The organism is Mycobacterium sp. ELW1 (assembly GCF_008329905.1).
Lineage (GTDB): Bacteria > Actinomycetota > Actinomycetes > Mycobacteriales > Mycobacteriaceae > Mycobacterium.
The window spans coordinates 4,800,036-5,717,983 of record NZ_CP032155.1; the positions used below are offsets into that span (position 1 = coordinate 4,800,036).

The window sequence follows — 917,948 nt, forward strand, 5'->3', positions numbered from 1 at the left end:
ACTGGAGGCGGAGACCGGCCTGAGCGCCGGCTACAAGCAGTGCGGCGGCGTGACAGTGGCGCGCAGCGAAGATCGGATGATCCAGCTGCGCCGCACCGCGGCCAATGCGGCCGCCTATCAGCTCGACTGCGAACTCCTCAGTCCGGACGAGGCTTTCGAACGCTACCCGGTGATGCGGGTCGACGATCTGGTGGGCGCGATCTGGCTGCCCGCCGACGGCAAGGCCAATCCGACCGACCTGACGATGGCTTTGGCCAAGGGCGCGCGTCAGCGCGGCGCCAAGGTGCTGGAGCACGTTCGCGTGCTCGACGTGCTCACCGCCGACGGCCGCGTGACCGGAGTCCGCACCGACGTCGGCGACATCGAGGCCGAGATCGTGGTCAACTGCGCCGGCCAGTGGGCCAAGGCCATCGGCGCACTGGCCGGAGTCAACGTCCCGCTGTATTCCGCCGAACACTTCTACGTGGTCACCGAAACCATTGCCGGGGTCCATCCCGATCTCCCGATCCTGCGTGATCCTGACGGCTACACCTATTTCAAGGAGGAGGTCGGCGGGCTGGTCATCGGTGGGTTCGAGCCGGAAGCCAAGCCGTGGGTGGCCCCCGACAAGATCCCATACCCGTTCGAGTTCCAGCTGCTCGACGAGGATTGGGAGCACTTCGAGATCCTGATGGACAACGCGCTGTTGCGGATTCCCGCACTCGAGCACACCGGCCTGAAGAAGCTCTACAACGGCCCGGAAAGTTTCACCCCGGACAACCAGTTCATCCTCGGCGAGGCGCCCGAGTGCGCCAATTTCTTCGTCGGCGCCGGATTCAACTCGGTGGGTATCGCCTCTGCCGGCGGTGCCGGACGCGCACTGGCTGAATGGATCGTCAACGGCTCCCCCACCACCGACCTGACCGGCGTCGACATCCGCCGCTTCGCACCGTTCAACGGCAATGTGACCTGGCTGCATGACCGAGTGGCCGAGATCCTCGGTGTGCACTACGAAATCCCCTGGCCAAACCGGGAATTGGCGACAGCGCGGCCGTTCCGCCGTTCCCCGGTGCATCATCTGCTCGCGGCGGCAGGGGCCAACTTCGGCAGCCGGATGGGCTGGGAGCGGGCGAACTTCTTCGCACCCCCGGGCAGCGAGCCTGTCATCGAATACTCCTGGGGTAAGCAGAACTGGCTGCCGTGGTCGGCTGCCGAACAGGTCAGCACCCGCACCGGCGTCACCGTCTTCGATCAGACATCGTTCTCCAAATACGTGCTCGCCGGGCCGGGAGCAGAGGCGGCCCTGCAGTGGCTGTGCACCGCCGATGTGGCTGTGCCGGTGGGTAAGTCCGTGTACACCGGGATGCTCAACGAACGCGGCACCTACGAGTCCGACGTCACCGTCACCCGTACCGGGCCGCATGAGTTTCTGATCGTGAGCAGCGCGGCGACCACCGAGCGGGACAAGGACCACATCCGCAAGAATCTGCCGGCCGGGGCGCACGCCGAACTCGTGGACGTGACGTCGTCCATGGCGGTCTTCGGTGTGATGGGCCCGAAGTCACGCGAGCTACTGAGCGAGCTCACCGACGCCGACCTGTCCGACGCCGCATTCCCGTTCGCCACCAGCCAGGTCATCTCGCTGGGCTACGCCACCGTGCGCGCCACCCGTATCACCTATGTCGGCGAATTAGGTTGGGAAATATACGTTCCCGCCGAATTCGCGGTCGGCGTCTACGAAGACCTGCTGGCGGCCGGCGAGAAGTTCGGCATCGCCCGCGGCGGCTACTACGCGATCGAGTCCATGCGCTTGGAGAAGGGCTATCGGGCGTTCGGCCGGGAACTGACGCCCAACGACAATCCGGTGGAAGCCGGGCTGCTGTTCGCCTGCAAGTTGTCCTCCGATGTCGACTTCCTCGGCCGCGCGGCCGTGGAGAAGGCCAAGGCCGAAGGTCCCCGAAGGCGGGTGGTCAGCTTCTCCGTCGACTCGCCCGAGCCGATGCTCTGGGGCGGCGAACTGATCCTGCGCGACGGCGCCGTCGCCGGCCAGGTCAGCTCGGCGGCGTGGGGTGCCACGACCGGTGCGTGCGTGGGGTTGGGTTACGTTCGCTCGACCGATGACACCGTCGTCACGCCAGACTGGGTGCGCTCAGGTTCCTACGCCGTCAACGTCGGCGGTCAGATCTATCCGATCACCGTGTCGCTCAAGGCCATCTACGACCCGGCTAACGAGCGGGCGCGCTGAAGGGTTCGGTTGGCCGCAGCAGACTCAACATGACGAGTGGAATGCGCCGACTCGTGGACTGCTGATAGGCGATGTACGGCGGATACAGGTGGCACATGTACTCCCACACCTGGTGCCGTTCGTCGCCCTCCGGTTCGCGCCAGGTGGCTTCGAACGCCTCGGTGGCGACCTGCACCTCGAGTGTTGCCCTCGACTCGATGTTCAGGTACCACTCGGGATGGCTGTCGGCGCCACCCTTGGACGCGACGACGACGATCTCACCGCCGACGTTGCCGTAGATCAACGGCTTGATGTACGACTGGCCCGACTTGCGTCCGGTGTAGCGGATCAAGCAGTGGGTGGTGAACGACCGGCCCCCGACGCCACTCAAGTCGAGGACGTGCCCCTGAGCGCCACCGGATTCCAGGTACGTCGCAAGATGTTGCGCCGTCCAGTCCGCACGATCGGCGCGTAGTGCTTCGGCGTCAGCGTCAGCCATCGGACCTCTTCCGGTCGGTAATCGCTCAGGGCATTCCGACGCTAGCATTCGTCGGAGTACCCGCGAGGATGGAGTGATAGATGCCGTTGGACATCGAGCACATCGAGGCCGACCTCGCGGTCATCGGTTTCGGCAAGGGCGGTAAGACGCTGGCCGCCACGCTGGGCCGCCAGGGCCGGCGGGTCGTGATGATCGAGCAGTCGGCGCAGATGTACGGCGGCACGTGTATCAACATCGGCTGCGTGCCGACGAAGTCGATGGTGTACCGGTCTGAACTTCTCACGCCCGGGGGTGTCTACGAAGACGCCTACCAGTCGGCGGTGGTAGCGACGACCGAACTCACCACCGACCTGCGCGCGGTGAACTTCGCCATGCTCGACAACCTCGACACCGTCACGGTTCTCACCGGGCACGCGCGCTTCACCGATCCGCACACCCTGCGGGTTGAGACCGTCGACGGAGCGACGGTCACCGTGGTCGCCCAGTCGATCGTGGTCGGTACCGGATCACGACCGGTGCTGCCCGACATCCCCGGGCTGTCCACCACGCCCCAGGTCATGACCAGCACCGAATTACTCAGTCTGCCTGAGCTTCCGGAGTTGTTGACGGTACTCGGCGGCGGCTATGTCGGTCTCGAGTTCGCCGCGATGTTCGCCCGATACGGATCCGAGGTAACCGTGCTGGAACACGGTCCGCGGATCCTCGCTCGCGAGGATGCCGACGTGGCGGCCTGCCTGCACGACATTCTTAGCAGCAGGGGCGTCGAGATCGTCACTGCCGCTGAGGTCACCTCGGTGACCGAAGCCCGCCAGGCGGCGTGGGTAACCTTTCAGGCCGACCGGATGCAGCACGCGGTCGAGGCCGACGCCGTGCTGGTGGCGCTGGGCCGGGAACCCGTCACCGACGACCTCGGTCTGGCCGAGGCCGGTGTCGAAACCACCAGTGCGGGTGCGATTGTCGTCGACGAGTATCTGCGCACCAGCCAACCGCACATCTTCGCGGTCGGCGACGTCAACGGCGGCCCCCAGTTCACCTACATCTCGCTCGACGATTACCGCGTGGTGCTCTCTCAGCTCGCCGGTGACGGATCCCGAAGCACTGCCAGCCGCACTGCCGTCCCGTACGTGCTCTTTACCTCGCCGCCGCTGGCGCGAGTAGGCCTCACCGAGGCCGCGGCGGTCGCAGCCGGGATGGACATCCTGGTCGCCACGCTGCCGGTTGCCGCCATGGCGACGGTGCCACGGGCCCGCATCGTCGACGAGACGGCAGGACTCATGAAGGTCGTCGTCGACGCGAGCACCGACAAGATCCTGGGCGCAGCGCTTCTCAGCTACGACTCCCATGAAGTCATCAACACTGTCGCGCTGGCCATGCGCCACGGCATCACCGCCACCGAGATGCGCGACACCATCTACACACACCCGTCGATGACGGAGGCCTTCAATCAGCTGCTCGGCGCGTTGGCGGCACCGAGCAGCTGATCGGCCTAGTGCGCGAAGTGCTCCTGAGTGAAGTGGCCCTCCGGCTGGATCGCGTCGAGGTGGCCCAGCACGGCGTTGAGGTCCGCCCACAGTGAGCGGGCCAGGTCGGCCGAGAACCCTTCTCGCACAACCACCCGCAGCACCGAGATGTTCTCCGCGCCGTCGGGCATCGTGTACGCCGGCACCTGCCAGCCGTAGGAACGCAGCGCCGCCGACACGTCGAACTCGGTGTAGCCCAAGTCGCCCTTGAGCCGGAACGCCACCACCGGTATCGCCGAACCGTCGGAGATCACCTCGAAGTGCTGGCAGGCCTCCAATTGGTCGGAGAACCAGCGGGCCGTGGCCGACAGGCACTGCATCACGTGGGTGTAGCCGGCCCGGCCCAACCGCAGGAAGTTGTAGTACTGACCGACCACCTGATTGCCCGGCCGGGAGAAGTTCAGGGTGAACGTCGGCATGTCCCCGCCGAGATAGTTCACCCGGAACACCAGCTCCTCGGGTAGGCAATCGGCGTTGCGCCACACCACGAATCCGATACCCGGATAGGTCAGCCCGTACTTGTGGCCGCTGACGTTGATCGATGCCACCCGCGGCAGCCGGAAGTCCCACTTGAGGTCGGTGTGCAGGAACGGCACCACGAAACCGCCGCTGGCCGCGTCGACGTGGACGGGGATGTCGAGTCCCTTCTCCGCCTGCAGTCTGTCCAGGGCCGCGCAGATCTCGGCGATCGGCTCCAGCTCACCGGTGTAGGTGGTGCCCAGGATGCCCACCACGCCGATGGTGTCCTCGTCGACGGCGTCCAGCACCTGCTCAGGGGTGATGACGTAGCGGTCCTCGGCCATCGGTAGGTAGCGCGGCTCGACTTCGAAGTAGCGGCAGAACTTTTCCCACACCACCTGCACGTTGGCGCCCATCACCAGGTTGGGCGTGCGGGTCTTCCACTTGTCCCCGACGCGGGCCTTCCAGCGCCACTTCAGTGCCAGACCGCCGAGCATCACGGCCTCCGATGACCCGATCGTGGATACCCCGACCGCGGTGGAGGCGTCGTCGTCACGCAGGTTCTCGGCGTGGAATAGATCGGCAACCATTGCCACACAACGGGATTCGATAGCCGCCGTAGCCGGGTACTCGTCCTTGTCGATCATGTTCTTGTCGAACGTCTCCGACATCAGCTTCTCGGCCTCGGGGTCCATCCAGGTGGTGACGAACGTGGCGAGGTTGAGCCGTGAGCTGCCGTCGAGCATCAGCTCGTCGTGGATGAACCGGTATGCCGCAGTGGGTTCCATCGCCTCATCGGGCAGCCGCAGTGACGGGACGGGGTCGGTTGACAGGCGTCCGGTGTAGGCCGGTGCGATCGAAGGGGAACGGTACTTGACGTGGGGCACGGGGTGTCCTTTCTACAGTTCTGCAATGGCTTGACGGATGTGGGCGAGAATGCGCGAGGCCGAAGTCGGCGCCGGGGCCGGGCCGGGATCGGCGGCCGAGGCGTTGGCGGCGCGCGCGTGCACGAACGCGGCCGCTGCGGCAGCCTCGGCCGGCGGCAGACCCGATGCCAGCAGCGCACCGATCATCCCCGACAGCACGTCACCGGATCCGGCGGTCGCCGCCCACGAACCCCCCGCCGGGTTGAGATACACAGCGCCCGCCGAAGGCTCGGCGATGACCGTGACGTTGCCCTTGAGCAGCACGGTCGCTCCGAAGGCCTCGGCCAGCCGGCGGGTGGCGGCCACCCGGTCCTCCCCTGGCGGCCCACCGGCCAGTCGGGCGAACTCACCGGCGTGCGGGGTCAGCACCGTCGGCGCCGCCCGGCCCGCCACCAGGTCCGGCTGGGTGGACAGAATCGTCAGGGCGTCCGCGTCGACCACCACCGGAAGATCTGAACTGAGCGCGAAATGTAGTGCAGCAAAGCCTTTTTCGTCAGTACCCAGGCCCGGTCCGACGACCCAGGATTGCACCCGTCCGGCGGCGTGCGGGTTGGGCGCGGCCACCACCTCCGGCCAATGCGAGACGACCTCGGCCGCGGCGGACCCCACGTAGCGCTTCATACCCGATGTCGTCGCCACCGCGGCCCCGGTGCACAAGATCGCCGCGCCGGGATACGTCGACGAGCCGGCCAGGATTCCGGTGACCCCCTGGCTGTACTTGTCGTCGCGCACTCCGGGAAGCGGCCAACGGGCTTTGACATCAGCGGCTTCCATGCCCAGCACGTCGGTGGCGGGAAGGTCCAGGCCGATGTCGATCAGCTCGACCCGGCCGCAGTCAGCCAGGGCGTGAACAGGTTTGAGGCCGCCGAAGGTGACGGTGAGCGCCGCGCGCACGGCGGGCCCGGTGATCGCGCCGGTCTGTACGTCGACGCCGCTGGGGATGTCGACGGCCACCACCGGAATGCCGGCGTCCTCGGCAGCGGCGAACACGTCGGCGGCGGCCGGACGGAGGGGGCCGCTGCCGGAGATCCCGACCACCCCGTCGACCACGAGATCGGTCGACGGCGGCACGGCCGGCACCACCCGGCCCCCGGCGGAGCGGAACGCGGCCAGCGCCTTGGCGTGGGTGCGGTCGGGGTTGAGTAGCACCGCGGTCGAGGCAGCCCCGCGGCGCCGCAGGAGGGTAGCCGCCCACAGCGCATCGCCGCCGTTGTCGCCCGAGCCGACCACCGCGCAGAGCCGGCGACCGGCCACCCCACCCGTGCGTGTCCGCAGCTCGCGGGCGATCGCGGTGGCCAAACCATAGGCGGCACGACGCATCAACACACCATCGGGCAGGCCGGCCAGCAAGGGCGCCTCAGCGGCGCGAATCGCGTCGGCGGTGTAGTAGTGCCGCATTGGCACCAAGGCTACGTGCTTAAACCCGGATAGCAGCCAAGTCCGCAAGGGTATTCACTGGCATGACCAATCGGCAGTTACTCGATGAACTCCTGGAGATCGAACGCGCGGGCTGGCAGGCGTTGTGTGAGTCCACCGGCGACCGCTTCTACGGCGACCTGATGACCGAGGATGCGGTCATGGTGTTGGCCAATGGTTCCGTGCTGGATCGCCCCGCGGTGATCTCAGCGCTGGGCCAGGCGCCACCGTGGACACGCTTCACGTTGTCCGACGAGCGGGTCATCTCCGCCGGGCCCGACACCGCGGCGCTGGTGTACGTCGGCACCGCCGAACGCGACGGAGCCGACGAGCCGTTCGCCGGAGCCATGTCGTCGGTGTATCACCGGGTCGACGGCCGGTGGCGGTTGGTGCTGTATCAGCAGACCGCCGTCGTCACTCGACCGTGACGGACTTGGCCAGGTTGCGCGGCTTGTCCACGTCGAAGCCGCGGGCCCGGGCCACCGCGGCGGCGAACACCTGCAGCGGAACAGTGGACAGCAACGGCTGGAAAAGCGTTGACACCGCCGGTATTTCGAAGATGTGGTCGGCGTAGGGCCGCACCGTGTCATCGCCCTCCTCGGCGATGACGATGGTGACCGCACCGCGGGCCTGGATCTCGCGGATGTTGCTCAGCAGCTTGGCGTGCAGCGTCGCCGCATTCTTCGGTGACGGCATCACCACGATGACGGGCAGGCCGTCTTCGATGAGCGCGATGGGGCCGTGCTTGAGCTCACCGGCGGCGAAGCCCTCGGCGTGCATGTAGGCCAGTTCCTTCAGCTTGAGCGCACCCTCGAGGGCCACCGGGTAGCCGACGTGGCGGCCCAGGAACAGCACCGTCGGCGACGACGCGAACTGCTGGCCCAGCTTCGTGATCGGCTCCATGTGATCGAGCACCCGGGTGACCTGGTCGGGCATCGACTCCAGTTCGTGGTACTCGCGCTCGACCTCGTCGGGGTATTTGGTGCCGCGAGCCTGGGCCAACGCCAGTCCGACCAGGTAGTTCGCCGCGATCTGGGCGAGGAACGTCTTGGTGGCCGCCACCCCGATCTCGGGTCCGGCGCGGGTGTAGAGCACCGCGTCGGCCTCCCGCGGGATCTGGCTGCCGTTGGTGTTGCAGATCGCCAGCACCTTGGCCTTCTGGCTCTTGGCGTGCCGGACGGCTTCCAGGGTGTCGGCAGTCTCACCGGACTGCGAGATCGCGATCACCAGGGTGCCGCGATCCAGTACCGGGTCCCGGTAGCGAAACTCGCTGGCCAGTTCAACTTCCACCGGCAGGCGGGTCCAGTGCTCGATCGCGTACTTCGCCAGCAGCCCGGAGTGAAATGCGGTGCCGCAGGCGACGATGAAGACCTTGTCGACTTCGCGGAGTTCCTGATCGCTCAACCGTTGTTCGTCGAGCACGATGCGGCCGTCCACGAAATGTCCGAGCAGGGTGTCGGCGACCGCCGCGGGCTGCTCGGCGATCTCCTTGAGCATGAAGTAGTCGTAGCCGCCCTTTTCCGCGGCGGACAGGTCCCAGTCGATATGAAAAACACGCGCACTCGCGGCATCGTCATTGCCGTCGAAGTCGGTGATCGAGTAGCCGTCGGCGGTGATCACCACCGCCTGATCCTGACCCAACTCGACGGCGTCCCTGGTGAACTCGATGAACGCCGCGACATCGGAGCCGATGAACATCTCGCCGTCGCCGATGCCGACCACCAGCGGGGTCGACCGGCGGGCAGCGATGATCGTGCCGGGGTCGTCGGCGTGGGCGAAGACCAGCGTGAAGTGCCCTTCCAGGCGGCGGAGCACGGCCAGCACCGATGCCTCGAAATCGCCCGCGGTCGGACCCTGCCGGTAGGCCTGGGCGACCAGGTGTACGGCCACCTCGCTGTCGGTGTCACTGGCGAACTCGATGCCCTCGGCCTCCAGTTCGGCGCGCAGGGTTGCGAAGTTCTCGATGATCCCGTTGTGGACGACGGCGAACTTGCCCGCCGCGTCGCGGTGCGGGTGAGCGTTGCGGTCGGTGGGGCGGCCGTGGGTGGCCCACCGGGTGTGGCCCATTCCCGCGGTACCGGCGAGCGCGTCGGCGTCGGTGTCGGCCAGCGCCTCCTCGAGATTGGCCAGCCGGCCGGCGCGGCGACGCACAGTCAGCCCGCCGTCGCCGTCGAGCAGAGCGACCCCGGACGAGTCGTAACCGCGGTACTCCATTCGCCGCAGCGCATCGACCACGACACCGCGCGCAGGACGATGCCCGACGTAGGCCACGATTCCGCACATGTTTACCCAGGGTAGTGCAGCACCCTGATTACGCCCGTCCGCTAGGTTCATGGGGTGGCCCGGACACGCAAGCTCTTCGCGGCGCTGACGCGCCGCGGTCCACATCACGTTCTACGCGGTGACCTGGCCTTTGCCGGGTTACCCGGCATCGTCTTCACCCCGGCGTCGGGCTTCAACCTGCCCGGTGTGGCCTTCGGCCACGATTGGCTCACAGATGTCGATCACTACGTGAAAACGCTGGAGCACCTCGCGTCCTGGGGCATCGTCGCGGCCGCCCCGAGCACCGAGCGCGGGCTCGCCCCGTCGGTGCTGAACCTGTCGGTCGACCTGGGGACAACCCTCGACATCATCACCGGGGTGCGGCTGGGCCCCGGCGAGATCAGCGTGCATCCGACCAAGCTGGGCCTGGCGGGACACGGCTTCGGCGGATCGGCGGCGGTGTTCGCCGCGGCGGGCCTGGCCGGTGCGGCCTCGGGCGCACCCAAAGCGGTTGCGGCGCTGTTTCCGTCGGTCACCCGTCCCCCCGCCCAGGAACCGGCGTCATCGCTGAGGGTGCCAGGTCTGGTGCTCAGCGCACCCGACGATCCGCAATCGCTGCGGACCGACGCCCTGCACCTGGCCGACGCCTGGAAGGGATCGGTACTGCACATCGTCAGCAAGGCCGAGTCGTCCGGGCTGGCCGAGAAACGCCGCTTCGCCAAGGTCCTGGGCATGCCGGGTTCCGACAAGCGCACCCAGAAGACGGTGCGCGCCCTGCTGACCGGCTTCCTGCTGTTTCACCTGACCGGCGATAAGGCGTACCACGAGTTCGCCGACCCCGAAGCGGTGCTGCCGAAGACCGAGGCGCTCGATCCCGAGGCGCCGCCGGTGACGACCGAGGGCCAGATCGCCGCGCTGCTGAAGTAGGCGCTTTCCCTCTCGACCCGCCCCTCACAAAAGACGAGTCAATTCCCTACCTCTGGTCTCTACCTCTGGCCAGGTGGAGCTCACTCTTGCGCGCCCCAAAGTTTCACGCTATGGTGAGTTTTAGTTTCACGTTGCGTTGAAATTAATAGCCGATGCAAACGCAGTGCATCTCGGAAACATGTTTGCTCAGCTATGCCGTCACTTCGATTGCCCGATACGTCTCACAGCCACCGACCGGTGGCGCCGAACCAATACCCGGAGGTCATCGTGGCTGGAAACAAGTACTTTTCACGAGGACGAGCGCTGGCGTTCGCACTCGGCCTCGTCGCAGTCGTGGCCACCGGTCACGGTGTTGCGTCGGCGGATACCGGTGCGTCGCCGTCCGGAAAGGCTGCCGGGGCGTCGTCGGCGCCGACCCATCGGGTGGCCCCGCCGGCCACGGCGACCACTGCACGTTCCACGGTGGGTTCGCATGGCCCTCGGCCGCCGGCACACCCCGCGCCGCCGACGTCCCTATTGGAGATGCTCTTCAGCGCGCTGCACCGGTACCACGTCGGGGAGGTACCGCTGGGCAAGCCGGCCTTCCCGAAGCCGCCCCGGGGAGGGACCGACTCGCCCGCCGGCCAGCCCACCACCCTGCCGCGGTGGACCTGACCGTCGCCCACAAACGACCGACCAACCGGTTGGGTATATAACTTCTTCATGCGAACCGGGATCTTTCTGGACTATTCGGGCGGCTTCCGTGAAGCCGTCGAGCACATTGTGGTGTTGGAGAAGGCCGGGGTGGATATCGCGCTCGTCGCCGAGGCCTACTCCTTCGACGCTGTCAGCCAGCTCGGCTATCTGGCGGCCAAGACCTCGACGATCGAGCTGGGCTCGGGCGTCTTTCCGATCTATACCCGGACGCCGTCGCTGCTGGCGATGACGGCGGCCGGCCTGGACTTCGTGTCCGACGGCCGCTTCCGGCTCGGCATCGGCACGTCCGGTCCGCAGGTGGTGGAGGGCTTTCACGGCGTGCCGTTCGATGCCCCGCTCGGCCGTACCCGCGAGGTCGTCGACATCTGCCGGCAGGTGTGGCGGCGCGAGCGGGTCCAGCATCAGGGCCGCAACTACCAGATCCCGTTGCCCGCCGACCAGGGCACCGGGTTGGGCAAGCCACTGCAGATCATCAATCACCCTGTCCGCGAGCGGATTCCGATCACCATCGCCGCACTCGGCCCCAAGAACGTCGAGCTGACTGCTGAGATCGCCGAAGGCTGGCAGCCGGTGTTCTTCTACCCCGAGAAGGCCGACGACGTGTGGGGTGATGCGTTGCGCGCCGGAAAAGCCAAGCGCGACAGTGCGCTCGGCGATCTCGATGTGATGGTCGGAGTGTCACTGGCCATCGGTGACGACGTCGAGGAACGGCTGAATTGGGCCAAGCCGCACCTTGCGCTGTACATCGGCGGTATGGGCGCCAAGGGACAGAATTTCTACCACAAGCTGGCGACCCGCTACGGCTACGGCGAAGTGGCCGACCACATTCAGGAGCTGTTCTTGTCTGGCCGCAAGGCCGAGGCGATCGCCGCGGTGCCCGACGAGCTCGTACGAAATGTGAACCTGATCGGCCCGCGCGGCTTCGTCAAGGAACGCATCGCCGCCTTCACCGAGGCTGGTGTGACCACATTGCTGGCCACGCCGACCACCACGGACGCAGGCGAATACATCCGTTGGGTCGAGGAATTGCAGCAGCTGCTGCCCTGATCGCAGGGCCGCATGCGGTCACTGACCGACCTGCGGTAGTTCGTCAGCGGCTATCTCGCAGGGTGTTTGGTCATCGGACTCCTCGACAGCGGGCGGTGCCGGTGGCGCCGGTGCCGGTGGCGCCGCCAGGGGTTGGGATGGCGGCGGCTCGGCTTCGACGGTTTGCGTCTCCGGAGTGGGCGGCCCCTCGGCCGGTTGACCCGCGGGCTCAGCCTCCTCGACGATCGGATCGCCCTCGGGCGCAGTATCATCCGCGCTGAGGACGTCGTCTTTCTCATCCTCGGCGGCGGGATCGTCCTGCCCCGCAAGCACGTCGTCCACCGCGCTGTCCGGTATGGCGTCGAACAGCCCTCCGAGTGCGTCGGCGAGCTGTCCGATCAGCCCGGACAAGCTGCCGCCGACATCGGGCATGGTTGGCATCGCGGCTGAGGCAGGGGTGTCCAGGGCGGCGGCGGTTCGGCAGGCAGCTGAGTCGGAAGCGGTTGAGCTGCTGGGCTATCCGCGAGCGGCGTGAACGCGGACCGGGCGGCCGGCCCGGGTTCGGCGACGGACGGCGGTGAGACCGGCAGGGCCTCCGGCGGTACGACCGGTACCACGGCGGCCGGTGCGGTGCGGGGCGATGCAGGCGGCACCGATCCAGGCGGCGGCCCACCGAATGTTCCTGGCACCTCGAAATGTGTTGTCGGAGAGGAATCCAACTGCCGCACAGCGTCCAGGTAGGCGGCCGTTGCCGAAGACGTCGCCGCACGCATGGCGGAGAGCCAATCGGTGCGGATGTCGGCGTCGACGTATGGGGTGATCTGGTGAGCGACGACATCGATCGCCTGGTCGCGTGCCGCTCCCCCACCCATCACCGTCGCCGCCGCGGCCAACCACACCGGCCGCTCACCGGCGCGGCGGTCGTCGATGGACACGGCCGCCCCGACCTTCTCGTCGACCGCCCGCCACAACCGGTCGCGCAGCGCCTCACAGCTTTGTGCCGCAGCCCGCAACGAATCCGCCACCATGGCGCCGGCCGCGCAGTGCCGCTGGATGAATTCGTCAGCCACCGAACCGGATTCACCGGCCCACGCCGCCGCTACGGCGGCCAGCCCGTCGCGCGATACACGCAGCGCCTGGTCGGCGGCGGCCGATGCGGCCCGTAGCGCCGCGCAATCGGCGTCGAGCACGGCCAGGTCCAATCCGTCGTCCCCGCCGTACCACTCGACGATCTGCGCCGCGTGCGCAGTCAGGTCCGGATGCTGATAGCCGACGGCGTAGCAGGCTGCCACGTAGGTCGCGGTGTTGACCACCGAGGGTTGCCCGGCCGCGAGCCGCGATGCTACGTCACGTGTCACAGCGCCGCCGCGCGCAATTCGGCGTCGCCGTAGCGCTCGGCGGTGACTCGCAGCGCGACGGCTGTTTCCTCTGCCGCCCGCGACCACTGCGTCACTGCGGCCGCCAGCCGGTCCAGCGCCGCCCGCACCGCATCCCCGTGGGCGACGTGCGCACGGCCGGCCACAGCGCCGTCGAAGTGCAGCCGGCTCAGCTGCCCATGCAGGGCCCCGTCGAGCATCTCGGCGGTGACGTCGAAATGTTGCGCGGCAGCACGCAACCCGGCACAGTCCACGCGCGTGTTACCCATATCCTTCTATGACGCACGACGCGCCGGACCGGTTCCCAGGGCTTTTTTCGTCAGCCTTCGGCGCTGACGGACTCCGCGACACGGATCGCCAGCAGCCGGGCGGTGTCTTCGTCGGCGGCTTCCACCATGACCCGCACCATCTGTTCAGTTCCCGACGGGCGCAACAGGATTCGTCCGGAGTCACCGAGTTCGGCCTCGGCTTCGCGCACCGCGCTCTGCACTGCAGGCGCCTCGGCGACCGTCGCCTTGTCCGCCACCGTGACATTGATGAGCACCTGCGGCAGCGTTTGCATCGGCGCGGCCAGCTCGGCAAGTGACAAACCGGTTTGCGCCATCCGCGCCATCAATCGCAAGCCAGTGGCGACACCGTCGCCGGTCGTTCCCAACGCGGGCATCACGATATGGCCAGACTGTTCCCCGCCGAGCGAGTACTCCCCGGCGCGCAGTTCCTCCAGGACGTAACGATCACCAACGCCGGTGGTGCGCACCGTGATACCGGCCTCGCGCATCGCGATGTGCAACCCGAGATTGCTCATCACGGTGGCCACCAGCGTTTCGGAGGCCAGCTCACCGGCCTCGCGCAAGGCCAGGGCCAGGATCACCATGATGGCGTCGCCGTCGACGACGCGGCCGTCGGCATCCACTGCCAGGCAGCGATCGGCGTCGCCGTCGTGCGCCAAACCCAGGTCGGCACCATGGGCCAGCACCGCGGCCTGCACCTGTTCCAGATGCGTTGAGCCGCAGCCTTCGTTGATGTTCAAGCCGTCCGGTTCGGCGTTGATCGCGATCACGCGTGCTCCCGCAGCGTGGTAAGCGCGCGGAGCGGCCTGGAACGCGGCGCCGTTGGCGCAGTCGACGACGACCGTCAGCCCGTCCAATTGCACCGGCGCCGCCCCGCGGATGTGATGCAGGTAGCGCTCCAGCGCATCGCGGGCATCGAGCACACGCCCGATGTCAGCACCCACCGGGCGCAGCCCGGGGCCTTGAGCGACGAGCTCTTCGATGCGATCCTCGGCGTCGTCGTCGAGCTTGTGTCCGCCGGGACCGAAGATCTTGATGCCGTTGTCCGGCATGGAGTTGTGTGACGCCGAGATCATCACACCGAAGTCGGCGCCGTAGGCCGCGGTCAGAAACGCCACTGCCGGCGTGGGCAACACCCCGACCCGCAGCGCGTCCACACCCTCACTGGTCACACCGGCGATGACCGCCGCCTCGAGCATCTCGCCACTGGCGCGCGGATCGCGGCCCACGACTGCGAGGCGTCGGCCCGAGGTCCTGGTGGCCGCGAGCCGGCGTGCCGCCGCCGCACCCAACGCCAGGCCCAGCTCGGCAGTCAGTTCTCGGTTGGCGACGCCGCGGACACCATCGGTCCCGAACAGTCGACCCATGTGGACAAATTTCTCACAACTAGCCCCTCGGGACACAACCAACGAGGTTAACGGCCGTGTCGCCGCCAAACCGACACGGCAACGAGACGCCGGCAACGAACACTGCCCGCACCCAGTGCGGGTGCGGGCAGTGCGCTGCTGGTATCCAGCTGACTATCGGTTACCGGCTGCCGGTCATCGGCGCCTCGGCAGGCTCCGGTGCGGCGGGCACAGCGGTCGCACCGATACCGGCGTTGGCATGTCCGTTCTGGCCGGGAGCCAGCTCGGAGTTACCCGGTCCGGCCTGGGTGAACGTGTAGCTCACGCCGGTGGTGCTGCTGGCGCACACCGGAACAGTCGAGATCTCCTTGGTGGCGAGCTGCGGCAGCTTCGACGAAAGGTCGTCGCCCGGGCACACACTGGTGGCCAGGGTCTGCGCGCTGCTGACCGACACGTTCTGGATCGTGCCGAGTTGCTCACCGTTGACGGTCAGGCCCACGTTGAGCTGATCGCCGGCCGTCTGCGGCGCCTGGGGCTGCGGCGCCGGGGCCTCGGGAGCCGCGTTCGCGAGTCCGAAACCACTCGCGACGAGCAGCGAGCCGCCAAGAACCGCACCAGCGGCCGTCTTCGTGAACGTGTTCATATTCGCTCCTTTTCTTCTGCGTGATTGGCAGGGAATCAGAGCTGCGGGAGCATTCAACTCACCTCACAGCCCCGAAGGAGAGCACCGACCCCCCGAAGGGTCCCGCCTCCTACCTCGGGTAGCCGACGTTGCCGCCGGCCTCTCACAGGCTTGCCGAACGGTCACCGGCTCAAACCAAAACTTAATAATCCATCGCGTCACATGGCCTGACCAGGCAACACGTTGTGTGACCGGGCCCACAAACGACGCACCGGGCGCCTCCAGCCGAAAGACTGGTGACGCCCGGTGGGCCGTTGCGTAGGTGTACGCGGCAGATCAGCGCTTGCTGTACTGCGGCGCCTTGCGGGCCTTCTTGAGGCCGTACTTCTTGCGCTCGATGGCGCGCGGGTCACGCGTGAGGAAGCCGGCCTTCTTCAGGGCCGGACGATCCTCGGGCTGCACCAGGATCAGTGCACGCGCGATGGCCAGGCGCAGCGCGCCGGCCTGCCCGGACGGGCCGCCACCGTCGAGGTGGGCGTAGATGTCGAAGCTGTCCACCCGGTCGACGGTCACCAGCGGGGCCTTGATCAGCTGCTGATGAACCTTGTTCGGGAAGTACGCCTCCAGGCTGCGGCCGTCGAGGTTGAACTGGCCGGTGCCCGGAACCAGCCGAACCCGCACCACAGCCTCCTTGCGGCGACCGACGGTCTGGATGGGACGGTCGATGATCACCGGTGCGCGGGGCGTGCTCTCGGCAGCGGCCTCGGGAGCCTCAGGGGTCTCGGGCGCCTCAGGCGCCTCCAGTGCCTCGGTCACTTCGGTCTCTACGACCTCGGTCACGTCTGTCGTTTCGCTCACTGGGCCACCTGCTTGATCTCGAACGGAATCGGCTGCTGGGCGGCGTGCGGATGATCCGGGCCCGCGTAGACCTTGAGCTTCTTCTGGATCTGCCGGCTCAGCTTGTTGTGGGGCAGCATCCCGACGATGGCCTTCTCGACCACGCGATCGGCGTGCTTTTCCATCTCGTCGCCGAGGGTGCGCGCCCGCAGACCACCGGGGTAACCCGAGTGACGGTAGGCCATCTTGGACTGGAGCTTGTCACCGCTGACGGCGATCTTGTCGGCGTTGATGACGATGACGAAATCGCCACCGTCCACATTCGGCGTGAATGTCGGCTTGTGCTTGCCGCGCAACAGGTTTGCTGCCGCGACGGCGAGCCGGCCGAGCACCACGTCGGTGGCGTCGATGACGTACCACGAACGTGTGGTGTCACCCGCCTTCGGCGTGTACGTAGGCACAGCGCTACCTCTCTCGTTTTGGGGTCTTCACCCCGGTGGGTGTCCCGGTGTGACCCGGGTGTCGGTCGGAACGCGACGGTGGGGTTGCTCCTCGGCGACCAACACTGACCCGAGAACCCGGCTTACCCCGCGGTGCGAAACCGCGGCGTACCGCACGCCAACGTGGCAGCTTACCTGCGACGATCCTGGCAGGTCAAAACGCTGATCCCCGCTCGTAGGCGATGTTCGCGACGGCCCGGACGTAGGGGGTGCCCGCGGCATCGGTCATGGTGGCCGAGACCGTCCCCATCCGGCGCCCGACCCGTTCGGTGCTGGTGGCCAGTGTGAGCGAGCGCCCGTCGACCGGCGGCGATCGGAAATAGTAAACGGACAGGTCAGCCAGGGTGTAGCGGTCGCCAGCCCCGGTATGCGCCTGGCCGGCCAGCGAGCAGGCCTGCCCGATGATCGAGGCGATCACCCCGCCCTGGATGGCGCCGAGCGGGTTGGCCATCCACGGCTGCGGATCGAGGATCAGGACCGGTTCGTCTTCGATCTCGACTGACATTGCCAGCAGCTCGCACAGCGGGCCTCGGGCGATCTCGCCGCGGCTGATCGCGGTCAAGATGCGCCGGCCGTCCCAGTCCGGGTCGATGGCCGACACCGCGGTGTCGATGTCGGGCGGGGCGGGCAGCGTCTCGACGGGTTCGGCGATCGCATCCTTGTCGAGGGCGCGCAATGCCTCGGTGCTGCGGCCGACCCGGACCGCGCGCGCAACTCCCGAGCAGACGACCTCGTGCGCGCCGTTGGTGATGGTCATGGTGGCGGTGCCGTGAGCGTCGTCGCGGTGAGCCATGGCCGAGGCGGCGTGCAACCGATCCCCCACCGTGGGGCGAGCGCCGGCGGTCAGCGCCAGCCACGACTGCACGGTCGCGACCGGCTCGGCGAACGTGTACCAGTAGGCGCCGCTGGTGACGGATTCGGCCATCACCGCGTAGGCGGGCATCTCGAGCAGGCCGCGGTGGTCGACCAGCGTCCGCGTCACGTGTTGATCCAACGAGATGCCGGCCTCGCTGACTCTGGTGTTGCCGACGCAGAAGACCGACTGCGGTCCGTTAGGTGTGCTCATCACCTGGCATCTTGCCGTAATTCGGTTTCGGACCCGGCACCGCCTGTGGTCGGATCGACGGCATGGCGCACATGTGGCCGCTGTTCGATCTTCAGGTGGTGACACCACGGCTTGTGCTGCGCTATGTCAGCGACGAACTGGGCGCGGAGCTGGCAACGTTGGCGGCCAAGGGTATTCACGATCCGGCGACCATGCCGTTCTCCGAGCCGTGGACCGATGTGCCCTCGCCGGACCTGGAGCGCAACAGCCTGCAGTACTACTGGCGCAACCGCGCCGAAACTTCCGTCCAACGCTGGAACCTGGACCTGGCGGTGTTGGCCGACGGGTCGGTGGTCGGCATGTGTTCGGTTCACGCCGAGGACTTTCCGGACAACCGGAGCTTGACCACCGGCTCGTGGCTCGGCCTGGCGCATCAGGGCCGCGGCTTCGGCAAGGAGCTGCGTCAGGCCGCGCTGCACTTGATCTTCGCGGGCTTTGACGCCGACGTCGCGGTCACCCGGGCCTGGCATGACAACGCCGCCTCGCTGGGCGTGACGCGCTCACTGCCCTACACCGAGACGGTCAGGACGGTCGAGGACCGACGCGGCCGCCCCGACACCATGGTGGGCTTCGCCATGACGCCGGGGCGGTGGGCGACGGTCCGACGCGACGACATCGGTCTGGTCGGCATCGACGCCGTCCGCGAGCAGCTGGGGACTCAGCGGTAGTCGATGACGACGCGGCCGTCGATCTGGCCGCGCTCCATCCGGCCGAACACCTCGTTGATGTCGTCGAGTTTGGCGGCTTCGACCGTGGGGTGGATCAACCCGCGGGCGTAGAAGTCGAGCGCCTCGGCCATGTCCTGGCGAGTGCCGACGATCGAGCCGCGAATCGTCAAGCCCTTCAACACGATGTCGAAGATCGGCGCGGGGAAATCACCCGGCGGCAGGCCGTTGAAGACGATGGTTCCACCGCGGCGGGTCAAGCCGATCGCCTGGCCGAACGCCTGCGGGTGCACCGCGGTGACGAGCACGCCGTGCACACCACCGGTGGCCTTCTGGACCTCCTCGACGACGTCGGACGTTCTGGCGTTGACGGTGACCTCAGCCCCGAGCCGTTCGGCCAGTGCGAGTTTCGCATCGTCGATGTCCACAGCGACCACGCGCAGACCCATCGCGCGGGCGTACTGCACCGCGATGTGCCCCAGGCCGCCGATACCGGAGATCGCAACCCATTGGCCGGGCCGGGTGTCGGTGACCTTCAGGCCCTTGTACACCGTGACGCCTGCGCACAGGATCGGTGCCACCTCGAGCGGGTCGATGCCATCCGGAATCCGGGCGGCGTAGGCCGCATTCACCAACATGTAGGTACCGAAGCTGCCATTGACGCTGTAGCCGCCGTTCTGCTGGCTCTCGCACAACGTTTCCCAGCCGGTGCGGCAGTATTCGCAACTACCGCAGGCCGACCACAGCCACGCGTTGCCGACCTTGTCACCGAGTTTCAGGTCGGTGACACCCTCGCCGAGCGCGACGACAGTGCCGTAGCCCTCGTGACCCGGGATGAAGGGCGGTGCCGGTTTGACCGGCCAATCGCCATGGGCGGCATGCAAATCGGTGTGGCAGACCCCGGAGGTCTCCAGTTTGACGAGCGCTTCCCCGGGGCCGGGCGTGGGCAGGTCGAGGTCGGTGACGTGCAGTGGTGCACCGAATTCGGTGACGACTGCGGCGCGCATGGTGTTGGTGTCGGTCGATGTGGCGGGTGCGCCAAGCGTCTGTGTCATGGTCATGTCCTTTGGGGTTGTGGCGTTTTCAACGGTGTCTTCGCTCTTCGCGCAAGCGCTCAGAAGAAGCCCTGGGCTTTGTTGGAGTAGGAGACGAGAAGGTTCTTGGTCTGCTGGTAGTGGTCGAGCATCATCAGGTGGTTCTCCCGGCCGATGCCGGACTGTTTGTAGCCGCCGAACGCCGCGTGGGCGGGGTACTGGTGGTAGCAGTTGGTCCACACCCGCCCGGCCTTGATGTCACGGCCTGCGCGGTAGGCGGTGTTGCCGTTGCGACTCCAGACTCCGGCGCCTAGGCCGTAGAGGGTGTCGTTGGCGATCCGGATGGCGTCGTCGTAATCGGTGAAGGATGTGACCGCGACGACGGGCCCGAAGATCTCTTCTTGGAAGATCCGCATCGCGTTGTCGCCGGTGAAGATCGTCGGCTGCACGTAGTAGCCGCCGTTGAGATCTCCGCCGAGCTGTGCGCGTTCACCGCCCGTGACGACCTGGGCGCCTTCACTTTTGCCGATCTCGATGTAGGACAGGATCTTTTCCAGCTGATCGTTGGAGGCCTGCGCGCCGATCATCGTCTCGGTATCGAGTGGATCGCCTTGGCGTACCGCCTTGGTGCGGATGGCCGCCATGGCCAGGAACTCGTCGTAGATGTCAGCCTGGATCAGGCTGCGCGACGGACACGTGCACACCTCGCCCTGATTGAGGGCGAACATCGTGAAGCCTTCCAGGGCCTTGTCCTGGTAGTCGTCGTTGGCCGCGAGGACGTCGGAGAAGAAAATGTTGGGGCTCTTGCCGCCGAGCTCGAGGGTGACCGGGATCAGGTTCTGGGAGGCGTACTGCATGATCAGCCGCCCGGTGGTGGTCTCCCCGGTGAACGCGATCTTGGCGATCCGGTTCGACGACGCCAGCGGCTTGCCGGCCTCGACACCGAATCCGTTGACGACGTTCAGGATTCCGGCCGGCAGCAGGTCGGCGATCAACGAGATCAGGTAGAGCACCGAGGCCGGGGTCTGCTCGGCCGGCTTGAGGACGATCGCGTTGCCGGCTGCCAATGCCGGTGCGAGCTTCCAGACCGCCATCAGGATCGGGAAGTTCCACGGGATGATCTGTCCGACCACACCCAGCGGCTCGTGGAAGTGGTAGGCGACGGTGTCCTCGTCGATCTGGGACAGCGAGCCTTCTTGCGCGCGGATCGCCCCGGCGTAATAGCGGAAGTGGTCCACCGCCAACGGAATATCGGCATTCAGGGTTTCCCGGATCGGCTTGCCGTTGTCCCACGACTCGGCCAACGCGATGGACTCCAGGTTCGCCTCGATGCGATCGGCGATCTTGTTGAGGACCAGGGCCCGCTCGGCTGCGGAGGTCTTCCCCCAGGCGGGTGCCGCGGCGTGGGCGACGTCCAGGGCCAGCTCGATGTCGGCATCGGTGGAACGCGCCACCTCGCAGAACACCTCACCGGTCACCGGCGTGCGGTTTTCGAAGTACAGACCCCCCACCGGCGCGACCCACTCACCACCGATGAAGTTCTCGTAGCGGGCCGCAAAGGACATCAGCGAGCCCTCCGTACCGGGCCTCGCGTATACGGTCATGGTGTTCTCCTGCCTGGTCAAGACGACGAAATGTGTCGGTCGTCACTCAAGGTAGGCAGTACGGGGTTGCAGCACGGTTGCACTGGTTGGCGCACCGTTGCACGAACGGCTCACGCCAGGTCGAAGTCCAGCCCGGCCAGCTTCCCGCGGGCCTGCGCCTGCTGCACCGAGCCCGGCAGGGTGCCGTCGTGCAGCGCGCGCCAACCGTCGCGGTCGTCGCGCCCGTCGGGGCTGTCCAGCCAACGGCGGAGCATCGCGGGGTCGCCGGTGGATAACACCGCACCCCGCAACGTCATCGCCAGCTCTGTGCGCAACCGCCCGACTGCTGGTGAAATCGACTGCGGGAGAAGCGGTCCCGGATACCGATCGAGGGCCGCCGTCACATTTCCGGCATCGAGCGCCTCGTACACCTCGCCGATGTCGGTGGTGATCGGCACCGTCAGCCGGTACGGCCGTGACTCGATGGCGTTGGCACCGACGACCTTGCGCAGCCGCGACATCTCGGCTCGCACGGTCACGACGTCCAGGTCCTTGTCGTCGAGCAGCATCGCCAGGTGGTCGGCGCTCAGCCCCTCGGGGTGGCGGCTCAAAAGCACCAGGATGTCGGCGTGCCTACCGGTCAGCGGGGTGGCCCGCAGATGCCCGAACTCGTCGGTGACCAGCCAGCGCGGACGTTCGGAACCGAGCACGGCCAGCCGCGGTCGTGGCGGCGCGGCCTCGACCGGTCCGCCGGTCAGCCGGAGCAGGGCCAGGTGCGTTTCGACGGCGACGACGGTGGCGCGCACCAGCGCCAGCGCCTGCGGCGTGGCGACCCGTGATCCGCCGGTCAGGTCCAACGCTCCGAGCAGGGCACCGGTGGCGGGGTCATGCACGGGGACCGCGGTGCAGCTCCACGGTTGCACGACGCGGGAGAAATGCTCGGAACCGTGAATCTGCAGCTCAGCGTCCACGGCCAGGGCGGTGCCCGGGGCATTGGTCCCGGCGCCGCGCTCACTCCAGTCCGCGCCGGGCACAAAGTTCATGGCCTCCGCGCGCCGGCATGCGTTGGGGTCGCCCTCCACCCACAGCAGCGTGCCGTCGGCACCGCTGACGGCGACGACCACCCCGGAGCCGGCGGCATCGTCGACGAGCAGCCGGCGGATCACGGGCATTGCGGGTGCCAGCGGATGGGCTTCGCGCAGCCGGGCCAGTTTCTCGCCGACCGGGGAGGGTTGCGCGGCGCCGTCCGGGTCGACGCCTTTGGCCAAGCTGCGTTGCCAGCTTTTGGCGACGATCGGTCGCAGCGAGCTCGATTCCAGGTAGCTGGCGTCGACCTCACCGGCGACGAACAGCTCGTGGACCGCGCGCAGCAGCGCCGACGGCCGGGCGCCACCGGCCCCGGTCCGTGTCGTTTTGGGTATGCCCATCGGCGATCACACTCCTGCGTGCGGTCACCGGAGACCGCCGCGCGTGCGGCCACGATACGCCAGATGTCGATGTGCCATGGGGCATCGGACGCGATCCTTCCGGGATGACTGTGCGGCCCCGTTGGCTCTCCTCCGCGGGGGCCGCACAGAGATCTACAGGGACGCCGTCAGCCCCACATCCCGGCGGCGCGACGGTCGGCGTCGGCCACGTCGGCCGCCCCGTCACGCACTGCGACGCCCAGTCGAACCAGGATGTCGCGCAGCGCCGACGCGGATTGGTGCCACTGTGCCTGTTCGGCGTGATACGCGGCCGCGGCGTCACGGGTCCACACGTGCTGCAGCGGAGCGATCTGCCGGCTGAGGTCGTCCAAGGCCGCGCCGAGTCGCGCCGACGTGGCCTGGATGTCGGCCAGTACCGCTGCGTCGATCTCGGCGAAATCGTAAGAGAGGACGGGGTCCACTGTGGTGCTCCTTGCCTAGAGGTGTGCGGTCACCGCGGCGATGCGTTGGGCGTGCAGCTGGGCGGCCTCACGCAGTTGGTGTTCGTTGTTCCTGATCGTGTCGGCGATCCCCGCCAGCGCCTGCGACAGCTTGGTGGACTCGGTGTTCCAGTGCGCGACGACAGTCTGGAATCGCGCGGCAGCCACGCCGCCCCACACTGTGGGCGGAACAGACTCCATGCGGGTGATGAAGCCGTGCAACAAAACCCGGATCTCATCGTTGCGGGTGTCGGCAGCCGCAGCGACGGAGCGCATCAGGTCGAAGTCGGTGCTCAGTGTCGTCACGTGTGGTCCTTCCGGTCGAGTTATGCACGCTTACAATGATTTCGACGCTCACGGGCCGTTTCCGGTTCCACCGACTTCGTGGGCGGATTCAATGGCTTTCTCGCAGGGCTCGGCGATCGAATCGAGCCGGCCTTGCGCAGACTGGCAGCCGATGCTGATGCGCGTGGACCCGTCGAGGAGCACCGCCCAGCGGATCTCGCGCCCGATGCGGACTTCCCGGTACGTGACCGCCGGTCGCCCGCCGCGCCGGTCCGCGGAGTTGAAGTCGACGAACACACCGCGCGGCTGCTCGCCGATCGCCCGGCTCAGCGTCGCGGCGGTCTGATCCAATGTCTCTTCAGGCGAATAGGATTGCGTGATGTGCAGGGCCGTGGCCGAATCGGTCGGCGAACTGACCTGAATGCGGCGCGAACCAGGGCCCGCCGTAACGCGGGTGATCAGCCAATCGGCTGGGACCGACAGTGTGACGCGGCCTTCGACGATGTAGACGCCGTCGGGAGTCGGTGCCGGCGGGCGCGTGCTGACCGCGGCCACTCCAGCCACGCACAGTGTCAATGCCATGCCGGCCGCCACGGCCGCGGGCCCTCGCCACTGTCGCCGTGAGGCGGGGACAGGTGCCGCCGTCGACTCCGTCGCGGACTGCTCCGGTGTGGCGTGCATCCGCACCACCCGCGCGTCCGTGCCGCGCTGGCGCAGCGCGGCCCGCAGACCGTCGGCGTACTCGACCGCGCCGGGTACGCCAGGCGGGGCGTCGATGAGAATGGCAGTGGGAGTGATTGTCTCGATCATCTCGGCGAGGTCCATTGGATGGTGCGGGCGGCTGCGCGCCACCGGTGATCGGCCATCGGCGATGACGGCCACCAGTTCGTCGGCGATCTCGATGACGGTGGCGACTTCACCGGCGGCGAGCACCGCGGACCTGGGCTGCGCGAGAACCTCGGAGGCGACTGCCGCCGCAGCGCCGACGAGGCGTGATACCCGCTGGTGTGACCACCACGACGGATGCACGACAGTCAGTGTCTCGCAGCGCTCCTCGACACTGTCGGCGAAGATCTTCCGCCACAGCTCGGTGACGGCGACCGGGTGTTCGCGAAACAGCACCACGGTGTCGTCGATGCCGGCCAGCGCGGCAGTCACCATCTCCTGCTCCCCCGTTGGCTGCGGGCGGGGCGCCAACCGGGTGACCGCTGCGGGGCCCACTTCCAGTATCGCGCCGTTCACGTTGGGCTCCAACCGACTTGGACAAGATCGGCGCCGGCCCGGGACACCAGCAGTCCGCGCCCGGGCGGGCGCTCGGTCGCGCGGTGGTGTCCGATCAGCAGACCCTCGTCGGAGCTGCCGCTCATCAGCAGCGCGCTGCACCCGCTGTCGCGCACGTGCGCCAGGAGGGGTTCGAACATCGCCCGCGCCGCCCCGGCGCAGCGTCGCGCGATGACCATGTGCAGTCCGATGTCGGCGGCGTGCGGCAGCAGCGCGAGTAGCGGACTGAGCGCGTCCGGTGAGGTGGCGGCGACCACGTCGTAGTCGTCGACCACGACGTAGATCTCCGGTCCGGTCCACCAGGATTTCGCCCTGAGCTGTTCGATCGTGGTGTCGGCGGTGGGCAATCTGTTCTGCAACAACGAGATCAAGCCGGGCAATCGCTGCGCGAGGCCCTGCTCGGAGAACGTGTAGTCGAGTACATGATCGGAGTCGGCGACGTCGAGCAGGTCACGCCGGTAGTCGACTATGAACAGCAGCGCGGGTTGCGTCGTCGCAGAGCGCGGTATCTCGCGGCACAGTGTCCGCAGTGCCGCGGTCTTCCCACATTCCCGGTCGCCGAGGATCAGCAGGTGCGCCTGGCGACGGAAGTCCGGACCGGCCGGGGTGAACTGGTCCTCCCCCAGACCGAGCAGGACGTGGCCGGAGTCGGCGGCCATCTCGACGACAGCGGAGTGGTCGATGTGTACGGGCAGCAATCGGACGGGCGGCGCCTGCCACGACTGGTCGCAGGAGATGTCGACGCCGTCGGGCGTGGCGATCAGGAAGTGGTCGCCGTCGCGGGTGATGCCGCGCCCCGGAACGTCGATCGGGACGAGCGCCGCCTGCTTGCGATCCATCTCGGAATCGATCGGATCCCCCAGGCGCAGTTCGATTCTGGTGCCGATCTGGTCTTTGAGCGCGGGCCGGATGTCGGCCCACCGACCGGCGGTGAGGATCAGCCCCAGGCGCAGTTCGATTCTGGTGCCGATCTGGTCTTTGAGCGCGGGCCGGATGTCGGCCCACCGACCGGCGGTGAGGATCAGGTGGACGCCGAACGACAGACCACGTGATGCAATGGCGGCGATCGCCGCCTCGAGATCGGGATGCTCGTCCCGCAGGCTCGCCCAACCGTCCACGACGAGGAATACGTCACCGTACCGGTCGACATCGGAACGGTTCTCGCGAGCGGACAGGACGGCGCCGACGTGGCTGGCCGTCCGGCGCACCAACTCGGTCTCACCCCGGCCGGCGACCGATCCCACGTGCGGCAACCGTCGCAGCGAATCCAGGGTGCCGCCGCCGAAGTCGATGCAGTAGAACTGCATTCGCCTCGCCTCGTGACACGCGGACAGCGCGGTGAGCAGCGAGCGCACCGTGGCGGACTTTCCGCTTTGTGACGTTCCGACCACGGCCACGTTACCGAGTGCGCCGGTGAGGTCGACGGTCATGGGTGCCTGTCGCTGCTCGAACGGCAGGTCGATCACCCCGATCGCGACCGCACCATCTCGCCCCGCGCTGTGCGGCAGATCAGCGAGTTTCACAGATCTGGTGAGCGGTGGGAGCCACATCTGGTGTGCCGGCGTTCCTCGGCCGCTGAACCGCTGGACTAGCGCGTCGAACGCGGTTCGATAGGGTCCGGCAGGCCCGCGAGTCGGTGGCGGCGAAGCGGATTCCCAGGTGAACAGCTCCACAGCGGCAGATGTCGATGTTCCGGCACTGTTCGGGGCCGGGCCCCCGAGGTAGGTCGCCTGAAACCGCACCAGCCGCCCGTCCCCGGTGCGCAGCAGCGCGGCGCCCGGGGTGGCCACGAGCTCGGCGGCGTCCGTGACGCCGAGTACCGCACGTGATTCCGCGGCCGTCGCGGTCTTGAGGCAGATGCGATACGACAGGTGCGATTCGAGGCCGCGCAGCCGACCTTCGTCCAGGCGCTGGCTCGCCAGCAACAGATGCATTCCCAGTGAGCGGCCGACCCGTCCGATCATCGCGAACAAGTCGGCGAAATCGGGCTGATGGGAGAGTAATTCGGCGAACTCATCGACGATGACGAATAGCGTCGGAAGCGGGGGCAGGCTGGGATCCGCACGTCGATGTCGCCGGTACGCGGCGAGGTTGACCGCGTTGCCGGCTCGCCGTAGAAGCTGCTGACGACGGTGAACCTCGCCGCCGAGCGCATCCTTCGCACGCGCCACCATGGGCGCGGAGTCGGCAAGATTGGTGATGACCGCAGCGACATGGCGCAGGCTCTCGAGGCCGAGAAACGTTGCGCCGCCTTTGAAGTCGATCAGGACGAGGTTGACATCGTCCGGCGAGTGACGCGCGATGATCCCGGCTGCGATCGTGCGCAACAGTTCGGATTTTCCCGAGCCCGTCGCACCCACACACAGCCCGTGCGGACCGTGGCCACCGTCGGCGGGCTCCTTGATGTCGAGATCGACCGGTTCTCCGTTCTCTGTTGTGCCCAGTCCAACGCGGAGCTGCTCGGACGGGGGTAGCGGTGGCCAGACAGCCTCCGACTCTGGACAACTCACGCTGAATCCGCTGTCCCGGCGGCGGTACCGCGCCACTCGGCGGGCACACGTCCGCGCCTGCATGATCGTCATGGCGTCGGCGGTGGCGAACTCATCGACGCCCTCAGCGCCGCGCACCGCGAGGTTGTCCCCGTCGACCCACAGGCATCGCAGTTCCGGGCTGTGTTCACCCTGCCCGACGGCGATCACGGTGATGCCGGGTCCGGCATGCGTTCGGTGATCCACACCGTCGACGATGACAACCCGGTACCCGGCCCGGTGGTCACGATCAGCGCTGTGCGGCAGCCACTTCAACCAGTCCCACAGCTGTCGGTGCTCTGTGGTGACGTCCGCAGTGATCACCAGGTTGGCCGGGCTGTGCAGCACGGCCAGCTGGCAGAGCATCGCACGCACCAGGGCTCGCGCACTCGACTGGTCGCCTTCGACGACGAGCACACCGACCCTGGGCAGCGCGATCGCGACCGGCACGCCATCGACCGTCGCGTGGTGGTGCGCGAAGCGCCGCAACGCATCGGCGGTCACCGGGTCCAGCTCGTCCACGGGACCGACCGGCGGCACGACGATCCGGCGCGCCAGCCGGTGTCGGCCGACGCCGACACGGACGCGGCAGAAGTCCGGATCCTGATCGCTGAGCTGCCACATTCGTGGGCCGCCGACCAGCGTCCACAACGAGGCCGGCTCCGGATGTCGCTCCTGCAGTGCTGCATGTTGGCGTTGCGCCGTGTCCCGTAGCTGCTCGCTGAGCCGGTCGAGGTGGTGCAGATAACGTCTGCGTTCGTGGTCCACCCCGCGGCCCGACCGCCGTGCACCGGCCTGCAGCGTCATGCCGACCGCCGACACCACCATCAGCGCGGGCAGCATCATTGCGGTTGGGCCGTGCGAAGCGACTCCTGACCTCCACATCACGGCGCCGACGGCCACCACCGCGCCGACCGTGACCAGTGGCACGAACCGCGACATTCCCGACGGCGGCTCAGTACGGGGCAACGCACCGACGATCACATCGTCGGTCGGGAAAGCCATCGCCGACCGGGCAGGCCGATTCATGCACGGACGGTAGGCATCGTCCGCCCCGACCGGCAATTCACCTGTGGACAGCGGAGTTCGACCCCACAGCGAGATCGCTACCGTCCGCTGTCATGGCTGCCACCGACCAGACCTGCCAGGTGTCGATCCGTACCGCCGACCGGGAGACAGACCTCACCCTGCCCGCCGGCATACCGATCGACGAGCTCATACCCGCCGTGGTCGACGTGATCGGAGCGGCGGAGTTCAGCGGCCGTGATCCGCATCTGACCCGCGTCTGCGGGCAACGGCTCGACCCGGCGGCGACGCTCGCACAATGCACCATCCACGACGGTGAACTGCTGATTCTGACCACCGCGGCGGCGCGGGCCCCCATTACCCGATTCGATTCCGTTGGCACCGTTGCCGATGCGATTGCAGCGCAGACGGAACCGACGTGGCGGCTCACCCGACGCAGTGCCGGGAACTGCGTGCTGGGATGGGCGGCCGCGATACTGCTGGTGTTACTGGGGCGCGGGATTCTGGACCCGGGGGCAAGCCGTCATCCCATAGTCGCCACGGCCGCAGCGCTTCTGGCGATGACGGGTGCGTTCGCCGCGCATCGGACCGCCAGCGGCCGGGTGACGGCGGTCGGCCTCGGCGTGCTGGCTGTTGCCTTCGCGGGTCTGACCGCCGCCCTGCTTCCGCTGGGCCCACCGGCCACTGCGGCGTTCCTCCTCTCGATGGCCGCGATCGCGTCGACCTCGCTGCTGGCCTGGCGCCTGTTGGGCTGCGCCCCTGAGGTTTTCCTCCCGCCGGCCGCTGTGGCGATGGCGGCGGTGATGACGACGATGGGTGCGGTGGTGGGCTGTTGGCCGGCCGAGGCCAGCGGGCCGATGCTGGCAGCCGGGTCGGTGGCCGTGCTGGCGACGTCGGCGCGGCTGTCGGTCCACAGTTCCGGGCTGGCGCGGGCTGGCCTCGCCGACAGTCACCTGGAAGCCCGGGCGCGATTGGCTCATCACCGGCTGACGCTGATCGTGGCGACGGCGGCCGCGACGGCGGCTCTCGGGGCGACGGTGACGGCGGTGACCACCTCGCATTCAGCTCTCGCGGCGACCTTCCTCGCGATCATCGCGGCGCTGATGATTCTCCGGGCACTTCGGGAGAGAGCGCTGTACCGTGCTGTCGCGCAGAGCATTTCGTCGGTGATCACGGTGACAGCGCTCGCCGGCTTGTGCGCTGCCGACGCACCGCAGAGCATCCCGTGGCTGTGCGGCGCCTTTGTGCTCATCGCCGCCGGGGCGGTGTGGGTCGCGTACCGCGGACCGGTCCACGCCTCCCCGACGGTTCGCCGTGCGGTCACGATGGCGGAGCTGATATTCGGCGCGGCCGTCGTACCCGGCGCCTGCGGGGCAGCAGGCTTGTTCGGCGGGCTCGCCCAGATCGGTGCGGCCTGGTGAGGCTCACCGTGCGGATCGCATCGGCCGTCGCGGTCGTGCTGCTCGTGGTGATGCACAGTGCACCAATCGCGTTCGCGGTGGTTCCCCCGCCGATCGACACTTCGCTGCTGCCGCCACCGGCTCCTCCCGCCCCACCCCGGCCGACCGAACAACGCCGGCCGTGCACGGTGCCGCTTCCCGCCGACTCCGGCGCACCGGCACCGCAATTGGCCGGTTCCGATGTGACGGCGATCTGGCGGCTCACGCGCGGAGCAGGTCAGCGCGTCGCGGTGATCGACACCGGGATCGCCGCGCATCGCCGGTTGCCCGACGTCGTCGCGGGCGGCGATTATGTGTCGACCGGCGACGGCAGGCAAGACTGCGACGGACACGGGACCGTCGTCGCAGGCATCATCGCGGCTACACCCGATCAGACGGATCGGACGGGTTTCACCGGGATCGCACCGGAGGTCACCCTGATAGGGATTCGCCAGTCCAGCAACAAATTCGGTCCGTTGGCCGATCGCGGTGAGCGCGGCTTCGGCGATGTCAGCACCCTGGCCATGGCGGTGCGGACGGCCGCGGACATGGGCTCGTCGGTGATCAACATTTCGTCGGTGGCCTGTGCCGAGGCGAATCTGGACGACCGTGCGCTCGGCGCAGCGCTGTCGTACGCAGTCGATGTCAAGGATTCCGTGGTGGTCGTCGCCGCGGGCAATGTGGGCGGCGATGGCCAGTGCCCCGGCCAGAACACCACGGCACAGCCCACTGTGATCGCGAGTCCCGCCTGGTACGACGACTACGTCCTGACAGTCGGCTCAGTGGGCTCCGACGGCGCGCCATCGGAATTCAGCCTCAACGGCCCGTGGGTCGACGTCGCGGCTCCCGGCGAGAATGTCGTATCCCTGGATACCGATGGCGACGGCGTCATCAACGCCCTGCCGACCCCGGCGGGACAGGCGTCGATGTCCGGCACGAGCTACGCCGCCCCAGTGGTCTCCGGCGTGGTGGCAATGGTGCGGTCTCGCTTCCCGAGGCTCTCCGCCCGCCAGGTGATGACGCGCATCGAGGCCACCGCGCATCACCCCGCGCAAGGGTGGAACGCCGCGGTGGGCAGCGGTGTCATCGATCCTCTGGCGGCACTCAGCGATCACACCACCGAGCCGCCGCACCAGGCGGCGCGGTCTTCGGCCCCGTTGCCCACCCAGCCCGAGGAAGACCACCGCCACGTGGCCGTGGCCAGCGCGGCGGCGCTGTGCGCAGCCGGCGTGCTCGCGGCGTCGGTGCGGCTACGGCGCCGCACCGAGAACGTCCCGGCCGACTAGGGCAGCATCCCGGTCCAATGGCGGACCGGAGGGCAGCGCGCCGACGATCGACCACGGCGCCGCGGCAGGCGCACCACTGAGCCCGAGCGCGGTGATCGCCGAATCATCCACGGGAAAGCGAACTCCCGAGCTGGTGACGAGGTATCGCCCGGTTCCCGGGCCGCCGGTGACATCTACGCTGGCGCCGGGGATCATCCGCACACTGTCGACGGCGGGCCCGTCGCCGTCGGATCCGGCCGGGGTGACCGTGCCGGGGCGATCGCCGTGGTGCGGTGCGACGGCGACGCCACCGTGGCCGGACGTCCATGTCGCACAGACGTCGTCGCCGGCACCGACGAGGGTGGGCGGCTCATCGGGATACGCGCCAACCGAGAGGGTGTCGACGAGCGGACTGCGTGCGATCAGTTCAGGCGGCACCTCGGCGATCTCAGCCTGCGCGGCAGGATCGCTGAAGCGGATGAGTTCGGCGGCCAGCCGGCCGATGCGCTGCAGGCCGCCCGGCAGCGCGACGTAGTACTCGGTTGACTCGGTCCGCACGACGCGTAGGACGGTTCCGACCACGACACCGGTCACCCCAGACGGTTCTCCCCTCCCGACGATCCGGGGTGCACCGATCGCCGGCACCTCGGGGATCGTGTTGAGCACCGTCGATGACACCGTGCGCACCGCCCCTTCAGTGATCCGCAAGGTGCGCGCGGTGGCCGGGTCACCGGGATCGAGCATGGCGCGCGTGCCGTCGTACAGCAGATAGGTCGACCCGTCACCGTGCGCCACTGTGGCGACGACGCCCGTGCGCGGGTCCAGGTCGGGCGGGATGGAGTCGTCGCCGACGGCGACGGTGGTGTTGCCATCGGCGTCGTCGCACACGGCCCATCTCGCCTCGCGGGGCGCCAGCACCCGTCCGAGTGATGCAGGCGCGCCGGGGATCCCCAGGATCGGCCCGGCGGCCGTATCGCCGAGTGCGGTCTCGTCGACCAGTCGCGGTGTGGCCGGCGATCCCAGGATCAAGCGGGCCGACGTCAGGTTCGTCACCGGGCGCAGACGGCCGTCGATCCTGACGAACAAGGCGCCGGACTGTCGCACCATCACCACCGTCGCATCGACGGGGATGGCGCCGCGGGCCGTCGATCCCAGGATCGTGTCGAGGACCACGGCAACCCCCGCCACACCGCAGCCGACGAGGAGCGCGAGCTTCCGGGCCCGAATGGGGTCGTGCCGGGCCGGCAGCTGCCGCGCCAGCACCGCATACTCCAAGCGGCGCAGAAGAAATCGCCGCGCACTCAACTGAGCGCGAAGTGGTGGGCGGCCCGCCATCTGGGTGACGCTAGAACACCTGTCTACGAGGCGATGTCACTCATCAACAGCCTCCTCTTTCGAGCGGCGTTCCCGGTAGGCGGCGACGTGTTGACGATTACCGCAGTTGCCGGTGTCGCAGAACATCCGGGAGCGGTTGCGGGACAGGTCGATCAACACCGCTTCGCAGTCCGGGGCTGCACAGATCTTGAGCCGGCGCAGTTCACCGGCGCGCACCAGGTCGGCCAGCGACATCGCCATCTCGGCACCCATCCGCTGGGCCAGCGGGTCGTGGATGGACGCCAGGTGCAGGTGCCACTCCGGCATCTCCTTGTGGCGGGTCAGCCACGGGGACGCGCGGGTGTCCGACAGCAGTGCGTTGATCTGACCGACGGCGCGTTCCTCGTCGGTGGCGGCCGCCCAGATCCGGCCCAGCCGGCCGCGCAGCGTGTGCACCGCCGACACCTCGGCGTCGTCGCGATCGCGCCGGCCGGTCCAGCCCCAGCTGTTCAAGTAGTCGTCCAGAGCCGTCTGGTCGCCCAGCAGCTCACCGTCGACGCGGTCGCTGTTGATCAGCGCACAGGCAGCACGCAACGTGAGCTCTGTGTCATGACTGAAAAGCATTTGACTCATGACTTCCTCCGGACGTAGTGTCATGACCAACATCGATTTTACTCATTACATCCCGGGGAGTGCCTCATGTCGACGCTGGTCCGCACCCAAGACCACTTCCGGCTTGGGCTGATGTTCGCCATCGGATCGGCGTTCACGTTCGGCATGTCCGGCCCCTTCGCCAAATCACTGATGGGCGCCGGCTGGTCGCCGACCGCCGCCGTTACGGCCCGGCTCGCCGGCGGTGCGCTGGTGATGGCCATCTTCGCCACCATCGTCAAGCCCGGGTGGGTCCGCGAGGCCCGCGCGCACGCCCGCGTCGTGGTGGCCTACGGGCTCGTCCCGATCGCCGGGGCCCAACTCTGCTACTACAACGCCGTCTCTCATCTGTCGGTCGGCGTGGCGCTGCTGCTCGAATACACCGCACCCATCCTCGTCGTGGGCTGGATCTGGGGAACCACCCGGCGTCGCCCCCGCGCCATGACCTTGGCCGGAGTGGCGCTCGCCGTCGCCGGAATCATGTTGGTGCTTAACGTTTTCGAAGGCGCACACATCAACACGGCCGGCGTTCTGTGGGGTTTGGGTGCGGCGATCTGCGCGGCCTGCTACTTCATGATGTCCGATGAGGTCAGCGCCGACGGCACTGGCCTGCATTCGATCACCCTGGCCGCCGGCGGCCTCGTGGTCGGCACCATCGCCGTGGCGCTGCTGGGCCTGACCGGCGTGATGCCGCTGATCTTCACCGCCAACGACGCGGTCGTCGCCGGAGCGACGGTGCCCTGGTGGGTGCCGGTGGTGATGCTGGCCGTGGTGGCAACCGCGATCGCCTACACGCTGGGTATCAGCGGTGTGGCGCGGTTGCGCCCGAGTTTCGCCTCCCTGGTCGGCCTCGGCGAGGTGCTGTTCGCCGTGCTGTCGGCGTGGGTGCTGCTGGGTGAAGCGGTCACCGCAGTGCAGGCTGTCGGCGGGGTGGTGGTGCTGCTGGGCCTGGCTCTGGCCCGCCAGGGTGACCGCAGCACAGCGGTCACGGCAGCGACGTGGCCCGATGCGGGACCCATCGAGGAAGTCACCGCACGAAGCTGATTTCGCGGCGCGCAAGCAAACGTCGGGAATGAAACTCCGCTCACATCTGTAACATCCAGATGTGACATCAACCGCTGCGCCGAAGCGTTTCCTGCTGGCCGCCTCCGCTGCCGTCCTCACCGCGATGTTCGCACTGGTCAGCCCCGCCGCCTTGCCGACCGCGGCGGCGGCGTGCAATGACGTGCAGGTGGTGTTCGCCCGCGGCACCGACGAGCCGCCGGGCATCGGGCGGGTCGGGCAGGCCTTCGTCAACTCGCTGCGCGGCAAGATCGGCAACCGATCGATGGGTGTCTACGCCGTGAACTACCCCGCCAGCTACGACTTCCTGGCCGCCGCCAACGGCGCCAACGACGCCAGTGCGTTCATCCAGGGTGTGGTCAACGACTGCCCGAACACCCGGTTGGTGCTCGGCGGCTATTCGCAGGGTGCGGCGATCATCGACATCATCACCTCGGTCCCCTTCCCGGCGGTGGGCTTCACCAACCCGCTGCCGCCGAACGTGCCGGACCACGTCGCCGCGCTGGCCGTCTTCGGCAACCCCACCACCAGAGTCGGCCTGCCCCTGACCAGCAGCGCCGTCTACGGTGGCCGGGCCATCGACCTGTGCAACGCCGGCGACCCGATCTGCAGCAGTGGTGACAACGTTGAAGCCCACCGCATCTACAACAGCGACGGGTCGGCGGTTCAGGCCGCCTCATTCGTCGCCGGGCTGCTCTAGGTCGCGGACGGTTTGGGCCTCCCAGCCCGGTGTGTGACTATTAGCCGAATGCTCGCGACCAAGGGGGTCTCATCAGCATGGCCAGGCCAACCATGACATCACTCCGCAAACTCGGTGTTGCCTCGACCGCGGCGATGGCGATCCTGTCGCCGATCACCGTCGCCCCGGCAGCCCAGGCCGAGCCGTGCCCCGATGTCGAGGTGATCTTCGCCCGCGGGACCAGCGAGCCGGCCGGCATCGGCCGCGTCGGGCAAGCCCTCGTCGACAATCTGCAGGGCCAGCTGGGTGGACGCTCGGTAGGCACCTATGCGGTGAACTACCCGGCGACATACGACTTCCTCGGTGCCGCGGACGGCGCCACGGACGCCACCAATCACATCGCCACCATGGCCGCGGCCTGCCCGTCGACCAAATTCGTTCTGGGCGGCTACTCGCAGGGCGCCGCGGTGGTGGACATGTTGGTCGGCATCCCGCCGCTGGGCAACAAGGTCGGTGACATCGGCTCGGCCCCACCACTGCCGGGCAACCTGGCCAACCGTGTCGCCGGGCTGGCGGTCTTCGGCAATCCGTCCACCAAATTCAGCATCCCGATCACGTCGGCGGGCGGGGCGTTCGCGGGTAAGGGCGTCGACTTCTGCAACGACGGCGACCCGATCTGCTCCCGGGGACGCAATCCGTTCGCGCACACCGATTACGAGCAGGGCCCGGCGCCCGCGCAGGCCGCCGGCTTCCTCGCAGGCCTGCTGTAGCCGCGCAATTTTATTTGCTGCCAGCATTTTCCCAGGCTCGTCTACCATGGCTGGAATGCGGGCGACAACGGCACTGAGCGCGGCGGCGGCGGTCATGTCCGTCGCCGCAACCCTATTGCCGACCGCCGTGGCCTCCGCCGCGGACTGCCCCGACGCTGAGGTGATCTTCGCGCGCGGCCGCTTCGAGCCCCCGGGCATCGGCCGGATCGGCCAGGCATTCGTGGATTCGCTGCGCGGCAAAACCCCGAAGAGCGTCGGGGTGTACGGGGTCAACTACATCGCCGACTGGGACATCGTGCCGGGCGCGAACGACCTGAGCCGGCACATGCAGTACATGGCGACCAACTGCCCCAACACCCGCCAGGTGCCGGGCGGCTACTCGCTGGGTGCTGCCGTGGTCGACGTCGTGGTCGGTTCGAACCAGGCGCAATTCGGCTTCAACTCCCCGCTGCCCGCCTCCGTCGCCGACCACGTGGCGGCGGTGGTGTTGTTCGGCAACGGCACCCGCAGCATCTTCGGCCCGGTGTCGGCGGCCAACAGTCCGGTCTACGGCCCCAAGACCATCGACCAGTGCAACGTGGACGACCCGATCTGCAATGGCATCGATCCGAGCACACTGGCCGACAACTGGAACTCACACCTGCAAGACGCGTACATCGGCTCTGGTCTGGTTGACCAGGCCGCCCAATTCACCGCAGACAGGCTCTGACTCATGCGTATTCGGGGGACGTTGACCCGTGCGGTCACGGTGGTCGTCGCGGCCACGGCGATGATGCTCGGCCCGACTCCACTGCCCGGCGGTGGCCTGGTGGCGGCACCGCAGGCTTCCGCTGCGGGCTGCCCCGACGTGGAGGTGATCTTCGCGCGCGGTCGCCTCGAATCCCCCGGCGCGGGTGTCATCGGCAACGCGTTCGTCAGCGCGCTGCGCTCCCGCGTCCACCGCAACGTCGGCCTCTACGCGGTGAAGTACCCCGCCGACAACCAGATCGACGTCGGCGCCAACGACATCAGCCAGCGCATCATCTACAACATCAACAATTGCCCGAATACGCGGTTGGTCCTCGGTGGGTACTCGCTGGGCGCCGCGGCCACCGATATGGTTCTGGCACTTCCGATCACGATCATGGGCTTCAAAACTCTGCTTCCCCCGGACGCCGGAAGCCACATCGCGGCCGTCGCCTTGTTCGGCAACGGCACCCAATGGTTGGGCCCCATCACGAATTTCAGCCCCGAGTATCGGGACCGAACCATCGAGCTGTGCCACGGCGACGACCCGATCTGCAATCCCGCCGACCCGGACACCTGGGAAGCCAACTGGCCCGACCACCTCGCCGCCGCCTACCAGAAGGCCGGAATGATCGATCAGGCCGCCGATTTCGTGGCGGGCAAGCTCTAAGGCTTGTCCAGTGTCCGCAGGTCGCGGGTGATCGCGATGCGTGCGGCGAGCTCGTCATCCGGCGGGTAGTCCACCCCGGCGAGGGTCAGGCCCCGAGCCGGTGCTGCGGCGAAGTCACTGGAACGCGCCTGCGCCGTCAACAGCGTTGCGCACCACGATGGTTCGCGACGGCCCTGCCCCACCGCGAGAAGCGCACCGACCAGTGAGCGAACCATCGACCAGCAGAACGCATCGGCGGTGACGTAGGCCGTCACCGCATCGCCGTCGCGTAGCCAGTCCAGCCGCTGCAGGTCGCGGATGGTCGTCGCACCGGGCCGGTGGCGACAGAAGGCGGCAAAATCGTGCAATCCCACCAGATGCCGGGACGCCGAATTCATGGCATCGACGTCCAACGGCTTCGACCAGGGTGTCACGTACCGCGCGTACTGCGGCTCGACACCGTAGGGCGCCAGCGACAGCCGGTACTCGTAGTGCCGACGCAAAGCGGAGAAGCGGGCATCGAATCCGGCTGGGGCGCGGGTGATGTCGCGCACCCTGACGTCCTGCGGCAGGAAGCGGGCCAACCGACGTACCAGCGGCAGGAACTCAGGCTCGCCGGGCCGGGCATGGCGCGGATACGCGTGGGCCACAGCGTCGGCCGGGACGTCGAGGTGGGCTACCTGGCCGGTGGCGTGTACTCCGGTGTCGGTGCGGCCGGCCCCGAAGACCCGGACCGGCTCCCGGAAGACGGTGGAGAGAGCGTCCTCGAGGACACCCGCGACCGTGCGGTGGCCTTCCTGCGCCGCCCACCCGGTGAATTCGGTGCCGTCGTAGGCGATGTCGAGCCGCAGACGAACGAGCCCGCCACCGTTGCCGGTGACGGGCTCGTTCGTGCTCACGGCGTCAGGACTTGTCAGCGTCCGAATCCTCGGCGGATTCTTCGGCCTTCTCGTCGGCCTTATCCTCGGCGACCTCATCGGCAGCCTCGGCGGTCTGCGCATCGGCGATGCCGGCATCCTCGGCTTCGACGGCTTCGATCGGCTCCTCAGCGGGGGCCTCGTCGGCAGCAGCCGCGACCGGCGCAGCCTTGGCGGCCGAGCTCTTACGAGCCCGGTTGGCCTCCGAGGTGACCGTCTTCTCCCGCACCAGTTCGATGACCGCCATCGGGGCGTTGTCGCCCTTGCGCGGCTCAACCTTGATGATGCGGGTGTAGCCACCATTGCGATCGGCGAAGAACGGCGCGATCTCGGCGAACAGAGCGTGCACGACGTCCTTGTCGCGGATCTTCTTCATCACCTCACGCCGGTTGTGCAGCGCACCCTTCTTGGCATGGGTGATGAGCTTCTCCGCGTAGGGCCGCAACGCACGCGCCTTGGGCTCGGTGGTCTTGATCCGGCCGTGCTCGAAGAGCGAGGTGGCCAGGTTGGCCAGAATCGCCTTCTGGTGCGAGGACGACCCGCCGAGGCGAGGACCCTTGGTGGGCTTGGGCATTGCGACTTCTCCTAAATGGGGCCGGTCCCCGTATCAGGTAGGACCGGGACGGTTCTCTTGCGAGGTTGGGCGGGTTAGAGCTCTTCGGTTTCGGTGTAGTCCTGCTCGGCGTCCAGGTCGTAACCCGCATCGCTGTTCCAGGTGCCGGTCGCGACGTCGTAGCCGGCGACCTCCGACGGATCGAAGCTGGCCGGGCTGTCCTTCAGCGACAGACCCAGCTGATGGAGCTTGATCTTGACCTCGTCGATCGACTTCTGGCCGAAGTTGCGGATGTCCAGCAGATCGGACTCGGTGCGGGCGACCAGCTCGCCGACGGTGTGCACACCTTCGCGCTTGAGGCAGTTGTACGAACGGACGGTCAGGTCCAGATCGTCGATCGGCAGCGCGAACGCCGCGATGTGATCGGCCTCGGCAGGCGACGGGCCGATCTCGATGCCTTCGGCCTCGACGTTGAGTTCCCGTGCCAGACCGAACAATTCGACCAGGGTCTTGCCGGCCGACGCCAGGGCGTCACGCGGGCTGATCGAGTTCTTGGTCTCGACATCGAGGATCAGCTTGTCGAAGTCGGTGCGCTGCTCGACGCGGGTGGCCTCCACCTTGTAGGTGACCTTCAGGACCGGCGAGTAGATGGAATCGACCGGGATACGGCCGATTTCGGCACCCGAGGCCTTGTTCTGCACGGCAGGCACGTAGCCGCGGCCGCGCTCGACAACCAGCTCGACCTCGAGCTTGCCCTTGTCGTTGAGGGTCGCGATGTGCATGTCCGGGTTGTGCACGGTCACGCCGGCGGGCGGGACGATGTCACCGGAAGTGACCTCACCCGGGCCCTGCTTGCGCAGGTACATGGTGACCGGCTCGTCCTCCTCGGAGGAGACGACGAGTCCCTTGAGGTTCAGGATGATGTCGGTGACGTCTTCCTTCACACCGGGCACGGTGGTGAACTCGTGAAGCACACCGTCGATGCGGATGCTCGTGACGGCCGCGCCGGGGATCGACGACAGCAGCGTACGCCGCAGCGAATTGCCAAGGGTGTAACCGAATCCCGGCTCCAGCGGTTCGATGACGAACTGCGACCGGTTCTCGGCGATGACCTCTTCGCTCAGTGTGGGGCGCTGAGAAATCAGCATGGTTTTTCTATCTCCTTCTCGGCAACCGCTATTTGATGCCGTTAAGTGATCCGCGGAACGGTCGCCCCGCGGACGTCTTCATTACTTCGAGTAGAACTCGACGATCAGCTGCTCGGCGAGCGGAACCTGGATCTGCTCACGAGTGGGCAACTGGTGGACGAGGATCCGCTGACGCTCGCCCACGACCTGCAGCCAGGACGGGATCGGGCGGTCGCCCGCGGCCTGACGAGCAGCCTCGAACGGGAACGTGTTGATCGACTTGTCCTTGATGTCGATGATGTCGTACTGCGACACCCGGTAGCTCGGGATGTTCACCTTGACACCATTGACGGTGAAGTGGCCGTGGCTGACCAGCTGGCGAGCCATCCGGCGGGTACGCGCCAGGCCGGCGCGGTACACGACGTTGTCCAGCCGGGTCTCCAGGATCTGGAGCAGGTTCTCACCGGTCTTGCCGGTGGACCGGTTGGCCTCTTCGTAGTACTTGCGGAACTGCTTCTCCATCACGCCGTAGGTGAAGCGAGCCTTCTGCTTCTCCTGCAGCTGCTGACGGTATTCGCTCTCCTTGATCCGCGCGCGGCCGTGCTGGCCGGGCGGGTAGGGGCGCTTCTCGAACGACTGATCTCCACCGACCAGGTCGACGCCGAGGCGGCGCGACTTGCGGGTAGCGGGTCCGGTATAACGAGCCATTTTTCTTTATCCTCCCTAGACCCGGCGCCGCTTGGGCGGACGGCAACCGTTGTGCGGCTGCGGAGTGACGTCGGAGATGGCGCCGACCTCAAGACCGGCGGCCTGCAGCGAGCGGATCGCTGTTTCGCGGCCCGAACCCGGGCCCTTCACGAACACGTCGACCTTCTTCACGCCGTGCTCCTGCGCCTTGCGGGCAGCGTTCTCGGCGGCGAGCTGCGCGGCGAACGGAGTCGACTTACGCGACCCCTTGAAGCCGACGTGACCCGACGAAGCCCAGGCGATGACGTTGCCCTGGGGATCGGTGATCGAGACGATCGTGTTGTTGAACGTGCTCTTGATGTGAGCGGCGCCGTGCGGGATGTTCTTCTTTTCCCTGCGACGGGTCTTCTGACCCTTCTTGGCGGCGGTGCCCTTCTTTGCCTGTGCCATCCGGGGTTACCTGGCCTTCTTCTTGCCGGCGATGGTGCGCTTGGGGCCCTTGCGGGTACGCGCATTGGTCTTGGTTCGCTGGCCACGCACCGGCAGGCCACGGCGGTGCCGCAGACCCTGGTAGCAGCCGATCTCGATCTTGCGGCGAATGTCGGCCTGAACCTCGCGGCGCAGGTCACCCTCGACCTTGAGGTTGCCTTCGATGTAGTCGCGCAGCTGGGTCACCTGATCATCGGTGAGGTCCTTGGTGCGCAGGTCCCGGTCGATGCCGGTGCCGGCCAGGATTTCCTGGCTACGGGTACGGCCGATGCCGTAGATATAGGTCAGCGCGATCTCCATGCGCTTGTCGCGCGGGAGATCAACGCCCATGAGACGTGCCATCAGGCAGTGATTCCTTCTCTATGCGGAGGTCTGATCCCAGTCCGTTCCCCGTCTGTCGGGGTCCGGCCTCCGTGCCGGACGTGGATGAGAGCGCTGATTCGTCTTTGTGGCGCTGACGCGCCGGGCTCTCAGTGGTACTGGGAGGTCTGCATTCAGTTGTGGGTAGTGCTCGCGCCGGGTGTTAGCCCTGCCGCTGCTTGTGGCGCGGATCAGAGCAGATCACCATGACCCGCCCGTGCCGGCGGATCACCCTGCACTTGTCGCAGATCGGCTTGACGCTCGGGTTCACCTTCACGGCTGTTCGATCCTTCTAGTTCTCGTCGTTGTCTTGAATGCTGGCGATCGGGTCGGTGGGGGCTTACTTGTACCGGTACACAATGCGCCCGCGGGTCAGGTCGTAGGGAGACAACTCCACCACCACCCGGTCCTCGGGAAGGATGCGGATGTAGTGCTGCCGCATCTTGCCGCTGATGTGAGCGAGTACCTTGTGTCCGTTCTCCAGCTCAATGCGAAACATCGCGTTGGGCAGGGGCTCGACCACGCGGCCCTCGACCTCGATGGCACCGTCTTTCTTGGCCATGTCCTCTTCGATCCTGCTTTCTCGGTTTGGGGCAGCCTTCGCCCCGACTGCAAAACGTGAGCCGGGAGCAGGAAATTCCAGGATTTCCTCAGACAGGGCACGCAAGAAGTCGGCGCGGAATCCGCACCGTTGGTCAACGATACCCGTTTCGGCGCGCTACTCCAAAACGCGCTGCAGCCGTGCTGACCTCAGGTTCATCTGCGGGCGAACACGATGCGGGAGGAACTGCGGGCCCGCCAAGCCCACCCTAATAAGCACTGGACAATGAGCGCATACTTGACGGTGATGACTGGACCCGCCCCCCAGCCCCGCAAACCCGTGATTCTCACCGTGGACGACGACCCCGCCGTCTCGCGTGCCGTGGCACGCGACCTCCGCCGCCACTACGGCGAGCGGTATAGGATCGTCCGCGCCGAATCCGGGCTCGACGCGCTGGAAACGATCAACGAACTGAAGCTGCGCGGCGAAACCGTCGCGGTGTTCGTCGCCGACTACCGGATGCCACAGATGAGCGGCATCCAGTTCCTCGAAGAGGCGATGGACGTCTACCCGATGGCCCGCCGCGTTCTGCTGACGGCGTACGCCGACACCCATGCCGCGATCGACGCGATCAACGTCGTCGACCTCGACCACTACCTGCTCAAGCCGTGGGATCCGCCGGAGGAAAAGCTCTACCCGGTGATCGACGCGCTGCTGGAGGCCTGGCACGCCACCGGCGACCGGGCCATCCCGCACACCAAGGTGATCGGGCACCGTTGGAGCGAACGCTCGTGGGAGGTGCGCCAGTTCCTGGCTCGCAACCTGCATTCGTTCCGGGCGTTCAACGCCGACGAGCCCAAGGGCAAGCAGCTGCTGGACGCCGGCGGCCTCGACGAGTTCCAGCTGCCGGTGGTGATCAGCGAACAGGGTCAGATCCTGGTCGACCCGACCGACGCCGAGCTGGCCGCGATGCTGGGACTGTCGACCAGCCCGTCGCTGGAGATGTACGACCTGGCGGTCATCGGCGGCGGCCCGGCCGGGCTGGCGGCGGCGGTCTACGGCGCCTCCGAAGGGCTCAAGACCGTGCTCATCGAGGAGACCACCACCGGCGGCCAGGCGGGCCGCAGCTCCCGGATCGAGAACTACCTCGGCTTCCCCACCGGCGTCTCCGGCGCCGAACTCACCACGTCGGCCCGCAGGCAGGCGGAGCGCTTCGGCGCCGAGGTGATCACCACCCGCAAGGCGATCAAGCTCTCTGCCGGTGAAGCGGGGACCGCGCGCACCATCGAGTTCGAGGACGGCAGCACCATCGCGGCCCGCGCTGTCATCCTGGCCACGGGTGTGGCCTACCGCCAGCTGCAGGTCACCGGCTGTTGGGACAACCCCGACGATCCCGCGTGCAACTACGTCGGGCGCGGCGTCTACTACGGCGCCTCGGTGTCCGACGCCTCAGAGTGCAAGGGCGAGGACGTCTACATCGTGGGCGGCGCCAACTCGGCAGGACAGGCGGCGATGTACATGTCCCGCGAGGCGCGCTCGGTCACCATGCTGGTGCGCGGACCCTCGCTCGAGGCATCGATGTCGCACTACCTGATCCAGCAGATCGAGAAGAACCCGACGATCACGGTGCGCACCTGCACCGAAGTGGTGGACACCCTCGGCGAGGACGACCACCTGACCGGCCTGATCCTGGAGAACCGGCAGACCGGCCAGCGCGAAACCGTCGAAGCAAGCCGGATGTGCTGCTTCATCGGCGCCGAGCCCCGCACCGACTGGCTCAAAGAGGTCGTCGCCGTCGACGACCACGGTTTCGTACTCGCCGGACCCGACCTGCTGAACGTGGCCGGGTGGACTTTGGACCGTCCGCCGCACCATCTGGAAACAAGTGTGCCCGGTGTGTTTGTTGCAGGAGACGTGCGCTCCGAGTCCGCAAAACGGGTGGCGGCCGCCGTCGGCGAAGGGTCGATGGCGGTGATGCTGGTGCACCGGTATTTGGCGGAGGCCTAGAAAGGGCGTAGCGACATGGGCCAGAACTGCATGCCCGACGAGCTCAGGACGCTGTTCCTGTTCGAGAAGCTGTCCACCGAACAGCTCCAGACGTTGTGCGACAACGGGCATATCGCGACCTTCGAAGCCGGCCCGGTGGTCGTCGAGGGTGAACCGGCCACCTGCTTCTATGTCCTGCTCGACGGCGAGTTGGTGATGTCGAAACGGTCCGGCGGTGTGGACGTCGAGACCACCCGCACCTCGCAGCGCGGCGTGTACTGCGGGGCGTGGTCGGCCTACATCCCCAACGAGGAGCAGGTCTACCAGGCCTCGGTTCGCGTCACGAAGCCGTCGCGGTTCTTCGTGCTCGACGCCGAAGCCTTCGCGCAGTTCATGAAGTCGGAGTTCCCGATGGCCGTGCATCTGCTCGAGGGCCATATGGTCGGCGGCCGGCGACAGAGCCAGATCCTCGGCCAGCGGCAGAAGCTGCTGGCGCTGGGCACCATCACGGCCGGATTGACCCACCAGCTGAACAACCCGGCGGCAGCCACCGCGCGCGCCGTGGCCGACCTCCGTGAAGGCGTCGGCAAGATGCGCTACAAGCTGTCGATGCTGGCCGACGGCCAATTCAGTCCGGAGGCGCTGCGGGTGCTGGTCCGAATCCAGGACGAGGTCGCCGAACAGGTCGCCAAGTCCAAGGTTCAGGAACTGTCCGCGCTCGAGACCTCCGATCGTGAAGACCAGGTCGGCGATTGGCTCGAGGAACACGGCATCGCCAGTGCGTGGGATTACGCCCCCACGTTCGTCGAAGCCGGCCTGGACGTCGACTGGCTCGAACGCATCGAAGCCTCGATCGACTCGGTGGACTGCTCGGCGACGCTGCAGAGCGCGATCGGCTGGCTGAAGTACACCATCGACACCGAGCTGCGGATGAACGAGATCGCCGATGCCAGCGAGCGCATCTCGGGTCTACTTGCCGGGGCCAAGAAGTACTCCCAGATGGACCGGGCCGAATACCAGGTCGCCAACGTCCACGAGCTGCTGCACAGCACGCTCAAGACGCTCTTCGGCGACAAGGTCGGTGCCGACAAACCCATCAAACTGGTCAAGGAATGGGACAAGTCGATTCCCGAAATCGCTTGTTACCCAGGTGGTTTGAATGAGGTATGGGACGTCATCATCAACAACGCCATCCAGGCGATGAAGGGCCGTGGCACCCTGACGATCCGGACCGCCCGCCAGGGCGACGACCGGATCCGGGTGGAGATCTGTGACGACGGCCCGGGTATCCCGGAAGAGATCATCGACCGGATCTTCACCGCGTTTTTCACCACCAAGCCGTTCGGTGAGGGCGACGGCCTCGGCCTGGATCTGGCCCGCCGGATCATCGTCGAGAAGCATCAGGGCGATATCCGGGTCGAATCCGAACCGGGCAACACCCGCTTCATCATCCTGCTGCCGCTGGTGGCATCCGCGCCCGTCGCGGTAACTCCGGGTGAACTTTCCGCCGCAGCGGAATAGCTCACACTCGGGCCCGGGTTGTAGCCGGCATGAGTGCCAAGCCCGACCTCGGTAGGTTCGCGTCCTTCGGCATGGGGATCACTCCCGACGATGCCTCGGCAATCGAAGCGCTCGGCTACGGCGCGGTGTGGGTGGCGGGTTCGCCGCCCGCGGAGCTCGACTGGGTGGACCGAACCCTGGACGAGACCCGCACGCTGAAACTGGCCACCGGCATCGTCAACATCTGGACCGCCAAGCCCGAGGCGGTCGCCGCCTCGTTCCATCGCATCGAGAACGCGCACCCGGGCCGCTTCCTGCTGGGCCTCGGTGTCGGCCATCCCGAGGCGGACGCCGAGTTCACCAAACCGATCACCGCACTCAACGCCTACCTCGACGTGTTGGACGAACACGGCGTCCCTCGGGAGCGGCGCGCTCTGGCCGCGCTCGGTCCACAGGTCCTGAAACTGTCGGCACGGCGCAGCGCCGGCGCCCACCCTGTCCTCGTCACCCCCGAGCACACCGCCCAAGCACGCGAACTGATCGGTCCCGACGCGTTCCTGGCGCCCGCGGTACCCGTCGTCCCGACCACCGACGTCGAGCATGCCCGGGCCGTCGGCCGCAAGACCCTGGAGCTTTACCTCGGGCTGAGCAATTACCTCAACAACTGGAAGCGGCTGGGGTTCACTGATGACGACATCACCCGCCCCGGCAGCGACCGGCTCGTGGACTCCCTGATCGTCTACGGCACCCCCGAGACGATCGCGTCCCGACTCGGCGAGCACCTCGAGGCCGGCGCCGACCACGTGCCGATCCAGCTGCTGACCTCGCCGGACAAGGTCGTCCCCACCCTGGCCGATCTCGCCGGCCCGCTCGGGCTGAGCTGAGCGAAAGGAAAGATCGATGACAGACAAGCCGGATCTGGGCAAGTTCGGGTCGTTCGGTCGCGGGGTCACCCCGCAACAGGCCAGGGAGATCGAAGCGCTGGGTTATGGCGCGGTCTGGGTCGGCGGTTCCCCGCCTGCCGAATTGGATTGGGTGGAGCCGATTCTGGAGAACACCACCACGCTCAAGGTGGCCACCGGCATCGTCAACATCTGGACCGCCGCCGCCGGCCCGGTCGCCGAGTCGTTCCACCGCATCGACAATGCGTACCCCGGCCGGTTCATCCTCGGCATCGGCGTCGGACATCCCGAGGCACACCAGCAGTACCAGAAGCCGATCGACGCGCTGCGGGGCTACCTCGACAAGCTCGACGAGTACGGCGTCCCGAAGAATCGGCGCGTGGTCGCCGCGCTCGGCCCTCAGGTTCTCAAGCTGTCGGCCGCGCGCGCGGCCGGCGCGCACCCATACCTGACCACGCCGGAGCACACCGCCGAAGCGCGGCAGCTGATCGGGCCCGACGCCTTCCTGGCGCCCGAGCACAAGGCGGTGCTGACCACCGACCCCGACCAGGCGCGCAAGGTCGGTCGGCAGGCCCTGGACATCTACCTCAACCTGCAGAACTACCTCAACAGCTGGAAACGGTTGGGATTCAACGACGACGACGTGGCCAAGCCCGGCAGCGACCGGCTGGTCGACGCCGTCATGGCCTACGGCACCCCCGAGGCGATCGCGGCCCGGCTCACCCAGCATCTCGAGGCCGGCGCCGACCATGTGCCCGTCCAGGTGCTCACCTCGTCTGACAAGCTGGTGGATGCACTGGCCGCGCTGGCCGGACCCCTCGGCCTCACACAACCGTAGGGACTCAACCAACCGTAACGAGGGAGACTCGTGACCAATCCGTCGCTGCTCAAACCAGATCTCGGGCGATATGGGGTGTGGACCGGTGGACCGGTCACACCCGACCAGGCAGTCGAAATCGAGCGGCTCGGCTACGGCGCGGTGTGGGTCGGTGGTTCACCGGCGGCCGACCTGTCGTTCGTCGAGCCGATCCTCTCCCAGACCGAGAACCTGTCGGTCGCCACCGGAATCGTCAACATCTGGAGCGCACCGGCCGACGAGGTCGCCGAGTCCTACCACCGCATCGAAAACGCTTATCCCGGGCGCTTTCTGCTCGGAGTAGGAGTTGGACACCCGGAGCACACCCAGGAGTACACCAAGCCCTACGCGGCGCTGGTGGACTATCTCGACAAACTCGACGACAAGCATGTGCCGACCAGCCGCCGGGTGATCGCCGCGCTCGGCCCGAAGGTGCTGCACCTCGCCGCGCAACGCAGCGCCGGTGCGCATCCCTACCTGACCACCCCAGAGCACACCGGGCAGGCACGCAACCTCGTCGGTCCGACGGTGTTCCTGGCACCCGAACACAAGGTGGTGCTGAGCACCGACCCCGAAGAAGCCCGCGAGCTCGGCCGTGACAGCGTCGGCTTCTATCTGGGGCTGAGCAACTACGTCAACAATTGGAAGCGGCTGGGATTCACCGACTCCGACGTCGCACCGCCGGCCAGCGACAAGCTGATCGACGCCGTGGTCGCCCACGGAACCGCCGACGCCATCGCCGCGCGGCTGGCCGAACACCTCGACAACGGAGCCGACCACGTGACCATCCAGGTCCTCGGCGGCTGGGACAAGCTGCTGCCGACGCTGACCGAACTGGCCGGTCCGCTGGGGCTGACCGCGAAGGGGTGAGCGCTCCGCCCGCCCGTTAGGGTGGCGTCATGCGGCTGTTGGTGACCGGCGGCGCCGGATTCATCGGCGCCAACTTCGTCCACAGCACCGTGCGGGACCGGCCCGCGGTGTCGGTGACGGTTCTGGATGCCCTCACCTATGCCGGGAGCCGCGAATCGCTGCGCTCCGTCGAGGATCACATTCGGTTGGTCGAGGGCGACCTGGTCGACGAGTCGCTGGTGAACACGTTGGTCGCCGAGTCCGATGCCGTGGTGCATTTCGCCGCCGAAACCCATGTGGACAACGCGCTGGCCGGTCCCGCGCCGTTCGTCCGGAGCAACGTCGTCGGCACGTTCTCGGTGTTGGAGGCCGTCCGCAGGCACGGGGTGCGGCTGCACCACGTCTCCACCGATGAGGTGTACGGCGACCTGCCCCTCGACGGTGACGAGCGATTCACTGCGCAGACTCCGTTCAACCCGTCGAGCCCGTATTCGGCGACCAAGGCCTCGGCCGATCTGTTGGTGCGCGCGTGGGTGCGGTCCTACGGGGTGCGCGCGACAATCTCCAACTGCTCCAACAACTATGGCCCGTATCAGCACATCGAGAAGTTCATCCCGCGCCAGATCACCAACGTCCTGACCGGCCGCCGCCCGAAGCTCTACGGGGCGGGCGCCAACGTGCGCGACTGGATCCACGTCGAGGACCACAACAGCGCGGTGTGGCGCATCCTCGAGGGCGGAGTATGCGGGTCGACCTACCTCATCGGCGCCGACGGCGAGCGGGACAACCTGTCGGTGTTACAGCTCATCCTGCAGCTGATGGGCCGCGACGCCGATGATTTCGACCACGTCCCAGACCGCGCCGGCCACGACCTTCGCTATGCGATCGACGCGAGTGCGCTGCGCGCCGAACTGGACTGGACCCCGAAACACACCGACCTGACCGAGGGACTGACGAGCACCATCGCGTGGTACCGCGACAACGAGTGGTGGTGGGGTCCGCTCAAAGAGCAGGTCGAGATCGGTTACGCCGAACGCGGTCAGTGACAAGGCTTTTCACGATCACGCCGCCACCACGATCAGGGGACGCGGGAAGCGGGCTGCGGGCCGGCTGAATCAGTGGGCGGCAGGACTTCGTCAAGACGGCCCGGTCCGGCGTAAAGAAACCGTCAACGCCGGTGCTGGCGGGTGTTTTCGGGCTCTAACGTCGCCGACATGAGTGTCCTCATCTACGTGCTGCTGACAGTGGCGATCTTCGCCCTGCTCGGCCTGGTGCAGAAGCTGGTCGAGCGACTGTGAGCTACGAGAACGTCGTCGGCTTGATCTTGTCCGTGCTGCTGGCCCTGTTCGTGGCGGCCGCCCTGTTGTTCCCGGAGAGGTTCTAGTGACCACCACCTCGGCGGGGATCGTCTTCCTCGTCCTGCTGATCCTCGCGCTGGCCGCCGTGCACGTGCCGCTGGGCGACTACATGTACCGGGTCTACTCCTCGGACCGGGACAACCGGGTCGAGCGCGGCATCTACCGGCTGATCGGCGCCGACCCGAAAGCCGAGCAGACCTGGGGTGCCTACGCCCGCAGTGTGCTGGCGTTCTCGGCGGTCAGCATCCTGTTCCTGTTCGTCTTCCAGCTGGTGCAGGGCACACTGCCGCTGCACCTCAACAACCCCGGCACCCCGATGACGCCCGCGCTGGCGTGGAACACCGCAGTCAGCTTCGTCACCAACACCAACTGGCAGGCGTACTCCGGTGAATCCACCCAGGGTCACCTCGTTCAGATGGCGGGGTTGTCGGTGCAGAACTTCGTGTCGGCTGCGGTCGGCATGGCGGTTGCCGTTGCCCTCGTGCGTGGCTTCACCCGTCGCAATGCGACCGAACTAGGCAACTTCTGGGTTGATCTGGTGCGTGGCACGCTGCGCATCCTGCTGCCGATCGCAATCATCGGAGCGATCATCCTGGTGGCCGGCGGGGTGATCCAGAATTTCCATCTGCACGATCAAGTGGTCAACACCCTGGTCGGTGGACAGCAGACCATCACCGGCGGCCCCGTTGCCAGCCAGGAGGTCATCAAGGAACTCGGCACAAATGGTGGCGGGTTCTACAACGCCAACTCGGCGCATCCGTTCGAGAACCCCACCACATGGACCAACTGGGTGGAGATCTTCCTGCTGCTGGTGATCAGCTTCTCGCTGCCGCGCACCTTCGGGCGCATGGTCGACAGCCGTAAGCAGGGCTACGCGATCGCCGCGGTGATGAGCGTGCTGGCACTGATCAGCGTGACGCTGATGTTGAAGTTCCAGCTGCAGGCACACGGCACCGTCCCGACGGCTGTCGGGTCGGCCATGGAGGGCGTCGAACAGCGCTTCGGCGTTGCGGATTCCGCGATATTCGCCGACGCCACCACCCTGACCTCGACCGGCGCGGTGGACTCGTTCCACGACTCCTACACCAGCCTCGGCGGCATGATGACGATGTTCAACATGCAACTCGGCGAGGTCGCGCCCGGTGGTACCGGATCGGGCCTGTACGGCATGCTGATCCTGGCGGTCATCACGGTGTTCGTCGCCGGCCTGATGGTCGGACGCACGCCGGAGTACCTGGGCAAGAAGATCACTCCCCGCGAAATCAAGTTGGCCGCAAGCTATTTCCTGGTGACGCCGTTGATCGTGCTGACCGGTACCGCGGTCGCCATGGCCATGCCCGGCCAGCGGGCGGGCATGCTCAACACCGGGCCGCATGGATTGTCGGAAGTGTTGTACGCCTTCACTTCTGCGGCCAACAACAACGGATCGGCGTTCGCGGGTATCAGCGTCAACACCGAGTGGTACAACACCGCGCTCGGGCTCGCGATGGTGTTCGGCCGGTTCCTGCCGATCATCCTGGTGCTCGCACTCGCCGGGGCCCTGGCCAAACAGGGCCATACCCCCGAATCGATCGGCACCCTGCCCACGCATCGGCCCCAGTTCGTCGGCATGGTGGCCGGCGTGACACTCATCCTGGTGGCCCTGACCTTCCTGCCCATGCTCGCGCTCGGGCCCCTTGCCGAAGGAATTCACTGACCATGACCGTGACCGCAGTAGAGCCCCGTCTCGATACGGGTGCCACGAAGAAACAGGTGCAGGGCGGACTGCTCGACCCCAGGATGCTCCTGACGTCGCTGCCCGACGCACTCCGCAAGCTCGACCCGCGCACGCTGTGGCGCAACCCGGTCATGCTGATCGTCGAGATCGGCGCGGTCTGGAGCACCGTCCTCGCCATTGTCGACCCGAACTGGTTCGGCTGGCTGATCGTCTTCTGGCTGTGGCTGACCGTGGTGTTCGCGAACCTGGCCGAGGCGGTGGCCGAGGGACGCGGCAAGGCACAGGCCGAGTCGCTGCGAAAGACCAAGGCCGACACCATGGCTCGCCGACTCGTCGGATGGGAGCCGGGCAAGCAATGGCGCAAGGACGTGGAAGAATCTGTCGCTGCATCCTTACTCGCCCAGGGTGACACCGTCGTCGTCGAAGCCGGACAAGTGATACCCGGCGACGGTGATGTGCTCGAAGGCATTGCCTCGGTGGACGAATCGGCCATCACCGGCGAATCGGCCCCGGTCATCCGGGAGTCCGGCGGCGACCGTTCGGCGGTCACCGGTGGAACCACCGTGTTGAGTGACCGGATCGTGGTCCGGATCACCCAGAAGCCGGGAGAAAGCTTCATCGACCGGATGATCGCTCTCGTCGAGGGCGCCAATCGGCAGAAGACACCCAACGAGATCGCGCTGAACATCCTGCTCGCCGCGCTGACGATGATCTTCATCTTCGCGGTGGCGACATTGCAGCCGTTGGCGATCTTCTCCAAGGCCAACAATCCCGGTGTGCCGGACTCGCTTTCACTGACCGCCGACGGGGTGTCCGGCATCGTCATGGTCTCACTGCTGGTGTGCCTGATCCCGACGACCATCGGCGCGCTGCTGTCGGCAATCGGCATCGCGGGCATGGACCGGCTGGTGCAACGCAACGTGCTGGCCATGTCCGGCCGCGCGGTCGAAGCCGCCGGCGACGTCAACACACTGCTGCTGGACAAGACCGGCACGATCACACTGGGCAACCGGCAGGCATCGGACTTCGTTCCGCTGGACGGCGTCTCACCGGAGCAGCTCGCCGACGCGGCGCAGTTGTCCAGTCTGGCCGACGAAACTCCCGAAGGCCGCTCCATCGTGGTGTTCGCCAAGTCGAACTTCGGCCTGCGCGCACGCACCCCCGGCGAGCTCGTCAACGCGACCTGGGTCGAGTTCTCGGCCGCCACAAGGATGTCCGGTGTCGACCTCGAGAACGGACATCTGCTGCGCAAGGGTGCGGCCAGTACCGTCGCGCAGTGGGTACGCGACCAGGGCGGTTCCGTGCCTGCGCAGCTCGGCGACATCGTCGACGGCATCTCGGCGGCCGGCGGCACCCCGCTGGTGGTCGGCCAAGTGGTCGACAAACGAGCGGAGGTCCTCGGTGTCATCCACCTCAAGGACGTCGTCAAGCAGGGTATGCGGGAACGCTTCGACGAGATGCGCAAGATGGGCATCCGCACGGTGATGATCACCGGCGATAATCCGTTGACCGCCAAGGCGATCGCCGACGAAGCCGGCGTGGACGACTTCCTGGCCGAGGCCACCCCGGAGGACAAGCTCGCGCTGATCAAGCAGGAGCAGGCGGGCGGCAAGCTTGTCGCGATGACCGGCGACGGCACCAATGACGCCCCGGCGCTGGCGCAAGCCGACGTGGGGGTGGCGATGAACAGCGGCACGTCGGCGGCCAAAGAGGCCGGCAACATGGTCGATCTGGACTCCGACCCGACGAAGCTGATCGAGATCGTCGAGATCGGCAAACAGCTGCTGATCACCCGCGGCGCGCTGACCACCTTCTCGATCGCCAACGACATCGCCAAGTACTTCGCGATCATTCCGGCGATGTTCGTGGCGTTGTTCCCCGGCCTGGACCTGCTGAACATCATGCGGCTGCACAGCCCGCAGTCGGCCATCCTGTCCGCGGTCATCTTCAACGCGCTCGTCATCATCGCGCTGATTCCGTTGTCGCTGCGGGGCGTTCAATACACCCCGAGCAGCGCCTCGAAACTGCTGAGCCGCAACCTCTACATTTACGGCCTCGGCGGGATCATCGCCCCCTTCATCGGGATCAAGCTGATCGACCTCGTCGTCCAATTCTTGCCAGGGATGTGACATGAACTTCTCCAGTCTCGTTCGTCAACACTGGGCGGCGCTGCGGGCGCTGCTGGTGCTCACCGTCGTCGTCGGAGTCGGCTATCCGTTGTTCATCTGGCTGGTGGCTCAGATCCCCGGGCTCAAGGACAAGGCCGACGGTTCGATCATCGAGGTGAACGGAAAGCTGTTGGGCTCCAGCCTGATCGGCCAATCGTTCACCGATGACAAAGGAAACCCGCTGCCCCGGTACTTCCAGAGCCGCCCGTCGGCCGCCGGCAACGGATACGACCCACTGGCCACCAGCGCGTCGAACCTCGGCCCCGAGAGCATCGTGGACACCCTCGGTGATCCCGCCGCCCCCGCGGATGCCAACGGCTACAAGGCCAGCCTGCTGTCCCTGGTCTGCTCGCGCAGCAAGGCGATCGGCGACCTCGACGGCGTCGACGGCACCCGCCCGTTCTGCACCGGCGACGGTGTCGGCGCGGTGCTGTCGGTGATCGGGCCGCGCGACGCCCACGGCAACGTCGCGGCCCCCGTCAGGGTCGTCAGCGTCAACGAGCCGTGCCAGAGCACCACAACGCCGTTCCTCGCGACGTATGAGGGTGTGCGGGTGGAATGCGCCAAGTTCGGCGAGGACTACTCGGCCGGGCAGATCGTGCCAATCAAGGGTGCGGCCGGTGCGCCCGCGGTACCCGCCGACGCGGTGACCGCCAGCGGCAGCGGCCTCGACCCGAACATCTCCCCCGCCTACGCCGATCTGCAGATCGCGCGGGTCGCCAAGGCCCGCGGTGTCAGCGCCGATCAGATTCGGAGTCTGGTCGCCGACCACACCGACGGCCGCACCCTCGGCGTCTTCGGTGAACCACGGGTCAACGTCCTCGAGCTCAACATTGCGCTGGACGAGAAGTTCGGTATGAAGAGCTGACCTCGCAGTGGATCGATCTGCGAATAATAGGGACGTGGACACCGTGCAACCGCCACGGGTGACGTCCGGCGGCGACCCGCCGCCGGACACGTCGTCCGAGAGCGACTCGCAGCCCGCCTCGCCCGGCCCCCGGCCGAAGCGAGGCGAGTTGCGCATCTACCTCGGCGCCGCGCCGGGCGTGGGCAAGACGTTCGCGATGCTCGGCGAGGCACATCGCCGACTGGAGCGCGGCACCGATCTGGTGGCCGCCGTGGTCGAGACACACGGCAGGAAGAAGACGGCCGATCTGCTGAGCGGCATCGAGGTCATCGCGCCCCGCTACATCGACTATCGCGGCACCAGCTTCCCCGAACTCGATGTGCCTGCCGTGCTGGCCCGCAAGCCTCAGGTCGTGCTCGTCGACGAACTGGCCCACACCAACACACCCGGCAGCAAGAACCCCAAACGCTGGCAGGACGTCGAGGAGCTGCTCGAGGCCGGCATCGCGGTGATCTCGACGGTCAACGTCCAACACCTGGAGAGCCTGAACGACGTCGTCGCACAGATCACCGGTATCGAGCAGCAGGAGACGGTACCCGACGAGATCGTCCGCAGCGCCGCCCAGATCGAATTGGTCGACATCACTCCAGAGGCTCTGCGGCGCAGGCTTTCTCACGGCAATGTCTATGCCCCGGAAAAGGTCGACGCGGCGCTGTCGAACTACTTCCGCCGGGGCAACCTCACCGCACTTCGGGAACTCGCGCTGCTGTGGCTGGCCGACCAGGTGGACGCCGCGCTGGCCAAGTATCGCGCCGACAACAAGATCACCGCGACGTGGGAGGCCCGGGAACGCGTCGTCGTCGCTGTGACCGGTGGGGCGGAGTCGGAGACGTTGGTGCGCCGGGCATCTCGAATCGCATCGAAGTCCAGCGCCGAACTGATGGTCGTGCACGTGGCGCGCGGTGACGGGTTGTCCGGCGTCTCGGCGCCGCAGATGGGCAAGGTGCGCGAGCTGGCCGCCAGCGTGGGCGCAACCGTGCACACCGTCGTCGGTGACGACGTGGGCAAGGCGCTGTTGGACTTCGCCCGCGAGATGAACGCCACCCAGTTGGTGATCGGCACATCACGGCGATCCCGGTGGGCCCGCGTCCTCGACGAAGGCATCGGCGCCGCGATCGTCCAGGACTCCGGCAAGATCGATGTGCACATGGTGACCCACGAGGAAGCCAAGCGGGGCTTCTCGGTGCGCGCGGCGTCGCCACGCGAACGCCGGGTGATCTCCTGGCTGGCCGCCGTCATCGTGCCGTCGGTCATCTGCGCGCTGACCGCGTTGGCCCTCGACAAGTACCTGACCATCGGCGGCGAGAGCGCGCTGTTCGTGGTCGGCGTGCTGATCGTCGCGCTGCTCGGCGGGGTGGCGCCTGCGGTGCTGTCGGCCATGCTGTCCGGTCTGCTGCTCAACTACTTCCTGACCGAACCGCGATACACGTTCACGATCGCCGAACCCGACGCCGCGATCACCGAACTCGTGCTGTTGATGCTGGCGGTCGCCGTTGCCGTCCTGGTCGACCGTGCTGCCAGCCGCCAACGTGAGGCCAGGCACGCCTCCCAGGAAGCCGAGCTGCTGACCCTGTTCGCCGGCTCGGTGCTGCGCGGAGCCGATCTGGCGACGCTGCTCGAACGGGTGCGGGAAACCTACTCGCAGCGGGCCGTGAGCATATTGCGGGTTCGCGGTGAGGACGAACAGATCGTCGCGTGCGTCGGCAAGGACCCCTGCGTGACAGTCGATTCCGCCGACACCGCCATCGAGGTCGGCGACGACGAGTTCTGGATGCTGATGTCCGGACGCAGCCTGCCCGCCCGCGACCGGCGGGTACTCACCGCTGTCGCCAAGCAGGCCGCCGGGCTGGTCCGCCAGCGCGAGCTCACCGAGGAAGCCAGCAAGGCCGAGGCGATCGAGAAGGCCGACGAACTCCGCCGCTCACTGCTCTCGGCGGTCAGCCACGACCTGCGCACCCCACTGGCCGGAGCCAAGGCCGCGGTGTCGAGCCTGCGCTCCGACGACATCGGCTTCTCCGAGGAGGACACCGCCGAACTGCTTGCCACCGTCGAGGAATCGGTGGACCAGCTGACCGCACTGGTGGACAACCTGCTCGATTCCTCCCGGCTGGCCGCCGGCGTGGTCCGCCCCGAACTCAAGCGGGTGTACCTCGAAGAGGTGGTCCAGCGCGCACTGCTGAGCATCGGCCGCGGCTCCACCGGATTCGGCGCCAAGGGGCTGGACCGGGTGAAGGTCGACGTCGGAGACGCGGTGGCACTGGCCGATGCCGGCCTGCTGGAGCGGGTGCTGGCGAACCTGGCCGACAACGCTCTGCGGTACGCCCCGGAATCGATCGTGCGGATCAACGCGGGCCGCGTCGGAGACCGAATGCTCATCAACGTCATCGACGAAGGGCCCGGCGTACCGCGCGGCACCGAGGAGCAGCTGTTCGAACCGTTTCAGCGCCTCGGCGACCGGAACAACAAATACGGTGTCGGACTTGGCCTTTCGGTGGCCCGGGGATTCGTCGAGGCGATGGGCGGAACGATATCGGCCACCGACACCCCCGGCGGCGGTCTCACCGTGATCGTCGATCTGGCCGCACCGCCGGGAGGCCGGTAAGTGAGCAAGATCAAGGTGCTGGTGATCGACGACGAGCCGCAGATCCTGCGGGCGTTGCGGATCAATCTGAGCGTGCGCGGCTACGAGGTGATCACCGCCGCCACCGGCGCGGCGGCGCTGAAGGCCGCCGCAGAACAACGGCCCGACGTCATCGTGCTGGACCTCGGGCTGCCCGATATGGACGGCATCGAGGTGCTCGGCGGGCTGCGCGGCTGGCTCACCGCACCGGTGATCGTGCTGTCGGCCCGCACCGACTCCGCGGAAAAGGTGGACGCTCTCGACGCCGGGGCCGACGACTACGTGACCAAGCCGTTCGGGATGGACGAGTTCCTGGCCCGGCTGCGCGCGGCGGTGCGTCGAGGCGCGGCGGCATCGGAGACCGACGAGCCGGTCATCGAAACCGATTCGTTCACAGTCGATCTGGCCGCCAAGAAGGTGATCAAGAACGGCGCCGAGGTCCACCTGACCCCCACCGAGTGGGGCATGCTCGAGATGCTGGTGCGCAACCGCGGCAAGCTGGTGGGCCGGGAGGAGTTGCTCAAAGAGGTGTGGGGCCAGGCGTATGCCAAGGAGACCCATTATCTGCGGGTGTACCTGGCGCAGCTGCGCCGCAAGCTGGAGGACGACCCATCGCATCCGCGGCACCTGCTGACCGAAGCGGGCATGGGCTACCGGTTCGAGCAGTGAGGGTGGCCCGGCCAGGCCAGATCTGGCGCGCGCGGACCGCCCGCAGCACGGCCGCCGGGCCAATACTGACGCGATGCACATCTCCGTCGATTACCGGCTGTGTGAAGGCCACGGGCAGTGCCTGATGGCCGCACCGGAACTGTTCGATCTTCCTGACGGGGCCGAACAGGTTGTCGTACTGGAGCCCAATCCGCCTGAGCGCGAACGTGATCGCGCGATCCGGGCTGCCGCGATTTGCCCGGCCCTGGCGATCAGCGTCAGCTGAGCCGCTCGGCGTCTGCGAGGTCGTCGAGCACGCGGTAGCGACCGGCCATGGCCGCCGCGGCGATCCGGTTCGTCACTCCCAGCTTGTGCAGCAGCGCGGCGACCATTCGCTTGGCGGTGCGCTCCGAGACCAGCATCCGCGCCGCGATATCGGTGGTCTCCATGCCGGTGGCCAGCAGAGTCCACAACCGCAGGTCCTGGTCGGAGAGACCATCCAACAACGCCGACGGCGGCCTGCGGGTGTTGTTCAGCAGCGCATCGAGCAGTGTCCGGTCCACCACACACAGACCCTCGGCGATAGTCCACAACGGCCCGGCCAATGCTTCCGGCCGTGCCGTCTTCGGAAGGAAGCCGTCGGCGCCGGCACGTAACGCCTCTTCGGCCAGGCCCATATCGTCGGTGCCCGACAAGGCCAGGATCCGAGTCGTGGGATGGCGCGCCTTGATGTGCCGGATCGCGGCCACCCCACCGAGTGGCGGCATCGTGAGGTCGATGATGGCGACGTCCGCCTGGCAACCGGCCACCAGATCAGCGGCCTCTTCGACGTGGGTGGTCTGGCCGCCGACGGTGAACAGCTCACCCCACTCTCGGGTGAGCAGCAAGGCCAGGCCCTGGGCGAACAGCTCGTGGTCATCGACGATGACCACGACGATCTTCGCTCCCCGGACGTGGGCGTTCATTGCCGCGATGCTAGACCCAACCTTAGGGTCAGCCGGGTGAGACCGCTCGATCGATTGACCAACACCGACGACGGCTACGCCCTCGCCCGCACCGTGGTCGCGGTGCGCACCGCGATCGTCGTGTCGATCGGGGTCATCCTGCTCATCGGGCCGGCTTGGGCCCGCGAGCATGCGCAGGCGACGTTCGCCGTCCTCGGCGCCGCGCTGGTGTACGCCGCGATACTCATGGCCAATGCCCAGTTGGAGGTGCGGCGCACCCGTTACTCGTGGCTGATCACCGTCCTCGACTCGGGTTTCACCCTGGCCGTCGTCGGTCTCACCGGCGGCGCGTACAGCCCGGTGGTGGCGGTGCCGGTCGCCGTGATCGTCGCGTCGGCGGCCCGGCTCTCGTTCGCCGAGGCACTGACGGCCGCCGTCCTGTTCAGCACGGCGTTCATCCCGATCGCGCTGAAAACCTCGCCCCAGAACCCGTTCTCGGTTTCGCCGGGCGTGCAGACCGGTTGGTGGGCGTTCTTCGTGGTCTGTATCGCCATCATCACCGCGGGGCTCTCCGCGCTGGCCGAACGCGAGCACCGCTCCCGGGTCCGCGCGCTCGTGGAGGCCGAGGCCGAGCACGCCGCGGCCGAGGAAGAACGGGACCTACGCGCCAGGCTTTTGCGGTCCTACCAGTCCCAGCAGGACGGGCTCCAGGTCCTGGTCCACGAGTTCCGCACCCCGATCGCCTCGCTCGAGGCCCTGATGAGTGCTCTCACCTCGGCGCCGCCGATGTCGTCAGCCGACCGCGACACCAGTCTGCAGCTCGCGGAGCGCCACGTGCATCATCTCGCCGACATGATCGAGGCGCTCTCCGACGTCGCGTTGAGCCGGCGGCCCACGTTCTCGTCCGGCCGGCTCCGGCGCGTGGACGTCGGCGATGTCGTCACCTCGGCCGGTGCCGCCGTCGGCCTCACAGGTCCTCGGCTGCGGGTGACGTCGACCGGCGACCTGGGCGCCGTCGTCATCAACGCCCAGGGACTGCGGCGGGTGCTGACCAATTTGTTGGAGAACGCATCCCGGCACAGCCGCGACGCCCCGGTGGACGTCACCTGCGCCCGTGACGGAGACGAACTGGTGATCGCGGTGCTCGACCGCGGGCCCGGCATTCCCGTCGAAAACCTCGGCGAACTGACGGCCAAATACGTCAGCACCGGCGGTCAGCGCGGCACCGCCGGATTGGGTCTGTGGATCGTGCAGCAGATCGTCGAGGCGATGGGCGGTCGCGTCGACTTCGCCACACGCGACGGCGGCGGCCTGTCGGTGACCTTCCGGGCGCCCATCGAGTCCTGACACTGGCCCCCGCAGGCCAGCGATTGGCACGCGCGCCGGTCCCGTGCCGGGCCGGCGATGGTGACCATGGGTGCGACGCCGACGTGACGCGAACCACACCAACGCACGCGGCGACGACGAGAGGACGCCGATGACCGCCCCCACCACCGCGCCCACCCACGGTGAGATCGACCTGAGTGCCCGCTCGTTCTGGGCCAAGCACCCCGACGAACGCGATCAGGCCTTCGCCGTCCTGCGCAGGGAAAACCCGGTGCCGTGGAGCCGTCCCGCCGAGTCCGACCTGCTGCCGCCGGAACTCAACACCCACGGGTTCTGGTCGTTGACCAAGCAGGAGGACATCCGGATGGCGAGCCGCCATCCGGAGATCTTCTCGTCGGCCCAGGGCATCACGATGGAGGACTTCGCCCCCGAGGCGATCGAGGTCGCGCAGTCCTTCATCGCGATGGACGCACCGCGGCACGCCCAGCTGCGCGGCATCACCATGGACGCCTTCAAACCCAAGAACATGCGGCGGCTGGAGAGCTGGGTTCGCGGGCATGCGCGCGACCTTGTCACCGAGATGTCGCACCTCGGCGAGGGCGACTTCGTCGACCTCGTGTCGGTGAAGCTGCCCGCGCGCATCTTCGGGAGCTTCTTCGGTCTGCCCGAAGGAGAGATCCGTGACAAGGCGACGAACGCCGCGCAGCGGTTGCTCGGCTGGACCGATCCGCGGGTCCGCGGTGACCAGGGCGAGCTCGAATTGTTCATGGGCGCAGTCATGGATCTGCACGCGGTGGCCGCGGAGCTGATCCCGCAGCGCCGCGCCGAGCCGGGCGAGGACCTGCTGACCTGGATGGTGCAGGCCGAGTTCGACGGCAAGAAGATGACCGACGACGAACTCAAGGCGTTCTTCGTGCTGCTGGCCGTCGCCTCCAACGACACCACCCGGCACGCCTCCGCACAGGCCATCTACGCGTTCTCGAGGTTCCCGGATCAGAAGGCGTTGCTCGTCGAGGACATCGAGGGGCGCATCGACACCGCGGTCGAAGAGGTGTTGCGCTGGTCGTCACCGCTGCTGCACATGCGCCGCACCGCAACCCGGGACGTCACCGTGCGGGGCTCGGAGATCAAGGCCGGCGACAAGGTCGTGTTGTGGTACATCTCCGGTAATCGCGATGAGGATGTCTTCACCGACCCGTTCACCTTCGACATCCTGCGAAACCCTAATCCCCACATCGCATTCGGCGGCGGCGGGCCACATTTCTGTCTCGGCGGCGCGTTGGCCAGAACGATGCTGCGGTCGCTGCTCACCGAGGTGTACACCCGCATCCCGGACATCTGCGCACCGCGGCCTGAGTTCCAGATCGCCAACTTCATCAACGGCATCAACCGCCTGCCCGCCACCTGGACACCCGAAAAGCGCTGAAAAATCAGGAGAATCGCATGAAGACCAAGGCCGCAGTGCTGTGGGGCCTGCACCCGTGAGTACTCGCTGGAGGACATCAACCAGGGCTATGCCGACATGCACGCCGGAGTCAATCTGCGCGGCCTGATCCGCTTCTGACCCGGCACTTCACGCGCGGTCCCGCACTCGCTATTGTGAGGTGGGTCACATCAAAGGAGATGGTCTGCGATGCACGTTTTGCCTGCCAAACACACGGGTGGCTGCACCTGCCGCTGTAACGCCTGCGACGGCGGTCACCACTGCCACAACATCGGCAGCGGCTGCAAGGTCAAGCTCTAACCGACCGGCCCCGCGCCTGCGGGTTGACCGCCCGTATTGACGGGTATGCAGACCCCCATGGAGACGGCCCGTTCTGGCAGGCTCCAGCGGGCTCGGGTCGGCCTGCTGGCGGTACAGGGAGCCGCGGTGTTGGTCGCCGCGGCATTCCTCGCCGTCGCGATCGCGGGCTTCATCCCTGGGCTGACCACCCGTCTGGACCAGTTGCACTGGGCACACGGGTCACGGTCCGAGCTGTTCGGCGTCTTCGGGGTGTCGGTGGTGCACAACCTGGTGCACCTGGCCTTCGGGGTGGCGGGCCTGGTGCTCGCCCGCACGTTCGCCCGAGCGCGGGCGTACCTGATCGGCGGCGGGCTGATCTTCTTGGGCCTGTGGATCTACGGTTTGCTCATCGACTTGTCCGGTCCGCGAAACATCTTGCCGCTCAACGATGCCGACAACTGGCTCCACCTGGCCATCGGGGTGGTCATGGTCGTGCTGGGGCTGACGCTCGCCGGCACCAAGACACCGACCGGTGCCGACGGCGAACCGTTGGTGTTGCCCGAAGACGAGTGAGGGCCGCTCAGGCGAGCGAGAGCGCGATGCCGTCGAGGATGTCGTGCTCGCTGACCACCAGTTCGTCGATCCCGGCCCGCTGCCCCAGCGCATGGGCGAGTTCCTCGACGACGATCGAACCGCCACCGATGACGTCGACGCGACCCTCGTGCATCGGGCCGAGCGCGGCGCGCTGCTTGCGGGTCATCCCGACGAGTTGTTCGCACACTGCCAGCAAGTCCGGAAAGCCGACCCGCGACAGGTGGATCGCCGCCGGATCGTAGGTGGTCATACGGTGGGCCAGCGCGGCGATCGTGGTGAAGGTCCCCGCCACCCCCACCCAGGTCGCGGCCTGCTCCACCGGCACCACCCGCAGTGCCTCGCCGAGACGTTCCCGCACCACCTCGCGGGCGGCGGCGATCTCGGCCGCGGTCGGCGGATCGGAGTGTAAACAGCGTTCGGTGAGCCGCACGCATCCGATGTCGGCGGAGAAGCTGGCCTGCACGCCGCCGGCGCGCACCCCGTTGCCCAGCACCACCTCGGTCGAGCCGCCGCCGAGGTCGACCACAACGAACGGCGCTGCGGCGTGAGCGAGTTCGCCCACCGCGCCGTTGAACGACAGCTCGGCTTCCTCGTGCCCGGTGATCACCTCCGCGACCGCACCGGGCACCACCGGGTCCAGCACCTCGGCGGTCATCGCGAAGAACACGTCACGATTGGCCGCATCGCGAGTCGCCGACGTCGCCACCATCCGTACCTTGCCGACGCCGAATTGCTTGAGCAGCGCGGCGTAGTCGACCAGCGCCGCCTGCGTGCGGGCCAGCGCGTCAGGGGCGAATTGCCCTGTGGCGTCCACACCTTGACCCAGCCGAACGATGCGCATCTCCCGGTGCACATCGTGCAGCCGGTCCCCGGCGAGGTCTGCGATCAGCAGCCGGATCGAGTTGGTGCCGCAGTCGATGGCCGCAACCCGGTTCGTCTCTACGTTGATGTCCACTCCTCGTTGTCCAGGATTCCCGCCATCCCCGGCTCGGCGGCCAGCACGGCCAGCGCCTCGTCGCCAAATGGGTTGACGCCCCTGCCTTTTGCCAGTGAATGCGCGATCACCACGTGCAGACACTTGACGCGGTCGGGCATACCTCCCCCGGTGAACGTGGTTCCCAGTGCCTCGATCGCGTCGCGTTCGGCCAGGTATGACTCGTGCGCCCGCCGGTAGGCGGCAGCCAGCTCCGGGTCCTGAGCCAGCCGCTCACTCATGTCGCGCATCAGCCCGTCGGACTCCAGCCGGCTCGCCGCGGCGGTCAGCACCGGATGGGTCAGGTAGTACAGCGTCGGGAACGGGGTGCCGTCCGGCAGTCGGGGCGCGGTCTTGACCACGGCCGGTTCACCGTTGGGGCAGCGATAGGCGATCTCCAGTACGCCGCGCGGCTCGCGCCCGAGCTGCCGCGCCACCGCGTCGAGATCGGCGGGATCAACCACCGGGCGCCGGGGGTGGTGCTGGGCCGGGTTCCGCCGGCGGCCCGGGATCGGCGGACGGGACCGGCGGCGGCCCGTGCGGAGTGTCGGCGATGGTGTGCCACAACGAGGTGTACCAGGGATCGGTGCTGCGCACCGGTGCGGCCGCCGGGCCGGTATCGGGTGTGACGACGGCTCCCGGCGGCAGCTGCACCTGGTAGGGAATGTCGCCGGGCATCACGAAGCCGAGCCGCTCACGGGCCTGTGCCGCGATGTACACCGGATCACCCAACTTGGCCTTCTGCGACTCCAGATCGGCGATCTGCTCACGCAGCGCGGCCTCTGACGCGGCGAGCTGCTTCATCTCGGTGCGCTGCGCGAAGTACGTGCGCACCGGACCGGCGATGGTCAGGGTGAGCACGCAGACCACCGCCGCCAGGATGGCCGCACGGCGTGCGGTGAAGCCCAGCCGCTGTTCACTCTGGCGCTCCGCCGACGCCGCGATGGCGCGGCGGACCGGTTCGGTGACCGTGTGTCCGGTCTCGGGCGCCGCAGGCGCACCAACTCCGACCACCTCCGGTTTGGCTCTGGCCTCGGTGGGACGGGGATCTTTTTTGGCCGACGGCGACGTGCGCGAGCGGACACGACCCGCGCCCCCCGGCCGGGAGGCCGGTGAGCGTCGCTTCGAGTCGGGCCGCTTGCTTTCCGCCACAGTCTCTTTCGGATCTCTGGAGGCTATTCGCCGACCACGAACCGCGGGAACGCCAGATCGCCGGCGTAGCGTGCGGCGTCGCCGAGCGCTTCCTCGATGCGCAGCAGCTGGTTGTACTTGGCGACCCGTTCGCTGCGGGCCGGGGCACCGGTCTTGATCTGACCGCTGCTGACGGCCACGGCCAGGTCGGCGATGGTGGTGTCCTCGGTCTCGCCGCTGCGGTGGCTCATCATCGTGCGGTAACCGCTGTTGTGCGCCAGCGCGACAGCGTCGAGCGTCTCGGTGAGCGTGCCGATCTGGTTGACCTTCACCAACAGTGCGTTGGCCGCGCCCCGCTCGATACCGTCCTCGAGCCGTTCCGGGTTGGTGACGAACAGGTCGTCACCGACCAGCTGCACCCGGTCGCCGATGGCGGTGGTCAGCTCGACCCAGCCGTCCCAGTCGTCCTCCGACAGCGGATCCTCGATCGACACCAGCGCGTACGAGTCGAGCAGGTCGGCGTAGAAGTGGCCCATCTGCTCGGCGGTGCGCACCTCTTTCTCGAAGGCGTAACCCTTACCGGCGGTGAAGAATTCGGTCGCCGCCACATCGAGTGCCAGCGCGACGTCGGTGCCGAGGGTGAATCCGGCCGCCTCGATCGCCGTGCCGATCAGATCGAGCGCCGCCTTGGTGCCCGCGACGTCCGGCGCGAAACCGCCCTCGTCGCCGAGCCCGGTGGACAGACCCTGCTTCTTGAGCACCGACTTCAGCGAGTGGTAGACCTCGGCGCCCCAGCGCAGCGCCTCTTTGAAGCTCGGCGCGCCGATCGGGGCGACCATGAACTCCTGGACGTCGACGCCGGTGTCGGCGTGTGCGCCGCCGTTGAGGATGTTCATCATCGGCACCGGAAGGATGTGGGCATTGGGTCCGCCCAGGTATCGGAAAAGGGGTAGGCCCGCACTGTCAGCGGCGGCCTTGGCCACCGCCAGCGAGACGCCGAGGATGGCGTTGGCACCCAGCCGCGACTTGTCGGGGGTTCCGTCCAGGTCCAGCAGGGCCTGGTCGACCAGACGCTGATCGTCGGCCGACAGGCCGATGACGGCCGGCGCGATCTCGTCGAGCACGGCCTCGACGGCCTTCTCGACACCCTTGCCGCCGTACCGGGCCGCACCGTCGCGGAGTTCGACGGCCTCGTGCTCGCCGGTCGACGCGCCTGATGGGACGGCGGCGCGGGCGAAGGTGCCGTCGATCAGGGCCACCTCGACCTCGACCGTCGGGTTGCCGCGGGAGTCGAGGATCTCGCGGGCCGCGACCTGCTCGATGATGGGCACTGGCTCTCTCCTTGCGTCGTGGTCTGCGACGAACAGCCTAGATGGTCCCCAGCGCGGCAGCGCTCCAGAATTGCCTGAGTCGCGGCAGCGCTGTCAGAGCGCGTGCCCTTCCGCATATGCCGTCGCCCAGTCCCGCACAGTGCGGGCGTACTGGTCGGAGTGGTTGTAGGCGTGCAGTGCGTTCATCCACCCGCGCGGCGAGGCCAGGTCCTTGCCCCGAAAGCACAGATACCCCGCCGCCGACAGCGCCGCGTCGTCGATGTTGTCCGGACTGATCACCCCGTCATTGTTGGCGTCGACGCCGTAGAGGCGCCAGGTCTCCGGGATGAACTGCATCGGTCCCATCGCCCGGACGTAGATCGGCTCGTCATTGCTCAGCGTCTTCTCGTCGTCGATGATCTCGAGGTTGCCGTTGGTGCCGTCGAGGTGGACGCCGCGGATCGGCGGGCTGACGTCCCCGTTCGGCGCGACGACGGCGTTCCGGTAGGTGCCGTGGTGGCTCTCGACCATGCCGATCCCGGCCAGCGTGGTCCAGGCCAGGTGGCAGTTGGGGTTCTCCACCTCGGCCACCCGTGCGGCGTACGCGTACGCCTCGAGCGTGGTGATGGGGATACCGAGCGCCGGCGCCCGCTGCGCCGCCCAGTCGTGCAGCTGATCGGCCGGCCGGCCCTTGGCGTGCGTGTCGACGGCGGGCACCGGGTCGCCGGGCGGCGGTGGCACCCCGTCCGGAATCGGCGTGCCCAGCTGCCAGGAACAACTGGCCGCCAGCAACATCGCCGCCGCCGCAATGACGGCGAAAGCACGCAGCCAACGCGTTGACAACACAGCACTCCTCGGGCCCAACCAAACATGTTCATCGTCCCACGGCTCCCGGGTCGTTAGTCCCTACCGGCGGGTCCGAACGGCCGGTAACTTCATTACCTACCGTCTGTTAAGGTGAGCCGATCCTTCATTTGGTAAGCCTTGCTTGACCAGCATTCTCGGCAGTGAGTTAGGACGCGCGATGACCCACCTGGCGGACATCCCGAGCGGCATCCACACGACAGTCAGCGCGGCCGCCCCCAATGTCGGCGCGCAGCTGTTCGGCAGCGGGCTGATCGGCGTCCGCGAGGGCCTGGAAGCCGGCATCATCGTCATGGTCCTGGTGGCATTCCTGGTGAAATCCGACCGCCGCGACGCCCTGAAGTGGGTCTGGCTGGGCGTCGGCGCGGCAGTGCTGATGACCGTCGCGGTGTTCTTGACGATCCAATACGGCGCGTACACGATCACCGGCCTGGCGGCCGAAGCCATCGCCGGGGTGGCCTCGCTGGTTGCCGTCGTGATCGTCACCTCGATGGTGCTGTGGATGCGCAAAGCCTCCGCCGGCCTGTCCGGTGAGCTGCGGGCCGGGATGTCGAAGGCACTCGAGACCGGCGCATTCGCCATCTTCGCGCTGGCATTCTTGGCCGTCGGCCGGGAAGGCGTCGAGACCGCGCTGTTCATGGTCGGCTTCGCCGAAGCCGAGACCGCCTGGCCCCTGCTCGGATTGCTGATCGGCGTGCTGGTCGCCGCCGCCATCGCCTGCGGTATGTACGCCGGCGCGGTACGGATCAACCTGGCAAAGTTCTTCTCCTACACCGGCGTGTTCCTGATCCTGGTGGCCGCGGGCGTCCTGTCCTACGGCATCGGAGCACTGCAGACCGTGGGCTGGCTGCCCGGCCTGGGCTCCAAGGCCTTCGACATCAGCTCCGAACACTGGTCGGCCTGGTACGGCGAGATCGTCCAGGGCGTCTTCAACATCACCCCGACCCCGACGGTGCTGCAGCTCGTCCTCTGGCTGGCCTACATCGTCGTCGTGCTCGCCCTCTTCCTGCGGCCCACCAAGGCGGCCCCGAAGCCCGCACCGGCCGCCGCCGAGGTCTCCACCGACACCGCCTCCGAAGACTCGGAGCGTTCTCCCCTCACCGAAAGGTCCCATAAGTGACGCTGCCCCACGGCATCAAGACTTCTACCGCCGCTGTCGCCGCGATCCTCGCCGGAGTTTCACTGGCCGGATGCACCGCCAAGGAAACGAAGTCGGCGGACTCGAGCAGCAAGGCAGCCTCCGAGATCACCGTGAACGCCACCGACACCGAATGCAAGCTGTCGGGCACCCAGGCCGCCACCGGGCCGAGCACGTTCGTGATCACCAACAACGGGACCAAGGTCACCGAGTTCTACGTCTACGGCGAGGGCGAGCGGGTGATGGGTGAGGTCGAGAACATCTCCCCCGGCCTGCAGCGCAAGCTCGTCGTGCAGCTCGCGGAGCCGGGTAAGTACCAGATCGCATGCAAGCCGGGAATGATCGGCGACGGCATTCGTAGCGACTTCACCGTGACCGGCAATTCCGTCGCGGTCGACGAGAAGGGCGAATTCAAGGAAGCCGCCGACAGCTACAAGCGCTACGTCAACAGCCAGACCGACGCCCTGATCCCGGCCACCCAGCTGTTCATCGACGCGATCAAGTCCGGTGACGTCGCGGCGGCCAAGGCGCAGTACCCGGTCGCGCGCACCTACTACGAGCGCATCGAGCCGGTGGCCGAGTCGTTCCCCAACGACCTCGACCCGCGCATCGACCTTCGTGAGGCCGACCTGGAGCCCGGCCAGAAGTGGACCGGCTTCCACGCGCTGGAGAAGCAGCTGTGGGTGACCGGTCTGCAGCCTGACGCCGGCGCTCTGGCCGACCAGCTGATGGCGGACGTCAAGGAGCTCAACGACGGCGTGAAGGCACCCGGGTGGACCATCGACTCCACCCAGATCGCCGGTGGCGCACAGGGTCTGCTCGATGAGGTCGCGGCCAGCAAGATCAGCGGTGAAGAGGACATCTTCAGCCACACCGACCTGTGGGACTTCAACGCCAACGTCCAGGGCAGCCAGACCGCGGTGGCCTCGGTTCGGCCGATCCTCGACAGCCGCAACGCCGAGTTGGGCAAGCGGGTCGACAAGGGCTTCGCCGACGTCGAGGCGCTGCTGGCCAAGTACCGCAAGGGTGACGGCTTCGTGCTCTACGACACCGTGACCGAGCCTCAGCGGCAGGAACTCTCGCGTGCGATCGACGCGCTGAGCAAAGAGGTAAGCCAGGTGCAGGGTGTCATCGCTCCCCAGTAACGACGACAAGCCGGCGGCGGCCTCGGGACTGTCACGGCGCAAGCTGTTCGGCGCGGCGGGCGTCACCGCCGCGGTGGTCGGTGCGGCGGGCGCCGGGGCGCTGGCCGGGCGGGCGTCCGCGGCCGGCGCGGTGACCGGTGGGCTGGACAAGCCGGTGCCGTTCCGCGGTGAGCACCAGGCCGGGATCGTCACGCCCGCCCAGGATCGGATGCACTTCGCCACGTTCGACGTGACGACCGAGTCCAAAGCTGATCTCGTCGCGATGCTCAAGGAGTGGACCGGCATGGCCGAGCGGATGACCGCCGGCCAGGAAGCCGTCCACGACGGCGCTGTCGGCCTCAATCCCTATGCCCCACCGTCGGATACGGGTGAGGCGCTGGGGCTGACGCCGTCGCAGCTGACGTTGACCATCGGGTTCGGTCCGTCGCTTTTCCTCAAGGACGGCAAGGACCGCTTCGGGCTGGCCGGCCAGAAGCCGCAGCTGCTGGAGAACCTGCCCAAGTTCCCGAACGAGACCATGGACCCGGCCCGCTGCGGCGGCGACATCGTCGTGCAGGCCTGCGCCAACGATCCCCAGGTCGCGGTGCACGCGATCCGCAATCTGGCCCGGGTCGGCTTCGGCACCGTCGCGGTGCGGTATTCCCAGCTGGGGTTCGGCCGCACCTCCTCGACCACCCGGGAACAGTCGACACCGCGAAATCTGTTCGGGTTCAAGGACGGAACCGCGAACATCAAGGCCGAGGACACCGACACGCTGAACCAGCAGGTGTGGGTGGCCAAGGGCGACGGACCGGACTGGATGACCGGCGGCAGCTACATGATCAGCCGTCGCATCCGAATGCGGATCGAATCATGGGACCGCACAACGCTCCTCGAGCAGGAACGGGTGATAGGCCGGCAGAAGGGCAGCGGTGCGCCCAACGGACTCAAGCAGGAGTTCGAGGAGCTGAACTTCGACATCGTCGACAACAAGAACGAGCCGTTGATCGATCGCGACGCCCACGTGCGGCTGGCATCCCAGCAGCACCTGAACGGTATTCAGATCCTGCGCCGCGGCTACAACTTCACCGACGGATCCGACGGATTCGGGCACCTGGACGCCGGGCTGTTCTTCATCGCATTCGTGCGCAACCCGGCGACCCAGTTCATCCCGATGCAGATGGAGCTGGCCCGCCGCGATCTGCTCAACGAATACATCACGCACACCGGCAGCGCGATCTTCGCGGTCCCGCCGGGCCTGCGCGACGGCGACTACTGGGGTTCGACGCTGCTGGGCTGATCGGCCTCGACGTCGCGCAGTTCACTGCCCGCGAGGTCGTCGGCCAGCTCGGGCAGGTCCAGATCGTCGTCGACACGCAGGATGTCGACGTCGTCGAGCACGTCGTCGTCGGTGACCACCTCGGGCACCAGCGGGAGGTCCAACGGCTCGGCTTCCGGTGCCGGCCAGTGCCTGCGCCACTCGTCGGCGCTGACCGCGCCCAATGCCGTGACGGCGTCCAGCTCTGTTGCGGCGTCGGTATCGCGCCGGTTCGCCGCGATCGCGCGCTCGACGGCTCGTACGGTGTCCATGAATTCCAGGACATCGGTACGCAGCTCGTTCTCGGCATCCCGCTCGGCAGCGACGGTGACCGTGACGATCGAGGCCGGGATCAACTCGGCCGGCAACCCGGCGTTCGTCACCCGGGCAATCACCTTCTGCGCCAACGCCAGTGCCGGCTGACCCGTGGGCACGTCGTCGACACAGGACACCCGTGTACTGGTCTCCAGTGACTTGCGCTGCTCCCACTGCGCCAGCTGATCCTCCAGCGAGATCGATTCCCCGGCCAGCACCGCGGGCACCCGGTTGCCGAGCTTGCGCACCAGCGCGTCGGCCACGTCGTCGATGGTGAAACCATCGAGCGCTTCGGAGGCGATCCGAGCGTGAAAGAGCACCTGCAGCAACACGTCTCCGAGTTCGTCACGCAACTCGTCGAGGTTGCCGCCGCGGACCGCATCGAAGAGCTCGTAGGTTTCCTCCAGGAGGTAGCGCCGCAGCGAGTCGTGGGTCTGTTCGCTCTCCCACGGCCCGGCCGTGCGCAGCTTGTCCATGATCGCCACCGCGTCGACCAGCCGCTCGCCGGAGTGCGGGGCGGGCGCGGCGATCAGCCGCTCACCGGCGGCCAACCGGGCCTGAACCCCGGGGTGTTGCCGATCGGAGGAGAGCAGCACCGGCGCATCAGAACCGGTGAACACCGGTCGCGCCGACGGCAGCGACCACGGCACCTTAACGGGCATCTCCTCGGTGTACTGCACGTCACCGCCCAGCAGCTCCACGGCCTCGACGGGGACGAGCGACGGACGGCGCGGATCGACCAGGATGACGGTCACCGCTCTCCTCTCGCCGCGCCTGCCGGTAGATGCGTCGTTATATCAAGCTCGCCGTGGGGTTGTCCGTCAAGTGCGCGAAGCAGATCGGCCACCATCTGCACCAGCTCCAGGTCGCGGATCCGGGGGGCGCCGACACCGCTGCCCGAGCGTGGAATCGGCACCGTCACCGTCGAGGTGGTCGCACGATAGTTCGCACCGGGATACACCCGTTTCAGCCGGAGCTGCGCGGAGTCGGGCAGCGTCAACGGCGAGACGCGAATCGTTGTGGCCGAACCACTTCCGGTTGCGGCGACCTCTGTCACCCCGTACCCGCGGCACACCAGCCGCAGCCGGGCCATCGCGACCAGCCGCTGCGCGGGTTCGGGCAGCGGTCCGTAGCGGTCGGTGAGTTCCTCGACCACCGAGACGATGCCCGCATCATCGCCGGCGCCGGCCAGCCGGCGATAGGCCTCCAGCCGTAGCCGGTCACTCTCGATGTAGTCCGGCGGCAGGTTGGCGTCGACCGGCAGATCGATACGCACATCCTTGGGTTCCTCGGAGGTGGTGACCGTCTGGCCGTCGGCCGCGGCCCGGTACGCCTCGACGGCCTCGCCCACCAGCCGGACGTACAGGTCGAATCCCACCCCGGCGACATGGCCGGACTGTTCGGCACCGAGCACATTGCCCGCGCCGCGAATCTCCAAGTCCTTCATCGCAACTGCCATGCCCGCGCCGAGTTCGTTGTTCTGCGCGATCGTGGCCAGCCGGTCATAGGCGGTCTCGGTGAGCGGCATCTCCTTCGGATACAGGAAGTAGGCGTAGCCACGCTCACGGCTGCGTCCCACCCGACCGCGCAGCTGATGCAGCTGGGACAGGCCGAAGGTGTCGGCGCGCTCGACGATCAGGGTGTTGGCGTTCGAGATGTCCAGTCCCGTCTCGACGATCGTGGTGCAGACCAGGATGTCGTACTCGCGGTTCCAGAAGCCCTCGACGGTGCGCTCCAACAGCTCCTCGGGCATCTGGCCGTGCGCGACCACCACCCGCGCCTCGGGCACCAGCTGGCGCACCCGTGCGGCCGCGGCATCGATGCTGCTGACCCGGTTGTGGATGTAGAAAACCTGCCCGTCACGCAGCAATTCGCGCCGCAGCGCCGCGGCGACCTGCTTGTCGTCGTGGGCGCCGACGTAGGTCAGCACCGGGTAGCGCTCCTCCGGCGGGGTGAGGATGGTCGACATCTCCCGGATGCCGGCCAGGCTCATCTCCAGCGTTCGCGGAATCGGGGTGGCGCTCATGGTCAGCACATCGACGTGGGTGCGCAACGCCTTGATGTGCTCTTTGTGCTCGACGCCGAAGCGTTGTTCCTCGTCGACGATCACCAGGCCGAGGTCCTTCCAGCGGATCGCGGTCTGCAGCAGCCGGTGCGTGCCGATGACGATGTCGACGCTGCCGTCGGCCATTCCCTCGATCACCGCGCGCGACTCGGCCGGGTCGGTGAATCGAGACAGGCCCTTCACCGTCACCGGGAACCCGGCCATCCGCGCGCTGAACGTCTGCAGGTGCTGGTCGGCCAGCAGCGTGGTCGGAACCAGCACCGCGACCTGCTTGCCGTCCTGCACGGCTTTGAACGCCGCGCGCACCGCGATCTCGGTCTTGCCGTAACCGACGTCGCCGCAGATGACCCGGTCCATCGGGACCGGCTTCTCCATGTCGGACTTGACCTCCTGGATGGCGGTCAACTGGTCGATCGTCTCGGTGAAACCGAACGCGTCCTCCATCTCGGCCTGCCACGGGGTGTCCGGGCCGAACGCGTGGCCGGGCGCGGCCTGCCGCTTGGCGTAGAGCGCCACCAGTTCGCTGGCGATCTCGCGAACAGCCTTGCGCGCCTTGGTCTTTGTGTTGGTCCAGTCACTCCCGCCCAGCCGGCTCAGGCTGGGCTCCTGGCCACCGACGTAGCGGGACAGCTGATCGAGGGAGTCCATCGGCACGAACAGTTTGTCGGCCGACTGCCCCCGCTTGCTGGACGCGTACTCCAGCACCAGGTACTCGCGCCGCGCGCCGCCGACCGTCCGCTCGACCATCTCGACGAACCGCCCGATGCCGTGCTGGTCGTGCACCACCAGGTCGCCCGCGGTCAACGCCAGCGGGTCAACGGTGTTGCGGCGCTTGGCCGCCAGCCGCTTACCCTCGGTGCCGGTCACCCGGTTGCCGGTCAGATCGGTTTCGGTGATCACCACCAGGTTGGCGCCGGGCACGATGATGCCGTCGTGCAGCGGGCCTTTGAGCACGCCGACCACGCCGGCCTTCGGCGCCTCGCCCGATTCCAGCATCGCGGCCGGGGTGTCGCGCTCGCCGAGTTGCTCGACGACCCGGTGTGCGGTGCCGGTACCCGGGGCGACGACGGCGGCGAACCCGCCGGTCATCACATGGGCGCGCAGCATCGCGAAGATCTCGTCGACATTGCTCTGCTGGCCGCGGGCCGACGGGGCGGCCCGCACGTCGAGTTCGATCGCGTCCTCGGCGGCCAGCTGGCTCACCGTCCACCACGGGTGACCGGTCGCGCGCGCCGCGGCCCGGACCTCGTCGAGTTCACGGAACCCGGACCCACCGAGTTCTTCGATGTCGATCGGGGCGTCACCGCCCAGAGCGGCCACCGACCAGGACGCTTCGAGGAACTCCCGGCCGGTCTTGATCAGGTCGGCCGCGCGGGTGCGCACCTTCTCCGGATCGCACACCAGAATCGGGGTGCCGTCCGGCAGGTGGTCGACGAGCAGGGTCAGGTCGTCGGGGCGCAGCACCGGCTGCAGCGCCTCCATCCCGTCGACCGGGATGCCCTCGGCCAGCTTGGCCAGCATGTCGGCGACGCTGCCGCTGACCTGGTTGCTATCGCCGCGCGGGCGGCCGGCAAGCAACTCGGCGGCATGGGTGCGAACCTCGTCGGTGAGCAACAGCTCACGGCACGGGACCGCGACCACGCTGTCCACGTCGATCTCGGGGATGGATCGCTGATCGGCCACCGAGAACATCCGCATCTCGCTGATCTCGTCGCCCCAGAACTCCACCCGCACCGGGTGCTCGGCCGTCGGCGGGAAAAGATCCAAAATGCCGCCGCGGACCGCGAATTCGCCACGCTTGCCGACCATGTCGACACGGGTGTATGCCAGCTCGACCAGTCGCGCGATCAACGCGTCGAAGTCGAACTCGGCTCCGGGAAGGAGCGTCACCGGTTCCACGGTGGCGATATCAGGAGCCATCGGTTGCAGCAGCGAGCGCACCGTGGTGACCACCACGCACAGCGGCGGGCCCAGGCGCTCGTCGTCGGGGCGGGCCAGCCGGCGCAGCAGCAGCAGGCGCGCGCCCACGGTGTCGACCCCGGGCGAGAGCCGCTCGTGCGGCAGGGTCTCCCAGGACGGGAACATCGCCGCCGAGTCGCCGAACACGCCTCGCAGCTCGGCGGTGAGATCGTCGGCATCGCGGCCCGTCGCGGTCACCACCAGCAGCGGGCCCTTGCGGGCGACCGCGCAGGCGGCGTACAGCTGTGAACTTGCCGGCCCGACCAGCGCGAGTTCTTCGGGCCGCTCGGCGGCCCGCTGTGTGAGTTCGACGAATTCCGGCGCGGTCAGCGCCAAGTCCACCAGCCCCGCGATCGGGGTGTGAACATACTCCTGCCCCGGTGCGGTCATGATGTACCCATCCTAGGCGGCAGGACCGAAGGCGTTGCGGCGGGCCGCGATTCGCTCGCGGGCTGTGATGCAGGTCGCGTCAGCGGCCGGCGACCGTGAAGCCGGGGTCGGGAATGCCTTCGGGGAAACGCTGCAGCGCGGTCACCGCGAGGTCGGCGAGAAGCGTGAGCGCCTCGACCACTGCCGGAGCCGGCTGCCCCGGGTGTGCCCAATAGACACCGATCGCCCCCATCGGGGCGGGCCCCAACAGCGGGGTCATGACCAGGCTGCGCACGAACGTCGGCCGATATGCGTCCTGCGGAATCCGCTCATCCCGGCGGACATCTCCGATCACGACGGCCGTGCGGTGGATCATCGACCACCCGCTGATGCAGTCCGACACCGGGAAGCGCTGGCCTTTCCACAGCGGACTCATCGAGTCTTCGTCGGCGTAGTAGCACATGTCGTTGTCGAGCAGCACGAACGTGGCGCCGTGGGCGCCCGCGACCTGCCGGGCCGCGACCTTGACCAGCTGCTGGATGTCCTCGATCCGTTGAGCGTCGCGCAGGCGCGCCCGGACCTGGTCGATGACCTCACGTGTGTCGATCACCCGCCGACCCCCTCCTGCCATCCCCGACAGATACATACGGCGTGTGCGTCGATTATCGCAGGCCGCGTGGTCACTCACCTTCCAATTGTGGATCGGCTTCCAGATGGGTCAGCCCGTTCCACATCAGGTTCACCAGGTGCGCGGCGACCACTTCTTTCTTCGGCTCACGCGTGTCGAGCCACCACTGCGCGGTCATCGACACCGAGCCGACCAGGGCCTGCGCGTACAGCGGGGCCAGCACGGGGTCCAGACCGCGACGGGCGAAATCGCCGGCCAGGATCGAGGACACCTGGCTGACCGCGTCGTTGAGCAGGCTGGAGTAGGTGCCGGTACTGATCGCCGCGGGTGAGTCACGGATCAGGATGCGGAAACCGTCGGTGCGCTCCTCGACGTAGGTCAGCAGGGCCAGCGCCACCCGTTCGACCCGGACCCGGGACCGGTTGTTGGTCAGTGACGACGAGATCCCGTCGAGCAGGGCCGACATCTCGCGGTCGACGACCACCGCGTAGAGGCCTTCCTTGCCGCCGAAGTGCTCGTAGACGACGGGCTTGGAGACGTTCGCGCGTTGGGCGATCTCCTCGATGGAGGTGCCCTCGTAGCCGCGCTCGGCAAACAGGCTCCGCGCGACGTCGATGAGCTGGCGCCGGCGTTCGGTGCCGGTCATCCGGGCGCGCGGTGCCCGCGGCTCCTTCTCCGGTGCTGCCACGGTGAACCTCTCCCGGGTCGCTGCGCTCCTGCCCTCCGGTTGAGCGTAGCTGTTTGCACTAGAGTCTCAGGCGGACATTTCGGCCAGTCCGTCGTGGTGTAATCGGCAGCACCTCTGATTTTGGTTCAGATAGTTCAGGTTCGAGTCCTGGCGACGGAGCATATTGATGGAGGTCCAGGTGACCACACAGACCGATGCCGCCGTCCTGGTGCTTGCAGCCGGGGCCGGAACCCGCATGCGCTCCGATACGCCCAAGGTGTTGCACACCCTCGGCGGCCGCAGCATGCTCTCGCACGCCCTGCACGCAGTCGCCAAGGTCGCTCCCCAGCACCTGGTCGCCGTGCTCGGCAAGGACCGCGAGCGGATCGGCCCGGTGGTGGCCGGGCTCGCGCAGGAGCTGGGCCGCACCATCGAGGTGGCCGTGCAGGAGCAACAACTCGGCACCGGTCACGCGGTGTTGTGCGGACTGTCCGGGCTGCCCGACGATTTCGCCGGCACCGTCGTCGTGACCTCCGGCGACGTGCCGTTGCTGGACGCCGAAACCCTGGCCGACCTGATCGCCAACCACTGCGATCAGCGTGCGGCGGCGACCGTCGTGACCACGACCCTGCCGAACTCGACCGGTTACGGCCGCATCCTGCGCACCCAGGACGGCGAGGTCATCGCGATCGTCGAGGAAACCGACGCCACCCCGCAGCAGCGAGCCATCCGCGAGGTCAATGCCGGTGTGTACGCGTTCGACATTGCCGAACTGCGCTCCGCGCTGAGCCGGCTGTCGTCCGACAACGCCCAGCACGAGCTCTATCTGACCGACGTCATCTCGATCCTGCGCGCCGACCACCGGGTGGTGCACGCCAAGCATGTCGACGACGCCGCCCTGGTCGCCGGAGTCAACGATCGGGTGCAGCTCGCCGACCTGGCCCGGGAGCTCAACCGGCGGGTAGTGGCCGCCCACCAGCGCGCCGGCGTCACCGTCATCGACCCCCTCAGCACCTGGATCGACGTCGACGTCACCGTCGGCCGCGACACCGTCATCCGGCCGGGGACCCAGCTGCTGGGCGCCACCCGGATCGGCGCGCGCTGCGAAATCGGTCCGGACACCACATTGACCGACGTCACCGTCGGCGATGAGGCCTCGGTGATCCGCACGCACGGCAGCGAATCGGCGATCGGCGACGGGGCGACGGTCGGACCGTTCACGTTCCTGCGGCCGGGCACCGAGCTGGGCGCCCGCGGCAAGCTTGGCACCTTCGTCGAGACCAAGAACGCGGTCATCGGCGCGGGCACCAAGGTTCCGCACCTGACCTACGTGGGCGACGCCGACATCGGCGAGCACAGCAATATCGGGGCGTCCAGCGTGTTCGTGAACTATGACGGCGAGAACAAGAGCCGCACCACCATCGGTTCGCATGTGCGCACCGGGTCGGACACCATGTTCGTCGCGCCCGTCACCGTCGGCGACGGCGCCTATACCGGGGCAGGCACGGTGCTGCGCGAGGACGTGCCGCCGGGCGCGCTGGCGGTGTCGGCTGGGCCACAGCGCACTATCGAGGACTGGGTGCTGCACAAGCGACCCGGTAGCGCATCGGCGCAGGCCGCAGCCAAGGCGAAGCACGCGCAATCAGGTGACGCCAAGGATTGATCGTTGTCGCCAGATGTTGCCTTTTTGGTAACCCGGGGTCGTAGCACCGTACGATTGGCCCGTATCGATCCCCGACCGGCAAGGGCAGCACACAGTGGGCACGGACTGGACCGACAACCGCAAAAATCTGATGCTCTTCTCGGGCCGCGCGCACCCGGAGCTGGCGGAGCAGGTCGCCAAAGAGCTCGACGTCCAGGTCACCGCGCAGACCGCACGAGATTTCGCCAACGGTGAGATCTTCGTCCGCTTCGACGAATCGGTCCGTGGCTGCGACGCTTTCGTCCTGCAGTCCCATCCCGCGCCGCTGAACAAGTGGCTGATGGAACAGCTGATCATGATCGACGCGCTCAAGCGCGGCAGCGCCAAGCGAATCACCGCGATCCTGCCGTTCTATCCGTACGCCCGCCAGGACAAGAAGCACCGCGGCCGCGAACCCATCTCCGCCCGTCTGGTCGCCGACCTCTACAAGACGGCAGGCGCCGACCGCATCGTCACCGTTGACCTGCACACCGATCAGATCCAGGGCTTCTTCGACGGACCGGTCGACCACATGCGGGCCCAGCCGCTACTGACCGGGTACATCCGGGACAACTACAACTGCGAGAACGTCGTCGTGGTCTCGCCGGACTCCGGCCGCGTGCGCGTGGCCGAGAAGTGGGCCGACGCCCTCGGCGGCACACCGCTGGCGTTCATCCACAAGACCCGCGACCCGAAGGTGCCCAACCAGGTGAAGTCCAACCGGGTCGTCGGTGACGTCGCCGGCAAGACCTGCGTGCTCACCGACGACATGATCGACACCGGCGGCACCATCGCCGGCGCGGTCAAGCTGCTGCACGACGACGGCGCCAAGGACGTCATCATCGCCGCCACCCACGGCGTGCTGTCCGACCCCGCGCGCGAGCGACTGGCCGACAGCGGTGCCCGCGAGGTGATCGTCACCAACACCCTGCCGATCGACGAGTCCAAGCGGTTCCCGCAACTGACCGTGCTGTCCATCGCACCACTGCTGGCCAGCACCATCCGCGCGGTCTTCGAAAATGGTTCGGTGACAGGTCTTTTCGACGGGGACGCATAATTGCCCAGCACCATCTACCACAATCCACGCTGCAGCACCTCCCGCAAAACCCTGGACCTACTGCGCGACAACGGAATTGCGCCGGAGATCGTCGAGTACCTGAAGACACCCCCGTCGCGAGCCGAGATCGCGAAGCTGATCGCCGACGCCGGCATCGATGTCCGCGCCGCGGTCCGCAAGCGTGAATCCCTGTACAGCGAGCTGAATCTCGCCGATGCCAGCGATGACGAGCTGTTGGATGCCATGGCGGCCAACCCGATCCTGATCGAGCGCCCGTTCGTCGTGACCGACAAGGGCACCCGGTTGGCCCGGCCGATCGAATCGGTGCACGAAATTCTGTGAGGGCGGGTAGCGCAGTCCTGTGCATCGCGCTGGCCACGACCGTGGCGGCGTGTGGGTCGACGCCGCCGGACTATTCCTCGATCTGGAGCACACCGGCCACCACCACCTCGGCGGCCCCCACCACCTCGGGCAAGCCGCAGCCGATCGCCGAGTACCTCTACGGCGTCGGCGTGATCGGCGAGCAGATCCCGCTGGACAAGCTCACCGACATCACCGTCACGCTGCCGCGGCCGCCGGGCTGGACCAAGTACGAGAATTCGAACTTCTCGCCCGGCACCGAAGTCATCGCGAAGAACAACACGTATCCGACGGCGATGGTGATCGTGTTCAGGCTGACCGGCAACTTCGACGTGGGCGAGGCGCTCAAGCACGCCAGCGCCGATGCCGAGATGAGTCAGAACTTCACCAAACTCAACGCCTCCGCGGCTGACTTCAAAGGATTCCCGTCCTCGATGATCGAGGGCAGCTACGACCTCAACGGCAAGCGACTGCACTCCTACAACCGCGTGGTGATCCCGGTGACTCCGGCGCCCGCGTTCCAGCGCTACCTGGTGCAGCTGACGGTGACCACGCTGGCCGATCAGGCCGCCGCGGCGTCCAACGATGTCGAGGCGATCATCTCCGGGTTCAACGTCGCCCTGAAAAAATAGCCCTGCAGAAGTAGCTGTACTGACCTGAGAGGTTAGGTACGCGGGTGGCGGGTGGTTGGCCGCCGAGTGCGGTGTGGCCGCGATGGTGATTGTAGGTATGCAGCCAGCGAGGGAACTCCGCGCACCGTTCGGCGTCGCTGGTGTAGAGCCGCGCATATGCCCATTCATCGGCAAGGGTTCGGTGGAATCGCTCCACCTTGCCGTTCGTCTGGGGTCGATAGGGTTTGGTTCGACGATGTTCGATCTGCCCGAGTGCATCTCGGAATGAGTGGGATCGGTAACAGGAGCCGTTGTCTGTCAACACTTTCCGTACGGTGAAGCCGCATGCGTTGAACCATTCGTTAGCCCTTTGCCAGAAGTCAGCAGCTGTGTCTTTGCGTTCGTCGATTAGCAGTTCGGAGTAGGCCAGCCGGGAGTGAGCGTCGATGGCGGTGTGCAAGAAGTGATAACCACGCCGCCCGGAACGGTCGCTGCCAGTTCCTATGCTTCTGTCCTTGCGGGAGTGATGATTTCCTGCGCTGCGGCCCAACATGCGCCATCCGCCGCCAGCCGGGATCTTGCCTACCTTCTTGACATCGACATGCACCAGGTCGCCGGGGCTGGCTGACTCCATCCGCCGGATAACTCGCCCGGTGGGCCGGTCCAGCCACCGCAGCTTGGCTAGGCCGTAGCGCCTCAACACGTTGTGGACAGTCGAGACATTCAGTCCCAGCAGATAAGCAATGCGAGCCGGTCCCCAACGTCGAAGTACTCGGACTTTAATGATGCGCCGCTCGGTGCGTGTGGGGGTTTGATTAGGGCTGTGATGTGGGCGTGAGCTGCGGTCGGCCATGCCGGCTTCGCCTAGTTCGCGGTAGCGGCGGGCCCAGCGCGCAGCGGTAGTGACCGCAACCTGGAACCGCTCGGCCGCCCGTCGCAGCGTCCAGCCATCCTCGACAACGCAACGTGCCAGCCGCAGACGACCGGTTTCGGACAAGGGGGCATTACGGTGGACCATGAAGACCTCCGGAGTGAGTTGGTGCGTTCCTTAAGCAGCTCGCACTTCACTCGGAGGTCTTCGTCATGTCACTACGCCACGCCGTACTTAACGTCCGTGGTCAGTACAAGTAGCCCTGCAGAAGTAGCGTCGCCCGGCCGCGCGAGGTCCCCCTAGAGTGATCTCCCATGAGCTGGACCGCCGCAGATCTGCCGTCGTTCGCCGGACGCACCGTCATCGTCACCGGAGCCAACAGCGGGTTGGGACTGATCACCGCACGCGAGCTGGCCCGCGTCGGCGCGCACACCATTCTGGCGTGCCGCAACGCAACCAAGGGCGCGGAAGCCGCCGCCACCATGACCGGCGATGTCGAGGTGCGCAGCCTCGACCTGCAGGACCTGAGCTCGATCAGCGACTTCGCCGCCGGCGTGCGCAGCGTCGACGTCCTGATCAACAACGCCGGGATCATGGCGGTCCCCTATGCCGTCACCAAGGACGGATTCGAGAGCCAGATCGGCACCAACCACCTGGGCCACTTCGCGCTGACCAACCTGCTGCTGCCCAAGGTGACCGACCGGGTGGTCACGGTCTCGTCGTTCATGCACCTGCTGGGAAAGATCAGCCTCAAGGACCTGAACTGGAAGGCCCGGCCGTACTCCGCGTGGCTGGCCTACGGCCAGTCCAAGCTGGCCAACCTGCTGTTCACCAGTGAGCTGCAGAAGCGCCTGGACGCCGCCGGATCACCGCTGAAGTCGCACGCCGCCCACCCCGGTTACTCGGCGACCAACCTGCAGGGCCACACCGGCAACCGGATGGGCACCCGGATCTGGGACGCCGGCAACGCCGTGTTCGCCACGAGCGCCGACTTCGGCGCCCGCCAGACCCTGTACGCGGCTGCCGAGGACCTGCCCGGCAACAGCTTCATCGGCCCCAAGTTCGCCATGCGCGGGCCGACCGGCCCGTCACCGCGCAGCCCGCTGGCCCGCAACCAGGCCACCGCCACCGCGCTGTGGCGGCTGTCCGAGCAGCTCACCGGCATCGAATTTCCGCTCTGAAGCCCTGATCGGCTACCCTGGGGTCCGCGTCACGGCGAGGGTGGTCCAGCCACCGTTATCGACGAGGCTTCCTTTCATTGGTGCCTGCCTTCTCCGTGCGGATGACCCACGACAGGCAACAGGAGCACCCCCTCATGGCGAAGAACGCGCCCAACAACCTCACCGCCGGCGTGCGGGGCAAGACCGGCAAGGGCGCCTCGCGCCAGGCCCGCCGCGACGGCAAGGTTCCCGTCGTTCTCTACGGCCACGGCACCGAGCCCCAGCACCTCGAGCTCAACGCCCGCGACTTCGCCGCCGTCCTGCGTAAGGCCGGCACCAACGCCGTGCTGACCCTCGACGTCGACGGCAAGGAACAGCTGGCCCTGACCAAGGCGCTCGACGTGCATCCGATCCGCCGCACGATCCAGCACGCCGACCTGATCGTGGTTCGCCGCGGCGAGAAGGTGACCGTCGAGGTCAACGTCGTCCTCGAGGGCGACGCCGCGCCGGGCGCCCTGGTCACCCAGGACGCCAACACCATCGAGATCGAGGCCGACGCCATGTCGATCCCGCAGCAGCTGACGGTGTCGATCGAGGGCGCCGAGGAAGGCACCCAGATCACCGCAGGGCAGGTCGAGCTGCCCGCGGGTGTGACGCTGATCAGCGATCCCGAACTGCTGGTCGTCAACATCGTGACCGCCCCGACCGCCGAGGAGCTCGAGGCCGAGGGTGGCGGCGAGTCGATCGAGGAGCAGGCCGCCGACGCTGCCGAGGCAGCCGACGCCGCCGAGGGCGAGTCGGCCGAGGCCGAGTAAGACTGCCCGGTGGCCGATCCCCTGCTGGTTGTCGGCCTGGGCAACCCGGGCCCGCAGTACGCCAAGACCCGGCACAACCTCGGGTTCATGGTGGCCGACGTGCTGGCCGGTCGTATCGGCGCGCAGTTCAAGGTGCACAAGCGCTCCGGCGCAGAGGTCGTGACCGGCCGCCTGGCGCATCGTCCCGTGGTGCTGGCCAAGCCGCGCACCTACATGAACGAGTCGGGGCGCCAGGTCGGTCCGTTGGCGAAGTTCTACTCGGTCATGCCGGCCGACATCATCGTCATCCACGATGAGCTCGATATCGACTTCGGCCGGATCCGTCTGAAACTGGGCGGCGGCGAGGGCGGCCACAACGGCTTGCGTTCGGTGGCCAATTCGTTGGGGACCAAGAACTTTCAGCGAGTCCGCATCGGAGTCGGCCGTCCGCCGGGACGCAAGGATCCGGCGGCGTACGTACTGGAGCCATTCACCGCGGCCGAGCGTACGGAGGTCCCGGCGATCTGCGAGCAGGCCGCCGACGCGACCGAGTTGCTGATCGAGGCCGGGCTGGAGACGGCCCAGAATCAGGTGCACGCCTGGTGAACCCGTAAGGGTTCGTCGGGCGGGCGTCAGGATTCCGTATAGACCGGCGACGCGGATACGGCGCCGGCGTAGACCTGAGTGCGTGACCACTTCTGTTTGGGGTTCCTTCGACGCCTACCCGGCGCGCTACGGCGTCGCCCGCTATCGCCTTGTGGTGTTCCCACCGGGCATCACCGAGTGGGAACGACGCATGGTGCGGGCGTGGCGCACCTGGCCGCTGTGGGGAGCCACGCTGTGGCTGGTCCTGCAGATCGGCGGCGAGGCCGTCGGCATGTCCGCAACCGCGCTGATCGCCGGGACGATGATCTATATCGCCGCTGGGGCAATCACATTCGCATTGGCGGGTGAGACGCGGATGCGGGTGCGCACCCTGTGGGCCATCAGGGTCGCGGGCGCGCGGCACGACGAGACCGAGCGACGGTATTCACAGCTGTGCGTCATGGCGCGGGCTCTGGATCATGCGGACCTGGATCTGGCGGAAGGTCGGATCTCCCTGCTGGAACACGAGGCCCGCTGGTGGCAGGTTTATGACGTTCTCGACGCAACGACACCTGCCGCTCGCGAGGAGGATCGGCGCGGTCACCACGCACCAGCCACAGCCCCAGCGCAATCAGCGCAGCCACCTCGAACCCGGCGATCCCTCGTTCCACCACGCCGAGCGGGATCAGTTTCCACCACGCTCGATCAGACGCCACGCCGACCGCGATCGCCCCGAACAGCACTGCCAGCCAACCGATTCCGACTGCAGTAAGCCATCTGGCAGCTCGAACGGTGATGTCCCGGCCACGAGCGATCAGCAACACCGCCAGTGGCAACGCGACGAACGCGAGGAGCGTCGCGGCCCGGTGTACGGTGCCCGATGCGCTCGGCCCGGTGACCCAGTTGTGTTTGGGAAACGCAACGACGCCCAGCAAGCCCACCACCCACAGGACCATCAACACCGAACCGGCCGAGCGCAGTCGTACCAGTCCGGCACGGATCAGGCCGTGCAGCAGTGCCGTCGATCCGACGGCCAGGATCAGCACGGCCGCAACGAAAGTCGCACTGCCCGAGGTGTACACATACTCGGAGATGGTGGCGGCACGCAATTGCCTGCCGCGAGTGTGCTGCCCGCCGAGCGTGGCGTCGAGAGCGAGCACCGCGACGATCGCGAAACCCGCACCGAACACACCCATCCAGCCGAGCGCCCGCTCCATCGGACCAGCCTACGCGCGTCCCCGCACCCCGGAGTCGACGACCTTGACCGGCTTGTGCGGGTAACGCCGCTCGGCATGGGCCTTCGCCGCTGAATTGGGCAGCACGTAAAGGGTTTCCACTTTCTCCTGCAGCGGCCGTAACACCAGGTCCATGAAGCCCTTGCGGTCGTCCAGATAGGGTTCGATGACATCCTCGCCGGCCGGGCAGACCGCCAGGCAGTAGGCCGCTTTGTAGTTCGCCTTGAACGACAGGCTCTGCCACATCGACGCGTTTTCCGAATCGGTTACCCGCGAACGGAAGTCGGCCGCATCCTCGCTGTCCGCGATGGTCTGCGCCCAGTCGGTGAACCCACCCATGAACTCGCGGTAGTTGTGCACCGAGCAGGCCAGGAAGTCGAACTGGCCGTCTTTCTTGATGGCACCGACGGGGCAGGCCGCGACACAGAGCTTGCATTCGAGGCAGGGCGAATAGTCCAGTGGGGCACCGTAACTGCTGACCGGTGCGTCAACGAGAATCGTGGCCAGCAGCACGAAGTTGCCGAACTTGGGGTGGATGACGTTGCGGTGGATGCCCATCACACCCAGTCCCGCGGCCACCGCGACGGGCTTGTGGGCGACCACCCAGATCCGGCCCGGGTAGCGGTCCATCTCCATCGGAAATGTCGCCGAGGGGTTCAATGCCCGGTGGCCGGCATCCTCGAGGGCGCGGGTGATCCGGTGCGCGGCCTCGTTGATGATCTCCCCGCTGCGGTGGAACTCCTGATTGGCCACACTGCGCGCGACCGAGCGCACGTTGTCCCGGTTCATCCGGACCACCAGCGAGATGTAACTTCGCGTGCCGGGCAGAGCGGCCTCGACGTGTACGCGTTCGCTGGCCAGGTCCGGATTGTCGACGGCGGCGAACGCCACGTCGTCGGCCCCGGCGGCCAGACAGACCTCGCGGAGCCAGTCGGCGTCGATCACGGGCGCCGGGGTGGGGCGCTGCCGGGCTCGCACCGCCTGCACGGTCGGATGGTCGGAGAGTCGAGGACGCATAGCTAGGTATAGTACTGCATACTCAGACTGTGCGGTGATCCGGACCACGCCGCTGCGCGGAATATTCATTACCTATGTAAAGTTGTTTCACGCCATGCTCTGTCTCCCCGCGTCCCCGCATCCCGTGTCGGCCACGCATCCCGCTCACGCAGCCGCGACCGGAGGGTTGAGCTGATGCGCCAGGGACCGCTCGCGGGGCGCTATCCGGCCGTGGCCGCCATGGTCACCCTCGCCCTGATCCCCTACCTCGCGCTGTCTGCGGCGCTGGATCCGCTGGTGCCGATCATCTCTGAGCAGTTGCACATGACGACTCAGACGATGGCGCTGAGTTCTGGCCTGGGCAACGCGGCCTACGCCGTGGGCACGGTGCTCGCCGTGCAATTCGCGCAACATCTTCCGCAACGGCGCATGCTGCTCGCCTACGCCGTGGTGCTCGTCGTCGGATCGGTCATCGCGGCCGCCGCACCGAACGCCACCGCGTTCATCGCCGGCCACGTCCTGCAGGGCCTGGCGACCAGCATGCTGCTGATCGCCGCCGCTCCGCCGCTGACGATCGGCTTTCCGCGGGACAAGCTCCGCAACACCGCGGTCATCATGAACATGTGCGTGTTCGGCGCCGTCGCACTCGGGCCGTTCCTCGGCGGCGTCCAGGCCGAGTCGCACGCCTGGCGGCCGCTGTTCTGGATCGTCGCGGCCGTCGCACTGTTGGCTCTCGTCCTGGCGGCGCTGACATTCGACGACGCACCGCCCGCCGACCCGGAGGCGCCGCGCGATCTGAAGGCGATCGCGCTGGCCACCGTCGGATGTACTGCCGCGTTCGTCGGCGCAGCGCAGTTGAGCACCCACGAGATCTCCGACTTCGCCGTCACCGCACCGATGTTCGGCGGTCTGGCCCTGATCGTGGCGCTGATCGTGTACCAGTTCCGGGCGCACCGGCCGCTGCTGACCATCCGGACGATGTTGACCAGTGCGATCCCGGTGGCGGGCGTCGGCGTAGCACTGTTCGCCGCGGCCGCCTCGATCGCGGCAACCACGTTGACCGCAGCCGTGTTCATGCAGCACTTCAGCCCCGTCCAGGTGGGCCTGCTCTATCTGCCGGAACTGGGCGGCGCGATCGTCATGGCCGTGGTGTTCGGCGTCGTCATCAGCCGCCGCGCCATGCACTTCCTGCCGCTCGTCGGCATGGGCCTACTGGCGGCCGGCATCGCGGTGTTCCGGGTGTCACTACCGGCGAATATTCCTCTGGCACTTGTCGGTTCGGCGCTGACGGGTTTGGCATTGGGCGCCACCGTCGCACCCGCGCTGTTCGTCGCCGGCTTCTCCCTGCGGTCCAACAGCCTGCAGCGCGTGTTTGCGATCATCGAATTGCTGCGCGCCGTCGCAGCATTCATGGTGGCCCCGATCTTCGCGCACCTCGCGACGCGCTACTCCGGGGATCTGTTGGAAGGCACCAACGTCGCACTGTGGGTGGGGTTCGCACTCGCGATCGGCGGCGCGGTGTTCGGGGTCGCCGTCTACGTGCTCAGCGGCGCCCGCCCACAGACACCGGATCTCGACGAGTTCCTCGACGGCGACTCCCCCGCGTGGTACTCGCCCCCGCTGCTGGCGCGTCTACGCGGCCTGCCGCCCGAACCCCCGGTCATCGCCACTCAGCCTTCGGCGTCGCCCGTCGTGGACCGTCACCCGTCGCACGCGGGCGGCCCGGTGCTGTTCGCCTATGACGGTTCCGATCTGGCTCGCTATGCGATCACCCAAGCGGCGCAACAGCTTTCGCCCTACCGCGACGCCGTGGTGGTCTGCGTCTGGCAGCCGGTCGACGTGGGCTTCACCCCGAGCGATCACCGGCCGTTCGACGCCGACTGTGCCGGCGAGGTTCGCCGGGCCGCCGAGCAGACCGCCGCGCACGGCGCCACACTGGCGCGCGCGGCCGGGTTCGAGTCGTGCAGCCTGGCAATCGAAGCAGCTCCGACGTGGAAGGGCATCGTCGAAGCCGCGCATCAGCGCGGGGCCGGTCTGATCGTGCTCGGTCCACACCGGCGCAACGGTCTGCTCGGTCACCTGCAGGGCAGCGTCGCGGCGGCGGTCGTGTCCCACACCAGCATTCCGGTCCTGCTGGTCCCCCAGCCATCCGGCGACCGGGTGCCCGACTTGCCACCGATTCGTCAGGAAGCGGGAGTAGCCTCGGCGCGGTGAACACCCTGCGCGATCCCGCGGTGGCAGCGGCCATCGATCGTATGTATGCCGAAGCAAGCGGGCAGATGGCGCAGCTTTACGAGCGCGGCGCCCAGTTGCGGGCGGCCAAGACCGCGCAGGAACGCGCCGATGCGTTCAGCGACTTCTATCTTCCGGTGACCCCCGAGTCGGGCCAATTGCTCTACACGCTGGTCCGCGCGACCCGGCCGGCACTCGTGGTGGAGTTCGGAACGTCGTTGGGGCTCTCCACAATTCATCTGGCCAGCGCGGTTCGGGACAACGGCACCGGGCGGGTGGTGACCACCGAGCTCAGCGCTGCCAAGGTCGCTGCGGCCACGTCGACCTTCGCCGAGGTCGGACTGGACGATCTGATCACCGTGCTGGCGGGCGATGCCATACAGACGCTCGCCACCATCGACGAGCCGGTGGGGTTCGTCCTGCTCGACGGCTGGAAGGACCTGTACGTCCCGGTCGTTCAGGTGCTGGAGCCTCGGCTCGGCGACGGAGCGCTGGTGGTCGCCGACAACACCGGACTCGCCGACGCGCAGCCATACGTCGACTACATCCGCGACCCCGCGAATGGTTATGTCGGCGTGAGCTTTCCGGTGCGCGACTCCGATGCGATGGAGATCAGCTGCCGGGCCTGAGCAAGGGTTAGGTGACCAGCGCGACCGAGTTGGCGCGACGCAGCTTGCCCGACGGCGTCTTCGGAATGGTGCCCGGCCCGAGGACCACGACATTGCGCGGACGCACGTCGACCTCGGCAACCACCTCGTGTGCCACCTCGTGCTCGATGCGGCGCACCGCGGCGGGATCCTGCCAGGCGTTGGATTCGACGGCCACCGCGAAGGTCTCGCGGGAGTGACCGGCATCGAGGCGCACCGCGACAGCACAGCCGGGGCGCACCCCTTCCACCCGTCCTGCAGCCCGCTCGATGTCGGTCGGGTAGATGTTGCGGCCGGCCATGATGATGACGTCCTTGACCCGGCCGCACACCACGACGTGACCGTTCTCCAGCAGGTAGCCGAGGTCGCCGGTGTCGTACCAGCCGCACTCGTCCTGGGCGGGCACGAAGCCGCCCATGGTGATGTAGCCGGGGGTCAGCGACTCGCCGCGCAGCTCGATGATGCCGACACCGCGGGCCGGCAGCACGTTGCCGTCCTCGTCGACGATCCGCGCCTCGAGGTCCTTGAGCAGCGGACCGAGCGTGGCAAGCCGGCGGGTGTTGCCCTTCGCCGCGGGGACGGCGCGGCGCAGTGCCGCCAGCAGATCGGCGTCGACCTCGTCGACAACCAGCCCGGCGCCGCACTCGGAGAACGAGACCGCCAGCGTGGTCTCGGCCATGCCGTAGGCCGGCAGGATGGCCTCGGGCTGGAGGCCGAAGGGCTTACCGGCGTCCAGCAGGTCCTCGACGTCGGCCGGGTCGACGGGCTCGGCGCCGGACAGGGCGAAGCGCAGCGTGGACAGGTCGAACTCGCCGGGCTTGGCCTGACGGCGCAGGCGCTTGGCGAACAACGCGTACGCGAAGTTCGGCGCCGCGGTCATGGTGCCCTTGTACTTGTCGATGAGCTTGGCCCACAGCAGGGTGTCGCGCAGGAAGTCCATCGGCGTGACCTTGACCAGCTCCGCACCGAAGTACATGGGGATGGTCAGGAACCCGACCATGCCCATGTCGTGGAAGCAGGGCAACCAGCTGACCATGACATCTTTTTCGATGTCGTACTTGGCCCCGATGAACATCGCCTCGGCGTTGGAGTGGATGTTGCGGTGCGTGATGATGACGGCCTTGGGCGAGCCGGTCGACCCGGAGGTCAACTGCATCAGCGCGACGTCGTCTTCGGAGGTCTCGACCGGGTCGACGGGCTCGGCGGCCAGCAGCGCCTCCACCGTGAGCACCTTCACCCCGCGCTCTTCGAGCACCGGCACCGCGACGAGGAACGGGTCGGAGACGATGACGGCCTTGGCCTCGATCATGTCGATGACCGTCGCGGTGTCCTTGGCCCACTGCTCCAGGTCGGTACGCGGAGTGGGCTGGTGCAGCATGGTCAGGCTGGCGCCGCGCATCCAGAGCGCCTGCGCGGTCGGCGCGATCTCCACCGGAGCGCCGGCCAGCACGCCGACTGCGTCGCCGAGGCCGATGCCGGCTTCCGCCAGGCCGCCCGCGATGCGACGGGCCCGCTCGTGCACCTCACGCCAGGTGTGCCGAACCGGCTCGTGCGGTTCCCCGGTGACCATGCCCTTACTGCTGGTCAAGGCACTGTGGAACATCTTGTCGGTGAAACGGCTCACGACGACCTCCTCGGCATCCGGAGCTGGCTGATCAGCGACGTTGGGGATGAAGCGAACGCCCTGTATTTCATGCTCCACCGGCCAGAACGCCCTGCATAGGAGGCACGCCAGTACGACTGGGGAGCGGTTCGATCTCGAAATGGTGATGATGCGACGACAGCGTCGGTACCGCCGGTCCATCGCCCGCCCCGGACCGGGGTGGGCGATTCATATGGATGCAGTACCAGGCCGCTAGTTGTCACCGTCAATCATCTTAAACTCCCCTTAAGTTACCGCCAAGTTTTACGGCCTAATGAGAAGCGCGTCACAGTTGACGGAGGGCTGGGGGTACCCCCGGCCGCAGGCGAGGGGGGAGCGCAGCGACCCGGGAAGACTAGGCCGGCTGGCCCGGCACGATCCGGGCGCCCTGAACCGGCCCGCTGGCCACCCGGACGGTGCGGCACACATCGGCGCCGGCCAGTTCGGTGCCCACATCCACGGCGGCCGACGCCGACTCGCACAGGAACGCACACGTCGGCCCGGATCCAGAGACGATGCCGGCCAGTGCGCCTGCTTCGGCACCGGCCCGCAGAGTCCGGCGCAGTCCGGGATTGAGGCTCAGCGCCGCCGCCTGCAGGTCGTTGCCCAGCAGGGGGGCCAGCTCGCGCGGGTTGCCGCCGGCCAGAGCGCCCAGCAGCGGCTCGGGATCGCTCAACCTCGGCGGATCGCCCGCTTCGCGGAGCCGGTCGATCTCCCGATAGACCTGCGCCGTGGACAGTCCGTCCTGGCCGAACGCCAACACCCAGTGAAACGTGTTGCGGGCCAACACCGTCGCCAGTTCTTCGCCTCGACCGGTGCCCAGCGCCGTGCCGCCGTGCAGGGCGAACGGGACGTCGCTTCCCAGTTGGGCGGCCAGGGCGTGCAGGTCGCGGCGCGGCACGCCCAGCTCCCACAGATTGTTCATCGCGACCAGAACCGCCGCGGCGTCGGCACTGCCGCCGGCCATCCCACCGGCCACCGGGATCGACTTCTCGATGGTGATCTCCACGTCGGGCGCGCGTCCGATGTGTTCGGCCATCAGCTCGGCGGCCTGCCAGGCGATATTGGTCTCGTCGACGGGCAGCTGATCAGCACCCTCCCCGACCACCCGCAGGGACAAGACATCGGCGTTGCGCACCGTCACCTCGTCGACCAGAGACACGGCATGGAAGACGGTGGCGAGTTCGTGAAAGCCGTCGGCGCGGCGGTCACCGACCTCCAGGTACAGGTTCACCTTGCCCGGCACGCGCACGGTCACCGATCCGGTCGGCACCCATTCGGCAGCGATAGAACCGTTGGACGAGGACACCGCACGAGACTATCGCGCCCTGCCCAATTCGCCCGGCCGTCGACGACCCGCGCTCTAGGGTCGAACCGTGACGCATCCCGGGCAGTCGGTCGCGGGCTACGTCGTCGAAAGCGAGCTGGGCCGCGGCGGCGAGGCCGCCGTCTATCTGGCCCGCGGGATCGGTCGTACACCGGAACTGGTCGCGCTGAAGGTGCTCGACGATGACCACCGCACCCCGGCGAGCATCGCCCGGCTGGCCCGCGAGTACCGCATCGCCGAGCGGCTGCGCCACCGCCATATCGTCACCGTCTACGACCACGGCCCGCACTGGCTGACCATGCAATACGTCGACGGCGGCGTCGTCACCCGGCTGACCTCGCTGGCGGCCCGGCTGCACGCCCTCGGCCAGATTGCTGCCGCACTCGACCACGCCCACCACGACGGCATCGTGCACAGCGATGTCAAGCCTGCGAATATTCTTGTGCACCAAGACTTTTCCCGGCACGGCGCGGTTCTCATCGACTTCGGCGTGGCGCACATCCTCGCCGAGGATGTCTGGCACCGGCCCGCCCAGGTGGTGACGTCACTGCCCTACGCCGCACCCGAACTGCTGCAGGGGCGGCTCCCCCAAGCGGCGACCGACGAGTACGCGCTGGCCTGCACCGCCCTGGAATTGCTCACCGGCGCACCGCCGTTCGCGGGCGACAATCCGATGGCGCTGATGGACGCACACGTGCACAGTCCGCCGCCAGAGGTGTCGACGCGGATCCCCTGGCTGACGAGGTCGTTCGACATCGTTATGGCCAGAGCCATCGCCAAAGATCCAGACCGGCGATACCCGTCATGCACCGAACTGGTGCAGCACCTCACCGAGGCAGTGCGAAGCGGCGCTCAGAACACCTGAGCCGGTCGCGACGGGCCTTCGGAGGAATCCGTCGAGGGCATGAAGTCACCCGAGCGCTGCAGCAGCCGGACGAAGTCGGCGACCGTCAGCGTCTCCCCGCGCCGGGCGGGATCGATGCTGGCGGCCAGCAGGCGTTCGGCGGACTCGTTACCGGAGCCGGCCCACTCCAGGAAGGCGTTGCGGGCCGTCTTGCGCCGCTGCGCGAAGGCGATGTCGATCAGATCGAACACGCTGTCGCGGAAGTCGTCGTCGGTCGGCCACGGCGAGGTCTCGTGGCGGTCGATGCGAACCAGACCGGAGTACACCCGCGGAATCGGCCAGAACACCGTCGGCGAGACCATGCCGTAGCGGCGGACCTTGCCGAAGAACCGAACCTTGACGCTGGGCACGCCGTAGTCCTTGCCGCCGGGCTCGGCGGCCAGCCGCTCGGCCACCTCGGCCTGGACCATCACCATCACGGTCCGGATCGAGGGGAATTCGGCCAGCAGGTGCAGCAGCGCCGGAACGGCGATGTTGTACGGGAGGTTGGCCACCACGGCAGTGGGCGGCTCGACCAGATCGGAGCGCTCGATGCCGAGGATGTCGCGGTTGAGCACGGTCAGCCGGTGGATCTCGCTGTGCGAGTGCTCAGCAACCGTCTTGGGCAGACGCTGGGCCAGGACCGGATCGATTTCGATCGCGCTCACCGTCGCGCCGCGGTCCAGCAACGCCAGTGTCAGGGAGCCGAGACCGGGCCCCACTTCCAGGACATGGTCGTGCTTGTTTATGCCGGAGGCGGAGACAATACGACGCACGGTATTTGCATCGTGTACGAAATTCTGTCCCAGAGATTTACGCGGCTTGAAGTCGAGTTCTTTGGCCAGATTTCTGATCTCGGTCCGACCAAGTAGACGAATTGTCACGATGCACCCCTACCACACACGGGCCACGCTCCCCAGCCTTGTCGCGATCTTGTTACTTCAGCAATCGCAATTTGTTCTTCTCTGGTTGCCAAATCGGCTCGCTCAGCATAGCGCAGTCCGCCGTTTCTTTCCCAGGTGTTTTGATCAAATTGCACGCCACCGAAGTAACCGTTACCGGTATTGATCGCCCAGTTCCCGCCCGCTTCACACCTGGCAATGGCATCCCAAATGGGTCCGTTCAGCACCTGAGGCACCTCGGTGCCGGGCTTGGTTCCGACCCGCAAAACCGAATCACGCGCCGGGACAACGACGATGTTGGCAACGGGCAGTCGTCCCGTTTCCACCCCGTTGACCTTGGCGACAGCAAAAGTTACGTCTTGTAAGCCGGGCGTCCCGGGATCCTCAACGACCTGGCGGCTCATGTTCAGCGTCGGGTCCTCGATGCGCTGCGCGACCGGCGCCAGCGGCATCTGCTGGGTGACCTTCTCCACGCGGATCCTCGTGACCTGGATCTGCATACCGGCGATCACCGGCGAGGACGGCGCGGGCACCACCGAGTCGGCTTGCTCCAGCGGCACGCCCGCGGCGGCCAGCAGGCCGGCCACGTTCGGCGCGGCCAGGTGCACGGTGTTCACCACTCCGCCGTCGTTGATCTGAACCGTCTTGGCGCTCACCACGGGAAGCGCCATGCCCTCCAGCGGCAGGCGGCTGCCGCGCGAGGCCGCCGCGGGGGCGGTGTCGGTCATCCGCAGCTGGGCCAGTGCCTCGTCAACGGTCGAAGCGGTGGTCCACACCTGCTTGGCATCCTGGCCGTCCAGCGAGATCTGCAGGGGCCGGCTGCGGCGCAGCACGATCGTCTCGGCATTGGTGACGGGCTGGTTGGCGCCGGGGAACAGATCGTCGCGCTCGCCGACGGAGTAGCCGTTCTCCTGAACGACGTCGATGACCCGCGACTTCATGGTGCTGACCTTCAGCTGGGCACCGTCGATGTTGAGAGTCACGGTCTTGTGGGAGCTCACCGCGAACGCCCCGGCACCGGCCAGCGTCAGCAGCACTGCGGCGACGACGAGACGAAGGATCGGTGACGGCGACTGATGCAGCTTGGTCAACGCATTCAAGAGTTTCGGTCCTGCCTAAGCACTTAAAAAGCAACAGGGGCGCCAATGTGGCTCCCCTTTGATCACAAGACGGTAACGAACCATCCCGGCCCGGAGCAACCCGGGGCCGCCGCTCTCAACAGACCCTTAGAGACCGTAGACCCGCCGTGCGGTGTCCGAAGACTGCTCAGCCAGCAACTCCGCCGGGCGCCCGACGACCTCGGCCAGCGCACGCACCGTGTAGGGCAGGCAGTACGGCTCGTTGGGTGCCCCGCGATAGGGGTGCGGGGTCAGGAACGGGGCGTCGGTCTCGACCAGGAGCTGCCCCGGCGGGATCAGCGTCGCCGCCTCGCGCAGGTCACGGGCGTTCTTGAAGCTGACCGTCCCGGACAGGCTGAGCACCCACCCGGCGGCGACGCAGGACCGGGCCATCTCGGGGCCCGAGGAGAAGCAGTGGAAGATGACCGTCTCGGGGGCCCCTTCGGCACGCAGCACGTCGAGCACCTCGGCGTCGGCGTCGCGGTTGTGGATCATCAGCGGCTTACCCGTGCGCTTGGCCAGGTCGATGTGCCAGGCGAACGATTCTCGCTGAGCCGAAGGTTCGGCACAGCCGTCGAGCTTGCCCGGCCAGTACAAGTCCATCCCGGTCTCCCCGACCGCCACCACCCGCTCGGTGGACGCCAGCTGTTCCAGCTCGGTGCGGGCGTCGTCGGTCAGCGCATCGGCGCGGGTCGGATGCAGCGCCACCGCGGCGTAGACGCGCGGATCCCAGGTGGCTGCCTCGGCGGCCCAGCGGGCGGCGTCGAGATCGTCGGCGATCGTCACCGCAGCCAGCACCCCGGCGGCGTTCGCGCGGTCCATGATCGCGAGGACCTCGTCGGCGTCACGGGCGCCGCACGCGTCCAGATGGGTGTGCGCGTCGATCAGCGGCGTCAGCGGTAGAGGTGGCGGAGGTGGCTCCCGCCTCTTCTCATGGTTCCCCACGCCAACACCTTAGGGTGAACATTCAAATGAGTAAGCCGCCGTATTACCTGACCACCGCCATCGCGTACCCCAACGGTGCGCCGCACATCGGCCATGCCTACGAATACATCGCGACCGACGCGATCGCCCGCTTCAAGCGGCTCGACGGCTTCGACGTGCGCTACCTGACCGGAACCGACGAGCACGGGCTGAAGATGGCGCAGACGGCCGCCGCCGAGGGCATCCCGACCGCGGAGTTGGCCCGGCGCAACTCCGATGCGTTCCAGGCGATGCAGGAAAAGCTCGGCGCCTCGTTCGACCGCTTCATCAGAACCACCGACGCCGACCACATCGACGCGTCGATCGAGATCTGGAAGCGGATGGATGCCGCCGGCGACATCTATCTCGACTCCTACTCGGGCTGGTATTCGGTGCGCGACGAACGCTTCTTCACCGAGGACGAACTCGAGACCCGCGCCGACGGCAACAAGTACTCCATCGAGACCGGCACCCCCGTGACGTGGACCGAGGAACAGACCTACTTCTTCCGGCTGTCGAACTACGCCGAACGGCTGCTGGCCCATTACGCGGCGCACCCGGAGTTCATCGGTCCCGATGTCCGCCGCAACGAGGTCGTCAGCTTCGTCTCGGGTGGCCTTCGCGACCTGTCGATCTCGCGGACCACCTTCGACTGGGGTGTGCCAGTTCCGGATCATCCGGATCACGTCATGTACGTGTGGGTCGACGCGCTGACCAACTACCTGACCGGTGCCGGCTTCCCCGACACCGACTCCGAGTCGTTCCGAAAGTACTGGCCCGCCGATCTGCACATGATCGGCAAGGACATCATCCGGTTCCACACCGTGTACTGGCCCGCGTTCCTGATGTCAGCCGGAATCGAGCTGCCCAGAAGGGTTTTCGTGCACGGCTTCCTACTCAACAGCGGCGAGAAGATGAGTAAGTCGGTGGGCAACGTCGTCGACCCGTTCGCGCTCGTCGACGCCTTCGGCTTGGACCAGGTGCGGTACTTCCTGCTACGCGAGGTGCCCTTCGGGCAGGACGGCAGCTACAGCGAGGACGCCATCATCGGCCGCATCAACGCCGACCTCGCCAATGAGTTCGGCAACCTGGCGCAGCGCTCGCTGTCGATGGTCAACAAGAACCTCGACGCGCGGGTGCCGGAGCCCGGCGAGTTCAGCGACGCCGACCGGGAGCTGCTGGCGCTCGCCGACGAGCTGCTGCCGCGGGTGCGCGCCCACTTCGACGTGCCCGCCATGCACCTTGCCCTGGAGGCGATCTGGGCGATGCTCGGCGCAGCCAACCGGTACTTCTCGGCTCAGGAGCCGTGGGTGCTGCGTAAGTCGGAGGCGGCGGCCGACCAGGAGCGGTTCCGCACGGTTTTGTACGTGACGCTGGAGGTGGTGCGGATCGCCGCGCTGCTGATGCAGCCCGTCGTCCCGACGTCGGCCTCCACCCTGCTCGATCTGCTCGGGCAGCCGGAGTCGGCGCGCGACTTCGGCGCCGTCGCGGTACGCATCGCGCCCGGCACCGAGCTGCCGGCACCGACCGGCGTCTTCCCGCGGTACCAGCCGGCCGAGTGACACCGCGAACACAACACCCCCTGTGAGCTGCATCACGTAGCGTCACATCCACCGGCCCCCTGGTGTCTCGAGGTCAGCACGCTCAAGCGACCTCAAAGGAGAGATGTGATGACCGAGCAACGCGCCCGAGTTGTGGTGATCGGTGGTGGCTATGCCGGAGTGATCGCGGCCAACCATCTGCGACTGCGTCCCGATGTGGACATCACCCTGGTCAACCCCCGCCCCGACTTCGTCGAGCGGATCCGGCTGCACCAGCTGGTCACCGGTTCCGACGACGCGAGAGTCGACTACGCCGAGATCCTCGGTCCCGGTATCGAACTGCTGGTCGACGCAGCCACCCGCATCGACATCGAGACGCGGCAGGTCGAACTGTTCAGCGGTCCGCCGGTGCCCTACGACTACCTGATCTACGCGGTGGGCAGCGGCTCCGCTCGGCCGGCTGTGCCGGGCGCAGACGAATTCGCCTACCCCATCGCCGATCTCGAAGAAGCGCAGCGGCTGACCACCGCGCTGGCCGACCTGCACCACGGCGCGCCGGTGTGCGTGGTCGGCGCCGGACCGACCGGCATCGAAACCGCCGCCGAACTGGCCGAGCAGGGCCGCACGGTCACGCTGGTCTGCGGTGCGGTCCTCGGGCCTTACCTGAGCACGCCCGGACGCCGGTCGGTGGCCAAGCGACTGCGCAAGCTCGGCGTGGAGATCGTCGACGGACCGCAGGCCGTGGTGACCGCGGTGACTGCCGATGCGGTCACCCTCGGCGACGGGCGCAGGCTGGCGAGCATGGTGACGATCTGGACCGCCGGGTTCGGGGTGCCCGATCTCGCGGCACGCTCCGGCCTGCGTACCGACGCGATGGGACGACTCCTCACTGATGAGACCCTGACCAGTGTGGACAGCGACCGGATCGTGGCGGCGGGCGACGCAGCCGCCCCGTCGGGTCAGCCGCTGCGGATGAGCTGCCAGGCCGCTATCCCGCTGGGCGCCCAGGCCGCCAACACCGTGCTGGCCCGGCTCGCCGGAGATCAGCCCGCCGTGATCAGCCAGGCGTTCACCGGTCAGTGCATCAGCCTGGGCCGGGGTGGCGCGACCATTCAGATCGCCCGCACCAACGACGTTCCGCTGCCGCTCTACGTGGGTGGCCGGGCGGCGGCGACGATCAAGGAGGCGGTGTGCAAAGGCACCATCAGCTTCCTGCGCCGCGAAGCCCGCAAGCCGGGCTCCTACTTCTGGATCAAGGGCGGCGGCAAGCGCCCCGCTCCCGAGCCGGTGGCGACCCGGTGACCGCGGCCGACGAGCACGCCGACCGGTTCACCCTGCTGCGGCCGCTGCTGTTCACCATCGCCTACGAGATCACCGGATCGGCCACCGAGGCTGACGACGTGCTGCAGGACAGCTATTTACGTTGGGCGACAGTCGATCTGGATGCGGTTCGGGACACCAAGGCGTACCTGGCCCAGCTGGTCACCCGGCAGGCGCTGAACACGCTGCGCTCGCAGTCCCGACGCCGGGAGGATTACGTCGGTCCGTGGCTGCCCGAACCGCTGCTGCTCGACGAACACGACGGGGCTGCCGACGTGGTGCTGGCCGAGTCGGTGTCGATGGCGATGCTCGTGGTGCTCGAGACGCTGACTCCCGACGAGCGTGCGGTCTTCGTGCTGCGCGAGGTGTTCGGCTTCAGCCACGACGAAATCGCCGACGCGATAGGCAAATCCACGGCCGCGGTGCGGCAGATGGCGCATCGCGCCCGCGAGCATGTGCACTCGCGGCGGCGCCGGTTCTCGCCGCTGGACCCGCAACAGTCCGAGCAGATCACCACGCAATTCCTGACGGCAGCCGCGACCGGCGACCTCGATGGATTGATGAGCATGCTGGCACCCGACGTGGTGTTCACCTCCGACAGTGACGGCAAGGTCAGCGCCGCCCGCCGTCCGGTGCTGGGGCCGGCCAAGGTCGCCAGGCTCATCATCGGGCTGTTCCGCCAGGCCACGCCGGAGTACCGGATCGAGGGCGCGAACTACAACGGCGCGCCCGCGATCGTCGTCTTCCGCGGCGATCGGGCCGAGTCGGTGATGCTGGTGGAGATCACCGAGGGCACGATCACCAACTTCTACGCGATGCGCAACCCGGACAAGCTCGCGGCCGTCACCGTGCGCAGGGAGATCAGCCGCTGACTCTTTGCGTCTGCCGACCGCAGGCGTCAGGCTATGGCGATGCGCATCGACCGGCTCGGGGACCTCGGCACCGCCGCCGACGTTCTGCGCGCCGTGGCCGGTGCCGCCCGCCGGCGCGGACTGGCGCCGCCCGCCGCGCTGGTCGGTGAATGGTTCGGCGCCGGTGCGGTGATCGCCCCCACCCTCTCGGCGCGGGCGGTCGAGTCCGACGCGGTGTTCCCGGTGTCGCCGGGCCACCGCGGTGACGCGGTCGGTGGCGGCTGGATCGGTTACCTCTCCTATCCCGACGCCGCGGCCGACGGCGCGCCGCCGCGAATTCCCGAGGCGGCCGGCGGCTGGACCGACAGCGTGCTGCGATTGGACCGCGACGGCTGCTGGTGGCACGAAAGCCTGTCCGCCGCAACGATCGCGGGATGGGTGGCCGATGCATTGTCATCCCCGCCGCCGCCGGACGCCTACGAAATCGATTGGGCAGAACCGGATTTCGCGAGTCACCAGGACGGCGTGCTGGACTGCCTGGCGGCGATCGAAGCCGGCGAGGTGTACCAGGCCTGCGTATGCACGCAGTTCACCGGCACGCTGCGCGGCTCGTCGCTGGAGTTCTTCGCCGACGCGGTCACCCGGACCACGCCGGCGCGGGCCGCCTACCTGGCCGGCAACTGGGGCGCGGTGGCCTCGCTGTCACCGGAGCTGTTCCTGCGCCGGACCGGCGACGACGTGGCGTCCAGCCCGATCAAGGGCACCCTGCCGCTGCACCGGCCACCGGACGAACTGCGGGCGTCGGTCAAGGACGTCGCCGAGAACATCATGATCGTGGATCTGGTGCGCAACGACCTCGGCCGGGTCGCTGACACCGGCACCGTCACCGTCGCCGAACTGCTGACGGTACGGGCCGCACCCGGCGTGTGGCACCTGGTGTCGACGGTGACGGCCAAGGTCCGCCCCGAGATCCCCAACACCGCGCTGCTGGCCGCGACCTTCCCACCGGCGTCGGTGACCGGAACTCCGAAAACCCGTGCCCGGCAATTGCTTTCACAGTGGGAACCCCGCCGCCGCGGGGTGTACTGCGGGACGCTGGGGATGGCCTCCCCGATTGCGGGCACCGAACTGAACGTGGCGATCCGCACCGTCGAATTCGATGCGACCGGGGCGGCCGTACTTGGCGTCGGCGGCGGGATCACGGCCGACTCCGACGCGAAAGCCGAATGGCAGGAATGCCTCGACAAGGCCGCCGCAGTGGTTCACGCTGGGTCGCGCGTCCGCAGCACCGCCTCGTAAAGCTCCCGTTTCGACGGTGCGCCCGGGTGGGTCTCGACCACCTGGCCGCAGGCGTCCTTGACCCGCATTCCATCGGCGACCAGCGCCTCGACCTCGGCGACCAGCGTCGGCAGGTCGGTGGTCGGAACCGCGGGGGCGAGCACCACGGTGATCTCGCCGAGCACCTTGTCGTCTGCCCACTCCGCCAGCTCGGCCAGCGTGCCGCGCAGGATCTCCTCGTGCACTTTCGTCAGCTCCCGGCACACCACCACCCGACGGTCCGCACCGAGTTCGTCGACCGCGTCACGCAGGCAGTCGGCCAGCCGCCGGGGAGATTCGAAGAACACGCAGGTGCGTTGCTCGGCGGCCAAGCCGGCCAGCCAGGTCCGTCGCGCGGACTGCTTGCGCGGGGCGAATCCCTCGAAACAGAACCGGTCCGACGGCAGCCCGGACACCGCCAATGCGGTGGTGACCGCCGACGGGCCGGGCAGGCAGGTGACAAGCACGCCCTCGTCGATGCACGCCGTCACCATCCGATAGCCGGGGTCGTTGATCAGCGGCATCCCGGCGTCGCTGACCACCAGCACGGTGGCGCCCGCCTTGATGTCGTCGAGCAGCGCGGGAACCCGGGCCGCCTCGTTCTGGTCGAACAGGCTGACCACCCGCCCGGCGATCCGCACATCCAGGGATTGCGCCAGGGAGCGCACCCGCCGAGTGTCCTCGGCGGCCACCACGTCGGCGGTCGCGAGGGCGTCGACCAGTCGTTTCGAGGCGTCCCCCGGCTGACCCAGCGGCGTCGCACCGAGGATCAGTCGGCCGGCGGTCACGGCGGGCAGGAGTGAAGCGACTCGGGGATCGGCACGTCGACAGAATACGATCGCAGGCGATGTCCACGACAGCCGATGACCTCGCCGTGCACGAACGGCATGTGCCCGTCATCAGCCCGGGACCGTTGGTGCCGGTCGCCGACTTCGGCCCGGTCGACCGCATCGAAGGCTGGGTTGCCACCGCGATCATCACCGCGCTGGCAGCGCTGACCCGGTTGATGAGCCTGGCTTCGCCCACCGACGCGGGCACCCCGATCTTCGACGAGAAGCACTACGCGCCGCAGGCCTGGCAGATGCTGTCCAACTACGGCGTCGAGGACAACCCCGGCTTCGGGCTGGTGGTGCACCCGCCGGTGGGCAAGCAGATGATCGCATTGGGCGAGGCGATCTTCGGCTTCAACGGAGTGGGCTGGCGGTTCACCACCGCACTGCTGGGCGTGATGCTGGTCCTGCTGGTGGTTCGGATCGTGCGGCGGATCAGTCGCTCGACGCTGGTCGGATCGATGGCCGGGCTGCTGCTGATCGCCGACGGGGTGAGTTTCGTCGCGGCGCGCACCGCCCTGCTCGACGGCATCCAGACCTTCTTCGTGGTCGCGGCGTTCGGGGCGCTGATCGTCGACCGCGACCAGGTCCGCGAGCGAATGCACAACGCCCTGCTGGAAGGGCGCATCGCCGAGACGCCGTGGGGTCCCCGTCTCGGGGTGCGGTGGTGGCGCTTCGGCGCGGGGGTGCTGCTGGGTCTGGCGTTCGCGACGAAGTGGTCGGGGCTGTACTACATCGTGTTCTTCGGCGCGATGTCGCTGGCGTTCGACATCGCCGCCCGGCGCGCCTACCGGGTGCCGCGGCCCTGGTTCGGCACGATCCGCCGCGACGTCGGGCCGACCGCCTATGTGTTCCTGGCGATTCCGTTCGCGGTGTACCTCGCGTCGTACGCGTGGTGGTTTTCCTCCGAGACCGCTGTCAATCGGTACGAGGTGGGCCAGTCGATCGGCGAGCGGCAGTGGTATCAGCCGCCGGATGCGATCCGGTCGCTGTGGCACTACACGTACAAGGCGTATCACTTCCATTCGACGCTGACGAACGCGAACGGCAACCACCACCCGTGGGAGTCCAAGCCGTGGACGTGGCCGATGTCGTTGCGGCCGGTGCTGTATGCAATCGACAACCAGAACGTCCCGGGCTGCGGCGCCGCCTCCTGCGTGAAGGCCGTGATGCTGGTCGGCACCCCCGCCATGTGGTGGCTGGCGGTGCCGGTCCTGTTCTACGCGGTGTGGCGCGCGTTCATTCGACGCGACTGGCGCTACGCCGTCGTGCTCACCGGTTACAGCGCCGGATTCCTGCCCTGGTTCGCCGACATCGACCGGCAGATGTACTTCTTCTACGCGGTGCCGATGGCGCCGTTCCTGGTCATGGCGATTGCGCTGATCCTCGGCGACATCCTGCACGCGCGCAATCAGAATGCCGAGCGGCGAACGCTCGGGCTGATCGCGGTGAGCTGCTACATCGCGCTGGTGATCACGAACTTCGCCTGGCTCTACCCGGTGCTGACCGGCGTGCCGATCTCGCAGGCGACGTGGAACATGGAGATCTGGCTGCCCAGCTGGCGCTAGAGCGGATATGCGGTTATCCGCAGCGCGAGATCGACAGCAAGGTCGTGATTCCCAGATTTCCACAGCCCTGAGGTCGATTTCGCGGTCCTGACTAGTAGGTTCTGATCCCGCGCCGCAGCATGCGGTCATGTCGTCGCCGATCATCGGAAGTGCCGCAATCGCCGGCGGGCTGCTCACGCGGGGCCAGCTGCGCTGGAACTACGTCGCACTACATCCGGACGTGTACATCCCGAAGGGATGCGAGCGCACCCTCGACGTACGCACGAGGGCTGCTGCGCTGTGGGTGCCGGACGGCATCATCGCCGGGCGGGCGGCGGCCGCACTCCACGGGGCTTCATGGGTCCCCGCGACCGTACCCATCGAGCTGATCGGCCATGCCCGACGCCGCCAGACCGGCGTCATCGTGCGCGAGGAACGCATCCGCGTGGGCGAGTGCGGGCCGATGGCAGACCTTGTCGTCACGACGCCGGAGCGCACCGCGCTCGACCTCGCTCGCCACCTGGGGCGAGGCGAGGCCGTAGTCCACCTCGACGCTCTGGCCGCGGCTACCGGAATCGACCCTGCCGCCGTGCTCTCGCTTGCCGATCGCTACCCGGGAGCACGAGGTATCCGACAAGCGCGAAACTCGGTATCGCTCATGGATTCCGGCGCCCAGTCGCCACGAGAGTCCTGGCTGAGGCTGCTGTTGATCGACGCGGGATACCCTCGCCCCGCCACTCAGATTCCGGTCTCGGACGGCTACACAACGGCGTTCATCGACCTGGGCTGGGATGAACCGAAGATCGGACTGGAGTACGAGGGTGCGCACCACCAGTCCGATCGCGGCCAACACGTTCGCGACATCAGCCGCTACGACATGCTCGAGGCCATGGGCTGGCTGATCATCCGCGTGGTGAAGGAGCACAGCCGCGCGTACATCCTTCACCGCGTAGACAACGCCTTCACCCGCCGGCGACTCTCACTGGCGAGACCTGCGTGAGGGTCGTCATTCCGGCCGACGAACAGCCATGGTGTCGATCTCACCGAGGTTTTAGAGCCCCAGCAGCGGCTTCAGCAGTTCGCCGATCGCGGCGACGCCACCGGGCTTGTACCCGCTGATCGTCGCAGCGGACAGGATGACGCCGTCGACGCCCGCGTCGAGCACCTTGGTCTTGATCTGGTCGGCGATCTGCTCCGGGTTGCCGAAGACAGCCTGCTGCTTGAAGTCGTCCGGGATCATGTCGGCGGTGATGTTTTCGTCGATGAGCGCGATCGCGAGCACACTGGTCTCCAATGTGGCGGGGTCGCGGCCGATCTTCTCGCACGCGTCGGCGACCACCTGAACCTTGCGGGGCAGCTCGTCGAAGCCGGCGATGATGTTCAGGTGATCGAAGTGCTTGGCAGCCAACGGGATTGTCTTCTTCTCGCCGCTGCCGCCGATCATCAGCGGGATGTGGTCGCGGAAGCGCGGATTGGCGAACGCCTCCTTGGTTTGGTAGTACTTTCCGTCCACCGTCACTCGCTCGCCCTTGAGCATCGGCAGGATGATGTCCAACGCTTCGTGCAGCTTGTTGAACCGGTCGGTGAAGGTGCCGAACTCGTAGCCCAGCGAGTCGTGCTCGAGTTCGAACCAGCCGGTGCCGATGCCGAGAACCGCCCGGCCCTGGCTCATCACGTCGAGGGTGGTGATCTCCTTGGCCAGCAGGGCCGGGTTGCGATAGGTGTTGCCGGTGACGAGCGTGCCGAGCTGAACCCGGTTCGTCGCCGTCGCCAGCCCGCCCAGCGCGGTGTAGGCCTCCAGCATCGGCTCCTCAGGCGCACCGAGCCCGGGTAGTTGATAGAGGTGGTCCATCACGAAGACGGAGTCGAACCCGGCGGCTTCGGCCTCCTGGGCCTGCGCGATCACGGTCGGAAACAGCTCGGCGACGCCGGTGCCGTAGGAGAAGTTGGGGATCTGAAGTCCAAGTTTGATTGCCACGTCTGTGAACCTAACCCCGACTAAGCGGAGCGCGCGCCCCGTTTCACTCTCCGCGAACCCGGGAATAGGCCGCGCCGTAAGGTCGGAGCCATGAAAAGCCGTGCCGCGATCGTCCGTGAGGTCGGCGGCTCATGGTCGGTCGAGGATTTCGAGCTCGATCCCCCGCGCTCCGGCGAGGTGCTGGTGCAGATGGCCGCCGCCGGGCTGTGCCATTCCGACGACCACATCCGCAACGGCTTCATGTCACCGCCCTCCGGACCAAGGGATGCCCCGACGTCACGTCCCCCGACCATCGGGGGCCACGAGGGTTCGGGCGTGGTCGTCGAGGTCGGCCCCGGTGTCACCGGGCTGGCTCCCGGCGACCATGTGGTGACCTCCTTCGTCGCGGTGTGCGGCCACTGCCGCTGGTGCGCATCGGGCATGGAGTACCTGTGCGACAAGGGCGCCGGCGTGCTGACACCGGGCATGCCGACCGACGGCACATTCCGCCACCACACCCTCGACGGCCACGACGTCGGCCACACCTCCAAGATCGGCGCCTTCGCCGAACACACTGTCGTCGCGGCGGATTCGCTGGTGAAGATCGACCCGGACATCCCGCTGGTGCCCGCGGCGCTGCTGGCGTGCGCGATCCCGACCGGCTACGGCTCGGCGGCCCGTCGCGGGGGCGTGCGCGGCGGTGACACCGTGGTGGTGATCGGTGCCGGCGGCATCGGCACCGCCGCCATCCAGGGCGCCCGGATCAACGGTGCTACGACGATCGTTGCGGTGGATCCCCTTGAGAACAAACGTAAGTCGGCTGTCGCCTTCGGGGCAACCCACACGGCGGTCTGGGCGGCCGATGCGAAAGACCTGGTTCGGGACCTGACGCGTGGGGTGATGGCGGACTGCGTGGTCGTCGCACCGTCGGACATCACCGGTGACGATGTGCGCGACGCGCTGGCGCTCACCCGCAAGGGCGGCACCTGTGTGCTGACCGGTATGGCGCCGTCCGGCCCGCTGCCGGTACACCTCGACATCCAAGACCTGGTCTTGATGAACAAGACCCTGTGCGGAACTGTGTTCGGCTCGTGCAACCCGCGTTCCGAAATCCCGCTGCTGGCAGGCATGTACAGCGCAGGTCAGCTGCGCCTCGACGAGATGATCACCACACGCTACCGCCTTGACGACATCAACGACGCGTTCGACGACCTGATGCAGGGCCGCCTGATTCGCGGCGTCATCGACTTCGGGATCGCGTGAGCGCTCCCGTGTCATCTCCCCTGTCGGGTATCCGGGTGCTCGAGATCGGCGACCGCATCGCCACCGCCTACTGCGGAAAGCTGCTGCGCGACGCCGGCGCCGAGGTGACGATGGTCGAACCGCCCACCGGTCACCGACTGCGCCGATACCGACCCGACGGTGTCGCACCGTCCGACGGTGACAGCCCGTTCTTCTCGTTCCTGGCCGGCGGCAAGCGCAGCATCGCCGCGCCGTCGGTCACCACCGCCCTGCTGGACTCCGCCGACATCGTCATCCTCGGCGCCACCCCGCAGCAGGCCACCGAGTTGGGCCTCGGGTCGAACGAGATCGCCTGCTGCACAACGCCGATTGTCACCGTGTCGAACTTCGGCTGGAGTGGTCCGTGGACGGAGCTGCCTGCCACCGAGTTCACCATGCAAGCCTGGTGTGGCTCGACCGGGTCACGGGGAGAGCCGGAACGGCCGCCGATCGCCGTCGGCGGCGACCTGGGCGAATTCATCGCCGGTAGCTACGCCGCGTTCTTCGCACTCGCCGCGCACCGCGGCGGTGGCAGCTTCGACATGTCAGTGCTCGAAGCGATGACCACGTCGATGCAGGTGTTCTCCTGGCTGCGTAAGGAATTGATGCTCCTCGAGGTGGTCGGGCGTTCGACCGAAGTGCCGTCCGTGGAGCGCGCCAAGGACGGCTACGTCGGAATTTCGATGGCGACCGGCCAGCAGTGGCAGGACTTCTGCGCCATGGTCGAATGCCCCGACCTGGCCGACGTTCCCGAGCTGCGATTCCAGGTCGGCCGCTGGGAACAGCGCGACCTCATCCGGGCCCGAATCGGCGACTGGTTCGCCACCCATACCGTCGCGGAGATCGTCGAACTGGCCGAGCTGTTCCGGATTCCGATGGCGGCCATCGGCAACGGTGAAACCCTGCACGGGATGGATCATTTCGTCGCACGGAAGTCGTTCGTCGATCATCCCGCCGGATTCCGGGCGCCGGGCCCGCCGTGGCGGATGAGCCGCACGCCCCCGCTACCGCCGGCGCTGCCGCCGGCTGTCGGTGACACCGCGGGCGACTGGACGCCACGGGGGAAGCCGGACCGCACGGGCCTGCCGCTCGACGGCGTCCGGATCGTGGATCTGACCGCGTTCTGGGCCGGCCCGGCCGCCACCCATCTGCTGGCGATGCTCGGTGCCGACGTGGTGAAGATCGAGTCGGTGCAGCGCCCGGACGGGATGCGCTTCGCCGGCGGGTTCCGCGCGGACGTCGAACGGTGGTGGGAGTACAGCTGGGTCTTCCACGGCGTCAACTCCGGCAAGCGCTCAGTGACCCTGGACCTGGAATCCGACTATGGCAGAGCGCTTTTCGGCCGGATGGTCGCCGAGGCCGACGTGGTGATCGAGAATTTCACGCCCCGGGTGATGGAGAACTTCGGCCTGGGCTACGAGGCGCTGCGCGGATTCAACGAGCAGATCATCGAGGTCCGCATGCCCGGGTTCGGGCTCGACGGCCCGTGGCGCGATCGAGTGGGCTTCGCGATGACGATGGAGCAGCTCGCCGGGCTGGCCTGGATCACCGGCTATCCCGACGGCCTGCCGACCGCACCGCGCGGCGCGTGCGACCCCCTGGCCGGAGTGCACGCCGCGTTCCTCACCCTCGCGGCTCTGGAGCACCGCCGGCGCACCGGGCAGGGGCAGCTGATCGAGGTGCCGATGATCGACGTGGTGCTCAACGCCAGTGCGCTGCAGGTCATCGAACGGGACGCCGCCGGCGTGCTGCTGACCCGCCGCGGCAACCGCGGGCACGAGTTCGCCGTGCAAAACGTCTACGCCTGCGCCGGGGATGACCAGTGGGCGGCGGTCAGTATCCGCCACGACTCCGACTGGACCGCGCTCACAGCGCTTCTCGGTCAACCGGACTGGGCTCACAACATCACCTACACCGCCGACGCCGGCGACCTCATCGACGGCCATCTCGCCGAGTGGCTTGCGACCCGGCCCCGAGACGAGGCCGTCGGAGCACTGCTCGCCGCCGGGATACCCGCGGCACCCGTTCTGCAGCCGCCCGACGTGATCGACAACCCCTCGCTGCAGGCACGTGGGTTCTTCCAGACGGTGTCACACCCGTTGTGCGGACCACTGCCCTACCCACGGCCGCCGGTCACCGGGCACTTCGTCGCCGAGGCGGCTCCGCTACTGGGTCAGCACAACGCGGACATCCTCGGCGGCACGCTGGGCTTGACCGATCAGGACCTGGCCCGCCTGGAGGCCGACGACGTGATCGGGTCCTGGCCGCTCGGCCTGTGACCGCCCGTCCGGTGGATCCAGTCACCGGGCTTCACTCTCCAGGTGCGGCGGGCGTATTCGATCTCGGTGTAGGGCCATTGCGTGACGATGCGACCATCGGGTGAGCGGAAATAGCTGCCGCACTGCGTCCACACCGTCTGTTCGAGTTCGGCGGAGATCTCGTCGTTGAATCGCCGTTCGGCGTCCGGGTTCACCTCCAGCGTGCCGCCCTTGCGGCGCAGGCGCGCCACCGCGTCGGCGGCCAGCCGGGCTCCGGCCTCCAGGATGTAAACGATCGAGTTGCCACCCTGATTGGTGTTGGGCCCGTACAACATCAGGAAATTCGGGAAGCCGCTCACCGCGACGCCGAGGTAGGCGCTGGGGTCCTCGCCCCAACGCTCGTGCAGCGACTGTCCCCCGACGCCGGTGACCTCGATGCCGGCGAGGTAGCGGCTGGTCTGGAATCCGGTGGCCAGCACGATGACGTCAGCCTCGGTCGTCGACGACGCGGTGCACACCGCATTCTCGGTGACCTTCTCGATGGGCTCGGTCACCAATGACACGTTGTCCCGCTGCAGTGCGGCGTAGTAGTCGCCGCCGAGCAGCACTCGCTTGCAGCGGAACGGGTAGTCCGGGGTGAGCGCGTCGCGGAGCTGTTCGTCGGTGACGTTGCGGCGCAGGAACTCTTCGGCGATGTGCTGTCTCCCCGTCACCCTGGGGTCGTCGATTCGCAGCGCGGTGTTGTCGTGCTGTTCCTTCCACAGCCGCCACCGCTCACGGCGCCCGGCCCAGGGGATGCGATGGAAGCGGTCGAGCTCACCGGCGGTGAAGGCACGATCGTCCTTGGGCACCATCCACGGCGGTGTGCGCTGGAAGACCGTCAGCTGGGCGGCGTCCCTGGCCAGCTCCGGAACGATCTGCACCGCACTGGCTCCCGTGCCGATGACCGCCACCCGGCAGCCGGTGACGTCGGCGCGCGGATCCCACCGCGCCGTGTGCATGATCGAACCGCCGAAGTCCGTCAACCCGTCGATATCGGGCAGCTTGGGCTCACCGAACAACCCCACCGCGCTGATCACCACGTCGGCGTAGAACGCGAAACCGCTTCCGGTACTGACTGATTCGAGGTCGAGATCCCACTGTTGCGCGCCTTCGCTCCAGCGCAGGCTCCGCACCGCGGTGCCGGTCAGCAGGTGCCGCTCCAGATCGAAGTCCTTGGCCACCGACTCCAGGTAGGCCAGGATCTCCGGCTGCCGGGCGTAGGTGCGGCTCCAGTTCCGGTTGGGCGCGAACGAGAACGAGTAGAGGTGGCTCTGGATGTCGCACGCCGCACCGGGGTAGGTGTTCAGCCGCCAGGTTCCGCCGACTCCGTCACAGCGTTCGATGATCGCGATGTCGTCGATACCGATGCGCCGCAACGCGACCGCCGCGGCAAGCCCGCCGAACCCGGCGCCGATGATCGCCACCCGCGGTGATCGCCGCCGCACCACTGCCCGCAGCCGGCCGGTCAGGTATCGAGCTTTCATCTCCCGGCACCGCGCGAGATCTCGAGCCCGTCGAGCGTGCCGGCCGCCCGCCACGCGGCCAGTATGTCGGCGTATTCGGTTGGGGTGCCGTAGAAAAAGCTACCCTGCCGGGTGGTGGCGTTGGCCATGCCTTCCCGGTTGTAGTACCCCGGGGTGCAGTTCCTGGCGCGGTCGGCGGTCCCCGCGGATCTGCCAACCACGATGTCCACCCAGTTGTCCTCGGCGGCCGCCGTCGATTCGACGCGGGTCACGTTGCGGGCCAAGCTCTCGGCGATGATCCATGCGACGTGGGTGGCCTGGACGTCGAGCAGGTAGGGGAAGTTCACCGTGAAGCCCGACTGCGCGATGCTCTCGACGAAGAGGTTGGGGAACCCGGCGACCATCAAGCCGTGTAGCGTCCGGACTCCGTCACACCACTTGTCGGTCAATGTGAGGCCGTCGCGGCCGAGCACCTCGAACCCGGTGCGTCGCGCGTACTCGGTGCCCACCTCGAATCCGGTCGCGAAGATCAGGCAGTCGAGTGGATGCTCGACACCGTCGACCATGACGCCGCGTTCGGTGATGCGGTCCACGCCGCGGCCGTGGGTGTCGACCAGAGTCACGTTGGGGCGGTTGAACGTTGCCAGGTAGTCGTCGTGGAAGCACGGCCGCTTGCAGAAGTAGCCGTACCACGGTTTGAGCGCCTCGGCGGTGTCCGGATCGGCCACGATCGCGTCGACGCGGGCGCGGACCTCCTCCATCTTCGCGAAGTCGGCCAGCTCGCCATCCTGCATCACCAGCAGCGTCTTGACGATGCTGGTCCAGGCGTCGGCCACCAGGTCCTCGTCGGCGTCGCCGCCGGCGGTGAGCTGCTGGAAGTTCTCGATGCGGCGCCGTTGCCAGCCAGGCGTCAGCGTCGCGGCCCATTGTGCATCGGTGGGCCGGTTGGCGCGGACGTCGACCGATGACGGGGTGCGCTGGAACACCGAGAGATGACCGGCGGCGCGCGCCAGGTGTGGGACGCACTGCACGGCCGTCGCACCGGTACCGATGATCCCGATCCGCTTGTCGGCCAACAGTTCCAGGTCTGCCCCGGTGTAGTCGTAATCCCACCGGCTGGTGTGGAAGGTATGCCCGGCGAACGACGCGATGCCGGGGATGCCCGGGAGTTTCGGCTTCTGCAGGTACCCGTTGGCCATCGAGACGAACCGGGCGCGGATCGCGTCACCGCGATCGGTGTCCACGATCCACCGCTCGCTCCGCTCGTCCCACCGGATCCGGCGGACCTCGGTGTGCAGGAGGGCATTGCGATAGAGGTCGTAGTGCTCCGCGATGCGCCGGCAGTGCGCGAAGATCTCCGGGCCCTTGGCGTACTTCTCGGTCGGCAGATAACCGACTTCCTCCAACAGCGGCATGTAGACGTAGGACTCGACGTCGCAGGCGATGCCGGGGTATCGGTTCCAGTACCAGGTGCCGCCGACGTCGGCTGCCTTGTCGATCAGCCTGATGTCGGCGATGCCGAGTTCCCGCAGCCGGGCACCGGTCAGAAGACCGCCGAACCCGGCGCCGATGATCGCGACGTCGACCTCGTCGGTGACCGGCTCGCGCGGCTCGGGCGCACCGGACCACGGGTCGGATGCGAAGCCGGCGAAGGCACCGGCCACCTCGACGTACTGACCGATACCGTCGGGGCGCAACCGGATCTCGCGCTCCCGCGCATAACGGGCGCGCAGCGCCTCGGGATCGAACGGCAGTCCGGTCACGCCGTACCCACCGCGGTGGCGATGACTTTGGTCTCGAGGTACTCGGAGAAGCCGGCCACACCCATCTCGCGGCCGTTGCCCGACTGCTTGTAGCCGCCGAACGGGGTGTCGGCCGAATACCACACTCCCCCATTGACACTGACCGTTCCGGTCCGCAACCGCGCAGCCACCGAGGCCGCCCGCTCCGGGTCGGAACTCCACACCGCCGCGGACAGCCCGTAGGGCGAGTCGTTGGCGATGGCGACGGCGTCGTCGTCACCGTCATGCGCCAGCACCACCAGCACCGGGCCGAAGATCTCCTCGCGCGCCACTCGTGCCGAATTGTCGAGGCCGCGAATCACCGTGGGCGCGATGAAATATCCGCGGTCCAGCCCGCCAGGACGACCTCCGCCGCAGGCAAAGGAGCCGCCTTCATCCAGTGCCAGGTCGAGATAGCCCTGCACGCGGTCCCGCTGACGCGCCGAGATCAGCGGGCCGCACACCGTCGCGGGATCGGTCGGGTCGCCGACCGCGATACCGCCCATCGCCGCGGCGGTGGCATCCACGGCCTCGTCGTATCGGTTGCGCGGCACCAGCAACCGGGTGGTGAACGCGCAGCCCTGGCCGGCGTGCCGGGAGACCGCGACGGCAGCCGCGCCGCATGCCCGGCCCAGATCGGCGTCGTCCAGCACGACGAACGCCGACTTGCCGCCGAGTTCGAGGAAGACCTTGGTGATGTTGCCGGCTGCGGCGGCCATCACCGCGGTACCGGTGGTTGTCGACCCGGTGAACGACACCACGTCCACTCGGGGGTCCCCGCACAGCTGCGCACCCAGTCGCGGATCGCCTGCGGTCACGATGTTGACCACACCCGGCGGGAAGTCGGTGTGTTCGGCGATGATCCGGCCGATGTGGGCGGCGCACCACGGTGTCTCGGGAGCGGGCTTGAGGACCACGGTGTTGCCTGCCGCCAGCGCCGGCCCCAGCTTGGCGAGGTTGATCTGATGCGGGAAGTTGAACGGTGTGATCGCGCCGACGACGCCGTACGGCTCACGGACCACCCAGCGCTGCGTCGCGATACCCATCGGGGATGCCACCCCGAGATCGGTTTTCCACGAATAGCTTTCGGCGGTGTCGGCGGGGAAGGCCAGATCATTGACCGGGCCTTCCAGGTGTGAACCGTGCGTGAAGGTCACCGGCGCGCCCACCTCGGCAACGGTCACCGAGCGCAGTTCCTCGATCTCCGCGATCAGAGCCGTACGCAACTGGCGAAGGCAATGCACGCGCAGCGCCACATCACGGGCCCAGTCGCCGTGGTCGAACGCGACGCGCGCGGCGGCGATCGCACGGTCCATGTCCGCGTTGTCGGCGTCGGCTGCCAGCCCGATCTGCTCCTCGGTGGCCGGATTGACGGTGCCGAACGTGCCCGCCCCGCCGGGCACCAGCTTCCCGTCGACCAGCAGATCGGTCACAGCGGGTCCCGGGCCACCGGACATGACATGCACCGCGGACCGCCGCGGCCGGTGCCGAGCTCGGAGGCGGCGATCGGCAGCACTTCGATACCCGAATCCTGCAGCCGGGCATTGGTTTCGGTGTTGCGTTCGTAGGCGACGACGACGCCGGGGGCCACCGCGAGGGTGTTGTTGCCGTCGTCCCACTGCTCGCGTTCGGCGGTCACCGGGTCCAGCCCGGTGTCGATCACCCGCAACGCGGTTCCCATCGCGTCGGCGGCCGCCTTCACGAACGGCGCCTCGTCGAGGATTTTCACCCCGTCGGGTGTGCGTTTGATGGTGAACGCCGACAGCGAGTCACTGATCGCCGGGTACATCACCACTGCGTCGACGTCGACCATCGTGCAGACGGTGTCCAGGTGCATCTGGGCCCGCTCCTGGGCGATCGGAACGGCCAGCACCGTGTGGGCCAATCCGTCATCGAACAGGCTGCGCGCCAACGCTTCCGCACCCGCCGGGGTGGTGCGCTCGCCGACGCCGACGGCCACCACGCCAGGCGAGAGCAGTAGCACGTCTCCGCCTTCCACCGGCGCCGTGTGCGATTCGTAGGCGCGACGCACACCGAGGAAGCGCGGGTGATGCGCGTAGATGAGGTCGGTGAGTGAGGTCTCACGCATCCGCGCGGGCAGCGCCAGTGAGGTGATCGCGACCCGAGGGCCGATCCAGAACGACGAGTCGCGGGTGAACAACAGGTTCGGCAGCGGCTCGATGACGAAATCGCCGCCGTGATGCATCAGCCGGACCAGCGACATGTCCGACGTTGCGCCCGAGGGCAATTCGGTGAAGGTCATGCCCGCCATCAGCACATGCGCCAGCGCCGCCGGCTCCAGGCTGCGCAGGTACGCCGAAAGTTCCTGCGCCAGAGGAAGTCCCAGGCGCCGCGCATCGACCGCCGCGGAGATGCCCTGCATCCTGGCCGCCCCACTGTTGAGCGCCTCGGTCAGCAGTTCGGACAGCAACAGCACTTCCACGCCCCGCGACCGCAGCAGATCGGCGAACGCATCGTGTTCCTGCTGGGCCCGCGCGACCCACGGCAGACCGTCGAACAGCAGTTTGTCGTTGTTGCGTGGGGTCAACCGCTGCAGTTCGGCGCCGGGACGGTGCAGGATGACGACCCGCAGCGTCCCGACCTCGGAGTTGGAGCCAAGTACGGCGGCAGTCACGAATAGCACCGTAACAACACCTCAGCCAGCTCATCTATCGTCGACGTGTGACCGAGCACGAACTGGGGCCCGGCGAGCTCGCGGCGCGAGCCGGTGTGGCGATCTCGGCACTGCATTTCTACGAGCGCGAGGGCCTGATCAGCAGCCGCCGAACGTCGGGCAACCAGCGGCGTTACTCTCGCGACACGCTGCGGCGGGTGGCCTTCATCCGGATGTCCCAGCGCCTCGGCATCCCCCTGGCCAGGGTCCGCGAAGCACTGGCCACCTTGCCGTCCGACCGGGTTCCCACCAGCCGGGACTGGGCGCGGCTGTCGGCGGGCTGGCGCGACGACCTCGATGAGCGGATCGGCCACCTGCAGCGGTTGCGCGACAACCTCGCCGACTGCATCGGCTGCGGTTGTCTGAGCCTGCGCAGCTGCGCACTTTCCAACCCGGAAGACGTCCTCGCCGGACACGGTCCCGGGGCGGCGAAGCTCTGATTTCGAACAGACGTGCGATATCCTCGAGCCTGTGTCTGTCCCGGTTCAGGGCGCACTGTTCGAGCACAGTGAGCGCCGAGAGCTCGGTGCCGGCGCGTGGATCGACATGCGCTCGGCATGGGTCGACGACGCCGATGCGTTGTTCGACGCCCTGCTCCACGACGTCGCCTGGCGCGCCGAACGGCGGCAGATGTATGACCGGGTGCTCGACGTTCCGCGCCTGGTCAGCTTCCACGATCTGCTGACCGAGCCGCCGCCGAATCCCGCGATCACGAAGCTGCGCCGTCGCCTCAACGATGTGTACGCCGGCGAATTGGGTGAGCCGTTCACCAGCGCCGGGCTGTGCCTGTACCGCAACGGCGACGACAGCGTGGCATGGCACGGCGACACCATCGGCCGCAGCAGCACCGAGGACACCATGGTGGCGATCGTCAGCCTCGGCGCCACCCGAGTGTTCGCGCTGCGGCCCCGCGGCGGCGGACAGTCGCTGCGGCTGCCGCAACACCACGGTGACCTGCTGGTGATGGGCGGTTCGTGCCAACGCACCTGGGAGCACGCCGTACCCAAAACCGCGCTGCCGAAAGGCCCGCGGATCAGCATCCAGTTCCGCCCGCGCGACGTGCGCTGAGCTCAGCCGCGGATCGCGTTGACGCCGGCGACCAGCAGATCGCGGGCCCGCCCGGTGTTCACCGGCACGACCGGCTTGTCGGGCAGGACCAGCGGGTTGGCGCTCACGATCACCTGATAGACCCCGAAATGGGCGGAGTAGTTGTACGTCTCGCCGGTGCGCGCCTGGTTGTTGACCACGGCCTGCAGCACCCGGTGGACGCCCAGCGTCGTGGCGCCCTCGACCGTGGGCGCCTCGACCGACTCCACCAACCCGCGTATCGCGCTGCCACTGAAGGTGACCTTGCGGCAGTCCGGCCCGGGTTCGGTCACCGGCACCGCCGAATCGGTTTCGACGGCGATCACGATGAAGCGGTTGCCCTGGCCCTCGGCCGACACGGCGGCCATATTGCCCTGGGTGCCCTGCGGCACGAGTTGTCCGGTGGCGTACTTCGCACAGGACGGCGGATCGAAGGTCAGGCCGTCGGGCAGTTTCTGGCCGGCCAGCACCTGCGGGTCGATTCCGGTCTTGGCGACCTCGGAGACCGTGAAGTCCGGACCGAAGCTCGACTTCACCGTCGTCACCTTGGCGATATCGGCCTTCGGTCCGGCCGGTGCGCCCGATGAACACGCGACCACAAGTCCGGCGCACACCACTGCGACGACCGCGCCGGGTTTCAACATCGTGGCCAATGTACCTGCCTCACCCGCGCAAGGCAGCGACCGAAGCGACCAGGAGTTCGCCGACGGACCGGGAATCCAGTGCCGGATGCGGTGATCCGGGATCGGTGACCAGGGTGACGTAGACGACGTGGCCGTCGGCGTAGGCCTGCGCGGTGACGGCCTGCCCGTCGACCTCGGTGCCGGACTCGACGACGGTGCGGGTGGTGACCGTCATCGCGACGGTCCGGGCACCGTCGATGCCGGGCGCTTCGGACGCGGGCGCCAGGGTCACATCACCGGTGGTGTGCGCGAACGTCATCGTCCACCGGGCGCAGTCATCGACCATCGCGTCATCCGGCGCCGGCTGGGCGGGCACCGCGACGACGACGTAAAGGGTTCCGCCCGCCCCCGACGCCGAGTAGCCGCGCGCGCCGTGATCGGCGGGCGCCGGGTCTGCCAGCCCCGCGCACTGCGGCGGGTCCGCCGTCCATCCGGATCCGAAGCCCCACAGGCCCGCAGCGCTCACCGGCCCGGCCACGTCGGCGATCTCATAGCCGACCGGAAGCGACGACCGGATGCGTTTGATGTTCGCCGGGTTGAGCACGCCGGCGCCGGGTGCCGACGTCGACGAGGACGACGACGACGACGACGGCGGCGCAGTCTGCGCGCACGCCGCCAGACCGACGCCCGTCGCCAGGCACAGTGTCGTCGTCAGGCAGACGATCAGCCGCCGCACGGGGCCTTGATACCACTGATTGTTCGGCCGGTGCGCGTGCCTCGCGGGCTAACGTGTCAGCCATGTGTACTCGAGTGCTGTGGAACACCAATGACCTAGCAGTCCTCACCGGGCGCTCGATGGACTGGCCGGAGTCCACGCAACCGTTGATCGTCGGGTTTCCCCGCGGGCGGGACCGCGACGGCAGCCGGCCGACCGGAATCGTCGCCGACCCGAATCCGCTGCAGTGGACCAGCCGCTACGCCAGCCTGGTGACGACCGTCTACGGACTGGGCACCGTGGACGGCCTCAACGAGGCGGGCCTGGCGGGCCACGGGCTGTACCTGAACGAGACGGACTTCGGCCCGCGCGACCCGGCCAAGCCCGGGGTGCAGGCCGGACTGTGGTTGCAGTATCTGCTGGACCAGGCGGACACGGTGGCCGAGGCGCTTCGGTTGATGGACGAGATTCAGCTGGTGAAGGTGTCGGCCCACGGACGCGACGCCAACCTGCACGTCGCCCTCGAGGACGCCGGTGGCGACTCGGCGGTCATCGAATTCGCCCAGGGCCAGGCGGTGGTCCACCACGGCCGCCAGTTCACGTTGATGACCAACGATCCCACCTACGACGAGCAGCTGAATCTGCTTTCCCTGCAAGACTTTTCCCATCCGAGCCGGGAGATGCCGTTGCCGGGGAACGTCAACCCGGTCGATCGGTTCCAGCGCGCCGCTTACTACAGCGCTCTGCTGCCCACACCGAGTTCGCAGCGCGAGGCCGTTGCGAGCGTGATGGCGATCATGCGCAATGTGTCGGTTCCGTTCGGCGCGCCCTATGGCGACTTCGGCGTCTACAACACCGAATACCGGACAGTGACCGACCTGACCAACCGGATGTACTTCTTCGAGTTGACCACCAGCCCCAACGTCGTGTGGGTCGACATGGACCGGTTGACGCTCGACGACACGCCAGTCGCCGTCGACCCCTACGACGAATCGCTGATCGGCGACATCACCGACCGCTTCACGCCGCGCGAGATGGCGTTCTAGCGGTTGAGGCGCCAGATGTCGGTCGACATCAGCGTCGCGAACGAACACCACAACGGGTAGGGCGCCAGCGCCGCTCCGAGCTTCGGGTCCACCGCTGCGGATCTGCGCGCCAAATCGGCACTGCTGATCGCGAGCGCACCGGCCGCCACCGCTGACGGCCCGAGCTTGTGCGACTTGAAGAACAGCCAGCTCCACCCGGCATTGAGCACCAGGTTGGCGCCCAGCGCGCCGATGTAGGCGCGGGCCTTGGCGTCTTCGCCATTGTCACGCAGTTTGTCGATCGTCGCCGCCGACGTCACGGCGATGTCGGCGTACAACGTCGTCCACGCCACCGGAAACACGGCGTTCGGCGGAACATAGCGGGGTTTACGGATCCGCGGGTACCAGGTCTCGACGCCAGCCTTGCTGGCGATGCTCCCGGTCACGGCGGCAGCGGCGGTGGCCAATGAGGTTGCGACGATGGACTTTCCCATGGCGCCAACTTACCCACGCGCAAGATCTGCAAACGCGTGCCCTCGGCGGGCGTCACACAGTGGTCAGAACCGGGCTCGGTGGCGACCGACTCCGGCGTGCGCCGGTGTGGCGGTTCCGGGCTGCGGTCGCGCGGACCGGGATTGCGGCGTGCGGGGTTTGAGGCCTGCGGCGCCGTGTGGCCGCGCGGTCACGCGGGCAGTGGCGGGGGCCGGACCGCTCGGTGGCATCGCGGTGGGAAGCATCGCGGTGGGAAGCCGTGTGCCGCCGACCCCGAAGGGTCCGGCGGGCGTCGTTCCGAGTGGACGCCCCAACCCAGCCGCGTGCAGTCCGTCGTCCAGTCCGACGGGGATCGCGGCGAGGAGATCGCGGACCATGGTCGCCGGGTCTTTCGGATTGCTCAGCGTCGCCGGCGTCGGCTCGCCCGGGCTGATGGTGCGGTCGTAGGCCCATTCGACGATCACCCGCAGCGGTGCGTCGAGGACGTCGAGGATCGGTCCCGGTACGCCGAGCTGGGCCAGCGGCATGAGCAGCGGCAGGCGCCGGGTTGGCAATAGGTAGTACGTGGTGTCGCCGGTGGTGCCCTGATTCAGCGCGCCGGCGACGGACACGGTGTAGTGCTCGTGCAGGTACACGATGCCGGCCAGCGCGTTGAGGTCGGCCAACAGGTTCAGCGGACGCCGCGGGAAGTCGGCCCATCCGTCGTACTGCTGCGCGATGTCGGCGGTCAGGAATCGACAGTTGGTGCCGCCGGCATCGCAGCTGTCAGTGGGGGTCGCACCGTCGAATGTGACTCCGAGGACGGGGATGTAGAGGCCCGCGAAGCGTTCGAGAAAGCCTCCGTTCGGCCGGTTCGGATTGCTGACGACCACGAACGAGATGGCCGGCGGCGCGCCGATGGAGGCGCGGTACTGCGCGATGAGGTCCCGCTTGACGATCGACGCGACCCTCGCGCTCTGCGAATACCCGAAGACCACGTAATCCGATGCTGGGCCGTCGGCACCGAGATGCGTTGCCTCGCATGATGTCCGGCCTTGCAGGCAGTTGCCCAGATTAGCGGCACCTGCCGCGACAGACGTGTCGAAACGGTCCGCGCCGGCCACCGGCCAGAACTGTTCGGGGGTGCCGACGGCGACCCGGTGGTAGGTGCCGGGATCCGATGAATCGGCCCGTACCGCCCCGGTGGGGGCGATGAAGAGATCGAGCGCGCCCTGCGTGAACTGCTCGATGAAACCGCGGGACTCACCCACCAGAGGGTGTCCCGTGCCGCCCATTATCAGGGCGGTGGTGGCCGCCAGCTGAACAGCGACGGTCAGCATCGCCACCGCGACGACGCCCGACACGGCCAGGCACAGCAAGCGCACCACGGTGCCCATGGCGCCCCCCACACGCCGGGCGCAACGCCCATGATGGCTTCACCCGACCCACCACCGCGACCACGCTGCGCCATTGCAATTTCGCGGCCTCAGCCCATGGTGCGCCTGTTTCTGCAGTGCCGTGGGAAAAGCGGTTTCACAAAGATTTCATGTGGTTTCGCTGTGAAGGGCACTAAGCTGCTCAATCGAATTTCGTTGGTCGCTGGAAAGAGCGCGCCACAACAAAAGGAGAACTCGTTCGATGAACAAGATGACGGCGGTAGCTACGGCGGGCCTGGCCGCCGTTTCCTTGAGTTTCGCGCTCGTCGGGTGCGGTTCTGACAGCAAGAACGACAGCAAGACGTCCACCTCCACGTCGACGTCGACGTCCACCGAGACGTCCACCTCGAAATCCACTGAGACGTCGGCAAGTCCGGCTCCGGCCGCCGGCACGAACAAGACCATCCAGGATTACCTGAAGGAAAACCAGATCACCGAAACGCCGGTCAAGCGTGGCGATCCCGGTTCCCCCAACATCGATCTGGCGATGCCGCCCGGGTGGTCGGACGCCGGCCAGCAGACCCCGGACTGGGCCTATGGGGCGATCGTCTTCGACAGCCCGCAGGACAAGCAGGACCCGCCGAGCATCATCGCGATCGTCTCGAAGTTGACCGGCAACGTCGACCCCAAGAAGGTTCTCGAGTTCGCGCCGGGTGAGCTGCAGAACCTGCCGGGGTGGACGCCCCTCGGCGACGGCGCCAACAAGAGCACGCTGAGCGGTTTCGACGCCGTTCAGCTCGGTGGCAACTACACCAAAGAGAGCAAGAAGCGGATCATCGCCCAGAAGACGGTCGTGATTCCCGGCCAGGACGGTCTGTACGTCCTGCAGATGAATGCCGACGCGCTGGACGGCCAGGAGGGTCCGCTGATGGACGCCACCAACATCATCGACGAGAAGACGACGATCACTCCCTGATCGGTGTCGTGAGGCGGCTGTCGGTGCGTGCGTCGCGCGCCGGCAGCCGCTTTGTCAGTCGGGAGGGTTTCGCATGACATCTGAAGAGCCGCAGGAACCCGAGGAACCCACGGTGTCCACGGGCCGGCGCATGGTCGCCTCGATGAGTCCGCGCGCCGTCTGGTCGATGGCCGACGGACAGCCGGTGGTGATCAAGCAGTTTGTCCAGTTCTGTCTGATCCTCGTGTATCCCGCGTGGATTGTCGGGATGCTCTTTGCGGTGGCGTTCTATTACGCGGGCTACGCGGTGCTGTGGGTATTGTTCGCGCCAATTCGATTGTGGATGAAGAAGAATCGGCCCGACGAGTATGCGGCGAGCCAGCTGAAATAACCGGCGTTATCCCCAGTTCTGCATTCATCCACAGGTCGATTCCTGTTGCCTCATGTCAAGATGCGCGCGTAGGAGTTTTGGCTGCCTTGTGTATGAGTGCGCGTTTGTTGACGCTGTCTCCCGGTTTGCTGGTGGTCAAGATGAGGAGTTGGTTGGTCAATGCGTGAATCCGGCGTTGGATTGCGGCGGGGTTGATGTTGCTTTGGGCTAGTGTCAGCGCGAGGATCCGGTCTTCGTCGACCATGGACGGGTGGTTGATCAAGCGCCGAAACGGAGTGGCTGCCTCGTCGTGCTTCTTGGTGACCTTCGCACCGTGACGGACCTTCGATACCAGTTTCTGCTGCGGGTGATAGTAGTTGGTGAGTTGGGACTGCAACTGCCATATCTCGTTGAGCAACAACATCTCTGACGCTGTTGTGTAGCGGTGATAGCCCACCACCGTGCGGACCACCGCCCAGTTCTTCTGTTCGACGTGACAGCCGTCGTTCTTATTGCCCGGCCGCGCCCGGGTGAAGGTGATCTCGTTGTCCACGCACCATTGCAGTAGGTGGGTGTTGATGAACTCGGCTCCGTTGTCGGAGTCCACCCCCAGGATCGGGAATGGCATCCGTTCAACGATGACTTTGAGTGCGCGGAAGACACATGTCGCCGCCTTGCTGGGAATGGAGCGGTTCTCGGTCCACCCGGTGCAGATATCGGTCACGGTCAACGTGAAGGCGAACTGACCCCAGGCGCAGCCTCCGTCGTGGGAGACCAAATCGATCTCGACGAAACCGGGCCGGTCGTCCTGCCAGTCGGCCCAGGTTCTGACCGGGATCTGACTCTTGAGCAGCGACCCTGGCTTCGTGGTGGCACGCCCCCTGAGCTGGTGTTTGCGCCGTTCGGGAGCCAACCGTCGATCGATGGTGGCCGCCGACATCGACACCACCAACGCTGCAGTCTGGTCATCGATGACCAACTCCTGAAAATGGCGCAACACCGCCACCAATTCGCCCAACATCGGCGCCAATCGCTTGCCGGCCGGCATCCCCAGCACCGTCCAGCACACCGTCAGCGCGGCAATGACCTCTGGCCCGTACTTCACTGGTCGCGGCCTCTGCGAGGCCGCGACTTTCGGCGTCAACGCCGCCATAAGCGCCTTACGTGCGTGATTGCGATGCCAGCCGGTCGTGGCACACAACTCATCGAGAATCACGCCCTTGGCCCGCTTGTCGGCTCGCACATAGCGAACCGCAATCGCCTCGGTTACCGCCCTGCGTTCGGCCAACGTCAACCCCATCACCCGGGCCTACCGACGACATTGCTGACCGTTCACCTAGGCACGCCGCACGCGCGCATTTTCAGTGAGGCAACGAACAACGAATTCGCCGCCCTTCGCGCGCATTTCAGATGAGTCAACGCGCGATTGCGGCCTCGGGTTTTTGTCGGTGGTTCGAACTAATGTTCGATGTATGAGTTCGATCGACGTCGTGCTGGAGGCACTCGACGATGTGGTCGAGGCGTTGGCCGCGGTCGATCTCGATGTGTTGTCACCGCCGGATCGGTTCCGGGTGCTGCAGCGGTTGGAGACCGCCCGTCGTCGGCAGGTAGCGGTCTCGCATGCGGTGGTGGGGCGGTTGGAGCAGTTCGAGGGGTGTCCCCCGGTACCGATCACCCTGGCTGATGTGTTGCGGATCAGCCCGCGAGAGGCCAAACGCCGGATCCGCGATGCCGAGCAGGTGGCGCCGCGGCGAGCGTTGACCGGGGAACCGTTGCCCCCGTTGCTACCCGACACCTCGGCGGCCTGGCACGCCGGACAGTTGGACGGCGAGCATCTGCGGGTGATCCAGAAGTTCTTCCGCGATCTGCCCGAGCATGTCGGGCCGGTCGAGATCGAGAAGGCCGAACGGACTCTGGCGGAGCACGCGGTGAATCTGCGGCCCGATCAATTGGAGAAGATCGCCCACCGGCTCGCACTGCACCTCAACCCCGACGGCACGTTCTCCGATGAGGACCGCGCCCGTAAACGCGGGTTCGTCTGGTGCGGTGGGCAACAGGTCGACGGGATGAGTGTGGGCCGGCTGATCGCCGACCCGCAGTTGCGGTCCATGCTGGATGCCTGGTTCACCAAGTTCGCCGCACCCGGAGTGTGCAACCCCGCCGACCAGACACCCACCCTCAGCCCATCCGAGGAGGTGGCCGACCGTGACCTGCGCAGCCACGGCCAACGTCAGCACGATGCGTTGACCGCGTTGGTGCGTGGTCAACTCGGTGACCCGAAGTTGGGTCAGCACAACGGGTTACCGGTGACGGTGATCGTCTCGGCCACCCTGCAGGACCTTCAGGCCACGACCGGGCACGCGGTCACCGCCACCGGCACCCTGCTGCCCGTCCCCGACGTCATCCGGATGGCGAGCCACGCTTACCACTACCTGGCTCTGTTCGACGGGGTGCGCGGGCAGGCGTTATGGCTGGGCCGCACCAAACGGGTGGCTTCGGCTGATCAGCGGATCATGTTGCACAGCAAGGACCGCGGCTGCACCCGCCCCGGCTGCGATGCACCCGGATACCTCACCGAAGTCCACCACGTCGACGAGTGGGCCCAGGGCGGGCTGACCAACATCGACACACTCACCCTGGCCTGCCCGGCCGATCACCGACTCCTCGACCACGGCTGGAAAACCCGAAAACTCGCCAACGGCGACACCGAATGGATACCCCCACCACGCCTACCCATGCTGCGCGGCGGCGTCAACGACTACCACCACCCCGAACGACTACTGGGAAGCTAGGCCCGGGAGAACGCCGACGCCTCGGCGACCTGCTGCGGGGTGGGCCGAACACCGGTGTACCGCTCGAACTGTTCGGCCGCCTGCAGCGCGATCACCTCGGCACCGGTGATGACCTGCTTACCCGCCGCCCGCGCTGCGGCGATCAGCGGCGTCTCCGACGGCACAGCGACCACGTCGAAAACGGTCCGCGCAGCGGCGATCACCGCGTCGGCGTAGGCGGGCTCGTGTTCCTCGGGGCCCTCGGCCATTCCGATGGGCGTCACGTTGACGATCACCGAGGCGCGGAGGTCGCCGACCTCGCTGCGCCAGTCGTAGCCCAGCCGTTGCGCCAAGTCCGGGCCGCTGTCGGAATTCCTGGCCACGATGGTGCCATCGCCGAATCCGCTGTCCCGGAACGCCGTTGCCACCGCGCTCGCCATCCCTCCGCTGCCGCGGATCAGCACCGCCGAGTCCGGATCGAGGCCGTGTTCGGCGATCAACCGCTGCACAGCGGTGTAATCGGTATTGGCCGCGGTCAGCACACCGTCATCGTTGACGATCGTGTTGACCGCGTTGATCGCTCGCGCCGAGTCCTCCACATGCTCGACCAGCGCCAGCACATCCTGCTTGAACGGCATCGACACCGAACATCCGCGAATCCCCAGCGCCCGCACACCGCCGATGGCGGCCGCGATATCGGTTGTGGTGAAAGCCTTGTAGATGAAATCCAGGCCGAGCTGCTCATAGAGATAGTTGTGGAACCGGGTGCCGATGTTGCTGGGCCGCGCGGCCAGCGAGATGCACAACCGGGTGTCTTTGTTCAGCGCAGGCTTGGCCATGTCATCCGACCGCCCGCAGGACCTGGCGCGCCATGCTCCGGATCTCCGCGGCGAGCTCTGGATCAATCTGTATCGCATTGTCTTTCGGGACGTCGAACTCGGTGGTCACCACTCCGGGCTCCTCGCGCTCCCAGTGCGCGCCGAAACGGTCGAGGATCGTCCGCATCGGCAGGTTGTCCCCGAGCACCCGCGCCGAGAAGCGCTTCACTCCCCCGACCCGCGCCGCGATGATCAACGCATCCATCAGGAAGTTTCCGATGCCACGCCCCTGATACGCGTCGCCGACGATGAACGCGATCTCGGCGGCCGACGGATCGGCTTCATCCCGGACGAACCGCACGTCGGCGACCACCGGGCCGTCCGCACCGTCGACGAGGACCCACACGAAATGATCGACGTAGTCGACCTGGAACAGGTAGTTCATCAGCGCCATACTCGGCGCCCGCATCGACATGAACCGGCGATAGAGCGTCTCGGAGGAGAACTCCACCGGACCGTTCGACGTCCGGGCGCTGTCACCGGGCAGCACCGGACGCAGCCACAGCTCGGTGCCGTCCTTGAGGGTCACCGGGATCGGGGTGACGAAAGCCGCCAGTCGCTGCCGGGCCGTGCGAACCAGCCGCTCGCTGATCCCCGGCAGCTCGGCCATGGTCTCGAACGCCGCATGGTCACCGATGTAGCCGGTGAGCGGCTCTGTGGTGGTGACGGTCGCGGTGCGGGGCGTGTCACGTAGGAGAGCGATCTCACCGACGATCACACCGGCAGAGACCGAATCCAGAACGATGTCACCGTCATCTCCGACGTGCCGCACCTCGGCCCGGCCGGTATCGATGAGCAGGAACGACACGGCCTGCTCGCCCTGGCGCATGAGCACCCGCCCGGGCGGAGCCTGCAATGGTCGTAGCCGTTCGGCCAGCGGGCGCAGCAGCTCAGGCCGGCACCCTGCGAACACCTCCATCTGCGCCAATCCCTCGGCGCGTACGGTGATCAACTCCGGTGCCGCCCCCAGTGCCGACGCCAGGCCGCTTTCGCTGCCTTCCGTCGTCATGCGACCTCCATAGTCATCGACTTCGAGGCTACCGATGGGCCGCAATCCGGCGGACCGATTCGGCACACCAACCGTATCGGGTTGCTCAACTATCGCCCCGACGGCGCGGGCCCGCGCTAGTGTTTGCTGACACAGGGCGCAAACGTCGGGGGTGCTGCGTATGCCTGCTCAATTCTGCCGTTTCACGGCAGCCAAGCGAGCCGTGACGACGGTGACGGCGGCGGCGCTCATCGCGGCCACACTCACCCCGGTTCCCAATGCGGCGGGGCGGTCGGTGTCGCACGGCCCTATCCATCTGCCGGTGGTGCTGATGGCCGCGATCGACGAGGCGCCGACCACGCTGGGCATCGCCGACTCCAATCTGTACACCTTGTCCGAGGCGGATCTGAACAAGACCCTCGACGAGCTGCAATCCCTCGGCGTCAAAGACGTCCGGATCGCGGTCCCGTGGATCTTTGTGCAGCCCACCAGTTCTCAGAGCTATGACTGGTCGAGGCTGGACATGGTGGTCAACGCCGTCGCCGAACGCGATATGGGCGTGCTCGGTGTCATCAGCGCAACCCCGGCCTGGGCGGGCTTCCCGCTCAACGGACACCCCAACCCCGCCACTTACGCCGCGTTCGCCTCGGCCGTCGCGACCCGCTACCAGGGCAAGATCTCGGCGTACGAAGTCTGGAACGAGCCGAACGGTGTGACGTTCTGGTCGCCGGTCAGCGCGAAGGCCTACACCGACCTGCTCAAGGCCGCCTACCCCGCGATCAAGGCCGCCGATCCGAACGCCACCGTCATCGGCGGCGTGTTGGGGGCGGTGGGCAACATTCCGGGTGTGTCGACCAGCGCGGTGAAGTTCGTCAATCAAATGTATGCCGATGGGGCACATGGCTTTTTCGACGCTTTGTCCTTTCACCCGTACCACTATGTGACCCCGTTCTCCAAGGGGACGATGCCCGCCGAACCCATCGAACAGGTCGCGGCCATCCGGGCTTTGATGGCAGCCAACGGCGACGCCGACCTCAAACTGTGGGCCACCGAATACGGTCTGCCGACCAGCGTGGTGTCGCAGGCTCAGCAAGCCGCCTACATCCACGATTTCGTGGTCGCATGGCAGCAGGTGACCGGCGCCGGCCCGATGTTCATCTACACCACCCGCGACACCGCGACCGGCGCCTTCGACGACGAGGCCAACTTCGGCATCTTCACGACCAATTGGACCCCCAAGTTGGCGGCTCAGACCGTGGCCGCGTTGATCGCCGATCTGGCGGACGGCACCGCCGAACCCTTCGACGTGACGCCCTATATGCCGGCCAATCCGTTCCTGCAGGGCGTCCAGGTTTTCATCCGTCAGCTGATCAATCAGGCGCTCGTGGTGCCGAAATTCATTGTGCAGCTGGTGAGTAGCGTGGTCAACGCAGTGGTGAAGACCATCGCCGCGGGTCTGGGCATCCCGACCGCCGGACGCACCGCCGCGACCAGGACGTCGGCCCCGGCGGCACTGACCGCCGTCGCGCCGAACCCGCGCAGGGCGGTCGCGACAAGCAAGCGCCAACCGGCCACAGCCACCGCCACTCCCAGCCCCGCGGCCGCGTCCGCACCGAGCGCACAACGCCGTGGCAAGCCCGCTCAGCAGCGCGCCGATCGGGCAGCATCCGGCGGGTCAACCGGACACAGCTCCACGGGGCATTCCGCGCGCTGAGACCTACAGGTGCTTGGACCGGTTGACGAAACGGCCGGCGCGCGGCGAAAACAGCCACCCACCACCGGCTTTCGTCCCGCCGTCGACCGGAATGTTGTGGCCGGTGACGAAACCTGACAACTCTGATGCCAGAAACAACGCCACCCGCGCCTGATCGTCCGGCCAGCCGACCCGACCGACCGGCGCCCACGACTGCCACAGGTGCTCGACATCCTCATACCCGGTGAGATAGTCCACCTGCGGCGTCTGGGTGAGATCGGTGCCGATGCCGTTGACGCGAATTCCGTGGCGGCCCAAATCGACCGCCAGGCACGTGGTGAAGTGTGCAACAGCGGCTTTCATCGCGCCATAGACCGGATCACGCGGAAAGCCCCGCATGCCTTCCACCGAGTGGACGTTGACGATGTTGCCGCTGCCCGCGTCGATCATCGACCCGACGAAAGCACGGGTGACCGCGAAGACATGGCGCAGGTTGACGTCGTACATCCGTTGCCAGGTCTGCGGTGTCGACTCCTCGAAGCCCACCAGCGGCCGGTAGTCGCCGACGTTGTTGACCACGACGTCCACCCACCCATGGCTGCCCAGCACCGCATCCGCGAGACGGGCGACATCGTCGTCGACGGTCACATCCACGACGTGGCTCCGGATCACCCCGCCGGCCGCCGTCACCTCGCGGCTGATGTGCTCGGCACGGACCGGGTCGATCTCGGCCACCTCGACGACGGCGCCGTGCGCGGCGAACAGCGCCGAAATCGCCCCGCCGATACCGTCGCCGCCACCGGTCACGACCGCAACGCGGCCCTCCAGCAGGCGATTCCAGTCCGGGATGTCCGCGATGCCACGCGGGCCGTTGCTCATAGCGGCGCAGCCTACGCCGTCAGTAGGCCAGCAGGTTCACAATCTTGCCGAACGCGCTCGGCAGCGCGGCCGCGGCCGGCACCACCGCCGAGCGGGTGGGACCGAACTCGACGGCATGCAGCAGCCCCGCCGTCAGCAGCCGGTAGCGCCGCGACATCCGCCGCCACTGCCGGTCGTAGTCGCCGGGCCGTTCCGCCAGAACACAATTCACCAACAGCTCGGCGCCGCCGAAGGCGATGCCGAGCCCTTCGCCGGTCAAGGCGTCGACGTAGCCTGCGGCATCCCCCACCAGCAGGACGCGGCCGGCTCGGCGCCCGGCCACCCGCTGCCGCAGCGGACCTGCCGCCCGCTCGGGCCCGTGCGGACATCCGTTCACCCGCTCGCGCAGCGCACCGAATTCGGCCAGCCTGCTCTCGAACGAACCCTGCCGCGCGGTCAGGATCGCGATGCCCACACAGTCGTCGGCCACCGGGGTGACATAGGCCTCGGCGCCGTCACCCCAGTACACCTCGACCCGGTCGCTCCACGGCGCGATGCGCACGTGCCGCCGCAGCCCCCACCGTCGCGACCCGCCGCTGGGGCGGGCCAGGCCCAGCGACCGCCGGATCGGTGAATGCAGGCCGTCGGCGGCGGCCAGGTAGCGAGCACGAAAAGCCCCGCACTGCACCGAGTCCGCGTCCTGGGTGATCGATCCGATGTGGGCGTCCACCACATCGACGCCTGCGGCCTGCACCGCATCCATCAACGCGGTGTGCAACGCGGTTCGGCGCACGCCCATACCCGGACCGGCGCGAAACGGGGCATCCACCCGGCGTGCGGTATCGAAGTATGTGATGCCCCGAAACGGCTTGCCGGGCAGTGTTATTCCGAGTTTGTCGAGCTGCTGCACGGTGTAGGGCATCATTCCCTCACCGCAAGCCTTGTCGATCGGCGCGGGGCGGCGCTCGACGACGGTCACGCTCAGTCCGGCGCGGGCGGCATGCAATGCGGTGACCAGACCGGCCGGGCCGCCGCCTGCCACCAGGAGATCGATCACGACAGGCTTGCCAGCGCGGCGTTTTCGGTGCGGATGCGCGTGCGCAGCAGCGCCGCGTTGAGCACGGTGAAGACCAGTGCGGTGATCCATCCGGTGTGCACCAACGGCAGGGCGATGCCCTCGGCGACGACGGCGACATAGTTGGGGTGGCTGAAGAACCGATACGGACCGCCGTCGACGCGGGGAGCACCGGGGATGACGACGACGCGGGTGTTCCACTGCCGGCCGAGCGTGGTGATGCACCACCACCGCAAGCCTTGCGCGCCAACCACTATTGCCAGCATCGGCCAGCCGAGCGCAGGCAGGAACGGCCGGTGCAGGGCGAACACCTCCAGCAGCGCACCGGCGAGGAATCCGGTGTGCAGCACCACCATCAGCGGGTAGTGGCTCGCCCCGAACTCGACACCGCCCTGAGCCCGGCTCCAGGCCAGATTGCGCTTTGCCACGACCAGTTCGGCCAGGCGCTCCAGCGCCACCGCCGCGACCAGCAGCACATACCAGGTCATCAGTGCCAGCGCAGCAGCACCAGTTCCGAGCAGAACCCGGGACCCATGGCCATCATCACACTCGGACCTGCGGACGGACGCTTGGCGATGGTGTCGCGCAGCACGTGCAACACCGACGACGACGAGATGTTGCCGATGTCGGCCAGCGAGCGCCAGGTGAGCTCGAGCGCCTCGTCGGGGAGCTTCAGGCTGTTGACGATCGCCTCGATGATCTTGGGGCCGCCGGGATGACAGACCCAGGTGCCGATGTCGTCGATTGAGAGGTCATGTGCGCCAAGGAATTCGGTGACGTCGTCGGGCAGGTAGCGCTCGATCACATCGGGCAGATCGGCGGACAGCACCAGCTCCAGACCGTCTGGTCCGACGTCCCACCCCATGGTGCGCAACGAATCCGGGTACAAATGGCTGCGCGAATCGATCACATCGGGTCCGCTGGCGTTGATCTTCTCCGCCCGGCGTTCCCCGACCGCGACGACGGCCGCCGCACCGTCGGCGAACAACGCGCTGCCGACCAGTCCGGGCAACGTCGGCTTGTTCGCCGTGTACGTCATCGAGCACAACTCGACGGACACCAATACCGCCACACCGTCGGGATCACCGCGCAGATAGTCGTGCAGGCGGGCCACGCCCGCCGCACCTGCCACGCATCCCAGGCCGAACATCGGCACGCGACGGACGTCGGGGCGCATCCCCAGCCGGCCGGCGATCCGGGCCTCGATGGATGGGGCCGCGACTCCGGTCACCGTCGTCGACACGATGAGGTCGACGTCGTCGGGCCGCAGGCCGGCTTCCTCGAGGGCACCCGCGACCGCGGCCGAGCCGAGTTCGACGGCGTTCTCGATGAACAAGTCGTTGGCTTCGCCGAAATCCTTCAGCGCGGGGTACTGGTCCAGCGGAAGCACGAAGTGACGATTGTCGACTTTGGCGCTGCGATGCAGCTTGCGAAGGATCTCTTCATACTCGCCGTATCCACCGATGGTGAGAAACGCTTCGGTGACCTCGGCTTGGGTGTACCGGTGCGGCGGCAATTCTCCGCGCACTCCGGCGATGACACTGATCGGACGCATGTCATTGACACGATGATCGCCCGGTGCGGGTTCACCAGTGTTTGCCCGCGGACCGTTGTTCGACACGTCAACCAGTATGCCTCGCCGGCCCTCCTTCGCGAATGCCCACCCGTTGGTGCATCCAGGCCAGCGGCTTCGGCGCCCACCAGTTCCACCGCCCCATGACGTGCATGAACGCCGGAACCAGCACCAGGCGAACCAGGGTGGCGTCGGCCAAGACGGCCAGTGCCAGGCCCAGCCCGAACATCCGCATGAACGACACATGAGCCGCGGTCAGCGCGGCGAACGAGATTGCCATGATCAGCGCCGCGGCGGTGATGACGCGGCCGGTGTGGGCCACCCCGAGAGCGACGCTCTCGTCGTTGTCCACACCGCCGCGCTGCGGTGATGCCAGCCAGAACTCCCGGATCCGCGACACCAGGAACACCTCGTAGTCCATCGAGAGGCCGAACGCGATGCAGAACAACAGCACAGGGATGTTTGCCACCAGGGTGCCGGTCGAGGTGGTGCCCAGCGCGCCGAGATGCCCGTCCTGGAAGATCCACACCATTGCGCCGAACGCGGCCGTCAGCGACAGCACATTGAGTACCAGAGCCTTCAGCGGAAGAACCACACTGCCGGTCAGCAGGAACAGCAGCACCAGCATGATCACCGCGATCAAACCGAGAACGGCGGGGAGCCGGGAGGTGATGGCATCCACACTGTCCCGGTTGATTTGTGCGGTGCCCGCGAACTCGACCGTCGTGTTGCCCGGCGTCGGAACCTCATGCAGGCGGGTGAGTTGATCCTCCGAACGGTCCGAGAACAACGGTGCGGTGCTCTCGACCGTGAGAAGCACGCTGCCCGACGCCGAGCCGGTCGCCGCCGTCGGTGGACCGGCGAGGTTCCCGCCGACGAACGCGCCCATCGGCGCCGACACCGACGGCACATCGGCGACCCGCGACAAGTCCGCGGCGTAGCGGGCGATCTGCGGGTCGGACAGGCCGGCGGCATCCGGGATGACCACCGGAATGGCGGTCTCGGAGTTGTTGGTGAACTGGCTGCGCAACAGGTCGCCCACCTGATGAGCCGACGCCGAGGTGGGCAGCACCCGATCGTCGGGGAATCCTGGGCGCACACCGAGGAACGGCGCACCGAGGATCACCAGCACCACAACGCCCGCCAATCCGATCGGCACTGCGCGTTTCATCACGAATCTGGTTGAGCGATACCAGAATTGCTCTTCGACCGGTCGCTGGACCGGTTCGGCCCGGCTCAGTGTGCGGCGGGCCAGACGGCGCACGTCGAGCGAGTCGAGCCGATCACCCAGCAGGCTGATCGCGGCGGGAGTGATCACGATGGCGGCCACCGCGGCGAGCGCGACAGTGGCCACGCCGGCATAAGCGAACGACTTCAGGAAGTGCATCGGGAACAGCACCATGGCGCCCATGGACAGCGCGACGGTGGTTCCGGAGAACAGCACGGTGCGCCCCGCCGACTCCATGGTCCGCATCAACGCGGTCTCCCGATCCGCTCCCTCGGCCAATTCGTCGCGGTAGCGGCTGATCATCAGCAACGTGTAGTCGATCGCGAGGGCAAGACCCATCGCGGTGGTCAGGTTGAGGGCGAAGATCGAGACGTCGGTGAACAACGTCGTCACCCGGAGCACGGCCAGCGCTCCGAGGATCGCCACCAGGCCCACAGCCACCGGCAGCGCGGCGGCGAACACGCCACCGAACACCCAGACCAGCACCAGGAAACTCAGCGGAATCGCGATGGACTCCATCAGCAGCAGATCGTGCTGCGATTGCTGCGTGACCTGCAGGTTGACCATCGCCATCCCGCCGGTGCGCACCGCGATGCCGTCGCGGTCGCGACTTATCTGGGCGGACAGATCTTTGGCGTAGATCTGCTGGTTGGCTTCACTGCCGGTGATGCCGGCGGTGATAACGCCCGACTTCTGGTCGCGGCTGACGAGCGCGGCCGCGGCCTGCGGCGGCGACGTCCACGCCGACGAGATGCCGGTGACATGGCCGGAGCGTTTCAGCTGGTCGATGACGTCGAGCGCGGCCTCCCGCGCCGCGGGGCTGTCGTAGCGATCGGTCGCGGTCACGACGACCAGGAACTGGACGTCGCCCTGGTCGAACTTGTCGGTGAGCACCTGTTGCGCCCGCGACGACTGCGAGTTCGGGTCGGCGAAGCCGCTGGGAGAGAGACTCTTGGCGACCGGTAGGCCGAAGATGCCGAGCGCCACCATGACGAGGATCGCGACGGCGACCACCTGACGCGGCGCTGCAATAGCTAGCCGGGCAATCGCTCGCAGCAATGGTCCGTCCTTAGGTTCAGCCCTGCCTTCTGCTGATACGTACCCGACCAGCAGGAGGTTCACAATGCCTCCCCGAACGGCCTCGCAACCTACCTGGCCACGGTAACCAATAGGGCACTGCCCGCGCATAGTTGTCGAATTCGGCACCGAACACACGCCGGAAGCGGGCCTCCTTGAAAAGCGGTCCCAGCAGGCAGTATGCGGTGAACACCAGAGCAAGGATCAGCTGATCAGGAGTCCAGGTCGGTACGGTCCAGACCGTCAGCGTGAACGCGACGTAGATCGGCTGCCGGGTGAGCCGGAAAAGGCCGGTCGTGGGCATTTTCGGAAAGACCGGCTTGCGCTCGCGCAGCAGGGCGACCCAGCCCAGGCTGCCGGTTTGCAGTGACAGGCCGGCGTCGAACATCGACTTCCCCAGCAGGGCCCAGGCGAACGCATAGAGCGCGACGACCACGGTCAACGCCGATCCCTGCGCCTGCCACCAGATCGTTCCGCTCGGCGTCCACAGCGCGAACAGGGCGATCAGCTGCAGCGAGCCCGCGATGACGTAGGTCGTCGGCGCCAGCGTGGCGCCGGTGCCCCGCGGCGCCAGCGTGGCGAGGACTGCCCGGCCGCGGCCGGTGAGCAGCAGCGAGTGGATGACCGGGAACTGAAGCAGAAGGGCGGCGTTGGCGACCCAGCTCCACGGGGCCGGCACCCTGCCGAGCGAGCGGCTCATGCCGAAGTACATCGCGACGACCATCGAACCGACCGCCAGGACGAACAGCGCATGACAAACGACGCCGTAGCTCACGGCCAGGACTGTCCGGCCGCCGCCTTTGCGGGCGACGGGCGACGATATTGCCCGCACACACACCTCTCGCAAGCCCGTCACTGGCACCCGCGAGCACAACGTAGCGTGAGTCCATGAATCTTCGCCAGCGTTTGCCACTGCTGCGATGGTCGGTGCTGCGGACCGGCATCGGAATCCGGAACTTCAACAGGACGGGCCAGATCGGCGACGGCCGGGAGGCGGCGGCGGCCGACTACGTCGAGGCCAACGCCCGTCGCGGCGACATCGACAGCGTGCTGGCCACCATCGACGAGTACGCCTACGCGAAGTCGTTTCTGGTCAACATCGGCGACGAGAAGGGCGCTCTGCTCGATGCCGCGGTGCGCCGTGCCGATCCCCGACTGGCGCTGGAATTGGGCACCTACTGCGGGTATGGCGCGTTGCGGATCGCGCGAGCAGCCCCGTCGGCGCGGGTGTACTCCGTCGAACTCGCAGCTGCGAACGCCGCAGTGGCCGGGCGGATCTGGGCGCACGCAGGTGTGGCAGACCGCGTCACGTGCGTGGTCGGGACGGTCGGCGATGGCGGCCGCACGCTCGACGCGCTGCATGACGAGCACGGATTCGACTCAGGCACAGTCGATTTCCTGTTCATCGACCACGACAAGAACGCTTACCTGGCGGACTTGCTCAGCATCGTCGAGCGGGGCTGGCTACGCAGCGGGGCCGTCGTCGTGGCCGACAACGTGGGATTTCCCGGTTCCCCGAAGTACCGCGCCTTCATGCACGAGCAGGAGGGCAACGGCTGGACCACGGTGGGACATCGCACGCACATGGAGTACCAGAAACTGGTGCCCGACCTGGTGCTCGAGTCGCAGTATCGCCCCTGAGCGAAACCGCCTGTCAGGCAGCCGCTTTGTGCGCGGCCCGCCGGCTGGAGCCGGTGCCCTTCTTGGCTCCCCCGTCGGCCTTGCCACTGCTGGCGCCCTGGCCGGAGGCATCGGCCTTCGACGCGGCCTTGCGGCTGGACCCGGCGTTGACCTTGCCCGGTTCCGCCTTGGCCGCCGCCGCAGCGGGCGACTTCATCTTGGCGGCAAGGGGACTGACCACCGGGCTCGCCGCGGCGGGCAGTGCGCCGCGGATCGCCTGCGCGATATCGGTGACCGAGTTCTTGACGAAGTCGACGCCCGCCTTGGCGACCAGGGCAACGCCGTCACGCACGGCGGCCACCACCTTGCGGATGTCGCCGGTCTTGGCGGCCTGGACGACGTTGTAGACCGCGGTCTGCGGCGCCACGATCAGGCTGCGCGTATTGACGAACAACTTGCCTGCGAGCGACGGATTCTGGCTGACGGCAACACCATCCCAGCTCTGCAGCGTCCAGCCGTCCTCCGGGTTGCCGGTCACCACCACGACAGCGGTGTTGCCCAGCGGATGGGTGAGCATGAGCATGACGTCGGGGTTGTCGACGTTCATCATCGTCCAGACCATGATCGTGGCACCGTGCGAGAAGATCACCGGCTTGGTGTCACCATTGGCGATCACCGAGGCGATCGCACCGTTGACTCGGGACTCGAAGCCGTTGCCGTTCTCACCGAGCGGGATGGGCAGGCTGCGCAGCCCGAGGGTCCAGGCCACCGGGATCAGGAAGTAGCCGATCCGACCGAGCCCGCTGTCGATCGGCGATCCCTCGAAGATGCCGGCGCTGATCTCCCAAAAGCCGCCCTCCTGGATCGGGGTGAGTCCGGTTTCCGTCGCGAGCGGGGCCGCCGTCTCGTGGGTGCGGATCATGTCGGAGACGTAGATGCTGTCGTAGCCACCGTCTTTGAGCTGCTGGGCGATGGCTTCGGCCTGCTGCTCGCCGAGCTCGGTGAGATGCGGGCCGGGCACCTTGGTGTCGATACCGGCTCCGGCGACGTTGCCGTAGGACTCGCCGTGCCGCACCCAGGTCAGGGTGATCGAGTCGGCGGCCCAGGCAGGCAGCGCCGACATCACGAAGAACGCGACCGCCGAGACGATCGTCGCCAGTGCTTTCAGTGCCCGATGCCGAACTCCTGCGTGGTCTCTCATCCCGAACTCCATCTGATCCCCGACAGTGATACGCGCCCAGACCCTACCGACTGTGCGCCCGGTCACAGTACACAATGGCAAATCTGTCTACAAGCAACCTGGCGGGGTCTCGGCGAACTAACGATCGCGTGGAGAGTCGGCATCGGCGGTCGCCCACCCGGCGTGCACGTGGTGTCGTGGAAGTCGATGTCTTCTTCTGCGATCCGCGCCGCAGGCGCTGCGGCGGCCGCCGCATGCGCCGCTCTTCTGATGACCGCCCTGCCGCACGCCGCCGCCGCCCCCGGATTCGACACCTACGGCTACCTCGACTCGACGGCGCGCTGTCCAGGCGCCGCGGTGCTCTTCGGCAGCACCGACAGCTCCCGGGTGGCGATCTGCAAGACGACGGCCGGTGGAAACGAATACCGCGGCGTGCGGGTCCGTGACGGCGCCAAGCTGGTGCTGTCCGCTTCCAGTTCCGGCGACGGCTCCTACAGCGCGGTGAACGACGGCATCACCTACACGGTGAGCTCGAGCGCCCTGGTGGTCAGCTCCGGCACGACGGTGGTCCGCAAGGAGTCGTGGGAGGACTTCCACGGTCCCCAGACATCGACTTCGACGTCGACATCGTCTGCGCCCTCCACGTCGTCGTCACCGACGACGTCATCGGCCCCCACCAGCACCACACCCACGTCGACGACGCCGTTGCCGCCGCCACTGCCCGCCGAGGTCGGCGGCGGCGGTCATCACTGACCTACGTCGAACACTATGCGGCCGTGGATCTTCCGTTCACACGAAGCTGAGCCGCAGCCGCTCGAGACGACGTACCAGAAGGCTCGGCAGCCATCGGCCGACCTCGGCGGCGCCGATCGTCGTGGTTCGCTCCACAAGCTGGCCGATGACGATCTGAGCTTCCAAGCGCGCCAACGCGGCCCCCACGCAGAAGTGCGCGCCCTTCCCAAAGGTGATGTGCCCCTTTCCAGCCTGTCGGTCGAGCCGGAACTCAGCGGGATCATCGAAGTGGGACGGGTCCCGGTTGGCAGCGCCCCACAACAGGAGCAACCGCGAACCCGCCTCGAGTTCGACGCCACACAACTCGGTGTCACGGACGACATGGCGGTAGTGCCCGCGGAACGGTGGCTCGTACCGAAGCACTTCCTCCAGGAACGCCCCGAGCAAGTCCGGCCGGCCGCGGATCCGGCGCTGTACGTCGGGATGGGTTGCGAGAAGGTAAGCGGCAGAACCGATCAGCGACGCGGTCGATTCGCCGCCGGCGCTGAACAGTGTGATCATCATCGCCAGCGCCGCAGTGTCACTGAGGTCGCCGGCGGCACATGCCGCGGCCAGATCACCCAGTAGGTTGCCGCGGGGTTCGGCCGCAGCCTGTCGGAATTGGTCGGCGATGTACGTGCTGAGCTCCATCACGGCGACCCCGGCGGACTCCATCTGAGCGGGGGTCACCAGGCCTTCGACCACCTGGGTGGCCGAGTATCCCCACTGGATGATTCGGTCGATGTCGGTATCGGGCACTCCGATGATCCGGCCGACGATCATCATCGGCAGCCGGTTGGCGATCGCGCTCATCCACTCGACGCCACCGTCATCGACACTCGTGTCCCACAGGGCGCCTGCGGTTTCCGCGATGAACGCTTCGGCGCCGCGGATTCGCTTCGCGGCCAGTTGGGGCAACAGGAGTTTCCGGTGGACCGAATGCACTGGTTCATCCGCAGTCGCCAAGGCTTGGATGTCGCCGCCGAGTTCACCGATCGGGAAGGCGGAGACGGTGTCCGGCGGCGCGTACATCATGGTGGCGGTCAGGTTCGAGGAGAAGTCATCGGGGCGAGCGACCGCCTCGTTGACCGCATCCCAACTGCTCACGGCGTAGAAGCCCGAGTTGCCGATGCGGTGGACGTCGCCGGTCTGATGCATGCTCGCGTACAGCGGGTGCGGATCCTGGATGTACCGGTCCTCGAAGAGCGCCAGCCCCAGGCCGGTATCCGCCGATGTCATGCCTTCACGCTGAGCGGTGGGCAGCCGCCACGTCAATCGCGAGGGCACAAGTCGATACCGAACCTACGTTGTGGGCACTAGCGCTGTCTCAAGTTGATGCTTTTACCTGGATAGATAGGGCGTTAGGGGCAGCATGTCGTCTCAAAGCTGAGAAGATGTCTGCCATGTCTCGCAACGACTGGGTCCTGGGCGGCGACCGCGCCGCGGCGGCGGCGGAGCGCATCTACACCGCCGCGACCGAGCTCGTCATCCGCGAGGGGTTGGACGCATTGGACATCGACACCCTGGCCGCGCGGGTCCACTGTTCGCGGGCCACGGTGTATCGCCATGCCGGCGGCAAGGGTCAGATCCGTGATGCGGTGCTGATGCGGCTGGCGGCGGGCATCATCGACGCGGTTCGGCAATCCGTGGCGGGACTCACCGGCGCGGAGCGGGTGATCACCGCAATCACGGTGGCGCTCCATCAGATCCGATCCGATCCGCTGCGGCGCTTGATGTTCAGTGGCGGCACTTCACCGGACCTGAGGGAGTTGCATTCCTCGCCGGTGCTCGCCCACCTCGCCGCCGAGCTCACCGGTATCACCGACGACGATCCGCAGGCTGCGCAATGGATTGTCCGCGTTGTCGTGTCGTTGGCCTACTCGCCGATCGCGAGTGTGGGCGAGGAGCGTGCGGTGTTGGAGCGCTTCGTGGCACCCGCGTTCGCGACGCGGTGATCGGTTCCGCGCAGCGAGCCGGGAGCCATCACTGTTGGGTGGTGAGAACCGAGACAACCTCGTACAGCGGGTCCGGCGACGTGGAGATGCCACCGATGAACGGATGGGAAAGCTCGAGGATGAGAAACAGATTGGTCGCCACGATGAGGCCGACGATCGCCACCATCGGGTAGTGCATCCCGGCCTTCTCCACGCCGTAGATGATCACAGTGCCCAGAACCATCGCGCTGGTGAGGAAGATGACGGCCCACAACGGCCACGGCGGACCGGTGTCTTCGCGTGCGGTGAGCAGACGGACGGTACGGGCCTGACTTACCTTGTCCAAGTTGGCGTATGAGCTCGACAGGAGAGCCTTCTGGCTGTCGGTCGTCGCGGTCACCTGATGGTAGGCCGCCGACACCTTCGCCAGAGCGGCGTCGGCGTCCGGTGACCGGGCGCTGCGGTCGCTGTTCCACTCCGCGATGGCGGCGTTCTCGTAGTCGAGCAGGCTCTGCCGGATCCGATCGGCATCGGCCTTCTCGAAAACCCCTAGATCCCTGGCCATTTCGATAGCTGCCGAACCCTCGGCCCGGGCGTTGGCGTCGGCGGTGGCGATCTGTCCCCACATCGACGAGACGATGAAACCGATGAAGAACGCATAGATGAAGCCGATGAAGCTATAGGTGAACTTGGTGACGTCATTGTGCTCGTCACGGGTCAGGGCCGGGAACAGGCGTCGCACGCCCGCGGCGAGCAGCATCCCTCCCCCGCCGATCACGACGATCAGGACGACAAGAAGCAGGCCCGGCGGGATGTGACTGACGATCCACCCACTCATCGGCGACTCCCCCCACGGGTTGTGCAAGACAGGTTCCTTCGACTCTAGGGCTTCGGTGCCACGGGTAAGCCGATCGGTGGACAGTCGCGTCATCCCCGAGACAGCCCGATCAGCGGACTGCCCGAGTCGAGCCGGCACGCGATAGTGGGTTCACCCCGGATGGCGAAGGGCCGCCCGGACGAGACAGGGAGACATCCGATGAGCACCGTGAAAGCCACCACCGAGACCGTGACCGTCGGCCGGCTCACCGTCACCACCGACCGCGGACGCGCCGCCGACAAGGCGGGCATCACAGGTCGCGACGGCATGCTCTGCTTCGCCCGCACCCGCTAGGCCCGTGACGCTCGACGCCCGGCTCCGACATGCGTTGTCCTACCCCGCGCCTTTCGTGATCGAGCGACTGGTCAAGGATCGGGTCGCCGCTACCGCCGACGAAGCCGAACTGCTTTTCACCGAAGCCAAGAAGTACCTGGTGCTCTGCGAGGCAACTCCGGAGATGTCGTTCGGCATGCCGTCGGCGATGGTCGACCAGGCGTGGCACGCCTTCATCCTGTTCACGACCGAGTACACCGACTTCGGGCACCGCTTCTTCGGTCACTACGTGCACCACTCGCCCGTCGTCGACTATGACCCGACCTATGACCCGACCGCGCAACCACCCTCGAACATCGGCTCCTTCAACGACTTTCAGAGCCGCTATCAGGAGTTGTTCGGTGAGCCGCTGCCGGCCATCTGGTACGACGACACCAGCGTCACCCCGTCGCGACGCGTCCTCAACGAGGCCTTCCTGCGCGTCGACGTCGATGACGAGACGGTCGCCTTGATCGACGACAGCGGGGAAACGGTTCTGCAGGTCAACTCCCTGGCGAGAGAAGCTCTCGACTTCATCGCGGGTACCCGGGATTTCTATGTACGCGAACTGCCGGGCGGCCTGACCGACGACGAGAAAACCGGCCTGATCGAGGCGCTCGTACGGTCTCGCGTGCTACGTGTGGCTCCCTGAATCCTCGAGCAGGGTGCCGTAACTCGACTTGCGCACGGGAGTGTCGCCGAAGACGTCGAATCGCTCGCGTCCGTCGGCACTCCACCCGGCCCGTTCGTAGAAGCGCCGCGCGCCGTCGTTCGCCGACAGTACCCACAGGAACGCGCGTTGGTGCCCGGCCGTCCGCAAGCGGTCGCAGCCGGCGGCCAGCAGCGCACGGCCGATCCCGGTGCCCCAGCGCTGCGGGTCGACATAGAGCGCCCACACCTCACCGCTGTCGGGCATGTCATCGTCGCGCGATTGCCCGATCGTGACGTGGCCGCAGATCGCGCCGTGATCGACCGCCACCAGGGTGTAGGGACCGCGGAGTTCCATGGCTTCCAGAACAAACCGCTTCGCCCGCTCCTCGGGGTCCAACGCGTCCAGGTAACTCTGCGCGACGAGGCCCCGGTAACCAGCACGCCAGGACCGGACATGTACCTGCGCGAGCGCCATCGCATCATCGGGGACGGCTTCTCGGACTTCGACCACCCGGCAGTATCACCCAGCCTGTCGTCGAGCGTGCTCATCGTACGAAAGACGTTGCGCGCCAGACCGGCTCAGACCGATCCGTCCTCGTCGGCAGGTTCGACTTCGACCAGAAGCGCCATCCCGTGATGCGGAATCATCTCGACCGCGAAGCTGTGCAGATCGTCGACGACAGCGATGTGCGCTCCGGTGAACATATCCCGCACAGTCGCACCCGGCGGCAGAGTCTTGGATCGCACAGTGCCGGCGATGTCTTCGTTGGCGAAGTTCAAGACGGTCAGCTGATACTGCTCAGGGGCGTCGAGCTGGTGCACCATCACCAACATGCCGCGATGCGACACCTCAGGAATGTCGACCTGCCGGCTGGTCGCAATGCCGTAGTGCGCCCGGACCCGCAGTATCGCCTGCAGTTGGCGCAGGAAGCTGGTGTCGTCGGCGAGCTGCTCCGGGATCGAGCCGTACAGGCTTCGGCCACGCGGCATTCCGGCGTTCGACTTCGTCGCTGCCGGGTTGACGCCCATCAGATCGTGCGCGGCGCGGTGGATCCAGCGGGTGTCGCCGCCGTGCATCAGGTCGGCGACCTCGGCCGACGGCAAGGTGAGCATGCCGCACAGGTCCCAGCCGGACAGCGCGAACACGCCCGGCTGAAGTGCGTTGAACATGGCCAGCAGCAGGTGCGCCCGGCGGATGCGGTCGATGTCATCGTCGATGTCGTCGAGGTCGCGGTAGCCCAGCGTCGCAGCGATCACTGTCGCTGTGGTGCAAGCGATTCCGTTCGTGGTGAACACGCGGTTGTAGGGTGCGGCCGCTCCGGTGAGCGCCTCGGTGAGGTCGGCGCGAACACGTTCGCCGAGTGCCTCGCCGGTGATCTCGTGGCCCTTGTAGGTGTAGACGTCGTCCTTGTGGCCGTTCGACCAGTGCACCAGTTCGTAGGTCAGCTCGTCGTGGTTCTGCAGCGCATGAACCAGCGATGCCGGGTCCACACCCAGTTCGATGGCCGTGCGCAGCGTGAGGCGCAGGAACTCGGTGTCAGCGGTCGCCAGGGCGTGGTGATAGGCGGGCCGGTTGACGAAGTCGTAGGACAGATCGGCGCCGGTGCCGCTGGTCTCCTTGATGTCGTCGATCGTCAGGTTCAGCTCCTGGAAGGTGAACCCGCCCAGCTTGCGCACCATGCTCCCGATGAACTGGTTGGCAGCCTGCGACAGCGGGTGACCTTCCGACCATCCCACGCCGTCGTCCCCGGACGTCTTCTCGGCGCCGAGGAAGCCGTTGGCGTCGAGGCGCAGCCCACCCGAACCGAGATCGGTCAGTGAGTGCAGTGCGTCGCCGATGACCAGACGCATCCCGGCGAAAGACGGGTCCAGCCAGTTGATCGAGGGCTGACCCTCCTTGAAATAGTGCAGATACACCCAGCGCCGCTCGACGCCGTCGATGCCGACGACGGGGCGGGTGACGCTCCAGTTGGTCTCCTTGATGCCTTCGGCGTAGAAGATCACGCGCTGGAGCCGGCCGATGATGTAGCCGGCCTTGTCCAGCCACTCCTCGGTGGCGGCGTCGACGTTGACCGAGTCCCGGCCGTGCGGAACGTCGGGCAGGTGCTCCCAGTCCAGCGGGTCGATGTCGATCATGTGGTAGATGCCGGGGTAGTCGGCGTACTTCATCTCCGCCAGCCGGAAGTCCGCGCCCTTGCCGGTGTGGCCGGGCACGATGTCGTCGAGGATCGTGCCGCCGTACCAGTTCGCGGTGCCGCACATCTGGCGGAACTCGTCTTCGGTGCCGAAGGCCGGGTCGATCTGGGTGCTGATCCGGTCGAAGTGGCCGTCGACGCTGGGGGTCAGCTGCCAGCCGGCGATACCCCCGGCGCGTTTGACGGGGCCGGTATGAATTCCCTCGATACCGATCTCCGCGAATGCCTTCCACATCGCCTCATCGGCCATGGCCTTGAGGAACGACTCATCGGGCCGGGTGATGAGCGACAGCGGGTACGCGGTGAACCAGACCGAAGCGGCCTCGACGGCACTGCGAGGACTGGGCGTGGCGTATGGGTTCTGCCACATCGAACCCTGGCCGGAGAATTGCTGGCTGATCTCGTTGGCGTCGGCGAGCATCGATTGTGACAACAGCCACGACACGTACGCCTGATTGTCCGCCGTCGGCGAGCCGTCCTGCGCAATCGACCTGCGTACAAACGGGTTTCGTACCCGCGGACGGAATCGCAACGTACGAGGTCGGGCGGGGTGTAGATGCTCGTCGTAGGTGATCTCGGCAGGCGCATTGCCGGTTTCACCCTCGTCGGGCGGTCCATCGTCGGGCATGGACTCCACCGTCTGCGACATGAGACTCCTGACTTTGTCTTGCTTCAACCTTGCCTGCCAAACCCGACGACGCGCCACTCGAGTATTGCCACCGGCGCCACGGGTCGAAACGCTTCGCGGGTCGTGCGCCTAGCCTCGACGGTATGGAAGAACTCTCCGATGACGCGGCCGCGTTCCTCTCCGAGGGCACTCGCACGGCCAAACTCGCCTATGTCGCGGCAGACGGCAGGCCGCTCGTTGCCCCGGTGTGGTTCATCGTCGACGGCGGCCAGCTCGTCTTCAACACCGGAAAGGCGACCGCCAAAGGCCGCGCGCTGAGCCGCGACCCACGGGTCGCGATCTGCGTCGACGATCAGGAACCGCCGTTCTCGTTCGTTCAGGTTCAGGGCACCGCGTCGCTCAGCGAGGATCCCGACGAATTGCTCGACCTCGCGACCCGGATCGCGGCCCGCTACATGGGCGCCGAGCGCGCCGAAGAATTCGGCAGGCGCAACGGCGTGCCGGGCGAATTGGTCGTGCGGGTGACCCCGACGAAGGTGATCACGGCGTTCGACGTCGCCGACTGATCAGAAGAACGGGTTGCTGTTCTTCTGGTGTTCGGCGTCCTGGGGGCGCGGGCCGAATCGGGCGATGTAATCCTCTTCGACGCGGGCGTTCTTCTGCCGCTTGATCACGTCGACCAGATTCGGATCCAGGCCGTGCACGGCGAGCCGATGCCGCCGCCAAACTTTGTTCAGCGCAAGCGAAATCGCGAGCGTCCACAGATAGAGCGGCACCGTCATCTCGGCGTGCACGTAGACAGAGTTGTTCTCCACCGGCAGCAGCCAGAACGGCGCCAGGAGGAAGAACGGCGGGATCGCCGCTTTGAGCATGAACCGCTTGACGGCGCCGGGTCCCGCGAGATCGTTCGCGACCCATTCCCGCATGGAATCGGGCAGGCGTCGGAACCCGTACGAGTACATGATGAGTTGGCCCAGATTGGGCCGATCGGCGGACGTGGCATCCTCCTCGGGTAGCGGTTTCCTACCCGTACCCTACTCGCCGTCGCGCGCGACAATTTCGGTTGAGCTGAGGCGTTGATCACCCTGCCGGCGCCGTGCTTTATGCCGGTACATGTCGACATCGGCGTCGCGGATGAGTTCGGCGGCGTCCGCTGTCCGGCTGCGTGCCCACCCCACCGACGCCGTCAGTGTCACCTCGCCGCCCTCGACGGGATACGTGCCGCTGACCGCAGTCCCCACGTCCTGCACCAATCGCTCGACGATGGACGCGCTGACGTCGTCGACGACCAGGACCACGAACTCGTCGCCGCCGATACGGTAGACCGCATTGGGCGACGCCACCGCCCCGGCAAGCTGTTGGGCGGCGGCCTCCAGAACGGCATCCCCAGCGGCGTGGCCGTGCGAATCGTTAACCTTCTTGAATCCATCGAGGTCGATGAACAACGCGGCCACGCAGTCGCCGGGGTGGGCGGAGCGATGTTCGGCGATCCGAGCTACGAGCGAGTGCCGGTTGTACAGGCCGGTGAGCGGATCAGTCACGGCGCGGTGGGCCAGTTCGACTTCGGTGTCCTTGCGGTCGGTGACGTCCTGAAGCTGGGCGATCACGACGTCGGCACCGCCGTGTGCGCGGGGCGCCAGCACCGCGGCGCGATGCACCCAGATGATGGCGCCGTCGCTCCTGACATAGCGGACCTCCGTGTCGATCTGATCCACCGAGCCGGATAGCAGCTCGCGCCAATCCTGTTCTGCCACAGCGAAATCATCAGGGTGGATGCCGTCGTAGTAGTTGAGAGCCGCCTCCTCGTGCGGCCGGATCCCCAACAGCTCGCGCAGCGCCGAGTTGATGTAGAGCGCCTGTCCGTCGGTGGTGAACACGGCCTTTCCGAACGGCGCGTTGTCCATGCTGATCTCGAACAGCCGCTGAGCGTCATCGCGGGCCCTCTCGGCCTCGACCCGCGCTGTCACATCAGCCACCTGCACGTACAACCCACGCACCTGCCCGTCGACCACGTCCGGCAGGTAGGAGGCCTGGACATGACGGACAGCGCCGGTGTGGTCGGTCAGGGTCTTCTCGAAAATCTGATCCTCGCCTGCCATTGCGGCGTAGACGTGCGGCAGGCTCGCCTCGCCGAGGTCTCCGGTCAGCAACTCGGTGATGTGCATGCCGCGGATCTCGGCGGCAGTCTTACCGAAGAACTGTCGGTGAGCCTCATTGGCGACCACATTTCGCAGATCGCCGTCCCAGTACGCCACCATGGCCGGCAATTTGTCGATGAGCTGCCGCAGTCGATCGACGTCACCGAACTCATCGGTGTCCGACATGGCATATCCCTCCGGCAATCGACGCGGACCCTCACCAGAGAATGTTTCGCCAGCATCCGCTCCAGCCCAAACAGGCTACGGCCAACGCCGGCAAGGGGGCCAGATGTGCGGACTTCGGCAGGGCCTGCCGGCGAAGGCGCGCCATTGACGATCGTCGAAAACTGTGGAGCTAAGGGGAATCGAACCCCTGACCTTCTCGATGCGAACGAGACGCGCTACCAACTGCGCTATAGCCCCTTGGTCGGTAGCAGGCTACCAGTCGCAGCCCGCCTTACCGAAACCGGCGACCTACTGGCCTGCCGCCCGCGGCAGGTCGAAGTGCCGCGCGAACGCCACCTCGTCGAGGTGCTCGAAGATCGGGTCCTCATCGTCGATGTCCAGCACCGCGGCACCGGGACGGCGCAGCCGGGACGGTACGACGTCGAATTCGCGGTCCTGGGTGTTCTCGACCCCGAGCCGCGAGCGTGCCATCCGCTGCTGGCGACGCCGGCGCACCTGCTCCTCGATCCTGGTCTGACGACGCAGGTAGCCCAGGTACAGCACTGTCACGGCACCGGCCACACCGGTGACCCACCACAGATCGGAGCTGACGGTGAAGGACAGCACTGCCGTGACGACCATGACCGCGGCCATCGCCATCAGCATCCGCTTGCGGAAGCGGTACTTGCGCGCGCTGACCGCCGCGGCCGTCGTGGACTCCGAACGACGCGGCCGGCTCGCCCGCGGCGTCACGGTCGTCGCAGGCTCGTCCTCGGCCTCCAGACCTGAAGTGTCCTCGACATATTCGTATTCGTCGTCGGTGCCGTCCTGCGGCTGATCCTCGGTGACCGCCTGGAACTGATCGGTGTCATCGCTCGCGGGCGCGGTGTCGGCCTGCTCGTCGCTGGTCTCGTCGCTGGTCTCGTCGGTCTCCTCGACCTCCGCCACGGGTTCGGCCACCACCGGCGCCGGGGCTTCGTCGAACAGGCTCGGCTGGACCTGGGCGCTGCGGGCGGTGCCTCCGACCGGCAGTGCGCCGGAGTCCTCGTCGACCACGTCGACGTCGAGGTAATCCGACTCGGCCTCTTCGGTGACCGCGGCCACCACAACGACCGTGCGGGTGCGCGACGGCGTCACCTCGTCGTCGGAGTCCAACTCGTCGAACTGGTCCTCTTCGGGCTGCCAGTCCGGGTCGTGCCGATGACCGGCCGACGGGCCGCTGCGCTTGAACCGGCGCGACTTCTCGCCGCCGTTGAGCACTCGGGTGGCGAGCGCGACGTCACTGGTCCGGCGGACGTTGTCACGCTTGCTGATGAGCATCGGGACCAACACGAACAACCACAGCACCACAAGCGAAATCCAGAGCAATGATTGGGGGATGCTTGGCATGGTGGCCTGCTCCTTTCGCGTCCAGGCTAGGTCCGTGACCTTGGCAACCCGGGACGGCGCGCCGGAGTCAATTACACACTTGTAATTTGCCCTTGACAAGCACCAACAGCCACAAATGTCACATTAGTAACAAGTCGCCTCGGCGATCACGCCCAGTGCGCCAGCCCGCGGTGCACCAGCCGACCCGTAACCGAGCCCTCGACCTCTTCCACTGTCATCCCCACCAGCAGGTGGTCGCGCCACGCGCCGTCGACATCGAGGTACCGCTCCAGCAGGCCCTCCTCGCGGAACCCGACCTTGGCCAGCACCGCGCGACTCGCCGCATTCTCCGGGCGCACCGTCGCCTCCACCCGATGCAGGCCGACCGGCCCGAAGCAGTGGTCGAGCCCCAGTGCCAGCGCACCGGTGGCCACCCCCGCGCCGGTGACGGCACTGGACACCCAGTAACCGATCCAGGCTGAGCGCAACGCCCCGTGCGTCACGTTGCCGATCGTCAGCTGACCGCTGAACTGCCCGTCGAGTTCGATCACATACGGCAGCATCCGGCCCTTGCGCGCCTCCGCCCGAAGGCCCGAACACACCGGCGGCCAAGACGAAACCGCGTGCCGCACAGTCCAATCCACCTCAGCCGTCGGCTCCCACGGCTCGAGGTAGCGGCGGTCGGCCAAGCGGATGCGGCTCCACATCGCCGCGTCGCGCATTCGCACCGGCCGCAATCGGATGACCCCGGCGCCCACCCGCAGCGGACCGACGGCAGCGGGCCAGCCCGGGTGCAGGGAACTGTTTCGCCACAAATTCACTTCTGCTCCGCGGTTCAGCCTCGTTGCGCCAGGAACGCGACGTCGACGACCTCACCGGTTCGGACCTGATCCAGCTCGGTGGGCACCACGACCAAGCAGTTGGCCTCGGCCAGCGTCGCCAGCAGATGTGACGACGCACCGGGGGCGCCGCCGAGCGCCTGCACCAGATATTCGCCGGTGTCCTGATCGCGCATCAGCTGTCCCCGCAGGTAACCCTTCCGCCCGGGCACCGACGAAATCGGCGACAACGCCCGGGCCTGCACGACACGCCGAAGCGACTGGCGCTTGCCCAGCGAGAGCCGAATCAGCGGACGAACCATGACTTCGAAAACCACCAGCGCACTGACCGGGTTCGCCGGCAACAGGAACGTCGGGACCCGTTCGCGACCCAGCTGACCGAAGCCCTGGACCGACCCCGGATGCATGGCGATCCTGGTGACTTCCATCTCGCCGAGCTTGGACAGCACCGCGCGCACACCCTCGGCCGCAGCCCCGCCGACCGCACCAGCGATCACCACCAACTCGGCACGGTTGAGCTGACCTTCGACCGCCTCGCGCAGCGCCTTCGGATCGGTGCTGACAATGCCGACCCGATTCACCTCGGCACCGGCATCGCGCGCCGCGGCCGCGATCGCATAGGAGTTGACGTCATACACCTGGCCATTGCCAGGAGTCCGGGAGATGTCGACCAACTCGCCGCCCACACTCATCACGGTCACGCGGGGACGCGGATGCACCAGCACCCGCTCGCGGCCGACCGCCGCGAGCAGTCCGACCTGCGCGGCGCCGATCGTCGCCCCGGCACGCACCGCGACGTCGCCGGGCTGCACATCGTCACCGGCCCGGCGGACGTAGGCGCCCGACCGGACCCCGCGCAGCACCCGCACCCGCGCCTGACCGCCGTCGGTCCAGCGCAACGGCAGCACTGCATCGGCCAGTGTCGGCATCGGCGCACCGGTTTGCACCCGGGCAGCCTGTTTGGGCTGCAGCCGGCTCGGGGTGCGCGCGCCCGCCTCGATCACACCCATCACCGGCAGGCTGATCTCGGCGCCCTGCTCGTCGTCGGAATCGCCGCCCAGACCCTGGACATCCACGCTGCGGACCGCGTAGCCGTCGATGGCGGCCTGATCGAAACCGGGCAGCGGATGCTCGGTGATCACTTCCTCGGCGCACATCAGGCCCTGGGACTCGGCGATCGGCACCCGTACCGGCCGTGGCGCCACCGCCGCGGCCGCCACCCTGGCCTGCTGTTCCTCTACCGAACGCACCGCGCGCCTTTCTGCCTCGAGCTCCGGTCGCGCGGGCCCGCCGCAGCTTCTATTGTTCGGTCTTGTCGGCCAGGCCCAGGCGTGCCGTCAACCATCGCCGCAAATCCGGGCCATAGTCGTCACGATCCAAGGCAAAGTCAACCGCAGCCTTCAGGTAGCCGCCGGGATTTCCCAAGTCGTGTCGAGAGCCGCGGTGCACCACGACATGCACTGGGTGCCCCTCCTTGATCAACAACTCGATGGCGTCGGTCAATTGGATCTCACCGCCGACACCCCGGTCGACGCGGCGCAGCGCGTCGAAGATGGCCCGGTCCAACAGATAGCGCCCGGCCGCGGCATACAGCGACGGCGCATCCTCGGCCTTCGGCTTCTCCACCATGCCCTTGACCCGCATCACGTTCGGGTTGGCCGCATCGGGCACCGTCTCGACGTCGAACACACCGTAGGCGCTGACCTCGTCCTCGGACACCTCGATGGCGCACAGCACCGTGCCGCCCCGCTTGGCGCGCACCTTCGCCATGGTCTCGAGCACACCGGTCGGCAACACCAGGTCGTCAGGCAGCAGCACCGAGACCGCGTCCTCGTCCGGCGACAGCACCGCTTCCACACAGCCGACCGCGTGGCCCAGACCCAGCGGCTCGTGCTGCACCACCGACTCGACCTTGATCAGCGCCGGGGCCCGGCGCACCTTCTCCAGCATCGCCTTCTTGCCGCGGGCCTCCAGCGTGCCTTCCAGCACCAGATCCTCGACGAAGTGGGCGACCACGCTGTCTTTGCCTTCAGAGGTGACGATCACCAGCCGCTCGGCGCCCGCCTCCGCGGCCTCCTCGGCGACGAGTTCGATACCGGGCGTGTCGACGACAGGCAGCAATTCCTTGGGCACGGTCTTGGTGGCGGGCAGGAATCGCGTTCCCAATCCGGCCGCGGGGACGATCGCTGTGCGCGGAATCGGGACCTCTGGCGGCCTCATCGTTCACACCCTAACGGCAACATGTTGGTCCTTCACTCTGGCGCAATGCAGTTGCGCGCTGACATGGTGGACGGCGTGCTCGCCGGTACTAAAGCCCAACACCGGGCTGCCCTGTTGGCGGCGCGCCGGGAAGTGTCCGACGAGGTGCGGGCGGCAGAGGCAGTGGCGCTGTGTGCGCACCTCGAGGAGTTCGTCGGCCGGGACGACACGGTGTGCGCCTACCTCCCGGTGGGCACCGAGCCGGGTTCGCCGCAGCTGGTGGACCGGCTGCGCGAACTGTGCGCCCGAGTGCTGTTGCCGGTGACGCGCACCGGTGCCGACGGCCAACCACTCGCCCTGTGCTGGGGTGTCTACGTGCCCGGCAAGCTGGTCGCCGCGCGATACGGGCTGCTCGAGCCCGCCGAGCCGGTGTTGCCGAGCGCGGCCCTGGGCGAGGCGGACCTCGTGCTCGTGCCGGCCCTGGCGGTGGACCGCCGAGGTGTGCGGCTGGGTCGCGGCGGCGGCTTCTACGATCGCTCGCTGCCGCTGTGCCAACCCAGCGCCAAGCTGGTCGCGGTGGTCCGCGACGTGGAGCTTGTCGACGAACTGCCCAGCGAACCTCATGACATCCGGATGACCCATGTCCTCACCCCCAAACACGGTCTTTGTGCGCTGGCCGACACTGAGTGAGGCCACTCGGCATACGATGCACCCGGACGCTCCCCCTCGAAGGGTTTTTTCCCCATTTCGTCGCGGCGTTCCCCCGGCGCGGCTTGGGGGAATGATACGTGCCACATGGCGGTTCTAGCACTTGGCACGGTAGAGTGCTAAAAGACCAAGTCTCGTTCCGGAGGTTCAAGTGCCGACCTACAGCTACGCGTGTACCGAGTGCGACAACCGCTTCGACGCGGTGCAGGCGTTCACTGACGACGCGCTGACCAGTTGCCCCGAGTGCTCCGGCAGGCTGCGCAAGCTGTTCAACTCGGTGGGCGTGGTCTTCAAGGGCAGCGGCTTCTACCGCACGGACAGCCGCGAAGCAGGCAAGAGCAGCAAGTCGGAGTCGACCTCGTCGTCCTCCACGTCGACGTCGGAGAAGTCGTCGAGCTCCAGCGATTCGTCGAGTTCATCCAGTTCGTCGAGTTCGTCGTCGTCCTCCGCGCCGGCCGCCGCGGCATCGAGCTAGCACACCGAGCTCCATTGGGGCGCAAGGTCTTCCGCGCGATCAGGACGCCATTCCAGCCGAGTTTTGGTTGTCCCCGAATTCGACCGAAAAGCCGACCAGTTCACTGCTCTCGTCCTTGACGGGGCGGATACGAACCTGCTCCACCGACCCGTCGGCCGCCTTCTCGTCGAACGCGGGGAACGGCTCGTCGAGCAGATCCGACGCCCGCAGTTCGGCCATGGTGTCCGGAGTGACCCCGATCAGGTCCCAGATGTGACGTCCGGCCACTTCTCCCCCGGTGGAGCTCAATGTCTTGTCGAAGGCGGCACTGGACGCGACGACGGTGCCCGCCGGGTCCATGAACGCGACAGCGGCGTCGGGTGCGTAGCTCTCGGAGAGCCGGTGGGCACGCAATTCCAGCGACATCGGCACCGACAGATTTTCGGCGGCCCTCGCGGAAGCCAACTCTGACAACGCATTTGGTACCTGCTGGGCCGGCATCGGGCGCCCGAACAGATAGCCCTGCGCCAGCTTGCACCCCATGGTCCGCAACAGCTCGGCCTGCCCGGGCGTCTCGACCCCCTCTGCCACGACAGCCAGGCCCAAACTGTGGCCCAGGCTCACCACCGCGTGCACGATCTTGCGGCTCTGGCGGTGGGTCTCCATCGCCGTCACGAAGCTGGCATCGATCTTCAGTTTGGAGAACGGCAACGTGCTGAGCCACGTCAAGCTCGAATAGCCGGTACCGAAATCGTCCATGGCGATCATGCAGCCGAGGTTGATCAGGCGGTCGAGCGTGCGTCGCGGCTGGGTCAAATCGTCGATGAAGCCCGACTCGGTGACTTCAATGTGCACGCGGCTCAACGGAAATGACGAATCCATTGCCGCTTTGCCGATTCTGGTCGCCAGCTCGGGGTTGCGCAGCTGGGTCGGCGAGACGTTGAAGCCGAGGAACAGATGGTGCGGCCAGTCCGCCGCGGCCGAAAATGCGGTGCGCATCTGCTGATCCAGCATGCGATCGAGCAGCCCGAACCGGTCCGCGATCGGAATGAACCGATCGGGGGCGATGTAGCCCTCCTCCGGATCGTTCCATCGGGCGAGAACCTCGAATCCCAGGACATGGCCGTCGTCCAGGGACACGATCGGTTGGAAGAACGGTTCCACCCCGCCGGCAGCAAGCGCCGCCAAGAGTCTGCGCGCGAGAAGCTGATCGGCGTTCACCACTGCGCCTCCTCTCCCCAGCACAGGCGCCGAACTACAGCTGGATACGGTACAGGCAAACCTCATTTAGGTCGTCCAGAAAGCATGAAGACGCCGCCTGCAAACAATGCTCCGCCGCCGGCGGCAGTTGTCAACAGGCCAGGTGCGACGCGAAACCACGATCGGTGCCCGCGCTCTACGGTTGCGCCATGGGCGAGTCGCTCAACCCCACGCTGCCGAGCCGGATCCGGCACCTGCTCCGGCCCGACTTCACCCGCACCATCCTGGCGCGCCGGGTCGTGGCAGGTGCGCTGGTCGTTCTCGCCGGCATCGCCGCGCTGCGGCCCGACCCCGACCACCACCGAACCGACGTGGTGGTCGCAACACATGACCTCACCCCGGGGCTGGCTTTGTCGGCCGACGATGTCGCGGTGGAGAAGCGTTCTGCCGCAACGGTTCCCGACGGCGTCCAGATGAGAGTCGATGACGTGGTCGGGGCGACCCTGGCCGGGCCGGCGCGACGTGGAGAGGTGCTCACCGATGTCAGAGTGCTCGGCTCACGCCTGACCGGGCTCAGCGCCGGACCCGACGCGCGGGTCGTGCCGCTGCACCTCGCCGATGCGGCGGTGCTCGACGTGATCCGGCCCGGCGACATCGTCGACGTCATGGGCGCCGCGGATGCGGGCGGCGACGCGAAGCCGATGCTCGCGGCCACCAACGCCGTCGTCGTGCTGGTTTCGCCGAAGCAGAAGGCGGCCGGCGCCGGCGACGACCGGGTCGTGTTGGTGGCGTTGCCCGCGGCGGGCGCCCACGCTCTGGCGGCGGCAACGCTTGTGCAGACCGTCACTCTGACGATCCACTGAGCTATCCGGCAGGCGGTGCGGGCTCCGGGGTGGGAGTGGGCAGCACTCCATTTCCCCTGCCTGGCAGTACTACCCTTCGAGATCTCGGGGCAGAGAGTGAAAGGGGCAATACCGTGTTGAAGGGATTCAAGGAGTTTCTCTCCCGCGGCAACATCGTCGACCTGTCGATCGCGGTGGTGATCGGCACCGCGTTCACCGCGCTGGTCACCAAGTTCACCGAAAGCATCATCACGCCGCTGATCAGCCGGATCGGTGCCGGCAAGGACACGAGCTACGGCCTGCTGCGCATCTCGATCGGCGGTGGGCAGGCCATCGACCTGAACATCCTGCTGTCGGCATTGATCAACTTCGTTCTTGTGGCTGCCGTCGTGTATTTCTTCGTCGTCGTGCCCTACAACCGGCTCCGGAAGAAGGGCGAGGTCGAGCAGGCCGGCGATACCGAGTTGAGCCTGTTGACCGAGATTCGCGATCTGCTGGCCGACGCAAGCGGAACAGCCAAGAAGACCACCGGCCCGGGAACCGGCCCGAGCCCCGACACCGCAGAGATGACGAGCGCCGACAAAGACTGACGACGCGCGAACAAAATGGCCCCCGGCGTGAGCCGGGGGCCATTTTGTTGACGTGCCAAGGGAGTTAGTTCATGTTCCAGGGTTCGCCGTAGGTGGTGACGCTGTCGCCGGCCTTGGAGATCAGGCGGGCGAAGGGGCGCAGCAGCACGCCGCCGGCCGCGCCGGTGACGGTGCCGTGGGCGTTGGCCACCGCGACCGAGCCGTTGGGGCCTTCGACGTCGACGGAGAACGTGGCGACTTCCTGGATACCGGGGCCGTTGCCCAGGTCCGCGGAGATCGACACACCCGGGAACAGGTTCGGGGTGATCACCGAACCGAGCGGGTTGAAGCCCGTCGGGGAGATGTTGGCGTCGTCGAGCAGGATGTTGGGGGTGGTGTAGCTGAAGTTGATGCCCACACCCAGCGACCACGGGAAGCCAACCTGGTAGCCCAGCTCCAAGGTGCCCGCGAACTCATCGGCACCCGGGCCGACCACGCTGTAGACAGCCTTGCCGGAGTGGAACCACTCCCGAGTCAGCCGGTTGCGGTCCAACGGGAACACACCATTGAGGAAGGTGTCCCACTGCTGCACCGTCATCGTCCGGCCACCGCCGTCGACCAGACTCAGCTCATTATCCAACCCTGCGTGCGAGGTACCTGTCCCGACGAACAACGCCGCGACGGCAGCGATCATCGCCACCAGTACCCGACCGATTACCTTCATGTTCTCCCTAGCTATGTCGACGGCTGACCCGAGGGCTAACCGAGTGTGTTTTCGTGCTCGGGGTCACAACATGCTGACACCGCCCACGGCGTACAGCAGTTCAATGAGAGTCCCTCACACACCGCTCTTACGCTCTGCTCATCGTTGACACGAGGAACATAACGGGATGACATCGGGGCGGCAACGCATAGCGTCTCCGTGCGCCGAACCGGTGTTTGCGCGGGGAAGTTTGCTGGAAAGAAAGCCCCGGTTAACCGGGAACTGATTCCGTTGAGCGGAAACGGGCGCGAACCGGGCGCGCCGGCCATCCGATGGGAACCGCCGGCCAACGTCGCGGTATGGCCGGACCTGCCGATCACCACCTGCTGATCATCCGCCGTGGTGCGGCGGGACGTTATCCCGCAACCACTCGTCCCGGTCGTCGCGGTCGCGATTCGAGTCCGGATCACGCTCGTCGGAGGACTCCTGAGGCAACTCGGAACCGAAAATCTTGTTAACTGCGATTCGGTTCTCGCGCGGACTGCTCATCACAGAAACCTAAGATTGTGATAAAGATCACAATCTTGATATTTGTGCAGTTCACAGGGTGTTAACACAACGCCTCCGACCCCGGTGGTGATGCCCATAATTGACGTTACGCCGCGGTAATAATTGCCCGCCGGCGCGCCGAAGGAAGCTTGCTTAGATCTCGAGGCTGGACAGCTCGCCGATGACATGCGTTGCCAGCGGGTTCAGCGTCGCCATCCCGTCGCGGACCGCGTATCGCGATCCGGCGATGTTGACGACCAATGTGCTGCCGGAAATCCCGGCCAGACCACGTGACAAGCCCGCGTCGGTGATTCCCGCGGACAGCCCGGAGGCGCGCAACGCCTCGGAGATGCCGAGCAGTTCACGGTCGAGGATCGTCCTGGTGGCTTCCGGCGTCACGTCGCGCGGGGTCACACCCGTACCGCCCACCGACACCACGAGATCGACACCACCGATCACGGCGGTGTTGAGCGCATTCCGGATCTCGACCTCGTCGGCGGACACCGCCACCACACCGTCCACCACGAAGCCCGCCTCGGCGAGCAGCTCGGTGACCAACGGTCCGCTGTGGTCCTCCTCATCGCCGTGGGCCGTGCGATCGTCAACGACGACGACGAGCGCGCGCCCCACCAGCTCCCCTGGCTGTTCCATGGATGTCACCGTATATCTGCCCTGCGACAGACCGGCAGCCGCACCGCTCACTGTCATGGGATGTTCACCCACCACCCGGATCATTGGGCGGCCTTTCCGAGCGTGACCTGCACGGTGCGATCGGCGCCCGACGGGTCCTTGTAGGTCAGCGTCACCTGATCCCCGGGGGCCCGCGACCGGACTGCGGCGACCAGGGCGTCGGCGCTGCCGATCACGCGGTCATCGACCTTGGTCACCACGACGCCGTTGGGCAGTCCGGCGGCCGCGGCTGCGCCACCCTTGGTGACATCGACGATTTTCGCTCCGTGTGTCGTGGTGTCATTGCTGACCTGGACACCCAGCGACGCGTGGGTGGCCGTGCCGGTGCTGATCAGCTCGTCGGCGATCCGTTTGGCCTGGTCGACCGGGATCGCGAAGCCCAGTCCGATCGAACCGCTCTGGGCGTCGGGCGAATCTCCGCCCATCGTCGCGATCGCTGAGTTGACTCCCACGAGCTCGCCGCTCATGTTCACCAGTGCACCACCGGAGTTGCCCGGGTTGATCGCGGCGTCGGTCTGGATGGCGTCGAGCACCGTGTTCTGGTTGTTGGCATCGCCACCGGTGGCGACCGGGCGGTTCAGTGCACTGACGATGCCGGTGGTGACGGTGCCCTCAAGCCCGAGCGGTGAGCCGACCGCCACCACGTCCTGGCCGACCCGCAGGTTGGCCGACGAGCCCAGGCTGATGGGCGTCAGGCCCGACACTCCCTGGGCCCGGACGACGGCGATGTCACTGGCCGGGTCGGTTCCCACCACGGTGAAGGATGCGGTGCGACCGTCGGCGAATGTCACCGTGGTCGTCGGCGCACCGCCCGGACTCGCGCTCGGGCCGCCGGACGGCGGAGCGCCCGGGCCACCCGGTGCGAGCGGGATGCCCGGCAGGCCGGGGATGGACGGCGCGGCGGGGGCGGGCGCCGGGCCGCCACCCTTGGCCGCGGCGACGACGTGGTTGTTGGTCAGGATGAGCCCGTCGGAGGACAGGATGATGCCCGACCCTTCCTCGGATTGGCGGCCGAACTCGGTCTCGAGCTTGACGACGCTGGGGACCACCTTGGCCGCCACCTGCTCGACCGATCCCACCGGCAGGTTGGCCGCGGGCACGTTGGCTCCCCCGATGGGCGAACCTCCGAGCCCGGAGCCGACCGTCTGATGGTCCGGATGCGCGAGCAACACCACACCGCCACCGATCCCGGCCGAGACGACCGCGATCGCCAGCGCGCCTGCCACCAATGCCCCTGCGCGCGAGCGAGGGCGCGGCGGGATCGGGGCGTAGCCGACCGCGGTCGGCGGATTCCCTTGGCGTGCAGCCTGATACGGGTCGTACGGTTGCCGGTATTGCTGCTGGTGCGGCTGGGTGGCGTAGCGCCAGTCATACGGCTGCTGATAACCGGCTGTCCTCGGCTGGGGTGAATACCCCGGCGCCGCAGGCTGATTCGCCCCGGGAGGCCCGGGCTGCTGCGGCGGCGAGTACCTCGAGTGGTCGGTCATGTCGTCAGGTCGCTCTTCCTGTTTGCAAAATGCCTAAAACTGCTGACCACAGCTTGCCCTGCACTACTGAGAATCGACTGAGATAACACTCGGTCCAACGTTGGGTTTTTTCTCATGAAATCGCCGATCGCCATTGGTCCTGGCGATTGTGGCCGTGTTTTCGCTTTCGGCTGAATCGTCGTCTCCGTAGACGTCCGCGGAGATCGGCAGTCCCGGCAGAAGGACGAAGAACGACGTGCCCGGCGGCTGCCCGCCGGGGACCGTTTCGCCGATGCGGATCATGCCACCGTGCTTGACCACGACCTGTTTGACGATCGCCAGTCCCAGCCCGGAGCCCGGCATCGCCCGCGCCGACGCCGACCGGTAGAACCGCTCGAACACCAGACCCCGTTCCTGCGGGGGGATTCCGGGTCCGTAGTCGGACACCACGAGTTCGGCGTGGGCGGCGTCCACCTGGCGGAGCCGGACGCCGACGTGCGCGCCGGACGGGCTCCACTTCGCCGCGTTGTCAAGCAGATTGACCACCGCCCGGGACAGTCCGGCCGGATCGCCGTAGACCTGCCATCCGACGACGTCGACATCGAACTGAACATCGTTGCGGCGCCGGCGCGCGCGCTCCAGGCTCCGGTCCACGATGTCGCTCAGATCGACCGCCTCGTGGACCAGTCCGCCGGCATCCTCGCGGGTGAGGTCGACGAGATCGCCTACCAGAGTGGACAACTCCTCGATCTGCCCGATCACATCGGTCCGCAGGTCGGCCATCTCGCTCTCCGGCAGCCGCGGGGCACCCGGTTTCATCGACGCCATCAGCAACTCGACGTTGGTCCGCAATGAGGTCAGCGGCGTGCGCAACTCGTGTCCGGCGTCCGCGACCAGCCGGGCCTGCCGCTCCCGCGATTCGGTCAGCGCGCGCAGCATCGTGTTGAACGTCTCGGTGAGCCTGGCGAGTTCGTCGCTGCCGAACACCGGGATGGGACGCAGGTCGTCGGTGCGCGCCACCCGCTCGGCGGCCTCGGTGAGCCGGGCCACCGGGCGCAAACCGGTCCGCGCCACCATCCCGCCGGCGATCGCCGCGACCACGACGCCGATGCCGCCCACCGCCAGCAGGACCCATTTCAGTTTCGTCATCACCGCGTTGGTGGGTGCCAGGCTCTTGGAGATCAGCAGTGATCTGTTGTCGGGCAGGTGAACCGCCAGCACCCGCTGGTTTCCGACGGTGCGGCGAGACATCAGCAACTCACCGTTGATGACGGATTTCTCCGGCTCTCCGACGGGTAGCTTCTGCCCCTGCTGATTCGCGGTGTAGGTCGACCGGCCGGGGTTGACCAGCATCGCGTTGACGTCGGAATAGGCGGTGCCCTCGATGGCCTTGCCCGGGTCGGCGGCCAGCGATCCGCTGGCGATGAGCAGGCTCGCGCGGCTCTGCAGCTGGTTGTCGATGTCGGTGTAGAGCGCGGCAGACACCACGGCGTAGACCGCGACCGCCATCAGCACGACGACCATGGCCACCATGGACATGGCGAGCAGCATCACCCGCCATCGCAATGACAGCGATGACGTCGGCTCTTCCGGCGCCCGCTCAGCCCGCGCGCGCCGCCTCAGTGGTGACATCAGGGCGGTGTCTCACGCAGCACATAACCCACACCCCGCACGGTGTGGATCAGCCGCGGTTCTCCTTCCGCTTCAGTCTTCCGGCGTAGATACCCGACATATACCTCCAGCGCATTGCCCGAGGTCGGGAAGTCGAAACCCCACACCTCCTCGAGAATGCGGCTGCGGGTGAGCACCCGTCGCGGATTGGCGATCAGCATCTCCAGCAACGCGAACTCGGTGCGGGTCAAGCTGATGGCGCGTTTGCCGCGATGCACCTCGCGGGTCACCGGATCGAGCGTCAGATCGCCGAACGTCATCACCGCGGAATCGGACTGCTCCTCGGGGCCGGTCCGGCGCAGCAGTGCGCGCATCCGGGCCAGCAACTCTTCGAGGGCGAACGGCTTGGGCAGATAGTCATCGGCACCCGCGTCCAGACCGGCCACCCGCTCGGACACCGAGTCGCGAGCGGTCAGAACCAGGATCGGAAGATCGTCGCCCGTGCTGCGAAGCTGTCGACAAACCTCGAGGCCGTCCAGCCGGGGCATCATCACATCGAGCACGAGCGCATCGGGCCGGTCATTGGCGATCGCGTCGAGAGCTTCGACACCGTCCTGCGCCAGGTCTACGGAATATCCGTTGAACGACAGCGACCGGCGGAGCGACTCGCGCACAGCGCGATCATCATCAACGACAAGTATTCGCACAGCCACAGTCTCAACCCAACGCCTGAGATTGACCTGAGAGGCACGCCGCGCTAGCAGGCAATTCGCGGCTGGCGAACGGCGTCAGCGCTTGTCGAGATCGATCAGTCCGAGGCGCGCAGCCTTGAGCAACCGGCGGGGAACCTTGTGCTGGCGACCGCCGACGGAAACGTTGACCAGACCGGTGGCCTCGGCCTTCCACTGCGCGCGCCGACTGCGGGTGTTCGCGCGCGACATTCTGCGCTTGGGCACAGCCATGACGTGCTTCTCCTTGATCAGGGGTGTCGCCGCGCAGAGACTCTGACATGCCCGCGGCCAACAATTGCATCTCAGGATAGCCGCTCACCTGCGTCGGCTCCAAAACACCCGGGACGACTGGCCTCAACCCTTGACGGGGAACCGGCGGTCCCCAGTAACCTACCGGTTGGTTGGCCACTGAAGGGAAGACAGCGCGCGTGACAGATGCGGTGCGGATCGGTAACTGCTCGGGCTTCTACGGCGACCGTATCGGCGCGATGCGCGAGATGCTCACCGGCGGCGACCTGGACTACCTGACCGGCGACTACCTGGCCGAGCTCACGATGCTCATCCTGGGCCGGGACAAGATGAAGAATCCCGACCGTGGCTACGCCAAGACCTTCCTGACCCAGCTCGAGGAATGCCTCGGACTCGCCCACGAACGTGGGGTCCGCATCGTCGCCAACGCCGGCGGGCTCAACCCGGCCGGGCTGGCCGACGCAGTTCGCGGGCTGGCCGACCGGCTGGGCATTCCGGCAAAGGTCGCCCACGTCGAAGGCGACGACCTTCTCCCCCGCGCCGCGGACCTCGGGCTGGGCTCACCACTGACCGCCAACGCGTATCTGGGTGCGTGGGGCATCGTCGACTGCCTGCAGTCGGGAGCCGACATCGTGGTCACCGGCCGGGTCACCGACGCGTCGGTGGTGGTCGGCCCGGCCGCGGCGCACTTCGGCTGGGACCGCGCCGACTACGACCGGCTGGCGGGCGCGGTGGCGGCCGGCCACGTCATCGAATGCGGAGCGCAGGCCACCGGCGGTAACTACTCCTTCTTCACCGAGATCGCCGACCTGGGTCATGCCGGCTTCCCGCTGGCCGAGGTCCACGCCGACGGTTCCTCGGTGATCACCAAGCACTCCGGGACCGGCGGCCAGGTCAGCGTCGGCACCGTCACCGCGCAGCTGCTCTATGAGATCGGCGGCGCCCGCTACGCCAACCCCGACGTCACCGCCCGGTTCGACACGATCGCACTGTCCCCCGACGGCCCCGACCGCGTCCGCATCAGCGGCGTGCGCGGTGAGCCGCCGCCCCCGTCGCTGAAGGTCTCGCTCAACAGCATCGGCGGTTTCCGCAATGCGGTGACGTTCGTGCTCACCGGGCTGGACATCGAGGCCAAGGCCGCCCTGGTGCGCAGCCAACTGGAGTCGGCCCTGCGCGTGAAGCCCGCCGAGATGGGCTGGACGCTGGCACGCACCGACCACGTCGACGCCGATACCGAAGAAGCCGCCAGCGCACTGCTGAGCTGTGTTGTGCGCGACCCGGACCCCAAGACGGTGGGCCGCCAATTCTCCTCGGCTGCAGTTGAACTCGCGCTCGCCTCCTACCCCGGCTTCACCTCGACAGCACCGCCGGGCGACGGACAGGTCTACGGCGTGTTCACCGCCGGCTACGTACCCGCGAGCGATGTCGCGCAGATTGCGGTCCGACCGGACGGCAGCCGCACCGATATCGCCCCCGCCGCGACCACCCTGGAGCTGACGGGAGTCGAGGCCCCGCCGCTGCCCGAGCCACCGGCACCGGCACCGACCCGGCGGGTGCCGCTGGGCACGATCGCCGGAGCGCGCAGCGGCGACAAGGGCGGGGCGGCCAATGTGGGTGTGTGGGTACGCACCGACGAGCAGTGGCGCTGGCTGGCGCACACGCTGACCGTCGACAGGCTCCGTGAACTGCTCCCGGAGACAAGGGATCTCCCGATCACCCGTCATCTGTTGCCGAACCTGCGTGCGGTGAACTTCGTCATCGACGGCATCCTCGGGCAGGGCGTCGCCTATCAAGCACGATTCGACCCACAGGCCAAAGGCCTCGGCGAGTGGCTGCGAAGCCGGCACATCGACATCCCGGAAGAGCTTCTGTGAACATCTGGAACACCCCCGAACGTCAGCAGCTGCGGAAAACGGTGCGCAGCTTTGCCGAACGCGAGATCCTGCCCCATATCGAGGAGTGGGAGCGCGCCGGGGAGCTCCCCCGCGACCTGCACCGCCGCGCCGCGGCCGCGGGCCTGTTGGGCGCCGACCTCCCCGAGTCGGTCGGCGGTGGCGGCGGGGACGCCGCGGACTCGCTGATCATCTGCGAGGAACTGCACGAATCCGGCACTCCTGGCGGCGTTTTCGCCTCGCTGTTCACCTGCGGCATTGCCGTGCCGCACATGGCCGCCACCGGCGACGAGCGGCTGATCGAGACGTTCGTCCGGCCGACCCTGCGCGGCGAGTTGATCGGCTCGCTGGCGATCACCGAACCCGGCGGCGGCTCCGACGTCGGCCACTTGCGGACAACGGCCACCCGGACCGGTGACGAATACGTGGTCAACGGCGCGAAGACCTACATCACCTCCGGGGTCCGCGCCCATTACGTCGTCACCGCCGTGCGCACCGGTGGACCCGAACTTCCCGGAGCGGCGGGGGTTTCGCTGCTCGTCGTCGAGAAGGGCACACCCGGTTTCGACGTGACCAGACGGCTGGACAAGATGGGCTGGCGCTCCTCGGACACCGCCGAGCTGTCTTATACCGAGGCCCGGGTTCCGGCGGACAACCTCGTCGGCGCCGAGAACACCGGCTTTGCTCAGATCGCGCAGGCCTTCGTCTCCGAACGCATCGGCCTTGCGGCTCAGGCGTATTCGTCGGCGCAGCGCTGCCTGGACCTGACTCTGCAATGGTGCCGGGACCGTGAGACGTTCGGACGGCCGCTGATCTCCCGGCAAGCCGTACAGAACACTCTGGCCGAGATGGCTCGCCGCATCGACGTGGCGCGGGTGTATTCGCGCCACGTCGTAGAACGGCAACTATCGGGCGAGACCAATCTGATCGCCGAAGTGTGCTTCGCGAAGAACACCGCGGTGGAAGCCGGCGAATGGGTGGCGCACCAGGCCGTTCAGCTCTTCGGAGGGATGGGATACATGACCGAGTGCGAGGTCGAACGCCAATACCGGGACATGCGGATCCTGGGTATCGGCGGCGGAACCACCGAAATCCTCACCGGCCTGGCGGCCAAGGCACTTGGATACCAGGCATGACCGCGCTGAAGAGCACCCTCGACCCCACGGCACCCACGTACCTGGAGGCGGCCGAGGCGATGACCGCGAAGCTCGCCGAGATCGACGGCGAGCTGGCGAAAGCACTGTCCGGCGGCGGCCCCAAGTACGTCGACCGGCATCACGCGCGCGGCAAGCTCACCGCCCGCGAGCGCATCGAGCTACTGGTCGACCCCGATTCGCCGTTCCTGGAACTGTGCCCACTGGCCGCATACGGCAGCGACTTTCAGGTCGGCGCCAGCCTGGTGACCGGTATCGGCGTGGTGGAAGGCGTCGAGTGTCTGCTGGTCGCCAACGACCCCACCGTCAAAGGCGGCACCAGTAACCCCTGGACGCTGAAGAAGATTCTGCGGGCCAACCAAGTGGCCTTCGAGAACCGGCTGCCGGTGATCTCACTGGTGGAGTCCGGCGGTGCGGATCTGCCCACCCAGAAAGAGATCTTCATCCCCGGCGGTCAGATGTTCCGGGACCTGACCCGGCTGTCCGCGGCGGGCATCCCGACGATCGCGCTGGTGTTCGGCAACTCCACCGCCGGCGGCGCCTACATCCCCGGCATGTCCGATCACGTGGTGATGATCAAGGAACGCTCGAAGGTGTTCCTGGCCGGGCCACCGCTGGTCAAGATGGCCACCGGCGAGGAGTCCGACGACGAGTCGCTCGGCGGGGCCGAAATGCACGCCAGGGTATCGGGTTTGGGCGACTACCTCGCCGTCGACGAAGTCGATGCCATCCGGATCGGCCGGCGCATCGTGGCACGGCTGAACTGGACGAAGCAGGGGCCGGCACCGCGCCCGGTCATCCCCCCGCTCGCCGATCCCGATGAGCTGCTCGGCATCGTGTCCGCTGATCTGCGAATCCCGTTCGATCCACGCGAGGTGATCGCGCGCATCGTCGACGGCTCGGATTTCGACGAGTTCAAAGCCATGTATGGACCGTCGCTCGTGACCGGGTGGGCAACCCTGCACGGCTACCCGGTGGGCATCCTGGCCAACGCCCGCGGCGTGCTGTTCAGCGAGGAGTCGCAGAAGGCCACCCAGTTCATCCAGCTGGCCAATCGATCCAACACGCCACTGCTGTTCCTGCACAACACAACCGGCTACATGGTCGGCAAGGCGTACGAGGAAGGCGGGATGATCAAGCACGGCTCGATGATGATCAACGCGGTGTCCAACTCGCGCGTCCCGCACATCTCGCTGCTGATCGGCGCGTCCTACGGGGCAGGCCACTACGGCATGTGCGGCCGCGCCTACGATCCCCGCTTCCTGTTCGCCTGGCCCAGCGCCAAATCCGCCGTGATGGGCGGTGCCCAACTGGCCGGTGTGTTGTCCATCGTCAACCGCGCGGCCACCGAAGCCCGCGGCGGCGTCGTTGACGAGCAGGCTGACGCCGCGCTTCGGGCTGCTGTCGAAAGCCAGATCGAAGCCGAGTCGCTGCCGATGTTCCTCTCCGGCCGCATCTATGACGACGGGGTGATCGATCCGCGTGACACCCGCACCGTCTTGGGAATGTGCCTGTCCGCCATAGCCAATGCACCGATCGAGGGGACGTCGAACTTCGGCGTCTTCCGGATGTGAGTTAGTGATGAGCGCTTGCGCGAAGAACAGAGGGCCGAAGTGATCACTAGAGTTCTCGTTGGCAACCGTGGCGAGATCGCCCGCCGCGTAATCGCCACCTGTCGCCGGCTCGGCATCGGCACGGTGGCGGTCTACACCGAGCCGGACGCCGAGGCACCGCACGTCGCCGAGGCCGACGCCCGGGTGCGACTCGAGGGCGCTCGATCCGATGTCGCCGGCCCAGCGGCTCCGGCAGGCTACCTCGACGCAGCGCAGCTGATCGCCGCCGCGCGGGCCGCCGGCGCTGACGCGATCCACCCCGGCTACGGATTCCTCTCGGAGAACCCTGATTTCGCGAAGTCCGTCATCGATGCCGGACTGGTCTGGATCGGGCCGCCGGTGGCTGCCGTCGCATCGATGGGTTCGAAGATCGAAGCGAAGAAGATGATGTCCGGGGCCGGGGTTCCGGTCCTCGAGGAGCTCGACCCGGAGACCGTCACCGCAGCCCAGTTGCCGGTATTGGTCAAGGCGTCGGCCGGCGGCGGCGGCCGCGGCATGCGGGTGGTGTCCGAGCTGGCCGATCTGGCCGGTCAGGTCGCCGCCGCGCAGCGCGAGGCCCAGTCGGCGTTCGGCGATCCGACGGTGTTCTGCGAGCGGTACCTGCCGACCGGCCATCACGTCGAGGTGCAGGTCCTCGCCGATCAGCACGGCACGGTCTGGGCCGTCGGCGAGCGGGAATGCTCCATCCAGCGCAGGCACCAGAAGATCATCGAAGAAGCACCCTCCCCACTGGTCGAGCGCGTTGCGGGGATGCGGGAGAGGCTGTTCGACGCCGCCCGGCTGGCGGCCGGCGCGATCGGCTACACCGGCGCGGGCACCGTGGAGTTCCTGGCCGACGAGAACGGCGAGTTCTACTTCCTGGAGATGAACACCCGCCTTCAGGTCGAACATCCGGTCACCGAACTCACCACCGGCCTGGACCTCGTCGAGCTGCAGCTGGCGGTGGCCGACGGTGAGCGGCTCGGCGAGCAGCCCCCGGCCGCCCGCGGCCATTCGATCGAGGCCCGCATCTACGCCGAGGATCCCGCCAAGAACTGGCAACCGCAGGCCGGCCGCATCCATCGGTTCGAGGTGCCCGGTGTGACAACCACTTTCGGGCTGATCGCCGATACCGGGATCCGACTGGACTCCGGAATCGACGGCCATGCGACGGTGTCGATCCACTACGACCCGATGCTGGCCAAGGTGATTTCGTACGCCCCTACCCGACGGCGTGCCGCCCAGGTGCTCGCCGCCGCGCTGGCCGGCACCCGGCTGCACGGCATCCGGACCAACCGCGACCTGCTCGTCAATGTCCTTCGCCACCAGGGCTTCCTGAACGGCGCCACCGACACCGCGTTCTTCGACACCCACGGCCTGCCCGAGCTGTCTCGGCCGCTGGCCGACGACCGTGCGACGCGGCTCTCGGTTGTCGCCGCCGCTCTGGCCGACAGTGCCCACAATCGCGCCGGCGCACGGGTACTCGGCGAGATTCCCAGCGGCTGGCGCAACGTCGTGTCGGGCAATCAGGTCAAGAGCTACTCGGTCAGCGAGCTGGAACACCACATCAGCTATCGATTCACCCGTGACGGGGTGGTCCTGCCCGACGATCCGGGGGTGACGGTGTTGTCGGCGCAGCCCGGTCAGGTCGTGCTGGCCGACGACGCGGGGGTCGCCATCGCATTCAGTGTGAGCCGTTATGGCACAGAGGTATTCGTCGACTCGCCACTGGGCCCGGTCGCGTTGAGTGCCGTCCCCAGATTCCCCGAGCCGGGTTCGACCGTCGAGAAGGGATCGTTGCTGGCACCCATGCCCGGCGCGGTGATCCGGCTCGGCGCCGCCCTGGGTGACAGCGTCACGCTGGGCCAGCCGCTGGTCTGGCTGGAGGCGATGAAGATGGAACACACGATCACCGCGCCCGCCGATGGCGTGGTGACCCAACTGGAGGTCAGCGTCGGCCAGCAGGTCGACGTGGGGACCGTCCTGGCCCGGGTGGAGAGCCCGACCGACACAGAAGGAGAGCTGTGACCGCCTTGAGTACCGACACCGGCTTCATCGAGAGCGCCGAACGCCAGGAGCTGCGTAAGGCGGTCGGCGCGATGGCGGCGAGCTACGGCTCGGACTACTACCTGGCCAAAGCCCGCGCGGGTGAGCACACTGACGAATTGTGGTCCGAGGCGGCCAAACTCGGCTTCGTCGGGGTCAACCTTCCCGAGGAGTACGGCGGCGGCGGCGCAGGCATGTATGAGCTGTCCCTGGTCATGGAGGAGATGGCCGCCCACGGCTGCGCGCTGCTGATGCTGGTGGTGTCACCGGCGATCAACGGGACCATCATCAGCAAGTTCGGCACCGACGACCAGAAGAAGCGCTGGCTGCCCGGTATCGCCGACGGGTCGATCACCATGGCGTTCGCCATCACCGAACCCGACGCCGGATCGAATTCGCACAAGATCACCACCACCGCGCGCGCCGCGACGGCAGCGACTGGGTTCTGTCCGGCCAGAAGGTCTACATCTCCGGCGTCGACCAGGCCCAGGCGGTGCTGGTCGTCGGCCGGACCGAAGAAGCGAAGACCGGCAACCTCAAACCCGCGTTGTTCATCGTGCCGACCGACACCCCAGGCTTCAGCTTCACCAAGATCGATATGGAGATCGTCAGCCCGGAAAGCCAGTTCCAGGTGTTCATCGACGATGTCCGGTTGCCCGCCGATGCGCTGGTCGGTTCGGAGGACGCCGCGATCGCGCAGCTGTTCGCCGGCCTGAACCCGGAACGAATCATGGGTGCGGCCAACGCGATCGGTGCGGGACGCCACGTGCTCGGCAAGGCGGCCGAGTACGTCAAGACCCGCCAGGTGTGGAAGACGCCGATCGGTGCGCACCAAGGTATCGCGCACCCGTTGGCGCAGAACTACATCGAGATCGAACTCGCCAAGCTGATGATGCAGAAAGCCGCCGCGCTCTACGACGCCGGCGACGACTTCGGCGCCGCTGAAGCGGCCAACATGGCCAAGTACGCCGCGGGCGAGGCGTCCACCAAGGCCGTCGACCAGGCCGTGCAGTCCCTCGGCGGCAACGGACTCACCAAGGAGTACGGCGTCGCGTCGATGCTCACCGCGTCCCGGCTGGCGCGCATCGCTCCGGTAAGCCGGGAGATGATCCTCAACTTCGTCGCGCAGACTTCGCTCGGCCTGCCGCGGTCCTACTGATGACGCGGCGGGCAGGAGCGAAGCGACATGGGGAGTGAGATGGATCGGCTCGTCACCTATGCCGTCGACGGTCACGTCGCCCGGCTGACGCTCGACTCGCCGCACAACCGCAATGCGCTGTCCACGCGGCTGGTGGAGCAGTTGCATGCCGGACTGCGGGCGGCGGCGGAGGATTCGGCGGTGCGGACCGTGGTGCTGGGTCACACCGGCGGCACGTTCTGTGCCGGTGCCGACCTGAGCGAAGCGTCGGACGGCGATCCGTTCGACATGACCGCCGCGCGGGGTCGGGAGATGGCGGCATTGCTGCGGGCGATCGTCGAATGCCCTATGCCGGTGGTGGCGGCCATCGACGGTCACGTCCGGGCCGGCGGTCTCGGGTTGGTGGGGGCGTGCGACATCGCCGTCGCCGGCCCGCGCAGCACGTTCGCACTGACCGAGGCGCGCATCGGCGTAGCCCCCGCTGTCATTTCTCTGACACTGCTGCCGAAGATGACGGCGCGCGCGGCCGCCCGGTACTACCTCACCGGTGAGACGTTCACCGCACCGACAGCCGCCGAGATCGGCGTGATCACGTTGGCCGCCGACGACGTGGAGGCGGCGATCGTAGGCATCGTGGCCGATCTGGGGCGTGGCTCGCCCCAAGGGCTGGCGGCATCGAAGGCGCTGACCACAGCCGACATTCTCGCCCGCTTCGACCGCGACGCCGAGGACTTGGCAACGGAATCGGCCCGGCTGTTCATCTCCGAGGAAGCTCACGAAGGCATGCTCGCGTTTCTCCAGAAACGCCCGCCGCGCTGGGTGCGATAACACAGGCGTGAGAGAACAGCGAACACTCTTGCGGTTGCCGATCAGAGTCGTACCCTCGTAAGCGATGAGCAACTTGACACCGCGGGACGCATCGACGCGGGCTGCCGACGCAGACCGCATCCAGGTTGCCCAATTGCTCGGCGAGGCCGCCTCACGGGGGCGTCTGGCGCTCAGTGAGTACGAGCAGCGGTTGGCGAAGGCGTACGCCGCGCAGACCTACGAGGATCTTGATCGGCTCACCGAGGACTTGCCGGAGGCCGCCGACGCCTCGAACCGGCGCGGTGCGTCGAACCCGGCACCCAAGACGCTGCTGTTGGCGATCCTCAGCGGGTTCGAGCGCCGCGGCCGCTGGAATGTTCCCGGCCGGATCACGACCTTCACCCTCTTCGGCGGGGGCGTCGTCGACCTGCGCTACGCCGACTTCACATCGGCGAACGTGGAGATCCACGCGTATTCGATCATGGGCGGCCAGACCATCCTGCTGCCGCCGGAGATCAATCTCGAGGTCCACGGGGTGGGTGTGATGGGTGGCTTCGACCACGACGTGGACGGCCCGGGTACGCCGGGTGCGCCGAAAGTCACCGTCCGCGGTTTCTCGTTGTGGGGCGGTGTCGGCATCAAACGCAAGAACCGAAAGCCCAACGCCCCCGAGGCGCACTAGGCAGTCCGCACACAATTTCGGCCCCTTCCACATAGGAAGGGGCCGAAGTTGTTGGTGCGGGGGTTACTTCGAGCTGTCGCCCGAGCTGGAGCTGCTCGACGACGACGAGCTCGAGGAGCTGGAATCGCTCGACTTGCTGGACTCCGTCTTGGTCTTCTTGCCACCGCTGAGCGCGTCCGAGATCCGCTTGCCGATCTTGGCGAGCGGGTTCTGCGGCTTGGCCGGCTTGGTGGTGGGCTTCGTCGACGACGTCGGGGCCTTCGGGGACGCAGCGCCGGTCGACTTGGCGGGCGTGGTGGCGGTGTCGTCGGTCGACGTCGTGGTGTCGGTCGACGACGTGGTGTCGGTCGACGTCGAGGTGTCGGTCGACGTCGTGCCTTCGGTCGACGTCGTGCCTTCGGTCGACGAGCCACCGGTCGAGGTGGTCTCCGATTCGGTCTTGGCCTCGGCGGCGACCTTCTTCGACGCCGCGGACGACGCGGTGGTGGTGATACCGGCGGCGGACTTCACCGCGGTCTCGAGACCCTTGATGTCGTTCTGGATGGTCGTCGCGGCCGCGCTGACCGCCCCGGCCAGTCCGGCGGCCGAGGCCGCGCCGGGCAGGTTGTCCGAGATGGACGTCGCCACGTAGGCCAGGATCGCCGACAGGCCGTTGGTGCTGTAGCTGAAGCCCGTGCCGGTGTCGGGGTCGTAGTCCGGCGTCTGTCCGTAGAAGAACAGGCTGGCCAGGATGCCGCCACCGAGCTTGACCGGGCCGAGATCGAAGGTCGGGACCAGCTGCGCGGCCGACGAGACGATCGAGTTGATGACGTTCGGAATGCCGTAGTAGAACGTCGCCTGCGCCGCCTGGAAGATCGGCGAGCTGGTGCCGAAGAGCTCACCGGCGCCCACGTAGGGAATCGAGGGAGCGCCGATCTCGAAGTAGTAGTTGTCGAGGTCGAAGCCGGGGAGGAACGTCTCGGCGGCGTTGTCGACGAGGTAGTACAGAACACCCGAGGCGCCGCTGACGTAGACGTCGCTCACGCCCGGGTAGTAGGTGTTGTCGGTCTGGATGTAGCCGCCCCAACCGAACCAGTAGGCGTCGTTGATGCCCTGGATGGTGATGTCGGTGATCGCCGTCAGCTCGTACTTGGCCGTGGACAGCGGCAGCGGGGTGGAGGTACCCAGCGCGATGTCGTGAGTCGGAAGGTACGCCGGTGAGGCGGCGACGATGGCGGCGGCACTGGCCAGTGCCGCGCCGGTCATCAGGAAAGGCCGAGTCCTTGACGCCATTGCTAATTCCCCTTGTTGGTGCGGTTCGCCAGGGTCGTGACGAACTCGGTGCTTTGCTGATACGAATCTTAGAAGATCCTGATAGATACTAAGGGGCTGTTTGCCCCTCGGCAAGCGGTACCACGGAATTCAGGGACTTAAGTACTTCGCTTTTTTCACACCAATCACGCAGTACGGACGGGCGTCCGGTAGCCAATTGACGGTGGGGAAACATACGGGTTACCGACGTGTTGCACGTGTTCGCTAACGCCCTGCGCCCGAGAACGTTGACGTCAATAACAAACTGGTTTGCCACACCCTTTGCTAACCACACCATCGACCGGGCCGCGACGCAGGCCCGGCCCGGCTTTGCTGAATACCTGAGAGCTTCTCAGCTCAACGCCGGCGCCGACGCGACCGCAGGTAGTCGCCCACGACCGCCGCGCCCAGGCCGTCCAGGTCGGGAACCACAACCCGGCCCCCGACGCGGCGCGCGACCTGATCGATGAATCTGGCCAGGCCCGGGTCGTTGCCGAGTCGGAAGATCGTCACCTGCGCACCGAGGCGGGCGACCTCGTCGAACCCGCGCACAGTGTGCGCGATGGTCCGCGGATGCGGCGGGTAGTCAAAGAACACCGACGAACCCTGACCGTCGAAATCCTCCAGGTGCGCGGTGGGCTCACCGTCGGTGACCACCAGCACCACCGGTTGGGCGTTGGGGTGGCGGCGCAGATGCCGGACCGCCAGCGCCAGTGCGTGGTGCAGGTTGGTGCCCTGCTCGTAGACACCTTCGAGCCCGGTCAGCTCGGCCGCGGTCACGGTGCGGGCGTAGCGGCCGAAGGCGATGATCTGCAGCGCATCCGAGCGGAACCTGGTGCTCACCAGGTGGTTGAGCGCCAGCGCGGTCTGCTTCATCGGCAGCCACCGGTTCTCCATCACCATCGAGAACGACGTGTCGACCAACAGCGCCACCGCCGACTGTGTGCGAGTCTCGGTCTCCGACACCTCGACATCGTCGACACTGATCCGCAGCGGCCCTTCGGTGGGCCCGCCGGCTTGCCGCAGTACCGCGTTGGTCAGGGTGCGGGTGACGTTCCAGGGCTCGGTGTCACCGAACGCCCAGGGCCGGGTGGCGCCGGTGAGTTCGCCGGCAGCGCCGGCACGACGGGTGTCGCGCTCGCCGTGGCGGCCCGAAAGCTGTTGGGCGACATCGCGAAGCGCGGTCTGCCCGAGCTGGCGCATGGCCTTGGGCGACAACCGCCACTGGCCGTCGGAGCCGCGATCCAGGAAGCCCTGGTTCATCAAGGCACGTTCCAGCTCGGCCAGCGTGCGCGCGTCGATGGCGGCCTGATCGCCGAGCTGGCGGGCCAGCGCGTCGAGGTCAACGTCGTCCATGGTGGCACCGGCGTAGCTCTGCGACAGCTGCTCGGCGAGCTGCTCGAGTTCGGCGATGTCGGCCATCGCCTGGGCGCCCTCCCCCATGCCGAGCGGGTTGTCGCCGGAGAATTCCGACGAACCGGTCCAATCCTCGCCCGGCCGGGCGGCCTGCAGGTGGGAGTCGAGCCGATTCAGCGCGTTCATCAGTTGTGGCGAACCGAAAGCCTGCTGCGCCAACGCATCCAGCTCGGCGCGCTGGTCGGGGGTGAGGCTGTTGCGGAAGCGCTGCGCGGCGGCGGCCCGCTGGGCCAGCGAATCGAGGAGTTCCTCGACGTTCTTCGGATTCTCCGGAAAGTACTGACCGTGCTTGCGCATGAAGTCGTCGAAATCCTGCGCGCTGTCCTCGCCACGAGAATGCTTGTCCAGCAGATCGTTCAGGTCGTCGAGCATCTCGTTGACCGCTTGCCGGTCCTCATCCGTCGCGTTCTCCAGCGCCTGCTTCATGCCGGCGAACCGCTGATCGAGCATCTCCCGGCCGAGCAGATCCTTGATCTGCTCGTACTTCTGGCGCGCCTCGGGGCTGCGCCAGTTGTAATCCGACAACTCCTGCACCGCCTTGGCCGGCGACGGTGAGAGCGACTCGATCTGCAGCTCCTGGAATCGGGCGTCGTCGTCCAGGGCGCGCGCCAGTTCCTTACGTTCGGAGAGCACCGCGTCGTCGAGCAACTTCTTGATCTCTTGCAGGGTGCCGTCAAGGTTGTTGCGGTTCAACAATTCTCGACGTCGACGGTTTACCTCGGCGGCGAGCCGGTCAGCACCCTTGGTGTTCTTGGTTCCGCGCCGCAATAGCTCGGACAAGGCACGCCGCGGTGACGTGCCTTCCATGACGTCCTGCCCGATCTGCTCGAGCGCGTCGCGCAGATCCACCGGCGGGGCAAGCGGATCAGGTCCCCCGGTATACGCCGAATACCGGGAGTCGTGTGCGTGTCCCCGATCCGCTTTAGCCATAGACGGTTTCGCCTTCTCCTGTCACCTTGTCGATCCGCTTGGCGAGATACAGTGCCTCCAGCGCCAATTCGAGCGCGGCGGCCCGTTCCCCCTCGGTTTCGGCATCCAGTCGCTTGGCGATCTCGTCGATCACCGGCAGGTCTGGCAACGCCGCCAGCACGTCCTTGGCCGCGACCTGCTCACCGGTGGTCACCGCCGAGCCACCCTCGACGGCCGCAACCAGCGTGCCGACGTCGATACCGCCCAGCACCCGCTGCGCGGTGTCGGCGGTGGCGCGCCGCAGCAGATGCTCGAGCACCGCCTGCTCGCGACCCTCCTCGCCGGACTCGAACTCCAGCTTCCCGCGCAGCACGTCGACGATCGTGCCCAGGTCCACGACACGGGCCACCGGCTCGTCCTCGCCCAGGATCGCACCGCGGTGCCGCGCCGAGGCGGCGACGGTCTCGGCGGCGGCGATCGCGAAGCGCGCCGACACACCGGAACGCTGGTCGACCGAGTTGGACTCGCGCAGATAGCGCGCGAACCGGGCAATGATTTGCATCAGGTAGGTCGGAACCTGCGCCGACAGGTGCGCCTCCTGGGTGATCACGCCGACCTCGGCGTCGAGCTCACGCGGGTAGTGGGTGCGGATCTCGGCGCCGAAGCGGTCCTTGAGCGGGGTGATGATGCGCCCACGGTTGGTGTAGTCCTCAGGGTTGGCGCTGGCGACCACCAGCACGTCCAGCGGCAGCCGCAGCGTGTAGCCACGCACCTGGATGTCGCGCTCCTCCATGACGTTGAGCATCGAGACCTGGATGCGCTCGGCCAGATCGGGCAGCTCGTTGACCGCGACGATGCCGCGATGCGCCCGCGGGATCAGGCCGTAGGCGATGGTCTCCGGGTCACCGAGGCTGCGCCCCTCCGCGACCTTGATCGGGTCGATGTCACCGACCAGGTCCGCCACGCTGGTGTCGGGGGTGGCCAGCTTCTCGGTGTAGCGCTCGCTGCGGTGGCGCCACTCGATGGGCAGATCGTCGCCCGATTCCCCGGCCCGCCGGATCGACTCCGGCGTGATCGGCGTGTAGGGATGCTCGCCGAGTTCGGATCCGGCGATCACCGGCGTCCACTCGTCGAGCAGATTCTGCAACGACCGCAGCAGCCGGGTCTTGCCCTGCCCGCGCTCGCCGAGCAGGACGAAGTCGTGGCCGGCGATCAGTGCCCGCTCCAGCTGCGGCAGCACGGTGTCCTCGAAGCCGAAAATGCCAGGCCAGACCTCATCTCCGTCGGCCAGCGCGGTCAGGAGGTTCTCCCGGATCTCCTGCTTGACGCTGCGCTCCCGGTGCCCGGAAGCGCGCAGTTCGCCGAGAGTGCGGGGGAGGTTGTCAGGTGAAGTCACCTCTCCACGCTACGACTGCCACGCCACCGGGGCATTACGCGGTCAGCGCAAAGTCATATTTGGCCCCGCGGAATACCCACGTTCAGTGTGTGAACACCCGCGGTCAGTGCGCGAAGTGCCGGGCCCCGGTGAGGTACAGCGCGATCCCGGCCTTCGCCGCGGCCTCGGTGACCAGCTCGTCGCGCATCGATCCGCCGGGGTGCACGACGGCCTTGACACCGGCCTCGGTCAGCGTCTCCAGGCCGTCCGGGAACGGGAAGAACGCGTCGCTGGCCGCCACCGCACCGCGGACCCGCTCTCCGCCGCGCTCGACCGCCAGCCGAGCCGCGTCGACACGGTTGACCTGGCCCATGCCCACCCCGACCGTGGCGCCGTCGGCGGCCACCACGATCGCGTTCGACTTCACCGCACGGCAGGTGCGCCAGGCGAACCGCAGGTCGGCCAGTGTCGCCGCGTTCGCGGGGGTGCCGGTCGCCAGCGTCCAGTTCGCCGGGTCGTCGCCAGGTGCGTCGATCCCGTCGCGCTCTTGGATCAGCAGACCTCCGCTGATCTGGCGCAACTCCGCTCCGCCGATCAGCGGCTGGGCGGCGACGAGCACGCGAATGTTCTTCTTACGGGCCAAGATCTCCACCGCACCGGGCTGATACGCCGGCGCGATGATGACCTCGGTGAAGATCTCCGAGACGAACTCGGCCATCTCCACGGTGACCTCGGTGTTGGCCGCGATCACCCCGCCGAATGCACTGAGCGGATCGCATTCGTGGGCCTTGCGGTGCGCATCGGCCACCGACACCGACGAGATCGCGATGCCGCACGGGTTGGCGTGCTTGATGATGGCAACGCAGATCTCCTCGTGATCGAACGCCGCCCGCCACGCCGCGTCGGCATCGGTGAAGTTGTTGTAGGACATCTCTTTTCCGTGCAGCTGCTCGGCTTGGGCCAGACCCGGCCAGCCGGCCTCGTCGCTGTAGAGCGCGGCCTGCTGATGTGGGTTCTCGCCGTAGCGCAGCTGCGACGTCCTTTTCCAGGTGCGGCCGAACCACGGCGGCAGGAGTGCCCCCGCATCGTCTTCTGCACCCTCCTCGGGGGCCAGCACCGAGCCCATCCAGCCGGCCACCGCGACGTCGTATTCGGCGGTGTGCCGAAATGCCAGTGCCGCCAACTTCTGTCGCTCGGCGAGCGTGAAACCACCGGACCGGACCGCGGCCAGAACGCCGTCGTATCCGAGCGGGTCGACGACGACCGCCACGCTGGCATGATTCTTGGCCGAGGCACGCACCATCGAGGGACCGCCGATGTCGATCTGCTCGACGCACTCCTGGACCTCGGCGCCCGAATCGACCGTCTCGGTGAACGGATAGAGGTTGACGACAACGAGATCGAACGGCTCGATCTTCAGCTCGTTGAGCGCCGCGAGGTGTTCCGGCTTGCGGGTGTCGGCAAGCAAGCCGGCGTGGATGTGCGGGTGCAGTGTCTTGACCCGGCCGTCGAGCACCTCGGGAAAGCCGGTGACGAACTCCACCGGGGTGACCGGAATGCCTTTGTCAGCAATGGTTTTGGCGGTCGAGCCGGTGGAGACGATGGCCACGCCCGCCTCGTGCAGACCCTGCGCGAGCGGGATCAGCCCGCTCTTGTCGTACACGCTGATCAGCGCGCGCCGGATCGGCCTCTTGCCTACAGTCCCCGCGGTCATCCTATGGTCGCCTTTCTGCCACTCCAGGTCACTCCGCGCTGAGCCAGCGCGGCCAGCACATCCACCAACAGCCGCCGTTCGGTGACCTTGATGCGTTCGTGCAACGTGTCTTCGTCGTCATCGTCGAGAATCTCGATGGGTTCCTGGGCCAGGATCGGGCCGGTGTCCACGCCGGCGTCCACCAGATGCACGGTGCAACCGGTGACCTTGACCCCGTAGGCCAGCGCGTCGGGCACCGCGTGAGCACCCGGAAACGCCGGAAGCAGCGCCGGGTGAGTGTTGACGACGCGGCCCAGGAATCGTGAAAGAAATTCCGGCCCAAGTATTTTCATGAACCCGGCCGACACGATCAGGTCGGGGCGGTGCGCTTCGGTGGCATCGGCGATCGCGGTGTCCCAGTCGGCGCGGCTCGGGTGGTCCTTCAGACGCACGCAGAACGTGGGGATGGACGCGGCCTGCGCTATCTCGACGGCGCGGCAGTCCCGGTCCACCCCGACCGCGGCGACCCGCGCGGGATAGTCGCCGACGGCCGCGCTCAGCAGCGACTGCAGCAGCGATCCGGTTCCCGAGGCCAGGACGACGAGTCGTGCCGGCGCACTCGGCGGGATGTGGATCGGATGCTGCACGGCGATGAGCCTAACGGCACGTGCGAAGGTTCAACGCTCGGGCGGCCCGGTCTCGATGTCGTCGTCGACGACCATCAGGTCCTCGACGTCCTCCAGATCGGGTGCCGGCCGTACCGGCTGCGGCGGCGGGGCCGGGTCCGGCTCGGGTTCCGGTTCGGCCTCGGATTCCGGGTCCGGCTCGGCTGCCATGTCCGGGATGGGCGTGGTGAGCGCCTCGTCGTCGTCCGCGAGGTCGCCGTCGAGGTCGCCGTCGAAGAGCGGTTCGTCGACCGGCGCCGCCGGAGCCGGCGGCTTCACCCGTTTCGGACGGCGCCGCACGCCGCCGGTCAGCACCACGGTGAGCGCGCCGATGGCGAAGAACCAGAAGAACACCGCCGGGCCGAAGGTGCTCTGGTCCACCCCGACGTCGCCGAAATTACCGAGCTGTCCACCGCCGGCGTAGCCAAGCACCGCCATGATCACGGCCGCCAGCAGTGATGCGACCGCGACTTTCGCCAGAGCCGTCGGCCAGGGCAGCGGTCTGCGCGCGCACTGCTGCCCGACCGCCACCCCGGATGCGGCGCCGACGATCAGCAGCGCAACCCACACCGGCCCGAGCGGTGGTGTCGGCACCGCGGCCAGGATCGGCACCGCTGGGATGTCGCCGCCGAAGACGGTGAACGAACTGAACGTGGCGAACCCGATATGGGCGCTCGATCCGACCGCCATCGCCGAGGTCCCGACGATCACGTTGGGCACGTACAGGGCGGACAGCAAGGTGAGGCTGAGCTGCCCGAACAGCGAATCGGTGACGGCGTACAGCTCGTGCATGGTGCCCCAGTGCACGACCAGCGACACCGTGGTGACCGCACCGGACAGTCCCAGCAGAGCCAGCAGGCCCGCCAGGGCGGCCCGCACGGTGTCGCCGAGCCACAGCGGTAACCGCAGGGCCGTCAGCGCCCGCCAGCCCACCTGCGAGCCGACCCCGATCAGCGCTCCGATGCCGTGCACCGCCAGCACTCCGGAGAATGCGCGCAGTGCGCTCGGGGTCTGCAGCTCGGTGATCACCGACGAGGCATCGTGGATCACTGCCAGCGCGATCGCCGCGAACAGCAGCGGGCCGCCGATGGCCGACGCGACGATCCACCGGGTCACGAACCAGGAGGCGCGCGGTGAGGTCGCATGCGCGCATGTGCGTGCGGTGCCCGCGACCATCAACAGCACCGGCAGCAGCGGCAACACCGCAAGCTGGTGCCCGGCGATCGAAATGGGCACCTGATGCACCGCCAGCCACATGCTGGCGATCGCACCCAAGGTGCCCGTCATGTCGCTGTTGGCGATGACGAGCTGCAGCAGGGTCACCGCGGCGATCACCACCAGGGCGACCACCGACGGGCCGAACGCAACCCTGACCAGGTCACGCGCTTGGCGCGCGCCGACTGGCCGCTTGTCCTCCATCCGTGTCACTCGACGCGCCGGTCAGGCGTGGTGCGCGAAGAGCGCCCGGTTAGGACGGGCTCTGACCCGACGGCGACGATGACGGCGCCTGGGGCTGCTGCTGTTCCGGCTGTCCGGCGGGCTGCTGCTGACCCGAGCCGCTCGACGGCGGCGGGCTGAAGCTCGGGAAACCGGTCGGCGGGGTGGGCGGACCGCTCTGCGCGCCGCCGAAGTTCGGCGGACCGGACGTGTAGCCGCCGCCGTACTGGGACGGGTAATTCGGCCGCGGCGGAAGTCCCTGCGGCGGGCCCTGCGGACCGGGCTGGCCGTAGTAGCCGCCGGGAGGCGGGCCGTACTGACCGAACTGCTCGTATCGGGGCCGGGGCGCCGGCGCGGTGATGATGCCGGCCTCCAGCAGCAGGGCCGCCACCGCGGCGATGGCCTGCAGCAGGGTGAAGGCGAGCAGCAGCCACAGCCCCCAACCGACGGAGAAGCCGGTCGGCTTGCTGATGACCTGAGCGATCGCCATCAGCACCGCGATCACCGATGCCGTGGCGATGACGCCGCCGTAGTCCCGGGCCTTCGGCAGCAGGGCAGCCGCCGCGAGCAGCGCGGCAACCAGGGTCGCGACCACCGGGTAGCCGCCCCCACCGCCGGTCAGCTCGGCGCCCCCGAAGGGACCGAGGTCGGCGTGGACCGTCAGGATCGGCCCGAAACTGGCCAGGTACGCCGCCAGGCCCAGCACGATGGCGGCGATGTTCAGGTACTGCGGCAGCTTGCTCGGTCCGGCCTCGGCCGGCGCGAACGACTGTGTGGGCGCCCCGTAGGGGCCGGTCGGCTGCGACGGTTGGTAGCCCGGATTGGTGGGCGGATAAGTCATGGCCTCTCCTTCAGCCTTGTCACGCCGCGCATCCCCCGCGGCGCTGCGTCGGTTGTGGCTCGCGAACGGACCCGCAGGTCGGCGTTCGCACACCACGCTATCGCACAGCGCCGCGCCCACCGCGACCATCGGCGTGTCACACAGGCAGTTGGTAACCGGCCGTCACGGCTCAGGCGGAGGCCTGAAGCGGCGCTGCGATCGAATCGCTTTCGGCAGCTTCGATTTCACGCACCAACGGCAACACCCGCGCGCCGAAGTACTCGATCTCCTCCTGGAAGTGCAGGAAGCCACCGAGGATGAGATCCACTCCGCGCTTGCGGTAGGCGGAAATCCGCTCGGCGATCTGCTCGGGGGTACCGATCAACTGGGTGCGGAAGCCGTCGTTGTATTGGACAAGGTCTTCGTAGGTCGAGTCGGCCCACATCCCGCGCTTGTCGGCGGTCGAGGCGCCGGCCTGTTGCACGGCGGCGTGAAAACCGTCGACGGCCGGCTTGTTGGCCTTGGCGATGATCTCTCGAAGGACTTCCCTCGCCTCTCTTTCTGTGTCTCTGGCGATGATGAAGCCGTTGAGTCCGAACTTGACTTCCCGGTTGGCGTCGCGGGCGTGGTCGCGAACCTCGACGAGTTGCTCGGTGACGCCGTCGAAATCCTTGCCGTTCGAGAAGTACCAGTCGGCGTAGTAGCCGCCGTTACGCCGCGCGGCGGTGGAGTTGCCGCCCTGGAAGATCTCCGGGTTGGGCCGTTGCGGTGTGTTGAGCGGCTTGGGCTTCAGCGTGAAGTCGTGGATGCGGTAGAAGTCACCGCGAAAATCCACCTCGTCTTCGGTCCAGATCTTGCGCAGCACCTGCAGGAATTCGGCGGTCCGCCGGTAGCGCTCGTCGTGCTCGAGCCAGGGCTCACCGAGGTGGGTGAATTCGTCTTTGAACCAGCCCGAGACCACGTTGACGGCGAAGCGGCCGCCGGACAGGTGGTCGGCGGTGGCACCGAGCTTGGCCAGCACCCCGGGCTGCCACAAACCGGGGTGGACGGCGGCGATGAGCTTGAGGCGCTGCGTGGCCAGCAGCAGTGCCAGCGAGAAGCTGGTGGACTCGTGCTGGAATTCGGCGCCGTAGCTGGCCTCGTAGCGGACTTGGGACAGCGCGTACTCGAAACCGTTGTTCTCGGCGGTCTGCGCGAGCTTGACGTTGTAGTCGTAGTTCCAGTCGGTGCGTTGCTCGATGGTGCTGGTCACCAGACCGCCACTGACATTCGGAACCCAGTAGGCGAACTTCACTTGGTCGGCGATGCGTTCGGTCGTCATGGTTTGCATGGTTGCGACGACCGTCGGCGGGGTCACCCCTTTTACTCGCCGAGAGTGCAGATGTCGCCCACTGAGACGCCGCCTTGCCCGGTGTTGGGCAACTCGTTCTAATGCAGCCCATGGATTACGGGCTCGTTCTGTTCACCAGTGACCGCGGCATCGCCCCGGCGGCGGCAGCCAAACTCGCCGATGACCACGGCTTCACGACGTTCTACGTGCCCGAGCACACGCACATCCCGGTCAAGCGCGAGGCCGCCCACCCCACCACCGGTGACGAGTCGCTGCCCGACGACCGCTACATGCGCACCCTGGATCCGTGGGTCAGCCTGGGCACCGCGGCCGCGGTGACCTCGAAGGTGCGGCTGTCCACCGCGGTCGCACTGCCCGTCGAGCATGACCCGATCACGTTGGCGAAATCGATTGCCACCCTTGATCATCTGTCCGGCGGCCGGGTAAGCCTCGGCGTCGGCTTCGGCTGGAACACCGACGAGCTGGCCGACCACGGCGTGCCGGCCGGGCGCCGCCGCACCTGCCTACGCGAGTATCTGGAGGCGATGCGGGCGCTCTGGACGCAGGAAGAAGCCGAGTACGACGGCGAATTCGTCAAGTTCGGCCCCAGCTGGGCGTGGCCCAAGCCGGTCCAGTCGCACATCCCGGTTCTTGTCGGCGCGGCGGGTACCGAGAAGAACTTCAAGTGGATCGCCCGCTCCGCCGACGGCTGGATCACCACGCCGCGCGACTTCGACATCGATGAGCCGGTGAAGCTTCTGCACGACACCTGGGCGGCCGCCGGCCGCGAGGGCGCCCCGCAGATCGTGGCGCTCGACTTCAAGCCGGTGCCCGAGAAGTTGGCGCACTGGAAGGAAATTGGCGTCACCGAGGTGCTGTTCGGGCTCCCCGACAAGCCGGCCGACGAGGTCGCCGCCTACGTGGAACGGCTGGCAGGCAAGCTCGCTGCCATGGACCTCTAGGCCAGCGTCGCGCGGTTCTTGCCGTCCTCGCCCGCGGTCACGTTGATCGCGGCGCCCAGCGGGTCGCCGTCGCTCATCAACGCCACCAGGGCCGGATCGGTGGTGATGGCCATGAAGCGGCTGAGGTCGGCGTCGAGGCGACCGATGATGACCCCGGTGCGCTCGGGCCAGTCGTAGCGCACCGAGTAGGTCTCGATCACGCCGCTGCCGTTGGCGTTACGGGTGACCGGCACCTTCGGCAGGGCGGCGATGTCCGCTTGCAGTTCCTTGCTGCGGTCAGGCGCCCACTCGACCGGAGTGGTGGAGTAGATCCCCACCGAGTATTTGCTCATCACACCACCGTTGGCGCCCACCAGCCCGAAAGCGCCTGGCTTGTCGCGCATCGCGGCGACGGTCTCGGCGATGCCGTGCAGTGAGTAGCTGTTGCCCGGTCCGCCGAAGTACGGCAGGCCGCCGGTGAGGGTGAGCCCACGCGGATCTTCGGCGGCCAGCCCGAAGTCGTCGCACACCGTGAAGACCGGGAACGGGAAGCAGCTGTAGAGATCGAAGGTGGCAACATCGTCGATGTCGATGCCGGCCACCCGAAGCGCCTCTGTCACAGCCTGTTTGGACGAGTAACTGACACCGACATCGGCCCGGTCCAGCAGGTCCTGCTCGCGTTGATCCGCATGACCGTGCAGGTACACCCACTTGCCTTCCGGCACACCGAGTTCGCGTGCGGCGGCCACCGACATCAGCAGTGCGGCGGCGCCCTGGTTCACCGTGTCGCGGGCCACCATCAGCCGGGGATACGGGTCGCAGATCATCCGGTTCTCGGCAGTGACCGTCGCGATCTCGTCGACCGAACGCTCGACCGGAGACGACGAAAACGGGTTCTTGGCAGCGACTTTCGAGAACGGGGAGAACAATTCGGCCATCTTGCGCCGGTAGGAGTCCACATCGAGACCCAGCCGGGCGCGGCGAGCGTTGTCCAGCAGCCCGTACTGCACCGGCGCACCGGTCAGTCCGTGGTTGGCGGTGTACTCGCTCATGTACTGCTCGAAGCCGTACCCGCGGTCCTCGAGCTGGCCGCCCACCGTCTCGCTGTGATCGGGGGCATCGGCCTTGCCCGCGAACGTCTTCAGCGTCGAGCCGTTCTCCGAGCCGAGGATCAATGCCACCCCGATCTCGCCGGCCGCAATGGCGCCGGCGAACTCGGTGACCAGCTTCTGCGGGCCGTTGCCGCCGATGGATTCGAGCACGGCGCGCTTCGGGTCGGCGCCGACACGACGGGCGACCGAGCGGATGTAGTTGTCCGAGCAACCCAGCGGCGCAGTCGCGTACGGCGTGCAGATCTCGAACTGCCGCAGGCCCGCGAACACCTCGATGGACCTGGCGACGGCAGCGACGTCCGCCCCGGTGTCGGCCAGCGCGGCGCGAACGGCCTCGGTGGCCAGCTCGACCGCCGACATGCCGCGGTAGTCCGGGTCGTCAATGCGCTCGGTGAACTGCCCGACGCCGACGATGACGGGGGTACGCGGATCGACCATAGTTCGACAGGCTAACCGAAAACTAGAACGTGTTCCAAACACAAACGAGAGTGCGGCCAGATCGCGCAGCCCAGCGGATTCGCGATCTGACCGCACACTCGATGCAGAATTACAGACCCGCCAGGATCTCCCTGGCCAGGTTGGCGGTCTCCGACGGCGTCTTGCCGACCTTGACCCCGGCGGCCTCGAGGGCCTCCTTCTTGCCCTGAGCGGTGCCTGCGCCGTCCGACACGATTGCGCCGGCGTGGCCCATGGTCTTGCCCTCGGGCGCGGTGAAGCCCGCGACGTAGCCGACGACCGGCTTGGAGACGTTGGCCTTGATGTAAGCGCCGGCCTTCTCCTCGGCGTCGCCGCCGATCTCGCCGATCATCACGATGATCTTGGTCTCGGGGTCCTTCTCGAACGCCTCGATGGCGTCGATGTGGGTGGTGCCGATGACCGGGTCGCCGCCGATGCCGATGGCGGTCGAGAAGCCGAGATCGCGCAGTTCGTACATCATCTGGTAGGTCAGCGTGCCGGACTTGGACACCAGCCCGATCGGGCCCTTGCCGGTGATGTTGTTCGGCGTGATGCCGACCAGCGCCTCACCGGGGGTGATGATGCCGGGGCAGTTCGGCCCGATGATGCGGGTCTTCTCGCCCTTCTCGACGTTGTAGGCCCACGCATAGGCGCTGTCCTGCACCGGGATTCCCTCGGTGATGACCACCAGCAGCGGAATCTCGGCGTCGATGGCCTCGATGATGGCGTCCTTGGAGAACGCCGGCGGCACGAAGGCGATCGAGACGTCCGCGCCGGTCTCCTTCATGGCCTCGGCCACCGAACCGAACACCGGCAGCTCGATGTCGTTGCCGTCTTTGTCCTTGTGGGACACAGTGGTTCCAGCCTTGCGCGCGTTGACACCGCCGACCACCTGGGTGCCTGCCTTGAGCATCAGCGCGGTGTGCTTGGTGCCTTCGCCGCCGGTGATGCCCTGGACGATGACCTTGTTGTCCTTGTTCAGGAAAATAGACATTGGTTCTGAGTCCCTTACTTGTTGGCCAGCTCGGCGGCTTTGTCTGCGCCGGAGTCCATGGTCTCGGCCTGGATCACCAGCGGGTGGTTGGCCTCGGCCAGGATGCGGCGGCCCTCTTCGACGTTGTTGCCGTCGAGGCGAACGACGAGCGGCTTGTTGGCCTCGTCGCCCAGGATCTGCAGCGCCTTGACGATGCCGTTGGCCACCGCGTCGCACGAGGTGATGCCGCCGAACACGTTGACGAACACGCTCTTGACCTGGCTGTCGCCCAGGATGACGTCGAGACCGTTGGCCATCACCTCGGCCGAGGCGCCGCCGCCGATGTCGAGGAAGTTGGCGGGCTTGACGCCGCCGTGCTTCTCACCGGCGTACGCGACGACGTCCAGGGTGGACATGACCAGACCCGCGCCGTTGCCGATGATGCCGACCTCGCCGTCGAGCTTGACGTAGTTGAGGTCGTTCTCCTTGGCCTTCAGCTCGAGCGGATCGGTGGCGTCCTTGTCCTCGAACTCGGCGTGGCCAGGCTGGCGGAAGTCGGCGTTCGCGTCCAGCGTGACCTTGCCGTCCAGTGCCAGGATCTGATCGTCGGGGGTGCGCACCAGCGGGTTGACCTCAACCAGGGTGGCGTCCTCGCCGGTGAAGACCTCCCACAGCTTCTGGATGGTCACCGCTGCGGCGTCGAGCACCTCGGCGGGCAGGTGGCCCTTCTCGGCGATCTCGCGAGCGAACGCCAGATCGACACCCTTGACGGCGTCGACGGGCACCTTGGCGAGCCGTTCGGGCTTGGTCGCGGCGACCTCTTCGATCTCCATGCCGCCCTCGACCGAGCACATGGCCAGGTAGGTGCGGTTGGAACGATCGAGCAGGAAGGAGATGTAGTACTCCTCGGCGATGTCACTGGCCTCGGCGACCAGCAGCTTCTTCACGACGTGGCCTTTGATGTCCAGGCCGAGGATGTTCTTGGCGTGGGTATAGGCGTCGTCGGGGGTCGCGGCGTACTTGACGCCACCGGCCTTTCCGCGGCCGCCTACCTTCACCTGGGCCTTGACCATGACGGGTTTGCCGATTTCCTCGGCGATGGCCTTGGCGTCCTCCGGTGAGTCGGTGACCCGGCCCGGGGTGGTGGGAACGTTGTGCTTGGCGAACAGTTCTTTCGCCTGGTATTCGAAAAGATCCATGAGCTCACTGTCTGGTCGGCGCTGACTGTTTTGTTGACGAAGTGGTGTTAGGAAGTCGCTCCGGTGGGAACTGTATCTAGACCGTCCGAGGACTCCGTCCCCGCCTACCGCTCATGTGGTACATCTCACCGCGGAGTTGAAGTGATTCAACTCACAATCCTCCGCGGAATAACTTCTTGGGTTGCGACCTGTGTTGGATCTTCGTTAACGTCGTCCGGGTCTGAGATAACGCTTTGGTCACAACTAAGGGACTTCGAGTTTTGACGCAGCATCGGCCGGCACCGACCTCCATCGGAGCTTCTTCGGCCTCGCAGCCTTTGACCAGGACTTTCGATCGCCAAGCGCCAGTCAAGCGAGCTCTCGATCCGGAGCGACTCGACGTCACCGACATCATCCCGTTCAACGAATTCGGCGATCTCTGCGATATCGATTTCCGCGAGAGCACCGCTTTCGCCAGCCTTCAGGTGGCGCGCTGCCCCGAACTCGATGATCTGCACGACGCCGACGACGCCCAGCCCCTGCGCCTGGCGGTGCCCACCCAGTTCTCCGCGCCGCGCGATGACCGCGCTGAGGTACCGCGCTTCGTCAACAACGACAACACCGACGTGCTGCCCCGCACGCCGCAGCACCGCAGGCAGCCGACCGGCGCCGTCAAGGGCCGCGTGATGATCGCGGCGATGGCCGCGGGCGCCGCCGCCGCCGCGGCCTACACCGCGGTCAAGCCCGCCACCGAAACCACCACCGAGACCGTGCTGGCCGCCGAGAAGACCCCGATGGACGGCTCGGTCACCACGCCGCGCGGCGTGCAGCTCATCGCGGTGAAGCCGATCGCCGACGCCGCCGTACACGGCGAGGAACTGGCCAATGGACAGGCCTTCGCCCAGGAACGCGCCGAGCGTGAAGCCCGGCTGCAGCGGCCGCTGTTCGTCATGCCGACCAAGGGCGTGTTCACCTCTGGCTTCGGTTACCGCTGGGGCGCACTGCACGGCGGCGTCGACCTGGCAGCGCCGATCGGTACGCCCATCGTCGCCGCCTCCGACGGTATCGTCGTCGACGCCGGACCGACGGCGGGGTACGGCGCCTGGGTGAAGATCCGCCATTCCGACGGCACGGTCACCCTCTACGGTCACGTGAACACCTGGACGGTCCAGATCGGTCAGCGGGTATTCGCCGGCGACCAGATCGCAACCGTCGGCAACCGGGGCAATTCGACCGGCCCGCATCTGCATTTCGAAGTTCTGCTGGGCGGCACCAACCGGACCGATCCGGTGCCGTGGCTGGCGAAGCGGGGCCTCTCGGTCGGCCCCTACGTCGGCTGACCTGGTGTCTGAGCCGAACGACCCGCACACCCGCATCATCCGGCGCCAGCCGTCCGGACCGATTCCGAAACCCGAAGAGCCGCGCACCGGCATCATCCGGCGCGCACCCACCGGGCCCATCCCCGCGGTGCCCGATGATCACACCGTCAACATTCCTCGGCCGCCGGCCGACGAGGCCCCGACCGGACTGATCCGCCGCGCCACCCCGGTCGCGGTGCCGGCCAGGCCGGGCGCGGTCGACGTCTCCACCGGGCGAACCGCGATCGCGGCCAGCGCGGTCAGCATCGTCAGCGGATGGGCCACCGGCGTCGTCGCCACCGACCTGATCACCGGATGGTGGGGCACCGATCGGCTGTTCTGCGTGGCCGTCGGATTCCTGACCCTGCTGTTCGCGGTCACCAGCATCGCCGGTGTGATCACGCTACTGCTGCGCCGCTCCGTCGGCCGCTACCTGATCGCGTTCGGCGCCGTCATCGCGCTGCTGACGTTCGGCAGCGTGTTCGTCGCCGGAGCGCGAATTCCGTTGGCGGTGTACCTGATTCCGGTGTTACCGCTGGCGAGTCTGATCCTGGCGCTGCACCCGTCAACCCGACGCTGGTGCCGGCTGCGCTGAGCGCCTCCGGCTTTCCCACCAAGCCCCGACGACGATCACGCCGATCGCCCACGCCGCACCGAGGAAAGCCCCGGCGACCACGTCGCTGAGGTAGTGCACACCCAGATAGACCCGGGAGAATCCCATTGTTCCGGCGGCGGTTGCTGCGCCTGCCCAGAGCACCACTCGAGCCGTCCAACCCCGGATGACCCAGCCTGCCATCCAGGCGAGCAGCACCGCGACGGCGACACCGCCGGTGGCGTGACCGGAGGGGAACGAGAAACCGTCTTCGACGATCACGGCGGTCCACGACGGCGGACGGCTGCGCCCGACCATCCACTTGGCCACCACCAGCACCACCCCCGACGAGGCGGCGGCCGCCCAGAGCCGACGCCCGTCCAACCCGGTGACACCGACCACCGCGGCACGCACCGCGCGCAGCACCGCCGCGAGACCTGCCGACGAGCGGGACCGAGACCGAGCTGACCGATCGACACCAGCCACCACCCCGACGCCGATCAACCCGGACAACCCGAGCACCGCGGGCAACCAGGATCGGATCCGCCAGCAGACCCATGCGCTGACGATGACGGTGATCACCACCAATGACAGCGGATCAGCAACGTGGGTAAGCACTTTCATCATTCCGGTCAGCCACCCATCACGATGATCGGCGACCCACCAGCTGACCGGCCGATCGACGTAGCTGTCGAGCTCTCCTTCCAGGACGCCGTCGAGCAGCTTGGTGAATCCCGCCGCCAGCAGCGCGACCAGTATCAGTCCCGACAGAAGTCCCAAGACCGCCGTCACGTCCACCGACAGCCACTGCGCCAACCTGGTCGCGGGTCCGCCGAGGCGTCGGACCGCCCACGACCGCCCAGTGACCGCCACGCGGGTCTCCCGCACGCGCGCCGTCGCCGCCAGGAAGAACTCGTGATGACGCGCCACCCAGATGCACACCAGGCACCAGACCAGAAGCGCGGCCACCACGAAGGCAGTCACGATCGCACGGCCGCGGTCAGAGTTTCTGGATGGGTGCGTGGTTGTGCATCAGCTTCACCCGGCCGGCGCTGCCGAAGTCGATCAGCGACATCGCCGACTCCCCCATCCCGGAGACCTCCTCGACGCGGCCGAGACCGTACTTGTCGTGGTTGACCCGGTCACCGGGTGCGAGGACCACCAGCGCACGCTTACCTCCGCCGGCAGGCCGCGTCGGTGACGGTCGCGGAGTGCCGAATCGGCCCGCACCGCTGACCGGCGCACTGTAGGACGGCGCCGGATCGGTGCGGCGCCAGTCGAGCAGATGCTCCGGAATCTCCCGCAGGAACCGGGATTCGGGGTTCAGCATCGGCTGCCCCCACGAGGAGCGCACCTTCGCGCGGCTGAGGTACAGCCGTTGGCGGGCACGAGTTATGCCCACATAGGCCAGCCGACGCTCTTCGGAAAGCTCAGCCGGATCCCCCAGCGCCCGCATGTGCGGGAACATGCCGTCCTCCCAGCCGGTGACGAAGACGACCGGGAACTCCAGGCCCTTGGCGGTGTGCAGGGTCATCATCGTGACCACCCCGGAGCCGTGCTCGGGCAACTCGTCGGAGTCGGCCACCAGCGACACCCGTTCCAGGAACTCGGCGAGTATGCCGGTCTGGGGCACGTCCTCATCGAGGTCGGTGCCGGCGTCCCCCTCTTCTGCCGCCAACGCGGCCGCGTTGGCCCGATCGATGCTGAATTCGTGTGCGACGCTGACCAATTCGTTGAGGTTGTCCAGCCGGGCCAGATCCTGCGGGTCGCTGGAGGATTCCAATTCGCTGCGGTAACCGGTGCGGTCCAGCACCGCCTCGACCAGATCCCCGAGCTCGTCGCCGAGCTTGCCGCGCAGATCGTCGAGCAGTTTGACGAAGCTCGCGATCGCCTTCTCCGAGCGGGTGTTCAGCATTGGTACCTTGCCGGCCGCCGCAGCGGTCAGCGCGTCGGCGAAAGTGCTGCCGGTGTTCTCGGCGTACACCGCGACGCAGGCCTCGGCGCGGTCGCCGATACCGCGGCGCGGGGTGTTCAGGATGCGCCGCAGGCTGACGGCGTCGCCGGGGTTGTCCAGCACCCGCAGGTAGGCGACGATGTCGCGAATCTCCTTGCGCTCGTAGAACCGAACGCCGCCGACGACCTTGTACGGGATGCCGGCGCGGATGAACACCTCTTCCAACGAGCGCGATGAGTTGTTGGTCCGGTAGAACACCGCGAAGTCGTTGTACGAGAACCCGCCGCGATCGGCGAGTGCATCGATCTCGCTTGCGACGAATCTGGCCTCGTCATGCTCGTTGTCGGCGACGTAGCCGACGATCAGCTCCCCGTCACCCTCGTCGGTCCACAGCCGCTTCTCGCGGCGGTTGGCGTTGCGGGAGATGACGGAGTTGGCCGCCGTCAGGATGTTCTGGGTGGACCGGTAGTTCTGCTCGAGCAGGATCGTGGTGGCGTTGGGGAAGTCGCGCTCGAAATCCTCGATGTTGCGGATCGTCGCGCCGCGGAACGCGTAGATCGACTGGTCGGCGTCGCCGACCACGCACAGCTCGCTGGGCGGCACGGTGTCGGTATCGGGGGCGGTGACGCCGACGAGCTCGCGCACCAGCACGTACTGGGCGTGGTTGGTGTCCTGGTATTCGTCGACCAGGACGTGCCGGAACCGCCTGCGGTAGTACTGGGCGATCTGCGGGAAGTTCTGCAGGACGGCGACGGTCTCACCGATCAGGTCGTCGAAGTCCAGCGCGTTCGCCGCGCGCAGCCGTCGCTGGTATTCGCCGTAGACGCTGGCCACCGTGCGGGCCAGGTCGTCGGACCCGGGCTCGAGCGCGGCGACCGCATCCTCCGGCACGATCAGTTCGTTCTTCAGGTTCGAGATCGCGTTGGACAGCAGTCGCGGCGTGTACCGCTTGGTGTCCAGGCCCATGTCCTTGGCGATCATCAGCAGCAGGCGCCGCGAATCGTCGGCGTCGTAGATCGAGAAGTTCGAGTTCAGCCCCGGCAGCAGCGAGGCCTGGTTGCGCAGGATCCGCACACAGGTCGAGTGGAACGTCGACACCCACATGTTCCGCGCCCGCGGGCCCACCAGCGTGACCACCCGCTCACGCATCTCGGCCGCGGCTTTGTTGGTGAAGGTGATCGCCAGCACCTGGCCCGGCCCGACGTCGCGGGCCGCCAGCAGGTAGGCGATCCGCCGGGTGAGGACCGCCGTCTTGCCCGAGCCGGCGCCCGCCACGATCAACAACGGGGGCCCCTCGTGCAGCACCGCCTGGCGCTGCTGGGGGTTGAGGCCCTCGAGGAGTTCGGCCGCATCGGCCGGGGGTTTGTAATCCGTCACGTGCACAGTCATGTCTGACCCAACTTACCGCTGTATGGCGACAGTTTTTTTGCGAAGCCGGGCTTCGGAGTGGCACACTCGACAACGTGCTTTCTCCGCAGCGTCGATTTTTCTACGGGTACCGGTCCGCGGTGCCCGTGGGTATCTAGCTGCTCAACCCGAGAGCCCCGCGGTCCGCATCCGGACCCGGGGCTCGTCTCTTGTGTGAGGCCCGGGATCGAATGAGACCAGACCCACACACGAGGAGAACGAAGCGATGACTCTGGAAATGGTTCCTGAAGCCGAGAACAACATCGACAGCCTGCGCGGCGAGATCGACCAGCTCGACGCCACGATCCTGGCGGCGGTCAAGCGCCGCACCGAGGTGTCCCAGGCGATCGGCCGGGCCCGGATGGCCTCCGGCGGCACCCGGCTGGTGCACAGCCGCGAGATGAAGGTCATCGAGCGCTACAGCGAGCTGGGCCAGGACGGCAAGGATCTGGCGATGCTGCTGCTGCGCATGGGCCGCGGCCGGCTCGGGCATTCCTGAGCGCAGCTAGCGCACTGCGTCCAGCAGCCACGGGGTCATCCACTTGACCGCGTTGGGCGTGGGGTGCACGCCGTCGATGCGGACCTGCACACCGTTGATCTTGTTGGTGTAGGTGCCGTTCGGCGCGAGCTTCTTGTTCAGGTCGAGCACGGTGACGTTCTTGCGATCGGCTACCACCCTGCGCAGCAAGGCATTCCACTGGTCGACCCGGCTGGGCTGATCCTCGGGGTACAGGTTGCCGTTCGTCTGCTCGCCGTGCCGGCTGTACGGCTCGGTCGCCACCACCACCAGCGCCCCGGTGGAGCCGAGGATGTCGAGCGCGTGCCGCAGTTCGCTCTCCAGGTACTTGTCGTAATCGGGCTGGCCGATGTGGGCCCAATTGCCATTCCATTTGCGGTCCACCACCTCCCAGCGCCCGATCATCATCAGCACCACATCGGGCCGGTCGTGGCCGATCCGCTGCGCCCAGCGTTCCGGCCAGGCATCGCATTCCGGCTTTTGTTCCAGGCTCTGCCCGGAGTAGCGGTACGGCCCGCCTCGGACCAGGCCGCAGCCGATCGTGGTGCGGTCCAGGAAGCTGATGCCGGGCGTGGGTGGCAGATAGCGCATCATCGTCCACCCGATGGAGTCGCCGAACACCGACACGGTGTGTGGGCGCGGGCCTGCCTGCACCGGCGCGGCCAGGCGCACGGTCTCGACCGGGGAGACCAGCGCGGCCTGGGCGATGTCGGGGCTCGACGCATCGATGCGGGTTCCCACCGGCACGACGACGACGGCGACGGCGACGGCCGTGGCCATCGTCGCGGCGGCGAGCCGGAGCTGGGGGACGTGCACGGGTCGCCAGCGCCGGACGGGTCGTTCGATGAGCCACCACGATGCGACCGCGGCGAGCAGCGTGATCGCGCAGCGGGCGGCGAACAGCGGGTATCCGGTCCAGCCCGTCCGCTCCCCGGTGAGCACCAGGAACACCGGCCAGTGCCAGAGGTACACGCCGTAGGAGACGACGCCGAGCGCCACCAGCGGTGGGGTGGCCAGCACCCACGCCACCGGGCCGTTCTGTTCGAGGGCGACGCCTGCGATCACCGCGACCGCGGCCACGGCGACGACGATCAGCAGGCCGTTGCGGAATTCGGCGGCGCTGCCGGTCGCGACGTGCGTGATCGCGGCCAGGACGGCCACGCCGGCCACCGGAATTCCCCCGGCCAGCCAGCGGCCCCACCGCGACCGGATCAGCGGCCAGCCCGCCATCATCGCCGGCCAGTCCCGTACCAGCAGTGCGGCGGCCGCGGCCCCGATCAACAGCGCCTGCGCGCGGGTGTCGGTGCCGAAGTAGACGCGGTTGAGCGAGTCGTCGTCGGCCATCAGGATCGCCTCGGTGGCCGATGCCGCCGTTCCGATGAGGGCGAGGGCCAACACAGCCCACCGGACCGCGGTGATGGTCGGGGTCTTCTTGAGACGGCGGGCGATCACGGCCAGCAGCACCGCCACCGCCGCGATGAGCACCGGCCAGATCAGGTAGTACTGCTCCTCGACGCCCAGCGACCAGGTGTGTTGCAGCGGTGACGGCGGAGCGCCCTGGCTGAAGTAGTCGGTCTGGTGCGACACGAACGCCCAGTTCGCCATCCACAGGAACGCGGCGACCGCGTCATTGCGCAGGCCGCTGACGGCGTCGGGTGGGAACAGCAGGCGTGCGGCGATGACCGCCAGCACCATCAACAGCAGGGCGGGCAGCAGCCGGCGGACACGTCGTACCCAGAACGCGCCGAGGTCGAGCCGGCCGGTGCGGCCGATCTCGTCGAGCAGCAGCGAGGTGATGAGGAAGCCGCTGAGCACGAAGAAGACGTCGACGCCGATGAATCCGCCTGCGACACCGGGGATTCCGCTGTGTCCGATCAGAACCAGGGCGACGGCGACCCCGCGGATCCCGTTCAGCGCAGGAATTCCCGAGCCGCGGGGCCGTGGCCTGCGCAGTTGGCTCGGTTGCGAGACGGGATCAACCCAAGGACTTTGCGCAAAGAAGCGCGCCGTCACACCATGCCCTCCTAGTTCTTCAGTGCTGTGAAATCTAGTTCGCAAGCACGGCTGATCAGCGCAGGCGCGCGGTCGTTCACGTCAATTCCTTGCGGCGCCCGGCATACACTTCTGCCGGGGTGACTATGACCGCCGGCATGTATCTGACACAGGGCCTGCATCGGGCGCTGCGCGCCGCGCCGCACGACACGATGACGATCTGCGCCGGGCGCGTCCGCAGTGTCGCCGATGTGGCCGACCGGGTGGCCCGGCTGGCCGGCGCCTTTCAGTCGCTGGGGGTCGCGGAGGGTGATCGCATCGGCATCCTGTCGCTGAATTCCGATCGCTATTCGGAGTACCTGCTCGCGACGCCGTGGGCCGGTGCCGTGCTCAACCCGATCAACATCCGCTGGAGCGCCGCGGAGATCGCCTACAGCCTGCGCGACTCCGACACCCGCACACTGTTGATCGACGACACCTTCCTGCCGTTGCTTCCCGAGTTACGTTCGCAGTCAAGTGGTTTGGTGAACGTCATCCATTGCGGCGACGGCGCCGCGCCGGACGGACTGCGCAGCTACGAGGAGCTGGTGGCAGCAGGAGACCCGGTGCCCGACGCGCATCGCTGCGGCCCGGATCTGGCGGGGTTGTTCTACACCGGCGGCACCAGCGGTCACCCGAAGGGCGTCATGCTGACCCACGACAACCTGATGACCTCGGCGTTGGGGTGCTTGGCGTCCGGGTTGTTCCTGACCTCGGGCGGGCCGCTGCTGCATGCCGCGCCGATGTTCCACCTCGCGGACCTGGCGATCTGGCTGGCCCAGGTCTGCCGGGGCGGCACCCACGTCTTCATACCGGCGTTCCGGCCGGACTGGGTGCTCGAGGCCGTGCAGGCTCACCCCATCACCGACCTGCTGCTGGTGCCGACGATGGTGCAGATGCTGGTCGACGACCCTGCGCTGGGCGACCATGACACCAGAAGCCTGCAGGCGGTGCTCTACGGCGGATCGCCGATCTCGGCCGCGCTGCTCGAACGTGCCGCGGTGCGACTGCCCACCGCGTCGTTCGTGCAGGCCTACGGCATGACCGAGGTCTCGCCCGTCGCCACCCTGCTGGCGCCGCAGGACCACCACGACCCGACCCTGCGCCGGTCCGGTGGGCGCGCCGCACCGCACTCGGAGATCCGCATCGTCGGCGAGGACGACACCGAGCTGCCCCCGGGGGAAGTCGGTGAGATCACGGTGCGCGGGGGCCACGTGATGGCCGGGTACTGGGGCAGGCCCGAGGAGACTGCTGCCGCCCTGAAGGGCGGGTGGATGCACACCGGCGACGCCGGCTACCTGGACGAACGCGGCTATGTGTTCGTCGTCGACCGCATCAAGGACATGATCGTGTCCGGCGGGGAGAACGTATACTCCGTCGAGGTCGAGAACGCGCTGGCGCGTCACCCCGCTGTCGCGACGTGCGCGGTCATCGGCGTTCCCGACGAACGGTGGGGTGAGCGGGTGCACGCCGTGGTGGTGCTGGCCGCCGGCCAACACGCCGACCACGTCGCACTGGCTGAGGATCTGCGGGAGTTCTGCAAGACGCTCATCGGCAGCTACAAGGTCCCCCGCAGCGTCGAGGTCGTCGACGCACTGCCGGTGTCGGCGGCAGGCAAAGTCCTCAAACGAGAACTGCGAGCCAAGTATTGGAACGCATCGCAGCGCTCGGTCAGCTGAGCCTCAACAGCGCGTCATGTCCCGATCGACGATCTTTGGGCGCTGCGGCGCCTCAGGGAGCAGCTGATCGAGGGCCAGCATCAGGCCGGCGACTGCGCCGGACAGCTGCGCGGTGACGAGCTCAGACACCCCTCGGCGCACGGGAGCCTGCGAACTCCTGATCTTCATGGCGCCTTAATTACCCCGTGCTTGCAATTGCAAGCGTGAAGCGCGCCACAGTTAGCACTACTTCGTCAGCGCGATGTACTTGGTGTCCAGGTATTCGTCGATGCCTTCGATACCGCCCTCGCGCCCGAAGCCGGATTCCTTGACGCCACCGAACGGCGCGGCCGGGTCCGAGATCACGCCCCGGTTCACCCCGACCATGCCGGACTCGATCGCCTCGGCGACCCGCAGCGCCCGGTCCAGCGACTCGGTGTAGATGTAGGCCGCCAGTCCGTATTCGGTGTTGTTGGCCGCGGCGACGCCGTCCTCCTCGGTGTCGAAGCCGATGATCGGCGCGACGGGCCCGAACACCTCCTCGGTGAGGATTCGCGCGGTCGGCGGGATGTCGGTGAGGACGGTGGCCGGGTAGAAGTTGCCGGGGCCACCCGGGGCCTCGCCGCCGAGCGCGACCTTCGCCCCCTTGTCGACGGCGTCGTTGACGAGTTCCTGAACCTTGTTCAGCTGCTTGGTGTTGATCAGCGGACCCAGCTTGCTCGACGGGTCCAGCCCGTTGCCCAGGTTGACCTCGGCCATGCGCTTGACGAACTTGTCGGTGAATTCCTCGATCACCGCGTTGGCGACGTGGATGCGGTTGGCCGCGGTGCAGGCTTCGCCGCCGTTGCGCATCTTGGCCAGCATCGCTCCGTCGACCGCGGCGTCGACGTCGGCGTCGTCGAAGACCACGAAGGGCGCGTTGCCGCCCAACTCCATCGAGGTGCGCAGCAGTTTGTCCGCCGACTGCGCGACCAACGCTTTGCCTACGCCGGTGGAGCCGGTGAAGGTCAGCTTGCGCAGCCGGCCGTCGTCGATCAGCGCCTTGGTGACTTCACCGGGCCGGCTCGTGGGCAGGATCGAGAGCACACCCTCGGGCAGACCGGCCTCGGCCATCAGCTTGGCCAGCAGCAGCATGGTCAGCGGGGTCTCCTGGGCCGGCTTGATGATCATGGTGCAGCCGGCCGCGAAGGCGGGCCCGATCTTGCGGGTTCCCATGGCCAGCGGGAAGTTCCACGGCGTGATCGCGTAACAGGGGCCCACGGGTTGCTTGGTGACGATGATCCGACCGTTCCCGGCCGGCGACGGGGTGTACCGGCCGCCGATGCGCACCGCCTCCTCGGCGAACCAGCGGAAGAATTCGGCGCCGTACTTGACCTCACCCATGCTCTCGGCGACGACCTTGCCCATCTCCAGGGTCATCAGCGCAGCGAGATCGTCGGCGCGGTCGATGATCGTCTCGAACACCGAACGCAGGATCTCCCCACGATCCCGCGCCGGGGTGGCTGCCCACTGCGTCTGCACCGCACATGCGGCATCGAGCGCGGCGACGGCGTCCTCGGCGGTCGCGTCGGCCACCGTCGCGATGACCTTGTCGTTCGACGGGTCGAAGACCTCGAAGGTGGACGACCCCGGCCGCTCTTCTCCGCCGATCCACAAACCAGTGGGAACCGACGACAACAGCCGTTCAATGTCTGGGGTGCTCATACCTCCATCATGTACACCTTTGGTCACCTCGTCACACTAGGGTCGAACGAATGACTGGAGACATTTCCGCCACGCCTGAATGGAACGCGCTGAGTCGCCACCACGACCAGATCGCCGGGAAGCACCTCCGTGAGTTTTTCCACGAAGATCCCGCCCGCGGCCGCGAGCTCACCCTGACCGTCGGCGACCTCTACATCGACTACAGCAAGCACCGCGTCACCCGGGAGACACTGTCGCTGCTGGTCGATCTCGCCCGCGCCGCCAACCTCGAAGAGCGCCGCGACGCCATGCTGTCCGGCCAGCACATCAACACCTCCGAGGACCGCGCGGTGCTGCACACCGCACTGCGGCTGCCGCGCGACGCCACGCTGGAGGTCGACGGCCAGAACGTGGTCGCCGACGTGCACCAGGTGCTCGACGCGATGGGCGACTTCACCGACCGGTTGCGCAACGGCGAGTGGACCGGCGCCACCGGCGAGCGGATCAAGACCGTCGTCAACATCGGCATCGGCGGCTCGGATCTGGGCCCGGTGATGGTGTATCAGGCGTTGCGACACTACGCCGATGCCGGTATCTCGGCGCGGTTCGTGTCCAACGTCGACCCGGCGGACCTGGTCGCCAAGCTCGACGGACTCGACCCTGCCACAACGCTTTTCATCGTCGCATCCAAGACGTTCTCGACGCTGGAGACGTTGACCAACGCCACCGCAGCGCGTCGCTGGCTCACCGACGCGCTCGGCGACGCCGCGGTGTCGAAGCACTTCGTGGCTGTCTCCACGAACAAGAAGCTGGTCGACGAGTTCGGCATCAACACCGCCAACATGTTCGGCTTCTGGGACTGGGTGGGCGGCCGCTACTCGGTGGATTCGGCGATCGGCCTGTCGGTGATGGCGGTGATCGGCCGGGAGGCGTTCGCCGACTTCCTGTCCGGTTTCCACATCGTCGACCGCCACTTCGCCACTGCGCCTTTGGAATCCAATGCGCCGGCACTGCTCGGACTGATCGGCCTGTGGTATTCGGACTTCTTCGGCGCCGAGACCCGCGCGGTGCTGCCGTACTCGAATGACCTGTCCCGGTTCGCTGCGTACCTGCAGCAGCTGACGATGGAGTCCAACGGCAAATCGGTCAAATCGGACGGGACCCCTGTAACGACTCAGACCGGCGAGATCTTCTGGGGCGAACCGGGAACCAACGGCCAGCACGCGTTCTACCAACTGCTGCACCAGGGCACCCGGCTGGTGCCCGCCGACTTCATCGGGTTCTCCCAGCCCACCGACGATCTGCCGACCGCCGACGGGTCGGGCAGCATGCACGACCTGCTGATGAGCAACTTCTTCGCCCAGACCCAGGTGCTGGCGTTCGGCAAGACCGCCGAGGAGATCGCGGCCGAGGGCACCCCGGCCAATGTCGTTCCGCACAAGGTGATGCCGGGCAACCGGCCGAGCACGTCGATCCTGGCGGACCGGTTGACCCCGTCGGTCGTGGGCCAGCTGATCGCGCTCTACGAGCATCAGGTCTTCACCGAAGGCGTGATCTGGGGTATCGACTCGTTCGACCAGTGGGGCGTCGAACTGGGCAAGACTCAGGCGAAGGCGCTGCTCGGGGTGATCACCAGCGACGGCTCACCGCCCGAGCAGACCGACAGCTCGACCGATGAGCTGGTGCGGCGTTATCGGACCGAAAGGGGCCGAACCCGCTAGGCGAACAGTTTGGTGAACCGGGTCGGCACGACCTTCATCAGCGCCACCAGCGGAATCCACGGCCACCCGGGCACGACCGCCCGCCCGGGTTCCCGCTCGATGGCCGCGACGATCTGGCGCACGCCGGTGTCGGTGTCGACCATCAACATGGTGGTCTTCGATTTCGCGGTCATCTCCGACTCGATGTAGCCGGGTTCGATGACGGTGACTCTGATTGGGCCGGAAGCATATTCGGCACGCAATGACTCACCCAGCGAACTCAGCCCGGCCTTGCTCGCCGCGTAGGCGGCCTTGACGCCGGGAACGCCGCGGTTGCCCATCACACTCGACATCAGCACCAGATGCCCCGCGCCCGCTGCCCTGAACATCGCCAGCGCGGCTTCGATCTGCACCAGCGCGGAGACCAGGTTGGTCTCGATGGTGGCCTTGTTGGCCCATAACTTGCCGGAGCCGAGCGGGGCGCCCTTGCCGATCCCGGCGTTGACGATGACCCGATCTATGCCGCCGAGTTGATCGGAGAGTTCGGCGAACACTTCGGGCACCCGGTCGTGGTCGTCGACGTCGAGCGCCGCGACGGCAACCGTGATGTTCGGGTGTCGCCCGCTCAGTTCGGCCTTCAGCTCGTCGAGGCGATCCAGACGGCGCGCGCACAACGCCAGATCGCGGCCTTTGGCCGCGAACGAGCGGGCCATTCCGGCCCCGAGTCCGGAACTCGCCCCGGTGATGAGGATCTTCTGCCGAGTCACCGGCCCACCCTATTCCCCGGGTCCTGCCCGCCGGACGCTACTTCAGCAGCTTCGACATCCGCCGATCGGCCAGCACCTTGCCTCCGGTCTGACACGTCGGGCAGTACTGAAACGACTTGTCGACGAAGGACACCTCACGCACCGTGTCTCCGCACACCGGGCAAGGCAACCCCGTGCGGGCATGGACCCGTAGTCCGGATCGCTTCTCCCCCTTCAGGGTTGCCGCCTGCTGCCCCACCGACCGCTGCACGGCGTCGGTCAGCACGGTGATCATCGCGTCGTGCAGGGCGCCGAGTTGTGCGGCGGTGAGCTTGTTGGCCGTCGCGAACGGCGACAGTTTCGCGACGTGCAGGATCTCGTCGCTGTAGGCGTTGCCGATTCCGGCGATCACCTTCTGGTCGGTGATCACCGTCTTGATCCGCCCAGTGTGCGGCTTCAGAATGTCCGCGAGCTGTTCGGGGCCGATCTCCAGCGCGTCGGGTCCCAGTGTTGCGATGCCGGGCACCGTGGCCGGGTCGTCGACGATCCACACCGCGAGTCGCTTCTGGGTGCCGGCCTCGGTCAGGTCGAAACCGGGGGCCTCGCCGGGCGTTCCGAGGTGTACCCGCAGGCCGATCGGGCCCTTACCCGGTTTCAGCGGCGCGGCCGCGAGCTTGTCGCTCCACTTCAGCCAACCCGCCCTGGACAGGTGGGTGATCAGCCACAGCCCGCCGGCGTGCATGCCGAGGTACTTGCCCCAGCGCGCCGCGCCCGTCACGGGTTGTCCGTGCAGCGCCGTCGGCGGCGGATCGAACGTCTTCAGCACCGAGAGCGCCGCGATGTCGACGCGCCCGACCGTCTGGCCGACCGCGTGCCGACGCAGATGGTCGGCGAGGGCCTCGACTTCGGGCAGTTCGGGCATACGTTCAGGTTAGCGGCGGTCGGCGTCACGCAGCGGAAGCGAGAACAGCCACCCCACGATCGACAGCGCGATCGCCGCCCAGATGGCGGTCCACCAGAACTGGTCGATCTGCAGTCCCCAGTGCGTGGTGTGGTCGGTGATCCATGCCGTGGTCCACAACATCAGCGCATTGATCACGACGTGAAAGAGGCCGAGCGTGAGGATGTACAGCGGTATCGACAAGATCTGCACGACGGGTTTGATGATCGCGTTCACCACGCCGAAGACGATCGCGACGACCAGAACGATGCCGGCCCGCTGCAGTGTGGTGTCACCGCCGACGAAGTGGATTCCGGGCACGATCAGCGTCACGACCCACAGCGCAAGCCCGGTCACCGCGGCGCGAAGGAGGAACGGTCCCATGCGGGGATTCTCGCAGACTTCGCCCGACAACTAGGCCCGCAAGAGATATGTGTCCATGATCCAGCCGTGTTGCGCGCGAGCCTCGGCACGCACTGCGGCGATGCGCTCGCCGACGTCGCCGACGGTGCCCGACATCAACAGTTCGTCCCCGGTGCCGAGGTAGGCGCCCCACCAGATCCGGGTCTGCGGCGGGCAGCCGAGGAAGGCGCAGTCGCCGTCGAGCATCACCACGGCCGAACCGGTCAGCCCGGTCTGACGCAGTTGCCGCCCGGTGGTGATCAGCACGGGTTCACCCACGTCGTTGAGCGGGATCCGGTGCCGCGCCGTCAGCGCCTGGATCGCGGTGACGCCGGGGATGACGTCGTAGTCGAAATCGACGTGCCGGGCGACCTCATCGAGGATCCGCAGGGTGCTGTCGTAGAGCGACGGGTCCCCCCACGCCAGGAAGGCGCCGACGCCGTCGGGGCCGAGCTCGGTTTCGATGGCTCCGGCCCACAGCTCGGCGCGGGCGGAATGCCAGTCGGCGACGGCCTGGGTGTAGTCGCCGTCGGCCGCGCGTTTCGGGTCGGGTAGTTCGACGAAGCGGTAGCCCGGCTCGTCGATGAACCTCGCGCAGATCTCGCGCCGCAGGGCGACGAGGTCGCTTTTCGCCTCGCCCTTGTCCATCGCGAAGAACACGTCGGTGTGGTTGAGCGCGCGGATCGCCTGCGATGTCACGTAATCGGGGTCGCCGGCTCCGATACCGATGACGTGGATGGTGCGCACCGGGGCAGCCTAACGAAAGCGACGCAACGCCGGCGGAGCCAGCAGCGCAACCGCAAAACATGCGCCCACCGCGCCGGAGATCAGTAAGGGCAGCCGGCCGTCGCCGCCCCACAGGAACCCGGCCCACAATCCCGCGGCCAGCACCGCGAAACCGGTGGCGCCCTGGAACACTCCCTGCGCACTGGCCTGCCGGTCGCCGCCGACCAGCGAGGAGATCCAGGCCTTGCCGACGCCGTCGGTACATGCGGTGAACATTCCGTACGACGCGATCAGCAGCCACGCCGCAACGGAATCGGTGGTCAGCCCGAGCCCGATGTAGCCGACGGCGAAGAAGACCAGCCCGAAGCCGAACACCGCCGAACGCGGCAACCGGTCGGCCAGTACACCCGCCGGGAAACTGCCCAGCGCATACACCAGGTTGTAGCCGACGTAGGCAAGGATTACCTGCACAACCCCGAAGCCGATTTCGTTGAGCCGCAACAGCAGTAACGCGTCGGGGAAGTTGACCACGCCGAAACCGACCAGCAGCGCGGTCACCCGCCAGTACCTGCGCGGCAGTTCGCGCAACCCTGCGAAGATCGGCGGCCGCGCGACCCGAGGCTCGGTGCGCCGGGGTTCGCGAACCAGCACGACCAACAGCACGGACAGCACCGCGGGCACGATCGCGATGTAGAGCAGCGGCGCAATGTGGTGATCGAGTAGCTCGTAGCCCGCCAGACCCAGCAGCGGCCCGACCACTGCACCCAGGGTGTCCATCGCACGGTGGAACCCAAACACCCTGCCGCGCAGCGGTTTATCGATTCCCTCCACCAGGAGTGCGTCGCGCGGCGCGCCCCGAATCCCCTTGCCGAGGCGGTCGACCACACGGCCGGCGAGCACACCGGGCCAGGCGCCGGCGACGGCGATGATCACCTTGCCCAATGCGGCCATCCCGTATCCCGTTGCGATCAAAGGCCGTTTGGCGAACCGGTCACCGAGTGGTCCCACCGCGAGCTTGGTCATCGACGCGGCACCCTCCGCGGCACCCTCGATGGCACCCACGACCGAGGGCGGCGCGCCCAGCACCGCGGTCAGATAGATCGGAAGCAGCGGGTAGAGCAGTTCACTCGCGGCGTCCTGCAGAAACGACACCGCCGAGAGCACCCGCACATTGCGGGTCAGCCACGCAGTCATTAGGGCCGATTATGTACCACCTGCGCAGTAGTATTCGGCCGTGTCGACGTTCAACGGCCTGCCTGCTCATGTCCTGTTCGTCCATTTCATCGTGGTTCTCGCGCCGCTGACCGCGGTCTTGGCCATCCTGTGTGCGGTGTGGCCCGCGGCCCGGCAACGCCTGGTGTGGCTGGTGCTCGCGTTGTCGTTGATGGTCACGGTGTTGACCCCGCTGACCACCGAAGCCGGCGAGTGGCTCGAGCACCAGGTCGGGCGGTCGCCCATCGTTCACACTCACACCGAACTGGGCGACACGATGATCTTCTTCTCGCTGGCGCTGCTGGTGGGGGCGGTGTTGTTGGCGGTCGTGCATGTCAGCGCCGCCCGGGGACGCGAGCTGTCGACGGTCTTCGCGGCCGTCATCGCGGTGTTCGTGGTGGTGGTCGGCGTCGCGACGATCGTTCAGGTCTACCGCATCGGCGACTCAGGCGCGCAGGCAACCTGGGGCCAAAGAGCCTGACCCACAGGGAGTTCGGCCGCACCTGACACCGGTCAGCCGTGCAGAGTGACGCTGGGCGATTCGCCGAATTCGGCGCGGTAGACCTGGCTGAACCGGCCGGTATGAGCGAAGCCCCAGCGGGTGGCGATAGCCGACACCGTGTCGTGGGACGGGTCCGCGGCCAGAAGATCCCGGTGCGCGCGGTCCAGGCGGATCCGGCGCAGATATGCCATCGGGGTGGTGTCCAGGTGCCGCCGGAACATGTACTGCACGGCTCTGGGGGTGACGTTGATGGCGGCGGCGATATCGGCCATCGAGATGTCCCGTGCACAGTTGGCCTGGATGACGTCGATCGCCTGACGCACCACCGGGGCGCAGACCTGCGGGTGCTCGACGTGTTTGGCGTCGGCGGTGGTGCAGGTGGTGTGCTGCGGGAGCACAGCGATACGAGCGGTGATCGTTCTTCCTGACTTCCCATGAACGCGTGAGCCCCCGAGAACCGCAGTTCGCGTGGTGCGCGTTTTAGATGATCATGAATGAGCGTGGGCTCAGCTCGTCTGGTCGAGAGTACTCCGAGCAGGCGCGAAATCAGCGGCGTTCACTTCCCGACCATCAGGATCTCCGACCACAACAGGTAGAACACGTTCTACTATCGCCGCATGCGATTCACCTACGCCGAGGCGATGATCGATCCGTCCTTCTACATCCCGCTCGCCAGGGCCGTCGAGGCCGCCGGGTACGACGGAATGACGATTCCGGACAGCATCGCCTATCCGTACGAGTCGGACTCCACCTATCCGTACACCCCGGACGGCAACCGGGAGTTCCTGGACGGCAAGCCGTTCATCGAGACGTTCCTGCTCACCGCGGCACTGGGCGCCGTCACCGAACGGCTCAAGTTCAACTTCTTCGTGCTCAAACTGCCGATCCGCCCGCCGGCCCTGGTGGCCAAGCAGGCCGGCTCGCTGGCCGCGCTGATCGGAAACCGCGTCGGACTCGGAGTCGGAACGAGTCCGTGGCCGGAGGACTACGAACTGATGGGCGTGCCGTTCGCCAAGCGGGGCAAGCGGATGGACGAATGCATCGAGATCATCCGGGGCCTCACCAGCGGGGACTACTTCGAATTCCACGGCGAGTTCTACGACATCCCCAAGACCAAGATGACGCCGGCGCCGTCCGAACCTCTGCCCATCCTGATCGGCGGGCATGCCGACGCCGCACTGCGCCGGGCCGCCCGCAACGACGGCTGGATGCACGGTGGCGGCACCGATGACCTCGATGACCTGTTGGTTAAGCTCAACCGGTATCGGGAAGAAGAAGGCACGGCTGACCGGCCTTTCGAAATCCACGTGATCTCACTCGACGCGTTCACCGTCGACGGCGTGAAACGCCTGGAGGACAAGGGAATCACCGACGTGATGGTCGGGTTCCGGCTTCCCTACATCAAGGGACCCGACACCGAGCCGCTGGACGACAAGATCCGCAATCTCGAGATGTTCGCCGAACGAGTGATCGCAAAAGTCAACCGCTAGAGCGCATCCCAGTTCGGCGCCCGCTTCTCGCGGTGCGCCATCGCGGCCTCACGCGGGTTGTTGGTGAACCCGGTCAGGATTTGCGTACGGTTCTCGATCTCCTTGGCGTGCCGCAGACTTGGCGCATCCAGGGCCGCATTCAGACCGGTTTTGGTCTGCCAGACGCCGAAGGCGTTGTTCGCGGCGATGCTGCGGGCCATCGCCAGGGCCGAGCCGGCGAGCGCATCCTCGGCGACCACCTCGTGTGCCAGCCCGATCCGGTAGGCCTCATCCGCGTCGATGATCCGTCCGGTCAGCATCATCTCCCGGGCCGCACCCGCGCCGACGATCTTCGGTAACAGGTAACTCGTGCCCATGTCCAGCGACGAGAACCCCGCCTTGATGAACACCGAACCGAAGCGGGCGGTGTTCGACGCGATCCGGATGTCGCAGTGCAGTGCGTAGGCCAGTCCCCCACCCACGGCCACCCCGTTGACCGCCGCGACCACGGGGATGGGCAGCTCGTAGAGCCGGGTCAGCTGGTCGGCGAGGCGCACCTGGGCGTCGTAGGTCGTCTTGAATTCCGCGGCGGCCGGCTCGGTCCACGGCTTGCCGGTGCCGCTGAGATCGGCGCCCGCGCAGAATCCCCGGCCCGCCCCGGTGAGGATCGCAACCCGGTACTTCCACGAACTCAGCTGGTCAAGGGCGTCGTCCACCCCGTCCATCAAGGCACCGTCGATCGCGTTGAGGAGATTCGGCCGATTCAACGTGACCTGAGCAATTCCGTCTTCGAGCTCTTCGAATTCCACCGCAGCCATGTGCTGCACGTTAGCGGTGCCGCAGGAGCGGGTACAGGCCGCACATGGCGACTGTTGACGTATCCGTGCCTTCCGACGTGACACCGCAGCAGGCCTGGAAGCTGGCCTCGGACCTGAACCGCTTCGACGAGTGGATGACGATCTTCGCGGGCTGGCGCGGGTCGGTTCCGGAGCAGATCGACGAGGGCACCGAAGTCTCGTCACTGATCAAGGTGAAGGGGTTCCGCAACACCATTCACTGGCGGGTGACCAAATACGACGAGCCGCGCACGATCGAGCTACGCGGCACCGGCTGGCCCGCCGTCAGGATCTGCATCACCATGAACGTGGCCGAAGTCGATCAGCGCACGTGCTTTCACCTGATCGCCGACATCTCCGGCGGGGTGCTCAACGGAGCGGTCGGGCGTCTGGTGGCGCGCGTGCTGGAGTCCGATGTGCGCAAATCGGTGTCGAATCTGGCCGCGCTGGCCTGATCGCGTGCCGCTCGGCGCAGATGCGAGTGCGTTCGGCGACAAACCTCTGATTGGTGACGGCTGCGTCACATGATCGCGCTACCGTGCTTACACCCAACGACGGGAGGAAGCCGGGATGGGCGGGTATCGCCAGTTGTTCGACGCCAGCGTCGCTGACGCGGGAGAGTTCTGGGCGCAGGCCGCGCACGCGGTCACGTGGACCCGTGCGCCGCAGCGCATTCTCGACGACAGCAACCCGCCGTTCTACCGGTGGTTCCCCGACGCCGAGCTGAACACGTGCGCCAACGCGCTCGACCGGCACATCGAGGAGCGCGGCGACCAGGCCGCACTGATCTACGACTCTCCGGTCACCGGCAGTCAGCGCGTCTACACCTATCGCGAATTGCTCGACGAGACAGCACGATTCGCGGGTGTACTGCGCAGCCTCGGAGTCGGCAAGGGCGACCGCGTGGTGTTGTACATGCCGATGATCCCCGAAGCGGTGATCGCGATGCTGGCGTGCGCCCGCCTCGGTGCGGTGCATTCGGTGGTATTCGGCGGGTTCGCCGCGCACGAGCTGGCCACCCGCATCGACGACGCGCAGCCCGTCGCGATCGTCTCGGCGTCGTGCGGGGTCGAGCCGACCCGCGTGGTGCAGTACAAACCCATGCTCGACCACGCGCTGGAGTTGGCGTCGCACAAGCCTGATGCCTGCGTGATCGTGCAGCGCGACAAGCACGCCTGCGAGCTGGTCGTCGGCCGCGACATCGACTGGTCTGACGCGATGGCGGCGGCTGTCCCCGCCGATCCTGTGCCGGTGGCCGCCACCGATCCGCTGTACGTGCTCTACACATCCGGCACGACGGGCAAGCCCAAGGGCATCGTCCGCGACAACGGCGGTCACGCCGTCGCTCTGCTGTGGAGCATGCGGCACATCTACGACATCGACCCGGGCGACGTGTTCTGGGCGGCCTCCGATGTCGGGTGGGTGGTGGGCCACTCCTACATCGTGTACGGCCCCCTGATGGCAGGCGCCACCACGGTGCTCTACGAGGGAAAGCCCATCGGCACACCGGATCCCGGCGCGTTCTGGCGTGTGGTGTCCGAGCACGGAGTGAAAGCGTTGTTCACCGCGCCGACCGCGATCCGCGCGATCCGCAAGGAGGATCCGCAGGCCTCGCATGCCGAGCGCTACGACCTGTCGTGTCTGAAGTATCTGTTCCAGGCCGGCGAGCGGCTGGACCCGGACACCTACGCCTGGGCATCGGCGAAACTCGGCGTGCCCGTTGTCGATCACTGGTGGCAGACCGAGACGGGCTGGGCGATCGCCGCCAATCCCATGGGGGTGGAACACCTTCCGCTCAAGCCGGGCTCACCCACCGTACCGATGCCGGGGTACGACGTGCAGATCCTGCGGGTGGACGGTAGCCGGTGCGAGCCGAACGAAGAGGGCGCGATCTGCATCAGCCTGCCGCTTCCGCCGGGAACGCTGCCGACGTTGTGGGGTGACGACGCACGGTACGAGGCGTCGTATCTGTGCGAACACCCGGGCTATTACCTGACCGGCGACGGCGGCTACCTCGACTCCGACGGCTACCTGTTCGTGATGGGCCGTATCGACGACGTGATAAACGTTGCGGGACATCGATTGTCAACCGGGTCGATCGAAGCGGTGCTGGCCGGACATCCCGCGGTGGCCGAATGCGCGGTGATCGGGGTGGCCGATGAGATCAAAGGCCAGGTGCCGCGCGGCTTCGTGGTGTTGAAGGCGGGCGCGTCGGCCGAGGGACTGGCCGAGGAGTTGGTGGCCGCCGTCCGCGAGGAGATCGGTGCGGTGGCGTGCTTCCGGTTGGTCGATGTGGTTCCGGCGCTGCCGAAGACGCGATCGGGCAAGATCTTGCGCAAGACGATGCGTGGCATCGCGCACGGTAAGGACGAGCCGGTGCCGTCGACCATCGAAGACCCGGCCGTGCTGGACACATTGCGCCCGATCCTGCAGGGGTAGGGCGGTGACCGTCACCATCGACGAGATTCACGTCGGTGACTCCGCCTCCGCGTGGCGGGATGCCGGGTTCAGTGTGGATCCCGATTCGGTTGCCCGAGTCGGTGACGTACGGGTGCGTCTGGTCGGAGGAGGATCCGGCATCGTCGGTTGGTCTCTGCGGGGCCTGCCGGTGGACGGTCACGTCGACGGGATCTCGACGACGTCGTCCCGAACCGATGCCCCCGAGCCGGCCGCGCATCCCAACGGCGTGACCGAGATAGATCACGTCGTGTTGTTGTCTCCCAACCTTTCCCGGACCGTCACGTCGCTGTCCGCCATCGGGCTGCAGCCACGCCGAGAACGCGACGCCGAGCTCGGCGGCCAGCCGATGCGGCAGATCTTCTTCCGGCTGGGACCGGTGATCCTGGAGGTCGTCGGCTCCCCCGGCGCGACCGCGGGCGGCCCGTCGTCGTTGTGGGGTATCACGTACGTCGTCACCGACATCGATGCGACAGCGGCGTTCTTCGGAGATCACGCGCTGCGGGTGAAAGATGCCGTGCAGCCGGGGCGACGGATCACCACACTCAAGCATCGCGATCTGGGCATGTCGGTTCGCACGGCGATGATCTCGCCGCCTATTCTCGGCGCATGAGCTCGGAGGTCAGCGAGACGGTTGTCATCCACACCGACGGCGGCTGCCGGCCGAACCCCGGTCCCGGCGGCTGGGGAGCGGTGCTGCGCATGCGCGAACACGTCCGCGAGATGTGCGGCGGCGAGCCTGGTGCGACGAGCAACAACCGGATGGAGCTGACCGCGCCGATCATGGCGCTGGAGGCCCTTACCCGGCCGGTATCGGTGCACCTCTACACCGACAGCACCTATGTCCGGAACGGCATCACCAAGTGGGTTCTCGGCTGGGAACGCAACGGCTGGATGACATCGGCGAAGCAGCCGGTGAAGAACGTCGACCTGTGGCAGCGGCTGCAGCTCGCCTGTGCGCAGCACCGCGTCGAATGGTTCTGGGTGAAGGGCCATTCCGGTGTCGCCGACAACGAGCTGGCTGATCAGTTGGCGACGCGCGGGTTGGAAGAGGCGGTCGCTGCGGCGGCGCTCGCGATCTAGTTATCCACACCATCCGGTTCATCCCAAGCTGAGGTTGAGCCCTCATTTCTGATGCTCCTATCTGTGTTAGGAGTCAAGCGGCGTCAATGTGGTGGGTGTTGAGCCAGTGGCGGTAGGTGGTGGCCAGGGTGTCGTGGCGTTGGAGTCCGCGTTCGAGTCGTGAGATGACGGTGGGCCAGACGCCGAGGTGTTGTGCGGCGCTGGTCAGGGTGATGTTTCGGGCTTGTCGGGTGGGTCTGAGGTCGCTGTAGTCATCGATTGGGCAGGGTGCGGTGAGGTGTTTGAACATCTCGCGGGCGATGGCGCGTTTGAGTAGGCGCAGGACGTCTTTTTTGGATCTGCCGGCGGCGAGTTGGCGGGCGGCGTAGGTGCGGGTGTGTTCGTCGTGAGACCAGCGGACCAGCGCGATGCGGTGCAGGGCGTTGTTGGCGGCTCGGTCTCCGCCGCGGGAGAGCCGGTGGCGGGTGGTTTTGCCGGAGGAGGCCGGGATAGGGGCCACCCCGGCGAGGCGGGCGAAGGCGGCCTCGGAGCGCAGTCGGTCGGTGTTGGCGCCGGCGGTGATCAGCAACTGGGCGGCGGTGTCGGGACCTACCCCGAAGGCGGCGCGTAGCGCGGGGTTCAGGGCGCGGGTCATGGTGTCGAGTTGGGTGGTCAGCTCGCCGATTTGGCGCTCGAGGAACTCGATGCGCTGGGCCAGGGCTTTGCAGGCGGTGAGGACCGCGTTAGTGGTCGGGTCGTGGTGGGCGGTGGGCCGGCAGCGCGCTAACGCCTGCACCAGCCGCAAGGTTGTCGGGTAGCGGCGGTAGCGCTCGCGCAGGTCAGCCGGTGCGGTGACGAGCAGGTCTTTGATCTGCTGGATGGCTGCGCTGCGGGCTTTGATGCCGCCACGGCGGGCGATCAGGAGGGCTTTGAGCGCACCGGTGGTGCGGTCTTTGGGAACTGCTAGACCGTGACCGGATAGCACCGCGCGGGCGGCACTGTAGGCATCCAACGGGTCGGACTTGCCGTGACGGCGCCGAGCGCCGCGGTCGGGCCGATTGACTTCGACGACGTGAATATCGTTGTCCTGCAACGCTTGGGTGAACCCGGCGCCGTAGCTGCTGGTGCCCTCCACCCCGGCAATGAACACCTCCCCGAAGCTTCGGGCCCAGGTGATCGCGACGTAGTAGCCGGTCGGGTTGGTCCTGAATTCGGCATCGCCGAGGGGTTGACCGCTATCGGTCAGTGCTGCGAGGTGAATGGTGTCGAGATGGGTATCGACGCCGATGACGACGCGGCGTGGGGATGTCACGATGGTGGGTGTCCTCTCCGTTTTGCGGCGGTGGGTGACAACCCGGCGGGACGGGCAGACAAGACATTGACGAGGGAACTGTCCAGGCTCCTGATTAAGTCATGTCCGCCCCGCCGGGCTCTCGTTTGCGGTGCCTGACCGCACGGCGCTGGTGAGACAAATCAATTGGAAGACAACCCAACAGGGCATCAGTCGGACCACGAGTCATCACCAACGGCGAACGGCCAAGACCATCTCACCCGAACCCGTTTAACAGAATCAATGTCGGTAGGCCGTCGTAGAATTCGAACATGAGTTCGATCGACGGACTGCTGGATGCACTCGACAGTGTGGTCGAGTCGCTGGCCGAGGTCGATCTCGAGACGCTGGCTCCACCCCGGCGATTCGCGGTCCTGGCGCGGCTGGAAACCGCTCAGCGCATCCAGAGATCGATCTCGCTGTCCGGGGTGGCCACCTTGGAGCAGTTCGAGGGGTGCCCGCCGGTGCCGATCGCGCTGGCTGATGTGGTGCGGATCAGTCCGCGGGAGGCCAAGCGGCGGATCCGGGATGCCGAGCAGTTGGCGCCGCGGCGAGCGTTGACGGGTGAGCCGCTGCCGCCGGTGTTGCCTGAGACGTCGAAGGCCTGGCATGCGGGTGAGTTGGATGGTGAGCATCTGCGGGTGATCCAGAAGTTCTTCCGCGATCTGCCCGACCATGTGGCGCCGATCGACCGGGAGAAGGCCGAACGCACCTTGGCGCAGAAGGCCGCGGCGTTGCGCCCGGATCAGCTGGAGAAGGTCGCCCATCGGCTGGCGTTGCACCTGAATCCCGATGGCACGTTCTCCGATGAGGACCGGGCTCGCAAGCGCGGGTTCGTGTGGTGTGGCGGGCAACAGCTCGACGGCATGAGTGTGGGGCGGCTGGTCGCTGATCCTGAGTTGCGGTCGTTGGTCGACGCCTGGATGGCGAAGTTCGCCGCCCGCGGTATGTGCAATCCGGCCGACGAGACACCCACCACGACGCCGAGCGAGGAGGTGGTCGCGCGGGATGTTCGTAGCCATGGGCAGCGTCAGCACGATGCCCTGAAAGCGTTGGTGCGCGGGGCGCTGGGTGATCCGAAGTTCGGCCAGCACAACGGGTTGCCGGTGACGGTGATTGTCAGTGCCACGCTGCAGGACATCCAGAGCCGAACCGGGCACGGGGTCACCGCCAGCGGCGTGGTCATGTCGATCCCCGAGATCATTCGGCTAGGTGCGCACGCCTACCACTACCTCGCACTGTTCGACGGCCTCGACGGACGGGCGCTGTGGCTGGGGCGGACCAAACGCATAGCCTCCGCGGATCAGCGAATCATGTTGCACGGCAAAGACCGTGGCCGCACCCGACCCGGTTGTGACGCGCCGGGGTATCACAGCGGGGTGCACCACGCAGCCAGGGACTGGAAAAACGGCGGTAACACCGACATCGACGATCTCACGCTGGCCTGCCCACCGGACAATCAACTCGTCGAAACCGGCGGCTGGACCACCCGGAAACTATCCGATGGCAGCACCGAATGGATACCGCCGCCGGACCTCCCGATGCTGCGCGGCGGCACCAACGACTACCACCATCCCGAGCGACTGCTGGGTGACGACCGGCCGCCCGACGGCGCGAACGACGCGGCCTAACTCGGCGACTCCACCTCCACGTCGCCCGGCTCCTTGTCGGGCCGCAGTCCGCGCCAGCTCGGGTGCCGCAACCGGCCGTCGGAGGTCCACTCACCGAAGCGCACCTCGCCGACCAGCTCGGGCCGCACATAGGTCACGCCCTTGGCATCCACTCTGGGAAGTGCTGTCGCGAAGGGTGATTCATCGGTGTGCAGCGGCGCCAGGATCTTCTTGAGTCGCGTCAGCTCCTTGTCGGAGAACCCGGTGCCCACCCGGCCGATGAATCGCAGCCCACCGTCGTCGGGGATGCCCAGCAGCAGCGCACCGATACCGCTCGAGCGCCCGCCATTGCCCTCGCGCCACCCGCCGATCACAGCTTCCTGCGTATTCCAGTTCTTGTCCTTGATCCACGCCGCCGACCGCCGGCCCGGCTGATACGTCGAGTCCCACTTCTTGGCGACGACACCCTCCCACTTCTTCTTGCGGGAGAACTCCAGCGCTTCCGGACCGTCACCGTCGAGCAACGGCGGCACGATGAGATCCGTTCCCTCGGCGAAGGTTTCGAGGATCTTGCGGCGGTCGCGGTACTTGGCCTTCAGCAGCGACCGCCCGTCGAGCCGCAGAATGTCGAACGCCCAGAATTCGATCCGGGTGGCGCGCACCCGGTTCTGCATCTCGCCGAAGTTCGGCACCCCGTCAGCGTCGAGTGCCACGACCTCGCCGTCCAAGATGACATCGTGATCGGCGAGATCGGCTGCCAGCGCACGCAACTGGGGGTAGTCGGCGGTCAGGTCGCGCCCGCTGCGCGATTGCGCCCGGAGCTGTCCGTCGGCGATCTCGACCAGCAACCGATACCCGTCGAACTTGCCCTCGAATGCGTACTGCGCCGCGGTCAGCTTCTCCACCGACCCCAGCGTGGCCAGCATCGGCGAGTAGTCCTGCAACCGGGGAGCCGGCTGTTCCTTCATCCGGTGCGCCAGCCATTGGTCGCCCTTGGTCTGAATCAGGGCATAGCGACCGGAGATTCGTTGGCCGTGCAGATCGACGATCACCTCGCCGCCCTTCTCCGCGCCGGAGTCCCGGAACTTCTCGGCCTCATATGTCCCGGAATCCCAGATGATCACCTTGCCGCCGCCGTACTCCCCCTTCGGGATCTCGCCCTCGAATGTCCCGTACTCGAGCGGGTGATCCTCGGTGTGTACGGCGAGGTGGTTGACCGCCGGGGTGTCGGGCAGATTCTTCGGTACCGCCCATGACACCAGCACGCCGTCGTGCTCCAGCCGGAAGTCGTAGTGCAGCCGCCGTGCATGGTGTTCCTGGATGACGAACGTGTTGTTATTACCGACGGCAGGTGAAGCATGCGGCACCGGCTCGGGTGTCTTGGCCGAATCCCGCATGCTGCGATAGGTAGTCAGCCGATCTTCCCGCGGAACGTCGGCGTCCAGCCCGGCCAGCAGGTCGCCCTGCTCGGCGACCCGTGCCAGCACCTCGTGATACTCCAGGTGCCGCAGCGCGGGATCGCCGATCTCCTCCCACGTGCGCGGGGCGGCCACCGTCGGAGTCTCGCGGCCGCGAAGCGAATACGGCGCGATCGTTGTCTTGGAGCCGTTGTTCTGACTCCAGTCCAGGAAGATCTTTCCGGCCCGCAGGCTCTTGGTCATCGTCGCGGTCACCAGCGTGGGCATGCTCTTCTCGAGCTGTTCGGCCACCCGGCGGGCCACCACCACCGCCCCACTGCTGCTGACCGGATCGGCAAGCGGGGCATACAGATGCATTCCCTTGCTACCGCTGGTGAGCGGGTAGACCGTCAGCCCGATGTCGTCCATCAGCTCGCGCACGGCGTTGGCCACCTCACCCAGCTGCGGCATGGTCACGCCTTCGCCTGGGTCGAGGTCGAACACCAAACGTGTTGCGGGACCGATCTTTCCGTCCGCGGTAAATCGCCACTGCGGTACATGGACTTCCAGCGAGGCCTGCTGCGCAATCCACGCCAACCCCGTCGGGGTTTCGATGATCGGGTAGGTGGTCTTGCCGGACCGGTGGTCCACCGTCGCGCGTTCGAGCCACCCCGGCGCCGAACTGGCCAGCTGCTTTTCGAAGAATGCGGGTTCGTCGACGCCGTTGGGCCAGCGCTTCCGGGTGACGGCCCGCCCTGCGATGTGGGGCAGCATCACGTCGGCGATCGTCGTGTAATACGAGAACACGTCGGCCTTGGTCGTGCCGGTGGCTGGGTAGAGCACCTTGTCCGCGTTGGTGAGCACGACGCGCGGTCCTCGCGTCGCCCCCGGCGGCCACACGTCATTCACCATCCCACGGTAGTACCCGCTGTTACCGTGGACCAGTGATCAGGATGCTGGCGGCGGTGATGCTCATGCTCGTTGCGGTCCTGAGTGCGCCGCCCGCGAGCGCTGATCCCGAGGACCTGGTGCCGGTGTGCTCCGGCGACCAGACGCCGATGAACAACAACTGCCAGATTGCGTCCGGACAACGAGGTCTCATGAATGGCGCCCCCGGCGCCAACCCCGACACCCCGCTCGGGCTCACGCCGCTGAACGAACCCGCCATCTAGCCTCGGTAACTCCGATCGGCCCTGCATACTGGACAGATGCGTTCCATCTGGAAAGGCTCGATCGCATTCGGTCTGGTGAACGTCCCTGTCAAGGTGTACAGCGCCACCGAAGACCACGATCTGAAGTTCCATCAGGTGCACGCCAAGGACAACGGCCGCATCCGCTACAAGCGGGTCTGCGAAGTGTGCGGTGAGGTCGTCGAATACCGCGACATCGCCAAGGCCTTCGAATCCGACGACGGCCAGACCGTGGTGATCACCGACGAGGACATCGCCACGCTGCCGGAGGAACGCAGCCACGAGATCGAAGTGGTGGAGTTCGTGCCCGCCAGTGAGATCGACCCGTTGATGTACGACCGCAGTTACTTCCTGGAGCCCGACGGGAAATCGTCGAAGTCCTATGTGCTGCTGGCCAAAACGCTGGCCGACACCGACCGGGTCGCCATCGTGCATTTCGCGCTGCGCAGCAAGACCCGGCTGGCGGCGCTGCGGGTCAAGGACTTCTCCAAGCGCGATGTGATGGTCATCCATACGCTGCTGTGGCCCGACGAGATCCGCGATCCCGACTTCCCGGTGCTCGACAAAGAGGTCGAGATCAAACCCGCTGAGCTGAAGATGGCCGGCCAGGTCGTCGAGTCGATGGCCGACGACTTCCGCCCCGACGAGTTCCGCGACACCTATCAGGAGCAGCTCCGGGAACTCGTCGCCGCCAAGCTCGAAGGTGGCGAGGCGTTCACCACCGAGGACCAGCCCGCCGAGCTCGACGAGACCGAGGACGTCTCCGACCTGCTCGCTAAGCTCGAGGCCAGCGTCAAACGCCGGCGCGGCGAGGCGGGAGACTCCGAGGACAAAGCGCCCGCGAAGAAGACACCTGCCAAGAAGGCCGCCAAGAAAGCACCGGCCAAGAAAGCCGCCAAGAAGGCGCCCGCCAAGAAGTCCTGACCCGTTCAGGATGTGAATTTTCTGCCGATTCTTCGAACTCGGCACCAAAGTAGAACGTGTTTCAGTTACGTTCCGAAAGGAGCGTCATCAACCGCAGCGGTCTTGTTACGGTGTTCGCCGACAAGGGAAGAGAGACACGTGATACTCGACAAGTTCAGACTTGACGGTCAAGTTGCAGTGGTCACCGGCGCGGGCCGCGGCTTGGGCGCGGCGATCGCCGTCGCATTCGCCGAAGTCGGCGCCGACGTCGTCATCGGCTCGCGCACCCAGTCCGAGTTGGAGTCGGTGGCCGAGCAGATCGAGGCCGTCGGCCGCCGCGCCCACATCGTCGTCGGCGACCTCGCCCACCCCGAGACCACAGCCGAGTTGGCCGGCAAGGCCGTCGAGGCGTTCGGCAAGCTCGACATCGTCGTCAACAACGTCGGCGGCACCATGCCCAACGCACTGCTGAACACGAGCGTCAAGGACATGAAGGACGCGTTCACGTTCAACGTCCTCACCGCGCACGCCCTCACCCTCGCTGCCGTGCCGCTGATGATCGAGCACTCCGGCGGCGGCAACATCATCAACATCACCTCGACGATGGGCCGGCTGGCCGGGCGCGGGTTCGCCGCCTACAGCACGGCCAAGGCCGCCCTCGCGCACTACACCCGGCTGACGTCGCTGGACCTCTCCCCGAAGATCCGGGTCAACGCGATCGCACCGGGCTCGATCCTGACGTCGGCGCTGGAGATCGTCGCCTCGAACGACGCGCTGCGCGACCCGATGGAGAAGGCGACGCCGATGAAACGACTCGGCGATCCGCTCGATATCGCCGCAGCCGCGGTCTATCTCGCCTCCCCGGCGGCCAGTTACCTGACCGGCAAGGTCATCGAGGTCGACGGCGGCCTCATCGTGCCGAACCTCGACCTTCCCATCCCAGACCTGTAAGGAGCACCATGCCCATCCGCGTCGCACAAGTCGGCACCGGCAACGTCGGTATCCACGCGCTCAAGGGATTGATCGCCAATCCGGAGTTCGAGCTCACCGGGGTCTGGGTCTCCTCGGACTCCAAGGCGGGCAAGGACGCCGCCGAACTCGCCGGGCTCTCCGACGCCACCGGCGTCACCGCCACCACCGATCTCGACGAGATATTGGCCGCCAAGCCGCAATGCGTGGTCTACAACGCGCTGGCCGACAACCGGCTGCCCGAGGCGCTCGAGGACTACCGCCGCATCCTGGCCGCCGGCGTCAACGTCGTCGGCAGCGGCCCGGTGTTCCTGCAGTGGCCCTGGGAGGTGATCCCCGAGGAGATGATCAAGCCACTGGAAGATGCTGCCCAGCAAGGTAATTCGAGCCTCTTCGTGAACGGTATCGATCCCGGCTTCGCCAACGACCTAATTCCCCTGGCACTGGCAGGCACCTGCCAGAGCATCGAGCAGATCCGGTGCATGGAGATCCTCGACTACGCCACCTACGACAGCGCCACCGTGATGTTCGACGTGATGGGCTTCGGCAAGCCACTCGACGACATCCCGATGCTGCTGCAGCCCGGCGTGCTGAGCCTGGCCTGGGGTTCGGTGATCCGCCAGATCGCCGCCGGGCTCGGACTCGAACTCGACGGCATCGAGGACATGTACGTGCGCGAGCCCGCACCGGAGGACATCGAGATCGCCGCAGGCACCATTGCGAAAGGCACCGCGGCGGGACTGCGCTTCGAGGTGATCGGCTTGGTCGGCGGTGCTCCGGTGATCGTCGTCGAACACGTCACCCGACTGCGTGAGGACCTGTACCCGGAGTGGCCACAGCCGGCCCAGCCCGGCGGCAACTACCGCATCGAGATCACCGGCGAACCGTCGTACGCGGTGGACGTGTGCCTGGGATCGCCGAACGGCGACCACAACCACGCCGGACTGGTGGCCACCGCCATGCGACTCGTCAACGCCATACCCGCAGTGGTGGCCGCACCGGCGGGCATCCGCACCACGATCGACTTGCCGCTCGTCACTGGCAAAGGGCTGTACGCTCCCTAGGTAGGGAACTGCCAGGAAGGGAATATCGATGCGGCAAAGGCTCCGCTATGTGTTTCCGATCATCATCGCGGCCGGTGCGGCCGCCGGTGCGCTCGCGCCGGTGGCAGTTGCCGACACGACGCTGATCAACCCGACGATTCCCAGCTGTGTGGACACCGGCGGCAGCACCGTCATCGGTGGCCAGACCACAGAGTGCGCTACCCCCGGCAACGTCGAGCTCAACTCGACCCCGGAAGTTCCGGAGGATTTCGCCTACCCCTGGGGTGACGAGTTCTACGGTCCTGCATTGATCTTCGGCGGCCCCGGCCCGGTCAACAACGGCGGCGGCGGAGGCCATGGCGGCGGAGGCCGCTAACAGATCGCACGGCCATACAAGGAGGCCACCATGCAGACCAAGATCGTTCTTGGCGCTCCCCTGCTGATCGCGGTCGCGAGCGTGGTGCTGGCCGTCCCGGCGGCGGCCCGTCCGGCGCAATGCACTGATACCGGCCCGAGCACGACGGTGTGCGAGACGCCCGGGCACGCCGCGATCGTCACGTCACCCAACCCGGCCCTGCAGAATCCGCTGGCCGGCTGGGGCTACGGCGGCTTCGGCATCGGACTGGGCGGCATCTTCATCGGCCTCTGAGCTTTCGGTTACCCTAACTTTTCAGTTTGAGTGACCAGATAGAAAGCTCGGCGGTTGGCACAGGTGACGCGGGCCCGCACTGCGGGCTGGTATCTGCTCGGCCCCGCGTTCGTCGCGGCGATCGCCTACGTCGATCCGGGCAATGTCGCGGCCAACATCAGCGCCGGCGCCCAGTTCGGATTTCTGCTGGTGTGGGTGATCGTCATGGCCAACGTGATGGCCGGACTGGTCCAATACCTGTCGGCCAAACTCGGTCTGGTCACCGGGCGCACCTTGCCCGAAGCGGTTCGGGACCACACCCGCACACCGACCCGCATCGGGTACTGGCTGCAAGCCGAGCTGGTGGCGATCGCCACCGACGTCGCCGAGGTGGTCGGCGGTGCCATCGCACTGCGACTGCTCTTCGGCCTGCCGTTCCTGGTCGGCGGGGTGATCACCGGCGTGGTGTCGCTGATATTGCTGGCCGTGCAGGACCGTCGCGGCCAGCGAGTGTTCGAGCGGGTGATCACCGGCCTGCTGTTGGTCATCGCAATCGGCTTCCTGTCCAGCCTCTTCGTCCGAACGCCGCCGGTCGCGGATGTGGTGGGCGGCCTGCTGCCCCGCTTCGACGGCCCGGAAAGCGTGCTGCTGGCCACCGCCATGCTCGGCGCCACCGTGATGCCGCACGCGGTCTACCTGCATTCCGGCCTCGCCCGCGACCGGCACGGCCACCCCGAGGCGGGCGCCCCGCGGGCCCGGCTGCTGCGGATCACGCGGTGGGACGTCAGCATCGCCATGCTGGTCGCGGGTGCGGTCAACATGTCGATGCTGCTGATCGCGGCGACCAACCTGCAGGGCCGTGACGACACCGACTCCATCGAAGGTGCACACGCCGCTGTCCGCGACGCGCTGGGGCCAGGAGTCGCACTGCTTTTCGCGATCGGACTGCTGGCCTCGGGCCTGGCGTCGACGTCGGTCGGTGCCTACGCCGGGGCGATGATCATGCAGGGGTTGCTGCGTAAGACGTTCCCGTTGCTGGTGCGCAGGCTCGTCACGCTGATCCCGGCGCTGGTGGTGCTGGGCGTCGGCATCGATCCCAGCCGCGCGCTGGTCATCTCCCAGGTGGTGCTGTCGTTCGGGATCCCGTTCGCGCTGGTGCCGCTGATCCGGCTGACCAGCAAGTCCACGCTGATGGGAGCCGATGTGAACAGCCGGGTGACCACGGCGTTCGGCTGGGCTGTCGCCGCGGTGATTACGCTGCTGAACGTGGTACTGATCTATCTGACCCTCACGCACTGACTCGGCTCGATGTCGCCGACCCCCCGGCTCCCCCGGCACCCGTACTTCGCCTACGGGTCCAACCTCTGCGTGCAGCAGATGGCCCGGCGCTGTCCCGAGGCCGCCGACCCCCGGCCGGCGACCCTGGCCGACCACGACTGGCTGATCAACGAGAGGGGCGTCGCGACCGTCGAACCCTTCGCGGGCAGCGAGGTCCACGGGGTGCTGTGGTGGCTGACCGACCACGACCTGGCCACCCTGGACAGCGCCGAAGGCGTCCCGGTGCGTTACCGCCGCGACCGGTTGACCGTGCAGACCGCCGACGGCCCCGCCCCGGCCTGGGTGTACATCGACCACCGCACCGAACCGGGCCCACCCCGGCCGGGCTATCTGGAACGCATCATCGACGGAGCACAACACCACGGCCTGCCACAGCGGTGGGTCGACTTTCTGCGCCGCTGGGACCCCGCACACTGGCCGCGGCCGCTGGCATCGAACAAGACTGGACCACAATCCCTTTCGGAGCTGCTCGCCGATCCGTCGGTCGTCGAGGTGAGCCGGCTGCGGTCGCGGTTCGGGTTCCTGGCCATCCACGGCGGCGGCCTGGAGCAGATGACCGACGTGATCGCCGAACGAGCCGCCGACGCGGCCGGGGCGTCGCTGTATCTGCTGCGCCACCCCAAGGACTACCCGCATCACCTGCCGTCGGCGCGCTATCTCGGGGCCGAATCAGACCGTCTTGCCGCGTTTCTCGATCACGTCGACGTGGCGGTCTCCCTGCACGGGTACGGGCGCATCGGCCGCAGCACCGAGCTGCTGGCCGGTGGCGGCAACCGAGAACTGGCCGACCACCTGGCCGCCCACATCGAGCTGCCCGGCTACCGCATCGTCACCGACCTCGACGCGATCCCCGCCGAGTTGCGCGGCCTGCATCCGAACAACCCGGTCAACCGGGTCAGCGGCGGTGGCACGCAGCTGGAATTGCCGACGCGGGTGCGCGGCATCAGCCCGCGCAGTCAACCACCGAATGCCGATGGCCTGTCCCCCGTGACGTCGGCACTGGTGCAAGGCCTGGTCACCGCAGCGCACGCCTGGGCGCTCTAACCGTCCGGAATACGAACTCCAGCAGTCGAATCGGTTAACGACGACCCCGTCTGGTACGCATCGACCCGACATTGCGCCAGGATCCACCGTGTGGCCGACGTCGACTTCTCGCTGCTGGACCTGCCCCGCGAGACCCCACCGCCGAATCCGGACGCCTATCTGCGCGCGGCGATGGCCTGGCATTTCGGCACCGACACCGGCTCCCCGTACTGGCTGCGGACGGCAGGCCGCCTGGACTTCGATCCGCTCACCGACGTCCGGACTTTCGCCGACCTGCGCCGGTTCCCGAATCTGGTCAACGAATTACGCGACGTCCCGGCGCACGACCTGATCCCGCGCGGCTACGGCACACCGGCGCCGGTTCCGCTGATCTTCGAATCCGGCGGCACGACAGGGGCGCCCAAGCGGACAGCGCAGCTGCCGGACTGGGTGGCGCAGGTGGTCGACTGGCAGACCGACGATTTCTCCTCCGCCGGGTTCGTACCCGGCGGCGGCTTCCTGTGCCTCATGCCCAGCGGCCCGCACGGTGTGGGTTACTTCTCCAGAGCGGTGTCCGCCCGGCTCGGCTCGATCTGTCACACGGTCGATCTCGATCCCCGCTGGGTCAAGAAACTCATCGCCCGTGGCGCAGCGGCCGAGATGTCGGCCTACCTGAACCACCTTCTCGAACAAGCCGAATACGTTCTGCGCAGCCAGCACATCGTCAACCTGCACACCACTCCCCCACTGCTGGACGCGATCGCGCGTAACGACACCCTCACTGCGCTGGTCGGGGACACGGTTCGCTTCATCATGCTCAGCGGTGCGCATGTGGACCCAGACACCCTCGACGTGCTGCGTGACGTGTTCCCGGCCACCGTGATCGCGATGGTGTTCGGCAGCACAATGATCCTGTCGCAGGCCCAAACCAGAACCGCCGGTGAGCGATTCGTGTTCGACCCGCGCAGCCCCTACGTCGTGTTCCGGGTGGTCGATCCGGACACCGGCGAGCCGGTCGGCTACGGCGAACGCGGCCAGGTGGTGATGAACCACATCAGCAAGGGCATGTTCATTCCCAACAACCTCGAGCGGGACACCGCAATCAGGCTGCCCGGCCCCGACGGCCACATCGGCGACTCGGTCGCCGAGGTCGCACCCGTCGACACCCTCGACGGCGAGGCCGTGATCGAGGGCGTGTACTGATCGTGATCGACCTGCCCGGCCTGGTATCGAACGGTGAATACCGTTCCCGCAGAACCGAAATCATTACCGACACCGCCGGGGTACCGGTGGCCGAGCTGAGCCTGGCGCCACCGCTCTACATCGCGCGGACCATCGCAGCGCAGCGCAAGACCACGCCACTGCCCGTCGATCAACGACGGGCCGCGCTGCACAAGGCCGGCGCGGCATTCGTCGGCTCGGTCGCCGGGCTGGACTTCGAATCGTATGTGCGCCTGGCAAGCCGGGTTTCGGGGCTACCGATCGCCGTGACGCGCGCCCAGGCCATCGACGTGAGCGCGGCCGTCGCCGCCGCGTTCGACTCGGTGCTCCCGGCCCGGCCCGTCGGTGCGGTTCCGGATTGGGCGGCGGTGCCACCCGGGCAACCCGGTGCGATCTGGTCGCGACGCGGTGAGGTGTTCGGGGTGCACGCCTCCGGCAATGCGCCCGGCGTCCACGGGCTGTGGCCGCAGGCGCTCGCCTTGGGGTACCGGGTGGCGATCCGGCCGTCGCGGCGTGAGCCGTTCACCGCGCACCGGCTCGTCACGGTGTTGCGGGACGCGGGATTCCGCGACGACGACGTGACCTACCTCCCCACCGACCACGCCGGAGCCGACGAGATCATCAACTCGGCCGACCTCGCCCTGGTGTACGGCGGCGACGACGTGGTCGCCAAGTACAGCGGCGACCCGAAGGTCTTCGTCAACGGTCCGGGCCGCACCAAGATCGTGCTGACGGCCGAGCAGGACTGGCGCAAGCACCTGGACATCATCGTCGACTCGATCGCCCGGCTCGGCGGCATGGCCTGTGTCAACACCACCGCCGTACTCGTCGAGGGTGACGCGGCGGGATTGGCCGCAGCGATCGCGCAGCGGTTGCACACCATCGAGGCACTGCCCGCCGACGACGAGCGCGCGGTCCTACCCACCCAGGCGCTGGCGAGTGCCCAGGCCATCGCGAGACGTGTCGCCGCGCGGGCGGCGGGCAGCACCGCGCTGCTCGGCGCCGACCAGATCGTGGCTGCCTTCGGTGACGGCCGGGCGGCCCTGCGTCCGGCCGTGCATCTGCTCGCCGGCCCTGATCCCGAGAAACTCGGCACCGAGCTGCCGTTCCCCTGCGTGTGGATCGCTCCGTGGGAGCGTGCGGCCGGCATCGCCGTGTTGCGCAATTCGCTGGTGGTCGGCGCGTTCACCGAGGACGACAGCCTGGTGACCGCACTGCTCGACGAGCCCACGATCGCCAACGTGTACCGCGGCCAGGTACCGACCTACTACACGGCGACCGGGCTGCCCCACGACGGCTTTCTGGCCGACTTCCTGATGCGCACGAAGGGGTTCATCAGCCGCGGATGATCTGGGCGGGGTCACACCCATCCAAGCGTTCGGGTGCTCCGAATACCGGATGTGGAACCGACAAGCACCCTCACAGGCCGCCCGACGACCGCGCTGTACCGGACCCGCATCACACAACTGCACAGGTCACCGGTGCACCACCACACCGAGCGCTGCAGCTACAGCTGGTACGTCGACATCGATGACCTGCCGCGGCTGCCCCGGTGGCTGCAGCCCTTCGCCCGCTTCGAGGGCGCCGACCACTTCCACGGGGCGCCTGACGACACCTTGCGCCAGCGGGTCGACGCGGTTCTGGCCGACCATGGCGTCCACCTGCCGGGTGGCCGGATCACCGCGCTGCTCCTGCCGCGCGTGCTGGGCCGGGCCTGCAACCCGCTGAGCCTGTTCTGGTGTCACGACGCCCAGGGCGTGCTGCGCTGTGTGCTCGCCGAGATGCAGTACGGCGGGCGTCGGCACGCCTACCTGCTGCCACCGGGTGAATACACCTCCCCTTTCGACGGGTCGGGCGGCGGCCAGTACGTGATCCAGGCGCCGTTGCCCGACGAGGAAGTGGACCTGCGGATGTCGCTGTTCCGCGACCACGAGACGGCGCTGGTCGCCACGGTTCGTGGCACTCGGCGGCCCGCCACCGCCGCGCAGATCCTGCGGCTGCAGGTGACGGCGCCGCTGGCTCCGCAGATGACCGCGCTGAGCATGCGCGTGCACGACTTCGTGTTGCGGCTGCGCGGCGTCCCGGCGATACCGCGACCCGTCGAGCAGCTGGAACGCTCGCCGCACACCGTGGCCATCCGTCCCGGCTGGACCGCGCAGAAATGTTCGTGGATGCCATCGTGACATCTGCGGCCGGAGGGGCCGTTAGGCTACGCGACGATGCCAGCAACATGTGGATGGCGGCGTTGACGACCGCGGCTGCTGAACTCGACGCACTTCTGCGCCGAGTCGCTCAGCGCGACGCCGATGCCTTTGCCTCTTTTTACGACGCCACCCGTTCGCGGGTGTACGGACTGGTCACCCGCGTACTGCGGGACCAGGGCTACAGCGAAGAGACGACCCAGGACGTCTACCTGCAGGTATGGCGGACCGCGGAAAGCTACGACCCGGCCTCGGGCAGCGCGGTTGCGTGGCTGCTGACGCTGGCGCACCGCCGCGCCGTGGACCGGGTCCGCTCCGAGCAGGCCGCCACGCAGCGCGAGTCCCGGTATGGCGCGGCCAGCGTCGAGCCGCCGCTGGACCACGTCGCCGACGCGGTGATCACCGAAGACGAACGGCGACAGGTGACCGCCTGCCTCGACGGGCTCACCGAAGTACAGCGCGAGTGCATCGAACTGGCCTATTACCAAGGAATGACCTACGTGCAGGTGTCGGAGCGCCTGGCCGCCAACCTGGCTACGGTGAAGTCCCGAATGCGCGATGCGCTTCGTGGCCTGCGTAATTGTTTGGGTGTGCGATGACTGAACCACACGAAAGCGACTTGCTGGAGCTGGCGGTGCCGTATGCGCTGCATGCGGTGTCCGACGCTGAGCGCGACGAGATCGAGGACCGCCTGGCACGGCTGGCGCGGCCCGAAGCCGACGCGTTCTACGACGAGGTGCGGGCCGTCCGCGAGACGATGGCCGTCGTCTCCGCGGTCAGCGCCAGTGAACCGCCTGAGGATCTGCGGCGCCGGCTGTTGTCCGCGGTGGCCGATGACAACGTGCGCAGTCTGCCTGTGGCTCAACCTGATTCGACCGGCAATCGCTGGCGGGGCCCGGTGTTGGCGGTGGCGGCGGCGCTGGTGATCGGCCTGGGCGCCGTTGGCGTCGGCATCGCATTGCGCCCGGAACCGGCGAAAGTGTCGACCGCGCAGCAGGTCTTCGCCGCGCCCGACGTGCACACCATCTCCGGTGCGATCCCGGGCGGCGGCACCGCGACGGTGGTGTTCTCCCGTGAGAAGAACGCCGGCGTGCTGGTGATGAACGACGTGCCGAAACCGGCACCGGGCACGGTGTATCAGATGTGGCTGGTCAGCAACAGCGGCGCCACGTCCGCCGGGACGATGGACGACAAGGCGGTGACGCCGTCGACGACGGCGGTGCTGCCGGATCTCGGCGGGTCCACGGCGCTGAAGTTCACCGTCGAACCCGGAGCAGGCTCGCCGCAGCCGACCGGCCAGGTCGTGGCCGAACTTCCGCTGGTCTAACGTTCCAGCGTCGCGTGCGCGGCGACGGCGATGACGTCGGCGATCTCGTGTCGCTGCCGCCACGCGGCGCGCTGCCGCATCGCCCCGTTGCCGTCCCGAAGCAGGCGACCCATCTCGGCGTGCACCCATTCGCTGTCGCCGAGTTCGTCCAATGCCGGCTGCAGCAGGCCCAGCCACTCGCCCAAGACCCGTGACGTCGGGGCCGTCGCCCACCCCTCGATCACGTCGATCGTCTGGCCGTCCAATCCGTCGTGCGCGGCCTTCCAGTAGGCGGCGCGCAGGATGTGATCGTCGACCTTGGGTGCCTTCTGGCCGCCGCGGTCGGCGGCCAGCGCGGTCATCACCGCGGCCCGGCTCAGTGTCGCCAGCAGGACGGTCTCGGCCGCGGTGGCCGGGACGTCGGAGACCCGGATCTCGACCGTCGGGAACTTCTTGGACGGCCGCACGTCCCAATAGACCATACCCTCGTCGAGCATGGCGCCCGAGTCGTTCATCAGCGCGACGATCGCGTCGTAATGCTCGGCCGAATCGAAGTGCGGCGGCGGGCCTGCGCTGGGCCAGCGACCCCACAGCACGCTGCGCCAACTCGCGTGGCCACTATCGGCGTTGCGGTAGATCGCCGAGTTCGCGGTCAGGGCCAACAACATCGGCAGCCACGGTCGCAGCCAGTTGCTGACGGCGATGGCCGCGTCGCGGTCGGGCACCTCCACGTGGACGTGGCATCCGCAGATGCCCTGCTCGTGGGCGATCATGCCGAACCGCTCCCCGATCTCCCGGTACCGCGGGGTGTCGGTCAGCGGAAAGCTGTGCGGCACCGTGGGCGGCAGACCGACGGCGAGCAGTTGCGCCCCAGCCTTCTCGGCGGACTCGGCGGCGACCGCCCGGAGTTCGTGGATCTGTTGGCGCAGTTGCGAACTCGTCTGGGCCACTTCGGTGGCGGTCTCGACTTGGCAGGAGGTCAGCTCCAGTTGGAGGTCCACACCGCGCTCGGCCGCGTACTTGGCGACCTCGGTATTGCGGGCGACCGGTTCACCGGTGCTGGGATCGACGAGGAGGAATTCCTCCTCCACGCCGACGCTGGGGAGATTCACGAAGCACAGGCATGCCCCCACCACGGTGTGGTCAAACCCGAGTCGCAGGTCACCCGTGCCACATACCGAGACCGGCGCTGTCGATCGCTGTGACCCCGGCCATAGCATGCCGGGATGGTCAGAGACTTTCGCTTCGGCATCGGTGTGCGGTCGGTCAAGTCGGCACATCGGCTGCGCGAAACGGTGCGCAGATTCGAAGATCTGGGCTTCGACGTTCTGCATGTCCCGGACCATCTCGGCCGGTTCGGCGTGCCCGCGCCGTTCCCCACCATGGTGGCCGCGGCCGAGGCCGCCACGACCATGCGGGTGGGGACGTTCGTGATCAATGCGGCGTTCTACAAACCGGCGCTACTGGCCCGCGACGCCGTCGCCGTCGACGTCCTCAGCGAGGGCCGCCTCGACCTCGGGTTGGGCACCGGCTACGTGCGCGAGGAGTTCGAGGCCGCCGAGATGCCGTACCCGAGCGCCGGCGAGCGGGTGGACCATCTGCGGCACACCACGCAGTACCTGAAGCAGACCGCGCCGACGATCCCGATCCTGATCGCCGGTAACGGCGACCGGGTGCTGCGCATCGCCGCCCTGCATGCCGACATCATCGGACTGACCGGGGGCGGGGTGCCGGACTACCCGGGCCATGACCCGCTGGCCGAGCGCATCGACTTCGTGCGTCGCGCGGCCGGCGACCGGTTCGCCGACCTCGAGTTGAACATCGCGATCACCGGGGTGCCGACGGATTCCTCGGGCATCCCGGATCTGGCGCTGACCCGCGGGTACGCCCCGGACGCCACCGAGGAGCAGCTGCTGGCGCTGCCGACCGTGCTGACGGGAACGCCGCGGGACATCGCCGACACCCTGCGGGCGCGGCGCGAGGACTACGGCATCACCTACTTCACCGTGCAGGACTACCACGCCGAGTACTTCGCGAAAGTCATAGCGGAACTCCGCTAATGGGTTTGCGAGGCCGTCGGATTGGCAATGGCTCCACGATTGGAGGCGTACAGCATGGCGGTTTTGCAAGGCTATTCGACGGAACACGACGGTTATGACGACGGCAGGATGCAGCGCGCTGAGGGCGTTCTCGTGGGTTTGAGGCGGTGCTCGGTGGATGCGGCATCCGGGGAGATCGACCAGGTGTCGCGGCGACACCACCTGGACGGTAGGCGGGTGGCCCAGGCTCTGGTCCGGTTGGCTCAGGACGTGGAGCCCGAGGCGGACAGCAATGCGACGGCCGTTGCCCGCTTCGAGTGGGGCGCCCTGCTGGCGGGAGGCCGACGATCATGATGCGCCGTTTCGCGGCCTGGGTTCGTCAGGGCTACCCCAAGGTCGCGCCGACGCACGGCCACAGCTACCTGGTTGCGCTGTACTCGCCGCGCGGTGCGGTGCGCTGACCCGCTGGAATGACGGGGGCGCCGCCGGCAGGCGGTAAGCTCCCAGCCGTTGCGCCCCCGTAGCTCAGGGGATAGAGCACGGCTCTCCTAAAGCCGGTGTCGCAGGTTCGAATCCTGCCGGGGGCACCAGGTCAGACCATGTTTTCGCATCGCCGTGCAATTCAGATGCTATCCGGTTCCTGGCATTTCACGCCGAATCAAGTGGCTGGCATTTTCCCGTCACCGTACTCATCTGGTCGGTAGGCTCATTCGCACATGACCGTCACAAGGTGACCGCTCACCGAGATTCATCTCGGGCGCACCCGCAAGAGCCGGGCAGCGCGGCGGGTATCGACGGGCCGGACGCGGCGCTGGCTAAGGGCGACCGCGAGCTTCTTGCTGCTGTCCGCCCGAAAGGTCAAACCCCGATGTCCCATCCCCAGGCCACCGCCCAGGCCACACAACGCACCACCCGCTCCACGGCACGCCGACACCCCTGCGCCGACGCGATGCTGTCGACCTCCGACGCCGCCGAATATCTCGGCGTCGGCGTGAGCACGTTGCGGAAGTGGCAGGGCCAGGGCCGCATCCAGCCGGTCCGTGTCGGCGACAAACTGTTGCGCTGGCGCATCGCCGACCTCGACAAGTTCGTCAGCGCCGCCTAACCCCCCGTCCAAGCGACAGCCCCGGCGCGCGCTGGGCGGGCCGGGGCAGTCATGACCCTGCGAGATCACTGTGAATTCTACCGGCGTCATCGACAAGTTCAACGGTTGGCTCGATGTCGTCCTGCGCGAGGAGAAGCTCACCGGCATGGACAAGGCCATCCTCGCCGCCGTCGCCGTGTTCTACACCCGCAACGGGGAGCCATCGTTCGCCGTCCGACAGTCGACGTTGGCCGACCGGTGCGGCACCACCGAACGCAGCGTGCGCCGTGCCTTCTGTGCCGCAACAGATCTCGGCTACCTGCTGCTGGTGGAGGAGCGCCAGCGTGGGCGCGGCCATCGGGGCGGTGATCGTTACGCGTTGTCGCTACCTGAAAGACCGGACACATGTGTCCGCTATTCCGGGGGGAAATACCGGACACATGCGCCGAAATTACCGGACACATGTGTCCGGAAAGACCGGACAAAACCGACACCAAAAACGGTGTCTCACATGCGGAAACGCAAACCCCACGGGTTTCTTACGGGTTTAAGACGGGTACGGCCCCACCCCCAAAGCGCTGCCAGGAGCACCTCCACCACCCCAACCCTCCTGGCTGCGGTCCCTGCAAACAAGCCCGCGAAAACGCCGAGCGGTGGGAAGCCGAGCGCGCCGAGTGGATGCGGGGCGAGGCTGAGCAACGACGCGCCGCCATCGCCGGATGCGATCTGTGCGACGAATACGGAGACCTCCTCGGCGCTGACGGAGTCACCACCGACCCGGTGATCCGATGCCGCCACGTCGCCACGGCCCCGAGAGCGGAGGCCTCAACGTGAGCGCCGAAACCCAGCCCACCCCAAGGACTCTCTCAGAGCCTCTCCACGCCCGCGAGGACACCCTCGGCACCGAGGACACCAGGGAAGCCCCGAACGTCGCTCAGGCGGTCACACGGCTCCAGTGGCCGCTATGCGAGATCTGCGCCCGACACCCCGAACTCAGAACCACCCACCACCAACACGATTCGGGGCACACACCATGACTGCGCCGCTGCGCCAACTCGGCGGCTGGTCACTCAACGAGGCCGTCCAACTGCTGCTGCGGCTCTCTGAGGAGCTGCAGGCCCTCGACACCGAACTCGCAGGCCTGGAGCAGACCGCCGTCGAGGCCGCTGAGGAACTCACCCTCGCCCACGCCAAGGCCCTCCTCGCCGCCGACGGGGCGCAGGACCAACGGCGAGCCCAGGCCGACGCCGCCACCAGCGACGAACGCCTCGCCGCCAAACTCGCCGAAACCCTGGTGAGGGTGCAGAAACGCAAGATCGACATCCTGGAGACACGAATCGGCGTGGGCCGCACCATAATCGCCAGCGTCAGAGCCGAGATGGAGCTAGAACGATGATCGCACCCCGCAAGCCCGGCCCGAAACCCGGCACACCAAGCCCACACCGCACCCCACCGCCGCCCAGCTACGAGCCACGACCAGCCGTACCACACCACCCCGACATCCCAGGCCGACTCCGCGACGAACCATACTGGCGGACAACCGGATTCGTTCCGCTCGTGGGCTGGGTCAACATATTCGAGCGCGACGGCGTCAAGTGGGCCGCGCCCTGCCCAGGAGTCGCCGTCCAGGAAGCCACCGAGAGCCGCGTCGTCATCCGCGCCACCACCCCCGAAGGCCGCGCATACCTCGGCCAAGCCGGGGTTGACGATTGGACTCACAAGCCACTTACCCGACTGGTCTTCACGTTCGTCACCGACGAAGCAGAAATCGTCCCGATCCCACGGGCAGGTCTCGAAGTCGACATCCCCCGCGAGAGCCTGTTCCTCGGAGACGAATACCTGGGAACCACAACACAATCCGACTTCGACGACCACGGACAATCTTGGGAACCACCCAAACACGGTTAACACCAGCACAGTTCACGAAAGGAACCCACCATGGATAACGAGCACCCAGTCGACTGGAACACCCACCCCTGCTGCGGCGGCATCGGCGCACACACCCCCGACTGCCCAGCGGCCAACGCACCCCTGAGTGACGCCGACCGGGCCGAGCGGAAACGCATCATCGACGAACGCCTCCAAGCCCTCAACCCCAAACCCGACGGCACACTGCGCGCCATCGACTACGCCCGCGTCGGCCGCGCCGTCGCCGCCATCGCCGTCGGAGACATCGAAGGCCTACACGCCGTCACCGTCGAGGCCCGCAAAGCCGGTCGCGGAGGCCAATTCCAGTCGGCAGGATGGTCCGCACTCGCCGAAGCGATGGGCCTACATGACGACCCCGACGGCGAGGCCCTGGCCGCGCTACGCACGAACATCGCCCGGCTCACCGCCACAGCAGAATCAGGAGACAACCAATGACCGTCCGCCGCAACCGAACCCGCAACGGTCGCATCGTCGAGCAGCCAAAGCCGCCGCCCATCCCGGGCTACTACGAGCAGTCCGGCGCGATCCTCGCCGCCCTCGGCGTCGTCACCGGTAATGCTGAAACACGTTCTACTGCACGGTGACTCATCGGCGATGATCATATCTACGCCATGTGCTGCCGCACAGCACTGGCGCTGATGCGCTCAAATGTGTTCTGCCGCAACGCCGACATCCAACATCGGCTCGTCATTGAGCTGACCACTCTCCAGCAATCGCACGACTACTTCAACACCACGGAGGTACACGAATGAGCCAGCCAGACAACACAACCGACCCTGCAGCGGGCGGGCCTGCGTCCCCGGCGCGAGACGATCCTGGTCGTGGCCGAGAAGCCGACCCCGATCCCGCGTCGGCGGCTCCTACGCCGATATCTGGAGACGGGTCCGGCCCGCCCACCGATGACGAGCCTAGCCCCGAGTCCGACGACACCGAGCCGGACGCCGACACCCCCGCCAACCGTGAGGCCGCGAAATTTCGGGTCCAACGCAACCAAGCACGCCTGGAGGTCGACCGCCTCCGCACCCAGGTCGAGACCTTCCAACGGCAGGCCGTCGAAGCCGCCATCGGCCAGCGCATGCTCTCCCCGGCAGATCTGTGGCACGTCGCCGAATTGGGTGACGTGCTCGACACCGACGGCCGCGTCGACCAGGCCCGACTCGGCCGCGTCCTCGCCGAGACCGCCGCCAAGCGACCACATTGGTTCCGCTCCAACGCCGCACCGGCCTCCGAGGTGCAACACGACGGCAAGAAGCCACGGGACTGGGACAAGGGATCCACCTGGCAGGGCCTGTTCCAGCGGGCATCGGGCCGCGCAGACGCCGATTGAGCTACGCTGCATGTGTCGCTGGGAACCCGGCCTGGGGCTGGCCCCGGCGGCACGCAGCCCCTGGCGGGCGACGCGGAACAGGCCCGTGGCCCCGCGTGAATCAACAGGCGGCACCCCAATTTTGGGTGCCGTCACCCCATGTAATTCACAGCATGTGATTCACGTCAGGAGCCCATCATGACCCTCGTATCCTCAAGTGCCGCAGGCATCATCCGGCCTGAAGATATTGGCCCGCTTGTCGTCGAGCCGCTGCAGGCCGAGTCGACAGCCTTCCAGGTCAGCCGCCGCGTCACCACCCTGTCGCCGTCCTTCCGGATCCCGCGCATCACCGCCGACACCACCTCGGAATGGCTCAACGAAGCCGAAAGCATCACGCCATCCGACGCGACTGTCGACGAACTCGACGTGATCCCCAAGGCGCTGAAGGTGCTGAGCAAGCTCTCCAACGAGCTGGTCGCCGACAGCACACCGGAAGCCTCCGAAGTGGTCGGCGAGAGCATGGCCCGAGACTTGGCACGCGCCATCGACAAGGCGTTCTTCGCCAACACCACCGTCAAAGGCCCGTCCGGGTTGCTATCCCTGTCGAACATCCAAACCGTTGATGCCGGTGCAGCATTCGCCGACCTGGACCCGTTCGAGGAGGCCGCGAGCAAGTTGGAGGCCGTCGGCTCGAAGGTGACGGCCTGGTGCGCCTCAGCCAGCACCTGCTTGCAGCTGGCGCAGCTCAAGGAGTTCACCGGCACCGGCAGCACCAGCAATGTGCCTCTGCTGTCGTCTGATCCGACGCAGCCGACCCGGCGGCAGATCCTCGGGGCGGGTTTGTGGCCGCTGCCCGACGGGGTCATCACCGACGGCACCGTGTGGGCACTCGACCAGTCCAAGAGCTTCGTGGTCTTGCGGAGCGACGTACAGCTCGAAGTCGACCGGTCGTTCTACTTCGGCGACGACGCGACGGCAGTGAGATCCGTTGTGCGCGTTGGGTTTGGATGGCCGCACGAGGAGGCGGTCGTGAAGATCACCGTCGAGTCGGGCTCGTAACCGACCGGTGCAGTAGGGACGGAGGAGGCGGTCCCCCGTAGCCGACTTAAGAGCTGGCCCTTTCCAGGAAGCCTCGCTTGACCTCCTCATGCGTAAGGCCCGTCAAGGAGATGTCGAGAATCGAGGTCAAAGTTTGGAAGTGTAGGGACTCCTTGACCGCATTGATCGTCCCGGCCTGAATGGTCGACCGCTTCCTGTCGCACTCGATACAAAGGACTCCGAATGCATCACCGTGCAGGTCGCGTCTGAGTTTTGTCGCCGTCATGACAACCGTGTGCATTATCAAGGCGTCAGCTTCGGCCTGGCTGAAGCCGAACGACTTCACTTGGGTGTCGATCCAGTCCTGTCTGCCAGCGGGGAAGCTCACTGTGGTCTTGTCATCGGCGGCGCGCCAGACCTGCCCAATGAAGCCCTGCGTATCGGGGTAGGAGATGCGCCCAACTGCTGCATACGTCTCATTGGGGGAGACTCGTCCGACCAGGTAGAACTCGCCTTCGCTGTGTCGATATACAGACAGACGGGTGTCGCCTTTGTAGATGCCGATGTCATTGGCCAGATCTCGTAGGAGGATATTGACCACGTTGACTAGGTTGGTAGCCCTGTCATCGATCTGTTGTTTGCACTGCGCGACTTCGCCTTTGAGACTCTTGTTCTCGCTCGTTAGCTTCAGCAATGTTGGACGGTGACGCCGGCGGTTGTAGATGATCGCCCCACCTGCACACAGCACACCGGCGATGACAAGAGCGACGATGACCTTACCGCTCCAGTCGTACGCCGGTCCGATGCTTGCAACGCTGAAGACTCCCGCGCTTACGGCGGTCAGGGCATCGGGTAAGTACTCATCGACCCGTAGACGAAACCGCTCGGGGAGCTTAGGCATTGGCGCTGATCACGCGAGAGTAAGTTCCCGCTGCCTTTCCGTCACCGCGCCGCGCTCGAAGTGTTGGCTGAGGATCGCCTTGATGGCTTCCACAGCCTGATCAGCGTCCACATCGGCCTTCTCAGCATCCCCGCTCATCATTTTCAGGCGGATTACGAAGCTGTCGTCGTCTTGACGTTCCACAAGGACCTCGGACACACCGTTGGCGGTGGCATCAAAGTTTTCCTGCAGAGCGTCGCGGACCCCACGGACCACGGCGTCAAGAATCTGTTCTTTGACCCCAAAGTGCGCGTCGGACCGAATCCCCACGATGCCTCTTCTCTGATCGCGGCGCTGTACCTGCGTAACAGGGTACGTGCCGTGTGCCCAGCGGCTACGTAATTGATGGTAATCGCCGTGTCAGACAGCTCTCCTGCCGAACGCGCGCCATGCCCTGCCACCTGCAGGGATTCCCCAGAATCAGACCCAGCGCGGCCCGCGCTACGGCACACCGCTGCTCACGGCCGAGGTGCTGGTGCAGCCCGCTGCGGGTGGTGCATAGGTCGGCGCAGGCTCCACCCGCAAGTAACCTCGACCAAGTGAAGCAACCCGTCTTCCTCCTCGACACCTCGGGCAACACACCCGACCAGGCCAAGCAACGGGCGCGCGAGGCACTCGCCGCATTCACCCAGGTCGTCGAGGCAACCCACGACGAGCAGCCCGCTGACCAGCACTAACAGAAGTGTTCAGAAACTGAACACCTGCCACCCGACCAGGAACCCCCTCCCCCCACCCCACCACAGAGCCACGGCACGGACTGCTAATTTTCCTGCGTACGGCTTCAGGTTTGGGCTACGCCTCGTCGGAATCTTCGTTGTCGTCGGCCGCGCGGCCCTCGTTGAACAGCTCCTCCTCGACCGCTTCGGGGTCGTCAGGGTTCTGCGCCTGGCAGTAGGTCAGGTATCGCTCGTAGATGCTGCTCGGCCAGCCACCATCACCTACTTTGGGGCCGAACACGCCCCGGCTGCGCAGAGCTGTGGCCACCCGCATGTCGAGGACGAGAGGCCGCAGCCCGGCCACCGCCGAGTTTCGGTAGCCGGTGAAGAACAAGAACTTGGTGAAGTACGCCGGTCCCATGTACTTGATGTGGGCGGGACCGCCAGGGAGCATCGACTCGTAGGCGGCGACGGCTCCGTCGGCGGTAAGAGTCGATGCCGCCAACCGGAGGTTGCTCTCCACGGCGTCGCCGTTCGTGGTGAAGGCGCGCACCAGCCTGCCGATTAAGTAGGCGTTCTTTGCGATTCCCCACACGTACGCTGCCACGGCAGTGTGCAGCTCCCGGTGCTCGGAATCGGTGGCGGCGATACCGAACACTTCGTCGCGCGACAGCCAGCGGTAGCCGTCCTTGTCTGGCTCCAGTTGGTCGAGGCGCGGTGGCCAGAAGTGGGCCAGACCGCCCGTGAAGTACTTGTCGGTCCACCAGCTCGACTTGAATTTCGCCCAGTCCGCGTAGGCCCGTTCTTCCCCCGTATCCGTCATGGGCGTGAGTATGCAAGGGCCGGGCCTCATCAGGTCGCGGAATCGACGGTTCACACGCGCCGAACGATGCCATCACCACGCCTCTCGCCTCTCAGTGGGCGCAGAATGCGGCCATGACGGTTGTGGATGTGCGGCCTCGGTCGTCGGGGCGTGGTGATGTGGTGGCGTCTGGGCGGCGGGTGCCGTTGTTGCCTGCGCGCCGGGATGATGGACAGCGGTTGGCGCGGTGTCGTCGGGTGGCTGCGCGGCGTGGGTGGCTGGTGGGTGAGGCTCGGGTGACTGCGCCGGGCTGTTTCAACGTGTGTTCGGGTTCGGGGTCTGTGGCGTCGGGGCTGGCGTTGCCTGAGTTGGAGGAGCTGCTCGGGCTCGCCGTCGCCGACAGGTGACTGTCCCGATATCGGGACAGTCACCCCGTGGACGGCGCGCAATCACCTAGTCAGTCTGCGGAGTTCCTGCGACGCGGCATTCCAACGCTGTCGTCATTCGGCATGATTGACTCGAAGTCCGGTAGTGCGAGCAGTTCTTCGTGATCACGCGAGCGAAGGTCGGCCTCGATAGCCACAGTCCTTTCGTCGAACTCCCGTACGACCCACGCCAGCGAGGTGTCGACCACCACGCGTAGCCGCTCAATGTTCTCAGTGGTCGCGCTGTCACCTTCAACGACCAGGCATTCGACGCTCTCCACCAGGGGGTCAGTATCTGATTTCCCGACGATAGCGATCGACCGTGACTGCATCCAGTTGTTCTCGTCGTGTGCAACATGCTTGTCTCGGAGGCGCTGGAGGTGATCGAAAGCCGCCCGGCGCGAGTCGTTCACATCCTGGCCGAAAACATCATCAGGACTGAGCTTTTCACGCTCCGCGCTTCTTTGGAAGCACTTGAACACCGATGTCAGCGCAGCGCGCCAGAGTGCCGAGCACACAACCGGGATTGCCTCCATACCCGGATCGAAATCCTGCTGGTCCAACGCGTTCAGAAAATCGCGCGCCCTTCCCAGGTCGTAACGGTGCAGCGCGAGGCGCTCATGCGGCACCGCAAGCGCCTCGGGGACGCACTTCACAATGATCGCTGCGGGACCTTGGAAGTCGAGATGAATCTCCCCGTTCGTCTCATCCTGCTTCAACTTGGCAACGCGAGCTACATTGCCCGAACGCTGTACGCTGAGGCTCCATCTTCCTTCGGTCATGTCGCCACACCCTCATTCTCGGCAAGCTCGGATAGCGCTGCGGCGATCTCGGCGTCACGGCCCGATACCAGCCCCTGATAGATCAGGCTGGCCTTCACCGTCGAGTGGCCGAGGCGGGCCATCGTCTCGGGCAGGTTCCCCACCCGCGCGGCCATCGTCCCGGCGAAGTGCCGCAGATCATGCACCCGCACACCAGAATGCCCAATATCCCTGAGCGCCTTACCGAACGACTCAGAGAACACCCGGTCGTTGAGGTGGTCACCCCGACTGTTCGGGAACAGCAGAGCCTCGCCGTCCTTGTCGACGTACACGTCGAGGTGATGCTTGACAGTCTCCCGAATATGCGGCGGCACAACAACATTCCGCACCCGGCCGCTCTTGGGGGTGTCGATGCGGGTCACCGCGTCGCGGCGGGTTACAGCCCTTGCGACAGTGACGATCTCGCAGCCATCGGAGATGTCCTTGCGACGCAGCTCGGTCACCTCACCCCAGCGCAGACCGCACCACGCCGCCAACAACACCAGGGCCGCATAGCGTTCAGGCCGGATAGCGTCGGCCAACTTGCCGACCGCGCCAACCGGCAGGATCACCGGCTCACGCTTGCGGGTGGTGTTCATCGTCGCGCCCTCGACCACGCACGGCTGCTTGGCCAGCAGGCCCTCCCGAACCGCACTCCCACACACAGCGTGCAGCAGCCCGTACAACTGGGCGTTGCGCCGGTCGTGCTCGGTGCCGAGGCCCGCCCACCAGCGACGCACATGGTCGGCCGACAGGTGCGCGACTGGCACCGGCCCGAGGGTGGGCTCAATGTGGTTGCGCCACTGCGATTCATACAGGCTGCGGGTGCGGGGCTTGAGTTTGGGGCGGTTCGCGATCCAGGTCTTGCCGTACTGGCCGAGCGGGATCAGGGTGGCCTTCTCCTCGGCGATCACCTCAGCGGGCGGTCGCCAGACCTTCACCTCGATCTTCTGCCGTTCCTGGGCCAGCCAGCCCTCCGCGTTGGTCTTCACCGCGTAGGTCTGGGGGGCCTTGTGGCGGCGCAGGTCAGGGCCGATGTAGGAGGCCTGGAAGTTGCCGGACGGCAGCCGTCGGATGTGGCCCCAGCCCCGGTGCCCCTTGTGCGGCATCAGTCGTCGCTCCCGTCGGCGATGTCCCAGAACAGTCCGTTGTCGGTCGCGATGTCGTCCAGAATTGCCCACAAGGCGTCGGCCTCGGCCTGGGAGAGGTCATCGACGCGAAGCTCGCCGTCGGGCGTAACGAGCGCCGACATCGCGGCGGCTAACTGCACCGCCGCCTCCCCATGGAGCCGGTCGAATGTGTCCTGGACGTGTCGGATCAGCGTGCCAAGGTCGCTCCTCGACGCCGTATCAGTCGCGATACTCCGCAGGCTTCTCATCGGTCGCCCTCCTCGACGGCCAGTCCCTCGTCGGTGTGCTGCTCGGGTGTGGTGCTCATGGGTGGTTCCTCTCGGTGGCGTGGCTGAACTGCCGTGCAATGCGCGTGCAATCCAAAGTAGTACAAACGCGAACGAAGGAGCCGAAAGAATAGGTTCCCGAGGGGTGTTCGTGCAGTTCAGAGGCCATCACCCCTGATCATAGCCCCACGGGCGGGCAGGTTCGAATCCTGCCGGGGGCACTTTCTTCTTGTGTGACCTCGGTTGATTGTTGACGTTTTGTCTTCGGGTGATGGGCGACAGTGTTTCGGCTGATGCTTTACACCTACTTCGGTTGATCCTTGACACTCCCTAGATGAGGGAGTTGAGCGTGGCTGAGCAGCGGTATCAGGCTGTGTTGGCGGTGATCAGCGATGGGTTGTCGATTTCGCAGGTGGCATCGAAGGTTGGGGTGTCGCGCCAGACGTTGCATGCGTGGTTGGCCCGCTATGAGGCGCAGGGCTTGGAAGGGTTGATCGACCGGTCGCATCGGCCGGTGTCGTGTCCGCATCAGATGCCGGCGCAGGTGGAGGCGGTGGTGTTGGAGCTGCGCCGCTCGCGACCGTATTGGGGACCTCGTCGGTTGGTGTTCGAACTGTCCAAGCGTGGTGTGGTTCCGCTGCCCTCGGAGTCGGCGGTCTACCGCGCTTTGGTCCGGGCGCAGATGATCGATCCGCACCTGCGGGATCGGCGCTCGCGCAGGTGGAAACGCTGGGAACGCGGCGCCCCGATGGAGCTATGGCAGATGGATGTCGTGGGCGGTTTCCCGCTGGCCGATGGCACCAGCGCTAAGGCGTTGACCGGGATCGATGATCATTCCCGGATGTGCGTGTGTGCCCACCTGATGAGTCGAGAACGCACCCGGGCTGTCTGCGACGGGTTACACGCCGCGCTGGCCACTTATGGTGCTCCCGAGCAGATCCTGACCGATAACGGCAAGGTGTTCACCGGCCGGTTCAACCATCCGCCGGTGGAGGTGCTTTTCGATGCGATCTGCCGCGAGCACGGCGTCGAGCACCTGCTGACCCAGCCGCGGTCCCCGACCACGACCGGCAAGATTGAGCGGTTCCACCGGAGTCTGCGTGTTGAATTCCTCAGCAACGCAGCACCATTCACTAATCTGAAGACGGCCCAAGAAGCACTCGATGAGTGGGTCGATGACTACAACACCACCCGGCCGCATCAGTCGTTGAAGATGGCCACCCCTGTTGAGCGCTTCACCGCCGGCACTACCACGACCCGCTCGATCACACCACGACAGCACAGCCCCGATCGCAGCAGCAGCGACTGGATCAGCCGAACGGTGACCACCAACGGGGTGGTCTGTGTGTCGTGGCAGCAGGTCAGTATCGGCCGCCACTATGCCGGAGCTCGCTGCGATGTCCACGTCGATGGCGAGCTGCTGCGGTTCTTCATCGGCGATGTTCTGGTTAAAACCGCCGCCCGCCGCAGCACCGGCGAGGTACGAAACAAGAAGGCCTGCCGCTCCAGCGGCCAGACCTAAAACACAACAAGAGTGTCAAGGATCAACCGAACTAGATCCGTCAAGAATCAACCGACTATGAACAGGGGCACTTTTCTGCACTACGCGATCGACTGGCTGGCGTCACCGTCGACATCCGGCCGACGCCGGTCGATCGGGTCGGTGTCCTGATGCCGGCACCCGTTGCCGCCGGCGCGCTTGGCTCGGTACATGGCCCAGTCGGCGTTGCCCACCAGCCGGTCGAGGAGCACCTTGTGGTCACCGTAGGTGTCGGACAGCCGGACCGCGGTGGTGCCGACGCTGGCGGTCACGCCGGCCGGCGACTCGGCGATCGCGGTGCAGATCCGTTGCGCCAGTTCACTACAGTCCGCGCCGGGCAGCGCGGTCGCCACCAGGAACTCCTCGCCTCCGCTGCGCGCAACCACCGACTCGGCACCGGCGGCCTGCTCGATCGCGCGCGCGACATGCACCAGCGCCTCGTCACCGGCAGCGTGCCCGTAGCGGTCGTTGACCGACTTGAACTTGTCCAGGTCGATCAGGGCCACAGCGAGGTGAGCGTCGGCATGACGTCCCGACTCGATCAGTCCGAACGTCTGGCTGTGAAAAAGCCGCCGGTTGAGTAGTCCGGTCAGTGGATCACGTTCGGCGCGAAGAAGATCGACGCCGAGCGCGTTCACCAGGATCTGGATGGCCAGCGGCAGCGCGATGTTGATCTGGATGATCAACCACCAGTCCACGCCGGCGATGATGACCTGCCCGTCGGCGGCCATCCGCACCGCACCCCAGGTGGCCACGGTGGCCGCGACAAAGAAGTTGTACAGCACCAGAGCGGTGGTGTGGAAGAACGCGATGTAGGCGCCGATCGTCGCGAACGAGATGCAGCCGACCAGGGCGTGCAATGGACTCGGATTGGCCACGCAGGCCAACGCCATCGATGCGTTGGTGACCAACACGAACACCAGGGACTCACGCCGGGTCGGCCACTTCGCGGTGAACAGCGCGGCCCCGGCCACCCCGCCGGCAATGGCCAGCCACGTCATCGCTCTGGGGACGGTCCCGATCGGCCCGTCCGGCGAATGCAGCATGCCCAGCAGACACGCGATCATGGAGACGGCGAGAAATGCCATCAGCGCACGTGCCGGACCGCGCATACCGCGGTCAGCGAGATAGCCGCTCAACCACTCGTAATGAGTGGATTGCTGCCACCACCGCCTGAGCGCATCCCTCACCATTGAGCGACCCCCACGAGCACCAGGAACTTCGGACCAACGATACCGCCGGTTCGGGGACGCTCGTGCCGACTACGTGCCCGTGGTCGCGATTACCCGGTTTGCGATGTCGACCAACCTGGTGTTGGAGGTCTGCGACAGTTCGCGCAGCATCTCGAACGCGCGCATGGCATCGACGTTGAACCGTTCCATGATCACGCCCTTGGCCTGGCCGATAATGTCGCGCGTGTTCAGCGCGGATTCGAGTTGCTCACCATGTCTGCTGGCCAGGATTGCCGACGCGGCGTGGGCGGCCAGCACCGAGCCGATCGCCTCGGACTGCCCGTCGAAGGCGCGCGGCTGCATGCCGAACAGATTCAGGGCGCCGGCCGTCGTCTTGCCGGTGTAGAGCTTGAACGACAAGCCGCTGCGCACCCCGAGTTCGGTGACCGCAGCGCTGTACTTCGGCCAGCGCCGCTCGGTGGTGAAGTCGTCGGTGCGCACGATCAGCTCGTCGACGGCGGCCTGGATGCATGGACCTTCCCCGCAGGCCTCCTGCAGCGCGTCGAGCTCATAGATCAGATCCGACGTGCCGAACAGTGACTCGAACCTGCCGCCTTTGCCGATCAACAGGACACCGCAGGTGTCGGTTCCCGGAATCATCTCCGTCGCCGCGGCGGTCACCCCGGCCAATACCTCGTCGACGTTGCGGGGTGGCGCCGTCGCTCTGGCCAACTCGGCCATCCGCAGCGCCAGATCGTGGTTGGGCACAGACATTCGACAAGTCTTACTCACGTTTGCCGGATTGACGAACGCGGCTCCTCGATTGTGACGTTTGCGGATTTTCAACAAGGGCATGCTGCGCTGCAAGCGGACGCGGTGGTCGACACCCACGTCCGCGAGGTCCTGTCGGTTCAGACCGCGAGCCGACGGGGCCGCCCCTAATTGTCGCGTGCTCTGCACAATCCGGCCCGGCACTCTCTTAGCTGTAGTAATTTCGGCGCTGTGGTGAGCAATGTCTGGATCCTTGGCGGCTATCAGACCGACTTCGCCCGGAACCTCACCCGGGAGAGCCGTGATTTCGCCGATCTGACCACCGAGGTCGTCGACCTGACGCTGCGCGAGTCCATGATCGACGCCGCCGACATCGACGTCGTGCACGTCGCCAATGCGTTCGGCGAGATGTTCGCCCGCCAGGGTCACCTCGGCGCGATGCCCGCCACCGTCCACGACGGACTGTGGGACACCCCGGCGACCCGGCACGAGGCGGCCTGCGCCTCGGGCAGCGTGGCCGCGCTGGCGGCGATGGCCGATCTGCGGGCCGGCCACTACCGCACCGCGCTGGTGATCGGCGTGGAGCTGGAAAAGACGGTGCCCGGCGACATCGCCGCCGCCCACCTGGGCGCCGCCGCATGGACCGGCCACGAGGCCGAGGACGCCACGTACGTGTGGCCGTCGATGTTCTCCCGGGTCGCCGACGAGTACGACCGTCGCTTCGGTCTCGACGACGCCCACTTGCACGCGATCGCGGCGCTGAATTTCGCCAACGCCAAACGCAACCCCAACGCGCAGACCCGGGACTGGGCGGTCCCCGATCTGGCCACCGGTGGCAGCGACGATGCGGTCAATCCGCCCACCGAGGGCCGGATCCGCCGCTATGACTGCAGCCAGATGACCGACGGTGGCGCGGGCGTCGTCCTGGTCAACGACGACTTCCTGCGCGATCACCCCGGCGTGCGTCCGATCGGGCTGATCGAGGGCTGGGGTCACCGCACCGTCGGTTTGGGGCTGCAGCAGAAACTCGACCGCGACGCCGCAAACCCCTATCTACTGCCCCACGTCCGGGCTGCCGTCTACGACGCGTTCGGCCGCGCCGGCGTCGGTCTCGACGATCTCGACGGCATCGAGGTGCACGACTGCTTCACCCCGAGTGAGTACCTCGCCATCGACCACATCGGTCTGACCGGACCGGGCGAGTCATGGAAGGCGATCGAGAACGGCGAGATCGAGATCGGCGGCCGGCTTCCGATCAACCCCAGCGGCGGCCTGATCGGTGGCGGCCACCCGGTGGGCGCGTCCGGCATCCGGATGATGCTCGACGCCGCCAAACAGGTCAGCGACCTCGCCGGCGGCTACCAGGTCGACGGCGCGCGCCGCTTCGGCACGCTCAATTTCGGCGGAAGTACAGCAACCACAGTCAGTTTCGTGATCAGATCGGCAGACGATGGACACTGAGATCGTCGGCAAGTTCCTGTCGACGCTACCCGAGGACGACGACCACCCCTACCGCACCGGCCCATGGCGGCCGCAGACCACGGAGTGGCGCGACGACGATCTCACCGTCGTCGACGGTGAGATCCCCACCGATCTCGACGGGGTGTACCTGCGCAACACCGAGAACCCGCTGCACCCGGCACTCAAGGCGTATCACCCCTTCGACGGTGACGGCATGCTGCACATCGTCGGCTTCCGGGATGGAAAAGCGTTCTACCGCAACCGTTTCATCCGCACCGACGGATTCGAGGCAGAGAACGCCGCAGGGGGTCCGCTGTGGCCTGGCCTGGCCGAGCCGTTGTCGCTGGCAAAGGTCGACTACGGCTGGGGCGCGCGCACCCTGATGAAGGACGCCTCCAGCACCGACGTCGTGGTGCACCGCGGCACCGCGCTGACGAGCTTCTATCAGTGCGGAGACCTCTACCGAGTCGACCCGTACTCCGCCGAGACGCTCGGCAAGGAAACGTTCAACGGCGGGTTCCCGGGCGACTGGGGTGTCTCGGCCCATCCCAAGGTCGACGACCGCACCGACGAGATGCTGTTCTTCAACTACTCCAAGAACGCGCCCTACATGCACTACGGCGTGGTGGACGCCAACAACGACCTGGTGCACTACACCGACGTGCCACTGCCGGGTCCCCGGCTACCGCACGACATGGCGTTCACCCGAAACTATGTGATCCTCAACGACTTCCCGCTGTTCTGGGATCCGGAGCTGCTGCAGCGCGACGTGCACATGGCCCGGTTCCACCGCGACATACCGTCGCGGTTCGCGGTGCTGCCCCGGCGCGGAACCAGCAGTGACATCCAATGGTTCGAGGCCGATCCGACGTTCGTACTGCACTTCGTCAACGCCTACGAGGACGGCGATGAGATCGTGCTGGACGGCTTCTTCCAGGGCGATCCCGAGCCGACCGACAACGGCACCGGCACCAAGTGGCAGCGGGCGTTCCGGTTCCTCGCACTGGACCGTATGCAGGCCCGGCTGCACCGCTGGCGGCTCAACCTCGTCACCGGCGGGCTCACCGAAGAACCGTTGTCGGACAGCATCACCGAGTTCGGCATGATCAACACCGGCCACCTCGGTGAGCCGTATCGCTACACCTGGGCGGCCAGCGGCAAGCCCGGTTGGTTCCTGTTCGACGGCCTGGTCCGCCACGACGTACGCACCGGCTCCGAAGAGCGCTACTCCTTCGGCGACGGGGTCTACGGCAGCGAGACCGCAATGGCACCCCGCGTCGGCAGCAGGGCCGAGGACGACGGTTACCTGGTCACCCTGACCACCGACATGACCGAGGACGCCTCGTACTGCCTGGTGTTCGACGCGGCTCGGCTGGCCGACGGTCCGGTGTGCAAACTCAAACTGCCCGAACGGATCTCGAGTGGCACGCACTCCACCTGGGTGGCCGGATCCGCGTTGCGCCGGTGGCATACCGCCGACTCGGCGGCCGGCGCGATCGGTTTGTAGTGAGCGAAGTGCACTCCGCCGAGACGCCCACCGTCTTGGCGCCTGACAGTCCCAATGCCATCGGGCGGATGCTCGGATTGCTGGGCGACGAGTGGAACCTGTTGATCATCCAGCAGGCGTTGCTCGGCGCCAGCCGCTACAGCCAGTTCATGTCGCGGCTGCCGATCTCGAACTCGGTGCTGACCAACCGGCTCCGCACACTGGTCGGCGACAGTCTGCTGACCCGCAAGGTGCATGCCTCCACCCGCGCGCGCACCGAGTACGTCATCACCAGCCGCGGCCGCTCACTGTGGCCGACGATGCTGGCGATCTGGGAGTGGGAACGCAACTGGGTCACCGAACATCGGGCGACATTGCCTGCGATGCGCCATATGGCGTGCGGGTCGCATTTCGCACCGTTGATGCGCTGCAACGCCTGTCGCGCCGTCGTCACCGGATCCGAAGTCGGGCTGGCCCTCGGACCGAGTGGCGACTGGGCCCGGTCGGCGCCGGCCGCCTCGACGCGGCGCCGCTCGGAATCCGACACCAGCGCACGCCAAGCCGGATTGTTCCCCGAGACCATGAGCGTGTTCGGCAATCGTTGGGCCGCAGCACTTTTGGTTGCTGCATTCCTCGGCACCACCCGCTTCACCGATTTCCAGACCCAGCTCGGGGCCCCGCCCAGTCTGCTGGCCGAACGGCTCCAGACGTTCTGCACCCTCGGCGTGTTCACCACGTCGCCCGCGGAGCGCTCCGGTCCGGAGCGGGCCGCCTACCTGCTGACCGACAAGGGACGGGCGTTCTTCCCGGTGTTGACCGCGGCACTTCAGTGGGCGCAGTGGTGGTTCCAGGCGCCAGAGGGTCCCGCCGTGGTGATGACCCATCACGATTGCGGGGCCGGCTTCACCGGCGAACTGGCCTGCGACCGGTGCACCGAACGGCTCACCGGCGCCGAGGTCAGCACCGTCGCTATTTAGCCGGGACTATCTGGAATCCCTTGAGGATCGTCGCCGAATCGGCTGCGTACGTGGGGTTGTCGGGCTTGATCGTCTGCACCGTCAAGGTGCTGACGTAGTTCACGTCACCATCGGTGAAGACCACCGCCAGCGAGGTCGCGGTGCGGGCCGGGATCTTGCCCATCGCCGGGGCGGTGTACGTCGTGGACTGGGCCGTCGACCCGCAGACCGTCGCCGAACTGGTCTTCAGGTCCGTCACCTTCAACCGCGCCACCAGCTGCTTGTTCTGGATGTCGAGGATCTGCTGGGCGTTGCCCTCCTTGGCAGCCACCTTCTGCAGGGTGACCACCGCGTTGGGCGTGAACCCGTCCTCGGCCAGCGCCGGGTTGCGGATGGCGTACCGGATGGATTCGGAGTCCAGTTTCTCGGTGCGTTCCCAGCCCTGCGGTTGCGGCAGCCGAAGCCTCGGTTCCTGGTCGGTTCGGGTGGGGACGTCGACGAGCGGCGCCGACACCTCGTCACACTTGGCCGCGACCGGCTTGTTGTCGTCGGAGCAGCTCGTGATCGTCACCGCGAGTGCGGCCGCCACTACGGCCGATACGATTCCCGTCGCCTTGCGCAAAGTCATCCCTTCGAAAGCCCGGCTCAGCCTACCGGGGGCGGGAAAAATCCGGTCGAAAAGTATTAGCACTCGCCACCATCGAGTGCTAATCTGGCCGTGCACAGTAAAGCTGCCCGCCAGGGTGGTGGGCTTGCGTTCAGGGATGCAGGAGGTGAGTACTGTGCTCCGCTTCGATCCGTTCAATGACATTGAAGCCATGACCCGGGGACTGCTGACCAGCCAAACCGGAACCGATCGCAGCCCCCGATTCATGCCGATGGACCTCTACAAGGTCGAGGACCATTACATGCTGACGGCCGATCTCCCCGGTGTGGATCCCGGTTCGATCGACGTCAACGTCGACAACGGCACGCTCACGCTGACGGCGCACCGCTCGGCCCGCTCCGAGGACTCGGTGCAGTGGCTGACCAGCGAGAGGTTCTTCGGCACCTACCGTCGCCAGTTGGCACTCGGCGAGGGTATCGACACCGCCAAGATCTCGGCCACCTATGAAAACGGCGTCCTGACGGTGACGATCCCGCTGGCCGAACGGGCCAAGCCGCGTCGCATCGAGGTCACCCGCTCCGGTGAGAGCAAGCCGATCGAGCCGACGACCGTCGAAGCGGGCTGAGGCCCAACCGATTCCGTGACGTTCCGTGCTCAGTCGCCATCCTCGGCGGCTGAGCACGGACACGTCGGGGGCGCGGACCGCCTGCCTCACACCATGGTTCAGCCGACGAGGTCGACGACATCTGACGGTCCGCCGAGGTGGAACCCCTGGCCGTATTCGATGCCGAGACCGATCAGCGTCCGGAGCTGGCTGGGTGTTTCGATGGCCTCGGCCACCGTCTTCGCCCGCAGCTCGGAGGCAAGTGATTTCAGTGCGGTCGCCATCGCACGCTTGACCGGGTCGTCGTCGATGCCGGCGATCAACTCTCCGTCGATCTTGATGATGTCGGGACGCAGCCGCAGCAGCTGGGTGAAGTTGGCGTAGCCGGCGCCGGCATCGTCGACTGCGATCGATACGCCTCGATCCCGCAACGGTTTCAGACCGAGGTCGAGATCAGTGGGAAATGGTTCGTGCTCGGTGATTTCGACGATCAACGCTCGGTCCTGAGAAGCGAGGGCATCGTGGATCGCCGGCTCCAGCGCCGCGCTCGGACTCAGGTTGACGGCCACCGGAGTGTCGCCGGGGATCGGATGCGCCGCCTCCAAGATGGTGCACAGCGCGGCATATTCCAGATCGATGCCGCGGCCGAGTCGCCGGGCAGCGCTGAACCAGTGCATCGGCGTCACGTCCGATGACTCCGGAAACCTCATCAGTCCCTCGTAGGCGGCTGTGCTGCCGTTTTCCAGTCGGACGATGGGCTGGAAGACCGCCCTGAGCGCGTCCGGCTGAGCCAGCAGCACATCCAGTCGTTCTTGCAGATTCTCGGTCTCCACCGCTTCGGGCACCATCACCGAGGCGACGAATCGTGCCGTGAGTGCGCGTTGTCCTCGCTCGTCGCCGTCGGTCATCACCTGCGTCAGCAGCGCCGAGAGTTGTAATTGCGCGCCGACCAAGGCGGAGACGAATTCACTGATCGCCAGCAGTGCGTCAAGATCTGAGTCAGAGAACGCTCCGACCGCGCTGGCCGCCAGCAGCAGTGAGCCGATCGCGTCGTCGTTGTACATCAGCGGAATCACCGCCCACGACCTGGTGCCCCACTGCTTGTTCATCGCGCGAACGCGTGGAGACAGTCGTTCGTCTGCCAGCGCATCGTGGAGCAGCTTCGGACATCTTTCCCGCGCCGCAAGGCCCTGAAAGCTGCTGTCCCTGGGCACTACGAAGCCCGTCGCAGCCGCAATCACGCCGTGCGCGGACACGGTCACATACGCGTTGTCGGAACCGCGAAGCAACGTCACTGCCGCCCCGTCCGCGGCGTGCATGAACGCACACACCTGCTCGGCGACGCGACCGACCAGCGACACCGGGTCCATCGAGGCTGTCAATGCCCGAACCAGTCGCTCCACAGCATCCCTATCTCCGCGCCACTGGAGGACCGTGGCCCCGTGAGGCGAATTGCTATCAATGCACGACAGTACTGGGTGAATCGCGGACAACCGTCAAAAATGGCCGCTGAGCCGAAATGTCAGGTTGTTGCGCACCGCAGGCCATTCGATGTCCAGGATGGAGTAGACCACAGTGTCCCGGCGGGACCCGTCGGACAGAAGTTGATGGCTGCGCAGCACGCCGTCGAGCTTGGCGCCGAGGCGTTCGATCGCCGCCCTGCTGACCTGGTTGAAAAAGTGGGTACGGAATTCCACAGCGACACAGCCCAGTTCGTCGAACGCATGGGTGAGCAGCAGCAATTTCGTCTCGGTGTTGACCCCGGTTCGCCGCGCTGCCGCCGAGTGCCAGGTATGGCCGATCTCGAGGCGGCGGTTGGCGGCATCGACGTGGAACAGACTCGACGAGCCGACCACGACGCCGTCAGTGCGCCTGCGGATTACGTAGGTCACGCCCTCGTCGGCGTCCTGCATCGTCTGCATCCGGCTGACCCACGCCGCGGCGGTCTCCGGCGTCGGCGCGCTGGTGAACCACAACTCGCCCACGTCGGCCGCCGCAGCGGTGATCTCGGGAATGTGGGAGTCTCCCAGCGGCTCCAGGGAAACCCAGTGCGCGCCGGTCAAAGTGACAGGTTCGACGAAGCGGCCGCTCATCGGCGGCGCACCAACGCGGTGATCAACGCCCATACCGAGCAGATCACTGCGCCGGCGGCGCACACCGCCCCGATGTAGAAGCCGTACGCCACCGACACCGAGCCGCCGACGTTGAGGTGGTAATACCAGTAGGTCAGCACGCCGAGCAGCACCGAGATCACCAGCGCCGCCAACGCGGCCAGGCGCGGGGACAGGTTGCGCGCCACCATCGCACCGGTGACGATCAGCGCCGAGGCCAACAGCACGATCAGCTGGCCGGCGCCGAAGCGGGGCGGCAGCACGAGGCTCCCGACGGTACCGCCGATGGCGCTCGCGCGGCCCCCGCCCGCGACCGAGGTGGTCAACCACGGCAGCCACGCGCTGACGGCCAGGACCGCCGCGCAGAGCGCGACGAACCAGCCCGCACGCAGGTGTGCCATGGTCAGACCCTAACCCGCCGCATCCAACACGCCGGGCTGCCGCATCGACAACGTCCGGTCCAGATCCAGCCGGGACAGGAACTCGTCGTCGTGGCTGACCAGGATCACCGCGCCGCGGTAGGCGCGCAGCGCGTCGACCAACTGGTCCACGCTGGCCAGGTCGAGATTGTTGGTGGGTTCGTCGAGGACAATCAGCTGCGGCGACGGATCGGCCAGCAGCAACCGCGCGAGCGCCACCCGGAAGCGTTCTCCGCCGGACAGGCCGGCCACCGGCCGGTACACCGAGTCACCGCGCAGCAGGAACCGGGCCAGCCGGGTGCGCACCAGGGCGGTGTCGGCATCGGGCGCCGCGGCCCGCACGGTGTCCAGGACACTGGCCTGCTCGTCCAGGCCGTCGAGGCGCTGCGGCAGGTAGCCGACCCGGTCGGTCAGCAAGCGACCCGCGGTTCCGGCGATCAGATCGTCCAGCAGCCGGGTCTTGCCGATGCCGTTGCGCCCGACGATCGCAATGCGTTCGGGACCCATCACCACCAATGGTCCTCGCGCACCGGGCAATTCGGCGATCCTGCGGCTGGCCGGCACATCGGGATCGGGCAGGTCGACGCGAATGTGCTCGTCGCTGCGCAGCCTCGCTTCGGCTGCCTGCAGCGCGTCCGCGGCCTCGGCCGCCGAGGCGTCGAGCCCGGTGCGCAATTTGCCCGCCGCCACCTCGGCGGCCGAGGCCCAGTTGTTCATCACGATCTTCGGCGCGCGCTTGTTGGCGTAGTCCTTCTGCGCCTTGCGATTACGACGAGCCAGCTTGGTCTCGGCCGCCGCGCGCTGACGCTTCTGCACCCGCACGGTCTGTTCGGCGGCAGAGACCGCCTGCGCCGCCGCGGCCTGTTCGCTGTCCAGGTGGGCACGGAATTCGCGATAGGGACCGCCGAAGGAGGTGAGCCGGTGGTTGTGCAGCTCGGCGGTGTGGTCCATCCGGTTCAGCAGCGCGACATCGTGACTGACCACGACCAGCGTTCCCGGCCAGTCGGCGATCAGGTCTCTCAGCCTGGCCCGGGCGTCGCGGTCGAGGTTGTTCGTCGGTTCGTCGAGCAGGGTGATGGCGGCAGCCTGGAGCCGAAGGGCGGTGACCGCCAACAACATCGCCTCCCCGCCGGAGACCTGCCCGACGGTCCGGTCGAGGTCGACGGGCTCCAAACCGATAACGCGCAGCGCCTCGGCGGCGCGGTCCGCGATGTCCCAGTCCTCGCCGATCACCTCGAAGTCACGGTCGGTCGCCGAGCCGGATTCGATCGCGCGCAGCGCGGCCAGCCTGGCACCGACGCCGAGCACGTCGGCGATCGATACGGCGACGTCGAGCGTCAGCGTCTGCGGCAGGTAGGCGACGTCACCGCTGGTGATGATTCGGCCCGCTGTGGCAGTGAGTTCACCGGCGATCAGCCGCAGCAGGGTCGACTTGCCGCTGCCGTTGGCGCCGACCAGGCCGGTCCGGCCGGCCGGCAGAGTGGCGCTCAGGCCGTCAAGAGCGACGGTTCCGTCCGGCCAGGCGAAGTCGAGGTCGATCAGCGTGATTGCGGAGTCGGTAGTAGGCATGGGTCTCCCAGTGGTTGACGGCGAGCAGGTGAGCTGCGCTGTGATCCACGACGGGGACCCTCCTCGATGAGCGAAAGACTTGGACGGGCGCCACGCTAATGACCCAACGCCGACGCGGGCAACCGATTTATCCCTACGCTGAGGCCATGACGGATCTCCCCGACTGGGTTCGCGAGCTCGACATGGGACCCCATCCCGAAGGTGGCTTCTTCCGCGAGACCTGGCGCAGCGACCTGATTGTCGGCGAATCCGCCCTGCCGCCGGACTACAACGGCCCGCGCAACGCCGGCACCGCGATCTACTTCGTGCTGCTGCCCGGCCAGCAGTCCGCCTGGCACACGGTGCGCAGCGCCGAACTGTGGCTGTATCACCGCGGCAGCCCGCTGCTGCTCGACATCGGCCCGGAAAAGGACAGCGCCACAACGGTTCTACTCGGCCCGGATATCGTCGCCGGCGAACAGCCGCAGGTGTTGGTCCCACCCGGACATTGGCAGCGTGCCCGTCCCCGCGACGACGAGCCGACGTTGGTCAGTTGCGTGGTGGTGCCGGGGTTCGACTTCGCCGACTTCGCCTTGGTCCCACCTACCGACTGACGGTCCGCAGCACGTCGAACGCGGCGGCGACGAGTTCGGCGTTGCCCGGCGCCGGTGACCCGTCCGGCAGCGCCACGGTGTCCTCGAGCCCGATGCGGGTCTGCACTCCGCGCAGCCCCGCGTGGGCCAGCAGTGGCCAGCAGCTGTCGTCCAGGCCGTGCAGCAGCATCGGCGCCGGCGACTCGGCCCGGCCGATCCGCGCCAGCAGGTCGTCGGCGGTCGCGGTGTCCCCGTCGGCCGGGAGTTCGACCATCACCCGAAGGCAGTGCGGGGCCAGGGGCGAACTCGCCCACGATTCGGCCGCGTCGGCATGAAAGATGCCCGCCTCGACGCCGATGCCCCGGCTCAGCAGCAGCTCGGCCAGATCCTGCGCACCCGGCTCATGCCAGTTGACGGAGGCGAAGTCGGGCAGCACCGTCCAGGACTCGACGGCATGCAACCGCTTTTGCGGATCGGGCAGCGCCCAGAACCCCGTCGTCACACCCAGCGGCAGGCCCGGCACCGCGTGCCGGACGGCGCTGACTGCCGCGGCCACCGTCGCCGGTTCCAAGGAGTCCACCCCGTCGGGGGTCTTGGGGTGCAGGTGAACCGCCATGGCCCCGGCAGTGTGCGCGGCGACGGCGGCGGCGGCCAGTTGTTCCGGCGACACCGGGAGTCCGACGTGCTGGTCGGGGGTGCGGGCGCCGTTGATGCAGGCTTTGACGTAGGGGGCAGAAGGCATGTGTCATTCTCACCCGCCATGACGAGACTTTCCGAAGTAGCGTTCCCTCATGCGGGGCCACACCATCGTCTGCGGTGACGACGCGCTCGGGTTGCGGATCATCGATGAACTGAACAATGCCGGGGTCAGTGTCGCGATCTCGCAGGCGCCCGAGGATCTCGAGAGCGCGGGGATCGCCACCGCCCACGCGGTGATCTGCGCCGACGACGACGATGCGCTGAATCTGGAGATCGCGCTGCTCGCGCGGCAGGCCAACCCGAGGGTGCGCATCGTGGCCCGGCTGTCCAATGCGGTGCTGCGGGAAGCCATGGCCGAGGGCAACGGGCCCGGCGCCATCCTGGACGTCGCGGATCTGGCGGCACCGTCCGTGGTCGAAGCGCTGTTGAAGCGGACCACCCACACCATCGCGGTGGCCGGGGTGGATTTCGTCGTCACCGGCGCCACCGCGCGCCGGGACGGCAGCCTGCGGGAGATCTTCGGCGACCTCGCCCCGGTCGCGGTGATCCGCGGCGACGGTTCGGACAATCCCGGTGAGGTCATCGCGTGCCCGGGCCGCGACGTGCAGGTGCGCGCGGGTGACTGGACGGCGATGATCGGCACCGCCGACGAGCTCGCCGAGCGGGGTATCGACGTCGCCAAGCCGATACCGGCATCGCCGCGGGTGCGGCCGCTGTTCGTGCGGATCTCGGACGCGGTCCGTGCGTTTGCCGACGACCTGAACCCAATGTTCTACCGCGCGCTGGCAGTGTCGGCCACGTTGCTGATCGGTTCGACGATCATGCTGCGATTCGCCTACAAGCAGCCGGGAATGGATTGGATCGACGCGCTCTACTTCTCCGCGGAGACCATCGCAACCGTCGGGTACGGCGACTTCAACTTCCTGGATCAGCCGGACTGGCTGCGGTTGTGGGGCGTCGTGATGATGTTCGCCGGAGTCGCCACCACGGCCATCGTGGTGGCATTCGTGGCTGATGTGCTTCTCTCGCATCGCATTTCGCAGGCCGCGAACAAGCAGAAGGTGCGGCATCTCCAGCGTCACGTCGTGGTGGTGGGTCTCGGGTCGTTCGGGATCGGGGTGGCGGCGGTGCTGAAGGCGGCCGGACACGACGTGGCCGTGATCGAACGCGACGAGGACAATCGCTACCTGTCGGCGGCGGCCGAACTGGGTGTTCCGGTGATATTCGGTGACGCTACCCTGCGCCAAACGCTGGAAGCTGCCCGTATCGGCGACGCCCGCGCGGTCGCGGTGCTCACCCAGGACGACGTGGTCAACATCGAGACCGGCATCGTGGTGCGCGAGATGCTGGGTCCGCGAGCACTTCCCGAGATCCAGCGCCCCGACGTTCCGATCGTGCTGCGGATCTACGACAGGGCGCTCGGATCGGCGGTCGGCACGCGGTTCAAGTTCGAGTTCGTCCGCTCGACCGTCGACCTGGCCACCCCCTGGTTCATCGGCGAGGCGATGGGTCTCGATGTGCTGGGGACCTTCTCGGTCGGGCAGCGGTCGTTCATGGTGGGCGCGGTGCAAGTGCAGCCCGGCAGCGAGCTGGACGGGATCCGGATGTTCGAGCTGTCGACCCACACCCGGGTCATCGCCATCGGCCGGGCCGGGGACCCGCTGCGGTTGCATCCCCGCCGCGACACCCAGCTGATCGCCGGCGATACCGCCTACCTCGTCGGCCCGTACCGCGAATTGATCGCCACCCTTCGCAAGGGGCAGCAGGCGCCGCACCCGGGAACGATCAGCGGGCCGATTCCGACAGGTTGATCACCTACCCTCTGCTCATGACGCAGTCGGGTGAACCGGTGACGAGGCGCGACGACATCCGCCGACGCCTCGAGGAGCGCTACCGGCGCCTCGCGGAGTCGCGCCGCCTGAGCCCGGTCACGGCGTTGGTCGCGCGGTTCAACGACATCGACGGCGGCACTCAGGGAGCCGTGGTGTCCACCCAGCTGTTCACCACGGTCATCCCGTTGATGGTCATCGGCTTCAGCTACATGCAGGGCTTCGCCGACAACGCCAGCCCCGGAACGATCTTCACCCGCCAGTTCGCCCTCGAACATCCGCTGTCCGACCGGTTGCGGGAAGCGTTCGGCAATTCCGCGGGCCTGCGGGCGGATTGGACGCTGATCGGGGTCGCGAGCTTCCTCGTCTGGGGTATCCCGATGGCGGCCTCGGTCGCGACGATCTTCGCCAAGGCCTGGCGCCGCGAGCAGTACGGCCTGGTGACCCGACTGCTGCGCGGCACAGCGTGGTTCGTGTTGTACCTCGTCACCATCGCGGTGCGGGAGCGAATCATGTTCGGCCATCACCACCACGGTCTCCCCCGCGCGATGTTGTTCGTCGTGGGTCTGCTGCCGGTGTGGCTGTTCTGGTCGCTCACCCCCGCCCTGCTGGTCCGCGACGGTGGCCGAGGCTTGAGCCCGCTGGCGCTGGCCGGTCTGGCGGGCGTGGTGATCGACGGCATCGTCATCCAGCTGGGCTCCCGCCTGGTGTTCCCCTCGCTACTGCACGACTGGGACGGGTTCGGCCCGATCGGGGTGGCGATGGCGCTGCTGATCTGGTGCGGCGCGGTGGGCACCGGCTGGGTGCTGATTGCCTGCGTGGGCGCGGTGCTGTGGGAACGCAACGCACCGTCGGAGATGGTGGTCGACTCCCAGGTCGCCTAGGTCAATCGCAGCACGCGCAGGGCGTTCTCCTTGAGGATCGTGCGCGCCACCGCGGGATCGATGCCGAGCGCCTCGAAATCCTGGCGCCAGCGGTCCAGCGCGATGTAGGGATGGTCGGTGCCGAACAGGGCCTTGCCGCCGAGCTGCCGCTTCAGAGCCGAAACGAGTTGCGGCGGAAAGTACTTGGGCGACCACCCGGACAAGTCAATGTACACGTTCGCTTTGTGCGACGCGATCGCGATCTGCGAGTCGACCCAGGGCACCGCCGGGTGGGCCATCACGACGGTGAGATCGGGGAAGTCGGCGGCGACGTCGTCGAGCAGCATCGGGTCGGAGTAGCGCAGCTTGATCCCGTGCCCGCCGGGCAACGCCGACCCAAGACCGGTCTGACCGGTGTGGAACAGCGCGGGCACTCCCGCCGCGGCGATCGCCTCGTAGATCGGATAGAACCGGCGATCGTTGGGTTCGAAGCCCTGCAGGCTGGGGTGGAACTTGAAACCCTTGACCCCGTAGTCGCCGGTCAGCTCCTGCACCCGCCGCACCGAGTCGGAATCCCACGGGTCGACGGACCCGAACGGGATCAAGACGTCGTTGTTGCGCACCGTCCCTTCGATCAGCTCCTCGACCGAGTTGGGCTGTCGCCCCGACACCGTGTGGGCGTCGATGGTGAACACCACCGCGGCGGTGTTGTGCCGGCGGTAGTAGGCGGCGAGGTCGTCGACGCGGGTGAAGTAGTCGGCACCGAGCTTGAAGTAGCGGCCGGTGGCTTCGGCCAGCTCGTCGTCGTAGGCGCAGTGGCCGCTCGCGTCGACCTCGACATGGGTGTGGAAGTCGATGGCGTCGACCGCCGTGAAGTCGATCGCGGGTTCGTACCTGACGGTCACCGACGCAGTCTAGGAGAGCTCGGCGTTCCTCCGCGGATTTCATGACCAAAGTCCCTACCGACTGGTAACCCTCACGAGATTCACTGCTGTGTGCTCAAGGTGTTCCTTGTCGACGACCACGAAGTCGTGCGCCGCGGTCTGGCGGACCTTCTCAGCGCCGATCCCGAACTGACGGTGGTCGGCGAGGCGGCGACGATGGCCGAGGCACTGGCACGTATCCCCGCCGCCGCACCCGATGTCGCCGTGCTGGATGTCCGGTTGCCCGACGGCAGCGGGATCGATCTGTGCCGGGATCTGCTGGCCGCCAACGACGACCTGCGTTGCCTCATCCTGACGGCGTTCACCGACGAGCAGTCCATGCTCGACGCGATCCTGGCCGGTGCCAGCGGCTACGTGGTCAAGGACATCCGCGGCATGGCGCTCGCCGAGGCGATCAAGACCGTCGGAAGCGGAAAGTCGTTGTTGGACAACCGCGCCGCGGCCGCCCTGATGTCACGTCTGCGCAGGGACACCGAGCAAGATGAGCGGTTACGGGACCTGTCGTCCACCGAACGCACACTGCTGCAACTGTTGGGCGAGGGCCTGACCAACCGGGAGATCGGCCAGCGGATGTTCCTGGCCGAGAAGACCGTGAAGAATTACGTCTCGCGGCTGCTGCTCAAGCTCGGCTTCGCCGGGCGCACCCAGGCCGCGCTCTTCGCCGCCGAGAACCTGCGCCGCCACGAGGCCGGCCCGGTGGTGACGCCCTAGGTCAGACGGAGATCTCGACAGCGGGTTGCAGAACGAACGTCGCGCGGCAGGACCGTTCGACGAACAGCGGCACGAACTCGCGGATCCTGGCGTCGTCGAACCGGCGGTAGGTACTGTCCACCGTCTCGGTGATGATGTGGTCCGGTACGTACGGGAACGATTCGGTCAGGCGGCTGACGACCTGATCGATCTGGCGCTGCTCTTCAGCACGTTCCACGCCGGACATCATCGGACGAAATACGCGGTTTGCGCAACTATCGGCACCACGGCGGATGACGGCCGGGTAGCGGGTTGATGAACAGCGAGCGGTGACCGTTGTGTCGTTCCACCCGGTGCGCGCGCAGTCATCCGGTCGGATACAGTTCGGCCGTGACCTCACCGAGCAATGTGGACGCAGGCGACCAGACGCCCGAGTCCGCGAATCGCCTTCAGGCCGAACATCTCCGGGAGATGCTGCTGGCCCAGTGTGAGCAACTCGACGCTGACCTGGCCACCTACGGCTCGGCGCTCGAGCGTTACCAGCGGCGCGGTGAGCAGACGCAGGCGCGGCGGATTCGCGGCATGATCCGCGCCGCCGAACGCGAGCGTCGCTCGGTGCAGGATCTGATCGCCGGGCTGGAGTGCCGGTTCCTGGTCACGGAGACCGCACGCAGCGAACAGGCCCGGCGCCTCCCCGGCCTGGCCGCCCGCCAGAGCGCGCCTCGCGTCCATCCGTACCCGACGCCGCACCGGGTCATCAGGAACTGATCCGCGTCAGGACGGACTGAAGACCTCGACGAAGCGGTTCAGCGACTCCTTGATGTCGCCCTTCAGCGCGCCGGCCACGACCATGCCGATCGGCCCGAACAGTGCCGCGCCGCCCAGGTGGACGTCCATGGTCACCACCGAGGTGTTGGCGTCGGAGTCATTCGGCCGCACCTTGCCGATCAGCTTGACCTTGACCCCACCCACACCGGCGCCGTTGAGTGTCATCGCTTCCGGCGCCTTGAAGTGGACGATCTCCCACTTCACCCGGTTGGGCATGCCCTTGACCTCGACGATGGACTCCACGACGGTGCCCTTTTCGAGGGTCTCGGGCAGCTTGGAGCGCCACACCCGGTGGATGGTCAGCCAGTCCTTGTAGCGCGAGAGGTCGGAGGCGTGCTGCCACGCCTGCTCGGGCGGTAATGGAACGTCAACGGATACAGAGAGTTTCGCCATAAGTCAGCTTGGTTCGTCGCCCTTGTCGGTGCGGTTGGACTCGACGTAGTTTTTGGCGGCATCCTGCACCTTGTCGACGGTGCTGGAGTACTTGCCCTGCGTCTTCTGGTCGATGATGTCGCCGGCCTTGTCGATGGCCTGGCCCACCTTGTCGGCATTCTCACCCAAGACTTCCTTGGTCTTGCCGAGGGCTTTGTCGAGGAATCCCATCGGTCAATCTTGCACCGTGGGCTCGGTCCGCCACAACATCCGCGGTTCGCCCAGCACCCGCCCCTGCACCCACCAGGCCACCTCGACCAGGCCGGCGGCAAGCAACCCCATCGCCAGGCCGGTCGAGGTGACCTCCAGGTTGGAGGGATCGAGCATGAACGCCGTACGCGCCGCCGGTATGGCGAAGATCACCACATAGGCCAGTCCCGAGGCGGCCACCAGCGCCACCCGCCACCACTGGTAGGGCCGGGCGACCACCGCGAGCACCCACACCGCCCCCATCAGCAGGGTGATCAACGCGGCGGTCGAGGCCTGGGTTTGCTCGGTCACAGTCGCGTCGGTCTTGTGATTGGCGATCAGGTAGGACGTGTAGGTCATCACGCCGATCACCACCCCGGACGGCAGCGCCGAGGTCATCACGCGCCGCACGAACCCGGTGCGAGCGCGCTCGCTGTTGGGCGCCAGCGACAGGATGAAGGCCGGGATGCCGATGGTGAACCACGCCGCGATCGTCACGTGGATCGGCTGGAACGGGTAGAGCAGCGAGGGCGTGCCGAACAGCTTGTGGGACAGGCCGGCCAACCCCACCAGCAGGGCCAGCAGCACCGAGTAGACAGTTTTGGTGAGGAACAGGTTCGAGACCCGCTCGATGTTGCCGATCGCGCGCCTGCCCTCGCCCACCACATAGGGCAAGGTGGCGAACTTGTTGTCCAGCAACACAATCTGCGCCACCGCGCGCGACGCCGGGGAGCCCGAGCCCATCGCGACCCCGATGTCGGCATCCTTGAGCGCCAGCACGTCGTTGACGCCGTCACCGGTCATCGCGACGGTGTGGTCGCGCGACTGCAGGGCGTGCACCATGGCCCGTTTCTGGTCGGGACGCACCCGGCCGAACGTGGTGTAGGTGGCCATCGCATCGGCCAAGGCGTCGGCGTCCGTCGGCAGCTGGCGAGCGTCCAGGGTCTCGCCGTGCAGGCCCAGCGTCCCGGCCACCGCCCCGACCGACACCGCGTTGTCACCCGAGATCACCTTGACCGAGACATTCTGCGAGGCAAAGTATTCGAGCGTGTCTCGGGCGTCGGGCCGGACCCGCTGCTCGAGCACCACCAGCGCCACCGGGGTGACGCGGCCCGGCGCATCCGGACTGTCCACGGGCAGATCACTGGCACCGAGCAGCAGCACCCGCATACCGCGGGAACCGATCTCCTCGGCCTGCGCTGCGGTCGGCGAGTCGGGGTCCAGCAGGACGTCGGGGGCACCGATCAGCCAGTTCCCCCGCTCGCCGTAGGACACCCCGCTCCATTTCGTGGCGGACTTGAACGGTGCTGCGGCCGTTGCGGTCCAGCCCGGCGCGTGCGGATAGGCCTCGGCGACCGCCTGCATGCTGGCGTTGGGCTTGGGATCGTCGGCGGCCAGTGAGGCCAGCACGTCGGCCACCCGATGGTCGTCCCCGCTCACCGAGGTGACGTCGGCCAGTCGCATGCCGTTCTCGGTGAGGGTGCCGGTCTTGTCCGCGCAGACCACATCGACGCGAGCCAGCCCTTCGATGGCGGGCAGTTCCTGCACCAGACATTGCCTGCGCCCCAACCGGATCACCCCGACCGCGAACGCGATCGATGTCATCAGCACCAGGCCCTCGGGAACCATCGGCACCAGGGCGCCGACCATCCGCAGCACCGAGTCCCGCCAGCCCACGTCCGTCGTGAACAGCTGGGTGTAGATGACCAGCAGCCCGGTGGGCCACAGAAGGTAGGTGATGAACTGCAGGATCTTGTTGATGCCGCTGCGCAGTTCGGATTTGACCAGGGTGAACTTGCTGGCCTCCTCGGCGAGCTTGGCGGCGTAGGCTTCCCGGCCCACCTTGGTGGCGCGGTAGGCGCCGGTGCCGGCGACCACGAAGCTGCCCGACATGACGGTGTCACCGGTGTGCTTGGCGATCGCGTCGGCCTCGCCGGTGAGCAGCGACTCGTCGACCTCGAGATTGGCGGCCTCGAGCAGTTCGCCGTCGACGACGATCTGGTCTCCCGGGCCGAGCTCGATGACGTCGTCGAGCACAACCTCGTTGGGCGGCAACGGTTTTGTCCCCGTCCGACGCCGCACAGTGGGCTTGGCCTGTCCGACGATGGCCAGGTTGTCCAGCGTCTTCTTGGCACGTAGTTCCTGGATGATGCCGATCCCGCTGTTGGCGATGATGAGCAGTCCGAACATCCCGTTGATCAGCGACCCGGTGGACAGCACGATCAGCAGCAGCACACCGAGGATGGCGTTGATGCGGGTGAACACGTTGGCCCGCACCACCTCCGCGACGCTGCGCGAGGCGCGGGTGGGCACGTCGTTGGTCTGGCCGGCCGCGATCCGGGCGGCGACGTCGTCGGCGGACAGGCCCGCTGATACGGCGGCGGTCATCGGTACCTCTGCTCTTCGCGCAAGCGGCTCATCGGAAGAAGGTCCCCATCTTGTCCTCGTCGTAGTACTCCAGCGTCAGCTTGTCGCCATCGAAGGTCGCCGTGGAAATGCTTCCGGGCGGGAAGTTCTCAGAGGGGAAGGTGAACGTGAACACGTCGCCGTCCCAGTGGCGGAGTTCGAAGGTGTCCGGCCGCGGCCCCAACGACAGCGTGAGCTTGCCGTCCTTTTCGGCGACCACTGCCGCACCCCAGTAGTCGTTGCGGTAGGTGCCGGTGTAAGTGGCGGCCGGTTGGGCCGGGACGGGGTTGGCCGGCGGTGTCTTGCCGGCGAGCGTGCCGAACGGCTTGTCCATATCGGCGAACGCGTGGGCGTACAGCGCGCGCCAGTCCTGACGCACCTCGCCGAACTGAACCAGGTCGGCGAATTCCGCGGTCAGCGTCTCCGGGATGCCCGTGGGGGTGGCGTTGGTCAGTGCGACGATCGCGACATCGGCCGACGGGATGATCACGAAGTTGGTTGCGGCGCCGAGCTCGAAGGCCCCGGAATGGCTCAGCTGCACCCGGGCCGCGGACGTGGTGCCGACGTTGAACCCGTAGCCGTAGAAGCCGGAGCGCATCGCCGGCTCCGTCGGCGGGTTCGACACGATCTGCGGGGACACCGCGGGCAGCAGCGCGGCGGGATCGACGATGCGCTGACCGTTGTACTGTCCGTCGGCCAGCATCATCGTCAGCCAGTGGGTGAGGTCATTCACCGAGGAACTCACCCCACCGGCGGGCGCTTCGGGATCCGCGTCGCGCGTGTAGAGCGGCTTGTAGGCCCCGTCGATGCGGATGTGCGCGACCGCCTTGTCGGTCCTGGCCTCGTAGTCGGCGAACCGGGAGCTGGTCGACGCCATGCCCAGCGGCCGGTACAGCACCTCGTCGCTGAGGTCCTCCCAGGACTTGCCTGCCGCCACCGCCACCGCCTCGGCGGCTGCGGTCAGTCCGAAGTTTGTGTATGCGTAGGAGATTCGGAACGGCGCCAGCGGAAGTTGGCGCAGCCGGTCCAGGATGTAGCGCCGGTCGTAGCCGAGGTCCTCCAGCTGATCGCCGGCGTGGTCGGGCAATCCGGAGCGGTGCGAATACAGGTCACCGACGGTGACCATCCGGGTGGCGGCCGGATCCGACAGCGCGAACCACGGCAGTGTGTCGGCCACCGGGGTGTTCCAGCCGATGGCGTTCTGGCTGACCTGATGGGCGACGACGGTGGCGCCGATCGGCTTGGACACCGACGCCAGCTGGAACACCGTGTCCGGATCGACCTTGTTGGCGGGGTCGTCGGCGGAACGGCTACCGTCCTTCACGCCAAAGCCCTTGGCGTACACGGTCTTACCGCCGTGCACCACCGCAACCGCCATCCCGGGGATGCCGGCGGACTTCATCAGGTCGGCGGCGATCCCGTCGAGTTTGGCGACGGCGTTGTCGACGGCGTTGTCCGGCAACGCCATGGCGGGCACCAGCGGGGGTGGTTGGTCGGAGCGCGACGGGCGCGCCTCGGGCTTGGATGCCGTGCCGCTACACGCGGTGAGCCCGGCGACCAGGGCGACGATCGCGGCACGTGCTGCCAGAGCGGTCATGGCTTGCACCGTAGTGGCTCACAGTTGCCACCACTTGTCTATTGCTCCCGCCGCGCCCGCCACGACCCTGCCACCCGGCCGCGGCACCGCCGCCTGCACGCCGGCCTCGTCGGCGGCCGCCAGCATCCGCTCGACCGGCTCGGCCCACGGATGGGGAGCCAGCCGGAACGTGCACCAGTGGATCGGGACCAGCAGCCCGGCATCGGTGACATCGCGGTGGGCGCGCACCGCCTCCTCCGGGTTCATGTGGATATCCGGCCAGGACTTGTTGTAGGCCCCGATGGGCATCAACGTCAGGTCGAAGGGGCCGTGCTCGGCGCCGATGTCGGCGAAGCTGCTGGTGTAGCCGGTGTCGCCGCCGAAGTAAGCGCGGTGCTGCGGGCCGATGATCGCCCACGACGCCCACAGCGTCGTATTGCGGGACAAGAACCGGCCGGAGAAGTGCCGCGCGGGCGTGCACACCAGGGTGAGGTCCCCGATGCGGGCTTCGGCGTTCCAGTCGAGTTCGATGATGCGTTCCGGCGGGACACGCCACTGCCGCAGGTGAGCGCCGACGCCGAGCGGCACGACGAACGGCGCCCGCTGGGTGCGGACCAGCCCCAGCACGGTGTCCATGTCGAGATGGTCGTAGTGGTCGTGGCTGATCACGACCGCGTCCAGCGCGGGCAGCGCCTCCAGCGGGGCGGGCACCGGGTGTAGCCGCTGCGGCCCGACGGTGCGCGACGGCGAGCAGCGCTCACTCCACACCGGATCGGTGAGCACCCGGTAGCCGTCGATCTCCAGCAGCGCCGTCGAGTGGCCCAGCCAGCTGACCGCCAGCGGCTCGGACTTGGTGGCCGCCGGCGTGACCAGCGGCACGGTGCCGGCGGGGCGGCTGGCCGAGCGGGTGGAGAACATGTCGAACAGGACGAGGCGGCTCTCCTCGGAATCCAGCCGCAGCGCGGAGGCCGGCTCCAGGTTGTGGAACACCCCCTCGCGGTAGTTGGGCGAGGCGTCGGCGACCGGCCTGATGTCGGCGGGCCCGGCCCCCAGCGAGGCGGGGGCGTCGTTGAGGGCGCGTAGCAGCCATCCGCCGCCGGCCAGCGACGCGGTCCCGGCGGCCAGGCGCACTGCGGCCCTCAACATGTCAGGCGCCCGTGAACTTGGCGGGCCGCTTCTCGATGCGCGCCACCTGGGCTTCGATGACATCCTGGCTGCCCCACGCTTTGTCGAACAGTTCCTTGTGGGTGGGCCCCTGCTCCTCGTACGCGCCGTCGTCGTTGAGCACCCGCTTGGACGCCTGCAGCGACAGCGGCGCCAGCCCGGCGATCTCCTGCGCCCAGGACTGGGCGTCGGCCAGGTCACCGAGCCGGTTGGCCATCCCGGTCATCAACGCCGTGTCGGCGTCCAGGCGTTCGGCGCCCAGCAGCATGCCGCGGGCCCGCCCGTAACCGGCCAGCGAGGACAGCCGTCGGACACTCCAGTTGTCCAGCGCCAGACCGTATTTCGCGATCGGGAACTGGAAGTAGGCGCCGGGAGCAACCACTCGAAGGTCGCAGATCATCGCGAGCTGCACACCGGCACCGATCGCGGGACCGTTGATGGCGGCGATCACCGGCATCGGCGCGGCGTCGATCGACTTGTTCAGCGCGATGGCCTTGTCCGGGAAATCGGCGGCGAACACGTCTCCGGACAGATCTGCGCCCGCGCAGAACACGGTGCCCTGCCCGGTCAGCACGATTGCGCGGACATCGTCGGCGGCGGCCTTCTCGACCGCTTCCCGCAGCGTGTCGACGAGTTCGGAGTTGAGTGCGTTGCGTCGCTCCGGACGCTGCAGCTCGATGGTGGTCACATCCCCCACGCGGTTGATACCGATCATGGTTCGAGGGTACTGGCCGGATAGTGTCGTCGCGTGAGCCGGATCGGGGCTGCCGAACTACGCGACGCCGCACTGGACCCTGGTTCCTTCCGGAGCTGGGACAGCGCGCCGCTGGATGTGGGCGCCGACGCCGCCTACGCCGGTGAGCTCGAACAGGCCCGCGCCAAGACCGGCTTCGACGAGGCGGTGCTGACCGGCGAAGGCACCGTCCACGGCCGCCGGGTCGCCGTCGTGGCCTGCGAATTCGACTTCCTCGCCGGGTCCATCGGGGTGGCTGCCGCCGAACGCGTCACCGCGGCGATCGAACGTGCGACCGCCGAGAAATTGCCGCTGCTGGCGTCGCCGAGTTCGGGTGGCACCCGCATGCAGGAGGGCACCGTCGCGTTCCTGCAGATGGTGAAGATCGCCGCGGCCGTCACCCAGCACAAACGGGCGCACCTGCCGTACCTGGTGTACCTGCGGCATCCGACGACCGGCGGGGTGTTCGCGTCCTGGGGCTCGTTGGGCCACATCACCGCCGCGCAGCCCGGTGCGCTGATCGGTTTTCTCGGGCCTCGGGTGTACGAGCAGCTGTACGGCGAACCGTTCCCGCCGGGCGTGCAGACAGCGGAGAACCTGTTGCGGCACGGCGTAATTGACGCGGTTGTTGGCATCGAGGCACTGCGCGTGACGTTGGACCGGGCGCTGCGGGTCATCACCGACGCCCCGGGCCCTCCGCCGGCGGCGCTGCCCGACGAGCCGATCCCGGACGTCCCGGCCTGGGAGTCGGTCGTCGCATCGCGGCGTCCGGACCGGCCCGGGGTGAGCTGGCTACTGCGCGAAGGCGCGACGGACCGGGTGCCGCTGTCCGGCACACACGGCGATGCGGCCACCACGGCGCTGGCTCTGGCCCGGTTCGGTGATCAGCCTGCCGTCGTCGTCGGTCAGCAGCGTGTGATCGGTGGTGTCGTCGGCCCGGCCGCCCTGCGGGAAGCCCGCCGCGGCATGGCCCTGGCCGCTGGGCTGCGGCTGCCGCTGGTGCTGGTGATCGACACCGCCGGGCCTGCGCTGTCGGCGGAGGCCGAACAGGACGGCCTGGCCGGTGAGATCGCCCGCTGCCTGTCGGATCTGGTCATGCTGGACACCCCGACGGTGTCGGTGCTGCTCGGCCAGGGCAGCGGCGGCCCCGCGCTGGCGATGGTTCCGGCCGACCGGGTGCTGGCCGCCCAGCACGGCTGGCTGGCGCCGCTGCCACCGGAAGGCGCCAGCGCCATCGTGTTCCGCGACACCGACCACGCCCCGGAACTTGCTGCGGCACAAGGTGTCCGGTCACTCGACTTGTTGCACAACGGCATCGTCGACGCGATCGTGCCCGAGCATCCCGACGCCGCCGACGAGCCGGTGGAGTTCGCACGCCGGTTGTCTGTGGCGATCGCACGCGAAATCCATGATCTGCGCGAGACCCCCGCGGAGCAGCGGTACGCCGCCCGGCTGGCGCGTTACCGGCGAATCGGCTTGCCCCACTAAGGATTCGACACGGACACTACCGCGATGACGGTCGCAGCAGGGTCACAACGGCCTCGGTGATCGCCCCGAGGTCCTTCTTGGCGGCCGGGTTGTTCGTCGAGGTGCTGTTGAGCGCACCGACCACCAGGTCTCGCACAGTTCTGAGGTTGACGTCCGTGCGCACCACACCGGCTTGCTGCCCGCGTTCGAGGACGCCCTGCCAGACTCGCGCGAACCGGCGCTCATGGACCAGGTGCGCGGAGCGCAGGTGCGGCGGGAGTGTGTCGACCATCCGCACCACGGCGGCAGCGCGGTCGTCGCTGGCATGCAGCGCATCCAGGTGTCCACGGATCGCAGCCCGGAGCCGATCGAGTTCCGATGCACCCTCCGGCACCGCAGCGATGGCCGCCTCCAAAGCGGCCCGCGCGGACTCCACACCATCGACCAAAGTCGCGGCGACGAGGTCGTCCTTTGTCCGGAAGTGGAAGTAGATACTCCCCACCTGCAGGTCGGCCGCGCCGGCGATCCGGCGCAGGCTCGCCCCGCCATACCCGTGCTGGGCGAAAACCCCGGCCGACGCGTCCAGAATGCGGCGCCGGGTCCGGGCGGCCTTGCCGTCGACTTCCTCCATCACCCCACCCTATCGAATCGGACGATCGTCCGATTCGATATATTCGGACAATCGTCCGAATCGAGGGAGAGAGACCCATGACCGCAGCCATCCGCCGTACGCAGGACGACATGTCTCATGACGTCTTCCTCCCGCAGGAAACAGTGGACTTGCGGGCGCGAGCACGCGCGTCCGTCGCACGCCACCTCGCACCGGTGGCGCGCGAGATCGGATCACGAGAGGAGTCGGCCACCAGCTTTCCCTGGCAGGCGTTCCGCGGACTGGCCTCGGACGGGTTGTTCGGCGTGCCGTTCGGGCTCGAGCACGGCGCCGGACTCCACTACCCGATGCTGGGCACCTGCACGGTCGCCGAGGAGATCGCCTACGAATCGTCCTCGATGGCCGGGGTTTACGACGGACAGTGCATCCTGGTGCCCGCCACCCTCGGCCACGCACACAGCCGGCTGCGCGACGCGCTGGTGCCCGACCTGGTGTCCGGCCGGCAGGCCTTCGCATTCGCCACGACCGAACCGGAGACGAGTTCGGATCTGACCGCCGAGCGGCTCGGCACGTTCGCAGAAGAGAGCGACGGCGAGTTCATCGTCTCCGGCCGAAAACGCTGGATCACCAACAGTGTTGTGGCCAATTGGGTTTCGATACTGGTCCGAGCCGGGCGAACCGGCAGCCGAGCACACATGTTGTTGATCGACCTGACCAGCCCGGGAGTCCGGATCGGCAGCCCCGATCTGAAGATGGGCCATCGCGGGCAGATCACCGCCGACATCGTCCTCGACGAGGTACGTGTGCCGCGCGAGAACCTGCTCGGCGAGCCGGGCCGGGGAATGGCCGTGGCGTTGTCCGCGCTCGTTCGCGGCCGGATCGGTATCGGAGCGGCCGGCGTCGGCGTGGCCCAAGCCGCCCTCGACCTCGCGGTACGCCGGCTGCGGACCCGCCACGTCTTCGGCAAGCCGCTGGGGGCCATGCAGCACTGGCAATTCCAGATGGCCCAGCGCGCCACCGAACTGGAATGCGCTCGTAGCCTGTACCAGAAGGCCGCGATGTTGCTCGACACCGGCGACGCCACCGCCGAGCCCGAGGCCGCCATGGCCAAGGCCTACGGCACCCGGCTGGCCAACGACCTTGTCCGCGAGGCCATTCAGATCCACGGTGCGCTCGGGTTCGCCCGCCAGGTCGGCGAGACCGGTGAATCAGTGCGGCTGGAAGAGATGTACCGCGACGCCAAGATCCTCGAGATCTTCGAAGGCGCAAACGAACTTCAACAGTGGATCGTGGCTCGCCGGCTGATCGGACGCGAGATCACCGGTTAGCCCACGCGCCGGAACAATTCCGCGGGCCTGCCGCCGGTGCGGGTGACCAGATGGCCGGTCGGGCGCAGCAAGGGTTTCATCAGGCGCCGAAACCCGTCGCGCTGAAGGGCTCGGCCCGCCACCGCCTCGTGCACCCGATGCAGCTCACCGAGGGTGAACTGACGACCGAGCAGGTGGTCGGGGTCCGGCCGCTCGGCGTAGCGGTCCCGGACTTCCTGTGCCGCACGGGCGATGATCTCGGCGTGCCCGTACCCCAGCCGGCCGGGGCGGGCCACCGGGACCAGCCGGGTGTCGCGCGGCCTGCGGGAGTCGAGCCTACGGATCGGCACGACTTCGACATGGGCCACCGACAGCACCCAGCCGCGGGTGTCGCGGGACGGATCGTCGTACACCCGTAGTTGCCGCGGCCGCAGCCCCCGCACGTCGGCCTTGGCCCGCAGCGACCGTTCGACCGCGTCGGCCAGCCGCTCGCCGGGATGCAGGAAGGTGCCGGGCAGCGCCCAGCCCGGTCCATCGGTGCGGCGCACCTGCAGAACCGATAACTCCGGGTCGGCCGGATCGAGCGTCAGCAGGGCGGTGTCGACGGCCACATGCGGGGACGGATAGTCACTGAGCGGGTGTTCGGTTGAGTCGCTGATTAACTCATCATTGCTTAAAGCCGCGGGCAGCGCAGTCCAACAGCGCGGTCACCTGCTCGTCGGAGGTCTGGCGAAAGTCGTCGTAGCCCTGCCCGACCGCACTGAAATACCTTGGCGCGCCCAGACACACCACGTCGTCGGCGTAGGAGCGCAGCTCGGCGATGGTGTCCGGAGCGCCGATCGGGGCGGCCAACACCACCGTCGCGGCGCCCCGCGCGCGAGCCACCAGGCACGCCGCCCGCGCGGTGGAGCCGGTGGCGAAGCCGTCGTCGACGATCAGCACCACCCGGCCGGCGAGCGGCTGGGCAGCCCGCCCGCCCCGGTAGCGCTCGACGCGGCGGGCAAGCTCGGTGCGCTGCTCGGCTTCCACCTCCGCGATCTCGGCGTCGCTGATCACCACGTGCCGCAGCACCAACTCGTTGATCACCCGCACGCCGTCCTCACCGATCGCACCGAAGGCCAGCTCGGGCTGGCCGGGCACACCGAGCTTGCGCACGACGAGCACATCGAGCGGGGCGGCCAGCGCCTTGGCGACCTCGAAAGCCACCGGCACGCCACCGCGGGGCAGACCGAGGACCAGGACGCTCAAGCCGCGGTAGCCGGCCAACGACTCGGCCAGCCGCCGGCCCGCGTCCGCCCGGTCGGCGAAGCGATGCATAACTTCGAGTATCGGCCTAAGCCAGCGATTCCAGCCAGGCTCGGTGCAATGCTGCGTAGCGGCCCTGGGCGTCGATGAGCTCACTGGGCGGCCCGTCCTCGACGATGCGCCCATGCTCCAGCACCAGTACCCGGTCGGCGATCTCCACGGTCGACAACCGGTGGGCGATGATCAGCGCTGTCCGGTCGGCCAGCACGGTCCGCAGCGCGCGCTGCACCAGCCGCTCGCTCGGAATGTCCAGCGACGACGTCGCCTCGTCTAGGATCAGCACCGCGGGGTCGGCGAGGAACGCCCGCGCGAACGCGATCAGCTGCCGCTGCCCGGCCGACAGCCGCCCTCCGCGGGTGGCGACGTCGGTGTCGTAGCCGTCGGGCAGTGCGTCGATGAACTCGTCGGCCCCGACCGCGACCGCGGCGGCGTGCACCTCGGCGTCGGACGCCGACGGGCGCCCGAACCGGATGTTGTCGGCCACGGTCCCGGAGAACAGGAAGTTCTCCTGGGTGACCATCACGACGTGGCGGCGCAGGTCGCTTTGCGCGAAGTCCCGCAGATCGACGCCGTCGAGGGTGACCGCACCCGAGGTCGGGTCGTAGAACCGGGCGATCAGCTTGGCGATCGTGGTCTTACCCGCCCCGGTGGTGCCGACCAGCGCGACGGTCTGCCCGGCCGGCACGACGAGCGACAGCCCGGGCAACACCGGCCGGGCCGGCACATAGTTGAATTGCACGTCGCGGAAGGCGATTTCGCCGTTGATACGGTCGAGGTGCACCGGTTCCGGCGGGTCGGCGATCGCCGGCTTCTCGGCCAGCACACCGGCGAGCTTCTCCAGCGCGCTGGACGCCGACTGGAAGGTGTTGAAGAACTGCGAGATCTCCTGCATCGGCTCGAAGAACATCCGCAGATAGAGTAGGAAGGCGGCCAGGGTGCCGATCGTCATCTCGCCGTGCAACACCCGGTAGCCGCCGTACAGCAGCACCACACCGGTGGTCAGGTTGCCGACGAGCTTGACCGCGGGCATGAAGATCGCCAGCAGCCGGAAGGTCCGTTCGTTGTCGAAGCGGTACCGGTCGGCGACGTCGTCGAAGATCTCCTGGTTGCGCGGCGCGCGGCGGTAGGCCTGGACCGCTTTGATGCCCGTCATCGTCTCGACGAACTGCACGATCACCAGCGCGGCGCTCTCCCGCACCCGGCGGTAGGTCTTGGCCGACTCGGCCGAGAACCACCACACCAGCGCGACGAGAATCGGGAAGGCGGCCAGGCACATCAGGCCCAGCTTCACGTCGAGGGTGACCAGCAGGATCGCGGTGCCGAACAACGTCAGCACCGCGGTGATCAGGCTGTCGAAGCCGGTCTCCAACATGTCCTGGATGGCATCGACATCGTTGGTCAGCCGGCTCACCACCCGACCGGAGGTGTAGCGGTCGTGGAATGCGACGTCGAGGCGCTGGAAGTGCCGGAACACCCGGCGGCGCACCTCCAGCAGCACGCTCTGGCCGATGCGGCCGGAGCGTTTCAGGAACGTCATCCGGCTGATCGCCTGCACACACACCACACCGCAGAGCACCGCGACGACGATGATCAGTTCGCGCGCCGAACCACCGGCCAGCAGCGGCGGGATGGCGTGGTCGATACCGCGCTGAACCAGAAGCGGAACCGACAGCCGCGCAGCGTTTTCCACCACGACGACCAGTGCGAGCATCGCCACCGTCGCCTTGAACGGTGCGAGCAGCGAGCCCAGCAGCGCCCGGGCCTCACGTTTGCGCGGCGCGGCCTCGTCGATCGGCAGGTCGTCGGGTTCTTCGTCGAGCCGGCCCCGCCATTCGGTGGCGGTCATCGCTGCCTGCCCTCCGATGCGGCGTAGTCGGACGTGCGCCGGGCCGCACTGCGCTGCTCGCACGCCTCCTCATAGGCGTGATCCAGCCGCTGGCGCTCGTCGTCGTCCTCCCAGTCGCAGCGCACCTCGGATCCGTCGTCGAGCTCGTCGTCGGCGGCCAGCAGGAAGCGGTAGCGCGGCACGGTGGCCAGCAGTTCGGCATGGGTGCCGATGTGTGTGATCGTGCCCGCGCCGTCGACGGTGTCGAGCAGCGCGACCTTGTCGGCCAGCAGGACCGTCGAGGCGCGGTGCGCGACCACGACGGCGGTGACACCGGCCAGCACCCGCCCGAGGGCCTCGGTGACCATGGCCTCGGTGTGCACGTCCAGCGCGGACAGGGTGTCGTCGAGCACCAGGACCCGTGGCGCGGCCAGGATGGCGCGGGCCAGCGAAAGCCGTTGCCGCTGACCGCCGGACAGGCTCATGCCCTGTTCGCCGATCCGGGTCTGCAGGCCGTACGGCAGGTCGTAGACGAACTGGGCGGCGGCGACCTCGACAGCGCTGCGCAGGTCCTCCTCGGTGGCGTCCGGGCGCCCCAGCCGCAGGTTCTCGGCGACCGACATGGAGAACAGCGTCGGGTCCTCGAACGCGGTGGCGACGGTCGTGCGCAGCGCATCCAGGGACAGCTCGCGGATGTCGGTGCCGTCGATGCGGATCGCACCCTCGGTGACGTCATAGAGCCGCGGCAGCAGGCCGGCCAGCACCGACTTGCCCGCACCGGTGGCGCCCACCAGCGCCAGGGTCTCCCCCGGTTCGACGGTCACACTGACGTGGCGCAGTGCGAAGGTGTCCGATTCCGGAAACTTGAACCCGACATCGTCGAGCTCCAGCCGGCCGCCGCGCGGCGGATGAGTGCGGGGCCCGTCGGTGATCTCCCGGGGCGCGTCGAAGATCTCGGCGATCCGGTTGGCCGCCGTCATCGCCTCCTGCGTCATCGACAGCAGGAAGCCCAGCGACGCGATCGGCCAGACCAGCGACAGCATCATCGTGGTGAACGCGACCAGCGTGCCCATGGTGACCTGGCCGTGCCCGGCCGCATACGCGCCGAAGCCGAGCACCACGATCAGCGTGAGGTTGGGAATCACCTCGAGCAACGTCCAGAACTTCGCCGACACCGCGACCTTCTGGATCTGGGTGTCGTACAGCGTGCTGGCCTGGGCGTCGAAGCGGTCGTACACGTAGTCCTCGCGGCCGAAGGACTTCACCGCGCGCAGCCCCAGCGCCGACTCCTCGACGTGGGTGGCGACATGGCCCGCCTGGTCCTGGGCTTGCCGGGCCAGCTGGGTGAAGGTGCGCTCGAAGTGCAGCACGATCAGGGTGATCGGCACGATCGAGACCAGCACCACGACACCGAGCGGCCAGTACATCGCCAGCAGGATGATGGTGACGACGGTGATCTGCAGGATGTTGAGGATCAGGAACACCAGCCCGAATGACAGCAGCCGTCGAATCACGCTGAGGTCGTTCATGATTCGCGACAGGAGCTGGCCCGATTGCCAGCGGCCGTGAAACGACATCGGCAGGATCTGCAGCCGGGCGTAGAGATCCTTGCGGATGTCGGCCTCGACGCCCATGGTGGCCCGCGAGACCAGCCAGCGGCGGATGAACCACAGCACCGCCTCGGTGACGCCCACCGCCATCGCCGCGGCGCCGACCACCCACAGTCCCCGCTGGTCCTGGTGACGGACCGGTCCGTCGATCACCGCCTTGGTCATCAGCGGGATCGCGACGGTGGCCGCCAGGCTGCTGATCGCGATGACGAGCATCGCGATCCACCGCGCGCGGTAGGGCATCAGATACGGCAGCAACCGGAACAGATCGGAGGCGGCCCGCCCGGACGTGCGCGGCGCGGCGATGGCCGGTTCCGACACGATTTCGGAAGTCACCTCGTCCACCCCACCATTTCCCTAGACACCGACCACCGCTGAACATATGCGGCGCGTCCGACATGACTCCCCTGCATTCGATGATCCCACGCAGCGCAATCGGTTATCGGACGAGATTTTTCAACGCTAGAACCTCAACAACGATTGAGGTCAAACCCTTCCGGCGCAGGTCACCGTGTCGCGTCGGCCTCCCACTGATACGGGCGTCGATCAGGCAAGATGGTGCCCATGGACAGTAGTTCGGCCGCACCCCGGGTTCTGGTGGTCGATGACGATCCCGACGTGCTCGCATCGCTGGACCGCGGGCTTCGGCTCTCCGGATTCGAAGTGTCCACCGCCGTCGACGGTGCCGAAGCCCTGCGGTCGGCCACCGAAACCAAACCCGACGCCATCATCCTCGACATCAACATGCCGGTGCTGGACGGCGTCAGCGTGGTGACCGCGCTGCGCGCGATGGACAACGACGTGCCGGTCTGCGTGCTCTCGGCGCGCAGTTCGGTCGACGACCGAGTCGCAGGCCTGGAAGCCGGGGCGGACGACTACCTGGTCAAACCGTTCGTCCTGGCCGAGCTGGTGGCCCGGGTCAAAGCACTGCTGCGCCGGCGGGGGGCGACGGCCACATTCTCCTCGGAGACCATCCAGGTCGGCCCGCTGGAGGTCGACATTCCCGGCCGCCGCGCCCGGGTCAACGGCGTGGACGTCGACCTCACCAAGCGCGAGTTCGACCTGCTGGCCGTCCTCGCCGAGCACAAGACGGCGGTCCTGTCCCGCGCACAGCTACTCGAGCTGGTGTGGGGCTACGACTTCGCCGCCGACACCAACGTGGTCGACGTCTTCATCGGTTACCTGCGCCGCAAGCTCGAGGCGGGCGGCGCACCCCGACTGCTGCACACCGTGCGCGGCGTCGGCTTCGTGTTGCGCACCCAGTGACCGAGACGTGACGCTGCCGCGCATCTTCCGCCGCACGCCGTCGCTTCGCACCCGGGTGGCGTTCGCGACCGCGATCGGTGCGGCGATCGTCGTCACGATCGTCGGCGCCATCGTCTGGGTCGGGATCACCAACGACCGTCTGGAGCGACTCGACCGACGACTCGATGAGGCGGCGGGCTTCGCCGTCCCGTTCGTGCCCCGCGGTCTCGACCAGATTCCGCCGTCACCCAATGACCAGAACGTGGTGATCACCGTCCGCCGCGGCGATCAGGTCCGGTCCAACTCCGACGTCGTGTTGCCGCGACTGAACTCCGACTACGGCACCGCCGAGGTCGACGGGGTTCGCTACCGGGTGCGCACGGTCGAACTCTCCTACCCGGAGGCCACCACCTTGGAGGTGGGCGCCACTTTCGACGACACCATCGCCGACACCAACAACCTGCACCGCCGGGTGCTGATCATCTGTGTGTTCGCGGTCTGCGCCGCCGCGCTGTTGGGCTGGGCGCTGGCCACCTTCGCGGTGCGGCCGCTGCGGCGACTGGCCGCCCAGACCCGGGAGATCCAGGCCGGCGACAAGGCGCCCGACGTCGAGATCGGCGGCGCCACCGAGGCAGTGGAGATCGGCGAGGCGATCAAGGGTCTGCTGGAACGGATCTGGACCGAACAGGAGCGGACACAGGCGGCGCTCGCCTCGGCGCGCGACTTCGCCGCGGTGTCGGCGCACGAGCTGCGGACACCCCTGACCGCGATGCGCACCAACCTCGAGGTGCTGTCCACCCTGGACATGACCGACGAGCAGCGCGACGAAGTACTCAGCGACGTCGTGCGTACCCAGACCCGGATCGAGGCGACCCTCGGCGCATTGGAACGCCTTGCCCAGGGCGAACTTTCGACCGAAGCCGACCAGGTCCCGGTCGACATCACCGAGCTGCTCGATCGCGCCGCACACGACGCCATGCGGGTCTACCCCGACCTCGAGGTGACGCTGGTGCCGTCACCGACGTGCATCATCATCGGCCTGCCTGCCGGCCTGCGACTGGCGGTGGACAACGCGATCGCCAACGCGGTCAAACACGGTGGCGCGACGCGGGTCCAGCTCTCGGCGGTCAGCTCACGCGACGGCGTGGACATCGCGATCGACGACGACGGATCCGGCGTCCCGGAGGCGGAGCGCACGGCGGTGTTCGAGCGCTTCGCCCGTGGGTCGACAGCGTCGCACTCCGGTTCCGGGCTCGGCTTGGCGCTGGTGGCGCAGCAAGCCGAAATCCATGGTGGCACAGCCGTGTTGGACGACAGTCCACTCGGCGGTGCGCGACTGACGCTGCGGCTGCCCGCACCCTCCTAGGACTCAGGCCTTAACGGCGATCTTGAAGATGAGGGTCCTCAGGGCGCCAAAGGCGCCGTGAGCGCTGATGTAGAGCCGCTTGGTGTCGTATCCGGCGACGTCCTTCATCGTTTCCGCTCCGAAGCGGGCTGGAGTCTGGCCATCGATGACGGTGACATCGACGCCAAGCAGTGCGTGCCTGACGGCGGCCCGCTCGGCTCCGGTCGCAGTGGCCACGAGTTCCCCGATGGTGCGCTCCCCGCCTGTGGCGGGAACCGCAGAGCAGGTGACCCCGTGCTCGCCGAGGTAGCTATTGAGCCGCTCGACAGTGACATCCGCGCCGACGACAAGGCTCAGGTTGCCGAGGTTGACGGCGATGTCGGTGTCATCACCCGCAGTGAGCAGAACATCCGGGTCCGGCGTGATGCCATGGGTGAGGGCTTCGCGGACGGCCGCACCGAACGCGTCGACTTCGGGCTCTGCAGGAGATTGATCGGGAAGCATGATCCCAGGGTTGAGCAGCCCAGCAGGATCGAATGCCTTCTTGATCGAACGTTGGGCCGCGATCTCCACCGGGGTGAAGCGCTTCGTCATGAACTGGATCTTCTCGGTGCCGACGCCGTGCTCGCCGGTGATGGTGCCACCCAAACCCAGTGCAGCTTCAATGATCTCGTTGTTGGCCGCCCCCAGAGCGGACGCCGCCAGCGGATTGTCCTTGTCATAGAACGTCGTGGGATGCAGGTCACCGTCGCCGGCATGACCGCACACCGCGATGAACAACAGGCCGTCGCAATGACGTGCGGCAGTCGCTTGAATGGCTTCCTGCATCTCGGGGATCCGATCACGTGGCACGGTGACGTCACCGATGAAGAAGCCCTTTCCACTCTGCACCACCGAATTGGGGGCGTTGAGGCGGCCGTACCAGAGGGCGGTGCGGTCACTGTCGCTCTCCGCCACACGCACTTCGGTGGCTCGCTGCCGTAACACCTTCTCCACCACCGCCTGGTCATGAGCCACCTCAGCAGCGGTGCCATCGACGTCGATGAGCACAATGGAATCGGCGTCCAGCGGGTAGCCGGTGTCGTAGAACTGTTGCAGTCCAGCGATTCCCGCCCGGTCGAGCCATTCGACCGCGGCGGGCACCACACCACTGGCGATGACCGCGGCGATGGTGTCAGCGGCTTCCCGCGCAGTGGCGAACGCACCCATCAGGCTGTGGGTCACCGCCGCGATCGGCCGCAGCGCGACCGTTGCCGCGGTGACGATTCCCAAAGTGCCTTCGGATCCGATGATGATGCCGAGTAAGTCGGGGCCTTCATCATCCGCGCTGAAGGAGACGGCAGAGCCGTCGGGCAGCACGACGTCGACGGACAGGATGTGGTTGTAGGTGACGCCGTACTTCAAGGCGTGTGGCCCGCCGGCGTTCTCGATGATGTTGCCGCCGACGGTGGCCAGATGCGCCGAGACGGGATCGGGTGAGAAGCACAGCCCGTGCGGTGCCAGCGCCGCCTGCAGATCGGAGTTGACGACACCGGATTCGACACGGGCGCAGCGGTTCTCGGCGTCGATGTCGAGGATCTGATTCAGGCCGGACAGGTCGAGCAGGACACGGCCCGCGGCAGGCATCATCCCGCCCGAGCAGTTCGACGCCCCGCCGCGCGGCACGATAGGGACCTGGTGGTCGGAAGCGAGCCGCATGATCGGTGCGATGTCGTCGCGGCTATACGGGCGCAGCAGCAGGCCCGCTACTCCCCCGACGCCCCAGTAGTCGCGACCACGTTCGGTGAGTACGGTGCTATCGGCCGTCACGTCCCCATGACTGGCAACGGCCTTCGCGAACTGATCAATGGCGGTGACGTCACCGGGGTGTTGCGGAGTCTGCGTGGGCATGTCGATCAAGTTCCTTCCGTCTGTTCGCGTAACCAGGCCGCCTCTTCCCCGGGGGCGGGTAACACGCGCCCACCCTCGATGGCGAAGTGCGCCGGGCTGTTCTGGATGACGACCAGGACCCGCTTGGCCGGGATTCCGGTCACCCGGGAGGCGGCCGCCGCGATCTCGGCGACCAGCTGGCTACTTTGCGCTTCGGGATGCCCGGTGCGGACCCAGCCGTTGATCAAAAGCGGTTGTGCGGGTTGCCCATCGGTGTAGACATCGTCGGGGGCAAGTTCGTGGAAGACGACATTGACGTACGTGCCAGGGACGTGATTGATCATCGAGTGCACCCTGGTCAGCTCACCGGCCAGCTCCGCCTTCGTGTCAGCGCTTAGCGTCGACTGCACCGTGGTGCACGTGTAGACGGGCATCTCTCAGCCCAGGAACGGCAGGTGCGGCTGGGTCGGTACCACCAGAACGGTGGGCCCGTCGGCCGCCAAGGCGGCCTTGAATTCACGTGCCAGCTCCTCGGTACTGCCCACGGTCGCCGTCCGGCACCCGAAACCTGTTGCCAATGAAGCGATATCAAGACCTGGCAAGTTCAGCCCTGGCACATTTGGCGTCTCCTCCAGAAGCGCAAACGACTTCAGGACACAGTATTCGCCGTTGCGCTGCACCACGAACACGATGGGCAGCTTGTGCTGTGCGGCTGTCCAGATCGCTTGTATCGAGTATTGGAACGAGCCGTCACCGATCGAGGCGACGATCGTCCGCTTCACGCCGCGGGCCCGGTCGCCTAGCGCGACACCCACCGCCGCAGGTACTCCCCAGCCGATTCCGCCGCTGCCCGTGGCGAAGAAGCTGCCGGTGCGCCGGGTGGGCCACCACTGGATGAGGTCGGCCAACGTGGAGGTCGACTCCATCACGACCGCAGCGTCGTCGGGCTTGACCGAGCTCAACACGGCGTAGACGTCGTTCGGCACGAGAGGTGCGTTCGCCACCGGGAGGTCGGCGCTGAAATCTCTGGTCAACCCCGGTGGAGCTTGTCGGCCGGCCGGCACCTCAACGAGCTCCAGAAGCTGCGCGAGGGCGATACCCACGTCGCCGACAAGGCTGTCGCCGACCGGCGCAACCGCGGCTAGGTGCGGATCAACGGTGATCTGCAATACCGCGGTTCCCTCTGGCACCCACTCCCCGGCAACGAAGGGGTAATAACGGAACACTTGGGCGCCGATCGCGATGACGAGGTCGAAACCCGTCAATGCCTCGTTGACGCCAGCGATTGTCAGCGGCAGCGGACCGGCGTATTGCGGGTGATCCTCGGGAAACGAGCACCTGTCCGACAGCCCGCTGCCGCGGACCGACGCGCGCAGCTTCTCTGCGAAGGCGATGCCGGCATCCCACGCGCCGGCGCGGTCCACCTCGGGACCCAGCAGTAGCAGTGGCCGCTCCGCCCGGCTGATTCGGTCTGCGAATTCGCGCAGCCGTTCAGCATCGGGCTGCACTCGCTGGCTGACCGTCCGAACCACCGCCGGACCCAGTGCCGGCTTGTTCCAGTCGTCGAGCGGGATGGACAGGAACACCGGCCCCGCGGGCGGCTGCGTCGCAACCGCGTAGGCGCGCATGAAAGCCGCGGGCACGTCCTCGGCCCGCGCCGGTTCGTACGCCCACTTGACCCACGGCTGCGGCATCACGGTGGGATCGGGATTGTTCAAATAGGGGTCGACTATGGACATCTCGCGGGTCTGCTGGCCCGCAGTGACAATCAACGGCGTGTTCGCGCGGTACGCCGCTACCAGGCTGCCCATCGCGTTGCCGGTGCCGGCCGCGGTGTGCAGGTTGACCAGCGCGGGCTTGCCGGTGGACTGGGCGAACCCGTCGGCCATCGCCAGCACGGAAGCTTCCTGCAAGCCCAGGACATAGGTGAAGTCATCCGGGAAGTTCTGCAGGAACGTCTGCTCAGTGGATCCCGGGTTGCCGAACACCGTGGTCAGTCCCAACGTTCGGAGCAGGTCGTAGGTGACCTCGTGAATTGTCTTGCCATCGGACATCGTTCAAACCCTTCGTCGATCAGGTACCGGCGCCCTGCCTGGGAGAATCACACACCCCGGTGACGCTCGCGTACCCCGTGGAAACCACGGGTTGCCGACAGACCGGGGTGCCACTGGCCCATCGCCACCAGCGCAGATTCGGGAGGTCGGCATCGCGCTGACATGCCAAGATCAATCTCATGGGCCGGGTTACCGCGGGTGGTGCGCTCATCGGACGACGAGGCGAGCAACAACGGCTGACCGAGTTGGTCAACCTCGCCCGGGGCGGCAACAGCGGGGTTCTCGTCATTCGGGGCAGCGCCGGAATCGGGAAAACGGCCTTGCTCAGTGACGTTCTTGCCAACGCCGGCGATCTGCGCACTATCGAAATCAGCGGAGCGGAATCGGAGATGGAACTCGCCTACGCCGGCGTGCAGCAGTTGTGCGCTCCGCTGCTCGGGCGTATCCACGGGCTGCCCGACCCGCAGAAGGACGCACTGCGGGTTGCGCTGGGCCTGCGCGAAGGTAGCGCGCCGGATCGCCTGCTGGTGGGTCTGGCCGTGCTCACTCTGCTCGGAGAAGCCGGCACCGAGCGCCCGACCGTCTGCATCGTCGACGATGCCCAGTGGGTCGACCGTGCATCGCTACGGGCACTGGCGTTTGCCGCACGCCGGCTTCTCGCTGACCCGGTAGTGATGATCTTCGCTACTCGCACACCGGGCGCCGCTCATGAGTTGGATGGCCTACCCGAGCTGAACCTGGGCAGGCTCACGCGCGTCCACGCCGACGCACTCCTCTCCGAGGTGCTGCCGGTCCAGCTGGACGAGACCGTCCGAGCGAACATCCTGGCCGAAGCGGACGGAAACCCGTTGGCCCTGCTCGACCTTCGCCGCGCCATGGCACCCGCGGAATTGGCAGGCGGATACGGACTCACGGAGGCGGTGTCAGTCGCGGAGCGGATCGAGCGAGAATACGAACAACGCCTCGATGAACTGCCGCCGGCAACAAGGACTCTCCTGCTGATCGCGGCCGTGGAGCCGACAGGTGATCCCGCATGGCTGTGGGCCGCAGCCGGGCAACTTCACCTCGACGCCGATGCAGTTGGCCCAGCCGAGCGCAGCGGCCTGATCACTGTCGAGTCTCGCCTACGCTTTCGACATCCACTCGTTCGGTCAACGGTCTACCGCAACGCGTCGCTCCCTGAGCGGCGGCGGGTGCACGCCGTGCTTGCCGACGTCATATCCGGTCCGTCCTCAGATGAGCACCGAACCTGGCATCGTGCTCACGCCACGAGCGCACCCGACGAGACAGTCGCAGCCGAACTCGTCGAGTCCGCCGAGCGGGCCCGCCGCCGCGGAGGAGCCGCCGCCGCGGCGGCGTTTCTGGCGTACGCCGTCGAGCTGACGCCCGACTCCGTCCGTCGCGCCGAGCGCGCACTCAACGCTGCCCTGACCAAACTGGACGCAGGTGATCCAGAATCTGCAGCCCGGCTGCTGACAGCTGTCGCGGGGGCCGATGACGAATTACTCAGTGCGCGGGCGGATCTGTTGCGGGCCAAGATCGCCTTCGCCACACAACGGGGCCGAGACGCACCCCCGCTGTTGCTGGCGGCGGCCGAGAGACTGAAGCCATTAGAGCCCACGCTCGCACGCGACACCTATCTCGAGGCACTGATGGCGGCGATGATCGTCGGCCGCCTCTACGCCGCGGAGAACGTGTCCGCGGCAGCGATAGCCGCCGCGGCTCGACACGCCCCACCCCCATCTGGCCCACCCAGGGCCGCCGATCTCTTCCTGGATGGAATCGTCCTCCGACTCACCGAAGGACACTCCACCGCCGCGCCGCTTCTGATGCGGGCCATCAGTCAGTACCTGGAGGAGGACGAAGCCGGTACCGCGGATCCGCGTTTGCACGACATCACGCTACGGGTACTGCTCGATGTTTTCGAACAGGATACCTACAGTTCTCTTAACGCTCGCCAGGTCGAATTGCTGCGCGATGCAGGAGAATTGACGATACTACCGGCCGCATTGACCACCTACGCAGGAGGCTGTGTCACTTCCGGCGACTTTGCGCAGGCGGAAGATCTGCTGGCGCAGTCCGAGGCGATCTCCACCGCGACCGGCGCGCCGCCCCACCGCTCCATCCAGACCTATCTCGCCGCCTGCCGCGGCCAGGAGCAGCGTGCCAGGCAACTCGGTCAGGCCACGATCCAAGACGCGACCGCACGTGGTGAAGGTAGCGAAATCACTGTCGTGCTCTTCGCGCTGGCCATCTTGCACAACGGCCTCGGCCAGTATCAAGAGGCGTTCAGGGCGTGCACATCGGCCCTGGAATACGACGACGTAGGAATGTATGGCCATCTGCTCAACGAAATGGTCGAGGCTGCCGCCCGATCTGGCGAAACGAGCATCGCTGAAACAGCCACTGCGCAGGTGATCGAGCGGGCCGAAGCAACGGGAAACGCAACAGCACTCGGGTACGCGGCACGTGCCAGGGCACTGACTACCGCTGGTCCCGAAGCTGAGCACGAGTACCGCACCGCGATAAGGGAATTGGAGCGCTCACCACTCAAGGTCATGGCCGCGCGCACTCATCTGCTTTTCGGTGAGTGGCTGCGTCGCGAAAACCGCCGAGGCGAGGCTCGCGCCGAGTTGCGCACCGCTCATGAGGTGTTCTTGGAAATGGGCGCCGACAGCTTCGCCGAGCGGGCGCGTCGCGAACTCCAAGCCGCGGGCGAGACCCGAACGCGGGCCCAGCGGCCGTCCGTTGAGCTGACCGCGCAGGAGCGCTACATCACCCGGCTCGCAGGCGATGGCTATACCAATTCCGAAATCGCTGGCCATCTGTTCATCAGCCCACGGACAGTGGAATGGCACCTGGGTAAGGTCTTCGCCAAACTGGGTGTGACGTCTCGCCGCGAGTTGCGCGAGTTGCCAATAGCCCACGCGCACGAGTAAATCGGGCGTCCTCGACCGCGAACAGCATCTCAGCAATCGTCCGTAGGGGAAACGCCGCATTACGACGGTGTACGCGCTGATGCCACCGAACCCGCGCTCATCGCCACCACCGGGATTAAAGCGGTCGAACAGAGCTGGTTAGATCCGACGCAACCGTGGCTTCGCCAGGTCCAACCAGGCTGGAGGGCTCAAGCTACCTAGGCCGCACTAGGACTCGGCCGGAGTTGCCCCGCAGATCGCGTTGCCGCCGTCGATGATCAGGGTGGTGCCGGTGACGTAGGACGCACCGGGGGTGGCCAGGTACGCAACGCCGGACGCCACCTCGTCGGCGGTGGCCGACCGCCCGATCGGAGTGGCGTTTCCCGCGGCGACCTCCGAGGGCAGCTGGGCCGCCGTTGCGATCCACCCGGGCAGCACGAGGTTGGCGGTGATGCCGTTCTTGGCGTAGTCGACGCTCATCGAACGCGTCATCCCCAGCATCGCGGCCTTGGCGGTGTGATACCCGACGTCGCCGGCGTACGCGGTGAGCACCCCGGCCGTCGAACCGACATTGACCACCCGTCCGTACCCGCGCTCGACCATGCCGGGCAGCGCCGCCCTGGTGACGAAGAACGCACTATCGAGGTTGCGCCGCAACGCAAGTGACCATTCCTCGTCGGTCATCACCATCAGCGTGTTGGGCTCCTCGGGGCTGTTCACCGACGCCAGACCGGCGTTGTTCACCAGGATGTCGAGCTTGCCGAACGCCACCTCGGTGGCCTCGACGAGACCGTGCGCCGCATCGCGGTCGAACAGGTCGGCGATATGGGCTTGCGCGCGGATCCCCTCGGCGGCAAGTTCCTCGGCTCGCCGGTACACCCGATCCGTGGTACCGGTCACCATCACCGCCGCACCCAGTTGACCCAATAGCCGCGCCGAGGCGAAGCCGATACCGAGCTCACTGCTCGATCCGGTGACCAGAGCCACCTGACCGCTCAGGTCGAACGCGCTTGGCGTAGCGGGCATTGTGCTTGCTCCCTCTGTAGTCCAGCTGTACGACGCCGACACTAGGGCGTCGCCGCGCACGTTTCTAGGTCGAACGTCCAAAACTTGGACGTTCGTACAAGGTAGTAACCCTCATGTCACACAGTCGAAATCAGCCGAGCTGAGACTTGCCCGATGAAACTCACGTCGGGAATCGCACCGCTGGCGCTCGTCGCGCTGCTGTTCGCCGGAACGGCATGTTCGGGAAAGACCAACAGCCCCAGTGACACTGCCGCCGCGGCGTCGACGGTGCGCACCCCGCTGATGTCCGACCCGCCGCCACTGGATCCCGACACGTTCTACCAGCCCGAGGGCCTGCTGATCATGACCTCGACCTACCAGGGCCTGCTGCAGTACGCGCCCGGGTCGACCACGATCGCACCGCTGCTGGCCACCAAGTGGGACGTCACCCCGGACGGACTCACGTACACCTTCACCCTGCGCGACGGCGTCAAGTTCGCCGACGGCACCCCGTTCGACTCCGCGGCGGCCAAGGCCAGCTTCCAGCGACGCATCGACATGAACGGCGGACCGGCCTACATGCTCGCCGACCTCAAGGACATGCAGACCCCGGATCCACGCGCCTTCGTGGTCACCCTCACCAAACCCGTTGCCCCGTTTCTGGATTACCTGGCATCACCCTACGGGCCATTGATGACCAGCCCGACCGCCGTCGCGCAGCATGCCACCGGCAACGATCACGCCTCGGCGTGGCTGGCCTCGCACACCGCGGGCACCGGCCCCTACGACCTGACCGAGGCGGTGCAGGCCAGCCACTACACGATGACCGCGAACAAGAACTACTGGGGCACGGCGCCCGAGATCACCTCGGTGCAGATGCCGGTGGTGACGTCCTCAGCGGTGCAGCGCCTCCAGCTCGGCAACGGCGAACTCGACATGGTCCTGCACGGGCTGTCCAAGGGCGACTATGAGGCCCTGGCCACCGGCGCCAACACCGAGGTGCTGCAGCAGAAGGCGCTGATCAAGGCGATGATCATGGTGAATCCGGCGTCGGCGGTCTTCTCCTCGAAGGACGCACGAGCGGCACTATCCGCCGCGCTCGATCAGAAAGCGCTGACCACACAGGTTTTCGGTGCACAGGGGTCTCCGTCGACGCAGTTCTATCCGGTCGGGATGCTGCCGGACGGCGCGGTTCCCGACGTGCACACCTATGACCCGTCGAAGCTGGCCGCACTTGGCAAGAGCGGCGGTGAGGTCTCGATCGGCTATCCGTCCGGCGACAGCAGCCTGCAAGACCTGGCCAACCAGACCCAGGTGATCCTGCAGGCCGCGGGCTTGAAGGCGACGGTCCGCGACTTCCCGTCAGCTCAGCTGTTCGCACTGCCCCAAAACCCGGACCAGCGGCCCGATCTGTTCGCGGAGTCGTGGAATCCCGATGCCGCTCACCCCGATACCTTCTCGAGGATCTACCAATACACGGACGCACCGGTCAACATCCAGGGCTGCTCGGTGCCGGAGGCCGACAAGCTCCTCGACGCCGGCAGCGCCGAGCCCGACCCGGCGAAATCGCAGGCGCTCTACGTCGAAGCCGCCAAGGCCTACCGCGACTCACTGTGTTGGATCAACCTGTCGGACCTGTACAACACGGTCGCCGCCCGCAAGGGCTACTCGGGTTGGCAGAGCCAGCCGGCGTGGATGTGGGACACCGACTTCTCCACCCTCAAGCATCAGGGATGACGGCTGGCACCACCGCTCGCGGTGCGGCACGCCGCACCGAGATCATCGACGCCGCAATCGAAGTGATGGCCCAGGTCGGCCTCGCCGGGCTCTCGATGCGCCTGGTGGCCAACCAGGCGCAGATCCCGCTCGGCGCGCTGAGCTACTACTTCGACGACAAGTCCGATCTGATCGCGCAGTCGTTCGCGCAGTTGTCGGATCGCGAGATCGACCGGGTCGTCGCCACCGCGGAGCGGCTCGAGCCGTCCATGCCGGCCGAGCAGCTCGCCGACCTGGTCGCCGACATGATCATCGACGGATTCAGCTCGCCGCCCGGGGCGATCGTCACCCGCTACGAGCTGGTCACCGAGGCCAGCCGCGACGAACGCCTGCGCCCGATGTTCGAAGCCTGGTACGCAGCAATGATTCCCGCGCTCAGCAGACTGTTCCGCGATATCGGTTCGGGGCAGCCTGAGCTCGACTCGCGCACCGTGATGGCGGTGATGGCCGGCCTGGAAATCGACAACCTCTACCGTCCGCTGGGTCCGGTGGACAAGCGTCGAATCCGGGCGACCCTGCGCCACGTATTCACCGCAGTGATCGCACTGCACAAGACCTGAGCGACGAAAGGCAGTACACATGGCAGGCGTCCTGTTCGGTCCGGACATCACTTTTCTCGGCGTCCCCCGATGCGACCTCACCGACGAATCCAGTTATGCCGACGCCGATATCGTCATCCTCGGCGCCCCACTGGACGGCGGAACAAGCTACCGCTCCGGCGCCCGGTTCGGGCCGTCGGCGCTGCGGCAGGCGTGTTACCTGCCGCAGGACGGCTCCCGCCCCAGCCTCGCGCTGCGGGTCGACGGCCTCAAAGACCTGCGGGTCTACGACGCCGGCGACGTGATGCTCTACAGCGGCGACATCGAGCAGGCCGTGAAGATGATCGAGGAGGACGTCTACAAGATCACCGCCGCCGGCGCGATCCCGATCGTCCTCGGCGGTGACCACACCATCGCCTGGCCCGACCACACCGGGGTCGCGCGCCACCACGGATTCGGAAATGTGTCGATGATCCATTTCGACGCCCACGCCGACACCGGCGACATCCTCAACGGGTCGCTGGTCGGCCACGGCACCCCGATGCGCAGGCTCATCGAATCCGGTGCTCTGCGGGGAGATCGGTTCCTGCAGCTGGGATTGCGCGGGTATTGGCCCGACGAGCCCGTTCTGCAGTGGATGGCCGCGAACGGTCTGCGGTCCTATGAGATGACCGAGATCGTCGCCCGGGGCCTGGAGCCCTGCCTGACGGAGGCGTTCGAGATCGCCACCACCGATTGCGAGGGTGTGTTCATCTCCGTCGACATCGACGTGTGCGATCCCGGCCACGCCCCCGGCACCGGAACACCCGAGCCGGGCGGTTTCTCTGCGCGCGAACTGCTCGACGCCGTGCGGCGCATCTGCTATGAGTTGCCCGTCGTCGGGGTGGACGTGGTCGAGGTGGCGCCGCCCTATGACCACGCCGACATCACCGCATTGCTCGGCAATCGTGTTGTCCTGGAGGCCATCTCCGCGATCGCCCGCCGGCGCAAGGACAGGGCGAGCGGCACGACGTGGGATCCGATGCAACCGTTGCTCGCCGGACGCGAGGCGGACGAACAGCTCCGGCTGATCGCCGAGGGCGAGCAAGCGCGCCGCCGCGGTGACGGCGGGGCCCGACCACACCACCACCACTGATGTCCGAGACACCTGTCGGCGCCACGCCGTCGACCCAGGTCCCCCGCTACGCGGGCAAGGGCACCTTCGCGCGGATCGCCGACATCCACGAGGTGGCCGACTACGACATCGCGGTGGTGGGTCTGCCGTTCGACGGCGGCACCTCATACCGGCCGGGGGCGCGGTTCGGCCCGATGGCGGTGCGCCAGGCGGCGCGTACCTTGCGTCCCGGATATCACGTCGAATTCGGTGTGGCCCCGCTGGAGCAGGTGCAGATCGTCGACGCCGGAGATGTGACGATCACACCGTTCGACATCAGCGAGGCCTGCACGCAGATCGAGAATGGTATGCGCGACATCATCGGCCAGCGGGAGCGCAGGTTCGTCGCGATCGGCGGTGACCACACCGTCGCACTGCCGAATCTTCGTGCGCTGCACGCTTTCCACGGGCCGCTGGCACTCGTGCATTTCGACGCCCACCTCGACACCTGGGACACCTACTTCAAGGCACCGGTCACCCACGGCACCCCGTTCCGCCGGGCGTTCGAGGAGGGCCTGCTCATCGAGGACCACTCGATCCACGTCGGCATCCGCGGCCCGATCTATGACCGGATGGACCTCGAGGACGACGCCCGGATGGGCTTCCAGATCATCCGGGCCGGCGACCTCGACGTGATGGGCGTCGAGGCGGCCGTCGACGTCGTCGCCCGGCGGGTCGACGACCTGCCGGTGTACCTCTCGATCGACATCGACGTCCTCGATCCCGCCTTCGCGCCCGGCACCGGCACTCCCGAATCCGGTGGGCTGACGTCCCGTGAACTCCTGCGAATGCTGCGCCGCCTCAACGGGATCAACGTCGTCGGGGCAGATGTCGTGGAAGTCGCGCCCGCCTACGACCACGCCGAGATCACGTCGATCGCCGCCGCGACGGTGGTCTTCGATCTGCTGAGCCTGATCGTCGCCAACAGCTGAGCGTCAGACCGAGTCGGGAACGTAAGTCCTTTGCGCCCATTGGAATACCTGCCAGGCGGCGACCTCGTCGAACATGTCGTGCACCCGCCGGGCGGCCTCGGCTCCGATCGGCTTGGCGTCGCGGGCCTTCACCTGGACCTCCGCGCTGCGCTCCATCATCAGGAAGTACCCGACCGCCGCGTCGACACTGCCACCGACGGTCAGCAGCCCGTGGTTGCGCAGGATCGCGGCTCTGGCTCCCCCGAGGGTGGCCGCGATGCGCTTGCCGCCGTCGGTCGAGGCGATGTTGACCTCCTCGTCGTCGAAGATCTCCTGATCGCCGAAGAAGGCGCAGGCCTCCTGTGAGATCGGCGTCAACTTGGTGACCAGTGCGGAAAACGGTGTGCCATAAGGGGTATGGCAGTGCGCGGCCGCAACGACATCGGGACGGGCTCATGCAGCGGGCCATGGATGTAATAGGCGGCGACGTTGATGTGGCCGCCCTCGACCGTCCCGTCGGGACGAACCAGCACCAGATCATCGGTGGTCATGAACCGGAACGGCACGCCGTAGCGGCCGAGCCAGAAGCAGTCCGGCTGCTCCGGGTCGCGCGCCGAGATGTGCCCGTCGCCCAGCGAGCCCCAGCCCATGGCGCCGAATACCCGGTACGCCAGCGCCAGACGCCGCTTGCGGTGCTCTCTCAGTTCGGCGGGATCGGTGATCACAGGTTCGCCGGCGTACGGGTCGAGAAAATTGCACGGGTCAGTCACGATGGTCCTATTCAACGACGTTCAAATACGATATCGAAATTGTTCGCCCGCGTCGCGGTGAGCCGAACGGAGCAGAGTTTGTCGAGTCGTCCCCGGGTTCTGGTCATCGCCGAACCCGACCCTGAGCTGCCACCCCCGCCGCTTGCGCTGATCCCGCCCGACGTCGACGTCGTCGAGGTGCGCGGAACACCCACTCCAGACCAGCTCGCCGGGGCCGACGTGCTCTACGTGTGGGACCACCGCTTCGCCGATCTGGCCCCGGTGTTGCGCGACGCCGACCGGCTGCGCTGGGTGCACGCCGCGTCGGTGGGCGTCAACCGGCTGATCTGCCCTGAGCTCGCTCAGCGCCAGGTCACGCTCACCAATTCGCGCGGCGTCTTCGACACCTCGATCGCCGAGTGGGTGCTCGCCGTCGTGCTCAGCTTCGTCAAAGGGCTACCCCGCACTCTCGCGCTGCAGCGCGAGGGCACCTGGCATTACCGCACGACCGGCCGGCTGGCCGGTAAACGAGCCGCCGTCATCGGCACCGGCTCGATTGGGCGCGCCGTCGCCGACCGCCTGAGCAGGCTCGATGTCCAGGTGACGCTGGTCGGCCGCCAGGAATCCGGCGACCTGACCGCGGTGGCAGCCGAGGTCGACATCCTGGTCGCCGCGGTGCCGCTGACCGCGGCGACCACCGGCCTGATCGACGCGGACGTCCTCGCCGCGCTGGGGCCGGCCGGCTTCGTGGTCAACGTCGGGCGGGGACCCACGGTGGTCGAGGCCGAGCTCGTCGAGGCGTTGCGGACGGGCGCCATCGCCGGGGCCGCGCTCGACGTGTTCGAGGTCGAGCCGCTGCCCGCGGACTCGCCGCTGTGGTCGATGCCCAACGTGCTGGTGTCACCGCACATGTCGGGCGATTACGTGGGGTTCGAGGTCGACATGATGGGGGTGTTCGTCGACAACCTCGGGCGCTGGCTACGCGGCGAGCAGCTGCACAACATCGTCGATCCAAACTTCGGATACGTGCGGTCCTGACGGTGTTTCGGATACGAGAACCAGCTGTTTCGATAATGTATCGAAAGCGCCGATATCGCGCTGTCGTGTTATCAATTGTTGGTCTCCGAATGAATAAAGGTGAGCGATGATCGACGACCCGATGCGACCCGTCATCGGCGCAGGCACCACCGAATACGAGTGGATGACCTGGCCCGAGATCGCGGCAGCCGCTGCCGCGGACGCGCCGATCGTCATCGCGGTGGGTTCGACCGAACAGCACGGGCCGCACCTGCCGGTGAGCGCCGACTGGGTGATCCCGCAGACGCTGCTGCGGCTGGCGGCGGTCAAACGCCCGTTCGTGGTGGGGCCGGCACTGCGGCTCGGCTACCGGTCACGCCCGGCCAGCGGCGGCGGGCAGCAGTTCCCCGGCACCCTGTCGTTGCGCGCCACCACCTTCATCGCGATGATCGAAGACCTGCTCGACGAGTTGATCCGCACCGGGTTCCGCCGAATTATGTTGTACAACTGGCACTTCGAGAACACGAACTTCGTCTACGAACCGGCCTACCTGGTGTCGGGGCGCTCCCCCGGCGTGAAGATCGTCGTCGTCGAGAACGCGATGCCCGAGTTCGGGGCGGCCGACCTGGGTGTGCTGTTCCCCGACGGCTTTCCCGGCCTCGCGCTCGAACACGCCGCGGTGATCGAGACGTCACTGTTCGAATATCTCCGACCGGCCACCGTGCGAATGGATCGCATCGTCGACGACGCGCCGGCCCGGAACGTGCCGTGGGACGTCCTGCCGATCGACCCCTCGATGTCGACCGCCACCGGCGTGCTCGCGTCGGCTACCCAGGCCACCGCCGCCAAAGGCGAGTTGCTGGCCGAGCGGATCGTCGACCACATCGTGTCCATCCTCGACGCCGAGTTCGAGCCGATCGAGCGCGACGCGATGCTGCTGACCGCCGACCAGGACAGCTGACATGGTAGGCACAGCACTGGTCACCGGCGGCGCCACCGGGATGGGCCGGGCCACGGCGTACCTGCTTGCCGAACGCGGTTACCGGGTTGCCATCGACCACCTCGGTTCCACGGCCGACGCCGAACAGGTCGCCGACGACATCGGCGGTATCGCCTACGAGGCCGACGTCGCCGACATCGGGGCCGTCGACGCACTCGTCAGCGCCGTCGAGTCCGATCTGGGCCCGATCGACGTTGCGGTGGCCTGCGCGGGTTTCGACGTGGACGTCCCGCTGGCGGAGGTGACCGAGGACCTGTGGCGCCGCAGCCTCGAGGTGATGCTCGGCGGCTGCGCCAATGTGATCGCAACGGTCGGGCCGCGCATGCGGGCCCGACGACGCGGCTCGATTGTCGGGATCTCCTCAGAGCTGGCCTTGCTCGGCGACGAGAACCATGTGCCGTACGTGACGGCGAAGTCGGCGATGATCGGGCTGGTTCGCTCGATCGCGCGCGAGTACGGTCCCGACCAGGTGCGCGTCAATATCGTGTGCCCGGGTCCCACCGACACCGCGATGCTCACCGAGCGATGGCGGGGCGAGGACTACCGGAACAGCATCGCGCTCAACCGGTTCGGCACTCCCGACGAACTGGCCCGCGCGATCGTCGACGTGGCCGAATGGACCTGGCTGACCGGCCAGGTGATCTCGCCCAACGGCGGCGTGGTGATCCAGTGAGCGGGCAGATCGCACTGGTGACCGGTGCCGCGGGCGGAATCGGCCGCGCGATCGTGGCCGCTCTGGCCGACGCGGGCTGGACCGTCGTCGCCACGGACCTGCCCGACACCGGCGAGATCCCCTGCGCCGCAACGACAATCCCCGCCGACCTGCGCGGCCGGACCGCATGCCACGCACTGGTCGATACCGTCGTCGCCGACTTCGGCCGGCTCGAGCTGCTGGTGAACAACGCCGCCACGATGACGGTCGTCGAGCCGACCCCCACCACGATGGAGCTGTGGTGGCGCGATATCGACGTGAACCTGTCGTCGCCGCTGTGGCTGACCCAGGCCGCGGCGCCGGCGCTTCGGGCGGCCGGCGGGCAGGTCGTCAACATGTGCAGCATCTCCGGGCTGCGCGGCGAGCCGGGTTTCAGCGCCTACGCGGCCAGTAAAGCCGGCCTGCTCGGGATGACCCGTTCACTGGCCCGCGAACTGGCCCCGGAGGTGCGGGTCAACGCGGTCGCTCCGGGCCCCACCGACACCGAACAGCTCCACCGCGACGCCGAGTTTCGCGGAGTCAGCCTGCAGCAGATGCACCGCGAGTACAGCGCTGACATGCCGATCGGACGGCTGATCCAGCCCGGCGAGGTGGCCGACGTGGTGCGCTTCCTGGCCGGCGCGCGGTCGCTCACCGGCGAGTGCATCCAGATCAACGGCGGGATGCTGATGTCGTGAGAAGCGAATTCGACCGCCGCGGTGACATTCTCGTCGTCGCCGCCCGACTGTTCGCCGAGCGCGGGTACCTCAACACCACGATGACCGAGATCGCCCGCACCTGCGGACTCGGACAGTCGTCGCTGTACTACTGGTTCCGGCAGAAGGAAGACATCCTGCTGGGTCTGCTCGCCCTCAACCGGGTGTCGCTGGACTTCGCCCGGCAGATGGTGGCTGCGACGGGCTCACCCGCGGTGCGCCTGTTGCGCCTGCTGCGATTGGACATCGGCGAGCTGTGTTCGGCAGCGGTCGATATCTGCGAGGTCGAGGTGCTCGCCGAAGCGCAGCCCGAGGTGTTCGCCGAGTTCTGGACCGACACCGCGGAGCTTCACCGGCAGATGGCCACCCTGATCAGCGAGGGCATCACCTGCGGCGAGTTCATCGACTGCGACCCCGAATTCGCCGCGCTGAACATCTGCGCCGCCGAAGAAGGTGTGCAGCGCCGCTACCGAAACTCCGCCTCGCACGCCCCCGAGGGAACCAGTCCGTTCCGGCACCCGAACTACTCGCGCGAGCACATCGCCGACGAACTGTCGGCCATGCTGGTTCGCGGCCTGCTACGCGACCCGTCGACGCTGCCCGCCCTTCGAGCCCGGGCCGGCGACGCGGCTAGCGAGTTGACAGCAGGTCGATGACGAAAATGAGGGTCTTGCCGGACAATTGGTGTCCGCCGCCGGCCGGGCCGTAGGCCTGCTCGGGCGGGATCGTGAGCTGACGGCGCCCGCCCACCTTCATGCCGGGGATTCCGTCCTGCCAGCCCTGGATCAGCCCGCGCAACGGGAAGGAGATGGACTCGCCGCGGTTCCACGAACTGTCGAACTCGGCGCCGGTGTCGTACTCGACCCCTACGTAGTGGACGTCGACGACGGCGCCGGGCTTGGCCTCATCGCCGTCGCCGACCACCAGATCCTTGATGACCAGTTCGGTGGGCGCCGGGCCGTCGGGGAATTCGATCTCGGGTTTGCTCGTCACGGCTCACACAGTAGTCGCTCACGCGCTGCTGACCGAGCGTTCTACCCGGCCGTCCGTACCGCGACGTTCCCGCGCGGTGACCGTCGACGTGGTGGCCGTCAACCGCACCCGGTCCGCGCGGAACAGGTCATAGGCGTACTCGAACGGCCGGTCGGCGGCGTCGCGAGTGATCCGGGTGATCGCCACCAGCGGCCTCCGGTGCGCGATGCCCAGCCAGTCGGCTTCGCGCGGGCTGGCGCTGACCACCTCGATGGTCTCGCTGGACGTCGCGGGCACCAGGCCGTACCGAACCGCGAACAACTCGTACAGCGAGCCGCCGAGTGGCTGCTCCAGCAGATCGACGGCGTGCTCGGCGACGAAGCACGAGAAGTCCACCGATAGCGGCACCCCGTCGGCGAAGCGCAGCCGCCGGATCGCGAAAACATCCTCGCCGGGCGTGATTTCCAGCGCGACGGCTTCCGCGGGAGTGGGCGGCCTACGGTCGGTGGCCAGCACCCGGGTCGCACTGGTGTGCCCGCCGCTCCGCAACCGCGCCGGCAGGCCGGCCAACTCTGCGGCGTTGCGTTCCACGACGTCGGCGCGCACGAACGTCCCCCCGTTGCGCCCGGTCCGCCGCTCCAGGACCCCGGCACGGCTCAACGGCAGCAGCGCGCTGCGCAGCGTGGAGCGGGACACCTCGAAGCGATCGGCCATCTCGCGTTCGGTGCCCAGCCGGGAGCCGGGCCGCAGAGTGCCCTGGGCGAGCATCGACAGGATGCGCCGCCGCACATCTTCGGCGATCGGGCCCCCATCCGACTCCTCCATCGGACTAGCCGTTCAGCGCATCCGGCGATTCGGGCAGAACCTGACCGCCGTCCACGGCGATCGCCTGACCGGTGATGTAACCGGCCTCCACGGTGGCCAGGAAGGCGGCCAGATGGCCGATATCCTCCGGCTTGCCCAAGGCCCCCGCCGGGATCGCCTTGGTCATTCCGGCGATGTAGTCCTCGCCCATGTCCGCCAGACCCTCGGTGAAGATGTTGCCCGGCAGGACGGCGTTGACAGTGATCCCGTGCGGCGCCAGTTCGATTGCGGCGGTGCGCATGAAACCGAGCTGCGCCGCCTTCGACGCCCCGTAGTGCGACCATCCCGGAAAACCGGTGATCGGACCGGTGATCGACGACGTCAGAATCACCCGACCGCGCCCGGAGGCGATCAGGGCATCCAGGCACGCCTGCACGGTGAACACATTGCCCTTGACGTTGACGTCGAGGACCTCGGCCAGTTGAGCCGGCGTCATGGTGGCCAACGGCGCCTCGGGAAAGATGCCTGCGTTGGCGCAGACGACGTCGATGCCGCCGAACGCGTCGATGACCGAGGCGGCCAGTTCGGCGCACGCCACCGGATCGGTGACATCGGTCTGGATTCCCAACACCTTTCCGCTGCCCAGCGCGTCCAACTCCGCGACCACCGAGTCCAATTCGGTTCTCGAACGCGCGGCGATCGCGACATCGGCGCCCGCAGTGGCGAACACCGAGGCGATGCCGCGCCCGATGCCCTTGCTGCCACCGGTGACCACCACGGACGTCGACTGCAGATCAAACACGCGTATCTCCTTGCATTGTTGGATGTTTCACACGCGGGATCCGAAGATCGCATCCTGCAACCAGGTGCGGTCCTCCAGATACCGTTGCGCCAGCCGGGCGGTGTTGGGGGCGAAGTCTTCGCCCAGCTCTGCCGCAGCATCGGCGTCGGCGTGCGAGGCGATCCAGGCGGTCAGGTTGATCCGGCGCAGCATCACGAACGACGGGACCAGCGCCACATGGTCGGCGGGGAGCGATCCGGCTTCGGAGTAACCCCTGAGCCACTCCGCGATGATGCGCTCGCCGGCCGGGGTGTCCTCGATGAACGACACCGCAGCGCCCAGATCGGCCAGATACCAGGACCACCCGCAGTCGTCGAAGTCGATCACGGTGATGCCTGCGCCCGCGTCGGTCGGGTCGACCATCAGATTGGCCAACCGCAGATCGGCGTGAACCAGCCCGAAACGGTCCGGGGCAGAACCGAACTCACTCAGCTTTGCGGTGATGTGATCGGCGGCGCGCTGGATCACGGCCCGGTCATCGTCGGTGAGGCCGGGCGCCAGACGCCAATTACCCCACCGGGCGTCCGGACCGAGGATGGTGTCGAGGTCCCAGCGGAACCGGGTGAACTCCGGCGGAAACGTCCAATTCCTGGCGTGCTCGTGCATGACAGCGGTGAGCCGGCCGAGTTGGTCGAAGCCGACGGCCTCGGGATCGTCCTCCGCGGTGCAGCCCGCGACGAACGTCACCGCGTCGACGTGCAAGACGTCGCCGTCGACCTCGGCGGCCACGACGTCGGTTCCGTCGCGGGCGGCGATCAGCTCCGGCGTCAGCACCGACGTCTCCCTGCGCAGAGCCTTCATCCACGCCAGCTCGGAGCGGATCGCCTCCAGCGAGTGATAGCCCGGCCGGTGCACCCGTAAGACGATCGGGTCGTCGTCCTCGACCAGGTAGGTGGCGTTCTCGGACAGACTGAGCAGCCGCAATGGCGTGGTGTCTGCACGACCGTAGGCGGGCAGTGCTGCACGCGCGAAAAACTCATGAGTCGGCGGCAGTCCCGGCATGGGCACCAGTGTGGACCATATCGGGGAGGCGAGCAGACCAAATCGGCATATTTAACGTCGTTGTTTCGTGGCAGGGTTTTGGGAAACACACAGGAAACATGACCTGCGTATCGCCCGTAAGTTCCTGTTGACCAGGGGATCTGGCGGGGTAACAATGTCGTCGTCGCACCACAGAGCCGTGCCGACATCGTCATTGCCTCCCGGGCTCAGTTGCAACCGGGAAATACCAGACCAAATAAAAGGCACGACCCCAGTCACAGTCGAGATGGGAATCCACACAATGAGCGACACCATCGATCCGCCGGCCCCGGCCGGCAACCAACCCAAATCCGAAACCGTCCAACGCCTCAAGCCCAACGCGGTCGGTCTGATCGGCGTCCTGTTCATGGCCGTCGCGACCGCCGCGCCGATCACCGCCATGGTGGGCAACGTGCCGATCGCGGTCGGATTCGGCAACGGCGCCTATGCCCCGGCCGGCTACTTCGTCGCCACGATCGTGCTCACGTTGTTCGCGATCGGTTATGCCGCGATGAGCAAGCACATCACCGCGACCGGCGCCTTCTACGGGTACATCTCGCACGGGTTGGGCCGGATCGTCGGGTTGGGCGCGGGTTTCCTGACCGCCATGGCCTACATGGTGTTCGAAGCGTCGCTGATCGGAATCTTCGCCTTCTTCGGCAACGACACCTTCAATTCACTGTTCGGAGTCAACATCCCGTGGATCGTGTTCGCCATCGGCATGCTGGTGGTCAATCTGGTCCTGACCTACTTCGACATCAACGTCGCCGCCCGGGTCCTCGGGGTCTTCCTGATCACCGAGATCGTCATGCTGTCGTTGATGGCGTTCTCGGTGCTGTTCACCGGGGGCGGTCCGCAGGGCTGGTCGTGGGGATCGCTGAACCCGCTCAACGCTTTTCAGAACCTCTCCGGCTCGGTGGCCGGCGCGGACGGCAGCATGCTCACGGTGGCCGGCTCGGCCGGCATCGGCCTGTTCTTCGCGTTCTGGTCCTGGGTCGGCTTCGAGTCCAGCGCGATGTACGGCGAGGAGTCCAAGAACCCCAAGAAGATCATCCCGATCGCGGTGATCGGCTCGGTCGTGGGGATCGGCGTGTTCTACGTCCTCATCTCCTGGCTGGCGATCGTGGGCACCGGACCGCAGAATGCCATTGCGCTGGCGCAGAATTCGACGACCGCCGGTGACATCTTCTTCGGCCCGGTCGGGGCACACCTGGGGACGTGGGCCGTCGACCTGTTCAAGATCCTGCTGATGACGGGCTCGTTCGCCTGCGGCATGGCATTCCACAACTGCGCCGCTCGCTACATCTACGCGATCGGCCGCGAGAACGTGGTCCCCGGCATGCGCAAGACGCTGGGCGCCACCCACCCGACGCATGGATCGCCGCACATCGCCGGACTGATCCAGACCATCTTTGCGACCGTCGTGGTGTTGTTCTTCGCGCTCACCGGTCGCGACCCCTACACCGGCCTTTACGGGTTGATGGCGCTGCTCGGCACCACCGCGATCATGATCGTCCAGGCACTGGCCGCCTTCGCCGTGATCGCCTACTTCCACGTCGGCAAGAACCATCCGGAGACAGCCAACTGGTTCCGGACCTTCCTGGCCCCCCTGCTCGGCGGCCTGGGCATGCTGTACGTGATCTACCTGCTGGCCAAGAACGCATCATTCGCGGCCGGCACCGCTTCCAGCGACTGGGTCTTCGAGATCATCCCCTACGTGGTTGGTGTCGTCGGCATCGGTGGCATCGTGCTGGCGGTGGTACTGAAATACACGTCGCCGCAGCGCTATTCGGAGCTCGGCCGGACGGTGCTCGAAGAGGCGCACGAACGCCCGTGAGTGCAGTCACGGGCCGCGACAACGAGGACGTAGCGATATGAGCTTCTCCAACATCATGGATTCCAACAGCTACTCGGCGGATCACCCGGTCGATCCCGCCACCGAATCGTTGATCGCGGCCCGTGACCGCATCCTGGGCCCGGCCTACCGGCTGTTCTACCAACGCCCGGTGCACCTGGTCCGCGGCGAGGGCACCCGCCTCTACGACGCCGACGGCGCCTGCTATCTGGACGCCTACAACAACGTCGCCAGTGTCGGTCACTGCCACCCGCATGTAGTGGAGGCGGTCACCCGCCAGCTGTCCACCCTCAACACCCACACCCGCTATCTGCACGGCGGCATCGTCGACTACAGCCAGCGCCTGCTGGACACTCTGCGGTCCGAGGGGCCCGACGAGATCGACCAGGTGATGTACGCCTGCACCGGCTCCGAGGTCAACGACCTGGCCCTGCGAGTCGCCGAAATGTACACCGGGGCAAAGGGTGTCATCGTGACCACCGACGCCTATCACGGCAACACCGCGGCGGTCACCGCGATCTCGCCGTCCATCGGCGGGGCCACCGTGCTCGGTGAGCACGTCCGCACGGTCCCGCCACCGGACAGCTACCGCATACCCGCCGACGAACTCGCCGATCGGTTCACCGCCGACGTCGTCACCGCGATCGACAAGCTGGTCGACAGCGGCGCCGGTTTCTCCGCCCTGATCGTCGACACCATCTTCTCCTCGGACGGCATCTACCCCGACCCCTCCGTGCTGGCGCCCGCGGTGGAGGCGGTGCACCGTGCCGGCGGCGTCTTCATCGCCGACGAGGTGCAACCCGGCTTCGGCCGCACCGGTGACGCGATGTGGGGTTTCCAGCGCCACGGCGTGGTGCCCGACCTCGTCACGATGGGCAAGCCGATGGGCAACGGCATGCCGATCGCGGCGATGGCGGCCCGCTCGGAGATCCTCGACGCCTTCGCCCGCGAGGTCCCGTACTTCAACACCTTCGGCGGCAATCCCGTGACGGTGGCCGCAGCGGCGGCCGTCCTGGACGTCATCGAGGACGAGAAGCTGATGCGCAACGCCGCCGAGGTCGGTGGGCAACTGCGCACCGAGCTGACGCGCCTGGGCGCCGACCATCCACGTATCGGCGACGTCCGCGGCGCAGGCCTGTACGTCGGCGTCGAGGTGATCGACGAGACCGGCGCACCGGACCGGACCGGCGCCCGGGCCCTGGTCAACGCCATGCGCGAGCGCCGGGTGCTGATCTCGGTGTGCGGCCGCGACGGAAACGTGCTGAAGATCCGTCCGCCCTTGGTCTTCTCGAGCACCGATGTGGACTGGTTCTGCACCGAGTTCGCCGGCGCCCTCACTTCGCCGTTCTGACTTCCGTTCGTCGGGCACACTGGAGCAGTGGCTGAAGACAACGAAACCCTTTCCCGCATCCACGACCTGGTCGCCCAAGAGCGCGAACTGCGTGAGCGGGTAGTTCACGGAGAGATCGACCCGTCGGAGGAGCACACCCGGCTACGGGCCATCGAAACCGAACTCGACCAGTGCTGGGACCTGCTTCGCCAGCGTCGCGCGCTGCGCGAGACCGGCGGCGACCCCAGCCAGGCCAGCGTGCGGCCCGCCGACGAAGTCGAGGGCTACCTCAGCTGATCACCCGGGCCAGGATCGTCCGCAACGCCTGAAGATCCTGGTCGTCGAGCGACGCCAAGACCTCCGGCGCCGGGTCGTCGGTCTCGTCGAGGACGGCGATGACATCGCGGCCCGCGTCGGTGAGCGACACCAGCTTGCAGCGCCGGTTGTCCGGATGAGGTTGGCGGACCACCAAGCCCCGCGCCTCCAGATCGTTCACGGCGACGGTGGCGGCCGGCGCGTCGATGGTGGCCGCCTCGGCGACCTGCTTGACCGTCATCGGCTGTGATGCAAGCCTGCGCAGGATCCGAATCCGGCTGAACGGCAATCCCGTTCGATCGACGACGGCGCGACGCCAGCCGTCCTTGTTGTCCAGTACCAGGCTCGACATCGCCCGCCACACCTGATCGGCCACCGGATTACCCGACATGAGCCGTCTCAATCCGGCGGTCCTCGATCAGCGGCGCCAGCCGCTGGGCCGACAGTTTCGCCCGGGCCGAAGTGGACACGATCGCGAGCACCACGATCACCACGCCGAGGCCCAGGTTCATCCACCACAGCGGCCTGGCGGCGGCGGTGAAGTCCGCACCCGCCACCGCCAGCGCCGAGCCGGCGATCGAACCGCACAGTGCCACACCGATACTCACGCCGACCTGTCTGCTGGTGGAGGTCACCGCCGAGGCCGCGCCGGCCCGGTCGCGCGGCATCCCGCTGACCGCGGCATTGGTGATCGGCGCGTTGACCATGCCGAAACCGACGCCGTACACCGTGAAGATCACCAGCAGCTCCCACACCGGCGTCGTGGCGGTGAGGAACGTCAGCATCACCGATGCGGCGGTCATCAGAACACCGGCCACCAGTAGCGACGGGCGGGCGCCGAAGCGGCCGACCAGCCGGCCCGACAGCGGCGAGAAGAACAATGCACCGATCGCGATCGGCAGATAGATCAGGCCGGTGTGAGCGGCCGAGTAGCCGCGCTCGCCCTGCAGGTACAGCGACATCATGAACAGGAAGGCCCCCCAGGCGGCGAAGGCGCACACGGCGATGACCGTAGCCGACGAGAACGGCACGCTGCGGAAGAACCGCAGATCGATGAACGGGTCATGGCGGCGCGACTCGTAGCGCAGGAAGGCCAGCAGCGCCACCGCCGCGCCGGCGGCGATCGCGATGATGCGCGGGTTGGTCCACCCCATTCCCGGCGCCTCGATCAGGACGAAGACGATGCCGAACAGGGCCAACACCGCCAGCAGCTGCCCCACCGGATCGATGTCGCGCATGGTGGCGGACTTGCTCTCGGGCACGAAAATCGCGGTGAGGATGATGGCGGCCGCGCAGATGGGCAGGTTGATCCAGAACACCGCGCGCCAGCTGATCGCCTGAATCAGGAAGCCACCGACGATCGGGCCCAACGCCATCGATATCCCGACCACCGCACCCCACAGACCCAGCGCGCGGGCGCGCTCCACCCGTCCGACGAATACCTGCGAAATGATGGACAGCGCAACGGGATTCATCATCGATCCGCCGAATCCCTGAATGAGCCGGGCGCCGATCAGGGTGTCGATGTCGGGAGCCAAGCTGCACAGCAGAGAGCCCACCGCAAAGGTGGCCAGCCCGATCTGGAAGATGCGACGGCGCCCGAAGCGGTCGCCGGTGGCGCCGGAGAGCATCAACAGCGACGCCAGCACCAGGGTGTAGATGTCGATGACCCATTGCATCTGCGACGGGGTCGCGTGCAGGTCGGCGCGGATCGCCGGGATCGCAACGTTGACGATCGTCGAGTCCATCGACACGATCAGCAGGCTCAGGCAGCAGGACGCCAGGATGATCGTCTTGCGCCGCGCGCTGAGCTCGCCAACAGTTGTAATCACACAATCATTGTGAAACTACAACCGTTGGCGGGTCAAGCCGGTGTGGCCCAGCAGACACCCCCGCAGGAAGAATTCAGCTGCGGGTGTCGATGGTGGCGTAGTCGCGCTCGGTGTAGCCGGTGTAGATCTGGCGCGGGCGGCCGATCTTGCTGCTGCCCTCGTCGTGCATCTCGCGCCAGTGCGCGATCCAGCCCGGCAGCCGGCCCAAGGCGAACAGCACGGTGAACATCCGGGTGGGGAAGCCCATCGCACGGTAGATCACGCCCGTGTAGTAGTCGACGTTCGGGTAGAGCTTGCGCTCGATGAAGAAGTCGTCGGTCAACGCGATCTCTTCGAGCTGCTTGGCGATGTCCAGCAGCTCGTCGTCGCCGCCGAGCTTGCCAAGGATCTTGTCGGCCTGCTCCTTGACGATCCGCGCCCGCGGATCGTAGTTCTTGTAGACCCGGTGCCCGAAGCCCATCAGCTTCACACCGTCTTCTTTGTTCTTGACCTTCTTGACGAAGGTCTGGACGTCGTCGGCGCCGGTGCGGATCTTCTCCAGCATCTCCAGCACGGCCTGGTTGGCGCCGCCGTGCAAGGGGCCCCACAGCGCGTTGATGCCGCCCGAGATCGAGGTGAACAGGTTGGCCTGCGACGAGCCGACCAGGCGCACGGTCGAGGTCGAGCAGTTCTGCTCGTGGTCGGCGTGCAGGATCAGCAGCATGTCCAGCGCGCGGACGATCTCGGGATCCACCTCGTAGGGCTCGGCCGGGAAACCGAACGTCATCCGCAGGAAGTTCTCGACCAGCGTCAGCGAATTGTCCGGGTAGAGGAACGGTTGCCCTTCGGACTTCTTGTACGCATAGGCCGCGATCGTCGGCAGCTTGGCCAGCAGCCGGATCGTGGACAGCTCCACCTGCTTCTTGTTCAGCGGGTCAAGCGAGTCGGGGTAGTACGCGCTCAACGCGTTGACCGTGCTCGACAGCACCGGCATCGGGTGCGCATCGCGCGGGAAGCCGTCGAAGAATCGCTTCAGGTCCTCGTGCAGGAGGGTGTGCCGCTGGATCTGGGTGGTGAACTTCTCCAGCTGCTCGGTGGTCGGCAGCTCACCGTAGATCAGCAGGTAGCTCACCTCGATGAAGGTGGACTTCTCGGCGAGCTGCTCGATCGGGTAGCCGCGATAGCGCAGGATGCCCGCGTCGCCGTCGATGTAGGTGATAGCGCTCTTGGTCGACGCCGTGTTCACAAATCCCTGGTCGAACGTCGTGTAGCCGGTCTTGGCCAGCAACGGGCCCAGCGCGATCCCGTCAGACCCCTCCGTCGCTTTCACGATGTCGAGATCCAACTCGCCGCCCGGGTACTTTAGGGAAGCGGTCTCGTCGGTTGCGGCCACATGAACCCCTTCTGAGCTCGTCGACGCCCAGGAGGCGTCCGTATGTAGGTGAAGGTAGTCGCTATTCTGCCGATACGCCTGCGGGGGTCTGGCCCGGGGTCACCCACGGCGCCCAGAGCCGGGCGAAAAGCCCGTACACCGACTCGATTCGGCGGCACACCACGTCCGGCTCGATCGGCGGACCGTCCGCGGTGCCCAGCCCGTTGCAGGCCACTCCCATCACCACCGACCAGGTGTCGAACAGCAGGCGGATTGCCGGGTGGTCAGCTGCCACACCCATCCGCTGCGCCGCCACGTCCATCACCCGATGATGGAAGCCGCCGGCGCGGAACATGAACGGCGCGAGCCCGAGCGCCGGGGCCGAATTCACGATCGTCAGCAACAGTCGCATCCGCTCGAACGACGCCGACGAACCATACTGCTCGGTGCCGAACGTCTCGAGGTGCGCGCGGGCCAGAGCGTCGTAATGGGTGATGTCGAGCGGCTGGCGGGCCAGGGCGGCGGCCACATCGCCGGCGACCTCGTCCAGGATGGCGGCGAGCACCGCCTCCTTGTTCGAGAAATAGCGGCTGAAGGTGCGCGGGGCAACCTCGGCCGCGGCGGCGATCTGCTCGACGGTGGTGTTGTCGTAACCCTGGTCGACACACAGCTGGACGGCCGCGTCGATCAGCGTCGCCCTGGTGCGCTGCTTTTTGAGTTCGCGCAGGCCAGGCGCGGAAATTCTGGCGACTGGGGCCATGTCGCACCTCCCCCCGCGCCGTCCCGGCGCCCCCCGAGGTCAAACCTTGGAGGGTAGCGCTGAGCCCACCTCCCCCGCGGCGATATCGGTGAATCGGGCGAAGGCGAGCTGCAGCCGGTCGACCATGATGCCCGCACAGTTGTCGTAATCGTCGGACCCGATCACCAACTGACCCCACGCGGCCGCGGTGATCGCGCTCCACACCGACACGACGAGCGCCACTCGCTGATCCCCCGGGTCGACGCACATGCGAGCCGCCACTGCCACGACCAGAGGTGTAAGCGGCATTGATGTTGCCGCCCGCCGCAGCATGTTCGACGAGGAGATAACGTTGACCACTAGGACCAGGCGGTGCGCGGTGAGGGTCGACACGTCCCCGGACTGAACCCCTTGCAATGCCCGAGCGTGCGCGTAGATCAGCGCCGTCAACGGCGGGACTTCCGGGTCGATCACAGCGAGGGCGGTGACGGCGGCGTCGACGAGGTCGTCGAGCACGGTCATCATCACCGCATCCTTGGTGGGGAAATACCGACTGAACGTTCGCGGGGAAACCTCGGCGGCGGCGGCGATCTCCTCGACGGTGGTGTTGTGGTAACCGCGCTCGATGCAGAGCGTGACGGCCGCATCCACGAGCATGGCGCGCGTACGTTGCTTCTTCCGTTCGCGCAGTCCCGGAGGTGGCTGCGCGATCACGTCGGCCACCTCTCGATCGTAGCCGTACCGTGCCGATCTACAGGTTCGCCGACGGCACCCGATAGCGAACAAAAATCGGGACGGCCGCAGCCGCGATCAGCACGCCGACCACCACCAGGGCACCGCCGCCGGCCGCGGCGATCGTGGTGCCGACCACCGCGGCCGCCGCGCCGTGCAAGGCATCGGCCAACCGGGGACCGCCCGCCACGACCACGGTGAACACGCCCTGCAAGCGGCCGCGCAGGTCGTCGGAAGCCACCTGCTGCAGGATCGTCGAGCGGAACGCCGCCGACACCATGTCCGCTGCGCCACCAATCGCCAAGAACGCCAACGCAATCCACAGCATCGTGCCGGCATGTCCGTGCGCGAGCCCGCCGGCGACGCCGAAGCCGACCATGGCCGCACCCCACACCACGATCGAGATCACCACGGCCAGACCCTGACGCTGAATGCGGGGGAACCAGCCGGAGAACACCCCGCCCGCCACCGCACCGACCGACATCGCGGCCGCCAGCAGCGCGATCGTGGTGCCACCCTCGATCGGGGCGCCGAAACTCTGATGCGCCATCTCCGGAAACAACGCCCGCGGCATGCCCAGGATCATCGCGATCAGGTCGACCACGAACGACATCAGCACGACCTTGTTGGCGGACAGGAAGCGGAAGCCCTCGACGACCGAGCGCAGGGCGTCGAAGCCCATCCCCCTCCCGCCGACCGCCGGCGGGATCGGCGCGAGCCGCAACGCCACCAGAACCGGCACCACACAGGTGATCGTGTCGATCAGGTAGAGCGTGGACAGGTCGACCCAGTGCAGCATCACCCCGGCCATCAGCGGGCCGACGATCGCGCCGAACTGGAACACGGTGAAGTTCAACGAGTTGGCCGCGGGCAACTGCGCGCCGGGCAGCATCCGCGGGATGGCGGCCGCCCGGGTCGGGCTATCGATGGCGTAGAACACCTGCTGCACCGCCAGCAGGCACAGCACCGCCCACACGTTGTTCAGGCCGAGGGCGGCCTGCAGCCACAGCAGCAGCGAGGACACCGTAAGGCCGCTGGAGGTGATGATCAGCAACACCCGACGGTCCATGGCGTCGGCCCATGCCCCGCCGAGCAGACCGAACACCACCAGCGGCACCAGCGCGAACACCCCGGACAGACCGACATACGCCGAGTTGTGGGTCAGTGCGTACAGCTGGACGGGGACGGCGAAGATCGTGAGGTTCGCCCCGATGACCGTGATGACGCCGGCCACCCACAGCCGGCGGAAGTCCGGCGTTCTCAGGGGGGTGGTGTCGGCGAAGAGCCGCGCCACCTACGGTTGCAGACGCTCGATGCGCAGGCCCGATGTCGCCGGCCCGGCGGCGCCGACCCCGCCGGTGACGCGAATTCGGTTGTGTACCCGGTTCTCCCGGCCCTGCCAGAACTCGACGACCTCGGGGGCGATCCGGTAGCCACCCCAGTGCGGCGGCACCGGGACCCGCTCGTCGGCGGCGAACCGCTCGGTGACCTCGGCGAGCTGAGCGAGCAGCTCGGCGCGGGAGCCGATCGGGCGCGACTGCGCCGACGCCCACGCCCCCAGCTGGGATCCGCGCGGCCGTTTGGACCAATACTCTTCGGTCTCCTGCGCGCTGACCTTGGTCACCGCGCCGCGGATGTGCACCTGCCGCCCGAGGGCGTACCAGGGGAACGTCACGGCGGCATACGGAGTCGCCGCGAGCTCATCGCCCTTGGCCGAGTCGTAGTTGGTATAGAAAGTGATCCCGGTCTCGTCCACGCTCTTGCACAACACCGTGCGGCTGACCGGTCTTCCCGCGTCGACAGTGGCCAGCACCATGGCGTTGGGCTCGGCGATCCCGGCCGCCTCGGCGTCGGCTATCCACCTGTGCAACAGGGCAAGCCAGCCGTCGGCGAGCCAGTCGACATCGAGGTCGCTGCTGCCGTCCTTCTCGACCGAGCCGTACTCAACGCGCATCGCCGCGAGGCGATCGTCCCTGGGCGTCTCCACGGCCCAACGGTACGCCGCAAACATTCGGCTGCCGGTTACCGACCGGCGGCGACGACCCGATCGCCGAATGCGAGAATCCACCCATGACGGTGGTACCCGACGACTTCGTGCCAGGCCTCGAAGGGGTGGTGGCCTTCACCACCGAGATCGCCGAACCTGATCGAGACGGCGGCGCACTGCGTTATCGCGGTGTGGACATCCAGGAACTGGTCGGCAATCGCGTGACGTTCGGCGACGTGTGGGCGTTGCTCGTCGACGGCAAGTTCGGCAACGGCCTGCGCCCCGCCGAGCCGTTCCCGCTACCCATCCACACCGGCGACGTCCGGGTCGACGTCCAGGCCGGCCTGGCGATGCTGGCGCCGATCTGGGGCTACGCACCGCTGCTGGACATCGATGGCGAAACGGCCCGCGACCACCTCGCGAGGGCGTCTGTGATGGCACTGTCCTACGTCGCCCAGTCCGCCCGCGGCATCTACCGCCCGGCGGTGCCGCAGCGCGTGATCGACGAATGCACCACTGTCACAGAACGTTTCATGACCCGCTGGCAGGGCGAGCCGGATCCTCGGCATGTGGAGGCGATCGACGCCTACTGGGTGTCGGCGGCCGAACACGGGATGAACGCCTCCACGTTCACCGCGCGCGTGATCGCCTCGACCGGAGCGGATGTCGCGGCCGCGATGTCGGGAGCGATCGGCGCGATGAGCGGCCCGCTGCACGGCGGCGCTCCCGCCCGGGTACTGCCGATGATCGAGGAAGTCGAACGCACCGGAGACGCCCGCGCGCGGTGGTCAAAGGCGTCCTGGACCGCAACGAGAAGCTGATGGGCTTCGGCCACCGGGTCTACCGCGCCGAGGACCCGCGAGCACGGGTGCTGCGCGCCACCGCCAAGCGGCTGCAGGCACCGAGGTACGAGGTGGCCGTCGCACTCGAGCAGGCGGCGCTGGCCGAGCTGCGCGAGCGGCGTCCGGACCGGGCGATCGAGACCAACGTGGAGTTCTGGGCCGCAGTGATCCTGGACTTCGCCCAAGTGCCCGCCAAGATGATGCCCGCGATGTTCACCTGCGGTCGCACCGCCGGGTGGTGCGCCCACATCATGGAGCAGAAGCAGCTCGGCAAGCTGGTCCGTCCCTCCGCGATCTATGTCGGTCCGGCACCCCGGCCGCCGGACGCGGTGCAGGGCTGGGACGAGATCGCGCACGCACCCGTCTAGCTGCTCACGCCCGGAACGCCGAGCCCCGCTCCCGGTCCAGATAAGTGTCGGCCTTGTTGCGCAGGAAGAACACGTACACCACCAGCGACACCGCGATGCAAACCGTGACATAGCCGATGAACAGCGGTACCTGGCCCTGCTCCTTGGCCGCCTGGTAGATCAGCGGCGCTGTCCCGCCGAAGATCGAGTTCGCCAGCGCATACCCGACGCCCACCCCGAGCGCCCGCACATGAGCCGGGAACAGCTCCGATTTCACCAGCGCGTTGATCGACGTGTAGCCCGTCAGGATCACGTAGCTCACCGCCACCAGGGCGAAAGATGTCAGGGGTGAACGCGTTTGGGGCAGGTACGTGATGAGCACATAGGTCCACACCAGCCCGCCGACGCCGAAGAACACCAGCATCGGCTTGCGCCCGATCCGGTCACTGAGGATCCCGCCCACCGGCTGCAGCAGCATCAGCAGGATCAGCCCGGTCAGGTTGATCCACGTCGCCGTCATGCCCTCGCCCTTGTACGCGGTCTTGACGATCGCCGGCGCGTTGACGCTGTAGGTGTAGAACGCCACCGTGCCGCCCAGCGTGATCAGGAAGCACAGCAGAAGCGGCCGCCAGTAATCCGTGAACAACGCACGCAGCGACCCGGCGCCGGGGTCCTCCCCCGCCTTGGTCGCCTCGATGACCTCTTCCGATAACGACTCATCCATGGTGCGCCGCAACCAGAACACCACCACCGCGGCGACGCCGCCGACGGCGAACGCAATGCGCCAGCCGAATTCGCGCAGCTGAGCCTCATCGAGACTGGTCTGCAGGATCAGCAGCGTGAGTTGTGCGAGCACGTGTCCGCCGACCAGGGTCACGTATTGGAAGGACGAGAAGAAACCGCGCCGCTCCCGCGTCGCCGCTTCCGACATGTAGGTCGCCGAGGTGCCGTACTCGCCCCCGGTCGCGAAGCCCTGCACCAGCCGGGCCACGATCAGGATGATCGGCGCCGCCATCCCGATCACCGCTTGCGACGGCACCAGCGCAATCACCAACGAGCACAGCGCCATCAGCGACACGCTCACCGTCAGCGCCGCCCGCCGGCCCCTCCGGTCGGCGAAGCGGCCGAAGAACCACGACCCGACGGGCCGCATCACGAAGGTGATCGCGAAGATCGCATACACGTACACCGTCGAGTTCTTCTCGGACTCGTCGAAGAACTGGCCTTCGAAATACGTTGCGAACACGGTGTAGACGTACACGTCGTACCACTCGACCAGGTTGCCCGACGATCCTCGGATCGTGTTCCAGATCGCCCGCCGGGTTTCGGCGGGGCTCGAGCGCGGCACTGTCGTGGTGGTCATCGTCGGCCTCCCTGTGTCAGCCCGAACCGTACTCCACCGCGGGCCTGCGATCGACCATCCGAAGGGCGACCGCACCGTGTTCTGTCGGTGCCCGGTGGTTGCATCAGGGCGGGTGATGAGTTCTGCCCGCCCGCGATGTCTATACCGGCGACGGCCGCTCGGCCGCCACACCTGACAGGAGGCCATCCATGGCGATCGAAATACAACCCGCACTGTCCCCGCACCTGGTCGTCGACGACGCGCCCGCGGCGATCGACTTCTATGTCAAGGCGTTCGGCGCCACCGAGATCGGCCGGGTGCCCCGCCCCGACGGCAAACTGATCCACGCCGCGGTGCAGATCAACGGGGCCATGGTCATGCTCAACGACGACTTCCCGGAGATGTCCGACGGCAAGTCGATGACACCGCCCGCGCTGGGCGGCACGCCGGTGACCATCCACCTGACCGTCACCGACGTCGACCAGAAATTCCAGCAGGCGCTCGACGCCGGCGCCACCGTGGTGATGCCATTGGACGACCAGTTCTGGGGCGACCGCTACGGCATGGTCCGTGATCCGTTCGGCCACCAGTGGTCGCTCGGTCAGCCGGTGCGCGAGGTGAGCTACGACGAGATCCAGCAGGCGATGAGCCAGGCATGATGTACCCGTGACCCAGGATCGGCGCAAGATTCTCTACATCGACCTCGACAACACGATGGTCGACTTCGGCCATCGGATCGAGGGCCTCGATCAGGTCGTGGTGGACAAGTACCGCGGCCGGATGGACGAGGCGCCGGGCATCTTCGCGCTGATGCGTTCGATGCCCGGCGCGATCGAGGCGTTCACCGAACTGTCGGCGCTGTTCGACACCTACTTGCTCTCGACAGCACCGTGGCGCAACCCGTCGGGTTGGCAACACAAGATCGAATGGGTGCACGAACATCTTGGGGCCGAGGAGGATTCACCCGCCTACAAGCGACTCATCCTCACTCACCACAAAGATCTCAACCGCGGTGACTTCCTCGTCGACGACCGGCCCAACAACGGCGCCGAGCGGTTCGAGGGTGAGTGGATTCACTTCGGCTCGGACCGGTTCCCGGACTGGGCCGCCGTGCTGACTTATCTGCGCGAGCAGGCCTAGCGCAACAGCCCGGCGAGGAGCCGCCTGGCCAGGGGTGGCTCCGGCGCCGCGGCGGCCACCGCGACCATCTCGGACACATCGGTGAACTTCACCCGCGCCCGTCCCTCGGCGGCGCCACGGGCCGTCTCGGCGGCGTCGATGGCTCGCCAACCACGGGCGTCGACCACATCGGGCTGACGGGATCGAATCAGCTTGTCCAGCAATGCCGGTCGCACGTCGGGGTCACCCAACAGGCCGGCATTGAAGTCATCCACCAGGTTCGAGACGGTCTGCATGGAACACGATTTGTTGGTGCCGATGAAGCCGGTCGGTCCGCGTTTGATCCAGCCCGCGACGTAGGCGCCGACGATGGGCTCGCCGGTGACGGGATCGATGACCCGTCCGTCCCGGTTGGGGACGACGGCGGCCGACTCGTCGAACGGCAGTCCGGCGATCGGGACGCCGCGGTATCCGATCGAGGTGAGCAGCAAGCCTGCCTCGATCTGCACCAGGTCTTCGGTTCCGGTGCAATGGAATTCGACGCCAGCGACCCGTTCGGTGCCGAGCACCCGGTGGGGCGTCAGCCGGTAGGCCAGCCGTATGCGTCGACGGTCGATGCGTTCGGACGCGACCGGCAGTTTGGCCAAGATCTCGAGTTTGGCGACCGTGACGGCATCGGTGGCAGTGGCCAGATCCTCCTGCACCAGGGCGTGGTCGTCGGCGTCGAGGACAACCTCGGCCGTCGACGTCAGTCCGATGAGCTCGGGCAGGGTGAACGCCGAGTCGGCGGGACGCCGCCGCGCCGCGACGACGACCTCGCGCACCGCCGAGGTTCGCAGGGTGCTCAACGCGGCGTCGGAGATGTCGGTATGGGCCAGGTCGTCGGGGTCGGCGGTCAGGATCCGCGCGACGTCGAGGGCCACGTTGCCGTTGCCGATCACCACCACCCGATCGTGGCGCAGGTCGACGGGCAGCCCGGCGAAATCCGGATGGCCGTTGATCCAGGCCACCGTCTCGGTGGCGGTGCCGGCGCCGGGCAGCTCCATGCCGGGAATGTCGAGCCTGCGGTCGTGCGGCGCTCCGACGGTGTAGAGCACCGCGTGGTGGTGCAGCAGCAGCTCCTCATGGCGGAGATGTTGTCCCACTTCGACATTGAGGTAGAACGTGAAGCGCGGCTGACTGCTGATCCGCTCGAAGAGCCGCGTCACGCCCTTGGTGTGCTGGTGATCGGGAGCGACGCCGGCGCGGACGAGACCGAACGGGGTGGGCAGTTTGTCGAAGACGTTGACCCGCACGCCCTTCTGCGTCAGCAGTTCGTCGGCGGCGTAGATCCCCGCGGGCCCGGAACCGACGACCGCCACCGTCAGATCCCCGCCGCCACGGCGCACCTGCGGCGCGGGCAGCACCGGGGCCAGCTTGGAGGTCGGCGGCAACTTAACCCCCGCGGGCCGCTCGGGATAGAACGCGGCGTTGAGTTCGACGAACGGCAGCTGTTTGTCGGTCAGTTTGCTGTCCGGCGCGATCGCACCGACCGGGCAGGCGCTGACGCATGCCCCGCAGTCGACGCATGCCACCGGATCGATATACAACATCTCGGCGGTCGCGAAGCCAGGCTCATCGGGGCTGGGATGAATGCAGTTGACCGGGCAGGCGTAGACGCAGGACCCGTCGCTACAACAGGACTGGGTGATGACGTGAGGCATGGCAGTGACCGGCGCTACGCGGCGCTCACCACGTGCTGACGGGCGGGCTCGCTGCGGTACCGGCTCGCCGGCCCGTCGATCCGGCAGATCCGCCAGATCAGCTTCGCCAGCGGGTTCATCAGGCCGGTGTCCTCGCACAGCATCCGGACGTCACCGAACATGTCGCGCAGCATCTGCCGTGACTGAGGCGACTTGAAGAAGATCTCCTTGCGCACCGAGCGCGGGATGTCGAATTCCTTCCAGAACGCCTTCGGCGGCACGATGATCGCCGAACACAGCACCCGCATGATCACCGGGACGTGCAACGACAGCCAGAACCGCTTGCGGCGCGGCAGGTGCGGCACGCGCTTGCGCAGGTATTCGTGCGCGAACGAGATGTGCCGGGCCTCCTCGGCGACGTGGATCGCCATGACCCGCTCCATGATCGGGTGCAGCGTCTTGCCTTCGCGCAGAATGGCTTTCTGGGTGTGATCGATGGGCTCTTCGCCCGCGAGGATGCCGAACCAGAACGGGATCGGCAGCGGGCCTGCCGCCAGCGGGATCGCCGGCTGCACCCATTTCAGCAACCGGGGCATACCCGGCACGTCGGCACCGATGTGGTTCACCATCTCCTGGAACATCATCGTGTGGTTGCACTCTTCGACCGCTTCGTGCAGGCAGTACCGGTACTCCGGCGATCCGTTGGGCGCCCAGAACGCGTACTCCATCAGGCCCCGGATGAGGATCGACTCAAAGTGCAGGCCGACCTTGGCGACGTTGGACTGACGCCACATGCCGATCTCGATCTGCCGCTCTTTCGGTTGCGCCTGGTACCACGGGTGCTGCCCGATCGGGTCGGTCGCAGGCAGGATCCAGCGCTCGTCATTCGGGACCACGGCGAACTCGGGCGAATCCCAATCGATGTCGGTGTACGGATTGAAGTTCCTGCGCACCGACCCTTCGGACAGCGTCATCAGCTTCTCCACGTAGGCGGTGTCGTCCAGCACGTCCATGTTGCGACGCCAGCGCTGGATGATCTTGGTTCTCGCCATGACAGTCTCCTCAATAGAGGTTTACATTTGGGCGGGTGTTGTCCAAACGGTACCGCAGGTATCGCATACTGTCCATACCCCATATCCAGGTTTGCTGAACACCTCGGTGTACCCCTCTGTTTCGTGGGCGCCCGCACCAACTTCTAGGCTTGGGGCATGGCTGATCAGCTCGTGATTCCCGATTCCCTGAAGCCCGGCGACGGCCGCTTCGGCTGTGGCCCCTCCAAGGTGCGCCCCGAGCAGCTCGACGCGCTGACGGCATCAGCCGCACTGTTCGGCACCTCGCACCGGCAGGCGCCGGTGAAGAACCTGGTCGGCCGGGTCCGCGACGGCCTGCGGGAATTCTTCTCGCTGCCCGACGGCTACGAGGTGATCCTGGGCAACGGCGGCGCGACCGCGTTCTGGGACGCCGCCGCGTTCGGCTTGATCGAGAAGCGCTCGCTGCATCTCACCTACGGCGAGTTCTCCTCCAAGTTCGCCTCGGCCGCCACGGCCAACCCGTTCATCGACGACCCGATCGTGATCAAGGCGGACGCCGGCAGCGCGCCGGAGCCGCAGTCCGATCCGTCGGTCGACGCGATCGCCTGGGCGCACAACGAGACCTCGACCGGAGTGGCCGTGCCGGTTCGCCGCCCGGAGGGTTCGGAGAACGCCCTCATCCTGATCGACGCGACGTCAGGGGCCGGTGGCCTGCCGGTCGACATCAGCGATGTCGACGCCTACTACTTCGCGCCGCAGAAGAATTTCGCCAGCGACGGCGGCCTGTGGCTGGCGGTCGTCTCCCCCGCCGCGCTGGCACGCATCGAGGCCATCGCCGGGTCGGGCCGCTGGGTGCCCGACTTCCTGTCGCTGCCGATCGCGGTGGACAACAGCCTCAAGAACCAGACGTACAACACCCCGGCGATCGGCACGCTGGTGCTGATGGCCGAGCAGGTCGACTGGATGAACAGCAACGGCGGCCTGGACTGGGCCGTCAAGCGCACCGCCGACTCCTCGCAGCGGCTGTACTCCTGGGCCGAGGCGTCGTCCTACGCCACCCCGTTCGTCAGCGATCCCGCACTGCGGTCGCAGGTCGTCGGCACCATCGATTTCGCCGACGAAGTGGACGCCGCGGCAGTGGCCAAGGTGCTGCGGGCCAACGGCATCGTCGACACCGAGCCGTACCGCAAGCTGGGCCGCAACCAGTTGCGGATCGCGATGTTCCCGGCGATCGAACCCGACGACGTCTCCGCGCTGACCCAGTGCGTCGACTGGGCCGTCGAACATCTCGGCTGACTTGTTCGTCACCCCCGCGTGTCCTAACCGTAATCAAGTCGGGGCTGAGTTAAAGTCCGGGCGAAGGAGGTCGACATGCGAGAACTCAGGGTGATCGGACTCGATGTCGACGGCAGGCACATCATTTGCGAAGGTCCCGACCCGGCCGACAAGTTCACCCTGCAGGTCGACGACCGACTGCGTGCCGCGGTTCGCGGTGACCGGTCGCTGGGCCAGACCCTGAGGGACAAAGAGGTCAAAGGCGTGTTGCGGCCAAGGGACATTCAGGCGCGCATCCGTGCGGGTGCGTCCGTAGAGCAAGTTGCCGCGTCGTCCGGCATGGACATCAGCAAGGTCGAGCGTTTCGCTCACCCGGTGCTCTTGGAGCGTTCGCGGGCGGCCGAGCTGGCCGGCGCCGCGCATCCGGTGCTGGCCGACGGGCCGGCGGTGAACACCCTGCTGGACACCGTCACCACCGCCCTGGTGGCCCGCGGGCACAGCCTCGAGTCGACGTCGTGGGACGCCTGGCGCGGTGAAGACGGCCGCTGGGTGGTGCAGATGTCGTGGCAGGCCGGACTCTCTGACAACGTCGCGCACTTCCGCTTCAGCCCCGGCGCGCACGGTGGCACGGTGTCGGCCCTGGACGACGCCGCCAGCGAGCTGATCGACCCGACGTTCGAGCGTCCGCTGCGGCCGGTGGCCGTCGTCGCACAGCTGGAATTCGAGGAGCAGCAGCCGCCACCGGCGCCGGCCCCGGTCGAGGAGAAGCAGGCACCCGCTCCGGCCCCGGCTCCCGCCCCGGCGCCGCGGGCCAAACGCGCCAAGGCCAAGCCGTCCGTCCCCGGCTGGGAGGACGTCCTGCTCGGGGTCCGTTCCAGCGGCGAGCGCTGACCGACTACTGAGCGGCGGCCATCGCCAACAGGGTGATCCACCCGCCGGCGACGCCGACACCGGCACCGAGCACGAACCAGCGTCGTACCGGAATGCGCCGCCATCCCCATAACGTCGGCGCCAGTCCGCCGACCGCGATCAGGTTCAGCACGATCGCCACCAGTGGATGCACCCGCAGCATGCCGAGGCTGAGCACCACAATCGCGGCGCCCGTCACCGCGGCGACGAAGGCTGCCACGGTCAGACCGGTGCCCCACGGCGTCGTCTCTTCGTTCACGCGAGGGAGCTTATCTACCTGACCCGCTCATCTACCTGACCCGCTCGTAGAACGCCAGCGCCGCCGCCGTCGCAACATTCAGCGAATCGGTACCCCTCGACATCGGGATCCGGACCCGGACGTCGCTGGCTCGCATCACCGTCTCGGTCAGGCCGGGCCCCTCCGCGCCGACCAGCACCGCGACCCTCTCCCCTGCCAGCCCGGCCATCGCCTCGGCCAGGGTCTGCGCAGCCGGATCTGGTGTCATGGCCAACAGCCGGAATCCGCGCTCGCGCAGTTCACCGAGGTCCGCCGGCCAGCGCTCGGCACGGGCGAACGGCACCAGCAGGGCGTGACCCATCGACACCCGCACCGCACGCCGGTACAGCGGGTCGGCGCACCCGGCGCCGAAAATGACCGCGTCCACCCCGAGGCCGGCGGCGTTGCGGAAGATCGAGCCGAGGTTTTCGTGGTCGTTGACGCCTTCGAGCACCGCGACCGTGCGCGCGCCGTCGAGTACCTCCGCCGGCGTGAGCTCCGGTGGCCGGCGGGCCGCCGCGAGCACACCGCGGTTGAGGTGGAAGCCGACCACCTCGGCCATCACCTCGGCCGTGGCGCGAAAGAACGGCGCCCGCACCCCGGACAGGTCGTCACCGAGTTCGGCCAGGCGACGGTCGGTGCCGAGGAACGCGTGCGGGGTGAACCGCGAGGCGATCATCCGCTGGGCGACCAGCACACCCTCGGCGATCACCAATCCCTTGCCGCTGGGGAGGTCCGGTCGGCGGTCGACACTGTTGAGGTCGCGGAAGTCGTCGACGCGGGGATCGCCCGGATCGGTGATATCGACGACTTCTATCGCGCCAAAAGCCTTGTCGCTCACGCGTCTTCGTCGACCAGGACGGTCATGAGGTCCGCGGCCCGCAGCAGGATGTCGCGTTCGTCGCTGTCCAGGGTCGCCAGCCGATTGCGCAGCCACTCCTGACTGGCCCGGCGCTCGCTGTCCACCAGCGCCGCACCGGCGTCGGAGACCGCCACCAGAACCTGACGGCCGTCGGAGGGATGGGAGGTGCGCACCACCAGACCGAGGTCGGCCAGCGATGCGATCACCCGCGTCATCGACGGCGGCCGGACTCGCTCGCGGACCGCCAGCATTCCCGGGGTCATCGCCCCGTCCTTGGCCAGGGTCGCCAGAGCGGACAACTGCGACAGCGTGACCGGTGACTCGGGCCTGCGGAAGCGCAGCTGACGTGCCAGACGCATGACGGCCAGCGACAAATCACTGGCCAGCCGCAGGTCACCGTCTTTCACGACGCAAACAGTACGACACGACAACACCCGATCAATGATGAACCGGCCAACTCCGGTAACTGCACGCCGGGCCGTGGAGTCCATCGGTTACCTTGGACGACAATGCCTTCCGATCATCGCGAACCGAGCCGAGAACCGGCGGCCGAACCCGAGCCGCCCGCGCTGCCCGCAGCGTTGCTGGATCCGTGGCCGGTGATCGTCGTCGGGGCCACGCTGTGGGCGCTGGTGACGATCGTGGCGTTCACCGTCGCGGCGTGCGAGTCCTGGCGCCCGATCGCGCTCGCCGGCCTGGCCACGGGCGTGGTCGGTACCTCGGTTTTCCTGTGGCAGCGCATCGCGGCTCGGCGCGGGGCGCGAGGCGCGCAGACCGGCCTCGAGCCGCGCGGACAATAACCCAGTCACGACGAAGGAGAAACGATGGCAGCGCCGCTGTTGCAAGCAGAAATCGAGATCAACGCCCCGGTCGCCAAGGTCTGGACTTTGCTGTCGGATCTGGGCAACATGCCCAAGTGGAGCCCGCAGTGCCGGCTGATGAAGCCGCTCGGCGCGGTGAAGCCGGGCACCCGGACCTTCAACCTCAATCGTCGCAACAACCTGTTCTGGCCGACGACGTCGACGATCACCGAACTGATTCCGGAGCGCAAGCTGGCGTTCCGGGTCAACGCCAACAACACGGTCTGGAGCTACGAGCTCGAGCCGACCGCCACCGGCACCCGGGTCGTGGAGACCCGGCACGCGGAGAACGGCGTCAAGGCCGTCTCGACGATGACGGTCAACGCGGTGATGGGTGGCGTGCCGAACTTCGAGAAAGAACTGGTCGACGGGATGAACCTGTCGCTGGCGCGCATCAAGGCCGCCGCCGAAGGTTAGGCCGGCTCGCCCGGTTCGGCAGCGTCGGACCCCTCGGTCGTCGCCGGACTTTCGGACGCCTCCGAGGCTTCGGGGGCCGCCGGGCTTTCGGGCACCGCTGGGGTCTCCGCGACTTCCTGGGCTTCCGAGCTTTCCGGGGCTTCCGAGATTTCCGGGGCTTCCGCCACTACCGCTTCTTCCGGGACCGCGGGGGTTTCGGCGACCGTCGTGACCACCTCGACGACCTCGAGCACACCGTCGTCGTACGGGTCATACAGTGGCGATCCCGTGCCCGCCGGCTGCGGGGTGTCCGAGTGCGCACCGCAGCCATATTCGAAGTCGACGACGTGGGAGTCGGCCGCCATCTCGTTGCAGCACACCCCGAACATTGCGCCGAGCGCGCCGGCCAGCGGCACCATGAAGCCGCAATCGCGGCAGACGCGCTTCGTCGCGCGGGCCATCGGCGAATCGGGGCCATGGTCGCCGTCGTGCCAGCGCTGCGCGGTCTCGTCGCGACCGAGCGCGCTGAGCACCTGGCGACGGCCGAAGCCGAGCTCGAAGGCGGTGTCGTCGATCAGCGGATCCCCGGTGGCGGTGTAGCCGGGTGCCAACCGAGGGTCATCCTTGCCGGGAGCCAGCAGGTCACCGGGGCTCAGATCGCCGGGCTTGATGCGTTCGTCCCACGGCACCCAGGCCGGAGCCAGCAAAGCGGTCGGGCCAGGTACCAGCACGACCTCGCTGAGGGTCGCGTGATCAGCGCCTTCGTAGGCCGCGACCACCACCGCCCACTGCCAGCCCTGATAACCGGGCATGTTCGCCAAGAAGCGGTGCGTCGCCGCGGTCTCGTCCTCGAAGCTGACACCGAGGTATTCGCCCACCGTGTCGCCGCTGTGCTCGACGATGGCCTGCCTCGCCTGCTCCACCGCACCGCTCAAAACGGCGGCAACCGCGTCCGACGGCGCGGCGGCCTGCGCCGGTGCCGTGGCTTCTTTCGCGTCAAGGGTGCTGTCCATCGTCACCAATCTTGCCTCACGGCCTGTGTGTGCAGCCACACCGGTCACGTGCGCGCCCGGCATGCCGGGATGGGGGACAATCGTGAGGTGTCTGAGAGCCGGCGTGACGAACCCCGCGCGAATCCGGCGTTCGGCCCCGATCGCCGCTACTCGGCGGGCGCATCCGGAGAACACCCGGGCATGGCCAACTACCCCAGCGACGGGGACGGCTACCGGCGCTCCGACGCCACCCGGCGGTCCAACCCCACCCCCAGCTCCAACCGCTACCTGCCCCCGCTGGGCGAGCAGCGCACCGAGAACCTCGGGCCGCCGCCCGGACCGCGCAGCGCCGACGAACGGGTGACCCGCGGTCGCGGCGCGGCGAACCGCAGCCGCGAGATGGGCACCAAGGTGTACTCGATGGTGCACCGCGCGGCCACGGCCGACGGTGCCGACAAATCCGGTCTGACCGCGCTGACCTGGCCGGTGGTCGCCAACTTCGCGGTGGACTCGGCGATGGCCGTCGCGTTGGCCAACACGCTGTTCTTCGCCGCCGCCTCCGGCGAGAGCAAGGGCAAGGTCGCGCTCTACCTGCTGATCACGATCGCGCCGTTCGCGGTGATCGCACCGCTGATCGGGCCCGCGCTGGATCGCGTCCAGCACGGCAGGCGCGCGGCGCTCGCGATGTCGTTCGTCCTTCGCGCCGCACTGGCGTTCGTGCTGATCATGGATTACGACGGTGTCACCGGCAGCTATCCGTCGTGGGTGCTCTACCCGTGCGCGCTCGGAATGATGGTGCTGTCCAAGTCTTTCAGCGTGCTGCGCAGCGCGGTCACCCCACGGGTCATGCCACCGACGATCGACCTGGTGCGGGTCAATTCGCGGCTGACGATGTTCGGTCTGATCGGGGGCACCATCGTCGGCGGCGGTATCGCGGCCGGGGCCGAATACCTGCTCACCACCGTGTTCCAGCTGCCCGGTGCGCTGTTCGTCGTCGTCTTCGTCGCCGTGGCCGGCGCCTCGTTGTCGATGCGGATCCCGCGCTGGGTGGAGGTCACCGAAGGTGAGGTGCCGGCCACCTTGACCTACCACGGCGAAAGCGGGCCGCAAGGCTGGATCGACGAGCCGGCCGCGAAGACCGGCAGACCACGACAACCGCTGGGTCGCAACATCATCACCTCGTTGTGGGGCAACTGCACGATCAAGGCGATGGTCGGGTTCCTGTTCCTGTATCCGGCGTTCGTCGCCAAGGCGCACCAGGCCAGCGGCTGGGTACAACTGGGCATGCTGGGCCTGCTCGGCGCCGCCGCCGGCATCGGCAACTTCGCGGGCAACTTCACCGCGGCCCGGATGCGGCTGGGCCGGCCCGCGATGCTGGTGGTGCGGTGCACGACCGCGGTGACCGTCATGGCGATGGTGGCCGCGGTCACCGGCAACCTGATCGTCGCGGCGGTGGCCACGCTGGTCACCTCGGGCGCGACCGCGATCGCCAAGGCGTCGCTGGACGCCTCGCTGCAGGACGACCTGCCGGAGGAGTCGCGGGCGTCGGCGTTCGGCCGCTCCGAGTCGGTGCTGCAGTTGGCGTGGGTGATGGGCGGTGCGATCGGAGTGCTGGTGTACACCGAGCTGTGGGTCGGCTTCACCGCGATCAGCGCGCTGCTGATCCTCGGCCTGGCCCAGACCATCGTCAGCTACCGCGGCGATTCACTGATCCCCGGCTTCGGCGGCAACCGTCCGGTGCTGGCCGAACCGGAGGGCGCGTCGGCGGTGACTCACCGGTGAACCGTTGGATCCGATGGCTTTTGGCGATCGTCGTCGTACTGGCATCGGCCGGTGCCGGCGTCACCGCGTGGGCACTGACCCGCGGCACCGAATCGGCCTTCCCCGAGATCAGCGCCTATTCGCACGGCCAGGCGGTGCGCGTCGGGCCGTACGTGTACTGCAACGTGGTGAACCTCAACGACTGCCAGAACCCGCAGACCCAGGGCCAGCTTTCGGTCAGCGAACGCTACCCGGTGCAGCTGTCCGTACCCACCGCGATCGGACGCGCACCGTGGCAGCTGCTGCGCGTGTACGAGGACGAGCGGAATTCCACGACCACCATGTATCGGCCCAATACCGAACTGGCAGTGACGATACCGACGGTCGATCCGCAACGCGGCCGGCTCACCGGCGTCGTCGTGCAGTTGGTCACCCTGGTGCAGGACCAGAACGGCGAGCTGCGCGACGCCCCGCATGCGGAGTGGTCGGTTCGGCTGGCCTGGCCCTAGGGGTTCCAGTCCCGAATCGCGGCGGCAAACTGCTCGGGCGCATCGGATTGGACGAAATGGCCTGCTCCGTCGGCAATCACGGTCCGGTGGTTGGGGAAGGTCCGTTCCCAGCGCCGTAGATCGCTTTCCCTGAAGGCGATGTCGGCATCGCCCCAGATGATGAGCGTGGGGATGTCCGCGATCGCGGGTAGTCCGGCTTCGACCTCGGCGAGGAACGCGCGGCTGGCCGTGAGCTCGCGGGGGAAGATGGCCGACGCGTCACGGCGCGCCGGGCTGTCGAGAGCCTTCTGATAGTGGCCCATCTCGCCACGGTTGGGCTTGGCCAGCCGATGCCCCGCGGGAATCATCAGGTTGACGAACAGATTGAACTGCCGGATCAGCAGACGACCGAACGGCCCGCCCATGACATGGGACATGATCTGCACGTGCGGGGCGTCGGTGGGCCAAGCCCAGGTGTTGCCCACCACCAGCCGGTCGAACACTCCGGGGTGTTTCTCGATCACCGACAACCCGATCGGGCCGCCCCAGTCGTGCACCACCAGCGTCACCTGGGTCAGTTCGAGAGCGTCGATGAACGCGCTGACGACCTCGGCGTGCTCGCTGGGCAGATACCGGTAACCCGGCGCCGCCGTCGACAGTCCGAATCCGGGGTAGTCGATTGCCACGCAACGAAATTCGCTTCGCAGTGCCTTGATGACATCACGGTAGACGAACGACCAGGTCGGGTTGCCGTGCAAGAACAGCACCGTGGGCCCCGAGCCTTCGTCGACGTAGTGCACGGTGTGGCCGTCGATGTCGACGAACCGGCTCTGGAATGGGAACAATTCGTCGTCGACCCACTCGGGCCGCTGCGCCACCGCCATACCGATCCCCTCTTCTGATTCACTTGATATAATCAAGCGGACATTAATTTAGCAAGTGGAGCGTGATGAGTCGAGATTACGGCCAGTACTGCGGACTGGCCCGGGCCCTGGATGTCGTCGGCGACCGGTGGAATCTGCTGATCGTCCGTCAGCTTCTGGTCGCGCCCGCCCGCTACCGCGAGCTGCGCGACGGCCTGCCGGGCATCGCGACCAACCTGCTGACCGACCGGCTCCGCGAACTGGAGAGCGCGGGCGTGGTCGAGCGACGGCTGGCCGAGGACGGCAACGCGATCACCTACGCCCTCACCGAGTGGGGCACCCAGCTGCGCGAACCCATCGAGGGACTGATCCGCTGGTCGACGCCGCTGATGATCCGGGGCGCCCAAGGCGATGAGTTCCGCATCGAGTGGCTTCTGGTGGCGCTGCCCGCACTGTTCACCGGCCGGGCGCCGACCCGATCGGCCACGGTGGCCATCGACGTCGGCGGCGACGTGCTTCAGGTGCGCGCCAACCGATCCGGCGTGGCCGTGAGCCTGCCCGACGGGCGCCCCTTCGACGCCGTCCTCAGAACCGACGCGCAGATCGTCCTCGGCCTCGCCACGGGTCTGCTGACCCTCGATGACGTTGCGGCACAGGTCGATATCGACGGCGACCGAGCCGCAGTGGAGACCGTCTTCGCGCGCTAGCCGGCGCCGTGCCCGGCCGGGACCCGCTCCCCCTCGCGTGTCGGCCCCGGTGGCGTTCCGTCACCAAACGGTCTGCCGCCCAATGCTTCTCGACCGTGTGGCGTCAGCCAGTTCGACAGGTCCGGACCCTTCGGCACGACACCGGTGGGATTGATGTCCGAATGCACGATGTAGTAGTGCTGTTTGATCTGGACGAAGTCGGTGGTATCGCCGAATCCCGGCGTCTGGAACAGATCTCGGGCATAGGCCCAGAGCACCGGCATCTCCGCCAGCTTGGACCAGTTGCACTTGAAGTGGCCGTGGTAGACCGGATCGAAGCGTGCCAGCGTGGTGAACAGCCGCACGTCGGCCTCGGTGATGGTGTCCCCCACCAGAAACCGCTGATCGGCCAGCCGCTCGGAGAGCCAGTCCAGCGCGGTGAACAACCGGTCGTAGGCCTTGTCGTAGGACTCCTGCGAGCCGGCGAACCCGCAGCGGTACACACCGTTGTTCACCTCGGTGTAGATCCTGTGGGCCACCTCGTCGATCTCGTCGCGGAGCGGCTCGGGGTACAGCTGCGGCGCACCGTCGCGGTGGTAGGCGGTCCACTCGGTGGAGAAGTCGAGCGTGATCTGGGCGAAGTCGTTGGTGACCACTTGACCGGTGGACACGTCGACGATCGCCGGCACCGTGATGCCCTTCGGATAATCCGGGAACCGCGCGAAGTAGGCGTCCTGCAGCCGCGGAATCTTCAGCACCGGGTCCACACCACCGGGATCCAGATCGAAGGTCCAGCTGCGTTGGTCGTGCGTGGGCCCGCAGAACCCGATGGACAGTACGTCCTCCAGGCCCAGCAGGCGGCGCACGATGATCGTCCGGTTCGCCCACGGGCACGCCCGCGCGACGATCAGCCGGTATCGGTCGGGTTCGACGGGATATCCGTCAGCACCGTCGGCGGTGATCCTGGTGGTGATGTAGTTGGTATCGCGATTGAATTCGCCGCCTCCGGCGACATAGGCACCCACGACTCCAGTGTGCGCCAGTTAGGCGTCGAGCTCCCGGGCGACTGCCTTCACCACTTCGGACACCCGCCGGGCCACCTTGCGGTCCGGGTAACGCCCCTTGCGCAGCTCGGGCTGCACCGCGCCTTCGAGCAGCGTGATCATGTCCTCGACCATGCCGTGCAGTTCGTCGGGAGTGTGCTTGCGCTCGACGGGCGTGGCCTCACGCCGCGTGCGGGTCAGGCTCGGCGGCGGATCGATCAGCTTGACGCTCAACGCCTGTGGGCCGCGGCGCCCGGATGCCAGCCCGAACTCGACCCGCTGGCCGGCCTTCAGACCTTCGACGCCCTCAGGCAGTGCCGACGCACGGACGTAGACGTCCTCGCCTTCCTCCTGGGACAGGAAGCCGAATCCCTTCTCGGCGTCGTACCACTTCACCTTGCCGGTCGGCACTGGTCTCACCTGCTTGTCTGACGGGGTTCATGACAACATGACGAAGCGTCCCGCCGGTGCAGGACGCGTGCCGGTGATCCTACTCGGGAAGACCTACGGCCAGCACCTGAGTTTAGTTCGGTAGGCTGGGCAAACCGCTGGAGGAGACATGCGCCTGATCCTGAACGTCGTCTGGTTGCTGTTCGGCGGGCTCTGGCTTGCCCTCGGCTACCTGCTGGCGGCACTGGTCAGCTTCGTTCTGATCATCACCATCCCATTCGGCTTCGCCGCGCTGCGGATCGCCAACTATGCGCTGTGGCCGTTCGGGCGGACCATCGTCGACAAGCCGGGTCCGCGGCCCGGCGCACTGGTCGGCAACGTCATCTGGATCGTGTTGTTCGGCGTGTGGCTCGCCATCGGCCACCTGGTGAGCGCGGCGGCGATGGCGATCACGATCATCGGGATCCCGCTGGCCCTGGCCAACCTCAAACTCATCCCGGTCTCCCTTGTCCCGCTGGGCAAGGAGATCGTGCCCGCCGACCATGCTCGGGTGGCGGCATGACCGTGATCGGCCTGGGAGTGCCTGCGATCCGCCGTGATGACGACGCGCCGCCGGCGGACATGCCGCGCAGCGGACCGCTCGTCGACACCTTCGGCCGGGTGGCCACCGATCTGAGGGTGTCGCTGACCGACCGGTGCAATCTGCGCTGTACCTATTGCATGCCCGCCGAGGGACTGGACTGGCTGCCCGGCGACGATCTGCTGACCCGCGACGAGTTGGTGCGGCTTCTGACGTTGGCGGTGACCCGGCTCGGCATCACCAGCGTGCGCTTCACCGGTGGCGAGCCACTGCTGTATCGCGGGCTCGAAGACTTGGTGTCCGCGGTGGCCGCTCTGCGCCCGCGTCCCGAGATCGCTCTGACCACCAACGGGGTGGGCCTGGCCCGCCGCGCCCGCGCACTGGCCGATGCGGGTCTGAATCGGGTCAACGTGTCGCTCGACAGCCTCGACGCCGAACAGTTCGCCGCCATCACCCGGCGCGACCGCCTCTCCGATGTGCTCGACGGTCTGTCCGCGGCGTCCGAGGCCGGTCTGGGGCCGGTCAAGGTCAACGCGGTCCTGGATGCGATCAGCGGCCTCGACGACGCCGTCGAACTGTTGGAGTACTGCCTGCGCTACGGCTACCAGTTGCGCATCATCGAGCAGATGCCGCTCGACGCCGGCCACCTGTGGCGCCGGGATGCCAACCTGGGCGCCGACGAGATCTACGCGGCGCTGGCGAAGCGCTTCACCCTCACCGCGGACCCGGCACCGCGCGGATCGGCTCCGGCCCAGCTCTGGCAGGTCAACGGGGGCCCGGCGACGGTCGGGATCATCGCCTCGGTCTCGCACGCGTTCTGCTCGGCCTGCGACCGGACCCGCCTGACCGCCGACGGACAGATCCGTAACTGCCTGTTCGCTGCCGAGGAGACGGATCTGAGGGCGCTGCTCCGAAACGGCGCCGACGACACCGTGCTGGAGTCGGTGTGGCGTGCCGCGATGTGGCGCAAGGCGGCCGGCCACGGCATCAACGATCCGGATTTCGTTCAGCCCCAACGGCCGATGAGCGCGATCGGCGGCTGAGGTGGCCGAGCAGGTAGAGGTGACTGTGCGCTTCTTCGCCGCGGCTCGCGCCGCCGCGGGCATCGAGTCGGATCTGCTCACCGTGCACCCCGGCGCGACTGTCGCCGATGTGGTGAACGAATTGGCTTGTCGCAACGCGGAATTAGCGCGGGTGTTACAGCGCTGTTCATATCTGCGCGACGGAATCGCGGTACGAAATACCGCGACGGCCCTGCAATCCGGCCAAACTCTGGACGTGTTACCCCCGTTTGCCGGCGGTTGAGCGTGATTTGCGTCACATCACGATCAGGTAACGAGATGGCCACGGTCCGGTTTAGTGCCGTAACTACCTGGGCGAACGTCGAGCTATCTAGGGGCTTTAACCTTTTTTAAGGTTTGCCAGTACCAGAAACGCCCGGATTTGCAAAAGATGACGCGTCTCCCTGATCCCACTACCGTCACTCGGAGGTCAGCCCCCTCAACCCGGGAAGACCCTCTTCGCTCTTAGCGCTGAGCTCCATCCAAGGAGCGAAGAGACCAACGAACACCATGGATGGAGGCGGGGGACCCACCGGTCCACCGATAGGACTCGGAGCCACAAACTCCTTGGGGTGAAGCCGAAATCGTTTCCACCAGAGACGACGACGGCCGGGCGACCTCTCCAGCCCGAACCCGACAGCTGACCTCGCAGGCGCATTGAAGAGAGGAACACTTCGCCATATGAGTGGACGGCATCGCAAGCCCACTTCATCGTCAGTCAGCGTCGCCAAGATCGCGGTCACCGGTGCGGTCATCGGAGGCGGCAGCCTCGCCCTTGCCGGCCAGGCCCAAGCGGCTCCCGATGCCGAATGGGACCAGGTCGCCCGCTGTGAGTCCGGCGGCAACTGGGGCATCAACACCGGCAACGGCTACCAGGGGGGCCTGCAGTTCTCCCCCAGCACGTGGTCCGCGCACGGCGGCGGTCAGTACGCCCCTGCCGCGAACATGGCCAGCAAGGATCAGCAGATCGCCATCGCCGAGCGCGTCCTGGCCAGCCAGGGCCGTGGCGCCTGGCCGGTGTGCGGACGTGGCCTGTCGGGTGCGACCCCGCGCAATGTGGTGAACGAGCCCACCCCGGCGGACGCGCAGATTCAGCCCGCCGGCTTCGAGGCCCCCGCTCCGGACGCCCCGGCACCGGATGCACCGGCAGATCTGCCGCCCGCCCCGCAGGACATGCCCCCGGCTCCCCAGGACATGCCCCCGGCACCGCAGGACATGCCCCCGGCACCGCAGGACATGCCGCCGGCACCCCAGGACATGCCGCCGGCACCTCAAGATCTCCCGCCGGCCCCGCAGGACATGCCGCCGGCACCCCAGGATCTTCCGCCGGCCCCCGCCGACCTGCCGCCCGCTCCGCAGCCGGACGTCGTCCCGGTTGCTCAGGAAGTCGCCCCGCCGGCCGCCGAGCCCGTCATCGACACCGCTCTTCAGGTACCCGCCCCCGAGGCACCTGCACATCCTGACGAGCAGACCGTCACGGTCCAGGCGGCGTCGATCCACTTCGTGCCCCAGGCTCCGGCGGACCCCGCGGTTCCGCCGACCTTGCCGCCGGCGCCCGCCCCCGCACCGGCCGACCCGGCCGCGGCGCCCGCCCCGGGCACCGATGTGGTCGCCGCCAGCCCGACCGGACAGCTGCCCGACGGCGTGCCGCACCTGACGAGCCCGGAGAACCTGCCGCCAGGCACCAGCGATCAGCCGGAGGGCCCGCAGGAGGGTCCGAACGTCACGTACCTCAAGGAACTGTGGCACGCGATCCAGACGCAGCAGGTCAGCAAGGGCGATGCACTGCTTGCCCTGACCCAGCGTCCGCTGAACACCCCGGTGACCAACGATCCGAGCATGGGCACCCCGCCCGGGGATCCGAACGCTCCGGCGCCGGCTCCGGCCGACCCGAACGCGCCGCTGGTTCCGGCCGCACCGGCCCCCGCGCCGGCACCGGCTCAGTAAGGACTCAGGCCGAGTTCACCCACTCGTCGGTTCCGTCGGCGAAGAACTGGTGCTTCCACACCGGTAAACGCTCCTTGACGGTGTCGACGAGCAACGCGCACGCCTCGAACGCCGCCCGCCGGTGGTCGGCCGCCACGGCCGCCACCAGCGCGGCGTCTCCGATGTGCAGCACACCCACGCGATGACTGGCGGCGATCGCCCGCACCCCGGTGGCTTTCCCGGCCACCTCGGCGACCGCTTCGAACAGGGTCTGCTCGGCCAGCGGGTGCGCGGAGTACTCCAGCCGCACCACGTCCCGGCCGCCGTCGTGGTTTCGCACCACCCCGGAAAAGCCCACCACGGCGCCGGCGGCCGCGTCGGCGACCAGCTCTTCGTGCTCGGTCAATGAGATCGGGCCCTCGACGAGCGCGGCCCTCAGGATGCGTGTCATCAGCGGTGGTCCCCTCCGGACAGTTGGTCCAACGCATGGTCGAGCACATCGGCGAGCACAGCCAGGCCATCGCGCACCCCGCCCGTCGATCCAGGCAGGTTGATCACGAGTGTGCGGCCTGCGACGCCGCATACGCCACGGGACAGCACCGATGTCGGCACCGTCGGCAGTCCGGACCGGCGGATGGCGTCGGCCAGGCCGGGGATCTGGTAGTCGAGAACGCCGAGGGTCGCCTCCGGAGTGGCGTCGGTCGGTGAGATCCCGGTGCCGCCGGAGGTGATGACGACGTCGGCTCCGGCGTCGATCGCCGCCCGCAGGGCGTCGCCGACGGCACTCCCGTCCACCACCACGCTCGGGTCGGGCACGTCGAAGCCGCGCTCGGTGAGCCAGGCGACCACAATCGGGCCGGTCCGGTCTTCGTAGACACCGGTGGCCGCCCGGGTGGACGCGATCACGACCCGTGCGGACCGGGGGCTCACAGGTTGGGTCGTTCCGCAGGCGTCCCTCACGCCTCGCGCACCCACAGGCCGGTCTTACCGCCCTCCTTGCGCAGCACCCGGATGTCCTCGAGGCGCGCGGCGGGGTCGACGGCCTTGATCATGTCGTAGAGCGTCAGGGCCGCGACGCTGACGGCGGTCAGCGCCTCCATCTCGACCCCGGTGCGATCGGTGGTGCGCACGGACGCTGTCACGCCGACCACGGCGTCACCGATCGCGAATTCGATGTCCACCCCGGTCAGGGCGAGGTGGTGGCACAGCGGGATCAGATCGGAGGTGCGCTTGGCGGCCAGGATGCCGGCCACCCGCGCGGTGGCCAGCGCGTCACCCTTGGGCAGGCCGCCCGCCGTGATCAGCTCGACCACCTCGGCGGTGGTGTGAACGGAGCCGGCCGCCACCGCGGTACGCGTCGTGGCGGCCTTGTCGGTGACATCGACCATGTGCGCCGCACCGTGCTCGTCGAGGTGCGAGAGGCGGCGCTGCGGTCCGTCGGTCACCGTTTACTTGTTGACGACGGTGACCGGGTGCAGGTACGGCAGGTCAGAGGCCGGCAGCGGGAACGTGATGTCGCCGAACGGGGACAGTGCGCCCGTCCGATCGGCGGCCAACTCGCTCACGGCGTGGTCGTCGGGGTCCCTGGTCGGCCAGCCATTGTCGACATACCTTGTCTTCTTCTCAGCCACGGCAACATTCTGACATCTACCGGGCCGGCTTGTGCACACAGGCGGCTGTTTTACGCTGGTCAACAATGACTGAATCGTCCCTGCCGGGTATGCCGCTGGGCGCCTGGCTGGCCGATCTGCCCGACGACCGGCTGATCCGCCTGCTGGAACTGCGGCCGGATCTTGCCCAGCCGGCCCCTGGCAGCATCGCTGCCCTGGCCGCGCGTGCGGTGGCCCGGCAGTCGGTCAAGGCTGCCACCGACGAGCTGGACTACCTGCGGCTCGCCGTCCTGGACGCCCTGATCGTGCTGCACGCCGATACCGCGGCCACACCGGTGGCCAAGCTGATCGCCCTCGTCGGCGAGCGCGCCGACGAGAAGTCGGTCCTGTCCGCGCTCGACGACCTGCGCGAGCGCGCACTGGTGTGGGGCGACAGCGAGGTGCGGGTGTCGGCCGAGGCCGCCGCGGGACTGCCCTGGTATCCCGGCCAGGCGATCGGGGAGGACTCTTCCCGGTCGGGGGCGGAGATCTCCGCGGCGATCGACGCGCTCGACGAACCCCAGCTCGAACTGCTGGACCGGCTGCTGATGGGGTCACCGGTGGGACGAACCCGTGACGCCGCGCCCGGCGCACCCGCCGACCGGCCGGTCCCGCGGCTGCTGGCGGCCGGACTGCTGCGGCAGCTCGACGCCGAGACGGTGATCCTGCCGCGGCATGTCGGTCAGGTGCTGCGCGGCGAGGAGCCCGGCCCGGTGAGCCTGACCGCACCCGACCCGGTGTCGGGCACCACCACCGTCGCCGACGTCGACGGCGCGGCGGCCGGTGCCGTCCTGGATCTGATCCGAGAGATCGAACTGGTCATCGAATCTCTCTCTGCTGCACCGGTTCCCGAGCTACGCAGCGGCGGCTTGGGGGTGCGCGAAGCCAAACGGCTGAGCAAGCTCACCGGAATCGACGAGCAACGCCTCGGGCTGGTCCTCGAGATCAGCTCGGCGGCGGGCCTGATCGCCAGCGGCACACCCGTGCCGGAACCCCAGGACGGCGCGAGCCCGTACTGGACGCCGACGGTGGCCGCGGACCGATTCATGGAGACACCGACCGCCGCACGCTGGTACCTGCTGGCCGGCAGCTGGCTGGAACTGCCGTCGCGCCCGGGCCTCATCGGCAGTCGCGGTCCCGATGGCAAACCCTATGCCGCACTGTCTGATTCGCTGTACTCGACGGCCGCCCCGCTGGATCGGCGACTGCTGCTGGAGCTGCTCGCCGAGTTGCCGCCCGGCGCCGGCGTGGACGCTCAGCACGCCTCACGGGCACTGATCTGGCGCCGGCCGCGGTGGGCGGCCCGGTTGCAACCCGAACCTGTCGCGCACCTGCTCTCCGAAGCCCACGCCGTGGGCCTGGTCGGCCGCGGGGCACTGAGCACACCGGCGCGGGTGCTGCTGGACGGCGACGAGAACGCCGCCATCGACGCGATGGGCAAGGCCCTGCCCGCACCGATCGACCACTTCCTGGTGCAGGCCGACCTGACGGTCGTGGTGCCCGGGCCGCTGCAGCGTGACCTGGCCGACGAGCTGGCGGCGGTGGCCGCGGTGGAATCGGCCGGTGCCGCCATGGTCTACCGGGTCAGCGAAGCCTCGATCCGGCACGCTCTGGACACCGGGCGCACTGCGGGCGGACTCCACACATTCTTCGAGCGGCACTCGAAAACACCTGTCCCCCAGGGCTTGACGTATCTGATCAACGACGTCGCCCGCAGGCACGGCCAGTTGCGGGTCGGGATGGCGTCGTCGTTCCTGCGTTGCGAGGACCCGACGCTGCTCGCCCACGCGGTCGCCGCGCCGGCCTTGGAGCATCTGGAGGTGCGGCTGCTGGCGCCGACGGTGGCAGTGTCGCAGGCGCCGATCGGTGACGTGCTCGCGGCGTTGCGCGCGGCGGGCTTCGCCCCGGCCGCCGAGGACTCCTCGGGGGCGATCGTCGATCTCCGGCAGCGCGGCGCACGGGTGTCGACACCGCAGCACCGCCGGCCGTTCCGCGCGCTGCCCAAGCCGAGCACGGACACCCTGGCCTCGGTGGTGGCGGTGTTGCGCCGGGTGGATTCCGCCAACCCGTTCGCCAATGTCCGCCTGGATCCGGCGGTGTCGATGGCCTTGTTGCAGCAGGCGGCCATGGAACAAAAGGACGTGGTGATCGGTTATGTGGACGCGGCGGGGTGGCCACCCAGCGAGTTGTGCGCCCGCTCACTGTCAGCGGCGGTCAGCTGATGGCCTGGGATCCCAGCCAGGGCCGCCCGCGGGAGTTCGCTGTGCATCGCGTGACGTCGGTGATGTCGGCCGACGCTGGATAATGGAGCGATGACGAGGAGTGCGGCATGACCGAGGGTCCATTGATCGTGCAGTCCGACAAGACCGTGCTGCTCGAAGTCGACCACGAGCTTGCCGGCGCGGCCCGGTCCGCGATCGCCCCGTTCGCGGAGCTCGAACGCGCCCCCGAGCACATCCACACCTATCGCATCACCCCGCTGGCGTTGTGGAATGCCCGCGCCGCCGGCCATGACGCCGAGCAGGTGGTCGACGCGCTGGTCAGCTTCTCCCGTTATGCCGTGCCGCAGCCGCTGCTGGTGGACATCGTCGACACGATGGCCCGCTACGGCCGGCTGCAGCTGGTGAAGCATCCCGCACACGGCCTGACGTTGGTCAGCCTCGACCGGGCCGTGCTCGAAGAGGTGTTGCGCAACAAGAAGATCAACCCGATGCTCGGTGCGCGCATCGACGACGACACCGTGATCGTCCATCCCAGTGAGCGCGGCCGGATCAAGCAGATGCTGCTCAAGATCGGCTGGCCCGCCGAGGACCTGGCCGGCTACGTCGACGGCGAGGCCCACGCGATCGACCTGGACCAGGACGGTTGGGAACTGCGCGATTACCAGCAGATGGCCGCCGATTCGTTCTGGGACGGCGGCTCGGGTGTGGTGGTGCTGCCGTGTGGCGCGGGCAAGACGCTGGTCGGTGCGGCCGCGATGGCCAGGGCCGGGGCGACGACGCTGATCCTGGTCACCAACACCGTCGCAGGCCGGCAGTGGAAGCGTGAGCTGATCGCGCGGACGTCGCTGACCGAGGAGGAGATCGGCGAGTACTCCGGTGAGCGCAAGGAGATCCGGCCCGTCACGATCGCGACCTATCAGGTGATCACCCGCCGCACCAAGGGCGAATACAAGCATCTGGAGCTGTTCGACAGCCGGGACTGGGGCCTGATCATCTACGACGAGGTCCACCTGCTGCCCGCGCCGGTGTTCCGGATGACGGCTGACCTGCAGTCCCGCCGCCGGCTGGGGCTGACGGCCACGCTGATCCGCGAGGACGGCCGTGAGGGCGACGTGTTCAGCCTGATCGGTCCCAAGCGGTATGACGCGCCGTGGAAGGACATCGAGGCTCAGGGCTGGATCGCCCCCGCCGAGTGCATCGAGGTGCGCGTGACGATGACCGACAACGAGCGGATGTTGTACGCGGTCGCCGAACCGGACGAGCGCTACAAGCTCTGCTCGACCGCGCACTCGAAGATCGCGGTGGTGAAATCGATTCTGGCCAAGCATGAGGGAGAGCCGACCCTGGTGATCGGCGCCTACCTGGACCAGCTCGACGAGCTGGGCACCGAGTTGGGCGCACCGGTGATCCAGGGTTCGACGAAGAACGCCGAGCGCGAAGAGCTCTTCGACGCCTTCCGCCGCGGCGAGGTCAAGACCCTCGTGGTGTCGAAGGTAGCGAACTTTTCCATTGACCTGCCGGAGGCCTCGGTGGCCGTTCAGGTTTCGGGAACCTTCGGCTCACGCCAGGAAGAGGCCCAGCGGCTGGGCCGGTTGCTTCGCCCCAAGCACGACGGCGGCGGGGCGGTGTTCTACTCCGTGGTGTCCCGCGACAGCCTGGATGCCGAGTACGCCGCGCACCGGCAGCGGTTCCTGGCTGAACAGGGCTACGGCTACATCATCAAAGACGCCGACGACTTGCTCGGCCCGGCGCTCTGAGGGCACTTCACCAAACGTTGCCGACCAATCCCGACAGCAACAGTTCGTTGCCCGTTGACCTGCGCGCTGCGATCGCGAAACGAATGTGACAGCGAACGCCGCGGCAACAGGTTAGTCTTCGCCACGACACGTGGTCGGGTGACGAAAAAGGGGTACAGCGTGCGCGCAGCGGGCTTCATCGGTCGAGTTGGCGGATTGGCGGTTGCGCTGGGAGTGGGTGCCGCGGCCTTCGGCGGCGCGACAGCCTGGGCTGACGGTACCGATTCGGGCGGGTCCTCGGCCCAGGCCGGCTCCGCGCGGTCGGCGTCCAGTCAGACGACCGCGGGCCCCGCCAAGCACAGTGCCCCGAAGGCGGCGTCGGGGCGGTCGCGTCCGTCATCGACGGTGCGGGCCCAGTCGATCACCTCGGTGCCCACCGCCACGGCGTCGTCCGCAGCCGCCGACCCGTCAGCGCCCGTGTCGCCGCCGGCCGATTCGCCACTGGAGCTGACGGCGTTGGCCTACAGCCGTCGCGACACCGGCATCTCCGCCCGCGCAGCGGCGGCAGCATCGCTGGCACCAGAGGGCCTGGTGCAGGCCGCGGCCGCCCAGAACACCGCGGTGATCATGGGACCCAGCGGGGTTCCGATCCCCAAACCGAGCTACATCCAAAACGTCTTCAATCTCTACATCGCGCCGTCGTACCCGGGTTCCATCCCCTTCCAGCTGGACACCCCCGAGGGGTTGTACCCGATCACCGGGGTGAAGAGCCTGCCGCTGAATGTGTCTGTGCAGCAGGGTATTCAAATACTCGCCGCAACCATCGCCGAGCAGGTCGCGGCCGGCAATACCGCCACCGTCTTCGGTTATTCGCAGAGCGCGATCATCTCCTCGCTGATCATGAGCCAGCTGCCCTCCGACACACCGGTGAACTTCGTGTTGGTCGGCAACGAGATGAACCCCAACGGCGGCTTCCTGTCCCGGTTCCCGGGGTTGAAACTGCCCAGCCTCGGACTGGACTTCTATGGCGCCACCCCCGAAAACGCCTTCCCGGTAACCAATTACACGCTGGAGTACGACGGGTTCGCTGATTTCCCCCGGTACCCGCTCAACGTGCTGTCGGTACTCAACGCCGGCCTGGGCATCATCTTCGTTCACACCAAGTACGCCGATCTCACCCAGCAGCAGGTCGATACCGCCATTCCGTTGCCGACCACCGATCCGAGTCAGAAGTACTACATCATCCCCACCGAGAACCTGCCGCTGCTCGAGCCGCTGCGCCTGCTCCCGGTGATCGGCACCCCCATCGCCGATCTGCTTCAACCTGCGCTGAAGGTCATCGTCAATCTCGGCTACGGCGACCCGCAGTACGGCTGGTCCACCAATGGATTCGCCAACCAGCCAACGACTTTCGGATTCCTCCCGGACGTCAACTGGGCCGAGGTGGCCAACCTCTTCCTGGCCGGCGTTGCACAGGGTGTCTCCGACTTCGTGACCGATGTCAGCCCGGGTGGAGTGATGTGGCAGGAACTCGCAGCACTGAAGCTCCCCACGCCGGGCGCGATCTCACCGCCGCCGACGCCGACGAGCGTCATCGCGGCGTTGCAGACGGTCATCACCGACGCCGCCCTGTTCATCTCGAACGCCGCGGCGTCGGTCTACGCGGCGCTGCTGCCGACAGCGGACATCATCAACGCAGTGGTCACGATGCTGCCCGCCTACGACGTCACCCTGTTCCTCGGCGGCATTGCGCAGGCGCTCTCCGGTGACGTGATCAACGGGCTGGTCAACGCGATCGGTCTGCCGCTGGCCGCGAACGTCGGGTTGGTGACCACGGCGAGCCTGATCGAGGTGCTCGTCCTGATCCAGGCCGTGCAGGGCGTGCTCGGCCAGCAGACGGACGTCTAGAGCGAAAGTATTGTCGCCGAGGCGGTTCCGGGCGCGCCGTACACCTGCGCCAGGCCCACCCGCGGGTTGCCCGGCACCTGACGCTCGCCGGCCTCGCCGCGCAGCTGGCGCACCAGCTCGTGCATCTGCCGCAGACCCGATGCCCCGATCGGCTCACCGTTGGCGATCAGTCCGCCGTCGGTGTTGATCGGCAGTGAGCCGTGGATCTCGGTGGCCCCGTCGGCCAGCAGCTTCTCCTGCTCGCCGTCGGCGCACAGACCGGTCTCGGCCATGTGGATGATCTCGGCACCGGCATCGGTGTCCTGCAGCTGAGCGATGTCGATGTCTTCGGGACCGATCCCGGCCTCCTCGTAGGCCGCCTTGGCGGCGTAGACGGTCGGCGACACGTCCTCGTCGAGCGGGGCTGAGGTGCCGTGCACCTCGTAGGCGCCGAAGGTTCGGGTGCGAATCTCGCTGGCGCGCACGTAGACCGGCTTGTCGGTGAAGCGGTGCGCGATGTCGGCGCGGCACATGATGACTGCGGCAGCGCCCTCATCGGGTGCGCAGAACATGTACTGCCGCAGCGGGTAGTTCAACACCGGCGAGGCCATGATCTCCTCAACGGAGATCTCCTTGCGACGGAAGGCATTCGGATTCAGCACACCGTTGCGGAAGTTCTTGTTGGCCACCCGCGCCAGGGTCTCCTCGGAGATGCCGTGATCGTGGATGTACCGGTTGGCCTTGATACCGAAGAACTTTGTGGTGACGAACTGCCCGTTCTCGGCATACCACTGCGGCAGCGCCAGCTTGGCCGGGTCGTCGGTGAACGCTCCGCGCGGGTGCTTGTCCAGGCCCACCGCGATGCCGATGTCGTACTTGCCGAGCCGGATCGTGTCCGCGGTCTGCTGGATCGCGCTTGCCGCGGTGGCGCAGGCGTTGAAGACGTTGGTGAACGTGATGCCGGTCAGGCCGACCAGCCGCGTCACCGCGTCGGGATTGGACACCTCATAGCTGCCGCCGAAACCGAACTGGATGTCCTTCCACTGCGCACCCGAATCCTGCAGTGCCAGCTCGATCGCCTCGGCACCCATCTGCATGGCTGTCTTGTCGAACCGGCCGAACGGATGCAGGCCGACGCCGATGATCGCAACGTCATTGCTCATGCCGCTCACGCCCCTACCGGTGCGAACGCAAACGTGACGACCTCATTGCCGTCGGCGTCGGTCGCGAACGGGATCATGGTGAGCTCGACGTCCATGCCCCACTTCAGCTTTTCCGGGTCGTTCTCGGTGAGCCGACCCTCGACGCGCACGACGTCCTCGAGTTGCACCAGGCCGACGCCGAACGGCACGAAATCCTTGCCGGTGGGGCCGATGTAGGGCGCTCCGGGCGCGAAACCCTGCGTGGTCCAGGCCACCAGCGTGCCGCGGCGCGGCAACATCACCTCGGTCATGCCGCCCGCGCTGCACCGCGGGCACCGGTCCTGGCTGGGAAAGACCACGGCCGAACAGCTGGCACATTCACTGCCGATCAGCTGCGGGTTGTCAGCGGGCCAAGTGGAGATTTCGGGCGCCAGGGCCTTCTGCATAGCGGCATCCTTCGTAGTCCAAATCGGTAGCCGGATCGTACAACACTGTTGGCCACGAATGGAAACCGCATTCTCATCTGAATGCACGCCCTTCTCGGGCAGCACGAGCTCACATGAGCGCGGGCATCACCTCGCGCTCGAACAGTTCGATGCCGGACCGGTCGTAGGCCGCCTCCGGGAAGTAGCAGATGACGTACTCGCACCCCAGATCTCGCAGCGCCGTCAGGCTCGCGATGACCTGCTCGGGTGTGCCCGCCGCCGACCCCGGCGCACTGACCGTCGTCATCATCGCGTCGGCGGCCGCATCACCGCAGACACCGGACAGCCGGTCGCGCACCCGCTTCACCCGCGCCGTGACGTCGTCGGCCGACGTGCCGAGGATCGCGTTGACGTTGGCCGAGCGGACGATGGCGCCGAAGTCCGTTCCCACCTCGCGGCAGTGCTCGGCGAGCACCTGTGACTTGTGCGCGAACCCGTCCGGCTCGGAGGTGAAGTTGGTGTACTGCGCGTACTTCGCCGCGATCTTGAGCGTGACCTTCTCGCCACCGCCGGCGATCCACAGCGGAATCCCGTTCTCCTGCAATGGCTTCGGCGCCACGATCGCCCCGTCGACCTGATACTGCTTGCCGGCGAAACTCACCTTCCCGTCGCGCCAGGCGTCCCGCATGATCTGCACGCCTTCGTCGAGTCGGGCCAACCGGACGCCGGCGGACGGGAAGCCGTACCCGTAGGCCCGCCATTCGTGCTCGTACCACCCACCGCCGATGCCCATCTGCACGCGACCCCCGGAGATGATGTCGGTGGTGGCCGCCACCTTGGCCAGGTAGACGGGGTTGCGATAGCTCATCGCCGTGCACATCTGGCCGAGTTTGATCCGGGAGGTGGTCGCCGCGTAGGCCGCCATCAGGGTCCACGCCTCGTGGGTGGCCTCGTCGGTCGGGATCGGCACGGTATGGAAATGGTCGTAGACCCAGAGCGAGTCCCATGGACCCGCATCGGCGTGATCGGCCAGATCACGCATTACCTGCCAGTGCTTTTCAGTGGGAATGCCGGCCAGATCCAGTCGCCAGCCCTGCGGGATGAACAGTCCGAAGCGCATGGCCCGACTCTACGGACGAGCGCGTCACCCGACCAGAGCGCCGTCGGCGGCAACCGAGAGGCTCGGTCCGGTCCGTGACGGTGATATGCCACCGGCGCAGCTATCCCGGTCCGGCCGGCGGAGTTAAGACCCCTGGACGGCAATCGGCCCCTCCCATACGGGAGGGGCCAATGCTCCCCCTTGCCTCCTCATTCCCCTGGCGTAATGCCCATCACACCGTAAAAACTAGCTGAGAGCAAGCTGAGACGGCGTAATTCAGCAAAAAATCTTGATCCCGCAGGCAAATGAATCGCGAGCACTCGTTCCGCTATCCACTTTGGACATACCGCCAGATCAGGTGCTGTCATCCGAAACCGCGTTCGCGGCAAATGGTGCGCCAAGTGTCGAATAGGGCAATTCGCTCAGCAACCGAGGCCACGATTCGGCATACGGGTGAACGCATGAGAGTTTGCTCGTACCGACTGCCGCCGGTATTTATCCCAGGTCACACCCATCCGAAAGTTCGGGTAGCGGATTTGCGATTTTGCAGCGCGCCGCCGGCGGCGTGAACCGTCCGCCGCGCCGGGTGTCGGCGCACTGTCGTGCGTGCTGGCAATGCCCCGGATCGGGCCCCGTCTACTCCGCGCCGCGGGAGTACATCGCGGCTATGTCACGAAGCGAAACTTTGAGCGACTGGTTACGCGGGAGCTCAGCGACGACGACCACCTCGACGGGCACGTGGTGCTTGGGCAGCGCATCGCGGACCCGGGCGACAAGGTCAGCCGGGTCGGGCGCCGGGGCGCCGGGGACCGTCTCCACCGCCGCGAACGGCACTTCGCCGAGCCGGGGATCGGGTACGCCGACGACGGCGGCGTCGCGCACCGACGGGTGGCCCACCAGGACTCGGCGAACGGTCTCCGGCAGGACCTTGAATCCGCCGCGATTGATCGCCCCGTCGGCGCGGCCGTGCAAGGTAATGAAACCGTCGGCGTCGATGGAGGCGAGGTCGTTGGTACGGATCCACTCCGGACTGATGGATGCGATCTTGGCTTCGAGCACACCCTGCTCGCCGGTCGGCACCTCGCTGTCGCCGGTCGGGTCGATGATGCGGACCTCGGTGTTGGGCATCACCCGTCCCGAGCTTGCACGCTTGGCAGCACCGAACTCCCGATAGAGATCGGGGGTCCAGGTGCACACCGAGCCGGCGAATTCGGTTGCGCCATAAGCCAACAGAACGGGAACGCCGTACCTGTCCTCGAACGCGTCACGGGTCTCGGGGTCCAGCGGCCCCGCTGCGCTGATCACGTATTCGAGCGAGCCGAGGTCGTCGCGGCGCAGGTCGGCATCCAGGAGCATGCGTACCGCGGCCGGCTGCAGACCGCAGCGCCGGATGCCGTAGGTCTTCACCACCCGCACCCAGTCGGCGACACTGAACTTCTCCAGAAGAGCGATCCGCTTGCCGAGGTAGGCGCCGGTGATCAGCTGGCAGACGCCGCCGATGCCGCCGAGTGGCCAATACATCAGCTCGGGTGGCTCGTCGGCGGAGGCGCCGGTGATCGCCACGCTGGACACGGTGTGCTCCAGCACGGAGGCCGGAATCGGGTGCCGCTTGGGCGGCCCGGTCGTACCGCTGGTGAGTACCTGCAGACCGGTCGAGCCATCCCGGCCGGAGGAGGCCAGGCGCGGCAACACCCGGTCGATTCCGGCCACGAGCTCCACGGTGGGCGGCGTCAGTGACACCGCGATACCGGCGGTGCCTGCGCGCCGGGCGGCGGCGATCACCGGCTCGGTCCAGTCCTCCCGGTCGGCGACGACCGCGGCCGGCTCCAGCTTTTCGATGTCCCGACCGATCGCCTCGGCCGACTGGAAGGAATAGATCATCGGCACCCACCGGCCGCCGCCGAGCAATCCGATCACCGCCGCCGCATGGGGTGGACGGTTGCGGGCCACCACTGCCACGGTCGCGCCGTCTGCGACGCCGGCCAGCCGAAGTGCATCGTCGATGGCACGGGCGTACGCGGCGATCTCGTGACCGGTGTACCAGCGCCCGTTGAACTCGATGCAGGGCGCGTCGCCGTAGCCGGCCAGGCTGGCGGCCAGCCGGCCGCTGATCGTTGCGGCGCTCTCGCTCACCCGCCTCACGCTAACGGTCGCCGGCCGAGCAGACGCAAACGTCCCCGAAACACCGGGGTTTCGGGGACGTTCGCGTCTGGTGGCGACGGTCGGCTACAGCAGCGACGCCGGCGGGTTGAACCGCTCGCCGTACTTGGCCGCGAGCTCCTTGGCCCGCGCGACGAAGGCTTCCTTGCCGATGCCGGCCGGACCCTCGTAGCCGACGATGAACTGCGCCGAGCCGCCGGTCCACGGCGGGAAGCCGATGCCGAGGATCGAGCCGATGTTGGCGTCAGCCGTCGTCGTCAACACGCCTTCGTCGATGCACTTCTGGGTTTCCAGCGCCTCGGCGAACAGCATGCGGTCGACCATGTCCTGGATGGGAATCTCGGAGGTGCCGGAGTTGAACGTCTCCTTGAGCCCGGGCCACAGCTGGGTGCGCTTGCCGTCGACGTACTCGTAGAAGCCCGCGCCCTTCAGCCGTGACGGCCGGCCGATCTCGATCATCTTCTCGACGACCGCCTCGGCCGGGTGCGCCTCGTAGGTGCCACCCGCATCTTCGATGCCCTTGCGCGACGCGACAGCGATCTTGTGCATGAGCTCCAGGTTGAGCTCATCGGAGAGCTGCAGTGGCGCGGCCGGGTAACCGGCCTGACCGCCCGCGTGCTCGATGCTGGCGGGGGCGACACCCTCGCCGAGCATGGCCAGCGCCTCGTTGACGAACGTGCCGATGACGCGGCTGGTGAAGAAGCCGCGGCTGTCGTTGACGACGATCGGGGTCTTGCCGATGGCCAGGGTGTAGTCGAACACCCGGGCCAGGGCTTCGTCAGACGTCTTCTCGCCCTTGATGATTTCGACCAGCGGCATCTTGTCGACGGGTGAGAAGAAGTGGATCCCGATGAAATCTTCCTGGCGCTTCACCCCGGTGGCAAGACCGGTGATCGGCAGCGTCGAGGTGTTCGAGCCCAGCAGTGCGTTGGGCTCGACGATGTCCTCGATCTCCTGGAAGACCTGGTGCTTGAGTTCCTGGCTCTCGAAGACCGCTTCGATGACGAAGTCGACACCCTTGAAGTCGGCGGGGTCGGCACTCGGGGTGATCCGGGCCAGCAGGGCGTCGCTCTTCTCCTGCGTGGTCTTGCCGCGTTCGAGGGCCTTGGCCTCGAGCTTCTCCGAGTAGTTCTTGCCCCTCTCGGCGGCTTCGATGCTGACGTCCTTGAGCACGACGTCATAACCGGCCTTGGCCGAGACGTAGGCGATTCCGGCGCCCATCATGCCGGCACCGAGGACACCGATCTTCGTGATCGGGGTCTTGCCGATGCCCTCGGGCCGCGAGCCGCCCGAGCTGATGAACTGCATGTCGAAGAAGAACGCCTGGATCATGTTCTTCGCGACCTGGCCGGTGACCAGCTCGGTGAAGTAGCGGCTCTCGATCCGGCTGGCGGTATCGAAGTCGACCTGCGCGCCCTCGATGGCCGCGGCCAGGATCGCCTTGGGCGCAGGCATATTCGCGCCCTTGAGCTGCTTGCGCAGCAGTGCCGGGAACGACGGCAGAATGGCCGCGAGCGCCGGGCTGGACGGAGTACCGCCCGGCATCTTGTAACCCTTCTTGTCCCAGGGCTGTTCGAACGCCTCGGGATTGGCCTTGATCCACGCCTTGGCGGCGGGCACCAATTCGTCGATGCTGCCGACCAATTCGTCGACCAAGCCGATCTCCTTGGCCTTGGCCGGCTTGAAGCGGGTGCCCTGGCTCAGCACGGTCATGAACGCGTTCTGGATGCCGAGCATCCGCACGGTGCGGGTGACGCCGCCGCCGCCGGGCAGCAGGCCCAGCGAAACCTCGGGCAGGCCAAGGACACTGCCCTTGACGTCGGCCGCGATCCGGTGGTGGGTGGCCAGCGCGATCTCCAGGCCGCCGCCGAGCGCGGCGCCGTTGATCGCGGCGACGACCGGCTTGCCGAACGTCTCCAGGGTGCGCAGCGCCTTCTTGACGGTTTCCACCGTGCTGAAGGCTTCGCCGGCGTTCTCCGGGCCGAGGTGGATCATCGACTTCAGGTCGCCGCCGGCGAAGAAGGTCTTCTTCGCGCTGGTGATGACGACGCCCGTGATCGAATCCTTTTCGGCGACAAGGCGTTCTACGGCCTTGTTCATCGACTCGGTGTAGTGCTCGTTCATCACGTTCGCCGACCCGGTGGGGTCATCGAGCGTCAGCGTGACGATGCCGTCGGCATCCTGGTCCCACTGAATGGTGTTCTCTGCCATGTTGTTAAACCCTCTCAATGATGGTCGCGACACCCATGCCGCCGCCGATGCACAGGGTGACGAGTGCACGCCGGGCGTTGCGGCGCTCCAGCTCGTCGACCATGGTGCCCAGGATCATGGCGCCGGTGGCGCCGAGCGGGTGGCCCATCGCGATGGCGCCGCCGTTGACGTTGAGCTTCTCGTCGGGGATGTTCAGGTCCTTCTGGAACTTGAGCACCACCGAGGCGAAGGCCTCGTTCAGTTCGAACAGGTCGATATCGTCGACCGTCAGGCCGGCCCGGTCGAGCACCTTGCGGGTGGCCGGGGTGGGGCCGGTCAGCATGATCGTCGCGTCGGCGCCGCTGGTGGCGGTCGCCACGATGCGCGCCCGCGGGGTCAGACCCTGAGACGTGCCGGCCTTCTCGGTGCCCACGAGCACCAGCGCGGCACCGTCGACGATGCCCGAGCTGTTACCGCCGGTGTGGACGTGGTTGATCTTCTCGATCCAGTGGTACTTCTGCAGCGCCACATCGTCGAAGCCGCCCATCGAGCCGATGCCGTCGAACGCGGTGCGCAGCTTGCCGAGGCTTTCCACCGTCGAACCCGGGCGCATGTGTTCGTCGTGGTCCAGGATCAGCAGGCCGTTCTGGTCGCGGACCGGAACGACGGACTTGGCGAAGTAGCCGCCCGACCAGGCCGCGGCGGCACGCTCCTGCGAGCGGACGGCGTACGCGTCGACGTCCTCGCGGGAGAAGCCCTCGATGGTGGCGATCAGGTCGGCGCCGATGCCCTGCGGGGCGATGTAGTTGTCATACGTCACGACGACGTCGCTGAACATCGCGCCGCCGTCGGAACCCATCGGCACGCGGCTCATCGACTCGACACCACCAGCCAGGACCAGGTCGTCCCAGCCGGAGCGCACCTTCTGCGCGGCGGTGTTGACGGCCTCGAGGCCGGACGCGCAGAAGCGGTTGAGCTGCACGCCGCCGGTGGTGTCGGGCAGGCCTGCGGCCAGCACGGCGGTGCGGGCGATATCGCCGCCCTGGTCGCCGACCGGGGAGACGACACCGAGAATGACATCGCTGATCAGCGTCTCGTCAAGGTCGGGATGCCGGCTGCGGAGTTCGTCGATCAGGCCGACGACGAGGTTGATCGGCTTGACCTCGTTGAGCGCGCCGCCGCGCTGCTTACCGCGCGGGGTTCGGATGGCCTCGTAGATGAAGGCTTCTTCGGACATGTGTGTTTTCTCCAGGTCCTGTTCGGAATTGGGCGTGACGATCGTTGACAGTCGTCCTCTGCCCGCGAAGCCTACCAAGACCGCCCAACCGGATGGTTGGGCAGTCGCTCAGGTCAGGCCGCCGGGGCGATGATGATCGCGTCGTTCGAGGTGTCCCAGGCCTTCATGAAGGCCGGCACGGCGATCTTCGTGTTCGCCTCGTCGGCAGCGGGATCGTTGAGGTGCACGACGTTCTTGTTCGTGTCGACCCCGGTGACCACGACGAAGTGATCCGCGGCGGTCCGCTGGTCGCTGGAGTCCTCGACGATGGCGTAGTTGACGAAGGCGATCACCTTGCGGCCGGCTCCGAGGTACTGCTCGAGCGCGTTCAGGCCGGTCGCCTCGGGTCCCGACGTATCGCTGTTCACCGCGGTGATGCCGTAATGCGTGAACAGGGCCGGCAGGTCACCGACGGAGATCCCGCCGGTGTTGGGTGTGTAGATCATGGTCCCGGGGTTCATCTCAGACGGGGTGTGTTCGGCGACCTTCAGGATCTGCTCCTCGGTCGGCCGCTGCCCGGTGAGCTGGCCGACGATATCGGCGACCGACATGGCTCCGCAGTTGTCCTCCAAGGACTGCGCCGCCCAGTACGGCGCGGCCGCGGCCGGGTCACCATAGACACCGGTGTGGGAAGCCGAGGGATCCGCGTGCGCGATACCCGGGCCGAGCACGATCGCCACCGCCGCGACGATCGCGACCGCGCCCGAGCGCACCAGTGACCTCATCGGCCGATGGTAATTGACGAAACCGCTGATACTTGGCCCGCCGACTAAGCTCCGCGGGTATGACGGGTCCCCACGTCGCCGGCCGTCCGGCTCCGGTCGAGCGGCTGCAGCCCTACGCGGTGACGATCTTCGCCGAGATGTCGGCATTGGCTGCGCGGATCGGTGCGGTGAACCTCGGCCAGGGGTTCCCCGACGAGGACGGCCCAGCCGGAATGCTGGCGGCCGCGCAGCAGGCGATCGCCGAGGGCGTCAATCAATATCCGCCCGGATTGGGCATCGCTCCGCTTCGCGAGGCGATCGCCGCCCAGCGCCAGCGGCAGTACGACGTGGAGTACGACCCGGAGACCGAGGTCCTGGTCACCGTCGGCGCCACCGAGGCGATCGCGGCCGCCATCCTCGGCCTGGTCGAGCCAGGCTCCGACGTGCTGTTGATCGAGCCGTTCTACGACTCCTACTCCCCCGTCATCGCGATGGCCGGCAGCCGGCGGGTGCCGGTGCCGCTGGTGCCCGACGGCCGCGGCTTCGCCCTCGACGTCGACGCCCTGCGCGCAGCGGTGACGCCGAGAACCCGGGCGTTGATCGTGAACTCGCCGCACAACCCCACCGGCATGGTGCTCGCGGACCGCGACTTGCGGGCCCTGGCCGCACTGGCCGTCGACGCCGACTTGCTGGTGATCACCGATGAGGTCTACGAGCATCTGGTGTTCGACGACAAACGACACCTGCCGCTGGCGGCCTACCCGGGGATGGCCGAGCGCACGCTGACGATCTCCAGTGCCGCCAAGATGTTCAACTGCACCGGCTGGAAGATCGGCTGGGTGTGCGGCAAGCCGGATCTCATTGCCGGGGTGCGGGCGGCCAAGCAATACCTGAGCTACGTGGGCGGCGCCCCGTTCCAGCCCGCGGTGGCCTATGCGCTGAATTTCGAAGAGACGTGGGTGCGCAACCTGCGAGATTCGTTGCAGGCCAAGCGCGATCGGCTGGCGGCGGCGTTGTCCGAGTTGGGCTTCGGCGTGCACGACAGCGCGGGCACCTACTTTCTGTGCGCCGACCCGCGGCCGCTGGGATATTCCGACAGCACCCAGTTCTGCGCGGAGTTACCGACCAAAGCCGGGGTGGCGGCCATCCCGATGTCGGCGTTCTGCGACCCGCACTCACCCCATATCGGTGAGTGGAACCACTTGGTGCGCTTCGCTTTCTGCAAACGCGACGACACCCTCGACGAGGCGATCCGCCGGCTCGGCGCACTACAGGGCGGCCGCGACCTCCCATAGCGGCTGCGGCGGAGTCGATTCCGATCGCAGCGGGCTGAGCACCAGATCGGTGGCGCCCGCGTCGAGATACGCCCGCAGCTGACGCACCACGGACTGGGCCGGGCCGACGGCGGCGAGTTCGGCGACGCTGTCCACACCCTCCCGAGCGATCACATTCTGGTACGACGGGATCGTCGTGTAGAAGCCGAGTTCCTCGGCGGCGATCGCCCGACCGGCGCTCTCGTCGTCGGTGACCAGAACCGGCACCGCGGCGATGACGCGCGGTGTGGGCCGAGCCGCCTCGGCGGCGGCCTTCCCGATTGTCGGGACGATGAACTCGCCGATGGTGCGGGGGCCCGCCAGATACGGCAGGGTGCCGTCGGCCAGTTCACCGGTGACCGCCAGCGCGCGGGGACCCATCGCCGCCACATACACCGGCACGGGTGCGCCGCCGGGCACCCGGACATCCCACGCCGGATCGGCGGACAACGTGGAGCCATGGAAATGCACTGCGCCGGTGTCGAATACGGACCGCAGCACGGTGAGATGCTCCCGAAGCCGGGCGATCGTGTGGGGCCACGCCTGCCCGAAGGCCACCCGTTCGGGTTCGTGGGCGCCCAGCCCGAGGCCGAGGCTGAACTTGCCGTGGCTGGCGGCCTGCGCGGTCTGCGCCAGCGAGGCGACGATCAGCGGATGGCGCGGATTGAGCGGCACCACCGACGTTCCCACACCGAGACCGGGCACGGCGGCGCCGACCACCGCGGCCAGCGTGATCGCGTCGAGGTCGAAGCGCTGGGCGAACCAGACCTGGCGCACCCCGGCGCTGTACGCGGCTCGGGCCTGGGCGATGACATCGTCCACGGCGTTGGGGGCATCGGGATTGGGCAGCAGTACTACTCCAGTCGTCATGTCAGGCCCAACACCGCGCCGACCGGCGAGCATTCCGATCTATTCGCGTTGAAGCGAACCCTTGCCGCTCAGCACGAAGCCGCGCAGTCCTTCGGTCGCGGCGATCAGCACCGCCTTCTTCGCGCGCTTGACCAGGAAGTGCGGCAGCGGCGTCGACGGCTCGAGGGTGAGGTCGAACCGGACTCGGGTCGCGTCCCCCTCCCGGCGCAGGGTGTACTCGCCGTGCTGGGCGTGCTGCTGTGCGGTCCGGTCGGCGTCCCAGACCACCCAGTCCCGTCCCCAGTGGTACTCGACGATTTCGTGGTCGATGATCCCGAGCACTTTGACGGTGACCTTGACCCGCCGCGGCCGTCCGTCGGGGTAGCGATCCACGACATGGACATGCTTGTGGACCGACGACCACGTCGGCGCCGCCTCGATATCGGCGATGGCATCGAGGATGGCCTCCGGCGGGGCGTCGATCACGATCTCGCGCGATGCCCGTACCGCCACAATCAGCAAACTTAGTTACTCAATGGGCCAGCTGTGTCGGCTTTCGCTGAGTTGGTGCGTCACCAGTCGATGTCCGCCAGCGATGTGGTGGTTTGCGGCGGCTTCCCCACGGGTCCGGCGGTACTGCGGGAGAACCGCGGCGCCGGCGCCGCCTGTTCGGTGCCATCAACGTTAATAACGGTGCGGCGCGCCAGAAGATGTTCTCCTGCGGCGGCCTCGGTCCAGCTCAGCACCGGCGTCACGCATGCGTCGGTCCCGGCGAAGATCGCGGTCCACTCGGCACGGGTCTTACCGGCGAAGGTCGTCGCGAAGAGCTCCCGCATCTCGGGGTAGCGGTCCCGCTCGAATTGGCCGGGCACCTGCTCCGCTGGCAACCCGAGCCCGGCCAGCAATTGGGCGAAGAATTGGGGCTCGATCGACCCGACCGCCATGTACCCGCCGTCGGAGGTGGAGTAGGTGCGGTAGAACGGCGCGCCCCCGTCGAGCAGGAAGGACTCGCGCTCGTCGGCCAGTGAGCCGGTCGCTTTCATCGTCCACATCATCTGCGCCAGCACGCTGACCCCGTCGACCATCGCCGCGTCGATCACCTGGCCCTGGCCGGACTTCTCCCGTTCGTAGAGGGCCGCGACGATACCGAGCAGCACCAGCATCGAGCCGCCGCCGAAGTCGGCGACGAGGTTCAGTGGTGCCACCGGCGGGCGGTCGCGGTACCCGATCGCGCTCAGCGCGCCGGTCTGCGACAGGTAGTTGATGTCGTGGCCGGCGGTCGACGCCAGCGGGCCGTCCTGACCCCAGCCGGTGATGCGGGCGAAGATCAGCCGGGGGTTGACCGCGGCGCAGTCGTCGGGCCCGATGCCGAGGCGCTCACAGGTGCCGGGCCGAAAGCAGTCCAACAGAACATCGCCTTTCGCGGCCAGGTCGAGCAAGACGCCGGGCTGCGACTTCACGTCCAGGTCGACCACCCGTTTGCCGCGGTGCATGAGGTCCACGTTCTCCGGCGGCATCTGCAATCCGCCAGGCCTACGCACCCGCACCACGTCGGCGCCGAGATCGGCCAAGATCATCCCGGCGTGCGGCCCCGGGCCGATCCCGCCGAGCTCGATCACTCTCACCCCGGCCAGGGGTCCGGTGTTCGTCACGACTGAAAGGTAGCTCAGCCGTTCTTCTTGGACCGCAGAACCTGCTTGCGCAGCCCGTCGGTCGCGGTCTCCATCAAACCCTTGGCACCCCGTTTGATCACGAAGCCGGGCAGCGGAACCAGCGGGTCGACAGTCAACTCGAACCGCACCCTGGTCGACTCTCCCTCGGGGATGAGTGTGTACCGACCCTCTTGTGCGCGTTGCTGTCTGGAGCTGGCCAGGGTCCAGCTGACCCCGTCGGGATGAACGGCGTAATCCAGTACCTGCTCGTCGTTGACCCCGACGACCTTGACCGTCTGGCGCGACCTGCTCGGGCGACCGTCGGAATCGCGCTCGAGCACCTCCACCTTCTGATGCGCCTGCGACCACTGCGGCAGCGACTCGAGGTCGAACAGCACGGCGAGGATCTCCTCGGGCGTCGCCTCGATGGTGACCTCGCGGGTTTCGGTGACAGCCATGTCCCACGGTTGCCCGCGAGCGCGTTTTCGAAACTATCCCTTGCTGACCTTCAACACCTGCTTGCGCAGGCCGTCGGTGGCGGTCTCCATCGCACCCTTGATGGTGCGCTTGACCACGAAACCGGGCAGCGGCACGGCCAGATCGATCGACAGGTCGAAGCGCAGCCTGGTCTTGTCGCCGTCGGGCGTCAGCGTGTACTTGGCGTCTTGCGAACGCAATTGGCCGGCCTTGACCAGCGTCCAGCTCACCTCGTTGTCAGCCCAGGTGTACTCGACGATCTGCTCGTCGGTCAGACCCGCCGCCTTGATCTTCATCTTCACCTTGTGCGGCCTGCCGTCGTCGTAAGCCTCCAGCACCTCTGCGCTCTGGTACTGCGGCGACCAGGTGGGTGTTGATTCGACATCGGCGATGACATCGAGGATCGCTTCAGGACTGGCCTCGATCACGACCTCACGGGAATCTTTGACTGCCATGGGCGTGACCATAATGGTTGAGTCGCGGTTTATCTGCGGATTCCTACGACGCCGGCGGCACCAGCATGGATTGCCAGGTCTTGTTGCCCGGGCCGTGCTGGCCGATGACGAGCGGCGGCGCAGCGGCGCCGGTGCCCTGGGGCGGTGGCAGCCGCGGGTCCTGGCCCGGCGCGTACTGCGGCACGCCCTGGCCGGAGAAGGTCGCGTTGGGATCGCCCTTCCAGTTGAACCCGTCGTTGAGTGGCACGTAATTCTCGTCGCTTTCGCACATCTCGACGGTCGGGGCGCGCTTGGCCGGGTTGTTCTCACACGGAATATTGCGCACACCACGGACATTCATGTTCGAGTCCTGCGGGATCCGGCAGTACAGGTCGCCGGCCGGCCGCTCCGGGTAGTCGACGTCGGACGGTGAACGCTGCTGCTGGACGGGCAGGAACCCGGTGTTGCAGGGCGGCGGCAGATTGAGGTTGAGATTGAAGTCGAGGTAGATGCCGCGGTAGGACTGCTTGACGCCGGAGTCGGCGACGGTGATCGCCTGCATGACCGATGTGCCCTGCGGGAACAGCACCAGTAGCTGTTCGATGTCGTTGCGGTAGGTGACCGCGATGTCGCCGAGGCTCACCAGGTTGGCCAGAAGTACGGGCAGGGTGGGCGCGATCCGGTCGAACAGCGCCCGGCCCTCCTCCAGCGCAGGGCCACCGGTGTTGAGCAGGTCGGCGAAGGCGCGGTCCTGCGCCGTGAACTGCGCGGTGATCGACGCCATGTGCGCCGCCCAGGCCGCAATGGAATCAGACGTCTGCACTTGGGAGTTGAGCACCGGCGGTGACTGGTCGATCAGCTGGGTCAGCGGGCCGACGGTCTTGGCGCCCTCGACGGCCAGCGCTGTCGACCCGTCGACAATGCGGGACAATTCGGGTCCGAGGCCGCCGACGGCAGTTGCCGCCTCGTCGACGACGGTACGCAGATTGTCCTGCGGAATCGCTTGCAGCGCAGTATTGGTCGCGTCGAGCAGCCGCCCGATGTCGGGCGGGGTCTGAACCTCCGCGGCGGGGATGACATCGCCGTCACGAAGCTTCTCACGCGCTCCAGGTTGCGGGGTCAGCTCCAGGAACTGTTCACCGACGGCCGAGCGGCTGTGCACGGCGGCCGTGACGGGGGCGGGAACCGGGGTGCCGGAGTCCAGCTTCAGCACCGCGCGCACACCGGTGCGGGTGACGTCGATCGAGGTGACGCGGCCGACCTCGGTGCCGCGATAGGTCACCACCGAGGTCGGGTATAGCCCACCTGACGTGGGCAGCTCGACTGTGACGTTGTAGCGCCCGATCCCAAACAGCGCAGGCACATTGACGAACCCGAACGCCATGACCCCGACGGAGATCACGGTCACCGCCCCCAGGATGGCCAGCTGGGTCCAGATCTGGCGCGACAGCCGAATCACTAGTAGCCCCCGAAGTGGTAGGGAGCGATCAACGGGTTCACCGCGGTGTAGGGGCTGGGCATCTGGCCGATGGTCCGGCCCCATTGCATTTCGAGTTCGGTCAGGTTGCCCTCCCACCGGGTGCCGGTGAACAGGCTGCTGTCGATCCGGCTCAGAGTGAGGTCGATGACCAGGCTGATGTTCGCGAAGTCACCGCGAAACCAGTTCGGGATGGTGCTTTTCACCCACGGATAGGTGGACAGGAAGTCCAGTCCCCTGGTCAGGGCGGGACCGGCATTGGCGAGCTCGCGCAGGACCGGCGCGATGTTGCGCAGGTTGTCCACCAGCGACTGTTTGGTCTGATGGACGGTATCGGCCGCGATCGCGCCGAACTTGCCCAGCGCGTCGATCGCGTTGGCCAGCTTGGTGCGCGAATCTGCCAGGACCGCAAGGGCTTGCGGGATCGTCGTGAGCGCTTTGTCGACGGTCTGATCCTTCGCGGCGACCTGCCCGGCCAGGTCGTTGAGCCGCTCGGTGGCGGTGATGATGTCGTCGGTTTGACTGTTGAGCCGGTCGATGAAGGTATCCAGCTGTGTCAGAAGGCTTTTCATGTCGCTCTCGCGCCCGGTCAGCGCGGTGGCGAAGGCGTGGTTGATCTCCTGTAGTTGGCCCAGTCCGCCGCCGTTGAGCAGTACCGACACCGACGCCAGCGTCTGCTCGGTGGTGGGATAGGTGCTGGCCCGGTCCAGCGGGATCAACGAACCGTCCTTGAGCTCGCCTTGCGGGGCTTGGTCGGTGGGCGGGGCCAGTTCGATGTGCATGGAGCCCAAGAGGCTGGTCTGCCCGACCTTCGCCGTGCTGTTGGCCGGTAGGTGGACGTCGCCGTCGAGACGCATCGTGACCAGTGCGTGCCAGCCCTGGACTTCGATCCTGGTGACGTTGCCGACGTTGACGTCGGCCACGCGAACCCTGGTGTTCTGCTGAATCGTCACCACATCGGGCAGCTGCGCCTGGACGGTGTACGAGCCGGGCCCGGTGCCGGTGGTCCCCGGCAGGCTCAACGAGTTCAGCCCGCGCCATTCACAGCCGGCGACCGCCAGGCACGTGACGGCGAGGACGCCGGCCAGCAGCCGCCTCACGGGGAGGCTCCCGGCACCATCAATCCCTCGAGCCCGGCGCCCGGGTCCGTCGGCGTGGCGGGCGCGGCGCCCGGTACTTCGGCGGCGAGCGCGCCTGCCCCGTCGACCGGCGGCAGGTGCGGGTTGAGCCGGTCTTCGCTGTAGGTGATTTCGTTGGGCCGCGCAACGGCGCCGACGAACGGGTTGATCCCGAGCGGCGGATAGTTGTACTGACGATTCTTGATGATCGGCGCCAGATACTGCGTGCACAGCTTTGCCGACTGCTCGGCGCCTTCGCGGGACGCGGATTGAATTGAGCTGCAGATGAATTGGACGGTGTCTGCGAAGTTCACCGGCGCCAGGATGCCGGTGATGGCGCTCTGCGCAGGCTGATAGATGTTGGTGAAGTTGCTGAATACCGTGGGTGCGATGTGCAACGCCTGCTTGATGTCGCCGCGGCTGTCGTTGAGCGCGGTGGTGATCGCGTTGAGGTGATCGAACGCTTGCCCGAGGCCGTCTCGGTTGTCGCCGACGAAACCGCGCAGGTCGTTGACCGCGGCGTCCAGACCATGGGTGGCGTCGGCAATCTCGTTGGGCGAGTTGGACAGGACCGCGGTGACGTCGGCCAGATTGGTGTTGAACGAGGCGAGTAGATCGCTGCTGGACGACAGGGCGGAGACCAGGAGCTGCAGGTTGCGCACAGTGCCGAAGATGTCACTGGCGTGATCGCCCAGCGCCGAGGTCGCCTGGGACAGCTTGATGACGGTGTCGCGGGCGGTGTCACCTTCGCCTCGCAGATTGTCGGCGGTGGTGTTGATGAACTCGCCGAGTGCGCTGGGGCCGCCGGGGGTGGTGGGCTGCAGTGAGCCGGTGAGCTTTTCCAGCTGCCGGCGTAGGTCGTCCCATTCGATGGGGACGGCTGTCCGCTCGATCGGGATGCTGGCGCCGTCGGCCAGGGTCGGTCCGCTGGAGTAGGCCGGAACCAGTTGGATGGCCCGGGCGGAGACCAGTGACGGGGAAAGGATCGCCGCCTTCACGTCGGCCGGGACGCGGTACTGATTGTCAACCGAGAAGGTGACTTTGGCCGAATCCTGTTGCGGCTCGATCTTGTCCACGGTGCCGACGGCGACGCCGAGGATGCGGATCTCATCGCCGGTGTACAGACCGTTGGTGTTGGAGAAGTAGGCGACGTAGGTGTTGCGGGCGACGTGGCGTCCCCACCCGGTGGCCGCGACGACGATCCCGGCGGCGAGCAGCACCACCAGGCTGATCCCGGTGACGATCTGCGTCGCTCGGCGATGGCGCTGCACCATCGTCAGTTCCCCCTGTCAGGCGGCGGTAGCGGCGGCACGGTCGGCGGTGGCAGTTCGCCGGGGGCGGGTCCCAGCGCCGGCGGTCCCGGTGGCGGGCCGCCGGGCGGCGGCGCGGGCAGCGGCTCCCGGTAGGGATAGCGGCCCGGGAACTGCGCGGGCAGGTTGGGATCCTGATTGCCGGTGATCGCGTCGGGCAGCGTCAGATTCGGCTCGCCACCCTGACCGGTCCGCGGGAACGGCACCGGCAGGGGTGGGGTGGCGGGCTGCCCGACGCCCGGGTCCACCAGCTCCGAGGGAAGTTTCACATTGGGGTCGAGCCCCAGGTCGGAGAACGCCGCGTCGATGAACGGCTGGGAGAACTGGCCCGGCGCCAGATTCACCAGCGAGGCCTTGAAGAACGGCCCCGAACCCAGCACCTCACCGAATGACATCGCATATCGCCGCAGCAGGTAGAGGGTGCGTTGCAGTTCCTTCTTCCGGTTGTCCAAGATGCCGAGCACTCCGTTGAGCTTGTCGACGGCGGGTTTGAGCTGGGTGCGGTTGTCGTTGACCAGCCCGGATATCTGGGCGGATACCGCGGCCAGGTTGCCCATCAGCGCGTCGACGGACTGGCGTTGCGAAAGCAATTCGGCCAGAAGCGCATTGGCGTCCGACACCAGTTGGGCGATCTGATCGCTGCGCTTGGCCAGCACCGCGGTGACTTTGTTGGCGTTCGACAGCAGATCGCGCAGCTTCGCGTCGCGGGTGTTGATGGTGTCGGAGAACCGGGCCACACCCTCCAGCGCGAGCTTCAGGTCGGGCGGGGTGTCTTTGAAGGTGTCGGCCAGGGTGGTGAGCGCCGAGGACAGCTGGGAGGTGTCCAGGCCGCTGATGGTGGTGGTCAGATCGCCCAGCGCATCGGTCAGGTCATACGGCGAGGTGGTGCGCTCCACAGGGATCGGGCCCTTCAGCGATCCGTCCCCGCGGGGCGTCAGCTCCAGATACTTGGTGCCCAGCACGGTTTCGGTCTTGATCGCGGCCTCGGTGCGGTCGCCGAGTTCGACACTGTCACGCACGGTGAAATCGACCAGAACCTTGTTGCCCTGCAACGTGATGCCGGAGACGCGGCCCACCCCGAGGCCGGAGACGCGTACGTCACTACCGGTCTTGATGCCCCCGGCATCGTTGAAGTATGCGGAGAAGTCCGATGTCCCCTTGATGAACGGGATCTTGTCGTAGGAGAACACAGCCACCATGACCGCGGCCAGAACCAACACTCCGACCAGACCGACAGTCAGCCGATTGCGTTCGGCCAGCGGCGTGAAGGTGGGGCGCTTCAACCTGATTCGTGTCATTTCGGTGTGCACCGTCCCGTATCCTGGCCGGCCAGTTTGACAAAGACCGGCTGGCCGCCCTTGCCGTTGACCTTGAGGATCGCGTCGCAGAGATAGAAGCCGAAGTAGTCGCCGTACAAGCCGTTGCGGGACAGCACCTGATAGGCGTCGGGCAGGGTCTTGACCAGATCGTCGACGTAGTCGTGGTCGGCCATCACCTGACCGGCGAACCGGTCGGTCTGCACCACGGTGTCCTTGATCGGCTGCCGAGCGGCGGTGAGCAGGTCGGCGACCGAGTCCGCCGCCGCGTTGATGTAGGCCACCCCGTTGCCGATATCGGTGCGGCGCTCGGCGAGTCCCTGGACGAGTTGGGAGAGCTTGTCCAGGCCTGTCGAGAACTGTTCGTCCCGGGTGGCGAACGTGCCCAGAACGGTGTTGAGGTTGGTGATGACCTGACCGATAAGCTGGTCGCGGCCCGCCAGCGTCGTGGTCAGCGCCGAGGTCTGGGCCAGCACCGACGAGATGGTGCCGCCCTGACCCTGGAACACCCGCAGCAGCTCGCCGGACAGCGCGTTCACCTGATCGGGGTCCAGGGCGCGGAACAACGGCCGGAACCCCCCGATCAGTGCGTCGACATCGAGTGCAGGCGACGTTCGAGCAGTCGGAATTGTTTGTCCCGGTTGGAGTTTGCGCACCGAACCGGGGCCTTCCTCCAGGGACAGGTAGCGGTCGCCGATGAGGTTCTCGTAGCGCACGACGGCTCGGGTGCCCTCGGTGAGCTGCAGGCCCTTGTCGATGGCGAAGTCCACGGTGACCGTGCCGTCCTTGTGCAGGGTCATGTCACCGACCTTGCCGATCTCGACGCCGGCGATCCGGACGAAGTTGCCCCCCTTGAGCCCCGACACGTTGGTGAACACCGCGTGATACGTGGCTCGTGAGTCGAAGCGGAACTGCCCGAACACCGTGACGAGGCCGAACATGAACACCAGGCACATGACGGAAAAGAGCGTCACCCGTGTGACCGACCGCGCTGTCCGCGACCTCATGGCTGACTTCCCGACGTCGGGTACAGCGGGGTGCCGTCCGGCGCGAATTCCGGTGCGCCGTAGGCAGGCGCCCCCGGGTAGGGCGGCAGCGGTCCCGGGGCGGGTCCGCCCGGATAGCGGATCTTGGGCGCTTCGGGCACGCCTTTGGTGGCCGGGAAATAGTTGGCGAAGCCGGGGAACCCGATGCCGGGGTTGGGCCGTACGTCCAGGCCGGTCCCGAATCCGGTATCGGTGACCAGATATTTGACCGGGAAGTTCTTGCTGGCGTCGGGCAGCGAGCCGCAGCTCGGCGTGCCGCCGGGTCCGCCTTTGGCGTTGACGATCGGAAGGTTGTCGGGATAGCGGTAGGGATCGTCACCGGCCAGCAGCGCCGCATCCATGATCACTGATTTTCCGTTGCCGCCCATGGCATCACGGCCGCCGTTCTCCAGGAACCACTGGGCGCCCTGGAACAGGCAGGTGTAGGTGGGTGAGTACTTCATGAACAGCGCCGTGGTGGGGTCGAGGACGTTCATCGCGCGGACCAGGTTGGGCTGGTTGGCGCCGATGGCGTTGATGCCCGACTGGGAGAAGCCGACCGCTGACAGCAGTAGGCCGTCGAGCGCCCCGGCATTGGTGGTGATGGTGTCACTCGTGGTGGTGAAGTTGTCGAGGATCGACAGGATGTTCTGCGCCGCATTCGAATAGGCCTGGGCGGTCTGGCCGAACAGCTGCCAGTCTTGTTGCACGGTAGACATTCTCGGGTTCACGGCGAGCAACACGGTGTTGGCGTCGGTGATGGCGTGGCCGATTCGCTCACCCTTGCCCCGCACCGCGTCGGCCACCGCCGACAGCACGGCGTTCAGCTTCGCCGGGTCGATCGACTGCACCACCGACTGCAGGTTTTCGAAGACCGTGTTCACCTCGACGGTCACGTTGCGGGAACGAACCACCGCTCCGGGCTTCAAGGACCCGGCACCATCCGACGGGATGATCATGTCCACGTACTTGGCGCCGAAAGCGGTGCTGGACTTGATCTCTGCTTCGACGTTTCCCGGAAGGTACTGGAACGGCCCGGGGTCCATCTTCAGGTTCAGAGTCGAGAGGGTGACGCCGCCCGGGCCGCGTTGGGTACCGACCCCGGACACCGAACCGATCTGCACGCCGCGCAGTTTGACCTTGGCGCCGTCCTCCATGACCAGGCCGACCCGATCTGAAATAAGGGTCAGCGGAACGGTTTTACGCAGGGTACCGGTGAACAGCAGGGCGGTCATGGTGATCAGTGCGGCGACCACGACGATCAACACCGGGGCCCACCAGATCGGATCAATCTTGCCCCGTCGTGAGGAATTCACCACCGCTCACCCCGACAGGTGGAAGTTGCCGGACTGTCCGTATACGGACAGCGTGACGGTCAGCAGGATGAATACACCGGCGGTGATCGACGTCCGCACCGCGCGGCCGACCGCCTCCCCGACGCCGGCTGGGCCGCCGGTCGCGGTGTAGCCGTAGTAGGTGTGCACGGCCATGACCGCGGCGGCCATCGCGAGCGCCTCCACGAACGACCACAACAGGTCGGTCGGGTGCAGGAACGTCGAGAAGTAGTGGTCGTAGACCCCGCGGGACTGCCCGTAAATGATCGTCGTGCCGAACCGGGTGGCCAGGAACGACATCAGGACCGCCACGGTATAGATCGGGATGACCGCGATGATGCCGGCCACGATGCGGGTGGACGCCAGATAGGTGACGGCGCGGATGCCCATCACCTCCAGCGCGTCGATCTCCTCGTTGATGCGCATGGCGCCCAGCTGCGCGGTGGCACCGGCGCCGATGGTTGCGGCCAGCGCCACCCCCGCGGTGGCCGGGGCGATGAACCGGACATTTAGGAAAGCGCCCAGGAAGCCGGTGAGGGCCTCGATGCCGACGTTGGACAGGGTGTTGTAGCCCTGGACGGCGATCAGGGCGCCGGTGGACAGCGTGAGGAAGCCGACGATCACCACCGTGCCGCCGATGACCGCCAGTGCGCCGGTGCCCATCCCCATGACCGCGATCAGCCGCAACACCTCGGCCGGATAGCGCCGGATCGCCTCGCCGGTGGCCGCCAGCGCGTTTCCGTAGAACGCTGTCTGCTCCCCCAGCCTTCGGGTCGAATCGACGGCCCGCTGGGCCACGTGCGTCACGGCGCCACCTTCACGCCGAAAGCGGTCGCCACGATGTTGATGGCGAACAACGCCATGAACGCGAACACGACGGTTTCGTTCACAGCGTTGCCGACGGCGGTCGGGCCGCCGCCCACCGACAGCCCCTTGTAGCAGGCGATCAGACCGGCGGACAGCCCGAACAGCAGGGCCTTCACCAGCGACACGATCACCTGGGGCAGCCCGGTCAGCAGCGTCATACCGGCGACGAACGCTCCCGGTGTGACGTGCTGGAGGTAGACGACGAAGAAGTAGCTGCCGGCCAGCCCGACGACAGCGACCACCGAATACAGCATCAGCGCAACGAAAGTCGCGGCGATCACCCGCGGCACCACGAGTGCTTGGATCGGGTTGACGCCGATGACTTTCATGGCGTCGATCTCTTCGCGGATGGTTCGCGCGCCGAGATCGGCGCACATCGCGGTGGAGCCGGCTCCGGCGACGACGATGGCGGTCACCACCGGGCCCACCTGGGTCACCGACGCGAGTGCGGCGCCGGCCCCGGAGAGGTCACCGGCGCCGACCTCCAGCAGCACGATGTTGAGTGTGAACACGATCAGCACCGTGTACGGGATGGACAGCACCAGGGTCGGAACGATCGACACCCGCGCCACGAACCAGATCTGATCGAGCAGCTCGCGCCAGGCGAACGGAGGGCGAAACGTGGCGGCGAAGGTCTCGCCAACCAGGACAACGAAGTCGCCTACCGAGACCACCGGCTTGGACCACGCGGCGCCCGTAACGCCGGATCCCACATGCAGTCCTCTCGTCGTCGCGCTTGGGCGGACGCTAGGAGAGCAGTGATTAGCTGTCAACGCAGCTGTTCGTGCAGACCCGACCGTCAATAGGAGGTACCGGCTGGTTGCGCGGGCGCACCTGATTTCGCTCAGGCGGATTAAATCGAGTCGAGCAAAAATCTTGCCGCGCACCCGTTCCGAGCGACAGTAAGCTCACAGACATGGCTGAAGCGGTAGATCCGTCGGTTCCACCGAGTGGCACCGGATGTGTCGAATGCGATGCCGCCGGCGGCTGGTGGGTGCACCTACGGCGCTGCGCCGCCTGCGGGCACATCGGTTGTTGCGATGATTCGCTGATGCGGCACGCCGCCGCGCACTGGCGGACGAGCGGGCATCCGATCATCAGATCGTTCGAGCCGGGCGAGGACTGGTTCTGGGACTACCAGTCCAACCAGTACTACGACGGTCCGGACCTGGCCCCGCCGGAGAGCCGGCCGTCCGAGGAAACCACCCCCGGTCCGCGCGGCCGGGTACCGAGCGACTGGGTGGAGATCCTGCGCAACCGCGCCGACTGAGTCAGCGCGTCGACCCCGCCGCGGGGCCGCACGCACACGGTCGCATAGAGGTCGTCGCGGGAGGTCAGTGCCTCGTCGTCGACGATGACGCGCTTCTTTCGCAGCACCGAGCGGCCACACGCGACGAACGGAACCGGCGACGCGCGGGAGTCCGCGGATACCTGCACCGAGTCGGCGAATCGGGTGCCGAGCTCGCCCGCCTCGAAGTGCACGATGTAGCGGATGGTGAAAAGCCAAGTGCCGTCAGGACGTAATTCACCGCGGACGATCAGAGAGTCGTCGCCGATCCTCGCCATGCCTTAGATAGTGCTCCGTGGGCGCGGCGGATGTGCGGACCCACGCCGAGAGTTACGCCAATCCGGCGGCGGCCATTTCCTTTTCAAATTCCACGCGCATCCGCTCGGCGAACGCGGTGACCGCCTTCAACGGACGCAGCATCACGGTGAACTCGTCGATCAGCCCGTCCTCGCGGACGTGCAGGAAGTCGCAGCCGTTGATCTCGAGGTCGCCCACCTTGGCGACGAACACCAGCGCGTGGTCGGCCTGGCCCTCGCCGCCGATCTCCTTCACATAGGTGAGGTCGGCGAACACCCTCGATACCGCCCGCAGGATCACACCGATCTGGTCGCGGCCCTGGTAGGGCTTGTGTGCGATCGGGCTGCGGAAGACCACGTCCTCGGCGCACAGGGCGGGCAGGGCATCGAAATCGCCGGCTTCGACGGCGGCGCGGAACGCATGCATGTGGTCAGCATGCCACGGGTACCCCAGCCGGGATGACGGCGACGGAGAACCTGCTCGGCGAAGACTCGGCCGATGCGACGCAGGGCGAGAGCACGAAAACGGTGGCCATCGCGTTCGGCGCCAACCTGGTCGTCGCGGTGGCCAAAACGCTGGCGGGCGTGCTGTCCGGGTCGGTGTCGATGGCGGCCGAGGCCGCGCATTCCTGGGCCGACACCGGCAACCAGGCGTTTCTGATGATCGCCAATCGGCGCGGCAGCCGCGCCGCGGACCGCAAGCACCCCCTCGGCTACGGCCGGGAGGTGTACGTCTGGTCCCTGCTGGCGGCCGTCGGGTTGTTCGTGGTCGGCGGGACGGTGTCGGTGTGGCGGGGGGTCAATGAACTGCTCGACGACCGACCGGCCGACGAGCACTACCTGGTGGCCTACATCGTGCTGGGGATCGCGCTCGTCATGGAGAGCATCTCGTGGGCGCAGGCGGTGCGTCAGCTGCGCAGCAATGCCCGCGCGATGGATCGCGAAGTGCTCGAGTACGCCATGCAGACCTCCGATCCCACGGTTCGCGCGGTGTTCGCCGAGGACACTGCCGCGTTGATCGGCATCGTGCTGGCCGGTGCCGGCATCGGTCTTCACCAGCTCACCGGGGTGGCGGCCTGGGACGCGGTCGGCTCGATTCTGGTGGGGCTGCTGCTGGGCGTGGTGGCGGTGCTGTTGATCGACCGCAATCGGCGCTTCCTGACCGGGGAGCCGGGAACACCGCAGCTGCGTGACGCTGTGATCGCGCGGATCGAAGCGCTCGACGGAGTCGCGTCGGTGCGCTTTGCGCGGCTCGAGTTCGTCGGTCCGCGACAGCTTTTCGTGGTGGCGAGTGTGGATCTGGTGGGTGATCAGATCGAGTCGCGGATCGCGCACACCCTGCGCGATCTGGAACGCAAGCTCGAGGCCAACCCGCACATCGTCGACGCCGTGCTGACGATCGCCGAGCCTGCCGACCTGGACGACACCGTTCGGCCCTGACCCGGCGAGCGCCCGAAAAACCGAATGCGGTTCGACACCGGATGTGACAGCGTCGCAGGAGTGTCCAGCCCGATGTCAGCATCACCCGACGTAACGTTGCGATTCGCAGGCGATGACGACTGGCCGGCGATGAGCCGGCTGGCGGCCACCTGCTTCGGCTCCTTCCGCGACCCTGACACCGTGGCGGTTTGGCGATCCATGACAGCGCACGACGGCGTGGTCGTCGCCTGCGACAGAGACGATCTCGTCGGCATGGCTATGCCGCTGGACCTGGAGCTGACGGTGCCCGGTGGCGAGCGGCTCCGCACTGCCGGCATCACCTGGGTGGCGGTGGCCCCGACGCACCGCCGTCGCGGAGTGCTGCGAGCGATGTTCGTCGAGTTGCACAACTGGGTTGCGCGGACCGGATATCCCATCGCCGGCCTGCTGGCCAGCGAAGCCACCATCTATGGCCGATTCGGGTACGGGCCGGCCACCGATGAGCTCAGCGTGTCGGTCGATCGACGCGGAGCCGAAATGCACAGCACGGTTCCGCGCATCGGCGGGGTGCGGGTGGTGGATCCGGTCGCCCACCGCGACCAGCTCGCCGACATCTATGAGCGATGGCGCAGGCGCACTCCTGGTGGATTGCACACGCCCGCGGCGCTATGGGACGAAGTGCTGGCAGATCGCGAATCCGCCCGCCACGGTGGTAGCCCGCTGTTCGCACTGCTACACAACGACGGCTTCGTCATGTACCGAACCCGGGTCGCGGACACCAAGACGGTGGAGGTCACCAAATTCACGGCGGTCAGCCGGGACGCGTACATCGCGCTGTGGCAGACCCTGCTCGGCCTGGACCTGATGGCGGCCATCACAGTGAATACTCATCCCGCGGATCCGCTGCGATACCTGCTGGTCGACCCACGACGGGTACAGACGGTCGGATCCGAGGACGCGCTGTGGTTACGCATTGTCGACATCCCCACCGTGTTGGAGGCACGTGCCTATCCACACGATGTCACCGCGGTGTTGGAGATATCCGACGAACAGCTCGGCGGCGGAGGACGCTATCTGCTGAGTGTCTCCGACGGGAGAGCCCGTTGTGTACCCAGCGATGCGGCAGCCGATGTGCGCCTTGACCTTTCAGTACTGGGCAGCATCTACCTGGGGGCGCACCGGCCATCAGCGTTCGCGGGGGCGCACCGGCTGCAGGTTACGGAGTCGGCGCTGCTCGACGACCTCGATCTCGCATTCGGATGGAAGGTTCCCGCCGAACTCGGCTACGGATTCTGACCGCCGCGTTCACTCGTCGATGATGCCCTGGCGCAGCGACGCCAGCGCGGTGCGGCACAGCCGGCCCAGTTCGGCCAGCGACCTGTCTTCGCCGATCATCCAGAGTTCCATCGCACCGAAGACCGCCGCGGCGATGCACCGGGCCGTCACGATCACCCGAAGGCGTTCGTCAGGTGTGTCGGCCGGGGCACTCTGCGAGAGCTGATCGGCGATCGCGTCGGCGAATTCGGCTTCCACCTGCCGGGTGTGGCGCACGATGCGGCCGGCGTCGAGTTCCTTGGCACGCAGCGCGGCGATCTGCGCGACGGCTTCGGGGTCGTACGGCGAGGCGTCGATGGCCGATTGCACCGATTCGATGATCGACTCCCCGGGCGTGCGCGCCTGCAAGGCGGCCCGGAACCACTCGAGCCCGATGTCGTAGTCGGCGAACAGGAGGTCGTGCTTCGACGTGAAGTGCCGGTAGAAGGTGCGCAGTGACACCCCGGCGTCGTCGGCGATCTGCTCGGCCGAGGTGTCTTCGACACCCTGGGCCAGAAAGCGCACGAGGGCGGCGCGCCGCAGGGCGTCCCGCGTGCGCTCGCTGCGCGCTGTCTGAGCAGGGCGAACCACGGGGGTAACGTACCTCAAAAAGAATTGTCAAAATTGACAAAACGGCTACTGGACTTCACTACAGTTACGAAGCCATGACGCTCCTCGTTCATGCAGTGCTGGCCGTCCTCGTCATCGCATGGATCATCGGATCCAACTCGGCGGTGTTCCGGCGGCCGGCCAATGGTCCTGCGGTCAGTGCGCTCGAGATCCTGTATTACCTGGTCGGCATCGCATCGGTGGTGCTGGGCTGGTACTTCAACATCCAGTTCGTGCACCAGTACGCCGACGGCTCAGGGAATGTCTTCACCGGCGCGGGCAGCTGGTGGCAGTTCATCACCCTGGGCTACGACAACCCGGCAGCGGCCTCAGCCAGCCAGGACTACACGATCGGCAACGTGATCCTGCTGCCGTTGTTCACCATCATCGACGGGTACCGGCGCGGTATTCGTCGGCCATGGCTGTTCTTCGTGTCGAGCCTGTTCACCAGTTTCGCGTTCGCGTGGGCGTTCTATCTGGCCACCGTCGAGCGTCAGCGGCTACACGAGAAGTCAGCTCAGGCGGTCGGCGCCAGCGTCGGGTAGTCGACGTAACCCGCCGGGCCCGGCGAGTAAAACGTCGCGACGTCGGGCTCGGTCAGCTCGGCACCGGTGCGCAGCCGTTCGATGAGGTCAGGGTTGGCCAGGTAGGCGCGGCCGACGGCGGCCGCACTGATGGCACCCCAGTCGGCAAGGTTCTCCAGTTCGCAAAAGCTGGTGTCGACTTCCCGGCCGGTGTTCAGGACGAACGGTCCGGACCACAGTGCCCGCACGATGCCGAACTCAGGAGAGTCCGGGTTGATCAGGACGTGCAGGTACGCCAGCCCCAGCGGCGAAATGCGTTCCAGCAGAGCCTCATAGGCTGAGACGGTGTCGACCTCGTTGACGTCACCGGCACCGTTTCCTGGCGAGATCCGCAGACCGACCCGGTCGGCCCCGATCTCGGCGGCGACGGCCTCGACGACCTCCGCGGTCAGCCGTGCGCGGTTCTCCGCGGTGCCGCCGTACCGGTCGGTGCGGGTGTTGGTGGCGTCGGCCAGGAATTGATGCAGCAGATAGCCGTTGGCGGAATGGATTTCGACACCGTCGAGCCCGGCATCGACAGCGCGACGCGCGGCAGCGCGGAATTGCGCGACCACTCCGGCGATCTCGTCGGTGGCCAATGCCCGCGGCACCGGCAGCGGCTTCTTACCGCCCGGCGTGTGTGCCGCCATCTTCGCCGCGATCGGCGACGGCGCCACCGACTCGGCGCCGCTGATGTCCGGGTGGGCCATCCGGCCGACATGCCAGATCTGCATGAACATCAACCCGTCCTGCGCATGCACGGCCGCGGCCACCTCGCCCCACTTCTCCTGATGGCGGTCGGTGTAGATGCCGGGAGTGTTGACGTAGGCGCCGTTGCCCACCTGGGAGACAGCGGTGGCTTCGGTGATGATCAACCCTGCCGACGCACGCTGCGCGTAGTACTCCACCTGCAGGTCGCTCGGCGTGCCGTCCGATTCGGCGCGCGAGCGCGTCAGCGGCGCCATGAACAGCCGATTCCGTGCGGTGTTCGCCCCGATGGTGATCGGCTGAAGCAGGGCTGAGTCATCGGTCAGCGTGAACGTCATGCTTGCCTACAAGCGCCACGGGTGCCGATTCATTCCCCGCGCCTACGGATCGTCGTCTTTCGGCAGGAAACGCTCAGGGTGGTGGTAGTCGTTGGTGCCTGCGGCGAGTGGTAGTTGCGGTGGGGGTATCCATTCGGTGTCGCCGTTGGCGAGTTTTCGGGTTTTCCAGCCGTGGTCGAGGAGTCGGTGATCGGCTGGGCAGGCCAGGGTGAGTGTGTCGATGTTGGTCAGCCCGCCCTGGGCCCATTCGTCGACGTGGTGGACTTCGGTGAGGTATCCGGGTGCATCGCAGCCGGGGCGGGTGCAGCCGCGGTCCTTGCTGTGCAACATGATCCGCTGATCAGCCGAAGCCACGCGTTTGGTGCGGCCGAGCCATAACGCCTGCCCGCGCACCCCGTCGAACAGTGCCAGGTAGTGGTAGGCGTGGCTGGCCATCCGGATGACGTCCGGGATGGGTAGCAGGGTGCCGGTGGCGGTGACCGCGTGCCCGGTCGTGGCCTGAAGGTCTTGGAGGGTGGCCGATGCGATAACCGTGACCGGTAACCCGTTGTGCTGCCCTAACTTCGGATCGCCGAGTTGACCACGCACCAAGGCGGTCAACGCATCGTGTTGGCGTTGGCCGTGGCTGCGCAGGTCACGGTCGGCTGTCTCCTCGGTCGGGGTGATGGTCGGGGATTGATCTGCTGGATTGCAGACACCGGGTGCGGCGAACTTGGTGAACCAGGCATCGAGCATGGACCGCAACTCCGGCGTGGCGATCAGCCGGCCCACACTCATCCCGTCGACGCCCTGCCCACCACACCAGACGAATCCGCGCTTGCGAGCCCGATCGTCATCGGAGAACGTGCCGTCGGGGTTCAGATGTAACGCCAGCCGCAGCGCGATCTTCTCCAACTGATCGGGTCGCATCGTCTGCGCGTGCTCGGCCAGTGTGCGTTCGGCCTTCTCGACCTGCACCGCCGGGACGTGATCGGGCAGATCGCGGAAGAACTTCTGGATCACCCGCAGATGCTCGCCATCCAACTGTCCGGCATGCCAGGCCGCGGAGGTGTCCGGCAGCAGCGGCGGCAGCGGCTCCCCGGTCAACGCTCGCCGCGGCGCCACCTGCTCGGCATCCCGCATGCGGCGCTTGGCCTCCCGCGGGCTGATCCGCAACACATCCGCGAGCGTGATCGGCACCGGGGGACACCCCTCGAACTGCTCCAACCGCCCCACCACCGCGTGCGACACCGCCACCTGCCGACGCCGTGCGGTCTCCAACCGCTGCAGCACCCTGAACCGATCCGGTGGATCCAGGACATCGAGATCGACTGCGGCCAACGCCTCGACGACATCGTCGAGTGCCTCCAGCACCGAGTCGATCGAACCCATACATCGAACACTAGTTCGAACCACCGACAAAAACCCGAGGCCACAATCGACCTGTGGATGAACGCGGAACTGTGGATAAAAGCCCGAGCCCCAACGGAACTCAGCTAGAACGCACCTCGTCGAGAAAGGCTCGCACGGTCTCCTCCGACGCCGACGGAGGCAATCCGATCATCACCCGATCGATGATTCCGTCGCAGCGCTCCCTCAATGCCGCAGCCAGACCGTCCAGCGGCGCGACGACGGCGAACGTCCCGAGAATCTCGTCCGAGATCAGCGTGGCCATGGTGTCCCACTGGCCGTCCAGCGACAGGCGGTGCAACTCGGTCTGCAACTCGCCCCAGCCGTGCAACTCCAGTACCTTCCGGTACGCAGGCGTGGAGGCATAGAAGGCGATCTGTTTCCGTGACGCCGCGGCGGATGCCGCCATCTCGGCTTCGTCCGTGCCCGTCACCACGAATACCGGTGCCATCACTTGGAACTCACTGCGTGAGCGACCCGACGTGGCCATCCCCCGCTCCAGCGCCGGAATGGTCACCTCGTCGAAATACCGCTTGGTGGTGAAGGCATGGGCAATAAGGCCGTCGGCCACCTCGCCGCACATCTGCGTCATCAACTCACCGACGGCGGCGATCATCACTTTCGGCGACCCGTACGGATGCGGCTCGGGGACGAACATCGGCGTCATGAGCCGGTGGGTGTAGAACTCGCCGTCGAAGCTCAGCTTGGTGCCGTCGCGCCAGCTCGCCCAAATCTCGTGCAGCGCAGTGACGAACTCGCCCATGCGTCGGACGGGATGGCTCCACGGCATGCTGAACCGCTTCTCGATATGCGGTTTGATCTGGGTTCCCAATCCGAGCAGGAGCCGGCCGCGGGAGTAGTCCTGCAGATCCCACCCGATGTTGGCCACGGTCATCGGATTGCGGGCGAAGGCCACCGCGATCGACGTGCCCAATTCGATCTGGGTGGTGTGCTCGGCTGCCAGAGTCAGGGGAAGGAACGGATCGTGGCTGATCTCGGCCGTCCAGCACCCGTCGTAACCGAGCCGTTCGACCTCGCGGGCCCCGTCCGCGACCCCGGCAAGCCTGCTGATGACGCCGCGGTCGACTTTGAGACTGCCGACCTCGCCCATGTCGGCAGACGCTACAGTAAGCAATTCAGTATGGTCAACGCCGCCACGGTAAGGACACGTCGATGAGCAATGCGCAGGACTGGCAGGACACGCTCCACGACCTGAGCCGACGCCGTCAACACGCGCACTCCATGGGCGGTGAGGAGCGGCTGGCCAAGCACCACGGCAAGGGAAAGCTCGACGCCCGGGCGCGAATCGATCACCTCCTCGACCCGGGCACCTTCCAAGAGTTCGGCACCCTCGTCGGCGGCGAGATCGCAGCGGACGGATTAGTGGCGGGTGCGGGTCGCATCGACGGGACGCCGGTCATGGTGGGCGCCGAGGACTTCACCACACTGGCCGGCAGCATCGGTCCCGGAGGTAATGCCAAGCGCTATCGGCTCGCCGAGCTCGCGCTGCGCAACAAGATTCCGTTGGTGATGTTGTTGGAAGGGGCGGGTTTCCGCGCCGCGGGCGGCGAACACTACGGGCGCACGCCGACCGATCTGATCGCGCAGGCTCGATGCTCCGGCAAGGTTCCGACCATCTCGGCTGTGCTCGGTCCGTCGGCCGGCCACGGCGCACTCGTGGCGCCGGTCTGCGACTTCTCGATCATGAGCCATCAGGGCGCGATCTTCACCGCAGGCCCTCCGGTCGTCAAAGAGGCCACCGGTGAGGACATTTCGAAAGAGGAGCTTGGCGGGCCCACGGTCGCGTTGCCCAGTGGTGTCATCCACAATGTCGCCGACAGCGACGAAGCGGTGCTCGACGACATCCGACGCTACCTGTCCTACTTCCCTTCCAGCGCATGGTCGTATCCCCCGACCCGGTTGTACGACGAGGAGGCCGGCCTTCGCCCCACTCCCGAACTCCTCGACATCATCTCTCGTGACAACCGCAACATCTATGACATGCGCACTGTCCTCGACGTCGTCTTCGACGAGCCGGACTGGTTCGAGATCCAGCCGAAGTTCGGCAAGGCGATCATCTGCGCACTGGCGCACCTCGGGGGCTATCCCGTTGCGGTCGTTGCCAATCAGCCGACCGAGCTGGCCGGGTCCATCGACTCCGACGCGGCCGACAAAGCCGCGCATTTCATCATGGTCGCCGACTCGTTCCACCTGCCGATCGTGTTCCTGGCCGACAACCCCGGCATGCTGCCGGGTAGCCAGTCCGAGCGCAACGGCGTACTGCGAAGCGGAGCAAGGATGTTCGCCGCCCAGACCGCGGCGACGACATTGAAGCTTCATGTCACCCTGCGCAAGGCGTTCGGGTTCGGCTCCATGGTGATGTCATTGCTGGGCTTCGACAATCAGGTGGCGACCTTCGCCTACCCCGGAGCCACGATGGGCGCGATGAGCGCGGCCGCGTTGAGCCGCGCCTCACACGCCGACGCCGATGTCACCGAGATTCTCAAGAGCATGGAACTCGAGGCCTCCTACCGTTCGGCGGGCAGCCTCGGCTTCGATGAACTGATCTCGCCTGAGGAGACCCGGAACTCGCTGATCGTGGCGCTGCAGCGCGCCGTCTTCAGCCGTCAGGAAGTCGCCCAGCCGGTCAGCCGGACGGTCATCACGCCCTAGGCGCGCTCAGAGGGCGAACGCTTGCGGCGGCCCAGCCAGCGTTGCTTTGGCCTGCAGCCCGATCGCGTCCGCAATCTCGATATCGCCTGCCTCCAACCCGTCGAGAGCCAGCTCGACGAGTGCGGCCGGTTCGATGACCACGCCCTCGGGGAACTCGATTCCGGCGCTTCGAGCGAAGTCGAATAGCGTCTGGGTGCCGATGAGTCCCGGCATGAGACCGACGACTTGAGTTCCCTGCCTCGATAATTCGAGACGCACACCGTTGGTCAATCCCCACTCGGCTGACTTTGCCGCCGCGTAGGCGGTGTTGCCATCCACCGTGAGCCACGCGGCTGCCGACAGCACGTTGACGATGGCGCCGCCGCCGTTGCGTGCGAGAACGGGCGCGAACGCCCGGATGACGTTCAACGTGCCGAAGTAGTTGGACTCCATCACCCGCCGGACCGCCTCCAGTTCGCCGGTCACCAGGTTGCCGCCCGCGGAGTCGGCGGCGTTGTTGATCAGCACGTCCACATCGCCGGCGAGTTCAGCGGCGGCGCGGGCCGAGTCCGGGTCGGTGATGTCCAGGCGCAGCACCTCGGCCCCCGGGATGTCGACGAGCTCGGGCCTGCGTGCAGTGGCATACACCTTGGCCCCGCGGCGCAGAAGTTCGGTGGCGAAATGCGTTCCGATACCGCGATTGGAGCCGGTGACCAACGCGGTGGCGCCTGCCAATTTCATCTGTCCTCCAACAGTATTCCGGAGTTCGGCGGATAACATGACCGGACGGTCACCTTGACATCAACACTGTAGGCAAAAGGTGACCGGGCGGTCAACTTGGTAGGATGCGTGGGTGACCTCCTCCCCCCGCGCCCTGCGTGCGGACGCTGCGCGCAACCGTGAGTTGCTGCTGGCCGCGGCCGAGGAGGTATTTGCCGAGCGCGGCGTGGAGGCGTCGGTCTCGGATATCGCCCGTCGCGCGGGGGTGGCCAAAGGCACGGTATTCCGGCACTTCGCCTCCAAAGAGGATCTGATCGCCTCCCTGGTTTGCGCGCACTTGGTCACCCTCACCGAGGCCCTACACCGGCTGGCGGATGCCACCGATCCCGGTGCGGCCCTGTTGGAATTCCTGACGATCGCCGCCGACCAGAGACGCCAGCACGATGTGAGCTACCTACAGACCTACAGCGCGAGCGACGCACGGGTGATTGCGATCCGGGACGAGGTGCATGCCGGCGTCGAGACACTCGTGGCCAACGCGCGCGCCGCAGGCGCCATCCGTGCCGATGTCACCGGCACCGACGTCTTCCTGCTGATGTGCGCACCGGTGCACGTGATGGACGGTCTCTCCGATCCACCGCGCGACCTGTGGCGGCGGTACCTGGCGATCATCTTCGACGGGTTGCGTCCAGAAGGTGCGAGCGCGCTACCGCTTCCTGCGCCCGAACTGTCTTGAGGCGACGAGGTCTTCGGCTACCTCACCGCTTGCCGGTAGGCCGCGACCACCGGCTCCAACTCGTCAGGTGTGGCACCGTGCATGATCACCGCGTCGGCGCCGTAATCGAACTCCTTGCGGATGCGGTCCACACACTGTTCCGCCGACCCGGTGGCAGACGGTTCCAGCCACTCATCGGGAATCAATGTCGCGATGTGCTCGATCTGCTCGGCCGTCGCCTTGTGGTCGATCCCGCCGCCCACCGACTGCACCACCGAGTCCGCGCGGAAGCGTTCCAGCACAGCGGGATCCCAGTTGTTGGTGGTGACCATCAGATCGCCGTAGCCCTGCAGGTATGTGGCCAGCCGTGCGACGGTCTTCTTCAGCCGCAGTTCCTCGGGCAGGTGATCGCCGACGGTGGCGAAGCACGACCACACCCGCACGCTGGCCGGATCACGACCGGCTTGCTCGGCGGCTTCCTTGACGGTCTTGACGCAACGCGCCAACGTCTCCGGGGTGAAGTAGGTGTGCAGGATGACGTCATCGAAAGCCCGGCCGCCGAGCTTCAGTGTCTCCGGGCCGAACGCCACCAGCGCCAGCCTGATGTCCTCGTTGAAATCCGGGTCCAGGAAGAGGACCGGGTACTTCCCCAACGGCCCGTCGTGGTTGAAGATCAGCTCGCCGTGCCAGAGCCGGCGCATCACCTGAGCGAAGTCCTCCATCTGCGCGGTGGTCACCGGCGGAATGCCGAATGCACCGTAGATCGCCGCAATGCCGCGGCCGATGCCGAGCGTGAAGCGGCCACCGGAGAGCCGGTGCATCGTGGTCGCCCACGAGCCGGTGATCAGCGGGTGGCGGGTGTTGTGATTGGTTGCCGCCGTGGCGATCTGCATCCGGCTCGTCACCGCGCACGCCGCGCCCACCAGCGAGGAGGCCTCCTTGACGTTCCAGCGTTCGGAGATGAAGGCGGTGCCGAAGCCGAGCTCCTCGCCGCGGCGGGCTTCGTCCATCAGGGTCGCCGGCCCCTCCCCGCCGGCACCCGCCAGCAGGTAGTAGCCCAGTTCGTCCAGCACCTGCTCGCTCATGCCCAAACTCCTTGTTTGTAGCCGCAATTCCACACTTCGGTGATCCGGCCGTCGACGACGCGGAAGATCTCCATACTGCCGACGGTCGTCTCCATACCGTCCTTGAGTGTCATGGGCGATTGGTAGACGATCGCGACGTGCTCGCCGTCGTCCCCGGCCACCACCAGATTGAGATCGAACCGGATCTCGTCGAACATCTCCAGGTGGTCGACGACGCGCTTGACCGCCTCGGCATGGGTGAGCACCACTGCGTCACCGACTTCGTGACGAATCACGCTGTCGCCCAGCAGCTCATCGGCAAGCGCGATGTCGCGGTCGTTCCAGACCACCAGGTTGTACAGCTCGACGACCTCGCGTGCCGTGCGGCTCATCCGAACACCTCCAGCGCGTCGATGTCGGCGATGGTCGCCACCGCCCGATCGGTCAGTGTCAGGCAGAGGTCGCGTGAGCGCTGCGGCAACGCATCCCAGCCGAGCAACGTGATGACGGGCAGTACGATCAGGAATCCGGTCGCCAATCGGTAGTGCCGCCACGCTTCGTCGAACGAGTAGCCGACGTCGCCCAGGTCGCGAAGATAGCCGCGCAGTAGCGTCTCGTCCTGACCGCGCCGGATATCTGTGGGCAGGCCCTGGCTGACCAGATACGCGATGTCCACCGCACCGGCTCCGACACAAGCGAACTGGAAGTCCACCACCTTCATCCGATCGCCCGAGAAGAACATGTTGTCGGCGCGGATGTCGCCGTGCAGCAGCATCGACCGTCCGGTCAAACCGTCGAGCGCTGTGGCGGCGTGCTCGGTGAACCGCTCTGCGAAACGGGCAACCGACTCGGGCACCGGCGCCGCCGAATGCGTTCGGTAGATCTCCCAGCCAGGCCCGAACGCCGGCACCAGAAGGTCCCGCACCGCAGCCATGTCGAAACTCGGAAACACCTGCAGAGCAGCAGTATTGGATGGCTCGACCGACCATGCGTGCAATCCGGCCAACTGCTGGATGCACAGCCGTGCCCGCTCGATCGACAACCCCGCCAGGTGGTCGGCGTTCTCCCACTCCCGCAGGTCTTCCATCACCAGCACGAAATCGGCTGAGTCGTCGGCCATCCGCGCCGCGTAGACGTGCGGCGTGCCCAGCGGTGCCCGGCCCGCGATATCGCGATAGAAGGCCAGCTCCCGCCGGTAGCCGCCAAGCAGCTCCATCGCGCCTCGGGCCTCCGATTGCGCGGCCAGCTTGGCGATCACCGTCGGCGGAACACCCTCGCCGGTGAGGTGCAGGCGGTACAGCAGCGACGAGAATCCGCTGTCCTGGGCGATCTGTTCGGCGACGACGTCCGTCACGGTCGCGTGCAGTGCCTCGGTGAGCCATGCCGGGTCGACGGCATCGATGCCTGACGGCACCCGTGCCGTCGCTGAAGTCACCCTCGCAAGATAGTTGCGAGGTGTTTAATATGCAAGGGTGCCCTCCCCCGCACGCGGTTTGACGCAGCCCGAACGAGTCGAGACTTCCCGGCGCCGCCTGATGGAAGCCGCCGCCGAGCTGATCGTCGAGAAAGGCTGGGAGGCAACCACTGCCGCCGAGATCGGACGCCGAGCCGGATACAGCCGCACGATGGTGCACGCCCGCTTCGGCGGCAAGGAGGCAATCCTCGAGGACTTCCTCCAGGAGTACGTCAGCCGACTCAACCCGGATCTCGTTGCACACGCGACCGGCATGGACCAGGTGCTTGCCCACATCGACCGGATCCGCGACTTGTACGACCATGACCGGGACGTACTGCGCGCGATGTTCGTCTCCACCTTCGAGGCGATGAAGACCACGTCGCCACTTCGCGAACGAGTTCAGGACCAGTTGGCCGCAGGCGTCGCCAATGTGGCTGAGGGCCTACGAAAAGGACAGCGGGACAGGTCGGTTCGCACCGGCATCGATCTCGACCGGGCCGTCAGCGATATCACCGCCGCGTTCTTCGGCCTCGCCTTCCAGTGGGTCGCGCTTCCGTCCGGGTTCGACCTGGACGCCGAGTTGATGCATGCGCGGGACCGGATCGTCCGGGATTACGGCGCCTGAGTCAGCGAACGCAGGAACTGCTCCGTCTGCGCCTGCACGGCGCCGGAGAACAGATGCCCGACATGGCCGCCGTCGTGCCAGTACAGCTGCCCGCCCCAGTGGTCGTGCAGGGCCAGCGCGGACTGCCGGTAGGCCATCTGGTCGTGCCACGCCCCGACGATCAGCCGCCGGTCCGGGGGCGGTAACGGGTCGAGCGCGAGCGGATCGATCACCGAGGTCAGGTCTGACACGGTGTCGGATGCCATTGCGGCTCCGACCATATCGGCCGCCGATCCCCACCGGTGCAGATGCCGGGCGATCATCCCGTTCAGTCCGAGGATCGGCGTGTAGAGCGCGACGGCGCGGACCCGGTCGTCCAGGCCCGCGACCATGGCTGCGACCGCACTCCCCAGCGACAACCCGGAGACGGCGATCGTGGTCGAGTCGGGCTCGATCCACCCGATCACCGCACGCACCTCCGAGACCGCGCGGACCATTCCCGCGACGTTTGCGACCGGGTCGGTGCCGGGATACGCCGGCCAGCGGTCGCGCCGCGGCCCATGTCCGGGCTGGACGGGCAGCGCGACATTGAAGCCCAGCTCCCGGTGGATGCGCCCGACCCTGGCGACCAGGATGTCCGACATGCCGCCCTGCCCCGCGCCGTGCACCCACACCAGCCAGGGCCGTGGTCCGTCGTCGTGGCGGAACAGCACGACCTCGGCACCGGCCGGGCCATCGTGACCTTCGGCGGCCAGCGCCGAGACCAGTTGCGGGTCGTGGTCGTAGCTCATCCGCTCGTAGGACAGCACTCCGGCGCTGACCGCCCGAATGTTAGTGACCTCCAACGGCTCCGGCGCACGATGCACGCCGGCCACCCCGAGCGCGGCCAACTCTGCCGCCACCCCGGCATAGTCCTCGACCGGGCGGTCCAGGCGCGGCGGTGACGACATCAGGGTCATCCCGGTGACCACCAGCTCGTCAAGTGCCACCTCGGCAACCTGCCGTACACCGCGCGCGGACAGCGGGCTCCAGTCCTGCGAGCGGTGCAATGCGGCCAGCGACCGCGGCAGCACGCCACCCAGCTGGGTTGCCAGTCGGTGTGCGCTGCTCAGGCCCATCCCGCTCACGCCAGCAGGAAGCCGACGTAACCCGCGCCGGCGATCTCGTCGCAGCGGCGCCGGTACTCGGGAATGCCTGCCGTGTAGCCCATGTACATCCGTTTCTTGCCGGGAACGTTGGCGCCGTTGTACCACGAATTGCAGCTCGGATGGACCAGAACCGTCGCCGCCACAAGGGATGTGGTGTGCTCGATCCACTCGTGCTGCGCCTCCGGCGTCGCCTCGATGGTCCGGTAACCGTTGTCCCTCAGGTAGGAGATGCAGTCGCCGATCCATTCGACGTGCTGTTCGAGCGCGGTGACGAAGTTCGTCGCCGCCGACGGGCTGCCCGGGCCCTGGACGGTGAATAGATTGGGGAACCCGGCGACCGCCAGCCCGAGGTAGGACACCGGACCCTGGTCGGCCCAGACGTCCCTCAGCAGCATGCCGTCCCGGCCGCGAACGTCGATGCGGGTGAGCGCGCCGGTCATCGCGTCGAATCCGGTGGCATAAACGATGACGTCCAGGGCGTAGTGCCCGGCCGCGGTGTCGATGCCATCCGGGGTGATCGTGCGGATCGGATCCCTGCGCAGGTCCACCAGCGTGACGTTGTCGCGGTTGTAGGTCTGGTAGTACCCCTGATCGATGATCGGCCGTTTACAGCCGAAGGGGTGACTGGGCACCAGCGCCGCCGCCGTCGCAGGGTCGTCGACGATGCGGGCGATCGCCTCGCCGTACAACGCAGTCGCCATCCGGTTGGCCTCGATATCGAAGAAGATGTCACCCCAGTTGAGCGCGCCCATCACGCCGCGCTCGTCGACGGCACGCAACTGCTCCTCGCGGGTGGCCGTCTTGATCGGCGGGCTGACAAGCATGTCGATCAGCACCGAGAACGCCGAGAGCCGTGCCGCACCGACCGGGTGCTCACGCTGCGCCTGCCGGATCTCGCCGTAGTTCGCTTTCATCTCGGCGAGTTCGCCGACCGCGAACTGCCGCACCTCCCACGGCAGCGTGAACGCCGGGGACCGCTGAAAGACGAAGAGCTGCTCAACCTCCCGCGCGATCACCGGAATCATCTGCACGGCGGTCGAACCGGTCCCGATCACACCGACCCGCCTACCGGACAGGCTGAAGCCGCCTTCGGGCCACCGGCTGGTGAACAGCGAGTCCCCGGCGAAGGTGTCCATGCCGGGGATGTCGGGTTCCAGCGGGACCGACAGGATGCCCGAGGCGGCGACGACGAAAGGTGCCACGAAAGTCTCGCCGGTGGCGGTCTGCAGGGTCCATGTCGCGCGGGATTCGTCGAATGTCATGGCCGTGACGTCGGTGTCGAGCCGGATGTCCCGGCGCAGGTCAAGACGGTCGGCGACGAAGTTGAGGTACGCCTCGATCTCCGGCTGGGCCGGCATGGTCTCGGTCCACACCCACTCCTGTTGGATCTCCTCGGAAAAGCTGTAGGAGTACTCGATGCTCTCGATATCACAGCGCGCACCGGGATAGCGATTGAAAAGCCAAGTGCCGCCGATTTTTTCGGCCTTCTCCAGGACCTGCGCTCGCAGGCCGAGCTGTCGTAACCGGTGCAACATGTAGAGGCCGGAGAACCCGGCTCCGATCACGAGCACATCAGCACTATCCATCAACCGACCCTTCGCCTCTCCGCACAGCGGATGCTACTGTAACTATTACAGTATTGGAACCGGCCGGACCGCCGGTTCCCCGAAACCCTCAGGTGGGCGATGCGGTACACCCTGGAGTATCCGAGCGAGCTGCCCACCGCACCCGATGATTTCCTCTCCCCCGACGTGATCCGAGCCATCGTGTCGAGAGCCGAAGCGGCGGGCTTCGCCGCTGTCGCGCTGTCCGAACATCCGGCACCGTCGCTGAAGTGGCGCCGCAACGGCGGGCACGACACCCTCGACCCCGTCGCGGCGCTGAGCTTCATGGCCGGGGTGACCAGCCGGATCAGACTGATGACCAACCTGTTCGTGCTGCCGTTCCGCAACCCGTATCTGTCCGCCAAGGCCCTCGGCAGCCTGGACATCCTGTCCGCAGGCCGGCTCATCGCCGGCGTGGGGGCAGGCTATCTGCACTCGGAGTTCGCGGCGCTCGGCATCGAGGTCGACGACCGCGCCGCGCTCCTCGACGAAGCCCTGGCTGCCCTGCGATCGATCTGGACCGATCCCGAAACACCGGTCAGCGGGCGGGGATTCACGGCAACCGGTCCGATGTGGTTGCAGCCACCTGTGCAGCGGCCACATCCGCCGATCTGGATCGGAGGCAACACGGCAGCCGCGGCACGCCGCGTCGTCGAATTCGGCAGCGGCTGGATGCCGCTCATCGCACCCGCGGGTATGGCGTCGGCGATCGGCACGGCGACACTGGAGGACGCGGCCGCGTTCGGCGCACGACTCGGTCGGTTACGTCAGGCTCTGGCCGATGCCGGCCGGGATCCGGAGGCGCTTGATGTGCAGGTCATCTGCCCGTGGATCGACCTGGACGACAACTCCTCGGTGCGGCAAGCGCAGGACACTCTGGGGGAACTTGCCGAGTACGGCGCGAACTGGGCAGTCGCTCGCGTCGACGCACCCACTCCGGCGGAAGCGCTCGACTACATCGACGCGTTCGGTGAGGCAGTCATCGCAGCCGATCTGGTCGGTACACCGTTTCGAGGAGGTTCCCCGTGAAGGTTCCATTCACCTGGAAGGTCACCGGCTGGTTCATGATCGGCTGGTCTGCGGAGTATGCCGTCGGTGACGTACGGCCACTGCGCTACTTCGGCGAAGATTTGGTGATCTATCGCGACCAATCCGGTGAGTTGCACGTGCTGGAAGGTCATTGCAAGCACCTCGGCGCGCACATCGGGCATGGCGGCACCGTCGTCGGCGACTGCGTCGAGTGCCCGTTCCACGGCTGGCGCTGGGCTCCCGACGGCGCGAACGCGTACATCCCCTACCAGCCGGATCGGCCCAACAAGGGTCTGCGCCTTCGGTCATACCCGGTCGAGGAACGACACGGCTGCATCTTCCTGTGGCACCACCCGGGCGGTGACCCACCCCGGTGGCAGTTGCCCGACATGTTCACCAAGTTCCCGCAATTCACCGCCGCCCCCGACGAGTACTACCGCCCGTACCCGGAGTTCTCCCGCTTCGCCGAGAACGAGCCGGTGCACCCGCAGATCGTGGCCGAAAACGGTCCGGACAGTTCGCATTTCCACTATGTCCACCACGCGACGGTCACGCCCGTCTGCCTGGAATGGGAGGCGGTCGACGAAGAGTGGCGGTTCGTCACCGGCTGGCCCGATGCGCGCAGCGACGACCCGAGCAGGATGGCGCTGCGCATCCACAGTCACTTCTCCGGGCTGGGATTCGCCATCAGTGCGTTCTCCGGCTCGTCGAACCACCGGCTGATCTTCGCCTGCACACCCGTCGACGACGAGGTGTCCAACATGTTCTATTCGATTTGGTGGCCGCGAAAAGCCGGCGACACCAGTGACATTCCGCCCGACGATGTTCGCGAACGGGTGGAGAAGCAGTACCTGGGCACGGTGTGGGACGACCTCGAGATCTGGCGCTATCAAAAGTACGTGGAACACCCGGCACTGGCCAAGGTGGACGCGAAACCCTATATGGCGATGCGCAAGTGGGCTCAGCAGTTCTACGACGTCTCGGCTAAGCCGGAATGAGAGCCGAGCTGGTCGCGCCGGGCCACACCGTCATCGTCACCCAGGAGCTGCAGGGCGCGGTCGTCGGGCCCGACGCGGGGCTGGCGGCGCTGGCCCGCGAAGCGGAACGCGAGGCGCTGCCCAACATCGAGCGCCTGTTACCCGTGGCGCGCGCGGCCGGGGTGACGGTGGTGCACTGTCTGGTGCAGCGCAGGCCCGACGGGCTCGGCTCCAACCACAACGCCAAGCTGTTCTCGATCGGCGCCCGCGGAGTCGACATCACGCCCGGCAGCCCCGGCGCGACGCTGCTGCCGCAATTCGGTCCGGAGCCAACCGATCTCGTGCTCAGTCGCTGGCACGGCCTGGGACCGATGGGCGGCACCGACCTGGACGCGATCCTGCGCAATCTCGGCGCGACCACCGTCGTCGCGGTCGGGGTGTCGCTGAACGTGGCGATTCCCAATCTGGTGATGGACGCCGTCAACGCCGGCTACCGCGTGGTGCTGCCGCGCGATGCGGTGGCCGGGGTACCCACCGAGTACGGCACCGCCGTCATCGACAACACGTTGGCATTGCTGGCCACCATCACCACCACCGACGACCTGATCGCGGTGTGGACGCCGGGCTGAATCTAAGCCCCGAGCGCCGGTCCGATGGTCGTATTCCACGACTCCTGCATCTCGGACTCGAACAGCCCCCAGGTGTGCGAGCCCTCCGGGCGCACCACATAGTGGATCGGCACTCCGGCCGCCGCCGCGGCGTCGGCGAACCGCCTCGTACTGTCGGCGACGACGCGCTCGATGAAACCACCGGCGATGTTGGGGCCGAACCCGGGCGGGAGCCGGTCGACATCGCCGACGCCGCCACTTTCTGACGCCGCCGCGTACACCGCAACACCTTTGAGGCGGGGTGCGTTCTTCGACGGATCGTGTTGCACCCACACCGGTCCGCCCAAGGGTCCCCACATGGCCTCCGCGCTCTGGCCACCACCGGACAGCGTCAGCGAAATGTTCTGCGCCTCATCCGGATCAGAGGTCGAGGGAAATCCGCTGTAGGAGCCCACCGCCTTGAAGAGGCCGGGGGCCCTGCACGGCGTAGTCGATGGCGGTGCCGCCGGTACTGGACAAGCCGCCGACGCCGTTCTTGCCATTCGCGTGATACTGCTTGTTGATCAACGGCGGTAGTTCGCGCGTCATGTACGTCTGATACTGCTTGCTGCCATCCGCCACCCAGTCGGTCCACCAGCTGAAGGCGCCGCCCAGCGGGGACACGACATTGACGTTCTTGTTCGCGAAGAAGCCTTGGATGTCGGTCATTCCGAACCACGCCTTGCCGCCGGGCGGGATCATGCCGCCGGGATCGAGATCGTTACCCCCGTCGATCCCCGGCAGCAGGTAGAACGTCGGCGCCCCCGAGCGCGGTGCTTTGAATACGTCGTTCACGACCACGGTGTTCATCGCCGGTGAATACACCGACACCTTGTCCCAGCGATCGTTGACGTGCTGGATGTCGGTGATGTACGCGCCCTGGCCCGGATCGGCGACGGCAACGGGAGCCGACACGGCGGGAATGAGAGTCAGGACGGCGGCCAGATGGATCCCCACCGACCGCATCCGGGTGGCGATCGGACTCCTGAAGCCGCGACGATGACGGTCGATTGTGATCATGGGACTCCTCGGTCTCGAGACGGGTCACATCTGCCTAGGCATGCGTCGACGCATATCGACACGGAACTTTGCCTAACGATGGCGGTCCATGCAGGCCAAATCCTGAAAAATGGTGTGGACGTGGGGGAAGTTCGATAACTGTTTTGTTTGCTGCGAGCCATGCTAGTGCCGCTGCGGCGTGGCGTTCCGCGCACATGAACACGAGAGACATCTTCCGTCGTGTACTCTACTGTAACTATTACAGTAGAGTCCCGAGCAGAGGGGTAGCCGTGGGAAGCCAGACCCGGGATACCGATGCTGCCGTGCCGCAACTTCCCCCGGGCTACCTACGGGATCCGTATCCGTTCTTCGCCGAGATGCGCCGCGGCCCAGGGATCTTCCGCGGCACAGTGATGGACTACTCCAAGACTCCGGAGTCGCTGCGCCCGAAACAGGAGTATGCCGCGGTGTCCTTCGACGCGGTGAACAAGGTGCTGCGCGACGGCCGGGTCTTCAACTCCGCGATCTACGACTCCACCATCGGGTTGTTCATCGGGCCGTCGTTGCTGGCGATGGAAGGCAAGGCGCACTGGGATCACCGCAATCTTGTCTCCGCGGCGTTCAAGTCGAAGTCGTTGGCGCGCTGGGAGCCTGAGATCGTCCGCCCCATCGTCAACGGCCTGATAGATGAATTCATCCGCGACGGACACACCGACCTGGTCCGGGCATTCACCTTCGAATTCCCCACCCGCGTCATCACCCGGCTGCTGGGTCTACCCGAAGAGGACCTGCCGACCTTCCGGCGGCGCGCGGTCCAGCTGATCAGTTATGCAGTCGACTACCGGAGAGCATTCGAGGCCTCGGCTGCGCTCAAAGACTACTTCCTGGAACAGATCGACACACGCCGGTCGAAGCCGACCGACGACATCATCGGCGATCTGGTCAGTGCGGACATCAACGGGGAGAAGCTGACCGACGAGGCGATCTACTCATTCCTGCGGCTGCTTCTCCCGGCCGGCCTGGAAACCACCTACCGGTCGTCGGGCAATCTGCTCTACCTGTTGCTCACCCATCCCGAACAGTTCGCGGCGGTGCAGGCCAACCGGGAACTGCTGGCGCCGGCCATCGAGGAAGGCCTGCGCTACGAGACTCCACTGACCACCGTGCAGCGGTTCGCCACCGAGGACAGCGAGCTGGAAGGTGTTGCGATACCGGCTGGTTCGGTGATCGACGTGTGCATGGGCTCGGCCAACCGCGACGCGAACCGCTGGCCGGACCCGGAGAAATTCGACATCACCCGCAAACACACCCCGCACATCACGTTCGCGGCGGGCGAGCACACCTGTATGGGTCTGCACCTGGCCCGGATGGAGACCCGCGTCGCAGTGGAGGCCTTACTGGATCGGCTGGGCGATATCACGCTCATCACCGACGACGATCCGCACATCCACGGCCAGCCGTTCCGGTCGCCGACCGCACTGCCGGTGACCTTCACCGCGGTGTGAGGGTCAACCCTGCTCAACCCTTCCAAGGCTTGGTTTTCACGTAACCGCCTGCGTCGATACGCATCTGCGTTCCGGTGATGTAGCGGGCATCGTCACTGGCGAGGAACACCACGGCGGCCGATACGTCGCGCGGCTCGATGTAGGGCACCGGCATCGCCTGCATGGCGGGGAAGGACAGTTCGGCGTCGTCTCGCGTCGGCGACGCCAGGTCGGGCCGGAACACCCGGTACATGCCCTCGTTGTGCAGCATGTCGGTGTTCACATTGGTCGGGTGCAGCGCGTTGACCCGAATCATCCTCTTGGCCAATTGGACTGACAGATCGTTGACGTAGTGGGCGACCATCTGTTTGGCCAGGCTGTAGGCCGATCCACCTGGGCCCTGGTTGGTGGCGCTGCCCAGCTGTGCGGCCAGCGAACCGGTCGCGATCACCGATGCGCCGTCGTTGAGGTGCGGCATGCTGGCCTGGATCACGTTGAACACCCCGACCAGGTCGGTGTCGATGGTGTCCGACCACGACTGCAGGGTCTGCCGCCTGCCCATCGGGCAGATACCGGCGTTGGCGACGACGATGTCGAGGTGCCCCATCTCGTCGACGGCGTCGGCGATCGTCTGCCACACCGCACCGCGCTCACGGACATCGCAGATCGCGGAGAAGCACCGCGCGCCTTCCTTTTCCACCAGCAGCGCGGTCTCGTCGAGGTCCTCGGGCCGGGACAGCGGATAGGTGTTGCCCTCGAGGTCGGCACAGATGTCCAGCACGATGACGTCCGCGCCCTCGGCGGCCAGGGCGACCGCGTGCGAACGGCCCTGTCCGCGCGCAGCTCCGGAGACTACGGCAACCTTGTTGTCCAACTTGCCCATTGGGTTCTCCTATGACTGGCGTGGAGCGCGGAACGCGAGGGTTTTGGTCTCCAGGTACTGGCCGAATCCCTCGATGCCGCACTGACGTCCGACGCCGCTGTTCTTGTAACCCCCGAACGGGGCGTCGGCGCCGTAGAACATTCCCCCGTTGACACCGATCGAGCCGGTACGGATCCGGCGCGCGACGGCGGTGCCCCGCTCCACGGACCCCGACAGCACCGCGCCGGCCAACCCGTAGGCGCTGTCGTTGGCGATGCGGATCGCCTCCTCGTCGTCGCGAAATGGCAGCACCACGAGGACGGGTCCGAAGATCTCCTGCTGGGCGATCGCCGACCGGGGGTCAGCACCGATGATCACGGTGGGCGCGACGAAATGCCCACCGGCGAGATGGTCCGGCAGACCGTTGAAACTGCCTCCGCCGACCACGATTTCGGCACCGTCACGACGGGCCTGATCGCATGCGTCGAGCACCCGCTGCTTCTGCTTCGCGCTGACGAGGGGGCCGACGAACGTGCTCGGCAGCGCCGGGTCGCCGACCGGTACCGACTGGAAGGCGGCGGTGATCGCAGCCAGTGCCTCGGGGTAGAGCGATTCATGGATCACCAACCGCGTGGTGAGCGCGCAGGCCTGCCCGGCATGCACGCAGACGCCGACCGCACCGGGAATGATGTGCGCCGGGTTGGCGTCGTCGAGCACGATCAGCGCCGACTTGCCGCCCAGTTCCAGGAATGTGCGTTTCATGGTGTCGGCGCCGTCACGCATCAACTGCTTGCCAACGGCGGTGGATCCCGTGAACGACACCATGTCCACCCGCGGATCGGTGGCCAGCAGCCCGGCGACCTCGTTATCCGGGGTGGGCACCACGCCCAGGACACCGGGCGGGATGTCGGTGTGCTCGGCGACCAGCCGGCCGATGCGGGTGGCGTTCCACGGGGTATTGGGATCGGGCTTGAGGACCACGGTATTGCCGGTGGCCAGCGCCGGGCCGAGCTTGTTGAGGATGACCTCGATCGGGTAGTTCGACGGCGTGATCGCCGCAACCACGCCGACCGGCTCCTTGACGACGGTGCGGACGTTGCGGTCACCGAACAGCCCGCCGCCGTCCAGCGTTCGCTCCCAGTCGAATTCGTCGATCAGCCGAGACGGGTAGCGCAGCGAGTCGGCCAGCGGCCATTCCAGTTGAGCGTCGCCGGTCGACATCAGCGGGCAGCCGACCTCCGCGACCAGTTCCTCACGCAGGTCTTCCTTCTCGGACACCAGCGCAGCCTGAAGCTGGGCCAGGCACCGCGTGCGCAGCGCGCGATTGGTGGACCAGTCGGTGTCGTCGAATGCCCGTCGAGCCGCGGCGATGGCGCGATCCATATCGGCGGCCCCGGCGGCGGCGGTGACCCCCAACACCCGGCCGGTAGCCGGACTGACGTTGTCGAACTCGGCGCCGTCGGCGGCCGCGACCAATTTTCCATCGATGAGCATCCGGGTTTCGGCCCGCTGTGCCGCACGCAAGCCCAGTTCGACGCTCGCACCCTGCTCGCCCACCGACGTACCACCTTCTCTTCCGGGACGGTCAACTGTAAACGTTACAGTAATAAACTGCAGCGGGGTTCGCCCGATTCCTCGACCCGTAGCGTCCGGGGTGTGAGAATGTGGTTACCACCGCCGGGCGAAAGGGATTGATCGTGATCAAGGTGATGGACGGCATCCGGGTACTGGAGGTCGCGCAGTTCACGTTCGTTCCGGCGGCCGGGGCAATCCTGGCCGATTGGGGCGCCGACGTCATCAAGGTCGAGCACCCGGTCCGCGGCGACACTCAGCGCGGCTTCATCAACATGGGCGGTTTTCAACTCGACCCGAACCGGCACCCGCTGATCGAGCATCCCAACCGCGGCAAGCGCAGCGTCGGCATCGATGTCTCCACACCCGACGGTCAGGAGGTCCTGTACGAGATCGCGAAGACGGCCGACGTCTTTTTGACCAACTACATGCCGCAAGCCCGGCAGAAGAACAAGTTCGACGTCGAGCACATCCGTGCGGTGAACCCGAACATCATCTACGCCCGCGGCAGCGCCTACGGCGACAAGGGACCCGAGCGCCTGGTCGGCGGCTTCGACGGGACCGCGTTCTGGACGCGCAGCGGCGTCGGCCATGCGCTCACCCCGGAGGAACTCGGAGGCGCCCTGCCGCAGGGCATTCCGGCGTTCGGCGATTCGATCGGCGGAATGAACATCGCCGGCGGCATCTCCGCGGCGCTGTTCCATCGGGAGCGGACAGGCGAGGCTGTGGAGATCGATGTGTCGTTGCTGAGCACCGCATGGTGGGCGGCCGGCGCCAGCGTCACCCAGGGTATGGAGACCGGGGAGACCATGCGGTCGCTGATGCCGGGCACCACGACATCGGTCAACCCGTTCATGGCCAACTACCTGACCTCCGACGGCGGCACGATCAACCTGTGCATCGTCAGCCCGACCGGCTACATCCGCGACACCTGGGAACACCTCGGCTTGCCCGAGCTCGCCGACGACCCCCGGTTCGCCGAGGTGATGCCACTGATCCAGAACGCCGAAGAGGGCGTCCGACTCATCACCGAGGCGATCGCCGCCAAGCCGTTCGACTACTGGCGTCAGCACCTCAAGACGATGAAGGGTCAGTGGGCGCCCTTCCAGAGTCTGGTGGACTTGGCCTCCGACGACCAGGCGATCGCCAACGACATGATCGTCGAGGTGGAAGCCGCTGACGGTGGAGCGCCGTTCAAGGTGGTTCGCGGGCCGGTGCAGTTCAATCACGAACCGCTGGAGACCACCCGCGCGCCGCAGGCCAGCGAGCACACCGAGATCGTGCTGATGGAGATCGGCGTCGACTGGGACCGCATCGAGGCGCTCAAGGAGTCGGGCGCGATCGCCTGACTCAGGCCGGGTTGGCTGCGATCCCTTCGGAAATGCGCTCAACGCGAACCGGGACGCCGGTCAGCCAGGCCATCCCGGACAGCGACTCGACGTCTTCGGGCTCGCTCGAGGTCAACCGGTTGACGTTGGACCCGCCGGCGCGATTGGCCAGTTTCCACGTCCCGGTGCCGGTGTGCCCCCACCCGTGCGGGACGGCGATCACGCCGGCCATCAGGTCCTTGGTCGTCATCACCTCGACGGTGATCTCGCCGTACGGCGACGACACCCGCACCACATCACCGTCAGCGATGCCCGATTCGGCTGCGTCGTCGACTCCGATGAGCGCGCGGTGACCCCGCTCCCCCCGCATCAGCAGCGGCGAATTGTGCATCCACGAGTTCTCCGAACGCGGCTCGCGCATACCGATCATCCGCAACGGATAACCCTCGGGATGACCACTGCTGCCGAGCTTCTCGACCTCGGCGGCGATACCGGGATGATTCAGCCGAACCCGGCGGGACAGATAGGCCACCGAATTGCGCAGCGCACCGGTGCGAATATGAGGTGCCACCACCACGCCGTGCGGATGTTCCTCGGTCAACCGGCGATGCGTCAGGCCGCCGCGACGCAATCCGAACAGGTCACCGCCCTGCGACATCCGGATCAGCGCGTCGATCATCATCCGCGGCTGGAGGTCAACCCCGAAGCGCCCCAATGCTTTACGTGCGGTAGCGAACACCCTGAAGGCCGGTATTGCGGGCGCCAGCCGGGCCATCAGATCGGCGACGATGTGCCATTCCGACCGGGCCTGTCCCGCCGGGGCGACCACGGCCTCGGTGGCCTGCCGGAACGGCGTGGCCTGGAAGGCCTGGAACGTGTACGGGAAATCATCGCGTTCGTACATCGTGGTCACCGGCAGGATGTAGTCACACCTGCCGGTCGTCTCGGTGACGTAGAAGTCAAGGGCTACCGACAATTCCAGCGAATCGAACGCCGCCTCGAGTTCGTCGCCGTTGGGCACCGACAACACCGGGTTGCCCGCGGAGACGAACATCGCCCTGATCTGCCGGTCGCCCGGCGTCGTGATCTCTTTGGCCATCAGCGCTGCCGGTTCCATCGCGACGGCGATGGGGATCCCGCCGATCCGCGACCGGTTGCGGTATGAGCGGCGCATCGCGAGACCCATCATCGTGGCCTGCCAGCGCCCTCCGACGGTCTCCATCGAGCTGAACACCGATCCGCCGGGTGCATCGAGGTTTCCCGCAACGAGATTCACCGCATCGATCAGGTAGGTGGTGAGTGTGCCGTACCGGCCGACGCAGGTACCGAGCCTGCCGTAGACGGCCGCCCGTGGCTCGCGCACCAGATCCCGGGCGAGCGACCGGACACTGTCGGCATCGATGCCGGTGCTCGCTGCGGTCGACTCCGGGGGTGAACGGCGCGCACAGCGATTGCAGCCAGTCGAGGCCGTCGGCCTGTGCGTTCACCTGTGCGGTGTCGACGAGGCGCTCGGCGAACATCACCTGCAGAAGCGACAGCAGCAGGAAGGAATCGGCGTCGGGCACGATGGGCAACCACTCGAAGGCCGCCGCTGTCTCGGTGCGGCGCGGGTCGACGACGACAACACGCCCGCCCCGCTTGACGATGTCGTGCATGCGGTCCTTGATCCGCGGCGCGGTCAAGAAGCTGCCATGGGAGACAACGGGATTGGCGCCCATCATGACCAGCAGGTCGGTTCGCGTCAGATCGGGGATCGGCACCGACGTCGGGGCCCCGTACAGCATCTGGCTGGCGATCAGCCTGCTGTTGGTGTCCTGCGACGACGCCGTGAAGTAGTGGCCGCCGCGGCCGAGACCCTTGATGAAGCCCAGGGCCGCGAAGGTGTGCGCATAACTGAAAGCACCGGGGTTGCCCATGTACCAGCCGACCGCGCCCGCCCCGCGGGCGTTCAGGATCCGCGTCAACCGGGCGGCGATATCGGAGAGCGCCTCGTCCCAGCTCACCGGCTGATAGCCGTCAGGAGTCTTCCGAAGTGGCGTGGTCACCCGGTCCGGATCGTTCTGCACCTCGGTGAAGGCGATGCCCTTCTGGCAGGCGAAACCGGCCGAGAGGGGATGGTCCTTGTCCGGGCGCAGGGCTGTCAGACGGCCGTCCTCGACGGTGGCCACCATGCCGCACAGCGGCTCGCAGATGCGGCAGAACGTGGTCTTGTGCTCGATCGTGGACGCCACGTAGGTCACCATACTGTGCGTCTTACAGTCGTCCGTTTGTTTCGGACCGATGCGCGGTGGGCGCACATGCGAGGCGACCTGACCGGCTGAGATCCCACGCGGTACCTCTTCGGGGATACAAACAGTCCTCCCTCGGGTCTGACCCGGAATCTCCATCCGGTGGTTGCATCGTGATCACCGCAACAGCCGAACCGAAAGCGACTGAGAACATGGGCTTTTTCACCGATCAGGCAGAACTCGACAAGTACATCGGCGGCGTGTTCCGTGATGCGGGCCAACACCCGGAATCGGGTCCCAAGCTCAGGGGCGCCAACATCGTCATGCGGGTCATCTACACCGACCCGGATTGTGAGATGACGATGGCGTTCCGAGACGACTACCAAGTCATTCCCGGCCCCACCGACGTCAAGCCGGACGTCACGCTGCTGATGCGCGGCGACACCGCCGACCAGTTCTGGCGCGGTGAATACAACCTCGCGATCGGTCTGGCGAAGGGCCAGGTCAAGGCGAAGGGACCGGTCAACAAGATTCTGAAGCTCGTTCCGCTGACCAAGCCGCTGTTCCCGATGTACCGCACCAAGATCGCCGAGAAGGATGCCGCCACCAATGCCTGACGTCATGCGGGCCGCGGTGCTGCGCGCACCGCATGTCGTCGAGGTGGCCGAGGTCCCGGTCCCGACGATCGCACACCCCACGGACGTCATCATTCGCGTGGAGCGGACCGCGATCTGCGGGACCGACCTGCACCCGTACGAGGGCCGACTGGAGGTCGAGCCCGACATCGTGCTCGGCCACGAGTTCCTGGGGACCGTCGTTGCCACCGGGGATGCGGTGGGACAGTTCTCTGAGGGTGACCGCGTGGTGAGTTCGTGTGTGGTCAGCTGCGGATCCTGTTATCAGTGCAGACGACATCAACCCGGAAACTGCGCGGGCTCAAGAATTTTCGGCCTGGGTCTGGCACTGGGCGATCTGGCGGGCGGGCAAGCAGAGTACGTCGTGGTGCCCAACGCAGACCTGACCGCGCGCCGCATTCCCGATGCGGGAACTGCCGACGATGCGCGGTTCGACGAGGACATCCTGTTCGCGGGCGACATCATGACCACCGGGTACGAAGCGGTGGCGAGGAGCATGCGGCCCGGTGACACCGTGGCTGTTGTGGGCGCCGGTCCCGTCGGTCTGTGCGCGGCGATGGCGGCAAGCGCCCTGGGAGCCGGCCAGGTGATCGTGGTGGACAGGGTCGACACTCGCCTGAAGGAGGCCGAGAACCAGGGCGCCATCGCCGTGAACGCCGATCAGGTCGAGCCGGCCGACGCCGTGCTGGACCTGACCGACTGGCGCGGCGCCGATGTCGTCATCGACGCCGTCGGCCACGAATCGGCCCTGCTGTCGGCCATCTCGCTGGTGCGCGCCGGCGGCACCCTGTCCATCCCCGGGGTGTACACCGAGGACGCGATCACCATTCCGTTCGGTGAGCTCTACCTCAAGGGAATCAAGGTCGAGATGGGGGTTGCGCACATCACCGAGTACATGGACGAGGTGATTGCGCTGACGGTTGCCGGCCGGCTGCGGCCCAGTTCGATCATCACACATCGGATGGGCCTGTCGGAGGCGGCCGAAGCCTACCGGATGTTCGAAGCACGCGAGGCCACCAAGATCATCCTTGATCCGGAAAGATGACATGACAACTGTTGAACTACAGCATCATTCAATGCGGATCGGCGGACAGGAAGTCGACTCGGACCGGCTGATGACCATCGTCGATCCCAGCACCGGCGCGCCGATCGCCACCGTCGCCCGGGGTGATGCCGGGCATATCGACGCCGCCGTCGCCGCCGCGAGAGGCACCTTCGAGTCCGGGGTGTGGCGGACCAAGACCCCGCAGGAACGCGCCGCGATCATGCGGCGGATCGTGGCTGCCGCGACGGACGTCGCCGACGAACTCGTCGAACTCGAACTCAGCGCCAACGGTGCCACCGTGCGGCAGGCCACCGGATTCCACATTGGTTACGCGCTGGCACATTTCAGCTACTTCGCCGACCTGGCCGAAACCTACGCCTGGCAACGCCCCGCCCCCATCGCCAGCTTCCCGGCCTTGAGCCAGTCGGTCGTGCATCGCGAGCCGATCGGCGTTGTCGGGGCGATCGCACCGTGGAACTTCCCTCTGCTGCTGACGCTGTGGAAGGTCGGGCCGGCACTGGCCGCGGGCAACAGTGTGGTGGTCAAGCCCGACGAGCACACACCGCTGTCCATCTTGGCGTTCGCCCGAATCGCCGAGCAGAACGGATTACCGCCCGGTGTGCTCAATGTGGTTCCCGGCGACGGCCGCGACGCCGGCGCCCGGCTCGCAAGCCACCCCGACGTCGGCAAGATCGCCTTCACCGGATCGACCGCCGTCGGTCGCGAGATCATGAGTCTGGCGTCCGGCACCGTCAAACACGTCACCCTCGAACTCGGCGGCAAGGGTCCGTCGATCGTGCTCGATGACGCCGACCTCGACATGGCCGTCGACGGCGTGCTCTACGGCTGCTTCGTCTACTCCGGTCAGGTATGCGAATCCGGCACCCGCGCACTGGTACCCGACCATCTGCATGACGAATTCGTCCGGCGGTTGGTCGACCGGGCGCAGACCATCGTCATCGGCCCCACGCGCGATTGGGATACCGATATGGGCCCGGTGATCGACGCCAGACAACAGCAGCGCATCCTCGACTACGTCCGGGGCGCAGTCGCCGAAGGCGCGACCGTGGCACTCGGCGGCGAGGCATTGGACCGGGACGGCTTCTGGTTCCAGCCGACGATCCTGACCGGAGTCCGCAACGCCATGCGGATCGCACAGGAGGAGGTCTTCGGCCCCGTCCTGGTCGTGATTCCCTACACCGACAGCGACGACGCCGTACGGATCGCCAACGACTCCGAATACGGTCTGGCAGCCAGCATCTGGAGCTCCGACAATGCCCGCGCGCTCGACATCGCCGGACGTATCCAGGCCGGCAGCGTGTGGATCAACGACGCGCACCAGATCAACTGCCAAGTGCCGTTCGGCGGCTACAAGCAGAGCGGCCTCGGCCGTGAACTCGGTCCCGACGCGTTGGACGCCTACACCGAGATCAAGACCGTCCACCTCGATCTGTCAGGAGGCCGCGACGCCAAACCCTACGACCTGCTGCTCAGCCACGCCGACCAAGGAGCCTCGCGATGACCAGTACCGAGAATGAACTCTTCTGCGCCGACCTGTCGTTCGACGACGAAGACGACGACGTCGACTTGCCGCCGACCAACGACGTCGCCGCCACCCGACGCCACGACCCGCTGAACGTGTCCTCGGATGCCTTCTGGGATCTGGATCTCCCTGAGCGCGACCCGATCTTCGCCGAACTGCGGCGCGACCGGCCGGTCAGCTGGCAACCACCGATCGAGACCGCCGTGTCCCCGGACCCCGACGATCCAGGTTATTGGGCGGTGTTGCGGCACAAGGACATCCTCGAGATCAGCCAGAACTCCGAGGTTTTCGTCTCCCGCTACGGCGTGATGTTCGACATGCTGCCGCCGGTGTTCCTGGAGATGGCCATGTCCTTCCTCGCGATGGACAACCCTCAGCACCACAAGGTGCGCCGACTCGTCTCGTCGGTGTTCACGCCCCGCCAGATCCGTCGCATCGAATCCGATATCGCCGAGCGGGCACAGCGGATCGTCGCCGCGGCGGTGGACAAGGCACGTGCCGGCGCCGAGGTGGATTTCGTCGACGATGTCGCCCGCCACCTGCCCACCGAGATGTTCGGCTACATGTTCGGTTTCCCCGAAGAACTGCGCGCGACGGTGGTCCACGCCGCCGACGAGACGCAGGCGTGGGCCGACCCGGTGCTGCTGGCCGGCCGAGACCCTGCCGAAGTACAGGTGGAGGCCGCCCTGCGGATCCACGACATCACCGAGGAACTCATCGAACTGCGCCGCAACGAACCGGCAGAGGATCTGCTGACCGCATTGGTGCACGCCGAGATCGACGGCGAGAAGCTCTCAGACTTCGAGATCGGCGCCACCATGGTGCTGTTCTCGGTGGCTGCAAACGACACCACCCGGCACACCACCAGTCTGGCGGCCAAGGCCCTCAACGATTTTCCCGATCAACGGCAATGGCTGTGGGACGATTTCGACGGGCGGATCGGGTTGGCCACCGAGGAATTCCTGCGCTGGGGATCGGTCGTGCAGAACTTCCGCCGTACGTGTGTGACCCCCTACGAGTTGGCCGGACAGCAGATCCTGCCCGGCGACAAGGTGGTCATGATGTACGCCTCCGGCAATCGTGACGAGACGGTGTTCACCGATCCGAATGCATTCCAACTGCAACGCAATCCGAATCCGCATATGGCATTCGGCGGCGGCGGCATCCACTACTGCCTCGGGAGCCAGCTGGCCAAGGTGATGCTACGTTCCCTGTTCCGGGAACTTCGGGAACAGACCCCGAATTTCGTCACCGGCGAGCCGGAGTTGGTTCGCACCAACTTCATTCGCGGCGTGCTGAGTATGCCGTTCGATCCGGGAGTCGGCCGATGAGCCGATGCCGGGTGACGATCGACATCACCCGGTGCGCCGGCATCGGGATGTGCGAAGGGTTGGCTCCTGATCTTTTCGAAGTCGATGACGACGACGGCCGTGCACACCTGCACAGTGATCTGGTGGATGCATCGCGCTTGGCCGAGCTCGATGCGGTCGTCGCGGCCTGTCCCACTCGATCGGTGACCGTCGAACTGCTGGGGTGAGCGCGTCAGGCGTGGTCCGACTGATAGAGCAACGACACCGCCTCGACCCGATTCTCGGCGCCGACCTTGCGCAGAATGTGCTTCACGTGCTGCTTGACCGTGCCCTCGGTGATGAACAACTTGGCGGCGATCGCGGCGTTGGTCCGGCCCTGGGCCATCTGTTCGAGAATCTCGGTCTCTCGCGGCGTCAGGACGGCCCGGACCGAATTCAGGGCCCGGCGAACAACTCTCGGTGCCGACGGCATTTCGGTCCGGGTCCGCACGTCGTCGTCCAGGGTGAACTCGTGCGCGCCGGCGACCGCCTCGTCACAATCGTTGGCGGCCAACCGGAGAGCAGATCCCAAAGCGTCGAGTTGTTCCACCGCCCGGGCGCGACTGAGCGCCAGCGCCAGACCGTTCGCATAATCCGCCAGCAATTCGACGTCTATGCCGTCGATGTCGCGGTCCTGCTTGTAGCAGTCACCGTGGAGCAGTCCGACAACCCGGCCCCCGGACATCACCGGTGCCGCAGCGTAGGACCGCGACCTCGACGCATCCGCGATCGGACGGTGCACTCGACGGTCGTGCTGGACGTCGGTGACGATCCGCGCCTCGCGCCGGCGTACGACTTCGGTTTCATGCAGACCGGGCACCAGCGGCTGCGGCTGCTCCTGACCGACCTTGTTGATCTCGGCGGCCCATTGCGGATCGTCAGGGATGCACACCGACTGCGACACCCAGACGTGATCCACGATGCGCGAGAAGATCGCCCGGTCGAAACCGAGGTCGACGACGAGCTGCGGAGCGACGGCGGTCAGCCCGGCGATTGTGCACGGCGCTGCCTCCAGTCGAGCCAGCACAGAGCCCAGTCGGCGCGACCTCTCCTGTTCGGCCCGCAACGATTCGTCGGTGTTGCGCAGCGTCAGCAACGCCGCCATCACCATCTCGGCGGTCGGCGCCTCCGACAGTGCCTCAGCCAGCAATGACCACGCGTCAGAGACCGCATCGCGCGCATCGCGCGTATTCGGGGCGGTCAGCGACCGCAAGCCGGCCAGCAGGGCCCGCGCTTGCTCTTCCGACAGTGACGACGCGAGTGACGCGCCGTCGTTGTGATCCACGCCATAAGAATAGAGGAAGGACATCTCGGTGTATCCAGGAGTTCACGCCCACATCGATCCCGATAAACCGGCGGCGATCATCGTCGACGAAGGTCAGCGGCTGACCTACCAGCAGCTGGAAGAACGGTCGACGCGCCTGGCCGATGCCCTGCGCAAGGCGGGTCTGGGGCGCGGTGACGTCGTGGCGCTGCTCTCCAGCAACGACGTGGAGATGTTCGTCGTGTACTGGGCGTGCCTGCGCTCGGGCCTGTACCTGACCCCCGTCAACACGCACCTGACCGCGGCCGAGGCGGGCTACGTCATCGACGACTGCGGGGCCGTCGTGCTCATCGTCTCGGCAGACCTGGCTGATCTCGCCGCCGGAGCCGTCGCACCCGCCCGGGCCTTGCGACTGCGCCTCGCCTACGGCGGCCAGGTGTCGGGCTTCGACTCGTACGAGGCGTTCACCGCCGCGGGCTCACCGATCCCACCGGCCGACCAACCGCGCGGCGCCGACATGATCTACAGCTCGGGCACCACCGGCAGACCGAAGGGGATCAAACCGGCACTGCCGAACCGGCAGGTCGGTGACCCCGGCGACCCGTACGTCGCCACGTTCGGCGGCGCCTACGCGATGTCGCCGGACACCGTGTACTTCTCCCCAGCCCCGCTGTACCACGCAGCTCCGCTGCGCTTCGGCATGATCGTGCAGTCGCTCGGGGAACCGTGCTGGCCGCACGCAGGTTCGACCCCGAGGCAGCCCTGCGCACCATCGGCGAGTACCGCGTCACCCACAGTCAATGGGTACCGACTCACTTCGTACGCATGCTGCGACTGCCCGAGGACGTGCGAGCCCGGTACGACGTGCGGTCGCAGACATGCGTCATCCATGCCGCCGCGCCGTGCCCTACCGAAGTCAAAGAGAAGATGCTGTCCTGGTTCGGCCCGGTGCTGCACGAGTACTACTCGTCCACCGAGGCCAGTGGGATCACGATGATCGGACCCGACGAGTGGCGGAACAAGCCCGGGTCGGTCGGCCGCGCGAAGCTCGGCACAATTCACATCTGCGACGACGCGGGAACTGAACTCCCCTGCGGTGAAACAGGTCTGGTGTACTTCGAACGGGAGACGATGCCATTTGCCTATCATCGCGACCCGGTGAAGACCGCCGCCGCGAGTCTGGCCGACCACCCGACATGGTCCACCTGCGGCGACATCGGCTACCTGGACGCCGATGGGTACCTGTTCTTGAGGGACCGCCAGGCATTCACCATCATCTCGGGCGGAGTCAACATCTACCCCCAGGAGATCGAAGACGCACTCACCCTGCACCCGGACGTCCACGACGTGGCGGTACTCGGGGTACCCGATGACGAATACGGCGAGCTGGTGACGGCAGTCCTTGCGCTGCGCCCCGGACTGGTACCCAGCCAAGCCCTGGTGGACCGTCTGACCAGGGATCTGCGCGACCGCATCGCCGGATACAAGGTGCCTCGTCGCTTCGAGTTCGTCGACGAACTGCCGCGCACGCCCACCGGCAAGCTCGTGAAGGGAAATCTGCGTCGCCTGCTCGCCGAATCTGGGTAGCCCGAGGGTTCGATTCGCGAACCGAGCGATGAACTGCATCGTCTACTGTAAGAATTACAGTTCGTATATGCTCGTGCCGGCCCGCAGAGAGGACCCGCGCACATGAACGATGTCGCCATCATCGGCGTCGGCCTGCACCCGTTCGGCCGATTCGAGGGCAAATCCGCAATGGCGATGGGCGTCGACGCGATCTTCGCCGCCGTCGCCGACGCCGGCATCGAATGGAAGGACGTCCAGTTCGCCACCGGCGGCAGCTGGACGGTCGCCAACCCCGACGCCATCGTCGGCATGGTGGGGCTGACCGGGATCCCGTTCACCAACGTGTTCAATGCCTGCGCGACGGCGGCCAGCGCCGCCAAGGCGTGTGCCGACGGGATTCGGCTGGGCGACTACGACATCGGTATCGCGATCGGGCTGGACAAGCATCCGCGCGGCGCCTTCACCGAGGATCCGGCCCTGGTCGGGATGCCGCGTTGGTACGCCGAGAACGGCCAGTACCTCACGACGCAGTTCTTCGGTATGAAAGCCAACCGCTACCTGCACGACCATGGCATCTCCGAGGAGACGCTGGCGCGGGTGGCGAACAAGAACTTCCGCAATGGTGTGCTGAACCCGAATGCATTCCGCCGCAAGGAGATTTCGATCGAGGAGATCATGGCCTCGCCGGTGTTGAACTACCCGCTGCGGCAGTACATGTTCTGCGCGCCCGACGAGGGCGCCGCCGCGGTCGTCATGTGCCGCGCGGACATCGCGCATCGGTACACATCCAAGCCGGTCTACCTCAAGGCGGTCGAAGTCCGCACCCGCCGCTACGGCGCCTACGAGGTCAACACCACGTTCGGCCCCGTCGACGAGGACGTCGCACCGACTGTGCACGCGGCCCGCGCCGCGTTCGACAAGGCCGGTGTGTCACCGCAAGACGTCGACGTGATCCAACTGCAGGACACCGACGCCGGCGCCGAGATCATCCACATGGCCGAATGCGGGTTCTGCGCAGACGGCGACCAGGAGCGGCTGCTGGCCGACGGAGAGACCGAGATCAACGGGTCCATGCCGATCAACACCGACGGCGGGCTGATCGCCAACGGCGAGCCGATCGGAGCGTCCGGCCTGCGACAGATCCACGAGATCGTGCGGCAGTTGCGCGGCGAGGCCGGCGACCGCCAGATTCCCGGCGAGCCGAAAGTCGGCTTCACCCAGCTCTACGGCGCCCCGGGTACCGCCGCGGCGACGATCCTGACGCGGTAGACACATGGGCGTTCTCGACGGCGCCCCGGGTACCGCCGCGGCGACGATCCTGACGCGGTAGACACATGGGCGTTCTCGACGGGGTGCGGGTCCTGGACTACGGCAGGTTCATCGCCGCACCCTGGTGCAGTGCGCTTCTCGCCGATATGGGGGCCGACGTCCTGCGCATCGAGAAGCGCGAAGGCGGCGAGGACCGTTGGGTGCAGTCGGTCACGAGCGGCGGTGAGGGCGGCACCTTCCTGCAGTGCAACCGCAACAAGCGCTCTCTGACCCTCGATTCGACGACGCCGCAAGGCGCCGACATCACCCGCAGGTTGGTGGCCCGCTCCGACATCGTGATCGCCAACATGCCGGCCGCCGGGATGCGGGCCAGCGGGCTCGACTACGAGTCGCTGCGCGCGGTGAAACCCGACATCATCCTGGCCAGCGCCACCGCCTACGGCGAGGGTGGCCCCTACAGCGACCGGATCGGATTCGACGGGGCCGGGCAGGTGATGTCCGGCGCGGTCTACCGCCAGGGTCTGCCGGAGCTCCCGATCCGCACGGTGGTCCCGCAGGCCGACTTCGGGACGGCGCTCACACTGACCATCGGGGTGATGATGGCCCTGTATCACCGCCTCCAGACCGGGCAGGGCCAGCACGTCGAAGGTGCTTTACTGCCAACGGCATTGATGCTGTCCAACGCCTTCCTCATCGAGCGCGAGCTGCTCGGGGTCGACAAGCCGAGGGCGGCCAACCGCGGCACCTCGGTCGCGCCGTGCGACCTGTACGAAGTCACCGACGGCTGGGTCCTGCTTCAGATCGCCGGCCAGCCGATGTTCAAGAGGTGGTGCCGGCTGATCGGGCGGGAGGATCTGTTCGACGATCCGCGCTTCGCCGACGACGATTCACGCTGGCAGAACGGCGATGTCCTCAACGATCTGATGCAGCAGTGGTGTGCGGGCAAGACCAAAGCCGAGGTGATCGCCGACTTGGAATCGGCGAAACTTCCTGCTGCTCCGTTGAATTCGCCACAGGACGTTCTCGACGACCCGCATGTGGAAGCCATGGGATATCTCAAGCGGGTTCCGTTTCCCGGCGCGTCACGGCCCGTGCCACTGATCGAGACACCGTTCCGCCTGTCGGCCACGCCCGGCTCCATCCGGCGACGCGCTCCCTTGCTCGGTGAGCACACCGATGAGGTGTTGGCCGAAATCGGTTATGGCGCTCGCGAAATCGCGGATCTGCGCCGCGACGGAATCGTCTAGTCAGGCCAGCACTTTCACCGGCACGGTGCTCCAACCGGCGACGTTCTGCATGTTGACCCGCTTGCAGCCGCTGAAATCCACCTCGAACCGGGGCATGAAGTCGAGCATCTTGTCCAGGGCGATGGCGCTTTCCAACCGGGCCAGGGCTGCGCCCAGGCAGCTGTGGATTCCGTAGCCGAGTCCCAGGTTCTGGGCCTGGGCACGATCGCGGTCGATGTCGAATCTGTCGGGGTCGGTCCACGCCTGTGGGTCGCGATTGGCGGATCCGCCGACCAGGAACACCGGCTTGCCGGCCGGAATGGTGACACCGTGCAGGGTGATCTCACGTAGGGAGCAGCGCACGTTGTATTGCGCGGGCGCTTCGTAGCGCAGGAGTTCCTCGACGGCGAGCGGTATCTTGCTGCGGTCTCGCCGTAGCAGCTCCCACTGGTCGGGGTTCTGCGCGAAGACCACCGCGGCGTTGCCGATCAGCTTCGTCACGGTCTCAGCGCCCGCACCACCCAACAGTGTTGCGAATTCCGTGATCTCGATATTGTCGAGTGGTTCCATCCGGCCGTCGTCGCGTTCGATCTCGGCACAGATCAGCTTGCTCAGCAGGTCGTCGCCGAGATCGTGGCGGCGCTTCTTGATCAGCCGGAAGTAGTAGACCGCCATGTCGACGGCCGCCTTCTGACCAGCCTCGGTCATCTCGACGTCGCCGTTCTCACGGTGCAGCAGCTCGTCGATCCACAGGCGGATCTGCTGGCGGTCAGCGGCCGGCACCCCCTGCATGGTCGTCATGACGTCCACCGGGAACAAGGCCGAGAAGTCCTGCACGACGTCGAATCCGGCCGGGTCGACGGCATTCAGATGTTTGTCGACCAGTTCGATGACCAGCGCGCGCTGCGCTTCGATGGCACGAGGCGTGAACACCTTGTTGAGCAGGCTGCGCATCCGCCGGTGTGCGGGCGGGTCCATCGCGATGATCGACCCGTGCTTGGTCACCTCCCCCTTCCGTACCTGACCGAGATCCACGCCGTACGCCGACGAGTAGGTCTCGAAGTCCTTGAACGCCGCGGCGACATCGTCGTGTCGGGTCAGCGCGTAGAAGTCGTAGTCCTGGCTGTAGTAGACCGGCGCCTCCTCACGCATGCGTCGGTACGTGTCGTAGGGGCTGACGAAGAAGTCTTCCGAGAACGGATCGAACACCACACTCATGTGGCGACCGGGGCTTTCGTCGCCGGTGGCGAGTAGTTCGGCTTGCCGAGCCCGAGCACGTGCTGCGCGATCATGTTGCGGAACACCTCGAGCGTGCCACCGTAGATCCCGAACAGCGGCGCGAACCGGAAGGCATATTCGGAAGCACCATTGTCGGCCGCCCCGTCGGTGTCCACCGGCAGCGCCGAGGCGGCACCGGCGAGATCCATCAGGTCCGGTGCGATGTCGCGCATCGCCTGAGCTTGCGCCACCCGCCCGAAAATGCTTGGGGTGGACAGGGATGCCTCCAGCCGCGCAGCACTGCGGCCGAGCCGGTAGGCGACCGCGCCGTCGTCGACCATCCGTCGTCCGGCGGCGTCGGCATGCCCGACCCGAGCGGCGACGGCGTCGACGGCGGCGGCCAGCACACCGGCCTGGTGCGCCATGATCGACACGTCGGAGAGCCCGTCGGCTTCCGTCGGTGCGGCCCCGTGTTCGGCGTCGAGCGGTCCGCGCAGCACCGTCCAGCCAGCGTTCGCCTCGCCGAGCAGATACTTCTCATCGACCCGAACGTCGGTGTAGTACACGATGTTCGTGCGGTCGCCGTCGACGGTACGGATTCCCTGGATCTCGATACCCGGGGTGTCCAGCGGAACCAGAAACATGCTCAGGCTCTTGTGTTTCGGCGCTCCTGCGTCGCTGTTGGTCAGCAGGAACACGTACTGGCAATTGTGCGCCCCGGTGGTGAATATCTTCGAACCGTTGATCACCCACGTTGATCCATCCCGCACGGCGCGGGTCTTGCAGGTGGCCACGTCCGAGCCGCCCTCAGGTTCGGTGTACCCCAGACACATTCGAGCCGTGCCGTCGAAGACCTTCGGCAGCACCTCATCGACCAGCTCGGGCTTGCCGAACGCAGCGACCGCCTTGGCCACCATCACGGTGGTCCCCCACGTCACCCACGGCACATGCGCCCGGCGACGCTCGAGATCCCAGATGCGGCGCCGGATACGGCTGAAACCGCCGTCCGTACCCGTCTTGAACTCCGCTTCCAGGTACCCCCGAGCGCCGAGCGCCAGGTGCACCCCTTCGTCGAAGTTGTCACCGGTCTGGCGGTCCCGCAGACGCACCTCGTCGGTCACCAGGTCGGCGAGAAACGCGCGCAGGTCGCGCTGGAAGGCCGCGTCGTCGGCGCTCAGCTCGACTTCGGTGAAATCCATGACAGCTCCTTCGCTAGGACTGCACCGCAAGTTCCGGTGGCTTGAGCGCGGCGGGGTCGGGGTTCGCCAGCGGCAGCCCCATGAACCGGCGGGCGTTGTCGCCCATGAAGTCGTAGGTTCGGCGTTCGTCCATGCCTTCGGCGTACTTCCAGAATCCACGCGGCTCGGCCAGCCCCTCCGGGTGCGGATAGTCCGACCCGAAGAGCACCTTGTCCCAGCCGACGGTGTTCACCACATCAGAGACGCTGCCCTCCCAGAACGGGCTGACCCAGATGTTGCGCCGGAACACGTCGTGCGGGTGCTCTGGGAAGTTCTGCGGCATCTTCTTGTACAGGTCGTCGAAGTCGTTGAAGAGCTGGCCTATCCATGAGCTGCCGTTCTCGACGCTGGCGATCCGCAGTCGTGGGAACCGCGTCAGAGTGCCGTGGCAGATCAGGCTGGTGATCATGTCGGCGATTTCGCGGTGGCCCAGCACCATCCACCGGAATGCGCTCATCGCCATGAAGTTCTGGGTGTGTGGCGGCTCCCACCTGTTGACGTACGAGTCGAGCGGCGGATAGCTGGCGTGCAACACGATGGGTAGGCCGGCGGCTTCGACATCGCGCCAGAACGGATCGAACTCCGGCAGAGCCGGCGAGCGCCAGCCGTGCACACCGCGGACCGGGCCCGGCTTGATCAGCGCCACCCTGGCACCGTGGGACAGGATGTAGTCGAGTTCGGCTTGCGCGCCGCCGACTTCGGACAGGTTGATGATCGGAGTGGAGAACAGCCGGTCGTCGTAGACGTAGGACCAGTGCTCGGCCATCCATTGGTTGAGGGCGTGGATGATCGCCAGCGTCAGCTCCGGATCGTCGGCCGACGAGTGTTCGACGAGGCTGGCCAGCGTCGGATAGTTCAGCGCCTCCACGACACCCTGGCGGTCGAGCTCGGCGATCCGGTCCACCGGGTTCTTGGTGGCCGCCGGCGCTTCGATTGCGGGGCCTTGCATTTCGCGCAGCGTCAGGCCTTCGGTGTTCTCGCCGGCGAAGAACTTTTCGTGCGCGCCCGGCGCAGCGACTCGTTCGAACGTGGGATTCGGGATGAAGTCGCTGACTTTATTGTTGATCACCAGCCGGGTCTGGCGGCCCATCTGCGTGTACTGCACCGCATATCGGTAGCGCTCGGGCAGGTGGCGGGTGAGCGCCTCGGGTGTCTCGTACATGTGCTGATCGGCGTCGAAGATCGGCACGTCGCGCCGCTGCGCTTCGGTCATGACAGCTTCTTCGGTTGAGGTGCGTACGCGGGCTTGCCCAGCCCCAGCACGTATTGGCCGATCATGTTGCGGAAGACCTCCAGCGTGCCGCCGTAGATTCCGGACAGCGGCGCGAAGCGGTACACGTACTCCGACGCCCCATCGTCGGCGGCGCCGGCGGTCTCCACCGGAAGCGTTGCCGCGGCACCGAGAATGTCCATCAGGTCCGGTGAGATGTCGCGCATGGTCTGTGCGATCGCAACCCTGCCGTAGAGACTCGGTGAACTCAGGGCGGCCTCCATCCGGGCCGTGCTGCGGCCCAGTCGGTAAGCCACCGCACCGTCGTCGACGGCACGCCGGCCGTTCGGATCGGATCGGCCGACGGCGGCGGCCGCCTTGTCGACCGCGGTGGCCATGAAGTTGGCCTGGTGCATCATGATCGACACGTCGGCCAGGCCGTCGGCGGCGGCGGCCACCGCACCGTGCTCGACGTTGAGCGGTTCGCGCAAGACGGTCCAGCCACCGTTGACCTCGCCGAGGCGGTACTTGTCGTCGACCCGGACGTCGCTGTAATAGACGATGTTCGTCCGGTCGCCGTCGACGGTGCGCAGACCCTGAATCTCGATGCCCGGCAAGTCCAGCGGAACGAGGAACATGGTGAGACTCTTGTGCTTCGCCGCGTCCGGATCGGTGTTGGTGATCAGGAAGACGTACTGGCAGTTGTGCGCACCGGTGGTGAACATCTTCGAGCCATTAATCACCCACGTTGATCCATCCTTCACGGCGCGGGTCTTGCAGGTGGCCACATCCGAGCCCCCTTCGGGCTCGGTGTAGCCGAGACACAACCGGACGTGCCCGCTGAAAACACCCGGCAGCACTTCGGCTTTGAGTTCCTCGGAGCCGAAGGTGTCGACCGAGCGCGCCACCATCGACGTGGTGCCCCAGGTGACCCACGGGACGTGAAACCGTCGCTTCTCCAGCTCCCAGATCCGCCGGCGAACGCGGCTGAACCCGCCCTCGGATTCCGGTTTCCACTCGGCCTCGAGGTACCCGGCCGCACCGAGCGCCAGATGCACACCCTCGTGGAAGTTGTCGCCGGTCTCCCGGTCGTGCCGGATCACCTCGTCGGTGATGTGGGTCGTCAGGAAGTGGCGGACCTCCTCGAGGAACTGCTGGTCCTCGGCAGCCAGCTCTACGCGTGAGAAATCCATGGCAGCCCTAGGCGGTTTCGCGGTCTGCGAGCAGGCGCCCGATCTGCTTGGCGCTCGCGCCGGGATCACCACCGGCCAGTGGCCAGCCTCTGGCCCGCACCAGGTACGCGGTCGCCGCGGCCTCCGACGACACCCCGAGACCACCCTGGATGTGCACGGCCATCGTCGCCGCTTTGGCGGCTTCCTCGGCCATGAAGACGAAGGCCGACGGCGCCAACTCCGGGCGCGCGTGCGGCTCGTTGTCGAGGAACCACGCAGCGCGGCGAGCCAGGTTGCGTCCTCCTTCGACCGTGATCACCATGTTGGCCAACGGATGCGAGATGGCCTGCAGGGTGGCGATCGGGACACCCAGGGTGTAGCGGGACTTGGCGAACTCGGCGGCGATGGTCATGGTTTCCTCGACCAGACCGACGAGCGCGGACGCGGTCAGCAACCGCCATTCATCCAGCGCCCGAGCATATTCAGCTAGTGCGTCCGGCCCGGTGCCCAGCACCGTGCGGGTGTCCGCGGCGGCGGGATCGACCCACGCCATCGGGAGCCGGCCGATGTTGTCTACCTTGGCCGGCCTCGTTCCGAAAGTGAGGAGAACAACATCGTCCCCGTCGCGGACGATGATGTGGTCGGCGATCGAACCCGTCGGGATCAGCCGCTTGCCGGTGACGCTGTCCAGTGCGGCGTCCAACCCGGCGATCTGATTGCCGCTCATCACCTCGTCGGTGAGTGCGCCGAGGCCGGCCAGCAGGCGGACAGCGCAGACATGGTCGATCCACGGCACCGGAGCGATGTAACGCCCGAGTTCCTCGGCCACCAGCGTCAGGTCCACCATGGTGGCACCATCGCCACCGGCCGACTCGGGGACGGCCATGGTCGTTGCGCCCATGGCGCACAACCGTTCCCACAGACTCTTGTCGAAACCGCCCGCCTCGGCGGCCCGCACGGTCTCAATCGTGCTGTGGGTCTTGAAGAACTGCCGGTAAGCGGTCTGTAGATCGGTGTGGTCCTCGGAGAGGCTGTAGTCGAGCCTGCGCAGTTCGTAGCGATCCATTCAGCGCTCCCTGAAGAAGAAATCGTTGGCGTTGTTGTACAGATAGTTGTCGAGGACTTCGGGCGGTAAATCCAGCGCCTCGGCTTCCGGTACGACGCGGTGCATTCTGAGCACCGGCCAATCGGAGCCGAACATCACCTTGTTCGGTCCGCGGGTGCGCATGTAGTGAAGCAGGCTGTCCGGCAAGCGCTTCGGTGACCACGCAGAGGTCATCAGGCGCAGGTTCTCGTACTTGATCATCAACCGGATCGCGACATCCCACCAGGGATCGGCGCCGTGGATCATGCACAGCCGCAATTCCGGGAACCGCACGCAAACCCGGTCCAGATGGATCGGATTCTGGACCTCGCCCGGGATCGGCGGACCGGGCAGTCCGGTGTTCAGACACAGCGGCAGATCCAACTCGGCACACTTGGTGTAGAGCGGGTAGTAGACGGCGTCGCTGGGCGGATACTGCGCATCACCCCAGAAGCTCGGCCCCACAGCGGCATACACAACCGGCAGGTCGGCGACGATCGCGGTCAGTTCGCGCAGGGTCGGCATCGGTTTGAGCAGGTTCAGACCGCCCATCGCCAAGGCGAACCGGTCCGGTCGCATTTCGGCGAACTTCCGCGCCGTCACAGACGGCGTGACGATGTTGTCCATCAGGACAGCCTTCTGCACACCCTGGGCATCCATCTCGTCGAGCAACTCACCGAGGTCCACCGGGGCGAACATCGACTGCGGCCCCTTGAAGTAGTCGTCGCGGACCTTGAGCATCCAGCTCGGTTGCCGCTCTGCCTCACCGAAGTGGACGTTGACCAGACCGTCTATCACCTTGCGCGTCATGGCAGCGAAACCTTGCTGTTGGCAGTCTCTTTGGCCCACCGATAATCCGCCTTGCCGTTGCCCAGGCGTCTGACCTGGTCGACGACGATGAACTCCTTCGGCGCCTTGTAGCGGGCAAGTTGCGATGCGCAGTGCTCGCGCAGTGCGTCGTGCGGCACGTCGGTACGCAGCGCCACCAGTGCGACGAGCTCCTGGCCCCACCGCTCGCTGGGCCGTCCGACCACCAGAGCGTCCGCGACATCGGGGTGCGCACGCAGCACCTCTTCGACCTCCTCGACGAAGACCTTCTCCCCGCCGGTGTTGACCACCAGTGAGTCCCTGCCGAACAGCCGCAGCGTCCCGTCCGGTGCCAGCGAGCCGCGGTCCCCGGAGATCACCACCCGCGCACCGTCGACCTGAGGGAAGGTCCTGCGGGTGGCCTCGGCGTCGTCGAAGTAGCCCAGCGGGATCCGGCCTGCGCGGGCCACCCAGCCGACCTGGTCCTCACCAGCGCGGAGGAAGCGGCTGTAGTCCTCGGCGAGAACCAATGCGCCGTCTCGCAATTCGAAGGTGTCCTTGTGGTCGCCGCGCACACTGCGCCCGAACCCGACGTTGCCCGTCTCCGACGATCCGTAGCCGTTGATCAGGATGATGTCGGGCAGCAGCTCCAGCAGGGCTTGCTGATGCTTGAGGTTGGTCGCCGCTCCGCCCGTCGCCAACGCGAACAACGAGGACAGGTCGTACCCGCCGCGTCGCAGCTCCTCGACCAGGGGGGCGGCGTACGCGTCGCCGACCATCGTCATCATGCCGACCTTGTGCCGTTGCGCGGTCGACAGGACCCGGTGCGGATCGAACTTCGCGGAGTCGTAGAGCACCACGGTCTGGCCGTTCAGCACGCCGGCGAACGCCGTCCACATCCCGGCCGCATGCATCAGCGGGGACACCGCGAACCACGGCGCACCGGGTGTGCCGAGTTTGTCGTGGATCTCGGTGACCGACTCGTGGTCGGCACCGTTCATCGAGACGGCATAGGTGTCGGATTGGCGCCACATCACCCCTTTCGGCCGGCCCGTCGTGCCGCCGGTGCAGATCATCAGCACGTCGTCCGGTGAAGGTTCGATGTTCTGATCCTGATCGCCCTCTGCCAGCGCATCTTCCAGATCGATCGCGCCCGGAAGATCCGGTCCTTCGCTGCCGTCGTCGATCGAGATCAGCACCTTGGCGCTCTCCGGTGGCAGCACGTCGGCGAACGTGGCGCCCAGCGCACGGTGATAGATCACCGCGCGTGGCTTGACGTAGGCGAGCAGCTCGTCGACTTCTCGGGACGTGTAGTGGTGGTTCACGTTGACCGGCACGACGCGTGCCTTGAGACACCCGATGACCATGTCGGGGTACAGATCGTTGTGCATGATCAGCGCGACCCGGTCCTGGCCACACTCCCAGTTCTCCAGGTCGTTCCGTTCACGGTGGGCGCCAAACCCACTGCCGGCCAGGAAGTTCGCCAACCGGCGCGTGCGGTCGGCCGACTCGGCGAAGGTGCTGGTGCGCTCGCCGCAGATCGTCATCGGCCGGTCGGGGATCACCTCGGCGATGGCGTCGAGCACCGCGCCGATCGTCCATTCGGGCACGGGTCAGACCCTTGACGGCACGGAGACACCGAGCAGGTCCAAGGCGTTGTCTCGCATCACCTTCCGGGTGTCTTCGGCGCTGAACTCGGGGAACTGCGGGATGTCGGCGGTGAAGCTCATCGGGTCGGCCAGACCCTCGCCGTGCGGCCAGTCCGAGCCGAACAGGATCTTGTCCACACCGATCGTGTCGGCGAGCAGCTTGACGTCGTCCTCGTAGTACGGGGCGATCCAGACGTTGTTCTTCAGCTGCGCGACCGGATCCTCCTTGAAGTGGTACGGCGCGTTGTTGGCGGCCTTCTTCAACCGCTTGATCAACCGGTAGACGAAGTAGGAGCCGTTCTCGATGCTCGCCACCTTGAGCTTGGGGTGTCGGGTGAAGACCTGGTGCACGATCATCGACGCCATCGAGTCGTGAATCGCGCGGTCGTCGAGCAGCACGGTGTCGAGTGGATCACGCTTGCCGAAACCCTCGAAGGTTCCGGTACCACCCCACAGTGCCGAAATCGCAAGGTAGCCACTGTCGGACAGGTGGAAGACCACCGGTACGTCCGCTTCGGCCAGCCGGGCCCACACCGGGTCGTGCAGCGGATCGCCGAGCGAGCGTGGCTTGACCCGCCCCGGCACCGGCGCCGGCCGCACGCAGACGATCTTGGCGCCGCGGCTCAGCACGAACTCCACCTCGGCCGCCGCCGCATCCGGGTCGGCCAGCGAGATGATCGGTGCCGAAAGGAACCGGTGGTCGGGACGGTCGAAACCCCAGTCCTCGTCGAGCCACAGGTTGAAGGCGTGCACCGAGGCCATCGTCGCCTCGATGTCGCGCTTGAGCGCCTCCTCGACCCCGCACGCGAAAGTCGGCAGCATGAACACGGTTTCGAGGTTCTGCTTGTCCAGGACCTTTACCCGCGCGTCCCGATTCTGATATTCGGGGTGGTCGGCCAGCCGGTCGACCTTCATCAGCGACCCCGGGTCGACGCCGTCGGGGATCTCGCCACGGAACAACAAGTCCAGGCATCCCGGCTCGATGATCGGGTCGAACGTCGGGTTTGGAATGAACTGGTTGACGACGCCGCCCATGACCGCGAAGGTGCGCTTGCCCTCGGTCAGCATCTGCACGCCACGGCGCTTGAACTCCTTGGGCAGATGCCGGGTAAATGAATCGATCGGCTCGTAGTAGTGGTTATCGACGTCAATCGCCCTGTAGTCCAAAGTCATCGGTGTCGTCCTCTCACGTCAGGGGCGGGAAGTTCGGCGGCCGCTTCTCGAAGAACGCGGTGATGCCCTCGATGAAATCGGGGCGTTGCATGGACTCGTGCATCAGCGCCTCGGCCCGCCCGCTGGCGTCCTGCGCGTCGCGCAGCGCGTCGCCATAGACCTGACGCTTGATGACGGCCAGCGAGTTCGGAGCGCAGTTGGCGGCGATGTCTTGCGCGTATTCGATTGCGCGGCTGAGTAATTCGTCCGGTGGGACGACTTCCTTGACCATGCCGAGTTCGAGGGCCTCCTCGGCGTAGAACACCCGGCCGCTCATCAGCAGGTCCAGCGCGGCCCCCCACCCGACGACCTTGGGCAGGATCCACGAGATGCCGTATTCGGCGATGAGGCCGCGGCGGACGAACGAGGTGCTGAACTTGGCCCCGGCCGCAGCGAAGCGGATGTCACACATCAGGGCCTGGGTCAGCCCGATGCCGGCGCAGGCGCCGTTGATCGCGGCGATCACAGGCTTGCTCACGGTGGTGACGAACAGCGGATGCCGCTCGCCCACCATCTTGGTCAGGTCCGCCTCGCCGGCACTGTCGACGGTGGCGGAACTGATCGATGACAGGTCGCCCATATCGGCCCCAGCACAGAAGGCACGCCCGCTGCCGGTCACCACGATCGCGCGAACAGCCGAGTCGGCCTCGGCGGCGTCCATACCCGCATAGAAACCGGCGGCCAGCCCACCGCCCCAGCCGTTCATCCGCTCGGGACGGTTGAACGTCAGGACCGCGACACCGCTGTCGAGCACCTCGTAGAGAACGGGCGTGGCCGCAGCGGGATTCGCGGTGACATCTGCGCGAGTGTCGGTCACCTAGGGGTACCTCCAGGAATGGCTCGCCAACATGCGGGAATGTCCATACTGTACACCTATCGGTATCGCCTTCCGCAATCAGCGTTCGATGAGACCGAGCCGCTGGTAAGCCTTCTCGATCTGAGCCTTTCCAGCCTCGGGCACTTCGGTCTGCGGCGGGCGCGAATGCGGATAGTCGCCGATCGGCAATCCCAGTAGTGATGCGGCGTATTTGAATGCGCCAGCCCAGTGGGTGAAGTAGTCGGGACGGCCCGGGTAGCAGGTGAACCAGTTGCCCATGTCGATCCCGAACTGATCCAGCCCCGACTTCTCGGCGTAGTCCATCGCCTCGACGAGTTTGTCGGCCCAGACCAGCGCCCAGTATTCGGAGATGATCGGCCGCTGCGGCGTCTCGTTCAGATAACCCGCGGTCCCCAGCTGGGCAGGGCCGACGATCCCGGCTCGCAACCAGCCCGCGCGGTACACCGTGAGATCGCATTCCCAGATCACCAGGCCCGGCGCCAGCTCGTGCAGCAGCCGGGTATTACCCGGCCGGAAGGCACCCTCCTTCGTCGCGCACACCGCGGCAATCTCGGCATAGATGCGTGCCCCCTCCGCGGGCGTCAGCACGTATCCCGACGATGGCGAGTTGAACATGCCGAGCGCGATATCGGTGCGATCGGCGACGTAGCGAAAGAAGCGCAGCACGCCCTCACCACCGTGGGTTTCCATCATCGGCGTCTGGATATAGGCGATGTCGGCGCCTGCTTCCTGGGCATGCACAGTCAGCTCGACACAGTCCTTGGCCGCCGTGGCCGCAGTGCAGGCCTGGATCACGACATCCGGGTTTGCCCGCCGGCCCTCCTCGATTGCGATCTCCAGCAACCGCTTTCGCTCGTCAAGGGTCAGCGACCAGAACTCGGCGATACCGCTGGTGCACCACAGCATCGGGTGCTTGAGCTCCCCGACGCAGTACCTTACCAATGCCCGATAGGCGTCCCAGTCAATGTCGTCACCGTCGGTTCCGGTGAACGGTGTGTAGAGGCTGTCGCCGATACCGTGCAGTCCCGTGCGTGCCCAGTCCCGGGCGTCGCGCGCTGTGGCCATCACTGCCCCTCAGGTGAAGTCGGATCCGCCGTCGACGTTTATGTTGGCGCCGGTCATATACGAGTTGCGTTTGGAGGCAAGGAAGGCCACGACGGGGCCGATCTCGTCGGGCAACCCGGCACGCGGCAGATGCGCCGGATGGCCGAAATGCTCGTCGATGGCAGCCATCAGCGCATAGGGATCGTTGCCGTCGACACCGACCGACTCGGCCCAGCCGGTGAGCGCTTCGGAGGCGATGCTGCCCGGTGACACGACGTTGACCAGGATCTCGTCGGGCGCGAGGTGCAACGAGAGGTTCTTGGAGACGCTGGTGACCATGGCCTTGGCCGCGGTGTAGGCCGCGAGCCGCGCGCTCTGGCGTTGCGTGGACTGGGCGGCGAAGTTGACGATGCGGGCCCACTCAGCGGCGCGTAGCAGCGGAAGTGCCGCGCGCACACAGCGCACCATCCCGAGCGCGCCCTCGTCGATCGCCCTACGCCACTGGTCATCGGTCAGATCGTCGAAAGTGCCTTGCACACTTGGCCCTACAGCGTTGATGAGAATGTTGAGCTGCCCACCCCAGCGACCCCCGATGTGATCGAAGGCGCGCTGAACCTGCGCGTCGTCGCCGGTGTCGGCCACCAATGCCAGCGCATCCGGGCTGCCCCGTCCAGCCAGCTCATCGGCTGCGGCGTCGAGCACCGCCGCGGTGCGGCCGATCAGCGCGACCCGGGCGCCGTCGTCGGCCAGGCATCGTGCGGCGGCGAACCCCATTCCGCGCCCGCCGCCGACCACGACGGCGGTGGCGTCACCGAGCCCGAGATCCATGGCCGGCCTGGCTTTACGTGCCGGTCCAATTCGGCGCGCGCTTCTCTGCGAATGCGACGGCACCTTCGCGGGCGTCGTTGGAGGAGAACACCGGAATGATGAGCTCCATCTGCTTCTTCCACATTTCCGCCTGGCTCCAGTCGGCGGATTGCAGCAGCACGTCCTTGGTCGCGGCGACCGCCAGCGGGCCGTTGGCGCTGATCTTCCCGGCCAACTCGATCGCCCCGGCCAGCGCCCCGCCGGGTTCGGTGAGGATGTTGACGAAGCCCCACGCCTCGCCCTGTTCGGCGGTGAAGGTCTCGCCGGTCAAGGCCAACTCGAACGCCTTCTGATACGGGATGCGGTGCGGCAGGCGGAGCAGTCCGCCGCCGGCCGCCACCAGGCCGCGCTTGACCTCGGGGATCCCGAACCTGGCTGTTGTCGAGGCGACCACCAGGTCGGTGCCCAGAACGACCTCGGTCCCGCCGGCGACCGCGAAGCCCTCGACCGCGGCGATCAGCGGTTTGCGCGGCGGGCGCTCGGTGAACCCGATCCCCCGACCGGGGATGGCCACGGCCTCGCCGGCCGCGAATGCCTTGAGATCCATCCCGGAGCAGAAGTTTCCGCCCGCGCCGGTGACCACCCCGACGGTCAGGTCGGGGTCGTTGTCGAGCTCGTCGACCGCGTCGGCAAGTCCTTGGCTCACAGCGAGATTCACCGCGTTGCGGGCCTCGGGGCGGTTGATCGTGATGACCAGTATCCGGCCTTGGCGCTCCCGCAGCACTGCGTCCGACACCCGCGGCTCCTCCATGTTGGTTCGCTGGTATCGGTAAAACCTACTATAGGCTTTACAGTAACGGGAAGAGACCGACGGATCCGGAGCGGGGACGAGGCTTCACACACCACTTTCGGGGTAAGGTTTCCACCCGCTGATTCTCGAACGGAAGGGTGGACCTGCAGTGGCCAAGCCAGCGACCGCCGCCAAGCGGCCCCGGCGCGAGCGTGGGTCGATCAATCCCGACGACATCATCGCGGGCGCCTTCGAACTCGCCGAGCAGGTGTCGATCGACAATCTGAGCATGCCCCTGCTGGGCAAGCACCTCGGCGTCGGAGTCACCAGTATCTACTGGTACTTCCGCAAGAAGGACGACCTGCTCAATGCGATGACCGACCGCGCACTGGGCCAGTACGTGTTCGCCACGCCGTATGTCGAGGCCGCCGACTGGCGCGAGACCCTGGCCAACCACGCGCGGACGATGCGAAAGACGTTCATGGGCAACCCGATCCTGTGCGATCTGATCCTGATCCGCTCCGCGCTGAGCCCCCGCGCGGTGCGGGCAGGCGAGCAGGCAGTCGAGAAGGCGATCACCAGCCTGGTCGAGGCCGGCCTGTCCGCGGAAGACGCGTTCGACACTTACTCCGCGGTCTCGGTGCACGTTCGCGGTTCGGTTGTGCTTCACCGGCTTTATGAGAAGAACCGGGCCGCCGACGAGGATGCCCACAAGCTCGAGGACGCGATCATCGGCAACGCCGAGAGCACCCCGCTGCTTGCCAAGGTCAGTGCCGAGGGGCACCGCATCGGCGGCGCCGACGAGCGCAACTTCGAATTCGGCCTCGAGTGCATCCTCGACCACGCTGCGGCGCTCATCGAGGAAGGCAAGAAGTCCTCCGCGCCGAAGTCTCGCCGAAAGGGCTAGGCCCCCGCGAACTAGACCTCGATGACGACCGCGCCGCCCTGACCGCCGCCCGCGCACATCGCCGCGACACCGATGCCGCCGCCGCGACGGCGGAGCTCGTAGATCAAGGTGGTGATCATCCGGGCGCCGGACGCCGCGATCGGGTGGCCGAGGCTGCAGCCGCTGCCGGAGAAGTTCACCAGCTCTTCGTCGATGCCGTACTCCTTGCAGGCCGCGATCGGCACCGAGGCGAAGGCCTCGTTGATCTCCCACAACGTGACGTCAGACGGCGTGAGGCCGGCCCGATCCAGAACCCGGCCGATCACCCGGACGCCGCCGAGACCGGTGTCGCGCGGGGCAACGCCCACCGCACCCCAGGCCTTCACGGTTGCCAGCACGTCGAGCTTCTCGGCGTCGGCGTACCCACGCTCGACCAGCCCGACCGCCGCACACGCGTCGTTGGTCCCACTGCTGTTACCCGCCGTGATCGAGAAGCCCTCGATCTCGGGGTGCAGCACCTTGAGGCCGGCGAGCTTCTCGGCGGTGGTGTCGCGGCGGGGATGCTCGTCGACGCTGAAGTCGATCACCGAACCGTCGAACTGCTCGACCTTGAGCGGGATGATCTCGTCGAGGAACTTGCCCGCATCCTGCGCTGCCACCGCGCGCTGGTGCGACCGCGCGGCCCACGCGTCCATCTCCTCGCGACTGATGCCCGCCGCCTGCGCGGTGTTCCAGCCGACGGTGATGGACATGTCCTTGGCCGGGGCATCCGGGGTCTCGACGTGGGTCGGCGGCATCCACCGCTCCTCGAACTTGAGCTCGGGACCGGGGATGCGCCAATTGGTCAGCGGCGTCATCGACAGCGATTGCACACCGCCGGCGATCAGCGCACGCTCCATACCGGAACCGATCTGCGCCGCCGCGTTGCCGATGGCGGTCAGGCTGCCCGCGCAGTGCCGGTTCACCGACTGGCCGGGGACGTGCTCGAGGCCGGTCGCGGTGGCCGCGTACCGGGCGAGGTCGCCGCCGCCGTAATGGGATTCGGCGAAGATGATGTCGTCGATGTCGGCGGGGTTGATCCCGGAGCGCCGGACGACCTCGGGCAGCACCGTGGTGATCAGTGTTTCGGGCGGGGTGTTGACCAGCGTCCCCTTGAACGAACGACCGATCGCCGTCCGGACGGCACCGACAATGACTGGTTCGGGCATGACGACCTCACTTCGACGTTGCGACGTTACCCTCAGGCAACGTTACAAAACTAGCAGAATGTGTAGCGCTGACGGTAAGTGGTACACGTCACTGCGGCTCGGGCACATGGAAATGCTCGTCACGAAGCCGGAACGCCTCTTTGGTGCCGACCTGCGCGCGGGTCTTGACGAAATTGAACTCCCCCGGTGCGAACTGCAGGTTGGTGCCGTACGCGTGGAACAGATAGCTGGCCACTTCTTCGCCCTGGTAGGCCTGGCTCTGTTCGACCAGCCGGAAGGCCTCCTTGGCGATGACCACACCGTCGGCCGGCATCTTGGCCGCCTTCTCGGCCCAGTACCGGGCCCGCGCCGTCACCGAGCCGGCGTCGCACGTGTCGGTGAAGACGCCGAGATGCTCGACGTCGGCGGCGGTGATCGTGTCACCCGTCAGCAACAGCCGCCGGGCCAGCACCGGGCCGAGTCGGTGGAAGAACATGTGCAGGCTGCCGAGCGCGGGCCCGAGAAACCGGGTGGCCGGCATCCCGATCTTGGTGTCACGGGCGATGACCGAGATGTCCGTCATCAACGCCATCTCGAAACCGCCGCCGAGCGCGTACCCGCTGATCTCGCCGACCGTGACCTTCGGAAAGCCCATCAGGTTGTGGTAGAAGCCGAATGACTTGCGGTCCACCGTGAGTCGGCGGCGCTGACTGGGGCGGCGCCCGGAGGAGGACGTCTGCTCCTCCGCCTTGTCGCCGTACCACCCGTAGGCATTGTTCATGTTCGCACCCGTCGAGAACACACCCTCGGCACCGCGCAACAGCACGACCGTGATGTCGTCGTCCTCCGCGACGGCATCCAGGCAGCGGCCGACCGTTTCGCGCATCGCCGCGTCGTAGGAGTTGCGTTGGGCCGGGTTGTTCAGCGTGATGGTCGCGATGCGACTCTCGCGATCCACCTCGAACAGCACGCGGTCGTCGTCGGTCATGGTCGGTTCCTCACCTGCGGTCCGGATTCGAAATGAGCTTGGCCTCAATGGTTCTGTCCCGGCCGAAGGCCAGGGTGTTGCGGCGCGCGGCGGCCAGATGGTCCTGGGCAAGCCGCACCGCGCGATCGGCGTTGCCGTCCCGTATCGCGGCCAGCATCTTCTGGTGGTCGCTGAGCGCGGCCCGCATGGTCGCCTGTCGCATCGGGTCCGGTTCGTCGCTCCATACCGAGGACTCGTGGGCCGACCAGATCAGCTCGAGCGACCCGATCAGCAGAATCATCGGCTCATTGCCACATCGGGAGACCAGTGCCTCGTGAAAGCGACGGGCATTGGGAACGTACTGCGAGGTGTCGTCGAATTGCTCTTCCTGACGGTCGATTTCGGCCTGCAGGTACGGCACAACCTCGCTCATACGGTCTTCCCGGGCGGCACACATCCCCGCACAGATCGGCTCCAGATGCATCAGCGCCCCACTGACGTCGGCCGGGGTGGAGGACCGCGACTGCAGCACCATGCTGATCATGTGGGCGGTGCGGTCGGCCGACGGCAGATGCACCACGGCACCGCCCACGTTGCCGCGCCGCACCGACACCAGACCGTCGACCTCGAGGATGTGGATCGCCTCGCGCAGCGCGGGCGGGCTGACGCCGAACTCGGTGAACAGACTCTCCTGGGAGGGTAGGACGTCACCTTCCCGCAGCCGGCCGGAGAGGATGTCGTCGCGCAGCCGCGACGCGACGATGTCGGCGACGCGGGGCTGACGGATACGCGGAGCGGCTGCCATCGACTCCCCCCGTCACACCATCCTTGCCATCTTGTACAAGATAGCACTACTGTTGGGCTATCTGTAAAGTCGGCGAAGGGCGGAGTTTTCGGTGGGTGACGAGGCCCGATCGGCCGACGGAGTGGTGACGACATCACGCGATGGCGCGGTGCTGCACATCCTGCTCGATCGACCTGGTCGCCGTAATTCCCTGAGCCCCAGCATGATCGACTCGCTCAACAACGCACTGGTCGCCGCGGCCAGCGACGAGGAGCTGCGGGCGGTGCATCTGAGCGGGGCCGGGCCGGACTTCTGCGCCGGAGTGGACTGGGTCGGCTCCAACAGCGGCGGGCAGCGCCCCCGCACCGGCGATCTGGTCCGCCGCATCCCGCATACCGCGCACCGCGCCATCGAACTCATCCACACGCTGCACCTGCCGGTCGTGTGCACGGTGCGCGGCTGGGCCGCAGGCATGGGCTGCAACCTGGCGCTGGCAGCGGACTTCACGGTGGCGGCCGCCGATGCCGTGTTCTGGGAACCGTTTGTGGCCCGCGGCTTCAGCCCGGACTCGGGCGCGACGTGGCTGTTGCCGCGGCTGGTGGGTGTCGCCCGCGCCAAGGAGATGCTGCTGCTCGGCGAAAAGGTCGAGGCTGCGACGGCCGAGCAGTGGGGCCTGATCCACCGCAGCGTCGAGGAGTCCGACCTCGAGGACACCGTTTCCGCCCTGCTGGACCGGCTGGCATCCGGTCCGACGGTCGCGATCGGTTTGGCCAAGCAGGCCATCAACCACAGCCAGCACGCCACCCTGAACCAGGCCATGACCCAGGAGTTGTTCAACCTCGAACTGTCCTGCCGGACATCGGACTTCAAAGAAGGTCTGGCGGCTTTTCGGGAGAAGCGCACACCCGGCTTCACCGGGCGATGAGAGATGAGGAAGCACTGATGTCGGCACAGTCGTACGCCACCATCGGCTACGAGGTCACCGGCCACACGGCAACGATCACGTTGAACCGGCCCGAGGCGCTCAATGCGCTGAGCCCACACATGATCACCGAACTGCGCAGCGCCTACGACCGCGCGGAGAACGACGACAACGTCTGGTTGTCGATCGTCACCGGCACGGGGCGCGCGTTCTGTACCGGAGCCGACGTCAAGGAGATTCCCGAAGACGGCAAGGTGATCGACGAGCGGCCCTATCTGTCCACCTACGACCAGTGGGAGGCGCCGCAGGAAGGAACCCCGCCGTTCCGGCGGATGGCCAAGCCGGTGATCGTGGCGATCAACGGAATCTGTTGTGGCGCAGGCCTGGACTGGGTGACCACCGGTGACATCGTGATCGCCTCGGACCAAGCGACATTCTTCGACCCGCACGTGTCGATCGGTCTGGTGGCGGGCCGCGAGATGGTACGGCTGGCCAGGGTGTTGCCCCGTACCGTGGCGTTACGGATGGCGATGATGGGCAAGCATGAGCGCATGGACGCTGCCCGTGCCTACGAGCTGGGACTGATCACCGAGATCGTCGAACATGACCGGCTCCTCGAGCGGGCCCACGAGATCGCCGAGATCGTGACCCGCAACGCGCCGTTGGCGGTTCGCGGCACCCGCTTGGCGATCATCAAGGGACGGGAGATCCCGATGCACGAGGCCGAGATGCTCGCCGAGGCCTTCCGGGAGCGCAATCTGCACACCGAAGACTCTCTCGAAGGCCCCAAGGCCTTCGTCGAGAAGCGCGCACCTGAATGGCAATGCCGATGACCGCCGCATTCGAGACCATCCTGCTCGACTTCGACCGGACCGATCACGTCGCCACCATCACCCTGAACCGCCCAGACCAGCTCAACGCGTTCAACCGAACCATGTGCGAAGAAGTCGCCGCCGCATGGCGAATCGTGAAGAACGACAACGCCATCAACGCGGTGGTCCTGCGCGCTGCCGGCGAACGGGCCTTCAGCGCGGGATTGGACATCAAAACTCCGTACGGCCAGCCGCAGAATGTGTGGAATCACGAAGACCCGGGCGAACTGCTCAGCCCGAAGTGGCAGAAGATGTGGAAGCCCGTCGTGTGTGCGGTGCACGGCATGTGCACCGCGGGGGCGTTCTACTTCGTCAACGAGTCCGATGTGGTGATCTGCTCGCAGGACGCGACATTCTTCGACTCCCATGTCAGCGCGGGTCTGGTGTGTGCGCTCGAGCCGATCGGCCTGATGCGCAAGATCGGGCTCGGTGAGTCACTTCGAATCGCACTGATGGGCAATGACGAACGGGTCAGCGCCGACACCGCACTGCGCATCGGTCTGGTGTCAGAGGTCGTCAAGCCCGACGATCTCTGGTCGCGGGCCCACGAGATCGCCGCCACCATCGCCGCCAAGCCACCGTCGGCCACCCAGGGGACGGTCAAGGCGATCTGGGAGTCACTGGACAAGCCGTATCGCGCGGCCATGGAGCAGAACCTGATCTACACCCGGCTGGGCAATCCATTGGGTCAGGCCGAGCTGGCCGAGCAGGAGAAGACCCGGATCGTTCCGAAGGTGCGGTAATGCACGCGCTGAGCCGCCGGATCAGCGACGTCCTGGGGCTGGACCCCGAGGCCCGCGCGATCGAATACGACGGCCACTGGTACACCTGGCGGCAGCTCGCGGACGCGAGTGGGCGAATCGCCTCGGTCGTGCGACCCGGCACCGACGTGGGAATCCTGCTGCGCAACAGCCCCGCTCATGTGGCCGCACTGCTCGGGGTGCTCGCGGCCGGCGGCTGCGTCGTCGTCATCAACCCGTCGCGCGGCGACGAGCGGATCAGGGCCGATATCGCCACGTTGACCCTGCCGGTGATCGTCGGCACCGACGACGACATCACGCTGCTGGTACAACCGGCCGATACCACCACGGTGGTGTCGATCGGCAATGGCGACGCCGCTCCGCGGATCCGGCCCGGAGCGCCCACCGATCCCGGCTCGGGACAGGTGGCGGTCCGGATGCTGACCAGCGGCACCACCGGACCGCCCAAACGCGTCGACCTCACCTACGACATGCTGGCGGTCTCGGTGATCGGCACCGACGTCACGACAGCGACCGCACCGACGGCGGTCTCCGGCGGCGTCGCGATCGTCAACGCGCCGCTGGTGCACATCGGCGGGGTGTATCGGGTTCTGCAATGTACCTGCGCGGCACGGCCGTTCGTGCTCCTGCCGCGCTTTGAGCTGGCCGCCTGGGCCGAGGCGGTTCGCCGCTACTCCCCCAAGGCGGTGTCGCTGGTACCCGCGGCGCTGCGGATGGTGCTGCACTCCGACCTGGGGCCCGACGACCTCGCCGGGGTCCGGGCTGTCACGTCCGGCACCGCACCGTTGTCGGCCGACGATGCCGATGCCTTTACCGCAAAGTTCGGTGTCCCGGTGCTGACGTCCTATGCGGCAACCGAATTCGGTGGCGGCGTCGCCGGCTGGACGCTGGCCGATCACCGGAAGTATTGGACGTCCAAGCGCGGCAGCGTAGGCCGGGCCAGCCTGGGTGCCGAGCTGCGGGTGGTGTCCGACGACGGGATGCCGCTCCGCACGGGAGAGGTCGGACTGTTGGAGGTGAAGCCGGGCCAACTCGGGCGCGACGCCCCGTGGGTGCGCACCACCGACCTGGCACGCATCGACACCGACGGGTTCCTGTGGATCCTGGGCCGAGCCGATCAGGCCATCATCCGAGGCGGCTTCAAAGTGCTGCCCGACGACGTGCGGGCGGCGCTGGAAGCTCACCCCGTCGTGCTCGGCGCATCGGTGGTGGGCAGGGCCGACGAACGCCTCGGCGAGACACCGGTCGCGATGGTCGAGCTGCGCGACGGCGAGTCGGTCACCGACGCCGAGCTGGTCGAGTACCTGCGGACCCGGCTGGCGCCCTACGAAATCCCGTCGGAAATTGCGATAGTCGAGGCGATCCCGCGTACACCGTCCGGCAAGGCGGATCTGAGTGCGGTTCGGCAACACTTCACCGGCCGTGACCACTGACACCGTAGGACGGCTCCTGCGCCATCAGGCCGCCGCACGCGGCGACCATCGCCTGCTGGTGTGCGATGCCGAACGGCTCACCTACCGCGAGGCCGAGGAACGCTCCGCCCGGCTGGCCCGCGGACTGATCGCCTTGGGCGCGCGCAAGGGTACCCACGTCGGGGTGCTGTATCCCAACGGCACGCAGTTCGTGGTCGCGGCGCTCGCCGCGGCGCGCATCGGCTGCGTCGTGGTACCGATCTCGACCTTCTCGACCGGTGCCGAGCTGGAAACCCAGCTCGTCCACAGCGACACCGAGATCCTGCTCACCGCAAGCTCTTTCCGCGGTCACGACTACGCCGCCCGGCTCCGGGACGTGACCGCACCGCGGCTGCGACATGTGGTGTTCAACAACGACATCGCCGCGATGGCTGAGCCGGCAGCCTCCGACGATGACGGCGACGGCCGCGACCCACTGGTGATCGTCTACACGTCGGGATCCACCGGAGCCGCGAAGGGTGTGGTGCTCACCCACGAGGCGCTGCTGGGACATCAGCGCAACCTCAACGAGATTCGCGGTCTGACCGCGCAGGACATCCTGTTCTGCAACTCACCGTTCTTCTGGATCGGTGGTTTCGGCTTCGGCCTGTTGGCGACCATGATCGCGGGGGCGACGCTGGTGTGTTCCAACGCCACCGACGCCGGCGAAGTTCTCGATCTGCTCGAGGAGGTGCGGCCCACGATCACCAACGGATTCGCGGCCGGCATAGCGCATCTGGCGCGTCATGAGAGCTTTGCGCGGCGAGATCTGTCGTCGATGCGGCGCGGCAACCTTTATCCGATCATGGCTCCCGATGTCCGGCCCCGCGATCCGGAGCTGCGGCACAACATGCTGGGCCTGACCGAGGCCGGCAGTGTGCTGTTGCTCAGCGGAGACGAGACCGACCAGCCCGAACATCGCCGTGGGTCGTTTGGTAAACCCGCACCCGGTTTCGAAACCACGATCGTCGACGGGGAGCTGTGGATCCGCGGCCGGTATCTGATGGAGGGCTATTACAAGCGCAGCCGCGACGAGTGCTTCGACGCCGACGGATGGTTTCACACCGGCGATCTGGTCCGCACCGATGCCGACGGCTTCTTCTACTTCCTCGGCAGGCGCGGTTCGATGATCAAAACCGCCGGCGCCAATGTGTTTCCGGCCGAGGTGGAGAAGGCGATTTCCCGCGCGACCGGTGGGCTGGTCGCCCACGTGATCGGTGTCCCCGATCCGGGACGCGGCCAGATCGTCGCCGCGGCGGTGGTCACCGCGGATGCCGGCGCGTTCGACGCCGACGCGTTGCGATTGAACCTCAAGGCCGAACTGTCGTCGTACAAGATCCCGCGACGCGTCCTGGCACTGACTCCCGACCAGCTGCCCCTGATGTCCAGCGGCAAGATCGATGTGCGCCGCCTGCGTGAGCTGCTGAGAGCACAGGCGTAACTTCTAGGTCCATGACGCTGCAGGCACATGTCGAGACGTTCCGCCGGGCCGGTGATCACGCCGTGTCGGTGGCCGAGCAGGTCGGGCCCGACCAGTGGGATTCGCCCGCGCTCGGGACGTGGTCGGTGCGCACGCTCGTCGGACACATCGGCCGATCCTTCACCACCCTGATCGACTACTCGGACCGAACGGCCGAGCGGCTGGACATCGCCGACTCCGCCGAGTACTACCTCGCGATCGCCCCGCTGCTCACCGACTCCTCGCAGATCGATGCACGCGCCGTCCAGGCCGGGCTGGCACTGGGTGAGCGTCCACTGGACACCCTGCGCGAACTTCAGGATCGCGCAGCCGCCGTACTCGCCACCGAGGATCGGGTCATTCAATCCATCGCCGGGGGTATGCGGCTTTCGGACTATCTGCCGACGCGGATCTTCGAACTCGGGTTGCACAGCATCGATCTGGCGCGCGCCATCGGAGCGCCCGAGGCCCTCCCGCCCGAGGTCGCCGACAGCATCCTTGCCCTCTCTGTCGCCGTCGCCCAGCGCCGTGGCGACAGCCTGGAACTGCTGTGCTCCCTCACCGGACGCGGTACCCTCGCGCCGGGCTATTCCATCGTCTGAAACCGCTGCGCCACACCCTGTTTGACAAGGTGCTCGATCAGCGGTCCCGCTCCCGCCGCCAGGTGGTCCGACATCGCGGCGCGGGCCCGCTCCTCGTCATGAGATGTGAGCGCGGCCAGGATGCGCTCGTGGTCGGCCACCGACTTCGCCGGCCAGCCCTCGATGGTGGGGAACACCGATTCCGGTGCGTACCGGGTGATCTGAGACATCAACTGGGCGAGCTTGGGCGACTGCGCCGCGACGTTGATGGCGCGATGGAATTCATGGTTGAGCCGGACCGCGCGGGAATCATCGGCAGCATAGGCGGCGACCAGCTCGTCGTGAATCGACGACAACACCGCAAGTTGGTCGTCGGTGATGTTCACCGCGGCCCGCGCGGCCAGTTCACCGCCGACGTAGGCCTGCAGGTTCGAGACATCGGTGATGTCCCGGTCGGTGAACGGCAGCACGACGAAGCCACGCCGCGGCAGCTGATCCAGCAGACCCTCACCACGCAGCTCGAACAGGGCCTCCCGGACCGGCGTGACGCTGATGCCGAGCTCGGCGGCCAACTGATCCAGCCGGATGTACTCACCGGCGGGGTAGGTGCCGTTGAAGATCCGGGTCCGGACGAAGCGCGCGACATCCTCCGCCAGCTGCGGGCGCGGCACGAAATCCGGTGCGCTCATGTCAGATCCGGTAGTCGGCGAGCAGCCGCTTGCTGATGATGTTCTTCTGGATTTCGCTGGTGCCCTCGCCGATGAGCAGGAACGGTGCGTCACGCATCAGCCGCTCGATCTCGTACTCCTTGGAGTATCCGTACCCGCCGTGGATGCGGAAGCTCTGCTGGGTGACCTCCGCGCAGAACTCGCTGGCGAGATACTTGGCCATTCCGGCCGCGACGTCATTGCGCTCGCCGGAGTCCTTCAGCCGCGCGGCGTTGACCATCATCAGATGCGCGGCCTCGACTTTGGTGGCCATCTCGGCCAGCTGGAACGCGATGGCCTGATGCTCGGCGATCGGCTTGCCGAACGTGCTGCGCTGCTGGGCATATCGGACGGCCAGCTCGAATGCGCGGATGCCGACACCGCAGGCCCTGGCCGACACGTTGACCCGGCCGACCTCGACACCGTCCATCATCTGGAAGAAGCCCTGCCCGGGCTTGGCGCCCAGAACGTCATCAGCGCTGGCGAGATAGCCGTCGAAGATCAGCTCGGTGGTGTCGATGCCCTTGTAGCCGAGCTTGTCGAGCTTGCCGGGGATCGTGAGCCCCGGTGCGACTTCGCCGAAACCGGAGGGCTTTTCGATCAGGAACGCGGTCAGGTTACGGTGCGGCTTGTCAGCTCCCTCGTCGGTGCGCACCAGCGCCGCCACCAGAGTCGAGCTGCCGCCGTTGGTCAGCCACATCTTCTGGCCGTCGATGGTGTACGTGCCGTCGCCGTTGTTCTTCGCCTTGGTTCGGATCGCGGCGACATCGGAACCCAGCTCGGGCTCTGACATCGAGAACGCACCGCGGATCTCGCCGGTGGCCATCCTGGGCAGGAAGCGCTGCTTCTGCTCATCGGTGCCGTGCTGGCGGATCATGTAGGCCACGATGAAGTGGGTGTTGATCACCCCGGAGACGCTCATCCAGCCGCGAGCCAGCTCCTCGACGCACAGCGCGTAGGTGAGCAGCGACTCCCCCAGCCCGCCGTACTCCTCGGGGATCATCAGTCCGAACAGACCCATCTCCCGCATCTGATCGACGATGGCCTGCGGGTAGGTGTCGGCGTGCTCGAGCTCCTGGGCGTTGGGAATGATCTCTTTGTCGACGAATTGCCGCACCGTGGAGACGATCTCGGCCTGGACCTCGGTCAGGCCGAGGGTCTGAGCAATACGGGTCATGTCAGTACACCCTTTCGAACACCGCGGCCAGGCCCTGGCCTCCGCCGATGCACATCGTTTCCAGGCCGTAGCGCGCGTCGCGCCGGTGCAGTTCGCGGGCCAGGGTGGCCAGCATCCGGCCGCCGGTGGCTCCCACCGGATGCCCGAGCGAGATCCCCGAGCCGTGGACGTTGGTGCGCCCGTGATCGGTATCGGTGAAGTTCCAGGCCCTCATGCATGCCAACGCCTGGGCGGCGAAAGCCTCGTTGAGTTCGATGAGGTCGATGTCGGCCAGCGTCAGACCGGCTTTGACCAAGGCCACCTCGGTGGCCGGCACCGGTCCGATGCCCATCACCTCCGGCCCCACCCCCGCCGACCCCCACGACACCAGCCGCACCAGCGGGGTCAGGCCCAGTTCGGCGGCCTTCTCCGGCGTGGTCACGATGCACATCGACGCGGCGTCGTTCTGCCCGCTGGAGTTGCCCGCGGTGACGGTGGCCTCCGGATCCTGCTTCAGCAGAACCGGTTTGAGCTTGCTCAACGATTCGACAGTAGTGCCGGCACGCGGATGCTCGTCGGTGTCGATCACATCGTCGCCGAGGCGGCTGGTGACCGTGACGGGAATGATCTCCTCGGCCAGGATGCCATCCTTCTGCGCGGCGACCGCCCGCTGATGGGACGCCACCGCCAGCTCGTCCTGCTCCTGGCGGGAGATGCGGTACTCGCGGCGCAGGTTCTCGGCGGTCTCGAGCATGCCGCCCGGCACCGGGTGGTGCTTGCCACCGGCCGTCGTGCGCCCGCGGGCCAGACCGTCGTGCACCCGCACCCCGGTCCGGGCGCCGCCCCAGCGCATGTCGGTCGAGTAGAAGGCGACGTTGCTCATGCTCTCCGCGCCGCCGGCGACGACGAGATCGTTGTCCCCCGAGGCGACCTGCAGGCACGCCTGGATGACGGCCTGCAGACCGGAGCCGCAGCGCCGGTCCACCTGCATACCGGGCACGGTGACCGGCAGGCCCGCGTCGAGCGCGACGACGCGGCCGATCGCCGGCGCCTCGCTGTTCGGATAACAGTGGCCGAGGATCACGTCCTCGACGGCCTCTGGTGCGATCCCGGTGCGCTGCAGCAGACCGTTGAGCGCAGCCACGCCGAGATCAACGGCAGTCAGCGCGGCGAACATGCCGCCGTAGCGGCCGATTGGCGTGCGGACCGGCTCACAGATCACGGCGGTTCTGGGCATCAGAGGTGCCGTCCGCCCGTGACCTCGAGGACCGTTCCGGTCATGTACGACGACAGGTCAGACGCCAGGAACAGCGCCACCTTGGCGACCTCGGAGGGCTCACCCGCACGGCCCATCGGCACCTCGGCCACCTTGGAATCCCAAATGCGTTGCGGCATGGCCTCGGTCATCGCCGACCGGATCAATCCGGGCTGGATGGCGTTGACCCGTACCCCGAGATGGGCCAGTTCCTTGGAGGCCGCCTTGGTCATGCCGACAATGCCGGCCTTGGCCGCCGAGTAGTTGGTCTGCCCGATCATGCCGACCTTGCCGGAGATCGACGACATGTTCACGATCGCGCCGCTCTTCTGCTCGCGCATCACCGTCGACGCCTTCTTCAGCCCGTTCCAGGTGCCCTTCAGATGCACCGAGATCACCTGATCGAACTCGTCCTCGGTCATCTTGCGCAGCGTGGCGTCGCGAGTGATGCCGGCGTTGTTCACCATGATGTCGAAGCGGCCGAACTGCTCGATGGCCGAATCGACGAGTGCGTCGACGTCGGCGTACGCGGTGACATTGCACTGCACCGCACGGGCGACGTCGGCGCCACCGAGCTTGGTGACCGCCTCCTCGGTGGCCTCGCGATTGAGGTCACCGAGTATGACGCGGGCGCCCTCGGCGATGAACTGCTCCGCGATCGCAAAGCCGAGGCCCTGCGCTCCACCGGTGATGACCGCGGTCTGGCCGGCCAGCAGCGACATGTGAACTCCTAAGTTCCTCGAACGGACCCCCGAATTCCCAACATCATATTTCATATATGATCGCGCCTGGCAGCGCCCCCGACCCAAGGAGCCTGATGACCGGCCCGACGACCGACGTCAGCGACGACGACTTCCGCGAGATCCTGGCGCAGACCCGCCAGTTCGTGCGAACCGCCGTGGTTCCGCGCGAAGCCGAGATCCTCGCCGAGGACAAGGTGCCCGACGACCTGCGCGACCAGGCAAAAGCGATGGGCCTCTTCGGCTACGCCATCCCGCAGGAATGGGGTGGCCTCGGCCTGAACATCGCCCAGGATGTGGAGCTGGCCATGGAACTGGGGTACACCAGCCTGGCCCTGCGGTCGATGTTCGGCACCAACAACGGCATCGCCGGGCAGGTCCTCGTCGGGTTCGGCACCGACGAGCAGAAGTCGCGCTGGCTGGAGCCGATCGCCTCCGGCGACGTGGTCGCGTCGTTCGCGCTGACCGAGCCGGGTGCCGGTTCCAACCCGTCCGGACTGAAGACGAAAGCCGTTCGGGACGGCGGGGATTGGGTGATCAACGGCCGCAAGCAGTACATCACCAACGCCCCGGTGGCGAACCTGTTCATCGTGTTCGCCCGGACCCGGCCTGCCGACGAGAACTGCGCCGGGATCGCAGTCTTCCTGGTGCCCGCCGAGACGCCGGGCGTTGAGATCGGGGTGAAGGACGCCAAGATGGGCCAGGAGGGTGCCTGGACCTCCGATGTGAACTTCACCGACGTGCGGGTGGGTGACGACACCCTGATCGGCGGTAGTGAGGACATCGGTTACCGCGCGGCGATGACCTCGCTGGCCCGCGGCCGCATCCACATCGCGGCGCTGGCAGTCGGTTCCGCCCAGCGCGCACTCGACGAGTCCGTCAGCTACGCGGCCACGGCGACCCAGGGCGGCACGCCGATCGGCAGTTTCCAACTGGTGCAAGCGATGCTGGCCGATCAGCAGACCGGGGTGATGGCCGGACGTGCACTGGTACGCGACGCGGCACGCAAGTGGATCGACGACGAAGACCGCAGGATTGCGCCGTCGGTAGCCAAGCTGTTCTGCACCGAGATGGCCGGCAACGTCGCCGATCTCGCGGTCCAGGTACACGGCGGCGCCGGGTACATGCGCGGTGTGCCCGTCGAGCGGATCTACCGCGAGGTCCGGCTGTTACGGCTGTACGAGGGCACCAGCGAGATTCAGCGCCTCATCGTGGGCGGCGGACTGGTCAAGGAAGCGCAGCGCAAGCAATGACGGGAAAGCTCAGCGGCAAGGTCGCATTCATCACCGGCGCCGCCCGCGGCCAGGGCCGGGCCCACGCGGTGAAGATGGCCCGCGAGGGTGCCGACATCATCGCCGTCGACATCGCAGGCAAGCTGCCGGACTGCGTTCCGTACAACCCGGCCACGCCGGAGGACCTGGCCGAGACCGTGCGTCTGGTCGAAGCAACCGGACAGCGCATCCTGTCGGCGGTGGCGGACACCCGCGACCTCGATGGGCTCAAGGACGTGGTGCGAGACGGCGTGGCCACGTTGGGCCGCCTCGACATCATCGTCGCCAACGCGGGCATCACCTCGCCGGCGGCGTGGGACGACATCACCCCGGAGGCCTTCCGGGATGTCATGGACGTCAACGTGACTGGTACCTGGAACACCGTGATGGCCGGTGCGCCGGCAATCGTCGAGGGCGGTCGCGGCGGGTCGATCATCCTGATCAGCTCGGCGGCCGGGATCAAGCTGCAGCCGTTCATGGTGCACTACACCGCCAGCAAGCACGCTGTCACCGGGATGGCCAGGGCATTCGCCGCCGAGCTCGGCAAGCACAACATCAGGGTCAACAGCGTTCATCCGGGACCGGTCAACACCGACATGGGCACCGGCGACATGGTGGCGGAACTGGGCAAGGCGATGGAGACCAACCCGGCGCTGCAGAACATGATGCTGCCGTTCCTGCCGATCTACATCGCCGAGCCCGAGGACATCGCCGACACGGTCTGCTTCCTGGCCAGCGACGAGGCAAAACTTATTACCGCTGAGGCGATTTCAGTCGATCAGGGCTCGACGAAGTACTGAGGGTACGGGTCAGGAAGGCCACCTGGTCGCCGGCGGCCTTCTCGAACCAGTCGTGACCGGGCCACACGTCGAAATGATCGCAGGGATAGTGATGTACCTGTCCGCGGCCCAGCACCGCGGTCTTGACCACCGATTCGGCAGGCACGTAGCGGTCGAAATCGGCGACCTGAACCAGCAGCGGGCACCGTAACCGCTTGGCGGCGTCCGCCGTTCGGATCGACGCGATCTGCAGGCCTACCGCGGAGTCGACCTCGTTGCGCCAGGTCGGTCCGGCCATCGCGGTATAGCTCTCGTAGGCGCCGTCCAGGGCCAGCGCTCCCGGCTCACCGGGACGGCCGACCAGGGGCATCAACGTCGGGCGGCGACCGCGCGCCACATCGACCCGGCTTTTGAGGCCCACCGCCGTCCATTTCAATGCCTGCCCGACATCGCGGTGTTCGACGGCCGCACGACTGACGGCCACGCCGCTGGTCAGGGGCGTCATCGCGATCACGCCCGCGACGTCGGTGTGGTCGGCGGCCACCCGGATCACATGGCCACCGGACATCGAGGATCCCCACAGCACAATGCGGCCCGCGTCGACACCGGGCAGCCGCTTGGCCGCGGTGATCGCGGCCTCGAAGTCGGCGATCTGTCCGGCCACCGAAACCGTCTGCCGCGGTTCGCCGTCCGATGCACCGAAGCCCCGGTAGTCGAAGGCCAGCACGTCCACGCCTGCCGCGCTGATCCGCTCGGCGAACGGCTCCAGTCCGGAGTCCTTCGTTCCCCCGAAGCCATGGCCCATGACCACCACCGGGCGCCCGGCCGGGCCGGCGAAAGAGTCACCCTGGCCGGGGAAATGCCATGCGCTGCAGCGCACCCCGGACGAATCGAATGTGACGTCGGCCCGGCTCATACGGCAACCCGTCGGCGACGCGCCAGTTCGGCACGCTTCATGCCCGCAGGTAGTTCCCTGGTGCGGATGTCGTGGTCGTAGTGGAAGTAGTCGACCTGCTGGGTGTGCCGCGGGCGGTCGGTGCAATGCCCCACGTAGAGCTTCTGATCGGCGTCGATCACGCGTTCCATCTCGGCGGCCGGTGGCAGCGCATAGCGCCCCACCGCGTAGGCGGCCAGCAGCTTCGCCTGGCACTCGATGAACGGAAACAACGTCGGCACCGCCTGGGCGAAGCCGATGAACACCAGATTGTCCATGCCTGGCTTGAACATTCGCTTGTACAGCCGGATGGCGTTGTCCGGTGCGTTGATGAACTCAGGATCGAAGAACGGGAACGTGATGTTGTAACCGGTGGCGTAGACGATCACGTCGAACACACCGCTGGTGCCGTCGTCGAAGTGGACGGTGTCCCCGTCGAGGCGGCTCACGTTGGGCTTCGGGATGACGTCACCGGACCCCAGCCGCAGCGGGAGTTCCACCGATTGCGTGGGATGCGCCTCGAACAGCTTGTGGTTGGGCGCGGGCAGGCCGTACAACTCAGGGTTGATGCCCATCGCGGGCGCCAGCAGCTGAACGGCCTTGCGCTGCCAGGACAACGGGATGTACGGCGATGTCTGCCACACGCTGTCACCAGGGCGCCCGGCGATGTACTTGGGCACGATCCAGGCACTCGAACGGGTCGACAGCGTCACCGTGTTCTGCAGGGTCCGAGACGACAGCTCGACGGTGATGTCGGCAGCGCTGTTGCCGATGCCGACCACCAAGATTCGTTTGCCGGTCAGATTCAGCGGAGTCTGCGGGTCGATGTAGTGGTGGGAATGGATTGTCTCGCCGGTGAATTCACCGGGGAAGTCCGGATAGCGGGCGTCCCAGTGGTGGCCGTTGCCGACGACCAGCAGGTCGAACTCCCGCGTCTGACCCTTCTGGTCGGTGATCTCCCAGCGGCCGTCGGAGTTCAGGCCGGCGTGCTGGACGCCGTTGTTGAACTCGATGTTCTCTTCCAGCCCGAACGTCTCGGCGTAGGAATCGAGGTAGGTCTTGATGTCGCTGTGGTGCGGGAACGATGGGAAGTGTTCCGGAATGGGGAAGTCCCGGAACGACAACCGTTGTTTGGAGGTGTCGATGTGCAGCGACCGGTAGGCGCTGCTCAACCCGTTGGGGTTGGCGAAGGCCCAGTTGCCGCCGATGCGGTCGGACAGTTCGAAGGTGGTGTAGGGCACGCCATAGTCCTTGAGCATTTTGCCCGAGGTCAGTCCGCTGACCCCCGCGCCGATGATCGCGGTGCGGGGCATGGATTCGCCCAACGTGTACTCCTAGCTTGTTACGAGCTCTAGTGTGCCCAGGTCGCGGATGGCGGCGCATCCCCGGCGCAGCATCGCGGCCATCATGTCGTCGCCGCGTTCGGTTTCCACCGCGAACGCACAACCCAGTGCGGAGATCAGCGGAACCTGGATCATCCCCAGAAGGTAGTCGTGCCAGCAGGTGGCCGCGTCGTAGTCGGCAACCCCGGTATCGAGCAGGGCCCGGTGATACTCCGCGACGAGGTCCCGCTCCGCCTTGGCGCGCAGCGCTGGTTCCAGGCTGGTTCCGGTGAAGTACGCCAGGTCGCGGCCCGCCAGCCCGACACCGAGGGTCTGCCAGTCGACCACGCTGACCCGATCGCCATCGAAGAGCAGGTTGTCCAGCCGGTAGTCACCGTGCAGCAGAGCGAACCGGTCCGGCGCGTTCAGCAGCCACGGCGTCACCAGATCCATTGCCGCCAACAACGTTTCGGCGTCCTGCGCGTTCAGCCTGGATCCGAGTTTGTCGATGGTGATGCCGGCGGCCATTTTCGAGATGTCACCGAGCCCCCGGATGGCGTCCTCCCCGACAACCGACATCGCCAGGCCGGGGAAGGTCTGCCAGCGTTCGTCACACCAGGTCGGTCCGTGCAAACCGGCCAGGGCGCGCACCGCCAGGCGGGCCTGCGGCAGATCGCAGCCGGCGATCTGGTCGCCCTGGACGGCCGGGGCCTGATCGGCCAGCAACAGGGCGTAACTGGCTCCGTCATTGGCGATCTCGACGTGGTAGCACCGCGGGATCGGGATGGTCACCAGCTCGGCGACGGACTGATAGAACGCACACTCGCTGCGGTAGCCCAGCGTCACCCGGTCCCGCACGGCGTCGTCATTGGCGGGCAGTTTCAGGATGAAGCTGCCCGGCAGGTTGTCCGGGTTCTCGGCGTAGGTGGCCGTGACGCGGAACGTCGCGCCCGTCTGCCCGGTGCCCACCGGCGTCACCTCGACGGTGGCGACGTCGGCCGCCGAACCGGAACTGCGCAGAACGCCGGCCAGCCAGTCGCTGGTGACATCGGTGGGATAGCGAGGGATCGCGGTCGCGGCGCTCATGGTGTGGGCTGCCTTCCATCGGAGCGTTGTCGGTCGACGAAGCGCACAGCCATCCGGTTGAGCAAGCCGGGTGCCAGACGCGCGAAAAGCCATGCCGCGCGGGCCTGACGAGGTGCGACCAGGAGGGCCTTGTTGCGTTCGATGGCCCGCAGCGTATCGGCGGCCAACCGGTCCGGGCTATAGAAAGTCTCATTGCGCTGGCCCATCCGGTAGAACTCGCGGCCGTTGAAGTCGCCGAGCCAGCCTTTGTCGAGAATCGGGGTGTCCACCGCGGTCGGGCAGATGGCCAGCACTCCGACCCCGTGGCCGAGGGCTTCGGTGCGCAGCGCCAGCGACAGGCCGACGACGGCGTGCTTTGTCATCACGTAGCTGGTGATCCGGCCGGCGGCGGCGAGACCCGCCATCGATGCGGTGTTGATGATGTGGCCGCCCTTCTGGCGGACCATCTGCGGGTAGGCCGCGTGCACCCCGTGCACGACACCGCGGACGTTCACGTCGATGATGCTGTTCCACTGATCCAGGGTGAGCAGTTCGGTGTCGCCGCCCCAGGTGATGCCGGCGTTGTTGAACAGCAGGTCGATTCGGCCGGCATGCTCGACGACACCATCGACCGCCTGCTGGACGGCGGCGGCGTCGGTGACGTCGAGTTGCACGGGTGTCCCCCGCTTGCTCAGCGAGGCGGCGGTGCGTTCGGCGGCGGCGCCGTCGATGTCGGTGCACAGCACGTCGGCTCCGGCATCGGCCAGCGCCCGGCACAGTGCCGCACCGATTCCCGAGCCGGCGCCGGTGACGATCGCCTGCTTGCCGACGAACCGCGTCACGCCGAGGCCATCCGGTCGACGTGGGCGAGCACGTCGGGATAGCGCTTGAGGTGGGCACCGCCGTTGAGGTCCAGAACCTCGCCGGTGAGCCAGGAGGCCTGGTCCGAGCAGAGGAACAGCACCGCCTCGGCGACATCCTCGGGAACGCCGTCGGCCATGGTCACCAGTTCGGTCAGCGGAGTGTGGACGAAGCCCGGTGAGACGGCGTTGACCCGGACGCCGCGCGGGCCCTTCTCGAGCGCGGCGACCTGGGTCAGCTTGGCCAGTCCGGCTTTGGCCGAGCAATAGGCGCTCATGCCCGACGCGGCGAGCCGGGCGTTGAGCGAGGTGATCGACACCAGCGAGCCGCCCACGACAACCGCCCGTTGCGCTGCTGCTTCCGACATCCCGCCTCCTGTGCACGATCGCGCGGGTCCGCTCATGTCGCGTCTACTGTAAGCGATACGGCAAGAGTCGCGGTAGAGCGACCTCCGGAAGCGATACTGGGAAAGAGCCCAGAAACGGACGGGCTGACGAAGCTGAGTGGCCAGGGCCGGGATCGAACCGGCGACCTTCCGCTTTTCAGGCGGACGCTCGTACCAACTGAGCTACCTGGCCGGAAGGCACTGCGTCAATCCAATGCCTCACCACATACATGGCGACCCTGACGGGACTCGAACCCGCGACCTCCGCCGTGACAGGGCGGCGCGCTAACCAACTGCGCCACAGGGCCTTACTCGTACATCTCGCTTCCGACGATACCGTCGTCACGCGTACCCCCAACGGGATTCGAACCCGTGCTACCGCCGTGAAAGGGCGGCGTCCTAGGCCACTAGACGATGGGGGCCAGAACCGAATCACTTCGGGGTACTCACAACGACTGCACGTTAGAGCGTCGTTAGCTTAGGGCACCACAGGCTCAATCCCAAAACCGAGTGGCATCACCGAAGGCAGTATTGTGTGCGTCGCGCCCCTATAGCTCAGTCGGTAGAGCTACGGACTTTTAATCCGCAGGTCCCAGGTTCGAGCCCTGGTGGGGGCACGACAGGGGGATGAACGGGTCTTTCGCGAGAATGCGGACCTTTCTGACATCGCCCGTCGCCGTCGGGGGTGACCTATCGTGAACGACATGAGTGACGCGACGCCGCAGCCCGCAGGCAGCGCTGGGCACGGTTCGCGCCCCGGCGTCGACCGCCAAACCGGCCGGCATGTGATCGCGCGTCTGGTCGGGCCCGAACACGACCAGACGGTGCAAGCGGTGGTCGATCAACTGTCCGGTGAGCAGAGCGCGGTCGACGCGATCGTCGACGACGCCGTGTCGGACCCCGAGCGCCTGGAAGCGCTGGAGCGGCTCGGCAACCACGACGACAACCGCAGCGCGACGCTGGATCGGGTGGCGGTCCTGACCGCTGAGGCGCTGGGCACCCCGATGGCAGCGGTGTCCATCGTGTACCCCGACCGGCAGGTGCTGGCCGGGAGCACCGCGAGCGACGAGTCGCTGCCGCGCGTGCGGCCGATCGAGATGTCGATCTGCAAATTCACCGTCGCCAGCCGCGAGCCGCTGGTGGTCGACGACACCCGGGCGCATCCCCTACTGGCGGACCATCCAGCGGTCAAGGAAGGGGTACTGGCCTACGCCGGAATTCCGCTGATCGACAGCAACGGTCATGTCGCTGGAACGTTGTGCACGTGGGACACTCGCCCGCGGCACTGGTCCAGCGGCCAGGTCCAGATCCTCAACGATCTCGCCGCCGTCGCGCGCCAACGACTCCTCGCCGAGCCAGGCGACAAGTGATCTTTGCCAAAAAGCGCCACACGGGGGGATATGTGACTCGACGGGTACCGACATCGGGTAGCGTCCCGCCTGTGGTTCGGTGGGTGAAGTGAGCGGTCATGGCGACACGAACCCTTCACGTCGAGAATCCGCCGGCCGCGCAGGCTCGTAACGGTACGTCGGGCCCGCGCAAGAAAACCTTTGCCGAGCGAGTCCGCACCGATCCGTTGAGCACCATCATCACGGTCGCCATCGACGTTCTATCGGTGTCGATCGCAACCGCCCTGGGCGCGTGGTGGGCGATGTCCACCAACGACTACCCCCCGGATCTGTGGTTGGCCATCCTGTTCGTCCCGGTGGTGATCGCCACACTCGGCGCACGGGGCGTCTATCGGCGTCGCTTGAACCGGGAGTTCCTCGACGAGATCGGGCCCATCGAAGCGACTGTCGCGATTTCGACGATGTTCCTGCTCGCCGGCATGCTGCTCACCCATGAGTCCGGTCGACCGGGGTCGACCGTGCTGAAGATCTGGCTCTGCGCCGCGGTCCTCATGCCGTTCGGCCGATTGATCCGGGTGATCATCCAGCGCAGCCTTCGGCGACACCACCACCTCGTGGCGCCCACCCTCATCGTCGGCAACGGCCGCGTCGCCGGCCACATCATCAACCGCCTCGAGGAGTTCCCGGAATACGGTCTCGGGCCGGTTGGCATCATCGACGCCGAACCGTGGTTCGGTCAGGCGGGCGACCCGAGGCCCGACATCCCCTACCTGGGGCCGCCGGAGGACATCGACAAAGCGATTCGGGAGACCAGAGCGCAGAACGTCGTCATCGCGTTCTCCCGGACCCAAGATCAGGTGCTGACCCACGTGGTCCGAGCCGCCCACCAGAACGGCCTGCGGGTCTGGGTCGTGCCGCGCATGTTCGACACGATCGGCGAGCGAGCCCGCATCGAGCACGTCGGCGGTACCCCCTTGCTGGCGCTGCCGCACACCAACCCGCGCGGCTGGCAGTTCACCGTCAAGCACGTCTTCGACCGGGTGATGTCTTTCCTTCTGCTGCTGTTTATCTCGCCGGTCTTCCTCACCCTGGTGCTCCTCGTGAAGTTGAGCTCGCCGGGACCGATCTTCTTCCGCCAGCCGCGGGTTGGACGCGACGGACGCGTATTCGACTGTCTGAAATTCCGCACCATGCGGGCACCCGACGCCGCCGATGCGGCGTTCCAGCTCAAGACCGGTGCCGCGCCCGGAGGCGTGGAAGGTGTCGACCGCCGTACCAAGATCGGCAAAATTCTGCGTGCCACATCGCTCGACGAGCTGCCGCAGTTCCTCAACGTGCTTAAGGGCGAGATGAGCCTGGTGGGTCCCCGGCCGGAGCGGCCGGAGTTCGTCGAGTTGTTCGAGGCACAGATCCAGCGATACGGCGAGCGTCACCGCGTTCGGGCCGGCGTCACCGGCTGGGCTCAGGTACACGGCCTACGTGGGCAGACGTCGATCGCCGATCGCGCCGAGTGGGACAACTACTACATCGAGAACTTCTCGATCGCCCTCGACCTCAAGATCTTGGCGCTGACGATTCCCGCGGTGCTGCGTCGCGCGGAGTAAAGCTTCGATAACGGCGCGTTGGCTGGTGTGTGAAAAATGCCCGGACCGGGTAACTCACAGTTAACGCATCGGCGAACGGGGCAGTCCCGTTTCACGCGCGCCTCAGGAGTTAACATGAGTCACCCACTGCTCACGTCGACCGATGTCATCCGCCACGCGATCGCCGACCAAGTACGGCGCCTGGGCGGCAATGACGAGAACATCGATGACATCGCCTTTGCCGCGTCCTATGCCGTGATGTGCTGGGGTTTGGCTGCAGCCGAAAGCAATTGACGTTCGCGTCTGTTCAGCACCCGAGCCCTGTGCGCCGCACGCTTCACCGGACCACGGGACCCGACTAGCTGACCACAGCCGACGTTCGCTTTCGGTTCCCGGTCTCGTCGACGAACGTCAGGACGCCACATCCTTCGCCGGGCATGTGTCGCCCAGGTAGTGAATTCCCTTGTGGCGCTCCCCTTTCGGCGGCAGATTGCGAGCCGGGGTGTGGAGCAGCGGGGCATCGGCGGGAATCCGGCCGGTGGCGCGATCCCACCCAGCACGCGCACGCGGGTGCATCCGACGACGCTCGGGCAAGACCTTGAACGCCAGATTGACCACGCGGCCGAACAGCCTGTGCAGGCGCTCATCTCGCTTCGACCACGTGTAGCCCATCAGGTCGCGGACCGGCTGATCGTAGAGCCCGACGGTGATCCAGACCGCGACCGGACCGAGCACCTTGAGGTACGCCGACCACAGAAAATCGGGAATCCATTGCAGCGAAGGATGTTTGGGCATCGTCGACAGGTCAAGAACCTCGCGGGTGGCCCAATTGTTCTCGAGCACGTTGCGGCACATGCGATCCCAGTAGACCTGGAATTCCTCCCAGCTTGCCGGCACCGGCCGCATGCTCATGCCGTACATCCGGTACCACGTGACGTGCTCGTCGAACAGTTGACGTTTCTCGTCCTCGGTCAGACCGTCACCGAAATGCTCGGCGGTCAGCACCGTGCCCATGAAAAACGTTGCGTGGGCCCAATAGAAGACGTCCGGGTTGAGCGCACTGTAGCGGCGCCCTTGGGAGTCCACGCCCTTGATCGGAATGTGGTAGTCACGCACTTCCGCACCGGTCTCCGGTGCCCGTTCACCGTCGAACACCACACCCCCGATGGGGTAGAGCGATCGCAACAGCCGAGGCAGCCGCTCGATGAAGAAGATCGAGTGCTGCTCGACGGCGGCACCGAGTTGAGGATGCATGTTCTGCATCGAGCCGGCCCACGGCCCTTGGAGTAGTCCGCGCCAGTCACCGAAGTATTTCCACGTCAGCGACTCGGGGCCCAGCACCGCCGGCGGGCTGTCGTATCCGCCGTCGGTCACCGGGCAGCCGGACGCCACTTGCGCGCCCTCGCTGGTGACGGGGCACGATTCGGAAGTATCTTGACTCAACTGGTGACCTTCCCGAGGAAGTCTGGCATTTTGACTACATGCGTTGTCACCAAGAGCTTAGGAGCGATGTGACGCCGGGTCAACGACGGGGCCGCTGGTCCGGCGTCCCACTGCCGGACCGGCAGGCGTTGCGCCGCGACGAACTGATCGCCGCCGGCGTCACACTGCTCGGCAGCCCCGGCGGCCCGGCGCTGACGGTGCGGGCGGTCTGCCGCCATGCCGGCCTGACCGAGCGCTACTTCTACGAAAGCTTCTCCGACCGGGACGAGTTCGTCCGAGCCGTCTACGACGACGTCTGCACTCGCGCCATGACCGCACTGACATCGGCCGCGACGCCGCGCGCGGCAGTCGAACAGTTCGTGAGCCTGATGGTGGACGATCCGGTTCGAGGCCGGGTGCTGCTGCTGGCGCCACAGGTCGAAGCCGTGCTGATCCACTCCGGTGCCGAGTGGATGCCCAGCTTCATCGAGCTGCTGCAGAGCAAGCTGACGGCGATCAGCGATCCGGTGTTGCAGAAGATGATGGCCACCGGGCTGATCGGCGCGCTGACCGCGCTGTTCACCGCTTACCTCGACGGCCGGCTGTCGGCCTCGAGGGAGCAGTTCATCGACTATTGCGTCGACCTGCTGCTCGCTCGTACGGCGAGTTATCCGCCGGCGACCTGACCCGCCTCACCCGGAACGTTGCCGGTCTGATCAAGTTCGCTCGACTCGCTCTGCTGCGCTTCGGCCTGCGCCTTGGCGAGCTGCTCCTCATAGTCGGCGCGAGCCGCGCGTCCTTCGGGGCTGCCGATCGAGTTGCCCGGCACGCCGGCCGTCGCGAAGGTGTTGTTGCAGTTCAGGTACAGCAACACACGGTTGCCGGGGTTCGTGCCGCTGGAGTCGAGGAAGTCCGCGCTGCGTGATCCGGTGACCATGCACTGGTCGGTCGGCAGGAAGCTCCCGACGCGGGTGGCGATGGTCGCCGACTGGCCGGCGTCGCTGATCGCCTGCGCCGCATCGGCGTACGTCTGGCCCGCGTATTCGTTGGTTGCTGACGCGACGCCGGAACCGAACATCGCAACCGATGCGACCGCCGCACCGGCCGCACTAACGCCGAGGACCAAACAGTTCTTCATCGCGACCTCCGGGATGTGCATTTCCTGTGCATTTGCGTACCACACGCTGGGTATGACTGGTGCGCAAATAATACGCCGGGTCGTGGAAGTCTGCAGTCCGGCGAACGAGTTCCATGGACCGTTATCAACATGCCGAGAGGAGGAACTTGAATGTCACCGAGATACACAGATATATTGAGTGCAACCACTAGGAACAGATAACTGGAGGGCTCATGTCGAAAGACCTGACCGACCTCGATCTCCTGCATGAGCTGGAACCGGTGGCGGAGAAGCTCATAAACCGCCACATGACGATGATGAAGGACTGGAACCCGCACGACTACATCCCGTGGTCGGACGGCAAGAACTACTACGCCCTCGGCGGCCAGGACTGGGATCCCGAGCAGTCGAAGCTCTCCGAGATCGCGCGCACGGCGATGGTGCAGAACCTCCTGACCGAGGACAATCTGCCCGCGTATCACCGCGAGATCGCGATGAACTTCTCGATGGACGGCCCGTGGGGCTACTGGGTCAACCGGTGGACCGCCGAGGAGAACCGGCACGGCATCTCGATCCGCGACTACCTGGTGGTCACCCGCAACTGCGATCCCGTGGAGCTCGAAGAACTGCGGATGGAGCAGATGACCCGTGGCTTCTCGCCGGGCCAGAACCAGCAGGGCGATCTGTTCGCCGAGAGCCTGTTCGACTCGGTCATGTACGTGAGCTTCCAGGAGCTGGCGACCCGGGTATCGCACCGCAACACCGGCAAGGCCTGCAACGACCCCGTCGCCGAGCAGCTGCTGGCCAGGATCTCCAACGACGAGAACCTGCACATGATCTTCTACCGCGACGTCAGTGAGGCCGGCTTCGACGTGGCCCCCAACCAGGCGATGAAGTCGCTGCACCGGGTGCTGCGCAACTTCAAGATGCCCGGATACACCGTGCCGGACTTCCGGCGCAAGGCCGTCATCATCGCCATGGGTGGCGTGTACGACCTGCGTATCCACCTCGACGACGTCGTGATGCCGGTGCTCAAGAAGTGGCGCATCTTCGAGCGCGACGACTTCACCGGCGAAGCCGCGGCAATGCGCGACGACCTCGCGAACCTGATCACGGAAATCGAAGAGGCCGCCGACAAGTTCGAAGAGTCCAAGGCCCGCAAGCTCGAGCGGGACGCGCGTCTCGCCGAGAAGCGCAGCGCCAAGGCATTGGCAGGGGCGGCAACATAGTAGACATCGCACCAGCGGCCACCGGGCTGCGGATCGGGCCTTTCGCCCTCCGCAGCCCGGTTGTCTTGGCGCCCATGGCCGGCGTCACCAACGTCGCGTTCCGCACCCTGTGCCGCGAGCTGGAGGAGGCACGGGCCGGAACGGTGTCGGGCCTTTACGTCTGCGAGATGGTCACCGCACGCGCACTTGTCGAACGCCACCCGGTGACCATGCACATGACGACGTTCGCTCCGCAGGAGTCGCCGCGCTCGTTGCAGCTCTACACCGTGGATCCGGCGACGACGTATGAGGCCGCCCGGATGATCGTCACCGAGGATCTGGCCGACCACATCGACATGAACTTCGGCTGCCCGGTGCCCAAGGTCACCCGTCGCGGCGGCGGAGCCGCTCTGCCCTACAAGCGTCGCCTGTTCGGCCAGATCGTGGCCGCCGCCGTGCGCGCCACTGAAGGCAGCTCCGTGCCGGTGACCGTGAAGTTCCGGATCGGCATCGACGACGATCACCGCACCCACCTCGATGCCGGCCGGATTGCCGCGCAGGAGGGCGCCGCGGCGGTCGCGCTGCACGCCCGCACCGCCGCCCAGCGGTACTCGGGGACCGCGGACTGGGACGAAATCGCCCGCCTCAAGGAGGCCGTGACGACGATCCCGGTGCTCGGCAACGGCGACATCTTCGAGGCCAACGACGCCCTGGCGATGATGGCGTCGACCGGGTGTGACGGAGTCGTCATCGGCCGCGGCTGCCTGGGCCGTCCCTGGCTGTTCGCGGAGCTGTCGGCGGCCTTCACCGGTTCGCCGACGCCGGCCCCGCCGACGCTCGGCGAAGTCACCGACATCATCCGCCGCCACGGCGAGCTGCTGGCCGACCACTTCGGCGAAGACAAGGGCATGCGCGATATCCGCAAGCACGTCGCTTGGTATCTGCACGGCTTCCCTGCGGGTGCCGACATCCGGCGGGCGTTGGCGCTGGTCAAGACCCTGGCCGAGCTGGACACCCTGCTCGACCGCCTCGACCGCGACATCCCGTTTCCGGACGCCGCAACTGGGCCGCGGGGCCGGCAGGGGTCGGCGGCGTCGGTCACCCTGCCGGAGGGCTGGCTCGACGACCCCGACGACTGCACGGTGCCTGCGGGGGCCGACATGATGAACTCCGGAGGCTGAACCGAGACGGTCCCGACACCGACGCGAGCTAGCGGTTCGACGGCTTGTCTCAGTACGATGGTGATCTTGTCTTGTCGTGGGCCGCTGGAGTGGCGGACAGCCATCGACTGCTGCTACAAGACATAGGACCGTTGAGACGGCCGCGCATCGATGCCGGCCGAGGTGTCGGTACTACCGGACCATCATGTGCACGCGCGTCGACGCGCACGACCTAGAGTCGGAGGCGACTGGAACATGAGTGACGGCGGCAACGCCACTCCTGGCCAGCACCGCGCCCCCGACGAGGGCGAGCGGGTGACCAGGACTCCCCGAGCCGCGGCCGGCGCCGCGCCCTGGGAGCGGGTGACAGCGCCCGCTCCCCCGAGCGGCAACCACACCCAAGGCGTCACAGTCGCCGACCTGATCGCGAAGGTGTCCGGCTCCCGGCCCGCGATCGAGCCCACCCGGCACCGCGCCGAGGACGACGATTACCACGACTACGACGACGACGTCGCGACAGATCTCCCCGACCTGACCGACCTGACCGAACCCATCCCGGTCGTCACCGCCGCCTACGCCGACGAAGTGCCCGACCTCGAGGCGATCCGACGTGCGCGCGGCCCGCTGGCCGCTGACCCCGACCCGGCGCCGTCGAGCACCACCAAGAAGAAGGCCAAGTCGCGCCGCAAGCCCGTGCTGCTGGCCGGTCGATCCGCGGCGGCGCTGTTCGCGGTGTCGGCTCTGGTGCTGACCGGCGGCGCCTGGCAGTGGCAGTCCACCAAGAACGATCTGCTGCGCAATGTCGCCGCGCTGGATACCAATTCGCGCGACATCATCGATCCGAACGCGCAGTTCGGTGACGAGAACTTCCTGATCGTCGGCGTCGACAGCCGTACCGGCGCCAACGGCGAGATCGGTGCCGGCACCACGGAGGATGCCGGCGGCGCCCGGTCGGACACCGTGATGCTCGTGAACGTCCCCGCCGACCGCAAGCGCGTCGTCGTGGTGTCGTTCCCCCGCGACCTGGCCATCACTCCCGCGTATTGCCAGGCGTGGGACCCCGACACCGGCAAGTACGGCCCGGTCGCCGACAAGGCCACCGGCGAGATGAGTGACGACTACCGCTACACCGAGACGAAGCTGAACTCCGCCTACGCCTACGGCGGACCGAAATGCCTGGTCAAGGTCATCCAGAAGATGTCGGGGCTCTCGATCAACCGGTTCATGGCCGTCGACTTCGCCGGCTTCTCCAAGATGGTCGACGCCGTCGGCGGCGTCGAGGTCTGCAGCACCACCCCGCTGAAGGACTACGAGCTGGGCACCGTGCTCGAGAACGCGGGCCGCCAGACGCTCGACGGACACACCGCGCTGAATTACGTCCGCGCCCGCCAGGTCACCACCGAGCTCAACGGCGACTACGGCCGGATCAAGCGCCAGCAGCTGTTCCTGTCCTCCCTGCTGCGCTCGATCATCTCCAAAGACACCCTGTTCAGCCTCACCAAGCTGAACAACGTGGTCAACGAGTTCATCGACGACACCTACGTGGACAACGTCCGGACCAAGGACCTGGTCGACCTCGGCCAGTCGTTGCAGGGCGTCAACGCGGGCCGGATCACGTTCGTCACCGTGCCCACCACCGGCATCACCGACGCCGACGGCAACGAACCGCCGCGCACCCAGGACATCCGCGCGTTGTTCGACGCGATCATCAACGACGATCCGCTACCCGGCGAGAACGACACCAACGCGACGACGAGCCCGATGACGGCGTCGCAGAACGCCATTCAGGCGGCCAAGCCCAGCCAGGTCGAGCAACAAGGCCAAACGACGCAGACCGAGTTGGTCAACGCCGTGACCACCGACCCGCAGGACATCACGGTGCAGGTGTCGAACTCCACCGGCCAGGACGGACTAGGCTCCACCGCCGCGACCGCGCTGAAGCAGCACGGCTTCCGCGTGTTGGCCCCGGACGACTACACCGGCACCGTCACCGCGACCACGGTGATGTTCTCAGCGGGCAACGAGCAGGCCGCCGCCACCGTCGCCGCAGCATTCCCGGACGCGCAGATGGAACGCATGGACGGCTTGGGCGAAACCGTCCAGGTGGTGCTCGGGCCCGACTTCACAAGTGTGGCCGCCCCACCGCCCAGCGGATCGGCGGTCAGCGTGCAGGTCAGCCACAACTCCAAGAGCACCCCCACCGAGCTGCCCGAGGACCTCACGGTCACCAACGCCGCGGATGTCACCTGCGAATAAGCCGACTCGACCATGACCGTTGTCTGCGTTCATTCACCGTTCGTTCACTCCACCTCGGCATACTGGGTGCACTGGCAGAAAGTAGGGTGGACGCCATGCGCACCGCATACCACGAGCAGCTTGATGCTCTGACCGACCAGCTGGCCGAGATGTGCCGGATGGCCGGACTCGCCATGGAACGAGCCACACAGTCGCTGCTTCAGGCCGACCTGGTGCTGGCCGAACAGGTCATCACCGACCACGAGCAGATCTCGGCGGCCAGTGCGCGTGCCGAGGAGGCCGCCTTTGTGCTGCTGGCGCTGCAGGCGCCGGTCGCCGGGGACCTGCGGGCGATCGTCAGCTCCATTCAGATCGTCGCCGACGTCGACCGGATGGGAGCGCTGGCGCTGCACGTCGCCAAGATCGCCCGTCGCCGGCATCCGCAGCACACGCTGCCCGAGGAAGTCAACGGTTACTTCGCCGAAATGGGCCGCGTAGCAGTCGATTTGGGCAACAGTGCGCGTGAGGTGCTGCTGTCCCGGGATCCGGAGAAGGCACGTCGTATCCGTGAGGAAGACGACGCAATGGACGATCTGCATCGGCATCTGTTCACCGTGCTGATGGATCGCGAGTGGAAGCACGGGGTGGCCGCCGCGGTCGACGTGACGCTGCTGGGCCGGTTCTACGAGCGCTTCGCCGACCATGCCGTCGAGATCTCCCGCCGCGTGATCTTCCAGGTGACCGGCCGGCTGCCCGAAGAAGAGGAAATCGCGGCGACCTGAGCCTGCGCCCGACATACAAAAAATCCGGTATCGCCTTGCGGCGATACCGGATTTTTGTTGGTACTGGCCCTAGCCGAATCGGCCGGAGATGTAGTCCTCGGTGGCCTTCTGGCGCGGATTCGAGAAGATCTTCTCGGTGTCGTCGATCTCGACCAGGCGGCCCGGCTTACCGGTGGCCTCCAGGTTGAAGAACGCGGTCTGGTCGCTGACCCGCGCGGCCTGCTGCATGTTGTGCGTGACGATCACGATCGTGAACTCCTGCTTGAGTTCGCCGATCAGGTCCTCGATGGCCAGCGTGGAGATCGGGTCCAGCGCCGAACACGGCTCGTCCATCAGCAGCACGTCGGGCTGGACGGCGATGGCACGGGCGATGCACAGTCGCTGCTGCTGACCGCCGGACAGCCCGCCGCCGGGCTTTTCTAGCCGGTCCTTGACCTCGTTCCACAGGTTGGCGCCCTTGAGCGAACGCTCTGCGGTCTCGTCGAGCACCTTCTTGTTACGGACGCCCTGCAGCTTCAGGCCAGCCACCACATTGTCGCGAATCGACATGGTGGGGAACGGGTTTGGCCGCTGGAAGACCATGCCGATGGTCTTGCGCACGCCGACCGGGTCGACCCCGGATCCGTAGATGTTCTCGCCGTCGAGCAGCACCGAGCCCTCGACCCGGGCACCCGGGATGACCTCGTGCATACGGTTGAGCGTGCGGAGCACCGTGGACTTGCCGCAACCCGACGGACCGATGAACGCGGTCACGTTGCGCGGCGGCACCGCCAGCGATACGTCGGCGACAGCGTGGAATGCGCCGTAGTAGATGTTGACGTCTTTGAGATCAAGCCGCTTGGCCATCGAAGGCTCCTAAACCTTTTTCGGGGCAAAGAATTTGGCGATGAAGCGCGCACCGACGTTGAGGATCGCGATCAGCACGATCAGCGTCAGCGCTGCGCCCCACAGTCGGTCGGTGGGAACGGGATTGGCACCTGCACCGGCCGATGTCTGGTCGTACATCATGCCGGGTAGCGAGCCCATGAACCCGTTGAACATGTCGAAGTTCATCGCCTGCGAGTAGCCGACCAGGATCAGCAGCGGCGCCGTCTCGCCCATGACGCGGGCCAGCGCCAGCATGATGCCGGTGACGATGCCCGACAGCGCAGTCGGAATGACAATGCGCGCAATGGTTTTCCATTTCGGCACGCCGAGCGCATAACTGGCCTCGCGCAGGTCCATCGGAACGATCCGCAGCATCTCCTCGGTGGAGCGCACGATCACGGGGATCATCAACAGCACCAGGGCCAGTGACACCGCGAACCCGGAACGCTGAAAACCCAACGTGGCCACCCACAATGCGTAGATGAACAGCGCGGCGACGATCGACGGCACACCGGTGAGAATGTCGACCATGAACGTGGTGATCTTGCCCAGCCGGGTGCCGCCGCCGTACTCCACCAGATAGATGCCGACGAATACGCCGACCGGAATCGAGATCACCGCGCAGAACAAGCCCTGCAGCAGGGTTCCCACCAATGCGTGGTAGACGCCACCGCCGGGCATGAACGCGGTCATACCGGACTGCGAATGCGTCCACCAGCCGCTGTCGAGGACGATCTTCAAACCCTTGCTGATCACCGAGTACAGCACCCAGATCAGCGGCACCACGGCCACGAACACCGACAGCGTCACCAGTACGGTGGCGGTGTTGTTGGTCAGCTTGCGCCGCAGGCTGACCGCCTGGAAGGTCGGCGCCTTGACCGGCTTGTCGAGTGTCGAGGTCATCGGGCACCCCTTCCGGCCACCGCGGCGCGGGCCGCCGAGTTGACCACGAACGTCAGGATGAACAGCACCAGGCCGGCGGCGATGTAAGCCCCCGCCTTGTACTGGTCATTGAATTCCGAAGCGGCCGAAGCGATCTTGCTGGCGAAGGTGTACCCGGCGTCGAACAGCGACCAACCGAACGCCTTCTGCGTGCCGCGCAGGATGATCAGCAGCGCGATCGTCTCACCGAGGGCGCGGCCCAGGCCGAGCATCGCGCCGCTGATGTAGCCGGACAGACCGAACGGCAGCACCGTGGTCCTGACCACTTCCCAGCGGGTCGCACCGAGCGCCAGCGCGGCCTCGATCTGTCCCCGTGGCGTCTGGACGAACACCTCGCGGCTGACGGCGGTGATGATCGGCAGGATCATCACCGCCAGCACGATCCCGGCGGTGAAGATGGTGCCGCCGCCGGCCACCGACGCGTTGCCGGTGTCGAACAAGAACAGCCAGCTCAGGTTGCCGTTGAGCCACATCGCGAGCGGCTTGAGGACTGGAGCCAGCACGTACAGGCCCCAGACGCCGTAGATGATCGACGGCACGGCGGCCAGGAGATCCACCATGTAGCCCAGCGGCCCGGCCACCCGGCGCGGGGCGTACTGCGTCAAGAAGATCGCGATACCGAGCGCCACCGGCATCGCCAGGACCAGGGCGAACAGCGAGACGAACACCGTCACCTGCAGCAGGTCCAGGATGCCGAACTTCATGTGGGCGGTGTCGGTGGTGACCCAGTTGCCGCCGTAGGTGAAGAAGTTGACGTCGTTTCGGCCCAGCGCCGGTACCGCACGCCAGACGAGGAACAGGCCGATCGCGGCGATCAGCGCGATGACGAGAACGCCGGAACCTTCGGACAGCCCGCGGAAGATCCGGTCACCGAGGCGCACCTTGGCTGTTCCGGACGGGTTCGTCGGAATCGAGGGCTTCCCGGGGAAGGGTGCGGCCACGACCTCGCCGGATCCAGCCTCCGCTGGATTAGGCCCGGGTACGTCTTGGGTCACATCCACCCCATCGCTCACTGATCTCTCCATCGTCACCGCAATCGACCTGCCTCGCCAGCGCTCTTACAGAATTGCTTTGACGGCGGTCAGCAACCGCTGCTTGAACGCGTCAGGCAGCGGGACGTAGCCGGCAGCGGGCAGGCCCGCCTGGCCGTCGTTGGCCGCCACGGTCAGGAAGGACTTGACTGCCGCAGAGGTGTCGGCGTCGTAGCCCTTCGAGCAGACGATCTCGTAGGTCGCCAGCATCAGCGGGTAGGCGCCCGCCGCCTTGGTGGCGTACAGCGAGTTCAGGTCCAGCTTCAGGTCATTGCCGTCGGCCGCGAACTTCGCGGAGTCGATGGCGGCCTTGGCCGAATCGTCGCTCAGCGCGACCGCGCCACCGCCGTTGTCGATCTCGGCGGCGGTCAGCTTGGCCTGATCGGCGAAGCCCTTCTCGACGTAGCCGATCGCACCCGGGGTGGACTGCACGGCCTGCACCACGCCGGCCGACTTCTGTGCACCCTCACCGGCGCCGCCCTGGAACTCCTTGCCGGCACCCTTGGTCCAGGTCTGCGGTGCAGCCGCGGCCAGGTACTTCTGGAAGTTGTCGGTGGTGCCCGAGGAATCCGAACGGTAGATCGGCGTGATCTTCTGGTCCGGCAGCGAGACACCGCTGTTCAGCGCCGCGATGGCCGGGTCGTTCCAGTTGGTGATCGCACCGGTGAAGATCTTGGCCAGCACATCGGGGTTGATGACGAGCTTGTCGACGCCGGGCAGGTTGTAGCCCAGCGCGACGGGACCGAACACCAGCGGCAGGTTCCAGGCCGGGTTACCACCGCAGCGCTTGGCGGCCGGATCGACCTGATCCTTCGACAGCGGCGAGTCGGACCCGGCGAAGTCGACCTGGCCTGCGATGAACTGGGTGACACCCGCGCCGGAGCCGGTCGGGTTGTACGAGAGGTTCTTGCCCGCGCACTTCTGGCCCCACACCTGGTTGAACACCGCGACGGCGTTCTGCTGTGCGGTCGAGCCCTCGGCGGTCACGGCATTCTTGCCACCGCAGTCGGCCGAAGCGCTGGACGAACCGGACGCCGCGTTGGTCGAGGACGACGTTCCGGCGTTGTTGTCGCTTCCGCAGGCGGTGAGCGTCAGGCCGGTGATGGCCGTTGCTGACGCAGTCACGAAGAACGCCTTGCCAAACCTGTTCAGATTCACCTATCCCACTTTCTCCAGTGTTGCCCTGTTCGCCCCGGTAGGAGCGCATGCACCACCCCGGAAGTTAGGCGTTGGTAGTGGACGGAACCCACCCGGAATATGAACGGAAGGTGAACAGGTTGATGAACGACGCATTGCGGGCAGCCGCTAACTAGCTGTGACTGCCGCCGCGGTCAATATTTGCTGATCCAGAAGCTTGGTAGGCGGTGTCGATATTCGAGACAGCAAATCCGAGCCGTTCGTAGGTCTTGACCGCGGCGGTGTTGTCGGCTTCGACGTAGAGCAGGACCTCCGGAGGGCAGGAGCGAAGCGACCCGGGAGTGTCATCCGGAGGGCAGGAGCGAAGCGACCCGGGAAGATCATCCGGAGGGCAGGAGCGAAGCGACCCGGGAGTGTCATCCGGAGAATTGTTCGCGCCCAGCACGTTCGCGAGGTGCTCGATGCCCACGAGGGTGAGCAGACGGCCCAGCCCGCGGCCTTGCGCGGCCGGGTCCACACCGACCACATAGACCTCGCCCAGCCCTGGATGGTCGTTGTGCACTTTGGTCCAGTGGAAACCGAGCAGCCGCCCGGTCTCGTCGTCGACGGCGAGGAACAGACCCGCGGGATCGAACCACGATTCACGACGCCGTTCGTCCACGTCGGATGGGCCCCAGCCGCCTTGTTCGGGATGCCAGGAGAAGGCGGCGTTGTTCACCCGCAGCAGCTCCGCGTCATCGTCAGGGCCGGCGTAGGTGCGAATCCGAATACCTTCGGGCACAACGACTTCGGGGATGTCGTGAAGTGGGCGGCGCATCTGCATCAGTTCGCGCACCACTGTCATCCCGAGCGCGTCGGCGACCGCCCGGGCCTCGGGCAGGGTGCCGTGCGCCCAGAACCGGACCGCCCCGCCTGCGGCGTCGACGGCGGCCCCGAGCAACGCTGAGCCGATACCGCGACGACGGGCCTGCGGCGCCACGACGAGCTCACCCATCGCCTCGGCGTCATCGCGTCCCGGCGTCAGATTGAGGTAGCCGACGACGTCGTCCCCCTCGGCCGCGACGAGATGCCGGGTTCGGGACTGTGGCAGTTCACGCAGGACCTGCTCACCTACCGGAGCGACCCCGTCGACTCGGGTGGCGGCCTCGATCACGGCGCGCACCTGCTCCTGCTCGGTCGGGGTCAGGGCGGGCTGCCAGTGCGGCGCGCTCACTGACTGCGCAGCGGCTGCGAGACCGGGCCCGACCGCACGCTCAACGAATCCGAGATGTCCTCGCCGTCGTCGAACGCGTCCTCGTCGTCGTCCTCGGCGAAGTCGGAGTCGACGGGCGCCGGACGGCCCCTGGCCGGACGGACCGCCTTGTAGCCGACATTGCGGACGGTCCCGATCAGAGATTCGTATTCGGGTCCGAGTTTGGCGCGCAGGCGTCGCACGTGCACGTCCACGGTGCGGGTACCGCCGAAGAAGTCGTAGCCCCACACCTCTTGGAGCAGCTGCGCGCGGGTGAACACCCGGCCGGCGTGCTGCGCCAGGTATTTCAGGAGTTCGAATTCCTTGTAGGTCAGGTCCAGCGGGCGGCCGCGCAACCGGGCCGTGTAGGTGCCTTCGTCGATGACCAGTTCCCCGAGGCTGACCTTGCCCGCGCTCTCCTGGGTGGCGACGCCGCCCCGCCGGCCGACCAGAAGGCGCAGCCGGGCGTCGATCTCCGCGGGGCCGGTGCTGGGCAGCAGGATCTCGTCCAGACCCCAGTCCATGTTGACGGCGACCAGGCCGCCCTCATTGACCACGGCCACCACCGGCACTGAGGTGCCGGTGGTTCCGAGCAGGCGACACAGGCCTCGAGCGGCCGCCAGGTCGGTGCGTGCGTCGACGATCGCGATGTCCGCCGAGCCCGCCTCCAGCAGCGACGAGACTTCGGTGGGCGCAGACCGCACGTTGTGTGCGAGCAACGCCAGCGACGGCAGCACCGATTCTGGGTGCGGGTCGACGGTGAGAAGTAGCAGGTCCAACAAACTCTCCAATGCCCCGGATACTCATCGTCGACAGCGCCGTCGCGGTGACCCACCAGACTCATGGGCGACATATGACCGTTACCCGGCCATGGGTCATCTAACTTTAACCCGCTACCTGCTATTTAGCTGATTTGAACGACTCCACCTGCCGTCGAGGGGGTGCGCGGCGGTCGCTGCGCACTGGTTGTACGCCAGAATGTGCAGGTGCGAAAGCTGCTGATCACTCTCGGTGCGACGCTGCTCGCCGTGGTCGTCGGGGCGGTCGGCGTCGATTTCGGGGCGACGATCTACGCCGAGTACCGGCTGGCCCGCACCGTGCGCAGCGCCGCCGGACTGTCGTTCGACCCGTCGGTGGCGATCCTGGGCTTTCCTTTTATCCAGCAGGCCATGCACCACCACTTCGACGAAATCGAGATCAAGGCCAACGGCGTGGCCCATGAAGTAGTGGGCAAGGCCTCGCTGGAGGCCACCCTGCACAACATCGACCTCACCGAAGCTTCCTGGCTGATCAGACCGGATGCGAATCTGCCGGTCGGCAAGCTGGAGAGCCGCATCATCATCGACTCGCTGCACCTCGGCCGGTTCGTCGGAATCACCGACCTGATGGTGGAGGCCCCGTCGAAGGAGACCAACGACGCCACCGGCGGGACCACCGAGTCGGGTATCTCCGGCAGCAAGGGCCTGGTCTTCACCGGTACGCCGAAGAAGGCCGATTTCGACAAGCCGGTCAGCGTCGCCGTCGACCTGTCGGTGGCCGGCCCGGAGCAGACCACGCTGGTGTTCACGGCGACGGATGTCCAGACCGGTCCCGGCACCGCTGACCAGCCGGTACCCGAGGACAAGAAGGCGGCGGTGCTGGCGGCGTTCAGCGGCAGCCTGCCCGGCCAGAAGCTGCCGTTCGGGGTGCGCCCGACCACCGAGGGCGCCCGCGGCTCGGACATCATCATCGAAGGCATCGCCGAGGGAGTAACCATCCGACTCGACGGGTTCACACAGTCATGAGCCCCGCATTGATCACCGCGATCGTCGCCATCGCCGCCGCGCTGGGCGTGGCGATCGTCGCAGGCGTGCTGCACAACCGGCGGTCCGGAGTCGTACGCGAAGCCGAATCGCACGACGTCGACGTCAGCGACCTGGGATTATCCCGCACCGGTCCGACCATCGTGCATTTCAGCGCAGTGTGGTGCGGACCCTGTGCCGGGGTGCGGCGCGTGGTCAATCAGGTCTGCGCCGATCTCCGTGATGTCGCCCACGTCGAAATCGACATGGATGCCGATCCGGCTGCCGCGCGCAAGCTTTCGGTGCTGTCGCTGCCGACCACGTTCATCTTCGACGCCGACGGCCGGCAGCGGTACCGGACGGCAGGGGTCCCCAAGGCCGCTGACCTGCGCGCGGCCCTCGAGCCTCTGTTGGCCTGAGACCCCGGTCATTGGGTACCATGACTCGCGTGTCGACCCGCCTCGAGCTAGCGCTCACCAAGCGTCGCGCAGTCGATCTGTGCCGCGTTGCGGGTTGTTGCTGTTGTTGCTGTAGCTGCTGAGTCGCCGCGCCTTCTTTCGCGCCGCCACTCCGAAGCGGCCGTTTGCGGCTCGTTTCCGCCCAGCCCCGATCAGCAACAGGAGAAAAATATGTCCACCAGCACCACCAACACCCCCGCCGTCGCCCAGGTGGATGTCCGCGGCCCCCGGTTCGCGGCCTGGGTCACCACGGCCGTCCTCGTCGCAGTCCTCGTCGTCTCGGGATTCAGCGCCGTTGCCGCAGCCGTCCTCCTGGCGCTGCAGGCCGTGGTGTTCGGAATCGGGGCGCTACGCGGGCCGCGTCAGCACCCCTACGGAGTGATCTTCGCCAACATCGTCGCCCCGCGACTGAGCCCCGTCTCCGAGCGGGAGCCGGTGCCGCCGTTGAAGTTCGCACAACTGGTGGGATTCGTGTTCGCCGTCGCCGGCGTCGCCGGCTTCGCCCTGGGCGCACCGCTGGTCGGCACCGTCGCCACCGCGTTCGCTCTGTTCGCCGCTTTCCTCAACGCGGCCTTCGGCATCTGCCTGGGCTGCCAGATCTACCCACTGGTGGCCAGGCTGCGTACGCCGGCCACCACCTGAGCTTTTCTAGACACGCAACCGAAAGGAACTACTTCATGGCACGCTCCGACGTCCTGGTCTCCACCGACTGGGCCGAGAGCAATCTCGACGCGCCGAACGTCGTCTTCGTCGAGGTCGACGAGGACACCTCGGCTTACGAAGACGGCCACATCGCCGGCGCCGTCAGGCTGGACTGGAAGACCGAACTGCAGGACCAGGTCAAGCGTGACTTCGTCGATCAGCAACAGTTCTCGAAGTTGTTGTCCGACAAGGGAATCAGCAACGACGACACGGTGATCCTGTACGGCGGCAACAACAACTGGTTCGCCGCGTACGCCTACTGGTACTTCAAGCTGTACGGCCACGAGAACGTCAAGCTGCTCGACGGCGGACGCAAGAAGTGGGAACTCGACGGACGCCCCCTGGTGACCGAGGTGCCCGACCGGCCCGCCACCTCGTACGCCGCGAAGGCTCCCGACAACACCATTCGCGCGTTCCGCGACGAGGTGATCGCCGCCATCAACGCCAAGAACCTGGTGGACGTGCGGTCCCCCGACGAGTTCTCCGGCAAGATCCTCGCGCCGGCCCACCTCCCGCAGGAACAGAGCCAGCGCCCCGGGCATATCCCCGGCGCCATCAACGTTCCGTGGAGCAGGGCTGCGAACGAGGACGGCACCTTCAAGTCCGACGAGGAATTGGCCAAGCTCTACGCCGCGGCCGGCCTGGACGGCGAGAAGGAGACGATCGCCTACTGCCGAATCGGCGAGCGGTCATCGCACACCTGGTTCGTGCTCCAGGAACTGTTGGGGCACAAGAACGTCAAGAACTACGACGGTAGTTGGACCGAATATGGCTCCCTGGTGGGGGCCCCGATCGAGTTGGGAAGTTGATCATGTGCTCTGCACCTAAACAAGGACAGACTCTGCCCGCCGGTGTCGACCTCGAGAAGGAGACTGTGATCACGGGCCGCGTGGTGGACGACTCGGGTCAGACGGTGGGCGGTGCATTCGTGCGTCTGCTGGACTCGAGCGACGAGTTCACCGCCGAAGTGGTCGCCTCGGCGACCGGTGACTTCCGGTTCTTCGCGGCACCGGGCACCTGGACCGTGCGTGCGCTGTCCAAGGTCGGCAACGGCGACGCCACCGTCGCGCCGACCGGCGCCGGGATCCACGAAGTCGACATCAAGGTCGCGTAGTCACGTCTGGGGTCGGGCTCGGGCGGCGACCTCGCCCGAGCCCCGGATAGACTGTCACCGTGGTTCTTTTCTACGAGATCCTGCTGGTTGCGACGGTCGTGTTGATCACCTGGTTCGCGTTGTACGCGCTCTATCGACTGATCACCGACGAGTCGTGAGCTCTGAGGACATCTCCGGTAGCGGCGATCGTGCCGTAGCAGCGGCCGTTGAGCGGGCGAAGGAAACGGCCGGCCGCAATATCCCGGTTTTCGACGACCTGCCGGTTCCCGCCGACACCGCCAATCTGCGCTTGGGCGCCAACCTCAACGATGCGCTGCTGGCCTTACTCCCGCTGGTGGGGGTCTGGCGCGGCGAGGGCGAGGGCCGCGGAGCCCACGGCGACTATCACTTCGGACAGCAGATCATCGTCTCGCACGACGGCGGTGAATATCTGAACTGGGACTCTCGGTCCTGGCGCCTTGACGAGGCCGGCGAGTACGCCGGTCCTGGGCTGCGGGAGTCCGGCTTCTGGCGGTTCGTCAACGACCCGGCGGACCCGGGTGAATCGCAGGCCATCGAGCTGATGCTGGCGCACTCCGCGGGGTACGTCGAGTTGTTCTACGGCCACCCCCGCAATCAGTCGTCCTGGGAGCTGGTGACCGACGCGTTGGCGCGCAGCAAGTCCGGTGTACTGGTCGGCGGCGCCAAACGGTTGTACGGGATCGTCGAGGGCGACCTGGCCTACGTCGAGGAGCGGGTCGACGCCGACGGCGGACTTGTTCCGCACCTGTCCGCGCGGCTGACGCGATACGTCGGCTGATGCGCCGCATTGCCCTCGGGGTCGCCACGGCGGCCACCGCGCTCCTCGCCGGGTGCGCACCGGCCCCGTCCCCGTCGCAGCCGACGGTGATCAGCCCGGCGCCGAGCACCACCAGTCCCCTGCCTGACACCACATCCCCGACCACCACGGCGCCCGGGTCGGCCGAGCACGGTTCGCTGGCCCGCTGCCTGCACGAGCACGGCGTCCCCGACTCGGCCGGTACCGCGGTCCTGGGTCCGCCGTCGGGGGTCGACCCCGGCGTCTGGGATCAGGCGATGAAAGCGTGCTCGCCCTTGGAGCCGGGTCCGGCCGGCTAGCCGCCGACGAATCCGCCGAGCTGACAACGGTTTTGCTCGACGGCCGGTCGCGCATCGCTCACAGCTGTCGCACAGCCGTGTGCTAATCAGCGCCTACGCACACTGCATACGGTCGGTCTTCCCTTCGAGATGGAGATGACGAGATGACTCTGCGACCGTTGCACGCCGCAGCCATGGGCACCATGAGCGCAGCCCTGATCGGCGCCCTGGTGACGTGTGCGCCCTCAAGCTATGCCGCACCGGGCAACCCGGCCGGGCCGAATGATCCGTTCGTGAAATGCATGACCGACAACGGTGTGCCCACGCCGCCTCAGGGCGGTCCCGGTGGCCCCGGCGGACAGGGCGGCCAGCCGAGCGGCCCACCGCCACAGGGTGGTCCGGGCGGGCAGCACGACTCCGGCGCAGCCGGCGGTCCGCCGCCGGCACCGCCGGGTGTTGACCAATCGGTGTGGGACAAGGGACTACAGGCGTGCGCGTCATTGGCGCCCGCGCCGCCTCAGCAGCGCTGAGAGATCAGAAAAAGGGGCGGCCCCCGAGCCGTTATTCCTTGGTCGGACTAACCAAGAGCTCGGGGGCCGGGTAGCTGCCTGGAATTCGCCAGCGCGCTCAGAGCGCAGGTGAAATCCCGGCACCTGGTGCTGCTAGCGGGCAGCCACCTCACATGTCCTAGAAGCTATCAATTTTCCGGACCACCTCCCTTCTCGTGTACCGACGAAAGTACCCGCGTCAGAAAGGTTGTGCCAACAGATTTTCGCGATCAGCGATCACACACGATCGCGGCATCGACCAGAGCGGCCACCTCGTCGGCCAGCCGAGTGGGCGGCAGCGCCCGCCCGTCGAGCGTATGCACCCGCGCCGCCAGCGTCATACTGGACACCAGCCAAACCCCCTGTGCGGCATACAAGTCGGATGGCCGGAGCGCGCGGAAGTCGCAGTCGTAGCCCTTCTCACGGGCAACCTCGAACAGCGCCTGCTGCGTGGTGCCACGCAGGATCGGGTACCACGGCGGTGGGGTGAGCAGGGTCGTTCCCGAGCCCTCGTCGGTGGCGATCACCACCGTCGAGCGCGGACCCTCGAGCAGGTACCCGTCGGAGCTGACGAAGATCACATCACCGGCGCCTTTGGCGGCGGCGTGCCGCAGCGCGGCCATGTTCACCGCGTACGACAGCGTCTTCGCGCCGGCCAGCAGCCAGGGCATCGCGTCGACTCCGCTGGATGGCAACCCGCGGTCGAGCAGCACCGCGGCGATCCCGTCGCGGCGGGTCGCGACAACCCGCTCCGGCACGGGATTGACCGTGAGGTAGGCGGTCGGATCCGAACCGCTCTCCCGACCGCGGCTGTACACCAGCCGCAACGCGCCCTCGGCCGCCGTCGACGACGTCCACTGCCCGACCGCGACACCGATGGCCCGCCGCCAGGCCGACAGGTCCGGTTCCGGCAGCTCCATCGTCTTGGCCGACTGGGTGAGCCGGCGCAGGTGCGCATCCACCAGGCAGGCGCGGCCGTCGCGGACCAGCAGGGTCTCGAACACGCCGTCGCCCCGTACGGCCGCGAGATCGTCGGCGAACAGCAAGGGCTGCGCCGGGTCGCGCACCTCGCCGTCGAGAGTGACGAGCACCGAGAGGCGGCCGGGCATTCCAAGCATGGAGCATGAGCGTAGTGGCAGCCCCGTAGAGTTGATGTGTGTCAGCCGTCCCCGCACCTGACAATTCCCCCGATGCCGGCGCGATCTGGCATTACGGCGATCCGCTCGGTGAGCAGCGCAGCGCCGAGCACGATGCCGTCGTTGTCGATCGCTCGCACCGTGCGGTCATCACCCTGACCGGATCCGACCGGCGCAGCTGGCTGCACTCGCTGTGTTCCCAGCACGTCAGTGAGTTGCCCGACGGCGCCTCCACCGAGAACCTGAGCCTCGACGGACAGGGCCGTGTCGAAGACCACTGGGTGCAGACCGAGTTGGGTGGCCTCACCTACCTCGACACCGAACGCGAGCGCGGTGAACCACTGCTGGCGTACCTGCGCAAGATGGTGTTCTGGGCCGATGTCGCTCCGGAGGCCGCTGACCTGGCTGTTCTCTCCCTGCTCGGCCCGCGCCTTTCCGCTGCGGCGGTCCTCGGCGCGCTGGAGGTCGACGAGCTGCCGGCGGAGTCGACGGCCGTGGCGCTCGCCGGCGGTGGTTTCCTGCGCCGCATGCCCGCCCGGCCCGGTCAGATCGAACTGGACCTGGTGGTTCCCCGCGCCGATGTGACGACCTGGTTGAGCAGGCTGGATGCGGCCGGGGTTCGCCGCGCCGGGGTGTGGGCGTACGAGGCGCTCCGGGTGGCGGCGCAGCGCCCACGTCTGGGAGTGGACACCGACGAGCGGACGATCCCGCACGAGGCCGGGTGGATCGGCGGCCCCGGGCAAGGAGCCGTGCACCTCGACAAGGGTTGCTATCGCGGCCAAGAGACGGTCGCGCGGGTCCACAACTTGGGAAAGCCGCCCCGGATGCTGGTCCTGGTGCATCTCGACGGATCCGGTGAGCGCCCGGTCACCGGTGATCCGCTGCTGGCCGGTGGGCGTGTCGTGGGCCGGCTGGGCACCGTCGTCGACCATGTCGATCTCGGGCCGATCGCCTTGGCTCTGGTGAAGCGGGGTATTCCGGCCGATACGGCTCTGACCACGGGCGGCGAGCATGAGGTGGCCGCCGAGATCGACCCGGAATCGCTGCCGCAGACCGACGGCGTGGGGGCCGGGCGGCTCGCGGTGGAGCGTCTGCGCCGCGGCGCGAACTGACGTTCTCCCACGGCCGAACGGGCCTGCCAGCACATCGCAGCGGGGCACGGTAAGGTGTGGACAGGACAATAACGAACACACAGATCGGAGCCGCCTGCATCCCGGGCCGCTCCGTTATTGCGCGAGGGGGTTCCCCCATGGGCCGCGGCCGGGCAAAGGCAAAGCAGACCAAGGTTGCTCGGGAGCTGAAATATAGCTCCCCTCAGACTGATTTCAGTCGGCTCCAACAAGAGCTGTCGGGGTCGGAGTCTGAGTCGGATGAGCCTGACACCGTAGACAACGGGTTCGGCGACGACCCGTGGGCCGACGAGGGTAGCTGGCGGCGCTGAGCCGCCGCCCTTCCTCGCACGCGCTGGGCCTGATCCGCTAAAAGCGGGGATGCAGTCCTACCAGCTTCGCTCTCGGGCCATCTTTGCCCTTGGTGACGGTGCCCAGTGTCCAGCAGTTCAAGTGGCGTGCAGTCAGGATCGCCAGCGCGCGGTCGGTGTCCTCCGGCGCGACGACGGCGATCATTCCGACGCCCATGTTGAACGTCTTCTCCATCTCCGGGCGGTCGATGCGGCCGCGCTGCGCGATCATCGCGAACACCGGCGCGGGAGTCCACGTCCCGCGATCCAGTTCGGCGACCAGACCGTGCGGGATGACGCGTTCGAGATTGGCGGCAAGCCCACCGCCGGTGACGTGGCAGAACGTGCGCACCTGGGTCTCGGCGGCCAGCGCCAGGCAGTCCTTGGCGTAGATCCGGGTGGGCTCGAGCAGTTCCTCCCCGAGCGTGCGACCGAACTCCTCGACATGGCCGGCGAGGTTCATCCGGTCGATCTCGAGCAGGACCTTACGGGCCAGCGAGTAGCCGTTGGAGTGCAGGCCGGACGATCCCATCGCGATGATCACATCACCGGGGCGCACCCGATCGGGTCCCAGCACATCGTCGGCCTCGACGACGCCCACACCGGTGGCGGAGATGTCGTAATGGTCGGGTTCCATCAGCCCGGGATGTTCTGCCGTCTCCCCGCCCAGCAACGCACAACCGGCGATCACACAACCCTCGGCGATGCCCGAGACGATCGCGGCGACGCGCTCCGGAACGGTACGTCCGACGGCGATGTAGTCCTGCAGGAACAGCGGCTCGGCGCCGCACACCACCAGGTCGTCGACCACCATCGCGACCAGGTCCAGGCCGACGGTGTCGTGCTTGTCCATCGCCTGCGCCACGGCGAGCTTGGTGCCGACCCCGTCGGTCGACGCAGCCAGCAGCGGTTCCCGGTAGTCCCCGCGCAGCGCGAACAGCCCGGCGAAGCCGCCCAGGCCGCCCCGCACCTCGGGCCTGGTGGCCCGCTTCGCAAGCGGCTTGAACAGCTCGACCGCGCGGTCACCGGCCTCGATATCCACCCCGGCCGATGCGTAGGAGATCTGGTTGTCTTCCTCGCGATCCGTCATCGGGCATAAGGCTACCGGTCGACGTCCGCCGCCGAAACGGGCCAGTCGTCAGCCGACGTGGCGGGCCAGCCAGTCACGCAGCGGCGCCCCGGCGCGCAGGGTGGTGACCACCCGGTCCTTGGCCTTCGCCGTGCCCAGCCAGGCACCGACTGGCCAGGTCTTCATCATCGCGATGCCCTTGTGACGCAGCAGGTCGATGCGGGGATGATCCTTCGGATAGCCCCTCGGCGCAGTCTTGAGGACGTCGTGGGCCATCGTGTCGTAGCCGCCCTTGCGCAGCGCGTCGACGATCCCGGCCAGCTCGGCACCGGACTTCTCGGCATCGACCGCCGCTCGGTATCGGGCCAGGGCCGCGGCATCGGGCATGTACAGACCGCTGCCCACCGACAGCCCCTCGGCCGAGAACGACACGTAGCCGGAGCCGAGCCTTGCCGCGCAGTTGGTCTTGTACGGGGATTTGTCGGCGCTGAACCGAACGTCGCGATGCGGCCGGAACAGCGTGCCCTCGCCGAACTCCGGGGCCAACTCGGCGAGCAGCTCCTCCATCGGCGCCTTCACCTGACTGTCGTAGACGGCGCGATGCCGAGTCCAATAGACCTTGGAGTTGTCGGCCTCCAGGCCCTCGTAGAACTCCACGGCCTCGATCGGCCAGCCCCGAAACGCCATTCCGACATTGTGTGACACTCTGGTGCTCGATGAAACCAGTGCGGTACTTCCCTGTTGCGTTGACCATCGCGATCACCGGTGCGGTGTTGTTCCCCGCGGCGGCTGCGGCAACGCCCAACTCGGGCATCGAGGCGGACACCCTGGTGCAGTCCACGCTCGACGGCAGGGACTTCGTCACCCGGGAGCTGACCATCGCCCCCGGCGGAACGACCGGCTGGCACTACCACCCCGGCCAGGTGTTCGGGGTGATCAAGCAGGGCACGTTGACCCATTACAACGGCGACTGCTCGGTCGACGGTGTGTACAACGCAGGCGACTCGATCAGCGAGGGCAGCGGCACCGGTTACATCCACGAGGGCCGCAATGAGGGCCCGGTCCCCGTGGTCATGTGGGTGCTCTACATCAAGCCCGCGGGCAGCCCACTGGCAGTTGATGCGCCGAATCCGGGTTGCCCGTTCGAATAAGTGGCAATCCAACCGGTCCTCGGCTCCGAATTACGGGGGCGACGAACGGAGGATCCATGTCGGCGAAGCAGATCCGATGCTTGGTGACCGGTGCCACCGGTTACGTCGGCGGCCGTCTGGTGCCGCGACTGCTGGAGGACGGCTTCGCGGTGCGCGCGCTGGCGCGAAATCCGGACAAGCTCGCGAACGTCCCGTGGCGCGACCGGATCCAGATCGCCCGCGGAGACCTCACCGACGCCGACTCACTCACCGAGGCCTTCGCCGACGTCGACGTCGTCTACTACCTGGTGCACTCCATGGGCACGTCGGCGGACTTCACCGCCGACGAGCGGCGGGCGGCCCAGAACGTCGTCACCGCGGCGCGGAGTGCCGGCGTGCGGCGCATCGTCTACCTCAGCGGACTGCATCCCGAAGGCGCGGATCTGTCGACGCATCTGGCGTCGCGCACCACGGTCGGTGAGATCCTCATCGCGTCGGGTATCGAGACGGTGGTGCTGCAGGCCGGGGTCGTGGTCGGCTCGGGATCGGCGTCCTTCGAGATGATTCGTCATCTCACCGACCGGCTGCCGGTGATGACGACGCCGAAATGGGTGCACAACAAGATTCAGCCGATCGCGATCCGCGACGTGCTGCACTACCTCGCCGCCGCGGCCACCGCCGACGTGCCGAGGTCGCGAGCCTGGGACATCGGCGGGCCGGACGTCCTGGAGTACGGCGACATGATGCAGATCTACGCCGAGGTGGCGGGCCTGAGCCGCCGATACATGGTGGTGCTCCCGGTCCTGACCCCGCGGATCGCCGCATTGTGGGTGGGCTTCGTGACGCCCATCCCGTCCGGTCTGGCCCGTCCATTGGTCGAATCCCTGCACTGCGATGCGATCATGGCCAACCACGACATCGACACGATCATCGACCGGCCTGCCGCGGGCCTCACCCCCTACCGGCGGGCGGTCTCTCTCGCCCTGGCCCGGATCGCCCGCGGCGAGGTGGAGACCAGCTGGGACACCGGCACCGCCGCGCCGCTGCCCAGCGACCCGGAGTGGGCCGGCGCGATCGTCTACACCGACGCCCGCTCGTTCCGCTCCACGGCCGACCCGGAGCGGCTGTGGGAAGCGGTCGAGCACAACGTCCCGGAGCACTGGCACGTCGAGAGCCGCGACGAGGGTGCACTGCTGCGGCTGCGGGCCGATCGCCGCAGCCCGGGCGTGCGGTGGTTGGAGATGCGAGTCGGACCCGATCGAGGCGGCAGCCGATATGAACAGCGCGCGATCTTCTACCCCGCGGGCTGCTGGGCCGGTTGTACTGGATCGCCGGACGTCCGCTGCATGCGACGGCGCTGGCTGCGCAGATGCGCAGGGTCAGCGAGGCGGTCGGCTGAGCGTCAGGGTCGGCTGAGCGCCGAGACGTTGTCGTTGTCGACCGACACCGGCTGAATCGGCAGGCCGGTGCGGGCGGCGGTGGCCAGCATGTGCTCGACGACGTTCTTGCCGAGGGCGGCCTCGCCGGGCAGTTCGATCGGATAGGTGCCGTCGAAGCAGGCACAGCACAGCCGCGTCGCGGGCTGTTCGGTCGCCGCGATCATGCCCTGCTGCGAGATATAGCCGAGAGTGTCGGCGCCGATCGCGTGGCGTACCGCTTCGAGCATCTCGCCCTGGTGGTCCACGGCGTTGGCGATCAGTTCGGCCGGGGTGGCGAAGTCGATGCCGTAGAAGCACGGCCATTTCACCGGTGGCGACGCGATGCGCACGTGCACCTCGACCGCACCCGCCTCCCGCAGCATGCGGACCAGCGCGCGCTGGGTGTTGCCGCGCACGATCGAGTCGTCGACGACGATGAGCCGCTTGCCGCGGATCACTTCTTTGAGCGGGTTGAGCTTCAGCCGGATACCGAGCTGACGGATGGTCTGCGACGGCTGGATGAACGTGCGCCCGACGTAGGCGTTCTTCATCAGCCCCTGGCCGAACGGGATGCCGGACCCCTGGGCATATCCGACCGCGGCGGGGGTCCCTGATTCAGGAACGCCGATGACCAGATCGGCGTCAACGGGCTGCTCGGCGGCGAGCCGGCGGCCGATGTCGACGCGGGTGGCGTGCACGGACCGGCCGCCGATCACACTGTCGGGGCGCGCGAGGTAGACGTACTCGAACACGCAACCCTTGGGGGTCGGGTTGGCGAACCGGGTGGAGCGCACCCCGTCGGCGTCGATGGCCAGCAGCTCACCGGGCTCGATGTCCCGCACGAAGGAGGCGCCGACGATGTCGAGGGCGGCGGTTTCGGAGGCCACCACCCAGCCTCGGTCGAGCCGGCCCAGCGACAGCGGGCGCACACCGTGCGGGTCGCGCGCGGCGTAGAGCGTGTTCTCGTCCATGAAGGTCAGGCAGAAGGCCCCGCGCACGCTGGGCAGCAATGCCAGAGCGGCCTGCTCGATGGTGGAGTCGGCCGCGCCGTGGGCGAGCAGGGCGCCCAGGATGTCGGAGTCGGTGGTCGCCGCACCCGGCATGTTCGGGTTGATCAGGCCGGCGTCGCGGGCGCGAGTGGCCAGGTCGGCGGTGTTGACCAGATTTCCGTTGTGGCCCAACGCGATTCCGGTGCCCGCCGCGGTGTTGCGAAATACCGGCTGGGCGTTTTCCCAGGTCGTGGAGCCGGTGGTCGAATACCGGCAGTGGCCGATGGCGACGTGGCCCGGCATGGCGGCCAGCGTCTGCTCGTCGAACACCTGGCTGACCAGACCCAGATCCTTGAAGACCAGAACCTGCGATCCGTCGGCGACGGCGATGCCTGCGGCTTCCTGACCCCTGTGCTGCAGGGCATAGAGACCGTAATAAGTGAGTTTGGCTACATCCTCGCCTGGAGCCCATACGCCGAAGACGCCGCACTCTTCCCGAGGGTCGTTCTCCACGTGTTCGGTCACGATATGGGCTGCTCCCTGGCGCAGGTTGGTGACGTAAGCCAGTTTACGGGCATCGGCGGGAAACACGGAACTGAACGCCGAGTGTCGGGGCCTCAGTCGGTGAGTGTCACGACGGGGAGCCAGCCCGCGACCTCGCCGGCCCGGGATCCCGACAGTCGCAGCGCGCCGAGTCGGGACGCCTCGTCGACGTCGACCAGACCCGTCGCCAGCCGCAGCCACGTCCGCGGATCGGCCTCCACCACATTGGGTGGTGTGCCGCGGGTGTGGCGGGGTCCGGAGATGCATTGCACCGCAACAAAAGGTGGCACCCGCACCTCGACACTCGCGCCGGGCGCGAGCGCGGCCAGGGTGCGGGCGGTCAATCGGACGGCCGTGGCGATGGCCGGACGGTCAGGGGTGGCCGCGGTGTCGTCGCGCAGCCAATCCGACACGGCGGCCACCGCGGCGACGGTGGCTTCGGGGTCGGCGCTGCTGCGGGCGGGCACCAGTCGAGTATGCGGTATTGACGTCAACCGAAGTTGAGGTCCTACCGTGATGCGATGGCGTTCAAACCGCATGAAATCGAGTACCTGAAGTCGGCGGATCTCGGCAGGCTGGCCACCATCGCACCGGACGGCACCCTGCAGAACAGTCCGGTCGGCTTCTCCTACAACGACGCGCTGGGCACCCTCGACATCGTCGGCTACAACATGGCCAAGAGCCGCAAGTTCCGCAACCTGGCCACCAACAACACCGTCGCGTTCGTGGTCGACGACATCGCAACGCGCAGCCCATGGCGGGTCCGGTGTCTGGAGATCCGCGGCACCGCCGAGCAGGCCGAGGCGTCCGACGGGGACGCGATCATCCGGATCACGCCCAAACGGATCATCAGCTTCGGCATCGACGACACCGAGACCGAGCCGCACGACCTGGTGCCGGACAGCCGGGACGTACCGACGACGGGCGACTAGCGCCGCTGCACCACCATCGCGGCCACCGCGGCGGATTCGTTGAACGCCGTGTGCGCGAGAACGGGCGCCAGCACGCTCCCCGACCGTCTGGCGAGCCAGCCGAACACCCAACCGGCGACACCGGTCACCACCACGGTGCCCAGCACCGGGTCGCCGACCCGTCGGGCATCGGGAATGTGCCAGAGCCCGAAGGCGAGCGCCTGGGCCAGCGGGCCGAATGTCGGCCCGAGCGCCCGCACGGCGACGGTCTGGAGCAGGCCCCGAAACAGCATCTCTTCCGTCCACGCGGTGGCGACCGGAATCTCCAGCGCCAGCCAGCGGACGGGATCCGGCGGGACCGTGCGGTCGACCATCCCCTGGCGCACCCGCGGCACTCTGGTCAACGCCGCGACACCCGTGGCCACCAGTCCGAAGGCCACCGCACCGAACCTCAGCCCGGACCACAGCCGCGGCGGCCGCAGCCCCAATGGCGCACCGACGGCCGCCGCCAACCCGGTGCTGACGATCGCGCGCACGGCCGGTGCGCCGGAATCCTTGGTGATCATTGGAATTCGGGTCCGCCTGCCGAGACGAGCTTGTCGAGGGAACGCCGGACCCGGTCTGTGTCGGCGGGTGTCCAGCCGTCGGGTGCGGCGACCGCGACCCAGCCGTCGAGCGGGCTGTCGCCATAGTTGTGGCCGTGCCCGTTCGGCGCCGCCTGCGAGCTGGTGACGTTGCCCGCCATGTCGGCACTCACCTGCCAGAACGTGACGATCGGGTACCACTGCATGGCCGGGCTGCGGTCGAAGCCCGGCGGCTCCCGCAGCCAGTCCGGCCGGGTGAACAGCAGCCGGGGTGACCACCACACCACCGGGTCCGACGGGTGCTGCAGATACAGCACCCGGGTGCCCTTCCAGGTCGGGGACGCCGCGATCCCGGCGATCTCCTCTGGTCCGGCCGCCTGCGCGAACCGCACGGTACGCCCGCCGTCGTAACGCGGTTGGTACTCCGGGCTGCCCGGATCGCGCCGCGCCGTCAGCGCTTTCCACAAGACGCTGGCGTTGGGCGGTCCTACCCACAGCACCGAGGAGAACCCCTTGTCGACGACGTCGGGCAGGTATCCGAACGCGCCCTGACCGGCCAGTGACCCCAGACTCTCGCCGTAGAGCATCAGCTTGGGCCGGCCGGCCTCCGGCCACTGCAGCCATCGGCGTTGGATTCCGTTGATCATCGCCCGGCCCGCCTCGACCGACTTGTCGCGGTCGGCCAGGAACGAGATCCAGCTCGGCAGATACGAGTACTGCATGGCCACCAGAGCGGTGTCGCCGTTGTACATCGACTCGATCGCACGGGCGGCCACCGGGTCGACCCAACCGGTGCCGGTGGTGGGGATGATGACCAGAACCTTGCGTTCAAAGGCCTTGGTGCGCTGCAGTTCCGAGAGCAGGACGGCCACCCGGCCCTCGGTGGTGTCCGCCGTTTCCAGGCCGGCGTAGATCCGGATCGGCTCCTTGGCGGACCGCCCGTTGAGTTCGGTGAGCTCGGCGGCATCCGGACCGGTGCCGACGAAGTTCCGGCCCTGAAACCCCAGGGTGTCCCACGCGGCGAATGATGCTGAGCTGCCTGATCTTTCGGGCTGAGCAGGTTGCTCGACGCCTGGGCGGGTGGTGTCATTTTGCGGTTGGAACACCGCACTGGCACCGGCGATGAAGCCACGGTAGAGCACACCGTTGACCAGAGTGATGACCAGCACCACGACGATCGCGGTGCCGATGAACATCGCGACCTCGTCGTTGATGTGCCAGCGCCGGATCATCACTCGCGCCAGAAACTTGATGGCATCCTTGATCACCCGCGCGGCACTGACGAACAGACCACCGACGATCAACGCGACGACCAGCGTGCGTAGGTAGATCAGCGTGGACGGACCCTCGATACCCATGACGGCCGCGATCTGACGTTGCCAGGCGGCGGCCGGCACGAGCATCAGCACGCTGGCACCGATCGACAGCACCACTGTCGCGGCCTTGAGGCGGAGCGCAACCCGCGCACTTGGCGGCCACCACGGCTGGTGGCCGAGGAAGAGCCGGCGAACGACCTTGCCGACGAGAACCCCGATGCCGTACCCGATGGCGGCGTTGATCCCGCCGATCACCCCGGCCAGCACCCAGTCGCGCGGCACCAACGACGGCGTCAGGGACAGGCAGAAGAACAGCGCGCCGACCGCCACCCCGACGAAGTCCAGCCGGACCAGGCTCCACAGCCACGCGATCAGCGACTCGCGGCGACGCTGGGCCCCGGGCGGGGACTGAGCCTCACCGGTGACGTCGTCGACCGCACTGGTCATCCGAACAGCCCGGGCAGCACTTTCTCGGAGGTGGCGCGCAGCTCCGCCAGCGTCACGGTGAACAAGCCTTGCACGTCAACGGAATCCGAGCCGGGGTCCGACACCCCGATCCGGGTGACCGGCAGCCCGCGGGCCTCGCACATCGACACGAAGCGGCTCTCCTCGGTTCGCGGCACGGCGACCAGGGCACGGCCGGCGGACTCGGAGAACAGTGCGACGAACGGATCGGCATGCTCGGGAAGCACAATGCGGCAACCGGTTTCACCGGCCAATGCCGCTTCGACGATCGCCTGGATGAGCCCGCCTTCGCTCAGGTCGTGGGCTGCCGAGGCCAGGCCGTCGCGGGACGCGGCCGCCAGCACCTCGGCGAGTAGCTTCTCCCGATCCAGGTCCACCTGCGGCGGCACACCGCCGAGGTGGTCGGCGGTGACCTGAGCCCAGATCGAGCCGTCGAACTCGTCGCGGGTGTCGCCCAGCAGGAGCAGAGTCTCCCCCGGCTCGTTGCCGAGCCCGGTGGGCAGCCGGCGCGTCACGTCGTCGAGGACGCCCAGCACACCCACCACCGGGGTCGGCAGGATGGGCGTCGCCCCGGTCTGGTTGTAGAAGCTGACGTTCCCGCCGGTGACCGGAATGCCAAGGGCTGCACAGCCATCCGCCAATCCACGGACGGCCTGCGAGAACTGCCACATCACCCCGGGGTCCTCGGGCGAGCCGAAGTTGAGGCAGTTGGTCACCGCGATCGGCGTCGCCCCGGTGACGGCGACATTGCGGTAAGCCTCGGCCAGCGCCAGCTGTGCGCCGGTGTACGGATCGAGCTGCGTGTACCGCCCCGACGCGTCGGTGGACAGCGCGATGCCGCGGCCGGTGGTTTCGTCGATGCGCAGCACGCCGCCGTCGGCGTGCTCGGCCAGCACGGTGTTACCGCGCACGTAGCGGTCGTACTGCTCGGTGATGAACGCGCGGCTGCACAGATGCGGACTGCCAACCAGCGCAAGCACAGTCGCCCGCAGCTCGTCACCGGTCTGCGGCCGGGGCAGCGTGGCCGACGTGTCGGCGATCAGCGCGTCCTGGCTGTCGGGCCGTTGCACCGGCCGCTCGTAGACCGGGCCCTCGTGGGCCACGGTCCGCGGCGGCACGTCGACGACCGTCTCGCCCTGCCAGGTGATCTGCAAGCGGTCACCGTCGGTGACCTCACCGATGACGGTGGCCAGCACATCCCATTTGCGGCACACCGCCAGGAACGCGTCGACGTTCTCCGGGGTGACCACCGCGCACATGCGTTCCTGCGACTCGCTGGACAGCACCTCGGCCGGGGTCATGTCCTTGGCCCGCAGCGGCACCCGGTCCAGCTCGATGCGCATGCCGCCATCACCGGCGGATGCGAGTTCGGATGTCGCACAGGACAATCCGGCGCCACCTAGGTCCTGGATCCCGACCACCAGACCGGCGGCGTACAGCTCCAGGCAACATTCGATGAGCACCTTCTCGGTGAAGGGGTCACCCACCTGAACGCTCGGCAGCTTCTTGCGGCCCGCGCCGGACTCGTCACCGGAAAAGGTGTCCGACGCCAGCACCGACACCCCGCCGATACCGTCGAGGCCGGTGCGCGCGCCGAACAGGATGATCTTGTTGCCGGTGCCGGAGGCGAACGCCAGGTGCAGATCCTCTTTGCGCAGCACGCCCACACACAGCGCGTTGACCAGAGGGTTGCCGGCGTAGGAGGCGTCGAACACCGTCTCGCCGCCGATGTTCGGCAGGCCCAGCGAGTTGCCGTAGCCGCCGACGCCGCGGACCACGCCGTCGAGCACCCGGCGGGTGTCGGGGGCGTCGGCCGCGCCGAAGCGCAGCTGGTCCATGACCGCGACCGGGCGCGCACCCATGGCCATGATGTCGCGCACGATGCCGCCGACACCGGTGGCCGCGCCCTGGTAGGGCTCGACGTAGGACGGGTGGTTGTGCGACTCGACCTTGAACGTCACCGCCCACCCGTCGCCGATGTCCACCACGCCGGCGTTCTCGCCGATCCCGGCCAGCATCGACTGCCGCATCGCCTCGGTGGTGGTCTCACCGAAGTAGCGCAGGTGCACCTTGGAGGACTTGTACGAGCAGTGCTCGCTCCACATCACCGAGTACATGGCCAGCTCGGCGTCGGTGGGCCTGCGGCCGAGGATGTCCCGGATCCGCTGATATTCGTCGTCTTTGAGGCCGAGTTCGCGATACGGCTGCGGATGCTCGGGGTGGTTGCCGCGTGGTCGACGGTGTCGACTGCTCCAGAGAGCCCAGATGTCACGCCAAACAGTCTAGTGGCGCAGGTGCGCCAGGCCGCGGCCCAAGTCGGATGCGACACCGTTCGGTGCGCCGCCTATGCCAGGCTATGTCGGCAACGCGTCGCAACTCGTGGGGGAAGCCGATATGAAAATTCGCCTTGTGGCGATCGTTGTCGTCCTCATCGGCGCATACATCGCGACGATCTCGCTGTACGCGAGCACGGGTCTCGGCGAGCCCGCCAAACTCGTCCAGGGTGCGGCAACGTCGGATGGAACGACGGTCACCGCTGATCTGGACGAGGTTCATTCCGCTCGTGGCGAACTGGTCGCCAACGTGACAGTGATCCCAGGCGCGGCGCTGGTGAACCCGGTCACCCACGGTCTTACCGAGGATCTGAGCCTGACCGTCGATTCCGGAGTGACGCCGACGATCCGGACATGGGCCAAAGGCTCGACGCCGGGAGTCGTTCCGGTGACCTTGGCGATGACCGGCGACCCCGGCTCGTATCCTTTCGATCGGTATCACGCAGGCCCGCTGATCGTCGAGGTGGCCCTCGGCGACAGCACCGCGGTGACCCGGGTGTCGCCCTCGATATTCGATCGGACACCCGGCTGGCAGTTCAAGGCCGCCCCCAGCACCGCCAACGCCGCGCTCGGGGCCTACCAGTTGGACGTCCGGCGCTCGCCGAGCACCGCCGCGGTGGTGGCGATTCTTCTGGTGGCGCGGTGACCATCGCGGTACTGGCCGTCACGGTCTCGGTCCAGACGTTGCGCGATCGGCGCAAGTTCCAGCCGCCGATGACCACCTGGTTCGCTGCGATGCTCTTCGCAGTGGTGCCGCTGCGGAACGCTCTTCCGGACGCTCCCACGATTGGAAACTGGATCGATGTCACCGTCATCCTCTGGGTGATCGTCGCCCTGGTGACCTCGATGGCCCTCTACATCGTCTGTTGGTGGCGCCACCTGAACCCCACGTTCGACAAGCTGTGACCGTGGACGCGAGCTGATTCGATCCCGGCCGACGACCACCAGCAGTATCTGCGCGCTGATCCACCCCGCGTGGCAACAAGATCCTCGGTGCGGCCGGCTCGTGATCGACGGGGGCATTGCACGCCGGATAGCGGCCGGTACAGATGTCGGTTTGGTGGTCACGAAAGGCATTCGCGACCAATGTGTTTGGCTCGATACACGGACAGATCGGCACCGCACTACGGCTGCGTGAGAACCAGGCGCGATCCAACCAGGCTATTTGACGACGACCACACCAGCTTGCCGGTCAGCCCGCTCGGCTTCACCGAGATCTCCCACCGCCCCGCCTTGGCGCAATCTGCGGGCCCGACAGTTGCCTTCGTGGTCAGCGTGACCGTCGATGAAGCCTTCGAGGCTTCCGACACCGACACCTCGCAGGCATCGCGTCCGGCCGTCGGGCTTTCGAACGTCATCGTGCCGGACACCGGACTGGATTGGCGAACCCTGAATTTCATGTCGACGCGCTGGCCGCCGGGGTACTCGAAGGTGCCTCGCCACAGGCCCGTCGCGATGCGGCCGCCATCGTCGGCGGGCTGAGTCAGCCGGTCGACCACCTGCTTCGCCTGCCACCAGGAGTACGCCCACACCGAAAGCCCGACGATCGTCCCGAAAGCTGTGATCGCGCAGAAAACCGCGATTATGACGAGCAGCGTCTTGTTGTCGGACGCCTTGTTCTCGCTCATCGCACGTACCCCCCCTTGAGCACCGGAAATGCCCTCGGGAGCCTATCAATCGTCGTCTCGCATCGGCCGCCTGAGCCGTACCGGCGCCGAGACGAACTCATTACTCTGGGGTCCCCTGCCTGCCCAGGCTAAGCAGGCACCAGAAATGCCTGCAGCGCAGCGGCATACGCGATGATGTCGGCCGCACCCATCAGTTCGCGGGCCGAGTGCATGGCCAGCTGGGCAGCCCCGACGTCCACGGTGGGGATGCCGGTGCGCGCCGACGTCATCGGCCCGATCGTCGAGCCGCACGGCAGGTCGGCACGGTGCTCGTAGCGCTGCAGCGGCACGCCCGCCTGCCGGCAGGCCAGTTCGAACGCGGCCGCGGTCCGGCCGTCGGTGGCGTAGCGCAGATTCGGTTGCACCTTGAGCACCGGGCCGCCGTCGACGGTGATCAGGTGCCCGGGTTCGTGCCGGTCGGGGTAGTTGGGATGCGTCGCGTGCGCCATGTCGCCGGAGGCGACCATCGACGCGGTGAGCCGGCGCAGGAAGTCCTCCCGCCCACCACCGGCGGCCAGCACGATGCGCTCCAGCGTGGTCAGCAGCAAATCCGACTGGGCGCCGTGATCCGATGTGGAGCCCACCTCTTCGTGATCGAACAGTGCCAGCACCGGCAGGTAGCCGCCCGGCTCGGCGGCCAGGAACGCTTCCAGCCCGGCGTAGCAGGTGCCCTGGTTGTCCAGCCTCGGTGCGCTGACGAACTCGCCGTCCACACCGGTCAGGGCCGACGGGGTCAGGTCGTGGGTCATCAGATCGGCCGACAACAGGTCGGCCGGGTTCACTCCCGCGCGCTCGGCGACGTAGGACAGGAACGACCGGGGCGTGTCCCCCAGACCCCACACCGCGTTCACGTGGCGCTGCGGGTCGAGCTTCACCGCCGCGCGGTCTTCGGCCAGGTGGATGGCCAGCTGCGGCACCCGCAGGATCGGGTCGTCGATGCGTACCAGCCGGTGCGAGACCCCGCCGTCGGCGCTGCGGTCACGGACCGAGAGCCGGCCGCTGATCCCGAGGTCGCGGTCCAGCCAGGAGTTGAGCCACGCCCCGCCGTACGGCTCGAGAGCCACCACCTGCCAGCCGGCCACCACCCGGTCCGGATGCTGTTTGACGCGCAGGTTCGGGCTGTCGGTGTGGCCGCCGATGATGCGGAACGGCCGGCCTGCATCCCCGCCCGAATTCCAAGCAACCAGAGAGCCGGCCCGCACGGTGAAGTACCGGCCGCCCGATTCGGGCCACCGATCGGTCTCGGCCAGTTCGGTATAGCCCGCGTCGCGTAGCCGCTGCGCGGCCGTCTGGCAGACGTGAAACGGTGACGGCGACGCGTCGATGAATTCGCACAATCCCCGCGCGCTGGCAGCTGTGGACATGATCACCATCATCGCCGACGTCATTTTCGTTAGGGTCAGACGGTGCCCACCCCGCTACCGCAACCGGTACTGGCTCCCCTGACACCCGCCGCCATCTTCGTGGTGGCCACGATCGACGACGGCGGCGAGGCCGCGGTGCACGACGCACTGCCCGACCTCGCCGGGCTGGTCCGGGCGATCGGCTTTCGCGACCCGTCCAAACACCTCTCGATGGTGACGTCGATCGGATCGCAGGCGTGGGACCGCCTGTTCTCCGGGCCGCGCCCGAAGGATCTGCACCCGTTCGTCGAGCTGCACGGCTCCCGTCACCACGCGCCGTCCACTCCAGGTGACTTGTTGTTCCACATCCGGGCCGAGGTGCTCGATGTCTGCTTCGAGTTGGCCGGCCGGGTGGCCAAGGCGATGGCGGGGGCGATCACGATCGTCGACGAGGTGCACGGCTTCAAGTTCTTCGACAACCGCGATTTGCTCGGATTCGTCGACGGCACCGAGAACCCGGCCGGCCCGATTGCGGTGAGCGCCAGCCAAATCGGGGACGAGGACCCGGATTTCGCCGGCGGCTGTTACGTGCACGTGCAGAAGTACCTGCATGACATGGCGTCCTGGGAGTCGCTGTCGGTGACCGAACAGGAACGCGTCATCGGCCGTTCCAAACTCGAGGACATCGAGATGGCCGACGACGTGAAGCCGGCCAATTCCCACATCGCGCTCAACGTCATCTCCGACGCCGACGGCAACGAGCTCAAGATCCTGCGGCACAACATGCCGTTCGGGGAGATCGGCAAGAACGAGTTCGGCACGTACTACATCGGCTACTCGCGCTCCCCGCCGTCACCGAGAAGATGCTGGAGAACATGTTCATCGGCGACCCGCCCGGGAACACCGACCGGATTCTGGATTTCTCCACCGCCGTCACCGGCACCCTGTTCTTCACTCCCATCACCGATTTCCTCAACGATCCGCCGCCGATGCCGGGCTTCGGCGACGTCGACGCAGCTCCCCCGGCATCCGCCCCCACTTCCGACGGCTCATTGGCGATCGGCAGCCTGAAAGGACAGTCCTGATGAACAACCTCTACCGCGAGCTCGCTCCGATCACCGAATCGGCCTGGAGCGAAATCGAATTGGAGGCCAGCCGGACGTTCAAGCGGCATATCGCCGGCCGTCGCGTCGTCGACGTCAGCGAGCCGGGCGGTCCGGTGACCGCCGGGGTGAGCACCGGTCATCTGCGCGACGTGGCGGCGCCGGCCGAGGGCGTGCTGGCGCACCTGCGGGAATCCAAGCCGCTGGTTCGGCTGCGGGTGCCGTTCACGGTGTCGCGCACCGCAATCGACGACGTGGAGCGCGGCGCGCAGGATTCGGACTGGGATCCGGTCAAGGCCGCGGCCAAGAAGCTGGCGTTCATCGAGGACCGCGCGATCTTCGAGGGGTACAAGGAGGCGTCGATCGACGGCATCCGGATGTGCAGCTCCAACCCGGCGCTGGCGCTGCCGGAGGACGCCCGCGAGTATCCCGACGTGTTCGCCCAGGCCCTGTCGGAGCTGCGGCTGGCCGGCGTGGACGGCCCCTACTCGGTGCTGCTGTCCGCCGACGCCTACACCAAGGTCAGCGAGACCACCGAGCACGGCTATCCGATCCGCGAGCACCTCAACCGGCTGGTGGACGGCGAGATCATCTGGGCGCCCGCGATCGACGGCGCGTTCCTGCTGAGCACCCGCGGCGGCGACTTCGACCTTCAGCTGGGCACCGACGTCGCGATCGGCTACCTGAGCCATGACGCGGAGACGGTGCAGCTGTACCTGGAGGAGACCCTGACGTTCCTCTGCTACACCGCTGAGGCGTCGGTCGCGCTGACCGCCTGACGATCTATCAGGCGGCGAGGACCGCGTCCAGCGCGGAGTAGAAGATGCCGAGCCCGTCGTCGGACGGGCCGGTCAGCGCTTCGGTGGCGTGTTCGGGATGCGGCATCAGCCCGACCACCCGGCCGTTGGCGGAGCTGATCCCGGCGATGTCGCGCATCGAGCCGTTGAGGTTCTCGGCGTAGCGGAACACCACCCGGCCTTCGCCTTCGAGTTCGTCGAGCACGGCCTCGCTGGCCACGTAGCGGCCCTCGCCGGACTTCAGCGGCACCAGCAGTTCAGCGCCGGATTCGTACCGCGACGTCCATGCGCTGGTGATCGAATCCACCCGCAGCCAGACGTCGCGACAGATGAAGTGCAGCCCGGCGTTGCGGGTCAGCGCGCCGGGCAGCAGTCCGGCCTCGCAGAGCACCTGGAAGCCATTGCAGATGCCGAGCACCGGCAGACCGGCCTCGGCGGCGGTGATCACCTCGCCCATCACCGGCGCGAACTTCGCGATCGCACCGCAGCGCAGGTAGTCGCCGTAGGAGAAACCGCCCGGCACCACCACGGCGTCGACGCCCTTGAGGTCGGCGTCGCCGTGCCAGAGGCTGACCGCCTCGGCACCGGCGAGCCGCACCGCGCGGGCGGCGTCGACATCGTCGAGAGTGCCGGGGAAGGTGATGACCCCGATCCGGGCGCTCACGCTTGTTCCCGGGTGACCGACCAGTCCTCGATGACCGTGTTCGCCAGAAGCGATTCGGCGATCTCCGCGAGCGCCGAATCGCTGATCGAATCGTCGACCTCGAGCTCGAATCGCTTGCCCTGCCGGACATCCGAGATGCCGGTGTGTCCCAGACGGCCCAGTGCACCGACGATCGCCTGACCTTGCGGGTCGAGGATCTCGGCTTTGGGCATCACGTTGACCACTACTCGGGCCACAGTCGCTCCTGCTGACGTCGGGGAATGTTGCGGTGTAACTCTACCGGCGGCCCATCAGCAGGACCCGATGTAGGCGGTGCACAGCGGCGCGCCGAGGGCGTCGAGCAGGTTGTCGTCGCTGGCCATCGGCCACGGCGTCTGCGGCGGTGCGGTTGACCACATCGCCAGCTCGGTCACGGTGCTGTTGCCCGGATTGGCCACCACGTACTGGCGCAGGATCACCGGACCGCTGATCACCGCGGCCATCCGGTCGGGCTCGTTGACGGTCAGCGACGGCGACGCCGTCGGGTTGGTGCGCTGGCAGGACCGCAGCGCGGCCACCGCGGCGTGGAAGACGTCCTGCGCCAGCTGCCCGCCGCGCCAGGTCTCTCCCCGCCAGTGCATGACCTGTGCCTGCAACTGCCACTGCCCATCGGGGTTGACGACGGTGGCGCGTTCGGCGACGGCGTAGGCGCGTGGATCCTGGGCCACCGGCGGAGTGCCGCACAGTTCTTCGAACCGGAATCGGGGTGCGACGGCGGTGACCGCCACCCCGGCCAGCCGCGGCCAGGCGTAGCGGGCGTTCAGCGGTATCGCCCAGGGGGCCACCCACGCCGCGTCCGGAATGCGGTCGCAGTTGGGCGGGCAGGTGTCCGGATCGGCGGCAGCGTGCGGCGGTACGGCGAGCCCGCAGGCCACCAGCATCACCGCGATGACCAACCGCATGTATTCGACGCCTTCCAGTGCGCGCACAATCGTAAGCATGGAGCTGACGCATTTCGGGCATTCATGTCTTCTCGCCGAGTTCGACGGCGCCACCTTGCTGTTCGATCCGGGTAATTTCTCGCACGGCTTCGAGGGCGTGACCGGGCTGTCGGCGATCCTGATCACCCACCAGCATCCCGACCACGCCGACCGCGAACGGCTGCCCGCGCTGGTGGAGGCCAACCCGAACGCTGTGCTCTACGCCGATCCGGCCACCGCTGCCGAGCTCGGCGAACCCTGGCGTGCGGTGCAGGTCGGCGACGAGCTGAACGTGGCCGGGCTGACCATCCGTGGGGTGGGCGGGCGCCACGCCGTCATCCATCCGGAGATTCCGGTCATCGACAACATCTCGTATCTGGTCGGCGACGCCGAGCACCCGGCCCGGCTCATGCACCCCGGTGACGCGTTGTTCGTACCCGGCGAGCCGGTGGATGTGCTGGCCACCCCCGCGGCCGCCCCGTGGATGAAGATCTCCGAGGCGGTGGACTATCTGCGGGCGGTCGCGCCGGAGCACGCCGTCCCGATCCATCAGGGGGTGGTGGCCCCGGAGGCGCGCGGCATCTACTACGGTCGGCTCACCGAGATGACCGACACGGATTTCCGGGTGCTGCCGGAGGAGAGTTCGTTCCGGTTCTGAGCGCACAAGGCGGACAGGCGAATTGATCAACTGATGTTCGACAACTGGCGGGTGCGTCGACACGGACAACACTGTCAGGCGACCGTCGTGCACGCGCAGCAGGCCGCCAAGATCGCGACCAACGACTACCGCAAGTACCAATTCGTCGTCGACGTTCGCCCTCCGGGTGCCGAACCGGTCCGCCTCGAGATCACCGAAACATTCACCGTCGGCGGATTGAAACCCTCGGTGGGCGACATCGTGGGGGTGCGATGGGACGCCACGTCGAACCGTGCCGTCTTCGACCTCGAAGGTGACCCCCGCTACGACATCAAGGCGCTTCGCGCACAGCAGGACGCGCGGCGCCGGAACCTACTCGACCAGCCGCCGGATTAGAGACACAGGGAGATATTCATGAGCACAGCTGACCTGACCAGACTGTTCGGACTGTCCGGCAAGACCGCGCTGGTCACCGGCGGCAGCAGCGGCATCGGGGTGATGATCTCCCGCGGCCTGCTGCAGGCCGGCGCCGAGGTGATCATCAGTTCCCGCAAGGCCGACAAGTGCGATCAGGTTGTCGCCGAGCTGTCGCAGTTCGGCACGATCCGCGCCATCCCGGCCGACCTGTCCCGTCAAGACGAATGCAAGCGGCTGGCCGCCGAGGTCCTGGCCGGCACCGACAAGCTCGACATCCTGGTCAACAACGCCGGGGCGACGTGGGGCGAACCGCTGGAATCGTTTCCGACCTCGGCCTGGGACAAGGTGCTCGACCTCAATGTGAAGTCGCCGTTCTGGCTGGTGCAGGAACTGGTCGGCGCGTTGCGCAATGCCGCGACCGCCGACGATCCCGCACGGGTGATCAACATCGGCAGCATCGACGGGATTCAGGTGCCGGTGATGAACACCTACTCGTACTCGGCCAGCAAGGCGGCCGTGCATCAGTTGACCCGTGTGTTGGCCAAAGAGCTTGGCCCTCAACACATCACGGTGAATGCGGTGGCGCCGGGCCCGTTCCAGTCGAAGATGATGGCCGCCACGCTGGATGCGTTCGGAGACGCGATCGCGGCCTCGTCGCCGCTGGGGCGGATCGGCCGCGACGACGACATGGCCGGTATCGCAGTGTTCCTGGCCAGCCGGGCCGGGTCCTATGTGAACGGGGCGATCATCCCGGTCGACGGCGGCATGGCGACGACGGCGAGCGGGTCCAGCTCACGCAGCTAGTCAGGCGGCGGAAGTCGCGGGGACCTGCGGGTCCCAGCGGTACACCGTCGGCGTGCAACCGTGCAACAGGGCCAGATCGATCGCGTCGAGCATGGCCTGACGGGGCCCGACCTTGCGCAATTGCTTTGCGGTGACGGCCAATCGGACCATCCCGCCACGGCGCGCGGTGCGTTCCGCGGACAGCACCAGGGTGCGGCACCACCACGGTTCGGTGACGAACCCTTCGCCGATTCCGACCACCCGGGAGCGCGTCGTCGTCCCGGTGATCAGGTCGGTGATGCCGTGTAGATCGACAAGCAGCCGGAAGCCGTTGCGCGGCAACGCCAGTGCCGTTCCGGCGGAAACCGTCCAGCCCGGGGCGGCGAACAGTCTGCTCCGCAGCCCGACGTGTTCGAGGACCCGGTCGGCGCCCATCAGCCGCAGGTTCGCCTCGTGCGCGGGTAGCGCGCCGAACTCGCCACGGCGCTTCTTGGTGGCGGCAGCGTCGAAACCGTGCAGCACCAGCGCATCACCGCCAGATCGCCGGTGGGTCAGCCAGCCGATGGTGCGGGCGTCGGATTCCAGGCGGTACCCGTCCTTGCGCCTGGGGGCGACGAGCAGCGACAGCGGAACCGCACGACTGTCGAGCGCGGCGCAGAACTCGTCGACATCGCTGAGCGTCCGGTCACTGATTCCGGACACCGACACGATGAGTTGTCCAGCCACACTCGCAGTCTGGCAATTCCAGGTGTCCAGACGGTTTCTGCCACCTTGATGTCAGGCGACCATTCGGTTCAGCCGGGCAGGACCGCCTCGATCGCGGCGATCACTTCGGGGGCATCGGGCTCGGTCTGCGGCCGGAACCGGTTGACCACGGCCCCGCCCGGCGCGATCACGAACTTCTCGAAGTTCCACGCAATGTCGCCGGCCTTGCCGTCGCTGTCGGCGACCGTGGTGAGCTCGGCGTACAGCGGGTGCCGGTCGTCGCCGTTGACGTCGGTCTTGGCCAACAGCGGGAACGTCACCCCGTAAGTGGTGGAGCAGAACGTCTGGATCTCCTCCGCGGTGCCCGGCTCCTGACCCATGAACTGGTTGCACGGCACCCCGATCACGGTCAGGCCGCGGTCGCCGTAATCGCGGGCCAGCTGCTCCAGCGCCGCGTACTGCGGGGTCAGGCCGCATTTAGAGGCCACGTTGACCAGAAGGATCGCCCGGTCGGCGTAGTCGGCCAGCGAGGTGGCGTTGCCGTCGAGGGTGGTGAGCGGGATGTCGGTCAGACTCATGCCGGTGAGGTTACGCGAAGTGTTCGGCGTCGGCGGTGGCCAGCAGCCAGGCGTACTGGAACGCCGCTTCCTTCCACCGCTCGTACCGGCCGCTGATACCGCCGTGGCCCGCGGCTATCTGTGTCTTCAGCAGCACGGGATGCTCGTCGGTCTTGGTGTGCCGAAGCGCGGCAACCCACTTCGCGGGTTCGACGTACAGAACGCGGGTGTCGTTGAGCGACGTCATCGCCAGAATCGCCGGGTATTCCTTGGCTTCGACGTTCTCGTACGGCGAATAGGACTTCATATAGAAGTAGACGTCCTTGTTCTCCAACGGGTTTCCCCACTCGTCCCATTCGGTCACCGTCAGTGGCAGTGACGGGTCGAGGATCGAGGTGAGCGGGTCCACGAACGGCACCTGCGCGAGGATGCCGGCGAACAGGTGCGGCGCCAGGTTGGCCACCGCACCCATCAGCAGACCGCCGGCGCTGCCGCCGAGCGCCACCAGATTCCGCGGCCGGGTCAGCCCGGTGTCGACCAGATGCTGTGCTACCGCGATGAAGTCGGTGAACGTGTTGCGCTTCTGCAGGAGCTTGCCGTTCTCGTACCACAGCCGTCCCATCTCACCGCCACCACGAATGTGGGCGACCGCGAAGACCATCCCACGGTCGAGCAGCGAAAGCCGCGCCACCGAGAATCGCGGATCCTCCGAGGATTCGTAGGCACCGTATCCGTACAGCACTGTGGGAGCCGGGAATTCGATGCCCTCTTTGTGGACGATCGAGATCGGGACCCTGGTGCCGTCCTCGGCGATCGCCCAGTCGCGGCGCTCGACGTAGTCCTCGCTGCGGTAACCCCCCAGTACCGGCTGCTCGCGCAGCAGGGTGCGTTCACCGGTGGCGAGATCGAGATCGTAGATGCGCAGCGGAGTGACGAACGAGGTGGTGCCCACCCGCAATTTGGCTGTCGACCAGTTGGGGTTGCCGGCCAGGCCCGCCGAGGCCAGCTCGGAGTCGAAGGCGATCTCCTCGGGTGCGCCGTAGCCGTCGGTGCCGATGGGCCACAACTGAATCCGCGGTAACGCCTCCCGCCGGTAGCTGACCACCAGATGGTCGGCGAAGGCGTCGACCCCGTCCAGGCGGACGTCGTCGCGCGCGGCGATCAGGGTGCGCTGGTCGGTGGGGTCGCTGACCGGGGCCTCCACCAGGGTGAAGTTGACCGCACCGTCGTTGTGCAGGATCAGGAAGCGGTCCTCGCCGCCGATCACGGCGTGCTCCACCGAGTACTCGATGCCGTCGCGGCGCGGCAGCACCGAGGTGAACTCCGCGTTCGGATCCGCGGCGTCACCCACCCACACCTGTGAGGTGATCGCCGAGCCGGCCGCGATGATCACGTACTTGTTGCTGCGGGTTCGGCCCATGCCGACCCAGAACCGTTCGTCCGGTTCGTGGAACACCTGCTCGTCGGGCTCGCCGGAGCCGAGCCGGTGCCGCCACACGGTGTCGGGCCGCCACGCCTCGTCGACGGTGGTGTAGTACACCGTGGCATTGTCGGCCGCCCAGGTCACCCCGGACGAGATCCCGGCGATCTCGTCGGCATACAGCTCACCGGTGCGTAAGTCCTTGAACCGCAGCGTGTATCGCTCGTCACCGACGGTGTCGACCGAGTAGGCCAGCAAGTGACCGTCGAGGCTCACACTGCTGGCGCCGAGCGAGAAGAACTCGTGCCCGTCGGCTTCGGCGTTCTCGTCGAGCAGCACCTGCTCGCCGGGCACGGCGGTGTCCTCGTCGAACACCGGCGGATCCCAGTCGTCGGGACCGGCGACCGGGCAGCGGCAGTGCGCCCCGTACTGCTTGCCTTCGAAGCTGCGGCCGTAGTACCACCAGTCACCGCGGCGCGTCGGGATCGACATGTCGGTCTCTTTGGTCCGCGCCTTGATCTCGTCGAAGATCTTCTGCCGCAACGGTTCCAGATGAGCGGTGGCCTCGTCGGCGTAGGCGTTCTCCGCTTCGAGGTGGGCGATGACCTCAGGATCGGCCTTCTCGCGCAACCATTCGTAGGGGTCGACGAAGACGTCGTCGTGGAACACCCGCCGGGTGTCGACCCGCTTCGCGATGGGTGGGTTCATGCGCCTGCTCCGATCCAGTCGTCGAACGACAGTCCCGAAATGCGTTCGTATGCCTCAATGTAACGCGCGCGGGTGGCCCGGACGATCTCGTCCGGCAGAGGCGGTGGTGGCGCCGAACCATAGCGGTCCCAACCTGATTCGGGCCCGGTGAGCCAGTTGCGGACGAACTGCTTGTCGAAACTGGGCTGCACCACACCGGCCTGATAGCTGTCGGCCGGCCAATACCGCGACGAGTCAGGGGTGAAGACCTCGTCGGCCAGTACCACCCGGTCGTCGGCGTCCACACCGAACTCGAATTTGGTGTCGGCGATGATGATGCCCTTCATCAGCGCGTGAGCGGCGGCCTGCTGGTAGATCTGCAGCGTGCGTTCGCGAAGCTGGTTGGCGCGCACCGGGCCAACCAGCTCGACGGCCCGGTCGAACGAGATGTTCTCGTCATGTTCGCCGAGTTCGGCCTTGGTCGCCGGGGTGAACAGCGGCTCGTCGAACCTGCTCGCCTCGACCAGGCCGGGCGGCAGCGCGATGCCGCACACCGTGCCGTCGCGCTGGTAATCCAGCAGGCCCGACCCGGTCAGGTAGCCGCGGGCAACGCATTCGATCGGCACCATCTCCAGCCGCCGCACCACCAGCGCACGACCCAGCACGTCGGCGGGGATCCGCGGGTCGTCGGGCGGACCCGCCAGATGGTTGGGCGCGTCAATGAAATCGAAGAAGAACACGCTCATCGCGGTGAGGATGCGACCCTTGTCGGGAATCAGGCTGTCCAGGATGTGGTCGTAGGCCGAGATCCGGTCGCTGGCGACAAACAACAGGTGTTCGTCGTCGATGGAAAAGATCTCGCGGACCTTGCCGCTGGCCAGGTGCTGATAGTCGCTCAGAGCGGGGCGGGACATCGCGTCAGCCTATCGGCCGCTGACTTGGCGCGACTGTGCTGGGATCGAGCCATGAGATCGCGGTTCCTGCCCTACGCCACCACCCCCGGCCGGCTGCTGGCGCAGTTGGTCAGCGACCTGCTGGTCGCCTCGTGGATCACCGTGTGGGTCGTGGTCGGCCTGGCGGTACACACCGCGGTCACGACGATCGCCGATGTCGGCCGTCAGGTCAAAGACGGTGCCACCGGGATCTCGGACAATCTGCATTCCGCCGGTGACAGCGCGCACAAGATCCCGTTGGTCGGCGACACCGTCGCCAAGCCGCTGCGGGCCGCCAGCGAGGCCGCCCTCGACGTCGCGGGCGCGGGCCACAACCTGGACACCACGGCAAGTTGGCTGGCGGTGGTGCTGGCGTTCGCGGTGGCGGCACCGCCGATCCTGGCCGTCGGTATGCCGTGGTTGTTCCTGCGGATCCGCTTCTTCCGCCGCAAGTGGACGGTCATCGCGCTGGCCCGCACCCCTGCCGGCGAGCAGCTGCTGGCGCTGCGTGCCCTGGCCAACCGGCCGCTGCGCAAGCTCACCGAAGTGACGTTCGACCCGGTCGGCGCCTGGCGGCGCGAGGACCCGTATGCGATCCGCGGACTGGCCACTCTCGAACTGCGCTCGGCAGGTGTGGCCGCCCCGCGCTATTGGCGGAATCCGGCGCGCTGACGAGCGCTGTGCGCACGTGATCGCGCCAAATCTTTCGATGGAACCGGCGCGGCCCCGGCGGCGTCTGTTCAGTTGTGCTCGAAGACTTGCTCCGCCGACACGACGGGGTCATCACCCTCGCGCAGGCCCAGCGCGCCGGTCTGAGCGAATTCGCCGTTCGCCGCCGCGTGCGCTCAGGTCAATGGCGCCGTTGCGCCCTGGGCGTGTACTTCGCCGACGATCGGCCTTTCACCCCTGCAGCCCGAATACGAGCCGCGGTATGGGGTCGCGGGCCTCGCGCCACTGCCAGCGGGCTTGCCGCCGCGTGGTGGCTGGGTCTCATCGCGACCGCCCCGGACACCGTCGAGATCACCGTGCCGCGCAACAGCCACGGTCGAGCTGCTCGTGGGACTCGCCTGCGCCGGTGTGATCTTGCCGAGGTCGACATCATCGAGCACCGATCGCTACGAGTGACCGCACCCGCGCTCACGGTCATCGAGGCGGCCGTATGCCCAGGCGGCGGGCCGGCCATCATGGACACCGCTCTCCAGCGTCGAGTCAGATTGATCGAACTCGAACGTGCCCATGCGCGCAATCTCGGTCGCCGCGGATCCACCGCCGTCCGGCGTCTGCTTGACACAGCCGCCGGTGGCGCGCGATCGGAAGCAGAACGGCTGATGATCCGGTTACTCCGGCAAGCCGAAATCACTGGCTGGAAGGCGAACTTCGCGGTTGGCGGTTACGTCGTCGACATCGCTTTCCCACACCAGCGCGTCGCGATCGAGATCGACGGCTGGGCATTCCACAGCGACCAGGCCGCATTCCAGAACGACCGCATCCGACAGAATCGGCTCGCCCTGCAGGGCTGGCAGGTGCTCCGCTTCACCTGGCTGGATCTGACGCAACACCCGGATCGGGTACTGAATCAGGTACGCGTGGCCATTTCGGCGCGCTGACGAGCGCTGTGCGCACGTAACCGCACCAAAACCTTGACACTGCGGCCCGACGGTCGCAGAGTAATCAATCAAACGATTGATTACTGCCCTGGAGGGGTTCATCGATGACGTCTACAGCCCTGCCCGGCGACTGGGTGGACCACGCGCCGGGACTCGACGATCTGGCGGGCAGCTTCACGTCTCAGGTCTCCACCGACCGCTACCGATCGCGGGAGTACGCCGAACGCGAGCGTGAGGCGATCTGGATGAAGACGTGGCAGATCGCCGGCCGGGTGGACGACCTTCCCAAAGTCGGCGACTGGATGGAATACACGATCTACGACCAGTCCTTCCTCATCGTGCGGGGCAAGGACGAGAAACTGCGCGGTTTCGTCAACGCCTGCCGGCATCGCGGAAATGCCATCTGCCAGGGCCGCACCGGCAACGCCAAGCGCGGCTTTCTGTGCCAATACCATCTCTGGTCTTACGACCTCGACGGGCGGCTCAAGGGACTGCTGCGGGAACAGAACGCCGGCGGCATCGACAAGAGCGACAACTCGCTGATCACAGTTCCGGTGGACACCTTCGGCGGATTCATCTTCATCAACCCCGATCCCGGCGCCCAGCCGCTTGGGGAGTGGATCGGTGCGGAGGCGATGGCGACTCTGCAGCCGTATCACCTCGAACTGATGTCGACGGTGATGAACGTCCGAGAAGCGCTGGACTGCAACTGGAAAGTCGTGATGGACGCCTTCAACGAGGGCTATCACGTCAACGGAGTCCACCCACAACTGCTGGCAGTGCTCAACATCCAGCCCGAGACCACGCGCTACAAGTTCTTCGAGAACCACACCATCGCGATGGCCCCGTTCGACGTCGTGGGGGCCACCCCCGAAAAACAGGTCGAGGGCACGCTGTCGCTGCCCGAGACCTTCCCAGGCACGGTCGCGGTGATCCCTCGATTCCAAGAACTCGTCAAGGAGTACACCGCGGACGACGGCTCCATCGACTTCCCCGACGGTGTCACGGCGCGCACGCTGCTGCAGAAGGCAACCCGCGCGCACCTCACCGAGATCGGCTTGGACGTCAGCGGCCTGACCGACGCCCAGATGAGCGACAACCACGGCTGGTTCCTCTTCCCCAACTTCATGATGACCATCAGGGCCGGCGAGTGCCACGTGATCCTGGCGAGGCCGCACCCCGATGGGGACCCCAACCGGTGCATCTGGCATGTCGCGAGCTACATGTATCTGCCACCGGAGATGGCGGCGGCGTTCACCGTTGACCTGACCGAGGTCGACGAACCAGGCAGTCACAAGTATTTCGAAGCGCTGCAACAGGATTATGAGCAGATGCAGCGTCAGCAGGCAGGGCTGCGCAACGTCAGCCTCGATCACCTGATGCTGGTGAACGAGGAGATCGTCGTCGCAAAGTTTCACGACACCATGGATCGATGGATGGCAGGAAAGGCCGCACAGTGAATCTCGAAGAACGCATCTCGCTGCATACCCGGATGGCCCGGGCCTACGGTGACGCCTACCTGCGCCAGGGTGTGCAGGACGGCGAAAAGTTCGTCGACGTCTGGAAATTCCACCCGGTCTGCATGTATGCCTCGCCGTACTTCACCGGCGACGAGGCGTTCAAGCTCAGCGAGTTCCCGGAGGAGTCCGCTCGCGCCTCGACCATGGAGGCCAAGGTCTACTCACTGCGGTTCCCGGACTGGAAGCCCGTCGATTTCAAGCACTGGCCGGCCGACAACGGCTTCGTCATGAAGACCCGCTGGCAGGGCACCAACTCCGACACCGGTGCCGTAATGGGCTTCTACTCTTACAGTTTCATCGACACCGACGACAACGGTGACGTGGTGCGCTGGGAGACCCACGTCAACAGCGAGTACAGCGACTTCCTGGATGTCGCGATCGGCGTGCACGGGCCGTTCCACGGAACCCACGAATACACCGACGCCTTGGATCGCCGGCTGGCCGAGGAGGGATTGACCGTCTGATGACGTTGTCGCAGAGGGTGCTGGACTACAGCGCCCTGATGAAGCGTCTGGTCGACGAGGCCAAACAGCCGGGCTTCGGCACCGAGAGCTGGGCGCCGCTGGCCGAGCTCGTCGACACGCAAAACTTCGTGCGGGTCGGCAATTTCAAAGAGGTGATGAACTGGGACACCTACATCGCGTTCCTGACCAACTGGGCGACATCATCGGAGTGGGAGTCGGAATTCAAGCGGGTCACCGAGGCCGGCAGCGTGGTGTTCCTCGAACTCGAGGAGCGCAGCAGAATCGGCGACTTCAGCAACTCGGTCAACTCGGTGTCGGTCTACGAGTTCGACCAGAGCGAAAAGATCACCCGTATCGACGTATACCTCCAAATGTCGCTGCCCGATCCCGATATGCTCGCGAGCTACGAAGGTGTCGAGATCTGACGGATAGGGAACCGATGAAGGCTTCGGTGGATCCCGACCGCTGCGCCGGGCACGGCGACTGCGTGTCGACGTGCCCGGACGTGTTCGCGTGGACCGCCGACGGCTACGCCGAGGTGGTGCTCGACGAGATACCGGACCAGTACCAGGATCTCGTCGCCACGGCCGTGCAGGACTGCCCCGAACACGCGATCAGCGCGCAAGGCTAGTGGCCGCATTCGACTACATCGTCATCGGCGCAGGGTCGGCGGGCTGTGCCGTGGCCGCACGCGTGGCAGAAGGACATTCACGCGTCCTGCTGCTGGAGGCCGGCGGTTCGGATCGGCGCCTGACGGTGCGGGCGCCGCTGGCCTTCGCCGCGCAGATGGGTAGCGCGACCGACTGGGACTACCGCACGGCACCCGAACCGGCGTGCGACGGCCGGACCATCCCGCAACCCCGGGGTCGCGTGCTCGGCGGAACCAGCTCGATGAACGCGATGGTGTGGATCCGCGGCACCCGACTCGACTACGACGGCTGGGACCTGCCCGGCTGGGGGTGGTCCGATGTCGAGCCGGTGTTCCGCCGTATCGAGTCGCACTATCTGGGCGGCCCGTCGCACGGCACCACCGGGCCGGTCCGAATCACCCGGCTGGCGGAGCCCGACGTGACCTCCGTCCGATGGGTGGACGCCGCCCGAGCCGCCGGTGTCAGCGCCAACGAGGACATCGGCGGGCCTGATCTCGACGGGTCGTCGATTGCTCCGGTGACGATCTGGAAGGGGCAGCGCTGGAACACTGCTCGGGCGTATCTGCCTGCGGCGCGGCGTCGTTCGAACTTCAGTGTCGTGACGGGAGCCCTGGTGCACCGGGTGGTGATCCGTGACGGGCGCGCGGTGGCCGTGGAGTACGAACGCAAAGGACGCCGGCACATCGTCTCCGCCGCCCGCGAGATCGTCCTGTCGGCCGGCGCGTACGGAACGCCACAGCTGCTGCAGCTCTCCGGCATCGGCGCGGCCGACCACCTCAGCGCGGCGGGGATCACGCCGGTCGTCGAAAGCCCCCGGGTGGGAACCAACCTCACCGATCACCCCGCGGCGGCGATGAGCTGGGACGTACACCCCGGCTTAGTCGGCCTGTCGGATGCTCAGAAGCCACAATGGTTGCTCCGCTGGTTGTTTCGCCGCACCGGAAAACTCACCAGCAATGCGATGGAGGCGATCGCGCAGGTCCGGTCCCACCCCGACCTGCCTGCCCCAGATTTCCAGCTGATCCACTCCCCCAGCTACGTCAACCTGATCGCGATGGAGCAAGAACTTCGCCGCGCCTCGTCGGTGCTGCAGTCCTACTGGACCCCGAAAAGCCGCGGCACCGTGATGGCGCAGTCCGCCGATCCTCATGTGCCGCCGGAGATTCGGCTCAACACATTGACCCACCCGGACGACGTGCAGGCGTTCATCCGTATCGTGCGACGCACCCGGGAGATCGTCGGCACCGAGCCGTTCGCCTCGGTGATCACCACCGAACTGCACCCCGGCCCGTACACCGTCACCGACGCCCAGATCGAGGCGTGGCTGCGTAGTTCGATCGCCACCACCGGGCACCCCGCCTGCTCGGCCGCGATGGGCACCGACGCCGGCAGCGTACTGGACGAGAAGCTGAACGTGCGTGGCGTCACCGGCCTGCGCGTGGCCGACGCGTCGGTGTTTCCCCGTATCCCGCGGGCCAACACCAACGCGCCGGCGATCCTGGTCGGTGAGCGGTGCGCCGACTTCATCAAGGCGGACCGGTGACCCTCGCGCGTCGCCTCTTTGATGCGCATTTTCACATCATCGATCCCCGGTTTCCGCTGGTACCCAACAACGGCTACCTGCCGGAAGCCTTCACCGTCGCCGACTACCGCATGCGCGTCGATCCGCTCGACATCACCGGTGGTGCCGTGGTCAGCGGATCCTTCCAGGCTTTCGACCAGAGTTACCTCAAAGATGCTCTGGCACAACTCGGTCCGGGATTCGTCGGCGTCACCCAGATCCGCGGCGACAGCACCGACGACGAGATCCTGACACTGGACCGCTCCGGCGTGCGGGCCGTCCGGTTCAACCTGTACCGCGGCGGATCGGCGACACTCGACGATGTCGACAGCCTCGCCCGCCGCGTGCACGAGGTCGCCGGCTGGCATTGCGAGTTCTACCTCGACGCCGCTGATCTCACCGAGCTGGAGCCCCTCCTGACCGCCCTGCCCCAGATCAGCATCGACCACCTGGCCATGTCGGACGACACCGGCGGAGTGCTGCTGCGGCTGGTCGAGTCCGGCGCCGTGGTGAAGGCCACCGGCTTCGGCCGGATCAGCGTCACCGATCCCGACGCCCTGATGCGCGACATCGTGACCGCGAATCCCGCAGCACTCGTCTTCGGCAGTGACCTGCCCTCAACCCGGGCGGCAATTCCGTTCCAGGACAGCGATATCGCGCGGATAGCCGATGCCGTCGGCGCCGACCACGTCGATGCGGTGCTGGCGGCGAACGCGCGGAACCTCTACCGGCTCTGACCGAAGAGCTGGCCCCGCAGCAACTGTTTGAGTGCGGCCACCGTCGCGTGGTACTCCTCGGGCGGCGGTGTGCTGGCGGCGTATTCGTTCAGACCCCGGAAGATCAGGTACACCGCGTTGGCCGCGCTCTCCACGTCCACCCCGCGACCCAACACCTTCTCCTGGGCCCCCTGGGAGAGGATGTCGCGGATCAGGTTGCGCAGCGCCACGAATCGGGTGTCGCTGTTCTCGGCGAGGTGCAGGTGCTGCGGGCTCTCGGCGCGGATGGCCCGGTCGAAGGCGACAGCGAGCGGGTAGTCCTGCATCACCCGAACGCTTTCGTCGAGCACTGCCATCAGTTTGTCCAGGGTGGCGGCGTTGTCTTCGGCGGCCTGCTCCAGCCGGGGTACGGCGATGGTCGCGACCTCGTCGAAGGTGGCCTTGACAAGTTCAGCCTTGTTCGGAAAGTAGTGATAGAGGCTGCCGCTGGTCATGTTCGCCTCGCGAGCGATCTCGCGGATCGTCGTCCGCGAGTAGCCGACCGCCGCGACACAGCGCATGGCCGCCTCGAGGATGCGCCGCCTCGTCTCCTCGCTGTTGGCGCCCACCGGCCGGCCGAGGAGCGAGGAATTGGCCGACGCTGCACCTTTGGGTTTCGCCATCGCTTTCAGAAGCTTCTCACAGTCGCGAGCCGATCGGTTAGAGTCCGCGTCGTGGCAGACCTCATCGACACCGTCGCAGTAGTCACCGGCGCGGCCCGCGGCCAGGGCCGCAGTCATGCCGTCGCACTGGCCGCCGAGGGTGCCGACATCATCGCGATCGACCTCTGCGCGGACATCGACTCGATCCCCTACCCGCTGGCGACCAAGGACGATCTCGACGAGACCGTCCGCCTCGTCGAGGCCCAGGGCCGCCGCATCGTTCCGGTCGTCGCCGACGTGCGCGACCTCGACGCGCTGCAGGCCGGGGTACGCAACGGTGTGGACGCGCTCGGGGAGATCGACATCGTCGTGGCCAACGCCGGGGTGGTGGCGATCGGTCTCAAGGATCCGCTCGACACCGAGGTGTACCGCGACATCGTCGAGACCAACCTCAACGGGGTGTGGCACACCATCGTTGCGACCGTGCCCTCGATCATCCGCAAGGGCCGAGGCGGCTCGATCATCCTGACGAGTTCGGCGCAGGGTCTGGTCGGCAAGGGCGGTGACGGCAGCGCGGCGATGTTCGCCTATGCCGCGGCCAAACATGGTGTCGTCGGACTGATGCGCTCCGCGGCCAATGCCTATGCCCAGCACAGCATCCGGGTGAACACGGTGCACCCGAGCGGCGTCGGCACCCCGATGATCCTCAACGACCACACCCTGCGGACGTTCCAGGAGAACCCGAACGGTGCCGCGTTGTCGGGCAATCTGTTGCCGGTCCCGTTCGTCGATGCCGAGGACGTCACCAACGTGGTGGTCTTCCTGGCCGGCCCCAAGGCCCGCTACATCACCGGCGTCGCGCTACCGGTCGATGCCGGTCACGCGGTGATGTGACCGGAGGTAGAGCAGCCCGCCCGCGGCCAGAATGACCCACGCGGCGAACGCGACCCAGAAGAACACCAGCGAGATGGTGTGCAGTCCGCGCCACCCCGTTTCGGCGGCCATCGCGAAGGTCGCCGCCGAGTACATGCCGAGCGGGAACACCATCGCCCACCACACGCCCCTGAACTTCCAGCCGGCCGGGTCGTACTTGATGCGCCGGATCGCGAAGTAGGCCAGCACCGGAATCCACAGTGTCGCAAGCACCCAGGTCAGCACGGTGATCGCGACGACGGCGTCTGACGGCCAGATGCGGTGGATCCGATCCCCGGCCAGGGTAGCGATCGCCAGGCCGCCCATGAGGATCCATCCGTCGGGTTCGAACCCGTGCGGGTTCAGCCGCTCGTGGAAGGCCCGCCAGAGGATCAGCACGGTCATCACGGCGTACGCCACCAACGCCAGGGCCCAGAACACCAGCGCGCCGAACAGCCAGCGCTGATCCGCGGAGAGGATGGCCAGCCCAGAGGTGGCGACACTGGCCAGTTCCCACGCGCCATGCGAGCGGTCCCGCAACCCGAGCCAGCGGATCCGCCACATCCGCCGGACCACCACTGGCGTCAGCGTGAGCCAGAATTGCAGTGCCAGAGCGGCCAGGATCCACAGCGCTGCGCGGTACTCGGCCAGGCGCGTGCCGAGCACCGCGCACGCCGCCACGTAGGTGAACAGCCGCAGCAGCACGTCGGGGTCACCGAAGTCCGGCGCCGAACGCCGCCAGCCGAGCGCGCACACCACGACGAGGACCGGCAACGCAACCGCGGCGATCGCGGCCAGCGCCACGCTGATCCAGCGATACCCGTGGTCGGCGGCAGCTATCGAAATGATGCCGGTTGCCATCACCGCCGCGAACACGTCGGGCGGTGGCCGCACGTCAGCCAAGCTCAACGAAGAGGTGCCGAATGCCGGTGTGCCGGTTGCTGCGGGCCCATTCCACCGGCTTGACCACCTGGATCTCCGGGAAGCGGGTCAGCAGTTCCTCGTAGAGCACCCGCAGCTCCAGCCGGGCCAGGTTGGCGCCCAGGCAATAGTGCACACCCTGCCCGAAACCCAAGTGCGGGTTACGTTTACGGCCGACGTCGAAAGTATCCGGGTCGTCGAACACCGCGCCGTCGCGGTTGGCCGAACCCTCCCAGACCAGCACCTTGTCGCCCGCCCGGATCGAGCACCCACCGAGCTCGGTGTCCCGGGTTGCGGTGCGCCGCTTGGAGGGTGACGGCGAGGTCCAGCGGACGATCTCCTCCACCGCGGTCGGCAACAGTGCGGGATCCGCCCGCAGTCGCGCGCGCTGATCGGGGTGCTCAGCCAACGCCAGCAGGCCGCCGGCGACCGCGTTACGGGTGGTTTCGGCTCCCGCACTGAACAGCAGATTGAAGAACAGGTACAGCTCGATGTCGCTCAGGGACGGCGCGTCGGGGTCGTCGACAGTGGCGTTGGCCACCACCGAGAGCATGTCGTCGCCGGGCTCGGCGCGCTTCTTCGCGATCAGCTCGGAGCCGTAGGCGTAGATCCGTGATCCCGCCTCCTCGATCGACATGGTGCCGATCTCGCCTTTGCGGGAGTCACCGAAGTCGAAGCTCGGTTCGATGGCCCGGAACAACCAATGCCGTTCGCTCTCCGGCACTCCCAGCAGGATGCAGATCATCTGCATGGGCAACTCGGCGGCCACCTCGACCAGGAAATCGAAGGGCACCCCGGGCTGAACGGCATCCAGCAGTACACGGGTGCGCCGGCGCAGGTCGTCTTCGACCCGGCCGATCATCCGCGGGGTCAGGCCAGAACTGACCAGGCGCCTGATCCGGGTGTGGCGCGGATCGTCCATCATGTTGAGCACTTGACCGGCGATCGAAAGGTCCTGCAGAAGCGTGCCGCCGAACGGGCGCTGACCGCCGGTCACCGACGAGTAGGTGTCCTGATCTCGCAGCACGGCAAGGGTTTCCGGATGAGTCGCCACCGACCAGAACCCTTCGCCGTCCGGCGTGTTGTCGGTCGGCGCGTGCCAGTACACCGGTGCTTCGCGGCGGTGAATCGCGAACATGTGGTGCGGGAAACCCTCGGCGAAGTTGTCGAGGTCGGTGAAGTCGATGTCGCGCAGCAACATTGGTTTACAGGATCGCGCCGGGCGTGTACTTGGCGGCGTCCGGGTAGTCGCTGACCACGCGGTCCACCGCGACGATCACCTGGTCGACCTGACTTCCCGCCGCCCCGGTGAACGCCGCCTTGTCGGCCAGCGCGGCGTCCAGTGCGGCCCGGTCCAGCGGCAGCCGCTCGTCGGCGGCCAACCGATCCAGCAGGTCGGGTTCGGCACCCTTCTCCCGCATCGCCAGCGCGACCGCCACCGCATGTTCCTTGATGACCTCGTGCGCGGTCTCGCGGCCCACACCGGCTCGCACCGCCGCGATCAGCACCTTGGTGGTGGCCAGGAACGGCAGGTAGCGATCCAGTTCTCGCTGGATCACCGCGGGATAGGCGCCGAACTCGTCGAGCACCGTCAGGAACGTCTCGATCTGCCCGTCGACGGCGAAGAACGCGTCCGGCAGCGCCACCCGGCGCACCACCGAGCAGAAGACGTCGCCTTCATTCCATTGCGCGCCAGCCAGTTCCGCGGTCATCGACGCGTAGCCGCGCAGCACCACCTGCAGTCCGTTGACCCGCTCACAGCTGCGGGTGTTCATCTTGTGCGGCATCGCCGACGAGCCGACCTGTCCCTGCGCGAAGCCCTCGGTGACCAACTCGTGGCCGGCCATCAGCCGCACGGTGTGCGCGAACGACGACGGGCCGGCACCCAGCTGAACCAGCGCCGAGACCACGTCGTGGTCCAGCGACCGCGGATAGACCTGGCCGACGCTGGTGAAAACGGCATTGAAGCCCAGGAATTCGGCGACCCGGCGTTCCAGCTCGGCAAGCCGGACGGCGTCGCCGTCGAACAGGTCGAGCATGTCCTGAGCGGTGCCCATCGGGCCTTTGATGCCGCGCAGCGGATAACGGTCGATCAGCTCGCGAATCCGCGCCAGCGCGATCAGGGTCTCCTCGGCGGCCGACGCGAACCGCTTGCCCAACGTGGTGGCCTGCGCGGCGACGTTGTGGCTGCGGCCGGCCATCACCACATCGCGGTAGAGCACCGCCCGCTCGGCCAGGCGTGCCACCACGGCCACACCGTGGGCCTGCACGAGTTCCAGCGAGCGGCGGATCTGCAGCTGCTCGACGTTCTCGGTGAGGTCGCGGCTGGTCATGCCCTTGTGCACATGCTCGTGTCCGGCCAGCGCATTGAATTCCTCGATGCGGGCCTTGACGTCGTGGCGGGTGACCCGTTCGCGGGCGGCGATCGACGCGAGGTCCACCTGCTCGAGCACCCGCTCGTAGTCCGCGACCACGCCGTCGGGCACGTCGACGCCTAGTTCTGACTGGGCGCGCAGGACTGCCAGCCACAGTCGGCGTTCGGCCACGATCTTGGCTTCGGGCGACCAGATCGCCACCATGTCCGCGCTGGCGTAGCGGCCGGCCAGCACATTGGGGATTGTCACAATCCCACAGCTTACGGCCCTGGTACGGCAAGGTAGACGGATGCACTTTGTCGGCCTGGATCTGGCCTGGGGCGAACGCAAGCCGACGGGCGTCGCCGCACTCGACGACGACGGACGGCTCGTCCATATCGCCACCGCACAAGACGATTCGAGCATCCTCGAGGAGGTTCGCCCGTTTGTCGACGGACCCTGCCTGGTCGCCATCGACGCTCCGCTCATCGTGACCAACGCGACCGGCCAGCGTGGCTGCGAGACGGACCTGAACCGCGACTTCGCCAAATTCGAGGCCGGCGCGCACCCGTCGAACATGGGTAAGCCCGAGTTCGCCGGAACCCCGCGCGGCGCGCGGATCGCCGAAGCACTCGGCCTGGACATGGACCCGAACTCACGGGCGTCGCGGCGGGCCATCGAGGTCTATCCGCATCCGGCCACGGTGGTGCTGTTCCGGCTGGGCCGCACGCTGAAGTACAAGCAGAAGCAGGGCCGCAGCCTGCCCCAACTGCGCACCGAGCTGCTGAGGTTGATGGACGAGATCGAGCGACTCGCCCACGCCACGGTGCCGCTACGGGTCGGCGATCACCCGGAGTGGATCGCCATGCGCGCCACCGTCGAGAACGCCCAGCGCAAAAGCGAATTGCGCCGCGCGGAGGACCCGATCGACGCGGTCGTGTGCGCCTACGTCGGGATGTACGCCACCCAGCGGCCGGGTTCGGTGACCACCTACGGAGACTTCGCCACCGGCTACATCGTCACGCCGACACTGCCGCCGGATCTGACACCCACGCCGCCGGAACCCATGCCCGGTGTGGTCGGTGACGCCGTCGCCCAGTACGCCGAGCGACGCCCCGCCTTGGTCGCCACCACCGAGCACTACCTCGCGCTGGTCACGCGTCTGCTCGATGATGCGGGCATCAACTACCTCAGCGTGACGGCCCGCACCAAGAGCGTCGCGTCGTTCGCGGCCAAGGCCGATCGCAGCAGCAACGGCCAGCGGCTCTACACGGACCCGTCCTCGCAGATCACCGACCAGGTCGGCCTGCGGGTCATCACCTACCTCCGCGAGGACGTCACCGCCGTGGGCACCCTGTTGTCCGAGGAATTCGACGTGTTGACCGACCTCGACATGGGGCAGGTGACGGCCCGCGAGGGCCGGTGGGGGTACGCCAGCAGGCACATGCTGATCGCCAATGACGCTGAGACGCAGCCGGCCTCGGTCCAGATACGTACCGTCCTGCAACATGCGTGGGCGGAGTTCGAACACGACATCCGGTACAAGGGAACGGTCCCCGAGCAGGACGCCGCGGAGCTCGACCGCCGGTTCACCCTGGCCGCGGGCCTGCTCGAGTTGGCCGACCGCGAGTTCACCGAGATCCGTGACCGATTGCGCACGTCCATGGCCGAAGTCCGCAGCCCGAACACGGCGGAGGCGGGCATCGCGACGCCGGTGCTGGCCACCTACCTGGGGCACCGCTTTCCCGAAGCCGGCTGGTCGCGAACCGAGCATTACGGCTGGATGGCGGCGCTGCTCGTCGACCTGGGCATCCTCACCCTTGACGCCCTCGAGGAGCTGTTGACCAATGTCGACACCGATGCCGTCAACAAGAAGATGGACTACCGCTTCCCGGCGGGTGCGGTGCGACGCCTGGACGATGCACTACTGGCCACGTTCGCCGACCGCTACGTCGGCCTGCCGGGCAACGCGCATCGGGTGGCGCTGCTGCAGAACCGGCTCGCGCGGTTGCAGGCCCCGGCGAACTGACGCCGAGATCGACGTAATGCTCACGCCCGCAGGCCGGTCCACTCGTCCGACGTCCCGGTCAGCCGGCTGACCTGTTCGAGCAGGCGCCGCACCTTGGCCGGATTCTCGTGGCGTTGCCAGCCGAATGTGGTCGGCCGCTGACGGCGGTCATGCCAGAAATGCCCCGGCGTGGACTCCGGCCGGGTGGCGACCAGCCACACCGCGGTGTCGGCGCCGTCGGCCACGTCCCGCAGCAGCGGCCGGGTGAGGATCCGAAACCGCGGCAGGTACTCGGCCACGCCGGGGGTGTCGACCCAGCCGGGATGCATGCTCTCCACCCGGATGTCGGTGCCGGCCAGCCGGCGTGCCCACGAGTCGGCCAACACCACCTGCATCTTCTTGGTCCGTGCGTAGGCCCGGACCCCGTTGTAGCCGCTCCGGAACTCCAGATCGTCGACCACCAGCGGTGAGCCGTACATGCCGCCCGAGGACACCCACACCACCGACGCCCCGCCTGCCGCCCGCAGCAGTGGGAGCAGCCGCTCGGTCATCAGATGGGGACCCAGCACATGCGTGGCCAGCTGCACCTCATGACCCTGCGGGCTGAGGACGCGGTCCTTGGGCATCAGGCCGGCGTTGTGGACCAGGCCGTTGAGCGCAGGGACCCGGTCGGCGAAGTCGGTTGTCCAGTCCCGCACGGCATCGAGGTCCGAGACATCGCACACCTCGCCCACCACGTGGGCGCCGGGCACCGATTCCCGGATCGCCGCGCACGATGTCTCCACTTTCTCGGGGTTGCGGCCCAGCAGGTGGACCGTCGCACCGAGCGCGGCGAATGAGCGTGCCATCTCCAGACCGATGCCGGCCGTCGCGCCCGCGATCACCACCCGTTTGCCCAGCAGAGCCTGCGGGTCGGCGTCGGCGGCCCACCAGTGCCTGCGCAGCCCCGAACCGATTTTGGTGTAGCCCAGGACCAACGCCCGGTCCATCACGCCGTCGAGCAGTTCCGTAGCCGGCCGTGCGAGCCCGGATAGATCCATGCCTTCGAACGTAATCGCTCAGACCCGGACAGTGCGCTCGTCGATCGGGACCAACACGTCGATCACGTCCATCACCGTGGCCCTGGCCACCTCTCGCGGACCGTCGCCGTCGCTGACCAGAGCCGAGACCACCGAACCGTCCACGGCGTTGACCAGAGCCGTCACCAGATCGGTCCGCATATTGCGCCCCGATCGCGCCATGGCCGACACCACGGCATCGACCCGCTGCTGGGCCAGCCGGTGCTGGATTTCGCGCAGCTCGGGGTGCCGGGCGCAGGCGATGTAGCGCTCATACCGGGAGATCAGTTCTTCGCTGCTCGCCTCCCCGTCGGGATCGCCGACCAGCAGGTCGACCAATACGTCGGCGATGGCCTCAGCACCACGCCGCCGACGCGGGAGTGCGTCCACCCGGGCCCGCAATTGCGCGGTTTCCACCGCACAGATGTACTCGACGGCCTTGAGCACCAGGTCGTCCAGCGAGGAGAAGTAGTAGGTGGTGGACGCCAGCGGCAACCCTGCGCGACGCGCCACCGAACGATGGCGCACCGCTTCGAATCCGCCTTCGCGAAGCAGCTCGGCGGCAGCGCTGATCAGCGCGTACCGTCGCCGCTCGCCTTTGGGCGTCATCGCTGCCGTCACGTTCAGCAATGCTGCCAGCAGCGTCAGCGGGACATCGCTCTTTCAGAAGAATCATTAACCTGGCATCGACCTGCCGCTAGGCTCGATCACCCGCTCCGCGGCGCGATGGCAAGATGGCCCGCATGGCGAATCTGAGCCGTCGCGCAGTTCTGCGACTCGGCGCCGGAGCCGTTGCAGGTGCCGCCGGTGCCTTCGCTGCCGGCCGCGCCCTGCAATCCGCGACTCAGCTCGCGGGGCCGGACGTCGCGATGACCGGCGTCGGCGCTCCCCTGGCACCGCCCGCCCCGCTGGAGCCGCCCGCTGCGGGCGCCGCCGCCCCCACGATGGTCACCGGTTCGTTCGTCTCGGCAGCGCGCGGCGGGGTCAGCACCAACTGGGCCATCGCCCGCCCGCCCGGGCAGACCGCACCGTTGCGGCCGGTCATCGCGTTGCACGGCAAGGGTCAGGACGCCGCGGGTGTGATGGCCGGTGGCGTCGAGCAGGGCCTGGCGCAAGCGGTTGCGGCCGGACTGCCGCCGTTCGCGGTGGTCGCCGTCGACGGTGGCGGCAGCTATTGGCACCAGCGGGCCTCGGGTGAGGACTCCGGGAAGATGGTGCTCGACGAGCTGATCCCGATGCTCGGCAGCCAAGGCCTGGACACCTCTCGGGTGGCGTTCCTGGGATGGTCGATGGGCGGCTACGGGGCACTGCTGCTGGGGGCGCGCCTCGGACCGGCCCGCACGGCCGCGATCACCGCGGTCAGCCCGGCCCTGTGGCTGTCGTCGGGTGCGGCGGCACCCGGTGCGTTCGACGGCCCCGACGACTTTGCCGCCAACACCGTGTTCGGCCTGCCTGCGCTGGCGTCGATCCCGATCCGGATCGACTGCGGCAACAGCGACCCGTTCTATTCAGCAACCAAGCAGTTCATCGCCCAGCTGCCCAACCCGCCGGCCGGCGGGTTCTCGCCCGGCGGCCACGACGGCGGTTACTGGAGTTCGCAGCTGCCCGGCGAAATCGCGTGGATGGCGCCGCTACTCACCGCCTGAGCCGCTTCACGCCGAGATCGACGTTACGGCGACCAGAACTCGCACTTTCGCGGCGATTTGTCGGTTTCGGCGGCAATGCCCGCGGTGGATTGTCTCCGGTTGTGGAATTGTCTACAGTCGCAGTTACTGTCATCCATTCGATAAGCCTCTCGGCAGCCCTGGCGAGGAGATCATGACCGTCGAAAGCCCACCGCTGTCCCCGCGGCCGTACCACCCGCTCGACATCTCGGCGCCGGACTTCTGGGCTGCCGACTTCGCCACCCGGGACCGTACGTTCGCGCAGCTGCGGGCCGCCGACGGGCTGTCGTGGCATCCGCCGGTGTCCTCGGTGTTCCCCCATTCGGAGACCGGGTACTGGGCGATCACCCGGCACGCCGACATCAAGTACGTCAGCCAGCACACCGACATCTTCAGCTCGGCGCTGGGCATGAGCGTCGACCCGCTGCCCGCCGAGATCCAACAGGCCACGAGCTTCTTCCTGGCGATGGATCCGCCGGAGCACACCCTGTATCGGCGGTTGATCAGTGCGACATTCACGCCCAAGCAGGTTCGCCGCATCGAGGCCCAGATCCAGGCCAACGCCACCGATATCGTCGACCGGCTGATCGACAGACTGCGTGACGGTGAGGAAATCGACTTCGTCACCGAATGCTCGGCCAAGCTCCCGATGCGGACGGTCTCGGACATGATCGGGATCGCCCCCGAAAACCAGGAGGCGGTAGCCTACGCGGCCGAAAGCCTGTTCAGCGCAACCGATGACGACTACGCCTCATTCGAAGAACGCGCCACCCATGCGCTCACCCAGATCGGGATCCTCACCAGCTCGGGTATCGAGCTGGCCCAGCTGCGCCGCCGCGAGCCGCACGACGATCTGATGACCAACATCGTCAACGCCGAGGTGGACGGCCACCAGCTCACCGACATCCAGATCGGGTCGTTCATGGTGCTGCTGGCCTCCGCCGGTAACGACACCACCAAGCAGACCACCTCCCATGCATTCAAGGCGCTCGCCGACAACCCCGGCCAAAAGGCTTGGCTGATGGAGGATTTCGACACTCGCATCACCCCCGCGGTCGAGGAGTTCATCCGCTGGGCCACTCCGGTGCTGAACTTCGCCCGCCATGCCACCGCCGACACCGAACTGGCCGGCACGAAGATCAAGGCCGGGGAGAAGGTCGCACTCTTCTACTGTTCGGCCAACCGCGACGACGCGGTGTTCGACCGGCCGGACGAGTTCGACATCTCCCGATCACCGAACCCGCACTTCGGTTTCGGTGGCGGCGGTCCGCACTTCTGCCTCGGCGCGAACCTCGCCAGGACCGAGCTGCGTCAGCTGTTCCACCAGCTGCTCACCCGGCTACCGGACGTTCAGGTCGGTGAGCCGGAGTACCTGCACAGCAACGTGATTCACGGCGTGAAGCGGCTACCGGTCAAGCTAGTGTGATACGTCCCTCGGCGGCCGCCAGCCCGATGTCACTGCGGAAGTGGCTGCCCGGCAATCGGACCGAGGACACGATCCGGTAGGCCTCCTCGCGTGCGGCCACCAGGTCGGCTCCGGTGCCGACGATCGAGAGCACCCGCCCGCCGGACGACACGATGGTTCCGTCGTCGCGCCGGGCGGTACCGGCGTGCAGAACGCCGTCGGCCTCCGACCCGGTGATCACATCCCCGACCCGAGGACGGCCGGGATAGTTCTCGGCGGCCACCACCACTGTTACCGCGTATCCGTCGCGCCACTCGAGCGGACCCACGTCGGCCAGCGTTCCGGTCGCGGTGGCATGCAACAACTGCCCCAGCGGGGATTCCAGCAGCGCCAACACCGCCTGGGTCTCGGGATCGCCGAAGCGGCAATTGAATTCGATGACGGCGGGCCCATTCGAAGTGATCGCGAGCCCCGCATACAACAGCCCCGAGAACGGGCAGCCGCGGCGAACCAGTTCGGCGGCAACGGGTTCGACGACACCGCTGACGATCGCCGACAGCACGTCCGACGGCAGCCACGGCAGCGGCGAATAAGCCCCCATGCCACCGGTATTGGGTCCGGCGTCGTTGTCACCGACCCGCTTGAAGTCCTGGGCGGGCAGCAGCGGCACCACTGTCGCGCCGTCGACCAGACAGAACAGCGACACCTCAGGTCCGTCGAGGAAGGACTCCAGCAGCACCGGGTGCCCGGAGTCGAGCAGCGACGCGGCGTGCGCACGGGCCACATCTCGATCGTCGGTGACGACCACGCCCTTGCCCGCGGCCAGCCCGTCGTCCTTGACCACCCAGGCGGGTTGGCCGGCGGCGGGACCGAAGCGATCCAGCGCGGCATCGAGGTGGGCGGGGTTGTCGACGGTATCGCTGCCCGCGGTACGAACGCCGGCGGCCGCCATCACGTCCTTGGCGAACGCCTTGGAACCCTCGATCCGGGCGGCGTCCTTCGACGGGCCGAAGCAGGCGATCCCCGCGGCACGCACCGCGTCGGCGACACCGAGAACCAGCGGCACCTCGGGGCCGATGATCACCAGGTCCACCTCGAGCTTGCGGGCCAGCGCGGTGACGGCTTCGGCGGAGGTGACGTCCACCTCGTGCTGTTCAGCCACGGCCGACGTGCCGGCATTGCCGGGCGCGACGGCAAGGAAGTCGATTTGCGGATCTCTGCGCAGGCCCAACAGCAGGGCGTGTTCGCGGGCACCGGATCCGATCACGAGGACGCGCACAGGTTCACACCCTATCGCCCTACTCCGCTACCAGGTGTCGACGAATCGCCTCGGTGCCGGGAGATCGCCGCGCGCCGCGGCGGCGGCCAGGGTCGCGACGATCAGGCCGCGGGTCTCCGCCGGGTCGATGACGTCGTCGACCTCGAAGATCTGGGCGGCGTTGAGCGCTTTGGCGTTCTCCTCCATCGCCGCGGTGGCCTCGGCGACCCGCTGTTCCCGCTCGGCCTCGTCCGCGATGGCGTCCAGCTCCTTGCGCATTCCCAGACGCACCGCACCCTCCAGACCCATCGGGCCCAGGTGCGCGTTCGACCACGCCACGGTCAGCAGCGGCTCGTGCAGGCTGCCGCCGGTCATCGCCTGCGCGCCCAGCCCGTAACCGCGGCGCAGCACGACCGCCACCAACGGCACCCGCAGCGCCGCGCCGGCGACCAGCATCCGGGAGGCGCGCCGCACCAGCGCCTCGGCCTCGGCGGCCGGGCCGACCATGTAGCCGGGACAGTCGATCAGCGAGACGACCGGCAAGCCGAAGGTGTCGCACAGTTGCAGGAAGCGCGCGGCCTTGTCGGCGGCGGCGGCGGTGATCGCTCCGGCCATCACCATCGTGTTGTTGGCGATGACACCGACCGGGCGGCCGTCGATGCGGGCCAGTGCGGTGACCATCTCGGCGGCGAACTTCTCCCGCAGGAACGTCACCGAGCCTTGGTCGGCGATGGTCTCGATGACCGGCTTGATCGGATAGGCGCGCCGGGCACGTTCGGGAATGACTGTGCGCAAAGCGGTTTGGTCGGCGACGGCACCGGGCGCGGCGACGCCCTGAAAGTAGCCGAGGAGCCGTTTGGCGACCGCGACCGCCTCGGCCTCGTCGGCGACCACGACGTCGACGACACCGTTGGGCGCCTGCACCGAGATGGGGCCGACGGCGTCGGGTTCGACGTCGCCGAGCCCGCCGCCGGCGATCATCGCCGGGCCGCCCATACCGATCGAGCTGTCGGCGGTGGCGACGATGAGGTCCGAGCAGCCGGCGATCACCGCATTGCCCGCGAAGCAGCGGCCTTTGACGATCGCGATGCGCGGCACCACGCCTGAGAGCGCCGCCCAGAGTTTGAAGGCCCGGGTTTCTAGCGACGAAACGGTTGGGACATCGGTGTCGCCGGGCCGGCCACCACCGCCCTCGGCGAAGAAGATCGTGGGCAGCCGCATCCGTTCGATGAGCTCGAACAGCCGGTCCTTCTTACGATGCCCGACGAAGCCCTGGGTGCCGGCCAGCACCGTGTAGTCGTAGGACAGCACCGCGCACGGCTTGCCGTTGACCTGTGCGGTCCCGGCGATCAGCCCGTCGGCGGGGGTGCGGGCGATCAGGTCGTCGAGGTCGCGGCGACGGCGCTGCGCGGCGATCGCGAAGCGCCCGTACTCCACAAACGAATCGGCATCCACCAGGTCGGCGATGTTCTCGCGGGCTGTCCGGCCGCCCGCGGCGTGGCGGCGGGACACTGCCTCGGGGCGGGCCGTGTCTTCGGTCAGCGCGCGGCGGCGCAGCAACTCCGCGAGGTCGGGGCGATCCGTCATCGATCGAACCTAACGGGCATACACTCAGCGTTGAGGTGTATGGTCGTTGCAAAGGTGCGCTACATCACAACTACAGCGAGGTAGACCATGACCACCGCGAACGTGTGCCCGTTCGGAGCGGGCTTCGACTTCACCGACCCCGACCTCATCAAAGAGGGCATGCCCGTCGCCGAGTTTGCGCAGTTGCGCCAGACCGCGCCGGTCTGGTGGAACGAGCAGCCGCTCGGCAGCACGGTGTTCGACGACGGCGGGTACTGGGTGATCACCAAGCACCGCGACATCCGGGACATCTCCCGCGACGGCGACCTGTGGTCGACCAACCAGAAGGGCGTCGTCATGCGCTTCGCCGACGACATGACCGCAGACCAGGTGGAGATCACCAAAGCCCTGCTGATCAATCACGACGCACCCGAGCACACCCGGCTGCGCAAGCTGGTCTCGCGGCTGTTCACCCCGCGCGCGGTGGCCAAGCTGGAGGAGAAGCTGGCCGACGCCGCCCGCGACATCGTGGCCGCGGCCGCCGCGAAGGACACCGGCGATTTCGTCGACGACATCGCGATGCAGTTGCCGCTGCTGGCGATCGCTGACCTGCTCGGCGTGCCGGAAGCCGACCGCCAGAAGCTCTTTCACTGGACCAACAGCATCATGAACACCGACGATCCGGAGTTCAACGACGTCGACCCGATCGAGGCGAACGCCGAGTTGATGGGTTACGCGTACTCGATGGCCGAGGATCGCCGGAAGTGCCCGGCCGACGATATCGTGACCCGCCTGGTGGAGGCGGACTTGGATGGCGAGTCACTCTCCGAGGTCGAGTTCGCGTTCTTCGTGATCCTGCTCGCGGTGGCCGGGAACGAGACCACCCGCAACGCCATGACCCACGGGATGAACGCGTTCTTCGAAAACCCGGACCAGTGGGAGCTTTTCAAGCGGGAACGCCCGGAGACGACGGCCGACGAGATCGTTCGGTGGGCCACCCCGGTGCACTGCTTCCAGCGCACCGCCACCGCCGACGTGGAACTCGGCGGCGTGACGATCCGCAAGGGCCAGCGGGCCGGCCTGTTCTACAGCTCGGCCAACTATGACGAGGAAGTCTTCGACAACCCGTTCCAGTTCAACATTTTGCGTGACCCGAACCCCCACCTCGGTTTCGGCGGCAACGGCGCGCACTTCTGCATCGGCGCCAACCTCGCGCGGATGGAGATCAAGCTGATCTTCAACGAGATCGCCAACCAGATCCCGGACATCAGCAAGCTCGGTCAGCCAGAGCGGCTGCGGTCGGGCTGGCTCAACGGCGTGAAGCATTTGCCGGTCTCCTATCGCTAGCGCGATAGCATCCCGGGTCATGGGCTATCCGGGCTATCCGCCCCACCCGGCATATCAGGCGTACCCGGCGTATCCGGCCAAGCCGCCGCGCTCGGCGGCCGACCTGACGATCTCGATCATCTTCATGGTCCTGACGGTGGTGGTCGGCGCCGGCGCGGCGTTTCTCGGCCTGTTCTCGCTGGCCTTCCTGGACTATTGCCCGCCGGCGACGTGCAGTGCCGAAGGCGCAGTGTCCGCGGTGATGACATCGGTGGCAGTTGCCGCGGGATTCGGCGTGATCGGAATCGTTGTCGCGATCGTCCAACTTGCTCGGCGCAAAACGGCCTGGCCCTTCGCCGTTGGGACGTTGGTGCTGTGCTTGATCGTCCTGCTCGTCGGCGGCGTCGCCTACTACTCCGCGGTGGGCGGCTGACATGCGGACACACGGATGGTCCGGGGCCGCACCCGCCACCGATGAGGAAGCCGTCGCCAGAATTCTGGCGGCGGCCAACAAGGCCATCGACTCGCACGGTGCCGACCTCAGCATCGCCGATGTGGCCCGCACCCTGGGTGTCACCCGACAGACCGTCTATCGCTACTTCCCCAGCACCGACGCGCTGCTGCAGGCCTCGGCGATGTCGGCCGCGACCGGGTTCCTCGACCGGCTGGCCGATCACCTGGCCGGCATCACCGACCCGGCCGACGCGGTCACCGAAGGCATTGCCGCAGCGGTGGAATGGTTGCCACACGACAAGCACATGGGGTTGCTGCTCGGACCCGAACGCTCGAGCACATTCAGCGCCGAGGTCACTTCGGATGTCGCGCTGGCGTTCGCGGGTTCGATGCTGCGCCGCTTCGATGTCGATTGGGCCGCAGCGGGTTTCAGCGACAACGATCTCGACGAGCTCGGCGAGCACCTGCTGCGGATCATCCAGTCGTTCGTGCTCGATCCGGGCCGACCGCCGCGACATGGCGACCAGCTTCGCCAGTATCTGCGTCGCTGGGTCGGCGCAGCCTTGCTCGCGCCGGCTAGGGAGCCGGCGCGCTCTCCTGCACCAGGGCGTTGATCGGCGCGGAGGTCGCCGCGTGGCCGACCAGTTCACTCGGATCGTGCGCAGGCCACACCACTGCGGCGAAGATCGCACATACCGACACCACCGGCGGGCAGAGCACCGTCACGGTCGTGTCGATGACACCGGCCCACTTGGATGCCTGACGAACGACCCTGCCGCGCTTGGTCAGCGGCTCCGTCCACAGGCTCAGCATGGTCGGGGCCGTCCACGACTGGTCGTACATCGTCATAGAAGTCACGGCCACTCCTCCCATCCCTCATCGAGGCCCGCGGCGCTCGATTTCACTTCGGTAACACTGGTGCACAAATGTCACATTTGTGACACGGCGCGATAACCGTTTGCGATCTGCGCGTTTCCTTACCGTTGTCTTACTGACCTCTTTGTTATGCGATCGCCCCGCCGCACTCGGCGATCCGACGGCGCAGAAACGCCTTGCCCGGTTCGGAACCGTTGAGATCGATCGCGTCCCGATACCAGCGCACCGCCTCCGCGTGCCTGCCCGCTCGGCGCAACAAGTCGGCACGCACCGTCGGCACGAGCGCGGAACGGGCCAATCGCGGATCGTGCGCCACCCGCTCCAGCGCCGCCAAGCCGGCATCCGGTCCGTCGCGCAGGCCGATCGCGAGAGCCCGGTTCGCCCGCACCACCGGCGAGTCCGTCTGACGCAGTAGCTGGCCGTAGGCCCGGCAGATGGTCCGCCAGTCGGTCTGCTCCCAGCTCGGCGCGGTCGCGTGCGCGGCGGCGATCACCGCCTGAGGCAGGTACGGCCCGGCTGCCCCCTCCGCACGGCGTAGCCCGTCGAGCCCGCGGGCGATCCGGCCCCGGTCCCACCGGGACCGGTCCTGCTCCTCGAGCGGAATCAATGCACCGTCGGTGTCGACACGGGTTGACCGACGCGAATCATGCAGCAGGACAAGCGCATACAAGGCGCGGGCATCGGGTTCGGCGGGCATCAACACGCAGAGTTCGCCGGCCAGCCGCACACCTTCGTCGCACAGCTCGTCGCGGATCGCAGACGGTCCTGCCGTGGACCAGTACCCCTCGGTGAACACCGAATAGATGCACGACAGCACGTGGGGTGTGCGTTCAGCCAACAGCTCGGGCGGGGGCACTCGCAGCGGGATGTTGGCGTTCCGGATCTTGCTCTTGGCGCGGGTGATGCGTTGTCCGACGGCCGTTTCGGTGAGCAGAAGCGCGCGTGCGATTTCCGGCACCGTCAGCCCCGACACCAGCCGCAGAGTCAGCGCCAGTTGAGACGACCGCTCGAGGGCTGGATGCGCGCAGGTGAAGATCATCCGAAGCTCGTCGTCGCGCACGCCGTGCACCACGCGGTCGTCGGCCTGCCCATCACCCTGCACAGCCAACAGTTCCTTTCCCGGGCGCACGGATTCGCGACGCAAGCGATCCCTGGCCCGATTGCGGCCGACGGTGACCAGCCATGCGCCGGGATTGTCCGGCGGCCCGTCGCGAGGCCAGCTCCGCAGTGCCTCCGCGCAGGCTTCCTGGACGGCGTCTTCGGCGATGTCCAGGTCACCCGACCACCGCGCGAGCGCGGCCACCGCGGGACCCCATTCCCGCCGGAAGACACCGTCCAGCGAACCCATCTACAGCCCAGACACTCCCGACAACCGGCGCAGCTCGACGACGACGCGACGCCGGGATCATCGACGCGATCCGCTCGACGCGCCCACTCGACCTCCCCATTCCCGCCGGAAGACACCGTCCAGCGAACCCATCTACAGCCCAGACACTCCCGACAACCGGCGCAGCTCGACGACCGACGCCGGGATCATCGACGCGATCTTCGTCGCCTCGTCACGGTCGGCGGCCGACAGGACATAGAACCCGTTGGCGACCTCAGCGCCCTCCGCGTAGGACCGTCGGTCAACACCACGTCACCGTCCCGCACACGCACCGTCGTCGCCGTCGTCGGCGGATGCAGCGGCGCCCCGCCGAGTATGTGGGATCCCGCCGCGACCCCGAACTCGGCGTGCTGAGCCAACCCTTGGTCCCATTCGGGCGTGCCGGGCACGTTGACCTCATCGGCGGGTTCGAGAAGCAGTGCCAGCCAATCGGAGTCGGTCGTCGGCCGGCCCACCGCGTTCCAGTGCACCGCCGGCCACACCTCGATCGCTCCGTACTGCGCCGCTGGAATCTGCCGGGCCAGCTGCAGCGCCTCGTCGAGGTTGTCGGCCTCGAACATGTAGTAACCACCGGCCACCTCGGCGCCCTCGGCGTACGGACCGTCGGTGATCACCGGCGCATCCGGTCCGCCGGTGATCCGGACCGCCTCGGCGGCCGGGCCCAACGCGTCACCCTCCCGGATCGCCGCCGACTCTCGGGCGTGGAACTCGGCGTAGGCCTGCATTTCCCGGCCTGCTTCCTCGGCACTGAGGTCGCGTTCGGGGACCTGGAGCAGTGCGAAGTAGTACATGGCGATGTCCTCCCACAGTAGGGCGTGAAACCCTGCTGGTCTCACTCTCTACCTCTACGACGAACAACGCCGTGCGAATCCGACACTCGGTCCGTCATACCCTGGTGATCGTGCAACCAGCGGGTCCAGCCTTGTACCGACCGGGGCCTCCGCTGTGCGACTACATCGACTACATCGGCTACTGGCAGCACGGCGGCGACGTGCCGCATCGCAGCACCGCCCTACCCCGGGGCGCGGTGACGATCGTGATCGAGCTCGGCGAACGGGACCTGGTGGATTTCGCCGCCGTCGGCGCGCCGCCTGGACAGGTTCCTGCAGCGTTCATCACCGGTGCGGGCACCACGTCCTACGTCACCCAGATCGAGCCCGGCCAGACCGTGATGACGGTGCACTTCCGTCCGGGAGGGGCGCGCCCGTTCCTCGGGATCCCGCTGGGTGAGTTGCAGGACCGGTGCGTCGGTATCGAGGACATCTGGGGCACAGCTGCACGGACATTGCGTGAGAGCCTGACTGGAACATCCTCGGCAGCCGATCGCATCACGCTTCTGGAAGGGTTTCTGCTGGGCTGCATCCGTGTTCACGACGATCCGTTGCGGGCCTGCTGCCGCTCCTCGATGCGGAGCCGTCGATCACCGTTTCCGAAGTCGCTGCGCTGACCGAACTTTCACCGAAGCGGCTGGCCAGTCTGTTCAGTTCACAGGTGGGCCTCGGCCCGAAACCATATCTACGGGTGCGGCGACTGCAGGCCGCGTTGCGCCACCTGGACGTTGGAACGCAGCGCGGTGCGCAGATCGCCGCCGATCTCGGCTACTGCGACCAAGCCCACTTCGTCCGCGACTTCCGCGCCCTGACCGCCATCACCCCGAGCCAGTACCCGAGTCGCCGGTCGAGCCTGCCCAGCCATCTGGACCTAGTCACCTAGGGCGCAAAAGTACAAGCCCCGCCGACATCACAGCTGACACCATCGACGGATGGAAACCAGACCAGATTCGGTCGCCGACACCGGACTGCTGGTGGCCGCGATCCGTGCCCGCGAATCGGTGCGTGATGATCGGCTATTCACCGATCCGTTCGCCGACAAGCTCGCCGGAGAGGCCGGCCACCGAATGCTCGACGCGGCCCTGGCCACCTCAGGTGAGCGCACCACTCTGCAGATCGTGGTGCGCACCCGGTTCTGGGACGATGCACTACTCGATGCCGCCTCATCGTGCCGGCACGTCGTCCTGGTCGCCGCGGGCATGGACGCTAGGCGTACCGCCTGACGTGGCCGGCGGGCACCACCGTTTTCGAACTGGACCAGCCGCCCGTCATCGCGGCGAAGAATGCCGTCCTCGCTCACGACGTCCCGCAGTGCGCTCGCGTACCGATCGGAATGGACCTCGCCGACGACTGGCCGAAGGCACTGCGCACTGCGGGTTTCGACGCCACCGCTTCGACCGCGTGGCTGGTTGAGGGGCTGCTGCAATATCTCGACACAGACGCGGTGCATCGGCTCGTCGAACGCATCGATGCCCTGTCGGTACCAGGGTCGGTGCTCTGTTACGACGTCGTCGGCAAGTCGCTGCTTTCGGCTCCGTTCATGGCCGGGCTGCTGAAATCCATGGCGGACAACGGCGCTCCATGGTTGTTCGGAACCGATGATCCTGCGGAGTTGGTGCGGCCGTACGGGTGGTCGGCGACGGTCACCGATATCGCCGAGCCAGGAAACCAGTGGGGCCGCTGGTACGCACCGGTAACGCCGAACGAAAGCGACACCGCCCGAGGATATTTCGTCGTGGCCACCAAACGGCGCGCCTGATTCACGCCGCAGATTCTCGCGACGCCGCGTCAGGCGGCGTCGTTGCCCACATCGTTGGACGGCGGGCCGCTGTCGCCCTCGAGTAACCGCTCGGGGTGGTGGTAGTCGTTGACGCCGCCGCGCAGCATCGGGAGGTCCGGCGGCGGTATCCATTCGGTGCTGCCATCGGGGAGTTGCCGGGTGGTCCAGCCGCCGGTTTCGACGAGTTGGTTATCCGGTGGGCAGGCCAGAGTGAGGTCGTCGACGTCGGTGGTGCCACCGCTCTTCCAGTCTTGGGCGGCGTGGTGCACGCCGCTGTGGTAGCCGGGGGCGTCGCAGCCTGGTCGGGTGCAGCCACGACACTTGGCATGCAACATGATTCGCTGGTCTGCCGTGGCGATGCGTTTGGTCCGGCCCAGCCACAACCCGCGTCCGTCGACGCCGTCGAACAGGGCCAGATAGTGGTAGGCATGGCTGGCCATCCGGATCAGGTCGGGGATCGGCAGCAGTGTTCCACTCGCGGTGACTGCGTGCCCGGCCTGCGCTTGAAGGTCCTGCACCGTGGCCGTTGCAATCACCGTGACGGGTAAGCCGTTGTGCTGACCGAATTTCGGATCACCGAGCTGTCCGCGCACCAGGGCCTTGAGCGCATCATGCTGACGCTGGGCATAACTGCGGGCATCCCGTTCAGCGACCTGCTCGCTGGGAGTCGTCGTAGGACTGTCCTCGGCCGGGTTGCACATCCCGGGGGCAGCGAACTTCGCCATCCAGGCATCGACGAGCGACCGTAGCTCCGGGTCGGCGACCAGCCGCCCCACACTCATGCCGTCGAGCTGTTGCCCGCCACACCACACGAATCCACGTTTGCGGGCGCGATCCTCGTCGGAGAACGTGCCGTCGGGATTCAGGTGCAACGCCAGCCGATGGGCGACCTTGTCCAACTGGTCCGGCCGCAACGCCGTGGCCTTCTGCGCCAAGGTGCGTTCGGCCTTCTCCCGGTCGATCGGCGCCACATGGTCCGGCAGATCGCGGAAGAACTTCTGGATCACCCGCAGATGCTCACCATCCAACTCACCGGCATGCCAGGCCTTCGACGTCTCAGGCAACACCGGCGGCAGCGGCTCACCCGTCAACGCTCGCCGCGGCGCCATCTGCTCGGCGTCCCGGATCCGCCGCCTCGCCTCACGCGAGCTGATGCGCAGCACATCCGCCAGCGTGATCGGCACTGGCGGGCAGCCCTCGAACCGCTCCAGCCGCGCGACGAGCGTATGGGACACCGCGACCTGACGCCGCCGTACGGTCTCCAACCTCTCCAACACTGCGAACCGTTCCGGCGCGTCGAGCATCTCGAGATCGACCGCGGCCAAGGCCTCGACAGCATCGTCGAGAACCCCCAATACCACGTCTATCGAACTCATGTTCGAAACACTACGCCCCACACTGACAAAAAATCCGAACGCGCGGCTAATCCGGGCGATGGCGCTGATAGTGCCGAGCCACCCGTGTTCTGTTTGCACAGATGTTCTGGGTGCAGAACTTGCGACGGGCATCGGAGGCGACGAAAAGCATGCTGCACGTCGGGTTTTGACATCTCCGCAGTCGGTCCTGGCCGGGCCCGGTGAGCACATCGATGAGGCTTTCGGCGACTGTGGCGAGCGACAGCCGGTAGGGCCGATCGGCAGGCGCGTGGCGTGTGGTGATGGCGGCCCATCCGGCTGAGGTCTGCACAAGCGACCGGGTTGAGGGTGCGCAGGCGGCGGCGTCATTGACACGGCCGATCGCAGCTTCGTCGGGCATCACCCCCGCCAGTCGTGCATCCAGGAGTGCCGGCCGCCCCCCGCGCCCCCCCGCCCCCCCCCCCCCCCCGCCAGTCGTGCATCCAGGATGTGCCGGATCGCCTGGCGCAGTTCGACGGTGGGCTCGAGCGGTGGGAGCGGACCGCCGCCCAGCCGGTCCTGCTGTAGGCCCCACCACAGCCGATTGGCCTTCTCGTCCGCGAGAAGGTCGACAGCCGGTTCGCGGATGGTGATGAGAGTGTCCGCCAGGTCAACAGCCAGAGGCTCTCCGGCCACGATGAACCCCGCCGCCTGCGCCCTGTGCAGCAGAGACCCTGAGTCCATCCAACTAATGCTAGCAGCGTGTTGACAGCGTTAGGGTCGACGACGTAGAAAGACTAACGTCAATATCAATACATAACCGTTAGAAATGAGGAACTGCCGATGGATCCGCTGGACGTGCTGCGTCGCGCCGATCGCCGCCTGGTTGACCTGGTCACCACCCTCGACACCACTGATCTGGGCCTGCCCACCCCCTGCACTGGCTGGGATGTTCGATCCCTGCTGAGCCATACCATCGCCTCGATCGATGCCTTCGCCGCTGCCGTGGACGGCGGCGACGGCCCCAGCGAAGAGGAGTTGTTCAGCGGCGCCGACATCCTCGGCTCCGACCCCCTGGCCGTGGCACGCCGTTCCATCGAGCGCTCACAGCGAGCCTGGGCGACGATCACCGACTGGCAGCATCCGCTTACATCGGTGCTCGGTGAGATGCCTGCTGCACAGGCGGTCGGAATCGTCACCTACTCCACGCTCATCCACAGCTGGGATCTGGCCGTCGCGATCAACCGGGTAGTCGAATTCGACGAGGCCGAGGCGGCCCTCGCCGAGCAGGTGGGGTCGACGCTCGTGCCGGCTTTGCGACCGCAGGATCTCTTCGGCCCCGAGGTACACACGAATGGCGCGGCCACGCCGACCCAGCGGGTCGTCGCCTTCGCCGGGCGTCACCCCCTCTGACGGGCATGAAGCGTACCCATGACGCATGAAGAGCGGCTCGCCGCTGTGGGATTCCACAGCGGCGAGCTGGCCGTCCAAAGCCGAGCGGGCGTCCGTGCGCGGGCGGCGCGACTCGCACCCATGGCGAGTCGCGGCCGGCTCGGCGCCGGAACCGCAACCTGCCTGGCTTCGGCACGGCTGGCCGTCCTCACCGCGCGCGACCCCGACGGGCAGCTGTGGATTTCGCCGTTGTCGGGCGAACCCGGGTTCCTCGCAGCCGTAACACCGACGCGACTTCACATCGACGTCGAGCTTCCCGATGTGGATCCACTGGCTGCTGCACCGACCGATCAGCCTGCGGGATTGCTGGTCATCGATTTTGCGGCCCGCCGCCGATATCGCATCAACGGACAACTGACGCAACGGGATTCTCTCGGCTTCGCCATCGACGTGGACCAGGCCTATGGCAACTGCCCCAAGTACATCCACCCAGCCGCCCAGCCCATGGCAGACCCACGCCAGACCGATCGCAGACGGGTCTTCACGGGCACCGCGTTACGGCCCGAGGATCGCGAACTGATCCGGCGCTCCGCGACGTTCTTCCTCGGCACAACACATCCCACGTCGGGCAACGACGCCTCGCACCGCGGTGGACCCGCCGGATTCGTCCACGCGGAGGCCGGCAGTCTGTGGTGGCCGGATTACCCGGGCAACGACATGTTCAACAGCTTCGGCAATCTGGCCGTGGACCCGAGCGCTGCGCTGTTGTTCGCCGACGCAGGCACCACTGTGCAGTTGTCCGGTAGCGCAGCGGTGGATTGGGACGTCGAGCAATCCGACGACGACCTTCGGACCGGACGTCGGGTGGTCTTCGCCGCCCAGCGCGTCATCGCCACGCGCCGCTAGTCGTCGAGCTTCGTGCCGCTGTGCATCTTCAGCGCGTCGTTGACGTTAGCCTTCTTGTCCTCGCCCTGACCGGCCTCGGCGGCCTTCTTGCGCTTGCACACGACTTTGGTGACGACTCCGTCCAGCTTCGAACCAAGCGGGAACCCCAGGTAGTGCGTCAGGAAGATCGCCATCTCCTTGAGCTCTTCGGGGGTGAGCTCCTCGTTGTGCAGGGCGGCGTTGGCCTGGATCTCGGCCAGGTCGGAAATGCCGAGGGCGGTGACGACGGTCAGCGTCATGATCCGCTTGTCGCGCATGGACAGTCCCGGCCGCGACCAGATGGTGCCGAAGAGGTGGTCGGCGGTGAGCGCGAAGTAGTCGCCCGGCGAGTCCGGCATCTCCCAGCCGTAGACCTCGTTCATCTTGTCCAGGCCCTTGCGGCGCAATTCGTCCATCGTCACTCCTTCGTGTTGGGCACACCGAGACCGGCGGCCAGGTCCCGTAGCGCGATCTCGGCCAACGGCAGTTCAACGCCGTTGGCCTCACCGAGACCCAGCGCCAACTTCAGATCCTTCTCGGCCAGCCCGCGGGTGTGGACGAACATGTTGTAGACGAAGTGGTCGGGCTGCAGCGGCTTGGTGTCGTCGCGGACCATGATCGCGCCGGGCCCGCCGCTCTGGGCGTCGCTGTGCCGTACCACCCGGCCCAACTTCTGCAAGTCGATTCCGGCCGCCTCAGCGAGCCGCGATGCCTCGCAGGCGGCGGCAAAACCGATGTAGGTCAACATGTTCCGAGCCAACTTCATCCGGGTTCCGGCTCCCGGCTCACCGGCCCGGACCACCATCGATGCCCACTTCTTGAACACCGGCTTGACCAGTTCGTACGCCTCGTCGTCGGCGCCGACCATCACGGCCAGCTCGCCCTTGTCGGCGGCACCCGCGCCGCCGCTGACCGGGGCGTCGACGACATGAATTCCCTTGGGACGCAGCTGCTCGGCCAGCTCGGCGGCGGTGTCGGGCTCGATCGTGGAATGGATCGCGATCACGGTGCCCGGCTTGGCGTGTGCGGCGAGTTCGCCGACGACGTCGCGGACCTGCTCGTCGTTGAGCACGGTCACTTCGATGACGTCGGCTGTGGCGACGTCGGCGACGCTGTCGGCCAGCGTGGCACCCAGCTCGGCCAGCGGCGTCATGGCCTCGGTCCGCACGTCAAAGACGATCAGCCCGCCGGGCCACTCGGCCAGCCGCTTGGCCATCGGCAACCCTTGATTTCCCAGCCCGATGTAGCCGACCTTCAGATCACTCATGAGCGGAAGATCTGTCCGCCGTCGACGTTGAAGATCTGACCGGTGATCCACTTGGCCTGATCGGACAGCAGGAACAGGCACATCCCCACCAGGTCGTCGACTTCACCCATGCGCGACAACGGAATTCCCCTGACGATGTCGGCGACCATTTCCTGCGGGGTGGTGGTGCGGTTGGCCTCGGTGTTGATCGGGCCCGGCGCGATCGCATTGATCCGGATGTTCTGACCGCCGAGTTCGGTGGCCAACTGCTGGGTGAGGCTGTTGACCCCGGCCTTGGCCAGTCCGTAGAAATTCGAGTACAGCCATGCCGCGGTGGACGACTGGTTGATGATCGCACCGCCGCCGCGCTTGGCCATCTTCTTGTACACCGCCCTGGTGCAGACCAGCGCGCCGTCGAGGTTCACGCTCATGAACTTCTTGTAGTAGTCCCAGTCGACGGTGATCAGGAAGTCCAGCTTCATCCCGCCGAAGATCGCGGCGTTGTTGACCAGATAGTCGATACCGCCGAACTCGGCGAGCGTCTGATCGGCCATCGCCTTGGCCGACACCGGATCGCTGACGTCCACCGGCAGCGCCAGCGCGGTGCCGCCCTCACCCTTGATTCCGTCGGCGACCTTCTGTGCGCCATCGGTGTTGATGTCGGCGACCACCACGGCGGCGCCTTCCCGGGCGAGCGCTTCGGCATAGGCCTGACCGATGCCGCCGCCTGCGCCGGTGACAATGGCCACCTTGTTGTCGAACTGTCCCATGTGCGTGTTCCTCTCTAGTCGGTGGTGCGGTCAGACCGCTGTGGCAATGACTTTGAGCTCGAGGTATTCCTCGAAGCCGGCCAGACCCATCTCCCTGCCGACGCCGGACTGCTTGTAGCCGCCGAAGGGTACGTCCGCGGAATACCACACGCCGCCGTTGACGTTGACGGTGCCGACCCGCAGCCGATCCGCGACGCCTTGCGCACGCTCGGGATCACTGCTGAACACGCTGCCCGACAAGCCGTACGGAGAATCGTTGGCGATGTTGATCGCATCGTCGTCGCCGTCGTGGGCGATCACCGTCAGCACCGGGCCGAAGATCTCTTCACGCGCCACCCGCGCGGAATTATCCAGGCCCGCAATGACGGTCGGTGAGATGAAGTAGCCGGTGTCGCGGTCGTCCGGCCGCCCGCCGCCGCACGCGAACCGGCCGCCTTCGGTGATCGCGAGGTCGAGGTAGGACTGCACCCGGTCACGCTGCCGCTCGGAAATGACCGGCCCGCAGATGGTTCCGGGATTGGTCGGGTCTCCCGCCTTGATACCGCCCATGGTGGCCGCGGCCGCCTCGACCGCCTCGTCGTAGCGGGCGCGCGGCACCACCAGACGAGTGGTGATCGCGCACCCCTGCCCGGCGTGCATCGACGCGGTGAACGCCGCCATCGAGCAGGCACCGGCCAGGTCGGCGTCATCGAGCACCAGGAACGCGGACTTGCCGCCGAGTTCCAGGAAGACCTTCTTGATGGTCGCGGCGCCGGCGGCCATCACCGCGCGCCCGGTATTCGTCGAGCCGGTGAACGAGACCATGTCGATGCGCGGATCGCTGGACAGCATCGCGCCCACCGAGTGGTCGTTGGAGGTGACGATGTTGACCACACCCGGCGGGATATCGGTGTGCTCGGCGATCAGTTCACCGAGAACCGCTGCACACCACGGGGTGTCGGGGGCGGGCTTGAGCACGATGGTGTTGCCCGCCGCCAGGGCCGGGCCGAGCTTGGCGAGGTTGATCTGGTGCGGGAAGTTCCACGGGGTGATCGCACCGACCACGCCGACCGCCTCGCGGACGATGGTCCGCTGAGTCTTGATCCCCATCGGCGCCGCGATGCCGAGATCCTGGCGCCACGAATAGTTCTCGGCGGTGTCGGCGGAAAACGACAGGTCGTCGACCGGTCCTTCCAGTTGGGCGGCCGCGGTCAGCGTCCGCGGGGCACCCACCTCCGCCATCGTCATCTCGCGCAGGTCCTCGACGTGTTCCTTCATCGCATCGCGCAGCTGGCGAATACCGCGTACCCGGAGTTCGGTGTTGGTGGACCAGTCCGTGGTGTCGAAGGCGCGGCGCGCGGCGTCGATGGCCCGGCTCATGTCCTCGGCGTTGCCGTCGGCCGCGGTGCCCAGGACCTCTTCGGTCGCCGGATTGATGGTCGGGTATCGGCCATTGCCGCCCGGCACCAGCTCCCCGTTGATGAAGAGATCGCTGTTCTTGTCGGCCGCAATCGCCATCCCGATTCCCGTCTGCTTCGTTGGACACGTGTCCGAGATTTCGTCTGTCGCACCATAGCGGCAGACGCGGGCGCCATGCAAGGGTATGTCCTGAGGCCATGCAAAGAAGGCCATGAGCAGGTAATTCATTACCGCCTCTTGCCTTGCCAGACACACTTCCGATAACTTGGACATGTGTCCAGCGATGCCGCGATAGCCGTCAATCCCAACGGTGATGACGTTCCGCGCAATCGCCGCCAGGAAGAAACCTTCCGCAAGGTGCTTCGGGCCGGCATGGAGATGCTGCGGGAGTCGTCCTACGCCGACCTCACCGTCCGTGCGGTCGCCGCCCGCGCCAAGGTCGCGCCGGCCACCGCCTACACGTACTTCTCGTCGAAGAACCATCTGATCGCCGAGGTGTACCTCGACCGAGTTCTCGAGGTGCCCTACTTCACCGACGTCAACGAACCCCGTCTGCACCGCGTTCAGCAGTCGCTGCGCAGCCTCGCGCTGGTGATCGCCGACGAGCCGGAGTTCGCCGCGGCCTGCACCACCGCGGTACTGAGCAACGACGCCGGCGTGGTCCGGGTGCGCGACCGGATCGGCGCCGAGATCCACAAGCGCATCAAGTCCGCGTTGGGACCGGACGCCGATCCGAAGATCGTGTCCGCACTGGAGATGACGTACTTCGGCGCGCTCGTGCACGCCGGAAGCGGCACCCTGAGCTACCGCGAGGTCGCCGACCGAATGGAATACGTCGTGAGTCTTATCTTGGGAGAGAACCAATGAGCGTGCAGAGTCCGGACATTCTGCTCGACCCGTACAACTACGACTTCCACGAAGATCCCTACCCGTACTACAAGCGGCTGCGCGACGAGGCCCCGCTGTACTACAACGAGGAACTGAAGTTCTGGGCGCTGTCCCGCCACTCCGACGTCCTCCAGGGATTCCGCAACAGCACGACGCTGTCCAACAAGTTCGGTGTCTCGCTGGATCCGGCATCACGCGGCCCGCATGCCTCCAAAACCATGTCGTTCCTGGCGATGGACGATCCGGCCCACCTTCGGCTGCGGACCCTGGTCTCGAAAGGCTTCACCCCCAGGCGGATTCGTGAGCTAGAGCCGCGGGTGACCGAGATCGCCACCAAACATCTCGATGTCCTGATGGAGAAGGCGGCCGCCGGGGACACGGTGGACTACGTCGACGAGTTCGCGGGCAAGCTGCCGATGGACGTCATCTCCGAACTGATGGGCGTACCGGAAGCCGACCGCGTCCAGGTACGGGCCTGGGCCGACGGCGTGATGCACCGCGACGAAGGTGTCACCGACGTTCCCCCGGAGGCGGTCGAGGCATCGCTGAACCTGATCGTCTACTACCAGGCGATGGTCGAGGAGCGGCGCACGAGTCCCACCGAGGACCTGACCTCAGCCCTGCTGGAGGCGGAGATCGACGGCGACCGCCTCACCGATGACGAGGTGCTGGGCTTCATGTTCCTGATGGTCATCGCCGGCAACGAGACCACCACCAAACTGCTTGCCAATGCCGCATTCTGGGGTCACAAGAACCCCGACCAGCTGGCCGAGGTCTACACCGACCTGTCCCGCGTACCGTTGTGGGTCGAGGAGACCCTGCGCTATGACACGTCCAGCCAGATCCTGGCCCGCACGGTCGCCGGCGACCTGACGCTGTACGACACCGTCATCCCCGACGGCGACGTCGTCCTGCTGCTGCCGGGATCGGCCCACCGTGACGAGCGCGCCTTCGACAATCCCGACGACTACCTGATCGGCCGCGACATCGGCGCCAAGCTGCAGAGTTTCGGCAGCGGCGCACACTTCTGCCTCGGTGCGCACCTGGCCCGGATGGAGGCGCGGGTTGCGTTGGAGGAGTTGTTCAAACGTATCCGCGGCTATGAGGTCGACGAAGCGAATTCGGTGCGCGTCCACTCCAGCAATGTCCGCGGTTTCGCCCATCTGCCCATCACAGTGCAGCCCCGCTAAAGGACGCCCGAAAGGTTCCCGAATGCCCCGTTTCGACCCCCTTCCCGACCGCAGGCCCTCGCTGGTCGCCGGTGCCTCGTCCGGTATCGGTGAAGCCACCGCGATCAAGCTGGCCGCCAACGGTTTTCCCGTCGCTCTGGGTGCCCGTCGGGTGGACAAGTTGCAGGAGATCGTGGACAAGATCCGTGCCGACGGTGGCGAGGCCATCGCAGTGCACTTGGACGTCACCGACCCCGATTCGGTAAAGGCCGCCGTGGAGCAGACCACCGCCGAACTCGGCGAGATCGAGGTACTGGTGGCCGGTGCGGGTGACACCTACTTCGGCAAGCTCGACTCGATCAGCATCGACGAGTTCGAGTCCCAGATCCAGATCCATCTGGTCGGCGCCTACCGGGTCGCCTCCGCAGTCCTGCCGGGCATGCTCGAACGGCAGCGGGGCGACCTGATCTTCGTGGGATCTGATGTGTCGCTGCGGCCACGGCCCCACATGGGCGCCTACGGTGCGGCCAAGGCCGCCCTGGTATCGATGGTGACCAACTACCAGATGGAACTGGAAGGCACCGGGGTGCGCGCCTCGATCGTCCATCCCGGCCCGACCAAGACCTCGATGGGCTGGAGCCTGCCGGCCGAACTCATCGGCCCTGCACTGGAGGACTGGGCCAAGTGGGGACAGGCCCGACACGACTACTTCATGCGCGCCGCCGACCTCGCCCGCGCCATCACGTTCGTCGCGGAGACCCCCCGCGGCAGCTTCATCGCCAATATGGAGCTCCAGCCCGAAGCGCCGTTGGCCGACAACAAAGACCGCCAGAAGCTCGCCCTCGGTGAAGAAGGGATGCCATCGTGACCATAACTAAAGAGGTACAACGTGTTTCGGGTGGCGAGGAAGAGCACGGCCACCTCGAGGAGTTCCGTACCGACCCGATCGGGCTGATGCAGCGCATCCGCGAGGAGTGTGGTGACCTCGGCTGGTTCCAGCTCGCCGACAAGCAGGTCATCCTGCTGACCGGCTCCGAGGCCAACGAGTTCTTCTTCCGCTCCCCCGACGCCGACCTCAACCAAGCCGAGGCCTACCCGTTCATGACGCCGATCTTCGGCGAGGGCGTGGTGTTCGACGCGGACCCGGAGCGTCGGGCCGAGATGCTGCACAACACCGCGCTGCGCGGTGAGCAGATGAAGGGCCACGCGGCGACCATCGAGAACGAAGTGCGCCGGATGATCGAAAACTGGGGCGACGAAGGCGAAATCGATCTGCTGGAGTTCTTCGCCGAGCTCACCATCTACACCTCGACCGCATGCCTGATCGGACTGAAGTTCCGCAACCAGCTCGACTCGCGATTCGCGAACTACTACCACCTGCTCGAGCGCGGCACCGACCCGCTCTGCTACGTCGACCCCTACCTTCCGATCGAGAGCTTCCGGATCCGCGACGAAGCCAGGGCCAGCCTGGTGGAGCTGGTGCAGGAGGTCATGACCGGCCGAATCGCCAACCCGCCCACCGACAAGAGCGATCGCGACCTGCTCGACGTCCTGGTGTCCATCAAGGACGACGAGGGCAATCCGCGCTTCTCGGCCAACGAGGTCACCGGCATGTTCATCTCACTGATGTTCGCCGGGCACCACACCAGCTCAGGCACCTCGTCGTGGACGCTGATCGAGCTGCTGCGCAACCCCGACTACTACGCCAAAGTGCAGCAGGAGCTCGACGACCTCTACGCCGACGGCCAGGAGGTGAGTTTCCATGCGCTGCGCCAGATCCCGAACATCGACAACGCGCTGAAGGAGACGCTGCGACTGCACCCGCCGCTGATCATCCTGATGCGGGTGGCCCAGGACGAGTTCGAGGTGCAGGGTTATCCGATCCACAAGGGACAGATGGTGGCCGCCTCACCGGCGATCTCCAACCGCATTCCCGAGGACTTCCCCAACCCGGATGCCTTCGACCCGGATCGCTACGAGAAGCCCCGGCAGGAAGACATCGTCAACCGCTGGACCTGGATCCCCTTCGGCGCCGGGCGACACCGGTGCGTCGGTGCCGCGTTCGCCCAGATGCAGATCAAGGCGATCTTCTCGGTTCTGTTGCGGGAGTACGAGTTCGAGATGGCACAGCCACCGGAGAGCTATCAGAACGACCACTCCAAGATGGTGGTGCAGTTGGCCCGGCCTGCAAAGGTCCGCTACCGCAAGCGAGTGAAGGCGTGAGGGCCTGAAATGGGCTGCTACCGCATCGAACTCGACGAGGACCTATGCCAGGGGCACGCCATGTGCGAACTGGAGGCGCCCGACGTCTTCCGGGTTCCCAAACGCGGTGCCGTCGAGATTCTCGACAACGAACCCCCCGACGAGATGCGCGACGACGTTGAGCGCGCCGTAGAGATGTGTCCCACCCGAGCTCTATCCATCATCGACAAGTAAGGAATGACAATGGCGTCACGTGAACAACTCGACGACTGGGTCCAGCGCTGGCTGCAGGCCAACAAAGACTCCGAGGCGGCCGGCGACTGGAAGAACCTCGCGGAGTTCTACACCGACGACGCCACCTACGGCTGGAACATCGGGCCCAAGGAAGACGTGATGTGCGTCGGCAAAGACGAGATCCGCGACGTCGCACTCGGCATGGAGATGGAAGGCCTGGAGAACTGGGTCTACGAGTACCAGAAGGTCCTTGTCGACGAGAAGCAGAACGAGATCGTCGGGTTCTGGAAGCAGATCGCCAACAAGTCCGACGGCACCCGCGACGAGATCTACGGCATCGGCGGCAGCTGGTTCCGGCTCAACGACGATCTGCTGATCGAGTGGCAGCGCGATTTCTTCGACTTCGGCCACGTGCAGAAGGCCTTCGTGAAGCTGATCTCGTCGGGCGATCTGACCCCCACCATGCAGAAGCGCATCGAGCGCAGCGTCGCCGGTGAGAAGCTGCCCGGTTACTACCCCCTCGGTGAGGCTCCGGTACCGATCTGGTGAATACTCGACAGGCGTCAAGTAATCGGCCCCCGGCAGTGACTTGGAAAGTGACGGAGGTCATAATGGTCAGCAGGACAGGAACACGTTCTAATTCTTGCCTAGATTGACCATCCGGCACGGCCGGCCGCCCTGGAAAACCCCGGGGTCGGGTTTTGCGAGTGGAGGTTCGCTGTGAAGACAAAAGGTGCTCTCATCTGGGAGTTCAACCAACCGTGGTCGATCGAGGAAATCGAGATCGGCGATCCGGTTAAAGATGAAGTCAAAATCCAGATGGAAGCTTCGGGCATGTGCCACAGCGACCACCATCTGGTCACCGGCGACATCCCGATGGCCGGTTTCCCGGTTCTCGGCGGTCACGAGGGCGCCGGCATCGTCACCGAGGTAGGCCCGGGCGTCGAGCACCTGGCCCCCGGCGATCACGTGGTGCTCTCGTTCATCCCGTCGTGTGGTGAGTGTCCGGCCTGCCAGGAAGGGCTGCGCAACCTGTGCGACCTGGGCGCTGGCTTGCTGGCCGGCACCGCCGTGTCCGACGGCACCCACCGCATCCACGCCGTGAAGAACGGCCAGCCCGTCATCCCGATGACGCTGCTGGGCACCTTCAGCCCGTACATGGTGGTGCACAAGAGCTCGGTGGTGAAGATCGACCCGACCATCCCGTTCGAGGTGGCCTGCCTGGTCGGCTGCGGCGTGACCACCGGCTACGGCTCGGCCGTCCGCAGCGGTGACATCCGCCCCGGTGACGACGTGGTGATCGTCGGCGTCGGCGGCGTCGGCACCGGTGCCCTGCAGGGCGCGCTGAACGCCGGTGCGCGCAACATCTTCGCTGTCGACCCGGTCGAGTTCAAGCGGGACAACGCACTGAAGTTCGGTGCCACCCACGCCTACCCCGACATCTTCAGCGCGATGGCCGGCGTTGCCGAGGTCACCCAGGGACGGATGGCGCACAAGACCATCGTCACCGTGGGCGAGCTCAAGGGCGAGGACATCGACCACTACATGAACATCACCGCCAAGGGCGGCACCGTGGTGGCCACCGCCGTTGCGAACATGGCCGACAGCAATGTCACGCTGAACCTGGCGATGCTGACCCTGATGCAGAAGCGCTTGCAGGGCACCATCTTCGGTGGCGGCAACCCGCACTACGACATCCCGCAGCTGCTGTCGATGTACAAGGCGGGCCGGCTGAACCTCGACGACATGGTGACCAGGCAGTACCGCCTCGAGCAGGTCAACGAGGGCTACGCGGACATGCTGGAGGGTCGCAACATCCGCGGCGTCATCCGCTACACCGACGAGGACCGCTGACCTGCGCGTGTCCCTGATGGACCTTCCGGGCCGTGCCCGCCTTGCCGAAAGGCGCGGGCACGGCCCGGAATTCATGGCGCAGCGCCCATGAGCACCTTCCCGAACCTGTTGTGTGAAGGCCGCATCGGCTCGATGACGGTGCGCAACAGGCTCGTGATGTCTCCGATGGAGACCATGTACGGCACGCCCGACGGTCTGCCGTCGCAGCGCACCCGCGACTACTTCGCCGCCCGCGCCAAAGGCGGCGTCGGGTTGATCACCGTGGGCGCCACCGGCATCGACCACCTGCAGCCCGAGACTCCGGGTGGTCTTCACCTCGGCACCGACGACGCGGTGAGCGCCCACCGTGCACTGGTCGAGGCCGTGCATGAGCACGGCGCGAAGATCCAGCCGCAAATCGTGCACGCCGGCCCCGACGGGCTCGGGCCCGAGATGCACGGCGTCACATCGCTGGGCCCGTCGGTGATCCCGTCCTATCTGACCGGGCGGCCCTCGGCCGAGGTGACCGAGGCCCAGCTGACCGGGATCATCGACTTGTTCAAAGCCGCCGTGCGCCGCGCGGCCGAGGCCGGCTATGACGGCATCGAACTCCACGCTGCCCACGGATACATGTTCCTGGGCTCTTTCCTTGCACCCCAACGTAACCGGCGCACCGACGACTACCGCGGCGACACGGCCGGTGGTCGCATCCGGGTGGTGTTGCAGACGTTGGCGGCCATCCGATCCGAGATCGGGGACGCCCTCCCCATCACGCTGCGGATCTCCGGCTACGAGCGGGTGGCCGGCGGCCGCCCGAGCTACGAGACGGCGCAGATGGCACCGCAACTGGTGGCGGCCGGCGTCGACGCCTTCCACGTCAGCGGTGGGGTGATCGATCGCCTGGTCACCGGGATGGTGAATGCCGCCGACGACGGCGACGCACTCAACGTGGGCGCCGCGGCCGCGGTGAAGCAGGTGGTCGACGTGCCGGTGATCGCGGTGGGACGCATCCACGATCCCGCGCGCGCCGAGCAGATCCTCGCCGACGGCCTCGCGGACTTCGTCGCCATGGGCCGGCCGATGCTGGCCGATCCGGATATGGCCGCCAAACTTCATGCCGGCCAAGCGGATCGGGTGCGCCGATGCATCTCGTGCGAGAACTGCATCGACGCCATGGAGCAGCGATTCTCGGTCGACTGTGCGGTGAACCCCCGCACCGGCAGGGAACGTGAGCTGGCGGTGCACCCGGTCGTGCAGCCCAAGCACGTCGTGGTCGTCGGTGGCGGGCCAGGCGGTCTGGAGGCTGCCCGGGTGGCGGCCGAACGCGGTCACCGTGTCACGCTGTTCGAGCGCAACGCCGAACTGGGCGGCGCTCTGGTGTGGGCGTCGATCGTGCATCCGGAGAACGAACCGTTCCTGCGGTACCTGCGCGGTGAGATCGCCGCCAGCACCGTAACGCTGGAGATGTCACACCCGGTCGGCGTCGACGAGATCGCCGCACTGGAGCCTGATGCGGTGATCGTCGCGACCGGCGCGGAGATCGTGGTACCCGACATCGACGGTGCCCGCCACCCCCGGGTGATCAGCGGTCATGGGGTGCGTGACCTGCTGGTGAACCCCGCCGCGCTCCCGGCCGGTCGCCGAGTAGTGATCGTCGGCGGCAGCCTCGCCGCGATCCAGCTCGCCGAATATCTCTGCGCCCAAGACCGATTCGTCACCGTGCTGGAATCCGGCCGCACCGTCGCCGCCGAGGTGGGGCTCAAGCGCCGCACCGAACACATGGACCGGCTCGACCGCCTGGGAGTGCCGCTGCACGTGCGCGCCGAGGTGCATGAGATCACCGGCGACAGCGTGGTGTTCACTCCGCACGGCGGCACCCGCCGACAGCTCTCGGCAGATAGCGTGATCATCACCGGAAGCCTCGAGGCGGACACCGCCCTGTTCGACGACCTCACCGACCGGTTGCCCGGCGCCAAGGTGCATGCCGTGGGCGACTGCACCGGTGTGGGACTGATCCGCAAAGCCACCGACGATGGCGCTCGCGCCGCCTGCAGTATCTGACAACATAAGGAGAAACTGATGTCCACGACCACCGAACAAACTCCCGCACTGGCCGCATCGCAGGCATCCTGGCGCTGCGTGATGTCACACGACCGCGAGGGCTGGCTGGCCCTGATGGCCGACGATGTCGTGATCGAGGATCCGATCGGGCAGGCCATCACCAACCCCGATGGCAACGGCGTGCGGGGCAAGGCGGCTGTCGCCGACTTCTACGACGCGAACATCTCGGTCAACAACCTTCGTGTCACCTGCGAGGAGACGTTCCCATCGAGCTCTGCGAACGAGGTTGCGCACATCCTGGTGTTGCGCAGCCAGTTCGAGGGCGGAATGACCAGCACGGTACGGGGTGTGTTCACCTACTCCGTCAACGACGCCGGCCTGATCACCAATATGCGCGGCTACTGGAACATGGACGGCATGCAGTTCGGCCAGGCGGTTCAGTGAGGCTGGCCGCAGTTGGCGCGCCAGCGCCGGCGGAGGTTAGGCGAAACGGGACCGCCTCATCTACTCAGGCGCCTGCCGAAGGTGAGTGACCGGCCGCTCGACGGGTTCGGCGCGGTCGTCGTCGGCGGCTCACGAGGTATCGGGGCCGCCGTCTCGGCGCTGCTGGCCGAGTGCGGGGCGGGCGTTGTGGTCAACGGCCGCGATGCGGCGGCCGCTGAGGCAGCGGTCGCCACCATCAACGACGCCGGCGGCCGCGCCGTCGCACACGCCGGCTCGGCCGCCGACGATGCGGTCGCCGAGGACTTGATCGCGCTGTGCGAGAGCGAATTCGGCGCTGTCGACGCCCTGGTGAACTGCGCCGGCGCACCCGAGCCGCCGGGTTCGTCGATACTCACGGTCACAGCTGCGGAGTTCCGCGCGCTCCTCGACATCCACGTCGGGACCACCTTCGCGACCTGCCGGGCGGCCGCCCCCAGAATGGTGGCCCGCGGCAGGGGCGCGATCGTCAACACCAGTTCCTTTGCCTTCCTTGGCGATTACGGCGGCACCGGCTATCCGGCAGGCAAAGGTGCGGTCAATGGCTTGACGATGGCGATCGCCGCCGAGCTGGCCGAGCACGGTGTGCGCGCCAACGTGGTGTGCCCCGGTGCCAAGACCCGGCTGTCCAGTGGGTCGGACTTCGAGGAACAGATCGAATCGTTGCGGCGACGCGGCATCCTCGATGACGTCAGCGCGCAGGGTGCGCTGGATGCCGCTCCGCCGGAGTACGTCGCCCCGATGTACGCCTACCTGGTCAGCGACCTTGCCAGCAAGATCACCGGCCAGATCTTCATCGCCGCAGGCGGTTTCGTCGGGCGGTTCGACAAGCCCTCCCCCGGGTTCATCAATTACCGGGATCATCACGACTCGCCGCCGTGGACGGTCGGCGAGATCGCGGCGATGCTGGCCTGACCTACGCCGTGAGGTCGTAGATCAGTACCCTGCCGACCCGCATCGGGGTGAAGTTGCGCTGAACCCATTGCTGGATCAGCGCATTGGTGTCCAGATGACCCCACTTGTCCTCGTGGACCGGGTTGGTGACGATGAAGTAGTGGATCCGCTTGGACAGCGCCATCCGCAGGAACTCATCGGGCGCCGGGGACGGATCGGTGCCGTTGAATCCACCGACCGGCATCACCGGGTGACCGCTGGCCAACTGATAACCCGCCGCGCACATCGATCCGATCGTCGCGGCCACCCAGGTGTACCGCTGCGCATCGGCGTCGAGCAGACCGACCAATTGCCGGTCCGGCACACCGGAGTCCAGCAGGCTGCAGCCGACCAGATGTGGTCCCGCGGTGGACGATCCCGGGGGCAGCAGGAATCCGGGACCGGTGGCCGACGTGATCTCGGCGCGCTGGACCGGAGCGACACCCTTGGTCATCGCGGTGACGATGCGCGGGACAGGTCCGGCGATCGGCATTGCACCGGAATTGCCTCGCTCGACGGTCGCGACGCTGTAGGCCACCGGCCCGCCGAGCGCGACCAGTGCGCCTGCCGCGACGATCAGCGGCATCGGGATGACAGCAACGATCATGCCGGCCAGCACCAGCACCGCGGCCAACGGGATGGCCCACCGCAACCACGGGTGGAAGCCGGGATTGTGGCGCAGCACGACCACCGCGGTGGTGGCCGTCAGCGCCACCGCGAGCGCCAGTGCCGCTTTGACCCACAGCCGTTGTCGCTCTTGCCAACTCACCGCAATGCCGATTCCGGTCAGCGCGGCGATCGGCGGTGCGAGAGCGACGGTGTAGTACGGGTGGAAGATCCCGGCCATATAGCTGAACACCCACGCCGTCACCAGCAGCCAGAGCACCCACACCAGAACGGCGGCGCGGCGCAGATCCCGCCGCGGGGCGCGGCCCCGCCACACCAGCAGGACGACCGCGAAGACCAGTGCGGCGGGCAGTAGCCAGCCGATGCCACCGATCTGCTCCGGCTCGAACAATCTGCCGATGCCCGGCTGACCCCAGGGGTGCGCCGATGTCCGGCCACCGGGGTGCACCGGCGAGATGAATCCGGGTGAGGCGATGCTGCCCGGCTCGTCACCGTTGAGCCTTCCGAAGCCGTTGTAAAGCAGCGTCAGTTCGAGGATCGAATTGGTTTGCGTCCCGCCGATCCACGGCCGCGCGCTAGGCGGCCACAGCTGCACCAGCAGCACCCACCACCCCGCCGCGGCCACGGTGGCGGCCAGCGCCGCCACGAGTTGCCCCAGCCGGGCGGGCAGCGATCGCGGACCGGCCACCAGATACGGGATCGCCAGAGCAGGCAGCACCAAGGCCACCTCGAGCTGCTTCGTCAGATAGCCCAGTCCCACACAGCATCCCGCCACCAGCAACCAGCGCAGTCGCCCGTCGTCGATCGCCCGCAGCAGCGCCCACACCGCGGCGATCATCAACAGGACCAGAAGTGCATCGGGGTTGTTGTAGCGGAAGATCGTCACGGCCACCGGGGTCAGCGCCAGGACCGTGCCCGCGATCAGTGCGGCTGCTTCACCGAACGGGCGGCGGACGGCATCCCAGAGCAAGGCGACGGAGACCACCCCGATGATCGCCTGGGGCGCCAGGATGCTCCACGAGTTGAGCCCGAACAGGCGGATGGCCAGCGCCGGGAGCCACAGCGACAGCGGCGGTTTGTCGACGGTGATCGAGTTGGCGGCGTCGGACGATCCGAACAGCATCGCCTTCCATGACTGCGACCCCGCCTGTTCGGCGGCGGAATAGAACGCGTTGGCCCATCCCGAGCAGTCCAGAGCCCACAGGTAGAGCACGGCGGTCGCGGTCAACAGCACGACCAGCGCGCAGCGCTGCGGGCGTATCCGGATGCGTCGGGTAATGGTTTGTGCGACGCCGACTTCCGGCGACTCGACGGTGATCGTCATGTCAGCGGGTGGAGGCGCCGAACACCCGTCGCAACGCCACGAATCGCACGAGGGTGGCGACCAGGTTGGCCGCGACCAGAACGGACAGTTCGACGCCCTTGCCGACCGTCGGCTCGTAGCGGTGCAGCAGATACAGCGAGCCGCTGGTGATGGCCAGCCCGAACGCGAAGATCAGCAAGCCGTGGACGTGGTGGCGGGCGACACCGGCGCGGCCGCGGATGCCGAAGGTGAACGCCCGGTTGGCGGCGGTATTGGCCAGTGCGGTGAGCAGCAGGGCGGTCAGGTTGGCGGCCTGCGCGCCGAGCGCGGGATGCAACGAAAGATACAGCAGCGCAAAGGCAATGGTGCTGGCGATGCCGATCAGCCCGAAGCGCACCATCTGGCCGACCATGCCGCGGGGCACGCCCGGCACCAGCGGCTCACGGCCGAGGGCGGCCTGCAGGTCGCGCAGCGGCAGCGCACCGGTGGTCAGCGCGCGGCCGACCCGCCAGCAGCCTTTGAGGTCATCGATCGCGGTGGCGAGGATGTCGACGCGGGAGTCCGGGTCGTCGATCCAGTCGACCGGCACCTCGTGGATGCGCAGGCCGGCCTTCTCGGCCAGCACCAGCAGTTCGGTGTCGAAGAACCATCCGGTGTCGGCGACCAGCGGCAGCAGCTGGCGGGCGACGTCGGCGCGCAAGGCCTTGAAGCCGCACTGGGCGTCGGAGAATCGCGCACCGAGCAGGCCGCGCAGCAGCAGGTTGTAGCCGCGGGACACCACTTCCCGCTTGATGCCACGCACCACCCGCGACGAGGCGGCCAGCCGCGATCCGATCGCGATGTCGGAGTGCCCGGATACCAGCGGCGCCACCAACGGCATCAACGCCGAAAGGTGGGTGGAGAGGTCGACATCCATATACGCGACGACGTCGGCCGGTGACGACGCCCATGCGGTGGCCAGCGCGCCGCCGCGGCCCTTGGCGTCGAGGTGGATCACCTCGACATCGGCTAGTTCCCCGGCGAGCTCTCGCGCCACCGACAGCGTGCCGTCGGTACTCGCGTTGTCGGCCACCACGATTCGCGCCCGATACGGCACCTCGTCGAGCAGGAACTGGTGGAGCCGTCGCACGCAGGCCGCGACGTCGCGCTCCTCGTTGTACACGGGGATGACGATGTCGAGAATGTAGCGACCCCCGACGCCGATCGCGGCAGTGCGCTGCTCGGCCGGCAGGGTGTCGGTCATACCGATGATGTTCGCGTCCCAAGCTGCCGTGGCACTGGGCCGGATCTGAGGGGTTGCTGTGAGCCAGCTTCATGATCGGCGCCGGGCGGCTACTCATATGCTTGGGCTCATGGCCTCCGTCTTCACCAAGATCATCAACCGCGAACTGCCGGGACGATTCGTCTACGAAGACGACGAGGTCGTCGCGTTCCTGACCATCGAGCCGATGACCCCGGGACACACACTGGTGGTTCCGCGTGCCGAGGTCGACAACTGGCAGGACGTCGAGCCGGCCGTGTTCAACAAGGTGATGGCGGTGTCCCAGCGGATCGGCAAGGCGGTGTGTGTGGCGTTCGGCGCCGAGCGGTCCGGGCTGATCATCGCCGGTCTCGAAGTGCCGCACCTGCACGTGCACGTGTTCCCCGCGCGCAACCTGTCCGACTTCGGCTTCGCCAACGTCGACCGCAATCCCTCTCCCGCATCGCTCGACGAGGCGCAGGCAAAGATCACCGCCGCGCTGGCCGAACTCGTTTAGATCCCTGGGGCCACCGGGGTCGCGACGTCGGCGATGCGCGGCAGGCTGACCCGGAAGCAGCAGCCCTGTCCTGGGGCGGTTAACACCGTGACGCGGCCACCGTGGGCGTAGACCAGCGAGTCGACGATCGACAACCCCAGTCCGGTGCCGCCACTGGCGCGGGCGCGGGAGGAGTCGGTGCGATAGAACCGCTCGAACACCCGCCGGGCGTCCTCGGGCGTCATGCCCGGGCCTTCGTCGGCGACCTCGAGCACCGCGTCGTCCGACAACGTGCCCACGCGCACACTGATTCGGGCGGTCTCCGGGGTGTGCTGTAAGGCGTTGGCCACCAGATTGCCCAGCACCTGACGCAGCCGGGCCTCATCGCCGATGACCTCGGGGGTGCCGGGACCGTCGAAGACCTCCATGGTGATGGTGCGCTTGGGGGCGATCGACTGGGCGTCGTGCACGGCGTCGGTGGCCAGCGTGAGCAGGTCGACGCGACGCTGTTCGAGCGGGCGCTGCGCGTCAAGGCGGGCCAGCAGCAGCAGATCGTCGACCAGGAGGCCCATCCGGCGCGACTCGCTTTCGATCCGGGACATCAGCATCTCGACGTCGCGGGCCGCGCCCTGCCGGTAGAGCTCGGCGAAGCCGCGGATGGTGGTCAGCGGGGTGCGCAATTCGTGGCTGGCGTCGGTGATGAAGCGCCGCATGCGTTCTTCGGAGGTACGGGCCTGCTCGGCGGAGTCCTCCGACGACGCCATCGCGGTCTGGATCTGGGCGAGCATGCCGTTGAGCGCCAACGACAGCCGGCCGACTTCGGTGCGTGGATCACGTTCGGGCACACGACGATCCAGCTGTCCGGCGGCGATCGCAGCGGCGGTCTTCTCGACTTCGACGAGCGGCCGAAGGCTGCGGTGCACCACCCAGTAACCGGCGACACCGAGGATGATCAGCACAGCCGTGCCGATCGCGAACTGTGACCACGCCAGACTGCGCACGGTGGACTGGATGTCCGACATGTCGATGGCCACCGTGGTCAGCTCGCCGCTGGGCCCGCGCACCGACACCGCACGCCACTCGACCGGCGAGTGGTCCAGCGAGCCGACGGTCACCGGCACCGGCCCGACGTCGTTGTCGTCGGGCAGCGCCGGTTCGGCCTCCCGGTCGTTGACCGCCATCCAGATGTGACCGTCGGCGTCGACGCCGCGGACGTAGAAGTTCGACGGCGGACGAGCCGGGTTGGGGCCCTCGTCGGGCGGGGGCATCCGGCGCGGCGCCTGCGCCCAGCCCCGGGAGGCGTCCAGCAGGGTCTGGTCGGCGCGGTTGATGAGGTCGTGCTGCAGCGTCGAGGTGACGGCGATCCCGGAGGCCAGCAGGCCGCATCCCACGAGCAGCAGCATGGCGGCCACCAGGCCGACTCTCAGCGGCAACGCTCGATGGTAGGGCGTGGGCATCTCTCTATTGTTCGCGCCGATCGGCGCGACGCGCTGGATTACCGCGGCTCCCGCAGCACGTATCCGACACCGCGCAGGGTGTGCAGGAGGCGCTTTTCGCCGGTGTCGATCTTGCGGCGCAGGTAGGAGACGTAGGACTCGACGACATTGACGTCGCCGCCGAAGTCGTAGCGCCAGACGTGGTCGAGGATCTTGGGCTTGCTGAGCACGGTGCCGGCGTTGATGACGAAGTAGCGCAGCAGGGTGAACTCGGTCGGCGAGAGCGAGACCGGCTCGCCGGCCTTCCACACCTCGTGGGTGTCCTCGTCGAGCTCGATGTCGGCGAAGCTCAGCCGCGAATTGCGCGGCTCCTCCACACCCTTGCCTGCCCGGCGCAGGATCACCCGCAACCGCGCCACCACCTCTTCGAGGCTGAACGGCTTGGTGACGTAGTCATCGCCACCCAGCGTGAGCCCGGCGATCTTGTCCTGGAGGCTGTCGCGCGCGGTGAGGAACAGCGCGGGCGCGTCGATGCCGTCGGCGCGCAGCCTGCGCAACACACCGAAGCCGTCCATGCCGGGCATCATGACGTCGAGGATCACGGCGTCTGGCCGGACCTCCCGAGCGCGGTCGAGGGCCGCCGGGCCGCTGGATGCGGTGTGGACCTCGAAGCCCTGGAACTTCAGACTCACCGACAGCAGTTCCACGATGTTGGTCTCGTCGTCCACGACGAGGACACGTGCCTCGGGTTTGGTTTCGGGTGTAACAGGTGCGGCCATGCTGACAATTTCCTCTCACATTGGTGAACTGACGCTGCCTAGGCGCTGTGAGATTCCTGTGAGTTGGTTTTCTCGTCGGTTAGCCGATACCTCCGGTTACAAACTTTGTCCGCTCCTACACTTGTGAAATGGACCTGGCGAAGACGCTCGTTGGCATCGCGAGCGCACCGGTACGGGTGGGACTGGCCGCAGCCGAGGTCGGGCTGGACGTGGCCAAAGTGGGCCTTGACCTCACCAAACAAGCGCTGGGCGAGGGCGGGGTGGCAGCGTCGCCGAGTTCGATGGCGCAGATGTTCGGCTTGGAGGACACCATCTCGCGGGCGAACAAACTCGCCCAATTGCTCGACGACGACGCCCCGCTGGGGCGGGCGCTGGCACCCGACGGCCCGCTGGACCGTCTCATGCGGCCTGGCGGTCTGATCGACCGGATGACCGCGCCGGACGGTGTTTTGGATCGGCTGACCGCCGAGGGGGGTGGACTTGACCGGTCGCTGGCGCCGGGCGGGCTGGTTGACCAGCTGCTCGACGAGGACGGCCTGATCGAGCGGATCCTCGGCGAGGAAGGTCTGGCCGATCGGCTGATGGCCGAGGGCGGCCTGGTGGAGAAGCTGACCGCGCGCAACGGCCCCCTGGAGCAGCTGGCCGACGTCGCCGACACCCTGAACCGGCTGGCGCCCGGGCTGGAAGCGCTGGCGCCGACGATCGAGACGCTGCGCGAGGCGGTCACCACACTGAGCCTCGTGGTCAACCCGCTCAGCAATATCGCCGACCGCATCCCGATCCCCGGCCGCCGCCGCAGCTACACACCGCCGCGCCCGGTCAGCACCGAGCGGGTGCGCAGCGAGCGGTTGGTCATCGACGACGACGAGCAGTGAGTTCGCTAGTCTGTTAGACGGTTCGGGCCGTCCCGGGTCGGCCACGCCTCCTTAGCTCAGTGGTAGAGCAACATACTTGTAATATGTAGGTCATCGGTTCAATCCCGATAGGGGGCTCTCGCGGCGGAGTCATACATGCTGGTAATGGACTGTTTTGGGCGCTTGAGCAACCGTTCCGGACAGTATCCCACGGCGCCCCCAGTGAGATTGCTAGCAAACATTTGCTAGTACGACTGGCCGTTGGCGTAGCGTTGTCGCCGGTAGTAACGCCCTCTGCCGCGCGCCACTACCGTCGGCAGCGGTATGCCAACGGCCAGGCGTACTAGCCGTCGCCCGACGCCATGACGACCCGATTCCGCCCGCTCTGCTTGGCTTGGTAGAGCGCGCCATCCGCGGCCTGTAGGAGATCTTGCGGTGAAGTGATGTTGGCGTCGGTGGCCGCGACGCCGATGCTGATCGAGATCGGGCGCTTGGGCCACGGCGCACGCTGCACGGCGCGGCGGAACCGCTCGCCGAGCACGAACGCACCCTTGCAGGTGGTTTCGGGGAGCACGACCGCGAACTCCTCGCCGCCGTAGCGGAACAGCGAATCGGAGACCCGTAGTTCGGATTGCAGCAGACGGGCAACCCCACGCAGCACCTCGTCACCGGCCGGGTGTCCGTGGATGTCGTTGAATGCCTTGAACAGGTCGACGTCAATCATGATCAGTGACAACGTGGTGCCGCGGGTTTGCGCCCGCATGCACTCCTCGTCGAGAGTCATGTCGAACGAGCGGCGGTTCTTCACTCCGGTCAACACATCGGTTACCGATTGAGACTCCAGGTGCACCCGCACCTTCTCGATGTCGCGCTGATACTCCTGCAGCAGTTCCACGTACTTCTCCTGGTCCAGCACCGCCTGCTCCAGAGTTTCGATGCTGCGGCGTAGCTCAAGCTGCACGATGATCTCGCGGGACAGAATCGCCAGCGCCTCCCGCTGTGTCTCGCTGAGAGTTCGCGGCTGACGGTCGATCACGCAAATCGTGCCCAGCGCCTCACCGGTCGGCGCCACCAGCGGCGCGCCGGCGTAGAAGCGGATGTGCGGGTCGCCGGTGACCAAGGGATTGGTCGCGAAGCGTTCGTCGGCGGTGGCATCCTCCACGGTCATCACGTCATCGGGATTCATGATCGCGTGGGCGCAGAACGCCTGCGAACGCGGAGTTTCGCTGACCCCGAGACCGAAGTCGGCTTTGAACCATTGCCGATCCTCGTCCAACAACGAGATGAGCGCGATGGGCGTGCCGCAGATGGCCGACGCCAACTTGACGAAGTCGTCGTAGGCCTGTTCCGGCAGCGAGTCCATGATGTTGTAATCCGCAAGGACATTCAGTCGCTCGCGCTCGTTGGCTGGTATCGGAAAAGCGGCCTCTGACATGTGCTCCCCCATAGCTTCTTGACGCCAGTCACTGATTTCGCACAGCTACCCCCGCCAGCAGGATCCTAACTCGATAGTGGAACGTAGTCGGTGACAACGCCACTACCCACGGTGTACAACCCATAGGTGGTGACCGACTTCGACGTCCCGCGCTTCAGCGCGTGGCTGGCCGAGGTCACGGGCCGACCAGCCGACGTAGAGGTGACGCCGATCCGCGGCGGCGGCAGTTGCGAGATGTTCCGCGTCGACCGGCTCGGCGAACCGTGGGTGGTGCGCCGCGCCCCCGTCGCCGCGGTGTCCGCCACCGCCCATCAGGTCATCCGCGAAGCACGCATCATGGAGATCCTGGAATCACAGGGCATTCCAGTGCCAAGAGTATTGGCGCACACCGAAGACCCCGCCGTACTCGGCGCACCCTTCTTCGTGATGTCCTTTGTCGACGGTGACGTCATCCGCCGCGACGGGCTGCCCGAGGCGCTACGACGAGACCCGAGGTCTCAGGACAGGATCGGTGAGCAACTCGTCGACACCCTGGCGCAGTTGCATGCCGTCGATTGGGCATCAACCGCACTGGCCGAGATGTCTCACCCGGACGGCTTCCTCGACCGGCAGGTGGATCGCTGGCTCGGCCAACTCGATACCTACCGGGTCCGCGATCTGCCCGACGTCGACGACCTCGCCACCTGGTTGCGCACCAACGTGCCGAAACACGGCGATCTGACGGTCATGCACGGTGATTACAAGGTGGACAACGTCATCTGGGCCCCTGACGCACCACCGCGCATCGCCTGCGTCGTGGACTTCGAGATGACCACCGTCGGCGATCCGCTGATCGACCTCGCCTGGGCGATGATCTTCTGGCCGGAAGAGGGCAACCCCATCGCACTGGCCGCCCCCGGCACCCCGAACGGCATCCATCCCGACCACTGCCAAACACCGGAACAGCTCGTGCAGCGTTACGCACAGTCGACCGGCCGCGATCTGTCCGATTTCACCTGGTACCAGGTGTTCAGCGCGTGGAAGCTCGCCATCGTCTTGGAGGGCTCCTACGCCAAACATGTTCGCGGCCAATCCCGCAACCCGGTCCACGAGGTCTTCGGTGCGATCGCCGACAACCTGCTCATCCGCGCTCGGAGGTTCGCCCGATGACCGATCCGCTCTTCGACGTATCCGGCCGCGTCGTGCTGATCACCGGGGGTAGCCGTGGGCTCGGCGCCGCCATGAGCGTCGGCCTCGCCGAGCGCGGCGCCAGAGTCGTCATCGCCAGCCGCAAACTGGCCTCCTGCGAAGATCTGGCCGATCGCATCACCAGCCACGGCGGCGAAGCGTTCCCGCTGCAATGCCACGTCGGCGACTGGGAAACCCTCGACGCCGTCGTCGACGCAGCCACCGCGCGCTGGGGCCGTTTGGACGGCTTGGTCAACAACGCCGGGATGAGTCCGCTGGCCCCGTCATTGCTCCAGACGTCGGAAACGTTGTTCGACAAGGTGATTGGTGTCAATCTCAAAGGCCCGACCCGCCTCACCGCCCTGGCCGCCAACGCCATGGCCGACACCGGTGGCGGCTCGATCGTCAACATCAGCTCGCTCGCGTCGGTGAAACCCACCCCCGTCGCGCCGATCTACGGCGCCGCCAAATCCGGCCTCAACGCACTCACCAAAGCGACAGCGCTCGAGTTCGCCTCCGCCGGGGTGCGGGTCAACTGCATCATCTGCGGAACATTCGACACCGACGCCGCATCGGGCTTCGTCCGCAACCCCGACACGCTGCCCGACGTCGTGAGGCCGATCGCACTGGGGCGGGTCGGCCGACCCGAAGAGATCGTCGGCGCCGTGGTCTACCTGCTGTCCGATGCGTCCAGCTACACGACCGGCTCGTTGATGACGATCGACGGTGGCGTAGCCGGATAGTCAGCTGTCGCGGCGGATACCCTCGATGAGGTAATCGATGTGCAGCGAAAACAATTCGTCGATCTCACCGGCCGTCACGCCATCGGGATGGCTGCCGGCCAACCGATGACGACCCACCGGCACGTCCAGGGGTGGATGGTCCATCGCGACGAAGCCCACCGTCGCCCAGGTCAGCAGTCGGCAGGCCCGTACCGCGTGGTCGCGCGACATCCCGTTGCGGCGCATGCACTTCAGCAGCGGCCGGGACGCTTCCAGATATGCCGGTCGCTTCACCTGGAGGAAGAGCCTGCTGTCGGCGGCTTCGGTGAGCCGCTGCCGCAATTGCGAAGTCCAGCGCCGCGCATAATCCGGCCACAACTCCTCATCGAACACCTCCGGCGCCAGGTCAGCCAGGAAGTGGTCCGCCACGGCAGCCAGCAGGGCGTTCTTGTTGCCGATACGGGCATACACCGGCGGCGGCGTCACCCCGAGCCGGCCGGCCACACTGCGCATGCTGACCGCGTCGAGCCCACCCTCGCGGAGGATGTCGACCGCGGCCGCCACGATTTGTTCTGGCCGCAAGTCGATTTCACCGGTCATGAGATCCTCAGCGCGATCTTGCCGACATGTTCACCGGCCTGTAGCACGCGGACGGCCTCGCCCACCTCGGTCCAGTCGAAGACATGGCTGATGTGGGGCGTGATCCTGGCGGTCGTGATGAGTTCACAGAGTTCGACGAAACTCAACACGCTCCCGACGGTGATGCCGATGACGCGAATGTTGTTGAGCATCACCTCGGCGACCGGTATGGGTGCGGCGTCGAACCCCGTGAGCACACCGATCACCGCGACGGTGCCACCCATCCGAGCGGCCCGCACCGAGTGGGCCAGCGTCTCCGGGCCGCCGAGGTCGACCACCAGATCCGCGCCGCGTCCTCCGGTGATGCGCTTGACCTCGTTCTCCCAGTCCGGCGTGGCGCGGTAGTTGATGAGGTGCGCCGCGCCCAGGGCAGATCCGATCTGGAGCTTCTCGTCAGACGATGAGGTCACGATGACCTCCGCACCGAGCGCGTGCGCGAACTGGACGGCGAACAACGACACGCCGCCGGTGCCCTGCGTGACGACGACGTCGCCGGGACCAATACCGGCCTCCAGCAACGCATTCCACGCGGTGACTCCCGCGCATGGCAGGGTCGCCGCTTCGATGTCACTCAAATGCGTTGGCGTCGCGACCAGCCCGTCGCTTGCCGCGATGCGGTACTGCTGCAACCAGCCGTCGCCGCTGTCGCCGGGCAGCTCGGCCTTGGCCTGCGGAGTAGGCGGACCGTCCTGCCAGCCCGGGTGGAAGACGCTCATCACGCGGTCGCCCACCGAGAAGTCGGTGACGTCAGGCCCGATCGCCACGACCTCGCCCGCTCCGTCGCTCATCGGGACACGAGGCCACTCACCCCAGATCAGACCGGCCAGATTCACCATGTCGTGATAGTTGACGCTCGACGCGCTGACCTTCACCAGTACTTCACCCGCGCCGGGATGTGGCACCGGCCGCTGCTCCGGTTCCGGCGCCGCCCCTTGCGCCGCCATCACCATCGCCGTGTAGGTGCTCATGCGATTCCCGCTTCCTGCCTCAACTGTTGCCACTTCTGTTGCGCCGCAGGGCGACGCGACGGCAGATGTTCCCTCGGCCACCCGTCGACGGGTTGGTACTTCTTCAGCACATGCCGGGCCAGCACCGACTTGTGCAGCTCGTCAGGGCCGTCGCCGATCGACCCGAACCGGGTGATCCGGTACCACTGCTCGACGGGCAGATCACCGGAGTACCCCAGCGCTCCGCACACCTGAATCGTGCGGTCGAGCACCGCGAGTACGACCTTCGACACGTGCGCCTTGACCATGCCCAGGTCGGCGCGCACCGCACTGGCCCCCAGCCGATCCATCTTCCAGGCGGTATGGAACGTCAACAACCGCGCGGCCTGAATTTCGGTGTGCGACAACGCGATGTAGTCCTGAACCATCTGGTGCTCACCGAGGAGGCGCCCGTGCGACTGCCGCGATACGGCACGCTCCCCCATGATGTCCAGTGCGCGTTGCGCCTGCCCGAGCCAACGCATTGCGTGGTGAATCCGTCCACCACCGAGGCGCTGCTGGGCCAGCAGGAAACCCGCGCCCCGCTGCCCGATCAGATGATCCCCCGGTACCCGGCAGTCCCGGAACATCACCTCGGCATGGTTACCGCGCCGGCCGTACTCCGGGTCGGAGTGCGCCATCGTGGGAATCTCCCGGACGATCTCGAGTCCGGGCGTATCGGTCGGCACCACGAAGATCGACGCGTGCCGGTGCGGCCGTTTGTCGGGGTCGGTCTCGGCCACCACCAGGATGATGTCGGCGCACGACGCGTTGGTGGTGAACCACTTGTGGCCGTTGATGATCCAACTGTCGCCGTCGGCCACTGCCGTCGTGGCGATGACGGTCGGATCGGCGCCGGCCAGGAACGGCTCCGTCAGGGCGAAGGCACTCGAGATCTCACCACGCAGATTCGGGAACAGCCAGCGTTGTTTCTGCGCCTCGTCGGCGCCGTGGGCAAGCAGCTCCATATTGCCGCTGTCCGGGGCCTGCACACCGAACAGCTCCATCGACATCATGCAGCGGCCGATGATCTCCGACATCAGCGCCAGTTTGAGTTGTCCGCCGCCGGTACCGCCAAGAGCGGGATCGAGGAACATGCCCCAGAGTCCCTGGGCTTTGACCCGCTCCTGCAGATGACGCTTGACCGCCTGCCATTCCTCGGCCGGCAGCTCGGACAGGATCGGCTCCAGCGGGATCACGTCGGCATCGATGAACTCGCGCATCCACGCCAGCTGCTCGGCGAACTCGGGGTCGGTTTCGAAATCCCACGCCATGACAGCCCTTCCGCCGAGTCGGATCACAGTGTAATCATGGTGTGATCGTCGAGCGCAACGCCGCGGAGGTCGGACCGATGAGAGCGTGGCAGGTGCACGGCCCCGGCGAGCCCGAGGCCGTCTTACGGTTGGTGGAGCGCGAGGTGCCCGCCCCCGGGCCTGGTCAGGTTCGGGTCCGCGTCGCGGCGGCCGGAATCGGCCTGCCCGACGTCCTGATGTGCCGCGGCACCTACCCGCTCACCCCTGCCGTGCCCTTCACCCCCGGGCAGGAGCTGGCGGGCACGGTCACCGCGGTCGGTCCTGGAGTCGACGTCCCGATCGGCACCCGCGTCATGGGCGTCAGCGATTTCATGAACGGCAACGGCTCGTTCGCCGAGGAAGCGCTGGCGCCGGCGACGTCGATCGTCCCGGCACCCGCGGCACTCGACGATTGCGCCGCCGCCGGCTTCTGGATCCCCAATGTCACCGCGTGGACCGGCCTGGTCGATCGCGGGCAGCTGCGTGCCGGGCAGCGTCTGGCGGTGCTCGGCGCAGCCGGCGGCAGCGGCATCGCCGCCGTCCAACTCGGTAAGGCGTTGGGAGCCACCGTGATTGCGGTGGTCGGCGACCAGAGCCGTGCCGAGTTCTGCCGGTCGTTCGGCGCCGACCACGTCGTGGTGGCCAGAGACGACGCCGCCGACGACGGGCGTCCCCTGGCCCAGGCCCTGCGCGAAATCAGCGACTGGCTTGGCGTCGACATGATTTTCGACCCGGTCGGCGGGGCTCAGGGCAGCAACGCGATGGGCGCTCTGGCCCGCCACGGCCGGCACCTCGCCGTCGGTTTCGCCAGCGGTAGCTGGCCGACGGTTGACGTGCAGATGATGGCGGTCACCAACACCACATTGGTGGGTGTTCTCGCCGCCCCGGAGTCGCGCGAGCACACCGAGTACGTGCTGCGCTGCCTCACCGGACTCCTCGACCGCGGCGCCATCGGCGACACCGTCGGCACGCGGTGGGCTTTCGACGACGCTCCCGCAGCGCTCGCGCGCGTTGCCGACCGTGGCCAGCCGGGCAAGTGCGTCCTCACCCTGTGAGCACAGCGGTCAGGCCACGGCAGCCCGTTCGACGTCGAGCAACTGCTCGCCACGCCGTTCCTCGTCATAGGCTTCGCGGCCACCGCGCAGGCCGAACAGGCGCTTGGACACCAGCAGATAGATGACCGCGGCCACGTTGATGACGAATGCTCCCCCACGGGTGAACGTGACCCCCTTGACCAGGAGGTCGTAGACCTCCAGCGGCAGGAAGATCGACGTCGCGACCACGGCGAAGTACTCACCCCAGCGCGACAGCAGCCACAAACCGACGCCCTCGATCAGCTCCAGCAGCGCGTAGACGAGCAGCGCAACGAATACCAGCATCAGCGTGCTGGGCTTGGTGGCCAGCGCCTTCTCCAACTCGTGCACGGCGGTCATCTGGTCGACTCTGATCCCCGACGCCCGGAGCAACGGCAGGTCGCGTTCGACGGCGGCTTGGATCGAGCCCCGCGCGCCACGGAACTGCCACACCGCCCACGCGGCAAGCACGATCAGCAGCGCCCGGACCCACCGCTCCACCGCCAGGGCCCGCACGATGATCGCCTGCCGCAGCGCGCTGCCGCGAAGGATCAGCGGGGCGTGGTCGGCGGGGCCGCGGCCATGGGGAGGTCCGACGACGAACTCCCCGCACCGCAGGCATCGCCACACTTCGCCGAGTCCGGTCGTCCCACTCAACCGCTCGGCGAGGGCGGCGTCGTCAGGTGCGTAGGTGACGTGCCCCCGCCGCGCGCAGGTGAACAGTTCCCAGCGGTTCATACCGCGGGGTGAGTTCGCAGCCGCGCGCTGCTCCTTCGATGTCGCCACCGATCCATCATGTCGCTTCACCATGTCAACTACCTGGGGCTGTCACGATCGGAGCGAACTTCGCGCCCAACCGCTCCCCAAAGGCGCCGACTTAGCTTAATATTCGCTGAGAAAGCAAACGGGTACACGGCCGCACCTGCGGTTTGGCACCCACATCGGGGGGTTTGCCTGAAGTCCGCCGACTTCACCGGCAACAGATGACACGAAGGCGGTACTTCCATGGCAAATGTCCAGCGTGGCGCACGAGCTGGTGCGGCCGCCGTCGCATTGGGCCTGTCTCTGGCGTGGCCGACCGTCGCCATTGCCAGCGCCGACAGCCACGACCAGGATTCATCCTCGGTATCGGCCGGCCCGGCAAAGGCCAGTAGCGGAACTGCGAAATCGGCCCGCACGGCCAAGCCCAGCCAGGACAGCGCCGCATCGTCGTCGACGAAGACGTCGTCTGCCGCCGCCGGCAGCACTCGCAAGCCCACGTCAGCGGCCCGCGTTCACGCCAGCACCCCCGCCGCGACCACCGTCGAGAAGCCCAAGGCGCAGTCCAGCCGCTCGGTCTCCGATGCCACATCCGTCGCGAGCACCGAGAGCACCCCGGCGCAGACGACCGACAACCAACAGCCGGCCACGAGCTCCGCCGCCCAAGCCGTGACCGCCACCCCGGCCGTGACCGCCACGACGACGTCGACGATCACCGCCTTCCGGGTGCCCACGGCCAACGCCTCCCCCACCGATGTGTTGACCGGTCTGGTCGGCTCGGTGCAGGGACTCTTCGAGGGCGCGGCCCTGTTGGTGCGCCGCACGTTCTTCAACGAGGCACCGAAGGTCACCCCGGTTCAGCTAACCGGTGAAGTCACCGGGGCGATCACCGGCAAGGTCGGCGCAGCCGATCCTGAAGGCGACCGCCTCGTCTACAAGGTGACCCAGCAAGGCCACTACGGCACAGTCGCCGTCGACGCCGCGGGCAACTACACCTACACCCCGAACGACCCAGGCGCCAACATCGTCGACTCGTTCGTGGTCTCGGCCACCGACACCGGGCCGCACATCAACCTGCTCAACTGGTTCCGGACCTCCAGCACCTATGCGGCCGGCTCGATCTACCAGGAGCCTGCCGGCACCCCGAGGATCACGTACACCTTCACCTACGGGAACGGCTCGCAGTTCTGGTCGAGCGCGGCGCGCGCCGAGTTGGCGGCGACCGCCATCTACCTGTCGAGCTATTTCGAGCCGCAGCACAACGTCACGGTCACGTATGCGGTCACCGGCCAGTACTCGCTGGCGGGCGCGACGCTGGCATCGGCGGGCAGCGACCTGATCAGTGACAGCGGCTTCGCCTCGACCGTGGTGCAGAACAAGATCCTCACCGGCGTGGACTCGAACGGCTCGGCCGCTGACGGCACGATCGACTGGAACTTCGGCTACGGCTGGGGCTACTTCGCCACGGTGCCCGCGGGAAGCTACGACTTCCAGTCCACGGCGATGCACGAACTGCTGCACACCTACGGCTTCCTGTCGGTCGTGGACAAGGCCGGCAACAACACTGTCGAGAACTGGACGGTCTTCGACAGCCACATGGTCGACAAGAACGGGAATTCGGTCTTCAACGGCACCACGTTCAACACCGCCTACAACCCGAACCTGACCGGCGGCGTCAGCAACGGCATGTACTTCGGCGGCGCCAACGCGATGGCGGCCAACGGCGGGAACCCGGTGCCGCTGTACAGCCCGAACCCGTGGGAGTCCGGCAGCTCGATGTCGCACCTGAACGACGACTTCTACACCGGCGCCAACGAGAAGCTGATGAACGCGTCATCCGACACCGGGCTGGGCGTGCGGACTTTGAGCACCATCGAGATCGGCATCATGAAGGATCTCGGCTACACGATGGTGTCGTCGTCCCCGACCGTCGCGGTGCTGTTCGTCGGCCTGATGCTCGTCCGCCGCCGCAGGCAGCGGACGGCCAGCAGCACCGTCTAGTTATTGCTGCTCGGGCAGGACAGCGTCAGGAAGACAGTGGTGTTGGCCGGCGGGTGGTCGCCACGCAGCCCGTCGACACCGATGATCTTGCATGCCGACAGCGTGCTGTTCTTGTCGCCGTCGCCGATGTTGACCTGAACCAGGTACCCCTGGCTCTGCAGCGCCAGAATGCCGTCCGCAGCGTTCTGGTTCTGATTGAACGCCCGCGGCGGCATCGGGAGGACACCCTTCTCGGTGGGAGACGGTGCCGGCTTGCTGGTCGAGGCGCTGCTCGAGGTGGTGGACGACGGGCTCTCCTTGGACGACTGGCCGCAGCCCGCTGAAAGACCCGCTACCGCAATGACTGCCAGAAAGCCGCCGGCCAGCGTGAGCTGGCGAGACATCGTGACCGACCCATTAATGCCGTGCTTGACCATGCCGCAAAACTTATCGGCCTGCGCAGAACCGGCCAACCCGATCAGCCCATTCCCGCGGCCGCGTCAGGAGATGTTCGTCCGCACGCAACCTTCCCGACATCACCATCCGATCGCGCCGCCGCTGATAGTCTCCGACGAATCGGGGGTGCGGCGACGATGCCCATTGGGTCAATCCGGATACGAAGCGCCAGTCGGGCGAAGTGGATCTCGCTCGTCGCTGTCGCCGCGACCCTTGTCGCCCTTGAGTATTCGCTCACCCCGCCCGACCGGACACCAGCACCGCCCGGCACCATCAGCGGTCCGTACGCGTCGCTACTGTCGGCATCCACCGACCTGGGTCCATCCGGCGCCAGTCTGGTCCAGCTGGTTGCCGGGCTTCGAGACGATTCCCGACCCGCAGCGCTGATCGGCTGGGCGCAGCAACAGGGATTGTCGGTGCGCTGGCGCCCCGGTGACCGCTGGGCCACGCTGACCGGTGCGGCCACCGCGGTCGGCCGCGCGTTCGCCGTCGCCGTGCACGACTTTCGCGGCCGGACCGGCCAGGTCTTCTACGCCTCGCCGCAGCAGCCGACCGTCCCCGCGCCCATCCTCGGCGACGTAACCGAGCTCGGCCGGATCCTCGGATACGTCCCGCACAACGAATCGGTACCCGTCATCGTGCCGCTGGACGTACCCGATCAGGGCCTGGGACCGGCCGGGTTGCTCCGGACCTACAACGCTGCGCCGCTGCACGAAAGCGGCTACAGCGGCCAGGGCTCGACGGTTCTGGTGTTCGCCTTCGACGGGTTCGACCAAGAAGACCTCGACATGTTCGCGTCCGCTTTCGACTTGCCCAAGTTCACCCCAGAGCTGCTGGGCGACATGCCATCTCAGCGCAGCGGCGAAGCAACCATGGACCTGGAAGCCATCCACGCCGTGGCCCCCGGCGCCAAGAAGGTGCTGGTCAACGCCCGAGGCACGGTGTCCGGCGACGCCACCTATCAGAAGATCGGCGCCTTGATGGAGGAAGCGGACCGTCGGTATCCCGGTGCGATATGGAGCTTTTCGATCGGCTGGGGATGCGACAAGATCGCGACGGCAGCCGATCTGATCCCGGCCCGTTCGGCACTGCGCGCCGCACTGCGGCGCGGCACCACCGCGTTCAACGCCAGCGGCGACCTCGCCGGGCTGGAGTGCAAGGGCGGCCACAACTGGGCCTCGCCACCGTCGCCCGACGACGTCGGCCTGGATTCGGTGGCCTCCCTGCCGGAGATGACCGATGTCGGCGGTACCACGCTGTCCACCGACGCCGACGGGCGCTGGCTGGCCGAGCAGTCGTGGTTCGCACCCGCGATCTCCCACGGCACGGGCGGCGGAGTGTCCAACCTGTTCGAGCGCCCACCGTGGCAGACGGAGCTACGCGTGGCAGCCCCGCCCGGGCGGCGGCTCACCCCGGACATCGCGGCGGTCGCCGACCCGTACACCGGTGTCCGCATCGTCTTTCGACGCCAGCACGTCATGGGTGGCGGCACCTCCCTCGCCGCGCCGATCTGGGCCGGGATGACCGCGCTGATGAACGACTATCTACGGCGCAACGGAGGCGGCCCCATCGGCGAGCTGAACCCGCTGCTATACGAAATCGCCCAGGGCGCAAGGCTTCCCGCTTTCCGCGATGTCACTCTGGGCGGCAATGCCGTCGACGACGCCGGCCCCGGCTACGACCTCGTGACGGGCCTCGGAACTCCGGATCTCGACCATTTGGCATGCGACATCCTGGCGCTGCAGAAGTGCGGTGTCGGATGCGGGTGAGCATGGCGTGCCCGGCGTGCGGCACCGAGGTCCCCGCCGGGGTGTTCTGCGGCTCCTGCGGCGCACACCTGAATCCGCAGCCGGGAGATGGCCCGCAGTGGTTACGGCCGCGCGCGTTCTGCGCCGCGCCCGACGAGCACGTGTTGCGGCCCGCGATCGCCAGTTCGTTGTTTCCGCACCTGTCCCAATTCTCCCGCACACCGTTCAATCTGGGACTGGTCCTCATCGTTGTGGCGATGGCGGTCGCCGTCCAGTTGGCTCTGCCCGGCGCGCTCGTGACGGTCTCGGCGCTCGGCCTGCCACTGCTGTTCGCGATCTACCGGCACCAGTCGGGGATCTACCGCGACATTCCGCGCAGTTCGCTGGCGATCACCGTCGTGATGGGCATCGCGATGGGTGTCGGCTGGGTGTTTCTGACCGGCGATCTGGTGATCCGGGAAACCGGTGCACCATTCGATGCCGGCATCGCCGGGCACCGAGTGCTGCGCGACGGCCTCGGGGTCGCCGAGGGTGGCGCCCTGCTGATGATGATTCCCGCCGTTGTGGTGCGGCTGCTGCGGCCGGGAGCTCGGGAATCGTTGAACGGCTTCGTGATAGGCGTTCTCTCAGCCCTGAGCTTCACCGCGGCGGCGACATTCACCCGGCTTGCACCACAATTCGCGGCTGCCACCGTCGCCAAGAACCGGCCGGTGGAGTGGCTGCTGGTGGAAGCCGGTATCCGCGGGCTGGCCATACCGCTCACTGCGGCCTGCGCCGGCGGATTGATCGGTGCCGCACTGTGGTTCAAGCGCCCCGCCGGTGCCGTCAGGTTGCGGCGGTCGCTGGTGGTTGCCGCGTTGACGGTCTTCGGGCTCATCGTGTTGGGGGTCTATGCGATCGTCGGGATCACCGACGTCGCGGGCCTTGCGCAGGAGAAGATGCTCGCCCTGCATATCGCGATGGCGCTGGTCGCGCTGCTCGCACTGCGACTCGGCCTGCAGCTCACCCTGCTGCACGAGCAGCCCGATCCGGTCCACAGTGCGCCGCTGCTGTGTCTGCACTGCCGAAACGTGGTGCCCGAGATGACGTTCTGTCCGTCATGCGGCGCGGCCAACCACGCATCGTCGGCCAAGTCCCGAGCCGACCGGCGCGCAGTCACCCCGCAGGCAGGAGCGCGGGAGGACCCGGCGGCCGACGTCTGGCCGGGCTACTCGGTGGATGCGCAGACATACACGTCACCGCCGTTGCCTCGCACGTCGAGCGCCCGCGTGTTGGGCTCGTGGCTGCTGGTGGTCGTCGTGATCACCACGCCGCTGATCGCACTGTCCGCGAGCATCTCCGAGCCGGCTGTCGTCTACAACTGCCCGCCGGATTGTGGTCGGCCGCCCACCGGAACGCCGGTCGCGGCGCTGCCCAGATTCACCGCTCCCGACGGCCGGTTCTCGGTGTCCTACCCGGCACCCGGCTCGGCCTATGACCTCTCCTTCGCCGACAACGGTGTGACGGCACGCTTCACCGGCGGCGACGGCGGCACGATGAAGCTGTGGGCCATACCGGCCGGCGGAAAGTCGGCCAGAGAGGTCGCCGAGGAGTTCCTGGCGGCGCGCTATCCGGACGCCCGAACGGCCTACGAGATCCCGAACGCGATGGTCGGCTACCAGTTCGGCTACGGCGAGGTCGCCGACATTTGGCCGCAGGACGGCGATGCCAGTTACCGGCATCTGCGGTTGGTGATCCTGGTCGCGGTCAAGCACGACCTGGCGCTGGTGGCCGGCGCTATCGGCCCCTACCGCGAGTTCGGCCCGACGTTCGGCCCTGGCCGGCCGGCCAGCGCGAACCTGGAATTGGCGATGGACCTGGACAAGTACGTCAACAGTTTTTCCTGGCAGGGCGACCCGCCGCGGTGACGTCCGGCGGCTAGTCCGTCGGGCTGTTGTTGCTCGGCGGGCACGACATGTCGACGTAGACCGACTGGAATTGTCCAGACGGCGAAGGCCCCGACACAGTTGGGTGGATTCCGGTCACCTGGCACGCCGACTTCTCGCGCTCGTCGAGGTAGCCGGCATCCTTTCCGACCCCGTTGAGTACGACGATGTAGCCCCACGCCTGCAACTGACCGATCGTATCGCCGGCGTACGGCCCGAAGCTGGGGCTGTCGGCCTGCGCGACGTGAGATCCCAGTACGGCAGCCGCGACCCCGGTGCCGGCCAGACATACCTTCAGCGCTACTGCTGTGAGAACCATCGTTAGCCCCCTTAACGAAACCTGAACGAAAGGTGAACTACAGGTTAACGACAGGAAGCGCACAGGTGGCTCGTTTGACCAAGATGTATACGCCGACTTTGTCGAGGGTCAGCGGCCGGCAAGTCCGGTGAGCAGCAGCACCGCGCCGATGACCACCAGCGCAACCGCGCTGATCTCGGCTTGGCGGCGCTGTATCCACGCCCGCAAGCGCTCCAGCGATCGGTCGAACCGCGTCGCCGCCACGGCATGGGCCAGCACCGGCAGCAGCGTTCCCGAACCCGCCACCACCACGAAGTACCCCACCGCCACAGCCTGACCGGCCACTCCGAGCGTGGCCGCGTCGATCGCCAAACCCGCTGCGGCACAAGCGACGATGATCTTCGGGTTGAGAACTCCGAACGCCAGTCCGATCGCCGCGGTGCGGGCCGGGGACCACCTGCCGATGGCGTCGAGCCAATGCGACGATCGCACCGCCTTCTTCCGCCGCAACCACAGCCACCCGCCGGTCACGATCAGCACGGCGCCGCCGATGAGCCGTAGCCGCAACTGCCAGACCGACGATGTCTCGGCCGAGCCGCCCAGGAGTCGGGGGACATTCAAGAACAGCACCGTCAGTACCGTCAGCCCGCTCACCCAGCCGACCGCGAACGCCAGTCCGGCGGCGCGGGGCCGCGCCGAGTACAGCACCAGCAGCAGAGCCGGCAGTATCGAGATCGGTGAGAGCGCCACCACCAGAGCCAGTGGAATCAGCTCGGCGGACACCGCACCCCAGTCACCCGACACCCATCACCTCCGGTCAGCAGCGCCAAGTTACGCAGTCCGGGCCGCCGGCGACAGCCTTGCGCGCAGCGTAATTCGAGAGCGGTCAGTCCTCGTCGGCGGCGTCGGATCGCGGCCTCGGGTCGCCGAACAGCGGGCGCCGCAGTGGCTGATGCCCGTGAACGCCCTCGGCGTACGCGGTTTCGGCGTGCTGGGTGAAGTCCACGCCCGCGGTCTCGTCTTCGGGGCTGAGCCGGAAGCCGATGGTCCGGTCGATGAGCTTGGCCAGGGCGAACGACATGATGAACGCGTAGGCCGCCACCACGACCATCGCGACCGCCTGCTTGCCCAATTGAGCCAGCCCGCCGCCATAGAAGAGGCCCTGCGGGCCGCCGGTCATCACCGCGGTGGCCAGGAATCCGATCAGCAGCACCCCGACCACGCCGCCGACGAAGTGCACACCGACCACGTCGAGCGAGTCGTCGTAGCCGAACCGGAACTTCAGACCGATCGCGAATGAACACACGACGCCCGCCGCCACCCCGACGATCGCGGCGCCGAGGGTGTTCACGGTGCCGCACGAGGGTGTGATCGCGACCAGCCCTGCGACGACGCCGGAGGCCGCGCCGAACGTCGTCGGCCTGCCGTCACGGATCTGCTCGACCGACAACCAGCCGAGCATGCCCAGGCAGCCGGCCACCAGCGTGTTGAGGAAGATGGCCGCCGCCGTGCCGTTGGCGGCCAGCGCGGATCCGGCGTTGAAACCGAACCAGCCGAACCACAGCAGTCCGACGCCCAGCAGTACGAAGGGCAGGTTGTGCGGACGCATCGCGTCGACCTTGAATCCGATGCGCGGACCCAACACCAGCGCCAGCGCCAGCGCGGAGGACCCGGAGACGATCTCGACGACCAGGCCGCCGGCGTAGTCGAGTACCCCGAGCTTGAACAGCCAACCGCCGGGGGCCCAGACCCAGTGCGCGACAACGGCATACACCACGATGGACCAGACCGGAACGAAGATCATCCAGGCGGCGAACTTGGCCCGGTCGGCGATCGCGCCGCTGATCAGCGCTGCGGTGATGATCGCGAAGCTGAGCTGGAATGTGGAGAAGAGCAGTTCGGGAACCTGGCCGTGCACGGTGCCCGGGTCGATTCCGGCCATCCCGATGTGGGACAGGTCGCCGATCACTCCGCCGAGGTTGGTTCCGGAGAACGCCAGCGTGTAGCCGAACAGCAGCCAGGCCACGGTGACGAGGGGGATCGCGATGAAGCTCATCATGATCATGTTGAGCACACCGGTGGTGCGGACCATGCCGCCGTAAAAGATGGCCAGTCCCGGTGTCATCAACAGGACGAGCGCTGTGCTGGCCAGCAGCCACGCGGTGGCGGCAGGATCGATCGCTTGCAAAGTCCGGCTCCTTCGACGGTCCCGACGAGAATGTCGGCGCGAAGTTTCGGCGGTGCGGCGATCATGTTTCGGGCGTGTTTCGACGGCGCGCGAACCTCACCACCCCATGGAGCCGGGGATTCCTTTGAACGGACCGACCACCCGGCTGGTGATCCAGCCGCCGTAGAACCCGCCCGGTTGAGGCAATACCGTTTCGCCGTCGACGGTGCACCGGTCGACCATGCTGGCCATCACCGCGATGGCGCCCGCGATCTCGGCGAACGGAGGGGTCGGCCGGGGATAGGTCCACGCCGCCCTGGGCGCCACCGCATCGCCGGCCACCAGGTCGTAGTAGCGCGCCTGGCCTTTCCACTCACACATCGACGCTCCCGGTGCATCGCGCAGCACACCGTCCGCGAAGGCCTCGCGAGGCAGGTAATAGGTCGGTGGGTGACTGGTCTCGAGCACTCGCCAGCTGCGGGTGGTGGATGCGATCACTCGGCCGCCGAGTTCGACGGTGATCGCGCCGGTGAACGGCTCCAGGCGGGGTGGACGCGGGTAATCCCAGACTGATTCCTGGCCGGGGCCTGGTTGTTCCGGTGTCGGCCATGGGTTCATACCTCGACGATACGAAGATGGACGGCGTGATGGGCGACTGGTGGCTGATCCCGGTCTCGCTCGCCACCGCCCTGGTCGTGGCGTGGGTGGTCCTGGCGATCACGCTGTGGGTGGCCAAACCCGACCAGGTCGGCATCACCGACCTGCTTCGCCTGCTGCCCGACACGGTGCGGTTGCTCAAACGCCTGGCCGCCGACCGGCAGCTGCCGCGCCGCATCCGGGTCGTTCTCGCCGGCGTGCTGATATTTCTGGCCTCGCCCATCGACCTGATTCCCGACTTCATTCCGGTGCTCGGCTACGCCGACGACGTGATCATCACCGCCCTCGCCCTGCGTTGGGTCACCCGCGCCGCGGGGCCCGGGGCGCTGGCGCGGCACTGGCCGGGGACGCCCGACGGTCTGGCCGCGCTGCGCCGCGTGTGCCGGTTGCCCGACCCGGTTTGACCATCCCTCGGTGACGATCGCGACCTCCTTGGGTACGCTCTGCTGAGCGACTGCTTAGCGGCTGTCGTGATCCGGCTCGCCGACGACGCATTGGAGCGAACGCCATGGCCGCACCAGCCACCCGTTACGCGGGAACCCGTGTCCCGCGAGTCGAGGACACTCGCCTGCTCACCGGGCACGGCACCTATGTCGACGACGTCGTCCGGCCGGGCATGTTGCACGCCTGCTTCGTCCGCAGCCCGTTCGCGCACGCCCGGATCAACCACATCGACACCTCGGCGGCCGTGGCCATGCCCGGTGTGCACGCGGTGCTCACGGCCGCCGATCTCAACCACGACGTCCACGAGGCCTGGCATGCGGTGGCGGGCAAGGACGTCGCGGACACCCCGCGCCCGCCGCTGGCCGAGGGTGAGGTGAAGTTCGTCGGAGACCCCATCGCGATCGTCATCGCCGAGAACCGCTACCTCGCCGAAGATGCCCTCGAACTGATCGACGTCGACTACGAGCCGCTGCCCGCGATCGCCGATTTCACCAAGGCCGTGGGTCACGAGGCGGTGGTTCACGAGGCCTACCCCGACAACGTCGCCGGCGGACTGGCCGGCGCGCCGCCCGACGAAGAGGCGTTCGCCGCGGCCGCCTATGTCGCCGACGAACGGATCTATCAGCAGACCCATGTGCCGGTGCCGATCGAGACCCGCGGCCTGGTCGTCGAATGGATCGCCGCGACACAGGAACTCACCGTGTGGGCCTCCACCCAGACGCCGCACGAATTGCGCGCCTTCGCCGCACGACTGCTCGGCATCCCGGCTCAGGGCGTGCGGGTGATCGCGCGGGACACCGGCGGCGGCTTCGGCCAGAAGGTCGTCCCGATGCGCGAGGACATGTGCATTCTGCTGGCTGCGCGCAAGGTGTCCGCACCGCTGAAATGGATCGAGGATCGCCGGGAGAACCTGATGTCCGCCGGGCAGGCCCGCCACGTCGACGGCCGCGCGCGGATGGCATTCGACGCCGACGGGGCGATCACCGCCGTCGACATCGATTTCCTCCAGGACATCGGGGCCTACCCCACCCCGTACCCGGTGCTGACGACCGCCGCGATCGGGATGTTCTTCCCCGGACCCTACCGGGTGCCGAAGTCGAGCTTCAATTACAAGACGGTGTTCACCAACACCAGCGGCCTGGCCGCTTACCGCGGACCCTGGCAATACGAAACCCTCACGCGGGAAATACTTCTCGACATCGCGGCCCGCAAGATGGGCATCGATCCGGTCGAGCTGCGCCGCAAAAACCTGCTGCGCCGCGATGAGATGCCGTTCTTCAACCCCAACGGCATGCCGTACGACCACGTCGCGCCGATGGAGACCTTCGAGCAGGCCGTCAAGATCCTCGACCACGAAGGCTTCCGCAAGGAGCAGGCCGAGGCATTGGCCCAGGGCCGCTACCTCGGTCTCGGATTCTCCGCCTACATCGAGCCGACCGGCGCGGCGACGGGACACCTGGCCACCGAGGGCTGCACCGTCCGGATGGAGCCGACCGGCAAGATCAACGTGTACGTCAACGGCGGCTCGAGCGGCAACAGCATCGAGACCACCGTCGTGCAACTGACAGCCGACGCGCTGGGCGCCGACATCGCCGATGTGTCGACCATTCAGGGTGATACCGCGGTGACGCCATACGGCGCAGGCACCCAGGGCAGCCGCAGCGGACCGATGACCGCAGGCGCGGTCAGCGAGGCGGGCTCGATCCTGCGTGGCCAGCTCGTGGCGATGGCAGCGCATGTGCTCGGCGTCGACGAGTCCGACGTCGAACTCGCGAACTCCCGGGCCAGTGTCAAGGAAGACCATTCGAAGAGTGTCAGTTTCGCCGATCTGGCTTACCGCTCCTACTACGAGCCCCAACAGCTCGCGCCGGGGATGGCGGCCACGCTGGAGGCCACCGCGCGATTCACCTCGCAGACGATGATCCACTGGGCCAACGCAACTCACGCCTGCACCTGCGAGGTGGACGTCACCACCGGCCGGGTCACACTGACCCGCTACATCGTCAGCGAAGATGTCGGCCCGATGATCAACCCCAATATCGTCGAGGGGCAGATCGCCGGGGGAACCGTGCAGGGCATCGGCGGCGCACTGTTGGAGAACCTGGTGTACGACGACGAGGGAAACCCGTTGTCCACCACGTTCGTCGACTACCTGCTGCCCACCGCGACCGAGGTACCGCCGATCGAGTACGGCCACGTCGAGGTGCCCGGCCCCGGCGTCGGCGGCTACAAGGGATGCGGCGAGGGCGGCGCCATCGGCTCGACCCCCGCCGTGATCAACGCGATCAATGACGCCCTTGCCCCGCTCGGGGTGACGGTCACTACGTTGCCGGCCACGCCCTCGCAGATCGTGGCGTTGATCGACGCGGCCGCGACCGCTTAGGTTGCGGCCGCGCCGCTTTCAGCGGCTTGGTGCACCGCGTTGACGATGCCCTGATAGCCGGTGCACCGGCAGAAGTTGCCCGACAGGCCCTCGCGGATCTCCTCATCGGTGGGATGAGGGTTGTCGCGCAGCAGCGCGGTGATCGACATGACGAATCCCGGTGTGCAGAAACCACATTGCAGGCCGTGACAGTCACGCAGGGCGGCCTGCACCGGTGACAGCTCACCGTCGGCCGAGGCCACCCCTTCGACCGTGGCGACCTCGGCATCCTCGGCCTGCACCGCGAACACCAGACACGATCGAACCGCGGCCCCGTCGAGCAAGACCGTGCAGGCGCCGCACGAGCCGTGCTCGCATCCCAGGTGGGTCCCGGTCAGGCCGCACCGCTCGCGCAGGAAGTCAGCCAGGGTCAGCCGCGGTTCGACGGTGGCCTCGTAGTTAGTTCCGTTGACGGACAACCGAATCGGACGTTCATGCATCGAAAGCCTCCTTTACCGCAGCACGCCAGGCCTGCGCGGCCATGGCCGCGCCGACCTTTCGCCGGTAGTCGGCCGAGCCCTGCAGGTCGGCCGGAATGTCGTCGAGTCCACTCATCGCGAGCTCACCGATCTCTTCGGCGGTGATGTCGCCGACCGGGCGTCCGGCGATCGCCGCCTCGGCGACCGAGGCGCGCCTCGGTGTTGCGGACAGTCCCAGCAGTCCGATGGCGCTGCGCCGGACCTTGTCGTCGTCGTCGAGTTCGACGGCGGCAACAGCGCCGGCGATCGCGAAATCGCCATGGCGACGGGCGAACTCCTCCACCGCGAAGCCGCACCGGCCGGACCAGACCGGGAAGCGCAGACCCACCAGCACCTCGTCGGCTTCCATCGCGGTCTCCCACACCCCGGCGAAGAATTCGCCGGCCGGGATCTCGCGTCGCCCGGATGCCGACACCACCTCGATCGTGGCGTCGAGCGCCAGGGCCACTGCGCCGTATTCGGCGGCCGGATCGGCATGGGCGATCGACCCGCCGATGGTGCCTCGGCTGCGAATCTGGAAGTGCCCGATCAGCGGCGTGGCCCTGGTCAACAGCGGCACGCTCGCGCGCACCCGCTCGTCGGCGCCGACCACCGCGTGGGTGGTGCCACCGCCGATCCACAGGGAATCGCCGTGGGCCTTGATGCCCTTCATCTCCTCGAGGCGCGAGATGTCGATCAGGTTGTCGAAGAACGCCAAGCGCATCGACAGCATCGGAACCAGGCTCTGTCCGCCACCGAGGAGCTTGGCGTCGTCGCCGAATTCGCTGAGCATCTGCGTCGCCGCGGCGACGCTGTCGGGCCGGTGATAGTCGAAGGGCGCCGGCTTCATCGGCGGCCGCCGCGGCTGGTCATGCTAAGCATGTGCTCAGCATAGCGGGCGGCGCAAGGCCTGCGATTTCGGCGCGGCGCCGTTCGCTCAGCGACGGTTCGCGCGCCGTAATCGCAGTGGACGGAACCGTCCGCGTCCCGCTGGGCCACCCGGCCTAGCTGGGGCCGCGCCAGCAATTGCCCGCATACTGTCGAGCATGGATCCGTCGCCGCCCTCACGAGCGGTCGCCGCGGGCAACCGCCGCGGCCGGCATCGAGAGCGGTCCAACACCGGGCGGCGGACGCTGCGCATCATCACCCAGACCGTGATCGGACTGGTCTCGGTGATCGTGGTGACGCTGACCGGGCTGGCGTACTCGCAAGCACACGGGCTGCTCAGCGGGATCACGGTGTCGCAGGCGCTCGGCTCCGACGAGCCGCGGTCCAGCGGTGGCGCGATGAACATCCTGCTGATCGGGTTGGACTCCCGAAAAGACCAGGACGGCAACGAGCTGCCCGACGAGGTGCTCGACAAACTTCACGCCGGCGACTCCGACTCGGGCGGCTACAACACCAACACCCTGATCCTGGTGCACATCAGCGCCGACGACCGCGTCGTCGCCTTCTCCATCCCGCGCGATGACTATGTAGCCGTCAGCGGCATCAAGGGCTACAGCCACATCAAGATCAAGGAAGCGTACGGACTCACCAAGGCGCAGACCGAGCAGAAGCTGGTCGACGACGGCATCGGCGACCGCAAGGAACTCGAGCGCGCGGGACGGGAGGCCGGCCGCAAAGCGACCATCCGTGCGGTCCGCAATCTCACCGGCCAGCCCATCGACTACTTCGCCGAGGTCAACCTCGCGAGCTTCTATCACCTCGCCGAGAGCCTCGGCGGTGTGGACGTCTGCCTCAACCACGCCGTGCACGACGACTACTCGGGCGCCAATTTCCCGGCCGGCCCGCAGCGACTCAATGCCGAGCAGGCGCTGGCGTTCGTGCGGCAGCGACACGGGCTGGAAAACGGCGATCTCGACCGCACCCATCGCCAGCAGGCGTTCCTCCTGTCGGTCTCGCGCGAGCTGCAGCAGTCGGGCTCGTTCACCGATCTGGACAAGTTCAAGCGCCTGATGGACGTCGCCCGCCAAGACATCGTGTTGTCGCAGGGGTGGGGCGAGGATCAGTTCCGCAGAATGGCCGCGCTGGCCGGCGGCGACGTCGAGTTCCGAACTCTGCCGGTGGTGCGTTACGACAACATCAACGGCCAAGACGTCAACATCGTCGATCCGGCGAAGATCCGCGCCGAGATCGCCCGGGCTATCGGCGGCGACTCCGCGTCGGTGACCACTACCGCTGTGCCACAACCAGTTCCGCCGCCGAATCCGCACACCGTCGTCAGCATCGTCAACGCGAGCGACACCTCGGGGTTGGCCTCGCAGGCGGCAAGCCTGCTGGGCAAGCACGAGTTCACGATCAGCGAGGTCCGTGACCGCGAGTCAGGTGAGCCGATCGATACGGTGATCACCTACGGCGCCGGGGCGCAGACCGATGCCCAGTCGGTGGCCACACTGCTCGGAGTCGACAATGCCCCGCAGGCCACCGGCTCGGTGGCCGCCGACCACATCCGGGTGGTTCTCGGCCAGGGCTACGACCTCCCGCTGGAGCAGCCGCAGACCGAGGACAGCGTCACGACCTCGACCACCCACAGCTGGTCGGAGATGACGATCACGCCCACGCCGGACCAGGGCGCCCCGATCGACGGCGGCAAGGTGCCCTGTGTCAACTAGGGCTGGTGCCCGGTCAACTACGGCGCGGTGCCGCGTCAACTAGCTTGGGTGTCATGCGCATCGGAGTCATCGGGCTGGGCAACATGGGCGCGGGCATGGCCGCGAATCTGATCAAGGCCGGTCACGACGTGACCGTCTACAACCGATCCCGGGCGAAGGTGGACGAGTTGGCGTCGGTCGGGGCCCGGCCCGCCGACAGCGTGTCCGGCGCGTGCCGGGGTGAGGTCGTGCTGACGATGCTCGCCAATGACGACGCGGTGACGGCGGTGACGTTCGGCGACGGCGGCATCATCGCCTCGGCCGGACCGGGCACCGTCCACATCTCCTCCAGCACGATCAGCGTCGCTCTGTCGAAACGCCTCGCCGAAGCGCACGCTGCCGCCGGCCAGAAGTTCGTGTCAGCACCCGTCTTCGGCCGCCCGGAGGCCGCCGCGGCCGCGGCCCTGTTCGTCGTCACCGCAGGCCCATCCGAGACCGTGACTGCGGTGACGCCCGTCTTCGACGCGATCGGCCAGCGCACCTTCGTGGTGTCGGAGGATGCGTCGGCCGCCAACCTGGTGAAGCTGAGCGGCAATTTCCTGATCGGCTCGGTGATCGAGTCCCTCGGCGAGGCAATGGCGCTGGTGGACCGAGGCGGGGTCGACAAGCACCAGTATCTGGACATCCTGACGTCCACGTTGTTCTCAGCGCCGGTGTACAAGACCTACGGCGGGCTCATCGCCAGCGAGCAGTTCGAGCCGGCCGGATTCGCTGCACCCTTGGGACACAAGGACATTGGATTGGTCCTGGCCGCCGCCGAGGAGCTACGGGTGCCGTTGCCGATCGCCAGCCTGCTGCGCGACCGGTTCCTGCGCCTGCTGGCCGCCGGTGGCGACCACCTGGATTGGTCTGCGGTCGGCAGTCTTGCGGCTCGCGACGCGGCAGCCTCAGACCACTCCGCGTAGCCCGTCGGCGCCGAAGGCCGGCTCGAGCATCGCCGAGTAGTCCGGCCCGCGGCGCAGGTTCTGGCCGCCGTCGACGCCGATGATCTGTCCGGTGATCCACTGGGCGGCATCGCTGAGCAGGAACAGCGCCGCGTTCGCGACGTCTTCGACCTCACCGGGGCGCGGCAGCGGCGTGCATTCGGCGTAGTCGCCGCTGATCTCGGGCGAGTCGAGAACCATCTGCACCAGCTCGGTGCGGATCAGGCCGGGCCGGATGCCGTTGACGCGCACCCAGGACGCCCCGAGTTCGTCTGCGGCCAGCTGGATCAAATGGTCCAGACCCGACTTGGTGACGCCGTACGGCCCGAACCACCGATGGGTGTTACTGGACGCGATCGACGAGATCCCGACGAACGATCCGCCGCCGCCGCGCACCATCTGCCGGGCCGAATGCTTGAGCACGTACATCGAACCGTTGATGTTGAGGTCGACCGTGGCGCGCCAGCCTTCGGAGTCCATCTGGGTGATGGGGCCGATGGTCTGCGACCCGCCGGCGCAGTGCACCACGCCGTGCAGCCTTCCGTTCCAGGCCGTGGCGGCATCCACCACCGCGGCGATCTGGTCCTCGTTGGTGACGTCGGCCGGCTCGTAGCGGACGTTGCCGTTGGGTGCGGCGGCGTTGATCTCCTCGGCGGTGGCAGCCAGCCGGTCGGCACCGCGGCCAATGATCATGACGTTGGCGCCGGCCTTGGCCAGCCCTTCCGCCACGCCCTTGCCGATACCGCTGCCACCACCGGTGACCAGGTACGTCCGATCCTCGAACGAGAGCTGCACGCCGACTCCTCACGCAAAACTGAAACAGGTTCTACGTATAGAACCACGGCGGCACGCCGGGGCAAAGGGCCCGTCCCACCACCGCCCCCAGCGAACATCCGCGCGCAGGCGGTCGGGCCTTCCGCGGGACGCGACAAACCGGGGGGAAATCCCCGGCCGATACACCCCGGAGCGCCAATTCGGGCCCGTTCCCCGGCCTTCCGCAATTTCGGCAGTCGCATTGTCGCCGACCGCTGTTGTACGCCGTGATCAGCGCTTGAGTTGGAGCAGAATTTATCGGCTCAGAATATTGACCCCGGTGTAACAGCCTGGCTCTGGGTATCGATAAAACGGCCGAACAACTGCGGGACCCCGAAGGCAGCCATACACTGCCTCACACAGTCACTCAGCAAACCGAACAGAAGGCACAATCATGGCTAACTTGAAGAATGCGACACGGCGCCTTGCCCTCGCAGGCGGCTTCGCGCTCGCGGTGACGGCAGCCCCCGCGCTGGCCGTCGTCGCCGTTCCGTCCATCGCACCGCTGGCCGCGTGTCCCACCGGCCAGGCCGTCAATCCGGCGACCGGCGGATGTGAGGTCCAGCCCAACACCGGTCCGCAGGGCGGCCTTCCCGAGGTCCAGGGCATCCCTTGCACAGGCGCAAACACCGGTCAGTGCATAGGATTGCAGCAAGAGCAGCAGGCTCCTGCGGTTCAACCCCGCTCGACCGTCAGTCCGTAAAAACGGAGGGCCGACTTCGGAACTCCGTCAACTTCTCAAGAAAGCGTGAAGTATGGCGATTTCCTCCTCAGTCGGCCGCCGCATCCTCCTCGCCGGCGGATTCAGCCTCACCATCGCGGCTGCACCCGCAGTTGCGTTCCTCGCTGCGCCGTCGGGCGCTTCGATGGGTCCGGTCATGGCGTGCCCCGCCGGCGAGTCCGAGGATCTCTACACCGATCAGTGCATCCCGGAGTTGGTGCCCAACCAGCCGGGCGGCAATTACCCCACGACCTCCAGCGGCGGCGGTAACGTCACGTACTCGACCCCGGGCGATACCAGCAGCCTCCCCGAGGTTGAGGGGATCCCGTGCACCGGCGCCAACACCGGCCAGTGCATCGGTCTGCAGGAGAACCAGGTTCCGGCCGTGTCTCCGCACTCGAGCATTTCGTCCAGCCCCTAGTCCGGGAGCAGATTAGAAAGGGCAACGATGCCGATCCGTTTCACCTGGGTGACGAAGCTGCTCACCGCGGGCGTGTTCACGCTCGCGGTGGCCACAGCTCCGCTGGCGCACGCCGAAGGCGAGGGCGGGATTCCCGGGCCCCAGCCGGTGCCGGTCCCCCAGCCGGTGGATACCCAGCCGGGCGGGTCGGCGGGTTGCCAATCGGGTGAGTCGCTGGACCCGTCGACCGGGAACTGCGTGCCCACCATGACCCCGGTCGCCACCACCAACGGCGATCAGGCGTTCGACGATCTCCAGCCGCGGACCACCCAGGACGTGACGTCGACCTCCGACACCGGCGTCGGCGCCGACCTCGTTCCCAACATCAACGGCACCCCGTGCACCGGCTACTGGGAGTCGGCGGCGTGCTACGAGACCAGCCAGGACGAAGTGGCAGTCCAGCCAAGGTCGACCATTTCCTCGAGCCCGTAGCGGCTCAAAGCTCCTTCGCTAAGGTTGAGCAATGCCTGCAAAAACAAATCCCACGGATATCGACGATGTCGAGCCCCTGGCCGACAGCACGGCGCGCCAAGCCCGTCGCGTCGTCGCGGCCTACGCGAATGATGCCGACGAGTGCCGGGTCTTCCTGTCGATGCTCGGCATTGGGCCCTCAAAGCTCGAGGCGTAACCGGTGTCCGGGGGCAAGAAAGCCGCCCGCTCCGGAGATTCTGATTTCGTGGTGGTCGCCAACCGGCTGCCGATCGACATGGAGCGGCTGCCCGACGGCAGCGTGACGTGGAAGCGCAGCCCGGGCGGTCTGGTCACCGCGCTGGAGCCGCTGCTGCGTCGCCGGCGTGGCGCGTGGATCGGCTGGCCGGGCATCGTCGACGGGCCCGAGGAGCCCATTGTCGAGGACGACATGCAGCTCGTGCCGGTGCGCCTGTCTGCCGAGGATGTCGCCGAGTACTACGAGGGTTTCTCCAACGCCACCCTGTGGCCGCTGTATCACGATGTGATCGTCAAGCCGATCTACCACCGCGAATGGTGGGATCGCTATGTCGAGGTCAACCGGCGCTTCGCCGAAGCCACCTCGCGCGCCGCCGCCGAAGGCGCCACGGTGTGGGTTCAGGACTACCAGCTTCAGCTCGTCCCCAAGATGCTGCGGACGCTGCGCCCCGATCTGACCATCGGGTTCTTCCTGCACATTCCGTTCCCGCCGGTGGAACTGTTCATGCAGATGCCGTGGCGCACCGAGATCATCGAAGGTCTGCTCGGGGCCGACCTCGTCGGCTTCCATCTCCCCGGTGGCGCCCAGAACTTCCTGTTTCTGTCCCGAAGGCTGGTCGGCGCCAACACCTCTCGCGCATCGGTTGGCGTGCGCTCCCGCTTCGGCGAAGTGCAGCTGGGCTTCCGCACGGTGAAGGTCGGCGCGTTTCCCATCTCGATCGATTCCGCCGACTTGGACAGCAAGGCCCGTAACCGCGACGTCCGCAAGCGGGCGAAGGAACTGCGCGCCGAGCTCGGCAATCCGCGCAAGATCCTGCTCGGTGTGGATCGGCTCGACTACACCAAGGGCATCGACGTTCGGCTCAAAGCGTTTTCGGAGCTGCTCGCGGAGGGCCGCGCGAAGCGCGACGACACGGTTCTGGTGCAGCTCGCCACGCCCAGCCGCGAGCGGGTGGAGAGTTATCGGGTGCTGCGCAACGAGATAGAGCAGCAGGTCGGCCACATCAACGGCGAATACGGTGAGGTCGGCCATCCGGTCGTCCACTACATCCACCGCCCGGTGCCGCGCGAGGAATTGATCGCGTTCTTCGTGGCGTCCGATGTCATGTTGGTGACGCCGCTGCGCGACGGCATGAACCTGGTCGCCAAGGAGTACGTCGCCTGCCGCAGCGATCTCGGCGGAGCGCTGGTCCTCAGTGAATTCACCGGCGCCGCAGCGGAACTCCGCCAGGCTTACCTGACCAACCCGCACGATCTCGAGGGCGTCAAGGACACCATCGAAGCCGCCCTCAACCAGACCGCCGAGGAGGGCCGGCGTCGGATGCGGGCGCTACGGCGGCAGGTGCTGGCCCACGACGTCGATCGCTGGGCGCGGTCCTTCCTCGACGCGCTGGCCGGTAAGCCAGTCACCGGCGAGGCCGAGTAGTCCCTCGGGCCGATCAGTCGCGCAGCAGGCCCATCACACCGAAGGTGCGCTCCGGGTCGCGGTCGGCGAAGTAGGCCCCCATGGCGGTGCCCAGCGTCGTCGGATCCCAGGCGGCGCCGTCGGCATCGAACTGATGCTCGGTGGTCGGTGCGGCCACCAACGCGACCGATGGCCCGTAGACGACGAACACCTGTCCGTTGACCTTGTCCGAGGCGGGCGAGGCCAAGAAGCGCACGAGTGTCACCACGTGTTCGGGCGACAGTGGGTCGACCTCACCGTCGGCGAGATCGGGAGCATCGCCGAATACGTCGGCGGTCATCGCGGTGCGGGCCCGAGGGGCGATCGCGTTGGCCCGCACACCGTACCGCCCGAGTGCGCGGGAGGCCGTCAGCGTCAGCGCCGTGATGCCGGCCTTGGCGGCACCGTAGTTGGCCTGGCCGATCGGTCCCGACAGCCCGGCTTCCGACGTGGTGTTGATGATCCGGCCGTAGACCGAGCCACCGTTGTCCTTGGCCTGGTTTCGCCAGTACGTCGCGGCGTTGCGGGTCAGCAGGAAGTGTCCGCGCAGGTGCACGGCGATGACCGCGTCCCAGTCCTCGTCGGACATGTTGAACAGCATGCGGTCCCGGGTGATGCCGGCGTTGTTCACGACGATGCTCAGCCCACCGAGCGAGTCGGCGCAGGACACCAGCTCATCGGCCGTTGAGCGCTGGCTGATGTCGCCGGCCACCGCGACACCCTTGGAGCCGGCGGCGCTGATCTCGTCGAGCACGTCGGAGGAATCCAGCGCCTTGGCCATGTCATTGACGACGACGGTTGCGCCGGAGCGGGCCAACCCGATCGCCTCGGCACGACCGAGGCCCGAGGCGGCACCCGTCACCACGGCGACGCGTCCGGTCAGATCGGTGGCGTCGCCGGTCACTTCTGCAGTCAACTTACTAATACCTCTAGTCTTTGCGGGTCAATGCTGCGCGAGGGCATTCGGCGATGGACTGCTCGGCCAGCGCCTCCTGGTCGGCGGGGATCGGATCTTTGGTCACGATCACGTAGTCCTCGTCGTCCAGTTCGAACAGGTCCGGCGCGATTCCCACACAGACAGCGTTACCTTCACAACGATCACGGTCGACTTCGACTCGCATGACAACCTCCTTGGCTTACAGACCCCGACGGCCGGGCGTTCGCAGCACCACGATACGACCAGATCGATCCATATCCCGGCCTAACGGGCGCTGGACCACAAGACTAGAACGTGTTACAACCAGGAGTGTCGGCGGGTCGTCGACAGCAAGCAACTTTCAGCGAAGGATCGAGTCGATGCGGATCAGTTACACCCCCGAACAAGAGGAGCTGCGCCGCGAGCTGCGCTCGTACTTCGGCAAGCTGATGACGCCGGAACGCCTGGAAGCACTCACGTCGACCTCGGGCGGCGAGATCGGCACCGGCAACATCTACCGCGAGACCGTCTCCCAGATGGGCAAGGACGGCTGGCTCACGCTGAACTGGCCCGAGGAGTACGGCGGCCAGAACCGCGACCCGATGGATTCGCTGATCTTCACCGACGAGGCAGCCATCGCCGGCGCACCGGTTCCCTTCCTGACGATCAACAGCGTCGCGCCGACGATCATGGCGTTCGGCACCGAAGAGCAGAAGAAGTTCTACCTGCCCAAGATCGCCTCGGGTGATCTGCACTTCGCGATCGGCTACTCCGAACCCGGCGCGGGCACCGACCTGGCGGCGTTGCGCACGACCGCGGTGCAGGACGGCGACGACTACGTGGTCAACGGTCAGAAGATGTGGACCAGCCTGATCCAGTACGCCGACTACGTCTGGCTGGCGGTGCGCACCAACCCGGAGGCGAAGAAGCACCGCGGCATCTCGGTGCTGATCGTCCCGACCACCGCCGACGGTTTCTCCTGGACTCCGGTGCACACGATGGCCGGCGTCGGCACCAGCGCCACCTACTACCAGGATGTCCGCGTTCCGGTGAGCAGCCGGGTGGGCGAGGAGAACGGTGGCTGGAAACTCGTCACCAACCAGCTCAACCACGAACGGGTCGCGCTGGTGTCGGCCCAGCCGATCTTCCTGGCACTCAACCAGGTTCGGGAGTGGGCGCAGAACACCAAGGACGCCCACGGCAACCGCCTCATCGACTCCGAATGGGTGCAACTCAACCTCGCGCGTGTGCTGGCCAAGGGCGAATACCTCAAGCTGATCAACTGGGAGCTGGCGTCGGCCAAGAGTGGCACGCTGAGCCCCGCCGATGCCTCTGCGGCCAAGGTCTTCGGCACCGAGCTGGCCACCGAGGCCTACCGGTTGTTGATGGAGATCCTCGGACCCTCAGCAACTCTGCGTCAGGATTCGCCGAGCGCTCTGCTCCGCGGGCGGATCGAGCGCATGCACCGCGCGGCACTGATCCTCACCTTCGGTGGCGGCACCAACGAGATCCAGCGCGACATCATCGGCATGGTCGCCCTCGGCCTGCCCCGAGTCAACCGCTAAACGACCCGAGAAGATTTAGGACCACCATGGATTTCACCAGAACAGAAGCGGCACAGGATCTTTCGGGGCTCGTCGGCACCATCGTCGATGCCGTCTGCACCCCACAGCATCAGCGTGAGCTCGACGGCCTCGAGCAGCGCTTCGACACCGAACTGTGGCGCAAGCTGATCGACGCCGACATCTTGTCCACCGCCGCACCGGAATCGGTGGGCGGCGCCGGGTTCGGCGTCCTGGAGCAGACGGCGATCCTGGCGGCGCTGGGCCGCCAGCTGGCCGCGGTGCCCTACCTGGAGTCGGTCGTCCTCGGGGCCGGAGCGCTGGGCCGGGTCGGCACGCCGGAACTGCGCGAGCAGTGGGCGGCCCCCGCGGTGGCCGGCGAGAAGATCCTGACTGTTGCCCTCGACGGCGAATTCGGCCAGGGACCGGTGCAGGCCGCCGCCTCCGGTGACGGGTTCCGGCTGACGGGCACCCGCACCCAGGTTCCGTTCGGTCCGGTCGCGGACGCGTTCCTGGTTCCCGCCGAAACCGATTCCGGCACAAAGGTCTTCCTGGTCGCGAAGGATGACGCCGGAGTATCGGTGACGCCGTTGCTGACCACCGGACTGAACAGCTCGGGTGAGCTCGATCTCGCCGGCGTCGAGGTCGGGGCCGATCGGGTGGTCGGTGACGCCGAGGTGCTGGCGTGGTTGACCACACACAAGACGTTGGGGTACACCGCCTTCCAGCTCGGCGTGCTGGAGCGTGCGCTCGAGTTGACCGCCGAGTACGCCCGCACCCGCGAGCAGTTCGACCGGCCGATCGGCAGCTTCCAGGCGGTCTCCGCCCGACTTGCCGACGACTACATCGACGTCAAGGGTCTGGGGCTGGCGTTGGTCCAAGCCTCCTGGCGACTGTCGGAGGACTTGCCCGCCGACCCCGAAGTGGCCACCGCCGCGTTCTGGGCAGCCGAGGCGGGACACCGCGTCGCCCACACCACCGTGCATGTCCACGGCGGTGTCGGAATCGACGTCGACCACCAGGTGCACCGATACTTCCTCACCGCCAAGCAGATCGAGTTCGCGTTGGGCGGCGCCACCGCACAGCTGCGGCAGATCGGCCGTGAGCTGGCCGACACGCCGGCTTGACCGGATCGGTGAACCAGCCGACCGTCACCGGCCTGCTGGCGCGGCTGGCCGACGTCGAGGATCGCGGCATCCACGCCGACGATGGCTCGTATTCGACCTGGCGCCAACACATTCAGGACGCCGCCGACCTGGCGGCGGCATGCAGGGCTCGGCTCGATCCGGCCAAGCCCCGACCCGGACATCCTGGCTGCTGCGCGCGGCTGGCCGACCGTCGACCGCCGCCGTGCGAGCGCAGGCGTGCGGGCATCACGCCGAGCGCCGTCGGCTGGCTCGATCGACCGGCCGCCATAGCGCGATTCAGTGACGCCCGCCCGATGCGCGGGCGCCTGCATGCACGCCGCCGAGCCTCGGCGTCGTGCCGGCCAGAGCGCGCGCCCACTGCGCCCCGCATGTCGGCGTGCTGCTGGGCAACACGCCGTTCTTCTCGTCGCTGCTGGTGGCGGCCGCGATGGCCGGGCTGGTTCCGGTCGGGCTGAATCCGACCCGCCGCGGCGAGGCGCTGGCGCGTGACATCGCGACCGCCGACTGCCAGCTGGTGCTTGCCGATGGCGACGACGTCGGACCGCAGACCTACGGCGCCGGTTTCGTCCCCGAGGGCATGGCCGTCATCGATGTCGGTTCGGCCGCATGGGCCGACGAGCTCGGCCAGTACCGGGGGCGCCGATCTCGTTCGCGCCCAGCACGTCCGACGACCTGTTCATGCTGATCTTCACCTCCGGCACCAGCGGTGACCCGAAGGCGGTGCGCTGCACGCACGAGAAAGTGGCGTTTCCCGGAGTGATGCTGGCCGAAGATTCGGCTCGGACCGGCCGACACCTATCTCGACCGCGACCCTGTCCGTCGATGCCGTTGTTCCACTCCAATGCGGTGATGGCGGGGGGCGGTCGCGGTGGCGGCAGGGGCCTCGATTGCGTTGCGCCGCAAGTTCTCCGCCTCCCAGTCACGGGGGTCGCCGATCTCGTTCGCGCCCAGCACGTCCGACGACCTGTTCATGCTGATCTTCACCTCCGGCACCAGCGGTGACCGAAGGCGGTGCGCTGCACGCACGAGAAAGTGGCGTTTCCCGGAGTGATGCTGGCCGAAAGATTCGGTCTCGGACCGGCCGACACCTGTTACCTGTCGATGCCGTTGTTCCACTCCAATGCGGTGATGGCGGGCTGGGCGGTCGCGGTGGCGGCAGGGGCCTCGATTGCGTTGCGCCGCAAGTTCTCCGCCTCCCAGTTCATCGCTGATGCCCGTCGGTTCAACGCCACCTACGCCAATTACGTGGGCAAGCCGATGTCCTACATCCTGGCCACCCCGGCGCGTCCGGACGATGCCGACAACCCGCTGCGGGTGGTCTACGGCAACGAAGCCGCGCCGCGCGACATCGACCGGTTCGCCAAGCGTTTCGGCGTGACGGTGGTCGACGGGTTCGGATCCACCGAGGGCGGCGTCAACATCGCCCGCACCCCGGACACCCCCGAGGGTGCGCTGGGGCCGTTGCCCGAGGGTCTCGAGATCGTCGACGTCGAGACCGGCGAACCGTGCCCGCCCGGGGTCATCGGTGAACTGGTCAACCTCACCGGGCCCGGCAACTTCCGCGGGTACTACAACGCCTCGGACGCCGAGTCGGAGCGCATGACCGGCGGCGTCTACCACAGTGGCGATCTGGCCTACCGCGACGACGACGGCTATGTGCACTTCGCCGGCCGGCTGGGCGACTGGATGCGGGTCGACGGTGAGAACCTGGGCACCGCACCGATAGAGCGGGTGCTGATGCGCTACCCCGACGTGACCGAGGCGGCCGTCTACGCCATCCCCGATCCGACGGTCGGGGATCGGGTGATGGCCGCGCTGGTCATGCCCGAGGGCACGACGTTCGACGTGACCGACTTCCGGACGTTCTTGACCGCCCAAAGCGACCTCGGGCCCAAACAGTGGCCGGCGTTCGTGCGGGTCAGCACGGCTTTGCCGCGCACCGAGACGTTCAAGATCATCAAGCGCAGGCTGTCCGCCGAGGCACTGGAGTGCGCCGACCCGGTGTTCGAGATACCGCGCTGACCCATCGCGTTCAGATGGCGATGAGATGGTGCGCGGCTCTAGCCGGTGATCGAGGGCATGACCGCCTCGATGAGGTGCGGTCCCGGTTCCTCGAAGGCCCACCGTAGCGCGTCGGCAAGCTCCTCGGCAGTGCCCACCCTTCGGGCCGGAACGCCCATACCTTTCGATATGCGAACGAAATCGATAGTGGGACTGGTCAAGTCGAGCAGTGACTCGGCTTTCGGACCCGGCCGCTCCCCCACCGCCTCGGCGCCCACCCGCTGCAGTTCGATGCGCAGGATGTCGTAGGCGCGGTTGGCGTAGACGACCGTGGTGACGTCGAGCTGTTCGCGGGCCTGCGTCCACAGCGCCGAGATCGTGTACATCGCCGAACCGTCGGACTCCAGACACAGCACCGGGCGCTCCGGCGCGGCGATCGCGGCACCGACCGACACCGGCAGCGCATACCCGATCGCGCCGCCGGTCAAGGTGAGCCAGTCATGCGCCGGGGCGCCTGCCGTGGCTTGGGCCAGAAGGACTCCCGACGTGTTCGACTCGTCGACGACGATGGCATGTTCGGGCAGCAGCGCACCGATCACGTCGGCGGAGGTCACCACGTTGAGCGGACCGCTCGGCAATGACGGCCGCGACGGCGCCGCGGTGGCAGCGGTCTCGGTCGGCGCCATCCGGTCGGCCAGCACGCTCAGTGCGGCCCTGGCGCCGACCGGCCCGGCCAGCGTGTGAACCACACAGCCCTCGGGCACCAGATCGCTCGGCTTGCCGGGATACGCGAAGAACGACACCGGGTGCGGCGCACCGGCCAGCACCAGATGTCGGGCCCCGGCGAGCTGGGCGGTCGCCGCTTCGGCGAAGTAGGCCAGTCGCTCGACGGCCGGCAAGCCGGCCCCGCGCTCCAGGCGCGCCGGGAAGGTCTCGCACAACACCTGAGCCCCGCACGTCTGCGCGAGCCTGACCGCCGCGGACAAGCCGTCCGCACCGGTGGCGTCACCGCCGACCATGATGACCGTCGGCTCGCCCGACCGCAGCGCCGACTCGATCTGTTCGGCATCGTGAAGGATTGCTGCCGGCTGTGCCGCAACCTCTTTCACCCCGGAGGCGCCCTCATCCCACGAGACATTTGCGGGCAGGATCAGCGTGGCGATGTGCCGGTGGGCGCGGGCGGACGCGATGGCCTCGGCGGTATCGGCAGCCACGTCGGCGACCGCCATGGTGCGGCGGAGCCAGCCCGACACGGTCTGAGCCACCGAGTCGATATCGGACTCCAGCGGCGCGTCGTACTTCTTGTGATAGGTGGCGTGGTCGCCGACGACCACGACCGCAGGCACATGTGCCCGCCGCGCGTTGTGCAGGTTGGCCAGGCCGTTACCCAGTCCCGGGCCCAGGTGCAGCAGGACCGCGGCGGGCTCGTCCGCGATGCGGGCGTAACCGTCGGCAGCCCCGGTGGCGACGCCCTCGAAAAGGGTGAGCACACCACGCATCTGCGGCACGGTGTCTAGCGCGGCGACGAAGTGCATCTCCGAGGTTCCGGGGTTGGCGAAGCACACCCGCACACCGTGGTCGACCAGGGTCGAGATCAGTGCCTGTGCGCCGTTCACGCGGCCACAGCCCCGAGTTTGGCGAACACCCGCGTCGCATTGTCGTGCAGATACGCCGAACGAGCCGACTCGGACAACCCGAGTTCGGCGAGGCCGTCCAGCGCGTGCGTGTGTCCGATCATCGGATAGTTGGTGCCGAACAACACTTTCCGCGCACCGGTGCCGGTCTTCATAAAGCTCACGAGCTCCTTCGGTAGCCGCCGGGAGGTGTAGGCCGAGGTGTCGATGTAGACGTTCTCGTGTTTGCGGGACACGGCGACCATCTCTTCGGTCCAGGGATAGCCGACATGACCGCAGACGATCGTCAGTTCGGGGAAGTCCAGGGCGATCTCGTCGATGTAGGGAATCGGCCGACCGGTCTCCGACGGTCGCAACGGACCCGTGTGGCCAACCTGCGTGCAGAACGGCACCCCGAGTTCGACGCATTCGGCGAACAGCGGGTAGTAACGACGATCGGTCGGGGGTGCACCCCACAGCCATGGCACCACTCGTAGCCCGACGAAGCCGTCATCACGGACCCGCCTGCGCAGTTCCCGGACCGCGTCCATCGGGCGGTCGAGATCCACTGCGGCCAACCCCGCGAACCTCGTCGGGTGTTGGCGAACCCATTCGGCTACTTCGTCGTTGGACACCAGGTCCGCACCGTGTGGACCACGCCAGGCACTGAGCAGGCCGACCCCGACGCCGGCGGCATCCATCGCGGAAACGGTGACATCGATCGGCAGGTCACCCTCGGGGATCCGCCCGCCGGTCCACCGACGCAGCGACGCGAGGAAATCGCTGGCCAGAAACCGCCGGGTGGGGTGCTGCATCCACACGTCGATGGTCATCGCATTCGACTGTAGACGCGCGGCGCACCTAGCTCTCGCGGATCGAGTCCAAACGTCGCGTGGCGGCTTCGAAGCCGCTGACCAGTTCGGCGATGATGTCGGCGACCGGGCGGATCTCGTTCATCCGGCCCACGATCTGACCGACCGGCATCGCGACGGTGGACGGGTCCTCGGAGGCGCTCATCCGCTGATGCGCCTCGGAGACCAGGATGTTCTGCAGCGGCATCGGCAGCGGCTCGGGTGCACCCTCGGCGTCCCACGCCTCGGTCCACCGGCTCTTGAGCAGGCGGGCCGGCTTGCCGGTGTAGATGCGGCGGCGCACCGTGTCACTCGAGGTCGCGGCCAGCAGCGCCTCCTGGATCACCGATGCTCCACCTTCGGTGCGAACACCCAGGTCGTACTCGGCAGCGGTCAGGAACGCCGACCCCATCCAAACACCCTGTGCGCCAAGCGCGAGCGCGGCAGCCACCTGGCGGCCGGAGCCGATACCACCCGCCGCGAGCACTGCGGTCTTGCCGGCCAGTCCATCGACGACTTCAGGCACGAGCACCATCGAGGCGATCTCGCCGGTATGCCCGCCGGCCTCGTGGCCCTGGGCGATCACGATGTCGACACCGTTCTCCGCGTGCCGCTGCGCATGCTTGGCGCTGCCGGCCAGCGCGGCCACCGGAACCCCGGCCTCGTGCACCTGATCGATGACGTCCTTGGGCGGTGATCCGAGCGCGTTCGCGATGAGCTTGATGGGATGCCGCAGCGCAACCTCGACGTGGCTGCGGGCCACCGAGTGCAGCCACCCGAGCACACCTTCGGACTTCGCCTCGTCCTCGGGCAGCGGTGGCACTCCGAGGTCGGCGAGCGTCTTGGCGACGAAGTCCCGATGTGTTTGCGGGATCAGCTTGTTGATGTCGATCGACGAGCCCTCGGTGGGGACCTTCGCCGGCATCACCACGTCGACGCCGTACGGCTTGCCGTCGGTGTTGGCGTCCATCCACTGCAGGACGGCTTCCAGGTCGTCGGGGTCGTTGAACCGCACACACCCGAGGACACCCATGCCGCCGGCGCGGGTGACCGCGGCGGCCACCTTCTCCGACGGGGTGAAGACGAAGATCGGGTATTCGATGCCGAAGCGATCGCAGAGCTCGGTACGCATCAGCTAGCGGCTCCCGCGTGCTTGGCGTGCACCTCGTCGGCCGGGCGAAGCTCAGTCTGGTCCTTGGCCCACTTGTAGTCGGGCTTGCCGGCCGGTGAGCGCTTCACCTCGTCGACGATCCAGAGGCTGCGCGGCACCTTGTAACCGGCAATCTCCTTGCGCACGAACACATCCAGATCGGCCAGCGAGGGGCGAGCTCCCTTGCGTGGAGCGACGACAGCGGCGACGTGGTTGCCGAAGCGCGGGTCGGGCACACCGACCACCAGCGCGTCGAAGACGTCCGGATGGCCCTTGAGCGCGGCCTCCACCTCTTCGGGGTAGATCTTCTCGCCACCGCTGTTGATCGACACCGAGCCGCGGCCCAGCATCGTCACCGAGCCGTCCGCCTCGACCTCGGCATAGTCACCGGGGATGGCGTAGCGCACGCCGTTGTAGGTCTTGAACGTCTCGGCGGTCTTCTTCTCGTCCTTGTAGTACCCGACCGGGATGTTGCCTTTCTTGGCGATCACGCCCCGCACGCCGGATCCGGGCTTGACCTCGTTGCCGTCCTCGTCGAGCACGACGGTCCGATGGTCGATGGTCACCCGCGGACCACCGTTGTGGTGCTCGCCCTTGGCCACGATGCTGGTGCCACCGAAGCCGGTCTCCGACGAACCGATCGAGTCGGTGATGACCCGGTTGGGCAGCAGTTCGAGCAGCTTCTCCTTGAGGCTGGTGGAGAACAGCGCCGCGGTGCTGGCCAGCAGGAACAGCGACGACAGGTCGTATTCGCGGCCGTCGTCCAGGGCGGCCTGCAGCGCATCGAGCAGCGGCCGCGCCATGGCGTCACCGGTGAAGAACAGCAGGTTCACCTTGTGCTCGTGGATGGTGCGCCAGACTTCGTCTGCATCGAATTCCGGTGACAGCACGGTGGTTTGGCCCGAGAAGATGGACATCCAGGTCGCCGACTGGGTGGCACCGTGGATCATCGGCGGGATCGCATAGCGCACCATCGGCGGGTTCTCCGCGGCCGCCCGCGACAGGTCGTATTCATCCTTGACGAACTCGCCGGTGGCAAAGTCGGTGCCGCCGAACAGAACCCGGTAGATGTCCTCGTGGCGCCACATCACGCCCTTGGGGAAGCCGGTGGTCCCACCGGTGTAGAGCAGGTAGATGTCGTCCTCGCTGCGCTCACCGAAGTCCCGCTCCGGCGAGCTCTCGGCGATGGCCTCGTAGAACTCGACGCCGCCATAGCGCTGGTAGTCGAGGTCGGTACCGTCCTCGACCACGAGGATCGTCTTGACGTTCGGCGTCTCGGGCAGCACGTTGGCGACCCGGTCGGCGTACTGGCGTTCGTGCACCAACGCGACCATGTCGGAGTTCTCGAACAGATACCGCAGTTCGCCCTCGACGTAGCGGAAGTTGACGTTGACCAGGATTGCGCCCGCCTTGATGGTGCCCAGCATCGCGATCACGATCTCGATGCGGTTGCGGCAGTACAACCCGACCTTGTCGTCTTTCTTGACGCCATGGTCGAGGAGGTAGTGCGCGAAGCGGTTCGCCTTCTCCTCCAACTCGGCGAAGGTGATTTTGTCGTCACCACAAATGAAGGCGACGCGGTCTGGCACGGCGTCGATGGCGTGCTCGGCTAGATCAGCTATGTTCAGGGCCACGGACCCAAATTAGAACGTGTTACATTTCCTGACAAGTCTGTGGCAGTGACGCTGGAAGGCAGGTACCCGTGAGCGAGTCCGAAAAAAGCCCCGACGCCCTCATTGAGCAGCGCGGACACACTCTCATCGTCACGCTGAACCGGCCCGAGGCCCGCAACGCACTTTCCACCGAGATGCTCTCGATCATGGTGGAGGCTTGGGACCGCGTCGACAACGATCCGGAGATCCGCACCTGCATCCTGACGGGCGCCGGCGGCTACTTCTGCGCGGGCATGGACCTCAAGGGCGCGACCAAGGCGCCTCCCGGCGACTCGTTCAAGAGCGGCGCCTTCGATCCGACGAAGATCGAGGGTCTGCTGAAGGGGCGCAGGCTCACCAAGCCGCTGATCGCGGCCGTCGAAGGCCCAGCCATCGCGGGCGGCACCGAGATCCTGCAGGGCACCGACATCCGGGTGGCCGGCGAGAGTGCGAAGTTCGGTATCTCCGAGGCCAAGTGGAGCCTGTACCCGATGGGTGGCTCGGCCGTGCGCCTGCCGCGGCAGATCCCGTACACCATCGCCTGCGACCTGCTGTTGACCGGCAGGCACATCACTGCAGCGGAGGCGCTGTCCTACGGGCTGATCGGGTACGTGGTGCCCGACGGCACGGCGCTGGACAAGGCGCTCGAGATCGCCGAAGTCATCAACAACAACGGCCCGCTCGCCGTGCAGGCGATCCTCAAGACCATCCGCGAGGCCGAAGGCATGCACGAACTCGATGCCTTCAAGCCCGACACCGCCAACGGCATCCCGGTATTCCTGTCCGACGACGCCAAGGAAGGCCCGCTGGCGTTCAAGGAGAAGCGGGCCCCGCAGTTCAAGATGCGCTAGGCGCCTTCGGGGCCGTCGCCATTGACGCGGCGATCTTGTCCGCCGCGAAACCGGCTGCCTGCGCCGTCATACCGTTGGCGGCGTATGCCTGGTGGGCCCCGTTGTCGCCGCCGGTCGGCGAGCAGATGGGGTCCTCGGGGACGCACTGGTCGATGGTCTTGGCGGCGTAGAGGCTGCCCACCGTGATGGGCGGCGCGGTCCTGTCGATGCTGTTCAAGAACCCGTTGGACGGCTTGCCGAACAGTGCCACGGCGGAGACGTGCTTGGCGATCTCCGGCGCCATCGGTCCGGTGATGCCGTCGGGCGGGATGTAGCCATCCGGGATCTTGTCGGCGGTGACGTAGCCGGCCACCGCCGCACCCTGCGAGTAGCCGCCCAGCACCATCTTGGTGTTCGGGCACCTGCTCGCCATGTCCCGGACCCGGTTACTGGCGTCGATCACGCCATCGGCCGCAGTCGAGAACTGCACTGAAGCAGGGTAATTCACCGCGTACACGTCGACGGACTTACCCGCCAATTGCGGCTGAGCTCGCAACTCGTCGACGAACGCCTGCCCGATACCGCCGACACCAGGCGGTTCGAAGGTGCCACGGGCGAAGACCACCTCGACGTCGGCACAACCTTCGTCGGCCGAGGCGACTGGGCTGCCCGTCGGCGCCGTCACCAGCGTCGCGGTGGTCAGCATCGCGGCGAGAAAGAACCGCCGCAGGTAATGGGCCTGGTCAGATTCGGTCACACTCATGTCGCCCCACAACTAGTCACGATGTCGCCCCGGTCGGCAAGCAACACCATTCACGCCGGGATGGGGTCATTTTCCCAAAATCGGGAGTACTCAAACACCTGAGAACGCACCGAGCGTCGCACCAGCGTCACGCTGGGCGCCGGCCGTGGCTCAGGTGTGACGGTCGCGCGAGTCGCGCCTACGCCAGCACCGGTCGCGACGGCGTGAACACCACCGGCATCTCCTCGAGGCCGCTGACGAAGTTGGCCGGCCGCAACGGCAGCGCGGACTCGTCGGCGAGCCGCAGGTCCGGCAGACGCTCGAGAACCTTGCGCACCATGGTGCTCAATTCCAGCCGGGCCAGCTGATTGCCGAGGCAGAAGTGAGTTCCGAAGCCGAAGGCCAAGTGGCTGTTCGGGTTCCGGTCGATACGGAAGTTCTCCGGATCGCCGAACACCGACTCGTCGAAGTTGGCGGCCTCGAACATCAAGAGCATCTTCTCGCCCTCGCGCAACTGGGTGCCGTGGAAGTCCACATCGCGCATGGCGGTTCGGGCCATGTTCTTCACCGGCGAGGTCCAGCGCAACATCTCTTCGATGGCGCCGGGTATCAGGCTCGGATCCGCGACCAGGCTCTGCCACTGATCCCGATGGCGCACAAGCTGTTCGGTACCGCCCGACAACGTGTGCCGAGTGGTCTCGTCCCCGCGCCGATGAGATCATCGAGTGGTCCGATCCAGCTGATCCGCGCATCATTGCCTGATCCCTGGCAGCCGAGCTCGCGTTCGGTACCGCGACAACGTGCGCGAGTGTCTCCCCGCCGATGAGAATCAGCAGGGTCTCCATGATGATCTCCTGATCATCCATCCGCTGGCCTTCGACCTCGGAATTGACCAGGATCGAGAACAGGTCGTCGGTCGGTTCGGCCCGGCGCTTGGCGATCGTCTCGGTGGCGTATGCGGAGTACCCGGCGAACGCATCCATGACCGCTTGCAAGGTCTCGGCGTCAGCGGCGGAGTTCAAGCCGCACACCAGGTCATCGGACCACTTCAACAGCGTCGAGCGTTCCTCTGGCAGCACACCGAGCATGTCGCCGATGACGGCCATCGGCAGCGGCGCGGCGATGTCGCGGACGAAGTCGCACTCTCCCCGCTCACATACCGCATCGATCAGCGTGTCGCACAGGTTATCGATCCCGGCGACCTTGTCCATCACCCGCTTACGGGTGAAGCCCGCGTTGACGAGCTTGCGCCGCAACAGATGTCCGGGATCGTCCATGTCGATCATGTAGGGCATGCCCGGGTTGTCGGGCCGGATGCCGCCGGTGTTGGAGAAGGTCTCGGGATCGCGTTCGGCGTCGATGACGGCCTGGTAGCTCGTCGCGGCGGCAAGACCGTTGCGGTCGCGAAACACCGGCTCGTTGGCCCGCATCCAGCGATACGCGTCGCGCGCCCCTCCGTCGGCGTAGAAATTGCCGTCAGTCAGATCAACATTCGGCTTGGCCGGCGCCAGAGTGCCTGTCATCTCGTTTCCTCCACTACTTTTCGTTCACGCTTGGTGTCAAAGCGGTTTACAGTGACCGCATGTCTGATTCGCAGCACACGATCGCCGGCACGGTGCTCACCATGCCGGTGCGGGTTCGCAAGGCCGACGTCCACACGGCAATGTTCTCGGTTCCGGCCGATGCCGCGCAGCGACTTGTCGATTACAGCGGCCTGAAGGTCTGCGAATTCCGCCCGGGCCGCGCGGTGGTCAACCTGATGCTGGCCCGCTACATCGACGGAGACCTGGGCAAGTACAACGAGTTCGGAACTTGCGTGATGGTCAATCCGCCGGGCTCGAATGCCCGCGGGCTCAAGGCACTCGGCGACGCCGCGGCGTTCATCCACCACCTGCCGGTGGACCAGTCCTTCACTCTCGAGGCCGGCCGCACCATCTGGGGCTTCCCCAAGATCATGGCCGACTTCAACGTGCGCGAGGCCAATCCGTTCACTTTCGACGTCAGTGAGAACGGATCGCTGATCGCCGGAATCGAGTTCCACCGCGGCCTGCCGATCCCGTCGCTGCGCCCGCGCACCCAGGTGCTCAAGACGTACACGTTCGCCGACGGCACCACTCGCGAGGTGCCCTGGGAGATGAAGAATTCCGGCGTCCGCTTCCGCCCGGGCGGTGCCACACTGCGGCTCGGCGACCACCCGTACGCCAAAGAGCTGGCCACGCTGGGCCTGCCGAAGCGCGCGATGGTGTCGGGATCGGTCGCCCACGTCGACATGACGTTCGGCGACGCCCACGTGCTGCGCTGAGCCGAGCGTCATCCGGTCAATCTAGAGCCCCGACTAGACAACTCGCAAGAAGTGTCTACAACAGGGCTGCGGCCTCGTGGATCTGCTCGGGAGTCCGGGCGCCGATGACCATCATCGTCACCCCGGCGGCCTCCCACGCGACGATCTGTTTGCGCACGTAGTCGATGTCGCCGACGATCGCCGAGTCGTCGACGAGTTCGTCGGGAACCGCCTTGGCCGCGTCGTCCTTGCGGTCGCTACGGAACAGTCGGGTGACCTCGTCGACGACCTCGGAGTAGCCCATCCGCCGGTAGACGTCGGCGTGGAAGTTGGTGTCTTCCGCGCCCATTCCGCCCATGTAGAGCGCCAGGTGCGGCTTGATCAGGTCCATGATCGAGGCCCGGTCGTCGGTGACGACCACCTGCGCGGTCGCGCAGATCTCGAAGTCCTCGCGGCTGCGGCGCGCGCCCGGACGGGCGAAGCCTTCGTCGAGCCACTCGTTGTACATCGGCGCCAGCCGCGGCGAGTAGAAGATCGGCAGCCACCCGTCGCAGATCTCGGCGGCCAGCGCGACGTTCTTCGGGCCCTCGGCGCCGAGCATGATCGGGATGTCGGCCCGCAGCGGATGCACGATCGGCTTGAGCGGCTTACCCAACCCGGTGGTGCCCTCCCCGGACAGCGGCAGCGGGTAATGCGGGCCGGCGCTGGTGACCGGGGCTTCGCGCGCCCAGACCTGCCGGATGATGTCGATGTACTCACGGGTGCGCGCCAACGGCTTCGGGAACTTCTGCCCGTACCAGCCCTCGACGACCTGGGGTCCGGAGACACCCAGCCCCAGGATGTGGCGACCCCCGGAAAGATGGTCCAGCGTCAGCGACGCCATCGCACACGCGGTCGGGGTACGCGCCGACAGTTGCACCACCGAGGTGCCCAACCGCATCCGGGTGGTTTCGCGTCCCCACCACGCCAGCGGGGTGAACGCATCCGAGCCCCACGCCTCCGCGGTGAATACGGTGTCGAACCCGGCCTCCTCCGCCACGGCCACCAACTCCGCATGGTTCGTCGGGGGTTGTGCGCTCCAGTATCCGAGTTGCAGACCCAGCTTCATCGGTGCCGCCTTTCTGGCCGGGACACGGTCCTTGCCACGATTCTTAGAACCTGTTCTACTCGATGATGTGACCACCAGCCAAAGCAGCCCGGTGCAGATCGACGCGCATCAGAAGCCCCTTTCGGCACCGCTGAAGCTGTCATTCGACTACACCCGTTCAGTCGGACCACTCCTCGGCCAGTTCTTCACCGCTTTGCGTGAGCGACGCATCCTCGGTGTCCGCGGTTCGGACGGGCGAGTGCTCGTACCACCCGCTGAGTATGACCCCGTGACCTACGCGCCGTTGACGGAGGTGGTACCGGTCGCCAGTGTCGGGACCGTCGAGTCGTGGACCTGGCAGTCCCACCCGCTGGAGGGCCAGCCGCTGGACAAGCCGTTCGCCTGGGCGCTGATCAAGCTCGACGGCGCGGACACCGCCCTGCTGCACGCGGTCGCCGCGGATTCGCCCGACGCGATCAGCACGGGCGCGCGGGTGCATGCGCACTGGATCGACGAGCCCGTCGGCGCGATCACCGATATCGCGTACTTCGCGCTCGGTGACACCGAAGAATCCGTGGAGCCGTCCTCGGACGACCGCGAGCCGGTGACCATCCTGGTGTCGCCGAGCAGCATCGAAATCCAGCACACCGCATCGCTTCCGGAGAGCGCCTTTCTGCGCGGACTGGAAGACGGCAAGCTGCTGGGCGCCCGTACCGGCAGCGACGGCAAGGTGTACTTCCCGCCGAAGGAAGCCGATCCGGCCACCGGCCTCGAGCTGGACAACTTCGTTGAGCTGCCGGACAAGGGCACGGTGACGACGTTCGCCATCATCAACATCCCGTTCGCCGGGCAGCGCATCAAGCCGCCGTATGTCGCGGCCTACGTGTTGCTCGACGGCGCCGACATCCCGTTCCTGCACCTGATTCAGGAGATCGAGGTCGCTGACGTGCGGATGGGCATGCGGGTTCAGGCGGTGTGGAAGCCCCGCGAGGAGTGGGGTCTGGGCATCGACAACATCGAGTACTTCAAACCGACCGGCGAACCCGACGCCGAATACGACACCTACAAGCACCACCTCTAAAGGGAATCGCCACATGACTTTTCGCGATGTAGCGGTCGTCGGCTTCGCGCATGCTCCGCATGTCCGGCGTACCAACGGCACCACCAACGGCGTCGAGATGCTGATGCCGTGCTTCAAATCGCTCTACGGCGAGCTGGGCTTGAAGCAGACCGACATCGGCTTCTGGTGCTCCGGTTCCTCGGATTACCTTGCCGGCCGCGCGTTTTCGTTCATCTCGGCGATCGACTCGATCGGCGCCGTGCCGCCGATCAACGAATCACACGTCGAGATGGACGCGGCCTGGGCGCTGTACGAGGCGTACATCAAGATCCTGACCGGCGAGGTCGAGACCGCGCTGGTGTACGGCTTCGGCAAGTCCTCGGCGGGCACGCTGCGCCGAGTCCTGGCTCTGCAGACCGACCCGTACACCGTCGCGCCACTGTGGCCCGATTCGGTGTCGATGGCCGGCCTGCAGGCCCGGTTCGGCCTGGACTCCGGCAAGTGGACCGAAGAGCAGATGGCTCAGGTCGCGCTGGACGCGCTGGCAGTCGGACGTACCGATTCCGAGAAGCCGGCCGCTAGCATCGATGAGCTGCTGTCCCGGCCGTACTTCGCAGATCCGTTGCGGCGCCATGACATCGCTCCGATCACCGACGGAGCGTCGGCCATCGTGCTGGCGGCCGGCGATCGGGCCCGCGAGCTGCGGGAAAACCCGGCCTGGATCACCGGTTTCGAGCATCGCATCGAAACGCCGGTGCTCGGCGCGCGCGACCTGACCACGTCGCCGTCAACCGCCGCGTCGGCCAAGGCGGCCACCGGCGGAGACACCAGCTCCATCGAGATCGCGGAGATCTACGCCCCGTTCAGCCACCAGCAGCTGATCCTGACCGAAGCGATCGGCCTTCCGGAGTCGACGAAGGTCAACCCGTCGGGCGGCGCCCTGGCTGCCAACCCGATGTTCTCGGCCGGCCTCGAGCGGATCGGGTTCGCCGCCCAGCACATCTTCGATGGCTCGGCGGGTCGCGTCCTGGCCCATGCCACCAGCGGCCCTGCGCTGCAACAGAATCTGGTCGCCGTGCTGGAGGGGAAGTAGTCATGGCCAAGAAGCTCGCCGCAGTTCTCGGAACGGGACAGACGAAGTACGTCGCCAAGCGCAAAGACGTGTCGATGAACGGTCTGGTGCGCGAGGCGATCGACCGGGCGCTGGAGGACTCGGGGTCGACCTTCGACGACATCGACGCCGTCGTCGTGGGCAAGGCACCCGACTTCTTCGAGGGCGTGATGATGCCCGAGCTGTTCATGGCCGACGCCGTGGGCGCCACCGGCAAGCCGCTGATCCGGGTGCACACCGCGGGTTCGGTGGGCGGGTCGACGGCCATCGTCGCCGCCAGCTTGGTGCAATCGGGCAAGTACAAGCGCGTGCTCACCATGGCGTGGGAGAAGCAGTCCGAGTCGAATGCCATGTGGGCGTTGAGCATTCCGGTGCCGTTCACCAAGCCGGTGGGCGCCGGCGCGGGCGGCTACTTCGCACCGCACGTGCGCGCCTACATCCGTCGCTCCGGCGCGCCCCTGAACATCGGCGCGATAGTCGCGGTCAAAGACCGGCACAACGGCGCCAAAAACCCACTGGCGCATCTGCACCAGCCCGACATCACCGTCGAGAAGGTGATGGAGTCCCCGATGCTGTGGGATCCCATCCGCTACGACGAGACCTGCCCGTCCTCGGACGGCGCGGCGGCCATGGTGATCGGTGACGAGGAGGCCGCCGACGCCCGGGTCGCCGACGGACATCCCGTCGCCTGGGTGCATGCGACGGCGCTGCGCACCGAGCCGCTGGCTTACGCCGGCCGCGACCAGGTCAATCCGCAGGCCAGCCGTGATGCGGCGGCCGCACTGTGGAAGGCGGCGGGGATCACCAGCCCGATCGACGAGATCGACGTGGCCGAGGTCTACGTGCCCTTCTCCTGGTACGAGCCGATGTGGCTGGAGAGCCTGGGCTTCGCGCCGGAGGGCGGCGGCTGGAAGCTGACCGAGGCCGGCGAGACGGCGATCGGCGGCAAGATCCCGTTCAACCCCTCCGGCGGCGTGCTGAGCTCCAATCCCATTGGTGCGTCAGGCATGATCCGGTTCGCCGAGTCGGCGATCCAGGTGATGGGCAAGGCCGGCGCGCACCAGGTCGAAGGTGCACGCAAGGCGTTGGGCCATGCGTACGGCGGCGGCGCGCAGTACTACTCGATGTGGGTGGTCAGCTCGGATAAGCCAGCCGCGAAATGACCCGCATGCAGTACACGGTCAGCATCGCGTTCAGCCCGCTGGACCAGCTCATCGAAATCGCCAAGGCGGCAGAAGATCTCGGCTTCGACAACATCGCGCTGCCGGACTCGATCTTCTATTTCGAGAAGCAGTCCGTCGACTATCCCTACACCGCCGACGGCAAGCGGATGTTCGACGAGAACTCGCCCTGGGTCGATCCGCTGATCCTCGCGGGCGCATTGGGTGCGGTGACCTCGAAGCTGCGCTTCTACACCAACGTGATGAAGCTCGGTTCGCGAAACCCGCTGCTGCTGGCCCGCCAGGTCGGTTCCGTGGCGAACCTGACCAACAACCGATTCGGCTTCGGCGTGGGGATCGGTTGGGCGCCTGAGGAATTCGAGTGGTGCGGGGTACCGTACGCCAAGCGAGGCAAGCGCGTCGACGAGATGATCGACGTCATCAAGCTGGTACTCGCCGGCGGCATGGTCGAGCACCACGGCGAGTTCTACGACTTCGACCGGCTGCAGATGAGCCCGGCGCCGTCGGTGCCGGTGCCGTTCTACGTGGGCGGCCACACCGACGTGGCGCTCAAGCGTGCGGTCCGGATCGGCGACGGCTGGACCAGCGCGATGATGACCTGCGACGAGCTGGCCGAGACGATCTCCACGCTCAAGAAACTGCTGGCCGAGGCCGGTCGCGCCGACGACCCCTTCGAGTACCAGGCGGTCTGCATCGACAAGTTCGGCGTCGATGGTCACCGCGATCTGGTCAAGGCCGGCGTCACCGACTACATCGGGATTCCATGGGTGTTCGAGGGGTTGCCCTTCGACGCGCCGGTCGATAAGAAGATCGACTCGATGAAGCGGTTCGCCGAGACGTACATCCACTCCGGCTGGCAGGACTGAGCCGTGACGGTCACGGATCCGAACGCGGCGGTTCACCAGGCGGGACGGCGATCCCGTGAGGCGGCCATGGCTCATGACAAGCAGGCGTGGCTTGCGGTGTTCGCCGACGATGCGATCGTCGAAGATCCGATCGGACCATCGCATTTCGACCCCGAGGGCAAGGGACACCGCGGCAAGGAAGCGATCGCGAAGTTCTACGACATGGCGATCGCCCCCAGCACGCTGACGTTCAATTTCGAGAAGACGTATCAGTGCGGCAACGAGGAAGCCAACGTCGGCCACATCGTGATCGAGTCCAGCGGGTACCGGGTGATCGCCGAGGGCGTCTTCACCTATCGCGTCGACGACGACGGCAAGATCGTCGCGCTGCGGGCATATTGGGAGCTGGACAAAGCGGCCGCCAGCGCCCAGAAGATCTAGGCGTTCAACACTCGAGGCCTACGCGGCGGGGGCGGTCGCCTCGGCATAGACCAGCGGCCATTCAGCCGGTGCCGGTGCGGCCAACGAGCAGGCCGCGCACACCGCGGCTCCGATGGTGGGATAGCCACACGCCGGGCAGATATCGAGTGCCATCCTCAGTCCTCCACGCGCTACGCCTTGTCAGTAGCCGGGACATACCCTGCGGCGAAATCGGCCAAACTCCCGCGAGACGGAGGTCTCAGACTTCGTGGAAGCCCGTCAGATAGCGCTGCGCCAGATCCTGGTACGCCTTGGGGTTGATGTTCACCCAGACCTCGGCCCTAGTTCCGGCGATCGGACCCTTGACCTTCGCCGGTGATCCGGTGACCAGTACCTCGTCCGGGATGTGGGTGCCGCCGACCACCAGTGAATGCGCAGCGATCATGCTGCGGGCCCCGATCACCGCACCGTCGAGGACCGTGCAGTGATTGGCGATCAGCGCCTCGGCCCCGACGTGCACTCCGTGGATGGTGCACATGTGCGCAACCGTCGCCCCGGGACCGATGTCCACCGGGATGCCCGGTGGGGCGTGCAGCACCGAGCCGTCCTGCACGTTGGCGCCCTCCCGGATCACGATCGGCGCGTAGTCCCCCCGCAGAACCGTGTTGAACCACACCGATGCGCCGGCCTCCACGGTCACGTCCCCGATGAGCACCGCGGTGGGCGCGACGAATGCAGTCGGATCCACCCGCGGTGAACGCCCTTCGAACGAATACATCGGCATCGTCCAGATATACCGCACTTCAGATGGGTAATCCGCAGCTAGTTCTGCTCTCATTGCGCGATGAGTCTGAAAAACTGTAACGTGTTCTAGTTAGAACCTACGAGTTGGAGGGGCGCGAGGGTGACAAGCGGCATTCGCGAGATCGACACTGGAACCCTGCCGGACCGGTACGCCCGGGGCTGGCACTGCCTGGGCCCGGTCACTGACTACACCGACGGCAAGCCCCACCCGATCAACGCGTTCGGGACCAAACTGGTGGTTTTCGCCGATTCCAACAACGATGTGCACGTCCTGGACGCCTACTGCCGGCACCTCGGCGGTGACCTGTCGCAGGGCACCATCAAGGACGACGCCCTGGCCTGCCCGTTCCACGACTGGCGCTGGGGCGGCGACGGTCGTTGCCGCCTGGTCCCCTACGCCAAGCGGACCCCGCGATTGGCCCGCACCCGGTCCTGGGAGACCGACGTGCGCAGCGGGCTGTTGTTCGTCTGGCATGACCACGAGGGCAACCCGCCGCAGCCCGAGGTGCGGATCCCGGAGATCCCTGAGTACGCGGGCGGCGAGTGGACCGAGTGGAAGTGGAACTCGATGCTGATCGAGGGCTCCAACTGCCGCGAGATCGTCGACAACGTCACCGACATGGCGCACTTCTTCTACATCCACTTCGGTTTGCCGACGTACTTCAAGAACGTCTTCGAGGGCCACATCGCGTCGCAGTACCTGCACAACGTCGGCCGGCCCGACGTCACGCTCGGCGGCTCCGCCTACACCGAGTCACACCTGGATTCAGAGGCGTCGTACTTCGGCCCGTCGTTCATGATCAACTGGCTGCACAACAACTACGGCGGTTTCAAAGCCGAGTCGATCCTGATCAACTGCCACTACCCGGTGACGCAGGACTCGTTCATGCTGCAGTGGGCCCGTCCTTCCCCTCCTCAAAGTCAGGGTGGTCGGTCGGGGTCGCGTCGGGTCGTCGGTCGTCGGGTGTGTGGGGCCTCTCTCTCCTCTCTTCCTCTCTTCCTTCTCTTCTTTTTTCGTTCTTTCTCCCTTCTTTTCTTTCTTTTCTCTCTTTCTTCTTTCTCTTCTCTTATTTTTTTTTTTTTTTTTTTTTTTTTTTTTTTTTTTTTTTTTTTTTTTTTTTTTTTCTGCAGTGGGTGTGATCGTCGAGAAGCCCAAGGGCATGGACGAGTCCATGAGCGACAAGCTGTCGGATGCCATGGTCGTCGGCGTCAGCAAGGGCTTCCTCCAGGACGTCGAAATCTGGAAGCACAAGACCCGCATCGACAATCCGCTGCTCGTCGAAGAGGACGGCGCCGTCTACCAGATGCGCCGCTGGTATCAGCAGTTCTACGTCGACGTCGCCGACGTGACGCCCGACATGACCGACCGCTTCGAGCTCGAAGTGGATACCGCCCCGGCCAACGAAAAGTGGCAGGTCGAGGTTCAGGAGAACCTCAAGAAGCAGGCCGAAGCCGATTCTGAAGGACAGCCGACTCAGGTGTGACTATGACCCCCGAGGATCCACCGCCCGACGTCGACGATCTGGCGCGGTCCATGCTCGAGCTTCTCGGCGTGCACGAGCACGACGAGCCGCACGAGCACAGCGACGATGCGTCCGGATCATGGTCCAAGGCACCGGGTTTCGCCGCGGACCCGCAGCGGTTGGCTGCTGTCCAGGAGGCGACCCGCCAAGACCGGGAACGGTACCTGTCGGCCGGCCTGGTCGAGATCGACTGCCGGTTCTGCCACATCGCGGTGAAGGTCAAGAAGCTCGGAGCCGCCCACACCGCGGTGCAGTGGAGCAGCGAAGCGCAACAGCGCTGCGCCTACTTCGCCGAGATCCGGGAAGCGGGCGGCAGCAGCGCCCGTACCCGATCCTGCCCGAAGTTGTCCGACAGCATCAGACATGCTGTGGCAGAAGGATGTCTGGAAGAGTACTCCAGCGCACCCGCACCCGGTGACGGCTGAGTTTTCCTGCGCGAGCGGGGCCGCTACAGCCCCTTGAAGCGCTCCTTGACCTGCTCCTCGGTCAGACCGTAGTCGGCCAGCGAGTAGGTGTGCTTGGGCGCCCGCGGGCCCTGCTTGCTTTCCTCGTCCGTCCGCTGGATCGCCGCTCGCGCCTCATCGGTCAGCTCGATACCGAAGTGCGAGTAGATCTTTTCCACGGTGCTGATCGGTTCGCGGATGAGCTCGAAGTAGTCGACATCGTAGAACTGCGCCGGATTGTGCTTGGCGCGTTCGGTGTTGAACAGTTCCAGTCCGCGTGACCAGGTCTCCAACGAGTCGGCACCGATGACCTCGTCTTTGAACGTGTTCGACCAGCCCTCGGTGGTGTGCTGGGCCAGCGAGCACATCGAGGCCATGATCGTCTCCGCCGGCCGGTGGCACTGCAGGATCAGCGCATCCGGATAGACGGCGAACACCGCGTCGAGGGCGAACAGATGGCTGGGATTCTTGAGAACCCAACGCTTCTCGGGATCGTTGAGTCCGATCAGCTGCAGGTTCTTGCGATGCCGCGCGTACGACTTGGTCCAGTCCTGTCGCGCAAGCCATTGCGCGTACGTGGGCACGTGCGCGAGCGTCTCATAGGACACCGAGTGCACGGACTGGCGCAGCAGCTGCCAGCACTCCTCCACCTCGTCGGCGGTCATGTAATGCAGGCCCGTGTAATCCGGGTTCTCCTCATGGGCCTTGGTGAACTGTGCATCGATCTGCTGGAAGACCGGGTTGTCCTTCCAGGATTCCCGCGGCGGGCGGGGCTGCGGGAACTCTGCGAGCCACAGCTCCAGGCCCTGGTGCCGCGGATCTCCGCACAGCAGTCGGTGCAACGCGGTGGTACCGGTGCGCGGCAGTCCGGTGACGAAGATCGGGCGCTCGATCGGCACGTCGACGTGCTCCGGGTACTGCTTGAAGGCAGCCTCGGAAACGAGCCTGGCCACCAACGCATTCCGCACGAAGAACCGGTGCATCTTGCTGCCGAGTTCGGTCAGGTCCGCCTCGTTGCGAAACGACTCGAGCAGCACGCTCAGCGCTTCTTGATAGTTGTCGTCATCGACGCCGAAGTCGTCCATGCCGGTGGCTTTGACCGCCGAGGCCTTCAGACTCTCGACGGTGAGAAAGTCGCTCATCGGTTCTTCACCTCGTTCGCTCCGGTCCTCGCTCGTGCCTCGCTGCGATCCTCACTCACTCCCACCATCAGTTGTGATACTCCCCGCAATTGACGTCCAGGGTCTGGCCGGTGATGCCGTTGGACAGATCGCTGGCCATGAACAGGATCGCCGAGGCGACCTCGTCCTCGGTGGGTAGCCGCTTGAGATCGCTGTTGACCGCGGCGGCCTTGTAGATCTCGTCGACGGTCGTGCCGTACTTCCCGGCCTGATGCTCGAAATAGCCCTGCAATGTGCCACCCCAGATGTAGCCGGGCAGAACCGAATTCACGCGGATGCCCTGGGGCCCGAGTTCACTTGCCAGCGACTGAGACATCGACAGCAACGCCGCTTTGGCCAGCTTGTAGGCGCCCTGCTTGGGGTCGGAGTGCCGGAGCACCATCGAGTTGACGTTGACCACCGAGCCCTTGGCCTCGACCAATGCCGGGGTGAAGCTCTGGATCAGCCGCAGCGCGCCGAGCACCGTGAGCTCCACCGTCTCGCGGATGTGGTCGAACGAGGTGTTGGCGAAGGGCTTCATCGACGGCACCTTGAACGCATTGTTGATCAACACGTCGACCTTGCCGTAGGCCGCCAGGGTCTCCTTGACCAGGTTGTCGACCTGAGCCTCGTCGGTGATGTCGGTGCCCACCGACAGCGCGCGGCGGCCGAGGTCGGTGACCTGCTTGGCCACATCGTCCAGACGCCCGACCGTACGTGCCGCCAACACCAGGTCGGCGCCTTCCTCGGCACATCGGCGCGCCAGTGTGGTGCCCAGCGCGGGGCCGACGCCACTGATCACGACGACCTTGTTCTCGAGCAAGCCGGCCATGTGTTTACCCCACCATCCTGTTGCCAATTAGTTTCTGACGCAGTGCGATTCGCTCACGCCAGTCGTCTTCGGAGATCTTGTTCTGCTCGTAGTAGGGCAGCTTTCCCGCGACTTCGCCGAGATCGACGATCTCCATCGTCGGGCCGTCTGCCTCGGTCAATGCGCGCGACACTCGCTGCCAGCGGAACTGCAGGTAGCCCTTGCCATGCCCGAGCGTCTCGACCCAGTTGGTCACCCCGGGGCTCTTGTCGGCGACGACGATACGGATCTTGCCATCCGGATCAGCCTGCGCCTGAGTCCCATTGAGCGAGGTCTGGTGGTTGATGTAATCCAGCGAGATGTACCAGAGGCTGCCGAGCTGGAAGCCGAGGTACGGGGCGTCGGTGACCGGCAGCGTGATGATGATCGCCTGATCGGCAGTGATGTCGTAGTGCCCGACCGATGAGTACTGGGTGGCCAAGCCGCCCGGGGTGAGCCGCGGTGCGGTCAGCGTGTTGACCGGCAGGTTGTCGTAGAACCATTTGGGGAACTGCAGCCACGTCTTGACGCGTTGCACGAGCTGCTTTCCCGCTGTCGCCCAGCGCCTTTCGATCAGCTCTTTGGTCAGCGCCGGCGGCGCGGTGCCCGCGGTGTCCGTCCGCGCGATCGCGAAGCTGCCTCGCTCTGCCGACCAGTCGTTGTACACCTCACGAATGACGAGCTGCGCGTTGCTATCCGGGGTGAATCGCCACTCGAAGGTGCCGTCGGCGGCGATGTCGAGCTTGCGGTCGTCGAACGCGGTTTCGCTGTCCGGAACCACTTCGTCGGTGTATTCGCCCCCGAGCAACTGGAAGCTGACGTCGGTGGTGGTCCCGCGCTTACCTGTGACGACGTACTCGTTGCCGGCCACCACCCTGGTGCCGAAGTACATGGTGTCCGGATTGTCCAAGCCCATCTTGGTGAACGGGCCGGTGCCGGAGTGCAGGAAGGGATGGTCGCGGTCGTAGTCGAAGGCGACGTGCGTGCAGGCCGCGACACAGCCGGCCAGATACTGCAGGCCCTCGAGCAGATCCGCCTCGCTCTCGATGAAGTCGGCTTCCTTCACCAGACGTTCGGACTCGGCAATGGCGTCCACCAAGGGCTGTGTGTACATGACCGCCTCGCGTTTCAAAATTGGACCGCACTGGTACGTTGTTGGGACTGAGACTAGAACGTGTTCTAATCTCCGTCAACCAACATGGTGTTCCATATATGGAACGCAGAGGTAGGATTTTGCAATGCCGGACGGTTCCATATCTGGTCGATCATCGCCCCCCACGCAACGCGTGGTGGCGATCCTGGACTTCCTGGCCAAGCACCCGCAGGACAAGTTCGGCCTGTCGGAACTCTCCCGGAGATTGCAGCTTGCCAAGCCGACCTGCCTCGGCATCGTCACGACGCTGACCGAGTCGGGCTACCTCGTGCGGGACGCGGCCGACAAGACCTACCGGCTGGGGCCCAGCCTGATCACGCTCGGCCACCTCGCTCAGGAGTCGTTGCGGGTCAATCCGGCGGCGCGCGCCGAACTCAGCAGGCTGTCGAAGACTTTCGAGACCACAGCGGCGCTGGCCGGCGTCGTGGACGACCGGATCACGCTGCTCGAGTTGGTCGGACCACCCGGTTCCGATGTCGGAGTGCGGGTCGGGCAGAGCTACCCATTCGCCCCGCCGGTGGGCCTGATGTTCGTGCTGTGGGACGACGAAGCACTGCGCGGCTGGCTCGGCCGCGCGCCGACCATTCCGCTGCGGACGGAGACGGAGCGGCTGGACCGCGTCATCGCCGAATGCCGGACCGCGGGATACCTCGTCGAACGACTCACCCCCGGTGGCCGGCGGCTGTACGCGCTGATGGCGGGCATGTCCAGCTCGATGCCCGACGAACTGCGAGCCCTGCTGGGCGAATTGATCTCCGATATCGGTGAGCGGGTGTACCTGCGAAGCGAAGCCGAGGGGCCGGGGTCACGCCAGCGGCACGACGTCAGCGTCATCTCCGCACCCGTCTACGACCACCACCACCGGCAGGCGATGGTGGTGTCACTTCAGATCGGGCGGGCGCTCACCGATTTCGAAATCGCCAAGCATGCAAAAGGTTTGGTGGCAACCGCAGACGCGCTCACCATGCAACTGGGCGGCACCAAACCGCAGTGGTGATCTCGCGGGCCCCAGCCCCGACGGCAGCGACTACAGCTCGCCGATGACGACCAGCGCTTCGGCGGGCTCCACCTGCAGGCCGCACCGGTCCTTGAAGTCCACCAGCGGCGCCTTGATGGCCCGGATGTCATTGGCCTGGTCCGGGTGGTCGTTGAAGTAGGTGTTGAACGCCCCGACCGCGCTGAAAGCCGACTGCCGGGTGGCGTCGAGCAGCGCCTCATTGGCGTCCGGATGTACGGCGAAGTAGTCGGAGAGATTCTTGGTCACCGAGCTGATCGTGGCCGACAGACCCGCTGCCGAGCAGTCGGTTGCCGCCGCAGGGGCAGGCGCGGGCGCGGGATCGGCAACAGCGGACGGCATCGACACAACCGCGCCGGCCGCACCCGCGGCCAGCACTGCCATAACGGCACGACGTATGGACATTGGGTTCTCCCTTCACGGCGCGCAGCAGTACGGCCGCACAGCCACTGAAAGGAACGTCGCGCCGGTACCGCACCGCGTTACCGGCGGCGTTGCGTAGGCCGGTGTCGGCGAGCGCAAAAATTCAGTAGCGCGCTACTGCATTCGCCCAGCGCTGCGCGACCGACGATTCCCCTACACAGCAAGCCTGGGGGGGCAGTTGTATGGGATCGCACGGATACGCGCAGTATGTCGGCAGGGTGGGGACTTTGGCCGTGGCCCTGGGGATCGGCATGGGATTGGGCTACGGCACGCCCACCGCCTGGGCCGACGACTCCACGTCGAGTTCACCACCACGAGCTGACAGCGGAACAGGGCACAGCGCCGGCAGCGCGCGCTCCCACGGCACCGGCTCGGCCCGCCGCGGGCAAGGGCACCCCGCCACGCCCGCCGGCGTGGTGCCGCCGCGCGTGCGCACCGGCCAAACAGCCTCGGCGGCAACCACTCCAGGGCGGATGTCAGCCCGCACGGTGCCGGCGGCCGCGCAGACCGGGGAACCCGGCACGGCCTCGTTGGCGTTCGGGCCCGGCCTCGATGACACCGGGCACAGCGGAAAGCCGACGTCGACGGCACCGTCACCGGGCAACCCTTTGGCCAATCTGCTTCAGCCGGTGAAGGTTTGCGCGTGCAAGCTCGTCATGCGAGTGCTCGAGACCATTGGCAAGGCCGTCGGCGGCGAGCAGAGTGGTGGCGGTCCCGCCTTGCCACCAGTCGATAATCCGGTGTTGGCGGCCGTTGCCGAGTTCGCGCGCCGTGGCATCAACCAGATCCTTGCCATCCCGCCGATCGCCCATGCCGTTGCGGTCGTCAACAAACAGCTCGCACTCGTGCTCGACCGGCTCACCTTCGCCTCGCAAGACCTGATTCGGTGCGCCAACCCCGTTCAATCCCAGCCACTTCCAGCCGACCTGGACCGCACCACGATCACCTCCGGGCTGGATCAGCCGACTGACTTCCAGTTCCTTCCGGACGGCCGCATCCTGATTCTGCAGCGCGACGGCTCGCTCAAGATCGCCCCCAACACCGACGGCGCGACCGCCGTCAAAGTCGGTCAGATCCAGCCGTCGGACGCGTTCGAACTGGACCCGGATTTCGTGCACAACGGCTACCTCTATACCACCTACAACTCGACCGACTCCCACGCCCGACTGTCACGATTCACCATGGTCAACGACACCGTTGATCCGAAATCCGAGAAGGTGCTGATCGATTCGGTGCAAACCGGATCGATGCATCAGGGCAACACCATGGCGTTCGGGCCCGACGGCAAGATCTATTTCGCGATGGGCGATGACAGCCTGAACACCAACGGCCAGGACTTGTCGAACATCTTCGGCAAAATTCTTCGGATCAATCCGGACGGCACCATCCCGCAGGACAATCCGTTCTACAACACCCCCGGCGCGCGCCAGGAGATCTACGCGCTGGGCATGCGCAACCCGTTCCGGATGACGTTCACCCCCACCGGCCAGCTGCTGGTGGGCGACGTCGGCGACGAATCCTGGGAAGAGCTCAACAACGTCGTCGCGGGCGGCAACTACGGCTGGCCGGTTCAGGAGGGGCCCTGTACGAGTTGCGCCTACGACAATCCGGTCTACGCCTACCCGCACACTCCCCCGCCGGGCCGCGCGGGTTCGATCACCTCGGTGATCGTGTACACCGGCACCGCGCTACCGGCCGAGTACCAGAACAAAGTATTCGTCGCCGACTACACGCTGCACTGGCTCAAGGCGCTGACCTTCGACTCCACCTACACCAATGTGATCGGCGAACAGCTCCTGGACACCGACGCAGGCACGACTGTGCAGATGCGGCAGGGTCCGGACGGCAATCTGTATCAGCTCAACATCTATCCCGGAGAGCTGTACCGGATCGCGGCGTCCGGCGGAAACCGCGCTCCCACAGCCGTTCTGACCGCGACCCCGACCAACGGGTACTCCCCGTTGAGCGTGCAGTTCTCCTCCGCAGGCTCCAGCGATCCAGATCCGGGGACCACACTGAGCTACAACTGGGACTTCGGGGACGGCGGCACGTCAGCGGCCGCGAACCCGGTGCGCACCTACAACACCGACGGCAGTTACACCGTCACGCTCACAGTCAGTGACGGGCAGCGGACCAACACCGCGAGCCAGAAGGTCGTCGTCGGCAGCACACCGCCGGATGTGCAGATCCTGACCCCGATCAACGACTCGCACTACAACGCCGGTGACGTCATCAGCTTCAGCGCCACGGCCACCGACGCGGAGGACGGCGCCCTGCCTGACAGCGCCTACAACTGGCGGGTGATCTTCCACCACGCCGACCACATCCACCCCTACGTGGACAGCGTCGTCGGACCCAGCGGCACCGTGTCGCTCGCCACCAACGAACACAACGTGGCCACCACGTGGTACGAGATCAGCCTCACCGTCACCGACAGCAGTGGACTGTCGACGACGAAGACGGTGAACATCAAACCCAACCTCGTGACATTGACGTTCACCAGCAACGACCCGGCCGCGGTGTACACCATCGACGGCATTCCGCACACGGGTACGTTCAGCCAGCAGGCAGTCGTCGGCGTCGTGCGACACCTCGACGCGGGCTCTCCGCAGACAGTCGTCGACGGGCAATTGATCTTCAACCGGTGGTCGGACGGCCTGAGTCAGCAGCACGAGATCTCCACGCCGGGAGGCGATTCCACCTACACGGTGTATTTCGACAAGACGCCGAGCAGTGTTTAACTGACGCCTGCGAGCGCGAACGGCAGTACTTCCGACACACCGGCCCGACGCAGGCAGCGCGCCGCGGTGGTGAACGTCCAGCCGGTGTCGGTGAGGTCGTCGACCAGAAGCACCGCCCGCGGAACCTGCTGCAGTGCAGTGAAGTCGGGCTCCTGCCAGGCGTCGTGCAACGCCGCGACCCGGTAGGCCGAGTTCACGGCCGTAACCGGCCGCCGCGTCGGGCGGTAGTGAAGTGTTCCCAGATCCGTCAGCCGCCCCGCTTGCCCCAGACGTTCGACGACGGAACGGATCAGGATCGGATGACTCGACGAGTCGAGTCCCATGACGGCCTCGGGTCGGGTATCCCACGGCCAGTCCGCCAATACGGCGAACGCGGCGCGGACGAACTCGTCGGGGACCGGACCGTCCGGCGCATCCAGCAGCCGGCGCAACCGGGTGCCCCAGCCCAGATCTGTGAGCCGCCCGATCGCGCGGCCCTCCAGCGGCCCGTCGTCGATACGACCGCTCACGTCGACCCCGAGTTTGGCCATGCCGGTGGGCCATATCCGCCGCGGCGCCAGCTCGACACCGCACTGCTGCAGCCGGTCGTTGGCCGCGACGAGCGCACTCTCGTCGACATCGGCGATGAACCGGGATCCGGCGCAGTTGTCGCACCGGCCGCAGCGATCCTGTGCTGACAGTTCCGGATCGTCCAATTGCGCACGGAGGAAAGCCATCCGGCAGCTCGTCGAGTTCTGATAGTCGAGCATGGCCTGCTGTTCGCGGCGCCGGGCCGCGTCCAGCGTCCGATAACGCTCTTCGTCATAGGTCCACTGCTGGCCGGTACCGATCCAGCCGCCCTTCACCCGTTGCACCGCGCCGTCGACATCGAGCACCTTGAGCACCATCTCGAGCCGGTTGCGGCCCAGGTCGACGAGCGGTTCCAGCGCGGGTGTCGACAGCGGACGATCCGGCTCCAGTGCGCTGATCACCTTGCGCACCAATGCTTCCGGCGGGAATGCGACAGAGGCGAAATAGCTCCATATCTCGGCGTCCTCACGCCCGGGAAGCAGGATCACCTCGGCGCGGGCGGTGGCGCGGCCGGCGCGCCCCACCTGCTGGTAGTACGCGATCGGTGACTGCGGTGCCCCGAGGTGGATGACGAAACCCAGATCGGGTTTGTCGAATCCCATGCCGAGCGCGGAGGTGGCCACCAGGGCCTTGACCCGGTTATCGAGGAGGTCGACCTCCATCTGCTCCCGCTCAGCGGGGTCGGAGGCGCCGGTGTAGGCGGCAACCTGATGACCCTGCTCCCGCAGGACCACCGCCAGATCGCGAGCGGCGGCGACGGTCAGGGTGTAGATGATGCCGGACCCCTCCAGCGAACTGAGCTGCGCCGCAATCCAGGCCGCGCGCCCGGCAGCGGTGGGGATTTTCACGACCGACAGATGAAGCGACTCGCGGTCCAGGCCGCCACGCAGCACCAGCGTGTCACCGCCACCGACGCCCAGCTGGGCCGCCACATCGCCGACCACCCGGTCGTTGGCCGTCGCCGTGGTGGCCAACACCGGTACGCCGGAACCCAATTCGGCGATCAACGTTCTGATACGGCGGTAGTCCGGCCGGAAATCATGTCCCCAGTCGGAGACGCAGTGCGCCTCGTCCACCACCACCAAGCCTGCGTCGGCGGCCAACGAGGGCAGCACCTGGACGCGGAATTCCGGATTGTTCAACCGCTCCGGGCTGACCAGCAGCACGTCGAGATCACCGTCGGCGACTTGGCGGTGGATGTCGTCCCACTCGGTGACGTTGCCGGAGTTGATGGTCGCCGCCCGAACGCCCGCGCGCTGCGCGGCGCTCACCTGGTTACGCATGAGAGCCAGCAGTGGTGACACGATCACCGTCGGCCCGCGGCCGTCTTCACGCAGCAACTTGGCGGCGACGAAGTAGACAGCCGACTTGCCCCAGCCGGTGCGTTGCACGACCAGAGCCCGCCGCCGGTGCACCACCAGAGCCTCGATGGCCGTCCACTGGTCATCGCGCAGCACCGCCTGCGGGCCGGCCAACTGCTCGAGGATCTTCTGGGCGTCAGCGCGGGTCGCGGTCATGGACCCCATCGTGCCCGGAGACGACGACACCTTACGAAGAGGAGGCGGCTTCCTGCTCGCGCTTGATCTCCAGCGCGATGTCGATCAGCTGATCCTCCTGGCCGCCGATCAGCTTGCGCTGGCCGACGCGGAGCAACAGCTCATGGGCGGGCACGCCGTAGCGCTCGCCCTGACGAACCGCGTGCTTGAGGAAGCTGGAGTACACCCCGGCGTAACCCATCACCAGCGCGTTGCGGTCCAGCAGGCACTCTGCCGGCATGGCGGGCGCGACGACCTCTTCGGCGGCGTCGGCGATCTCGAAGAAGTCGATACCGGTCTTGACGCCGATCTTGTCGAACACCCCGACCAGCGCCTCGACCGGCGCGTTGCCGGCACCGGCGCCGAAGCGTCGGCAGGACCCGTCGATCTGCTTGGCGCCCGCGCGGACGGCTTCGACCGAGTTGGCCACGCCGAGGCCGAGATTCTCGTGGCCATGAAAACCGACTTGAGCGTCGTCACCGAGCTCGGCGACCAGCGCGGCCACCCGGTCGGCCACGCCTTCGAGCACCAGCGCGCCGGCGGAATCCACCACATAGACGCACTGGCAGCCGGCATCGGCCATGATGCGCGCCTGCGCGGCAAGCTTCTCCGGAGAGATGGTGTGGCTCATCATCAGGAACCCGACGGTCTCCAGCCCCAGCTCGCGGGCCAGCCCGAAGTGCTGGATCGACACGTCGGCCTCGGTGCAGTGGGTGGCGATCCGGCAGATCGAGCCGCCGTTGTTCTGCGCCTCCTTGATGTCTTCCTTGGTGCCCACACCGGGCAGCATGAGGAAGGCGATCTTGGCTTCCTTGGCCGTCTCGGCGGCGAGCTTGATCAGCTCCTGCTCGGGGGTCTTGGAGAACCCGTAGTTGAAGCTCGAGCCGCCCAGCCCGTCACCGTGGGTCACCTCGATGACCGGGACGCCTGCGTTATCGAGCGCGGCGACGATGGCACCGACCTCGGCGAGAGTGAACTGATGGCGCTTGTGGTGGCTGCCGTCGCGCAGCGAGGTGTCCGTCATCCGGACGTCCCAGCTCGCGTCGAACCAAACTTCAGAGCTCATGGCGCCACTCCTCCTCATCGCTCGTTCCTCGCTCTGCATCGTCGATGTCGCGACTCATGCTTGCGCTCCCGTTCCTGCCGACGCCCGTTCCTTCGCGATTTCCTCGCCGACCTTGGTGGCCGCGGCGGTCATGATGTCCAGGTTTCCCGCGTACGGCGGCAGGTAGTCACCCGCACCCTCGACTTCGACGAACGTCGTGACGACGAAGTTGCCGCCGTTGACCACCGACGGCTCGTCGAACTGCGGCTCGTTGAGCAAGCGGTAGCCCGGCACGTAGGTCTGCACCTCGGCCACCACATCCTTGATGGACTGGGTGATCGCGTCGTGGTCGGCGTCCTCGGGGATCGCGCAGAAGATGGTGTCGCGCATGATCATTGGCGGATCAGCCGGATTCAGGATGATGATCGCCTTGCCGCGCTTCGCGCCGCCGATCACCTCCACACCGGCACTGGTGGTCTTGGTGAACTCGTCGATGTTGGCCCGGGTACCGGGGCCGGCCGACGCCGACGACACCGACGCGACGATCTCGGCGTAGGGCACGTCCACGACACGCGAGACGGCGTAGACCATCGGGATCGTGGCCTGGCCACCGCAGGTGACCATGTTGACGTTGGGGGCGTCCAGGTGCGCACGCAGGTTGGCCGGCGGGATCACGCCGGGGCCGACAGCGGCCGGGGTCAGATCGATCGCGCGGATACCGGCTTCTTCGTAGCGGGGCGCGGCGGCCCGATGCACATAGGCGCTGGTGGCCTCGAAGACCAGGTCCGGCTTCTCCGACTGCGCCAGCAGCCAGTCCACGCCCTCGTGGCTGGTCTCCAGTCCGAGCTTGCGCGCCCGGGCCAGACCCTCACTCTCGGGATCGATGCCGATCATCCAGCGCGGCTCGAGCCACTCCGAACGAAGGAGCTTGTACAACAGATCGGTGCTGATGTTGCCCGACCCGACAATGGCAACCGAACTCTTCTGGGCCATATAGAGCCTCCTGTTACTCGAAGGACAGCCGGACTGAACCCAGCCCGGCGAAGTCGGCGACGAACTGATCGCCGGGGCGGCAATCGATGGCCCGGGTGCACGAGCCCGGCAGGACGATGTCGCCTGCCTTCAGCCGCACCCCGAAGCTCTCGACCTTGCGGGCCAGCCACGCGACCGCGGTGACCGGATTGCCCAGCACGGCGTCGCTGCGGCCTTCGGCCACCACTTCACCGTTGCGGGTGAGCACCGCGTCGATACCCTTGATATCAACGTCTTTGGGCGAGACGCGCTCCTTGCCGAGTACATAGCCCGCCGACGACGCGTTGTCGGCGATGGTGTCGCACAGCGCGATCTTCCAGTCCGTGATCCGGGTGTCGATGAGTTCGATCGCCGGGGCGAACGCCGCGGTGGCCGCCAGCACGTCGTCCTCGGTGCACCCGGCACCGGGCAGGTCGTCGGCGAGGATGAATCCGACCTCGACCTCGACGCGCGGGAACAGGAAGCGACCCGCGGGAACCGGCTGGTCCTCGAACACCTCCATGTCGGCCAGCAGATGGCCGTAGTCGGGCTCGTCGACGCCCATCATCTTCTGCATGGCCTCCGACGACAGGCCGACCTTGTGACCGACCACCCGGGCGCCTTCGGCGATGCGCTGCCGAATGTTGATCAGCTGGATTTCGTAGGCGTCGACCACGTCGATATCGGGGTATTTGGCCGTCAACGGCGTCATCGGGACGCGACTGCGCTCCGCCTCGGCAAGGTCGGCGGCAAGCTCTTCGCGCGTCGAAACGCTCAGCATTCCCGGGAGTCCCATCGTCGGTGTGACCGGGGCGAACGGCGCCCGGTGCGGGCAATTCTAGTGCCGTCCGCAGCGCCGTGGGGTAAGCGTTCCGCTGATCGGAAAGGAGGGGTCAGTAGCGCCCGGACGGGGCAATTCTATAACGTGTTCTAGTATGACAGCTCAGGAGTTCGACGTCGTCGTCGTCGGAAGCGGTGCTGCCGGCATGGTCGCCGCACTTACCGCCGCTCACCAGGGACTATCGACAGTCGTCGTCGAGAAGGCCGCGCACTTCGGCGGCTCGACCGCCCGCTCGGGTGGCGGCGTGTGGATCCCCAACAACGAGATCCTCAAGCGTGACGGGGTCACCGACACCAAGGAAGCCGCGCGTACGTATCTACACGCGATCATCGGCGACGTGGTGGAGCCCGAGCGCATCGACACCTACCTCGAACGCGGGCCGGAGATGCTGTCGTTCGTGCTCAAGCACACACCGCTGAAGTTGTGCTGGGTGCCCGGGTACTCCGACTACTACCCGGAGGCGCCGGGGGGCCGTCCAGGCGGACGCTCGGTCGAGCCCAAGCCGTTCGACGCCAAGAAGCTCGGGCCCGACGAGAAGTTCCTCGAGCCGGCATACGGCAAGGTCCCGCTCAATGTCGTTGTGATGCAGCAGGATTACATGCGTCTCAATCAGCTCAAGCGCCATCCTCGCGGTGTGTTGAGGAGCGTGAAGGTCGGTGCCCGAACAGTGTGGGCCAACGCTCGTGGCAAGAATCTGGTGGGCATGGGCCGCGCGTTGATCGCCCCGATGCGAATCGGCCTACGCGAGGCCGGTGTTCCGGTGCTGCTCAACACCGCGCTGACCGATCTGTACGTCGAGGACGGCGTGGTCCGCGGTATCTACGTCCGAGACACCACCGGCCCGGAAGCCGCTGACCCTCAACTGATCCGCGCGCGCCGGGGCGTCATCCTGGGTAGCGGCGGGTTCGAGCACAACGAGCAGATGCGGGTCAAGTACCAGCGCGCACCCATCACCACCGAGTGGACGGTGGGGGCCGCGGCCAACACCGGTGACGGCATCGTCGCCGCCGAAAAGCTGGGCGCGGCACTGGAACTGATGGAAGATGCCTGGTGGGGTCCCACCGTCCCGCTGGTCGGCGCGCCGTGGTTCGCATTGTCGGAGCGCAACTCTCCCGGATCGATCATCGTCAATCTGGCCGGCAAGCGCTTCATGAACGAGTCGATGCCCTACGTCGAGGCCTGCCACCACATGTACGGCGGCCAGTACGGGCAGGGCGCCGGTCCCGGCGAGAACGTCCCGGCCTGGCTTGTCTTCGACCAGCAGTACCGGGACCGGTACATCTTCGCCGGACTGCAACCAGGACAACGCATTCCGAAGAAGTGGATGGAGTCCGGCGTCATCGTCAAGGCCGACACCCTCGAGGAGCTGGCGAAGGTCGCCGGACTGCCCGCCGATGCATTCCTGGCGACGGTCCAGCGATTCAACGGGTTCGCTCGCTCCGGTAAGGACGAGGACTTCCGCCGCGGCGAAAGCGCCTACGACCGCTACTACGGCGATCCGACCAACAAGCCCAACCCCAACCTCGGCGAGATCAAACACGGGCCGTTCTACGCCGCCAAGCTGGTGCCCGGCGATCTCGGCACCAAGGGCGGCGTCCGCACCGATGTCAACGGACGGGCTCTGCGCGACGACGGTTCGGTGATCGAAGGCCTGTACGCGGCCGGTAATGTCAGCTCGCCGGTGATGGGCCACACCTATCCCGGCCCGGGCGGCACCATCGGTCCCGCGATGGCGTTCGGCTACCTGGCGGCATTGCACATTGCAGGGAAGGGCTGACATGCCGATCGATCTGTCCGTCGCACTCGGTGCCGAGCTGGAGCCGGTTGAGTTCTCGTGGACGAGCAGCGATGTGCAGCTCTATCAGCTGGGCCTCGGCGCGGGCGCGGATCCGATGGATCCCAAGGAGTTGCGCTACCTGGTCGACCGCACCCCGCAGGTGCTGCCCACCTTCGGCAACGTGGCCGCCAGCTTCCACATGACCGAGCCGCCGGAGGTGAAGTTCCCCGGCATCGAGATCGAGCTGAGCAAGGTGCTGCACGCCAGCGAGGCGGTGACGGTGCCCGCTCCGCTGCCGCCCAGCGGCACCGCACGCTCGGTGCAGCGGTTCACCGAGATCTGGGACAAGGGCAAGGCCGCCGTCATCGTCAGCGAGACCACGGTGACCGACCCGGACGGCGCACTGCTGTGGACCACCAAGCGGTCGATCTTCGCCCGCGGCGAGGGTGGCTTCGGCGGCGAGCGCGGCCCGTCGACATCGGTGGCCGCCCCGGACCGCGCACCGGACTTCGAGATCTCGGTTCCGGTGCTGCCACAGCAGGCGCTGTTGTACCGGCTCTGCGGAGACCGCAACCCGCTGCACTCCGATCCCGAATTCGCCGCGGCGGCAGGCTTTCCCAAGCCGATCCTGCACGGGCTGTGCACGTACGGGATGACCTGCAAGGCGCTGGTCGACACGCTGCTCGATTCCGACGCTTCGGCTGTGAAGACCTACGGCGCGCGGTTCGCCGGGGTCTGCTATCCGGGTGAGACCATCAAGGTCAGCGCATGGAAGGAAGGCGGCGGCTACGTCGGCGTCGTCACCGCTCCGGGCCGCGACGATGCCGTCATCCTCTCCGACGTGGAGTTCATCCCGGTCTGAGTTTCGGTCCGGGTCTTCCCATCCGCCAGATTCCGAAGTCGTGTGATCTCGTCGTCAAATTTGTCGATAGGTCAAATTTTCAGCGCGCTTCAGGGTAGGAACTTAGGCAAAGCAAACTTTGGTGCTTTCGCGAAAGGACTTTCCTATGAAGCTTGCCCCCGCCAAGACCGTCGGCCTCGTCGGCGCCGCCCTGCTCGTGGGTGCCGCCGCAGTCGGTTGCGGCAGCGACGACAAGGGGTCCGAATCGTCGTCGTCATCGTCGTCATCGTCGTCATCGGCCGCCTCGAGCTCATCGTCCGCCGCTTCGGAGACGTCCAGCGCGGCCGCCGCCCCAGCCGGTGACTACAGCAAACTGCTGCTGAAGGCCTCCGATATCGATCCGAGCTTCGTGGCCAGCGATCCGCAGATCAATCCCAATGGTGTGAACGGCGTCGTCCAGTCGATGACGAACCCTGGCAAGAACGAAACCATCGTCTTCGCGATCGTCGTGAGCGAGGACGCCGCAGGCGCGCTCAAGGCCCTGGACTCCGCCAAGGCCGAGCTGCCCAAGGAAGTTGACGCCGCACCGAAGCCCGCCGACGTCGGCGACGGCGGCAACGGCATCATCGCCGCGGGCAAGTCGCCTGACGGCACGAAGGCCATCACCGAGGTGTACTTCACCCAGGGCAAGTCGCTGGTGAACATCGAATTCTCCAGTGCACCCAACGATCCGGTGCAGGACGAAACCGCGCTGGCCATCGCCAAGATGCAGGACACCCAGGTCAAGAACAACCTGTCCTAAAGTTTGGCCGCTCGACAGTAACGCCACGGCGCGGAATCCCCGGATTTTCCGCCGTGGCGTTACTGTCGGTGCGACACAGCCGCAGCCACTCGGCGCCTGACCGTCCCAGGTGTGTCCTCGGATGTGAAACGGATGACCCGCCAACCGAGTTCGGCGAGGTCTTCGAAGCGACGAATGTCCCGGTCGCGCTGACGACGATCAACGCGGTGGTGGGCGCCTTCGTATTCGAATGCGATCTTCAGGTCTTCGTAACCCATGTCGAGTTCGGCGACCAGAACGCCGTACTCGTTGCGAACCGGAATCTGTGTCTGCGGTCGCGGGAAACCCGCCCGGACGATCACCAACCGCAGCCATGTCTCCTTCGGTGACTCCGAGCCCGGGTCGACAAGATCAAGCGCGGCCCGCGCTCGGACGATCCCTCGCCGGCCTTGATGCCGTTCAGCCAACAGCTCGACGTCGGCAACCTTCAAGCGCGTCGCGCGCGCCAACGCATCCACTGCCGTGATCGCCACATCCGTCGGATACCAGCACAGAAGATCGAGCGCGGTACGCGCGGGAGTGGTGCCGGCCATCCCGGCCTTACGGCACATCTCGTCGGCGTCAATACCGCAGGCACGGGCGATCACGCCCGGTGTCGGCCGACGATTGGAATCGCTGATCTCTGCGGCGCGACGGCTGTCGATCCACCTCGCGCCGTGGACAGCTGACGCCGAAAAGCCGACGAGTACGCCGCGCCGGCGTGATCGCAACCAGCACGCCGTGGCCCTTAGTACTGGAGTGAGCTCAGCCCCGGCCGGGATGTAGACGTCCTGATGGATCGCGCGGAATCGTGTTCGCAACTGGTGCCGTGTCAGCAGGCCGGCATTGAGCGCTTCGCTTCCGATGAACGGCTCGTCCTCCATGACCGGAGTGTGCCGCCGTCCACCGACAAGCCGCCGACAGTAACGCCACGGCGGGAAATCGGTTGATTCTCCACCCTGGCGTTACGCTCGGCGTCAAAGGCCTCAGCCCAGGATGATGCCGGACGTCGGGACGCCCGTGCCGGCGGTGACGAGCACGTGCTCAACGTTGTCCACCTGGTTCACCGAAGTGCCGCGCAGCTGGCGCACCCCTTCGGCAATGCCGTTCATCCCATGGATGTAGGCCTCGCCGAGCTGACCGCCGTGAGTGTTGATCGGCAGCCGTCCGCCGATCTCCAGCGCACCGTCCTTGACGAAGTCCTTCGCATCACCCGGCTCGCAGAAACCCAACTCCTCCAACTGAATCAGCGTGAAGGGGGTGAAGTGGTCGTAGAGGATGGCGGTCTGGATGTCGGCCGGCGTCAGACCCGACTGCGCCCACATCTGCTTGCCCACCAAGCCCATTTCGGGCAACCCGAGTTCAGGCCGGTAGTAGCTCGTCATCGAGTACTGGTTCGGGCTCGATCCCTGCGCCGCCGCCTCGATGATGGCGGGCCGGTGCTTGAGGTCCTTGGCACGCTCAGCCGAGACGATCACCAGGGCCACACCACCATCGGTCTCCTGGCAGCAGTCCAGCAGCCGCAGCGGCTCGGCGATCCACCGCGAGTTCTGATGGTCCTCGATGGTGATCGGCTTCTCGTAGAAGTACGCCTTCGGGTTGTTGGCGGCGTGCTTACGATCCGCGACCGACACCGCGCCGAAATCACGGCTGGTCGCACCGGAGTAGTGCATGTAGCGCTGGGCGATCATCGCGACCTGCGCGGCCGGCGTCGACAGCCCGTGCGGGTACGAGAACGAGTTGTCCACGCCGGTGGAGTCCGCGTTCTCGACCAGTCGCATCTGCACCTGACCGAAGCGCATGCCGGAGCGTTCGTTGAAAGCCCGGTATGCCACAACACAATCCGCGACACCGGTGGCCACCGCGATCGCCGCCTGCTGCACGGTCGCACAGGCCGCACCGCCGCCGTGGTGGATCTTGGAGAAGAACTTCAGATCGCCGATACCGGTGGCCCGCGCGATGGCGACCTCGGTGTTCGAGTCCATCGTGAACGTGGTCATGCCGTCGACGTCGGCGGGCGTCAGGCCCGCATCGTCGAGGGCGTCGAGCACCGCCTCCGACGCCAGCCGCAACTCACTGCGGCCGGAGTTCTTCGAGAAGTCGGTGGCGCCGATGCCGACGATCGCGGCCTTGCCGCTCAACTCGCCCGGCATCACGCGGCACCGATCGTCAGCGTGGCGGTGGCGATCACGTGATCACCAAGACTGTTGCTGCCCACGATCTTCAGCGTGATCAAACCGTCCTCCACTGCCGTGACCTCACCCGAGAACGTCACCGTGTCATAGGCGTACCAGGGCACGCCCAGGCGCAGACCGATCGACTTGATCACGGCGGTCGGGCCGGCCCAGTCGGTGATGAACCGCTGCACCAGACCGGTGTCGGTGAGGATGTTGACGAAGATGTCCTTGGAACCCTTGGCCTGCGCCTTGTCCCGGTCGTGGTGGACATCCTGGTAGTCCCGGGTGGCGATCGCCGTCGAGACGATGAACGTCGGGTCTCCGTAGAACTTCAGCTCCGGCAGCTTGGTGCCGACTTCGATTGCAGGCGCGCTCATTTGGCCGGCTCCCACGCGTAGTTGGTCCAGGCCGGGCCGACGTCGTTGGCCGGGAAGTCGATATACATTGCGCGGACGGGCATTCCGATCTTCACGGTAGAGGGATCGACGTTGCGCAGCTCACCGAGCATCCGCACGCCTTCGGAGAGTTCGACAAGCGCGATCACGAACGGCAGGGTCCGGCCGGGCACCTTCGGTGCATGGTGCACCACGAAGCTGAAGACGGTGCCGTTGCCGCTGGCGACGACGTAGTCGGTCTCCTGCTCCTTGTCGAGCCACAGCGCCGGCACCGGCGGATGAACCAGCGTGCCGTCGCCGCGCTTCTGGATGCGCAGTTCGTGCGCGTTGACGCCGTCCCAGAAGAACTTGGTGTCCTTCGATGACGCCGGGCGCATGGCGGAATCGGCATCGAGGTCATCCGGCACCGACGAGGGGGCTGCCTCGGACTTATCAGCAGGGATGAACTTCATGATGCGCCACATCATCTCGGCGACATCCTCGTCACCGACCGACCAGGTGATGGTCTGGGTGATGAAGAACGCCTCGCCCAACGCGGTGCGCTTGGGGCCGACGACGTCGGTCAGCTCGGCGGCGACACTGACTTCTTCGCCGGGGCGCAGATAGCGGTGGTAAGTCTGCTCGCAGTTGGTCGCGACGACGCCGATATAGCCTGCCTCGTCGAACAATTCGAGGATCTTGCCCAGCGGATCGTCATCGGGGCGAACACCGCCCAGACCCATCATCGTCCAGACCTGGATCATCGCCGGCGGGGCAACCAGGCCGGGATGCCCGGCCGCCTTGGCGGCATCGGAGTCGACGTAGATCGGGTTCTTGTCGCCGATCGCGTCGAGCCAGTGGTCGATCATCGGCTGGTTGACCGGATGCCGGCCGACCCGCGGCTTGCTCTTGCCTTCGGCCTTGACCCGCTCGGCCGCTGCCTTGATGTCGTCGACCGCGCTCACCGCGGAACCCTCGGCACCTTCAGGCCGGCAGCCGCGATCATCTCTCGCATGACCTCGTTCACTCCGCCACCGAATGTGATCACCAGATTGCGCTTGGTCTGGCTGTCCAGCCAGTCCATCAGCTCCGAGGTCTCCGGATCGGCTGGATTGCCATGTGCAGCAACGATTTCCTCGGCGAGTCGGCCCGCGTACTGGATGCGCTCGGTACCGAAGACCTTGGTGGCGGCCGCATCCGCGATGTCGATCTCCTCGCCCGACGCCGCGACCTGCCAGTTGAGCAGTTCGTTGATGCGCCACATGGCCTTGAGCTCGCCCAGCGAGCGCTTGACGTCCGCATGGTCAAGCGGGGTGTCCCCGTTGCTACCGGGCTTTGACGCCCACGAATGGACCTTGTCGTAGAGCACCGCGAACCGGCCGGCCGGTCCGAGCATGACCCGCTCGTTGTTGAGCTGGGTGGTGATCAGTCGCCACCCGCCATTCTCTTCACCGACAAGCATGTCGGCGGGCACCCGCACGTCGTTGTAGTACGTGGCGTTGGTGTGGTGGGCGCCGTCGGACAGGATGACCGGCGTCCAGGAGTAGCCCGGATCTTTGGTGTCCACGATCAGGATCGAGATGCCCTTGTGTTTCACGGCTTCCGGATCGGTGCGGCAGGCCAGCCAGACGTAGTCGGCATCGTGCCCGCCGGTGGTCCACATCTTCTGGCCGTTGACGATGTACTCGTCACCCTGCTTGACCGCCGACGTCCGCAGCGAGGCCAGATCGGTACCGGCCTCCGGTTCGCTGTAGCCGATCGCGAAGTGCACCTCACCGGCCAGGATCGCCGGCAGGAACTTCTTCTTCTGCGCGTCGGTCCCGTACTGCTGCAGGGTCGGTCCGACGGTCTGCAGCGTCACCGCGGGCAGCGGCACGTCGGCACGCTGGGCCTCGTTGACGAAGATCGACTGCTCGATGGGGCCGTAGCCCAGGCCGCCGTACTCCTTGGGCCAGCCGACACCCAGCTTGCCGTCGGAACCCATCCGCTTGATGATCGCGCGGTAGGCCTCGTTGTGCCGGTCGGACTCCATCGCCTGGGCTTCCTCAGGCGAGATGAGGTTCGAAAAGTATTCCCGCAGTTCAGCTTGCAGCTGCTTCTGCTCGGGGGTCAGCTCGATGAACATTTACGCTCCCACCAGTTCGAGACGGTGTGCCTTGCCACCCAACAACCGGGTGAGATCTTTGATCGACGAGTAGTAGCGGTGCATCGGGTAGGTGATGTCCATACCCATGCCGCCGTGCAGATGGTGGCACAGTTGCATGACCGGTGGCGCCTGCGAAGTCACCCAGTAGCCAAGGATGTCAATGTCTTCGGTCGCATCGCGACCCTCGGACAGTGCCCAGGACACCGCCGTCGACGCCAACGTGATGGTTCGCGAGGCGATGTAGATCTCGGCGAGCTGCGCGGCGACGGTCTGGAAGGTCGACAGCGGCTTGCCGAACTGGTGCCGGTTGGCGACGTAGTCGGCGGTGAGCCGCAGCGCGCCTGCCACCAAGCCGGACGCGTAGGCGCCGACGGCGGCCACCACCAGCTGATTGATCCGCCGCACGGAATCGCTGCCGCCCAACACGTCTGCGCTGTCGACGGGGTGTCGGCGAAGGTGACGACGTATTCGTCGGCGTGCGTCGCCGACGGGGTCTTCGCCAGGCTGACGCCGGACGCCGTCGGCGACACGACCACCACACCGCTGTCGGTGCTCACGACGATCCAATCCGCCTGCTCGGCAAAGGGAACGCCGATCTTGGTGCCGTTGAGCTTGCCGCCCGTCAGCCGCGTCTCGGGCCGCTCGGGCAACGAACGACCCGGCTCGTTGAGCGCCGCGGTCAGCACCGCACCCTTGGCGACTCCGGCCAGGTAGCGATCCTGCTGAGAGTCGGACGCCAGGTCCAGCAGCGGCAGCAGTCCCAGACCGAGGGTCGCGAACGCGGGACTGATGTTGCCGAATCTGCCGATCTGGGTGAGCGCCGCGGTGATCTCGGCCAAGCCGAGGCCGTCACCGCCGAGCCGCTCCGGGACGCCGAACGCCACGACGCCACCAGAAACCAGCGCGTCCCAGCTGTTGTCCCGCTCGAGTGCGGACGTCACCACGTCGGTGACTGCCTGCTGCCCTTCGTCCGGACTGAAGTCCACGAAGAATCCTCCTTGATTCTCAGGCGATACGCGTGTTAGGCCGATGCTCCGGTGTAGTCCACTTGCCAGTGCTTGATGGCATTGAGCCACCCCGAACGTAGCCGCTCCGGCGTGCCCGCCGAGGTGAGATCGGGCATGTGGTCAGCAACGGCGTTGAAGATCAGGTTGATCGTCATCCTGGCCAGGTTGGCGCCCACGCAGTAGTGCACCCCGGTGCCCCCGAAGCCCACATGCGGGTTCGGGTTGCGCAGGATGTTGAAGCTGTACGGGTCCTCGAAGACCTCTTCATCGAAGTTGGCCGAGCGGTAGAACATCACCACCCGCTGGTCCTTCTTGATCTGCACACCGGACAGCTCGACATCTTCGGCGGCGGTGCGCTGGAACGCGGTGACCGGGGTGGCCCAGCGGACGATTTCGTCGGCCGCGGTCTCCGGGCGCTCCTTCTTGTAGAGCTCCCACTGGTCGGGGTTGTTCGCGAACGCGATCATGCCGTGGGTGATCGAGTTGCGGGTGGTCTCGTTGCCGGCCACGGCCAGCATCATCACGAAGAAGCCGAACTCGTCGTCGGAGAGCTTCTCGCCGTCGATGTCGGCGTTGATCAGCGCGGTGACGATGTCGTTGCCGGGGTTCTTACCCTTCACCTCGGCCATGTGCATGGCGTAGGCCAGCACCTCCATCGACGACTGCTTGGGGTCGACGTCGAACTCCTCGTCGCCGTTGCCGGTCATCTCGTTCGACCAGCGGAACAGTTTGGCGCGATCCTCCTGGGGCACACCCAGCAAATCCGCGATCGCCTGAAGCGGCAGCTCACACGCCACCTGCTCGACGAAGTCGCCGTTTCCGTGCGCGGCAGCCTCTTTCGCGATGATCTGGGCCCGCCGGTCGAGCTCGTCACGCAGTGCGCCGATGGCGCGCGGGGTGAACCCCTTGGAGATGATCCGGCGCAACCGGTCGTGGTACTCGCCGTCCATGTTGAGCATGACGACCTTCTGCAGGTCGATGTCCTCGCGCGCCATCTCGTCGGGGAACTGCGGGATTGCGGTGTTCGGCGAGCTGAGGAAGACGTCGTTGCGGCGCGAGACCTCTTTGACGTCTTTGTGCTTGGTGACGACCCAATAACCGCCGTCGTTGAAGCCGCCCTTACCGATAGCCTGTTCGCACCACCAGACGGGCGCGACCCGGCGCAGTTCGGCGAGCTCCTCGACCGGCAGCCGCTGCACATGCAGATCCGGATCCAGGAAGTCGAAGCCGGCCGGGATGTTGGGGGTTGGCATGATCATGCGCTCCTCAATATGACGTGTTCTAGTGCCAGTAAAACATGCCTTCACCGCAGACAAAAGGCACCGTGGCATCCTCGCTTGTCAGACTAATGAAACGTGTTCTAGCCTGACCTCATGGGTAATCCTGTCATCGTCGAAGCCACCCGCAGTCCCATCGGAAAGCGGGGCGGCTGGCTGTCCGGTCTGCATGCGACCGAATTGTTGGGGGCCGTCCAGAAGGCCGTGATCGAAAAGGCCGGTATCGACGCCAACGAGGTTGAGCAGGCCATCGGCGGTTGCGTCACCCAGTACGGCGAGCAGTCCAACAACATCACCCGGGTGGCGTGGCTGACCGCGGGACTGCCCGAGCAGATCGGTGCCACCACCGTCGACTGCCAGTGCGGCAGCGCCCAGCAGGCCAACCATCTGATCGCCGGCCTGATTGCGAGCGGCGCGATCGACGTCGGCATCGCCTGCGGTATCGAAGCCATGAGCCGCGTGGGCCTCGGCGCCAACGCCGGCCCGGACCGCTCGCTGATCCGCGCCGCATCGTGGGACATCGACATGCCGGATCAGTTCACCGCGGCCGAGCGGATCGCCAAGCGCCGCGGGATCACTCGCCAGGACCTCGACCACCTCGGGTTCCTGTCTCAGCAACGAGCCAAGCGGGCCTGGGACGAGCACCGCTTCGACCGCGAGATCTCCCCGATCGAGGCGCCGGTTCTCGACGAGAACAAGCGACCCACCGACGAGCGCCATATGGTCAGCCGTGATCAGGGCCTGCGCGACACCACCATGGAGGGCCTGGCCGGGCTCAAGCCGGTGATGGAAGGCGCCATGCACACCGCGGGCACCTCGTCGCAGATCTCCGACGGCGCCGCCGCGGTGTTGTGGATGGACGAAGACAAGGCCCGTGCGTTGGGACTGAAGCCGCGGGCGCGCATCGTCAGCCAGGCGCTCGTCGGTTCCGAGACCTACTACCACCTCGACGGCCCGGTGCAGTCCACCGCGCGGGTGCTGGAGAAGGCCGGAATGAAACTCGGCGACATCGACCTGGTGGAGATCAACGAGGCGTTTGCGTCGGTGGTGCTCAGTTGGGCGCAGGTCCACGAGGCCGACATGGACAAGGTGAACGTCAACGGTGGCGCGATCGCATTGGGGCACCCCGTCGGTAGCACCGGCAGCCGGTTGATCACCACCGCGCTGCACGAGCTGGAGCGCACCGATCAGAGCACGGCCCTGATCACCATGTGTGCCGGCGGTGCGCTGTCGACCGGCACCATCATCGAGCGGATCTAAGTGGCCGGCGGGCAGGAGCGAAGCGACCCGGGGAAGGGTTCGGTCAGCGACGCAGATCGGATCGCGGCGGCCCGCGCGTACATCGAGGCCCTCGCCAGCCACAAGGCTGACGAGGTGCCGTTCGCGCCGGACTGCACCCGCATCGAATTCGGGGTCAAAACCGGGTTCTCCGGAGATCAATTGCGCCGCAGCCTCAATCGTGGCCCGCAGTACCTCGTCATCAAGTCGGTCAGCGAGCCGGAGTTCACCGTGAACGGCGATGAGGTCCACGCCCGATTCGAACTCCTCACCAAACCGACGCTCGCGGGACGGCGAGTCGCCGCACGTATCGACGAGACGTTTCTGATCCCGGCCGCCGACGGCAAGATTCATCACATTCGGGCGATCGTTCGCCCATTCATCAAGAGCTAGCCCGAGGAGTTCTTCTTGCCCAAGCCGCGCCCCAAAGCCCTCGACACCCCGATGACGAAGTTCATCATCAAGTGGATGTCCAAGGGGCAGACCGCCTTGTACAAGGTGAGCAACGGCAAGATCGGCGGCAGCTTCCTCGAAGGTGCGCCGGTGGCGCTGCTGACGACAATCGGGCGCAAGAGCGGTGAGCCGCGGGTGGCCCCTCTGCTCTTCCTCCGTGAGGGCAATCGGGTGGTGCTGGTGGCATCCCAGGGCGGCAGCGACAAGCACCCCCTGTGGTACCTCAACCTGAAGGCGAACCCGAAGGTGAAGGTCCAGATCAAGGACGAGGTGCTCGAGTTGACGGCGCGCGATGCCACCGAAGCCGAGCGCGCCGAGTACTGGCCCAAGATGACCGCTTTCTACACCGGCTTCGAGGACTACAAGTCCTGGACCGACCGGGTCATCCCCATCGTGATTTGCGATCCGTAAAGCTGGGCAATTCATTGGCGTGAGCCAAGAGTCCCACCCCATCCGCAACTCGAGCGTGTTGGCGAAAGCCATGAAGTACTTCGCCCGCGCCCACATCGCGGTGTATCGCCGCACCAACGGCAAGCTGGGCGCAAAGCTGCTGTGGTTTCCCGCCGCGCTGGTGACGACCACCGGCCGCAAGTCGGGGCAGCCGCGCACCACCGCCACCCTGTATCTGCAGGACGGGGAGCGCATCGTGCTGCCCGCGTCCTACGGCGGGCGCAACTCGAATCCCGCGTGGTACCTGAATTTGAAGGCCGATCCGAAGGTCGAGGTTCAGGTGCGCGACTCGGTTCGAGACATGACCGCGCGGGACGCCACCGACGACGAGCGCCGGGTGTACTGGCGCCAGCTGACGCGAATCTATCCGCCGTACAAGGGGTATCAGGACGCCGCGGATCGGCGCATCCCGTTGGTGGTGTGCGAGCCGCTCTGAGTCAGGCGCCGAAGACCGGCAGCGGAGTGCGCGAGTTGGCGATCAGGTCGCTCACGACCGGGCCGAGCTCGGCGGGATCCCAGCGGGCGCCCTTGTCGATGGTGCCGCCGCGGTTCCAGCCCTCGGCCACCCGGATGATGCCGCCTTCGACCTCGAACACCTGACCGGTGACGTCTTTCGACTCGACGCTGCCGAGCCACACCACCAGCGGGGAGACGTTTTCCGGCGCCATCGCGTCGAAGTCGCTGTCCTGGGTGGCCATCATGTCGGCGAACACGGTCTCGGTCATCCGGGTCCGGGCCGAGGGCGCGATGGCATTGACGGTGACGCCGAAGCGCCCCATCTCGGCGGCGGCCACCAAGGTCAGCGCGGCGATACCCGCCTTGGACGCGCTGTAGGTCGCCTGCCCGACACTGCCCTGCAGGCCGGCACCCGAGCTGGTGTTGATGATGCGGGCATCGACGGCATTGCCGGCCTTGGACTGCGCGCGCCAGTACGCTCCGGCGTGCTTCATGGTGGCGAAGTGCCCCTTGAGGTGCACGGCGGTGACGGCGTCGAACTCATCTTCGGTGGCGTTGACGAACATCCGGTCCCGCACGATGCCGGCGTTGTTCACCAGCACGTCGAGTCCGCCGAAAGAGTCAATGGCGGTCTGGATCAGCGCCTCGGCCTGCGCCCAGTCGGCGACGTTGGAACCGTTGGCGACGGCTTCTCCACCGGCGGCAACGATTTCGTCGACCACACCCTGTGCGGCACTACCGCCACCGGCCGGCGAACCGTCGAGCCCGACCCCGATGTCGTTGACCACCACGCGCGCGCCTTCAGCGGCGAACGCCAGCGCGTGCGCGCGGCCGAGGCCACCGCCCGCTCCTGTCACGATGACGACACGACCGTCGAGAAGTCCCATTGACGTTGTCTCCTTATTTGATGTCGGCAGTGGTGGTCGACAGGTAGTGCGGCGGTTCCCCGCCGCCATGTACCTCCAGCGACGCACCACTGATGTAGGACGCCGCGGGAGAGGCGAGAAACGCTGTGGCCCAACCGATGTCCTCGGGTTTGGCCAGCCTGCCCAGCGGCACGTTCTTGGAAATCGCCGCGATGGATTCGGCGTCACCGTAGAAGAGTTCGGACTGTTCGGTTTCGACCATGCCGACGACGACGGAGTTGACGCGAACCTTCGGCGCCCATTCCACGGCGAGCGTGGTCGTCATGCTTTCCATGCCGGCCTTCGCCGCCCCGTAGGCGACGGTGCCCGGCGTGGGCCGTCGGCCGCTCACGCTGGTGATGTTGATGATCGAGCCACCGGAGTCCTGGGCCTGCATCACCGCGTTGGCATGCTGCGAGACCGACAGCGCACCAAGGAGATTGAGCTCCACGATCTTGGTGCTGAATTTCGCCGAGGCGTCGGCCGCGAGTACATAGGGTGAGCCGCCCGCGTTGTTGACGACGACGTCGAGGCGCCCGTGGTCGGCGACGATCCCGTCGATGAGAGCTTTGACGGCCTCGTCGTCGCGGATGTCGCAGGCCCTGAACTCGTACGGCGACCCTTCGACCGGCCGTCGGGCGCAGGTGATGACGGTCGCACCCTGCGCGGCGAAGACGGCGCTGATTCCGGCGCCGACACCTCGCACACCCCCCGTCACCAGGACGACAGAGGCGTTCAGTTGCAGGTTGATACCGCTGTCAGCCGCTTCGGTCACTGTGCTAGCGTACCAAGCAAGTGCTTGCTTAGGTATTCACCCCGTCAGGAAGTGGCCCAGGTATCCCGATGACCATCACCACCAGCACCGTTGAACCGGGCATCGTCGCCGTCACGGTGAACTATCCGCCCGTCAACGCGATCCCCTCCCGCGGCTGGTTCGAGCTCGGTGACGCCATCACCGCGGCGGGCCGCGACAGGAGCACCCACGTGGTGATCCTGCGCGCCGAAGGCCGTGGCTTCAACGCCGGTGTCGACATCAAGGAGATGCAGAACACCGAGGGCTTCACCGCGCTGATCGACGCCAACCGCGGGTGCTTCCACGCGTTCCGCGCGGTGTACGAGTGCGAGGTGCCGGTGGTCGCGGCCGTCAACGGATTCTGTGTCGGCGGCGGCATCGGACTGGTCGGCAACTCCGACGTGATCGTCGCGTCCGACGACGCCAAGTTCGGCCTCCCCGAAGTCGAGCGTGGAGCGCTCGGTGCCGCCACCCACCTGTCCCGACTGGTCCCCCAGCACATGATGCGCCGGCTGTTCTTCACCGCCGCGACCGTGAGCGCCGAGACACTGCATCACTTCGGTTCAGTGCACGAGGTGGTTCCGCGCGCCGATCTCGACGAGGCGGCGCTGCGCGTCGCACGCGACATCGCGTCCAAGGACACCCGGGTCATCCGCGCCGCCAAAGAGGCGCTGAACTTCATCGACATCCAGCCGGTCAACGCGAGATACCGCATGGAACAGGGCTTCACGTTCGAGCTGAACCTGGCCGGCGTCTCCGATGAGCACCGCGACGCGTTCGCGGGAACGGACAAGGGGGCCTCCAAATGAGCGACAAGAGAACGACCCTCGACGAGGCCGTCTCGGTCGTCGAAAGCGGAATGACGATCGGCATCGGTGGCTGGGGATCTCGGCGCAAGCCGATGGCCTTCATCCGCACGCTGCTGCGCACCGACGTCACCGACCTCACCGTCGTCACCTACGGCGGTCCTGATCTCGGCCTGCTGTGCTCGGCAGGCAAGGTCAAGCGCGTCTACTACGGCTTCGTATCGCTGGATTCGCCCCCGTTCTACGACCCCTGGTTCGCGAAGGCGCGGACAACGGGCGCGATCGAGTCGCGCGAGATGGACGAGGGCATGCTGCGCTGCGGTCTGCAGGCCGCCGCACAGCGGCTGCCGTTCCTGCCGATCCGCGCGGGCCTGGGCAGCGACGTGCGGGCGTTCTGGGGCGACGAGCTCAAGACCGTCAAATCGCCCTACCCCGTCCGAAATCCCGAGTCGCTCCGCTCCTGCCCGCCGGAAGGCGACGGCTACGAGGAACTCGTCGCCATGCCTGCACTCAACCTCGATGTGGCGTTCGCGCACCTGAATCTCGGTGACGAACAGGGCAACGCCGCCTACACCGGCATCGACCCCTACTTCGACGACCTGTTCCTGATGTCGGCACAGAAGCGGCTGTTGTCGGTCGAGAAGGTGGTGTCCACCGAAGAGCTGGTGAAATCCGTTCCGGTGCAAGCCTTGCTGATCAACCGGATGATGGTCGACAAAGTCGTCGAGGCTCCGAACGGCGCGCACTTCACCACGGCCGAACCCGACTACCGCCGCGACGAGAAGTTCCAGCGCCACTACGCCGAAGCGGCGGCGTCCGAGGAGACCTGGGCCGAGTTCGTGAAGACCTACCTGTCCGGTAGCGAGGCCGATTACCAAGCTGCCGTGCGGAAGTTCAAGGAGGATCAGGCATGATATCCGCAACCCGCGCCGAGGTGTGCGCCGTCGCCTGCGCCGAATTGTTCCGCGACGCAGGCGAAATCATGGTCAGCCCAATGGCCAACATGGTGTCGATCGGCGCCCGGTTGGCCCGGTTGACGTTCTCCCCCGACATCCTGCTGACCGACGGCGAGGCTCGCATCTTCGCCGACACCCCGGCAATGGGCGCCACCGGCGCGATCGAGGGCTGGATGCCGTTCGGCCGCGTCTTCGAGACGCTGTCATGGGGCCGCCGCCACGTGGTGATGGGCGCCAACCAGATCGACCGCTACGGCAACCAGAACCTGTCGGCGTTCGGCCCGCTGCAGCATCCGACCCGGCAGATGTTCGGCGTGCGCGGCGCACCGGGCAACACCATCAACCACGCCACCAGCTACTGGGTCGGCAACCACTCCAAGCGAGTGTTCGGCGACTCGGTCGATATCGTCTCCGGAATCGGCTGGGACAAGGTTGATCCGGACAATCCCGCCTACCGCTTCATGAACGTCTACCGGGTGGTGACCAACCTCGGCGTGTTCGACTTCAACGGACCCGACCACCAGATGCGGGCGGTGTCACTGCATCCGGGCGTGAGCCCTGAAGACGTGGCCGAGAACACCTCATTCGAGGTGCACGGTCTCGGCGAGGCCGAGACCTCCCGCCTGCCGTCCGGCGAGGAGCAGAAGCTGCTGCAAGAAGTGATCGATCCAAAAGGTCTCAGGGACAAAGAAGTCCGATGAGTAAGCTCAAGACTCCGCTGACCGAACTGATCGGCATCGAACACCCGGTGGTACAGACCGGCATGGGCTGGGTGGCCGGCGCCCGACTGGTCTCGGCCACGTCCAATGCCGGGGGCCTCGGGATCCTGGCTTCGGCGACGATGACGATCGACGAGCTGGCGACGGCCATCCGCAAGGTCAAGGCCACCACGGACAAACCCTTTGGCGTCAACATCCGGGCCGACGGCGCCGATGCCGGCGACCGGGTCGACCTGATGATCCGCGAGGGTGTCAAGGTCGCGTCGTTTGCCCTGGCACCCAAGCAGGAGCTGATCGCGAAGCTCAAAGAGGCCGGCTCCGTGGTGATTCCGTCGGTCGGCGCGGCCAAGCATGCTCGTAAGGTGGCCGGCTGGGGCGCCGACGCGGTGATCGTGCAGGGCGGCGAGGGCGGCGGCCACACGGGCCCGGTCGCGACCACCCTGCTGCTGCCGTCGGTGCTCGACGCCGTCGACATCCCGGTGATCGCCGCCGGCGGTTTCTTCGACGGACGCGGCCTGGCCGCAGCACTGTCCTACGGCGCGGCGGGGGTGGCGATGGGAACCCGGTTCCTGCTGACCTCGGATTCGACGGTGCCCGAAGAGGTCAAGCAGCGTTACCTTGGCGCTGCCCTCGACGGCACCGTGGTGTCCACCCGGGTCGACGGCATGCCGCACCGGGTGCTGCGCACCGAACTCGTCGAGAAACTCGAGAGCGGCTCACCCATCCGCGGTTTCACCGCCGCGGTGCGCAACGCGGGCAAGTTCAAGAAGATGTCACAGATGACCTGGATCGGCATGGTCCGCGACGGCCTGGCGATGCGCCACGGCAAGGACCTCACCTGGTCGCAGGTGCTGATGGCCGCCAACACCCCGATGCTGCTGAAGGCCGGTCTGGTTGACGGCAACACCGAGGCGGGTGTGCTGGCGTCCGGGCAGGTCGCCGGGATCATCGACAATTTGCCGTCCTGCGCCGAGCTGATCGACACCATCGTCGCCGACGCCGTCAAGCACCTGCAGTCGGCCAGCTCCTACATCGCGTAAAGCTATCTGCTTCATTTTGGCGAAATGAAGCTATAATCTTCATATGGCTGAAGTGAAGGTTATCGCTTCATCATGGCGTGCGGCTCTGATCGGCGACATCGTCGACTCCCGCCACGCCGCAGACCGCGCGGAGCTGCACCGTCGCGTCACCCGCGCGCTCGGCGAAGTCGCCGCGGACACTCCCGCTTTCACGGTCGGTGACGAGTTCCAGGGCAGCTATCCGACCGTCGGCGCCGCGATCGACGCGGCGTTGACCGTGCGCTTGGCGCTCGATCCAGACATCGACGTGCGCTTCGGCATCGGCTGGGGCGAGATGACCGTGCTCGACTCCGACACCGGCATTCAGGACGGCCCCGGCTGGTGGTCGGCGCGGGAAGCCATCGAGTGGACGGCGGCCGCCCAGCAGCAGCCCGCCCTCGCGACGGTGCGCACCGCCTACCGACGGCACGGCGATACGGGGCCGGACCCCGACGCCGTCAACGCCGCCCTGTTGTGTCGGGACCACCTGCTTGGATCGATGGATGCCCGGTCCCTTCGGCTACTGCGGGGACTGCTCGACCACAAGACGAAGAAGGAACTGGCGGCCATGGAAGGGATCAGCGCATCGGCGGTGTCCCAGCGGACCGCGCGCGACGGACTGGATCTGCTGGTGCTGGCGTCCGAACAGCTGAGGGCCGTCCAGTGAGTGGTGTCGCTGTGTTCCTGATCGCCGTCGGCTGCGCTGACATCGTGCGCCGCTTGACCACCCGGCTGTGGGCTGCTGCGGTCACCGGTCCGGTGGCCGCGGTGGCGGCCGCCGTGCTGTGCGGACTCTGGCATCTCGGTGATCTGCTTCTGGTCGGCATCGCCGCGGTAACCGCCGTGGCGTGGGAGCTGTCGTGCAGCCACGCCGAACGGCTCGGGGGCCGGCGACAGGCCGCGCCGCTGGTCTTGTTCATCGCCGCGCTGGCGGTGCTGATCGTGCTGTCCGGCGTCGGCTCGCCAGTGACCGGACTGGTCAAGGCCTGGGTGGGCTGGGCCTCGGTGACCGGGCTGGCATCGGCCGATCCGACCCGAATCGTGTTGGTGGCCGGGGTGATTCTGCTGCAGATCGCGACAGGCAACCAACTGGTCCGTCTTCTGCTGGGGTCAGTGGGCTCGGTCAAGCCTGCCGGCGAGCCGCAGCCGTCCGACAAGCTGAAGGGCGGGCGGCTACTCGGGCCGATGGAACGGTTGTTGATCGTCGGGCTGGCCCTGGCCGGGCAGCTGGCCGTCGCGACGGCGGTGGTGGCAGCCAAGAGCATCATCCGTTTCCCGGAGATCAACGCCCAAAAGGCCCGGGAGAACGGGGGTATAGGTATCGATGACGTCACCGAGTACTTCCTGGTGGGCAGCTTCGCCAGCTGGATCGTCTCACTCGGCGGCCTCGCCCTGATCGCGCTCGGTTAGCGCCAATCGCCGCCGCGGGACGGCGTCGGCGTCATACGTTGTCCACCATGAAAATGAATGCCGCCATCTTGTGGGATTACGGGCAAGACTGGAGCGTCGAAGAAGTCGAGCTCGATCCGCCGAAGGACGGCGAAGTTCTGGTCTCATTCGAGGCCACCGGGTTGTGTCACTCCGACCACCACATCCGCGACGGCGATCTGGTCGCGCCCATTCCGTTGATCGGCGGCCATGAAGGCGCGGGCATCGTGCAGGAGGTCGGTCCGGGAGTTCGCGACCTGAAGGTCGGCGATCACATCGTGGCCGCATTCCTGCCCGCATGCGGACGCTGCCGCTGGTGCGCGACCGGAAAGTCGAACCTGTGCGACATGGGCGCCGAGATCCTGATGGGCCTGCAGCCCGACGGCACCTTCCGCCGGCACGCGCGCGGCCAAGACATCTACGCGGCAATCGGTTTGGGCACCTTCGCTCCCTATGGCACCGTTCCGGAGGCGTCGCTGGTCAAGATCGACGACGACATCCCGCTGAGCCGGGCCTGCCTGCTGGGCTGCGGTGTCACCACCGGGTGGGGTTCGGCCGTCAACACCGCCGACGTGGCGCCGGGTGACACCGTTGTGGTGATCGGTTGCGGCGGCATCGGCAGCGGTGCCATCCAGGGCGCCCGGCTGGCGGGCGCCGAGAAGATCGTCGTGATCGACATCGTGGAGAGCAAGCGGGACAAGGCATTTCTGTTCGGCGCCACCCACTTCGCGACGTCGATCGCGGAAGGCACCGAGTTGGTCCGCGAGCTGACCAAAGGCGTGATGGCCGATTCCGCGCTGCTGACGGTCGGGCTGGTCGAAGGCCAGATGATCAACGACGCACTGGAACTCGTCAGCAAGGGCGGCGCCGTAGTGCTCACCGCGTTGGCGCCGATGTCCGACGTGACGCCGGTACTGCCGATGACGATGTTCACGCTGTTCCAGAAGCGGTTACTCGGCAGCCTCTACGGGCAGGCCAACCCGCGCGCCGACATCCCCAAGCTGCTCAGCCTCTACCGCCAGGGCAAGCTCCTGCTCGACGAGACAGTCACCCACGAGTACAAGCTGGGCGAGATCAACAACGCCTACGACGACATGCTCGCCGGCCGCAACATTCGCGGCGTGGTTCTCCACGACCACTGACGACCGCCGATTGTGCGGTGTCATACGCCGGCGACGGCGAGCCGGGTATGAAACCGCACAATCGACGAAAGTCGTTAGAGCCGTTCGATGATGGTGACGTTGGCGGTGCCGCCGCCCTCGCACATCGTCTGCAGGCCGTAGCGGCCGCCGCGGCGTTCGAGCTCGTTGAGCATGGTGGTGAACAGCTTCGCGCCGGTGGCGCCGAGCGGGTGGCCCAGTGCGATCGCGCCGCCGTTGGGGTTGACCTTCTCCGGGTCGGCCTTGGTCTCCTTGAGCCAGGCCATGACCACCGGCGCGAACGCCTCGTTGATCTCGACGACATCGATGTCGTCGATCGTCAGGCCGGCCTTGTCCAGTGCGTACTTGGTCGCCGGGATCGGGCCGGTGAGCATGAACACCGGGTCGGCGCCGCGGGCGCTGATGTGGTGGATGCGGGCCCGCGGGGTCAGCTTGTGGTCCTTGACGGCCTGCTCGCTGGCAAGGAGCACCGCGCTGGCGCCGTCGGAGATCTGGCTGGCCATGGCCGCGGTCAGCCGGCCGCCCTCACGCAACGTCTTGAGTCCGGCCATCTTCTCCAGGCTGGACTCGCGCGGGCCCTCGTCGGTGCGGAACTCGCCGACCGGGACGATCTCGTTCTCGAAGTTGCCGTTACGGATGGCGGCGAACGCCTTGTTGTGGCTGTTAAGGGAGAACTCCTCCATCTCCTCCCGGGACAGGCCCCACTTCTCGGCGATCATCTCGGCACCGCGGAACTGTGAGATCTCCTGATCGCCGTAGCGGTGCAGCCAGTTCTCCGACTCGTTGGTCGGTGAGGTGAAGCCGAACTGCTCGGCGACGAGCATCGCCGACGAGATCGGGATGCGGCTCATGTTCTGCATACCGCCGGCCAGGATGAGGTCTGCGGTGCCCGCCATGATCGCTTGAGCGCCAAAGGAAATCGCCTGCTGGCTGGAGCCGCACTGGCGGTCGACGGTAACGCCGGGCACCTCTTCGGGGAACCCGGCCGCCAGCCAGGTGTTGCGGCCGATGTTGCCGGCCTGCGGGCCGATGGTGTCCAGGCAGCCGACGATCGCGTCCTCCACGGCGCCGGGGTCGACGTCGACCCGGTCGAAGATGCCACGGAACGCCACCACGCCGAGGTCGATGGGATGGACGTGGGCCAGCGAACCGTTGCGCTTGCCGACCGCGGTGCGTACGGCGTCGATGACGTATGCCTGTGAAGCGGGGGCCATGTCGATCTCCTTACTTTGCGGCGGCTATTCCGCCGAGGACGATGGAAAGGTATTGGCGGCCAACTTCTTCGGCCGTCAGCGGGCCACCCGGCTGATACCAACGCACGGAAACCCACGTGGTGTCCCGGATGAACCGGTAGACCACGTCGACGTCGATGTCGGGCCGGAAGTAGCCCTGTTCGACGCCGGAGTTGAGCAGATCGAGCCACATCTTGCGCTGCTCTTTGTTGCGAGCCTCGACGAAATCGAACTGCGGCAGGGACGTCAGCCGTTTGGCCTCGTCCTGGTAGATGACCACCTGCGCGTGCCGGTCCTCGATCGCCTCGAAGGACGTCATGAACAGACCCTTGAGCCGTTCCAGCGGATTGGGCTCGGTGGTGATGATCTGCTGGTAGCGGTCGAACAGCCAGTCCAGGAAGTCGCGCAGGACCTCCTCGACCATCTGCTCCTTGCTCTTGAAGTGGTGATAGAGGCTGCCGGACAGGATGCCCGCCGAGTCGGCGATGTCGCGCACGGTGGTCGCACGCAGACCACGCTCGGCGAACATCGTCGCGGCGAGCACCAGAAGCTCGTCGCGACGGCTGACCGGCTGCTCAGTCACGCGCGTTGGCTCGATACCGAAATGACTTCGCCGGTCAGGTAACTCGAGTAGTCACTGGCCAGGAATGCGATGGTGGCCGCGACCTCCCACGGCTCGGCGGCGCGGCCGAAGGCTTCGCCCTCCGAGAGCCGGTCGAGCAGGTCGGAGGAGCTGGTCTTCTCCAGGAACTTGTGCCGCGCGATGCTCGGCGAGACGGCGTTGATGCGCACCCCGTACTCGACGGCTTCGATTGCGCTGCAGCGGGTCAGCGCCATCACACCGGCCTTGGCGGCCGCGTAGTGCGACTGCGAGTGCTGCGCCCGCCACCCGAGGACGCTGGCGTTGTTGACGATCACGCCGCCATGGCCGGCGTCGCGGAAGTACCGCAGCGCCGCGCGGGTCGCCCGCATCGTCGAGGTCAACGTCACGTTGAGAACCCGGTCCCATTCCTCGTCCGTCACGTCGATGACAGGGGTGGTGCCACCGAGGCCGGCGTTGTTCACCAGCACGTCAAGGCGGCCCAGCCGCGCGGTGGTGGAGGCGATCAGCGCGTCGACCTGAGCCGTCGACGTGACGTCGCACACCACCGCTTCGACCCGGCCCAGTCCCAATTCGGCCAACTGGTCCCGGGTTTCGCCGAGCCGGCGTTCGTGGTGATCGGAGACGACGACGTCGGCACCTTCGAGCAGCGCGCGCCGAGCCGTCGACGATCCGATACCGGTACCCGCCGCCGCGGTCACGACGACGACCTTGCCGGTCAGCAGGCCGTGGCCCTCGATTTCCTTGGGCACGTCCGACAGTGGCGCCACTAGCCCTTCACCTCTCGAGGAAGGCCGAGCACCCGCTCGGCGATGATGTTGCGCTGGATCTCGTTGGACCCGCCGTAGATTGTGTCAGCCCTGGAGAACAGGAACAGCCGCTGCCACTCGTCGAACTCGCCGCCGTCCAGCAGCAGGCCGGAGCGGCCCTTGATGTCCATCGCCAGCTCACCGAGATCGCGATGCCAGTTCGCCCACAACAGCTTCGAGACTGAGTCCTTGCCGGCGGCTGTGGCCGCGCTCTGCTCCACGTCCATCGTGGCCAGCGCGTAGGACCGCATGGTCTGCAGCCCCGCCCAGGCCCGGGTGAGCCGCTCGCGGATCAGCGGATCGTCGATCGCACCGTTGGACTTGGCCAGCTCGGCGACACCGGAAAGCTCACGGGCATAACGGATCTGCTGACCGAGAGTGGACACGCCGCGCTCGAACGTCAGCAACCCCATCGCCACCCGCCAGCCGTCGCCCGGCTCGCCCACCACCAGGTCCGCGGCGGCGCGGGCATCGGTGAAGAAGACCTCGTTGAACTCCGAGTCGCCGGTCAGCTGAATGATCGGGCGGATCTCCACGCCCGGCTGATCCAGCGGCACCAGCAGGAAGGACAGGCCGGCGTGCCGCTTGGAACCCTTCTCCGTGCGAACGACCACGAAGCACCACTGCGCCCAGTGCGCCAGCGACGTCCACACCTTCTGGCCGTTGATGATCCACTCATCCCCGTCCAAGACGGCAGTGGCGGCCACGTTGGCCAGGTCGCTGCCCGCGCCCGGTTCGGAGTAGCCCTGCGACCACAGTTCGGTGACGTCGAGAATCTTGGGCAGGAAACGCTTCTGCTGTTCGGGCGTACCGAAGGCGATCAGCGTCGGCCCGAGCAGTTCCTCACCGAGGTGGTTGACCTTGTCCGGGGCGTCGGCCTTCGCGTACTCCTCGTAGAACGCCACCCGATGGGCCACCGACAAGCCGCGACCGCCGTGCTCGACCGGCCAGCCCAGGCAGGTCAGGCCTGCCGCAGCCAGATGCCGATTCCAGGCCAGCCGTTCTTCGTAGGCCTCGTGCTCGCGTCCCGGGCCGCCAAGGCCCTTGAGCGCGGCGTATTCGCCGACGAGATTGTCGGCCAGCCACTCGCGGACCTCCGCCCGGAACTCCTCGACCGTGATCACCCTTGTAGGCTAACCTACCAAGCACTTGCTTTGTTAGCCCGGGACCGATGCACCGGGTATCAGGCCTTGAGGAGTCTCGATGACGAGCGCCCCGCGCACCACACCCGCGGTGCTGGACCGGATGGCACTCGATTTCGCCAACCACGATGCACTGATCACCGACGACCGCTCGTTCACCTTCGCCGAATTGCGTGAGGAGGTTCGCCGGGCGGCCGCCGCGATCATCGGGCTGGGCGTGCAGCCCGGCGACAAGATCGCGATCTGGTCGCCGAACACCTGGCACTGGGTGATCGCCTGCCTGGCCACCCAGTACGCCGGTGCGGTGATGGTGCCGCTGAACACGCGTTATACCGCCGACGAGGCCTCCGACATTCTGGCCAGGACGCACGCGCCGCTGCTGTTCGGCATGGGCCGGTTCCTGGGCGCCGACCGGGTCGGCGATCTCGACCGGGCCGCACTGCCCGATCTCCGGCATATCGTGCGCATCCCGATCGACGAGGCCGACGGTTCGTGGGACGAGTTCCTGGCCGGCCCGCAGGCACCGCTGTCCGAGGTCGACGCGCGCGCCGCCGCGGTGCGCCCCGATGATCCGTCCGACGTGCTGTTCACCTCGGGCACCACCGGCCGCAGCAAAGGTGTGCTCTGCGCGCACCGGCAATCGCTCGCAGCCCCGGCGGCATGGGCGGAGTGCGGCCAGCTCACCAGCGCCGACCGCTACCTGTGCATCAACCCGTTCTTCCACAACTTCGGCTACAAGGCCGGCATCCTGGCCTGCCTGCAGACCGGGGCCACCCTGATCCCTCAGCTCACGTTCGACCCCGAGCAGGCCATGCGGGTGATCGCCGACAAACGCATCACCGTGGTGCCCGGGCCGCCGACGATCTTCCAGACACTGCTGGATCACCCGAATCGCACGCAGTACGACCTGAGCTCGCTGCGGTTCGCGGTGACCGGCGCGGCGACCGTGCCGGTCGTGCTCATCGAGCGCATGCAGGCCGAGCTCGACTTCGACATCGTGCTCACCGCATACGGGCTGACCGAGGCCAACGGTTTCGGCACCATGTGCCGTGCCGATGACGACGCCGTCACAGTCGCGACCACGTGCGGACGGCCGATCGCGGATTTCGAACTGCGTATCGACTCGCCGGATTCCGAGACCGGAGCCGGTGAGGTGCTGCTGCGCGGACCCAACGTGATGCTCGGCTACCTCGACGACCCGGCGGCGACGGCGGCCGCGATCGACAGTGATGGCTGGCTGCACACGGGCGATGTCGGCACCGTCGATGCGGCAGGGAATCTGCGCATCACCGACCGACTCAAGGACATGTACATCTGCGGCGGTTTCAACGTCTACCCCGCCGAGATCGAGCAGGTTCTGGCCCGGCTCGAGGGAGTCGCCGATGCCGCCGTGATCGGCGTGCCCGACGAACGTCTCGGTGAGGTCGGGCGGGCGTTCATCGTGCGCAGGCCCGACAGCGATCTCGACGAGCAGACCGTGATCGACTACACCCGTAAGCACCTGGCCAATTTCAAGACCCCGCGCTCGGTGGTCTTCGTGGCGGAACTGCCACGAAACCCCGGCGGAAAAGTGGTTAAACCCACACTGCGAGAGATGGTTTGATGGATCTGCGCTACGACGACGCGACCGAAGAGTTCCGCACCGAAGTGCGGGACTTCCTGGCGGCCAATAAAGACTCGTTCCCGACGAAGTCCTACGACACGGCCGAGGGGTTCGAACAGCACCGCCGCTGGGATCGAATCCTGTTCGACGCCGGTCTGTCGGTGATCACCTGGCCGGAAAAGTACGGCGGGCGTGACGCATCGCTGTTGCAGTGGGTGGTCTACGAGGAGGAGTACTTCCGGGCCGGAGCGCCGGGACGCGCCAGCGCCAACGGCACCTCCATGTTGGCACCGACGCTCTTCGCACACGGCACCGAGGAGCAGCTGGACCGCGTCCTGCCGAAAATGGCCAGCGGCGAAGAGATCTGGGCGCAGGCCTGGTCGGAGCCCGAGTCGGGCAGCGACCTTGCCTCGCTACGATCCACGGCCACCCAGACCGACGGTGGCTGGTTGCTCAACGGCCAGAAGATCTGGAGCAGCCGGGCGGTGTTCGGCGACCGCGCATTCGGATTGTTCCGTTCTGACCCGAGCGCCGAGCGCCACCGCGGTCTGACGTACTTCATGTTCGACCTCAAGGCTGAGGGTGTGACGGTGCGCCCGATCGCGCAGCTGGGCGGTGATACCGGCTTCGGAGAAGTGTTCTTGGACAACGTATTCGTGCCCGACGCCGATGTCATCGGCGGGGTGCACGACGGCTGGCGCGCCGCGATGAGCACCACGAGCAACGAGCGTGGCATGTCCCTGCGCAGCCCCGCGCGGTTCCTCGCGCCGGCCGAACGGCTGGTGTCGCAGTGGCACGATCGCGGTGCCGATCCGGCGTTCGCCGACCGGGTTGCCGACGCCTGGATCAAGGCGCAGGCCTACCGCCTGCACACGTTCGGTACCGTCACCCGGATCGCCGGCGGCGGCGAACTGGGTGCCGAGTCGTCGGTGACCAAGGTGTTCTGGTCGGACCTGGACGTCGCGCTGCACCAGACGGCGTTGGAGCTCCGCGGCGCCGACGCCGAGCTGACGGACTCCTGGACCGAGGGCCTGCTGTTCGCGTTGGGCGGTCCGATTTACGCCGGGACCAACGAGATTCAGCGCAACATCATCGCCGAGCGCCTGCTCGGGCTGCCCCGGGAAAGCTCAGCGAACGCAGGAGCGAAGAAATGAAATTCGCACTCGACGAACAGCAGCGGGACTTCGCCGCCAGTATCGACGCCGCACTGGGCGCCGCCGATGTCCCCGGCGCGGTCCGGGCGTGGGCACAGGGCGACACCGCACCCGCACGCAAGGTGTGGTCGGCGCTGACCGACCTCGGTGTGACCGCCCTGGCCGTTGCCGAGAAGTACGACGGCATCGAAGCGCATCCCGTCGACCTGGTGGTCGCTCTGGAGCGGCTCGGCCGCTGGAACGTCCCCGGGCCGGTCACGGAATCCATTGCGGTGGCCCCGGTTCTGCTGGCCGGCCACGATGATTGGGGCGACCGGTCGGCCGCGCTCGCGGCCGGCGAACTGATCGCCACGGTGGCCTTGCCGCCGTCGGTGCCCCGCGCGGTCAACGCCGATTTCGCCGGACTGACCCTGCTGGCGCAGGACGGCCGGGTCGGTGACGCCACCGTCGGCGACGGGCACGAGTCCGTCGACCCCAGCCGCACCCTCTTCGACGTCACCGCCGCGGACACCCGCGACGCCGACGTGGCACTGGCATTTGAGTACGGCGCGCTGGCGACCGCCGCGCAACTGGTCGGCGCCGCGCAGGCGATGCTGGACATGTCGGTCGAATACGCCAAGCAGCGCAGCCAGTTCGGCCGGATCATCGGCAGCTACCAGGCGATCAAGCACAAGCTCGCCGATGTCCACATCGCAGTGGAGTTGGCCCGGCCCCTGATCTACGGCGCGGCCTTGTCGCTGGCCGACGGATCCCCCGACACCGCACGCGATGTCAGCGCCGCCAAGGCGGCCGCCTCGGACGCCGCGCTGCTGGCGGCGCGGTCCTCGCTGCAGACTCACGGCGCCATCGGCTTCACGTCTGAGCACGACCTGTCGCTGTGGCTGCTGCGGGTGCAGGCGCTGCACTCGGCGTGGGGGGATCCGACCAGCCATCGTCGTCGAGTGCTGGAGGCGCTGACATGACATCCACCGAAGAACGGCAGATGCTGCGCGAGACCGTCGCGGCGCTGATCGACAAGCACGCATCGCCCGCCGCGGTCCGCGAAGCCATGGAGTCCGATCGCGGCTACGACGCATCGTTGTGGTCGAAGCTGTGCGAACAGGTCGGCGTCGCCGCACTGGTGGTGCCCGAGGAACTCGGCGGTGCCGGCGGGGAATTGGCCGATGCCGCAGCGGTTCTCGAGGAACTCGGCCGCGGCCTGGTCCCGACACCGCTGCTGGGAACGACGCTGGCCGAGCTGGCCCTGCTCGCCGCAGGCGAACCCGACACCGACACACTCGAGCAACTCGCCGCGGGAGAGTCCATCGGCGCGGTGGTGTTCGATCCCGGCTACGTGGTCAACGGTGACATCGCCGATGTGGTGGTCGGTGTCGATGGTGACTCGCTCGTTCGCTGGAACGACGTCAGCGCCGAGACGGTCCAGACCATGGACCCGACCCGCCGGCTGGCGCGCCTGTCCGCGGGATCCACCGATGTCATCGGCACCGATCCCGGCCTGGCCGACACTGCGGCCATCCTGCTGGCAGCCGAGCAGATCGGCGCGGCCACCCGCTGCCTGGAACTCACTGTCGACTACACCAAGGAACGCGTGCAGTTCGGCCGACCGATCGGCAGCTTCCAGGCGCTCAAACACCGGATGGCCGACCTGTACGTCGCGGTCCAGTCGGCCCGTGCCGTCGTCGACGATGCCATCGCCGCACCGTCACCGACATCGGCAGCGCTGGCCCGGCTGGCCGCCACGGAGGCGTTCACCAAGGTCGCGGGCGAAGCGATCCAGCTGCACGGCGGAATCGCGATCACCTGGGAACACGACATCCAGCTGTACTTCAAGCGCGCACACGGCAGCGCCCAGCTGCTCGGTTCGGTGTCGGACCAACTGCGCCAGCTCGAATCACAGGTGTTCTAGCCTGACTTCGGTGAAGCTCACCGCGGTCAACCTGCCCCATCCGATCGGCTACGTCCTCGGCGGGGGCGGCAGCCTGGGTGCGGTCCAGGTCGGCATGCTGCAGGCACTGAGCGAGCGAGACCTGGGTCCCGACCTGGTAGCCGGCACCTCCGTCGGATCGATCAACGGGGCGGTGCTGGCGTCCGACCCGGTCGGGGCCGCCAACCGGTTGTCCCACGCGTGGGCGCGGATGACCCGGGAGGAAGTGTTTCCCGGCGGCCTGATCGCCCAGGCGTTGCTGTTGCAACGGGTCAAGACCCACCTGTTCCCCAACACCGGGCTGGCAGCCGTCATCGCCGACTTTCTCGGCCCTACCACGGATTTCGCCGATCTCGTCCTGCCGTTCGCGGCCGTCGCCGTCGATGTCGCGACCGCGCAGCCCCATGTGCTTCGGCAGGGCCCGCTGCTGCCCGCGCTGCTGGCCAGCTCCGCCATACCCGGCATCTATCCGCCCGTCGACCACGACGGGCTGCGGCTGTACGACGGCGGCGTGGTGGCCAACGTCCCGATGCGCCAGGCCGTCGCGATGGGCGCGCGCTCGCTCGTGGTGCTGGACTGCTTCTTCCCCGGTCAGCTCCCGCGCTCCACCGACACCATCGCCGACATCCTGCTGTACACCGCACTGGTGACCATGCATTCGCAGTCGGTATCCGAGGCGACGCTGGTGGCCGAGAACATCCCGGTGGTGTACCTGCCCGGACCCGCGCCGCGGCTGGTCTCGCCGCTGGACTTCACCCACACGGCCGAGCTGATCGAGGACGCGTACCTCGCGGCGCGACAGTTCCTCGACGAACTCCACGTCGACGGACCCGGGCTGTACCGTCAGCGCCCGCCGGAGAAAGGTGCTCTAGCGTGAGTCCGGTGAACGATCGCGTGGCGTTGCGGGCCGGTATTCCGCCGTTCTACGTCATGGACGTGTGGCTGGCCGCCGCGGAGCGGCAGCGCACCCACGGTGATCTGGTGAACCTGTCGGCGGGCCAACCCAGCGTCGGCGCTCCCAAGCCGGTGCGAGCTGCCGCGGCAGCCGCTCTGGAGGCCGATCAGCTGGGCTACACCGTTGCCCTGGGCATCCCGGAGCTACGGCAGGCGATCGCCGGGTCCTATGCCGACCGCTACGGCCTGGACGTCATCGCCGACGACGTGGTGGTGACCACCGGATCCTCCGGCGGCTTCCTACTGGCATTCCTGGCGTGTTTCGACGCCGGCGACCGGGTCGCCATCGCCAGCCCGGGATATCCCTGCTACCGCAACATTCTGTCCGCGCTGGGCTGTGAGGTGGTGGAGATCCCGTGTGGGCCCCAGACGCGCTTCCAGCCGACGGTGCAGATGTTGGCCGAGCTGGATCCGCCGGTGCAGGGTGTGATCGTGGCCAGCCCGGCCAACCCCACCGGGACAGTGATCGCGCCCGAGGAGCTCGCGGCGATCGCCACCTGGTGCGACCAGACCGGGGCCCGGCTGATCAGCGATGAGGTGTACCACGGGCTGATCTACCCCGGCGCTCCGGAGACGTCATGTGCGTGGCAGACCTCGCGCAATGCAGTTGTGGCGAACAGCTTTTCGAAGTACTTCGCGATGACGGGCTGGCGGCTGGGCTGGCTGCTGGTGCCGCAGGCGCTGCGTCGCGCGGTGGATTGCCTCACCGGGAACTTCACGATCTGCCCGCCGGTGCTCCCGCAGTATGCGGCGGTGGCCGCGTTCACGCCGGAGGCCATCACCGAAGCGGAAGGCCATCTGCACCACTACGGCGCCAACCGGGAGAAGCTGCTGACGGGCCTGCGCGACATCGGCCTGAACCGGCTGGCGCCCACCGACGGGGCGTTCTACGTGTACGCCGACGTCTCGGACTACACCTCGGACTCGTTGCGGTTCTGCGAAAAGCTCTTGGCTGATACCGGATTGGCGATCGCGCCGGGCGTCGATTTCGACACTGTCCGTGGCGGGTCCTACGTACGGTTGTCGTTCGCCGGGCCGTCAAGTGACATCGACGAGGCACTGCGCCGGTTGGGACCGTGGCTGAGCAGCCAGTAGCTCAACGGGCGCTCCAACCGCCGTCCATCGTGTAGGACGCGCCGGTCACCATCGCCGCGGCAGGCGATGCCAGCCAGCCGACCAGGTCTGCAACCTCGTCGGGTTCCACCAGCCGCTTGATCGCACTCTCGCTGAGCAGGATCGTCTCGAGCACTTCCTGCTCGTCGATGCCGTGGGTGCGGGCCTGGTCGGCAATCTGCTTGGTGACCAACGGCGTTCGCACATAGCCCGGGTTGACGCAGTTGCTGGTCACGCCGTGCGGGCCGCCCTCCAGTGCGGTCACCTTGGACAAGCCCTCCAGCGCGTGTTTGGCCGTCACGTAGGCGACCTTGAACTCCGAGGCGCGCAGCCCGTGGATGGAGGAGATGTTGATGATCCGGCCGAACCCGCGCTCGTACATCACCGGCAACACGGCACGCACGAGCAGGAACGGCGCCTCCACCATCAGCGCGAGCAGCGTCCTGAACTTCTCCGGCGGATAGTCCACGATCGCATCGATGACCTGCATTCCGGCGTTGTTGACCAGGATGTCGAAGTCCAGGTGCAGCTCTTCCAACGCGGTGACGTCGAGAAGGTCTACCTCCCAGGCTTTTCCGCCGATCTCACCGGCCAGCGCAGCGGCCCCGGCACCGTCGATGTCGGCGACGGTGACTTTCGCCCCGCGGGCGGCCAGCTCGCGGGCGCAGGCCGCACCGATGCCACTGGCTGCCCCGGTGACCAGAGCAGAACGCCCGTCGAGCGCCGTCATGTCAGCGCCGTCGCGGACGCCGGCCTGCCATCGCGCTGGGCGTCGGCGTTGTCGATATCGGCCAGGTCGATACCCTTGGTCTCTCGGGTGAACGCCAGCGCGACAAGGGTTATCACCGCGGCGCCGGCCAGATAGATCGCGATCGGCACCGCCGACTTGTAGGTCTCCAACAGCTTCACCGCGATGATCGGCGCCAGCGACCCCGCGAAGATGGCGGTGACCTGATACCCCAGGGAGACACCGGAATACCGCATCCGGGTCGGGAACATCTCGGCCATCAGCGCCGGTTGCGGCGCGTACATCAGCGCGTGGATGACCAGACCGAGAATGATCGAACTCATGATCAGCAGGTAGTGGCCGCTGTTCATCATCGGGAAGGCGAAGAAGCCCCACGCGCCGGCGCCGAGCGCACCGAGCAGATACACCGGTCGGCGTCCGAAGCGGTCCGACAGCCGGCCGGCGTACGGGATCACCACGAAATGCACGGCGTGCGCGGCCAATAGCCACCACAGGATGTCGCTGGTGTCGGCGTGCACCTGCACCTTGAGGTAGGTGATCGAGAAGGTGACCACCAGGTAGTACATGATGTTCTCCGCGACGCGGAGCCCCATGGCGGTGAAAACCCCACGCGGATAACGCTTGAGAACCTCGACGACGCCGTAGGAGCTTGCCTTGATCTGCTCGGCCTCCTGCTGGGCCGCCACGAAGATCGGGGCGTCGGTGACCTTGGTCCGGATGTAGTAGCCGATCAGCACCACCACCGCCGACAGCCAGAACCCGACCCGCCAGCCCCAGGACAGGAACGCGGTTTCGGACAGCGTGGTGGTCAACGTCAGCAGCACCACCGTGGCGAGGATATTGCCCACCGGGACACCGGCTTGCGGCCAGCTGGCCCAGAATCCGCGCTCCCGGCTGGGACTGTGTTCGGCAACCAACAGCACCGCGCCGCCCCACTCACCGCCCACGGCGAATCCCTGAAGGAAGCGCAGCACCACCAGAAGCGCCGGTGCCCAGTAACCGATCTGCCCGAAGGTCGGCAGGCATCCCATCAGAAATGTCGACGCACCGACGAGCACCAGGCTGAACTGCAGGAGTTTCTTGCGCCCGTACTTGTCACCGAAGTGACCGAACACGATTCCACCGAGCGGTCGCGCGGCGAAGCCGACGGCATAGGTGATGAAGGCCGCAAGGATCGCGTCGAGGTCGCTGGTTCCCTTGGCGAAAAAGATCTTGTTGAAGACCAGGGTGGCCGCGGTGCCGTAGAGGAAGAACTCGTACCACTCGACGACGGTGCCCGCCATCGAGGCGGCGACCACCTTGCGAAGGCCGCTCGTCACAGTGGTCACGCTCATCTGTCCCTCCTCGGTCACCCCATGCCCATATGTGACGGCAGCCACACGTTGATGAGTATTCGCGCACGCCATATGCCGCGCAATGCCGAAATACGCAGGATCCGTCTGCAATTATGCAGATATGTCCGGTTCCTCCGCGCCGAGGCCGAGCGCCGACGATCTGCTGGTGTTGCTGGCTGTCGGGCGCTCCGGTCGGTTCGTGACGGCCGCCGAAGAACTGGGCCTCAACCACACCACGATCTCGCGGCGGATAGCCGCCCTGGAACAGACCCTGGGCGGACGGGTACTGGGGCGCGGCGCCGGTGGGTGGGAGTTGACCGACCTGGGCCGTGACGCCCTGGTTGCCGCCGAGAGCATCGAGTCGGCGGTACGCGCACTGGCCACGGGCGCCGACGGACACCGCTCTCTGGAAGGGGTGGTTCGGCTCTCGGCGACCGACGGGTTCAGTGCCTACATCGCTGCCCCGGCCGCCGCCCAGATGCAACGCCGGCACCCCCGCGTCACCGTCGAGATCGTCACCGCGACACGGCGCGCGTCACAACAGCGATCCGGCCTCGACATCGAGGTGGTGGTCGGCGAGCCGCGGGTACGCCGCGCCGTCGCCACGCGACTCGGCGACTACCGGCTCGGGCTTTATGGATCACACGGCTATCTGTCCCAGCACGGCTCCCCCGCCACCGTCGCCGAACTGGCGCGCCACCGGCTGGTGTACTTCATCGATTCCATGCTGCAGGTCGACGATCTGGATCTGGCGTCGAGTTTCGTTCCGGCGATGCAGGAATCGGTGACGTCGACCAACGTCTTCGTCCACGTCGAGGCGACCCGGGCGGCCGCCGGCCTGGGACTGCTGCCCTGCTTCATGGCCGACCGCCATGACGACCTGGTTCGGGTGTTGCCCGATGAGGTGGCCGTCGACCTGAGCTACTGGCTGGTGGCGCGGGAGGAGACCCTGCGCCGGCCGGAGGTTGGGGCGCTGGTCGAGGCGATCACGGTTCGCGTGCGCGAGATGGCCGGCGCGCTGGCCGGAACCGGCGCGCGCTGAGTGAAAGTGTTGCGTGACAACACCGGAGCTGGTGGGCTCATCGCATGCCCTTCATCGACCACGACCGCGGCCGCGCCTACTACCGGCACTGGGCCGCCGACCAGCCGCACGCGGCGGTCATCTTCCTGCACGGTTTCGGCGAGCACACCGGCGTCTATCACCGCCTGGGCTTCGCCCTCAACGCCGCCGGCATCGACTTGTGGGCCGTCGACCAGTTCGGCCACGGGCTCTCACCGGGCGAACGCGGCGATTTCGGGTCGATCGAGGACAGCTCGGCGCTGGCCGATTCGCTGACCGAACTGGCCCGTCAGCAGACGCCCGGAATCCCGCTGATCGCACAAGGGCATTCATTCGGCTCGGTGGTCACGCTGTTCCGGCTTCTGAAAGATCCGAAACAGTATGCGGCAGCAGTTATTTCAGGTTCTCCCCTGGTGCCGGTCCCCGAACTGCTCGGCGGTGACGCGGTCGAACTCGACCCGGGCTGGCTGTCGGGCGACCCGTTCTACCTGGACTCGCTGGAGAACGACCCGTTGGCATTCGTCGACGCCGACGGCGGCACCCTGGCGCGTGAACTTGACCGGGCCTGGGACCATTTCGGCGCGGAGCTGCCGAAGCTGGCTGTCCCGACGCTGGCCATCCACGGCGAACTCGATCCGATCGCTCCGGTGAGCGCGCTGCGCGCCTACGCCGAGCAGATCGAGCCCTTGAGGCTGCACGAGTTCCCGGGTGCACATCACGACATCCTGAACGAGACGGTGCACCGCGAGGTGGCCGCGGCGATCGTCGGCTTCATCGACGAACAGCGCTAGAGCCAGGTGTCGGTCGTCGTGGTGGTGAGGAACGCGTCGAGGTCGTCGCGCCACTGGGCCGGGCTGTTCTTGTCCGGCTCGATACCGGTGTACTCGCCGCGATAGAACAGCAGCGGGCGCGGCTTCTTCTTCGGCACTTCGGACAGCGAGTGCACGGCACCGAACACCACGAAGTGGTCGCCGCCGTCGTGCACCGAATGCACGGTGCAGTCGATGTGGGCGAGCGTGCCTTCGATCACCGGTGAGCCGAGCTTGCTTGGGCTCCAGTCGATCCCGCCGAACTTGTCCGGTTCCCTGGACCCGAACCGGGCGGACACGTCCTTCTGGTTCTCATGCAGGATGTTGACGCAGAACTTTCCGCTGGCCTCGATGGCCGCCCAGGACCGGGACAGTTTGGTCGGGCAGAACAGCACCAGCGGCGGCTCGAGCGACAGCGCCGCGAACGACTGGCAGGCGAAGCCGACCGGCGTGTCCTCGTGCACTGTGGTGATGATCGTGATGCCGGTACAGAACTGCCCGAGCACATGCCGGAATGTGCGAGGGTCGATCTCCGGGGATGCCATCGGCTACTTGAACCCGACGGAGAAGTCGTGGCCCCACAGGCTGACGGCTGTGCTCTCCCGGGCGATCCAGTCGTGATCGTCGACTTCGAGCCCCTCACAACCGAATTCGACGTCGAAGCCACCGGGGGTCTTCATGTAGAAGGAGAGCATCTTGTCGTTGGTGTGCCTGCCGAGTGTGGCCGACATCTTCACCTTGCGGCGCAACGCACGGTCCAGGCACAGGCCGACGTCATCGGAGTTCTCCACCTCGACCATCAGGTGCACGATGCCGGTCGGGTTGGGCATCGGCATGAACGCCAGCGCGTGGTGGCGCGGGTTGCAGCCGTAGAACCGCAACCAGATCGGGTCCCCGTCAGCGGGGCGGCCCGCGATCTCCGGCGGCAGGCTCATCGAATCCCGCAGCTTGAAGCCGAGCACATCCTGATAGAACGCCTGCGCGGCGACGTCGTCGTCACAGGTCAGCACCACATGGCCGAGACCCTGTTCGGCGGTCACGAACTTGTGGCCGTACGGGCTGACGAAGCGACGACCGAGGTACTGCGCACCGTGGAACGCCTCGAGGGTGTTGCCCGCGGGATCGGAGAATCGGATCAGCCCCTCGACACGTCGCTCGGACTTCTCCTCGCGGGTGCCTTCGACGAAATCGACGCCCGCCTTGGCCAGGGTCTCGCGCAGACTCTGCAGTGCGGGCGCATCGGCGACCTCCCAACCGGAGACCAGCAGCCGGTCCCGGTCGCCGGGCACGATCACCAGCCGGGCGGCGAACTCGTCCATGCGGAGGTAGAGCGCGTCGGGGATGGCCCCGTCACCTTCCACCATGCCGAGCACTTTGGTTCCGAAGTCCCGCCAGGCCGCCACGTCGGTGGCCTCGATCCGCATATAGCCGAGGGCTTTCAGCGTCATACCCCACCTCCGAGATGGTCGATCGTCAGGTTGTGTGAACCGGTTACACCATTGTGTCGCCGAGCGGCAGCCCGAATGCCTGGTTGCCGAACATCACGTAGGCGCGCTCTGCGTCGTTGGCGGCGTGCACCCGCCCGGCGTGGGCGTCACGCCAGAACCGTTGCAGCGCAGTGTCAGTGCCCAACGCGGTGGCGCCGGCACTCTCGAACAGCCGGTCGACCGATGCGATCGCACGCTGGGTGGCGCGCACCTGGTCACGACGAGCCTTGGCCCGCAACTCAAGCGGGATGTCCTGACCGTCGAGCAGCAGCTTGTACTCGGCGGCGAGGTTGCCCGACAGCTGGGTCCACGCTGCGTCGATATCACTGGACGCCTCGGCGATGCGGACCTTGGCGAACGGGTCGTCCTTGGCCTTCTCGCCGGCGTAGGCCGCGCGCACCCGCTTGCCCTGGTGCTCGACGTGCGCGTCGTAGGCGCCATAGGCCATTCCCACGATCGGGGTGGAAATGGTCGTGGGATGCATGGTGCCCCACGGCATTTTGTACACCGGTGCGGTATTGGTCTGCAGTCCCGGCGACGACAGATCGCCCATCGCCTTGAACGAGGTGAACCGGTGGCGCGGAACGAAGACGTCCTTCATCACCAGGGTGTTGCTACCGGTTCCCTTGAGGCCCACCACATGCCAGTCGTCCTCGATGCGGTAGTCGCTGATCGGGACCAGGAAGCTGCCGAAGTCGACCGGCCTGCCGTCCTTGATCACGGGACCACCGACGAACGTCCAGGTGGCGTGATCGCACCCCGACGACCAGTGCCAGGCGCCGTTGACGATGTACCCGTCGCCGGCCTCTGTCACCACGCCGGCACCCATAGGGGCGTACGACGACGAGATCCGGACCGTGGGATCGGCACTCCAGACGTCTTCCTGGGCCTGCTGATCGAAGTGCGCCAGATGCCAGTTGTGTACGCCGAGGATTCCGGCCACCCAGCCGGTGGACCCGCAGGCGCTGGCCAGCCGTCGCACCGCCTCGTAGAACATCGTCGGGTCGCTCTGCAGACCGCCCCACTGCTCGGGCTGCAGCAGCTTGAAGAATCCGACCTCGTCCAGCTCGGCAATCGTGGCCTCGGGAATCCGACGCAGGTCCTCGGTCTCCTGTGCACGATCGCGAAGCTTGGGCAACAGTTCATCGATGCCGGTGAGAACTGCGTTCGCGTCACGCTGTTGAATGGACGTCACTGCATGCCTCCCAGAGTGTGGTTCTGGACCCAAGACTAGAACACGTTACGATTTGTGTCGAGCAGGGCGAGCCTGCGGCTGGTAGCGATATGGAAAGCGATTTCTGTAACCTGTTCTAGTTAGGCGGAGGGAAGGCTGAACACCGTGACGCAGGTTCCACCCAACGAGCCGCTGGGCAGCCACGTGCTCGAGTTGGAAGTGACCGATGTGGTCGACGAAACCGACGACTCGCGATCGCTGGTGTTCGGCGTGCCCGCCGGTGCCGACATCCCGGCAGATCGGCTGCGCTACGCGCCCGGCCAGTTCCTGACCCTGCGCATCCCCAGCGACCGGACGGGTTCGGTGGCGCGCTGCTACTCGCTGTGCAGCTCGCCGTTCACCGACGACGCCCTGACCGTCACCGTCAAGCGCACCGCCGACGGCTACGCGTCGAACTGGCTGTGCGACCACGCGCACCGGGGCATGAAGATCCACGTGCTCGCGCCATCGGGAACCTTCGTGCCCAAAACCCTGGACACCGATTTCCTGCTGATCGCGGCGGGCAGCGGGATCACCCCGATGCTGGCCATCTGCAAGTCGGCACTCTCGGAGGGCAGCGGCAAGGTGACGCTGATCTACGCCAACCGAGACGAGCGTTCCGTCATCTTCGCCGGCACCCTGCGTGACCTGGCCGCCAAGTACCCCGACCGGCTGACGGTCGTGCACTGGCTGGAGTCGGTGCAGGGACTGCCCAGCACCGCGGCGTTGAGCAACGTGATGGCGCCCTACACCGACCGCCAGGCGTTCATCTGCGGGCCGGGGCCGTTCATGCAGGCCGCCGAACAAGCGCTGGACTCGTTGCAGGTGCCGGCCAAGCAGGTGCACATCGAGGTGTTCCGCTCACTGGACACCGATCCCTTCGCCGCGGTGACGATCACTGACGACGGCGACGAACCGCCGGCGGAAGCCGTCGTCGAACTCGACGGGCAGACCCACACCGTGTCGTGGCCGCGCAGCGCCAAACTGCTCGACGTCCTTCTCGACAAGGGACTCGACGTACCGTTCTCCTGCCGTGAGGGGCACTGCGGGGCGTGCGCGGTGGTCAAGCGCAGCGGTGGCGTGGAGATGGACATCAACGACGTCCTGGAGCCCAGCGACATCGACGAGGGTCTCATCCTGGCCTGCCAGGCGCGGCCGACCTCCGATTCCGTCGAAGTCACTTACGACGAATAGCGCGGCCCGCTCGTCACGCGCGAGTGTGCGTCCTCATCCGCCGAGGGCGGCGTGTTGCGGATGAAACCGCACACTCGCGAGATGTGCGCTAGCGGGGCAGGCCCAGCAGCCGTTCCCCGGCCATGGTGAGCAGGATCTGCTCGGTGCCCCCGGCGATCGTCAGGCACCGGGTGTTGAGGAAGTCGTGCACGAATCCGTCGACGGTGAGGCCGCCCGAATCGGACAGCTCCTGGCGGAACTCGGCCAGCGCCTGACGGTGCCGAACCCCAATCAGCTTGCGTGCGCTGGCTTCTGCGCTGGTGTCCTGTCCGCCGACCGCCAGCTGCGCGATGCGCTGATCGAGCAGCGAGCCCGCCTGTGCCGACAGGATCAGCTTGGCCGTCTGGTCCTGCAGCGCGGTGTCCAGTTCACGCGCGGCGACCGAGCGCAGCATCTCCTCCACCGGATTGCCCAGCGCGGTGCCCTGCGCCATCGCGACCCGCTCGTTGGCCAGCGTGGTGCGGGCCAGCCGCCAGCCGTCGTTGACGGTGCCGACCACCATGTCGTCGGGCACGAAAACGTCGTCGAAGAAGACCTCGTTGAAGAGCTCGTCGCCGGTGATCTCCCGCAGCGGCCGCACCACGATGCCGGGCGAGCGCATGTCGATCAGGAAGTACGTGATGCCCTTGTGCTTCGGCGCGTCGGGGTCGGTGCGGGCCAGGCAGACACCCCAGTGCGCCTTCTGCGCCGCAGAGGTCCACACCTTCTGGCCGGTGAGCTTCCAACCACCCTCGGCGCGAACAGCTTTGGTGCGCAGGGCAGCCAGGTCCGACCCGGCGCCGGGCTCACTGAACAGCTGGCACCAGATGATCTCGCCGCGCAGAGTGGCCGGCACGAACCGCTCGATCTGCTCGGGCGTGCCGCCCTCCAGAATCGTCGGCACCGCCCACCAGCCGATCACCAGATCAGGGCGCTGCACATCGGCCTTGGCCATTTCGGAGTCGATGAGCAGCTGCTCGGCCGGCGACGCCTCCCGGCCGTACGGCTTGGGCCAGTGCGGGGCGAGCAGACCGGTGTCGGCCAGCGCGGGCTGACGCTGGTCCGCCGGGAGCTTGGCCACCTCGGCCACCGCAGCGGCGATCTCGGGCTGCAGGTGCGCGACGGAGTCCAGGTCGATGTGCAACTCGCGGCGCACCCCGTCCAGCGTCAGCGCGGCGACCCGGCGCAGCCACGCCGGCCGGCCACCGAGGATCTGGCCGATGCTGTAGGCGCGACGCAGGTAGAGGTGGGCGTCATGCTCCCAGGTGATGCCGATGCCGCCGAGCACCTGGATGCAGTCCTTGGCGTTGGCTGTAGCGGCTTCGATACCGATGGCGGCGGCGATGGCGGCGGCGATGGACAGCTGCTGGGCATCCTCGCCGGCAGCTGCGACGGCGGCGTCGGCCGCCGCGACCGCAGCCTGCTGGGAGCGCAACAGCATCTCGGCGCACATGTGCTTGATCGCTTGGAAGCTGCCGATCGGCTTGCCGAACTGCTCACGCACCTTGGCGTAGTCCACGGCGGTGTCCAGCGTCCAGCGGGCGATGCCCGCGGTCTCGGCCGCCAGCACGGTGGCGGCCAGGTCCTCGAACCGGCGCCGCGTGACAGCCAGCGTGGTGGCGGGCACCGAGTTCAGGGTCACCCGGCCCAGGGGCCGGGAGAAGTCGGTGGCCGCCAGCAGCTCCACCGAGACCCCGTCGGCGCTCGCGTCGACGACGACGACCTCGTCACCCACCGGGAGCAGCAGCACGCCCGAGGTGTCGGCGCCGAGCACATAGTCGGCGGTGCCGGACACCTGATCACCGTCTTTGCGCAGGTCGGCAGCCAGGGCCAGGCCCGCGGAGGTCTCACCGGAAGCGAGCGCGTCGAGCAGCTCGGGATCGGAGATCACCAGCGTGGCGACCGCGGTCGTCGCAACCGGTCCGGGGATCAGCGCCCGCGCCGCCTCCTCGACCATGGCGCACAAATCCTGGATGGAACCGCCGGCGCCGCCGGCGTCTTCGGCCACCGCGACTCCGAACAGCCCCAGCTCGGCGAGCGCTCGGTACACCGGGCGCCACGCGTCGGGTGTGCCATGGTCGACGTCGCGAACAGCGGCAAGTGCACCGGAGGAGGCCGCCCAGCTGCGGACCAACTCGCGGGCGGCAAACTGTTCGTCGGTGATGGTCGCAGACACCCGCGGCTCCTAAAGGTCACAAAGAACGGGCGCTGAAAAACTTCTCGGCCCACTAGAACGTGTTCTAATAGTGCCAGCGATCAACAGTCAAGTCGACCGGCATCGCAGCAGGACACGCGGCTGTCCTGGGGGAGACAGAAGTGCGCGACGCAGTGTAGCGATGCGTATCGTTTCTCCCAGAACAGCCTTGGAAGGAGCTAGCCGACCCATGTCATCGCCAGCGCAGAAATCGACGGCCGGCGGTGCGGGTTCGCAGCCACGTGAGGTGATACCGGTGTCTGTACTCGCCGAATCAGAGCTCGGATCCGAGGCTCAGCGCGAACGCCGCAAGCGCATCCTCGACGCAACGATGGCGATCGCCTCCAAGGGCGGATACGAGGCCGTGCAGATGCGCGCGGTGGCCGACCGCGCCGACGTGGCGGTCGGCACGCTGTACCGCTACTTCCCGTCGAAGGTGCACCTGCTGGTGTCGGCGCTGGCCCGCGAGTTCGAGCGCATCGACGCCAAGACCGACCGGACCGCGGTGGCCGGCGGCTCACCGTTCCAGCGGCTCAACTTCATGGTGAGCAAGCTGAACCGGGCCATGCAGCGCAACCCGCTTCTCACGGAGGCGATGACGCGGGCATACGTGTTCGCCGACGCCTCCGCCGCAGGTGAAGTTGATCACGTCGAGAAGATCATCGACAGCATGTTCGCGCGCGCCATGAGCGACGGCGAACCGACCGAAGACCAGTACCACATCGCCCGCGTGATCTCCGATGTGTGGCTGTCGAACCTGTTGGCCTGGCTGACCCGGCGAGCATCGGCCACCGACGTCAGCAAACGTCTCGATCTCGCGGTGCGGCTGCTGATCGGCGACGACGGCGAGTCCTAGGACCCCGTGCCCGAGGACCCTGTGCCCGATCTCCCCGAGGATCTGCATCGCGCGCTGAGCGAGGTCGCGCGAGTCCCACAGTTGTTGGTGGCGTCCGACTTTGACGGCACCGTCGCGCCGATCGTGTCCAACCCGGCCGACGCCCGTCCCCTGCCGGCCGCCGCCGACGCCCTTGCCGCGCTGGCGGCATTGCGATCCACCAGTGCGGCGCTGATCTCCGGACGTGCGCTTCGCGACCTGAAAATACTGTCCGGTGCGCCCGGCGATGTGCATCTGGTGGGCAGCCACGGCGCGGAGTTCGACGCCGACTTCCTCGACGCGATCGACGAGGCCGCCAGGGCGCGGCTGGCCGAACTCGAGCAGACGATGGCCGCCCTGGCGCAGCGCTATCCCGGCGCGACCATCGAAACCAAGCCGGTCAGCGTGGCGTTCCACGTGCGCAACGCGGTTCCCGAGGACGCCCAGAGGGCGCTCGATGAGGCGCTGAACGCGGTGCGGGACTGGGACATTCACGTCACCGAAGGCAAAGCGGTTCGCGAGTTCGCAGTCATCGACACCGACAAGGGCGCGGCGCTCGAGCAGCTGCGCGAACAGCTCGACGCAACCGCGGTGGTGTTCTTCGGCGACGACGTCACCGACGAAAAGGGGTTCAGGCGGCTCACCGACGGCGACGTCGGGGTGAAGGTCGGTCCGGGGCAGACCCTGGCCCGCTATCGCGTCGACTCCCCCGACGACGTCGCGACCGCACTGGAGTACCTGGTTCGCGCCCGGCGCGGTTAGACCGGCGGCCCCGCGGTCCGCCCCCGCACCAGTTCGGTGGGCAGCACATCGATCACCGGCAAGCCGTCGCGCGGCGGGCTGTGCAGCAGCCGGCCGGCCCGCTTGCCCTTCTCCAGGCTGGGCTGCGACACCGTGGTCAACCCCCGGCTCAAGGCCTCGGGGATGCCATCGAACCCGGTGACCGTCATCTGGCCGGGAACGTAAATGCCTTTGGCGCGTAGATAATCCATCGCCGAGATGGCCAGTACGTCGGCGGTGCACATCAAGGCGGTGATCCGCGGGTTCGTCTGCAGCGCCAACTCGGCGGCCGCCGCCCCGGACGCCGGCCGGTGCTCGCAACTCTCCACGATGGTCAGTGCGGCCGGGTCGAGCCCCGCACCGGCCATCGCATCGCACACCCCGCCGATTCTTTCGGTCTGGACGTGAAAGCGAGAGTCCCTGAGGCGATCTGCACTCACGACACCCGCAGCCTGATCGCCGATGCGCCGCTCGTTGCCCAATCGCATTGTCAGCAAACCGATTTCGCGATGCCCGAGGCCTACGACATAGTCGGCCAGTTCCCGCATGGCAGCCCGGTCGTCGATGCAGACCCGGGATGCGCCCGGGACATTCGCGGGCTGGTCGACGACCACGATCGGCACGTGGCGCTGCAGCACGGTCTGCAGGTAGGGGTCGTCGTCGGCCGCGGCGTAGACGACGAATCCGTCGACCCCTGCTGCCAGAACGGAATTCGTGCCTTCCGAAACGCTGCGGTCCGGTCCGACCGCGACCAGCAGCAGGCCCTGTCCGGCCTCTTCGCACGATTCGGCGAGTCCGGCAACGAAATTCAATGCGGCGGGATCACTGAAGGCATAGGTCAACGGCTCGGCGATCACCAGACCGACCGCGCCGGCCTTTCGGGTTCGCAGCGACCGGGCCACCGGGTCCGGGCCGGCGTATCCTAGCCGCTTCGCGGTGGCCAGTACCCGCTCCCGCAGATCGGCCGACAACTGATCGGGCCGGTTGTACGCATTCGAGATCGTGGTCCGCGAAACCTTGAGTTCGGCGGCCAATGAGGCCAGGGTTGCCCGCCGCCGCGGCGCGGGACTTCGGGACATGCTCCGTGAGGCTAGCGCATTGAGTTGCGCACGACCGGTACCGATGCCCTATGGTTATTGGAAACGGTTTTCATTTGTATTAGGTTGACTCAGTCAGAGGAGTGCTCGTGCGCAGTACTGCGATCCGCGCGGTCATGGGTTTGTCGGCGTTGGCGCTGGCGGCCGGTCTCACCGCATGTGGCGGCGACAAGTCCCCGGGCGGCGCTCCGGCAGCACAGACACCCACCGTGGTGGCCTCCACCGACGTATGGGGCAGCGTCGCGCAGGCGGTCGCAGGCGACCACGCCAAGGTCACCTCGATCATCACCAGCGCCTCGGCAGACCCGCACTCGTTCGAGGCCAGCCCCTCGAATGCAGCCGACATCGCGGACGCGTCGCTGGTGGTCTACAACGGCGGCGGCTACGACCACTGGGTCGACGACGTCCTGGCCGGTCACAAGGGCGTGGCGTCGGTCAACGCGTACTCGCTGCTGAAGCCGCCCGCCGGCGAGCCCGAGCCGGCCAACGAGCACGTCTTCTATGACCTGGCCACCGCGCGGGCCGTGGCCAGCTCGATCGCCGACAAGCTCGCACAGGACGATCCGCAGCACGCCGCCGACTACAAGTCCAACGCCGAGACCTTCAACCGCAAGGCCGACGCGATAGCGCAGACCGAGAACGCCATCCGCACCACCCACCCGGGCGCCGCGGTGGTCGCGACCGAACCCGTCGCGCACTATCTCCTGGTGGCCGCCGGCCTGACCGACAAGACACCCGCCGGATTCGCCAGCGCCGTCGAGCAGGACACCGATCCCGCCCCCGTCGACGTCGCGGCCATGCTGGACCTCATCAAGTCCCGCCAGATCGCCGCTGTGGTGTTCAACGAACAAACCATCACCGAGGTCACCAAACAGGTCCAGGCGGCAGCTCAGAGCGCCGGCGTGCCCATTGTCAGCGTCACCGAGACGCTGCCCGACGGCAAGGACTACCTGACCTGGCAGCGCGATACCGCCGACCGGTTGACCGCCGCGTTGCAGCAGAACCGATAATCACTGCTTGTGAGTACCGAGGTCGTCTGCCTGTCCGGTGCTCGGCTGGCTTTCGGGGACCGGGTGCTCTGGGACCACCTCGATCTGAAGGTGGCCCCCGGTGAGTTCATCGCCATCCTCGGCCCCAACGGCACCGGGAAAACGTCGCTGTTCAAAGTGCTGCTGGGCCAGCTGGAGCTCAGCGCGGGCACGGCCACCATCGAGGGCGGGCCGATCGAGGCGGGCAGCGAGCGGATCGGATACGTGCCTCAGCACCGCTCGGTCGACCGGGGCCTGAGCCTGCGCGGCCGCGACCTGGTCCGCCTCGGGGTGGACGGCCACCACTGGGGCATCGGGCCGCTGTCACCGAAGGAGCGCCAGCACCGGAACTCCGTCGTCGAGCGGGCCTTGACAGAGGTCCAGGCGCTGAAGTTGGCCAAGGTTCCGGTCGGCGTGATGTCGGGCGGCGAACTGCAGCGGGTGCGCATCGCGCAGGCATTGGCCAGTGATCCGGTGCTGCTGCTCTGCGACGAGCCCCTGCTCAACCTGGATCCGGCCAGCGCCCGGCTGGTCGCCCAACTCATCGACCGGCGCCGCAGGTCCGGTACCGCGGTGATGTTCGTGACGCACGAGATCAACCCGGTCGTCCCCTACGTCGACCGGGTGCTCTACCTGGTCAACGGCCGATTCCGGATCGGCACGGTCGCCGAGGTGATGACCTCGGAGACGCTCTCGGAGCTGTATCAGGCCGACATCCAGGTGGTGCAGGTCGGCGATCGCTACGTGGTGGTCGGCGAACACCTCGACCACTCCGGGCACACCCACGGGCACACCCATGAATGACCGCTTCGCACACCTGCTTGATCACCTGTTCGCCTTCGACATCACCGCCGACCTGCTCGGCCGCGGGTTCGTCCAGCAGGCCTTGGTCGCGGCCGCGCTGCTGGCATTGGTGGCCGGGTTGATCGGGCCGTTCATCGTCATGCGCCAGATGTCGTTCGCCGTGCACGGGTCCAGCGAGCTGTCGCTGACCGGCGCGGCCTTCGCGTTGCTGGTCGGATTCAACGTCGGGTTGGGGGCCCTGGTGGGCAGCGCGCTGGCCGCGATCCTGTTCGGCATCCTCGGGCAGCGGGCCCGCGAGCGTGACTCGGCGATCGGTGTGGTGCTGGCCTTCGGGCTGGGCCTTGCTGTGCTGTTCATCCATCTGTACCCGGGCCGGGCCGGCACCAGCTTCGCGCTGCTGACCGGTCAGATCGTCGGCGTCGGCTACTCGGGTTTGACGCTGCTGATCGCGGTGACCGTACTGGTGGTCGGCGTACTGGCCGTCAGTTACCGGCCCCTGCTGTTCGCCACCGCCGACCCCGAAGTGGCTGCGGCGCGCGGTGTTCCGGTGCGCATGCTGGGCATCGTGTTCGCCGCCCTGGTCGGTGTGGTGGCTGCCCAGGGCGTGCAGATCGTCGGAGCGCTGCTGGTGATGTCACTGCTCATCACGCCGGCAGCCGCAGCGGCTCGGGTGTTCAGTTCACCGGCGGCGGTGATCGCGGCGTCGGTGATCTTCGCCGAACTGTCCGCGGTGGTCGGCATCGTCCTGTCGCTGGCGCCCGGAGTTCCGGTGTCGGTGTTCGTCACGACGATCTCGTTCGTGATCTATCTGGTGTGTTGGGCCATCAGCCGGCGCCAGGTGGATCCCGCCGCGGCGTGAACCATCCGCTGGCTGGTTAGTCTGGTCCGGTGACATCCGTCGACCTGAACGCCGACCTCGGCGAAGGCTTCGGGGTGTGGGAACTCGGTGACGACGCGGCCATGCTCGACGTCGTCACGAGCGCCAACGTGGCGTGCGGCTTCCACGCCGGCAACCCGGCCGGGCTGGCGCGCACCAGCCGTGCCGCCGCAGAGCGCGGGGTGCGGATCGGCGCCCAGGTGAGCTACCTCGACCTGGCCGGGTTCGGCCGCCGCTTCATCGACGTCGAACCCGCCGAGCTCACCGCGGAGGTGATCTACCAGATCGGCGCCTTGCAGGCACTCGCCCGTTCCGCAGGAACGGATGTCGGCTACGTCAAACCCCATGGCGCGCTGTACAACACGATCGTCACCCATCGAGAGCAGGCACGCGCGGTCGCCGAGGCGGTGCACGCCGTCGACCCCGGCCTGCCGGTTCTGAGCCTGGCCGGTTCGGTGTTCTTCGAGGAAGCCGAACGACTCGGATTGCGTACCGTCGCCGAGGCGTTCGCCGACCGCGCCTACCGCCCCGACGGTGCGCTGGTTTCCCGCCGGGAGGACGGCGCGGTGCTGCACGATCCGGAGCAGATCGCCGAGCGGGTGTCGCGGATGGTGCACAGCGGCCGAGTATCCGCCGTCGACGGATCGACGATCGACATACGTGTGGAATCCATTTGCGTGCATGGTGATTCGCCGGGGGCGGTGCAGATCGCCACCGCCGTCCGCGATCGCCTGCTGCGCGACGGAGTCGATGTGGTGGCGTTCATCTGATGCGGCTCAAACTCGGCAGGCCCGATATCGGCCAGTACCGCGACCGCTTCGACGTCCCCGAAGCCGACCCGGACACCGCGTTGTCGGTCACCTGGCTGGGGGTGTCGACGCTCCTGGTCGACGACGGCACCTCGTCGCTGCTGACCGACGGCTTCTTCTCCCGCCCGCCGATGCTGGATGTCGGCCTGCGCCGGTTGGCGCCGTCGGCATCGCGGATCGACTACTGCCTGAACCGGGCCAACATCAATCGGCTGGCCGCGGTGTTGCCCGTGCACACTCACTACGATCACGCCATGGACTCCGCCGTCGTCGCGGCCCGCACCGGCGCCCGGCTGATCGGAGGTGAGTCGGCCGCGAATATCGCTCGGGGATACCGTCTTTCGGACGATCAGATCGTCGTCGCGGTGTCCGGGGACGAGCTGACACTCGGCCCGTTCGCCGTGACTCTCATCGAATCGCACCACTGCCCGCCGGACCGCTTCCCCGGCACGATCACCGCACCCGTCGTGCCGCCGGTGAAGGCCTCGGCGTTCCGCTGCGGCGAGGCGTGGTCGACCCTGATCCACCACACACCCAGCGATCGACGGCTGCTCATTCAAGGCAGCGCCGGCTTCCTGCCCGGCGCTCTCGACGGCCGTCGCGCCGACATCGTCTACCTGGGTGTCGGCCAACTCGGTGTGCAACCCCGGGCCTACATCGAGCAGTACTGGGAGCAGACGGTCCGGGCGGTCGGCGCCCGCCGCGTCGTGCTGATCCACTGGGACGACTTCTTCCGCCCGCTCACCGCGCCGCTGATCGCGTTGCCGTATGCCGGCGACGACCTGAACGTGACGATGCGGGTGCTGTCGGGCCTGGCCGAGCGTGACGGCGTCGCTCTGCACCTGCCGACCGTCTGGCAACGCGAAGACCCGTGGGCCTGATCGCGCCGTGCTGATCGTCGCCCTGCTGGCCCTGGTGGTCGTCCTCGTCTTCGCCATCGCGCGCCCTCGGGGCTGGTCCGAGTCAGTGGCAGCGGTGCCCGCCGCAGCCCTGGTCATCGCGATCGGCGCGGTGTCGACCCACGATGCCGCCGACGAGGCGAGCCGGATGCTTCCGGTGGTCGCCTTCCTGGCCGCGATCCTGGTGCTGGCCAAGTTGTGCGACGACGAGGGGCTGTTCCAGGCGGCGGGCACCTGGATGGCACGCGGCACCGCAGGGAAACCGCGGCGGCTGCTGGGTCAGGTGTTCCTGATCGCGGCGGCCACCACGGCGGTACTCAGCCTGGACGCCACCGTCGTGCTGCTGACCCCGGTGGTGCTGGCCACGGCGCGCACGCTGCGGGTTCCGCCGCGCCCGCACCTGTATGCGACTGCGCACCTGTCCAATTCGGCATCGCTGTTGCTGCCGGTGTCCAACCTGACCAACCTGCTCGCGTTCAGCGCCGCCGGGCTGTCGTTCACCCGGTTCAGCGCGCTGATGGCCGCACCGTGGCTCGCGGCGATCGCCGTCGAATACCTGGTGCTGCGACTGGCGTTCCGGCGTGATCTCGCCGACGTGCCGCCCGAGAGCCCGCCCCCGCAGCCGGACCGGCCGGTGTTCGTCCTCGTCGTGCTGGCCCTGACGCTGGTCGGATTCGCGGTCACGTCGTTCGCCGGTCTGTCACCGGCCTGGGCGGCGCTGGCAGGCGCGGTGGTCCTCGGCGTGCGATCACTAGCGCAGCGGCGCAGCACAATTGGCGGGATCGTGCACTCGCTGAATCTGCCGTTCCTGCTGTTCGTACTGGCGCTGGCGGTGGTCGTCAAAGCGGTGATGGTCAACGGTCTCGACACCGCCGCCGCCGACCTGCTGCCGTCGGGCGGCAGCCTGCCGGCGCTGCTCGGGATCGCGACGGTAGCGGCGCTGCTGTCCAATGTCGTCAACAACCTGCCCGCAGTACTGGTGTTGCTGCCGCTGGCTGCGGGCAGCGGTCCGGCCGCAGTGCTCGCCGTGCTGATCGGGGTGAACATCGGACCCAACCTGACCTACGCCGGGTCGCTGGCCAATCTGCTGTGGCGCAGGGTACTGCACCAGAACGGCGAGCCGACCAGCGTGCGCGAGTTCACCTGGCTGGGTGTGGCGACGGTGCCAGCCTGCCTTGTGGTGGCGGTGCTGACGTTGTGGGCCGGGGTGCAGCTGATCGGGGTATAGCGCTACCGGCGACGCTGACGGGCGATCTCGGCCAGCACCACACCGGCAGCCACCGATGCGTTCAACGATTCGGTCGGGCCGGCCATCGGAATCGACACCACCGCATCGCAATTCTGGCGTACCAGCCGTGACAGCCCCTTGCCCTCCGAGCCGACGACGAGCACCAGCGGGCCAGAGCCGTCGAGCTCGTCGAGCGTGGTGTCTCCCTCGGCGTCGAGCCCGATCACCTGAACACCGGCGTCGGCCCAATCTTTGAGCGTGCGAGTGAGATTCGTGGCCCGCGCCACCCGCACGCGGGCGGCCGCTCCGGCGCTCGTGCGCCACGCGACCGCGGTCACCGATGCGGAGCGCCGCTGCGGGATCAGCACACCGTGGCCCGCGAATGCCGCCACCGATCGCACGATCGCGCCGAGGTTGCGCGGGTCGGAGATGTTGTCCAACGCGACCAGAAGCGCCGGTTCGACATCAGACGTGGCGGCGGCCAGCAGATCGTCGGGGTGGGCGTAATTGTAGGGCGGCACCTGCAGGGCGATGCCCTGGTGCAATCCGTTGGAGCTCATCCGGTCCAGATCGTGGCGCGGCACTTCGAGAATCGCGATACCGCGGTCCGCGGCCAGCGTGACCGACTCCGTCAGCCGCTCGTCGGCTTCGGCACCCAGCGCCACATACAGAGCTGTCGCCGGCGCGTGCGCACGCAGACACTCCAGCACCGGGTTGCGACCCAGCACCATCTCGGTCTCGTCGGTGGGTTTCGAATACTGGCGCGCCCGCTTGTCGGCGGTGGCGGCGCGTCGGGCCGCCGGATGCCCGGTCCGAGCACTCGCCGGCGGAGTCGCACCGCGCCCTTCCAGGCCACGGCGGCGCTGACCGCCGGAACCCACGGTCGGACCCTTCTTGGTGCCTTCCTTGCGAATCGCACCGCGCCGCTTGGAGTTTCCCGCCATCTACTTGCCGCCTTCGTCGCGTAGCGCCCACTGCGGTCCGTCGGCAGTATCGGTCACCTCGATGCCGGCTTCCTTGAGCCGATCTCGAATCTCATCAGCCAGAGCCCAATCGCGGGTCTGGCGGGCCCCGTCCCGGCGGTTCAGCTCGGCGCGCACCAACACGTCGACCGCAGCCAGGGCCGCCGACGTCTCGTCGCGGGTCTCCCAGCGCTCGTCGAGCGGGTCGCACCCGAGAATCCCCATCATCGAACGGATTTCACGCGCCTTCACCAGCGCGGTCTCATGATCGCCGGATTCCAGCGCCCGGTTGCCGTCGGCGCGGGCGGCATGCACCTCGGCCAGGGCGGCGGGCACGGCGAGGTCGTCGTCGAGTGCTGCGCCGAACTTCTCGGTCCAGGTGCTGGGCACCACGATGCCGACGCGAGTCCGCACCCGGTGTAGGAACTCTTCGATTCCGGTGTAGGCCTTGACCGCATCCTGCAGGGCGTTCTCGGAGAATTCCAGCATCGACCGGTAATGCGCGCTGCCCAGGTAGTAGCGCAGCTCGGCAGGCCGAACCCGTTGCAGCACAGCCGGAATCGACAGGACATTGCCCAGCGACTTGCTCATCTTCTCCCCGCCCATGGTGACCCAGCCGTTGTGCAGCCAGTACCGGGCGAAGCCGTCGCCGGCGGCACGCGCCTGCGCGATCTCGTTCTCGTGGTGCGGGAAGACCAAATCCATTCCGCCGCAGTGAATATCAAATTCAGCGCCGAGGTATTCGTGGGCCATCGCCACGCATTCGGAGTGCCAGCCCGGGCGGCCCGCTCCCCACGGCGTCGGCCAGGACGGCTCACCGGGTTTGGCGCCCTTCCACAGGGTGAAGTCGCGCTGGTCGCGCTTACCGGTCGCCACACCCTCGCCCTGGTGCACGTCGTCGACCTTGTGCCCGGAGAGCTTGCCGTACTCCGGAAAGCTCTGGACGTCGAAGTAGACGTCGCCGGCGCCGGTGTAGGCGTGGCCGGTGTCGACCAGTCGCTCGATGAGCTCGACGATCTGGGTGATGTGCCCCGTCGCCCGCGGCTCCGCCGACGGCGGCAGCACGCCCAGCGCGTCGTAGGCCGCCGAGAACGCGCGCTCGTGGGTGGCCGCCCACTCCCACCACGGCCGGCCTGCATCGGCGGCCTTGGTGAGGATTTTGTCGTCGATGTCGGTGACGTTGCGGATGAACGCGACGTCGAAACCCTTGGCCATCAGCCAGCGTCGCAGCACGTCGAAGGCGACCCCGCTGCGGACATGGCCGATGTGCGGCAAGCCCTGCACAGTGGCGCCACAGAGATAGATCGAGGCGTGACCGGAACGGATCGGCTCGAAATCGCGCACGGCACCGCTATAGGTGTCGTGGAGTCGCAGGGTGCCGGTCACGACGCGCCAGCTTACCGGCCTGAACGGCTCAGTCAGGCATCGAGGCAGACCCGGCCACCACCAAAGCGGTGGCGATGGCCGCCATACCCTCCCCGCGGCCGGTCAGCCCGAGTCCGTCGGTAGTGGTGGCCGAGACCGACACCGGGGCGCCCAGCAGGCCGCTCAGCAGGCGTTGAGCTTCCTCTCGGCGCGGGCCGATCTTGGGGCGGTTGGCGATCACCTGGACGACGGCGTTGCCGACAGTGAACCCCGCAGCGGTGAGCATCTCGCGGACGTGTTCGAGCATGCGAGCACCGGTGACACCGCGCCACTGCGGCTGGTCCACGCCGAACACCGACCCGAGATCGCCGAGGCCCGCCGCCGAGAGCAGAGCATCGCAGAGCGCGTGGACGGCGACGTCTCCATCGGAGTGTCCGGAGCAGCCGTCGGCATCGTCGAACAACAGGCCCAGCAGCCAGCAGGGCCGGCCGGTCTCGATCGGATGGACGTCGCTACCCAGCCCGACGCGGGGAATCGTCATGCGGCCAGCAGGGCTCGGGCCAGCTGGAGATCCAGCGGCGTGGTGACCTTGAACGCCAGTGGGTCGCCGGCGACGGTGTGCACCGGGGTGCCCAGGTATTCGACAAGCGAGGCGTCGTCGGTGACGGAGGCGCCGCCGGCCCGCTCGTAGGCGCGGCGCAGCAGCGCGGTCTCGAAGCCCTGGGGAGTCTGCACGGCCCTCAGTCCGGACCGTTCAGGAGTACCGAGAACGACGCCATTGGCGTCGACGGCTTTGATGGTGTCGGTGACCGGCAACACCGGGATGACCGCACGCAGGCCGTCCCGCAGGGCGGAGACGACCCGCTGTATCTGCTCGGCCGGCGTCAGCGGCCGAGCGGCGTCGTGTACGAGAACGAACTCGGGTTCGCCGACGGAGGCCAGCGCTCGTCGCACGGTTTCGGGACGCTCCGGACCCCCGGCGACGACCGTGGCACGTCCGTCGAGCAGCAGCTTTGTTTCGTCGACCCGCGCGGCAGGTGCGGCAACGACGACCCGGTCGATCACCCCAGAAGCCAACAGACCGTCCACGGCGCGTTCGAGCATGGTTCGGCCACCGAGATCCACGAAAGCCTTCGGGATACCCGCACCCAGCCGTTCACCGGAACCGGCGGCCGTGACGACCGCGACCGTCTCCGACACCAAACCCCTCAGGGCAGTCAGGACGCGGTGGCCAGCGCTTCGTCGAGAATGATGTTGGCCTTCTCGTCGTCGGTGTTCTCCGCAAGTGCGAGTTCGCCGACGAGAATCTGCCGGGCCTTGGCCAGCATGCGCTTCTCGCCCGCCGACAGACCGCGCTCTTGGTCCCGGCGCCACAGGTCGCGAACAACTTCAGCGACCTTGTTGACGTCACCGGACGCCAGCTTCTCGAGATTGGCCTTGTAGCGGCGCGACCAGTTGGTCGGCTCTTCGGTGTGCGGGGCGCGCAGCACCTGAAACACCTTGTCCAGGCCTTCCTGGCCCACCACGTCACGAACGCCGACGTACTCGGCGTTGTCAGCGGGAACGCGAACGGTGAGGTCGCCCTGGGAAACCTTCAGGACGAGGTATTCCCTCTGCTCGCCTTTGATGGTCCGGGTTTCGATCGCCTCGATCAATGCAGCACCGTGGTGTGGATAGACAACGGTGTCTCCGACCTTAAAAATCATCAGTTTCGAGCCCCTTTCACATCTCAATGTTAGCACGGGGGCCGACAGCGTGCGGAACAACGATGCAGGTCAGGGGCACCGCAGGTGAAGAAAGGGGGTTGACAGGGTGCCGAAACCGTGCAACGCGGGCACTTGTACCCACTGCTCAGCACACCCCCGCCGGGTCGCGGCCGACGACTTCTCTCACCGCCCCGCGAACCCTCAGCTACCGCCGCGCGACGCTACCTACTACTGTGCATAGTCGAACCGCGGCGGCGCGACCATGCCGTCCACACGGGCCGAGCAGGAGGCTGTTGTGAACCGCTTGACGAATCGCCTCGTCGCCGCATCCGCTGGCCTGGCGGCCAGCGCTCTGATCCTGACGGGGTGCGGCACCGGCCAGATCTCGCAGACCGCCGACCAGCAGTCGGCTGTCAACGGCGCCACTGCGAATGTCGCCAACATCGCTCTGCGCAACGTGCACATCCAGGCAGTGCAGTCCGGCGACGCCCTGAAGCCGGGCCGCACCGTCGAGCTCATCTTCGCCGCGGCAAACATCTCCCCGGACACCAACGACAAGCTGGTCAGCGTGAGCTCCGACGTGGGCTCGGTCGAGCTCACCGGGAACACCTCGATTCCGGCCGGATCCTCCTTGATCGTCGGCAGTGCCGACGGCCAGTCCGAAGCGGCGCCGATGGGCAGTGCCCAGCCGGCCAAGGCGGAGGTCACTCTCAGCCAGCCGATCTCCAACGGGCTGACCTACGGCTTCACCTTCACCTTCGAGAAGGCCGGCCAGGCAGAGGTCCAGGTGCCCATCTCGGCGGGCGGCGCAGAGCGGCAAGGGGCACCCGCAGGCCAGGAGTGAGCTGACACGGACCGCTAATCCGCGGTTCTGTCGGACCCACCCGATAGCGTCACGGCCGTGGCCAAGGCGCGTTCGCAATATCGCTGTTCGGAATGCCGCCATGTGATGGCCAAGTGGGTCGGCCGGTGCCCGGAGTGCGGAACCTGGGGCACGGTCGACGAGGTGGCCGGGGCGAGCGCAGCCGGCACCACTGCACAGCGCGCGGTCGTGCCGTCCACCCCTGCGGTGCCCATCAGCTCCATCAACCCGGACCGCACCCGCCACTTCCCCACCGGCGTCGACGAACTCGACCGGGTGCTCGGCGGCGGTGTGGTGCCCGGCTCGGTCAGCCTGCTGGCCGGTGATCCCGGGGTCGGCAAGTCCACGCTGCTGCTCGACGTGGTGCACCGGTGGGCGAGTTCGGGCCGGCGCGCTCTCTATGTGTCCGGCGAAGAGTCGGCGGGCCAGATCCGCATGCGCGGGGAGCGGACCGGCTGCACACACGACGAGGTGTTCCTGGCCGCGGAAACCGATATCAACACCGTGCTCGGCCATATCGAGGCGGTGCAGCCGAGTCTGGTGGTGGTCGACTCGGTGCAGACGATGACGGCGGGTGACACCGACGGTGTGGTCGGCGGGGTGACCCAGGTACGTGCGGTGACGACTGCGCTGACCGCGGCGGCCAAGTCGAGCGGCATAGCCCTGGTGCTGGTCGGCCACGTCACCAAGGACGGCGCCATCGCGGGACCACGCTCGCTGGAGCATCTGGTGGATGTGGTCCTGCACTTCGAGGGTGACCGCAACTCCACCCTCCGGATGGTCCGCGGAGTGAAGAACCGCTTCGGCGCCTCCGATGAGGTTGGCTGTTTCGTGTTGCAGGACAACGGCATTCAGGGGATTTCCGATCCGTCCGGATTGTTTCTCGACAACCGGCCCAATCCGGTACCCGGCACCGCGGTCACCGTGACGCTCGACGGTAAACGCCCGCTGATCGGCGAGGTCCAAGCGCTGCTGGCCTACCGGCCCGAGAACGCGCCGCAACGCCGCGCGGTCAGCGGGGTGGACAGTTCGCGGGCGGCGATGATCGCCGCGGTGCTCGAGCGGCGGGCCGGCCTCAAGGTCAGCGCCACCGACATCTATCTGTCCACCGTCGGCGGGATGCGGCTAGTGGATCCCTCGTCGGACCTGGCCGTCGCGATGGCGATGGCATCGGCCTACGCGGACCTGCCGCTGCCCAGCACGACCGTGGTGATCGGCGAAGTGGGCCTGGCCGGCGATCTGCGCCGCGTCACCGGGATGGACCGCAGACTGGCCGAAGCGGCTCGGCTGGGCTTCACCGAGGCGCTCGTCCCGGTGGGGTGCGGCACCGTCCCCAAGGGCTTCAAAGCCATCGAATCGGCCACCATCGGCGACGCCTTGCGCTCGATGCTGGCGATCGCGAAACGGCCCTACGACAAGGTCGTTACGCAGCTTCGGCGGGAGGGGTCGAGTAACGACCTCGACGCAGTGGACAATAAGTGGCTGTGAGCACCGTCAACGGAGCCAGCGGCTCCGCCCAGCCATCGGCGGTCACGCTGCGCGAGACCATCGGGCGACTGGCGCCCGGCACTGCCCTTCGCGACGGACTGGAGCGCATTCTGCGTGGTCGCACGGGTGCGCTGATCGTGCTGGGCTACGACGAGCGGGTCGAGACGATCTGCGACGGCGGCTTCTCGCTGGATGTGCGGTTCGCCCCCACCCGGCTGCGCGAGCTCTCGAAGATGGACGGTGCCGTCGTGCTGTCCACCGACGGCAACCGGATCGTGCGGGCCAATGTCCAACTGGTGCCGGATCCGACGATCCCCACCGACGAGTCCGGAACCCGGCACCGTTCTGCCGAGCGCACCGCGATCCAGACCGGCTATCCGGTCGTCTCGGTGAGCCATTCGATGAACATCGTCACGGTGTACGTGTCCGGGGAACGCCACGTGGTGGCCGACTCGGCCACCATCTTGTCGCGGGCCAACCAGGCGATCGCGACCCTGGAACGCTACAAGGCTCGCCTCGACGAGGTGTCCCGACAGCTGTCCACCGCCGAGATCGAAGACTTCGTCACCCTGCGCGACGTCATGACGGTGGTGCAGCGGCTCGAGATGGTTCGCCGCATCGGGCTCGAAATCGATTATGACGCAGTGGAACTGGGCACGGACGGCCGGCAGCTGCGGCTTCAGCTCGAGGAACTGCTGGGCGGCAACGACACCGCACGCGAGCTGATCATGCGTGACTATCACGCCAACCCCGACCCGCCGTCGAAGGCTCAGGTCGCCTCGACGCTGGCCGAACTGGACTCGCTGTCGGACACCGAACTGCTGGACTTCACCGCGCTGTCGCGCGTGTTCGGATACCCCTCGACGGCCGAGGCGCAGGATTCAGCGCTCAGTGCCCGTGGCTATCGGGCGATGGCCGGTATCCCCCGCCTGCAGTTCGCTCACGTCGACCTCCTGGTACGCCGCTTCGGTTCCCTGCAGGGACTGCTGGCAGCCAGTGCCACCGACCTGCAGTCCGTCGAAGGCATCGGCGCGATGTGGGCCCGGCACGTTCGCGAGGGTTTGTCGCAGCTGGCCGAGTCGACCATCGCCGACCGGCTGGTCTAGCGCGTCGAGATAGCACTGAGGGCGAAGAATCGGTCGATTCTTCGCCCTCAGTGCTATCTGAATGCCTACCCCGCGGGGGCGGGCGCCGGCGGCGGAGCCTCACCCGGGGCACCGGCGGGCAGCTGCTGCCCGGCGGCGGGCGCGGCGCCCGGCGGCGGAGCGTCGGCCAGGATGAACGGCACCGTCGCCGAACGCAGGTTGCCCAGCTGAACGACCAGGTTGTAGGTGCCGGGTCCGATCGGCTGGCGCGGCAGCGGGCACTGCGGTGCTGAGCCCATGCCGGTCCAGGTCACCTCGGTGGTGACCTGCTCACCCGGATTGAACGTCTTGACCAGCGTCTCGTTCGACGGCGCGCAGTCCAGGTTCGACCACAGCCGCTTGCCATCCATCGAGTACACGTAGGCGGCGAGCACGGCAGCGCCGACGTCACGCTTGCACGCCACCAGGCCGATGTTGGTGACGACCATGGTGAACTTGGGCTGATCACCGATCGCGTACTGCGGCTGGTTGGTGATGCCCTTGACCGCCAGGTTGGAATCCGGGCAGTCGTCGCCCTCTTTGAGCACCGGCGGCGGCATGACGGCCTCGGTGGGCGTTGGTGCGACCGCGACGGGTCCCGCGGGGGTCTCCGCCGGTGGTGGCGGCGCGACGACGGGAGTCTTGTTGTCCGGCTGGGGGTTCTGCGGTTGAGCCGCGGGCGTGGTCTTCACGGCGCTCTTCGAATCCGAGCCACCGCTGAACACGATGAAGGCCACCCCGACGACGATTGCGGTAACCACCGCGACGATGCCGATTGCCAGAGCACGGCGTCGCCAATAAATTTGCGAGGGTAGGGGTCCACGCGGTTCCAGATCCAGATCCAGCACGTTTCCACGGTAAGGCCAGGTCACTGCGAGTTGTCCGACCCCGCTCGGCGTGTCGCCTTGTTAGCTAGCTGGAAAAGTGGTTATTCGCCGATATCGCCGAGGTGTTCGCGCAGCACAACTTTGCCGTCGGCGAGTTGATAAGTCAGTCCCACGATGGCCAGCGCGCCTGCGGCGACCCGCTCGGCGATGAGGGCGGACCGGGCCAGCAGCTGCGTACCGGTCTCGATGACATGGCGGGCCTCGAACTCGTCGACGCGGGTCAAGCCCTCGCGGCGACCCACCAGGATCGACGGGGTCACCCGTTCGACGAGATCGCGGATGTATCCGCCCGGTACCGCACCGTCGTCGAGCGCGGACAGCGTGGCCTTGACCGCGCCGCAGCTGTCGTGCCCGAGAACGGTGATCAGCGGCACGTTGAGCACGCCGACCGCGTACTCGATGGAGCCCAGCACCGCAGAGTCGATGACGTGTCCCGCGGTGCGCACCACGAACATGTCGCCGAGACCCTGGTCGAAGATGATCTCGGCGGCGACCCGGCTGTCAGCGCAGCCGAAGATGACTGCGGTCGGGGTTTGTCCCCCGGCCAACCGCGCGCGATCCTCGATGCTCTGGCTGGGATGCTGTGGCTGGCCGGCAACGAATCGCTCGTTACCCTCTTTGAGTGCCTTCCAAGCGGTTATCGGGCTGGTGTTCGGCATGGCGACCATTCTGCCTTGTCTCTCACCTCGAAACGATATGAGTTCCATTTGTGACGAGCTCGTCGTCTGGTACGGGCACGCCCGGCGCGATCTGCCGTGGCGCAATCCCGATGTGACGGCATGGCAAATCCTGGTCAGCGAATTCATGCTGCAGCAGACTCCGGTCGCGCGGGTGGCACCGATCTGGCTCGACTGGGTGGCGCGCTGGCCGACCCCCTCGGCGACGGCGGCAGCCAGCGCCGCGGACGTGCTTCGCGCCTGGGGCAAGCTCGGATATCCGCGGCGAGCCAAGCGCCTGCACGAATGCGCGACCGTGATCGCCACCGAACACGATGACCGGGTGCCCGACGACGTCGAGGTGTTGTTGACCCTGCCCGGTGTCGGCTCATACACCGCCCGCGCGGTGGCCTGTTTCGCCTACCAACAGAGCGTGCCGGTGGTGGACACCAACGTGCGACGGGTCGTAGCGCGAGCGATCCACGGTCTTGCCGATGCCGGAAACCCCTCCACCACAAGAGATATGGGCGACGTCCTGGCGCTGATGCCCGATGACGAGACGGCTCCGGTGTTCTCGGCGGCGCTGATGGAACTCGGTGCGACGGTGTGCACGGCGCGCTCGCCCAAATGCGGGGTGTGTCCGCTGAGCGTGTGCGCCTGGCGGGCCGCCGGGCACCCGCCGGCAGCCACCGCACCACGGCCTGCCCAGCGGTTTGCCGGGACCGACCGGCAGGTGCGCGGCAAGTTGCTGGATGTGTTGCGCGCCAGCACTTCTCCGGTATCGCGCGATCAGCTTGACGTGGTGTGGCTGACCGATACCGCACAGCGCGACCGCGCACTGGACTCGCTTCTGGTGGACGGCCTGGTGGAGCAGACCGCCGACGGCCGCTTCGCGTTGTGCGGCGAGGCGGACTAGGCCGAGCGGGCGAACCGGCGACGGTAGTCCGACGGGGTGACGCCGACGATTCGGCGGAAGTGGTGGCGTAGCAGCGTGGCATTGCCGAATCCCGCCCGCTCGGCGATGCGGTCGATGTCCAGATCGGTCTCCTCCAGCATCCGGCGGGCGTAGAGCACCCGCTGATCGGTGACCCACTGCATGGGCGTGGTGCCGGCCTCCTCGACGAAGCGCCGCGCGAACGTTCGCGCCGACATGTTGGCCCGGCGAGCCATGCTCGTGACCGTGTGCGGCTTGTCGAGATTGGACAGGATCCAATCCAATTGCGGCGCAAACCCTTCCGAACATCGCGCGGGAATGGGTTGCTCGATGTACTGACGCTGTCCGCCATCGCGCTGCGGTGGCACCACCATTCGCCGGGCGATGATGTTGGTGACCGCGCTGCCGAGTTCGCGGCGGACCAGGTGCAGGCACGCGTCGATACCGGCGGCGGTGCCGGCACTGGTCACCAGGTCGCCGTCGTCGACGAACAGCACGTTGCGGTCGATGATCGCGGTGGGATAGCGCTGCGCGAGGTCGTCGGCGTGCATCCAGTGCGTGGTGCAGTGCCGCCCGTCGAGCAGGCCCGCCTCACCCGCCACGAATGCGCCGGAACAGACGGTCAGGATCGTCGACCCGGCCGCGTGGGCGGCCCGCAGGGCTTCTAGCGCTTCCGGCGGGTACGCCTCGACCGGGCCGGTGACCGCCGACACCGCCACCACGTCGGCGCCTATCAGGGCATCGAGGCCGTGGTCGGGCACCAGCGCCGCGCCGACACTGGTGCGCAGTGGCTTGCCCGCTTGCGGGCCGCACACCTTGAAATCGAAGTTGGGCACACCGTCTGCCGCCCGGTCGATGCCGAAGACCTCGCACACCACGCCGAACTCGAAGACGGCGACGTTGTCCAAGACCAGCGCCGAGACACTCTTCAAAGGCATGGCAGAATTTTATCTCACCGGGTCAGTACTGCCACTGTTGGCGGGATCTTTTTCCCCGAAGCATTACTGCCATGAACATTTTCGCCGCCATCCTCAAGAAACTTCATCTGCACGCCGATCAATTCCGGGTGTGGGCACCGATGGTCGGTCCGCTGTTCGCCGACGATGCCGACCTGCGCCGGATCAGCCACGACCTCGACGCCGTGCGGACCCGGTTCGAACACCATCCGACCTGGCCGTCGTCAGGTGTCCTCGGGGAGCGCCGCTAGGAACGACTCGACGGCGTCCCGGTACCGGTCCGGGGCGTCGTCGTGAACGAGGTGGCCTGCCCCGTCGACGTGGACGTAGCGAGCCGACGGCCCGGCCAGCTCGGCCATTCGCCGCATCTGCCCGGGCGGCGCCACCGAGTCACCCGCCTCGATCAGCAACACCGGCGCCCGGACCGCCTGCCACTGCCGCCAGTAGTCCCGAGTCCCCCACTCCGCCGCAATCTCGATCCAGCGAGCCGGCTGGCCGTGCAGCCGCCAGCCGGTCGCCGTTCGGTCGAAGGCTTCGAGGAAGTAGCGCCCGGCGACCGGCCCGAACTCGTCGAAGACCTGCTGCTCCGTGGAGTACTCAACCGGCAAGGCATGCACCCACGGCTCCCACGGGCCGGTGGTGCGGCCGACGAAGTCCGGCGCCATGTCCTCGACCACCAGCGCGCGCACCAGATCGGGACGCTGCGCGGCCAAGCACCAGGAATGCAGACCACCCATCGAGTGCCCGACGAGTACCGCGGGGCCGTCGAGGCTTGCCAGCGCGTCACCGAGGTCGGTCACGAACCGTTCGGTGCTGACCGGTTCGCCATCCTCGACCTCACGGCCGCGGTGCCACGGTGCGTCGTAGGTGTGTACCGACCCGAACCGGGCCAGCCACGGCACCTGCCGCGACCACGTGGTGCCCCGGCCCATCAAGCCGTGCACCAACACCACGGGCCGCCCGTTTCCACCCCGATAGGTCAGCAGCTCAGTGCTCACCGGTTCATCTTGCGCGGTCGGTCACCGGCCCGGGCGGGCGCGGTAGCCTTGCGCCATGTCCGTTGTGAAGATCAACGCAATCGAGATTCCGCCGGGTGCCGGTCCAGAGCTGGAGAAGCGTTTCGCCAACCGCGCTCACGCCGTGGACAACCAGCCGGGCTTCCTCGGGTTCCAATTGCTGCGACCCGTCAAGGGTGAGGACCGCTACTTCGTGGTGACCACATGGGAGTCCGAGGAGGCGTTCCAGGCCTGGGCGAGCGGGCCGGCGATCCACGCGCATGCCGGCGAGCGCGCCAACCCGGTGGCCAAGGGTGCCCATCTGCTCGAGTTCGAGGTTGTGTTGGACGTTGCCGGGACCGGCTCGAAGGCGTAGCGCACGCCGGGGGTGCCGGCGCGCGGTGGCAGTCGCCACCGTGATCGCGTCCGCGGCCGCCCTGGCAACCAGCTGCACATCGCCACCCGCGCCGTCCGCCAATGCCGGCGCGGGCGTTCGCATCGACCTCAACACCCCGCAAGGAGTGCGAGCCAAGCAGGTCATGGACATGCTGAACTCGGACTGGCCGATCGGCAATGAGAGCGTCAAGACGCTGGCCACCCCGGAGCTGGTGGACCCGGTCGCCCACACCATGGACTCGCTGTGGTGGGACCGGCCCTACACCCTGGCCGGCGTCGAGGTCGGCGCCAACGTCGCCACCCTGCACATGCTGACCTCCTACGGCGCCCGCCAGGACATCGACCTGCGCATCGGCGACGACACCTTCGTCAGCCGGTTCGTCGTCACCACCGAGAAACCGAAGATCGACTCGTGGCAGGACGTCGACACCGCACTGAGCCGCACCGGCGCCCGCTACTCGTGGCAGGTGTCCAAGGTCGACGACGGCCGCTGCGAGAAGGTCGCGGGCACCAACACCTCTGAATCCCTGCCGCTGGCTTCGATTTTCAAGACATACGTGTTGTACGCGGTCGAAACTGCCGTCGCTACAGGCACGGTGAACTGGGACGACAAGCTGACGATCACCGCTGAAGTGAAGAAGCTCGGTTCATCGGGCTTCGACAAGCTTCCGCCCGGATCGCAGATCACCGTCCGCGAGGCCGCGGGCAAGATGATCTCGACGAGCGACAACATGGCCACCGATCTGCTGATCGCACGGGTGGGCACCCGTGCCATCGAAGAGGCCCTGGTCGCCGCAGGGCACCACGACCCCGCGAGCATGACGCCGTTCCCGACCATGCGGGAACTGTTCGCGATCGGCTGGGGCAATCCCGATGTGCGTGAGCAGTGGAAGACAACCGTGCCGGCGAATCGGGGAAACCTGTTGCACGACGCGGATTCCCGCCCGTACGAGCCTGATCCGATGCGCTCCCACACGCCGGCCTCGACCTACGGCGTGGAGTGGTACGGCAACGCCGAGGACATCTGCCGCGTGCACGCCGCCCTGCAGCACAATGCCGTCGGTCGCGCGGCTCCGGTCAAGGACGTGATGTCCGAAGCCGCGGGCATCGACCTCGACCCCGCCGAGTGGCCCTACATCGCCGCCAAGGCCGGAAACCTGCCCGGCGAGATGACATTCAGCTGGTATGCGGTGGACCGAACGGGCCAGGCCTGGGTGGTCAGCTTCCAGTTCAACTGGCCCCGTTTCCACAGCGCGAACGCGGGCGGCTGGGCGATGATGATCATCAAGCAGGTGTTCGGGTTACTGCCCCGCTACCGCTGAGCGCAGCGTCCACACCGATCCTCGGTGATGCAGGGCGGTGCTGCTGGCCGGCGCGATATCGATGCGCCAGAACGACTTTGGCGGTGCGTCGAGCACGCTGAGGATCGCCGCGCGAACCACTGCGGGGTGGGTGAACGCGACAACGCGACCCGGTGTGCGGGCGATGTCGACCAGCCAGCCGCGCACCCGCTCGATCAGCTCGACGACCGATTCGCCGTTGTGCGGGCGGCTTTCAGGGTCGGTCAGCCACTGCGTGAGCTCACCCGGCTGCACCTGTTCGAGGCTGCGGCCGCCCCAGGAACCGCACCCCAGGTCGGCCAGCCGCGGATCAACCGCAGGTGTCAGGCCGAGCGCTTCCGCGCTCTGGAGCGCACGAAGTTCCGGCCCGGAGAGCACCAGATCGGCGGCACCGACATCAACCCCGGCCAGCTGCCGTCGGCCGATGGCGTTGAGCTCTTCGTCGAGCGGAAATCGTCCGGCTGCCATGGCATCGGTCATGGCGTGTGACACCAGGGTCAGCCGGACGACCTCGCTCACGCCGCTCCCTCGCAAGCGAGGTAGCGGCGTGTCCGCCTATGGTTCGCTCCGCAAGCGTCGCTCACGCCGTAATGGGTTCCTGCTGCTTGCTGTCGAGCAGCCGGTGCAGCATCGCCGCACCGGCCAGACCGATCGTCGTCCAGACAATCACCTGGGTGCCCAGCGCGTACAGCCGGAACTCATACAGATCCGTCGCCGGGAAGCCCGGAAACACAATCGTCCCGGCCTCGTTCACCATCGGGCCGGGTATCTCGTCGATGGTCGGCAGCACGAGCATCAGGATTGCGACCGCGACGATGTACGCCCCGCCCGCGGCCAGCGTGGCGTTCCAGGCACCCAGCTTCGGGGTGAGCTGGAAGGCCAGGTAGACCGCGGCGACCATGAACAGCGCGGACAGCGCCACCATCAACACGTAGAGCAGCGCGCGCTGCTTGATGGTCTCGTCGAGGCTGGTGGCCGGCGGGCTGGGCGGATACTTCAGTGCCGGCACCACCCACAGCGAGATGAGCATCGCGCCCGCGGTCAGCACCGCCAGCTTGCGGGCCGACACGGCGTCGATGCGGCTGTAGGCCACGCAGAACACGACGGCGAACAACGCACCTAGCGCCACGCTGAAGAGCAGCACGCCCAGCCCCATGCCGATGTTGGACTGCACCGTCCGGGTGAACAGCTCGCCGCCCTCATGGCTGTGCCCATGCCCGTGCGCGGACGCCGCCTCCATGGCTTCATGCGCCGCGGTGGTGCCGTCCTCGAATTCGATGGCCCGGCCGACGATCGGCTCGATGAAGATCTTGGACCAGACGAATCCGAACACGCCTGCGAGGGCGCCGGCCAGAATGCCGCGCCAGATTATTGACTTTTCCATTGTTTTTACAGTGATTCCCGCCGGCTCAGTGGCAGGGGAAGCCGAGCAGGTGGCGGGCGTCATGCACGAATTCGTGGATGTACATGTTGTCGCCGAACACCGAGGTGGCGCCTTGGTCGACACCGACGAAGTACAACACCACCAGCGCGAAGAAGGCGGTCAGCGACAGCCAGACGACAGCTTTGGCGGCCGAGAGATCGACGGCGCGCGAGCGGCCCGTTGTCTGCGGAGTAGTCATTCGGTGTCCTTCCAGGGAGCTACGCGTCCCAATGCGAACCATGACGGGCCTCGGGTCTGACTTTCAACAGTGGCGCGACCGTTCTGGAATTTCACCAGATTCCTCGACTCGTCTCTTACACCGAGGATGCTATACCGCCGTGGGTTCAGCTGGCGCCGTAACCCAGCTGCTGCGCGGTGTACTTGGCGGCATCGGTGACCGGGACCGCCTGCACCGCGGTGCCGTAGGCGCAGATTTCGGTCCAGACATCGCCGAGTTCGGTGGTGTCGAAACGCATTCCGATGATCGCGTTGCCGCCGCGAGTCCGGGCCTCGGTCATCAGGCGATTCATAGCCTCGTTGCGGCTCTCGGCGAGATTCTTGGTCATGCCCTGCAGCTCACCGCCGAACATGCTCTTGAAGCCCGCGCCCATCTGGGAGAAGGCGTTGCGCGATCGCACGGTGAGACCGAAGACCTCGCCGCACACCCGCTGGATCTCCCAGCCGGGGATGTCGTTGGTGGTAACCACAAGCATGAGCAGAGGGTAGCGGTCGCACGTGGGCGAATCGATGCGGACGAAAACAATTCATCGCGGATACGAAAAAGGCCCCCGAGACTGTCGGGGGCCTTATTCGCTGGTGCTTATTCGCTGGCGGTGCCTGCGCTGGCCAGATCGGGCTCGGCCTCGGTGCGCTTGGGTCCACCGACGAAGGTGAACTTCGCGTCCTCGCCGGCGCCTTCGCCGTCCCAGTTCTCCACGTCGACGGTGACCATCTGACCGGGGCCGACCTCTTCGAAGAGGATCTTCTCCGAGAGGGCGTCCTCGATCTCGCGCTGGATGGTCCGGCGCAGCGGCCGGGCACCCAGGACCGGGTCGAAGCCGCGCTTGGCCAACAAGGACTTGGCCTTGTCGGTCAGCTCCATCGTCATGTCCTTGGTCTTGAGCTGCTTGGACACCCGGCCCACCATCAGGTCGACCATCTCGATGATCTCGTCCTGCGTCAGCTGGTGGAAGACGATGATGTCGTCGATGCGGTTGAGGAACTCCGGACGGAAGTGCTTCTTCAGCTCGTCGTTGACCTTCTGCTTCATCCGCTCGTAGTTGTTCTCACCGCCACCCTGCGTGAAGCCGAGGCCGACCGCCTTGCTGATGTCGGAGGTGCCCAGGTTCGAGGTGAAGATCAGCACGGTGTTCTTGAAGTCGACCGTGCGGCCCTGGCCGTCGGTGAGACGTCCGTCCTCGAGGACCTGCAACAGGGTGTTGTAGATCTCCTGGTGGGCCTTCTCGATCTCGTCGAACAGCACCACCGAGAACGGCTTGCGCCGCACCTTCTCGGTGAGCTGGCCACCCTCCTCGTAACCGACGTATCCGGGCGGGGCACCGAACAACCGCGACGCGGTGAAGCGGTCGTGGAACTCGCCCATGTCGATCTGGATGAGTGCGTCGTCGTCGCCGAACAGGAACTCCGCCAGCGCCTTGGACAGCTCGGTCTTACCGACACCGGACGGGCCGGCGAAGATGAACGAGCCGGACGGGCGCTTGGGATCCTTCAGGCCGGCGCGGGTACGCCGGATGGCCTTGCTGACCGCGCGGACCGCGTCCTCCTGGCCGATGATCCGCTTGTGCAGCTCGTCCTCCATGCGCAGCAGCCGAGTGGTCTCCTCCTCGGTCAGCTTGAACACCGGGATGCCGGTCCAGTTACCCAGCACCTCGGCGATCTGCTCATCGTCGACCTCGGCGACAACATCGAGATCGCCTGAGCGCCACTGCTTTTCACGCTCGGCGCGCTGAGCGACCAGCTGCTTCTCGCGGTCCCGCAGATTCGCGGCCTTCTCGAAGTCCTGCGCGTCGATCGCGGATTCCTTCTCCCGGCGGGCGTCGGCGATCTTCTCGTCGAACTCACGCAGGTCTGGCGGCGCGGTCATCCGGCGGATGCGCATGCGCGCGCCGGCCTCGTCGATCAGGTCGATCGCCTTGTCCGGCAGGAACCGGTCGTTGATGTAGCGGTCGGCCAGGGTGGCCGCCGCGACCATTGCGGCGTCGGTGATCGACACCCGGTGGTGGGCCTCGTACCGGTCGCGCAGACCCTTCAGGATCTCGATGGTGTGCGCCACCGTCGGCTCACCCACCTGGACCGGCTGGAACCGGCGCTCCAGGGCGGCGTCCTTCTCGATGTACTTGCGGTACTCGTCGAGCGTGGTCGCACCGATCGTCTGCAGCTCGCCTCGAGCCAGCTTCGGCTTGAGGATCGACGCCGCGTCGATGGCACCTTCGGCGGCACCCGCACCGACCAGCGTGTGCAGCTCGTCGATGAACAGGATGATGTCGCCGCGGGTGTTGATCTCCTTGAGCACCTTCTTGAGGCGCTCCTCGAAATCACCGCGGTAACGGCTGCCGGCCACCAGCGACCCGAGGTCGAGGGTGTAAAGCTGCTTGTCCTTGAGCGTCTCGGGAACCTCGCCGTGCACGATCGCCTGGGCCAGACCCTCGACCACCGCGGTCTTGCCGACGCCGGGCTCGCCGATCAGCACCGGGTTGTTCTTGGTGCGCCGGCTCAGCACCTGCATCACCCGCTCGATTTCCTTCTCGCGGCCGATGACCGGGTCGAGCTTGCCCTCCATCGCGGCCGCGGTGAGGTTGCGGCCGAACTGGTCGAGGACCAGCGACGTCGACGGGTTGCCGGACTCGCCGCCACGGCCGCCGGTGCCCGCTTCCGCGGTCTCCTTGCCCTGGTAGCCGCTCAGCAGCTGAATGACCTGCTGGCGCACCCGGGTCAGTTCGGCGCCGAGCTTCACGAGCACCTGGGCTGCGACGCCCTCGCCCTCACGGATCAGGCCGAGCAGAATGTGCTCGGTGCCGATGTAGTTGTGGCCGAGTTGCAGCGCCTCACGCAGGCTCAGCTCGAGAACCTTCTTGGCGCGCGGGGTGAAGGGGATGTGCCCGGACGGGGCCTGCTGGCCCTGACCGATGATCTCCTCGACCTGGCTGCGGACACCTTCGAGCGAGATGCCCAGCGACTCCAGTGACTTGGCGGCTACGCCTTCACCCTCATGAATAAGTCCCAGCAGGATGTGCTCGGTGCCGATGTAGTTGTGGTTGAGCATCCGGGCTTCTTCTTGAGCCAGGACGACGACCCTGCGGGCACGGTCGGTGAATCTCTCGAACATCCTCGGTTACCTGCTCTCCATCACGATTAGGTACAGCGGTAGTCACCACGTACCTGTCGTCCACTCTAATGGGCGGTTCGGGGAGGCGTCCTCCCTTGTCACCCTTACCGCGTCCCTAGCGGTGCGGACCTAGCACACCAACGCGGCGGAGCTGCGAATCGTTTCCGGCAATCACCGGCATCCGCTTCGCCGCGAGCGAACGCCAACCGGCACCTCCGTCGCGGCGAGGGACGAGCGGGTTAGCTGATCCCTAGGTTGCGGCGTGGAAGGCGTCGATGATGTCGGCCGGGATGCGTCCCCGCGTCGACACCTTGTGGCCATTGCGGCGCGCCCATTCCCGGATCGCGGCGCTCTGCTCCCGATCGATGCTCGCGCGGCCACGGCCGGCCGGGCCCGAACGCCCGCGGCGACGGCCGCCCACCCGACGGCTGGCCTCGACCCACTGCTTGAGATCGTTACGCAGTTTCTGAGCATTTTTTGAAGAAAGATCGATCTCATAGCTCACGCCATCGAGCGCGAATTCGACCGTTTCATCGGCTGCGCCCGCACCGTCGAAATCGTCGACGAGCGTCACGGTCACCTTTTTGGCCATTGCCTCACTGAATCCTTCTGCCTGCGCTCAACAACCCATAGTCGAGCGTCTTCCCCATGTGAACCAATGTGCCACAGCGGCCCACATCATTCAACGTAGCTCGGATAAGCGCACCTCAGCCATGTCGGCGAACAATCGGGAACAAAACAGTTTCCCGAATTGACAAGCCGGTGAGCGCCATCAGCAGACGATCGACGCCCATTCCGGTTCCCGTGGTCGGGGGCATCGCATACTCCATTGCCGCCAGGAAATCCTCGTCGAGTGCCATCGCCTCGTCGTCGCCCGCTGCCGCCGCCCTGGCTTGGGCCTCAAAGCGCTCGCGCTGCACGATCGGGTCGACCAGCTCGGAATAGCCGGTGGCCAACTCGAACCCGCGCACGTACAGATCCCACTTCTCCGTGACGCCGGGGATGCTGCGGTGCTGACGCGTCAACGGTGTGGTCTCGACCGGGAAATCCTTGACGAATGTCGGGGCCCACAATGTGTCCCCGACGGTGTGCTCCCACAGTTCTTCGATCACCTTGCCGTGCCCGTAGCCGCGATCCCGCGGGATCTCCACCTCGAGCCGGTCGGCAATAGTGAGGAGATATTCCAGCGAAGTGTCCGGGGTGATCTCTTCACCGAGGGCTTCAGACAACGACGGGTACATTTCCAGCGACGGCCATTCACCGTCGAGGTCATAGATTGTGCCGTCCGGCAATGGCACTTGCCGCGTGCCGATCGCCTCATCCGCAACTTCCTGAATAACTTCACGGGTGACGATCGCCGAATCGTCATACGTACCCCATGCTTGATAAGTCTCGAGCATCGAGAATTCCGGCGAATGCGTCGAATCCGCGCCTTCGTTTCGGAAGTTCCGATTGAGCTCGAAAACCTTCTCCAGACCGCCGACCACGCATCGCTTGAGGAACAACTCCGGCGCGATCCGCAGATACAGGTCGGCGTCGAGCGCGTTCGAGTGGGTGACGAACGGCCGCGCCGCCGCACCACCGGCCAGCGTCTGCAGCATCGGTGTCTCGACTTCGAGGAACCCACGACGATCCAGCGCATTGCGCAGCGCACGGACCACGGCGATGCGTTGCCGGGCCACGGTTCGGGCCTGCGGGCGCACGATCAGGTCGACGTACCGCTGCCGAACGCGCGACTCCTCGCTCATCTCTTTATGGGCGACGGGCAGCGGACGCAATGCCTTGCTGGCCATCTGCCAGGCATCGGCCAGCACCGAGAGTTCGCCGCGGCGGGAACTGATCACCTCGCCGTGCACGAACACGATGTCGCCGAGATCCACCTCGGTCTTCCAGGCTTCGAGCGCGTCCGCACCGACGCCGGCCAGGCTGATCATGGCCTGCAGTTGGGTGCCGTCGCCTTCCTGCAGGGTGGCGAAGCACAACTTGCCCGAGTTCCTGGCGAACACGACCCGACCGGTGACGCCGACGATGTCGCCGGTGGCGGAGTCGGCTTCCAGGTCGGGATACGCGGCCCTGATCTGGGCCAGCGAATGAGTTCGCGGCACCGAGACGGGGTAGGGATCTTTCCCTTCGGCCAACAGGGCCTCGCGCTTGCCCTGGCGAATCCGGAACTGCTCGGGGACGTCGGAGTCCGCGTGGTCGGTATCCGGAGTATCAGCAGAGCTCACGACGTGCCAGCTTAAATGAGGTCATGGGGTCCCTCATAAACGCGGCCGCGGTGGCAGCCCTGGCGGGCGAACGCGTGGACTGGCGGTTCAAGGGGCTGCCGGCCACCTGGTCGGGGCGGACCGTGGCGCAGATCTGTGCCGAGGCGCCCGATCTTGCCGACGCCGGACCGCTGGGCCCGGTGTGCGCGCTCTCCGAGGAGGCACTGCGACACAACCTGGCCACGATGGCGGGCTGGTGTGCAAGGCACGGGGCCGAGCTGGCACCGCACGGGAAAACCCACATGGCGCCGCAGCTGCTGGCCCGGCAGTTCGCAGCCGGCGCCTGCGCGGTGACCGCCGCGACGATCAGCCAGGTGCGGACCTACCGCGCGTTCGGAGTGCGCGAGGTGGTGCTGGCCAACGAACTGGTGGACGCCGCAGCCCTGGCGTGGCTGGCCGCCGAGCTCGACGCCGATCCCGAGTTCCGGCTGATCTGCTGGGTCGATTCCACGCGTGGGGTGGCGCTGATGACAGCGGCGTTGCAGGCGGCGGGCACGCGGCGCCCGGTCGATGTCTGTGTCGAGCTGGGCGCGACGGGCACTCGCACCGGCTGCCGCGACGACGCGACCGCAGATGCGGTGGCCGCCGCGGCGGTCGCCAGTCCGCGGCTTCGACTGGTCGGGGTGGCCGGTTACGAGGCCGCCCTGGGCCACGACGTGTCCGCCGCCGGTGTGGGCCGGGTCCGGGCCTACCTCGACTGGGTTCGTGCGGTGTCGACCCGGCTGGCACCCATGTGCTCGGGGCCCGACGTCATCGTGACTGCCGGCGGCAGTACGCATTTCGACCTGGTCGCCGAGACGCTGACCGGCCCGTGGCGCACGATCCTGCGCAGCGGGGTGTATCTGACCAACGACGACGGGCTCTATCTGCGGACCTCACCGCTGACCAGGCCGGGTGCGGAGCCGGGCGGGTTCGTACCGGCGATGCACATGTGGGCTCAGGTGTGTTCACGGCCCGAGCCGGGCCTGGCGTTGTTGACGATGGGCCGTCGCGACGTGTCGTTCGACGCAGATCTTCCTGTGCCGCAACGACTTCGACTCGATGGCCACTGGTCCTCCTTGACCGGCTGTGAGGTCGTTGCGCTCAACGACCAGCACGCGTTCCTGCGGCTGTCGCCGGCCGCCGAGGACGTCGTCGAGGTGGGCAGCTGGATCGAGTTCGGGGTGTCACACCCGTGCACGGTGTTCGACAAATGGCAGCTGATCCCGGTGCTCGACGAGCACGGCCGGGTGGTCGATCTGGTGCGAACGTTCTTCTAGCGGGCCGATTTGATCCGGCGCTGATTGTCGCGGTTGCGTTCGTAGACCATCCGCAGGCCGTCGAGGGTGAGGTGCTGATCGTAGTGCTGCACGGTGTGCAGGTCGGGCAGCATCAACGGGGCGGTGTGACCGGTCGCGACAACCGCCACGTCGGAGCCGGCGAAGCCGTCGACATCCTCGCGGATCCGGTTCACCAGGCCGTCGACCAGGCCCGCGAAGCCGAACATCGCGCCGGCCTGCATGCATTCCACGGTGTTCTTGCCGACCACCGACCGCGGCCTGGTGAGCTCGACGCGACGCAACGCCGCAGACCGTGCAGCCGCCGCGTCCGAGGACACCTGGACACCGGGAGCGATTGCGCCACCCAGGAATTCGCCCTTGGCCGAGACGACGTCCACACAGATCGAGGATCCGAAGTCCACCACGATCGCGGCGGAGGAGAACTTGGCGTAGGCGGCCAGGCAGTTCACGATCCGGTCGGCGCCGACCTCTTTGGGGTTGTCCACCAGCAGCGGAATGCCGGTGCGCACGCCAGGTTCGATCAGCACATGCGGCACGGCGGACCAGTACTGCTCGAGCATGAGCCGCACCTCGTACATCACCGAGGGCACGGTGGACAGGCCGGTTGCACCGGTCAGGCGTTCGGAGTCGTCGCCGATCAATCCCTCGATGGTGAGTGCGAGTTCGTCGGCGGTCACTTCCGGCTCGGTGCGAATTCGCCAGTGCTGCACGACTTTCGCATGATCGCCGGATCCGGACATCAACCCGACGACGGTGTGGGTGTTGCGGACGTCGATCGCCAGCAGCACGGTCAGCTCACCGTCCGTGGCGACAGCAGGCCGGTGACGTCGTCCGGCACGCGGGCCGGGTCGTCACCGAGATCGATCTGCCGGTTGTCGGCGTCGACGAACACGACTCGAGGCCGGCACTCCCGCGCCTCGGCGTCGCTCATCACGCCGTAGGCGATCAGGATCACCAGATCGCCGGGATGTACCAGATGCGCTGCGGCACCGTTGATTCCGATCACCCCGGTGCCGCGCTGCCCGGTGATGACGTAGGTCTCCAGCCGCGCACCGTTGTCGATGTCGACGATGGTCACCTGTTCACCTTCGAGCAGGTCGGCGGCGTCCATCAGATCGGCGTCGACGGTCACCGAACCGACGTAGTGGAGGTCGGCGTGGGTGACGGTCGCGCGGTGGATCTTCGACTTCAGCATCGTGCGGAACATCAATTTCTCCAGGTGATTTCGGGGTGATCGCCGTTGCCGCCGACGCCGGGCGGGGCGGTGTCGGTGGACAGGTCTACGGCGATGTTGTCCAGCAGCCGGGTGCTGCCCAGGCGGGCGGCGACCAGCAGCCGCGCGGGGCCGTACGGCGGCGCCGGATCCAGCCACGGCCCCCGCAGTTCCAGGTAGTCGACCTTGATGGCAGGCACCTCGTCGAGCACCGCCCGGGCGGCGTCCAGCGCGGCATCGGCGCCGCCGGCCGCGGCCCACATGCCGGCCAACAGGGCCGAGGACAGTGCGCAAGCCTGTTCGCGCTCCTCGGAATCGAGGTAACGATTGCGCGAGGACATGGCCAGTCCGTCGGCCTCGCGGACGATGGGTACACCGACCACCCGGACATCGACGTTGAGGTCGTCGACCATCTGGCGGATCAAGACGAGCTGCTGGTAATCCTTCTCACCGAAGAACGCCCGGTCCGGCCGCACGATCTGCAGCAACTTCAACACCACCGTCAACATTCCGGCGAAATGCCCTGGCCGAGAGGCGCCTTCGAGCTCGCCGCCCAACGGACCGGGATGCACCGTGGTCCGCGGGCCGTCGGGATACATCGCCGACGCGCTCGGAGCGAACACCACCTCGACATCTTCGCCACGCAACAGCTCGAGATCGGAATCCAGCGTGCGCGGATAGGCGTCGAGATCTTCGCCGGCGCCGAACTGCAAGGGGTTGACGAAGATCGACACCACGACAACCGCGCCCGGCACTTTCTTGGCTGCGCGCACCAGCGACAGATGGCCGTCGTGCAGCGCGCCCATCGTCGGCACCAACATCACCCGGCGGCCGGTGTGGCGCAGCGCACGCGTGACATCGGATACGGCCTGGGGCGTCTGGTACAGGTTGAGTTGCCCCGCAGCGAATTTCGGCGCCGTCATGGCCGCCGCCCTTGATCTGACCAGTTGGCCAACACCTCAACAACCTCCTCGGGGGCGTGCGCGCGCTGGGCGGTGCGCAGTGAATTCGCGCAATATGACTGGGCCAGGTCGGGATTCACCGCGTCGAGGGCAGCCAGGTGACCGGCGACGGCTGCCGCGTCACCGCGGGCAACCGGCCCCGTCAGTGCCGCCTGCCCACGTTGCAACGTGTTCTCCAGCGCCGCACGGGCCAGCGGGCCGACGATCCGCTCCGCCAGCCCACCCGGCGCGTCGCCGACCAGTTCCTGTCCGAGCAGCTCCTGGCCGGATACCGCCGCTCGCAACGCGTCCAGCGCATCGGCGACCACCGTGACCAGGTGATTGCTGGCGTGAGCCAGGGCGGCGTGATAGAGCGTGCGGGCATCCTCGCGCACCCCGAACGGCTCACCGCCGATCTCCAGCACCAGCGACTGGGCGATGGCAAAGCCGATCTCGTCGGCGGCGGTGACGCCGAAGCAGCTGTCGGAAAGGCGGGCGATGTCCTCGTCGGCACCGGTGAACGTCATCGCCGGGTGAATCGCCAGCGCGACGCAACCCTGTTCGGCCAGCGGCGCCAGTATGGCGACGCCGTTCGCGCCCGAGGTGTGCACGACGATGGTGCCGCGGCGTACCGCACCCGTCGCCGCCAGCCCCCGCACCAGGCCGGGCAGCTCGGAATCCGGGACCGTCAGCAGCAGCAACTCGGCCCGGTCTGCGACGTCCGGCACCGGCAGGATCTCGGTGTCGGGCAGGCGCCGTTCGGCAAGCCGACGCGACGCCGTCGAGATCGCGCTGCAGGCGACCACCACATGCTCGGCACGCTCGAGCGCGACGCCGAGGGCGGTGCCGACACGGCCGGCCGACACGATGCCGACCTTGAGCCGGGCCGGGCGCAAGCCGCTGGGGGTCCCCACGTAGACGACCTCGCTGACGTCAATGAGTTGTTCGTTCCAGTCCTATGCCAGGTACCGGACGGTCGACACAACTCTAACTCGCCCCGATTCGCGACCTAATCGTCGCGTCGACGCCGCCGGCCGCCCTCCCCGGGCGCGGCGTTGGCCTGCAGCCGAGCCAGCAGGTCGGCGACCGACTGGCCACCGGTCTGCTCGGCGTCCCGAGCCCTGCGGCGCGGCTCCTCCTCGGTCCCGCGGTGCCGGGCGGGCGGGGGTGGAGTCGTCATGGCGGGCTGGCCGGGGCTTTCGACGGAATGGCGCGACCGCGGAGCGGCGGGTTCCGGCGGCGGCTGCATCACGGGTTCGGGCCGTTGCTCCGGCTGCGGTTCCGGCCGGGGCTGCTCGCTGGGCGCCGACTCCTGAGGCGGGGTCCAGTGCCGACCGCGCGGCCCGTCGACGGGTGAGCCCTGCGCCGCGCCCGAGGGTACGACGAAACCGTTGTCGGCGTTGGCAACCCAGTTACTGCCCGGCGAGCCTGGCGGCAGCCAGCGACCGTCGGCTTCCACCGGTCGCCACTCCGCGCCCTCGGGCGCCCGGCGCGGCGGCTCGGACTGGGCCGGCTCCGGAGCCAGTGCGGCTGCCGCAGCGGCCACATCGGGGTCGGGTAGCGGCGGGGGTGGCGCAAACGGTCGCTCCGGCTCGGCAGGCCCGGCGTTCTGCCCGCCGTTTTCCCACGGCCGCCGGTGCGAACCAACCGGCTCGGGCTCCGGCTCGGCCCGGCGACGGCGCCGCGGCGACGGCGGCGCAGATGGCTCCGGCTGCTCCGGCGGCGACGAGACCAGCGGCTCTTCGGGAACGTCGATGATCGGGTTCTCGGCGGTACGGCCGGCGGTGTCCTCCGGCCGGACCGGGGTGATCCGGCTGCTCTCGACACGCCCGGGCACCGGCGGCATGGTCGTCGTGTCGCGGGTCCAGTCGGCGGCCCGATCACCCTCGAGCGCCGGCTGGTCACCGAGGTCGGCGTCGAACATCATCTCCAGGTTTGCCCGCAGCGCCGCCAGTTCCGCGCGCAGCGCGGCGACCTCGTCGGCGGCCTGCGCCCGCAGCTCGGAGGCCAGCTCCCGGCGCAGATGCGATTCGACGCTGAGTTCGTATTCGCGCCGGGCCGAGATCTCCCGGTCGAGTTGCAGGTCGTAGACCAGCTTCAGGTCGCGCGCCCTGGCGGCATCGATATCGCTCTGCCTGCGATACATCACGGAGACGAATGCCCCGATCACCGCCGCCCACAACGACAGAATGACCGCCAGCTTCAGCAGCTCGACGCGGGTGGTGAACACCAACGCGGAACTGGCCGCAATGGCAAGGACCAGCAACACCGTCAAGAGCAGCCAACCCGGCCTGCGGCCGCCGCGCCGATTCTTGGCGCCGCGGGACAGAACGGTCATGGGCTGACTGTACCCGCGCGATGTCCGTGCGCGTGTCGTCGAGCTGCGGCGATTCGCCGTTTGACCACTACTCCCGGGCGGCGTCCGGATCGTCGGTCGGGTCGCCGGGCGATCGGCAGCAATGTTGCAGCCACAACGCCGCGACGACGAGCGCCAGCGCACTGAACGCGGCCACCACCGCACCCGGGGTGTCCGCACCGGCCACCCGCAGCTCGGTCCGGCGGGGCAGCAGGTAGGCCAGCACCCCGACCCACCACCCCAACATCACCGCACCGACCCACGTCGACGCCTTGGCCACCACCACGCTGCGCGCCACGGTGAGCGGGTGCACCCGGCCACCGCCGACCCCGATTTGCCCGTCGCGGATCTTGGCCCGCACCGACACGGCCCAGGCACCCTCGATCGCGGCGACGGCCAGCAGCGAGAGCCCGGTGAACAGCGTAATCGGCGGAAAGTAGCGGTACAGGATGTGCACCAGCAGGTACGCCAGGATCGCGACCCCGACGGCCGCGACCGCCAGATCGCGTTTACGTGTCGGCCCCATCAAGCACCCAGCCGAAGCACGAGAGGGGTCAGGCGCACTCCGTCGCGGTCGACCGCGTCGAGCTCGGCCAGCAGCCGGTCGACCCGCTGGCTCTCGCCGGCCACGGTGAGTTCGGCATCGGGGTCGACGGCCAGCCACGGCACCATCACGAAGGCCCGCAGGTGGGCGAGCGGATGCGGCAGCGTCAGGCCCTCGTCGCGGGAGAAGACCTCGGTGTCGCCGTCATGACAGGTGACCAGGTCCACGTCGAGGGTGCGCGGTCCCCACTTCTGCTCGCGGACGCGGTCGTTGGCGTTCTCCAAAGCCTGTGCGCGCCGCAACCATTCGTGACCGTCGGCCTCGGGGTCGTCGGCGACCACCACCGCGTTGAGGAACGGTCCCTGCTCGACCCCACCCCAGGCATCGGTTTCGTAGACCGGTGACAGCGCGCGCACCATGTCGCCGAGCCCGTCGACGGCGGCCTGCAGCCGCGCCACCCGGTCACCGAGATTGGAGCCGATCGACAGCACGACGCGCGTCACAGCTCACCGCCGAGGGGAACGATCTGGCCGCGTCCGCTGCGACGGGACCGCCGCGCGACCACCGCAACGTCGGTGAACGTCAACGGGATCGGCGCGTTCGGCTTGTGCACCACCACCTCGACGGCATGCACCCGCCGGTCGTTCATCACGTCGTCGGCGATCTCGCCGGCCACCGTCTCGATCAGATTGCGCGCCGGGCCGCCGACGATCTCCGCCGCACGCTGGGCCAGCGTTCCGTAGTCGAAGGTGTCGGCCAGGTCGTCGCTGGCGGCCGCGTCGGCCAGGTCGATCCATACGGTGATGTCGACGATGAAGTCCTGTCCATCCCGGCGCTCGTGATCGAAGACGCCGTGGTTACCGCGGACCGTCAGGCCCCGCAGCTCGATCCGGTCAGCCATCTGCACCTGCTTGTTCCCGCCCGCCTGCCCATGCTCCAACCACTTTGAGCGCGTCCACACTGGCGCGCACGTCATGCACCCGGACACCCCAGGCGCCGTGGACTGCGGCCAGCGCCGAGATCACCGCGGTGGCGGTCTCGCGCCCGTCCGGCGGTCGGACGGTGCCGTCGGCGTCGGCGAGCAGCGCGCCGAGGAACCGCTTGCGGGACGCGCCGACCAGCACTGGGATCCCGGTCGCGACGAACTCCGGCAACGCGTGCAGCAGCGCCCAGTTGTGCTGGGCAGTCTTGGCGAATCCCAGACCCGGGTCGATGATCAGGTTCGCCTGGTCCACGCCCGCGGCGACGGCAGCATCGACACCGGCCAGCAGATCGTCGCGCACCTCGGCCACCACGTCGCCGTAGTCCGGCACATCGTGGGGATGCTCGGCCCGCACCGAGCGCCAGTGCATCAACACCCAGGGCACCTTGGCCTCGGCCACCAGCGGCGCCATCACCGGATCGGCCTTGCCGCCGGAGACGTCGTTGACGATGCTCGCGCCGTTGTCCAGGGCCGCGGCCGCGACAGCTGCGTGCATGGTGTCGATGCTCACCGTGATCCCTTGGGCGGCAAGCTCTTTGATGACGGGTATGACGCGGGCGGATTCCACCGCGGCGTCCACGCGCACCGCGCCGGGACGGGTGGACTCACCGCCGACGTCGATGATGGACGCACCTTGGGCGGCCAGGGCCAATCCCTGTTCGACGGCGCGGGCCGGGTCGAGATAGCGTCCGCCGTCGGAGAAGGAGTCGTCGGTGACGTTGACAACTCCCATCACCAGGGTGCGCGGTCCGTGTGATTGCGTCATTTACGCAAGATGAGATCCAGCGCCTCGGATCGCGATGCATTGTCGGTCTTGAACTGCCCGCGGACCGCCGATGTCGTCGTGCTGGCACCCGGCTTGCGCACCCCGCGCATCGCCATGCACAGGTGCTCGGCCTCGACCACGACGATCACCCCGCGGGGCTTCAGCTTGCGCATCACGGCGTCGGCGATCTGGGTGGTCAGCCGTTCCTGCACCTGCGGGCGCTTGGCGTAGAGGTCGACCACCCGGGCCAGCTTCGACAGTCCGGTCACCCGCCCGTCCTCGCCGGGGATGTAGCCGACGTGCGCGACACCGTGGAACGCCACCAGGTGGTGTTCGCAGGTCGAGTACATCGGGATGTCCTTGACGAGCACGAGCTCGTCGTGTTGCTCGTCGAAGGTGGTGTTCAACACCGCGTCCGGATCGGTGTACAGCCCGGCGAACATCTCTCGGAAGGCCCGCGCGACCCGCGCCGGGGTGTCCTGCAGACCGTGCCGGTCGGGGTCCTCCCCTACTGCCAGCAGCAGTTCACGAACAGCGGCCTCGGCCCGGCTCTGATCGAACACCGGGGTCTCCCACGTGCTCACGTTGGGCTGCGGCATCGAAGCTCCGTTCGTCATCAGCCGTGGGACGGTGGATTCGACCGGTCCCCGTCGTCACCCGAATCGTCCTGCGGCTTCGCATGCTGACCCGTGTGACTGGGGGAAGGATACGGCTGGTAGGGCGGGTATTGCTGGCCCTGTTGCGGATGGGGCTGGCCCCAGCCGGGCTGCGGCGGGTACCAATATCCACCCTGCTGACCGTGCGGCTGGCCTTGCTGGCCCTGCTGCGGACCCCCCTGCGGCGGCCAGCCGGGGGCATGCCAGCCGGCCGGTGCGCCATAGTCGGGCTGCGACGAGCCAGGCTGCGGCTGCTGACCGGCGTGCGCGCCGTTACCGTTCCCGCCGCGCGGCTGCTGGGCCTGAGCCTGCGCACTGGCCTGAGCGATCGCCTTCTTGAAAGCCGGCTCCGGCATCGGCCTCGGCCACGGCTCGCCGCGTTCGATCGCCAGCTCACCAGGAGTCTTGATCGGCGGCTTGTCGGACGGGATGCGTCCGCCGAAATCGTCGAACACCGTCAGGCGCGGTCGCTTCTTCACGTCACCGAAGATCGCTTCCAGCTCCTTGCGGTGCAGCGTCTCCTTCTCCAGGAGCTCGCCGGCCAAGATGTCGAGGATGTCGCGGTACTCGGTGAGGATCGTCCACGCCTCGGTGTGAGCGGCCTCGATGAGCTTGCGGACCTCGTCGTCGATATCGCGGGCGACCTCGTGCGAGTAATCAGACTGGGTGCCCATGGTGCGGCCGAGGAACGGGTCGCCGTGCTCGGTGCCGTACTTGACCGCACCCAGCTTGGCGCTCATGCCGTACTCAGTGACCATCGCGCGGGCGATCTTGGTGGCCTGGTCGATATCGGACACGGCGCCGGTGGTCGGCTCGCGGAACACCAGTTCCTCAGCGGCGCGGCCACCCATCGCGAACACCAGCCGGGCGATCATCTCCGACCGGGTCATCAGACCCTTGTCGTCCTCGGGCACCGACACGGCGTGGCCGCCGGTACGGCCGCGGGCCAAAATTGTGACCTTGTAGATCGGCTCGATGTCGGGCATCGCCCAGGCCGCCAACGTGTGACCGCCCTCGTGGTAGGCGGTGATCTTCTTCTCCAGCTCGCTGATCACGCGGCCCTTGCGGCGCGGACCGCCGATCACCCGGTCGACCGCTTCCTCCAGCGCGGCGGCGGTGATGATGGTGCCGTTCTCGCGGGCGGTGAGCAGGGCGGCTTCGTTGATGACGTTGGCCAGGTCGGCGCCGGACATGCCGACGGTGCGCTTGGCCAGTCCGTCGAGGTCGGCGTCGGGGGCCATCGGCTTGCCCTGCGAGTGCACCCGCAGCACGGCCTTGCGGCCGGCCAGGTCCGGGCTGGTCACCGGAATCTGGCGGTCGAAACGGCCCGGGCGCAGCAGCGCGGGGTCGAGGATGTCGGGCCGGTTGGTGGCCGCGATCAGGATGACGCCTTGCCGGTCGCCGAAGCCGTCCATCTCGACGAGCAACTGGTTCAGCGTCTGCTCGCGCTCGTCATGGCCGCCGCCCATCCCGGCGCCGCGCTGGCGGCCCACAGCGTCGATCTCGTCGACGAAGATGATGCACGGGCTGTTTTGCTTGGCCTGCTCGAACATGTCCCGCACCCGGGAGGCGCCGACGCCGACGAACATTTCGACGAAGTCCGAGCCAGAAATCGTGAAGAACGGAACCCCGGCCTCACCGGCGACCGCGCGGGCCAGCAGCGTCTTGCCTGTCCCGGGCGGACCGTAGAGCAGCACGCCCCTGGGGATCTTGGCGCCGAGCGCCTGATAGCGCGACGGGTTCTGCAGGAAGTCTTTGATCTCGTAGAGCTCTTCGACCGCTTCGTCCACACCCGCGACGTCGGCGAAGGTCGTTTTGGGCATGTCCTTGCCCAGCTGCTTGGCCTTGGACTTACCGAAGCCGAAGCCCATCCGGCCGCCGGTCTGCATGCGGGAGAACAGCACGAACAGGCCGACCAGCAGGAGCAGAGGAAGCATGTAGACCAGTAGCGAGCCCAGGATGCTGCCCTGGTTGACCACGGTGTTGGTCTTGATGCTCTTGGCGCTCAGGGCGTTGAACAGGTCGACTCCGTACCCGGTCGGGTACTTGGTGATGACCTTGTTGGAGTTCTCGGTGTCGCCGTTGCCGTTCTTCAGCTCGAGGCGCAGCTGTTGCTCGCGGTCGTCGATCTGCGCGCTCTTGACGTTGTCGCTGGTGATCTGCGACATCGCCACCGACGTGTCGACGGGTTTGTAACCCCGGGTGTCGTCACTGAAATAGAAGAACGACCAGCCGAGCAGCAGCACAACGGCAACGACCGTGAGTGTGCGGATCACGTTTTTGCGGTTCATCAAGCATCGGCCGTTACGGCCCGGTCCTTCCGATATGCGCAGCTGGGATAGTTCAGGCTACCGCTAGGACAACGTGGGCAAGTGCCCACAGGGTTTCCGTCAGGCTTTGGTAGCTGTTCGCTGTGCGCCGAACCGGCTCTTCCGGGCTGCCCGGAGCTGTGCTTGGCTGGCACCGTGCTCGCTTCGACCGAACGGTTAGTCGACGTCGCCGAGGTCCGGTTGCGGGTGCTCGAAGCCGGTGACCGGGGCGCGCCCGTGGTGGTGTTGGCGCATGGCTTCCCGGAGCTGGCGTACTCGTGGCGACATCAGATTCCCGTCCTCGCCGAAGCCGGCTACCACGTGCTGGCACCCGACCAGCGCGGCTACGGCGGATCGTCGGCACCCGAGGCGGTCGAGGCCTACGACATCCACCACCTCACCGGCGACTTGGTCGCACTGCTCGACTCCGAAGTCGGCGGCGGCGCCGCCCAGGCCGTGTTCATCGGTCACGACTGGGGCGCGATGGTGGTGTGGCACACCGCGCTGCTGCACCCGGACCGGGTCCGGGCGGTCGCCGGGCTGAGCGTGCCGCCGATCCCGCGGGCGCGGAGCCGGCCCACCGAGCGGTGGCGGGAGAAGTTCGGCGAGGACTTCTATATGTTGCGGTTTCAGGAGCCGGGGAAGGCCGACGCCGAAATGGCCGCCGACGTGGCGGCCACCATGCGTTCGATGTTCGCCGACCTCTCCCCGTCGGCACCGCCCGGGTGGATCGGCGACGACGAATTCGACCACTATGTCGCCGAGTTCGGCAGGACGGGATTCACCGGCGCGCTGAACTGGTACCGCAACTACGACCGCAACTGGGAGTCGACACCCCAGCTCGCGGAGGCGCACGTCACCGTTCCCGCGCTGTTCGTCGGCGGTACCGCCGACCCGATCGCGCCGACGATGAACCCGGCCCGCGCCCGCGAGGTGGTGGCCGGGCCGTACACCGAGCGGTGGATCGACGGCGCCGGGCATTGGGTGCAGCAGGAGCGCCCCGAGGACGTGAACCGGATCCTGTTGGAATTCCTACGCGAAGTGGAGTCGTCGTGACGCAAAAGCCGCTGAACTTCGGAGTGTTCATCACGCCGTTTCATCCGGTAGGCCAATCCCCCACCGTCGCACTGGAATACGACCTGGAGCGGACGGTCGCCCTGGATCGGCTCGGGTTCGACGAGGCGTGGTTCGGCGAACACCACTCCGGCGGGTACGAATTGATCGCCTGCCCGGAGGTGTTCATCGCCGCGGCCGCCGAGCGCACCAAGCACATCCGGCTGGGCACCGGCGTGGTGTCGCTGCCCTACCATCACCCGCTGATGGTGGCCGACCGCTGGGTGCTGCTCGACCACCTGACCCGGGGCCGGGTGATCTTCGGCACCGGGCCCGGCGCGCTGCCGTCGGACGCGTACATGATGGGCATCGATCCGGTGGAGCAGCGGCGGATGATGCAGGAGTCGCTGGAGGCGATCCTGGCGCTGTTCCGCGCCGGGCCCGACGAGCGGGTCGACCGGCATTCGGACTGGTTCACCTTGCGCGACGCGCAGCTGCACATCCGGCCCTACACCTGGCCGTACCCGGAAATCTCCACGGCGGCAATGGTTTCGCCATCGGGTCCGCGGCTGGCCGGGCAGCTGGGCACCTCACTGCTGTCGTTGTCGATGTCGGTGCCCGGCGGGTATGCGGCGCTGGAGGACGCCTGGGGTGTCGTCGTCGAGCAGGCCGCCAAGGTGGGCCGGCCCGAGCCGGATCGCTCGTCGTGGCGGGTGCTGGGGATCATGCACCTCGCCGATACCCGGGAGCAGGCGATCGAGGACTGCACGTACGGATTGCAGGACTTCGCAAACTATTTCGGCGCCGCCGGATTCGTGCCGCTGGCCAATGACGTCGAGGCCGCAGAGCAGTCCCCGCGGCAGTTCGTCGCCGACTATGCCGCCGGGGGCAACTGCTGTATCGGCACACCCGATGATGCCATCGCCTACATCACCGATTTGCTGGACCGCTCGGGCGGTTTCGGCACGTTCCTCATGCTCGGGCACGACTGGGCCGACCCGCAGGCCACCTATCACTCGTACGAGTTGTTCGCGCGAAAAGTCATGCCGCACTTCAAGGGACAGCTTCAGGCCCCGAGAGCGTCACACGACTGGGCGCAGCGCAAACGCAACGATCTGTTCGGCCGCGCCGGTGAGGCGATCATGAAGGCCATCGGCGAGCACGCCGGCGAGCAGACTTAGGCCTCGGTCAGCTGCACTCTCGTTGCAACACCCGTGCCGCCCTAGATTTCAGCCGGCGTTCCCGGCGTGAGCCAGTGGACATTCGCGAGCTCCGACAGTGTCTGGCGTGCAACATCTTCCGGCTCGCGGAAGTGCGTCCAGCCCTCGTAATGCACCGGCACCACCACGCGTGGCCGCATCAGGCGGGTCAACTCGAGGCCCTCGCGGGCGGTCATGGTGAAGCGCACCGGCCCGGTGAACCCGAACCGCACCCCGCCGAGATGCAGCAGCGCCACATCGACCGGCATCCGCCGAGCGACTTCACGCAGACCGTCGTAGAGCACGGTGTCCCCCGACATCCACAGCGCGGCGGCATCCTCGCCGTCGCGGTGCAGCGCGAACCCGTTGACCTTCCCGGTGATCGGGCCGCTGAACCTGGGGCCGTGCCGGGCCGGGGTGGCAGTCACCGTCAGCGGCGGCCGGCCCTCGGCCGTCAGCGTCGTCGACTCCCAGTCCGCCAGGCCACGAACATTCGGCGCGGCCAGCCGCCGCGCGGCGGGTACGGTGGTGACGACGGTGCCGGCCTGAGCGAGCAGGGCACGGCCGGAGTCGTCGAGGTTGTCGGCGTGCTGATCGTGGCTGAGCAACACCGCATCGACGGGTGCGACGGCGTCGCGCGGTCGGGCCGGGCCCGCGACCTTGCGCGAGGACGTGCCCCAACCGAACGTGTATCGGCGCCCGGGTGAGTCGAAGGTCGGGTCGGTCAGGATCCGCCAGCCGTCGACCTCGATCAGCGTGGTGGGGCCGCCGAGGTGAGTGAGAGCCAGCTTGGCCATCCCAAAAACCTAGCGCGCCACGCTACGGTGTCTCCCATGCCCATCGCCGGACGTCGTGTCGTTATTGCGCTGGCCTCGGCGGCCACGGCCGCCGCCATCCTCACGGGCTGCGACTCCGCTCCCGCGGTGCCCGCCAATCCGCGACAGGTCACCGTCATCGGCTCCGGCGAGGTGAAGGGCGTGCCAGACACCCTGACCGCCGACGTGAGCGTCGAGGCGACCGCAGCCGACGTCACCACGGCGATGAACCAGGCCAACGACCGCCAGAACGCGGTACTCAACGCGCTCAACGCCAGCGGCGTCGACACCAAGGACATCAGCACCACCGGGGTCAGCCTGCAGCCCCAGTACGGCGACAACTCGGTGATCACCGGCTACCGGGCGAACAACTCGATCCAGATCAAGATCCGCAAGCTGGACACCGCCTCGCAGGTGCTGGCCAATATCGTCAGCGCCGGTGGCGCCGCCACCCGAATCAACTCGGTGAGCTACTCGATCGAGGACGACTCCAAGCTGGTCGGCGACGCCAGGGCCCGCGCGTTCAACGACGCCAAGCAGCGGGCGCAGCAGTACGCCGACCTGTCCGGGCTGTCGCTGGGCAAGATCATCTCCATCTCCGAGGCACCCGGTGGCACACCCCCGCCGCCCACGCCGATGCCGATGCCGATGCGCGGCGAGATGGCCAGTTCGGTTCCGCTGTCCCCCGGCCAACAGACGGTGAGCTTTTCGGTGACGGCGGTCTGGGAGCTCGGCTAGCTGTACTGACCTGAGAGGTTAGGTACGCGGGCGGCGGGTGGTTGGCCGCCGAGTGCGGTGTGGCCGCGGTGGTAATTGTAGGTGTGCAGCCAGGTGATGAACTCGTCGCAGCGTTCGGTGTCGCTGCGGTAGAGCCGGGCGTAGGCCCATTCTTCGGCCAGCGTGCGGTGGAACCGCTCTACTTTGCCATTTGTCTGTGGCCGATAGGGCCGGGTTCGGCGATGCTCGATGGTGCCCAGTGCGTCCCGGAAGGGATGTGATCGATAGCATGATCCATTGTCGGTCAACACTTTTCGAACGTTGATGCCATGTTGGGCGAACCAGGTGTTGGCTCGTAGCCAGAAGGCGGCGGCCGTGTCTTTGCGTTCATCGCTGAGTATCTCGCTGTAGGCCAGCCGGGAATAGCCGTCGATTGCGGTGTGCAGGAAGTGATAGCCGCGTACCGGTTGTCGACGTTTGTTGGTCTGTCCACTGCTTTTGTCGGCTTGGTGATTGCGGTTACCCACCGAGCGACCCAGCATCCGCCAGCCGCCGCCGGCAGGAATTTTGCCCAGCTTCTTGACGTCGATGTGGACCATTTCGCCGCACTCGGCGGGTTGCATGCGTCGGATCACGCAGCCAGTGCCGCGGTCCAGCCAGCGCAGTTTGGCCATGCCGTAACGAGTGAGGACCCGGTGCACCGTCGAGGGGTGCAGGCCCAGCAGATAACCGATGCGCGCCGGTCCCCAACGGCGAATGACACGCACCTTGATGATGCGCCGCTCGGTACGTGTTGGAGTCTGATTGGGGCAGCGGTGAGGCCGTGAGCTGCGGTCGACCATGCCGGCCGGACCATATTCGCGGTAGCGGCTCGCCCAGCGACTGGCGGTAGTCACTGCTACCTGGAATCGGTCAGCAGCGCGTCGAAGACTCCAACCGTCCTCGACGACGCAACGGGCCAGTCGCAGGCGTCCGGTTTCAGACAACGGGGCGTTACGGTGGGACACGAAGACCTCCGAGATGAGTTGGTGCGTTCCTAGACAGCTCGCACTTCACTCGGAGGTCTTCGTCATGTCACCCCGTCCCCCCCCGCCCGACGCGCAACGCCGTCCCGCGCGCGCGCCGCGAACTCGGAGGTCTTCGTCATGTCACCACGCCACGCCGTCCCTAACGTCCGTGGTCAGTACAGCTAGCGATCGCCGAGATCGACGAAATGGCGTGATCCACTCGAACTTCGGCGGCCAAACGTCGGTTTGGGCGCGGTGGAACTGACTAGCCCTGATACACCTTCGGCTCGAGTGTGCCGATGAAGGGCAGATCGCGGTAGCGCTCGGCGTAGTCCAGGCCGTAGCCGACCACGAACTCGTTGGGAATGTCGAAGCCGACGTATTCGATGTCGACGTCGGCGCGTACCGCGTCGGGCTTGCGCAGCAGCGTGCACACCCGCAGCGATTTGGGATGCCGGGTGGCCAGGTTGCGCAGCAGCCACGACAACGTCAGCCCGGAGTCCACGATGTCCTCGACGATCAGCACGTCGCGGTCATGGATGTCGCGATCGAGATCCTTGAGGATCCGGACCACCCCCGACGACGACGTCGACGATCCGTAGGAGCTGACCGCCATGAACTCCAACTGCGTGGGCAGCGGGATCGCGCGGGCGAGGTCGGTGACGAACATCACCGCACCCTTGAGGACGGTCAGCAGCAGCAGATCCTGACCGTTCAGCGAATCGGCGTAGTCGCGGGCGACCGACGTCGCCAGCTCAGCGGTCCGGGTGTGAATCTGCTCTTGTGACAACAAGACCGATTTGATGTCCCCGGGGTACAGCTCGTGCGCCGACACGTCCACACTGTGCCACGAGCAAGGCCTGACGACCAATCTCACACCGGTTGCGTGTACATCATCAGCCTGCCGTCGCGGCGCGCGGCGAACAATCTTTGCTGCCGAAGCTCCGAGCCGACTGCCACTCCGCCCTGCCCGTGCCAGGCGGTGACCAGGGCGTCCACCGCGCGGATCTGCTTGTCGGTGAGGTTGGCCGCGCCGCCGCCCAGCAGCCAGCCGCGGATCACCCGGCGGCGCACCGCGGTGGGCAGGGCGGCCAGCGCGGTGACCGCGACGGTGTCGCCGGTGTCGCCGAGGGCGGCTGTGTTCTTCCGCGCCAGGGCGGCCCATTCGTCCAAAGCGTCGGTGTCCTCGCGCAGCGCGGCCGCGGTCCGGGCCAGCGCCTCGGCAACACCACCGCCGAGCACGTCTTCGAGCAGCGGCAGCACTTCGGTGCGCAGCCGAACCCGGGTGAAACGGGCGTCGTGATTGTGCGGGTCGTCCCACGGGGTCAACCCGAGCTCGGCGCACGCGGCGTGGGTGACGGCGCGGCGCACCCCCAGCAGCGGCCGGTACCAGGGCGGGTCGCAGGCCCGCATACCGGCGATCGATCGCGGTCCCGAGCCGCGGCCCAGCCCCAGCAGCACGGTCTCGGCCTGGTCGTCGAGGGTGTGCGCCAGCAGAACCGGCGCATCGGCGCGCGCGGCGTCCAGCGCGGTGTAGCGCGCGGCGCGCGCGGCGGCCTCCGGACCGCCGTCGCCGCCCACCTGCACCCGCAGCACCCGGGCGTCCACGCAGCCGAGGTCGTGCGCCTGCCTGCGGGCGGTCTCGGCGATCTGCTCGGAGCCGGGCTGCAGACCGTGGTCGACGATCAGGGCGGTGGTCGGCAGCGCGGCGGCGGCCGCCGCGGCCAGGGCCAGCGAGTCCGGCCCGCCGGACAGCGCGACACACCACGACGTCGCGCCGGGCAGGTGCTCGGTCACGAAGCCGGCCACGCCGGCCCGCAGCGCGGCTACAGCACCCGGTCGATCCACCGCTGCGGATCTTCGATCTCGTCGGGCAGCGGCAGAGTGGCCGCACTCGTCCACACCGTGTTGAACCGGTCCATCCCGACCCGGTCCACCACATGGTCGACGAACGCCTTCCCGCGGGTGTACTGGCTGAGCTTGGCGTCCACCCCGAGCAGCGCCCGCAGCAGCCGCTGCAGCGGCGGCTGCTTGCGTTGCCGGCGTTGATCGAACCGGTTGCGAATGGTCTGCACCGACGGCACGACGGCCGGACCGACCGCGTCCATGACATGGTCGGCGTGGCCTTCGAGCAGGGTGCCGAGCACCAGCAGCTGATCCAGCGCCACCTGCTGCGGCTCGGACTGCACCGCCCGCATGAAGCCGAGGATGCCCGCGTCGTTGGGGCCCAGGTCGCCGCTCCGCCGCTTCTTCGCGAACTCCGCCAGCCGCCCCACCACCTGCGTCACGTCGTCGGCCGCGTCGGAGGTCAGCACCCCGAGCGCCTGCGACATGTGTTGTGCCAACCAAGGATTGGCGGAGAACTGCACCCGGTGGGTGACCTCGTGCAGGCATACCCACAACCGGAAGTCGGCCGGGGAGACCCGCAGTTGGCGCTCGACGGCGATGACGTTCGGGTAGACCAGCAGCAGCAGACCGTCGTCGGTGCCGGTGTCGGCGAACGGGTCGTACTGGCCGAGGATCCCCGACGAGATGAACGCCAGCACGGCGCCGGTCTGCGCGCCGGTCACCCGTCCGGTGACCGGGTTGCTGGGTGTGTCGGTGCCGCCGGTCATCACCCGCATGGAATCCGACGCCGCCCGGATCCAGCCCTGGCGGTCGACGATGCGTGCCTCGGCGACCGGGGCGTCGCCGCCCATCCGGGTGACCTCGCGGACCGGGCCTTCGGCCTTGCGCGCCGCGACAGACAGTTCGTCGACGGCCTGGCTGCGGGTGTAGTCGGTGGCGGCCGGCCCCGGCCGGGCCAGCCGGGCGCCGACATTCCCGGCGAAGGACCAGTCCACGGCCCGCCCGACGGTCACCTGCGAGCTCATGAGCCGCACCCGCATGTCCGCAGGACGCTGGCCAGTGCGTCGAGGGCCACCCGACCCATCGGCCCGGCGTCGTTGGAGATGAACGCGAACGTCAGCACCCGGCCGCCGGCATCGGTGACCACCCCGGCCAGGGAGTTGATCGCCGTCAGCGACCCGGTCTTGGCCCGCAGCCAGCCCGCCGACGCCCCCTTGGAGTCACCGCCGAGGAAGCGGTCCGACAACGTTCCGCTGCCGCCGGCGATGGGCAGGACGTCGAGCAGCGGGCGCATGTCGGGCTGGTCGGGGCCCGCGGCGGCCTGGACCACCTCGTCGAGGGTTTTCGCCGTGAGCCGGTCCAGCACCGACAACCCGCTGGAGTCGAACAACGTGGCGCCGGTCATGTCGACGCCGGCACCGGCGAGCTTGGTGGTGATGGCGTCGACCGCTCCGGCGAAGCTCATCGGACGGCCGCCGGCCCTGGCCACCTCACGGGCGATCGACTCGGCCATCACGTTGTCGGAGGCGTTCATCATCTGCCGCAGCCGCTCGATCAGCGGGGCGCCCTGCACCGCCGCGAGCTGCCTGCCCGTCGGCGGCCCGGGCGCCATCGTCACCTTGGCCGGGTCGACGCCCAGCGCGGTGGCCAGCGCCCGGCCGGCGTCCAACGCCGGGGTTCGGGACCGGGCCGAATCGACCGTGGTCGGCTGGATGCGACCGGCGTCGATCATCACCGACTGCATCGGGGCGATGTCGCCGCCGTCGATGTCGGCGGGATCCCAGCCGGGCGCGAAATCCGGCCCGCTGTACAGGGAATCGTCGACCTGAACCGCCGTCGCGGTGATTCCGCTCTTGCGCACCTGGTCGGCGAGGTCGCTGATCCGGGCGGCGCCGCGATACCAGGTCTCCTGGCCGGCCGGGGCGGCCGACAGGATCGGATCGCCGCCGCCGACGAGCACCACCACCCCGGGCTGGGTGGTCTGATCGGCCGCGACGACGGTCGTGGTGACGCGCTCGTCGCGCTTCAGCGCCAGCAGCGCAGCACCTGTGGTGAGGGTCTTGTTGGTCGAGGCCGGCAGCAGCGGCACGTCCGCGCGGTACTCCCAGAGTTGGGTGCCGGTCTGCGCGTCGGTGACCCGGCCGCTGACGTTGCCGAGATTGGGATCGGCGACGGGCAGGGCCAGCGCGGCGGTCAGACCGGCGGCGGTGGGCACCGGTGCGCTGTCGGACACCGGGACCACGCCCGAGCTCGCGGTCACCAGTGCGTGGCCGGGCGGGGCCTGCGCGCTGCTGGTGTCACCGTGCGTCAGGACGGCGGCCACCGCGACGACGGCCGCAACCAGCGCGATCACCGCCACGGCGAGCACCACGTGGGTGGAGCGCCGCCACTGAGTCGGCCTCATCGCTCTCCTGACTTTTCGTTTCGTCTCATTGTGCCGAACCACCCTGTAGTGCAGGCCAGCGCGGGCGTTAGGGTAGGCCGCGTCGCCGGTTCGGCGGGCAGGAGCGAAGCGACCCGGGGATATATTCCACCGGGCAGGTGTCAGCGGAAATAAGGAGTCGCACGGTGGAGTTCGACGTCACCATCGAGATCCCCAAGGGCCAGCGCAACAAGTACGAGGTGGACCACGAAACCGGACGGGTCCGCCTCGACCGCTACCTGTACACCCCGATGGCGTACCCCGCCGACTACGGCTTCATCGAGGACACCCTCGGCGAGGACGGCGACCCGCTGGACGCGCTGGTGCTGCTGCCGCTGTCGGTGTTCCCCGGTGTGCTGATCGAGGTGCGCCCGGTCGGCATGTTCAAGATGGTCGACGAGGCCGGCGGCGACGACAAGGTGCTGTGTGTGCCTGCCGGGGACAACCGTTGGGATCACATCCAGGACATCGGTGACGTGCCCAAGGACGAACTCGATTCGATCCAGCACTTCTTCACCCACTACAAGGACCTCGAGCCGGGCAAGTTCGTGAAGGGCTCGGACTGGGTCGGACGGGCCGAGGCCGAGGCCGAGGTGGAGCGCTCCCGCGAGCGGTTCGCCAAGGAAGGTCACTGAGGGCTGACCGCCCTGGTGAGAAAGTTTGCCTGGCCGTAACAATCGGTAACCCGGTTGTCCTTTGGCTTTTCGATGATGGGCTGGTGTTGTTGCACCAGGGCATCGGTCTCGAGGCCTTCAATGAGCTGCCGGACAGCAAGGCTGTCCATGCGCTCTACGAGTGCTGCAACAGTGTCACCCTCGCGAGGGACCTGACCAGGGGCCGCCCGTACGCCGACCGGGCCGAACTGTTCCGACGGGCCGACGACTTGCTGTTCTCGCTGTCGGAGTCCTCGATCGACGACATCCTCCAGGCCTACCCGCATGTCGGTCGCCGCCCGGGCAGCACCAAGTCGCAGGCCGAGCAGTGCTCGGTGTGGGATTCCTCCCCCGAGGTGATGGCCGAACTGAACGCGGCGGTCGCCGAGTACAACGCGCATTTCGGCTTCGGCTTCGTCATGCACATCGGCGGGTTGCCCCGCGAGGTCTGCGCCAAGTCGGTGATCGCGGCGGTCCACGACCGGATGCACCACGACCCCGAAACCGAACGCAAGGTCGTGTGCAACGAGTTGGCCCGGATCAATCGCAGCAGGCTCGAACGGATGCTCGGCCCCGAGGGCGGCTACGACAACTGGGGCTAGGGTGCAACCGTGGCCCTGCCGATGGATCCGGAAGTACTGACCCTGCTGCAACCATTGATGGACGCGGCCGCCGCTGTCGAGCCGCCCCCGATCGGGGATGTGGCCACTCGCCGTGAGCGGGCGATCCCGTTGTTCCAGACGCTCGGCGCCTCCCGCGCCCCGGTGGACGGCGTGGAGGTGTCGCGGCACACGTTGCCCACCACCGACGGCGCGGAGCTTGATCTGGCGTGGTATTTCCCCACCTCGGGGATGCCCGGCAGTGCCGTGCTCTACCTGCACGGCGGCGGCATGATCTACAGCCTGGCCGAAACCGCACCGGCCTACGACACGGCGATGCGCGGCTACGTCGCGGCCACCGGCGCCCCGATGCTGCTGGTGGATTACCGTGTGGCACCGGAGTTTCCGGATCCGACGCCGGTTGAGGACTGCTACGCGGCGCTGTGCTGGCTGGCCGAGCACGCCGCCGACCTGGGCGTCGACCCGGCCCGCATCGCGGTGGCCGGTGACAGCGCCGGCGGCGGCCTGGCGGCCGGGGTGAGCCTGCTGGCCCGTGACCGCGGCGGCCCCGCGCTGGCCGCGCAGGTGCTGATCTATCCGATGCTCGACGACCGCACCACCATCCCGGATCCGGAATTGGACCCGGAACTGCTGACGTGGAACTACGACGACAACATCACCGGCTGGGGTGCGCTCCTGGGCGATCGCGCCGGGGGCGATGACGTGTCGATCTATGCCGCGCCGGCCCGCGCGCAGGTCCTGACCGGACTGCCGCCGACCTACCTCGACGTCGGCGATCTGGACATTTTCCGCGACGAGAACATCGCTTATGCCGCACGGCTTTCCGCTGCGGGCGTGCCCACCGAACTGCACGTGCATCCCGGCTGCCCGCACGCCTGGGAGGCGTTGGCGCCCACCGCGCCGGTGTCGGAGCGCGCGGTGGCCGACCGGATCCGCAGGCTGCGCGCCGTCTAACGTCCGACAGTGCTTGTGGCCGTCGCGAACTCGGCGATCAGACCCGCCAGGGCATCGGGCTCGTCGAGCATCGAGAACGTCCGGGCGCCGTGGATGATCTCCAACCGGGAGTCCGGCAGGGCTTCGGCGAGCCTGCGGCCGTCGGCTTGCGGGAAGAACGCGTCATCAGCCGACCAGGCGATCAACGCCGGTTTGGTGAACTGCGGCAGCTTGGCGGCGGCATCGAGTGTGGTCTGCCGGGTGAGCGATCCGGTGAAGCGGCGCAGGTCTTCGGCGATCGCGCGGTCGCGGACGGCCTTGCGGGTCCAATCGGCGGTCAGCGCGTCGAGGTTGGTGTGGGCCAGCGCGCCATATGCGCGACGGCGAACAGTACGAGAACGCATGCCCTGCACCGCGATGCGCCACAGCAGCGGAACCTTCGCCGCGGTGATGAATGGCGCCAGGATCGGTGGCGGAAAGTGTTCGAACGCATCACAACTGGTGAGCACCAGCGCGCCGAGACGGTCGGGGAATTCGGTTGCGACCACCTGGGCGACGGCTCCCCGGTGTCGTTCCCGACCAGGACGACGTCGTCGAGCCCGGACTTGTCGAGGAACTCGGCGACCATCGCGGCGACGCCGCGCATGGTCATGTCGGCCGACGCCCGCATCGCGGTCTGGTGCGCGCCGAGCGGCCAGGTCGGCACGATGCACCGCAGGCCATGCCGAGCCAGCCTGGCGCTCAACGGGCGCCACAGCGACCCGCCCATCGCGTAGCCGTGAATGAAGACCAGCGGTCTGCCGGTGGGCGGTCCGGCCGTTTCGTAATGGATGGTTCCGCCGCTGAGCTCTACGGTGTGCATGACGATCTCCCTCGATAGGAACAAACAAACAGACAGTCTGCATGTAAGATACCGACAGGATGTACGGAAAAACAAGACATGACCACCAGACGAACCCAGGCGCAGCGCTCCGCGGCCACCCAGGACGCGCTGCGCGCGGCCGCGCGCGAACTCTGGGGTGAACGCGGTTATGCCGACGTCGGGACCCCGGAGATCGCCCAGCGCGCCGGCGTCACCAGGGGCGCGATGTACCACCAGTACGCCGATAAGTCGGCACTGTTCCTCGACGTGGTCGAAGCGGTCGAAGCCGACGTGATGAACCGGCTGGCCGCGGCAGTTCTCGCTCAGGAACCGCCGACCCCGGCCGCCACCCTGCACGCCGCGGTAGACGCCTGGCTGGACATCAGCTCAGAGCGCGAGATCCGTCAACTGATCCTGCTTGATGCACCGAATGTATTGGGCTGGAATGGTTTCCGCGACATCGCCGAACGATACAGCCTGGGCATGACCGAGCAGTTGCTGCAAGCCGCGATGGACTCCGGTGAACTCGCTTCCGCCCCGGTGCGTCCGCTGGCGCACATCCTGATCGGGGCGCTGGACGCCGCGGCGCTGACCATCGCCCACGCCGACGACCCGCAGCGCACCGGCACCGAGGTGCGTAGCGCGCTGCACGGCATCGTCAACGGGATGCTCGCCGGCCGGCCCTGACCTTCGAGCACGCACACCGACTGCGGTGGCATGCTGGAAGCGGTGGATTCGCTGTGGCACTTCTGGTGGCTGATCTTCCCGCTCGGCGGGGTGATCGGCGGTGCGGTCCGGTCTGTGGCCGCTGCCAATGAGCGGCGAGCCGAGCGGCGCATGGAGCGTTATCGCCTCAAACAGCAGGCCAAGATCGCCGTCGCCGAGGCGGCCGGCCGAAACCGCGGCACCGAGTCGGCATACCGGCGGGAGCTGAAGCGAATCACCGCTGCGCACAACCGGACCGACGAACGTTGGTTCTCCTACGAGACCGACGTCGCCAAGCTCCTCGACTTCCCGATGATGACCGACATGCGCGATCCCCTGACCGTGTCGTTTCACAAAGCCCGCCAGCGCGCCGAGCTGTTGCGGCCGGAGAACATCGACGACGTCATCGGCGATCGCGATGCCCAGCTGGAGTATCGCGATGCCGTCGGCGAGTACGCCGCTGCCTTCGACGTCGCCGAGGCCGAGGCGATCCGCCGGCGCCGCAGTGATTTCTCGGTCGACGATCAGCAGCGCCTGAGCCGTGCTCAGCACCTTCTGCACCTCGCCGAGGACACGGCCGCCACCCCACAGGAGCGGCGCATCGCCTACGACAGGGCGCGGCGCGAACTCGACGGACTGATCGTGCTGCCCGCCGCTGCTCGAGAGGCGATCGAGCGGCGCGTGGCCGGCGAGATCGAAGCCTGAGACGAACCCGGCGGCCGCTGCTCGGCGCGCCCCGATGTGGCCGGTCACTTAGGCTCAGAAGGTGATCGGCGGCGGGCAGGACTCCACTCGGACGCAGTCACACTTCCTGTCCCTCCCCGATCTGGCGGCCCGGCCGGCAGGCGGAGCCGTGGTGTGGGCCAACGACGACTTGTTCGCCGAGCGAGAGAACCTCATCAACCCTCGACCGGCGGAGTTCCGTCCGGCCACCTTCGGGCACAGGGGCCAGATCTACGACGGCTGGGAGACCCGGCGCAGGCGCGGCACGAAGCCCGGGGACTGCGACACCGCGATCGTTCGGCTGGCAACCCCGGCCATCGTGCGCGGTGTCGTGGTCGACACCGCGTGGTTCACGGGCAACTATCCACCGCAGGTCTCGGTCGAGGCGGCCTGCGTCGAGGGTTACCCGAACGTCGAAGACCTTGTGCACCACGCTGACTGGACCACCATTGTCGACCGGGCCGACGTCAACGGTGACACCCGCAACTCGTTCGAGGTTTCCTCGACGCGCCGCTGGACCCACGTCCGGCTGTCGATCTACCCCGACGGCGGCGTGGCGCGGCTGCGGGTGCACGGCGAAGGCCTGCTCGACCCGCGTCTGGTCGACCGCACCCCGCTGGATCTGGCCGCGCTGGAGAGCGGGGGCCGAGTGACCGCATGTTCCAACATGTTCTATTCCTCTCCCAACAATCTGCTGCTCCCGGGCACTGCCCGCACCATGGGTGATGGATGGGAGACCTCGCGCCGCCGAGACGACGGCAACGACTGGGTGCAGGTCCGGCTGGCTGGTCAGGGCGTGCCGGGCGCAGTGGAATTGGACACGTCGTACTTCATCGGCAACGCCCCCGGGGCAGCCCGGCTGATGGGCCGCGACGGCGACGGGGAATGGTTCGAATTGCTCGAAAACACTGCGTTGCAACCTGATACCAGACACCGCTTCGTCCTGGCCGACCCGCGGCCGGTCACCGATGCGCGCCTGGACGTCCATCCCGACGGGGGCATGGCACGCCTGCGGTTGTTCGGACGGCTCACCGATGAGGGGTTGCGCCGGATTCGGCAGCGGTGGATCACCGGCTCCGACGACGCGCCATGAGCTATCCCCGCGACATGGTCGGCTACGGCCGGACGCCACCCGATCCGCACTGGCCGGGCGATGCGGCCATTGCGGTGCAGTTCGTGCTGAATTACGAAGAGGGGGCCGAGAATTCGGTCCTCGACGGCGACCCGGCCTCAGAGACGTTCTTGTCCGAGATGACACCGGCCGAAGCCTTTCCTGATCGGCATATGAGCATGGAGTCGCTCTACGAGTACGGATCGCGAGCCGGATTGTGGCGGGTGCTGCGGGTGTTCGAACGGCGCGGCATTCCGCTGACCATCTTCGCGGTCGCGGTGGCCATGCAGCGAAATCCCGAGGCGGTGGCGGCATTCGCCGAACTGGGACATGAGATCGCCTGCCACGGGCTGCGGTGGAAGTCCTACCAACACATCGATCGGGAGACCGAGCGCGCCCACATGGCGCAGGCTGTGCAGATCCTGCGCGACCTCACCGGTGCCACACCGCTGGGTTGGTACACCGGCCGCGACTCACCCCACACCCGCGAGCTCGTCGTCGAACACGGCGGATTCGTCTACGACTCCGACTCCTACGCCGACGACCTGCCGTACTGGGTTCAGGTGCACGGCCGGAACCACCTCGTCGTGCCCTACGCCCTGGACACCAACGACATGCGTTTCACCTCTGCCGCAGGCTTTTCCAACGGCGACGAGTTCTTTGCGCATCTGCGCGACGCATTCGATGTCCTGTATGCCGAAGGCAGGGCAGGCGCCCCGAAGATGCTCTCGGTCGGGTTGCACTGCCGGGTGGTCGGGCGTCCGGGACGCACCGCGGCGCTCGAGAGGTTCTGTGACCACGTCCAGTCCCACGACGGCGTCTGGCTGGCCCGCCGCATAGAGGTCGCCGAGCACTGGCGCCAACTTCACCCTGCCGGGCTGACACCCGGCGAATAGCGCTTGGCCGGCGGCGACGCGTACTCCCCTCGTTTCGACGTACGCAAACCCATCGTCACCAGTGATTGCACCGCCAGCGTCGCGGCACTCACCCCGTCCACCACCGGCACACCCAGTTCGGCAGAGATCTCCGCGCACATGTCCGCCATCCCCGCACAACCCAGCACAACGGCATCGGAATGGTCGGCCTCGATCGCCTCGCGGCACGCCTCGGTGATGACCTTGCGCGCGTTGGGATCCGTGTCGAGATCCAGTACCGGTATCTCGCACGCATGGATGCCGCGGCAGAACCGCTGCATGCCATAGCGTTGCGCGAGGTGTGCCGATTGCCCGATGGTCCGGCTCAATGTCGTGACAATGCTGAATCCGGTGCCCAGGTGACTGGCGGCCTGCATGGCGGCCTCGGCGATGCCGATGACCGGGCCGGTCGCGATCTCGCGGGCAGCGTCCAGACCGGGATCGCCGAAGCAGGCGATCACATAGCCGTCGACGCCGTGTCGCTCACCGCGCTCGATTGCAGCCAACACACCCGGTACCGACAGCGCCTCGTCGTAATGACTTTCGATCGACTCCGGTCCGATCTCCGAGGTGACCCCGGTGACGATCACCTCGGGCCCGGCAACCGCCGCAGCGCATTTCGCGATCGTGTCGGTCATGGCCTGGGTGGTGTTGGGATTGATCACCCAGATCCGTGTCACGAAATCGGGGCGACAGCCAGCTTGGTGCGCGTCGCAAGCACGTAGTAGATCGCCAACCCCAGCCCGCACCCGATGAACCAGCTGTACTGCGCGGCGGTGTGCATACCGGGCATGTCACCGGCCAGAACCGGGATGACGGCGACCAGGGCCGAGATCACCGTCGCGATGACCGCCGCGGGGTTGTAACCTTTCTTGTACCAATAGGTTCCGTCCTCATCGAGGGTGAACAGGTCATCCACCACCACCTTCTGCTTGTGCACCAGGTAGTAGTGGCCGATGAGCACGCCGAACAGCGGGCCGATGAACGCGCCCAGGATCTCCAGCGTGTAGTGGATCACCTCTGGGTTGTTGTACAGGTTCCACGGTGTGATCAACACCGATCCGACCGCCGCGATCATGCCGCCCGCGCGCCAGCTGATGCGCTGCGGGCTCACATTGGAGAAATCGAAAGCGGGTGAGATGAAGTTCGCGACGATGTTGATTCCGATGGTCGCGATGGTGAAAGTCAACGCTCCCAGCACGATTGCGAACGTCGAGTCGATCTTGGCCACCGTTGCGACCGGATCGGTGATCAGCTCGCCGAACACCGGGACCGTCAGCGACGCCGTGACGACCACCAGGATGGAGAAGACCAGAAAGTTCACCGGCAGACCCAGGAAGTTGCCTCGCTTGACCGCGTCGAAAGACTTGCCGTACCGGGCGAAGTCACCGAAGTTCAGCATCGGGCCGGAGAAGTAGGAGACCACCAGGGCGATCGCACCGAGCATGACCGGAATCGACTCCATGCCGGTGTACTTGACGTCACCCAAGGTGAGATCGATTGCGCCCCAGCCGGCCTTGTAGATCAGGTAGCCACAGAGCAGGAACATCACCACATAGACGGCCGGACCGCAGAAATCGATGAACCTGCGGATCGACTCCATACCGCGCCAGAACACACACGCCTGCAGCACCCACAGCACCAGAAAGCTGCCCCAGCCGAGGAGCGGAAGTCCCGCGAAGCCGTGTGCGGTGACGTCGGCGTAGGGTGTGAGCGACGGAAACAACTTGAGTAGCACCACATCCAGTGCCGCCGACGCCAGATAGGTCTGGATGCCGTACCACGCCACCGCGATCAAGCCGCGAATGATGGCCGGGATGTTCGCGCCCAGCACGCCGAACACGCTGCGGCAGATCACCGGATAGGGCACCCCGGTGGCCTGGCTGGGCTTGGCCACCAGGTTGCAGAAGATGTTGACGATCACGATGCCGATCAGAAGCGCGATGAGCACCTGCCAGCTCGCGAGCCCCAGCGCGAACAGGCTGCCCGCCGTCACGTAGCCGCCCACGCTGTGAACGTCGGACATCCAGAACGCGAAAATGTTGTAGGACGACCAACTCTGCTTGCGCAGCGGCGCCAGGTCTTCGTTGGTGAGGCGTGGGTCGTAACCCGGCTTGATCAGTCCGCCGCCGACCGGATGGCCGGCGGCCTCGACGATGTCGCCCGCGCCGACCACGGCGCCGGGCGGCAGTTCCTTCGCGGCCTGGGATATGTCGATGTCGGTCATGGCCGGACGCTATCGGCGACGCGTTTCCCCTGTATTGCCGCTGAACTACCCGGTCATTGCGCCGAAGATATATCGGCCGCCAGCAAGCCGGTGTCGGTGGGCAATGTGGCGATCACCGAGTTGAGGCGCTGGGCGTGGGTCTCGGCAACGGTCAGCAGCTGTTCGACATCGTCGGCGAGGAACGCGTCCACCATCCGTCGATGGTCGGCGTGCAGCGCCGCTCGCGCCGACGGCGTGACATGCACCATCGATTGCACGGGTTCGGTCATGTTCCATGCCGATTCGAGCATCCGCAGCAGACGAAACATCCGCGACGGACGGGTGAGCGCGAGATGGAAATGTCGGCTCTGACGGTGATAGGTGAGTGGATCGTCATTGTCGATCGCCTGCTGCAGAAGCTCATTGGCGGCCACGATGGCCGCCCGATCGGCATCTGTTGCGTTGGCGACGGCCGACGCCAGCGACGCCGCCTCCAAAGTCTCACGCACGATGTACATTTCGCGCAGTTCCTGCGGTGTCAACGCGGCGACGGTGTACCCCGAGTTGGACCGGTGTGCGACCAACCCCTCACCGATCAGCGTCTTCAGCGATTCACGTACCGGGATCTGGCTGACGCCGAACAGGTCCGCCACGTCGGCCAGCGGGATCGGTGTGCCCGGTGGGGTGGCGCCGTCGAGGATCACACGGCGAAGCTCGTCGAGGATGGCCTGCTGCGGGCTGCCGGGCTGATCCACCACCAACTTCTCGACCAATGCCGAACGTCGTCGCAGCATCGTGTCACGGTAGGGGGCTTTTGTTTCGCCGGTATTGCTGCCCTGAATCTGGTGCTAGCCGGCCGCCCACTGCTTGGCCTGCTCGAGCTCGTCGAGGCCGAACACCGCGACGTCACCGGGCATCAGCCAGCCCACCGCGTGAATGGTGTGGACCACCCACTCCTTGTCGCTGACCACCGCGATGCGCTTGAAGGCGCCGTGCCGAGTGAACAGCGTGCCCAACCCGAGTTTGAGGTCTTCGACCAGACCGCCGGGCCCGAACCCTTCATAGTCGGAGTCGATGACTTCGACGATCCGGATGTCGCCATCGGGCTTCATCAGGTCGTCCATCGCCGGCTTGAACGCCTTGAGGTCTTCGCCGCTCACCCGGCCGGACACCCGAAGGCCCGTCACACCCTCAGGCATATCGGAAAGGACTTCGATCATCGGTTCAGCGTAGAACCGCGCCCGCTCAGGCGGCCGAGATTCGCAACCGATCCTGGATGCTGCTCAGGGCGGCCCGCGCCCGGGGACGCAGATCGTCGGCGGTTCCGACCGGGATGAGCGTGACCCCGTCGGCGACCCCGGCCACGTACAGGTCGGCAACCAGCCCGGCCAGCCCGTCGACGGTCCCGGCGTAGCGAACCCCGTCGGCGCCGCCGTGGTCGGCAATCGCGGCCATCGCGGTGCGCGGGTCGTCGGCAACCGACACCGCCAGATCGAGCACCACGGCGACGTCGGTGGGCAGTCTGCGCCGCCGTCGTGCCGCTTCTTGCAGGTCCGGGGCGCTCAGCCGGATGACCGGACGCTGGCCCGCGGCGACCTCGGTCAATTCCGTCCAGGCACCGTCGGTCTCGGCGAGGAACACCCGTAACTCCGGCATGTCGGCCACGCTAAAGACACCAGGGAGCACCGGCAATGGTTCCATTCAGCCGGACCCGAACTCCGGTGCCGGCGGCCTTTGTCAGCGTTTGTCGACCACCCGGGTCTTGATCAGGCTGGCGACCATGGTCAGGAACAGCGTCAGGATGATCACCGCCAGACTCAGCAGTGTCGGGATCTGCGGGACGGCGACGTGTTCGCCCCCGTTGATGAATGGCAGCTCGTTTTCGTGCAGGGCGTGCAGCACCAGCTTGACGCCGATGAAGAACAGGATGAAGGCCAGGCCCTGCGACAGGTACACCAGGCGGTTGAGCAGATCACCCAGCAGGAAGTAGAGCTGGCGTAGTCCCATCAGCGCGAACAGGTTTGCGGTGAACACGATGTAGGGCTCGCGGGTCAGGCCATAGATCGCCGGGATGGAATCCAGGGCGAACAGCAGATCGGTGGTGCCCAACGCGACGATGACCAGAAACATCGGCGTCATCAGGCGCTTGCCGCCCTCTTTGACGTACAGCTTCAGGCCGTCCCATTTGTCGGTGCTCGGCACGTATTTGCGGGCCAGGCGCACCACGGTGTTCTCGGCATCGTCGTCGTGCTCGGTGTCGCGGACCAGCCGGATCGCGGTGTACAGCAGGAATGCGCCGAAAATATAGAAGATCCACGAAAACTGTTGAATGGCAACGGCACCCAGCGCAATGAAGATGCCGCGGAAGATCAATGCCAGGACGATGCCGATCAGAAGTGCCTCTTGCTGATAGATCTTCGGCACTTTGAAGCTGGCCATGATGATGATGAAGATGAACAGGTTGTCCACCGACAGGCTGTACTCGGTGAGCCAGCCCGCGTAGAACTCCAGGCCGAACTGACCGCCGTGGAAGTTCCACACCCACAGGCCGAAAGCGATGGCCAGGCCGATGTAGAACGACAGATAGATGCCGCACTCACGCATCGTGGGTTCGTGCGGGCGACGCGCGATGAAGATCACGTCGAACAGGAGCACCGCGACCGTCACGCCGATGGTGATGAACCATTCGAGCGGTGTCACATTCATAAAAACGACCTCCGGGCGTCACAAAACGTCCGAGGTCTCTTCCGCCGAGCAAAGCTCGGCCCGCGGCACCGGACGACCAACGTTGGCCGCCGTGGTGACGACACCGCGACGAAGGAATACTCCCCTCTGCCAGCAGTGTGTCAGGTCGGCGCACCCAGCAGCAAACCGAACGAACGATCGCCTCGGCCACCGGCCGCGTCCGGCACCGCGATGTCGACGAGGCGGCCTAGGATCCTCGTCGTGGCGACGCCGGAAATTCCCCCGCAATATCTGCTGTCGGAGCAGGCACCGGCCCCCCGCACCCTCATCGACATCCTCTACGACACCGCCAATCGGTACCCCGACGCCGCCGCCATAGACGACGGCACGGTGCAGCTGACCTACGCCGAGCTGATCGCCGACATCGAGGAGAGCGTCGAGTGGCTGGCCGCCCGCGGCATCGGCCGCGGCGACCGGATCGGCATCCGGATGCCGTCCGGAAGTTACGCCCTCTACGTGGCCATCCTCTCCACGCTGGCCGCCGGGGCGGCCTACGTCCCGGTCGACGCCGACGATCCCGACGAGCGCGCCGAGCTGGTGTTCAACGAGGCCGGCGTGGTCGCCATCATCACCGAGGCCGGACTGACCCGCGGGCCGGGTTCGTCGCGCGGATGGCGGGCGACGGCGCCACTGGGTCGCGACGACGCGTGGATCATCTTCACCTCGGGATCCACCGGAACCCCCAAAGGGGTCGCCGTCACCCATCGCAACGCGGCGGCATTTGTCGACGCCGAGGCGCGAATGTTCCTGCAGAGCAACCCGATCGGACCCGCTGACCGGGTGCTGGCCGGTTTGTCGGTGGCGTTCGACGCCTCCTGCGAAGAGATGTGGCTGGCCTGGCGGTACGGCGCGTGTCTGGTGCCTGCGCCCCGCGCCCTGGTGCGCAGCGGCATGGACCTCGGGCCGTGGCTGGTGGCGCGGGACATCACCGTGGTGTCGACGGTGCCCACGCTGGCGTCGCTGTGGCCGGCCGAGGCGCTGGAAGCGGTGCGGCTGCTGATCTTCGGCGGCGAGGCATGCCCGCCCGAGCTGGCCGAACGGCTCGCGGTCGAAGGCCGCGAGGTGTGGAACACCTACGGACCGACCGAAGCAACCGTGGTGGCCAGCGCCGCCCGCCTCGACGGGCGCAGTCCGGTCAGCATCGGGCGGCCGCTGCCGGGCTGGGACCTGGCGGTGGTCGACCCCAACGGCCTCCCCGTCGCTCTCGGTGAGGTGGGCGAGCTGGTGATCGGCGGAGTCGGCCTGGCCCGCTACCTGGATCCGGAGAAGGACGCCGAGAAGTACGCGCCGATGCCGTCGCTGCAGTGGGCGCGGGCCTACCGCAGCGGCGACCTCGTCCGGCTGGAAGCGGACGGACTGTACTTCCAGGGTCGCGCCGACGATCAGGTCAAGGTCGGCGGACGCCGCATCGAACTCGGCGAGGTCGACTCGGCACTGGTGAACCTGCCCGGCGTCAGCGGCGCCGCCGCGGCGGTGCGCCGCACCGCCAGCGGCACTCCGATGCTCGTCGGCTACATCGCCAGCGCCAACCCCGATTTCGACCTCGCGGCGGCCCGTACCCACCTGGCCGAGGCCCTGCCCGCCGCGCTCGTGCCGCGGCTGGTGCTGCTCGAAGAGCTGCCGACCCGAACCTCGGGCAAGGTCGACCGCAACGCGCTGCCGTGGCCGCCGCCGGGCTATCAGGACTCCGAACCCGACCTGGGCGGCACCATGGGCTGGCTGGCCGGGCTGTGGCGCGACGTCCTGGGCGCCGTGGTGGACGGCCCGGAGGCGGACTTCTTCGCCCTCGGCGGCGGCTCGCTGTCAGCGGCCCAGCTGGTGGCCGCGCTGCGCGAGCGCTACCCCCAGCTGACCGTCGCCCAGCTCTACGACCATCCCCGGCTGGGGTCGCTGGCCGAATTCCTCGAAGAGCAGAAGCCCCCGGCAGCGGTCACCCCGCGCCACGTCACGCCGACGCCGGTGTCGACGCAGGCGGCCCAGGTGTTGTTGTCGGTGCCGCTGGCCACCCTGACCGGGCTGCAGTGGGTGACGTGGCTGGCGCTGATCAACAACGTGGCCGCCGCGGTGCATCCGCTGCCCTGGCTGACGCCGGTCAACTGGTGGCTGGTGGTGGTGGCCTTCATCCTGTTCATCACCCCGATCGGCCGGATGGGCATCGCTGTGCTGGGCGCCCGGACCCTGCTGTCCGGGCTGGAGCCGGGCACCTATCGGCGGGGCGGATCAGAACACCTGCGGGTGTGGCTGGCCGAACGGCTGGCCGACGCCAGCGGCGCGGAGAACCTCGCGGGTGCGCCGTGGCTGGTGTACTACGCACGAGCGCTGGGTAACAAGATCGGCAAAGGCGTAGATCTGCATTCGGCGCCTCCGGTGACCGGCATGCTCACGCTCGGCCATCGGGTTTCCATCGAACCGGAGGTCGACCTGACCGGGCACTGGATCGACGGCGACCTCTTCCACGTCGGCCCGATCACCGTCGGCAACGACGCCAGCATCGGGGCACGCACCACGCTGTTCCCGGGTGCCGTCGTGGGAAAGAACGCCGACGTGGCGCCCGGCTCGGGCGTGGTCGGCAAGGTGAAGAACGGGCAGTACTGGAAGGGCTCCCCGGCGGTGAAATCCGGCAAGGCCCGTCATCCGTGGCCGGAGCACCGGCCGCCGCGCGCCGCCCTGTGGGTGGCCGTCTACGGGGTGACGTCCATGCTCCTCGGCGCGGTCCCGCTGCTGGCGCTGGCGATCGGATTGGGTGTGCTGGTCTGGCCGGCCCGGCACAGTGCGACGCTGGGTTCGGCGATGGCCGCGGCTGCGCCGTGGATTCCGGTGGCCGCGCTGGTCGCCCTGGTGGTCTACGCGGTGTTCACGGTCGTGGCGGTGCGGATTCTCGCGATCGGGCTGCGCGAGGGTTATCACCCGGTGCGCAGCCGGGTGGGCTGGCAGCTGTGGACCACCGAACGGCTGATGGACGCCGCCCGCAACTACCTGTTCCCCGTCTACGCCAGCCTGCTCACCCCGTGGTGGCTGCGGGCGCTCGGCGCGAAAGTCGGCCGCAACACCGAGATTTCGACCGCGCTGCTGACCCCGAAGTTCACCGTCGTGGAGGACGGCGCATTTCTGGCCGACGACACCATGGTGGCCTCCTACGAACTGGGCGGCGGCTGGATCCATGTTGCCAAGGCCACCGTCGGGAAGCGCGCGTTCCTGGGCAACTCCGGTATCACCCAACCGGGCCGGCGTGTGCCCGACGACGGTCTCGTCGCGGTGCTTTCGGCCGCCCCGCACAAGGCGAAGGCCGGGTCGTCGTGGCTGGGCAGTCCCCCGATCCGGTTGCGCCGCCGCGCCGACGAAGCCGACGCCTCACTGACGTTCAGCCCGCCGATGCGGTTGAAGGTGATGCGCGCCGCGGTCGAGACCTGCCGACTGTTCCCGGTGATCGTCACCTTCGCGATCGGTGTGGCGGTTCTGGCCGCGCTGCAGGCCTTGGCGCTCGAATTCGGCTACGCCGTCGCCGCGCTGGCCGGCGGGATCGTGCTGCTGATCGCGGGGGCTGTCGCAGGTGGAATAGCGGTGGCCGCCAAATGGCTTGTGGTGGGTCATATCCCGGCCGGTGAGCAGCCGCTCTGGTCGTCGTTCGTGTGGCGCAATGAGGTGTCGGACACGTTCGTGGAAACGGTGGCCGCGCCGTGGTTCGCCCGCGCCGCCAGCGGCACCCCCGTGATGAACCTCTGGCTGCGGGCGCTGGGCGCCAAGATCGGCCGAGGCGTGTGGTGCGAAACGTACTGGCTGCCGGAAGCCGACCTGGTGACGCTGCACCGCGCCAGCACGGTCAACCGCGGCTGCGTGGTGCAGACGCATCTGTTCCATGATCGGATCATGCGCATGGACACCGTCGTGCTCGACGAGGGTGCCACGCTCGGACCGCACTGCGTGGCGTTGCCCGCCGCCAAGCTCGGCGCCGGCGCCACCGTCGGCCCGGCCTCACTGGTGATGCGCGGCGACGAGGTACCGCCGTCGACCCGCTGGCAGGGCAATCCGATTGCGCCGTGGCTCATTTCGAGGAAGAAGACGCGCGACGACGCTCCCTCGCGCAAATCCGAGGACAGCGCCGCGTGAAACAGCCCGCCAAGAAGGCCGCCAAGAAAGGCGGCCCGCCCGTCATCGATCCGTACCTGCCGAACAACGGCAACTTCGGCTACCGAGTGTCGCGCTACGAGCTGGACCTCGAGTACAAGGTCGCGATCAACCGCCTGACCGGTACCGCCACCATCACAGCGGCGACGCTGGCGTCACTGAAGACGTTCACACTGGATCTGTCCGCCGCGCTGTCGGTGTCGAAGGTGACGGTCAACGGCCGTCGCCCATCCAATTTCTCCGCCTCCAACGGCAAGCTGCACATCACCCTGTCCACGCCGTTGCCTGCCGGTGCGGCGATGACGATCGGCGTGCGCTACGGCGGCAATCCCCGGCCGATCCGAAGTTATTGGGGTGAAGTCGGTTTCGAGGAGTTGTCCAACGGTGCGCTGGTGGCCGGACAGCCGAACGGCGCGGCGTCGTGGTTCCCGTGCGACGACCACCCGAGCGCCAAGGCCAGCTACCGGATCCAGATCAGCACCGACAGCCCCTACCGCGCGGTGGCCAACGGTGAACTGGTCTCGCGGCGGGTTCGGGCCGCACACACGGTGTGGACCTACGAGCAGCCGGAGCCGACGTCGACCTATCTGATCACCCTGCAGATCGGCATGTACGGCGCCCACAAACTGTCCAAGGCGCAGGTGCCGATGCAGGCGGTGCTGCCCGACCGGCTGCGTCACGAGTTCGATCAGGACTTCGGCCGTCAGCCGCAGATGATGAAGTTGTTCGTCAAGCTGTTCGGCCCGTACCCGCTGAGCAACGGCTACACCGTTGTGGTGACCGATGACGATCTGGAGATACCGCTTGAAGCACAAGGTATCTCGATCTTCGGCGCCAACCACTGCGACGGTAAGCGCGGCGCCGAACGGCTGATCGCCCACGAACTGGCCCACCAGTGGTTCGGCAACAGCGTGACCGCCCGGCGCTGGCGCGACATCTGGTTGCACGAGGGATTCGCCTGCTACGCCGAATGGTTGTGGTCGGAGAACTCCGGCGGACGCTCCGCCGACCAGTGGGCCCACCACTATCACGCCAAGTTGGCGTCGTCGCCGCAGAATCTGTTGCTCGCCGATCCCGGGCCGCGCGACATGTTCGACGACCGGGTCTACAAGCGCGGTGCGCTCACCCTGCACGTGCTGCGCGGCACCCTCGGCGACGAGAAGTTCTTTGCGCTGCTGCGTGATTGGACCAACCGGCACCAGCACAGCACGGTGGTGACCGACGACTTCACCGGCCTTGCCGCCAACTACGCCGACGTCTCGCTGCGTCCGTTGTGGGATGCCTGGCTGTATTCCACCGAGGTGCCGCGGCTGTGACCGACGCGGGTGCCTCATTCGAGGCGCTGAGCGCCACCGGTGCCGACCAGATCAGCGGCACCGGGGCGATCTCCCGCAGCAGTGTGGCCAGAGTCGGTGCGGCCACGGCGATCTCGGCGGTATGCGGATACGCGGTCCTCTACCTGGCCGCCCGCGCCCTGGACCCGGCCGGCTTCTCGGTGTTCGGGGTGTTCTGGGGCGCGTTCGGATTGGTCGGCGGCGCCGCGTACGGGCTGCTGCAGGAGGCCACCCGCGAAGTCCGCACCGCGGGTTATGTCGAGATCGCGGAGGGACCCCGCACGCACCCGATGCGGATCGCGACGGCGGTCGGGGTGGTCTCCGCCCTTGTCATGGCGGGCACCTCGGTCTTGTGGGCACCGCACGTGTTCAGCGTGTCCCGGCCGCTGTCGGTGGTGCTGCTGAGCGTGGGCTTGGCCGGATTCTGCATTCACGCAACACTTTTGGGTCTGCTCGCCGGCACAGGCCGATGGGGTGGCTACGGGGCGCTGATGGTCACCGACGCCATCATGCGGGTGGTCGTCGCGGTGGCGGCGTTCGCGGTGGGCTGGGGGCTGGACGGCTTCTTGTGGGCGACGGTCGCCGGTGCGATCGGATGGCTGCTGCTGCTGTCGGTGTCACCGGGTGCGCGGACCGCGGCGAAGTTGCGCACCCCCGGCAGTACCGCGACCTTCCTGCGCGGGGCCGGACACTCGATCGCAGCCGCCGGCGCCAGCGCCATCCTTGTGATGGGCTTCCCGGTGCTGCTGAAAGCGACCTCCGGCGGTGACCTCGGGGCGGCCGGCGGCGTGGTGATCCTGGCGGTGACACTGACTCGTGCGCCGCTGCTGGTTCCGCTCACCGCGATGCAGGGCAACCTGATCGCACACTTCGTCGACCACCGCGGCCACCGACTCAAGGCGCTGATCGCCCCGGCGGCGGTGGTGCTGGTGCTCGGCGCCGTCGGGGTGGTGGCCGCCGGACTGCTCGGTCCGTGGCTGATCCGGGTGGCGTTCGGTGACGAGTACGGCCCGGGCGGACTGCTGCTGGCCTGGCTGACCGCTGGCGCCGTGGCGATCGCACTGTTGACCGTGACTGGGGCCGCGACGGTCGCCGCCGGCCTGCACCGGGCCTACTCGATTGGCTGGGTCGGGGCCACGGTCGTCTCCGCGGCCCTGCTGAGCCTGCCGATGGACCTGACCGATCGCACCGTGGTGGCCCTGCTGTGCGGACCGCTGGTCGGCATCGTCGTGCACCTGGCCGCGCTGGGCCGCGCCGCACGCTGAAGCCACGGTTCTCGACGTGTACCTTGTGGACATCGACACGTCCTACCCCGACGCCTGGATCATCGTGCCGGCGTTCAACGAGGCGCAGGTCATCGCCGACGTCATCGCGGACCTGCGCCAAGTCTTCGACCACGTGGTCTGCGTCGACGACGGCAGCAAGGACGACACCGCCGACATCGCCTGGCGGGCGGGCGCCCACGTGGTCCGCCACCCCGTCAATCTCGGGCAGGGCGCGGCCATCCAGACCGGCGTGGAATATGCCCGCCGCCAGCCCGGCGCGGCGGTGTTCGTCACCTTCGACGCCGACGGGCAGCACCGCGTCAAGGACGTCCTCGTCATGATGGAGCGGCTGGCCAAGGGCGATGTCGACATCGTGATCGGCACCCGCTTCGCCGGCACCACCGTCAGCCACACCCCGCCGTTGAAGCGGCTGATCCTGCGCGCGGCGGCCGTCCTGAGCCCCAGCAGCCACCGGCTGCACCTGACCGACTCGCACAACGGGCTTCGGGTGTTCAACAAGACCGTCGCCGACAACCTCAACCTGACGATGAACGGGATGAGCCACGCCGGGGAATTCATCACCCTGATCGTCGAAAACCATTGGCGGGTAACCGAAGAGCCCGTCGAAATCCTCTACACCGAGTACTCGATGTCCAAGGGTCAGCCGCTGCTGAACGGGGTGAACATCGTCTTCGACGGGTTCCTGCGCGGAAGGATGCGCCGATGAACTGGATCCAGGTCCTGCTGATCGCGGCGGTGATCGCACTGCTGGTGTACCTGCTGCGGTCCCGCACCAACGCCAAGGCCAAGGCCTGGGTCAAGGTCGGCTATGTGCTGTTCGTCGTGCTGGCGGTCTACGCCATCCTTCGCCCGGATGACACCACGGTGCTGGCCAACTTCCTCGGTGTCCGCCGCGGCGCCGACCTGATCACCTATGCGCTGATCATCGCGTTCGTGTTCACCACACTGAGCACGTATCTCCGGTTCAAGGAACTCGAACTGAAGTACGCCCGCCTGGCCCGCGCGGTCGCCCTCGAGAGTGCGCGCACCCCGGAGCGCTAGCCCCGGAAGTAGTCCACGGTGCGGGCGATGCCTTCTTCGAGGCGCACCCGCGGATGCCAGCCCAACACCATCTCGGCTTTGCGGACGTCCAGGCAGGACCGCTTCAGATCGCCGAGCCGCGCCGGGGCGAACTCCGGGTCGTCGGCCACCCCGATCACCTTGGCCACCACCGAATGCAGTTGCCGGTCGCTGGTCTCCACGCCAGTGCCGATATTGAACCGCTGCCCGCACCCGCCGGTTCCGGAGGCCCGGACGAAGGCGTCGACGACGTCGTCGACGAAGACGTAGTCGCGGGTGTTGGAGCCGTCACCGTAGACCCGGGTGGGTCGGCCGGCCAGCAACGCGTTGGCGAAGATCGCGACCACCCCGGCCTCGCCGTGCGGGTCCTGGCGCGGGCCATAGACATTCGACGGCGCGATGAACGAGCAGTCCATGCCGTAGAGGTGACGAAAGGTGTTGAGGTAGAGCTCGCCGGCCACCTTGCTGGCCGCATAGGGCGAAGCGGGGTCGACCGGGGTGGTCTCGTTGGTGGGAAAGTTCGTCGGCACGCCGTAGATCGATCCGCCCGAGGAGGTGTGGACGATCTTGCGGACGCCGGACCGCCTGGCCGCCTCGGCCAGCCGCACGGTGCCGACGACGTTGACCGCCGCGTCGAACTCCGGCTCCTCCACCGAGCGGCGCACATCGATCTGGGCGGCCAGGTGGTGGACGACCTCGGGCTTGTGCTTGTCGAACAGCCCGATCAGGTCTGCGCCGGCGATGTCGGCCTCGACGAACTCGAACCGCTCGCTGGTGCCCGCGGCCGCCAGGTTCGCGGTGCGACCCCGGCTCAGGTCGTCGAGCCCGACGACGGTGTGCCCGTCGGCGAGCAGGCGATCCACCAGCGTCGACCCGATGAAGCCAGCGGCCCCCGTGACCAGTACCTGCATGTCGGTCACCCTACCGACAGGTGAGTACAGTCGACGCGATGGCAGTTCCGACCCGGGTGGCGCGCATGCCACCGGTGGCTGCCGCGGCCGTCGCTCTCATCGCCGTCCAACTGGTGGTCCGCGCGATCCTGGCTTTCGGCGGCTACTTCTACTGGGATGACCTGATCCTGGTGGGCCGGGCCGGCACTCAGAACCTGCTGTCGACGTCGTATCTGTTCGACGATCACGACGGGCACGTCATGCCGGGCGCGTTCTTGGTGGCCGGGGTGATCACCCGGCTGGCCCCGCTGGTGTGGGCGTGGCCGGCGGCCAGTCTGGTGGTGTTGCAGCTACTGGTGTCGCTGTCGTTGCTGCGCGCGTTGCACGTGATTCTCGGCTGGCGACCGGTGCTGTTGATTCCGTTGACCTTTGCCTTGTTCACCCCGCTGGGTGTGCCGGGATTCGCGTGGTGGGCGGCGGCGCTGAACTCGTTACCGATGCTGGCCGCGATGGCCTGGGTGTGTGCCGACGCAATCCTGCTGGTGCGTACCGGGAATCGGCGGTATGCGATCACCGCGCTGCTGGTCTTCTTCGGTGGGCTGCTGTTCTTCGAGAAGGCGGCCGTCATCCCGTTCGTCGCGTTTGCGGTCGCCGCGCTGCTGTGTCATGTCACGGGTGGCACCGCCGCACTGCGCACGGTGTGGCAGCGTGGCATCGCGCTGTGGGCGCCCGCGCTGGCGTTGACGGCGGTGTGGGTGGCCGTCTATCTGACCGTCGTCGATCACCGCCGCTGGAGCTCGGACCTGGCGATGACGTGGGATCTGTTGTCCCGCTCGGTCACTCACGGGATCGTGCCGGGCCTGGCCGGCGGCCCGTGGGAGTGGCAGCGGTGGGCGCCGGCCTCGCCGTGGGCGGTGCCGCCGGTGTCGGTGATGATCCTGGGCTGGCTGGTGCTGGTCGCGGTCGCGGTGGTGTCACTGCTGCGCAAGCGGCGCGTCGGCGTGGTCTGGTTGGTGGCGGTCGGTTATGCGGTGGCCTGCCAGATCCCGATCTATCTACTGCGCTCCTCGAAGTTCACCGCCCTGGAACTGGCCCAGACCCTGCGGTACTTCCCCGATCTGGTGGTGGTGCTGACATTGCTTGCGGCAGTGGCGTTCTGTGCACCCAACCGCGACATCGGATGGCTGGATGCCTCGCGCGCCCGCACCGCGGTGGTCTCGGCGGTCGCGGTGGCTTTCGTGGCCAGCAGCCTGTACTCGACGTCGACGTTCCTGACGAGCTGGCGCGACAATCCCGCACAGCCGTACCTGCAGAACGCGATCCGTGCGCTGGCGCAGGCGCGGGCGTCGTCGTCGGCTCCACTGCTCGACCAGGAGGTCGACCCACTGGTGCTGCAGCGCGTCGCGTATCCGGAGAACCTGGCCAGTCACATGTTCGCACTCATTGACGATCGGCCCGAATTCGGCAGTTCCACAACGCAGTTGCGCATGCTCAACAGCAGCGGTCGGCTGGTGGATGCGATCGTCACCTGGACCCGCACGATCGTCGCGGGCCCGCAGCCGGGCTGCGGCTACTTCGTCCAGCCCGACGCGCCGGTCCGGATGCCCCTGGACGGACCGCTGCTGCCCGCGGACTGGACGGCCGAGATCAACTATCTTGCCAACAGCGACGGCTCGATGGTCATGTCGCTGAACGAGGGGCCCGAGACCAAGGTTCCCGTGCACCCGGGGCTGAACCGGGTCTTCGTCCGACTGCCGGGGGCCGGAGACGCGATCACGGTGCGGGCCTCGACCGCCGCGTTGTCGTTGTGCCTGGCGTCGGGCCCGGTCGGGTATCTGGCACCGCGCTGATCGCGGCCATGTGCCAAAGTAGTTTGCATGTCTAACTTGCGCGAGGATGGCCTACGTGTTTTCCGGGAGATGCTGCCCGGAACGCTGCCCGACGGCGACGTCGACTTCGGCGGCGGGTTCGCCCCCGCGCGGCCGGGGCGGGCGCGTGCGGGCGGGGGGGGGGGGGGGGGGCATGTCTAACTTGCGCGAGGATGGCCTACGTGTTTTCCGGGAGATGCTGCCCGGAACGCTGCCCGACGGCGACGTCGACTTCGGCGGCGGGTTCGCCCCGAACTGATGGATATCGGTGTCGAGAGCGTGTTCGGCCGGCTGTGGACCCGCGAGGGGCTCAGCCGCCGCGACCGAAGCCTGGTGACGCTGGGCATCCTGATCGCACTGCGGGCCACCGAGGAGATGGACGCACACTTCCGGATCGCCCGGCAGAACGGCCTGTCCGAGGAGGAACTGGCCGAGGTGATCTACCACGCCAGCGGCTACGCCGGTTTCCCGGCGGCGGCCACGGCCCGCACTGTCGCCGCCAAAGCGCTATCGCGCGATTGAGGACTCACGCGGTGAGGGACTTCGCCGACTGTGCGGACTCATCCGCACAACCCGGCGAGTCCCGTACGAAACCGCACAGTCGTGCGGATAAGAGTGGAGCCACCTAGGAGAATCGAACTCCTGACCTATTCATTACGAGTGAATTGCTCTACCGACTGAGCTAAGGTGGCGCGGCCTCGACCGAGCAGTGAGTCTACAGGTCCGAACGCAGTGCCTGACCCACGGTGGCCACCATCGCATCGACGGCGAATTTGGGCTTGACGTTGATCGCCAGCGCCTCACGACACTCGAGCACCGCTTCGATGCAGCGCAGCAGCCGCTCCGGCGACGCATGCGCCGCCAGAGCCGCCACCCGCTCGGCCATGTCGGGGTGATTCGGCGCCACCGAGCCCGCGCCGTTCGCCACCAGCAGGGCGTCCCGGAAGTACGTCGCCAGATCGATCAGCGCACGGTCGAGGGCATCGCGCGAGGCGCGAGTCTGCCGGGACTTCTGCCGCCGCTCGAGGTCCTTGATCGCACCCGCCGACCCGCGCAGGGTTCCCGCCGTCCCCTTCCCGGTCCCGCCGGCACCCAGCGCCGTGCGCAGTTCGTCCGCCTCGGCCTCGTCACGGCCCACATTCAGGGCCTTGGCCTCGGCCTCCGCGGTGGCCACCAGCTCTTCGGCGGCCGCATAGGCGCGCGACGGCGTGGCGGCGTCGCGGGCCAGGCTCAGCGCACGGGACCGGCGCTCGCGGGCGTCGGGATCGGTGGCCAGCCGTCGGGCCCGACCGACATGCCCTCCACTGATCGACGCCGCCCACTGCGCTTCCTCGGCGGACAGGCCGTCGCGGTCGATCAGCACCTGTGCGATCGCCCCGGCCGGCGGCGTCACCAGCGCCACATGCCGGCAGCGCGACCGCAGGGTGATCGCGATGTCCTCGGGGTCCACCGACGGCGCACACAGCAGGAACACCGTCGACGGCGGTGGTTCCTCCACCACCTTGAGCAATGCGTTGGCCGCACCCTCGGTGAGCCGGTCGGCGTCCTCCACCACGACGATCTGCCAGCGGCCGGTGCTGGGCCGCCGGGAAGCGATCTGGACGATGGCTCGCATCTCGTGGACCCCGATGGACAGCCCCTCGGGGATGATCCGCCGGACATCGCCATGGGTACCGGCCATCGTCGTCGTGCACGCCCGGCACTCCCCGCAACCGGGTGTGCCGTCGGCAGTGCACTGAAGGGCCGCCGCGAAGCACTGCGCCGCCACCGAGCGCCCTGATCCGGGCGGACCGGTGATCAGCCAGGCGTGTGTCATGGTGCCGATGGCGGCCACATCGTGAGCGGAATCACCCCGGGCGGCCCGAGCGGCACCGACCAGCTCCGCTTCCACGGCGCTTTGGCCCACCAACCGCGTGAAAACTCCGGACATCGCCTCAAACACTAGTGCGCAGCAACGACACAATCGCCGCCCACCGGGTTCTAGAGGTGCTGATCGGTCGCTCTGTACCGATACGGTGGGTTCGTGACCACCGCGCAACTCAGCCCGGAGCGGATCAATGGATTCGTCCGGTGGGTTGCGCGTACACCGTGGCCGGTGTTCACCCTGGGCATGCTGCAGGCCGACATCATCGGCGCCCTGCTGGTGCTGGGCTTCCTGCGGTTCGGGTTGCCGCCGTCGGACCGGGTCATGCTGCAGGACCTGCCGACGCTGAACCTGGTCATCTTCCTGAGCTACCTGTTCATTTCGTTCGCGGTGGGTGCCTTCGTCAGCCTCAAGCTGCTCGTTCCGGTGTTCCGCTGGCAACGCCGCGACGCCCTGCTGGCCGAGGACGATCCGGCCGCCACCGAGACGGCCCGGCTACGGGCGCTGCGGATGCCCATCTACCGCTCGGTGATCAGCATGACCAACTGGGTGCTGGGCGCGGTCGTGTTCATCGCCGCGAGCTGGCCGGTGGCCAGCCATGCCGCGCCGGTGCTGGCGGTGTCCACCCTGCTGGGCGCCACGGCCACCACGATCATCGGCTACCTGCAGTCCGAGCGCGTGCTGCGCCCGGTGGCGGTCGCCGCGCTGCGCGGCGGCGTGCCGGAGAAGTTCCACCGGCCGGGCGTCGTCCAGCGGCTGGTGCTGACCTGGCTGCTGTCCACCGGGGTGCCGCTGCTGGCGATCGTGCTGTCGGTCGTGGCCAGCAAGTTCTCGCTGCTGGCCGCGTCGGCCGACGCTCTGTTCACCCCGATCCTGCTGATGGCCGTCGCCGCGCTGGTGGTCGGGATGGCCGGCAACGTGCTGGCGGCCATGTCGATCGCCGATCCGCTGCGCCAGTTGCGCTGGGCGCTCGGGGAGGTCCAGCGCGGCAATTACAACGCGCACATGCAGATCTACGACGCCAGCGAGCTGGGCCTGCTGCAGGCCGGCTTCAACGACATGGTCCGCGATCTGAGCGAACGGCAGCGACTGCGCGACCTGTTCGGCCGCTACGTCGGTGAGGACGTCGCCAGGCGCGCCCTGGAGCGCGGCACCGAGCTCGGCGGCCAGGAGCGCGATGTCGCGGTGCTGTTCGTCGACCTGGTCGGCTCGACCCAGCTGGCCGCCTCACGTCCGCCCAGCGAGGTCGTGAGCATGCTCAACGAGTTCTTCCGGGTGGTCGTCGACACCGTCAAGAAGCACGGCGGCTTCGTCAACAAGTTCCAGGGCGACGCGGCGCTGTGCATCTTCGGCGCCCCGATCGAACACCCCGATGCCTCCGGTGCGGCGCTGGCCGCCTCCCGCGAATTGCACGACGAGCTGGTCGGCGTGCTGGGCCAGACCGAGTTCGGTATCGGCGTCTCGGCCGGGCGGGCGATCGCCGGGCATATCGGCGCGCAGGCCCGGTTCGAATACACCGTGATCGGCGACCCGGTCAACGAAGCCGCCCGACTGACGGAGCTGGCCAAATTGGAGAATGGCCACGTGCTGGCATCGGCGATCGCGGTCAGCGGCGCCCTGGATGCCGAGGCGCTGTGCTGGAACGTCGGCGAGATCGTCGAGCTGCGCGGCCGGCGTGCACCCACACAGCTGGCTCGCCCGATGAACCTTCTGCTGCCCAGCGAAACCCGCGGCGAAATCGCCACTGGCTCAAGCGGTTAGGCCTTCTTCGCAGCCTTTTTGGCCGGCGCCTTGCGCGTCGTCTTCTTCGCGGCAGCCTTCTTCTTGACCGGGCCACGAGCCCGGCGATCGGCGAGCAGCTCCGAAGCCCGCTCGTCGGTGATCGACAGGACGTCGTCGCCCTTGCGCAGGCTCGCGTTGGTCTCGCCGTCGGTGACGTACGGACCGAAGCGCCCGTCCTTGATCACCATCGGCTGACCCGACGCCTGATCGACACCGAGCTCACGCAGCGGCGGCGCCGCGGCGCCCTGGCGGCCACGGCGTTTGGGCTCGGAGTAGATCTTCAACGCCTCTTCGAGGGTGATCTCGAAGATCTGATCCTCGGTGGCCAGCGAGCGAGAGTCGGTGCCGCGCTTGAGGTATGGCCCGTAGCGGCCGTTCTGCGCGGTGATCTCCTCGCCGTTGGCGGGATCCACGCCGACCACCCGCGGCAGCGAGAGCAGCTTCAGAGCGTCCTCGAGGGTGATGGTCTGCAGATCCATCGAGCGCAGCAGGGAACCGGTGCGCGGCTTGGGGCCGGTCGGCTTCTTACCCTTCTTGGCACCCACGCCGGGATCATCGTCCGGCGGCGGGGGCAGCACCTCGGTGACATACGGGCCGTACCGCCCGTCTTTGGCCACGATCTCGTGGCCGGATTCCGGGTCCACGCCGAGTGATCGACCCTCTTGCGGTGTGGCGAAAAGGGTTTCGGCCATCTCGAGGGTCAGCTCGTCGGGGGTGATCTCGTCGTTGAGGTTGGCCCGTTGCGGTTTGGGCTCGCCGTCCTCGCCGGTGATCATCCGCTCCAGGTATGGGCCGTTCTTGCCCACCCGGACCACGATCGGACGGCCCTCTTCGTCATCAAAGAGCTTGATGGAGTTGACTTCTCGGGCATCGATACCTTCGAGGTTGACGCCCACCAGCTTCTTGAGGCCACCGGCACGGGCGATCGAATCCGCCACGCCGTGCTCACCGCCGAAGTAGAAGTTCGACAGCCAGTTGGTGCGCCGCTCCTGGCCGGTGGCGATCTCGTCGAGTTCGTCCTCCATGGCGGCGGTGAAGTCGTAATCCACCAGGCGGCCGAAGTGCTGTTCGAGCAGACCGGTCACCGCGAACGCCACCCAGGACGGCACCAGCGCGCTGCCCTTCTTGTGCACATAGCCGCGGTCCTGGATCGTCTTGATGATCGAGGAATACGTTGAGGGACGGCCGATTCCGAGTTCCTCGAGCGCCTTGATCAGCGACGCCTCGGTGTAGCGCGCCGGCGGGTTGGTGGTGTGCCCATCGGCGGTCAGGCCGGTCGCGTCCACCCGCTGACCCTGGCGCAGCTGCGGCAGGCGGCTCTCGGCGTCGTCCGCCTCACCGCCGGCCTGCTCGTCGACGGTCTCGACATAGGCCTTCAGGAAGCCGGCGAACGTGATGGTGCGGCCGCTGGCGGCGAACGTGACTTCCCGTCCGTCCGAAGATGTTCCGCCGATACGCAGGCTCAACGTGGTGCCGCGGGCATCGGCCATCTGCGAGGCGACCGTGCGTTGCCAGATCAGCTCATAGAGCCGGAACTCGTCGGTATCGAGTTCGCGATGAAGGGCCCCGGGGGTGGCGAAGACATCACCGGCGGGGCGGATCGCCTCGTGCGCCTCCTGCGCGTTCTTGACCTTGCGGGTGTACTGCCGCGGCGAGGGATGAACGTACTCGTCGCCGTAGAGCTGGCGCGCCTGATTACGCGCGGCATCGATCGCCGACTGCGACAGTGTCGTCGAGTCGGTACGCATATAGGTGATGTAGCCGTTCTCGTACAGCCGCTGCGCGATGCTCATCGTGCGCTCGGCAGAGAACCGCAGCTTGCGGCCCGCCTCCTGCTGCAACGTCGAGGTCATGAACGGCGGGTACGGCTTGCGGGTGTACGGCTTCTCCTCCACCGAGGCCACCGACAGGCTGGCGCCCCGCAAACCGGTGGCCAGCGAACCGGCCGCCGCCTCGTCGAGCACGACCACCTCATCGGGCTTGCGGATGACGCCGAGGGAGTCGAAGTCGCGGCCGGTGGCCACCCGCTTGCTGTCGACGTTGACCAACCGGGCGGTGAACCGCGGCGGCGCCGCGTTTGGGTCCGAGACGCTGGCGTCGAGCTCAGCGATGACATCCCAGTAGGAGGCGCTGCGGAAGGCCATCCGGTCGCGTTCGCGCTGCACGATGATGCGGGTGGCCACGGACTGCACCCGGCCCGCGGACAGCTTCGGGGCGACCTTCTTCCACAGCACCGGGCTGACTTCGTAGCCGTAGAGCCGGTCGAGGATGCGCCGGGTCTCCTGCGCGTCGACCAGATCGTTGTCGAGGTCGCGGGGGTTTTCGGCGGCCGCGCGGATGGCGGGCTCGGTGATCTCGTGGAAGACCATCCGCTTGACCGGGACGCGGGGCTTCAGCGTCTCCAGCAGGTGCCAGGCGATGGCCTCGCCCTCGCGGTCACCGTCGGTGGCCAGATAGAGCTCGTCGACGTCCTTGAGCAGGCCCTTGAGCTCGGTGACCGTGCTCTTCTTCTCCGGGCTGATGATGTAGAGCGGCTCGAAGTTGTCCTCGACGTTGACGCCTAGCCGCGCCCAGGGCTCGGCTTTGTACTTGGCGGGCACGTCGGCAGCGTTGCGCGGCAGGTCACGGATGTGCCCGCGGGACGACTCCACGATGTAGTTGGAGCCCAGATAACCGGCGATTTTGCGCGCCTTGGTGGGCGACTCGACGATGACGAGCCGCCGAACGGCGCCATTGCCCCGTCCGTCACCGCCGCTCCGGCGGTTTCCGTCGTCAGCCAACTGCCCTTACGCTCCACTTCTCTATGTCCCTCAGGTACCCCCAAACCCGCGGGCACCTGACAATTTCGCACTCTGGACCGGTCAACGCAAACCGACCCTCGCAGGGGAATCTCTCAGACTCGAGGCCACGCTGACAACGCCTCGCTCTGATTCGGGGGTTCCCCTACGTTCTCTACCAGGCGTGATAGCCGTCGACGGCCACTGATTCGCAGTGCCGGCCGGGCGCCTCGAGTGCCGATCAGCGTGGGTGCGATCCCCACCCGCATCAACGCCGACGCCAGTGGTGAATGAGTGTCGGGGGCGTGTGGGTCGAGTCCCAGTAGATAGCGGTCGGCTTCGGGAATGCCGGCTGCCAGCGTCCAGGCGCGCAGCTCCCGCGCTCCGGGCAGCCATTGCGGCGGCACCGTCTTGACGGCCCCTCTGGTCCATTCGGCGGCGATTCCGGCCAGCCGGGCGTCCACGGCGGTACGTACCAGCGGATTGTTCTCGTCAGTGCGGGTGATTTCGGCCGCGAGGCCGGTTTCGGTGATCATCTCGGCCAGCGCGTCGGCCCGCCACAGGTCGTCGACCACCACAGACAACCGTGCCCCACCGCCCACGACCACCACCTGTCCGGTGGTGGCGAGCAGCCCGGTGAGATCGGCGACCGCGGGCGGCACCGACTCAGCCGAGAAGAAGGACAGCTGGCTCACGAGTCGACAGTAAGGCAGTGGGAGACGAGCGGGACGTAGCAGAGCGGTACCACTGGCGGCGGGCGTGGCGAGCCCGGCGCGGGACACCCACCAACGAAAGCACCCCCGATGCCCGTCACCGGGACACTCGGGGGTGTTTCGTGATGTCGTTGTTGATCAGACGGCGCGAACGCCTGTGGCCTGTGGGCCCTTGGGGCTCTGACCGACCTCGAACTCGACCCGTTGGTTCTCCTCAAGGGTGCGGAAGCCCGACCCCTGAATTTCCGTGTAGTGGACGAACACGTCGGCAGAGCCGTCCTCGGGTGCAATGAACCCGAAACCCTTCTCGGCGTTGAACCACTTCACAGTTCCCTGTGGCATCTTTCGTACTTTCCTTCTCTTCCAACCGGGAGCGGCCGACCGAGTTTTCGGCAGACCGGGCCCGTTCCGACCGCCATCCTTCGTGGAGTCGCCGGAACTCACCCGACCTACAACCCTCGCAGGAACCGCGATCGCAACGTCGATCCTGCGAGTGTTGACACACGAACACAGAAGCTGCGACCGCCCTTATCCAATCACGTCCAGAGCTGTTGCGACAGTCTCAGTGCTACTAACTGATGAACAATTCGATACAGGGGTGCAGATCGCTTTTAGAAAGGGCTGATTTCAAATGGTGAGTTTCGGCAGCGAGCTGCTTAACGCGGCGGTCGCAGGTGCCGAATCATCGCCGGCTGCGCTGCTTCACGTCGCCGAGCTTCCCGCCCGCCAGGCGAACGGCGCAAAGTGGCCTGCCTGGGCTGATCCAGATGTGCTCCGCGCGTTCCATGATCACGGAATCGCCGAGCCGTGGTCGCATCAGGTGCAGGCCGCCGAGCTGGCGCACGCCGGCCGCCATGTCGTCATCAGCACGGGCACCGCATCGGGCAAGTCGCTGGCGTTCCAATTACCGATCATGGATGCGCTGGCGCGTGATCCGCGGGCCAGGGCACTTTATTTGTCACCCACCAAAGCGCTCGGCCACGACCAATTACGCTCCGCCCATTCTTTGACCACCGCGGTGGCCGCGCTGGCCGACGTCGCACCGACTTCCTACGACGGCGACACACCGGTCGAGGTGCGCAGATTCGCCCGCGAGAGGTCGCGCTGGTTGTTCTCCAACCCCGACATGATCCATCTGTCGTTGCTGCGCAACCATGCCCGGTGGGCGGTCTACCTACGCGGGTTGCGTTATATCGTCGTCGACGAATGCCATTACTACCGGGGCATTTTCGGGTCGAACGTGGCCATGGTGTTACGACGCCTGCTGCGGCTGTGTCAGCGCTATGCCCCGGCGTCCGGGCCGGGGCCGACGGTCATCTTCGCCAGCGCGACCACCGCAGCCCCCGGTGAGACCGCCGCCGAGTTGATCGGGCAGACCGTGACGGCGGTGACCGAGGACGGGTCACCGCACGGCGCGCGCACGGTGGCGCTGTGGGAGCCCGAACTGCGTACCGATATGACGGGCGAAAACGGTGCGCCGGTGCGCCGTTCGGCCGGCGCCGAGGCGGCTCGCATGATGGCCGATCTCGTTGCTGAGGGGGCCCGGACGTTGACGTTCGTCAGGTCGCGGCGCGGGGCGGAGCTGATCGCGCTCGGCGCCAGGGCCCGGCTGGAGGACATCGCCCCGCAGCTGCTCGACACCGTCGCGTCTTATCGGGCCGGGTACCTCGCCGAGGACCGCCGGGAATTGGAGCGCGCCCTCGCCGATGGCGAATTACGCGGGGTGGCCACCACGAATGCACTCGAGCTGGGTATCGATATCGCCGGGCTGGATGCCGTTCTGCTGGCGGGTTTTCCGGGTACGGTGGCGTCATTCTGGCAGCAGGCCGGCCGTTCGGGACGGCGCGGCCAGGGTGCACTTGTGGTGCTCGTTGCGCGTGACGACCCGTTGGACACCTACCTGGTGCACCATCCGGAGGCGTTGCTGGACAAGCCGGTTGAGCGGGTGGTCATCGACCCGACGAACCCCTACGTGGTCGGTCCGCAGCTGCTGTGCGCGGCGACGGAGATGCCCTTGGAAGATGCCGAGGTGCGGCAGTGGGAGGCCGAGCCGGTGGCAGCCGAACTGGTCGACGACGGGTTGCTGCGCCGGCGCGGCGGCAAGTACTTCCCCGCCGCGGGGCTGGATCCCCATCCGGCGGTGGACATCCGCGGTTCGGCCGGTGGCAGCATCGCGATCGTCGAGGCCGGGACAGGGCGGATGCTCGGCAGCGCGGACGCCGGCCAGGCGCCGGCGGCCGTTCACCCCGGTGCGGTGTATCTCCATCAGGGTGAGAGCTACCTCGTCGACTCGTTGAGCTTCTCCGACGGAGTGGCGTTCGTGCACGCCGAGGATCCCGGCTACACCACATTCGCCAGGGAGATCACCGACATCGCGGTGACCGGGACGGGCGAACGAGTGCACTACGGCCCGGTGACACTGGGTCTGGTGCCGGTGTCGGTCACACACCGGGTGATCGGCTATCTGCGCCGACGGTTGTCCGGCGAGGTGATCGACTTCGTCGAGCTGGACATGCCCGAGCACTGTCTGCCGACCACCGCGGTGATGTACACGATCACGCCGGAAGCGCTGGCGGAAAACGGGATTGAACAGCTGCGGATACCGGGTTCGTTGCACGCCGCCGAGCACGCCGCGATCGGGCTGCTGCCGCTGGTGGCCAGTTGCGACCGCGGCGATATCGGCGGCGTCTCCACCGCCATCGGCGCCGACGGCCTGCCCACGGTTTTCGTCTACGACGGGCATCCGGGTGGGGCCGGTTTCGCCGAGCGCGGCTATCGTCTGGCCGGCACGTGGCTGGGTGCCACCGCGGCCGCGATCGAGGCGTGCGAATGCCCGCAGGGCTGTCCGTCATGCGTGCAGTCGCCCAAGTGCGGCAACGGGAATGACCCGCTGGACAAGTCCGGTGCTGTTGCCGTCCTCAAGCTCGTTCTGGCACAGGTAAATGCAGGCGGTGCCTGACCGGCGTGCCGACTGACCCCTCGAACAGTCGACACCCACGATGCAAGCACGCGCCACGGTGATGGCGCTGCAGCCCACCCTTGTGGAGGAGTTGCGACAGCCTGACATCACTGCCCGCGGCGAACGGCCGGACAACGCGATCCGTTCCCATCCCGACAGGTCGGGTAGCCAAAAAATACCGAACCACGATTGCGGCCGCAAGATAATCGGCATCGCGGTGGTTTGCCGGACCAACTCATTGTTTTCCACCAGCGGATACCGGCCGTCCGCCCCAAGCTGGTCCCCAGCTGCTCTCGTTAAACTGCCTTCATGACGCCCGACTGGCTGCTGGTGGAAACACTCGGCACCGAACCGGTGGTCGTCGCGCAGGGCCGTCAGATGAAGAATTTGGTGCCCCTGGCCATTTATTTGCGGCGCAACCCGCATCTGGCCGCGATCCAGACCGCCATCGCCGAAACCGTGGCGACCGGCAACACCCTGGCCAGCATCACCCCGAAGAGCGACCGGGTGATCCGCACCGAGCCCGTCCAGATGTCCGACGGTCGGATGCACGGGGTGCATGTCTGGATCGGTCCCGCTGACGCGGAGCCGCCGGAGCGGCCGATACCGGGGCCGCTGAAATGGGACATGACTCTCGGGATCGCCACCGACACCGTCGAATCACTGGTGAACGCCGGGCTGGATCCCACCAAGGAGCCCACTCACGGCCGGGCCTTCGCCGAGGATCTGCCGTCGCGCAGCTTCAACCGCGACGAGGCCAAGGTGCTGGCCTTGGCGATCGATGCCGCGCCCGGCCGGACATACTGCACCACTTGGACTTTCACCGATAGTCAGGGCGAGACGATTCGGGCGGGCTTCGTGGCACGCACCGCTTCGGAGATGGCCGACGACGGCACCGAGCACCTCGTCGCCCGGGCGATGAACCTGCGCTGCGACCTCGACGAGGCCGCGCTGCCACCCGACCATCTGGCGCAACGCATTCTCGACGGGCTGTCGCAGCCGGGCGTCCACCGGGCCCTCGTCGACCTCAACACGTGGAAGCTGTTGAAGTGGCTCGACGATCCGTGCCCGCACTACGACTGGCGCCAGAGCGTCCAATTCCACCCCGACGACCGCGACTTGCTCATCCCGATGGCGGACGACTTTGCGACCGGTAACGCCAGCAGGGTGTTGCGGCTGCCCGGGGTGGACGGCGGCTGGGTGCCGATGCACGTCACCGTCAACCGCGTCGAGGTGGACAAGAACATCTTCGCGGGGCTGATCACCCTGCGTCTGCCCACCGCGGCGGAACTCTCCGCCGCCCGGCTCACCGCCAAGGGCACCTCCACCGGCTAGCCCGTGTCTGGTGCGCGGCTACCCCACATCGATGGGACCCGCCCGCGCCGCGGCGTGCGCACGGCTCCCGAGAAGCCGGCCCGTCGCGACATCGACATGGATGACGATGTCGAGTTCGTCGACGTCGCACCCACTCAGCGCCGTGCCCATCGCGCGGCTGACCGCGGCGGCCTGCCGGCACGCCGTCTCGGGTCCCTGGGGCAGCCACATGGCAGCGGCCAGCGCCGCCATGTCCGCGCCGGCCTGAGCGCGATGCCGTGCCACCACGGCGCTTCCGACCTGGACACCCGCCACGGTGATCGCCGCCACGGTGGCGATGAGCACCGCCGCCAGCACGGTCGCCACACCATGCTCGTCACGCGCCAGGCTCGCTGGCCGCGACCGCATCGGCGGTGATGACGACACCGGGCAGCAGCCGGGACCTGCCGGTGACCGTCGCGACGACGAAGCCACCGTCACGCCGGATTCGCACTGTGGCGCCGGCGGGTCCGACCCAACGGGCAGCGGTGTCCGCGCCCGCCTCATCACCGCGGGCCGCCAACCGGGCCGCCTCGCGGGCGGCGTCGATGCAGCGCACCTGCATCGCGACCGCGGTGATGCCACTGGCGCAGACAACCAGGACCACCACCAGCGCGGCGATGGCCAGGGCTGCCTCGACGGTGGCGAAACCGCGGTCACCGGTTAGACCTTCGTGTTCAGCGCGCGATTGATGATGTTGGTCAACGCGCCGACGATCGAGTCGCCGGTGACCACGCTGTAGAGGATCGCGCCGAATGCCGCGGCGGCGATCGTGCCGATCGCGTACTCGACCGTCGACATCCCGGCATCGTCGACCGCCACCATTACCATGCGCGACTTCAGCTCTCGAAACACATTGTTGCTCAATTGTTTTCCTCCCTTGCCACTGTCACAGAATTCCCGATGCGAACACGTCACCGGCCAAGCCGGCCACCACCGGCACGATGCCCAGGCACACGAATGCCGGCAGAAAACACAGTCCCAGCGGTCCGGCGATCAGCACCGAGGCTCGTTCGGCGGCCGCCGCCGCGGTGTGGCCGGCGTCTTGTCGCGACTGCTCGGCGAGTTCGGCCACACCCTGTGCCAGTGCGCTTCCCGACGACGCCGACCGGCGCGCCAACCTGGCCAGGGCATCGCCGTCCTCGCCGGGCTGCGCGCACCAGGCGGTGTCCGGGTCCGCGCCCAGCGCCAACAGATCCGCCGCGCGGCGCAACACCGCACCGAGCCGGTCCGGCGCCGAGGGTGCCGTCGCCGCAGCCGCAGCGGACACCGACATGCCGCCCGCGAGGCATACCGCGAACACGTCGAGGGCCGACGCGGTCGCCAACGGGTCAGTGCGCACCATGCTGCGGTGGTTCGGTGCAGAAACATTGGCGGCCAACCCTATTCGGTGACGCACCAGCAGCGGGCCCGGCGCGAGTAGCACGGCGGCGGCCAACAACACTGCGGCCGCGGTCACGCCAGCAGCCGATCGGTGATGCGATCACTCCACGCCAGCCCCGCGCAGACCAGCGCCGCACCCACGACCAACAGCCCGCTGCCCGCACCGCCGCCGAGGAGAAAGCGGATCGGATGCGCGCCGATCAGCTCGCCGAGCAGGATTCCGAGCAGCGGCAGTCCGGCCAGGATCACCGCGGTCGCGCGTGCCCCGGCCAGGCCGGCGTCGACCCGCGCGGTGAACCGTTGCCGCTCCACGATGTCGCGGTGGGCGGTTCGGATCAGCGCCGCCATCGCCAGTCCGTGATCGGCCGCCAGCTGCCAGCACACCGCAAGCCGCTCCCATTGCGCGGGAACGGATGTCGAGCCGGCGAGCGCCCGCAGTCCGGCTCCGACGTCAGCGCCCAGCCCGGCACGGGCCGCGACAGACCGCAACGCTGTGCCGACAGCACCGTCGGATTCCCCAGCGGCGACGGCGAACGCGCGCACCGGATGCGCACCCACCCGCAACTCACCGGCCAGCGTCTCCAGCGCCGCCGCCAACGTATGGCCGGCCTCGTCGCGGTCCCGCCGCCGTCGTCGACGGCGCCGGCGGGAGATCAGCGTGCCGCCCAGCACCACCGAGGCCATCAGCACCGCCGGCGGCAGCGCCACCGCGACGACCGCAAGAGACGTCACCAGCGCGGGCACCCGCACCCCTGCCCGCTGCGGCGTCAGTCCCAGCCGGGACCGCGGAGGTGGCGGTGCGGCCAGCACCGCCAGCCCCAAAAGCACAGCAGCGAAGGGCATTCCGGTCACGATCGCCGCCCGTCGATGAGTGTCTGCAGTTGTTGTCGCCCGTCCTGCCAGCCCCGGTCGGCATGCCACGCCGTCATCGCATGCACACCGCCACCGTCCGCGCGGCACAGCACCGCGATCTCGGTGAGCCGGCGTGTGCCGTCACGACGACGACCCACATGCACCACCGCCTGGACCGCCGCGGCCAGTTGGCTGTGCAACGCCGCGCGGCCCAGACCGCCCAGGGCCGCGAGTGCTTCCAGCCGGGCCGGCACCTCGGCCGGGCTGTTGGCATGCACGGTCCCGGCACCGCCGTCGTGGCCGGTGTTCAGAGCGGTCAGCAGGTCGACGACCTCTGCGCCGCGCACCTCCCCGACGACGATCCGGTCCGGCCGCATTCGCAGGGCCTGACGAACCAGCTGCCGCATCGTGACCTCGCCGGCGCCCTCCACGTTGGCGGCCCGCGCCACCAGCCGCACCAGATGGGGGTGGCGGGGCGCGAGTTCGGGGGCGTCCTCGACGCACACTATCCGCTCGCCGCCGTCCACCGCGCCGAGCGCAGCGGCCAATAACGTTGTCTTGCCTGCCCCGGTCCCCCCGGAGATGAGGAAAGCCAACCGGGCGTCGATGATGCCGGCGAGCACGTCCGCAGCGTCCGGCGCGATCGCCCCAGCAGCGATCAGGGCAGCGAGATCCTGGGTCGCGGGCCGCAAGACCCGCAGCGACAAGCAGGTGCCTGCGACGGCGATCGGGGGCAGCACGGCGTGCAGACGTACCGAGAACTCTCCGGTGCCAACGCCGGTCAGCTGCCCGTCGACCCACGGCTGCGCGTCGTCCAGTCGTCGCCCGGCGGCCACGGCGAGCCGCTGCGCCAGCCGGCGCACTGCGGCTTCGTCGGTGAACCGGACCGAGGCGGGGCGCAGGCCGTTGCCGTCGTCGATCCACACCGCGTCAGGGGCGGTGACCAGAACGTCGGTCGTTCCCGGTGCGCGCAGCAACGGCTCCAAGGGCCCGGCGCCGGTCAGTTCGGTCTGCAGGACCCGCAGGTTCGTCAGGACCTCGGTGTCCCCGAGGACTCCCCCAGACTCGGCACGGATGGCCGCCGCGACCGCCGCCGGCCGCAAAGACGACGACTCGGCCGCCAGCCGCTCGCGGACCCGTTCGACCAACGACGCGTTCATGCCGCCCGCACCTGCCCACCGGCCGTCAGAATCTCGAGGACCGAGCGGGCGGCCGCACCGAGCGGAGAGCGCCGTCGCAGCCGCAGGCCACCCCGCTCCAGGCGCTCGGCCAGCATCGGCTCGGGACGCATGGCCGCCAGAAGTGGCAGATCCGCGACCTGTGCGGCCTCGGCGGCGCGCAATCCACTCGGTGCCGGACCGCGCACCACAAGGCCGACGTTCGGATTGACCCCGCGCAGCACCGGCGCCAGGGCCGCGGCCGCCGCGACGCCCCGGACATCGCAGCTGGTGATCATCACCACCAGGTCGGCACTGTCCAGTGCGCAGGTGACCGCCGCGGTCATTCGCCGCGGCAGATCGCAGATCACCAGAATTCCGCCGCGTCGCCCGGCATCGACTACCGCCTCGACCGCCCCGGGCTCCATCTCCCGGCCCTGCCGATCGCCGGACAACACGCTGACACCGTGGTGCCGCGGGAGCGCATCGCGCACCGCCGACCAGGCCAAGCGGCCACCCTGCAGGCTCAGATCGGGCCAGCGCAGCCCTGGCACCGCCTCGCTTCCGACCACGAGGTCGATGCCACCGCCCCACGGATCGAGATCGACCAACAACGACGACGACGCCGCCTGTGCCAGGGCCGTCGCGAACGTCGAAGCGCCCGCACCGCCCCGGCCGCCGGTAACGGCGATCACCCGCCCCGTGCGCGGGCCGTCGCGAACCGCCTCGGCGGCGTCAGCGAGATGCCGCACGAGCTCGGCGTCCTGGGCGGGAAGTGTGCAAACCCGCTGAGCGCCAACGGCCATCGCCGCCGCCCACGCGGGCCCGTTCGGGTCGGTCAGGCAGACCAGGATCACCCCGTCTCGCCTGGGAAGACCGTCCAGCTCGCAGGCTCTGGCCGCATTCTCGTCGAGGATCACAGCGACGGCGGCCGACCACGCCTTGCGGGTGAGCGGCGCAGAAACCGCCACCGGGCGCAGACCCACCGCGGCCGCGACCCGCTCGGCCTGTTCGCGTAACTCGGTGTCGCCGACGTGGACGAGGACTACACCCGGACTGCTGCTCATCACGCAAGAGTCGGCGGCTCGAGGAGCCGACGCCAGTCGCCATGGAGGGATCTGTGGATGAACGCAGATCTGGGGAGTGACTACCGGCACCAAGACAGCACAGAAGTGATCCCGGCAACGTTTCTCAAGTTTGCCGGGATCGCCGGAGATTCTTTGTCGGAAAAAGGGACGACCCCCGCCAGGGGGGGAGGAGGCGGAGGTCGTCGTGTATCAGCCCCGGGGGGTCGGGCTGATGCACACCCGGCATAAGCCGAGTAATACTCACTATACACACGACAATGTGGAGTCGCGCAAGTGTTGCTACCACTTCGAAACCATGTATTCGCTGTGAAAATGCAGGGTGCGACACGTGGCTTGGCCTGCCACTTTGTCCTCGCCCCCGAACCGGGACGTCAGCCACGCCTATCCTGAGGAGCGTGACCGACCCTGCCTCGGCCGCCGACCAGCTAATCCACGTTCGGCCCGAGCCCGCGACTGGGCTCAACTCTCGGACGGCGGCGTTCTTCGACCTCGACAAGACCGTGATTGCCAAGTCAAGCACGCTGGCTTTCAGCAAACCCTTCTTCGATCAGGGTCTGCTCAACCGACGAGCGGTCCTGAAGTCGAGTTATGCGCAGTTCCTCTTCCTGATGTCCGGCGCCGATCACGACCAGATGGACCGGATGCGCTCCTACGTCACCGCGATGAGCGCAGGCTGGGATGTCGAACAGGTGCGGGCCATCGTCACCGAGACGCTTCATGACATCGTCGACCCCCTGGTCTTTGCGGAAGCTGCCGAACTGATCGCGGACCACCGGCTGTGCGGGCGCGATGTCGTGATCGTCTCGGCCTCGGGTGAGGAGATCGTCGCCCCGATCGCGCGTGCGCTCGGTGCCACCCACGCGATGGGCACCCGGATGGTCATCGAGGACGGGAAGTACACCGGCGAGGTTGCCTTCTACTGTTACGGCGAGGGAAAAGCCGCGGCCGTCCGCGAACTGGCCGCGTTGGAGGGTTACTCCCTCGAGCACTGCTACGCCTACTCCGATTCGATCACCGACCTACCGATGCTGAGGTCGGTCGGTCACCCGCACGTCGTCAATCCCGACCGCGCGCTGCGCAAGGAAGCCACCGCGCAGGGCTGGCCGGTGCTGACGTTCCTGCGCCCGGTGCCGTTGCGCGACAGGATCCCAGCTCCGTCGGGCGCGGCGGTGGCGACGACGGCCGCGTTGGGAATCAGCGCGCTGGCCGCCGGCGCACTGACGTACTCCGTGCTACGCCGGTTGTCGTTCTAAACGCGTCCAATTCGTTGCCGACTAGCCCCTTGCTGTGACGGTGGTCACGGAGTACAAAGGAAGGCACGGACGCCTGGCAAGGCCAAGATAGCGCCGGAAGAGAAGGCACTATCTCCCGAGCCAAGCGGCCCAGCACGGTTCCCGGCACCCACGCGGAGCACGCCGCGATATGGCAGAAGTGTTGCGGGCCTGCGTAATTGCGAAGAGCGGACGTACAGAACGACCCCTTGGGTGGGGTTGTAAACGAACCGCATCGCAAGACCGCCGAGGCCAACCCACGCAGCCCACCTGGCACGCTTGGTAACCGAGAAACCGTGCTAGCGGGCGGCGAGCCGAAGAGATTCGGATCGTCGCCCGCTTCGCTGTCCAGGTCTACTTGACCGCCGCGTCCGCGATCGATATCGCCTCTCGCGCACCGTCTTCCAGCGCCTGGCAGGACATCAGCAGCCAAGCCCCGACGGCCGAGGGGTCGCCCGTCGCGAACGCCCGCGCGCGGTCTCGATACTCATCGGCGCGGCGCATCCAGTACACCTCGGGCACCCCCAGCCCGTGCGGGTCCAGACCGGTGGCCATCGTGACGAGCCGCGACACCGCGCGCGCCACCACCCCGTCCCCCGGCCCGAACGGCGCCAGCGCGAGCATCTCGCCGTGCGCGACGGCTGCCAGCACCGGCGCAGGCGCAGAGCTGCCGCCGGTCGTCAGCCGGGTGACCAGATCCAGCCGTGCGGCCACCTCCGGATTCTGGCGCGGGCGGCCCAGAAGGTCCCCGTCGACCAAGTCGGCCGCGGCCAGCGCGTGCAGCCGCGCCAGTGCTTGCAGAGGGGCGCGCTGCCAGACCCCGACCAGGTTGGTGGTTCCACCCTCCAATGCCTGCCCGACGCGGAGCGCACCGGCCAACACAGGATCGTTGGGCTCGGTACCGGAGGCATCCAGTTGCACGGCGCCGCCGTCCAGGGCCGACGACGAGCGCGCTCCGCGGATGGCCGACTCGGCCGCGGTCACCGGCCAGTTGCGCAGATTGGTGCGATGCCGGTGCGCCTTCGCCAACGCTTCCCGGGCGGCCTCGGCGGCGTCGGCCACCCCGGGCAGAGTCATCAGCGGGGCCAGGACATCACTCACGTTCGGTCACGCTATCCGATCCCCAGCTGCCGTTCGGCGCGCGGCAGTAACCGCCCGCCGACGATTGTGACGTGCCAACTCCGATGCAACCTTCGGTGACTACGCTCACAGACATGACCGAGGCGCACACCGAAGTTCAGTCAAGTTTCCCGGCGTCGGACGATTTCGCCGCCGCCGCCAACGCCACCGCCGCCCTCTACGACCAGGCCGAGGCAGACCGGTTGGCGTTCTGGGCAGAGCAGGCCAACCGGCTGTCGTGGGAGACACCCTTCACCGAGGTGCTGGACTGGTCCGACGCGCCGTTCGCGAAATGGTTCGTCGGCGGCAAGCTCAACGTCGCCTACAACTGTGTCGACCGGCATGTGGAGGCCGGTAACGGCGACCGGGTGGCCATCCACTGGGAGGGTGAACCGGTCGGTGACTCGCGGGTGCTGACCTATGCCCAGCTCAAGGACGAGGTGTGCAAGGCCGCCAACGCGCTGACCGATCTCGGGTTGGCTGCGGGCGACCGGGTGGCCATCTACATGCCGATGGTCCCGGAGGCCATCGTGGCGATGTTGGCCTGCGCGCGGCTGGGTGTGATGCACAGCGTGGTCTTCGCCGGCTTCTCGGCGGCCGCGCTGCGGGCCCGCGTCGAGGACGCCGAGGCCAAGGTCGTCATCACCACCGACGGCCAGTACCGGCGCGGAAAGGCGGTGTCGCTCAAGGAAGCCGTCGACGAGGCGGTACGAGGGCTCACGGATGCCGAAAATGGCCCTGTTCAGCACGTTCTGGTGGTGCGCCGCACCGGCATCGACATCGGCTGGACCGAGAACCGCGACCAGTGGTGGCACGAGGTCGTGGACTCGGCGTCGACCGAGCACACCCCCGCAGCGTTCGACTCCGAGCATCCGCTGTTCCTGCTGTACACCTCCGGCACCACGGGTAAGCCGAAGGGGATCATGCACACCTCGGGTGGCTATCTGACCCAGGCGTCGTACACCCACTACAACGTGTTCGACATCAAGCCGCAGACCGACGTGTATTGGTGCACCGCCGATATCGGCTGGGTCACCGGTCACACCTACATCGTCTACGGGCCGCTCTCCAACGGCGCGACGCAGGTCGTGTACGAAGGAACCCCGGCCTCCCCCGATGAGCACCGTCACTTCCAGGTGATCGAAAAATACGGTGTGACAATCTATTACACCGCGCCTACGTTGATCCGCACGTTCATGAAGTGGGGTCGTGAACTCGCATTCGAACACGATCTGTCCAGCCTGCGGTTGCTCGGATCGGTCGGCGAGCCGATCAACCCGGAGGCATGGCGTTGGTACCGCCTGGTTTTCGGTGCCGACAAGACGCCGATCGTCGACACCTGGTGGCAGACCGAGACCGGCGCGATCATGATCTCGCCGCTGCCGGGTGTGACGGACTGCAAGCCGGGTTCGGCGATGCGGGCGTTGCCCGGCATCTCGGCCAAGATCGTCGACGACGACGGAAATGAGTTGGCCCCCAGCGTCGATGGCGGTGAACACGTCACCGGGTATCTCGTGCTGGACAAGCCGTGGCCGTCGATGCTGCGCGGCATCTGGGGCGATCCGGAGCGCTTCAAGGAGACGTACTGGGCGCGCTTCGGCGAGCAGGGCTGGTACTTCGCCGGTGACGGCGCCCGGTACGGCAGCGACGGCGAGGTGTGGGTGCTCGGCCGTATCGATGACGTGATGAACGTGTCAGGGCACCGGATTTCGACCGCTGAGGTGGAGTCCGCACTCGTCGGGCACGCCGGAGTGGCCGAGGCCGCCGTTGTCGGCGCCACCGACGACCACACCGGACAGGCGATCTGCGCGTTCGTCATCCTCAAGGCCCACCACGCCGAGATGCCCAGCGATCAGATGGTCGAGGAGTTGCGCGCCGAGGTGGCCAAGGAGATCTCCCCGATCGCGAAGCCGCGCGAAATCCACGTTGTCCCAGAGCTTCCCAAGACCCGCAGCGGCAAGATCATGCGACGGTTGCTGCGCGATGTCGCCGAGGGCCGCGAACTGGGCGACACGTCTACCCTGGTCGATCCGACGGTGTTCGAAGCGATCCGGGCCAGCAAGACCTGATTCAGCCGACGTCGGCTGTCGGGACGAACCCGGTGCCGGGACGGTTCTTGCCCGCGACGTCGCCCAGGATCGCGTTGATCGACATCGTCACCGCGGGCGTGTGCAGCGGGATGAACTTGACGACGCAGGTGGGCAGGTCTTCGCTGAACGCGCCGTGGATCATTCCGACCAGCTTGTTGTTCACCGTGACCGGTGCACCGGAATCGCCGGGCTGGCCGCACACCTGGTTGACGATCGTGCCCGGGTCCTGGCCGGGTCCCCAGGTGACGCCGCACGAGTAACCGGTGGTGCGCCCGAGCTTGCAGGCGACCTCACCGAACGTCGGGTCGGGCCCGATGCCGTCGATGACGAAGCCCTTGTAGTTCGAGATGGGCTGCACCTTGGCGGGGTCGAACCGGATTACCGCGTAGTCGAGACCGTCGTTGCCGGCGACCATGGTGCCGATCACGCCGTCGGCGGGCCGGTCCTCGGAGGCGACCTGGGCGCCCGGGCCGCCACAATGCGCGGAGGTGAAGCCGATGAGCGCACCGGTGTTGTCGTTGCCGATGGACGTCAGTGTGCAGTAGGTGTCGCCGTTGACGACGATGCCCGCCCCACCGCCCATCGGCACCTTGCCGTCGGCCGTCGCAACCGGTGCCACGCCGGAGATCAGGACGACAAGGGCCATCACAACGGCACTCGCGATGGCCCTCGCGATGGCCCTCGCGATCAGGCCTACACGCTGCGCGGTCGTCACTGGCAACCTCCATTTACCGTCCGCCCCGACAGGGCGAGTCTAGCTTGATCACACCCGCACCTTGCGTAACAGCTTCAGTGGGTATCCCCGCTGCGGGCGCGGCATGGCAACATGAACCGCGACGACAGAAAGTTGGAGGACAGCCGTGAGCAATGGCGATCGCAAGACCGGTGTACCCACCACCGTCACCTCGATCCCGCTGGTGGATCCGAACGCGCTACCGGCCAATCCCTCCGTCGGCGATCTGGTCAAGGACGCCACCGCACAGATGTCCACCCTCGTGCGCGCCGAGGTCGAGCTCGCCAAGGCGGAGATCACCCGCGATGTGAAGAAGGGCCTCACCGGCAGCGTCTTCTTCATCCTCGCGCTGGTGGTGCTGTTCTACTCGACGTTCTTCCTCTTCTTCTTCCTCGCCGAACTCCTCGACACCTGGCTGTGGCGCTGGGTGGCCTTCCTGATCGTCTTCCTGCTGATGGTGGTCACCACCGCGGTGTTCGCTCTCTTCGGGTATCTCAAGGTGCGCCGGATCCGCGGGCCGCAGAAGACCATCGAATCGGTCAAGGAAGCACGCCAAGCATTCACCCCCGGCCACGACAGGTCGCCGGCCAAGGTCGCCACGACGGGCACCCCGCCGCCCACTGACCCCTCCGGCTGGTGATGGCTCAACCGGATCCCTCGGTCACCCGCATCGCGGGGCCGTGGCGGCATTTCGACGTTCACGCCAACGGAATCCGGTTCCACTGTGTCGAATCGAACGACGGCGGCGGTCCGCGCGCCGAGTCGGTCGCGGGTGCGTCGCGGCCGCTGGTGATCCTGCTGCACGGTTTCGGCTCGTTCTGGTGGTCGTGGCGCCACCAGCTGCGCGGTCTGTCCGGAGCCCGGGTGGTCGCCGTCGATCTGCGCGGTTACGGCGGCAGCGACAAGCCGCCGCGCGGCTACGACGGCTGGACGCTCGCCGGCGACACCGCCGGGTTGATTCGCGCGCTCGGCCACAGCTCGGCCACGCTCGTGGGGCACGCCGACGGCGGGTTGGTGTGCTGGGCGACGGCCGTGTTGCACCCGCGGGCGGTGCGGGCGATCGCACTGGTGAGCTCGCCGCATCCCGCCGCGCTGCGGGCCTCAGCGCTCGGCCGGCGCGATCAGGGCCGCGCCCTGCTGCCAACGCTGCTGCGCTATCAGCTGCCGATCTGGCCCGAGCACGCCCTCACCCGGCACAACGCCGACCTTCTCGAGCACCTGGTGCGCAGTCGCGCATCGGGCAAATGGCTTGCTTCCGAGGACTTTTCGGAAACCATCGCACACATGCGCCGGGCCATCCAGATACCGTCAGCCGCGCACTCCGCACTGGAGTACCAACGCTGGGCGGTGCGCAGCCAATTGCGCAGCGAGGGTTGGCGATTCATGAAGCTGATGAACCGTCCGCTCGTGGTTCCGCTGTTACACCTGCGCGGCGACGCAGACCCGTATGTGCTGGCCGATCCGGTGGACCGAACCCAGCGTTATGCGCCGCGCGGCAGGTTCGTGTCGGTCTCCGGCGTCGGGCACTACGCCCACGAGGAGGCCCCCGACGAGGTCAACGATCACCTGCGGCGGTTCCTCGGGCAGGTCTACGACACCGCTAGGTGACGCAGGCCCCGGTGGGCACCTTGGCGGTGTTGCCGATCTTGGCCAGCTGGCGCGACACCTCGTTGGCCGTCAGCACGAACCCGGTGTCGTTGTCGTCCACCGCGGCGCCGAACACCACCCCGAGCACCTGGCCCGCCCGGTTGATCATCGGTCCGCCCGAGTTGCCTTGGCGCACAGTCCCTCTGATCGTGTAGACCTCGCGGTTGACCGTCGTGGTGCGGTAGATATCCGGTCCGTTGAGCTCGATGGTCTCGCGCACCCGCGCCGGAGTCGCCGCGAACTCGCCGCCACCGGGATAACCCAGCACCACCGCGTCGGTGCCGGATTTGGCCGGCTGGTCGGCGAACACCAAGGGGCGCTGCGGCAGATTCGGGACGTCCAGGATCGAGATGTCCTCGTTCGGGTCGTAGGACACCACGGTCGCGTCGTAGGTCTGCCCTTCGGCTTCCACGGTGACACTTTCCGATCCGGCCACCACGTGCGCGTTGGACATCACCCGGTTCGGGGCGATCACGAAACCCGTGCCCTCCAGCACCTTTTGACATCCGGGGGCGACACCGCGGATCTTCACCACGCTCGCGCGCGCATTGCCGACAACCAGGCTGTCGGCCAGCGATGCGTCGGGGGCGTCCACTGCCTGAATAGGAGTGCGGCCGAAGGGCTGCAAGACATCCGGCAGACCGGAAGTGCGCAACAACGCCGACATCCGCTTGGGCACCGCCTTGAGCCACTCCGGTGCGTACTTGTCCACTTCGGCAAGCACTTTCGAACCGCGCGTGGCGGCGGCCAGGTTCGGTTGATCCGACGAGGTCAACGGGCTGGCGAGCAGCCAGGCGGCGACCATCACCACCAGCAGCTGGACCGCCACGCCGATCACCGAGTCGACGGTGCGGACCGCGCGGTTGCGGATCGCACCGCGTACCGCCCGGCCGAGCACCACACCGGCCACCTCGCCGACGACCACCAGCGCCAGAATCAAGAAGAGTGCGGCGAACAGCTTGGCCCGCGGCGAACTGATGTGGCTGACGATGTGGGGAGCGAGCATCACTCCGGCGATGGCGCCGAGGATGACGCCGACGAACGACATCAGCGAGCCCAGCGCGCCGGACCGCCAGCCCGAGACGGCTGCCACCAACGCCACCGCCACCACGGCGATGTCCAGCCATTGCGAACTCGTCACAGGGGCTCCTCACTGCTTCTGACGAGTGCCATGGCCTCGTCCAACTCCCGGACGTCTTCGCTGTTCCACGGTTGCGACCAACCGGCCACATCGAGCATCGCTGAGATTACGTGTCCGGTGAACCCCCATACCAACATCTGGTTGAGCAGAAATGCCGGCCCGGCCAGCCCGCGTCCAGCCCCCGTGCGGTAAACCATCAGCCGGTTCTCAGGATTGATGAACGCCCGCACCGGAACTCGCGCGACGAGCGCGGTTTCACCGCTGTCGACGACGGCCACCGGTCCCGGATCCGGTGAGTACGCCAGCACCGGTACGACGTGGAAACCCGAGGGAGGGATGAACATTCGCTCGAGAACGGCAAGCGGATGCAGGCGGTCCGGGTCAATGCCGGTCTCCTCCTGCGCTTCTCGCAGCGCGGTGCCCACCGGCCCGTCGTCTCCCGGGTCCGCAGCCCCACCGGGGAACGCGGCCTGGCCGGCATGGTGGCGCAGCGAGCCGGCCCGCACCGTCAGCAACAGATCCGCGTCGTCGGGCAATCGCCCGTCGGCGTAACCGGAGCTCGGCCCCGAGAACAGCACGAGCACAGCGGCGTCGCGCGCATTGGTACCGGCCTCGCGCGCTTCGACAACCGCAGCCAACAACTCAGGCGGAACCTTGCGGCGATAGGCATGCGGAACGCGGTCGACGTTGTCGACCAACGGTGCCAGCCAAGGCGGCCGGTACTCCGGGGTGAGCGCGCCCGAGCCTGCCGAGCGGGGAGAACCCTGGGTCACCGGCGCGTCTCTCTCGTCTGTCGTCACTGCACTGCATTCTTCACCGCGGCGGCGATCTCGTCGGCACTGGTGAACGCCTGCGGCAGGATTTTGGCAACGCTACCGTCCGCACGCAGTATCACGGTCGCGGGCATCACGTTGGGCACTCCCAACGCCGCGGCGATCCGGCGCTGACCGTCCTGCAGCGTGGGTAGCCGCACTCCGAGCTCGGCCAGTCGCAACAGGCCGGCCGTCTCGTTCTCGTCCTGATGCACGGTCACCACGGCAACGTCCGGCCCGACTCGGCGCTGGTAGTCCGCCATCGCGGGCAGCTCCTCCGCGCACGGCCCGCACCAGTAGGCCCAGAGGTTGAGCACCACCGTGCGACCGGCCAGCGCGCGGGCCACATCCACCTGTGCACCGTCGGCGGCACACTCGACGACGATGCCGCGCAACTCCTTCGGGCCGGGGTTGTCGGCCGCGGCCGGGCAGGGCGGCAGGTCGGCGCGCCGGCGCGGCTCGGCCAGCGCTTCGGGCGTGTCGGCGTCGCGGTGGGTCCGCGACACCTGGGTGCCCGGCGAACCGCCCGACCCCGACGGGGTGTCGCCGAGTTCGAGGGCAAACGCGGTGATCAGGGCTGCCGCCACAGCGAGTACTGCCAGCGTCCAGCGGGTCGACGTCGTCATCAGTGCAGTTCGGGCCGAAAGGTCAGAGGCCGGCCAGGGCCAGCAGATGCTCGGTCTCGGGACCCTTGACCAGTGGCGCGGCGATCAACGGATCGGTGGGCCCGAGCCCGAAGGACGGGCAGTCCTTGGCCAGCACGCACACTCCGCAGGCCGGCTTTCGGGCATGGCAGACCCGGCGGCCGTGAAAAATCACCCGATGGCTCAGTAATGTCCACTCGCGACGCTCGATCAGCTCGCCCACGATGTGTTCGACCTTGACCGGGTCTTCCTCGGCGGTCCACCGCCACCGACGCACGAGCCGACCGAAGTGGGTGTCGACGGTGATGCCGGGGATGTCGAAGGCGTTGCCCAGGATGACGTTGGCGGTTTTGCGGCCCACGCCCGGCAGCGTCACCAGTTCGTCCAGAGTGTGCGGCACTTCGCCGTCGAACCGCTCGACGAGTTCCTGACCCAGCCGGATCAGCGAGTTGGCTTTGTTTCGGTAGAAGCCGGTGGGCCGGACCAGCTCCTCGAGTTCGGTGCGATCGGCCTGCGCGTAGTCGCGGGCGGTGCGGTACTTCTTGAACAGCGCCGGCGTGGTGCGGTTGACGCCCTTATCGGTGGACTGCGCCGACAGGATGGTGGCGACGGTCAGTTCCAGCGGGTTGGTGAAGTCGAGCTCGCAGTACACATGCGGAAACGCTGTGGCCAAGGTGCGGTTCATCCGCCTGGCGCGCCGGACCAGGCCAAGATGGGTTTCGGAGTCCCACTTCGTTGCTCCCGCCTTGCTCGCGGCCGGCGGGGTGGCAGCGCCGCCAGCGGTCTTGCGCCTGGTTGACGGGCTGTTCGTGGTCACGATGCAAGGGTACTGACTCCGGTCCGGCGAGCTGCGGACCGACCGGTGACAATTCGTGATCCCGCTGAGACCTTGCCCGTGTTTACTTTCCCCCGTGACCTGGTTGCTCGCGGTATGTGTCCCCGGGCTTTTGATGCTGTCGACGTTCGGGTTGCAAAGACTCGAGGAGGCCTTGCACGTCGATCGCAAGGCCGCCGACGAGGTCACCGAATATCTGGAACGGGCCGCCACGACACCGGCCGCGCACGTTGCGCCGCGCGCCGAAGCCGCGCCAAGCCGGGCCGAAACACCGTCCCGACTGAGCGATGACGAGCCCGGTTTGCCCACGCGCTCACACGCCTACGCACGTCCCAATCCGCAATTTCACCGGACTCAATACGCCAATCGTGTGTAGCGTTGGCACGTCGAAAGTCCGGCAACCACTAGACTGACAGTGCCCGGCCACACAGCTGGCCTGCGCATTTCATATCACCGAAGAGTTTAAGAGGGGCGACGTGGACGAGATCCTGGCGAGGGCCGGAATCTTCCAGGGAGTTGAACCCAGCGCTGTTTCCGCGCTGACGAAACAGCTTCAGCCGGTTGACTTCCCGCGGGGACATACGGTCTTTGCCGAGGGCGAGCCCGGCGACCGGCTGTACATCATCATCTCCGGGAAGGTGAAGATCGGCCGCCGTTCGCCGGACGGCCGGGAAAACCTGCTGACCATCATGGGTCCGTCGGACATGTTCGGTGAACTGTCCATCTTCGACCCGGGCCCGCGGACGTCCAGCGCCACCACGATCACCGAGGTGCGCGCGGTCTCCATGGACCGCGACGCGCTGCGGGCGTGGATCGCCGACCGGCCGGAGATCGCCGAGCAGCTGCTGCGGGTGTTGGCCCGCCGCCTGCGCCGCACCAACAACAACCTCGCCGACCTCATCTTCACCGACGTCCCGGGGCGGGTCGCCAAGCAGCTGCTGCAGCTGGCACAGCGATTCGGCACCCAGGAGGGCGGCGCGCTGCGGGTCACGCACGACCTCACGCAGGAGGAGATCGCCCAGCTGGTGGGCGCCTCGCGCGAGACGGTCAACAAGGCGCTGGCCGATTTCGCCCACCGCGGATGGATACGCCTGGAGGGCAAGAGCGTGCTGATCAGCGACTCCGAGCGGCTGGCCCGCCGGGCACGGTAAGCCCGGCGCGCGCTATGCGCGCAGGTAGTCCAGCTGGGCCCGCACCGATTTCTCGGCGGCGTCCCATAATTCCTCGTTCACGTCGGTGTAGACGTGCTCGACGACTTGGCGCGCACTGGCGTCCTCACCCAGCGCCCGCAGGGCCTGGCGCACCTGATCGAGCCGTTCCTCGCGATGCGCGAGATACATCGCGGTGACGGCTTCGAGGTCGTCGAGGTCGGGACCGTGGCCCGGCAGCACAGTGCGACGTCCGAGCCCCTGCAGCCGGCGCAGGGAATCCAGGTACTGAGTCAGGCTGCCGTCCTCGTCATCGATGACGGTGGTGCCCCGGCCCAGCACGGTATCGGCGGTCAGCACCGCACCGTCGACCAGGAACGACAACGAGTCCGCGGTATGGCCAGGTGTGGCCATCACCGTGATCCGCAGGCCGGCGGCGTCGATGACTTCGCCGTCGCTCAGCGGACCGCCGAGCCCGCGCAGGAATCCGCTGCCCACCGACCGCACCACCGCACCCGTGCGGTCGACGATTTTGTCGATGCCGCCGGTGTGGTCCTCGTGCTTGTGACTGATCAGCACCAGCGAAATGGTGCCGAGTTCGGCGAGCCTGCCGATGTGCTCGTCGTCGTCAGGACCCGGGTCGACGATCACCATCTCCGTGCTGCCCGGACCGCGCAGCACCCAGGTGTTGGTGCCGTCCAGCGTCATGATCCCCGGGTTGTTGCACAGGAGTACTGAGGCCGTGTCGGTTACCGGCCGCAGAATCCCGTACGCCGGATGGCTCATTCCACCTCGACGATGAGCTCGACCTCCACCGGCGCGTTCAGCGGCAGCTCGGACACTCCGACTGCGGAGCGGGCGTGCGCTCCGGCCTCGCCGAAGACCTCACCCAAAAGGTCCGAGGCCCCGTTGATGACGCCGGGCTGACCGGTGAATCCCGGCGCCGACGCGACGAACCCGACCACCTTCACCACCCGCGTGACGTTGTCGAGGCCCACCAGCGCGTCGATCGCGGCCAGTGCGTTCAGCGCGCACAGCCGGGCGGCCTGTTTGGCCTGTTCGGCGGTCACCTCGGCGCCAACCTTGCCGGTCTGGCTCAGGCTGCCGGCCTCCATCGGAAGCTGCCCGGCGGTGTAAACGAGATTGCCGGTCCGAACCGCGGGCACATAGGCCGCCAGTGGCTTGACCACGTCCGGCAGGGTCAGCCCGAGCTCGGCGAGCCGCTGGAGTGCAGTCACTTAGGGCGCTTCAGGTAGGCGACGTGCTGTTCACCGGTGGGACCGGGAAGGACCGCGACCAGTTCCCAGCCGTCAGCGCCCCACTGGTCGAGGATTTGCTTGGTGGCGTGGGTCAGCAGGGGCACCGTGGCGTATTCCCATGTGGTCGGTTGGCTCATGGCCGAAGCTTAACGCCGACACCAATCCCACAGGGGTTCGCGGGGGCTTGGCTAGCATGCACTGATGGCGACCACATCGAGCGACGGAAGCGCCCTGGCCTGGCCCTCCCGCCTGACCAAGGCGCGGCTGCACTTCGTGACCGGCAAGGGCGGCACCGGCAAGACCACGGTCGCGGCGGCGCTCGCACTGACCCTGGCTGCAGGCGGCCGCCGGGTGCTCCTGGTGGAAGTCGAAGGGCGGCAAGGCATTGCGCAGCTGTTCGACGTTCCGCCGCTGCCCTACGAGGAGCTGAAGATCGCCACCGCCGAGGGCGGCGGCCACGTCAACGCGCTGGCTGTCGACATCGAGGCGGCGTTCCTGGAATACCTCGACATGTTCTACAACCTGGGTCTGGCCGGCCGGGCGATGCGCCGGATCGGTGCCATCGAGTTCGCGACGACGATCGCACCGGGCCTGCGGGACGTCCTGCTCACCGGCAAGATCAAGGAGTCGGTGGTGCGACTGGACCGCAACAAGCGCCCGGCGTACGACGCGATCGTCGTCGACTCTCCCCCGACCGGCCGGATCGCCCGGTTCCTCGACGTCACCAAGGCCGTCTCGGACCTAGCCAAGGGTGGCCCGGTGCACTCGCAGGCCGACGGCGTGGTCAAGCTGCTGCACTCCGAGCAGACCGCGATCCACTTGGTCACCCTGCTCGAGGCGCTGCCGATCCAGGAGACCATCGAGGCCATCGATGAACTCAAGGAACTCGGCCTGCCCATCGGCAGCGTGATCGTGAACCGCAACATCCCGCCGTTCCTGCCACCCGACGACCTCGCGAAGGCCGCCGAGGGTGACATCGATGCCGACGCGGTCCGCGCCGGGCTCGACAAGGTGGGCATCAATCTGGCCGACGACGACTTCGCCGGGTTGCTGACGGAGACCATCGAGCACGCCAGCCGGATCAAGGCCCGCTCCGAGAGCGCCGAGCAACTCGACCGCCTCGAGGTTCCGCGACTGGAGCTACCGACGATCGCCGACGGGGTGGATCTGGGAAGTTTGTACGAGTTGGCGGAAACGCTTGCGCAGCAAGGCGTCCGATGAGCCGTCCGATGAGCGAAGCGAAGAGGACAGATCGGGCGGAAGCGAAGAGGACAATGGGAGGAAGTCGATAGATGAGCACCGCTCCCCCAGTACTCGACATGAAGTCGATCCTGGCCGACAGGTCAAACCGGGTCGTGGTGTGTTGCGGCGCCGGCGGCGTCGGCAAGACCACCACCGCGGCGTCGATGGCGTTGCGCGCCGCCGAATACGGCCGCACCGTCGTGGTGTTGACCATCGACCCCGCCAAGCGGCTGGCACAGGCGTTGGGAATCGAGGAGCTCGGCAACACCCCGCAGCGGGTACCGCTGGCTCCGGAGGTGACCGGTGAGCTGTACGCGATGATGCTCGACATGCGCCGGACGTTCGACGAGATGGTGGTCGAATACTCGGGATCCGAACGCGCACAGTCGATTCTGGACAACCAGTTCTATCAGACCGTAGCCACATCGCTGGCCGGCACGCAGGAATACATGGCCATGGAGAAGCTCGGCCAGCTGCTCGGACAGGACCGCTGGGATCTGGTGGTGGTGGACACCCCGCCGTCGCGCAACGCCCTGGACTTCCTGGACGCGCCGAAGCGGCTCGGTAGCTTCATGGACGGCCGCCTCTGGCGGTTACTCCTGGCGCCCGGTCGCGGCTTCGGCAAGCTGGTGACCGGTGTCGTCGGCCTGGCGATGAAGGCCATGTCGACCATCCTCGGTTCGCAGATGCTTTCGGACGCTTCGGCGTTCGTGCAATCACTGGATTCGACGTTCGGCGGTTTCCGTGAGAAGGCCGACCGCACCTACGAGTTGCTCAAGCGGCGCGGCACTCAGTTCGTGGTGGTGTCGGCAGCCGAGCCGGATGCGCTTCGCGAGGCATCCTTCTTCGTCGACCGGCTTTCCGCGGAGGGCATGCCGTTGGCGGGGCTGATCCTCAACCGCACCCACCCGACGTTGTCCTCGCTCACTGTGGAGCGGGCCATCGACGGCATCGAGGAGTTGGAAGCCGCCGGCTCCGACAACAACGGGAATCAACTTGCGGCGGCGGTGCTGCAGATCCATGCCGACCGGGCGCAGACCGCCAAGCGGGAGGTGCGGTTGTTGTCGCGGTTCACGGGCGCCAATCCGCATGTTCCAGTGGTTGGCGTGCCGTCGTTGCCGTTCGATGTGTCAGATCTCGACGCCCTGCAGGCGATCGCCGATCAGATCACGAGAGAGACCGCGTAAAGAGAGTCCCGGCCGATCGGCCGGGACTCCTCGCGAAAATTAGCTGACGCTGCGGTGCTTGCGCTGCGCGGCGAAGAATTCCGACCAGGACACCACTTCGGGGTGCTGCTTGAGCAGTGCGCGGCGCTGGCGTTCCGTCATGCCGCCCCACACACCGAATTCCACACGATTGTCGAGCGCATCCGCGCCACACTCGGCCATGACCGGACAGTGACGGCAGATGACCGCGGCTTTGCGCTGGGCGGCGCCGCGGACAAATAGCTCGTCAGGGTCGGTTGAGCGACACAGAGCTCGCGAAACCCAGGCAATCCGGGCTTCCCCGTCCGCACCTGGGATGGATCCGTGCAAAAGCGCTGCGCTTGGCTTGCGAACAGCGGTCCGAATACCTGACACCGACGATCCCCTTCGTCCGGCCGCGGTCTGCGGCTGACAATCTTCTGGTGTAGGCCGCGTATGCGATCTACGCCACATTGCGACTTGGAGTGTTACCTGTATCGCACTGTCTGTTTAAGTTAGGTGGTCAGGTATCTTTTGCGCAACAGTTACATCACAGGTTTTTTGGGACGACCGTCCAGACCGATCATGAACTGGCATTTTCTGACTCCCGCGTAAATACCGTCGATATCCTCGTAGGCGAAGGGACGCTGCGCAAGAGCCGTCCCGGTCTCTCGTTACTCTGTAGCTCATGTCGGAACGCCCGCCAGCCGGGGCCACGATCATCAAGCTGGCCTGGTGCTGCCTGCTGGCCAGCGTGATACTGGCGGCGCTCCTATTTCCCGTGGTCGGCGGCGTAGGCCTGATTTCCAACCGTGCCTCCGATGTGGTGGCCAACGGCTCGGCCCAACTGGTCGAGGGCGAAGTGCCCGCGGTGACCACGATGGTGGATGCCAAGGGCAACCCCATCGCCTGGCTGTACTCACAACGCCGCTTCGAGGTTCCGAGCGACAAAATCGCCGACACCATGAAGCTGGCAATCGTGTCCATCGAGGACAAGAGATTTGCCGAACATAACGGTGTCGACTGGAAAGGCACGCTGACCGGCCTGGCCGGCTACGCCTCCGGCGACCTCGACACCCGCGGCGGGTCCACGCTCGAGCAGCAGTACGTCAAGAACTACCAACTGCTGGTGATCGCCCAGACCGACGCCGAGAAGCGCGCGGCCGTGGAGACCACGCCGGCCCGCAAGCTGCGGGAGATCCGGATGGCACTCACGCTGGACAAGACGTTCACCAAGCCCGAGATCCTGACCCGCTACCTGAACCTCGTCAGCTTCGGCAACGGCGCCTTCGGCATTCAGGACGCCGCCCAGACGTACTTCGGGGTCGACGCCTCACAACTGAACTGGCAGCAGGCCGCGCTGCTGGCCGGGATGGTGCAGTCGACCAGCACGCTGAACCCGTACACCAACCCCGACGGCGCGCTGGCGCGGCGCAACCTCGTGCTCGACACGATGATCGACAACGTCCCGGGCAAGGCCGATGAGCTGCGGGCCGCCAAGCAGGAACCGCTGGGCATCCTGCCGCAGCCGAATGAGCTGCCGCGGGGCTGCATCGCCGCCGGCGACCGCGCGTTCTTCTGCGATTACGTGCAGGAGTATCTCGCGCGGGCCGGCATCAGCAAGGACCAGCTCGCCAGGGGCGGCTACCTGATCAAGACCACGCTGGATCCCGACGTCCAGAATTCGGTCAAGGGCGCCGTCGACTCGCTTGCCGCGCCGGACATCAACGGCATCGCCAGCGTCATGAGCGTCGTGCTGCCCGGCAAGAACGCGCACCCGGTGGTCGCGATGGTCAGTAACCGGACCTACGGCCTGAATTCCGCGGTCGGGGAAACCATGCAGCCGCAACCCTTTTCGCTCGCGGGTGACGGCGCCGGCTCGATCTTCAAGATCTTCACCACGGCCGCCGCGCTGGACATGGGCATGGGCATCAACGCCAACCTCGACGCGCCCGCCCGCTTCGAGGCCAAGGGCCTCGGCAGTGGCGGCGCCAAAGGCTGCCCGCGCGACACCTGGTGCGTGCAGAACGACGGCAACTATCGCGGATCGATGAGCGTCACCGATGCGTTGGCTCAGTCGCCCAACACCGCGTTCGCCAAGCTGATTTCCCAGGTGGGCGTGCAGCGCACGGTCGACATGGCCGTCAAGCTGGGCTTGCGTTCCTACGCCGAGCCCGGCACCGCGCGTCCGTACGATCCGGAGAGCAACGAGAGCCTCGCCGACTTCATCAAGCGGCAGAACCTCGGATCGTTCACGCTGGGCCCCATTCAGGTCAACGCGCTCGAGCTGTCCAACGTCGCGGCCACGCTGGCCTCCGGCGGCACCTGGTGCCCGCCGAACCCGGTCGACAAGCTCTACGACCGCAACGGCCACGAGGTCTCGGTCACCACCGAGACCTGCGATCAGGTGGTGCCGGAAGGGTTGGCCAACACGCTGTCCAATGCGCTGAGCAAGGACGACGTCAGCGGTACCGCGGCCGGGTCGGCCCGCTCGGTGGGCTGGGACCTGCCGAGCTCCGGCAAGACCGGCACGACCGAAGCGCACCGGTCCTCGGGTTTCCTCGGCTACACCAACCGCTACGCGGCGGCCGCCTACATCTATGACGACTCCACCACCCCGTCCGATCTCTGTTCTTTCCCGCTGCGGCAGTGCGGCGACGGCAACCTCTACGGCGGTAACGAACCCGCCAGGACCTGGTTCACGGCGATGAAGCCGATCGCGACGAACTTCGGCGACGTCGCGCTGCCGCCCACCGATCCGCGCTACGTCGACGGCGGCCCGGGCTCCCGGGTGCCTACCTTGTCGGGCCTGACCCAGGACGCGGCACGCACCCGCCTGAAGGAATCCGGCTTCCAGGTGGCCGACCAGGCCACCCCGGTCAACAGCACGTCGCCGGCCGGCACGGTGGTCGGCACGTCGCCCGGCGGGCAGACGATTCCTGGCTCGATCATCACGATCCAGATCAGTAACGGCATACCGCCTGCTCCGCCGCCGCCTCCGCCGGGGGCACCGCCGATACCGGGGCTCGACGGTGCGCCGTTCGGGCAGACCGTCGTCGAGATCCCGGGACTCCCGCCGATCACCGTTCCGCTGCTGGCTCCGCCGCCACCACCATGATCGGGTGAAGGGCGGACGGGGGCAGTATTCTTGCGCGTATGGCTGTGCCGTCCGCTGTGAAGTCGTCCGCCCTCGTGGCCGCCGGCTCGGCCGCGCTTGCGGTCAGCTATGCCACGGTGATCGAACGCAACGCGTTCGTGGTCCGCGAGGTGACCATGCCGGTGCTCTCGCCCGGCTCCACCCCCTTGCGGGTGCTGCACCTCAGCGATATCCACATGCGCCCGACACAGCGGCACAAGCAGGCCTGGCTGCGTGAGCTGGCCCGCTGGGAGCCCGACCTGGTGGTCAACACCGGCGACAACCTGTCGCACCCCAAGGCGGTGCCGGCGGTGGTGCAGGCGGTCGGGGACCTGCTGTCGGTGCCCGGTGTCTTCGTGTTCGGCAGCAACGACTACTTCGCCCCGAAGCTGAAGAACCCCGCCAAGTATCTGTATGACAGTGACTACCGCGCGCATGGCAAGCCGCTGCCGTGGCAGGACCTGCGGGCGGCGTTCAGCGAGCGGGGCTGGCTGGATCTGACCCATAACCGGCGGGACTTCGAGGTGGCCGGGCTGACGATCGCGGCAGCCGGGGTCGACGATCCGCACCTGAACCGGGACCGCTACGAGACCATCGCCGGGCCGCCAACGCCCACGGCCAACCTTTCTCTGGGCATCGCGCACGCCCCCTACACCCGGGTGTTGGACCGCTTCGCCGCCGACGGTTATCAGCTGATCATGGCCGGACATACCCACGGCGGGCAGTTGTGCGTGCCGTTCTACGGCGCCCTGGTCACCAACTGCGATCTGGACCGGTCCCGCGTCAAGGGTGCCTCGAGGTGGGGCGCCGATACCGCTCTGCACGTGTCGGCGGGCATCGGCACGTCGCCGTTCGCGCCGTTCCGGTTCTGCTGCCGTCCCGAGGCCACGCTGCTGACCTTGGTGGCCGCGCCGACCGGCGGGCATGACCAGACGCGAAGCGTGGTGCGGTCCAGCCCCACCGCCTCGGTGCGGTGAGCTCCGCCGCCTGCTGTCCCCGCCGGCGATGACGTCGATCGCCGCCCACACCCGTCCGCGTGACTGGGTGGACAACGCTATCCGGCTCATCGAGGCCGACAGCCGGCGCAGCGCCGACACCCATCTGCTGCGTTACCCGCTGCCGGCGTCGTGGAGCGGTGGTGTGGACATCGCGCTGTATCTCAAAGACGAGTCGACACACATCACCGGCAGCCTCAAACACCGGCTGGCGCGGTCGCTGTTCCTGTACGGGCTGTGCAATGGCTGGATCGGCGAGAACACCACCGTGGTCGAGGCCTCCTCAGGATCGACGGCGGTGTCCGAGGCCTACTTCGCCGCCCTGTTGGGGCTGCCGTTCGTCGCCGTGATGACCGCCTCGACGAGCGCGTCGAAGGTGAAGCTGATCGAGGCGCAGGGCGGGCGGTGTCATTTCGTCGACGAACCCGGCGAGGTGTACACCGCGGCCCAGCAGATCGCCGACCAGACCGGCGGCCACTATCTGGACCAGTTCACCAACGCCGAACGGGCTACCGACTGGCGGGGCAACAACAACATCGCCGAGTCGATCTACCACCAGATGAGCGCCGAACGCCATCCGATCCCGACGTGGATCGTGGTCGGCGCGGGCACCGGGGGCACCAGCGCCACGATCGGGCGCTACGTCCGGTATCGGCGCCATGAAACGAAATTGTGCGTGGTGGACCCGGAGAACTCGGCGTTCTTCCCGTCCTACGCACACGGCCGCGACGTCGTCACCGGAGCGCCATCGCGAATCGAGGGCATCGGCCGTCCGCGGGTCGAGCCGTCATTCCTGCCGGAGATCGTCGACCGCATGGTCAGTGTTCCCGATGCCGCGTCGATCGCGGCGGCCCATCACGTCTCGCGGGTGTTGGGACGCCGCGTCGGGCCGTCGACGGGAACCAACGTCTGGGGCGCGTTCGGTCTGCTGGCCGAGATGGTCGCGGCCGGTGTCGGTGGTTCGGTGGTCACGCTGATCGCCGACAGCGGCGACCGCTATGCCGACACCTACTACGACGCCGACTGGTTAGCCGGTCACAACCTCAACCCCGGCGAGTACGCGGACGCGTTGGCCGAGTTCGAACGTTCCTGCGGCTGGGTCTGGTCCGGCTCGTCGACGACGTCGTAGTCACCGGTCACCACCAGCCACAGTGCTGCGAGCAGGAAGAAACCCCCGTACACCACGGCCCCCAAAGCGGTCATCATCCGCCCCACCTTTCGCTGCTCGGCGCATTTGTGTCGCCGTCAGTTTCCATAACGCCACCGACAAGTCAGATCCATCCCGCGACACGCCGTGAACTTCGCCGAGGGCCCGACAAGCCGTTTGGCTTCTCACCCGTCGCGTGCGATACGCTGTCGAGGCTTCACGCGGGGTGTGGCGCAGCTTGGTAGCGCGCTTCGTTCGGGACGAAGAGGTCGTGGGTTCGAATCCCGCCACCCCGACTCGCGTTTATGCAAGCAAGAGGCCCTGACTGGTGATTCTGGTCGGGGCTTTTTTCTGCCCCAGTCCGCAGTAGCGCAGCCCAGCGCGGCCTGGCGGGCTTTATCCAGCGCATCCGAAACCCGCTCTAAGTCGTCTTGAAAGAGGTCGGCATAGGTGTCCATTGTGAGCACCGCCGACGCATGCCCCATCATCGTTTGCACAGCCTTGGGATTTGCGCCGCCACTGATCGCAAGGGAAGCCGCCGTGTGCCGCAGGTCGTGCGGTGTCACCTTCGGGAAGCCAGGAACTGTCGCCATCAGACGACGCATGGCAGGCGCGAAGGTTCGCGGACGAAACGTCGACACGCGGAGGACGCCGCCATCAGGCGCGGCGAATACCAAGTCCTCACGAGACTTCCCGACCATCAACGCTGCCAGTTCCTCACTGAGAAACTGAGGGAACGGGACAGATCGACGCTCATGCGACTTCGGGGTTGACCACACGAGGTGGCCCTTCACCTCTGCGACTGCATCGTGGATATTAACTCTGCGGCGGAGCATCTCGAATGAGTCGACGCGAAGAGCGGCCATCTCACCCCACCGCAGACCGGTATAGGCCAGGAACCTCACCACAGAGCCATGAGAGCTGATCTCGCGAGCGAGTAGCTCGACCTGCTCATGGGAGAGATAGCCACGTTGGCGGTGTCGGCGGCGAGGTGCCTTAACCTCAGCACACGGATTGCGCGATAAACGCCTGTCCTCGACTGCCAAAGCCAGGATCTGGCGGAGAACGCTTAGGGCGTTCTCGATGGTTGCAGGTCCAGCGCCCGCGGTCACCATGTCTTGCACCCAAGATCGCACGGCCGACGTCTGCACGTCGGCCACGGCGACGTGCGCCCAGCGCGGTTCCACATGCGATGTCCACGTATATGCCCGCGTGGCGACTGTGGTTTCTTTCAAATGGCCTTGTGCGCCAAGCCACTTCGCGTGCAACTCCCCTACAGACACACGTCCCGCCTTCGGTGCAACGTAGCTTCCGGTCACCTGTGCGGCGGTGATTTCGTCCAGCCAAGCCTTCGCCGTTGTCCGTGTGTCGAATGACTTCGCGTTCTCACGTCCTTGCTCATCGACATAGCGCGCCAACCAGCGTTTGCCGCTGCCCGCGCGGACCGTCGGTAGACCATCACCACGCTTCCAGCGGTCCTCCACACGCGACTGGCGATTACGCTTCTGTGGCATCTTTTCAATCATCTTCGTTGGATCCTGTATGGCCATCCTGGCTCCGCTCGGCTTCCAGCGCGGTCTGGTTGAGCATCCGTGCGAGCGCAAGGACGTGGGCCTCCTGGTCGACGTATCGCCCTGCGCTGCGGGACATCTCGTCCTTCATCTGATCCAGCAGGTTCTGTGCCGACGCGATCATGTCGTGAAGTTCACGGAGTGCCCACGGCATCTCTGTTGGCGGGGGTCCGAGAAAAACAGCCAACGGGGGCACCCGGAATATCGTTGCAATAGCGACTGTCTCTGCGACTCGAAGCGGTCTGGTTCCGCGCTCGATCTTCGCCACCGTCGTCTGGTGCATGTCGAAACCCTGCAAGCGGAGTTGGTCGGCGACCTCTTCTTGTGACCAGTTGCGCTCATGCCGCCACTGCCGAATGTTCACGCCGAACTGCTTCTCCCAATACTCATAGGTTCGTCGAAGCTGCAATCAGTCACAAGGACGCAGCTTGACCGGCGCGCCCGCCGCGCCAGCCTGAACGTTGGCCGTTCGGCTACTCGCGGTCGGCGGAACTTCACATTGGGGATGAAGCGAGTTCACCCTCAAGGTGAATCGAAACCGCCTCTGAACTGTGGCTTTTCAAGCGCCCTCTATGACTATCTACCAAGCTCATGTCAACCCGAAATCTCCGAACCGTTGAACCTTCTCAGCGGGAGCATTATTTTCCGGAAACGTGTACCGGGGCACGGGCTCCTGACAGGCGGTCGCACGCGGCTTCGCTCTAGCGATTCCAACCACCCCTTCCGTCAACGGCGCAGCTAAGGTCGGGATGGCTATTGGCACACGCGCGCAGCATTTAGGGTTCGAGCGAAGTCAGAAAGAATAGAGAGGATTTAATATCAATTCTGAACCGACCGGCGAAGAAGGCCAACGTTTCGGTCTGTACGTGTGGTTTGTGCCGTTAGAGGACGCACTCAACGTGCCGCAGGGATACATAGCAAGCTTCCCCAAGGCTCGTTCGTCTCTCGACGCGGGTTGGCATCACACGGACTGGCATCCACAGTTCCGAAACTATGAGGCAATGATTTCGCTTAAGGTCTGGCATATACCGTCCGGAGTAGCCGGTATCCAAGAGCGCACCGCCGCAGCATTTAATGCATGCCGGAAAGCCTTCCCGTCCTACTTCCCCGACGAGGCTGCCGATCTAGACCCTGGTGAGTTATCTGTTGATATCGAAACATCAGTGGTTGAGGTGAGCGTTTCTGTTTATTCCGAAAACGTCCCGACTTCTCAACTAGCAGAATTATTTGAGGATGGTGTTGCGCACATTCAACGGTTGCAGCGGGCTCAAGGCTACGTAACTGGCCACCCCGTCCGCCCGATCAGCATTCAAACGCTTCCCCCACAGATACCGATGGCAACAGGCTCTGTCGGCACATCGGGACTCCGCACCGATGGAGGAATCAATTTGTACCTGCTAGAGCAGAATATCTGGCAGTATGGTACGCATACAGATTTTGATGAGCTCCAGCTTCGGAAATTTCAATCATTTGTGTTTCGCGACTCGGGAGTATTCAGCGGGTTCCTGTCGTCTAGCAGTGACGCCAGATCGGCACTTATCCATAGGGGCGATGCGCGATCTAGCCTGCTTGCTAGCGCAACCGCGTGCGAAGTTCTCTTAGATGATTTCTTCAAGCACTTGCTGTGGGAAAGTGCTGCCAGACCTGAAGACTGCGTGAAATTCTTCGTAGACCGACAGAGGATGTCACCCGTGTTATCGCGTGTACGCAGGCACTTAGGCGATCTCATAGGGGGCGATTGGAACCCCTCCACGCAGCCTGTCTTGCGTGCGTGGCAAGAGTCAATCGCCTACGGCAGAAATAGAACAATTCATGCAGGCTATTCACCTACATCTAAGGAAGCGCAGGCGGCTCTTGATACGACGGATGAACTTCACTCATTTTGCATGCACGCGCTCGCAGAGGAGAAGTCCAAATATCCGAAGACCGCGCTGATGGGCATCGGTGTGCAGATCCTGCAAGACCAGGGCCTCATGACCCCCCAGATCCAAAGTGAGTTGGAGAACGGAGACCCCGAAGACTGGCAAGCACGCTTCAAGCGTTGGCGGACGGCACTCGACCGCCTCACTGAACATGCTCTTGGCCGCTCAACGCTGGATGCTTCCGCCGCGATCTCCATTGCTGTGATTGACGCTCCAGGTCACGCGAGGTGGGTGCGCCACCTTCGTCAGGCCGGATTTGCCGCGAATTGACCGCGCTCACTGAAATTCCCCACTGACGCTCACTGAAATTCCCCACCCGTGTGGCTCCGCCGAGAAGGGCGGGCCTCCTTCGATGCTGCTGGTGTCTGACGCCAGTTGCTTCGTCGAAGGAGGCCCGCTTTCTCATGCTCACATGGGAGGACGATGTGGAAGTACATGCCCTGGCCAAGCGTGGTTGGACGATCTCGGCGATCGCCCGTCACACTGGCTTCGACCGCAAGACGGTCCGCAAGTATCTGGCCGGCGACGGCACCCCGGGGGTCCGCGCCCGGCCCGACCCGGATGGTCGCGAGGCTGACCGAGGACCCTCATCTGTGGGCCCGCACCCTCTACGACGAACTTGAGGAGCTGGGGTTCGGCCTGTCGTATCAGAGCCTGACCCGCAACATCCGCGCCCGGGATCTGCGGCCTGTCTGTGAGGCGTGCCGGACCGCCACGCAGCGTCCGAACGCGGTGATCCCACACCCGCCGGGTGAGGAAACCCAATGGGATTGGCTGGAATTGCCCGATCCACCGGCATCGTGGGGGTGGGGCAAGACCGCGCACCTGCTGGTCGGATCGCTGGCGCATTCCGGGAAGTGGCGCGGCTATTTGGCGCCGAGTGAGGATCAGCCACACCTGGTCGCCGGCCTGGACCGCATCAGCCGTGGTCTGGGCGGGTGCACTCGGGTGTGGCGGTTTGACCGGATGGCCACGGTGTGTGACCCCGGTAGCGGGCGGGTGACCGCGTCGTTCGCCGGGGTGGCCAAGCACTACGGCGTCTCGGTGGCGATCTGCCCGGCTCGGCGCGGCAACCGCAAGGGTGTGGTGGAAAAGGTTAATCACACCGCCGCCCAACGCTGGTGGCGCACCCTGGCCGACGAGGCCACCCCTGAGCAGGCCCAGGCAAGCCTGGATCGTTTCGTCCGGGTCCGTGGTGACACCCGACTGCGGGCCACCGCAGATGGGCCGACCGCGGTCGCCGTGGTCGCCACAACGGAGCCCCTGCACCCCGTGCCGGCGCAGGCGTATCCGGTGATCGTGGCCGAGGCCCGCACCGCATCGCGCCAGGCGATGGTGTCCTACCGCGGCAACCGCTACTCGGTGCCCCCGGAACTGGCCGCCGCCAATGTGGTGGTGTCACATCCGGTCGGCGGGCAGTTCTGCGACATCGCCACCACGAGCGGGATCGTGATCGCCCACCACCGCATGGCCGCTGACGGGCTCGGGGTGATGGTGCGTGACAGCGGGCATGTGATCGCCCTGGATGCCGTGGCAATGGCCACCGCGGCGACCGGGCGGCCACACCGCCGCAAGGAACGCATCCCACCCGGGCCGGCTGCCAAAGCCGCTGCCGCACAACTACTTCACCTCAAACAGCCATCCGTCACAACTATTGGATCTTCCACTCCGTCAACCGATTCCACCGTGATCGATCTGTCCGTTTACGAGCGGGCCGCCCAGAACAGGACCATCCAATGACCCCCACGCCACCCAACGCCATGACCGCCACGCAGGAGTCGCCGTCGGCGGCGGCGAGCCGCTATCAGCAGCTGCGCTCGCACCTGGCCGAACTCAAACTCACTGCGGCCGCCGAGGCGCTGCCCGCGGTGCTCGACCAGGCCACCGCCGAAGGCCTGTCGGTGACCGTCGCGTTGGAGCGGCTGCTGGCCGTCGAGGTCGAGGCCAGCACCGCACGCCGACTGGCTGGCCGGTTGCGGTTCGCCTGCCTGCCCACCCCGGCCACCCTGGCCGACTTTGATGTCGATGCCGCCGCCGGCATCGACCGCAAGCTCATCGACGAACTGGGCACCTGCCGCTACCTGGAAAGCGCGACCAACATTCTGCTCATTGGACCACCCGGTACCGGAAAGACGCATCTGTCCGTCGGATTAGCACGAGCTGCAGCACATGCCGGCTACCGGACCTACTTCACCACCGCGGCCGATCTGGCCGCCCGGTGTCACCGCGCCGCGATCGAGGGACGCTGGGCCACCACCATGCGGTTCTACGCCGGCCCGACACTGCTGGTGATCGACGAACTGGGGTACCTACCACTGCCCGCCGAAGCCGCTTCAGCGTTGTTTCAGGTGGTCTCACAACGATATTTGAAGACCAGCATCGTCATCACCACCAACCGCGGAGTGGGAAAAGCGCACTTGTTCACGCGAACCTGTGCGGAAGTGGCGTCGTAATGTGACACGTTCGCACCTGTCAGGGTTCAGCGAGCTGCTCGGGCAATCGGCCATCGTCGAGGTGATCGGCGAGGTAGATCATCGCTCCTTCGGGTCTCATCCCGAATGCTGCCGCGACGAGTTTCGGGTCGATCGTGTTGACCAGATCGGCCAGCCGAGTGCTGCGCAGCATCTTGGGTGGCAGACCGCATGGATCGAGCAGGTGACTCATGTATGCCTCGGACGCCGGTCGCCGGTCGGCTTTGGTGCCGCGGGTGACGATCACGTGCGGGTTGTTGGTGCGCAGGGTCTCGCGGTGATCGAGGCTGCGTTGCAGAGCGATCCAGCTGACCGGGTCCAGCGGCACGGGGTGGGGGCGCTTGCCGAGCCGGATCGAGCGATCACTGGTGTCGATGTGGTCGACCTGCAGCAGCCGCAGCTCACGGCTGGAGGCACCGTGCAATATGGCAAGGAGTCCGAAGAGGGCCTCGTGCGGGTGCGCGGCAGGGTCGGCGCTCCAGCGGCGAAACAGGGTGCGTTGCTGGGTGATGGCGACGGTGCGGCCGCGAAATCCCCTGTGACGCTTGGCCGACATGCCGCGCGTCGGGTCGATGAGCACCGCACGGTAGTTGCGTGCGAATCGGAAGAATTGGCCCAATACAGTCAGGCGTCGCGCTCGGGTGTTCGGCAGTCCGGCGAGGAACGCCTCGATATCGGTGACGTCAACGAGTGCCCAATCCTGTTTGCCGCGGTGGGTATCGAGGAAACAGGCGAGGTCGCGCACTATCGTCAACGCTGACTCGATGGTGCGGTCGGTGCGGGGCCGGGTGCCCGCACGCCGGGCCCGGTCGCGGGCGTGCAGCATGGATTCGGCGAAGGCCGCGACAGCGGCGCGCATCGGAGCCGGGGTGGCATCGATCCGTTTCTTGCGCCGTCCAGCGGCGAGCCTCTGGTCCTGGTCGGTGGCCATCGCCAGTCCACGCTCGGTGAAGAACGTCTCCAGGGCACGCGCCAGTGATCCCATCGACCGGCCGGGCCGGCGGGCTCGCTCGAGCACGCTTTGCGGGTGGTTGGGGTGTTCGTCTTCGAGAAGTCGAGCAAGCGTGGTGATCAACCTGCAGGCGCGAGCGGGACAGTGATGGGCGGCCAGATGCGCGACGAAGTCGTCGAGCCAGTCCGGTGGTTCGGCGAGCCCAGCGGCCAGGGTCTCGCCGCGTACGAACGGCCGGTCGGGGTGGCGCTGCCAGCATCGCCCGCACATACCGCGCCCGGCGTGGCGGCGCAGCTCACCGCAGGACACACAGATGCGGGGCGGCTCCTTTGGCGGGCCGGGCCGCGAGCACCGGCCACACCACCCAGTCGAGCGGAGATAGCCGGGCTTTGCGCAGCGCGGGCACGCCGATTTCGCAGCGGCGAGCGCGGCCCGCTTCTGGCACGGCCGACACACCGTCTCACCGCGGAATTTGATCGGTCCGCCGCATTCGCGGCAGCGGCGTGAGCACAGCACGCACCGGCCCGTCTCCGGAATCAACACCCGGCCCTGGCCGCAGCCCGGGCATCGCGCCTTGGCCGCCTGCTCTCGTAACCGGCGGGTGCACCGGCAGCAGTGCTCGCGGCCGATGTATCCGACCGGTGCGCCGCAGTCGAGGCAGTCTCGTTGCCGTTTCCCCATCAGCCGCAACCCGTTCTAACCCTTGAGTGGGGCCCTACATTGGCGGCATCGACCGACCCCGCGCGGTGGCGGTCTTGGGCTCTGAGACAACTGGGCGCGGCGATGGCGCGATCTGTTCGACTGGGGTGGTGTCGATCTCGAACAAGTCATCTGCGGTGCAGTCCAGCGCGGTGCATAAGGCGATCAGCGTCGAGAGCTTGATCTGGGTGGGCTCTTTGGTCAACAGCGCTGACACCGACGCCGCTGATAACTCCAGACCCGCTCGCTCGGCCAGTAGCCGCCGCAGCTCGGTGCCGGTCCAGACCTCGCGCTGGGCCGCGGCCATCCGTAGCCGCCATCGAATCTTCATGCCGTCCCGTCCTCTCCGCTCAGCTCGGCCAGCGTCGAGGTGACCGCACGCCGGTAGGCGTCCTCGATGAATGTCGCCGACGGCCGCACATACCGCATCGTCGAGCTCACCGTCCAATGCCCCAACAGCTGTTGAATCGCAACCAGATCCACACCGCGCTCATAGTTGTGAGTAGCGCAGGCCCGGCGCAGCGCGTGCGGGCTGAACCGCTCGGTCGCCGGCCGGCCCTCCAGCTCCATCAGATATCGCAGCCGATTGCGGATCGTGCCACGATGCAATGGGCCGCCGGACTCGTCGGCGAACAGCACCGGCGAGTCCGGGAACTTCGGGCGCACATCGGCCAGAAACCAGCGCAACAACACCTCCAGCCCGTCCAACATCGGTACCCACCGCGGCCGGGGACCGGACATGTGGGCAGCCTTGCCGAACCGCACGTGCAACTTACCGAACGGTCCACGATCGAAATGCACGTCCGGAATCTCCAGCAGCGCAGACTCTTCCGACCGCAACCCAGCGTGATACAGCGTCCGGAACATCGCGTAGTCCCGCGCGGCCGGACCGTACTTGCGGGCGGTGGCGATCCTCGACTTCAGGAACTCGAAGAACTCGCTCACCCGCTCCGGGGTCGGCGGCGCCGCGACTGCCGGCGAGTCGTCACCCACGTGCCGGGAGGCGTTGAACTCGTCCACCGGGCATACCAACCGCGTCCCGAACATGGCCTCGATCTCAGCAGCCTTGCGGGTCTGCAGAAACCGATGGAACCCCTTGAAGATCTGCACGTACTCTCGGCGCGTCGACGCCGCTCGCCCCGCCATCGCCAGCTCGCCGACCACCCGATCGATGTCCTCACTGGTGACCTCCCACGCCGGACGCCCCAGCGCCGCCAACGTCCGCTCCAACAACCCAATATCATTGTCGATCGTCACCAGGCTGAATCCTCGAGCATGCCACGACGCCACGAACGCATCGACGCATTCACGTTGAAACACAACAGGATCGGCAGAAATAGGCTCGACCGGTGCGGCGCCACCGGGAATCAGCCGCAGACCCTCCACTAGCCGCACACCTTCTTCTCACCTAACTGGTTAAGGCAGCACCTAATATATCGCGACCACGCCTTGAAGATCGGCAAGACACGCAGACCAGTCGAAAGCCCAGCTAGCAGGGCAAAACGGTCACAACGAACATGTGCCAGCTCCAGTTGCATGGGGCGAGATCCTCGGCGACACCACCGTGGCCGCCGCCATGCTCGACCGCCTGCTGCATCGCTCGGTGGTCATCAACCTCGACGGCGAGTCCTACCGACTACGCGACCACCACGCCGCCGCGGAAACCCTGCGCCGAACCACCACCGGAACCCGCCAACAACTACACTGACCGCTGCTCACAGGTGAGGAATTTCGGCGAGCACACCTGAGGACATTCGATGAGCGCCGTCATCGCCGCCGAGGCCCGCCGCGCGTCACCGATGCGGCGGGATCCGAACTCCACTCGACTAGCACAGGGGTAAGAGATCGAGAACCCTTGCCTAGTGGCGCATAGGGTCCGACAAGCCTTCTGCATGCAGGTGCGCCGGAACGTCTGGCTGTGGTGGGCAGGCAAACTCTCGTCATCCATTCTCCACAAGACTCGACGCGGAGGAAGGACGCGAGCATCGCAAACCGCGTTACGCAGCCGAAGTCGTTGGGCATCCGCCGGCGTGCTTTCGATGCTGTCGACCGTTGGGGCAGTCAAGAATGCATCATCCTGCTGCGCGGTTGCACGCTGCACGAAGGCGTGGCGGTCGCTGACGGAATTAGCGGCACGCCCGGGACATCGCCATTGCTCGATGTGCTCGTAGTGACCGTCAGTATCGTTGTCGCCGAGGCCAACCCGCTTGACGATCTGGCGTCCTGGACCTCCGCAATCCCAATCGAACCCCGCCGTGGACGATCCTCGCCGAGTCGGTTCAAGCCCCGCTCCGTTGCCGTCATTGTCGTACGTCGATTTGCGCGGGGACGTGTGCATATCGACGTCCGAGTTGGGGGTTGGGGCCAGGTGATCCGTCGTATCAGGTCCGGCTTTAGCCTGTGCTGCCATGTGACCGTCAGTTGGCTGCCTGTGGCATCAGCATTGTCTGCCACGTCTGCTGTTGTGGAGCTGACTTGGCCAGATCAGATTGACTGTAAACATGCCCGTCGGGTCCGATGTAGGCGCCCGTGGCGGGATCGTATTGCGCCATCGCCAACGGCGGCGGCGGTGACTCGGGTGCAGGCGGACCCGTGGGCGGTGACGGAATTTGGGGTGATTGTTGCGGAACCCCTTGGCCGGACAGGGTGGCGTTGGGGTCGCCTTTCCAGTTGTTTCCGTCGTTGAGCGGTACATAGTTCTGGTCGCTCTCGCACATCTTGACCGTGGGCGCGCGCTTGCCAGGCACGGTCATGCAGGGGTAGTTGCGGGCGCCGCGCACAGCCGTGATCGGTGCATCCTGCGGGATGCGGCAGTACATGTCTCCGGCGGGGATGTCGGGTGCATCCTCGAACGTGGGGACGCGCTGCTGCTGGATAGGCAGGAACCCGGTGTTGCAGGGCGGAGGGATGTTCATGTTGAGGTTGAAGTCCAGATACAAGCCTCGGTATGCCTGTTTGGTGTTCATGTTGGGAACGGCCATGCCCTGGAATTCAGCGGTCCCGGCGGGCAGCAACACAAGAAGTTGTTCGATGGAAGGCTGATAGGCGATTGCCACCGTGTTCGTACTGACCAGATTTGCCAGCAGGACGGGAAGCGTCGGTTGAAACCGATCGACGAGTTCACGCGCCTGCTGCGCTGCCTGAGGGCCGGTGCTCAAGATTCCGGCTACCGATGCGTCGTCGTGTTGCAGTTGCCGGGTAATCGTTGCGAGATGAGCGGCCCATGCACCGATTTCGTCCGATGTCTGAGCTTGCGAGTCAAGAACCGGTTGGGACTGATCGATCAGGGTGGTGAGCGAGTCGAGGTTGGCGCGCGCGTCGATAGCCAGTTGCGTTGAGCCCCTGACCAATCGCGAGATCTCGGGCCCCAATCCGTGTACCGCTGAGTAACTTTCATCGATTACGGTCTTGAGGTTGCCCTTCGGTATGGCTGCGAGGCCCCGGTTAGTGGCATCGAGCAGCGTGTTGATGTCGGGTGATACCCGGGTGTTGTCGAGGGTGATGACGGCGCCGTCTTTCAGTGGTGCTGAATCATTGCGTGGAATCAGCGCGATGTACTGCTCTCCGACTGCCGAAACGCTGTGTACCTCGGCCTGCAGGTCTGATGGGATGGGGACATCGGAGCGCAGCGACAGCACGGCCTCCACGCCGCTATTGGTGAGATGGATGTCTTTGACTCGTCCCACTTCGGTGCCACGGTAGGTCACGTTGCCCGACTTGTAGAGGCCGGCGGCTTGAGGCAGTTGAACCGTCACCGTGTACTGCCCGATGCCGAACCAGGTAACCGGGGCCTTGAAGTAGCCGAAGAACATGACGGCGCCCGCCACCATGGCGACGGTGGTGAAGATCACAAGCTGGATCAGGGTCCGTCGGTGCAGATGCATGTCAGGGTCCCTGATTGGTTTGGTAGGGGACGACGAGCGGGTTGCCCGCGGTGTAGGGGCTGGGTAGCTGGCCGATGGTGCGGCCCCACTGCAATTCCAACTCGGTGAGGTTTCCTTCCCAGCGGGTGCCGGTGAAGAGCGAGGAGTCGATGCGGCTCAGGGTGAGATCGATGACGGCGGTGAGGTTTGCGTAGTCGCCGCGGATCCAATTGGTCAGGGTTTCCTTCGGCCACGGGAAGGTACCCAGAAAGCTCAGAGACCGCGTCAGCGCCGGGCCGGCGTCAGCTAGCGACTGCAGCACAGGTGCGATCGCCCGCAGTTCTCTGACGAGGTTGTCCTTGGTTTGATTGATTGAATCAGCGGTCAGCGCACTGAATTTCCCGAAGGTGTCTAGAGCATCGGCGAGATGGGTGCGCTGTTCGTTGAGGACGGCAAGGGCATCGGGGATCGTGTGCAGAGCCCGATCGAGCACCGGTTTCTGGTCGGCGAACTGGCCGGCCAGACTGTTGAGACTGTCGGTTGCGGCGACGATGTCGCCGGTCTGATGGTTGAGCTTGGTGATGAATTGGTCGAGCTGCGTGATCAGGCTTTTCAGGTCATTTTCCCGCCCGGCGAAAGCCGTGCTGAACGCCGCGGTGATGTCCTGAATTTGGCCCAGACCACCCCCGTTGAGCATCAGCGACAGAGCCGCAAGGGTTTGTTCTGTCCCGGGATAAGCGGCGCCGTTGGACAGCGGGATCAGCGATCCGTTGTGCAGCCTGCCTTCGGGCGCGGCATCGTTGGGTGGCCCCAACTCGATATGCAACGAGCCAAGCAGACTCGTCTGGCCGACCTTGGCGGTGGCATTAGCCGGCAGCTGTACATCGCCGTTGAGGGTCATGGTCACCAGCGCGTGCCAATCCTGGCGTTCGATCTTGGTGACATTGCCAACCGTCGCGTCGCCAACGCGCACTCGGGCGTTGGGTTCCATGTAGGCGACGTCGGGCAGTTGCGCGGTCACGACGAAGGACCCGGGACCGCCACCTTCTGTCCCCGGTAGCGGCAGTGAATTCAGGCCCCGCCATTGACATCCCGACGTTCCCGCGATCATGGCTGCTGCCAGCGCACAAAGCGTGAGCCGGCGAAAACCACTATCCGTCACGACCCACCCCCGGGCATCATCATCCCCGGCAGGCCTGCTGACGGATTGGTCGCCACGGCCGCATCGCGGCCGGCCGGAAGGCTGGGTGACTCGGCGGGGGCTGTGGGCACTTCAGCCGGCAGGGGTGGGGCATCGGCGGCTGCAGGTGCTGGAACGCCGGGGGCGGCAGGCGGGACGAAATCCGGTCGCAGCCATGGCTCGCTGTAGGTGATTTCATTGGGACGCGCCGCTTCCCCGACAATGAGGTTTTCGCCCAGAGGCGGGAAGTTGAACTGGCGGTTCTTGATAATGGGTGCGAGGTATTGCACGCATAGTTTGGCCGACTGCTCGTTGTTGAGCCGCGATGCTGCCTGAATCGCGCCGCACAGGAATGTGATTGGGTTGGCGAAGTTGTTGAGGGCAAGCGCCCCGGTCAATGCCGCTTGCGACGGCTGGTAGATGTTGAGGAAGTTCTGGAACGCGTTGGGGGCGACGTGCAGGGTTTGTTTGATGTCGTCGAGGCTGTCGACCACGGCGGTGGATATCGAGGACAGCTTGTCAGCGCTTGTACTGAGCGCATCCCGATTGTCGCTGATGAAGCGTTGCACATCGCCGACGGCGCTGTTCAGATCGCGTACAGCCTGACCGACCTGGTTTGGGTCGTCGGCCAACAGAGCGGTCACCGCCGCCATGTTGTGATTCAACCGCCCGAGCAGAGTGGAACTGTCCTGCAGTGCTGTCACCAGCACGGCGAGATTTTTCACGGTGCCGAAAGTGTCCTCACTGTGATCACCCAAGATGGAAAAGGCCTGGGAGACCTTGATCAAGGTGTCCCGGATGTTGGCGCCTTCACCGCGCAGGTTGTCTGCTGCGGTGTTGATGAAGGCGCCCAGGGTGCTCACACCGCCAGGTTGGGTGGGCTGAAGCGCGTCGGTGAGCTTCTGCAGTTGGGCGCGGAGGTCGTCCCATTCCACGGGTACGGCGGTTCGGTCCTGCGGGATGACCGTGCCGCTGGCCATCACCGGCCCACTCGTGTACGGCGGCGTGAGTTGGATGGCGCGAGAGGTGATCAGCTGTGGTGAGAGGATTGCAGCTCTGGCATCGGCGGGAATCTTGTATTTGCTGTCCACCCAGAAAGTGATCTTGACGCGCTGGGCTTGGGGTTGGATCGTGTCGACTTTGCCGACCGGTACGCCGAGAATGCGGACTTCATCCCCGGCGAACAAGCCGTTGCTGTTGTCGAAATATCCGACGATGCGTGTCTTGCCGGCGGCGGCTGGTATTCGGACTGCCACCATGACTCCGGCAACGAGGCAGGCGGTGAGGACGATCGCTAAACCGATCTTGGCCAGGCGGATGTTGATCATTGTCCTGCCCCTGATACCGCGGTGGGTCCTGGCGGGTTGGCGGCTGGCGACTCCCCCGGTGCGGGCTGATAGACCGGTGCCGGTGTGGGTTCGGGTGTGGAGGCCAGCCGTGGCGGTGCTACCGCTGGCGGGCCGGGCGGTGGGCCGCCGGGAGGCGGGGCGGGAAGCGGTTCGCGGTAGGGATAACGGGGGTCGTCGGGTTTGCCGGTGATGGCGTCGGGCAGCGTGAGGTGGGGCTCGCCGCCTTGGCCTGTGCGGGGCATGGGCAGCGGCAGCGCCGGGGTGCCGGGCTGACCGACCTGCGGGTCGCTGCGTTGGGACGGCAATAACACGTTGGGATCGAGACCTAGGTCCGAGAAGGCGGCGTCGACGAAGGGCTGCACAAACTGCCCAGGCAGCAGGTTGGCGACGTAGGCCTTGAAGAACGGGCCGGAGGCCACTGACTCACCCAGTGATAGGGCGTACTGGTTGAGGTACTTGATCGCCTGTTGAACCCGGTCTTTGCGGTTGTCCACGATACTAAGGACTCCGTTGAGTTTGTCGAGGGCGGGATGCAGGTGGGCGCGGTTGTCGGCGATGAATCCCGACAGTTGCCGGGCGAAGGCGGAAATGTTGCGCGAGATCTGCTCCAGCGCAACGCTTTGTGTGCGCAGCTGGGCGAGCAGCGCATCGGTGTTGGCGATCAGGTTGACGACTTGATCGCTGCGCTCGGCCAGGACTGCTGTGGTTTTCTTGGCATTAGCCAACAGGTTTCGTAATTGCGTGTCGCGGTCGTTGAGGGTCTTGGAGAAGCGCGCGACGCCGTCGATGGCGAGCCTCAAATTCGCAGGGGTGCCCTCAAACGTGTGCGACAGGGTGTCGAGCGCATCGGAGACCTGCGTGGTGTTCAGGTCGCTGATCGTGGCGGACAGGTCGCCCAGGGCGTCGGGCAGTTGGTAGGGAGCCGTCGTCCGATCGACGGGGATCGCTGCCGACAGGGGGCCCTCACCGCGCGGAGTGATCTCGAGAAACTTCGCGCCCAGTAGGCTTTTCGTCTTGATCGCGGCCTCGGTTCGATCGCCCAAATGCACATCGGAACCGACGTCGAAGGTGACCCGCACCCGAGCTCCGTCGAGCTCGACGCTGTTGACTTCGCCTTCCCGCAGTCCGAGGACGTGAACAGGGGCGCCGGGTTGTAAGCCGCCGGCTTCGGCGAAGTACGCCGAGAAGGTCTGCGTCGAGTTGACGAACGGCAGGTGCTTGTATTCGAGGGCAACAGTGACGGTGCCCACGACCATCACCAGGCCGATCGCGCCGAGGACCACGGGGTTGCGTTCAGAGAAGGCTTTCATTTTGGCGCGCACCTCCCGGTGGATTGCTCGGCCAACTTGACGTAGACCGGTTGGCCGCCTTTACCGTTGACCTTCAGCAGCAGATCGCACAGGTAGAAGGTGAAATAGTCGCCATAGATGCCCAGTCGGGTCAGGGTCTTGTAGGTGTCGGGCAATGTGTTGAGCAGATTGTCGACGTAGTCGTGGTCTGCGACCACGATCCCGGCCGTGCGATCGGTCTGTTGAACAGTGTCGCGGATCGCTGGCCGGGCCTGACCGAGCAGGTCGGCGACGGTCCCTGCTGCGGCGTTGGTGTAGGCGACCGCGTTCGTGATGTCGCTGCGACGGGCGGCGAGGCCTTGCACCAGTGCCGAGAGTGAATCCACCGCTTTGGTGAACTGGCCACTCTGATCGCCCAATGAACCCAGCACCGTGTTGAGGTTGGTGATCACACTCTCTATCAAGGTGTCTCGATCGGCGAGGGTGTGGGTGACGGCCGCGGTTTGATCAAGGAACGAGCCGATGGTCGCGCCCTCTCCCTGGAAGGCTTCAATCAGTTGCGCGGACAACGCATTGACCTGCTGTGGGTTGAGCGCGCGAAACAGCGGTCGGAACCCACCCAGCAGGGTGTCCAGATCCAGAGCAGGCTGGGTACGGTCGACCGCGATGGTCTGGCCCGCATTAAGGCGCGCGACGCTGCCGGCGCCCTGTTCCAGCGCCAGGTACCGACCGCCGATCGGGTCGGCCCATCTGATGGCAGCTCGCGTGCCCTGGGTGAGCACGACCGTGTCGTCAGCGGAGAATTCCACCACCGCAACGGTGTCGTGGAGTGAAATCTCTTTGACCTTGCCGACCTCGACCCCGGCGATCCGCACCAGGTTGCCGGCCTGCAGCCCGGTGACGTTGGTGAACTCGGCGCGGTAGGTACTTTCGGGTCGGAACCTCAGTTGGGAGAAGATCGCCAGCGCAGCGAATGTACCCAGCAGGCATACCACCGTGAATACGGCGAACCGCCAAGCGGCCGGAACGAGTTTGTCTTTCACGGCTGCGTTTCCTTCATCGCTCGTCTGCGTCACGGTGTTGGCCCTGCCGTAGTGGGGACGTTCGGTGGGGGCGCAGGCGGCTGTTCTGCTGGCGATGCGGTGTCTGGTTGAGGTGCAGGCGGCACTCCCGGGTAAAGGGGCACGCCGCCGGGGCCGTAGAGCGGAGCCCCGTAGGGAGGGGCACCCGGGTAGGGCACCGGTCCGATTGCGGGAGGGCCCATCCCACGCATGCTTGGCGGTTCAGGCACAGCGCGGGTGGCAGGGAAATAGTCGACGTACCATGGGTGGCCGATGCCGGGGTTGGGCCGCCAGTCCAGGCCTGTGCCCCACCCGGTATTGGTGATGAGTTTGCGCACCGGGAAGTTCGTGCGCACGTCGGGCAGCGAACCGCAGCTCGGTTTGCCGCCAGGACCACCTTTAGCCGCGACGATCGGCAGGTTCTGCGGATAGCGATACGGGTCGTCCCCCAGCAGCAGCGCAGCGTCGAGGATGATGGACTTGCCGTTGCCGCCGATGGCTTCGTAGCCGCCGTGGTCGAGGAAGAACTTCGCTCCTTGCAGCAAGCAGGTGTACTCCGGGTTGTACTTCAACAAGAGATCTGTCGTCGGCGCCAGCCTATTGATCCCCTGTACCAAGTTGTCCTTGTTGGGGGCCAGCAAGTTGGTGGCGTCGGTCGAGAATCCAATTGCGTTGAGCAGCAACGCATCGAGGTCCTTGGCATGGCCGGTGATCATGCTGCTTGTGGTGCTGGCGGCGTCGAGGGTGGCGAGGATGTCCTGGGCGGCGGCGCCGTAGGCGTCGGTGAAGCCTTTGAATGAGCGCCAATCTTGAGCGACTGTGTCCATTCGGGGATTGAGCGCCAGCAGTACCTCATTGGCGGCGCTTGTCGCTTCACCGATGCGGGGTCCCTGGCCCCGGACCCCGTCGGCCAATGCAGTCAGTGTGGCATTGAGTTTGGCGACGTCGATTTGATGCAATACACCGACCAGGTTTTCGAATACGGTGTTGACTTCGGTGCTGACATTGCGCGCCTGCAGAATCTGTCCGGCCCTTAGCCGTTGCGGGCTCGGGTCGTCCGGATAAATCAGGTCGACATACTTCGCGCCGAACGCTGTGGTGGCTCGGATCTCGGCACCGACGTTGGCCGGGATGAACCGGAGCTGATCGGGGAACATCTCGAGTTTCAGGCTCACCGGCTGCGCGCCGCCCGTGACAGCCGCTACCCGGCCGACCTCGACGCCGCGCAGCTTGACCTTTGCCCCGGACTCCAACACCAAACCCGTTCGGTCCGAGGCTAAGGTGACGGGCGCGTAGTTGGTGAAGGTGCCGGCGAACAGGCCGAGACAGATTGCGACAATCGTTGCGAGAACCACGAATAGCATTGCCGTCCACCACAGCGGGTGGACGTGTCGAGGTGAGTGCGCCGCGCTCATAGTCGCCCTATCCCGACAGGTGAAAGTTGCCGGACTGGCCGTAGATGGCCAGTGTCATGAGCAGGATGACGAACACCGCGGAGATCAAGGACGCGCGTACTGCGCGCCCAACCGCTTCGCCGACGCCTGCCGGTCCGCCTGAGGCGGTGAAGCCGTAGTAGGTGTGAATCAGCATGATGACCACCGCCATGACGATTACCTGGACGAACGACCAGACCATGTCGGTCGGGTTGAGGAAGGTGGTGAAATAGTGGTCATAGACGCCGGTTGATTGGCCGTAGATGAATGTGGTCCCGAATCGGGCGGCGAGAAATGACATCAGCATCGCCACGCATTACAGCGGGACGACTACGATGACCCCGGCGATGACCCGGTTGGCAGCCAGGTAGGCCACCGATCGGATGCCGATAACCTCGAGAGCGTCGATCTCCTCGTTGATCCGCATCGCCCCCAGTTGCGCGGTGGCGCCGGCGCCGATCGTGGCTGCCAATCCGATAGCGGCGATCGATGGCGCGATGAGCCGCACATTGAAGTAGGCCGAGGCGAATCCGGTTAGGGCCTCTACTCCGATGTTGGAGAATTGGGTGTAACCCTGGACGGCGATCAGTGCACCGGTCGACAAGGTCAGGAAAGCGACGATGACGACAGTTCCGCCGATCACCGCCAACGCTCCCGCGCCCAGGCTCATCGTCGCGATCAACCGCAGCAATTCCGTTTTGTATTTGGCGAATACGGTCGGGATGGACCAGATGGTGTCAGCAAAAAATTGGGCCTGGGCGCCGATGCGGGTCAGTCCGTCTAGGACCGCGGCTGCTTTCCGGCGAAGCCTTGGCTGCGGTGTGCTGGGCACGCCGGCGCTCATATGGTTGCCTGAACGCCGACAGCCGTCGCGATGATGTTGATCGCGAACAGCGCCATGAATGTGAAGACGACAGTCTCGTTAACCGCGTTGCCGACGCCGGCCGGTCCGCCGCCGACCGACATACCTTTGTAGCACGCGATGAGGCCGGCACTGAGGCCGAACAATGCCGCCTTGATGATGGAGATGACCACGTCGGCTCCCCCGGTGATCAACGTCAGTCCTGCGACGAACGCTCCTGGTGTCACATGTTGGATGAACACGGCGAACGAGAAGCTTCCGGTCAGACCGACCAGGATGACGATCGAGGACAGCAGCGTCGCGACGACGGTCGCCGCGAGAACGCGCGGCACGACCAGGGCTTGAATCGGGTCGATGCCCATAACCTTCAGCGCGTCGAGTTCCTCGCGGATGGTCCGCGCCCCCAGGTCGGCGCACATCGCGGTTGCACCGGCGCCGGCAACTACCAATACGGTCACGACCGGCCCTAGCTGGGAGACGACCCCGTAGGCGGCGCCTGTGCCTGACAAGTCCGCCGCTCCCAGCTCGACCAGCAAGATGTTGAACGTGAAGACGAGCAACACGGTGAACGGGATGGCCAACAGTATGGTCGGAAGTAGGGAGACGCGGGCTACGAACCACGCCTGCAGCAAGAATTCTCGCCAGGCAAACGGCTTCGTCACGATCGCCGCGAAGGTGTCCAACGACATGCCGACGAAACCGCCGAAGGCGCGGACCGGTTTGGACGCGATGGTGTCGTAACGCCTCCGCAACCGGCCTGCGCCACCCGGCCGATGCCGAGATACCGGGTCGGGCACTTCCGAGCTTGCAGCCGGGACGGCGGGTCCACCCAACTGCAACCCACCCATCGTGTTTACCTCCTGAGACGAGCCGCCGCGGGCAACAGAGCCAACTGTCGAACTACCAAAACTAAATTAGACTTAGCCCACACCAATTGCAACATCCCGTGCTGTTACTTGGGACGATGGCGCACTGAGGCCTTCGTTTTGCTGCCGTGAAGATCGCTTTTTCGGTCGTCAATTAGGTACTGCACATCCAGCCCGGGCGGGCTCGTCGTTGCCGTGGCCGCTCGGGCGACCGCCGGGCGGGGTAACCGGTCGAGCAGAAGCTGCTCACGCCGAACCGAGCATGGTTGCCATCAACCAAATTCTAACTAGAATAATAGGTGTTTACACAGGCGAGGGATTGGGGATCGGCTTGATTAATAGATGGTCACAGCGGATTTGTGTTTGGAGTGGGGTTCTGTTCGCTGCCTTATTCTTCGTCGGTTTCGGTCTCATTGCACGGTACATTCCGCCCCCTGATCCGGCGCGCTCGGCAATTGACGTTGCATCCTTCTACCGCGACCACGCCAACGCCATCCGGGCCGGGATGATCCTGAGCATGTACGGGCTGGTGTTCTTTGTGCCCTTTACCGCGGCAATCTCGGTGCAGCTGAAGAGAATCGAGGGACAGCACACGCCGCTGTCCTATGCACAGCTCGGAATCGGTTGCACATTGCCGGTGGCGTTTTTCCCGGCGCTCTACTATTTCCAGGTCGCCGCCTATCGGCCGGAGCGGTCCGCGGAGGCGGTTCAGACACTTAACGACATGGGATGGCTCCCCTTCACCGGAATCGTCTACGCGATTTTCGTGCAGAACCTCGTCATCGGTATAGCGGTGCTATCCGACCGGCGGGGCAGCCCGGTGTTCCCGCGGTGGTATGGCTACTTTTGCCTCTGGACGGCGCTGCTGTACTGCCCAGCGAGTTTAGATGTGTTCTTCCAAGCAGGGCCGCTGGCATGGAACGGACTGTTCTCCTGGTGGCTGTCGTTGGTGGCATTCTTCGCCTGGATCGTGGTGACCGTTGTGATCACGCTGCAGGCCATCACCAGACAACATCTCAGCGACCAGGCTCAGACGGAACCGACGGATTCGCCAGCGTCCGTGGGCGGTGAGCCTTCGCTCGCCTAACCTCGCTGCCCGCCAGTCCAGCCACACCGCGTGTGGCCTCATCCATACGCGGCACCGCCCTCCCACGCCGCAGCGACGCATCAGCGGCGTGCACTCGTGGCGTACTCATGACTCTGGAGCCCTGTCATGAGATTCGTCTTGCCGACTGGCGTCGGTGCGGCAACGAGGATGCAGGCACCGGTTCCCACGCCGCGGAACCAAAGGCAGCCGGCGACCCGCACCCCAGGGAATCTGCAGCCGCGCAGCCTGATTCGGTAGTACGCGCACGACGGGCTACCGCCGGCCACCCGGTTTCAAGACGTGCATTGCATGGGTCTAAGCGGCCGCATCGACTGACCGGACACGGAAAGTCGAGGAGCCGGCGACCCACGCAGTGCGGATGCCGCGCCACCACGCCGAAGCCAGCGATGGGGTGGCGGATTCGGCGTGGTGGGCCACGGGCGTGGCGTTAGTGCGCTGACTCGAGGTTGTCGCGCAGCGCGTCCTCGGTGACGAAATCCGTGAGGTCGGCATCGTGTGTCATGAGCCAATAGTCGACGACTCGGTACGGCGAGTTGGTGACGACTCGACCGCGGCTGTTTCGGTAGTAGGTCGTCATGCCCGGGTGGCTCCACACCAACTTCGAATGTTGCGTGTCGACTTCATTTACCCAGCGGTCGTGTATCTCTGGACGGCATTCCACTGCGCCGAGGCCGGCGGCAATCATCTTGGTGATGACATCGATGATGTAGCGGGCTTGGGATTCCCCGATGAAGAAGTAGGAGCCGCCGGAACCGGAATTCGTATTGGGTCCATACATCAGGAACAAGTTCGGGAAGCCCGGCACGGTTATGCCGAGGTGCGCCGTGGCATCGTCTTCGCCCCACGCCTCATGTATCCGTTTGCCCTCGCGCCCAATGAATTCGATCGGTTGCAGGTAGCTGGTCGTCTCGAAACCGGTCGAGAAAACCAGAATGTCAGCGTCGAACTGCTCACCAGCGGTGGTCACGACCCCGGATTCGGTGATCTCTGCGATACCGTCCGTGACGAGGGTCACGTCGTCGCGCTTGAGCGCAGCGAACCACCCATTGTCGAGGAGCATGCGCTTGCCGAAGGGCGGGTAATCCGGGAGGCACTTCTCGATGAGATCCGGCCGCCCCTCGAGCTGATCGACCAGATAGCGCGTGAAGTAGCGGCGGTGGCCGTCGTTGATCGGGTTGAGCGATCGCTTCGAATCGCCCCATTCCGGATCGATCGTCAGCGACGGATGGATACGATCGTTGAACGTCCATGCCAGCCGGAATCGGTACCAGGCGTGGTAATTCGGGACGTGCTTCATCAGCCAGTGCACGTCTTCGGGGATCGCAGCGAAGTACTCCGCGCAGGGAGCAACCCACTGCGGGGAGCGCTGGAAGATGGTCAGTTGTTCCACCTGGTCGACGATGGCAGGCACTAGCTGCATTGCGCTCGCGCCGCTTCCGATGACGGCAATCCGCTTTCCGCTGATCTCGAGGTGTTCGGGCCAGTCGGCGGTGTGAAACTTCGGTCCTCGGAATTTGTCTAGCCCCGGGATATCTGGTGTCTTGGGCTTATCGAACAGCCCGACACCGCTGATGACGACGTTGCCGCAATGGGCCTTGACGCTGCCGTCTTCAGAACGCGCATACACCGTCCAGCGTTGGGTGTCCTCATCGTACTCCGCGCGCTCGACTCGGGTGCCGAAGGCGATGTCGCGCCGAATGTCAAAGTGGTCCACGGCTTCTTGGATGTAGGCCACCATTTCGTCGCGCTTACCGAAGTGCATTGACCAATCACGGGGGAAAAAGGAGAAGGAGTACAGATAGCTCGGCGTGTCGACGCCGGCCCCCGGATAGCGGTTGGTGAGCCACACTCCACCGACATCGCTGCTGCGTTCGAGGATGACGAACGGAATCCCGAGTTGGCGTAGCCGGGCCGCGGCGATGATGCCTGAAATCCCGGCGCCGATGATGACGACCGAGAAATCCTCGACCGCTAGGGGTTCGGGGTCGGGCGTCGGCGCTAGGCCCATCTCCTCGCGCATCACTCGCTCGTACTCCGGCGGGACGTCCTCATCGACACAGATGCTAAGCATCTTGCGCAGCAGCTCGGGATCGGGCAGCGGGACCGCCGCCGACTTACCCGCCGACCATGCTGAAATGGCCGATACCGCGCACCGGCGAATCTCGTTGGCCACATCGGGGTCAAAACCGCCGGAATCGTTGGGACTCAGCCCTGATGAACGGGTGGGACGGAACGGATCGTTGAGCCAGCGTTCCTCGCCGGTGAGCTGATACAGAACCATGGTCAGCGTGGGCAGGTTGGCAGCATTCACGGCGTGCTCCAAACGCCGCTCGTCGATCGGGCTATCCGGCGGGGTCATCGACATAGGAATCTTCTCCTTGGTACGCCCGGGGCGGCCTGCGCAACCCGGCACTTGTATCTAAATCAGTTTAGATTATGAATGCCGGGAGTGCAGCAATCTCATCCAGGACTTAGCAGGTATGGCTTGTAGATAAGTGTTTTCGCCGACGCGCCGGAGTGAACGCGCAACAAAATAGACTCAGAAAGTTGTCTGACGACGCCCACCTGGTCGTGCGGACCAGGAACTCGCGGGTGATACCGGGTCAGCGTCTGTTCGCGCGACCCATCCTGCGGCGCCAATCGTGGGCGCCGAGCAGTCGCACCAGTTTGGCTTGCAGTTTGCTCTTCGTCGGGATGTAGGGATACCAGTGCGGCTCGGAACTGAGGGTGAAGCGCTCTGAGACCACTGATTGTTGCCGGCAGAACTTGAGGATCCCGGCGGGGCCGCCCGAGCGGCTGCCCAGACCTGATTCCTTCCAGCCACTCATCGGAATGGTCAATTGAAAGGTGCTCATCATGACGTTGTTCTGATTGACTGCGCCGGCATCGAGCTTGCGGGTGATGCGATCGGCACGGTCCGGGTCGCGGGTCCATACGCTAGCGCTCAACCCGTAGCGCGAGTCGTTGGCCAACCGGATGGCCTCATCTTCGTCGGCGACCTTCATGATCGGCAGTGTGGGGCCGAAGGTTTCGTCGCGCATGCACAGCATGCTGTGGTCGACGTCCACGAGAACGGTGGGTTCGAAGAATTGTCCGTGCGGGCCGCGTTTTCCGCCGGCCAGGACGGTAGCCCCCTTGGCCACGGCGTCCTGGACGTGATGTTCGACGATGTCCAGTTGCGCCGGGGTGCACATGGCTCCCACATCAGTGCTGAAGCTGCCGTCGGGATCCATGCCCTGGCGGAGCGCCTTGACCTTCTCGGTCACTTTCGCAACGAACTCGTCGTATACCGGAGTTTCGACGTAGACCCGCTCGACGGAAATGCAGATTTGTCCCGAGTTCCACATCGAGCCCCACGCGGCGGCGCCGGCCGCTCGGTCGATGTCGGCATCTGCCAAGACGATCATCGGGTCCTTACCGCCCAGCTCAAGGCTGCACGGAATCAATCGCTCGGCCGCACGCGCGGCGATCTTGCGTCCGGTGCTTGTGGATCCGGTGAACATCACCATGTCGACTTCGTCGACGACGGCCGCACCGGTCTGCGGGCCGCCGGTCACGTTGGCCATCACTGGGGGGGCGCCGATGTCCTCGAGCCAACCTCTGGTGGCTTCTTGCCATGTCAAGGGCGTGAATTCGGAGGGCTTGAAAAGCACTGCTGCACCGGCCATTAGCGCTGCCACACCGTCGAGCATGGGGCCGCCCAACGGGCCGTTCCAGGGCGTGAGCATGCCTACCAGTTGATAGGGGCGGGTAAAGACCCGCAGCTTCTTGGTGACGGCGTTGGGTCCCCAGCCTGCGACCTTGCGATCGGCGAGGAATTCGGCGGCGTGTCCGCTGTAGTAGTTGATCAGGTCGACAGCCATGGAGATTTCCAGTGCTGCATCCCCCCACGATTTGCCGGTCTCTTCCTGCATGATGCCGACCAGGTGAGTTTCGTTGTCCAGGATCCAGTCGAGGAAATTGCGCATGTGGGCTGCGCGTCCGGTTGGTCCGAGGTCTTCCCATGCCGGCTGGGCGGCGCGCAGTCGCGTCGCCGCGCTCGCCACTTCGGCCGGTCCGAGGTCGGGCACACTGGCGATCAGGCGTCCATCGGCGGGGCAGCGCACCTCGATGACAGCACCGCGAGCGCCGTTGACATCGCTGTCGTCGGGCCGGGAAGCAGTCTGTGCTGTAGCCATTTTCGACTCCTCTGCTGTGAACGACTCGTGTCAGCCGTCAGTGGTTGCCGACGGGGGGCTGCAGATCACCAGCGCAGCCCGTCGCGCGGTGCATACCATTGCTCCGCGTTGGTTGGTGCCGCGGTGCTCAAAGGTTACGACCCCTTGTCCTGGCCGCGAGGTGGACGGGCGTTTGTCGAGGATCTCGGTCTCGGCAGTCAGGGTGTCACCGATCAGGACTGGCGCGGGAAACCGGATGTCGGAGAATCCGAGGTTGGCGACGGTCGTTCCTTCGGTGAGGTCGGCGACGCTGAGACCCACCACGGTCGATAGCGTGAACAGACTATTGACGAGGCGTTCACCGAACTCTTGTGTCGCGGCGAACGCCGCGTCCAGATGCAGACTCTGGGTGTTCATGGTCAGCGTGGTGAACAGCACGTTGTCGGCCTCGGTCACAGTGCGCCCGGGCCGATGCTCGTACACGTCGCCGACGATGAGCTCCTCGAGATACTTCCCGCGCCGACGGTAGATGGTCACGGCGTGCCCTGGGCGAGAGCTGTCAACGCGCGCCGGTGGTCGGGATGGGCGATCTCGATCAGCGCCTGTCGCCGCTCGGCGAGGCTGCGCCCGTCGAGGCGCGCCACGCCGTATTCCGTCACCACCACATCGACCATGGAACGGGGAATGGTGACCGCGGCAACCGAACCCACGATGCGCGAGAACCCTTTGGGGGTGGCCGAGGGCAGCGCGATCATGCGCAACCCGCCGGACGAACGGCTGGCGGCGTCGACGAAGTCGAGGCTGCCACCCACTCCCGATATCTGCCTTCCCCGCAGCACCTCGCTGTTCACCTGGCCGGTGATATCGACCTCGACGGCGGTGTTGATCGAGACCAGTCGTGCTGTCCGAGACAATATCCCGGCATTATGCGACATTGCAGAGGGATGGACCGCGACGGCGGGGTTGCGGTCGGCGAAGCGCATGAGGTGCGTAGTGCCCATCAGTTCCGGTGACAGGATTGCGGGTTGGTCGCCGTCGACCGGAATGACACCCTGATCGAACAGATTCACCATCTCGTCGGTGGCCATTCCGGTGAACCGCACCGTGCCGAGGTTCGCGCCCGCCAGGGAGTTGACGACCGCTTCGGGAATGGAGCCGATGCCGATTTGCAGAGTTGGATGCTCGGGCAACAGGTTCACGATGTGTTCTGCGATGCGATTACTGATCTCGCTGGGCTGTGCGGATTGGTATTGCGGTGTCTGCTCGGCGGTGTCGATCAGCGCATCGAACAACGATTCATGGACGGTGGTATTGCCAAGAGTCCATGGCAGGTCTGGGTCGATCTCGCCAATGCGGACCCGGGCCAGCCGCAGGGCGTCGAGGTTATAGCCGGCGGAGGGTCCTAGCGAGCAGTAGCCGTGCCGGTCCGGGGGGTTATCCGCACCAGTGCGACGTCCACCCCCCAGGCCTCCAAGAGCGCGGCGATCCGGGAGGCGCGCGTCGGCACGAATTTGGCAACGCCGTCGGCAATCAGATCCGCGATCGGCGCCATGACATGCCAAGTGCAGTACTGGAGGTCTCCGGCGCGGACCGCGTCGAGGAACGGATAGTCGCCCAGCAGAAGCCCCGAGCTCAGGGTCCAATCCCGACCGTGGGCTTCTTTGCTCAGCGCCTGCAGCAGGGTGGTTGGTGCGCCGCAACCGGGTGCGGCCACCAGATGTGCACCGTCGCCGGCCAGCATCAGCGCGTCGGCGGGCTCCATCGTGCGCGAAGTCGCTCGCCTCATTGCGGCTGCGCCATCGCGGCTTCGACCGCGGTTTTGGAGAATGCCTCGTCGAATGCCCGCTCGTCGGACTGGAATTCGTCGACTTCGACGATCCGGCCGTTGGCGATGCGATACACCAGGCACTCCCGCAGGCGCACCGTCTTGCCGCCGACGTTCACGATGCCGTACTGGTATGCGGCGGCGTACTCGGCGCTGGTGGTGATGTCGATGATCTCGAATTGTGCTGGGCCGGTGAATATCCGCTTCATTTTGCCGAACAGCGCAAAGATGGCGCTGCGACCGGCATAGACGCCCGAGAGTGCGTTGGCGCCGGGCACTCGCCAGATGCAGCTCTCGTCGAGTGCGGCTTCAATCCCCGCCCGGTCCTGACCGGATAGCGCGGCCATGAGGCGGCGCACGAGCTGTGCGTTCGGATGTTCGGTCATCGGTTCCTTCCTCACAAAAGTCAGACGCGGGCCGTCGCATCGCCCGACAGCACAACTACGCCGTGATGATTGGTTGTGCGGATCTCGAAGTCGACCTCATCGCCGTGCGCACTGCTGCGTACGGCGACTGCCGTTGCCACTGCGTGTAGTGCGTCACCTGGCCACACGGGGTGCACGAAACGTGCTCGGTATCGCACCAGTCGATTTCGGCCTACCCACTCGGCCAGCAGCGTTTCGGTGGCCGCCATCGTCAACATGCCGTGGGCCATGACGCTGGGGTATCCCGACAGCTGCGCCCACGGTTCGTCGGTGTGCAGCGGGCTGTAGTCACCGGAAGCAGCTGCATACTGGACGATTTGGGTGCGGGTCACTTCGGCGTCCACCACCGCCTCGCGGCGGGCGCCGATGACGAATTTCTGGTCGGTGTGGAGATCGCTACCCATGGCCGGCGTCGACCTCATTAGCGGCGAACTCGGTGTCGACCAGAACCATTCGCGAACGCAGAACCAGCTCGCCCGCAGTATTTCGATACTCCCTGATGAGCTCTCGGAATTTCAGCGTCCCGGGCCGCCGACTTTGCTTTTGCCAGCTGGCGCCTTCGTATTCTGTGACCGCAAGGCGATCTCCCACGTGCATGCCAGCGAAGTACTCGAATTCTTGCTCAGCGTGAAGCACGCTGCCGCCCGGCGTTGAACTACCAACTGCCAACGCCCCCGTGGGGCGTAGGCCCCGCATGTGTTGGGGATCGAATTGGATTGACGCGGCGGGGAAGGTCAGCGGCACCACAGTCCCGTTTTCCGGCACTTCGCGAGCGAGTCGCTGGTCGCCAACAGCTCGAGCAAACGCCAGAACATGACCCGGCTCGATCTCGAAAGTGTAAGTCCCCATTACGGCTCCGGAGTGACTGGCCGAAAGCGGGGCAGAGCACCGTCACCACCGGTGGCGCAGAACACCACCTCCACAGGTTGGCCGATCGACAACTCGGTGGGATCGCAGCCGATGATGTTGGTCAGCATCTTGGGACCCTCATTGAGTTCGACCATGGCGAGTACGTAGGAGCCGGCGTCTGCGTATTCCAGGATTCCGCGGGTCGTCACCGTGTGGCTGTAAATGCTGCCCCGGCCGCTGGCCTCGATGTAGGCCAGGTTGGTGTGGTGGCAATTCGCGCAGACGTATCGGGGGTAGTAGCCGGCGAGTCCACAGTCTGCACACCGCTGCAGCAACAACTTCCCGTCCAGCGTCGCGGCCCAGAACACCGAGGTGTCGGGTGTGACACCCGGCGGCGGCGACGGTAATTGGGGTGCGCTCATGCGTCCTCCCGGCCTAGAACGACGGTCGCGTTGCCCATGCGTGTGCTCAGCCAGCCCCCGGTTCCGTGGGCCAGCGCAAGGTTGCAGTCAGAGATCTGCACGGCGGGATGGGCTTCGCCGCGCAGCTGACGGACTGCCTCGATGATTTTCGTCATTCCCCCGCGGTTGGCCGGGTGGTTGTTACATAGGGATCCGCCGTCGGTGTTGAACGGCAGTCGGCCATGGGGAGCCTGCAGCGCACCGTCGAGGACGAACGTGCCGCCGTCGCCCTTGGCGCAGAAGCCCAAGTCTTCGAGCGCCAACAACACGGTGATGGTGAACGAGTCGTACAGCCCGACGTAATCGATGTCGGCAGGACGCACCCCGGCCTCGGCGAACGCGTCGCTGCCCGACCGCACACCACCGGTCACGGTGATGTCTTGCCAGCCGCCGCGGGTGTGCTCGACGGTCTCTCCGTGTCCGAGGATTTTCACGCAGTCGCGGTCCAGCGTGGAGGCGACGTCGTCAGCGACGATCACGAGGGCTCCCCCACCGTCGGTGACTACGCAGCAATCAAGGCGATGCAGCGGCGTCGACACCATCGGGGAATTCACCACGTCCTCGACAGTGACGACCTTCGGCAACAGGGCGTGTGGGTTGTGTTGAGCGTGTGTTGAGGCGGCCACTTTGATTTCGGCGAGTTGCTCGCTGGTGGTCCCGTATTGATACATGTGCCGTTGCGCCGCAAGGGCGTATAGCGCACTGACGTTAGCTCCGAAAATCGGTTCGAACGATTTTTCCGGCGGATCGCCCATCAGCTGCCCGGGGGCCCGCAGCGAGGTCGTGCGGGGGCGCCCTCCCAAAGTGATGAGCGCGATCCGGCATTTCCCGGCGGCGACGGCTGCCGCGGCATGCCCCACGTGGGACATGTACACCGAGCCACCCATGTCGGAGCTGTCCATGTAGCGCAATTTGAGGCCGAGGTAGTCGGCCATCGCCAGCCCCCCAGCCCAGGGGCGTCGCCCCCACAGAAGTAGCCGTCGACATCGGCGAGGTCAAGGCCGGCGTCGGCCAATGCACCCAGGGCTACTTCGGCGTGAATCTGCGGGATCGACTTGTCGGGCAGTTCGCGTCCGGGATGTTCGAAAGCCCCTGCGATGAACGCTTTTCCTTTGATGGACATCAGATGAACGGGTTCGGCGGGGCCGCTTCGGTGATGGGACGGAATTGTGTCTCCACCTCTTTGGCCATTTCCTCCAGATCCCACGGGCCCTCCGAGCGCAGGGTCACCAGTGGTTCGGGGTCGCTGTAGAGCGACACCTCGTAGCCCCGCGCGTGCACCACGTGACCGTTGAGCCATCCGGATTGCTCAGAGCCCAGGTAAGCGGCAATGGGGGCGATACTGTCGGGCGAGAGTTCGTTGCCACCCGTGCTGTAGGCGTCGTCTTTGATGGTCGCCGTCATCCGCGTTGCCGCTGCCGGCGAGACGGCGTTGGTCGTCACTCCGTACTTCTTGAGCGCGACCGCGCACGAATAGGTCAGTCCGACGATCCCCATCTTCGCGGCGGAGTAATTCGGCTGTCCGGGGGCCCCGTGCAGGCCGGCCCTCGACGTGTAGTTGATGATTCTGTGTTGGGCGTTGGGATTGTCGAGTTTGCGCCAGTAAGCGGCGGCAGGCCTGATGGTGTTGAAATGCCCTTTGAGGTGGACCCGAATCACGGCGTCCCACTCCTCTTCGGTCATGTTGAAGATCATCCGATCACGCAAGATTCCGGCGACATTCACCAGTACATCGAGCTTTCCGAACCGCTCGATGGTTGACTCGACGAGATCGCGGGCGGCGTCGTGGTCGGAGATGTCGGCCCCGTTCGTGATCGCGGTGCCGCCATTTTGCTCAATCTCATGCGCCAGTTCGAGTGCTGGATTGCCGTCGCTTTCCAGCCCACTCAGCGACGCCCCAATGTCATTGATGACGACCGTGGCTCCCTCGCGGGCGAACAGCCGGGCGACCGCGCCGCCGATGCCGCGGCCACCACCGGTGACGATGGCGACACGCCCCTCCATAAGTCCCATAGATCAACGCTCCAGAAAGACCGGCAGTGCAATGGGGCCACGGGCGAATGCCGGTCGATACTTCACTTCGTAGCCGGGTTGGAGCTGAAACACGCTCAACTCACTAATCGCGCGGACTGCTGCTTTGAGCTCCCGCCGCGCCAGGTGATTGCCAAGGCATCGATGGATGCCGGCGCCGAAGGCCAGGTGCGCCGAACCATTCGGACGATTGAAATCGAGGGTGTCCGGATCGGGGAATTTCTCCGGATCATGGTTGGCCGCAGCCCAATTCAGCAAGATGCGGTCACCACTTCGCATCGGGCAGCCGCGAACTTCGGTGTCGGCGGTCAGTGTCCGCCCGGCCGTGGGAACCGGTGATTCCAGCCGAAGGAATTCCTCGACATGCTTGTCCAGCACCTTGTCGTCGGCACCGCGCAGGCTTTCGCGCAGATCGTTGTCCGTGCTCAGGATGCGGGCGATGCCGGCCAACGCCCCCATCGTGGTCTCCATGCCGCCCATGATTGCCATGTTCAGCGTCTCCATCCTGGTCCGGTCGTCGAGTTCGAGCCCGTCGTCGAATTCGCCGGTGCCCAGGTGGGCGATCACCCCCGCCAGGTCGTCGGTTCGCCCCTCGTCGCGGCGCTTCTGCAGCAGCTCGATGCAGAACATGAACAATTTCGGGGCGACTTCGAGCGCTCTGTCGGGTTGTGTCAACAGGACGTCGAGGACCTCCAGAACCCAGCCGATGTCGGCGGACTTCTGGTCCAGGAAGCTTTCGAAAAAGACGATCGGCGGCAGTTGGGAGGTGAAGCCGGCAATGAAGTCCGCGGGGCTCTGCTGAACACAGTTGTCGATCAGGCGGTCGACGGTCGCGCGGATGCTGGGCTCGGCTGCGGCTAGCGCCTCGGGCGTGAACAACGGGTTGAGCGCCTTGCGAACACCGCGATGCAGAGGCGGATCGGTCTCCAGCGGCACCATCCGGAGGATGTCGAGATCGAACTGGACTGGCGCCGCGCCCTCAGCACTGCTGAAGACGTTCCAGTTGACCGCTGCATCCATCACGTCTTGGTACTTGTTGATCACCCAGAAGCCCGTGTCCTCCGCACTCCAGTGCGCGGTGCTGAACACGACCGGACATGTCTCCCGCAACGCGTTGACCCGAGGCCAGAAGTCGTCGGCGAGTTCGAGGTCGAGCGGATTGAAATCGACGGGCGATGTGCCGACCGGTGCCGGTTCGGCGATGTCGTGCTCGGTCATGTTGCAGCTCCTGTCTGAAGTCTCGCCCTGCGCATTGGGTCAGCCCCGTGTCCGCCGGCGGGTCACGTCGGCGGCCCGATTCCGGATCATCCGCATCCTGAGATCAAATCCTACGCAGATTTAGAACTGTTTCGTTTCTATACTCTGGCCATGAAGCTGTCAAGCGCGTCACATTTGCGGCAAGAAATGCCTGGAATTTGTGCTCGCGGTGCCGATCACCCCACCGGACCGGCACCCCGAGTGGGCAGGGCGTGGTGCAACATATTCGGTTTTAGTTTAGACTGCCGACACGAGCGTGCAGGAGGTAGCAGTCGTGGTGAAAGTGACATACGTCCGCCCCAGCGGCGACGTGGTGATCGTGGAGGTGGCCGAGGGAACTTCGGTCATGCAAGGCGCGATCGGCAACGAAGTCTCGGAGATCGTCGCCGAGTGCGGAGGCACTCTGGCGTGTGCCACATGCCACGTCTATGTCGATGAGGACTATGTAGAGCAGCTGGCCGCACCCAGCGAAGACGAACAGGAAATGCTCGACTACACCGCCTCGCCTCGGATGGCGAATTCCCGGTTAAGTTGTCAGATCCTGGTCGGACCCGAACTTGACGGCCTCGTCGTACGAGTGCCGCCCACCCAGTTATGACATCGGCGCCCATGCCGGCCACCATTGTCGTAGCCGGCGCGGGCCAAGCCGGTGCCAGCACGGCCGCGGCACTGCGCGAGTTCGGATTTCCGGGACGGATCGTGCTTGTCGGTGACGAACCGTATTTGCCGTATCAGCGGCCGCCCTTATCCAAAGGCCACCTCAACGGCACGAACGCCCAGGAAAGCCTCTGGCTGCACCCCAGCGGCTTCTACGCGCACCACGAGATCGACTTGATGCTCGACGATTCGGTACGCCGGATTGATCGCAACAACGCTCGGGTCGAACTCGCCAGTGGGACGGTCCTGGACTACGAGCATCTGGTGCTCGCCCTGGGGGGCGTAACCGCGCCTTGCCTCTCACTGGAGCCGACCTCGACGGCGTTGTCGGCCTGCGGAGTCTGGATGAGGCCGACGACATCCGGGATCGGCTGGGTCGCGCCCGCAATCTCGTGGTAGTTGGCGGCGGCTTCATCGGACTCGAAGTCGCCGCGACAGCGGTCAAGCTAGGCGTGGATGCCGTAGTGATCGAGGTCTCCGACCAACTGATGGGCCGCGTCGTGTCGCCCGAGATGGGCCGCATTCTTCTGGACGCTCATCGTGCTCGCGGATTGCGGGTTGCCCTGGGCACGAGCGTCCGCGCGATGAGCGGGGTGGCTGGCCGCGTCAACGCTGTCGTGACGAGCGACGGCCACGAACTCCCCGCCGACCTGGTGCTGGTGGGGGTCGGCGCGATTCCCAACACCGAGATCGCCGAGGGCGCTGGGCTTCGCGTCGACAACGGGATTGTCGTTGACGAATACCTCGCCACTGAAGACACGCGGATCTCGGCGGTGGGCGACTGTACGGTCTGCCCCAACCCGTTCGCCAGCGGGCGCAACGTGCGACTGGAGTCGGTACACAACGCCACGGCGCAGGCACGATTTCTGGCCGCGCGTCTTGTCGGACGGGCCGAACCCTACGTGAGCGTTCCATGGTTCTGGAGCAACCAGGGCGATCTGAAACTGCAGATCGCCGGACTTCGCGGCCCGTCAGACCACAACGTCTTTCGCGGAGATCCGGCCAGTGGCCGGTTTTCGGTCTTTTGTTTCGAAGGCGGCGTGCTGCGTTGCGTCGAGTCCCTCAACCGGCCGGGCGACCACATGGCTGCGCGCAAGCTGATAGCGGCTGGTGTCGCCCTAACCCCCAATCAAGCGGGCGATCTCACGGTTGACCTTCGCGCACACCTCGCTGAGGCCACCGTCGAGCCGGTCCTCACTGATGACCGGGCCCCCGCGCGGGGCTAGCTGTCGCCGTTGAGTGTGGTTGGCAGAGCGGTGGTTTCGGAAGGCTGAGGTAGTCGCCGTGGCCGGCAGCGCTTCATGTGAGAGCCGAAGCGGTCGGCAAGCGAAGGCCGCGGCATCGAGCGGCATATCGCTCACGGCCCTCATGGTCCACCACTCAGTATTCCTTAGCGATCCCTCCGTCGAAGGGATTGGGATCGCAACGGTCGGTAGGACCACGCGGCACGCGTGGCGCGCGAGCGAGCACGACGTTTCGGTGAACGACGGCGATGCCTGGGCCCGACCCCGTGTGATGCCCACCGAGGCGTCGCGGTCCTCGGCCGGTCCTAGCCGCGGGACTGATCAGCCCGCTGCATACGGCCGGACTTGGTCTCCGACAGCGCATCCAATCACACCGAAGCAGGGCGGCGATGTTCGAACTCAGCGACCAGATTCGATGCCGCCTCCCCATCGCCTCGATCGCAACCACTGGCGCGTTCGTCTCGAGTCCATGCGCCAGCACCTCGTGCCTCCCCATCGCCTCGATCGCAACCACTGGCGCGTTCAGACCGTGCTGGTCCAGCACCTGTTGCAGCCCGGCGACTCCATCTCGAGACATCGACCACGACATCGATCCCCAACGGACAGGAGGCGTTACTGATCCCAACGTGATTGAGTGCGCCTTACCTGGGCTCAGGGGCGACGATCATCCGAGACCGATCAACGCAACCTCATACCGACGGGAACAGCCTCCTCCGAACCGGACCGTCGAACGGGATCCGCCCAGTAGCCGCTGTTGGCATATCAGCTCAGCGCACCCGCGCTTGTCGAGGACGACGGTCGGTGCTCAACATCGAATGTTGGTCGCCGGCGAAGGCTTCCCAGGCAGCGATAACGAGCTGGATCGAGGCCTCCGGGTGGGCAGCGGCGACCGCGGCAATCGCTGAGACCGTTTGCGGCCCAAGGCCCGAAGTCGCTGCCGGGACACGCCCGGACGCGATAGCACCGTGCAGCAGTCGTTGAAACTGGCGGCGCTCGCCCGATACGGTCATCCGGCCACGCCAGGCTCGCGTAGGTCAGACAACGGTGTAGTTGCTACCCCGCGGTCTGCGGTCGGCGTCGCCTTGGCGAGCCTTAGCCCGGCTACGCGTATATCGATCACCGCCAGATCGCTTGCGTGGCGGCCGGCGGCCTGCGGCGCAGTACGCTCCAACCGCGCCCCGCCACGACCGAACGACCCGACGAATCTCGCCGACATTCGTCGGGGCATTGCGGCTTTCATCGTGAGTTCAAGCCGCGACAATCCGGATGATGAGTTGATCACTTGGAACACCTTCATTGTTCGCGGCGTCGCGACCGCCGCATCCGTTCCCCTGCGCACCGGGCCGAGTGCTGGAGGCTGCCGGGACCCAGTCAGGAATACCCGTTAGGAACGTCGCCGATCACCGCGGGCGACGACCAGTCCCAGTTCTTCAAAGTCGAGGGTGGCTTCGCTGACACCGCGTTCGCGCAGTTTGAACTTTTGCACACGGCCATTGGCGTTGGTCGGTAGGGATTCCAGTACCTCGACGTAACGCGGAATGGCGTAGTAGGGCATCGACTTTCGAAAGAATTCGAACAGTTCCTCCGGCTGGATTTCGCAGCCGTCGATCAGCACGAGGCAGACCTTGACGTCGTCCTCGCTGAGATCAGATGGCACGGCGTGCACGGCCGCTTGAGCGATCGAGGGGTGCGCGGCGATGGCCTGCTCGAGTTCGATGGAGGATACGTTTTCGCCTCGGCGACGCAGTGAGTCCTTCTTTCGGTCTGCAAACCAAAAGTATCCGTCGGCGCCAACCCGGGCGCAGTCCCCAGTGTGGTGCCACAGATTCCGAAAGGTACTCACCGTCGCGGCATCATCGTTCCAGTATCCGGAGAACAGGCGGAACGGCTCATCGGGGCGCACCACAATCTCGCCGGCCTCGCCAGCGGGCACCTCGCGGTCGTGATCGTCGACGATCTTGACCTGCAGTCCTCGCGTCAGTTTGCCCATGCTGCCGGCGTGGCGTTGGTCTCGCGGATCACCGAGCAGGACTGGCCAGCATTCCGATTGGCCGAACACTTCCGCGAAGGGGCTGATGCCGAAGCGCTTCTCGAAGCGATCGATGAAATCGGCAGTCGAGGGCATAAACGTAATATGGCGCAGCTTGTGGTTGCGGTCGTCTTCGTGGGGTGGCTGGGCCATAATCGCCATACCCATCGCCCCCATTCCCAGGGCAGCGGTGGCGCCCGTCTCCCTAATGCGTGCCATGTAGGTGCTGGCATGGAAAGCCGGCTCTACGATCGCCGATCCGCGAACGGCCAATGCTGCTGTGACGAGCCAGGTTTGACCGCTGAAGTGGAACAGTGGGTTTGCTCCGAAGACAATGTCACCCTTCTCATACCACCCGTTCTCGACGAACACATTGACCAGATTGCAGTAGTAGCCGTGGGTGATGGTGCAGCCCTTCGAGGGCCCGGTTGTGCCGGAGGTGTAGATGATGGCGCACACGTCGGCAGGCTCGATCTCGGGTTCGACCAGCGGCGCATCTGCGTTGAGAAGCTGCGCGTAGTGCGTGTCGGGCTGAATCGTCGCATCCTGGGCGCCATCCCCCACAAGGATCAGTTGTGGTCGGCGAGGAAGGGAGTCGAGAATCGGCGACAGTAGCTCGAGGGCTTGGCTGTCAGCGATGTACACCGTCGGGTCTGTCTGCAGCAGCTGGTGACGCAGAAAATCCCCGCGCAGGTACGTGTTGAGCGGGACCTGGATAGCGCCAGCTTTGGCCAAGGCATAGATGAGCACGATGTACTCGATGCAGTTGGGGAGGTTGATGGCGACCCGGTCGCCCTTGCCGACCCCGCACGCTTGCAGCGCCGCCGCGATGCGATCGGACTGCGTGTCGAGTTGACCGAGCGTGACCCAGTCGCTGTCGCATTGCACAAACGGCCGCCCAGGGTCGAGCGCCGCTTCCTCGCGCAGCCACCCGCCAAGGGTCCGTCCAACCTGGTGTTCATCGTGAGACATGAGGGAATCCGTTTCGGTTTGCGCTGCCAGACAGGATGAGCTCGGCGGCCCGTTCACCGATCATCATCGACGGGGCATTGGTGTTGCCGGTAGTGATGGTGGGCATGATGCTGGCATCGGCCACACGCAGGTTGTTGATGCCGTGCACTCGCAGTTCGGGGTCGACGACGGCAAGGTCGTCCACACCCATCTTGCAGGTCCCCACTGGGTGATAGGACGGGGTCACGGCGGCGCGCACATAGTCCTGCCAATCGGCGTCGTTGCGACAGTTGGCCTCTGGTTCGAGTTGCCCGTCGGTGATCGCTGTCATCGCCGGCTGGGCCATCACCCGCTGCACCTCACGCAACCCGAGCAGGCAGTCGCGCACGTCGTCCGGGTCGGCGAGGAACTGATAGGAGATGCGCGGTGTCGCGTCAGGCGCTGACCCGCGCAGCGTGACAGATCCGCGGGTGCGCGGTCGCAGGAAGGTCGACGACGCCAAGAAGCCCTCCTCTTTTGCCGGCTGCACGTTAAACATGCCGTTCTCATCCACGGCGCGGGTGATGGCGAAGGGAACAAATTGCAGCTGCAAGTCGGGGGTCTGCAAGCTGGGCTCCGTGCGCGCCATGCACTGAACTTGCACCATCGTCATCGCCAGCAGACCGCTACCGTCGCGCAGATAATCGGCGAGGCCTTTGGCGGCTGTCCCGACTCGCATCTTATTGATGGTGGGTATTGTCGACCGCCAACGCTGCATCAAGTAAGGGTGTTCGTGCAGGTTTTCGCCCACGCCGGGCAGATGCAACAGCGTTTCCACTCCCGCAGACGACAGCGCGGCCTTCGGGCCGATACCCGAGAGCTGCAGCAAGCGTGGGGAGCCGATCGCTCCTGCGCTCAGGATGACTTCTTCTCGGACCCGGGCCTCCATGACCGTGCCGTGATGGCGGTACTCGACTCCCACTGCTGCGCCGCCATCGACCAGGACGCGATGCACATAACTGTGGGTCCGCACGGTGAGTTTGGCTCGGGGGGCCACGCGACGCAGGTACTCGCGGGAGGATTGGGACCGGGTACCGCGGCGATGATTGACCTGGGCGAGTCCGACCCCGTCTTGGTCACGCCCGTTGTAGTCGGGGTTTACCGGGTAGCCGGCTTGTCGACAGGCCTCCATAAACGCCATGTTGGCCTGGCCGCGATTGGTTTGTACGTTGACGGCGATCGGACCGGAACCACCCCGAAACTCGCTGGCTCCCCCCGCCCAGGTCTCCATTCGTTTGAATGCAGGTAAGACCGAGTCGTAATCCCAGCCCGTGCAGCCCTGTTTGGCCCAGCCGTCGTAGTCGGCGCGGTTTCCCCGAACGTAGACACAGGAATTGATCGAGCCGCCGCCACCCATCACCTTGCCCGCCATCCAAGCTTCTGGACGTCCGGTGCGCGACGGGTCAGGCTCGGCCGGATACTTCCAGTTGACTTTCTGATAGGCGAGCGCGACCGCTGCAGGGATCCGCACGTCGATGCGCCGGTCGCTGACACCGGCTTCCAGCAGCAGAACCTCAGCGCCTGCCTCGGCAAGCCGTGCTGCCACCACCGATCCCGCCGATCCTCCGCCTACGACGATGTAGTCGAAGACTGTTCCGGTCTTGGTCAATCTCGGTACCCCTCATCAATTCCGTTGTGGCTAGTAGCTTTTGGGCAAACCGAGCACATGCTGGCTGACGTAGGCCAGGATCATTTCCTGTGGGATCGGCGCAATTTTCATCAGCCGCGCCTCGCGCCAGTAGCGTGCAATGTGATATTCCTCGGCATAGCCGAAACCGCCGTGTGTCTGCATGGCGGTGTCCGCGGCCTGGAAGCCGGCATCGGCCGCGAGCAGCTTGGCGATATTGGCTTGGGGGCCAGCTGGCACACCATGGTCGAGCATCCACCCGGCGCGTCGGGTGATCAGTTCGGCGGCCTCCAAGCGAGCGTGCGCCTCGGCCAAGGGAAACGCCACACCTTGGTTCTGGCCGATGGGCCTGCCATATACCACGCGTTGGTTGGCGTAGCCGATGGCGCGGCGCAGCGCCGCTTGCCCGGTGCCGATCGCCTCCGATGCGATGAGCACCCGCTCAGCGTTTAGCCCGTCGAGGAGATAGTAGAAACCTTTGTCCTGTTCCCCGACCAGGTCGGCGACCGATACGACGACGTCGTTATAGACGGTTTCGCAGGAGGAAACAGCGTTGCGTCCCGCTTTGGGAATGGGGGTAATCGTTACGGCCGGGTCGTGCAAGTCGACCATGAACAAGCTCAAGCCGTCGGTGCGGCGGGCGCACTGCTCGGCGGGTGTAGTTCTCGCCAGCAGCAGCACTCGGTCAGCGTCGAGCGCCTTGGACGTCCAAACCTTCTGTCCCCGAATCACGTACGAGTCACCATCGCGAACCGCTCGGGTTTTAATCGCTAATGTCTCGGTGCCGGCGTCCGGCTCGGTGACCCCGAAGGCGACATGGAGTTCTCCGGCGGCGACTCGCGGGAGGTAACGCTGTTTGATGTCCTCGGATCCATGCAAGATAAGCGGATGCATGCCAAAGATCGACAGGTGGATGGCGCTGCATCCGTTCATCGCCGCGCCCGAGGCGGCAACTTCCTGCAAGATGACCGACGCCTCGAGTAGCCCGCGGCCGCTACCGCCGTAAACCTCTGGTATGGCGACACCGATCCACCCGCCGTCGGCGAGTGCGCGATAGAAATCCCAGGGAAATTCGTGACGCTGGTCGCATCGAGCCCAATAGTCGTCATCGAACTTCGAGCAGACCGCGCGCACGCCTTCGCGGATCAGGTCGAGATCGGTGTCATCCGAGAAGTCCACTGTTTGGCACCCTTCTGGTCACCGTTGGTTCGGCGCGTTCTGCACAGACTTCAGTTCGTAGAACTCGTTGAGCCCGTACACGCCGAGCTCGCGGCCGTTGCCGGACTGCTTGTAGCCCCCGAACGGCGCGAGCAAGTTGAAAAAGGAACCGTTGATGTCGACGGCGCCGGTCCGCAAGCGCCGCGCCACTCGCAGGGCGCGGTCAGGATCGGCTGACCATACGGCGCCCGCGAGGCCGTACTCGGTATCGTTGGCGATTGCGACGGCGTCGTCTTCGGTGTCATACGGCAGAATCGAGAGCACCGGTCCGAAGATCTCCTCGCGGGCGATACGCATGTCCTGTCGTACGTTGGAAAATGCGGTGGGCGTGACGAAGAAGCCCGGCGGCACGTCCTGCGGTTCGTCAAGACCGCCATATATGAGCTCGGCCCCCTCGGCCAGGCCGAGACGAATGTAGTCGCGGACCCTCTCACGCTGGGCTGCCGAGGCCAGCGGCCCCATCGTGGTGGCCGGATCGAGCGGGTCGCCGATTGTGTAGCTCGCCAGACGCGCCCGGACGAGGTCCTCGACCTCGCCCAGCCGCGATCGGGGTACGAGCATCCGGGTGAGCGCGGTGCAGGTCTGGCCGGTGTTGGTGAAACAGTTCGCCACTCCGACTTTGACGGCTTGAGCCAAGTCCGCGTCATCCAGGATGACGTTGGCGGACTTGCCGCCCAGCTCGAGCGCGACTCGTTTGACGGTGCGTGCGGCGACCTCGCCGATTCGTCGTCCCGCGGTGGTCGAGCCGGTGAAGGTGACCATGTCGACGTCGCGGTGATCAACGAGCTGTTCTCCCACGGTGGCGCCGCGGCCCGATACCAGGTTGAAGACTCCGGCCGGCAGACCAATCTCGTCGAGAATGTCGGCGACGACGAATGCGCTCAGTGGCGCCACCTCGGAGGGTTTCACCACGACCGTGCACCCGGTCGCTAACGCTGCAGCGACCTTGCCCAGCACCTGCTGCAGGGGATAGTTCCAGGCGGTGATCGCCGCGACGACGCCGATCGGTTCACGGATGATCAACGACTCGCCGAGTTGCTCCTGGAGCTGGAACCGCGTCATGAGGTCCCGGTAGCTCTCCAGGACCCGCCGGGGCAGTCCTACCTGCACCGCCCTCGATACCCGCAGCGGTGTGCCGATCTCGCGGCACAGTAGTTCGGTCAGGTCGTCAGAGCGTTCGTCGATGATGGCGGCTAAGCGTGTGAGGTAGCCGAGCCGGGTGTCCATTGCCGCCTGCGACCACGCCGGAAAGGCCCCGCGCGCAGCGGCTACCGCGTCATCGACCTCGTCGGATGTCGCATCGGGAATGCGCCCTAGGACGGCGCCGTTGATGGCGCAGTGTACGTCGATGCGGCCGCCTCGGGAAGGCCTCCAGTTCCCCGCAATGTAGACGGCGTCGCGCTCGCAAATGGTCATGAGGTCAGACCCGGGGTTTTTGCATGTAGTTTGCGCATCTTGGCGATCCATCCGTCGTAATCGGCCGCTTTGCCGCGGAAGTATTTTTCCACCAGCGGGTGGGTGAGGATAAGGAACTGCTCGGTCCGCATGCCTTCGACGACACAGTCAGCGGCCTCCTCGGCAGAGATTGCGCCGGCCACCGCGAACCACTCTCCCTGTGCGCCGCGCAGCATCGCGGTTCGGACGCCTTCGGCGACGATGCACGATACGCGAATTCCGCTGCTGCCGTAGTGGATTGACAGCCATTCCGTTAGGCCCAAGACGGCGTGCTTGCTGGTTGCATAGGGGGCGTTACCCAACGCCGTGAGAAGCCCTGCTGCGGAGGCATTTTGAATGAGGTAGCCAGTTCCGCGGTCAAGCATGTGCGGCAATACCGCGCGTGCCGCGTAGACCTGCGGCATGACATTGATGTCCCACACCTGTTGCCAGGCTTCGTTGGAGGCCCATGGGTTGCCGCGTTCATGCAGCGGCGCGACTCCGTCATGGGGTTCGCCCCATAAGACCCCGGCGTTGGAGACGAAAACGTCCACGCGGCCGAATTCTGCAAGGGTGGCGTTGACGAGGCCCTTGATCTGGGTCTCATCTGAAACATCGGTGACCACGCCCAGGGCGCCGATTTCGTCGGCAACCCGTGCGGTGCCGGCCGTATCGATGTCTGCGACAACCACCGAGGCGCCCAGGGCGGCGAACCGGCGGCACATCGCTTCGCCCATGCCCGCAGCACCGCCGGTGACGACGACGACTTTGTCTGCTGGCTCCACTCGCCTAGGCCAGCTTCGTGAGTTTCGCCGCGGTGTCCCACATGACTTTGCGCTCGGCGACCGGGTCGTTGAGTTCGGCGGCGACCTTCTCGTACTGCCGGGGTTCGGCCAATCCTTCAGGGTGCGGATAGTCCGATCCGAACAGTACGTGATCGATGCCCATGTGTTCGACGACGTCGAGCAGGTTGTCCTCCCAGAACGGGGCCACCCAAATGTGCTCGCGGAACTGCTCGACGGGATCTGAGGCGAAGTAGCCTGGCCGTTGGAAGCCCGCTCGGTTGAGCCCGGCAACCGAGAGCGGCAGGAACTCGGCGCCGTTCTCCACCGAGGCGACCTTGAGGTTGGGGAAGCGCTCAAAGAGCTTGTCGCACGTCAGGGCTGCCAGATAGTTGGCGATCGCACGCTCGTGGCCCACGGCGATCTGCAGCGGGGAGGCGATGTCGCCGATGATGTTGGTGCGGTGCTGGACGTATTTGTCTAGGCCTGATCCGCCGACCTCGCCGACGTGCACGACCACCACGGCGCCGGCTTCCTCGAGGCGGGCCCAGATTGGGTCGAAGGCCGGGTCGCCGGGCGAACGCCAGCCGTCATTGGTGTAGGTCGCCTGGGCGCGCACCACGAAAATTCGAGCGTCGTTAGCCAGCCCGTGTTCGATCTCACCGATGGTGGTTGGGATGTCGGCGAAGGTCAGGTAGGGCGAGCTGAAGATGCGGTCTCTGTAGTTGTAGCCCCAATCGTCGAGCAGCCAGCGGTTGAATGCCTTGAATGCTTGCGCGGCGGCGGGGGGTCGAACTGTAGTCCCTCCTCGTAGCCCATCGCCAACGAGGGCAGCATCCAAATCGCTTGTAGACCTTGCTCATCCATCTTGACCAAGCGGTCGTCGCGGTTGCGGTAGTGGCTCGGAATGGGCTCGCGTTCGGAGAGGATGTCCAGAAGTGAGCGCTTGTGCGGGTTGCCGCGGAAGTATTCGGCCATGACTCCGGGCTTGACGATGGGGTCGAAGGTGGGGTTGGTCACGGTGTTGTCGATCTTCCCGCCAACGATCTGGCGGGTACGGCCGCCGATCACCGCTGTTTGCACCGTGCGTTCGCGCCACTCTTTGGGGCAGTGCCGGGTGAAGGCGTCGAGCGGCTCGTAGTAGTGCTGGTCGACGTCCAGGACGGGAAGTTGATCGATGTCGGTCATGTGGTCCTCCAAAATTCGGCGTTCATCAAAATGCGCTCACAAGGAGCAACGCAGGCACAAGCACGCAGTATGCACCTAAATCTACTAAGATTTTGGTGTCGAAACAAGGGGTGATGATTCGGCGCAGACGCACAGCGCGTCGACGATCGCGCCGCCCCGAGTGTTCACGATTGCAGGATTGACCTCGATCTCTGTGAATTCACGTGTGTCGAGCAGGTCGCCCATCCGATTCAGCGTCTCGGCAATCCATGCCTCGTTCACGGCGCTTCCGCCTCGGAAACCGAAGAGCAATTCGGCGAGCCGCAGCCGGCTCAGGGCCTGATGCAAGGAGTCAGGGTCGCACGGCAGCGGGACGTGTTCCACGTCGCGGTACACCTCGACGGCAGCGCCGCCGACTCCCACGGTGCCGAACACACCGAGACCTTCGGCGGCGCGTACGGTCAAGATGAGCTCCACCCCGGCGGTCACCATTTTCTGCACGAGCCACGTTGGGTTTGCGGCCTCATCGCTGGTGGACATCCGTGATACCGCGTCCTCGACTTGAGCGGCAGTGGACAGGTTGACTGCCACCAAGCCCAGCTCGGTGCGGTGCGTGATGTCCTCAGCGGCAGACTTCACAACCACCGGGAAGCCCAGCGCTTCGGCCGCGTGGGGTGCAGACGTGCTGTCGCACACCGTCATCGGGGCAATATCCAAACCATGGTCGGCCAGCAGTTGAAGCGCTCGCCCACCGCCGATCGTCACCGCTGCTGATGGCGACTGCCCGGCGGACGCGGGCGCGGAGTTAAGCACCTGACCAGGCCCGAGGAGCGCGCCGACGAGTCGCCCCAGGTCCGAGGGGCGCTGGGCCACCAGGACGCCGGCCGCGCGCAGCTGGTGGATGTAGGGGTCGACCGCGCGCCCCCCGTACCACAGCACCACGCACGGTTTGCCCGTCTTGGTCCCGACCGCGAGGATGTCGGCCACACTCTGGGAATTCCACCCGCGCGCTCCCATCGGCAGCGGAACGCAGACCACCTCCACGGCGGGATCCTCAGCGACGGCCATCAAATACCCGCCGAAGTGAACGGGCATCGAGCCTGGCCCTACGTCGAGCGGATTGGGGATGGCAGCGAAGCTGGGTAACTGGGCTTTGAGCCGCGCAGCGGTGGACTCGCCCAGCGCGGGAAAGACCACTCCGGCGCTGGATAGCTGTTCGGTAGCCAATACCGCCATACCGCCGGAGTAGGCGACCATCCCCCATTGCCGCGGGAACGTGCGATGCCGCGGCGGGGTCATCGCTCCCAGCACCCACAGATCGTCGGGGTCGTCGACCACGGTCACCTCGAGCGCCCGCAGCAGTGCCAGCTCCAGCCCTCCTCGGCCGATGATCTTGCCGGTGTGGCTCGCCGCGGCCTGCTCACCCGCCGCGGTACGGCCACCCAGATAGGTGATCAGCCGTTTGCCGGCGGCGTGCAATTCGCTCACCGCTGCCGAAAAGCGGCGGCCGTCGCGAATCGATTCCATGTACAGGGCAACGGTGTGTACCTCAGGGAGCCCCGCGAAATAGGAGATGAAGTCGGGGATGTCCATGTCGCGCTGGTTACCGGTGCTGACGATATGGGAGATGCCGACCTCGGCGTCGCGAGCTCGCTCCACGATGGTGCTGCCGATCGCGCCGCTCTGAGCGATCACCGCGATACCCCCGGCGGCGATGGGAACACCTTCGGTAAGAACCGACGTCATGCTCATCGCAAGGCCGGTGCGCACGTTGACAAGTCCGGTGCTGTTAGGCCCGACGATACGAATTCCCTTGTCGGCGGCGAAGTCGAGCAGGCTACGCTCCAGTTCGTGGCCGGTCTCGCCCATGTCGGCGAATCCCGCCGTCAGGATCAGGGCCTGCCGCACACCCACGTCAGCGCATTCGGCCAACACGTCTTTGACCGAATGGGCCGGCACCGCAATGACGACGACGTCAGGCACCGTGGGCAAATCGCGCAGGGCGGCAAACGCCGGAACGCCGTCAACTGAGTCTGCCGAGGGATGGATCACCGAGACCTGACCGGTGTACCCGTAGACCTTCAGGTGTTCGAGGACCGCCCGACCGCCGGCCTTGTAGGCCTGGCCGGAACTGGTCGATACACCGACAATGGCAACCGAGGCCGGTTCCAGGAACAACTTGGCGACGTCGGCACGAGGGGCGAGGATAGCCATAGTTTCAGTCACGCTCGGTCCTGAAGGGCAACGTGATCAGGCTGCGCGTCTGGCCACCGTGGGCAGCAAGCCGAGCGTCGTCGGGAACGGAGAACCTTGGCATTTTCTTGAAGATCTCCTCGAAGGCGATGTTCAGCTCGAGCCGCGCTAAGTGGGAGCCCACGCAGCGGTGGTTACCGGCGCCGAAGACCATCGATTTGGCGGGGTTTCGGTCGATCACCAGTTGATCGGCCTCTGGGAAGACGTCTTCGTCGCGGTGCGCGGACGCCAGCGGTATGACGACGCGATCGCCGGGATGTAGTTCAACCCCGCCGAGCACCGTCTGTTCAGTCACGGTACGGCTGCCGTGAACAATCGGCTCGTAGCGCAGGAGTTCGTCGATCGCGGTCGGAATCAACGACGGGTCAGCGGCGATTCTGTCTTGCAAGTCGGGTCGACGGGCAAGGTGCAGGAAGCTGAAACCGATTGCGGTGGAAACAGTATCGAGTCCGGCCAACACCATCACGTAGGCGAAGTTCAGAATTTCGCGGTAGTCAAGCTTGCGCGCCCCAGGCATCTCCGCGGTCGTCAAGAAGGAGATGATGTCGTCGCCAGGGTTGGTCAGGCGGTCGTCGAGGAGCTCACGCAGAAAATTGTTGAGCGCCTTTCCTGCCTCGAGTCTCGCGGCGGTCTGAGCCTCCACATCGCCGTGCTCAACACCATTGGTGGTGGTGTGCAGGATGGTGCTGGCCCAGCTGCACAACTGATCACGTTGAGCCGCATCAGAATCCAATCCCACCAAGCGCAGGAACACCGAGCTCGGATACGGCTCGGCAAATTCCTTCATGAAATCGAATTCCCGCTTGGCGACCATGGCGTCGACAAGCTCAGCCGCATATCGGCGAACTTCGTCGGCGATATGCTCGATCGCCCGAGGGCGGAACAGGGGGTCGATGATCGTCCGGTAGCGGCGATGCTCCGGCGGATCGACCTCCAGGGGAATCAGCGCCCGGGTGTGGCCCGGGGTGGGAGGAGTGTCAGCTGGCCACGACGAGAAGACTTGCGCGTTATGAAGGACCGTGGAGATGTCGTCGTACTTGCTCACCACGTAGAATCCGCCGTAGTTATCCGTATGCGCTACTGGGCATTTGGCCCGAAGCGCCGCGTAGTCCGGATGCGGGTTGAGGGCGAAATGCGGATCGTAGTGGTCGTATTCGTGGCCCAGTGCCTGCAACGCCGTGCAATGCCCTGGTTGTTCCCCGTGCTGATGTTCGCTCACGTGAGCGCACCTCGATTCGTTTGAGATGTGTTGGACGACAACTGCCCAGAGGGCGGGCAGCCCCCGCTCGGGTCGGCGGACTCGCGGCACAGCTCCGTCAGCGCGCCGGGATCTTTGTAGTGCACGTCGACGCGGACGATCTTGTCTCCGCTTAGCCGGTAAATGTCGACACACTCGACGGGCATGCTGCGACCGGTTCGCCGCGAGGTGAACGTGCCGTGCACAACCACCGCGACCCAATCGTTAGCCCCGGCGATCTCTGGCGGATCCAGCTCCACACGAAAGTCGCGACCAACGTTGCCCAGCAGCTGCCGGAAGCCTTCGCCGCCCACGTAGTCGCCGCCGAACGGCAAGCTCGCGGACTCAGAAAATACGTTGGCATCGTCGAGTAACGCGATGCAAGCGTCGAGGTCGCCGCTCGCCAGTGAAGTGGTGAACCGTCGCACCAGCTCCACGCCGTCTCCGTCAGACACCTGCGCCCACCTCTCTTGGCGTATCCCCGCGTGGCCCGCTCAACCCGTGCCCGTCACTTTTTTCTACACAGATTTTGGTAATAAGTCAACGCTCAGTAGGGATATTGCGGCTATTCCGGGGCGCAATAGTCTGTGCTAACTTAGAATCCACATCGAGGACGGGAGAACACCGTTGACGTTCGCGCTCTCCGACGAACAGCAGCAACTGCAGCAGACCGTCCGCAAGTTCTGTGAGGCCAAGTCACCGATAGCGGAGGTCCATCGGTTGATGGACACCCCCGACGGCTTCGACGCCGCGGTGTGGTCCCAGATGGGCAGTGAACTTGGCCTGCCGTCGCTCGCCATACCGGAGCGATTCGGAGGAGCGGGCTTTTCGTTGGTTGAGTTGTGCCTGGTCATGGAGGAGATGGGCCGCGCGCTGCTGTGCGCCCCGTTCTTCTCCTCAATTGCCTTGGGAGCGCACGCGATTCTGGAGTGCGGTACCGATGAGGACTGCGAGCGCCTGCTGCCGGGTATCGCGTCGGGAGAGGTTCGAGCCGCACTGGCGTTCGCCGAACGAACCGACGCGTGGACGCCATGGGAAGCTGACACCGAAGCTACTCCAGACGGTGCGATCTATCGGCTACGGGGAACGAAGACCCTCGTTGTCGATGGGCATACCGCCCAACTGATTGTGGCCTCGGCGCGCCGAACCGATTCCGGCACGGTATCTCTGTTCACCGTGGAGGCCACCGAAGCGGAGGGCCTGCGGCGCACGGCGATACCGACGCTGGACATGACCCGCCAGGTGGCTGAGGTGGCGTTCGACGACACACCGGCCCGACTCTTGGGCAACGTCGAGGAGGACAGCACCGAAGCGCTGGGGCGCACTTTGCAGCGGGCGGCGGTCTGTCTGGCTGCCGAACAGCTCGGCGGTGCCGCATATTGCCTGGACGTCTCGGTCGACTACGCGAAGGTGCGCACACAGTTCGGGCGGCCTATCGGCAGCTTCCAGGCCATCAAGCATCGGTGCGCCGACATGTTGGTCGACGTGGAATCCGCCCGCTCGGCCGCCTACTATGCAATGACCGCGATCATCGAGGGCTACGACGAGGCACTGGCGTCGTCGCTGGCCTACGCACATTGTTCAGAGGTATTCGCTTCTGCGGCAAGCGCTATGGTCCAAATCCATGGCGGCGTCGGATATACCTGGGAACACCCCGCGCATCTGTATCTGAAGCGAGCCAAAGCATCTGAGGCCTTGCTGGGCGGCGTCGGCTACCACCGTGAGGTCATCGCTGCAGCGATGAATATCTGAGCCGTCTGCTGAGCTTCGCTTCGAGCGGGGTCAGTGACTGCTGGTGCCCACGGGCCGGTGCTTGGGGTGGCTGTCCCCGAAGAGAATCCGGTCGCTGTGGCAGAGAGTGCAGGACGGTCCGATCGTGGCTCTCCCGCTCCGAAACGGCCGGTCACACACCCCAGGCCGACCGCCGACAGATCGGGAATGAGAACAACTCGGCGATCAGACTGAATAGCCGCCATCGACCCGAAGGGTTTGTCCGGTGACGTAGGCCGCTCCAGGCCCGGCGAGGAACGCCACGACGTCGGCCAACTCAGCGGCCGAACCGAATCGCCGCATCGGAATCGCGCGCCGGGCCGCCTCCAGTGCCTGTTCGTGATAGTCGCCGCTAGCGATGAGGTCGTCGAGGATGCCGGCCGCGATGACGCCCACCCCTACGCAGTTGGCGCGCACCCCATTCTTGCCCTCTTCGGCGGCGATGGCCCGGACCAACTGTTCCACGGCGGCTTTGGGGCAGGCTGATAGGAGATCTCGGGTGGCGTACCGCAGCAACGCGGTCGTCACCAGGGCCACGATCGAACCCCGACTGACGCGCAACGGTTGGATCGAGGGGCGCAGCAGGTTGAAGCAGGCCACCGCATCGGCCGATAGTTGATGAGCGAACTGCTGCGGCGTGATTTGGGCGGTATACCCCATCGGGATTGGGGGGCCCGCGGCATAGACCACCGTGTCTAGCCGCGGCATCCGCTCCACCAGCGCGGCCGTGGCATCGGCGTCAGTGAGGTCGAGCTGGTGCACCGATGCCTCGGCGCCGGCCGAGCGCACACCGTCGGCGGACTGGGACGCGGCTTCGGGGTTATGCCGGTAGGTCAGGGCGACGTCGAAGCCGTCGCAGGCCAGGGCGTGGCAGATCGCAGATCCGATCCCACCACTGCCGCCGGCGACCAGGGCTAGCGGCCTATCCATCCGGCGGGCCTTGGGCCTGCAGTTGTGCATAACCGGTCATGACCGACTCACCGTGCTGGTTGAGCGTCGATAGCTCTAGGTCAACGGTGCGCGATCCGTGACGGTCGGTTATGGCACTGACCGTGGCGATCGAAGTCAGGGTGTCGCCAGGCCAGACTTGTCGCCGGAACCGCACCCCGAAACCACGCAGCTCGGCGTCCTCGATCCAGTCCGTTATCACCTTTGCGGTCAGGCCCATGGTGAGTTGACCGTGGGCGATGACGCTGGGATAGCCGGCCACTTCGGTGGCGTACACCTCGTCGGTGTGCAAGGGGTTGTAGTCGCCAGATGCACCGGCGTACATCACGATTTGGGTGCGTGACAGCTGCTCTACGACGACTGTCTCATGTCGATCGCCGGTCGATAATTCGATGAGCTTCACGGTGCCACCGCTCTTTCGGTGATTACTCGTACCCGGCGGGCGGTGACCGCGATCTCCCCCCGCTGATTGACGAAGCGGGTGATCTCCTCGGAGAAGGACAGGGTTCCACCGCGCGGGCTGTGTTTCTCCCAGGTCCGGCCCGCTTGGCGGGAGACGGTCAACACGTCGCCGGGGCGCACCGAGGTGTGAAACTCGTAGTGCTGCTCGGCGTGAAGGCTTGTTCCGGCTCCCGACGACGGCGGGGCGAAACCGGGACCACGGCCCGAGCCGTTCCAGGCGACACCGGGCTTGGGGCGGTAGGGCCATTCCGGGTCGAACTGCGCGGCTGCTGCGACGAACGTCGGCGGGGCCACCACGCCTCCCCGGCGGCAAGTGAGCTCATCGTCGTCGTCGAAGTAGACGGGATTGTCGTCGCCCAGCGCCCGGGCGAACATCTGGATGTGCCCACGCTCAACCGGGAATTGGAAGGCGTCGGTATTGGGTGCCATGCCCTTGGAGCTCATCGCGGCTGGGTCTCCTGCACTCGGGGCTCGCGGGGAAGTCCGAGTACCTGCTCGCCGATGATGTTGCGTTGCACCTCGCTGGTGCCGGCATAGATGGTGCCCGAGTGAGCGACCAGAAAGGTGTCTTGCCATCGTCCCAGGCGGTAGTCGGGTCCGGGTGGGCGCAGAATGGCTGACGGGCCGGCGATCGCCAGAGCCAGCGCCCCCAGCCGTAGGTGATATTCGCTCCACCCCAATTTCCAGGTGGACATCTGCCGGCCGGGCTGGCCGCCGGCCTCGACCTCGGCCACCGTCCGTTGCCAGCTGCTGCGCATGATCGCGACCTGGGTTTTGGCCCAGGCCAGCTCGCGCCGCACCCACGGATCACGGGCCCGGCCCTGCTGTCGCGCCAGGTCGACGAGTTGTTCGAGTTCACGTTCGCGGGCCTGCAGGACCATCGTGGTCGCGCGACCGGCTCCCCCCCGCTCGAATCCGAGGGTGGACTGGACGACCTGCCAGCCCCGGCCGAGACCGCCGATCACCCCAGACAGGGGTGCCTCGGTGTTGTCGAAGAACACTTCCGCGAATTCCTCGGCGCCGGTCAACTGCCGGATCGGGCGGACCTCGACACCGTTGTGGCCCGGGGTGAACTCGGTGATCGCGTAGGACAACCCGCGGTGTTTGGCCGCGGTGGGATCGGTGCGGCACAGAACGAAGATCATGTTGGCCGTGGTGAACCTCGAGGTCCACACTTTCTGACCGGTGATTAAGAGCCGATCACCCTGCACCACGGCGCGGGTGCGTACCGATGCGAGGTCCGATCCCGATCCGGGCTCGGAGAACCCTTGGCAGTAGCGGTGTTCCCCCGAGATGATCCGCGGCAGGTAATAGGCTTTTTGTTCCTCGGTGCCGTGCAGAATGATCGACGGTCCGACCATCGACTCGCCCTGCACCCGGTCGACCCGCGGGACACCGGCGCGGTAGAACTCCTCGTCGAGGACGGTCATCTGCGGTGTGTCCCAACCACGTCCGCCATATTCGGTCGGCCACGCGGGGCAGATCAGCCGCGCCTCGGCGCAGCGCCGTTCCCACTCCTGAAAGACGGGGTCCGCGTGTGCCGCGGCGAGGTCGGATTCACTCTGCAGGCTGCTCACCGAGCCAGGCAGGTCGGCGCGCAGCCGCCAATCAATTAAATCCGTCAGGCCGGCGGGGGCGTTGTCGGCGATCCAGCCGCGCAACGCGTTCCGTAGCTCGCTGAGGGGCACGTCGAGATTTCCCATCAACTGACCGCCACCCCTTCGGCGGCGGGCGCCGACTGCTGTTGCCGGTCATTGCCCGCCAACGCGCGCACCGCACGGGATACGCATGGCTTTCCGAGACGTTCGGCCATCCAGAGGCTTGTCGATACGAGCTGCGCTAAGTCGATGCCTGTCGCGATTCCCAGGCCCTCCAACATCCACACCACGTCTTCGGTGGCCAGGTTGCCTGCCGAGCTGTCCGCGAACGGACAGCCGCCCAACCCACCTGCCGAGGAGTCCACCGTGCTGACGCCTGACTGCAATGCCGCGAACACATTGGCCAGCGCTTGCCCGTAGGTGTCGTGAAAGTGCACGGCGATCGCGTCAACGTTGATGCCCGCCGCCACCACCGCGTCGATGAGGGTTCGGACCTGGCCGGGTGTTCCGACTCCGATCGTGTCGCCCAGCGCTAGCTGATCGCACCCCAGGTCCATCATTCGCGTCGCGACATCAACCACTTGTTCAACCGCAACCGGACCCTCCCAGGGATCCCCACAACACATGGAGACGTAGGCGCGCACGCTGACGCCGGCCTCTCGCGCCCGCTGCACCACCGGGGCGAACATCGCCAACGACTCGTCGATGCTGCGACCCAAGTTGCGGCGGGAGAACGTTTCAGTCGCGCTGGCGAACACAGCGATGTCGCGAACTCCGTGGTTTAACGCTCGATCAAGTCCGCTGACCGTTGGAACCAGCACCGGGTGACGTCGGCCTGCGTCCAGATCTAGTCCGTCAATCACCTTTTCGGCGTCGGCGAGCTGCGGGACGCGGCCCGGGTGCACGAACCCGGCCGCCTCGATGGTCTGCAGGCCGGCGGCGCCCAATCGTTGGATGAACTCAATCTTGGTATCTGCTGTGATGACGGCTTTTTCGTTTTGCAGACCGTCTCGCGGCCCGACCTCGTAAATGGTCACCCGGGTGGGCAGTGCGGTTAACGGCACGGGGCTGGGTGCACGCATCACCATGGTCAGATGACGCCACGCTCGTGAAGCGCTGCCACATCGGCTGCGCTATAACCGATTTCGGCAAGGACTCCTTCGGTGTGTTCACCCAGGGCGGGTGCCGGCCGTGTGATGTCGAAGGGTTGGCCGCTGACCGGGGCGGGCCAGCCCGTGCTGGTGTAGGGACCGGCCACCGGATGATCGGAGTGGTGGATGATCTCGCGAACGAGCAGATGGGGGTCGCTCAACGCGTCGGTCTTGGAGTTCGCCGGACACAGCGGGATGTCGTGCACCCGGGCGATGTCCATCCATTCCGCGGCGGTGCGGGAACGGAACACCGGGATCAGCTCGTCGAGAAGGTCGGCCTTGCCGCCGTCCGCGAAGTCCACGGCGAACGTCTTGTTCTGGGCGTCGAGCAGGTCCTCGCGCTCGATCGCCCGGCAGAAGTTCTCCCAGAACTTGTGCTCGATAGCAGCGATGAGCACGATCTTGTCGTCTTTGGTCTGGTAGTAGGTGTACTTCGGGCGTCGCCGCGGATCGAGCCCGACCGGCGGTGGGGGGTTGCGCCGATCGGTGATGCGGTCGCGATTCCATGCCAGCACCGCGTCCAGGCTCTGGTTGGCCAGCACCGCGTCGGCACCTGCAGCGTCGATGTAACAGCCCTGTCCGGTCGTGTCTCGGTGTCGCAGTGCAGCCACGGCGGTGAGGGCGGCGTAGAGCGCAGTCGACAACGGCCCGTCGATCGAGCCGGAAAAATACAGTCCCTGGGGATTGACCACCTCAGTGACCACACCGTCATCGGACACCCGAAGCTGTGACTGTCCGGCGACCGCGCCCATCATGTAGCCGTGGACGGGGATTTGACTGTAGCTGCCGCGGGTGCCGAACCCGTTGGCCTGGCAATAGATGATGTCGGGCTTGCTCGCTCGCTGCGCGGGGTACCCGATACCCAGTTTGTCGCAGGCGTCACCGGCGAATCCATCCACGAAGATGTCGGCGGTCTTGAGCAGTTCGAAGAAGACTCCGCGTCCCTCATCGCATCGGAGGTTCAGTTCGACGCTGCGCTTGTTGCGATTACAGAACAGGTGAAACACGCTGTTCTGGTCGGTGATGCGGTCACCCAGCTCGCGCAGGTAATCGCCGGTCCCCGGTCGCTCGATTTTGATGACGTCGGCGCCGAGATCGCCAAGCAGCCTGCTGGTCTGGTCACCCGTGGGCAGCATCGCGCATTCGAGTACGCGGATACCTTCCAACAGCTTGATCATGTGGCGTAGCGCTCCTTTCAGCGGCTCCACCCGAGCCCGAAGAGTTATTCTAACCTAATTCAGATTAGAGTCAACCGCGCATCAGACACCCGCCACGCTGGCGAGCCCCTCGCTGTACAGCAAAGAAACCCACGATGCGGCGATAATCACTGCACCGCAATCTCCTGCAATGGCCAAAACTCGCATAGAATCGTCTGCGATGACGATGGCCCGCAAATGGGAACCAAGGAGCGTGTTGTTCACAGATGGCTAATCGACGAACCCGCCCCGGGAAGAAGGCCGTCGCGACCCGGGCCCGCATCCTGGACTCCGCCGCCCTCATTTTCCGCAACAAAGGTTACGCGGGCACCCGGTTGTCTGATGTCGCGGCCGCGGCCAACACCCAAACCGGCAGCCTCTATTACCATTTCCCGTCACGCGAACAACTCGTCGAAGAAATGCTTCGCGTCGGTCAGGAACGCACCAGCGGCTTCGTCCGGCGACGCGTCGCCGGGCTGCCTGAGGACGCCCCCGATCTCGACCGGCTCCGCGAAGCCATCTCCGCGCACCTCGACTCGGTTCTCGAGATCGGTGATTACACCGCGGCAACAATTCGGATTATCGGGCAGGTGCCGGAAGAGATTCGCAAACGCCGTATTCATGAGCAGCGTGAATACGGCGAGTTCTGGCGCTCACTCGTCGACAATGCCCGGAAATCGGGGCAGTTCCGCTCGGACCTTGACGGTTCCACACTGCGCCTGCTGCTGCTCGGCGCAATCAACTCGGTGCCCGATTGGTTTCACCCCCGAGACGGCGGGATGTCGACCGCCGAGCTCAAACAGCAGGTGGATTCCTTATTCCTCGACGGCCTGGCCGTGCATCGGCAAGCCACCCGCTCAATCGACGAGGATCTCGCCGCCTACACGCGGGCCGAGGAACAAGTCCTGCGTGACGGCAGCAGCGAACACGTGAAGGCCGAAGGGGCCCAACGGATCCTCGACGCAGCCGCCGACGTTTTCCGAGACAAAGGTTACGCCGGTACTCGCTTAGTCGACGTCGCGGAGGGCGCCGGCATCCAGACCGGCAGCATGTATTACTACTTCAAGTCCCGCGAGGATTTGGTCCTGCAGATGGTTATGGTCGCCTGGAAACGCACCGACGATCTGGCCCGCCTGAGTGTGGCCTCGCTGCCGGCCGGGGCCACCGCACTGACACGCCTGTCCACCGCTTTGACAGCCCACCTGATGTCGGTGTTGCGCAACACGACGTACACCTCAGCGCTCGTCCGCATCCTGGGCCAGATCCCCGACAGTGTTCGTGAGCAGACAGTCGCCTATCAGCGGGCCTACCTCGATTATCTTCGCGGGCTGCTCGAGGATGCCATCGCCTCCGGCGAAGTCAGAAGTGATGTTGACCCTGCGGTCACCACCATGCTGATCACCGGCACATTGAACTGGGCGGTCGAGTGGTACCAGCCGAGCGGCGCATTATCGCCCGAGGACCTGGCTCGACAGGTCGCCAGTCTTGTTTTCGACGGGGTAACGGAGATCACGCCTACGTGACCATCCCGGCGCAGGAACGTCATCCCGTTACCCCGTCTTACTGCCAATAGGGTGCTAGACCCCCAAGTCGCGCCCGATGATGTCTTTCATGATTTCGGTGGTACCTCCGAAGATGGTCTGGACACGGACATCGACGTAATCTTTGGCCACTTTGTATTCGTTCATGTAGCCGTAGCCACCGTGCAGCTGCACGCACGCGTCGACAACCTTCTTGGCCAGCTCGGTGCACCACCACTTGGCCTTCGCGGCCTGGACAGCATCCAAATCGCCGTCCACCACACCGCGTAGACACCGGTCGAGAAACTGCTCGGCTATGTCCAACTCGGTGTCCAACTCGGCAAGCACAAACCTGTTGTGCTGAAAACTTCCGACGGGCTGCCCGAAGGCCTTGCGGTCCTTGGCATATTGCAGCGTTTGCCGCCACGTCTCCCGCGCTGCGGCCACCGCGCCCAAGGCGATGGACAGCCGCTCAGCGGGCAGGTTGTGCATGAGATGGTAGAAGCCCCTGTTCTCCTCGCCCAGGAGGTTTTCGCCGGGCACACGCACATTGTCGAAATGCAGTTCGGCTGTGTCCTGGGCGTGCAGGCCCATCTTGTCGAGCTTGCGGCCGCGGCTGAATCCCGGCATATCACGCTCGACGACCAGCAGTGAAAATCCCTTATGTCCCGCCTCGGGGTCGGTACGAGCCACCACGATCACCAAGTCAGAATTGAAGCCCGCCGAGATGAAGGTCTTCGAACCAGACAGAATCCAGTCGTCGCCGTCGCGGACGGCGGTGGTTCGTATCCCGGCCAAATCGCTGCCAGCGCCCGGCTCGCTCATCGCAATCGCGCCGATGATCTCGCCGGTGACGTAGCCGGGCAGCCAGCGTGCCCGCTGCTCTTCGTTAGCAAGCGATTTGAGGTAGGGGGCAACGATGTCGTTCTGCAGATTCAGCGCCGGGGTCGCGGAGCCGAACTTGGCAAGTTCCTCGACGATCACCGCATTGAAGCGGAAGTCGTCAGTGCCGCCGCCGCCATACTGCTCCGGCAGATTGAAGCCGATGAGACCGTACTTGCCAGCTTCGGTGTAGGCCGAACGGTCCACGAGCCGATCGCGTTCCCACTTCTCGGCCTGAGGTGCCACGACCTGGTCGATGTACACGCGCGTTGTTTCGCGCAGCTGCTCGTGTTCGGACTCGAAAATCAGTCGCTTCATTCAGCGTGCCTTTCAGTAGTGACGTGGTTATCGGTCACATATGCGCGTGTCGGTCGCCTCGGCCCTTCGGCGCTTGCCGCGACGGCGCCCTGTCGCTGGCAGCAGTCACAGGGTGCGGTCGATACGCCCAGCCCGCGGTAGTCGCTGGGGGCACTGATGTTTCACAGCGTCGGGCAACTGCCCGCCAGGTGCCCATACGATGCCACGCGACGACGAATCGTGTTGAGTACCAAACCGATACGCCTGATCGGGGAAGCGCGGGCGCGGCGCTGAGGTTCACCAGACCAGCTCGGCAGGACCGTCGATACTCGCCCTGGGTCCGCCACCCTGAGGGCCGGCCCGGGGCCTCTGCTCCTCCCTTCGCCATCGGCGCACACGCGGTTGAATCCTAACCAGAATTAGATTAGATTCTACCGCATGTCGAATTTCTCGGGGCGCGCCGTCCGGGGCGTGGTGGGATGTGCGGCCTACCTGCCCCACTACCGCCTGCGCCACAGCGAAATCGGATCCGTCTTAGGCGGTGCGCAGCCGGCCGGCACGCGGTCGGTGGCGTCCTACGATGAGGACACCACGTCCATGGCTGTGGAGGCGGCGAGGGCGGTACTGCGCGGTCTCAGCCCTGTGGTGACACCGAAACGGCTGTATTTCGCCACCACCGAGCCCGCCTATCTCGACAAGTCCAATTCGGCGATCATCCACGCCGCGGTCGGTCTTCCCCGCGACGCCCTCGCTGTGGACTTCGGCGGCGCTCCCCGCTCGGCGGTCGGCACACTGCTGGCAGCCGCTGATTCAACTGACGGCGTCTTGGCTGTGTTTGCAGACATTCGTTCCGGACTGCCCGGCAGCGCCGACGAGAAGCAAGGCGGGGACGCAGCCGCGGCGGTCCTGTTCGGTCCCGAAACCGAGGACGCACCTGTCCTGGCCGAACTGGTCGCCACCGCCTCAGTTACTGACGAATTCCTTGATCGGTGGCGCACTCCGGGCGCTACGACCTCGCGGGTATGGGAAGAGCGCTTCGGCGAGCATGTGTACGTTCCGTTGGCCATGGAGGCGTTTTCCGCTGCACTCAAGCAAGCCGACCTGACTGGCGATTCAATAGATCACCTCATCGTGTGCGGGTTGTCGGTGCGGGCCAACCGCCAATTTGCAGCGAACAGTGGTGTGCCGCGTGATGCCGTGGCCTCCGACCTGACCTCAGCGATCGGTAACTCAGGAACCGCCCAAGCCGGCGTTCTTCTTGCCGACGTGCTCGAACGTGCCAAGCCGAACGAGGTGATCGCGGTGGTCGTCTTGGCTGATGGCGCATCGACGCTGCTGCTGCGCACCACCGAAGCCCTCGGACGCCGGCGATCGCAAAGTCCCACTGTCCGCGCGCAAATTCGTTCCGGGGACGACTCGTTGAGCTATGCGACGTTTCTGACCTGGCGCGGAATGCTGCGCCGAGAACCACCGCGCCGGCCCGAGCCCGATTCGCCCGCGGGGCCGCCGAGTCATCGGTCGGAGGGCTGGAAGTACGGCTTTGTCGGCTCCCGCTGTGAGGAATGCCAGACCGTGCACTTGCCGCCCGCGCGGATTTGCTTCCACTGCGGCTCCGCTGATCGCATGCGTGCCCAGCCGATGGCCGATATTCCCGCGCGGGTGGCGACCTACACCATCGATCGCCTTGCCTACACTCCGAGCCCACCGATGATCGCCACCGTTGTCGACTTCCACGGCGGCGGCCGCTTCCGATGCGAACTCACCGACAGTGGGCCGGCAGTCGCGATCGGCGACGAAGTCGAAATGACGTTTCGGCGGTTGACCACATCGGAGACCGGCGTACACAACTACTTCTGGAAAGCGCGCCCAGTCCGCCACCAGACTGAGGAGAGCTGAGATGGCCGCGCACGGAATTTGCGACCGGGTCGCGATCGTCGCGATGGGGTGCACCGACTTCGGCGAACATTGGGATCGCTCGGGCGACGATCTGCTGATCGACGCGGTCACCGCCACCACCAGCGCCGCGGTACGGCTGGCCGATATTGATGCGTTCTGGCTGGGTACTTACACATCGGGCTTGTCCGGATTGAGCTTGAGCAGGCCGCTGCGGCTGCACGGCAAGCCGGTCACCCGCGTGGAGAACATGTGCGTCACCGGATCAGAGGCACTGCGCAATGCGTCCTATGCCGTGGCCAGTGGCGCCTACGACATCGCCATGGCGGTCGGCGTCGAGAAGTTGAAGGACTCCGGATTTTCCGGCCTTCTGCGACCCTCAATACCCTCCGACGGCACCGGGGGCACCCTCGGAACCACCAGCGCCCCAGCTAATTTCAGCCTCCTCGGGCCGGCCTACGCGCAAAAGTACGGCGTTGATGCCGACGAACTCAAAGAAGTCATCACTCGCATCGCCTGGAAGAACCACCACAACGGGGCCCGCAACCCGCGCGCACAATTCCGCAAGGAAGTGTCCGCTGACACGATCTCCTGCTCGCCGCTGGTTGCCGGTCAGTTGGGAGTGTTCGACTGCTCCGGCGTCTCCGATGGTGCGGCCGCCGCAATCGTCGTGCGCGCCGAAGATGCCCACAAGTACACCGACAGGCCGCTCTACATCAAAGCCCTGTCGTTGGTTGCCGGGGCTGCCGACGGCAATGTCGATCCCGCATATGACTTCACAACGTTCCCCGAAGTCGTAGCGTCGGCCCGCAATGCCTACGCCGAGGCGGGGATCACCGACCCGTCGCGCGACATCGCCATGGCAGAAGTCCACGACTGCTTTACCGTCACCGAGCTGGTCCTCATGGAAGACCTCGGGTTCGCCGAGCGGGGCACTGCATGGAGAGCAGTGCTGGACGGAGTGTTCGACCTCGATGGCTCGTTGCCGGTGAATCCAGACGGAGGGCTCAAAGCGTTTGGCCACCCGGTCGGAGCCAGCGGGCTGCGCATGCTCTTCGAATGCTGGTTGCAGCTACGCGGCGAGGCCCCGGCAAACCGCAGGATCACCACGCTCGACTCCGGCAAGACCATCGGGCTTACCCACAACCTCGGCGGTGGGCCCGGAGAATGCGTGTCCTTCGTATCACTCGTCGGTACCGAACCCAATGGCTGACCGGAATCGACGTGATGTCAGCGTCAACCAACAGTGGGTAGCGCGTGTTATGCAGTGCGCTGTTGACGCCGGCGGCCGGTAACCGATGAACGCGAGAACTCAACGCTGGTGCGCGTGGTGCGGTCCCGTGATGACTGTCGTATTCTTCATCGGCTTTGGCGTGATCGCCCGCTTCATACCGCCGCCGCACCCAGCGCTTAGCGCCGGTGAAATTGCGGACCTCTACCGTGGCCATTCGATCCGGATTCGGGTGGGAGTCCAGCTCGCGATGTGGGCGGGGGTCCTCTGTGTGCCATGGGTGATGGCCGTCGGGCTTCAGCTGAAGCGGATCGAGGGTCGCTTAGCGCCGCTTTCCTATGTCCAGATCGGCCTCGGGGTGTTGCTGCCACTGGAATTCATTGTGCCACTGTACTTTTTCCAAACCGCGGCCTACCGCCCCGGGCGGTCGGATGAAGTAATCCAAGCGCTGAATGACCTCGGGTGGCTGCCGTTCACCGGTCTGGTCTACACAGTCGTCGCCCAAGCGATCGTGGTCGGTGTCGCCATATTGTCCGACACCAGCGCGACACCGGTCTTTCCCCGCTGGGCCGGCTACTTCAGTATCTGGGCAGGAGTTGCGATGACACCGGCAAGTCTCGACGTATTCTTCATCGACGGCCCGCTGGCGTGGAACGGAGCGATCGCCTGGTGGTTGCTTCTGATCACCTTCTTCGTGTGGTTCATCGGGATGACTGTGGTGACATTGCAGGCCATCACCACCCACGAGGCGCAGTTCACGGCATCGAATCGTTGAGCGGTCGAAAACTGTGGCGTTGACCGAAAGAGAGGGCGCGGCAACCCAGGTGGCGCCCGCGTCCAGCCGAACACGGAGAATTCCAGGCGAGGCTGGAATTTGGGTCTTCATATTCGGAGATCTTGTCGTGTTCGCCTACCTTTTCGTGGCGTACCTTCATTACCGCAGCGACAACCCGGATAGCTTCGCCGCCGCTCAACACCACCTCAATGTCGACTTGGGCGTCGTCTACACCTTGTTGCTGTTGACGAGTTCACTGTTCGCAGTCTTGGCGCTACGGCGGATACGAGGGGGCCGAGCGACCGCCGCGTCACGTCTCGTCATCGCGACGATCGGCTGCGGACTCGCATTTGTCGCCCTGAAGGTAACCGAGTACCACTCGAAGGTGGCAGCTGGGATCACCCCGGGCGCCAATCAGTTCTACTTGTTCTACTACCTCTTGACTGGCTTGCACCTGGTCCACGTAATCATCGGCCTTGGCGTGCTCACCTTCCTGCGTTGGCTAGCACGACGCGCAACGTACCTCTCCGCGCTGCAGCTATCGTTGGCTGAAGGATGCGCATGCTTTTGGCATATGGTCGATGTGCTGTGGCTGGCCATCTTCCCGCTGCTTTATCTGGTGAAGTGACGTGCGCAGCGTTTACCGAGACCCCGTCATCGTCGTGTGGATTGCGTTGGCGCTAGCGACATTTCTGTCCTGGTGGCTATCCACCGAAGAGGCATCGGACGGAAGACTCATTGCGGTGATCATCCTGATCGTCGCCGGGGTGAAGATCAGGCTCGTCGGTCTCTATTTCATGGAACTGCGCGATGCACCGGCTCTTCTCCGCGGAGCGTTCGAAATCTACGTCTTCGTCCTCTCCGGCGTTCTCGCCGGCTACGTAGCGGTGACCTGATCAAAATCAGGCGGCACCGTCAGGTGTCCGGCCTGTCGGCCAACGCAAACAGCCAACCGAAACAGAAAGGAACCGAGCAACAATGGAGCTTGAGGGCAAAAATGCGATCGTAGTTGGAGGCGCGTCGGGCTTTGGCCGAGCGACCGCCCAGGCACTGGCCCGACGTGGTGTGAATGTCGCCATACTGGACCGGCCTGACAGCGCTGGCCAGGAGGTCGCTGACAGCCTCCACGGGCGCTTCTACGAGGCCGATGTAACGGACTTCAGCGGGACCGAGCGCGCGCTGCAACGAGTGGTCGAAGCCCGAGGTGGGGTGCACATCGCGGTGACCACGGCAGGGGGTGGCTCGGTCATGCGGACCTTGACCAAGAACGGCCCCCATGATCTTGAAGTCTTCCGTCAGATACAGGACCTCAATACGGTAGCCACGTTCAACGTAAGCCGGCTGGCGGCATTCCATATGAGCACCAACGCATCTGAGGATGATGAACGCGGCGTCATCATCAACACGTCGTCGATCGCTGCGTTCGAAGGTCAGATCGGCCAGATCGCCTATTCGGCCTCTAAGGCCGCCGTTGCAGGGATGTGCCTGACTATGGCGCGCGATCTCGGTAATCTCGGCATCCGCGTCCTGGCCATCGCCCCGAGCCTATTCGCCACCGGCATCACCGCAGACATCCCCGCCGACATGGCCGAAAGCCTGACCAAGGACGCCGCGTTTCCGAAACGCCTAGGGCGACCTGACGAATACGCCAAACTGGTCCTTGCGATTATCGAGAACCCAATGCTCAACGGCCAGTGCATCCGCTTGGACGCGGGCCAACGGTTCGCTCCGAGATAAGGGCTAGCCCGAATGCGTAGCCGAGTGTTCTTTGCACTACGGCCGAATCTGTGCGCGTGGCCTCCGCGCACCTGGCAGACGCCAGTTCACCGCCAGTCGAGAACGCCTTCAAGCGGTGATCGCCCCGTGCCCACCACTGGTGGCGTGGACGCGGGCTGGCCACTCTGCGCGTCGATGCCCCGGCGGGTCCCTTCATCGCTTGCCGCGCAGCAGTGCCGCGGGTGCCCCGACACAGGAATTCCAGGAGATCCGCATCAGGGAGCCGCGAGCTGTCCGACACTACTCCGTGAAACTCAAAGGAAGAGGTAGCGCTATGAAGCGCACGATTATTGGGCGAACGCTCTCGTTGAGCGGCATTGTCTGTGTGGCAGTACTTCTCGGTATCATCCTCATCACACGATTGCTGCCCGTGTGGTCGCCTCTATCCTGGCGGCCGTGTCCCCGATCGCAGACTCAAGCAGCTCGTCGGTGACGAATCGATCTGACGCGGAGCGAATTTCGCTGGGGCTGCCCGCCGGTGTTGCGGGCCCGGATCCAGATACATTCCTCGGCGACGTTCTGACGGGTTGGCGGCGGGCGCGGCCTGACCACCATCGAACCGCCCAATGCACCAACCCTGGCTTGCCACACCACCGCAATCACGGTGTTAACATCACCGTCGGACGAATACGTCCCAGCTTGATACCGCCGATATCCAATGAAGGTGCAGAGGCTCCGCCATTCTGAGCGTCGCGCGCGGCGTGAGGTGGTGGATGCTACACGGGTTGATACGCCGGGCGTGGCTATCACCGCGCGGAGCCCCTGAAGGAATCCGAGGAAGTAACTAAGTTCTTTGCTGGCGTCGTAGTCATGCTCGGATGCACGGCACAACTCCTTCGCTCGATGCTTCGCGGCAACCCGCACTCTGGCCCGTGGGCTCGACCGATAAATCGTATATACATATAGATATCTTGCCAACGATGCCAAAGCCGCTCGAAAGGCGGCGGGAGGAAGACATGTCACTCTCCGGGAAAACGATGTTCATCTCAGGTGCGAGCCGAGGCATCGGGCTCGCCATCGCCAGGCGCGCCGCCGCCGACGGTGCCAACGTCGCACTCGTTGCCAAAACCGCTGAGCCACACCCCAAGCTCCACGGCACCGTGTTCACCGCGGCCGAAGAGATCGAGGCTGCCGGTGGACACGCTCTACCAATCATCGGTGACATTCGAGACAGTGAGTCGGTTCAGACGGCGGTCAATCGAGCGGTGAGCCAGTTCGGGGGCATCGACATCTGTGTGAACAACGCGTCAGCGATCGACCTCGGGTCGGTAAGCGAGGTCCCGCTGAAACGCTTCGACCTCATGAACGGCATTCAGGTCCGCGGAACCTATGCGGTCTCGCAAGCGTGCCTCCCGCACATGCTGGGGCGGGAGAATCCGCACATTTTGACGCTCTCTCCACCCATCCGCTTGGAGTCCGAGTGGCTTAAACCGACTGCCTACATGATGGCCAAATTCGGGATGACCCTGTGCGCCCTCGGCATCGCCGAGGAGATGCGCGAACACGGCATTGCCTCGAACACCCTGTGGCCGAGAACACTGGTCGCCACTGCAGCCGTGCAGAATTTGCTTGGCGGTGACGAGGCGATGGGCCGTGCCCGCAAGCCCGATATCTATGCCGACGCGGCCTATGCAGTGCTCAATAAGCCGGCGAAGGACTTCACCGGTAACAGCCTGCTGTGCGAGGACGTGCTGCTCGAGTCGGGCGTCACCGACTTGTCGATATACGACTGCGTGCCCGGTGCCGAACTGGGACTTGATCTTTGGGTGGATTCCACCAACCCGCCGGGCTACACCGCGCCCTGATACTCGGCGGCTCATTCCGCGCTCACCGGGTTGACTCCCACCTTGCGGACGTGAGCCACTCCCCGACTTCGGCAGATCGGACGCGACCCGTACCTCGGCACATTCCGGACTGCCGTGTCAGTTGCGCGTACGCGGGTCGATCGGGTCCCTTGCCGGATTGACCGCGTGAAGTCCATAATTGTGTTAGATGTTTAACTATTAAGGTGTTAATGGAAGGGCGCCGTCGTGCTGTGGAAGCCAGCAGGTCGACAGCCGCCGCGGTCGCGTGAGCGGAGATATGCAGATGGATCCCAACCCTGACTACGACGCCAGCGATGAGGTCGAATACTTCTTCAGCTGGCTCCCATGGGCACTGCGCGGGGTCTACCCGCCCCCGCGTACCCGCCGGTCTAAGCGCTAATCGCGTCGCCTCGCCAGATCGCGTACTCCCAGCCGTCACAGGCGCAGCAGCAGGATTGGTTTGAATGGACAGCCCGAAACCCTGGCGGACGCCGATGATTACCCGCGCAATACAGATCTGTACCGCAGTAGCATTCACCTTCGGTATATGCCTCGCCGCCACCGCGCCGACCGGCCACGCGGCCGACGTCGAGTATCTGATGGTGCCGTCGCCGGCCATGGGCCGCGACATCCCGGTGGCCTTCCAGGGTGGCGGCCCGCATGCGGTGGTCTTGCTGGACGCCTTCAACGCCGGCGAGGGCGTCAGCAACTGGGTCACCGCAGGCAACGCGATGAATACTCTTGCGGGCAAGGGCATCTCGGTGGTCGCACCGGCCAGCGGCGCGTTCACCCTCTACACCAACTGGGAGGCCGACGGCACCCGGCAGTGGGAGACCTTCCTGTCCGACGAGCTGCCGAACTGGCTGGCCGCCAACAAGGGCCTGGCGCCCGGCGGGCACGCGATCGTCGGCGCCGCCCAGGGCGGCACCGGTGCCTTGATGGAGGCGACCTTCCATCCCGATCGCTACCGCTACGCCGGGTCGATGTCGGGCTTCCTGACCCCGTCGAATACCTTTCTCAACGGCGCGATCACCGCCGGTATGAACGAATTCGGCGGCGTGAACACCCAAGCCATGTGGGGTGCCGCTCAGCTGGGCCGGTGGAAGTGGCATGACCCCGAGGTGCACGTGCAGCTGTTGGTGGACAACAACACCCGGCTGTGGGTCTTCAGCCCCCAGACGCTGACGTGTAGCGACGTGCCCGCCATGATCGGCTACTGCGATCAGGCCCAGGGCAGCAACCGCACCTTCTATGCGCACTACCGCTCGGTGGGCGGCCACAACGGCCACTTCGACTTCCCGGCCGGCGGCAACCACGACTGGGGCACCTGGGCCGCCCAGCTGTCCGCGATGTCAGGAGACGTTGCCGCAGCCATCAAATAGGGGCTTTCGTCACCGTGGGCGCGAGCAATGGCAGATGCTGCACACTCCGAATCGAGGGGCGCGGGACAGCCGCCGGGTTAGGTGCTGGGCTGAACAGGTAGCCGGCCATCGACGAACACGCTCTGCGGGGTGGCGTCCTCGAGATCTGTTGGCGCGCGGCGATCGTTTCGCGCCATCAACTCCGGCGCGTCGATCCCGTTCGCTTCCCAACCATGCTCCGACAGCCAGTCGACCACTTGGGTGCGGCTCTCCTCGTAGAGCAGGTTGCCGGACTCGGAAATCTCGTTGCGGCCCAACTTCACGGCGGCCTCGCGATAGCGCTGCATCTGTTCCGCGCGCCGCGCGAAGCTCTCCGCGCTGAAAAATTCGTGAGTGAAGTCTTCGATGGCGAGTCGGCTGCCCGGTGCGCTCAAGCTCGCGATCCGCTCGAGCAGAACGTCCTGCGCCTCGGCCGTCAGATAGGGCAGCAGTCCCTCGGCCGACCAGGCGGTCGGAAGAGCCGGGTCGAAACCAGACGCCCGCAACGTCGTGGGCCAGTCGTGGCGCAGATCCACCGGCACACCGACATATGTCGCCCGGGCGGTGACGCCATTCGACTCCAACGTCGCGACCTTGAAGTCGAGCACCTTGGGTTGGTCCAACTCGTAGACGACGCTGCCCGAGGGCCAGTCCAGACGCCACGCGCGGGCATCGAGGCCCGCCGCGAGGATCACCGACTGCCGGATTCCATCCTTGGCGGCCGCCAGGAAGAATTCGTCGAAGAACAAGGTGCGCGAGGCGATGTAACCCCTCATCGCCTCCATCCGCTCACCGATTCGGGGGTCCAGTGCCACCAGCTCGGGCGGGATGTCTTCTCCGCGCGAGTACAGGTTGGGGATGCGGTCGCCGACCACGTCGAGAAACATCCGCGCGAACGGGTCGTGAATCAACGGTTTGTCACTGTCGGTTTCGGCCGCGCGGCCGGCGGCAACGCCGAGCGCCGTCGCCCCCACACTCTCGGTGATATCCCACGTGTCGTCTTCGCTTCTCGCCATGCATTGATTATACATGCTAAATAATTCTGGCGGCCGGAAAATACCCCTCCTGAGCGGCGGTACACACCAGCTCACCGCTCCGGTTGAACAGCAACCCGGTAGCCAGTGCACGCCCTCTGACGCCCGTCGGTGACTTCTGCTCGAATAACAGCCAGTCGGAGAAATCGGCGGCCCGGTGGAACCACACCGTGTGATCCAGAAGGGCCGACACATCCGTCGGCGACTTACCCATCGGGCCTTGCGCCGACTCCAGCAGCGTCAGCGCGCTGAGGTAGGTCAGCACACAACTGTTGACGACGAGGTCGGCCGGTACCGCACCCCTCGCCCGCAGCCAGATCCTGCTCCGCGACATAGGCGGTCCGTCGAGGTCCATGGCGATGCGTGGTGGTGGGTCGACGTAGCGGGTGTCGAACGGGCGCTCGCTGATCCACCAGCCACCATATTCGTCGGCGTAGGGCGCAAGTTGCTGCTCAACCGGTACCAGGGAGTCGGGCGCCGGCACGTCGGGCATCTCACCCTGATAGTCGGCCCCCTCGATGCCGGCAGTGAACGACGCCATCGCCTCCATCAGCACCTGCCCACCCTGAATCGCAGCAACCCGGCGTGCAGAGAAGGTGCCGCCGTCGTGCAGCCGAGTCACCTCGAACGTCACCGGGTATCGCGCGTCACCTCGCCTCAGGAAGTAGACATGCAGGCTGTGCGGCGGCCGCTGCGACACGGTCCGACTGGCCGCCATCAACGCCTGCCCTGCGATTTGCCCACCAACGATGTGATGGTTGGGCGGGTCGGGCTGAGTGCCTTGAAAAGTGTCGGCGCCAAGGGACTCGAGTTCGAACAGGGTCAACACGTCGGCCAACGATGCCAGCATCTCCGGGCTCAGCTCCGTTTCCTAAAAGCGATAAATAGTTTACGGTTTGATGACTGCGTCTACAGGAGGCTACGGCACGGTGCGAATCATCGTCACGGGCGGCAACAGTGGCGTCGGCAAGGCCACCGCGACCGCAATGGCAGCGGCCGGCCACGAAGTGGTGATCGCATGCCGGACGCTGGCCAAGGGCCGAGAGGCTGCGACGGCGATGCCCGGAGACGTCGAAGTCCGCGAGCTTGATCTGGCCGATCTCACGAGTGTCCGCAGGTTCGCGGAGTCAGTCGACACGGTCGACGTGCTCGTCAACAACGCAGGCGTACTCGGACTCCCCTGACCCGAACCGTCGACGGATTCGAGGCGCACATCGGCACCAATCACCTCGGCCACTTCGCGCTCACATGCCTGCTCGGTGATCGGATCCGCGACCGCGTGGTGTCGGTGGCCAGCACCAACTACAACACCGCGCACATCCACTTCGACGATTTGAACTACCACCATCGCAAGTACAACCCCTGGGCCGCCTATGGCGAATCCAAGCTGGCAAACCTGTTGATGGTGCGTCAGTTGGTGGCCAGGGGAAAGACGGCCTACGCCTCCGATCCGGGAATGACGAACACCGCGATCACCCGGGACGGATCTCGCGCGGTGCAATGGGCGGGTCGGGTCATCTCGCCCTACGTTGCCCAGAGTCCGGAGCATGGCGCCCGCTCGACCATTCAGGCCATCACGACGACGCTGCCGAACGGAACCTATCTCTCGCCGCGCGGTTTGATGCATCAATGGGGACGGCCAAAACCGACGAAGCTCAAGCCCAAGGCCACGGATCCGGAAAGCGCACGCAGGCTGTGGGAGCTGTCGGCCGAACTCACCGGCTGTGAGTGGCAGGAGGACACGAAATGACGACCCACACGGAATACCAACGCCCGCAACTCAGACTGGCACCCAGCCCCACGGCGGAGTCTCACGCGTTCTGGACCGGCGGACAACATGGCGAGTTGTTGATCAGCCGCTGCCACAGCTGCGGCCACTTCTTTCATCCGCCGGGGCCTGCGTGCTGGCGCTGCCGAAGCACCGACGTCGCTCCCGAACCCGTGTCCGGGAAGGCCACCGTCGCAGCGTTCACGATCAACCGGCAAAACTGGATCCCGGGTTTCGAGCCCCCCTACGTGGTGGCCATGGTCGAGTTGGACGACGAACCCGACGTCAGGCTGATCACCAATGTGGTGGGGGTGGCCGTCGAGGACCTCCGCGTCGGACTGCCCGTCGAGGTCTTCTTCGAAGACTGGACCGCGCTGTCGGGCGACGAGGACAGCCGGGTCTGGATCCCGCTGTTCCGTCCCGCTGGATTTGCCTGAAGTCATCCCGGCATTTGCGAACGACTTCGCCGACTGACTGTTAAATTGACAGTTGACTGTCATAGTTGTCCAGGCGGCGAGGAGAGTATTCCGTGTCCACTACATTGCCGGTCGCGCTGCGCTCTGCCGACGACCTCACGCCGGAGATACTGACGACGCTGCTGCGTCGACACGATCCAGACGTGATCGTCACGACGGCGGAACTGGGCCACACCTGGCAGGGCACCACGTCGCATCTGCATCTCGACGTCACATACGCCAACCCGGAAACCACGTTGCCCACACATCTTTTCGTCAAAACCCAACTCGGCACCGTGCACGACCTGCCCGCGGAGGTGGACGCATCACTGTCCCAGGGCGGTGGCGGCACGGTGCTACTCGACGACGAGACTCGGTTCTACCGCGAGCTACGCGCCGATCTCGACGTCGAAACCATGACGACCTACTTCGCCGAGCATCTCGACGGCCCTTCGCAATTCCTCATCGTCGCTGAAGACATCACCTTACGCGGCGCGCAGGTGCCCGACGCGGTCGCAGGCCTGACTGTCGAGCAGGTCGACGAGCTACTCACGACGCTGAGTCACGTCCACGCGCCGTTCTGGAACAGTCCGCGGCTGCGCGACGAAGGTGACCTGTCCTGGCTCAACCACCCGACCACCGGCAAGTTCGCAGAATTCCTGCACGCCACCGGGTTCGACATCATCCGAATGTTTCTCGAACTGCCCTACAAACGTGCCTTGCTCGACGCCACCGGAGAGGACGCTGACTCGATGGAGGCCGCGTTCTGGCAGCTGCAGGCCCACATGGCCGAAGACCCGATGACCCTGCTGCACGGAGACCCTCACCCACGCAACACCTACACCTTGCCGGACGGCCGGATGGGTGTGCTCGACTGGCAATTGGTGCGGCGCGGATCGTGGGCGCACGACGTCGGTTACGCACTGATCGGCGCACTGACACCGCAGCTTCGGCGCGCCCACGAACGTGAGCTGCTCGACGGGTACCGCGGGCGACTGCGCGATGCGGGCGTCACGGTGCCGGATCGCGAGCACATGTGGACGGCCTACCGCCGCAGCCCCGCATGGGGATTCTGCATGTGGGCGATCACCCCGGATCAGATGTACTCCGTCGAGATCGTCGAAACGGTGCTCGGTCGATTCGCCGAGGCATACTCGGACCTGGGAACCGGCGCGCTACTGCGGTGAGCCAGCCGGCTTGATGAGGAATTCCGGTATCCGGTAGCCGCTTCCGGCCAAGTCGACGATACGCAGCTCGACCTCCTGGCCGATCCGCACGTCGGCGGGATCGGCATCGATGACCGCGTTGATGCGCAGCCCCGGCTGCTCCGCGAGCTCGATCAGACCCACGACGTAGGGCGGTATGCGGCCCGGAACCAGGGCCTGACGCACCACGATGTAGCTGTAGACCGTGCCTGCGCCGCTGACCTCCTCGAAATGCACGGGACCGCCGGTGTAGCGGCTGCGCTCCAGCGGTGGATGAATCCACTTGCCGGTGTCATCGCAACGGCACAGCATCAGTTTGTCCTCCTTGAGACCATCCCAGTACCGGGCGGTGTCGGGATCTGGGACCGGGACCGGGGGAAGGAGTGCGTGGTTCGTCGTCATGGCCGCTCCCTGCTGTAGATGTTGGCGCCCCCGAACGGACCGCCGCCTGCGGTGACGAGAGCCAGTTGGGCGTCGTCGACCTGACGCACTCCTGCGTCGCGGCGCAACTGCAGCACCGCCTCGTAGTGGTGGTTCAGCCCATGGATGTAACCCTCCGACAGCAGGCCACCGTGCGGGTTGACCACCACGTCACCCCCGTAGGTGGCGCGCCCGGTCGAGAAGAACTTGCCAACCTCACCCTTCTCACAGAAGCCGAAGCCCTCCATGGTGGCCATCACCGTGTAGGTGAAGCAGTCGTACATGCACGCCAGGTCCATATCGGCCGGACTCAGGCCCGTTCTCGCCCAGATCTTGGGACCTGCTGTGCGGGAGTACATCTCGGTAGGATCGTCCCACTCCGTCCAGCCGGAGCCGCCCTGCGAGTTCGACGAACCAACCAACCACACCGGCGGCTTCTTGGCATTGCGGGCAATATCCTCGCCGGTGATCAGCACGGCCACCGCGCCGTCCACCTCGGACGTACAGTCGAGCACCCGGAACGGTTCGTTGATCCATCGGGCGGCCAGATAGTCATCCATCGTGAGCGGTTCACGACGCAGTGCGTGCTCGTTGGGACCTGCATGTGCACGCTGGGTAATCGCGATCTGCCCGAGATCCTCACACGTGGAACCGTATTCGTGCTGGTGCCGACGGGCCCACATGGCGAACCACTGCGGCGGCACCATGAACCCCGACGCCGTATCGAACTGGTCGTGATGCTGCACCTGCATCGGCCCTTCGATGTGGCCGAAGCGATAGCCGGACCGGCCGTTGAGCGAGCGGTACACCAGCACGGCTTTACAGAGCCCGGCCTCGATGACAGCGGCGGCCGTGGCGATCTGATCGGCGACCAGGTTCCCTCCGCCGTACATCGCGTTGGCCCAGGACAATTCGTCGATTCCCAGTGCCCAACCGACGAATATCGGTTGCTCGGAGTCATTGGCCATGAAGGTGCAGATTCCATCGATGTCGGCCGTGCTGAGCCCGGCATCCTCGATGGCATCCCGGCAGGCCGCCACCGCCATCCCGCGCGTGGTGCGGCCGGAGTTGCGGCTGTAGGTGGTTCGCCCGATGCCCACGATGGCACAGGTCATGTGGTTCTCCGATCTACTTCGCCGCCGGATCGCGCGGCAGGCCGAGAATGCGTTCCGCGACCAGGTTTCTGACGATTTCCGAGGTGCCGCCCGCGATCGTCAGACACCTGCTGAACAGGTAGTCGTGCACGACGTCGGATTCCGACCCCACGAGGATGCCCGGACCGGCAATCCGCAGCGCGAGTTCCGCGACGCGCTGAGCATGCTCGGCGCCGAAGAGCTTGGCGATGTTGCCCTCGATGCCAGGCCCGGAATCGAAGACCGCCCGCGCGGCCTGCCGCAGATTCAACGCGGCAAGCGTATACGCCTCGACGAGCAGCGCACCGACATCTCGCGCCAGGCCGGTATCGCCGGGGCGGTGGCGTGCCAACAGGTCGATCAGCGCGTCGGCAGTCATGGTGACCGAACCGCCGCCGATGGAGACTCGTTCGTTGCCGAACGCGGCCATCGCCACCGTCCAGCCCGCGTTCACCGTGCCGACCACGTCGCGATCAGGCACGAAGACGTCGTCGAAGAACACCTCGTTGAACAGCGTCTCACCGGTGATCTCGGTGAGCGGGCGGATTTGCACGGCCGGATCGGCGAGGTCGATGATCATTGCCGTGATGCCCTTGTGCTTGGGCACATTCGGATCGGTGCGCACGGTGGCAAGACCGCGCTGGCAGTTCACCGCGTCGCTGGTCCACACCTTCTGACCGGACACCACCCAGCCGTCGTCGACGCGCTTGGCCCTGGTCGCCACCGCCGCGGCATCCGAGCCGGCGCCGGGCTCACTGAACAGCTGACACCAGCGCACCTGGCCCTCCAGGCTCGGCCACATCAGCCGCTCGATCTGTTCGTCGCTGCCATGCTGCAGCAGGGTGGGTACCACCCATTCGCCCAGCCCGAGGCTCGGCTTGTCCAGACCCTTGAGCACGTCCTCGATGATCAGTTGCTCGACACTGTCGGCGCCTCGGCCATAGGGCTTCGGCCAGTGCGGTTGCAAGTAGCCGCTTCGCGCCCAGAGCTTGTGGCGGTCATCGGGACCGACCGTGTCGAGTGTGGCGCGGAAGTCCTGCGCCGCCTGCCGATACTGGTCGGCTTCGGGCGGTAGGTCCACCGAATGACCCCGTCGCATACCCTGGGCCTGTAGTTCTACGACCTTGTCCCGCAACGCGTCCTGGTCGCCGGCGAAGGCCTGCAAAACGGTGGCTCGCCGGATGTAGAGGTGGGCGTCGTGTTCCCAGGTATAGCCGATGCCGCCGTGCACCTGGACGTTCTGAAGAGCCACCCGCTGGTAGGCGGGAAGCGCGTGCCCGGCGGCCATGGTCACCGCCAGCTCGGCCTCCGCGCCGAACGCGCGTGCGGCATCCCATGCCACCGCCACCGCGAGTTCGGTGTCCACCAACATGTTGGCGCAATGATGCTTGATCGCCTGAAACGAGCCGATCGGCCGCCCGAACTGCTCTCGGCCGGCGGCATACGCAGTTGCCATCTCGGTGCAGGCGGCCAGCCCGCCGACCGCCTCAGCGGTGGCCAGCAGTCGCAACACCCGGGTGGCGGTGGCGCTCGCCCCCGGGAAAACGTCGGCCACCGCAGCGGACTCGAGGCGCAGCACGGTGACCGGTCGCAGGAGTTGGTCGACCGAGTCGATGGTTCTCGTGCTCAGACCGTCACCGGGTTCGATCAGAACCAGATCGTCTCCGACGGGCAGCAGGAACACGTCGGCTGCCGCCTCGCCCAGAACGGGCACCGCAGTAGCCGAAATTCGCGAATCCTGCACAGACGCATCGCTCTTCGATCCGATACCGGCCACGACATCACCGGACACCAACTGGGTCAGCCAACGCTCGCGCTGCTCGTCGGAGCCGACCTCGGCGATCACGGCCGACGCGGCGACCGTGGGCAGGAACGGTCCGCCGATCGCGGCGCGGCCGAGTTGTTCGGCCACGATGGTCAGTTCGGGCAGTCCGTAACCCTGACCGCCGAACTCTTCGTCGACGTGCAGACCGAGCCACCCGGTCGACACGATCTCCTTCCACAGCCCGTCGTCAGTCCACCACCGGTCGGCGGTGTCGGGGTCGAGCAGGATGCGCCGCGCGTTTCCAACCCCACCACGCCCAGTCACCATGGACCTGGCGACATCGGCCAGCGCGCGGTGGTCTTCGGTTATTGCCAGTGTCATGTAATGGCCTCATTGGTCAGGGAGGGTCCGATCACCAGGGGGCGCCGAACTTCTCGCGGTAGGTGACTTCGGTAGCGGGGCGACGACGGGGCGGCGAGAGCGGGCGCGCCGGCCGTCCGATGTACACAGCCGCCATCGGGATCAGGTTCTGCGGCAGTTCCAGCAGTTCGCGGACGCGGTCGACCCCGAAGGTGGTCAGTCCGGTGGTCAGACACGAGCCGTATCCGAGGTCAGCAGCGGTCAGCAGAAGGTTCTGCACGGCCGGGTAGATCGATGACGGTGCGTAGATCTCGGCGACCCGGTCGGTGTCCGCGCAGACAACCACCACGACCGGTGCCGCAGCGAACCCGCCTCTGGCGAAACCATGTTCGAGATCGGCAACCAACACCTTGTCCTCGAGGCTTCGTTTGACGAAGTCGCCACCGCCTGCGTTCCACGTCTGCGTCCACCAGTCGGCCAACAGCTTTCGGTTGTCCTCGTCGCGGATCACCACGAACGACCACGGCTGGGTGTTCTCGGCGCTCGGAGCGTGCACTGCACTCTGAAGCATCTCCTCGATGTCGGAGTCGAGCACCTTGCCGTCCGGATCGAATCGCCTGCAGGCGCGCTGCGCCTGCATCACCGCACGGAGTTCAGACACCTCAGCCGGCCAGCCGTCGGTCGCCGCGCGGCGTCCAGCCGGTCATCGAAACCGTGGACAGGTCGAGTGTCTCGCCCAGGGACAACTTCCCCGACATCACCCGCTCGAGGAATGCCGCCATCACCACTTCAGGTTCCTGATCGAGCTCATAGATCACCAGGTATCGGTGTGTGGGTGGAGGCAGCTGCGCGGGCAGATCCTCGTCGTCGGGGATCTTCAGTTCGGCAAGGTCGTAGCGCTGCGCCGCCACCACACCCGGAACATCAAGCACCTCCGGCACATGGACCTCGTCATACCACTTGTTGAAGGTGTCGTCCTCGCCCTCGATGGGATTGCTCAGGACGATGAATCGATTCTCGGCCACGTCACGCCTTTCTGACAGAGCCCACCCAACTCGGGCCACCGGCCCACAGTATGGCAGTGGACTGTCACAGTCAACGCACGGCCGGTGGCCGTCGCACGCGCGTGTTGACCATGACAGTCCACTGCCATACTGTGGGCGATCACGTGTCGCCTCATACCCCGCAGAGAAGGTCGCCATGACTCGCACCGGGCACTCATCGGTAGTGCTCCTTGACGGTTCCTCAGACTTGCCGCGACAGATCCTCGGCAATAAGGGCTACGGCATCAACATGATGCGACGCAACGGATTACCGGTGCCACCTGCGTTCTGCATCAGTACCGAAGTCTGTGCAGAATGGTTCGCCGATCCGGTCGCCACCATCGAGGGCTTGAGCCCGACGTTGCATCAGAAGATCCAGTACCTCGAAGAACTGACGTCGCGCACATTCGGGCGCGGGCCACGTCCGCTACTGGTGAGTGTCCGCAGCGGTGCAGCGCGGTCCATGCCGGGCATGATGGACACCGTGCTGAACCTGGGCATGAACGACGCCGTCGAGCAAGCTCTGGCCCGGGCAATCTCCGCTGACTTCGCGATGGACACCCGGGCAAGATTCGCTGACATGTACCGACGAATCGTACTGGGTGGGGACGCCTCCTCGCTTGTCCCCGACGACCCGTTCCTGCAATTGCGTGAAACCATCGAAGCCGTCTTCGCCTCATGGAACTCGCTGCGCGCCGGCGCCTACCGCAGGCATCACGGCTACGAGGAGCTGGGTGGCACGGCAGTGGTGGTGCAGGCCATGGTGTTCGGCAACATGGAGTCCAAGTCCGGCACCGGTGTCCTGTTCTCCCGCAACCCGATCACGGGCGCCGACGAGCCGTTCGGCGAGTGGCTACCGGGTGGTCAGGGTGAAGACGTCGTATCGGGGGCGGTCGACGCGCAGCCGGTCAGCGCTCTCGCCGAAGAACAACCAGACGTCTATGACGAGTTGGTCGCCGCAGCACGGACGTTGGAACGGCTGGGCTCCGACATTCAGGACATCGAGTACACGGTCGAAGAAGGCCGGCTTTGGCTGCTGCAGACCCGCGCTGCGAAACGGTCGGCTCAGGCGGCGGTGCGGTTGGCGCTGAGACTTCGCCGCGACGGCCTGATCGACGATATGACGACGCTGCGCCGGGTGACTCCCGCCGACATCGAGACCCTGCTGCTACCCTCGCTGCAACCCGAATCACGTTTGGCTGCACCCTTATTGGCCAAAGGTCTGCCTGCCTGCCCCGGGGTGGTGTCGGGAAGGGCCTATATCGATATCGACGAGGCGATCGACGCGGCCGAGGACGGCCAGGACGTCATCCTGGTACGCAGCTTCACCAGCCCGGACGACGTGGAGGGCATGATTGCCGCACTCGGGGTCGTCACCGGAACCGGCGGCGCCACTTCGCATGCCGCGATCGTGTCGCGGGAACTGGGCCGTCCATCCGTCGTCGGATGTGGCGCCGGCGTCACCGATGCACTTGCAGGAAAGCTGATCACCGTCGACGGAACCGAGGGCGAGGTGCGAGAAGGCATTCTGGAGTTGACTGCCTGGTCCGAGGACGACTCATCTGACCTGGCCGAGCTGACCCGCATCGCGTTGGTCGTCAGCCCCCTGCGGGCCCACGCAACTGGCGATTATCCCGAGTTGGATGCCGGTTCCGACGACGCGGTGCGTGCGGCATTGGCCGCCGGACATACCGACGTGCTATCTCCCACCCCGTTGATCACCATGCTGACCGCGCTGCGACTGGCAGACAATGACCGAGGGCTGAGCCGATGAGCGAATTGGCGGTGTTGCAGGCAGTGCGGCTGAAAGGCCGGGTCAATCAGTCGGATTTGGCCGCAACGCTCGGTCAGGATCCCGTCGACGTGGCCCAAACAGTCAATGCCTTGGTTGATTCCGGCCTGCTGGTCGCGGGCAAGACCGTCAAGATCAGCCCCGACGGTCGGGCCCGCCTCGCCCAGCTGTTGGCCGGGGAACGCGACGGGATCGACACCGCGACGATCGGCGCAGCTTACGAGAAGTTCCGTGCGGTCAACGGCGAATTCAAAGCGCTGGTGTCGGATTGGCAAATAAAGGACGGCCAGCCCAACGCCCATGACGATTCCGAGTACGACGCTGCGGTCCTCAGGCGCCTCGACGGCGTGCACGAACGAGTGGTGCCGATTCTGCATTCGGTCAGCACCCTTCTACCCCGATTGCGCAGGTACGCAGCCAGACTGGACAACGCGCGGGCGCGACTCAAAGAGGGCGACGTGGCGTGGCTGACACGCCCGGTCATCGATTCCTACCACACCGTGTGGTTCGAACTCCACGAAGAATTGATCCTCGCCGCGGGCCTGACTCGTGACGCCGAGGCGGCTGCCGGTCACGCGCAGTAGGGTCGCTACCCCGCGTCGTGTCCGGCGGCTGGCAGCACATCACGCATCTGGCGCCAGATCAGCTTGGCGGCCTGGGACGGCGCAATGCGATTGAGTTTGTCCAGGAGAAGCGCGTCGACGCCGGCGAAAACCCGGTGCGAGTCCCTTTCGATGCCACGCACGATCTTCGCGGCCGCAACCCGCGGCGGGAGCATCCGCATCGAATTGGCGGTAGCCTCGTTCTGGTCACGGCTCATCGCGCCCGAGTTGACCGCAATGTCGGTCCGCACGGCTCCGGGGAACACCACAGTCACGCGCACGTTGGTATCCCGCAATTCGGAGTCGAGGCCCTCGCCCAGCATCTTGACCGCCGCCTTGGACGCGCCGTAGATGGTCTGCCCGGGCACCGGCGCATACGACCCCATGCTCGACACGAGCGTGATGTTCGCCTCCGGACGCGTCAGCAGATGCGGCAGGAAGGCCTTCGTCATATTCAGCACGCCGAAGAAGTTGATGTTCAGCAGCCGCTCGATCTCGTCGAACTCCAGGTCGTTGACTCGGGCGAACCGATGAATGATGCCAGCCACGTTGACCAGGCCGTCGACTGCGCCGTGAGCCGCCACGACAGCATCCGGCAGTGCGCCGGTAGCCGACCGATCGGTGACATCGACCTCATGAGTCGAGATCTGCCCATGTCGTGAATCAGCAAGTCCGGCCGTCGCTTTCAGCCCGACTGCGTCGACGTCGACAGCGGCGACCCGTGCCCCCTTGTCGACAAGCAACAGCGCCACGTGTCGGCCCATACCGTTCGCGCCGCCGGTGACCACGAAAACTCTGTCACGGAACTTCACAATTTCTCCCCACGCTCAGGGGCTGGACAGGTTCGACCGCTCGATGTAGACATGACCGGTCTCGTCACCCCACGTCACCTCCGCCCAACTCACGTGGTAGGCACGCGCCGGCTCCAGCACGCCGTACGGCAGTCCGTCGGCCATCGACAACCACAGCGACGAACGAATCGTCCCCCTCAACGGAGCGCCGCCGGCGAAGGCCACGCTGAACCGCTCGCCGTCGCGGGACAACGCCGCGTGCGAAGGAATCTCGTCCACATCCACGTGCCGTAGCACCCCGTCTTCCACCACGTAGGCGCCCTCGAGTGTGATGCGGCCGTCACGCGCCCAGTACCGGCACAGGCCGAAGGCCCGTCCGCTGGGCATCACTCCCCCGACGATGACGTGGCCGCCCCAGTCGGTCAGGGTGTCCGCACCCCGTGGACCACGCGAGTGATCGCGCCAGCCGCCGCCGTCGAAGCGGATCCGTTCACCGTCGATGCGCACTTCCCCGGTCACCCGGGTGAGCTGTTCGTAGTGCTCGCGGGCCCAGCTCTGTTCGGCCATGCCGGCTCCGGAGGCGAAGGCAGGCCCCGACTCGGCGTCCCACACCGGCGTCAAACCCTGCACGTCCAAGTCGAGTCGGACGTGGGCCTTGGGACCGTCGGCCAGCAGACCGGTGCGCATCGCCTCGTAGGACGACCTCACGCAGAACCCGTCAAAGGTGATGTGCCACTTGGTGAATGGCTCATCGCAGCGGAAGGCGAGGTTCGAGCCTGCGGGTCGGCGTTCCGGCATGGTGCGGTGATAGGCCCACATGCTGAGCACGCCCTGATCCTCGGGAAGGGCGATGAGGACTCGGTCCTCCCACATCTCCCACATGTCGGGGACGGTGCCGAGATGCAGCCACATGCCGATGTCGTTGACCGGGTCGTACGGAGTGAACAGCAGGTTCTCGGTCCACCCCGGTACGTCCGGGCAGGTGTGAACGGTCTCCTCACGCGGCGCGGGCAGTCCGGACGACAGATCGACGTGAACGGATGTCATACGCTCTCAGCTTCCTGCTCGGGACAGGACGGCGATCTCGCCGGTCACCCCGTCCACTCGGACGACATCGCCGGTGTGCAGAACGCGGGTGCCGTTGCCCGTCCCGACCACACAGGCGATGCCCAACTCGCGGGCGACGATGGCGCCATGGCTGGCAGGGCTGCCGATGTCGGTCACCAGCGCGCCGGCCAGCGATACTAGCGCCGTCCACCCCGGATCGACCATCTTGCAGACCAGCACTTCACCGTCGTCGAGGGTGTCTTCTGATTCGGCGTCGAGCACCACACGCACCATGCCCTCGAAAACCCCTGTGCCTGCCGGCGTTCCGCGCACCACCGCATCCTGACCGGTGATCGCGTCATCGGCCTCGATTGGATCCGGCATCCCGGTGAATACGGTGGGCACCTCGATGCGCCGGTACTCTTCACGCCGCGCCCGGCGGAACTCGACCAGTTCGCGCACATTCGACGGAAGCGGTGCCAGCAGCTCATCCACGGTCAGGTAGAACGCGTCATCCGGGCGATCGAGCTTTCCTGCGTCCACCAGGTCACGCCCCAGGCAGGTGGCGGCGGCCCGGCAACCGTCAATGGCGGCCAGGAAACCGGCCTTGCCCAACTCGACCGCTCTGACATGTGAACCCGTGAAGGACAGCAACTTCCGTAACATCACCCGTCGGAGCGGAGAGACGGTGGCGAGCAGCTCGGACTCGGCGCGCTGTCGTGCGGCGACCGCCCTCTGCACGCGCAGGCTCGGGCGTTCCTGTTCGGTCCGCCCGGCGTGCGCGGCCGCCGCACGCTTGACGGCATCGTGGTCCTCGCGCCATGAATGGCCTATGACGTTGCCCTCGTTGGGACCGTGAAATCCGTGCCGCGACAAGAACTCATCCATGCTCAGTCGACCCTGGCCGAGCGACCAAACGTCGTCGGCAAGTTCGGTCTCGATCACACCGCCATATCCTGCGAGCAGGACTGGTACGAGATCGGCGCGCCCCATCTCGGTCACGATCGACTCCACTCGGGATCGCAGCGCGTTAAGGATCATGCGGCTACGGACATGAACGCGCATCGTTGCGGTGAACCGCTGCACGGAGTCGGTGAGCAGCGTCTTGGCGTCGTCATGGTGACCGGGCAGTACAGTGCTGCGCCACCACGCCATTTGTCGCGCGTGGACGTCGCGCGCGGCTGCCCGGCTTCGCAACAACACCAGCGGGGTCTTGACGGCGACGACGGGTAGTCGTTTCGGATTGCTCTTGGTGGGGTGGCATCGGGGCGGACCGAACCCAGCAGGTCCCGTTCGAAGTCGTCGCCGGTCATGCCGGGCAACAGGCCCGCCAGTTCCCGGGCACGGTCGACGTTCATTGCCTGCCTGCCGAAAAAACACGCCGTACTCCACTGGTTCGGGTCGTCGGGCACGACCAGCGCCGACGCGGGCAGCACGCCGAAGTCATGGATCCCCGCTCTCGACGCGAATTCGACACCGGTTCCCCACAGCGACCAGCACAGCGGCGACAGGATGTCAGGGGTCGCCTCACCGGCATTGGTCAGCGTCCAGAGCCGATTCGGTGCGCTCTCCCCTCGGGTCGGGTCCGTCAATACGGTGGTGATGCCGTTCATGAGCCTCCCGGGGCCGGCGACAGGCGACTGTCAGCATGGATGCCTTCACACCCTACGGCATCAGTGTTGACGTTTGACAGTGAACTGCCATAATGTTGCAGCCCACGGCTCCGGTGTGGTCGGCCCACCTAGGATGTGACACCGGTGCGCTGAAATCGAGAGGTGCACAATGCGATTCACTGTCTATCTGCCTAACTGCATGCATGTCGCCGCCATCACCCAGCCGTGGGAGCACGACCTGGGGGGCCGGGACATCGCCAAAGTGGCGCAACGGGCCGAAGATCTGGGCTACTCCATGGTCTTTCTGCCCGAACACTTCTTCACACCTGCAGCGCACGTCGAGCTCTCCGGCAATCACTACTTCGACGCCACCACTGCCCAAGCCTTCATCGCTGGCGCCACCTCAACAATCACGCTCGGATCGATGGTCACCATCCTTCCGCTGCACAACCCGATCATCGCCGCCAAACAAATCGCGACGCTGGATTGGTTCAGCGGCGGGCGCGCACAAATCACTGTTGGCGTCGGCTGGCTCAAGGACGAATTCGATGCGATCGGCGTGCCGTTCACCAAACGCGGCCGGCTGACCGACGAATACCTCGAAGCGATGTTCGAGCTGTGGCACAGCGATTCGCCGAGCTACGACGGTGAATTCGTCAAGTTCGATGACATCGCGTTCGGACCCAAACCCATCTCCGCACCGCGCCCGACGGTGTGGATGGGCGGCGACGCTGACGCGGTGCTGCGCCGGGCAGCGCGGTTCGGTGACGGTTGGGCGCCGTGGCTGACCAAGCCGGACGAGTTACCCGCGAAACTGGATTACCTGCGCTCCCAACCCGGTTTCGACGACCGGCCCTTCTCGGTCTTCTATAGTCTGGCCGTCCTGTCCATCGGTCAGGAGCACACCATCGTCGACGACCCGAATGCGCAGTTCGGCCAGAGCGCTCAACAGGTCATCGACAACTGCAACATGTTGGCCGAACGCGGGTCACCGACACCTGGGTGAATCCGCCGCCGCTGAACGACTTCAACGCCTACCTGGACCACATGCAGTGGGTGGCCGAGGAGATCATCCCCAAGGTGGGCTGAACCACAGGCTATGCCGGCTTGATGTTCAGCGGGACCGCGCGCAGGCCCATTGTGCCCGTGGGCCAAGGCATCTCAGGTGACTTGTCGCCGGCCAGCGTGTACTCGGGAATCCGGGTGTGCCACTCCTCGAGAATCAGCCGCAACTCCAACCGTGCCAGGTGGGAGCCCAGGCATCTGTGCGGGCCACGTCCGAACGCGAAGTGGACGGCCTTGGAGTCCGGTTGTACCTCGTCGGCGCCGGCATAGCGCCGGGGATCGCGGTCTGCACTCCCGTAGCTCAGCATGACCCTGGTGTCCTTCGGCACTACTCGGCCGGCCACCACGACCTCCTCGGTGGTGACGCGCGGGGCGAACGGGACGGGACCGTCGACCCGCAGCAAGTCCTCGATGAACCCCGGTATCACCGAGAAGTCATCGGCAATCCGCTGCCGCAGCTGAGGATCTGAAGCGAGCTTGGCCAACGCGAACCCGACGGCCGAGGTGACGGTGTCGAGGCCGGCCAGCACGAACATGAAGCACAGGCCGAGAATTTCGTTGTCGTTCATGCCGCCGTCGTCGGTGTCGTGGATCAACTGGGTGAGCATATCGCTGCCGGAGGTGTCCAACCGCCGCTCGGCGATGTGTTCGTTGAGGTAGGTGAAGAGCTCGAGCGCATAGGTGAGGACCTCGGGGGTCGGCTCACCGCTACCGGGGTCGGTGAATTGCAGGATCGCGTCCTTCCAATGAACCAGCCTGTCGCGGTCTGCCATAGGCAGACCGAACAGAGTCAGGAACACCTGCGACGGGAACGGCGTGGCGAGATCGGCCACCACTTCGCATTCGCCCTTCGCGACGATCGCGTCGATGAGTTCACCCGCTTGCCGACGCAGCTCGGGCTCACGCTCGGCCATTTTCTTGGGACTGAAGAACGGGTCAAGCATCCGGCGAAACCGCGTGTGGTCGGGCGGATCAATTGCAATGGGTACGAGGGGAACCGGGCTACCCAGCACATCGAAAGCCTTTGCCGAGGAGAAAATCTGCGGCCTCTTGGCCGCGAATTCCACCGCCTCGGCACTGGTGAGCACGATCTCCTCGCCGGACAAGACGGCTTCGCCCGCTTCGCGCAGTTCCCGCCACGCGCGGGAGCGGTCGTCGGTGAACGGCAGGTCATTGATGTTCAGGGTGCCGTTTACGCTGAGCTCGGTCATATCGGTGGAGGATCCTCTCACGTGGGGCCATACTGACGATCCAGAAGAATATGTGACAGTTCACTGTCACATGTGCGAAAGTATCGTCGTCGCGACGAGCGGTGTCAACGATGTGCCGATACCCGCTCTCGTTGTAATGTCAGAACAGCGGACACGGCCAGGAGGTTTGCAGATGGCACGGGGTGACCGTTCGCCACGAAATGAGCATGCGGACCGAACCCGGATGGCACTGCTGGAGGCAGCACTGAATCTGTTCAGCGCCAACGGCTATGACGAGACGACGACGGACGAGATCGCTGCAAGTGCAGGCGTCTCGCCCCGGACGTTCTTCCGGTACTTCCCGACCAAGGAATCGGTGCTGTTCTTCGGTGAATACGACTTCATCGACGCCGTCAGCGGCGTGTACCTCGCGCAGCCGGACGGCGCATCCGACTTCGAGGCGCTGGCGAACTCATTCGCGTTGCTTGCGCCGGGGCTCAAGCGCATCCGCAAGCGGATCGCGCAGTACCACGAGGCCGTGGCGTCGTCGCTGGTGTTGCTCGGGAGGGAGCGCAGGAATCACGAGGCCAACGCAGAGACGGTGGCGAAGGTGATCGCGCAGCGACGCCGCCTGCCCACGCCGGACAGCGAATGCCGACTGCTCGCATCAGTCGGCATGCTGCTCGTGGAGCGCGCACTCAACCAGTGGTTGGCGACGCCGGGCCGCGCCCTCGACGACATCATCCGCCAGGAGTTCGCCGCGCTGCCTGCGGTCCTGAAATAGCTACCGGTCGTCGAACCGGGTGCCGTCCGGACAGGCGCGAGGAGTGTCCGGTCCGCAGTACTGCGTGCGCAAATAGGTCGGGTAGGTCTCGGTGGGTCCGGCATAGAGACCGGCGAGGTTCACCGGCAGGTCATACACGCCGATCGCCACCACGTGCAGGAACCCGGTGACCGCCAGCACTCGGAGCAGTCCTTTGGTTCGATTGCCCACCGAGCCCAGCGTCTCCACACCCGCCTCGACCCGGATCTGCCCGGCGCGGTTCCGGAAGAACATCAGGGCACCGCTGCTGCTGAGCACCAGGGACCACAGAATCGGGCCGTACACCGGCAGCTGGACGGTCTGCCCGGCCCACAGCGTGACGCCGGGGACCGATGCGGGATAGGCAACCAATCCGTGATGCACCGCGAAGATCTCGAGTGGAAATTCGATGACATACACCGCCAACCAACCGCAGCAGAACGTGCGGACCGGCCCTAGCGTCGGCCACTGACGGCGGGCGCGGCCCATGGCCCATCGCGCGATCGAACCCATCGCCAGCGGCATCCAGATGTAGATCATGCCGATCATCAGCACCGGTTCGGCCATCAACCGACTGCCGGGGCTGAGCGAACCTGGCACGTTCTCCATCCAGTTACCGAAGTTGACCAGGCCGGCGTTGTAGAACAGCACCGGTTGAAACCAGTTGATCAGCGGGTCGTGCCACCACGCGATTGTCGACCCGATCACGACGGCGGCCTCGACGCAGAGCTGCCGCTCACGCAGACTCTTGCGGACGACGTAGACGATCGCGACCAGTGCCAGTGTCGGGCAGACAATCTGGAAGGCGGTCATCGCGAATCGGGTGCCCCCAGGGATCGGATCGGGACCCGGGTTCACCGGCGACGCATTTCCCGACACGATCCACGAGATGTACACGTAAGCCGCGACCAGCACGCACACCGCGCCCACACTCGACCAGAAAAGCACCGGCCGAAGGGTTTTGGGCGATGCGGATACTACAGCGGTCGACTTGGTGCGGTTAGGACTCTTCAGTTCGGTCACTGCAACGCCTTCCTGGCAATGTCCTAATAAGATGGCAGTTCACTGTCATAGTGTCAACGGCGCGACTACCGATAGCGTTCGTTCATCAACGCCGCGGTCTGCAGGTCGTCGACTGCCACGCATGCCCGGCGAAACGCGGCGTCGGTGTTCTTCTGCTCCTGAAGGCCAGGCCAGTTGACGGTCATCGCCGTCGCATCCCAGGCCTCGGCCGTGAAGAGCCGATACTGATCGAACGCGACATCGTTGCTCGGAACAGCATCGACGCCCCCGGCCCGCAGGCCGTCGAGGTAGCGCGCGATCAACTCCCGCTCGTGTGTGCGACGCAGCTCTGGCTCCAGCCCGGTGGTCATCCAGTAGGACACCTCTCTCAACCCCGGACCGCGCCAGATTACCTGCCAGTCTAGAAGACCTGAACGACCATCCGGCCACGCGAACGTGTTACCGAGATGAGAGTCGCCGTGCAACAAAGTCAACGGCCCAGCCTCGAATTCCCGGTAGTACGCCTCGGCATGGCGGTCGAGGGCGGCGCAGACGGCGCGCACCGCGGGCGTCACCTCGAGCCGATCCCGACGCAGCGCGCCCCGGCGACCGCGCGCATAAAACAGTTTGAGCATGCCGTATCCCGTTCGGGTACTCCAGGTTCGGACCCACGACAGGTCACCGAGCAGCCGTGGACTTTCCCAAAACTGCGCGTGCAGAGTCGCGAACGCGTCGACAAGGCCTTGGGCATGCGCCAGGTCGCACCGATCGGCCAACGCATACGGTCGCCCGCCGGCGGCGACGATGTCGTCGAGCACGATCAGAAACCGGGCCCCGGCGCCGGCGTGGGCGTACCAGGCATGCGGCGCAACCCCGTTCAGGTCGTCCGCCGCCTGGTTGTAGAAACGTGCCTCGTTGACGGCCATCCCCAGAGTCGCCACCATCGTGCGATTCTTCACCGACAGTGGGGTGCTTTTGGCGAACAGCTGCGCGGGGAGTCCCGCCGCTACCCCCACGTCATCCCAGTCGACAGCAAGCCGCCGCCGATCGGTCGTGCCCGTTGTGCCGTCGAGTGGTGAAACCCGCTGCGCCACAGCGCCCGATGCGCCGCCTACGTGTTTAGTCAGCCATTCGGCCGTTACTTCGGCGGACGCGGACGGCCTTGCCCCCGGGAGCTTCGGCAGCACAGCCGCCACCAATGAGCCCGCTGCCTTGACGTTGGTTCTCGCACTGCGCCGGCGCGCCCGAGCCGCCACACCTGAGTTCTCCATGGCATTCGCCTTCGTCGCAATATTCGTGACAAACTAACTATAGTAAACTAGGTTATACAAGTAGATAACGAAGCCGCTACGTTATTCCGGTCGTCATCATTTCTTGATTTCGTGCGACGAGAGGCAAAGATGCCGATAACCGCCACCGGCTTGGTGCCACCGGCCACCCTCAATCCGTCCGGCGTGTGGTTCTTCAATTGGGTCATTCCCATCGGCGGCAGCATCCTCATCGTGCTTGCGATCGCCGACGCTGTCCGCCGTCGTCGTTTGACCTGGGGCTTCCTCTTCTTGTTCAACAGCCTCGCCGTGTACTGGATGGAGACCATCGGCGACTGGGGGCAAATGCTCTTCTACAGCCCGACATTCGCCGAACATCATCTGCTCGAGTGGCTGCCCCTCAAGACCCCACACGACCCGCTGTTCATGCCATTCGCCTACGCGATGTACTGGGGAGTGCATGCCCTGCTGGTGTTATGGCTAAGCCAGTGGGTGGCGTCGAAGTTCGGCTGGAGCATGCTGAAATCGATGGTGATACTTGCGATCCCAGTGAACTACATCTGGGACTTCATCGTCGAGGGGGCGGCCACCGCGATGGGCTGGTGGACCTACGATCCCGGCATCGGGCCGGTGCTGGAGTGGAGCAACGGAGGCCGCATCACGCTGCTCTGGACCGTCGGCATCATGTGCACATGGCCAAACCTGATCGCCTACTGGGCAGGCAAGCCCCCGATTCGCGGGCTGAACCACTTCGAGCGATTCTGCCGACTAGACCGCTTCACGGTGCCCAAGCCGCCGCCGAGTTCATTGAGCGATCCCACTGGCACAGTTGTGGGTGCCGTTGCCACCATGGAGGCCCGACAGACCAAGCAGCAGCAGTTCGATGATTACCTGAATTACGAGGTCACGATTCCGCGCTGGCGTTTCGAGCTGATGCGACTCGGCGCCTGGTTCGTCGTCTTTCAGATCAGCTTCTTTGTGTTCCTGGTCCTGCCGCTGGTGATCATGCGCTGGGCGACTGGTGCCGAGAGCCCCTACATCCCCTGAACCCAAGGAGCCGGCATGAAAGATCTTCCACCTGAGTTTTTCCTTCCCCCGCAGACCAACTCCGCACTGTGGCAGGAGACCATCAAGCTCGTCGCGGGCTGCGTGGCTTTCATCGTGATCCTCGGCATCGTCGTCGCACTAACACAGGGCATCGTAGTCGAGGGGTGAGGCCTCGCGGTCAGGCGCCCGGCTCATCTAACATGAGTGTCACTTCTGCAGGAGGTGAGGACATGGCGTCAGAGCGACTGGTTGTCTGCGCAAGCCACAGCCCAGGCAAGGAACGCGATGTCGAGCGTGCGTTCGGACATCGGTTCCGTTCCGCGCTGGCTGAGGCGGCCGAACGCGTAGCGCGGTTCGACCCCGACGTGGTGGTGCTGTTCGGTGGCGACCATCGCCGCGCCTTCCGCCACGTCGTGCCGGCGTTCGGAGTGGCATTGTCAGCATCGATTCTGGCCGAGGGTGGCCACCCGGCCGGTGCCCTCGACGTCCCCTCGGCGCTGGCGCGCGGTCTGTGCGAACACCTCCTGTCGGCGGGCTACGACGTGGCGGCGTGCCGCGACATCGAACTGGATCACGCGTTCGCCCAACCTGTCCGGGACCTCGTCGGCGAGTTGGCGGCCAAGCCGGTTATTCCCGTGCCCGTTAACTGTGCCACCGCTCCCCTGCCCGCCGGACGCCGGGTCCGGGACTTCGGTGCAGAGGTCGGCCGATTCCTCGACGGGCTCGCCGAGCGGGTGCTGGTGATCGGCACGGGCGGGCTGTCGCACGCTCCGCCGAGCTTGGAGGTCGACGCTTACGATCTCAGCGACGAGGATCGAGCGCGCATCATCTCCGAGGGTATGGCCGACGCGCGCAACAAGATTCGGCCGGATTGGGACACTGAAGTACTGGACGCGATGGCCAGTTGGGACGCGGACGCATTGATCCGACTCGTCGACACCGCTCACGAACGAGCCGGTGCCGGCGCGAACGAGGTCAGGACCTGGCTCGCGGCCGGCGCCGCGGGGGGAGCCCGCCCCGTCACGCCGCTGGTCTACGAGCCGGTGCCGGAGTGGATAACCGGCATGGCGGTCGCCACCTCGGGGTGACCATCGACGTCGAACACGGTGCGGCACTTCTTGTGTGGGTCCTCCATCGCCTAGGTCGCTCTCAGCACCGGCGTGACGCACGCGACCGCTGCCCGCGAAGACCCGCGCCCAGTGGACAACGCCAGCTGCGCAGAGCACACCAACCGATATTAACCGGGATCACCCAGATAAATTATGGGCGCTAGTACGATCGGGCTGCACAGCTAGATTGTCGGGGGCCAATGGACATCACGGCTATGTCGGGTGAAGCGAAATACTGCACGCCTCCTTATCGGACAGAAAGTGAGCGCGATGCCAATCGTTAGAAGGAAGCCCCGTGCGGGCGAGCCTTCACCGAGCTCGACGGCGCCGGCTTGGTTTGTCGGCGCACTGACCGAGGAGCCCCAACACTCCGACATCGACGTTGACGGCTGCCGGATACATCTGCGCGCATGGGGAAATTCCGGCCTACCGCCTTTGATCTTTGTTCACGGCGGAGCAGCTCATTCCGGATGGTGGGATCACATCGCACCGTTCTTCAGCAAGTCCCATCGCGTCATAGCCCTGGACCTCAGCGGACATGGCGATAGTGAGCCTCGCGGCAAGTACAACCCCTACACATGGGCGCGTGAAGTGCTCGCCGCCGGAGCCGCAGCCGGGCCGTCTGGTCGGCCAACCATTGTGGGTCACAGCATGGGCGGCTTTGTCGCATCCGCGGCGGCCGCTCACTACGGCGAGCAGATCGACAGCATCATCGTCATCGACTCACCGCTAAGGGACCAGGCGCCAGAAGAGGCACGACTTCGCGATCGAAAACGCCACTCGGGCGGTGATATGTCCAGGGAAGAAATCCTCGCCCGATTCCGGCCCGTACCCACGCAGGAGACGGTACTGCCCTACATTTGGAGCCATATTGCCGAGGAGTCGATACGGAAAACACCGACCGGATGGTCTTGGAAATTCGATCCCGCCGTCTTTGACACCAGCCTCGGCCGAATGCCGGCAAATCAGGAAAAGCTCGAGCGGTCAATAGCCGAGATGCCCTGCCGTATTGGATATGTCCGTTCAGAAGCTGGCCTGGTGTCGCCCGACATGGCCGATCGGATCCGGAGCATGCTTGAACTCAGGGGGCCCTTTGTGGAGCTCGCTGCGGCCGGCCACCACCCCATGCTTGATCAACCGCTGGCTCTTGTGGCCACGCTTCGGACATTGCTCGAGATGTGGTCGATTACCTAGCTTCGCGCGCGGTGCCGACCGGTTCGGAGTACCGATCGCACTGGCTCCCGAAGCGGCTGCACCGGTGCCAGAGCGGATCACCGGGTTGGCGGTTGCGACCCCGGCACGACGGGGCCGATTTGCGCAACGGCAGGCACCGGTGCGGGTGTTCTCGAAAACAGCGGCGCCGGGCCCGGCTGACGCACCCCACCAATATCGTGGAACACGTTGCGCGCCAACAAATGTGGATCGTTCATCGCTTCGGCGATGGTCAGCACCGGGGTAACACACGCATCGGTATCGGCGAATGCGCGCGTCCAATGGTCGCGCGGGTGGCGCCCGAAGATTCCGGCGAAAAGCTCCCGCATCGCCGGCCAGCCGGTCTGGTCCCGCTGTGCGCCCACCGCAGCCGCTTCCACCCCCAATACCCGCAGCAGCTCGGCGAAGAACTTCGGCTCGAGCGCACCCACTGCGATGTACCTGCCGTCAGCGCACTCATAGGTGCAGTAGAACGGGGCCGAGCCGTCGAACACATTGTTGCCACGGTCTTCTGACCACCTGCCATCGGCACGCATCGACCACAACACGTGGCCGAGCACCGGCGCTCCGTTCACGATCGCGGCATCGATCACCTGGCCACGCCCGGAGGTGTGCCGCTCGAACAATGCGGCGAGCACGCCGACCACGGCGAACATCGAACCGCCGCCGTAATCGCCGATCAGGTTCAGCGGCGGGGTGGGCGGCCGGTCGGGGTCGCCCATGGCGTGCAGCAAGCCGGTGAGCCCGATGTAGTTGATATCGTGCCCGGCCTGGTGAGCACGTGGACCCGTCTGGCCCCAGCCGGTGATACGGGCATAGACCAATCCCGGGTTGCGACGGCAACATTCGTCGGGACCAAGACCGAGTCGTTCGGTGACCCCGGGACGGAATCCCTCAAGCAGGACATCAGCTCCGTCGATCAGCTTGCGCACCCGGTCGAGGTCCGCGGCGTCTTTGAGGTCGGCCGAGACGATTCGGCGCCCTCGCAATTGGGCTCCCCCGGTGCCATCCCCGGGTCGCTGGACCCGGATCACCTCGGCACCCAGATCGGCGAGCAGCATGGCAGCGTGCGGCCCGGGGCCCATGCCGGCCAGTTCGACGACCGTCACGCCCGCCAGCGGGCCTGTCAGTACCGGCGCGCCGCCATCATCCACGGGACTAGGATAGAACATCTGACGTAATGAACATCTTCATTTGCTGTCCGGTATGGGCATTGAGCCTTCTGCTAGCTTTCATCTGACACTAATGTCACGATAGCCCCCGGGAGGGAAAGGCAATGACCGCTGCGCCGCTTGACGGCATCACCGTCGTGAGCCTGGAGCAGGCCGTGGCCGCGCCGTATGCCACGCGCCAACTCGCCGACCTCGGGGCGCGCGTGATCAAGGTCGAACGCCCCGATGGCGGTGACTTCGCCCGTGGCTACGACCGTGCCGTGAATGGCGAGTCAAGCTACTTCGTATGGCTCAACCGCGGCAAGGAGTCTTTGACCCTCGACCTCAAACAGCCCGCCGGCCGCCGCGTGATACACCAGCTGCTCGACGGCGCCGACGTGCTCGTGCACAACCTGGGACCCGGCGCCGCGGGGCGACTGGGTCTGGATGCCGAGTCGGTGGCCCACCAGCACGCGCAGGTCATCACCGCCACGATCAGCGGATATGGCGACGACGGCCCCTGGCGGAGTCGCAAGGCGTACGACCTATTGGTGCAGGCCGAGGCCGGGCTGCTCTCGGTGACGGGTTCACCCACTCACGTTGCGCGGACCGGTGTTTCGATAGCCGACATCGCTGCGGGCATGTTCACCTATTCCGGGATCCTCACCGCCCTGTACGCACGCGCGACCACCGGGGTGGTGCGCCCGGTGTCCGTGTCGTTGTTCGATGCGTTGGTCGAATGGATGTCCCAACCGCTCTACTACGGCCACTATCGGGGCGCGGCGCCGGCGCGCTCGGGTGCCCGGCATCCGACAATCGCGCCATACGGACCCTTCACCGCCGGAGACGGAGGGACGATCCTGCTGGCTGTCCAGAATCCGCGAGAGTGGCAACGCCTTTGCGAAATCGTCTTGGACCGAACCGATCTGGTGATGGACCCGCGGTTCGCCACGAACCCGGATCGGGTGGCCAATCGCGACGAGTTGGATGCGATCATCACCGAAGCGGTCGCTGGATTGACCGCAGCGCAACTCGAAGAACTCCTGGAGCGAGCCGGCGTGGCGCACGCCCGGATGAACGATGTCGAACAGCTATGGCAGCATCCGGTGCTTTCCGACCGCGGACGCTGGCAGGAGGTCCAGATTCCCGGCGGGCAGGCGGGCGCCCTGGTGCCACCGGTTGGCTTGGTTGGCGTCGAGCCCCGACTCGGGGACGTGCCCGCACTTGGCGCACACAGTCGAAAGATACTGGCAGAGTTGGGCTATTCGCCGCTCGAGATCGACGAATTCGCCACCGCGGGCGTCACGTAGCGCGGCCGTAGAACCCGCGTCTGATGCACGACACCAACAACTCGATGACGTCGTCGTGGCCGATGGGCTCGTCCATGTCGAGTGCCGCCTGTGGTACGCGCGTGACGAGCGCGCGCAGAATCAGCGCCGAGACCACCGGGTCGAACGGATACGCCCCCGGAGCGCTCACCAGCATCCTTGCCGCGCCGACGTCGATCACCACCTGGCCATGTTCCCCGATGCCGAGAATCGTGGGGTCGTCGGTGGTGCCCTCCGCCCAGGCATCGATGCAACCCGAATACCGGTCGTAGAAGTCGACGTACGTGGCCAGCCAGTGCTGCAGCGTGTCCCCCTCGGACAACGGATCGACCTGCGCGATCCGCTCCGCGAACGCGATCCCGGCCTCGTAGATTTCGGCGGCCACGGCGGCGAGCAGGTCCTGCTTGTCGGTGAAGTACTTGTAAAACGTGCCCCGCGCCACGTTGGCCGCCGCGACGATGTCGTCGACGCTGGTACTGCGGTAGCCGCGGGCGCGGAATTGGGCGGCACCGGCATCGGCAAGCGCCGTCACCGTATTGACGGCCCGTTTGCTCAGCGGGGCAACGCGTTCGGCGATGGACAACCCCTCGACGTCAGGTTCCTCGGGCAACTCGACGGCGTCCACATCGCCCGCCGGGTCGCTGCTGGCATGCAACCGTAGCGACGTCAACACCGCGGTCGGGGTATCGGGGAACAACACCAGCTGCAGGAACACCGACAGCGTGTCGACGGTGTCCTTCGCGCTGCGCCCGTAGGCGCGGTTGGTGTGCACGAACAGGTTCATGCGGTGCACAAGCGCGGTCATCGTCATAGCGGCGACTTCGGGGTCGATGCCCTCAAGCCCCGATGCGGCGAGCCGTTCGGCGACCCGGTGGTTGTAGCTGCGCACGAAGCGGGTGATTTCGGGGCGCACCTTCGTGTCCGACGACGCGATGGCCGTCCACTGGATGAACATGGTCGAGTACTTCTCGAACACCCAACTCCACTCGCCCAGCCACCAGTTCAGGTTGTCGAAGCCGACCTCGTCAGGGCCGAGAGGGCCGATACGCCGCGCCACGCGGAACAGGGCACCGCCGCACTCGTTGAGCAGCTCGAGAAATATCTCGTCCTTGCCCTTGAAGTATTGGTACAGCGTGGCGCGGGACACTCCCGCGGCCTTGGCGATCGCGTCCACGGACGTGTCGAAATACCCCAACCTGCCGAACAACTCCAGCGAGACCTCGGTGATCCGGCCCCGGGTACTGGCACCACGAGCGCCAATGGCAGGGCTGGACGGGCCGTAACTGGACCGGCGGACGATCGAGGCTTCGGACATGGTCGTTTCAGCCTATGGCCGATCCGAAGCCCGTGCGTCGCGGTGGGCGGTGTTTCGCGGGATAAAGAACTCCGCGGTCCCGGTGAGCGCAACATCGCCCGTCTGGCGGGTCGCGGTCAACTCAACGGTCAACCGCTCTCCGGCCGACTCCTCGGATACCGATGTGACCGTTCCTGCGCAGGTCAGCACATCACCCGGCCAGACCTGGTCACGGAAACGGACTCCAAAACGCCGCACGTTGCGCGCGCCGAGCCAGTCGGTCGCGAACCCGGCCAGCAGAGCCGCGGAGAACATGCCTTGGGCGAAGACCGAGGGGTAACCCGCCGAACGTGCGAGTTCGTCGTCGTAATGCATGGGGTTGAGGTCGCCGGACGCCCCCGCGTAGCGCACGAACATCTGGCGGGTCAGTGGGCCGAACTCACGGGCCGGTGCCTGCATCCCCGGGCTCAGAGCGGCCGTCGCGGTCACTGCTTCGCCGCTCTCTCGATGAAGGTGGCTTTGGCCTCAGCCACCAATGTGCCTGCAGCGTCCCGATATTCAGTCACCACTGTGGCGAATCGCATCTCGCCTCCGCGCTTGCCCGGCTTGGCGAACCTATCGACCACCTTCTCCTGCGCGGTGAGCGTGTCACCTGCCGCGGGCAGGTCGCCGTGGAAGACGTATTCCTGTTCGCCGTGCAGCAGGCGCTTGCGCTCGAAACCCACGTTGACCCGTACCCCCGGTGGCGCCCAGCGGGCGGCACTGGTCAGAAATGTCGGCGGGATGATGGCGTCGGGACCGCGATAGGCGGGATCATCGGTGAGCATGGCATCGGCGAATTCGCCGATCTTCCCACGCTCGACCACGACCTCCCAGGTCCGCCCAACGTCCAGATCGGCGTCGTTGCCGCGCGATGAAGTCATAGTGACCAATAGTGTCAGAAAATCTGCACTGTGGGAACTGGAAATGGCCTTCACCACGAATGAGCTGCTTGTCCAAAGATGACAGAGGTGCCAGAATCAGTGGCCATGGGCGTGTGGGCTAACGAGTTGGCGGCAAGCTACGTCGCAGGCAAATGGGTGAACGGACCCACCGAAACTCTGGCCGTGACGTCGCCGACCGACGGTGCTGTGCTGGGCACGATTGGCGTGGCAGGCGCCACGGAAGTGGACGCGGCCGTCGCCGCTGCCCGCGAAGCCCTGCCCACCTGGGCAGCAGCCTCCCCCGCCGAGCGCGGTGCGGCGCTGGGCAGGCTGGCCGACGCGCTTGCCGCACGCAAAGGTGATCTGGCAGACCTCACCACCGCCGAGATCGGGTCGCCCAGGTCGTGGAGCACCTTTGGCCAGGTGATCACCGCGACCGGGGTTCTCAAGGCGTACGCCGGCATCACCCCCGATTACCCCTTCTCGGTCAGTCGTCCCTCGATGACGGGGGGCACCGTGGACGTGCGACAGGTTCCCGTGGGGGTGGTCGCGGCCATCGTTCCGTGGAACACGCCGCTGTTCATCGCGGCACTGAAGCTCGGGCCCGCGCTCGCCGCCGGTTGCACTGTGGTGCTGAAGCCTGCGCCCGACGCACCTCTCGAATTCGGCGTGCTGACCGACGCGATGGAGGAAGCCGGGATTCCCGATGGTGTCGTCAACATCGTCAACGGCGGAGCCGCCACCGGCGAATTTCTCACCGCGCATCCAGATGTCGACAAGGTCAGCTTCACCGGCTCGACGGCGGTCGGCGGACGGATCGCCGCATCGTGCGGATCACGAATCCGCCGCTGCAGCCTCGAACTCGGCGGCAAGTCACCGGCCATCGTTCTGCCGGACGCGCCGGTGGAGACGACGGTGCCTGGGCTCGTCGGTGGCGTGGTCGGCAACAACGGCCAGCTGTGTGCAGCGCTCACGCGCATTCTGCTGCCCCGCAGTCGCTACGACGAATTCGCCGCGGCGCTGACCGCGGCCTTCGCCGGCCTGACCGTCGGCGATCCCGCCGATCGGGGCACCGATATCGGTCCATTGATCAACGAGGCCGCGCGCGACAAATTCGAGGGCTTCCTGCGACGCGCGCGCGACAGCGGCGCCACCGTGCTGGTCGGCGGTGAATCGCTCAGCGGCCCAGGCTGGTTCGTGGCTCCCGCGCTCGTCGAAGCGAGCAACGACATGGAGATATCTCGCGAGGAAGTCTTCGGTCCGGTCGCGGTCGTCATCGCTTACGATGACTCGGGTCCCGACCCTGCCGCTGAGGCCGTGGCCCTTGCCAACGACTCCCGTTACGGGTTAGTCGGCGCGGTGTGGTCGGCTGACGACGCATGGGCCGCACAGGTCGCGGCGCAACTGCAGGTCGGATCGGTGGCGGTCAACTCCACCGCGGTGCTCGACTTCGCGAGCCCGTTCGGTGGCTTCAAACAGTCCGGCCTTGGCCGCGAGGGCGGCCCTGAGGGCATCGCGGGCTTCACCGAGTATCAAGCCATCATTCGCTAGCCATTGGGCTGGAGGGGAATTCAATGCAAACCCAAGCAGCGGTGCTGTTCGAGCGCAACACGCCGTGGTCGATCGAGACCATCGAACTCGACGAGCCGAAGGCCACTGAGGTACTGGTCGAATTGCACGCGTCAGGCATGTGCCACTCCGACGACCACCTGGTGACCGGTGACATGCCGATCCGGCTGCCCTGCATCGGCGGGCACGAGGGCGCGGGCGTCGTGAAAGCTGTCGGCGACCACGTGTCCTGGCTCAGTCCGGGCGACCATGTGGTGTTCAGCTTCATCCCGTCGTGCGGTCGTTGCCCGTCGTGTTCGACCGGTCATCAGAGCCTGTGCGACCTTGGCGCAAAGATCTACTCCGGCATGCAAATTCACGACGAGACCGCACGCCACCACATCAATGGCGAGGACATCGCACTGGCTTGCGGTGTCGGCTCCTTCGCACACCACACCGTCGTGCACGAGGCGAGTTGCGTCAAGATCCCGGAGCACTACAAGCTGGAAACCGCGTGCCTGCTGGGTTGTGGATTCATCACGGGGTGGGGGTCTGCGGTCTATGCCGCCGGCGTCCGGCCCGGTGACACTGTGGCGATCGCGGGCGTCGGAGGCATCGGTGCCGCCGCGGTTCAGGGCGCCCGCTTGGCGGGGGCCCGCACGATCACCGTCATCGACCCGTCGGAGTACAAACGCGCCGAGGCCGTGAAGATGGGCGCCACTCACACCGCGGCCGACTGGAAGGAAGCGAAAGGAGTAGTCGCCGAAGCCACCTGGGACCGCGGCGTCGACAAGTTCATCTGCGCGATGGGAGTCGGCGACGGCCAGCTGGTCGGCCAGGCGCTGGCCATGACGGCCAAGCGCGGCAAGCTGGTGGTCACCAACATCCACCCGATGCTCGAGCGCGAGATCCGGGCCAATCTGATGGACCTGACCCTTACCGAAAAGCAGATCATCGGAACCCTTTATGGCTCGGGCAATCCGCGGGCCGACATCCCCAAGATCCTCGAGCTGAGCAGCGCCGGACAGGTGGACCTCGACGCGATGGTCACCCGCACCTACCCGTTGGAGAAGGTCAATGACGGCTACGCGGACATGCACGCGGGCGCCAACATTCGCGGCGTGCTGATCTATCCGCCCGCCGAGACGTAACGCCGCCTCGGGTGATCGGGCACCACCACCGACACCCGTCAGGCGGTAGGCCCCCACTGGGTGACCGATGATGTGAACGAGCCGCCCAGTTTGGCCAATATCCAGGGCGGCAAGCGTTTTGGCATGGGCAGCTGCACCGGGCGGGCACCACGAGCTTCGAGCAGGTCTTCGTATGCGGCGGTGTCGCCACTGAACGGCTGTCCCTCGCCCGCGATGAAACCGTAGAGTTCACAGCCGTCCGGGCCGGCCTCCCAGGGGCCGAACACGTCACCCCACTCGAGCATGATGTGGGTGCCTGCGCCGGCTACCACGTCACCGCAGCGGATCTCACCGGCGAGGATGAAGTTGCTGTGATCGCCGGTGTGGCCGTGCTGAGGGGAGATCGCGCCTGGATCCCACTTGTTCCAGAAGGCAAAGTAGCGGGGCGACAGCTCAATCCACTTCTCCCAGATCGACGCCGTGTGGCCGTCGGCGAACTCGTAGCGGAGCATCTCCTCGGCCGGCACGTCGTCGAGATGCTTGATCGAGGGTCCGCCCCTCATATTTGCACCGCTTCCCAACCGCCACCTTCCGCCGAGCGGTGCGCCGCGTCGATCACGGCCAGCGACAGCAGCCCGTCTTCGAACGTGGCTGCCGCACTGGGGCCGCCGTCGAAGGCAGGCAGCCAGTCCTGCAGCATCAGCGCCATCGCCCGGCTGGCGTGCCCCGCCAGGCCTTTGGGTAGATGCTCAGGATGGTCCGGCTCTCGTTCATCGACAGTCAGTGGGCTCAATCCGTCATCGGTGGCGGCGCCGAGACTGTATGCCGCCGAGCGCAAATCGCCATCGCCGATGATCGTGCCATCAGCTCCGAACAATTCAAGGCGGTAATGATCGGCATGAGCGCCCATCACCGAGAGGCTGAGGACAACGGTCACCCCGGACTCCATGCGCATCAACAGCGCGGCGGTGTCGTCGGCGGTGACGTGCAGGGTGCTTCCGTCGGGCAGGACGCGCACGGGGTCGCTGGTGCGAACCTCCGCACAGACGGAGACCGGGCGCCCGAGCAGGCTGCACAAGAAGTCCAGGTCGTGCACCAGCATGCCGGCCAGGTAACCGCCGCCCTGCTCGCGGTCGTACATCCAGTTCGCCTGAAGTGGATGGCCCGGGTGCCAGTAGGAGGCGCTGCGGCTGACTCGCGCAAAGTACTGGGTGCCGAGGAAGCCCGAACGCACCCGGTCCGCGACGGCCAACCAGTCTGGATTCCAGCGGTTCTCGAAGCAGCAGGCAGTGGGCACATTCCCCGCGGCCGCAGCACGCACCATCGAACGGGCCGCATCGAGGTCCCCGGCAAGCGGCTTCTCGCACAGCACCGGCTTACCGGCCGCCAAGGCGGCGAGCGTCATGTCGTGATGCAGCACGGTGGGTGTTGCAACGGAAATGACGTCCAGGTCGTCGCGGGTCACGAACGACTCCCAGTCGGTCGAGGTTGCCTCGATGCCCAGTTTGGTGGCGACCCGCTCCAGCCGCTCAGGCGTCCGCGCGCAAAGGGCGACGGGTTCGAAGCCCTTCGCCGCCCGAAAACCTGGCACCTGCACGTGCGCACCCCAGCCCACGCCGATGATGCCGACCCGCAACGTCATATGCGCTCCTCGATCTGTTCCAAAATCGGTCTCCAACTAGTGACACTAATGTTAGATATCTATGGGACTCAAGAGCCGGACCGCACCACATCCAACGATTTGGTCGGGTGCCCCGCCATTGCCTAAAAGTGACACTAGTGCCAGAATCGGGAATTGTGAGCGCGATTGACATCGACGAGCAGCAGTTTGCACCGCTGATCGACCTGCAGTGGTGGCAGGACCACCCGGGCGACCGAGCGGAGCTCTACCAGCGGCTGCGCGATGCCGGCGCCCCCGTATTCGTGCGAACCAACCGGTCCGACTCGCCCCGGCCGCGCGGATTCTGGGCGGTCGGCTCGCACCGCGACGTCAGCGACATCAGCCGCAGGCCCGAAGACTTCAGTTCTGGTCAGGGCACGCAGATCTTCGACCAGAGCGCGGAGCTGCGCGAGTACCGTGGCTCGATCATCGATATGGATGATCCCGAACACATGCGGCTGCGCAAGATCGTCTCCCGCGGCTTCAGTCCTCGGATGCTGTCCGCGTTGCGCGGGCTGGCCGAGGAAACGACCGCGGAAATCCTCGATGAGATGCCGCGCTCGGGTGAGTGCGACTTCGTCTCCTCGTTCGCAACGCTGCTGCCGCTGCGCATCATCGACAACATGCTCGGCGTGCCCCGCGAGCACGAGCAGTTCATCCTGCGCGCCACCAATATCGTGCTGGGCGCCTCGGACCCCGAGTACGTGCCCGACCAGACGGTCGAGGGCATCGGGGCGGCCGTCACCGAGATCAGCGAGCAGCTGATCGAACTGCTGAAGGGCATCGCCGAGGACCGCATCGCCCATCCCCGCGACGACGTGATCAGCAAGCTGGTCACCTCGGACGAGGAGAACCTCACGCCCCAGGAGCTGGCGAAGTTCTTCATCCTGTTGATCGGCGCGGGCAACGAGACGACCCGCAACGCGCTCACCCACGGCTTGCTGATCCTCAGTGCTCATCCGGACCAACGCGACCGGCTGCTGGCGGATTACGACCGGCTGGCACCGACAGCGGTCGAGGAGATCCTGCGGTGCGCCAGCCCGGTGATCCACATGCGCCGCACGGTCACTCGTGACGGCGTCACGCTCACCGACGCCAACGGTGACGCCACCCATGTCTTCAACGCGGGCGACAAGGTCGTGGTCTGGTATCCGGCCGCCAACCGCGACCCCGCGGTGTTCGACGATCCGGAGGCGTTCGACATCTCACGAAAGCCCAACAATCACATCGCCTTCGGCGGCCCCGGCCCGCACTACTGTCTTGGGGCGCACCTGGCCAGGCTCGAGTTGAACGTGGCGTTCAAGATGCTCTATCAACGCTACCCGGACATCACTGCGGCTGGGGAACCCGTCATGCTGAGGTCGAATTTCGTCAACGGCATCAAACATTTGAAGGCCACCTACACACCATGACTTCGATCGAGCCGGTGTTGTCCGTCGTGGCGGACGGCATCATGACCATCACGCTGAACCGACCCGAGGCCGCCAACGCGGTGCGACCCGACGACCGGGACGCACTCATCGGACTGTTGACCAACGCAGACGGCGACGAGAAGGTACGGGTCGTGGTGTTGCGGGCCAACGGCAAGCACTTCTGCTCGGGGGCCGACGTGGGCTCGCTGGCCGAGCGCCGGGCACAGGGTCAGAAGCGGGTCATGGAGCCCACGCGCCGCATCATGAACGGCGCCCAGAAACTGGTGGCCGGCATCCTCGATTGCAACAAGCCGGTGGTCGCCGCGGTCCATGGCGCCGCCACCGGGTTGGGCGCACACATGGTGTACGCATCCGACCTGGTGATCGCGACCGAGAACGCTTATTTCGCAGAGTCGTTCGTCAAGCGCGGGTTGGTTGTCGACGGCGGCGGCTGCTACCTACTGCCCCGGCGCATCGGTATGCAGAAAGCCAAGGAGCTGACCTTCTTTGGGGAGCGGCTCACCGCCGCCGAGGCGTTGGCGCTCGGACTGGTGAACCGCGTCGTCAGCACGGAGGAATTCGACACCGTCGTGGCGGATTTCGCCGGCAGGCTTGCCGGTTCGCCAACGAGCGCCATCGCGTTCACCAAGCGTCTGCTCAACGACTCCCCCGACACCGATCGGTCCGGTGCGTTCGTCGCGGAGGCCATGGCGCAGGAGATCCAGTCCTATTCGCACGACTCGACCGAGGGCGTGCAGGCGTTCGTCGAGAAACGTCCGACCGAGTTCACCGGATGGTGACGACGATGGCGCGCGCGGATATTCCCACCATCGATGCCGCCAGTGCCCCCTACTGGGAGGCCGCCCGGCAGGGTCGACTGTTGATCGCCCAGTGCGCGACGTGCGGCAGGGTGCATCACTACCCTCGGCCATTCTGTCCGCACTGCTGGAGTGAAGACGTGCACCCGGTCCAAGCCAGCGGGGCGGGCATACTCTATACGTATTCGGTTGTATACGTGAATGATCTGGCTCCGTTCAAGGAGCGATTGCCGTACGTGGCAGCCATCGTCGAATTGGACGAGGGCCCGCGATTGATGACCACGATCGAGAACATCGAACCGGAGCGGCTTGCGGTCGGCATGGGGGTGACCGCGGTGTTTCGACCCGTGAACGACGACGATCCCGACAGCCCCTACCTGACGGTGTTCATACCCAACGAGGAGAACGCATGACCGGACTACTTGACGGCAAGGTCGCCCTGGTGACCGGGGCGGGCCACGGCATCGGCCGCGGACACGCGCTCGAACTCGCCAAGCACGGCGCGACGGTAATCGTCAACGACCTGGGTACGAGCCTGTCGGGTGAGGGTAGCGGCAAGGTCGCCGACGAGGTCGTCGCCATCATCGAAAACCGCGGCGGTGTAGCAGTTTCGGACTTCAGCGACGTCGGAGACGAGGAGCAGGTCGACCTCGCTGTCGAACGGGCGTACTCGCAGTTGGGTCGACTGGATATCGTGGTGAACAACGCGGGCATCGTGCGCGACAAAGCGATCTGGAACATGAGCGTCGATGACTTCGATCTGGTGATGCGGGTTCACGTCCGCGGCAGCTGGCTCACGAGCCGGGCCGTCGCCCGAAAGTGGCGGACCGAGTCCAAGGAGTCGGGCGGAAAGGTGTACGGCCGGATCATCAACACCACGTCTGGCGCCGGCCTGCACGGCCACTTCGGCCAAACCAACTACAGCGCTGCCAAGTCGGCGATCGTGGGACTCACGCAGACCTTGAGCCTGGAGCTGGCGTCGATCGGCGCCACGGTCAATGCCATCAGCCCGGGCGGCCGCACCCGGATGTCCGCCTCCATGCCAGGGGCGGCCGCACCGATCGAGCCCGACGAGCGCGCCGAGGACGAGTTCGATCCCAAGGACCCGTCGCTGGGCTCACCGGTGGTCGCCTGGCTGGCCAGCCCGGAGGCTGGTCACGTCAGCGGCCAGGTGATCAGGGCCATGGGTGAACACGTCCAACTACTCAAGGGCTGGCACCCGGTGGCATCGGTATCGAACGGCGAGAAGCGCTGGGATGCGAATACATTGGGCACGATCATGGCGACCGACGTGTTCGGCACCCGAAACACCGGCCTGCGGCTGGGCGGCTGACGTGGCAGACATCGCGGAAGTCGAGCGGGAGTTCCGGCGCTACTTCATGACGGGTCCCGTGCACGAAGATTGGGCAGCCTGGGCAAAGCTGTTCACCGACGATGCAACGTATTTCGACCACTTCTACGGCACCTTCACCGGTCCCGACGAAATCACCAAGTTCCTCGAGGGGACGATGGGCGCGGCGCCAGAGGTCTACAGCCCACTCGTCTGGTACGCCGTCGACGGTACCCGTGTTGCCTACAAAGTCGTCAACCGCGCCGACAACCCGGAACCCGGCGGCGAACCCATCGACTTTCCCTCGTATCAGTTCATCGAGCATGCCGGCGAAGGCAAATGGCGCTCAGAAGAGGACGTCTGGGTGTTCGCGGAGATGAAGGTGTTCGCGCGGCGCTATGCCAAAGCCGTCGTTGACCATCCGCAGACATTGGAACAGCAACTGCGCCGCGAAAACTGGGGCTCGTGGGTCGACTGGGCGCGTCCCGCACCCGGACATCAAGCCGCCCCCTCATGGCTGGACAAAGACAATTTCGTGCCGTTCACCGGCATTGGGGACATCGACTTCGGCATCCGCTCGCACTGACGCCTGCCGACAGCGGGCTCCGCGAATCTACCTGCTGCGCTATGGGGTTGATTCAGCAGCCTCGACGAATAACGCACCCATACGGTCGGGTGTGCTGCCGTGCAACACTAGTTCGTCGGCTCCCGCCTCGCGATAGCGCTCGAACATCTCGCGACAGGACCGCGCCGATCCGATCGCCGCCGCTTCGGCAGTCCAAGCGGCGGGTAATACCGACGCCACCTCGACGAGTTCCGCCCGGGTGAGCACGGAATCGGCCGCGCCCCTGACGTTGGCGAGCAGCGGGTGAGATCGCAACTGTGACAACGGCTCCAGATCCCACCCATTGGCTTCCGCCAAACGCTCCCCGAAACCTGGAATCTGGTAGTAAGTCACGGCCCGCGCCCCGACCACGGCTAGTTCCTCCTCGGCATGAAGTTCGCACGCCGTCACGACTGTCGCATACACCCGTACGCTGCCCTGCGGCCGCCGAGCGGCCCGTTCGGCATCGCGGACGCGCCCCACCGAGCGTCGAACCGCTGCGGGCGTCAGGAACGGGTGCAGCAGCACACCGTCGAAGTGGTGGCCCGCGAGTTCGAGACCCTTGGGGCCGATCGCCGCAAAGACCAGCGGCGGGACCGGTTGGTCGGGGACGTCGTTGAGCCGCAACGACGGATACGTGCCGGCTGGTCCGTCGTACCGGACCTTCTCACCTCGGCAAAGCCGACGGAAGATGTCGACGTGATCGACGATCGAGGCGTTTGTCGACCGTGGCAGCCCAACGGCCTTCCACATTGCGTCCACCGAGCGACCGACGCCCAGCACGAACCGCCCACCCGACAGCGCCTGCGCGGTCATTGCCAACGACGCCAGCAGGGCGGGATGGCGAGACTGCAAATGCGTTATGCCCGAACCGATTCTGATGCTCGATGTAGCCTGGCCGACTGCCCCAGCGATCACGCCGAGATCCTTCGTGCCCCACCGCTCACTGAGCCAGACCGTGCTCATGCCGTAGCGCTCGGCCGCTTGCGCCTGAGAAATCACCGCACAGGGGTCGGTGACGCGACCGGGCAATACGTAGGCGCCGAGAGCGATGCCGCTATGTCCATTGCCAGCCATGAACGCTATTCTGACAGTAGTGTTCAGTTTTTGAAAGGATGCCGATGGCATACACCTCCGCGCGCGGGGACCTCGGTGATCGGGTGGGCGAGGTACTGCACACCTGGCTGCCCCCGCGGGTGGCGCCGGCCGGAGCGACGGACTTCGAGATCACCGATTTCAGTGCGCCGTCGGCGGGCTACTCGGGCAAGACGGCGTTCTTCACCGCAAGCTGGACCAACGCGACGGGCAAGCGAAATTCCGAGGAGCTGGTGCTGCGAGCGCAGGCCGAAAACCACCAGCTGTTCACCGCACCTGACGCTCCCCGTCAGGCCGAAGTCATGCAACGGCTTGGCGCACAAGGCCTCCGAGTGCCGGACATCGTCGCCATTGAGCGCGATGCGACCCTTCTGGGGGCGCCGTTCTACCTGATGCGACGAGTACATGGCCGGACACCGTCAGATGTACCGAGCTGGCACAAGCGCGGCTGGACTGTCGAGTTATCTACGCCGCAACGGGACCTTCTGTGTAACAACGGTTTACGCGCGCTGGTGGACGTACACCGAGTCGATGACATCGAAACGTTGCGATTCCTCCGCGGGGAGGGCGACTCGAACCGCACCGCGCTGCAGCGCTATCTCGGCAAGCTCAGCAGCTGGTATGACTGGTGCCGGGACGACGTCGTCGTCGGCCGCGACACACTCGCGCGTGCACTCGAAGTCATTGTCGAGTCCGCACCCGACACCGACGCCGAGACGGTGGTGTGGGGAGACGCGAGGGTCGGAAATATGTGCTTCGGTGACGACCTGTCGGTGGTGGCACTCTTCGATTGGGAAACCGCAGGCACCGGCCCGCCCGACATCGACGTCGGGTGGTGGCTCATGTTCGAGCGCTTCTTGTGCGAGGGCCTGGGCTTCACCCGGATGCCAGGGGTCCCGGACGACGACGAAATTGTGCGCCGATACGTCGAATTCGGCGGAACGCTCACCGGAGACATCGCCTACTACCAACTGGTGGCAGCCTTCGTGCTGTCACTGATCAACAATCGACTTGCCCGGTTGCTGGTGCGCGACGGGTTGGACGACGCGACGGCAATGAGCTACCCGCGAACGTCGGTCACGTTGGTCGAGCAGTACCTCGGGTGTCTGTGACGCGTCGACGATCCCCGGCGGCCATCACTCTTCTGACGATTTCGTCATGCCAGGGCGAGGGTTGCCAAGATGTCGGGCGTATATGCCTGCGCCGGCGCCACCCACGGCCCGGCATGCACTGCGTCGAGCGCGGCGCCCAGCTCGGGACGCCGACGTAACACCGCTTGCATCCGCGCGCGCCGCGCGGTCCGATCGGGCATGCCGAACCCGGTCAGCAGGTCGGTCAACGCACTCGCGAACCGCAACCGGGCCATCCTGGTCCGCCGCTCTTCGGAGTACCTGGCCAGCCCATGTGGCGACCAATCGGGTCCGTCGAGCAGCGACTCGGACAGCATCCGCGCATCTCGCAGGCTGATCGCCAAGCCCTGGGCGGTCACGGGATTGCTCCAGCCCGCGGCATCACCGACGAGGGCCACGCCGGGAACCACGGGCTCGTCGATCCACGCGTCATTCATCGGGAACGTCGCGCAGGGGCCGATCGGGATCGCCTCTGCCAGCGCGTCAGATCGCGGAAAGATCGGTGTACGAAATGAATTCAGAAACTTGGCTACCGCAGTCGGACCCTGCAGCGGCTCCGGGTCATTATCGCTTCGAGCGACGTACAACCGGAGCCGGTTGTCGGCGCGCGGGATCACGATGTATTGATTGCGTCCATCCACGGAGATGGCCGTCTCGGCTCGATCCCACACTCCGCCGTCATCGACCAACATTCCGGTGAGCTTGACCCTGGCCCTGGTCGTCGACAGTGATATTCCGAGCCCGGATCGGGTGGCGGATTTCTTGCCGTCCGCACCGACGACGAGCCGGCATCTGGCGACCTCGGTGCGACCGTCCACTTCATAGCTCACCGATGGATCAGCGCCTGCGCGCACCGTCGAGCGGCGCACACCGCGGACGACCGTCGCCCCGGCCTTCGTCGCGGCAGCGGCCAGGGCTTCGCGCAGTTCGGGGTGACCGACGCCGATGATTCCCGGAGCGTCATCGACGACATTGGACAGATCGCGGGCCCGACGCTGGGCCTGTTCCGCACTCAGCGATTCGTCGTAAGGCACCATCTTCGTGATCAGCGAGACGCCCTCGGTCTCCAAGATCGTGTTGGCTATGCCAAGCTCGGTGGCCTCCCGAAATCCCCACGGCACCAACGCTTCCCCTCGCACGATATCCCGGTAGACACGTTCGCGCTCAAGCACAGTGACGGCAACGCCCATTCCGGCCAGGCGGAAGGCCATCGCACATCCAGCGATGCCGCCTCCGATCACGATGACGTCGGCGTCCACGATCACCCCTTCCGAGAATCCCATTTACTATGACATAATGGGCGGATTCAAAGCCAGCCGAGAGGAGCCCCATGCCGCGATCCCGTGGCGGTACACAACGACAGCCCCTCTCAACATCGGACTTGATGGATGCCGCGCTGCGCGTGGTGGCGCGGTCATCGCTGGATCGGCTGACCGTCCGCGCGGTGGCCGACGAGTGTGACGTCACGGCGCCGGCTATCCACTACCACCTGCGCGGTGGTGAGGGACTCGCCGACCGAGTTGTGGAGGCGGTCGCCGCGCGGATCGACGTGACTGTCGACCCGCAAGCCTCGTGGGTCGATCAATATCTGGCGCTCATCACCGCGATGGATCGCGCGTTCCTCGCCTACCCCGGCACCGGGCTGCGGGCGCTTACCGCTACGGGCCCGTCGCCGGGCGCGGAGCGGCTGACGAAGTCGGCGACGCAGATCCTGCGCGAGGCGGGGTTTTCCGAGACCGCTGCTGTGCAAACCTTCACCACCACCTACCTCATTTTCGTCGGATGGCTTGCCACCCGAAATCTCGCCCAAGGCCACCGAGTCCATCCATCGCTCGCTGCCGCGGGCGCGCAGGGCTTGGCGGACGACGGCGACCAACCCCTGGTCGCCGCGATCCGGCGCGTGCTGACAGCAGCCGAAGGAGAACGTGGATGAACGCACAGGATTCGGGATGGCTCCGCAAGTACTACGCGGACTGGGACTCCGGCGACATTGACGCGATCACATCGTGGTTCGCCGACGATGTGGTGCTCGAGGACGTCCCCACCGGCCATGTGGCACGCGGAGCGCAGGAGGCGCGCAGCTTCGTGAACGGTGCACTGAAGATGGCGCCCGGCGCCTCGTACGAGGTGATCAGCGTGCTGTCCGAGGGCGATCGATTCGCCGTTGAGTGGGTGATGCAACCCGCAGGCCTGCACGGGGCATCCATCGGCACCGTGCGCAACGGCAAGGTCGCCACCAACCGCGACTTCTGGGACTCCTCGCCGTCGAAGCAGTGACGCGCGTTAGAACTGCGCCCCATGCCCTGGTCGACCGAGAGCCGGGTCGCGGTGACGAAACGAGACTCGTCCGACGCCAGCCAACACACCGCGGCTGCAACGTCTTCCGGCTCGCACGCCCACTGCGGCAGGAACGGCGTTCCCATTTGTTGAGTGACGAATTGGCCTCGATCTCGGAGAACAGCGCAGCCTGCGATGCAGCGGGATCGCGAATGTCCGCGACGAACACGATGATTCGGCCGCCTTCGGCCTCCATCAATTGCACGGTTTCGGCGAGGTCGGCGGCGATGACATCAGCGCCTTGCGCTGCCATGCGCACCGCGTGCGCGCGGCCGTGTCAGTCGAGTTGCAGCGGACCCTCGCGTACGGCGGTGCCCAATAACCCGAGTTCGACGCCTGCCTCGGCGGCGGCTTCACGACAGGCCGCAATGTCTTTACGCAAAAACGGCCCAGCCAGCTCGGTGAACCGGTCCATTCCCCCGATACGATGCGCGTGCGCGGCGACGACGCTTCCGGCGCTACACACCTGCAGCGTCGACAACAGCACATCAGGTTCGACACCGAGTTGTGCGCCCAATTGGGTTGCGGCAGCAAGGAGTTGACCATTCGCCGCGAACAGCAGGTTGTTGACGAGCTTGATGGAGAGGGCGGTTCCCAGCGCCCCGGTCGCCATCACCGGGTCGGCGTATGCGGACAGGATTGGCTTCACCGCGGTAACGGCGTCGAGCGGTCCCCCGATCAGCACGGTGAGCGTGCCCGCGGCAATGTCGTCTGCCGTGCCACTGACCGGAGCATCGAGGATCACCGGTGCGCTGGCGCAATCGTCGGCCAGCTCCTGCAGGGTGGACACGGTGCCAGTGGTGTGCGAGACGAACACTGATCCCGGCTTGGCGTTTGCGACAAATCCACCTGGCCCAAGCCCTGTTTCGCGGAGTTGTGCATCGGAGAACAAACACGAGATCAACACGTCACTGTCTCGCGCCAATGCTGCGATGGAATCGACTGGCACTGCGCCCTTCGTCTCCAGCCTGCGGCGAGTGTCCTCGCGCCTGACGTATATCCGCACATCGTGGCCGGCGTCGAGCAATCGCCCAACCATCGGTTCTCCGAGTTGCCCGGCGCCGAGGAATCCGACTGTTGTGCCCACGCGGCTACGTCAGCGCCACGACAGGGGCAGCGAGTCGACCCCGAACACCTGACCGCCATGCTCGATCGCCTGGCCGGCCAGTTCATAGTCGGGAATGCGCTTGTGCCACTCCTCCAACACCACCGCCATCTCCTGACGGGCCAAGTGCGAACCGAGGCAACGGTGCGGTCCGCCCCCGAAGGACAGGTGACGGGTCACTCCGCGATCGAGGTCAACCTTGCGAGCGTCCGGATAGGCCGACCCGTCCCGTCCCGCAAACGCCAGTGAGAACGACGCCATATCGCCCGCCTTGATCGGGCAACCATGGAAGTCCATGTCCTGGGTCGCCTTTCGGGCAGTCTGGACGATCGGATACACGCGAAGCAATTCCTCGACTGCCTTGGGAATGAGCGCGGGATCGGCGACGACCCTGTCGCGGTCGGCAGGATGAGTAGCCAGATGGAGCATCGCGTACGACAGCTGGTTGGAGACCGTGTCCAGTCCCGCCATGAACAACAACAAGAGGCAGTTGAGCAGCTCCATGTCGTTGATCGGCTCGCCGTCGACGGTCCAGTCGATAGCCTTGCTGACGATGTCGTCGGCATCTGGGTCGCGGTTCTCGCGTCGCTGTTGGATGAGGCTGGCGAAGTAGCCCATGACGTGCGTCATGCCCTCCAGTCGCTTGGCGTTGACCTCTTCGCCCACGCCACTTTGATGCAGGATCATGTCCTCCCACGACAGGAACTGCTCGAGATCCTCGACCGGCATGCCCATGATCGTCAGGAACACCGTTGAGGGGAACACGCGCGCAATCTGCTCGACGAAGTCGCACTCACCCTTGCCGACGAGCTCGTCGACGAGTTGCGCCGCAAGCTTCTGCTGTGCGGCGCGCAGACCCTTGACCCGGCCGGGTGAGAAGTACTCCGCCAGCACCTGACGCCACTTGGCGTGATCGGGCGGGTCGATCATGATCGGGATCCACTTGTACGGCGGCTCCGGATCCGTCGGCACGATGACACTGCTGGACCAGAGCTCCGGGTGCTGCAGCCCGTCCAGGATCACCGAGTTGTCGGTGAACACCCAGTACTCCACGTCGGCCTCCCGGTTGCGGAAAGCCGGCCGGGCTTCGTCCTGACATTCGTCCAGTAGGCGGAAGTGCGCCAGCGCGGGCGAGTCCGGCGTGTTCATCTCGATCGCCTTGACGGGGCACGTTGCGCCGGGCTGAGATTCGCTCATCGCGTCCTTCCCAATCTGGCCGATCAACGCGACAACCGGCCGACGCGCACTAGGTTAACTATGTTAAATGGTTAACGCAATAGTGCCGACAACTCTCACCGCACCGCGAAGCCGGCGTCTAGCGGCCAGGTGATCCCGGTAATGAACTTCGCTTCGTCAGACACCAGGAACGCCACGGCGTTCGCGATGTCCTCCGGCATCAGCACGGGTATGGGCAGCGCGTTCTGCATGGACGACAACGCGGGGTCGTTGGCTTCTACCATTGCGGCCATGGCGTCATTCATCACCATCCCGGTCGCAACGCCCGTCGGGTGGATCGTGTTGACCCGGATGGAGTACTGCGCAAGCTCGTTGGCCAACACCTGCATCAACCCGACCACGCCACGCTTGGCGGCGGGGTACGCCTGCCCGCCAGCCCTGTCCGTGCCGGTGGCCTTCAGCCCGGCGCTCGAGGATGTCATGACGATCGACCCGCCCCGACCGCCATCGATCAGGGCCGGGGTGGCGGCTTCCACCGTGTTCCATACGCCGATCAGATTGACGTCGATGATGTCGCGGAACGTCTGGCGTCTGTCCCCGCCGCCACCCAGCCGGATGACGCCGGCGTTCGCGATGACGATGTCGAGGCGCCCGAACTCGGCGAGCCCGTCGGCCACGACCTGCTCGACCGCGTCACCGTCGCGCACGTCGGCCTGCCGGGCGACGATGCGCCGACCCTCTTTCTCGACGAGCTTGACGGTCTCGTCGAGGTCCTCGGGCCTGGCGTTGGGATAGTCGATCGAAGCGATGTCGCGGCAGATGTCCAACGCGATGATGTCGGCACCGTCCGCCGCGAGTCGGACTGCATGCGCGCGCCCCTGACCTCGCGCAGCTCCGGTGATGAAGGCGACTTTGCCGTTCAGATCTCCCACGGTCCTGCTCCTCGTATCTAGTTCGACGTACTTCCGGTGTGAATCCTGGCCAGCCGCAGGCCTTCCTGCGGATCGTCAACCTCGATGTCCCAGTTCTCGCAGGAGCACGTGCAGCGGTAATGCCCGTCCTCGGGCAGGATTGCCTGGCCGTCACACGAGCCGCCGGTGTTGGCGATGCTGGTGAGGAACTCGAGCGGTTTCTCGTGCAGTGCGCTGTCGTCGGACACCGACCTACTCCTCGACTCGGAAGACGGGGAGTAGCCAGCCGTCGGCAATCGGGGAAAAGTCCACGCGCACTGACATTCCGATTGCGACGTCGGTGGGGGCGACGTCGACAATGTTGGACACCAGTCGAGCGCCGGGAGCATCGGGAAGGTCCAGCACGGCGGGCACCAGGACCAGCTCCGGCATACCGGGGAAGCCGTGCACGACAGCGAAGCTGTAGACGACTGCCTCGCCAGTGAGTTCAACCCAGTTCACTTGCTTTGATCGGCAATTGGGACAGAACACGGTCGGGGGGAGGCGGAAGGTGTGGCAGTCGGCGCACTGCGGCGCCACCAGACGACGTTCCTTCGCCGCCTGCCAGAATGGCTCGGTGTCTTTGTTGACCGCGATTCGGACATGCTCGCCGGGAATGGTGCTGGCCAACGTGGCGGCGGCGGTGCTCACGCCGCGCGCCCCAGGATCAGCCCGCTGACGGGAATACTCGCGGGACCGCCTGTGACCAAAGCCAATTCGGCGTTCTGCACCTGATTGATGGCAGTGCCGCGCATCTGCTCCACCCCTTCCATGATGTGCGTCATCCCGATGATGTAGGCCTCGGAGAGTTGACCACCGTGGGTGTTGACCGGAATCGACCCGCCGTCGTACCGGATGGCTCCACTCTCGACGAACGCACCGCCCTCCCCCTTCTCGCAGAAGCCGTAGTCCTCCAGTTGCATGAGCACCATGGGCGAAAAGTGGTCGTAGAGCAGTGCCACGTCGATGTCGGCGGAGCTGATGCCCGCCTGCTCATAGAGCCGCTTGGCGATCGGCGCGTTGCCCGAGGAGGCGAAGTATTCGTCGCGCATGCCCATCCAGGCGAACGCCCTCCCCCAGTCGCGGACGCCACCGTGCGCGGCAGCGACCACCGGCACGGGCGGCTGTCGGAGGTCATTGGCTCGGTCCATGCTGGTGGTGATCACAGCGACAGCACCGTCGGTCTCCTGGCAGAAGTCGTAGAGGCACAACGGCTCCGCGATCATCCTGGCGTTGAAGTAGTCCTCGATCGAAAGCGGTTCGGGATGCATGGCCTTTGGCCGGTTCGCTGCGTTGGCCCGTGTCGAGAGGGCAATTTCCGCGAAGGCCTCGCGCCGAGTGCCGTAGAGGTGCATGTGCCGACGGGCCATCACCGACATCAGGTGTCCGGGGCCGAACAATCCGGACGGTTGCAGGAACGAGTTGATCGGGTCGGGTTCCAACGCCGAGAAGACCGACCCCAGGCGCTGTTTGGCTTGTTGCAACGCCATCACCGTGACGACCACCGACGCGTCGCCCGCCACGATGGCCGCCCGCGCCAGACCGATTGCCCCTGCCGATCCGCCCCCGCCGGAGGTCAAGGCCGCGGTGAATCGCACCTCGGGAATCCCAAGGGTCTCCATGAAGTCGGCGGTATCCATCTTCTCGGTGTAACCCGCACTGGCGCCCGAATAGAAGGCGAAGCCGTCGATGTCTGTCACCGGGATACCCGCATCTTCGCAGGCTGACAAGATGGCGTCGCCGGCGAGTTCGGTGATCGACCTGGGCAACGATCCACCCCGCTTGTAATACGGGGTGGCGCCGATGCCGACGATCGCGACGTCGCGCAATCCAGACGAATGGGGCATGTTGTCAGAACTTCTCGGCCGGAATGGGAGGGACGTCCGGAAACAGTTCGTAGAACGTGCCCTGGGTGATCCGCAGCCGGGTCTCGTCGCTGATGCCGTCGAAGAGTCCCTTCAGGGTGTCCTGGGTATGGCCGAATGTCCCTTCCATATGCGGGTAGTCGCTACCGAACATCACGTTCTTGTAACCCATGTGTTCGTAGGCGGCGACAGCGCTCTCGTCATGCTGGAACGATGCGTAGACCTGGCTGAAGAGGATCTCCTTGGGGTTGCGTTCCAGCTTCGGACGCACCGCCATGTGATGCTGGCGATAACCCTCCAGCAGCCGGTCGCCAAGGAACGGCACCCACGTCGCGCCGCCCTCAGAGATCAGGACCTTCAAATCGGGATGACGGTCCAGCGCACCGGAGGCAACCATTTTCATCGCTGCGCGTTGGCCGGAGAAGGTGGTCTCGGTGTAGTTCATGATCGCGCCACCCGGGCCGCGGTAGACCTGCCCCGCTCCGCCCGATGCGCCACCGACGGTCATATCCACCGGATCGGTGCCGATGTGAAATGCGATCACCATGCGAGCATCTTCGGCGGCAGCCCACAACGGCTCCCACTCTTTGCGATGCCAATCGGGAGCGCTGGGGTGCGGGGTGGTCGGCAGGAAGACCGCCTTGAAGCCCTGCTCTGCGGCCCAACGCAATTCGTCGACCGCGTCCTCGACCACGAGTGTCGACACCTGCGCGGTCACCACGTATCGCGGCGACACCGCGCAGATCTCCTCGAGTGCCCACTCGTTGCTGGCGCGCATGCAGGCCTTCAGCAGTTCGGGGGTCCGGAAGGTCGACGCCCACATGCCGAGCGACGGGAAGATCACCTCACCCCACACGCCCTCCTTGTCAAGGTCGCCGAGCCGGGCCGTGGCGTCCCGGATGCCCTGCGGCTTCATCGATTCTTCGATGAAGGCGGTCATCGCCGACGACGGCAGCTTGCGCCGAAAGATCTGCCCGTCAACGGATACCGTTTCGTACTCGCCGTCGGGATCTTTCTCCGCGCGTGGCGTCAAGTCGGCAAGGGCCTTCGGTAACCGGGACTGCCAGAGATCATCGGGCTCCAGGAAGTGGGAGTCACCTGAATTAGTCCAGATCATGCTCATGGGTCCTCCACGGGTCCGTTGCCTTCTCGAATGATGCCAGCTGATGAAACAGAAGTCCACGCTTTTTAATGTGAAGGCATTATTATTTCCTCAGACGGGGTGCTGTCGGCGAGACTGGTCCGGACCGGAAGGAACGTCGTGACGGAGTTGGACACTGAATCGGCCGCGGGTGTGCGCCGGCGCAATGCCTCGGGTGAATCGACTCGCGTGATGCTGATGCAGGTGGCCGAACGCTTGTTCGCCACCCGCGGGATCGAGGCCGTGACGCTGCGGGAGATCCAAGAGGCCGCCGGCCAATCGAACACCTCGGTGATCCGCTATCACTTCGGGTCTCGCGATGGCCTTATCCGAGCGCTGATCGCCTACCGCCAAGCCTCGTTGGGTACCGACCGGAAGGCAATGCTCGCGCGCATGCGTGACGAAGGGAAGGAAGCGGATCCGCGAGCCGTGGTGTGGCTGCTGGTGCGTCCACTGGCCAACAGCATCGCGAACGGCGAGATGTTCGCGCCGTTCCTGGCGCGGCTCGCCGAGGATCCCCGGGCGCGCAGCGACTACTGGCCCGAACACGTCGACGACGACTTCACGCAGGAGCAGCTGGAAGACGTGGTCGACGCCGCGTTGCAGGACCTGCCGGAGCGAATTCGACGTGGCCGGACGTTTCAGCTGTACATCAGCCTCATCAACGTGCTGGCCGCCGCCGCCCGGTCCGGGCACGGAATCAGTGAGGCGCAGTTGCACAACTACGTGGATACCTGGGTCGGCATGCTGACCGCGCCGGTGTCCTACGAAACGCGCGCGCTGATGGCCGACGGCGACTAACTCCCGCCGACGATCTCCCTGGCGCGTAGGTCGGCGATGGCGTCGTCGTCGAGCCCCAACTCCCGCAGCACGGCATCGGTGTGCTGGCCAATGGTGCAGCCCGCGTCGGCCCTCGTTTGTGACCGCGAGAACCGGCACAATGGTGCGAGCCGGCGATGTTCTTCGAAGATCGGACTGACCGCGTCGACGGCATACCCTGCTTCATAGTACGAATCGGTCTGCAGCACGAGTTCCGAGTTCGCCTCGGTCACCTCGACACACCCTACGTCTTGTGCCGAAAGTTCTTGCTCCCACTCCGATTTGGTCTTGGTCGCGAACACCGGCGTCAGTGCGGCGATCAGGTCGGCGTCGTGGGCGGCGCGGGAGTCGGCGTCGGCAAAGCGCTCGTCGGCATGTAGATCGAGGTAGGGCGACATGGCCTTTGCCAGTGCGGGCCACTCGCGCGGTAGCGGTGCGGCGAGAAATACGTAACCGTCGGCGGCCCGGTACATCCGGTACAGCGCGTTCAATCCGAAGAATTCGTCGTCGGCGGCGGCGTCCGCAGGCCGGGTCGGGTAGCTCGCGTTGTACGGAATCATTGCCTGCTGCACGGTGCCGAGCATCGTGGTGACCGCGTTCGTCAGCGTCCGCCCCCTGCGCTTCGCGTACAGCGCAACCAACATCGCCGAACCGACACCGTGGGCCGCGATGCCGTCGGACTGAACCGCGGGGACGGCGCCGCCGGCGTGAAGCTTGACCGCCCTGGCATGGAGGTCGTCCAGGTCTGCGGCTGCCTCGCCGGTGTCGTGGCTGTCGATCAGTGCCAACCCGGATGCCGCACCGACGGACGGCGCGTAAGCCGCGCGGTGTGCAAACGGCCCGTCGACGCCATACCCCGAAGTCGTCACGAACGCCAGGTCCGGGTTCACCGCACGCAACGAGGCCTCGTCGATCTTCGATCGTTCGGCCGCCTTCCCGCGGAAGCACTGCAGCACGATGTCGGACCGCTTGGCCAGCTCGTACACCAGGTGGAGCCCTTCCGGCTTGGTGAAGTCGATCGCGACGCTTTCCTTGCCCTGCAACACCTTCGCGCCACCGGCTTCGGGGAACGCCACAAGGTTGCGGATGTTGTCACCCTCGAGCGGTTCGACTTTGATGACGCGGGCACCGAGGTCGGCCAATAGCGTCGCGCCGTACGGCCCGGCGAACATGCTGCCGAACTCGAGGACGGTGGTGCCCTTGAGCGGCGGATCGCTGGGGACGGGCCCCGACGTCGTCGCCGCACGTTCGACGGACTCCGCCAGGATCATCGACTCGTGGTGTTCGCCAAGTCGGGGCGCGGGGCGCACCTCGGTCAGCGGCTTGCCGTCCACGTGTATGAGCGTCGACGGTTGCCGCACCGGCCCGAGTTCGGGATCGACGACGGTGACGGCACGGCCGTCGTGCACCGTCTGCGGATGTTCCAGCGATTGCTCTGGGCTTCGGAACAATTCACCGCTGAGGTCGAGGTTTTCCGCCATGGCCTGCTGCCACTCGGCAAGGGTGCGAGCGCCGACCCGCTCGATCATCATGTCCCACCATTCCGTGCGCAGTTCGGGTGTCGGCAGCATCGGAAAACCCTGCCACTTCGGGTCGGCGAGCTCAGCGAGCAGGTCCAGTTCGGTGAGCCACGCTCCGATCAACTTCGGTGACACTTGCGCGAACTGCAGCCAGCGGCCGTCCTTTGTCGGACACACCAGCAGGGCGTAGATCAGGTAGGCCTGCGGTCGACCCTGATCGTCGTACGCGGCGTCCATTGGCTCGAAGGCGCCCGGATAGCGATCGAGCACCAGTTCGTAGAACCAGTTGTACGGATCCATCGAACCCATGCCCGTGACCAAGTTGGTTTCGACGGTCTGACCGAGCCCACTTGTATCGCGTTCCAGTAACGCGGCCAGGACAGCTTGAACGGCGGCGTGAGCCGCACCCCACGACGCATAAGGAAACGTCGTGAACGCCGGGCCAGGTCGCCCGGCAAGTCCGCGCTTCTCGTGCATGACACCGGTCTTGGCCATCACCAGGGCTTCCCAGCCCTTGTAGTCGCGGAACGGGCCCGTCGATCCCCAGCCGGTGATCGTCGCCACGACGAGCCGGGGGTAGGCCTTCGACAATGTGTCATGGGTGAGTCCGATGCGTTCGGCGGTGCCCGGCCGCAGGGTATTCACCATGACGTCGGCGCGGCGCAACAACTTTCGCAACCGGCCAAGGTCGGCGTCGTCGTGCAGATCGAGGGTCACGCTTCGCTTGCCCCGCAGGAGGGCAGGCCAACTGGGAAGGTCGCGCAGCGGGCTGCCGTCTGGCGGCTCGACAATGATCACCTCGGCGCCGCAGTCGGCGAGGAACTGTGTCGCCTGAGCACCGGGCAACGTCGTCGACAGGTCGACCACCACGAGGCCGGCCAGCGGACCGCCCGACGCCGAACTGGCTTCGCGCATACTCGCTCCCTAGCGTGAGCTCGTGTATCTCGTTTTACGTGTTGTGACGCACGCCACGCCAGCATCGCAGCGGCCAAGATTAATGTCAATGCATTAGTCTTTTGCGATGAGCGATCGGGTTGGCACATGACCGAGGAGCCCGCCACGCGGGGCGGATTTCCGACGATGCGGACCTGGGAAGAGCCTGCCGTACGCAGTCCGGGTGGTGGCGCCGAGTACGGCGAGATGATCGACGCGCTGCGCGGTTTCCTCGATGCCGTGGCCGCCGCGGCGCCGGACACCGCGACGACGATCACCCTGGCCGAGGACCTGAACGGATGGGCTGACCGGCTGGTCGAAGTGGCAGTGCCGGAGCGTAAGCAGGTCTTCGCGCGCAGGCTCGACCTACCCGGGCGCGGACAGACCATGTCCCCGAACTTCATTCCGACCGAGGGCGACACCCAGGGCGTACGTGGCACGGTCACGTTCGGTCGTTACTTCCTTGGTGGAGGCGGTGCTGTACACGGCGGAGCCATTCCCCTGCTCTTCGACGAGGTACTTGGCCGGCTGGCGAGCTCGGGCACTCGAGCACCGGCCCGAACTGCCTATCTGCACACCGACTTTCGATCCATCACGCCGGTAGGCAAGGAGCTTTCGGTACGGGCCTGGTTCGTCAGCGAACACGGACGCAAGCGCCTGCTGCGCGCCGAACTCCATCACGGCGATACCCTGTGCGCCGAAGCGGAGGGGCTGTTCATCGAGTTGCGTCCCGACCAACCCTGAGCGACGGCGCGTGTCGGGCGGCCGTTACTTCGGTCGCCGACGTTGAATCTCACTGTCGTGCCGGGCGATCAGCTCACGTAGTGCATGACGATCGGGCTTCAGCATCGGCGTCAGCGGCAGCTCGTCGACGATGAGCAGTTCGTCGGGCGCCTTGTAATCGGCCAGCTCAAGCGAAACATGTGCGCGCAAATCGGCCAGTGACGGTGGGCTTGCACCGTCCGCGGGGACCACGCAGGCAACACCCACCTCCCCGATCACCGGCGCGGAAACCCCAACCACGGCAGCCTGTTTGACATCAGGGTGACCGCTGAGAGTCTTTTCGACCTCGCCGGGATGCACGTTGTAGCCGCCGCGGATGTACATGTCACCACTGCGCCCGACCAGGGTGAGGTTGCCGTCGGCACCGAGTACACCGACATCGCCCGTGCGCAACCAGCCGTCCTGCAACACCTCCGAGGTGAGTTCCGGGTTTCGCCAATAGCCGCGCATAACGCAGGGGCCGTTGACCTCGACGACGCCGTCGGATCCGACGCGAAGGCGCATACCTTCGGCCGGCCGCCCGACGGTGCGGAATTGCACATCGGGGGTGTCGCCGGGTTCGGTGCCGCAAATGGTCGGGCATTCGGTCATTGCGTATCGCACCACAAGGGGGACGCCGATTCGTTCGGCCACCCGCCGCACCAGTGGGGGCGGCGCCGGTGCTGTGGCGACGACGCCGATTCTCAAGTGCGGCAATGTCTGTTTACTCACCTCGTCGAGATCGACGAGCTTGGCCCATTGGGTCGGAACCGCGCCCGCGACCGTGACCCGCTCATCGCGCAGCACATTAAACATGCCGCCGGCCGACCATGGACTGGGTGGCACGATGAGCGTGCTGCCCCATACCAATTGGTCCCAGAGCTTGAACATGTACCCGGCGTGCGCGAACGGGGTGGACGTGAGGCGCCGGTCGTATGGCGCACTCATAACACCCGATGCGGTGGCACCCGCGGCCAGTCGGTCGGCGTCATAGGCCGCGCCTTTCGGCGTGCCTGTCGTGCCGCTGGTGAATATCAATGCGACGAGGTCTCGTCGGGTGAGCTCCACCGCTGGTGGCGCCGACGCCGAGGTGTCCTTGGTCAGCGAACTGCGGGGCAGAATTCGACGCCCCACGTCCGGTAACGGGCCGAGCTGATCATCAGCGACGATCAGCATCGGATCTGCTTGGTGCAGAATCGATTCGATCTCACGCCTGCCAAGCCGGGGGTTGAGCCCGGTGGTGATCGCGCCAATCATGGCCGCGGCCGCGTAACACGTCGCGTAGTCGATGCCTGACGGCAGCCACAGCGTCACCACGTCGCCCTTGCCGATACCGAGGTCGGCGAACTGATTCGCGACGGCTCGGGCGCGGCCGATCCAATCCGCGAACGTGATTCGCGCCCCCGGTTCGACGTAGGCCTCGATGTCGCCGTGCACGGCGGCCGCTGACTCCAACATCGCCCGGGTGTCGGCAACGGCGAAACTCAGCGGAGCACGACCCATCTATGGCTGCTCGTTACCGAGAATCATGGTGCCACTGGAGCAGAACCACCCACCGGTGCCGCTGACGCAGGCGATCTTCGCACCGGGCACCTGGCGCGACCCGCATTCGCCCCGCAGCTGGCGCACCGCCTCCACCAAGAGAAACAGGCCCCGTTGCCCGGGATGGCACGCGGAGAGTCCCCCACCGTCGGTGTTCGTGGGGAGTTCACCGCCAAGTCGCAGTGATCCCTTCTCCACGAACGGGCCGCCCTCGCCCTTCGGGCAGAAGCCGAGGTCCTCCAGCGTGAGCAGGAGCATGTAGGTGAAAGCGTCATAGATCTCGGCCACGTCGACATCGGACGGCGTTACCCCGGCCCGCGCGAACGCCAAGGGTCCGCTGACCGAAGCGGGGCCGACAGTGAGATCGTCCCACTGCGAGGTGAGCATGTGCGAGGTGGTTTCGGCGGCACCGAGCACCCAGATCGGCTTGGACTTGAGATCTTTCGCTCGATCGGCACTGACGAGCACGGCGGCCGCCCCGCCGTCACTGCGGATGCAGCAGTGCAGTTTGGTGAACGGGTCCGCGATCATCGGACCGTCGAGCACATCGTCGATGGTGATCGGTTCGCGGTAGTAGGCCTCGGGGTTGTCGGCCGCATTGAACCGCGCCGACACTGCGACCTCGGCCAGTTGTTCGATGGTGGTGCCGTAGCTGAACATGTGCCGACGCGCTGCCATCGCATACTTGGAGATCAGCGTGTGCCCGTATGGCGCCTCCCACTGCAGTGGTCCGCGAGCACCCCAGTTGATGTTGGCGCCGCGCAACCCCTTTCGCAGATCCGAGCGCGCCGTCGAACCGTAGGTGAGCAACACGACGTCGGCGTGGCCGGCCGTAATCGCATCGGCCGCGTGCGCGGCCATCACCTCCCACGACGCGCCGCCGACCGCAGTGGAGTCGATCCACCGTGGCCGCAGCCCGAGATACTCGCCGACGTCGACCGGCGGCAGAGTGCCCTGACCGGTGGAGGCCAGACCGTCGACATCACCGGGCGTGAGCCCCGCGTCAGCGAGCGCCCGGCGACTGGCCTGCGCGATCAACTCGTACGGACCCTTGTCGTCGACGCGGCCCACATCGGACAGTGCAACGCCGGCAATGGCGACTGCTCCGCTCACTGCGCACGGTCCTGAATGAGCAGCTCTGCCAGTACGTCTGCCGGCTCGGCGAAGAGATGACGAAAGAGATGGGCACGCTTGAGATATAGGTGCATGTCGTTCTCGAACGTGTAACCCATCCCACCGAACACCTGAATGCCCGCCGCGGCGTTGTCGACCGCCGCGGTGCCCGCCACCGTGGCGGCAGCCAGTACCTGCAGGAGCGCATCCGCACGGCCCCCGCCAACGAGATCGCCGCGAACAGCGTCTGTGCCTGCGCCGCTTCGGCGGCGATCTCCATGTTCACGCAGGTGTGCTTGATGGCCTGGTGGACACCGATCGGCTTGCCGAACTGCTCGCGCGTCCTGGCGTGTTCGGTCGCCAGCGCCGCGGCTGCCGCGGCAAGACCGGTGAGGTAAGCGGCGCCAAGGACAACAGCACGGCCCCAGATCCACTCATTTTCAGCGGGCAACCAGTGCATCGGCTCGGCGGACTCCACTGTGGCCGAAGCCATCCGGGTTCCGGGGTCCGCTGCGGCGATCCGGGCCAACGGGCCAAGGTTCTCGATGTCGACCAGTCCGGCACCGGCGCGCGCCACCACCAGCGCATAGCTCGCCCCCACCGGTTCGAACACGTCGAAGGTGCCTTTGAGGGGTTGTCCGGGCCCGACATCGCCGTCTCCGCGCAGCACAGCGAGTGCGACCATGCTTGCTCCAGAGCCGATGCGCTCGCCGAGGTCGACATCCCCGCAGCCGACGGCTACCCGCGCTGCCAACGTAGCTGCCAGGAACGGACCCGGCGCCAACCGCTTCCCGAGTTCGATGAACAGCAGCACCTCGTCGTCGAAGGGACGGCCCGACCCGCCTGCTTCCTCGTCGAGTCCCAGAGTGAGCAGACCCAGCGCAGCCCCTTCACGCCATAGCGCCGCAGGGACCGCCGAATCCGTATCGCGATTGGCTCGGATACCCGAAACGGGCATCCGTTCCTCGAGGAATTCTCCTGCCGCCGTGGTTATTTCGAGTTGCTCAGCGTCAGGCAAGAGGTTCACGACCATCTCCTTCTCATCGGGGCAGTCCCAACACACGCTCACCGACGATGTTGCGCTGAATCTCCGAAGTGCCGCCCCGATGGCCTGCGAAAAACTGTAGTAGTAGTAGCCGACCCCGATGGCCTGCGAAAAACTGTAGTAGTAGTAGCCGACCCAGCCGTCGACGTCCCAGCGCGAGGTATGCCGCACCGCTGCCGGTCCAACGATGTCCATCGCCAGTTTGCCGATCTCTTTGGCCAGCTCGGCGTACATCAGTTTGACGATCGAGCCACGCGGGCCCGGTGTTTCGGTCTGCATGGCCTCGCAGATGTTGGTGTAGGTGAGCGCCCGCAACGATGCAACCGAGGCGCGCGCCCTGGCCAGTCGCCGTGCAATTTCGTCGTCGGCGATGGCGGGTCTGCGACCGTCCGGACCGACATGGTCGCGGGCGAAATCGATGAGATCCTCGATGATCTTTGCCAGCCGCACCTGGTTGGCGGTGAACGCAGTACCACGCTCGAACGACAGCGTCGCCATGGCGACCGACCATCCTTCGCCGACCGTGCCGACCACGTTGGACAGCGGGATGCGCACATCGTCGTAGAACACTTCGCAGAATTCCGAGCCGCCCTCGATGGTCTCGATCGGCCGCACGTCGATCCCCGGAGTGGTCATGTCGCAGATCACCCAGGTGATGCCCTTGTGCTTGCCGCCAGTGTTGTCGGTGCGCACCAACAGTTCCTGGTAGTCGGCGACGGTGGCGAAGCTGGTCCATAGCTTCTGGCCGGTCACGACAAGGTGCTCGCCGTCGATGACCGCCTTGGTCCGCAGCGCGGCCAGATCCGATCCAGCGTCGGGCTCGGAGAAGCCCTGACACCAAATGACCTCACCGCGAAGGATTTTGGGTAGGTGTTGGGACTTCTGTTCATCCGTCGCACGGGTGATCAGGGTGGGGCCGGCATGTGAATTGCCGACGAAGCAGGCATCGATGCCGGGAAAGCCGCGCGCCGCATACTCCTCGTACCAGATCAGCTGCTGCAAGAGCGTAAGTCCGCCGCCGCCGTATTCGGCAGGCCACGCGATCCCGGCCCAACCGCCCTCCCACTGGGTGTGCTGCCAGGCAAGGTCGAATTCGCGAATGCCCGCATCGTCGCGGGGCCGCGGTTCGGCCGGCTTGTTCTCGTCCAGCCACGTCCGGACCCGGTCACGAAACTCGACTTGGTCAGGCGTGAAGTCGAGGTCCATGGTGTCCGATTGTAGGTGACACACTTGTCAGAAACAATGTTCACTCTTCCGATCGACGGTATTTGGTCGCAAGGTCTTCGGCCCCGCGGGCAAGGAGGGCCACGTCGGCCCCAACCAGAACGAAACTCGCACCGGCATCGACATACCTGTGGGCGATCTGCTGGTTGAACGCGTTGACCCCGGCAGCCTTTCCGTGCTCCGATATTTTGCCTAGAGCAGTCTCTATGGCGCTCACTACATCTGGGTGTTCGGGCTGGCCGAGTTTGCCCATAGATGCCGCGAGGTCTGCAGGACCGATGAACACCGCGTCCACTCCGTCGACGTCTGCGATCTCCCCCAGTTGGGCCAGGGCCGCCATCGTCTCTACCTGAACGGTCAATGACACCGTTGCATCTGCAGTGACAAGATAGTCAGAAATTCGGTTCCACCGAGAGGCGCGGGCCAGCGCGCTGCCGACCCCCCGGATGCCCTCCGGGGGATAGCGGGTGGCCGCGACGGCCGTCGTCGCCATCGTGGCGTCGTCGATCATCGGAACGATGATGTTCTGCGCACCGATGTCGAGTAGCTGCTTGATGAGCACGGGGTCTGCCGCCGGCGGGCGCACCAGCACGTCGACGTCCGGGTAGCCGGCGAGCACGTGAAGCTGGTCGAGCGTCGAGCGCAGATCGTTGGGTGCATGCTCTTGATCCAGCAGCACCCAGTCGATTCCGGACCCAGCGCAGATCTCGGTGACGTAACTGCTGCCCGAGGCCAGCCACATGCCAAACCGGGGCGACCCGCCGCCGATGCGCTGTGTCCATCGATTCGTCACGAGGTAGGTCCGTCGAACGTCACCGAGACCGTGCCCAGCGGACCGTAGTCGGCGACAAAAGTGTCTCCCGGTTCGGCAAAAACGGGCTTGGTGAACGACCCGGACAGGATCACCTCGCCCCGCTCCAGCGAGACCCCATGTGGCGCAAGCCGATTAGCAAGCCAAGCGACACCGTTGGCCGGATGGTTGAGCACCGCCGCCGCCACCCCCGATTCTTCGACCGTCCCGTTTCGCAGGAGCAACGCCGCCACCCAGCGCAGGTCGATGTCCAGCGGCCGGACCACCCGCCCGCCCAGGACCAATCCCGCGTCGGCGGCGTTGTCGGCGATCGTGTCGACGATCGTGCGCAAATGACCGGTGTCGGGATCCGACATCTGCACCCTGGCGTCGAGGATCTCGAGTGCAGGCGTGACGAACTCGGTGACCCGCAGCACGTCGAAGATCGTGACGCCCGGCCCCTGAAGCGACTCCCCCAGCACGAACGCCAGCTCGACCTCGACACGCGGCCGGATGAACCGACCGGGCGGAATGCGACCGCCGTCCTCGACGAACATGTCGTCGAACAACGCGCCGTAGTCCGGTTCGTCGATCGATACCGCCCGTTGCATCACCTTCGAGGTCAATCCGATCTTGCGGCCCTTGACTTCCCGGCCGTCGGCGAGCTTGAGGTCGACCAGGGCCCGTTGCACGGCGTAGGCGTCCTCGATGGTCATGCCGGGATAATCGAGCGACAGCTGCCGGATGGGAGTGCGAGTCTGCTCGGCCTCGTACAGCCGACGCGCGATGTCGGTGAGCTCGTCGGGGTCCGGGCGGCTCATCTCGTCAGAAACTCGACGGCGGCAGCATTGAACGCCTCAGGGTCCTCGAAATGTGGCCAATGCCGTACCGACGCCATCTCGAACACCTCGGAGTTGGGAATCAGGTCCGCGATGGTTCGCGCGGTGTCCTGGTACACGCCGTGGTCCTTACCGGAGGCCACGATCATCACCGGCGCGGTGATCCCGCGCCAATCGTCGTCGGGAATCAAGTTGCGTTCGCGCACCTTCTCGTCCTGCAGAATCAACAGCCGGTCGATGGTGTTACGGGTGTCCTCGCGTCGGTACACCGCCTGCCGGAGACCAATCAAATCGGGCAAGCGATTGGCCTCGTCCGCGATGAGATGCTCGAAGACCGCATGCAATGACTCCCACGTCGGCTCATTGACCGCCTTCGTTCGTTCCGCGCGGATGCGCGCCATGTTCGACGCCGAGGCCTCCCGTCCGGCCGGCGACATCAGGATCACCCGGTCAACGCGGTCGGGGTGACCAACGGACATCGCCGAGGCGACAAACGCTCCCAGCGACATGGCGACGAAATTGGCCGATGTCATGCCGAAGTGGTCCATCACCCCCACCACATGCTCGACGTAGACAGCGATTTCGTAGTCGTAGTCCGGCTTGTCGGAGAACCCGTTTCCGACCATGTCGATGGCCACGCAATGAAAATGCGTGGACAGCGCGGCGAGGTTCGGCGCGAAAGTCTCCCAGTGACCACCGGTGCCGTGCAGAAGGATGACGTGCGGTTTATCCGGGCTCCCCGCCTCCGCGTAGCGGGTGCGGACGGCGGTCCCGTTGACCGGTACGTCGATAAACCCCTGGCGGAACTCGAGCTCCTTGAGGTACAGCCAGATGCTGCGGTAGTTCGACGTATCGATCACGGCCTCTGTGTGTGGTGCCTCTGCGTGGGTCATTTACCGTCCTCATCCCGTTCTTCTGACAATACTGTCAACTTTCTACGACGCCGCCCCATGCATCATCTCATGCTCGCACAATCGTCATGTTCGCACGTAAAGACGGGCAAATGGAACAGTCGGGATTCCTACAGTTCCAACCACCGTGCTGCAGATGTTGATTGATTCTGACAGTCGTATGCGGTAAAACGGGGGAGTGGACAATCCGGCCGGACGCCGCGTGCTCGCCGAACTCGTCAACGAGTTCGCGGCGGTGCGGCTCTCGTTGGATGTCAGCGGCAACGGCCCCCGCCTGCTCATCGAAAACCTCGACGGCGGCACACAGGTGTTCCTATGTCCCCTCGAATTGGCGAGTTTCACTCTTGCCACCCCCGAAGACCGCGAGGACTGGCTGCGAGTGGGCAACTATCGCGGCGAGCGCCGGCCACGGGAGCAATCGTGAGCATCTCCGCGGTCGACCTCGTCGGGCTCGGCATGACCGCGATGTCGCTCCAGCCTGGCGCGACGCCGCTACAACTGGCCACTGAAGCCACGACCGCGGCACTGGCCGACGCCGGCATCGACCGGGCTGATGTCGACGGGCTGCTGGTCGGTTCGTCGCAGGGCGTGCGCCCCGATCGCCTCGGAGTCGGGTTCGCCGCATCGGGCGGCTTTGCGGATCTGCGCCTACTGGAACACGTCGAGATCAAGGGCGCCACGACCATCGCCATGATCCAGCGAGCACGCCATGCGATCGCGGCCGGCGAAGCGACGACCGTACTGTGCGTGTTCGCCGACGCCCCATTGGTTGCCGGCCGCGGCGCCGGCTCGACCTACGCACAGAGCGGCGGCAACGCCGGTGTGCGTGGACTGGAGCGGTCCTCGGGCCTGCTCGGTTCCGTTCCGACCTACGCTCTTTTGGCTCAACGGTGGTTACACGTCACCGGTACGAGCGCCGACGCGTTACGTTCGGTGGCCACCACGGCACGGGGCTGGGCGCGCGGCAATCCCGTTGCGGTGAACCGCGAACCGCTCGATGAGGACGGTTACGACGCCAGCCCGATGATCGCCGAGCCGCTGCGCCTGCTGGATTGCGCCCGCCCCGTAAACGGGGCGGTGGCTGTGGTACTCACGGGACTGCAGTCCGTTGGCAGCCAACGGCTCAGCGTGCGCGGAACGGGCCGGGACCATCCTGTACGGCGACGCCGCGCCGGTACCGAGTCGTGGTTTGGCGGCGGTCGCCGAGCTGTCGACGACGCGCTTTCGCAGGCCGGTATGACACGATCCGACATCGACGTCGCCGAACTCTACGACCCGTTTTCCATCGTGACTCTGGTGCTACTCGACGAATACGGACTGACAGGTCAGCAGCCGGTGGGCGATTTCGTCCGCGAGGGGCAGACCGGGCCCGGCGGCACGCTGCCGACCAACACCGGGGCGGCCAGCTTTCAGGGTTCTACCTCCAGGGCATGACTCCGCTCGCCGAAGCCGTAATTCAGCTACGTGGAACCGGCGGACAACGTCAGGTTGCTGGTGCCTCAGTGGCGCTCGTTGGCGGCATCGGCGGCCGCCTGGATCACCATGCCGCGCTGGTGCTGGAGCGGACCGCATGAACGCCACCGCAGTACAGGACTGGTTGCTGGACGCGATGCTGGCCCCATCGGTCGAGGGTGACCCGTTGGCACCGCTGTACCTAGCGGCGGTGCGCAACGACCTCGCGCTGCCGTTCTGTTCGGGTTGCGCGCGGCCACTCGAGCTCGATCAGGACGTCTGCGACCACTGCGCAAGCACGGAGAGGGTCTGGCGCACAGTCGAACCCCGCGGCGTCGTCCATGCTGCGACGCTGATGTACCGGCGCGAACCGGGCCTGGTGCACGCCACGGCGCCCTACCCGATCGTCGACGTCGAGATGGACAGCGGGCACCGCCTGCTGATGACGACCACGCAGCCCGCGGACAGCGCGCCGACAATCGGCTGGCGCGTGCACACCGGCTTCCGTCGCCTCGGCGACGTCGCGATACCAGCCATCGACACCATGGAGGACCCGTGACGACTGTGGAATCTGCTTCTGCCATCGACGAATTCGACGTCACAAGCATCGTCCGTAGCGACCGCGTACACGGGTCGGTGTACACCTCGGCAGATATCTTCCGCCGTGAGATGGACACCATCTTCAAGACCGGCTGGGTCTACGTGGCGCACGAGAGTGAAGTCACCGAGCCGGGCGACTATCTCACCCGGATGATCGGCCACGACCCAGTCGTGGTGGTCCGCGGCAAGGATGGTGTGCTGCGCGTGGTGTTGAACCGCTGCACACATCGCGCCAACAAGCTGTGCAACGCCGAGAAGGGCAATGCCAACTCGTTTCGGTGCCCCTACCACGGTTGGACGTTCAGCAATACCGGTGCGCTGCAGGGCATTCCGATGCGCGAAGGGTACGGGGAGTCGTTCAACGCGGTGCGCGCCGAGCTCGGGCTTGCCGAGGCCCCCCGGGTTGACAGCTACGGCGGCTTCGTCTTCGCTTCGCTGGCGCCAGATGGCATCTCACTGCTCGAACACCTCGGCAATGCGACGCGGGCCATCGACCGGCTGCTCAACCTGTCGCCCACCCGCAGGATCGATCTCCGGGCCAACTGGATGAAACACCTGCACCATGCGAACTGGAAGATGGTGGTGGAGAACAACGTCGACGGTTACCACGCGTTGTTCACGCACGCATCGGTCTACGACGCGATCAAGCCCGCGAAGGTGTCGCATGTCCCGACCAAGGTCGACGTGCTTGTCCGTGACCTGGGCAACGGCCATTCGGAGATCGACTACACCGACGAATACCGCAAGCTGGACGAGGAATTCGTGTGGTACGGCCGGATCCCGCGGGCGAAGCTCGACGGCTACGCAGACGCACTGGAAGAGGCATACGGAGCGGAGCAGACACATGACGCTTTGGTCGTCGGTCCGCCGCACACACTGATCTGGCCCAACCTGTTCCTGGCCGAGATGAATGTCATGTTCGTCGAGCCGCAGGCCCCGGACCGCACCATCGCCTACACCACCGCTGTCCTGATACCGGGCCAGGATGCACTGAACGAGCGCACGCTGCGGCGTTCCGAGGGAGCGATGGGACCCGCGGGATTCCTCATCGCCGATGATGGCGAGATCGGCATGCGCAACCAGGCGGGGCTGGCTGCCGAGCTGCCGGAATGGTTGGTGTTGGCCCGCGGCGTGGACAGCGATATCGACGACACAACAGGAATCATCAACCGGGACAAGAGCGCCGAGACACCACAGCGGGGGTTCTACGCGCAGTGGGCGGCAGTGGTCGGCGGAGGGGCGCGGGCATGACCGTCAACTCTGAACTCCAGGCACGGCCTACCTTGCGACCTCTGCCGGACGCTGAGGTCCTCTCGTTCCTCTACCTGGAAGCCCGTCTGGCGGACGAAGGTCGTTACTCGGAGTGGGAGTCACTATGGGACAACGGCGATTCGGTGGTCTATCGCGTTCCCATGCATCCCGACGACGACCCGCGGACCACCTTGGCCTACATCAACGACAACCGGCGACGGATCACCAGCAGGGTGGCTCAGCTCAACACCGGTAACCGGCACTCTCAAACCCCGCCGTCGGTGATGCGCCGCATACTGTCCAACAGCGAGGTGGTGGCGCAAGACACCGACACCGTCACTGTCGAGTCCAACTTCGCGCTCTTCGAATACCGTCTGCGACAACGCACATGGGCGGGCCGGGTGTCTCACACAGTTCGCCGTACGCCGGACGGACCCCGGCTGGTCCGCAAAATCGTGAACCTGATCGACTCCAGCGGGCCCGTCGACACCCTCGCATTCCTGATATGAAAGCGGCCTGACTGATGCTCATCGGCGACATCGCCTCCAACAACGCGCGCCGCTACCCCAACAAGCGCGCCCTGGTCGACGGAGACCGCGAGCTCACCTGGTCCCAGGTCGACCAGCGAGCGCGGCGGTTGGCCGGTTTCCTGTCCGGACATGGACTGAAGCCCGGCGACCGGGTCATGGTGATCGCCCGCAACTGCATCGAATGGCCCGAGATCTCGTTCGGTCTGGCCAAGGCCGGGCTGATCGCCGTACCGGTGAACATCCGATTGGCCCCCGACGAAGTGGCCCACGTCCGCGACGACTGCGGAGCACGCGCGGTAATCGTCCACGCCGATCATCGCGAGAAGTTCTCCGGCGAACTGTGCGATCTGGAGTTGGTACTGACGATCGGTCCCGAGTACGAATTGGCGTTGACCGCATCGGATGTCGAGGCAGCACAGGCCGACGTCTCCCCCGACGATGTCGCGGTGATCCTCTACACCAGCGGGACCACAGGTCGCGCCAAGGGCGTCATGCACACCCACCGTGCCCTGCTGTACCAGGCTGCGGACACCAACCTGGTCACCGAGGCCAACCGCTCCGACGTCATGCTGGCCACCACGCCGTTCTTCACGGCGGGCGGCATGGTGCGCACGGTGTCGTGGCTGTACCTCGGTCAGACCATGGTGATCCACCAGCGGTTCGACCCGCAAGCGGTGATCGACGAAATCGAACGCAGCGCGATCACCTTCACGACGTTCATCCCGACGATGTTGCACCGGACCCTCGCCATCCTGGAAGAGGGTCCGCCACGGGACATGTCGAGCCTGCGGCGAATCTCCTACGGCTCAGCGCCGGTCCCGCCGGGTCTGGCCCGCAAGGCGATGGACCTGCTCGGCTGCGACCTGCAGCAGCGTTACGGTCTTACCGAATGCGGAGGACAGGCAACCATTCTCACGCCGCAGGACCATCGCGACATCGTCGCGGGCCGAACGTCGATCGGGACGTCGTGCGGGCGGGAGACACCGATGTGCGCCATCCGCATCGTCGACGTGGACGGCAACGACACTGCTGTTGGAGAGGTCGGCGAAATTACCATTGTGAGCCCGGCCAACTCGATCGGATACTGGAATCTGCCGGAGCAGACCGCCGAGACCTTCCGCCCCGACGGCTTGCGCAGCGGTGACCTTGGCTTCCTGGACGAAGACGGCTACCTACACATCACCGGCCGCCGAACCGATCTCATCATTTCCGGTGGGTTCAACATCTATCCCGCCGAGATCGAACGGGTCATCGCGGGCCACACAGGCGTGGACATGGTGGCGGTTGTTGGCGTGCCGGACCCCGAATGGGGTGAGACACCGGTCGCCGTCGTGATCCCGAAGTCCCACGTCAGCGACCGGGACGCCCTGACCGCTGAGCTGGTGACTCTGTGCCGCACGGAGTTGGCCGGCTACAAACAACCCAGAAGCTTCGTCTACCAAAGCGAGTTCCCGCTGGGTCCCGCGGGCAAGATCCTCAAGCGCGAGATAGCTAACCAGGTGAACCAGGTAGTGGGCGCGAGTGCAAAGATGCCGGTATCGACCGCATCGAATGAGGAGCACCCATGACCGAACAGCTGGACCTGGCCACCATCGAGTTCCTCGTCACCGATCATGTCGCGACGGTCGCGCTGAATCGGCCTGAGCGGCTGAACAGCTTCACCGAGCAGATGGCCGACGAGCTCGCCACCGTGTGGGCTCGCATCCGCGAAGATGATGACATCCGCGCGGCGGTGCTGTGCGCCAACGGCGAGCGGGCGTTCTGCACCGGCATCGACGTTACCGAGGGCACGTGGTGGAAGCACAAGCCCATCTTCAATCAAGAAGATCCCGGCGTACTCCTTGGACCGAAGGCCCACAAGGTGTGGAAGCCGGTGATCGCCGCGCTACACGGCATCGTGGCCGGCGGCGCGATGTACTTCGTCAACGAATGTGACTTCTCGATCTGCAGTGCAAACGCCACGTTCTTCGACCCACATCCCAACGCGGGGATCGTCTCGGCACTGGAACCCATGGGGATGCTGGCGCTCGGCCTCCCGTACGGAGAAGTCATGCGCTGGGCGCTGCTCGGCAGTGAAGAGCGAATGACGGCGCAGACCGCACTGCGGGTCGGTCTCGTCACCGAGATCGTGCCCGACGACCAACTGCGCACGCGTGCACTCGAATTGGCCGGCGAGATCGCCGCTCGTCGGCCCAACGGCATTCAGGGCACGGTGCGCGCCATGTGGGAGGCGCGCGATTTGCCTCCCACCGTGGCCGCCCGGCACGGCAAGTTCTACACGGACCTGGGCAATGCCGGCGCCACTCCAGACTCGCTCAACAACAACAAGAAACCGCGAACTCGATGAGGTGCGCGCCATGACCGACACAACCACCGAACGGCTGGTCGAGTTCGAGCTGCTGATCGCCGGTCAGACGTGTTGCGCGGCCTCAGGTTCGACCTACGACAGCGTCGATCCGTTCACTGGCCGACCATGGGCTCGGGTTCCTGACGGAGACGCCACCGATGTGGACCGCGCAGTGGCCGCCGCGCGCAGCGCACTGAACGGCCCGTGGGGTGAACTCACCGCCACCGCCCGCGGAAAGCTGCTGTGGCGCCTGGGCGAGCTCATCGCCCGGGACGCGGAGCAACTGGCCGAACTCGAAGTCCGCGACGGCGGCAAGCTGGTCCGCGAAATGGTCGGCCAGATGAAGGCACTACCGGACTACTACTTCTACTACGCCGGACTGGCGGACAAGCTCCAAGGCGAAGTCGTCCCGGTCGACAAACCCAATTTCTTCGTCTACACCCGACACGAGCCGGTCGGCGTCGTCGGTGCGATCACGCCGTGGAACTCGCCGCTCCTGTTGCTCACCTGGAAGCTCGCTGCCGGACTGGCCGCCGGGTGCACGTTCGTCATCAAGCCCAGCGATCACACCCCGACCTCGACACTGGCGTTCGCGAAGTTGTTCGCCGAAGCGGGATTTCCCCCGGGTGTCGTCAATGTCGTCACCGGATGGGGCCCGGCAACCGGTGCGGCACTGGCCGCACACCCCGGCGTCGACAAGATCGCGTTCACCGGATCGACGGCCACCGGGATCCACGTCGGCAAGGCCGCGATCGAGCACATGACCCGGTTCTCGCTCGAACTCGGAGGTAAGTCAGCACAGGTCGTGTTCTCCGACGCCGACCTCGATGCGGCGGCCAACGGCGTGATCGCCGGTGTATTCGCCGCCACCGGACAGACCTGCCTCGCAGGCTCGCGGCTCCTGGTCCACGAAAGCGTCGCCGACGCGCTGGTCGAAAAGATCGTCGCGCGGGCGGCCACCATCAAACTCGGCGACCCGAAGGATCCGACCACCGAGATGGGCCCGGTGTCCAATCAGCCGCAGTACGATAAAGTGTTGTCGCATTTCGCCTCTGCCCGCGAGGAGGGCGCGACCGTGGCCTTCGGCGGTGAGCCGGTCGATGAGCTCGGCGGATTCTTCGTCAAACCGACGGTGCTCACCGGGGTCAACCGCGCCATGCGGGCCGTCGCCGAGGAGGTCTTCGGGCCGGTGCTTGCGGTGATGACCTTCACCGACGAGGACGAGGCCGTCAGCACCGCCAATGACACCGAATTCGGGCTGGCCGCAGGCGTCTGGACCAAGGACGTCCACCGTGCGCACCGGGTGGCGGCCAGGCTGCGGGCCGGCACGGTGTGGGTGAACGCCTATCGCGTTGTCGCGCCTCATGTTCCGTTCGGCGGGGTCGGCTACAGCGGCATCGGCCGGGAGAACGGCATCGACGCCATCAAGGACTTCACCGAGACCAAGGCGGTGTGGGTGGAACTCACCGGAGCCACCCGCGACCCCTTCACCCTCGGCTGATTCGCACACCCAAGGAGAGAATATGACGATCGACCTCGAGGCTGCCGACAAAGTACTGGCCGGACTGCGGCCGTTCCCGGTGGCGGTCACCACCATCGACGGCGGCTTCTCCAACGGCCTGATGTCGCTGTCGGCCGGCTCGGCCAGCATCGTGCCCGAGCTACCCCGTGCGACCGTCAGCCTGACCAAGTACAACAAGACCCACGACATGCTGGTCAACTCTGGGATCTTCGTCATGCACATGCTCTCCGCCGGCCCTGACGAGATCGACGCCTCGATGGACATCTTGATGACCCTGGGCGGCAGCTCGGGCCGCGACGGCGACAAGATCTCCCGACTGCGCACCAAGCCGGGCGTCACCGGCGCGCCGATTCTGCTTGACGCCCACAGCTACGTGGAATGTCGGGTCACCGGTTCACTGGACAACGACGAGAACACCATCTTCGTCGGCGACGTCGTGGCGGCCGAGGTGTTCAGCTCCGCGCAACGGCTACGCATCGGCGAGGCCTGGGGCAAGCTGCCGCACGGCTGGATCGAACAGTACGAGGCAAATCACGAGCCGCAGCTGCAGAGCGCACGCGACCTGCGGGCGGCCGCAGCTGCGCGCGCCTAGTGAGCGAGACGACCTCTGGCGCTTGGGAGTTGCCGGAAGAACTGGTGATGCTGCGCAACACCGTGCGGCAATTCATGACTGTGCATGTCCATCCGGCCGAAGAGAAGCTCGAGCACGACACCGTCGGACTGCCCCGCGAAGAGCTCCTCGAGTTGCAGGCCAAGGCCCGGGCGCTCGGATTATGGGCGCTGCAGACCCCGGCGCAGTACGGCGGCGCCGGGCTCAGCGTGCTCGGCCAGCTGGTGGTGGCTGAGGAAGCCGCGAAATGCCGGATGGGAGCCTTCTTTCCGGCACTCGGTGCGTTCGGCGGCAATCCGCCGAACATCATGTTCAAGGCGTCGCAGGAGCAGTTCGACAAGTACGCCAGGCCGATCATCGATGGCACCATGTCCAAGGCGTACACCGCGATCACCGAGGCCTCGGGCGGGTCGGATCCCGCACGGGCGATCAAGCTGAAGGCAGTGCGTGACGGTGACGGCTACCTGCTCAACGGTTCGAAGATGTGGATTTCGCACGCCCCGAATGCTGATTGGGGGGTGGTCTACGCCCGCACTGGCGAAGGTCGACAGGGTATTTCGGCCTTCATCCTGGAGAAGGACACGCCCGGTGTCACCTTCAGCCGCATCCCCGTGATGGCATCGTTCGCCCCCTATGAGCTGCATTTCGACGACGTGCGCGTTCCCGCTGCCCAGTTGATCGGCGCTGAAGGACAGGGCTTTGCGCTCGCCAGTGACTTCCTGGTGCACGGCCGCATTGTCTACGCCGCTGGGCCCATCGGGATCGCGCAGCATGCGCTCGAGATGACGTGCCAGTGGTCCAGGGACCGCGATGTCTTCGGTGGCAAGCTCGCCGCGAAGCAGGGCATCCAGTGGATGCTCGTCGACTGCGAGGTCGAACTGCGCGCCGCGCGGCTGTTGATGTATCAGGCGGCCTGGAACGCCGACCTCGGCCGCGATGTTCGCGTCGATGCGTCGGTGGCCAAGATGTACGGCACCGAGGCCGCGTGCCGGGTGCTCGACAGATGCATCCAGATTCACGGGGCGCTCGGAATCTCGACCGAGTTGCCGTTGGAGCGCTGGTTCCGCGACCTGCGGGTCAAGCGTCTCGGCGAAGGGGCGACCGAGGTGCAGCGGGAAGTTGTCGCACGGTCGCTCTTGAGATAGTTATACAGTTAGCTCATTATCGGTGGTATGGGAGTCACGTGCGTTACAACCTGATGTTCCCGATGCGGGCCGTCAAACACTGGAACCGTTGGTGTGAGGGCGCCTCCATCGGCGACGTCGCCCGCCTCGTGGAGGACGCCGGGTTCGACGCCTTCGCGATGTCCGAGCATCCGTACCCCGATAGAAACTGGCTGGCCAACGGCGGTCACCATGCGTTTGACCCTTTCGTGTCGCTGAGCTTCGCGGCCGCGGCCACCACTCGCATCCGGTTGATGACCTACATCCTGGTCTCGGGTTATCGCAGCCCGTATCTGACCGCAAAAGGAGCCGCAAGCCTGGACCTGTTGTCCGGCGGCCGTTTCACGTTGGGCACCGGTGCCGGCTATCTGAAGTCCGAATTCGAAGCACTGGGAGCCGATTTCAATCGCCGGGGCGAGTTGCTCGACGAAGCCATCGCCGCGTGGAAGGCAACCTGGAACGGCGTCGATCACGACGGTCCCGCGTTCGGAGTGCGCGGCCACCTCGCATTGCCCCCGCCACTGAGCAATGGCGGTCCGCCGATCTGGATCGGCGGCAACGGTGCGGCCGCGCAGCGCCGCGTCGTCGAGGTTGCCGACGGTTGGATGCCCATGGCTGCGTCGGGTGAGATGGCCGCGATTACCCGCGCCCGTGCACTCGAGGACGTCGAAACCCTGGCCGACTGGGTCACGACGGTGAACAAGCGTCGTGCAGACCTGGGCCGTGACCCCGCTGATGTGTCCTTCGTGCCGTTCGAGGCCGACCTGCTGGCCAGCGGTGATTGCTCAGCATTCTGCGCCGCTGTGGCGTCTCGCAGGGATGCCTACGCGGCCGCCGGCGTCACGTGGATCACAATCGAGCCGGCCAGCAGGAGTTTCACCGACTTCCACACCGACATCGGCGTGCTCGCATCCCAGTTGATCGCACCTCGGGAGAGCGCGACGTGACGCTACCCGACCTGGTGCTGGTCCACGGGGGCGAGCATGCGGGCGACTGCTGGGACCTCGTGGTCGCCGAATTGCGTTGCCAGGAACCCCATTTGCGCATCATGGCGGTAGATCTTCCGGGACGCGGCAGCAAACCCGGAGACCTGGCGACTGCAACGATCGGCGAATGGGTGGATTCGGTGATCGCCGACATCGACGCGGCAGGACTCGGCGATGTCGTGATCGTCGGGCACTCCATGGCCGGAGTGACGGTGCCCGGTGTTGTCGCGAAACTGGGATCGGCGCGGGTCAGGGAAATGATCCTCGTCTCGGCGTTCGTCCCTCCCCAGGGCATGGCCATCGCTGACACCCTCGGCGGCCCGTTGGCGGTGTTCGCTCGACGAGCCGCCCGAATCGGCCGGCCGATGAAAATTCCGGGACCGGCCGCGCGATGGGCGTTCTGCAACGGCATGACCCGTTCGCAAACCCGGTTGGCCATGTCGAAGTTGCAAGCCGAGTCGGCGCGCATTCCGGCAGAACCCGTCGACCGTAGTGGCCTGCCCGCCGACGTGCCGCGCACCTGGATCCTGACCACCCGCGACCGGGCCCTGTCGGTCAAGTCGCAGCATGCCAGCATCGCGGCCCTGGGTGGCGTGCAGGAAGTCATCGCAATCGACGCGTGCCACGAGGTGATGTTCAGCCACCCGGAACGCCTGGCACAGGTGCTCCTCGAGCGATGCCGCCGGCGGGCGTGAAGAGCCAGTGACCAAGACCAGCTTTTTCGTCACCGACGGCAGCCGTTATCTACCAACATCTTTGGCCAGAGGCCCGTGGGGTCCGTCACTGAGTGGCAACTACGTCGGTGGGCTGCTGGCACGAGCGGTCGAGCGCCAAGCCGCCGACGGCGACCTACGCCCTGCCCGGCTGACCGTCGACCTGTTGCGGCCAGTGGCTCTGCAACCCCTCGAGGTTCGATCCTCAGTCATCCGGGAAGGCCGCCGACTTCGGGTCGTCGACGCGGTCATGACCCAGAATGAGGTCGTGGTGGCACGAGCCAGCGCATTGTTCCTGCGGCCCAGCGAATACGCCGTTCACGAAGTGTGGTCGACTCCCATCGCCATGCCCGCGATACCGGCGGAGCCCGCTGTGCTCGACGACGGCGTGCCGATGCTGCTCCATTCCTACGGTCGGGATCCGGTCGCCGGTAGTCCCGGCGTCGGCGTCACCGAATGGCGCCACGACGGGCAGAAGTTCGCGTGGTTGCGGGAGACCAAGCTGCTCGTCGACGACGAACCGCTCTCGCCGTTCACCCGTGTGGTGATGGCCGCCGACGTTACCAGTTCATTAACTCATTGGGGCACAGATGGATTGCATTTCATCAACGTCGACTACACAGTGACGTTGAGCCGCTTACCCGAGGGCGAATACATCGGGTTGGCGGCGATGACGCACTACGGCCACGGCGGGATCGCAACTGGCGTGGCGACGCTGTTCGACGAACGAGGACCCATCGGCAGCGGGATGGCAGTGGCGTTGGCGAATCCCGGCTTCACCCCGCCACCCTCGATGGTGTCGACCTGAGGCAGGTCCGCGGCCCGACACCACCTAGGTGATGGCGCCGTCGAGCTTCAGCTCGATCAGCTGGTGATCCTCCATGCCCAGCTCCCGCAACACCTCGTCGGTATGTTCGGCGAACATCGGCGCTCGCGTCAGATGGGCGGGCGCCTCATCGAATTTCACCGGGTTGGCCACCAGTCGTTGTTGGTTGCCCTGCGCATCACGGACGTCAGCGATCCGCCCGTTGGCGATCAACGCCTCGTCGTTGGCGGCCTCCCAGGCATCCTGCACCGGAGCCCATTGTCCACGAAGCACGTTCAGCAGGGTCGTGCACTGGTCGTACGTCCGCGATCCGATCGCTTCGGCGAGCAGAGCGGTGGCTTCGTCGGCGTGGGCAGCCAGCGACTCCAGGGTGGCGAACCGCTCGTCGTCAGCAGACTCGACAAGTCCGAGGAGCCGGCACAACGGGCCCCAGTAGCGGGTGGGTTGCAACATCGACAACTGGATGAAGCGGCCATCGGAACATCGGTAGGCACCCGTGAGCGGGTTGCCCGGCGCATTCGTGCGGTGATCGATCTTGGGAAGCGGGCAGCCGTACAGCATGGCCAGGTTGATGCTGGACTGATTGGCCCAAGCCCCAACTGCCAGCAAGGAGACGTCGATGACCGACGTTTGTCCGGTCGCCGATCTGCCATACAGGGCCGCGGCTACCGCGCCTGCAATCGTGATGCCACCAATGTTGTCGCCGAAAGCTCCCGCGGGCATCCCCGTCGGCACGTCAGAGCACGTCGGGGTGACACCGTCAGCGCTTCCCGCACGAGCCCAGAACGCCGTGGCATCGTGCGCACCCGACTCCCGGTCGGGCCCCTCGCTACCGAATCCGCTGCCCGCAACGTAGACGATCGACGGGTTGATGCGCCGTATCGTGTCCAGGTCGATGCGCAGTTTGGCCCGGGCCTGCGGCAACAGGTTCGTCAGGAAGACGTCGCTGCGCTTGACGAGTTCCTCGAACGCCGGCCGGGACTGGTCCAGCGCCAACGACAGACCCACGCTGCGCTTGCCCCGATTGGGCGCTTCGACCATGGGCGAGAACGAACTTCCCGGCGCCGTCGTGGTGCGCCCGGACACGGTGACGAGGCCTCGCTGCGCGTCGCCTGTCACCGGATTCTCGATCTTGATGACGTCGGCGCCCCAGTCGGCCAGCACCGCGCCCGCAGACGGCACGAAGGTGAAATGCGCGACCTCGAGGACGCGAACACCGGTCATCGGCTTCTGCATCTAAACCCACATCCGTCCCGGCTCCCGGGCTCCTGCCGTCACACAGAAGCACTCATCATGCCCGGTACCCGCTACATAGCTTACTAGGTAAGCGTTGTGATACAAGTCCTCATGCCTAAGGTCTCGGCGAGTCCGCCGCCTGCCGCACACAGGCGCCGGCGTCGACGCTCCCCACTGTCACAAAGATGAACACTTATGTCAGAAGAATAGCGCAGCTGGACCGGCGTGGGAACGCCCTCGTGCCAATTCTTCGACAAATGCCTGAGCAGAGAGCCGAACGCCATGCGCATCGATATGACACTGATGCCAGAAGTGCTGCTCCGGCAGGCGCCCGGACATCAAGCGTTGCGAATTGCGGCGACAAGCTGCGCGGGTGCATCCAGCATGACGAAGGCTGAGCAGTCCGGGATTTCGATCAGCGTGGCGATTGGAAACGCGTCACGCAGGCGTTCGGCGTGCGCGAGTGGAAACAACGTGTCGGCAGTGCCCCACGCCAGGGTGACGGGCTTGTCGAATGCTTCGATCGCCGGTGCGGCGCGCAAGGTCAGCGCGGGGTCCAGAGACGCCGTCACCGTGACCGCATCGCGACGGGATGCCGAACTGGTGGCGAAGGCCCCGAAGACCTCGCGCGCGCGGCGCTGCGGCGGCGGCGTGCGGCAGACCGCTTTCAAGAAGAACGCCCGCCCCGGCCCGGTGGCCAGCAGCCGGATGACAGCGCCGCCCAGGGTCGAATTGAATCGGCACAGCTTCACGATCTGCGCGAACGAACCGGGCGGAAAATGTTCGTAGCTATCGCAATTGGTGAGCACGAGCCGCCCGATACGAGACTTGTCGAGTGTCGCGTCGCCCAGGGCCGCCAGTAGAAGTCCACCGCCTGTGTCATTCGCGACGACGGTGACGTCGGTCAGATCGAGAGCTTCGATGAAGTGCACAATGCGCTTGGCGGCGGCCCCGGCGCCGATGTCAGCACCGTCCGTCGAGGTGCTGTGCGCACCCAGCGGCCATGTCGGGGCGATGGAACGAAAGCCGTCGCCGAGCTCGGCGACGACGTCGTTCCAGATGGCACCGGCGACATAGACACCGTGCACGAAAAGGATCGTCGGTCCGGCACCGGTGTCTGTGTATGCGATGTCCAGCCCATCGACGCGGACAGTGGTGGTCGTCATGTGATCAGAGGCCCAGGTCCCTGCCGATGATGTCTTTCATGATTTCGGTGGTGCCGCCGAAGATGGTCATGATGCGGTTGTCCATGTAGTCACGGGCAACCCGATATTCGGTCATATAGCCGTAGCCGCCATGCAACTGGACGCAGCCGTCGATGACCTTCTTGGCTGTCTCGGTGCACCACCACTTGGCCTTGGACGCCTCGACCGCCGTGAGTTCGCCATCCACGACCGCCTGCAGACACCGATCGATGTACTGTTCGCCGATCTCGAGCTCGGTGTCCATCTCCGCGAGCAGGAACCGGTTGTGCTGGAAGCTGCCGATCGGCTGGCCAAAGGCCTTGCGGTCCTTGGCGTACTGCAATGTCTGCCGCCAGGTTTCGCGCGCCCCGGCGATAGCTGAGATCGCGATGGACAACCGCTCGGACGGCAGGTTGTGCATCAGATGGTAGAATCCGCGTCCTTCCTTGCCCAGCAGGTTGGCTGACGGCACCCGCACGTTGTCGAAGTGAAGTTCGGCGGTGTCCTGGTAGTGCAGCCCCATCTTGTCGAGCTTGCGGCCACGGGTGAAACCCGTCATGCCATCCTCGACGACGAGGAGGGTAAATCCCTTGTGCCCGGCGTCGGGGTCGGTCCGGCACACGACGACCACGAGGTCGCAATTGATGCCCGAGGAGATGAATGTCTTGGCGCCGTTGACGATCCAGTCGTCGCCGTCGCGCACGGCGGAAGTGCGAATGCCCGCCAGATCGCTGCCCGCACCGGGTTCCGTCATCGCGACGGCCACGATCAGTTCACCGCTGGTGATACCAGGCAGCCAGCGCTTCTTCTGTTCGTCGTTGGCCAGTCCCGAGAAGTAGGGACCGACCACGTCGTTCTGCAAGCTCAAGGCCGGCGCTGGTCCGCCATAGCGGGCGATCTCCTCGTCGATCACCGCATTGAACCGGAAGTCGTCGACTCCCCCGCCGCCATACTCCTCGGGCATGTTGAACCCGATCAGGCCGTGCTTGCCCGCCGCGATCCACGCCGAGCGGTCCACCAGCCGATTGGCCTCCCACTGCTCGGCATTCGGCTCGAGTTCTTGGGCGATGAACTGGCGAACCGTCTCCCGGAACGCCCCGTGTTCGGCCTCCATGACCAATCGTTTCATCGTGTTGCTCACCCTCTCACCCGGGGCGCGACTCCGCGCCGACTCTGCTTGATGACCTCGAAGCTACCTGTGCCCCACGCCTTCTGAGGTCGAGATCCGGGATCGGCAGAATCACCGCACCCGAAGACTTGGACGGTAGCAACACCTTGGCGGTGCCGCGCGTCGTGGTCTCGTCGCGCTGACTGGTGGCCGACACGTCCAGCGATACCACGTCGTCGGCGGTGTCGCCCTTGGCGGTGACCGTTCCGGTGCACCGGTGCACGTCCCCGTGGTAATTGAATCCGCGCATCTGCAGATCAAGCTCGGCCAACCAGCCGTCGTCGCCGATCCAATCGGTGAGCAGGTGACTCACCCACGCCGCGCGCATCTGGCCGTAGTCGTATGGGGCGGGAATGCCGAGGGACTGTGCGCGGGCGGCATCCCAGTGCAACCGCTGAACGACGTCGGGCACCCCGTACTCGTCGGGCTGGTAGAAGGCGGGCATGCGCTTGCGCAACTGGTGGGCGAACTTCAACGGCCCGACCCCGTAACCACCCCAACCCCAGCCCATGTGCATCGAGATGATGTCGACAACTGTCAACGGGCCCTTGATGATTCCCGGGATCTGATCACCGACGGCCACGTCCTCCCACCACTGTGGTTCGGCTCCGCGCCGCTGCTCGGCCTCGTATTCCGCCTCGACCTGTTCGAACTCCTCGGGCGTCCAGTGTTTGCGCTCGATGTCCTTGAGCTTGCCCGATTGCTTGGACCCCTGTCGCTCGGCGTTGATGTAGGACTCGTCCCGGGTGGCAATCGGGTTGCCATCGAGATCGACATAGAGATAGCGGAAGGTCTCCTTGACGGAACGGCCGCCGGAGAACTCGCTCTCCTTGACCACCACGTCCAGGGTGTAGTTCTCGGCGAGTACCGGCCGTCCCGCATAAATTGGGCGGTACCACGTCCACTTCACGCCCGAGTAGTACTTGCCGGTGCCCCGAAAGAGGCCACGAAACAGCTTCTTTCGCTCCGGGTCGGTGAACTTCGGAGTTTGATCCAAGCCGGTGGTGATCGGGAAGGTGGGCGGGGCGATCTGTCCGTGCCACCGGGTCCCCGGCCCATACTCCGGATCGTAGAACAGGGGGTTGTCGTCACCGCATCCGAATGCGAAGTGGGTGATGGCATCAGCCGAGGGCGATTTGTTCCACGCTTCGTCCCGCTGGAAAACAGGAATGCCGATCTGCGCCTTGGCGCGTTCGATGTCCTCGTCGGTGATCCGGCCTTCTTCGGCCGCGACGTCGGCACTGGATTTCTCCGTGGTGGTCACTGTCCCTCCTAGAACTTCAGCATGGCGCCGGCGTCGACCTTGAACTGAAGGCCGGTCACGTAACGGGATTCATCGGAAGCCAGGAAGCAGACGGCATTCGAGATGTCGGAGGTTTCGACATACGGCGTGGGCATTGCCTGCATCGCCGGGAAGGCCAGTACCGCGTCATCTCGAGTCGGGGACTCCAGGTCCGGCCGGAACTGCCGGTACATCGGCGCGCTGTTGAGCATGTCGGTATTGACATTGGTGGGGTGAACGACATTGGCGCGGATGGACTGTGGCGCCAGTTGGCCCGCGAGCTGAAGGGTGTAGGAATCGACTAGCTGCTTTGCGTAGCTGTAGCCGGCCCCGCCGGGGCCCTGCGGTCCGGCCGCACCGGGTGGCATCTTCGACGCGATGAGGCCTGCGATTGATCCGGTGGTGATGATCGAAGCCCCCGCCTTCAGGTAGGGCAAGGCGGCGTGCACGGTGTTGACGACTCCGATGAAGTCGACGTCGAAGGCATCGGCGAATGCCTGGACCGGGAGGTCCGCGCCGAGCGGGCAGATGCCCGCGTTGGCGACGACCACGTCGAGCCTGCCGAATTCAGCCACCGCGTTGGCGAGTTCGCGCGCAATCGCGGCCCGGTCTCGAACGTCGACCTCGGCGGTGTAGGCCTTCCGCCCGGTCTTCTCCACCTCGAGCCCGGCCTCCTCGAGATCGCGCGACGTGGCAAGCGGGTACTCGTTGGTCTCTATGTCGTGGCAGATGTCGAACAGGATGACGTCGGCACCCTCCTCGGCCAATTTGACCGCGTGGCTGCGGCCTTGGCCGCGAGCGCCACCGGTGACCAGAACCACTTTGTCCTGTACTCGTCCCATTTTCAACGTGCCTTCCGAATCGGTGGACGCTTCTCGCCCAAGGCCATGGGAGCCTCGCCGGTAACGACGACATCAGCGTCGTCATCAGTGGAGACCCCGAGTTCGACCAGCATCGCGAGCAGCCGACGACGGTCAACTTTGAGCGCCGCACCTCGTGGTAGTTCGTCGACGACGAAAACCCGGGCCGGCACCTCGTACGGGGTGAGGGTGGCTCGGCAGTGATCACGTAGCTGCTCACCATCGGCCGTGGCTCCGGGCCGCAATTCGACTGCTGCAACCGGGATCTGGCCCAGCCGCCGATCAGGTACCGGCGCCACGGCGGCATCGGCTACCGAGGAATGCGACCGTAGTGCGCGAACGACGGTCTCCGGCGCTACCTTGAACCCACCACGCACGATCACATCGTCGGCGCGGCCGTCGATGTAGAGGAAGCCGTCGGCGTCCAGATGCCCGAGATCGCTGGTGGTGATCCACCCTCCACCGGCGCGCGCCTGCGGGGCGGCGACTTGCAGGCGGCCCGGTGCATTCACGCCGAGCACTTCCCCGTCGTCGTCGACGATCTGGAGCCGGACCCCGGGGAACGGGCGTCCGACACTGCCCCGCTTGTCCGGCCACTGCTTGTGGAAGTCTTTGACTGTCCATCCCGCCACCGCACCGGAAAACTCGGTCGCACCGTAGACGACCAGTATCGGGATTCCGTAACGCTCGTAGAACTCATCCACAAGGTCGGGGTCTACCGCGCTGGTGCCGGCGTTGATGGCGCGAATGCTCGCCAGATCCTCCCGCGGGATGTCGGAGTCGAGCACCGAACGCATCGCCGCGGGCGGCAGGCCCGCGACCGCGGGCCGATGTTCCTTGACCACGGCATGCCAGCCGGCCACCGTGAATCGATCGAGCATCGCAATCGGGCGAGCGGCGACCAGCGACTGCAGCAACGACCACAGGCCGCCGATGTGCACGATGGGCAGCGTGACCAATCCGACGGTACCGGTGAGCGGTGGTTTGGTTGCGTGCTGCGACCGATCGTTGTGTTGGAGTGCCGACGCCAGGGAGGCCTCCAACTGCGCAGTGGTCAAGGGGATGCGCTTGGGCGCTCCGGTGGTACCTGAGGTCAGCATCTCGATGGCGACGATGGGATCGCCTTTCGCTACAACATGATTGGCGCCTGAGGCCCGCAGAGCGAGATCGTCGTCGAGGCTCCAGCCGGTGGCCCCGAGTTCGGCGACGGCAGCCGTGAAGGGCGCTTCGGACCACAGCGCGGAGGGCGCGAGGACGTAGGAGACACCGGACGCGGCGAGATCTGCGCTCAGCCTGCCGGGCGGCTGAAGCGGGCTGACGGTCACCAACGTGCGGCGGCCGCGCAGGATCGCGATCAACGCCGCGACGCAGGGCATTCGGTTGGACAACACGACCGCAACGCGACCGCCGGCCCCGCAACCTGCGGCAGTGAGTTCCCGGTCGATCTGCTCGGTGAGTGCCCGGACGGCTCCCCATGACGTCCAGTACCCGTCGCACTGCAGCATCCGGTCGTCGTCGTCGGCATTCCACAGTCGGCCCAGCGCCTCTTGGATGCTCGTCATCGTCACTTCCGACTCGGATTCGCCCGGCATACCACCGTTCCCAAGAACGTAGCCCACATGGTTTACTAGGTCAACTTTGTGAAGGGGCTTCGTATGGACTTCGGTTTGACCGACGAACAGGACCAACTCGCCTCGGCCGAGCGCGCGTGGCTGACCCGGCACGATCCCCTTGTGCGCGTGCGGGCGGCCCTGGATTCGGCCGCAGTGACGATCGATCCCGCTGCGGTGGACCATGCGGCGGCATCTGGGCTGTTGGCGCTGCTGACGCCCGAAATAGGGGGAACCCACGTCGATCTCGCCGTCGTCGCCGAAGAACACGGATACGCCGCGAGCTCGCTGCCCATAGCCGACCTCGCAGTTGCCGTGTGGCTGCTGATGAGTAACGGGATGCTCCGGGCGGAGGCCGCCGCGGCGGGCGAGATCCTCGTCGGTGTCACGCCCGGTCCCACCCTGACGGCCGATGGCAACGAGCTTCGGTTGACGGGCACCAGCAAGCCGGTTCCGATGGCGCGGGATATGGACGCGGTCGCGGTGGCCGGCCGATTCGGCGAACGGGAATACCTGGCCCTCCTGACCGCGGCGAGCCAATCCCCCATGACCACACTGGATTTGACTCGGTCCTGGGGTCGCGTGGTATTCGACGCGTCTGTCGACGGATGGACCGAATTGCCGCCGGGCACGCTGGCCTTCGTGCGAGACGCGCTCGCCGTGCATCGCGCGTTCGACGCGCTGGGTGCCGCGGCGCGCCTGCTCGACATGACCGTGTCGTATGCGGGCCAGCGTGAGCAATTCGGCACGACCATCGGTTCGTTCCAGGCGGTCAAACATCACTGTGCCGATATGGCCGTCGCGGTCGAAGCCAGCCGAGCCACGCTGTGGGCCGCAGCCCTGGCACTGGACACGGCCTCCGGCGCCGCACGGTCCCGCGCGGCGTCCGCCGCAGCCGCGTACGCGAAGTCGGCCGCCGCCAAGGTGGCGGGCACGGCGCTGCAGGTCCACGGGGGTATCGGGTTCACATGGGAGCACGACCTTCACCTTTTCCTGCGCCGCATCAAGGTCGACGAGGCCTTCGACGGCAGCGTCGCCGAACACCGCGCGGCGCTCGTCATCGCTTGAGCCTCCACATCGTCTGCTCTTCGCGCAAGCGTTCATCGCCGCTCACGAGGCAGAGCCAATCCACGTTCGGCGATCAGATTGCGCATGATCTCCGAACTGCCGCCGGCGATCGTGTAGGCGCGGGCGTAGAGGAACTCGTCCTGCCAACTGCCGCCGGCGAGCGCGTCGGGGTCATCTTCGACCAGAATGCCTGCCTCACCCCCGAGTTCGACAGCATAACTTGCCATTTCGAGGTTCAGTTCGCTGAACATCAGCTTGGCTATCGCGCCGTCATGCATGCGTTCGCCACCGCGCAGCCAACGCGTGACGTTGGCGTAGGTCAACGCGGAGAGCGCCTCCACCTCTGCGGTGAATTTGCCGATACGGTCACGCACCAGCGTGCTCTCGATTGCGGGCCGGCCGTCGATGACAAGTTGACGGGCCAGTTCGGTGAGCCCCTCGATTCCCATCTTCAGCTTGACCACCGCTGCGCCGACACCACTTCGCTCCTGCGCGAGCGTGACGTTGGCGATGGCCCAGCCCTGTCCGGGAGCACCGATCATCGCGTCGGCGGGGACCTCGACGGAGTCGAGGAACACCTCGTTGAAGTCCGAGGTACCCGTCAGTTCACGCAGCGGTCGCACCGTGATGCCCGGACTGGACATGTCGACGATGAACGTACTGATGCCCTTGTGCTTGGGTGCGTCGGCGTCAGTGCGGGCCAACAGGTATCCGTAGTCGGCCCAATGTCCGTCCGTGGTCCAGACTTTCTGCCCGTCGATGATGTAGCTGTCGCCAGTACGCACCGCACGGGTGCGCAGCGACGCCAGATCACTACCCGCGTTCGGCTCGCTGAACAGCTGGCACCACAATTGCCGGCCTGCCCGGATCTGTGGTAGGTGCCTGCGGCGCTGTTCGTCGGTGCCGTATTGGATCAGCGCGTGCGAGGCGAGCACGTTGCCGCTCTGCGCTCCCGGCGCTGAGGCGCGGGCAAGCTCCTCGCTCACCACGATGGCGTGCTCGGCGGACAGATCGTCGCGGCCCCCGAATTCGGCGGGCCAGTCCGCACCGAGGTAGCCGGCGGCGTAGAGCTTGGCCCGCCAGTCCTGAAGTGCGGTGAGCTCTTCTTCGTCCTCCGCGCTGCGCACGCCCGCCCGCGGAGGGATCTTCGGCGCATGCGCCGCGATGAACTCCCGCACCTCGGCGCGGAAGGCCTCCAGTTCGGGCCCCATGCCGTATTCCACGTGTCGTCCCTCTCTTCGATGTCCGAAACGTCAGCGGTCGCGCAACAGTTCGCCTGCGGCGCGCTCGCGCAGCGCATCGGCGCGGCCCACCAACACGGCGTTGGCCCGGGCGCGGCGCAACAACAGGTGAACCGGATGCTCCCAGGTGAAGCCGATGCCGCCGGCGTTGGCCGGGCGCGGCGCAACAACAGGTGAACCGGATGCTCCCAGGTGAAGCCGATGCCGCCGTGAATCTGCAGGGCACCCTCGGCGGCACCGACGGCCGCATCGAGCGCGGCCGCGGCAGCGAGTTCGACGAGGACGTCGGATCCCTCGGGTTCGATCTCGGCCGCGGCCAAAACCTGACTGCGGGCACCCTCCACCGCGACCAACATGTCCGCACACCGATGCGAGATGGCCTGGAAGCTCCCGATGGCCCTGCCGAATTGATGCCGTTCACCTGCCCAGCCGACGGCCATCGCGAGAGCCCTCGATGCCACTCCCACAGAGTCCGCCGCCACGGCAAGCAAGGCCTGGCGGCGTGCGGCGCGGAGCACCGAAGCCACCTCGGGCCCCTCGGCGAGTACGTCCGCTTCAACTCCCGAAAACATCACTGCGCCGACGGTGGCGGTCAGGTCGAGCGCCTGCTGAGCTACCACCGTCACGCCGTCGGCATGGGCATCGAGCGCTAACAGCACTTCACCATTGTCGTTGCGCGCCAATACGATCAGCACCTCTGCGACTGGGGCACCCGCGACCAGTGGTACTGCGCCGTTCACCGTGGCACCATTCCACTCTGGTAGCTCGGCGCCGCCGGCGACCCAGCCGGTGTCGTGCAGCGGCACGACGAACGCCGCCATGGCACCCGATGTGATGCGCGCGACCAAATCCCCGGCACGGCACTGCACTGCGATGTCGAGTGCGGTGACAGTCGGAACGAGAGGCGCCGGAGTCAGCGCCTTGGCGACCTCTTCGATGGCGGCATAGAGCAGCCTCGGCCGCGCGTCACCGCCGCCGAGCGACTCGGCGACGGCCAAGCCTGGTAGGCCGAACTCCACGAGCGCCGACCACGCGGCGGGTTCGGCAGCGTCGATCGGCCGCGTCCGGTCGAGCAGCGTCGCGACGTCCACGGTGGCCTCGAGCGTCTTCGAAAGTCCCTGGCGCAGCATGCGTTCGTCTTCGTCTGGCACTGCCAGTGGCGCTCCTGGGCTGGCGGCCGCGACCCTGGTGCCTTCACCGCGGTGCGACGGCAGTCCCAGCACGCTCTCGGCGATGGTGTTGCGCTGAATCTCGGCCGTGCCCGCGCCGATCGTGGTCGCGCGGCTCATCAGGTAACCGAACGTCCACCGCCCGCCGTCGACCGCACCGGGCGCCCGGCTGCCCAGCGCGGCAGACGGTCCGACCGCTCGTAGCGCCAACGCGTGCAGGTGTTGCTCGAACTCGGATTTCACCAGCCGGTTGACCGACGCCACTCCACCGGGATCCTCCCCCCGCAGCACAGCGGCCAACGCCCGCGCGCTGTTCGCCGCGATGGTCTGCACACCGGACTCGAGGCGGGCCACGTCCTGGCGCACGTGGGGATCACCCGCCAACCCCTGCGACAGCACCAACTCGACCACCCGGTCGGCCGTCTTCCGGTACTTGAATTCGTCCGCCAGAAAGGCGGTCGCCCGTTCGTGACCTAATGAGGTCCGCATGATCGACCAGCCCGCGCCTTCGTCGCCGACCACGTTCTCGACCGGAACCTCGACGTCGTCGAGAAAGACCTCCGCGAAGTGCGCCGCGCCGCTGATGTCGCGTAGCGGCCGCACCGTGATGCCTGGGCTGTTCATCGGAATCAGCAGATACGTGATGCCGTCGCTTGGCTTTCCGCCAGAGCCGGTGCGCACCAGGGCGAACATCCAGTCCGCCCGATCGGCCATCGTGGTCCAGACCTTTTGACCCGTAACCCGATACACGTCACCGTGGCGAACCGCTCGGGTGGACAACGATGACAGATCACTGCCCGCGCCCGGCTCGGAGAATCCTTGGCACCAGAACTCGTCGGCGCGCAACAGCGGCGTGAGAAAGCGGTCCTTCTGCTCTTGAGTCCCGTGCGCGATCAGGGTGGGAGCCAGGATGAACGACAGCGGGCAGGGGTGCGGAGGCGCGCCGGCCTCGGTGGTCATCCGGTAGTAGTCCAGTTGATCCTCGAGCGACAGGTCGAGGCCGCCGACGACGCGGGGCCAGCCGGGAGCCGCCAGCTGGTGGTCGACGAGTTCGGCATGCCATGCCCGCGCGGCCTCGATGCGGTCGGGTTTGGCGCCGGATGCGGCGGCTTCGCCCTCACGCCGGCGGAAATCGCCGAGCAGCGACTCAAGCCGTGAACGCCAGTCCTGGGTCTCCATCACGCCCTCACACAGTGAACTTGGTTAACTATGTTCAGAGTGTGCCGGTTGCGACGGCCGATTGGCAAGGGCGGTCAACCGTCCTCGAGGATCAGGGCAAGCTCGGGACACGCGGCAACTCCGTCACGGGTGGCCTGTTCATCCTCGGGGCGCACGTCGTGCGCCTCGAGGATCGAGTAGCCCGAGTCATCGATGGGAAACAGCTCCGGATCAACGGCGTAGCACTGCGCATGGCCAACGCATTTCGACTGTTCGAGACGAATCTTCACTGGACCTCCTCTGCGTGGCCGCGGGGGCGCGGCGGGATTCACCGAGCAGTATAGGGCTAAATGATTAACTGTTTCCAAGGATCGGGCCGCGCCGGGAAAGCCCCGAGCAAGCAAGAAGGACACCCCGAGGGGTGCCCTTCTTGCCATTGCCTCGAAAGCCGCCGCGCTTTCGCTAGACCGACGCCAGCACCGGATTGTCGGCGGACACCCGCGGGAAGTTGAGCATCCGGCGGGCGTTCTCCTCGACGATCAGCTTGCACTCTTCGTCGGGTATGTCGGCGAGTACCTCGGCGGCCCGCTTGCGCGAGTTGGGCCAATTCGAATCGCTGTGCGGGAAGTCGATCTCGAGCATGATCCGGTCGATCCCGATCGCGTGGCGATTCGTCAGACCGTGCTCGTCGTCGATGAAGCACCCCAGAAATGCTTCTTGAACAAGTCCGACGGCCGGGTGTCGAAGTCGATCTTCTGGTAGTAGCGATGCCGCTCCCACACGTAGTCGGTGCGTTCCAGGATGTACGGCACCCAGCCGATGCCGCCCTCGGCAAGTGAGATCTGGAGATCCGGGAACTGCTGCAACTTGCCGGAGAACAGCAGGTCAACCGTGGACCACATCAGGTTCGTGGAGAACAGCGCGGTCGCGACCGCGAACGGTGCGTCCATCACGGCCATCTGACCGGGGACCGGCTTGATCGTGGAGAACGAGAAGCCCGGCACGAACGATCCGGACCCGAAGTGTAGGGACACCGGCATTTTGGCGTCCGAACAGACCTGCCAGAGGCGGTCCCAGTGATCGGAGTGAAACGACGGCAGGCCCAGCGGCACCGGACTGTCCGGGAAGGAGATCGTGCGTGCACCCTTTGCGGCGACGCGCTCTGCCTCGGCCACACATGCGTCGATATCCCAGGTCGGCAGGATCGCGAGCGGAATGTAACGCTCAGGCGCGACCGCACACCACTCGTCGATGTAGAAGTCGTTCCACGCCTTGGTGCACAGCAGCGCGAGGTCCTTGTCCTGGGCCCGCTGAAACGTGCCGCCACCGAACCCGGGGAAGGAGGGGAAGCACAACGCCGACTGCACACCATCGAGGTCCATGTCGGCGACCCGGGCGACCGGGTCGTAGCAACCGGGAATCATGTCCTCGTAGCGGACGGGGTCCATGCCCCATTCCTCCGGCGGCTTGCCGGCTACCGCGTTCAGGCCGATGGTCGGGAAGACCTGCCCGTCGTAGTGCCACAGGTGCATACCGTTTTCTTCGACGATCCGGGGACCCTGCTCGAGATACTTCTGGGGCAGCCGGTCTTGCCACACCCGGGGGTGTTCGACCAGGTGGTCGTCGACGGAGACGATTTGGTGGTCATCCTGAAGCGGCATCACGCGCTCCTATTCTTCCAGCGATTGGGCGATTTTTCTGACGAGTCGTCTTGTTTTCTGACGTTTCGTCTCACAGACTATATGACGCACGCCACACTCGTCCAGCAGTTGAGAGGTAGACATGGAAACCACCGACGGCAGCAGCCGCGAGAAGGCCGACGAGGACGATCACGACCTACTGACCTTCGGTGAAGCGGGCGAACGGCTACGACTCGAGGTCGCCGCGGCGGCGCAGGAGGTCACCCGCCTTCAGCAAACGGGCCCGAGTGACCAACTCGAGAAGGCCAGCGCGCGCCTCGAGGCACTGCGATCGGCGGCCGTCCGCAACAGCGCGCAGCCCATCAACGACGCCAATTTCGAGAAATTCTTCGGCTACCCCGGCAAGGCCAAGCGCAACCTGCCCGGGCCGCAGTGAGCAGCGCGCCGTCGTGGAGGCAACCCCATACTGTCGTGATGGTGTCACCCGACAAGACCCGGCGCCCCGGTTACGCGCCCGCCGCGAACGCCGGGGTCGGCCGGCGCGGTCTGCACACGCGTGAGCGGATACTCGCCTGCGCCGCGGAGGTGTTCCTGGCCAATGGCTTTCACGGCACCTCGCTGGACACGATTGCGAAGGCGGCGAATGCCTCCCGCGCCACCGTCTATCAGTACTTCGCGGGTAAGGAAGACATTTTCGGCGAGCTGAGCGCGACGGCCGAGCGGGCGATGCTGCAACACAGCGCGCGGCTCGGCGAACTTGGCCCGACGGCCGCAGGCGTGGACGCGCTGCACCGGTGGCTGGTCGACTGGGCCGACATCTACGACACCCACGCAATGGTGTTCGCGGAGTTCCCCGGCATCGGCACCGCGACGGGGCTGGGCGTCATCGACGCCGGCGCTGTCGCCGAGACATTCCGCCGTACGGTGACCGACCGCCTTCAGCGCCTCCCCATCCGCGCACTGGAACTAGACGACGCGGCCGCGGTCCTGGGGCGGATCCCTCACATGGTCAACCTCTATCGGCACCGCGCGATGTTCCCGCTGCCCGATCGTGCCGTCGTGGCCCGGTCACTTACGGTCGCACTGCAGCTGATGCTCTTTCCGGACACCCCGGACGACGTGCTGCGCACGATCGTGCAGCCGGCGACGCGGCGGCCTGTCGTGGCGTTGGCAGACGGACCGGAGGTCGAGCCCGCAGCCGCGGCGCTCTCCCCGATCGTCGCAGACATACTGGCGGCGAGTTCGGCGCTGTTCGCCGAACGCGGTTACTACGACGTCGGAATGGAGGATATCGCGGCGTCCGCCGGGCTCAGCCGTGCCACGCTATACCGCTACTTCAGCACCAAAGCCGACATCCTCGCCGAGCTCACCCGCGGTGCCGTGACTGAAATCGAGCGTCAGGCAGCCGAATTGGAGCGCATGCCACCGGAGGCGCTGAGCCAATGGATATTGGAGTACGTGCGATTTCATCGCGCATACCGCGGCGTCATTCGGGCGTGGTTCGACGGCACCGTCGCCGAGCAGCTCTCGGACGCGTCGGTCGACCACGGCATCGGGGCGCTCCACCATGCGGTCGCTGGGCTGCTCGACTCCATCGCCTTACCTGCCGGGATTGATCGCGAGGTGGCCGCCGCCGTATTCCACGCGGTGTTGGGCCGGATGACCGAGCCCACCGGAGTCGACGGGCCGACCAGCGAGGAGCGAGCCGCGGAACTGATGGTGAATCTGCTTCGACATTCGCTCCTGCGAGAGTTTTAGCTCACCCCGCCAGCTCGGCCCGCAGGCGCTTCTTGTCCACCTTGCCGCTCGGCAGCACCGGCAGTTCGGCGCGCAGCACCAGCCGCCGCGGCACCTTGTAGCGCGCCAGCTGTGTGCGTACACCGTCCTGCAACTCCTCGAGCGTCGGTGATGCCGTCGCGGCGGGCACGATGACGGCACAGACCGCCTCGCCCCATTTCTCGTCGGGTACCCCGATCACCGCGCAGGCGGCGACGCCGTCCAACGCGGACAGCGCGTCCTCGACTTCGGGTGAGTAGACGTTCTCGCCGCCGCTGATGATGACGTCCTTGATGCGGTCGACGAGGTACAGCAGCCCGTGCTCATCCAGCCGGCCCACGTCCCCGGTATGACACCAGCCGTCCCGCAGCGTCGCCTCGGTGGCCGCCGGGTCCTGCCAGTAGCCGCGGAACATCGAGGCGGATCGCACGACGATCTCCCCGGCCGTCCCGGCAGGCACGTCACGGCCGGCTTCATCGACGACGCGCACCCGGGTGGCGGGCGGCCGGCTTCATCGACGACGCGCACCCGGGTGGCGGGAAGGGGAAGCCGACCGAGCGCAGCCGCCGCTCCGCTCCGGGCTCGGTCAGATCGTGTAGCTCGCGCGGCAGGCCGGACACGATGACCTCGGTCTGACCGTACAGGTTCAGGAACCCCGCACCGGGAAGGACACTGAGTGCGCGCCGCAGCGTCGTTGCCGGCATCGGCGCAGCCGAATAGACCACGGTGCGAACGGATTCCATCGTCGGCGCGGCTGTCGCTTCGTCGAGTAGGGCCTTGAGCATGACCGGGGCGAGGTGCAGCACGCTGATCCGTTCGGCGGCAATCAACCGGACAGCCTCGGCCGCGTCGAACTGCTGCTGCAGCACCACGGTCCCGCCGCGGGCATGCAATCCACCGACGATAGCCAGGGCTCCGACGTGGAACATAGGCATATTGATCAACACCCGATCTGCACTGCCACAACGCATCTCGGCGTTCATCGTCAACGCCACTTGATACATCTCCCGTTGGCCGAGCACGCAACACTTGGACGCGCCGGTGGTGCCGCTGGTGAACAACAGGTAGGCCACACCTGCCGGACGTGCGACCAGCGCCAGGTTCCCGGCATCACCTCCGCCGACGAATTCCTCGTAGTCGATCATTCCGGTTGGCGCCGGCCCGCCGAAGACCACGACCAGCGATGCGCGGATCGACGAGGTCGCAACCCCGGCCAGCACCGGTGCGAACTCGGCGGAAACGAACACGATCGAGGGCTCGACGCGCCGCAGTGCGTCGCCAATCTCGTGGGCCGTGAGCCGGAAGTTGACCGTCGCCATGACGATGCCACTGAGCTGGCATGCCGCGTTGAGCTCGCCGAATTCGATTCCGTTGCGGCTCAACACCGCAATGCGCCCGCGGCGCCGCACTCCAGCGCCGATCATCGCCGACACCAGCCGCACCGCGCGGTCCCGCAACTGCACGTGTGTGAGGGTGCGATCGCCGTGTCGATAGGCGACCACATCGGGAAATCGCTCGGCGTTGTCGGTGACGACGTCACCGAGCGTCGGTGCGTCAGCCGCCGTCCACGCCATCGGCGCCGACTACCGACTGCTCAGCAGCATCGAGCCGGCCACCGGTCCGCCGCCGACCCCGACCGCCACCACCTCAGGAGTCTTGGGGGCCTGGCGCTCGCCACCTTCACCCCACAGCTGCACGCATGCCTCATGCAGGAAGCCCATGCCGTGCAACCGCCCACCGGAAAGCTGCCCACCGCTGGTGTTGATCGGCAGCGGGCCGTCCAGTGCGATGCGGGAACCGTCGTCGAGGAATTCACCGACTTTACCGTGATCGCAAAACCCAAGCGCCTCAAGCCACATCACGGTGAGGAACGAGAATCCGTCGTACAGCTGTGCCATGTCCACGTTGGCAGGCGTGAGCCTGGTGTTCTCCCACAGTGTCGCACCCGAATCGTGCGCTGCCATCGTGGTGATGTCCGCCCGCTGGTCCCAGGTGGCACGTTCGTACATGCCCGGGCCGACAGATTCCACCGTCAGGGGGTGGCGTGGTAGCCCGTTGGCAGCGTCGCGGCGCGACACGATGACCGCGGTGGCGCCGTCACACGGCACGTCGCAGTCGTAGAGGCACAGTGGCTCCGAGATCATCCGGGCCCCGAGGTAGTCCGCCATCGTCATGGGCTCGCGGTAAACGGCGTCGGGGTTGCGAGCGGCGTTCGTGCGGGCATTGATGGCGATGCGGCCGAGGTGCTCGCGCGTCAATCCGAAGTCGTGCATGTAGCGTTGTGCGGGCATCGCCAACCAGTTCGCCGCGGACAGGGCCCCGAACGGCGCCGTCCACTCCAGGTGCGGCGGCAACTCGCCACCGCCGAAGAGCACCGAGGCGCGGCCTCCGCCGGCCTGCTGGGCCGCGGTGGACTCCCATACCGACCGATAGACGACAACATGGTTGGCCAGGCCCAGGCTGACGGCCATGCACGCCTCGATCGCGGGACCGATCTGGCCCGCGGTCTCCATCGCCGAGACGTACCAGCGCGAACGCAAGCCGAGCGCGTTACGCACCTCCTGCACGGTGGCTCCTGAGAAACCGGCGTCCGGAACGCCCGGCCCCGGATAACTGGCGATGCCGTCGATGTCATCGACGCTCAGCCCGGCGTCCTCGATGGCCCGCAGGACCGCTTCCAGCGTGAGGTCCAGACCTGTCCGGCCCAGTCTGCGGCCGACCTGCGACTTGCCCGCCCCGGTCAGGACTGCCTTACCGTCGAACGGACCCCTGTTCATCGGAGCTCCTTGGGTGCCTGGTCTCTATTCACCGCTGATCCATGTATACATCTAACGTTTTCGCTCACCAGACGAACCTCGCGATCAGCTCGGCGACGGCGGCCGGCTTGTCCACCCCGTCGATTTCCACGGTGTGCCGAACGGTCAGGTTGACGGTGTCGTCGGCGACCTTCGTCGCGTCCGCGAGCTCGGAACGGACCCGGATCCGACTGCCCGATGTGACGGGTGCCAGGAAGCGAACTTTGTTCAGCCCGTAGTTGATGCCCATCTTCGCGTTCTCGACGCGGTAGTTGTCCTTGCTCACTCCAGGGATGAGTGACAAGGTCAAGAAGCCGTGCGCGATGGTCGCGCCGTAGGGACTTTCGGCCTTGGCTTTCTCGACGTCGACGTGGATCCACTGATGGTCCATTGTCACGTCGGCGAACGCGTCGATGCGGGCCTGGTCGATCTCCACCCACCTGCTGACGCCGAGTTCCTCACCGATCGACGCCATCGCATCGTCCACTGACCCGAACACCTTCATCGACCGCTCCCGTCCTCAGAGATACCCGCCATACCGCTATCTATTTAACGGTATAGACTGGCCGGGCTCGCCGGGCAACCAGCCCGCCGCAGACGGATCAGGGAGACTTATGGCCACCACCACGTCCCGCGCAGCCATCATCGCCGCTGCTCGCACGGCCATCGGAACCGCACGCAGAGGCACGCTGGCCAATGTGCCCGCCATCGACCTCGCGAAGCCCGTCGTGGCAGCGGCAGTGGAGCGCTCCGGATTGGACCCCGCGGACTTCGACGACCTCGTGCTCGCCGAGAGCATGCAGGGCGGCGGCGACAGCGCCCGCTACATCGCGGTCGCGCTCGGCCTGGTCGACATCCCAGGCCTGGCGGTCAATCGCCAGTGCGCTTCCAGCCTCTCGGCGATCGCCGTGGGCGCCGGGCAGATCGCCTCCGGGATGAGCAACGCCATCCTGGCCGGCGGCATGGAGTCGCTGTCCACTGGCCCAATCATGCAGAAACGCAAGCTCTTTACGCCAGGCAAGTCGGCCGAGGACTACGAGCAGTGGTTCCCCGAGTCGCATCCGCCGACCGCAGAGGCCCCAGCGATGGACATGTCGATCACGGTGGCGCACAACTGCAACATCCAGTACGGCCTCACTCGCGAGGACCAGGACGCGTGGGCGCTGCGTAGCCATCAGCGCGCGATCAAGGCCATCGACGCCGGGGCGTTCGTCGACGAGATCATCCCGATCGAGGTGCCCCAGGCCGACGGCAGCACAATCACCTTCGCCGAGGACGAGCATCCGCGCCGCGGCAGTTCCATGGAATCGCTGGCCGGGCTGAAGGTGCTGCATCCCGAAATCGAGGGCTTCTCGGTGACGGCGGGCAACTCCTCGGGCATCAACGACGCGGCTGCCGTCGTCGCATTGACCGTGCCCGACACCAGTCAAGACGTACTGGCCCACGTGTTGTCGTGGACGCAGGTCGGACTCGACCCGACCCGTACCGGAAGCGGGCCGATCAAGGCCATCCCCAAGGCTTTGGAGCTCGCCGGCCGCAAGCTCGAGGACGTGGCGCTGTTCGAGATCAACGAGGCGTTCGCCGCCCAGGCGGTGGCGTGCGCGCGCGAACTGGGGCTCGACGAGGAGATCGTCAACGTCTACGGGTCCGGCATCAGCCTTGGCCATCCGATCGCCGCAACGGGAGCCCGGATGGTCACCTCGGCAATCTACGAACTCCGCAGGCGCGGTGGCGGTATCGGCGTGTTGTCCATGTGCGCAGGCGGCGGCATGGGCGCCGCGATGGTCATCGAGGTGGCCTGACATGACCACACTGATCACCGAGGGACTGTTCCGGGTCGACGGCGAGCGCACGGTGTTGTTCGCGTCGCGCAGGCGTTCGTCGGGCGTGGTGAAGTTCCCCGCCGAACGGCCAGAGCTCTTCGACGGCGATTCCGACATCCAGGACGACATCGAGCCGATCGAATTGTCCACCGAGGGAACGCTCTACACCTACACCACACAGGAGTTCCCGCCGCCGCTGCCGTACAAGGGCAACCGGGACCCCAAGGTGTTCACGCCGTACGTGGTCGGATTCGTGGAGCTGCCCGAAGGCGTCTTGGTGGAGACACTGATCGTCGGCGCGACCGCTGAGCAACTCACCATCGGTCAGGCCCTGGTGTCCACGACGACCACATTGGAGACCGAGGACGGCAAGTCCCTCGTGACGTTTGCCTTCCGGCCCGTCACGTAGAGTCGACGGGGTGACGGACCTCGGCAAGCCGTCGTTCGGGCTTCATCCCCTACACGGCCTGCACGAACCGACGACCGCGAATCCTGCACGCCGGCCAGGTTCGGTACGTCGAACCAGTTCGATCGACATGACGCGCGCCGAGGGCACCGTGGATCCGGTACATCTCGAGGGCCGGGCCCGCGACCTGCTGACCGCCGACGATGGCAGCGTGTCCGTGCTCGGTGAGGCGGCCCTGTCGGCGACCATCGAACTCGTCGCCCGGGTGGTTCGCCATGTCAGCGTGACGCCCCCTGCGCCGGGCTGCCGCAGCTGTCCGGGGCGCCGGCGATGAGCGGATTCCGGGCCGCCGCGGATAAGGCGGCACCCGAACTGAGAGCCTCTCGCGACCTTCGCTATACGCTTCTCGACGACGTCCCCGTCGCGACACTTATTTCCGGACATGCACTTTCGGCCTCGGGCGCGCTGGGCGAATACACGAAGTCGGGGTACCTGCCGGTCGCCGACCAGTGTGCCGGCTTCACGACCGGCGGCCTGCTGATGACTTCGTTCGAGGAAGGCGACCCGGTAGTGGTCACCGGCCCGCAGGCGCCTGACCTCGATCGCGGGAACGACAAATGGGCCTGGCACCCAATGACTCCGCTCGCGGTACACGGGATGCGTCGCAGGCGCCGCATCGATGTCCTTCCCGCAGGCGATGGTCTGGTCCAGATCGACGCCATGTTCCGCGATACCTACGTGCGGGCCGACGGCGTGGAGACGATCATCCACGAGTACACCCTGACCGCTGCGGTAACCGCCACTGGCGTAATCCTCGAAGCGCACGCCGAGCCGCGGGTGCTGCCCTGGCGCGAGTGCCCCGGGGCGGTCGCCAGTGCCACCCGGATCACCGGAATGGCATTGGCGGAGTTGCACTTCCGGGTCAGGCAAGAACTATCCGGAACGAGCACCTGCACCCATCTCAACGACCTGCTTCGCAGCGTGGCCGATGCAGAGGCGTTGCTCAGCCAGGTGGAGCGCGGCTAGTCGTTCAGCGCGGTCCGGGAGTGGCGTCGCCGAGTTCGTCCGGATCCGTCGGCGGCGTGGCCGGCTCCGCCTCCTTTGGGTCGTCCGGTGAAATCTCGCCCTCGATCACCGCTTCGTCGGTGGTGGGCTGGCTGGTATCGAACCCTGACATTTTGTGCTCCTTCGCTGTCGGGGACCGAGTAGCCAATTCGGCTGTGCCCCAACCACGATGATCAACGTCTCGACATGCCGGCGATCATCTCGGCGACCACGGCGATCATCTCGCCGCGGTCGACGCCGACAGTCTGCCGGTCCACCGTGTGCCACGCCCGGTCCAACATGCCCATCACGGCGACGCCGACGACCTCCGGTGAGTGCGCACCGTCACCACCAATGGCCTGACCCAACCGCCACGACGCTCGAGTCACCATGCGGTTGCGCGACGTCCGGAACTCCTCGTCGTCGGGCGCCGAATGTACTGAGGCCAGCACGAACGCCCCATGGTGGTCCATGTAGTCGAAGTAGTGGCCGACCCACGACTCGATGTCGGCCGGAGCGAACTGCGCCTCGGCGTCAGCCCACTCGGCGATGACAGCCAAGACCTCCCGGTAAGCAGCCTTGCCGAGGACGTTGAAGATCTCCCGCTTGTCCTTGAAGTAGGTGTAGAAGCCGGCCCGGGAAATGCCACACGCCTCGGTGATCGCATTGATGGGCGTGCCCGCGTAGCCACGTTCCAGAAACAGGCGACGGCTGGCATCCAGGATGGCCGCCCTGGTGCGCTCACCACGGCCGGCGTCCAGCTGCGTCTCAGCGGAGACACCCGAGGTGACGGTCACGTCGACCACTCTATATGACAGTAGCGTCAAGTGCAATAGCTTGCAGCTCATCGCTAACTAATAGATCCCAGGCAGATCCTACTTGACACAACTGTCAACTTGCGCGAAGCTATACGCAGCCCGATGTACAGCACCGAGAGGCACACCGATGACCCAGTTCACCGACGCACCCATCTTCGACGCCGACCAGCACATGTACGAGACGCCGGACGCACTGCTCAAGTACCTGCCCGAGCAGTACAAGAAGGCCGTCCAGTTCGTCCAGATCGGCAGGCACACCCGCATCGCGATCCTGAACAAGATCACTGATTACATGCCGAACCCGACGTTCGAACGGGTCGCTGCTCCCGGTGCACACGAGAAGTTCTACTCCGGCCAGAACCCCGAGGGATTGACGATGCGCGAGATGTCCGGCCGGGGCATCGACTGCCCGCCAGGGGCGCGCAACCCTGAGGACCGCATCGCCGAACTCAACGGCCAAGGCGTCGCCGCGTGCATCAACTACCCCACCCTGGCCAACCTGGTCGAGCACTCCTCGGCCGAGGACCCCGAACTGACCGCAGCGATCATCCACTCGCTCAACCAGTGGATGCACGAACACTGGGGCTTCAGCTACGCCGACCGCATTTATTCCACACCGGTGATCAACCTGGGCATCGTCGAGGAGGGCCGCCGCGAACTCGAATACATTCTCGAGAACGGTGCCAAGGTCGCGCTGATCAAGCCCGCACCGGTCAAGGGGTACAAGGGCTGGCGCTCCCCCGCACTGCCGGAGTTCGATCCGTTCTGGCGCGACGTCGAGGACGCCGGGCTCCCAATCGTGTTGCATGCCAGCCAACCTCCGCTGCAGGAGTACATCGACAAGTGGGAGCCGCCGACCACCGAGAGCGCCTTTGAGATGTCGGCGTTCAAGTGGACGGCGTTGGGCCACCGCGAGATCGCCGATATGCTGACCAGCCTCATCTGCCACGGCACCCTGACCCGATTCCCCAAGCTGCGCATCGCCAGCGTGGAGAACGGAAGTGCCTGGATCAAGCCGCTGTTCGACGATCTGGAGATGACCTACAAGAAGATGCCGCAGAACTTCGAAGAGCATCCGCACGAGGTGTTCCGCCGTAACTGCTGGGTCAGCCCGTTCTGGGAGGGCTCGGTCGCCGACGTCGTCGAGACTGTCGGATGGGACAAGGTCATGTTCGGCTCGGACTGGCCCCACCCCGAAGGCCTCGCCACCCCCAAGGGCTACTTCAAGTACGCCGAAGGCATGGACGTTCGCCGCACGTACGACTTCATGGGTGACAACGCCCGCCGCTTCATGGGTCTGCCGTTAGCGAATCCCGATCCGGCGGCCGTCATGCCACCTGAGTTCGCCAACGCCTGATCGCCTTCCACGGGCGTGCAATAGCATTCGCGCGCAAGATTCGGCTGCCAACGCCGTCGACCCGGCTACAGACCTATCCAGGACTGTAGCTGGGTCGACGGCGTTGGCGCATGTCGGACCCCTGCGCCTGGCGAGATGACCGCCGAGTCGGCGGCACAACGCCTGCCCGGCAGTCCTCGTCGGGCCCGCACTGGGTGCGATCCCGTATTGCGTTGCCCCGGTGCCTGCGCCACTCCATGGCTCTCGGTCATTTACTTAGTGAATCTAGTTAGTGTGTGCTGAATCACGCCCTTAACGCTGGCCGCCGCCGGCACTCGGGGTATAGCCTCGCCCTATAACTGAACTTAGTTCACTTAATGTGGTAAGGAGGGTGACGATGCACGTCACGATTGATGAAACGAAGTGTTGCGCGGCCGGCCAGTGTGTCCTGATCGCACCGCAGGTCTTTGACCAGCGAGAAGATGACGGGATCGTCATTCTTCTCGACGCTGATCCGTCCGAGGACCAGTACGAAGCGACGCGCCAGGCCGCTGCGGTATGCCCGGCGGCAGCGATCGCGGTGCAGGAGTGACCACCGCGGCGGGCGTCGTGGTCGTCGGAGCGTCGGCGGCCGGCCTATCGGTTGCTGAGACATTGCGCCACGACGGCTTCAGGGAACCGATCACACTCGTCGGCGAGGAGGATCGGCTCCCCTACGATCGGCCACCGTTGTCGAAGGAGCTTCTGTCTGGCACGTGGTCCGAGGACAGCCTCGACCTCCGCGACTCCGCTGCGATCACCGCGCTGGGTCTCGATGTGCGGCTTGGTGTGCGGGCGGAGGCGGTGGACACCGCGAGCCGAGCGGTCACCCTCTCCGATGGATCCCGGGTCGGTTACCAGGACTTGGTGATCGCCACCGGAGTGCGCCCCCGGCGCATGCCCGGCAGCGACGGCATCGCCGGTGTGCATGTGTTGCGCACCCTCGGTGACGCGCGGCGACTGCGTTCGGAGTTGGCCGGACATCGGCGTCTGGTGATCGTCGGCGCCGGATTCTTGGGTGCCGAAGTGGCTTCGGTCGCCTGCGCCGCGGGGGCGCACGTCATCCTGGTGTCCGACGCTGAAGCTCCTCTGTCCGATGTGCTGGGAACTAAACTGGGCCAACTCCTCGTCGGGGTGCACGCCGAGCACGGCGTGCGGGTTCTCACCGGCACCAAGGTTGTCGGCATCGCGACCGACGGCGACCGGGCCACCGGCGTCCAACTCGCAGACGGCACCGCGCTGCCCGCCGACCTGGTGCTGGTTTCGATCGGCTCGCTTCCCAACACCGAATGGCTGGCCGGAAGCGGCGTTCCGATCGGCAATGGCGTGGTCTGCGACGAATACTGCCGGGCGGCGCCGGGTGTGTGGGCGGCGGGCGACGTGGCATCGTGGCACCATGTCGGTGTCGACGAACGCATTCGGATAGAACACCGAACGAACGCATCCGAACAGGGCATGGCCGTCGCACGCAACATCGTCGCGGGACCCGATCCGACCCCCTTCGTGCCGGTGCCCTACATCTGGTCGGACCAGTACGACCTGAAGATCCAAATGTACGGCCTGCCAAGAGGCGCCGACTCGTTCACCGTCATCGACGGCAGCATCGGGGAACGCAAGCTCGTCGCGATCTACGGCAAGAACGGACGCGCACGTGCCGCCGTCGGCATCAACATGTTCCGTTCGCTTCGCGCCGCCCGCGCACTGGTCGCAGAGCAGGCCGAACTTTCATCCGTCATCAACGAGGAGGCCTCCGCATGAGCACCCAAACTGTAAACGGCACAACCGAAGCAACTCGTAAGGAGCCGCGTGCCGGCGTCATAGGACTTGGCATGATCGGCGGCGGCGTGGCGGTAAGCCTGGCTCGCAACGGCCGGACCCCGGTGGTCTACGACGTCCGCCCTGATGCCGCAAATGGTCTACCCGGTGTGCCTGCGCCCGCCACGTCGCCGGCCGAGGTGGCTCGCGACAGCGACGTGGTTCTGATCGCCGTGGTCGACGCCGATCAGGCGCGCCAGGTTCTGTGTGCCGACGACGGTGTGCTTGTCGCCGCCCGACCAGGTCTGATTCTGGTGCTGTTGTGCACTGTTGCCGTTCCGGTCGTGCACGAACTCGCGCAGATCTGCGCCGAGAAGGGTGTGGCGCTGTTGGATTGCGGTGTCACGCAAGCGGTCCCGGATGGCCTCGTCGCAATTCTCGGCGGCGAGGAAACCACCGTCGCCGCTGCCATGCCGGTACTGTCGGACTTCGCCAAGGACGTGGTCCACTGTGGGCCGTTGGGCGCCGGAATGGCCACCAAGATCGCCCGCAACGTCATCACCTACGGCACCTGGCGCGCCGTCCACGAGGCCGCAACGCTCGTCGAGTCCACCGGCGTCGACCCACGAAATCTCATCACCGTTGTCGAGGATGCCGATCCGCTCGGCGCCACCCTGTTCTCCTGGTTACGCAACCGGCTCTCCGCGGACGAAGACACCCGAGGTTTAGTACCGCAGGTGCTGCGTCTGATGGACAAGGACCTCGCTGCAGCACAGGAACTCGCGGCGCGAAACGCCATCGCCGTTCCCCTGGTCGATGCTGCTCGAGCGAGGGGCGCCGAAACGTTGGCCATCCCGCAGAAGGACACTCATGAGTGAAACAACCGAACTGGGCCTGAAAACCATGGATGCGGTCTACGGACCAGGATTCTCCGAAACGATGCCCGACGTGTCAAACCCCATGCTGCAAGACACGATTGACCATCTCTTCGGTGAGATATGGAGCCGGCCCGGCCTTTCGATCCGCGACCGCCGCCTCCTGGTCATCGGAGCCACCGCCGCCTTGGGCCGTGCCGACCTGATCGAGATCCAGGCACGCGGGGCGCTGCAGAACGATGAGCTGTCACCCGGCGAGCTGCGGGAGGCTGTCCTGCAATTGCACTACTACGTCGGCTGGGGCAACGGCACCCAGGTCAACAAGGGCGTCGAGGCAGCCATCAGCGAACATCAAGCCAAGTCCGATCCAGAAGCCAAGGAGCACAACAGATGACAAACACGATTCCCGATATGCCCATCGAACGGGAGCGGCTCCTCGACCCGCCGCTGGCCTACGACCAGCTGCGCGAGGAGCAGCCCGTCACCCGCGTCCGGTTCCCCAGCGGTCGCATCGGCTGGCTCGTCACCCGCTTCGAGGAGGGCAGCCAGGTCTTCTCCGACCCGCGGCTGAGCTCGCAGCGCCCACGTCACGACGTCGCCGACGAGGACGACGTCGACCCCGACGTCAACGAATCCGCCGAGGCGCTGCCGCCCACCTTCAATTCGATGGACGCTCCCGACCACGGCGCGTATCGGCGACTACTGTCGGGCAAGTTCACGCCCAAGTCGGTGCAGGCCAATCTGCAGCCCTACATCGACACCATCGTCACGGAGCATCTGGATGCCATCGAGGCACTGGGCGCCGATGGTGAGCCGGTCGACCTGATTCAGCACTTGGCCCTGCCGATCCCGTGCCTGGTGATCTGCGAGCTGCTGGGCGTTCCCTACGAAGATCGGGACAAGTTCCATCACGCCACCGAGGTGATGATGGACACCAGTAAGCGCCGCGCCGAGCGCGATACGGGTGCGCACTGGCTGGTGGAGTACATCACCAAGCTGGTCGCGGAGAAGCGCGCCGACCCTGATTCCGAGGGATTGCTTGCCGAGCTGATCCGCAAAAGCGAAGAAGACGGCTCCATTCTGTCCGACGAAGACCTGATCGGCATCGGTGTACTGCTGCTGTTCGCCGGGCACGACACGACCATGGCCATGATCGGCCTCTCGGCCCTGACCCTGCTCACCCATCCCGTCCAGCGCCAGGACCTCGCTGACCACCCGGAGAAGATCGGAGTTGCCGTCGAGGAACTGCTGCGGTACCTGACCATCGTCCAGTTCGGCCTCGGCCGCACCGCCAAGGAGGACCTAGAAATCGCCGGTCAGGCGATTGCCAAAGGCGACCTCGTCGTGGTCGCCATGCCTGCGGCCAACCGCGACCCCCGAGCATTCGACAACCCGGATGAGCCGGACTTCGACCGGAAGATGACCCGGCACCTCGCCTTTGGCTACGGGGTGCATCAGTGCCTCGGTCAGAACATTGCCAGGGCGGAGTTGAAAACCATTCTTCCGCAGTTGCTTCAGCGCTTCCCCGGCCTGAAGTTGGCCACACCGCTGGACGAGGTCGAGATGGACGCCTACGGGACGAACTACGGCGTGAAGAAAATGCTCGTGACCTTGTGACAACTGCCGTGGTTGGGTGCGCTCGCCCTAAGGTGGTGGGCATGGCCGACCGCGCTGAGGAACAACCGGCACGCCGCCGGAGCCGCCGTGGCCAGGGCGACCAACTGCGAGACGAAGTGCTCGCGGCGGTGAACCGTTTGCTTGACGACTGGGGCAGCGACGAGAAGCTCACCATGCGCGCGGTGGCCCACGAAGTCGGCGTCACGCCGGCGAGCATCTATCTGCACTTCGCTGACAAGACCGAGTTGGTCTGGGCGGCGTTGGCCGACAAGTACCGACAACTGGCCGACCGGATGGCCGCCGCGGATATCGCCGCCGCTGCGGACGGGCCCCGCGAGCGGTTGCGGGCCCAGGTGCACGCCTACTGCCACTTTGCGATGGACAATCCCGGCCACTACCGGCTCATGTACGAAATTCGCCAGCCCGTCGTCGAACGCGAACGCATGGGATTGCATCCGGCGCGGCAAGTGTCGGCCCGGCTGCGCCGCGCTCTCGCCGCGTGTGCCGATGCGGGCTACCCGCTGTCACTGCCCCTCTACCAGGCAACCCACACTCTGTGGACAGGACTGCACGGCCTCGTTTCCATCCAGCACAGCCTGGCCATCGAAGGCTCCCGCGACAGACTCGAGGGTATGGCTGACGGCCTGGTCGACATTCTGGTCAGTGTTCACCAACGCAGCGGGCCCGCCTATCCGCCGAAAACCGACGTCGACCGCTACATCGAGTCAACGGTCGTCGAAATCGATCACGAGTCCTGACCGCGATTGAGTGAACCCGCTTCGTCGGGCGTCAGTCACTGGCCGGCAGCGGCTTGGCTTCTTTGAGGGTCAATGCCATCGCGCCGACGGACAGCGACCCTGCTCCGGCCTTGGTCACCAATACCTCGGCACCGTCCTCGTCGACATAGCGCTTGCCCATCAGGCTCCCCCCGGCGAAGGCGGGGTCCAACGCAGCAGTGACAGGCCGCTCGGCGTCCAGCGGAAGCATCGGGTGGCCGCCGCACCGCAAGTCGTCGAGGCTGTCGGCGGCCTTCACTACGATCACCTGCGTGTCGCACACCTGGCTCTGGAGGCGGCTTCCATTCTTGATCATGGTGTCTTCCTTTACTTTTCGATACCAGCGACGCGAAGGCTTTCAACGATCTCGCGGCGTAGCACCTTACCGGTGGCGTTGACGGGCAGCTCGTCGCGGAACACCACGCGGTCGGGAGTCCGGGACCCTCGTAGGGCCTTGCGGACGTGTTCGCGCAGTTCGTCGGGGTCCGCCTCGATCCCCGGCGCCGGCACGACCACTGCGACGATGGCCTGGCCCCACTGGGCATCCTCGACACCGACCACTGCGACTTCGCGCACGTGGGGATGCTCGACGAGGACGTCCTCCAACTCGGCAGGTGCGATGTTCTCACCGCCACGGATGATGGTGTCGTCGGATCGGCCGGTGATGAAGAGATAGCCCGCATCGTCGAGCGTCGCGATGTCCCTGGTCGGAAACCAGCCCTCGTCGTCCAGCACGGAGCCGACTCCGGTGTACTTGCCCGACACCTGCTCGCCCCGCACGTATAGCTCGCCGGGCTGTCCCGGGCCCAGCACAGTGCCATCCTCGTCACGGATCTGCACCTCGATGCCGGGCACCGGCTGACCAACCGAAGCGAGCCGCTTCGCGACCAGTTCGTCGGGGTTCCCGTGCGAGTGGCGGTGATCGTCGGGTGTCAATACGGCAATCGTCGAACTGGTCTCGGTCAGTCCGTACGCGTTGACGAATCCGACGTCTGGCAACAACTCGAGTGCCTTGCGCACCAGCGGAAGTGCCACCTTCGATCCGCCGTATGCCAAGTTGCGCAACGTCGGGAGCTGGGTCGGCCGCTGCTCGAGCTCCATGACGATCCTATCCAGCATAGTGGGTACAACGGTCGCCGTCGTCACTCCCTCTTGGGCGACCAGACGCACCCAATCGCCGGCGTCGAAACTGTTGAGGTACACCATCTTCCGACCCGCATACAGGTTCGACATCGCAGCGTTGACTCCGGCGATGTGATACGGCGGCACGCAGATCAGCGCGGCATCCGCGGCTTGCGCCGAGTCGAATTCGACAGTGCCGGTGATGTAACTCGTCAGGTTACCGTGGGACAACTCAACGGCTTTCGGCTTCGACGTGGTACCTGATGTGAACAGCACGATCGCAATGTCTTCCGCATCCGCGAACTCCGCTGTGGGCTCGACCACACGCGCTGCGGCCACAAACTCCGCGGAGTCCATGACGTGGGTAGCCACGTCCCCGACTGCATCGCGATAGCGCTCATCGACGATCACCAGCGGATTGGGCAACCGGCCGATCAGCTCTTGGACGCCCTCGGCACTGAGCCGGTAATTGATCGGCGTGTACGGCAGCCCGGCCCGGGCGGCCGCGAAAATCAGCAGCGGCTGCATCAGGCCCCCGGTGCCTACGTACGCGACGTGCTCGGCGCCGGAAGACGCGATCACGCCTGCTCCGCCATCGGCCAGATCACTCAGCTCGGCGGTAGTGATCCGATTGGTCCCGTCGACCAGGGCGATCCGCTCTGGGTCGGCTGACACCGCCATCTCCAACAACAACGAAATGCTCAACGCCTCAGCCTTCAGTCAGTAATGCGATCCTAGCCCGCGTCTCCAGAATCAGCTATATAGTTATAGGCTTAGTGGTATCCGAGTCAACGTGCACACTCCCCATCGGGGGGTTGGGCACTGACACACGCTGAACGAAGGAGCGCAATGAGCAGCACGCCCGAGATCGCCATCATCGGCGTGGGCTTGCACCCGTTCGGGCGGTACGAGGACCGCTCCGCGCTGGAAATGGGCGCGGTGGCCATCAGCAGAGCCTTGCGCGACGCCGGCGTGCAATGGTCTGACGTGGGCAGCGTGTACGCGGGCAGCCTCGAGGTCGCCAACCCGGAGGCGGTGACCGGACTTGCCGGGATGACCGGAGTGCCGGCCAGGGCGACGTTGAGCGGTTGCGCGACCGGCAACTCCCTGTTGACCCTCGCAGCGCGTGACGTCCAACTCGGCGAGGCCGACATCGCCGTCGGCGTCGGACTGGACAAGCACCCGCGCGGCGCGTTCGGCGCCGACCCTTCGGTGTCGGGGTTACCCCAGTGGTACGGCGATCAGGGCATGTTTTTGACGACCCATTACTTCGGCACCAAGATCATGCGATACATGCACGACCACGGCATCAGCGAAGAGGCTTTGGCCCGGGTCGCGGCCAAGAATATGGAACATGGCGCCCTGGCACCGCATGCATGGCGCCGCAAGCCCATGAGTATTGACGCCATTTTGGGCTCACCCCTCGTAAATGCGCCACTGCGCCAATACATGTACTGCAATCCCAACGAAGGTGCCGCCGCCGTGGTGGTCTGCCGGGCCGATAAGGCCAAGCAGTACACCGACAACCCGATCTACCTGCGGGCAACGGCGCTGCGGAGTCGTCGTGAGGGCGCCTACGAGTTGTTGCGCACGTCGATCGAGCTGCCGATCGTCCCCGGGACAACATCGGAGGCTGCCCACGCTGCCTATGAGATTGCCGGAATCGGCCCCGATGACGTCGACGTGGCGCAACTGCAGGACACCGACGCGGGCTCGGAAATCATCCACATGGCCGAGACGGGCCTGTGCAAGGACGGCGAACAAGAGACCCTGCTCGCAGACGGCGCCACGAAGATCGGCGGCCGGCTGCCGATCAACACCGACGGCGGCCTGATTGCCAACGGGGAACCCGTCGGCGCCTCCGGCCTGCGCCAGATCTACGAGCTGGTACATCAATTGCGCGGCACCGCCGGTGACCGTCAGGTGCCAGGAGATCCGCGGGTCGCACTCGCCCAGTTGTACGGAGCGCCCGGAACCGCCGCCGTAGCCATCCTGTCCAGGTAACCCAGCGAAAAGGGAGTTGCGCCAATGACAGAGACCCAGGAAGTTCAGCGTCGCGCCGAAGTGAATCTGGACCATCACGCGCCTGAATTCCGCGAGGACCCCTACGGCACATTCCGTCAGATGCGCGAATCGGGCTGTCCGGTCGCTCATTCCGATCACTATGAGGGATTCTGGGCGCTCGTCGACTACGCGTCGGTGTTCGAAGCCGCCCGCGACGACGCACTCTTCAACTCGTTTCCGTCGGTCGGGGTGCCTGCCAGCGAGATGCCGCTGCCGATCCTGCCGATCGAGTCCGACCCACCGGAGACCCAGGAACTGCGCGAGGTCACACTGAAGCGATTTTCGCCGGGTTCGGCAGAACGGTTCCGGGAGGCCGCGACCGAGATGACCAATGAAGCAATCGACGCGTTCATCGAGCGCGGCGAGTGCGACCTGGTCGGTGAACTCACCACTCCGCTGCCGGCTCGACTGATCCTGCGGCTGTTGAAGTTCGACGAGTCGCGCCACATGGATTGGGTCCACTGGGTACACAGCACCGTGCACGATCGAGCGCACGATCCGGAGAAGGCCGGCATCGCGGGCATGGAGATGTTCAGCGAGATCGTCAAGCATATGGAACAGCGCCGCGCCGAGGGCCTGGGTGACGACCTGTTCAGCGATATCCTGCGCGGCACCCTCAATGGCCAGCCGCTCGACGACGGCCAGATCACCATGTACACGGTGTTGATGATGCTCGGCGGGATGGATACCACCAGCGGATTCACGGCCAACGTGCTGCGGCGCCTGTGCGAGGATCGCAAACTGCGCCAACAGTTCATCGATGACCCCAGCCTGGTGAAGAAGGGCACCGACGAGTTGCTCCGGCTGTACACACCGACCCTGGGGTTGGCACGCACAGTGTCGCGGGACGCCCAGTTCCACGGGCAGCTACTCTGCCAAGGCGATCGGGCGATTCTCATGTGGGCCGCGGCCAACCGCGATCCGGCGATGTTCGAAAACCCCGACACACTCGACCTCTCCCGCGCCAATGCCAAGAAGCAAATGGCTTTCGGGGTCGGTATGCACCGATGCCTGGGTTCCCACTACGCCAAAATGATGTTCGATGTGCTGATCACGCAGATCCTCAAGCGGTTACCCGACTTCGACCTGGCAGAAGAGCCGAAGCTGTTCGAAGACGCCGGCGAGGTCTACGCCGTACGCGAATTGCGGGTCACGTTCACCCCGGGCGCTCGCCTCGGGTGACACGCATGCCGATCGTCCGCCAATGGCTGAAAAGTCGGAGCGGCGACTGTTGAATTGGTTAAATGTTTAGAGCAAAGTGACCCGGACGGGAGGTGGAGTGGTGACGGCAGGCACCATCGCCGGATTACTCGACGACCGCGCCGCCGACCATCCGCACCGGCCACTCTTGCGTGATGCCGCGGGTACCACGTTGACCGTGTCCGAGGTCGCCGAGCTGTCGTCGGCCGCCACGACCTGGCTGGCCGACGCCGGCGTACAGCCCGGCATGACGGTGGCCTGGCAGCTGCCGTCCCATGTCAATGCCGCGATCGTGATGCTGGCCTTGGCCCGCATGCCTGTCGTGCAGGCCCCGGTGATCCACCTGTACCGGGTCCGCGAGGTGTGCGCTGCCGTCGAGGTGGCCGGTGCCGATGTCTTGCTGGTCGACGAATCCACAGCCGCCAACACCGTGTCCGGGGTGCCGACGATCACGGTGCCGGATGACTTCGGCGCGGCACTGCGCATGTCATCGCCCGCCGTGCCGCCGGATGCCGACCTAGCCGTCGCTGCCGAGCCGCGCTGGATCTATTTCACCTCCGGCACCACCGGCAGGCCGAAGGGCGTGCGCCACACGGACGCCACGTTGCTCAGCGCGTCACGCGGGTACGTCGCGCACCTTGGGCTGGGCAGCCATCCGCGCGAAGTCGGGACCATCGCCTTTCCCATCGCACACGTGGGCGGCATGGTCTATCTCGCCGCCGCGTTGATCGGCGACTTCCCGGTGTTGTTGGTGCCGAAGGTCGACTCCGATGACCTGCCCCGGTTGCTGGCCAAGCACGAAGTCACAGTCACAGGTGCCAGCACCGCGTTCTACCAAATGCTGGTGAGCGCTCAAATAGCCTCTCCGACAGACGAATTATTGATGCCATCACTGCGCATGCTCATCGGCGGCGGCGCCGCATGCCCACCCGAGGTGCATCGAAAGGTGCGGCAGCACCTACAGATACCCGTCGTGCACGCTTACGGAATGACAGAGGCCCCGATGATCTGCGTCAGCGAGGCCACCGACACCGAGGAGCAACTGGCCAACAGCGCCGGCCGCCCCATCCCCGGCTCACAGGTGCGGGTCGCCGGCACCGGCGAGATCGAGCTGCGCGGCGGCAACCTGAGCCCGGGATACACCGACCCCGATCAATGGGCACGCGCATTGACCGCAGACGGGTGGTTCCGCAGCGGCGACCGTGGCTACCTTCGCCCCGATGGCCGCATCGTGGTCACCGGCCGAATCAAGGACCTCATCATTCGCAAAGGCGAGAACGTTTCACCTGACGAGCTCGAGAACGAACTACTCGGCCATCCGCTCGTCGAGGAGATCGCGGTGCTCGGACAGCCCGACGAGCTGCGGGGGGAATTGGTGTGCGCGGTGGTGCGCCGTTCCCCACGGCATCGCGACGTCACCCTCGACGAACTGTGCACGTTCCTCGACGAACGCGGACTGATGAAGCAGAAGTGGCCGGAGCGGCTGGTCCTCGTCGACGAGTTCCCGCTGACGGGCCTCGGCAAGGTGGCCAAGTCTGAACTGGCCCGCAAGATCGCAGGAGGCAACACATGACGGCGCTAGCCGTGGACGAGGTTCGCGAGCTCACGCAGTCCGTGCGCGCAGCCTGCGAACGACTCGCACCCGAGGAGCGAGTGCGGGCGGTCGGCTACGGCGAGGCCTACGTCGACGGCGCGGACGTGGGTACCGGATTCGACAGCACCCTCTGGGCCGCGCTCTGCAACCAGGTCGGGGTAGGGGCCATTGCGCTGCCCGAACGCCTGGGCGGAGCGGGATACGGCGCCTCCGCACTCGGCGTGGTCGCGCTCGAACTCGGCCGTGCCCTCGCGCCGGTGCCGTTCGTCAGCTCGATGGTGCTGGCCACCGGGCTGCTGATCGAGTTGACCGAGCACGATCCCGATGCCGACAAGCGGCTTGCCGGACTCGTCGAAGGCCGACGCACCGCGGCGGCGGCACTGACCGGGGACGGCGGCCTGTGGCGGCGCCCCGCGGTGACCATGAAGGCGGCCAGTACCCGTGGGACGTGGCTCGTCGACGGCACCGCGCGCCACGTCCTGGGCGCTACCGCGGCCGACGACCTCGTCGTGGTCGCCATCGGCGAAGACGGTGAACCGGCCGTCTTCCTCGTCGATCCCAAAGCCGATGGCGTGTCGGTGCAGCCTGAACGGGTACTCGACGGCACCCGACCGATGGCCACGATCACCCTCAGCGTGGCGCCCGCGATCCGGTTATCGGGTGAGGAACCGGTTGACGAAATCGTTTCGCGCACCGTCGATATGGCATTGGCGGTGCTATCGGCCGAACAGGTCGGAGCGTGCGAACGGGTGCTGGAACTGGCCACCACCTACGCAATCACCCGAGAGCAGTTCAACCGTCCCATCGGCAGTTTTCAGGCCATCAAACATAAGTGCGCGAACATGCTGGTCGACCTCGAGTGGGCGCGATCGGCCTCCCAGGCCGCGCTCGAGGCGTTCGACACCGACGACGCGAATACCGCCACCGAGGCACAGCTGCGGGCCAGCATGGCAAAGGCGGTCTGCTCGGAGTCGCTGCGAAATGCCGCACACGCCAACGTCCAGATCCACGGGGGCATCGGCTTCACGTGGGAGAACTCCGCCCACCTCTACTTCCGCCGAGCCCGCACCGACGAGGTGCTACTCGGTACCCCCGCCCAACACTGGGACCGGTTGACGACGTTGACCAACGGGTCCCCTCTCGCACCTGAGGAGCCACCCATCCCGGGCCATCCGAGCACCGGCCAACCGCCAAGGAGTTCCGGTGTCGAGTTCGCCTGACGTCGTCGAGGACATCGGCGCCCTGCGCACAACGTTTCGCGAATTCCTCACCGCTGCACCGAAACCGGACGGTCTGCGAAACTACGGTCCGACGCCCACGGCCGACGATGTCGAACCGGGCCGGGCATGGCACCGCTACCTCGCCGAGCACGGTTACACGTGCCTGCACTGGCCGCTCGAATACGGCGGGGCCGCAGCCACGGTGGCGTACCAGGCCGCATTCGCCGAAGAGTGCGCACGCGCGGATGTGCCGCGTCAGCTGAACATCACCGGGGCTGACTTGGTAGGCCCTGTGCTGATCAAGTTCGGCACGCCGGAGCAGAAGGCCCGCTATCTCGACGGCATCCGGCTCGGCGACGCAGTATGGACACAGTTGTTCTCCGAGCCCGGTGCGGGCTCGGATCTGGCCGGGGTACGCACCCGTGCACAGCGCACTGCGACGGGCTGGCGCATCGACGGCCAGAAGGTGTGGAGTTCGGCGGCGGCCTCGGCCGACTTCGGGCTGCTGCTCGCACGCACCGGTCCCGAAATGCACCGGGGCCTTTCGATGTTCGTCGTGCCGATGGACGCCCCGGGCGTCACGGTGCGCCCGCTGACCCAGATGGACGGCGAGAGCAAGTTCAACGAGGTCTTCTTCGACGGCGCCGAGCTCGACGACGACGCCCTCGTCGGCGGGGTCGGCCAGGGCTGGGCCGTCGCCATCGTGACCCTGGGACGGGAACGCCTGACGCTGGGATCCCAAGCGGTGTCGATGTTCCGGCTGCACGAGCGGATGGTCGAGGCTGCGCGCAATCACGATGTGCTCGACCCCGTGCTCGCTCGGTCGCTGACGCGGCTATGGTCGCGGATGTGGTTGCTGCGCTACACCTGGCAGCGGGCCGTCGACTCGGGCGATCTCACGTCGTCGGCGTTCTCCGTGCTCAAGCTGATGACCTCGGAGACCGACCAGGACCTCGGCGACATGGCCACCGAGGTTTTGGGTACCGACGCGTGCGTCGACCCGGCGGATGACGACCTGGTGCACCACATGCTGGTGGGGCGTGCTCAGACGATCCTCGGCGGTACCAGCGAGATTCAGCGCAACATCCTCGGCGAGCGGGTGCTCGGGCTCCCCAAAGAACCCCGGTGACAACAGGTTTGCGCACACCCGACCTGGCAGACGCGTTACGAGCGGCGGTGCGCCCACATGCGACGGTGGCGCTAGGGGATGGCGTCGGCGCGCTGCGGTGCCTCGACGACGGGTCGTCGATCGGGGCGATGCTGAGTGCCGTTGCCCGCGAGGTCGGCTCGGTGCGTCTGCTGCTGGGTTGGCTGCCCGCCCCGCTGGAGGGCCTCGACGCCGCTGCGTTCAGCGAGGTGGCCGCGCTCATGCCCGGCTGGGGTGTGCGTGACGTGCTACGCACGCCTACAGCACGTTTCGTCCCGACTCGGCTCTCGGTCATCGGCGCCCTGTTGACGGGGCCACTGCGGCCCGACCTACTGATCACCAGGCTCGTCGAACGCGACGGCAACCTCCACTTCGCAACCGAGGTGTCGTGGCAACGTGAACTCGTCGACGCCGGAGTGCCGGTACTGGCGATCATCGACGCCACGGCACCGATGGCCAGTGCACTGCCCGCCTTGGACCCCGGTCAGGTCAGGGTGATCGGCCACAGTGCGGACGGCCCCACACGGCTACCACCAAAGGCACCCCAAGAGATCCACCACGCACTCGCCGAATCCGTGTTGCGATTCGTCCCGCCGGGGACCCGCTTGCAATACGGGCCAGGCCAATTGGGCACCGCGCTCTTGAGCGGTCTGACGGTACCGGTGCACCTCGACACCGGTCTGCTGACCGACGCCGTCGTCGATCTCGAAGATCGGGGGCTCATGGCCACGACGCCGTCGGCGACCTATCTGATGGGCAGCGACGTGTTGTACGAGTGGGCAGACGGCAAGGCGATCCTGCGCGGCATCGACTACACCCACGATCTGACCAGACTGTCTCGCGGTGCCCCGTTGATCGCCGTCAACACCGCGATCGAGATCGATCACTACGGCCAGGTCAACGTCGAGGGGGTCGGCGACAAGGTGGTCGGCGGAATCGGGGGCCATCCCGACTACTGCGCCGCGGGGGCGATGAGCCGCGGTGGTTTGTCGATCATCGCCGTGCCTTCCGAGACCAACGGCCGCTCCCCGCTCGTGCAGCACCTGAGTCGCCCTGCCTCCACGCCCGCGCACGATGTCGACGTGATCGTCACCGAATCCGGTCACGCCGACCTACGAGGCGCCGGCTGGTCGCAGCGCCGGCGCCTGATCACCGAATTGTTGTCGAGCTGAAGGGAAGACGAATGCCTGAGGGCCCATTGACCGGCAAGGTCGTTCTGGTAACGGGTGGCGGCCGAGGGATCGGCCGCAGCCACTGCCTCCAGTTGGCCGCCCAGGGAGCGGCTGTCGTCGTCAACGATCCAGGAGTGGGTCGTGACGGATCCGGCGGCGACGGACCCGGCCCTGCCGCCGATGTCGTCGCCGAGATCGAGGCGCTGGGCGGCAAAGCCGTGGCACACACGGGCTCGGTGTCGGCGTGGGACGACGTCGCTGACATGATCGCCACTGCGGTCGACACGTTCGGCTCGCTGACCGGCGTGGTGAACAACGCGGGCATCCTGCGTGACTCCATGGTGGCGGCCACCACCGAAGCCGACTGGGATGCCGTCATCTCCGTCCACCTCAAGGGCACTTTCGCCGTCACCCGGCATGCCTGCGAGTACTGGCGCGCACAGTTCAAGGCCGGCAGCCCTATCGACGCGCACGTCGTGAACACAGTGTCCGGTGCCGGGCTGTGGGGCAACGTCGGGCAAAGTGCCTACGGCGCCGCCAAGGCGGCCATCGCCAACCTGACGATCGTCACCGCGATGGAGGCGCAGCGGTACGGCGTTGCGGTCAATGCGATCTCGCCGCTGGCCGCATCGCGCATGACCGCCGAGGTGTTCGGAGCTCGTGCCGACGATCCCGCGCTGGACCCCGCCCGCAGCTCCGCGGTCGTCGCCTGGTTGCAGTCCCCGCAGTCGGCCTGGCTGACCGGGCAAATCCTCCGCGTCAACGGCGACAAGCTCACCCGCATCGAAGGCTTCACCGAAGCCGCGGGCGCCTATCATGCCAAAGACGGCGTTTCTCTGACGTTTTCGGAGATCGGCCAGGCAGTCAGCTGGCTATACAGGACCTCGCCGCGGGGGCTGGCCGGCCCGCTTCCCGCGGATTAGAAAGCCTGACGCTTGCGCTAGGTGTACTCAGCCATCAGGTTGGTTGCAGTCGGCTGATGGGCGATAGCCCTGCGAGTGCGCTGTGGCGGCGTTGAGGGTTGTAGAACTCGACCCAGGGCGCAAGGGCTTGGGCGCGGTCGGAGTTGGAAGCGAACACCCGGCGATAGGACCATTCGCTTTGCAGGGTGCGGTTATAGCGCTCCACCTTGCCGTTCTGCCACGGGCAGTGCGGTTTGATGAAGAGGTGTTTAGCGTGCAGTTGGTCGATAACGGCGGCCACGTGTGCTGAGTGCCGGTAGCTCCAGTGATTGTCGGTGATGACACGTTCGATGTGCGAAATGCCCTGCCAGTGAAAGTAATTAGCTGCGCGGGCGATGAACCCCGCGCATGTCGGTCCTTTCTCATCGGCATGGATCTCGGAGTAGGCCAGCCGACTGTGGTCATCGACCATTGAGTGCACGTAGTCATACCCGATACCACGGCCGCGGACCTGCTCGCTGCGGCCGTGAGCCCGCCAGCCGCCACCGTCAGGGATGCGTCCGAGCTTTTTGACATCGACATGCACCAATTCGCCAGGACGATCACGCTCGTAGCGGACCGCGGTGGCTTTCGAGGCTTTGATCACCGCACCGGTCATGGGATCGCAGTCCCGCAGATAGGGCACCGCGGCGGCGCAGAATCCGTCCGACGGTCCGCGCTGGGATCCCGAGCTCAGGGCCCAACCAGTCCTGGCCTCGACGGTGCCGGCGACGCGCAGCGATGACCTGGCGCTCTACACGTGCCGACGTTTTCGTGGGACTGCGGCGCGGCCGTGAGGACCGATCGTGCAATCCGGCCTCACCTTCGGCCGCATAGCGGCTGATCCAGGTGTGAACGCATTTGCGGGATACACCCATCGCCGCGGCGATATGGGCTTGTTTCGAGCCCTGCTGGTGGCGCTGCACGATCAGCAATCGACCACGCAGCGTCGTGCGGGCATTACGGTGGGACACGAGAACCTCCGGGTTGGTGACGGGCCTTCGACAAGCCACACCTCACCCGGAGGTTCTCTTCACATCAAGCCAACACGCCCGCTACCAACGTCATGGCTGAGTACAGCTAGGGCGCTCCCCCATCGGCGAAGATGGTCTGCCCGGTGACGAAGGCGGCGATGTCAGAGAGCAGGAAGGCGATCAGCGCACCCATCTCCTCAGGCTGCCCGGGCCGGGCGAGCGCGGCGTCGAAACCGAAGTCCTCCACCAGCGCGCGCTCCAAGGCCTCCTCGTAGGGGTAACCCTTGCTCTCCGCGATATATCCGCGAATGGCATGCAGTGCATCGGTTTCCACCGCACCCGGCGCGATACTGTTCGCGCGGATGCCGGAGTGGCCGTGGGTCCGCGCGATGCCACGGGTGAACGTGGCCACCGCCGCCTTCAGGCTGGCATAGGGCAGCCGTGGTTCATGCGGCGCGCGTGACGAGTACGCCGAGGTGGTCACGATGGCGCCGCCGTTCACCGCCAGGTGCGGGAGCGCCGCCTGCACGCTACGGGTCGTCGCCAGTAGGACGTCGTGAAACGCTGCGTCCCACGCCTCGTCGTTGGAGTCGATCGGCATCATTCCCGCAGTGCCCATGGTGATCGCGATGCCATCGAGTCTGCCGAGGAGCTTGACCGCTTCGTCGACGGCCGAGACAGCCTGACCCGGCTGACTCACGTCGTAGACTAGTCCGTAGGCCGAGCCATCGCCCGTCTCGACGAGTTGTTCGGTCGCGTCCTTGGCTCGGGCCTCATCGCGGCCGACGACCACGACCGAGCCTCCCTCGCCGGCCACCGCCGTCGCAGCCGCCAACCCCATGCCGGCCGTTCCGCCGACGACGATGTAAGCCTTGCCCGCCATCTGAAGATCCACAGTCACCCTCTCATCGAGTGAAGAAGCTCAATGGACGCTCGACGTATTCGAACACCACACCCTCGGGTGAGCGCAAAAAGGCGATGTACAGGCCGTCGATCTTGGTGCCGGGCAGCGGACACCACACGGGATCCCCGATCTGCTCAACAGAATTCGGCACATGCCTCAGCGCGTCGTGCACGTCCTCCACCCGCAACGCGCACCGGTAGAGGCCCTGCCGGTTGCCGCCCCACGGCACCGGAGCGGCTACGGTGTCGGGGTGTTCGACCACCACCAGTGTGAACTGGTGTCCGTCCTCGGCCAACGCGTAACGCGCAACCACACAGCCGGTTTCGCCGGAGCCGACCGGGCTCAGCTGCGATCCTGCGACCAACTGCGCCTTCGGCGCGGCCACCTCCTCGAATCCGATCGCGGTGAGGAACGCCCCGGTGGCGGCGGCATCGATCGCGGCGATCCGGATGCCCTCGAACAGTGCCCCCTTGGACGCGTCGGCGTCCGCGGGCAGCGCCGTCAACTCGATGACGACGCCGTCGGGATCGATGGCGAGAACCGACGTGCCGCCGCCGATCAAGCCGTCGACCGGATCACCCACCGTCAGGCCCGCCGCGCGCAGCGCACTCGCCGCGTGCTCGACGTCGGCGACCGCCAACTGCAGCGCCCGGATGCCCGGGCGTACGGGATCGAAACTCGGGTCGCGACTGAGCTCGGGCGTGTGGTACTCGATGGCCTCGAGTGCGCAGCCGCCGCGACCACCGCGGGCATCGTAGAGAAATGCAGTGGCGCAGAATGTTTCGTCGTCGAGGCCCAGAATCGAGCCGTCGGTGGCCACCGTCGGATCGGTGCGCATCTTCGCCTTGAGGCCCAGCACCTCACCATAGATGCGCTCGGTGGCGTCCAGAGACTCGCAGTTGAGGTTGACGTGCAGAAAGCGCCGCGCGAGTTCCTCAGCTGCCACTACAGAACGACCGAGTCGATCTTGAACTGGATGATCTCGTCCTCGCTGAAGCCGAGCTCGGCCAGCAGCGCGTCGGTGTGTTCACCGTGCTCGGGGGCCCGCTCGAGGTCCAGTGGCGTTTCGTCGTACTGCACGGGGCTGGCAGCCAGGGCGAACTCGGTGCCGCCGGCGTTGGTCGCACGCGGCAGGTAGCCGTTGGCGATGGCCTGCGGGTCGCTGTGCACTTCGTGAGCGGTGTGCATGACGTCCCACACACCCTCGAAACCGGCGAAGGCCTTCTCCCAGTGGGCCAGGTCCTCAGCCTCGAAGGCGGACCGCAACTGGGCGATGCACTCGTTCCGGTTGGCGAACCGTACTGGCGCAGAGGCGAACCGCTCGTCGTCGATCAGGTCAGGACGGCCAAGGCGGGTACAGAAATCCGACCAGAACCGGTCCGCTTGCAACAGCACGAATGCGATGAACCGGTTGTCACGGGTCTTGTAGATGCTGGCCACCGGATTGGGCATCTCGTCGAGGTTGAACTTCGGGATGTCTTGACCGGTCACACCTGACCCGACGATGTCGGGACCAAGCTGCCAGATGGCGGCGTTGAGCAGCGAGACGTCGACAACCGACGGTTCGCCGGTGCGCTCCCGTTTCACCAGGGCCGCGGCGATGCCACCCGCAATGGCCAGACCGCCGTAGGAGTCACCGAACGCGGGCCGCTGAATGGGCGGATACGTGCCATCGCCTGCCGAGTAGGCATCACCGATGCCGCCGCGGGCCCAGTACGCGGCGAGGTCGAAACCGCCCTGTGCCGCGAGGTCCCCCTTGGTGCCGTAGCCGTGGCCTCGGGCATAGATGATCTTGGGGTTGCGAGCCCGCACCTGGTCGACGTCGATACCCATGCGCTTGCGGGAGTCGGGCAGCAGGTTGGTCACGAACACGTCGGCAGTCTCGATCAACTTCATCAGCAGCTCGAGGCCCTCGGGGCTGGAGGTGTCCAGTCCGATGCTGCGCTTGCCCCGGTTGGGCTGTTCGACGAAATGGTTCACTCCGCCTGCGCCGGTGACGATTCCGGAGCTGATCAATCCACGCTGCGGATCACCTGTTTCGGGATGCTCCACCTTGATGACATCGGCGCCCCAGTCGGCAAGCACCGCACCCGCCGCAGGCACGAACGTCCACGCCGCGAGTTCGATTACCCGGATGCCGTTCAGGATGTCGCTCACAGGGGGTATCCGATCGTCTTGGTCTGGAGGTGCTGTTCGAAGCCCTCGATGCCGTTCTGGCGGCCGATGCCGCTCATCTTGTAACCACCGAATGGTGCGTCGGCGCCGTAGTACATTCCGCTGTTGATCATCAGCGAGCCGGTGCGGATGCGACGGGCCACGGCCATCGCCCGCTCGTTGGAGCCCATGATCCCGCCGGCCAGGCCGTAGGTGGAGTTGTTCGCCATTTCGACCGCACCGTCGTCGCCGCCGTCGTATGGCGTGATGGACAGTACCGGACCGAAGACCTCCTCCTGGAAAATCGTGTGGTCGGGCGCGACATCGGCCACCACCGTCGGGGCGACGAAGTAACCACGGTCCAGGCCGTCGGGCACGCCGCCACCCGCGGTGATGCGCCCACCATCGGCCTTGGCGCGTTCGATGTAGCCCAAGACGCGGTCGCGCTGCTTGGCCGAGACAAGTGGGCCGCAGAAGGTATTCGGATCGGCTGGGTCCCCCACGGTCAGCGCGCCGAACGTCGCCGAGGCGACCTCGACCGCCTGATCGTAATGGGAGCGCGGCACCAGCATTCGGGTCGCCAGCGCGCACCCTTGTCCCGAATGCATCAGTGCGCCAATACATCCGGGCAACGCGACGTCCATATCGGCGTCGTCGAGCACAAGATATGCCGACTTCCCACCGAGTTCGAGCATATTGCGCTTCATGGTGTCGGCGGACAGTCGCTGGATCAGCTTGCCGACTGCCGTGGAACCGGTGAAGGACACCATGTCAATTCGCGGATCGGTGGCGAGAACCTGGGCGATGTCGTTGTCCGAAGCCGGCACGATGTTCACGACGCCGGCTGGGATATCGGTCTTCTCGGCGATGATCCGGCCCCAACGCAGGGCGGTCCAGGGAGTTTCGACGGCCGGCTTGAGCACCATGGTGTTGCCGGTAGCCAGGATCTGGCCCATTTTGTTGCTGATGATCTCGAACGGGAAGTTCCACGGCGTGATGGCACCCACCACGCCCATCGGTTCCTTCACCACCACCCGGTTGTAGGGCACACCCATCTTGGCGTCCTGGTCCAGCATCCGCTCCCAACCGAAGGTCGAGATCAGCTCTGCCGGGTACCGAATGGCGTCGGCTAGCGGCCATTCCATCTGAGCGATGAACGTCATTCCCACTGTCGCGCCCACCTCCGCGATCAGCTCGGCGCGGATGTCTTCCTTCTCCTCCTGCAGGGCCTCGTGCAGCTGGAGAAGGCACCGCTTGCGAAACTCGCGGTTGGTCGACCAGTCGGTGGTGTCGAACGCTCTCCGCGCGGCGGCGATGGCCTCTTCAATGTCCGCGGCGCTGGCGTCGGTGGCGACGCCGAGCAGTTCCTCGTTGGCTGGATTGACGTTGTCGACGGTCTTGCCGGTCGACGAATCCCGCAACTGCCCGTCGATGAATAGCCTGGTCTCTGGGTTGAAGCTGACAGTGGCGGCGGCGATGGATGATGCCGTCATTGGCGATCCCTCTCACTTAGGTGTGGGCGTCAGCTAGTGTACCGTCTTATAGATAACTGTTTAGCTGATTCGGTTCGATAGTCAACCGAGTCCACACTTCCGTGGAGGGGGAACCGGTTGTCCGCCCCAATCGACAGCGCAGTGGCTAGCCCGCGACAAGCCGACTTCGTCGCGCAGGTGTCGCTGTACCGCCGCGCGTTTCGGCATTGGCTCCACGATCTGGGCTGGGCCGAGCAATGGCGTTCCGCGCACTTCGACAACGCCGAAGACGAACTCGCCTACCACGCCGAAATCCTTTCCAGGATGCACGAGGCCGGATGGAATCGGTACGGCTGGCCCGAGGCGGCCGGCGGATTCGGCGGCTCCGAACTTCACCGCGCGGCGTATTTCGAGGAGTTGGCCGCCGCGATGTTGCCCGTTCCGGAGCAGCACTGGACCCTCGAAGTCATCGGGCCTGCAGTGCATCGCTACGCCCCTCACCTGGCTGCCGAGCACCTGCCGGGTTACCTGCGAGGCACGGAATGGTGGGGGCAGTGCTTCTCCGAGCCGGAGTCAGGCAGCGACCTGGCCGGCCTCCGGTGTCGCGCCACCGACGACGGCACAGGCGGATTCATCCTCAACGGGCAGAAGATCTGGACCAGCCAGGGTCCGACCGCGACGCGGTTCCTGCTGTTGGCGCGCACCGGGTCAGCCGAGAGCCGGCACCGCGGGCTAAGCACGTTCTTGGTCGACGCCGACACTCCCGGCGTCACAGTCCGGCCGATCACACTGGCCAGCGGGCGGCGTGAACTTGCCGAGGTGTACTTCGACGATGTCCGGGTTCCTCGCGAGCGACTGATCGGCGACGTCGACGGCGGCTGGGCCGTGGTCATGTACCTCATGCAATACGAACGCGGCATGTACGGCTACGCGGTGACGACAACCGCCTTGACCGAACTCGGCAGGCTACGGGCCGCAATGGCCACCTACGGCGCGTCACCGGCACAGCGTGAGCGCTTCGCTCAGATCTATGTCGCCGTGGCGGCTGCGCA

The 917,948-nt window shown here is 66.7% G+C and carries 876 protein-coding genes, 10 tRNA genes, 44 pseudogenes and 1 riboswitch (2 of these 931 cut by a window edge); of the genes and pseudogenes, 431 read left to right on the forward strand and 499 right to left on the reverse strand.

Annotated elements, in window-relative coordinates; translation table 11 throughout:
* On the forward strand, positions 1-2,224 hold the 3' portion of the coding sequence (locus D3H54_RS22850) for a GcvT family protein (RefSeq protein ID WP_149381423.1). Its footprint begins 233 nt before the window's first position; the window shows 2,224 of its 2,457 coding nt (coding positions 234-2,457); its start codon lies off the left edge, out of view; the stop codon is at positions 2,222-2,224.
* On the opposite strand, the gene D3H54_RS22855 is transcribed toward D3H54_RS22850, so the two are convergent.
* On the reverse strand, positions 2,205-2,702 hold the full coding sequence (locus D3H54_RS22855) for a nitroreductase/quinone reductase family protein (RefSeq protein WP_149381425.1): 498 nt from the start codon (positions 2,700-2,702) through the stop codon (positions 2,205-2,207). The genes D3H54_RS22850 and D3H54_RS22855 overlap by 20 nt on opposite strands.
* Before the next feature lie 80 nt (positions 2,703-2,782).
* On the opposite strand from D3H54_RS22855, the gene D3H54_RS22860 reads away from it, so the two are divergent.
* Entirely contained in the window at positions 2,783-4,183 is a 1,401-nt protein-coding gene (locus D3H54_RS22860) for an FAD-dependent oxidoreductase (protein ID WP_149381427.1), read from the forward strand.
* Positions 4,184-4,188: 5 nt separating this feature from the next.
* Here D3H54_RS22860 and gad read toward each other — a convergent pair whose 3' ends face one another.
* Together gad and D3H54_RS22870 are read right to left on the reverse strand one after the other, a co-directional pair.
* Complete coding sequence (gene gad, locus D3H54_RS22865) at positions 4,189-5,568, reverse strand: glutamate decarboxylase (protein ID WP_149381429.1); 1,380 nt, start codon at positions 5,566-5,568, stop codon at positions 4,189-4,191.
* Positions 5,569-5,580: 12 nt separating this feature from the next.
* A complete protein-coding gene (locus tag D3H54_RS22870; RefSeq protein ID WP_149381432.1) occupies positions 5,581-7,005 on the reverse strand; it encodes an NAD(P)H-hydrate dehydratase in 1,425 nt (474 codons plus the stop codon).
* Between the two features lie 62 nt (positions 7,006-7,067).
* Here D3H54_RS22870 and D3H54_RS22875 point away from each other — a divergent pair, with 62 nt between their 5' ends.
* Positions 7,068-7,451, forward strand: a complete 384-nt coding sequence (locus D3H54_RS22875; RefSeq protein ID WP_149381434.1) for a nuclear transport factor 2 family protein — start codon at positions 7,068-7,070, stop codon at positions 7,449-7,451.
* Here D3H54_RS22875 and glmS read toward each other — a convergent pair.
* Positions 7,438-9,306, reverse strand: a complete 1,869-nt coding sequence (glmS, locus tag D3H54_RS22880) for a glutamine--fructose-6-phosphate transaminase (isomerizing) (protein WP_149381437.1) — start codon at positions 9,304-9,306, stop codon at positions 7,438-7,440. The genes D3H54_RS22875 and glmS overlap by 14 nt on opposite strands.
* A 54-nt stretch (positions 9,307-9,360) precedes the next feature.
* Here glmS and D3H54_RS22885 point away from each other — a divergent pair, with 54 nt between their 5' ends.
* From D3H54_RS22885 to D3H54_RS22895, 3 genes are all read left to right on the forward strand, one after another.
* Positions 9,361-10,212 carry a dienelactone hydrolase family protein gene (locus D3H54_RS22885; protein WP_149381440.1) on the forward strand — a complete coding sequence of 284 codons (852 nt, stop codon included), beginning with the start codon at positions 9,361-9,363 and terminating at the stop codon, positions 10,210-10,212.
* Positions 10,213-10,479: 267 nt separating this feature from the next.
* Positions 10,480-10,866, forward strand: coding sequence for a hypothetical protein (locus D3H54_RS22890; protein WP_149381442.1), 387 nt, complete (start codon positions 10,480-10,482; stop codon positions 10,864-10,866).
* Between the two features lie 48 nt (positions 10,867-10,914).
* Complete coding sequence (locus D3H54_RS22895) at positions 10,915-11,955, forward strand: LLM class F420-dependent oxidoreductase (protein WP_149381444.1); 1,041 nt, start codon at positions 10,915-10,917, stop codon at positions 11,953-11,955.
* An 18-nt stretch (positions 11,956-11,973) separates the two neighbouring features.
* Here the strand turns inward: D3H54_RS22895 and D3H54_RS22900 are convergent, their stop codons facing one another.
* The 8 genes from D3H54_RS22900 to D3H54_RS22935 form a co-directional block, all read right to left on the reverse strand.
* Positions 11,974-12,366, reverse strand: coding sequence for a hypothetical protein (locus D3H54_RS22900; protein ID WP_149381446.1), 393 nt, complete (start codon positions 12,364-12,366; stop codon positions 11,974-11,976).
* Positions 12,333-13,292 (reverse strand): hypothetical protein, encoded by a 960-nt coding sequence (locus D3H54_RS22905; protein WP_149381448.1) that lies wholly within the window; start codon positions 13,290-13,292, stop codon positions 12,333-12,335. Before D3H54_RS22905 ends, D3H54_RS22900 begins: the two co-directional genes overlap by 34 nt.
* Positions 13,289-13,579 carry a type VII secretion target gene (locus D3H54_RS22910; RefSeq protein ID WP_149381450.1) on the reverse strand — a complete coding sequence of 97 codons (291 nt, stop codon included), beginning with the start codon at positions 13,577-13,579 and terminating at the stop codon, positions 13,289-13,291. The genes D3H54_RS22905 and D3H54_RS22910 overlap by 4 nt, the downstream gene beginning before the upstream one ends.
* 50 nt (positions 13,580-13,629) lie before the next feature.
* Positions 13,630-14,967 carry a phosphoglucosamine mutase gene (gene glmM / locus D3H54_RS22915; protein WP_149381452.1) on the reverse strand — a complete coding sequence of 446 codons (1,338 nt, stop codon included), beginning with the start codon at positions 14,965-14,967 and terminating at the stop codon, positions 13,630-13,632.
* A gap of 160 nt (positions 14,968-15,127) precedes the next feature.
* Entirely contained in the window at positions 15,128-15,589 is a 462-nt protein-coding gene (locus D3H54_RS22920; RefSeq protein ID WP_149381454.1) for a hypothetical protein, read from the reverse strand.
* A 315-nt stretch (positions 15,590-15,904) separates the two neighbouring features.
* The gene (gene rpsI / locus D3H54_RS22925; RefSeq protein ID WP_432246617.1) at positions 15,905-16,408 is read right to left on the reverse strand and encodes a 30S ribosomal protein S9; all 504 of its coding nucleotides are present in this window, start codon (positions 16,406-16,408) and stop codon (positions 15,905-15,907) included.
* A 14-nt stretch (positions 16,409-16,422) separates the two neighbouring features.
* Positions 16,423-16,866, reverse strand: a complete 444-nt coding sequence (gene rplM / locus D3H54_RS22930; protein ID WP_036340754.1) for a 50S ribosomal protein L13 — start codon at positions 16,864-16,866, stop codon at positions 16,423-16,425.
* A gap of 193 nt (positions 16,867-17,059) precedes the next feature.
* The gene (locus tag D3H54_RS22935) at positions 17,060-17,971 is read right to left on the reverse strand and encodes a PaaI family thioesterase (protein ID WP_149381456.1); all 912 of its coding nucleotides are present in this window, start codon (positions 17,969-17,971) and stop codon (positions 17,060-17,062) included.
* Between the two features lie 62 nt (positions 17,972-18,033).
* Between D3H54_RS22935 and D3H54_RS22940 the strand changes: the two genes are divergently transcribed.
* Positions 18,034-18,678: a GNAT family N-acetyltransferase gene (locus D3H54_RS22940; RefSeq protein WP_149381458.1), complete on the forward strand. Its 645-nt coding sequence runs from the start codon at positions 18,034-18,036 to the stop codon at positions 18,676-18,678.
* On the opposite strand, the gene adhP is transcribed toward D3H54_RS22940, so the two are convergent.
* From adhP to eccCb, 7 genes are all read right to left on the reverse strand, one after another.
* Positions 18,669-19,730: an alcohol dehydrogenase AdhP gene (gene adhP / locus D3H54_RS22945; protein WP_149381460.1), complete on the reverse strand. Its 1,062-nt coding sequence runs from the start codon at positions 19,728-19,730 to the stop codon at positions 18,669-18,671. The genes D3H54_RS22940 and adhP overlap by 10 nt on opposite strands.
* 59 nt (positions 19,731-19,789) lie before the next feature.
* The gene (exaC, locus tag D3H54_RS22950; RefSeq protein ID WP_149381462.1) at positions 19,790-21,313 is read right to left on the reverse strand and encodes an acetaldehyde dehydrogenase ExaC; all 1,524 of its coding nucleotides are present in this window, start codon (positions 21,311-21,313) and stop codon (positions 19,790-19,792) included.
* A gap of 110 nt (positions 21,314-21,423) precedes the next feature.
* Positions 21,424-22,719: a helix-turn-helix domain-containing protein gene (locus tag D3H54_RS22955; RefSeq protein ID WP_149381464.1), complete on the reverse strand. Its 1,296-nt coding sequence runs from the start codon at positions 22,717-22,719 to the stop codon at positions 21,424-21,426.
* Between the two features lie 167 nt (positions 22,720-22,886).
* Positions 22,887-23,180, reverse strand: a complete 294-nt coding sequence (locus D3H54_RS22960) for a WXG100 family type VII secretion target (protein ID WP_149381466.1) — start codon at positions 23,178-23,180, stop codon at positions 22,887-22,889.
* A 15-nt stretch (positions 23,181-23,195) separates the two neighbouring features.
* Complete coding sequence (locus D3H54_RS22965) at positions 23,196-23,504, reverse strand: WXG100 family type VII secretion target (RefSeq protein WP_149381468.1); 309 nt, start codon at positions 23,502-23,504, stop codon at positions 23,196-23,198.
* A gap of 48 nt (positions 23,505-23,552) precedes the next feature.
* The gene (locus D3H54_RS22970) at positions 23,553-24,725 is read right to left on the reverse strand and encodes a type VII secretion-associated protein (RefSeq protein ID WP_149381470.1); all 1,173 of its coding nucleotides are present in this window, start codon (positions 24,723-24,725) and stop codon (positions 23,553-23,555) included.
* On the reverse strand, positions 24,722-28,321 hold the full coding sequence (gene eccCb, locus D3H54_RS22975) for a type VII secretion protein EccCb (protein ID WP_286198981.1): 3,600 nt from the start codon (positions 28,319-28,321) through the stop codon (positions 24,722-24,724). Before eccCb ends, D3H54_RS22970 begins: the two co-directional genes overlap by 4 nt.
* A 92-nt stretch (positions 28,322-28,413) precedes the next feature.
* Between eccCb and eccD the strand changes: the two genes are divergently transcribed.
* Together eccD and mycP are read left to right on the forward strand one after the other, a co-directional pair.
* Positions 28,414-29,739 carry a type VII secretion integral membrane protein EccD gene (gene eccD / locus D3H54_RS22980; RefSeq protein ID WP_149381472.1) on the forward strand — a complete coding sequence of 442 codons (1,326 nt, stop codon included), beginning with the start codon at positions 28,414-28,416 and terminating at the stop codon, positions 29,737-29,739.
* A 50-nt stretch (positions 29,740-29,789) separates the two neighbouring features.
* The gene (gene mycP, locus D3H54_RS22985) at positions 29,790-31,043 is read left to right on the forward strand and encodes a type VII secretion-associated serine protease mycosin (protein ID WP_149383696.1); all 1,254 of its coding nucleotides are present in this window, start codon (positions 29,790-29,792) and stop codon (positions 31,041-31,043) included.
* Here the strand turns inward: mycP and eccB are convergent.
* The gene (eccB, locus tag D3H54_RS22990) at positions 31,008-32,357 is read right to left on the reverse strand and encodes a type VII secretion protein EccB (RefSeq protein ID WP_149381474.1); all 1,350 of its coding nucleotides are present in this window, start codon (positions 32,355-32,357) and stop codon (positions 31,008-31,010) included. The two genes, mycP and eccB, sit on opposite strands and share 36 nt — an antisense overlap.
* 36 nt (positions 32,358-32,393) lie before the next feature.
* The gene (locus tag D3H54_RS22995) at positions 32,394-32,960 is read right to left on the reverse strand and encodes a CGNR zinc finger domain-containing protein (protein ID WP_149383697.1); all 567 of its coding nucleotides are present in this window, start codon (positions 32,958-32,960) and stop codon (positions 32,394-32,396) included.
* 75 nt (positions 32,961-33,035) lie between these two features.
* Here D3H54_RS22995 and D3H54_RS23000 point away from each other — a divergent pair, with 75 nt between their 5' ends.
* The 5 genes from D3H54_RS23000 (at position 33,036) to D3H54_RS23020 (ending at position 36,894) form a co-directional block, all read left to right on the forward strand.
* Positions 33,036-34,031: an EamA family transporter gene (locus D3H54_RS23000; protein WP_149381476.1), complete on the forward strand. Its 996-nt coding sequence runs from the start codon at positions 33,036-33,038 to the stop codon at positions 34,029-34,031.
* A gap of 124 nt (positions 34,032-34,155) precedes the next feature.
* A complete protein-coding gene (locus tag D3H54_RS23005) occupies positions 34,156-34,749 on the forward strand; it encodes a cutinase family protein (RefSeq protein ID WP_149383698.1) in 594 nt (197 codons plus the stop codon).
* A gap of 77 nt (positions 34,750-34,826) precedes the next feature.
* On the forward strand, positions 34,827-35,498 hold the full coding sequence (locus tag D3H54_RS23010) for a cutinase family protein (protein ID WP_149381478.1): 672 nt from the start codon (positions 34,827-34,829) through the stop codon (positions 35,496-35,498).
* Positions 35,499-35,544: 46 nt separating this feature from the next.
* On the forward strand, positions 35,545-36,207 hold the full coding sequence (locus D3H54_RS23015) for a cutinase family protein (RefSeq protein ID WP_432246386.1): 663 nt from the start codon (positions 35,545-35,547) through the stop codon (positions 36,205-36,207).
* Positions 36,208-36,210: 3 nt separating this feature from the next.
* Positions 36,211-36,894, forward strand: coding sequence for a cutinase family protein (locus D3H54_RS23020; protein WP_149381482.1), 684 nt, complete (start codon positions 36,211-36,213; stop codon positions 36,892-36,894).
* On the opposite strand, the gene truA is transcribed toward D3H54_RS23020, so the two are convergent.
* The 8 genes from truA to infA form a co-directional block, all read right to left on the reverse strand.
* On the reverse strand, positions 36,891-37,874 hold the full coding sequence (truA, locus tag D3H54_RS23025) for a tRNA pseudouridine(38-40) synthase TruA (protein WP_432246387.1): 984 nt from the start codon (positions 37,872-37,874) through the stop codon (positions 36,891-36,893). The two genes, D3H54_RS23020 and truA, sit on opposite strands and share 4 nt — an antisense overlap.
* On the reverse strand, positions 37,777-38,364 hold the full coding sequence (rplQ, locus tag D3H54_RS23030; RefSeq protein ID WP_149381486.1) for a 50S ribosomal protein L17: 588 nt from the start codon (positions 38,362-38,364) through the stop codon (positions 37,777-37,779). Before rplQ ends, truA begins: the two co-directional genes overlap by 98 nt.
* Positions 38,365-38,438: 74 nt before the next feature.
* Positions 38,439-39,491, reverse strand: a complete 1,053-nt coding sequence (locus D3H54_RS23035) for a DNA-directed RNA polymerase subunit alpha (protein ID WP_149381489.1) — start codon at positions 39,489-39,491, stop codon at positions 38,439-38,441.
* An 81-nt stretch (positions 39,492-39,572) separates the two neighbouring features.
* Entirely contained in the window at positions 39,573-40,178 is a 606-nt protein-coding gene (gene rpsD, locus D3H54_RS23040) for a 30S ribosomal protein S4 (protein ID WP_149381491.1), read from the reverse strand.
* Between the two features lie 15 nt (positions 40,179-40,193).
* On the reverse strand, positions 40,194-40,607 hold the full coding sequence (gene rpsK, locus D3H54_RS23045) for a 30S ribosomal protein S11 (protein ID WP_149381493.1): 414 nt from the start codon (positions 40,605-40,607) through the stop codon (positions 40,194-40,196).
* Positions 40,608-40,613: 6 nt separating this feature from the next.
* Positions 40,614-40,988 carry a 30S ribosomal protein S13 gene (gene rpsM, locus D3H54_RS23050; RefSeq protein WP_047331955.1) on the reverse strand — a complete coding sequence of 125 codons (375 nt, stop codon included), beginning with the start codon at positions 40,986-40,988 and terminating at the stop codon, positions 40,614-40,616.
* Between the two features lie 181 nt (positions 40,989-41,169).
* The gene (gene rpmJ, locus D3H54_RS23055; protein WP_003879483.1) at positions 41,170-41,283 is read right to left on the reverse strand and encodes a 50S ribosomal protein L36; all 114 of its coding nucleotides are present in this window, start codon (positions 41,281-41,283) and stop codon (positions 41,170-41,172) included.
* A gap of 63 nt (positions 41,284-41,346) precedes the next feature.
* Positions 41,347-41,568, reverse strand: a complete 222-nt coding sequence (infA, locus tag D3H54_RS23060) for a translation initiation factor IF-1 (RefSeq protein ID WP_005140011.1) — start codon at positions 41,566-41,568, stop codon at positions 41,347-41,349.
* 285 nt (positions 41,569-41,853) lie between these two features.
* Between infA and D3H54_RS23065 the strand changes: the two genes are divergently transcribed.
* From D3H54_RS23065 to D3H54_RS23130, 14 genes are all read left to right on the forward strand, one after another.
* The gene (locus D3H54_RS23065) at positions 41,854-43,554 is read left to right on the forward strand and encodes an NAD(P)/FAD-dependent oxidoreductase (protein WP_168214948.1); all 1,701 of its coding nucleotides are present in this window, start codon (positions 41,854-41,856) and stop codon (positions 43,552-43,554) included.
* A gap of 15 nt (positions 43,555-43,569) precedes the next feature.
* The gene (locus tag D3H54_RS23070) at positions 43,570-45,054 is read left to right on the forward strand and encodes an ATP-binding protein (protein WP_149381495.1); all 1,485 of its coding nucleotides are present in this window, start codon (positions 43,570-43,572) and stop codon (positions 45,052-45,054) included.
* 29 nt (positions 45,055-45,083) lie between these two features.
* On the forward strand, positions 45,084-45,917 hold the full coding sequence (locus D3H54_RS23075; RefSeq protein WP_149381497.1) for an LLM class F420-dependent oxidoreductase: 834 nt from the start codon (positions 45,084-45,086) through the stop codon (positions 45,915-45,917).
* A 16-nt stretch (positions 45,918-45,933) separates the two neighbouring features.
* Positions 45,934-46,773: an LLM class F420-dependent oxidoreductase gene (locus D3H54_RS23080; RefSeq protein ID WP_149381498.1), complete on the forward strand. Its 840-nt coding sequence runs from the start codon at positions 45,934-45,936 to the stop codon at positions 46,771-46,773.
* A gap of 30 nt (positions 46,774-46,803) precedes the next feature.
* Positions 46,804-47,661: an LLM class F420-dependent oxidoreductase gene (locus D3H54_RS23085; protein WP_149381501.1), complete on the forward strand. Its 858-nt coding sequence runs from the start codon at positions 46,804-46,806 to the stop codon at positions 47,659-47,661.
* 29 nt (positions 47,662-47,690) lie between these two features.
* On the forward strand, positions 47,691-48,686 hold the full coding sequence (gene rfbB, locus D3H54_RS23090) for a dTDP-glucose 4,6-dehydratase (protein ID WP_149381503.1): 996 nt from the start codon (positions 47,691-47,693) through the stop codon (positions 48,684-48,686).
* A 141-nt stretch (positions 48,687-48,827) separates the two neighbouring features.
* A complete protein-coding gene (locus D3H54_RS31905) occupies positions 48,828-48,938 on the forward strand; it encodes a potassium-transporting ATPase (protein WP_286198983.1) in 111 nt (36 codons plus the stop codon).
* Complete coding sequence (locus tag D3H54_RS31910) at positions 48,935-49,024, forward strand: potassium-transporting ATPase subunit F (protein ID WP_102808100.1); 90 nt, start codon at positions 48,935-48,937, stop codon at positions 49,022-49,024. The genes D3H54_RS31905 and D3H54_RS31910 overlap by 4 nt, the downstream gene beginning before the upstream one ends.
* Positions 49,024-50,694: a potassium-transporting ATPase subunit KdpA gene (gene kdpA / locus D3H54_RS23105; RefSeq protein WP_149381505.1), complete on the forward strand. Its 1,671-nt coding sequence runs from the start codon at positions 49,024-49,026 to the stop codon at positions 50,692-50,694. Before D3H54_RS31910 ends, kdpA begins: the two co-directional genes overlap by 1 nt.
* 2 nt (positions 50,695-50,696) lie before the next feature.
* Entirely contained in the window at positions 50,697-52,844 is a 2,148-nt protein-coding gene (gene kdpB, locus D3H54_RS23110) for a potassium-transporting ATPase subunit KdpB (RefSeq protein ID WP_149381507.1), read from the forward strand.
* 1 nt (position 52,845) lies between these two features.
* Positions 52,846-53,751 (forward strand): potassium-transporting ATPase subunit C, encoded by a 906-nt coding sequence (locus D3H54_RS23115; RefSeq protein WP_149381509.1) that lies wholly within the window; start codon positions 52,846-52,848, stop codon positions 53,749-53,751.
* 148 nt (positions 53,752-53,899) lie between these two features.
* Complete coding sequence (locus tag D3H54_RS23120; RefSeq protein ID WP_149383701.1) at positions 53,900-56,392, forward strand: DUF4118 domain-containing protein; 2,493 nt, start codon at positions 53,900-53,902, stop codon at positions 56,390-56,392.
* 9 nt (positions 56,393-56,401) lie between these two features.
* On the forward strand, positions 56,402-57,079 hold the full coding sequence (locus D3H54_RS23125; protein ID WP_207569563.1) for a response regulator: 678 nt from the start codon (positions 56,402-56,404) through the stop codon (positions 57,077-57,079).
* A 73-nt stretch (positions 57,080-57,152) separates the two neighbouring features.
* Entirely contained in the window at positions 57,153-57,344 is a 192-nt protein-coding gene (locus D3H54_RS23130) for a ferredoxin (protein ID WP_149381511.1), read from the forward strand.
* Here D3H54_RS23130 and D3H54_RS23135 read toward each other — a convergent pair.
* Complete coding sequence (locus D3H54_RS23135) at positions 57,337-58,023, reverse strand: response regulator transcription factor (RefSeq protein ID WP_149381513.1); 687 nt, start codon at positions 58,021-58,023, stop codon at positions 57,337-57,339. The two genes, D3H54_RS23130 and D3H54_RS23135, sit on opposite strands and share 8 nt — an antisense overlap.
* A 36-nt stretch (positions 58,024-58,059) precedes the next feature.
* Between D3H54_RS23135 and D3H54_RS23140 the strand changes: the two genes are divergently transcribed.
* The 3 genes from D3H54_RS23140 to D3H54_RS23160 all read left to right on the forward strand — a co-directional run bounded on the left by D3H54_RS23140 (position 58,060) and on the right by D3H54_RS23160 (position 61,624).
* A complete protein-coding gene (locus D3H54_RS23140) occupies positions 58,060-59,349 on the forward strand; it encodes a sensor histidine kinase (RefSeq protein WP_286198984.1) in 1,290 nt (429 codons plus the stop codon).
* Between the two features lie 130 nt (positions 59,350-59,479).
* Complete coding sequence (locus D3H54_RS23145; RefSeq protein ID WP_149381516.1) at positions 59,480-60,754, forward strand: cytochrome P450; 1,275 nt, start codon at positions 59,480-59,482, stop codon at positions 60,752-60,754.
* 375 nt (positions 60,755-61,129) lie between these two features.
* The gene (locus D3H54_RS23160; protein ID WP_286198985.1) at positions 61,130-61,624 is read left to right on the forward strand and encodes a DUF4383 domain-containing protein; all 495 of its coding nucleotides are present in this window, start codon (positions 61,130-61,132) and stop codon (positions 61,622-61,624) included.
* Between the two features lie 7 nt (positions 61,625-61,631).
* Here the strand turns inward: D3H54_RS23160 and D3H54_RS23165 are convergent, their stop codons facing one another.
* From D3H54_RS23165 to D3H54_RS23185, 5 genes are all read right to left on the reverse strand, one after another.
* Positions 61,632-62,594, reverse strand: a complete 963-nt coding sequence (locus D3H54_RS23165) for a Ppx/GppA phosphatase family protein (protein WP_502707769.1) — start codon at positions 62,592-62,594, stop codon at positions 61,632-61,634.
* Positions 62,585-63,082: a DUF501 domain-containing protein gene (locus D3H54_RS23170; RefSeq protein ID WP_149381525.1), complete on the reverse strand. Its 498-nt coding sequence runs from the start codon at positions 63,080-63,082 to the stop codon at positions 62,585-62,587. Before D3H54_RS23170 ends, D3H54_RS23165 begins: the two co-directional genes overlap by 10 nt.
* Positions 63,075-63,770 (reverse strand): FtsB family cell division protein, encoded by a 696-nt coding sequence (locus D3H54_RS23175; protein ID WP_149381527.1) that lies wholly within the window; start codon positions 63,768-63,770, stop codon positions 63,075-63,077. Before D3H54_RS23175 ends, D3H54_RS23170 begins: the two co-directional genes overlap by 8 nt.
* Positions 63,771-63,793: 23 nt before the next feature.
* On the reverse strand, positions 63,794-65,080 hold the full coding sequence (gene eno, locus D3H54_RS23180) for a phosphopyruvate hydratase (protein WP_115316925.1): 1,287 nt from the start codon (positions 65,078-65,080) through the stop codon (positions 63,794-63,796).
* Positions 65,081-65,173: 93 nt separating this feature from the next.
* Positions 65,174-65,905 (reverse strand): lytic transglycosylase domain-containing protein, encoded by a 732-nt coding sequence (locus tag D3H54_RS23185; RefSeq protein ID WP_149381529.1) that lies wholly within the window; start codon positions 65,903-65,905, stop codon positions 65,174-65,176.
* A 178-nt stretch (positions 65,906-66,083) separates the two neighbouring features.
* On the opposite strand from D3H54_RS23185, the gene efeU reads away from it, so the two are divergent.
* From efeU to efeB, 3 genes are read left to right on the forward strand one after another with little or no spacing between them, the layout of a single operon-like run.
* A complete protein-coding gene (gene efeU, locus D3H54_RS23190; RefSeq protein ID WP_149381531.1) occupies positions 66,084-67,043 on the forward strand; it encodes an iron uptake transporter permease EfeU in 960 nt (319 codons plus the stop codon).
* The gene (gene efeO / locus D3H54_RS23195) at positions 67,040-68,206 is read left to right on the forward strand and encodes an iron uptake system protein EfeO (RefSeq protein ID WP_149381533.1); all 1,167 of its coding nucleotides are present in this window, start codon (positions 67,040-67,042) and stop codon (positions 68,204-68,206) included. The genes efeU and efeO overlap by 4 nt, the downstream gene beginning before the upstream one ends.
* Positions 68,187-69,485, forward strand: coding sequence for an iron uptake transporter deferrochelatase/peroxidase subunit (gene efeB, locus D3H54_RS23200; protein WP_149381535.1), 1,299 nt, complete (start codon positions 68,187-68,189; stop codon positions 69,483-69,485). The genes efeO and efeB overlap by 20 nt, the downstream gene beginning before the upstream one ends.
* Here the strand turns inward: efeB and D3H54_RS23205 are convergent.
* From D3H54_RS23205 to D3H54_RS23220, 4 genes are all read right to left on the reverse strand, one after another.
* Positions 69,458-70,573 (reverse strand): nucleoside triphosphate pyrophosphohydrolase, encoded by a 1,116-nt coding sequence (locus D3H54_RS23205; protein WP_149381537.1) that lies wholly within the window; start codon positions 70,571-70,573, stop codon positions 69,458-69,460. The genes efeB and D3H54_RS23205 overlap by 28 nt on opposite strands.
* Positions 70,570-74,232 carry a transcription-repair coupling factor gene (gene mfd, locus D3H54_RS23210; RefSeq protein WP_149381539.1) on the reverse strand — a complete coding sequence of 1,221 codons (3,663 nt, stop codon included), beginning with the start codon at positions 74,230-74,232 and terminating at the stop codon, positions 70,570-70,572. Before mfd ends, D3H54_RS23205 begins: the two co-directional genes overlap by 4 nt.
* 79 nt (positions 74,233-74,311) lie before the next feature.
* Positions 74,312-74,821 carry a GAF domain-containing protein gene (locus D3H54_RS23215; RefSeq protein ID WP_149381541.1) on the reverse strand — a complete coding sequence of 170 codons (510 nt, stop codon included), beginning with the start codon at positions 74,819-74,821 and terminating at the stop codon, positions 74,312-74,314.
* Between the two features lie 70 nt (positions 74,822-74,891).
* Positions 74,892-75,485, reverse strand: a complete 594-nt coding sequence (locus D3H54_RS23220) for a TetR/AcrR family transcriptional regulator (RefSeq protein ID WP_168215105.1) — start codon at positions 75,483-75,485, stop codon at positions 74,892-74,894.
* 129 nt (positions 75,486-75,614) lie between these two features.
* Here D3H54_RS23220 and D3H54_RS23225 point away from each other — a divergent pair.
* The 5 genes from D3H54_RS23225 to D3H54_RS23245 all read left to right on the forward strand — a co-directional run bounded on the left by D3H54_RS23225 (position 75,615) and on the right by D3H54_RS23245 (position 79,236).
* Positions 75,615-75,686, forward strand: a tRNA-Gln gene (locus D3H54_RS23225).
* Positions 75,687-75,693: 7 nt separating this feature from the next.
* Positions 75,694-77,169, forward strand: a complete 1,476-nt coding sequence (gene glmU / locus D3H54_RS23230) for a bifunctional UDP-N-acetylglucosamine diphosphorylase/glucosamine-1-phosphate N-acetyltransferase GlmU (RefSeq protein ID WP_149381543.1) — start codon at positions 75,694-75,696, stop codon at positions 77,167-77,169.
* A gap of 94 nt (positions 77,170-77,263) precedes the next feature.
* On the forward strand, positions 77,264-78,244 hold the full coding sequence (locus D3H54_RS23235) for a ribose-phosphate diphosphokinase (RefSeq protein WP_149381545.1): 981 nt from the start codon (positions 77,264-77,266) through the stop codon (positions 78,242-78,244).
* A complete protein-coding gene (gene arsC, locus D3H54_RS23240) occupies positions 78,245-78,586 on the forward strand; it encodes an arsenate reductase (glutaredoxin) (protein ID WP_149381547.1) in 342 nt (113 codons plus the stop codon).
* The gene (locus D3H54_RS23245; RefSeq protein WP_149381550.1) at positions 78,583-79,236 is read left to right on the forward strand and encodes an LpqN/LpqT family lipoprotein; all 654 of its coding nucleotides are present in this window, start codon (positions 78,583-78,585) and stop codon (positions 79,234-79,236) included. The genes arsC and D3H54_RS23245 overlap by 4 nt, the downstream gene beginning before the upstream one ends.
* Here D3H54_RS23245 and D3H54_RS23250 read toward each other — a convergent pair.
* Entirely contained in the window at positions 79,214-80,233 is a 1,020-nt protein-coding gene (locus D3H54_RS23250; protein ID WP_149381552.1) for an IS481 family transposase, read from the reverse strand. The genes D3H54_RS23245 and D3H54_RS23250 overlap by 23 nt on opposite strands.
* A 167-nt stretch (positions 80,234-80,400) precedes the next feature.
* Between D3H54_RS23250 and D3H54_RS23255 the strand changes: the two genes are divergently transcribed.
* From D3H54_RS23255 to D3H54_RS32240, 4 genes and pseudogenes are all read left to right on the forward strand, one after another.
* Positions 80,401-81,267 carry an oxidoreductase gene (locus D3H54_RS23255; RefSeq protein WP_149381554.1) on the forward strand — a complete coding sequence of 289 codons (867 nt, stop codon included), beginning with the start codon at positions 80,401-80,403 and terminating at the stop codon, positions 81,265-81,267.
* Between the two features lie 134 nt (positions 81,268-81,401).
* Positions 81,402-82,061 (forward strand): 50S ribosomal protein L25/general stress protein Ctc, encoded by a 660-nt coding sequence (locus D3H54_RS23260; RefSeq protein ID WP_149381556.1) that lies wholly within the window; start codon positions 81,402-81,404, stop codon positions 82,059-82,061.
* A 9-nt stretch (positions 82,062-82,070) separates the two neighbouring features.
* A complete protein-coding gene (pth, locus tag D3H54_RS23265; protein WP_149381558.1) occupies positions 82,071-82,646 on the forward strand; it encodes an aminoacyl-tRNA hydrolase in 576 nt (191 codons plus the stop codon).
* Positions 82,647-82,728: 82 nt separating this feature from the next.
* Positions 82,729-83,133: pseudogene (locus tag D3H54_RS32240) on the forward strand (DUF6611 family protein); the annotation flags it as partial.
* On the opposite strand, the gene D3H54_RS23270 reads toward D3H54_RS32240, so the two are convergent.
* Positions 83,084-83,842, reverse strand: a complete 759-nt coding sequence (locus D3H54_RS23270) for a DUF998 domain-containing protein (protein ID WP_149381560.1) — start codon at positions 83,840-83,842, stop codon at positions 83,084-83,086. The pseudogene D3H54_RS32240 and the gene D3H54_RS23270 sit on opposite strands and share 50 nt — an antisense overlap.
* 9 nt (positions 83,843-83,851) lie before the next feature.
* The gene (locus tag D3H54_RS23275) at positions 83,852-84,877 is read right to left on the reverse strand and encodes an epoxyqueuosine reductase (RefSeq protein ID WP_149381562.1); all 1,026 of its coding nucleotides are present in this window, start codon (positions 84,875-84,877) and stop codon (positions 83,852-83,854) included.
* 174 nt (positions 84,878-85,051) lie between these two features.
* Between D3H54_RS23275 and D3H54_RS23280 the strand changes: the two genes are divergently transcribed.
* Together D3H54_RS23280 and D3H54_RS23285 are read left to right on the forward strand one after the other, a co-directional pair.
* Positions 85,052-87,070 carry an MFS transporter gene (locus tag D3H54_RS23280; protein ID WP_149381564.1) on the forward strand — a complete coding sequence of 673 codons (2,019 nt, stop codon included), beginning with the start codon at positions 85,052-85,054 and terminating at the stop codon, positions 87,068-87,070.
* Positions 87,071-87,111: 41 nt separating this feature from the next.
* Positions 87,112-87,717, forward strand: coding sequence for an O-methyltransferase (locus tag D3H54_RS23285; RefSeq protein WP_149383703.1), 606 nt, complete (start codon positions 87,112-87,114; stop codon positions 87,715-87,717).
* Positions 87,718-87,724: 7 nt separating this feature from the next.
* Here D3H54_RS23285 and D3H54_RS23290 read toward each other — a convergent pair whose 3' ends face one another.
* Together D3H54_RS23290 and D3H54_RS23295 are read right to left on the reverse strand one after the other, a co-directional pair.
* A complete protein-coding gene (locus D3H54_RS23290) occupies positions 87,725-89,359 on the reverse strand; it encodes a fatty acyl-AMP ligase (protein WP_149381566.1) in 1,635 nt (544 codons plus the stop codon).
* A 373-nt stretch (positions 89,360-89,732) separates the two neighbouring features.
* Complete coding sequence (locus tag D3H54_RS23295; RefSeq protein WP_149381568.1) at positions 89,733-90,686, reverse strand: 4-(cytidine 5'-diphospho)-2-C-methyl-D-erythritol kinase; 954 nt, start codon at positions 90,684-90,686, stop codon at positions 89,733-89,735.
* Between the two features lie 67 nt (positions 90,687-90,753).
* Between D3H54_RS23295 and D3H54_RS23300 the strand changes: the two genes are divergently transcribed.
* Positions 90,754-91,569, forward strand: a complete 816-nt coding sequence (locus tag D3H54_RS23300) for a serine/threonine-protein kinase (RefSeq protein WP_149381570.1) — start codon at positions 90,754-90,756, stop codon at positions 91,567-91,569.
* Here the strand turns inward: D3H54_RS23300 and rsmA are convergent.
* The 3 genes from rsmA to D3H54_RS23315 all read right to left on the reverse strand — a co-directional run bounded on the left by rsmA (position 91,557) and on the right by D3H54_RS23315 (position 94,552).
* Positions 91,557-92,471 (reverse strand): 16S rRNA (adenine(1518)-N(6)/adenine(1519)-N(6))-dimethyltransferase RsmA, encoded by a 915-nt coding sequence (gene rsmA / locus D3H54_RS23305; RefSeq protein WP_149381572.1) that lies wholly within the window; start codon positions 92,469-92,471, stop codon positions 91,557-91,559. The genes D3H54_RS23300 and rsmA overlap by 13 nt on opposite strands.
* Entirely contained in the window at positions 92,468-93,589 is a 1,122-nt protein-coding gene (locus D3H54_RS23310; protein WP_149381574.1) for a resuscitation-promoting factor, read from the reverse strand. The genes rsmA and D3H54_RS23310 overlap by 4 nt, the downstream gene beginning before the upstream one ends.
* A 126-nt stretch (positions 93,590-93,715) precedes the next feature.
* Positions 93,716-94,552 carry a TatD family hydrolase gene (locus tag D3H54_RS23315; RefSeq protein WP_149381576.1) on the reverse strand — a complete coding sequence of 279 codons (837 nt, stop codon included), beginning with the start codon at positions 94,550-94,552 and terminating at the stop codon, positions 93,716-93,718.
* A gap of 26 nt (positions 94,553-94,578) precedes the next feature.
* Between D3H54_RS23315 and metG the strand changes: the two genes are divergently transcribed.
* From metG to D3H54_RS23335, 4 genes are all read left to right on the forward strand, one after another.
* A complete protein-coding gene (metG, locus tag D3H54_RS23320; protein WP_149381578.1) occupies positions 94,579-96,132 on the forward strand; it encodes a methionine--tRNA ligase in 1,554 nt (517 codons plus the stop codon).
* Between the two features lie 108 nt (positions 96,133-96,240).
* Positions 96,241-97,413, forward strand: a complete 1,173-nt coding sequence (locus D3H54_RS23325; protein ID WP_149381580.1) for an NAD(P)/FAD-dependent oxidoreductase — start codon at positions 96,241-96,243, stop codon at positions 97,411-97,413.
* A complete protein-coding gene (locus D3H54_RS23330) occupies positions 97,410-98,303 on the forward strand; it encodes an RNA polymerase sigma-70 factor (RefSeq protein ID WP_149381582.1) in 894 nt (297 codons plus the stop codon). Before D3H54_RS23325 ends, D3H54_RS23330 begins: the two co-directional genes overlap by 4 nt.
* Positions 98,304-98,342: 39 nt before the next feature.
* Positions 98,343-99,581 carry an aminodeoxychorismate synthase component I gene (locus D3H54_RS23335; protein WP_149381584.1) on the forward strand — a complete coding sequence of 413 codons (1,239 nt, stop codon included), beginning with the start codon at positions 98,343-98,345 and terminating at the stop codon, positions 99,579-99,581.
* Here D3H54_RS23335 and rsmI read toward each other — a convergent pair.
* Positions 99,545-100,387 carry a 16S rRNA (cytidine(1402)-2'-O)-methyltransferase gene (rsmI, locus tag D3H54_RS23340; RefSeq protein WP_149381587.1) on the reverse strand — a complete coding sequence of 281 codons (843 nt, stop codon included), beginning with the start codon at positions 100,385-100,387 and terminating at the stop codon, positions 99,545-99,547. The two genes, D3H54_RS23335 and rsmI, sit on opposite strands and share 37 nt — an antisense overlap.
* A 59-nt stretch (positions 100,388-100,446) precedes the next feature.
* Here rsmI and D3H54_RS23345 point away from each other — a divergent pair, with 59 nt between their 5' ends.
* Together D3H54_RS23345 and D3H54_RS31305 are read left to right on the forward strand one after the other, a co-directional pair.
* A complete protein-coding gene (locus tag D3H54_RS23345) occupies positions 100,447-101,997 on the forward strand; it encodes a dolichyl-phosphate-mannose--protein mannosyltransferase (protein ID WP_149381589.1) in 1,551 nt (516 codons plus the stop codon).
* A 127-nt stretch (positions 101,998-102,124) separates the two neighbouring features.
* On the forward strand, positions 102,125-102,976 hold the full coding sequence (locus tag D3H54_RS31305) for a hypothetical protein (protein ID WP_168214949.1): 852 nt from the start codon (positions 102,125-102,127) through the stop codon (positions 102,974-102,976).
* A gap of 51 nt (positions 102,977-103,027) precedes the next feature.
* On the opposite strand, the gene D3H54_RS23355 is transcribed toward D3H54_RS31305, so the two are convergent.
* Positions 103,028-103,954, reverse strand: coding sequence for an LLM class F420-dependent oxidoreductase (locus tag D3H54_RS23355; protein WP_149381591.1), 927 nt, complete (start codon positions 103,952-103,954; stop codon positions 103,028-103,030).
* A 90-nt stretch (positions 103,955-104,044) separates the two neighbouring features.
* On the opposite strand from D3H54_RS23355, the gene D3H54_RS23360 reads away from it, so the two are divergent.
* Positions 104,045-105,196, forward strand: a complete 1,152-nt coding sequence (locus tag D3H54_RS23360; RefSeq protein ID WP_149381593.1) for a Zn-dependent alcohol dehydrogenase — start codon at positions 104,045-104,047, stop codon at positions 105,194-105,196.
* An 8-nt stretch (positions 105,197-105,204) separates the two neighbouring features.
* Positions 105,205-107,493: a CaiB/BaiF CoA-transferase family protein gene (locus D3H54_RS23365; protein WP_149383704.1), complete on the forward strand. Its 2,289-nt coding sequence runs from the start codon at positions 105,205-105,207 to the stop codon at positions 107,491-107,493.
* Here D3H54_RS23365 and D3H54_RS23370 read toward each other — a convergent pair.
* Genes D3H54_RS23370 through arcA form a run of 4 tightly spaced genes read right to left on the reverse strand, consistent with a single transcriptional unit; the run spans position 107,433 to position 113,393 of the window.
* Complete coding sequence (locus D3H54_RS23370; protein ID WP_149381595.1) at positions 107,433-108,998, reverse strand: flavin-containing monooxygenase; 1,566 nt, start codon at positions 108,996-108,998, stop codon at positions 107,433-107,435. The genes D3H54_RS23365 and D3H54_RS23370 overlap by 61 nt on opposite strands.
* On the reverse strand, positions 108,995-110,740 hold the full coding sequence (locus tag D3H54_RS23375) for a flavin-containing monooxygenase (protein ID WP_149381597.1): 1,746 nt from the start codon (positions 110,738-110,740) through the stop codon (positions 108,995-108,997). The genes D3H54_RS23370 and D3H54_RS23375 overlap by 4 nt, the downstream gene beginning before the upstream one ends.
* Positions 110,737-112,215 carry an aldehyde dehydrogenase gene (locus tag D3H54_RS23380; RefSeq protein WP_149381599.1) on the reverse strand — a complete coding sequence of 493 codons (1,479 nt, stop codon included), beginning with the start codon at positions 112,213-112,215 and terminating at the stop codon, positions 110,737-110,739. The genes D3H54_RS23375 and D3H54_RS23380 overlap by 4 nt, the downstream gene beginning before the upstream one ends.
* Positions 112,188-113,393: an arginine deiminase gene (gene arcA, locus D3H54_RS23385; protein WP_149381602.1), complete on the reverse strand. Its 1,206-nt coding sequence runs from the start codon at positions 113,391-113,393 to the stop codon at positions 112,188-112,190. Before arcA ends, D3H54_RS23380 begins: the two co-directional genes overlap by 28 nt.
* A gap of 47 nt (positions 113,394-113,440) precedes the next feature.
* Here arcA and soxR point away from each other — a divergent pair, with 47 nt between their 5' ends.
* Together soxR and D3H54_RS23395 are read left to right on the forward strand one after the other, a co-directional pair.
* On the forward strand, positions 113,441-113,872 hold the full coding sequence (gene soxR, locus D3H54_RS23390; protein WP_149381604.1) for a redox-sensitive transcriptional activator SoxR: 432 nt from the start codon (positions 113,441-113,443) through the stop codon (positions 113,870-113,872).
* Between the two features lie 31 nt (positions 113,873-113,903).
* On the forward strand, positions 113,904-114,500 hold the full coding sequence (locus tag D3H54_RS23395) for an alpha-ketoglutarate-dependent dioxygenase AlkB (RefSeq protein ID WP_149381606.1): 597 nt from the start codon (positions 113,904-113,906) through the stop codon (positions 114,498-114,500).
* A gap of 2 nt (positions 114,501-114,502) precedes the next feature.
* Here the strand turns inward: D3H54_RS23395 and D3H54_RS23400 are convergent, their stop codons facing one another.
* The gene (locus tag D3H54_RS23400) at positions 114,503-115,162 is read right to left on the reverse strand and encodes a DUF5642 family protein (protein ID WP_149381608.1); all 660 of its coding nucleotides are present in this window, start codon (positions 115,160-115,162) and stop codon (positions 114,503-114,505) included.
* Positions 115,163-115,181: 19 nt separating this feature from the next.
* Entirely contained in the window at positions 115,182-115,877 is a 696-nt protein-coding gene (locus D3H54_RS23405; RefSeq protein ID WP_286198986.1) for a DUF5642 family protein, read from the reverse strand.
* Between the two features lie 62 nt (positions 115,878-115,939).
* Between D3H54_RS23405 and D3H54_RS23410 the strand changes: the two genes are divergently transcribed.
* On the forward strand, positions 115,940-116,902 hold the full coding sequence (locus tag D3H54_RS23410; RefSeq protein WP_149381610.1) for a linear amide C-N hydrolase: 963 nt from the start codon (positions 115,940-115,942) through the stop codon (positions 116,900-116,902).
* On the opposite strand, the gene D3H54_RS23415 is transcribed toward D3H54_RS23410, so the two are convergent.
* Positions 116,899-117,375, reverse strand: coding sequence for a TspO/MBR family protein (locus tag D3H54_RS23415; protein WP_115316997.1), 477 nt, complete (start codon positions 117,373-117,375; stop codon positions 116,899-116,901). The two genes, D3H54_RS23410 and D3H54_RS23415, sit on opposite strands and share 4 nt — an antisense overlap.
* A gap of 63 nt (positions 117,376-117,438) precedes the next feature.
* Positions 117,439-118,749 (reverse strand): PE-PPE domain-containing protein, encoded by a 1,311-nt coding sequence (locus D3H54_RS23420; RefSeq protein ID WP_149381612.1) that lies wholly within the window; start codon positions 118,747-118,749, stop codon positions 117,439-117,441.
* A 241-nt stretch (positions 118,750-118,990) separates the two neighbouring features.
* Here D3H54_RS23420 and lpqN point away from each other — a divergent pair, with 241 nt between their 5' ends.
* Both lpqN and D3H54_RS23430 read left to right on the forward strand, forming a co-directional pair.
* Positions 118,991-119,704 carry an envelope biogenesis lipoprotein LpqN gene (lpqN, locus tag D3H54_RS23425; RefSeq protein ID WP_149381614.1) on the forward strand — a complete coding sequence of 238 codons (714 nt, stop codon included), beginning with the start codon at positions 118,991-118,993 and terminating at the stop codon, positions 119,702-119,704.
* 73 nt (positions 119,705-119,777) lie between these two features.
* Positions 119,778-120,074, forward strand: a complete 297-nt coding sequence (locus D3H54_RS23430) for a hypothetical protein (protein WP_149381616.1) — start codon at positions 119,778-119,780, stop codon at positions 120,072-120,074.
* 55 nt (positions 120,075-120,129) lie between these two features.
* Here the strand turns inward: D3H54_RS23430 and D3H54_RS23435 are convergent, their stop codons facing one another.
* Complete coding sequence (locus D3H54_RS23435; RefSeq protein WP_149379351.1) at positions 120,130-121,353, reverse strand: integrase catalytic domain-containing protein; 1,224 nt, start codon at positions 121,351-121,353, stop codon at positions 120,130-120,132.
* A gap of 172 nt (positions 121,354-121,525) precedes the next feature.
* Between D3H54_RS23435 and D3H54_RS23440 the strand changes: the two genes are divergently transcribed.
* Positions 121,526-122,845, forward strand: a complete 1,320-nt coding sequence (locus D3H54_RS23440; protein WP_149381618.1) for an HNH endonuclease signature motif containing protein — start codon at positions 121,526-121,528, stop codon at positions 122,843-122,845.
* Here the strand turns inward: D3H54_RS23440 and D3H54_RS23445 are convergent.
* Positions 122,842-123,663 carry a shikimate 5-dehydrogenase gene (locus tag D3H54_RS23445; RefSeq protein ID WP_149381620.1) on the reverse strand — a complete coding sequence of 274 codons (822 nt, stop codon included), beginning with the start codon at positions 123,661-123,663 and terminating at the stop codon, positions 122,842-122,844. The genes D3H54_RS23440 and D3H54_RS23445 overlap by 4 nt on opposite strands.
* Position 123,664: 1 nt before the next feature.
* Complete coding sequence (gene pat, locus D3H54_RS23450; RefSeq protein WP_149381622.1) at positions 123,665-124,711, reverse strand: acetyltransferase Pat; 1,047 nt, start codon at positions 124,709-124,711, stop codon at positions 123,665-123,667.
* Positions 124,712-124,871: 160 nt separating this feature from the next.
* On the opposite strand from pat, the gene D3H54_RS23455 reads away from it, so the two are divergent.
* Positions 124,872-126,404 carry a cellulase family glycosylhydrolase gene (locus D3H54_RS23455; RefSeq protein ID WP_149381624.1) on the forward strand — a complete coding sequence of 511 codons (1,533 nt, stop codon included), beginning with the start codon at positions 124,872-124,874 and terminating at the stop codon, positions 126,402-126,404.
* 3 nt (positions 126,405-126,407) lie between these two features.
* Here D3H54_RS23455 and D3H54_RS23460 read toward each other — a convergent pair whose 3' ends face one another.
* From D3H54_RS23460 to D3H54_RS23485, 6 genes are all read right to left on the reverse strand, one after another.
* Positions 126,408-127,262, reverse strand: a complete 855-nt coding sequence (locus D3H54_RS23460) for an SDR family NAD(P)-dependent oxidoreductase (RefSeq protein WP_149381626.1) — start codon at positions 127,260-127,262, stop codon at positions 126,408-126,410.
* 19 nt (positions 127,263-127,281) lie between these two features.
* Positions 127,282-128,298, reverse strand: coding sequence for an NAD(P)/FAD-dependent oxidoreductase (locus D3H54_RS23465; RefSeq protein WP_149381628.1), 1,017 nt, complete (start codon positions 128,296-128,298; stop codon positions 127,282-127,284).
* Positions 128,295-128,804, reverse strand: a complete 510-nt coding sequence (locus D3H54_RS23470) for an isoprenylcysteine carboxyl methyltransferase family protein (RefSeq protein WP_149381630.1) — start codon at positions 128,802-128,804, stop codon at positions 128,295-128,297. The genes D3H54_RS23465 and D3H54_RS23470 overlap by 4 nt, the downstream gene beginning before the upstream one ends.
* The gene (locus D3H54_RS23475) at positions 128,804-129,862 is read right to left on the reverse strand and encodes a type III polyketide synthase (protein WP_149383706.1); all 1,059 of its coding nucleotides are present in this window, start codon (positions 129,860-129,862) and stop codon (positions 128,804-128,806) included. The genes D3H54_RS23470 and D3H54_RS23475 overlap by 1 nt, the downstream gene beginning before the upstream one ends.
* 76 nt (positions 129,863-129,938) lie before the next feature.
* Positions 129,939-132,176, reverse strand: coding sequence for an MMPL family transporter (locus tag D3H54_RS23480; RefSeq protein ID WP_149381632.1), 2,238 nt, complete (start codon positions 132,174-132,176; stop codon positions 129,939-129,941).
* A 16-nt stretch (positions 132,177-132,192) separates the two neighbouring features.
* Positions 132,193-132,969: a methyltransferase family protein gene (locus tag D3H54_RS23485; RefSeq protein WP_286198987.1), complete on the reverse strand. Its 777-nt coding sequence runs from the start codon at positions 132,967-132,969 to the stop codon at positions 132,193-132,195.
* Between the two features lie 113 nt (positions 132,970-133,082).
* On the opposite strand from D3H54_RS23485, the gene D3H54_RS23490 reads away from it, so the two are divergent.
* Positions 133,083-133,835, forward strand: coding sequence for an O-methyltransferase (locus D3H54_RS23490; RefSeq protein ID WP_149381636.1), 753 nt, complete (start codon positions 133,083-133,085; stop codon positions 133,833-133,835).
* A gap of 13 nt (positions 133,836-133,848) precedes the next feature.
* On the opposite strand, the gene D3H54_RS23495 is transcribed toward D3H54_RS23490, so the two are convergent.
* Positions 133,849-135,015 (reverse strand): histidine phosphatase family protein, encoded by a 1,167-nt coding sequence (locus tag D3H54_RS23495; RefSeq protein ID WP_168214950.1) that lies wholly within the window; start codon positions 135,013-135,015, stop codon positions 133,849-133,851.
* Between the two features lie 186 nt (positions 135,016-135,201).
* On the opposite strand from D3H54_RS23495, the gene D3H54_RS23500 reads away from it, so the two are divergent.
* Complete coding sequence (locus tag D3H54_RS23500; protein WP_149381640.1) at positions 135,202-135,747, forward strand: hypothetical protein; 546 nt, start codon at positions 135,202-135,204, stop codon at positions 135,745-135,747.
* 36 nt (positions 135,748-135,783) lie between these two features.
* On the opposite strand, the gene D3H54_RS23505 is transcribed toward D3H54_RS23500, so the two are convergent.
* Positions 135,784-137,004, reverse strand: coding sequence for a cytochrome P450 (locus D3H54_RS23505; protein WP_149381642.1), 1,221 nt, complete (start codon positions 137,002-137,004; stop codon positions 135,784-135,786).
* Between the two features lie 164 nt (positions 137,005-137,168).
* Between D3H54_RS23505 and D3H54_RS23510 the strand changes: the two genes are divergently transcribed.
* Positions 137,169-137,720, forward strand: a complete 552-nt coding sequence (locus D3H54_RS23510; RefSeq protein WP_149381644.1) for a TetR/AcrR family transcriptional regulator — start codon at positions 137,169-137,171, stop codon at positions 137,718-137,720.
* 28 nt (positions 137,721-137,748) lie between these two features.
* On the opposite strand, the gene D3H54_RS23515 is transcribed toward D3H54_RS23510, so the two are convergent.
* Positions 137,749-138,537, reverse strand: coding sequence for a bestrophin-like domain (locus D3H54_RS23515; RefSeq protein WP_149381646.1), 789 nt, complete (start codon positions 138,535-138,537; stop codon positions 137,749-137,751).
* 198 nt (positions 138,538-138,735) lie between these two features.
* On the opposite strand from D3H54_RS23515, the gene D3H54_RS31915 reads away from it, so the two are divergent.
* Together D3H54_RS31915 and D3H54_RS23520 are read left to right on the forward strand one after the other, a co-directional pair.
* On the forward strand, positions 138,736-138,870 hold the full coding sequence (locus D3H54_RS31915) for a hypothetical protein (RefSeq protein WP_286198988.1): 135 nt from the start codon (positions 138,736-138,738) through the stop codon (positions 138,868-138,870).
* Between the two features lie 4 nt (positions 138,871-138,874).
* A complete protein-coding gene (locus tag D3H54_RS23520) occupies positions 138,875-139,540 on the forward strand; it encodes a glycine-rich domain-containing protein (RefSeq protein WP_149381648.1) in 666 nt (221 codons plus the stop codon).
* On the opposite strand, the gene D3H54_RS23525 is transcribed toward D3H54_RS23520, so the two are convergent.
* The gene (locus D3H54_RS23525) at positions 139,523-140,050 is read right to left on the reverse strand and encodes a GNAT family N-acetyltransferase (RefSeq protein WP_149381650.1); all 528 of its coding nucleotides are present in this window, start codon (positions 140,048-140,050) and stop codon (positions 139,523-139,525) included. The two genes, D3H54_RS23520 and D3H54_RS23525, sit on opposite strands and share 18 nt — an antisense overlap.
* 68 nt (positions 140,051-140,118) lie before the next feature.
* On the reverse strand, positions 140,119-142,362 hold the full coding sequence (gene treS, locus D3H54_RS23530) for a maltose alpha-D-glucosyltransferase (protein WP_432246391.1): 2,244 nt from the start codon (positions 142,360-142,362) through the stop codon (positions 140,119-140,121).
* Positions 142,363-142,505: 143 nt separating this feature from the next.
* Here treS and D3H54_RS23535 point away from each other — a divergent pair, with 143 nt between their 5' ends.
* The gene (locus D3H54_RS23535) at positions 142,506-142,928 is read left to right on the forward strand and encodes a PPOX class F420-dependent oxidoreductase (RefSeq protein ID WP_149381654.1); all 423 of its coding nucleotides are present in this window, start codon (positions 142,506-142,508) and stop codon (positions 142,926-142,928) included.
* Here the strand turns inward: D3H54_RS23535 and D3H54_RS23540 are convergent, their stop codons facing one another.
* From D3H54_RS23540 to D3H54_RS23570, 7 genes are all read right to left on the reverse strand, one after another.
* Entirely contained in the window at positions 142,929-143,339 is a 411-nt protein-coding gene (locus D3H54_RS23540) for a DUF5313 domain-containing protein (RefSeq protein WP_286199318.1), read from the reverse strand. It lies immediately after the preceding gene.
* A 57-nt stretch (positions 143,340-143,396) separates the two neighbouring features.
* Positions 143,397-144,686, reverse strand: coding sequence for a sensor domain-containing diguanylate cyclase (locus tag D3H54_RS23545; protein WP_149381658.1), 1,290 nt, complete (start codon positions 144,684-144,686; stop codon positions 143,397-143,399).
* A gap of 164 nt (positions 144,687-144,850) precedes the next feature.
* Positions 144,851-144,923, reverse strand: a tRNA-Ala gene (locus tag D3H54_RS23550).
* Between the two features lie 51 nt (positions 144,924-144,974).
* Positions 144,975-146,054 carry a divisome protein SepX/GlpR gene (gene sepX, locus D3H54_RS23555; protein ID WP_149381660.1) on the reverse strand — a complete coding sequence of 360 codons (1,080 nt, stop codon included), beginning with the start codon at positions 146,052-146,054 and terminating at the stop codon, positions 144,975-144,977.
* Positions 146,055-146,200: 146 nt separating this feature from the next.
* Positions 146,201-146,854 (reverse strand): GNAT family N-acetyltransferase, encoded by a 654-nt coding sequence (locus tag D3H54_RS23560; protein WP_149381662.1) that lies wholly within the window; start codon positions 146,852-146,854, stop codon positions 146,201-146,203.
* Positions 146,855-146,868: 14 nt separating this feature from the next.
* Positions 146,869-148,122: a molybdotransferase-like divisome protein Glp gene (gene glp, locus D3H54_RS23565; protein ID WP_149381664.1), complete on the reverse strand. Its 1,254-nt coding sequence runs from the start codon at positions 148,120-148,122 to the stop codon at positions 146,869-146,871.
* Positions 148,123-148,171: 49 nt separating this feature from the next.
* Entirely contained in the window at positions 148,172-149,092 is a 921-nt protein-coding gene (locus D3H54_RS23570) for a UTP--glucose-1-phosphate uridylyltransferase (RefSeq protein ID WP_149381666.1), read from the reverse strand.
* A 45-nt stretch (positions 149,093-149,137) separates the two neighbouring features.
* Here D3H54_RS23570 and D3H54_RS23575 point away from each other — a divergent pair, with 45 nt between their 5' ends.
* Positions 149,138-149,761: a 5-formyltetrahydrofolate cyclo-ligase gene (locus D3H54_RS23575; protein WP_432246392.1), complete on the forward strand. Its 624-nt coding sequence runs from the start codon at positions 149,138-149,140 to the stop codon at positions 149,759-149,761.
* A 169-nt stretch (positions 149,762-149,930) separates the two neighbouring features.
* Positions 149,931-150,254 carry an FmdB family zinc ribbon protein gene (locus D3H54_RS23580; protein WP_149381670.1) on the forward strand — a complete coding sequence of 108 codons (324 nt, stop codon included), beginning with the start codon at positions 149,931-149,933 and terminating at the stop codon, positions 150,252-150,254.
* 39 nt (positions 150,255-150,293) lie between these two features.
* Here D3H54_RS23580 and D3H54_RS23585 read toward each other — a convergent pair whose 3' ends face one another.
* Complete coding sequence (locus D3H54_RS23585; protein ID WP_168214951.1) at positions 150,294-151,457, reverse strand: sensor domain-containing phosphodiesterase; 1,164 nt, start codon at positions 151,455-151,457, stop codon at positions 150,294-150,296.
* A gap of 185 nt (positions 151,458-151,642) precedes the next feature.
* Between D3H54_RS23585 and D3H54_RS23590 the strand changes: the two genes are divergently transcribed.
* On the forward strand, positions 151,643-152,296 hold the full coding sequence (locus D3H54_RS23590; RefSeq protein WP_149381674.1) for an SAF domain-containing protein: 654 nt from the start codon (positions 151,643-151,645) through the stop codon (positions 152,294-152,296).
* 113 nt (positions 152,297-152,409) lie between these two features.
* On the forward strand, positions 152,410-152,865 hold the full coding sequence (gene mscL / locus D3H54_RS23595; protein WP_149381676.1) for a large-conductance mechanosensitive channel protein MscL: 456 nt from the start codon (positions 152,410-152,412) through the stop codon (positions 152,863-152,865).
* A 64-nt stretch (positions 152,866-152,929) separates the two neighbouring features.
* On the opposite strand, the gene mspA is transcribed toward mscL, so the two are convergent.
* The 7 genes from mspA to rpmF form a co-directional block, all read right to left on the reverse strand.
* Positions 152,930-153,568 (reverse strand): porin MspA, encoded by a 639-nt coding sequence (gene mspA / locus D3H54_RS23600; RefSeq protein WP_149381678.1) that lies wholly within the window; start codon positions 153,566-153,568, stop codon positions 152,930-152,932.
* A gap of 369 nt (positions 153,569-153,937) precedes the next feature.
* Entirely contained in the window at positions 153,938-154,096 is a 159-nt protein-coding gene (locus D3H54_RS31310) for a hypothetical protein (protein ID WP_168214952.1), read from the reverse strand.
* A gap of 153 nt (positions 154,097-154,249) precedes the next feature.
* On the reverse strand, positions 154,250-154,804 hold the full coding sequence (locus D3H54_RS23605; RefSeq protein WP_149383707.1) for a MogA/MoaB family molybdenum cofactor biosynthesis protein: 555 nt from the start codon (positions 154,802-154,804) through the stop codon (positions 154,250-154,252).
* Positions 154,805-154,827: 23 nt separating this feature from the next.
* On the reverse strand, positions 154,828-156,273 hold the full coding sequence (locus D3H54_RS23610) for a S1C family serine protease (RefSeq protein ID WP_149381680.1): 1,446 nt from the start codon (positions 156,271-156,273) through the stop codon (positions 154,828-154,830).
* Between the two features lie 63 nt (positions 156,274-156,336).
* Positions 156,337-157,884, reverse strand: a complete 1,548-nt coding sequence (locus D3H54_RS23615; RefSeq protein WP_149381682.1) for a HAMP domain-containing sensor histidine kinase — start codon at positions 157,882-157,884, stop codon at positions 156,337-156,339.
* A complete protein-coding gene (locus D3H54_RS23620) occupies positions 157,884-158,570 on the reverse strand; it encodes a response regulator transcription factor (RefSeq protein WP_036346178.1) in 687 nt (228 codons plus the stop codon). Before D3H54_RS23620 ends, D3H54_RS23615 begins: the two co-directional genes overlap by 1 nt.
* Before the next feature lie 81 nt (positions 158,571-158,651).
* Positions 158,652-158,825 (reverse strand): 50S ribosomal protein L32, encoded by a 174-nt coding sequence (gene rpmF, locus D3H54_RS23625; protein WP_005139771.1) that lies wholly within the window; start codon positions 158,823-158,825, stop codon positions 158,652-158,654.
* Positions 158,826-159,034: 209 nt separating this feature from the next.
* Between rpmF and D3H54_RS23630 the strand changes: the two genes are divergently transcribed.
* The 7 genes and pseudogenes from D3H54_RS23630 to D3H54_RS23660 all read left to right on the forward strand — a co-directional run bounded on the left by D3H54_RS23630 (position 159,035) and on the right by D3H54_RS23660 (position 168,154).
* Positions 159,035-160,717: an acyclic terpene utilization AtuA family protein gene (locus D3H54_RS23630; protein ID WP_149383708.1), complete on the forward strand. Its 1,683-nt coding sequence runs from the start codon at positions 159,035-159,037 to the stop codon at positions 160,715-160,717.
* Positions 160,714-161,871, forward strand: a complete 1,158-nt coding sequence (locus D3H54_RS23635) for an acyl-CoA dehydrogenase family protein (RefSeq protein ID WP_149381684.1) — start codon at positions 160,714-160,716, stop codon at positions 161,869-161,871. Before D3H54_RS23630 ends, D3H54_RS23635 begins: the two co-directional genes overlap by 4 nt.
* A complete protein-coding gene (locus tag D3H54_RS23640; protein WP_047332038.1) occupies positions 161,868-163,463 on the forward strand; it encodes an acyl-CoA carboxylase subunit beta in 1,596 nt (531 codons plus the stop codon). The genes D3H54_RS23635 and D3H54_RS23640 overlap by 4 nt, the downstream gene beginning before the upstream one ends.
* Positions 163,464-163,502: 39 nt before the next feature.
* Positions 163,503-165,509: an acetyl/propionyl/methylcrotonyl-CoA carboxylase subunit alpha gene (locus tag D3H54_RS23645; RefSeq protein ID WP_149381686.1), complete on the forward strand. Its 2,007-nt coding sequence runs from the start codon at positions 163,503-163,505 to the stop codon at positions 165,507-165,509.
* 71 nt (positions 165,510-165,580) lie between these two features.
* A pseudogene (locus D3H54_RS23650) lies at positions 165,581-166,686 on the forward strand (acyl-CoA dehydrogenase family protein).
* Between the two features lie 39 nt (positions 166,687-166,725).
* Complete coding sequence (locus D3H54_RS23655; protein WP_168215108.1) at positions 166,726-167,493, forward strand: enoyl-CoA hydratase family protein; 768 nt, start codon at positions 166,726-166,728, stop codon at positions 167,491-167,493.
* A 64-nt stretch (positions 167,494-167,557) separates the two neighbouring features.
* Positions 167,558-168,154, forward strand: coding sequence for a DUF1707 SHOCT-like domain-containing protein (locus D3H54_RS23660; protein WP_149381689.1), 597 nt, complete (start codon positions 167,558-167,560; stop codon positions 168,152-168,154).
* 63 nt (positions 168,155-168,217) lie between these two features.
* Here D3H54_RS23660 and D3H54_RS23665 read toward each other — a convergent pair whose 3' ends face one another.
* The 8 genes from D3H54_RS23665 to sfnG form a co-directional block, all read right to left on the reverse strand.
* A complete protein-coding gene (locus tag D3H54_RS23665; RefSeq protein WP_149381690.1) occupies positions 168,218-169,399 on the reverse strand; it encodes a hypothetical protein in 1,182 nt (393 codons plus the stop codon).
* A gap of 402 nt (positions 169,400-169,801) precedes the next feature.
* Positions 169,802-171,790, reverse strand: a complete 1,989-nt coding sequence (locus D3H54_RS23670) for a vWA domain-containing protein (protein ID WP_149381692.1) — start codon at positions 171,788-171,790, stop codon at positions 169,802-169,804.
* The gene (locus D3H54_RS23675) at positions 171,783-173,165 is read right to left on the reverse strand and encodes a sigma 54-interacting transcriptional regulator (RefSeq protein WP_149381694.1); all 1,383 of its coding nucleotides are present in this window, start codon (positions 173,163-173,165) and stop codon (positions 171,783-171,785) included. Before D3H54_RS23675 ends, D3H54_RS23670 begins: the two co-directional genes overlap by 8 nt.
* 103 nt (positions 173,166-173,268) lie before the next feature.
* Complete coding sequence (gene purH / locus D3H54_RS23680; protein WP_149381696.1) at positions 173,269-174,858, reverse strand: bifunctional phosphoribosylaminoimidazolecarboxamide formyltransferase/IMP cyclohydrolase; 1,590 nt, start codon at positions 174,856-174,858, stop codon at positions 173,269-173,271.
* Positions 174,855-175,484, reverse strand: a complete 630-nt coding sequence (purN, locus tag D3H54_RS23685) for a phosphoribosylglycinamide formyltransferase (RefSeq protein WP_149381699.1) — start codon at positions 175,482-175,484, stop codon at positions 174,855-174,857. Before purN ends, purH begins: the two co-directional genes overlap by 4 nt.
* A 30-nt stretch (positions 175,485-175,514) precedes the next feature.
* Positions 175,515-176,921 carry a cell division protein PerM gene (locus D3H54_RS23690; RefSeq protein WP_149381701.1) on the reverse strand — a complete coding sequence of 469 codons (1,407 nt, stop codon included), beginning with the start codon at positions 176,919-176,921 and terminating at the stop codon, positions 175,515-175,517.
* A 49-nt stretch (positions 176,922-176,970) separates the two neighbouring features.
* Positions 176,971-177,780 carry a DUF5336 domain-containing protein gene (locus D3H54_RS23695; protein WP_149381703.1) on the reverse strand — a complete coding sequence of 270 codons (810 nt, stop codon included), beginning with the start codon at positions 177,778-177,780 and terminating at the stop codon, positions 176,971-176,973.
* Positions 177,781-177,949: 169 nt separating this feature from the next.
* Positions 177,950-179,080, reverse strand: a complete 1,131-nt coding sequence (gene sfnG, locus D3H54_RS23700; protein ID WP_149381706.1) for a dimethylsulfone monooxygenase SfnG — start codon at positions 179,078-179,080, stop codon at positions 177,950-177,952.
* Positions 179,081-179,199: 119 nt separating this feature from the next.
* Between sfnG and D3H54_RS23705 the strand changes: the two genes are divergently transcribed.
* Positions 179,200-180,051 (forward strand): LLM class F420-dependent oxidoreductase, encoded by an 852-nt coding sequence (locus D3H54_RS23705; RefSeq protein ID WP_149381708.1) that lies wholly within the window; start codon positions 179,200-179,202, stop codon positions 180,049-180,051.
* On the opposite strand, the gene D3H54_RS23710 is transcribed toward D3H54_RS23705, so the two are convergent.
* The 3 genes from D3H54_RS23710 to sucC all read right to left on the reverse strand — a co-directional run bounded on the left by D3H54_RS23710 (position 180,048) and on the right by sucC (position 183,770).
* Complete coding sequence (locus D3H54_RS23710; protein WP_149381710.1) at positions 180,048-181,580, reverse strand: acetyl-CoA acetyltransferase; 1,533 nt, start codon at positions 181,578-181,580, stop codon at positions 180,048-180,050. The genes D3H54_RS23705 and D3H54_RS23710 overlap by 4 nt on opposite strands.
* Positions 181,581-181,689: 109 nt before the next feature.
* Positions 181,690-182,592: a succinate--CoA ligase subunit alpha gene (sucD, locus tag D3H54_RS23715; RefSeq protein ID WP_149381712.1), complete on the reverse strand. Its 903-nt coding sequence runs from the start codon at positions 182,590-182,592 to the stop codon at positions 181,690-181,692.
* 14 nt (positions 182,593-182,606) lie between these two features.
* Positions 182,607-183,770 carry an ADP-forming succinate--CoA ligase subunit beta gene (gene sucC / locus D3H54_RS23720; protein WP_149381715.1) on the reverse strand — a complete coding sequence of 388 codons (1,164 nt, stop codon included), beginning with the start codon at positions 183,768-183,770 and terminating at the stop codon, positions 182,607-182,609.
* A 260-nt stretch (positions 183,771-184,030) separates the two neighbouring features.
* Here sucC and D3H54_RS23725 point away from each other — a divergent pair, with 260 nt between their 5' ends.
* Together D3H54_RS23725 and D3H54_RS23730 are read left to right on the forward strand one after the other, a co-directional pair.
* A complete protein-coding gene (locus D3H54_RS23725) occupies positions 184,031-185,089 on the forward strand; it encodes a M23 family metallopeptidase (protein ID WP_149381717.1) in 1,059 nt (352 codons plus the stop codon).
* A gap of 4 nt (positions 185,090-185,093) precedes the next feature.
* Positions 185,094-185,702, forward strand: coding sequence for a hypothetical protein (locus D3H54_RS23730; protein WP_286198990.1), 609 nt, complete (start codon positions 185,094-185,096; stop codon positions 185,700-185,702).
* Here D3H54_RS23730 and D3H54_RS23735 read toward each other — a convergent pair.
* Positions 185,673-186,683, reverse strand: a complete 1,011-nt coding sequence (locus D3H54_RS23735; RefSeq protein ID WP_149381721.1) for a phosphatase PAP2 family protein — start codon at positions 186,681-186,683, stop codon at positions 185,673-185,675. The genes D3H54_RS23730 and D3H54_RS23735 overlap by 30 nt on opposite strands.
* A gap of 16 nt (positions 186,684-186,699) precedes the next feature.
* The gene (gene pcrA, locus D3H54_RS23740; RefSeq protein ID WP_149381723.1) at positions 186,700-189,042 is read right to left on the reverse strand and encodes a DNA helicase PcrA; all 2,343 of its coding nucleotides are present in this window, start codon (positions 189,040-189,042) and stop codon (positions 186,700-186,702) included.
* Between the two features lie 209 nt (positions 189,043-189,251).
* On the opposite strand from pcrA, the pseudogene D3H54_RS23750 reads away from it, so the two are divergent.
* Positions 189,252-189,559, forward strand: a pseudogene (locus D3H54_RS23750) (chorismate mutase).
* A gap of 6 nt (positions 189,560-189,565) precedes the next feature.
* Here the strand turns inward: D3H54_RS23750 and D3H54_RS23755 are convergent.
* A complete protein-coding gene (locus D3H54_RS23755) occupies positions 189,566-191,590 on the reverse strand; it encodes an SGNH/GDSL hydrolase family protein (protein WP_149381727.1) in 2,025 nt (674 codons plus the stop codon).
* Positions 191,591-191,715: 125 nt separating this feature from the next.
* On the opposite strand from D3H54_RS23755, the gene D3H54_RS23760 reads away from it, so the two are divergent.
* Positions 191,716-193,287: an acyl-CoA synthetase gene (locus D3H54_RS23760; protein ID WP_149383709.1), complete on the forward strand. Its 1,572-nt coding sequence runs from the start codon at positions 191,716-191,718 to the stop codon at positions 193,285-193,287.
* A gap of 3 nt (positions 193,288-193,290) precedes the next feature.
* On the opposite strand, the gene D3H54_RS31315 is transcribed toward D3H54_RS23760, so the two are convergent.
* Positions 193,291-193,455: a hypothetical protein gene (locus tag D3H54_RS31315; RefSeq protein ID WP_168214953.1), complete on the reverse strand. Its 165-nt coding sequence runs from the start codon at positions 193,453-193,455 to the stop codon at positions 193,291-193,293.
* A gap of 57 nt (positions 193,456-193,512) precedes the next feature.
* A complete protein-coding gene (locus D3H54_RS23765; protein ID WP_149381729.1) occupies positions 193,513-194,970 on the reverse strand; it encodes an NAD-dependent succinate-semialdehyde dehydrogenase in 1,458 nt (485 codons plus the stop codon).
* 50 nt (positions 194,971-195,020) lie between these two features.
* Between D3H54_RS23765 and pgi the strand changes: the two genes are divergently transcribed.
* A complete protein-coding gene (gene pgi, locus D3H54_RS23770; protein ID WP_149381731.1) occupies positions 195,021-196,670 on the forward strand; it encodes a glucose-6-phosphate isomerase in 1,650 nt (549 codons plus the stop codon).
* Here pgi and D3H54_RS23775 read toward each other — a convergent pair.
* The 6 genes and pseudogenes from D3H54_RS23775 to D3H54_RS23795 all read right to left on the reverse strand — a co-directional run bounded on the left by D3H54_RS23775 (position 196,667) and on the right by D3H54_RS23795 (position 200,657).
* Entirely contained in the window at positions 196,667-197,416 is a 750-nt protein-coding gene (locus D3H54_RS23775) for an SDR family oxidoreductase (protein ID WP_149381733.1), read from the reverse strand. The genes pgi and D3H54_RS23775 overlap by 4 nt on opposite strands.
* Positions 197,417-197,453: 37 nt before the next feature.
* The gene (locus tag D3H54_RS31920) at positions 197,454-197,921 is read right to left on the reverse strand and encodes a zinc finger domain-containing protein (RefSeq protein ID WP_286199321.1); all 468 of its coding nucleotides are present in this window, start codon (positions 197,919-197,921) and stop codon (positions 197,454-197,456) included.
* A 153-nt stretch (positions 197,922-198,074) separates the two neighbouring features.
* Positions 198,075-198,317 (reverse strand): annotated as a pseudogene (locus D3H54_RS31925) (DNA-formamidopyrimidine glycosylase family protein); the annotation flags it as partial.
* Between the two features lie 9 nt (positions 198,318-198,326).
* On the reverse strand, positions 198,327-198,719 hold the full coding sequence (locus tag D3H54_RS23785) for a phage holin family protein (protein WP_149381737.1): 393 nt from the start codon (positions 198,717-198,719) through the stop codon (positions 198,327-198,329).
* Between the two features lie 30 nt (positions 198,720-198,749).
* On the reverse strand, positions 198,750-199,484 hold the full coding sequence (gene cobF / locus D3H54_RS23790) for a precorrin-6A synthase (deacetylating) (protein ID WP_149381739.1): 735 nt from the start codon (positions 199,482-199,484) through the stop codon (positions 198,750-198,752).
* A gap of 9 nt (positions 199,485-199,493) precedes the next feature.
* Complete coding sequence (locus D3H54_RS23795; RefSeq protein WP_149381741.1) at positions 199,494-200,657, reverse strand: MFS transporter; 1,164 nt, start codon at positions 200,655-200,657, stop codon at positions 199,494-199,496.
* 40 nt (positions 200,658-200,697) lie between these two features.
* Here D3H54_RS23795 and D3H54_RS23800 point away from each other — a divergent pair, with 40 nt between their 5' ends.
* Entirely contained in the window at positions 200,698-201,156 is a 459-nt protein-coding gene (locus D3H54_RS23800; RefSeq protein ID WP_149381743.1) for a DUF2231 domain-containing protein, read from the forward strand.
* 32 nt (positions 201,157-201,188) lie between these two features.
* On the opposite strand, the gene D3H54_RS23805 is transcribed toward D3H54_RS23800, so the two are convergent.
* On the reverse strand, positions 201,189-201,575 hold the full coding sequence (locus D3H54_RS23805; RefSeq protein ID WP_286198991.1) for a helix-turn-helix transcriptional regulator: 387 nt from the start codon (positions 201,573-201,575) through the stop codon (positions 201,189-201,191).
* A gap of 219 nt (positions 201,576-201,794) precedes the next feature.
* Between D3H54_RS23805 and D3H54_RS23810 the strand changes: the two genes are divergently transcribed.
* Positions 201,795-202,667, forward strand: a complete 873-nt coding sequence (locus D3H54_RS23810) for an LLM class flavin-dependent oxidoreductase (RefSeq protein WP_149381745.1) — start codon at positions 201,795-201,797, stop codon at positions 202,665-202,667.
* Here D3H54_RS23810 and D3H54_RS23815 read toward each other — a convergent pair.
* Positions 202,664-203,455: an enoyl-CoA hydratase/isomerase family protein gene (locus D3H54_RS23815; protein WP_210419763.1), complete on the reverse strand. Its 792-nt coding sequence runs from the start codon at positions 203,453-203,455 to the stop codon at positions 202,664-202,666. The genes D3H54_RS23810 and D3H54_RS23815 overlap by 4 nt on opposite strands.
* A gap of 53 nt (positions 203,456-203,508) precedes the next feature.
* Here D3H54_RS23815 and D3H54_RS23820 point away from each other — a divergent pair, with 53 nt between their 5' ends.
* From D3H54_RS23820 to rnhA, 4 genes and pseudogenes are all read left to right on the forward strand, one after another.
* Positions 203,509-203,937, forward strand: a complete 429-nt coding sequence (locus D3H54_RS23820) for a type II toxin-antitoxin system Rv0910 family toxin (RefSeq protein ID WP_149381749.1) — start codon at positions 203,509-203,511, stop codon at positions 203,935-203,937.
* Positions 203,938-204,046: 109 nt separating this feature from the next.
* A pseudogene (locus D3H54_RS23825) lies at positions 204,047-205,921 on the forward strand (propionyl-CoA synthetase); the annotation flags it as partial.
* 4 nt (positions 205,922-205,925) lie between these two features.
* Positions 205,926-206,552: a VOC family protein gene (locus tag D3H54_RS23830; protein WP_149381753.1), complete on the forward strand. Its 627-nt coding sequence runs from the start codon at positions 205,926-205,928 to the stop codon at positions 206,550-206,552.
* Positions 206,549-207,022 carry a ribonuclease HI gene (gene rnhA / locus D3H54_RS23835; RefSeq protein WP_149381755.1) on the forward strand — a complete coding sequence of 158 codons (474 nt, stop codon included), beginning with the start codon at positions 206,549-206,551 and terminating at the stop codon, positions 207,020-207,022. The genes D3H54_RS23830 and rnhA overlap by 4 nt, the downstream gene beginning before the upstream one ends.
* Before the next feature lie 73 nt (positions 207,023-207,095).
* Here the strand turns inward: rnhA and D3H54_RS23840 are convergent, their stop codons facing one another.
* Positions 207,096-208,313, reverse strand: coding sequence for an IS110 family RNA-guided transposase (locus D3H54_RS23840; protein ID WP_149378412.1), 1,218 nt, complete (start codon positions 208,311-208,313; stop codon positions 207,096-207,098).
* Positions 208,314-208,603: 290 nt separating this feature from the next.
* On the opposite strand from D3H54_RS23840, the gene D3H54_RS23845 reads away from it, so the two are divergent.
* Positions 208,604-209,962, forward strand: a complete 1,359-nt coding sequence (locus D3H54_RS23845) for an HNH endonuclease signature motif containing protein (protein WP_149381757.1) — start codon at positions 208,604-208,606, stop codon at positions 209,960-209,962.
* On the opposite strand, the gene D3H54_RS23850 is transcribed toward D3H54_RS23845, so the two are convergent.
* Entirely contained in the window at positions 209,959-212,250 is a 2,292-nt protein-coding gene (locus tag D3H54_RS23850) for an ATP-dependent DNA ligase (protein ID WP_149381759.1), read from the reverse strand. The genes D3H54_RS23845 and D3H54_RS23850 overlap by 4 nt on opposite strands.
* A gap of 41 nt (positions 212,251-212,291) precedes the next feature.
* Between D3H54_RS23850 and D3H54_RS23855 the strand changes: the two genes are divergently transcribed.
* The 13 genes from D3H54_RS23855 to D3H54_RS23915 all read left to right on the forward strand — a co-directional run bounded on the left by D3H54_RS23855 (position 212,292) and on the right by D3H54_RS23915 (position 223,181).
* The gene (locus D3H54_RS23855; protein WP_149383711.1) at positions 212,292-212,510 is read left to right on the forward strand and encodes a hypothetical protein; all 219 of its coding nucleotides are present in this window, start codon (positions 212,292-212,294) and stop codon (positions 212,508-212,510) included.
* Positions 212,511-212,546: 36 nt separating this feature from the next.
* Positions 212,547-213,452 carry a non-homologous end joining protein Ku gene (gene ku, locus D3H54_RS23860; protein ID WP_149381762.1) on the forward strand — a complete coding sequence of 302 codons (906 nt, stop codon included), beginning with the start codon at positions 212,547-212,549 and terminating at the stop codon, positions 213,450-213,452.
* A 138-nt stretch (positions 213,453-213,590) separates the two neighbouring features.
* Entirely contained in the window at positions 213,591-214,382 is a 792-nt protein-coding gene (locus tag D3H54_RS23865; RefSeq protein WP_149381764.1) for an SDR family oxidoreductase, read from the forward strand.
* Positions 214,383-214,390: 8 nt separating this feature from the next.
* The gene (locus D3H54_RS23870; RefSeq protein WP_149381766.1) at positions 214,391-215,464 is read left to right on the forward strand and encodes an NAD(P)H-dependent amine dehydrogenase family protein; all 1,074 of its coding nucleotides are present in this window, start codon (positions 214,391-214,393) and stop codon (positions 215,462-215,464) included.
* A gap of 28 nt (positions 215,465-215,492) precedes the next feature.
* Complete coding sequence (locus D3H54_RS31535; protein ID WP_210419584.1) at positions 215,493-215,819, forward strand: hypothetical protein; 327 nt, start codon at positions 215,493-215,495, stop codon at positions 215,817-215,819.
* A gap of 30 nt (positions 215,820-215,849) precedes the next feature.
* Positions 215,850-216,092: a hypothetical protein gene (locus D3H54_RS23880; protein ID WP_149381768.1), complete on the forward strand. Its 243-nt coding sequence runs from the start codon at positions 215,850-215,852 to the stop codon at positions 216,090-216,092.
* 54 nt (positions 216,093-216,146) lie between these two features.
* Positions 216,147-217,370 (forward strand): Nramp family divalent metal transporter, encoded by a 1,224-nt coding sequence (locus tag D3H54_RS23885; RefSeq protein WP_149381770.1) that lies wholly within the window; start codon positions 216,147-216,149, stop codon positions 217,368-217,370.
* A gap of 9 nt (positions 217,371-217,379) precedes the next feature.
* Complete coding sequence (locus D3H54_RS23890; RefSeq protein ID WP_149381772.1) at positions 217,380-218,453, forward strand: poly-gamma-glutamate hydrolase family protein; 1,074 nt, start codon at positions 217,380-217,382, stop codon at positions 218,451-218,453.
* A 90-nt stretch (positions 218,454-218,543) separates the two neighbouring features.
* A complete protein-coding gene (locus tag D3H54_RS23895; protein WP_149381774.1) occupies positions 218,544-219,635 on the forward strand; it encodes an acyl-CoA synthetase family protein in 1,092 nt (363 codons plus the stop codon).
* Positions 219,636-219,637: 2 nt separating this feature from the next.
* Complete coding sequence (locus D3H54_RS23900) at positions 219,638-221,002, forward strand: aldehyde dehydrogenase family protein (RefSeq protein ID WP_149381778.1); 1,365 nt, start codon at positions 219,638-219,640, stop codon at positions 221,000-221,002.
* Positions 221,003-221,053: 51 nt separating this feature from the next.
* Entirely contained in the window at positions 221,054-221,836 is a 783-nt protein-coding gene (locus D3H54_RS23905; protein WP_149381780.1) for a DUF1365 family protein, read from the forward strand.
* Between the two features lie 47 nt (positions 221,837-221,883).
* Entirely contained in the window at positions 221,884-222,453 is a 570-nt protein-coding gene (locus tag D3H54_RS23910) for a sigma-70 family RNA polymerase sigma factor (protein ID WP_149383712.1), read from the forward strand.
* Positions 222,450-223,181, forward strand: coding sequence for an anti-sigma factor (locus D3H54_RS23915; RefSeq protein ID WP_149381782.1), 732 nt, complete (start codon positions 222,450-222,452; stop codon positions 223,179-223,181). Before D3H54_RS23910 ends, D3H54_RS23915 begins: the two co-directional genes overlap by 4 nt.
* Here the strand turns inward: D3H54_RS23915 and D3H54_RS23920 are convergent.
* The gene (locus D3H54_RS23920) at positions 223,178-224,272 is read right to left on the reverse strand and encodes a glutamate--cysteine ligase 2 (RefSeq protein WP_286198992.1); all 1,095 of its coding nucleotides are present in this window, start codon (positions 224,270-224,272) and stop codon (positions 223,178-223,180) included. The genes D3H54_RS23915 and D3H54_RS23920 overlap by 4 nt on opposite strands.
* A 114-nt stretch (positions 224,273-224,386) precedes the next feature.
* On the opposite strand from D3H54_RS23920, the gene D3H54_RS23925 reads away from it, so the two are divergent.
* The 11 genes from D3H54_RS23925 (at position 224,387) to D3H54_RS23970 (ending at position 230,577) form a co-directional block, all read left to right on the forward strand.
* Positions 224,387-225,220, forward strand: a complete 834-nt coding sequence (locus D3H54_RS23925; RefSeq protein ID WP_149381787.1) for an LLM class F420-dependent oxidoreductase — start codon at positions 224,387-224,389, stop codon at positions 225,218-225,220.
* A gap of 54 nt (positions 225,221-225,274) precedes the next feature.
* Complete coding sequence (locus D3H54_RS23930; RefSeq protein ID WP_168214954.1) at positions 225,275-225,553, forward strand: ANTAR domain-containing protein; 279 nt, start codon at positions 225,275-225,277, stop codon at positions 225,551-225,553.
* Positions 225,554-225,713: 160 nt separating this feature from the next.
* Positions 225,714-225,789 (forward strand) — tRNA-Arg (locus D3H54_RS23935).
* Between the two features lie 140 nt (positions 225,790-225,929).
* Entirely contained in the window at positions 225,930-226,304 is a 375-nt protein-coding gene (locus D3H54_RS23940; protein ID WP_149381791.1) for a helix-turn-helix domain-containing protein, read from the forward strand.
* Positions 226,305-226,374: 70 nt separating this feature from the next.
* Positions 226,375-227,067, forward strand: coding sequence for a helix-turn-helix domain-containing protein (locus D3H54_RS23945; RefSeq protein ID WP_149381792.1), 693 nt, complete (start codon positions 226,375-226,377; stop codon positions 227,065-227,067).
* A gap of 249 nt (positions 227,068-227,316) precedes the next feature.
* Positions 227,317-227,679, forward strand: coding sequence for a hypothetical protein (locus D3H54_RS23950; protein ID WP_149381794.1), 363 nt, complete (start codon positions 227,317-227,319; stop codon positions 227,677-227,679).
* A gap of 161 nt (positions 227,680-227,840) precedes the next feature.
* On the forward strand, positions 227,841-228,191 hold the full coding sequence (locus D3H54_RS23955) for a hypothetical protein (protein WP_149381796.1): 351 nt from the start codon (positions 227,841-227,843) through the stop codon (positions 228,189-228,191).
* A 30-nt stretch (positions 228,192-228,221) separates the two neighbouring features.
* On the forward strand, positions 228,222-228,647 hold the full coding sequence (locus tag D3H54_RS23960) for a hypothetical protein (RefSeq protein WP_149381798.1): 426 nt from the start codon (positions 228,222-228,224) through the stop codon (positions 228,645-228,647).
* A complete protein-coding gene (locus D3H54_RS31320) occupies positions 228,644-228,796 on the forward strand; it encodes a hypothetical protein (RefSeq protein ID WP_168214955.1) in 153 nt (50 codons plus the stop codon). Before D3H54_RS23960 ends, D3H54_RS31320 begins: the two co-directional genes overlap by 4 nt.
* Before the next feature lie 164 nt (positions 228,797-228,960).
* Positions 228,961-229,539: a hypothetical protein gene (locus D3H54_RS23965; protein ID WP_149381800.1), complete on the forward strand. Its 579-nt coding sequence runs from the start codon at positions 228,961-228,963 to the stop codon at positions 229,537-229,539.
* A gap of 177 nt (positions 229,540-229,716) precedes the next feature.
* Positions 229,717-230,577, forward strand: coding sequence for a phage major capsid protein (locus D3H54_RS23970; RefSeq protein WP_149381803.1), 861 nt, complete (start codon positions 229,717-229,719; stop codon positions 230,575-230,577).
* Positions 230,578-230,623: 46 nt separating this feature from the next.
* On the opposite strand, the gene D3H54_RS23975 is transcribed toward D3H54_RS23970, so the two are convergent.
* Both D3H54_RS23975 and D3H54_RS23980 read right to left on the reverse strand, forming a co-directional pair.
* Positions 230,624-231,457, reverse strand: coding sequence for a hypothetical protein (locus tag D3H54_RS23975; RefSeq protein WP_149381805.1), 834 nt, complete (start codon positions 231,455-231,457; stop codon positions 230,624-230,626).
* Between the two features lie 9 nt (positions 231,458-231,466).
* Complete coding sequence (locus D3H54_RS23980; protein ID WP_149381807.1) at positions 231,467-231,766, reverse strand: hypothetical protein; 300 nt, start codon at positions 231,764-231,766, stop codon at positions 231,467-231,469.
* Positions 231,767-232,035: 269 nt separating this feature from the next.
* Here D3H54_RS23980 and D3H54_RS31325 point away from each other — a divergent pair, with 269 nt between their 5' ends.
* Positions 232,036-232,173 carry a hypothetical protein gene (locus D3H54_RS31325; RefSeq protein ID WP_168214956.1) on the forward strand — a complete coding sequence of 46 codons (138 nt, stop codon included), beginning with the start codon at positions 232,036-232,038 and terminating at the stop codon, positions 232,171-232,173.
* A gap of 115 nt (positions 232,174-232,288) precedes the next feature.
* On the opposite strand, the gene D3H54_RS23985 is transcribed toward D3H54_RS31325, so the two are convergent.
* From D3H54_RS23985 to D3H54_RS24000, 4 genes are all read right to left on the reverse strand, one after another.
* Positions 232,289-232,975, reverse strand: coding sequence for an 8-oxoguanine DNA glycosylase OGG fold protein (locus D3H54_RS23985; protein WP_149381809.1), 687 nt, complete (start codon positions 232,973-232,975; stop codon positions 232,289-232,291).
* Positions 232,976-233,411: 436 nt separating this feature from the next.
* Positions 233,412-234,161: a hypothetical protein gene (locus tag D3H54_RS23990; RefSeq protein ID WP_149381810.1), complete on the reverse strand. Its 750-nt coding sequence runs from the start codon at positions 234,159-234,161 to the stop codon at positions 233,412-233,414.
* Positions 234,158-235,288 carry a tyrosine-type recombinase/integrase gene (locus D3H54_RS23995; RefSeq protein ID WP_353620035.1) on the reverse strand — a complete coding sequence of 377 codons (1,131 nt, stop codon included), beginning with the start codon at positions 235,286-235,288 and terminating at the stop codon, positions 234,158-234,160. The genes D3H54_RS23990 and D3H54_RS23995 overlap by 4 nt, the downstream gene beginning before the upstream one ends.
* A complete protein-coding gene (locus D3H54_RS24000) occupies positions 235,288-235,557 on the reverse strand; it encodes a hypothetical protein (protein ID WP_149381813.1) in 270 nt (89 codons plus the stop codon). Before D3H54_RS24000 ends, D3H54_RS23995 begins: the two co-directional genes overlap by 1 nt.
* Before the next feature lie 352 nt (positions 235,558-235,909).
* Here D3H54_RS24000 and D3H54_RS24005 point away from each other — a divergent pair, with 352 nt between their 5' ends.
* On the forward strand, positions 235,910-237,097 hold the full coding sequence (locus tag D3H54_RS24005) for an IS481 family transposase (RefSeq protein WP_149381815.1): 1,188 nt from the start codon (positions 235,910-235,912) through the stop codon (positions 237,095-237,097).
* A gap of 80 nt (positions 237,098-237,177) precedes the next feature.
* Here D3H54_RS24005 and D3H54_RS24010 read toward each other — a convergent pair whose 3' ends face one another.
* Together D3H54_RS24010 and D3H54_RS24015 are read right to left on the reverse strand one after the other, a co-directional pair.
* On the reverse strand, positions 237,178-238,203 hold the full coding sequence (locus tag D3H54_RS24010) for a GGDEF domain-containing protein (protein ID WP_286198993.1): 1,026 nt from the start codon (positions 238,201-238,203) through the stop codon (positions 237,178-237,180).
* Positions 238,204-238,377: 174 nt separating this feature from the next.
* Complete coding sequence (locus tag D3H54_RS24015) at positions 238,378-239,061, reverse strand: GAF and ANTAR domain-containing protein (RefSeq protein WP_149381819.1); 684 nt, start codon at positions 239,059-239,061, stop codon at positions 238,378-238,380.
* A gap of 228 nt (positions 239,062-239,289) precedes the next feature.
* On the opposite strand from D3H54_RS24015, the gene D3H54_RS24020 reads away from it, so the two are divergent.
* From D3H54_RS24020 to D3H54_RS24030, 3 genes are read left to right on the forward strand one after another with little or no spacing between them, the layout of a single operon-like run.
* Positions 239,290-240,519, forward strand: coding sequence for an acetyl-CoA acetyltransferase (locus D3H54_RS24020; RefSeq protein ID WP_149381821.1), 1,230 nt, complete (start codon positions 239,290-239,292; stop codon positions 240,517-240,519).
* On the forward strand, positions 240,509-242,026 hold the full coding sequence (locus tag D3H54_RS24025) for a carotenoid oxygenase family protein (protein WP_149381823.1): 1,518 nt from the start codon (positions 240,509-240,511) through the stop codon (positions 242,024-242,026). Before D3H54_RS24020 ends, D3H54_RS24025 begins: the two co-directional genes overlap by 11 nt.
* On the forward strand, positions 242,026-242,982 hold the full coding sequence (locus D3H54_RS24030; RefSeq protein ID WP_149381825.1) for a winged helix-turn-helix transcriptional regulator: 957 nt from the start codon (positions 242,026-242,028) through the stop codon (positions 242,980-242,982). The genes D3H54_RS24025 and D3H54_RS24030 overlap by 1 nt, the downstream gene beginning before the upstream one ends.
* Here D3H54_RS24030 and D3H54_RS24035 read toward each other — a convergent pair.
* Complete coding sequence (locus tag D3H54_RS24035) at positions 242,975-243,550, reverse strand: LpqN/LpqT family lipoprotein (protein WP_168214957.1); 576 nt, start codon at positions 243,548-243,550, stop codon at positions 242,975-242,977. The two genes, D3H54_RS24030 and D3H54_RS24035, sit on opposite strands and share 8 nt — an antisense overlap.
* A gap of 193 nt (positions 243,551-243,743) precedes the next feature.
* Between D3H54_RS24035 and D3H54_RS24040 the strand changes: the two genes are divergently transcribed.
* Positions 243,744-244,193 (forward strand): Hsp20/alpha crystallin family protein, encoded by a 450-nt coding sequence (locus tag D3H54_RS24040; protein ID WP_149381829.1) that lies wholly within the window; start codon positions 243,744-243,746, stop codon positions 244,191-244,193.
* A 98-nt stretch (positions 244,194-244,291) separates the two neighbouring features.
* Here the strand turns inward: D3H54_RS24040 and D3H54_RS24045 are convergent, their stop codons facing one another.
* From D3H54_RS24045 to D3H54_RS24060, 4 genes are all read right to left on the reverse strand, one after another.
* On the reverse strand, positions 244,292-245,575 hold the full coding sequence (locus D3H54_RS24045; protein WP_149381831.1) for a sensor domain-containing phosphodiesterase: 1,284 nt from the start codon (positions 245,573-245,575) through the stop codon (positions 244,292-244,294).
* Between the two features lie 93 nt (positions 245,576-245,668).
* Complete coding sequence (locus D3H54_RS24050) at positions 245,669-246,265, reverse strand: GNAT family N-acetyltransferase (protein WP_149381833.1); 597 nt, start codon at positions 246,263-246,265, stop codon at positions 245,669-245,671.
* Positions 246,262-246,684: a hypothetical protein gene (locus D3H54_RS24055; protein ID WP_149381835.1), complete on the reverse strand. Its 423-nt coding sequence runs from the start codon at positions 246,682-246,684 to the stop codon at positions 246,262-246,264. The genes D3H54_RS24050 and D3H54_RS24055 overlap by 4 nt, the downstream gene beginning before the upstream one ends.
* 9 nt (positions 246,685-246,693) lie before the next feature.
* Complete coding sequence (locus D3H54_RS24060; RefSeq protein ID WP_149381837.1) at positions 246,694-248,271, reverse strand: ABC-F family ATP-binding cassette domain-containing protein; 1,578 nt, start codon at positions 248,269-248,271, stop codon at positions 246,694-246,696.
* A gap of 146 nt (positions 248,272-248,417) precedes the next feature.
* Between D3H54_RS24060 and D3H54_RS24065 the strand changes: the two genes are divergently transcribed.
* Positions 248,418-248,864: a cupin domain-containing protein gene (locus tag D3H54_RS24065; RefSeq protein ID WP_149381839.1), complete on the forward strand. Its 447-nt coding sequence runs from the start codon at positions 248,418-248,420 to the stop codon at positions 248,862-248,864.
* On the opposite strand, the gene D3H54_RS24070 is transcribed toward D3H54_RS24065, so the two are convergent.
* Entirely contained in the window at positions 248,854-249,585 is a 732-nt protein-coding gene (locus D3H54_RS24070; RefSeq protein ID WP_149381841.1) for a 3-keto-5-aminohexanoate cleavage protein, read from the reverse strand. The genes D3H54_RS24065 and D3H54_RS24070 overlap by 11 nt on opposite strands.
* 49 nt (positions 249,586-249,634) lie before the next feature.
* Between D3H54_RS24070 and D3H54_RS24075 the strand changes: the two genes are divergently transcribed.
* Together D3H54_RS24075 and D3H54_RS24080 are read left to right on the forward strand one after the other, a co-directional pair.
* Positions 249,635-251,353 (forward strand): NAD-binding protein, encoded by a 1,719-nt coding sequence (locus tag D3H54_RS24075; protein WP_149381843.1) that lies wholly within the window; start codon positions 249,635-249,637, stop codon positions 251,351-251,353.
* Positions 251,354-251,370: 17 nt separating this feature from the next.
* Positions 251,371-252,255: a hypothetical protein gene (locus tag D3H54_RS24080; RefSeq protein WP_149381845.1), complete on the forward strand. Its 885-nt coding sequence runs from the start codon at positions 251,371-251,373 to the stop codon at positions 252,253-252,255.
* Here the strand turns inward: D3H54_RS24080 and D3H54_RS24085 are convergent.
* Positions 252,252-253,139 carry an amidohydrolase family protein gene (locus D3H54_RS24085; protein WP_149381847.1) on the reverse strand — a complete coding sequence of 296 codons (888 nt, stop codon included), beginning with the start codon at positions 253,137-253,139 and terminating at the stop codon, positions 252,252-252,254. The two genes, D3H54_RS24080 and D3H54_RS24085, sit on opposite strands and share 4 nt — an antisense overlap.
* Before the next feature lie 90 nt (positions 253,140-253,229).
* Here D3H54_RS24085 and D3H54_RS24090 point away from each other — a divergent pair, with 90 nt between their 5' ends.
* Positions 253,230-253,889 (forward strand): response regulator, encoded by a 660-nt coding sequence (locus D3H54_RS24090; protein ID WP_149381849.1) that lies wholly within the window; start codon positions 253,230-253,232, stop codon positions 253,887-253,889.
* Position 253,890: 1 nt separating this feature from the next.
* Here D3H54_RS24090 and D3H54_RS24095 read toward each other — a convergent pair whose 3' ends face one another.
* The gene (locus D3H54_RS24095; RefSeq protein WP_232077486.1) at positions 253,891-254,115 is read right to left on the reverse strand and encodes a three-helix bundle dimerization domain-containing protein; all 225 of its coding nucleotides are present in this window, start codon (positions 254,113-254,115) and stop codon (positions 253,891-253,893) included.
* Positions 254,116-254,258: 143 nt separating this feature from the next.
* Here D3H54_RS24095 and D3H54_RS24100 point away from each other — a divergent pair, with 143 nt between their 5' ends.
* Positions 254,259-254,636: a hypothetical protein gene (locus D3H54_RS24100; protein ID WP_149381851.1), complete on the forward strand. Its 378-nt coding sequence runs from the start codon at positions 254,259-254,261 to the stop codon at positions 254,634-254,636.
* Positions 254,637-254,642: 6 nt separating this feature from the next.
* On the opposite strand, the gene D3H54_RS24105 is transcribed toward D3H54_RS24100, so the two are convergent.
* Genes D3H54_RS24105 through D3H54_RS24130 form a run of 6 tightly spaced genes read right to left on the reverse strand, consistent with a single transcriptional unit; the run spans position 254,643 to position 261,178 of the window.
* On the reverse strand, positions 254,643-255,089 hold the full coding sequence (locus D3H54_RS24105; protein WP_149381853.1) for a type II toxin-antitoxin system Rv0910 family toxin: 447 nt from the start codon (positions 255,087-255,089) through the stop codon (positions 254,643-254,645).
* Between the two features lie 3 nt (positions 255,090-255,092).
* Complete coding sequence (locus D3H54_RS24110; protein ID WP_149381855.1) at positions 255,093-255,299, reverse strand: antitoxin; 207 nt, start codon at positions 255,297-255,299, stop codon at positions 255,093-255,095.
* 3 nt (positions 255,300-255,302) lie between these two features.
* Positions 255,303-257,705, reverse strand: a complete 2,403-nt coding sequence (locus tag D3H54_RS24115) for an HAD-IC family P-type ATPase (protein WP_149381857.1) — start codon at positions 257,703-257,705, stop codon at positions 255,303-255,305.
* A 28-nt stretch (positions 257,706-257,733) separates the two neighbouring features.
* Positions 257,734-259,320: a serine hydrolase gene (locus D3H54_RS24120; RefSeq protein ID WP_149381859.1), complete on the reverse strand. Its 1,587-nt coding sequence runs from the start codon at positions 259,318-259,320 to the stop codon at positions 257,734-257,736.
* Positions 259,321-259,338: 18 nt separating this feature from the next.
* A complete protein-coding gene (locus tag D3H54_RS24125) occupies positions 259,339-260,445 on the reverse strand; it encodes an MBL fold metallo-hydrolase (protein ID WP_149381861.1) in 1,107 nt (368 codons plus the stop codon).
* Position 260,446: 1 nt separating this feature from the next.
* A complete protein-coding gene (locus D3H54_RS24130; protein WP_149381863.1) occupies positions 260,447-261,178 on the reverse strand; it encodes an enoyl-CoA hydratase in 732 nt (243 codons plus the stop codon).
* Positions 261,179-261,211: 33 nt separating this feature from the next.
* Here D3H54_RS24130 and D3H54_RS24135 point away from each other — a divergent pair, with 33 nt between their 5' ends.
* On the forward strand, positions 261,212-262,684 hold the full coding sequence (locus D3H54_RS24135; protein WP_149381865.1) for a carboxyl transferase domain-containing protein: 1,473 nt from the start codon (positions 261,212-261,214) through the stop codon (positions 262,682-262,684).
* 16 nt (positions 262,685-262,700) lie between these two features.
* Here the strand turns inward: D3H54_RS24135 and D3H54_RS24140 are convergent, their stop codons facing one another.
* A complete protein-coding gene (locus D3H54_RS24140) occupies positions 262,701-263,294 on the reverse strand; it encodes a TetR/AcrR family transcriptional regulator (RefSeq protein ID WP_149381866.1) in 594 nt (197 codons plus the stop codon).
* Between the two features lie 77 nt (positions 263,295-263,371).
* On the opposite strand from D3H54_RS24140, the gene D3H54_RS24145 reads away from it, so the two are divergent.
* Positions 263,372-264,601 (forward strand): acyl-CoA dehydrogenase family protein, encoded by a 1,230-nt coding sequence (locus D3H54_RS24145; RefSeq protein WP_149381868.1) that lies wholly within the window; start codon positions 263,372-263,374, stop codon positions 264,599-264,601.
* Here D3H54_RS24145 and D3H54_RS24150 read toward each other — a convergent pair.
* From D3H54_RS24150 to D3H54_RS24165, 4 genes and pseudogenes are all read right to left on the reverse strand, one after another.
* On the reverse strand, positions 264,598-265,191 hold the full coding sequence (locus D3H54_RS24150) for an NUDIX hydrolase (RefSeq protein ID WP_210419585.1): 594 nt from the start codon (positions 265,189-265,191) through the stop codon (positions 264,598-264,600). The two genes, D3H54_RS24145 and D3H54_RS24150, sit on opposite strands and share 4 nt — an antisense overlap.
* A 58-nt stretch (positions 265,192-265,249) precedes the next feature.
* Positions 265,250-265,897 (reverse strand): annotated as a pseudogene (locus D3H54_RS24155) (phosphoribosyltransferase); the annotation flags it as partial.
* Between the two features lie 16 nt (positions 265,898-265,913).
* Positions 265,914-267,731, reverse strand: coding sequence for an ABC transporter ATP-binding protein (locus D3H54_RS24160; RefSeq protein ID WP_149381874.1), 1,818 nt, complete (start codon positions 267,729-267,731; stop codon positions 265,914-265,916).
* Positions 267,728-269,656, reverse strand: coding sequence for an ABC transporter ATP-binding protein (locus tag D3H54_RS24165; RefSeq protein WP_286198994.1), 1,929 nt, complete (start codon positions 269,654-269,656; stop codon positions 267,728-267,730). The genes D3H54_RS24160 and D3H54_RS24165 overlap by 4 nt, the downstream gene beginning before the upstream one ends.
* A 228-nt stretch (positions 269,657-269,884) precedes the next feature.
* Between D3H54_RS24165 and D3H54_RS24170 the strand changes: the two genes are divergently transcribed.
* Together D3H54_RS24170 and D3H54_RS24175 are read left to right on the forward strand one after the other, a co-directional pair.
* Positions 269,885-270,586 carry a response regulator transcription factor gene (locus D3H54_RS24170; protein WP_036341235.1) on the forward strand — a complete coding sequence of 234 codons (702 nt, stop codon included), beginning with the start codon at positions 269,885-269,887 and terminating at the stop codon, positions 270,584-270,586.
* Positions 270,587-270,593: 7 nt separating this feature from the next.
* Complete coding sequence (locus tag D3H54_RS24175) at positions 270,594-271,931, forward strand: HAMP domain-containing sensor histidine kinase (protein WP_149381876.1); 1,338 nt, start codon at positions 270,594-270,596, stop codon at positions 271,929-271,931.
* 3 nt (positions 271,932-271,934) lie between these two features.
* On the opposite strand, the gene D3H54_RS24180 is transcribed toward D3H54_RS24175, so the two are convergent.
* Genes D3H54_RS24180 through mdlC form a run of 3 tightly spaced genes read right to left on the reverse strand, consistent with a single transcriptional unit; the run spans position 271,935 to position 275,833 of the window.
* Positions 271,935-273,800: an FAD-linked oxidase C-terminal domain-containing protein gene (locus D3H54_RS24180; RefSeq protein WP_149381878.1), complete on the reverse strand. Its 1,866-nt coding sequence runs from the start codon at positions 273,798-273,800 to the stop codon at positions 271,935-271,937.
* Between the two features lie 5 nt (positions 273,801-273,805).
* Positions 273,806-274,213: a tautomerase family protein gene (locus D3H54_RS24185; RefSeq protein ID WP_149381880.1), complete on the reverse strand. Its 408-nt coding sequence runs from the start codon at positions 274,211-274,213 to the stop codon at positions 273,806-273,808.
* 3 nt (positions 274,214-274,216) lie between these two features.
* Complete coding sequence (mdlC, locus tag D3H54_RS24190) at positions 274,217-275,833, reverse strand: benzoylformate decarboxylase (RefSeq protein WP_149381882.1); 1,617 nt, start codon at positions 275,831-275,833, stop codon at positions 274,217-274,219.
* 179 nt (positions 275,834-276,012) lie between these two features.
* Here mdlC and D3H54_RS24195 point away from each other — a divergent pair, with 179 nt between their 5' ends.
* Positions 276,013-278,772, forward strand: a complete 2,760-nt coding sequence (locus D3H54_RS24195; RefSeq protein WP_149381884.1) for a helix-turn-helix transcriptional regulator — start codon at positions 276,013-276,015, stop codon at positions 278,770-278,772.
* 207 nt (positions 278,773-278,979) lie between these two features.
* Here D3H54_RS24195 and D3H54_RS24200 read toward each other — a convergent pair whose 3' ends face one another.
* The gene (locus tag D3H54_RS24200) at positions 278,980-279,777 is read right to left on the reverse strand and encodes an SDR family NAD(P)-dependent oxidoreductase (RefSeq protein WP_149381886.1); all 798 of its coding nucleotides are present in this window, start codon (positions 279,775-279,777) and stop codon (positions 278,980-278,982) included.
* A 153-nt stretch (positions 279,778-279,930) separates the two neighbouring features.
* Between D3H54_RS24200 and D3H54_RS24205 the strand changes: the two genes are divergently transcribed.
* The 4 genes from D3H54_RS24205 to speB (D3H54_RS24220) are packed head-to-tail and all read left to right on the forward strand — an operon-like array spanning position 279,931 to position 284,156.
* On the forward strand, positions 279,931-281,493 hold the full coding sequence (locus D3H54_RS24205) for an ABC transporter substrate-binding protein (RefSeq protein WP_149381888.1): 1,563 nt from the start codon (positions 279,931-279,933) through the stop codon (positions 281,491-281,493).
* On the forward strand, positions 281,490-282,092 hold the full coding sequence (locus D3H54_RS24210; RefSeq protein ID WP_149381890.1) for a TetR/AcrR family transcriptional regulator: 603 nt from the start codon (positions 281,490-281,492) through the stop codon (positions 282,090-282,092). Before D3H54_RS24205 ends, D3H54_RS24210 begins: the two co-directional genes overlap by 4 nt.
* Positions 282,093-282,111: 19 nt before the next feature.
* The gene (gene speB / locus D3H54_RS24215) at positions 282,112-283,206 is read left to right on the forward strand and encodes an agmatinase (protein ID WP_149381892.1); all 1,095 of its coding nucleotides are present in this window, start codon (positions 282,112-282,114) and stop codon (positions 283,204-283,206) included.
* Positions 283,206-284,156 (forward strand): agmatinase, encoded by a 951-nt coding sequence (gene speB / locus D3H54_RS24220; protein ID WP_149381894.1) that lies wholly within the window; start codon positions 283,206-283,208, stop codon positions 284,154-284,156. The genes speB (D3H54_RS24215) and speB (D3H54_RS24220) overlap by 1 nt, the downstream gene beginning before the upstream one ends.
* Positions 284,157-284,159: 3 nt before the next feature.
* Here speB (D3H54_RS24220) and D3H54_RS31540 read toward each other — a convergent pair.
* Positions 284,160-284,785 (reverse strand): annotated as a pseudogene (locus D3H54_RS31540) (class II aldolase/adducin family protein).
* A 198-nt stretch (positions 284,786-284,983) separates the two neighbouring features.
* On the opposite strand from D3H54_RS31540, the gene D3H54_RS24230 reads away from it, so the two are divergent.
* The 5 genes from D3H54_RS24230 to D3H54_RS24250 all read left to right on the forward strand — a co-directional run bounded on the left by D3H54_RS24230 (position 284,984) and on the right by D3H54_RS24250 (position 288,964).
* Positions 284,984-285,922, forward strand: a complete 939-nt coding sequence (locus D3H54_RS24230; RefSeq protein WP_168214958.1) for a D-2-hydroxyacid dehydrogenase — start codon at positions 284,984-284,986, stop codon at positions 285,920-285,922.
* A gap of 106 nt (positions 285,923-286,028) precedes the next feature.
* On the forward strand, positions 286,029-286,862 hold the full coding sequence (locus tag D3H54_RS24235; RefSeq protein WP_286198995.1) for a creatininase: 834 nt from the start codon (positions 286,029-286,031) through the stop codon (positions 286,860-286,862).
* Position 286,863: 1 nt separating this feature from the next.
* Positions 286,864-287,574, forward strand: a complete 711-nt coding sequence (locus tag D3H54_RS24240; protein ID WP_149381898.1) for an SDR family NAD(P)-dependent oxidoreductase — start codon at positions 286,864-286,866, stop codon at positions 287,572-287,574.
* Positions 287,571-288,290 (forward strand): SDR family NAD(P)-dependent oxidoreductase, encoded by a 720-nt coding sequence (locus D3H54_RS24245; RefSeq protein WP_168214959.1) that lies wholly within the window; start codon positions 287,571-287,573, stop codon positions 288,288-288,290. Before D3H54_RS24240 ends, D3H54_RS24245 begins: the two co-directional genes overlap by 4 nt.
* Positions 288,287-288,964 carry a TetR/AcrR family transcriptional regulator gene (locus D3H54_RS24250; protein WP_168214960.1) on the forward strand — a complete coding sequence of 226 codons (678 nt, stop codon included), beginning with the start codon at positions 288,287-288,289 and terminating at the stop codon, positions 288,962-288,964. The genes D3H54_RS24245 and D3H54_RS24250 overlap by 4 nt, the downstream gene beginning before the upstream one ends.
* Here D3H54_RS24250 and D3H54_RS24255 read toward each other — a convergent pair.
* Genes D3H54_RS24255 through D3H54_RS24270 form a run of 4 tightly spaced genes read right to left on the reverse strand, consistent with a single transcriptional unit; the run spans position 288,939 to position 291,927 of the window.
* A complete protein-coding gene (locus D3H54_RS24255) occupies positions 288,939-289,301 on the reverse strand; it encodes an FKBP-type peptidyl-prolyl cis-trans isomerase (RefSeq protein ID WP_115317219.1) in 363 nt (120 codons plus the stop codon). The two genes, D3H54_RS24250 and D3H54_RS24255, sit on opposite strands and share 26 nt — an antisense overlap.
* Before the next feature lie 18 nt (positions 289,302-289,319).
* Positions 289,320-290,105 (reverse strand): GntR family transcriptional regulator, encoded by a 786-nt coding sequence (locus tag D3H54_RS24260; protein ID WP_149381903.1) that lies wholly within the window; start codon positions 290,103-290,105, stop codon positions 289,320-289,322.
* Positions 290,106-290,109: 4 nt separating this feature from the next.
* The gene (fabG, locus tag D3H54_RS24265) at positions 290,110-290,886 is read right to left on the reverse strand and encodes a 3-oxoacyl-ACP reductase FabG (RefSeq protein ID WP_149381905.1); all 777 of its coding nucleotides are present in this window, start codon (positions 290,884-290,886) and stop codon (positions 290,110-290,112) included.
* A gap of 27 nt (positions 290,887-290,913) precedes the next feature.
* Positions 290,914-291,927 carry a phosphotransferase enzyme family protein gene (locus tag D3H54_RS24270; protein ID WP_149381907.1) on the reverse strand — a complete coding sequence of 338 codons (1,014 nt, stop codon included), beginning with the start codon at positions 291,925-291,927 and terminating at the stop codon, positions 290,914-290,916.
* A 280-nt stretch (positions 291,928-292,207) separates the two neighbouring features.
* On the opposite strand from D3H54_RS24270, the gene D3H54_RS24275 reads away from it, so the two are divergent.
* Genes D3H54_RS24275 through D3H54_RS24285 form a run of 3 tightly spaced genes read left to right on the forward strand, consistent with a single transcriptional unit; the run spans position 292,208 to position 295,427 of the window.
* Positions 292,208-293,782: an APC family permease gene (locus D3H54_RS24275; RefSeq protein WP_149381909.1), complete on the forward strand. Its 1,575-nt coding sequence runs from the start codon at positions 292,208-292,210 to the stop codon at positions 293,780-293,782.
* Positions 293,783-293,819: 37 nt separating this feature from the next.
* Positions 293,820-295,151 carry an aspartate aminotransferase family protein gene (locus tag D3H54_RS24280; RefSeq protein WP_149381911.1) on the forward strand — a complete coding sequence of 444 codons (1,332 nt, stop codon included), beginning with the start codon at positions 293,820-293,822 and terminating at the stop codon, positions 295,149-295,151.
* Between the two features lie 27 nt (positions 295,152-295,178).
* On the forward strand, positions 295,179-295,427 hold the full coding sequence (locus D3H54_RS24285; protein ID WP_149381913.1) for a DUF2630 family protein: 249 nt from the start codon (positions 295,179-295,181) through the stop codon (positions 295,425-295,427).
* Here D3H54_RS24285 and D3H54_RS24290 read toward each other — a convergent pair.
* The 7 genes from D3H54_RS24290 to pdxH form a co-directional block, all read right to left on the reverse strand.
* Complete coding sequence (locus D3H54_RS24290; protein ID WP_149381915.1) at positions 295,420-295,836, reverse strand: MarR family winged helix-turn-helix transcriptional regulator; 417 nt, start codon at positions 295,834-295,836, stop codon at positions 295,420-295,422. The genes D3H54_RS24285 and D3H54_RS24290 overlap by 8 nt on opposite strands.
* Positions 295,826-297,277 carry an MFS transporter gene (locus D3H54_RS24295; RefSeq protein ID WP_149381917.1) on the reverse strand — a complete coding sequence of 484 codons (1,452 nt, stop codon included), beginning with the start codon at positions 297,275-297,277 and terminating at the stop codon, positions 295,826-295,828. The genes D3H54_RS24290 and D3H54_RS24295 overlap by 11 nt, the downstream gene beginning before the upstream one ends.
* 73 nt (positions 297,278-297,350) lie before the next feature.
* Positions 297,351-298,649: a citrate synthase gene (locus tag D3H54_RS24300; RefSeq protein WP_149381919.1), complete on the reverse strand. Its 1,299-nt coding sequence runs from the start codon at positions 298,647-298,649 to the stop codon at positions 297,351-297,353.
* 61 nt (positions 298,650-298,710) lie between these two features.
* Positions 298,711-299,388 (reverse strand): TetR/AcrR family transcriptional regulator, encoded by a 678-nt coding sequence (locus D3H54_RS24305; RefSeq protein WP_149381921.1) that lies wholly within the window; start codon positions 299,386-299,388, stop codon positions 298,711-298,713.
* Positions 299,389-299,427: 39 nt separating this feature from the next.
* A complete protein-coding gene (locus D3H54_RS24310; protein ID WP_149381923.1) occupies positions 299,428-300,090 on the reverse strand; it encodes a TetR/AcrR family transcriptional regulator in 663 nt (220 codons plus the stop codon).
* Between the two features lie 28 nt (positions 300,091-300,118).
* Complete coding sequence (locus D3H54_RS24315) at positions 300,119-301,393, reverse strand: MFS transporter (protein WP_149381925.1); 1,275 nt, start codon at positions 301,391-301,393, stop codon at positions 300,119-300,121.
* Entirely contained in the window at positions 301,394-302,053 is a 660-nt protein-coding gene (pdxH, locus tag D3H54_RS24320; RefSeq protein ID WP_149383716.1) for a pyridoxamine 5'-phosphate oxidase, read from the reverse strand.
* Between the two features lie 116 nt (positions 302,054-302,169).
* Between pdxH and D3H54_RS24325 the strand changes: the two are divergent.
* A pseudogene (locus tag D3H54_RS24325) lies at positions 302,170-303,296 on the forward strand (citrate synthase 2).
* Between the two features lie 4 nt (positions 303,297-303,300).
* Here the strand turns inward: D3H54_RS24325 and D3H54_RS24330 are convergent.
* Positions 303,301-304,638 carry an MFS transporter gene (locus D3H54_RS24330; protein WP_149381927.1) on the reverse strand — a complete coding sequence of 446 codons (1,338 nt, stop codon included), beginning with the start codon at positions 304,636-304,638 and terminating at the stop codon, positions 303,301-303,303.
* 188 nt (positions 304,639-304,826) lie between these two features.
* On the opposite strand from D3H54_RS24330, the gene D3H54_RS24335 reads away from it, so the two are divergent.
* Both D3H54_RS24335 and D3H54_RS24340 read left to right on the forward strand, forming a co-directional pair.
* Positions 304,827-305,276, forward strand: a complete 450-nt coding sequence (locus D3H54_RS24335; RefSeq protein WP_149381929.1) for a VOC family protein — start codon at positions 304,827-304,829, stop codon at positions 305,274-305,276.
* A gap of 7 nt (positions 305,277-305,283) precedes the next feature.
* A complete protein-coding gene (locus tag D3H54_RS24340) occupies positions 305,284-305,757 on the forward strand; it encodes a 5' nucleotidase, NT5C type (RefSeq protein ID WP_286198996.1) in 474 nt (157 codons plus the stop codon).
* On the opposite strand, the gene D3H54_RS24345 is transcribed toward D3H54_RS24340, so the two are convergent.
* Positions 305,754-307,439 (reverse strand): FAD-dependent oxidoreductase, encoded by a 1,686-nt coding sequence (locus D3H54_RS24345; protein ID WP_149381931.1) that lies wholly within the window; start codon positions 307,437-307,439, stop codon positions 305,754-305,756. The two genes, D3H54_RS24340 and D3H54_RS24345, sit on opposite strands and share 4 nt — an antisense overlap.
* Positions 307,440-307,453: 14 nt before the next feature.
* The gene (locus D3H54_RS24350; protein WP_149381933.1) at positions 307,454-308,470 is read right to left on the reverse strand and encodes an AurF N-oxygenase family protein; all 1,017 of its coding nucleotides are present in this window, start codon (positions 308,468-308,470) and stop codon (positions 307,454-307,456) included.
* A 156-nt stretch (positions 308,471-308,626) separates the two neighbouring features.
* Between D3H54_RS24350 and serC the strand changes: the two genes are divergently transcribed.
* Entirely contained in the window at positions 308,627-309,745 is a 1,119-nt protein-coding gene (gene serC / locus D3H54_RS24355; RefSeq protein ID WP_149381935.1) for a phosphoserine transaminase, read from the forward strand.
* Positions 309,746-309,820: 75 nt separating this feature from the next.
* Positions 309,821-310,615, forward strand: a complete 795-nt coding sequence (gene sepH, locus D3H54_RS24360) for a septation protein SepH (RefSeq protein ID WP_149381937.1) — start codon at positions 309,821-309,823, stop codon at positions 310,613-310,615.
* Between the two features lie 4 nt (positions 310,616-310,619).
* Here sepH and D3H54_RS24365 read toward each other — a convergent pair whose 3' ends face one another.
* The 3 genes from D3H54_RS24365 to D3H54_RS24375 are packed head-to-tail and all read right to left on the reverse strand — an operon-like array spanning position 310,620 to position 312,179.
* The gene (locus tag D3H54_RS24365) at positions 310,620-310,892 is read right to left on the reverse strand and encodes a DUF2537 domain-containing protein (RefSeq protein WP_149381939.1); all 273 of its coding nucleotides are present in this window, start codon (positions 310,890-310,892) and stop codon (positions 310,620-310,622) included.
* Positions 310,893-310,923: 31 nt separating this feature from the next.
* Positions 310,924-311,751, reverse strand: a complete 828-nt coding sequence (locus D3H54_RS24370; RefSeq protein WP_168214961.1) for a TrmH family RNA methyltransferase — start codon at positions 311,749-311,751, stop codon at positions 310,924-310,926.
* Positions 311,748-312,179, reverse strand: coding sequence for an Rv0880 family HTH-type transcriptional regulator (locus tag D3H54_RS24375; protein WP_149381941.1), 432 nt, complete (start codon positions 312,177-312,179; stop codon positions 311,748-311,750). Before D3H54_RS24375 ends, D3H54_RS24370 begins: the two co-directional genes overlap by 4 nt.
* Before the next feature lie 102 nt (positions 312,180-312,281).
* On the opposite strand from D3H54_RS24375, the gene D3H54_RS24380 reads away from it, so the two are divergent.
* Positions 312,282-312,572: a DUF2530 domain-containing protein gene (locus D3H54_RS24380; protein ID WP_149381943.1), complete on the forward strand. Its 291-nt coding sequence runs from the start codon at positions 312,282-312,284 to the stop codon at positions 312,570-312,572.
* Between the two features lie 24 nt (positions 312,573-312,596).
* Positions 312,597-313,049, forward strand: a complete 453-nt coding sequence (locus tag D3H54_RS24385) for an SRPBCC family protein (RefSeq protein WP_149381945.1) — start codon at positions 312,597-312,599, stop codon at positions 313,047-313,049.
* On the opposite strand, the gene D3H54_RS24390 is transcribed toward D3H54_RS24385, so the two are convergent.
* Positions 313,046-314,041: a DUF3027 domain-containing protein gene (locus D3H54_RS24390; RefSeq protein ID WP_149381947.1), complete on the reverse strand. Its 996-nt coding sequence runs from the start codon at positions 314,039-314,041 to the stop codon at positions 313,046-313,048. The two genes, D3H54_RS24385 and D3H54_RS24390, sit on opposite strands and share 4 nt — an antisense overlap.
* Positions 314,042-314,221: 180 nt before the next feature.
* Here D3H54_RS24390 and D3H54_RS24395 point away from each other — a divergent pair, with 180 nt between their 5' ends.
* Together D3H54_RS24395 and D3H54_RS24400 are read left to right on the forward strand one after the other, a co-directional pair.
* Positions 314,222-315,802 (forward strand): MFS transporter, encoded by a 1,581-nt coding sequence (locus D3H54_RS24395; protein WP_286199322.1) that lies wholly within the window; start codon positions 314,222-314,224, stop codon positions 315,800-315,802.
* Complete coding sequence (locus D3H54_RS24400; RefSeq protein WP_149381951.1) at positions 315,799-316,290, forward strand: DUF2771 domain-containing protein; 492 nt, start codon at positions 315,799-315,801, stop codon at positions 316,288-316,290. Before D3H54_RS24395 ends, D3H54_RS24400 begins: the two co-directional genes overlap by 4 nt.
* Here the strand turns inward: D3H54_RS24400 and D3H54_RS24405 are convergent.
* Positions 316,287-317,153: an alpha/beta fold hydrolase gene (locus tag D3H54_RS24405; protein WP_149381953.1), complete on the reverse strand. Its 867-nt coding sequence runs from the start codon at positions 317,151-317,153 to the stop codon at positions 316,287-316,289. The genes D3H54_RS24400 and D3H54_RS24405 overlap by 4 nt on opposite strands.
* A 65-nt stretch (positions 317,154-317,218) precedes the next feature.
* On the opposite strand from D3H54_RS24405, the gene D3H54_RS24410 reads away from it, so the two are divergent.
* Positions 317,219-317,839 (forward strand): winged helix-turn-helix transcriptional regulator, encoded by a 621-nt coding sequence (locus D3H54_RS24410; RefSeq protein ID WP_149381955.1) that lies wholly within the window; start codon positions 317,219-317,221, stop codon positions 317,837-317,839.
* Here D3H54_RS24410 and D3H54_RS24415 read toward each other — a convergent pair.
* Both D3H54_RS24415 and D3H54_RS24420 read right to left on the reverse strand, forming a co-directional pair.
* Positions 317,836-318,843 (reverse strand): glutathione S-transferase family protein, encoded by a 1,008-nt coding sequence (locus D3H54_RS24415; RefSeq protein WP_168214962.1) that lies wholly within the window; start codon positions 318,841-318,843, stop codon positions 317,836-317,838. The genes D3H54_RS24410 and D3H54_RS24415 overlap by 4 nt on opposite strands.
* An 18-nt stretch (positions 318,844-318,861) precedes the next feature.
* Complete coding sequence (locus D3H54_RS24420) at positions 318,862-319,272, reverse strand: cold-shock protein (protein ID WP_036341333.1); 411 nt, start codon at positions 319,270-319,272, stop codon at positions 318,862-318,864.
* A 148-nt stretch (positions 319,273-319,420) separates the two neighbouring features.
* On the opposite strand from D3H54_RS24420, the gene D3H54_RS24425 reads away from it, so the two are divergent.
* The 4 genes from D3H54_RS24425 to D3H54_RS24440 all read left to right on the forward strand — a co-directional run bounded on the left by D3H54_RS24425 (position 319,421) and on the right by D3H54_RS24440 (position 322,839).
* Positions 319,421-319,813, forward strand: coding sequence for a YccF domain-containing protein (locus D3H54_RS24425; RefSeq protein WP_149381958.1), 393 nt, complete (start codon positions 319,421-319,423; stop codon positions 319,811-319,813).
* Positions 319,810-320,874 (forward strand): GTP 3',8-cyclase MoaA, encoded by a 1,065-nt coding sequence (gene moaA / locus D3H54_RS24430; protein WP_149381960.1) that lies wholly within the window; start codon positions 319,810-319,812, stop codon positions 320,872-320,874. The genes D3H54_RS24425 and moaA overlap by 4 nt, the downstream gene beginning before the upstream one ends.
* 1 nt (position 320,875) lies before the next feature.
* Positions 320,876-321,136 (forward strand): MoaD/ThiS family protein, encoded by a 261-nt coding sequence (locus D3H54_RS24435; RefSeq protein ID WP_149381962.1) that lies wholly within the window; start codon positions 320,876-320,878, stop codon positions 321,134-321,136.
* A gap of 245 nt (positions 321,137-321,381) precedes the next feature.
* A riboswitch (cyclic di-AMP (ydaO/yuaA leader) is annotated at positions 321,382-321,562 on the forward strand.
* An 11-nt stretch (positions 321,563-321,573) separates the two neighbouring features.
* The gene (locus D3H54_RS24440) at positions 321,574-322,839 is read left to right on the forward strand and encodes a transglycosylase family protein (protein ID WP_149381964.1); all 1,266 of its coding nucleotides are present in this window, start codon (positions 321,574-321,576) and stop codon (positions 322,837-322,839) included.
* Between the two features lie 4 nt (positions 322,840-322,843).
* On the opposite strand, the gene D3H54_RS24445 is transcribed toward D3H54_RS24440, so the two are convergent.
* Genes D3H54_RS24445 through D3H54_RS24460 form a run of 4 tightly spaced genes read right to left on the reverse strand, consistent with a single transcriptional unit; the run spans position 322,844 to position 324,449 of the window.
* Positions 322,844-323,269 (reverse strand): molybdenum cofactor biosynthesis protein MoaE, encoded by a 426-nt coding sequence (locus D3H54_RS24445; protein WP_149381966.1) that lies wholly within the window; start codon positions 323,267-323,269, stop codon positions 322,844-322,846.
* On the reverse strand, positions 323,269-323,748 hold the full coding sequence (locus tag D3H54_RS24450) for a MogA/MoaB family molybdenum cofactor biosynthesis protein (protein WP_149381968.1): 480 nt from the start codon (positions 323,746-323,748) through the stop codon (positions 323,269-323,271). Before D3H54_RS24450 ends, D3H54_RS24445 begins: the two co-directional genes overlap by 1 nt.
* A 26-nt stretch (positions 323,749-323,774) precedes the next feature.
* On the reverse strand, positions 323,775-324,263 hold the full coding sequence (moaC, locus tag D3H54_RS24455; protein ID WP_149381970.1) for a cyclic pyranopterin monophosphate synthase MoaC: 489 nt from the start codon (positions 324,261-324,263) through the stop codon (positions 323,775-323,777).
* Positions 324,264-324,266: 3 nt separating this feature from the next.
* Complete coding sequence (locus D3H54_RS24460) at positions 324,267-324,449, reverse strand: hypothetical protein (protein ID WP_047332151.1); 183 nt, start codon at positions 324,447-324,449, stop codon at positions 324,267-324,269.
* A gap of 65 nt (positions 324,450-324,514) precedes the next feature.
* Here D3H54_RS24460 and D3H54_RS24465 point away from each other — a divergent pair.
* The 3 genes and pseudogenes from D3H54_RS24465 (at position 324,515) to D3H54_RS24475 (ending at position 330,333) form a co-directional block, all read left to right on the forward strand.
* A pseudogene (locus D3H54_RS24465) lies at positions 324,515-326,772 on the forward strand (helicase-associated domain-containing protein).
* A gap of 24 nt (positions 326,773-326,796) precedes the next feature.
* Entirely contained in the window at positions 326,797-328,446 is a 1,650-nt protein-coding gene (locus D3H54_RS24470; RefSeq protein WP_149381972.1) for a DNA repair helicase XPB, read from the forward strand.
* 159 nt (positions 328,447-328,605) lie between these two features.
* Entirely contained in the window at positions 328,606-330,333 is a 1,728-nt protein-coding gene (locus tag D3H54_RS24475; protein WP_168214963.1) for a PE-PPE domain-containing protein, read from the forward strand.
* On the opposite strand, the gene D3H54_RS24480 is transcribed toward D3H54_RS24475, so the two are convergent.
* From D3H54_RS24480 to D3H54_RS24510, 7 genes are all read right to left on the reverse strand, one after another.
* Positions 330,330-331,475, reverse strand: coding sequence for a thiolase family protein (locus D3H54_RS24480; protein ID WP_083118537.1), 1,146 nt, complete (start codon positions 331,473-331,475; stop codon positions 330,330-330,332). The two genes, D3H54_RS24475 and D3H54_RS24480, sit on opposite strands and share 4 nt — an antisense overlap.
* A 5-nt stretch (positions 331,476-331,480) precedes the next feature.
* Positions 331,481-331,900, reverse strand: coding sequence for a Zn-ribbon domain-containing OB-fold protein (locus tag D3H54_RS24485; RefSeq protein ID WP_149381976.1), 420 nt, complete (start codon positions 331,898-331,900; stop codon positions 331,481-331,483).
* A gap of 109 nt (positions 331,901-332,009) precedes the next feature.
* A complete protein-coding gene (locus tag D3H54_RS24490) occupies positions 332,010-332,999 on the reverse strand; it encodes an LLM class F420-dependent oxidoreductase (protein WP_149381978.1) in 990 nt (329 codons plus the stop codon).
* A 615-nt stretch (positions 333,000-333,614) separates the two neighbouring features.
* The gene (locus D3H54_RS24495; RefSeq protein WP_149381981.1) at positions 333,615-335,111 is read right to left on the reverse strand and encodes a class I adenylate-forming enzyme family protein; all 1,497 of its coding nucleotides are present in this window, start codon (positions 335,109-335,111) and stop codon (positions 333,615-333,617) included.
* A 93-nt stretch (positions 335,112-335,204) separates the two neighbouring features.
* Positions 335,205-337,349, reverse strand: coding sequence for a 3-hydroxyacyl-CoA dehydrogenase NAD-binding domain-containing protein (locus tag D3H54_RS24500; protein WP_149381983.1), 2,145 nt, complete (start codon positions 337,347-337,349; stop codon positions 335,205-335,207).
* A gap of 4 nt (positions 337,350-337,353) precedes the next feature.
* Positions 337,354-338,565 carry an acetyl-CoA C-acetyltransferase gene (locus tag D3H54_RS24505; protein WP_149381985.1) on the reverse strand — a complete coding sequence of 404 codons (1,212 nt, stop codon included), beginning with the start codon at positions 338,563-338,565 and terminating at the stop codon, positions 337,354-337,356.
* A 113-nt stretch (positions 338,566-338,678) separates the two neighbouring features.
* The gene (locus D3H54_RS24510) at positions 338,679-339,329 is read right to left on the reverse strand and encodes a C39 family peptidase (protein WP_149381987.1); all 651 of its coding nucleotides are present in this window, start codon (positions 339,327-339,329) and stop codon (positions 338,679-338,681) included.
* Between the two features lie 59 nt (positions 339,330-339,388).
* On the opposite strand from D3H54_RS24510, the gene D3H54_RS24515 reads away from it, so the two are divergent.
* Entirely contained in the window at positions 339,389-340,603 is a 1,215-nt protein-coding gene (locus D3H54_RS24515; protein WP_149381989.1) for a pyridoxal phosphate-dependent aminotransferase, read from the forward strand.
* Here D3H54_RS24515 and D3H54_RS24520 read toward each other — a convergent pair.
* From D3H54_RS24520 to D3H54_RS24580, 13 genes are read right to left on the reverse strand one after another with little or no spacing between them, the layout of a single operon-like run.
* Complete coding sequence (locus tag D3H54_RS24520) at positions 340,577-341,491, reverse strand: LLM class F420-dependent oxidoreductase (protein ID WP_149381991.1); 915 nt, start codon at positions 341,489-341,491, stop codon at positions 340,577-340,579. The two genes, D3H54_RS24515 and D3H54_RS24520, sit on opposite strands and share 27 nt — an antisense overlap.
* A gap of 39 nt (positions 341,492-341,530) precedes the next feature.
* A complete protein-coding gene (locus D3H54_RS24525; protein ID WP_149381993.1) occupies positions 341,531-341,983 on the reverse strand; it encodes an SRPBCC family protein in 453 nt (150 codons plus the stop codon).
* A gap of 59 nt (positions 341,984-342,042) precedes the next feature.
* Positions 342,043-343,122: a CaiB/BaiF CoA transferase family protein gene (locus D3H54_RS24530; protein ID WP_149381995.1), complete on the reverse strand. Its 1,080-nt coding sequence runs from the start codon at positions 343,120-343,122 to the stop codon at positions 342,043-342,045.
* A 14-nt stretch (positions 343,123-343,136) separates the two neighbouring features.
* The gene (locus D3H54_RS24535; protein ID WP_149381997.1) at positions 343,137-343,580 is read right to left on the reverse strand and encodes an SRPBCC family protein; all 444 of its coding nucleotides are present in this window, start codon (positions 343,578-343,580) and stop codon (positions 343,137-343,139) included.
* Positions 343,581-343,613: 33 nt separating this feature from the next.
* Entirely contained in the window at positions 343,614-344,054 is a 441-nt protein-coding gene (locus D3H54_RS24540; protein ID WP_149381999.1) for an SRPBCC family protein, read from the reverse strand.
* 43 nt (positions 344,055-344,097) lie between these two features.
* Positions 344,098-345,492, reverse strand: a complete 1,395-nt coding sequence (locus tag D3H54_RS24545) for an MCE family protein (protein WP_149382001.1) — start codon at positions 345,490-345,492, stop codon at positions 344,098-344,100.
* Positions 345,492-346,610 carry an MCE family protein gene (locus D3H54_RS24550; protein WP_149382003.1) on the reverse strand — a complete coding sequence of 373 codons (1,119 nt, stop codon included), beginning with the start codon at positions 346,608-346,610 and terminating at the stop codon, positions 345,492-345,494. The genes D3H54_RS24545 and D3H54_RS24550 overlap by 1 nt, the downstream gene beginning before the upstream one ends.
* On the reverse strand, positions 346,607-347,902 hold the full coding sequence (locus D3H54_RS24555; protein ID WP_149382005.1) for an MCE family protein: 1,296 nt from the start codon (positions 347,900-347,902) through the stop codon (positions 346,607-346,609). Before D3H54_RS24555 ends, D3H54_RS24550 begins: the two co-directional genes overlap by 4 nt.
* A 2-nt stretch (positions 347,903-347,904) precedes the next feature.
* The gene (locus D3H54_RS24560; RefSeq protein WP_149382007.1) at positions 347,905-349,236 is read right to left on the reverse strand and encodes an MCE family protein; all 1,332 of its coding nucleotides are present in this window, start codon (positions 349,234-349,236) and stop codon (positions 347,905-347,907) included.
* On the reverse strand, positions 349,233-350,261 hold the full coding sequence (locus tag D3H54_RS24565) for an MCE family protein (protein ID WP_149382009.1): 1,029 nt from the start codon (positions 350,259-350,261) through the stop codon (positions 349,233-349,235). The genes D3H54_RS24560 and D3H54_RS24565 overlap by 4 nt, the downstream gene beginning before the upstream one ends.
* On the reverse strand, positions 350,258-351,598 hold the full coding sequence (locus tag D3H54_RS24570; RefSeq protein ID WP_149382011.1) for an MCE family protein: 1,341 nt from the start codon (positions 351,596-351,598) through the stop codon (positions 350,258-350,260). The genes D3H54_RS24565 and D3H54_RS24570 overlap by 4 nt, the downstream gene beginning before the upstream one ends.
* Positions 351,599-351,601: 3 nt before the next feature.
* Complete coding sequence (locus D3H54_RS24575; protein WP_149382013.1) at positions 351,602-352,420, reverse strand: ABC transporter permease; 819 nt, start codon at positions 352,418-352,420, stop codon at positions 351,602-351,604.
* Positions 352,417-353,154, reverse strand: coding sequence for an MlaE family ABC transporter permease (locus tag D3H54_RS24580; protein ID WP_432246618.1), 738 nt, complete (start codon positions 353,152-353,154; stop codon positions 352,417-352,419). The genes D3H54_RS24575 and D3H54_RS24580 overlap by 4 nt, the downstream gene beginning before the upstream one ends.
* Before the next feature lie 242 nt (positions 353,155-353,396).
* Between D3H54_RS24580 and D3H54_RS24585 the strand changes: the two genes are divergently transcribed.
* Positions 353,397-353,750, forward strand: a complete 354-nt coding sequence (locus D3H54_RS24585; protein WP_149382017.1) for a UBP-type zinc finger domain-containing protein — start codon at positions 353,397-353,399, stop codon at positions 353,748-353,750.
* On the opposite strand, the gene D3H54_RS31330 is transcribed toward D3H54_RS24585, so the two are convergent.
* Entirely contained in the window at positions 353,633-354,046 is a 414-nt protein-coding gene (locus D3H54_RS31330; protein ID WP_168214734.1) for a hypothetical protein, read from the reverse strand. The two genes, D3H54_RS24585 and D3H54_RS31330, sit on opposite strands and share 118 nt — an antisense overlap.
* 52 nt (positions 354,047-354,098) lie before the next feature.
* Positions 354,099-354,491: a nuclear transport factor 2 family protein gene (locus tag D3H54_RS24590; RefSeq protein ID WP_149382019.1), complete on the reverse strand. Its 393-nt coding sequence runs from the start codon at positions 354,489-354,491 to the stop codon at positions 354,099-354,101.
* Between the two features lie 32 nt (positions 354,492-354,523).
* On the opposite strand from D3H54_RS24590, the gene D3H54_RS24595 reads away from it, so the two are divergent.
* Together D3H54_RS24595 and D3H54_RS24600 are read left to right on the forward strand one after the other, a co-directional pair.
* Positions 354,524-355,504, forward strand: coding sequence for a cation diffusion facilitator family transporter (locus D3H54_RS24595; protein WP_149382022.1), 981 nt, complete (start codon positions 354,524-354,526; stop codon positions 355,502-355,504).
* Between the two features lie 72 nt (positions 355,505-355,576).
* On the forward strand, positions 355,577-356,779 hold the full coding sequence (locus tag D3H54_RS24600) for an enhanced intracellular survival protein Eis (RefSeq protein WP_149382024.1): 1,203 nt from the start codon (positions 355,577-355,579) through the stop codon (positions 356,777-356,779).
* Between the two features lie 9 nt (positions 356,780-356,788).
* Here the strand turns inward: D3H54_RS24600 and D3H54_RS24605 are convergent, their stop codons facing one another.
* On the reverse strand, positions 356,789-357,388 hold the full coding sequence (locus D3H54_RS24605) for a TetR/AcrR family transcriptional regulator (RefSeq protein WP_149382026.1): 600 nt from the start codon (positions 357,386-357,388) through the stop codon (positions 356,789-356,791).
* Between the two features lie 74 nt (positions 357,389-357,462).
* On the opposite strand from D3H54_RS24605, the gene D3H54_RS24610 reads away from it, so the two are divergent.
* A complete protein-coding gene (locus D3H54_RS24610) occupies positions 357,463-357,951 on the forward strand; it encodes a DUF2834 domain-containing protein (RefSeq protein ID WP_149382028.1) in 489 nt (162 codons plus the stop codon).
* Here the strand turns inward: D3H54_RS24610 and D3H54_RS24615 are convergent.
* The 3 genes from D3H54_RS24615 to D3H54_RS24625 all read right to left on the reverse strand — a co-directional run bounded on the left by D3H54_RS24615 (position 357,924) and on the right by D3H54_RS24625 (position 361,515).
* Positions 357,924-359,015, reverse strand: a complete 1,092-nt coding sequence (locus tag D3H54_RS24615) for an alkene reductase (protein WP_149382030.1) — start codon at positions 359,013-359,015, stop codon at positions 357,924-357,926. The genes D3H54_RS24610 and D3H54_RS24615 overlap by 28 nt on opposite strands.
* Before the next feature lie 42 nt (positions 359,016-359,057).
* The gene (locus D3H54_RS24620) at positions 359,058-360,386 is read right to left on the reverse strand and encodes an HNH endonuclease signature motif containing protein (protein ID WP_149382031.1); all 1,329 of its coding nucleotides are present in this window, start codon (positions 360,384-360,386) and stop codon (positions 359,058-359,060) included.
* A 100-nt stretch (positions 360,387-360,486) separates the two neighbouring features.
* A complete protein-coding gene (locus D3H54_RS24625; RefSeq protein WP_149382033.1) occupies positions 360,487-361,515 on the reverse strand; it encodes an LLM class F420-dependent oxidoreductase in 1,029 nt (342 codons plus the stop codon).
* A gap of 62 nt (positions 361,516-361,577) precedes the next feature.
* On the opposite strand from D3H54_RS24625, the gene D3H54_RS24630 reads away from it, so the two are divergent.
* The gene (locus tag D3H54_RS24630; RefSeq protein WP_149382035.1) at positions 361,578-363,077 is read left to right on the forward strand and encodes an acyl-CoA carboxylase subunit beta; all 1,500 of its coding nucleotides are present in this window, start codon (positions 361,578-361,580) and stop codon (positions 363,075-363,077) included.
* A 6-nt stretch (positions 363,078-363,083) separates the two neighbouring features.
* On the opposite strand, the gene D3H54_RS24635 is transcribed toward D3H54_RS24630, so the two are convergent.
* The gene (locus D3H54_RS24635) at positions 363,084-363,797 is read right to left on the reverse strand and encodes an SDR family NAD(P)-dependent oxidoreductase (protein ID WP_149382037.1); all 714 of its coding nucleotides are present in this window, start codon (positions 363,795-363,797) and stop codon (positions 363,084-363,086) included.
* 112 nt (positions 363,798-363,909) lie between these two features.
* Between D3H54_RS24635 and D3H54_RS24640 the strand changes: the two genes are divergently transcribed.
* Complete coding sequence (locus tag D3H54_RS24640) at positions 363,910-364,512, forward strand: TetR/AcrR family transcriptional regulator (protein ID WP_149382039.1); 603 nt, start codon at positions 363,910-363,912, stop codon at positions 364,510-364,512.
* 17 nt (positions 364,513-364,529) lie between these two features.
* Here D3H54_RS24640 and D3H54_RS24645 read toward each other — a convergent pair whose 3' ends face one another.
* Genes D3H54_RS24645 through D3H54_RS24655 form a run of 3 tightly spaced genes read right to left on the reverse strand, consistent with a single transcriptional unit; the run spans position 364,530 to position 366,990 of the window.
* On the reverse strand, positions 364,530-365,576 hold the full coding sequence (locus D3H54_RS24645) for a TIGR03857 family LLM class F420-dependent oxidoreductase (RefSeq protein WP_149382041.1): 1,047 nt from the start codon (positions 365,574-365,576) through the stop codon (positions 364,530-364,532).
* Positions 365,573-365,947 carry a nuclear transport factor 2 family protein gene (locus D3H54_RS24650; protein WP_149382043.1) on the reverse strand — a complete coding sequence of 125 codons (375 nt, stop codon included), beginning with the start codon at positions 365,945-365,947 and terminating at the stop codon, positions 365,573-365,575. Before D3H54_RS24650 ends, D3H54_RS24645 begins: the two co-directional genes overlap by 4 nt.
* Entirely contained in the window at positions 365,944-366,990 is a 1,047-nt protein-coding gene (locus tag D3H54_RS24655) for a phosphotransferase (protein ID WP_149382045.1), read from the reverse strand. The genes D3H54_RS24650 and D3H54_RS24655 overlap by 4 nt, the downstream gene beginning before the upstream one ends.
* Before the next feature lie 37 nt (positions 366,991-367,027).
* Between D3H54_RS24655 and D3H54_RS24660 the strand changes: the two genes are divergently transcribed.
* Positions 367,028-367,636 carry a TetR/AcrR family transcriptional regulator gene (locus D3H54_RS24660; RefSeq protein ID WP_168214964.1) on the forward strand — a complete coding sequence of 203 codons (609 nt, stop codon included), beginning with the start codon at positions 367,028-367,030 and terminating at the stop codon, positions 367,634-367,636.
* On the opposite strand, the gene D3H54_RS24665 is transcribed toward D3H54_RS24660, so the two are convergent.
* Both D3H54_RS24665 and D3H54_RS24670 read right to left on the reverse strand, forming a co-directional pair.
* Positions 367,624-368,733 (reverse strand): alpha/beta hydrolase family protein, encoded by a 1,110-nt coding sequence (locus tag D3H54_RS24665; RefSeq protein WP_149383721.1) that lies wholly within the window; start codon positions 368,731-368,733, stop codon positions 367,624-367,626. The two genes, D3H54_RS24660 and D3H54_RS24665, sit on opposite strands and share 13 nt — an antisense overlap.
* Before the next feature lie 5 nt (positions 368,734-368,738).
* Positions 368,739-370,349 carry a flavin-containing monooxygenase gene (locus D3H54_RS24670; protein WP_149382047.1) on the reverse strand — a complete coding sequence of 537 codons (1,611 nt, stop codon included), beginning with the start codon at positions 370,347-370,349 and terminating at the stop codon, positions 368,739-368,741.
* 99 nt (positions 370,350-370,448) lie between these two features.
* On the opposite strand from D3H54_RS24670, the gene D3H54_RS24675 reads away from it, so the two are divergent.
* The 3 genes from D3H54_RS24675 to D3H54_RS24685 are packed head-to-tail and all read left to right on the forward strand — an operon-like array spanning position 370,449 to position 373,002.
* Positions 370,449-371,396 carry a TIGR03619 family F420-dependent LLM class oxidoreductase gene (locus D3H54_RS24675; protein ID WP_149382049.1) on the forward strand — a complete coding sequence of 316 codons (948 nt, stop codon included), beginning with the start codon at positions 370,449-370,451 and terminating at the stop codon, positions 371,394-371,396.
* Positions 371,393-372,394 (forward strand): aromatic ring-hydroxylating oxygenase subunit alpha, encoded by a 1,002-nt coding sequence (locus D3H54_RS24680; protein WP_149382051.1) that lies wholly within the window; start codon positions 371,393-371,395, stop codon positions 372,392-372,394. Before D3H54_RS24675 ends, D3H54_RS24680 begins: the two co-directional genes overlap by 4 nt.
* Positions 372,391-373,002 (forward strand): cysteine hydrolase family protein, encoded by a 612-nt coding sequence (locus D3H54_RS24685; protein ID WP_149382053.1) that lies wholly within the window; start codon positions 372,391-372,393, stop codon positions 373,000-373,002. The genes D3H54_RS24680 and D3H54_RS24685 overlap by 4 nt, the downstream gene beginning before the upstream one ends.
* Positions 373,003-373,004: 2 nt before the next feature.
* Here D3H54_RS24685 and D3H54_RS24690 read toward each other — a convergent pair whose 3' ends face one another.
* Together D3H54_RS24690 and D3H54_RS24695 are read right to left on the reverse strand one after the other, a co-directional pair.
* On the reverse strand, positions 373,005-373,436 hold the full coding sequence (locus D3H54_RS24690; RefSeq protein ID WP_168214965.1) for an alpha/beta hydrolase: 432 nt from the start codon (positions 373,434-373,436) through the stop codon (positions 373,005-373,007).
* Positions 373,402-374,040: an alpha/beta hydrolase-fold protein gene (locus tag D3H54_RS24695; protein WP_149382057.1), complete on the reverse strand. Its 639-nt coding sequence runs from the start codon at positions 374,038-374,040 to the stop codon at positions 373,402-373,404. Before D3H54_RS24695 ends, D3H54_RS24690 begins: the two co-directional genes overlap by 35 nt.
* A gap of 356 nt (positions 374,041-374,396) precedes the next feature.
* Between D3H54_RS24695 and D3H54_RS24700 the strand changes: the two genes are divergently transcribed.
* Entirely contained in the window at positions 374,397-375,524 is a 1,128-nt protein-coding gene (locus tag D3H54_RS24700; protein ID WP_286199323.1) for a cytochrome P450, read from the forward strand.
* A 13-nt stretch (positions 375,525-375,537) separates the two neighbouring features.
* Here the strand turns inward: D3H54_RS24700 and D3H54_RS24705 are convergent, their stop codons facing one another.
* Both D3H54_RS24705 and D3H54_RS24710 read right to left on the reverse strand, forming a co-directional pair.
* Positions 375,538-376,386, reverse strand: coding sequence for a mycofactocin-coupled SDR family oxidoreductase (locus D3H54_RS24705; RefSeq protein ID WP_149382061.1), 849 nt, complete (start codon positions 376,384-376,386; stop codon positions 375,538-375,540).
* Between the two features lie 9 nt (positions 376,387-376,395).
* Positions 376,396-377,859, reverse strand: coding sequence for an aldehyde dehydrogenase family protein (locus D3H54_RS24710; RefSeq protein ID WP_286199324.1), 1,464 nt, complete (start codon positions 377,857-377,859; stop codon positions 376,396-376,398).
* A gap of 215 nt (positions 377,860-378,074) precedes the next feature.
* Here D3H54_RS24710 and D3H54_RS24715 point away from each other — a divergent pair, with 215 nt between their 5' ends.
* Positions 378,075-379,286: a CaiB/BaiF CoA transferase family protein gene (locus D3H54_RS24715; protein ID WP_149383722.1), complete on the forward strand. Its 1,212-nt coding sequence runs from the start codon at positions 378,075-378,077 to the stop codon at positions 379,284-379,286.
* A gap of 1 nt (position 379,287) precedes the next feature.
* On the opposite strand, the pseudogene D3H54_RS24720 reads toward D3H54_RS24715, so the two are convergent.
* Positions 379,288-381,508: pseudogene (locus D3H54_RS24720) on the reverse strand (molybdopterin-containing oxidoreductase family protein).
* A gap of 197 nt (positions 381,509-381,705) precedes the next feature.
* Between D3H54_RS24720 and D3H54_RS24725 the strand changes: the two are divergent.
* The 5 genes from D3H54_RS24725 to D3H54_RS24745 are packed head-to-tail and all read left to right on the forward strand — an operon-like array spanning position 381,706 to position 386,253.
* Positions 381,706-382,110, forward strand: coding sequence for an SCP2 sterol-binding domain-containing protein (locus tag D3H54_RS24725; RefSeq protein WP_149383723.1), 405 nt, complete (start codon positions 381,706-381,708; stop codon positions 382,108-382,110).
* Positions 382,103-383,173 carry an alcohol dehydrogenase catalytic domain-containing protein gene (locus D3H54_RS24730; protein ID WP_149382065.1) on the forward strand — a complete coding sequence of 357 codons (1,071 nt, stop codon included), beginning with the start codon at positions 382,103-382,105 and terminating at the stop codon, positions 383,171-383,173. Before D3H54_RS24725 ends, D3H54_RS24730 begins: the two co-directional genes overlap by 8 nt.
* A 1-nt stretch (position 383,174) precedes the next feature.
* Complete coding sequence (locus D3H54_RS24735) at positions 383,175-384,695, forward strand: aldehyde dehydrogenase family protein (protein ID WP_149382067.1); 1,521 nt, start codon at positions 383,175-383,177, stop codon at positions 384,693-384,695.
* The gene (locus D3H54_RS24740; RefSeq protein WP_149382069.1) at positions 384,692-386,047 is read left to right on the forward strand and encodes a cytochrome P450; all 1,356 of its coding nucleotides are present in this window, start codon (positions 384,692-384,694) and stop codon (positions 386,045-386,047) included. Before D3H54_RS24735 ends, D3H54_RS24740 begins: the two co-directional genes overlap by 4 nt.
* Positions 386,044-386,253, forward strand: a complete 210-nt coding sequence (locus D3H54_RS24745) for a ferredoxin (RefSeq protein ID WP_210419589.1) — start codon at positions 386,044-386,046, stop codon at positions 386,251-386,253. The genes D3H54_RS24740 and D3H54_RS24745 overlap by 4 nt, the downstream gene beginning before the upstream one ends.
* 5 nt (positions 386,254-386,258) lie before the next feature.
* Here the strand turns inward: D3H54_RS24745 and D3H54_RS24750 are convergent, their stop codons facing one another.
* On the reverse strand, positions 386,259-387,350 hold the full coding sequence (locus tag D3H54_RS24750) for a LuxR C-terminal-related transcriptional regulator (protein ID WP_168214966.1): 1,092 nt from the start codon (positions 387,348-387,350) through the stop codon (positions 386,259-386,261).
* A 28-nt stretch (positions 387,351-387,378) separates the two neighbouring features.
* On the opposite strand from D3H54_RS24750, the pseudogene D3H54_RS24755 reads away from it, so the two are divergent.
* The 3 genes and pseudogenes from D3H54_RS24755 (at position 387,379) to D3H54_RS24765 (ending at position 391,411) form a co-directional block, all read left to right on the forward strand.
* Positions 387,379-388,916: pseudogene (locus D3H54_RS24755) on the forward strand (acyl-CoA synthetase).
* 102 nt (positions 388,917-389,018) lie between these two features.
* Positions 389,019-390,164 (forward strand): thiolase family protein, encoded by a 1,146-nt coding sequence (locus tag D3H54_RS24760; protein ID WP_149382073.1) that lies wholly within the window; start codon positions 389,019-389,021, stop codon positions 390,162-390,164.
* 65 nt (positions 390,165-390,229) lie between these two features.
* On the forward strand, positions 390,230-391,411 hold the full coding sequence (locus D3H54_RS24765; protein ID WP_149382075.1) for a CaiB/BaiF CoA transferase family protein: 1,182 nt from the start codon (positions 390,230-390,232) through the stop codon (positions 391,409-391,411).
* Here D3H54_RS24765 and D3H54_RS24770 read toward each other — a convergent pair whose 3' ends face one another.
* The 12 genes from D3H54_RS24770 to D3H54_RS24825 all read right to left on the reverse strand — a co-directional run bounded on the left by D3H54_RS24770 (position 391,412) and on the right by D3H54_RS24825 (position 404,465).
* Positions 391,412-392,608, reverse strand: coding sequence for a cytochrome P450 (locus tag D3H54_RS24770; protein WP_149382077.1), 1,197 nt, complete (start codon positions 392,606-392,608; stop codon positions 391,412-391,414). It lies immediately after the preceding gene.
* Entirely contained in the window at positions 392,605-393,807 is a 1,203-nt protein-coding gene (locus tag D3H54_RS24775; RefSeq protein ID WP_149382079.1) for an acyl-CoA dehydrogenase family protein, read from the reverse strand. Before D3H54_RS24775 ends, D3H54_RS24770 begins: the two co-directional genes overlap by 4 nt.
* Positions 393,808-393,820: 13 nt before the next feature.
* A complete protein-coding gene (locus D3H54_RS24780) occupies positions 393,821-395,059 on the reverse strand; it encodes an amidohydrolase family protein (protein ID WP_149382081.1) in 1,239 nt (412 codons plus the stop codon).
* Positions 395,056-396,249 carry an acyl-CoA dehydrogenase family protein gene (locus tag D3H54_RS24785; RefSeq protein ID WP_149382084.1) on the reverse strand — a complete coding sequence of 398 codons (1,194 nt, stop codon included), beginning with the start codon at positions 396,247-396,249 and terminating at the stop codon, positions 395,056-395,058. The genes D3H54_RS24780 and D3H54_RS24785 overlap by 4 nt, the downstream gene beginning before the upstream one ends.
* Before the next feature lie 7 nt (positions 396,250-396,256).
* Positions 396,257-397,294 (reverse strand): acyl-CoA dehydrogenase family protein, encoded by a 1,038-nt coding sequence (locus D3H54_RS24790; protein ID WP_149382086.1) that lies wholly within the window; start codon positions 397,292-397,294, stop codon positions 396,257-396,259.
* Positions 397,295-398,122, reverse strand: coding sequence for an amidohydrolase family protein (locus D3H54_RS24795; RefSeq protein WP_149382089.1), 828 nt, complete (start codon positions 398,120-398,122; stop codon positions 397,295-397,297).
* Positions 398,119-399,729: an acyl-CoA synthetase gene (locus D3H54_RS24800; protein WP_149382091.1), complete on the reverse strand. Its 1,611-nt coding sequence runs from the start codon at positions 399,727-399,729 to the stop codon at positions 398,119-398,121. The genes D3H54_RS24795 and D3H54_RS24800 overlap by 4 nt, the downstream gene beginning before the upstream one ends.
* A 3-nt stretch (positions 399,730-399,732) precedes the next feature.
* A complete protein-coding gene (locus tag D3H54_RS24805; RefSeq protein WP_149382093.1) occupies positions 399,733-400,941 on the reverse strand; it encodes an amidohydrolase family protein in 1,209 nt (402 codons plus the stop codon).
* A gap of 13 nt (positions 400,942-400,954) precedes the next feature.
* The gene (locus D3H54_RS24810) at positions 400,955-401,797 is read right to left on the reverse strand and encodes an enoyl-CoA hydratase (protein ID WP_149382094.1); all 843 of its coding nucleotides are present in this window, start codon (positions 401,795-401,797) and stop codon (positions 400,955-400,957) included.
* 78 nt (positions 401,798-401,875) lie between these two features.
* Positions 401,876-402,883, reverse strand: coding sequence for a dihydrodipicolinate synthase family protein (locus D3H54_RS24815; RefSeq protein ID WP_149382096.1), 1,008 nt, complete (start codon positions 402,881-402,883; stop codon positions 401,876-401,878).
* Between the two features lie 9 nt (positions 402,884-402,892).
* A complete protein-coding gene (locus D3H54_RS24820) occupies positions 402,893-403,690 on the reverse strand; it encodes an SDR family NAD(P)-dependent oxidoreductase (protein WP_149382098.1) in 798 nt (265 codons plus the stop codon).
* A gap of 13 nt (positions 403,691-403,703) precedes the next feature.
* Positions 403,704-404,465, reverse strand: a complete 762-nt coding sequence (locus D3H54_RS24825) for a crotonase/enoyl-CoA hydratase family protein (protein ID WP_210419590.1) — start codon at positions 404,463-404,465, stop codon at positions 403,704-403,706.
* Between the two features lie 163 nt (positions 404,466-404,628).
* Between D3H54_RS24825 and D3H54_RS24830 the strand changes: the two genes are divergently transcribed.
* A complete protein-coding gene (locus tag D3H54_RS24830) occupies positions 404,629-405,366 on the forward strand; it encodes a TetR/AcrR family transcriptional regulator (RefSeq protein WP_149382102.1) in 738 nt (245 codons plus the stop codon).
* An 11-nt stretch (positions 405,367-405,377) separates the two neighbouring features.
* Here the strand turns inward: D3H54_RS24830 and D3H54_RS24835 are convergent, their stop codons facing one another.
* The 3 genes from D3H54_RS24835 to D3H54_RS24845 form a co-directional block, all read right to left on the reverse strand.
* Positions 405,378-406,553, reverse strand: coding sequence for a thiolase family protein (locus D3H54_RS24835; protein ID WP_149382104.1), 1,176 nt, complete (start codon positions 406,551-406,553; stop codon positions 405,378-405,380).
* A gap of 88 nt (positions 406,554-406,641) precedes the next feature.
* Positions 406,642-407,520: an enoyl-CoA hydratase/isomerase family protein gene (locus tag D3H54_RS24840; protein WP_149382106.1), complete on the reverse strand. Its 879-nt coding sequence runs from the start codon at positions 407,518-407,520 to the stop codon at positions 406,642-406,644.
* 10 nt (positions 407,521-407,530) lie between these two features.
* Positions 407,531-408,304 carry a FadR/GntR family transcriptional regulator gene (locus D3H54_RS24845; protein ID WP_149382107.1) on the reverse strand — a complete coding sequence of 258 codons (774 nt, stop codon included), beginning with the start codon at positions 408,302-408,304 and terminating at the stop codon, positions 407,531-407,533.
* Between the two features lie 91 nt (positions 408,305-408,395).
* Between D3H54_RS24845 and D3H54_RS24850 the strand changes: the two genes are divergently transcribed.
* From D3H54_RS24850 to D3H54_RS24875, 6 genes are read left to right on the forward strand one after another with little or no spacing between them, the layout of a single operon-like run.
* A complete protein-coding gene (locus D3H54_RS24850; RefSeq protein WP_149382109.1) occupies positions 408,396-409,208 on the forward strand; it encodes an enoyl-CoA hydratase/isomerase family protein in 813 nt (270 codons plus the stop codon).
* A gap of 17 nt (positions 409,209-409,225) precedes the next feature.
* Complete coding sequence (locus D3H54_RS24855) at positions 409,226-410,038, forward strand: enoyl-CoA hydratase/isomerase family protein (RefSeq protein WP_149382111.1); 813 nt, start codon at positions 409,226-409,228, stop codon at positions 410,036-410,038.
* Complete coding sequence (locus D3H54_RS24860; RefSeq protein ID WP_149383725.1) at positions 410,029-410,820, forward strand: enoyl-CoA hydratase/isomerase family protein; 792 nt, start codon at positions 410,029-410,031, stop codon at positions 410,818-410,820. The genes D3H54_RS24855 and D3H54_RS24860 overlap by 10 nt, the downstream gene beginning before the upstream one ends.
* Positions 410,820-412,271 carry a class I adenylate-forming enzyme family protein gene (locus D3H54_RS24865; RefSeq protein WP_149382113.1) on the forward strand — a complete coding sequence of 484 codons (1,452 nt, stop codon included), beginning with the start codon at positions 410,820-410,822 and terminating at the stop codon, positions 412,269-412,271. The genes D3H54_RS24860 and D3H54_RS24865 overlap by 1 nt, the downstream gene beginning before the upstream one ends.
* Positions 412,261-413,730, forward strand: a complete 1,470-nt coding sequence (locus tag D3H54_RS24870) for a class I adenylate-forming enzyme family protein (RefSeq protein WP_149382115.1) — start codon at positions 412,261-412,263, stop codon at positions 413,728-413,730. The genes D3H54_RS24865 and D3H54_RS24870 overlap by 11 nt, the downstream gene beginning before the upstream one ends.
* A gap of 11 nt (positions 413,731-413,741) precedes the next feature.
* The gene (locus D3H54_RS24875; RefSeq protein ID WP_149382117.1) at positions 413,742-414,350 is read left to right on the forward strand and encodes a maleylpyruvate isomerase N-terminal domain-containing protein; all 609 of its coding nucleotides are present in this window, start codon (positions 413,742-413,744) and stop codon (positions 414,348-414,350) included.
* On the opposite strand, the gene D3H54_RS24880 is transcribed toward D3H54_RS24875, so the two are convergent.
* The 4 genes from D3H54_RS24880 to fabG (D3H54_RS24895) are packed head-to-tail and all read right to left on the reverse strand — an operon-like array spanning position 414,335 to position 418,169.
* Positions 414,335-415,018, reverse strand: coding sequence for a GntR family transcriptional regulator (locus D3H54_RS24880; RefSeq protein WP_149382119.1), 684 nt, complete (start codon positions 415,016-415,018; stop codon positions 414,335-414,337). The two genes, D3H54_RS24875 and D3H54_RS24880, sit on opposite strands and share 16 nt — an antisense overlap.
* 1 nt (position 415,019) lies before the next feature.
* Positions 415,020-416,213, reverse strand: coding sequence for an acyl-CoA dehydrogenase family protein (locus D3H54_RS24885; protein ID WP_149382121.1), 1,194 nt, complete (start codon positions 416,211-416,213; stop codon positions 415,020-415,022).
* Between the two features lies 1 nt (position 416,214).
* Positions 416,215-417,429 (reverse strand): acetyl-CoA C-acetyltransferase, encoded by a 1,215-nt coding sequence (locus D3H54_RS24890; RefSeq protein ID WP_168214967.1) that lies wholly within the window; start codon positions 417,427-417,429, stop codon positions 416,215-416,217.
* A complete protein-coding gene (gene fabG / locus D3H54_RS24895) occupies positions 417,429-418,169 on the reverse strand; it encodes a 3-oxoacyl-ACP reductase FabG (RefSeq protein ID WP_149382125.1) in 741 nt (246 codons plus the stop codon). The genes D3H54_RS24890 and fabG (D3H54_RS24895) overlap by 1 nt, the downstream gene beginning before the upstream one ends.
* Positions 418,170-418,264: 95 nt before the next feature.
* Between fabG (D3H54_RS24895) and D3H54_RS24900 the strand changes: the two genes are divergently transcribed.
* Positions 418,265-419,440 carry an acyl-CoA dehydrogenase family protein gene (locus D3H54_RS24900; protein ID WP_149382127.1) on the forward strand — a complete coding sequence of 392 codons (1,176 nt, stop codon included), beginning with the start codon at positions 418,265-418,267 and terminating at the stop codon, positions 419,438-419,440.
* Entirely contained in the window at positions 419,437-420,258 is an 822-nt protein-coding gene (locus D3H54_RS24905) for a mycofactocin-coupled SDR family oxidoreductase (protein WP_149382129.1), read from the forward strand. The genes D3H54_RS24900 and D3H54_RS24905 overlap by 4 nt, the downstream gene beginning before the upstream one ends.
* Here the strand turns inward: D3H54_RS24905 and D3H54_RS24910 are convergent.
* The 8 genes and pseudogenes from D3H54_RS24910 to D3H54_RS24945 form a co-directional block, all read right to left on the reverse strand.
* Positions 420,212-421,153: an alpha/beta hydrolase gene (locus D3H54_RS24910; protein WP_149382131.1), complete on the reverse strand. Its 942-nt coding sequence runs from the start codon at positions 421,151-421,153 to the stop codon at positions 420,212-420,214. The genes D3H54_RS24905 and D3H54_RS24910 overlap by 47 nt on opposite strands.
* Positions 421,150-422,484 (reverse strand): flavin-containing monooxygenase, encoded by a 1,335-nt coding sequence (locus tag D3H54_RS24915; RefSeq protein WP_432246619.1) that lies wholly within the window; start codon positions 422,482-422,484, stop codon positions 421,150-421,152. Before D3H54_RS24915 ends, D3H54_RS24910 begins: the two co-directional genes overlap by 4 nt.
* Before the next feature lie 21 nt (positions 422,485-422,505).
* Positions 422,506-423,579 carry a phosphotransferase family protein gene (locus D3H54_RS24920; protein WP_149382135.1) on the reverse strand — a complete coding sequence of 358 codons (1,074 nt, stop codon included), beginning with the start codon at positions 423,577-423,579 and terminating at the stop codon, positions 422,506-422,508.
* Positions 423,576-424,400 carry an SDR family NAD(P)-dependent oxidoreductase gene (locus tag D3H54_RS24925; RefSeq protein WP_149382137.1) on the reverse strand — a complete coding sequence of 275 codons (825 nt, stop codon included), beginning with the start codon at positions 424,398-424,400 and terminating at the stop codon, positions 423,576-423,578. Before D3H54_RS24925 ends, D3H54_RS24920 begins: the two co-directional genes overlap by 4 nt.
* Positions 424,397-424,756 (reverse strand): annotated as a pseudogene (locus D3H54_RS24930) (SDR family NAD(P)-dependent oxidoreductase); the annotation flags it as partial. The pseudogene D3H54_RS24930 and the gene D3H54_RS24925, both read right to left, overlap by 4 nt.
* Before the next feature lie 167 nt (positions 424,757-424,923).
* Positions 424,924-424,997, reverse strand: a tRNA-Phe gene (locus tag D3H54_RS24935).
* 38 nt (positions 424,998-425,035) lie between these two features.
* Positions 425,036-425,112: transfer RNA gene (locus D3H54_RS24940), tRNA-Asp, on the reverse strand.
* Positions 425,113-425,153: 41 nt separating this feature from the next.
* Positions 425,154-425,226: transfer RNA gene (locus D3H54_RS24945), tRNA-Glu, on the reverse strand.
* A gap of 122 nt (positions 425,227-425,348) precedes the next feature.
* On the opposite strand from D3H54_RS24945, the gene D3H54_RS24950 reads away from it, so the two are divergent.
* From D3H54_RS24950 to D3H54_RS31335, 4 genes are all read left to right on the forward strand, one after another.
* Positions 425,349-425,421 (forward strand) — tRNA-Lys (locus tag D3H54_RS24950).
* An 87-nt stretch (positions 425,422-425,508) separates the two neighbouring features.
* A complete protein-coding gene (locus D3H54_RS24955) occupies positions 425,509-426,174 on the forward strand; it encodes a GAF domain-containing protein (protein WP_149382139.1) in 666 nt (221 codons plus the stop codon).
* Between the two features lie 98 nt (positions 426,175-426,272).
* The gene (locus tag D3H54_RS24960) at positions 426,273-427,757 is read left to right on the forward strand and encodes a sugar transferase (RefSeq protein ID WP_149382142.1); all 1,485 of its coding nucleotides are present in this window, start codon (positions 426,273-426,275) and stop codon (positions 427,755-427,757) included.
* A 114-nt stretch (positions 427,758-427,871) separates the two neighbouring features.
* Positions 427,872-428,030 (forward strand): hypothetical protein, encoded by a 159-nt coding sequence (locus D3H54_RS31335; protein ID WP_165760831.1) that lies wholly within the window; start codon positions 427,872-427,874, stop codon positions 428,028-428,030.
* Positions 428,031-428,147: 117 nt separating this feature from the next.
* Here D3H54_RS31335 and D3H54_RS24965 read toward each other — a convergent pair whose 3' ends face one another.
* Positions 428,148-429,179 carry an oxygenase MpaB family protein gene (locus D3H54_RS24965; protein WP_149382144.1) on the reverse strand — a complete coding sequence of 344 codons (1,032 nt, stop codon included), beginning with the start codon at positions 429,177-429,179 and terminating at the stop codon, positions 428,148-428,150.
* Positions 429,180-429,247: 68 nt separating this feature from the next.
* Between D3H54_RS24965 and D3H54_RS24970 the strand changes: the two genes are divergently transcribed.
* Entirely contained in the window at positions 429,248-429,844 is a 597-nt protein-coding gene (locus D3H54_RS24970) for a TetR/AcrR family transcriptional regulator (RefSeq protein WP_149382147.1), read from the forward strand.
* On the opposite strand, the gene D3H54_RS24975 is transcribed toward D3H54_RS24970, so the two are convergent.
* Positions 429,826-430,296 carry a hypothetical protein gene (locus D3H54_RS24975; RefSeq protein WP_149382149.1) on the reverse strand — a complete coding sequence of 157 codons (471 nt, stop codon included), beginning with the start codon at positions 430,294-430,296 and terminating at the stop codon, positions 429,826-429,828. The genes D3H54_RS24970 and D3H54_RS24975 overlap by 19 nt on opposite strands.
* A 212-nt stretch (positions 430,297-430,508) precedes the next feature.
* Here D3H54_RS24975 and D3H54_RS24980 point away from each other — a divergent pair, with 212 nt between their 5' ends.
* The 4 genes from D3H54_RS24980 to phoU all read left to right on the forward strand — a co-directional run bounded on the left by D3H54_RS24980 (position 430,509) and on the right by phoU (position 435,660).
* Entirely contained in the window at positions 430,509-431,504 is a 996-nt protein-coding gene (locus tag D3H54_RS24980; protein ID WP_149382151.1) for an acyl-ACP desaturase, read from the forward strand.
* A gap of 26 nt (positions 431,505-431,530) precedes the next feature.
* Complete coding sequence (gene dusB, locus D3H54_RS24985; RefSeq protein WP_149383726.1) at positions 431,531-432,664, forward strand: tRNA dihydrouridine synthase DusB; 1,134 nt, start codon at positions 431,531-431,533, stop codon at positions 432,662-432,664.
* A 234-nt stretch (positions 432,665-432,898) separates the two neighbouring features.
* Positions 432,899-434,899, forward strand: coding sequence for an LCP family protein (locus D3H54_RS24990; protein ID WP_149382155.1), 2,001 nt, complete (start codon positions 432,899-432,901; stop codon positions 434,897-434,899).
* A gap of 95 nt (positions 434,900-434,994) precedes the next feature.
* Positions 434,995-435,660 (forward strand): phosphate signaling complex protein PhoU, encoded by a 666-nt coding sequence (phoU, locus tag D3H54_RS24995; protein WP_149382157.1) that lies wholly within the window; start codon positions 434,995-434,997, stop codon positions 435,658-435,660.
* 69 nt (positions 435,661-435,729) lie between these two features.
* On the opposite strand, the gene pstB is transcribed toward phoU, so the two are convergent.
* The 6 genes from pstB to D3H54_RS25025 form a co-directional block, all read right to left on the reverse strand.
* Positions 435,730-436,506 carry a phosphate ABC transporter ATP-binding protein PstB gene (gene pstB, locus D3H54_RS25000; protein WP_102808215.1) on the reverse strand — a complete coding sequence of 259 codons (777 nt, stop codon included), beginning with the start codon at positions 436,504-436,506 and terminating at the stop codon, positions 435,730-435,732.
* Positions 436,507-436,515: 9 nt separating this feature from the next.
* Complete coding sequence (gene pstA, locus D3H54_RS25005) at positions 436,516-437,430, reverse strand: phosphate ABC transporter permease PstA (protein WP_149382159.1); 915 nt, start codon at positions 437,428-437,430, stop codon at positions 436,516-436,518.
* The gene (gene pstC / locus D3H54_RS25010) at positions 437,427-438,482 is read right to left on the reverse strand and encodes a phosphate ABC transporter permease subunit PstC (RefSeq protein ID WP_286198997.1); all 1,056 of its coding nucleotides are present in this window, start codon (positions 438,480-438,482) and stop codon (positions 437,427-437,429) included. Before pstC ends, pstA begins: the two co-directional genes overlap by 4 nt.
* Before the next feature lie 45 nt (positions 438,483-438,527).
* A complete protein-coding gene (gene pstS / locus D3H54_RS25015; RefSeq protein ID WP_210419591.1) occupies positions 438,528-439,658 on the reverse strand; it encodes a phosphate ABC transporter substrate-binding protein PstS in 1,131 nt (376 codons plus the stop codon).
* Between the two features lie 151 nt (positions 439,659-439,809).
* Positions 439,810-440,850 (reverse strand): mycothiol synthase, encoded by a 1,041-nt coding sequence (mshD, locus tag D3H54_RS25020; protein ID WP_149382163.1) that lies wholly within the window; start codon positions 440,848-440,850, stop codon positions 439,810-439,812.
* Positions 440,847-441,650, reverse strand: a complete 804-nt coding sequence (locus D3H54_RS25025; RefSeq protein WP_168215114.1) for a winged helix-turn-helix transcriptional regulator — start codon at positions 441,648-441,650, stop codon at positions 440,847-440,849. Before D3H54_RS25025 ends, mshD begins: the two co-directional genes overlap by 4 nt.
* Before the next feature lie 198 nt (positions 441,651-441,848).
* Here D3H54_RS25025 and lmeA point away from each other — a divergent pair, with 198 nt between their 5' ends.
* From lmeA to D3H54_RS31550, 9 genes are all read left to right on the forward strand, one after another.
* Positions 441,849-442,652, forward strand: a complete 804-nt coding sequence (gene lmeA / locus D3H54_RS25030) for a mannan chain length control protein LmeA (protein ID WP_210419765.1) — start codon at positions 441,849-441,851, stop codon at positions 442,650-442,652.
* A complete protein-coding gene (locus D3H54_RS25035; protein ID WP_149382170.1) occupies positions 442,649-443,068 on the forward strand; it encodes a TlpA family protein disulfide reductase in 420 nt (139 codons plus the stop codon). Before lmeA ends, D3H54_RS25035 begins: the two co-directional genes overlap by 4 nt.
* 20 nt (positions 443,069-443,088) lie before the next feature.
* A complete protein-coding gene (locus tag D3H54_RS32245; protein WP_353616982.1) occupies positions 443,089-443,190 on the forward strand; it encodes an Ms5788A family Cys-rich leader peptide in 102 nt (33 codons plus the stop codon).
* 88 nt (positions 443,191-443,278) lie between these two features.
* Positions 443,279-443,749: a DUF4395 domain-containing protein gene (locus D3H54_RS25040; RefSeq protein ID WP_149382172.1), complete on the forward strand. Its 471-nt coding sequence runs from the start codon at positions 443,279-443,281 to the stop codon at positions 443,747-443,749.
* Between the two features lie 35 nt (positions 443,750-443,784).
* On the forward strand, positions 443,785-444,618 hold the full coding sequence (locus D3H54_RS25045) for a sulfurtransferase (protein WP_149382174.1): 834 nt from the start codon (positions 443,785-443,787) through the stop codon (positions 444,616-444,618).
* Positions 444,619-444,620: 2 nt separating this feature from the next.
* Positions 444,621-444,923 carry a DUF1416 domain-containing protein gene (locus D3H54_RS25050; protein WP_083118612.1) on the forward strand — a complete coding sequence of 101 codons (303 nt, stop codon included), beginning with the start codon at positions 444,621-444,623 and terminating at the stop codon, positions 444,921-444,923.
* Positions 444,924-445,077: 154 nt separating this feature from the next.
* A complete protein-coding gene (locus tag D3H54_RS25060) occupies positions 445,078-445,722 on the forward strand; it encodes a heme-binding beta-barrel domain-containing protein (protein WP_149382177.1) in 645 nt (214 codons plus the stop codon).
* A complete protein-coding gene (locus D3H54_RS25065; RefSeq protein WP_149382179.1) occupies positions 445,722-446,039 on the forward strand; it encodes a hypothetical protein in 318 nt (105 codons plus the stop codon). Before D3H54_RS25060 ends, D3H54_RS25065 begins: the two co-directional genes overlap by 1 nt.
* 143 nt (positions 446,040-446,182) lie before the next feature.
* Complete coding sequence (locus D3H54_RS31550; protein WP_149382181.1) at positions 446,183-446,548, forward strand: hypothetical protein; 366 nt, start codon at positions 446,183-446,185, stop codon at positions 446,546-446,548.
* Positions 446,549-446,796: 248 nt separating this feature from the next.
* On the opposite strand, the gene D3H54_RS25075 is transcribed toward D3H54_RS31550, so the two are convergent.
* Positions 446,797-447,657 carry an aminodeoxychorismate lyase gene (locus D3H54_RS25075; RefSeq protein WP_149383728.1) on the reverse strand — a complete coding sequence of 287 codons (861 nt, stop codon included), beginning with the start codon at positions 447,655-447,657 and terminating at the stop codon, positions 446,797-446,799.
* Between the two features lie 65 nt (positions 447,658-447,722).
* Here D3H54_RS25075 and ygfZ point away from each other — a divergent pair, with 65 nt between their 5' ends.
* Positions 447,723-448,814, forward strand: coding sequence for a CAF17-like 4Fe-4S cluster assembly/insertion protein YgfZ (gene ygfZ / locus D3H54_RS25080; RefSeq protein WP_149382183.1), 1,092 nt, complete (start codon positions 447,723-447,725; stop codon positions 448,812-448,814).
* Between the two features lie 137 nt (positions 448,815-448,951).
* On the forward strand, positions 448,952-449,143 hold the full coding sequence (locus tag D3H54_RS25085) for a DUF3073 domain-containing protein (protein ID WP_083118617.1): 192 nt from the start codon (positions 448,952-448,954) through the stop codon (positions 449,141-449,143).
* A 37-nt stretch (positions 449,144-449,180) separates the two neighbouring features.
* Here the strand turns inward: D3H54_RS25085 and purM are convergent, their stop codons facing one another.
* Positions 449,181-450,251, reverse strand: a complete 1,071-nt coding sequence (gene purM / locus D3H54_RS25090; RefSeq protein ID WP_149382185.1) for a phosphoribosylformylglycinamidine cyclo-ligase — start codon at positions 450,249-450,251, stop codon at positions 449,181-449,183.
* Positions 450,252-450,299: 48 nt separating this feature from the next.
* Positions 450,300-450,917 carry a DUF2461 domain-containing protein gene (locus D3H54_RS25095; protein ID WP_168214968.1) on the reverse strand — a complete coding sequence of 206 codons (618 nt, stop codon included), beginning with the start codon at positions 450,915-450,917 and terminating at the stop codon, positions 450,300-450,302.
* 29 nt (positions 450,918-450,946) lie between these two features.
* On the opposite strand from D3H54_RS25095, the gene D3H54_RS25100 reads away from it, so the two are divergent.
* Both D3H54_RS25100 and D3H54_RS25105 read left to right on the forward strand, forming a co-directional pair.
* A complete protein-coding gene (locus D3H54_RS25100) occupies positions 450,947-451,381 on the forward strand; it encodes a cupin domain-containing protein (protein WP_149382189.1) in 435 nt (144 codons plus the stop codon).
* Between the two features lie 56 nt (positions 451,382-451,437).
* Positions 451,438-452,759, forward strand: a pseudogene (locus D3H54_RS25105) (DUF2867 domain-containing protein).
* Positions 452,760-452,762: 3 nt separating this feature from the next.
* Here D3H54_RS25105 and purF read toward each other — a convergent pair.
* Both purF and D3H54_RS25115 read right to left on the reverse strand, forming a co-directional pair.
* Complete coding sequence (gene purF, locus D3H54_RS25110; protein WP_432246401.1) at positions 452,763-454,292, reverse strand: amidophosphoribosyltransferase; 1,530 nt, start codon at positions 454,290-454,292, stop codon at positions 452,763-452,765.
* Between the two features lie 92 nt (positions 454,293-454,384).
* Positions 454,385-454,777: a sterol carrier family protein gene (locus D3H54_RS25115; RefSeq protein ID WP_149382191.1), complete on the reverse strand. Its 393-nt coding sequence runs from the start codon at positions 454,775-454,777 to the stop codon at positions 454,385-454,387.
* Between the two features lie 54 nt (positions 454,778-454,831).
* Here D3H54_RS25115 and D3H54_RS25120 point away from each other — a divergent pair, with 54 nt between their 5' ends.
* Complete coding sequence (locus D3H54_RS25120; RefSeq protein ID WP_149382193.1) at positions 454,832-455,242, forward strand: PPOX class F420-dependent oxidoreductase; 411 nt, start codon at positions 454,832-454,834, stop codon at positions 455,240-455,242.
* Here the strand turns inward: D3H54_RS25120 and D3H54_RS25125 are convergent.
* The 3 genes and pseudogenes from D3H54_RS25125 to purL all read right to left on the reverse strand — a co-directional run bounded on the left by D3H54_RS25125 (position 455,239) and on the right by purL (position 459,858).
* The gene (locus D3H54_RS25125; RefSeq protein WP_149382194.1) at positions 455,239-455,787 is read right to left on the reverse strand and encodes an Rv0804 family intramembrane glutamic endopeptidase; all 549 of its coding nucleotides are present in this window, start codon (positions 455,785-455,787) and stop codon (positions 455,239-455,241) included. The genes D3H54_RS25120 and D3H54_RS25125 overlap by 4 nt on opposite strands.
* On the reverse strand, positions 455,784-457,568 hold the full coding sequence (locus tag D3H54_RS25130; RefSeq protein ID WP_149382196.1) for an alpha/beta hydrolase: 1,785 nt from the start codon (positions 457,566-457,568) through the stop codon (positions 455,784-455,786). Before D3H54_RS25130 ends, D3H54_RS25125 begins: the two co-directional genes overlap by 4 nt.
* Positions 457,565-459,858, reverse strand: a pseudogene (gene purL / locus D3H54_RS25135) (phosphoribosylformylglycinamidine synthase subunit PurL). The gene D3H54_RS25130 and the pseudogene purL overlap by 4 nt, the downstream one beginning before the upstream one ends.
* Positions 459,859-459,980: 122 nt before the next feature.
* Here purL and D3H54_RS25140 point away from each other — a divergent pair.
* Positions 459,981-460,565, forward strand: coding sequence for a DUF4436 family protein (locus tag D3H54_RS25140; protein WP_353620036.1), 585 nt, complete (start codon positions 459,981-459,983; stop codon positions 460,563-460,565).
* Positions 460,562-460,825 (forward strand): DUF8686 domain-containing protein, encoded by a 264-nt coding sequence (locus D3H54_RS32250; protein WP_353620037.1) that lies wholly within the window; start codon positions 460,562-460,564, stop codon positions 460,823-460,825. The genes D3H54_RS25140 and D3H54_RS32250 overlap by 4 nt, the downstream gene beginning before the upstream one ends.
* A gap of 218 nt (positions 460,826-461,043) precedes the next feature.
* On the opposite strand, the gene D3H54_RS25145 is transcribed toward D3H54_RS32250, so the two are convergent.
* The gene (locus D3H54_RS25145; RefSeq protein ID WP_149382199.1) at positions 461,044-461,547 is read right to left on the reverse strand and encodes a hypothetical protein; all 504 of its coding nucleotides are present in this window, start codon (positions 461,545-461,547) and stop codon (positions 461,044-461,046) included.
* Between the two features lie 128 nt (positions 461,548-461,675).
* Positions 461,676-462,950 carry a M18 family aminopeptidase gene (locus tag D3H54_RS25150; RefSeq protein WP_149382201.1) on the reverse strand — a complete coding sequence of 425 codons (1,275 nt, stop codon included), beginning with the start codon at positions 462,948-462,950 and terminating at the stop codon, positions 461,676-461,678.
* A gap of 42 nt (positions 462,951-462,992) precedes the next feature.
* On the opposite strand from D3H54_RS25150, the pseudogene D3H54_RS25155 reads away from it, so the two are divergent.
* Both D3H54_RS25155 and D3H54_RS25160 read left to right on the forward strand, forming a co-directional pair.
* A pseudogene (locus D3H54_RS25155) lies at positions 462,993-464,014 on the forward strand (Dyp-type peroxidase).
* Positions 464,014-464,811 (forward strand): family 1 encapsulin nanocompartment shell protein, encoded by a 798-nt coding sequence (locus D3H54_RS25160; protein WP_149382203.1) that lies wholly within the window; start codon positions 464,014-464,016, stop codon positions 464,809-464,811. The pseudogene D3H54_RS25155 and the gene D3H54_RS25160 overlap by 1 nt, the downstream one beginning before the upstream one ends.
* 7 nt (positions 464,812-464,818) lie before the next feature.
* On the opposite strand, the gene purQ is transcribed toward D3H54_RS25160, so the two are convergent.
* From purQ to D3H54_RS25175, 3 genes are read right to left on the reverse strand one after another with little or no spacing between them, the layout of a single operon-like run.
* Complete coding sequence (gene purQ / locus D3H54_RS25165; protein ID WP_149382205.1) at positions 464,819-465,493, reverse strand: phosphoribosylformylglycinamidine synthase subunit PurQ; 675 nt, start codon at positions 465,491-465,493, stop codon at positions 464,819-464,821.
* Positions 465,490-465,729 carry a phosphoribosylformylglycinamidine synthase subunit PurS gene (purS, locus tag D3H54_RS25170; protein WP_149382207.1) on the reverse strand — a complete coding sequence of 80 codons (240 nt, stop codon included), beginning with the start codon at positions 465,727-465,729 and terminating at the stop codon, positions 465,490-465,492. The genes purQ and purS overlap by 4 nt, the downstream gene beginning before the upstream one ends.
* A gap of 54 nt (positions 465,730-465,783) precedes the next feature.
* The gene (locus D3H54_RS25175; protein WP_286198998.1) at positions 465,784-466,461 is read right to left on the reverse strand and encodes an ATPase; all 678 of its coding nucleotides are present in this window, start codon (positions 466,459-466,461) and stop codon (positions 465,784-465,786) included.
* A 10-nt stretch (positions 466,462-466,471) separates the two neighbouring features.
* On the opposite strand from D3H54_RS25175, the gene D3H54_RS25180 reads away from it, so the two are divergent.
* The 3 genes from D3H54_RS25180 to D3H54_RS25190 are packed head-to-tail and all read left to right on the forward strand — an operon-like array spanning position 466,472 to position 468,310.
* Entirely contained in the window at positions 466,472-467,110 is a 639-nt protein-coding gene (locus tag D3H54_RS25180) for an MBL fold metallo-hydrolase (protein WP_168214969.1), read from the forward strand.
* A 33-nt stretch (positions 467,111-467,143) separates the two neighbouring features.
* Positions 467,144-467,485, forward strand: coding sequence for a hypothetical protein (locus tag D3H54_RS25185; RefSeq protein ID WP_149382214.1), 342 nt, complete (start codon positions 467,144-467,146; stop codon positions 467,483-467,485).
* Positions 467,486-467,503: 18 nt separating this feature from the next.
* The gene (locus D3H54_RS25190; RefSeq protein ID WP_149382216.1) at positions 467,504-468,310 is read left to right on the forward strand and encodes an SDR family oxidoreductase; all 807 of its coding nucleotides are present in this window, start codon (positions 467,504-467,506) and stop codon (positions 468,308-468,310) included.
* Here the strand turns inward: D3H54_RS25190 and D3H54_RS25195 are convergent, their stop codons facing one another.
* From D3H54_RS25195 to D3H54_RS25210, 4 genes are all read right to left on the reverse strand, one after another.
* Positions 468,311-469,015 carry a DUF2334 domain-containing protein gene (locus D3H54_RS25195; protein ID WP_149382218.1) on the reverse strand — a complete coding sequence of 235 codons (705 nt, stop codon included), beginning with the start codon at positions 469,013-469,015 and terminating at the stop codon, positions 468,311-468,313.
* A gap of 68 nt (positions 469,016-469,083) precedes the next feature.
* Positions 469,084-469,572 carry a glutathione peroxidase gene (locus D3H54_RS25200; protein ID WP_149382220.1) on the reverse strand — a complete coding sequence of 163 codons (489 nt, stop codon included), beginning with the start codon at positions 469,570-469,572 and terminating at the stop codon, positions 469,084-469,086.
* Positions 469,573-469,582: 10 nt separating this feature from the next.
* Positions 469,583-471,679 (reverse strand): S9 family peptidase, encoded by a 2,097-nt coding sequence (locus D3H54_RS25205; RefSeq protein WP_149382222.1) that lies wholly within the window; start codon positions 471,677-471,679, stop codon positions 469,583-469,585.
* The gene (locus tag D3H54_RS25210) at positions 471,676-472,572 is read right to left on the reverse strand and encodes a phosphoribosylaminoimidazolesuccinocarboxamide synthase (protein ID WP_149382224.1); all 897 of its coding nucleotides are present in this window, start codon (positions 472,570-472,572) and stop codon (positions 471,676-471,678) included. The genes D3H54_RS25205 and D3H54_RS25210 overlap by 4 nt, the downstream gene beginning before the upstream one ends.
* A gap of 51 nt (positions 472,573-472,623) precedes the next feature.
* On the opposite strand from D3H54_RS25210, the gene D3H54_RS25215 reads away from it, so the two are divergent.
* The 8 genes from D3H54_RS25215 (at position 472,624) to D3H54_RS25250 (ending at position 479,129) form a co-directional block, all read left to right on the forward strand.
* On the forward strand, positions 472,624-473,262 hold the full coding sequence (locus D3H54_RS25215) for a hypothetical protein (protein ID WP_149382226.1): 639 nt from the start codon (positions 472,624-472,626) through the stop codon (positions 473,260-473,262).
* 74 nt (positions 473,263-473,336) lie between these two features.
* Positions 473,337-474,197 (forward strand): type IV toxin-antitoxin system AbiEi family antitoxin domain-containing protein, encoded by an 861-nt coding sequence (locus D3H54_RS25220; protein WP_149382228.1) that lies wholly within the window; start codon positions 473,337-473,339, stop codon positions 474,195-474,197.
* Positions 474,198-474,301: 104 nt separating this feature from the next.
* A complete protein-coding gene (locus D3H54_RS25225; RefSeq protein WP_149382230.1) occupies positions 474,302-475,657 on the forward strand; it encodes an aromatic ring-hydroxylating oxygenase subunit alpha in 1,356 nt (451 codons plus the stop codon).
* Positions 475,654-476,181, forward strand: a complete 528-nt coding sequence (locus D3H54_RS25230) for a hypothetical protein (protein ID WP_149383730.1) — start codon at positions 475,654-475,656, stop codon at positions 476,179-476,181. Before D3H54_RS25225 ends, D3H54_RS25230 begins: the two co-directional genes overlap by 4 nt.
* A complete protein-coding gene (locus tag D3H54_RS25235) occupies positions 476,181-476,606 on the forward strand; it encodes a hypothetical protein (protein WP_149382232.1) in 426 nt (141 codons plus the stop codon). The genes D3H54_RS25230 and D3H54_RS25235 overlap by 1 nt, the downstream gene beginning before the upstream one ends.
* A 14-nt stretch (positions 476,607-476,620) precedes the next feature.
* Positions 476,621-476,812 carry a ferredoxin gene (locus tag D3H54_RS25240; RefSeq protein ID WP_149382234.1) on the forward strand — a complete coding sequence of 64 codons (192 nt, stop codon included), beginning with the start codon at positions 476,621-476,623 and terminating at the stop codon, positions 476,810-476,812.
* Positions 476,812-478,374: a GMC family oxidoreductase gene (locus D3H54_RS25245; protein ID WP_149382235.1), complete on the forward strand. Its 1,563-nt coding sequence runs from the start codon at positions 476,812-476,814 to the stop codon at positions 478,372-478,374. The genes D3H54_RS25240 and D3H54_RS25245 overlap by 1 nt, the downstream gene beginning before the upstream one ends.
* On the forward strand, positions 478,371-479,129 hold the full coding sequence (locus D3H54_RS25250; RefSeq protein WP_149382237.1) for an amidohydrolase family protein: 759 nt from the start codon (positions 478,371-478,373) through the stop codon (positions 479,127-479,129). Before D3H54_RS25245 ends, D3H54_RS25250 begins: the two co-directional genes overlap by 4 nt.
* On the opposite strand, the gene D3H54_RS25255 is transcribed toward D3H54_RS25250, so the two are convergent.
* Positions 479,117-479,770 carry a TetR/AcrR family transcriptional regulator gene (locus D3H54_RS25255; protein ID WP_149382238.1) on the reverse strand — a complete coding sequence of 218 codons (654 nt, stop codon included), beginning with the start codon at positions 479,768-479,770 and terminating at the stop codon, positions 479,117-479,119. The genes D3H54_RS25250 and D3H54_RS25255 overlap by 13 nt on opposite strands.
* 51 nt (positions 479,771-479,821) lie before the next feature.
* On the opposite strand from D3H54_RS25255, the gene D3H54_RS25260 reads away from it, so the two are divergent.
* Positions 479,822-480,643: a mycofactocin-coupled SDR family oxidoreductase gene (locus tag D3H54_RS25260; protein WP_149382240.1), complete on the forward strand. Its 822-nt coding sequence runs from the start codon at positions 479,822-479,824 to the stop codon at positions 480,641-480,643.
* Here D3H54_RS25260 and D3H54_RS25265 read toward each other — a convergent pair.
* Genes D3H54_RS25265 through purB form a run of 3 tightly spaced genes read right to left on the reverse strand, consistent with a single transcriptional unit; the run spans position 480,611 to position 484,206 of the window.
* A complete protein-coding gene (locus D3H54_RS25265; protein WP_286198999.1) occupies positions 480,611-481,555 on the reverse strand; it encodes a tellurite resistance/C4-dicarboxylate transporter family protein in 945 nt (314 codons plus the stop codon). The two genes, D3H54_RS25260 and D3H54_RS25265, sit on opposite strands and share 33 nt — an antisense overlap.
* A 1-nt stretch (position 481,556) precedes the next feature.
* Positions 481,557-482,783: a cytochrome P450 gene (locus D3H54_RS25270; RefSeq protein WP_149382242.1), complete on the reverse strand. Its 1,227-nt coding sequence runs from the start codon at positions 482,781-482,783 to the stop codon at positions 481,557-481,559.
* Positions 482,784-482,787: 4 nt separating this feature from the next.
* Complete coding sequence (gene purB / locus D3H54_RS25275) at positions 482,788-484,206, reverse strand: adenylosuccinate lyase (protein WP_149382243.1); 1,419 nt, start codon at positions 484,204-484,206, stop codon at positions 482,788-482,790.
* Positions 484,207-484,246: 40 nt separating this feature from the next.
* Here purB and relZ point away from each other — a divergent pair, with 40 nt between their 5' ends.
* On the forward strand, positions 484,247-485,965 hold the full coding sequence (gene relZ / locus D3H54_RS25280) for a bifunctional ribonuclease/(p)ppGpp synthase (RefSeq protein WP_149382245.1): 1,719 nt from the start codon (positions 484,247-484,249) through the stop codon (positions 485,963-485,965).
* Positions 485,966-485,985: 20 nt separating this feature from the next.
* Here relZ and D3H54_RS25285 read toward each other — a convergent pair whose 3' ends face one another.
* Positions 485,986-486,984: an SDR family NAD(P)-dependent oxidoreductase gene (locus D3H54_RS25285; RefSeq protein ID WP_149382247.1), complete on the reverse strand. Its 999-nt coding sequence runs from the start codon at positions 486,982-486,984 to the stop codon at positions 485,986-485,988.
* Between the two features lie 18 nt (positions 486,985-487,002).
* Entirely contained in the window at positions 487,003-487,632 is a 630-nt protein-coding gene (locus D3H54_RS25290; protein WP_168214970.1) for a TetR/AcrR family transcriptional regulator, read from the reverse strand.
* 104 nt (positions 487,633-487,736) lie between these two features.
* Here D3H54_RS25290 and D3H54_RS25295 point away from each other — a divergent pair, with 104 nt between their 5' ends.
* Positions 487,737-488,648 carry an alpha/beta hydrolase gene (locus tag D3H54_RS25295; RefSeq protein ID WP_149382248.1) on the forward strand — a complete coding sequence of 304 codons (912 nt, stop codon included), beginning with the start codon at positions 487,737-487,739 and terminating at the stop codon, positions 488,646-488,648.
* A gap of 172 nt (positions 488,649-488,820) precedes the next feature.
* Complete coding sequence (locus tag D3H54_RS25300) at positions 488,821-490,092, forward strand: cytochrome P450 (RefSeq protein ID WP_149382250.1); 1,272 nt, start codon at positions 488,821-488,823, stop codon at positions 490,090-490,092.
* On the opposite strand, the gene purD is transcribed toward D3H54_RS25300, so the two are convergent.
* Positions 490,079-491,350 (reverse strand): phosphoribosylamine--glycine ligase, encoded by a 1,272-nt coding sequence (gene purD / locus D3H54_RS25305; protein ID WP_149382252.1) that lies wholly within the window; start codon positions 491,348-491,350, stop codon positions 490,079-490,081. The genes D3H54_RS25300 and purD overlap by 14 nt on opposite strands.
* A 27-nt stretch (positions 491,351-491,377) precedes the next feature.
* Positions 491,378-492,916 (reverse strand): acyl-CoA carboxylase subunit beta, encoded by a 1,539-nt coding sequence (locus tag D3H54_RS25310; RefSeq protein ID WP_149382254.1) that lies wholly within the window; start codon positions 492,914-492,916, stop codon positions 491,378-491,380.
* An 87-nt stretch (positions 492,917-493,003) separates the two neighbouring features.
* Here D3H54_RS25310 and D3H54_RS25315 point away from each other — a divergent pair, with 87 nt between their 5' ends.
* The 3 genes from D3H54_RS25315 to D3H54_RS25325 are packed head-to-tail and all read left to right on the forward strand — an operon-like array spanning position 493,004 to position 495,288.
* Entirely contained in the window at positions 493,004-494,242 is a 1,239-nt protein-coding gene (locus tag D3H54_RS25315; protein WP_149382256.1) for a cytochrome P450, read from the forward strand.
* A gap of 19 nt (positions 494,243-494,261) precedes the next feature.
* A complete protein-coding gene (locus D3H54_RS25320; RefSeq protein WP_210419592.1) occupies positions 494,262-494,654 on the forward strand; it encodes a hypothetical protein in 393 nt (130 codons plus the stop codon).
* A gap of 1 nt (position 494,655) precedes the next feature.
* On the forward strand, positions 494,656-495,288 hold the full coding sequence (locus tag D3H54_RS25325; RefSeq protein WP_149382257.1) for a TetR/AcrR family transcriptional regulator: 633 nt from the start codon (positions 494,656-494,658) through the stop codon (positions 495,286-495,288).
* Here the strand turns inward: D3H54_RS25325 and D3H54_RS25330 are convergent.
* The 3 genes and pseudogenes from D3H54_RS25330 to D3H54_RS25340 all read right to left on the reverse strand — a co-directional run bounded on the left by D3H54_RS25330 (position 495,251) and on the right by D3H54_RS25340 (position 497,728).
* Positions 495,251-495,532, reverse strand: a complete 282-nt coding sequence (locus D3H54_RS25330) for a hypothetical protein (RefSeq protein WP_149382259.1) — start codon at positions 495,530-495,532, stop codon at positions 495,251-495,253. The two genes, D3H54_RS25325 and D3H54_RS25330, sit on opposite strands and share 38 nt — an antisense overlap.
* A gap of 145 nt (positions 495,533-495,677) precedes the next feature.
* Positions 495,678-496,898 (reverse strand): RNA polymerase sigma factor, encoded by a 1,221-nt coding sequence (locus D3H54_RS25335; protein ID WP_149382261.1) that lies wholly within the window; start codon positions 496,896-496,898, stop codon positions 495,678-495,680.
* A 132-nt stretch (positions 496,899-497,030) separates the two neighbouring features.
* Positions 497,031-497,728 (reverse strand): annotated as a pseudogene (locus D3H54_RS25340) (YciI family protein).
* Between the two features lie 131 nt (positions 497,729-497,859).
* Between D3H54_RS25340 and D3H54_RS25345 the strand changes: the two are divergent.
* Both D3H54_RS25345 and D3H54_RS25350 read left to right on the forward strand, forming a co-directional pair.
* Positions 497,860-498,650 (forward strand): annotated as a pseudogene (locus tag D3H54_RS25345) (helix-turn-helix domain-containing protein).
* Between the two features lie 49 nt (positions 498,651-498,699).
* Positions 498,700-499,526, forward strand: a pseudogene (locus tag D3H54_RS25350) (SAM-dependent methyltransferase).
* A 29-nt stretch (positions 499,527-499,555) separates the two neighbouring features.
* Here the strand turns inward: D3H54_RS25350 and D3H54_RS25355 are convergent.
* Both D3H54_RS25355 and D3H54_RS32255 read right to left on the reverse strand, forming a co-directional pair.
* Entirely contained in the window at positions 499,556-500,923 is a 1,368-nt protein-coding gene (locus D3H54_RS25355; RefSeq protein ID WP_149382263.1) for an HNH endonuclease signature motif containing protein, read from the reverse strand.
* A gap of 46 nt (positions 500,924-500,969) precedes the next feature.
* Complete coding sequence (locus tag D3H54_RS32255; protein WP_353620038.1) at positions 500,970-501,479, reverse strand: CGNR zinc finger domain-containing protein; 510 nt, start codon at positions 501,477-501,479, stop codon at positions 500,970-500,972.
* 245 nt (positions 501,480-501,724) lie between these two features.
* Here D3H54_RS32255 and D3H54_RS25365 point away from each other — a divergent pair, with 245 nt between their 5' ends.
* Together D3H54_RS25365 and D3H54_RS25370 are read left to right on the forward strand one after the other, a co-directional pair.
* The gene (locus tag D3H54_RS25365) at positions 501,725-502,294 is read left to right on the forward strand and encodes a TIGR03086 family metal-binding protein (protein WP_149382267.1); all 570 of its coding nucleotides are present in this window, start codon (positions 501,725-501,727) and stop codon (positions 502,292-502,294) included.
* An 18-nt stretch (positions 502,295-502,312) separates the two neighbouring features.
* On the forward strand, positions 502,313-503,179 hold the full coding sequence (locus D3H54_RS25370; RefSeq protein WP_149382269.1) for a pyridoxamine 5'-phosphate oxidase family protein: 867 nt from the start codon (positions 502,313-502,315) through the stop codon (positions 503,177-503,179).
* Here D3H54_RS25370 and D3H54_RS25375 read toward each other — a convergent pair.
* The 4 genes from D3H54_RS25375 to D3H54_RS25390 are packed head-to-tail and all read right to left on the reverse strand — an operon-like array spanning position 503,176 to position 506,710.
* Entirely contained in the window at positions 503,176-503,613 is a 438-nt protein-coding gene (locus D3H54_RS25375) for a carboxymuconolactone decarboxylase family protein (RefSeq protein WP_149382270.1), read from the reverse strand. The genes D3H54_RS25370 and D3H54_RS25375 overlap by 4 nt on opposite strands.
* A gap of 2 nt (positions 503,614-503,615) precedes the next feature.
* Entirely contained in the window at positions 503,616-504,464 is an 849-nt protein-coding gene (locus D3H54_RS25380) for an NAD(P)-dependent oxidoreductase (RefSeq protein WP_149382272.1), read from the reverse strand.
* Complete coding sequence (locus D3H54_RS25385; protein ID WP_149382273.1) at positions 504,461-505,213, reverse strand: SDR family oxidoreductase; 753 nt, start codon at positions 505,211-505,213, stop codon at positions 504,461-504,463. The genes D3H54_RS25380 and D3H54_RS25385 overlap by 4 nt, the downstream gene beginning before the upstream one ends.
* Positions 505,214-505,243: 30 nt before the next feature.
* Positions 505,244-506,710, reverse strand: a complete 1,467-nt coding sequence (locus D3H54_RS25390) for an aldehyde dehydrogenase (RefSeq protein ID WP_149382276.1) — start codon at positions 506,708-506,710, stop codon at positions 505,244-505,246.
* Between the two features lie 174 nt (positions 506,711-506,884).
* Between D3H54_RS25390 and D3H54_RS25395 the strand changes: the two genes are divergently transcribed.
* From D3H54_RS25395 to D3H54_RS25440, 10 genes are all read left to right on the forward strand, one after another.
* Positions 506,885-507,478, forward strand: a complete 594-nt coding sequence (locus D3H54_RS25395) for a TetR family transcriptional regulator (protein WP_149382278.1) — start codon at positions 506,885-506,887, stop codon at positions 507,476-507,478.
* Entirely contained in the window at positions 507,475-508,689 is a 1,215-nt protein-coding gene (locus D3H54_RS25400; protein ID WP_149382280.1) for a cytochrome P450, read from the forward strand. The genes D3H54_RS25395 and D3H54_RS25400 overlap by 4 nt, the downstream gene beginning before the upstream one ends.
* Before the next feature lie 22 nt (positions 508,690-508,711).
* Positions 508,712-509,536, forward strand: coding sequence for an SDR family oxidoreductase (locus tag D3H54_RS25405; protein WP_149382282.1), 825 nt, complete (start codon positions 508,712-508,714; stop codon positions 509,534-509,536).
* A 2-nt stretch (positions 509,537-509,538) separates the two neighbouring features.
* Positions 509,539-510,891, forward strand: coding sequence for a lanosterol 14-alpha demethylase (gene cyp51 / locus D3H54_RS25410; protein ID WP_210419766.1), 1,353 nt, complete (start codon positions 509,539-509,541; stop codon positions 510,889-510,891).
* A 9-nt stretch (positions 510,892-510,900) separates the two neighbouring features.
* Complete coding sequence (locus D3H54_RS25415) at positions 510,901-511,104, forward strand: ferredoxin (protein ID WP_149382286.1); 204 nt, start codon at positions 510,901-510,903, stop codon at positions 511,102-511,104.
* Between the two features lie 9 nt (positions 511,105-511,113).
* Positions 511,114-511,653: a nuclear transport factor 2 family protein gene (locus tag D3H54_RS25420; protein WP_149382288.1), complete on the forward strand. Its 540-nt coding sequence runs from the start codon at positions 511,114-511,116 to the stop codon at positions 511,651-511,653.
* 171 nt (positions 511,654-511,824) lie between these two features.
* Complete coding sequence (locus tag D3H54_RS25425; protein ID WP_149382290.1) at positions 511,825-512,958, forward strand: NDMA-dependent alcohol dehydrogenase; 1,134 nt, start codon at positions 511,825-511,827, stop codon at positions 512,956-512,958.
* A gap of 87 nt (positions 512,959-513,045) precedes the next feature.
* Positions 513,046-514,998, forward strand: a complete 1,953-nt coding sequence (locus D3H54_RS25430; RefSeq protein WP_149382292.1) for an oxidoreductase — start codon at positions 513,046-513,048, stop codon at positions 514,996-514,998.
* Positions 514,999-515,016: 18 nt separating this feature from the next.
* Complete coding sequence (locus D3H54_RS25435) at positions 515,017-515,442, forward strand: nuclear transport factor 2 family protein (protein WP_149382294.1); 426 nt, start codon at positions 515,017-515,019, stop codon at positions 515,440-515,442.
* Between the two features lie 81 nt (positions 515,443-515,523).
* On the forward strand, positions 515,524-516,393 hold the full coding sequence (locus D3H54_RS25440) for an SDR family NAD(P)-dependent oxidoreductase (RefSeq protein ID WP_149382296.1): 870 nt from the start codon (positions 515,524-515,526) through the stop codon (positions 516,391-516,393).
* Between the two features lies 1 nt (position 516,394).
* Here the strand turns inward: D3H54_RS25440 and D3H54_RS25445 are convergent, their stop codons facing one another.
* Positions 516,395-518,362 carry a glycosyltransferase family 39 protein gene (locus tag D3H54_RS25445; RefSeq protein ID WP_149382297.1) on the reverse strand — a complete coding sequence of 656 codons (1,968 nt, stop codon included), beginning with the start codon at positions 518,360-518,362 and terminating at the stop codon, positions 516,395-516,397.
* Between the two features lies 1 nt (position 518,363).
* Positions 518,364-519,584, reverse strand: a complete 1,221-nt coding sequence (locus D3H54_RS25450; RefSeq protein WP_149382299.1) for a bifunctional glycosyltransferase family 2/GtrA family protein — start codon at positions 519,582-519,584, stop codon at positions 518,364-518,366.
* Positions 519,585-519,693: 109 nt separating this feature from the next.
* Between D3H54_RS25450 and D3H54_RS25455 the strand changes: the two genes are divergently transcribed.
* Positions 519,694-520,098 (forward strand): HIT family protein, encoded by a 405-nt coding sequence (locus D3H54_RS25455; RefSeq protein ID WP_168214971.1) that lies wholly within the window; start codon positions 519,694-519,696, stop codon positions 520,096-520,098.
* Here D3H54_RS25455 and D3H54_RS25460 read toward each other — a convergent pair.
* Both D3H54_RS25460 and D3H54_RS25465 read right to left on the reverse strand, forming a co-directional pair.
* Positions 520,095-521,534: a sensor histidine kinase gene (locus tag D3H54_RS25460; RefSeq protein WP_149382303.1), complete on the reverse strand. Its 1,440-nt coding sequence runs from the start codon at positions 521,532-521,534 to the stop codon at positions 520,095-520,097. The two genes, D3H54_RS25455 and D3H54_RS25460, sit on opposite strands and share 4 nt — an antisense overlap.
* 38 nt (positions 521,535-521,572) lie before the next feature.
* A complete protein-coding gene (locus tag D3H54_RS25465) occupies positions 521,573-522,292 on the reverse strand; it encodes a response regulator transcription factor (RefSeq protein ID WP_102807223.1) in 720 nt (239 codons plus the stop codon).
* A gap of 128 nt (positions 522,293-522,420) precedes the next feature.
* On the opposite strand from D3H54_RS25465, the gene D3H54_RS25470 reads away from it, so the two are divergent.
* Entirely contained in the window at positions 522,421-523,167 is a 747-nt protein-coding gene (locus D3H54_RS25470) for a hypothetical protein (protein ID WP_149382305.1), read from the forward strand.
* A gap of 45 nt (positions 523,168-523,212) precedes the next feature.
* Positions 523,213-523,284: transfer RNA gene (locus D3H54_RS25475), tRNA-Thr, on the forward strand.
* Between the two features lie 205 nt (positions 523,285-523,489).
* Here the strand turns inward: D3H54_RS25475 and D3H54_RS25480 are convergent.
* Positions 523,490-524,581, reverse strand: a complete 1,092-nt coding sequence (locus D3H54_RS25480) for a GGDEF domain-containing protein (RefSeq protein WP_149382307.1) — start codon at positions 524,579-524,581, stop codon at positions 523,490-523,492.
* A 126-nt stretch (positions 524,582-524,707) separates the two neighbouring features.
* Between D3H54_RS25480 and D3H54_RS25485 the strand changes: the two genes are divergently transcribed.
* A complete protein-coding gene (locus D3H54_RS25485) occupies positions 524,708-525,730 on the forward strand; it encodes a phosphotransferase family protein (protein ID WP_149382309.1) in 1,023 nt (340 codons plus the stop codon).
* Positions 525,727-526,491, forward strand: coding sequence for an SDR family NAD(P)-dependent oxidoreductase (locus tag D3H54_RS25490; RefSeq protein WP_149382311.1), 765 nt, complete (start codon positions 525,727-525,729; stop codon positions 526,489-526,491). The genes D3H54_RS25485 and D3H54_RS25490 overlap by 4 nt, the downstream gene beginning before the upstream one ends.
* Here the strand turns inward: D3H54_RS25490 and D3H54_RS25495 are convergent, their stop codons facing one another.
* Genes D3H54_RS25495 through D3H54_RS25505 form a run of 3 tightly spaced genes read right to left on the reverse strand, consistent with a single transcriptional unit; the run spans position 526,492 to position 529,396 of the window.
* Entirely contained in the window at positions 526,492-527,070 is a 579-nt protein-coding gene (locus tag D3H54_RS25495; protein WP_149382313.1) for a TetR/AcrR family transcriptional regulator, read from the reverse strand.
* A complete protein-coding gene (locus D3H54_RS25500) occupies positions 527,067-528,077 on the reverse strand; it encodes a zinc-dependent alcohol dehydrogenase family protein (RefSeq protein WP_149382315.1) in 1,011 nt (336 codons plus the stop codon). The genes D3H54_RS25495 and D3H54_RS25500 overlap by 4 nt, the downstream gene beginning before the upstream one ends.
* On the reverse strand, positions 528,074-529,396 hold the full coding sequence (locus tag D3H54_RS25505; protein ID WP_353620039.1) for an acyl-CoA dehydrogenase family protein: 1,323 nt from the start codon (positions 529,394-529,396) through the stop codon (positions 528,074-528,076). The genes D3H54_RS25500 and D3H54_RS25505 overlap by 4 nt, the downstream gene beginning before the upstream one ends.
* Before the next feature lie 14 nt (positions 529,397-529,410).
* Between D3H54_RS25505 and D3H54_RS25510 the strand changes: the two genes are divergently transcribed.
* Complete coding sequence (locus tag D3H54_RS25510; protein WP_149382317.1) at positions 529,411-530,442, forward strand: NADPH:quinone oxidoreductase family protein; 1,032 nt, start codon at positions 529,411-529,413, stop codon at positions 530,440-530,442.
* Between the two features lie 9 nt (positions 530,443-530,451).
* On the opposite strand, the gene D3H54_RS25515 is transcribed toward D3H54_RS25510, so the two are convergent.
* On the reverse strand, positions 530,452-531,198 hold the full coding sequence (locus D3H54_RS25515) for a DUF2127 domain-containing protein (protein ID WP_210419767.1): 747 nt from the start codon (positions 531,196-531,198) through the stop codon (positions 530,452-530,454).
* Between the two features lie 267 nt (positions 531,199-531,465).
* Between D3H54_RS25515 and D3H54_RS25520 the strand changes: the two genes are divergently transcribed.
* On the forward strand, positions 531,466-533,220 hold the full coding sequence (locus D3H54_RS25520) for an Ig-like domain-containing protein (RefSeq protein ID WP_149382321.1): 1,755 nt from the start codon (positions 531,466-531,468) through the stop codon (positions 533,218-533,220).
* Here the strand turns inward: D3H54_RS25520 and D3H54_RS25525 are convergent.
* Positions 533,217-533,672: a hypothetical protein gene (locus tag D3H54_RS25525; protein ID WP_149382323.1), complete on the reverse strand. Its 456-nt coding sequence runs from the start codon at positions 533,670-533,672 to the stop codon at positions 533,217-533,219. The genes D3H54_RS25520 and D3H54_RS25525 overlap by 4 nt on opposite strands.
* A gap of 120 nt (positions 533,673-533,792) precedes the next feature.
* Between D3H54_RS25525 and D3H54_RS25530 the strand changes: the two genes are divergently transcribed.
* Positions 533,793-535,424 carry a S53 family peptidase gene (locus tag D3H54_RS25530; protein ID WP_149382325.1) on the forward strand — a complete coding sequence of 544 codons (1,632 nt, stop codon included), beginning with the start codon at positions 533,793-533,795 and terminating at the stop codon, positions 535,422-535,424.
* Positions 535,425-535,426: 2 nt separating this feature from the next.
* Positions 535,427-537,310, forward strand: a complete 1,884-nt coding sequence (locus D3H54_RS25535; RefSeq protein WP_353620059.1) for a zinc ribbon domain-containing protein — start codon at positions 535,427-535,429, stop codon at positions 537,308-537,310.
* A 10-nt stretch (positions 537,311-537,320) separates the two neighbouring features.
* Here the strand turns inward: D3H54_RS25535 and D3H54_RS25540 are convergent, their stop codons facing one another.
* The 4 genes from D3H54_RS25540 to D3H54_RS25555 form a co-directional block, all read right to left on the reverse strand.
* Positions 537,321-537,647, reverse strand: coding sequence for a hypothetical protein (locus D3H54_RS25540; protein ID WP_149382330.1), 327 nt, complete (start codon positions 537,645-537,647; stop codon positions 537,321-537,323).
* Between the two features lie 108 nt (positions 537,648-537,755).
* Positions 537,756-538,430, reverse strand: coding sequence for a GAP family protein (locus D3H54_RS25545; protein WP_149382332.1), 675 nt, complete (start codon positions 538,428-538,430; stop codon positions 537,756-537,758).
* An 82-nt stretch (positions 538,431-538,512) separates the two neighbouring features.
* Complete coding sequence (locus tag D3H54_RS25550) at positions 538,513-539,814, reverse strand: ammonium transporter (RefSeq protein ID WP_149382334.1); 1,302 nt, start codon at positions 539,812-539,814, stop codon at positions 538,513-538,515.
* 96 nt (positions 539,815-539,910) lie between these two features.
* The gene (locus D3H54_RS25555) at positions 539,911-540,411 is read right to left on the reverse strand and encodes a DUF427 domain-containing protein (RefSeq protein ID WP_149382336.1); all 501 of its coding nucleotides are present in this window, start codon (positions 540,409-540,411) and stop codon (positions 539,911-539,913) included.
* On the opposite strand from D3H54_RS25555, the gene D3H54_RS25560 reads away from it, so the two are divergent.
* Positions 540,402-540,854, forward strand: coding sequence for a YkvA family protein (locus D3H54_RS25560; protein ID WP_432246407.1), 453 nt, complete (start codon positions 540,402-540,404; stop codon positions 540,852-540,854). The two genes, D3H54_RS25555 and D3H54_RS25560, sit on opposite strands and share 10 nt — an antisense overlap.
* 104 nt (positions 540,855-540,958) lie before the next feature.
* The gene (locus D3H54_RS25565) at positions 540,959-543,277 is read left to right on the forward strand and encodes a xanthine dehydrogenase family protein molybdopterin-binding subunit (RefSeq protein ID WP_149382338.1); all 2,319 of its coding nucleotides are present in this window, start codon (positions 540,959-540,961) and stop codon (positions 543,275-543,277) included.
* Here D3H54_RS25565 and D3H54_RS25570 read toward each other — a convergent pair.
* Both D3H54_RS25570 and D3H54_RS25575 read right to left on the reverse strand, forming a co-directional pair.
* Entirely contained in the window at positions 543,274-543,756 is a 483-nt protein-coding gene (locus tag D3H54_RS25570) for a (2Fe-2S)-binding protein (RefSeq protein WP_149382340.1), read from the reverse strand. The two genes, D3H54_RS25565 and D3H54_RS25570, sit on opposite strands and share 4 nt — an antisense overlap.
* Complete coding sequence (locus tag D3H54_RS25575; protein ID WP_149382342.1) at positions 543,749-544,624, reverse strand: FAD binding domain-containing protein; 876 nt, start codon at positions 544,622-544,624, stop codon at positions 543,749-543,751. The genes D3H54_RS25570 and D3H54_RS25575 overlap by 8 nt, the downstream gene beginning before the upstream one ends.
* A 196-nt stretch (positions 544,625-544,820) precedes the next feature.
* On the opposite strand from D3H54_RS25575, the gene D3H54_RS25580 reads away from it, so the two are divergent.
* Complete coding sequence (locus D3H54_RS25580; RefSeq protein WP_149382344.1) at positions 544,821-546,389, forward strand: LCP family protein; 1,569 nt, start codon at positions 544,821-544,823, stop codon at positions 546,387-546,389.
* A gap of 53 nt (positions 546,390-546,442) precedes the next feature.
* The gene (locus tag D3H54_RS25585; RefSeq protein WP_149382346.1) at positions 546,443-547,333 is read left to right on the forward strand and encodes an NAD(P)-dependent oxidoreductase; all 891 of its coding nucleotides are present in this window, start codon (positions 546,443-546,445) and stop codon (positions 547,331-547,333) included.
* On the opposite strand, the gene D3H54_RS25590 is transcribed toward D3H54_RS25585, so the two are convergent.
* On the reverse strand, positions 547,316-548,146 hold the full coding sequence (locus D3H54_RS25590) for an SDR family oxidoreductase (protein ID WP_149382348.1): 831 nt from the start codon (positions 548,144-548,146) through the stop codon (positions 547,316-547,318). The two genes, D3H54_RS25585 and D3H54_RS25590, sit on opposite strands and share 18 nt — an antisense overlap.
* A gap of 412 nt (positions 548,147-548,558) precedes the next feature.
* Between D3H54_RS25590 and D3H54_RS25595 the strand changes: the two genes are divergently transcribed.
* From D3H54_RS25595 to D3H54_RS25615, 5 genes are read left to right on the forward strand one after another with little or no spacing between them, the layout of a single operon-like run.
* A complete protein-coding gene (locus D3H54_RS25595; protein ID WP_149382349.1) occupies positions 548,559-548,867 on the forward strand; it encodes an intersectin-EH binding protein Ibp1 in 309 nt (102 codons plus the stop codon).
* Between the two features lie 52 nt (positions 548,868-548,919).
* Positions 548,920-549,306 (forward strand): intersectin-EH binding protein Ibp1, encoded by a 387-nt coding sequence (locus D3H54_RS25600; RefSeq protein ID WP_149382351.1) that lies wholly within the window; start codon positions 548,920-548,922, stop codon positions 549,304-549,306.
* Between the two features lie 27 nt (positions 549,307-549,333).
* On the forward strand, positions 549,334-549,777 hold the full coding sequence (locus tag D3H54_RS25605; RefSeq protein ID WP_149382353.1) for a hypothetical protein: 444 nt from the start codon (positions 549,334-549,336) through the stop codon (positions 549,775-549,777).
* 31 nt (positions 549,778-549,808) lie between these two features.
* Positions 549,809-549,973 (forward strand): hypothetical protein, encoded by a 165-nt coding sequence (locus D3H54_RS25610; protein WP_109751046.1) that lies wholly within the window; start codon positions 549,809-549,811, stop codon positions 549,971-549,973.
* 3 nt (positions 549,974-549,976) lie between these two features.
* Positions 549,977-551,437, forward strand: coding sequence for an alpha,alpha-trehalose-phosphate synthase (UDP-forming) (locus tag D3H54_RS25615; protein ID WP_149382355.1), 1,461 nt, complete (start codon positions 549,977-549,979; stop codon positions 551,435-551,437).
* Between the two features lie 13 nt (positions 551,438-551,450).
* Here the strand turns inward: D3H54_RS25615 and D3H54_RS25620 are convergent, their stop codons facing one another.
* Both D3H54_RS25620 and D3H54_RS25625 read right to left on the reverse strand, forming a co-directional pair.
* On the reverse strand, positions 551,451-552,359 hold the full coding sequence (locus tag D3H54_RS25620) for a 3-oxoacyl-ACP reductase (RefSeq protein ID WP_149383736.1): 909 nt from the start codon (positions 552,357-552,359) through the stop codon (positions 551,451-551,453).
* Between the two features lie 25 nt (positions 552,360-552,384).
* A complete protein-coding gene (locus tag D3H54_RS25625; RefSeq protein WP_036346341.1) occupies positions 552,385-552,576 on the reverse strand; it encodes a ferredoxin in 192 nt (63 codons plus the stop codon).
* A 175-nt stretch (positions 552,577-552,751) separates the two neighbouring features.
* On the opposite strand from D3H54_RS25625, the gene D3H54_RS25630 reads away from it, so the two are divergent.
* From D3H54_RS25630 to D3H54_RS25650, 4 genes and pseudogenes are all read left to right on the forward strand, one after another.
* Positions 552,752-553,936 carry an acyl-CoA dehydrogenase gene (locus D3H54_RS25630; RefSeq protein WP_149382357.1) on the forward strand — a complete coding sequence of 395 codons (1,185 nt, stop codon included), beginning with the start codon at positions 552,752-552,754 and terminating at the stop codon, positions 553,934-553,936.
* 26 nt (positions 553,937-553,962) lie between these two features.
* A complete protein-coding gene (locus tag D3H54_RS25635; RefSeq protein ID WP_149382359.1) occupies positions 553,963-555,060 on the forward strand; it encodes an acyl-CoA dehydrogenase family protein in 1,098 nt (365 codons plus the stop codon).
* 385 nt (positions 555,061-555,445) lie between these two features.
* Positions 555,446-556,000, forward strand: a pseudogene (locus tag D3H54_RS25645) (AMP-binding protein); the annotation flags it as partial.
* 3 nt (positions 556,001-556,003) lie between these two features.
* Positions 556,004-557,103: pseudogene (locus D3H54_RS25650) on the forward strand (AMP-binding protein); the annotation flags it as partial.
* Between the two features lie 38 nt (positions 557,104-557,141).
* Here D3H54_RS25650 and D3H54_RS25655 read toward each other — a convergent pair.
* Genes D3H54_RS25655 through D3H54_RS25670 form a run of 4 tightly spaced genes read right to left on the reverse strand, consistent with a single transcriptional unit; the run spans position 557,142 to position 562,330 of the window.
* Positions 557,142-558,698, reverse strand: a complete 1,557-nt coding sequence (locus D3H54_RS25655; protein ID WP_149382361.1) for an acetolactate synthase large subunit — start codon at positions 558,696-558,698, stop codon at positions 557,142-557,144.
* The gene (locus tag D3H54_RS25660) at positions 558,695-559,528 is read right to left on the reverse strand and encodes an amidohydrolase family protein (RefSeq protein WP_149382363.1); all 834 of its coding nucleotides are present in this window, start codon (positions 559,526-559,528) and stop codon (positions 558,695-558,697) included. The genes D3H54_RS25655 and D3H54_RS25660 overlap by 4 nt, the downstream gene beginning before the upstream one ends.
* 28 nt (positions 559,529-559,556) lie before the next feature.
* On the reverse strand, positions 559,557-560,678 hold the full coding sequence (locus tag D3H54_RS25665) for an NAD(P)H-dependent flavin oxidoreductase (protein ID WP_149382366.1): 1,122 nt from the start codon (positions 560,676-560,678) through the stop codon (positions 559,557-559,559).
* The gene (locus D3H54_RS25670; RefSeq protein ID WP_149382368.1) at positions 560,678-562,330 is read right to left on the reverse strand and encodes an acyl-CoA synthetase; all 1,653 of its coding nucleotides are present in this window, start codon (positions 562,328-562,330) and stop codon (positions 560,678-560,680) included. Before D3H54_RS25670 ends, D3H54_RS25665 begins: the two co-directional genes overlap by 1 nt.
* 68 nt (positions 562,331-562,398) lie before the next feature.
* Here D3H54_RS25670 and D3H54_RS25675 point away from each other — a divergent pair, with 68 nt between their 5' ends.
* The gene (locus tag D3H54_RS25675; protein ID WP_102807258.1) at positions 562,399-563,199 is read left to right on the forward strand and encodes a crotonase/enoyl-CoA hydratase family protein; all 801 of its coding nucleotides are present in this window, start codon (positions 562,399-562,401) and stop codon (positions 563,197-563,199) included.
* Here D3H54_RS25675 and D3H54_RS25680 read toward each other — a convergent pair.
* The 3 genes and pseudogenes from D3H54_RS25680 to D3H54_RS25690 form a co-directional block, all read right to left on the reverse strand.
* The gene (locus D3H54_RS25680; RefSeq protein ID WP_168215115.1) at positions 563,186-563,884 is read right to left on the reverse strand and encodes a cutinase family protein; all 699 of its coding nucleotides are present in this window, start codon (positions 563,882-563,884) and stop codon (positions 563,186-563,188) included. The two genes, D3H54_RS25675 and D3H54_RS25680, sit on opposite strands and share 14 nt — an antisense overlap.
* Before the next feature lie 235 nt (positions 563,885-564,119).
* Positions 564,120-564,626: pseudogene (locus D3H54_RS25685) on the reverse strand (cytochrome P450); the annotation flags it as partial.
* 112 nt (positions 564,627-564,738) lie between these two features.
* A pseudogene (locus D3H54_RS25690) lies at positions 564,739-565,443 on the reverse strand (cytochrome P450 family protein); the annotation flags it as partial.
* A 59-nt stretch (positions 565,444-565,502) separates the two neighbouring features.
* Between D3H54_RS25690 and D3H54_RS25695 the strand changes: the two are divergent.
* Positions 565,503-566,222: an acetoacetate decarboxylase family protein gene (locus tag D3H54_RS25695; RefSeq protein ID WP_210419594.1), complete on the forward strand. Its 720-nt coding sequence runs from the start codon at positions 565,503-565,505 to the stop codon at positions 566,220-566,222.
* Between the two features lie 55 nt (positions 566,223-566,277).
* Here D3H54_RS25695 and D3H54_RS25700 read toward each other — a convergent pair whose 3' ends face one another.
* Positions 566,278-567,309, reverse strand: a complete 1,032-nt coding sequence (locus tag D3H54_RS25700; protein ID WP_115317438.1) for an LLM class F420-dependent oxidoreductase — start codon at positions 567,307-567,309, stop codon at positions 566,278-566,280.
* Between the two features lie 67 nt (positions 567,310-567,376).
* Here D3H54_RS25700 and D3H54_RS25705 point away from each other — a divergent pair, with 67 nt between their 5' ends.
* The 5 genes from D3H54_RS25705 to D3H54_RS25725 are packed head-to-tail and all read left to right on the forward strand — an operon-like array spanning position 567,377 to position 571,926.
* Complete coding sequence (locus D3H54_RS25705) at positions 567,377-568,369, forward strand: Zn-ribbon domain-containing OB-fold protein (protein WP_210419595.1); 993 nt, start codon at positions 567,377-567,379, stop codon at positions 568,367-568,369.
* A gap of 13 nt (positions 568,370-568,382) precedes the next feature.
* A complete protein-coding gene (locus D3H54_RS25710) occupies positions 568,383-569,441 on the forward strand; it encodes a thiolase family protein (RefSeq protein WP_149382372.1) in 1,059 nt (352 codons plus the stop codon).
* 2 nt (positions 569,442-569,443) lie between these two features.
* Positions 569,444-570,622 carry a thiolase family protein gene (locus tag D3H54_RS25715; RefSeq protein WP_115317440.1) on the forward strand — a complete coding sequence of 393 codons (1,179 nt, stop codon included), beginning with the start codon at positions 569,444-569,446 and terminating at the stop codon, positions 570,620-570,622.
* A 5-nt stretch (positions 570,623-570,627) separates the two neighbouring features.
* A complete protein-coding gene (locus D3H54_RS25720; RefSeq protein ID WP_149382374.1) occupies positions 570,628-571,506 on the forward strand; it encodes a TIGR03619 family F420-dependent LLM class oxidoreductase in 879 nt (292 codons plus the stop codon).
* Between the two features lie 3 nt (positions 571,507-571,509).
* Complete coding sequence (locus tag D3H54_RS25725) at positions 571,510-571,926, forward strand: nuclear transport factor 2 family protein (RefSeq protein WP_149382376.1); 417 nt, start codon at positions 571,510-571,512, stop codon at positions 571,924-571,926.
* An 18-nt stretch (positions 571,927-571,944) separates the two neighbouring features.
* On the opposite strand, the gene D3H54_RS31930 is transcribed toward D3H54_RS25725, so the two are convergent.
* Positions 571,945-572,079, reverse strand: coding sequence for a hypothetical protein (locus D3H54_RS31930; protein ID WP_286199000.1), 135 nt, complete (start codon positions 572,077-572,079; stop codon positions 571,945-571,947).
* Between the two features lie 85 nt (positions 572,080-572,164).
* On the reverse strand, positions 572,165-572,689 hold the full coding sequence (locus D3H54_RS25730) for a gamma carbonic anhydrase family protein (RefSeq protein ID WP_149383739.1): 525 nt from the start codon (positions 572,687-572,689) through the stop codon (positions 572,165-572,167).
* A 120-nt stretch (positions 572,690-572,809) separates the two neighbouring features.
* Between D3H54_RS25730 and D3H54_RS25735 the strand changes: the two are divergent.
* The 3 genes and pseudogenes from D3H54_RS25735 to D3H54_RS25750 form a co-directional block, all read left to right on the forward strand.
* Positions 572,810-573,607 (forward strand): annotated as a pseudogene (locus tag D3H54_RS25735) (3-ketosteroid-9-alpha-monooxygenase, oxygenase component); the annotation flags it as partial.
* A gap of 235 nt (positions 573,608-573,842) precedes the next feature.
* Positions 573,843-574,193: pseudogene (locus D3H54_RS25745) on the forward strand (3-ketosteroid-9-alpha-hydroxylase); the annotation flags it as partial.
* A gap of 2 nt (positions 574,194-574,195) precedes the next feature.
* The gene (locus D3H54_RS25750; RefSeq protein ID WP_115317444.1) at positions 574,196-574,657 is read left to right on the forward strand and encodes a hypothetical protein; all 462 of its coding nucleotides are present in this window, start codon (positions 574,196-574,198) and stop codon (positions 574,655-574,657) included.
* Positions 574,658-574,680: 23 nt separating this feature from the next.
* On the opposite strand, the gene D3H54_RS25755 is transcribed toward D3H54_RS25750, so the two are convergent.
* The 3 genes from D3H54_RS25755 to D3H54_RS25765 form a co-directional block, all read right to left on the reverse strand.
* Positions 574,681-575,817, reverse strand: a complete 1,137-nt coding sequence (locus tag D3H54_RS25755; protein ID WP_149382380.1) for a sulfotransferase family protein — start codon at positions 575,815-575,817, stop codon at positions 574,681-574,683.
* Positions 575,818-575,884: 67 nt separating this feature from the next.
* Entirely contained in the window at positions 575,885-576,667 is a 783-nt protein-coding gene (locus tag D3H54_RS25760) for an SDR family oxidoreductase (protein WP_149382382.1), read from the reverse strand.
* Positions 576,668-576,671: 4 nt separating this feature from the next.
* The gene (locus tag D3H54_RS25765) at positions 576,672-577,799 is read right to left on the reverse strand and encodes a hypothetical protein (protein WP_149382384.1); all 1,128 of its coding nucleotides are present in this window, start codon (positions 577,797-577,799) and stop codon (positions 576,672-576,674) included.
* Positions 577,800-577,923: 124 nt separating this feature from the next.
* On the opposite strand from D3H54_RS25765, the gene D3H54_RS25770 reads away from it, so the two are divergent.
* Positions 577,924-578,835: an IclR family transcriptional regulator gene (locus tag D3H54_RS25770; RefSeq protein WP_149382386.1), complete on the forward strand. Its 912-nt coding sequence runs from the start codon at positions 577,924-577,926 to the stop codon at positions 578,833-578,835.
* A 30-nt stretch (positions 578,836-578,865) separates the two neighbouring features.
* Here D3H54_RS25770 and D3H54_RS25775 read toward each other — a convergent pair whose 3' ends face one another.
* Positions 578,866-579,258: a hemophore-related protein gene (locus D3H54_RS25775; RefSeq protein ID WP_149382388.1), complete on the reverse strand. Its 393-nt coding sequence runs from the start codon at positions 579,256-579,258 to the stop codon at positions 578,866-578,868.
* Between the two features lie 251 nt (positions 579,259-579,509).
* On the opposite strand from D3H54_RS25775, the gene D3H54_RS25780 reads away from it, so the two are divergent.
* Entirely contained in the window at positions 579,510-582,017 is a 2,508-nt protein-coding gene (locus tag D3H54_RS25780) for a PQQ-dependent sugar dehydrogenase (protein ID WP_286199326.1), read from the forward strand.
* Here D3H54_RS25780 and D3H54_RS25785 read toward each other — a convergent pair.
* From D3H54_RS25785 to D3H54_RS25800, 4 genes are read right to left on the reverse strand one after another with little or no spacing between them, the layout of a single operon-like run.
* Positions 582,014-584,104: a RecQ family ATP-dependent DNA helicase gene (locus D3H54_RS25785; RefSeq protein WP_149382391.1), complete on the reverse strand. Its 2,091-nt coding sequence runs from the start codon at positions 584,102-584,104 to the stop codon at positions 582,014-582,016. The genes D3H54_RS25780 and D3H54_RS25785 overlap by 4 nt on opposite strands.
* Before the next feature lie 31 nt (positions 584,105-584,135).
* Positions 584,136-585,188, reverse strand: a complete 1,053-nt coding sequence (gene dmpG / locus D3H54_RS25790; RefSeq protein WP_149382393.1) for a 4-hydroxy-2-oxovalerate aldolase — start codon at positions 585,186-585,188, stop codon at positions 584,136-584,138.
* Between the two features lie 54 nt (positions 585,189-585,242).
* Complete coding sequence (locus tag D3H54_RS25795; RefSeq protein WP_149382395.1) at positions 585,243-586,160, reverse strand: acetaldehyde dehydrogenase (acetylating); 918 nt, start codon at positions 586,158-586,160, stop codon at positions 585,243-585,245.
* 13 nt (positions 586,161-586,173) lie between these two features.
* Positions 586,174-586,959, reverse strand: coding sequence for a 2-keto-4-pentenoate hydratase (locus tag D3H54_RS25800; RefSeq protein WP_149382397.1), 786 nt, complete (start codon positions 586,957-586,959; stop codon positions 586,174-586,176).
* 154 nt (positions 586,960-587,113) lie between these two features.
* On the opposite strand from D3H54_RS25800, the gene kstD reads away from it, so the two are divergent.
* From kstD to D3H54_RS25815, 3 genes are all read left to right on the forward strand, one after another.
* Positions 587,114-588,796 carry a 3-oxosteroid 1-dehydrogenase gene (gene kstD, locus D3H54_RS25805; protein ID WP_149382399.1) on the forward strand — a complete coding sequence of 561 codons (1,683 nt, stop codon included), beginning with the start codon at positions 587,114-587,116 and terminating at the stop codon, positions 588,794-588,796.
* 1 nt (position 588,797) lies between these two features.
* A complete protein-coding gene (chsH3, locus tag D3H54_RS25810; protein WP_149382401.1) occupies positions 588,798-589,658 on the forward strand; it encodes an enoyl-CoA hydratase ChsH3 in 861 nt (286 codons plus the stop codon).
* Positions 589,659-589,803: 145 nt separating this feature from the next.
* Positions 589,804-590,439: a hypothetical protein gene (locus D3H54_RS25815; RefSeq protein ID WP_149382403.1), complete on the forward strand. Its 636-nt coding sequence runs from the start codon at positions 589,804-589,806 to the stop codon at positions 590,437-590,439.
* Positions 590,440-590,498: 59 nt separating this feature from the next.
* Here the strand turns inward: D3H54_RS25815 and D3H54_RS25820 are convergent, their stop codons facing one another.
* The 7 genes and pseudogenes from D3H54_RS25820 to D3H54_RS25850 form a co-directional block, all read right to left on the reverse strand.
* Entirely contained in the window at positions 590,499-591,341 is an 843-nt protein-coding gene (locus tag D3H54_RS25820) for a putative endonuclease domain-containing protein (protein WP_149382405.1), read from the reverse strand.
* Positions 591,342-591,443: 102 nt separating this feature from the next.
* Complete coding sequence (gene ltp2, locus D3H54_RS25825; RefSeq protein WP_083118738.1) at positions 591,444-592,610, reverse strand: 17-hydroxy-3-oxo-4-pregnene-20-carboxyl-CoA lyase; 1,167 nt, start codon at positions 592,608-592,610, stop codon at positions 591,444-591,446.
* Positions 592,610-593,011: a MaoC family dehydratase gene (locus tag D3H54_RS25830; protein WP_083118739.1), complete on the reverse strand. Its 402-nt coding sequence runs from the start codon at positions 593,009-593,011 to the stop codon at positions 592,610-592,612. Before D3H54_RS25830 ends, ltp2 begins: the two co-directional genes overlap by 1 nt.
* Positions 593,008-593,973: a bifunctional MaoC family dehydratase N-terminal/OB-fold nucleic acid binding domain-containing protein gene (locus D3H54_RS25835; protein ID WP_149382407.1), complete on the reverse strand. Its 966-nt coding sequence runs from the start codon at positions 593,971-593,973 to the stop codon at positions 593,008-593,010. Before D3H54_RS25835 ends, D3H54_RS25830 begins: the two co-directional genes overlap by 4 nt.
* Positions 593,970-595,133 (reverse strand): acyl-CoA dehydrogenase FadE29, encoded by a 1,164-nt coding sequence (gene fadE29, locus D3H54_RS25840; protein WP_149382409.1) that lies wholly within the window; start codon positions 595,131-595,133, stop codon positions 593,970-593,972. The genes D3H54_RS25835 and fadE29 overlap by 4 nt, the downstream gene beginning before the upstream one ends.
* Positions 595,134-596,140, reverse strand: a pseudogene (locus tag D3H54_RS25845) (acyl-CoA dehydrogenase family protein).
* Positions 596,141-596,175: 35 nt separating this feature from the next.
* Positions 596,176-597,414 carry a cytochrome P450 gene (locus D3H54_RS25850; RefSeq protein ID WP_149383741.1) on the reverse strand — a complete coding sequence of 413 codons (1,239 nt, stop codon included), beginning with the start codon at positions 597,412-597,414 and terminating at the stop codon, positions 596,176-596,178.
* A gap of 120 nt (positions 597,415-597,534) precedes the next feature.
* Between D3H54_RS25850 and D3H54_RS25855 the strand changes: the two genes are divergently transcribed.
* From D3H54_RS25855 to D3H54_RS25870, 4 genes are all read left to right on the forward strand, one after another.
* Complete coding sequence (locus D3H54_RS25855; RefSeq protein ID WP_149382411.1) at positions 597,535-598,698, forward strand: steroid 3-ketoacyl-CoA thiolase; 1,164 nt, start codon at positions 597,535-597,537, stop codon at positions 598,696-598,698.
* Entirely contained in the window at positions 598,699-599,109 is a 411-nt protein-coding gene (locus D3H54_RS25860) for a DUF8021 domain-containing protein (RefSeq protein WP_149382413.1), read from the forward strand.
* 15 nt (positions 599,110-599,124) lie between these two features.
* Positions 599,125-599,580 carry a nitroreductase family deazaflavin-dependent oxidoreductase gene (locus D3H54_RS25865; RefSeq protein WP_149382414.1) on the forward strand — a complete coding sequence of 152 codons (456 nt, stop codon included), beginning with the start codon at positions 599,125-599,127 and terminating at the stop codon, positions 599,578-599,580.
* Positions 599,581-599,650: 70 nt separating this feature from the next.
* Positions 599,651-600,055, forward strand: coding sequence for a nitroreductase family deazaflavin-dependent oxidoreductase (locus D3H54_RS25870; protein ID WP_149383742.1), 405 nt, complete (start codon positions 599,651-599,653; stop codon positions 600,053-600,055).
* 1 nt (position 600,056) lies between these two features.
* On the opposite strand, the gene D3H54_RS25875 is transcribed toward D3H54_RS25870, so the two are convergent.
* Together D3H54_RS25875 and D3H54_RS25880 are read right to left on the reverse strand one after the other, a co-directional pair.
* Positions 600,057-600,962, reverse strand: coding sequence for an SDR family oxidoreductase (locus D3H54_RS25875; RefSeq protein ID WP_149382416.1), 906 nt, complete (start codon positions 600,960-600,962; stop codon positions 600,057-600,059).
* A 13-nt stretch (positions 600,963-600,975) separates the two neighbouring features.
* Positions 600,976-601,755, reverse strand: a complete 780-nt coding sequence (locus tag D3H54_RS25880; protein ID WP_149382418.1) for an SDR family oxidoreductase — start codon at positions 601,753-601,755, stop codon at positions 600,976-600,978.
* Between the two features lie 68 nt (positions 601,756-601,823).
* Between D3H54_RS25880 and echA20 the strand changes: the two genes are divergently transcribed.
* Genes echA20 through D3H54_RS25915 form a run of 7 tightly spaced genes read left to right on the forward strand, consistent with a single transcriptional unit; the run spans position 601,824 to position 607,882 of the window.
* Positions 601,824-602,582, forward strand: a complete 759-nt coding sequence (gene echA20 / locus D3H54_RS25885; protein WP_149382420.1) for a (7aS)-7a-methyl-1,5-dioxo-2,3,5,6,7,7a-hexahydro-1H-indene-carboxyl-CoA hydrolase — start codon at positions 601,824-601,826, stop codon at positions 602,580-602,582.
* Positions 602,579-603,493: a CoA transferase subunit A gene (locus tag D3H54_RS25890; protein WP_149382422.1), complete on the forward strand. Its 915-nt coding sequence runs from the start codon at positions 602,579-602,581 to the stop codon at positions 603,491-603,493. Before echA20 ends, D3H54_RS25890 begins: the two co-directional genes overlap by 4 nt.
* The gene (gene ipdB / locus D3H54_RS25895) at positions 603,490-604,236 is read left to right on the forward strand and encodes a cholesterol ring-cleaving hydrolase subunit IpdB (RefSeq protein WP_149382424.1); all 747 of its coding nucleotides are present in this window, start codon (positions 603,490-603,492) and stop codon (positions 604,234-604,236) included. The genes D3H54_RS25890 and ipdB overlap by 4 nt, the downstream gene beginning before the upstream one ends.
* Positions 604,233-605,294, forward strand: coding sequence for a (3aS,4S,5R,7aS)-5-hydroxy-7a-methyl-1-oxo-octahydro-1H-indene-4-carboxyl-CoA dehydrogenase (gene ipdC / locus D3H54_RS25900; protein ID WP_149382426.1), 1,062 nt, complete (start codon positions 604,233-604,235; stop codon positions 605,292-605,294). Before ipdB ends, ipdC begins: the two co-directional genes overlap by 4 nt.
* Before the next feature lie 43 nt (positions 605,295-605,337).
* Complete coding sequence (locus D3H54_RS25905) at positions 605,338-605,979, forward strand: SatD family protein (protein ID WP_149382428.1); 642 nt, start codon at positions 605,338-605,340, stop codon at positions 605,977-605,979.
* On the forward strand, positions 605,976-606,722 hold the full coding sequence (locus D3H54_RS25910; RefSeq protein ID WP_149382430.1) for a hypothetical protein: 747 nt from the start codon (positions 605,976-605,978) through the stop codon (positions 606,720-606,722). The genes D3H54_RS25905 and D3H54_RS25910 overlap by 4 nt, the downstream gene beginning before the upstream one ends.
* 47 nt (positions 606,723-606,769) lie before the next feature.
* On the forward strand, positions 606,770-607,882 hold the full coding sequence (locus D3H54_RS25915; protein WP_149382432.1) for an NDMA-dependent alcohol dehydrogenase: 1,113 nt from the start codon (positions 606,770-606,772) through the stop codon (positions 607,880-607,882).
* A gap of 74 nt (positions 607,883-607,956) precedes the next feature.
* Here D3H54_RS25915 and fadA6 read toward each other — a convergent pair whose 3' ends face one another.
* From fadA6 to ipdE1, 4 genes are read right to left on the reverse strand one after another with little or no spacing between them, the layout of a single operon-like run.
* Positions 607,957-609,114 carry a steroid 3-ketoacyl-CoA thiolase FadA6 gene (gene fadA6 / locus D3H54_RS25920; RefSeq protein ID WP_149382434.1) on the reverse strand — a complete coding sequence of 386 codons (1,158 nt, stop codon included), beginning with the start codon at positions 609,112-609,114 and terminating at the stop codon, positions 607,957-607,959.
* Between the two features lie 10 nt (positions 609,115-609,124).
* Entirely contained in the window at positions 609,125-609,730 is a 606-nt protein-coding gene (kstR2, locus tag D3H54_RS25925; RefSeq protein WP_432246620.1) for a TetR family transcriptional regulator KstR2, read from the reverse strand.
* Positions 609,712-610,494, reverse strand: a complete 783-nt coding sequence (ipdF, locus tag D3H54_RS25930) for a (5R,7aS)-5-hydroxy-7a-methyl-1-oxo-2,3,5,6,7,7a-hexahydro-1H-indene-carboxyl-CoA reductase (RefSeq protein WP_210419768.1) — start codon at positions 610,492-610,494, stop codon at positions 609,712-609,714. Before ipdF ends, kstR2 begins: the two co-directional genes overlap by 19 nt.
* An 8-nt stretch (positions 610,495-610,502) precedes the next feature.
* The gene (ipdE1, locus tag D3H54_RS25935) at positions 610,503-611,666 is read right to left on the reverse strand and encodes an acyl-CoA dehydrogenase IpdE1 (protein ID WP_149382440.1); all 1,164 of its coding nucleotides are present in this window, start codon (positions 611,664-611,666) and stop codon (positions 610,503-610,505) included.
* A 79-nt stretch (positions 611,667-611,745) separates the two neighbouring features.
* Between ipdE1 and fadD3 the strand changes: the two genes are divergently transcribed.
* Genes fadD3 through D3H54_RS25965 form a run of 6 tightly spaced genes read left to right on the forward strand, consistent with a single transcriptional unit; the run spans position 611,746 to position 618,414 of the window.
* On the forward strand, positions 611,746-613,287 hold the full coding sequence (fadD3, locus tag D3H54_RS25940; RefSeq protein ID WP_149382441.1) for a 3-((3aS,4S,7aS)-7a-methyl-1,5-dioxo-octahydro-1H-inden-4-yl)propanoate--CoA ligase FadD3: 1,542 nt from the start codon (positions 611,746-611,748) through the stop codon (positions 613,285-613,287).
* Entirely contained in the window at positions 613,287-614,441 is a 1,155-nt protein-coding gene (locus tag D3H54_RS25945; protein ID WP_149382443.1) for an acyl-CoA dehydrogenase family protein, read from the forward strand. Before fadD3 ends, D3H54_RS25945 begins: the two co-directional genes overlap by 1 nt.
* Positions 614,438-615,403, forward strand: coding sequence for an acyl-CoA dehydrogenase family protein (locus D3H54_RS25950; protein WP_149382445.1), 966 nt, complete (start codon positions 614,438-614,440; stop codon positions 615,401-615,403). The genes D3H54_RS25945 and D3H54_RS25950 overlap by 4 nt, the downstream gene beginning before the upstream one ends.
* Complete coding sequence (gene ipdE2 / locus D3H54_RS25955) at positions 615,400-616,347, forward strand: acyl-CoA dehydrogenase IpdE2 (RefSeq protein ID WP_149382447.1); 948 nt, start codon at positions 615,400-615,402, stop codon at positions 616,345-616,347. The genes D3H54_RS25950 and ipdE2 overlap by 4 nt, the downstream gene beginning before the upstream one ends.
* Before the next feature lie 10 nt (positions 616,348-616,357).
* Positions 616,358-617,242: a patatin-like phospholipase family protein gene (locus tag D3H54_RS25960; protein WP_286199001.1), complete on the forward strand. Its 885-nt coding sequence runs from the start codon at positions 616,358-616,360 to the stop codon at positions 617,240-617,242.
* Between the two features lie 5 nt (positions 617,243-617,247).
* Entirely contained in the window at positions 617,248-618,414 is a 1,167-nt protein-coding gene (locus D3H54_RS25965) for a pyridoxal phosphate-dependent aminotransferase (protein ID WP_149382449.1), read from the forward strand.
* A 1-nt stretch (position 618,415) separates the two neighbouring features.
* On the opposite strand, the gene D3H54_RS25970 is transcribed toward D3H54_RS25965, so the two are convergent.
* Complete coding sequence (locus tag D3H54_RS25970) at positions 618,416-619,162, reverse strand: 3-hydroxybutyrate dehydrogenase (RefSeq protein WP_115317493.1); 747 nt, start codon at positions 619,160-619,162, stop codon at positions 618,416-618,418.
* Positions 619,159-620,514 (reverse strand): MFS transporter, encoded by a 1,356-nt coding sequence (locus tag D3H54_RS25975; RefSeq protein ID WP_149382451.1) that lies wholly within the window; start codon positions 620,512-620,514, stop codon positions 619,159-619,161. Before D3H54_RS25975 ends, D3H54_RS25970 begins: the two co-directional genes overlap by 4 nt.
* A gap of 82 nt (positions 620,515-620,596) precedes the next feature.
* On the opposite strand from D3H54_RS25975, the gene D3H54_RS25980 reads away from it, so the two are divergent.
* Both D3H54_RS25980 and D3H54_RS25985 read left to right on the forward strand, forming a co-directional pair.
* Positions 620,597-621,556, forward strand: a complete 960-nt coding sequence (locus D3H54_RS25980; protein ID WP_149382453.1) for a LysR family transcriptional regulator — start codon at positions 620,597-620,599, stop codon at positions 621,554-621,556.
* Between the two features lie 44 nt (positions 621,557-621,600).
* The gene (locus tag D3H54_RS25985; RefSeq protein WP_149382455.1) at positions 621,601-622,365 is read left to right on the forward strand and encodes an alpha/beta fold hydrolase; all 765 of its coding nucleotides are present in this window, start codon (positions 621,601-621,603) and stop codon (positions 622,363-622,365) included.
* On the opposite strand, the gene hsaB is transcribed toward D3H54_RS25985, so the two are convergent.
* The 3 genes from hsaB to hsaA are packed head-to-tail and all read right to left on the reverse strand — an operon-like array spanning position 622,362 to position 625,065.
* Entirely contained in the window at positions 622,362-622,928 is a 567-nt protein-coding gene (hsaB, locus tag D3H54_RS25990; RefSeq protein WP_149382457.1) for a 3-hydroxy-9,10-secoandrosta-1,3,5(10)-triene-9,17-dione monooxygenase reductase subunit, read from the reverse strand. The two genes, D3H54_RS25985 and hsaB, sit on opposite strands and share 4 nt — an antisense overlap.
* Before the next feature lie 3 nt (positions 622,929-622,931).
* Positions 622,932-623,831: an iron-dependent extradiol dioxygenase HsaC gene (gene hsaC, locus D3H54_RS25995; RefSeq protein ID WP_149382459.1), complete on the reverse strand. Its 900-nt coding sequence runs from the start codon at positions 623,829-623,831 to the stop codon at positions 622,932-622,934.
* A gap of 43 nt (positions 623,832-623,874) precedes the next feature.
* The gene (hsaA, locus tag D3H54_RS26000) at positions 623,875-625,065 is read right to left on the reverse strand and encodes a 3-hydroxy-9,10-secoandrosta-1,3,5(10)-triene-9,17-dione monooxygenase oxygenase subunit (protein ID WP_149382461.1); all 1,191 of its coding nucleotides are present in this window, start codon (positions 625,063-625,065) and stop codon (positions 623,875-623,877) included.
* Positions 625,066-625,209: 144 nt separating this feature from the next.
* Here hsaA and D3H54_RS26005 point away from each other — a divergent pair, with 144 nt between their 5' ends.
* Positions 625,210-626,277 (forward strand): ferredoxin--NADP reductase, encoded by a 1,068-nt coding sequence (locus tag D3H54_RS26005; RefSeq protein ID WP_149382463.1) that lies wholly within the window; start codon positions 625,210-625,212, stop codon positions 626,275-626,277.
* An 88-nt stretch (positions 626,278-626,365) separates the two neighbouring features.
* On the opposite strand, the gene D3H54_RS26010 is transcribed toward D3H54_RS26005, so the two are convergent.
* Entirely contained in the window at positions 626,366-628,471 is a 2,106-nt protein-coding gene (locus D3H54_RS26010; RefSeq protein WP_149382464.1) for an acyl-CoA dehydrogenase family protein, read from the reverse strand.
* A gap of 274 nt (positions 628,472-628,745) precedes the next feature.
* Between D3H54_RS26010 and kstR the strand changes: the two genes are divergently transcribed.
* Together kstR and otsB are read left to right on the forward strand one after the other, a co-directional pair.
* Positions 628,746-629,345 carry a cholesterol catabolism transcriptional regulator KstR gene (gene kstR, locus D3H54_RS26015; RefSeq protein ID WP_164520240.1) on the forward strand — a complete coding sequence of 200 codons (600 nt, stop codon included), beginning with the start codon at positions 628,746-628,748 and terminating at the stop codon, positions 629,343-629,345.
* A gap of 6 nt (positions 629,346-629,351) precedes the next feature.
* Complete coding sequence (otsB, locus tag D3H54_RS26020) at positions 629,352-630,125, forward strand: trehalose-phosphatase (RefSeq protein WP_286199002.1); 774 nt, start codon at positions 629,352-629,354, stop codon at positions 630,123-630,125.
* Here the strand turns inward: otsB and D3H54_RS26025 are convergent.
* Positions 630,122-631,222 carry an Rv3575c family transcriptional regulator gene (locus D3H54_RS26025; protein ID WP_149382466.1) on the reverse strand — a complete coding sequence of 367 codons (1,101 nt, stop codon included), beginning with the start codon at positions 631,220-631,222 and terminating at the stop codon, positions 630,122-630,124. The genes otsB and D3H54_RS26025 overlap by 4 nt on opposite strands.
* Before the next feature lie 134 nt (positions 631,223-631,356).
* On the opposite strand from D3H54_RS26025, the gene D3H54_RS26030 reads away from it, so the two are divergent.
* From D3H54_RS26030 to D3H54_RS26055, 6 genes are read left to right on the forward strand one after another with little or no spacing between them, the layout of a single operon-like run.
* Positions 631,357-632,250, forward strand: coding sequence for a metal ABC transporter solute-binding protein, Zn/Mn family (locus tag D3H54_RS26030; protein WP_149383745.1), 894 nt, complete (start codon positions 631,357-631,359; stop codon positions 632,248-632,250).
* A 9-nt stretch (positions 632,251-632,259) separates the two neighbouring features.
* The gene (locus D3H54_RS26035) at positions 632,260-633,072 is read left to right on the forward strand and encodes a metal ABC transporter ATP-binding protein (RefSeq protein WP_115317504.1); all 813 of its coding nucleotides are present in this window, start codon (positions 632,260-632,262) and stop codon (positions 633,070-633,072) included.
* On the forward strand, positions 633,065-633,931 hold the full coding sequence (locus D3H54_RS26040) for a metal ABC transporter permease (protein WP_149382468.1): 867 nt from the start codon (positions 633,065-633,067) through the stop codon (positions 633,929-633,931). Before D3H54_RS26035 ends, D3H54_RS26040 begins: the two co-directional genes overlap by 8 nt.
* A gap of 29 nt (positions 633,932-633,960) precedes the next feature.
* Positions 633,961-634,719 carry a LamB/YcsF family protein gene (locus D3H54_RS26045; protein WP_149382470.1) on the forward strand — a complete coding sequence of 253 codons (759 nt, stop codon included), beginning with the start codon at positions 633,961-633,963 and terminating at the stop codon, positions 634,717-634,719.
* Complete coding sequence (locus D3H54_RS26050) at positions 634,719-635,639, forward strand: MBL fold metallo-hydrolase (protein WP_149382472.1); 921 nt, start codon at positions 634,719-634,721, stop codon at positions 635,637-635,639. Before D3H54_RS26045 ends, D3H54_RS26050 begins: the two co-directional genes overlap by 1 nt.
* 10 nt (positions 635,640-635,649) lie before the next feature.
* Positions 635,650-636,885: an SLC13 family permease gene (locus tag D3H54_RS26055; protein WP_149383746.1), complete on the forward strand. Its 1,236-nt coding sequence runs from the start codon at positions 635,650-635,652 to the stop codon at positions 636,883-636,885.
* A 2-nt stretch (positions 636,886-636,887) separates the two neighbouring features.
* Here D3H54_RS26055 and rlmB read toward each other — a convergent pair whose 3' ends face one another.
* Genes rlmB through D3H54_RS26080 form a run of 5 tightly spaced genes read right to left on the reverse strand, consistent with a single transcriptional unit; the run spans position 636,888 to position 640,918 of the window.
* A complete protein-coding gene (gene rlmB / locus D3H54_RS26060) occupies positions 636,888-637,829 on the reverse strand; it encodes a 23S rRNA (guanosine(2251)-2'-O)-methyltransferase RlmB (protein WP_149382474.1) in 942 nt (313 codons plus the stop codon).
* Positions 637,830-639,233: a cysteine--tRNA ligase gene (cysS, locus tag D3H54_RS26065; protein ID WP_149382476.1), complete on the reverse strand. Its 1,404-nt coding sequence runs from the start codon at positions 639,231-639,233 to the stop codon at positions 637,830-637,832. It abuts the gene before it with no gap.
* A 28-nt stretch (positions 639,234-639,261) separates the two neighbouring features.
* Positions 639,262-639,753, reverse strand: coding sequence for a 2-C-methyl-D-erythritol 2,4-cyclodiphosphate synthase (gene ispF / locus D3H54_RS26070; RefSeq protein ID WP_149382478.1), 492 nt, complete (start codon positions 639,751-639,753; stop codon positions 639,262-639,264).
* Positions 639,750-640,412, reverse strand: a complete 663-nt coding sequence (gene ispD, locus D3H54_RS26075) for a 2-C-methyl-D-erythritol 4-phosphate cytidylyltransferase (RefSeq protein ID WP_149382480.1) — start codon at positions 640,410-640,412, stop codon at positions 639,750-639,752. The genes ispF and ispD overlap by 4 nt, the downstream gene beginning before the upstream one ends.
* Positions 640,413-640,429: 17 nt before the next feature.
* Positions 640,430-640,918 (reverse strand): CarD family transcriptional regulator, encoded by a 489-nt coding sequence (locus D3H54_RS26080; RefSeq protein WP_149382482.1) that lies wholly within the window; start codon positions 640,916-640,918, stop codon positions 640,430-640,432.
* 295 nt (positions 640,919-641,213) lie between these two features.
* Here D3H54_RS26080 and D3H54_RS26085 point away from each other — a divergent pair, with 295 nt between their 5' ends.
* The 3 genes from D3H54_RS26085 to disA are packed head-to-tail and all read left to right on the forward strand — an operon-like array spanning position 641,214 to position 644,374.
* Complete coding sequence (locus D3H54_RS26085; protein WP_149382484.1) at positions 641,214-641,762, forward strand: copper chaperone PCu(A)C domain-containing protein; 549 nt, start codon at positions 641,214-641,216, stop codon at positions 641,760-641,762.
* 57 nt (positions 641,763-641,819) lie between these two features.
* Positions 641,820-643,268 carry a DNA repair protein RadA gene (radA, locus tag D3H54_RS26090; protein ID WP_149382486.1) on the forward strand — a complete coding sequence of 483 codons (1,449 nt, stop codon included), beginning with the start codon at positions 641,820-641,822 and terminating at the stop codon, positions 643,266-643,268.
* On the forward strand, positions 643,265-644,374 hold the full coding sequence (gene disA, locus D3H54_RS26095; protein WP_210419597.1) for a DNA integrity scanning diadenylate cyclase DisA: 1,110 nt from the start codon (positions 643,265-643,267) through the stop codon (positions 644,372-644,374). The genes radA and disA overlap by 4 nt, the downstream gene beginning before the upstream one ends.
* 65 nt (positions 644,375-644,439) lie before the next feature.
* Here the strand turns inward: disA and D3H54_RS26100 are convergent, their stop codons facing one another.
* Positions 644,440-645,231, reverse strand: coding sequence for a hypothetical protein (locus tag D3H54_RS26100; protein ID WP_210419770.1), 792 nt, complete (start codon positions 645,229-645,231; stop codon positions 644,440-644,442).
* A gap of 89 nt (positions 645,232-645,320) precedes the next feature.
* A complete protein-coding gene (locus D3H54_RS26105) occupies positions 645,321-645,938 on the reverse strand; it encodes a carbonic anhydrase (protein WP_149382492.1) in 618 nt (205 codons plus the stop codon).
* A gap of 37 nt (positions 645,939-645,975) precedes the next feature.
* On the opposite strand from D3H54_RS26105, the gene D3H54_RS26110 reads away from it, so the two are divergent.
* Positions 645,976-646,851, forward strand: coding sequence for an iron-sulfur binding domain-containing protein (locus D3H54_RS26110; protein ID WP_149382494.1), 876 nt, complete (start codon positions 645,976-645,978; stop codon positions 646,849-646,851).
* Here D3H54_RS26110 and D3H54_RS26115 read toward each other — a convergent pair.
* A complete protein-coding gene (locus D3H54_RS26115; protein ID WP_149382496.1) occupies positions 646,848-647,807 on the reverse strand; it encodes a GlxA family transcriptional regulator in 960 nt (319 codons plus the stop codon). The two genes, D3H54_RS26110 and D3H54_RS26115, sit on opposite strands and share 4 nt — an antisense overlap.
* 71 nt (positions 647,808-647,878) lie before the next feature.
* Between D3H54_RS26115 and D3H54_RS26120 the strand changes: the two genes are divergently transcribed.
* Positions 647,879-648,076: a hypothetical protein gene (locus tag D3H54_RS26120; RefSeq protein WP_149382498.1), complete on the forward strand. Its 198-nt coding sequence runs from the start codon at positions 647,879-647,881 to the stop codon at positions 648,074-648,076.
* On the opposite strand, the gene D3H54_RS26125 is transcribed toward D3H54_RS26120, so the two are convergent.
* Entirely contained in the window at positions 648,050-648,823 is a 774-nt protein-coding gene (locus D3H54_RS26125; RefSeq protein ID WP_149382501.1) for an alpha/beta fold hydrolase, read from the reverse strand. The two genes, D3H54_RS26120 and D3H54_RS26125, sit on opposite strands and share 27 nt — an antisense overlap.
* 55 nt (positions 648,824-648,878) lie before the next feature.
* Here D3H54_RS26125 and mhuD point away from each other — a divergent pair, with 55 nt between their 5' ends.
* A complete protein-coding gene (gene mhuD / locus D3H54_RS26130) occupies positions 648,879-649,196 on the forward strand; it encodes a mycobilin-forming heme oxygenase MhuD (RefSeq protein WP_036341775.1) in 318 nt (105 codons plus the stop codon).
* The gene (locus tag D3H54_RS26135; RefSeq protein ID WP_432246412.1) at positions 649,171-650,538 is read left to right on the forward strand and encodes a serine hydrolase; all 1,368 of its coding nucleotides are present in this window, start codon (positions 649,171-649,173) and stop codon (positions 650,536-650,538) included. The genes mhuD and D3H54_RS26135 overlap by 26 nt, the downstream gene beginning before the upstream one ends.
* On the opposite strand, the gene D3H54_RS26140 is transcribed toward D3H54_RS26135, so the two are convergent.
* The 7 genes from D3H54_RS26140 to lysS form a co-directional block, all read right to left on the reverse strand.
* Positions 650,518-651,075: a histidine phosphatase family protein gene (locus D3H54_RS26140; protein WP_149382505.1), complete on the reverse strand. Its 558-nt coding sequence runs from the start codon at positions 651,073-651,075 to the stop codon at positions 650,518-650,520. The two genes, D3H54_RS26135 and D3H54_RS26140, sit on opposite strands and share 21 nt — an antisense overlap.
* A gap of 61 nt (positions 651,076-651,136) precedes the next feature.
* Positions 651,137-651,940, reverse strand: a complete 804-nt coding sequence (locus D3H54_RS26145) for a CbtA family protein (RefSeq protein ID WP_149382507.1) — start codon at positions 651,938-651,940, stop codon at positions 651,137-651,139.
* Positions 651,941-651,965: 25 nt separating this feature from the next.
* A complete protein-coding gene (locus tag D3H54_RS26150; protein WP_036341779.1) occupies positions 651,966-652,178 on the reverse strand; it encodes a CbtB domain-containing protein in 213 nt (70 codons plus the stop codon).
* 145 nt (positions 652,179-652,323) lie between these two features.
* Entirely contained in the window at positions 652,324-652,692 is a 369-nt protein-coding gene (locus D3H54_RS26155; protein WP_083118904.1) for a YbjQ family protein, read from the reverse strand.
* 107 nt (positions 652,693-652,799) lie between these two features.
* On the reverse strand, positions 652,800-655,325 hold the full coding sequence (gene clpC1, locus D3H54_RS26160) for an ATP-dependent protease ATP-binding subunit ClpC (protein WP_149382508.1): 2,526 nt from the start codon (positions 655,323-655,325) through the stop codon (positions 652,800-652,802).
* Between the two features lie 250 nt (positions 655,326-655,575).
* Positions 655,576-655,917 (reverse strand): histone-like nucleoid-structuring protein Lsr2, encoded by a 342-nt coding sequence (gene lsr2, locus D3H54_RS26165; protein WP_036341782.1) that lies wholly within the window; start codon positions 655,915-655,917, stop codon positions 655,576-655,578.
* 115 nt (positions 655,918-656,032) lie between these two features.
* Entirely contained in the window at positions 656,033-657,553 is a 1,521-nt protein-coding gene (gene lysS / locus D3H54_RS26170) for a lysine--tRNA ligase (RefSeq protein ID WP_149382510.1), read from the reverse strand.
* A gap of 23 nt (positions 657,554-657,576) precedes the next feature.
* On the opposite strand from lysS, the gene D3H54_RS26175 reads away from it, so the two are divergent.
* Positions 657,577-658,851, forward strand: coding sequence for an alanine racemase (locus tag D3H54_RS26175; protein ID WP_149382512.1), 1,275 nt, complete (start codon positions 657,577-657,579; stop codon positions 658,849-658,851).
* Here D3H54_RS26175 and D3H54_RS26180 read toward each other — a convergent pair.
* The 11 genes from D3H54_RS26180 to ftsH form a co-directional block, all read right to left on the reverse strand.
* The gene (locus tag D3H54_RS26180) at positions 658,848-659,660 is read right to left on the reverse strand and encodes a type III pantothenate kinase (protein WP_149382514.1); all 813 of its coding nucleotides are present in this window, start codon (positions 659,658-659,660) and stop codon (positions 658,848-658,850) included. The genes D3H54_RS26175 and D3H54_RS26180 overlap by 4 nt on opposite strands.
* A gap of 2 nt (positions 659,661-659,662) precedes the next feature.
* Positions 659,663-660,079 (reverse strand): aspartate 1-decarboxylase, encoded by a 417-nt coding sequence (panD, locus tag D3H54_RS26185; RefSeq protein ID WP_149382517.1) that lies wholly within the window; start codon positions 660,077-660,079, stop codon positions 659,663-659,665.
* Positions 660,079-661,008 carry a pantoate--beta-alanine ligase gene (gene panC / locus D3H54_RS26190; protein WP_149382519.1) on the reverse strand — a complete coding sequence of 310 codons (930 nt, stop codon included), beginning with the start codon at positions 661,006-661,008 and terminating at the stop codon, positions 660,079-660,081. The genes panD and panC overlap by 1 nt, the downstream gene beginning before the upstream one ends.
* Positions 661,005-661,940 carry a Rossmann-like and DUF2520 domain-containing protein gene (locus D3H54_RS26195; protein WP_149382521.1) on the reverse strand — a complete coding sequence of 312 codons (936 nt, stop codon included), beginning with the start codon at positions 661,938-661,940 and terminating at the stop codon, positions 661,005-661,007. Before D3H54_RS26195 ends, panC begins: the two co-directional genes overlap by 4 nt.
* 95 nt (positions 661,941-662,035) lie before the next feature.
* On the reverse strand, positions 662,036-663,364 hold the full coding sequence (locus tag D3H54_RS26200) for a DUF6779 domain-containing protein (protein ID WP_149382523.1): 1,329 nt from the start codon (positions 663,362-663,364) through the stop codon (positions 662,036-662,038).
* 67 nt (positions 663,365-663,431) lie between these two features.
* On the reverse strand, positions 663,432-663,908 hold the full coding sequence (locus D3H54_RS26205; protein WP_149382525.1) for a DUF3180 domain-containing protein: 477 nt from the start codon (positions 663,906-663,908) through the stop codon (positions 663,432-663,434).
* Positions 663,908-664,429, reverse strand: a complete 522-nt coding sequence (gene folK, locus D3H54_RS26210) for a 2-amino-4-hydroxy-6-hydroxymethyldihydropteridine diphosphokinase (protein WP_149382527.1) — start codon at positions 664,427-664,429, stop codon at positions 663,908-663,910. The genes D3H54_RS26205 and folK overlap by 1 nt, the downstream gene beginning before the upstream one ends.
* Complete coding sequence (folB, locus tag D3H54_RS26215; protein ID WP_149382528.1) at positions 664,426-664,827, reverse strand: dihydroneopterin aldolase; 402 nt, start codon at positions 664,825-664,827, stop codon at positions 664,426-664,428. Before folB ends, folK begins: the two co-directional genes overlap by 4 nt.
* Positions 664,820-665,674: a dihydropteroate synthase gene (gene folP, locus D3H54_RS26220; RefSeq protein ID WP_168214973.1), complete on the reverse strand. Its 855-nt coding sequence runs from the start codon at positions 665,672-665,674 to the stop codon at positions 664,820-664,822. The genes folB and folP overlap by 8 nt, the downstream gene beginning before the upstream one ends.
* On the reverse strand, positions 665,671-666,273 hold the full coding sequence (gene folE, locus D3H54_RS26225) for a GTP cyclohydrolase I FolE (RefSeq protein WP_149382530.1): 603 nt from the start codon (positions 666,271-666,273) through the stop codon (positions 665,671-665,673). The genes folP and folE overlap by 4 nt, the downstream gene beginning before the upstream one ends.
* Positions 666,274-666,290: 17 nt before the next feature.
* Positions 666,291-668,621 (reverse strand): ATP-dependent zinc metalloprotease FtsH, encoded by a 2,331-nt coding sequence (gene ftsH / locus D3H54_RS26230; RefSeq protein ID WP_149382532.1) that lies wholly within the window; start codon positions 668,619-668,621, stop codon positions 666,291-666,293.
* A 174-nt stretch (positions 668,622-668,795) separates the two neighbouring features.
* Here ftsH and D3H54_RS26235 point away from each other — a divergent pair, with 174 nt between their 5' ends.
* Positions 668,796-669,695 (forward strand): alpha/beta fold hydrolase, encoded by a 900-nt coding sequence (locus D3H54_RS26235; protein WP_168214974.1) that lies wholly within the window; start codon positions 668,796-668,798, stop codon positions 669,693-669,695.
* Positions 669,692-670,873 (forward strand): LLM class flavin-dependent oxidoreductase, encoded by a 1,182-nt coding sequence (locus D3H54_RS26240; RefSeq protein WP_149382534.1) that lies wholly within the window; start codon positions 669,692-669,694, stop codon positions 670,871-670,873. Before D3H54_RS26235 ends, D3H54_RS26240 begins: the two co-directional genes overlap by 4 nt.
* 41 nt (positions 670,874-670,914) lie before the next feature.
* Here the strand turns inward: D3H54_RS26240 and D3H54_RS26245 are convergent, their stop codons facing one another.
* The gene (locus D3H54_RS26245; RefSeq protein ID WP_149382536.1) at positions 670,915-671,688 is read right to left on the reverse strand and encodes an MBL fold metallo-hydrolase; all 774 of its coding nucleotides are present in this window, start codon (positions 671,686-671,688) and stop codon (positions 670,915-670,917) included.
* A gap of 36 nt (positions 671,689-671,724) precedes the next feature.
* Here D3H54_RS26245 and D3H54_RS26250 point away from each other — a divergent pair, with 36 nt between their 5' ends.
* Positions 671,725-672,444, forward strand: a complete 720-nt coding sequence (locus tag D3H54_RS26250) for an SIMPL domain-containing protein (RefSeq protein ID WP_149382538.1) — start codon at positions 671,725-671,727, stop codon at positions 672,442-672,444.
* Here the strand turns inward: D3H54_RS26250 and D3H54_RS26255 are convergent.
* The 5 genes from D3H54_RS26255 to dacB all read right to left on the reverse strand — a co-directional run bounded on the left by D3H54_RS26255 (position 672,441) and on the right by dacB (position 677,682).
* The gene (locus tag D3H54_RS26255; protein WP_149381284.1) at positions 672,441-673,430 is read right to left on the reverse strand and encodes an IS481 family transposase; all 990 of its coding nucleotides are present in this window, start codon (positions 673,428-673,430) and stop codon (positions 672,441-672,443) included. The genes D3H54_RS26250 and D3H54_RS26255 overlap by 4 nt on opposite strands.
* A gap of 265 nt (positions 673,431-673,695) precedes the next feature.
* Positions 673,696-674,307 (reverse strand): hypoxanthine phosphoribosyltransferase, encoded by a 612-nt coding sequence (hpt, locus tag D3H54_RS26260; RefSeq protein ID WP_168214975.1) that lies wholly within the window; start codon positions 674,305-674,307, stop codon positions 673,696-673,698.
* The gene (gene tilS, locus D3H54_RS26265) at positions 674,304-675,278 is read right to left on the reverse strand and encodes a tRNA lysidine(34) synthetase TilS (RefSeq protein WP_149382542.1); all 975 of its coding nucleotides are present in this window, start codon (positions 675,276-675,278) and stop codon (positions 674,304-674,306) included. The genes hpt and tilS overlap by 4 nt, the downstream gene beginning before the upstream one ends.
* Positions 675,257-676,303: an Rv3626c family coenzyme F420 biosynthesis-associated protein gene (locus D3H54_RS26270; RefSeq protein ID WP_149382544.1), complete on the reverse strand. Its 1,047-nt coding sequence runs from the start codon at positions 676,301-676,303 to the stop codon at positions 675,257-675,259. Before D3H54_RS26270 ends, tilS begins: the two co-directional genes overlap by 22 nt.
* Entirely contained in the window at positions 676,300-677,682 is a 1,383-nt protein-coding gene (dacB, locus tag D3H54_RS26275) for a D-alanyl-D-alanine carboxypeptidase/D-alanyl-D-alanine endopeptidase (protein WP_149382546.1), read from the reverse strand. The genes D3H54_RS26270 and dacB overlap by 4 nt, the downstream gene beginning before the upstream one ends.
* 164 nt (positions 677,683-677,846) lie before the next feature.
* Here dacB and D3H54_RS26280 point away from each other — a divergent pair, with 164 nt between their 5' ends.
* The 3 genes from D3H54_RS26280 to D3H54_RS26290 all read left to right on the forward strand — a co-directional run bounded on the left by D3H54_RS26280 (position 677,847) and on the right by D3H54_RS26290 (position 679,927).
* On the forward strand, positions 677,847-678,335 hold the full coding sequence (locus D3H54_RS26280; protein WP_149382548.1) for an inorganic diphosphatase: 489 nt from the start codon (positions 677,847-677,849) through the stop codon (positions 678,333-678,335).
* An 83-nt stretch (positions 678,336-678,418) separates the two neighbouring features.
* The gene (locus tag D3H54_RS26285; protein ID WP_149382550.1) at positions 678,419-678,955 is read left to right on the forward strand and encodes a 2-oxo-4-hydroxy-4-carboxy-5-ureidoimidazoline decarboxylase; all 537 of its coding nucleotides are present in this window, start codon (positions 678,419-678,421) and stop codon (positions 678,953-678,955) included.
* Positions 678,956-678,964: 9 nt separating this feature from the next.
* Entirely contained in the window at positions 678,965-679,927 is a 963-nt protein-coding gene (locus tag D3H54_RS26290) for an alpha/beta hydrolase (RefSeq protein ID WP_168214976.1), read from the forward strand.
* Here the strand turns inward: D3H54_RS26290 and D3H54_RS26295 are convergent.
* Positions 679,924-680,768: pseudogene (locus D3H54_RS26295) on the reverse strand (alpha/beta fold hydrolase). The gene D3H54_RS26290 and the pseudogene D3H54_RS26295 overlap by 4 nt on opposite strands.
* A 78-nt stretch (positions 680,769-680,846) precedes the next feature.
* Between D3H54_RS26295 and D3H54_RS26300 the strand changes: the two are divergent.
* The 4 genes from D3H54_RS26300 (at position 680,847) to puuE (ending at position 684,203) form a co-directional block, all read left to right on the forward strand.
* A complete protein-coding gene (locus tag D3H54_RS26300; RefSeq protein ID WP_149382552.1) occupies positions 680,847-681,455 on the forward strand; it encodes a TetR/AcrR family transcriptional regulator in 609 nt (202 codons plus the stop codon).
* Positions 681,456-681,485: 30 nt separating this feature from the next.
* Positions 681,486-682,178 carry a hypothetical protein gene (locus tag D3H54_RS26305; protein WP_149382554.1) on the forward strand — a complete coding sequence of 231 codons (693 nt, stop codon included), beginning with the start codon at positions 681,486-681,488 and terminating at the stop codon, positions 682,176-682,178.
* A 61-nt stretch (positions 682,179-682,239) separates the two neighbouring features.
* Positions 682,240-683,289: an allantoicase gene (gene alc, locus D3H54_RS26310; RefSeq protein WP_432246415.1), complete on the forward strand. Its 1,050-nt coding sequence runs from the start codon at positions 682,240-682,242 to the stop codon at positions 683,287-683,289.
* Positions 683,286-684,203, forward strand: coding sequence for an allantoinase PuuE (gene puuE, locus D3H54_RS26315; protein WP_149382556.1), 918 nt, complete (start codon positions 683,286-683,288; stop codon positions 684,201-684,203). The genes alc and puuE overlap by 4 nt, the downstream gene beginning before the upstream one ends.
* Here puuE and D3H54_RS26320 read toward each other — a convergent pair.
* The 6 genes from D3H54_RS26320 to D3H54_RS26345 all read right to left on the reverse strand — a co-directional run bounded on the left by D3H54_RS26320 (position 684,173) and on the right by D3H54_RS26345 (position 689,133).
* Complete coding sequence (locus D3H54_RS26320; RefSeq protein ID WP_149382558.1) at positions 684,173-684,901, reverse strand: aspartate/glutamate racemase family protein; 729 nt, start codon at positions 684,899-684,901, stop codon at positions 684,173-684,175. The two genes, puuE and D3H54_RS26320, sit on opposite strands and share 31 nt — an antisense overlap.
* Positions 684,898-686,448 carry an NCS1 family nucleobase:cation symporter-1 gene (locus D3H54_RS26325; RefSeq protein ID WP_149382560.1) on the reverse strand — a complete coding sequence of 517 codons (1,551 nt, stop codon included), beginning with the start codon at positions 686,446-686,448 and terminating at the stop codon, positions 684,898-684,900. Before D3H54_RS26325 ends, D3H54_RS26320 begins: the two co-directional genes overlap by 4 nt.
* Positions 686,449-686,501: 53 nt before the next feature.
* A complete protein-coding gene (locus D3H54_RS26330; RefSeq protein WP_149382563.1) occupies positions 686,502-687,221 on the reverse strand; it encodes a GntR family transcriptional regulator in 720 nt (239 codons plus the stop codon).
* A gap of 54 nt (positions 687,222-687,275) precedes the next feature.
* Positions 687,276-687,647, reverse strand: a complete 372-nt coding sequence (locus tag D3H54_RS26335; RefSeq protein WP_149382565.1) for a SpoIIAA family protein — start codon at positions 687,645-687,647, stop codon at positions 687,276-687,278.
* 25 nt (positions 687,648-687,672) lie between these two features.
* A complete protein-coding gene (locus D3H54_RS26340; protein ID WP_149382567.1) occupies positions 687,673-688,083 on the reverse strand; it encodes a hypothetical protein in 411 nt (136 codons plus the stop codon).
* Between the two features lie 81 nt (positions 688,084-688,164).
* Complete coding sequence (locus tag D3H54_RS26345; RefSeq protein WP_149382569.1) at positions 688,165-689,133, reverse strand: TerC family protein; 969 nt, start codon at positions 689,131-689,133, stop codon at positions 688,165-688,167.
* Positions 689,134-689,343: 210 nt separating this feature from the next.
* Here D3H54_RS26345 and D3H54_RS26350 point away from each other — a divergent pair, with 210 nt between their 5' ends.
* The 5 genes from D3H54_RS26350 to D3H54_RS26370 are packed head-to-tail and all read left to right on the forward strand — an operon-like array spanning position 689,344 to position 696,958.
* On the forward strand, positions 689,344-693,279 hold the full coding sequence (locus tag D3H54_RS26350) for a Pls/PosA family non-ribosomal peptide synthetase (protein ID WP_149382571.1): 3,936 nt from the start codon (positions 689,344-689,346) through the stop codon (positions 693,277-693,279).
* Positions 693,276-694,613: a M1 family metallopeptidase gene (locus D3H54_RS26355; RefSeq protein ID WP_149382573.1), complete on the forward strand. Its 1,338-nt coding sequence runs from the start codon at positions 693,276-693,278 to the stop codon at positions 694,611-694,613. Before D3H54_RS26350 ends, D3H54_RS26355 begins: the two co-directional genes overlap by 4 nt.
* A complete protein-coding gene (locus D3H54_RS26360) occupies positions 694,610-695,896 on the forward strand; it encodes a polysaccharide biosynthesis protein (protein ID WP_432246416.1) in 1,287 nt (428 codons plus the stop codon). Before D3H54_RS26355 ends, D3H54_RS26360 begins: the two co-directional genes overlap by 4 nt.
* A gap of 25 nt (positions 695,897-695,921) precedes the next feature.
* Entirely contained in the window at positions 695,922-696,623 is a 702-nt protein-coding gene (gene ppgS / locus D3H54_RS26365) for a polyprenyl-phospho-N-acetylgalactosaminyl synthase PpgS (protein WP_149383752.1), read from the forward strand.
* Entirely contained in the window at positions 696,620-696,958 is a 339-nt protein-coding gene (locus D3H54_RS26370) for a DUF2304 domain-containing protein (protein ID WP_149382574.1), read from the forward strand. The genes ppgS and D3H54_RS26370 overlap by 4 nt, the downstream gene beginning before the upstream one ends.
* On the opposite strand, the gene D3H54_RS26375 is transcribed toward D3H54_RS26370, so the two are convergent.
* Complete coding sequence (locus D3H54_RS26375; RefSeq protein WP_149382576.1) at positions 696,955-697,887, reverse strand: NAD-dependent epimerase/dehydratase family protein; 933 nt, start codon at positions 697,885-697,887, stop codon at positions 696,955-696,957. The genes D3H54_RS26370 and D3H54_RS26375 overlap by 4 nt on opposite strands.
* Positions 697,888-697,925: 38 nt before the next feature.
* Here D3H54_RS26375 and D3H54_RS26380 point away from each other — a divergent pair, with 38 nt between their 5' ends.
* Positions 697,926-699,716 carry a hypothetical protein gene (locus tag D3H54_RS26380; protein WP_149382578.1) on the forward strand — a complete coding sequence of 597 codons (1,791 nt, stop codon included), beginning with the start codon at positions 697,926-697,928 and terminating at the stop codon, positions 699,714-699,716.
* A 172-nt stretch (positions 699,717-699,888) separates the two neighbouring features.
* A pseudogene (locus D3H54_RS26390) lies at positions 699,889-700,256 on the forward strand (carboxymuconolactone decarboxylase family protein).
* Between the two features lie 94 nt (positions 700,257-700,350).
* Here D3H54_RS26390 and D3H54_RS26395 read toward each other — a convergent pair.
* A tRNA-Thr gene (locus tag D3H54_RS26395) sits at positions 700,351-700,426 on the reverse strand.
* A gap of 23 nt (positions 700,427-700,449) precedes the next feature.
* Complete coding sequence (locus tag D3H54_RS26400; RefSeq protein WP_149382580.1) at positions 700,450-701,664, reverse strand: DNA polymerase III subunit delta'; 1,215 nt, start codon at positions 701,662-701,664, stop codon at positions 700,450-700,452.
* Positions 701,665-701,736: 72 nt separating this feature from the next.
* Between D3H54_RS26400 and D3H54_RS26405 the strand changes: the two genes are divergently transcribed.
* Complete coding sequence (locus D3H54_RS26405) at positions 701,737-703,359, forward strand: adenylate/guanylate cyclase domain-containing protein (RefSeq protein WP_210419771.1); 1,623 nt, start codon at positions 701,737-701,739, stop codon at positions 703,357-703,359.
* Here D3H54_RS26405 and topA read toward each other — a convergent pair.
* From topA to D3H54_RS26420, 3 genes are all read right to left on the reverse strand, one after another.
* Positions 703,356-706,160, reverse strand: a complete 2,805-nt coding sequence (gene topA / locus D3H54_RS26410; RefSeq protein WP_149382584.1) for a type I DNA topoisomerase — start codon at positions 706,158-706,160, stop codon at positions 703,356-703,358. The two genes, D3H54_RS26405 and topA, sit on opposite strands and share 4 nt — an antisense overlap.
* Before the next feature lie 113 nt (positions 706,161-706,273).
* Positions 706,274-706,852 carry a hypothetical protein gene (locus tag D3H54_RS26415; RefSeq protein WP_149382586.1) on the reverse strand — a complete coding sequence of 193 codons (579 nt, stop codon included), beginning with the start codon at positions 706,850-706,852 and terminating at the stop codon, positions 706,274-706,276.
* 156 nt (positions 706,853-707,008) lie between these two features.
* Entirely contained in the window at positions 707,009-707,212 is a 204-nt protein-coding gene (locus D3H54_RS26420; protein WP_005138711.1) for a cold-shock protein, read from the reverse strand.
* Between the two features lie 289 nt (positions 707,213-707,501).
* On the opposite strand from D3H54_RS26420, the gene D3H54_RS26425 reads away from it, so the two are divergent.
* Together D3H54_RS26425 and D3H54_RS26430 are read left to right on the forward strand one after the other, a co-directional pair.
* The gene (locus tag D3H54_RS26425) at positions 707,502-709,829 is read left to right on the forward strand and encodes a DEAD/DEAH box helicase (RefSeq protein ID WP_149382588.1); all 2,328 of its coding nucleotides are present in this window, start codon (positions 707,502-707,504) and stop codon (positions 709,827-709,829) included.
* Positions 709,830-710,138: 309 nt separating this feature from the next.
* A complete protein-coding gene (locus tag D3H54_RS26430; protein ID WP_149382590.1) occupies positions 710,139-711,164 on the forward strand; it encodes a PAS domain-containing protein in 1,026 nt (341 codons plus the stop codon).
* Positions 711,165-711,182: 18 nt separating this feature from the next.
* Here the strand turns inward: D3H54_RS26430 and D3H54_RS26435 are convergent, their stop codons facing one another.
* Genes D3H54_RS26435 through ssd form a run of 7 tightly spaced genes read right to left on the reverse strand, consistent with a single transcriptional unit; the run spans position 711,183 to position 715,641 of the window.
* Positions 711,183-711,509, reverse strand: a complete 327-nt coding sequence (locus tag D3H54_RS26435) for an Rv3654c family TadE-like protein (protein WP_286199005.1) — start codon at positions 711,507-711,509, stop codon at positions 711,183-711,185.
* Between the two features lie 10 nt (positions 711,510-711,519).
* On the reverse strand, positions 711,520-711,810 hold the full coding sequence (locus D3H54_RS26440) for a TadE family type IV pilus minor pilin (protein WP_149382594.1): 291 nt from the start codon (positions 711,808-711,810) through the stop codon (positions 711,520-711,522).
* Positions 711,811-711,845: 35 nt separating this feature from the next.
* On the reverse strand, positions 711,846-712,013 hold the full coding sequence (locus D3H54_RS26445) for a DUF4244 domain-containing protein (RefSeq protein WP_149383753.1): 168 nt from the start codon (positions 712,011-712,013) through the stop codon (positions 711,846-711,848).
* A 58-nt stretch (positions 712,014-712,071) separates the two neighbouring features.
* Complete coding sequence (locus tag D3H54_RS26450; protein WP_210419599.1) at positions 712,072-712,641, reverse strand: type II secretion system F family protein; 570 nt, start codon at positions 712,639-712,641, stop codon at positions 712,072-712,074.
* Positions 712,638-713,417 carry a type II secretion system F family protein gene (locus tag D3H54_RS26455; protein WP_286199006.1) on the reverse strand — a complete coding sequence of 260 codons (780 nt, stop codon included), beginning with the start codon at positions 713,415-713,417 and terminating at the stop codon, positions 712,638-712,640. Before D3H54_RS26455 ends, D3H54_RS26450 begins: the two co-directional genes overlap by 4 nt.
* Positions 713,414-714,577 carry a TadA family conjugal transfer-associated ATPase gene (locus D3H54_RS26460; RefSeq protein WP_149382596.1) on the reverse strand — a complete coding sequence of 388 codons (1,164 nt, stop codon included), beginning with the start codon at positions 714,575-714,577 and terminating at the stop codon, positions 713,414-713,416. Before D3H54_RS26460 ends, D3H54_RS26455 begins: the two co-directional genes overlap by 4 nt.
* Positions 714,574-715,641, reverse strand: coding sequence for a septum site-determining protein Ssd (gene ssd / locus D3H54_RS26465; RefSeq protein ID WP_149382598.1), 1,068 nt, complete (start codon positions 715,639-715,641; stop codon positions 714,574-714,576). The genes D3H54_RS26460 and ssd overlap by 4 nt, the downstream gene beginning before the upstream one ends.
* Before the next feature lie 416 nt (positions 715,642-716,057).
* On the opposite strand from ssd, the gene D3H54_RS26470 reads away from it, so the two are divergent.
* On the forward strand, positions 716,058-716,915 hold the full coding sequence (locus D3H54_RS26470) for an HAD-IB family hydrolase (RefSeq protein ID WP_502707700.1): 858 nt from the start codon (positions 716,058-716,060) through the stop codon (positions 716,913-716,915).
* Positions 716,916-717,287: 372 nt separating this feature from the next.
* Here D3H54_RS26470 and D3H54_RS26480 read toward each other — a convergent pair whose 3' ends face one another.
* On the reverse strand, positions 717,288-718,034 hold the full coding sequence (locus D3H54_RS26480) for a Fic family protein (RefSeq protein WP_149382600.1): 747 nt from the start codon (positions 718,032-718,034) through the stop codon (positions 717,288-717,290).
* A gap of 113 nt (positions 718,035-718,147) precedes the next feature.
* Here D3H54_RS26480 and acs point away from each other — a divergent pair, with 113 nt between their 5' ends.
* Positions 718,148-720,121: an acetate--CoA ligase gene (acs, locus tag D3H54_RS26485; RefSeq protein WP_149382602.1), complete on the forward strand. Its 1,974-nt coding sequence runs from the start codon at positions 718,148-718,150 to the stop codon at positions 720,119-720,121.
* 1 nt (position 720,122) lies between these two features.
* On the opposite strand, the gene D3H54_RS26490 is transcribed toward acs, so the two are convergent.
* On the reverse strand, positions 720,123-720,788 hold the full coding sequence (locus D3H54_RS26490) for a chymotrypsin family serine protease (RefSeq protein ID WP_149383757.1): 666 nt from the start codon (positions 720,786-720,788) through the stop codon (positions 720,123-720,125).
* A gap of 214 nt (positions 720,789-721,002) precedes the next feature.
* Between D3H54_RS26490 and D3H54_RS26495 the strand changes: the two genes are divergently transcribed.
* Positions 721,003-721,515 carry a phage holin family protein gene (locus tag D3H54_RS26495; protein WP_149382604.1) on the forward strand — a complete coding sequence of 171 codons (513 nt, stop codon included), beginning with the start codon at positions 721,003-721,005 and terminating at the stop codon, positions 721,513-721,515.
* Complete coding sequence (locus D3H54_RS26500) at positions 721,515-722,483, forward strand: alpha/beta fold hydrolase (protein WP_149383758.1); 969 nt, start codon at positions 721,515-721,517, stop codon at positions 722,481-722,483. The genes D3H54_RS26495 and D3H54_RS26500 overlap by 1 nt, the downstream gene beginning before the upstream one ends.
* On the opposite strand, the gene marP is transcribed toward D3H54_RS26500, so the two are convergent.
* The 4 genes from marP to nth are packed head-to-tail and all read right to left on the reverse strand — an operon-like array spanning position 722,476 to position 725,804.
* Positions 722,476-723,663, reverse strand: a complete 1,188-nt coding sequence (gene marP / locus D3H54_RS26505; protein ID WP_149382606.1) for an acid resistance serine protease MarP — start codon at positions 723,661-723,663, stop codon at positions 722,476-722,478. The genes D3H54_RS26500 and marP overlap by 8 nt on opposite strands.
* Positions 723,660-724,436, reverse strand: a complete 777-nt coding sequence (locus D3H54_RS26510) for an NUDIX hydrolase (RefSeq protein WP_149383759.1) — start codon at positions 724,434-724,436, stop codon at positions 723,660-723,662. The genes marP and D3H54_RS26510 overlap by 4 nt, the downstream gene beginning before the upstream one ends.
* A gap of 23 nt (positions 724,437-724,459) precedes the next feature.
* Complete coding sequence (locus D3H54_RS26515) at positions 724,460-725,101, reverse strand: TlpA family protein disulfide reductase (RefSeq protein WP_149382608.1); 642 nt, start codon at positions 725,099-725,101, stop codon at positions 724,460-724,462.
* 22 nt (positions 725,102-725,123) lie between these two features.
* On the reverse strand, positions 725,124-725,804 hold the full coding sequence (nth, locus tag D3H54_RS26520) for an endonuclease III (protein WP_168215118.1): 681 nt from the start codon (positions 725,802-725,804) through the stop codon (positions 725,124-725,126).
* A gap of 265 nt (positions 725,805-726,069) precedes the next feature.
* Between nth and D3H54_RS26525 the strand changes: the two genes are divergently transcribed.
* Complete coding sequence (locus D3H54_RS26525) at positions 726,070-726,330, forward strand: hypothetical protein (protein WP_286199007.1); 261 nt, start codon at positions 726,070-726,072, stop codon at positions 726,328-726,330.
* A 100-nt stretch (positions 726,331-726,430) separates the two neighbouring features.
* Positions 726,431-727,105, forward strand: coding sequence for a cAMP-activated global transcriptional regulator CRP (crp, locus tag D3H54_RS26530; protein WP_005138643.1), 675 nt, complete (start codon positions 726,431-726,433; stop codon positions 727,103-727,105).
* A 12-nt stretch (positions 727,106-727,117) separates the two neighbouring features.
* Here the strand turns inward: crp and D3H54_RS26535 are convergent, their stop codons facing one another.
* Genes D3H54_RS26535 through sp36 form a run of 3 tightly spaced genes read right to left on the reverse strand, consistent with a single transcriptional unit; the run spans position 727,118 to position 728,498 of the window.
* Positions 727,118-727,888 carry an MBL fold metallo-hydrolase gene (locus D3H54_RS26535; RefSeq protein ID WP_149382614.1) on the reverse strand — a complete coding sequence of 257 codons (771 nt, stop codon included), beginning with the start codon at positions 727,886-727,888 and terminating at the stop codon, positions 727,118-727,120.
* Positions 727,885-728,340: a RidA family protein gene (locus D3H54_RS26540; protein ID WP_149382616.1), complete on the reverse strand. Its 456-nt coding sequence runs from the start codon at positions 728,338-728,340 to the stop codon at positions 727,885-727,887. The genes D3H54_RS26535 and D3H54_RS26540 overlap by 4 nt, the downstream gene beginning before the upstream one ends.
* Positions 728,337-728,498 carry a Sp36 family protein gene (gene sp36, locus D3H54_RS26545; protein ID WP_005138621.1) on the reverse strand — a complete coding sequence of 54 codons (162 nt, stop codon included), beginning with the start codon at positions 728,496-728,498 and terminating at the stop codon, positions 728,337-728,339. Before sp36 ends, D3H54_RS26540 begins: the two co-directional genes overlap by 4 nt.
* A 61-nt stretch (positions 728,499-728,559) precedes the next feature.
* Here sp36 and bagA point away from each other — a divergent pair, with 61 nt between their 5' ends.
* Complete coding sequence (gene bagA, locus D3H54_RS26550) at positions 728,560-729,582, forward strand: ATPase BagA (protein ID WP_210419772.1); 1,023 nt, start codon at positions 728,560-728,562, stop codon at positions 729,580-729,582.
* A gap of 71 nt (positions 729,583-729,653) precedes the next feature.
* The gene (gene bagB / locus D3H54_RS26555) at positions 729,654-730,790 is read left to right on the forward strand and encodes an ATPase BagB (protein ID WP_149382620.1); all 1,137 of its coding nucleotides are present in this window, start codon (positions 729,654-729,656) and stop codon (positions 730,788-730,790) included.
* Between the two features lie 39 nt (positions 730,791-730,829).
* Here the strand turns inward: bagB and D3H54_RS26560 are convergent, their stop codons facing one another.
* Entirely contained in the window at positions 730,830-731,183 is a 354-nt protein-coding gene (locus tag D3H54_RS26560; RefSeq protein ID WP_083120837.1) for a WhiB family transcriptional regulator, read from the reverse strand.
* Between the two features lie 292 nt (positions 731,184-731,475).
* On the opposite strand from D3H54_RS26560, the gene ponA2 reads away from it, so the two are divergent.
* The 4 genes from ponA2 to D3H54_RS26580 all read left to right on the forward strand — a co-directional run bounded on the left by ponA2 (position 731,476) and on the right by D3H54_RS26580 (position 736,361).
* On the forward strand, positions 731,476-733,905 hold the full coding sequence (gene ponA2, locus D3H54_RS26565) for a transglycosylase/D,D-transpeptidase PonA2 (protein ID WP_149382622.1): 2,430 nt from the start codon (positions 731,476-731,478) through the stop codon (positions 733,903-733,905).
* Between the two features lie 38 nt (positions 733,906-733,943).
* Complete coding sequence (locus D3H54_RS26570; protein ID WP_149382625.1) at positions 733,944-734,900, forward strand: metallophosphoesterase; 957 nt, start codon at positions 733,944-733,946, stop codon at positions 734,898-734,900.
* 28 nt (positions 734,901-734,928) lie between these two features.
* Complete coding sequence (cds1, locus tag D3H54_RS26575; RefSeq protein WP_149382627.1) at positions 734,929-736,047, forward strand: L-cysteine desulfhydrase Cds1; 1,119 nt, start codon at positions 734,929-734,931, stop codon at positions 736,045-736,047.
* 240 nt (positions 736,048-736,287) lie between these two features.
* Positions 736,288-736,361 (forward strand) — tRNA-Pro (locus tag D3H54_RS26580).
* Positions 736,362-736,562: 201 nt separating this feature from the next.
* On the opposite strand, the pseudogene D3H54_RS32260 reads toward D3H54_RS26580, so the two are convergent.
* Both D3H54_RS32260 and D3H54_RS26590 read right to left on the reverse strand, forming a co-directional pair.
* A pseudogene (locus D3H54_RS32260) lies at positions 736,563-737,615 on the reverse strand (tyrosine-type recombinase/integrase); the annotation flags it as partial.
* On the reverse strand, positions 737,584-738,000 hold the full coding sequence (locus D3H54_RS26590; protein WP_168214977.1) for a helix-turn-helix domain-containing protein: 417 nt from the start codon (positions 737,998-738,000) through the stop codon (positions 737,584-737,586). The pseudogene D3H54_RS32260 and the gene D3H54_RS26590, both read right to left, overlap by 32 nt.
* Positions 738,001-738,637: 637 nt before the next feature.
* Between D3H54_RS26590 and D3H54_RS26595 the strand changes: the two genes are divergently transcribed.
* The 3 genes and pseudogenes from D3H54_RS26595 to D3H54_RS26605 form a co-directional block, all read left to right on the forward strand.
* Entirely contained in the window at positions 738,638-739,828 is a 1,191-nt protein-coding gene (locus D3H54_RS26595) for a hypothetical protein (protein ID WP_149382631.1), read from the forward strand.
* 134 nt (positions 739,829-739,962) lie between these two features.
* Positions 739,963-741,298, forward strand: a pseudogene (locus D3H54_RS26600) (IS21/IS408/IS1162 family transposase).
* A pseudogene (locus D3H54_RS26605) lies at positions 741,295-741,966 on the forward strand (ATP-binding protein); the annotation flags it as partial. The pseudogenes D3H54_RS26600 and D3H54_RS26605, both read left to right, overlap by 4 nt.
* A 64-nt stretch (positions 741,967-742,030) precedes the next feature.
* Here the strand turns inward: D3H54_RS26605 and D3H54_RS26610 are convergent.
* From D3H54_RS26610 to D3H54_RS26620, 3 genes are read right to left on the reverse strand one after another with little or no spacing between them, the layout of a single operon-like run.
* The gene (locus tag D3H54_RS26610; RefSeq protein WP_210419600.1) at positions 742,031-743,662 is read right to left on the reverse strand and encodes a tyrosine-type recombinase/integrase; all 1,632 of its coding nucleotides are present in this window, start codon (positions 743,660-743,662) and stop codon (positions 742,031-742,033) included.
* A gap of 34 nt (positions 743,663-743,696) precedes the next feature.
* The gene (locus tag D3H54_RS26615; RefSeq protein WP_067393169.1) at positions 743,697-744,011 is read right to left on the reverse strand and encodes a helix-turn-helix domain-containing protein; all 315 of its coding nucleotides are present in this window, start codon (positions 744,009-744,011) and stop codon (positions 743,697-743,699) included.
* Positions 744,008-745,075, reverse strand: coding sequence for a tyrosine-type recombinase/integrase (locus D3H54_RS26620; RefSeq protein WP_149382636.1), 1,068 nt, complete (start codon positions 745,073-745,075; stop codon positions 744,008-744,010). Before D3H54_RS26620 ends, D3H54_RS26615 begins: the two co-directional genes overlap by 4 nt.
* Before the next feature lie 139 nt (positions 745,076-745,214).
* Here D3H54_RS26620 and D3H54_RS26625 point away from each other — a divergent pair.
* A pseudogene (locus tag D3H54_RS26625) lies at positions 745,215-745,388 on the forward strand (ATP-binding protein); the annotation flags it as partial.
* A gap of 709 nt (positions 745,389-746,097) precedes the next feature.
* On the opposite strand, the gene D3H54_RS26630 reads toward D3H54_RS26625, so the two are convergent.
* The 8 genes and pseudogenes from D3H54_RS26630 to D3H54_RS26665 form a co-directional block, all read right to left on the reverse strand.
* Positions 746,098-747,564 (reverse strand): MCE family protein, encoded by a 1,467-nt coding sequence (locus tag D3H54_RS26630; protein ID WP_149382638.1) that lies wholly within the window; start codon positions 747,562-747,564, stop codon positions 746,098-746,100.
* A gap of 1 nt (position 747,565) precedes the next feature.
* Complete coding sequence (locus D3H54_RS26635; protein WP_149382640.1) at positions 747,566-748,654, reverse strand: virulence factor Mce family protein; 1,089 nt, start codon at positions 748,652-748,654, stop codon at positions 747,566-747,568.
* A gap of 47 nt (positions 748,655-748,701) precedes the next feature.
* Positions 748,702-750,051, reverse strand: coding sequence for a virulence factor Mce family protein (locus D3H54_RS26640; RefSeq protein WP_149382642.1), 1,350 nt, complete (start codon positions 750,049-750,051; stop codon positions 748,702-748,704).
* The gene (locus D3H54_RS26645; protein ID WP_149382645.1) at positions 750,048-751,382 is read right to left on the reverse strand and encodes an MCE family protein; all 1,335 of its coding nucleotides are present in this window, start codon (positions 751,380-751,382) and stop codon (positions 750,048-750,050) included. The genes D3H54_RS26640 and D3H54_RS26645 overlap by 4 nt, the downstream gene beginning before the upstream one ends.
* Positions 751,379-752,404 (reverse strand): MCE family protein, encoded by a 1,026-nt coding sequence (locus tag D3H54_RS26650; protein WP_149382647.1) that lies wholly within the window; start codon positions 752,402-752,404, stop codon positions 751,379-751,381. Before D3H54_RS26650 ends, D3H54_RS26645 begins: the two co-directional genes overlap by 4 nt.
* Before the next feature lie 29 nt (positions 752,405-752,433).
* Positions 752,434-753,837: an MCE family protein gene (locus D3H54_RS26655; RefSeq protein WP_149382649.1), complete on the reverse strand. Its 1,404-nt coding sequence runs from the start codon at positions 753,835-753,837 to the stop codon at positions 752,434-752,436.
* A 7-nt stretch (positions 753,838-753,844) separates the two neighbouring features.
* Positions 753,845-754,699: pseudogene (locus D3H54_RS26660) on the reverse strand (ABC transporter permease).
* On the reverse strand, positions 754,696-755,406 hold the full coding sequence (locus D3H54_RS26665) for an MlaE family ABC transporter permease (RefSeq protein ID WP_149383760.1): 711 nt from the start codon (positions 755,404-755,406) through the stop codon (positions 754,696-754,698). The pseudogene D3H54_RS26660 and the gene D3H54_RS26665 overlap by 4 nt, the downstream one beginning before the upstream one ends.
* 496 nt (positions 755,407-755,902) lie before the next feature.
* Here D3H54_RS26665 and D3H54_RS26670 point away from each other — a divergent pair, with 496 nt between their 5' ends.
* Positions 755,903-756,670 carry a hypothetical protein gene (locus D3H54_RS26670; protein WP_149382652.1) on the forward strand — a complete coding sequence of 256 codons (768 nt, stop codon included), beginning with the start codon at positions 755,903-755,905 and terminating at the stop codon, positions 756,668-756,670.
* A gap of 448 nt (positions 756,671-757,118) precedes the next feature.
* Here the strand turns inward: D3H54_RS26670 and D3H54_RS26675 are convergent, their stop codons facing one another.
* The 12 genes from D3H54_RS26675 to D3H54_RS26730 all read right to left on the reverse strand — a co-directional run bounded on the left by D3H54_RS26675 (position 757,119) and on the right by D3H54_RS26730 (position 767,657).
* Positions 757,119-758,711, reverse strand: coding sequence for a flavin-containing monooxygenase (locus D3H54_RS26675; protein WP_286199329.1), 1,593 nt, complete (start codon positions 758,709-758,711; stop codon positions 757,119-757,121).
* Positions 758,712-759,294: 583 nt separating this feature from the next.
* Positions 759,295-760,869, reverse strand: coding sequence for an aldehyde dehydrogenase family protein (locus D3H54_RS26680; RefSeq protein ID WP_149382654.1), 1,575 nt, complete (start codon positions 760,867-760,869; stop codon positions 759,295-759,297).
* A gap of 30 nt (positions 760,870-760,899) precedes the next feature.
* The gene (locus D3H54_RS26685; protein ID WP_115327676.1) at positions 760,900-761,385 is read right to left on the reverse strand and encodes a MaoC family dehydratase; all 486 of its coding nucleotides are present in this window, start codon (positions 761,383-761,385) and stop codon (positions 760,900-760,902) included.
* Complete coding sequence (locus D3H54_RS26690) at positions 761,382-762,140, reverse strand: acetyl-CoA hydrolase/transferase C-terminal domain-containing protein (protein WP_149382656.1); 759 nt, start codon at positions 762,138-762,140, stop codon at positions 761,382-761,384. Before D3H54_RS26690 ends, D3H54_RS26685 begins: the two co-directional genes overlap by 4 nt.
* A gap of 110 nt (positions 762,141-762,250) precedes the next feature.
* Positions 762,251-762,634: a hypothetical protein gene (locus D3H54_RS26695; RefSeq protein WP_149382658.1), complete on the reverse strand. Its 384-nt coding sequence runs from the start codon at positions 762,632-762,634 to the stop codon at positions 762,251-762,253.
* Positions 762,631-763,059 (reverse strand): nuclear transport factor 2 family protein, encoded by a 429-nt coding sequence (locus D3H54_RS26700; RefSeq protein ID WP_115327678.1) that lies wholly within the window; start codon positions 763,057-763,059, stop codon positions 762,631-762,633. The genes D3H54_RS26695 and D3H54_RS26700 overlap by 4 nt, the downstream gene beginning before the upstream one ends.
* 20 nt (positions 763,060-763,079) lie before the next feature.
* On the reverse strand, positions 763,080-763,502 hold the full coding sequence (locus D3H54_RS26705; RefSeq protein WP_115327679.1) for a MaoC family dehydratase: 423 nt from the start codon (positions 763,500-763,502) through the stop codon (positions 763,080-763,082).
* A complete protein-coding gene (locus D3H54_RS32265; RefSeq protein WP_115327680.1) occupies positions 763,495-763,947 on the reverse strand; it encodes an FAS1-like dehydratase domain-containing protein in 453 nt (150 codons plus the stop codon). Before D3H54_RS32265 ends, D3H54_RS26705 begins: the two co-directional genes overlap by 8 nt.
* Entirely contained in the window at positions 763,947-764,369 is a 423-nt protein-coding gene (locus tag D3H54_RS26715; protein ID WP_149382660.1) for a Zn-ribbon domain-containing OB-fold protein, read from the reverse strand. The genes D3H54_RS32265 and D3H54_RS26715 overlap by 1 nt, the downstream gene beginning before the upstream one ends.
* Positions 764,366-765,343: a thiolase domain-containing protein gene (locus tag D3H54_RS26720; RefSeq protein WP_286199009.1), complete on the reverse strand. Its 978-nt coding sequence runs from the start codon at positions 765,341-765,343 to the stop codon at positions 764,366-764,368. Before D3H54_RS26720 ends, D3H54_RS26715 begins: the two co-directional genes overlap by 4 nt.
* A 187-nt stretch (positions 765,344-765,530) precedes the next feature.
* Positions 765,531-766,421 carry an SDR family NAD(P)-dependent oxidoreductase gene (locus D3H54_RS26725; RefSeq protein WP_149382662.1) on the reverse strand — a complete coding sequence of 297 codons (891 nt, stop codon included), beginning with the start codon at positions 766,419-766,421 and terminating at the stop codon, positions 765,531-765,533.
* Between the two features lie 3 nt (positions 766,422-766,424).
* Positions 766,425-767,657: a cytochrome P450 gene (locus D3H54_RS26730; protein ID WP_168214978.1), complete on the reverse strand. Its 1,233-nt coding sequence runs from the start codon at positions 767,655-767,657 to the stop codon at positions 766,425-766,427.
* Between the two features lie 313 nt (positions 767,658-767,970).
* Here D3H54_RS26730 and D3H54_RS26735 point away from each other — a divergent pair, with 313 nt between their 5' ends.
* Together D3H54_RS26735 and D3H54_RS26740 are read left to right on the forward strand one after the other, a co-directional pair.
* Complete coding sequence (locus D3H54_RS26735; protein WP_149382664.1) at positions 767,971-768,294, forward strand: 2Fe-2S iron-sulfur cluster-binding protein; 324 nt, start codon at positions 767,971-767,973, stop codon at positions 768,292-768,294.
* 11 nt (positions 768,295-768,305) lie between these two features.
* Positions 768,306-769,579: pseudogene (locus D3H54_RS26740) on the forward strand (NAD(P)/FAD-dependent oxidoreductase).
* Positions 769,580-770,981: 1,402 nt separating this feature from the next.
* On the opposite strand, the gene D3H54_RS26745 reads toward D3H54_RS26740, so the two are convergent.
* The 10 genes from D3H54_RS26745 to D3H54_RS26785 form a co-directional block, all read right to left on the reverse strand.
* Complete coding sequence (locus D3H54_RS26745) at positions 770,982-772,598, reverse strand: AMP-binding protein (protein WP_149382666.1); 1,617 nt, start codon at positions 772,596-772,598, stop codon at positions 770,982-770,984.
* Positions 772,585-774,225 carry a GMC family oxidoreductase gene (locus D3H54_RS26750; protein WP_149382667.1) on the reverse strand — a complete coding sequence of 547 codons (1,641 nt, stop codon included), beginning with the start codon at positions 774,223-774,225 and terminating at the stop codon, positions 772,585-772,587. Before D3H54_RS26750 ends, D3H54_RS26745 begins: the two co-directional genes overlap by 14 nt.
* Before the next feature lie 30 nt (positions 774,226-774,255).
* Complete coding sequence (locus tag D3H54_RS26755; protein WP_149382669.1) at positions 774,256-775,422, reverse strand: acyl-CoA dehydrogenase family protein; 1,167 nt, start codon at positions 775,420-775,422, stop codon at positions 774,256-774,258.
* Positions 775,423-775,440: 18 nt separating this feature from the next.
* A complete protein-coding gene (locus D3H54_RS26760) occupies positions 775,441-776,928 on the reverse strand; it encodes an aldehyde dehydrogenase family protein (RefSeq protein WP_286199010.1) in 1,488 nt (495 codons plus the stop codon).
* Positions 776,874-777,680 carry an SDR family oxidoreductase gene (locus D3H54_RS26765; RefSeq protein ID WP_149382671.1) on the reverse strand — a complete coding sequence of 269 codons (807 nt, stop codon included), beginning with the start codon at positions 777,678-777,680 and terminating at the stop codon, positions 776,874-776,876. The genes D3H54_RS26760 and D3H54_RS26765 overlap by 55 nt, the downstream gene beginning before the upstream one ends.
* 4 nt (positions 777,681-777,684) lie before the next feature.
* Positions 777,685-778,425 (reverse strand): amidohydrolase family protein, encoded by a 741-nt coding sequence (locus D3H54_RS26770; RefSeq protein ID WP_353620060.1) that lies wholly within the window; start codon positions 778,423-778,425, stop codon positions 777,685-777,687.
* The gene (locus D3H54_RS32270) at positions 778,368-778,865 is read right to left on the reverse strand and encodes a hypothetical protein (protein ID WP_353620040.1); all 498 of its coding nucleotides are present in this window, start codon (positions 778,863-778,865) and stop codon (positions 778,368-778,370) included. The genes D3H54_RS26770 and D3H54_RS32270 overlap by 58 nt, the downstream gene beginning before the upstream one ends.
* An 84-nt stretch (positions 778,866-778,949) precedes the next feature.
* A complete protein-coding gene (locus tag D3H54_RS26775) occupies positions 778,950-781,070 on the reverse strand; it encodes an acetate--CoA ligase family protein (protein ID WP_210419603.1) in 2,121 nt (706 codons plus the stop codon).
* A complete protein-coding gene (locus D3H54_RS26780; RefSeq protein ID WP_149382673.1) occupies positions 781,063-782,316 on the reverse strand; it encodes a cytochrome P450 in 1,254 nt (417 codons plus the stop codon). The genes D3H54_RS26775 and D3H54_RS26780 overlap by 8 nt, the downstream gene beginning before the upstream one ends.
* Positions 782,313-782,789, reverse strand: a complete 477-nt coding sequence (locus D3H54_RS26785) for a nuclear transport factor 2 family protein (protein ID WP_149382676.1) — start codon at positions 782,787-782,789, stop codon at positions 782,313-782,315. Before D3H54_RS26785 ends, D3H54_RS26780 begins: the two co-directional genes overlap by 4 nt.
* A 172-nt stretch (positions 782,790-782,961) precedes the next feature.
* On the opposite strand from D3H54_RS26785, the gene D3H54_RS26790 reads away from it, so the two are divergent.
* Positions 782,962-784,086 carry an acyl-CoA dehydrogenase family protein gene (locus tag D3H54_RS26790; protein ID WP_149382678.1) on the forward strand — a complete coding sequence of 375 codons (1,125 nt, stop codon included), beginning with the start codon at positions 782,962-782,964 and terminating at the stop codon, positions 784,084-784,086.
* Positions 784,087-784,290: 204 nt separating this feature from the next.
* Here D3H54_RS26790 and D3H54_RS26795 read toward each other — a convergent pair whose 3' ends face one another.
* From D3H54_RS26795 to D3H54_RS26815, 6 genes are read right to left on the reverse strand one after another with little or no spacing between them, the layout of a single operon-like run.
* Positions 784,291-785,034 carry an SDR family NAD(P)-dependent oxidoreductase gene (locus D3H54_RS26795; RefSeq protein WP_149382687.1) on the reverse strand — a complete coding sequence of 248 codons (744 nt, stop codon included), beginning with the start codon at positions 785,032-785,034 and terminating at the stop codon, positions 784,291-784,293.
* Positions 785,027-785,455, reverse strand: a complete 429-nt coding sequence (locus tag D3H54_RS31945) for a MaoC/PaaZ C-terminal domain-containing protein (RefSeq protein WP_286199011.1) — start codon at positions 785,453-785,455, stop codon at positions 785,027-785,029. The genes D3H54_RS26795 and D3H54_RS31945 overlap by 8 nt, the downstream gene beginning before the upstream one ends.
* Positions 785,452-785,958, reverse strand: a complete 507-nt coding sequence (locus D3H54_RS31950; RefSeq protein ID WP_218566988.1) for an FAS1-like dehydratase domain-containing protein — start codon at positions 785,956-785,958, stop codon at positions 785,452-785,454. The genes D3H54_RS31945 and D3H54_RS31950 overlap by 4 nt, the downstream gene beginning before the upstream one ends.
* On the reverse strand, positions 785,955-787,217 hold the full coding sequence (locus D3H54_RS26805; RefSeq protein ID WP_149382691.1) for an acyl-CoA dehydrogenase family protein: 1,263 nt from the start codon (positions 787,215-787,217) through the stop codon (positions 785,955-785,957). Before D3H54_RS26805 ends, D3H54_RS31950 begins: the two co-directional genes overlap by 4 nt.
* Entirely contained in the window at positions 787,217-788,194 is a 978-nt protein-coding gene (locus D3H54_RS26810; protein WP_286199012.1) for a hydroxymethylglutaryl-CoA lyase, read from the reverse strand. Before D3H54_RS26810 ends, D3H54_RS26805 begins: the two co-directional genes overlap by 1 nt.
* Positions 788,195-788,202: 8 nt before the next feature.
* On the reverse strand, positions 788,203-789,441 hold the full coding sequence (locus D3H54_RS26815) for a CaiB/BaiF CoA transferase family protein (protein WP_149382695.1): 1,239 nt from the start codon (positions 789,439-789,441) through the stop codon (positions 788,203-788,205).
* A 245-nt stretch (positions 789,442-789,686) separates the two neighbouring features.
* On the opposite strand from D3H54_RS26815, the gene D3H54_RS26820 reads away from it, so the two are divergent.
* On the forward strand, positions 789,687-790,982 hold the full coding sequence (locus tag D3H54_RS26820; RefSeq protein WP_149382697.1) for a TetR-type transcription factor C-terminal domain-containing protein: 1,296 nt from the start codon (positions 789,687-789,689) through the stop codon (positions 790,980-790,982).
* Positions 790,983-791,036: 54 nt separating this feature from the next.
* Here the strand turns inward: D3H54_RS26820 and D3H54_RS26825 are convergent, their stop codons facing one another.
* A complete protein-coding gene (locus D3H54_RS26825; protein WP_149382699.1) occupies positions 791,037-792,179 on the reverse strand; it encodes an acyl-CoA dehydrogenase family protein in 1,143 nt (380 codons plus the stop codon).
* 417 nt (positions 792,180-792,596) lie between these two features.
* Here D3H54_RS26825 and D3H54_RS26830 point away from each other — a divergent pair, with 417 nt between their 5' ends.
* The 9 genes and pseudogenes from D3H54_RS26830 to D3H54_RS26870 all read left to right on the forward strand — a co-directional run bounded on the left by D3H54_RS26830 (position 792,597) and on the right by D3H54_RS26870 (position 801,020).
* Positions 792,597-794,054 (forward strand): zinc ribbon domain-containing protein, encoded by a 1,458-nt coding sequence (locus D3H54_RS26830; protein WP_149382701.1) that lies wholly within the window; start codon positions 792,597-792,599, stop codon positions 794,052-794,054.
* Position 794,055: 1 nt separating this feature from the next.
* Complete coding sequence (locus D3H54_RS26835) at positions 794,056-795,264, forward strand: acetyl-CoA acetyltransferase (protein WP_149382703.1); 1,209 nt, start codon at positions 794,056-794,058, stop codon at positions 795,262-795,264.
* 160 nt (positions 795,265-795,424) lie between these two features.
* Positions 795,425-796,057 (forward strand): hypothetical protein, encoded by a 633-nt coding sequence (locus D3H54_RS26840; RefSeq protein ID WP_168214979.1) that lies wholly within the window; start codon positions 795,425-795,427, stop codon positions 796,055-796,057.
* A gap of 49 nt (positions 796,058-796,106) precedes the next feature.
* Positions 796,107-796,685 (forward strand): cytochrome c oxidase subunit 3, encoded by a 579-nt coding sequence (locus tag D3H54_RS26845; protein ID WP_149383764.1) that lies wholly within the window; start codon positions 796,107-796,109, stop codon positions 796,683-796,685.
* 1 nt (position 796,686) lies between these two features.
* Positions 796,687-796,953 carry a cytochrome C oxidase subunit IV family protein gene (locus D3H54_RS26850; protein ID WP_210419604.1) on the forward strand — a complete coding sequence of 89 codons (267 nt, stop codon included), beginning with the start codon at positions 796,687-796,689 and terminating at the stop codon, positions 796,951-796,953.
* A gap of 82 nt (positions 796,954-797,035) precedes the next feature.
* A complete protein-coding gene (locus D3H54_RS26855; protein WP_149382706.1) occupies positions 797,036-797,794 on the forward strand; it encodes an SDR family NAD(P)-dependent oxidoreductase in 759 nt (252 codons plus the stop codon).
* 995 nt (positions 797,795-798,789) lie between these two features.
* Positions 798,790-799,638 carry an SDR family oxidoreductase gene (locus D3H54_RS26860; RefSeq protein ID WP_149383766.1) on the forward strand — a complete coding sequence of 283 codons (849 nt, stop codon included), beginning with the start codon at positions 798,790-798,792 and terminating at the stop codon, positions 799,636-799,638.
* A gap of 286 nt (positions 799,639-799,924) precedes the next feature.
* A pseudogene (locus D3H54_RS31955) lies at positions 799,925-800,038 on the forward strand (hypothetical protein); the annotation flags it as partial.
* A 64-nt stretch (positions 800,039-800,102) separates the two neighbouring features.
* Complete coding sequence (locus D3H54_RS26870) at positions 800,103-801,020, forward strand: esterase family protein (RefSeq protein WP_286199013.1); 918 nt, start codon at positions 800,103-800,105, stop codon at positions 801,018-801,020.
* A 77-nt stretch (positions 801,021-801,097) separates the two neighbouring features.
* On the opposite strand, the gene D3H54_RS26875 is transcribed toward D3H54_RS26870, so the two are convergent.
* On the reverse strand, positions 801,098-802,054 hold the full coding sequence (locus tag D3H54_RS26875; protein ID WP_149382710.1) for an SAM-dependent methyltransferase: 957 nt from the start codon (positions 802,052-802,054) through the stop codon (positions 801,098-801,100).
* Positions 802,055-802,070: 16 nt separating this feature from the next.
* The gene (locus D3H54_RS26880; protein WP_149382712.1) at positions 802,071-802,922 is read right to left on the reverse strand and encodes an acyl-CoA thioesterase; all 852 of its coding nucleotides are present in this window, start codon (positions 802,920-802,922) and stop codon (positions 802,071-802,073) included.
* 79 nt (positions 802,923-803,001) lie between these two features.
* On the opposite strand from D3H54_RS26880, the pseudogene D3H54_RS26885 reads away from it, so the two are divergent.
* The 3 genes and pseudogenes from D3H54_RS26885 to D3H54_RS26895 all read left to right on the forward strand — a co-directional run bounded on the left by D3H54_RS26885 (position 803,002) and on the right by D3H54_RS26895 (position 805,482).
* Positions 803,002-803,822: pseudogene (locus D3H54_RS26885) on the forward strand (SDR family NAD(P)-dependent oxidoreductase).
* On the forward strand, positions 803,819-804,277 hold the full coding sequence (locus D3H54_RS26890; protein WP_149382714.1) for a Zn-ribbon domain-containing OB-fold protein: 459 nt from the start codon (positions 803,819-803,821) through the stop codon (positions 804,275-804,277). The pseudogene D3H54_RS26885 and the gene D3H54_RS26890 overlap by 4 nt, the downstream one beginning before the upstream one ends.
* A 92-nt stretch (positions 804,278-804,369) precedes the next feature.
* The gene (locus tag D3H54_RS26895; protein ID WP_149382716.1) at positions 804,370-805,482 is read left to right on the forward strand and encodes a phosphotransferase; all 1,113 of its coding nucleotides are present in this window, start codon (positions 804,370-804,372) and stop codon (positions 805,480-805,482) included.
* On the opposite strand, the gene D3H54_RS26900 is transcribed toward D3H54_RS26895, so the two are convergent.
* Genes D3H54_RS26900 through D3H54_RS26920 form a run of 5 tightly spaced genes read right to left on the reverse strand, consistent with a single transcriptional unit; the run spans position 805,471 to position 810,203 of the window.
* Entirely contained in the window at positions 805,471-805,902 is a 432-nt protein-coding gene (locus D3H54_RS26900; RefSeq protein ID WP_149382718.1) for a Zn-ribbon domain-containing OB-fold protein, read from the reverse strand. The genes D3H54_RS26895 and D3H54_RS26900 overlap by 12 nt on opposite strands.
* Positions 805,899-807,035 (reverse strand): thiolase C-terminal domain-containing protein, encoded by a 1,137-nt coding sequence (locus tag D3H54_RS26905; RefSeq protein WP_149382720.1) that lies wholly within the window; start codon positions 807,033-807,035, stop codon positions 805,899-805,901. Before D3H54_RS26905 ends, D3H54_RS26900 begins: the two co-directional genes overlap by 4 nt.
* 13 nt (positions 807,036-807,048) lie before the next feature.
* Positions 807,049-809,199: an acyl-CoA dehydrogenase family protein gene (locus tag D3H54_RS26910; RefSeq protein ID WP_149382722.1), complete on the reverse strand. Its 2,151-nt coding sequence runs from the start codon at positions 809,197-809,199 to the stop codon at positions 807,049-807,051.
* Between the two features lie 31 nt (positions 809,200-809,230).
* Positions 809,231-809,839 (reverse strand): nitroreductase family protein, encoded by a 609-nt coding sequence (locus tag D3H54_RS26915; protein WP_149382724.1) that lies wholly within the window; start codon positions 809,837-809,839, stop codon positions 809,231-809,233.
* A 1-nt stretch (position 809,840) separates the two neighbouring features.
* On the reverse strand, positions 809,841-810,203 hold the full coding sequence (locus tag D3H54_RS26920; protein WP_149382726.1) for a DUF4286 family protein: 363 nt from the start codon (positions 810,201-810,203) through the stop codon (positions 809,841-809,843).
* Positions 810,204-810,378: 175 nt separating this feature from the next.
* Between D3H54_RS26920 and D3H54_RS26925 the strand changes: the two genes are divergently transcribed.
* Both D3H54_RS26925 and D3H54_RS26930 read left to right on the forward strand, forming a co-directional pair.
* Positions 810,379-811,995, forward strand: a complete 1,617-nt coding sequence (locus D3H54_RS26925) for a pyruvate, phosphate dikinase (protein WP_149382728.1) — start codon at positions 810,379-810,381, stop codon at positions 811,993-811,995.
* Positions 811,992-812,597: a winged helix DNA-binding protein gene (locus tag D3H54_RS26930; RefSeq protein WP_149382730.1), complete on the forward strand. Its 606-nt coding sequence runs from the start codon at positions 811,992-811,994 to the stop codon at positions 812,595-812,597. The genes D3H54_RS26925 and D3H54_RS26930 overlap by 4 nt, the downstream gene beginning before the upstream one ends.
* A gap of 5 nt (positions 812,598-812,602) precedes the next feature.
* Here the strand turns inward: D3H54_RS26930 and D3H54_RS26935 are convergent, their stop codons facing one another.
* From D3H54_RS26935 to D3H54_RS31965, 4 genes are read right to left on the reverse strand one after another with little or no spacing between them, the layout of a single operon-like run.
* Positions 812,603-813,427 carry an SDR family NAD(P)-dependent oxidoreductase gene (locus tag D3H54_RS26935; protein ID WP_149382732.1) on the reverse strand — a complete coding sequence of 275 codons (825 nt, stop codon included), beginning with the start codon at positions 813,425-813,427 and terminating at the stop codon, positions 812,603-812,605.
* Between the two features lie 15 nt (positions 813,428-813,442).
* Positions 813,443-814,453, reverse strand: coding sequence for a DUF7064 domain-containing protein (locus D3H54_RS26940; RefSeq protein WP_149382734.1), 1,011 nt, complete (start codon positions 814,451-814,453; stop codon positions 813,443-813,445).
* A 6-nt stretch (positions 814,454-814,459) separates the two neighbouring features.
* On the reverse strand, positions 814,460-815,446 hold the full coding sequence (locus D3H54_RS31960) for a PEP-utilizing enzyme (protein WP_286199331.1): 987 nt from the start codon (positions 815,444-815,446) through the stop codon (positions 814,460-814,462).
* A 44-nt stretch (positions 815,447-815,490) separates the two neighbouring features.
* Complete coding sequence (locus D3H54_RS31965; RefSeq protein ID WP_286199014.1) at positions 815,491-816,066, reverse strand: hypothetical protein; 576 nt, start codon at positions 816,064-816,066, stop codon at positions 815,491-815,493.
* Between the two features lie 169 nt (positions 816,067-816,235).
* On the opposite strand from D3H54_RS31965, the pseudogene D3H54_RS26950 reads away from it, so the two are divergent.
* Positions 816,236-817,155, forward strand: a pseudogene (locus D3H54_RS26950) (TIGR03619 family F420-dependent LLM class oxidoreductase).
* A gap of 8 nt (positions 817,156-817,163) precedes the next feature.
* On the opposite strand, the gene D3H54_RS26955 reads toward D3H54_RS26950, so the two are convergent.
* Positions 817,164-818,342: a cytochrome P450 gene (locus tag D3H54_RS26955; protein ID WP_149382737.1), complete on the reverse strand. Its 1,179-nt coding sequence runs from the start codon at positions 818,340-818,342 to the stop codon at positions 817,164-817,166.
* Between the two features lie 172 nt (positions 818,343-818,514).
* Here D3H54_RS26955 and D3H54_RS26960 point away from each other — a divergent pair, with 172 nt between their 5' ends.
* Positions 818,515-819,105 (forward strand): TetR family transcriptional regulator, encoded by a 591-nt coding sequence (locus D3H54_RS26960; protein ID WP_149382739.1) that lies wholly within the window; start codon positions 818,515-818,517, stop codon positions 819,103-819,105.
* Here D3H54_RS26960 and D3H54_RS26965 read toward each other — a convergent pair whose 3' ends face one another.
* Positions 819,106-820,146 carry a spirocyclase AveC family protein gene (locus tag D3H54_RS26965; protein WP_168214980.1) on the reverse strand — a complete coding sequence of 347 codons (1,041 nt, stop codon included), beginning with the start codon at positions 820,144-820,146 and terminating at the stop codon, positions 819,106-819,108.
* A 65-nt stretch (positions 820,147-820,211) separates the two neighbouring features.
* Positions 820,212-821,141 carry a protein kinase family protein gene (locus tag D3H54_RS26970; protein WP_286199015.1) on the reverse strand — a complete coding sequence of 310 codons (930 nt, stop codon included), beginning with the start codon at positions 821,139-821,141 and terminating at the stop codon, positions 820,212-820,214.
* A gap of 384 nt (positions 821,142-821,525) precedes the next feature.
* On the opposite strand from D3H54_RS26970, the gene D3H54_RS26975 reads away from it, so the two are divergent.
* The 4 genes from D3H54_RS26975 (at position 821,526) to D3H54_RS26985 (ending at position 824,743) form a co-directional block, all read left to right on the forward strand.
* The gene (locus D3H54_RS26975; RefSeq protein WP_149382743.1) at positions 821,526-822,440 is read left to right on the forward strand and encodes a spirocyclase AveC family protein; all 915 of its coding nucleotides are present in this window, start codon (positions 821,526-821,528) and stop codon (positions 822,438-822,440) included.
* A gap of 15 nt (positions 822,441-822,455) precedes the next feature.
* Positions 822,456-822,608, forward strand: coding sequence for a DUF7156 family protein (locus D3H54_RS31345; RefSeq protein ID WP_168214981.1), 153 nt, complete (start codon positions 822,456-822,458; stop codon positions 822,606-822,608).
* A gap of 62 nt (positions 822,609-822,670) precedes the next feature.
* Positions 822,671-823,528 (forward strand): 3-carboxyethylcatechol 2,3-dioxygenase, encoded by an 858-nt coding sequence (locus D3H54_RS26980; protein ID WP_210419605.1) that lies wholly within the window; start codon positions 822,671-822,673, stop codon positions 823,526-823,528.
* A gap of 291 nt (positions 823,529-823,819) precedes the next feature.
* Positions 823,820-824,743: an alpha/beta fold hydrolase gene (locus D3H54_RS26985; protein WP_149383770.1), complete on the forward strand. Its 924-nt coding sequence runs from the start codon at positions 823,820-823,822 to the stop codon at positions 824,741-824,743.
* A 77-nt stretch (positions 824,744-824,820) separates the two neighbouring features.
* On the opposite strand, the gene D3H54_RS26990 is transcribed toward D3H54_RS26985, so the two are convergent.
* Positions 824,821-825,933, reverse strand: a complete 1,113-nt coding sequence (locus D3H54_RS26990; RefSeq protein ID WP_149382745.1) for a CaiB/BaiF CoA transferase family protein — start codon at positions 825,931-825,933, stop codon at positions 824,821-824,823.
* Positions 825,934-826,037: 104 nt separating this feature from the next.
* Between D3H54_RS26990 and D3H54_RS26995 the strand changes: the two genes are divergently transcribed.
* A complete protein-coding gene (locus D3H54_RS26995; RefSeq protein ID WP_149382747.1) occupies positions 826,038-827,222 on the forward strand; it encodes a CaiB/BaiF CoA transferase family protein in 1,185 nt (394 codons plus the stop codon).
* On the opposite strand, the gene D3H54_RS27000 is transcribed toward D3H54_RS26995, so the two are convergent.
* From D3H54_RS27000 to D3H54_RS27010, 3 genes are read right to left on the reverse strand one after another with little or no spacing between them, the layout of a single operon-like run.
* The gene (locus tag D3H54_RS27000; RefSeq protein WP_149382749.1) at positions 827,215-828,555 is read right to left on the reverse strand and encodes a TetR/AcrR family transcriptional regulator; all 1,341 of its coding nucleotides are present in this window, start codon (positions 828,553-828,555) and stop codon (positions 827,215-827,217) included. The two genes, D3H54_RS26995 and D3H54_RS27000, sit on opposite strands and share 8 nt — an antisense overlap.
* A gap of 12 nt (positions 828,556-828,567) precedes the next feature.
* A complete protein-coding gene (locus tag D3H54_RS27005; protein ID WP_149383771.1) occupies positions 828,568-828,993 on the reverse strand; it encodes a MaoC/PaaZ C-terminal domain-containing protein in 426 nt (141 codons plus the stop codon).
* 26 nt (positions 828,994-829,019) lie between these two features.
* A complete protein-coding gene (locus tag D3H54_RS27010; RefSeq protein ID WP_149382751.1) occupies positions 829,020-829,457 on the reverse strand; it encodes an FAS1-like dehydratase domain-containing protein in 438 nt (145 codons plus the stop codon).
* A gap of 78 nt (positions 829,458-829,535) precedes the next feature.
* Between D3H54_RS27010 and D3H54_RS27015 the strand changes: the two genes are divergently transcribed.
* Both D3H54_RS27015 and D3H54_RS27020 read left to right on the forward strand, forming a co-directional pair.
* Positions 829,536-831,008 (forward strand): aldehyde dehydrogenase family protein, encoded by a 1,473-nt coding sequence (locus tag D3H54_RS27015; RefSeq protein WP_149382753.1) that lies wholly within the window; start codon positions 829,536-829,538, stop codon positions 831,006-831,008.
* A 23-nt stretch (positions 831,009-831,031) separates the two neighbouring features.
* Entirely contained in the window at positions 831,032-832,156 is a 1,125-nt protein-coding gene (locus tag D3H54_RS27020) for a Zn-dependent alcohol dehydrogenase (RefSeq protein WP_149382754.1), read from the forward strand.
* A 38-nt stretch (positions 832,157-832,194) separates the two neighbouring features.
* On the opposite strand, the gene D3H54_RS27025 is transcribed toward D3H54_RS27020, so the two are convergent.
* Positions 832,195-832,698 carry a cupin domain-containing protein gene (locus D3H54_RS27025; protein ID WP_149382757.1) on the reverse strand — a complete coding sequence of 168 codons (504 nt, stop codon included), beginning with the start codon at positions 832,696-832,698 and terminating at the stop codon, positions 832,195-832,197.
* Positions 832,695-833,777 carry a Gfo/Idh/MocA family protein gene (locus D3H54_RS27030; protein ID WP_149382759.1) on the reverse strand — a complete coding sequence of 361 codons (1,083 nt, stop codon included), beginning with the start codon at positions 833,775-833,777 and terminating at the stop codon, positions 832,695-832,697. Before D3H54_RS27030 ends, D3H54_RS27025 begins: the two co-directional genes overlap by 4 nt.
* Before the next feature lie 155 nt (positions 833,778-833,932).
* On the opposite strand from D3H54_RS27030, the gene D3H54_RS27035 reads away from it, so the two are divergent.
* From D3H54_RS27035 to D3H54_RS27055, 5 genes are read left to right on the forward strand one after another with little or no spacing between them, the layout of a single operon-like run.
* Positions 833,933-835,207: a cytochrome P450 gene (locus D3H54_RS27035; RefSeq protein ID WP_149382761.1), complete on the forward strand. Its 1,275-nt coding sequence runs from the start codon at positions 833,933-833,935 to the stop codon at positions 835,205-835,207.
* The gene (locus D3H54_RS27040; protein WP_149382763.1) at positions 835,204-836,007 is read left to right on the forward strand and encodes an enoyl-CoA hydratase/isomerase family protein; all 804 of its coding nucleotides are present in this window, start codon (positions 835,204-835,206) and stop codon (positions 836,005-836,007) included. Before D3H54_RS27035 ends, D3H54_RS27040 begins: the two co-directional genes overlap by 4 nt.
* Before the next feature lie 5 nt (positions 836,008-836,012).
* Positions 836,013-836,438 (forward strand): Zn-ribbon domain-containing OB-fold protein, encoded by a 426-nt coding sequence (locus D3H54_RS27045; protein ID WP_149382765.1) that lies wholly within the window; start codon positions 836,013-836,015, stop codon positions 836,436-836,438.
* Positions 836,435-837,358, forward strand: coding sequence for an SDR family NAD(P)-dependent oxidoreductase (locus D3H54_RS27050; protein ID WP_149382768.1), 924 nt, complete (start codon positions 836,435-836,437; stop codon positions 837,356-837,358). The genes D3H54_RS27045 and D3H54_RS27050 overlap by 4 nt, the downstream gene beginning before the upstream one ends.
* Position 837,359: 1 nt before the next feature.
* Complete coding sequence (locus D3H54_RS27055) at positions 837,360-837,941, forward strand: nuclear transport factor 2 family protein (RefSeq protein WP_149382770.1); 582 nt, start codon at positions 837,360-837,362, stop codon at positions 837,939-837,941.
* 39 nt (positions 837,942-837,980) lie between these two features.
* On the opposite strand, the gene D3H54_RS27060 is transcribed toward D3H54_RS27055, so the two are convergent.
* Complete coding sequence (locus tag D3H54_RS27060) at positions 837,981-839,036, reverse strand: TIGR03857 family LLM class F420-dependent oxidoreductase (RefSeq protein WP_149383772.1); 1,056 nt, start codon at positions 839,034-839,036, stop codon at positions 837,981-837,983.
* 44 nt (positions 839,037-839,080) lie between these two features.
* Between D3H54_RS27060 and D3H54_RS27065 the strand changes: the two genes are divergently transcribed.
* The gene (locus tag D3H54_RS27065; protein ID WP_149382772.1) at positions 839,081-840,166 is read left to right on the forward strand and encodes a phosphotransferase family protein; all 1,086 of its coding nucleotides are present in this window, start codon (positions 839,081-839,083) and stop codon (positions 840,164-840,166) included.
* 44 nt (positions 840,167-840,210) lie between these two features.
* On the opposite strand, the gene D3H54_RS27070 is transcribed toward D3H54_RS27065, so the two are convergent.
* A complete protein-coding gene (locus tag D3H54_RS27070) occupies positions 840,211-841,467 on the reverse strand; it encodes an FAD-dependent oxidoreductase (protein ID WP_149382774.1) in 1,257 nt (418 codons plus the stop codon).
* A 101-nt stretch (positions 841,468-841,568) separates the two neighbouring features.
* Between D3H54_RS27070 and D3H54_RS27075 the strand changes: the two genes are divergently transcribed.
* Both D3H54_RS27075 and D3H54_RS27080 read left to right on the forward strand, forming a co-directional pair.
* Positions 841,569-842,117 carry a TetR/AcrR family transcriptional regulator gene (locus D3H54_RS27075; protein WP_286199017.1) on the forward strand — a complete coding sequence of 183 codons (549 nt, stop codon included), beginning with the start codon at positions 841,569-841,571 and terminating at the stop codon, positions 842,115-842,117.
* Entirely contained in the window at positions 842,114-842,461 is a 348-nt protein-coding gene (locus tag D3H54_RS27080) for a nuclear transport factor 2 family protein (RefSeq protein ID WP_149382778.1), read from the forward strand. Before D3H54_RS27075 ends, D3H54_RS27080 begins: the two co-directional genes overlap by 4 nt.
* Positions 842,462-842,475: 14 nt before the next feature.
* Here the strand turns inward: D3H54_RS27080 and D3H54_RS27085 are convergent.
* The 8 genes and pseudogenes from D3H54_RS27085 to D3H54_RS27120 form a co-directional block, all read right to left on the reverse strand.
* Positions 842,476-842,651 (reverse strand): annotated as a pseudogene (locus tag D3H54_RS27085) (SDR family oxidoreductase); the annotation flags it as partial.
* Positions 842,652-842,798: 147 nt separating this feature from the next.
* Positions 842,799-843,608 (reverse strand): NAD(P)-dependent oxidoreductase, encoded by an 810-nt coding sequence (locus D3H54_RS27090; RefSeq protein WP_149382779.1) that lies wholly within the window; start codon positions 843,606-843,608, stop codon positions 842,799-842,801.
* A 9-nt stretch (positions 843,609-843,617) separates the two neighbouring features.
* On the reverse strand, positions 843,618-844,823 hold the full coding sequence (locus D3H54_RS27095) for a cytochrome P450 (RefSeq protein WP_210419607.1): 1,206 nt from the start codon (positions 844,821-844,823) through the stop codon (positions 843,618-843,620).
* Between the two features lie 95 nt (positions 844,824-844,918).
* Positions 844,919-845,734: a mycofactocin-coupled SDR family oxidoreductase gene (locus tag D3H54_RS27100; protein WP_149382780.1), complete on the reverse strand. Its 816-nt coding sequence runs from the start codon at positions 845,732-845,734 to the stop codon at positions 844,919-844,921.
* 17 nt (positions 845,735-845,751) lie between these two features.
* A complete protein-coding gene (locus D3H54_RS27105) occupies positions 845,752-845,961 on the reverse strand; it encodes a hypothetical protein (RefSeq protein ID WP_149382781.1) in 210 nt (69 codons plus the stop codon).
* Between the two features lie 4 nt (positions 845,962-845,965).
* Positions 845,966-846,403, reverse strand: a complete 438-nt coding sequence (locus tag D3H54_RS27110) for a Zn-ribbon domain-containing OB-fold protein (RefSeq protein ID WP_149382782.1) — start codon at positions 846,401-846,403, stop codon at positions 845,966-845,968.
* A complete protein-coding gene (locus D3H54_RS27115; protein WP_149382783.1) occupies positions 846,400-847,599 on the reverse strand; it encodes a thiolase C-terminal domain-containing protein in 1,200 nt (399 codons plus the stop codon). The genes D3H54_RS27110 and D3H54_RS27115 overlap by 4 nt, the downstream gene beginning before the upstream one ends.
* Before the next feature lie 4 nt (positions 847,600-847,603).
* Positions 847,604-848,740: an amidohydrolase family protein gene (locus D3H54_RS27120; RefSeq protein ID WP_149382784.1), complete on the reverse strand. Its 1,137-nt coding sequence runs from the start codon at positions 848,738-848,740 to the stop codon at positions 847,604-847,606.
* 138 nt (positions 848,741-848,878) lie between these two features.
* Between D3H54_RS27120 and D3H54_RS27125 the strand changes: the two genes are divergently transcribed.
* Positions 848,879-849,559: a TetR/AcrR family transcriptional regulator gene (locus tag D3H54_RS27125; RefSeq protein ID WP_149382785.1), complete on the forward strand. Its 681-nt coding sequence runs from the start codon at positions 848,879-848,881 to the stop codon at positions 849,557-849,559.
* Here D3H54_RS27125 and D3H54_RS27130 read toward each other — a convergent pair.
* On the reverse strand, positions 849,556-852,012 hold the full coding sequence (locus tag D3H54_RS27130; protein ID WP_149382787.1) for a CaiB/BaiF CoA-transferase family protein: 2,457 nt from the start codon (positions 852,010-852,012) through the stop codon (positions 849,556-849,558). The genes D3H54_RS27125 and D3H54_RS27130 overlap by 4 nt on opposite strands.
* Positions 852,013-852,237: 225 nt before the next feature.
* On the opposite strand from D3H54_RS27130, the gene D3H54_RS27135 reads away from it, so the two are divergent.
* Positions 852,238-852,774, forward strand: coding sequence for a hotdog domain-containing protein (locus D3H54_RS27135; protein ID WP_149383774.1), 537 nt, complete (start codon positions 852,238-852,240; stop codon positions 852,772-852,774).
* Between the two features lie 24 nt (positions 852,775-852,798).
* On the opposite strand, the gene D3H54_RS27140 is transcribed toward D3H54_RS27135, so the two are convergent.
* The 7 genes and pseudogenes from D3H54_RS27140 to D3H54_RS27170 form a co-directional block, all read right to left on the reverse strand.
* On the reverse strand, positions 852,799-854,295 hold the full coding sequence (locus tag D3H54_RS27140; protein ID WP_149382789.1) for a class I adenylate-forming enzyme family protein: 1,497 nt from the start codon (positions 854,293-854,295) through the stop codon (positions 852,799-852,801).
* Positions 854,296-855,447, reverse strand: a complete 1,152-nt coding sequence (locus D3H54_RS27145) for an acetyl-CoA acetyltransferase (RefSeq protein WP_149382791.1) — start codon at positions 855,445-855,447, stop codon at positions 854,296-854,298.
* Positions 855,444-856,474, reverse strand: a pseudogene (locus tag D3H54_RS27150) (acyl-CoA dehydrogenase family protein). Before D3H54_RS27150 ends, D3H54_RS27145 begins: the two are co-directional and overlap by 4 nt.
* A gap of 13 nt (positions 856,475-856,487) precedes the next feature.
* Positions 856,488-857,698, reverse strand: a pseudogene (locus tag D3H54_RS27155) (acyl-CoA dehydrogenase family protein).
* 40 nt (positions 857,699-857,738) lie between these two features.
* Positions 857,739-858,509, reverse strand: a complete 771-nt coding sequence (locus D3H54_RS27160; RefSeq protein ID WP_286199019.1) for an aldolase/citrate lyase family protein — start codon at positions 858,507-858,509, stop codon at positions 857,739-857,741.
* The gene (hpaH, locus tag D3H54_RS27165) at positions 858,506-859,327 is read right to left on the reverse strand and encodes a 2-oxo-hept-4-ene-1,7-dioate hydratase (RefSeq protein WP_149382793.1); all 822 of its coding nucleotides are present in this window, start codon (positions 859,325-859,327) and stop codon (positions 858,506-858,508) included. Before hpaH ends, D3H54_RS27160 begins: the two co-directional genes overlap by 4 nt.
* The gene (locus tag D3H54_RS27170; protein WP_149382795.1) at positions 859,324-860,238 is read right to left on the reverse strand and encodes an alpha/beta fold hydrolase; all 915 of its coding nucleotides are present in this window, start codon (positions 860,236-860,238) and stop codon (positions 859,324-859,326) included. The genes hpaH and D3H54_RS27170 overlap by 4 nt, the downstream gene beginning before the upstream one ends.
* Positions 860,239-860,434: 196 nt before the next feature.
* Between D3H54_RS27170 and D3H54_RS27175 the strand changes: the two genes are divergently transcribed.
* From D3H54_RS27175 to D3H54_RS27235, 13 genes and pseudogenes are all read left to right on the forward strand, one after another.
* Complete coding sequence (locus tag D3H54_RS27175; protein WP_149382797.1) at positions 860,435-860,680, forward strand: hypothetical protein; 246 nt, start codon at positions 860,435-860,437, stop codon at positions 860,678-860,680.
* Between the two features lie 32 nt (positions 860,681-860,712).
* Positions 860,713-861,830: pseudogene (locus D3H54_RS27180) on the forward strand (thiolase family protein).
* On the forward strand, positions 861,827-862,267 hold the full coding sequence (locus D3H54_RS27185) for an OB-fold domain-containing protein (RefSeq protein ID WP_149382799.1): 441 nt from the start codon (positions 861,827-861,829) through the stop codon (positions 862,265-862,267). The pseudogene D3H54_RS27180 and the gene D3H54_RS27185 overlap by 4 nt, the downstream one beginning before the upstream one ends.
* Entirely contained in the window at positions 862,264-863,559 is a 1,296-nt protein-coding gene (locus D3H54_RS27190; RefSeq protein ID WP_149382801.1) for an aromatic ring-hydroxylating oxygenase subunit alpha, read from the forward strand. Before D3H54_RS27185 ends, D3H54_RS27190 begins: the two co-directional genes overlap by 4 nt.
* On the forward strand, positions 863,556-864,068 hold the full coding sequence (locus D3H54_RS27195; RefSeq protein WP_149382803.1) for an aromatic-ring-hydroxylating dioxygenase subunit beta: 513 nt from the start codon (positions 863,556-863,558) through the stop codon (positions 864,066-864,068). The genes D3H54_RS27190 and D3H54_RS27195 overlap by 4 nt, the downstream gene beginning before the upstream one ends.
* Positions 864,069-864,082: 14 nt before the next feature.
* Positions 864,083-865,657: a class I adenylate-forming enzyme family protein gene (locus tag D3H54_RS27200; RefSeq protein WP_210419608.1), complete on the forward strand. Its 1,575-nt coding sequence runs from the start codon at positions 864,083-864,085 to the stop codon at positions 865,655-865,657.
* Complete coding sequence (locus D3H54_RS27205; RefSeq protein ID WP_149382807.1) at positions 865,654-866,436, forward strand: enoyl-CoA hydratase/isomerase family protein; 783 nt, start codon at positions 865,654-865,656, stop codon at positions 866,434-866,436. The genes D3H54_RS27200 and D3H54_RS27205 overlap by 4 nt, the downstream gene beginning before the upstream one ends.
* 10 nt (positions 866,437-866,446) lie before the next feature.
* Positions 866,447-867,937, forward strand: coding sequence for an aldehyde dehydrogenase (locus tag D3H54_RS27210; protein WP_149382809.1), 1,491 nt, complete (start codon positions 866,447-866,449; stop codon positions 867,935-867,937).
* A gap of 22 nt (positions 867,938-867,959) precedes the next feature.
* On the forward strand, positions 867,960-868,550 hold the full coding sequence (locus D3H54_RS27215) for a flavin reductase family protein (RefSeq protein ID WP_149382811.1): 591 nt from the start codon (positions 867,960-867,962) through the stop codon (positions 868,548-868,550).
* A 47-nt stretch (positions 868,551-868,597) separates the two neighbouring features.
* Positions 868,598-869,713, forward strand: a complete 1,116-nt coding sequence (locus tag D3H54_RS27220; RefSeq protein ID WP_149383776.1) for an acyl-CoA dehydrogenase family protein — start codon at positions 868,598-868,600, stop codon at positions 869,711-869,713.
* Between the two features lie 53 nt (positions 869,714-869,766).
* Entirely contained in the window at positions 869,767-870,678 is a 912-nt protein-coding gene (locus tag D3H54_RS27225) for an LLM class F420-dependent oxidoreductase (RefSeq protein ID WP_210419774.1), read from the forward strand.
* A complete protein-coding gene (locus D3H54_RS27230) occupies positions 870,675-871,412 on the forward strand; it encodes an alpha/beta fold hydrolase (protein WP_149382815.1) in 738 nt (245 codons plus the stop codon). The genes D3H54_RS27225 and D3H54_RS27230 overlap by 4 nt, the downstream gene beginning before the upstream one ends.
* A gap of 7 nt (positions 871,413-871,419) precedes the next feature.
* On the forward strand, positions 871,420-872,238 hold the full coding sequence (locus D3H54_RS27235; RefSeq protein WP_149382817.1) for a thioesterase family protein: 819 nt from the start codon (positions 871,420-871,422) through the stop codon (positions 872,236-872,238).
* A 24-nt stretch (positions 872,239-872,262) separates the two neighbouring features.
* Here D3H54_RS27235 and D3H54_RS27240 read toward each other — a convergent pair whose 3' ends face one another.
* The 6 genes from D3H54_RS27240 to D3H54_RS27265 all read right to left on the reverse strand — a co-directional run bounded on the left by D3H54_RS27240 (position 872,263) and on the right by D3H54_RS27265 (position 879,548).
* Entirely contained in the window at positions 872,263-873,492 is a 1,230-nt protein-coding gene (locus D3H54_RS27240; RefSeq protein WP_149382819.1) for a CaiB/BaiF CoA transferase family protein, read from the reverse strand.
* Between the two features lie 338 nt (positions 873,493-873,830).
* Entirely contained in the window at positions 873,831-874,628 is a 798-nt protein-coding gene (locus D3H54_RS27245; protein ID WP_149383777.1) for an alpha/beta fold hydrolase, read from the reverse strand.
* Between the two features lie 34 nt (positions 874,629-874,662).
* On the reverse strand, positions 874,663-875,805 hold the full coding sequence (locus D3H54_RS27250; RefSeq protein WP_149382821.1) for an acyl-CoA dehydrogenase family protein: 1,143 nt from the start codon (positions 875,803-875,805) through the stop codon (positions 874,663-874,665).
* Positions 875,806-875,821: 16 nt separating this feature from the next.
* A complete protein-coding gene (locus D3H54_RS27255) occupies positions 875,822-877,108 on the reverse strand; it encodes an FAS1-like dehydratase domain-containing protein (RefSeq protein ID WP_149382823.1) in 1,287 nt (428 codons plus the stop codon).
* Positions 877,109-877,116: 8 nt separating this feature from the next.
* Positions 877,117-877,968, reverse strand: coding sequence for a mycofactocin-coupled SDR family oxidoreductase (locus tag D3H54_RS27260; RefSeq protein WP_149382825.1), 852 nt, complete (start codon positions 877,966-877,968; stop codon positions 877,117-877,119).
* Between the two features lie 2 nt (positions 877,969-877,970).
* Positions 877,971-879,548, reverse strand: coding sequence for a class I adenylate-forming enzyme family protein (locus D3H54_RS27265; protein ID WP_149382827.1), 1,578 nt, complete (start codon positions 879,546-879,548; stop codon positions 877,971-877,973).
* Between the two features lie 93 nt (positions 879,549-879,641).
* Here D3H54_RS27265 and D3H54_RS27270 point away from each other — a divergent pair, with 93 nt between their 5' ends.
* Positions 879,642-880,664, forward strand: coding sequence for an acyl-CoA dehydrogenase family protein (locus D3H54_RS27270; protein WP_149382829.1), 1,023 nt, complete (start codon positions 879,642-879,644; stop codon positions 880,662-880,664).
* Between the two features lie 32 nt (positions 880,665-880,696).
* Here D3H54_RS27270 and D3H54_RS27275 read toward each other — a convergent pair whose 3' ends face one another.
* The 4 genes and pseudogenes from D3H54_RS27275 to D3H54_RS27290 all read right to left on the reverse strand — a co-directional run bounded on the left by D3H54_RS27275 (position 880,697) and on the right by D3H54_RS27290 (position 885,893).
* A complete protein-coding gene (locus D3H54_RS27275) occupies positions 880,697-881,887 on the reverse strand; it encodes an acyl-CoA dehydrogenase family protein (RefSeq protein WP_149382831.1) in 1,191 nt (396 codons plus the stop codon).
* 30 nt (positions 881,888-881,917) lie between these two features.
* A pseudogene (locus D3H54_RS27280) lies at positions 881,918-884,253 on the reverse strand (acyl-CoA dehydrogenase family protein).
* Between the two features lie 74 nt (positions 884,254-884,327).
* On the reverse strand, positions 884,328-884,522 hold the full coding sequence (fdxE, locus tag D3H54_RS27285; protein WP_149382833.1) for a ferredoxin FdxE: 195 nt from the start codon (positions 884,520-884,522) through the stop codon (positions 884,328-884,330).
* A 172-nt stretch (positions 884,523-884,694) separates the two neighbouring features.
* Positions 884,695-885,893, reverse strand: a pseudogene (locus tag D3H54_RS27290) (amidohydrolase family protein).
* 121 nt (positions 885,894-886,014) lie between these two features.
* Here D3H54_RS27290 and D3H54_RS27295 point away from each other — a divergent pair.
* A complete protein-coding gene (locus tag D3H54_RS27295) occupies positions 886,015-886,308 on the forward strand; it encodes an acyl-CoA synthetase (protein WP_149382835.1) in 294 nt (97 codons plus the stop codon).
* A 38-nt stretch (positions 886,309-886,346) separates the two neighbouring features.
* Positions 886,347-887,630, forward strand: a complete 1,284-nt coding sequence (locus D3H54_RS27300; protein ID WP_286199020.1) for a TetR/AcrR family transcriptional regulator — start codon at positions 886,347-886,349, stop codon at positions 887,628-887,630.
* A gap of 1 nt (position 887,631) precedes the next feature.
* Here D3H54_RS27300 and D3H54_RS27305 read toward each other — a convergent pair.
* From D3H54_RS27305 to D3H54_RS27315, 3 genes and pseudogenes are all read right to left on the reverse strand, one after another.
* A pseudogene (locus tag D3H54_RS27305) lies at positions 887,632-889,222 on the reverse strand (class I adenylate-forming enzyme family protein).
* A 9-nt stretch (positions 889,223-889,231) separates the two neighbouring features.
* Complete coding sequence (locus D3H54_RS27310) at positions 889,232-890,425, reverse strand: thiolase family protein (RefSeq protein WP_149382839.1); 1,194 nt, start codon at positions 890,423-890,425, stop codon at positions 889,232-889,234.
* A gap of 64 nt (positions 890,426-890,489) precedes the next feature.
* On the reverse strand, positions 890,490-890,948 hold the full coding sequence (locus D3H54_RS27315; RefSeq protein WP_149382841.1) for a MaoC family dehydratase: 459 nt from the start codon (positions 890,946-890,948) through the stop codon (positions 890,490-890,492).
* Between the two features lie 109 nt (positions 890,949-891,057).
* Between D3H54_RS27315 and D3H54_RS27320 the strand changes: the two genes are divergently transcribed.
* Genes D3H54_RS27320 through D3H54_RS27330 form a run of 4 tightly spaced genes read left to right on the forward strand, consistent with a single transcriptional unit; the run spans position 891,058 to position 893,698 of the window.
* Complete coding sequence (locus tag D3H54_RS27320; protein WP_149382843.1) at positions 891,058-892,245, forward strand: thiolase family protein; 1,188 nt, start codon at positions 891,058-891,060, stop codon at positions 892,243-892,245.
* Between the two features lies 1 nt (position 892,246).
* On the forward strand, positions 892,247-892,675 hold the full coding sequence (locus D3H54_RS27325) for a Zn-ribbon domain-containing OB-fold protein (protein WP_149382845.1): 429 nt from the start codon (positions 892,247-892,249) through the stop codon (positions 892,673-892,675).
* 10 nt (positions 892,676-892,685) lie between these two features.
* A complete protein-coding gene (locus tag D3H54_RS31975) occupies positions 892,686-893,006 on the forward strand; it encodes a hypothetical protein (protein WP_286199021.1) in 321 nt (106 codons plus the stop codon).
* Positions 893,003-893,698, forward strand: a complete 696-nt coding sequence (locus tag D3H54_RS27330) for a DUF2889 domain-containing protein (protein ID WP_286199022.1) — start codon at positions 893,003-893,005, stop codon at positions 893,696-893,698. Before D3H54_RS31975 ends, D3H54_RS27330 begins: the two co-directional genes overlap by 4 nt.
* Before the next feature lie 4 nt (positions 893,699-893,702).
* On the opposite strand, the gene D3H54_RS31350 is transcribed toward D3H54_RS27330, so the two are convergent.
* Together D3H54_RS31350 and D3H54_RS27335 are read right to left on the reverse strand one after the other, a co-directional pair.
* A complete protein-coding gene (locus tag D3H54_RS31350) occupies positions 893,703-893,849 on the reverse strand; it encodes a hypothetical protein (RefSeq protein ID WP_168214983.1) in 147 nt (48 codons plus the stop codon).
* A gap of 61 nt (positions 893,850-893,910) precedes the next feature.
* On the reverse strand, positions 893,911-894,513 hold the full coding sequence (locus tag D3H54_RS27335; RefSeq protein ID WP_149382847.1) for a TetR/AcrR family transcriptional regulator: 603 nt from the start codon (positions 894,511-894,513) through the stop codon (positions 893,911-893,913).
* 148 nt (positions 894,514-894,661) lie between these two features.
* Between D3H54_RS27335 and D3H54_RS27340 the strand changes: the two genes are divergently transcribed.
* From D3H54_RS27340 to D3H54_RS27365, 7 genes are all read left to right on the forward strand, one after another.
* Positions 894,662-895,891, forward strand: a complete 1,230-nt coding sequence (locus tag D3H54_RS27340) for an amidohydrolase family protein (protein WP_149382849.1) — start codon at positions 894,662-894,664, stop codon at positions 895,889-895,891.
* Between the two features lie 376 nt (positions 895,892-896,267).
* On the forward strand, positions 896,268-896,462 hold the full coding sequence (locus D3H54_RS27345; protein WP_149382851.1) for a ferredoxin: 195 nt from the start codon (positions 896,268-896,270) through the stop codon (positions 896,460-896,462).
* On the forward strand, positions 896,459-897,667 hold the full coding sequence (locus D3H54_RS27350; protein ID WP_210419609.1) for an NAD(P)/FAD-dependent oxidoreductase: 1,209 nt from the start codon (positions 896,459-896,461) through the stop codon (positions 897,665-897,667). The genes D3H54_RS27345 and D3H54_RS27350 overlap by 4 nt, the downstream gene beginning before the upstream one ends.
* Positions 897,664-898,542, forward strand: a complete 879-nt coding sequence (locus D3H54_RS31555; protein WP_210419610.1) for an NAD(P)-dependent oxidoreductase — start codon at positions 897,664-897,666, stop codon at positions 898,540-898,542. The genes D3H54_RS27350 and D3H54_RS31555 overlap by 4 nt, the downstream gene beginning before the upstream one ends.
* Positions 898,535-898,933: a carboxymuconolactone decarboxylase family protein gene (locus D3H54_RS31560; protein WP_210419611.1), complete on the forward strand. Its 399-nt coding sequence runs from the start codon at positions 898,535-898,537 to the stop codon at positions 898,931-898,933. The genes D3H54_RS31555 and D3H54_RS31560 overlap by 8 nt, the downstream gene beginning before the upstream one ends.
* On the forward strand, positions 898,930-900,156 hold the full coding sequence (locus D3H54_RS27360; protein ID WP_149382855.1) for a cytochrome P450: 1,227 nt from the start codon (positions 898,930-898,932) through the stop codon (positions 900,154-900,156). Before D3H54_RS31560 ends, D3H54_RS27360 begins: the two co-directional genes overlap by 4 nt.
* Before the next feature lie 41 nt (positions 900,157-900,197).
* Positions 900,198-900,914 carry a TetR/AcrR family transcriptional regulator gene (locus tag D3H54_RS27365; RefSeq protein ID WP_286199023.1) on the forward strand — a complete coding sequence of 239 codons (717 nt, stop codon included), beginning with the start codon at positions 900,198-900,200 and terminating at the stop codon, positions 900,912-900,914.
* Between the two features lie 31 nt (positions 900,915-900,945).
* On the opposite strand, the gene D3H54_RS27370 is transcribed toward D3H54_RS27365, so the two are convergent.
* Both D3H54_RS27370 and D3H54_RS27375 read right to left on the reverse strand, forming a co-directional pair.
* Complete coding sequence (locus D3H54_RS27370) at positions 900,946-901,248, reverse strand: hypothetical protein (RefSeq protein WP_149382858.1); 303 nt, start codon at positions 901,246-901,248, stop codon at positions 900,946-900,948.
* 11 nt (positions 901,249-901,259) lie between these two features.
* Entirely contained in the window at positions 901,260-902,759 is a 1,500-nt protein-coding gene (locus D3H54_RS27375) for a class I adenylate-forming enzyme family protein (protein ID WP_149382859.1), read from the reverse strand.
* A 144-nt stretch (positions 902,760-902,903) separates the two neighbouring features.
* Between D3H54_RS27375 and D3H54_RS27380 the strand changes: the two genes are divergently transcribed.
* The 7 genes from D3H54_RS27380 to D3H54_RS27410 all read left to right on the forward strand — a co-directional run bounded on the left by D3H54_RS27380 (position 902,904) and on the right by D3H54_RS27410 (position 911,374).
* Positions 902,904-904,058 carry a thiolase family protein gene (locus tag D3H54_RS27380; protein WP_149382860.1) on the forward strand — a complete coding sequence of 385 codons (1,155 nt, stop codon included), beginning with the start codon at positions 902,904-902,906 and terminating at the stop codon, positions 904,056-904,058.
* 24 nt (positions 904,059-904,082) lie between these two features.
* Positions 904,083-905,300 carry a cytochrome P450 gene (locus D3H54_RS27385; RefSeq protein ID WP_149382861.1) on the forward strand — a complete coding sequence of 406 codons (1,218 nt, stop codon included), beginning with the start codon at positions 904,083-904,085 and terminating at the stop codon, positions 905,298-905,300.
* Positions 905,301-905,400: 100 nt separating this feature from the next.
* Positions 905,401-906,891: a class I adenylate-forming enzyme family protein gene (locus D3H54_RS27390; protein ID WP_149382862.1), complete on the forward strand. Its 1,491-nt coding sequence runs from the start codon at positions 905,401-905,403 to the stop codon at positions 906,889-906,891.
* Positions 906,888-908,132 carry an acyl-CoA dehydrogenase family protein gene (locus D3H54_RS27395; protein ID WP_149382863.1) on the forward strand — a complete coding sequence of 415 codons (1,245 nt, stop codon included), beginning with the start codon at positions 906,888-906,890 and terminating at the stop codon, positions 908,130-908,132. Before D3H54_RS27390 ends, D3H54_RS27395 begins: the two co-directional genes overlap by 4 nt.
* Positions 908,116-909,261 (forward strand): acyl-CoA dehydrogenase family protein, encoded by a 1,146-nt coding sequence (locus D3H54_RS27400; protein ID WP_149382864.1) that lies wholly within the window; start codon positions 908,116-908,118, stop codon positions 909,259-909,261. Before D3H54_RS27395 ends, D3H54_RS27400 begins: the two co-directional genes overlap by 17 nt.
* Complete coding sequence (locus tag D3H54_RS27405) at positions 909,258-910,451, forward strand: acetyl-CoA hydrolase/transferase C-terminal domain-containing protein (protein ID WP_432246430.1); 1,194 nt, start codon at positions 909,258-909,260, stop codon at positions 910,449-910,451. Before D3H54_RS27400 ends, D3H54_RS27405 begins: the two co-directional genes overlap by 4 nt.
* A gap of 11 nt (positions 910,452-910,462) precedes the next feature.
* Entirely contained in the window at positions 910,463-911,374 is a 912-nt protein-coding gene (locus D3H54_RS27410; RefSeq protein WP_149382865.1) for an SDR family NAD(P)-dependent oxidoreductase, read from the forward strand.
* A gap of 34 nt (positions 911,375-911,408) precedes the next feature.
* On the opposite strand, the pseudogene D3H54_RS27415 reads toward D3H54_RS27410, so the two are convergent.
* From D3H54_RS27415 to D3H54_RS27435, 5 genes and pseudogenes are all read right to left on the reverse strand, one after another.
* Positions 911,409-912,366: pseudogene (locus tag D3H54_RS27415) on the reverse strand (IS481 family transposase).
* A gap of 106 nt (positions 912,367-912,472) precedes the next feature.
* A complete protein-coding gene (locus D3H54_RS27420; RefSeq protein WP_149383779.1) occupies positions 912,473-913,249 on the reverse strand; it encodes an SDR family NAD(P)-dependent oxidoreductase in 777 nt (258 codons plus the stop codon).
* 22 nt (positions 913,250-913,271) lie between these two features.
* Positions 913,272-914,216 (reverse strand): VOC family protein, encoded by a 945-nt coding sequence (locus tag D3H54_RS27425; RefSeq protein ID WP_149382866.1) that lies wholly within the window; start codon positions 914,214-914,216, stop codon positions 913,272-913,274.
* Complete coding sequence (locus tag D3H54_RS27430) at positions 914,216-915,427, reverse strand: CaiB/BaiF CoA transferase family protein (RefSeq protein ID WP_149382867.1); 1,212 nt, start codon at positions 915,425-915,427, stop codon at positions 914,216-914,218. Before D3H54_RS27430 ends, D3H54_RS27425 begins: the two co-directional genes overlap by 1 nt.
* Positions 915,424-916,917, reverse strand: coding sequence for an aldehyde dehydrogenase family protein (locus tag D3H54_RS27435; RefSeq protein WP_149382868.1), 1,494 nt, complete (start codon positions 916,915-916,917; stop codon positions 915,424-915,426). Before D3H54_RS27435 ends, D3H54_RS27430 begins: the two co-directional genes overlap by 4 nt.
* Before the next feature lie 117 nt (positions 916,918-917,034).
* On the opposite strand from D3H54_RS27435, the gene D3H54_RS27440 reads away from it, so the two are divergent.
* Positions 917,035-917,948 carry the 5' portion of an acyl-CoA dehydrogenase family protein gene (locus D3H54_RS27440; protein WP_168214984.1) on the forward strand. It continues 295 nt past the right edge of the window, so 914 of the gene's 1,209 nt are visible here — the first part of the coding sequence; its start codon is at positions 917,035-917,037; the stop codon falls past the right edge of the window.

Bases quoted from the DNA above. Each gene is read 5' to 3' on its own strand.
- D3H54_RS23695 (WP_149381703.1), bottom strand. From the start codon at position 177,780: ATGACTTATCCGCCCACCAATCCGGGCTACCAACCGTCGCAGCCGACC.
- D3H54_RS25335 (WP_149382261.1), bottom strand. From the start codon at position 496,898: ATGGGTTCGCTGGACGGTGTCTTCCGGCGGGAATGGGGTCCCGCGGTG.
- D3H54_RS23130 (WP_149381511.1), top strand. From the start codon at position 57,153: ATGCACATCTCCGTCGATTACCGGCTGTGTGAAGGCCACGGGCAGTGC.
- D3H54_RS26795 (WP_149382687.1), bottom strand. From the start codon at position 785,034: ATGGATAGGCCGCTAGCCCTGGTCGCCGGCGGCAGTGGTGGGATCGGA.
- D3H54_RS23010 (WP_149381478.1), top strand. From the start codon at position 34,827: ATGGCCAGGCCAACCATGACATCACTCCGCAAACTCGGTGTTGCCTCG.
- D3H54_RS27250 (WP_149382821.1), bottom strand. From the start codon at position 875,805: ATGAAACGATTGGTCATGGAGGCCGAACACGGGGCGTTCCGGGAGACG.
- D3H54_RS26825 (WP_149382699.1), bottom strand. From the start codon at position 792,179: ATGAAGCGACTGATTTTCGAGTCCGAACACGAGCAGCTGCGCGAAACA.
- D3H54_RS25480 (WP_149382307.1), bottom strand. From the start codon at position 524,581: ATGTCAGAGGCCGCTTTTCCGATACCAGCCAACGAGCGCGAGCGACTG.
- D3H54_RS26610 (WP_210419600.1), bottom strand. From the start codon at position 743,662: ATGGGGAAACGGCAACGAGACTGCCTCGACTGCGGCGCACCGGTCGGA.
- D3H54_RS22895 (WP_149381444.1), top strand. From the start codon at position 10,915: ATGCGAACCGGGATCTTTCTGGACTATTCGGGCGGCTTCCGTGAAGCC.
- lpqN (WP_149381614.1), top strand. From the start codon at position 118,991: ATGAACAAGATGACGGCGGTAGCTACGGCGGGCCTGGCCGCCGTTTCC.
- pstA (WP_149382159.1), bottom strand. From the start codon at position 437,430: ATGACCTCGACACTCGACAAGCCGGTCAAGGCGCCGACCTTCCAGGCG.
- D3H54_RS25785 (WP_149382391.1), bottom strand. From the start codon at position 584,104: ATGACCGCGACCCGCGCTGACGCCCAGAAGATCCTCGAGCAGTTGGCC.
- dacB (WP_149382546.1), bottom strand. From the start codon at position 677,682: ATGAGGCCGACTCAGTGGCGGCGCTCCACCCACGTGGTGCTCGCCGTG.
- D3H54_RS25695 (WP_210419594.1), top strand. From the start codon at position 565,503: ATGTCTGATTCGCAGCACACGATCGCCGGCACGGTGCTCACCATGCCG.
- D3H54_RS25950 (WP_149382445.1), top strand. From the start codon at position 614,438: ATGAAATTCGCACTCGACGAACAGCAGCGGGACTTCGCCGCCAGTATC.
- D3H54_RS25850 (WP_149383741.1), bottom strand. From the start codon at position 597,414: ATGCCAACCCCCAACATCCCGGCCGGCTTCGACTTCCTGGATCCGGAT.
- D3H54_RS27010 (WP_149382751.1), bottom strand. From the start codon at position 829,457: ATGACTTCATCGCGCGGCAACGACGCCGATCTGGACGTTGGGCGGACC.
- D3H54_RS25625 (WP_036346341.1), bottom strand. From the start codon at position 552,576: ATGCGAGTCGAAGTCGACCGTGATCGTTGTGAAGGTAACGCTGTCTGT.
- D3H54_RS26700 (WP_115327678.1), bottom strand. From the start codon at position 763,059: ATGACCGAACATCCGAACGCACAGCTCGTGCGCCGCCTCATGGCCGCG.
- D3H54_RS23710 (WP_149381710.1), bottom strand. From the start codon at position 181,580: ATGGTCGATCCGCGTACCCCCGTCATCGTCGGCGTCGGGCAGTTCACC.
- D3H54_RS24390 (WP_149381947.1), bottom strand. From the start codon at position 314,041: ATGGACAGCACCCTTGACGCGAAAGAAGCCACGGCACCGGCGCAGGCC.
- D3H54_RS27220 (WP_149383776.1), top strand. From the start codon at position 868,598: ATGCTGCGCAACACCGTGCGGCAATTCATGACTGTGCATGTCCATCCG.
- D3H54_RS26110 (WP_149382494.1), top strand. From the start codon at position 645,976: ATGAGTTCCATTTGTGACGAGCTCGTCGTCTGGTACGGGCACGCCCGG.
- D3H54_RS26420 (WP_005138711.1), bottom strand. From the start codon at position 707,212: ATGCCACAGGGAACTGTGAAGTGGTTCAACGCCGAGAAGGGTTTCGGG.
- D3H54_RS26665 (WP_149383760.1), bottom strand. From the start codon at position 755,406: ATGTCGTTGGACACCTTCGCGGCGATCGTGACGAAGCCGTTTGCCTGG.
- truA (WP_432246387.1), bottom strand. From the start codon at position 37,874: ATGCGCAGACCGCCGAGGCTGCCGATGAGGTCGCCGAGGATAAGGCCG.
- D3H54_RS24050 (WP_149381833.1), bottom strand. From the start codon at position 246,265: ATGAGCGGCCGCTTCGTCGAACCTGTCACTTTGACCGGCGCGCACTGG.
- D3H54_RS25720 (WP_149382374.1), top strand. From the start codon at position 570,628: ATGCAGTACACGGTCAGCATCGCGTTCAGCCCGCTGGACCAGCTCATC.
- D3H54_RS23065 (WP_168214948.1), top strand. From the start codon at position 41,854: ATGACTGGACCCGCCCCCCAGCCCCGCAAACCCGTGATTCTCACCGTG.
- D3H54_RS26500 (WP_149383758.1), top strand. From the start codon at position 721,515: ATGGCTCAACCGGATCCCTCGGTCACCCGCATCGCGGGGCCGTGGCGG.
- D3H54_RS25750 (WP_115317444.1), top strand. From the start codon at position 574,196: ATGACCCCCGAGGATCCACCGCCCGACGTCGACGATCTGGCGCGGTCC.
- D3H54_RS23995 (WP_353620035.1), bottom strand. From the start codon at position 235,288: ATGCCGCACAAGGGGCACCGGGGCTGGGGCCACATCCGACGGCTGCCG.
- D3H54_RS25120 (WP_149382193.1), top strand. From the start codon at position 454,832: ATGGCGTTCAAACCGCATGAAATCGAGTACCTGAAGTCGGCGGATCTC.
- D3H54_RS26760 (WP_286199010.1), bottom strand. From the start codon at position 776,928: ATGGATCGCCAAGATGCGCAAACTACATGCAAAAACCCCGGGTCTGAC.
- D3H54_RS26460 (WP_149382596.1), bottom strand. From the start codon at position 714,577: ATGAACGCGTCGTTGGTCGAACGGGTCCGCGAGCGGCTGGCGGCCGAG.
- D3H54_RS27380 (WP_149382860.1), top strand. From the start codon at position 902,904: ATGAGCAGCACGCCCGAGATCGCCATCATCGGCGTGGGCTTGCACCCG.
- D3H54_RS25460 (WP_149382303.1), bottom strand. From the start codon at position 521,534: ATGCCCACGCCCTACCATCGAGCGTTGCCGCTGAGAGTCGGCCTGGTG.
- D3H54_RS25560 (WP_432246407.1), top strand. From the start codon at position 540,402: ATGGGTTCATACCTCGACGATACGAAGATGGACGGCGTGATGGGCGAC.
- D3H54_RS23890 (WP_149381772.1), top strand. From the start codon at position 217,380: ATGTCGCCGACCCCCCGGCTCCCCCGGCACCCGTACTTCGCCTACGGG.
- D3H54_RS26905 (WP_149382720.1), bottom strand. From the start codon at position 807,035: ATGACCTGTGCCATCGTGGGCATCGGGCGAACCACCTACAGCCGCAAC.
- panD (WP_149382517.1), bottom strand. From the start codon at position 660,079: ATGTTCCGCACGATGCTGAAGTCGAAGATCCACCGCGCGACCGTCACC.
- D3H54_RS24110 (WP_149381855.1), bottom strand. From the start codon at position 255,299: ATGGGATTCCTCGACAAAGCCCTCGGCAAGACCAAGGAAGTCTTGGGT.
- D3H54_RS27205 (WP_149382807.1), top strand. From the start codon at position 865,654: ATGACCGAACAGCTGGACCTGGCCACCATCGAGTTCCTCGTCACCGAT.
- D3H54_RS25815 (WP_149382403.1), top strand. From the start codon at position 589,804: ATGAAGCTTGCCCCCGCCAAGACCGTCGGCCTCGTCGGCGCCGCCCTG.
- D3H54_RS23510 (WP_149381644.1), top strand. From the start codon at position 137,169: ATGTCTCGCAACGACTGGGTCCTGGGCGGCGACCGCGCCGCGGCGGCG.
- rplQ (WP_149381486.1), bottom strand. From the start codon at position 38,364: ATGCCCAAGCCCACCAAGGGTCCTCGCCTCGGCGGGTCGTCCTCGCAC.
- D3H54_RS27320 (WP_149382843.1), top strand. From the start codon at position 891,058: ATGGCCACCACCACGTCCCGCGCAGCCATCATCGCCGCTGCTCGCACG.
- D3H54_RS23855 (WP_149383711.1), top strand. From the start codon at position 212,292: ATGCTGGCGGCGGTGATGCTCATGCTCGTTGCGGTCCTGAGTGCGCCG.
- D3H54_RS26640 (WP_149382642.1), bottom strand. From the start codon at position 750,051: ATGATCAACATCCGCCTGGCCAAGATCGGTTTAGCGATCGTCCTCACC.
- D3H54_RS25455 (WP_168214971.1), top strand. From the start codon at position 519,694: ATGGCCTCCGTCTTCACCAAGATCATCAACCGCGAACTGCCGGGACGA.
- D3H54_RS24540 (WP_149381999.1), bottom strand. From the start codon at position 344,054: ATGGCAGTCAAAGATTCCCGTGAGGTCGTGATCGAGGCCAGTCCTGAA.
- D3H54_RS27200 (WP_210419608.1), top strand. From the start codon at position 864,083: ATGCTCATCGGCGACATCGCCTCCAACAACGCGCGCCGCTACCCCAAC.
- D3H54_RS24440 (WP_149381964.1), top strand. From the start codon at position 321,574: ATGAGTGGACGGCATCGCAAGCCCACTTCATCGTCAGTCAGCGTCGCC.
- D3H54_RS24980 (WP_149382151.1), top strand. From the start codon at position 430,509: ATGTCGAAAGACCTGACCGACCTCGATCTCCTGCATGAGCTGGAACCG.
- ssd (WP_149382598.1), bottom strand. From the start codon at position 715,641: ATGAGCAGCAGTCCGGGTGTAGTCCTCGTCCACGTCGGCGACACCGAG.
- D3H54_RS25095 (WP_168214968.1), bottom strand. From the start codon at position 450,917: ATGGCGTTTCGGGGCTGGCCGATCGAGGCCGTGGAGTTCTACGAGGGC.
- D3H54_RS27225 (WP_210419774.1), top strand. From the start codon at position 869,767: ATGTTCCCGATGCGGGCCGTCAAACACTGGAACCGTTGGTGTGAGGGC.
- ltp2 (WP_083118738.1), bottom strand. From the start codon at position 592,610: ATGCCGGGCGAGTTGAGCGGCAAGGCCGCGATCGTCGGCATCGGCGCC.
- D3H54_RS24735 (WP_149382067.1), top strand. From the start codon at position 383,175: ATGACAACTGTTGAACTACAGCATCATTCAATGCGGATCGGCGGACAG.
- hsaB (WP_149382457.1), bottom strand. From the start codon at position 622,928: ATGGCATCCCCGGAGATCGACCCTCGCACATTCCGGCATGTGCTCGGG.
- nth (WP_168215118.1), bottom strand. From the start codon at position 725,804: ATGAACCGCACCTTGGCCACAGCGTTTCCGCATGTGTACTGCGAGCTC.
- infA (WP_005140011.1), bottom strand. From the start codon at position 41,568: ATGGCCAAGAAAGACGGTGCCATCGAGGTCGAGGGCCGCGTGGTCGAG.
- D3H54_RS25775 (WP_149382388.1), bottom strand. From the start codon at position 579,258: ATGTCCATACGTCGTGCCGTTATGGCAGTGCTGGCCGCGGGTGCGGCC.
- serC (WP_149381935.1), top strand. From the start codon at position 308,627: ATGGCTGATCAGCTCGTGATTCCCGATTCCCTGAAGCCCGGCGACGGC.
- D3H54_RS25310 (WP_149382254.1), bottom strand. From the start codon at position 492,916: ATGACGGATCGCCCCGACCTCGCGGAGTTGCTGCGCCGCCGCGCGCTG.
- D3H54_RS24820 (WP_149382098.1), bottom strand. From the start codon at position 403,690: ATGGATCTCGGGCTCGGTGACGCCACCGCCGTCGTGGTCGGCGGCGGG.
- D3H54_RS25035 (WP_149382170.1), top strand. From the start codon at position 442,649: ATGAGCCCCGCATTGATCACCGCGATCGTCGCCATCGCCGCCGCGCTG.
- D3H54_RS23515 (WP_149381646.1), bottom strand. From the start codon at position 138,537: ATGAGTGGGTGGATCGTCAGTCACATCCCGCCGGGCCTGCTTCTTGTC.
- D3H54_RS27170 (WP_149382795.1), bottom strand. From the start codon at position 860,238: ATGACCCACGCAGAGGCACCACACACAGAGGCCGTGATCGATACGTCG.
- D3H54_RS23705 (WP_149381708.1), top strand. From the start codon at position 179,200: ATGGATTACGGGCTCGTTCTGTTCACCAGTGACCGCGGCATCGCCCCG.
- D3H54_RS24160 (WP_149381874.1), bottom strand. From the start codon at position 267,731: ATGACCGCCACCGAATGGCGGGGCCGGCTCGACGAAGAACCCGACGAC.
- phoU (WP_149382157.1), top strand. From the start codon at position 434,995: ATGCGCACCGCATACCACGAGCAGCTTGATGCTCTGACCGACCAGCTG.
- D3H54_RS25905 (WP_149382428.1), top strand. From the start codon at position 605,338: ATGGCTGAAGTGAAGGTTATCGCTTCATCATGGCGTGCGGCTCTGATC.
- D3H54_RS26615 (WP_067393169.1), bottom strand. From the start codon at position 744,011: ATGAAGATTCGATGGCGGCTACGGATGGCCGCGGCCCAGCGCGAGGTC.
- D3H54_RS23285 (WP_149383703.1), top strand. From the start codon at position 87,112: ATGTATGCCGAAGCAAGCGGGCAGATGGCGCAGCTTTACGAGCGCGGC.
- kdpB (WP_149381507.1), top strand. From the start codon at position 50,697: ATGACCGTGACCGCAGTAGAGCCCCGTCTCGATACGGGTGCCACGAAG.
- D3H54_RS25635 (WP_149382359.1), top strand. From the start codon at position 553,963: ATGGATTTCACCAGAACAGAAGCGGCACAGGATCTTTCGGGGCTCGTC.
- D3H54_RS25200 (WP_149382220.1), bottom strand. From the start codon at position 469,572: ATGAGTCTGACCGACATCCCGCTCACCACCCTCGACGGCAACGCCACC.
- D3H54_RS31950 (WP_218566988.1), bottom strand. From the start codon at position 785,958: ATGAGCTCCAAGGGCATGGCACCCAATACCGACGCCTTCCAATTCCCG.
- D3H54_RS26330 (WP_149382563.1), bottom strand. From the start codon at position 687,221: ATGCTGCGACGACGTTCGGCATTGGTCGAGAAGTTGGTGGTGGATCAG.
- D3H54_RS25610 (WP_109751046.1), top strand. From the start codon at position 549,809: ATGCCTGCAAAAACAAATCCCACGGATATCGACGATGTCGAGCCCCTG.
- D3H54_RS26150 (WP_036341779.1), bottom strand. From the start codon at position 652,178: ATGACTACTCCGCAGACAACGGGCCGCTCGCGCGCCGTCGATCTCTCG.
- D3H54_RS24620 (WP_149382031.1), bottom strand. From the start codon at position 360,386: ATGGGTTCGATCGACTCGGTGCTGGAGGCACTCGACGATGTCGTCGAG.
- D3H54_RS23070 (WP_149381495.1), top strand. From the start codon at position 43,570: ATGGGCCAGAACTGCATGCCCGACGAGCTCAGGACGCTGTTCCTGTTC.
- D3H54_RS27240 (WP_149382819.1), bottom strand. From the start codon at position 873,492: ATGCAGAAGCCGATGACCGGTGTTCGCGTCCTCGAGGTCGCGCATTTC.
- D3H54_RS23490 (WP_149381636.1), top strand. From the start codon at position 133,083: ATGAATCTTCGCCAGCGTTTGCCACTGCTGCGATGGTCGGTGCTGCGG.
- D3H54_RS24975 (WP_149382149.1), bottom strand. From the start codon at position 430,296: ATGAAGAACTGTTTGGTCCTCGGCGTTAGTGCGGCCGGTGCGGCGGTC.
- D3H54_RS25830 (WP_083118739.1), bottom strand. From the start codon at position 593,011: ATGAGCGCGCCTGCAATCGAAGTCGGCACCAAGCTGCCGGAGCTGAAG.
- D3H54_RS25150 (WP_149382201.1), bottom strand. From the start codon at position 462,950: ATGTCCACAGCTGCCAGCGCGCGGGGATTGTGCGAATTCATCGACGCG.
- D3H54_RS27330 (WP_286199022.1), top strand. From the start codon at position 893,003: ATGAGCGGATTCCGGGCCGCCGCGGATAAGGCGGCACCCGAACTGAGA.
- D3H54_RS23785 (WP_149381737.1), bottom strand. From the start codon at position 198,719: ATGGGACCGTTCCTCCTTCGCGCCGCGGTGACCGGGCTTGCGCTGTGG.
- purH (WP_149381696.1), bottom strand. From the start codon at position 174,858: ATGACCGCGGGGACTGTAGGCAAGAGGCCGATCCGGCGCGCGCTGATC.
- rpmF (WP_005139771.1), bottom strand. From the start codon at position 158,825: ATGGCTGTGCCCAAGCGCAGAATGTCGCGCGCGAACACCCGCAGTCGG.
- D3H54_RS26880 (WP_149382712.1), bottom strand. From the start codon at position 802,922: ATGCTGGCATCGTTGGCCGACGTGTTGACCCTGTTCGAACTCGAGTCC.
- D3H54_RS25130 (WP_149382196.1), bottom strand. From the start codon at position 457,568: ATGACCAGTGCGGTCGACGACGTCACCGGTGAGGCTCAGTCCCCGCCC.
- D3H54_RS25180 (WP_168214969.1), top strand. From the start codon at position 466,472: ATGGAGCTGACGCATTTCGGGCATTCATGTCTTCTCGCCGAGTTCGAC.
- D3H54_RS24180 (WP_149381878.1), bottom strand. From the start codon at position 273,800: ATGCCCACGCAGACTCCGCAACACCCCGGTGACGTCACCGCCATTGAT.
- D3H54_RS26115 (WP_149382496.1), bottom strand. From the start codon at position 647,807: ATGCCTTTGAAGAGTGTCTCGGCGCTGGTCTTGGACAACGTCGCCGTC.
- D3H54_RS25580 (WP_149382344.1), top strand. From the start codon at position 544,821: ATGGATCCGTCGCCGCCCTCACGAGCGGTCGCCGCGGGCAACCGCCGC.
- sfnG (WP_149381706.1), bottom strand. From the start codon at position 179,080: ATGACGACCGAACGCATCGCCGACCAAGTGAAGTTCGCCTACTGGGTT.
- D3H54_RS24590 (WP_149382019.1), bottom strand. From the start codon at position 354,491: ATGCATGCGTTCCGCGCCGCCGTCGAAGCCGGCGATTTCGATGCCCTG.
- ipdE2 (WP_149382447.1), top strand. From the start codon at position 615,400: ATGACATCCACCGAAGAACGGCAGATGCTGCGCGAGACCGTCGCGGCG.
- D3H54_RS24290 (WP_149381915.1), bottom strand. From the start codon at position 295,836: ATGTCGGGTAATCCGGTGGCCGATCAGGTGTGGCGGGCGATGTCGAGC.
- sp36 (WP_005138621.1), bottom strand. From the start codon at position 728,498: ATGAGCCAACCGACCACATGGGAATACGCCACGGTGCCCCTGCTGACC.
- D3H54_RS31350 (WP_168214983.1), bottom strand. From the start codon at position 893,849: ATGTCAGGGTTCGATACCAGCCAGCCCACCACCGACGAAGCGGTGATC.
- D3H54_RS26120 (WP_149382498.1), top strand. From the start codon at position 647,879: ATGAACATTTTCGCCGCCATCCTCAAGAAACTTCATCTGCACGCCGAT.
- D3H54_RS27040 (WP_149382763.1), top strand. From the start codon at position 835,204: ATGACTTCGATCGAGCCGGTGTTGTCCGTCGTGGCGGACGGCATCATG.
- D3H54_RS31555 (WP_210419610.1), top strand. From the start codon at position 897,664: ATGAGCACCCAAACTGTAAACGGCACAACCGAAGCAACTCGTAAGGAG.
- D3H54_RS24170 (WP_036341235.1), top strand. From the start codon at position 269,885: ATGGACAGTAGTTCGGCCGCACCCCGGGTTCTGGTGGTCGATGACGAT.
- D3H54_RS26810 (WP_286199012.1), bottom strand. From the start codon at position 788,194: ATGCGTGCACCCAGCCCCGTGCCGTTAACCGCACTGCCCACCCGGGTG.
- D3H54_RS23345 (WP_149381589.1), top strand. From the start codon at position 100,447: ATGTCCACGACAGCCGATGACCTCGCCGTGCACGAACGGCATGTGCCC.
- D3H54_RS26815 (WP_149382695.1), bottom strand. From the start codon at position 789,441: ATGATCAAGCTGTTGGAAGGTATCCGCGTACTCGAATGCGCGATGCTG.
- D3H54_RS26820 (WP_149382697.1), top strand. From the start codon at position 789,687: ATGGCTAATCGACGAACCCGCCCCGGGAAGAAGGCCGTCGCGACCCGG.
- D3H54_RS26380 (WP_149382578.1), top strand. From the start codon at position 697,926: ATGGCAGTTCCGACCCGGGTGGCGCGCATGCCACCGGTGGCTGCCGCG.
- D3H54_RS26955 (WP_149382737.1), bottom strand. From the start codon at position 818,342: ATGACCGAGCTCAGCGTAAACGGCACCCTGAACATCAATGACCTGCCG.
- D3H54_RS24270 (WP_149381907.1), bottom strand. From the start codon at position 291,927: ATGCCGGGACTGCCGCCGACTCATGAGTTTTTCGCGCGTGCAGCACTG.
- exaC (WP_149381462.1), bottom strand. From the start codon at position 21,313: ATGACCGTATACGCGAGGCCCGGTACGGAGGGCTCGCTGATGTCCTTT.
- D3H54_RS26990 (WP_149382745.1), bottom strand. From the start codon at position 825,933: ATGTTCTATCCTAGTCCCGTGGATGATGGCGGCGCGCCGGTACTGACA.
- puuE (WP_149382556.1), top strand. From the start codon at position 683,286: ATGAGCTATCCCCGCGACATGGTCGGCTACGGCCGGACGCCACCCGAT.
- D3H54_RS26860 (WP_149383766.1), top strand. From the start codon at position 798,790: ATGTCACTCTCCGGGAAAACGATGTTCATCTCAGGTGCGAGCCGAGGC.
- D3H54_RS25540 (WP_149382330.1), bottom strand. From the start codon at position 537,647: ATGGTTCTCACAGCAGTAGCGCTGAAGGTATGTCTGGCCGGCACCGGG.
- D3H54_RS24595 (WP_149382022.1), top strand. From the start codon at position 354,524: ATGACGGCGACGGAGAACCTGCTCGGCGAAGACTCGGCCGATGCGACG.
- D3H54_RS26425 (WP_149382588.1), top strand. From the start codon at position 707,502: ATGGTGAGTTTCGGCAGCGAGCTGCTTAACGCGGCGGTCGCAGGTGCC.
- ipdC (WP_149382426.1), top strand. From the start codon at position 604,233: ATGAGTAAGCTCAAGACTCCGCTGACCGAACTGATCGGCATCGAACAC.
- D3H54_RS26205 (WP_149382525.1), bottom strand. From the start codon at position 663,908: ATGGGGCCGACACGTAAACGCGATCTGGCGGTCGCGGCCGTCGGGGTC.
- D3H54_RS25145 (WP_149382199.1), bottom strand. From the start codon at position 461,547: ATGAGCGAGAACAAGGCGTCCGACAACAAGACGCTGCTCGTCATAATC.
- D3H54_RS26305 (WP_149382554.1), top strand. From the start codon at position 681,486: ATGCTGGAAGCGGTGGATTCGCTGTGGCACTTCTGGTGGCTGATCTTC.
- D3H54_RS25445 (WP_149382297.1), bottom strand. From the start codon at position 518,362: ATGACGATCACCGTCGAGTCGCCGGAAGTCGGCGTCGCACAAACCATT.
- D3H54_RS27385 (WP_149382861.1), top strand. From the start codon at position 904,083: ATGACAGAGACCCAGGAAGTTCAGCGTCGCGCCGAAGTGAATCTGGAC.
- D3H54_RS23325 (WP_149381580.1), top strand. From the start codon at position 96,241: ATGACCGAGCAACGCGCCCGAGTTGTGGTGATCGGTGGTGGCTATGCC.
- adhP (WP_149381460.1), bottom strand. From the start codon at position 19,730: ATGACACAGACGCTTGGCGCACCCGCCACATCGACCGACACCAACACC.
- D3H54_RS31320 (WP_168214955.1), top strand. From the start codon at position 228,644: ATGACCGTCCGCCGCAACCGAACCCGCAACGGTCGCATCGTCGAGCAG.
- rfbB (WP_149381503.1), top strand. From the start codon at position 47,691: ATGCGGCTGTTGGTGACCGGCGGCGCCGGATTCATCGGCGCCAACTTC.
- D3H54_RS26200 (WP_149382523.1), bottom strand. From the start codon at position 663,364: ATGACCGTTCTGTCCCGCGGCGCCAAGAATCGGCGCGGCGGCCGCAGG.
- D3H54_RS23500 (WP_149381640.1), top strand. From the start codon at position 135,202: ATGTCTTCTTCTGCGATCCGCGCCGCAGGCGCTGCGGCGGCCGCCGCA.
- D3H54_RS31915 (WP_286198988.1), top strand. From the start codon at position 138,736: ATGAGCACCGTGAAAGCCACCACCGAGACCGTGACCGTCGGCCGGCTC.
- D3H54_RS26430 (WP_149382590.1), top strand. From the start codon at position 710,139: ATGACGCCCGACTGGCTGCTGGTGGAAACACTCGGCACCGAACCGGTG.
- D3H54_RS22870 (WP_149381432.1), bottom strand. From the start codon at position 7,005: ATGCGGCACTACTACACCGCCGACGCGATTCGCGCCGCTGAGGCGCCC.
- ispF (WP_149382478.1), bottom strand. From the start codon at position 639,753: ATGACGATTCCCCGCGTCGGGCTGGGTAGCGACGTCCATCCGATCGAG.
- D3H54_RS23015 (WP_432246386.1), top strand. From the start codon at position 35,545: ATGGCTGGAATGCGGGCGACAACGGCACTGAGCGCGGCGGCGGCGGTC.
- D3H54_RS24335 (WP_149381929.1), top strand. From the start codon at position 304,827: ATGGCGATCGAAATACAACCCGCACTGTCCCCGCACCTGGTCGTCGAC.
- D3H54_RS27420 (WP_149383779.1), bottom strand. From the start codon at position 913,249: ATGGCGGGCAAGGCTTACATCGTCGTCGGCGGAACGGCCGGCATGGGG.
- D3H54_RS27015 (WP_149382753.1), top strand. From the start codon at position 829,536: ATGACAGAGGTGCCAGAATCAGTGGCCATGGGCGTGTGGGCTAACGAG.
- eccB (WP_149381474.1), bottom strand. From the start codon at position 32,357: ATGGCGGGCCGCCCACCACTTCGCGCTCAGTTGAGTGCGCGGCGATTT.
- D3H54_RS25465 (WP_102807223.1), bottom strand. From the start codon at position 522,292: ATGGCCGCACCTGTTACACCCGAAACCAAACCCGAGGCACGTGTCCTC.
- purM (WP_149382185.1), bottom strand. From the start codon at position 450,251: ATGACGGATCGCGAGGAAGACAACCAGATCTCCTACGCATCGGCCGGG.
- D3H54_RS25435 (WP_149382294.1), top strand. From the start codon at position 515,017: ATGTCCACGACCACCGAACAAACTCCCGCACTGGCCGCATCGCAGGCA.
- D3H54_RS25915 (WP_149382432.1), top strand. From the start codon at position 606,770: ATGAAAATGAATGCCGCCATCTTGTGGGATTACGGGCAAGACTGGAGC.
- D3H54_RS25710 (WP_149382372.1), top strand. From the start codon at position 568,383: ATGACTTTTCGCGATGTAGCGGTCGTCGGCTTCGCGCATGCTCCGCAT.
- D3H54_RS24685 (WP_149382053.1), top strand. From the start codon at position 372,391: ATGAGAGCCGAGCTGGTCGCGCCGGGCCACACCGTCATCGTCACCCAG.
- pat (WP_149381622.1), bottom strand. From the start codon at position 124,711: ATGACGACGGAAGGCAGCGAAAGCGGCCTGGCGTCGGCACTGGGGGCG.
- D3H54_RS25585 (WP_149382346.1), top strand. From the start codon at position 546,443: ATGCGCATCGGAGTCATCGGGCTGGGCAACATGGGCGCGGGCATGGCC.
- D3H54_RS23370 (WP_149381595.1), bottom strand. From the start codon at position 108,998: ATGAAAGCTCGATACCTGACCGGCCGGCTGCGGGCAGTGGTGCGGCGG.
- D3H54_RS24490 (WP_149381978.1), bottom strand. From the start codon at position 332,999: ATGCGCTTCGGACTGTTCATCCCGCAGGGCTGGCGACTGGATCTGGCC.
- D3H54_RS24445 (WP_149381966.1), bottom strand. From the start codon at position 323,269: ATGACACGCATCCTGAGGGCCGCGCTCGTCGAGGGCCCGATCTCATTG.
- cds1 (WP_149382627.1), top strand. From the start codon at position 734,929: ATGACGTCGATCGCCGCCCACACCCGTCCGCGTGACTGGGTGGACAAC.
- D3H54_RS24470 (WP_149381972.1), top strand. From the start codon at position 326,797: ATGACCGAGGGTCCATTGATCGTGCAGTCCGACAAGACCGTGCTGCTC.
- D3H54_RS25225 (WP_149382230.1), top strand. From the start codon at position 474,302: ATGACGTCTACAGCCCTGCCCGGCGACTGGGTGGACCACGCGCCGGGA.
- D3H54_RS24645 (WP_149382041.1), bottom strand. From the start codon at position 365,576: ATGAGCGAGCAGGTGCTGGACGAACTGGGCTACTACCTGCTGGCGGGT.
- D3H54_RS24880 (WP_149382119.1), bottom strand. From the start codon at position 415,018: ATGAGCGCACCGGATTTCGTGCCGCGCCCGCAGCTGGCGGAGGATGTC.
- D3H54_RS25770 (WP_149382386.1), top strand. From the start codon at position 577,924: ATGCCGGACGGTTCCATATCTGGTCGATCATCGCCCCCCACGCAACGC.
- D3H54_RS26300 (WP_149382552.1), top strand. From the start codon at position 680,847: ATGACCACCAGACGAACCCAGGCGCAGCGCTCCGCGGCCACCCAGGAC.
- D3H54_RS24060 (WP_149381837.1), bottom strand. From the start codon at position 248,271: ATGCCTACTACCGACTCCGCAATCACGCTGATCGACCTCGACTTCGCC.
- D3H54_RS31930 (WP_286199000.1), bottom strand. From the start codon at position 572,079: ATGGCACTCGATATCTGCCCGGCGTGTGGCTATCCCACCATCGGAGCC.
- D3H54_RS24350 (WP_149381933.1), bottom strand. From the start codon at position 308,470: ATGGCGAGAACCAAGATCATCCAGCGCTGGCGTCGCAACATGGACGTG.
- D3H54_RS25430 (WP_149382292.1), top strand. From the start codon at position 513,046: ATGAGCACCTTCCCGAACCTGTTGTGTGAAGGCCGCATCGGCTCGATG.
- D3H54_RS31960 (WP_286199331.1), bottom strand. From the start codon at position 815,446: ATGGGGCGCGCCGATCTCGTACCAGTCCTGCTCGCAGGATATGGCGGT.
- D3H54_RS22875 (WP_149381434.1), top strand. From the start codon at position 7,068: ATGACCAATCGGCAGTTACTCGATGAACTCCTGGAGATCGAACGCGCG.
- D3H54_RS24705 (WP_149382061.1), bottom strand. From the start codon at position 376,386: ATGGGCAAGTTGGACAACAAGGTTGCCGTAGTCTCCGGAGCTGCGCGC.
- D3H54_RS23970 (WP_149381803.1), top strand. From the start codon at position 229,717: ATGACCCTCGTATCCTCAAGTGCCGCAGGCATCATCCGGCCTGAAGAT.
- D3H54_RS24795 (WP_149382089.1), bottom strand. From the start codon at position 398,122: ATGACGCGCAAGGTGATAGACGGTCTGGTCAACGTCCACTTCGGTGAG.
- D3H54_RS24210 (WP_149381890.1), top strand. From the start codon at position 281,490: ATGACGGCTGGCACCACCGCTCGCGGTGCGGCACGCCGCACCGAGATC.
- D3H54_RS25970 (WP_115317493.1), bottom strand. From the start codon at position 619,162: ATGACGGCGCTCGACGGGCGTTCTGCTCTGGTCACCGGGGCAGCCAGT.
- D3H54_RS24055 (WP_149381835.1), bottom strand. From the start codon at position 246,684: ATGGCACACCTGCGTGCGGGCTGGTTCGTCGCGCTCTGCGCGGCGGTC.
- D3H54_RS22940 (WP_149381458.1), top strand. From the start codon at position 18,034: ATGGCGCACATGTGGCCGCTGTTCGATCTTCAGGTGGTGACACCACGG.
- D3H54_RS26490 (WP_149383757.1), bottom strand. From the start codon at position 720,788: ATGGCCCTTGTCGTCCTGATCTCCGGCGTGGCACCGGTTGCGACGGCC.
- D3H54_RS26835 (WP_149382703.1), top strand. From the start codon at position 794,056: ATGGCCGCGCACGGAATTTGCGACCGGGTCGCGATCGTCGCGATGGGG.
- D3H54_RS26515 (WP_149382608.1), bottom strand. From the start codon at position 725,101: ATGACGACGTCGACCCGCTGGACGCTGGCAGTACTCGCTGTGGCGGCA.
- D3H54_RS25535 (WP_353620059.1), top strand. From the start codon at position 535,427: ATGGCGTGCCCGGCGTGCGGCACCGAGGTCCCCGCCGGGGTGTTCTGC.
- treS (WP_432246391.1), bottom strand. From the start codon at position 142,362: ATGCCCGACGATGGACCGCCCGACGAGGGTGAAACCGGCAATGCGCCT.
- D3H54_RS23795 (WP_149381741.1), bottom strand. From the start codon at position 200,657: ATGACTGCGTGGCTGACCCGCAATGTGCGGGTGCTCTCGGCGGTGTCG.
- D3H54_RS27000 (WP_149382749.1), bottom strand. From the start codon at position 828,555: ATGTCCGAAGCCTCGATCGTCCGCCGGTCCAGTTACGGCCCGTCCAGC.
- D3H54_RS26630 (WP_149382638.1), bottom strand. From the start codon at position 747,564: ATGCATCTGCACCGACGGACCCTGATCCAGCTTGTGATCTTCACCACC.
- D3H54_RS25205 (WP_149382222.1), bottom strand. From the start codon at position 471,679: ATGAACCCACCCATCGCGAAGCGGGTCGACACCCGGCGGGTGTTCCAC.
- D3H54_RS24835 (WP_149382104.1), bottom strand. From the start codon at position 406,553: ATGCCCGAACCAGTCATTGTCGGTGCCGTCCGGACGGCGATCGGTCGT.
- D3H54_RS27210 (WP_149382809.1), top strand. From the start codon at position 866,447: ATGACCGACACAACCACCGAACGGCTGGTCGAGTTCGAGCTGCTGATC.
- D3H54_RS26340 (WP_149382567.1), bottom strand. From the start codon at position 688,083: ATGCCGGAGTTACGGGTGTTCCTCGCCGAGACCGACGGTGCCTGGACG.
- D3H54_RS25975 (WP_149382451.1), bottom strand. From the start codon at position 620,514: ATGAGCGTGACCACTGTGACGAGCGGCCTTCGCAAGGTGGTCGCCGCC.
- D3H54_RS23420 (WP_149381612.1), bottom strand. From the start codon at position 118,749: ATGGGCACCGTGGTGCGCTTGCTGTGCCTGGCCGTGTCGGGCGTCGTC.
- D3H54_RS32270 (WP_353620040.1), bottom strand. From the start codon at position 778,865: ATGACCGACATCGATCAACTTCCCGTCCTGGACGTCGACCAGCACTAC.
- dmpG (WP_149382393.1), bottom strand. From the start codon at position 585,188: ATGAGCTCTGAAGTTTGGTTCGACGCGAGCTGGGACGTCCGGATGACG.
- D3H54_RS26715 (WP_149382660.1), bottom strand. From the start codon at position 764,369: ATGAGCGCACCCCAATTACCGTCGCCGCCGCCGGGTGTCACACCCGAC.
- D3H54_RS26350 (WP_149382571.1), top strand. From the start codon at position 689,344: ATGTCGACGAGGCGGCCTAGGATCCTCGTCGTGGCGACGCCGGAAATT.
- D3H54_RS25190 (WP_149382216.1), top strand. From the start codon at position 467,504: ATGAGCACAGCTGACCTGACCAGACTGTTCGGACTGTCCGGCAAGACC.
- D3H54_RS24185 (WP_149381880.1), bottom strand. From the start codon at position 274,213: ATGCCCGTCTACACGTGCACCACGGTGCAGTCGACGCTAAGCGCTGAC.
- D3H54_RS24860 (WP_149383725.1), top strand. From the start codon at position 410,029: ATGCCGATGACCGCCGCATTCGAGACCATCCTGCTCGACTTCGACCGG.
- D3H54_RS24095 (WP_232077486.1), bottom strand. From the start codon at position 254,115: ATGTCCGGCGTGGAACGTGCTGAAGAGCAGCGCCAGATCGATCAGGTC.
- D3H54_RS24615 (WP_149382030.1), bottom strand. From the start codon at position 359,015: ATGACGTTCACGCTGACCGATGACTCAGCCCTGCTTCAGCCGATCACC.
- D3H54_RS24760 (WP_149382073.1), top strand. From the start codon at position 389,019: ATGAACGATGTCGCCATCATCGGCGTCGGCCTGCACCCGTTCGGCCGA.
- D3H54_RS25870 (WP_149383742.1), top strand. From the start codon at position 599,651: ATGAAGTACTTCGCCCGCGCCCACATCGCGGTGTATCGCCGCACCAAC.
- D3H54_RS25325 (WP_149382257.1), top strand. From the start codon at position 494,656: ATGCGGACACACGGATGGTCCGGGGCCGCACCCGCCACCGATGAGGAA.
- glmU (WP_149381543.1), top strand. From the start codon at position 75,694: ATGGAGGTCCAGGTGACCACACAGACCGATGCCGCCGTCCTGGTGCTT.
- D3H54_RS32265 (WP_115327680.1), bottom strand. From the start codon at position 763,947: ATGGGGACTTACACTTTCGAGATCGAGCCGGGTCATGTTCTGGCGTTT.
- efeU (WP_149381531.1), top strand. From the start codon at position 66,084: ATGACCCACCTGGCGGACATCCCGAGCGGCATCCACACGACAGTCAGC.
- acs (WP_149382602.1), top strand. From the start codon at position 718,148: ATGACCGAGGCGCACACCGAAGTTCAGTCAAGTTTCCCGGCGTCGGAC.
- D3H54_RS26995 (WP_149382747.1), top strand. From the start codon at position 826,038: ATGACCGCTGCGCCGCTTGACGGCATCACCGTCGTGAGCCTGGAGCAG.
- D3H54_RS24405 (WP_149381953.1), bottom strand. From the start codon at position 317,153: ATGGCGGTGGCGCAGCGGCCCGAGTGGGTCGACGACGAATTGTTCCCA.
- D3H54_RS25140 (WP_353620036.1), top strand. From the start codon at position 459,981: ATGAAAATTCGCCTTGTGGCGATCGTTGTCGTCCTCATCGGCGCATAC.
- D3H54_RS24635 (WP_149382037.1), bottom strand. From the start codon at position 363,797: ATGAAATTGGCAGGCGCCACCGCGTTGGTCACCGGCTCCAATCGCGGT.
- mfd (WP_149381539.1), bottom strand. From the start codon at position 74,232: ATGACCGCACCGGGGCAGGAGTATGTTCACACCCCGATCGCGGGGCTG.
- D3H54_RS25555 (WP_149382336.1), bottom strand. From the start codon at position 540,411: ATGAACCCATGGCCGACACCGGAACAACCAGGCCCCGGCCAGGAATCA.
- D3H54_RS24000 (WP_149381813.1), bottom strand. From the start codon at position 235,557: ATGAGAAGCCTGCGGAGTATCGCGACTGATACGGCGTCGAGGAGCGAC.
- D3H54_RS25270 (WP_149382242.1), bottom strand. From the start codon at position 482,783: ATGTTGCTGCGCGACATCGACTTCACCGACCTCGACAACTTCGCCGAG.
- D3H54_RS22855 (WP_149381425.1), bottom strand. From the start codon at position 2,702: ATGGCTGACGCTGACGCCGAAGCACTACGCGCCGATCGTGCGGACTGG.
- D3H54_RS25855 (WP_149382411.1), top strand. From the start codon at position 597,535: ATGGGTAATCCTGTCATCGTCGAAGCCACCCGCAGTCCCATCGGAAAG.
- D3H54_RS31550 (WP_149382181.1), top strand. From the start codon at position 446,183: ATGACTCTGCGACCGTTGCACGCCGCAGCCATGGGCACCATGAGCGCA.
- D3H54_RS24410 (WP_149381955.1), top strand. From the start codon at position 317,219: ATGAGTCGAGATTACGGCCAGTACTGCGGACTGGCCCGGGCCCTGGAT.
- D3H54_RS25765 (WP_149382384.1), bottom strand. From the start codon at position 577,799: ATGTACACACAGCCCTTGGTGGACGCCATTGCCGAGTCCGAACGTCTG.
- D3H54_RS24275 (WP_149381909.1), top strand. From the start codon at position 292,208: ATGAGCGACACCATCGATCCGCCGGCCCCGGCCGGCAACCAACCCAAA.
- D3H54_RS24885 (WP_149382121.1), bottom strand. From the start codon at position 416,213: ATGACCCGTATTGCTCAGACCCTCGGCCTGACCGAGGTCCAGGCCGAG.
- D3H54_RS25890 (WP_149382422.1), top strand. From the start codon at position 602,579: ATGAGCGACAAGAGAACGACCCTCGACGAGGCCGTCTCGGTCGTCGAA.
- D3H54_RS24195 (WP_149381884.1), top strand. From the start codon at position 276,013: ATGGGCCGGGTTACCGCGGGTGGTGCGCTCATCGGACGACGAGGCGAG.
- D3H54_RS25520 (WP_149382321.1), top strand. From the start codon at position 531,466: ATGGCAAATGTCCAGCGTGGCGCACGAGCTGGTGCGGCCGCCGTCGCA.
- D3H54_RS26105 (WP_149382492.1), bottom strand. From the start codon at position 645,938: ATGCCGAACACCAGCCCGATAACCGCTTGGAAGGCACTCAAAGAGGGT.
- D3H54_RS23990 (WP_149381810.1), bottom strand. From the start codon at position 234,161: ATGACCGAAGGAAGATGGAGCCTCAGCGTACAGCGTTCGGGCAATGTA.
- D3H54_RS26595 (WP_149382631.1), top strand. From the start codon at position 738,638: ATGATTTCGCTTAAGGTCTGGCATATACCGTCCGGAGTAGCCGGTATC.
- D3H54_RS24330 (WP_149381927.1), bottom strand. From the start codon at position 304,638: ATGACCACCACGACAGTGCCGCGCTCGAGCCCCGCCGAAACCCGGCGG.
- D3H54_RS23380 (WP_149381599.1), bottom strand. From the start codon at position 112,215: ATGTCCGGTGGCCCGGGACCCGCTGTGACCGATCTGCTGGTCGACGGG.
- D3H54_RS25450 (WP_149382299.1), bottom strand. From the start codon at position 519,584: ATGACCGACACCCTGCCGGCCGAGCAGCGCACTGCCGCGATCGGCGTC.
- D3H54_RS25700 (WP_115317438.1), bottom strand. From the start codon at position 567,309: ATGAAGCTGGGTCTGCAACTCGGATACTGGAGCGCACAACCCCCGACG.
- D3H54_RS24205 (WP_149381888.1), top strand. From the start codon at position 279,931: ATGAAACTCACGTCGGGAATCGCACCGCTGGCGCTCGTCGCGCTGCTG.
- D3H54_RS24380 (WP_149381943.1), top strand. From the start codon at position 312,282: ATGCCTTCCGATCATCGCGAACCGAGCCGAGAACCGGCGGCCGAACCC.
- D3H54_RS23460 (WP_149381626.1), bottom strand. From the start codon at position 127,262: ATGAGCAACGGCCCGCGTGGCATCGCGGACATCCCGGACTGGAATCGC.
- D3H54_RS26145 (WP_149382507.1), bottom strand. From the start codon at position 651,940: ATGGAAAAGTCAATAATCTGGCGCGGCATTCTGGCCGGCGCCCTCGCA.
- D3H54_RS31965 (WP_286199014.1), bottom strand. From the start codon at position 816,066: ATGAACGGCATCACCACCGTATTGACGGACCCGACCCGAGGGGAGAGC.
- D3H54_RS24555 (WP_149382005.1), bottom strand. From the start codon at position 347,902: ATGGTGCAGCGCCATCGCCGAGCGACGCAGATCGTCACCGGGATCAGC.
- D3H54_RS24535 (WP_149381997.1), bottom strand. From the start codon at position 343,580: ATGGCTGTCACCGAAACCCGCGAGGTCACCATCGAGGCGACGCCCGAG.
- ipdB (WP_149382424.1), top strand. From the start codon at position 603,490: ATGATATCCGCAACCCGCGCCGAGGTGTGCGCCGTCGCCTGCGCCGAA.
- D3H54_RS23535 (WP_149381654.1), top strand. From the start codon at position 142,506: ATGGAAGAACTCTCCGATGACGCGGCCGCGTTCCTCTCCGAGGGCACT.
- D3H54_RS31345 (WP_168214981.1), top strand. From the start codon at position 822,456: ATGAAAGATCTTCCACCTGAGTTTTTCCTTCCCCCGCAGACCAACTCC.
- D3H54_RS25875 (WP_149382416.1), bottom strand. From the start codon at position 600,962: ATGGGACTTCTCGACGGTCGTGTCGTCATCGTGACAGGAGCGGGCGGT.
- D3H54_RS23035 (WP_149381489.1), bottom strand. From the start codon at position 39,491: ATGCTGATTTCTCAGCGCCCCACACTGAGCGAAGAGGTCATCGCCGAG.
- D3H54_RS24070 (WP_149381841.1), bottom strand. From the start codon at position 249,585: ATGCCTTCTGCCCCCTACGTCAAAGCCTGCATCAACGGCGCCCGCACC.
- D3H54_RS26745 (WP_149382666.1), bottom strand. From the start codon at position 772,598: ATGTCTCACGATGAACACCAGGTTGGACGGACCCTTGGCGGGTGGCTG.
- D3H54_RS24695 (WP_149382057.1), bottom strand. From the start codon at position 374,040: ATGATCACAATCGACCGTCATCGTCGCGGCTTCAGGAGTCCGATCGCC.
- D3H54_RS23495 (WP_168214950.1), bottom strand. From the start codon at position 135,015: ATGAGAGACCACGCAGGAGTTCGGCATCGGGCACTGAAAGCACTGGCG.
- D3H54_RS25160 (WP_149382203.1), top strand. From the start codon at position 464,014: ATGAACAACCTCTACCGCGAGCTCGCTCCGATCACCGAATCGGCCTGG.
- lsr2 (WP_036341782.1), bottom strand. From the start codon at position 655,917: ATGGCCAAAAAGGTGACCGTGACGCTCGTCGACGATTTCGACGGTGCG.
- D3H54_RS23660 (WP_149381689.1), top strand. From the start codon at position 167,558: ATGAGCAACTTGACACCGCGGGACGCATCGACGCGGGCTGCCGACGCA.
- D3H54_RS26250 (WP_149382538.1), top strand. From the start codon at position 671,725: ATGCCCATCGCCGGACGTCGTGTCGTTATTGCGCTGGCCTCGGCGGCC.
- D3H54_RS24700 (WP_286199323.1), top strand. From the start codon at position 374,397: ATGCGCCGCGGCCCAGGGATCTTCCGCGGCACAGTGATGGACTACTCC.
- D3H54_RS25500 (WP_149382315.1), bottom strand. From the start codon at position 528,077: ATGAGCACCTACACGGCGATGGTGATGGCGGCGCAAGGGGCGGCGCCG.
- D3H54_RS25605 (WP_149382353.1), top strand. From the start codon at position 549,334: ATGCCGATCCGTTTCACCTGGGTGACGAAGCTGCTCACCGCGGGCGTG.
- D3H54_RS27345 (WP_149382851.1), top strand. From the start codon at position 896,268: ATGCACGTCACGATTGATGAAACGAAGTGTTGCGCGGCCGGCCAGTGT.
- D3H54_RS25125 (WP_149382194.1), bottom strand. From the start codon at position 455,787: ATGATCACCAAGGATTCCGGCGCACCGGCCGTGCGCGCGATCGTCAGC.
- D3H54_RS23655 (WP_168215108.1), top strand. From the start codon at position 166,726: ATGGATCGGCTCGTCACCTATGCCGTCGACGGTCACGTCGCCCGGCTG.
- D3H54_RS24855 (WP_149382111.1), top strand. From the start codon at position 409,226: ATGTCGGCACAGTCGTACGCCACCATCGGCTACGAGGTCACCGGCCAC.
- D3H54_RS26870 (WP_286199013.1), top strand. From the start codon at position 800,103: ATGGACAGCCCGAAACCCTGGCGGACGCCGATGATTACCCGCGCAATA.
- rlmB (WP_149382474.1), bottom strand. From the start codon at position 637,829: ATGGCGGGAAACTCCAAGCGGCGCGGTGCGATTCGCAAGGAAGGCACC.
- D3H54_RS23360 (WP_149381593.1), top strand. From the start codon at position 104,045: ATGAAAAGCCGTGCCGCGATCGTCCGTGAGGTCGGCGGCTCATGGTCG.
- D3H54_RS31535 (WP_210419584.1), top strand. From the start codon at position 215,493: ATGCGGCAAAGGCTCCGCTATGTGTTTCCGATCATCATCGCGGCCGGT.
- D3H54_RS24725 (WP_149383723.1), top strand. From the start codon at position 381,706: ATGGGCTTTTTCACCGATCAGGCAGAACTCGACAAGTACATCGGCGGC.
- D3H54_RS24005 (WP_149381815.1), top strand. From the start codon at position 235,910: ATGAGGGAGTTGAGCGTGGCTGAGCAGCGGTATCAGGCTGTGTTGGCG.
- D3H54_RS24670 (WP_149382047.1), bottom strand. From the start codon at position 370,349: ATGGATAGTGCTGATGTGCTCGTGATCGGAGCCGGGTTCTCCGGCCTC.
- D3H54_RS25600 (WP_149382351.1), top strand. From the start codon at position 548,920: ATGGCGATTTCCTCCTCAGTCGGCCGCCGCATCCTCCTCGCCGGCGGA.
- hsaC (WP_149382459.1), bottom strand. From the start codon at position 623,831: ATGACGCTGAAAGCCCTCGGCTATATGCGGATCGAGGCCACCGACGTG.
- D3H54_RS25570 (WP_149382340.1), bottom strand. From the start codon at position 543,756: ATGCATGAACGTCCGATTCGGTTGTCCGTCAACGGAACTAACTACGAG.
- D3H54_RS24200 (WP_149381886.1), bottom strand. From the start codon at position 279,777: ATGCCCGCTACGCCAAGCGCGTTCGACCTGAGCGGTCAGGTGGCTCTG.
- D3H54_RS24585 (WP_149382017.1), top strand. From the start codon at position 353,397: ATGGCTGAAGCGGTAGATCCGTCGGTTCCACCGAGTGGCACCGGATGT.
- D3H54_RS24770 (WP_149382077.1), bottom strand. From the start codon at position 392,608: ATGAGTGTGGTGTTCGATCCGTTCTCGGAAGACTTCTTCGTCAGCCCC.
- D3H54_RS23470 (WP_149381630.1), bottom strand. From the start codon at position 128,804: ATGACCTGGTATGTGCTGCTGGTCGCGGCGGTGGCGCTGGAGCGCCTG.
- D3H54_RS27340 (WP_149382849.1), top strand. From the start codon at position 894,662: ATGACCCAGTTCACCGACGCACCCATCTTCGACGCCGACCAGCACATG.
- D3H54_RS24395 (WP_286199322.1), top strand. From the start codon at position 314,222: ATGGCCAACTACCCCAGCGACGGGGACGGCTACCGGCGCTCCGACGCC.
- D3H54_RS26675 (WP_286199329.1), bottom strand. From the start codon at position 758,711: ATGCGCGAGGAGATGGGCCTAGCGCCGACGCCCGACCCCGAACCCCTA.
- D3H54_RS26900 (WP_149382718.1), bottom strand. From the start codon at position 805,902: ATGACGACGAACCACGCACTCCTTCCCCCGGTCCCGGTCCCAGATCCC.
- D3H54_RS24305 (WP_149381921.1), bottom strand. From the start codon at position 299,388: ATGGCCCCAGTCGCCAGAATTTCCGCGCCTGGCCTGCGCGAACTCAAA.
- D3H54_RS23925 (WP_149381787.1), top strand. From the start codon at position 224,387: ATGGTCAGAGACTTTCGCTTCGGCATCGGTGTGCGGTCGGTCAAGTCG.
- D3H54_RS23255 (WP_149381554.1), top strand. From the start codon at position 80,401: ATGAGCTGGACCGCCGCAGATCTGCCGTCGTTCGCCGGACGCACCGTC.
- D3H54_RS27410 (WP_149382865.1), top strand. From the start codon at position 910,463: ATGCCTGAGGGCCCATTGACCGGCAAGGTCGTTCTGGTAACGGGTGGC.
- D3H54_RS26855 (WP_149382706.1), top strand. From the start codon at position 797,036: ATGGAGCTTGAGGGCAAAAATGCGATCGTAGTTGGAGGCGCGTCGGGC.
- D3H54_RS27005 (WP_149383771.1), bottom strand. From the start codon at position 828,993: ATGCAGGCACCGGCCCGTGAGTTCGGCCCACTGACCCGCCAGATGTTC.
- D3H54_RS24815 (WP_149382096.1), bottom strand. From the start codon at position 402,883: ATGGCCACAGCGCGCGACGCCCGGGACTGGGCACGCACGGGACTGCAC.
- D3H54_RS24790 (WP_149382086.1), bottom strand. From the start codon at position 397,294: ATGGATCGCTACGAACTGCGCAGGCTCGACTACAGCCTCTCCGAGGAC.
- D3H54_RS26890 (WP_149382714.1), top strand. From the start codon at position 803,819: ATGACGACCCACACGGAATACCAACGCCCGCAACTCAGACTGGCACCC.
- D3H54_RS26695 (WP_149382658.1), bottom strand. From the start codon at position 762,634: ATGAGGCGAGCGACTTCGCGCACGATGGAGCCCGCCGACGCGCTGATG.
- D3H54_RS24610 (WP_149382028.1), top strand. From the start codon at position 357,463: ATGACGCTCCTCGTTCATGCAGTGCTGGCCGTCCTCGTCATCGCATGG.
- pgi (WP_149381731.1), top strand. From the start codon at position 195,021: ATGACTGGAGACATTTCCGCCACGCCTGAATGGAACGCGCTGAGTCGC.
- D3H54_RS23765 (WP_149381729.1), bottom strand. From the start codon at position 194,970: ATGAGCACCCCAGACATTGAACGGCTGTTGTCGTCGGTTCCCACTGGT.
- D3H54_RS25085 (WP_083118617.1), top strand. From the start codon at position 448,952: ATGGGCCGCGGCCGGGCAAAGGCAAAGCAGACCAAGGTTGCTCGGGAG.
- D3H54_RS23615 (WP_149381682.1), bottom strand. From the start codon at position 157,884: ATGTCACCACTGAGGCGGCGCGCGCGGGCTGAGCGGGCGCCGGAAGAG.
- D3H54_RS27195 (WP_149382803.1), top strand. From the start codon at position 863,556: ATGACCGTCAACTCTGAACTCCAGGCACGGCCTACCTTGCGACCTCTG.
- D3H54_RS26925 (WP_149382728.1), top strand. From the start codon at position 810,379: ATGACTCGCACCGGGCACTCATCGGTAGTGCTCCTTGACGGTTCCTCA.
- D3H54_RS25415 (WP_149382286.1), top strand. From the start codon at position 510,901: ATGGGCTGCTACCGCATCGAACTCGACGAGGACCTATGCCAGGGGCAC.
- D3H54_RS25795 (WP_149382395.1), bottom strand. From the start codon at position 586,160: ATGGCCCAGAAGAGTTCGGTTGCCATTGTCGGGTCGGGCAACATCAGC.
- speB (WP_149381894.1), top strand. From the start codon at position 283,206: ATGTCCGAGACACCTGTCGGCGCCACGCCGTCGACCCAGGTCCCCCGC.
- D3H54_RS24015 (WP_149381819.1), bottom strand. From the start codon at position 239,061: ATGTCTGTGCCCAACCACGATCTGGCGCTGCGGATGGCCGAGTTGGCC.
- eccD (WP_149381472.1), top strand. From the start codon at position 28,414: ATGGCTGCCACCGACCAGACCTGCCAGGTGTCGATCCGTACCGCCGAC.
- chsH3 (WP_149382401.1), top strand. From the start codon at position 588,798: ATGCCGATCGATCTGTCCGTCGCACTCGGTGCCGAGCTGGAGCCGGTT.
- D3H54_RS26025 (WP_149382466.1), bottom strand. From the start codon at position 631,222: ATGTCCCGAAGTCCCGCGCCGCGGCGGCGGGCAACCCTGGCCTCATTG.
- D3H54_RS24630 (WP_149382035.1), top strand. From the start codon at position 361,578: ATGAGCAATGCGCAGGACTGGCAGGACACGCTCCACGACCTGAGCCGA.
- D3H54_RS26270 (WP_149382544.1), bottom strand. From the start codon at position 676,303: ATGAGCTCGCAGGTGACCGTCGGGCGGGCCGTGGACTGGTCCTTCGCC.
- D3H54_RS25730 (WP_149383739.1), bottom strand. From the start codon at position 572,689: ATGCCGATGTATTCGTTCGAAGGGCGTTCACCGCGGGTGGATCCGACT.
- D3H54_RS25755 (WP_149382380.1), bottom strand. From the start codon at position 575,817: ATGAGCGACTTTCTCACCGTCGAGAGTCTGAAGGCCTCGGCGGTCAAA.
- D3H54_RS26370 (WP_149382574.1), top strand. From the start codon at position 696,620: ATGAACTGGATCCAGGTCCTGCTGATCGCGGCGGTGATCGCACTGCTG.
- D3H54_RS26985 (WP_149383770.1), top strand. From the start codon at position 823,820: ATGCCAATCGTTAGAAGGAAGCCCCGTGCGGGCGAGCCTTCACCGAGC.
- D3H54_RS25370 (WP_149382269.1), top strand. From the start codon at position 502,313: ATGACGCATGAAGAGCGGCTCGCCGCTGTGGGATTCCACAGCGGCGAG.
- D3H54_RS27075 (WP_286199017.1), top strand. From the start codon at position 841,569: ATGGATGCCGCGCTGCGCGTGGTGGCGCGGTCATCGCTGGATCGGCTG.
- D3H54_RS23965 (WP_149381800.1), top strand. From the start codon at position 228,961: ATGAGCCAGCCAGACAACACAACCGACCCTGCAGCGGGCGGGCCTGCG.
- D3H54_RS23005 (WP_149383698.1), top strand. From the start codon at position 34,156: ATGTTCGCACTGGTCAGCCCCGCCGCCTTGCCGACCGCGGCGGCGGCG.
- D3H54_RS27265 (WP_149382827.1), bottom strand. From the start codon at position 879,548: ATGACGAGCATCCAAGAGGCGCTGGGCCGACTGTGGAATGCCGACGAC.
- D3H54_RS27120 (WP_149382784.1), bottom strand. From the start codon at position 848,740: ATGAGCATGATCTGGACTAATTCAGGTGACTCCCACTTCCTGGAGCCC.
- D3H54_RS24235 (WP_286198995.1), top strand. From the start codon at position 286,029: ATGATCGACGACCCGATGCGACCCGTCATCGGCGCAGGCACCACCGAA.
- D3H54_RS24145 (WP_149381868.1), top strand. From the start codon at position 263,372: ATGACCGCAGCCATCCGCCGTACGCAGGACGACATGTCTCATGACGTC.
- D3H54_RS25295 (WP_149382248.1), top strand. From the start codon at position 487,737: ATGGCCCGCATGGCGAATCTGAGCCGTCGCGCAGTTCTGCGACTCGGC.
- D3H54_RS23880 (WP_149381768.1), top strand. From the start codon at position 215,850: ATGCAGACCAAGATCGTTCTTGGCGCTCCCCTGCTGATCGCGGTCGCG.
- D3H54_RS24120 (WP_149381859.1), bottom strand. From the start codon at position 259,320: ATGACCGCTCTGGCAGCACGTGCCGCGATCGTCGCCCTGGTCGCCGGG.
- D3H54_RS23985 (WP_149381809.1), bottom strand. From the start codon at position 232,975: ATGACGGATACGGGGGAAGAACGGGCCTACGCGGACTGGGCGAAATTC.
- D3H54_RS25215 (WP_149382226.1), top strand. From the start codon at position 472,624: ATGAGATCGCGGTTCCTGCCCTACGCCACCACCCCCGGCCGGCTGCTG.
- D3H54_RS25405 (WP_149382282.1), top strand. From the start codon at position 508,712: ATGCCCCGTTTCGACCCCCTTCCCGACCGCAGGCCCTCGCTGGTCGCC.
- D3H54_RS24875 (WP_149382117.1), top strand. From the start codon at position 413,742: ATGACGCTGCAGGCACATGTCGAGACGTTCCGCCGGGCCGGTGATCAC.
- D3H54_RS25515 (WP_210419767.1), bottom strand. From the start codon at position 531,198: ATGAACCGCTGGGAACTGTTCACCTGCGCGCGGCGGGGGCACGTCACC.
- D3H54_RS24520 (WP_149381991.1), bottom strand. From the start codon at position 341,491: ATGACGACTGGAGTAGTACTGCTGCCCAATCCCGATGCCCCCAACGCC.
- D3H54_RS22955 (WP_149381464.1), bottom strand. From the start codon at position 22,719: ATGGGCATACCCAAAACGACACGGACCGGGGCCGGTGGCGCCCGGCCG.
- D3H54_RS25985 (WP_149382455.1), top strand. From the start codon at position 621,601: ATGCCCTTCATCGACCACGACCGCGGCCGCGCCTACTACCGGCACTGG.
- speB (WP_149381892.1), top strand. From the start codon at position 282,112: ATGGCAGGCGTCCTGTTCGGTCCGGACATCACTTTTCTCGGCGTCCCC.
- folB (WP_149382528.1), bottom strand. From the start codon at position 664,827: ATGGCTGACCGGATCGAGCTGCGGGGCCTGACGGTCCGCGGTAACCAC.
- D3H54_RS26570 (WP_149382625.1), top strand. From the start codon at position 733,944: ATGGCTGTGCCGTCCGCTGTGAAGTCGTCCGCCCTCGTGGCCGCCGGC.
- D3H54_RS27050 (WP_149382768.1), top strand. From the start codon at position 836,435: ATGACCGGACTACTTGACGGCAAGGTCGCCCTGGTGACCGGGGCGGGC.
- glmS (WP_149381437.1), bottom strand. From the start codon at position 9,306: ATGTGCGGAATCGTGGCCTACGTCGGGCATCGTCCTGCGCGCGGTGTC.
- D3H54_RS23000 (WP_149381476.1), top strand. From the start codon at position 33,036: ATGTCGACGCTGGTCCGCACCCAAGACCACTTCCGGCTTGGGCTGATG.
- D3H54_RS26875 (WP_149382710.1), bottom strand. From the start codon at position 802,054: ATGGCGAGAAGCGAAGACGACACGTGGGATATCACCGAGAGTGTGGGG.
- D3H54_RS23570 (WP_149381666.1), bottom strand. From the start codon at position 149,092: ATGAGGCCGCCAGAGGTCCCGATTCCGCGCACAGCGATCGTCCCCGCG.
- D3H54_RS26535 (WP_149382614.1), bottom strand. From the start codon at position 727,888: ATGAGCCATCCGGCGTACGGGATTCTGCGGCCGGTAACCGACACGGCC.
- sucC (WP_149381715.1), bottom strand. From the start codon at position 183,770: ATGGATCTTTTCGAATACCAGGCGAAAGAACTGTTCGCCAAGCACAAC.
- D3H54_RS26830 (WP_149382701.1), top strand. From the start codon at position 792,597: ATGTCGAATTTCTCGGGGCGCGCCGTCCGGGGCGTGGTGGGATGTGCG.
- pcrA (WP_149381723.1), bottom strand. From the start codon at position 189,042: ATGACTGTGCACGTGACGGATTACAAACCCCCGGCCGATGCGGCCGAA.
- D3H54_RS23505 (WP_149381642.1), bottom strand. From the start codon at position 137,004: ATGACATCGGCGGATACCGGCCTGGGGCTGGCGCTCTTCGAGGACCGG.
- D3H54_RS24105 (WP_149381853.1), bottom strand. From the start codon at position 255,089: ATGGCGAAACTCTCTGTATCCGTTGACGTTCCATTACCGCCCGAGCAG.
- D3H54_RS23590 (WP_149381674.1), top strand. From the start codon at position 151,643: ATGGGCGAGTCGCTCAACCCCACGCTGCCGAGCCGGATCCGGCACCTG.
- D3H54_RS23275 (WP_149381562.1), bottom strand. From the start codon at position 84,877: ATGCGTCCTCGACTCTCCGACCATCCGACCGTGCAGGCGGTGCGAGCC.
- D3H54_RS24775 (WP_149382079.1), bottom strand. From the start codon at position 393,807: ATGGATTTCACCGAAGTCGAGCTGAGCGCCGACGACGCGGCCTTCCAG.
- D3H54_RS24500 (WP_149381983.1), bottom strand. From the start codon at position 337,349: ATGGCAGAGAACACCATTCAGTGGGACCAGGATGCCGACGGCATCGTC.
- D3H54_RS23410 (WP_149381610.1), top strand. From the start codon at position 115,940: ATGTGTACTCGAGTGCTGTGGAACACCAATGACCTAGCAGTCCTCACC.
- D3H54_RS27360 (WP_149382855.1), top strand. From the start codon at position 898,930: ATGACAAACACGATTCCCGATATGCCCATCGAACGGGAGCGGCTCCTC.
- D3H54_RS23545 (WP_149381658.1), bottom strand. From the start codon at position 144,686: ATGTCGGACACCGATGAGTTCGGTGACGTCGATCGACTGCGGCAGCTC.
- D3H54_RS25040 (WP_149382172.1), top strand. From the start codon at position 443,279: ATGTCCACCAGCACCACCAACACCCCCGCCGTCGCCCAGGTGGATGTC.
- D3H54_RS24600 (WP_149382024.1), top strand. From the start codon at position 355,577: ATGTCAGCATCACCCGACGTAACGTTGCGATTCGCAGGCGATGACGAC.
- D3H54_RS24260 (WP_149381903.1), bottom strand. From the start codon at position 290,105: ATGGAGGAGTCGGATGGGGGCCCGATCGCCGAAGATGTGCGGCGGCGC.
- D3H54_RS25365 (WP_149382267.1), top strand. From the start codon at position 501,725: ATGGATCCGCTGGACGTGCTGCGTCGCGCCGATCGCCGCCTGGTTGAC.
- D3H54_RS23605 (WP_149383707.1), bottom strand. From the start codon at position 154,804: ATGACAGTGAGCGGTGCGGCTGCCGGTCTGTCGCAGGGCAGATATACG.
- ftsH (WP_149382532.1), bottom strand. From the start codon at position 668,621: ATGAACCGCAAAAACGTGATCCGCACACTCACGGTCGTTGCCGTTGTG.
- relZ (WP_149382245.1), top strand. From the start codon at position 484,247: ATGCACTTTGTCGGCCTGGATCTGGCCTGGGGCGAACGCAAGCCGACG.
- D3H54_RS24065 (WP_149381839.1), top strand. From the start codon at position 248,418: ATGACGGATCTCCCCGACTGGGTTCGCGAGCTCGACATGGGACCCCAT.
- D3H54_RS26525 (WP_286199007.1), top strand. From the start codon at position 726,070: ATGCTGTCGACGTTCGGGTTGCAAAGACTCGAGGAGGCCTTGCACGTC.
- D3H54_RS23670 (WP_149381692.1), bottom strand. From the start codon at position 171,790: ATGGCTAAAGCGGATCGGGGACACGCACACGACTCCCGGTATTCGGCG.
- D3H54_RS27140 (WP_149382789.1), bottom strand. From the start codon at position 854,295: ATGGGTCGTGCTCCGCTGAGTTTCGCCGTTGCCGACACCCGGGCGATG.
- fadA6 (WP_149382434.1), bottom strand. From the start codon at position 609,114: ATGGCCCCCGCTTCACAGGCATACGTCATCGACGCCGTACGCACCGCG.
- D3H54_RS23975 (WP_149381805.1), bottom strand. From the start codon at position 231,457: ATGCCTAAGCTCCCCGAGCGGTTTCGTCTACGGGTCGATGAGTACTTA.
- D3H54_RS23910 (WP_149383712.1), top strand. From the start codon at position 221,884: ATGTGGATGGCGGCGTTGACGACCGCGGCTGCTGAACTCGACGCACTT.
- D3H54_RS23610 (WP_149381680.1), bottom strand. From the start codon at position 156,273: ATGACCGACCACTCGAGGTACTCGCCGCCGCAGCAGCCCGGGCCTCCC.
- D3H54_RS24385 (WP_149381945.1), top strand. From the start codon at position 312,597: ATGGCAGCGCCGCTGTTGCAAGCAGAAATCGAGATCAACGCCCCGGTC.
- D3H54_RS25375 (WP_149382270.1), bottom strand. From the start codon at position 503,613: ATGGACGAATTGCGCCGCAAGGGCCTGGACAAGATGAACGAGGTCTAC.
- D3H54_RS24625 (WP_149382033.1), bottom strand. From the start codon at position 361,515: ATGGGCGAGGTCGGCAGTCTCAAAGTCGACCGCGGCGTCATCAGCAGG.
- D3H54_RS27030 (WP_149382759.1), bottom strand. From the start codon at position 833,777: ATGACGTTGCGGGTCGGCATCATCGGCGTGGGCTGGGGTGCGCACGTG.
- D3H54_RS32245 (WP_353616982.1), top strand. From the start codon at position 443,089: ATGACTCGCGTGTCGACCCGCCTCGAGCTAGCGCTCACCAAGCGTCGC.
- D3H54_RS27135 (WP_149383774.1), top strand. From the start codon at position 852,238: ATGATCGACGCGCTGCGCGGTTTCCTCGATGCCGTGGCCGCCGCGGCG.
- D3H54_RS27025 (WP_149382757.1), bottom strand. From the start codon at position 832,698: ATGAGGGGCGGACCCTCGATCAAGCATCTCGACGACGTGCCGGCCGAG.
- D3H54_RS23280 (WP_149381564.1), top strand. From the start codon at position 85,052: ATGCGCCAGGGACCGCTCGCGGGGCGCTATCCGGCCGTGGCCGCCATG.
- D3H54_RS23850 (WP_149381759.1), bottom strand. From the start codon at position 212,250: ATGGTGAATGACGTGTGGCCGCCGGGGGCGACGCGAGGACCGCGCGTC.
- D3H54_RS24840 (WP_149382106.1), bottom strand. From the start codon at position 407,520: ATGACCGACGACGACCGCGTGCTGTTCGAGGTGGATCGCGAGAGTCGC.
- D3H54_RS27115 (WP_149382783.1), bottom strand. From the start codon at position 847,599: ATGCCCCATTCGTCTGGATTGCGCGACGTCGCGATCGTCGGCATCGGC.
- D3H54_RS31560 (WP_210419611.1), top strand. From the start codon at position 898,535: ATGAGTGAAACAACCGAACTGGGCCTGAAAACCATGGATGCGGTCTAC.
- D3H54_RS27270 (WP_149382829.1), top strand. From the start codon at position 879,642: ATGGACTTCGGTTTGACCGACGAACAGGACCAACTCGCCTCGGCCGAG.
- D3H54_RS24425 (WP_149381958.1), top strand. From the start codon at position 319,421: ATGCGCCTGATCCTGAACGTCGTCTGGTTGCTGTTCGGCGGGCTCTGG.
- metG (WP_149381578.1), top strand. From the start codon at position 94,579: ATGAGTAAGCCGCCGTATTACCTGACCACCGCCATCGCGTACCCCAAC.
- D3H54_RS25575 (WP_149382342.1), bottom strand. From the start codon at position 544,624: ATGAAGCCGGCGCCCTTCGACTATCACCGGCCCGACAGCGTCGCCGCG.
- D3H54_RS24990 (WP_149382155.1), top strand. From the start codon at position 432,899: ATGAGTGACGGCGGCAACGCCACTCCTGGCCAGCACCGCGCCCCCGAC.
- D3H54_RS26720 (WP_286199009.1), bottom strand. From the start codon at position 765,343: ATGGCCGACTACCTCGGCCTCAAATTGCGCTACATGGACAGCTCCGAC.
- D3H54_RS25715 (WP_115317440.1), top strand. From the start codon at position 569,444: ATGGCCAAGAAGCTCGCCGCAGTTCTCGGAACGGGACAGACGAAGTAC.
- D3H54_RS27315 (WP_149382841.1), bottom strand. From the start codon at position 890,948: ATGAAGGTGTTCGGGTCAGTGGACGATGCGATGGCGTCGATCGGTGAG.
- D3H54_RS24865 (WP_149382113.1), top strand. From the start codon at position 410,820: ATGCACGCGCTGAGCCGCCGGATCAGCGACGTCCTGGGGCTGGACCCC.
- sucD (WP_149381712.1), bottom strand. From the start codon at position 182,592: ATGTCTATTTTCCTGAACAAGGACAACAAGGTCATCGTCCAGGGCATC.
- D3H54_RS26325 (WP_149382560.1), bottom strand. From the start codon at position 686,448: ATGACCGACATCGACATATCCCAGGCCGCGAAGGAACTGCCGCCCGGC.
- D3H54_RS24510 (WP_149381987.1), bottom strand. From the start codon at position 339,329: ATGAGGTCACTGGTGCGCTCGGGCGCGGTCGCGATCGTCGCGGCGGTG.
- D3H54_RS27185 (WP_149382799.1), top strand. From the start codon at position 861,827: ATGAACGCCACCGCAGTACAGGACTGGTTGCTGGACGCGATGCTGGCC.
- D3H54_RS23335 (WP_149381584.1), top strand. From the start codon at position 98,343: ATGCGCATCGACCGGCTCGGGGACCTCGGCACCGCCGCCGACGTTCTG.
- D3H54_RS31330 (WP_168214734.1), bottom strand. From the start codon at position 354,046: ATGGCGAGGATCGGCGACGACTCTCTGATCGTCCGCGGTGAATTACGT.
- D3H54_RS23440 (WP_149381618.1), top strand. From the start codon at position 121,526: ATGAGTTCGATCGACGTCGTGCTGGAGGCACTCGACGATGTGGTCGAG.
- D3H54_RS22910 (WP_149381450.1), bottom strand. From the start codon at position 13,579: ATGGGTAACACGCGCGTGGACTGTGCCGGGTTGCGTGCTGCCGCGCAA.
- D3H54_RS23250 (WP_149381552.1), bottom strand. From the start codon at position 80,233: ATGGTCCACCGTAATGCCCCCTTGTCCGAAACCGGTCGTCTGCGGCTG.
- D3H54_RS23435 (WP_149379351.1), bottom strand. From the start codon at position 121,353: ATGGGGTTGACGTTGGCCGAACGCAGGGCGGTAACCGAGGCGATTGCG.
- D3H54_RS27095 (WP_210419607.1), bottom strand. From the start codon at position 844,823: ATGAGCGAATCTCAGCCCGGCGCAACGTGCCCCGTCAAGGCGATCGAG.
- D3H54_RS27130 (WP_149382787.1), bottom strand. From the start codon at position 852,012: ATGCGCGAAGCCAGTTCGGCGTCGGGCGGTCCGCTGGCCGGCCTCGTG.
- D3H54_RS25240 (WP_149382234.1), top strand. From the start codon at position 476,621: ATGAAGGCTTCGGTGGATCCCGACCGCTGCGCCGGGCACGGCGACTGC.
- pdxH (WP_149383716.1), bottom strand. From the start codon at position 302,053: ATGCGCGTTGAGTACGGCTCGGTCGAGAAGGACGGCAGCAGCGACCTC.
- D3H54_RS25315 (WP_149382256.1), top strand. From the start codon at position 493,004: ATGACCACCGCGAACGTGTGCCCGTTCGGAGCGGGCTTCGACTTCACC.
- D3H54_RS27070 (WP_149382774.1), bottom strand. From the start codon at position 841,467: ATGGGATTCTCGGAAGGGGTGATCGTGGACGCCGACGTCATCGTGATC.
- D3H54_RS31315 (WP_168214953.1), bottom strand. From the start codon at position 193,455: ATGAAGATCAGGAGTTCGCAGGCTCCCGTGCGCCGAGGGGTGTCTGAG.
- D3H54_RS23075 (WP_149381497.1), top strand. From the start codon at position 45,084: ATGAGTGCCAAGCCCGACCTCGGTAGGTTCGCGTCCTTCGGCATGGGG.
- D3H54_RS27370 (WP_149382858.1), bottom strand. From the start codon at position 901,248: ATGATCAAGAATGGAAGCCGCCTCCAGAGCCAGGTGTGCGACACGCAG.
- D3H54_RS26335 (WP_149382565.1), bottom strand. From the start codon at position 687,647: ATGATCGAAGTCCTTTCCGATATGCCTGAGGGTGTGACGGGCCTTCGG.
- D3H54_RS24805 (WP_149382093.1), bottom strand. From the start codon at position 400,941: ATGACTTTGGACTACAGGGCGATTGACGTCGATAACCACTACTACGAG.
- D3H54_RS23575 (WP_432246392.1), top strand. From the start codon at position 149,138: ATGCAGTTGCGCGCTGACATGGTGGACGGCGTGCTCGCCGGTACTAAA.
- D3H54_RS27325 (WP_149382845.1), top strand. From the start codon at position 892,247: ATGACCACACTGATCACCGAGGGACTGTTCCGGGTCGACGGCGAGCGC.
- D3H54_RS24025 (WP_149381823.1), top strand. From the start codon at position 240,509: ATGGACACTGAGATCGTCGGCAAGTTCCTGTCGACGCTACCCGAGGAC.
- D3H54_RS27045 (WP_149382765.1), top strand. From the start codon at position 836,013: ATGGCGCGCGCGGATATTCCCACCATCGATGCCGCCAGTGCCCCCTAC.
- D3H54_RS26400 (WP_149382580.1), bottom strand. From the start codon at position 701,664: ATGTCCGGAGTTTTCACGCGGTTGGTGGGCCAAAGCGCCGTGGAAGCG.
- D3H54_RS24920 (WP_149382135.1), bottom strand. From the start codon at position 423,579: ATGAGCGCCGCGACCGCGATCCCTCGCTATCCCACCGATGTCACCAGC.
- ponA2 (WP_149382622.1), top strand. From the start codon at position 731,476: ATGTCGGAACGCCCGCCAGCCGGGGCCACGATCATCAAGCTGGCCTGG.
- D3H54_RS24280 (WP_149381911.1), top strand. From the start codon at position 293,820: ATGAGCTTCTCCAACATCATGGATTCCAACAGCTACTCGGCGGATCAC.
- mycP (WP_149383696.1), top strand. From the start codon at position 29,790: ATGCACAGTGCACCAATCGCGTTCGCGGTGGTTCCCCCGCCGATCGAC.
- D3H54_RS23080 (WP_149381498.1), top strand. From the start codon at position 45,934: ATGACAGACAAGCCGGATCTGGGCAAGTTCGGGTCGTTCGGTCGCGGG.
- glmM (WP_149381452.1), bottom strand. From the start codon at position 14,967: ATGGGTCGACTGTTCGGGACCGATGGTGTCCGCGGCGTCGCCAACCGA.
- D3H54_RS27215 (WP_149382811.1), top strand. From the start codon at position 867,960: ATGACGATCGACCTCGAGGCTGCCGACAAAGTACTGGCCGGACTGCGG.
- D3H54_RS25495 (WP_149382313.1), bottom strand. From the start codon at position 527,070: ATGACCGGTGAAATCGACTTGCGGCCAGAACAAATCGTGGCGGCCGCG.
- rpsK (WP_149381493.1), bottom strand. From the start codon at position 40,607: ATGGCACAGGCAAAGAAGGGCACCGCCGCCAAGAAGGGTCAGAAGACC.
- folP (WP_168214973.1), bottom strand. From the start codon at position 665,674: ATGACGCAATCACACGGACCGCGCACCCTGGTGATGGGAGTTGTCAAC.
- D3H54_RS24710 (WP_286199324.1), bottom strand. From the start codon at position 377,859: ATGCTCATCGATGGAAAATTGGTCGCGGCCGCCGACGGCGCCGAGTTC.
- D3H54_RS26080 (WP_149382482.1), bottom strand. From the start codon at position 640,918: ATGATTTTTAAGGTCGGAGACACCGTTGTCTATCCACACCACGGTGCT.
- D3H54_RS26040 (WP_149382468.1), top strand. From the start codon at position 633,065: ATGAATGACCGCTTCGCACACCTGCTTGATCACCTGTTCGCCTTCGAC.
- D3H54_RS26050 (WP_149382472.1), top strand. From the start codon at position 634,719: ATGCGGCTCAAACTCGGCAGGCCCGATATCGGCCAGTACCGCGACCGC.
- D3H54_RS24080 (WP_149381845.1), top strand. From the start codon at position 251,371: ATGACGCAGTCGGGTGAACCGGTGACGAGGCGCGACGACATCCGCCGA.
- D3H54_RS23400 (WP_149381608.1), bottom strand. From the start codon at position 115,162: ATGTTGAAACCCGGCGCGGTCGTCGCAGTGGTGTGCGCCGGACTTGTG.
- D3H54_RS25050 (WP_083118612.1), top strand. From the start codon at position 444,621: ATGTGCTCTGCACCTAAACAAGGACAGACTCTGCCCGCCGGTGTCGAC.
- D3H54_RS24125 (WP_149381861.1), bottom strand. From the start codon at position 260,445: ATGTTGAGGGCCGCAGTGCGCCTGGCCGCCGGGACCGCGTCGCTGGCC.
- D3H54_RS26655 (WP_149382649.1), bottom strand. From the start codon at position 753,837: ATGAGCGCGGCGCACTCACCTCGACACGTCCACCCGCTGTGGTGGACG.
- D3H54_RS25470 (WP_149382305.1), top strand. From the start codon at position 522,421: ATGGACCTGGCGAAGACGCTCGTTGGCATCGCGAGCGCACCGGTACGG.
- D3H54_RS23145 (WP_149381516.1), top strand. From the start codon at position 59,480: ATGACCGCCCCCACCACCGCGCCCACCCACGGTGAGATCGACCTGAGT.
- D3H54_RS27300 (WP_286199020.1), top strand. From the start codon at position 886,347: ATGGTGTCACCCGACAAGACCCGGCGCCCCGGTTACGCGCCCGCCGCG.
- D3H54_RS24480 (WP_083118537.1), bottom strand. From the start codon at position 331,475: ATGAGCAATGACGTTGCGATCATCGGCGTCGGCCTGCATCCGTTCGGC.
- D3H54_RS23115 (WP_149381509.1), top strand. From the start codon at position 52,846: ATGAACTTCTCCAGTCTCGTTCGTCAACACTGGGCGGCGCTGCGGGCG.
- D3H54_RS22900 (WP_149381446.1), bottom strand. From the start codon at position 12,366: ATGCCCGATGTCGGCGGCAGCTTGTCCGGGCTGATCGGACAGCTCGCC.
- D3H54_RS31310 (WP_168214952.1), bottom strand. From the start codon at position 154,096: ATGAGCAGTCCGCGCGAGAACCGAATCGCAGTTAACAAGATTTTCGGT.
- mspA (WP_149381678.1), bottom strand. From the start codon at position 153,568: ATGAAGGTAATCGGTCGGGTACTGGTGGCGATGATCGCTGCCGTCGCG.
- D3H54_RS23020 (WP_149381482.1), top strand. From the start codon at position 36,211: ATGCGTATTCGGGGGACGTTGACCCGTGCGGTCACGGTGGTCGTCGCG.
- D3H54_RS24140 (WP_149381866.1), bottom strand. From the start codon at position 263,294: ATGGAGGAAGTCGACGGCAAGGCCGCCCGGACCCGGCGCCGCATTCTG.
- rnhA (WP_149381755.1), top strand. From the start codon at position 206,549: ATGAGCTCGGAGGTCAGCGAGACGGTTGTCATCCACACCGACGGCGGC.
- D3H54_RS24075 (WP_149381843.1), top strand. From the start codon at position 249,635: ATGCGGGGCCACACCATCGTCTGCGGTGACGACGCGCTCGGGTTGCGG.
- D3H54_RS24010 (WP_286198993.1), bottom strand. From the start codon at position 238,203: ATGGCATTTCTCGCCGTCTCCATGATCGCGTGTCTGCTGGGCATGCTG.
- D3H54_RS23160 (WP_286198985.1), top strand. From the start codon at position 61,130: ATGGAGACGGCCCGTTCTGGCAGGCTCCAGCGGGCTCGGGTCGGCCTG.
- D3H54_RS25680 (WP_168215115.1), bottom strand. From the start codon at position 563,884: ATGCTGACCACCGCGACGCTGGTGACGGCGCCGACGGGCAGCCCAGTC.
- D3H54_RS27310 (WP_149382839.1), bottom strand. From the start codon at position 890,425: ATGAACAGGGGTCCGTTCGACGGTAAGGCAGTCCTGACCGGGGCGGGC.
- D3H54_RS25390 (WP_149382276.1), bottom strand. From the start codon at position 506,710: ATGGCGATTGCGGCCGACAAGAACAGCGATCTCTTCATCAACGGGGAG.
- D3H54_RS23270 (WP_149381560.1), bottom strand. From the start codon at position 83,842: ATGGAGCGGGCGCTCGGCTGGATGGGTGTGTTCGGTGCGGGTTTCGCG.
- D3H54_RS25385 (WP_149382273.1), bottom strand. From the start codon at position 505,213: ATGGGACAGTTCGACAACAAGGTGGCCATTGTCACCGGCGCAGGCGGC.
- D3H54_RS25820 (WP_149382405.1), bottom strand. From the start codon at position 591,341: ATGGAGGACGAGCCGTTCATCGGAAGCGAAGCGCTCAATGCCGGCCTG.
- D3H54_RS25490 (WP_149382311.1), top strand. From the start codon at position 525,727: ATGACCGATCCGCTCTTCGACGTATCCGGCCGCGTCGTGCTGATCACC.
- D3H54_RS23960 (WP_149381798.1), top strand. From the start codon at position 228,222: ATGGATAACGAGCACCCAGTCGACTGGAACACCCACCCCTGCTGCGGC.
- D3H54_RS26725 (WP_149382662.1), bottom strand. From the start codon at position 766,421: ATGGGACTTATGGAGGGGCGTGTCGCCATCGTCACCGGTGGTGGCCGC.
- D3H54_RS26705 (WP_115327679.1), bottom strand. From the start codon at position 763,502: ATGGGTAGCGATCTCCACACCGACCAGAAATTCGTCATCGGCGCCCGC.
- D3H54_RS26375 (WP_149382576.1), bottom strand. From the start codon at position 697,887: ATGCAGGTACTGGTCACGGGGGCCGCTGGCTTCATCGGGTCGACGCTG.
- D3H54_RS24900 (WP_149382127.1), top strand. From the start codon at position 418,265: ATGACCGGCCCGACGACCGACGTCAGCGACGACGACTTCCGCGAGATC.
- D3H54_RS25665 (WP_149382366.1), bottom strand. From the start codon at position 560,678: ATGCGTACCGAGCTCTGCGATCGCTTCGGCATCGAATACCCGATCTTC.
- D3H54_RS25355 (WP_149382263.1), bottom strand. From the start codon at position 500,923: ATGAGTTCGATAGACGTGGTATTGGGGGTTCTCGACGATGCTGTCGAG.
- D3H54_RS24650 (WP_149382043.1), bottom strand. From the start codon at position 365,947: ATGAGCCGCACGGCACGCGAGGTCGTCGAGCTGTACAACCTGGTGGTC.
- D3H54_RS24505 (WP_149381985.1), bottom strand. From the start codon at position 338,565: ATGTCCGAAGAAGCCTTCATCTACGAGGCCATCCGAACCCCGCGCGGT.
- D3H54_RS23665 (WP_149381690.1), bottom strand. From the start codon at position 169,399: ATGACCGGCGCGGCACTGGCCAGTGCCGCCGCCATCGTCGCCGCCTCA.
- D3H54_RS25595 (WP_149382349.1), top strand. From the start codon at position 548,559: ATGGCTAACTTGAAGAATGCGACACGGCGCCTTGCCCTCGCAGGCGGC.
- D3H54_RS26445 (WP_149383753.1), bottom strand. From the start codon at position 712,013: ATGGTAATGGTGGCGGTCGACGATGCCGGGATGTCGACGGTCGAGTAC.
- D3H54_RS24715 (WP_149383722.1), top strand. From the start codon at position 378,075: ATGGACGGCATCCGGGTACTGGAGGTCGCGCAGTTCACGTTCGTTCCG.
- echA20 (WP_149382420.1), top strand. From the start codon at position 601,824: ATGACCATCACCACCAGCACCGTTGAACCGGGCATCGTCGCCGTCACG.
- D3H54_RS23810 (WP_149381745.1), top strand. From the start codon at position 201,795: ATGCGATTCACCTACGCCGAGGCGATGATCGATCCGTCCTTCTACATC.
- D3H54_RS27080 (WP_149382778.1), top strand. From the start codon at position 842,114: ATGAACGCACAGGATTCGGGATGGCTCCGCAAGTACTACGCGGACTGG.
- D3H54_RS25660 (WP_149382363.1), bottom strand. From the start codon at position 559,528: ATGACCATCGACGTGTGGATGCAGCACCCCACCCGGCGGTTTCTGGCC.
- D3H54_RS24845 (WP_149382107.1), bottom strand. From the start codon at position 408,304: ATGGCAGCCGCTCCGCGTATCCGTCAGCCCCGCGTCGCCGACATCGTC.
- D3H54_RS27060 (WP_149383772.1), bottom strand. From the start codon at position 839,036: ATGGCTGGCAATGGACATAGCGGCATCGCTCTCGGCGCCTACGTATTG.
- D3H54_RS23260 (WP_149381556.1), top strand. From the start codon at position 81,402: ATGGCGAAGAACGCGCCCAACAACCTCACCGCCGGCGTGCGGGGCAAG.
- D3H54_RS26980 (WP_210419605.1), top strand. From the start codon at position 822,671: ATGGCGTCAGAGCGACTGGTTGTCTGCGCAAGCCACAGCCCAGGCAAG.
- D3H54_RS25285 (WP_149382247.1), bottom strand. From the start codon at position 486,984: ATGGATCTATCCGGGCTCGCACGGCCGGCTACGGAACTGCTCGACGGC.
- mdlC (WP_149381882.1), bottom strand. From the start codon at position 275,833: ATGTCCGATGGCAAGACAATTCACGAGGTCACCTACGACCTGCTCCGA.
- sepX (WP_149381660.1), bottom strand. From the start codon at position 146,054: ATGCCAAGCATCCCCCAATCATTGCTCTGGATTTCGCTTGTGGTGCTG.
- fabG (WP_149382125.1), bottom strand. From the start codon at position 418,169: ATGTCGCTGCTGGCCGGCCAGACCGCGGTCATCACCGGTGGAGCGCAG.
- D3H54_RS27260 (WP_149382825.1), bottom strand. From the start codon at position 877,968: ATGGGACGAGTACAGGACAAAGTGGTTCTGGTCACCGGTGGCGCTCGC.
- D3H54_RS25045 (WP_149382174.1), top strand. From the start codon at position 443,785: ATGGCACGCTCCGACGTCCTGGTCTCCACCGACTGGGCCGAGAGCAAT.
- D3H54_RS24745 (WP_210419589.1), top strand. From the start codon at position 386,044: ATGAGCCGATGCCGGGTGACGATCGACATCACCCGGTGCGCCGGCATC.
- kstD (WP_149382399.1), top strand. From the start codon at position 587,114: ATGACAGCTCAGGAGTTCGACGTCGTCGTCGTCGGAAGCGGTGCTGCC.
- D3H54_RS24890 (WP_168214967.1), bottom strand. From the start codon at position 417,429: ATGCCCAGAACCGCCGTGATCTGTGAGCCGGTCCGCACGCCAATCGGC.
- D3H54_RS25400 (WP_149382280.1), top strand. From the start codon at position 507,475: ATGAGCGTGCAGAGTCCGGACATTCTGCTCGACCCGTACAACTACGAC.
- D3H54_RS25065 (WP_149382179.1), top strand. From the start codon at position 445,722: ATGCGCCGCATTGCCCTCGGGGTCGCCACGGCGGCCACCGCGCTCCTC.
- D3H54_RS24560 (WP_149382007.1), bottom strand. From the start codon at position 349,236: ATGACACGAATCAGGTTGAAGCGCCCCACCTTCACGCCGCTGGCCGAA.
- rpsM (WP_047331955.1), bottom strand. From the start codon at position 40,988: ATGGCACGTCTCATGGGCGTTGATCTCCCGCGCGACAAGCGCATGGAG.
- D3H54_RS25760 (WP_149382382.1), bottom strand. From the start codon at position 576,667: ATGGCCGGCTTGCTCGAGAACAAGGTCGTCGTGATCAGTGGCGTCGGC.
- fadD3 (WP_149382441.1), top strand. From the start codon at position 611,746: ATGACGAGCGCCCCGCGCACCACACCCGCGGTGCTGGACCGGATGGCA.
- D3H54_RS25530 (WP_149382325.1), top strand. From the start codon at position 533,793: ATGCCCATTGGGTCAATCCGGATACGAAGCGCCAGTCGGGCGAAGTGG.
- D3H54_RS26030 (WP_149383745.1), top strand. From the start codon at position 631,357: ATGGGTTTGTCGGCGTTGGCGCTGGCGGCCGGTCTCACCGCATGTGGC.
- sepH (WP_149381937.1), top strand. From the start codon at position 309,821: ATGCGAGAACTCAGGGTGATCGGACTCGATGTCGACGGCAGGCACATC.
- D3H54_RS26805 (WP_149382691.1), bottom strand. From the start codon at position 787,217: ATGGGAAATCTCGACGTGCCCCTCAGCGAGCTACGGAACGCGTTGCGC.
- D3H54_RS24960 (WP_149382142.1), top strand. From the start codon at position 426,273: ATGGCGACACGAACCCTTCACGTCGAGAATCCGCCGGCCGCGCAGGCT.
- D3H54_RS27295 (WP_149382835.1), top strand. From the start codon at position 886,015: ATGGAAACCACCGACGGCAGCAGCCGCGAGAAGGCCGACGAGGACGAT.
- D3H54_RS27395 (WP_149382863.1), top strand. From the start codon at position 906,888: ATGACGGCGCTAGCCGTGGACGAGGTTCGCGAGCTCACGCAGTCCGTG.
- D3H54_RS25185 (WP_149382214.1), top strand. From the start codon at position 467,144: ATGTTCGACAACTGGCGGGTGCGTCGACACGGACAACACTGTCAGGCG.
- D3H54_RS24130 (WP_149381863.1), bottom strand. From the start codon at position 261,178: ATGATCGGTATCAACCGCGTGGGGGATGTGACCACCATCGAGCTGCAG.
- D3H54_RS26960 (WP_149382739.1), top strand. From the start codon at position 818,515: ATGGCACGGGGTGACCGTTCGCCACGAAATGAGCATGCGGACCGAACC.
- D3H54_RS25380 (WP_149382272.1), bottom strand. From the start codon at position 504,464: ATGAGTGATCTGAAGGTCGGCTACATCGGGCTGGGAAATCAAGGGTTG.
- D3H54_RS25945 (WP_149382443.1), top strand. From the start codon at position 613,287: ATGGATCTGCGCTACGACGACGCGACCGAAGAGTTCCGCACCGAAGTG.
- D3H54_RS25255 (WP_149382238.1), bottom strand. From the start codon at position 479,770: ATGGCGAAACCCAAAGGTGCAGCGTCGGCCAATTCCTCGCTCCTCGGC.
- D3H54_RS24740 (WP_149382069.1), top strand. From the start codon at position 384,692: ATGACCAGTACCGAGAATGAACTCTTCTGCGCCGACCTGTCGTTCGAC.
- D3H54_RS23760 (WP_149383709.1), top strand. From the start codon at position 191,716: ATGACCGCCGGCATGTATCTGACACAGGGCCTGCATCGGGCGCTGCGC.
- D3H54_RS24565 (WP_149382009.1), bottom strand. From the start codon at position 350,261: ATGAGGTCGCGGACAGCGCGGTCGGTCACACGGGTGACGCTCTTTTCC.
- D3H54_RS23415 (WP_115316997.1), bottom strand. From the start codon at position 117,375: ATGGGAAAGTCCATCGTCGCAACCTCATTGGCCACCGCCGCTGCCGCC.
- D3H54_RS23455 (WP_149381624.1), top strand. From the start codon at position 124,872: ATGCCTGCTCAATTCTGCCGTTTCACGGCAGCCAAGCGAGCCGTGACG.
- D3H54_RS26930 (WP_149382730.1), top strand. From the start codon at position 811,992: ATGAGCGAATTGGCGGTGTTGCAGGCAGTGCGGCTGAAAGGCCGGGTC.
- D3H54_RS26345 (WP_149382569.1), bottom strand. From the start codon at position 689,133: ATGAATGTGACACCGCTCGAATGGTTCATCACCATCGGCGTGACGGTC.
- D3H54_RS23430 (WP_149381616.1), top strand. From the start codon at position 119,778: ATGACATCTGAAGAGCCGCAGGAACCCGAGGAACCCACGGTGTCCACG.
- mhuD (WP_036341775.1), top strand. From the start codon at position 648,879: ATGTCCGTTGTGAAGATCAACGCAATCGAGATTCCGCCGGGTGCCGGT.
- D3H54_RS24665 (WP_149383721.1), bottom strand. From the start codon at position 368,733: ATGGGCCTGAGCAGCGCACACCGACTGGCAACCCAGCTGGGTGGCGTG.
- eccCb (WP_286198981.1), bottom strand. From the start codon at position 28,321: ATGAATCGGCCTGCCCGGTCGGCGATGGCTTTCCCGACCGACGATGTG.
- D3H54_RS25210 (WP_149382224.1), bottom strand. From the start codon at position 472,572: ATGTCCCGCCCCGCTCTGAGCGACTATCAGCACCTGGCCAGCGGCAAG.
- hpaH (WP_149382793.1), bottom strand. From the start codon at position 859,327: ATGAGCCGCCCGGACCCCGACGAGCTCACCGACATCGCGCGTCGGCTG.
- D3H54_RS23220 (WP_168215105.1), bottom strand. From the start codon at position 75,485: ATGACCGGCACCGAACGCCGGCGCCAGCTCATCGACGTCGCGCGGAGC.
- D3H54_RS22935 (WP_149381456.1), bottom strand. From the start codon at position 17,971: ATGAGCACACCTAACGGACCGCAGTCGGTCTTCTGCGTCGGCAACACC.
- D3H54_RS23950 (WP_149381794.1), top strand. From the start codon at position 227,317: ATGACTGCGCCGCTGCGCCAACTCGGCGGCTGGTCACTCAACGAGGCC.
- D3H54_RS23690 (WP_149381701.1), bottom strand. From the start codon at position 176,921: ATGGAGGACAAGCGGCCAGTCGGCGCGCGCCAAGCGCGTGACCTGGTC.
- D3H54_RS26645 (WP_149382645.1), bottom strand. From the start codon at position 751,382: ATGAAAGCCTTCTCTGAACGCAACCCCGTGGTCCTCGGCGCGATCGGC.
- D3H54_RS31305 (WP_168214949.1), top strand. From the start codon at position 102,125: ATGTCGTCGCCGATCATCGGAAGTGCCGCAATCGCCGGCGGGCTGCTC.
- bagB (WP_149382620.1), top strand. From the start codon at position 729,654: ATGAGCACCGCTCCCCCAGTACTCGACATGAAGTCGATCCTGGCCGAC.
- D3H54_RS23930 (WP_168214954.1), top strand. From the start codon at position 225,275: ATGGCGGTTTTGCAAGGCTATTCGACGGAACACGACGGTTATGACGAC.
- D3H54_RS22995 (WP_149383697.1), bottom strand. From the start codon at position 32,960: ATGCTTTTCAGTCATGACACAGAGCTCACGTTGCGTGCTGCCTGTGCG.
- panC (WP_149382519.1), bottom strand. From the start codon at position 661,008: ATGACGGCGCCGAAATTCGCTGCGGGGCAACTCAACCTGTACCAGACG.
- D3H54_RS24115 (WP_149381857.1), bottom strand. From the start codon at position 257,705: ATGACCGCCGCCGTATCAGCGGGCCTGTCCGCCGACGACGTCGCCGCC.
- D3H54_RS27065 (WP_149382772.1), top strand. From the start codon at position 839,081: ATGGCATACACCTCCGCGCGCGGGGACCTCGGTGATCGGGTGGGCGAG.
- D3H54_RS23820 (WP_149381749.1), top strand. From the start codon at position 203,509: ATGGCGACTGTTGACGTATCCGTGCCTTCCGACGTGACACCGCAGCAG.
- D3H54_RS26940 (WP_149382734.1), bottom strand. From the start codon at position 814,453: ATGACATCCGTTCACGTCGATCTGTCGTCCGGACTGCCCGCGCCGCGT.
- fadE29 (WP_149382409.1), bottom strand. From the start codon at position 595,133: ATGTTCATCGAGCTGACCCCCGAGCAGAAGCAGCTGCAAGCTGAACTG.
- D3H54_RS26730 (WP_168214978.1), bottom strand. From the start codon at position 767,657: ATGACCGAGCACGACATCGCCGAACCGGCACCGGTCGGCACATCGCCC.
- D3H54_RS24955 (WP_149382139.1), top strand. From the start codon at position 425,509: ATGAGTGACGCGACGCCGCAGCCCGCAGGCAGCGCTGGGCACGGTTCG.
- D3H54_RS25800 (WP_149382397.1), bottom strand. From the start codon at position 586,959: ATGCTGAGCGTTTCGACGCGCGAAGAGCTTGCCGCCGACCTTGCCGAG.
- D3H54_RS24780 (WP_149382081.1), bottom strand. From the start codon at position 395,059: ATGACCGAAGCGCAGCGGCGCGACGTGCCGATCTTCGACGCCGATCAG.
- D3H54_RS24905 (WP_149382129.1), top strand. From the start codon at position 419,437: ATGACGGGAAAGCTCAGCGGCAAGGTCGCATTCATCACCGGCGCCGCC.
- D3H54_RS24515 (WP_149381989.1), top strand. From the start codon at position 339,389: ATGACGGGTCCCCACGTCGCCGGCCGTCCGGCTCCGGTCGAGCGGCTG.
- D3H54_RS26910 (WP_149382722.1), bottom strand. From the start codon at position 809,199: ATGACACTGGCAATAACCGAAGACCACCGCGCGCTGGCCGATGTCGCC.
- rpsD (WP_149381491.1), bottom strand. From the start codon at position 40,178: ATGGCTCGTTATACCGGACCCGCTACCCGCAAGTCGCGCCGCCTCGGC.
- moaA (WP_149381960.1), top strand. From the start codon at position 319,810: ATGACCGTGATCGGCCTGGGAGTGCCTGCGATCCGCCGTGATGACGAC.
- D3H54_RS25420 (WP_149382288.1), top strand. From the start codon at position 511,114: ATGGCGTCACGTGAACAACTCGACGACTGGGTCCAGCGCTGGCTGCAG.
- D3H54_RS22860 (WP_149381427.1), top strand. From the start codon at position 2,783: ATGCCGTTGGACATCGAGCACATCGAGGCCGACCTCGCGGTCATCGGT.
- D3H54_RS26245 (WP_149382536.1), bottom strand. From the start codon at position 671,688: ATGGCCAAGCTGGCTCTCACTCACCTCGGCGGCCCCACCACGCTGATC.
- D3H54_RS31335 (WP_165760831.1), top strand. From the start codon at position 427,872: ATGAGTCACCCACTGCTCACGTCGACCGATGTCATCCGCCACGCGATC.
- D3H54_RS25630 (WP_149382357.1), top strand. From the start codon at position 552,752: ATGCGGATCAGTTACACCCCCGAACAAGAGGAGCTGCGCCGCGAGCTG.
- D3H54_RS25100 (WP_149382189.1), top strand. From the start codon at position 450,947: ATGAAACCAGTGCGGTACTTCCCTGTTGCGTTGACCATCGCGATCACC.
- D3H54_RS24345 (WP_149381931.1), bottom strand. From the start codon at position 307,439: ATGCCTCACGTCATCACCCAGTCCTGTTGTAGCGACGGGTCCTGCGTC.
- D3H54_RS24785 (WP_149382084.1), bottom strand. From the start codon at position 396,249: ATGGATTTCTCACGCGTAGAGCTGGCTGCCGAGGACCAGCAGTTCCTC.
- D3H54_RS25235 (WP_149382232.1), top strand. From the start codon at position 476,181: ATGACGTTGTCGCAGAGGGTGCTGGACTACAGCGCCCTGATGAAGCGT.
- D3H54_RS23845 (WP_149381757.1), top strand. From the start codon at position 208,604: ATGAGTTCGATCGACGGACTGCTGGATGCACTCGACAGTGTGGTCGAG.
- D3H54_RS26155 (WP_083118904.1), bottom strand. From the start codon at position 652,692: ATGCTTGTGGTTACCACCAACGACATCCCCGGCTGGGAGATCCAGCGG.
- D3H54_RS26975 (WP_149382743.1), top strand. From the start codon at position 821,526: ATGCCGATAACCGCCACCGGCTTGGTGCCACCGGCCACCCTCAATCCG.
- D3H54_RS24240 (WP_149381898.1), top strand. From the start codon at position 286,864: ATGGTAGGCACAGCACTGGTCACCGGCGGCGCCACCGGGATGGGCCGG.
- D3H54_RS23445 (WP_149381620.1), bottom strand. From the start codon at position 123,663: ATGGCCAAGCCTGCGCTGAACAAAGACACCCGGTTGTGCATCTCGCTG.
- D3H54_RS25980 (WP_149382453.1), top strand. From the start codon at position 620,597: ATGCCGAAATACGCAGGATCCGTCTGCAATTATGCAGATATGTCCGGT.
- D3H54_RS24485 (WP_149381976.1), bottom strand. From the start codon at position 331,900: ATGCAGAAGGCCCTGGCGCCCGAAATCTCCACTTGGCCCGCTGACAAC.
- ku (WP_149381762.1), top strand. From the start codon at position 212,547: ATGCGTTCCATCTGGAAAGGCTCGATCGCATTCGGTCTGGTGAACGTC.
- D3H54_RS26175 (WP_149382512.1), top strand. From the start codon at position 657,577: ATGGGGTCCCTCATAAACGCGGCCGCGGTGGCAGCCCTGGCGGGCGAA.
- D3H54_RS27365 (WP_286199023.1), top strand. From the start codon at position 900,198: ATGGCCGACCGCGCTGAGGAACAACCGGCACGCCGCCGGAGCCGCCGT.
- D3H54_RS24915 (WP_432246619.1), bottom strand. From the start codon at position 422,484: ATGCCCCGCACCGCGATCATCGGCGCGGGGGTCAGCGGACTGACCTCG.
- D3H54_RS24765 (WP_149382075.1), top strand. From the start codon at position 390,230: ATGGGCGTTCTCGACGGGGTGCGGGTCCTGGACTACGGCAGGTTCATC.
- D3H54_RS23870 (WP_149381766.1), top strand. From the start codon at position 214,391: ATGCCCATCCGCGTCGCACAAGTCGGCACCGGCAACGTCGGTATCCAC.
- D3H54_RS23135 (WP_149381513.1), bottom strand. From the start codon at position 58,023: ATGAACGCCCACGTCCGGGGAGCGAAGATCGTCGTGGTCATCGTCGAT.
- D3H54_RS23915 (WP_149381782.1), top strand. From the start codon at position 222,450: ATGACTGAACCACACGAAAGCGACTTGCTGGAGCTGGCGGTGCCGTAT.
- D3H54_RS24675 (WP_149382049.1), top strand. From the start codon at position 370,449: ATGCGGTACACCCTGGAGTATCCGAGCGAGCTGCCCACCGCACCCGAT.
- D3H54_RS23640 (WP_047332038.1), top strand. From the start codon at position 161,868: ATGACCGCGCTGAAGAGCACCCTCGACCCCACGGCACCCACGTACCTG.
- D3H54_RS25320 (WP_210419592.1), top strand. From the start codon at position 494,262: ATGGGCTATCCGGGCTATCCGCCCCACCCGGCATATCAGGCGTACCCG.
- folE (WP_149382530.1), bottom strand. From the start codon at position 666,273: ATGCCGCAGCCCAACGTGAGCACGTGGGAGACCCCGGTGTTCGATCAG.
- D3H54_RS22920 (WP_149381454.1), bottom strand. From the start codon at position 15,589: ATGAACACGTTCACGAAGACGGCCGCTGGTGCGGTTCTTGGCGGCTCG.
- D3H54_RS25300 (WP_149382250.1), top strand. From the start codon at position 488,821: ATGACCGTCGAAAGCCCACCGCTGTCCCCGCGGCCGTACCACCCGCTC.
- clpC1 (WP_149382508.1), bottom strand. From the start codon at position 655,325: ATGTTCGAGAGATTCACCGACCGTGCCCGCAGGGTCGTCGTCCTGGCT.
- D3H54_RS27020 (WP_149382754.1), top strand. From the start codon at position 831,032: ATGCAAACCCAAGCAGCGGTGCTGTTCGAGCGCAACACGCCGTGGTCG.
- D3H54_RS26680 (WP_149382654.1), bottom strand. From the start codon at position 760,869: ATGGCTACAGCACAGACTGCTTCCCGGCCCGACGACAGCGATGTCAAC.
- D3H54_RS24730 (WP_149382065.1), top strand. From the start codon at position 382,103: ATGCCTGACGTCATGCGGGCCGCGGTGCTGCGCGCACCGCATGTCGTC.
- D3H54_RS26635 (WP_149382640.1), bottom strand. From the start codon at position 748,654: ATGATCGCGGGAACGTCGGGATGTCAATGGCGGGGCCTGAATTCACTG.
- pstB (WP_102808215.1), bottom strand. From the start codon at position 436,506: ATGGCCAAGCGGCTTGATCTCAAAGACGTCAACATCTACTACGGCGCA.
- D3H54_RS25565 (WP_149382338.1), top strand. From the start codon at position 540,959: ATGGCCGCACCAGCCACCCGTTACGCGGGAACCCGTGTCCCGCGAGTC.
- D3H54_RS24910 (WP_149382131.1), bottom strand. From the start codon at position 421,153: ATGAGCCGGGCCGACGTCACATTCGATTCGTCCGGGGTGCGCTGCAGC.
- D3H54_RS27435 (WP_149382868.1), bottom strand. From the start codon at position 916,917: ATGACGGCATCATCCATCGCCGCCGCCACTGTCAGCTTCAACCCAGAG.